Here is a 708709-nt window from a genome sequence, read left to right as displayed (position 1 = left end):
AGGGCAAGCACTCAGGAATGCAAGTGGTTATCCACAAATCAACCTACTCACCACTAGGAGCTAAAGGGGTAAAAAGAGGGTATTGGGACGGTTTGACCCACCTTCCGCCCAACCCTTACCCTTACCACCCATACCGCTGTGGCCCTTAAACGGGTGAATCAATAATTTTAGGAGAGATTTATGAAGCGCACCTTCCAGCCCAATGTTCGCAAACGGGCTAAAAAACATGGTTTCCGTGCCCGCATGGCCACTCGTGGCGGCAGAGCTGTTTTATCGGCTCGTCGCGCAAAAGGCCGCGCCAAAATCTCTGCCTAATTAAACACACCAAACGTGTTACCTAAAACTAACCGGCTGCGGGGTGGGGCGGATTTTAGCCGCATTACCAAAACTGGCATCAGAATCACAGGTGAAAATCTAGTCATCTACGCAGCCTTAGCTGGCGATGGTGATCCCCAAATTGGTTTTATAGTCAACAGATCAGTTGGCACATCAGTCACAAGGCATCTAGTGAGTAGAAAATTACGACACAACTTTGCAAACAAAATCCCTTCCCTACCAAAGAAAACAATGTTGGTGGTGCGGGTATTAAGAAAACAAAATGATTACACCAGTGAGGTGGATCAACTGGTAGAAAAAGTGATAACCAAATTAAGCAACCAAAACAACCAGGCACAAAAATGAAGCAATTATTTTTACTTCCTATTATTGGCTATCAAAAATTTATATCACCACTTTTCACACCACGCTGTAAGTACTACCCATCCTGCTCAAACTACGCCGAGTTAGCAATCTCTGAGTTTGGTATTAAAGGCTTCTTCATGGCGATCTGGCGACTGATTCGCTGCAATCCATTTTCGCACGGTGGAGTAGATTACCCATCAAAGGCTGCGGTGTTAAAAATTAAAGAAAGGCAGGATGCCTAATGGATATCATCCTAAACCCCTTATATAACGCTGTTTCTTGGGTGTTAGTCACCTTCCACGATCTCCTAAGTTTTACCAATAATGGCGATCTGCAATGGTCGGTGGGAATTATTGCGCTGGTAATTTTAATTCGAATTATTTTAATTCCGCTGTTTGTAAAACAGATTAAATCGCAACGGGCGTTGACCGCTCTATCACCACATATGAAGGCGATCCAAAAAAAGTATAAGGATGATCGACAAAAACAATCTGAAGAGTTGATGAAGCTTTATAAAGAGCACAAGACAAATCCACTCGCCTCCTGTTTTCCTATTTTGGCACAAGCCCCAATATTTTTCGCTCTCTTTTGGGTATTAAACAGCATCAGTCAAAATCAACCACGCGGTCTATTAAAGGGTGAGTATCTAGTATCAGCTAGAGAGGCGAGTTTTTTTGGCGCCCCACTCTCCTCTACATTTCTAGGATCAACCGACACCGCCACAAAAGCGATTGCAATCTTCTTAATTGTGTTTATGTCCGCCACCACCTTCACTACCCAACGACAGTTGATGGTGAAAGGAATGCCAAAGATGGACTCTTCAAACAATATGATGCTGCAACAGCAAAAAATTATGCTGTATTTATTTCCAATTATTTTTGCAGTAACCGGAGTTAACTTTCCAATTGGAGTTTTAATTTACTGGTCAACTACAAACCTGTGGACCTGGGGTCAGCAGTACTATGTAATTAAGCGAAACCCAACACCAGGCTCTCCTGCTTATGAGGAGTTGCAAAAGAAAAGGGCTGCCAAAGGATTACTTGATGAAAAAACTGAGGATCAAGGCGGAACCACCATTTTGGAAAATCCACCAGAGCAGGGTGGCCAAAGAAAGCAACCAAAACGAAAGAAAAGACGGCGTTAAAAAAAACAGTACAAATCATTACAAACAGGTAGAAAACCATCAAATAGTATAAATACCATCTTGGAGGAAAAATGAGTGAAGTAAAAACAGATGAGGTTGTAGAGAAAAAGAGCCTACTCGCCCAACTTGAAGAGGAGGGTGATGTTGCTGCTGATTACCTTGAAGGGCTGCTAGATATTGCAGATCTTGATGGGGATATTGATATTGATGTGGAAAATGACCGAGCATCCCTAGCGATAGCGGGCGGAAAACTTAGCCACCTAGTTGGTGAGCGAGGTGAGGTTCTAGATTCAATTCAAGAGCTAACCAGACTTGCAGTTCAAACCTCTTTGGGTGAACGAAGCAGATTGATGCTAGATATCGACAACTTTAGAGGGGATAAGAAAACTGAGTTGGCGCAGTTGGCGAAGGAGACTGCAGTGGAGGTCAAATCCTCGGGTGAGTCGATCAAACTGCGACCAATGAACGCCTTTGAACGAAAGGTTGTCCATGACACTATTCAGGAGTTGGGCCTAACAAGTGAATCTGAGGGTGAAGACCCAGATCGCTGTGTGGTAGTACTTCCCGCCTAAAGTTTCACGTGAAACCAAGCGCTGAGCTACTCGCCTACTTTAAAGGCGGGTCAGATCAGATCCAGGCCTACGCCCAGATCCTAAAAACCACTGGAATCGAGCGTGGCTTAATCGGCCCCAAAGAGGGGGATCGGATCTGGCAGCGCCATATCGCCAACTGCCTTCCTATTACCACCTTAATCCCACAAGGGGTGCGGGTGGCAGATATCGGTTCAGGAGCTGGCCTTCCTGGAATCGTGATCGCACTGGCTCGGCCAGATTTAAAGGTCACCTTAATTGAGCCGCTACAACGGCGGGTTGATTTCTTAAATGAGGTCATTTCAGAGCTTCACCTGCCGGTTGAGGTAATCAGGGGCAGGGCAGAGATAGTTAAAAAGCAGTTTGAGGTGGTCACCGCCAGGGCGGTCGCCCCATTAGAAAAATTGATGCAGATCTCTTGGCAGATGATTCCAAGAGGTGGCTGCCTGTTGGCGATCAAAGGGGAGCAGGCGGGGGTAGAGATGAGCTCCACTAAATTAAAAAAGGGTGCAACCGCCAAACTTCATCAGATATCACTACCTAATCTGCCTGTGGCAAGGGTGGTCTGCATAACCAAAGGTGCTTAACTTCCCCCCATGAGGGAAGATGATGTTTCATATGAAACAAATACCGCTGTGCCAGCTGCCCAAAACAGACCAGGAGCACCGGTTGGAGTCAGACGGCTTAAAGAGCCGATGGTCGCCCCATTAAAGACTCGAATCTTCACAGTTGCCAATCAAAAGGGCGGGGTTGGAAAAACCACAACCGCAGTAAATCTGGCAGCAGCCCTTTCTATGGGTGGGCTAAAGGTATTAGTAGTTGATTTAGATCCGCAAGGAAATGCCTCAACCGCATTTGGCTTGGACCGAGATAATTTGGCTGGAATTTATGATGTTTTAATTAATGATCTACCAATGAGTGAGTGCGTAGTAAAGGTTGCAAACTTCCCTCACCTAGAGGCAGTCGCTGCCAATTCAGATTTAGCCGGGGCTGAAATACAACTTGTGCCCGCTGTCGCTAGAGAGTTTAGATTACAAACTGCGCTACAAAGTTTTTTAGCAGCTAAACAAAATGCCGGCCAACGATTTGATTATGTCTTTATTGATTGTCCACCCAGTTTAGGTTTATTAACAATTAATGCACTCACCGCAGCTGATGAGGTGTTAGTGCCAATTCAATGCGAGTACTACTCACTTGAGGGTCTTTCATTACTGCTTGAAACATTAGGTGAAGTACAGAAACGATTAAATCAAAAGATCACCTTAACCACCATAGTCCTAACTATGTTTGATGGCAGAACCAGGCTTGCAAATGATGTGGCAGATAATGTTAAAAAACATTTTCCAGATGAATTGATTAATACCCCAATACCAAGAGCGGTGCGGATCTCAGAGGCACCATCTTTTGGTCAAACCGTAATGACATATGACGCAGCATCTCCTGGCGCCATTGCATATTTAGCGGTGGCACGAGAGATCTCAAATCGTGGTGGGGCACCAATTAATATTAAAAATGAGAGCGCATAATGAACGCGCGCAAAGGTGGTTTAGGCAGAGGATTAGATGCGTTAATTCCCGCTGCAGTAATGCCAACAGAGATCAAAACACCAACTGGTGTAATTACCGCCAATCGAGATGAGATTGATTTAAATAATATTAATGCGAACCCAAAACAACCTAGAACTGTATTTGATGAGGATCAATTAACAGAGCTTGCATTATCAATAAAAGAGGTTGGTTTATTACAACCACCAGTTGTTAGATCAGTTGGAAATGGTAAGTATCAATTAATTATGGGTGAGCGCAGATTTCGCGCCGCCAAACTTGCTGGCTTAAAAAGCATCCCAGTAATAATTAGACAAACCAGTGATGATCAATTACTACGTGAAGCGTTGGTAGAAAATATTCACCGCAGTCAACTTAATCCACTAGAAGAAGGGGCGGCGTATCAACAATTATTATCTGATTTTAATTACACCCATGATGAGTTGGCGGTGAAATTAAGCAAATCTCGCCCAGCCATTACCAACACTATGCGTTTACTTAATTTGCCACCCTCTGTGCAACGAAAGGTGGCGGCAGGTGTTATCTCAGCAGGTCATGCCAGGGCGCTCTTATCACTTACAGATGAAAAAGAGATTGAGAATTTAGCCAATCGAATTGTGGCAGAGGGATTAACAGTTAGAGCGGTGGAGGAGATTGTGGCAACAGGTGGGGCAAAGGTGAAGGGTGGATCACTTAGGGGCGGCAAATTACTCTCACCAAAATTAAAAGAGATTTCAGATCAACTATCTGATTACCTAGATACTAGGGTGCATGTTGAGCTGGGAAAGAAAAAAGGCAAGATTGTGATTGAGTTTGCAACGGTGGAGGATTTAGAGCGGATAAATAAGGTAATTAAAGATTAATTAATCTGGCGAGCTTGCATCTCAGTACTTATCACCCCAGCCAAGGATTTAATTCCTTCAGTAATTCTTTCAACCGTTGGGTAGCAGTAGGAGATACGAAGTGACCAGGAGCCAAAGCCATCTGCATAAAATGCGGTTCCAGGCACATACGCCACCTTGGCAGCGATTGCCTTTGGCATAAGCGCGTTGGTATCAATCTCAGGTGGCAGGGTAATCCAAATATAAAAACCACCAGCTGGTTTAGTCCAGGTAGCACTCTTAGGGAAGTACTTATCTAGCGCAGAAAGAGCGGCATCACGGCGTTCCTTATATAGTTTTGCAAAACTTGTGATCTGATCTCGCCAAGGTTGGTTTGCTAAGTAGCTAGAAATTACCAACTGGGTGAAGTTTGATGGGCAGAGAATTGATGATTCAGATGCAATTACCATCTTATCTTTCAAAGATTGAGGCACTAACGCCCAACCAACTCGCAGACCTGGCGCAATAGTTTTTGAAAAGGTTCCTAAGTAAATAACATTCTCTGAATCACTTGCCCGCATTGCATTTGGGGAGGGTTTGTCAAAACCTAACAAGCCATATGGATTATCTTCAACAATAAATATGCCCTCTTGTCGGCAGATATCTAATATCTCAGTACGTCTATCAGCTGGGAGCAGTACCCCAGCAGGGTTTTGGTAATTTGGAATTAGGTATAAAAACTTTATTTTTCGCCCTGCTGCTTTAGTAGTTTTGATTGCATCCCGTAATGCTTGCGGAATTAAACCATCTTGATCCATATTGATATGCACCACTGCGGCCTCATACTGTTTGAAGGTGCCAAGGGCGCCAACATAGGAGGGTGCTTCAACTAAAACCACATCACCTGGATCAATAAATATTCGAGAGATTAGATCAAGTGCTTGTTGGGAGCCGGTAGTAATAATTACATCATCAGGGTGGGCTTTAATTCCTTCAAGTGCCATCACATCACAGATCTGCTCGCGCAATCTGGGATGGCCTTGACCATTTCCATATTGCAACGCCTCGGCGCCATTTTCACTAATTAGTTTTTCAGTAACTGAGGCCATCATCTGCATCGGTAAGGCAGAGAGATTTGGCATACCACCTGCGAGGGAGACAATCTCTGGTCTACTCGCTACCGCAAATAGGGATCTAATCTCACTTGCCTGCATACCAAGTGCTCGATGGGCAAATCGTTCCGGCAAATTCTCCGGCTCACCAGTTCGCACTCGCTCCAGAGAGTCAGCTTTAACAACTTTAAATTTTCTGCCTGAATCCATTAACCAAGTTTGCCATAGGTGAGTGCTTTAATAAAACTAGTTTCGAAGTCCTGCTCTTCTTAGATCAGAGATTTTCAATGTTCCAGTCTTGGCATCATCCTCTTGTGAGAGATAAAGCCGCTGAATCGCCACAATCATCGCCTCCGCAAGTGTGTCTCGAAAGGTTGGGGTGGCTAACCGCTTGGCATCTTTTGGATTAGAAAGATATCCCAAATCTATTCTGACGGTTGGTGCTTGGGTTAAACGAAGTAAATCCCAGCTTTTTCCATGGGTACGACAATTTAATAAATCAGTCCGAGCGCATATCTCTCGTTGCAACAAGTTAGCAAATCTTTCACCAACTACAGATCTGACTCCTTGATCATCTCGGCCATAGTAATAAGTTGCTACCCCATTGGCATTTTCATTTTTATAAGTATCAACCTTTAATGCAATCACCAAATCTGCATTTACTGAGTTAGCAATTTGAATACGATCTTTTTCTAATGGTGAATTTTTAGCACTTCTAGTCAAAACTACATTAACCCCAAGTGCGATTAATCTTCCCTCTAATCTTTGCGCCAAATCAAAAACTACCTCTGCTTCAACTACACCATTTTGACTCTCACCAGTGAACTCACCACCCCAACTTGGATCTAACACAATCACCTTATTTGCTAATGCTGGTGAGCGAACTGCATGTTTAACACTCTCCCGTAACGCACTTGGCGCACCACCAGAGACAGTTTTCACCAAGCGCATTAATGCAATCAAAGTTACTGGCCCACATTTGCCATCGGCGAGGATTCCAACAGATTTTTGAAACTCTTTTACCGCCATTTCGGTATTCGCACCATAAATACCATCTACCTTGCCACAATTAAAACCCATTTGAATCAGGCGATCCTGCAAATTACTTACATCATCCCCACGCATTAAAGCCGCTAGATTAAATACCAAAACTCGATCACCAAGTTTAAATCTTGCCTCCTCCAATACTCTGGCGGTGATTTCATTTATAACTCCAGTTGCAGTCAACCCTCTAGCCTGTTGGAAAGCTTTAATGCCTTGAGTGAGTTTTTCATCAAAAATATCAGCGGGTGAGGAGAGAAAACCTAATCTAGTTAAGGTGTTGGCGATTAACCCAATCGCATTTGAGCGATCTCCTAACTTTGGTTGATCGCTCATAAGTTCTTAATTAATTTATTAAATATTACTTAATATAACTTTCAAGATCTTTAAGTAATGCTGGCTTTGGTTTAGCACCAACAATAGTTTTTACTACCTCACCATTCACAAATACATTCATGGTGGGGATGGATGAGATGCCGTATTTCATAGCAATAGCGCCCTCTTCATCGGTATTTAACTTAACAATCTTTAACTTAGCACCATACTCATTGGAGATCTCCTCCAAAATTGGGCCAACTGCCCGGCAGGGACCACACCACTCTGCCCAAAAATCTACCAATACTGGGGTTGTACTTTTTAAAACAACTGACTCAAAATCAGCTGTGGTTACCTTTGATGTTGCCATTTTTCTCACCATTTCTCATCTTGTTAGTTATCTGCTTATCCTACTTTTAAATCTTTAAAATTAATGCCCAGATAAAAATCGCTCGGCATCCAAGGCTGCCTGGCAGCCGGTGCCAGCAGCGGTAATCGCCTGGCGGTAGGTGAAGTCAACTAGATCGCCACAGGCAAAAACCCCAGGTATTTTAGTTTTAGTACTTCGCCCCTCCACCTGCACATACCCATCAGCATTTAACTCTACCTGGCCTACAAGCAGCTCACTTCTAGGCAGATGTCCAATTGCTACAAATAATCCAGTGAAATCCTTAATCTCTTCTTTGCCAGTTACGGTATTTTTTAATTTAAGGCCGGAGACTTTTTCCTCCCCTAAGACATCAATTACTTCATGGTTAAATAAAAACTCAATCTTTGGATTTTTCTCCGCCCGCTCAATCATTATTTTTGAGGCACGAAATTTATCCCGGCGGTGAATTAAAACTACCTTGCTAGCAAATTTAGTTAGGAAATTTGCCTCCTCCATTGCTGAGTCACCACCACCAACAACTGCAATTACCTGATCTCTAAAAAAGAAGCCATCACAGGTAGCACACCAGGAAACTCCCCGACCAGATAACCGTTTTTCATTTGGCAATCCAATTTCTTTATAAGCAGAGCCCATTGCCAAAATTACTGATTTGGCTTTTACGGTGTTTCCAGATCCATCTGTTAATTCTTTTATCTCACCATTTAATTTCATAGCGACAATATCATCGGTAATAATTTTGGCATCAAATCGCTCAACTTGTTTGCGCATCGATTCCATCAACTCAGGTCCCATAACACCAGTGGCAAAACCTGGAAAGTTTTCTACCTCAGTGGTGTTCATTAACGCACCACCTGCAGTAACAGAGCCTTCATAAATAATTGGTTTTAATTGTGCTCGGCCAGCATAAATTGCTGCGGTGTACCCAGCAGGACCAGAGCCGACAATTACTACCTGATTGATATCACTCACGGAGATCAGCCTATTCCTTTCTTGCCTTAATCATTTTCACCAAATATGTGACCTCGGGCATTTTGAGCAACCTTAAGATGAATAAATAGAAAGCAGCGGATACCAAAACAACAAGTAATAGGTAGATTAAATTCCCACCAGGTAATTGATACCTAAGCGCCCAAATCGGTGCTAAAGACAGCGAAAAGATTAAAAACAGCTTGAGGTAAAAAACGGCAATACTAAAAACTGGCAGATCAATGTTATGACGCTTTATTAGGTAAAAGGAGATAGCGGTGCCAATAAAGTAATGAACAGTGAAAATCGCGGCTAAGCCAACAGTTACCCATTTTGGCTCCAAATACACCGCAGCTGCCATTGATAGAACCACTGAAATAATATTCATAATCAAGTTACCAATAACCTGTGACCTTAAATTTTCAAAGGCATTTAAACCGCGGAGTAAAACTAGATTAATACTTACTGGGATCAAACCTAATGCAAAGGCGGATAAGGTCAGACCCAGGTAATTTGCATCATCGGTTGAGATACCAAAGTACAAAACCTTTGAAATAACCTCACCAAAAACCAAAAATAACAACGCCGCCGGTACGGTAAATATCCCAATTAATCGCATTGCCATATTCATCGCGGATGTAATCTCACCCTGTTTTTTATCAATCACTAAATTAGAAAGTCTTGGCAGTAGCGCAGTCACAATCGATAGTGTGATTATTGAGTGCGGCAGGATTAAAATCAAATAAGCATTGGCATAAGGGGTATAACCGACACCGGTAGCAACTCCACCGGCTGCTGATCTAACCGCAGCGGTGGTGGCAATATTTATCGTGACTAGGTAAGAAAGTTGAGATATCAGCGCGTAAAGAAAACTCCAACCAGCTAACTTAAATGATTTAATAATCTGGGTATTTCGCCAATTGAAATTAAGTGAAAGCTTGACACCACTTTTTATTATCACTGGAAAAAGAATTAGGGCTTGGGCTATATATCCAGCAGTTGTTCCTAGGCCGAGCCAGAGCAGATCGCTGGTGGTAATACTTTCCACCGCTAAATCTGGGTTATTTCTTAATAAAAATGTAAAAAGCGTGATTGCGATTAGGTTATTAATCACCGGCGCCCACATCATTGGGCCAAACTTGCCTTTGGCATTGGCAATCTGGCCAAGGAGTGCGAATAAACCAAGGAAAAATATCTGTGGCAGGCAGTACCTCATTAAGGTAACGGTGATATCAAACTCAGCTCTACCTGAGTACTCAGGTGCATAAATATTGACAATTTGTGGTGCGAGTAAGAGCCCAATAGTGGTTAACAAAAACAAAAAGGTGACGGTCACGGTGAATAACCGTGAGATAAATGCTGACCCACCATCAGAATCTCTAAGTGATCTAACAATCTGTGGCACAAACACTGCAGTTAACGCACCACCAACTAATAAGTTATACAAAATATTTGGCATGGTATTTGCCACGTTATAGGTGTCACCTAGTAGCGCAGTACCAAGTAAGGCAACTAAAAGTAAATTTCTTATTAAGCCAGTAACTCTAGAAAATATTGTGCCAGCCGCCATAACTGAGGAGGCGCGAAGCAGGGACTCATCCGACATTTATCTCCCCCGTCTGACTCTTCGAAGGCTTTGCACCAGCGCTGCGATAAACAAAAGTACCGCAGCACCAGAGGTTATCCAGGTGGCAACTGGGCTAATTACTGAAAGTTTTAAGTTTATATCTACCGGGTAACCAACAGGTTTATTATCCAAGTTAGTTAATTGGGCCAGTAGTGATGATTGACCGGTAGCCAATACTTCAACCGGCAGAAAAACCTGCTGTTTTGAATTTCCTGCAATTTTGATTTGCTCAACTGGGGTCACTATTACCTTACTATTTACTGCTCTAACACTTAGTTTCAAATTAATCGCAGACTCAAAATTATTTACCAATGTGATTGGCAGCTCCTCGTTTGAAGAGGTGATAGTAAATTTAGTTTTAGAGATTTTAAGTTTATTACGCAGTTGAATAATTGATTTATCTAAATCTTTAATCAGATCTTGTAATAGATCTTTTTCAATATTTGGATTTAACAGTTGGCTAATACGTAATTGGTAATTCAACAACTCTTTTTGGTCAACAAGGGTGCTAAATAATTCAATTTGGCGCTGGGCGTACTTTAGAAAGTTGATATTTTGTTTGCTTAAACCTTGTTTTTCACCATTTTGAAAAGCACTTTGGGTGGTGGCTTTGCCAAGCACACCCTCCAACGAGATCTTGCCACTGGCATTTATATATGTAATTTGGTTTTCAAGCAGCTGATCCACCCAATACCGAGATGGGTTGCCATAAGTTAGTACCGATATCTTTTCAGAGCGAGACACTTTTAAAAATTGCACCAGCCATGCCTTAGCAACATCCTGCCCATTGATTTGGGCGTCCTTGATTTCCCAACCATCTGAAATTACATAACCGTTACTCATTGCCACAATCTCCGAGATTGTGGCTGGATCAACCAACCAACTTCTTGCGCCTCTAATTGGTGCGTAAATAAGTAAACCTAACTCCCCGGTCGGAGCAAGTTTTGCAGCTAACTCATCATCAAAGAAGACACCATCAGCTAGGCGATGGGTTGGCTCGGTAATAACTATCTCTTGCACCGCTTGTGCTGGAGTAGTTAAGAAAGTATTTGAAAGAAATAAAACTAGAAGAAAAGTTAAAACTTTTCTCACGGTGTTAATTTCCCTGATTTTGCAATTAATTTGCGCTCATCGGGGTAGGCCAGTTTGCTGACAATTTCATCAATTGGAAACCAGGCAACATCATCCACCTCAGTTACCTGTGGTGCTAATTTTCCGCCAACTTCAGTAAATAAAAAATGGTGAACCGTTTTATGAATTCGTTTTCCACTTGCCATAAACCAAAAATCAATTACACCCAGCGATCTAGTGATCTCACTTTTAATTCCGGTTTCCTCTGCTACCTCACGTACTGCAGCTTCCTCAGGTGATTCACCACTTTCAATATGTCCTTTTGGAAGTGACCAAAGCAATCTTTCGTGGGAGGCATCCTTTGGATCTAATCTGCCAATCAGCAATCCTTTGGTGCCGGTTTTATCTACAACTAATCCACCAGCACTTACTTCATCAACTCGTTTGGCGTACTTGTTTTTGGCAGAATTTTTTCCACCCTGATTACCCTTGTAATTTTTGCCCTTACCTGAATTATGTTTTTTAGCGGGCTTACCAGAACCACTATTTTGAGCACCTTTGCGGGTACCACTTAAATCCTGATTGCCACCCGCATTATCTGCCGGGGTCATATAGCAAGGATACTGCCTACAAACCCCAGCCCACCCACCTATCTGCGCCTTCGCCTTAACCCGCTCTGCTCTAACCTAGTGCCATCGTGAAACCACCAATTACTGCTGCTGCCCAACTTGCGATCACAACACTTACTAAACAAGCACCAGCGGCAAAAGAGCTAGCGCAACTTTTTAAGCAAGCAGGGTTTCAATTAGCGTTGGTTGGTGGACCAGTAAGAGATGCCATATTAGGCAGACTTGGTAATGATTTAGATTTCACAACAGATGCGCATCCTAAAGAGTGTGAAAAGATTTTAAAGAAATGGGCAGACTCAGTTTGGGATATTGGCGCAGCCTTTGGCACAGTTGCTGGAAAAAAAGCGGAAATAACAGTTGAGATAACAACTTATCGCAGCGAAAGTTATAGCCCAGATTCTCGTAAACCAAATGTTGAGTTTGGTAAAACTATCGAAGGAGATTTAGCTAGGCGAGATTTTACAATTAACGCAATGGCACTTGAATTAACAACTACCGAACCATTATTTATTGATCCATACAACGGCGTGGGTGATCTACAAAATCAAATAATTAAGACGCCAGGTGAAGCCAAGGATTCATTTACCGATGATCCGTTGCGGATGATGCGGGCGGCAAGATTTATGAGTCAACTTAACTTCACGCCAGAGATCAGTTTGGTAGCTGCCATAAAAAGTATGGCTTCTCGGCTAGAGATTATCTCTGCAGAGCGGATCAGGGATGAGTTTATAAAATTAATTATGGGTGATAACCCAAGAGCGGGCTTATCCTTACTTGTCGAGAGTGGCTTGGCAGATTATTTTCTGCCAGAGCTGCCCAAGCTAAAACTTGAGATAGATGAGCACCATCACCATAAGGATGTTTACGAACACTCATTAACGGTTTTAGAGCAAGCAATAGCGCTAGAAGCTCGCCTAGGCGGTGCTAATTTAACCTTACGGCTTGCTGCGCTTTTGCATGATATTGGCAAGCCAAAAACAAAAGCATTGCTGCCAGATGGTGGAGTTTCATTTCACCACCATGAGGTGGTGGGCGCAAGAATGTGTAAAGAGCGCATGAAAAAACTGCGCTTTGATAATCACATTATTAATGATGTCTCTCAATTAGTTTCATTACACCTGCGCTTTCATGGATACGGCAATGGGGAGTGGACCGACTCTGCTGTTCGAAGATATGTCAGAGATGCTGGTGAATTACTTACCCACCTTCATTTATTAACCAGGGCTGATTGCACTACCCGTAATAAAAAGAAGGCAGAGGGGTTAGCTAAAACCTATGATCAATTAGAGGATCGGATAGCGCAATTAATGGAGCAGGAGGAGTTAGATAAAATCCGACCAGATTTATCAGGTGATGAAATAATGAAAATACTAGATATCAAGCCCTCACCCGCCGTTGGGAAAGCTTATGAGTTTTTGCTTGAACTTCGATTAGAGCACGGCCCACTAGGTCAGGAGCGAGCAAAGAAAGAGCTGGTTAATTGGTGGCAGAAGCAAAATTAGCTTTGCGCATTAATACGCTAGCTGCAAAGAGATAGAAGAGTGCCAGCGCAATTGGCAAAATCCAAGTGCGCCCTGAATCTGGCAATAAAAGTGCGGCGCCAATTGCGCCAGCAATAATCCCAGCATTTACGGCAACATCATAAAAAGCAAAAACTCTTCCCCGATACTCATCATTAATCTTTGATTGCACCAGCGCATCATTTGTTACTTTGATTCCTTGCCCACATAAGCCCACCAAAAACGCACTAGCAATCATTGAGAACTCATTTATATTTAATGCATACCCCAACAAAGGCGGAATGCATAAGTACATTAACAATCGCATCCACCTGTGCCTACCAAATTTTAAAACTCCATATGGTGAAATTACTGCGCCAAGTCCAATACCAACTCCGGCGATCGCAAGTGCCACACCAAAACCAGCAAGTCCAGCATCTGGATCAGTAGGATCATTAAATGAGTTGCGCTCAAGTAAGAGAGCCATCAAAGTTAATGCAGTAATTCCACCACGCTGAATACCAACGGATAAAATTCCCCGAAGTGCATCTGAGTGCGCTCTTAATATTTTAAAACCCTCAAATACCTCTTTATACCCTTTCACCTCAACTGGTGTTTCATGGGCGGTAGGTCCGATTTCAAATTTATTTAATCGATAACAACTTAGTGCTGCAATCAAAAAGCCAAGTGAGGCAACTAAAACTACAACTGCATCTGCATCATCTGCATTTATATTTTTACTAAGGAGATTTTTAACAGCAATTCCGATACCACCACCAATTACCACCCAGATAGTGCCACCAGTCACTGCCAGGGCGTTTGCAGCGATTAACTCCTCCCGCTTTACTAACAATGGCAATCCAGCAGATAATCCAGCTAGAATTAATCGGTTGACTCCAAAAGCAAATAACACAAATAAAGTTAAAACTACTCCAGTAGAGCTGTTGTTTATTAGATATGCCACCATTAAAAGGTTCACCGCTCTTAAGTAATTACAATTTCTAATGATTCGCTGCCTAGAAAAGCGGTCTAGGAAAGTCCCAACATATGGCCCAATTAATGAGTAGGGCAGTAAGACAACTGCAAAGGCTAGCGCCGCCGCCATTGCATTGGGTGCTCGTTCAGGTGAGAATAAAACAAAACTAGCTAGAGCTGATTGAAACAGCCCATCAGTTAACTGACCGCTCCAACGGATAGTAAGTATCCGATTTAATCTTGAGCCCTTTGCAACTGGCCAAATTCCCATAGGCACAAGCGTAGTAATTAAATTTAGATTAACCTTGGATCTTATGTTAGCCACGATGCGCGCAACCATTGATTACTCATTAAAGCGCCGCCGCACCTTAATCTCACTTTTTCAAGGGGCAGCAAGCGCTATGGACGCCTGCGATGCTGATCCTTACTTAAGGCGGGCGGCAAAACACCATGGTGAATTAACTAATCGCAGTTGCCCAGTTTGTAAGAAGCTAAAGATTGTCGAGCTTAAGTACGCCTTTGGTGATCAACTCGGTCAATACTCAGGTCGAATTAAGAATCAAGATGAATTAATGCAGATGCAAAGTGAGTATGGTGAGTTTCGCGTCTATGTTGTTGAGATTTGCACCAGTTGTCATTGGAATCACCTGGTGGAATCCTTTTTATTAGGTGATGGAAAGTATCGAAAGCCACCACGAAAGCAGCACACCTTATTAGATGATGATTAAGGGTAATCTTGGCGAGTGAGTAATTTTTTAAAAAAACTTCCCCGGCTTGGGGTATTAGCAGTCGGCTTCTCCTTTGTCGCTGGAGTTTTTTTATTTGGATTTGCCTATTTTACAGTTTCAATTCCAGATCCAAATGCCTATGTAAATAGCCAAGCAACCATTATTCAATATGCAGATGGCAGCGAGATTGGCCGGATCGGCTCTGAGAATAGAACTGTTGTCACCTTAGCTGAAATTCCAATACATGTAAGAAATGCGGTAATGGCGGCAGAGGATAGAAGTTTTTATTCAAACCGAGCAATTAGCCCGATTGCATTAGCAGCTGCGGTCTGGGATAACTTAATTACTTTAGGCAAGGGCCGCGGCGGTTCAACAATCACCCAGCAATATGCCAAGACTGCGTTCTTGACCCCCGAAAGATCCATTCAGCGAAAAGTAAAAGAGTTAGTAATCTCTATAAAACTTGAGAATCAGTTCACCAAAGATGAAATCTTTGAAAATTACTTAAATACTATTTACTTTGGCCGTGGTTCATATGGCGTGCAGACCGCATCCCAAGTTTATTTTGGTACTACGGTAGATAAATTAACAATTGCACAAGCTGCAGTCTTGGCCAGTATTTTGCGTAGTCCAGGACTTTATGACCCAGGGTTTAAGGAAGAGAATCTGCCACGGTTAGAAAATAGATTTAAATATGTAATTGATGGATTAGTTGATGAGGGATGGCTGAGTGAGGAAAAAGCTGCAAAGATTAAATTTCCAATAATTAATCCCAGAGTTACCTCTGGCGCACTGGCTGGACCAAAAGGCTATGTGATCTCTTGGGTGGAGCGAGAGTTGAATCAACTTGGCTTTACCGATGAACAGTTAATGATCGGTGGCTATATTATTAAAACCACATTGGTTAAGAATGCTCAAGAGGCAGCTGTTGCAGCAGTTAGTAAAGAGGCACCGAGTAAAGCGCCAGAGAATCTACATATTGGTTTGGTGGCAGTAAAGCCAGGCACTGGTGAGATTTTGGCGATGTATGGCGGGCAGGATTATTTAAAGTACCAATTCAACGCTGCTACCCAAGGAATTACTTCAGGTGGCTCATCATTTAAAGTTTTCACTTTAGTAGCAGCACTGGAAGAGGGAATTCCACTTTCATCTGTTTGGAATGGTGATACACCAAAGGTTTACGATGATGGAATTGGTAGAGCGTATGTAGTTAATAATTATGGTGAGCAAAGCATGGGTGATATGTCACTGCTCACCGCCATGGAAAAATCTGTCAATACAATCTTCGTGCCACTTGGCATGAAAGCAGGGCTTGAAAAAGTGGTAGATGTTGCACGCCGCGCCGGAGTTCCTGACTCAGTTGAGATGATTGCAGCTCCTTCAGTTTCACTTGGTGCTGCCAGCCCACATGTAATTGATTTAGCAAATGCCTACGCTACCTTTGCAGCGCAAGGTGTTTATGCCAAACCATTTATTATCAACGAAGTACAAGGACCAAATAAGGGCATCTTGTATCAGGGCAGAATTCAAGCCCAAGAGGTATTTAGAAAAGATGTCATGGCAGATCTAACCTACGCCCTAAGCCGAGTAACAACATCGGGAACAGCTGCTGTGGTTGGATCAAGAGTTGATAGACCAACTGCAGGCAAAACTGGAACATCAAATGACAACGCCTCTGCTTGGTTTAATGGTTACACACCAGAGGTAGCAGCATCGGTGGCCTTTTATCGAGATGATGCAACTCAATCTTTAAATGGTATTGGCGGATTAACCTCAGTAACTGGTGGCTCCTTCCCGGCGAGAATCTGGGCAGAGTTTGTAAAAGGTTATTTAAAAAATACGCCAGTGCAAGATTTTCCAGCACCAGCTTATATTGGTGGAACTGAGCCAATTAACCTTATTAATGCAATCCCACAGATGGATCCAGCATTAATTCCACCATCACCCTCACCAACACCTAAGAAAAAGAAGTAACTTTTGCTTACCAAATCGGTAAGTAGATCCTTTGCTGCGGTAGTACTGCTTTGTGCGTTAATTTCATTTTTTAAATTCAACCACTGCCGTAGTAATGATTTCGCCTCGCCAGATAATTATGTTCATGCCTGCTACACCGATATTCCTGCGCTATTTTCAGAGCGAGGCTTAAACACCAACACCTTCCCTTACGCATCGCAAACAAACTCAATTGAGTACCCACCTGTAATTGGTATTGGCAACTGGCTCATCTCATTTTTAATTCCCACCGATAATTCATACAAAACATTTTTTGATATCAATGCAGTAATTATTGTTTTACTCTTTTTGATCACTGCATTTGTAGTCAGAAAAGTAAAACCTGAGTATCCATACCTATTTCCAGCAACCCCTGCAGTCATTGCTAGCTTGTTTATTAACTGGGATATCTGGGCGGTTGTTACTGCCTTGCTGGCAATATATTACTTTGATCAGAAAAAATATGAACAAAGTGCCATCGCACTTGGGGTATCAATTGCTACAAAATTCTTCCCCGTGGTATTACTTCTACCAATTACAATAATTTTTTATCGAAGGCAGCAAATAAAACAATTGGCTAAATACCTTTTCACCTGCACACTTTTTTGGTCTGCCATAAATCTTCCCATTGCTCTTCTCTACTTTGATGGTTGGTGGCGATTTTTCAAATTAAATCTTGAACGAGGTGAGGATTTTGGCTCTATTTGGTACGCGCTCTCATTACTAGATATTTCAATACCAAAGGTAAATCTAATCTATATAATTATTTCAGTAACTCTATTTGCCTTATTTGCAAAGTACTTGTGGCAATTAAATCAAACGCCAACCCTGGCACAGGTGGCCTTGTTTGTAGTTGTAATCTTTACAACATTTAGCAAGGTTTACTCACCTCAATATATTTTGTGGTTAACACCACTTGCAGTTATCGCCCTACAAAACTCTAGGCAGCTGATTACATTTTGGTTTTGGCAAACAACTGAGATTATTTATCATCTTGCAATTTGGCAGTACTTAGCACTTTATGCAGGAGCTGAATTTGGATTGCCTGCAGGTGGCTACGCCCTTGCCACCTTACTGCGGGTGGCAGGGGTTGGCATTTTTACCCTGCAATTACTGCGGGATTTAGCGGTTAAATCCACAGTCAAATAAGTTTAATTTCACCAATATGCCCACTTTGACTACCATTTGCCCTAACACCTGCTGCGGAAATTCCGTAGCCGCTTTAGTCCAGAGGTGGTTTTAAAGATGCGTCGCTATGAACTCATGGTCATTTTAGATCCTGATTTAGAAGAGAAGACAGTTGCCCCAAGCCTTGAAACTTATCTAAAGATAATTAAAGAAGGTGGCGGCAAGGTCAATAAGTTAGATATCTGGGGTAAAAGACGGATGTCCTTTGAAATAAATAAAAAGGGCGAAGGAATTTACGCAGTTATCGATATGCAATCTGAGCCAGCACCAGTTAAAGAGTTGGATCGTCAGCTCAATTTAAATGAGTCAGTGCTCCGTACTAAAGTTGTTCGCCCAGAGTAATCCCCAACAAATAACCAACAAGCATCTAAAGTAGAAAAGGGAGAAAAGTAAATGGCAGCAGGAGATACCAATCTGACAATGATTGGAAATTTAGTTAGTGATCCAGAGCTTCGCTTCACACCAAGTGGCGCGGCGGTGGCAAAATTCACCGTAGCATCCACGCCTCGTTATTTAGATAAAACTACTAACGAGTGGAAAGATGGCGACAGTCTCTTTTTACAATGCCAAATTTGGCGCCAAGCTGCAGAAAATGTTGCCGAGTCCCTAACCAAGGGAATGCGAGTAATTGTCTCTGGCAGATTAAAGCAACGCTCTTATGAAACCAAAGAGGGTGAAAAGCGAACTGTCTTTGAAGTTGAGGTAGATGAGGTCGGACCTTCACTTCGCAATGCCACCGCTAAGGTAACTAAGGTTGCTAGACAAACTGGCGGCGGTTACACCGCGCCAGCAGCCGCAGCCCCAACATCATCAACTGATGATCCATGGTCAGCAGCCCCAGTCGGTGGCGGTTGGTCTACGACACCAAGTGATGACGCACCACCTTTTTAAATCCAAAACAAACCATTCCTGTTTTAAATAACAGGGCCCTAACCTAAGGAGCACCACAGTGGGAGCAAGAAGTAATAAAACGCTTAGAGAAAAAGCTAAGCAATCAAAATCTGCAGCAGCTGCTGCAGCGATGAAGAAATTCAAAAAGAAGCCATGCTCTTTTTGCCGCGACAAGGTGAGTTATATTGATTACAAAGATATCGCTACCCTTCGCAAATACATCACCGATCGAGGCAAGATTCGCTCTCGACGTATTACCGGTGCTTGTACCCAACACCAACGAGCAGTAGCTGCTGCGGTTAAAAATAGCCGTGAGATGGCGCTTCTGCCTTACACCTCAACTGCTAGATAGGGAGATAATTCAAAATGAAATTAATCCTTACCCGTGAGGTGCCAGGCCTAGGTGGTGCTGGTGATGTAGTAACTGTTAAAGATGGTTACGGTAGAAACTTTTTACTTGCCAGAGGCTCTGCAATTATGTGGACCAAAGGTGGTGAGGGTCAGATTGATGGAATTAAACGCGCTCGCACAGCTCGTGAAATCCGCGACCTTGATCATGCTAAAGAGATTAAAACCAAACTTGAGAAGGCAAACATAATTGTTAAGGTCAAGGTTGGTGCAACTGGTTCTATGTTTGGATCGGTAACAGATAAGGCGATTGTGGCTGCGATCAGAGCTGCTACAACTGAAACTGTTGATCGCCATAAAATCAAGATGGACAAACATATTAAAAAAGTGGGTAAGTACACCGTGAAGATTGCTCTTGAATCTCAAGTTGTTGCTAACGTGCCAATTAATGTGGTGGCAGATAAATAATTAAGCCAGAAGTAAAGCCCTCCACTTACCTGGAGGGCTTTTTCTTTCTCTGACCAAATAATGAGATTTAAGAATAAATCTTTCTCCACAGTGACAAATCAGTATTTGCGCTCATATATTGAAAAGCAAATTACTTATCCACTAATAACCGGTACTTACCCACAACCTCATCCACGCTTTTTATCAACCTCTGCACAGGTATGCGCACAGCTGTAAACCGATCTGTACCTGCGGGGTAGGTGAGGGATTATCTTTGCCTACTAGGCGTAAAACAATTGATTTTTAATACTTATTTTAGATTGTCAGCGGCAGATGGGAGGCTTTGAGTATGAGCATTGCAGAGTTTGCCAGCAGTTCAAACCGTGTTAAAAGTGGCGCGGCTGAGTTTGAGCGCACCCCACCACAAGATGTAATTGCCGAGCAATCTGTTTTAGGTGGCATGTTGTTGTCAAAGGATGCAATTGGATCTGTAGTTGAGGTTTTAAGAGAGCGAGATTTCTATCGACCAGCACATGAATTAATTTATGATGCGATTGTAGATTTATACGGTAGAGGTGAACCAGCTGATCCAGTAACAGTTGCTGCGGAATTAAGTAAACGGGGTGATTTAGTAAGAGCTGGTGGCGCGCCATACCTACACACACTGATCTCATCAGTTCCAACTGCAGCTAACGCTGGGTACTACGCAAAAATAATTCGTGAGCGTGCCATCATGCGAAGGTTGGTTGAAGCCGGCACCAAGATTGTGCAACTTGGTTACACCGATGAGGGTGAAGCAGATGATGCGGTTGATCAAGCCCAAGCTGAAGTTTTTGCAGTTACTGAAAGAAGAGCATCTGAAGATTATGTTCAATTATCACAACTTATGCCACAAGCTTATGATGAGATTGAAAAAATTGCAGCTGGTGTTATGGGACAAGGTATTAAATCTGGATTTAAAGATTTAGATGCACTTACAAATGGTTTCCATCCTGGAAACATGATTGTGTTGGCGGCGCGTCCTGCAGTTGGTAAATCAACCCTGGGATTAGATATTGCTCGACACGCTTCAATTCACAACCGTGAAACCTCAGTTATTTTCTCACTTGAAATGAGTCGATCTGAAATCACTATGAGAATGCTGGCAGCAGAGGCCAGAGTGCCACTTAACAACATTCGCTCTGGCAAGTTGGGTGAAGAGGAGTGGGCAAAGATGGCTCGGCGGATGGGTGAGATCTCAGATGCACCTATGTTTATTGATGATTCTGCCAACCTTTCATTGATGGAGATCCGGGCAAAATCACGCAGACTTAAACAACGACATAATTTGAAGTTAATTATTATCGATTATCTGCAGCTTATGACCAGCGGCAAGCGGGTTGAAAACCGTCAACAAGAGGTCTCTGAGTTCTCTCGCCAATTAAAATTGTTAGCGAAAGAGTTAAATGTGCCAGTAGTTGCTATCTCTCAATTAAACCGATCCCCCGAGCAGCGATCAGATAAGAAGCCGATGCTCTCTGATCTGCGTGAATCAGGTTCGATTGAGCAGGATGCAGATGTGGTGATTTTGCTGCACCGCGAGGATTTGTATGACTCACAAAACAGATCAGGTGAGGCTGATCTAATTGTGGCAAAGCATAGGAATGGACCAACTAGAACAATTATCGTCTCTGCTCAATTACACCTTGCAAGATTTACTGATATGGCTGCTAACTTTGCGCCTAGTGAGAAGTTTATTAAAGATAATTAAATCTTTTTAAGCTCTCCAGTTTTAACATCATAAATCCCACCAATGACTTGAACACCTTTTGGCAACATCGGAAATTGTTCGATTCTTACCAAATCAGATTTTAGTGCCGCTACCTGATCAGTCACAGTTCTTATCTCAACACTTCTGGTATCAATCCCACTTTTTTCAAAAATTGTTTTATGTATTTCATCCTCTGTCCCACTTGCCATTCGACAATCAGTATGTGGCATTACCAAGATGCGATCAACATTAAGTAAGGTGGTAGCCAAGATTAAAGTTCTGAGCACATCCTCAGTCACCCTAGCTCCGGCATTTCTTAAGATCTTGGCATCTCCAGCCCTCATGCCAACTATCCGAAGTGGGTCAATTCGTGAGTCCATACAGGTAATAATTGCTAAACCTTTTTTAGCCTCACCAGTTAACTCTTGGGATTTAAACCCGTTAATAAACTCAGCATTTGCGGCAAATATGTCATCAAATGAGCTCATTAATTCTTAACCTGTGACCTTGCCTTGTCAGCTAGATAAATGCCAATTAACACCACTGCGCAGCCAATTAGTTGAATAGTAGTAAATGCTTCATTAAGTAACCACCACGCGATTACACCAGCAAATATTGGCTCAATCATGCCAATAACACTACTTGTGCTAGCTGATAATTCTTTAATTCCAGTAACAGTAAGCAGATAAGGAATTACAGTTCCAATCACAACTATCCAAAGAACTAAGGCCCAACCAGGCGCGCTATAACCAGAGAGATTGCCCTCTAGGGAGTAGGTATTAGTTAGATACTCAAACGGGAAATTCCACCAAGGAAGTATTAATGCCCAGAAAATTGCTGCTACACCAATACCCCAAGTCATTAACGAAAGTGGGGTTCTAGTTTGAGTGAGCCGGTCGGCAGTTAGAAAGTAATAAGCCAGCGCAAAGGCGTCGGCAAAAGCGACAGCTACACCAATTGGGTGAAGAGAAGTTTCACTCCATATTTGTGAGACTAGTACTAATCCAAAAAAGGCGCAGGCGATTCCCACCCACATAATGGGGGAGATATGTTTCTTTTTCACAAACCTTAAATACAAAGCAATCCAAATTGCTGCCGTAAATTCAATAATTAAAGCCACTGAAACGTATAAGTATTTAATTGCAAAAAAGTAAAAAGAAGTGACAGCGGAGACACCGATAATTCCAAAGAGAATTAAATCTTTTATCTCATCTCGGCGTGCGTAGAGCTGACGTTTTCCATTAATGAGTGCAATCGTAAGAAGTATTACCGCAGCTGCAGTGGATCTTATCTGCGTTAATCTGAAGGCATCCATATCGGCTTCACGCAATATTTTTGCAGCAACCCCACCTAGGGCAAATCCCATAGCAGCTGTAATTAATAGGAATTCCCCACGATGTTTCACAGAAAGCACCCTACATTAAAGATATTGCTTTACTTAAATTTAAAAGGCTGCCTCAGCAATACTCATAATCTCACCATTTTCAGATTCAACTACCGCACGCTCAACAGATATATGAGGTAGTACGGATCTAACAAAAAACTTGGCAGAGGCAATTTTGCCATTATAAAACTCGGTATCACGTCCTGCATTTGCAAGTTTGCTTTGCGCGATATCTGCTTGACGAAGAAGTAGCCAAGCGATAATCAAATCACCAGTTGCCATCAATAATCTGGAGGTGTTAAGTCCAACTTTGTAAATTTCCGTTGGATTCTCTTGCGATTCCATTGCCACACCAACCATGTGGCCAATCATCGCTTGTACATCTTCTAACGCCTTAAGGAGACTTTTTTTCTCATCAGCTAATTTGCCGCCAGTAGAAGCAAACTTGGCAATCTCTTTACCAATAATTGTGATTGATCTGCCACGGTCTCTAACAATTTTACGAAAGAAGAAATCTAATCCTTGAATTGCGGTGGTGCCTTCATACAATGTATCGATTTTGGCATCACGTACATACTGCTCAAGAGGCCAATCAGTAGTAAAGCCGGAGCCGCCAAAGGTTTGTAATGATTCTGTGCCAAGTAAAGTCCATGATTTTTCACTTCCGTACCCTTTAACAATCGGTAGTAATAGGTCATTAACCAAGTGCAAATCCTCAAGTTTTTCCTTATCTCCACCCTCTGCTTCAGCCAGTGCGAATGCATCTTGGATTGATGCGGTATACAAAACCAACGCCCGCATTCCTTCTGAGTATGACTTTTGTACCATCAATGATCTGCGCACATCAGGGTGCTTAATAATTTCAACTCTAGGGCTTTTCTTGTCTTTAGCAACTGTTAAATCCGGACCCTGCACACGAGTCTTTGCATATGAGAGTGCTTGTTGGTAGCCAGCGCTTAGCGTTGCAATCGCTTTGGTTCCCACCATCATTCGCGCATACTCAATTACCTTAAACATCTGGGCAATACCTTCATGTACCTCACCAAGTAAATATCCAACCGCAGGCTCTTTTTCACCCAAATTCATTTCACAGGTAGTGGAGACATTCAATCCCATTTTATGTTCCAGCTTTGTCACATAAACACCATTACGTTTGCCAAGTTTACCGGTATCGAAATCAAACATAAATTTTGGAATCATGTAAAGATCAAGTCCTTTTGTGCCAGCAACACCACCCTCTGGCCGTGCCAAAACAAAGTGAACAATATTTTCAGTTAAATCAGAGTCCCCTGAGGTAATAAATCTTTTTGTACCAGTGATATGCCAGGTGCCATCTGGTTGTTTAACAGCTTTTGATCTACCAGCACCAACATCACTACCAGCATCTGGCTCAGTTAGCATCATGGTGGCGCCCCACTGTTTATCTACCATTAATTTTGCAATTTTCTTTTGTTCGGGTGTGCCAAAAACATAAGCCACATGTGCAAAGGCGGTACCAGATGCGTAAATATGAATTGCTGGATTTGATCCTAAAACCATCTCCGCAATTGCCCACCTAATTGATGGTGGAACTGATGTGCCACCTAACTCAACTGGTGCATCTATTCGCCACCATTCATTGTCCATAAAGGTTTTATAAGATTTCTTAAATGATTCAGGAAGTTTTGCATCTCCAGTTGCTGGATCAAATTTAACTTTTATTTGATCACCATCTACGAAGGATGCAGCTAAATCATTTTCTGCCATCCGCTTGACCTCTTCTAACATCCCCATTGCAGTTTCGCGGTCTAAGTCTTTGTAAATCGATTTACCCAAAATGGAGTCGCGCTCTAGTAAATCAAAAAGGCAAAACTCAATATCCCGCAGGTTGGCGATGTAATGTCCCATGGGATAAGCATCCTACTGGTCGGTAACTTAATCAATACCCACCAGTAGGTTTCCGCTGTTAATTTGATAACTTCAAGATAGGGTCAGCGATTGTGCTGCTCAGCGATAAAGACATCAAAGCCCAAATCACCCAAGGCCGGGTAAAGGTTGAACCCTTCACCGAGGCGATGGTGCAGCCATCAAGTGTGGATGTGCGGTTAGATCGTTTTTTTAGAGTTTTTGAAAATCATAAGTACTCGGTAATTGATCCATCAATTGAGCAACCAGATTTAACCCGCGAGGTAGCGGTAGCAACTGATGAGCATTTTATTTTGCATCCAGGTGAGTTTGTATTAGCTAGTACATATGAGGTGATCACTTTGCCAGATGACATCGCCGGGCGTTTAGAAGGAAAATCTTCCCTTGGACGACTAGGACTTCTTACCCACTCCACCGCTGGATTTATTGATCCAGGTTTTTCTGGCCACATCACTTTAGAACTCTCTAATGTTGCGAACTTGCCGGTGAAATTATTTCCCGGAATGAAAATCGGTCAGCTTTGTTTAATTAAATTATCATCCCCAGCTGAGCATCCATACGGCTCGGCAATTTATGGCTCAAGATATCAAGGCCAACGTGGTCCAACGCCATCAAAATCCTGGCTTAACTTTCACAAAAGTAAAATCGAATAACTACTCTTGATTTAAGAAGTGTAATGTGAAGGTGCAACCCTCACCAATCTTTGAATCAACTGATACATAGCCACCATGTGCCTTCATTACCGCATCAACAATTGATAAGCCAAGACCGCTTCCTTCGCCAGCATTTCTGACCCGCGATGGATCTGCTCGGTAGAAACGTTCGAAAATCCGTTTTTGATCAGCTAGAGATAAACCAGGGCCGTTATCAACCACCTTCACATTTGTCTCATTAATAAGTTGATTAACGGTGACAGTTATTTTTGTCCCCGCAGGCGTATGTGTTCTAGCATTTGCTAGTAAATTTAAAATAACTTGATAAATTCTTTGGGAATCTCCTAAAACAAAAGTTTCATCCGTTGCCAAATTAACCTCAATCATATGATCTGGCCCTGCTACTTTGGCACTAATTACCGCCTCATTTATTACTGTATTTAAATCTACTGGCTCCATCTCAAGCTGCCTTGATTGATCAAGCCGGGCAAGAAGTAATAAATCTTCAACTAATGTGCTCATTCTGATTGATTCTTTTTCTATTCTATTAATTAACTCATTTACTTTTTCTTCACCTACTACCGCACCTTGCCGGTGTAACTCAGCAAATCCTCTAATTGCCGTTAGTGGTGTGCGCAATTCATGTGAAGCATCTGCCACAAATCTTCTTAATTTATTTTCACTCTCCACTCGGACCGCAAATGACTCTTCAATTCGGGCAAGCATGGTGTTAAGTGAGGTAGTTAATCGGCCAACCTCAGTATCTGGTTTTGCCGCTGGTAGTCGAGCGGATAGATCACCCCCAGCAATTGCCTCCGCGGTATCCTCCACCGCTTCAAGTGGCCTAAGCCCAATTGCCACAATCCACCGTGATGCGATTGCAATTATTAATAATGCGAGCAAGCCCAGTATTAAAAATAGGAACCTTAATCGGTTAAGTGTCTGATCAACCTCGGCAAGTGAGTTAGCAACAATCACACTTCCTAATCCAGTTGGTAGCAGCTGCGCTAGCGCCCTTACATCTGGGTTATCGCCTTCACCATCAATAGTAAATGGCAGGTAATTATATTTTTCAACCTCAGCAAGCTTTAAACCAGTAATGGCAAAGTTTTCACCCGCTAACTCACCACCGATTCGGCCAATTAAATTGCCATCTCTATCTAATATGGTTACCGAAATAGAGGTTGGTACACCACTTAATGGCGGCAAGATTTTAAATGGTGAGTCCTCCGGGGCACTTTCTGGTGGGGTAATGCCACTTGATTTTAAACGGGTCAGTGAGGCGTTTGAAATATTAACCAATCCCTTATCAACTTGGGATATTAGGTAGGTACGAAGTGCAGCATTTGCTGCAAAATCTGAGGCGACAATTGCCAGGCTGGCCATTACAACTGAGGCCAAGATAAGTCGGTTACGCAGGCTCCAGAGTGAAAGTGGAGTGCGCACCCGACTTAGCGGTGAATTCATTCCCTAATTGTGATCAATTACTTACTAACTGGCAACCGCAGGCGATATCCAACTCCACGAACTGTGTGAATTAAGGCAGGCTCGTATATATCTATTTTTTTGCGCAGATAGGAAACATAAGTTTCCACAATCCCCATATCTCCTCTGAAGTCATACTGCCAAACATGATCTAATATCTGTGATTTGCTCACCACACGGTCGGCATTAATCATTAAGTAGCGAAGAAGTAAAAACTCAGTTGGCGAAAGATCAATTAAATTACCAGCTCGTCTGACTTCATGAGTTGCCTCATCTAATTCAAGATCTGCAAATCTAATTTTCTCTTCATCACTTTCAATCTCAGTAACACCAGTTCTGCGAAGCAGGGCACGAAGACGAGCCACTAACTCCTCAAGTGAGAATGGCTTAGTAACATAATCATCACCACCAATTGTTAGGCCAGCGATCTTGTCTTCAACTGAATCTTTGGCGGTTAAAAACAACACACCAACCTTTTGTCCCTCACTTCTAATCTGTCGGCATACTTCAAAACCATTTTGATCAGGCAGCATCACATCTAGAATTAACGCATGTGGCTTAAATTGTTGCGCAATTTGCAGAGCTTGCGATCCAGTGGCGGCGGTTCTCACATCAAAGCCAACAAACTTTAAGCTGGTGGCAATTAACTCACTAATGGAGCTCTCATCATCTACAACGAGAATTCGTTGCACACTCTGATTTACCTCTTGGCTATTACTTACTCGTTCTTTGACAGTTGTCATTTAGTACCACCTCGGTAGGGATAATTATCTATCAACCTGAGGATTTTCTGAGATTTACTTGTGCGTTATCCTGAACTTTTCACGGAGCGCAACATCACTTGGGCCACATCTAGCACCTCAACTGAGCTCGATTTTGCCACCATGCCATCTGAGACCATTACTCGGCAGAATGGACAGCCAACCGCCACCTCCTCAGCTCCCGTAGCAATTGCTTCATCAACTCGATTTAAGTTGATGCGCTCGCCAATTTTTTCCTCCATCCACATCCGCCCGCCTCCTGCGCCACAACAAAATGATCGCTCCTTATTTCTAGGCATCTCAGTAACTTCAACACCAGCTGATTCCAACAACTCCCGAGGTGGTTCATATATTTGGTTGTGCCGGCCAAGATAACAAGGATCATGATAGGTAATCTTCTTAGCATCCTCTTTTGCAGGTGCTATTGGTTTTAACCTTCCCTCTTTTACTAATTGATTTAGCAGCTGTGTGTGGTGCACCATCTGTAATTCAAAACCTTGCTGTTTGTAATCACGACCAATAGTTGTGAAGCAGTGCGGGCAGGTGACTACAACTTTTTTCACTCCCCGAGTACCAAATGCCTCTTGCAAGGTTTCAATATTTTCTCTAGATAAAATCTGATATAAAAACTCATTACCACTTCTTCTAGCTGGGTCCCCGGTGCAGGTCTCACGCTTTCCCAATACACCAAACGAAACTCCTGACATATACAAAAGTTCAGCAACTGCTTTTGTGGTTTTCTTTGCTCGCTCTTCATACGCACCAGCACAACCAACCCAAAATAAGTACTCAATATCTTCTGGTATTACTGAATCAATTACGGTAATTGGAAAATCAACCTCTTTAATCCAAGCATCTCGATCTGTTCTATTGGCACCCCAGGGGTTTCCTGCCTTTTCTAGATTTCTAAAGGTATTTCCCAGCTCAGTTGGAAACTCAGATTCAACTAAAACTTGAAACCTTCGCATATTAACGATGTGATCAACATGTTCAATATCAACTGGGCACTCCTCAACACAAGCACCGCAGGTTGTGCAGGACCACAAAACATCTAATGAGATTGCATTTTCATGAGCATTACCAACAATCTTGGTGGCAGATGCTGCTTCAGTACCCACTTTGGCTAATGCGTGATCTCGCATCGCCATGATTAAAAGCTTGGGAGATAGCGGTTTATCAGTGTGCCAGGCAGGGCATTGTGATTGGCATCTGCCGCACTCGGTGCAGGTAGACATATCAAGAAGGCCTTTCCAAGATATATCAGCGGCGCTTCCAATACCAAATACATCATCCTCTTTTGGATCCTCAAAATTAATCTCTTTCCCATGGGAGAGCATTACCGGCAGGGGCCCAAGTGCATTCACTTTGCCAGGTGTTCGCTTAAAGTAGATATTAAAGAAAGCTAAAAACCTATGCCAAGCAATACCCATGTTGAGATTTAAGCCGACCACAATGAACCAAGCCATCGAAACCACTATCTTGGTAAATGCAATTACTTGAATTAAGTTTTCAACTTGAGTAGCAGAGTACTTACTAAATAATAAAACGGCAGGATATGAGATTGCATAATGCCAACTCCAATCTGACTTATTTAGTAGCGCACCCTCTAAGCCACGTAGTGCGATTACACAAAAAACTATCGCCACAATTGTTGCCTCTACATAATAAGCTTTCCAACTGCCAGAACCGTAAAATCTTGATGATCTACCTGGTTTAACAACTCTAGTTACTTGTCGGATTCCAATTAAGGTTACAATTCCAATACCAGTTAAGGCAGCAATTAGTTCAGCAAAAAATTCATATCCCACAAAGTGGCCAATAATTGGCAAGCTCCAGCTGGGATTTAGTAATTGACCGTAGGCTGTGATTAATGTGCCAAGCAGTGCAAAAAATCCCACCATTACAAACCAGTGAGCAATCCCGGTGGCGGTGAAGTTAAGCATCTTGGTGTGGGATAAAACCTCAACAAGCATATTTTTTAATCGTTTACCTTTTTGATCAAAACGTGAGGGATCACTTTGACCAGCTGAGATCTTTTTAAATAATTTAAATCCTTGAAAGCTAAATATGCCAATAGCAATTAAGGTCAGTAGGTAGGCGATAAAGGCGAGCACGGCTTAAGGGTAGGCGAGTGACTCAGTCTTAAGGGTTAAAAGTTATCCACAACACTTATCCACCGTGTGGAGAATTACAGTGTTGTAATTAGTACCAGCGGGTGGCGAGTGAAAAGCCGATACCCACAAAGCCAAAACCAACCAACATATTCCAAGCTCCAATGCCTGGAATCGGGTAGTTAGTGCCAGAGATATAGAAAATTACGATCCAAATAAGTCCCAAGATGAAGTTGGCGACCATTACTGGGGCAAGCCAGCTTGGGCTCTCTAACTTCTCATCCTCAGCCGCAAACTGCTCAACGGCTGGGGCAACCTTCTTTTGCTTGCGGACCTTATCGCGCACTTTTGACTTCGGCATGGCAGCAGATTACTACACAATTAGCCTATGAGCACCACCTCTCGCAAAATCCTAGTTATTGATAACTACGACTCATTTGTTTTTAACCTAGTTCAGTATCTACAACAATTAGGAGCCCAATGCACTGTGGTGCGAAATGATGAGATCAAAGTGAGTGAGGCAGATAAATATGATGGGGTGTTAATCTCCCCCGGTCCTGGCACACCGCAAGGTGCTGGCATAAGTGTTGAACTTGTTAAGTACTGCGCCGAAAAAAAGATTCCACTGCTTGGTGTTTGTCTTGGCCATCAAGCAATAGGTGTTGCATATGGCGCAACTGTTTCCAGGGCGCCAGAGCTATTACATGGCAAAACTTCTGTTGTTACCCATAAAAATATATCAGTATTAGAAAATATTCCATCCCCATTTACCGCAACTCGCTACCACTCACTTGCGATTGAGAAAGACACCTTGCCTAGTGAGATTGAAATAACCGGTGCTACAGAGTCTGGCGTAGTAATGGCGCTGCAACATAAAACATTACCAATTTGTGGTGTGCAGTTTCATCCCGAATCAGTTTTAACTGAACATGGTTATCAAATGATTGGTAATTGGTTAGAAATCTGTGGCGATAAGGGCGCTCGCGCTAGATCTGAAGGATTATCTCCGGTAGTAATAAAAGCTTAATTTTTATTGATAGTAATTGTCACAATACTGCCAATTGTTTTTGTAGCACCACCCTCTGGTGCTTGAGCAAGAATTTCACCTATTGGCTTATTTGGGTCGTATGCAGAAATCTCCCTAATTAGAAACCCTGCCTGGGTTAATACAGTTTTAGCGCCAATCTCATTTAATCCAACTAAGGATGGTACCTGCACATTTCCACTTGCAATCTCTAGGGTCACACCACTTCCGGCTGTAATAGTGGTGCCGGGGGTTGGGTTAATACTGATTACAACTCCAGGTGCTTGATCTGAATCAACCGCAATAGTTTGGGCGATAAGCAAACCTGCTGAGGTTAATTTATATCTTGCCTCCTCCAGTGAAAGGCCAATTAATCCAACAGGAACAGTGGTATTTCCTGGTCCATCTGAAATAGTTAATGTGACACTACTGCCAGCAACCGCATCGGCGGTGGCAAGTGGTAGTTGAGATGCAACTCGATCAATTGGGATTTTTGCGTTAGGTGCTCGCTCAACATTGATATTAAAGTTTTTTAGTAAGGCTCTTGCCTCATCTTCAGTTAAGCCGACCACATTTGCAACCTTAACCGTCACACCATCTGGTGAAGTAGAAATATAGGTGAATGTAATTATGGCTAAAACTGAAAGCAGCAGAGCAGCTCTGGTAATTAATTTGCGACGAGGAAATATCTTTTTAATTTTGGTAGTAACTGGCTCACCTTTTATTACATGCTCTAAATCTGCCAACATTGCTTTTGCATCCTGGTATCTGTGAGTGGGATCTTTTGCCAATACAACCTCAAGCATCCGATCAATATTTGGGTCAATCCCTGGCTTAATTTGTGAGGCGGGGATAATTGGTGATGAAACATGTTGATAAGCAACTGAAACTGGAGTGTCACCAGTAAATGGTGGTGTGCCTGTTAGTAATTCATACATCACACAACCTAGTGAATAAAGATCACTCCTGCCATCAGCTACCTCACCCGTTGCCTGCTCGGGTGAGAGGTATTGCGCAGTACCAACCACATTCCAAGTACTTGTCATCGTCGCACCAATATCACCAGTTGCTCTTGCAATACCAAAATCCATTACCTTGATATCACCAGAGTCAGTAATCATAATATTTCCAGGCTTTACATCTCGGTGCACAATTGACTTACTATGTGAGTAATCAAGTGCTTGTAATATTCCTTTAATAATTTCTAGAGTGCGCTGTGGTGAAATTTGTTCATCTAAAATCATTTGTCTAAGGGTTACACCACTTACCAACTCCATCACAATGTAAGGAGAATTATTTTCTTCCCCAGAGTCATAAACCGCCACAATTCCAGGATGATTTAAACCTCCAGCAGCTAACGCCTCTTTTTTAAATCTAGCAACAAAGGCTGGATCCTTTGCTAAGTCACGGCGTAATACTTTTATTGCAACATCTCGATCTAATCTGGTGTCTTTGCCGAGATAAACATCGGCCATACCGCCGGTGCCGATCATTTCACCAACTGTGTATCTACCGTTGGATAATTTACTGATTCCACTATTCATTAGCCGCACCTAATTTTTTAATAAAATTATCTTGTTTACCCTCAACTATTTCACTCCAGATAATTGTGATGTTATCTGGTGCACCCTTTGATAAAACCTCAGCAATCAAAGCTGCAGCAACCTTGTTATCCTCATTTGCCTCAATGATCTTACTTATCTCATAATTTGATAACACATTTGTTAAGCCATCACTGCACAGCAGAAATTTATCTCCCTTTTTTATCTCATAACTTACTAATACAGGATCAAGACCTGAGTCCCCCATTAATGCTTGGGTGAGTAAGGAGCGTTGCGGATGATCAAATACCTCATCTGGTGTAAGCCTTCCCTGATCTAATAACTCTTGCATCACGGTGTGGTCATAACTTAATTGTTCAAGTTTTTTGTCTCGATAGCGATAACAACGTGAATCGCCAATATGGAGTAATTCAATGTTTTTATCCAAAATACTCAGCGCAGTTAAGGTGGTGCCCATGCCAGATAGATCTGGTTGCAACTTACTTTTTTCTAATATTTGTCGATCAATATCGTAGGTGATATTTAGAAATAAATCTTCACGGGAGAATATTTCAAGTTCTAGATCAGAGATAATTGGCAGTATTTGTTCTAAGGCATTTATCGCAATTGCAGATGCCACCTCACCACCGGCATGACCACCCATGCCATCTGCTACCGCAATTAAATTACTGCAAACAATGGCTGAATCTTCATTGCCGCCTCTAACTAAACCAAGATCTGTCTGTGCAAAGGAGTTAAACTGCCATTTCATAGAGCCAATCTCACCACAGATTTGATTTGATAATGAAAGGGCGCCCGACAAATGTTGATCTACGCCCACCGCGGTGCCAGCGGTGAATTTCCCGAAGGTACACAAGCTGCCTATTTAGCAGCTATTTCGCAAGGAACTGATGGTTTTGAATGTGATGTGCGGCTGACAAAAGATCATCAAATAATTTGTTATCACGATAGTAATACCAACAGGCTTTCGACTCACTCACTTGAAATTGCAAAAACCACCTATCAAGAGCTAAAGCTGGCTGTAAACCCATATCGGTTGGATCAATTATTAGATTTGGCCATAAGCAACAAAAAAGATCTAGTAATTGAATCAAAGCATCCAGTGCCAAGTGCAGGAGCAATTGAAAAACGAGTTCATAAGCTGTTGACGGAAAACGTTAAAAAAATACAGGAGAGCAAAATCAAGGTATTTCTAATCTCTTTTTCATACCTTGCTACCTTAAGAAATAAGCAGGGCGGCTTTAGTAGTGGATATTTGATTCAGCACAAAATTTTTTCACACTTAAATCCCACATCAATTATTGTGGTGAATATAAAAATTATCCGAAATGAGCCATCTTTTGTGGCGAATCAAATCAAGAAGGGTAAAAAGGTAATGGTTTTTACAGTGAATGAGCCAAATGATCTAAAACTTTGTCAACAACTTGGAGTTTATGCGGTGATGACGGATTACCCAGCACGAGCACGAGGATCACTCGGCTACTCTTAACCCATGTCAATTAAGTACGCCTATCTTGGCCCAGCTGCAACATTTACCGAGGCGGCGTTAATAAAGATTTCAGAAAAAAGTGATCAGTTAATTGCTTATGCAAATGTCACTGCAGCACTAAATTCAGTAAGAAATGGTGAGTGCCAAAAAGCTTTAGTGCCAATTGAAAACTCAGTTGAGGGTGTAGTAGCAAGGACCTTAGATGAGTTGGCAATTGGAGAGCCATTAGTAATAACAGCTGAGACAACATTGCCAGTTACCTTCTCACTGATGAGTCTTGATAAAACTAATCCAAATGAGATCAAATCTATTGCCACTCACCCACACGCTGAAGCACAATGCCGAAGCTATATTGCAAAAAACTTTCCATATGCTCAGTTGATTGAAACATCATCTACTGCAGCGGCAGCAAAGGGTTTAAGTAAAGGTGATTACGACGCCGCAATTGCCGCTCCTATTGCTGCAAAAAACTATGGATTAAAAGTTTTAGCCGAAAATATTGGCGATAACCAAGGTGCGGTAACAAGATTTGTCGTGGTGGAAAAACCAGGTCAAACACCAGCAGCAACAGGAAAGGATCGAACATCACTTGCTGTCTTTATTGATATTGATCATGCCGGAGCCTTGCTTGAGATATTAAATGAGTTTGCAAAACACCAAATCAATTTGACCTTTATCCAAAGCAGACCAACCGGTATTGAACTTGGTCACTACCACTTCATAATTGATGTCGAAGGCCATATTGATGAGTCCGGGGTATCTGCTGCCTTAGTCGGGCTTAAGCAAATTTGTGATGATATTCGTTTTCTAGGTTCCTATCCCCAAGCAAAGTAATCGGTAGGCTACTTTCATATGATCGATTTAAAAGCACTTCGGGAGAATCCAGAGGCATTTAAAGCCTCGCAAAAAGCGCGCGGTGAAGATGTTGGCATAGTTGATAAATTACTAAAAGCAGATGATGTGCGTCGGGAAGCAATTGCAGAGTTTGAAAAATTGCGAGCTGAACAAAACACATTATCTAAATCAGTGGGCGCAGCAAGTGGCGGTGAAAAGGAAAAGCTTTTAGAGATTGCTAAAAAGCTAGCGACATCGGTAAAGGCGGCGGATGCAAAGCGAGCGGATGCTGAAGTTGATGCAAATAAAGCCGGCCTGCTAATAGCAAATTTAATTGATCCAGCAGCGCCAATTGGCGGTGAGGCAGATTTTAAAGTTTTGGAAACTGTTGGAAAGCCTCGCGATTTCAAGGCGGAGGGGTTTGAGCCGAGGGATCATGTTGAGATCGGTAAAGTAATAAAAGCAATTGATATTGAACGTGGTGCAAAGGTTTCAGGTGCTCGCTCCTATTATTTAACTGGTCCAGGCGCCCTACTTGAGCTGGCGTTAGTAAATTATGCAATCTCATTAGCGGTTAAATCTGGCTTTACACCAATAATTCCACCAGTTCTAGTAAAACCTGAGGCAATGGAAGGAACTGGATTTTTAGGACAAGCCGCCGAAAATGTTTATCATTTAAAAGAGGATGAGTTATATCTTGTAGGCACATCTGAGGTGGCACTAGCAGCATTTCATATGGATGAGATTTTAGATCAACTACCGATTAGATACGCTGGCTACTCACCATGTTTTAGAAGAGAAGCGGGCAGTTATGGAAAAGATACTCGCGGCATTATTCGCGTTCACCAATTTGAGAAGGTTGAGATGTTCACATTTTGTAAACCAGAGGATGCACAAGATGAGCATAAGAAATTACTTGCCTGGGAGAAAGAGTTCTTTAATTCACTTGAAATCCCATATCGTGTCATTGATGTGGCAAGTGGTGATTTAGGAGCAAGTGCAGCACGCAAATTTGATATTGAGGCTTGGATTCCAACCCAAGGTGAGTATCGTGAAGTAACCAGCACCTCAAACTGCACCCAGTTTCAAGCCAGGCGATTAAACATTAGATATAAAGATGAAAAAGGAACCAAACCAGTAGCTACATTAAACGGCACATTGGTGGCAGTGCCTCGAACAATAGTGGCGATATTAGAGAACCATCAACAAAAAGACGGCTCCGTAAAGGTGCCAAAGGCATTGATTCCGTTTCTTGGAATGGATACTTTGGTTCCAGCGTGAGTGTTTTAAAAACTATTACCGGCAGGCGTCCTAAATTAATTGGCACAGATCTAGATGGCACAATTGTTGCTAATTATGGATTTATATCGGAGCGTACAAAAATAGCTTTTACGGCAGCAAATGCCGCTGGGATTCATATCTACTTTGTCACTGGGCGCCCAATTAGGTGGATGGCCGAGATTAAAGAGAACTTTAATTTTGGCCTTGGAATCTGTGGCAATGGCGCAATGCTTTATGATTTTTTAAATGAAAAGATTTTAGAGCAGTGGCTTTTTTCAGTTGAAGCACAACTTGAAACAGTTAAGCGATTACGTACAGTGATACCGCCAGTAACATTTGCGGTTGAGGTTAATCAACAGTTTCATCGTGAAAAGAAATATGTACCAAGGTGGGATATTGGCGCAGATAATGTTGGTGTAGACCAGATTGAAGAGGTGATTACCGCTCCTGCGTTAAAAATATTAGCAAGGTGTCAAAATAGTGAGTTCTCATCCGATGAGATGTTGGTATTAGCAAATAAAGAGTTAACTGGAATTGCAACGGTCACCCATTCAAACTCAACTGATTCATTACTTGAGATATCAGCAGATGGTGTTAGCAAAGGTGCAACGCTTGCCAAGGTTGCTTCCCGCCATGGTTTAACAGCTGATGATTGCGTGACATTTGGTGATAATCCAAATGATTTTTCCATGCTCACTTGGTCAAGTAGATCTTGGGCGATGGCTGATGGACATCCAGATTTAATGAAGTATGCGAAATTTCAAACTGATCCACATCAAGAAGATGGTGTGGCAAAAGTGGTTGAAAGGTTGCTAGAACTTCCCGAGTAACTTTCAATAAATATTGCTTAATTTTGGGTGCTATCACTATTGCAGGTAAGTTTGCCCATGGAGGGCTCGCATAGTGGCCGAGTGCACCGGTCTTGAAAACCGGCAAGGGAAACCTTCGTGGGTTCAAATCCCACGCCCTCCGCCAGAGTTGCTCTTTGTGTGTGATTTCATATTACTCATGCGCTCATTTAAGTGGCATAAGTGATTTTGTGAGAGCAGAATTAAGGCATGGCATTGCTAGATTCCAAAGTTCAAAAGACTGGCGTATTTTCCGCAGGTCGTGCCCTACTTACCGATAAAACTTTAAGAACAGATCGCTGGTGGCTACAGCCATTAATGACATTTTCAGTTTTAATTTTATTTGTTATTTATGCAACCTTTCGGGCATTTGAAAATAAAAATTACTTTGCTGAGCCCTTAATTTCACCTTTTTACTCACCATGCTTATCAACAGTTTGTGTTGAAGGGGCATCACACTTTGGAACCCCAATTGGCTCCATTACATTATTTGGTCTTTTAATCTCACCCTCATTATTCATTTTAATATTCCCACTTGGTTTTAGAATGACCTGTTACTACTATCGCAAGGCCTACTACCGATCTTTTTGGATGTCACCGCCAGCTTGCGCAGTAGCTGAGCCACATAAAAAATACACAGGTGAAACAAGAGCGCCGTTGATATTACAAAATGGCCATCGTTGGTTTTTCTACGCTGGATTAGTTCTAAATGTAATTTTGACCTATGACGCAGTAATTGCATTTAAAAATGAAGAAGGTCAATGGGGGCACATGAGTGTTGGCACATTAGTCCTACTTGCAAATGCCACCCTGCTTTGGCTTTACTCTGCTTCCTGTCACACCTGCCGGCACACATTAGGTGGCAGGCTGAAAAACTTTTCTAAACATCCGATTCGATATAAAGCGTGGACAACTGTTTCTAAGTTAAATCATTACCATCCTAATTTTGCTTGGGTATCACTATTTGGTGTTGCCTTAACCGATGTTTATGTCCGTCAGGTCGCAAGTGGGGCCATTACTAATTTCTACTTCTTCTAAGGGATGACAAATATGAGTGAGAAAATTCCAATGGAGCGTCACAATTATGATGTAGTAGTAATTGGCGCAGGAGGTGCAGGTCTTCGTGCTGCGGTTGAAGCACGCGAGGCTGGACTTCGAGTAGCAATCATCTGTAAATCTTTATTTGGCAAAGCCCACACTGTTATGGCAGAGGGTGGAATTGCTGCCTCAATGGGAAATGTGAATGATAAAGATGGTTGGCAGGTACATTTTAGAGACACCATGCGGGGTGGAAAGTTTTTAAACCATTATCGAATGGCAGAGCTACATGCAAAAGAAGCACCTGATCGGGTTTGGGAGCTAGAGCTTTGGGGTGCACTCTTTGATCGAACTGGTGAAGGAAAGATCTCACAACGTAACTTTGGTGGACATGAGTACCCACGTCTTGCTCACGTGGGTGATCGAACAGGTCTTGAATTAATTAGGACAATGCAACAAAAAATAGTCTCTATGCAACAACAGGACAAAAAAGATCATGGGGATGCTGAAAGTTATCTAAAGGTATTTGCTGAGGTCACAATTACTGAAGTATTAAAAGAGAATGGCAAGGTTTCTGGTGTTTATGGCTACAGACGAGAGAATGGCAATGAGCTGTTGTTTGAGTCCCCTGCAGTAATTCTTGCAACTGGTGGGGTTGGCAAAACATTTAAGATCACCTCAAACTCCTGGGAGGGCACAGGAGATGGTCACGCACTGGCATTAAAAGCTGGTGGAAATTTAGTTGATATGGAGTTTTTACAATTTCATCCAACTGGCATGGTTTGGCCACCATCAGTTCGTGGAATTTTGGTAACAGAATCTGTCCGTGGTGAGGGTGGTGTTTTAACCAACACAAAGGGTGAGCGATTTATGTTCAAATACATTCCAGAGGTATTTAAAGATAAGTACGCAGATAATGAGGCAGAGGCAGATCGTTGGTATTTAGATCAAGACAACAACCGCAGGCCACCTGAGTTATTACCACGTGATGAGGTTGCAAGAGCTATTAATACTGAGGTCAAATCAGGTCGTGGTTCACCACATGGTGGTGTCTTCTTAGATGTATCAAAGCGAATACCAGCTGATGTAATTAAAAAGCGATTGCCATCGATGTGGCATCAATTTTATGAATTAGCAGGGGTTGATATTACAAAGGAGCCAATGGAGGTTGGTCCTACTTGTCATTATGTAATGGGCGGAGTTGAGGTTGATCCTGATACAGCTGCTGCTGTTGGCGTGCCAGGACTTTATGCAGCAGGTGAGGTTGCAGGTGGGATGCATGGTTCAAATCGTTTGGGTGGTAATTCACTCTCTGATCTTTTAGTTTTTGGCAGGCGTGCTGGTGTTGGCGCTGCTGAGTATGTGAAGAGCGCTCAACCTGTGAAGGTAAGTGAAAAGAGTATTAAAGATGCAGCTGAAAAAATCGCTGCACCATTTAAACGAACAGGTGGTGAGAACCCATATACCCTTCACCAAGAGCTACAAGAGATCACCCATAACCTAGTTGGAATTATTAGAACAAGAAGTGAGTTACAGGACGCGATTGAAAAGATTGCAGCAATAAGAAAACGTATTGAAAACGTTGCAGTAAGTGGTGATCGTCTATTTAATCCAGGTTTTCACCTCTCCTTTGATCTCGACAACATGTTATTGGTGGCAGAAAGCACTGCAAAATCAGCAATTGTTAGGCAGGAATCTCGTGGTGGTCACACCAGAGACGACTTCCCAGTTATGGACCCAAATTGGAGATCACAAAATAATATTGCAGCCTTTAATGGCAAAGAGGTAGTTGTTAAACAACAAAAACTTCCCAAAATGCCAAATGAGTTATTTGATCTCTTTGATATCCATGAGTTAGAGAAGTATTTAAGCAAGGATGAACTACCTAATAACGCGGGGGTTAGATCATGAGTAAAAAAATAAAACTTAGAATCTGGCGCGGGGATGCAAAAGATGGTGCGTTAAAAGATGTTGAGGTTGAAGCAAATGAGGGTGAAGTAGTTCTGGATGTAATTCACCGGGTACAGGCAACCCAGATGGGCGACTTAGCGGTTCGTTGGAATTGCAAAGCTGGTAAGTGTGGTTCATGTTCTATGGAGATAAATGGCAAGCCACGTCTTGCCTGTATGAGCCAAGTATCAAGTTTTGCAGAGGGTGAAACCATCACTGTTACACCACTACGCGCATTTCCAGTAATTAAAGATTTAGTAACTGATGTTTCATTTAATTATAAGAAGGCGATGGAGGTTGAATCCTTCACTCCACCTGTTGGTTTAAAGGCAGGTGAGGTCCGAATGGCCCAAGTTGATGTTGAAAGGTCACAGGAGTTTAGAAAATGTATTGAGTGCTTCCTATGCCAAGACACCTGCCATGTAATAAGAGATCATGAAGAGAATAAGAAGTCATTTGCTGGCCCAAGATTTTTTATCAGGCTAGCTGAGCTTGATATGCACCCACTTGATATCTTGAAAAATCGTAAGCAAAAGGCGCAAGCAGAGCATGGTCTTGGGATGTGTAACATCACTAAATGTTGTACAGAGGTTTGCCCAGAGCATATAAAGATTACCGATAACGCAATTATCCCAATGAAGGAGCGGGTAGTTGATGTTAAGTATGACCCAGTTAGATGGCTTGGATCAAAAATTCGCAAACGTGAGGGTATTCTTTAGTACGTGAATTTAATTGTTCGCCTACTCTCTGGCGCACTCGCTTTTTGGGCAGCAACCTCCCTCCTTGATGGCATAAGCGTTAATGGTGGTGCCTGGAGCTATCTATGGGTAGCACTCTTGTTTGGTCTAATAAATGGAGTTATTGGCTCATTAGTTAAGTTGTTAACACTGCCCGCTATTTTGTTATCTTTAGGATTATTTGCTTTTGTAGTAAATGCAGCAATGTTGATGTTAACTGCCAGGTGGAGTGATCGATTAGATGTTGTGGATTTTAAATCAGCACTCTTTGCATCTTTGATAATCTCAATTGTTACCACCATTATTAATCGGGCATTTAAGAGCAAGAAGGCTTAATAACAAATGGGTGCTAATAATCAGATGGCCTGTGATTTTTGTAGTGTTCCTTACGATCCAGTTGCAACTAGATGGCTATGCCCAAATTGCCATATGAAGACCAACTGTTGTGACGGTGCGCCTTGTGAGATTGTGGAGGTTAAAACTACAACGAGTGAATTAAAGATTACTTAAGTATTTTTGCCATGTAAGCCTCAACCTCATCTGGGTGACGAGGGAGGGCGTTACTTAATATCTTGGCCCCTGATTCTGTAACTAAAATATCATCCTCAATCCGAACACCAATTCCTCGGTACTCCTCTGGAAATAAGGTGTCATCTGGTTGAATATAAAAACCAGGCTCAACAGTTAAAATCATGCCAGCTTCTAATACAGCTTCGGCGTACTGCTCTTTTCTAGCGTGTGCGCAATCATGCACATCAATACCTAAGTGATGGCCAGAGCCATGAAACTGCCATCTTCTGTGTAAGCCATTTTCTTCTTTTAAAGATTCCTCAGCACTCATTGGCAGCACACCAAGCTCCTCTGCTCCTTTTGCAATCTCAACCATGCAGGCGGCGTGAAAATCCTTAAACTTTGCCCCAGGCTTAACAGCTGCAATTCCTGCTTGTTGAGCCTTATAAACAATCATATAAATCTTACGTTGTGCTTCGGTGAACTTTCCATTTACCGGAAAGGTTCTAGTTATATCCGCGGTGTAATGAGATTCAACCTCAACGCCAGCATCAATTAAAATTAAGTCCCCCGGCAGTACATCACCATCATTTTTAATCCAATGTAATACACAAGCATGAGCGCCAGATGCGACAATGCTTGGGTAGCCATTGTCATTTCCTTCTAATCTTGCTCTGCCATAAAAGGCAGCCTCAATTACTCGCTCACCTCTTGGCACAGAAGTTGCTGCTGGAAAAACACGGACCATATCGGCAAAACCACGAACTGAAGCGTCAATTGCCTTTTGCATCTCATCAATCTCATACTTATCTTTAACAGCTCTCATCACTGAGATGTAGTTTAAGAACTCTTTTTCACTTTCTGTATTCTCTTCAACTAACTTATCAATTGCAGAATCTTCACCACGTACTACCAATGTTTCTTTTTTGTCCTTTAAAAACTCTTCAATTGACTCAATTTGTTTTACCTTAATTCCATATTTTGTTTCAGTCTCTTCCAATGTCATTCTTCTGCCAACCCAAAACTCACCAAATCTTGTGTCCTTATAAAATTCACTATCATTTCGAAGTGACCTTGGGTGAATAAATAACAATGCTTCATGGCCCGATGTAGTTGGTTCCATTACAAATAAGGAATCTGGAACACAATCTGATGCAATTACTCCAGTAAACCAACTAAAGGCTGAGTGAGCTCTGAATTGGTAATCAGAGTCATTACTTCTAACCTTTAATGAACCTGAAGGAAAAATTAATCTCTTGCCAACATATTGTTTAGACAATTTATCTCTGCGTAGTTTTGTGAAGGGAATTGATGGATGGGCTGTAATTCCAGTCAAAGGTGATGGCGCCCAGCCCTCTTTCATAAACTCCGTCATTGCATCAGCAATTGGAATATCGTGGGTTCTCACTTCAACACCCTTTTCATTATTGTTGGAATTACTACCTGAATTCATTTAATAAGTCTACCTAAGAGGTGATAATTGGCTAGAGGTGAGTAAACAGCGGTAATCTTGCACAGTTGGAGACGTCGCATAGCCCGGTCTAGTGCGCCTCACTGCTAATGAGGTTAACCCCTAAAGGGTTTCGGAGGTTCAAATCCTCTCGTCTCCGCCAGAATAAAAAGACGTAAATTTAAGAAGCTGGGGGAAAGTTGCCAACCTATAAAATCGCAATAGTTGGAGCAGGTCCTGCTGGCTACTTCACTGCGCAAGCATTTCAAAAAGCACAATCTGATGATCGCTCATTTGCAATTGACATGATTGAACGTTTGCCAACTCCTTGGGGTTTGGTTCGAAGTGGTGTTGCACCAGATCATCCAAAGATAAAAACAGTTTCTAAGGTATTTGAAAAGATTGCCAAGGAGCCAAACTTTAGATTATTTGCCAATGTAGAGTTGGGTAAAGATGTCTCGCTAAAGGACTTACGGGATCAATATGATGTTGTGGTTTTAGCAACGGGTGCGTCAAAGGGGCGAAAACTTGGGATTCCAGGTGAAGAGTTAAAAAACTCATTATCTGCTGCCGAGTTTGTTCCTTGGTATAACGCACACCCAGATTACGTTGATGTTGAGGTAGATCTATCCTCCGATACAGCAGTAGTAATTGGCGCTGGAAATGTGGCAATGGATGTGGCCCGAATACTTGCAATTGATCCAAGTGAACTTGATTCAACCGATGTGGCAGAACACGCACTTATAAAATTAAAGCAAAGCAATATCCGAACTGTGATTATCTGTGGCAGACGAGGTCCCGAGCACGCAGCCTTTACCGCCCCTGAGCTTCGAGATCTTCCAAAACTTGAAAACACTGATGTCTTTATTGACCCAAAGCAAATAACAGAGGCGATTAAACACATTGAAGAAATGGATGATGTTGAGAAAGATTTAAAAAACAATATCGAAGCAATGAAAACTATTGCAGAGCATGAGAAAAAAGGCGTACCGAGAAAGCTAGAAATAAAGTTTTTATCAACACCACTTGAAATTAAGGGTAGTGGCAAAGTTGAAGAGATTGTGTTTCAGAAAAATAAGGTTAAAAACGGTAAAGTGGTTGCAACTGGTGAGACATTTTCAGTCAAAACCGGATTGGTTATTACAGCCATCGGTTATAACTCAATTGAATATCCTGGCATAAGTATTGAAAATGGGCAGATTACAAATATTGCAGGACATGTGGAACACAATGTTTATGCAGTAGGTTGGGCAAAGCGCGGACCAACGGGAGTGATTGGCACAAATAAAAGTGATTCAAATGATGTAGTTGATTTAATCATTGAAAATCTTAAGGAGCCAAAGACAAGTGAAGGAATTACTGGGTTATTAAAATCAGGGCATGAGGTAATTGATCAAATTGCTTGGGAGAAAATAAATGCCTCAGAGGTCATTTCAGGTGAAATTGCTGGAAAACCACGAGTAAAAGAAGTGGATTGGAAGCAGTTAATAAGTTTGGGTAGGTCTTGATAAATCGCTAGACTTCCGATCGCTTAATACTTTGCGCCCGTAGCTCAACGGATAGAGCATCTGACTACGGATCAGAAGGTTCGGGGTTCGAATCCCTGCGGGCGCACTTTACGTTTCAGTATAAAACTACTGACTTTCTTATTCCTAATCAGAAGCAACTTACTGATCTAGTAATCAGTCCACTTTAGGAGATATTTCTAGCTGGGGTGTATTAACTAGGGGTTAAGAGAAATTGAACAAGGTGGGGTTGGTTAACTTTGCCTCACGCTCAGTTTGCAGAGCTTTCAATTAAATACAGTAATACTTACAAGTTTATATACCCATTTTGCACAACAAATGAGATAGTTGAGACTTAAGAATTCTTTAAATTACCTAAATCTTAGGAGGTCCTGCGATGATCAAGATTGTTAAGGTCATTTTGTTAACAATATCTTTTTCAATTGTTGTGCCTTTTGCAAGTGCAGATACTGATCCATTCCCGGGTGTGGCAAATGGTGCGGAAATTCCTGGAACTAGAGTTTCAGGTCAGCAAGCAATTAGTTGCCCAAGTGGATCAGGCAGTGGAATTGAAGTTAATGCAACGACAAAACAGACGTTTACTTACTGTGTTAAAACTTGGCGACCATCAGCAGCAATTGATGCGGAGGCAAAATATCGTGCTGATTTAGCAGCAGCTCAAGCAGCAGCACTTGCGCAATCACTAGCTTGGAACACAGCAAACCCTGGCCAGCAAAAATGTTTTCAATGGGGACCAATTACTAGTCCAAGTGGTGGAACATCCAGCGGTGGAGTTTGCGCAAACCCAGTTGGAACTGCGCCATCTTCCTCTGGAAGTACAGGTTCAACTCCTGCATCTGAAACTAGAACCGCTACCACGACTCCAACAACCTCAGGCGGAACAACAAGTTCCACATCTGATACTAAAACAGCCACCACGACACCAACGGCAACCGTTCCCGATCCATTGCCAAGTGTTACTAATGGTGCTGAAGTTCCTGGAACTAGAGTTTCAGGTGCACCTGGTCAATCTCAGGTAGATTTTGAGGCATCAAGTGCTTATCAATCTCATACTTGCCCAACTGGTTCTGGTAGAGGTATTGGTGTTGATTTAGCTTTTACTACTGATCGAAGCAAGCACGTGAGATATGTTTATTGTGTCAAAACCTTTAATCCATCAACAGTACAAGAAACTGTCCCTCAAAATAGTGATACTAAAACAGCCACCGTTAGCACCACAAATACCGACACAAAAACAGTTATAACTATTCAAACAGCAGACCCAATACCTGGAGCATCCAACGGGGCAGAATTGCCAGGATCAAGAATTACAAGCTCAGCGGGAATAACTCAAGCTCAATGGGAGGCAACTAATACCTATAAATCCTTTGTTTGCCCTACTGGCTCCGGAAAAGCTGTAGGTGTTGATATGAACTTCACAACTACACGAAGTGATGACAGATGGTTTGCTTACTGTGTAAAGACCTGGATTCAACCAGCAAACCAAAATCCAACTATTACTGACACCAAAACAGTATCGGCAACTACGCAAAGTCCAACAACTGACACTAGAACTGCAACCAGTGGAGCTGCAGGGGCAACTTCCACCACTCCTCAGCAATCAAATGGGGTATTACTGATTCCTATGTCTTCTACAGTTCTGCAAACGCAACAAATACTTACACCTGTCGAGAAAGAGAGTCAATTAGTCACAAACAAAACAAGTAAGAATCAATCATCAGTATCAGTTAATACTGAATTTGCTAACTCCCTACTTCAACTTACAGCTACTAAAAAAGGTGCTAAAACCATAACTCTACCTGTACAAACTAATAGCAAGGGTGATGCCAAACTAAATGTAAAAACAAATCTTTCTGGTTATACAGTTTCATTAAAGGCTGGAAGTGAAACATTAGATAGTGATAAGGTTAAGTAGAAGGACAACTGGATAGAGCATTTGACTTTCTGATTGGGCGTAAGCACAGTCGGAAAGATAGGCAAGTAAAGGTGAGTTTTAGGGAACTAAAAGCTCAGATTTACTGGCCAACTACGGATCAGAAGGTTCGGGGTTCGAATCCCTGCGGGCGCACTTATAACTTGATGTCCAAATCCAGAATTCAAAAAATTTGATTTATACAACCCTTTATCAGAGTACAATCCAAAGGTGTTTTTATATTTGAATAAATTGACAAATCATAACAAAGTGCATTTATTGCGCTATATGCAGTCGAAGTTAATGGGAAAAAATTATTGCAAGTTCATGAATTTATTTCTGAATAAAGAATTTAAGTATGAGTTTAAGGATCATCGATACTATATGGTAGTTAACAACAAAAAATTTTATTTTTTGCGGTCAAGAGTGGATTTATATCATCTTGGTTTTGATGCAAGGATTAAAGGATTAAGCAATTCATATAATTGTGATTTTGTAGAGCTATCTGAAGATGAACTTATAGTCGATGTAGGTGCTAATGCTGGTGAATTCCAATTTTGCTTTCCAAAAAATAATTATATTGGGTTTGAACCATCACCTCTAGATTATGAAATTTTAGAATTAAACAGATTGACTAGTTCTTCCATTTATAATACTTGCATTAGCGATTTTGACGGAGTGGTCAAATTTTATATTTCAACAGAGTCTTCAGATTCTTCAATTTATCAGCCATTAAAAGTAGAACAAGTAATAGATGTTCAGGTATCTAGAATTGACACTCTAGTTAAGCAAAAAATTGGGTTGATAAAAATTGACGCTGAGGGTGCAGAGTTTGAAGTTCTTAAGGGTTGTGATAAGTTGTTTGAAAAAATTCATTACATAACCGTGGACTTAGGTTTTGAAAAAGGAATCACTGAGGATTCGACTTTTCCAGAAGTATTAAACCTACTATACGGAGTAGGTTTCACTGTAATTAAGAATTCTCCTGGCAATCGCTTTTTATTTGTGAATAATAATTTTTGAAACTATTTTTAAAGAATTAAGTCATATGCCTTTTAAGGGCTTTGCAAATAAAGTCAAATGTCTAATAGTAGCTCTAATCAAGTTTGAGGGTGAGGCGGAATTTTAAAAGCTTTTATTGATTCGGCAGGAAAATATCTTGACAGATTAAGCGTGTCAATAGCTAAACTAAATCTAGAAACAGTATCTAAATTTTGAGTGAAATATGCAAGATAGCTCTCAAATTCTGGCTCTAAGTCACCTTTAATTGCCAAACCTAAACCTGAACTCGTTTTTGTAGCTAATTTAAAATCGAATGTATTATCTAAATCTCTCAATTGATTGAAAGATTTCATCAAATCTGTACTAATCACATCGTGAAATACAATAACAGACTTAGCTGACATGTAGCGTTGAAGAATTTTGAATTCAGCAGTTTGTACTTCATCTGTATGGACTGCATCAATTAGACAAAAATCAACGGCTCCTCCTAAATACCTATCAATAATTGCGATTAAATCTTCGGGAGTAGATCCTTCAATCACAGTTTTATGGTGCATGTCTTTTAGCAACTCCCGCGTTACAGCATTCCCATTAACACGAAATTTATCAAGCGCAACTAAATCTGATTCTAGATTTACTAATGATAAAAACAAGGTGCTCACGCCATACGAATTACCAATAACTAAGATTTTTTTTGGCTGTAAAAATCGGCAAATCCCATACAAAAAAGTTGCTTCATCATTAGCAATCCCACCACTTGTAGACTTTAGAAATGTATCATCAGCCACAAAATTAAACTGAGCTCCATTTGTTGGTTGCACAAGATAATTTGAGTACCCGCCCAAAATCTGCAAACCCAAATTTCTGTAGAGTGAATGCATTCTACTAAAAACGACCTCTATTGAAAGCATAAGCAAACCTTACATTGCTTCGATGATAATGTCATTTATTGTTTTTCAAACGATTGATTCAGATGAACAGACCTCAACCAAAAGGAAAGCATGAATAACCTCCATATGAATAAAACTCGGGAATTATCTCCAGCGAGAAATTGATCAAGAGTTTGAGCAATTATAACTTTGTTTAAATGAAAACATTCGATAAATTCTTCGTCTAGAATTTTACTTATCAATAGTTCTCTCAATTCTCCCCTAAACCAAATAGATAAAGGTAAGGAAAACCCTTTTTTAGGTGCTTGTTTTAGAAATGTGGGCAAAGAATCACCAAAAGCAGTTTTTAGTAGAAGTTTATAAGAGCCTTCAATGTTTTTAACTCTATTTGGTATTCTATGGATTTGTTCAAAGAAGATATGGTCTAGAAACGGAGTTCTAGCTTCTATAGAATTCATCATTGAAAGTTTATCTATCATTATGAGAAATTCATCAGTCAATTGTGTTTCCATGTCAAAAAGTGCACTTCTTTTCTCTATTTCTAAATCCTGGTATCTTTGAGCTTTATGAAACAATTTATCTATATACCGCTCACTAGTGTTATCCATAAGCAGATCATTAATCTCATAAGGGTAGATTTTATAGAATTTATTCAAATAATTTAGTTTGAAACTTTCTATATCGTCAAATACATTTGAAGGTAGGTCTGTAGCTCTGTTATAATTTCCAAATAGTTCATCCCCACCCGTACCATTTAAAGCTACTCTATAGCCAAATTTTTTCATTTCCAAAAAAATCTTCCATGAAGGAATACCTCCACCATATGGTTGTTCGAGGTGGCTTACGATATTATTTAGATTAAGAACTAAATCTTGAGGAGTCATTTCAATATTGTTGTAGTTAATTCCGAAAACCTCAGTGAAACCTTTAACTACACTACTTTCATCCCAGCGGGATAGAGAGAAGCCTTTAAACCCCATAAAAAAGGGATTGACCTCAATTTTAGCTTCGAGACACGCGATGAGTACTGATGATGAATCAACCCCTCCTGAAAGTGAAAGCGCAATTGGATAATCAGAAGTAGTCCACCTTGAAATAGCGCTTGTAAATTCTTTACGAACTAAATTAACGGATTCTTCGAAATTAATGTCCCCAAATTCATCGACCGGTGGGGTCCACCAATTATTGATGGTTGATTTCCCCGAAATCATGTCAATATCCATATAACAAGCTGCTTGAAGAGAAATAATGTTTTGATAAACTGTATTGGGACTAGTGATAAACCCTAGTCCCATGAACTCCGCTACAGAATCTTGGCATATCTCATTATTTTTTGATAAAATCTTAATTGCTCTTAGATCAGAAGCAAAAACATATCTACTGCCATTAATTTTAAAATATATTGGTTTCATTCCGAAGCGATCTCGAATAACAAAGGTATGCTGAGTCTTCAAATCTACAATTATTATCGCAAACATTCCATTTATTTGCTCTATAAACTTAATCCCAAATTTTAAGTACATTTGTAAAATCACTTCAGTATCTGAATGGCTAGAATTAAATTTCATTCCTGCTTTTTCCAAGCCATTTCTTAGGTCGCGGGAATTGAAAATTTCACCATTAAATGTGATAACCACCTGACCATCTGAGCTGGTAATTGGCTGGCTACCACCACTCTTATCTATTATTGCTAATCTATTGTTTCCAATTATCACCTTTCCTGATTGCAAAACCTTGTAATTCGAACCATCTGGACCCCTATGGTGCTGAGATTCAAGAGCGTATTTGAAATTCACTTCATCGCATATTTTGTTATCCATTTCAAAAATAATTCCACACATTATTCTTACCCCATACCGTTTAGAAATTTAATATGCCCTACCGGCTTTCCGCTTTTGAGAGCTTTATTCTGGTATTCAATTAAATTTGAGATGTTTCCCAAAGTTATATTCTCTTGAAATACTTTGGGATCTTTCCATTGCTGGCATTCACTCCAACCACCAGCAAAATGAAGAAAGTAATTGTTTATGAGTGCATTCTGAATTGATAAATAGGTGTGATCCGAGTAGCAATCAAAAAATACAGAAGGATAATAATTTGCCGCTTCGTAGCTCCAAATGGATTGAAATTTGTAAGATAGCCAGTTAATTAGAAAGCTATTTTGAGCGAGAAAATTGAAATGAGTTTGATCTCCTCCATTCGTAATTGTGTGAATACTACTATCAACGGTCAAAAAGAATTGATGCATAGTTTTAGAGTGAATTGAAGTATCCATAATAAACATACCTGCGCAGGCATAATCTTCTTGTGCTGCAAGTCCATGATAATTAAATAGGTCTGAGATCCCCATATAAATTGCAGAATCTAGTGGATAACGACCTTCACTACTTTGATTCCTGAACCACGTTAGTTTTTCTAGAGTGGTGGTCCGGCTATATGGCAATCGGTGGAATAGTGAGACAAGACTCATGCTTCCATCTTTGTGAAAATCAAATACGTTTGGCGCTAATGGGCTGATCAAAATATCTGTATCTAAATAACATACTCGTTCAACGTGCGGATAGAATTTTTTTGTATATTCTCCAATCAGAAATTTCTGCCAAGTTGCTTTCTTCCAAGTAACATCGCCCGGTTCAATTAAATCTTTGCAAATTACTATAAGTCCTAATCCATATTTTTTGCAATAACTTGTCCAAAAAGGTAATGCGAATTGTTCCCAATCAGTTAAGTACTTGTCACCTATTGCAATTGTGACTATGTAGTCTCTTTTACCCTTAATTAACTCTTCCGAACAACCTTTCTCCACGAATATAACCTCCTATTTAATATATTAAAGATAGATTAAAACCGACGTAGTTGTAATTCAGAAAGTTATGGGGTAGTCGATGGTTTACGTGTACTAGTTTGAAATTCCAGTGTTGCCACATATTATTCACAGGAGAATTGGACAAATATCCTCGATCAGCACCCGCAGTAATCATCAACTTAGTATAGATACATTTAACCAAAAGGCACTTACTAATTATGGTAATTTCTTTGAAAACAAATCACAAAGTTCGGTATAGAGGTTAGTTTGCCCACTAACAACATGAGTTCCTCGTGCACTTGGATCATTTCTTAAAACTTTACCAATTGGATCGTAAAATAGACTAGGAACTCCAAGTTCTGAAGCAATTATTGCCGTTGATGTAAAGGGAACAGATATAGTCACAAGAGAGTCCTGAATAATTCTATGAGGCGCGATATCTGCATCGACGTAGATGAAATTTTTATACTCCTTTCCTAAAAACTCAATTCCTTGGTAATACTCAGCATCAAAATATCTCGGACTATTTCTTTTCGACTTTAAAACACAAATCTTTCCCAACCTTGCCGAAACTTCTACAATGTCTGTAATAAATTTTAGGATAGAGGATGTATCAAAATACCCACAGTCATACAAGCTTGACCAACCTAAGAATTTTCGTGTTGGTTGAATATCAAAAATAGCTATGTAATTGCCTTTATCTTTCGAATCGATGAATGGTTCCAGCCTGTCGGTCCAAAAAGGGCACCCCACTGCAATTGCTTTGGAATCTGACTGTATGGAGCGCGTTGAAAACAAATACTTTTGGTGAGCATCTAGTGCCCAAACTTCATGCCACTGATTTAAACGATCCCAACCAAATAATTCAATTTCGTTAAGAATTGTTGGAGAAGATGAGGCGCTTAAATTAACATAAATAATTCTGGAGGAATCCAATTTCACTTGACTAAACCAAACGGGCTTTACCCAACTCTCAGATGCAAGAGTAATAAATATTTCTATGTTCTGAATATTTGCTTTATTCAGGAATCTAAATTTATACGCCTCTAGGAAATATCTAAATATAAGGATTAATTCACCCGCCGAAAATCTAAACTTAAATATGGCACTAAATGCAATCAATAAATTTCTAGGCCTGTAATCAAACAAGTTTGCATCTGGTATATTAGAAATTTTTGTTTTAAGAGAATCAATGTTATTGAGATTTAGACCATAGATATTCCCTGTAAAATTCAAGTTTCTCTGTAACCAAACTTCAAAACATTTTTCATCTTCTGAAGTTTTGGTCAAAACTTTTTCATTTAACCCAAATACGAGAATAGATCTTGGGGGAATATCTTGTCGCAAGTTCCACGTAAAACATTTTCTTATAGTGCTATAAATCTGTTTGAAAGAACTCAGAACTTCATAAACCGTCCATAAGAAAAAACTCATATATTTGTTGATTTTCACTCCATTGTTTTCAAAGAAATTCCAATAGTGAGGCGGAAGTGGATAACTTATACTTTTTTGATAAACGCTAGATAAAGTGTAATTTCTAACCAGATGCTCATTGAATATCAGAGTGCTTATTAAGTTACAAGATCTAAATATTTTCATTGATTGAATTAAACCTGAACCGTTACCTGTACTAGCAATTGTAGAGATTAAACTAGATTCATAAAAGATTATTTCATTCATGATTTTACGCAACCTTATTAATTCGCCTTGATTAACTATGAGTTGAAAATTCTGAAACATGGTAGTCTCAAAATATTTAATGTTACGACTTAAAAATACATGTAACCACTGTGGTAAAAACCTAAATTTCATGAAACGAAATTATCATACTTATTTCTTAAATTTCCTGATTAATGCCTGGTTTTCAAAGTTTTTGTTACATTTAACAAAGCTTAGGTGAACTTTAAATTATATAATTATGTTAAAGAAATATGCTTGGGTTGTTAGGAAAATATCTGTTTTGAAGGCATTAACTAAGTATAATAGAGATACATGATTCTTATACGAAAGATTTTGACTTTAACCGAGCAAAAACTGGCGCGTGATATATTTGATAAAACCTGGGCAGGGACTTCAGGTACTGAAATAACACCAAACTTGTTACAGGCAATGGTTAACAGTGGTTCTTACCTCTCTGGTGCATTTATTGATCACAAAATTGTTGGGGCAGCTTTTGCATTCCCTGCAACAAATGGTGGTTTGCATCTTCATTCACACATGACTGCAGTCTTGCCAGAGTTTCGAGACAAAGGTGTTGGTTACGCTTTAAAGATTGATCAATGGAACTGGGCAAAGAAAAAGAATTATTCTCATCTTTCCTGGACCTTTGACCCATTGGTAAGGAGAAATGCAAAATTAAATATTGCAAAGCTTGGGGTTGATATCTCAGGTTACTTTCCTAATTTTTATGGTGATATGCCTGATGCGCTAAATGCAGGGGATGAATCAGATCGTTTGATGGTTTCATGGCGCACAGATATAGATGCACCAAGGGCAAGAGAGTTAATTACAAACCCGGAGCTAGGTGATATTTTGATTGAAATTCCAGAAGATATAGTTGCGATTAGATCTAAGGATCAAAGTGAAAGTATGAAATGGCGCAGGCAGGTTCGGGAAAAATTCATGGCTGCTTTTGAGAAAAATGGCAAAGTTATTGGCTTTTCAGAAAATAATGAATATGTTGTGCGGATATGAGAATTAAAGATATTGAATTAAGAATTATTCAACTACCGCTAGTGCGGCCTTTTAGAACCTCATTTGGCACCCAAACTTCGCGTGAAGTTTTGATTGTGAAGGTAGTGAATGAGAATGGCACAACTGGATGGGCTGAGTGCGTGGCAATGTCTGAGCCTCTTTATTCACCCGAGTACACATTCGCTTGCATTGATCTAATTAAAAGATTCTTACTTCCAGCACTAAAAAAGGCTGGCGATTTTAAGGCCGAAGATGTGGCAACGATTTTAAAACCATTCTTGGGTGGTCAGATGGCAAAAGCTGCACTTGAAACAGCAATTTTAGATGCGCAACTAAGAGATGAGAAAAGATCACTTGCTGCATACCTTGGCGCTACAAAAAGTAAGGTGGAGTGCGGTGTATCGGTTGGGATTGCAAATAATTTAGATACTCTAGTTGAAGAGGTTAAGTCTTATGTTGACGCAGGGTATCGAAGAATTAAATTAAAGATTGAACCAAGTTGGGATATAGAAGCAGTCAAAACTATTCGAAAGATTTGGTCAGAAATTCCATTACAAGTTGATGCAAATCAGGCTTATTCAAGAGATGATGGCAAACATTTAGCAAAACTTGATGAGTTTAATTTATTACTAATTGAGCAACCATTGGATGAGCATGACATTTTGGGACACGCACTCCTTGCTAAAGAGGTTAAGACACCAATCTGCCTTGATGAATCAATAATCTCATTGCAATCTGCCCAAGATGCGTTAGCTCTTCAAGCTACAACTGTTATCAATATTAAACCGGGCAGGGTTGGTGGTTACTTAGAGTCGGTGAAGATTCATGATTTGTGTGTGAAAAGTAAGATTCCAGTTTGGTGTGGTGGAATGTTAGAGACAGGTATTGGTAGAGCTGCCAATTTAGCTCTTGCTGCTCTTCCTGGTTTTACATTACCAGGGGATACATCAGCCTCTGCTCGATACTTTAAACAAGATATAACAACACCATTTGTGATGGATGATGGTTATTTGACTGTGCCAACTGGGGATGGAATTGGTGTTACTCCTGATATGAACTTTTTAGATTTAATTACTATCTTCAAAGAGATAATTCTTTAAGTGAGTAATACAACGAACGATAAGTTACCTCAAAAAGCGCGGGTAATGTTGCTGGGCATAGCGTTATCAGCACTGGGTAATGGCTTAGTGCTTCCTTACACATTTATATATTTTCATAATATAAGAGGCTTTCCAATTGCTGTGGCTGGTTTCATCGCAAGTTATGGTGCACTCTCCGCCCTTGCTATCTCACCTTTGGTTGGTAATTTAATTGATAAATGGGGTCCAAAGCCGGTGCTAATAACCTCACTATTAGTGAGTTCAGTTGGTTACTGCTCGCTAAGTTTGGTGAAAACAATACCGCAGGCTTTTTTAGTCACAACAGTGTGTGCGATGGGCCAATCTGCAATGTGGCCATCGCAAAGTGCAATCTCAACTGAGTTAACACCAGAGCATTTAAGAGAGCGAATATACGGCGCCCAATTTGCCATGTTAAATCTAGGTATTGGAATCGGCGGCCTAGTGTCATCTTTGGTGGTCACACTAGATAATCCAAGGACCTTTGAATTACTTTTTATTGGAGATGGTATCTCCTACCTCATCTATTTAGCGGTGGTTTTAACCTTGAAGGATGTTGGTAGGCGAAGTGTTAGTGAGAGGATTGAACGGGCCAAGCTTGCTGGTGGCTGGGCTGATGTAATAGCTGATAAAACATTTGTAAAGTTTTGGTTTGTTGCAATGTTTGCTGTCTTATTTAGTTACAGCCAATTAGAGGTGGGCTTTACCGCTTTTTCAACATCGATTTCAGGGCTTGCGCCAAGAGATTTAGCTTGGGCATATGCGCTAAATACTTTTATAATTGCCGCTTTTCAACTTTGGGTAAATAAAAAATTACTGTTAGTAAAACGTAAGTCAGCGATCTCTGTTGCAGTTCTACTGTGGGCGCTAGCCTGGGTTGCCCTGGCTGCAAGTGGTGTATTTAAAGGTAATGCTTTATTTTTTGTGATTTTATGCCAATTCATCTTTGCCTTTGGTGAGATGATTTGGTCGCCAATTTTGCCATCAGTTGTTAATCAATTAGCACCTGATCATCTACGGGGGCGATATAACGCAGCTGGGACAAATGCCTGGCAGATCTCACTGATTGCCGGTCCATCTATTGCTGGCACCATGCTTGGCTTTGGTGCCCATTGGTATTGGCTTGGTGGCTTAATTACTGGTCTTATAGTCATAAGTGTTGCCGCTTCCCGTTTAAAACTACCTGATCGGCCAACCGCTGATATGCAAAGATAGATGGGTGTTAACCAAAGAGGTCTTAGCTCATAAGTATGTCAAAAGATTATTTCTTGCGCGCTTTATTTCTAACTTTGGTAATGGTATGGGTCCAATTGCTCTAGCTTTTGGAATATTAGCCCTACCAAATGGTTCTGCAAATATGTTGGGCTTGGTACTGGGTGTAACCACTGTTCTGTTTTTAATTATGCTGCCCTTTGGCGGAGTAATTGCAGATAAATATGGCAGAGCCAGAATGGTTGGCTTAACCGATATGGCAGCTGGTTTAGTTCTATTCATCCAAGTTTTTTACTTTGCTAATGGGAGTGTTCCAATTGCAGTACTGCTAATTACAAATGGTTTTTTTGGTTTGATGTGGGGAATTTTTTGGCCAGCATTCTCAGGTCTTATGCCAGCGGTATTACCAGAGGCTGGACTTCAAAAAGGAAATGCTTTGAATGCGTTTATGACTAATGGCGGGGTCATTTTGGGGGCTGCGGCTGCTGGACTATTGATTGAATTTTTTGGTGTGGCCTTCACCTTAGCAATTGATGCGGCAAGCTTTTTTATCTCAGGGGTAATGATTTTCACTTTTCGTCACTTAACGCCAAGGGCTGAACACACAGAAAATACAATGCTGGATGACCTACTTCATGGCTGGAGAGTATTTCTATCATTTCGCTGGATTGTTATTATTGTTGGCGCCTTCTCATTTATTGTAATGTGTTGGGCTGCTGCTGAAAATGTTTTAGGTCCACTAATTGCACTTGAACACTTCAATGGCCCAAAATCTTGGTCATTTGTAATAACTGCAGAATCCGCTGGATTAATTGTTGGATCCATCATTGCCATTAAAGTTAAGCCAAAGTATCCATTGCGCTTCTTAATGCTCTCATCTTTTACTATCACTTTCTATATTTGGTCACTTGCCAAACCTCAATCACTTTTGATGATTGCATTTGGTGCTTTTTTATTTGGGATCACCTTAGATCTTTGGGGAACACTTTGGAATACAGCTCTTCAACGAAAGGTGCCACGAGATTCCTTATCTAGAGTCTCATCCTTTGATGCGATGGGATCGATGATGTTTAGACCAATTGGGCTTGCAATTGCTGCGCCCTTTTCAACCCTGCTCGGGATTGAAAACTTTCTACAGATACTTGCAGCAATTACCGTGGTGGCAATTATTGTGCCATTGCTTGATCCGCAGGTTAGAAATATGGGTTATGACGATTTACCCAAAAAATTAGCTAGGTAATTTTCACTAGATAATTCATAGATTTGCTCTAAGCCATCTCTTTCATCCATCTGCTCTCCAACTAATTTGAATCCTAGATTTTTAATTATGTGTTGAGATACTAAATTATCTGGTGAAACGGTATAACGAAGTGTTTTAACTTGTGGGTCATTAACTATCCAACTCCACATCCCATGCAGAATCTCTTGGCCATACCCTAAGTTTTGATATGCCTTATCAACCCCAAAACCGATCTCAATCATGCCGGCTGAATCTGGTGCATTATGAAAGCCAGCAGAGGCAATAATTATTGAACTCTGCTTTAAGACAGCAACTCGAAGAAGATATTTTGCCCATTCGGGATTCATTGCAACTCTTGGAGTGCGATACTCAAGTGGATTTGGATTTGTAGCAAAATATTTAATCTGATCGGTGAAGCCACGTTTTAGCCATAAATCTGGGTGGGTGAGATCTTGTTGCAGCAGGAGGTACTCATCAGGCAGAACGGTATGAAGGTGAAGTCGCTTTGTGGTGATCATCATATTTTGGTCCATTACTCAACTTTACTGCAGGAGTTTCTCAGAAAAATCTCAAGTAAACTACCTACTCTTAGCAGGCTTATTAATCACAGATATCAAAGGATCAAATGAAGAGCACATCGTTTAAGTTATTAATTGGTTTTATTATTGGCGCAGTCACTGTGGGTGGATACGCCATTGCGATCCCAAATAATGTGCCGGTGGTCAAAGCGTGTATTGATAACAAAACTAAAGCTCTTTATGTCTCAAGTAATGGCAGCTGTCCAAAAGGACGCAGCGCAGTAGATATTGGCGCAACTGGGGCTAATGTAAAAAGTATTGCCCAGTCAGTATCTCCTTCAGTTGTTTCCATCAAGGTTACATCCACCCTTGGTAGTGGCTCTGGTTCTGGATCAATCTATAAATCCACCTCCTCCCTTTCCTACATCATCACCAACAACCATGTGATTGAAAGTGCTGCAACTACAGGCAAGATAGAAGTTGAGTTAAATAACGGTGATATTTATGTTGCAACAATTGTGGGTAGAAACTCAGAGTATGACTTAGCTGTTGTCTCAATCAATAAAAGTAATCTGCCTGAAATTCCAAAAGGAGATTCATCATCTCTAGCAATAGGGGATGTGGTAATTGCCTTTGGCTCACCCCTTGGTTTATCTGGCACAGTAACTAGTGGAATTGTTTCAGCGTTAAATCGTCCAGTGACTACTGGTTCAACCACAGCTGAGAGTTATATGGATGCTATTCAAACTGATGCGGCGATTAATCCAGGTAATTCTGGTGGGCCATTAGTTGATTCACAGGGCAGAGCAGTTGGTGTTAACTCAGCTATCGCAACCCTTGGTTCCTCCTTTGGTCCATCTGGAAATATCGGTTTAGGTTTTTCAATACCATTTAATCAAGCAGTGCGTATTGCAGATGAGTTAATTGCAACTGGAAAATCAACCAAACCATTTCTTGGTGTCTTATTTGATACTACCTATACCGGAGTTGGCGCTCGAATTGCAATGATCACACCAGGTCAAGCTGCAGATAAAGCAGGGCTTACCGTTGGAACAATTTTGAAAAGCATTGATGGTTTCAAGATAAATGATGCAGTCAGCGCAATTGTTCGAGTAAGAAGCCGTGTGCCAGGAGATCAAGTAGTTATGGTGATACAAACACCAGCTGGTGAATCTAAAACATTAAATATCACGCTAGGTTCTGCTCCCGCACTTCCATAAGTTCTATACTCCTTATATTAAGCAATTAAGGGAGAGTTGATATTAAAAGCAGTGAAAAGGTAGTGCGCCTTGAGCTGTTATCAGCACTTTCTGGGGTTTTAATTGCGGCGCAATCTCGAATAAACGGTGCGCTATCTGAGCAGATGGGTGACTCACTTGAGGCTGCGATTGTTTCATTCTCCTCCGGTTTACTTTTTGTCAGTTTAATTGCGCTATCTCGCAAGGATGTTAGAGATGGGTTTAAAGCAATTTTTATTGCAGTTAAGCAGGTAAAGCTGCCACCTTTGACTCTGGCAGCAGGTGTACTCGGCGCCTCCTTTGTGGCAATGCAAACCTATGTGGTGCCAATTGCTGGAGTGGCATTATTTACTGTTGCATCCCTTGCCGGACAAACTGGCATTTCCTTGTGGGTAGATAAATTAGGTTTAAGTGGCGGTGCTAAATCTTTAATTACAAAGCGCCGAGTAATTGCAGCGCTCATTACCGTAATTGCGGTGGTGGTCTCGGCCTGGGATAGATTTTCAATGAGTGATTTTTCAATTACTGCAATTGGCCTGGCATTATTTGCTGGCAGTTGGGTCGGTGTGCAGCGGGCACTAAATGGCAGGATTAACTCTTTTTCAAATAAAAGTTTTGCAACCTCACTTTTAAACTTTATAACTGGAACTAGCTTCCTACTCTTTCTGCTCTTACTAAGAAGTTTATTTACTGATCACTCAATTAATAACTTCACATCAGCTCCTTGGTGGATGTTTTTAGGTGGCACAGTCGGAGTAATTTATATCGCATTATCTGCCCATATTGTCCAACACCTTGGAGTACTTGAATTCACCTTGTTTAGTGTGGGTGGAATGCTAATAGGGTCATTACTAATTGATTTAGTTTTTCCAACCCCTGGAACTGTTGTCTCACCTTACCTAATTGTGGGTATTGCACTCACCTACTTAGGTGTTGTTGCAAATGGTCAATCTCGCCTATCCCGGCGGTAATTAATAAAAGCTGAAACCAAAGATGCAGTGATAAAAAATGCGGCGAGAGCGTATGAGATATCTTCCACCCAAGAGATTGAGCCAGAGTAAAAACCAGCTAAGGTAATTCCAACTCCCCATAAAAAAGCACCTAATGCATTTGCAGATAGGAATTTGTAGTAATTCATCTTTACAGTGCCTGCAATTGGTGGCACAAAGGTTCTAACCCAAGGGATGTATCTGGCAATTACTACCGACCACCAACCATATCGGGCGTAAAATTTTTCAGATCTAGCCAGCATTTTTTGCATCCGCTTTGATTTATGTTTTTCAAGATAGGGCCTACCTACCTTTCGCCCAATTACATACCCAACCTGATCACCTACAAAGGCTGCTAGAAATACTGCAAAGATCAAAAATACAATATTTATGTCATCTCTTGCTGCAGCAACTAGACCTGCACTAAATAGCAGAGAGTCACCTGGCAGAAAGAAACCTAAAAGTAATCCAGTTTCAACAAAGATAATCCCTGCAACTACTACATAAAATAAAAAGGGGGCAACTGGGGATAGTTGATCATTAAATGAGGCGGCAAAGCTGAGCATTAATTTAAACCGATTTCTTTACAGCTGCCGCTACCTTTTGTGAAACAGTTGGATCAAAAACACTGGGCACTATAAAATTGGCATTTAATTGTTCGCTACTCACACAAGATGCAATCGCTTCAGCTGCTAGTACCAACATATTGTCGGTAATCTTGGTGATGTGAGCATCAAGTAAGCCTCTAAATATGCCAGGAAAAGCCAAAACATTATTAATCTGATTGGGGTGATCACTTCTCCCTGTTGCCACAACTGCAGCGTGCTTTCTAGCCAGCGCAGGATCAATCTCTGGATCTGGGTTAGCTAAAGCAAATACGATCGCATCCTTTGCCATTGATTTAATATCAGCCTCAACCAAAACATTTGGCGCACTTAAACCTATAAAAACATCAGCACCTTTCATGGCAGCAGATAAATCTCCTCTAAAAGCACCAGGTGAGCAGTTTTCAACAAACCATTTGCGCATTGGATCAGATTCACCCTTATCTTCAAAGATAAGTCCATCTTTTCCAAAACCAATAATATTTTTAGCTCCATTTGCAATTAGTAACCTAGCAACCGCTGTTCCGGCAGCTCCAACACCACTTAATACAATCTTGGTTGATTTTAAATCTTTTTTCACAAGCTTTAACGCATTTGTTAGCGCTGCTAAGACGACAATTGCGGTGCCATGTTGATCATCATGGAAAACTGGAATATCAAGTAAGTCGCGAAGGCGGGCTTCAATTTCAAAACAACGAGGTGCTGAGATATCCTCAAGATTAATACCACCATAAACTGGTGCAATAATTTGTACCGTCCGAATTATCTCTTCAACATCTTGAGTATCAAGACAAACTGGCCAAGCATCAACATCGGCAAATCTCTTAAATAAGGCTGCCTTTCCCTCCATTACAGGAAGTGCAGCCCCTGGACCAATATTTCCAAGGCCAAGAACAGCTGATCCATCAGTTACAACTGCAACAGTATTTCGCTTAATTGTTAATCTTCTTAAGTCAGATGGATCCTTAGCAATTGCTTGGCAGATTCTGGCAACTCCTGGTGTGTAGGCGCGGGAGAGATCATCACGGGTTTTAAGTGGGACTTTGGAGGCAATCTCAATTTTTCCACCAAGGTGCAATAGAAATGTTCGGTCTGAGACCTTTCTGACATTCAAATTTTTATTTTCAGATAAGGCAGCGGTAATCGCCTCCGCATGTTCGGCATCAATAGCATCACATGTAACATCAATTACCACCCGATCTAATACTGATTCAACAACATCAAGGGCTGTAATGCTAGCCCCGGCTGCCAAGATCGCCTGTGTGATTTCAGAGACTGGTTGGGCAGAGGCAGGGGCATCAACACGGATTGTGATGCCATAACCTGGGGATGTACTTGCCATTTAAACCACACCATATAAACGATCACCAGCATCACCTAATCCTGGAACTATGTAGCCCTTTTCATTTAATCGCTCATCTAGCGCACCAGTTACAAGTTTTAATTGCAACTTACTTGATGCAAATGCTTTTTCTAATACCGCTACTCCTTCAGGAGCTGCCAAGATACAAATCGCAGTTATATCAGTTGCACCCTTTGCAGCTAAGAACTCAATGGCAGAAACCAATGTGCCACCAGTGGCAAGCATTGGATCTAGGATGTAACACTGGCGGCCAGTTAGATCTTCCGGCAATCTATTCGCATAAGTTGTTGCTTTTAAAGTTTTTTCATCCCTTACCATGCCAAGAAAGCCAATCTCAGCTGTTGGAATTAATCTAGACATTCCCTCTAACATGCCAAGTCCTGCTCTAAGTATTGGCACCACTACAGGTTTTGGTTTTGTCAGGTGAGCACCTTGCGCCATCGCAACTGGTGTCTTAACAGTTACCGTTTGAGTCTTCACCTCACGCATTGCCTCATAGGCAAGCAGAGTGACAATCTCCTCCGTTAGACGCCTGAAGGTTGGTGAATCTGTTTTTTCATCCCGCAGCACCGTTAACTTGTGTGTAATCAGTGGGTGGTCTGCGATATGGATTTTCACATAATCACTCTACAAGGAGTAAGCCCTACTACCAATTAGCACAGAATAAAGGGAGAATAAGAAGGGCAGATCTTGAGCATAAGGTTGGCGAAAGGGTGTGATCTAAATGTCAGTAGATTTTGGAATCATCGCCTGGCATGAAGATGGCAGGTGGGATGCCACCCAACTAGTTGCAACTAGAGATATTGGCGCAGTAATTGATTCACTAAAAGCGCAACAAACCAATGGCGGGGCAATTGCGTTAATTGCGATAGAGGATGAGTTTGTAATTATTGCCAGGGCATTAGGTGATCAAATGCAGATGATGATCTCAGATCTCACCTACGCATTAGATTATGAGGTCGCAGCAGAGCTAATTGAGGTATTAGATCTTGAGTTTCCAGAGGAGGATGATGAGGCCCAACCTGGTGGGGATCTAGATCTACTAAATGATTTAGGGGTAAGTCAGATGGAGCTGTTAACTATTCTAGATGACACAGAGTTATATCCTGATGAACAATTAGAAGCCATAGCCAGCAGATTAGGTTTTGGTGAACAATTCAATCAGGTAATAGAAAGTAATTAGTGGATTACAAATCTTTAATGCAGCAGGCAATTTCACTTGCTAAAGAGGCTGGGCTAAAAGGTGATGTGCCGGTTGGTGCCTTAGTTGTTGATGATACAGGCACCATAGTTGGAATGGGCGCAAACTTAAGAGAGCAAGATAATGATCCAACCGCTCATGCTGAGATTGTTGCCATTAGAGATGCTGCAAAGAAACAAGGCAATTACCGATTAGATGAGCTAACTATGGTAGTAACACTTGAGCCATGCGGGATGTGTGCTGGGGCGATCGCGCAAAGTCGGATTAAAAGATTAGTTTTTGGTTCATTTGATGAAAAATACGGCGCAGTTGGATCTGTATGGGATTTACTTCGGGATACCCGTGCTATCTATAAACCAGAGGTAATAAGTGGAGTGCTAGAAGATGAGTGTGGGCAGTTATTAGGTGAGTTCTTTACAACAAAGCGTTAAACAATAATTTCATATGATGGATTTAAAATAATCAGTTGACCATTATTCTCACCCACCATACCTTCTGCCTTTAACTGTGATCCAACCTCAAGACCCGTAATTTCACGTCTACCTAAAAATTGCAAAGTAACGCCGCCGCTTTCATCCCACATCTCAACCTCAACTAATGGGGAGGAACCAGAGGGGGCTGACTTTATTGAGTTAACTCTTCCTTGAACATGCGCTCGTTTTCGCCAAGTGATATTGCCAATCGGAATTATATTTTCAGCGTAATGGCTTATTGGTTCATTTGATTTAGTTGCAACAGATGCTTTAGTAAACGCACTCTGTGTTCTTACAGGCACTTCTTGTTTTGATTCACTTTTCTTATCTAATGGTGCTTTCCAGCTGCTTTGGCCAGAGATAATTTTTTCAACATCAAACGGAATGATGGTTGCAACAACTCTTTCTAGTTGAGAGATAGGACGAGCAATATCTTCAGCTGTTTGATCATGAAGCAGCCAGCCTAAAACCTTAGAATAAGAACGACGAGGTAGGAGAAGTGTTAACTCAACATCATTGCCGGCTGTTGCTCTAATTGCATAATCAACTGCAGCATTTGCAAGACGTCTATCAGGGCAATCAATTAATTCAAGTGGCACATCAGCACAAGCCTCATTTTTTGCCCACTCTTTGCTTAACATTTCTGCTCGTCTGTCATCAATTACAAAATGTACGGCCGAAAGATTTCTTGGATTTAAACTTCTGGCATATCGAATGGCGCCTATTGTGGCAAGATCAAAGCTATCAATTAGAACTGTCACATCATGTCTAGTCATTGAAGTGGCTCTTGAAGACTGAATGGTTATATTAAGTGCATCTTGTTCACTTGTGTACTGCTTGCGCAATCTTAAAAATGCCATCACTAAAAATGGCGTAACAACTACAACTACCCAAGCTCCTTGATTGAATTTAACTACCGCAAAGATTAAAACTACTAATAGTGAGATTGAGCCAGATAAACCATTTATTACATAATTAATCTTCCAAGCACCTTTCTTATGGGTTCTTGCATACTTAGCCATACCAAGACCTGAGAGTGTGAATGCGGTGAATACTCCCAGTGCGTAGTAAGCAACTAAATGCTCTACTGATGCTCTAGTTACTAATATCAAAATCATCGCAGCTGCAGTTAAAACTAAAATTCCATTTGAGAAGTTAAGCCTATGTCCTCGTTTGGTCAGCCAGTTAGGTAGGTATCCATCTTGGGCAACAAAGTTAACCACCATTGGAAACGCGCTATATGTTGTGTTAGCACCTGCAAATAAAATCAACATTGTTGCAGCCTGAACAATTATGAAAAATGCACTACCAAAGACGCCATCTCCTAATATTGTTTTTGCAATCTGAGAAATAACTGTTGGTGTTCCTGACTCATACGGCATGGCATAAATCTTGTGGGCAAAGTAGGAAACACCTAGAACTAAAGAACCAAGCAGCGTGCTCATGATTACAAGAGTTCTTCTGGCATTTATGTGCTCTGGTGATTTAAACAAAGAGACACCATCTGAGATTGCTTCAAGGCCGGTTAAAGATGATCCACCATTTGCGAATGCTCTAAGTAATATAAAGATTGCAGCAAAGGTTAGCAATCCTTGCTCCTGACCGATCTCAACTGCTCCTGGTTGGTTGATATCTAAGGTTGGCAGCGTTCCAGAAATTTCTCGGTAAACACCAATTGCAAAGACTGTGAACATTGAGCCAACGAAAAGATATGTAGGAAGAGCAAAAGCTTTGCCAGCCTCTTTTACTCCTCTTAAATTTCCGTAGGTAAGTAAAACAATGATTGCAAGAGTCATATGAATCTTCCAAGGAGAAAGCTCTGGGAAGGTTGAAATAATTGCTGCAACTCCTGCAGCTGATTGAATTGCCAGAGTCACTATGTAATCAAGCATTAGCGCAACTGCTGCAACCTGAGCAACTACTGGTCCAAAGTTATCGCGGGAGACTATGTATGCCCCACCAATTTTTGTGTAAACAGAAATTACATTTCGATATGACAAGGTAACAATTAAGAGAATTAGTAAAACAATCATGGTCATCGGCATCAACATTGCAAAGGCAGCAAGTCCAAAAGCTGGTACTAAGGCGAGCAAGATTTGTTCTGAGCCATAGGCAGAGCTTGAGATGCAATCAGAGGATAAAATTCCTAACGCATACTTCTTATCAAGACGTTGGTGGCTTAAGGTGTGGCGATTTAAAGGATTGCCTAAAAGGCGCCGCTTGATTTTGTAGGAGAATGGATCTTTTAGATGAGCATGCTCTTTGAGCACCTTTGGCGCTGGTGCGTTATCACTCCAAGAGTTAGGCAAAGTTGAAAACACGCTCCAAGTAGAAGTTGAGAGAAGTAAGTATACGCCTGTTTAAATCTTGATTTTTAAGCAGTAAAAACTGAGCGTATGCTTATCTTTATGCAACTTTCTACCCAGCTCTATATTGATGGCAAGTGGGTTAATGGCGTATCAACTATGCCAGTTACAAATCCAGCTGATGAATCAGTTATTGCTAATGTGCAGATTTCATCCGAAGAACAATGCATCCAGGCAGTGGATGCAGCCCACAGGGCATTTAAAAGTTGGGCAAAGACGGCGCCTCGTGTGCGTGGTGAAATTCTTCGCAAAGCATTTGAAATTATGGTTGCAGAATCTGATCGATTGGCTGAGATTATTTCAAGAGAAAATGGCAAAGTATTAAGTGATGCTAAGGGTGAGGTTTTGTACGCCGCAGAGTTTTTTAGATGGTTCTCAGAAGAGGCAGTGCGTATAAATGGTGAGTTTAGAACTTCGCCAAGTGGAGACAAAAGAATTATTGTTACAAAACAACCAATTGGGGTCTCTCTTTTAATTACACCTTGGAATTTTCCAGCTGCAATGGCGACTAGAAAGATTGGTCCGGCGCTCGCTGCAGGCTGCACAGTCATTCTTAAGCCAGCAGGTGAAACACCACTGACTGCTCTAGCAATAATTCAAATCTTAGAGCGTGCTGGAGTTCCAGCAGGTGTTGTTAATTTAATTTTACCTTCCCCAACTGGTCCAGCAATTGCAAAGATTTTAAAAGATCCAAGGGTTGTTAACTTATCTTTCACGGGATCAACTGAGGTTGGTCGAGTACTTCTTAAAGAGGCAGCTGATCGTGTTATTAGATGCTCAATGGAGTTGGGTGGAAATGCGCCATTCCTAGTTTTATCGGACGCTAATGTTGATGATGCGGTCGCTGGCGCACTTCTAGCAAAAATGCGTAACGGCGGTGCTGCTTGTACAGCTGCAAATAGATTTTATGTTGCTAAAGAGATTGCAAATGATTTCACTGAAAAACTCACTAAAGCAATGGGTGGTTTAAAGATGGCACCTGGTACATCAGCTGGCGCCCAACTAGGGGCAAGTGTTTCAGTTAAAGAGCGCAATAAAATTGCAGAGTTAGTTGAATCATCTGTTGCTGCAGGTGGTGATGTTAAAACTGGTGGAAAATCGCCAGCAGGTACCGGTGCTTTTTATCCTGCAACGGTTTTATCTGTCAAAAACAATAATCCAATATTGCAGCAGGAGATATTTGGGCCAGTAGCGCCAATTGTTATTACAAATTCAGATGAAGAAGCAATCGAACTTGCTAACGCAACAGAGTTTGGCTTAATTGCATATGTTTACTCTTCTAATCTAAAACGAGCCATAAGGGTGGCAGAATCTTTGGAGTCAGGCATGGTGGCAATTAATAAAGGTGTTATTTCAGATCCGGCCGCACCATTTGGAGGCTTCAAGCAATCAGGCCTAGGGCGTGAGGGTGGCTTTGCTGGAATTGAAGAGTTTTTAGAGACGAAGTACATCGGAGTAGAAATATAGTTTTATTTTTTCCAAAACATAAAGATGTCTTGTTCTATATTCCAAATCAGATTATTTCTTTTGCAAAAATCAATTAAGTAATATCTGCTCGGATATGCGGAATCATAATTTGCAAAAACTCGAAAGTCATCTATTGCTACAAAAAGCTTCTTAAACCTAGCAAGAGATTTTTCAATAGAATCCAACTCCTCTTTAACAGGGGTGATTTTATTCTCCCCAAATGTCCCATCACCCGAATAATGTCCATCCAGATATATATTCAATTCATCTTTTGAATTTCCCAAAAGCTCACTGAACGAATTTTCCGAGGTCGCATTAATCACCCTCACATTACTAATTTTCTTGAATCTCTTTGAAACATAGTTGAAATGAGGCCTACTCGGTTCGACAGTGATAACACTTGAATATTTCTTAGATAAGAATTTGGTAGTTTCACCTAGATAAGTTCCAGTTTCGATCCATCCAACATTCGGGAAAGCATTATTTTGAAGTATCTTTTTCTTGATGCTGTATGGACTTGGAGGTCTATAGTTATTAGATCTCCACTTTATGTGTCCAAGAAACATATGGGTTAAAACTCTTTTCAAACGCTTCAACCTAAGTTTTTGGGTATCTAATGAAAAGGACATTATGAAATCATATACATTATTTCTAAGCGTGCTTCAACTAAAAAGTGGGCATAAACCGCGGAGGATGAGGGATTTGAACCCTCGGTAGGTTGCCCTACACACGCTTTCCAAGCGTGCGCACTCGGCCGCTATGCGAATCCTCCATTATTACTTACAAGGCTTAAGGGTATCGGTGGTGATGACTAAGATTTACCGTTAGATCCCCCGTGCGGCATTAACGTGCCGAACTCCCCCAGGGCAGGAATGCAGCAAGGGTAGGTGCGCTCTAGTGGGTGTACGGGGGATCCTATTATTTGCAAGCGTTTTAAATTAAATAAGCAAAGGAGGCGATAAATGTCATTAGCTCTATACCGCAAGTATCGCCCATCAACTTTTGTAGATGTCATTGGTCAAGAGCATGTAACAACTCCATTAAGTAATGCTTTAATCTCAGGGCAAATCCATCACGCATATTTATTTAGCGGTCCAAGGGGATGTGGTAAAACATCAAGTGCCAGAATTATGGCTAGATCTTTAAATTGTGAAAAAGGCCCAACACCAAACCCATGTGGAACCTGTCAATCTTGTAAGGATTTAGTTGCTAATGGCCCAGGTTCACTTGATGTAATTGAGTTAGATGCTGCAACACATGGATTAGTAGATGATGCTAGAGATTTAAGAGATAAAGCTTTTTTTGCACCAGTTCAATCTCGCTACAAGATTTACATTATCGATGAGGCTCATCAACTAGGGCCAGGAGCAGCCAACGCCTTACTTAAAGTAGTTGAAGAGCCACCAGCACACGTTTTGTTTATCTTTGCCACAACTGAACCCGAAAAGTTAATTTCAACAATTAGATCAAGAACCCACCACTATCCATTTAGATTAGTTCCACCTGCAATTCTTTCTACACACCTAGAGAAAGTTTGTGAATCTGAAGGTATTAAGGTGGCAAAGGGTGTCATTCAACTAGTTGTTAGAGCGTCCGGTGGATCAGTTCGAGATGCGCAATCAATCCTCGGTCAATTACTAGCTGGTGCTGGTAGCGAAGGTGTTACATATGAGATTGCCGTGGCTCTCCTTGGTTACACCGACTCAGCCCTACTGGACGAAGCAATTGATTCACTGGCTGCATCAGACTCTGCCTCCCTGTTTAACACAGTAGACCGCGTAGTTGAATCAGGGCAAGATCCGAAAAGATTTGCGCAAGATCTACTTGAGCGCTTACGTGATTTGATAATTGTGGGCGCAGTTGATGAGAATAACTCCCAGGTACTCGTTCAAATTCCAATGGATCAATTAGATCGGATGCGAACACAGGCAAAGTTAATTGGCATTGCAAATCTAATTAGATCAGCTGATTTACTTGCCAATGGGTTGACTCAGATGCGCGGTGCAACACCGCCTAGATTGATTCTGGAGTTAGTTTGTGGACAGATGATGCTGCCGCAAGCAAATGATGCAGCTGTTTCTGCTCGACTTGAAAAACTAGAGCGCGGGGTAATTAGTGCTGCGCCAACTGTTGAAGTTAAAGCTGCAACGAGTGAGCCGGTTCAAAACATTTTAAGGGCCGAACCAAAGATTGAAGTAAAACCAGTAGTAGCAGTTAAAACTGAACCAGTTAAGGTAGAGAGCAAGCCAACTAACCACAAGCCAAGTGGTGTTGCAGACATTGCTACCCTGCGTAGATTGTGGCCGCAAGTAATTGAAAATGTTAAAGGCAAGCGCCGTCTAACGTGGTCATTACTTGCAACAAGTGCTCAAATACTCTCCGTAGATGATGAGAGCATAAGCATTGGAATTGTTAACGCAGGAGCACGTGATTCATTTGTTAGATCAGAGAGTGATGTGATTTTATCTGATGCCTTTGAAGAGGTTGCAGGGGTTAGAAGAAAAATAGTTGCAACAGTTGATACCTCAGTTGCTACCACTACTATGGCAAGAAGTGATGAAGATCCAAGCGATGCTAATATGCTGACCGGTGCTGATCTTTTAGCTAGTAAATTAGGCGCTAAAGTTATTAAGGAGTCAGACTAAGTTCTTTCTTAGTTGATGATTTATGTATGAAGGAATAATTCAAGACTTAATTGATGAGCTAGGACGTCTTCCTGGTGTTGGACCAAAGAGTGCTCAACGTATTGCCTTTCACATCATTCAATCAGATCGCGTTGACGTCACTCGCCTTGCTGAGGTTTTAAAGACAGTTAAGGAGCGAGTTAAGTTTTGCACAATTTGTGGAAATATCTCAGAGGAAGAGTTATGCAAGATATGCAGGGATCCAAGAAGAGATAAAACATCTATTTGTGTTGTTGAGGAAAGTAAAGATGTGTTAGCTATTGAAAAAACTAGAGAATTTAAAGGCACGTATCACGTGTTAGGTGGGGCGATCTCACCAATAGATGGAGTAGGACCAGAGAACTTAAGAATTAAAGAGTTAATGACTAGATTATCTGAAACAACAATTGGTGAAATAATTATTGCTACCGATCCAAACCTTGAAGGTGAAGCAACAGCCACTTATTTGACTAGGCTGATCAAACCTTTAGGGATCAAAGTCTCCCGTCTTGCCTCTGGCCTTCCAGTAGGTGGAGATCTGGAATATGCAGATGAAATTACCCTTGGCAGAGCTTTTGAGGGCCGCAGATCCTACGATAACTGATTAATCTCACTATTTAAGATGTTTAGCCGTCTTAATATTTGAGATAATTCCCAAATTCTTAAGCCCATCCTTCACACTTACACCATGGGTTTAATCGTGCAGAAGTTTGGCGGCTCATCGGTGGCCGATGCTGAGGGGCTAAAGCGGGTTGCAAGCCGCATCGTTGCCACCAAGAAATCAGGCCATCAAGTCGTAGTTGTGGTCTCTGCCATGGGAGATACCACCGATGAATTAATTGATTTAGCTAATCAAGTTTCCCCACTTCCAAATGGGCGTGAGCTAGATATGTTGTTAACAGCAGGTGAGCGAATCTCTATGGCACTGCTTGCAATGGCAATCTCAAATTTAGGTCATGAAGCAAGATCATTTACTGGTTCTCAAGCAGGAATTATTACAACATCAACTCATGGCAAGGCGCGAGTTATTGATGTGACACCAGGCAGGATTCAAGAAGCACTTAAAGAAGGTGCGATTGCAATTGTTGCAGGCTTTCAAGGAGTCTCACAGGATACAAATGACATCACTACTTTAGGTAGAGGTGGATCTGACACAACTGCAGTAGCGCTTGCTGCAGCACTTGAAGCAGATGTTTGTGAGATCTACACAGATGTTGATGGAATTTTCTCCGCTGATCCAAGAGTAGTTCCAGCAGCAAAGAAATTATCAACTGTTACATATGATGAAATGTTAGAGCTAGCAGCAAGTGGTGCCAAAGTGTTACACCTACGTTGCGTTGAGTACGCGCGGCGTTTTGATCTACCAATTCATGTTAGATCATCTTTTTCCAACAAGGAAGGAACCTGGGTGGTTAAGGATCATCCAGAAGGGGGCGAAATGGAAGCAGCAATAATCGCAGGAATAGCTCATGATAAAAGTGAGGCAAAGGTAACCATAGTTGGTGTGCCAGATAGGGCCGGTATGGCAGCTGCAATATTTCAAGCCATAGCCGACGCTGACATAAACATCGACATGATTGTGCAAAATGTTTCAGCGGCTGCAACTGGCTTAACAGATATCTCATTTACTTTACCAAAAACAGAAGGTGCTAATGCGACTGCTGTTTTAAAGCGTATTCAAGGTGAGATTGGTTTTGCCTCAATTCAATATGATGATCAGATAGGTAAATTGTCATTAATTGGCGCTGGTATGCGAAGTCATCCAGGGGTCACTGCCACCTTCTTTGCCTGTCTTTCAGAATCTGGCGTAAATATTGAAATGATCTCAACCTCAGAGATTCGAATCTCAATTGTTTGCAGAAGCTCTGATTTAGAAAAGGGTGTTAAAGCAGCACATACCGCTTTTGATTTAGATGCAGATCAAATTGAAGCAGTTGTTTATGGAGGAAGTGGTCGATGAGTAATAAACCATCCCTTGCTGTAGTTGGCGCCACTGGAGCTGTTGGCACAGTAATGCTTAATATTTTATCTAAGCGAGAAAATGTTTATGGTGAGATCAGATTAATTGCCTCTGCAAAAAGTGCTGGTAAAAAACTTACTTGTCGCGGTGAAGAGTTAACAGTTGTTGCTCTATCTCCTGAAGCATTTGAGGGAATTGATATTGCAATGTTTGATGTGCCGGACGAGGTTTCTAAAGAGTGGGCGCCAATTGCTGCAAGTAATGGAGCTGTAGTAGTTGATAACTCCGGCGCGTTTCGAATGGATAAAGATGTGCCATTGGTTGTGCCAGAAGTAAATCCACAAGAGATAAAGAATCGACCAAAAGGAATAATTTCTAATCCGAATTGCACCACCCTTTCCATGATCGTAGCTATGGGTGCTTTGCACAAAGAGTATGGATTAAAGGAATTAGTTGTTGCCTCCTACCAAGCCGCTTCCGGTGCTGGCCAAGGTGGCTTAGATATTTTGCGAGAGCAAATAAATTTAGTTGCAAATAAAAGTTTAGGTGATGAAGCAGGAGATATTAGAAAAGTTGTGAAAGACTTTGGCCCATTTTCAGATCCCCTTGCACTTAATGTAATTCCCTGGGCAGGCTCACTAAAGGAGGATGGTTACTCATCTGAAGAGTTAAAGGTTAGAAATGAATCCAGAAAAATACTAGGGCTAGCTGATTTAAAGGTTTCAGCCACATGTGTTCGAGTTCCAGTGCTAACAACTCATTCGCTAGCTGTTCATGCAATTTTTGATAAGGAAGTCTCACGCTCTGTAGCTCAAGAGGTATTAAGAAATGCAGCAGGAGTTGAATTAGTTGATGATCCAGAAAACTATAAGTTTCCAACGCCAGTAGATGTTGTGGGTACTGATCCCACTTGGGTTGGCCGGGTTAGAAGATCTCTAGATGATCCAAATGCAATAGACCTATTTGTTTGCGGCGATAACCTGCGAAAGGGGGCAGCGCTTAATACTGCTCAAATTGCAGAGTTGGTTGCGGCCGAGTTTTAAAAAACCTAACGCTAGGCTAAGTACATGACAATTTTGGTAGCTGGCGGCTCTGGTTTAGTTGGCTCAGCAATTGTCAGAGAGCTCAATCGATTAAATCAAGAAGTGATTGGTGTATCTAGTAAAGATGTTGACTTACTAGATCGAGATAAAACTTTTGAATTTATAAAGGATCTTAAGCCAACAGCCATTATTGATTCTGCGGCCAAAGTCGGTGGGATCGGTGGCAATAACTCCTATCCAGTTGAATTTCTATCCCAGAATTTACAAATTCAATCTAACCTTATGGACGCGGCTCATGCAGCTAAGGTTTCAAAATTCGTTTTCCTAGGTTCTAGTTGTATTTACCCAAGGGATTGTGCCCAGCCAATAAAAGAGGAGTATTTACTTACAGGCGAGCTTGAGCAGACAAACTCAGCTTACGCAGTGGCAAAAATTGCTGGTATTGAATTAGTCAAGTCTTATCGCAAAGAGTATGGATATAAATGGATTTCGGTAATGCCAACAAACATGTATGGGTCAAATGATAATTTTGATTTAGAAAATGGGCATGTGCTGCCGGTTCTTATTCGAAAGTTTATTGAGGCAAAGCGATCAGGTAATGGCCAGGTAATTTTATGGGGAAGTGGTGCACCGCTTCGTGAATTTATGCACGTAGATGACTTTGCTAAAGCGGTGGTGTTTTGTATGGATAAATACGATGATTCCAAGCAAATCAATGTTGGATCAGGCCAAGAGGTATCCATTAAGGATTTGGCAGGCAAGATTTCCAAAGCTGTTGGATTCAGTGGTGAAATTAGTTGGGATGCAAATAAACCCGATGGCACGATGAGAAAAGTTCTAGATTCATCAAAGATTGCTAATTTAGGCTGGAAACCATTAATTTCATTAGATCAAGGCATCGCATCCACTGTAGAGTGGTATCTACAAAATAAGTAAGGAGCCATTTTGTCTAAGAAGATTGCATTTATCACCGGTATCACCGGACAAGATGGTTCATACCTGACAGAGTTTCTCCTTGAAAAAGGATATGAAGTACACGGACTTATTCGCCGCTCTAGCTCATTTAATACCGCTCGTATAGATCACATCTACCAAGATCCTCACACTCCAAATCCAAAATTGATCCTGCATTATGGTGATTTAACTGATGGTGTAAATATGACTAATTTGATTCATCAGATTCAGCCAACTGAAGTTTATAACTTGGGCGCACAATCTCACGTTCAAGTTTCATTCACTATGCCTCAATACACAGCCCAAGTTGATGCGGTAGGTGCAGTTGCCCTCCTTGAATCAATTCGAGCATCAGGAATTATATGTCGTTATTACCAAGCAAGCACTAGTGAGCTTTATGGATCAACTCCACCACCACAAAATGAAGATTCAGTATTTAGGCCAAGAAGCCCTTATGCAGCAGCAAAGTTAATGGCTTACTGGTCAACAGTTAATTATCGTGAGGCATATGGAGTGCATGCCACAAATGGAATTTTGTTTAACCATGAATCACCTCGGCGAGGTGAAACATTTGTTACCAGAAAAATAACAAGAGCTGTTACCAAGATTGCAACCGGTGGCAAAGACAAGTTATATCTAGGTAATTTAGATGCTGTGCGTGACTGGGGATATGCAAAGGAGTACGTGGAGTCAATGTGGTTGATGCTTCAGCAAGATAAGCCCGGTGATTATGTAGTTGCTACCGGGGTTGGCGCCACTGTTAAAGATTTCGCTCAAGCAGCCTTTGAACATGTAGGACTTGATTACAAAGATCATGTTGAAGTAGATAAGCGTTATGAAAGACCAACTGAGGTTGACGCGTTAATCGGTGACCCATCAAAGGCTGAAAAAGTACTTGGCTGGAAGGCGAAAACACACTGGAATGAGTTAGCAAAGTTAATGGTGGATGCTGATTTAGAAAAGGCTAAATCAAAATCTAACTAATTTACTTTCTTAATCCACCTTTTGTATTTTCAGCAATATGAACCACTGCAACCGCTAACTCAAATACTAAGCGGATTGCAAGAATTACTAAGAAAGTAACAATTACTCCAGCTAATACCACCATTGGAAATGCTGCATAATCTTGATTTATGCCATATGTAGTTGAAGCATAAATTGGAATACCAACAGCGGCTAACCCAATGATAAATACAAAGTAGAAGGTGTATAGGTAGGAGGCAACTTTTCTAGTTAGATACTCAGATAATTTAAAATCTTTCATGTGTCCAAGAACAGTTTTAATATCTGCCTGCCAACTAATCCATGCCCAAAGTGAAGCAAGAAGTCCAAGTCCTAGAATTAGCAATTTCAAAGCAATTTGAATTACACCCAATACAACTAACCAAATTAAACTCTGAGTAACACCTGATGGCAGATCAGAGGCCGCCAGATCATAATTATCTAATAGTGATCTAACCATTCCAATTAGTGCTAACAGATAGATTGTTGCTGAAGCTGTGTAAAAGACAACTTGGTGAGTTTTATTCGATGGTGCCTTTAGGAAATTAACTAAACCAGTAAGAAGGTTTGCCACTTGAGTTTTTTGAACAATTAAAGATAAAACCATTGGAATCAGTGCAACTGTTGCAAAAGCTTCAACATATGGAGCCTCACCAGTTTTAACAAAAACATTTTTAATTACCTGGGTAAAGCCGACCTCATTAGAACGCCAGATATCAGTTAGCCAAACCAGGAAGAAAATACGGGTAACAAAAGCAGCAACTGTTAAAAAGGCTCGCATCTCAAGGTTTTGAGCAAAGATTGCAAAAAATACCGCTAAGTAGCTAACGATTAACCAGGTAAGTCCAGTTGAGCTAGTGATAGCAGTCAAGGCATCTTGGTAATTGGAGTAATCATTAAGTGTGTACCAATAGAAGGTATCTGGAATTACTAAAAGCAGAGTGATTACTAAATACAGGCGATGTAATTTATTTGAAATTAGATTCATTATTAAAGCCTACCTTAAGCAGTTAATGTGATTAGGGAGACTTCAGGCGGACATACAAATCTAATTGGCGCAAAAGGGCTCATGCCCATACCGGCTGAGACATTAAGCCAAGGTTCATCATTTACCTTAGTAACTCCGCGAGATCGCCAATTTTCTAAATCACAATTTGTAGTAAGTGATTTACTCCCCCCCGGCCAAGGCAATCTAATCTGACCACCATGAGTATGACCTGCAAATATTAAATCTAATTTATCCTGCGCCATCCCAGCGAGCACTCGTTCATATGGCGCGTGAGTTACACCAATTGCAATATCTGCAGTATTACTCACTCTTCCTTCAACCTTACGATAATCATCTAACTCTAAGTGAGCATCATCTGTACCACGTGCTTCAATTACTACTCCGTTTACCTTTAACTTAACTTTATTGTGATTTAAATCTTGCCAACCTCGCTTTGTTAACTGTTTTTGCAATCTCTGCCAAGGCAACTTCTCACCTAGCTTGCGCTCTCCATTATCTTTTCTTAAGTAAGAAAAGGGGTTTTTAAAACTAGGTGCGTAGTAATCATTAGAACCAAAGACAAATAAACCTGGCAGATCAAGAAGCTCACCTAGTGCGTTAAGTGCGATATCGACCCCATCTTTGTGGGCAAGAAAATCACCTGTGCTAATCACTAAATCAGGTTTTAAATCAATAAAGGTTTTGATATCTGCAATCTCACGCTTTTTTCTAGGGTGCAGATGAAGATCAGAAAAATGCAGGACTTTAATTGGTTTAGCACCCTTAGGGAGCAGGGGCAAGGTAGAGGTGCGCACTTTGTATGCCATAGGCATGAGAAGATACCGCTATGGGACTAAAAGAAAAACTACAGTCAGATTTAACCGATGCGATTCGCTCTCAAGATGCGGTCAAAAGCGGCACCATCAGAATGCTGCTTGCTGCTATTACCAATGAAGAGGTTGCGGGTAAGAGCGCAAAGGTATTGATTGACGCGGAAGTGATTACAGTTTTATCCAGGGAGGCTAAAAAGCGCCGTGAGGCTGTTGAGGCTTACACAAACGCGAAGCGTGATGATTTAGCCAACAAGGAAAAAGAAGAGGCAGCAGTTATTGCTCTCTACCTACCTGAGCAATTAAGTGAGGCGGATATCAAGAAATTAATAGCAGATGCAATTGCTGAAACAAATGCAGCAGGCCCTGCTGGCATGGGATTAGTAATGAAAGTTTTACAACCTAAGATTGCTGGCAAAGCTGATGGTGGAGTGGTTTCATCATTGGTTAAAGCAGCACTTTCTCAATAAAAAGTTAAGGATTACTAAATGAAATATGAATATGTGACTGTGCCATTACTAACTCATGCAACAAAGCAGATCCTAGATACCTGGGGCTCTGAAGGTTGGGATTTAGTGCAAGTTGTTCCTGCCCCTGGTGGTGGCGATCAATTAGTTGCATATATGAAGAGAGTGATTGCGTGAGTACTAAAGAAAAGCTTTCCGCACTTGGCCTAACACTTCCAACTGCTGCAGCTCCAGTTGCTGCATATGTGCCGGCAGTTAAAAGTGGCAATCTCATTTTCACGGCCGGACAGCTTCCAGTAATTGATGGCAAATTAGTTAAAGAGGGCAAGGTCGGCAGTGATGTCAGCGCAGAGGATGCGAAAGAGCTGGCCCAAATTTGTGCGCTAAACGCACTTGCAGCAATTTCATTAGTTACAGATCTTGATCAAGTTGAAAGAGTGGTCAGGATTGGCGGTTTTGTTAATTGCGCACCCGGCTTCATGGCAATACCAGGAGTAGTAAATGGTGCTAGTGAATTATTGATTAAGATTTTTGGAGATGTAAATGGCAAACACGCAAGAACTGCAGTTGGGGTTGCTGAATTGCCACTGAATGCACCAGTTGAAATTGAACTGATTGTGCAATTAAAGAATTAACGCCCGCGCTTAACTAATCTTTCATAATCTAAAATAATTACTGCGCGTGGTTCAAGTTTTACCCAACCACGGGATGCAAAATCAGCTAATGCTTTATTAACAGTTTCTCTTGATGCCCCAACTAATTGGGCTAGCTCCTCTTGGGTTAGCTCATGGTTAACATGCAGACCATCATCTTTTTTGGTTCCAAATCGCTCACCTAATTCAATAATTGCCTTAGCAACTCGGCCGGGTACATCAGCAAAGACTAAATCAGATAAAACATCATTGGCTCTTCTTAATCGTTGTGAGAGTCTTTTTAGTAGTTGAAGTGAAACATGTGGGTGGGCTGTTACCCAGCCAATAACCTGATCATTAGCAAGGGCTAGTAACTTAGAGTCAACTACTGCGGTTGCAGTTGCTGTTCTTGGTCCTGGATCAAAGAGTGATAACTCACCAAACATGTCACCAGGTCCTAAAATTGACAAAAGGTTTTCTCTGCCATCACCGGAGGATGTGCCAAGCTTTAACTTGCCCTCAACTACCACAAATAACTTATCTCCTGGGTCACCCTCTTTAAATAAAACCTGACCCTTTGAAATCTTTATACCATTCATGGATGCTCGCAAGCTGGCAGCGGAGGCATCATCTAAAGCACTAAAAAGCGGGGCTTTTCTAACAACCTCATCTTCATTTTTGGCGGGCATAGCCATAAGGATACTGCTGGGAGGTAGTACAACTCCAATCAGCGTAATCTTGGGCAAATGCGAGAGAGTTTGGCTCAAAAGAAAGTTCGAGCAAGGGCGATCTATCGAATTTTATGTAAAAGCTATCCAAATGTTAGGTGTGAATTAGATTATAAAACTCCTTTTCAATTACTAGTTGCAACTGTTTTATCGGCGCAATGCACCGATAAGCGAGTGAATCAAACAACGCCTGCCTTATTTAAGAAATATCCAAATCCGGCAAAGATGGCACAGGCTGATGTTAAAGATATTCAAAGATTGGTTAAATCAACTGGTTTTTACCGGGCAAAGGCTAAGAATATAAAGTCACTTAGTAGCAAGATAGTTACAGATTATGATGGCAAGGTACCAAGCAAATTAGAAAGTTTGATCACTTTTCCTGGAGTTGGCCGAAAGACAGCCAATGTTGTTTTGGGTCATGCATTTGGTATTCCAGGCTTAACTGTTGATACTCACTTTGGCAGATTAAGTAGAAGATTTAAGTGGAGTAAATCTATGGACCCGGTAAAGGTTGAGTTTGAGGTTGCTGATTTAATCACAAGAAAAGAATGGACCAATTTGTCGCAGCGCTTAATCTGGCATGGCAGAAGAGTGTGCCATTCAAGAAAGCCAGCATGTGGTGCTTGTCCAATCGCCAAGTACTGTCCATCATTTGGAATAGGTGAGATGGATCCAATAAAGGCAAAGCTAATGGTGAAAGTTGAGGCAGATTTCAAATGAAAAAACTTTTAAGTTTATTAATCACCACTTTGCTAATTTCTAGCTGCACATCACCAACCAAGGTAAGTGCACCGGGCATTGTTGCATCTTGTGATCAAATCAAATTACTAGAGAGCGTCGATAAATCCGTTTTGATGCCATGTTTAGATGGGTCGGCGGAAATAAATTTTCATCAATTACAAGGACCCTTGCTTATAAATGTATGGGGATCATGGTGTGAAGGATGTAAGCAGGAGATGCCTTATTTTGTTGAGCTGTATCAAAATCCACTATTTAAAAACGGGCAGATCCAGATGCTTGGCGTAAATGTCGAGGAAAAATCTAAAGAGGATGCTATTGATTACATTCAAAAAAGTGGGATGAGTTGGCCAAATCTTGAAGATGCAAGTGGAATTTCAAAATCTATATTTGGACCAGGAGTTCCGGTCACTTGGTTTATCGATGAAAATGGCAAAACTGTCGAAACTAAAATAGGAGCTTACACAAATAAAAAGCAATTATTTAATCAAGTTGAAAAAGCTTTTGGAGTTAAGTTATGAATTACTTTGATCTATTAATAGTTTTAGTTCTTCTGATCGCTTTTTATAGTGGATATAAAAATGGTTTGATCAAAACGATTTTTAGAACTGCTGGTTATATTGCAGGTGGTGTAGCGGGATTGGCCTTGGCTGTTAAATATCTTGCCACTTGGGATAGTCAGAGCCAGAAAGTTGTTTTGGCATTACTAGCAGTTTTTGTTGGAGCCTCTATAGGTGATTTTTTACTAGGCAAGATTGGCTCATTATTTCGCAAGATTCTTTTTGTACCGCCCTTTAAACTTATTGATTCACTGGTAGGGGCGGCCATTTCAACACTTCGCGCAGCCTTTATTTTGTATTTAGTTGCAACACTGTTGGTGTTTTCAACTTGGGGTATCGCAGATAAATACATAAAGCCTTCAGAACTTTATGATTATGTAGATTCTCATCTACCCTCAGTAATGAATGAGGTAAAGAGTGAGATTGTTAAGTTACTTGAGAAAGTGAACTAATCCTCACTCTTTCCAGTTTTTAAACCTTCAGAGATTAACTTCATTATATTTGGATCAGCAAGGGTTGTGGAATCTCCAACTGCTCTATTTTCTGCCACATCCCGTAATAGCCTGCGCATAATTTTGCCGCTTCTTGTCTTTGGTAATTCTGCAACAACCATAATCTGGCGAGGTTTTGCAATTGGGCCAATTTGTTTTGCCACATGATCACGTAGCTCTTTAACTAAAGCATCCCCTGTGGCTGATTCAATTCCGCCTCTTAGAATTACAAATGCAACAATGCCCTGCCCAGTCATTTCATCCTTTGCGCCAACTACTGCAGCCTCGGCAACCACATCATGAGAAACTAATGCCGATTCAACCTCTGTTGTTGAGATGCGATGCCCTGAAACATTCATAACATCATCAACTCGGCCAAGTAACCAGATCGCGCCATCCTTATCTAACTTCGCGCCATCTCCTGCAAAGTAAACTCCAGCAAAGCGTGACCAGTAAGTTTCTTTATAGCGAATGGGTTCATTCCAAACACCACGCATCATTGATGGCCAAGGCTTTGTTAAGACAAGATAACCACCTCTGCCATTGCCAACAGCTTTACCTTCATCATCAACAACCTCAGCAGAAATTCCAGGGAGGGCTTTCATGGCACTGCCTGGTTTTGTTGCAGTAACTCCAGGTAATGGCGAGATCATGATTGCGCCAGTCTCTGTCTGCCACCAAGTGTCAACAATTGGGCAGTTGTTTTTTCCAATCACCTCTCGATACCACATCCATGCTTCAGGATTAATTGGCTCACCAACTGAACCAAGCAAGCGAAGGGATGAAAGATTAGATTTGTTTGGAAACTCATCTCCCCATTTCATCCAGGTTCTTATCAAAGTAGGCGCGGTATATAAAATACTGACTTTGTATTTTTCAATTAATTCAAATAATCGTCCTTTACTTGGAGTGTCAGGTGTTCCTTCATACATAAGCTGAGTTGCACCATTAATCAGTGGGCCATAAACCACATATGAGTGGCCGGTAATCCAACCAATATCTGCGGTGCACCAGTAGATATCTTTCTCAGGTTTTAAATCAAATACTGCATGATGGGTGAAAGCTGCCTGAGTTAAATAACCACCTGTGGTGTGATAAATACCTTTTGGTTTTGCAGTAGTTCCTGAGGTGTAGAGAATAAATAAGCCATTTTCTGAATCAAAGAACTCACACTCATGCTTATCAGATTGCTTATCAACAAGCTCATGCCACCAAATATCTTTTGAAGCATCAAACTTAGTTTCTTGTCCAGTTCGTTTAACAACTAAAACATTTTTAACATTTGTTTCACCCTTAAGTGCCTCATCAACTGCATGCTTTAGTGCAAATGGCGCGCCTTTTCTAAAGCCACCGTCGGCGGTAATGACTAAAGAAGCATCAGCATCTTGAATTCGAGATAACAATGAGTCGGCTGAAAATCCACCAAAGACTACGGAGTGCATAGCGCCCAACCTTGCACATGCAAGCATTGCAATTGCTGCCTCTGGAATCATTGGCATATAGATCGCAACCCGATCTCCTTGTTTAATTCCGAGCTCTTTTAAAGCATTTGCAGCCTTGCAAACCTTTGATAAAAGATCGGCGTAGGTGATTGTTTGAGTATCTCCTGGTTCACCTTCGAAGTAGAAAGCAACTCTGTTGCCCCTGCCCTCAATTACATGTCGATCCAGGCAGTTATATGAGGCATTTAATTTCCCACCGATAAACCATTTAGCAAAAGGTAGTTGCCAATCAACAACCTGATTCCATTTTTGATTCCAATGCAATCTATTTGCTTGTTTTTCCCAAAAGGCTAAGCGATCTGTATCTGCCTCCTTATAAATATCACTTTTTGCATTTGCATTATCTATAAATGTTTGTGAAGGAAGAAAGGTGCGATCTTCATAAGATAGGTTTTCAAAAGATTCACTACTCATAGTAAGGCTGAGGTTATCAGCGATAAGTTTTCCCCACTAGAAGCAGATAAAAACATTTAGTGCCAGCCTTTAGATATGCTAGATGAATCTGATAAAGCCCATGCAATTAAAACAAAAAGAAATGGAGCTTTATGTTAACTGGCACTTTAATCACCTTAATTACCCTGCTGGAGCGGCTACTCGCCTCTGGCACATTAACCATGGCCCTATCGGCGTTGTTTAAAAAGGCGTTGCTTCTGCTTGGTGCCTACTAGAGCAGATTTAGCGCAGGCATTGGGGCGGTGATTTCTAAAACCGCCCTAAATGTGGTGGAATTGGTCGTAATCCCGTAAGGAAATTACCTGTTTAATCATTGATTTAACAGATGACCAAGGGAGAAACTTGATGAACTACTTGGCGAATTCTTCGAAATTTTTTTATGACAGATAATTTGAATTGTATGTTGTGTGGATCAATTTCTTTTCAGCGCAAAGGAAAAATTAGAACCAACAGAAAAATACTTGCTAATAAAGTTTTAGAGTGCTCGCACTGCGGTCTTGTCTTTCTTAACAATGATACTCATATTTCAGAACATCACTATGAACAATCGTTGATGCACGATACTGTTTTAGATCTTGCGGAGTCTAGACTTGAAACTAAAGTTGATGATTTGAGACGTTTAAGCATGTTGGAAAGTGAAATTAAAGACAAAAACTTGGTAGAGATAGGGAGTGGCAACGGTGGGTTCTTAACATTAGCAAAGCACTTAGTAAAATCGGCCGTAGGGGTTGAGCCAGAAAAAAAACATCATGATAATTTTAATTCGGAAAATCTCAAAGTTTATTCTAGTATTAATGAGTATGCTAATAGTATAAACAATAGTATTGAATATAGAGCTGACGTAGTTGCCTCATTTCATGTTATTGAACATGTCAAAAATCCTTTAGATTTTTTACTACAAATGCTTAGCCTTCTAAAGCCCAACGGCAAAGCTTTTGTAGAAACTCCCAATTCAAATGATGCGCTCATAAAACTATACGATTCATCTGCTTTTCAAGACTTTACCTACTGGGATAATCATCTGGTCTTATTTAACAAAGAATCTATTGAGCATATGGTAAAAAAGATAAGCGGAGTGACTTTCAGATCAATTCCAGTCCAAAGGTACGGAATCGCAAATCATTTGTATTGGTTAGCAAATGGAAAGCCAGGTGGGCATAAAAAATGGAATTTTCTTGATAACACCTCGATGAATAAGCAATATCAAGAATTGTTGGCTGATCAAAATATGAATGACACATTGTTTTACGAATTTACTAAAATAAGTTCAGAATGTAAGGTTGCTCAATAATGACTGCAATAGTTTTACTTGGTGCGCAGTGGGGCGATGAGGGCAAGGGAAAAGCAACCGATTTATTAGGTGATCGAGTTGATTATGTAGTCCGCTATCAAGGCGGCAATAACGCAGGACACACAGTTGTTATCGGTGATCAAAAATACGCACTCCACCTACTTCCTTCCGGAATTTTATCTTCAAATGTAGTTCCGGTAATTGGTAATGGTGTTGTAATTGATCCAGCCGTTCTACTAGAAGAAATCAAAGGGCTAAATGAGCGAGGTATTAATACCTCAAAACTTAAGATTTCAACTAACGCACATTTAATAACACCATACCATCGAACAATCGATAAGGTTTCAGAGCGATTTTTAGGAAAATCAAAGATTGGCACAACGGGGCGTGGAATTGGGCCAGCATATGCTGACAAGATAAATCGCATTGGAATTAGAGTTCAAGATCTATTTGATCAATCAATTTTAAAGCAAAAGATTGAAGCAGCACTCCATGATAAAAATCAGATTTTGGTAAAGGTCTTTAATCGCAAAGGAATTACAGTTGATGAAGTAATCAGTGAGTATTTGGGGTATGCCGAAATTTTAAAACCTTATGTAACAGATACTTCACTTCTTTTAGATCAAGCTTTGCAACAAGGCAAAGTTGTATTACTTGAAGGCTCTCAAGGAACTTTATTAGATGTTGATCATGGAACTTATCCTTTTGTTACATCCTCTAACCCAACTGCAGGGGGAGCATCTACTGGATCTGGAATTGGTCCGACAAAGATCACACGCGTAATTGGAATTCTTAAGGCATACACAACACGTGTTGGAAGTGGTCCATTTCCAACTGAGTTATTTGATGAAGATGGTGAGGCGCTTAGAAAAATTGGTGGCGAGGTTGGTGTTACAACAGGACGCAATAGACGCTGTGGTTGGTTTGACGCACCTATTGCCAGGTATGCAGTTCGCGTAAATGGCTTAACTGACTTTTTCCTAACAAAATTAGATGTCTTAACTGGCTGGGAGAAGATTCCAGTTTGTGTGGCTTATGAGATCGATGGCAAGCTGGTTGAAGAGCTACCTGCTTCACAATCTGATTTTCACCATGCCAAGCCAATATATGAGTACCTACCTGGCTGGAAAGAGAATATTTCAAAAGCGAGATCTGTTACAGATCTTCCAAAGAATGCTCAGGAGTATGTGAAATTCTTAGAGAAGATTTCAGGGGCTCCAATGAGCGCTATTGGCGTTGGCCCTGGCAGAGATGAAACAATCGTAGTTAGGGACTTAATCAAATGAGTATCACACCAAACGTATTAGCAACAAGATATGCCACTAAAGAGATGGTGGCTATCTTTGATCCAATCAATAAAATCATAAATGAACGTAAGTTTTGGATCACAATTCTAAAATTGCAGCAAAAAGCAGGGCTTCCAATTACAGATGGAGATATTAAGGCGTATGAGCAGGTAATTGAAAAAGTAGAGTTAGCTTCGATTGATAAGCGAGAGATAAAAACTCGCCATGATGTTAAGGCACGGATTGAGGAGTTTAACGCACTCTCTGGAGTTGAAAAGATTCATATTGGTCTTACAAGCAGGGATTTAACTGAAAACATTGAAGTGATTCAAATAAAAGCTGGTCTTGAATTAATTGAGTATCGAGTTCTGCAAACCCTATTTTTGCTGGGTGAGAAAATATCAAAGTATGAAAAAACCTATATGGTGGGTAGGTCACATAATGTTGCAGCTCAAGTAACTACTCTAGGTAAACGTTTTGCCTCATGTGCTGAGGAATTGTTGTTTGCCCATACCGCGCTTAAGGAATTAATAGTTCGACTGCCACTTCGTGGCATTAAAGGGCCGGTCGGTACATCTCAAGATGCATTAGATGCAATGGGTAAGGATTTTACGAATTTGGAAGAAAGTATTGCTGATGATTATGGATTTGAAAATACTTGGGCTTCTGTTGGGCAGATTTATCCAAGATCAGTTGATTTTGAGGTTGTATCTAAGTTGTTGCAGATTGCATCTGCTCCATCATCTATGGCAACCACAATTAGATTAATGGCAGGAAGCGGATTAGTAAGTGAAGGCTTTAAAGCAGGACAGGTTGGATCTTCTGCAATGCCTCACAAAAAGAACTCAAGATCATCTGAACGTATAAATGGCATGATGGTTTTACTTCGCGGCTATAACACCATGGCGTCAGATCTAGCTGGGGATCAATGGAATGAAGGAGATGTTTCATGTTCTGTAGTTCGAAGAGTTGTAATTCCTGACACTTTTTATGTTTTAGACGGCCTGCTTCATACCTTTATGACAATTTTGCAAGAGTTTGGAGTATTTGAGGAAAAAATAAAAGCCGAATTAGATGAACAACTTCCACTTCTCGCTACAACAAAGTTACTAATGGAGTGCGTTAAAGCCGGCATGGGCCGGGAGGTGGCTCATCAAATAATTAAAAAACACTCAACAACTACTGCTCCAAGTGAGTTGTTCGCCGCCATTGGGAGTGAAAAAGAGTTTCCGCTCTCATTGGAGCAGATGAATAGATTGATTCAAAACCCATCTGATTTTGCTGGCCTATCGGTTGAACAGGCAAATAAGGTAAAGGATATGATCAAATTGCAAATAAATGGAAAACTCTCAAAGGTTGAGTTAACCGATCTTCGATGATTCAAGATTCTGAAGCAAAAAGCCAAGTGAAAGAAATCCTTAGAATTATCAAACAAGTTGCCCCGGGTAAGTCGGTTGAACTTCGAATACCACCATATGCTGCAATTCAATGTGTGACGGGATTAGTTCATACACGAGGCACTCCACCAAATGTGGTGGAAATGGAAGGACAAGTTCTTATTGAGTTATTCCAGAACCCTGACCTCTGGGATAAGTTTTGCCTTAATGGTTTGATAAGCGCGTCTGGTACAAATGCTAACTTACATGCAGTTGTTGCCGAGGCAAGTAAACTAGATTTAGGCTTAAGATTAGGGAAGTGATGGCTAGCAAATCTAAACGTGCTCGAATGGCACCTGCTCATAATCAAGCTAAGAACTTTATGCATTGGGCTGCCGCAATTTTTGTCATCAAACTGTTAGTCATTTTTAATATACAGGCCGGCAATATAGAAATTTATGCGCAGCCATTTTTTCTTGACGGCATATGGTTAGGCGCTGACGGTGAAAACTATCTAAAAGGGTTTGAAGCATTAAGTAAGGAAGGAATCTTTGCAAAGGAGATTTTATTAAGTTATTGGCCCGCCGGATACCCACTAATAATTTATCTAATTTCCTTAATGGGTAAGGGATTCACATTAACCTTACTTTCAATATTGCAGTCAGCAATTTTTTCATGGGCGGTTTACTACTTTGCGTTACAACTATCACGAACTAGATTAAGAAAATTTGCCGGATTTGTATTTTTCCTAATTCTTCTTAATCCAACGCTTTCATTAAATTCTATAGCTGTTGGATATGAGAGTTTGACAGCATCAGGCTTTTTGATTGCAGTTGCGCTGATAATTAAGGATTTACTAGAAAGAAATGAACAAAGTTTCATTTGGTACTTATCCTTGAACTCGGTAATTTTCGGGCTACTTGTTTTTATGCAGCCTAGACTCATTATTGCTGGAATTTTAGTTAACTTGGTCTGGATCTTTTCGAGAAAGCGAATTCGGGTTAGTGCTTTATTAACGGTATTTAGCTTAATTATAATTCTGTTTTTCCCTGCTTCACTGATTTATCGAAATCATGTGTCAACTGGCACAAATTCTGTTTCTACAAATCTTGGGGCGACAATGAACATTGGCGCGGGTGACACTGCGTCAGGCGGGTATGCAAGCAAATGGGATGGCGTACCGTGCAATTTATCCGGAACTGAGGCACAACAAGATAATCAACGGATAAAATGTGTTCTTCAATGGTACGTAAGTAATCCAACCAAATCATTGAAGTTGTTTTACAACAAAACACAATATTTTTGGTCTCCTTGGTATGGGCCGTTAGCAAACGGAACTATGGCAAGAAATCCATGGTTAACGATTAATCCAGTAAAAAACATCACCTCAAATCAAGAAGGTTTAAATCTTGTTGTAGGTGGCTTTGGGCAACTGGTTTCATGGCTCTGGTTATTAGGAGGGTTATTTCTTCTAATTTATGGTTTTGCGATTCTATGGCGTCAAAAACATTTAGAGAGGGTTATTGCGGTGATCGCAATAATAATAATTAGTACCAATTGGTTGATTTCATTACTATCTATTGGAGACCATAGATTTAGGTTGCCCATTATGGGTATGAGCCTCTTCTTGCAGGCTGTGGGGCTTCGAACTTTATTCAGCGGTTTTAAACCTCCAATGGTTGAAGGCCCATCTTTACGATAATCTACCTCACCTGACAGCGCAGATATATTGAGGGAGGGCCGATAATGGGACGTGGCCGTTCAAAAGCAAAACAAACTAAAGTAGCAAGAGATCTTAAGTACTCAAATCAAGATATGGATCTAGAGCGCTTAGCAAAAGAATTGCATGGTGAGGTAAGTGAAGATAAGGATTTTAATGATGAATCCTCCAAAGATAATTACACACCTCGTAATTAATTAGTTACTAATGCGACCAACACCTTATGTTGCATCCCTTAGGGTTTATGAACCTTTAACAACTTTTGATAAAGAGAATCAAAATAGGTGGAGTCAAATTCCAGTTTCAACTCCAACAGGCAGAGATGAACAAAATAGAGCGCTGCGTCGCACAATCATTACAGAACCACCTGCGCTTAAATTAGATGGCGCACATTTTTTAGAAGTTGATAAAAAGAAATACATAGCTCCTTGGTCAACAGCAGCTAGGTGCTGGGCAGCATTGGATGATTTCAAATCTTCAATGCCATTTACAATAAGTAGTTTTTTTCTGCCTAAAGAAATTGAAAACGCACTTTCTCTAAACTCTGAAAGTATTGAAGATAAGGTCTCTCACATCATTACTGCAACCTGGAGTATTCCACCACGTTGGTTTGCACTCTTTGAGCCTTCCGATCGAATTAGTGGCACCAATGATGATGGTGCTTACACAATTCTTCGAACCTCAATATCAAATGCAAAGCAAAGATGTTTATTCGCCCATCAAGCAGTGGTAAATGCATTTGGTAATGGACCAATTGAGCAGGAGATTACAGATTTACTTGAATGGCTATCAATTTTTGATACTAACTCAATTGTGGAATGTGACTACGGAGGGTTAGCTATTTACTTAGAGAAATCTTTGATTGAAAATGGTCAACCTGGATTAAACGCCGATACTTCAATAGAGGATGTTGCTAGATCACTCGCCGGCTTAGCGGCGGGAGATGGCGCACTCGCAGGCCAGGGTTATGAGCGACTAGTTACTCGCTGGCGAAGGGTTGCTGCCTTTGAGCAAGCTATGTAATTTCAAATACTTGTCATTTACTCACCCAAACCACAATACTTGCCTCATAAGGTTTAAATCGGACATACTCACCAACTAACTCACAAGGAGCAATGTAAATGAACTCAGATCATGAGGTCTTATTGACTCCCTCTGAGGTTGCATCATTATTTAGAGTAGATCCAAAGACTGTTACCAGATGGGCAAAATCTGGCAAGTTAACCTCAATTAGAACATTGGGTGGACATCGAAGATATAAAGAGTCTGAGGTTAAAGCACTTCTCCTTAAAACAACTTGCAACAGTTAAAGAATGGATAGAGATTAACTATGAGTGAAGAAAAAAACACTGGTGAAGATGCAAAAGCTAAAATGCTGGCAGCTCTTGCAAAAAAGCAAAAAGGTAGTAACTCAGGCAAAAGCGCAGGGCCTACTTCAGGATCCAAGGTTGGCTCAGGGCAAACCGGTGGCTCTGCTCCAAAGATGCATAGACGCAAATCTGGTTCAGCTTAATTAACTTTATCTAGCCAAATGGGAATAACAAATACTGAGTACTTCTTACTGTTTGTAATTTCCTATTTATTTGTGGGAGTTCTGACACCGGTAATGCGAAAGATTGCCATTGCCACAGATGTGGTCGATCGACCTAACTCCTCCCATAAATCCCATAAAAAACCAGTCCCATATTTAGGCGGGGTAGCAATAATTATTGGGGTAATTACAGTTTCTTACTCCGCTTCCCTTTTCTCACAATTCACATCAAGTACTTTCTGGCTTGCTACATCATTACTTGGCCCTGCATTATTGCTAGGGCTTATTGGTTTATGGGATGACATAAAAAACTTACCTCCCCTACCAAGATTTATAGCCCAAACCTTTGCTGGTGTATTTACTGCAAGTATTTTGATCATTACAGACAGTATTGGAAATCCGACAGGATCTTCTATTTTTGATTCAATAATTACAGTTGTTTGGATTGTTGGAATTTGTAATTCAATAAATTTCTTTGACAATTTAGATGGTGGTGCTGCTGGAACTGTTGCAATTTCATCTATTGCACTCGCTTACTTAGCTCTTAACGGTAACCAGTATTTGATCGCAGCACTCTCCGTGGTTACAGCTGGTTCTACCTTAGGATTTTTAGTCTGGAATAAGAGTCCAGCTAAAATCTATATGGGTGATGCCGGAGCTTTATTTCTAGGGGTGCTGCTAGCAACATTAACTGTTCGATTTGAACCAACCGCCCAAACACAAATGGGCTCATTTTTGATTCCAGTATTCCTGCTTGCAATTCCAATACTTGATACAACTGTTGCAGTACTTTCTAGAATACGAAGACATCTTTCACCCTTTCAAGGTGGACAAGATCATCTATCTCATCGATTAATCAGATCAGGCCTTACCAGGAAGACATCTGCAATAATTTTGTGGAGCTTATCTGGGCTATTTGCCGGAGTTTCAGTTTTGCTACCAAATGCATCCCAAAGTTCTACAAATTACTTCTTAATTGGGGCAGGATTGACTTGGTTTAGTCTGTTTATTGTTTTTTTTAGAACTAAAGATAACTAAGATTTTTTCTTAAACACTAAGTGATTTAAAACAAAGTAATTGACGGGCACTATCAAAAGTAGCGGAACTAATTTAGCTACTTTTGGATCAAGCCCAGATACTAGGAGAATTTTGATTATTGAGGTTGAAACCAACCACCAAAACATAAGGTTTATTAGGTATCTAAAACCTGATCTTGAATGAGTTTGTTCACTTCTAAAAGTCCATCTATGGTGAGTTAAATAGTTAATACAAGTTGCAACCGATGCTGAAATTAGGTTGGCTAGGAATACGGAGCTAATAGGTCCATAAAGTGAAATAAATAGTAAGTAGTCAATTAATGTGGTGGTTATGCCGACCATTCCCCATCTAATCATTGAGTACTGAAAGTATTTAGCTTTAAGCACACTAACTTTTGAAGTCATTAATTCCTATCTTGAACTCCTTCTAATGGTGGCTGAGGCCGGGATCGAACCGGCGACCTAACGATTTTCAGTCGTTCGCTCATACCAACTGAGCTACTCAGCCAATCAAAGTGCAGTGAAGCACTTGCGACCCAGACGGGACTTGAACCCGCGACCTCCGCCGTGACAGGGCGGCGCGCTAACCAACTGCGCTACTGGGCCTTACCTTCAAAGTTGAGAATTTAACTCAACTTCGACGCGTCCCCAACGGGATTTGAACCCGTGTTAACGCCGTGAAAGGGCGACGTCCTAGGCCACTAGACGATGGGGACCTGAAGGAGAAGGGTATCGGTCAACCACATCATCTCAAAACTAAATAAATGGGATGATTTATGCATGGAAATTATCTCCAACTGCACGCAAGATGATATAAAAAAAGCGGCAAAGGCTTTGAAGGCTGGCCATCTTGTGGCATTTCCAACAGAGACTGTGTATGGATTAGGTGCTGATGCAACAAATGAGCGAGCAGTGGGCAGAATCTACAGCGTTAAAGGCAGGCCATCTGATCACCCACTGATCGTTCATGTTTCATCAATTCATCTAGTAGATAAATGGGCAGTCAACATTCCAGAATATGCAATGAAACTTGCAACCCAGTTTTGGCCAGGGCCGATGACTTTAGTGTTAAAGAGAAGTGAGTTAGCTAAAAATTTTATTACGGGTAATCAAGATTCAATTGGGGTTAGGGCACCTAATCACACCATAGCCTCCTCCCTATTGAAAGAGTTTGAATTGCTTGGAGGGTTTGGAGTTGTTGCACCAAGTGCAAATAGGTTTGGAGCTGTATCGCCAACTTCAGCGCCGGCAGTAAATCAAGAGTTAGGTGGCAAATTAATTAGAGGTGATTTGATCTTGGACGGCGGTCCATCTGCTGTTGGTGTGGAATCGACAATTTTAGATTGCACAAGTACGTTGCCAAGAATTTTACGTCCAGGAGTAATAACTAGATTAATGATTGAAGAGTGTTTAGGATTGCCTCTCTCAACTGTTCAAAATAAAATCTCACCTAAATTCTCCGGGTCACACAAATCTCACTATGCACCGAAAGCAAGAGTTTTACTAAATTCTCTCCCAAGCTTAGGGGATGGCTTAATTGCCCTTAGTGAAATTGAAACTCCGAAGGGTGTAATCAGATTAGCCTCTCCAAAGAATTCAATTGAGTATGCACAGTGCCTATACGAAGCACTAAGAGATGGAGATAATAAGAATTTATCTCGAATAATCGCTATATTGCCGGAAGGATATGGAATTGAAGTTGCCATAAAGGATAGGTTAATCAAAGCTTCTTCCAAAAGCGATTAAGCTTTTCCAATAATTAAGTAAGTTTCTTCTAATAAGCAAGTAAGATTCGCATATGAAAGTACTGGTGATCGGGTTAGGCGCTGTTGGTATAAGGCACCAAAAAATACTAAAAGATTTAGGCCATCAAGTATTTACGGTCTCCAGCCATACTCTTCAATCTGAGTTTAACTTTCATTCAATGGTCAAGGCTTTAAATGTGGTAGAACCAAACTATGTGATCATTTGCAATGAAACTTTTGAACACTTAGACACATTAAAAGAATTACAAAAACACAAATATTTAGGGACAGTGTTAATTGAAAAACCACTAGATTTTAATCATCAAAAAGATAATTTTGAATTTGAAAGAATTGGGGTGGGGTACAACCTAAGGTTTCTATCTTCAATTGTTAAGTTAAAAACAGTAATTGCCCAAGATAAATTCAAGATTTATTCAGCAGAAATTTACTATGGAAATTTATATTCAAATTGGAGAGATGACAAAAGAAACTTAACCCAGTATTCATCCTTAAAAAAGAAAGGCGGAGGAGTTCTACGTGACTTCTCGCACGAATTAGATTTGTTGATCTGGCTATTTGGGGAGCCAAAAGTTAGCTACGCCGTTGGAGGGAAAATTGGGGAGGTAACGATTGACTCTGACGACTGTTGGCATGTCTATATGAACACACCGCAAGTACCAATAATTAGTTTACAATTAAATAGTTTAGACACTATGCCTAAACGAGAAATTAGGATTCTCACATCCTCAGGTACAATTTGGGTAGATCTTCTAAAAAATAAGTTAATATCATTTGGTATTCAAGTTGAATGCGAAGGTAGCATTGACGATACGTATGGCTTAATGCATGCAGCTCTGATTAGTCGCCAAGGTGAATCAGTTGCTACAATTGAAGAAGCGCTGAAAGTAGATGAATTAATCTATAAAATAGAATCGATGAGTCATGGAGCATAAAAATTGAAACGATTGGCAACAATTTGCGCTCGTAAAAATTCAAAAGGTTTACCCGGGAAGAATAAATTATTGTTGAATGGTACCCCTTTATATGCTATTGCTATTTCGCAAGCTGTCAAAACTGAATATTTTACTTCGATCACTGTCTCAACCGATGACGAAGAAATATTAGAGAATTCGTTACTATATGGCGCAGACTTGACGGTTAATCGACCACCGATCTTAACCACTGATCAAGCAGGAAAACCAGAAACAATTTTACACGCATTGTTAGAAACTGAAAAAGAATTAGGTATTAGTTATGATGTCGTGGTAGATCTTGATGTGACATCGCCATTGCGAAAAGTCGAAGATATTAAAGGGGCAATCGACATGTTGGAGCTTAATAAAGTTTCATCAGTTGTTTCTGCATGCATATCGCATCGAAATCCCTATTTTAATATACTAGAGATAGATTCGAAGGGTAAAATCTCAGTTAGTAAAACTGTTAATCCACCTTATTTAAGTAGACAATTATCGCCTAAAAGTTTTGACATGAATGCTGCGGTTCATGTTTGGAATACCCAAGCGTTAAAAAGCAACCCAATTGTCATATTTAATGATTCGCTTATATATGAAATGCCGGAGAAAAGGTCTCGAGATATAGATACAGAACTAGACTTCGAAATTGTAAAATTCTTGAGTGAAAATAGTAATAAATGAATGATTTAAAGGACGCGTTAGATTTTAGCGATAAAGTCATAGTTGTTGCTGGAGGAAATGGCTTAATCGGAAGTGCAATTACTAAAGCTTTAAGCAAATTAAATGCTACTTCTATAGTTTTGGATCAAGGTAAAAACAATATAGTAGATATAAAAAACGTTCATTTCATTGAGATAAATCAAAGCTACTCACAAGATGGTGTTAAAAAAATTGTAGATTCAATTGAACTGAACTTTGGCCCTGTCTTTGGACTCATAAATTGTATGACCACGAAAGTAAAGGACGAGAATCTTTATTTCAGTGCTATTTCAGATTACACACTATCAACCTGGAAAGAGATTGTTGAAGGAAATTTGCATAACACGTTTTTATTGTGCAGGGAGATAGGTTTAAGAATGGTAAGCAGATCTACCGGGTCGATAGTAAATTTCTGCTCAATATATGGAGCAGAAATGGGTCCAGACTTAAGAATTTATGAGAAAACTTCAACGGAAAATAAATTAATGACAACTCCAGTGTCATACACTGTGTCCAAGGGTGGAATTCAAGCACTATCCAAGCACCTAGCAACTTCCTGGGCGCAAAATGGGGTTCGAGTTAATGCTATTAGCCCAGGTGGAGTTTTTAACAACCAAAGTAAAGAATTTGTGAGGGCATATAGTAATCGTGTTCCTTTTGGGCGAATGGCCAATGTAGAAGAAATAATTGGTTTACCAATTTTTCTACTAAGTGATTTGTCCTCCTATATCACTGGACAAAACTTATTTATTGATGGAGGTCTAAGTGCTTGGTAAATATGATTAATTCAGTCTTCTAGCAAAGATAAGATTTCTTTAAATACCAGTTAATCAGAAAACCATATAGTTGCATCAAAAATAGGCGAGAAGTGCGGATCTCAGGAAGTTACTGCCAGCTTTGACTATAGAATTTATCTAGCGAGAAAATATCTAAATATAAAATTTATAACAAAGAATCAAATGTTGAAGGTCAAGAATTATTCGACCATATAAGTATGGTACAAAACTTGGGGTGCAGGGAAATTCTCATTCAGTCTTTTGACAATGACGGTACAGGTAACGGTTTAGACTTGAAATTACTTGAGTTGATACCTGATGGATTATTGACAGTACCATTAATTTTTGCTGGTGGAATTGGCAAGAGTGAACACATGCTTACTGGTTTGTCGCACCCTAGAATTGATGCAGTCTGTACGGCTAATTTGCTAAATTTTATCAATCACGGACTTGTAAACGCTCGTAAGCGGCTTAAATTAAGCAATTTTTAATATCTAAGATTTCTCAGCAATAGACTCAAAAAAACTTGAGATCACAGATGTAATCTTGCGAATTTGTTCTAAACTTAATAGCGTGGATGATGGTAAACAGATACCATTTTCGTATGCTGCTATAGAGCCACTAAATATTTCATTTTTTGAACTGTATTTTTCAAAAGCTGGTTGAATATTGAGCGGATAAAAAATCCTTCTAGTTTCAATTTGATTTGAAACTAAGTGAGTTTCTAACTTTTGAATTAAGTTTTTATCTTTTAACTTAATCACAAAAAGCCAATGTGAATTCTCGCAATCAGTATGTTCCTTTACGTAAGTGATTTTTGCAGGATATAAACTTGACAAAAACTCTTTGTAAATTCCAGCATTTTTTTGCTTAATTTCTACTAATTCTGTCACTCTTTCCATCTGAGCACATCCTATTGCTGCTTGAAGATTGGTCATCCGCATATTTGTTCCCCAAGTTTCATGCCAATACCTATTATTGGGTGAAAAGCCATGACTACGCATCATTTTGCCTTTAGAATACAAATGCTCGTTATTTAATACGAGCATTCCACCTTCACCAGTGGTAATGGTTTTGTTAGCAAAAAAAGAAAATACACCAATATCTCCAAATGTTCCTACGTGTTTACCAGAAATACGTGTACCAACTGCCTCCGCGGCGTCTTCGATGACATAAAAATTAGAATTTTTTGCGATTTTATTTATCTCTACGACATCTGCTGCATTTCCATAAAGATGGACTGGAATCACCGCTCGAGTCTTATTGGTAATTTTTGATCGGAAAGATTCCAAATCCATGCACATCGTATCCTGATCAATATCTGCAAAAATTGGGATGGCCCCTACCTGACAGACTGCATTGGCTGTTGCACCAAAAGTTACATTTGGAACAATTACTTCATCGCCTACCCCAATTTCCAACATTTTTAATGCCAAAACCAATCCTAATGTGCCATTTGAAACTGTAATTGCATACTTTGAATCCACATAGTTAGCAAAAGATTTTTCGAACATTTCAACATAATTACCAGCAGAAGAAATCCAACCAGATTTCATGGCCTCATTTAAATATTCACTCTCTCTCAAACTTAAATTTGGTTCAGAAAGTGGTATGAAACTAGATTCCCCAATCCTTAGTACTTTTATAACTAATCCATCGATGTTAATGACAGGAACAAATTTAATTCCTGGTGAGAAAGCCTTATGAATTTCAATGGGTGAACTAAACTCAGTTAAAGAATGAACGCTCTTATTTATGAAATCTTCGACAGAGTCATTTAGTTCTGCCCCCTCTAGCAGAGCTCTACGAATATCCCCGTCACTAAGGGATCCCTGCAAAATGGAATCCCGCACGAGAAAAATTAAACCTTCACCATTAGACGAAATTTGTTCAAGACATTCCTTGATATTGGCAGGCAGCTCTTTTAACATTTTTTTCATGATCTAATCAAGCCTAGCATTCACTTTTCCGTTTACCATTTTCCAGGTTTCAAGAATTTCTTCGGGGCTTGAATTCTTGATTTCCAGAGTGGCGAAGTCAACCGTAGCGTCTAGGTGAGACAAAAACCAAGCGCTTGAATCAAAGTTTAGATGGTCATCAAGTTCGCCATGATTTTCACTCATGTGGTATCCACCCACCCATTTCTGTATATCTGAAACCGCCGAAGTTAAATCAAAATCTAAAGTATTTGCAGAGACTTTTAGATGACCAAAATCTAGTAATAATCTGACTCCTTTGCTAACAGATTGAAAAAATAGATTAATTTCCTCTGGAGAAGTTAGTAAAAGTGGGTTTGTTGTGTTGTTAATGAAGTTCTTTTTACTTAAGACATTATTCTCAACTAGAAGTACAACGCCGTGGTTTACAGCAAACTTATCCAAGATAGTTATGTTTGAGATGAATAATTCCATCCCTTCATCTCTTCCTAGTATAGATTTAGCGTTAATTGTCTTGCCAATTTCCGAAACCGAAATGTCTGTTAAAAATCCAGCGTGCACTCCATAGTATTTTGCACCAATTGACGCCGATAGCTGAATTGCGTTTTGAAAGAATTCCATTGTTCTTTCAGATATTTGAACATCCTTTGAAGCCAAATTTAAAACGAATGGATTTTTTGGAGGCGGGAAATAGTTATGCAGCATTAAATCAATCTCTCGACTTAAGCTAATGAGTTTCTCCGGTACTCCTGCGACCAATGAGCCGGAAGACAATTCAACCTGTTTGATCCCTAATTTTAAAAATGAATTTGCAACTTCATAAAATGGCTTATCTTCAAACCCGCCAGTTGAACAATAGATTTTCATTTATGAAATTTCGTAAAACTCTGCGTTATTCAAAATCTTGGATTCTTAGCATAGTACCTTGTGCAACCTTATGCTTAAGCGCTCTGTCCAAAAATTTTTCACATTCGCTCCACATAATTCCAGTACCTGGGCGAAGTAAGACTAAATCACTTATACCTAGAATATTACCAACCTCTAAGTCACGAGAATAATGCAAGCTTTTGCGAGATGTTTTCGCCATACTTTCTTCACCAGCAGTTCTAATAAATTCTGCAGAGCCTAATGCTTTGAAACCGGTTTCGATGTCTAAAACGTACTTTTTGAATTCCTCTGGTTCTAGCGATGCTGCATGATCTGGTCCAGAATCAGTTTTATTTAGCGTGAAGTGTTTTTCAAAATAAGTGGCCCCAATTGCTATTGCCATAATGGCACCTATTGAATCAGTTGTGTGGTCAGAAAACCCGATACCGCTAGAATTAAACTGAATTAAAGCCTTTAATCTAGATATATTTGTAAATTCTAATTTAGTTGGGTACTCGGAAGTTGTATGCATTAATATAAAATTAGAATTTGAAGAGTGAAAGAATTTAACAGCAGACTTTATTTCATCGATACTCGCCATACCTGTTGAGATCAATGTAAGTTTTTTGGTTTTACTGACGTACTCTAAAAGTGGCAAATCTACAATGTCTGCAGAAGCAATTTTAAAACAATTAACATTTATTGAATTCAAGAAGATGGCATCCTCAATTGCGTATGGAGTAGAGATAAACTCAATTCCAATGGAGTCGCAATACTTTTTGAGTTTAGTTTGATCTGAAAAACTCAATTCAAGTTGCTTCAACATCTCAAAATGAGTTCTTTGTCCATCCCTAATTTTTTGATACTCAACTTTTGGCGTTACTTCGGTCGCAAGTCTATTAGCGGAAAAGGATTGAAACTTAGCGGCACTTGCACCAGCACTTTTTGCGGCATCAACTAACTTAATTGCCTTTTCGACGGAACCGTCATGATTAACGCCAATTTCGGCAATTATGAATGGTTTCATGACTATCTCAATTTTGTGGGTGTGCCTGCAGCAAAGGAATTACTAGGAATATTTTCATTCACGAAACTATTTGCGGCAATGACTGAGTCACTTCCAATTGAAATACCATCTGAAATTAGCGAACCCATTCCAAGAAAACAATTATCTCCAATTATCACCCTGCCGGCAAGAATTGTGCCAGGTGCTAAAAAATTTTGATTCCCAATACTGCAGTCATGTTCGACGCTTGCTCCGGTATTAAGAATACAGAATTTTCCAATTCTAGAATTAGGTCCTACGTATGAATTTGCAAATACAACTGTTCCATTGGCTATAGTCGCCGACTTTGAAACGTAAGCAGTTGGATGAATCAGCGATGGAAACCTTAAAATCTGGTTAGATAAATTCATTTCCATTATCACCCTATTTCGAATTTTATAATCTCCAATCCCAAAAACGAATTTTAACTCGGATGAAAAGTTGTTAACCTCGGAGAAATCAACTGTGGGAATTCCCTTATACTGAACGCTTTCACTGTTTATAACCACAAAATACTCGACTGTATCTCCAGAACTTTGAATCAAATCCAAAATTGAATTTGCGTGACCACCAGTGCCTATCACTACATATTTTTGCACTTAAGCCCCTAGTCACATTTTGAAAATAAGTTTAACGCAAAAAAGGGTCAAATCAACTTTATGTGCAGAATCTGGCATCCTGAAAGTTCCTCTAGGCGTTACTTTGTAACTTTACTTAATGGTTTTAGTTTTGTAGTCATTGGAAGTAAACGACTATACTTGGTTGCATCGTAAGAAGTTTAATATGAGGGCCTTTAGCTCAGTCGGTAGAGCAACGGACTTTTAATCCGTGGGTCGTCGGTTCGATCCCGACAGGGCCCACAAAAATCTAATGAAGTGAGTTAAACCATCTAAATAGTTTTTAGATTGGTATATCGTGATAGTTTTTCTAATAGTTGAATTTCATCCCTATTCATAATTTGCTCAATTACCTTGGAATTTTCACTTAGCTCAAACTCTAGATTTGCACTTTGTATTCTAATCTCAGAAGTAGATTTAGCCTTCTCTTCTTTGCCGAATAAATCCTCGCTGAGCTTTTCGCCGTCCCGTAAACCCGTGATGATAATCGAGCTTCTTCGGCCAAGTGATTTTTGCAAATTTTCAATTATTGCATTCAATGCTACGGGCTGACCCATGTCAAAGATATGTACGTCACCTGAATTGATCAAGGCTGACTTAATTGTTAAATATGCAGCCTCTTCAACCGACATGAAATATCTCTCAATTTCTGGGTGAGTAAGTGTGATCGGCTTGTTGTTTGATATTTGATAAATAAATGTTTCAATCACTGAACCCCTGGAGTTGAAAACATTTCCAAAACGGCAGGATGTATAGTTCTTAAAGCCTTCTAAACGAGATTTTGCAACATAAAGTTCTGCAAGTTTCTTGGAGTAACCCAGCACATTTCTTGGTTCAGCGGCTTTATCGGTAGAGATATTCACGAATTTCTCTACTCCGTTTGTGCGAGATACATCAATCAGATTAGCTGTTCCAAACACATTAGTTAAGATCGCTTCACGTGGCTGTTTTTGAAGTGCATTCAAGTGCTTGAGTGCAGCTGCATGAATTACCATGGTTGGTTTAAAGGTGGCAATCATGTTCTTTACACCTTGAATATCTCTGATGTCCAAGAGTGAAATCTGTGGGGATTCAAATAAAGCTCTGGAATCTAAATCAAGTGAAAGTGAATGAAGTGAACCCTCATCACGATCTGTTGCAAGATAACTTATCCCTTCAAGCCCCGCAATTAGTTTTACTATCTGTGACCCAATACTTCCACCTGCACCGGTAACTAAGATTCGCTCGTTTTGAAGATTTGAAATTTCACTTGAGTCAAAGACCATTGGCTTTGGTTGCCGACCAATAATACTTTGAAAAGTTATATCATTAAATGACTGATTCATCTATGACCCTTCTCAATCCTTTAGCACGCATTGATCCATAAAACACATCTTACGATAATAAATTTTTGTAGGCTATTTTGTGGTTATTAACGAAAGTCTCAATTGTAAATTTTTCGAGCGTAGTTTCTCTGGCCATAAGACCAAGTTTAACTAATTGCTCACCACTCTTTGCTAATCCAAAAATAGTTCTTGCTATAACAGCGGCATCATTAGGTATGAGTATCCCATTACTTTGATCTTTGATAAATTCTCCAACACCACCAACATTTGTTGATACTGCAGGCACGTTTTGTAAGCCTGCCTCAGCAATAACCATACCAAATCCCTCATTCTTACTTGTGACAAGTAAAATATCTGCTGCTGCTAAGTACGAAGTAACATTTGATTGCCACCCAGGGAAAATTACTCCTAATTGATTCTTCTCGCTGAATTCTTCGCAAGTATCAAGCAATTCACCGTCGCCTATCATGATCATAGAAAATTTTGAATTATCTAATTTTTGTAACCGCTTAAATGCCTCTAAAGCTAAAAATGGATCCTTTATTTCAGTGAAACGACCTATCCAGGTAATCAAGAATAAGTTTTTTTCAGTACCAATTTTTAATCTAGCCATGTCCTTCGTAATACTTTCTGACTTTCGAATACCTGGCGGAATAACTTGCCATTTATCCTTTGAACCAATTTTTGCTTTTTGTAAATCAATCATTACCTGCTCAGAGTCTGCAATCAGAAGGTGAGTTAAAAACGCCAAGTATTTTTCAGTGAAAACAATGACCCTAACAATTGTTTTTGGGAAGTAACCATAAAGATGGTGACCATGATAGGAATGTACTATTTTTATTTTTCTCCTCAAAGAAATAGCCGCAAGCCTGCCTAAAACTCCAGCCTTTGAGGTGTGGGTATGAACAATTTGAGGGTCAAGATTTTTTAAAACCTTTCTTATTTTTAGAAAGGTCGAGAAATCAGCAAACAATGAAGGCTTTCGTCCCATACTCTTTATCTGAACGATATTTGGGTCTGAATACTTGCCAGCCAAGATATCGATCTCATTTTCGGCACATACACCAGTGACCAATGTATGGGTGAACTCAGATCCCGGCAGCATCTGGTGTAAATCCACCAGCAATACGGCTACTCCTCCTAGATTCATTCTGGACACAATTGATACAACTTTTATAAGCACCCACCCAGTTTAGGTCAGCGGGAAGCCTCTAAAATAGACTCCGATGCAGGACCCTTCAGGCCGGGTCCTAACCATAAAAACCTGGCTTTGAATATCTAGTTTATGGGGGCAACATTTAACCCCTTTTAGTGTCTTAGTAGGTAGAGGGGTCAAGACGTTGGCTCATCGAAAGCGGGAAATCAAAGTGTCACTTCGAAAGAAGGCTCAGGCCCCAGCGACTATTGCTGCGTGGTCTGTTTCTGATTTATCCGCCCTTTATACCCAAAATCGCTCATTACTTATCGCTCAAGCCCGCCGAATTCTTCGTAGCGATGCTGATGCAGCAGAGGTTGTTCAAGATGCTTTTCTTAAATTTATCTTGGCAGCTCCAGAACTAGATTCAGCAGACCGTGCCATGGCATATCTGCGCACAACAGTTAATAATCTGTGCTTGAACGCAATCCGCGCTACCGGATCTCGCCCAAACTTGGTTGCAATTGATTCAGATGCATCACAAGAGCGCCTTGCTGAGATCGCAGCAGAGAATCACATCCCAATGGATGCAACACTCGCCGCAGCAGAAGATGCTTCAGTAATCCGTGAAGCCCTATCTCGTTTATCTGAGACACAACGGACTGCACTTGTTATGTGGGAGGTTGAAGGCCGTACTACCAAAGAGATTGCTCAAGCAATTGGAACTTCTGAGAAAAATGTTCGCCATGTTGTACAACGTGCACGTGCTTCATTTATTCGTGTTCTTACCGAATGGGTAGTGGACGAGAAAACTGGTTCTACCGCACTTGATGCGCTTTCTGGATCATATAAAAAGGCAGCCGAGCTTGCACAGAAATCTTCAAAGGTAGCACTCTCATTACTTATTGTATTGGTTGCATTCCTTGGGTTTAATTCTGTGACAGGTTCAGAGTTCAATACACCAACTATTACTGCAACTGCTAAGCAAGAGTTGCCATCCACAGTTAACTCTGAGGTTGATAACAATTCATCACAATCTTCAGCAGAAGAAATTCTTTCTGCACAAAAGATAATTCAGGATAATTCAGCTATTAATTTCCGTACATCTAAATCTTTGTTTGCTGGCCTTTCAAAAGATGGCCTACCAACAGGATTTACTGTTTCAGATTCAGCAGGCGAAGTCGGCTCTGTTGGACTGTCTACTCAATCGATAATTATTAATCCAGATGGTTATGTTTTAGTTTCATACCTTCAGGCATACGGGGATACAGTTGTTAATTTGCTTATGTCACAATCAGTCACAGTTGATGGCTCTGGTACCTCATACTATGCAAGCCCATCAATTACAGTGGCTGGTTCATGGTTCCCATTGACTCAGACTGGATCTGCCTCAGCCATTACCCGTCTTTCCAACGGAAATTACCTCCTGACAGCCACCCTATATATAGATTCCACGATCGATTCACCCCTATTTGTGCCTGCTACTGCTGGGTTAGATGTCGATGCGATTCCAAATGAGATAACTACCCGTATAATTTTGAACTCTAGCAAGAGCTCAATTCTTGCTCAGGCGATCAATATCGGCGCCAAAGGGGTCAAATAAATGACACCTAACAAACAGGTTTCTCCTGTGATCCGGATATCACGGGGGGAAAGAGATGCGTCAGCACGTGCGACTCATCTCGAAGCCGCTACTAGGAAATTCCTGGTAACGACTAACGAAAGGAAACAAATGTCTACAACGACAAACTTCAAGCGCATTGCGCTTGTAGCTGTTGCCGCTTTAGGTCTAAGCATTGTTTCTGTAGTTCCTTCTAACGCAGCTGTAGTAGGCGCGGTAGCAGTAACGACAGTAAATGGTGCTATAGATGTTAACTCGGCAGGTTATGCACGGTCAGATTCAACTACCGCTGCGACTATCAATCTAAGTGCATTTACGAATGCAGGAACAATTGATACTATTTTGGTTAAATTCACTCCTGGTACATTCCCAACTGGTTCAGCAACATTTGATACAAGATCACTACGTATCGTGGCCCTGGATACAGCAAGTGCAACTGGTGTCGTAACCACACTTAAAGGTAATTCAGGTACTGGTCAAACAGTTGATGTTACTGGCACTTACACCCATGGTTCAGATTCAGCTTCAGTCGGAAATGGTGGAGTTGGTTTGTTAACTAACGCTGGCGTTGGAACTTTAGGTGGAAAGTTTGGAGTATTTCTAGACTCAGCCATGGTTAAAACTGCTGGTACTTACACAATTGATTACTCCATCCAGGTTTACGGAGTCGGCAATGGTGGATCAGCGGCTACAGGCGAACGACTAGATCTTGCTAAGTCAGGAACTATGTCAATTGTTGTAACTACTGCTGGAACTACAACAGGAACTGTAGTTGGAGCTGCTGCAACATCTTCTGCTGTAATGTATGGTGGAGCAACGTTCCCTACAGGCACTGTGATTGATTCAACTACTGTTACTGCGGTTAACACTCCATCGACTTCAACTGCCGCAGCTGTAATTAGGGTAACCCAGCTAACTGCTGCAGGACTTGTTGCTCGAGAGTCAATTACTGCAACCTCAACCATTGGAAACATTGGTCTATGTGGTGGCACAATTGGTAAGAGTGTTATTATTCAAGCAACTTCAGATGGTGTAGATGACGTTTGTATCTATCCAGATGGAACTGCTGGAGCATCAGCAGTCACATTAAAGACAGCAAGTGTTACGTTCGCAAATAGAACTGTAACCTTCTACGGAACTACAGCTGCAACAATTACTGCAACTGTTCTTGCAACCACAATTGGTTCAAGCTCAGTTAACGCAATTTTGGCAGTAGCGAAGGATAGTTTAGGCACAAATATTCGATCTGCCGATGCTGTTTATGCATACTCTGATGCTGTTACTATAATTAATACAGGTACAGCCCCAGCAGGTACAAGTTGCGGTTCATATAGCTCGACTTATGGTGGTTACTTGTGTCCATTAACAGGTTCAAATAATGGAACAGCAAATATCACAATCCGCAACGCATCAACTTCAACACTTGCAACAGTTTCTTCAACTGCAGTAGCAATTAAAGTTAATACTGCTGCTGTTGCCTCTGTGAAGTTAGAGTTTGATAAGGCTAGTTATGCTCCAGGTGAAGCTGCTTGGATCATCGTTCGCCCATTAGATGCAACCGGTGCTGCAGTTGGCGCAACAACTGTTACTAACGCTCTTACAACAGCTGGAATCACTTCAACCGTTGCATTTGGTAATGGTTCAACTGCTTCAGAAACTCTAGCTGCAGTTCTTTCACCTGCTGTTTCTAGCAAAGTTGCAGCAATTGATGGATATGCATCAGCTACTGCGATTGCTATCTACAGGGTGTACATGCCTGCTGCTGGTGGAACAGTCAAGATTGAAGCCACTGGTGGAACTGGATTACCTTCAGCCGGTCGTGTAGCACTTTCAGCTACAGCAACCGTAACTGATAATGGTGCAGCAGCTCTTGCAGCTGTTACTGCACTAGCAACTACAGTTGCATCTCTAAAGACCTTGATCACAACACTTACGAACTTGGTCCTAAAGATTCAGAAGAAGGTTAAGGCTTAAATAACCTTACCCATCTGAACAAATAATGACTTGGGCCCGTCTTCAACAGAAGACGGGCCCAAGTTATTTAGTTAGAATGACCTAATGCAGAAAAGTAATAAGCGGGCAAAGATAAATAACAGATCTAATCAAATATGGGTTTTGTTCAGCGGAGTGGTTTCCTCAACTTTTTATATTAGCACTACTTCAGAAGACCCATTCAACACCCCAAAGTTTATAATCTTAATGCTAACTGCTGGATGGTTGCTTGGGCACTTAATATATGAATATTACAGATCAGGCTTAAAGCGTAAGTCAGTTGATTTTAAATTTTTGTTAATTGTCATTTTTTTTCTACTGAGTCAGACTCTAGCTTTAGCTTTCACACATGTTAAATTCACAGGTTTATTTGGAGATACCCAGAGAAAAAATGGTTATTTAACTTACCTAAGCCTTTCAATAATAGTTTTGTATAGCGCTAAGTTCTTAAAGTACCTAGATGCCATTAAAGTAATACAAATAACTGTATTTTCGGGGTGTGCATTGGCAATTTATGGAACAATACAAACATTAGGTTATGATTTTTTTAAGTGGGAAAATCCTTACAATTCAATCATTGGAACTCTTGGAAACCCCAATTTCGCCTCAGCACTTCTCGCAATCTTTTCATCATTTGCTAGCCTAAGTTACTTCATAAAGAATTTGGGAGTAGCAGTTAGGATCTTGGCTTTACCAACGGTGGCACTATGTTTATTTGCAATTATTCGCTCTGAATCAAGACAAGGTTTAGTGACCTTCTTGTTTATTCATCTTTTCTTTGTGTCTACATTTTATTTGTATAAAAACCAAAAAATTGGTATTGCGCTCACCCTAGTTTCAGCCGGAACAGTTATTCTTTCAATCGCTGGAATGCTTCAACGAGGCCCACTTTCAGGAATTTTATACAAAGAATCGGTCAGTGTGCGTGGATTTTACTGGCGTGCAGCATACGAAATGTTTAGAGATAAACCTTTAACAGGGGTTGGCTTAGATAACTATGGAGGAGCTTTTAAAGCGTTCAGAGAATTAGATTATCCGCTTAGATATGGTTATACCTTAACAAGCTCTAGCGCTCATAACACTACATTGCAAATGTTTGCTACTGGGGGATTACTCTTAGGAGTAAGTTATTTGGCAATTTTATTCTTTATTTTCAAAAGTTCTATAAAATTGATAAAATCGATAGAGTCAGAAAAGAAAGTACTAGTAATTCTGTTTACCTCTGTATGGGTAGGGTTTCAGGCTCAATCCTTCATTTCCATTGACAATATTGGCCTAACTATTTGGGGTTGGCTAATTGGCGGAGTGTTAATTGCATTAGCCCGTGAAAATGTAGAAAATAGTCTCGCCAACAAATCTGACTCGCAGATACAATCTAAGTCTAATTCGATGAGTTTAGTGCGACCTGCACTTTCAATTATTTTTGTAATACCAATCTTGGTTGTCGCTGTATTTTTGAATAGAGCCGAGCGAGATACTTTCATTACACGGACAATAATTCCAAATGAGAGCAATAGTTTAATTGCTAAGAACTATGCTCAAAAAGTGATCGACAATCCTTTAGCAGAACCATTTTATAAATTCAAAGTTGGTCTCACTTTATTTGATTTTGGGTTTACAAAAGAATCTTTAACATTGTTAGACCAACTTCTTGAGCAAGACCCAACAAACTTAATATACTTGAATGCAAAAGCATATTACCAGGAAGGTTACAATGACATTCCTGGTTCAATTAAGACTAGGGAGATGATCGAGGATAACGATCCTTGGAATGCTGATAATTATTTTGTATTAGGACTGCTGCATGTTAAATCTGGTAACTCAGAGCGCGCTACTTATTACAAGTCAAAGGTATTAGCCATTGCAGACAATACTGAGATTGGTACCAGAGCGAAAAACGAATTACCATAATGAATAAATCTGTGGGAGTTATTGGGTTAGGTTATGTGGGCCTACCGTTGGCCATAGAAGTTGCCAAGAAGGGTATCTCAGTTATCGGGATTGATATTGACAAGTCAAAAATTGAAGCACTAAATTCCGGTAAGACGTCAATAGAAGACATAAATATTGGGGATTTAAAAACTCTAACTGAAAATGGACGCCTAGAAGTAACAAGTGATTATTCAAAAATTGTCCTATGTGACATTTTATTAGTCTGTGTTCCAACTCCACTTTCAAATGAGCGTGTACCAGATCTCAAACCTATGCTTGCGGCGATTAGATCTATCGCAGCATATTTAAAGCCTAAAACTCTAGTAATAATTGAATCTACGGTTGCAACCGGTACAACACGGAATACGGTGCTTCCTTTGCTTGAAGAATTAGTGAATTTTCCAGCTAATGAAATCGAAGTAGCTTACTCCCCCGAAAGAGTTGATCCAAGCAATAAAGTTTGGAGTTTACAAAACACTCCTAAGATCGTTTCAGGGATAACGCAGTCATCAAAATTGCGTGCAATTGAGTTCTATTCAAATTTTATAAGCGAAGTAATTGAATGCGAATCAGTTGAAATAGCAGAGACTGCAAAATTACTGGAAAATTCTTTTAGATTTATTAATATATCTTTTATAAATGAATTTGGGATATTCTGCAATGCTTTAGGAATTGATATAAACCAAGTAGTGAAAGCTGCGGGAACTAAGCCTTATGGCTTTATGGAATTTTACCCAAGCATTGGCGTTGGGGGCCACTGCATTCCTGTTGATCCCATATATCTTTCTGATAAGGCTAGGCAAGTTGGTTCTCCAATTAGGATGATCGAATTGGCCGATCAAATCAACAGGGATTTGCCTAGCTACTTTGTAAGCAGGGCCGAAAAAAAATTAAATGGTTTAGAGGGAAAGAAGATCTTAGTAGTAGGTGTTTCCTATAAACCAAATATTTCAGATGTTCGTGAAACGCCAGTTTTCAATTTGATTAGCGCCTTAAGAAATAAAGGTGCGCAAGTTTCCTGGCATGATGACTTGGTAAAGAAGTTCAATGGCGAAGAATCAACTCAACTTAGCAATAATTTTGATTTAGCAATTATTGCAACTGCGCATGATTATTTAGATTGGTCAAAAATTGGTAATTTACCGATAATAACGTCCAGGAGTTCATTGTAGTGAAATACTTAATTACTGGGGGTGCTGGATTTATTGGATCTCACCTTGCAGAAAGTTTGATAGCCAGAGGAAATCAAGTAATAATTTTAGATAATCTCTCGACTGGATCAGTTAAAAATCTTGAGAAGATCAAGGGTAAGATCGAATTAAACAACGGTGAAATTCTGGATCAAGATTTGGTTAGTAAGTTAGTGGCTGAAAGTGACTACGTAGTTCACTTAGCAGCAGCTCTTGGAGTATTTAACATTGTTAATAAGCCACTTGAAAGTCTTAAAACAAATCTTCAAGGTAGTGAGGTTGTGCTTGAGGCTTGTGATAAATATAGAAAACCAGTTTTAATTGCCTCAACTAGTGAGATTTATGGCAAAAATGACAAGGTGCCGTTAAATGAAGAGGATGATCGAATTATTGGTCACCCACTAAAGTCACGGTGGTCATATAGTGAAGCAAAAGCTGTGGATGAAAGCCTTGCATATTTTTATTACTTAGAGAATAAACTTCCAATTCGTATTGTTAGGTTCTTTAATACTGTAGGCCCACGTCAGGTTGGCCATTATGGAATGGTTGTTCCAAGATTTGTTGGTGCTGCTTTGAAGAATGAGCCACTCTCTGTCTATGGCAGTGGTAATCAAATTAGATGCTTTTGCCATATAGATGATGCTGTGAGAGCCCTACTTTTGGTGATGGATTCAGACAAAGCCATCGGTGAAGTTTTTAACGTTGGAAACAACCAGCAAATCTCAATTTTAGAGTTAGCAAAGAAAGTCATAGAAATTACTGGATCTACTTCTACTATTGAAAAGATTGCATATGAGAAGGCATACCCGGAAGGGTTTGAAGATATGCAAAGACGAGTGCCTGATATATCAAAGATTAACCAGGTTTTAGGCTGGTCACCTGAAATTAACCTTGATCAAATTATTAAAGATATCGCTGCCTTTAACTCCAAGTAATATCTCTAATAGGCTAACGGGTATGACAACTGGCGGTTTTAGCAGCAAGCAATTATTAGATGAAGAGCAAATTTTAAAGCTTCCCTCACTTACAAATTCAGACGCAGTTGAAATCGGTGAGATTGCAACTACTTTAGGTAATCAAAGAAAAGTTCCAATAGCGATCCAGGTTCGAATTGGTGATTGGATCGTCTTCCACGCCTCCCTACAAGGATCAAAACCTGAAAATGACTGGTGGATAAATCGTAAGGTTGCCGTAGTTAAGTTAAAGCAGCATTCAACAATGTATGAAAGAGTTTCTGCCGAAGAGCGTGGAGTTGATTGGCATAAAGAAAACAATTTACATGATGAAACACATGCTGTTCATGGTGGGGCGCTTCCCTTGATTATAGATGAAGGTTTTAGGGGAATTTTAATTATTAGCGGATTACCTCAAGTTGAAGACCACTTATTTGCAGTTGAAGTTTTAACTGAGTTTTTGGCGCGAAAAGGTGAAGAGCTTTAATGAGTCAAGTTTGGGTAGCAGGTGAAGTATTAATTGATTTAATTCCAGATGGTTCAGATCGAAAACCAATTGTCGGTGGTGGACCAGCCAATACAGCAAAAGCACTTGCAAAGATTGGAATTGATACACATTTTATTGATGGGATTTCATTTGATAAGTATGGTCAGATGGCAAAGAATGAATTGGTTAGCACAGGTGTAAAACTTGATTACGTAAAGTATTCAGATAAGCCAACATGTATAGCAATAGTTTCACTAAGTGATACAGGATCTGCCTCCTATGAGTTTGTAATTGAAAATACTGCCACCTTTGATTTCACTCTAGATTGGCTACCAAATCCTCAATCTGAACAGCCAGCACTTCTTCACATCGGAACCCTAGCCACAGTAATTGAACCAGGAGCCTCTGTGTTATTTGAATGGGCGCAACCTGTGTCAAAAGGTGTACCAATAGTTTTTGATCCAAACATTAGGCCAGCTGTTATGGATGACAGGAAGCAATATGTAAAGCAAGTTGAGCGATGGGTATCTATTTCATCAGCTGTAAAGGTAAGTGATGAAGATATAAGGTGGCTTTACCCATCTCTTGAAATTGAGCAGGTTGTTGATAATTGGCTTGCAAAGGGGCCATCACTGATTGTGGTTACATCTGGTGATAAAGGGTTAGTAGGTTATCGAGTAGGTGAAAAGGTAAGTGTTGATGCCATAAAGGTTGCAGTTGCTGACACAGTAGGGGCTGGTGACACAGTAGGTGCTATTTTAATTGAGGCAATTGTGAAAGATGGTCTGGATACTTTGAGTGGGGTGAGATTAGAAATGATGCTCAAACGGGCTGCAAAGGCTGCTGCTATAACTGTTTCTAGAAGTGGCGCTAATCCACCAACATTAAAGGAGATTGAGTAAGTGTTAAATATTGATGGAGATCAAATCTCAATAGCAATTGATTTAGATCAAGGAGCACGTCTTGCATCTGTGCAGTGGCGAGATATGCAGTTTACAGTTCCTTTTCGGGGACAGGATTTAACCTGGGGTTGGTTTTCAATGGCGCCCTTTGCCGGAAGAATTAAAGATGGAATCATTAAAGATTCAAAGGGAAATAAACATCAATTACCAAATAACTTTGATCCGCCACATGCATTAATTGGATACGGCGCTCAATCCTCTTGGGAGGATATTGGCGGTGGCCGGCAATTCTTAGAGCTGCCATCACCCTTTAATGGCGCAACTGTTACGCAAAGTTATGAGATCTTAGATAATGCAATTCGCTGGTCACTTGATTACGAAGCAAATGGTTGTGATCTGCCGGTAACACTAGGTTTTCATCCATGGTTTGCCCGTGAGATTGGTAAGGGAGATTCAGCCGAGCTTTTATTTGCAGCTAATAAGATGTTTAAAAGAGGTGATGATTACCTGCCAACTGGTGAAATCATCACGCCAACCCAACCACCATGGGATGACACATTTATAGAGATTAAAGGAGTTCCTGAGATTATTTGGCCGGGAGCTGCCAGATTAACAATGGAGTGCGATACGCCTTACTGGATGGTTTATAGCCAGGACGAAGATGGTATTTGCATTGAACCTGTGACAGCACCTCCTGATGCCCAAAACTTAGGAATCCAAGGCGATAGTTATATTGAGTGCCTAATTACCTTTACTGAAGATTTATAACTTAACTTTTAACCCTATACATAACATCACTGCCAAACTCATTAAAGCCAAGTGATTTATAAAGATTAAATGCAGGTTTATTTTCAACCCCAACATATAACATCACATTGTTTAGCCCTTGATACTTTAAGTAATTAAGTCCAGTAATTGTTAAATCCCGACCAATACCCTGCCCTTTGTAATCTGGGTTGACGGCTAAAACATAGATCTCACCGAGTGCGTCATGGCCATGATCTTCATCGCCACCACTGTGTGAATGGGTGTGAGCTCCATGTATTTTGGTCCAACAAAATCCAATTAATTCACCCTTAGCCTCTGCTACAAAAAATCCCTCTTTTTCAAACCAAGCCTCATTAAGCCTTACCTTTAAATCATCCCCACTCCACCCACCTTGATCAGGGTAATTAGAAAAGACTTTATTGTTTAGTGATAGAAATGCTTGATTATCAAGATCTGGAATGAATGTGCGGATGGGGTATTTGGAAGTTACTGGCTGTATTTCACCTAGTGATTTACTCATTAAAAGATTTGACCAAAGACGTTCAAGATTTAAAGATGTAGCAATCGCCTTTGCTGCGGGTAAGTCACCATGTGACCAGATTCGAGTTTTATCACCACATACTTTAATTGCCTCCTTTAATATCAAAGCTCCCAATCCTTTGCCTCTATGGTTTGGATGGACAACCGCTTCAACACTAGGACCTGCCACTAGATCAGTTGTATCAAGGTGGGCGTATGCGATTACTTGATTGCTACTTTCAAAAACTATGTGTGAATCTGATTTATCACCACCATGGCGAAGGTGAAGTAATACATGCTCTGCAATAGGAGGTGTTCCATCAAAATCATGAGCAGCTTTAATCAAAGCCAAAGCACTTTCCTGTTGTGATTTAGATAGGTGATTTAAGTGTTGCAAGGGGTATTAATTAATATCAGCTGTTGTTTGATTATTCTGTACTGAAAAGCGGTAGCCAACATTACGCACCGTGCCAATAATTGCCTCAAACTCTGGACCTAACTTTGAACGAAGACGTCTGATATGAACATCAACAGTTCTAGTTCCACCAAAATAGTCATATCCCCAGATCTCTTGCAGTAATTGAGATCTTGTGAATACTCTGCCTGGGTGTTGGGCTAAGTACTTAAGCAATTCAAACTCTTTAAAGGTCAGATCAAGTACACGTCCCTTTATCTTGGCGGTGTATGAGGACTCATCAATTATTACCTCACCACTTCGTATCTCACCAGAGGATGGATTACTGGCTAATTGCGCAATTGCAGATTGGCCAATCACAATCCGAATTCGTGCATCAACTTCGGCAGGACCTGCGGTATCAAGAATTACATCATCAATGCCCCAATCCGCGTTTATTGCAGATAGGCCGCCCTCCGTTGTAATAACCATGATTGGCACCTCAACTCCAGTTGAGGTAATTAACTTGGTAAATGATTTAGCTGCTGGCAGATCACGACGGGCATCAATTAGTAGGCAATCAACTACTGGAGGTTCAACTAATACTGAGGCCTCAATTGGCAAGATCTTCACATCATGCTGCAACAAGGCAAGTGCCGGCATCACATCAGCGCTAGCACCGCTTGAGTTTGTCAGAAGAAGTAGACGTGCCATAAGAGTGCAAGAATACCGCTATGGAAAGTTTGCTGCCACTACTTTTACTGATCTCCATAACTTCAGTAATTGGGCTAATTATGCGCGCAAAAAAGGGCGTTATTAAAAAAGGATCAAAGTTGAAAATTTCAGAGGGTGAGTTCGGTGGAATATATGGCAGCCGTCTTACCATTCTGCAATTTTCTACCACCTTCTGCTCTGAGTGCCGAACTGCAAAAGCAATTGTTAAAGATGTAGTTAAGGATTCTAAGGACATCACCTATGTTGAAGTTGATGCTGAATCCAATCTTGATTTGGTTAGAAGAGTTGATATTCGCTCTACTCCAACCACCCTATTTTTAGACAGCAAGGGGTTTGAGATTGCCAGGGCAAAGGGTGCGCCAAAACGTGATCAACTTATCAAGGCAATCAAAGCTATCTAAGGCTTTTGTGCAAATGCTTTGCAAGAAGTAATCTAGTAAATATCGTAAAATTCACATCATGTTCTACGTACAACCTGTTTACTTCACAAAGCGGCGCGTAATCGATTTTGCCCGCGCTAAAGGTTGCATGTGTTGGATAAATAGTTAATTTCTTAGCTTTACAAAATTAATTCTATTTATCTAACAAAGGAGAGAGAAAAGTGGCAAACACAACTCAAGTAAAGCCTGAACGATTAATCGATGCCAGAGGCCCAAGATATACCGCAGCAATCACAACTGTGGTTTTATCAGCAGCACTGGTGACAGAATCTAACTTAATTATTGGATTTCAATTTGCAGTCTTTTTATCAGCTGTCTTATTTGGACTTCGCAGATCCCTATATGGTTTTATCTATCGCAATTTAATTCAGCCACGGCTTTCAGGGCCAGTACCAAGTGAGAATGAGGCAGCCCCAAGATTTGCCCAATTAGTTGGCGCACTCTTTGCTGCAACCGCATTACTGGGAGGCTTAACTGGCAACACAACCCTCTTTCTAATTGCAACTAGCTTTGCGCTAGGCGCAGCCTTTTTAAATGCGGCCTTTGGTTTTTGCTTAGGTTGCCAGTTCTACTTAATCCTTTTGCGTGCTAAATCTCGCATAACTTCAAGAAATTAGGTAGTGCTAGAGAGCCAGTTAGACTTATCCCATGGCTAAACCAAATGAGCTGCGGGAAAAAGGGCTTCGCTTAACTCCACAACGTGAGTTAGTGCTGCAAGCAGTTAGACAGCTTGGCCATGCCACACCGGAGGAGGTAGCCGAAAAAGTTCGTGCAACCCATCCTGGGATTAATCTTTCAACTGTTTATCGAAACCTTGAAACATTAGAAAATGTTGGCTTAGTACTCCACACTCATTTAGGTCATGGTGGTGCGACCTATCATGCAGCGGAAGAGTTAACCCACCTGCATCTTGTGTGTTCAGAGTGTGAAGGGATTGGGGATGCCCCAATTGAAACTGCTGCAAATTTTGTTAACACCTTGGCGGATGATTATGGATTTAAGACAGATGTAACACACTTTGCTGTTTATGGATTATGTAGTAAATGCGCAAATAAATCAGGTAAGTAATGACAGCTGTATTAGTTGAGTCAGGTCCAGATAAAGGTGCTATTTGGCACTTTGGTGAGCCAAATCAGGAGCAAAAAGCATTAGAAGCAGGAAATGCTTGGGCAGATCTATCACACCGGGGAATAATTTCAATTTCAGGTAAGGATCGCCTTACCTGGCTACATTCATTAACTACTCAACACCTTGAAAAGTTAGAGGCTGGTAAGTGGGTTGAAGCTTTAATACTTGATGTGCAGGGGCATGTGATTGATCAATTGTTGCTAGTTGATGATGGCAATACCACCTGGTTACACACAGAAAAATCTCGAACAAATGAGATTTTAGATTATTTAAACAAGATGAAATTTATGTTAGAGGTTGATGTCAAAGATCAATCAAATGATTACGCAGTGTTACGAGCACCAGGTAAATCAGATTTACTAGGTGGCCCATACGCACTTGTTCCAAGGGTTGAGTTAAAGGAAACAACGGAAGCATTTAGTAAATCTCATACCCAAGTTGGAATGTGGGCGCTGGAGGCAGAGCGTGTATCGCAAGGTAGAGCTAGATTGTTATTTGAAACAGATCATAAATCAATTCCAAATGAGTTAGGTTTTATAAATAAGGCAGTACATATGAATAAAGGTTGCTATAGAGGCCAAGAAACTGTGGCAAAGGCATTTAACTTAGGACAGCCGCCAAGAAAGTTAGTAAGGCTTCACTTAGATGGCTCAATGGTTGCTATGCCAGAGAATGGCGCAAAGGTATTTTTAGAGGATAAAGAGGTGGGCTTTATAGCCACAGTTGCCCGCCACTATGAGTTAGGACCAATTGCACTAGCTGTTATTAAGCGGAACGTGCCAGTCGATGCCACCTTAATCTGTGAGGGAGTTAGCGCCTCACAAGAATTTATTGTTTTGAAGTAGTAATAATCTAATTTTCTGTACAAATTACCTTAGTAGATTTAAAACAAATTACAGATTGAATTCTTACAATTAATTCAGCCATAAAAACCTTTAAATATTTTTATCTTTTATTTTACTGAATTTACCCATTTATCTAAGTTTATAGAAATTTCACTCTGGGTGGCCCATTCAAATGTTTTCGCCAATCCCTCTTCAAGCTTAGTATTTGGCTTAGTACCACTTATTTTTTGTATATATGTTGAATCAGACATAGTTTTAACTGCATCACTTAAATTACCATCCACTCTCTTAAATGAAACCTTCTTGTTAGCTAGTGAGCTAACAGTTTCCATCAGGTAATTCATAGATAGTGGTCTTCCTCCTCCAACATTTACTAAATCAGAGTAACCAGGTTTTCTTGATTTTAATTCATCCGTTAGAGCAATAATTGAATCAACAGAATCTTGAATATAAGTAAAGTCGCGCTCTATAGATCCATCACCATAAAAACTAAACTCAGATTCTGAAACTACATTGGAGATCATTCGAAAGTAAGCCATATCTGGTCTACCCCAAGGACCGTATACGGTAAAAAATCTAAGTCCCCTCGCGGCCGTAGAACTGTTTCTAACCAATGTTGGCGTTAAGAGTTCATTAGCCAACTTGGTGGCACCATAAAAACTATTTGGATGTAAGTTTGTTTCAGACTCTTTATAAGGAATCGAAGCTTTATCACCATAAACACTTGATGAGGATGCATATAAAAAAAATGGTACCTTGTTCTCTATTGTTGCAATTAAGACATTGCTAAATCCAATTAAATTACTTTCAACATACTTATAGGTTTCACTCAGTCCTAATCTAACCCCAGCTTGAGCTGCCAGGTTTATTACTACATCGGGTTTTATTGAATCAATCAAAGTTGCGACTTCATTTGGCTTAGAAATATCTAAATTAGTAACCTGCAAACCAACCGGCTCAAGTAGAGATTTGATTCTTAATTTTTTTAAATTTACATCGTAGTAATCAGAGAAATTATCAATCGCAGTAACTTGATGGCCAGCGCCTACTAATCTTTGAGCTAACGCACTTCCAATAAATCCAGCTGCGCCAGTAACTAGGATTTTCATAGTAAGAATAGCCTACAGGATTTCGGTGGTACTAGAAGTATGCTAGCGAGGATTTATTCTCGTTCTTATGCACCTTGTGCTATTTGATAAATTGGGATTTATCAATGTGATTTTTCACAAATTTAATGGCAGTAAAATACTTATGTAAATGTGTAGTGAACTATGAACATTTGTTAATTTCCTTATTTATTGAATGTATACTGAGTCTATGGAAATTTTGACCACTATTTTGTTAATAGTTGCTTCGCTCACCTTTTCAATCTTTTTAATTTATAAGGGTGTAACTGGGCTTAAGAAAACATTAAAGGCAGATAAAAAATAATGGCATTTACTATCCCAGATAATCTGCATCCAGATTTAATGCCACTTGCCTGGTTAATTGGCACTTGGCGTGGAAAAGGACGTGGTGAGTATCCAAATGTGCCAGGTTTTCAATTTGCCCAAGAGGTTTCATTTAATCACGACGGTAGGGCTTTCCTAAATTACTTCTCCCGCTCTTGGATCATTGATGAAAATGATGAAATTATTAGACCGGCTGCCTCTGAAGTTGGTTTTTGGCGGGTTAAAGAAAACAATGTGCTTGAAGTTTTACTTGCACATAACACCGGCATTGCTGAAGGTTGGGTTGGAGTTGTTAAAGGCGCCAAGATTCAACTTGAGATGGATCAGGGTTACTCATCCCCATCTGCAAAAATAGTTACCGCTGGTTCTAGGTTATATGGATTAGTTGAAGGTGAGTTATTCACCTCCTATGACATGGCAGCACAAGGTCAAACATTGCAAGCACATCTTTGGTCCTCACTTGAAAGACAATCAGAAAATTAACGAGAAATTTGCTGGCGAGGTTTTAGCAAAAGTGTCACGTGGTGATTTAGTTGAGTCCCTCCACCTAGGCCACTTAATAGTTTTAAATGCAGATGGTTCAACCTATTTATCAAAAGGCTCACCTGATCTACCAATCTATCCACGCAGTGCCATCAAATCCTTACAAGCAGCTGCAATGCTTAAGGCTGGACTTAAAGTGGAAGAAAATGAGTTAGCAATCATTTGCGCCAGCCACTCTGGCTCCCAATCACATATTGATTTAGTAACCAAGATGCTCACATCCCGAGGACTTTCAACCTCACAACTTAAAAACGCTGTTGATAAGCCACTAGGTGAGAAAGAGAAAATCACTTGGGGTGATAAAGCGCCAAGCCAGTTAGCCCAAAACTGCAGTGGCAAACATGCTGGAATACTTATGACCTGTCAGCAAAATGGCTGGGATATGAAGACCTACCTAGATCTAGATCACCCATTGCAGGTTGCAATTAAAAATGAGATCGAAGAGCTATCTGGTGAAAAGGTGAGTGCAACAAGTGTTGATGGCTGCGGGGCGCCTTTATTTGCAATCTCATTAATCGGATTAGCAAAAGCTATTTCAAATTTAGTTAAATCCAAAGAAGATCCTTATCAGCAGATATTTTCAGTTTGCATGAAATACCCAGAGTTAGTTGCCGGAGATGGCCGATTAACAACTCGTATGATGCGAGCTGTACCTGGATTGTTTATGAAGGAGGGGGCAGAGGGTGTGCAGGTGTGTGCGTTAAGTGATGGGAGAGTGATTGCAATAAAGATAATTGATGGCTCTTGGCGACCAGTTGCGCCAATCATTATGGAAATCTTTAAGAGGTGGGGCGTTGCGATGCCGGATGAGAGTGTGAAGATTTATGGCGGAGAGCATGAAGTTGGACGTGTAGTTCCATCACTAGATTAATTGGATTGAAATCTTCCATACCTTCTAGCATCGTAAATCAAAGATGGCTTACTATGATCACCAAAGTACTTAACTACTTGACCAACGAAAATATTAGCTGCATGGTTATCATAAATCTTAAGAAGCTTACAATTCATAGTAATTCTAGAGTTTAATATTGCTGCAAAATTACCATCAACGATCCAATTGGAATCCAAAATATTATCAGGTAATCTCTCTGTACTATATTTATGTGCTACCCCATCCTGACCGACAGACAAAACGTTTATAGTAAAAAAATTATTCGCTCTGATTTTATCTCCCACAAGTGATTGCTTTTTGAGCACAAAAACAATTTCAGGACTTTCTTCTTGAACATTAACACTGACCAGCGAGGAGATAGTGCAACCATAAATCGAGCTTTCTTCGCGGCAAGAAATAACAGAAACACTAGTTGGGACGAGGCTCATAATGTCTCTAAGGTTCAATTCTCCTCGAATCTGTAGTTATTAAGGTGATTCTACTCTAGATGCTTGATAATGTAATATTAAAGAATGCAAATAAGTTCAGTCATGAAACATAAAGCATGAAAAGTAGGCTTTATGAAGTTTACAAAAATGTATTCGCTGAATTATTAGTGTTTACCAATTTTTTTATTACAAAGTTGCCAAGAGGAAGATTTGCCACTTCTTTAGGACTGCAAAAAATTTGGGATGTTACATATAAAAGTAAGATTAACAATAAGTATCTATATTTCCATATACCAAATTGGCTTGCTTTTTATAGGGCAAAAACTTTATTAACAAAAGAACCAGAGACAATAGCATGGCTGAACAAAATCAAAACTAAATCGGTAATTTACGACATTGGATCAAATGTTGGTATGTACTCAATTTATGCAGCAGCGGTAAGAGATTGCAAAGTAATGTCCTTTGAGCCCTCGTTTTTGAATTTAGAGCTATTGTTTCGAAACGTGCAAACAAACAATTTGCAGGACGAAATAACAATTGTCCCCTTGTCCTTATCGAATGAAAATCAAATTGAAAATTTCTACATGCAGGAGGGCGATAACATCTGGGGTGGTGCCCATAATTCCTCCGGAAGTAATAAATCGCAAGATGGCACTGAAATGCTTAACTTTAAAATTTCCTCGCAACTGGCACTGTCGCTAGACGCATTAGTTGAGATTTTTCACATACCAAATCCAGAACATATTAAAATTGATGTTGATGGTTTAGAAAGTAAAGTACTTCAAGGTGGCCTGAAAACTTTTGGTAATTCTAAATCTATCTTGATTGAAATCGATGAGAAAAATAAGGATCAAAATATTGAAGTTCAGGGGATGTTAACGAAACTTGGTTTCGTAAAATTGATTTCTATTGATAAAATTGAGCTCAGAGAAAATCAAATTTGGGTTAAGCCCGGATGGGACCAATAATGTTTTTTCCATTAATGAAAACACCAAACCTTGAGGGTTTTTGTGATTTAATTTATGAAGGCCCCAATAATTGGGAAAATCGAATTCATAAGCCTGTTCAAATCTATTTGCTCTGGAGCAATGGGAAAACTTGGAATTCTAAAAAACTGATGGAGATGCGAGTAGGCGACGAAGCTAGAATAACTACGGCAGATGTGGATAAGGAATGCTTAGCCACAGGACTAGCACTAATTTATCCTTCTTTGAAACCACTAGATTCTCAACTTAACTCGCTGCCATCAAAAAAAGTTTGGTATAGCGAGATTCCAGCCTGGCGAAATACAGCTGGTTTCTATAATCAATTTACTCAAGTAAGTTATCAGGCAGATATTGAACCACTACCACCAAAAGCTAGCCTTTTAACGTTTCACCCATTCATACAGTTTGGAGAGGTCATAAATAATCTACTTGTATTGAATGTAACCAGTGATGCAAAAATTGAATCTGGCAAAATATCTATGTTTAACAGTTATGACAAGAGTTTTATTGCAGACTCACTAATTAGTACCAATTCACTAACTACAATCCCTTTAGATGTTTATAGTTTTAAACCCACCGATTTGCCGATTTTTTATTCTTCGAACATTGCAGGAATCCCATTTGGGTTAGGAATAGCAAAATCTGGAAAAATGCTCAGTCTTGAACATACCCATCCGCCTGCCAGCCTGGTGCTACATGGCGACCGGAGAGGCATCCAAGGTAAAATAAAGACATCTTGGATTGAAAAATTGGTGAAAGCATGACAGATGTAATAATCAAAGCCACCAAGATCAAGCGACGAGCAAAATTATTTATGTTTATCAATAAGAATTTAACTAAAATACCCACCGAAAAGACTGCTGTAATAAGTGATTTATTTCCAATTAAAAAAGGTAACGATTGGCATACTGAGTTTGAGTTGCTAAATGTTTCAGGCTTAATTATGGGTGATAACAATGAATCTAAGCCTTATGTGGTCAACTTTTATTTCTTTAGCTCCACAGGAAATTTACTAGGAAGTAGAAGTGTTACAGTTGAAAACATTGGCCGTAAAACCATAAAGCTCAGTGAATTAATGACTGGTGAGATCAAAGAGGCTGCAACATTTTCAGTTTTTCATCCACCTATCTATGACAAAACAGATATGGCGGGAAGTTTCTTGGCCGAGCGGGGCTATTGCGGCTACGAGTACCAAAATCTAGGCGTCAAAGGTTATGTCCACGGAAATCTTGATGCAGTGGCATTAGTTAGAGGAGAAGTTCAACCATTGGGAAACAGTGGATTAATTCCAAGGTTTTATACAGTTCAACATTGCCTAAGAGGCCCTGCAAAATATGAATTTGTCTTCACAAATCCAACCTCGGGAAAAATGAAAATTACTCCGAACATTTCCTTAAATATGACAAATTGGTTAGCAAAGGAGTCTTTTATTATGAATTCATTGGGTTCTCATACCTTTACGGTCGATATAAAAGAGAATGAAAAGGCTTATGTCCGATTTAAGAGTAAGTTGTATTTAGGCAGGCCAGTTGTATTCAGAATTTCGAATGATTCCATGGATGTATTCCATGGGTAATTGGGTTTTTAATTGAGTTAGACTTAGTGGTATGAAATCCCCACGCACTTCAAAGATTGCTACCTTGATGGTTCACACCTCACCCCTTGATCAAGCGGGAACAGGGGACGCCGGTGGCATGAATGTTTATGTCGTGGAGACAGCCAAGAAGATGGCCCAAGCAGGAGTTAGCGTAGAGATTTTTACAAGAGCAAATAAACCAAATCTGCCGGAGAGTATTGAGATTGCAGATGGGGTCAATGTTAAGCATCTAGTTGCAGGACCTTTTGAAGGTTTATCTAAAGAGGCATTGCCCAGCCAATTAGGAGCGCTAACAAGTGCTTTTATGAATTACCAAAAACAATTACCTAAAGATTATTACTCACTTCTTCACTCTCATTACTGGATCTCAGGACAATTAGGTTGGGTAGTAAGTGAGGCAACCGGAACTCCATTAATTCACACTATGCATACAACTGCCAAGGTTAAGAATTTAAATTTAGCAGATGGTGAAAAACCAGAGCCTCAAATTAGAGCAATAGGTGAAGAGCAAGTAGTAAAGGCAGCAACTGGTCTAATTGCAAATACAGATGCTGAAGCTGCATCTTTAGTTTCACTCTATGATGCCTGCCCTGATCGAGTATTTGTTGTTGCCCCTGGTGTTGATCTGCAAAGTTTTTCACCAGCGGACGGCAAAGGGGCAGCACGTGAGCGATTAAATATTGCACCGGACGCCACCCTGCTTACATTTGTAGGTCGAATCCAACCTCATAAGGGTCCTGATGTATTGATAAAAGCTGCAGCTGAAATGGTTGCTCACTCACCATACCTACGAGCAAAGCTTGCAGTTGTAATTATGGGTGGGGCCTCTGGAAGCGGCGTTAATGAGTTAGAAAATCTTAAATCACTTGCAAAGTTTTTAAAGGTTGAAGATGTTACACATTTCATTGATCCAGTATCACGCACAGTTCTTCCTGATTGGTATCGCGCAAGTGATTTAGTTTGCGTGCCAAGTTACTCTGAATCATTTGGCTTAGTAGCACTTGAAGCACAAGCTTGTGGCACACCAGTTGTTGCAACTGCTATTGGTGGACTTCGAACAGCTGTCTCAGATGGAATCTCTGGCTCTTTAGTTGATGGACATGATCCAAAGGCTTGGTCTGCTGTTATCTCAAGATTAATCGCTGAACCACAACGAAGATTGCTCTTATCAATGGGCGCAGTAGGACATGCCAGCCACTTTGGTTGGGAGATGACTGCCAGAAAAACTCTAGATGTTTATGACTGGGCACTTGGTAAGGATATGAACCAAGAAAAGTTCAAAATACTTAGAAATCAGTAAGAGTTACATACCTTAATTCATAAGCAAAATATCGCTATGGTTTATTGGGTATAGTCCTCGTATGGTTTTCGTTAATCCTTCTCTATTTAAATTTACAGAGATTAAAAGAGTTTTACTACTCCTAGAAAAAAAAGATCGTTTTAAACTGGTCTTTGTATTAATAATTAATACTTTTCTGGCTTTTCTAGATTTATTTGGAGTCGCACTTATTGGCATAACCTCTGCGATTTTGATTCGTGGCTTACAAGGGTTAACAGCAGGTGATCAAGTCTCTAGATTCCTTGAGATAGTTAATCTAGATGGGTTACCACAGCGGAACTTAATGATCATACTTGGGGTTACCGCGATTTTTTTCTTCATCATAAAGACGATTCTCTCGGTGTATTTCTTAAGAAGAACTCTTAGATATATGAGTATTCGAAATGCTCAGATTTCTAGCTCCCTGGTATCAAAAATGCTAAATCGACATGTGGAAAAAATCTTTAGCAAATCTATTCAGCACCAAATTTACAACGTTACTAGTGGAGTAGAAAGATTAGTTGGCGGTGCAGTGACAAATTTGGTGGTTATAGCCTCAGACTTAGTGCTGCTTTTAGTGATTTTGATTGGTTTGATGCTTGTGGATCCAGTCACCTCAATTAGCACATTCATTGTTTTCACAGGAATTGGATTTTTATTGTATTTCTTACTTCATAAAAGGGTAGCGACATTAAATAGTAAATTCACCTATGAAAGCATTTACTTTAGTCAAAAAGTATCAGAAGGCATAAACTCCTTTAGAGATCTTTTCATTAAGGGTGGTAGAGAATTCTATGTAAATGAAATTCGCAAAACTAAGATGAAATTAGCTGGCTACGATGCTGAAATTAAGTTTCTACCCAATATTAGTAAATACACAATTGAGATTTCAGTCATCCTAGGAATTGCTGTAGTTGCAGGAATTCAATTTTATTTATTTGACTCAAACAGAGCTATTGCGGTTATATCAGTATTCCTAGCGGCAAGCACAAGAATTGCACCTGCAATAATTCGACTACAGCAAAATGTAATTACGGTGAAGGCAAGCTTGTCTGGAGCTAAGCCAACATTTGAGTTAATTGATGAGCTAAACGGTGTCAAAGAGTTAGAGAAAACTGAAACTTTAATCACGACAAACCATAAGGATTTCTCACCGAAATTGAATTTACAAAATCTTAAATTTACCTACACAGATGCCATTAATGCCACAATCCAGGATGTTTCACTAGAGATTAGCGAAGGTAAATTCATTGCCTTTGTTGGACCATCAGGTGGCGGCAAGAGCACCTTAGTGGACTTAATTTTAGGCTTATTGGCGCCTTCTTCTGGGTCAATATCAATCTCTGGTCTTGCACCCGTTGGTGCGATTAAAAAGTGGCCAGGTTCAATAGGTTACGTTCCGCAAGATGTATTTATTGAAAACTCAACAGTCAAAGAGAACATTTGCTTAGGGTTTAACCCAGACTCTGTGCCAGATGATCTAGTTTGGCAGGCGTTGGATTTGGCTGATCTATCTGAATTTGTTAAAGGTTTAGATGGGCAGCTTTCCTATCGAATTAGTGATGCAGGCAAGAACTTGAGTGGTGGCCAACGTCAAAGACTTGGTATTGCCAGAGCGCTATTAACAAAGCCGAAAATTGTTATTTTTGATGAAGCAACGAGCGCACTAGATGCTGAGACTGAAAATCGAGTTTCAGAATCTATTTTGAAATTAACTGGTGAATGCACAGTTATCTTTATTGCCCACCGCCTATCGGTGGTAAGGAGTGCAGACATGATTTATTACATTGATAAAGGCAAGATTATTAACCAGGGCACATTTGAAGAGCTGCGCTCAATAAACGCAGATTTTAATAATCAAGCCAACTTTATGGGTATCTAAGTACTTATCAGATGCTTGATCCAAATGCAGTAATCGATGATTTCTTATCATCACATGATTTAGATTATGAACAAAAGGATGAAAATACCTATTTAATTACCTTGCCAGGTGAGGCTAAGCAGCAAACCCATTGTGCTCTCATAATTGGTGATCACTCTTTGAGTATTAACGCGTTTGTTATTAGAAAGCCGGACGAGAATAAGGCAGCAGTCTTTGAGTATTTACTAAATAAAAATGCCTCAATGTATTCAATTGCATTTGCAGTAAATGAGTTAGGTGATATTTATCTGGTGGGCAGATTACCCCTTGATGCGGTTAATGAGCGAGAGATAGATCGAATACTGGGCGCGGTATTGCAGTATGCCGACTCATCCTTTAATCCATTACTTGAGTTGGGATTTTCCTCCGCCATCCGTCGTGAGTGGGCTTGGCGGGTATCTCGGGGTGAGTCCTTGGCTAATCTAAAAGCTTTTGAGCATTTTATTTAATCACTTGTGAAAGGATAATAACTATGAGTTATAAGTTAATTTTATTGCGTCACGGTGAGAGTGCCTGGAATGCTAAAAATCTCTTCACCGGCTGGGTTGATGTTGATCTATCTGAAAAGGGAAAGGTAGAGGCTGCTAGAGCTGGTCAATTACTAATGCAGGCAAATTTACTGCCTGATGTATTACACACCTCCCTCTTAAAGAGAGCGATAAATACTGCAGATATCACTTTAAGTAAGTGTGGTAAAACAGGAATACCAACACATAGATCCTGGCGATTCAATGAGCGACATTACGGCGCTCTGCAAGGAAAGGACAAGGCACAAACACTTGCTACCTACGGACAATCACAGTTTGATCTATGGAGACGATCCTTTGACACCCCTCCTCCTGCAATTGCAGATAATGATCAGTACTCACAAATAAATGATCCAAAGTATGCAGAGTTAGGTGAGCTGCTTCCCAAAACAGAGTGCTTAAAGGATGTGGTAGCACGTGCTATTCCATATCTAACTGGTGAGGTTAGTAAGGATATGTTGGCGGGTAAGACGGTCTTAATTACCGCTCACGGTAACTCACTGCGAGCAATCGTTAAACACATTGATTGTATTTCAGATGCTGATATTGCAAAGGTTAATATCCCAACTGGCATTCCGCTTTACTATGAGTTTGATAAAGAGTTTGAACCAATTACAAAGGGTGGTCGTTATTTAGACCCGCAGGCTGCTAAAGCTGCAATTGAAGCGGTTGCTAATCAGGGTAAGAGTTAAGCTCTCTCATTTGCATATTTACCAGTAACTAAGAAGTAAACTCTGCGGGCAATAGATACGGCGTGATCGGCACATCGCTCGTAATACCTACCTAGTAAGGTCATATCAATCGCAGTTTCAATACCATGTTGCCAATTTGGATCTAGCAGGGTGGTAATAATCTTTCGATGCAGCAAATCAATCTCATCATCATCTTTTTCAAGTTCAAGTGCCAGGTCAGTGTCTCGGTTTTTTAGAACCAGACTCATTTTGTCAATAATATTTCCGCAAACTCGGCCCATCTCCTCAATAGTTAATGACAACTCAGGTGGCACAGCGGTTGCGGGATAGCGCATCCGAGCAGATTTGGCGATGTGGTGGGCAAGATCTCCCATACGCTCTAGATCGGCGCTCATGCGAAGTGAGGTGACTAGAGTTCTTAGATCTGTCGCTACCGGGCTTTGTCTGGCAATTAAATTAATAGTTCTAGCATCCAACTCATGTTGGGTCTCATCTATAATTAGGTCATCCGCAATTACTTTTTCAGCCAAGCTCAAATCTGCGGTCAAAAGCGCTGTAGTGGCATTATTCATCGCCACCTTCACCAGCCCAGCCATCTCAACTAAGGTGGTGGTGACTGCAGCTAACTCTTCTTGAAATTGCTCACGCATTGGCTAAAGGTAATAGCAAATACCCACTTGTGCGGGGAGGTGGGTGAACAACTCTTTAATAAATGGTAAAAAAATGGATTTGATACCCATCTGACCAACATTTGGTTATCCAAACCACCCCCCTGCTCCTACCATTAGAGGGTGATCTGGGGATTTAAAAATAGGCAAGAGGTAGCAAACTCAAACACCAAACCCCAAAATGATCTATCCACTCAAAGTTTTGACTTACTACAAGCAATAGATGCTGAATCAATTGTGGTGACAGCAAGTGATCAGGTTATTTACTACTCAGAGAAGGTAAGTAATTTAAATTTAATAAAAGATGAAAGAATTCAAAATAAAGAGTTAAGTAATTTAGTCAGGGCGGTTCGCAGATCTGGCGCCCCACAAGATGCCACCATGACACTACCTAGAGGTCCAGTTGGTGCTGGCACCCATGATTTGTTGGTGCGGGTTTCAACTATTGGCGACGCTGGGTTAATCGCCATATTAATTTTTGATGATAGTGAGATGCGCCGGCTTGATTTTATTAGGCGAGATTTTGTTGCCAATATTTCACATGAACTTAAAACACCAATTGGTGCACTTTCGATATTAAGTGAGGCGGTATTAGAGGCTTCAAATGATCCAGAGGCGGTAGCAAGATTTGCCGGTCGAATGCAGGCGGAGGCGAAGCGATTATCTGATCTGGTGCAGGAAATCATAAACTTGTCTCGATTACAAGATGATGATCCATTGAAAAATGGTAAAGCTGTTGAGTTATCACAGGTCATTGGCGAAGCGGTTGAACAATCTAGATTAAATGCAGAAAAAAGAAAAATCACCTTACTTGCTGAGACAGGTGTGGATGCCAAGACTATTGGTGATCGTAATCAAATCACCATGGCAATTCATAATCTAATTGAAAATGCGATCAATTACAGCCCAGATAGCACCAGAGTTGCAATCACATTAAAGGTTTCAAATGGATTGGCTGAGGTGGCGGTTTCAGATCAAGGAATTGGTATTCCTGAAAAAGATTTAGAGCGAATCTTTGAACGTTTTTATCGAGTTGATCCAGCGCGTTCGCGCCTAACTGGTGGTACTGGATTGGGACTTTCAATTGTGAAACATATCGCCACAAATCATGGTGGTGATGTCTCACTTTGGTCTGTTGAGGGTGCAGGCAGCACCTTCACCCTACGTTTTCCCTTGATGAGTGAATCAGCATCAATGAATCAAACTCAGGTTGAGGGGAAATAAGTGACAAAAATTTTGGTTGTGGAAGATGAAGCGTCATTTTCTGACGCACTCTCATATGTTTTAGGTAAAGAGGGCTTTGATGTCACGGTGGCAGATACTGGGGATGGCGCAATTGCAGCCTTTGATAAGACCGGAGCTGATCTTGTGCTGCTTGATTTAATGCTTCCTGGACTTTCAGGAACTGAAGTTTGTAAACAACTTCGTAGTAGATCTGCGGTGCCCATAATTATGTTAACCGCCAAAGATACTGAGGTAGATAAGGTGGTCGGTCTTGAATTAGGTGCAGATGATTATGTCACTAAGCCTTATTCAAAGGCCGAGTTAGTGGCGCGGATAAGAGCGGTGCTGCGCAGACAAAGTGAACCAGAGGCAAGCCCCACTGCTGTAATTGGCGCAGGTCCAGTGAAAATTGATGTTGAGCGTCATCAAGTTTCTATTAATGATCAACTTGTCGCGCTGCCATTAAAAGAGTTTGAGTTGTTAGAGTTTTTGGTAAGAAATAGTGGCCGAGTGCTCACCCGCACGCAGTTAATTGACCGGGTATGGGGCTCAGATTACTTTGGTGATACTAAGACGCTAGATGTGCATGTAAAGCGGCTACGGGCAAAAATTGAATCAGATCCTGCCAACCCAGTTTATATTCAAACAATTCGAGGCTTAGGTTATAAGTTCGAAAACTAAGAGGTTGCAGTAGCGGGCTTATAACGAAGTAGATCTGAATAAATTCCATCATTTTGCACAATTAAAGCATTAAGTTTTACCGGTGAGGCCTTGGCAAAACTGAAGGTGATATCAACTCTTTCACCAATTGCATTAGTTATTTGTGGAATGAAAGCATCAGCATTTGCTGATGGACCTGCAAAGATAACTGGTTTATTTTTTGCCAAATTAAAGCTGCTTGCTGAAAGCGTCACCGCTTGATCATTGATTGTAATCCCAGTTAATACATCTGCCTCATCAGACCAATTGACTAAAGTGCCGATTAAAATGCCTTGTGCCATTTCATCTTTAACAATTAAAACATTACGCAATCTGACCTCATTACTTTGCCCTTCAACACCATCTGTAACCTGTTTAATCATTCGAGTTTCTGCAGTTCGTCCAGAACCACAGCCAGTCAATGAAGTTGTGATGAGAGCTAATACAAGTAATTTTCTTATTGAGATTGCCATGGCTACAGGTTATAGATATGGGTGAATATCCTCAAAAATAACCACTAATACATGGGGGTGAAATGGGTCGCAAAATGCTGGTATTATTGCTCCCTATCGAAAGGCCTTTTCCTCCCATGACATTTAAAGTTGGCGAAACAGTTGTCTATCCACATCACGGAGCAGCACAGATTCAAGCAATCGAAAAGCGCACAATCAAAGGTGAAGAGAAGATCTACCTGGTTTTAAAGGTAGCCCAAGGTGATTTAACAGTTCGGGTCCCAGCAGAGAATATTGATTTAGTTGGCGTCAGGGATGTTGTTGATAGCGCAGGATTAGATCGCGTATTTAATGTATTACGCCAGCCATATACCGAAGAGCCAACCAACTGGTCTCGCAGATATAAAGCAAATGTAGAAAAACTTGCCTCTGGTGATGTTATTAAGGTTGCCGAAGTAGTTCGCGACTTATATCGTCGTGATCTAGATCGTGGATTATCAGCTGGTGAAAAGCGGATGTTGGCAAAGGCAAAGCAAATTTTGGTTTCAGAGTTAGCTTTAGCTGAGCGAACAGATGAAGAAAAAGCAGCAACCTTGCTAGATGAGGTTCTCGCCTCTTAACTGGCAGTAATTTACTGTCATGATTAATAAAACTGCGGCAATAATTGCAGCAGCTGGTGCTGGAAACCGTCTAGGGGCGGAGTTGCCCAAAGCCCTAGTTAAATTAGTTGATAAAACTCTAGTCGAGCACGCTGTTACAAACTTAGCGCCCATTGCTCAATTAATTATTGTTACTGCACCTGCTGGTTTTGTTGAAGAGTACAAGAAATTACTTGGGGACGCAGTTGAGGTTATTGAGGGTGGCGTATTAAGAAGTGAGAGTATTCGAATCGCACTGTCTAAGATTCCAAATCAATATGAGTATGTACTGGTCCATGATGCAGCAAGGGCGCTTGCCTCAACTACCCTTGCTGCCACAGTAATTGCGCAATTAATCAATGGTGAACAAGCAGTAATTCCCGCACTTGATGTAATTGACACTATCAAAGAGGTAGATAGCAAAGGTTATGTTCGAAACACACCAGATAGATCAACACTTCGATCAGTTCAAACCCCGCAAGGATTTACTAGATCAGTTTTGGAAAGAGCTCACGCAGCCTCTAGCGATGCAACAGATGATGCTGCATTGGTTGAGGCAATTGGTGTTGCTGTAAAGGTAATTGCTGGAGAAGAGCGAGCACTTAAGATCACCACAAAATCAGATTTAGCAACTGCAACTCAAATACTTCTTCCGACCTCAACTAAGCAAATTAGGGTAGGAATTGGTATTGATGCTCATGCATTTGGAAGTGATAAATCTAAGAAGTTATTACTTGCTGGATTAATCTGGGATGAGGTAGCACTAGAAGGTCATTCAGATGGTGATGTGGCAGCTCATGCCATATGTGATGCACTCCTATCAGCTGCAAATCTTGGTGATTTGGGAGAAAATTTCGGTGTGGCAGATGAAAAGTATGCTGGAGCATCTGGCAGCAAATTATTGAGTGAAACTTTGACAAAGATCAAAGCTGCTGGCTTTGAGATTGAAAATGTTGCAGTTCAGATAGTTGGTAATAAGCCCAAGATCTCTGTCAGGCGGGCTGAAGCAATTGCTGCGCTTTCTAAAGCCTTAGCTGGCGCGCGGGTTTCAGTATCTGCCACCTCAACTGATGGACTTGGCTTTACCGGAGAAGGCAAAGGCTTATCTGCAATTGCAACTGCATTAATAGTTAGTGCATAAAGGTAAAATTCCTAAATGAGTTCATTAAGTCTTTATGACACCAAGAGCCGAAAACTTTCTGTATTTAAACCAATAAAAAAGGGTGAGGTTGGAATTTATCTGTGCGGCGCCACCGTGCAAGCACCTCCCCATGTTGGTCATATTAGAAGTGGCGTGAATTTTGATATTTTACGTCGCTGGTTAATCGCCTCTGGCTATAAGGTAACGTTTATTAGAAATGTGACAGATATCGATGACAAGATTATTCATAATGCTGGCCATGAAGAGATCACCTGGTGGCAGGTAGCAGCAAAATATGAAAGAGCTTTTACCGATGCTTACAACAATCTAAATGTTCTACCACCTACAGCTGAACCCAGAGCCACTGGGCATATCACCCAAATGATTGAGCTAATAAGTAAGTTAATTGACAACGGATCTGCTTACGCCCCAGGAAATGGTGATGTTTATCTTGAGGTGAGAAAGGTAAAAAACTATTTAGATCTGTCCAACCAAAAACTAGATGATCTATTGGTAGCAGATGATGCAGATCTTAAGTTTAAAAAAGATCCAAAAGATTTCGCACTCTGGAAAGCTGCTAAAAAAGGTGAACCATCATGGCCAACTCCATGGGGTGATGGCAGGCCTGGTTGGCATATTGAGTGCTCAGCGATGGCACATGCCTATCTTGGTGAATCATTTGATATTCATGGCGGCGGTCTTGATTTAATTTTTCCGCATCATGAAAATGAGATAGCCCAATCAAATGCTGCTGGCTTTAGTTTTGCAAACACTTGGATGCATAATGCTTGGGTTACAACTAGTGGTGAGAAGATGAGTAAATCACTTGGTAATTCACTTCAGGTTGCTGAGGTTGTAAAAAAAGTTCGGGGAATTGAACTGCGTTGGTATTTAGGAAGCGCCCATTACCGCAGCATGCTGGAGTTTTCATTTGAAGCACTAGCAGAGTCTGCGACTGCATTTAAGCGGATTGAGGCTTTTTTAAGTAGAGCAGAGAGTCTCTTAGGAAAAGAACCTGAAATATTAATTGCAGATGAGTTTGCTAGCGCAATGAATGATGATTTAGCGGTCCCACAGGCACTTGCGTTTATTGCTGAAAGTATGCGAATTGGAAATAGCGCAGCTGATGATAAGAAGGTAATTGCCAAAACAGCTAGTGAAATTCGAGGTGCTTTATCAATACTTGGTTGTGATCCAAAGGATGCTGCATTCAAATCTAATACTTCAAATAGTGCAGCAATTGATGGGCTTATCAAATTAGCACTCGAGCAACGAGAGGCTGCCAGATTGCGAAAAGATTTTGCCGCTGCAGATCAAATACGTGATCAGATCGCCTCACTTGGCATTACAGTAGAAGACACAGCCAATGGCCCAAGGTGGAGTTATTAATGAAACCAGGTAGATCACGTAAGGATCGACCAAAGGGTGCCAAATCTTTTGCCCGTGGAGGTAAGAGTGGCAGTAATAAAAGAGTTGAGCGAAGTGCGGTTGCACGTCCTGAAAAACGAGATAATCACCGAGATGAAAGGAGTGATGCTCGTAAAGGATTTCGCAAACCAGTAAAGGTGAATGATAGAGAGATAAAACGAGAGGATCGCAGAGGTGATCGTCCTGAAAAAAGATTTGATAGAAGGGGCTCTACCCAAGATGCGGTAGCTGGTAAGAACTCAGTTGTAGAGGCGCTACGAGCAAAGATTCCCGCCAAAGAGTTAGTGATTGCAATAAAAGTTGAGATGGATGAGAAAATTTCAGAAGCGATCAGATTAGCTAAAAATGCTGACCTGCCGATAAAAGAGATTCCCCGCCGAGCACTTGATGATTTAACTGGTTTTTCAAACCATCAAGGTATTGCCTTAGTAATTAAACCTTTCAACTACACAGAGTTTTCAAAGCTAATAGCAAGTGCTAAAAAACCAATGATGTTAATTGGACTCGATTCAATTACCGATCCTCACAATTTAGGCGCAGTAGTTAGATCTGCTGCAGCCTTTGGCGCAGATGGAGTAGTAATCCCAGAGCGGAGAAATGCTGCTATGACAGGTTCTGCTTGGAAGGCTTCAGCAGGAGCGGCAGCTCGAATGCCAATTAGTCAAGTAACCAACCTAGTTAGATCAATTGAAGATGCTAAAAAAGCTGGCTGTTTTGTAGTTGGCTTAGATGCGCAAGGTGATGTCGAATTAGCAAAAATGAATTTAGCTAGTGAATCTATTTATATTATTGTTGGCAGTGAGGGCAAGGGATTATCTAGATTAGTGAGAGAAAAGTGTGATCTTGTAGTTTCAATTCCCATGCAATCCTCAGTTGAATCTTTAAATGCCAGTGTGGCAACAGCAATAGTTATGTATCAGGTATCGGCAGAACGAGGTAAGTAAGTTGGTTTACACAAGATTTATAGCACTCGGTGATTCCATGACTGAAGGTATGAAGGATGAAGAAATTAAAGGTCAATACCGCGGTTGGGCAGATCGGGTGGCAGATGGGTTAGCAAAAGATAACCCAGAGTTCACCTATATGAATTTGGCAGTCAGAGGCAAATTACTCAAGCAGGTAGCAGAAGATCAAGTCCCTAGAGCGGTGGCATATATTGAAGGAAAACAAACATTGGTCTCATTTCATGCTGGTGCCAATGATGTGCTCCGCCCAAACTATAAGCCGGAAATTTCTTTGCCTGAATATGAAAAAGCAGTGAAGCAATTAACTGATGCTGGAGCTACGGTAATTATCTGGACAGTAATCGATAAGGTTGAAGGCAAAGGTAGAAGCGCCGCCCTATGGCATATGAGATTTAGTAATTTTAATGAAAATGTCAGAGCTGCTGCAGCTAAGTATCCAGTAATACTGTTTGAAGGAAGGCAGGCTGAGTTTTTAAATACCAGAAAATTCTTAGCATTTGATCGATTACATATGAACACCGAAGGGCACTATCGATTGGCAAATTTAGTACTAGAAAGATTAGGTTATGAGTTTGATTCAAATTGGAAAATTCCGCCGGTGCCAGACAAACCTAAAAATAGATTAGTAAGAGTTATTTCTAATATAAGCTGGATTTTAGTTTTTGTACTTCCTTGGATTTGGCGCAGAGTACGTGGTACATCCTCCGGAGATGGCAGAAGTGCCAAGCATCAAGTGCCAGTGAAATGGAATAAGCGCTGAGTTAGCCTACTGATTACCACTTGTTAACCTTTATCCAGCACAATATTCACATGAGTCAACATCTGATTTCAACTAATCCACGTCAGCGATTAATTGATAGAGAGTTAAGTTGGCTTGCTTTCAATGAGCGGGTTTTAGAGTTGGCTGAAGATAAAACTACTCCACTGCTCGAGCGGTGCCGTTTTCTTTCCATATTTTCCTCAAACCTCGATGATTTTTTTATGATCAGGGTCGCTACTTTGAAGAGGAAGCTAGAAAGTGGTGTAACAAAAGCAAACAGTGCAGGGTATTCCCCAATTGAGTTAATGAGTGAGATCTCTAAAAAAACTCAATCACTAATTCAACGACAATCGGAGTGTTTTCAAAATGATATACGTGTCAAATTGGCAGAGGCTGGGATAAGTTTTATTAAATGGAAAGAGCAAGATGATGAGGAAAAAAACTACATAAACAAAATCTTTACTGACCGGATCTTTCCAGTGCTAACGCCGTTAGCAGTAGATCCAGCTCATCCATTTCCCTATATTTCTGGGCTCTCATTAAATCTAGCGGTGTTGGTAAGAAAGCCAGATACTCATGAAGAGTTATTTGCTAGGGTCAAAGTTCCTTCATCACTTCCAAGATTTATTCAAACCAAAGAGTTTGCCAGCACCAGGTTTATTACAATCGAGCAGGTAATTATCGCCAATCTAGATAAATTATTTCCAGGGATGGAGATTGAGGATTACTACACCTTCCGGCTCACTCGAAATGCTGATCTGGAGCTGGAGGAGGAGGAGTCAGAAAATCTCCTGGTTTCAATGGAGGCGGAGTTGCTTCGTCGCAAATTTGGCCCGCCAGTAAGACTTGAAGTTCCAATTGATATTAAGCCAGGACTTTTAGAGCGATTGAAAGTTGAGTTATCAATTAGGGAGGAGGATATCTCTAGATATAAGGAGCCATTAGATCTAACCGGATTAAATATTATTGCTGATCTTGATCGTCCAGAATTGAAGTTTGCTCCTTTTAGAAACCAAATCACGAAAGAGTTTCGCGAAATTGATCAAGACTCCAATGAGGAGTTTTTTGCAGCTATTAGGCGGCATGAAATATTGCTGCATCATCCCTACGACTCTTTTAACTCCTCAGTTTTAAGGTTTTTAGAGGCAGCAGCAACTGATCCAGATGTGCTGGCTATAAAACAAACACTCTATAGAACCTCTGGTGATTCACCGATTGTTAATGCCTTAATTGAGGCGGCAGAGGCTGGTAAACAAGTTCTAGCGGTAATTGAAATTAGGGCAAGGTTTGATGAACAGGCAAATGTTAGATGGGCCAGGAAGCTAGAAGATGTGGGTGTCCATGTGGTTTATGGCTTAGTTGGGTTTAAGACTCATGCGAAATTATCATTGGTGGTGCGCCAAGAGGGCAGTGTTGTGCGCAGGTACTGCCATGTTGGCACTGGAAATTACCATCCTAAAACTGCTCGCATGTATGAAGATTTGGGAATATTAAGTGCTGAAGATCAATTAGGTGAAGATTTAAATATATTATTTAATCAACTCTCTGGCTTTGCCCCACAATCCACTTACAACCGCTTACTAGTTGCTCCTCGAACAATTCGCCCTGGGTTATTGGAAAAGATAAATCGCGAAATTGAAAACAAAAAAGCGGGCAAGCATGCTTTCATTAGGCTAAAACTAAATTCACTCCTAGATGAAGAGTTTGTTGAGGCGCTGTATTTGGCTTCAATGGCAGGAGTTGAGATAGATCTTGTGGTGCGAGGAATTTGTGCAATTTTGCCTGGAATTCCAGGTGTTTCAGAAAACATCAGGGTCAGATCTGTTCTGGGCCGATTCCTGGAGCACTCAAGAATCTTTCACTTTGCCAATGGTGGGGATGATGAAATCTATATCGGCAGCGCTGATCTAATGGATCGAAATCTAAACCGAAGGGTTGAATCTTTAGTGCGAGTGGCACGAGATGAGCACAAAAAGGAATTAATTAAAATTTTTGATCTTTATCTTTCATCAAATACTGCCGCCTGGCATCTGCTGCCAGATGGTAAATGGCTGCGAGTTAACCAAGATCCAACCGGAAGTCCACTAGCTGAGTTGCAGTCGGTAATGATTGATTCATACCGAGTTCATTCGTGAGCAAAATTATTTTGGCAGCTGGCGCGCTGGTTTGGCGTAAAAGCAAAGAGAAGAAAATTGAAATAGCAGTAATCCACCGACCAAAATATAATGACTGGACCATTCCTAAGGGAAAAGTAGAGCTCAGCGAGTCTTCAATAGCTTGTGCCTATCGTGAAGTGATAGAAGAGACAAGTATTGAAACTGAATTTGGTATGTATTTAGGTGAAGTCAAATATCAATCACTTGATGGCCCAAAGCAGGTTTCATTTTGGTCAGCGCAGGTAGTAAAAGAAAATACCTTTACTCCCAACTCAGAAGTTGATGCAATTAAATGGGTAGAGGCTGCAAAAGCTGCTAAATTTTTAAGCTTAGAATCTGATAAAGAAATACTAAGCAAATTTAATAAATTGAAATATGAAAGTAAGCCATTAGTACTTTTAAGACACGCAAAAGCGCTCAGCCGCGATGAGTGGCAGGGCGATGATGATGATCGACCACTTGATTCACTGGGCCAAATGCAGGCAAAAAGATTGTTGTCGATCTACCAAGCGTTTAATCTTGAGCAGATCCACACCTCAGATGCAATTCGTTGCTATGACACTGTCGAGCCAATGGCTAAAGCGTTGGGTTTAAGACTTGAGGTCAGCAATAATTTGAGTGAGAGCGCATTTAAAAAGGATAAGGAGGATGCCTTTGATTACGCCAGAGATTTAATTAAGAGTGACAAACGCGCACTGTTATGTAGCCATAACCCAATTCTGCCTAAGGTATTAAATAAATTAACTAAGAAATCTGATGTTGAATCAGATGAAGAAAAATTGTATCCAGCAGATGCCTGGGTCATTCACAGAATTGGTAAAGAGATAATTCAAATAGATCGAATTGATGCACCTACAACTTAAGCTTCCATCCAATCAAGCCATTTAAGGATCACTCCCTCACGAAGTGCCCACGGGCAAATCTCTAACTCCTTGATATCTAAATTTCGCATCACACTCTCGGCAACAAAGGCGCCGGCAACTATTTGAGATGCTCGGTTCTCAGAAACCCCAGGTAATTTAGCTCTAGAGCTCTCATCCATATCTGCCAATTTCGGTGAGATTTTTCTAATTGCCTCAACAGTTAAATTCTTCCCACCGCCATCAAACCAATCTCCTGCCAATCTAGCTAAAGTGCGTAAGGTTTTGCTAGTTGCAATTGCTCGGTCGCTCTCTTGGTGCTTGACTAATGATGGCAGGATTTGCTCAAGTTTATTTTCAATATGATCTCGAAGCGCCCTAATACTTTTATCAGTGTAAGGATCACCTTTTAAAAACTCCTTAGTTAACCTTGCTGCACCAAGTGGAAGTGAGATAGCAACCTCTGGAGATTCATCCACACCGACCGCCATTTCAAGTGAGCCACCGCCAATATCAATTACCAATAGCCGCCCACTGGACCAACCAAACCAACGTCTTGCAGCTAAAAATGTTAACTTCGCCTCCTCCTCGCCAGATAAAACCTGTAGATCAATATTAAAATCCTTATTTATTGATTTGATTATCTCATCACCATTTCTAGCCTCACGTAATGCTGAGGTTGCAAAAGGCAATAACTCTTGCGTCTGTACTGCAGAGGATTGTTCTATCGCTCGCTTGATACAACTTCGAAGTTTTTCTACCCCATCATCTGAAACAAGATTTTCAGTAGATATATATTGAGTTAGCCGAAGCTCCTCTTTGTAATTAAAAGTTGGATTTGGTCTAGCCCCAGGGGCGGTATCAACAATTTGCAAGTGCACAGTATTTGAGCCAACATCTAAGACGCCAAGACGCATACGGGCAACTTACTAGATTTTATTGCCTAAATCCGCAGCGGAGATTATGTTGATTTATTCATGGCATAATTACGCCCCTATAAACCCGCCTCTCTAGCTCAGTGGTAGAGCAGCCGCCTTGTAAGCGGCAGGTCGTCAGTTCAATCCTGACGGGGGGCTCCAGTTTTAACTACTTATTATTGCTAAGTAATCAAAGTAGAGTTTGATTATGAAATCAGCCGATTTTGATGTGGTGGTAATTGGCTCTGGCTTCGGCGGCTCTGTTGCCGCACTTCGCCTTACTGAAAAAGGCTATAGGGTCGCAGTGCTTGAGGCGGGCAGAAGATTTAACGATAAGGATTTTCCAAAAACCTCTTGGCGACTGAGCAGATTTTTATATCTGCCCCGTCTTGGACTTCGTGGGATTCAACGGATCCATGTGCTGCCAGATGTTTTAGTTTTAGCAGGAGCTGGTGTTGGTGGCGGCTCATTGGTATATGCAAACACTTTATATAAACCACCTGCCTCTTACTTTGAAGATAAACAATGGAAACACATCACTGATTGGCAGAGTGAGTTATCTCCCTGGTATGACCAAGCCTCTCGAATGTTAGGAGTCGCCCAAAACCCATATTTTTCTCCTTCAGATAAAGCGATGAAAGAGGTAGCGGATCAAATGGGAGTGGGTCACACATTTAAATTAGCGCCCCTTGGAGTTTATTTTGGTGATGGAGTTGGGATTAAATCTAAGGATCCATTTTTTGGCGGTGTAGGTCCAGATCGAGATGGGTGTTTGCAATGTGGCGGGTGTATGACCGGTTGCCGGCATAATGCTAAAAATACATTGCCTAAGAATTACTTGGGTTTGGCTGAAAAAGCGGGAGCAAAGGTATTTCCTGAGCACACTGTGATTAAAACTGAACAATTACTAGATGGCAGTTGGAAAGTTACTGCTCGCAAAAGCTCTGCCTGGTTTGGCGGCAAGCGAGTCTTTACTGCATCTCAAGTTGTAGTTGCAGCTGGTACATATAACACCCAAAAACTGCTACATAAGATGAAATCAGATTCTGTGCTACCTAATCTTTCAGAGCAGTTAGGCAAATTATCTAGAACTAATAGCGAGGCACTTACCGGCAGTATCATGCCAAAAGGCGGAACTGACTTCTCTGCTGGCTCTGCCATCACCTCATCATTTTTTCCAGATGATCACACCCATGTTGAGCCAGTTAGATATGGCAAGGGAAGTAATTTCATGGGCTTGCTTCAGACAGTAATGACAGATGGCACAAATATTAAAGATCGAAGAAGGCAGTGGTTGCGCCAAGTGATTACCAAGCCCTCCTTGGTTTTAAAGATATTAGATGTTAGGCAGTGGAGTCAGCGGACAGTGGTGGCGTTGATAATGCAAAACGTTGATTCAGCTATTAACGTAAAAGGAAAAAAAGGCTTATTTGGTTTTCGATTAACCTCTAAAAATGATTCACTCACCCCAAACGCAACCTACATACCAGCTGCCAATGAGGTGGCCAGAAGAATTGCGGAAAATAATGGCGGTATTGCAGGTGGCCATATTGGCGATCTAATTAACGCACCTTTCACCGCACACTTTGTTGGCGGGTGCGTTATTGGTGACTCGATTAAAACTGGAGTGATTGATCCCTACCATCGGGTTTATAACTATCCGACTCTGCATATTGTTGATGGTGCCTCAGTTACTGCAAATCTTGGTGTAAACCCATCACTGACAATTACTGCTCAAGCTGAGCGAGCTTTTTCCTTCTGGCCAAATAAAGGTGAGGCAGACACACGTCCTGCGCAAAACACCGCTTATCGCAAGATCTCCGCAGTACTACCTAATAAACCATTTGTACCAAAAGGAGCACCTGCAGAGTTAAGAGTTTCTTAAAATCTTCTCTTGTTGTTTAGCACGTCTATTAGGCATCTTGGTCATTGGAAAGCTGAGTGATTTATAAAAATCTTTAATTACTGCCTGCATTAACTTTGGTTTTTCACTTACTAAATTATGAGATGCACCTGGTATCACCGCAAGCCTGCCATTTGGAATCCCTTCATACATTTTAAATGTCATCTGGCTGGTAAATGGCTCATCATCTGCTGCCAATATTAATACTGGGCACTTAATCTTCTTAAGTTGCGATAGCCGTATCTTTGGTTCGGTTTGCCAAACTTTAAAAGCTTTTTTCTTAATCTCTAGCAGTAATTTTGGATCTTGTTTACTCATCCTGACAAAGTTTGCAGACTCTTCAGGTGATACCTCGACATTGTCTAAATCAAATGATAAGCCTGCGTCATAGGTGTAGTTTGCACCAATTGCCACTAAAGATTTTACTAATTTTGGATATTTAATCGCTGCCAGTAATCCAATATTGCCACCATCACTCCAGCCAATAATGTGAACTGGTTTTTTAATCACAGTTTTAATAAACGCAACCAGCTCTTTAACTTGAAAATCAAAGTGCATATACCCAGGCCTAACCTTGGTATAACCATGGGCGGTTCGATCATAAGCAAATGGTTCATGGGTGGCAGCAACTGCTGGCAGAATTTTCTTTTCCCATTTTGCAGTATGGCTAAGTCCGCCATGTAGCAACACCACCGGTTCGCCATTCTTCTGCCATTTAACCGACCAGATTTGGTGGCCATCAATTTTTATGTACTTTCGATAAACCGGTTTTGCCATAGTTTAAAACTTAATTTGAATCCATGATGTGGCGATTGCCGCGATCAAAGGTCAGGTAATTCCAAGTCCAATCAGCCATAGTGCCAATCTTATTTCGGCCGCCTAATAGGTAAAACAGGTGTAGCCATAACCAAGCAAGCCAGGCAATTGGCCCTGCAATTTTAATTCCTCGTACCTGCACTACCGCTTTATTTCTGCCAATTGTTGCCATAGATCCCTTATCAAGATATTTGAAATTAGTAAGGGGCTTATTCTCACTAACTCTGGCAATTTGTTTTGCTATGAATTTTCCCTGTTGAATTGCAACAGGTGCAACCATCGGTAAACCTTTGCCATCTGCACCGATAGCACCAGCGATATCACCTAATGCCCAAATATATGGGTAGTTTTTTACCTGCATAGTTGGCTCAACCGCAATTCGATTACCAGCAACTGGTAGCGCCAATTGCGACATCGCATCAGATCCTTTTACCCCAGCTGCCCAAATAGTTATCTCAGATTGCAGCACACTGCCATCTTTTAAAGTAATTTTTCGATGCTCAAGTTTTTCTACCGCAGCATTTACTAATACCTTTACGCCCAGTTTTTCTAAATCTTTCTTGGTTCGAGCAGATAGTGATGATGCAAATGATGGCAAGACTCTTGGGCCTGCTTCAATTAATGAAACCTGAATATTGCCCGCAACCTTTGGCATATCATGTTTTAGCGGCCCACGAATTAACTCTGCAATCGCCCCTGCCATCTCCACACCGGTTGGACCACCACCTACTACTGCAATTGAAAATTTTGTGTCATCTTCAAACCTGCAAAGATCTTCAAACCTTCGCATAATCTCAGCCCTGATAGTTAGTGCTTCATGGACAGTTTTCATTCCCAGTGCAAACTCACTTACTCCAGCAACACCAAAATCTGCAGTCACTGAACCTAAGGCAACAATTAAATGATCAAACTTTAAAACCTCACTGCTATCTAGTTTTACCTCTTTGTTTTTATGGTCAATTGCAATCGGTGAACCCATTCGAAATTTAACCTTTGTGCCACGAAGTGCTCCTCTTATGGGGTAAGCCACATGATCTGCGGCAAGTCCTGCAGTTGATACCTGATAAAGCAAAGGCAGGAAGGTTTGAAAGTTATGGCGATCAACAACTGTGACATCGGTCAATTTATGTAGCGCTCTAGCGGCAGCAAGCCCACCAAACCCGCCACCTAAAATAACTACCTTTGGTTTATTCACAGGTTAAGTCTACTGTTTTCACCATGACGGATGAGCGCAAAATCTTAGTTACCGGTGCCTCTGGATATGTTGGCGGCAGGTTAGTCACATCACTTCTTAATGATGAGATGAATGTTCGGGTTTTTGTCCGCGATATTAACAAAGCACAGAGCCATACCTGGGCTTCAGCAGTTGATATTGCAGTAGGAAACGCATCGGATTACCAATCTACTGTGAATGCATTAACTGGGATCCACACCGCTTTTTATCTTTTGCACTCTATTAACTTAGGTCCTAATTTTGATCAAATTGAATCTGAAATGGCGTTCAATTTCGCCAAGGCAGCTGAGAGTTGCGGTGTAAAACAAATTATTTATTTAGGCGGCATTAACAACGATGAAAAAACTAGTAAGCATCTGCAATCCAGAGCGAATACCGGTAAATCACTAGCCTCAACCACAGTTCCAGTGATGGAGATTAGAGCTGGAATAATTATTGGCTCTGGTTCTGCCTCCTTTGAGATGCTTCGACATTTGACTCACCGATTACCAATAATGACCACTCCTAAGTGGGTTATGAATAAAACTCATCCAATTGCGATTAGAGATGTACTTTGGTATTTAAAGCATGCCGCAGAATTAGCTAAACCAGTTTCGGGCGTATTTGATATTGGCGGGCCAGAGGTTTTGACTTATGCCGACATGATGCAAAAGTTTGCCAAATTATCTGGACTTCGAAAGCGAATCATTATCAGAGTGCCAGTCTTAACACCAAAGCTTTCAAGCCTTTGGATTGGCTTTGTGACTCCAGTACCAACTGGACTTGCGCGGCCATTAGTTGGCTCTTTAATTAGTGAGGTAGTCGCAGATCCAAAAAAATCACTGAACAACTTAATTCCACCGCCACCTGAAGGATTAACTGATGTAGAGCGAGCAATCTCCCTGGCATTAGATAAAGTATCAAGTAACACGGTAATAACTCGTTGGTCAGATGCCACCACTCCAACTGCGCCATGGCAAAAGGCACAGAGTGATCCAGATTGGGCGGGTGAGTCAATATCTAAAGATGTGCGGGTGCGAATCACTGATGCTTCTATGAAAAATTTATGGGTTGCAATTGAGGAGATCGGTGGTGACAACGGATATTACGGTGCTGATTTTCTTTGGTACTTAAGGGGTTTATTGGATCGGATGATTGGCGGAGTTGGCCTGCGAAGGGGAAGAAGAGATCCAGTTCATTTAAGAGTGGGAGAGTCATTAGATTTTTGGCGGGTTGAATCTATGGAGCCAGGAAAATCATTAAAGCTTTATGCTGAGATGATTTTGCCAGGCAAAGCTTGGTTGGAATTTAAAATCAAGCAACTACCTAATGGTAAAAGCCAGGTGACCCAAGAGGCCTCCTACGCCCCACTTGGCTTAATTGGCCGACTTTATTGGTGGGCAGTAGCACCATTTCACATCTTGGTTTTTCCAACCATGATTAGAAATTTAATTCGCAGCGCAAACCGAAAAGATTACGCGGAAGCAAATGCACCAGTTCACAGCTGAGGTTGAGGAGCTAGCCAAAGAGGTACTTGAGTACTCACTGATTCGCTTGCGCAAAGATCCACCTCTTGATGGCCCAAAAAGTGCGCAGGAGTTGTACGAATTAGCTGGAAATACCATCACCGAAAAGGGATTAGGTGGGCATGAAACTCTCAAATTATTTAAAGATGTATTAGCAACAGCCTGTATCTCAACTGATCATCCACGGTATCTAGCATTTATTCCATCTGCACCCAGTGAGTATGCAAACTTATTTGATTTAGTAGTTGGTGCCTCAGCACTCTACGGCGGCTCATGGCTTGAGGGAGCGGGAGCTGTCTTTGCCGAAAATCAAGCACTTAAGTGGATCTCAGATTTAGCTGGCATGCCAAGCACTTCAGGTGGGGTATTTGTGCAAGGTGGCACCATTGGAAATTTATCTGCCTTAGTAACCGCCAGAAACACCTTTAGAGGTAAACGAAAAGATGTCACTAGGTGGGTAATTGCTGCAAGTGCGGATTCGCATGCATCAATCAAATCCGCTGCCGAGGTTATGGATGTTGGTATTTTGTTAATTAAGCCAGATAAAGATGGCGCGCTGCAAGGTGAGACCTGCGCAACTGCGATTGATAAATACCATCAAGAAAATCCTGGCCATCAAATATTTGCAATTGTCGCAACCGCCGGTACAACAAATCTAGGAATAATTGATAACTTAAAAAGTATTTCAGCTTGCGCCAAAGAGCGCGGAATCTGGTTTCATGTTGATGGTGCATATGGCTTGGCCGCACTTTGTGCCCCATCGGTGCGTCCATTATTTGATGGTGTGGAGCTATCTGATTCATTAATTGTTGATCCACACAAATGGTTGTTCGCCCCTTTTGATGCTTGTGCCTTGATTTATAGAAATCCAAAGCTTGCAAAGAAAGCACATCTACAAAAAGCCGCTTATCTTGAAACTTTGGAAGAGGATGATGAGTGGAATCCATCTGATTATGCAATTCATTTAACTAGGCGAGCTCGAGGATTACCATTTTGGTTTTCACTCGCCGCCCACGGCACCGCTGAGTATGCAAAAGCAATGGAGCGAACTATGGAGGTTGCTAAAAATGCAGCGGAACAGGTACGCAATCATCCAAATCTAAAGTTATTAATGGAGCCGATTCTCTCTATCGTTGCCTTTGAACGGGTGGGATGGAGTAGTGATGATTATGAAAAATGGAGTGATAAATTGTTAGCAGACCAAATTGGCTTTGTCACCCCATCAGCACATAAGGGAAAACCAATCTTGCGATTTGCGATAGTTAATCCCTGGACTAATGAAGAGGATATTGCCGAGATTCTCGCCACGCTCTAACTTAAATCCACTCTTTGTCACACCTTTCTTTTAAGATAGGCCAATGGTTGAAAATCTCGCTCCGCTTAATGACCCAGCATCATCTGGGCTATCTGAGTTTGAGATAAAAATGTTGGATTTTGAACGCACCTGGTGGCGCCATGCAGGGGCGAAGGAAAGTTCAATTAAAGAGTTGTTTAACTTAACCCCACCTGCCTACTATCAATTATTAAATAACCTAATTGATAAGCCAGCTGCGGTAATGGCTGATCCAATATTGGTAAAGCGGCTTCTTAGGCTTCGAGATAGCCGTACCCAAGGTCGCAGCAGCAGCAAACTGGGCTTTAACCTTTAATCCGCCCTTATCCGCCCGCATCCGCCCTCACCTCATTTGGCGCATCTGGAATAAATCCTCTAGATTTGGCCTTAGCACTCAAAGGGTGTGAGTGATAAAAACACCTGGTAGTCCTTAAGAAACAAATAGAGGGAGAAAAACAATGGCAAAGATGATTGCCTTCAATGAAGAGGCTCGTCGCGGCTTAGAGCGCGGCATGAATGTATTAGCAGATGCGGTCAAGGTGACCCTTGGGCCCCGTGGTCGCAACGTTGTGCTGGAGAAAAAATGGGGAGCGCCAACTATTACCAATGATGGTGTCTCAATTGCCAAGGAGATTGAATTAGATGATCCATGGGAGAAGATTGGTGCAGATTTAGTTAAAGAGGTTGCAAAGAAGACTGATGATGTTGCCGGTGATGGCACCACAACTGCCACAGTTTTAGCACAAGCAATGGTGCGCGAGGGACTTCGAAATGTTGCAGCCGGATCAAATCCCATGTCATTAAAGCGTGGAATTGAAAAAGCGGTCGAGGCAATCTCAACAGAGTTATTAAAGATGGCAAAGCCAGTTGAAACTAAAGAGCAGATCTCAGCCACCGCTTCGATCTCAGCTGCTGACTCCACAATCGGTGAGATGATCGCAGAGGCGATGGATAAGGTTGGTAAAGAGGGTGTAATTACCGTTGAAGAGAGCAATACATTTGGTCTGGAGTTAGAGCTGACTGAGGGTATGCGATTTGATAAGGGTTATATCTCTGCTTACTTTGTCACTGACACCGAACGTATGGAAACAGTTATGGAAGATGCTTACATTCTAATTGCCAATGCCAAGATTACAAATATCAAGGATCTAGTACCAATCCTTGAGAAGGTAATGCAAACCGGCAAGCCACTGATGATTATTGCCGAAGATGTTGAAGGTGAAGCACTTTCAACCTTGGTAGTAAATAAGATTCGGGGCACATTTAAATCTGTTGCAGTTAAAGCCCCTGGTTTTGGTGACCGTCGCAAGGCAATGCTGCAAGATATTGCAATATTAACTGGCGCTACCGTAATCTCAGAGGAGGTCGGATTAAAGCTTGATCAAACCACCGTTGAATTACTTGGCACCGCCCGTAAGGTTGTTATTGCCAAAGAAGAGACAACAATTGTTGAAGGCGGCGGAGATGCAGATCAAATTAAGGGTCGGGTTAATCAGATCCGAAGTGAGATTGAAAAGAGTGACTCTGATTATGACCGCGAGAAATTACAGGAGCGGTTGGCAAAACTTGCTGGTGGTGTAGCGGTAATTAAGGCAGGGGCTGCTACTGAGGTTGAACTTAAAGAGCGCAAGCACCGAATTGAAGATGCAGTTCGCAACGCTAAGGCAGCGGTAGAAGAGGGAATTGTTGCTGGTGGTGGCGTGGCATTACTTCAGGCATCAAAGGTTGCCTTTGCAAAATTAAAGCTAAGTGGCGATGAAGCAACTGGTGGCAAAATTGTTGAGTACGCAGTTGAATCACCACTTAAGCAGATTGCAATTAATGCTGGCCTTGAGGGTGGCGTAGTTGTAGAAAAGGTTCGTGGCTTAGAGGCAGGGTTTGGTTTAGATGCTGCCACTGGTGAGTATGTTGACATGATCAAGAGTGGAATTATTGATCCAGCAAAAGTAACTAGATCAGCGCTACAAAATGCAGCATCTATTGCAGCTTTGTTCTTAACAACTGAGGCGGTAATTGCAGATAAACCAGAGCCAAAGCCAGCAGCACCAATGCCAGGTGGCGACGGCGGCGGAATGGATTTCTAAGAGATTAGAAAATATAGAAAAAGCCCCCGCTTAAAAGTGGGGGCTTTTTCATTTTAATCATTTACAGAATACAATTTAGAGATGGCAAAGAAAAAATCATTATTTAAGAAGCTGCGTAAAAGCGCGAGCTCATTGGTGGCAGAGCCAGAAGCACCAGTTGATGAGGCGATCTTAGAAGCAATTGCCAAACCTAAAATTGAAGCACCAGCTGCTCCTGCCATTGTAAGAAAACCTTACATTGCACCAAAAAAAACCTACCCAGCAAAAATTGAGGTTGAGGTAAACAAAACTGATCTTTTTGGAGTTTTATCACTTGCCAAACAAGCTGCGATTGAAGATTCTGGCAAGAGCGAGTATGTCGGTGAGTTGTATTCAATTGATTCTGATGAAGAAAGAGTTGCTACTTATTTGTTTCATGCAAAATTGCCAGGATACAACGGCTGGCTGTGGGCGGTCACCGCTGCAAAGGTTGACGAGGAGAGTGCTGCCACAATCTGTGATGTAGTTTTATTGCCAGGTACAAAAGCATTGTTAGCACCAGATTGGGTGCCATACTCACAAAGAATTCAGCCAGGTGATATTGGTGTTGGCGATATTGTGCCAACTGCTCCAGATGATGAGCGATTAACCCCAGCGTATGCAATGTTGCCAGAGGATGAAGAGCTAGAGGTTTCACAATTATTTGAGTTTGGTTTAGGTAGAGCGCGAGTGCTATCAGTAGTTGGCCGTGATGCTGCAAGTAAGCGATGGTATGAAGGTGATCGTGGACCACGCGCTGCAATTGCAAAAGCTGCGCCAAAACCATGCTCCTCTTGTGGATTTTTTATTCCAATTGCCGGCTCACTTCGCGGGGCGTTTGGTGTTTGTTCTAATGCCATTTCACCTGAGGATGCTCGGGTGGTGTCCTTTGATCATGGCTGTGGCGCACACTCAGAGGCGCTAATTAAGGCTGAATAACCACTAACGCCCACCTTCTTAAGTGGGTTAAACTAAGCATCTGTCCATGAGGTAGATGGCCTAAACGAACACTAAATTTTGAAGGGAGATACCAATGCCTAGCGGTCGTGTTAAATGGTTTAGTTTGGAAAAGGGTTTTGGTTTTATTTCCAATGATGAGGGTGAAGATGTTTATCTTGCAGCTGCAGCATTGCCTGAAGGAGTTGCAACGGTTAAACCTGGCACAAAGTTAGAGTTTTCTATTGCAGATGGCAGACGTGGACCACAAGCACTATCAGTTTCAATTGTTGAGGCGCCACCAACTATGTCAACCGGCTCACGCGGCAAAAATGATGATTTAGCAGCAATGATTGAGGATACGATTAAAATTTTAGATCGCTATAGCAACTCACTTCGTAGCGGGCGTGCAACCTCAGCAGATGCAGAGCGCTTAGCAAAGGTCTTACGAGGTATTGCCTCACAAGTAGATGGAAATTAAAGCGTGCCTTTTCGACCACGTCTGATTGTGTAGCGAAGTCCGACAACTCCTAGTAATGCCCCAATCAAACAGATCCACAAAACAGTGGAGCTGGCATTCATAACGATGGCAAACACAAGTGCGATTATCCAAAGCACGATGCCCATGGCAATTACAAATATCGCCTCTTTCATATCTTGATAATACCCCTACAGGCCGCTGATTAAAACCATAGTAACCATGCCAAACAAGATTGCAATAGTTACCGCTCTACGAAACTTTGCGCTCATCATTTGCTAATTGCCGCCACTACATAATCAATACATTTAGTAAGAGCGTCAATATCATCTGGTTCAACCGCTGGAAACATACCAATTCGCAGTTGATTCTTTCCAAGTTTTCGATAAGAGTCAGTATCTACAATGCCATTTGCACGCAATATTTTTGCCACTTCAAGTGCGTCAATTGAATCGATCAAATTGATTGTGCCAACTACCTTAGATCGCATTGCAGGATCGGTCACAAATGGTGTGGTGTAGCTGGTGGTTTCGGCCCACTTATAAAGCCTACTTGCTGAATCAGCACTTCGCCCGGCTGCAAACTTTAAGCCACCATTTTCATTCATCCACTTAATTTGTTCAGCTAATAAAATTAAGGTAGCAAGTGCGGGTGTGTTATAGGTTTGATCAAGCCGAGAATTTTCAATTGCAATTGAAAGATCAAAAAATGCTGGCACCCATCTGCCACTTGCTTTTATTTTTTCAACCCGCACAATTGCTGCCGGGCTCATGATTGCAATCCACAATCCGCCATCAGAGGCAAAAGATTTTTGCGGCGCAAAGTAGTAACAATCTGACTGGGTAATATCTAATGACAATCCACCCGCAGCGCTTGTAGCATCCACCAGAACTAGCGCATCATTAGCACCCTGTGGCCTAATGATTGGCATCATCACGCCAGTGCTAGTTTCATTATGCGTAAGTGCGTAGGCATCAATATCTGCCTCTATTTTTACAACTGGATGAGATCCTGGCTCAGCGTTAATTACAGTGGGATCTTCAATCATTGGCGCAGCTTTTGCGGCAGCAGCAAACTTAGATGAGAACTCACCAAATACTAAGTGTTGAGATTTCTTTTCAATCAAACCAAAGGTGGCAATATCCCAAAAGGCGGTTGAGCCACCATTTCCCAGTACTACTTCATAACCATCTGGCAATGAAAACAAAGATTTCAAACCACCTCGTACTGCGCCTACTACCTCTTTGACTGGTTTTTGGCGGTGGCTAGTTCCTAAAACTTTTCCATAATTAGTAGCTAAATTTGCAATTGAGTTAGGTAGGATTTTTGAAGGCCCACAACCAAATCTGCCATCTGTTGGTTTTAGATTTTCTGGGATCTTTAATTCACTCATTGGTAGATATTAGGGGTTGAGTCGTTTGATCTGCCAATTATTATCTTTCCCCCTGATATATCGAATTCGATCATGCAGCCTTGAGTACCGCCCCTGCCAGAATTCAATTGATATTGGATCCACCACATAGCCGCCCCAACCTTGCGGTGTCGGAATCTGCGAACCCTCTGGCCACTTACTCTCAAACTCCTTAAACTTTTTTTCTAACTCAGCTCTTGAACTTAACTCCATAGATTGTTCACTCGCCCACGCACCGATTTGAGAGCCACGTGGCCGGGAAGCAAAGTATTTTTCAGAGTCGCTGCGGCTTATTTTTTTGGCACTTCCTAAAACTATGACCTGCCGCTCCATTGGATACCATGGAAATAAGAGTGAGACATTTTTGTTCTCATCAATTTGCTTTGCCTTATTGGAGCCGTAATTAGAAAAGAATGTAAAGCCACTCTGAGTTAAATCTTTTAGTAGCACAGTTCTACTAGTTGGTGAATCATCTGCAATGGTTGATAAGACCATGGCGTTGGGCTCCACAATAATTTCGTTCTCAGCTGCCTGTTTTAGCCAGGTATCAAAGAGTGAGAAGGGGTTTGCTGGCATTTCACTCTCTATTAATCCGATCTCACCGTACTGCCTGCGCATTGCTGCGATATCTTCTCTGCTACTCATAGTTCTATCCAACCTCACTTTCGATCTGATTTGTAGCATTGCCGAGTAGGTAGCACAATATGATCCGTAGCACGCTAAGGGAGATTTTGTGGCAGATGATTTTAAGCCCGGCTTAGAGGGTGTAATTGCCTTTGAATCAAAGATTGCCGAACCTGACAAAGAGGGTAGCGCGCTTAGGTATCGTGGCGTTGATATTGAAGATTTAGTTGGCCGAGTCACCTTTGGAAATGTCTGGGGCTTATTAGTAGATGATGAGTTTAATCCAGGACTTCCTCCAGCTGAACCATTTTTAATTCCAGTACACACCGGTGATGTGCGAGTGGATGTGCAATCTGCAATTGCCATGCTTACACCTGCTTGGGGATTAAAACCGTTACTTGATATTTCAGATGAAGAGGCAAGAAGTAATCTGGCCAGAGTTTCAGTGATGGTCTTGTCTTATGTTGCCCAATCAGCCCGCGGCACAATTGCGCAAGCGATTCCACAATCAGAGATTGATAAAGCACACACGGTAGTTGAGCGGATGATGATCAGATGGCGTGGTGAGCCAGATCCTGTGCATGTGCGCGCAATAGATGCTTATTTTGTTTCAGCTGCTGAACATGGCATGAATGCATCAACTTTTACTGGCCGAGTAATTGCATCAACGGGTGCGGATGTTGCAGCTTCCATCTCAGGTGCAATTGGTGCGATGAGTGGACCATTACATGGTGGTGCTCCTGCTCGAGTTCTTAATATGATCGAGGCGGTAGAAAAAACTGGCGATGCTGAAAAATATGTTAAATCAATTTTAGATAAACATGAGCGGTTGATGGGATTTGGACATCGGGTATATCGCGCTGAGGATCCACGTGCTCGCACACTACGCCGCACCGCTAAAGAGTTGAACGCACCAAGATATGAAGTGGCATTGGCACTTGAGAAGGCTGCGCTAGCTGAATTAAAAGCACGCCAACCAGATCGAGTATTAGAAACTAATGTGGAGTTTTGGGCAGCCATAATTTTGGATTTCGCCAAAGTTCCCGCCAACTTGTTTACATCAATGTTTACTGCAGCTAGAACTGCTGGCTGGTCTGCGCATATTTTGGAACAAAAGAAAACTGGGCGAATTATTCGCCCCTCTGCTAGATATGTTGGTCCAGGGCCTAGAAAGCCAAAGGATGTTAAGGGCTGGGATGAGAGTGTGGAGTCACTTCACTCCTAGAATTACCCAATGGCTTTGCGATCAATTGTTTGGTTTCGGCGAGATTTAAGAATTAGCGACAACCCAGCTTTACTTGCTGCGCTTGCAGAAAGTGATGAGATAGTTCCGGTATTTATTTTGGATCCAACATTAATAAAAAGCGCTGGTAGTAAGCGGCTGGCATACCTTGCACAATCACTTCATCACCTAGATGATTCACTTGATAAGAAGTTAAATGTGATTGCTGGGGATCAACTAACTGTATTAAATGATTTAATAAAACGGTATAACGCAAGCTCAGTGCACATTGCAACAGAGTATGAACCATATGGAGCTAACCGAGACAATAAGATTGAAGCAGCAGGGATTAAATTAGTAAGAACGGGTTCACCTTACGCAGTTGCACCTGGTCGAGTACGAAAGCCAACTGATGCAACGCCCTACCGGGTTTACACACCGTTTTATAAGGCATGGTGTGCTCATGGTTGGCGTAAGCCAGCTGAAAAGCCAGAGATAATCAACGCCCTCAAGCCAGCAGCTGATGATCGCAACTTCCCAGATTGGAAATTGCCAGCGGGCACAAAAATAACGCCAGCTGGTGAGAGGGCAGCGATAGAAAGATTTAAGTACTTTCAAAAAAATGGTTTAAATGAGTATGACCAGGCAAGAAATATTGCGGGAATCGATGGCACTAGCAAAATGAGTGCCCATTTAAAGTGGGGAGAGATCCATCCCAGAACTTTGTTGGCGCCACTGGGTGAGAGCAAGGCACATGATGTTTTTCGAAAAGAGATTGCTTGGCGAGAGTTTTACGCTGATGTCTTATTTCACAACCAACATACCGAAACAGATTACTACGCACCTCAGTTTGCGAAGATGCGATATGACAAACCAGGTGATCAATTTAAAGCTTGGTGTGAGGGCAAAACTGGATATCCATTTGTTGATGCTGCAATGCGACAGATGTTGATTGAAGGGTGGATGCACAATCGAACACGTATGGTGGTGGCATCCTTTTTAGTTAAAGATTTACACCTTGAGTGGCAATTAGGTGAGAGGTTTTTCCGAGAGCACTTAATTGATTATGACGTAGCATCTAATGCTCATGGTTGGCAGTGGACCGCAGGTTGTGGCACCGATGCATCCCCCTACTATCGGATATTTAATCCAGTAGAGCAGGGAAAAAGGTTTGATGAAAAGGGAGATTATGTTCGAAAGTATGTGCCAGAGCTTGCTCATATAAAAGGTATTGAAATACATGAACCTTGGGAACATCCTGATGGATACAGCAAGGGGTATGTAAAACCAATTGTTGACCACAAGATTGAAAGAATTGAGTCACTCACCCGACTCGAGGAGATAAAAGTAAATAAGCCGGCATACCCAAAGGAATAAAATGAATAAATATGATGTGATAATTATTGGCGCTGGCCATAATGGGTTAGTTGCTGCATCATATTTAGCAAAAGCTGGTCAGAAAGTACTGATACTTGAAACAAATAATGAGGTTGGCGGCGCAACAACATCTGAACAAGTATTTGAAGGAGTAGATGCTCGGATTTCACGTTACTCATACTTAGTCTCACTGCTACCAGATCAAATCCTTTCAGATCTAGATTTAAAGTTTGAAACCATCTCCCGCAAAATATCTTCGTACACCCCTTATCTTAAAAACGGTAAGCAAGCAGGTCTACTGGTTAAAAGGGTCTGGGATCAATCAAATGTGGAATCATTTAAATCTCTAACTAATACAGAGGTTGAGAGTAAGGCTTGGTATGAGTTTTATGATCAGGTGAGTAAATTTGCAAAAGTAGTATCTCCCACCTTGCTTAAACCACTACCAACAAAGAGTGAAATAAAAAGTGCACTGGCAGATGATCAAATCTGGCGGATGCTAATTGAACAACCACTAGGTAAAGTACTTGACGAGCGGTTTGAAGATGATTTAGTAAAGGGAGTAATTCTCACCGATGGTTTGATTGGCACTTTCTCATCAGCTTATGAAATGCAAACAAACATATGTTTTCTCTATCATTTAATTGGTAATGGAAGTGGCGAATGGAAGGTGCCAAAAGGAGGCATGGGCGCACTTGTCTTAGAGTTAGATAAAAAAGCTAGATCACTCGGGGTTGAGATCAAAGTAAACTCAAAAGTTGTATCAGTCAGCGCTACCGACTCACAGGTTGAGGTTGAATTAGCAGAGGGTGAAAAAATTTCTGCTAACTACCTACTTTCAAATGCGGCGCCACAAGTATTGGCAAAACTAATGGGGCAGGTGCAACCTAAATCCTTAGAAGGCTCACAGATTAAAATCAATATGGTGCTGAAGAGCTTGCCTAAATTTAAATCTGGAATAGATGCCAGGGATGCTTTTGTAGGCACACTACATATAAATGAAAGTTTCAATCAATTAGAAAAGGCTTATCAACAGGCAAAATCTGGGGTCTTCCCAGATGAATTACCACTTGAAATGTATTGCCATACCTTGTCTGATCCTTCAATACTCTCCGATGAGTTAATCAGGCAGGGTTATCACACCTTAACTATCTTTGGAATTCACACCCCGGCAAAATTATTTGAAAAGCAGCCAAATGAGGTTAAAGAGATTGCAAAAGAGCGGGCATTAGCTGCCCTGAATCAATATCTAGAGGAGCCAATTCAAAATCACTTAGCTAAAGATTCAAATGGAGATTTATGTATTGAGATTAAATCTCCACTTGATTTGGAGCAAGAGATAGCGCTGCCACGGGGAAATATATTTCATAAGGATTTGTCTTTCCCATTTAAAGATGATGATTCAACAACAAAATGGGGAGTTGAGACAAATCATCCCAGGGTCTTTTTATGTGGAGCTGGCGCAATTCGTGGCGGGGGCGTTAGCGGCATTGCTGGGCACAATGCTGCGATGGCAGTTTTAGAATTAAACTAAAAAGTTAGAGAACTGCCAAGGATCACTCTCGTCATATTTGCGATTATTCCAACCTTTGAATAAATCATTGCGATGCATAAGCGGATCCCAATCTGCAGCTTCTGAGTGGTAGCCGCCCCAGTATTTTTCGGCGTATCCCAAAACCTCTTGCCATGGCAGATCATCTGGCACCTTGAATCCAGCATTTGGATTTTTCATCGCCCAAGCAACCGCTGCATAAACTGCGCTGGCCACCTGCACTGTGGTTGCGGATTGTTTTGGAATTAATTTTCTAGAGTCGTGGATATTAAGTAGGGAGCCAGTCCACCAAGATTTATATGCATGTCCCATCAGCAACACCCCAAGTCGATCATCACCATCAATAATCTCTTCATTCATAATTCGCTGATTTGGTGTTAACTCCCATTGGCGCATCTCAAGCTCATGCATAGATGCAACCGCTGCATCAGTGGGGCAGTAGGCGTAGTGAACAGTTGGGCGATAGATCGCCTTATTTGAATCCCAAACAGTTAGATGATCGCTGATGGTAAAAGCTTCACCATGTCGAATTACCATGCCAGTAGTCTCCATATTTGGCACCCATGATCTCACCCAAGTTTTAGCACCAGGTTGGGCGATACAAATTTGATTTTTTGGTCCATCAGAGTGCTGATAGGCATTTGCCGGCAAGCTTTTTTCATGTGTTCCCCAACCCATTTCAGCGGGTGCAATTCCCTCTTCATAAAAACCCTCAACCGACCAAGTATTAACAAACTCATTTACCATTTTTGGTTTGTTGGAAATCTGTGTATCTCGCTCTGAAATATGAATAACCTTGACACCTAATTTCTGTGCAAGCAGTGGGAAGTTTTCACTACTAACCGCCTGCTCAACTCCAGCAGCAGCCTTGCCATCTTTTAAGGACTTGCTTGCAATGTCAACTAACGCTTTTTTTGTAAGGTGTGAAACCAATCCAGGATTAGCGCCGTGCTCAACAATTGCGGTAGTACCTTTGCTACCCCATGTATCAGTTAATTTACGAAGTTTCATATGTCGCCAATAAAGTGTGCGCTCAGTTGGATTACGAGTTGCCCCTGCTGCGTATGGTTCCCATTCTTCAACTGAGGTATTTAGATAAATAACACCATGATCATGTGCCCAACCAATAATGGCATTGGCATCAATATTCCAAGCTAAATCTAAGAGAAAATCCCCAGCTGATAAGTATTTGGATAAAAATTGATCCATATTTTCGCGGGTAAGTTGATCCTGTATATAAACAGCGCCTTTACTAATTGCATCAGCCACTCGGCTGCGATTATCACGCATATCTGCAATTGTTATCTGTTTGGCATCTACTAAGTGTTCAATTAATAGCGGTAATACGCATTGTGATACTGAACCTGCACCTAGGACCAGAACTCGATTTGAAAAGCGTGCTGCCAATTAGGACCTCCACAGTTCTTGCTAAAGGATTTAGCGAGTGAACATTAACCTATTTTTTCAAATTTACCCTTTTCCCAAAGTACTGGCCCACCACCCTTTTCCTTCACCTGATACATCGCCAAATCTGCCCGCCGCAAGGCATCAATCACATCAACAGTTGGATCAATACTTGCGTAGCCAATACTGACATCAATGGCCACCTCCGATGTAGTAAGTGTGACCGGATAACTTAAGGTGGCCTTAATCGCTTGGGCCAGCTCGAACGCTTCAAGTTGGTCAACTTGGGCAATCACACCAAACTCATCACCGCCAAGTCGGGCGATTTGGGCACCAGTTGGAATGACTCGACTAAATCTATTTGCCACCTGCTTCAATAATTGATCACCAGCATCATGACCCAAACTGTCATTAATCCTTTTAAACCCATCTAGATCCAGCAGAAAGATGTAACCACCTTTTAATTGCGCCAGGTGAAACAAGAAATTGCGACGGTTGGAGAGCCCGGTTAATTCATCGGTTCGTGCTAAAACTCGCTCTGTGCCAGCTGAGTTGGCCTCACTTAATGCAAAACTCATTCTGATAAATGCCAGAGCAATTGTGATAAAGCCTGGAATTAAGATAAAGCTGGGGAAGTATCCTGGCTTTAAGGCTGCAACTCCAAGTAAACAACTGCTAGCAATTAACGCAATAGTTGCGCTGTATGAGGAGATTTTATCGGAAAACTTTGCCTCACTCGATGGAAAGCCAAGTGATAAAGAAAGAAGTAATAACCCAAGTATCCAACCATCATCCGTAATTGATCCAAAAGTATAAGTACCATTTAATGATGACCAAATAAAAAATAAATCTGACAAGGCAAATGATAAAAGTCCACTCGCTATCAAGATAGAGCGGATATTAATGGGAGTAAGCAGTAGGTAAATTAAGACCAGGGCAAGTAGGAGTAGATCACCAACCGGATAAAGGATTGAGGTAAAGACCTGCCATGAGCTTCCTTCAAAACTCAACATTGCAGGCTTAAGTAAAAAAGCGGTGAGAATACTAACCAAACCAACTGCAATAATTACAGTGTCTAATAACTCAAGTGCAGTGATAGATCGCCTGTAGGTAAAGCTACGAGTTACTCCCAAAAACACCAGTGGATAAAAAATTGAGTAGCATAAATCAGATATCCCATCTGGCACCTGTGCCTGGAAAAATGAGTTCCAGGTTGAAAAAAATGATCCTAAACTCCAAATTAATGCTGCTAACCCAAGTGCTACTGCAGAGATCCGGTCGGTGAGTAATGGTGCATTAAGGGCGACCCCAGCAGCGAGAATTCCCACTAAGTTAAATAAAAGTAGATCTACTACCACATTATTCTCAGGTGATATTAATCTAAATACCAGGTGAAGTAGGAGAGCTATTGATGTAATCCACTTTAACATCATATTTTTAGAGAAGGAGATCATAATGAAGAGTAAGATAAGGCTAGGTTTGAGGTAAGACGATAGGAGAAATTTAAGTGGTCGCACTCTCAAGACGTGGTTTTATTTGCGGTGGCGCAGCGGTGGCAGCTTTAGCAACAGTTCCAGCGGTGGCAGCAACTGGTATTAAGACCTTAGCCAACGGTAAAACAGAGGTGAATTTAGCTGCAAATAAATCATTAGCAAAGGTTGGCGGAGTTGTTCAATTATCAATTAAGAAATATGGAAAAGTAGCAGTGATTCGAACTTCTAAAACCGACAATGGTTTTGCAGTCATACGACTAGCTTGCCCACATGAGGGTGTAATAGTTAAACCGGATAGCCAAGGTGGATGGAATTGTCCACCACCGAGAGGACATGGATCTTCTTTTGCTTTGAATGGAACACTAATTGGTGGTGGTGAAGCTAATTCATCTTTAAAGCCAATCAAATTTACCGCAACAAGTAAGGCTGTAACAATCGCTTAAGCGATCATTACAGCCTTAGTTAATTACTTTTTAGTACTTAGGATTGCACTTATCTTTAATTGTTGATTTGATAAGAATCATTAGCGAGTAGGTATTTCTGAACTCATCTAAAGCTGGATCAAGTGAATCTACTACAGATTGAATCGCTGATTTATTTGATTCGAGGGTTGAGATTTTAGTTGCTAATGAACTTGATAATTCATTGTACTTAACCTTTGTAGCAGCATTAGTTGTCTTAACCGCAGCGGTAGTAAGTGCAGCAACCTGTGCGTTAGCAGTTGTTAAAACTGCAGCAGGTGCTGGCATCTGGCCAATTTTAGAACTGGCATTTGTCGGCAGATTTACTACCCAATACTTTGTCGCTCCTATATTTGCCGAGGTTGGAGCTTTATTGACGCCAGTTTTAGTAGCTTTGTAATAGGTATTGCCGTAGTAAACAACATCAGATTTCTTGTAAGTGATTAATGAATTCCAGGTAATTAGATCACGAAGTGAAGCACCGACGGGCTCAATCTGTATTGCTCGGTTTGACTCAGCTGCGCGGAGTGCATCCACTGCTTCTTTATTACCAACGGCATAATCGGTATTAAGTTCAATACAACCATCCCAAACCCAGGTTAATTTTGTGGTGCTAAAAAATGGATTCTTGGCGCAGACATAATCATTTTTACCAATTTTAGTTGTTGCACCTGCGGTTGTGCAGGATCCGCCAGAGGTGGCAGCTTGTACTGGAGTTGTCACTCCAAAAATTAGAAATCCGGTAAGTGCTACTGCTGAAATTTTCTTTATCACGAAATTTTCACTCCTTAATTGGGTATGGCAATGATTCTACTTCACTAAGTGGTGTTGCTTGCGTAAATACCCCGGACAATGCGGTGAATTTGGTGTGAAAAATCCTTTATTTCACCCGTTGTTTACGCCTTACATTAATCCCCGCCCGACGCACAATTGGCCGAGGAGCAATTCTGGCAATTGTGCTTAATAACATGTACTGCCAGCCAGGTATACAAATTACCTTCCCAGCCTTTGCATATCGCCATGACTTACTTACCACCTGATCTGTGGTGTTCCACATGTAATTGGGTAGGCCACTCATCTTCATTTTGCCCCGGGCGTGAAACTCAGTTCTAGTAAATCCCGGACAAAGTGCAGAAATTTTTATATTTGTGCCCTTTAGTTCAGTCTTTAAATACTCTGAAAAAACAGTTAAATAAGATTTCGCAGAACTATATGTCCCACCAGCAATAAAGCTTGCCACGCTGCTGACATTTACAACAATTCCTGAGTTTCGCTTAATCATCCCTGGCAGCACAGCGTGGGTTAGACGCATTGGCGCAGTCACTAAAACATCAAGTAACTCTTGTTCAGCTTTGATATTACTATCAATAAAACTTTCTTTGATCCCAAAGCCAGCATTATTGATTAATACCTGAACTGGTTTAGCGGTACTTGCTAACACCCGCTCCACCTTGAGCAACTGAGCAGATTTACTTAAATCAGCTTTTAAGCAGCTCGCCTTCACGCCATACTCTTTACTTAATCCTGCTGCTACCTTTTTTAATCTCGGTAGATTTCTAGCAACAAGAATTAAATCAAAACCCTCTTTTGCCAACAATTGTGCATAAGCATTGCCTATTCCGGCCGTAGCACCAGTTACTAGGGCGGTCGCCATTATTTAACTATGCCTACCGGATCTTCATCACGAATATGCCAAGAGGTGCCATACTCCTCAAGTAAATCCAAAAACGGTTTTGATTCAAACCACTCTGGTCCATTAACACCGCGTGGTTTCCAAATTCCTTTATGTACCAATTCCAGGGCAATTACTGGATTAATTGCAGTTTGCCAAACCACTGCTTGATCACCAAACTCCTTCATTGACCAGGCATTGTCAACAACGTTATAGATATAGCAAGCCTTTGGATTTCCATCCTTATCTAAACCTTTAATTAATGCACCAGCACAAGTTTTACCTCGCATACGTTCGCCTAAAGTTCCAGGATCTGGCAGTGATGCAGTGAGTAGGTCTCGTGGCGAAACGGAAACACCCTGTACCTCAACAGTTTCCTTGCGATCCATTCCCAACATATTGATCGTCTTCAAAATGGTAATGAACTCAGCACCTAGACCGTACTTAAAGTTAACTTTCTTGGCATCAATTTTTTGTGGAATAAGTACTACCTCTTCGTGCTCCACATTTACACACTCAACTGGACCAATGCCCTCTGGGAAATCAAAAATCTCCAGCTCTGAAAAGGGAGTGGTGGTGTACCAACCGCGGCCATCCTCCCAAACCAATGGCGGATTTAAACACTCTTCAATAGTGGTCCAGATTGAAAATGATGGTGCAAAATCAAATCCCTCTACTCTTAAGTTTGAACCATCCAAGATTGTGCAGGAGTCGATCCGACTAAATAGGTGCTCGGAGGCGTACTTTGCAAAAATATCGCTCATCCCAGGCTCTACACCCATACCAATTAACGCATAGATCTTTCGCTCATCCCAGTTGAAGTCACGAGCAAATTGCTCATCTCCTAATTTCACACCGGTTTCGGTGTATGGATAATGCGGATGCTTTCGAGATAAGGACATCGCCATATCTACATAATTGGTATTTTCAATCTCACAAGCCAAAAAGATAGGCATTACAAATCTAGGATCAACTGCGTTGATTACTACGTCCGGATCAGCTTTACGGATTAACTCCCGCACATCTTCTAGCTCAGCCGCATTCACCATGGCTGCTGAAAATCTAGGGTCTTTTACCCGTGCGACAGCCTCTTCTGCTCTAGCCAGTGTGCGATCGGCAATCACCATAGATTCAATAAATGTACGACGAGATGCGATATTAGCTATCGCTCGACCAACTCCACCGGCGCCTATTACGAGGGCCTTCATGATATACAACTCCAAACGAATTATTGTTAGTCTATCGCAGCGTTAATTTAAAGACAAATTACGCATGTTTATTGGAGAGATATCTATAATTAATAGATTAAATTACAATTAACATTAAAATTAATTTTAAGAAAATTAAATATTGTCCCCGTAGCTCAGTGGATAGAGCAACCGCCTCCTAAGCGGTAGGTCGCAGGTTCAACTCCCGCCGGGGACGCAATTAATTAATGATCTAAAGTAAAACGTTTCATTGCTTTTGGTGCCCACCAGTTACGTTCACCAAACAAGCGCATCAATGCCGGAACTAACAAAGCTCTTATCAAAGTAGCATCTAACAAAATTGCAAAAGCAATTCCAAAGCCCAGCATTTTTATTGAAGTAACACCACTTAGCATGAAGGAGGCGAAAACAATTGCTAATAAGCCAGCTGCTGCAGTAATGATTCGAGCCGATCGTTGTAAGCCAGTAGCTACCGATTCAATATTTGATCGACCAGCATCATGCTCCTCTTTGATTCGAGAGAGTAGGAATAGCTCATAATCCATCGACAACCCAAAGGCGACAACTGCCACCAAAATAATTGAGCCAGTATCTACTGCGCCAGTTACAGTGAAATCACCTACCAACCACTTCAAATGCCCTTCTACAAATATCCAAGTTATTAATCCCAGGGTTGCTCCCAGTGAGAGAATATTTAATATCACCGCTTTTATCGGCAAAATTATTGAGCCGGTGAAAACAAACAAAAGTATTAGTACCCCGATTGCAATCCAGGTCAGTGCCCACGGCATGGTTTTGGCAATCCCAATTTGGGTGTCAGCATAATCAGCCGCCACACCGCCAATTAATGTGCCAGCTGGCGCAGATATTTTTCGTAGCTCTTTTATTAAAAACTCAGCCTCAGGAGTTCTAGGCGCCATCGAATGAATCGCAGTAATTCGAAGATCATCGCCATAAACCTGTGTTTGTCCCACTCTTACTACACCTGGCACTTTAGCCACTGCAGATTTGTAATCTTCAATTTCATTGCCAAGTGCTGCACCCTTTGGAATTACAATTTCAATTGGATTTCCTTCTTGGCCGGGAAATCTTTCAGTAATTAATTGGGCTGCATACGCTGCCGGATTATCTGCCGGCAGCACTCTTGAATCCACCTGCGAAAAGACAATATCTTTTATTGGCGCTGCAAGTACGGTTAGAACTACTAAAGAGAGCACCACTACTGAAACAGGCTTTCGCATTACAAATCTAGCTGTTTGTGCCCACCTGCCATCCTCCTTGGGAGTGATTGCTCCTTTGCGAACAATAGCCTTATCAATTTTCTTTCCAAGTATTGCAAGCAGTGCTGGAAGTGCAATTAAGGCACCAGCAACTGCCATACTTACAACAGTCACACCGGCGTAACCAAAAGATTTCAAAAACATCAATGGAAATAACATCAAAGAGGCAAGAGTTATCACGATGGTAAGTCCAGAGTAGAAAACCGTCTTTCCAGCTGTACTTACTGTGCGTTTAATAGATTCATCAACGGATTTTCCTGCGTGTAACTCTTCGCGAAACCGATTAACAATTAGTAGTGCATAATCAATGCCAAGGCCCAGTCCTAGACCAGTAATTAGATTTAGGGCAAAGACACTAACACCGGTGAAAAGTGTTAACAAATAAACCACCAGCAAAGATCCCAAGATTGCCGATACGCCAACTAGTAATGGCATGGCGCTGGCAACTAACCCACCAAATACAAAGACAAGCAATATGAAGGTGAGGGGAATTGAGATTGCCTCAGAAATTTTCAGGTCGTCAGCAATCTTGGTATTAATCGAATGGGCAAATATGCCGGTGCCGCTGCCATAAACCGTAAGATTTTCAAATTTGCCGTCGTATTTACTCTGAATCAATTTACCTAAAGATTGAATATCATTCCATTCCACACTTGCGCTATAAATAAATAGGAATGCGGATTTACCATCAACACTTTTTAATGAAGGTGCCCCACCTGAACTCCAATAAGAGAGCGTGGAGTCAACTCCTACCTCACCCTTTATCTGCGCCTCAAGTTTAATTGCCGTGGCAACTACCTCTGGTGAAGTAATGGCTTCACTGGCTTCAACTACTAATACAACTGCAGGCTCCTTAACTTTAAATACATCAGTCACATATTCAAAGGCTTTAGCTGAATCACTGTTTAAATCGGAGTAGCCGCCGCTCTCTAATTTTCCAAAAGCAGATGAGCCAATTACTCCGGCAGAAAGAATTGAAACGATAAAGATTGAAAATATAAGTTTCTTACGATTTACGATTAGTGTGCCTAATTTTTCAAACATTTTCACCGATTCATTAAGTTTGGCGATAGACTTATATTCTAATGAATGAAGATAAAAAGATGAAAAAATCGGTATCGGTTAATCCTGGTGAGATTGATCACCCGTTACTTCAAAAAGTTTCAAATGATGAAATTGATCTAGAGACTGATTCACAACGAGATGATGAAATTGCTGGAGATAAACCCCCACACCACGGTTGAGAATTACTCCTTACTTTTAACTGCTGGTGAACTCTCAGTTTTTACTGCTGGTGAACTCTCAGTTTTTGGCGCAGCTGATTCACTTTTAGCCGGTGGTGTACTTCTTGAATCAGTTTTATAAAAGCCACTGCCCTTAAAGACCACTCCAACATTGTTGTAAACCTTTCGTACCTGACCATCACATTTAGGGCAAACCTGAATTGCTGGATCTGTGAAAGATTGCACAGCCTCAAAGGCGTGCTCACACTCACTACACAGGTACTCATAGGTTGGCATAGGAGATAATCTTAAGCAGGTGGGCAGATTAGGGCTAACTAGAATAGGAAAGGTGAGGAAATGAAGCGGCTAAGTGCAGTCTTTCTAGCACTCACCTGTTTATTGCTTACACCATTCACCGCTTATGCCACATCAATAGTTAGTACCTCTCCTACCGCTGGTTCAATTCTTAGCATTTCACCAACGGCTATCACAATCAAAGCTAATGCAGATTTATTAGATGGTGCTAATGAAATTACAGTTACCGATGCAAAAGGTGTTCGAGTAGATGATGGATCTATTCAAATCCAAGGCGCAGTTTTAATGGTTGGGGTTAAGCCACTAACTACCTCTGGTCTCTACACAGTTGCTTACACACTTATGGCAATTGATCAGCCACCAATCGTAGGTACATTTACATTTTTATATAACTCACCAGCAGAGATGGTATTACCAACTCCAACACCAACTGATACTCAGGTGGCCACTCCCACCGCCAACCGCAGCACAGATATTTTTGTAATTGGGTTGATGGTTTTTGCTTTTATTATGCTGATATTTTTATCTAGGTATGCCAAAAAAACCTTTAACTCCCCAAGCACTTCTGGCAGAAGAGTTAAAAAGGTGAGTACAAGTAAGAAATTTATTAAGTAAGTAGTGGAGTAAGAATTGATTGAAATACTCTCACCCCTATCAAAGGGGTTGATGCAACTTACTGGGGTACTTAGCATTGGATTTTTACTTACCCTAAGTTTTCTAGATCTAGATATAAAGGCAGCCATTACAAATAAGCCATTAGTGAAGAAAACCCGTTTGTTTCTTATGTCCTGGCTACTAAGCATTGCTATCTATATTTTGGTGCAGATCTCCTATCTGCTGGAGCAACCTTTATCAGCCTCCTTTGATTTAACAGTAATTCGCTCATATCTGACCCAAACCTCACTTGGTAAGAGCTACTTAATACAAATTGTTGCAGTACTTATAGTCTTAATTATTCCACTTAAGAAATTGTTGGGTTCATATCTATCTCTTTTGATCGCTCTGATTGCTATCACCTCACCTGTTTTCCAAAGCCATGGCAGCAGCTCTGGACGTCACGGACTTGCAATTGGCGCACTAGTAATCCATGTGATCGCATTAAGTTTTTGGGTAGGTGGATTATTTGGATTAACTCAGTTGAGTAAGCAGCAAAAACTTATTGCACTGCCTAGGTTTAGTGAGATTGCTCTGTGGAGTGCGATAACTGTGGCAATCTCGGGAGCAGCAACTGCTTGGACCAGATTAGATAGTCTGCAGGCTTGGCAAAGTAAATATGGCGTAATTACTCTGGTGAAAATTTCTTTAACATTTACATTAATTGGTTTTGGCGCACTTCACCGGCGATGGATAATAAAATCTGACTATCCTTCAGTTTTCAGATTAATCACCGCTGAAATTGGGATTATGTTTGCAACTGTTTTTGTCGGCAGCTGGTTGTCCACCGTAAATCCACCTGAACGAGATATTACCTCCACCCCTGCGCTATTAGTCACTGGAATTGAAATGCCCGCCCCGCCCACATTTTCTAGAGTATTACTTGGTTATGAGGCAGACGGTCTGATGTTGGGATTACTAATATTTTTAGTTGCGCTATATATAAAAGGTGTAATTATTCTTACCAAGCGTGGTGACAAGTGGCCAGTGGGTCGCACAATTGCATTTGCATTGGGAATTAGCGCAGTTGTTTTTGCCACTAGCGGCGGTCTTGGCCTTTACTCGCACTTTGCATTCTCTAACCACATGATGGCGCATATGGTGCTGGGCATGATCGCACCAATAGGAATTGTGCTTGGTGCGCCAATTACATTAGCGCTTCGAACATTGCCACTTGGGCGTAATCAACAAGAAAGTGGGATTCGAGGGGTATTTATTGAGCTACTCCACTCAAAGTTATCTAAGTTTTATACAAACCCAGTTGTCGCACTTGCAATCTTTGACGGCTCATTATTTGCCCTTTACTTCACCCCTTTATTTGGGAAATTAATGCAGGGCCATAGTGGACATTTCTTTATGTCACTTCATTTCTTACTAGCTGGCTTCCTATTTTTCCAAGTGTTAATTGGGATTGATCCATTGCCTCGAAAAGTGCCTCATATTGCCAAAATAGTTGTGATCTTTGCTGCCATGAGCATCCACGCATTTTTCTCAATCTCAGTGATGTCAGCAACAACATTATTAGATGGTGGTTACTTTGAATTACTACAGCGACCATGGGCAACTGATTTACTAGCTGACCAAAAACTAGGAGGTGCGATTGGTTGGGCAATGGGTGAGGTACCAATCTTGTTAGCCTTACTTGCAACATTTATGCAGTGGCTTAAATCTGATAAAAATGAGGCAGCGCGGATTGATCGAGCCGCCGACCGGGCTGCAGCCATGGGGGAAGATGATGATTTAGCCCGATACAACCGTTACTTAGCCCAGTTAAATAAACGAGATACTTCCGAATAGAATTAAGCCATGAGTACTAGTACCCAAATGCCAGCTTTGTTTGGCCAGGAGTATCAAGCGTTGCGTGAAAGCGTAAGTGAGTTAGCAATTAAAAAGATTGCACCATTTGCCCATGATGTTGATGAAAACTCCCGATACCCACAAGAGGCAGCAGATGCGCTGCAGGCAGCAGGGTTTGCAGCGGCACATGTGCCAGTTGAATTTGGTGGACAAGGAGCAGATGCACTCGCCGCAGTAATTATCATTGAAGAGGTGGCAAGGGTTTGTGGTGCTGCTTCCTTGATCCCTGCGGTCAACAAATTAGGTTCAGTGCCATTAATGATTGCTGGCAATGATGCTCAAAAACAAAAGTACTTAACACAACTTGCCGCTGGTAAAGGTTTTTCATACTGCTTATCTGAGTCCGAAGCCGGATCAGATGCGGCTGCAATGAAAACAAAAGCGGTAAAAGAGGGAGATAGTTGGGTATTAACTGGCAGTAAAAAATGGATTTCAAATGCTGGTGTTTCAGAGTTTTACACAGTTTTAGCTTCAACTGACCTAAGTAAAGGTGCCAAAGGAATCACCGCATTTATTGTAGAGAAATCAGATGCTGGTGTTTCATTTGGCGCGCATGAGAAAAAAATGGGCTTTCGTGGATCTCCAACTCGTGAGGTTTATCTTGATAAAGTAAAAATTAATGATGATCGAAGATTAGGTGAGGTTGGAACTGGATTTTCACTTGCCATGAAAACTTTGGATCACACCAGAATTACCATCGCTGCCCAAGCTCTGGGAATTGCCCAAGGTGCATTTGATGTTGCCAAGAGATACGCCCATGAACGTCAACAATTTGGAAAGCCAATTTTTGATTTTCAAGGAATCCAATTTATGTTGGCTGATATGGCAATGCAGATTGAGGCTGCTCGACAATTGACTTACGCCGCTGCAATTAAAAGTGAGCGGGGCGAGAGTGACCTGACATTCTTTTCAGCCGCAAGCAAATGCTTTGCAACCGATGTTGCGATGAAGGTAACTACCGATGCGGTTCAAATACTTGGTGGCTATGGGTATGTAAGTGATTACCCAGTTGAGCGGATGATGCGGGATGCTAAATTGACACAGATATATGAAGGCACAAATCAGATTCAACGGGTGGTAATGGCTCGAAATCTTGAAACTTTAACTAACTAAAATCTCACAATAATTTCTGGGGTAGCAGCTGCATTAACTTTTTGATCATGTGGCTCAACCGGCAGTTGCTGACTAGTTAACTCCCCGCGATGTAATAGGGCAATTTTCCAAGCGTTACTCCGCGAAAGTGCTCGATCATAGGAGCCACCACCTTGCCCCAAACGATTGCCTTGCCGGTCCACATGCAGGGCTGGCACAATTATTACTTCAAGATTGATATTAGCTTGCGCATTTCCAATTGGCTCGAACACTTTTCCAGATTTTTTTAGATTTTCCTGCCGACCATCCCAACTTACCCACTCCAAATCATTATTTTTAATCAACCGAGGTAAAAATATTCTTTTCCCACTGGCAATGAGTTGTTGATTTAAGTCAGAAGTATCTGGCTCAAACTCATATGAGATATATGTACCAACGTTTTTTACATCTTTTACTTCTTTGGCGGTGAGAATATGCAGCCAACTTTCCTTCATAAATCGATCTTGGCGTTCTTTTCGATACTGTTTGCGAAGTTGTGATTTATTCTCATTACCAGCCATGCACCTACCTTAATTTATGGCTTGGGCAAAGTAGGGTTTAGGTATGGATGATTTGATGCCGGTTGCTGCGCTGCAAGAGCGTTTGCTCGCGCTGAGTGAGCCATTAACACCATTGGATCTGCCGCTATTAGATGCCCACGGCGCCACCCTTGCTAGTGACTTACTGGTGGATGAAAAAGTTGTAATAAAAAATGGCCAACGAATTGGTTCTAATCAGATTGCCCTGGCCGCATTTCTCGGCCTGGACAGGTTGCCTTGTCGGCCCCATCCCCGGGTAGTAATAATTAGTGCTGGTTATGATCTAGTTGAACCAGGAAGCAAGTTAGCAACCCAAGATGATGAGTTTGAATCTAACTCCTGGTTTTTAACTACCTTTGTTAAAGAGGCTGGTGCTCACGCCTTTCGCGTCCATACTATTCCTGAAACCGAAGAAGAGTTAAAGCTAATCATTGAGGATCAATTAGTCAGGGCAGATTTAATTGTGATTAGCGGTGAATCACAGGATGAATCTTTTGACCTAATCACCTCAGTAATCTCTAAGTTAGGTGAAATTCAGATTGTTACCCCAAATCTTGCTGAAAGTGGAAAACATAGCTTTGGCTTAATTGGCCCTGATAAAACTCCAGTAATTTGTTTGCCCGGTGATCCAGTTGGAAATTATCTATCTGCTGAAATCTTCATTCGGCCACTTATTTTAAAAATGCTAGCTAGGGAAGTCACTCAACGACCAATTAAAAGAATTAAACTAAGTAAATCAATTAGTAGTCAATCTGGCAAACTGCAGTATGTAAGAGCTTGCATAAACTCTGATGGTCAAGTCTCCCCACTTTCTGATCAAGAATCAATCACCACCCTATCCTTCACCGATTGCCTAGTTTTAGTAAATGAAAAAGATGAAAAACTCAGCTCTGGAGATTTGGTAAATGTGATGATGATTAATCAGGAGTAATCTTGAAAAAATTAGTTGAGAATGAGTTAATTCTAAAACCGATTAGATTTAGAGATAAAGCTCAGTGGGATGCCGTTCGCTCAGTAAATCGAGATTGGTTATCACCTTGGGAGGCAACACGGCCAAACATAGATAGCAAGTCACCACTACCTTCTTATTACGGGATGGTGATGCAATTAAATCGAGAGATTAGAGCGGTGAGATCCATCGCCTTAGGTATATGGTTGAAAGAAAACCGAAATGAGATTTTGATAGGTCAAATTACCCTGGGCGGAATAATTTTTGGTGCAATGCGAGGAGCTCATATTGGTTATTGGATTGATCAGCGGTTTGCTAATCAAGGATATACAACTCGTTCAGTTAAGTTATTGACTAAATTTGGATTTGATTCTCTAAAACTTCATCGAATAGAAATTAATTTGCGACCAGAAAATGAGGCATCAAAGCAGGTTGCAATAAAAGCGGGGTATGAGCTCGAAGGTGCGCGGAAGAATTACCTACATATTGCAGGCGATTGGCGAAATCACATTACTTTTGTTAAAGAAAACCCAGCAGTAAAATAAAAAATAAATAGGACATACCCACCTAATTCCACCGAGAATTAACCTCCGACATTTATCGTTGTCCTTTATGGGTTCGGGGTTTATCTATTTAATCATCATTTGTATGTGGGCTGCCTATTTCCTGCCCCAGTGGTTGAGCAAACATGAGGACACCTCTGGCAAAGCAATCGAAAGATATAAAAATGCGATGCAGGTGGTGGGTGAAAATAATGGCAGTATAAAAACCGAAGAAAATATTGAAGATAATAGCAAGGTTTTTTTCAAGCGTAGAATGATATTTGGTTCAATAGTTTCATTATTAACTATTTCCCTAATTTATGCTGGCATTGGATTTTTGGATTGGACCACCACACTCGTGCCCGCAACTGCTTTACTTATTTATTTAGTCAATGTAAGAAAACAGGTAGTTGCATCACAACTTAAAGTAAGAAGATTAAGAGCATTAGAGAAAATTACAAATAGTAAAATTCCAACTACTGTCATTCCAGAGCCAGTGAAAGAAAAAAGTAGTAATGAGCATTGGGTGCCATTCTCAGAGCGAAGTGAAATTACTGGTGTAGTAGTTGTGCCAAAAGATCGTAAAGGCTGGCAGCCAACTCAATTACCAAAGCCGGTTTACACCAGCGCAGCAAAGGCAATTCCTAGTAAGCGAATTATTGATCTAACTACTACTGGGCAGTGGAGCGCTGAGCAGGAGCGGATAAAAGCATTATCTGGTCGAGATGATGACCTGTTTGACCAAGCAATTTTGACTGATACTGCTGAAGATGAGAGAGCTGTTAATCAGTAATTAAATCCAGCTTGGTAACCACATTCGATCTAACCAATCTGCATATGGGATTTGAATACCCAGAAATATTGGCAGAAAGTAAAAAAAGTTTATAGCGACTATTGTAAGAAAAACACCAATATACTTTCGATAATCCTTATATTTTAAAGCCCAATTAAAGGTATAAATCAACGCCAGTATCAAAAAAGGCAAAATACTGATCGCATAAAAGTAAAACATAGTTCTACTTTGTATGAAAAACCAAGGTAAATAAGTGCCAGCCACACCAGCCAAAATAAAGGCTGCAATGCGATCTCTACTAACAATAAATAATCCGAGGGTGACGGCAATCGCAAATACTCCTGCCCACCAAAGTGCGGGTGTACCAATTGCCAATATCTCCTGCGCGCAACTTGCTGCCCCGCAATCTTTTGGGCTTTCATAGTAAAAAGAGGTGGGTCTTCCTAGGATCAGCCAACTCCAAGGGTTTGCAGCGTAGGCGTGCTCCTCTGAAAGATCTCGATGGAAGTTGAGAATTTCAATGTGATACTTCCACAAAGATGTAAATAAGTTGCTACCTGATTGCCGACCCCAACCATTACTACTTAATATCCAACCACTCCAAGTGGTGAGGTAAACCCCAAGTGGCACCAATACAAATTGCCCAATCCGGCGCAGCAAGCTGTTTAATTGCAAGTTTTTCCAATTAATTGTGAGAGCAATTACAAGCGGAATTAAAAAGAAAGCACTCCATTTACTAGCACCTGCTAATCCAATCACAACTCCACTTAACCAAAGATTATTAGTTAAAATGAAATAAAAGCAGAGCAAAATGAAAAATACTAAGAAAATATCAAGCAGGGCTACCCGAGACATCACCAAGGCAAGACCATCTAAGGCCATTAAAAGTGCGGCGGTAGTACTTAAGAAAATTGAGTTGAATAATCTTTGTGCAATCAAATAAATAAGTATCACGCAAGCTGTACCGACTAAGGCTGGAATGATCCGCCAACCAAACTCATTATTTCCAAATATTCTTATGCCAATACCTATCAGCCATTTGCCAAATGGTGGATGGACTATAAAATCTGCTCCACCTTGCTCATTTAACTCAACTCCATGCTGAACTAGAGAGTTTGCATTTTTTGCATAGTAAACCTCATCAAAAATATATCCTTTCGGAGAATTTAAATGCCAAAGACGAATAATCAGTGAAAAAATAGTAATTATCGAGATGGGCAATATCTGCTTAAGGCGCGTTGTGCTCATGGGGCTCAGCCTAAGACCAGATGGAAAGCGAAAGGGAATATAACCTGAGAGAATTAGCAGATGTTAATTCTTGCCTGCCTGCCAATTGGTGATTGGCGTGATGCCTCGATAAACCTCACCGCCACAATTGAAACTGTGCCGTATGTGGCAGCAGAGGATTCTCGAAAGTTTGCCAGGTTGTGTAAAGATTTAAATATCAGCCACAAGGCAAAGGTCATTTCATTTTTTGAAGGAAATGAGAGTGAGCGAATTACTGAACTGAGTGCAATCTTAAAATCACAAAAAGACATTTTGTTACTTACCGATGCTGGCACGCCAGGTATTTCAGATCCTGGTTATCGACTAATTCAGGCAGCGTTGGTAGCCGGTGTACAGATAAAAGTATTACCAGGGCCAAGTGCGGTGACAACTGCGTTGTTGTTATCGGGATTACCGACTGATCGATTTTGTTTTGAAGGCTTTCCACCCCGTACAAAAGTTGCCAGAGATAAATGGTATGAATCTTTGGCTAAAGAGGAGCGGACAATTATTTTCTTTGAAGCACCTCATCGACTGAGTGAATCCTTAATCGATGCAGCCAAGGCATTTGGAAATGATCGAGCTGCGGTGATTTGTCGGGAGATGAGCAAGCAGTATGAAGAGGTAGTAAGGGGTAGTTTTTCTGAGTTAATCTCTTGGTCAGGATCTAAAGATATTTTAGGTGAGATAACAGTTGTGGTTTCAGGTTTTGATCCAGCCAGCAATCATGTGGCTGATAGTGATTTAGTGCAAATGGTATTAAAGCAAGAGGCAGCTGGTGAGAGTCGAAAAGAGGCAATCACGCAGGTTGCCAAACAATGTGGAGTTTCAAAGCGAGTTGTATTTGATGCCATGGTTACTTATAAGAGTGGCGATAAGATCTGATCATGGCCAAAAAATCTTTTTATTTAACTACGCCTATTTATTATGTCAATGATGCCCCTCATATTGGTCATGCCTACACAACTGTGGCAGGTGATGTATTAACTAGGTGGCATCGCCAACGTGGTGATCAGGTTTGGTACTTAACTGGCACAGATGAGCATGGTGAAAAGGTATTAAATACTTCTAAAGCAAATAACACCCCACCACAGGATTGGTGTGACAAGTTAGTTGAATCAGCCTGGAAGCCAGTTTGGAAAGATTTAAATATTGCAAATGATGATTTCATTAGAACGACTGAGGAGCGCCATACAGTTCGGGTGCAAAAATTTCTTCAAAAATTAAATGATGCTGGCTATATATACGCAGGTAAGTTTGAAGGGCCCTACTGCGTCGGCTGTGAAGAGTTCAAACTGCCGGGTGATTTAATTGAAGGCAAATGCAAAATTCACTCTAAGCCGGTAGCAATGCTTAGTGAAGATAATTGGTTTTTTAAACTCTCCCAATTCGCCCAACCATTATTAGATCACTACAAATCAAACCCATCAGCTTGTGAACCAGAATCTGCTCGCAACGAGGTAATCTCCTTTTTAGAGGGTGAGGTGCGAGATTTATCTATCTCCCGATCCACCTTTGATTGGGGAATCCCAGTGCCGTGGGATCCAAAGCAGGTTATATATGTTTGGTTTGATGCCCTACTTAATTACGCCACAGCGGTTGGTTTAGGAGATGATGAATCAACTGATGGGGGTAAGAAGTTTGTCACCACCTGGCCAGCAGATGTGCATTTAGTTGGTAAGGATATTTTAAGGTTTCACGCAATTATTTGGCCCGCGATGTTGATGGCAGCAGGAGTTGCTGTTCCCAAAAAAGTATTTGCCCATGGCTGGTTATTAGTTGGCGGTGAAAAGATGTCTAAGAGTAAATTAACTGGAATCGCACCTTCTGATATTACAAAGGATTTTGGGGTTGATGCTTTTCGTTACTACTTCCTAAAGGCAATTCCCTTTGGTAGTGATGGCTCCTTTTCTTGGGAAGATATGGCTGCCCGCTACACAAGTGAGTTGGCAAATGATTTTGGAAACCTTGCTTCAAGATTAATCGCCATGATTGAAAAGTACTGTGATGGCAAGATTCCAGCGGTGGCACAAAATGCTGAGTTATCAGCATTATTAAGGCAAACTGTTGAAACTGCAGACAGTGCAATCTGTGCCCTTGATTTTCAAGGTGGCATAAATGCGATTATGGATTTTTGTAAACGGGTTAATGGTTTTGTCACCGAAACCGCCCCATGGGTAGTTGCCAAGGATGCAGCTAAAAAGAGTGAGCTTGATCAGATTTTATATAACACCGCAGAGTCACTTCGTGCTCTTGCAGTATTACTTCACCCAGTGATGCCAGAGGTAACGGAAAAACTTTGGCAAAGTTTGGGAGCAAATGCGATTGGCAAAATTGGCGATCAGCAAATTAGTAATGTAGCAAAATGGGGCCAGCTGCCAGCAGGTGGTGCAGTAACAAAGACAGAGGTTTTATTTCCAAGGTTAGAAGAGGTTAAGTAAATTTATGGCAGATCGTCACAACCGTGATCTTGATCGAAAGCCAGCACCACTTCCAGATCCATTAAAAAGCAAAACTGTTGATTCACATGCCCACCTAGAGTTAATTCACAATAGTGAGGCTGATTCACCATTAATCAAGCAGGTGCTAGCCGATGCAGCCGCCGTTGGTATTGATCGAGTTGTGCAGGTTGGTTACTCCGCAGAGCAATCAATCTGGTCGGTGAAATGTGCTGAAAGCTTTGTTGGCCAAGTTTTAGCAGCGGTTGCACTGCACCCAAATGAGGCACCGGTAGTTGATGATTTACAGAAGGATCTGCAGGTAATTAGAGATTTAGCCTCCCATCCAAGAGTTAGGGCCATTGGCGAGAGTGGATTAGATTTCTTTCGAACCCCACCTGAATTAAGAGATAAACAAAAATACTCATTTAAAGAACATATAAAGATTGCTAAACAGCACAACAAAGCATTGGTAATTCATGATCGAGATTCCCACCGGGAGGTGTTAGACACCTTGCAGGAGGAGGGAGCACCTTTAAATAGCATCTTTCATTGTTACTCAGGGGATGTGGCGATGGCAAAGGAATGTATTGCAAATAATTACATTCTCTCCTTTGCTGGCACTGTGACATTTAAAAATGCCCAGCAATTACGAGATGCATTAGTACTAGTACCAATTGAACAATTACTAGTTGAAACCGACTCACCATTTTTAGCACCAATGCCAAACCGAGGCGCACTTAATACCCCAGCTCAGATTCCAAACACCTTGCGGGTAATGGCAGATCTGCGGGGAGTATCAGCTGATTACTTAGCTGGTGCAATATCGGAGAATGCCGAAAGGATTTTTGGTAAGTTTTAAATGTCTAATCTACTTGGCGCAACTGAAATCAGAGCTCTAGCTGATCAATTAAACATAAAGCCAAGTAAGAAACTAGGCCAAAATTTTGTAGTAGATGCCAACACCTGTCGCAAGATTGTGAAGGTAGCGGGGGTTACATCAGCAGATACTGTGCTTGAAATTGGTCCCGGACTTGGCTCTCTCACCTTGGCATTACTTGAAACAGCAAAATCGGTAATCGCAATTGAGATTGACAAGCGGATGGCAGATCAATTACCTATTACCGCAGGCAACCACAGCTTTGATACCAACAAACTTATTGTGATCAACCAAGATGCATTGAGTGTGAATAAACTGCCACTTGAGCCAACAGTTTTGGTGGCAAATCTGCCGTATAACCTGGCGGTGCCGATCTTATTAACAGTATTAGAGCGATTTCCTGCACTTTCAACTGGTGTAGTAATGGTGCAAAGTGAGGTGGCAGATAGATTAATTGCCACTCCAAATAACAAAAATTACGGTGCGCCAACTGTGAAAGCCAACTGGTTTAGTGATCTGAGCAATGCTGGCCAAATAAGTAGATCAGTGTTTTGGCCCATCCCCAATGTAGATTCATCATTAGTTAGATTTATTCGCCACAAACCATTAGGAGATGAAGGGCAGCGAGTGGCAACTTTTACTGTAGTCGAGCACGCCTTTGCCAAACGGCGAAAGATGCTACGGGCAGGATTAAATCAATTATTTGCTGGCAAAGCTGAAGAGAATTTAGTAAGTGCTGGAATTGATCCCACCATCCGTGGTGAGGATTTAGCAGTTGATGAGTTTCTGCAAATTGGTATGCAATTAACTAAGCACAATCTCACCCAACAGCTGAGATAGCCAATACGCTCTAGGGTATGAGATATAACGGAGTAGTTGCCAGAGTTCCAGGCAAGGTGAATCTGCAATTATCTGTTGGCCCACTTGGCGCAGATGGCTTCCATGAGGTCACTACCGTATTTCAAGCCATCTCACTCTTTGATGATGTCACCGTAGCAAGTAGTAAAGCAGGTGATGGTGTGAGCATCAATATTTTTGGCCAAACAGCAAGTGGTGTGCCAATTGATAATACAAATCTTGCAGTTAAAGCAGCGCAGCTGATGATTGAAAAATATGATTTGCCAAAAGATCTAGCAATTAAATTAAAAAAGGAGATTCCAGTTGCTGGTGGTATGGCCGGGGGAAGCGCTGATGCTGCTGGTGTAATTGTTGGTCTGGACTCACTTTATGAGTTAGGACTCTCTCGAGATGAGATGGAGTCGGTGGGGGCGACACTTGGCGCAGATGTGCCATTTTCTATTTGTGGTGGCGTGGCAATTGGTACTGGTAGAGGTGATCAAATAACACCAGCTCTAGCAAAGGGAAGTTACAACTGGGTATTGGCATTATCTGGTCAAGGATTAGCAACCCAATCTGTATATAAAGAGTGTGATCGACTGCGAGAAGGTTTATCAATCGCACTTCCTTCAGTCAGTGAACCATTAATGCAGGCGCTACGTGCAGGGGATGCAAAAGCATTGGGTAAATCTTTAATTAATGAGTTACAACCTGCTGCTTGTTCACTTCGTCCAGCACTTAGATTGGTTTTAGATGTTGGAAATGATTACGGCGCACTTGGTGGAGTTGTCTCTGGCTCTGGACCTACTGTTGCATTTTTAGTTTCAGATGATGAGCATGCAATGGATTTAACCGTTGCATTAAGTGGCAGCGGGGTAGTTTCATCGGTGGTAAGAGCAAGCGGAGCAGTTGCTGGGGCTCGAATTGTTGAAAGTTTTTGATTTACCCAGTTATAAGGGATAATTCAGGTTCCGCCATTGTGTAGTGGCTAGCACATGAGCCTTTGAAGCTCAGGGTCCAGGATCGATACCTGGTGGCGGAGCCACCAAGGAAAAGGGGGTAATGATGAGCAAGTTATCACTTGCCATTGTTCTTGCTGCGGGTGAGAGCAAGCGAATGAAATCAAAGACTCCTAAGGTGCTCCATAAGATCGCCGGACGCACCGTAATTGAAAACTTACTAGCTGCAGTACAGCCAATTGCACCAAAAAAATTAACGGTGGTTGTTGGCGCCCACAAAGATGCAGTTATTCAACATTTAGATGAGATCTATCCTGCTGCTACTACAGTTTTTCAGGAAAAAAGAAATGGCACCGGCGCAGCCGCCGCATTGGCATTAGCGCAGGCTAAAGGTGATGGCACAGTATTGATCTTGGCCGCCGACACCCCACTGCTTACCACCCAAACTTTGCAGGAGTTTTTAGCCGCCCATCAGAGTGAGAAAAACAGTGCATCGGTATTAACTGCGCTACTGCCAGATCCAACTGGATATGGGCGGATATTGCGAGGTAGTGATGGCAAAATATTAAAAATTGTGGAGGAAAAAGATGCTACCGACTCTGAGCGAGATAATGATGAGATCAATACCGGCGTCTATCTATTTGAATTGCCAGTAATCAAAAGCGTAATCAACCAACTGCAAAGTGATAACGCCCAACAAGAGCTCTATCTCACCGATGTGATTGAGCTGCTAAATAAATCAGGAGAAAGCAGCTACGCCATTCTCTCCAATGATTACACTGAAACTTTAGGAATTAATGATCGCAGCCAGTTGGCTGAGTGCGCAGCGATTATGCGAGATCGAATTAATTACCAACATATGCAAAATGGGGTAAGCATTATTGATCCCACTACTACTTGGATTGATGCTGAGGTTGAGATTGGTGAGGATGTAATTATTTATCCCGGCTCGGTAATAGAAGGAAAAAGCAAGATTAAATCACAGGCAGTAATTGGTCCACGTACCACCCTAGATAGCTGCGCAGTAGGAGAAGGGGCAAAGGTGATTGAATCACATTGCACCGATTCTAAGATTGGTGCTGGCGCCAAGGTTGGACCCTTTACCTATCTACGCAAGGGAAGTGTTTTAAAAGATGAGAGTAAAGCTGGCGCTTTTGTGGAGATTAAAAATTCAACAGTAGGCCAAGGCTCAAAGGTTGCCCATCTTTCATATGTGGGAGATGCGCAGATTGGCGATGAGAGCAATATTGGCGCAGCCACAATATTTGTTAATTATGATGGTGAGCAGAAGCATAAAACTAAGGTTGGCGATCATGTGCGCATTGGTAGTGACACCATGTTGGTAGCACCAGTAACAGTAGGTGATGGTGCCTATACCGCAGCCGGATCGGTGATAAATGAGGATGTGCCAGCGGGTGCGATCGGAATCGGCCGTACCAAGCAGGTCAATATCTTAGGTTGGGTATTACGCAAGCGAGGAAGTAGTAAATCAGCAGCGGCTGCAAAAAAAGCTGGTGCTAAAGAGTGATTAACCTCTAGTAGAGTTAAGCCAGATCCACCAGAGCGAGGGGGAAGCTAAACTGAATGAAATTCGCTTAACCTCCGAAAAATCCCTGCGTTTATTTACTGGTCGCGCCTATCCTGAGTTAGCCGATGCGGTCGCAGCAGAGCTTGGCATTCCAATCACGCCAACATCAGCTTATGACTTTGCCAATGGTGAGATCTTTATTAGATTTGAAGAGAGTGTGCGCGGCTCTGACGCATTTGTATTACAAAGCCATGCTGCCCCAATAAATAAACAGATCATGGAGCAGTTAATTATGGTCGATGCACTCAAACGTGCCTCGGCAAAACGAATTACCGTAGTACTTCCTTTTTATGGTTATGCCCGGCAAGATAAAAAACATCGAGGAAGAGAACCGATCTCAGCAAGATTAATGGCAGATTTATTTAAGACGGCAGGGGCAGATCGTTTAATGTGTGTAGATCTTCACACCTCACAGATTCAAGGCTTCTTTGATGGTCCAGTTGATCACCTCTTTGCACTGCCACTGTTGGCAAATTATGTTGGCAGCAAGGTTGATCGTAAAAACTTAGTTATTGTCTCACCAGACTCAGGTCGAGTAAGAGTGGCAGAGCGATGGAGTGAGCTACTTGGTGGCTGCAGTATCGCCTTTATTCATAAGACTCGTGATCCAAAGGTGCCAAATGAGGCCACAACCGGCAAAGTAGTTGGTGATGTGAAAGGAATGACCTGCGTAGTCATTGATGACATGATCGATACTGCTGGCACAGTTACTAAAGCAGTTGATGCGTTAATTGAAGATGGTGCAAAGGATGTAATCATTGCCGCCACCCACGCAGTTCTCTCCGGCCCTGCGATTGATAGATTAAAGAAATCAAGGGTCTCAGAGGTGGTAGTAACAAATACGCTGCCAATTGCGGAGGAGAATAGATTTGATAACCTAACGGTCCTATCTATCGCTCCACTGCTTGCCCGTGCCATCAAAGAGGTCTTTGAGGATGGTTCAGTAACAAGTCTTTTTGATGGGCATAGCTAAGAATAGATTTACCGACAATATAACTTGCGCCCGTAGCTCAACTGGATAGAGCATCTGACTTCGGATCAGAAGGTTCGGGGTTCGAATCCCTGCGGGCGCACCAGCAATGATTTCCAATTGCAGCATCAGTGGATTTCGCCGAGTAGACTTTGTATATGAAAGCAATAATTGTCATTTTGGCAATATTCATAATACTTGTGCTTGCCAAAAGCAGCTCAAGTAAGAGCAAGTAATTAGAATTTGCAAAAATTATTTGCTAAGCCTTTAGATCTAAAACTTGATTATTTGGCCAGCTGTTAATTGTTGATCGGGGACTCCTTTAAGGAAATGAACCTTGCCCTGCCCATAGGCCTGCCAGAAATCTTCACCACTTCTTTTAACCAAAGCAGTTAGCTCATCGATTCCAATTAGTATCCCCCCTTGTGGCACACTCATTACTAACTTGGCAGCACTTTCTGGAATCCATCTAAAAAACTTATCAAAGTGCGGAATTACCCTTATATTTGGAATCAGATTTAATCCCTCAGTAGCGCCCCCTTTACTGACTCTAAAATTTGGAACCTGTGAGGATAAGACCATGGCCCCTGCGCTGCACCCTGCCAAAGATGAACCAGTTTGCCAATTTTCTAATATTGCACTCCATACCTTGGTGTTAATTAAGATTTTTGCTAAATGATGTGGATCTCCACCAGATAAATAGATCAGTGCTGCTTGGTTGATTTGATCTACAAACTCTTGGTTATTGGCATCATCCCTGTTGAAGATTGGTAGGAATACTGGTGATGCCCCAATTGCCACTGCCGCTTTTTCACCCAACTGCTGCCAATAATTAATCCGAGATTGACTCTCTTGGCCAGCAGCGGTTGGGATCTGCAAATAAATTGGCTTCTTACCATTTTTAACACCATCATCAATTAATGATTTTTCAAACTCTGACATTGCTGGTAAATACTCACCAGAGCCAACTAAGGCGAGGGATCCGACCATGAGATGAATCTATCGATTAAATAAACTACTTACTAAATCTCTCAACTCTTTGGTCTCAACAAACGGACTAACCATTTAAGCCGTAGGGATCATCAGTATTCTTATTACGAGTTCGCAGGCGAAGTTTATGAATAGTGCTATCAGTTTCAGCGTCATATAACTCAATCCGTTTACCAAAGATCAAATTTGCTAGGAAATCAAGAAATTTCATCTACCAACCATACTCAACAAGCAAAGCTTTGCCCAGCAGGAGTTGGGCTACAAATTTAGCCTTGATTAGAGATAAATGACCAGCACTGCAAAATTAAAGGTGCTCATTGCCATATATAAAACTCCGACAATTTTTAGCTGATCTGCGGAGTTTTTAATCCCTTTACCTACTGGTGATAATGATTTTAGATCTTTGAGCGCATCAACAACTGCCAGACTGTCTCTGATGGCGGCGAGCATCGCAGTTACGGAGAAGACACCGCCGGAGGCAACTAAGCCGATTACAAACAACTTTAAACTCCAGTTGGTGTTTTGATTAAGATTTCCAGTTGCTGCTAAGGCTAAGACAGCAGAGAGTAATATCGTGGGAGCAAGTTGGGATTTCACCCGGATGCTTCGTTGTTGGTTGAAAATACTAATTAACTCTTTTTCATTCATACTTATAATCTACCATCAGCTAATTGCCTTAAATCGGTGGCCAAAGTGGCCAACCTTCGCCTTGATTTGTCCTTTCCCTGCCTATTCGCTAACCTCACCCCTTACACCGCGAGGGATTAAACCGTTATCGAGGGAGAAGTAAAGTGGCTGAGATTTCAATAAAGGGCGCACGCCGAACTGAGTTTGGCAAGGGTGCATCCCGTAGAGCACGCCGTGATGGATTTATACCGGCGGTAATTTATGGTCATGGTGAGAAGCCACAACATGTAGCTCTGCCTTCACGTGAGTTAGGTGTGGCATTAAAAACCTCAAACGTTTTGATTGATGTTGTCTTAGATGATCACACAGAGTTAACACTTCCTAAATCTGTTAGCCGTGATCCACTAACCGGTCTCCTTGAGCATATTGATTTAGTAATTGTCCGCCGTGGTGAGCGAGTTGTTGTCTCTGTTCCAGTACATACTGAAGGTAAGTATGACCAAGATGGAATTTTGGAGCATATTAATAACTCTATTGAGGTTGAGGTAGATGTAACTAACATTCCATCATTCTTAATGTTAAGCATGGAAGGCATGATGGCTGGAGATTCAAGATATGCATCCGATGTGGTAATTCCTGAGGGTGTTAAATTAATAAGTGATCCTAAGATGAGTGTGGTTCACCTTTCTGTTAAGGCTGCTGAGGAAGAGGTTGTGGTTGTTGCCCCTGTTGAGGGTGAAGCCGGTGCTGCTCCTGCTGCTGAAGGAGATGCTGCTGCAACAGCTGCTGCTCCTGCTGCTGCGGAGGCAGATAAGAAGGATGATAAGAAAGACAAGAAGAAGTAATTAAGGACTAGCCTTTACTTATGGCTGATCGCTGGTTGGTAATTGGCTTAGGAAATCCTGGCGCTGAGTATGAAAAGACTCGGCATAATATAGGTCAAATGGTTTTAGATCAGTTGGCAGAGAATCAAAAGTTTTCAACCCATAAATCTCGGATGCAGATCTGTGAGATTAAATCTGGTGATCAGCAATTGGTTTTAGCAAAATCTCGTGGCTATATGAATGAAACTGGCGGACCAGCAAAAGCCTTAGTAGATTTTTATAAAATTGATATTGAAAAGGTTATTGCGATCCATGATGAGCTTGATCTGCCCTTTAACGCACTTCGAATAAAACAAGGTGGTGGAGATAATGGCCATAACGGCCTTAAATCACTTACCGACTCTTTTTCAACCGCTGATTACTTTCGAATAAGAATGGGCATCGGCCGGCCAATTGGTGATCAAGATCCAGCAGATTTTGTATTAAAGCCCTTTAATAAAGAGGAGCGCAGCCAAATTGATCCATTCTGCCAAAGAGGAGCTGATGCGATTAAGAGTTTGGTATTAAATGGATTAGATAGGGCACAGACCGCTTTTAACTCTTAAGCAACCTTGCTCTGCCGGATTCAAGTCTTGCTACCGGCACCCTAAATGGGGAGCAGGAGACATAATCAAGATTTAGATTATGGAAGAAGTGAATACTTCTGGGATCTCCACCATGTTCACCACATACACCTAACTTAAAATCTGGGCGTACCTTTCTGGCCTGATCCCGTGCAATCTTCACCAACAACCCCACACCATCTTGATCCAGTGACTCAAATGGATTAAAGGGCAACAACTCAAGATCTAAATATCTTGGCAAAAATGTTGATTCCACATCATCTCTGCTAAATGCCCAGGTGAGTTGGGTGAGATCATTTGTGCCAAATGAGAAAAAGTCAGCGTAATCAGCAATTCTGGTGGCGGTAATTGCTGCCCTTGGAGTTTCAATCATGGTGCCAATTGGGATCTCAATATTATTTCCGGCTAAAGTTTTTTTAATCTCACTTTCTAATCCTTGTCTTAAATAAAGAAGTTCACGCTGACTTGCCACCAACGGAATCATGATTTCAGGTTGGGGATCAAAGCCTGCCTTTTTAACCTCAATACTTGCCAGCACCAACGCCTTTACCTGCATCTTAAATAACTCGGGAATTAATATTCCAAGTCGCACTCCTCTTAAACCCAACATGGGATTTGATTCATGCAATCTTTTCACCGCAGCAAAGATTGCTTTATCCCGTGGTGAGATACTGGTGTTAAGTGCTTCAGCTGTTGCCATCTCCGCACTTAAGGTGGCTAGATTTGGTAGGAACTCATGTAATGGTGGATCAAGTAATCTAATAGTTACTGGATGGCCTGACATTTCTTTTAAGATTCCCACAAAATCTGCCTGTTGTAATGGTTGCATCTCAGTGATTACTGCATTTTGTTCATCTTCATTATCAGCTAAGACCACTCGCTCTACATAGCTGCGTCGATCACCTAAAAACATATGCTCAGTGCGACATAAGCCAATTCCTTGGGCGCCAAGTGTTCTCGCCCGCTTGGCATCCTCTGGCGTATCAGCATTTGCCCGGACATATAATTTTCTAATCTCATCTGCATGTTGCAAGATGCGATCAACCGCTTTGACTACTGGGGTAGCATCATTTGAGGCAGCTTTAAGTGTGCCCTCAAGGTATGAGGTAACAGGTGATTGGGTAACAGGTAGCTCACCTAGATAAACACAACCAGTTGTACCATCAATTGAAACCACCTCGCCCTCGCGCACAATTAAATCACCAACACTAAATTGCAATTGTTTTTCATCAACGGTAATACTCTCAGTACCACAAACTGCCGTCTTACCCATTCCTCTTGCCACAACCGCTGCGTGAGAAGTTTTTCCACCACGGCTGGTCAATATTCCCTCCGCTGCCACCATGCCCACTAAATCATCTGGGCTGGTTTCTCTGCGAACTAAAATTACCTTTCTGCCAGTTTTTGCCAGATCAAATGCTCGTTTGGAGTTAAAGACAATCTCACCAACTGCAGCTCCTGGTGATGCTGGGATACCAGTTGCAATGAGATTACGTTTTGCTGATAAATCAAATTGTGGAAACATTAATTGGGCTAATTGATCACCACTTGTGCGCAGTAGCGCCTCATCCATTGATATCTTGCCCTCATCAACTAATTGGGTAGCGATGCGAAATGCTGCCTCAGCAGTTCTCTTTCCAACCCTTGTTTGCAGAATCCAAAGCTTTCCGCGTTCAACTGTGAACTCGATATCACAAAGATCTCGGTAGTGATTCTCCAGAGACTTCATTAATCTTTCCAACTCGGCATGGACAACTGGTTCTTTCTTTGCCATATCTGCCAGTGAGATTGTGTTTCTAATTCCAGCAACCACATCCTCACCCTGGGCGCGATCTAAGTAATCACCATAACTACCCTTTTCACCAGTGGCTGGATTGCGAGTGAAGGCAACACCAGTGCCAGAGTCATCACTTAAATTGCCAAATACCATGGATTGAATATTCACCGCAGTTCCTAGGTCAGATGGGATTCGCTCGCGCCTTCGATATAACTGCGCTCGCTCTGAGTTCCAAGATCTAAAGACCGCTGCCACCGATTGGGTTAGGTGATCAAAGGGAGTGGTGGGAAAGGGGTTAGTGGTGAAATCCTCAATCGCTTTGATTAAATCTTGCGCCAAATCTTTAAGTGATTGTGCTGACAACTCTGCCACTACATTAACATTTTCTTTTGTTAGATAAATGCTCTCTACTTTATGCACAATTTCATCAGGCAGGTCACAAACAATTCTGCCAAACATATCTATAAATCTGCGATAGGAATCCCAAGCAAATCTCTCATTGCCAGTTGATTTCGCCATTGCATCTGCCACCTCTGGGGTGATACCGACATTTAATACCGTCTCCATCATTCCTGGCATAGAGTGTTTAGCGCCAGATCTAACTGAAACTAAAAGTGGTGCGGTGGGATCACCAAATTTCTTTCCCACTACCTTTTCTAGATTTGCTAATGCAGTTTTGATCTCTGCATTTAAACCAGCTGGCACTACGCCGGTAGTGAGAAACTCGCGGCAGGCTTCGGTGGTGATAGTAAAACCGGGTGGGACTGGTAATCCCATCTGCACCATCTCTGCAATATTGGCGCCTTTGCCACCAAGCAAATCAGATTTACTTTTATCACCAAAGGTAAATGGGTAGATCAACTGCTTAGCCAAAATGACCCCTGTCCAAAACTTTGTAAATCCTACTCAGCCAGTATTGCGCAAACCTGCCGCAACACCATTTATGGTTAAAAGTAACGCTCGGGCTAGCAGCGGATCTACCTCTTTTTGAGAGCGCACCCGCTTGAGTAAGGATATTTGCAGTAATTGAATTGGCGCCAGATAGGTATCTCTTACCTGCAAGGTTCTTGCCAGAATTGGCTGATTACCCAAAATCTCACTCTTCTTACTTAATAATAAAATCTCACTAACAGTTAATTCAAACTCAGCTTTTATAAGATCAAATATTTTGTGCAGTGAAGGATCAACCAACGTTTGCACATACCGTTGGGCAATAAGTAAATCTGTCTTAGCAACTGTCATCTCTACATTACTGATAAATGTTCGAAAGAAGTGCCACTGGGTAAATAAGGTGTGAAGTAGATCTGATTTACCCGCCAATCTTGCAGCCTTAAGTCCTGATCCCACCCCATACCAACCCGGCACAATTTGTCTAGATTGTGTCCAGCCAAATACCCAAGGTATTGCTCTTAGTGATTCTAGATCAGCAGCTGAATCTGGTCTGCGTGATGGTCTAGATCCCAAATACATATTTCCTAATTGCTCAACCGGTGTTGAGGCGTAGAAGTAGGCAGGAAGATCTGGATCCTCCAGCAGATTTCGATAACACTTATAGGCGCTATCACTAATTAAATCCATGCACTCACTCCAGCTATTTAAATCACCGGAGGATTGTCTTGGTTTTCTATTTAATACTGTCGCCTCAAGAGCTGCGGCTAGAGTTAACTCAAGATTTTCTTTTGCCAAAGATGGCAAGCCAAATTTATCGGAGATAACCTCACCTTGTTCCGTCATTTTTATTTGGCCATCAATGGATCCCCAAGGCAAAGCAATAAGTGCGTCATATGTTGGCCCGCCGCCGCGACCAACTGATCCACCACGACCGTGAAATAATCGCAACTTAACTCCATGCTTTATCGCAACATCTCGTAATTTGCGCTGTGCCTTATGGATCTCCCATTGGCTAGTAGTTATGCCAGCATCTTTATTTGAATCTGAGTAACCAAGCATTACCTCCTGCACCTGACCGCGCATTGTGATAATCATGCGATAACTCTGATTACTTAGCAGCTCATCTAGTATCTTGTCCGCATTTCGCAGCTCAGTAACTGTTTCTAGCAGTGGCACAAAGCCAATTTTGGCAAATTTCTTATCCCCGGTAATTGAAATTAAGCCAGCTAATTTTGCAATCAACACTGCTGCCATTACATCATCTGCAGATTTGACCATGGAGATTATGTAGCTCTCAATTACCTCAGCTCCAAACTGCTCAATTAATTGATCAATTGCTAGAAAACTCTGCAAACACCTCTCACCTGCAGGGTCAAGCTGTTTTGTACCGGGATTTGCCGTATCAAGTAATCTCTCATTAATAGTTTTTGCATCATCACCACCAAATATCTGTTTTATTAATTGGCGGTGAACCCCAGAGTGCTCCCTGATATCCATTGTGGCGTGGGTTAATCCAAAGCCATTAATTGATCTGATAATCCGCTCAAGTAAGCCATTGCCAATTAATTCACCATTATTTGCTAGCAGTGAGTTTCGCATAATTTCAAAATCAGCGATTAGCTCTGCAGTATCTTTGTAATCTCTGCCTGGAAAATGTGGCAAGCCGGCTGCGTGCCGCACTCTAGTTAAAATTAATTTATGCCCAATCGCAGTTGCCTTTAATCGATAAGGCTCCTCCACATTGATACGCCGGTATCGATCCTCTATTTCTGGCAGATTTTTTAGATCCAGCGCAACTGAATCCGTAAGTTGAGGTGAGACACCAACTAATTTTGTCGAAATTGAAAGTGCTTGTCGTAACTCATCAAGGTGTAGGGATAAGCTTCTTGTAAAGTGCGCATTTTGTAGCAGCACCGTCTCCTTTGTTACCTCGGCTGTGATATTTGGATTACCATCTCGATCGCCACCAATCCAAGTGCCAAACCTTAATGGCCGGGCGGAGAGCGGCAGCTCTACACCTAATCTTTTAATTTCATTAACAAACTCCGCCAGCACCTCAGGAACAGTTTCGTGGAGGAGTTCATCTAGATAGTAGATTGAATTAACCGCTTCATCTAAAGGCTCTGGTCTACCTAACCGCAACTCATCGGTTTGCCACAACAAATCAATACTCTCTGCAAGTCTGTCATTTTTTATTTGACTCTCAGGTTGAGTCAGCAATTGCGCAATTGTGGTCATTTTGCTTAATACTGAACGTCTTGCCGCCTCAGTTGGATGTGCGGTGAAAACTGGTCTAACAGAGAAATTTTCTAGCCAACTTTGCAAATCCTTGGTTGTGAAATCCTTATTACTCTCCTGCGCCTTTAAAATATTACTAACCGCTCTGCCTAACCAACCCTCTGTCTTGGCGTGAGTACCGGCAATATCTTTCGCACGGTTAACCTGTTCGGCAACATTTGCTAGATTAAAAAAGGTACTAAACGCTCGCACCAAGGAGATTGTTTGCGAGTCGGTTAATTTACTTAATATTTCATCTTGCTGACCTTGGCGCACTGAAAGTCGAACAGATTCAACCAATGCCAAAAGATCATCACCCTCTTGCCTAGCTAAGGTTTGGCCTAATAGATCTGCCAATTTGCGAACATCATTACGCAAATCAGTGTTGTCGGCGGCAGCGGTCATGGCGTAATCATTACAGGTTTAAATATTTCTAGGCGCACCTTTATGGCAAATACCCCAGTGGTTGGGGTCGTAGAATTGGCCAGGTTGTTAACCCCCCTTCATTTATGAAGCGGGGGTAAACGGCGTTTGGCGTAGAAATCTAGCAAGGAAGGTGGTTATGAAAAATCTACTCTCGCACCTTTCTGTGCCAATTAAAAATTACTTCAATCAACCTGGTGATTTAGTAGCACCAGCTGCAGCGCACTCACTGATATTTACAAACTTAAAGCCGCCAGTTTTGTTGGTGACAAAATCAACTAGGGCGGCGCAAGAGTTAGCAAATGAAATTATTGCATTTGAAGGTGATCAATCTGTGGTTAATTTCCCAGCCTGGGAGACATTGCCGCACGAGCGGCTTAGTCCAAAAAGTGACACGGTAACAATGAGATTTAAAGCATTGAATAAAATGCGAAATCAAGAGTGCAAATTTATTGTTTGTTCAATTCGGGCATTACTACAGCCAATTATTGATAATGATCTAGCAACATCACAGATTAAAGTTTCTAAAGCTCTCACGATTGAGATGGCAGAGTTAATTGCCAAATTAAGCAAGCTTGGCTTTGTGCGCTCTGATCTCGTTGAGCGTCGTGGTGATTTTGCAGTCCGTGGCGGCATCCTAGATTTATTCCCAGCAGATCAAGAGCATCCAATTCGAATTGATTTTTTTGGTGATGAGATCGATGAGATCTCCTACTTTGCGGTGTCAGATCAAAGATCATTAGAAAAAGTATCCACTGAGATATTGATCTATCCCTGTCGGGAGTTGTTAATTGATGATGGGGTGAAGGACAAAGCAAAAAAGTTGGCTGAAAAATTTCCTCAAATAAACCAGTACACCGACAAGCTGATTGCCGGCATCACCTTTGAGGGGATGGAATCACTCGCCGCAGGTGTAGTCGATGATTTCAAATCCATTTTGGATTATCTGCCCAAAAATTGCCAAATAATTTTAATTGATGAGCCCAGAATCAAATCCCGGGCGAAGGATTTAATTAAAACCAATGCGGAGTTTTTATCTGCCGCTTGGAGCAACCTGGCTTGGTCGCAGGAGATAAAAGTTGAGACCCCGATTGATTTAAGTCAGGAGCTAGGCAGGGGTGGCTTTTATGAGTTGGATCAAATAAAAGATATAGCCAATAAACATAATTTCAACCTGCGAAAGCTAAATCTTTACTCCTCTACGCCAGAGGATATAAGCCTTGATTTTCTGACAGAAATTACTACCTATGGTAATAAGTATGAAGTAGCTATCGCTGATATCAAGCAATGGCATAGTGATAAGTACCAGGTCATTTTCACCTCATCAGCAAATGGCACCTTAAAAAGATTTGCAGAGTTGTTAAGTAGCGCCGATCTACCAAATCAGATAATTGCTAATGATCAGGTGGTAGAAAATACTCACTTAATAACCTTAATTAGATCTGATATCAAGCATGGATTTATTAGTGAAGAGTTTAAAACTGTGTTAATAACCGATAAGGATATTTCAGGTCAACGCTCTGCTGATAAGGATTTAGCCCGGATGCCCTCTCGACGCAAAAAAGCGATTGATCCATTAGAGCTTAAGGCGGGTGAGTATGTGGTGCATGAACAGCATGGGGTTGGTAAATACTTAGAGTTAATTACTAGATCAATTGGTGGAATCTCACGAGAGTACTTAGTTATTGAGTACGCTGCTTCAAAACGTGGTCAGCCTGCAGATAAGTTATTTGTCCCCACCGATATTTTAGAACAGGTAACAAAGTATGTTGGTGGTGAGGCACCCGCACTCCACCGAATTGGTGGTGCTGATTGGCAAAACAGTAAACGACGCGCGCGAAAGGCAATTAAACAAATAGCAGCGGAGTTAATCAGGCTTTACGCCGCCCGAATGAGCTCTCCTGGCTATGCATTCTCAGCTGATACCACTTGGCAAAAAGAGCTAGAGGATAACTTTGCATTTGTGGAGACAATTGATCAGCAAGCAACTATTGATGAAGTTAAGCGGGATATGGAAAAACCAAATCCAATGGATCGAATTGTTTGTGGTGATGTGGGCTATGGAAAAACTGAGATTGCGGTAAGGGCTGCATTCAAAGCGGTGCAAGATAGCAAGCAGGTGGCAATATTGGTACCAACTACTTTACTGGTGCAGCAACATATGAATACTTTTTCAGATCGCTACGCCGGCTTTCCAATAAAAATCGCTGCCCTTTCAAGATTTAATACGCCAGCAGAGAGTAAAAAAGTTATAGCAGAAATTAAAACTGGGGTGGTTGATGTAGTAATTGGCACCCATCGACTTTTATCTAAAGATGTTGAGTTTGCAAACTTAGGATTACTAGTTATTGATGAGGAGCAACGATTTGGGGTTGAACATAAAGAGGAGCTGAAAAAAGCTAGAACAAATGTGGATGTATTGGCAATGTCGGCAACACCAATTCCGAGAACTTTAGAGATGGCAATAACTGGGATAAGAGAGATGTCTAATATCACCACTCCACCGGAGGAGCGCCACCCAGTTTTAACTTACGTGGGTGCTTTTGATGAAAAGCAGGTGAGCGCTGCGATCAACCGTGAACTATTACGTGATGGACAAATATTTTATATTCACAATCGGGTGGAAAGTATTGAGGCGGTTGGCGAGAGGATCAAGAAATTAATTCCTGGCATAAAAATTGGTATCGCTCATGGTCAAATGAATGAGCGGGTGCTGGAGGAGGTAATTATTGCCTTTTGGACTCGGCAATTTGATTTGCTTCTTTGCACCACCATTATTGAAAGTGGTATTGATATTCCAAATGCCAACACCTTGATTGTGGATCGCTCTGATTTATTTGGCCTTTCACAATTGCATCAATTACGTGGCCGGGTGGGCCGAAGTAGTGAACGGGCTTACGCTTATTTTTTCTATCCAGCTGATAAACCAATTACGCAATTAGCTCATGACCGCTTGACCACAATTGCTACCAATACCGATCTTGGCGCAGGTATGGCGGTGGCATTGAAGGATTTAGAGATTAGGGGTGCTGGAAATTTATTAGGTGGTGAGCAATCAGGACATATTGCAGAGGTTGGCTTTGATTTATATATGCGGATGGTGGCAGATGCGGTTGATGAGTTTAAGAGTGATTACTTTGTACAGAAGCCAAAAAATATTGATTGCAAGGTGGAGTTACCAGTAAATGCACATCTACCAGTTGAGTACATCGAATCAGAGCGATTGCGGCTAGATCTTTATCGTCGAATTGCTGAAGCACAAAGTGATGAGGTGATTGCTGAGATCAGAGCCGAGATGTTAGATCGCTTTGGCGAGCTACCAGCAGCAGCGGCAGAGCTACTTAAAGTGGCAGCACTGAGATTATTTGCTAAATCTTTAGGAATAACGGATATTGCGATCGCTGGTAAACAGTTGCGGCTCACACCCATCACACTTGCTGAGTCAGCACAGATAAAACTCAGTAGGCTTTATCCCGGCTCAATTTATAAAATGAGCAGCTCCACCCTCTTAGTTGCAAGAGTCACTGCGCCTAATTGGATAGAAGGTGGTGAGGTAGGAGATACTTCAACCCTTGCGTGGGTCGATTCAGTTCTACGTAATTTTATTCAACCGATAGTAGAAAAATGAGGATGCAATTGCTTAAGCGGATAATCACACCAGTATTGGCAATACTTCTTCTTACTAGCTGCGCCAGCATGAGCTCTGGTGTAAGTGTCGGCGAAACTAATTACTCTGGCCAGCAGATTCAAAAAGTTGTTGATGAAATATTATCTGCCCGAAAAGATATTGACACCACTGCGATGCAATTAACTCAAGGCCCAGAACTCCTTCGGGATCAAGCCCAGTTCTTAATTGTCACAGCCTTATTAGATGAGATTGCAAAGGAAAAAAATATTGTTGTTACCAAGGCGGATGTAGCAGCTAGGCGAGCCGATATTGTAATTAATGTTGGTGGTGAGAGTGAGTTGCCAACCGCATTGGTAGGAGCAAATCTTGCAGCCTCAAATCTTGATGCCTACCTGAAGGTCTTGATCATTTCTGAGCGATTAGATGCATTTTTTATTAACTCTGGCACCCCAGAGGCAGAGGCACCAGCCTTAGTAGCAAAAGCGGTGACAGATATGGCAACCAAACTAGGTGTGGAAGTAAATCCCAAGTATGGCAAGTGGAATCCAACCAACGCCTCCATTGATGCTAGTGATGCAACTGATGGCGCAGTAACCCCACTTCCTTAAACAAATATGAGTTCTGAACTCATTCGACTGCGCGAAGTAATGGACAAACTTCGCTCACCTGGTGGCTGCCCATGGGATGCCGAGCAAGATCACACATCTCTTCTTAAATACTTATTAGAAGAGTCTTATGAATTTATTGAATCGGTTGAAAACAATGATCGAGCTGCAATGCAGGAGGAGTTAGGTGACTTGCTATTGCAAGTTTACTTCCACTCTCGGATGGCGGAGGAGGATGCCAAGCAGCCCTTTAACATTGAGGATGTAGCAAAATCGGTGGCAGATAAATTAATAAGAAGGCACCCACATGTATTTGCTGGCGAATCAGTTAGTGGTAGCGCCGAGGTATTGGAAAATTGGGAAAAGCAAAAAGCTGCTGAAAAGGGTCGAAGCTCAGCAATTGATGGAGTGCCACTTGCCCAACCTGCCTTGCCATTGGCAACTAAGGTAATTTACCGATTAAATAAATTAAATTATGAGTTACCGATTGCTGAGCCAATCAAACTTGAAGGTAATATTGATCAGGATCAATTTGGCCTGATTCTCCTTGGTTTAATCAGCCAAGCTGTTGATAAGGGCGTTGATCCTGAGGCTGCACTTCGCACCGCCACTAAAGGGTTAATTGCTCAGATTCAGCAGCATGAGAAGCGGTAGAATTACCGTCATTAAATCAAGTAACAAACAAATAGTTAGGGCAAATTAGTGTCGCTGATTAAATCAATTACCGCCAGAGAGATCTTAGATTCTCGCGGAAACCCAACTGTTGAGGTAGAGGTTAGATTAGATGATAAAAGTATGGCTCGCGCAGCGGTGCCAAGTGGTGCCTCCACCGGCGCCTTTGAAGCAGCGGAGCTGCGAGATGGTGGCAAGCGATATTTAGGCAAAGGTGTTGAGCACGCAGTTAAAAATATTGTTGAAAAGATTGCGCCAGTTGTAATCGGCTTAGATGCCCTAGATCAAAAAGTAATTGATGAGAAGATGATTAACTTAGATGGTAGTAAAAATAAATCTAATCTGGGCGCAAATGCAATCTTGGGAGTATCTCTGGCGGTTGCCAGAGCAGCTGCAATCAGCACGGGCCAATCATTATTTAAGTACATAGGCAAAGCAGAGGGTAAAACTTTACCAGTTCCAATGATGAATATATTAAATGGTGGCGCACACGCTGATACCAATGTAGATATTCAAGAGTTTATGGTGGCACCAATTGGTGCACCAACATTTAAAGAATCACTTCGCTGGGGTGCTGAGATTTATCATAGCTTAAAATCAGTGCTTAAAGGAAAAGGATTAGCGACAAGTATTGGTGATGAGGGTGGCTTTGCCCCAGATTTGGCAAGCAATCGCGCAGCACTTGATTTAATTTTGCAGGCGATTGAATCAGCTGGTTTTAAGGCAGGGGTAGATATTGGATTAGCAATGGATGTTGCTGCGACAGAGTTTTTTGAAAATGGTAAGTATAAATATGAAGGTAAAGAGTTAACCGCAGAACAGATGATTAATTACTACCGTGAGTTAGTCACCTCTTATCCACTACTCTCGATTGAGGACCCGTTGGATGAGGATGATTGGGATGGCTGGCGGAATTTAACTGCGCAGCTGGGGGAGAAAATCCAGATTGTCGGAGATGATCTATTTGTCACAAATCCAGAGCGATTACAGCGTGGAATTGAAAGTAAAAGCGCAAACGCGCTGCTGGTCAAAGTCAATCAGATTGGTACTTTAAGTGAAACCATTGCTGCTGTCACCTTGGCGCATAAGAATAATTTCAAATCTATGATGAGTCACCGCTCAGGCGAGACTGAAGATACAACTATTGCAGATTTGGCGGTTGCACTCAATTGTGGACAGATCAAAACTGGTGCACCAGCAAGAAGTGAGCGAGTGGCAAAGTACAACCAATTACTGCGAATCGAAGAGGAGTTGGCAGCTGCTGCAGTTTATGCTGGGCGCTCAGCCTTTCCTCGCTTTAAAAAATAGACTAGCAATATGGTTAAGCGAAGATTTTTTGCAGCGGGATTAATTGAATCCTCGCGCAAATCAATTCAATCTGGGCTTAAAAAACGGGGATTATCAAATCGAGCGTTAATTGTGGGAATAGTTTTGTTCGCACTTGCAGTCACACTTGCTCCGCCAATTCAACATTATTTTACCCAACGCGCTCAGATCAACTCTTTGAAAACCCAATTAGCAGATAACAAAGCAATGTTAGGAAAGGCAGCAAATGAGTTGGCCCTTTGGGATGATCCTGATTACGTTGCCAAACAAGCAAGAGTGAGATTACATTTTGTTTTCCCAGGTGAGCGAAGATATATCGTGGTGGGAGATGATGCAGTGGTAGAAAATGAGAGCACTAAAGTTTCGGAGCAACTACCAATCGGTATTCCTTGGTACTCCAGATTAATTTCATCAATCACCAGCACAAATGTAAATAAGTAAATGGTTAATCTAGAAAGTACCACTGAAAGTCAGCAGCCAACTGAAAAAGATTTAGAAACAATCGCTGCTCAATTGGGTAGAAATCCCAGAGATGTGGCTGCAGTTGCCCACCGTTGTCCCTGTGGACAAGCAGATGTGGTTTCTACACCACCTAGATTGGCAGATGGCACACCATTTCCTACCTTTTATTACGCAACCTGTCCCAGATTAACTGGCGCTATATCAACCTTAGAAAGTTCTGGCTTGATGAATGAGATGAGCCAGCGCTTGCAAAGTGATCCAAAATTAGCTGGTGAGTACGCAGCAGCTCATGTTGATTATGAGGCTGCCAGGAATGGCTTAGCTGCGGTACTTAACTTAGATGTACCAGAGATATCTGGAATTACTGCAGGCGGTATGCCCGATCGGGTCAAATGCCTGCACTCATTGGTTGCACACTCCTTAGCAGCTGGTACTGGTGTTAATCCATTAGGAGATGAAGCACTAAACGCACTTGATCCGTGGTGGTTAAGTAAGCCGTGTTCGGTGATCGAAAATTTAATTAACGAGGAGCGCTAAATGGCTCGGGTGGCAGCAATAGATTGCGGCACTAACTCAATTCGACTTTTAATCGCAGATATCACCGATGGAAATTTCAAAGAGGTGGTACGGGATATGCAGATTGTTAGGTTGGGGCAAGGAGTAGATCAAACTAAAAAGTTTCATCCAGATGCAATTGAAAGAACTCTTGCTGCAGTGGAACAATTTGCAAAACAAATTACCAGCAAGGGTGTTGAAAAAATAAGGTTTTGTGCCACAAGTGCTACTAGGGATGCCTCAAACAGAGCGTTATTTATCGATGGTGTGCGCAATATATTAGGAGTAGAGGTTGAGGTAATACCAGGAGAGGAGGAGGCAGAGCTTTCTTATATAGGTGCAACTAAAGAGTTGCAGCAAAGTGATGCACCATTTTTAGTTGTAGATATTGGTGGCGGTTCAACTGAATTCGTCTATGGTGATAAAAGTGTTATTGCCGCAAAAAGTGTCAACATCGGCTGCGTACGAATGAGTGAGCGACACTTGAATACTCAACCACCTTCCATGGCGCAGGTTGCGCAAGCAATTATTGATATTGATCTGGCAATAACTCAGGCTGCTGCGGTGGTGCCAATTACCCAAGCAAAAACTTTAGTTGCAGTTGCCGGCACAGCGACAACAGTTGCAGCAGCAGCTTTAGAATTAGATAAGTATGATCGGTATTTAATTCACCTATCTAGAGTTTCAGCACAATCAGTGCATAAGGTGGCAGGTTTATTTCAATCTTTAAGTAAGGAAGAGTTAGCATCCCTGGGATATATGCACCCCGGAAGAGTTGATGTAATCACCGCTGGAGCTTTAGTTTTATCACGGGTAATGGCAGCAACTGGGGTCAGTGAGTTTGTGGCATCAGAGTCAGATATTTTGGATGGAATCGCTTGGTCACTCACTAAGTAAGGTGAGATTTGGCTGGATTTACTAGCGACTAATAGCAGGTAGATTTACCCCCTGAAGATTCGCCCCTGTAGCCCAACGGCAGAGGCATGCGACTTAAAATCGCACAAGTGTGGGTTCGACCCCCACCGGGGGCACGCTCAATTTGGCGGGATCTTCAGCAAAGTTTAAGCCAGAGTTAGCCGTTGGCGTTGGCTTAGGGAATTGGTAGTGATTAATATTTGTTAACTACCTAAGGCGGTAACCACCAACTGGTGGCCACTTTCTATAGAAGGAGAAGAATGAAGAGTTCAAACCCTGTACTGGGCAAGGCATTTAATCAACCAGCAACTATGCAAGTTGATCAACTAGAGCAAACATATAGTGCTCCAGCAGCCTCATCACTACGAACAGGTCGCATGACACTTGAAGATGTCGTTGCGAAAACCGGATTTTTATTTGGAATTTTACTTGTAGTTGGCGCAGTGGCATGGCGTGCAAATCTTGGCATGGGCGCGGTAATGCTCGGCTTCCTTGGTGGATTTGTATTGGCAATGATTATTTCATTTAGCAAATCAATTAAGCCAGCTTTAGTTATCACCTACGCAGCACTTGAAGGTTTGGCACTAGGAACATTAAGCAGCTACTACGAAGCGTTTTACCCAGGAATTGTTAGCCAAGCTGTAATTGGTACCATCGCAGCATTTGCTGGCGTACTAGTGATGTATCGCAGTGGCAGATTACGTGCCACCCCACAATTTACCCGTGCGGTAATTGGTGCAGCGATTGGTTACTTTATTCTTGGTTTAGTTTCACTTGTTGCATCATTCTTTGGTGTAGGTCAAGGATATGGTTTCTATGGAGTATCTGGACTTGGATTACTTCTTGCAGTTGCAGGAGTAGGACTTGCCAGCCTTTTCCTAGTACTAGATTTTGATCAAATTGAAAAGGGCGTTAATGCCGGAGTTCCAGAGAATCAATCATGGCGAGCAGCCTTTGGTTTAATGGTTACTGTTGTTTGGCTATACCTTGAAGTTTTACGCTTGATTTCAATCTTGCGCGGAAACCGCTAAAAAAAGCATTACCTAACAGGGGCTGTGAAAGATCACAGCTCCTGTTTATTTTTATCAGGAATTAAATCATTTTCTAAGTGTGACAATCTAGTCTCTGGCAAAATCGCAGCAAGTAAAATTGCCAGAACCCAAATTCCAGCTGAGACCAAAAATGCTGTTTGATAGCTATAAAGGTCAGTAAGTAAGCCCACAATTACTGGCCCAAAGATCATCCCTGCATCTCCTGCCATTTGCCATGCTGCAATTACCTGTCCGCCTCGGCCACGAATAATGTCGCCAACCACGCTGCCCGGGGCGGTGCCAACGTAAGCGCCACCTAAGCCAAATAACGCCATTGAAATGAAATAGAGCGCTGTATTGGTGGTAATTGCCAGCATTAAAATTCCAAACAAAACAAATGCGCTACCAAATAATAACGCAGCTTTGCGTCCCTTTTTATCTGAGTACTTTCCAGCTTTTAACATAAATACTCCCTGCACCAGTGCGCCTACAGTTAAACCAAGCCCTGCAATCGCAGCGGTGGATTTTAATTCCTCAGTCACAAATAAGGGCAAGATAGATGACCTGAGGCCAAATAAAATCCAGTTATTTATAAAAGCAAGTGCCAGGGCAATTTGATATGGCTTTAAGCGCATTGCTTGACCCAGGGTGGTCTGTCCTAATTTGCTTGTCGGGGCATCTACTTTTTTACCTAATCTTTTTTCACTTAAGAAAAATAATGCAATTGCGCCAGCGATTGCCAAAGTCGTTGAGTAAACAAAAAATGGCGCCCGCAAAGAGATTGCTGAAAGAACTCCACCAAAGGCCGGGCCAGTTATGCCGCCTAGCAAGAACCCGCCGTTAAATAATGATTGGGCACGTCCTCTAAAATCATCACCAACTGAGCGCATCAGTAAAGATCCAGCTGAGACTGAAAACATTGAGGAACCAAGGCCGCCTAAGGATCTAAATATCAATAATTGTTCATAGTTTTGCGCCAAGGCGGTAAGCAAGGTGAAGAAGGAGACCATAAATAAGCCAAAGCCAAGTACAGATCTCTCACCAAACTTGTCTACAAATTTTCCAGCTACTAAACCAGAGGAAAAGCGCACAATCGCAAAGCTAGAAATAATTAGGCCAATTGCTGTTTTACTTACACCAAATGATGAGGCAAATATGGGCAGTGCAGGAATTATTAGGCCAAAGCCCACCGCTACAAAGAAAGAAATCGAAGACAATATCGCAATCTCAGATGGCAGTTCAGCAAAGGGGTTTTTAAGGAGCTTTTTAGGTTTTATTTTAACTGCCGCCTTTTTTAATAGTGAAACTACTCAAATGAATTACTTTGATTAGTATAAGTGTGTAGTTTACTGATTTTTCTTGTTAGTATCTACTTATGAAAGCAGTTATTGCGGAAAACTTAGTCAAAACTTATAACAAAGGCACAGTTAAAGCATTAGATGGTTTAAACCTAGATGTTGAAGAGGGCACAGTACTTGGCGTGCTAGGGCCAAATGGTGCTGGTAAAACTACAACTGTAAGAATATTAGCAACCCTGCTTTCACCAGATTCAGGTAGCGCTACCGTTGCTGGAATTGATGTGCTAAAACATCCAGATGAGGTTAGAAAATTAATTGGATTATCTGGTCAGTACGCAGCAGTTGATGAGACCTTAACTGGTTGGGATAACTTAATTATGTTTGGCCGGCTTTATCATCTATCTGCCAAGGAAACTAAACAACGTGCGATTGAATTACTTGAGCAGTTTGCATTATCAGATGCGGCCAAGCGGCCAATTAAAACCTATTCAGGTGGAATGCGTCGTAGATTAGATTTGGCAGCTTCATTGATTATTCGCCCAAAGGTTTTATTTCTGGATGAACCAACCACTGGCCTTGATCCAAGAGGACGGCAAGATATGTGGGGCGTAATTGATGATTTAGTAAAGGGTGGAGTGACATTGTTATTAACCACGCAATATCTGGAAGAGGCAGATCACCTAGCTGATGAGATTGCAGTAATTGACCATGGCAAAGTAATTGCTAGAGGAACCTCTGATTCATTAAAGAAGCAGGTGGGTGGTGAGCGGCTGGAAATTGTGGTTGAGAATGAGCATATGGATTCAGTAAAAGAGATTGTTGCCAGAGTTAGCGGCAGTGCCATAAATGTTGATGAGGGGCTTCGCCAAGTATCAGCCCCAGTTACTACCGGCAGCAAAGCATTGATTGAAGCAGCAAAGATGTTGGATGAAAAGGGCATACATCCCTTGGATATTGGGCTTAAGCGGCCATCATTAGATGATGTATTTCTCTCCTTAACCGGCCATGTTGCTGAGGAGAAAAAAGATGAGGAAGTATCAGTGAGTAAGGGCAGGAGACGGGGCAAATGATTAATTTCATCTCAGATGCAGCAATAATCACTAAACGCCAACTATTACAACTCTCTCGAGTACCAGAGTTACTTTTGTTCTCAACTATTCAGCCAATAATGTTTGTATTGTTATTTAGATATGTATTTGGTGGCTCAATTGATACTGGCCAGCCAGGTGGATATGTGCAATTACTTATGCCCGGCATATTTGTGCAAACAGTTGCCTTCACCTTGGCAGGAACGGCAGTAGGTTTAGCTGCAGATATGCAAAAAGGATTAATTGATCGGTTTAGATCACTACCAATCTCAAGATCTGCAGTGGTAATTGGTAGAACTCTGGGAGATGGTGCCTTAAATATCGTGGTCTTGACCGCAATGGGAGTTGCAGGTTTTGCGGTGGGATGGCGACCAACCTCATCTTTATTTGAGGTCTTCTTAGGTTTTGTTTTCCTATTAGTTTTTGGTTTTGCGATGTCTTGGATCGGAGTGCTAATTGGCTTGTCAGTAAGAGAGGAGCGGGTGGCAACTAATGCCACCTTCATCGTAGTTTTTCCACTTACATTTTTATCTAACGCTTTTGCCCCAACCACTGGCATGCCAAGACCGTTGCAGTATGTAGCGGAGTGGAATCCAGTCTCCACCATGGTGGCAGCTTGTCGGCAGTTATTTGGACTTGAAAATCAATTTGGCGCTACCGCTGGTTCATTTCCCAGTGAAAACCCATTACAAATGTCGGTAATTTATATGATTTTAATAATGGCTATTTTTATTCCATTAAGTATTCGCAAATACAACAACGCAGCTAAAAAGTAATTAAAAGAGCTTAGCCTCAAGAATTGCAACCTTTATCTGCTTGCCATTTGGCGCTGTGTAATTAACAGTTTGCCCCACCTTTGCCCCCAGAACTGCCGCCCCCAGAGGTGATTTTTCAGAGTAGACATCAACATCACTAGTGGAGATCTCTCTGGAGCCGAGGAGGAACTTAAGTTCATCACCTGCAATATCAACTGTTACCAACATACCTAGTCCCACCACTCCAGATTCACTTGCCGGTGGTGTGCCAATGTGGGCATGCTCCAACATATGTTTTAGCTGGCGAATTCGACCCTCGATTTTTCCTTGTTCCTCCCGGGCTGCGTGGTAGCCACCATTTTCTTTTAAATCACCCTCAGCTCTTGCAGTTTCAATCTTTTTAATTATTTCCGCACGAAGTGGACCCTCTAGCTCAGCAAGCTCTGCTGCTAGACGATCTGCTGCCTCTTGGGTCAGCCAGGTTTGAGTTGGTTGGTTCATAAGTGCGCAATATTACTGGCAACTAGAAATTCCCGCATTTACTGCAGGCAATCGGGTAGGGATGGCAACAGTACGAAGATTTGCCCCCACCATAAGTGAGTCAGCAGGCATTAGATCAGTAACCTCACCAACAACATTCTTATCAATATCCCTAGCAACAACTGCGCAGTTGTGATCAGCAGATAAATCTCTGACCGAAATTTTGTAGGTGATAGAAATACTTTGCTCATCAATAACTTCAAAGGAAACTAATTCAGATCTGACGGCAGGATTTGCTGCGTTATACCCGCTCCAGGCAAACCAGGTAGCAACAACTGCAATTAGCACCCCCAGCAGCCAGTTGCGATTTTTAGGAAGCTCTTTGATCCCATACCGCTGGCGCAGTGCAGGATTCGCTAATACTTTGGGGTGGATCACAGAGATAAGTGTAGAACTATTTCACCGCAGGTAAGTAGGCTTACCTAAGTAGCTTTATAAGGAGTAAAAATGGATGAGGGCGCAAGTTTTGATATGGGGGTTGCTGGCTCCTTGACTATGATTTTTTTAACCCTAGCAACGGTGGTTTTGCTTACCAGTTTTTATCGCAGATATAAGAGATTAGTTGACCGTAAAGATCAAGAGTAATTTTTTCCACTCAGCATGAAAATATTAAAAACCACTGGCCTGCTGATCACTTGGCTGCTTTTAATCTATGGCTGCTTCGAGTTGGGAATGTGGCAATTACATCGGGCGCAAGCTTTAAATCTATCAACCGCCCCCCAGCCAGATCAGCCAGTAATTCGACTAGATCAGGTCTCCTCCGCTGGCAAGAATATGCCGATAAAGGCGGTAAATAGAATTGTTTCAGCAGAGGGTAATTACGCAGCAATTTACATTGCTCGCGATCAAAAGATTGCAGATGAAAAGATTGCAGATCTGGATGTGAGATTATTAAAGTTAAGCTCAGGTCATGCGGTGTTAGTCGCCCGAGAAGTTTTAGATCAGCAGGGTAGCCAGGTAACAGGACCGGTGGCAATTACTGGCCGGCTCTATCCGCGACAAAATGTTGACCGAGCCTTTGCTAAGCCTGGTGAGCTACCCAGAATTGATCCAGCGCTGGTGGTAAGTAAGGCGAATCCATTTTTATATGATGGGTATATTATTTTGAAATCAGAGGAGATATCTGGGCAAAGCTCCACACTTTCATTGATCCCATCCGAACAAATCTCGCAAAAACTTCCTGGTTTTTACTGGCAACATATCTCTTATGTGGTGGTCTGGTGGTTTATGGGGCTGCTACTTTTAATCGCTCCAGCATTTCCACAATTTAGGGCAAGAGGAGATAGGGTGAATAATCAAATTACTGCAGGTTCAAAGAAAAAAGTGAAAGCGAGTGTGAAAAAGTGAGCAAGATAATTTACTTCTTCCGTTTCTGGGCGCTCTGGGCAGGGGTAATGTCCTTGCTGCTTTGGTTTTTATATATGCCAGCTAAGTACTTATTAAGTGATAAAAGTATTTATGAGCAATTTATTTGGATTCCAATTGTGCATGGCTTCACCTACCCGGTCTATCTACTTGCAGCTCTAATTCTTTGTATTGCAAAGCGAAAATCCCTGCTTTCAACTGGGCTATTTTTACTAGCTGGCACCTTGCCGGTGGCCTCAATCTGGATCGAACGGCGGGTTAAATCCGGCAGGTGGTAAGGGGGTTAATCTAAACTTCACCTTTAGCCCTAGCGTGTTGACCCTAGATTTTAGGCTTAATAATTTATCGTTTGTCTTATCTTCCAAAACCTTCAAACCCCAACTAAACAGAATGTGATGACAATAATTGGCTAGTGAATCTATTGTCTTAAAGTCGGTGGCAAGTAATCCACTACTCGCTCGAATCACCTACGTTTTAGATACCTCAGTACTGCTGGCCGACCCAATCGCACTCTCTAGATTTGCCGAGCATGAAGTAATCATTCCAATCACCGTTATTGGTGAGTTGGAGACCAAACGAGATCATCCAGATCTTGGCTACTTTGCCCGAGCTGCGCTGCGCGCCTTGGATGAGTTGCGGGTAAAAAGTGGCCGGTTAGATCAACCAATTGGCATTAATGATGAGGGTGGCACACTTTCAGTTGAATTAAACCACTCTGATGTTTCAAAGTTGCCATCTGGATTTCTAAGAGATGGCTCAAATGATTCTAGAATTTTAGCAATTGCAAAAAACCTGATGGCAGATGGCCGTAAGGTGGTCTTAGTTACCAAGGATCTACCGCTGCGGGTAAAGGCATCATCAGTTGGGGTGGAGGCGCAGGAGTATCGAGCTGAGTTAGCTAGCACCAGTGGCTGGACTGGTATGGTTGAAGAGAGTGTTGGCTCAACAATTATTGATTCACTTTATGAGAAAGATAAAATTCCACATGAGTTTGGAAAGACTCATCCATGTCACACTGGAATTGTGTTGCACTCTGAAAAAGGAAGTGCACTCGCTCGGGTTACACCAGACAAACAACTTAAATTAGTAAAAGGTGACCGAGCAGCATTTGGCCTACATGGTCGAAGTGCTGAGCAACGGGTAGCTTTAGATATTTTGTTGGATAATGAAATCGGAATCATCTCTTTAGGTGGCCGGGCGGGAACTGGTAAAAGTGCCTTGGCATTATCTGCCGGACTTGAGGCGGTGCTAGAAAAACGTTTACATAAAAAGGTAGTTATCTTCCGCCCGCTTTATGCAGTAGGTGGTCAAGAGCTTGGTTATCTGCCTGGAACTGAAAATGAAAAGATGTCACCTTGGGCGCAAGCAGTCTTTGATACCTTGGGGGCGTTAGTGAGCCAGCAGGTGATTGATGAGGTGGTAGAGCGAGGATTAATTGAGGTCCTGCCCCTGACCCATATTCGCGGACGTTCCTTGCATGACTCCTTTGTAATTGTTGATGAGGCCCAATCACTAGAGCGAGGGGTTTTGTTGACGGTGCTCTCTCGAATCGGCCAAGGCTCCAGAGTGGTTCTAACCCATGACATCGCCCAACGGGACAACCTGCGGGTGGGCCGTCATGATGGGGTGGTTGCGGTGATTGAGTCCCTTAAAGGACACCCGCTCTTCGCCCATATAACCCTGACTCGCAGTGAGAGATCCCAGATCGCCGCCCTGGTAACTGAGCTACTAGAGGAGCCAATTAGCTTTACCAGTTGATTTTTACCCCTCTTGCGACATATCGGATAAATCGGACTTCACCGTATCTGACCTGCGGTTTTCCTTCAGTCAATACCTGTGAATATAAACATAATCCCGCCACACGGCTATATAAAGTTGCCCCCCCACCCCCTGGCTGGCACTCTGAACCAGTTCTAGGAGCCCTATTTAGCAGTTAGGGCATGTGAAGGAAGGGTGATTATGAAGGTGAAAGGTATGCCTACGCCCGCACCAAGGGTGCGCCGGCTGTCGATAGCTGCTGCCTGCCTTGCCTTCTTCCTAACTATTTCAGAGCCGGCATATGCAACTAGCAATCTGCAGGTCTCAGTCACCATCCCAATGGTGGGAGCAAATCTAGAGGCGAGCGCCCCTGCCACCCCAGAGGAGGCGGCTGATCCCAACCCATCCCTACTTGAGCTAGATGCGGTGAAAACAGTGGATGCCTCATCGATGGCTTTGATCTCAGTGGCTGCCCGAAAGCTGGAGTTGGCTCGTCAACCAGATGGAGCTAGAGCGGTTGCCAAAGAGATAATTGCGGCGAAGTATCAATGGTCAGAGAAACAATTCACCTGCCTGGATCAATTATGGATTAAAGAGAGTCATTGGAATTACAAAGCTAGGAATAAAGTCACTGGCGCCCATGGGATCCCGCAAGCACTACCTGCTACCAAGATGGAGGTGGTTGCCACAGATTGGCGGACCAATCCAGTAACTCAAATTACTTGGGGACTTAAATATATTGAAGAGCGATATGAGACACCATGTAAGGCGTGGAGCAAGTTTAAGAGATCAAGATGGTATTAAAAGATTTTAACTAGTTAGGTTTTTTCCCAATACTTAATGGCTTTCTGGTTTGGGCGTAAAAATCATTTCCTTTATCATCAATAATTAGAAAAGCTGGAAAGTTTTCCACCTCAATTTTCCAAATTGCCTCCATACCCAACTCTTCGTAATCTAAAACCTCAACTTTTTTGATGCAATCCTGGGCAAGTCTGGCAGCAGGGCCACCAATAGATCCTAGGTAAAAGCCGCCATACTTTTTGCAAGCTGCTGAAACTATCTCGGAGCGATTTCCCTTTGCCAACATAATTAACGAACCACCTGCTGCTTGGAACTGCTCTACATAAGAGTCCATTCTTCCGGCAGTTGTGGGACCAAAGGAGCCAGAGGCAAATCCAGTTGGAGTTTTGGCAGGACCTGCGTAATAAACTGCATGCTTTTTAAAGTAATCTGGAAGTGGTTTTCCACTTTCTAGTAGCTCCTTTAATTTGGCATGGGCTAAATCCCTGGCAACTACTAATGTGCCAGATAAATTAACTCGAGTTTTAACGGGATACTTTGATAATTGAGCCAAAATATCAGCCATTGGCGCTGATAAATCAATATTTATCTCCGGGCCATCTAAATCTTCTTTGGTGGCAGCAGGTAAAAAGTGTGCTGGCTCAGTCTCAAGTTTTTCAATAAAGATGCCATCCTTGGTGATCTTCGCCTTCACCTGGCGATCTGCTGAACATGAAACAGCAATTGCAATTGGCAGGGATGCACCATGACGGGGCAACCTGACAACTCGCACATCATGGCAGAAGTACTTGCCACCAAATTGGGCGCCGATGCCAATGTTTTGCGTCAATTTTAATACTTCTTTTTCTAATTCTAGATCTCTAAAGCCATGGCCAGTTTTAGCATCACCTTTTGTGGGTAGAGAATCTAAATACTTAGTACTTGCCAGCTTCGCTGCCTTAACTGTGTACTCAGCGCTGGTGCCACCAATTACTACTACTAGGTGATAAGGCGGACAGGCGGAGGTGCCCAGGGAGCGAAGTTTTTCCTCCAGCCAACTCATAAATGTGGTGGGGTTTAAGACCGCTTTTGTTTCTTGATATAAAAATGATTTATTAGCACTGCCGCCACCTTTGGCAATAAATAAGAAGTTGTACTCGTCTGGATGATCAGTATCGGAGTAGATCTCGATTTGGGCCGGCAAATTATTGCCAGTGTTTTTCTCCTCCCAGGTAGTAACTGGTGCTAATTGGGAGTAGCGAAGATTTAATTTGGTGAAAGCCTCATAAACACCTCTGGAGATTGAGATCTCATCCTTCTCCTCCGTTAATACCTGCTGACCTTTTTTACCCATCACAATTGCAGTTCCGGTGTCCTGACACATCGGCAAGATGCCACCGGCTGAGATATTGGCATTTTTTAAAAGATCAGTTGCCACAAATCGATCATTAGCTGAGCTCTCTGGATCTTTTAAAATATTAGCCAATTGCGCAAGATGCTCACTGCGCAGATAATGTGAAATATCATGCATCGCAACCTGGGTTAATTCCGTTATTGCTTCCTTGGAAACCTTTAAAAATTGCCGGCCATCTGCGGTGAAGCCACTTACCCCTGTCTTGGAAATCAGCCGATACTCAGTTTTATCCTCACCAATTGGCAGTAGATCTTGGTAGGTAAACTCTGGTGGCATAGGGGTAAATCTACTCACTTTCTATCATCAATTAGGATAAGCCCATGAGCACAGCCAGTAAAAAGCAGGTACTACTTGCCGCCCCACGTGGCTACTGCGCAGGTGTTGATCGCGCTGTGGTCACCGTTGAAAAAGCTATAGATCTTTATGGAAAACCGGTTTACGTGCGAAAGCAAATTGTGCACAACAAATATGTAGTACAAAGCTTAGAGGAGCGGGGCGCAATATTTGTTGATGAAACTGATGAGGTGCCAGAGGGTGCGATAGTTGTTTTCTCCGCCCACGGCGTATCACCTGCGGTCCATCAAAGTGCGGCGGAGCGAAATTTAAAAACTATTGATGCCACCTGCCCACTGGTGACCAAGGTGCACAATGAAGCAAAAAGATTTGCCGCCGATGATTACGATATTTTATTAATTGGACACAAGGGCCATGAAGAGGTTGATGGCACCGCCGGTGAAGCACCCAAACATATTCAATTGGTAGATGGCATTGCGAGTATTAAAGATATTAAGGTGCGAGATGAGAATAAAGTGGCTTGGTTATCCCAAACAACCTTAAGTGTGGATGAAACTTTGGCTACGGTAGCAGAGCTGAGAAAACGTTTTCCAAATTTAATTGACCCACCGAGCGATGATATTTGTTACGCCACCCAAAACCGACAGGTAGCGATCAAAGAGATAGCACCAAAGGCGGATCTAGTTTTAATTGTTGGCTCTAAAAACTCATCTAATTCAGTCCGCTTAGTTGAGGTCTCACTTGAATATGGCGCAAAGGCTGCTTACTTAATTGATTTTGCTGCTGAGGCGAAAGATGAATGGTTAAGCGGTGTTACAACAGTTGGAGTTTCAAGTGGTGCATCAGTACCAGAGATCTTGGTGAAGGATCTACTTGAGTGGCTGGCAAAGCGTGGCTTTGGTGATGTGCAGGTAATTACTGCAACTGAGGAGCATCTACTTTTTTCACTACCGGTGGAGCTGCGAAAGGAATTAAAAGCTGCCGGAAAGTGATTGATTACCTTGGTTGCGTTCTTTTTTAAACCAAATGAACCAAGTAATTCCAGCACCTGAGAGTAAATAAAAAGATACTGCAGCTAGCGCAGTTACTAGATCAATCAGCAACTTTGTAGGCGCAAAGGATGAGCCGCCAATTGTTGGCAGCAGGATAAAGGAGCTCAGCAGCAGTGATACTGGTGGGGCAACCGCGGTTACATAAGCGGTGCCAGTACGACCTAAGTAAGTACCACCGAAGAATGCAATCCAGATTGCAAGGCAGGTGATAATTCCAAAGGAGGAGCGAAAGAGTAATTCAACCGCAGCAAATAAAAAGATCACTACAAACTGCAGAATTACCACCCCAGGTTTTGTTAAACCAGGACCTTTAATTGGTGAGTTAATTGGCAAACTACTCATCCTTGCCACCTTCGATCTCCTCTACCTCAATAAAGTCATCATCAGCAGAGATCGCCTTTAACTCCCTTACATCACCAGGTGAGTCTGGATACTCAATTGCTAATTTTTCTTTATCACCAGCAACTCCTAGATTATGAATACGTCTTGCTGGATTTAAGACAGTTTTTTCTGCGGTAGGAATTAAATCCTCATACGCCTTGGCAGTTGATGAGATCGCCTTACCCACCGCCACAATCTTGCCATGTAGCAAGGTAATATTTTTAAGGAAGGTGTTTGCCACCTTTTGAATCTCATCGGCATTATCCGCTAATTTATTTCTGGTAAAGATATAACCAATGGTGCGCAGCAAAGCCATCATTGAGGTTGGAGTAGCGATGGTGACATTTAATTTAAATGCTTTTTCTAAAAAGGCTGGATCAATCCGCAAAGCCTCTGCTAGTAAAGTCTCAAAGGGAACAAATAAAACTACAAAATCAGGGGAGCCAGCTGATTTGTGATAACCACGTTTAGCCAACGCCTCTACATGTTTAAGTAAATCTTTAGTATGTTGGGCTAAAAACTCATTGCGTTCACTCTCTATCTCTGTGCCAAATGCATCCAAGAAGCGATCAAATGGAAATTTAGAATCAATAAATATCGCGCTGCCACCTGGCATTTTTACGGTGATATCTGGAATACCTGCGGAATCAGCATCGGTGGTGGATTTTTGCCTGGCATACTCATGTCCTTCACGCAACCCTGCTGATTGCAAAAGTAGCTCTAATTGCGCCTCACCAAATTTACCTCGCGTTTGACTGCTAGATAATGCGCCAGCAATTTTTTTAGTCTCATCAAATATTGACTCACTCGCACGCCTCATCTCATTAATTGTGGTCTCAAGTTTTGCCTCAGCTTGGGTACGAATCCGATTAGCCTCAACTGATTGGTTGGATAGTTTTTCAACTGTTGTCTTCATCGCATTTAGCTCGGCAGTTAATTTGATTGAGTTCTCAGTTTTACTTCTCTCAGCCTCTAACTGCTTTTTATAATCATCTAACAGGGGTGAGTTATCTGCCCCAGCTTTGCTGCGCAATTTGGCCAGTAGATAGCCGATGGCAACTCCGCTAGCGAGGCCGATAATAAGTGAGATGATCGAGGCGGGCATGGGGTTATAGTGGCAGGAAGTACTGACAATCTTGCGTAGGCTTTACCCCTCGTGAGCCTTTCAATCGGAATAGTTGGTCTGCCAAATGTGGGTAAATCCACCCTGTTTAATGCGCTGACTAAAAATAATGTCCTAGCTGCCAACTACCCCTTTGCCACGATTGAACCCAATGTTGGTGTGGTGGGGGTGCCAGATCCAAGGCTGGCGGTGTTGGCCAAAATATTTACCTCTGAAAAAATTCTGCCAGCTGCTGTCTCCTTTGTTGATATTGCCGGAATTGTTAAGGGCGCATCGGAAGGGGCAGGACTTGGAAATAAGTTCTTAGCAAATATCAGAGAGTCAGATGCAATCTGCCAAGTAATTAGAGTTTTTAAAGATGGGGATGTAGTCCATGTTGATGGAAATGTTGATCCGAAAAAAGATATGGAAACTATTAATACCGAGCTTTGTTTAGCTGATCTGCAAACTTTAGAAAAGGCGATTCCACGCCTAGAAAAAGAGGTGCGGACAATAAAGGAGAAGGTGCCAGTTTTAGCGGCGGCAAAAGCTGCGGCGGAGGTTTTGAATCAAGGTGTGCTCTTGCGCGGCAGTAAGGTGGATATTGAGGCGATTAAAGAGTTACAACTTCTCACCGCCAAGCCATTTTTATATGTATTTAATGTTGATGCTGCCGAGTTGGGTGATAATCAATTACGTTCAGAGTTGGCAGCATTGGTAGCACCTGCGGAGGCGATATTTTTAGATGCAAAAACTGAGGCAGAATTAGCTGATTTAGATGAGGCAGATGCGCTGGAGTTACTTAAATCAATCGGATTAACTGAGCCCGGCCTTACTACATTAGCAAGAGTTGGATTTAATACATTAGGATTACAGACATATCTCACCGCAGGTCCAAAAGAGACCAGAGCGTGGACGATTCATATAGGTGATACCGCGCCAGTTGCAGCTGGTGTGATTCACACCGATTTTCAAAAAGGATTTATAAAGGCAGAGATCATCGCCTTTGATGAATTAGTTGCTGCTGGATCAATGGTGCAAGCCCGCGCCAATGGCAAGGTGCGCATGGAGGGTAAGGATTACGTGATGGCAGATGGCGATGTAGTGGAGTTTAGGTTTAATGTCTAAAAAACAAGCACACTTAAAAGATCTACCAGTTAAAAAACGGGAGAATCTTAGAAACGTAGCAATTATTGCCCACGTTGACCATGGCAAAACAACTTTGGTTGATGCCATGCTTTGGCAATCTGGTGCATTTGCCGCTCACAAAAAGCAGGATGAGGGCCAAGAGCGAATGATGGATTCCATGGATTTAGAGCGGGAAAAAGGAATTACCATTTTGGCAAAAAATACCGCGGTAAAACGTGGTGACACCATTGTAAATATCATCGACACCCCAGGGCACGCAGATTTTGGTGGCGAGGTGGAGCGCGGATTAGAGATGGTGGATGGTGTTATTTTATTAGTTGATGCCTCTGAAGGTCCCTTGCCACAAACTCGATTTGTTTTAAGAAAAGCCTTACAAAAAAATCTGCCAGTAATTTTGGTAATAAATAAAGTAGATCGCCCAGATGCAAGAATTGCAGCGGTGGTTGATGAGGCGTACGCATTATTTTTAGATTTAGATGCCAATGAAGAGCAAATTGAGTTTCCAATTGTTTACGCCTCAGCCAGAGCTGGCAGAGCCTCACTTGAGCGGTGCGCAGATGGTGGTATGCCGAAAGAGGAAAACTTAGATGTTTTATTTGAGACGATATTTTCTGCAATTCCAGCACCGCAGTACCATGAAGGTGCACCGCTGCAAGCACATGTAACCAACCTAGATTCATCTCCTTTCTTAGGCAGATTAGCGCTTTGTCGAGTTCGAGAAGGTGTGATTAAAAAAGGCCAATCAGTTACTTGGATTAAAACAGATGGTAGTACGCAACGGGTAAAAGTTTCTGAGTTATTAATGACTGAAGCACTTGAGCGAGTGCCAGCGGAGGAGGCTCACCCTGGAGACATTATTGCGGTGGCTGGAATTGAGTCAATTACTTTGGGTGAAACACTTGCTGATTTAGAAAACCCACATCCGTTGCCATTAATTATTGTGGATGAGCCAAGTATTTCGATGACTATTGGTATTAATACCTCACCTTTGGCTGGCAAGAGTGGAAATAAATTAACCGCCCGGCAGGTGAAAGGTCGATTAGATGCTGAGTTGGTAGGAAATGTTTCACTGCGGGTGTTAAATACCGAGCGTCCTGACACCTGGGAGGTGCAGGGACGAGGTGAGCTGCAGCTTGCAGTACTAGTTGAGATTATGAAGCGAGAAGGATTTGAGTTAACTGTTGGTAAGCCGCAGGTTGTTACCAAAATTATTGATGGCAAGGTGCATGAGCCAATGGAGCGATTATCAATTGACGCACCAGAGGAGTACTTAGGGGTAATTACCCAATTAATGGCGCTGCGCAAGGGTCGAATGGAGCAGATGGTTAACCATGGCACTAGTTGGATCCGTCTTGATTACCGAGTTCCATCCCGTGGCTTAATTGGTTTTAGAACTGAGTTTTTAACTGAGACCCGTGGAACTGGCTTACTTCACCATGTATTTGATGGTTATGAGGCGTGGCATGGTGAGCTGCGCACTCGCGCAACTGGTTCATTAGTTTCAGATCGAATGGGAGTAGTAACAAGTTACGCACTTTATGGCACCCAAGATCGGGGTGCGATATTTGTGGAGCCAGGGGACGAGGTTTATGAGGGCATGGTGATTGGTGAGAACTCACGTAATGAGGATTTAGATGTTAATTGTGTGCGGGAGAAGAAGTTAACAAATATGCGAGCATCTGGCACCGATGAAACTGAGCGATTAATTCCAGCCAAGAAATTAAATATGGAAGGGGCGTTGGAGTTTTGCCGAGAGGATGAGTGTGTTGAGGTAACACCTGCAGTAGTTCGAATTCGAAAGGTTATTTTAGATGGCTCTACCCGGGCAAGAAATACCTCTAAAGCAAAGCGAGCGAACGAGAACTCTTAAGCCCAAAGTGGTGAGGCTTTAGCCTGATTGTCGGTGTTGGCTAGTTAAATTAAGTACGTGGTGAACCCTAAAAATACCTCTGAGATAAAGCTGCTTCGCGCTGCCCATAAGAGTGATGCGATTGCAGTGGCTGAATTAAATCAGCAACAAAAGGCGGTGGTAAATCATCGCAGCTCAAAGTTATTGGTAATGGGTAGGGCAGGAAGTGGAAAAACCTCAACCTTAATTTCTGCGATCGCAAATCGAATTGCTAACGGGGATGATGCAAACTCTATTTTAGCTATTACCTATGGCAGAGCCAGCGCCAGTAAATTGCGAGATCAGATCGCAGCCGCAAATCCTAAAGCCCACACTGTAAATGAGCCGATTGCCAGAACATTTCACTCACTGGCATTTATGATTCTAAATGATCCAATTAATGCCAGTGCGGGTGAGAGTAAAAAGTATGTGCTGCTCTCAGGAGCTGAACAAGATGCTCAAATTAGAGGATTATTAGAACAGGATATAAAGGATTTAAGTGAAACATCTTGGCCCAAAGAGTTAATCCCAGCACTTAGCACTAGAGGCTTTGCTAAAGAGCTGCGGGAGTTTATAAACCGTGCAACTGAACGAGGCAGCTCACCCGATGAGCTATTGGCAGTTGGCAAAAAGTATCAACAAAAGTATTGGCCTGCGATTTGTGACTTCTGGCAAAGATATAAATCAGTTTCTGCGCTTAAAGATCTAACCCCAGCAAATTCAATAATCCGAATTGATCCCAGTGAGATAGTCATTGAAGCGGTTGAAAAACTGCAGGAGAATCAAAAATTACTTGAAAAGTATCGCAAATTATTTAAAGTGATCTATGTTGATGAGTTTCAAGAGTCTGATAAGGCTCAGCGCAAATTACTGCAGTTATTAAGTGGTGATGAATTAGTAATATTTGCAGATGTTGAATCTGCCGTTGGTAGATTTCGCGGCGCTGACCCAGAGAATTTAATGGCCGATCTTGAAGATGCGGGCATAAAAAATGTTATAACTCTGCCAACCATATATCGAAATATCAGTGAAAAAAATGTAGTAATGCTGGCCAGTGTAAGTGATGAGGCAAATTACATTGCCCATCAATTTAGAGCAGCTCATCTACGAGATGGTGTCAAATGGTCTGAGATGGCAGTAATTCTTAGATCACCTGGCGCACAAGTATCTGCCCTGCAGCGGGCATTTGCAGTTAATTCAATTCCAGTTGAGATTGATGCAGCAGCGCTATCACTTGCTGATAACCCAGCAATAAAGCCAATTATCACGATCGCAGAGATTGTCTTAGGTCAGCTCAAGTTGATACCAGCAAATTGGGATCAGATTGAAGAGTTATTAAAAGGTGAGTTTGCTGGAGCGGATGCAATCTCCTTGCGCGCAATGCGAATTGCGTTAACCAAGGAGCAAAAAGAGGGAGATCGTAAAAATTCAACGCAATTGATCTTAGATCACCTAACATCTGTAACCCCAGAGCTACCTTGGGAGCAATTAATCCCGCTTAAGCGGATAAATGATTTGATCCGGCAGGTTAAAAAAGATTATGCAAAATCAAAGGATATTTCAGATTTACTTTGGAGTATCTGGAGTAATGCAAAAAATTATGAAGGTGAGGCGATCTCAACTTATTGGCAGCAGCAAGCTATTAATGGCGGCAGAGCTGGCGCGGTGGCTGATCAAAACTTAGATGCAGTAATCACCTTATTTGAGGTGGCAAGAAGATTTAGCCAAAGATTACTTGGTGGTGGCGCTGCCTTATTTATTGACCAGTTGTTGGGTGAGAAAATATTGTCAGATAGCATCACCGCTACTGCGCAAAAAGGTGATGCGGTCTCAGTGATGACTGTCCACTCAGCTAAAGGTTTGCAGTGGCGATATGTAGCGATAGCTGGAGTGCAAGAAGGTAGCTGGCCCAACTTAAGACAGCGTGGTTCACTGCTTGGCAGTGAGCGATTAGTGGAGATATTTCGCCACGGTATTAGTAACCCCGCACAGTTAGATGCAATATCTGCTGCTGGATTAGTTGTTGATGAAGAGAGATTATTAAATGTTGCTTTATCACGCGCAAGTGAAAAATTATTTATTACCGCAGTCTCTCAAGAGGATAATCAACCATCCAGATACTTTGAAAAATTAGCACCAGATGAGATAAAGATTTCCAGTAGGCAGCGATCTATTACGCAACCAGCGCTGGTGGCAGAGCTGCGCCGAATGGCAAAGGATGCAACTGGTGGGCAGTTAGAGTTTGCAACGCGGGCGCTTAAAACCTTGGCAACAAATGGCGTGAAGGCAGCAGAACCAAGCAACTGGGTTGGGATTACTCCGCCCTCAACCACCTCACCGGTAATTACTGCTGAAGAGGTGCTTCGCATATCTCCTAGCTCACTTGAATCCTTCACTGAGTGCGGCCTTAAGTGGATGTTGGAGCAATCCGGCGGCAGGGATGCTGATTCAACTGCGCAGGTATTAGGCAGTGCAATCCATGTGATCGCGGCGCAATTAAAAGCTGATCCGCATCTCTCACTTGATCAACTTGAATCTAAATTAAAGGGCGCGTGGAGTTTAATTGATATGAATCAAGGTTGGATTAAAGATTATGAGTATCGTCGGGCATCTTTGATGCTAAAGAAGTTTTATGGCTGGAACCTAGAAAATAAAAACCAACTTGTAGCGGTGGAGGAAAAATTTGAGTTTAAATTAGGAAAAGCAATAGTTTCAGGTGCGATAGATCGCATTGAATTAACTGCAGATAATAAGTATTACATCTTAGATTTAAAGACAGGTGCAACTGCGATATCTAAAGCTGATGCACTTACCAACAAGCAATTGCAAAGTTATCAATTGGCGGTAGTAAATAACGGATTTGAAAATAAGTTAGCGCATCAAGAGGTGGCTGGTGCGCAATTAATCTACGTGGGAGATCACAAGGTTAAAAGTGTGCAGGAGCGAGTACAGGCGAAGGTTGATGCCAAAGCAGTCACTGATGAGATCTCACAGATTGCGCAAGACATGAGTAAGAGCTCCTTTGTTGCCACCATTAATGAGCGCTGTCGCAGTTGCGCAGTCAAATCCTCCTGTCCAATTCAACCTGCTGGCAGGTCGGTGATCGCGCCATGAGCATTAAATACTCAGCAATTGATATTGCCAAGAAAATCCAATCAGTTGATCCGCAATTTAAGATGCCAACCGATGAGCAGATACCAATAATTCAATCACCACTTGCCCCTGCAGTTGTAGTTGCGGGTGCTGGCTCTGGAAAAACTGAGACGATGAGCCAGCGTGTTTTATATCTTGTCGCAAACTCAATAATTACCCCAGATCAATTACTTGGCCTTACCTTTACCCGCAAAGCTGCCGGTGAGTTATCCAAACGAATCAAAACTCGCCTGCGCCAATTAAAAAGTGCAAAATTACTACCAGATCATCTAGATGAATCTGGCTTAACAGTTTCCACCTATCACTCCTATGCTGGTCGAGTATTAGCCGAGCACGCGATCCGAATTGGCATAGATGCTGATGTAGATCCAATTGGTGAGGCAGCTGCTTGGCAACTTGCATCACAAGAGGTAGCAAGATTTGTCGGAAGTGATCTGCCAATTAATGGCTCACCAAATTCAGTAATTAAAGAGGTGATGGATTTATCTACTCAGCTGGCAGAAAATGACAAAACCGCAGCAGAGATTACTGAATATACCGAAGGGCTACTGGCGGATATTTCACAATTTTCTGATAAACAAACTAATCCGATAATTGAGTTCAAAGAGGAGTTGATGCAACGGCTGGCAATTTTGCCAATTGTAGAAGCATTTGATCAACGTCGAAAAGAGCACGGTTTACTGACCTTTAATGATCACATGTCTATTGCGGCAAGGTTAGTAAAAGAAAGTAAATCTAATTATGGCGATGATATTGCCAGAATTGAACGAGAGAAATATAAAGTTGTCCTTCTTGATGAGTACCAAGATACTTCTTTTAATCAAATTCAATTTCTATCCAATTTATTTGGAGATAACCACCCAGTCACAGCAGTTGGGGATCCAAATCAGGCTATCTATGGTTGGCGCAGTGCCAGCTCTGAAACCTTAGATACTTTTTCACAATCATTCAACAGTAAAGCAACGAGATATGAGTTGCTTACTACTTGGCGAAATGACCACGCAATCTTGGATCTAGCAAATGTGGTAATTGATAAGATTTGCCTAACGAGTAAAATTGCAAAATTGAAAGCCCGACCAAATGCTCAAATCGGTGAGGTTATCTGCGCAGTATCTGAAACCCAGATTCAAGAGGGTGAAGCGATTGCTGCTTATTTTTCAAAGTACTGGTTTGATAAAAAACGTGAAGAGCTCACCGCTGATCAAAGATCAACCTTTGCAGTATTGGTCCGAAATCGATCCCAAATAGATGCGATCCAATCCGCTTTTCGAGAATTAAATATTCCCACAGATGTAGTCGGCGTCGGGGGTTTAATTCAAACTCCAGAGGTGGCTGACATTATTGCCTTACTCAAGACATTAACCATGCCAGATTCGGGCACCGCTTTAATGCGGTTATTAACTGGTCCCTATTTAAATTTAGGTGCCAGAGATTTAATGGCACTTGGTGGATTTACTAAATCATTTGCCCGGGCAAATGATTACTCTCGGGGTGAGCAATTAAAACAGGCGTTAGAGCAAAACAAGGAGGTGGCTGCTACAGCAGATGAGTTTGCAACTGGCTCAATTATTGAATCACTTGAGCAGTTGTTGATTTTGACTCCCGCAGAGCTAAAGAAATATCTTCGAACCCCAGAATTTACGCAAGAGGGTTTAGCAAGGCTTAGAAAATTTGCGCTCTCACTTCGTACCCTGCGCCGTAAATTGAATGGTTCAATTACCGAAGCTATTGTGGAGATAGAGCAGTTTTTATCCTTAGATACTGAAGTTTTGGTAAGAGATGGCTGGCAGCAAGGGCAAAAAAACATTGATCGCTTTCTTGATGAGGCTGCTAGATTTGAAAAAAATGGTGGCACCTTGTTGGGCTTTCTGCAATGGCTAAAAATTGCTGAAGAAGCAGAGGGTGGATTAAAGCCAGCTGAGGTTGATGTCAGAAGTGATGCGGTTCAGATATTGACTGTTCATGCGGCAAAGGGTGCAGAGTGGGATTATGTAGCGATCCCAGGTTTGGCTGAAAAAAGTTTCCCAAACTCTGGAAAAAAATCTGATAACTGGATAAGAAATGCTGGCAGCATCCCTGTCAGTATGCGTGGTGACAACCAGCAATTGCCCTCCATTAATTTTGCTAACTTTTCCACAAACAAAGAGTTAAAAACTGGCATCGAAATATTTGGTGATCGATGGAATGACCGCAAAAATATGGAGGAGATGCGCCTTGCCTATGTGGCAATTACTAGAGCAAAGCAAGGATTAATTCTCACCACCTCACACTTTAGAAGTGGCGCCAATATTGTTGCACCAAGTGAATTATTTACTCTATTTGCAGGTGCATTAACAACTATAAAAGGTGGAGTAGTTCTGGCTGATACCCCACCTGCAGAGGGAGGAAATCCAATCAAAGAAAATCCAACTACCGGAGTTTGGCCGGAGGAAAAAAGTGAGGTAATTAAGCTACGAAAAATTGCTGATTTAGTTGACCAAGCCAAACCCTTTACCAAAGATGAGATGGCGAAATTACTAGCAAAATCGCAAGATAATTTAGCAGCAGATCTAATTCAAGATATGCAAGGGATTATCACCGAGATTGCAAATAAAAGTGAACAACTGTCAGTAACTCTACCAAGCAGATTATCAGTCTCCACCTTGCTGTATTTAGCAAATGACCCACAATCACTTGCACTTCGTCTACGCCGGCCAATGCCAAATCACATAGATAAATATGCCAGGCGCGGAACTGATTTTCACCTTTGGCTTGAAAACTACTTCAAACACCCAGCTTTAATATCAATGGATGATTTATTTAATTCTGGTAGCGCAGAATCAGCAGCGCAGGATGAACCACTAGAGAAATTACAAACCGCATGGCTAGCAAGTGATTGGGCTAATCAAAGCCCAGTTGATGTGGAGGTTGGCTTTGAGACAATGATTGAAAGCACCCTCATCAGAGGAAGGATTGATGCGGTTTATCAGAAAAGCTCCAACCATTATGAGGTTGTAGATTGGAAGACTGGCAAGGTTAAATCAGGTGATGACTTGGCAAATGCAGCTATTCAGCTTGCTATGTATCGCCTGGCTTATGCCAAGCTAAAGAATATTCCTATCGAAAATGTCAGTGCAGCTTTTCATTATGTAGCAGATAATGAGACGGTTAGAGTGGCAGACATTTTGAATGAGAAAGAGCTAGTTGATTTAATTAGTCAAATCCCTATTGAAATTTAAGTTTTACCCCAATCGGAACATGATCTGAGATTGAAGTATTTAAGGTTGGTAGTACTTTCACCGTGACCTGCGCTGATTTGCGAGCCAAAATGTAATCAAACTGGATGGATGGCTTCCAACTTGGGTAGGTGGAGTGGCCAATTAACGATTTAAATCCACTCACCTTGGTAGGCAGATTACCTGGCAGATTTAAATCTCCAATTAATATTTGATCTCCAGGTAAGTGCTTCATTAAGGAGCTTAAGCGGTTTAGTTGAAAAATATTTACACCCGGCACAAATGAAAGATGCGTATTAGCAATAGTTACACCATTTTCAAGCTCGGCAATCAGCGCCATTCTTGGTTCATCCTTTACATAAATAAATTTCGCACCCCGCCCATCCTCTTTAGGGATCAACAGCGGCATTCCCACTAAAGATCGACCAAGATATTTCAGGTGCAGTTTTTTTATCGCTACGTTGGAGGCAATCCCAATTCCATAGCTCTTCTCTTTGCTTATTTGCTTGAATTTATTTGTGATTAGCGCCTTTTCAAAATCTTTAACCTTGTGCCATCGCTCACCAGGTGTGCCGATTAATGATGGTAGGTAGGCCCAGTATTTAAGCCCTAACTCCTCAGCAATAAGTTTTGTTTGATTAACTCCACCAGATCTTGGCTGCAGATAATCCACCTCTTGGATGCCAATAAAATCTGGATGATAATTTTTGGCCACCGCAGCAGCTGCACTCTCCAAACTTTTTTGCCACTCTTGATTTTTAATAGGTGGGATCTGCGCACCATGTAACAGGTTCCATGAGATCACTCTCATTTTTTGAGCGGGGGCGACAACCATGACGACAGGCTAGTAGGGTCGGGCGGTGATGGCACCGATTAAACCGCTAAAACTCCCGCTAGCAGCAGCTGAAGTTGATCGGGCTGCCCATTTGCGAAGTGATGAGAAATATCTCAGTAGCGCATTTTCCGATGGTCAAGTTTTGATATTTTTTGAGGAAAAATTTGCAGTGATAAATGATCAGGTACTTTTCCTAAAAGGCTCAACTTTGGGTGCCTATCAATCCCAAACCGATTACTTTTTAGGTACTAAAGATTCAACAGCATTTTTCATTCGCCACCTAGTTGCTGAAGTTGATAATCAGTTTGAGTATAAAACTTTGCGGCAGATTGGTGCTTTTTTATCTGCTCGAGATATTGGCCTTACGGTGCACGCCCAAGGGCTGGCTAATTGGCACCAGAAACATCCAAGATGTTCAATCTGTGGTGGGGCTACCAATGTGGTTTTGGGTGGTGCGGTAAGAAAGTGCGTTGATGATCAAAGTGAGCATTACCCTCGAACTGATAGCGCAATTATTGTCTTAGTAAAAGATATTCAAGATCGCATTTTGCTTGGCCGACAAAAGGTTTGGCCTAAGCACCGCTTTTCAACATTTGCTGGGTTTGTTGAACCTGGTGAATCATTTGAAAATTGTGTAGTTAGAGAGGTTGGTGAAGAGGCAGGAGTGCAGGTGAGTGAAATTAATTACTTAGGCTCACAACCATGGCCATTTCCGGCATCATTGATGATCGCCTTTGAAGCGATTACAAATACTCCGCAATTGGCCAGACCAGATGGGGATGAGATAGAGGAGATTCGCTGGTTTACCAGAGCTGATATGAAAGCTGCGATCGCTGATAAATCTTTAATCCTGCCACTTGAAATTAGTGTTGCACGGCAAATGATTAAGGCTTGGTATGGGACGGGTGCTGATATTGACTTGGTTGGCGAAGAGTCATGGCGGTAGATAATTCAGTAATCCTGGCTAATCTTGATCCCGAGCAATTAGCGGTAGTAACTGCAATTAATGGCCCTATTTGTGTAATTGCTGGAGCAGGCACGGGAAAAACTAGAGTTATCACCCACCGAATTGCATATGCAATTAACTCCGGTGTCACCGATCCCACCAAAGTTTTGGCACTTACCTTTACTGCCAAAGCTGCTGGTGAGATGCGTGCACGGCTGCGCGGATTAGGTATTGCAAATGCAACTGCTAGAACATTTCACTCGGCAGCACTTAAGCAACTTTTATATTTTTGGCCCTACGCCTTTGGCGGACAATTTCCGTCATTACTCACCTCAAAATCTGGCTTTATTAGCCAAGCAATCAGCAGAGCAGATGTGGCAATCCCGGCCTCTGCCAACGCACTTCGGGAGATATCAGGTGAGATTGAATGGGCAAAGGTGCTGGAGATTTCACCGCAGGATTATCACGAGCAGGCAGTTGCTAATGAGCGTTTAGTTAAATTGCCAAACAACAAAGGTGAAAATGAAAATTTAGCCATGGTTGCGCAGGTTTATGAAGCGTATGAATCATTAAAAAAGCAGGAGCGGGGATTAGATTTTGAAGATGTTCTACTCCTTTGTGTGGGCATGTTAGAGGAGGATCGTGGGGTAAGAGAGCGAGTGCGCGATCAGTATCGCTATTTCACCGTTGATGAGTACCAAGATGTTTCACCATTGCAACAAAGATTGCTCAATCTGTGGCTAGGGAATCGACAGGAGCTGTGCGTAGTGGGGGATGCAGCCCAGACTATTTACTCATTTGCAGGCGCCACTTCAAACTTCTTGCTGAACTTTAAAAACCGCTTTCCGAACGCCCAGGTTTTTAGATTATCGCGTGGCTATCGATCAACCCCAGAGATAATAAATACCGCAAATAAGATTTTACGACAAGGCAATTTAGTAAGTGATCATGGGGATGAGTTGCAATCTGCTAATGAACATGGTGAAAAGCCTGCAGTAAATGGCTTTAACTCCAGCGGAGATGAGATTGCATATGTGGTAGCTGAGGTGAAAAAAGTTATTGCAGCTGGAGCTGATTCATCTGAGATTGCGATACTGGCTAGAACTAACGCCCAACTTGATCAGGTTAAATCAGCACTGAATAATGCCCAGGTTTTGAGCCAGATCAGATCAGGTGAGCGATTTTTTGATCGGGTAGATGTTAGAGATGTGATGAGATTGATTAGGAGCGCTTCAGTACTTCCATCTGAGGATGGAGATTGGTACGCCGATCTAGTTGCTGTGCTTCGGCCATTTGGTGATGCGGATTATGTGACCGCTTTTTTGCGACTTGCTAAAAGTATTCAAGAAAATGGCGGTAGCAACATGCGCGCCTTCTTACGTGAGATTGAGGATCGGGCTGAACAAAATAATCCACCAACCCTGCCTGGGGTAACACTTGCCACTTTGCATGCAGCAAAAGGTTTGGAGTGGAATCAGCTATTTTTAATTGGGGTCTCAGATGGAGTGCTACCAATGGGTAATGATTTAAATGAGGAGCGCAGGCTATTTTATGTTGGGGTTACCCGGGCAAAGCAGCGGATTCAAATTACCTACGCTGGCAAACCCAGCGTATTTCTAGAGCAATTTAATTAAGTTGCACCTCATACCCCCAATGCTTTACTCTTCGGGAATGGCAAAAGTACTTATCTCTAAGGCAGCAGCTGCTATTTCAGCGGTTGCTGCTAATTGGTATGCCATTAATCCAGTAACGGCTGCCTCTTCATACCGTTCAAACTGGACAAATAAGCGCTCTAATAAGGGTTTTTATACCTTCACATTAGGTCGCACCCCTCGGAGCTATATCGGCTAAAGTCGAGATAGGAGCCAAGGGGCCCGCGAATCTAATGATTCGGGGGCCCTTTTTCTTTTCTCCAAATAAAAAATTGCCAAATGGCAAAGCAGTAAACCAACGCAATGCAACCGAAAGGAAAGGTGAGAACGATGACCGTTCTCTTCAGCGAACTACTTATCCCCGGTTGGGCACAAGGCCCGACCGCCAAAATTGGATTAGGTGATGTCACCTGGGCTTATGAGGATGTCCCAGTTATCTCCTATACCGATTACGCCACAAACTCTGCAACCAATTACAGTGCAGAGAAGAACAAGCCGGCGACAGGTGGATATAAGCGCGCTGATAATCCTTTTGCCCCAGAGATCAAGCAGCAAGTAGCGGTGATTACCCTTCCCTGCCACGGCGCTGATCCAGAGCTCTTTTTCAGCGATAGCGCGCCGGTAATCGCCCAAGCAAAGGTGTTGTGCGCAGGTTGCCCCGTTAAAGCTAAGTGCTTAGCTGGGGCGATCTCAAGAGCTGAGCCATGTGGCGTATGGGGAGGTGAGTTATTTGATGAAGGTCAGATAATTCAAAGCAAGCGAACACCAGGCAGACCAGCAAAGGTGGCGCAGGCAAGTTAAATTTTTTCAAATAACAACTGTTAACTAGAAAGGGTTAACATAAAAAAGCGGGGATGGTATCTAACCACCCCCGCTTTTACATTTGGTTACCTGCTTATTTATTAAGCCTTACCAAGAATACGATTTACCTTTGTGCCACAAACTGGGCAGATTCCCTGTGCCATACGGCGACCGGAATCAGAGACCTTTACATGTCCTTCAAAGGAGCGCTTCTCTTTGCACTTAACGCAGTAAGCCTCACCTTTATACTCTTCTGCCATTTTCTTCCTCCATCCGCCGCACTCTTGGGAGCATGTAGGTTAGTTCCTGCATGTGAGTACGAATGGCTTCACCATACCCCCCGCAACTGCTGCAACTGGGGTTTTCCACGCCTAAAATCTAAAATATTAAGTAATAACTGAGAAAAAAGGGGTAAAACTAGTTATTTGCCGCCGGCAGTAGCGCAGGAGCACCACTTTGGCAGCCAAGTTCAAACCCTTCCAAAAATGCCTCCGCTTTATCTTTATCGGTGAATCTACTTAAATAGTTGTTGAACTCCTGATCATGAGCGATGACCTTCAAATGAATTAGCTCATGGAAAATTATGTAATTTAAAACATAACTTGGTGCACCAATTAATCGATCAGAGATTCGAATTGTGCGATCTACTGTGGTGCAAGAGCCCCATCGTTCATTCATACTGCGCCAATTAATACTTGCTGGATAAATATCAAACTCCGGTAGGTAGGTGGCAAGTTGCTCCACTCCGATCTGCATCAGTTGTAGGTCGGTTTTGCGCTCGCGTGCCTCTCGCCTTAGTACCATGGCAATCATCTCTGGAATTATTTCGATCTCTTGCCGCCTGCTCATCCGTGCTGGGATGTGAATCTCAATCACTCCACCCTGACGAAAGGCGCTGATGCCGCGGCGCCTGCGCTCCTTTCGAATTACCCGATATGCGGGCAAATTCTGTGGCAATTTAGCATCATCACTTTTTCTACGCTTAGCGATTTGAGCAACCTGCGGAAAAATCTCCGAAAAGAGGATTTCTTGCTCAAAGTTATCCACCATTACCTCTTCTTATCCACCATAATTGTGCTTATCTCCACAGGTTAATCCACAGAGTGCGGTTAAATTTTACGCAACCTTGATACTTATTTGCCGTATGCCATGCTGAAGGGGATTAGATACTTTATTTTTTATCACAGGTGCACCGCGAGTGCTAAAAAAATATTTTAAAATAAGTTTTTAAAACACCCTTTTAAGTTGATTCCCAACTTTTATTCCCATATCTTTACGCTACGAAGTCCCCGGATAACCGTTTCATATCTGCAAGGGGAAGGCAGATAAGAAATTGTGCGCCCGGGGATTTCGCTTTTACTTTTGTGGATTTAGATCAAGCCAGATAGGTCATCTGGCACGGTGACACTATCCAAGAAGTTTTTTACATCAGATAGATCATTTGGCATAGGTAAAAATGCTGGATCCTCCCAGCACTTATCGCGACCATCTGCTCCCCGTAGCTTTTTAACCTCACTCCAGAAAGCAGATGCCTCACGCATTTTTCTTGGCGAGACCTCAACTCCCAACAGGTTTGCAAATATTTGTTGCATTGGTGAGTTTGTAGCTCGACGACGACGAGAGTTTTCAATCAAAGCGTTAAAGGCTGGAATTTTTTCACTAGCAACAGCGGATATAACATGATCAATCCAGCCTTCAATTAATGCAAGTGTCATTTCCAATCTAGTTAAGGCAAGCTCTTGCGCAGGTGTTTGTTGTGGTGTAAATAAACCGGCATTTAATGCGATGTTAATTGATTGGGGATTATTAATATCTATTTCACCGCCAGCCATCGCCTCCTCCGCTTGTCTGGTAATGGAGTCAACATCAATAGTGATTCCTTCACCGTAAGCAATGATTAAATCCTTAATATAGTTTTCAAGCCATGGGGTATTGGCAAACAACCTGGCCGCAGCAGCCTCGCGCAAGGATAAGTAAATTCGAATTTGCTCTAGATCTATTCCTAAACCATCTGCCCACTCAGTGATGTTTTGGGGAATCAAGTGGGATCCAGAGTCTGCTTTTAGCAGTGGAATCGCCACATCATTAGCACCAGTGATGGTGTTGGCAAGTGTGCCAATGCCTTGTCCAAGTTGAGTGGCAATTAAGGTGCCCATAAATCCTCGCAAAATTCGAGCCAGCATTAATTTCATAGCCTCCTGCTGCTGCGGGTTTTGCTCCCCTGATCCCATGAACTCAATCGGCAGTGTGTTGTTGGAGCTAGCAATCACATTTCCTAAGGCATCGGCCATGCCAACTGCTAGTGGCTCAAATAGCTGCTGCCAACCATTAACAGATTCATCTAACCAATCTCGCTTTGCCCATGCACTTTGATTGGAAACAGTCGCTGCTGGGAACAAGATTTCGGTATCCAGCCAAGTGTTGGCGATAGTTAAGGATTGGGAGAGTTGCTGCAGGTCAACACTGCCCACCGGAAGATCACCTTTAGCGGTAATAATTTTTCTAGATATCTCTCGCAGGTTAGCAACGGTTATTAAGTTTTGTTCACCAGATTTATTGCCACCCATGCCCTCGATAAAGGATTTCGCACCAGCTAATACACCAGAGTCGATTCCCATTTCTGAGAATTTTTTAAGCAGCGCGTCAAAATCAGGTTGCCCTTCATTTGGAAGAAAGCCAAAACTCATTTACAAACAACTCCCTCAATTCACTTGATAGAAAGACCAGCGATTCCTATAGAACAATAATGCCACCTTTTTTCTTCCCAGCTGATTACTATTACCTCATGAGTTCAACTTCAGCGGTGGCCCTGATCTGGTGGGTAATTCCGATCACAGCTGTTTTGGGTGCCACCATCTATGGGGTGTGGGTAACCAAATACAAATCTAAGTATGACAATCAGACTAATCGTTCGGTCAATAAGTTTAGTAAATTTCAAAATAGTTTTAGACATAAAAAATAAGCTTCGAGAAATTAATTAAAATGAGATCAATCATGCCTGTAAAAGGTCGCCTGCTTACACCAACCAAAGTATTGGTCACCCTGCTGATGCTGGCAGCATTTTTTTTACCTGCACCATTTGTAATTCTCTCACCGGGGGATCCACAAAATATTCTTGGTTCGGCGATAACCATTACTGGTACTAAGGTCTATCCCACCAGTGGAAAATTATCAGTCACATCAGTAATGGTCACCGATCCAGATTCCTATATAACTGGCTTTGATATTTTGTATGGCTGGGTAGATAAAGATCGCGCAGTCATTCCCCGTTCTGAAGTTTATCCCGAGGGAGAAACAGCAGAGCAGGCGGTAGAAGAGGGCGCAGCTGAAATGAGTGGCTCGCAAATAAATGCCACCGCTGCGGCTCTTTCTTATCTTGGGTATAAGAGTGCGTCAAAAATTGTTGTTCTCGACATAAATAAGAGTTCAAATGCATATAAAGCTATTGAAGTATCGGATCAGCTCCTGAGCATTGATGACCGGACAGTCAAAAGCTCTTCGGAATTAATTGCGTATCTAGGTGATAAAAAGCCAGGTGATTTGGTAACGATTAAAGTAATTAGGGCTGGATTAGGTGTGTTAACTAAGTCGATTAAATTATCAGCCCGAGAGGATAATTCAGCATTTATCGGGATAAATATTGAAGAGCAATTTGATTTTCCATTTGATGTCAAGATAAAACTTGAAGAAACTGGCGGGCCTAGCGGTGGATTAATTTTTGCACTTGGTGTGGTGGAAAAGTTAACTCCAGAAAATTTGGTTCGCTCCCGTAATATCGCTGGCACCGGCACAATTACTACAGATGGCAGAGTTGGACCGATTGGTGGGATTGCAGAGAAGATAATCGGTGCACAGGCAGATGGTGTAGAAATATTCCTGACCCCAACTGAAAATTGTATGGATATCAAAAATCTAAAAGCCTTAGCCAAGCAAAAATCAGGTAACTCAGGAAAGGTAATGAAGATTGTGCCGGTCGCCACACTCGCCGAGGCGATTTCACTCTTAGAACTGCCTGATAACGCCAAGTTTCCCAGTTGTCAGAGCTTTACCTAAGAGTAGATAAGATTTGCGCATGAGTAATTCGGGTTTTGGCGGCGGCGGATTTAACCGAAGCAATAATCCATTTGGTGGCAGCGGCTTTGGTGGCAACTTTCCAAATCCGTTTGCCAATCGAGGTGGTGGTCGCAGGCGAATCAGTCCGCTAACAATCACTGTAATCGTTTTATTTGTTCTTAGTACGGTTTTGATTTCCTCCAGTGGGTTTTATGCTGACTTTCTTTGGTATCGCTCAGTTGATTATGTAAATGTCTGGCAAACTACTCTATTTACTAAAATCTATTTGTTTTTAGCCTTTGGTTTAATTACAGCAGCAATTATCTCGACTAATATTTATTTTGCATTTCGCAGAAGACCAATTTATGTGCCGGTTTCAGTTGAGGCAGATAACTTAGAGAGATACCGGGCTCAACTTGAGCCAATTCGCCGCCTAGCTGGCATCGGAATATTTCTAGTAATTTTTTATTTCGCTGGCTCTTCGGGCTCTAGATTTTGGGAGCAATGGTTACTTTTTAGAAACTCAACTGAATTTGGAAAAGTAGATCCACAATTTGGTTTGGATATTTCATTTTTCGCCTTTAAATTGCCAATGTATCAAGGCCTGATTGGTTGGGCCATATCAACGATCGTGCTGGCGATTATTGCATCCGCTGCCGTGCATTACATCTACGGCGGAATTAGGCCACAAGTAAAGGAGGAGCGCACAACTGTTGCTGCCAGAGTTCAGCTTTCAATACTACTTGGCTTATTAGTTCTCCTTAAGGCGGTTGCCTATTACTTTGACCGATTTGCCTTAACGCTTAAAGAAGGAAGATTGATAACTGGTCTCACCTATTCAGATGTCAATGCGCTATTGCCGGCCAAATCAATTTTGTCGGCGATTGCGGTGATCTGTTCATTGTTATTTTTTGCAAACATTGTAAGAAGATCTTGGCTGTTACCAACTGCTGGAGTTGCTTTGATGGTAATTGCTTCAGTTTTAATTGCTGGAGTTTATCCAGCAGCAATTCAGCAATTTCAAGTCAAGCCATCAGAGTCAAGCAAGGAAGCACCTTTCATTCAACGCAATATTGAAGCCACCAGAGATGCTTTTGGCTTGACCAATGTGGAGGTTAACGATTATCAAGCAACTGTGACCACCTCAGCAGGCCAGCTGGCAAATGATGCGGCAACAATAGCCAATATAAGATTGATGGATCCAAATGTTCTTTCAGCAACATTTAGACAATTGCAACAAATTAAGCCTTACTACACATTTTCAGATTCACTTGATATTGATCGATATGTAATTGATGGTAAAGAGCGTGATGTTGTAGTTTCTATTCGAGAGCTAAATATTGCAGGAAATCCATCTCGAAATTGGATCAATGATCACTTGGTTTACACCCACGGGTTTGGAATGGTCGGTGCTTACGGAAACACTGTTGATGCAGATGGAAAACCATCATTTGTTATCGAGAATATTCCACCAACTAAAGGATTAGGTGAGTTCGAGCCTCGTGTTTACTTTGGTGAGAACGTTCCAAATTATTCCATTATTGGTGGGCCAGCTACCGATAATCCAGTTGAGCTTGATTATCCAGATGATAATTCGCCAAATGGGCAAAAGAATTACACCTACACCGGCAAAGGTGGAGTGCCGATGGGTTCATTATTCTCTCGGCTTTTGTTTGCAATTAATTACCAGGAACAAAGAATCCTGTTATCAAATTTAATTAATTCAGAGTCAAAGATACTTTTTAATAGAAATCCAAGGGAACGCGTTGCAAAAGTGGCACCTTGGCTGACTTTGGATGCAGATCCATACCCAGCGATTATCGATGGCAAGATTCTTTGGATAATTGATGGGTTTACTACTAGCGCTGGTTATCCAAACTCTCGAATTGTGAACTTGGCAAATACCGGTGATGCCCTGACCTCCACAAATAACGCATTTTCATTGAATAATCAAAACATTAATTACATTCGAAACTCAGTGAAAGCTACGGTGGATGCTTATGATGGAACGGTTTCACTATACAAATGGGATGAAAACGATCCAGTATTAGCGGCATGGAGCAAAGCTTTTCCAGGTACTTTAAAACCTAAGAGTGAGATATCAGCTGGTTTGCTCTCACATATTCGATATCCAGAGGACTTATTTAAGGTGCAGCGCGACATTCTGAGCGCTTATCACGTTAAGACCGCTGATGCATTTTATGGTGGACAGGACTTCTGGAGAGTTCCACTTGATCCATCAAGTTTTGGTGCTAACTCAGGAGTTCAACCACCTTACTACTTAACAATGCAAATTCCTGGTCAGAGTAAACCAACATTTTCTCTATACACTCCATTTGTTCCGCGGGGTGGACGTGAAAACTTAACTGCAGTTGCCGTTGTTAACTCAGATGCTGGTGATGATTACGGAAAAATTACTGTCTTACAACTACCAAGATCAACAAACGTTGCAGGCCCATCACAGGTAGCATCCAATTTTGAGGCCAAGCCAGAGGTTGCTACTTCTTTGTCACTTCTTCGCCAAGGTGGCGCTGATGTAGTGCTTGGAAACCTTTTAACACTTCCAGTTGGAAAAGGCTTGTTATATGTGCAACCGGTGTATGTAAGGGCGACTGGTAATACCGCCGCTTATCCATTGCTACAAAAAGTTTTAGTTTCATTTGGTGATCAAATTGGGTTTAGTGAGACCTTGCAAGGTGCTTTAGATCAAGTATTTGGTGGCGACTCTGGCACAACAGAATCGACCAATGATCAAAACGCACCGATAAACAGCGGGCCTGGCACAAGTCAGGCAATTAGATCAGCAATTGCATCATTGCAATCTGCTTATGCTGATCTTGAAGCAGCACAAAAACGATTAGATGGCGCAGCTGAAGACAAAGCAAGAGCACGTGTTAAAGCAGCAATTGCAGCATTAATTTCTGCACAAAATAGATAAAAATTTCATTTATTTGGGTTAATTCCTTACCTACTCTAGGATTTAACTACCGACGCGGGGTGGAGCAGCTCGGTAGCTCGCTGGGCTCATAACCCAGAGGTCGTAGGTTCAAATCCTGCCCCCGCTACCAATTTTATTTAATACGTAAACTATTTAAAACCACAAATAGTGAAGAACAAGACATCGCCGCCGCCGCATACATAGGTGACAAATTTCCACTCGCTGCAATTGGAATACCCACAACATTGTAGAAAAAGGCCCAACCAAGATTTGATTTAATAATTTTCACACTCTTTTTTGATATTGCAAGGCTATCAATCACCGCATTTAAGGATGACCTAATCAAAGTTATGTCAGCCACAGCTATTGCGGTATCTGTCCCAGAGCCCATAGCAATACTCAGATCTGCTTTTGCCAAAGCTGCTGCATCATTTATGCCATCACCAATCATTAGCACCTTGCCTTTGGCCTGTAGGTTTTCAACAAGTGCTAATTTGTCGGCTGGGGATGCGTTGGCAAAAATATGATCAGCAGGAACACCAACCTCTGTACCAATTGTAATGGCAGCCTCTTGATTGTCTCCAGTCGCTAACCAAGTATTTATTCCAAGCTTTTGTAAATGTAAAATTGCAGATTTACTCTCACTTTTTATTTCATCACCAACCTCAAATACACCGTAAGCCAAACCATCTACTGCAAGAACGGCAATTGAATTTGATCGAGCAACTCCTGAATCTATTGCTTTTTGAATTTCAGGCGAAAACGCAGTTGTGGCACGAGCAATTGAAATGGGCGTGCCAATTAAAACCGCCTTTGAGGTGGCCGAGATTGTTGACTGCACACGCCCGGCCACTCCACTACCAGGGGTATGTTCAAATTCAGATACTTTTAAAACTTTAATTCCTTGTTTTGAGAGTGCTTTTGAAATTGCTACCGCAACTGGATGAGAGTCCATGCTTTCAATACTTAACGCATAACTCATCAAATCTAATGTAGCAATTGCTGTATTTGCAGTTGTGAGTGGATTATTGATCAATGTCATTTGTTGCAAGAGCATTTGCCCAGAAGTAATTGTGCCAGTTTTATCAAAAACTGCATCTGTAATTCCGACTGACTTTTCAATTGATCTTGGTGATCTAATTACTACCCCAGAGCGAGCCGCCTTACCCCCTGCGACTAACAGCGCAATCGGAGTGGCAAGGCCAAGGGCGCATGGGCAAGCAATCACCAAGACAGCCACAGCGGTAGTGATTGATTTAGATAAATTCGCTTCATTTAAATACCACGCGAAGAAAGTTGCGATCGATAGCAAAAGAACAACTGGAACAAATACTTTACTAACCCGATCCGCTAATTGTTGGGCAGGTGCTTTTTCAGATTGAGCCGCAAGCACCATTCTTGTAATTCGCGCTAACTCTGTTTCAGATCCAACCCGAGTAGCTTTCACAATGATATTGCCATTGTTATTTATTGATCCAGCAAATACCAAACTTCCAATGGAAACCTCCATTGGTGTTACTTCACCGGTAAGAAAAGCATTATTAACCGTGGTAAATCCTGAGATTACTTGCCCATCAGTTGCAATGCGATCACCCGGCTTAACTACGAAAATATCACCTACTTGTAATTGATCGATCGGGATAATTCTGTTCTCGTTTTCAACTTTGATCTCTACTTCAGAAACTGAAAGTTTAAACAACTCCGCAAGTGATGAGCCAGCTTTATGTTTTGCTCTGTGTTCGAGGTATCGACCTAGCATTACAAAGAAAATAACGGCAGCGGAGACTTCAACATAAATATTTGGCATTTCTGAATTTGGCTGGTAATCAAAGGCAGAGTAAGCACTCCACGCAAATGAAATTAATGAACCTAACGAAACCAGAGTATCCATTGTTGGATTAAGTAGGTTCTTCATTGCGGCTCTGTGAATCGGCCAAGCAAAGATAAAAACTACCGGCAGTGAAAGTGCAATCAGTAGCCAGGTTGTTATTGGCGCCTGGGGGTAGGCAATTTCAAAAGTTGCTTTATTGCTCTGTAATAATGAATTAAAGCTATCAAGGTATTGCAGTAAGTTTTTATCAATCTGTGCGTGCCAATCATGGAACATCGAAATCAAAATCACTGGGGTGGTAAAAAGCAGTGTTAGTAAAACTCTTATTCCCAGACGATTAGATCTTTCAAAGGACTCTCGCTCACCCTTAAATGCCTTTGCGCTATAGCCAGCGGCGGTAACAGCTGAAATTAATTGTGCATCTGAAATATTGTTTGGGGCAATAATGTGGGCTGACTCCATGGCGAGATTTACAGCAGCTCTTACGCCAGGTAATTTATTAAGCGATCTCTCAATTGTGCTAACACATGAGGCGCAGGTCATTCCGGCCAAAGATAGGTCAACCTGCCTATTAGTTGCATTTTTAAGATCAACCTTCATAGCGTTCAGATTACACTTACTTTTCTTAACCGAGAGATAAAACTCTTCGCAGGCTTGCAAGCCTTGCTAGATTTTGATTGTTAAATCCAGGCCAGTGATTCAAAGCACAAGAGGATTCATTGTGCGAGCAATTCTTTTTGCAATTTGAAATTGCCTCGGTAAATTCAGGAAAGGCTGAGATAACTCTGGACGGCTTGATATGCGCAATACCAAAAGAGCGAACTCCTGGGGTGTCAATAATCCAACCGAACTCATCTGAATCAAAGGTCGAAGATAATGGCAAGGCAATAGCTCCTGAGGTGGTGTGACGACCCCTACCAGTGACCTCATTTACTGCGCCAGTCACCTGTTGTGTGGATTTAGTCTCGGACTTAATTGAATTCTTTTGTGGAGTAGATAATAAATTATTGACCAATGTGGATTTACCTACTCCAGAGTGACCTAATAGAACAGTTATCTTGCCAGCTAATTCTTTTTTGAGAGTTACAAGATTCGACGATTTATCAATCTTAAACACTGTTATTTCAAGATCTTGATAGATTTTTAGAAATTCATCTCCATCAGCTAAATCTTTTTTAGTCATAATAATTATTGGTTTTATTCCCTGATCGTATGCAACGGCTAGGGCACGGTCGACTAGACCTATTTTTGGATCAGGGTTTGCCGCTGAGATAACAATTGCCATCACATCAACATTTGAAACAATCACCCGCTCGTCATTCGCATGATCGTCAATAGTTCTAGTTAATGAGTTTTTTCTTGGTAGCACGCTAACCACTCGAGCCAAAGAGCCGTCAGAACCTGAAATGTCACCCACTACTGAGACTAGGTCTCCTACAACTACTGATTTCTTTCCCAACTCTCTTGCTTTCATTGCGGTAATTATTAATTTACCTGTCTTTGTTTGGATCAAACATTTCACTCGGCCTCGGTCAACCTCAATAATTGTTGCCGTATCGGCGTTGGCATAATCTGGTCGGTCCTTAGTTCGAGCTCTTGCCTTGTTACTTGAGCCAAATTGGCGTGACTTATTTATGCGAACATCATCTTCGTCCCAGTTACGCTTTGATCTGACCATTAAGCCCCTTTGAGCATCATCTGCCACATTCCTGGAAAATCTGGGAGGGTTTTTCTCGTGGTTTCAATATTTTCAACCGTAACTCCATCCACGGCTAAACCAATAATCGCCCCAGCAGTTGCCATTCGATGATCCTCATAGCTTTTAAAGATTTGGGAGGCAAGCATTTTTCTTGGATTAATTAATAATTCACCGGGGCCTTCAGTAACAGCTCCACCAAGATTATTTATTTCATTAGCTAACGCAGAGAGTCGATCAGTCTCATGTAAGCGTAGGTGTCCAATACCTCTTAAAGTTGAAGGCGACTTAGCTAAAGATGACAGGGCTGCAATTGCGGGTGTTAATTCACCAACATCATGTAAATCAATATCTATGCCATTAATTTCACCATTACCAGAAACCTTCAAACCACTTGATGTAAGTTCAATTCTCGCCCCCATTTTTGCAAAAATTTCACGTAACTGATCTCCAGGTTGGGTGGTTGATTTTGGCCAATCATTAATCAAAACGCTGCCACCGCAAATCATGGCGGCAGCCATGAATGGTGCGGCGTTAGATAGATCAGGTTCAATTGTTAAATCTTGACCTGAGAAGATAACTGGCTTTACTACCCACTGATTTTTGCTCAACTCTACCTGTGCACCAAACGCTTGAAGCATTTGAATTGTCATTTGAATGTGTGGCAGTGAGGGTAAATTGGGTCCGATATTTTTTATAGTAATGCCGATCTCAGTTGCTGGGGCAAGTAAAAGCAGTGCTGAAACAAACTGACTAGAAGCACTTGCATCTATCTTGACTTCACCACCTTTAACTTTCCCAGCGCCGTTGATAGTTATTGGTAATCGATATTTATTTCCGTGTTCTATGGAAACACCAAGCTGCTCCAAAGCATCTATAACTGGGGCAATTGGTCGCTCGTGTGATCGCTCGTCACCATCAAAATGAATTAATCCTGAAGCAAGGGATGCAAGCGGAGGCAAGAAGCGCATTACAGTTCCGGCATTACCAACTTCAATTTGAGCAGGTCCTACTAACTTTTGTGGTGTGATTTGATAATCAAATCCTCCATCTGTCTTAACTTCATCAATTTTGCAGCCTAAACTTCTTAATCCCTTCACCATTAAGTCGGTATCACGAGAGGAGAGAGGCTTTCTAATTCTTGATGGCGAATTAGCAAGCGCTGCTAAAATCAATGCACGGTTAGTTGCAGATTTTGAGCCAGGAATACTTAATCGAGCATCAATTGGCTTACTTGCAGGAGAGAGCCCATTTCGAAAAGGTGCGGGCCAATTTGTCATATCCACCAGTCTACCTTCCGTCTTCTGCGTAAGGTCGAGGTTTCCTGCTGCCCAGGGAGCACCTATGGGAATAAATCAACCTGAGTAGAGGTTTAATTTCTATGAACGCACTGCGTCAGCACGATGGTCGATTTAAAACTAATTTCAGTTTTTCTAAAACCCCATTCGAGGTAGCCTTAGCCCAAATGAGTAACGAAGATTTATTACCAGTTGTAGTTGACCGAAATAAAGAGAGTTTGGCGCAGCGTAAAGCTAGATTTGAAAAAGATGCTTTGGTTTTTACTTCACAGCTTTATGGTGCTGCATTGAGGTATACAAAAAATCCACACGACGCACAGGATTTAGTTCAAGATACTTACGCAAAAGCATTTACTAGTTTTCACCAATTTGAACCCGGAACTAATTTAAAAGCTTGGCTATACAGAATTCTTACCACCACGTTTATTAATAATTATCGAAAAGATCAACGCCGACCACAAATATCTGCAGGAGAGGTGGAAGATTGGCAAATTGCTGCCGCCTCCTCACACACAAGTGATCAGGGTAAATCGGCTGAGGAAGAAGTCTTAGAAAATATTGCGGACAAAGATATTAAAGATGCCCTGGCTGCTATGCCAGAGGAGTTTCGAATTGCAGTTTATCTCTCAGATGTTGAGGGGTTTTCATATAAAGAGATTGCAGAAATAACAGAGGTTCCAACTGGAACGGTGATGTCAAGGTTACATAGAGGCAGAAAATTACTGCGAACCTCTCTGGCTACATATGCCAAGGATCGCGGGTATGGAAAAGATAAAGCAGGTGATAAGAAATGAACCAGCAAAATAATTTTATCTCTTGTGATCAGGTGTTACCAAACATAGTGCTTTATATTGACCATGAGATTTTAGATAATCAGCAGTTGAATTTAGTTGAAATACATTTTGGAGAGTGTCAAGGATGTCGCAATCAAATGGAGCAAGAAAATGCAGCTATCACTTTAATGCGTAATCTTTTATGTAACGCTCTGAATGAAGAGGCACCACAAGAGCTAAACCATCGCATACATAAGCAGACTGAGGATCTCTACAATCAAATGATGCAAGCGACGGAAACTCAACCATTTACTGAAATTACCTATACCCAAACAACTTATACGGAGATTTCTGCTGATGGTGCGACACAAATAGAAATAACTAGCGAAATCCGCAGGGAGTTCCCGCAAGAGTAATTCAGTAATCACTAATCTTGTGATTATGAAGCCAGAACAAGTTATTGGTGTGATAGGTATGTCAGCCATGACTATTCGCCCTGGTGATACTTCAGTTGCACAAGGGGTTAACGATTTACCTGTTGTCGGTTCAAACCAAATACTTTCACTGATGGAGAGTGCCTGCAGCACTGCAATAATTGAATTTCTAGATTTTGGTGAAACAACGATAACTACCAATTTGGTGGTGGAAATCTTAGGTGCAGCTGGAATTGGTACAGAGATTCATGCAACCGCTAGATGCCTTGGGTTGGCTGAGAATGTTTTAAAATTCGAGGTTGAAGTTCACCAAAGTGCCAGGTTAATTGCATCAGCGTTGATAACGAGAAAGTTTGTAGAGCGTGTTTCATTCATGGCTAGAGTTGCAGCCGAAACGATGGTTGCAGAGAAGGAAAGTACTGTTAAGGACAAAAAAATCGCTAGTAGCTTAAAGTTCTAAGCCACTAGCGAAATCAGTAATTTATTTTTTAGTTGCCCAGAAAATTTCTGCTATTTCATCGATTTTACCGATTAATTTGCTGGCCACTGCCACATCATTTGTGCCTTTACTTCCACCTGCACCAGCAAGTTTTGTTGCCTCGTTAAATAGTGAGTGGAGTTGAGGATAGGTTTCAAAGTGATTTGCTTTGAAGTAGTCAGTCCACAATACCCATAAGTGATGCTTGACCAACTCTGAACGTTCTTCCTTGATTGCAACAGCGCGTGCTTTGAAATCAGGGTCACTGCTTGCGGCATATTTTTCCATACAAGCTTTTACTGATTGAGCCTCAATTTTTGCTTGTGCAGGATCATAAACACCACATGGTAGATCGCAATGTGCAAAAACTGTTTCTTTTGGTGCAATTGCTTTGATTAAAGAATTAAACATTTCTCTCCTTGGCTAATTTAAATCCAACCTGTAGTGGGAGAATACTCCCATGATTGGAATAAGTAGGGTAGTAGTTTCAGGAAACTCTATGTCACCTGCCTATAATGACGGGGATTGGTTAATTGTTCGCAAGCTAAGTGGTGTGAAACACAGATTGAGGATTGGTGGGATCTATTTACTCCAAGATCCTGCAAGGCCAGGGGTTAAGTTATTAAAGCGAGTTAAAGAAAGCAGAATGGAGCATAGTGTTATTAGGTACTGGGTTGAAGGCGATAACCCAAATAGTTCTGACTCCAGAGATTGGGGTTGGATTGATGGCGAACAATTCTTGGCAAAAGTTATTTTGCGATATAAAAAAGGGAATTAGCGGGTAAAAGCTTCAGTCATTAATGCTTTTTCTTCTTCTTCATGCAGGTGGTGATTACCAGTGGCTGGGCTGGCGGTTGCCCGACGAGACACTCGACGGAGATTTCTTCCGGAGAGCTCCTCATGAGCAATAAATGCCTCAGTTGTTGCCAGTGAAACAAATGGCCATGGCCCTTGGTTAGCCGGTTCATCTTGAACCCATAAAAGTGTTGCTTTTGGATGCTTCTTAGCCTCTGCAACAATTTCATCAATTGGAAGTGGATAAAGCTGTTCAATTCTTGCAATAGAAGTTGAAAACTCATTTAATTTTTCACGTTCAGCAAGCAAGTCGTAGTAAACCTTTCCTGATGTGAAAATTAACCTAGTTGCATTTGAAACTCTATCATCTGAAATAAATGGCTTAAATGTTCCTGTTGTGAAATCTTTTAATCCACTGGCCGCAGCTTTTAAGCGCAACATAGATTTTGGTTCAAATACTATCAACGGCCTTCTTGCAGGATTTTTCATATGCCAACGCAATAGATGGAAGTAAGAAGCAGGTGTAGAAGGTTGGGCAACAGTCATATTTTGCTCGGCGCACAAAGTTAAAAATCTTTCAATTCTTCCTGAGGAGTGGTCAGGTCCTTGACCCTCATATCCGTGTGGCAGGAGCAACACTATGGATGAACGCTCCCCCCACTTTTGCAGAGCAGATGAGATGAATTCATCGACAACTGTTTGAGCTCCATTAGCAAAATCACCAAATTGAGCCTCCCAAATTACCAATGCATCATCGCGCTCAACTGAGTAGCCATACTCAAATCCCATGACCGCATACTCTGAGAGCAGTGAGTCATAAATATGGAATTGATTTGGATCTTTTACTAGTGAGCGAAGTGGAAATAAATCTTTACCGTTCTCTTTATCAACCACAACCGCATGTCTATTACTAAATGTTCCACGTCTTACATCCTGTCCGCTCATTCTGATGGGATGTCCTTCAAGCAATAGCGAGCCAAAGGCAAGCATTTCACCCGCTGCCCAATCAACTGTTGATTCATCCAGCATTTGAGTTCGCTTGACTAACTGCGGTAGTAGTTTTGGATGGACAGTAAAGTGATCAGGAATTGCAGATTGTGTGGCAGCAATTTTCTTTAAGTCACTTTCATTAACTGCAGTAACAACGCTCTCAGGAGCTGCGACAACTGGGGCTTTCCAAGTTGGATCATTAACAGGTTCAGTATTATGGACTGCGGTAAATACACTTTCTAGTTGTTGTTGATAATCACGCAAGACCTCTTCCGCCTCTTCAACCGTGATATCGCCTCGACCAATCAACGATTCGGTATATAGCTTTCGCGTTGATCTTTTGGCATCAACTAATTTATACATCATTGGTTGGGTAAAACTTGGCTCATCACCTTCGTTATGGCCACGCCTTCTATAGCAGAGCATGTCGATCACTACATCTTTTTTAAATGCTTGGCGATACTCAAATGCCAGATGAGCCACTCGGGCACACGCCTCTGGGTCATCACCATTTACGTGAAATACCGGCGACTGGATCATTTTTGCAACATCGGTTGCATAAGTAGATGAGCGCGCTGCATGAGGTGAGGTAGTAAATCCAACTTGGTTATTTACAATGACATGAATAGTTCCGCCAGTGCGATACCCCTTTAGTAGAGATAGTGAAAGTGTTTCAGATACAACACCTTGGCCAGCAAATGCTGCATCACCATGAACTAATATTGGTAATACTGGGTATGCGCTCTGCGCATCGATAGATGTATCACCAGCTGCTGCTTTTAATTTATCTTGCTTTGCGCGAACAATTCCCTCAAGTACTGGGTTAACCGCTTCTAAATGAGATGGGTTTGCTGCCAAGTATATTTTAGTTGTTGCCCCAGATTGTGAGGTAAATAAACCCTTTGTTCCTAAATGATATTTCACATCGCCAGAGCCATGAACCTCATTATCGTGGTAATTTCCTTCAAACTCTTGAAATATTTGACCATAAGATTTTCCAGCGATATTGGCTAAAACATTAAGCCGACCTCGGTGTGGCATACCAATGCAAACCTCATCTAATTTACTCTCAGCCGCCGATGAAATAATTACATCCAGTAAAGGAATTACTGACTCTCCACCCTCTAGCGAAAATCTCTTTTGCCCAACAAATTTAGTTTGCAAGAATGACTCAAATGCCTCTGCGCTATTTAGTTTGCGCAAAATTCTAAGCTGCTCATCCCGAGGCGTTATTGGGGCTCCAACTTCGATCCGTTCTTGAATCCATTTTCGCTCCTCTGGGTTAGCGATATACATATACTCAGTGGCGATTGTTCGACAATAAGAGTCACGAAGAACGCCCAGAATCCGACGAAGCTTCATAAATGGCTTTCCACCAAATCCATCGGTGGCGAACTCGCGGTCTAAATCCCAAAGGGTTAAGCCATGATTAACAATATCTAGATCTGGATGAGATCTTTGTTTATAAACGAGGGGATCAATGTCAGCCATTAAATGACCGGTGGTGCGATAAGCATCAATCAGTTTTTGAACCCTTGCAGTTTTACTTACAGCATTATCTTTTCCAGATTGAATATCATTGACCCAACGAATTGGTACATAAGGGATTCGGAGAGCTTCAAAAATTTCATCATAGAAGTTTTCTTCACCCAATAAAATTTCATGAATTCTTCGCAGAAAATCTCCAGATTGAGCGCCTTGAATAATGCGGTGGTCATAGGTACTAGTCACAGTCACAACTTTGCTGATCCCTAAATCTGAGAGAGTCTGTTCATTTGCGCCATGAAATTCAGCTGGGTAATCAAGTGAGCCAACACCAAGAATCAAACCTTGGCCGGCGACTAAGCGTGGCACCGAGTGAACTGTGCCAATAGTTCCAGGGTTGGTTAAAGAGAGCGTTGTGCCCGCAAAATCTTCAACGGTTAATGCCCCAGCTCTGGCTTTATGGACCACCTCTTCATATGCAGACCAAAACTGCGCAAAATCTAACTTCTCACATCCTTTAATAGCTGGCACAAGTAATTGCCGTGAACCATCTGCTTTTGCAAGATCAATTGCAATTCCTAAATTAACATGTTCAGGATGCCCAATAGCTGGCTTGCCATCTAATTGGGTATAGAAGGAGTTCATCTCTGGCATTGCCCTGATCGCCTTGATCATTGCGTATCCGATTAAGTGAGTAAATGAAACTTTTCCACCACGTCCACGTTTTAAATGATTATTAATGACAGTTCGATTATCAATCAATAACTTAGCTGGCACAACGCGCACACTAGTTGCAGTAGGAACTGACAATGACCCTTCCATGGATTGAACAACTCTGGCAGCAACTCCGCGCAACGGCTCCACTCGTACACCTACTGGTGTTGTTGTGGTTGCAACGGGCTGAGTAATTGGATCAGCTGGTTTAAGAGCTGTGGTTGCCACTTTTTCTTCGACAATTTTTTCAATCACCACTGGTTTTGTAACTGGCTGCTCGACCGGTTTCATTAATTGTGATTTGGGAATTGGCGGAGAGCTAGTTTTAGTAGCACTGCTTTGAATGCCTGGTTTCCCATTTAATGTTGGTGCACCTTTAAAATCTGCGAAGAAATCCCACCAAGCTTTATCAACTGATGCTGGATCACTTTGGTAGCGCTCATACATTTCTTGGACAAGCCACTCATTAGGGCCAAAGGAGCCACCAAAGTGATTAGCGGGCGTATTCGCTCCAGCTTCGCTCACTTATTTACTCCCTATTTTGTCCAAATTAGGATTGTTGTAGCAGGTTAATCTTAACTCCCAACAGCGATCTACCAAACCTATCTAGGCATTATTGCCAAGTCAAAGTGGCCATCAGCACATAATTGAGGGTAGTAACTGGCCAAAATAAACGGCATGGTTATGCCCATGAGTGCAGAAAAAAAATGGGCGATAGTTACTGGTGGATCTAGGGGCTTGGGTTTTGAAACTGCAAAGGGATTAATTGCTGCTGGTATGCATGTTTACATAATTGGTCAAAATCCTGAGCGGGTAAAAGAAAGCGCCCAAACTTTAGGATGTGAGTATCGCAGCGTTGATGTTGCTGATAGTAAAAGGTTTCGTGAAGTACTAGCTGAGATCAATCAAGATGCAACAAACAAGGGTTTTGGTACTTTAGATATTTTAGTTTTAGCTCATGGTGTTATGAGTGAGAAGATGTCTAAGACCTTGCGAACAACTGATGAAGAGTGGCGCAGAGTGTTGGCAATTAACTTAGATGCGGTATTTACCGCAATCAATCATCTAGCACCTGCCATGACGGAGGCGCGAAAGGGGAGAGTAATTGTTTACTCTGCCTGCCTAGGAAGAATGTCAGGTCCTGGAACTCATGGTGGGCTTGCGCCGTATCGAATAAGTAAAGCTGGAGTTAATGCCTTGGTTAAGAATCTTTCTTATGAGACTGGATTAGGTGCTCGCGGATTCTTGGTTGATGCAATCTGTCCAAACCATTGTCGAACCGATATGGGAGGTCCTGACGCACCAAGGAGTGCGCAAGAGGGTGCTGAAACCGCAATTTGGCTAGCAACTAGATCCTTTGATGCTGCAGTTGATAAAACTGGTTTACTTTGGGAAGACCAACAAGTAGTTGATTGGTAATTATTCAGCGTAGCCGAGTGCGGCGGAGAACAAAGTAATTAGTGCAAGAATTGCAAGTGGAATACCAACAACAAGTAGGCTTCCAGAAATCATGTAGTAAGAAACCCCCAGTGCAATCAAATTTGCTAATACTGCAGGTGCTCTTCCAAATGAGCGCTTCTTGGCAAATCCCATTGCACTAAACCAGAGTCCTAAGCAGGCTAATAAGCCAAAAATAATTTCAGCTGATAGCGCTGCAGGCGCACTCACATCCAACACCAATGGAGCTGTCAGCAAATAGATCACCACCGCTAAAATTAATACAGCTTCAAACCTAAGCAAATATATCGCACGCTTACGGTTTGATTCGGTGGCTAGCACTCTTTTCATGATCACTGTTAAATACTACTCTGCCTAATTAGAATGGAAAAATTCCAGAAAGAAATTGATTTAGTTTTTTTCACTAATAATGGCGAAATCGACCAGTTGACCGGAGCAATGGCTCCTGAACGATTTGACCAAATCGTTAAACGAGACTTGGCAATTTCAGAGCGTAATCAATCCAACTTAAGCATGTTTTCAATTACCTTAGATCTCAAAAAATTCTTAACGCCAATGGCAGGTGCAGATTCTGCTTCAATTATCTCTGCAATAGAGGCTGAGTTGGTAAAAATTGCTTTTAGCCTGAAGGGTATATTTCGAGAATCTGATTGCATTTGTAGGGTTTCACAGTTTGGTTTTTGGATATTTGTTGTCAGCAAGAGCCAATCAGAAAGTACTCAAGCAATCGAGCGGGCAAGCAATCTTCTGCCTGAGTATTGCAATATTGCAATCTCACATCGAAGAATCGGTGAAAAACAATTAGCTTGGTATGCAAAAATAGATCTAATCCACTTTTAGGTCACTAAGAGGCTAGGAGATAAATCATTCTGTAATATTTAATGCACAGCCCTTTTTAATCACTATCCATTAATTAAATAATGGCACCATGGATAAGTTAAATAATCAACTAGACAGTTTTGGCCCATTAAAGAGTTTGATATTAGATGATGCAGTTGAAGAGATTTGGATTAATAATCCAAGCCGGATATTCATCGCAAGAGATGGTTGTAGTGAATTAACAAACCTGGTCTTAACTAAAGAAAATGTGCATGATCTAATTGAACGTCTACTTATCTGGGGAGGGCGCCGACTTGATGTAAGTAACCCATTTGTAGATGCTCGACTACCTGATGGCAGCAGATTGCATGTGGCAATACCTGAGGTGACCGCAAACCACTGGGCAGTAAATATCAGAAAGCACAATAACAAGGGCAACACTCTGGCTGATTTAGTAAAACTCAATTCGATTAATCAGGAGATATTTGATTTCCTCAATCAGTCAGTAGCAGCAGGATTAAATATATTGGTGAGCGGGGGAACTCAAACTGGAAAAACTACCTTTCTAAATGCTCTGATTACCTGTATTCCAGTTAGTGAACGAATAATCACAATTGAAGAGGTTTTTGAATTAAAACCCGAGCTACCTGATTGGATTGCGTTGCAAACTCGAACTGCAAATCTTGAGGGAGATGGCGAAATTTCATTGCGCAGATTAATAAAAGAATCTCTACGCATGCGACCCAGCAGAATTATTGTAGGTGAAGTTAGAGAGGCAGAAGCCCTAGACCTGTTAGTGGCTCTTAATTCTGGACTGCCAGGTATGGCCACACTTCACGCAAACTCTGCAAGGAGTGCTATAAGCAAATTGCAATTATTACCTCTACTTGCGGGGGAGAACATCTCGCAAAATTTTATAACCCCCACAATTGCAAACAGCATTGATTTAGTGATTCAGTGCTCACTTGATTCAGGCGGTAGGCGGCGAGTGGTTGAACTGGCAAGTGTTACTGGCCGTTCTGAAGGCGGCATTGTCGAAATGGAAACCTTGTTTAAGTGGAATAAGAGTAAATACGACAAGGGACTTGCCAATTTTCCAGCAATACTTACCAAGCGCAATAGCAGTAGCAATTGATGCAGAAATTAACAGTAATAGCACTCTTCATTTCAATATTCATTTCGATTTATTTAATTTATAGCGCTAATCAAAAGAAGAGAATTAACCTAAATAGAGCAAGTGCTTGGCCAGAGGTCCTTGATTTGATAATTGCCTCGCTACAATCAGGGGCATCAATCACTGAAAGTCTGGCTCAGTTAGGCAGAATTGGCCCAAATGTAATTCGCGCCGATTTTCAGAAATTTTCAGAAACTATCTCTATGGGTGATAATTTTGAATCAGCGCTGGGTAAGTTAAAAGAAACCTTTGCCGATCCGATATCAGATCAATTGTTTGAATCTTTATATTTCGCTGCCAAATTTGGTAGCAAAAATACCATCAAAATTCTGCGAGAATTATCTGAGTATGTATCTTCAGATTTAGCACTCCGGGCTGAGATTAATACCAGGTTTGGCTGGGTTAGGAACTCTGCGAACTTAGCTGCGTTTGCACCCTGGATCCTATTGTTAATTTTGCGAACTCAGGAAAATGCCAGAGTTGCTTACGAGCAATCTTTTGGACAAGTAATCATGATTGTTGGCGTAATCGCAACCTTACTTGCGTATTTATGGATGAATAAAATAGCAAGATTACCCAAGCCGAAGCGGTTGTTTACCCTTGCAATGGTTGATAAATGAGCAATACCAAAATATATATTTTATTACTGATTGCCCCTGCTGTCATATTTTCAATCAGAATTATTCTAATTGAAGTAGCTAATATTATTTCTGTTTCAAATTATGCATTCACCTTAAGTTGGCTTAAAAACCTAATTGGAACTCTCACTGGCAGCCAAGTAAAGCAAAATGAAATCAATGAGGAATTGGTAAATATCTTGCAAATGCTCTCCATTATGATTTCAGCTGGTGAAAGTCCAATGATGGCCATGCGGTATGTATCAAGGCGCGCAAAGGGTTATTTACCAGAGTTGATCAATTTAAGTTTTCAAAAATATGCAACTGGAAACAACCTTGCTCAAACCATGGAATTTATTGCTGCAGCAACCGGCTCGACTCAGGTACGGCGACTTACTAACTCTATTCAAATTGCAAGTGAGCGGGGTACTCCAATACTGGAGGTCCTCAATAATCAGGTGCAATCTCTGAATAAGCAGATAAATCTTTCGCTCTTAAAAAAATCTGGTAAGAGCGAAATAGCCTTATTGATCCCAGTGGTCTTTTTAATCCTGCCAATATCAATAAGTTTTGCTATTTGGCCCTCTATCTATGGCTTAAACCAAGCGGGGTTTTAACTCCAAAGGTTAGACTTACTGCCATGTCAAAAGTTCTTTCATCCCTACCAGTTGGTCAAAAAGTTGGTATTGCATTTAGTGGTGGATTAGACACCTCGGTAGCAGTTGCATGGATGAAAAGCAAAGGTGCAACTCCTTGCACCTACACCGCAGATCTTGGTCAGTACGATGAAAAAAACATTGAAACTGTGCCAAACCGTGCAAAAGAGTATGGCGCAGAGATCGCTCGCCTTGTTGATTGTAAGAGTGCGTTAGTTGAAGAAGGATTGGCAGCACTTGCCTGCGGTGCTTTTCATATAACAACCGCTGGCAGGGCTTATTTTAATACCACACCCCTTGGCAGAGCAGTTACTGGCACATTATTAGTACGAGCAATGCTTGCAGATAATGTTTTAATTTGGGGAGATGGTTCTACCTATAAAGGCAATGACATTGAACGTTTTTATCGTTACGGATTATTAGCTAATCCAAAACTTAAGATTTATAAGCCATGGCTTGATAAAGACTTTGTTGCCGAACTTGGTGGTCGCAAAGAGATGTCAAATTGGCTAGCAGATCACAAGCTGCCATATAAGGACGCCACAGAAAAGGCATACAGTACCGATGCAAATATTTTGGGTGCTACCCATGAAGCAAAATTACTTGAGAATCTAGATTCCAGTATTGAAATTGTTGAGCCGATTATGGGAGTTAAGTTTTGGGATCAAGGCGTGAAGATTGACAGCGAGGATGTGTCAGTTGAATTTGTTCAGGGCCGACCAGTTTCAATAAATAAAAAAATTATCAAAGATCCAGTTGCTTTGATCAAAGAAGTAAATGCAATCGGAGGCCGTCATGGTCTTGGTATGAGTGATCAAATTGAGAATCGAATTATTGAGGCAAAGAGCCGTGGTATTTATGAAGCACCAGGAATGGCGCTGTTATTTATTGCCTATGAGAGATTAGTTAGTGCCATTCATAACGAGGACACTATCGCCACCTACCATGAGCAGGGCCGCAAATTAGGAAGATTATTGTATGAGGGGCGTTGGTTTGATCCCCAAGCTCTAATGCTTCGTCAATCCTTAACTAGCTGGATAGCATCAACAATTACTGGTTCGGTCACAATTAGATTGCGTCGTGGGGATGATTACTCAATTATTAATACCAAGGGTGAAAACTTTTCATACTCACCTGAGAAGTTATCTATGGAGAAAACCCAGGACGCAGCTTTTGGGCCAGCCGATCGAATCGGACAATTGACCATGCGAAATCTTGATATTGAAGATACTAGAAGCAAATTAGAGTTGTATGCATCACAGGGACAACTTAGTAGCGCTGACTTTGATCTCATAAAAGAAATAGGCAACGATAACAAGTAGCCAGTTTGTAAAGTAGTATCAGCCTTGATGTTTCCGGGGGTCGGTGTAATTCCGAACCGGCGGTTAAAGTCCGCGACCCAAATGAAATTCATTTGGTTGACTTGGTGAAACTCCGAGACCGACAGTTAAAGTCTGGATAAAGGAACATCTAGGAGATAACGCATGTCCATTTTAGAATGGCTGTTTGAAGCACAAATCCAATTCGGAAGTAAATCAATTACCTACCGCGAAATAATTGGTGGGTTATTGGGTCTTTCAAGTGCAGTTCTAGGATTGAAACGAAAGGTACTTGCTTGGCCAGTTGGAATTACTGGGGATGCATTACTTTTTACCGTATTTCTTGGTGCGGTATTTTCATTTGGCGCCGATGGTGATGAAAAGACTTTTTATGGCCAAGCTGGCCGTAATCTGCTTTTAATCTTTGTCAGTATTTATGGTTGGGTTCGCTGGAATCAACATCGTAAATCTGGCGCGCCAGGCACACCACCCGTAATCCCGCGTTGGACGACCACCAAAGAAAAAATGGTGTTAGTGCCAGCGATCATTATCTTTTACACCCTGGCTTATCAATTGTTTAAGTCTTTGGGTCAAACCGGTACCTGGTTAGCAGTTGATACTTGGATCTTCACCGGAACCGCACTCGCTACCTTTGGTATGAGCCGTGGTTATGTTGAGTTTTGGCTAGTTTGGGTTGCAGTTGATTTAGTTGGCGTGCCATTTGCTTTCAGTAATGGTTACTACCCAACAGGAACCTTGTATGCAATTTACTTACCTTTTGTTATCTGGGGCTTTATTTCATGGCTTAAGATTTCAAAGCGCGAAAAGGTAAATTCTTAAAAAATTATTTAAAAAAGGGCTGAGATTATTTCTCCGCCCTTTTTTAAGTCTGTTGTAACTCCTCGGGAGTTCCGTGCACGCCCTTTAGATCTCCACTGAGTTTGTAGCCAATTCCATCGCGCTGTGCTGGCCTTTTTGCTTTGTTCCAGTCAGGGGGCACAACACCCAGAACACCCTTTTGAAAATCATCAAATGCTTTTAAAACTTCAGATTTGGTGTTCATAACAAATGGACCCATCCAAGCAACTGGCTCTCTGATTGGTAGTCCACCTAATATTAAAACATCCATAGTAGGTGCTCGAGATTCTTGATTTAAATCAGCAGTAATAACTATTTGATCACCATCTCGATAAGTAACAAGTTGACCAGTTTTAATCGCATGCTTTTCATCACCAACAGTTCCAAATCCATTCAATACATAAGCTAATGCATTGTAAGAAGGATTCCACGGGATTCTTAATTCAGCGCCTGGTTGCAAAGTTGCGTGCACTAAAGTGATGGGAGTTTGCGTTGCGCCAGGACCCTTATGCCCTGCAACTTCGCCAGCAATAACTCTAAGAAGTGCGCCACCATCACTTGAAGACAACAATGCAACATCAGATGCTCGTAAATCCTGATAAGCAGGAGGAGACCATTTTTTATCCGCCGGTAGGTTAACCCAAAGTTGAAAGCCATGAAATAAACCGCCACTAACAACTAAATGCTCTGGCGGAGTTTCAATATGTAAAATACCGGCCCCTGCAGTCATCCATTGAGTATCACCGTTAGAAATAGTTCCGCCCCCGCCATGATTATCGTAATGATCAAAGATGCCATCAATAATGTATGTGACAGTTTCAAACCCGCGATGTGGATGCCACGGTGTACCTTTTGGTTCACCGGGTGCGTACTCAACCTCGCCCATTTGATCTAAATGAATAAATGGATCTAAATCTGCTAAATCAACTCCTGCAAATGCGCGGCGAACTGGAAAGCCCTCACCCTCGTGGCCTTGTGGGGCGGTGGTAATACTTTTAACTCTTCTAGATGGAATCGATGCATCACCCGCAACCCTTGGTAGAACAGTTATATCTTTAACAGTTACTGCTGGCAACGTATCTCCAATGATTATTAGTGTTAGTAAATACTACAACTAATTGACTACTTAATATATTTCCTATAACGCCTTTAATGCACTAACTACCTTTGTTAGCGAATCCTTCGCGTCACCAAACAACAGTGTGGTCTTCGCCTCATAAAGCAGTTCATTTTCAATGCCAGCAAAGCCGGGCCGCATTGATCTTTTCAGAAATATCACATTGCCAGCTAACGCCACATCTAATATTGGCATGCCATAGATGGGACAACCTGGGGTGGTCTTTGCTGCTGGATTAACCACATCATTTGCACCAACTACTAAGACAACATCAGTTTGTGGGAAAGTTGGATTAATCTCCTCCATCTCAACTAATTGCTCATAAGGAACATTTGCTTCAGCTAGCAACACATTCATGTGTCCTGGCATACGACCTGCAACTGGGTGAATTCCATAAGCTACTTCAACACCTTTTGATGCTAATAGATCTGCCAACTCTCTAACTGTGTGCTGGGCTTGAGCGACCGCTAAACCAAAGCCGGGAACTATTACTACTCTTTGGGCGTAATTGAGAAGTATTGCAACATCATCGGCAGAACCTGATTTTACTGGGCGAGTATCTGATGTGCTCGATCCAATCTGCGCTTTGGCAGTAAAGGCACCGAACAAGGTGCCGAAGAGTGATCGCCCCATTGCTTGCGCCATTAACTTAGTCAATATAGTTCCAGAGGCGCCAACTAATGTTCCAGCAACTATTAACAAGGTTGTTTGCAGCACATAACCTGAGGCGGCAACAGTTAATCCAGTAAATGCATTAAGTAGTGAGATAACAATTGGAACATCTGCACCCCCGACTGGAAGCACAAATAGAACACCAAACAGCAATGATAAGAGCCCATTTACTAGAAGTGGGGTAGTCCCACCGGATGAGATAACCCAACCACCACTGACTAATACGCCAATCAATGTCAACGCAATTATTTGACGGCCAAATGGAAACACCACAGGTCTGGTAGTCATTAACTCTTGCAATTTAAGGAAGGTAATAATTGAGCCTGAAAATGAGACGCAACCAACAATCACTGTAAAGACGGTAGCAACTACCACCGCTACCGTTGCCTCATCCCCAAGCTTTAAATACTCAACAATTGCAACTAGCGCAGCAGCCCCACCACCAACACCATTAAATAGCGCTACTAGTTGTGGCATTTGGGTCATCTGCACCTTACGAGCAGCTGGTACACCCACTAAAGTTCCAAAGGCAATTGCTGCCAAAATTAAAGTTTGATTGTGTAGCGGTTTTCCGCCATTTGCATAAAAGAAAACTATTACCGTCGCCACAGTTGCACCAACTGCGCCGATCAAGTTGCCCCGACGTGCTGATTTTGGAGATGAAAGTCCTTTTAGCGCCAAAATAAAACAAATACCAGCAGCTAAGCCAATTAGATCATAGAGATCACGACTCATTTGTCATCTCCAGAATCTTTTTTAGATTTTGGCTTTCCCTTAAACATCTGCAACATTCGATCGGTAACTACAAAACCACCAACCATGTTTATAGTTGCAAGCACTACCGCAGCAAGTGCTAACCCAAGTTCGAGATTTGTTTTAGCATGATCTGCTACAACAATGGCGCCAACTAAAATAACACCATGAATAGCATTAGCACCACTCATCAATGGGGTATGTAGAGTTGTCGATACCTTTGAAACGACTTCAAACCCAACAAATATAGATAAAAGAAATATTGCAAGCAATGCAATCTCATTACTCATTAATTCAGTGACCATTACTTGCCCTTCTCTCGCTTGGCACCATTGTGAGTTAAGGTGGCTGAATCAATAATTTCATCTGAAAAATCTGGCTCAATCACACCATTTGGCTTGCCGTCAACAGTTTTGCTCATTAGCAAAAGTAGATTAACTACATTTCGTGAGAACAACATAGATGCATGAAATGGTAATTGACTTGGAACATCTTTTCCACCCCAGATTTTTACACCATTTGAGTTAGTAATTATTTCACCGGCAACTGATCCTTCAACATTTCCACCGCTTTCAGCTGCTAAATCAACTACAACTGATCCGGGGGCCATTTGTGAAACCATCTGGGCTGTCACCAATCTTGGCGCAGTGCGGCCAGGAACAGCAGCGGTAGTAATCAATACATCCGCAGCTGCAATGTAAGGAGTAAGCAAATCGCGCTGTTTATTTGCACGCTCCTCTGTCATCTCTCTGGCGTATCCACCCGCGCCCTCTAAAGCTTCAAGCTCTAGAGTTATAAATTTTGCACCCATTGATTTGACCTCATCAGCTGAAGCGGGTCTGACATCATATGCAGAGACAACCGCGCCTAATCGCTTTGCAGTTGCAATCGCTTGTAATCCGGCAACACCAGCACCCAACACAACTACTTTTGCTGGAGTGACGGTGCCTGCCGCTGTCATTAACAGTGGAAAAAATTTAGGAGATAACTCAGCAGCCACTAATGCGGCTTTATATCCAGCACATAATGCTTGTGATGTCAGAGCATCCATAGATTGTGCGCGAGAAATTCTGGGCACCATCTCAAGTGATATGGCAGTAACCCCAGCTAAAACTGCGGCCTCAATTGAGTCTGCAGCGGTGGTGGCGGCGAGAAATGAGATTGTAATACAACCCTTTTTCAAGGTTTTTATCTGAGCCGGTGTTAATGGTTGAACGGAGAGAACTACATCAGCATTTACTAGCACATCACCATTTTTTACCAGCGCCCCAGCATCAGTAAATTGTTTATCAGAGTACTCAGATGCCAAGCCAGCATTAGATTCAATAACGACCTCAAGGCCAGCTTTGGTTAATTTAGAAATAATATCTGGCACGAGTGCAACTCGTTTTTCACCAGCTTTGATCTCTTTGGCAACTGCTACACGCATTTTCTAACCCTACCCAGCCTTTCCTAGTTTTGTCGCTTAAATTTAAAATACTTCAGCCTGATGTGTTATTTATTACCTTTTAATTCACCTCGTGTTAAGTGATAAAGCAAAGACTGAATCGTTGTTCGCCTATGAAAAGCTTGGCGCCAAACAACTGACTGCTCACCATCGATAACATCAGCGGCAACCTCTTCGCCTCGATGTGCTGGCAGACAATGCATGAATATTGAATCTTTAGCAGTTAAATTCATTAACTCTCTGGTCACTGAAAAAGGTGTAAGTGCGCTAATTTTTTCATTTCTATCTGCCTCGGAATCTCCCATTGACATCCAAACATCAGTATAAATCGCACTGGCCCCTTTCGCGGCTGATTTTGGATCTGTAAGAATCTCAATTTTACCGCCAGATTTCTTAGCGATCTCATTAGCTTGATTTACTACAGCTGCTTTTGGTGCCCACTTACCTTGAGGTGTGGCAACAACTACATGTGCACCCATGGTGGCACCCATTATCAGCCAAGCGTTAGCAACATTATTTCCATCGCCAACATATACAAACTTACGATTTTTAAAACTTTTACCAAATCTTTCGGTAATAGTTAGCCAATCAGCAAGCAGTTGAGTTGGATGGTCGTCATCAGTTAATGCATTGATCACTGGAATACTGGCGTACTTTCCCAGCTCATCAACATCAGATTGAGCAAAGGTTCTAACAATTAGAGCGCTGCAAAAACCTGAAATTACTTTGGCAGTGTCAGCAATAGATTCACCCCGACCAATTTGCAAATCATCAGCACGCATAAATATAGGAGTGCCACCTAAGTGAGCCACTGCGCTCTCTGATGCCAGCCGAGTTCTAGTTGAAGATTTAGTCATATAAATTGCCACTGTTCGCTTGGCTAAGGTTTTTTTCGCTTGTAATGGTTTTTTAGCAAACTTTCCGGCGGTCTCCAGCAGCATTTGAATATCTGATTTGGACAGATCTGAGGTACGAAGTAGATCCTTTAAAGGTGTGCTCACTGGTAAATGGTAGGCGATAAAGTTGGATTAAGATTTGGCCATGGGATTTCTCGATGATTTAAGGGGTAAATCAGGTAAAACTGACCTGCTTGAAAAGGAAGATCTCGTGCCAACTGATGAGGGTGATCATGAGCGGTTTTCACATTACGTTGATAAGAACAAAATTACCGAGTCTGCAGTTACTGGAAAAGCTGTCCGTGCGTTGTGTGGAAAGAAGTGGATACCTAATCGTGACCCACAAAAATTTCCAATCTGTCCAACATGTAAAGAGATTCACGCCCGCTTAAAGTAAATTCTCAGTTAAAACCGATACTCTAAAATTCATGAGATCGCGTAAGTTGCTAATGATATTGAGCGCATTTACTTTTGTGGTCTCAACACTTACACCTGCTAATGCAAACAATCCGCCAAGAAGAATTCTCTCTGGTTGGCTTCCTGATTACAATCTAGCTCGCAATTTGCCAACTGTTGAAGGAAATTTAGATCTGATTCGAGATATTTCACCATTTTGGTATGGGCTAACTGGTGAAACAACAATAAAGGATAAGTACGCGCTGGGTAAGTACACAACATCAAAAGAACAAGTAATTGCAAGATTGCGAGCAAATGGCTTGTTATTGCTGCCAACTATTACCGATGACACAAAAAAACTTGTCTTGGCAAATCTTTTAGCTAATCCAACTTCAAGGACTAACATAGTTCAATCAATTAAGTCTTTGGTTTTAAAGTATAACTATGATGGCATTGATCTAGATTTTGAAGTTTTCTATACCCAAGATGGTAGATCTACCTGGCCAGCGTTAAAACCAAATTGGATTATTTTTATCAAAGAGCTCTCTGCTGCGTTGCATGAGCAAGGAAAACTTTTATCAGTGACTACGCCACCAGATTTTGCTCCCGAGACTAAACGAGCAGGTAATAATGTTTATTCTTGGGCTGAGATTGGACCACACATTGATCGGCTTAGAATTATGGCGTATGACTTTTCAACTGTAAATCCTGGCCCAATTGGTCCACTGCCATGGAGTGAGGATGCGGTTAAGTATGCGGTGACTCAGATGCCAGCTTCAAAAGTTTTTTTGGGAATACCTGGGTATGGTAGAGATTGGATTACCAAAGTTGAGGGCGTATGTCCCAAAGATTTTGCATCTTCAGTTGTAGTTGGCGCAAAGGCTGCAGTGGTAATGCGGGAGGCAGCAGCTCTTGCTGCAAGTAATAATGCAACCATTACTTACAACTCAACTCATGCAGAGTCCACATTTACTTATCGAAAAACTTATGTCGACCCCACAAATTCAGCGAGTTTTTGCACCGCCGCTAGAACTGTTTGGTTTCCAGATGAAAAAAGCTACGCTGCCAGAACTAACTTAGTTGGCAAGTATCGCTTAGGTGGTATTGCAGTCTGGACCTTTGGCATGGAAAATGCTGCAGCAATTACCGTGGTGCGAGATATCGCCAAATCAATTGCTCCAGATCAGGTATTAGGAGATATTGCTACTGATCTTGAGCAGATTGCATACGGGACAGCTTTTAATCTGACAGGCACCTTTAAACTTCCAGACAAAACCCCTATCGCATCCCTAAATGTCAGATTTGAAATCAAAAATAACACCGATAGCACTTGGCGCACCTTAGCGGCGGGAGTAACTGATGCTGCTGGGATCATTGCAATACCGGTATTGGTGGGGCAAAAAAGTGAGATCAGATTAGTTTCAGAAAGTAGTTGGGAACGTACTGAAGGTAAGACTGCTGCAAAAACAGTCTCGGTAATCCCAAAGCTTAGATTAGATCTGCCATCTTCAATTAAACTCAACACCACCTACGCAGTATCTGGTCAGATGTTGCCAAAACTTGCTGAGATTAAATTGTCAGTGAAGGAAAATGGCAAATCATTGGGTGATTTCACCACCGATGTTAATGGGGTGTTCACCTTTAATATCAAGCCAGCTGCAACAGGGGTACACACCTACCAAGTACTTATTGCTGAAAGCGGTAAAAATATCAGTGGTCTAAGTGATGAGATCTCTGTTTTAGTTAGATAATTCACCCATGAGTTCTCAGACCCAACTTGAGGAAACATTAGATCTTAGTAAGTTCTTTGACCACCTATGGGTAACAATTGTTTGGGATGATCCAGTTAATCTAATGAATTATGTAACCTATGTTTTTATCAAATTGTTTGGGTTTTCAAAAGAAAAAGCTAATAAATTAATGATGCAGGTTCACACAGAGGGCAAAGCGGTGGTTGCCTCTGGCAGCCGGGAGGAGATGGAGCGAGCAGTGCAGCAACTTCATGAACACGGCTTATGGGCAACGCTGCAAAGAGATGACCATGGCAGATCCTAAATCAAGTACTTTCACAATTACTTTGAGTAATGATGAGTTACATATTCTGATAAATCTAGTTGAGCAATTACTGGAATTACTTGGTGAGGCAAATTTTGTTCACCATTATCAATCTGATGACCCATTTGCACAGTTGATGTTTGCAGCAATGGGAAATATACAATCACCAGTTGAGCAACCGCAGGATTTGGTTTTACGCAGATTACTGCCAAACGCCTATGCGGATGCTGAGAGCTCTGCTGAGTTTCGCAAATACACTGAGATGTCTCTTCGGACTGCCAAGCAAAAATACCTGTTTTACCTACGTGAGCAACTATTGCCAGCTGTTGAAAAGGAGTTGGTGAAAGCTGATATTCAAGTTTCTGACCCATCCGCTTGGGCAATTGCTATTAATGATCTTCGACTTGCCTTGGCAGTTAGATTAGATATTGAGCAATCTTCATATGAAAAGTATGAGTTGATGAAGAACAGTGATCCGCAAAAACCTTTATATGCAGTCTACTTTTGGTTAGGTGGACTGCAGGAGCGGATGATTAGTAATTCATAAATAAAAAACGGGGCCAATTTCTTGGCCCCGTTAATTTACTTTAGAGATTTATGCATCCGCCTTCATGCCTTCAGCCTCTGACTTCATCCTTGCAATCTTAAGGATGGTTAGACCGAATACGCACTTCGCCAATACATCGGCAATTGTGTAACCGATCTGGCGATTAACAAATGCGCCAGGATCTGTTGCTGATTGACCAAGAATTGGTAATAGGTATGAAATTGGATAAACGCCCCAAGTAGCGATCAATAGCAAGCGCAAGCGACCGATGGTTGCTGCAACTCCTGCTGGTTGACGATCTAGGGACTTTGAAAGCTCTACGAACAATACATACAAGATGTATAGGAAAGGTATTGTTGAAAGAACACCCCAAAGAACTTTGGTGTTGTTCTCAGTTGCGATCTCACCTGGATATCCAAGTGCGATCATTGCAGCTGATGCTGGAACTAAGCGGTTAATCAATGAAGAAGCCGCCGCCTTAGCAAGAGCTAGAACTGCTACTACCTCAACTAGTAGTAGAGGAACGGTTAGGATCCAGTCAACATAACGATATCCCTCGTTAAAGTCTCCTGCTCCTGTTCCTACCTTGACTGCGCCATCAACAAATGAATCCTCAAATGAGTTGAAAATTCGCATGTAGTGGTATGCCGCAATGAATGTAACCATTGATGACATAACCAGAGCTGTGCGGTATTTAGGTAGTACACGTGATTGTGAAACTAATGTGTAGATAGTGCAGGCAAGCATTGATACAAGTCCAAATGAAAGGATGTTGTATACAATCCCGAACTGATCTGCAGATAGTGCGATTGAATTCATCTAAATAAGCCTCCGTAGGCATTTAGGTTGCTCATGACCTTTTGGCCACAAGCCAGCAGGCATTTGTAGCCTCATATGCAGGCGGCAACTGCTTGCTTGGGTATAAGGGTGGTGGTTACTGACCAGTGGAGCAAGTGATTTCACCCTGATTTCTCCTTAAATCTTAAGTATTTTTTATGCTAAATAGGTGTAAATCGGACATTTATTGCGGGTTTGACCAAGGCAACCCATAGCAAGATCTGCCATTTACACTTACCCAAATGGCTACCGCTAAGCAACCAAGCAAGAGAGAGCCGATTGGCATCTTTGATTCTGGGGTTGGTGGGCTGACGGTTGCCAGGGCGATTATTGATCAACTTCCCGGTGAATCAATTCTTTATCTGGGCGACACTGCCCGTGGTCCTTATGGCAGCCGATCATTAGCCGAGGTTCGAAGTTACGCACTGGAGATTATGGACCAATTAGTTGCCGCCGGGGTTAAGGCGATTGTGATTGCTTGCAACACTGCAAGTGCTGCGATGCTGCGAGATGCTAGAGAGCGTTATCAAATTCCAGTAATTGAGGTTATTCAACCGGCGGTAAGGCGGGCAGTGGCTGCCACCCGGAGTGGAAAAATCGGCGTGATTGGCACCAGTGCAACAATTGAATCCAAAGCTTATTTAGATGCCTTCGCCGCGGCACCTCAATTTTCAATTACCTCAAAGGCCTGCCCATTGTTTGTGGAGTATGTTGAATCTGGAAAAACCTCAGGGGATGAGATCACCAAAATTGCCCAAGATTATCTAGCTTCAATGAAACAGGCGCAGATCGATACCCTAGTTTTAGGTTGCACTCATTACCCACTGCTTACCGGCGTGATCTCTTATGTGATGGGAAATGATGTAACGCTAGTGTCTAGTGCGGAGGAGACTGCCAAAGATCTCTATCGCACCTTAGTCGAGGCGAATCTATTAAATGATCAGGTAGGAAAGGTGAGCCATAGATTTGTGGCAACTGCAGATCCCGATAAGTTTGCCACCTTGGCTAAAAGGTTTTTAGGTCCTGAGGTACTAACCGTCTCTAATCAGATCTAAATAATATGAAAATATCAAACAATGCAAGAGAGTAAAGGGAGATCTAAGTGAGTAGAGGCGATGGTAGAACCAATGATCAATTGCGCCCCATTAAATTCACTCGTAACTGGCTAAATAACGCCGAAGGATCGGTATTAGTTGAGTTTGGCAATACTCGTGTGCTTTGCGTTGCATCCTTTACACCTGGTGTGCCACGGTGGTTGGTAGGTAAGGGTGAGGGTTGGGTAACTAGTGAGTATGCAATGTTGCCTAGAGCAACCCACACCAGATCAGATCGGGAGAGTGTTAAGGGAAAATTAGGAGGCAGAACGCAGGAGATCTCTAGATTAGTTGGCAGATCACTGCGCGGAGTGGTTGATATGAAGGCTTTAGGCGAGAACACAATTGTGATTGATTGTGATGTGTTGCAGGCAGATGGTGGCACTCGCACCGCTGCAATAACTGGTGCTTATGTGGCGCTGGCAGATGCAATCAACTGGGCAAAGGCAAATAGCCATATTGGCAAAACGGTAAACCCAATCACCCAATCAGTAGCTGCCGTCTCCGTTGGCATTATCAACGGGCAGCCGCTCTTAGATCTTTGTTATGAAGAGGATGTGAGTGCACAGACTGATATGAATATTGTCTGCACCGGTGATGGTAATTTTATTGAGGTACAAGGCACCGCCGAGGCAAAGCCCTTTGATCGCGCCCTACTAGATCAATTATTAGATTTAGGCGTAAAAGGATGCGCCCAGCTGACAAAATTACAAGCAGAAGCTTTAAAGCAGTAACTTTTCTTACACCTGATGCGCAAACTGGTTTTGGCAACAAAAAATGCCGGCAAGATTGTTGAATTCAAGCGATTATTAGCTGAGCATGCTAAAGATATTATGGTTTTAGGCTTAAATGATTTTCCAGATATGCCAGATGTGGTGGAGAGTGGAAAAAGTTTAAGTGAGAATGCCAGATTAAAGGCGAAGGCAATCTCAGATTTCACCCAGCTGCCAGCCCTGGCTGATGACAGCGGATTATTTATTGATGCCCTCAACGGTGATCCAGGTATTTACTCAGCACGTTGGGGTGATTATCTGGGTGAAGATAGTAGCCAACGTGATTTGGTCAATATAAATAAAGTATTAGAGCAACTTAAATCAGTTGCCAAAGATAAGCGCGGTGCTCAGTTTAAAGCGGTGGTGGCTTTATATCAGCCAAATCCAACTGGGTCGGCTAACGAAAAAGAGGCGGAAGGGGTTTTGCCTGGCGAGATTGTTTTTCAACCAATAGGAAATGCTGGTTTTGGTTATGATCCAATTTTTATGCCTACCGGTTTTAATCAGAGCTTGGCACAACTTTCACCTAGGGTGAAGGATGAGATTAGTCATCGGGGCATTGCACTGCGCAGAATGATGCCTTTTTTGCAGACAAATCTCTAATGCCACTAGATATTCACTTAGGCGAAATAGGTTATTTACTGTTGTATCCTTATCTCATCCTCCCCTAAGGAAATCTCAACTATTCTTGTCCTGCTGGTAAATATTTTTACCAGTACTGATCAATAAGGAGTTTTAAGTGGCCGCAAAGAAAAAGGCAGCAAAGAAGTCTGCTGCAAAAAGAAGTTCAGCAAAACGCACTGTGAAAAAAAGTGCTAAACGTACGACCACAAAGCGTAAGGTAAAAAAGAGCGCTAAAAAATCTAGTAGATCAACGGTCCGTTATTCAATTCCATCAGTGCCGGTAAGTGGATCATCAAGATCATCTCTCTCATCGATCTCAACTACTCCAAAGCCTTCATCAGGAGTTTCCTACAAGCCTAAATCGACTTCAAGTGATTCTTCCTCATCTAAGGGAATTGTTATTGCTGTTGTAGTTGGCATTTTAATTTTGGCAGTTGCGGTGATTTCTAAAAATTCAAACTCTGATACTGCAACTGTTACCCCAACCCCAGCAGCATCAGAATCTGCTGAACCAACAACTGAGCCAAGTTCAGCACCAATTGGTGCCTACGAAGCACCAGTCGGAATCGTCTCTTTATACAATGATGGTGGTGCAACGGTAAATTGGAAGACTCCTGCAGCAGCTGAAGGAATCACTGGTTACAACGTTGAATTGCGTGCAAATGGTGTTGGTGAGTGGAAATTAGTTGCCACCGTTCCAGCAACACAACTAAAGCAACAAATTACCAAAAATGATGAAACTGGTTGGGTTCAGGTAAGAGTATCCACGGTTTATTCAGATGGTGAAGTAGTTGCCGGCAAAGTTCACGGATTGCCAGGCAGCTGGTCTTAATCTAAATATTAAAATGGCCCTTAAGAAAATTAAGGGCCATTTTTATTTTCTAAATCTTATGCAGGCGTTTTACTAAAAACACTCAAAACTAAATCGACATATACATCAGAGCCAGTCGGGCTCAAGTGAACACCGTCAGGAGCAAATAATTCTGGTCGACCTTTAGAGATTCGATCCCAATCCACTAATTTTACATTTGGATACCTTGCAGAAACTTTTGAAATTATTTCGTTGTTTGCATCTTTCCATGCCCTGGGAACCGCGGTGTTTACCACAATAATTTGTGGCTGATTTTTAACAGTTTCAAAAATATCTATTACGGTCTGCTCAGACAAAGCGTTGTTATTACCCAAATTAAATATAACAGGTGAGGAAGGAACCGAGGTTTGATCCACCCGCATAACTGCTAGTAACTCTGGTGCTTGCCTGCCAACCCTGGCATTAATTAGCGAGATGTGTTCTTTGCTCTCCAACTTACTTCTTATTCCCAAAATAACACTGTCACCAGTTACCCAAAGCCCAGTTGTACTGCCTAAATCTTGCTGATTTGGCTCGGAAGGGATTATCTCTTCCAGCACTTGGTTTGTAATTTGGTCAGCTTTATTTATTGCTTGTACTGAAATAATTGATGTTACGGCCAGTACTGCGATTACCGAGGTTAACAATGAAACCTGTTGGCGAAGCCTGATCTTGGTGGAGCGGTATTTCATTCCCCGAAACCAGTTTTGTACTGAACCTTGTCTAAATGGAATCTCAACCCAACGCAGTGAGATATCAGCAAGTGCAAGCACCAATAGAACTCGTGCCAGATAAAGTGCCCAGGTTTGTCCAGATAAATCTACAGAGGGTCTAGTCACTTGAAATATTACCCAGTGCCAAATATAGATTCCATAACTACGTTGACCGACCCAGCGAAACGGGGCGGTGCTGATTATCGGTGCAAATCTTGATGCGGGATGAACTAGCGAAATAATTACCAAACATCCAAATATGCCCGCTAGTGGAAATGCCAGTCGATAAAGATTTGCATTTGATTGATCTATAAATAAAAAGATTGAGATCAATCCCAATAAGCCAACAACTCCAATGCCATCAATAACATCTTGAGCCCGTTTTGTAATGGCACCACCAAGGTTTTGAGGGATCCACGAGACTGCCAGTGCTGAACCAAGAAATAATCCAAGTGAATGGGTGTCAGTACCAAAATAAATATGACTGATTTGTTTGGCGTTTGCTTGATCAAGACTGAGGGAAACAATAAATAAAGTCACACCAGAGATCATGGCAATACCCAATGCAATTCTTGCGATATTTTTCTTTCCAAAATACTTCAAAATTGTTAATAAAATAATAGGCCAGATCAAATAAAACTGTAATTCAACTGCTAAAGACCAAGTATGTTGCAGTAAGGGCGGGCGACCGATGGTTTCAAAATAATCTTGATTTTTTGCAACTAAATACCAATTTATGCTGCCACTAAGAGCGTATGGTAAATCGGTTAAGAAACGCTTAATTGCTTCTGGCGCCCAAACACCAATAAAGATAATCGTACAAATCACCATGAAAATAAAACCAGGGTAAATTCTTCGAAGCCTTGCAGCATAGAAGGCTCTTAGGTCTAGTGCACCTGATTGATTTATTGAATCAAGAATTAGCCGAGTAATGACATATCCTGAGATTACAAAAAATAAATCCACACCCAAAAAACCACCCGGGATCCAAGAGATTCCTAGGTGGTATAAAACTACGGCAGCAACTGCAATTGCGCGTAGGCCATCAATTGATGAGATATGGCGAACACCAACTTTGCCAGTCACATGCTTTGTGTTCACTCAGTAATCCAATGCTAAGAAGTTAAGCATGGCTAACTCCAACTTTAAGAGTTATTTCTTTTTCTTTTTACTAGCAGTATTTTTCTTATTTATTGCTTTTTGTTTTCTAGCAGCTGCCGCTGCGGCTTTCTTACCCGCCCCGGCCACAAAAGTTTTGTTAGTTGGCCTATTCTCAGAATCTAAATTTGCGTAGATATCATCTTGCAACTGTGACAGCCGATCGAAGGCGTGCTTCAACTTTTGTCTCGATTCCTGAATTGCGCTTTCAGCAGCATTTAAAGATGCATTCTGAGTTCGGTGGAGCCGTTCTGCCTCAGATATCGCCGATGATAACCAGGAGCGATAATCCACAATATTCTTACTAGCATCGTTGACCAGTTTTTGCGCATCGCGCTTTGCTGCTGCACTCAACGCACTTGCTTCCCGTGATGATTTATTGAGAATTTCATCGGCTTTGGCTTCAGCTGTTATTACTAGATCTGCAGCATCATCCTCAGCAGCAGAGATATATCTGCGTCCCGTAGATTCTGCTGATGAAAGAATACTTTTAGCTTTAGCTTCTGCGGCTTCTAGCTTTTCCTTTGTATTGCGACTTGTTTCATTAATTATTTTTTGTGCTGCCGCATTTGCCCTTGCTTCACGTTGTTGCGCAGACTTAATCATTGTCATGGCAGTTTCAGTTGCCAAAATTTCAAACTCTTCGCGGCTTAGGCCGGTAATGTCCCTACGTGAGCGCAGGTCATTCAATTGGTTTTCCAGCTCTCGAATTCTCTCTAACGCATTTTGGGCAGGCGCAGATTTGCCTTCTTCCTCGCCTTTAAATCCAACCCAACTTAGTAGTTTCTTTTCAGCCATGTCCTTAGCCTTCCCTACCAACAAATTATTTACAACTGGTGCGGGAGGTGGGACTTGAACCCACACGCCGAAGCACAGGTTCCTAAGACCTGCGTGTCTGCCATTTCACCACTCCCGCAATTATTTCTTGAGTGAGGGGGAAAGATTACGGTGTAAATGGCGGCATCACCAAAATCCATCGACCTTTAGCAAGCTTAAGCGGGTAGCCTTGCTCAAATGAGTGCAGATTCGGTGCAAAATAAGGTTGCGCAAGCAATCCTCAAAGCGCTGGCACTGGCCAAAAGTAGCGGTGAGTTAAATTGTGAATTGCCCCAGCGGCTAATCCTCGATCGACCAAAAAATCGTGAGCATGGTGATTATGCAACTTCAGTCGCCTTATCTCTGGCGAAGGTTGCCAATAACCAACCACGGGTGATCGCTGAGGTGATTGTCAAAACCCTTTCGGATAACAATCTATTAACCCCTAATGGAATTAGTAAAATTGAGATTGCCGGCCCAGGATTTATCAACATAACTTTAGAAAGTGCAAGTCAAGCAGGTGTAGTGAGTGAAATTCTTACCCTAGGTAAGAAATATGGGACTTCTAGCGCACTTGATGGAAAGCGAATTAATCTTGAATTTGTTAGTGCAAATCCCACCGGACCATTGCATTTAGGGCACACCAGGTGGGCGGCGGTGGGAGATTCCTTAGGTCGAGTATTAGCAGCTGCCGGGGCAGAGGTATCAAGAGAGTTTTATGTTAATGATCGCGGCAATCAGATGGATTTGTTTGGCCAATCACTACGTGCTGCGGCGCTTAAAATTGCTATCCCTGAAAATGGATATCACGGTGAGTACATAGTGGATTTAGCAAATGAGATTACTCAAGCCAATCCTAACTTTACCAAATTGGCAGAATCAGATTCAATTGCAGCATTTAGAGATACTGGGTATCAGCTGCAGTTAGCGCAGCAGCGTAAAGTTTTAGAGAATTTTGGCACCCATTTTGATACCTGGTTCTCTGAGCGAACACTCTACGAAAATAACTTCTTCGTTCACATTTTAGATAAATTGAAATCTTTAGGCCATGTATATGAAGCGGATGGTGCTACCTGGCTTCGCACAACTGATTTTGCCGATGATAAGGATCGAGTAATGATTAAGTCCGACGGATCCTTTGCTTATTTTGCATCTGACTCTGCTTATTACATTAGCAAGCGAGAGCGCGGATTTAATTTATGTATTTATATGCTTGGCGCAGACCATCATGGATATGTGGGCCGGATAAAAGCAATAGCAGCCTGCGCTGGCGATAATCCAGAGGATGATGTTGAAATATTAATTGGGCAAATGGTGAAAATTATTGAAGGCGGGCAAGAATTAAAACTTTCGAAACGAGCTGGAACTATTATTACCCTAGAAGAGTTAGTAGAAAAAGTTGGAAAAGATGCAGCCCGATACACATTAACAAGATATCCGACTGATACACCAATGGTTATGGATGTCGATCTGCTGAAGAAAAATACAAATGAAAATCCAGTTTATTACGTGCAGTATGCGCATGCTCGAATTTGCGCAGTACTTCGCAATGCCAAAGAGTTTAAAATTAAATTTGGTTTAAACTCATTTTCACCAGAGTTGCTGGTGCATGAAAGAGAGCGAGAATTAATTGGCTTAATCGCTCAGTACCCTAAAATTGTTGCAGCTGCTGCGCAAATGCGCCAACCTCACAGAGTCGCTAGATATATTGAAGAGGTCGCTGGCCAGTTTCATCGCTTTTATAATGATTGTCGAGTACTGCCACTAGGTGATGAAAAACCTGGGCCTTTAAACTCTGCTCGCGCCAGCCTTGCCATGGCAACTGCGCAGGTAATCAATAATGGTTTAGATTTACTAGGTGTTAGCGCTCCGGAGAAGATGTAATGGCAAATACTAATTATTCAACCTCATTATTCTCTACAAATCTAAAGTTTTCTGATGAAAATCAGTATGGCGCAGAGTTGTCGATAGCTGGCTGTTCAGCCGCTCAACTTGTGAAAGAGTTTGGTTCACCAATATTTGTCTTAGACCAAGATGATTTTTTTATGCGAACTAATGCTTGGCGCGCCGCGCTTAATACTTCATTTGGCTCAGGACAGCTTTACTACGCAGCAAAATCATTTATTTGTGTTGAGGTAGCAAGGTGGCTAAAGCAATTAAAAGTTGGATTAGATGTTTGTAGTGGCGGTGAATTAGCAGTTGCTCTGGCTGCAGAGTTTCCTGCAAGTGATATTGAATTTCATGGTAATAATAAATCAGTAGATGAGATAAGTACTGCAATTAAGTCGGCGGTAGGCACTATTGTGATTGATTCATTTGATGAAGTAGAGCGAGTGGCTGAGATCGCAAAAAGTCTAGGCAAGATTCAGAAAGTTTATTTGCGATTGACTCCGGGCATTGATGCTCATACACATGAATTCATTTCAACTGCTCATGAGGATGTAAAATTTGGTTTTTCAATTGCATCGGGGGCAGCGAGCGAGGCACTTGATAAATGCATGTCTTATCCATCATTAAATTTAGCAGGTGTGCATTGCCATATTGGTTCACAAATATTTGAGGTAAGTGGTTTTGAAGCAGCAGCAATGCGATTAATTGATGTACTAGCAAAATTTCGCGATCAGCATGCAAAGGAGCTGCCGGAGTTGAATATTGGCGGTGGCTATGGAATTGCTTACACAAAAGGTGAGCGAGCCATCGCACCAGATGAGGTAATTCCGGCAATTGCTAAAGTAATTAAAAGTGCTTGTGACAAACTTAAACTATCTATCCCTAAGATCTCAATCGAGCCAGGAAGAGCGATTGTTGGTCCCACCACCACCACTATTTACTTAGTAGGAACTACAAAATCAGTTACCTTGGAGGATGGCTCAATTCGTAAATATGTATCAGTTGATGGTGGAATGAGTGAGAATATTCGCCCTGCACTTTACGGTGCCACCTACTCAGCATTTTTAGCAAATCGCAGCTCTACTGCAAAAAGTATTTCTACCAGAGTTGTGGGTAAGCATTGTGAAAGTGGGGACATATTGATTTCAGATATCCAATTGCCAAGTGATATTAAAATTGGTGATTTGCTGGCGATTCCAGCCACTGGTGCGTATGGTCGTAGTATGGCTAGCAATTACAACCATATTCCAAGGCCTTCAGTTATTGCCGTTTTAAATGGCAGCGCTCGAGAGATTTTACGCCGAGAAACGCAGGCTGATCTACTCAATCTTGATGTAATTCAAGCGCCACGGCAACTGTCGTAAGTTTGAGATACTTCTCTAATGAAAACTCTTAAAGTAGGGATGCTCGGTGCTGGCACAGTCGGCTCACAAATCGCTCGTCTATTACTTGATAACAAAGCAGATTTAGCATCACGCGCTGGTGCAGAGTTGGAATTAGTTAAGGTGGCAGTTAAAAACATCAAAACTAAGCGCAACAGCATTGCAAGCACACTGTTAACTGATGATGCAACCTCTGTAGTTAATGATCCTGATATTGATTTAATTATTGAAGTTATGGGCGGAATCTCACCTGCTAAAGAGTTAATCCTTGCTGCATTAAAAAACGGAAAATCTGTTGTAACTGCAAACAAAGCACTACTAGCTAAAGATGGTGCAACCTTGTATGAGGCAGCAGCCAAAGCTAATGTTGATTTGTATTATGAAGCAGCAGTAGCTGGTGCGATTCCAATTTTGCGACCACTTCGTGAATCTTTAGTAGGTGATCATGTAATTCGAATTATGGGAATTGTTAACGGGACTACAAATTATATTTTAACCAAAATGGATGAAGAGGGAACTGCATTCAAGGATGCGTTAAAACAAGCACAAGATCTCGGATTTGCAGAGGCAGATCCCACTGCTGATGTTGAAGGAATTGATGCAGCTGATAAGGCTGCAATTTTAGCTGGGTTGGCATTTCACTCTAGGGTCACAGATAAAGATGTGTATCGAGAAGGTATAAGCAAAATTACTGCAGCGGATGTAAAAGTTGCCAAAGCGATGGAGATGGTAATTAAATTGTTGGCGATTACAGAATTAACCGATGCGGGTGAAATTTCAGTACGAGTGCATCCTGCTTTGATCTCACGAAATCATCCACTCGCCGCAGTTCGGGAATCCTTTAATGCGGTGTTTGTGGAGGCAAAATCTGCTGGGCAAATGATGTTTTATGGCAGAGGCGCCGGTGGTGAGCCGACTGCTAGTGCGGTTTTAGGAGATTTAGTTGCAGTTGCTCGTCATAGAGTTTCTGGTGGTGTTGGGCCAAAAGAGAGTGATTACGCTTCACTTAGTATTGCCGCAATTGGAGCGACAAAAACTAGGTATTTGATCAGACTCAATGTGGCAGATAAACCTGGAGTCTTAGAGTCTGTAGCACATGTCTTTGCTGCCCACAGTGTTTCGATTCAAACTGTGAGACAAAGCGGAGCAGGAGATAAGGCAGAGTTAATTGTTATGACCCATCACTCCTCTGAATCTGCGTTATCTGCCACAGTCAAAGATTTATCAAAGCTTTCAGCGGTAAGTGATGTAGCAAGTGTGTTACGAGTAGAAGGTGCGATTTAATGGCATTGTTTGGGAAGAAAGGTGCACATCAATGGCGTGGAGTAATTGATGAGTACCGAAAATGGCTACCGGTAACAGATCAAACTCCAGTAATTACTTTACGGGAGGGGGGCACACCACTGGTTTACGCGTGTGTCTTATCTGAAATGTTAGGAAATGAAATTTGGTTGAAGGTCGAAGGAAATAATCCAACTGGATCCTTTAAGGATCGTGGTATGACTATGGCAATTTCAAAGGCAGCTGAAGCGGGTGCTAAAGCAGTTATCTGCGCATCAACTGGTAATACCAGTGCTAGTGCTGCGGCTTATGCGAGTAAGGCCGGAATGAAACCAGTAGTTCTTGTACCAGCAGGAAAAATTGCGATGGGTAAATTAGCACAGGCAATCGCCCATGGCGCAGTGTTGGTGCAGGTAAAAGGTAATTTTGATAGTTGCTTAACCTTGGCAAGGCAATTGTCTGAAAATTATCCAGTTGCATTAGTAAATTCAGTAAACCCCTATCGAATTGAGGGACAAAAGACAGCAGCATTTGAAGTTGTAGATATGTTGGGATCACCACCAGATATTCACTGTTTACCAGTAGGAAATGCTGGAAATATCACTGCTTACTGGCAGGGATATCAAGAGTATAAAAGTATGGGAGCTTCCAGAGGTTTGCCGATGATGTGGGGATTTCAAGCAGCAGGTGCTGCGCCAATAGTGAAGAATAAAATCATAAAAAATCCTGAAACCATTGCAACTGCTATTCGAATTGGAAATCCAGCCTCCTGGGACCAAGCAGTTGCCGCCAAGGTCGGATCTAAAGGATTGATTGACTCAGTCACTGATAAAGAAATTTTGAGTGCTTATCGCTTACTTTCCGCAAAAGAAGGGGTGTTTGTTGAGCCATCTAGCGCAGCTGGTATTGCTGGCTTAATAAAGATGAAAGCTGCGAAAAAGCTTCCTAAAGGTAAAACCATTGTGGTCACTGTGACTGGAAATGGTTTAAAGGATGTGCAATGGGTGTTAAATTCATCAAGTAAACCAATCATTATTCCAGCAGATTTAAAGCGAGCAGCAAAGGCAATAGGTCTTAAGTAATGGCATCAAAGCGAAGTAATTCAGGCTTAACTTTTAAAGCCACCTTGGCGCAAATAAGTGTGCCGGCAAGTAGCGCCAATATTGGTCCCGGATTTGATTGTTTTGGAATTGCATTAGAGCTTCGCGATCGCTACGCAGCCCAAGTACTAGATGATGAAACCTTTGATGTTGATGTAACTGGTGAAGGTGCAGATGAAGTTAAAAAAGATGCAAAAAATTTAGTAATTAAATCAATGCTGCGAGGCTTTGAACATATGGGCGGTAAACCAAGAGGTATCGCCTTAAGAGCCTTAAATGTAATTCCACATGGCAGAGGGCTTGGTTCCTCCGCCAGTGCCATAGTAGGTGGGCTCACTCTCGCCCGATCCTTAGTTTTAACAGGTGAGCAATATATGAGTGATGAGGATTTAATTACTTTGGCTACTGAACTAGAAGGACATCCAGATAATGTGGCCGCAGCATTTTATGGCGGTGCCACTCTTGCATGGTCGGAAGCGAAAACTTCATCAACTGGAGAAATAAAAAGTATTGGCAGGGCAGTCAGTTTAAGAGTGGATGATCGAATCAAAGCTCTGCTCTTGGTCCCGAGTAATCAATTAGCAACGGCCAAGGCTCGAAAGTTGTTACCAGAAACCATTCCACACCAAGATGCTGTCTTAAATTCATCCCGCACTGCATTACTGGTTCACGCACTCGCTGAGCGGCCTGATTTATTATTTATTGCTACTGAAGATTTATTGCATCAAAAGTATCGTGCACAAGCGATGCCCAAGACGATTGCATTGGTAGAAAAGTTAAGGGGAGCTGGTTTGGCTGCAGTTGTCTCAGGTGCTGGTCCCGCCGTTATGGTGCTTTATTCAGGGGGCGAGGATGAGATTGATCAATTGGAATCAGTCGCCCCAGGATTCACCGCAATGAAGTTGGCTATTGCAAAAACTGGAGCGCAGTAGCTGGTTTTTCACATTGCCCGCTAGTGTGCTATCTTTATCCCTGTCGGAAAGTGCGGCAGATAAAGTGACCAAAAATCCCTAAAAATAAAAGTATTTTTTGTGGGATCACCCTTATACGGGTAATAAAAATAAAAGAAAGAATGGCAATAAATAGATGGTAGAAAAAAAATCAACCAATCGCACAGACGCGGTTGAGTTAGTGGATATGGCAGTAGCGGATCTTAAAAAAACCGCCGCCGCATTAGGTATTGAAAATGCCACCACGCTTAAAAAAGCAGAGTTAGTCCAATCTATTGGCGACCTGCAGGCCGCGAATCGCGAAGCCGCTAAAAATGAACGAGAGGCTCGTCGTATGGAACGACAGAACAATCGAAATAATCGCAATAATAATAATGACAGCGCAGAGAGTAATTCTGGCGCTGATAACACACCAAATAATTCAAGTGATAACCAATCAAGTGGATATAACAACTCAGATCGCGGTGATAACAATCGTCGTTTTGGAAACCGCGACAATAACCGAAGAGATCGTGGGCGGGATAGAAACCGAGATCGTAATCGTGACCGTGGTCAGCGTGAAGAGCGTGAGATTGTTATCGGCCCAGATGATGTATTGCTTCCAGTAGGAGGTTTACTAGATATTTTAGATAGCTTTGCATTTATTAGAACTGGCGGGTATCTGCCAACCCCAAATGATGTCTACGTTTCATTGCAACAGGTGAGAAAGTATGGCCTGCGCAAAGGTGATGTAATCACTGGTTCCGTTCGTGAACCTCGTGAGGGTGAACAGCGTGCAAAATTTAATGCTCTCGTTCGAGTTGAAACGATAAATGGCAACGAACCAGAAAATACTAAAGAGCGAGTTGAGTTCTCAAAATTAGTACCACTTTACCCACAAGAACGCTTGCGCCTTGAAACAGAGCCAAATGTTTTGACTACCAGAATTATTGATTTAATTTCACCAATTGGTAAAGGACAACGTGGTTTAATCGTTTCACCACCAAAAGCTGGTAAAACTATGGTGCTACAAGCAATTGCAAATGCAATCACTACCAATAATCCAGAGTGTCACTTAATGGTGGTCTTAGTTGATGAGCGCCCTGAAGAGGTTACCGATATGCAACGATCAGTCAAGGGTGAGGTAATTGCCTCTACCTTTGATCGACCAGCTGATGATCACACCACAGTTGCAGAGCTTGCAATTGAGCGCGCAAAAAGATTAGTTGAGTTAGGTCATGATGTAGTTGTCTTGCTTGATTCAATCACTCGTCTGGGTCGCGCTTATAACATTGCCGCCCCAGCCTCTGGTCGAATTCTCTCCGGTGGTGTTGATTCTGCAGCGCTTTATCCACCAAAGAAATTCTTTGGTGCTGCTCGAAATATCGAAAATGGTGGCTCACTAACTATTTTAGCCACCGCATTGATTGATACTGGATCAAAAATGGATGAGGTTATTTTCGAAGAGTTTAAAGGCACTGGAAATATGGAGCTCATCCTTAACCGTAAGTTTGCAGACAAGCGCATTTTCCCAGCGGTTGATGTGGTTGCATCTGGAACCCGTAAAGAAGAGATTCTGATGGGAACTGAGGAGTTAAGTATTGTTTGGCGACTGCGCAGAGTGCTGCACGCACTTGAGCCACAGCAAGCACTTGAATTGTTGTTGGAGAAGATGAAGGGAACTAAATCTAACGTTGAGTTCCTACTACAGATTCAAAAGACAACTACTGGTGGAGATATGCCAACTGGTAATGGCTCAGCCGCTCGCGAGAGTGCTGAGGCTTAATTAGCGCTTAAATTTTGACCCAGTCATATCAGCGGTTATTCTTATCCCCTCTAGTACTTCACTAGTCCTACTGGTTCACAGATTCACTCAATAGGGAGAATCTGATCCAGTAAAAATCAAGGAGAAACATGAAGAAAGAAATTCATCCAGAGTATGGTCCGGTTGCTTTTAGAGATTTCAGTACCGGCGATATATTTTTAACAAAATCGACTTTAGTTAGTAAGCCAGGTTTAAAAACTGTTGAAATTGAAGGACAGACCGTACCAGTCATTGAGGTTGAAGTAAGTAGCTACAGCCATCCTTTCTATACCGGCACGCAGAGAATTCTTGACACTGGTGGCCGAGTGGCTAAGTTCCAAGAGCGAGCAGCAAAGGCTACAAAGCGCAACCCTAAGTAGTTTTACTATCGAGAGTACATCCACATCGAAAGGTGTGATGTGCTCTCTTTTTTAATTAGAGCTGAGAAATTATTAATGAAAGGAGGATGTGATGGAACGGTTTGCAAAAGTTAATGAATTATTGGCTGAGTATGAATCTTTAGAGGCGCAAATGGCAGACCCTGCTATTCATGCTGACCAAAATAAAGCTAGATCTTTGGGTAAACGCTACGCCCAACTTGGTCCAGTAATTGCAGGTTATCGGGCATACAAATTAGCTGAAGATGATTTCAATGCTGGCAAAGAGCTAGCAGAGGTAGACCCTGCCTTTGCATCTGAACTCACTGGATTAGAAAGTACTAAAGATGCTGCCGCTGCAACATTAGAGGAGTTGCTACTTCCGCGAGATGCCAATGATGATCGCGATGTGATTATGGAGATTAAGGCTGGTGCTGGTGGGGATGAGTCTGCGATATTTGCTGGTGATCTATTTCGAATGTACTCACGGTTTGCTGAAAAGCAGGGCTGGAAGGTAGAGGTTATCGACGCTACATCCAGTGATATGGGTGGCTATAAAGATATGTCTATTGCGATTAAATCTAAAGGAGTTGCTAAACCTGGACAGACACCATATGCAAAACTCAAGTTTGAAGGTGGCGTACATCGAGTACAACGAGTGCCAGAGACAGAATCACAGGGGAGAATCCACACTTCAGCTGCAGGAGTTTTAATACTTCCAGAGGCTGAAGAGATTGATGTTGATATTAATATGAATGATTTGCGAATTGATGTTTATCGATCATCTGGTCCTGGAGGACAAAGCGTTAACACCACCGACTCTGCGGTCAGAATTACCCACATTCCCACTGGAATAGTGGTTTCCTGCCAAAATGAAAAAAGCCAATTACAAAATAAAGAGTCAGCCCTTCGGATATTAAGAGCGCGTATGTTGGCTGCGGCGCAGGAAGAGGCAGATCGAATCGCATCGGCAGAACGTAAAAATCAGGTTAGAACCGTTGACCGAAGCGAAAGAATAAGAACTTATAATTTCCCCGAAAACCGTTTGAGTGATCACAGAGTCAATTACAAAGCAAATAATCTAAACTCAGTTATGGACGGGGATTTAGAGGCAGTAATTCAATCATTGATTGAGGCCGATCGGACTGCAAAATTATCGGCAGGTAACTCTTGAAAGAGCTGCTCAGAGCAGCATTCTCGCAATTTGAAAAGAATCAAATTGCCCTAGTTGATGCTGAGTTACTGCTAGCTCACTTATTAGGAGTTTCTAGAAAACAAATTCATAGTCAATTAATAGAACTTCCGGATAATGAACGAGAAAAAATATCTGCCGAATACAATGATTTAATCCAGCAGCGCCTGTTAGGCAGGCCTGTTCAGTACATAACATCAAGCGCCCCATTCAGATACTTAGATTTAGCTGTTGGTGAAGGGGTGTTAATCCCCAGACCCGAAACCGAGCTGATAGTTGATCGGGTGATTGGTTTTCTAAACTCATCTGCGGATAGAGATTTACCCAAGAGTGTAATTGATTTAGGTGCTGGCAGTGGTGCGATAAGTATTGCTATTGCCTCTGAAGCCTTGTTAAAAGGATTAAAAGTTACCGTAGTGGCGGTAGAAAAATCAGCAGCTGCTGCAATTTGGTTAAACAAAAATATTGCAAAATACGATTTACCAATCAGGGTAGTAATTGACGATGTTGCTACTGCATTACCTGAGGTAAAAGCAGATTTAGTTGTTGCCAATCCCCCTTACATACCTAATGAAGAAAAGTTGCCGCTGGAGGTAGAGAAATATGAACCAGAGATTGCTTTGCGAGGTGGCCCAGCTGATGGAATGCAGATTCCACAGCAATTTATCCAAGCTGCAGAGCGATTGTTAAAGCCTGGTGGCTTTTTCATTACCGAGCATCATGAAAAGCAGGGTGAGCAAATTAGAAAAATGTTAGCCAAAGATTTCTTACCTGCTCAAACTCACGCTGACCTTACCGGTCGCGATAGATTCACCAGCGCAATCAGACGATAGGAAGTGTATGGCTGAGCGATTTGATTTAACCAATCAAAGTGGCGTGGAATTTAATAATGCTGTCGAGTCTGCACTTAGGTATATAAGAGCGGGTGAGGTAATAGTTGTAGCGGCTGAACATGGTTATGTATATCTTGCCAATGCTTTTGATAAAGAGGCAGTTAACGCAATTCAGATTTTGAGAGGTAATCCCAGTGGTGTGGCGCTGCAGGTTTTTATAGCAGATAGAAATGTTGCATTAGGAATCACCCCAACGATCACTATTCAACAACAGGCGGTGCTAGATAAATTCTGGCCAGGTTTGCTTTCAGTCACAGTTAAAGCACAACCGGGTCTAACCTGGAATCTAGGAGATGAAAGGCGCTTAGGAAAAGTAAATATCCGTGTGCCTAATAGAAAATTCATAAGTGCCATTTTGCGGCAATCTGGACCACTTGCCACCTCTTCGGCAGCACTAATTGGCTCTGAAACAATTTTAGATTTAGTTAATCTGCCAGTTTATGAAAGTGATATTGGCGCGGTATTTAATGAGGGAGTATTAAGCAAAGGCGCACTATCCACCTGGCTAGAGTTTTCTGAGAAAGAGATCACACTCCAGCGAATAGGTGCAATCAGCATTGAGCAATTACTACCACTGATTCCAACAATTTCTACCCCAAACCTTTAGGCTTAGCGTATGTCCCGCTTTGAAAAATACTACGGCCCAGATTTTAATTCACTAGAAAAACAAGATCCAGAGATAGCCGCTGTTGTAATTTCAGAGCTTGTGCGCCAACGCCAAGATGTGCAATTAATCGCAAGTGAAAATTTCACCTCATCAGCTGTCCTAGCTGCAATGGGCTCAACACTTTCAAATAAATATGCTGAAGGTTATCCAGGCAAGCGATACTACGGCGGCTGCGAAGAGGTGGATAAGGTTGAAATAATTGGTATTGATCGTGCTAAAAAACTATTTGGCGCAGAGCACGCAAATCTTCAACCACATTCTGGGGCAAGTGCAAACGTTGCTGTTTATCAGGCATTTACTAAGCCAGGTGACACAGTTCTGGCAATGTCGCTGCCACATGGCGGACATTTAACTCATGGTTCTAAAGTGAATTTTTCAGGTAAGTGGTTCAATGTTGTTTCCTACGGCGTTCGTCAAGATAATGAATTAATTGATTATGATCAATTGCGAGATCTTGCGATTGAGCACAAACCTAAGATGATTTGCTCAGGTGCTACTGCATATCCAAGTTTGATTGACTTCCAAAAAGTTCGTCAAATATGTGATGAGGTTGGCGCAATTATGTGGGTGGATGCAGCTCACTTTATTGGCTTAGTTGCTGGCAAGGCGATTCCATCTCCTGTGCCGTATGCGGATGTAGTTTCGTTTACAACTCACAAAGTGCTGCGCGGTCCAAGGGGTGGCATGATTTTGTCGAAAGAAAAGCATGCAGCTGCTATTGATAAAGCAATATTTCCAGGCATGCAAGGTGGGCCCATTATGAGTGCGGTTGCTGGCAAGGCAATCGTTTTAAAAGAGTGTGCAACTGCTGAGTATCAAAGTTATGCTAAAAAAGTTATTGAGAATTGCCAAGAGCTGGCTAAGAGTTTAGAGAACGAAGGAATGCGTGCAGTATCTGGTGGCACTCAAACTCACCTTGCCTTAATTGATATTCGCTCGACCGGTGTAACAGGCAAGGTTGCTGATGAAAGATGTGGGCTTTCTGGTATTACTCTCAATAAAAATGCCATTCCATATGATCCACAAACCCCAGCAGTTACCAGCGGCATAAGGGTTGGAACTGCGGCAACAACAACTCAGGGTATGGGTAAAAATGAGATGAAACAGATTGCATCATTTATTGCGCGGGCGATAAAAGATGGTGAAGATGCGGGTAAGGCTAAGGCAATTAGATCTGAGGTTCATCAATTAACTAATCAATTCCCGGTCTATCCTGAACCAAAGAATTAATCACCCAAAGCAATGCGTGAGTATTTAGTAACCATATTACTTGCAGCACTAATCACTTATTTAATTACTCCGATTGTAAGAGATCTTGCGGTTAAGGCCGGTGCAGTAACTGCCATACGTGCTCGAGATATACACCTTCAACCAACTCCGCGGTGGGGCGGATTGGCAATGTGGCTATCAATGGCGCTCACTTTGGTAATCGTTAATTACCTACCATTAATTCATAAGTCTTTTGGCAGCGATGCAACAGGTATTTTTTTAAGTGGCACTTTTATTTTACTTCTTGGCATGATTGATGATCGATTTGACCTAGATCCAATAACTAAATTTGCCGGTCAAGGGCTAGCTGCTGGAATTTTGTTGATATACGGAGTACAAATACTGTGGTTGCCAATAAATGGAATAACTACTTTGCCAACAAATATTGGTCAAGTGCTAACAGTTATATTTGTGATGGTAGTAATCAATGCGATTAACTTCGTCGACGGACTTGATGGATTAGCAACTGGAATTGTAATGATTTGTGCAGCCTCTTTCTTTGCCTTTTCCTACCTCCTTGCAGTTATTAACGGATTAAATCGTGCTGGTGCGCCATCACTTATTACTGCGGTGGTTATTGGATTATGTCTTGGCTTTTTACCGCATAATTTCCACCCAGCCCAAATATTTATGGGAGATTCCGGTGCGATGTTTTTAGGTTTACTAGTAAGTGCATCTGCAATAACTTTAACCGGCCAGGTTGATGCCTCGGCTATTACTGAAGGTAACAGCGGAACTGCGTTACTGCCGTTGATGTTACCTTTTACAATACTTGCGATCCCTCTGTTGGATTTTGCAATGGCAATAATTCGAAGAATAAAAGCTGGGCGTTCACCCTTTACAGCTGATCGAGAACACCTACATCATCGGATTATGCGCTTTGGATTAACTCAACAACGAGCCACAATTGTTTTGTATCTTTGGACAGGCATGTTTGCGCTTCCGACAGTTTTAGCAGCATTTATTCCACTTTGGATTTCGGTTTTATCAGGCGTAGGAATATTTCTATTATCAGTTTTAGTAATTAGCAAGTCTAGAGTTAGCGAAAAAATTTAATATGAGCGATACCAAACTTTGGAAAGGAGCAATCGTCCCAGCATCTATTACTGCAGTAATTTTAATAGTTGTCATGGCCTTAGCTCGTGGAGAATCTGGTTTAGTAGGAGCAGCACTTGCATCCTTTACTGTAATAATATTTTTTAGTATACATCTTTTAGTTGCGCGGATCTCTCGTGATTTAGATCCTATGATTACTATGGCACTTGCCATGTTCTCCTACTTTGCCAAAGTAATTTTGATGGGAGCTTTTTTGCTTTTAGTTACTAAATACACCGATCGAAGTACTGTTGATCGGGGCAGTTTTGCCATTTGCGCAATTTTGATTACCATGGCGTGGTTATTTGGTGAGATATCTAGTTTCATGAAGTTGAGATCTCAACTGCCGCTACCAAGTGGAATGGAGAAAAGTAATGAGTAGATCTAAATCCAACAACGATGACTTAAACAATTCCCAGAATGAGGAAAATGCGTTGTGGTCAATTGTGGGTTACTTACTATCTGGATTATTGATTTGGGGTGGGATTGGTTGGGGCTTGGATAGATGGCTCGGAACAACCTATTTGGTGTTGGTCGGGATGTTGCTAGGTGCTGGGGCATCCATATATTTAGTCTGGCTGCGCTTCGGGCGGGATTAAGATCACTAAAACCCCAAGGTTTGAGATGTTCACCTTGATAAATTTCACATTAATCTAACTTTCCTAATAGGGTTTCGCCCGTAGCCGCAATCCCCAGTTGGCTATAGCAGATTCTGAGTAACTTGAAGTATCCCAGCAGATTAAGTGATTAACGTTTTGGAGATTTACGTGGGCGTTCGGTTAGCAAGTGAGGATGGCTTCAAGCCACCTAGTACCGCCGACTTTGAATTGCCGCCAGTTTTTGGCGATAACCCGTTTACTACTAAACCAGTCTTTCTAGTTTTTTTCTCAGTAATTTTAATCTCAGTATTTTTCATTCTTGCTTCAAGAAAAGCCGCAATAGTTCCATCAAAACTGCAATTTGCTGGTGAATCAGTTTATGGTTTTGTTAGAAATGATCTAGCTCGAGATGTAATCGGTCATGAATTTATGCGATTTGTCCCTTACCTTTTTACACTTTTCACATTTATCTTGACCAACAATTTATTTGGAATTATTCCATTTCTGCAGTTTCCAACAATGTCTAGAGTGAGCTTTCCTTATGTATTAGCGATGTTTACATTTGTAATATTCCATTATGTAGCTATTAAACATAAAGGATTAATCGCTTATCTGAAAGAAATTATGTTTATGCCGGGAGTTCCAAAACCGGTTTATATTCTGCTCACCCCAATTGAGGTGGCCACCTATTTCCTAGTCCGGCCACTAACTCTTTCACTGCGGTTATTCGCAAATATGTTTGCCGGTCACCTTTTGCTCCTAGTTTTCATCCTAGGCGGCGAGCACCTATTGCAGGGGGTAATTGGTCTGAAGTTAGTATCACCATTCGCTTTTGCCTTTGGAATTGCGCTGACCTTTTTCGAATTTATGGTTCAGTGCCTGCAGGCATATATCTTTACCCTGTTGACCGCCCTCTATATTGCGGGTGCGTTAGCAGATGAGCACTAAACGGAAAAAATAAAAACCACCAACTAAGAAAGAAGGAAAAGAAAATGACAGGCACACTCAACCTGGTCGGTTATGGCCTATCTGCAATCGGACCTGCAATCGCAACTGGCATGATCTTCGCTGCTTACATCAGCGGTGTAGCACGCCAACCGGAAGCACGTTCAGTACTGCAGCCGATCGCATTTCTAGGCTTTGCACTAGCAGAAGCGCTAGCGCTTTTTGGTCTAGTACTAGCTTTCGTTCTCTAATAAAACTAAGGATAGGTAAGTAATGTCTTCAAAAAGTTTTAGCAACTGGGCAGCAGCCGAGGGTGCTAACCCATTAATTCCGCACACCGCAGAATTAATCGTTGGTTTTATTGCATTCTCCTTATTGTTCTTAGTTCTACGTTCCAAAGTGGTTCCGATGTTTGAAAAAGCATTCACCGCCCGCACTGAAGCAATTCAAGGTGGTATGGAAAAAGCAGAGCGTGCCCAAATAGAAGCAGAGCGCGCACTTGCGCAGTACACAAACCAATTAAATGAAGCTCGTGGTGAAGCACAAAAGATCCGTGAAGATGCCAGAGTGCAAGGTGCTGCCATCATTGAAGATTTGCGAAGTAAGGCAGCAGAGGAGGCGGCAAGAATTACTGCAGCTGCTACCGCTGCGATCGAAGCTGAGCGTCAGCAAGCAGTCACCTCACTTCGTAATGAGGTTGGTGCACTTGCAACTGAGTTGGCCGGAAAGATTGTCGGAGAAGCGCTAGATGACCAGGTCCGTCAATCTCGAATTGTTGATCGCTTTATTGCAGATTTGGAGAAGAGTAAGTAATCATGAAGGTATTAGGTGGTTCAAGCAGAGCATCGGTATTAACTCTGCGCAAAGCGTTGACTGATTTGGTGAATACCCAATCAGCAGCAGCTGCTGCCACCTTGGCCAATGATCTTTTTACTATTCTTTCATCCCTAACATCATCAATCGGACTTCGCAGAGCATTAACTGATAGCGCACGAGATTCAAGCGCTAAATCAGAGTTGATTTCAAATCTTTATGGTAAAAATATTTCTGCATCCGCTCAAACTTTGCTTGCCCAAGCTTCATCATTGCGCTGGTCTAACCCAGGTGAGATTGCAGATGCAGTTGAAAACTTAGCGGTAGAGGCAGCAACCGCAGCAGCTGAAAAAAACAGCGAGCTAGAAAATCTTGAAAATCAGCTATTTGATTTTGCGCGAGTATTAAAATCTAATCCAGAGTTGCGCCAGGTGCTTAATACCTCGGCAGATACCGATGCCAACAAGCTCTCGTTGTTAGATTCATTGGTTAAAGGTAAGTACGCTAACTCAACTGTTGAATTATTGCGTAAGGTCATCACATTACGTCGAGGACGAAGTATTGATGCCACTCTCACCGCTTACTCACATTATGTGGCAGCCCGTAAGGATCGATTAGTCGCGCATGTAAAAAGTGCGGTTGAATTAAGCGATGCGCAGTTAAATAAATTACTTTCTGCACTGTCCAAGCAAATGGGCAGAGATGTGCATATTAATGTAGAGATTGACCCAAAGGTTTTAGGCGGTATGTCAATTAGATATGCCGATGATGTAATAGATGGCACCATCGTTAATCGTTTAGCAGAAGCGGGCAGAGCGCTCGTAAGTTAGGTTTAACAGATGCGTTAAGCATCTGTTATTTGAAGAGAGAAGGAAGATCAAGATGGCCGAAGTTACTATCCGCCCCGAAGAGATTCGGGATGCACTGGCAAAACATGTCGCTGCATACAAACCAGGTGCCGCAGTAAAAGATGAAATTGGCGCCGTAACTGAAGCAGGTGATGGCATCGCTCGAGTTGAAGGTTTGCCATCTACCATGACAAATGAATTATTAAAGTTTGAAAATGGCACATTGGGACTAGCGTTGAACTTAGATGTTCGCGAAATCGGTGTTGTTATCTTGGGTGAGTTCACCGGCATTGAAGAGGGAACACCAGTTCGACGAACTGGGGAAATTCTCTCTGTTCCAGTTGGTGATGGCTTCTTAGGTCGAGTTGTTGATGCATTAGGCAGACCAATTGATGGTAAGGGTGAAATAAAAGCTGAAACCACTCGCGCCCTTGAAATTCAAGCACCATCTGTGGTGCAAAGACAACCGGTTAAAGAGCCAATGCAAACTGGTATTAAAGCAATTGACGCGATGACTGCGATCGGCCGTGGTCAGCGCCAATTAATTATTGGTGATCGCCAGACAGGTAAAACTGCTATTGCAGTTGACACAATTATTAATCAATTGGAGAACTGGAAGAGTGGGGATCCAAAGAAGCAGGTTAAATGTATTTATGTTGCGATTGGACAAAAGGGTTCAACAATCGCCTCTGTTAAAGGCTCACTTGAAGCAGCAGGTGCCATGGCTTACACAACAATTGTGGCAGCACCAGCCTCTGATCCAGCAGGATTTAAATACCTTGCTCCTTACACTGGTTCATCAATTGGTCAGCACTGGATGTATAAAGGACAACATGTATTAATTATTTTTGATGATCTTTCAAAACAAGCAGAGGCTTATCGTTCAGTATCGCTACTGCTAAGGCGCCCACCAGGTCGTGAGGCATATCCAGGAGATGTTTTCTATTTACACTCTCGTCTGCTGGAGCGATGCGCAAAGCTATCTGATGAATTAGGTGGCGGTTCTATGACCGGCTTGCCAATCATTGAAACTAAAGGAAATGACGTTTCGGCCTTTATTCCAACCAACGTTATCTCTATTACTGATGGTCAGTGTTTCTTAGAGACTGATTTGTTTAACGCAGGTGTTCGTCCAGCAATTAACGTTGGTATTTCAGTATCTCGCGTTGGTGGATCTGCGCAAACAAAGGCGATTAAAAAGATTGCCGGACGACTTCGGCTTGATCTTGCTCAGTACCGAGAGCTTGAAGCTTTCGCAGCTTTTGGTTCAGATCTAGATGCTGCCTCGAAAGCACAGCTTGAGCGCGGTGCGCGAATGGTTGAACTATTAAAGCAGGGTCAGTACTCACCATTTTCAGTAGAACGCCAAGTCGCATCTATCTGGGCTGGAACCACTGGAAAATTAGATTCAGTTCCAGTTGTTGATATTCGTCGTTTTGAAGCTGAGTTCTTAGATTTTATTGCCAGAGAGCGCAAGGCGATCTTTGAAGTAATATCAACCACCCGTGAGTTGACAGATGACACTGTTAAATCATTGGAAGAGGCGATTACGGTATTTAAGACTCAATTTAAATCATCGGTTGCACCAGCTGTAAATGAGAAAAAAGCTGATGCATTAACTGGTGAAGATAATGAGCAAATTACCCGCCAAGTTCCAGCGATAAAGCGATAAGAAAAGAGAGCTAAGAAAAATGGGTGCCCAACTTCGTATTTATCGCCGCCGTATGCGGTCGGTAAAGGCGACTAAGAAGATAACCAAGGCGATGGAGTTAATCTCTGCTTCTCGCATTGTGAAGGCGCAACAAAAAGTTGCCGCCTCATCTCCTTATGCCAACGAGTTAACTCGGGCTGTCTCAGCTGTTGCATCCTTATCAAGTACCAACCATCCATTAACAACTGCTTCGGCAAATCCAAAACGTGCTGCAGTGCTGATAATTACTGCAGATCGAGGTATGGCAGGTGCCTACTCAAATGCTGCAATTAAAGAGGGTGATCAATTGATCGCGCTCTTGCAATCTAGAGGCCTAGAGGTAAATCCATATTTGGTAGGACGAAAAGGAATTAACTTCTATAAGTTTAGAAATCGAAAGATTACTGCTTCTTGGAGTGGATTCTCCGATAACCCAACATATGCCAAAGCCAAAGAGGTATCAGATGCGTTAATCAGTGCATTTATTGCAGATGCACAAACTGATGCAAATGGCGTTGATGAATTACATATTATTTATACTGAGTTTAAATCAATGATTACCCAAACCCCAGATGCTAAGCGAATGCTGCCACTTGAGGTGGTTGAATCAACGGGGCCGGCAGTAATTTTGCCGATGTATGAATTCGAACCTAATGCTGGTGAGGTGCTTAATGCATTACTACCTCGCTATATTCAGGCTCGAGTATTTAACGCGATGCTTCAATCTGCAGCTAGTGAGCATGCAGCCAGGCGTCGTGCTATGAAATCAGCAACTGATAATGCTGATGAATTAATAAAGTCGTTAACTCGACTTGCAAATGCGGCTCGTCAGGCCGAAATTACCCAAGAGATCAGTGAAATCGTCGGCGGCGCAGATGCGCTCGCCTCAGCTAGCGCAGGGAGCGAATAATGTCAGTTAAAACAGCAACCGGAAGAGTTGCCCGAGTAATTGGACCGGTAGTGGATATTGAATTTCCCGCCGATGCAATGCCGGCCATATTTAACGCACTAAATATTGATGTCACCTTGGGGGGTGAGAGTAAGAAGTTAACACTCGAAGTCGCCCAACATATTGGCGACAACTTAGTCCGTGCGATCTCTATGCAACCAACTGACGGCATGGTTCGTGGTGCAACTGTTACCGACACTGGAAGTGCGATCTCAGTTCCAGTTGGAGATGTAACAAAAGGACATGTATTTAATACCTTGGGTGAATCTTTAGATGTGCCGACCTCTTCATTAGATATTAAAGAGCGCTGGCCAATCCACCGGACCGCTCCAGCATTTGATCAACTTGAATCAAAAACTGAGATGTTTGAAACCGGAATTAAAGTTATTGATCTACTTACTCCTTATGTAAAGGGCGGAAAGATTGGATTATTTGGTGGCGCTGGTGTTGGTAAGACTGTGCTTATTCAAGAGATGATTTATCGCGTAGCAGAAAACTTTGGTGGTGTTTCTGTGTTCGCAGGAGTTGGTGAGCGTACTCGTGAGGGTAATGACTTATTCCTAGAAATGACTGAAACTGGTGTTATTAATAAAACCGCCTTGGTCTTTGGGCAAATGGATGAGCCACCTGGCACCCGTCTTCGGGTTGCACTATCTGCTTTAACAATGGCTGAGTACTTCCGTGATGTGCAGAAGCAGGATGTGTTGTTGTTCATCGACAATATTTTCCGCTTTACTCAAGCAGGTTCTGAGGTATCAACTCTCCTTGGTCGTATGCCATCAGCAGTTGGTTACCAACCAACACTTGCTGATGAGATGGGTCAGTTGCAGGAGCGAATTACCTCTACTCGTGGTCACTCAATTACCTCGATGCAGGCGATTTATGTGCCAGCAGATGACATCACCGATCCAGCACCACACACAACCTTTGCTCACTTAGATGCAACCACAGTGTTGTCTCGTCCGATCTCTGAGCTTGGTATTTATCCTGCGGTAGATCCACTTGATTCAACCTCTCGTATTTTGGATCCTCGTTATATTGGTGAGCACCATTTCCGAGTTGCAAACCGAATTAAGCAAATTCTGCAACGCTACAAAGATTTGCAAGACATCATTGCAATCTTAGGTATTGATGAACTTTCTGAAGAGGATCGCATCCTGGTAGGAAGAGCTCGTCGTATTCAACGATTCTTGTCACAAAATACTTTCGTGGCAAAGGTCTTCACCGGTCTCGATGGTTCTTTTGTGCCGCTGACAGAAACAATCGCAGCGTTTGAAGCGCTCGCTGATGGTAAGTATGACCATGTACCTGAGCAGGCATTTTTCATGTGCGGAGGTCTTGATGATGTTGAACGCAAGGCAGCAGAGTTGGCTAAGTCCTAAATCATGTTAAAAGTTGAGGTAGTTACCCCAGAGAAGCGGGTGTGGAGCGGTGAAGCAACGATGGTTTCAGCCCGCACACTTGGAGGAGATCTTGGAATTCTCTCAGACCACGCACCACTTCTTGGGGTACTTGCCGATGGCACGGTTTCAATCAAAGCGGCTGATGGTTCGGTAAATGACTTTGTAATAAACGGCGGTTTTATTTCTGTTTCAAAAAATAGAGTTTCAATCTTAGGTGAAGCAGAAGCGGTTAAAAATTAGTTTAGCGGTGCTCAGTCTCAATAATTCTTACAGTTTTAGAACGACCTCTTACTACCAATGAATGGCTAATCGCACCAAATGCGGTGTGTCTGACCCCCCTGAGTAACTCACCATCTGTAATTCCAGTGGCGGAAAAGAAAACATCATCAGAGGCAACTAAATCATTAGTTGTATAAATCTTAGAAAGATCATGACCAGCAGCTTTTGCTGATGATTTTTCACTCTCACTTTGCGGTGCTAATTGACCTTGAATTACTCCGCCCAGTGCGCGCATTGCAGCAGCGGTTACTACTCCTTCAGGTGTGCCACCAATACCCATCAAAATATCAATTCCAGTACCGATTCGGGTGGTTTCTATTGCAGCTGCCACATCGCCATCTCTAATTAATCTAATACGTGCCCCTGCTTTACGTAACTCCTGCAAGAGATCAGCATGTCTTGGTCTATCCAAGACTATGACTGTTATGTCACTTACATCAACTCCCTTTGCTTTTGCAACCTTTCGGACATTTTCACCTGCTGGAGCAGTAATATCAATAACAGCTGCTGCTTCGGCCCCAGTAACAATTTTGTTCATATAAAAAGCACCCTTGGGATCAAACATAGTGCCGCGGGGAGCCAGTGCGATTACGCTAACTGCGCCATTTAAGCCATTTGAAGTTAATGTTGTGCCATCAATTGGATCAACTGCAACATCGCAATTTGGTCCACTACCATTTCCGACCTCTTCACCATTATGCAACATGGGTGCGTTATCTTTTTCACCCTCACCAATAACAATCACACCGTTCATATCAACGGTATTAATCATTTTACGCATTGCCGCAACTGCTGCACCATCAGCTGCATCTTTATCGCCTCGTCCAACCCAAGCAGAGGCAGCGACCGCTGCAGTTTCAGTAACTCGTACTAATTCAAGTGCTAAGTTGCGGTCTGGGAAATTAAACTCTGCTGACATCTGCACCTAACGATTGTAGTTGTGCTGGGAAATCTGGATATCCTCGATCAATATGGAATGCATCCTCAATAATAGTCACCCCATCACTCACAAGGGCAGCCAACACTAGGCCAGCACCTGCTCTGATGTCAGTGGCAGCAACGGGGGCTGCAGATAATTGATCAATTCCAGTTATTGCTGCGTGATGGCCATCAACTTGGATCTTAGCTCCCAGTCTAAGTAGTTCATTTACAAACATAAATCTACCTTCGAAGACATTTTCAGTGACTAACGATGTGCCATCAGCAATTGCATTTAAAGTGATAACCATTGGCTGAAGATCTGTCGGAAATCCAGGATAGGGAAGTGTTGCTACATCAACTGCTATCGGTCGCTTATCCATTTTTACTCTAAACCCATTTTTAGTGGTAGTAATTACTGCGCCAGCTTCAACTAATTTATCTAATGGCATTTCCAGGTGGTCTGGGCGGCCGTTTTCAATCGTGATATCACCTTGAGTCATTGCAGCTGCAAATGCCCAGGTCCCTGAGACGATGCGATCTGCCAAAGTTGCATGGGTAGCTGGGTTTAATTCTTTAACACCTACAATTTTAATAGTATGAGTTCCAAGCCCGGAAATTTTTGCGCCCATAGAGATTAAAAATTCACCCAGATCTACTACATCTGGTTCACGAGCAGCGTTTTCAATAGTGGTTGTTCCGCGAGCCAATGTGGCGGCAGTCATAATATTTTCAGTAGCGCCAACACTTGGAAACTCTAAAGTTATATTTGCACCCTTCAATCCATTTGGAGCTTTTGCAATAACAAATCCATGTTCAGAGTTAATATCTGCGCCCATATCTGTTAGGCCATTAATATGATAATCAAGTCCACGCGATCCAATTGCGTCGCCACCAGGTAGTGCCACTTCAGCAATTAACTCTCTAGCAATTAATGGACCCAAAACATTAATTGATGCTCGCATCTTTCTTACTAAATCATAATCAGCTCGATGACCCAATTTTTCTGGTACATCAATACTGACCTCATGGCGATGGTTATCTACCTCAACTTTGCAACCTAATCGAGTGAGTAACTCAGCCATGTAATCAACATCTGCGATCGCTGGCAGATTAGTGATTGTAGATTTTCCGGGGGCGAGTAGTGTGGCAGCCATTAATTTAAGTGCCGAGTTTTTTGCTCCAGAAACTCGAACTGTGCCAGATAATCTGGCACCTCCGACTACCCGCAACCGTTCCATAATTCCCCATTGTAATTGCTTAAGGTAGGGTGAGGTCATGGTGAACTTAACCCGGATCTATACAAAAACTGGCGATGATGGCACAACCTCACTTGGGGATATGAGTAGAACCTCAAAAAATGATCCACGCCTTGAGGCATATGCGACCGTAGATGAAGCAAACTCTTCAATAGGTGTCGTATTAGCCATGGGAAATCTAAAAGATGAAGAGATTAAAAAATTATTAATTCGAGTACAAAATGACCTATTTGATGTTGGCGGGGATCTATGTACACCAGTGGTCGATAAGCCCGAGCATGAGCCGCTTAGAGTTCTAGAGTCTCAGGTTGATTACCTTGAAAAACAAATTGATAAATTCAATGAAAATCTAACACCACTTAGATCATTTGTTTTGCCATCCGGAACTCCAGCTGCTGCCCTTATGCATGTGGCGCGAACAGTAACCCGACGAGCAGAACGCGCAACCTGGCATGCGATACATTCTTTTGGTAGCGGTGTTAATCCAGTAACTGCTAAATATTTAAATCGCTTATCAGATTTATTGTTTGTGTTGGCCCGCTATGTCAATAAAGAAATTGGTGATCAATTATGGGTCCCAGGAGCTAACCGCTAGCTATTTAAAGTCGCCTTTGCGATTTTAAGATCTTTTTCAAAGACAAGTAACTTCGGTCCTTCTACAGTTTGTGTCAAGGTCGCCTTGATTCCCACTTCAAGTAGTTTTTGCCTGAGCATTTCACCCTCAATATGATTTTTGGGCGAATGAGCAACCTTTAGTAATCCATATTGATCAGCTGTGCCTAATTTCTTATTTTTTTCGATAATCGATTTATTTCTTGAAAAAGCCCATTTCAGAATTACAATCATTACTGCAACAACAGCAAAGCCAGACAATGAGATTAGAAACAAGCTGTTATTGATGCCGCCTAACAATTTAGATTCCTATTTTTTACTTTACCGGGGTGTAGGTATTGGTGATCGTATTATCAACGGAACCAGTTTTGTGACAGATTGCAGAAATTCCACCAACAAATATGCCTGGACGTTGTGCACCAGGGATGCTCTCACCAGTGTTTGGATCAACTACTGCTGGGCTAAATATTGGCTCATCACTAACTAAAATAATATTTGCATAGGTTTTAGGCGCAAGCTCTTTAGATGTGGTTAGTAGTCTGCCAAGAACAATTTTTTTAGTTGAATCAGCGGGGTCATTTCCATACACAGTTGATTTAATCTCCCACCATTTGCAGGTGTAATCTGCGGCAACAATAACCGCACCACAAGCATTTGCCTCACATTTTTTCACTAACTCTGCCAAACCAGCTTTAGCTGAAATAAGCCCCAATAACTCTTTGCTACTTGGAATCTTTGCATATATCCCTTTATTAGCGGTGAAACCAACTGGTGGCCACTCTGGTAAAGGTGATGGAATTGGAGTTGCAGTTTTCTTCACCTTCTTTTTAGTAGGTTTTTTACTTGGCTTTTTTGAAGGAGTTGTTGTTTGGGAAGTATTTGGTGTTGCCGTTGCAGATTTTGTTGCTGCCGGTTTGGTAGTTGAGGTTGGCTTAGGGCTTACTTTTGGTGAAGGAGTTGCGCCATATGCAGATGTAATTGACACTGAAACAGAGATTAGTATGGCAATAATTAATTTTATGTTTACTCCCTACTCCATTTAAAAGTTTTTATGGCCAGTACTAATCCAACTAGTAACCAGATGAACAAAACTAGGGCAGTCCTACCAATCTCCCAGTTTCCTGCAACCTCTTGGGAGGCAAAATCATCTGGTAAAAACACTGATCGCATTCCTTGGGTAAGCCATTTCAGCGGGAATAGCGCAGCAAACTGTTGCATCCAAGTTGGTAGTGAGGTGAAAACAAAAAACACTCCACTAAAGAATTGCAAAATTATTACGATTGGTGAAACAACCGCTGATGCACCTCGGCCAGTTTTTGGCACAACTGAAAAGGCAATTCCCAAGACGGTAGAGCAGGCACTTCCCAGGATTATTAACCATGTAAAAGTCCACCATGAGTTCATATCTGTTGGCAGGTTTAAACCAAAAAGTACAGTTCCGAAAAACAATAGCAATACGGTTTGAATGATCATCAAAATGGTAACTAATAAAGCTTTACCAATAAAATATGATGTGACTGACATTGGCGTACCACGCAACCTTTTTAATGTGCCGTCATCTCTCTCCATGGGAATTGTGATCGCCAGTTGTTGAAATCCAGTATTTACCAAGCCAGATGCAACCATGCCAGCAACAAAATATTGGCTAAAGGTAACCCCTGGTGCAATAGTGTCTTGAAAGACTGAACCGAATATAAATAGCAGAATGACTGGAAAAAATAAAGTGAATACTACGGACTCACGTTGGCGCAGGAATTGCTTTAACTCTAATTTGCTGCGCAGTAACCCAATTCTTATGCTTTTATTAATCGTATTCATTTAAGCCCACCAATCATTTTTAAATAAATCTCCTCTAGATTGGGTCTTAAAACTTCTAGCTCGGGAATTTGGCCATTAAATCTCTGACTTAATTTGGCTACTTCTGCTGTTGGGTCCTTACTTAAAATCTCTTTGGATACACCATCTTCTAACCAACAAACTTTAGCTGGGGCATTATTGCGGCCCCCAAGGGTTTGTGGAGTTGCAATTTCAATAATTTTTCCATTGTTAATTACACCAACGCGATCAGCAAGTGCCTGAGCTTCATCCAAATAATGCGTCGTAAGCAAAATCGTACTGCCCTCAGATTTTAAAAGTTTAATTAACTCCCAAAATGATCTTCTCGCCTCAGGATCAAATCCAGTAGTTGGCTCATCTAAAAAGATTAATTCTGGAGAACCAATAATCCCCAGAGCAACATCTAGCCGTCGACGTTGCCCTCCAGACAGCTCACGCACTTTTGCATTAATTTTTTCTTCCAAGCCGACTTCACTAATTACTTGGTTAACATCACGAGGCTTTTCATAGTAATTTGCAAAGTGTGAGATCGTTTCTAAAACACTCAAATCTGCGGCATCACTTGTGGATTGCAAAACAATACCAATCCGATTTCGCCATCTTTGACCTGAATCACCCTTTGTCGCTGGATCGAATCCCAACACTCTTACTTCACCAGAAGTGGCATTTCGATAACCCTCAAGGATTTCAACGGTTGTTGTTTTACCAGCACCGTTTGGTCCTAGGAGTGCGAAGATCTCACCATTTTCAACTTGCAGGTCAATCCCTGCAACTGCAGCTTTGCTGCCGTAATTCTTTACTAGGCCACGTATCTCTATTGCTGGGGCATTACTCATAGCGACATCTTGCCTTAATTGGTAATAAAAACTCAATTTGTTCGGGAGAATAATCCTGTGAGTCCACGTAAAATGAAGCCGAAAAACAAGGTTAAAAGGGTCAACATCGCTGATGATGAGCGAGATATCACAACCTCAAATGAGTCAATTGAAGAGCATGATGACGGAATTTACGTAGTTAGAAAAATTAGTGGTTCAACCTCAAATAAACCATATCGTTGCCCAGGCTGTGATCAGATAATTCCCATGGCCACTCCGCACACAGTAGCTTGGTTGGAACATGATCAAAGCGGGAGGCGGCATTGGCATAACATCTGTTGGAGTAAGCGAAATCTGCGAAAACCAAAGGTTGAGCGCACACGTAATGCTCCTAGATACTGAGATGGCCGGGAGAGAAATATTTAATTTATAAGTTTCTAGTTATAGTTGGCAAATGAGCAAGACATTTACCGCAGTTAATCCAGCAACAGGCCAATCTGTTGGATCTGCGATCACGGAGTGGGATTTTGACCTAACCAGCGCCGCCATTAAATCTGCTGAAAAAGTTAAGTCAAAATTGGCTGGAACAAATCCAACCCAAAGAGCCGCCTTATTAAATGCGATCGCAAATGAAATTGAAGCGCAAAAAGAAAAACTAGCTGAAATATCACACTTGGAAACAGCGTTGCCAATGGCTCGAGTAAGCGGAGAGGTAATGCGCACAGTCATCCAGATACGCGCATTCGCAGAGCTGGTAAAAACTGGCGCACACCTATTGCCGATTATTGATTTGGCAGATCTAAATTATCTGCCAGTTGCAAGACCCGATCTACGCAAATCTCAACAACCACTCGGAGTTGTTGCGATTTTTGCAGCCTCTAATTTTCCACTTGCCTTCTCAGTTGCTGGCGGTGATACCGCATCCGCGTTGGCAGCTGGCTGCCCAGTTGTTGTAAAAGCACATCCATCACATCCAAATACCTGTCAAATGGTTTATGAAGCGGTCATTAAGGCGATTACTTCACAAGGATTACCTAAGGAGATATTTACTCTTGTGCAGGGAGTTAATCCTGAAATTACACATTGGTTGGCAAAAGCACCAGAAATCACTGCGGTTGGATTTACTGGATCTGGATTAGTTGGTAAATTATTAATTAAGTTGTCGCAAGAGCGAGAAGTCCCCATTCCTGTTTATGCCGAAATGGGATCATTAAATCCAGTATTTTTCACCCCCACATCTTTAGTTGAAAAGTCAGAGGAGTTGGCAAAGGCTGCAATGGATTCAGCCCTGCTTGCCTCTGGCCAGTTTTGCACTAAGCCTGGAATTATTGTGGTGCCAAATGACTCACTTGGCGATAAATTCATTGAACAAGTAGAAGCATATATCTCAGGACAAAAAGTTGGGCCATTATTAAATAAAGGTATTGCCAGCAGATTTATCGAAGCAATCAGTTCAATCAGCAAAGCTAAAGCAGTTCGGGTAATTACCGGAGTGAATAACCCTGAAGGATTTGGCGTGACTCCAAGTATTTTTGTAGTTGATTGGAAGGATGTTAATAACCATGATGATCTATTAGAGGAACATTTTGGGCCAACCTCAGTAATTATTCGAGCACCATTTGATCAATTCTTAACAGTTGCCAAGGCAATGAGTGGGCAATTAGCATCAGCTATTCATGCGGGCAGTAATGAAGATGTAACAGCCTTAGTGAATCAACTCTCTCAACTTGCCGGGCGCCTAATCTGGAATGGATTTCCTACCTCAGTCTCAGTCACAGCTGCCCAAAACCATGGTGGACAGTGGCCAGCTTCATCCAGTCATACCACCTCAGTTGGTTTAGATGCCTTATATCGTTTTGTTAGACCAGTGGTTTATCAAAATTTCCCAGATAAGCAATTACCTGCAGAGTTGCAAAATGGTAATCCATATGGAATTGAGCGAGTAATTAATGGAGAGCGAAGCAATAAAGTAATTAATTAATTACTTAAAATTTATAACCTTATTCTTAATAGTTCCGATTCCTTCAATAGTAGTGATGATATTTTCCCCACCTTTTAGGAATTTCTCAGGTTTAAATCCCATACCCACACCCTCCGGTGTTCCAGTGTTTATTACATCTCCTGCTTTTAACTCCATAAATTGTGAGATATACCAAACGCAATGATTAATACCGAAGATCAAATCATTTGTACTTGAATTTTGTCTTACCTCACCATCAACAGTGCATGAGAGGTTTAGGTTGTCTGCCGATAGATTATTTTTTGCAAGCTCATCTTGGGTTACAATCCACGGACCCATAGGATTAAATGTTGGAAAAGATTTACCCTTCACCCATTGGCCACTGCGTTCCACCTGCCAGTGACGCTCAGACACATCTTGTGAGATTGTGTATCCAAGAATGTACTCCGCTGCTTGTTCAGGAGAATTCAAGTAAAGCGCATTTTTTCCGATAACCACACACAACTCAACCTCATAATCAGTTTTAGTTGAATTAGGTGGCACTGCAACATCATCATTAGGGCCAATTACTGTGTCGGGTGCCTTCATGAAAATAACTGGCTCAGGCGGAGGAGTCATTCCAGATTCAATTGCATGTTTTGCGTAATTTAAGCCAACACAAATGACTTTGGTTGGGCGGGCAACAGGAGAGCCAATTCTATAATCTGCAATCTTTACCTTACTTCGCTTACTTAAATCTGCTTTTTCAAGCTTTGCGATTGCGCCATTCTCTAACTCAACTCGATTGAAATCTGCAACTAAGTCATCAACAAATACCACCTCAGTATCTGAGACAAGTACTGCTGGCTTTTCCTTACCAAACTGACCTAGGCGTGCGATTCTCATTTGTCCTTCACTTTCATTGAGATGAAGTTTTTCTGGTTATGAACTAGAATATGAAAACCTTAACATAGGAATTTTCTCAATATTTGAGAGTTGAAAGTGAGCCGGAAGGGTGAGCGTGAGCGAAGAGAAATTTGATCGCCGCAGCCAGTACTGGTTTGGATTAAAAGATAAGGGTGGTTACATCCACCGAGAGCGCCTTCGCAATCAAGGATATGCCCCTGATGTATTTGATGGCAGACCAGTAATTGGTATTGCCAATACCTGGTCGGAGTTAAATCCTTGTAATGGATCCTTAGATGATGTGGCAGAAGCAGTAAAGCGTGGAGTATGGGAGGCAGGTGGTTTTCCACTTGAATTTCCAGCGATGTCACTTAGTGAATCCTTACAGCGACCAACCACAATGTTATATCGCAATATGTTGGCGATGGAGGTTGAAGAGTTAATTAGATCCCATCCATTAGATGGTGTTGTATTACTTGGCAATTGCGACAAGACACCACCTGGATTATTAATGGGAGCAGCAAGTGTTGATCTACCAACACTGATGATCACTGGTGGACCGATGCTCAATGGTAGATATCAAGGTCAACCAGTTGGCTCAGGAACTTTAGTTTGGAAATATAGCGAGCAGGTCAGAAGCGGCAAGATCAGTTTTGAAGAGTTTATGGCGATGGAGTCTTGCTCTGCACGTAGCCAAGGTTCATGCATGACAATGGGAACTGCTTCAACTATGGCATGTGTTACTGAAGCACTTGGTGTGCAACTACCAGGAGCGGCTGCAATTCCAGCGGTTGATTCACGCAAATTTACCTTAGCAACCTTATCTGGTCGTCGAATTGTGAAGATGGTGGAAGAGGATTTGCGGCTTTCAAAAATATTAAATCGCAAAGCATTTGAAAATGCTATCAAGATATTAGCTGCTATCGGTGGCTCAACCAATGCAGTGGTTCACTTATTAGCAATTGCTGGTCGAGTGGGCGTGCCATTGAATCTAGATGATTTTGATAAATTGGGTAAAGATGTTCCCGTCATTGCAAATATGATGCCAAGTGGTAAATATCTGATGGAAGAGTTTTTCGATGCAGGTGGTGTGCCAACTGTCATGAAGGAGATCGCAAACTTAATTCACACCGACCACATCACCGTAACTGGTAACACTGTGAAGGAAAATATCGAAGGAGCTGAAAATTGGAATAAAGAGGTGATTACCCCAGTAAGTAAGCCATTTCAAGCAGCTGGTGGTGGAATCGTGGTGGTTAAAGGCTCACTCGCTCCAGATGGCGCGATTATTAAAGTATCAGCTGCGACACCAAAGTTATTAACACACAAAGGAAAAGCACTTGTATTTAATGAGATTGAGGAGTACTTAAAAGTTGCTGATGATCCAAATTTGCCAGTTACCGCCGATACTATTTTGGTTCTAAAAAACTCTGGCCCAAAGGGTTATCCCGGATTTCCAGAGGTCGGAAATCTACCGATGCCAAAGAAAATGTTAGATCAAGGTGTTACCGATATGGTGAGAATTTCAGATGCCAGAATGAGTGGAACCGCATATGGCACGGTGGTCTTGCATGTCTCGCCAGAGTCAACTGCTGGTGGACCACTTGCGTTTGTGCAAAATGGTGATGAGATTGAACTTGATGTGCCAAATCGTAAATTAAATTTACTTATTTCATCTGAGGAGTTAGCAAAACGTAAAGCAGCTTGGGTAGCACCAAAACCTAAAGCAGACCGTGGTTGGAGCAAGATGTATATCGAGCATGTGCAACAAGCACATCTTGGGGCTGATCTTGATTTCTTAGTTGGTGGCAGTGGCGATTACGTTCCGCGCCACTCACATTAATTAAAAGGATTTAAGAACCTACACTCCTCTGTTGCCTCAAGCTCAAGCAACCTATTCCACTTTGCATTCCTTTCAGAGCCATGAGTTGACCCCACCTTAATCTGACCAGCACTCCAGCCAACAGCTAAATCTGCTAGCCAAGAATCCTCATTTTCACCAGATCTAGCCGAAACGACAGTATTGAAATTGTTTGCTCGAGCCTGTTTTAACACATTAAGAGTTGAGGTGACTAAACCATTTTGATTTGCTTTAATCAATATTGCATTTGCACTCTTACTGGCAATTGCTTGATTTAAGCGATCTAGATTTGTTGTGAGTAAATCATCACCCATAACCTGCAGTTTCTTAGGAGCAATTTCAGAAAAATTCTGCCAACTTTGCCAATCATCCTCTGCAAATGGGTCTTCAATTGAAATAATTGGCTGGTTAGATGTTAGATCACCGATGTATTTAACAAACTCGGCAGATGTGTAACTCTTGTTAGTAGTTGCAAAATTGTATTTATTTCCATCAAAAAATTGTGTGGCAGCTACATCTAGCGCAAGTGCAACTTCAGTGCCCACCTTCAGTCCCACTTTTTCAATTGATTTTGTGACAAATTCACAAGCCTTTTCAACGGAATCAAATGCAATTGCTAGCCCGCCTTCATCTGCAATCAGATTTGTCACCGCTCCTGACTCTTTGCCCAACTTAGCTGCCATTTCACGGATGGCCACGATCCAAGAGAGAGCTTGAGTGAATGATTTGGCGCCCACTGGAATTATTAAAATATCTTGAATATCCATGGTGCGATTTGCATGTGCACCGCCAGATAAAATATTAACCATCGGCATTGGAATCAGTAGTTGTTTTTCGGCGGTGAAATATCGCGCCAGTGATTTGTTCTGCCCATGAGCATCAGCTAAAGCAGCAGCTAGAGAAACCGCTAGCGTGGCGTTGGCACCTAACTGAGCGTGATCAATACTTGGATCTAACTCGCTCAACTTGTTATCGACTGAACTTAAACTTATCTGATCTTCAATCAGTAGCGGCGCAATCTTCTCATTGATATTGGCGACGGCTAATTGGACAGATGCACCTGCAAAAAACTTTTCGGCATGCTTGCTGCCAGTATCACGCAACTCTTTAGCTTCATGAGAACCGGTTGAAGCACCTGAAGGAACCCTGGCGGTATGAGTTGAGCCATCAGTGAGTGATATCGATGCTGCAACTGTTGGCCTGCCTCTGGAATCTAAAACCTGATAACCAAATACCTTGGTAATTTTCACTTAGCGCTCATCTCAAATAGATTTGCAACAGGTAATTTAGCATTATCCGCTAAAACTGCTTTGGTAAAGCTTTGTATTTTCTTCTGTTGTACTTGGTTTAGGTAATTTACTGGTGATTTACCTTCAACTCTGGCAAGTGCAATTAGGGCGGCGTGCTTTGCCACCGTGGGTGAGATCGACCTTAGTTGGGCATACTCTGCGGTAAAGGTATTTGCAGTATTACTTAAAAGCTTAGCCTGCAGGCGATCTTCGGTTCGAAAGAATTTACAGAGCAAATGTGCGATTAAAAAAGCCAGGTCAAAGACCGGATTTCCGACGTGAGTGACTTCAAAATCTAAAATGTAAATCTGATCATCCATAGAAACCATAATGTTTTTCGGGGAGAAATCTCCGTGCACAATTGTGGTTTTATCACCCTCTAATTCATTAATAAGTTTTCTAATTGGAACCTCAATTTGTGGACTTTTGGCAGCTACAAAACGGTAGAAGGGATCAATGCGCAGTTGTTCAAACAGAGTATCTTCCATAAATTTAATCCTGGCTGAAGCGGTAACTTCGCCATAGTTATGCCATGTGGCAAGCGTCTTTCCTAAACCAGCACCCACATCTGGATTAATAATTCCAGCAAGTAAATCAGATTTCCAAACCGTACTACCTACTGGTACACGTTCTAGCACAAGAATAAAACGCTCTGGATCTAGGAATATCAACTTTGGCACTTGAGCTGGGCTTAATTGGTTAAACAATTTAATAGCATCTGCTTCCACAATTGCACGGCGTTGATCAGCTAGCCATTTTTCACTCACTGCAAGCTCGGCTAATGCCTGCTTTAAAACCAGTTTTTGATCTGCAGTTGTAATAGCCAGAACTACATTTGATACACCGCCAGTTAATACCTCAACCTCAGCCTTATCAGTGGCAGAGATAATATTTTTGTCAGTCAGATATTGAACAACAGTATCCTTATTAAGAAGTTCTACACTCACAAATAGCGCCTAAAGAACCCGGGCGATGGCAAAGCCGTAATCAACAAATAAAGATTGTCCAGAGATTGCAGTGTTGTCTTCACAGCCAAGCAGGTAAGCAGCATTTGCCACATCACTTGGTACCACCATTTTATGTCCGGGAGTTTGCCACTCAACATTTTCAATCTGTTCTGGCTTTAGTAATCCCCGTGCCATTGGTGAATCAACTACTCCAGGCAGCAATCCATTAACTAAAATTCCTTTGGCATTACCTAAATCAACCGCCATCGATCTAACCAAGCCACCAACTGCAGCCTTGGTGATTGTGTAGGACATCTTTTCTTGCCTCGTTACTTGCTCCCAAAAGGAGCTCAAGACCACCATTTTCCCTTTGCTCTTAATCAAGTTGCGAGAAATAAGCGCTTTAGTAGTTTCGGTAATAAAACTAACATTTGCTTCAAACAGTTTGTTTAGGTCATCTAAGGAATTATTAATCACTGAATCATTGATGTTGGCTCCCTGGGCAAAAATTACTGTGTCAAATAATTGACCTTTTAGTAGCTCTGGAAATGAAGAGTCAGCAATTGGCAGTTGGAACTGATCCTTAGGATTACTTATTTTTCGAACACCGTAGGTGACTTCATAATTATGAGATTTAAACTTTGTGGCAATCGCCTGACCCAATACTCCTGTGCCCCCAAAGATTAAAAGCTTAAGCGGCGCGGGATTAGTCATTTTATTTTTTAAAACCATACCTATCTAATATCGCCTTGCTAATTGCAGCACGGCGCACCCGCTCTTTCGCAGTTGACTCAACCAATCCTTGGATGTGGGCACCTGCGGGATATAAACCCGGTGAGTTTCTGAGTGTGAACTTTAAGTAAATCGGAGCAGCCACTCTTACCAAATCTGGTGTTTCATAATGTCTTACCGCACCACCAAAATCATCTGGCCCTTCAACATAAATATCAACTGGTAGATCAACCTGTGATCTTATGGCAGCAATTTGTTGCAAGGAGAGATCAGTGGCTAAATTTAAAGTAGAGGCACCAAGATCTTCTAGGAGTGCAGCGGTTGCTGGATTATTACAAACCAACGCCACTGAAGTTTTAAGAATTAACTCCTTAGGCAGATCACCCTTGCGCTTTGCATCTCCTAATACCTTTAATAATCCAAGATCTCCCACCAAAACACTTCGAAGCCCAAGATTTACGCCATTTATTACATCCTCTAATGCAAATCTAAGTTGATCACCACCGCGAAGAGTTGGCGATGCAATCACGCCAGCACTAGCACTTACCTGCTTTCCAATATCCCAGGAAGCCCTTGGCCCAACAAATAAGCAAACCTCAATCTTCTCCTTCTTACCCATCGCGACCATCTGCTTAATCTCATCATCAGTTTGCATCATGATGCCAGAGCCTTGGGAGATGCGATGTATTACTAGCTTATGTTTTTTTGCTTCGTCAATTACAGTTTTAAATGCAGCCGGACCTTCTACCGATGGAATCTCTATTTTGTAGCGGCTGCCGTCGGCAAATCTCTTGCCAGATTCGGGTAATCCATCTGCATCTTGTGATTGAATTTTTTGTTTGCTCAATATCCCAATGGAGCGCTTCATTGGGCCCTTGGGATCTCGCGTGCTTGGCCAAGATGCCATCATGCTCCATTTCAATTCACTTTTTAGATTAAAGGATTAGGCAAGTATAATCGGATAACAATGAGTAACAACAGCGCTTTCCAAGAGATCTCCTACGCAGGTCAGGTAGTAATTGTTACTGGCGCAGGTAGTGGAATTGGTAAATCTGCCGCCCAATTAATCGCATCCCGTGGGGCAAAGGTAATCTGTATTGATTTAAATCAGTCAGGTATTGATGAGTGTGTAGATCTGATTACAAAATCAGGCGGAGCTGCCGAAGCTGTGGTTTTAGATATATCCAATCAAAAAAACGTTATGGATTTAATTGCAACGCTAGGAAGTACACATAAAAGAATTGATGCATTAGTAAATTGCGCCGGCTACCCAGGACCTACGGGAAAATTTGTTGAGGAGATTACTTGGAGTGATTATCAAAAAGTAATCGAGGTTAATCTCTTTGGTGCTATCTGGTTAACTCAAGCAGTGTTGCCAATTATGAAAAAACAAAAGTATGGCCGGATTGTGCAGGTGGCATCAATTGCCGGTAAAGAGGGCAATCCCAAGATGGCCCCTTACAACACCGCTAAAGCTGGCTTAATTGGTTTTGTAAAAGGTGTTGCTAAAGAGGTTGCAGTTGATGGAATAACAATAAATGCACTTGCTCCAGCCGTAATTGCAACGCCAATTAATGTGAATACCGCCAAAGAAACTTTGGATTATATGATCTCAAAAATTCCAGCCGGCCGTCTTGGTGAGCCAAGTGAAGTTGCAGAGATAATTGCATTTATGGGATCAAAGGCTTGTTCATTTACAACTGGCTTTACTTTTGATATTTCAGGCGGGCGAGCAACCTACTAATTCTTTTAAAATAAGTGGCATACTTGCACTTATGGCCGATGTCGTCCGAGCGTTATCACTTGATCAATTACGTAAACGTAAAAGTGTTAAGTGGCGACAATTTCCAAATGATGTTCTGCCGCTACCTGTTGCTGAGATGGATTTTGAATCAGCCCCGGCAATAAAAGCTGCCTTATTAGATATGGTCGAGCGATCAGATACTGGATACCTCGGACCATTCCCAGAGTTATTTGATGCCTTTGCCAAATTCTCACTATCTCGTTGGGGTTGGCAGGTTGATACCAAACAAATGCGCATGGCAACTGATGTTGGCGTTGGCATTGTGGAGATCATGCGCACCCTAATTAAGCCAGGTGAGAAGGTAATGCTTAACTCACCAGTTTATGAAAATATCTGGCGATGGATTACTGAGGTTAATGCCACCACAGTTGATACCCCTCTTATTGAGGAGGATTTAAATTACAAATTAGATTTAGTAGCGATTGAAAAAGAGTACAAGGCTGGTGTTAAGGTCCATATTTTGTGCCATCCACATAATCCAGTTGGGGTTATTTTTGATAAGCAACAATTAAGTGCGTTAGCTGAGTTGGCAAAGCGTTATCAAGTGGTGATTTTAAGTGATGAGATCCATGCACCTCTTTCCTATGACGCAAAAACTTTTACACCCTTCTTAGCTGTAAGTGATGTTGCCAAAGAGGTTGGAATTATTATTACTAGCGCAAGTAAATCCTTTAACCTAGCTGGGCTTAAGTGTGCGTTTATCATTACTCAATCAAGTGCGCTGCAGGAGCGAATAAATAAAATGCCACTGGCGGTAACTTGGCGGGCATCTTTATTTGGCGCAGTAGCATCAACTGCTGCTTATGCAGACTCTGTTAATTGGTTAGATGGAGTGTTGATCACATTGGATGAGAATAGGAAATTACTTAGCAATTTACTGCAAAGCAAATTACCGCAAGTTAAGTATCGAATTCCAGATTTTGGCTATCTTGCTTGGCTTGATATGAGCGCCCTTGGTTTAGGGGATGATCCAGCAGCGAAGATTTTAGAAAAAGGAAAAGTGGCATTAAATGGTGGAGTTTTATATGGACCAAAACATAAGAGCTTTGTCCGACTTAACTTTGGAACCAGCCCGCAAGTAATCACTGAAGGTATTGATCGGATTGCAAAGAGTTTGTAGTACTACTTCTTTCTTCCATGCAAGCGCTTAATCAAGGTTGTTATGATTTTTTCTGAAACTTTTGTGCGCTTGAAGGTAGTAACTCTAAGTGGAATTCTAAATCTAGTTTTAACTACTGTGCGTGCGTAGGTGTACTCAAGTAAACCTTCAGCTCCATGAATGCGCCCATATCCAGAATCTTTAACTCCACCAAATGGCACAGATGCAACAGCTGCAAATAAAAAGACTGAATTTATGGAGACCATGCCACAGGCAAGCTTTGAGGCAATCTTTTCACCATCTCGCTTGGAGAAAACTGCTGCAGCAAGTCCATAGGAGCTGGCATTAGATAACTTAATTGCTTCTTCAGTATTAGATACCTTATTAATAGCAATAGTTGGCCCAAAGGTCTCCTGCGTCATCGCAGTTGAATCCTCTGGCACATCCAACATTATTACCGGTTCAACATAGGCGCCCTTTACCGAATCAGCGCCCCCAAGTAAGAATTTAGCCCCCTTTGCTTTGGCATCATCTAAATGGGATTGAATAACATTTAATTGTGATGGCATTGTGGCTGGGCCGTAATCTTTGCCAACCTCAATCTTTTTTGCCATCTTACTAATCTCTTCAATAAATTGATCAGCAACAGATTCGACCACATAAACTCTTTCTGCCCCAATACAAGATTGACCAGCATTAGCCATGGCAGACCAGAGTGTGTATTCGGCTGCAAGTTTTATATCAGCATCTGCTGCCACAATTACTGGATCCTTGCCACCACATTCGAGCACAACTGGAATCATTGATTGCGCGCAACTTTCTGCCACCTTTTTAGCAGTTTTAGTTGATCCGGTAAATGAGAGCTTATTAATCTTTGATTGAGTTAATGCTCTACCGGTATCAGGTAAGCCAGTTACCGTTGCAAAGATATTTTCAAATGGTGCAATGAGAGCAAATGAATCTGCCAGCCACTTTCCCACACCGGGTGTGAACTCAGATGGTTTAAAGACAACTGCATTTCCAGCAGCTAAGGCGTAAGCAATAGAGCCCATTGGAGTAAAGATTGGATAATTCCAAGGACCAATTACGCCAACCACACCAAGGGGTGATCTTTGAACCTGCGCCTTCATGTTAAACATCAATAAACCAGCTGGGCGATTTTGTTTTTGCATAATCTCTTCTGCATGCTTTGCTGCCCAAGCAAGATTGTCAATTGAAATAGAAACCTCTAAAGACGCATCACTTAATGGTTTGCCGCACTCAGTTGCAACTAAGGCAGCAATCTCACTTTGATTTTTAGTTATGTAAGAAGCCCATTTAAGCAAGGTGCGCTTTCGAGCGGTGAAGCCAAACTCTTGCCAGCGAATACTTGCAGTTTGGGCCAGATTTACTTGGGCAGATACCTCATCGAGTGAAAAGTTTTTATACTTTGCAATTACCTCACCAGTTTTAGGATCACATTTATCAAAGGTGGCCTCAAGGTTCATAAGGTAAGAGTAAACTCTTTTTGTGCCAGAGTTAATCCGCCCTTCAACGGTATTGCCCGCTAATCGCAGCGCAATAACCATAAAAACAAGCGATGGGCTTAATTTAGTTGGTGAGGTTTCTACCCCGCTGGGTGAAGTAAGTGGCTCACTTTTAATGCTTCATCCCAACCCATCAGGTGGGGGAATGATGGATTCTCATATATATAAAAAGGCAGCAAATCGATTACCTGCCATGGCTGGAATTCAAATAATTAGATTTAACACCAGAGGAACTGTTAGTGAAGCAGGAAAAAGTGATGGTGAGTATGACCATGGCAAAGGTGAAAAGTTAGATGTATTAGCAGCTCTTGATTACTGTTTTGAGCAATTAAAGACAAAAGTTTTATATGTAATCGGCTGGTCATTTGGTACTGAGCTGGCATTGCAATATGCAAGAGATAAAAGAATTAAAGAGTTAATACTGCTAAGCCCACCGATGTTATCTACCACGCAGGATGATCTAGATTTTTGGATTAAAGATGGCAGAGTGATTACTGCACTAATCCCTGAGTTAGATGATTACTTAAAGCCTGAAGCAGCAAAGCTGAAGTTTTCAAAGGTTAAAAACTTAAAGCAGATTGATGTGGCAGGTGCTAAGCACCTATGGGTAGGTGAGCCAATGGTTCATTTGGTGTTAAGTGAGATTGTTAAGGTTATTGCACCCAGCAGATTGCCACTTGCTATTGAAGTTTAGGATTGATCAGCTCTTGGGAAAACTACCTCATCTAAGATAAGAAGAATTGCAGCAGCAATTGGCACCGCTAATAAGCCACCAACCAAGCCCAGTAAAGATGAGCCAAGCAGGGCAGCGATAATTGTCACCAACCCAGGGATAGCCAGAGATTTTCGCATAATTCTTGGCGTGATTACATAATTTTCAATCTGCACATAAACAATATAAGCACCGAGTGCAATTGCAGCAGTGGTAAGTGAATCGGTAAGACTTACTAAAGTAACAATAGTCATTCCAATGAAGTGGCCAATGAGCGGAACAAAGCCACAGATTAACACCACCATCGCAAGTGGCCCTGGGTATGGCATGCCAATTGTTAAGCCCATAAGTAAGATAAATACTGCAGCCAGAGCAGCGATAATTGATTGGCCGCCAACAAATGAACCAACTCGGCTAATAATTGCATTAGTCAACTTAGATACCCGATCTCGCCTCGTTGCTGGCACAAAACGTAAACTGATATTAACTACCTGTGGCAGAGATGCCAAAAAATAAAGCGTCAAAATTAAGATGGTAAAGGCGGAGAACAAGCCACTAACCACAGCCTTTCCAACCCCAATTACGCCGCCAAAGGCGGTGATGGCAAATTGGCCATCCTTAATCACCGAATCAAGCCGGCTTTCCAGGGAATCAATAACTCCGTATCTAAGATTGAGATCATTAATAAAGGCGTTGTTATTTAAATCTTTAACTAATTGCGGGGCGTTATCCAGTAATTGATTGCCTTGATCAACTAAAGGCGGAGCTGCGATTGCAAAAAATAAACCAACAAAGGCTACGACGCAGGCCATTACTGCGCCAACCGCAGCGCCTCGCTTTAAGCCTCGGTTTTGGAAAAACATTACTGCCGGATTTAAACCAGCTGCTAAGAAAATTGCGATAATAATTAATATAAATACTGAACTTGCCGATGCCAGGGCCCTTAGTGTGGTCAGTGCGATAAGTGCGCCAACTGTGACCATAAAGCCAAAGTAAAAGGGGTGGGTGGTATCAACTGGTTTTCCAGCAATCCCAAAATCCTCTGGCAGGTTGCCTTTAACTTTACGGCGAAGTAGTGGTGTTAATTTCCTACCAACTTTTGGTTTACTAAATCTAGCCATTTAGTAATTTTAACCGCTTTTGCCATCAGTAAGCGGATTTGGTTAGTGAGTGCAGGTTAAATAAGAGAGAATAAGGGTATGAGCGGGCTACGAATCAAAGGATTGGGCGAGGAGATTGCAACCTTGGCAAATCTGCCTTGGGATCAACCGCTAGAAAATTGGCCCGAGGATGAGGTCCTCACCTCAATGCGTGGAATATCACGGCATGTGGTCAGATTAATCAGATCAGATCAAAAGCGAAGTAATAGTGAGATATTTGCAGTCAAGGAGACGGTTTCAGAGTTTGCCAACCGAGAGTACACATTACTGCGCGATTTAAACCAACGTACCGCCCCAGTTGTGGAGCCGGTTGCGGTAATTGAGGGCAGATTAGATAAGGATGGCAATGAGTTGCCATCCGCATTAGTTACTAAGTATCTGCCTTACTCACTTCCTTATCGAGTCATATTAAGTAGCGCAGTTACACCAACTGAGATTTTAAATATGGCTAACGCGCTCGCCTTACTTTTGGTGCGGATGCATCTGATTGGTTTTTGGTGGGGAGATTGTTCACTTTCTAATACTTTATTTAGAAGAGATGCCAATGATTTTGCCGCCTATCTAGTGGATGCAGAAACAGGTGAGTTTCATAAATCTTTAAGTGATGGCCAGCGCGAGCATGATCTAGAGCTAACTCACTTTAATGTAGCAGCAGAGTTAGAGGACTTGGCTATCGCCGGAGTTTTATCGCAAGAGATCGACCCAGTGCGAGCATCAGATGGTGTAATAAGAAGGTATCGACGATTGTGGAAGATGTTAAAGGAGCCACAGATATTAGATGCCTCCGATCGCCAGGCGGTGGAGCGGGCGATGCGAAGTTTGCAAGATCTTGGTTTTGCAGTGGAGGAGGTTGAGGTAACCACAGCGGGGGATAAGGGGTCAATTAGATTTCAACCAAAGTTGGTTGCAGCAAGGTATCACGCTAATCGTTTATATGAGTTAATGGGATTACAAACAGAGGAGCTGCAGGCAAAGCGATTACTTGCCTCCTATGATCGTTACAAAGCTAGAGAGTTTGCCCCAAACACCTCCAACTCTGTAGTAGTAAAGCAGTGGCTCTCTGATGTATTTAGACGGGTGGTAAATCAAGTTCCAGAAAACTTAAAGGGCAGAGTTGAGCCAGCACAGTTATTTCATGAGGTATTGGAGAACCGCTGGTACTTGGGTGAAAAACTAGGCCGAGATGTTGGGCTAGATTTTGCTACTGCAGATTACATTGAGAAGGTTTTGCCGTATCGAATGGATTCAGGGGTGGTAATTAATCGATGAGTACAAATAAACCCATCCCAGGCATGGCAGGTGCCAACTTCGCCAATGCCTTTGATCTATCCACCTTAAAAAAGCCAACAGGTGAAGCAGTTACTCCCACTCATGGCAAGCCGGTTACGCAAGAGAATCTAGTCGCTGACTTTGTTGCAAAATCCAAAGAGTGTGTGGTGATTTTGCTGGCTTGGTCTACCAGAAGTGCGCAGGCAAAGGAGATATTAGAAACTTTAGGAAAGCTTGAGATTGCTGATAAAAACACTTGGTTACTGGGCGTAGTAGATATTGATACCCAACCACAGGTGGCCCAAGCGCTACAAATAAAATCAGTGCCAGTTGCAATTGCAATTATTGGAGAGCAATTACTTCCCCTTTTTGAATCTGTTCCACCTGCTGATCAGGTGAGATTAGTAATTAATAAATTACTTGAGCTAGCCTCCCAAAAAGGAGTTGGTAGCGCACCTGAAGGTCCAGCTGAGATTCCAATGGAGGCTGAAGAAGAGGCTGCATATGCGGCAATGGAGAAGGGTGATTACAAAGCAGCAAAGCTTTCATATGAGGCATGGCTTAAGCGAAAACCAAATGAGCAGGTTGCAGTAGTTGGGTTAGCACAGGTTAATTTGATGCTCCGCATCGATGGCTTAGATCCAGTACTGAGTTTAAAAAATGCAAAAGATGATGATCTGACCAGCCAAATGATGTGTGCTGATATTGAGATAGCAACTGGAAATTATGAAGCCGCCTTTGATCGGCTGATAAAAGCGGTCAAATCCTTTTCCGGTGATGATCGAGATAAGGTGAAAGCACACCTGATCTCTCTATTTAATCTAGTTGATCCCACCGATCCCAGGTTGGTGAAGGCCAGAAGCCAATTGGCAAGTGCGCTGTTTTGAAAAACTTCAATAAATCTGAGTACACAAATCAAGAAAAGAATAACCTAAGTCTAATTTTCTTTTTATTTGGCATTTCTATTATGTCGCTTGCTCCCCGCACTCCAGATCTAAAAGCTAATTTAGATGTGAACAATGGAACATTTGGCACCTTACTTGGCACTGGTTCGATTGGTTCAATAATTATGTTATTAATTGGGGGACAAATTGTTCATACCATTGGTGCTAAGCGATCACTTCAAATTGGCGCGACTGCAATTGCCGTTTCTTATAGCCTATTAGTACACACCACCTCACCCTTGCTTTTTCTTATTCTTAATATTTCGGCAGGCGCGAGCGTCTCAATATTTCATATTGCATCAAGTGGCCATTCACTGCATCGACAAGATGAGATTGGCTCACCAATTGTTTCAAAGCTTCATGGTGCTTGGGCTGCAGGGGCGATGAGTACAGCGGCCATTGCATTTATAATTTCAAATCAGATATCAATAACTTGGCATATCACACTCTTAATGATTATTTTTTGGGTTGTTACCCAGATTAGTATTGCTAAGTTATCTAAAACCTTTCCAGAAAAACCTAGTGGCGAGGATGCTTATCAGGTGACCTCAATTAAGCAGTTCAAGTTCAAGGTTAATTGGTTTCTAAGTATTGGATTCTTCTGTGCCTCAATTATGGAGTTTACAATTGCAGATTGGGCAACTTTGTTTGGTAAAGAGGAGCTTGGCATGGGGGCATCAATTGCAACCTTAAATTATCTGCTCTATCTAATTGGCTTAATTATCGGTCGCTACTCAATTGGTTGGGCGCTTAAACATCAAAGTGAACAATTCTGGATTAAAACAGGTGGTTTAGTAGGTGGCTTGGGATTTAGCTTGATGATCATCACCTCAAAACTTGTGGAAGATAAAAGCAAAGGCTTAGCATTTGCGCTTGCGTTTTTCGGATTTCTATTAGCAGGTTTAGGCAGCTCTGCAATGTCGCCAATTTTCTTCTCCATCGCAGGACGGTTGTCTAACGGTCAAAACGCTATGGCGGTAGCACAACTTAGTTTTGTAAATGTCTTTATTATTTTTATTGCTAAAACTATTTTGGCTTGGATTGTGCAAGCAACTTCAATTACTGTGGCACTGCTCATCTGTGCAACAATCATGTTGGCCCTGGTTTACTTTGGCAGAATAGGATCAAGTACTCGCTAGTAATCGTGAGGTGGGTGGGTCACTCAACCTCCCCGAGTGCGTATAACAATTTTGTAATTTCACCAATTTGAGTAGTTTTTTCTTGAGTTTCTGCCTTATCAGGCGGTTCTAGGCTCACTCTCGGTTGGCGAAAAAATCCCCGAGCCTCTAACCTTTCCCCACACATAGTTGGCATCTGTTGGCTGTGTAAAACTAAGAAAGGTTTAACCCCTTGATGAAAAAGAACCGTTTAAAGGTTGCGGTTGTCGCTCTTGCTGCTTCAGTGAGCTTAGTGCTGACATCTTGCTCCTCATCTTCTTCTGATCTTTTCATTGCATCTGACCTACCACTACAGGGCGGATCTGCAGATCAGAGTAAATCAACAAACAACGCAATTAATTTATTGCTAAAGCAAGCTGGTAACAAAGCTGGCGAATTCACAATTGGTTTCCGCGAGTATGACAACTCAACTGCAGCAAAAGGTTCATGGGATGATGCGCAATGCGCAAAGAACGCCCAAGCACACGTTGCTGCTAAGGATGAAGTTGCTGTAATGGGAACTTACAACTCAGGTTGTGCAAAGATTATTGTTCCGGTATTAAATCAAGATCCAGATGGTCCAATGATCATGGTTTCTAACGCAAACACAAACCCAGGTCTTACAAAGGCATGGGATGCAGGCGAGCCAGAGAAATATTACCCAACAGGTGCACGTAACTACTTCCGAGTTGTAACAACTGATGATAACCAAGGAAATGCTGCAGCAGAGTTTGCTGCCAGCCTTGGCGTTAAGAGAGTTTATGTACTTAACGATCGTCAAACATACGGAATCGGTGTTGCACGTTCTTTCACTTCAGCTGCTAAAGCACTAGGTCTAACCTTGCTTGCAGATGGAGATGCTGGAACTGGTTGGGATGATAAAGCTCCTAACTACGAAGCATTGTTTACAAAGATCAAGGCAACAAAGCCAGATATGGTTTATGTTGGCGGAATCTTTGACCTTAACGGTGGACAGTTAGTAAAAGACAAGGTTAAGTACCTTGGCGATAACACCAAAGTTAAGTTCATGATGCCAGACGGCTTTACTGGATACCCAGACTTCTTGGCTCTGCCAGAAGCAGCCGGTGCATACCTTTCATTTACTGGTCTTTCAATTGACCAATTCCCAACAGGTGGCGCAGCAGAGAAGTTCCAAGCTGACTACCTAGCGGAGTACGGTGAGGCTCCAACTAGCTCATTCTCCGTTTATGGTGCAGCAGCAGCTCAAGTAATTCTTGCAGCAATTGCAGCATCTGACGGAACTCGTAAGGGTGTATTTGAGGCAATGAAAACTGTTGTAATCCCTGCTGAGGAATCAGTAGTGGGTACAGAACTTAAGTTCGATGCCAATGGCGATATCCTTTCAAAGGACATCACTATTCTCACAGTTAAAGACCAGAAAGAGACCTTCGTAAAGAAGATCACTATCAATTAATTCTGGTTTAAAAGCAGTAAAGGTTTGGGTGGCTCTGAAATGAGCCACCCAAATTTACTTATACAAGTTCTTTCTTTAAATTGCTCTTATCAAATCCCCATTACTGTTGTATCTTTTACCAAGGTTTTAAGGTTTACTACTGAGTTTTGAAGGTCTAGAGGGAGTGCAAGTGAATAAAGCGGTTGAGACAAAGAGTTTTAAAGGCACTCCTGGTCAAATTCGTCAGCAACGAATTGAGCGCACTGGCGCCATTGTCATCAGCTTGCTGGCAGCAATTTGGATGTTAGCAAATTTAATCAAAGCACCAGAGCAGTTTGTGCAGGTAGCGATCTCTGGACTTCGAAATGGCCTTATCTACGCGCTAATCGCCCTTGGCTACACACTTGTTTACGGAATTATTGAGTTGATCAACTTTGCTCACGGTGATCTATTTATGCTTAGCGCCGTTTTCTCCTCTTTCTTTATCACATATTGGCTTGGCGCTGATCAATCAAATGGTTATGGCTGGTTTGCCTTTGGATTATGTTTGATAGCGGTAATGATCTTTGGAGCGGTTATAAATGTTTTGATTGAGCGGCTTGCTTATCGGAGGCTGCGGCACGCACCCAGGCTTGCACCTTTAATTACCGCAGTCGGTATGTCGTTTTTACTGAACTTTATTGGTTTGAAATGGAATGGATCTACTCCACGGCAGTGGCCAACAGTGATTCCTAACAGTGACATTTATATTGGTGAGATTCGAATCAGCATGACCACAATTTGGTTGTTTTTAATTGGATTCCCGTTACTGGTTGGATTAAATTATTTGGTCACCAGCACCAAGCAGGGTAAAGCTATGCGGGCAACCTCACAAGATAGAGATGCTTCAACATTGATGGGCATCAATGTGAATAAGACAATCGCCTTCACATTTGCTTTGGGAGGTGCGATGGCGGGAGCCGCCGGACTTTTGTATCAGCAATCTATTGGTACCACTAACTACAACCTAGGATTCCAGCTGGGCTTGATTGCATTCACCTCCGCCGTACTAGGTGGAATTGGCAATCTATGGGGAGCGGTTATTGGTGGATTACTTATCGGCCTTATTCAGGGATTAAATGATGGCTTGCCAATTGCATTTGGCCAGCAATGGTCACAATCAGTTGTGTTCACCATCTTGATTATTATTTTGGTCTTTAAGCCTGCTGGTTTATTGGGCAAAGCAGTTACGGAAAAGGTGTAAAGACTATGGCCAAAACCTCAGTAGCAAATAATGTCACTAGATCAAATCGCAAGTGGATAATTGGTTACTCAATTGCTGGATTAATTCTCTTTATCACCTACCAATTTTTGCTACCTTGGGATGGCCTACCTTCTGGAATTTACAACGTTGTAAATCGTTGGATGCCACCTGCTGCGGTAAATGAATCTTTGGTTTATGTGATCATGGCGCTAGGCCTAAATATTGTGGTTGGTTACGCAGGCTTGCTAGATCTTGGATATGTTGCATTCTGGGCAATTGGTGGCTACTGCGCAGGTTGGTTTATGTCAGAGTTTTTCTACTTTTTAAATCTTCATTTCTTAGGATCAGTTCCAGCAGCAGCTCCAGGCATTCATATTAACTTCTGGATGGTCTTAGTTATTGGTGGCTTTGTCTGCGCCCTCTTTGGAATATTAATTGGTGCACCAACCCTGCGTTTAAAGAGTGATTACCTAGCGCTGGTAACACTTGGTTTTGGCGAGATTATTCCGCAGGTATTTTTCAATGGTGAAAACTTCTTTGGCTTTAATATCTCAAATGGCACCCGCGGAATTGTGCGGGTGGATCCGATTCCAGTTGGAGTGAAGGATCTTGGGCCATTTGATTTTGGGTGGAAATTACTAATCTTCTTGCTACTTACCGCAGTGATGGTGTTTATCTCACTACGGCTTCGTCGTGGCAGATTAGGAAGGGCATGGCTGGCAATCCGTGAGGATGAGCTTGCTGCCTCCATGATGGGTGTGCCGTTGATGCGCACAAAACTTGCAGCTTATGCAGTTGGTGCCTTTGCTGGCGGCCTTGGTGGTGTGGCATTTGCTACCCACGTGGATGGTGTTTACGCAGAACGTTTCAACTTCACTATCTCCATCTTCTTACTTGCGATGGTAGTACTTGGCGGAATGGGAAATGTTTGGGGAGTAATTCTCGGTGCATTTGTGCTCTCCTGGGTAAATGGCAATGGATTATCAGCCTTTGGTCGGGTCTACAACGACACCTTTGGCACCAAGATTGATTTTGCCTCCTTCACCTTCTTAATCTTTGGATTAGTACTAATTCTGATGATGTTATTTAGACGCGAGGGCTTGCTACCTGAATCTCGTTTGAAGTTGATGCTAAATGAAGATGAGTTGGATGAAGCAGATTCTGTTGGTAAAAAGAAAGTGGGTAAGTAACCCCATGAGTAATGTATTAGAGGCTAAAAATATCTCAGTGCAGTTTGGTGGTTTACTTGCAGTAAATAATGTGACCTTTAATATTCCAAATAAATCTATCGTCTCACTTATCGGCCCAAATGGTGCTGGCAAGACCACCTTCTTTAATGTTTTAACTGGGCTTTATAAACCATCTGCTGGAAATATTATTTACGGTGATCGAGATATTACTGATCTACCGCCACATAAAATCGCAGAGATTGGTATTGCTAGAACCTTCCAAAACATCCGCCTATTTGGACTTATGACAGCGCAAGAGAATCTACTTGTTGCTATGCACTCACACTTAAAAGCTGGCATTTCCGCCACAATCTTGCGTACCAAAAAGCAACGCAAAGAGGAGCGTGAGGCTGAGGATCGGGCACAGGAGATCCTTGATTTTTCTGGAGTGGGTAAATGGACTCATGAGTTTGCAAGAAATCTTTCTTACGGTGATCAACGCCGACTGGAGGTGGCAAGAGCCTTAGCACTGGAGCCAAAGGTGCTATTACTTGATGAGCCAACTGCTGGCATGAATGCTGCGGAGTCACAGGTATTTATTGATTTCATAAATAAATTAGTTGCAGAGCGTGATATCGCAGTGATGTTAATTGAACATGATATGAAGGTAGTTATGGCGCTCTCACAAAGAATTACCGTGCTAGATCAAGGTGAGAAGATCGCCGAAGGATCACCGGATGAGATTAAGAGTAATCCACGAGTGATCGAGGCGTACTTGGGTAAAGCTAAGGCGGCTAGAAAATGAGTGCAATGTTAGAGGTTAAGAATATTCAAGTTGCCTACGGCAAAATTGTTGCAGTCAAAGATGTATCAGTCACCGTTAATCAAGGTGAGATTGTCACCTTAATTGGTTCAAATGGTGCTGGTAAATCAACCACACTTCGCACCATCTCAGGATTAATTAAACCCAAATCTGGTGAGATTTTATTTAATGGCAAGCGAATTGATGGCGTACCAGGTCATGAGATTGTTGGGATGGGAATCTGCCACTCACCTGAGGGGCGAAGAATTTTCCCTCGAATGACGGTAAAGGAAAATCTTGAGTTGGGTGCATTTCTTAGAAATAACAAAGCAGAGGTAGCAGCTGATATGGCTAAGGTGCTTGATCTCTTTCCGCGATTAAAAGAGCGAATTGATCAACGAGCTGGCACTATGTCTGGTGGAGAACAGCAGATGCTCGCAGTGAGCCGGGCGTTAATGGGCGATCCTAAATTGTTATTGTTAGATGAGCCATCTATGGGATTGGCACCAGTATTAGTTGAGTTGATTTTTGACACTATTGTGAAGATTCGCCAACAAGGAGTAACAATCTTGTTAATTGAGCAGAATGCGATGGCAGCACTTGATGTTGCAGATCGTGCCTATGTCTTAGAGTCTGGCAAGGTAAAGATCAGTGGAAGTGCTAAAGAGCTACGAGCTGATGACAAGGTTACTAAGGCTTACCTAGGCCATTAGTACCGCTTTACTTGCTTAACCCATTACCGTTCCGCTAGTTAAGTTGCGCTCGCGCTTTCTAGAAAAAGTCCCTAAATTAATAGCGCTTTTACTTTTTGTGCATTGATAAACCACTGGCTCACTGTCATGATCAGCACCTTTTTCCACCTGGGTAATTAGGTGCGCCATAATCAAGCCAGCACCAGGGGCGTTTTTAAATTGATTTCCACTAGTTCCTATCGCCACATAAAACCCTGGCACATCAGTTTTGTCATAAATTGGCGTCCAATCAGATGAAACATCATAAACACCAACTACACCAACTGGAGTGGAGGGGATTTGAGCTGCTGGAAATCTTCTAGCAAATCGATATGTTTGAGATTCAAAAACTTCAACAGTTCTTGTCATATTTACCTCATCAACCTTGTCTGGCTCAACCCACTCCAACACATCACACTCTGGCTCGGTGCCACCAACTAAGGTAATTCCACCAGCACCTGATCTGACATAGGTGCCAAGATCTAAATCACCCATGATTGGACCTGGCAAAATATCTTTTGGAGTTGATATTTGGTGCACCTCAGCCCGAAGTGGCTTTAACTCCATCGTGAAATCACTACCAGCACCTGCCATTTGATTTATCAAAGTAGACCAAGGTCCTGCCACATTCACCACAACATCAGCGGTAATTACCTCAACCCCAGTATCCAAAGCCTTCTTACTTTGAGAATCAAAATCTTTAACCTTCACCCCACAAACTCTTCCATCCTGTTTTTCAATGCCAACAACTGCTTTTTTAAATCTAAAATTTACTCCCTCCCGCTTTGCTGCCATCGCAAAGTTTTGTGCAGCAAGTAAGGGATCTGAGACATAGCCACCATGCTTAGAAAATATGGCTCCTAACTCCTCACTTGACTCATCCCAAAACTCATCTGACTTAACTGGTTTGTTTGGCCAGTACCTACCAGCATCTATTCCTGGCATACCAATCTTTAATTGCTCTGAATCCCAGATTTCATAAGGAATACCAGCCCGATCAAAGAGCGCCATAGTTTTATCATTTGATAGAACTGGCACATCCAACATCACATAACCACGATCTTCGAGGTGGGCGTAATGCTCTTGCGAATTACTTAATGGATTCTTTGCATATCCATTTGCACCATCAATTAAATCTTTGAACTCTTTCCATAAAAAGTATGACTCCCAGGAGAGGGCAACTGCGTCAAAGGTTGAGTAATTAAATCTGACTACGGCGCTGGAGGCACTAGTGGAACCCATGCCAGCTGCTGAGTTTCGCTCCACCACTGTTACATCATGACCAAGACGTCTTAATTGCAATGCAATTGATGAACCAATCACACCTGCGCCAATTACCACTGCATGCATGATGTTAAGTTAGCGAAGATAGGGTAAATGTCAATTAAGTTGCTTAAAAAAGCAGTAAGCAGGGTAGAGGAGGTGTGAAATTACCTCAACTGGCTAAGGCAGCGAAGCTGCCGAGTTAGCAAATTGATACTTTAGTTAAAGGCTGATCAAAGTGTTCAATTGATGCCCGGCAGGCATAACCACACTCATCACACATAACCATTGGATTGTTATTTCCAGTCAGAAATATGCCAAGTTGATTTGAATGGCAATACAAGCAACATGGAAACTCAATGATTTGACCCATGATACCTCCCCACTCTTTAAAGTTTCTTGGTTAGGGAAGTGAGATAAAAGTACCAAAATGTAGGTGGGTAGCTGGCGGTAGAAGGTAAACGTCATATGAATAAACCCTGAAAGTAACCTTAAGTTAACTACTGCGCTGCGTTGGTTTTTTAATAGGCCAATATTTCTCAAAAGATCATATGTAGTTCAGATGGATTTCGCAGCTTGGCCTTATTTCCTAGTTACTTTGGCGTTACTGAAAATCATCTAATGATGGGAGTAAGACAATGACCAACAAATTTGCTACTTTTTGTCGATACTGTGGCAATGAATCATTTGATCACTACCATGATATCCAAGGTCATTTGGTAAATCACTGCGCTCATTCAGCAGGGTTTATCGCCTCAATTTTTCATAAAAAACGCAAGTATCACTCCGAATCTTTCTGGACAACATTTCTGGCACCGGTCGCCAACCACTTTCGATTTCACTAATGAATTTATCGTTTAACGAGAGCTTAAGGAGAGCAGGGCATGACATACCTAATCGGCACCTTTTGTAAGTTTTGTGGCGGTGAAAAAGTTGATCAGTACCGGGCACCAACTGGCGCAACCATTTATGAGTGTGATTTTTGTGGTGGCGTTTGGAAAAGTAAGTTTGAACCCTTAACCTTTGCTTAGTTAAGCAGTTTTTAAGAAATTTACTCTGCCACTCCAATTACCCAAACTCGGTTCTACTGGAGATTTTAATACTCCCTCAAGCAAAGAGGCGTAAACATCTCTGAAATCTGTGGTTACTGCCAGATCACCATTGATTAATGATTTTAGGGATGGTTGATCTCCGTAGAAACCACCCTTAACAGAGTTTCCAATAACAAACATTGGTCCGGAGGTGCCATGATCTGTTCCATCTGATCCATTTGCCGCTACCCGTCTTCCAAACTCACTGTAGATCAGAACAGTTACATCATTACTTCTAGTTGTTGATTTTAATTGACTCATAAATCTATAGATAGATGATGAGACCACACCAAGTAATGCAGCTTGGGCATTTGCCTCATTTGCATGGGTGTCAAAGCCACCAAGGGAGACTGACCAAACCTTTGTTGGTGAATCTGCAGCAATAAGTTTTGCCACTACATCTAATTGTTGCGCCAGGTTGTTATCACCCCCTGCATTGCCACCATTAATAGTTGGTAGATCAGGGGCAAGGGGTGCTGGTGCTTTTAATACTGGCTGTACATCAGTTGAAACCGAGAAGAGATTTCGCATTGATGTGGCACTTGCCGCCATTAACTTGGAATCTTTGGCTGAAGGGGTGGAGATTTTCTGAAGTTGAGCACCAGTTACTCCTTTAGGAATAACTAGGCCACCAATTGGCAGGGCGGAGCCAGATCTTTTTGCCCCAGCAAATAATGGTGGCAGCACAGAGCCCAGTGATATCGCCAGCATTGGATCCTCTTTCTGGGTATCAATCCATCGACCAATCCAGCCGGTGCTTAAGTTGTTATTTGGTGATCCAGTTTGCCACTTCGCCATGGATGAGAAGTGAGAGCGATCCGGATTTGGATAACCAACCCCGCGCACAATTGCCACCTTGTTTTGATCCCATAATGTTTTCATGCCGCTCATTGCTGGATTTAAGGCAAGCTCAGCATCTATTGGCAGCATCTGTGAGATTGGATATGTCATTCCTGGTCTGGCGCTAAAATAGGTTGAATCTGTAAATGGAATCACTGTATTCAATCCATCATTACCACCATACAAGGTAACGACTACCAAAATTGGGGTATTGGCCGCAAGTGGCCTGCTGATTGCCGCGTTGGCAATATCCTCAAATGAAATCAGCTGGGTAGCAAGACCAGTGGCTAAGCTGCCAGTGGTCAACTTAAGAAACTTACGACGGGTAACTATTAGCATCTACTTTTCCTATCTACTCACGATGTAATCAGGGCTGCAAAGTGCCATCAAGGTAAATTGCTCAGGGTCGGCAGAGTTTTCATCTAGTACCGCTTTAGTTCTAGCACTCCACTCTGGCACACCCAACCAATCTGCACTTTTTCTTGTGCGATCTGAGATTGAGGTCTCTCTAATCACACTTAATTGGCTTTGTGGCACTAACCAATTTGCAAATGCAACTCGATATAAAGCACTTGCTGAGGAGAGCCAACCTTCACCAGCTGGCCAACCACCAACATTAGGAGGTGAAAATGGCACCTGTCCCAATTTATCTAGATGGTTAATTAATTTATCACTCGTTTGTAGTTGGGATGGCACTACCTCCAGCGCCCGACAAGCAGCGACAAACCACTCCACCGGTGACTTCACCATCTCATACTTGGGATTTGCCATCACTGGTGAGTTAACTGTTGCAGATACTGCTTGGGAGATATCTCTGGACGAAAAGGCTTTAATCGCTGCAAAGTTTGCTGGCATTTTTTCACTACTTGAAATAAATCGATACCATATTCGTTCTGGAATAAATTGCTGACAATCTTTCCGCTTTACTAGCAGCTCTGTTAGTGACTCACTACTAAGCGTCATAGTTGAGCCAAAGATTGTTACCGGGTTTTTGTCTTGTCGACTTGGATTGATCTTTACCTGACCAGTTGTTCGCTCCACCTGATAGCCGGTCAACACCCGCGCCATCTCTTTGACATCCTGTTCGGTATAACGATTTACACCTAGGGTGAATAACTCCATTAACTCTCTAGCTAAATTTTCATTAGGCGCTTTAACAGTGCTGTCTTGACCGTCAAGCCAAACCTGCAGGGCGCCATCATTAATCATTGCTTTTGCCAGTTTGGTGAAGTCGGTTAAGCAATACTCACGTAGGGTTTTATTTTGTAGATACATCGGCAGTGCGTACTCAACCTTTTCAATTGAGGTTGCCCAGTGACCATGCCAAAACCAACTCATTTTTTCAACCAAACTGTTGGGGCTAAGTACCATCAGATCAAGCCACCACAACTGCATGTCTTGGATTTGTCTGCGCCTTGCCACTGCAAAATCGATTATCTGTGGTGAGTTTGCAGCCGGACGTTTTCCAAGATCGCTAATCTGCGGGTCACTTACAACTGATGAGTTTGGTGTTTGAGAGAGAGTTAATACTTTTTTTCTAGTTGCAGGAATGCCAGCTTTTAGTGCCGCAGCGTACTCACCAGGTTTTGGACCAAACCCAAAGCGGTGAAACAGGCGGGCGGTCTCAACGCGCTTGGCTTCCATCAGCAAAACCTAACCCAGCCACATTCAGATTTACCAAAGTTTGAATGAATACTGCCTGAAGGTTTGATGAGGTTTCACACTTAAATCCAAAGCGTAATTCTCAGTAAACTAAATCGAGAATCTTGCACACATAAAGTGGGTTGTAAGGGATTTGAACCCCTGACCCGGTGATTAAGAGTCACCTGCTCTACCAACTGAGCTAACAACCCGGATAGTTTTCTGCGGTGGTAACCCTATCAGCAGCAGGTTGGTGATTAACCCACTCAGATACTGGCTTAAAGCCAGCGTGATTTTTTGAATTTATAGAAAAGTATTGAACTTAAGAGAATAATTCCACCCAAAGTAATTCCATACCCATAACGCCATCCCAACTCTGGCATGTGTTCAAAATTCATTCCATAGATACCAGCGATCATGGTTGGGCCAGCAGCTAGTGCCACCCAGGCTGAGATTCGCCGGATATCCTCATTTTGTCTCACCTGCACATGCGCCAGATCTGCTTGCAGTACTGTGGTTAAAAGTGAGTCCATGCCAGATGCGTGCTCACATGCATGTTGCAGGTGATCAATGGTGTCTCTGAAAAATGGTCTTATTAACTCAGGTGCTTTATCAAAACCTTCACTAACAATTTTTTGTAATGGAGTCAGCAATGGTTCAATTGCATGGCGGTACTCAATCACCTCACGCTTTAGAAAATAGATTTTTTGGCTATAAGTTTTTCGCTGCCCACTAAATACTGCAGTTTCAATATCAATTATGTCGTTTTCTAACTCAGTGGCGATCTTGGTATAACCATCGATTACCCGATCAACTACTGTGTGTAGTACTGCAAAGGGACCCATCTTTAATTGCTCAGGATGATTTTCAATATCCTGTCGGACCGAGGTTAATGGTGAGCCCTCTCCGTGTCGAACAATCACAATAAAGTGTTTATCAACAAAGCAGATCAACTCTCCGGTGGTCACCTCAGATTTGGCCTCATCATAGAAAACTGTTTTGATTACAAAAAATGTCAGCCCAGCGTAATCCTCAATCTTTGGGCGCTGCTTGGCCAAGACCGCATCCTCAATTGCAAGTGGATGAAAATTCAACTCACCCACCACATGATCAAACTCAGCTGAGGTTGGCTCGGAGAGGCCTATCCAGACAAAGCCATTATTTTTTCTTGCAATCTCAACCTGATCTGATAAATCTGTAGGGGCATCACTACTTCGTCTACCCTCTAGGTAGAGGGCAATATCAACAATCACAGGGCCAGTATTCATTACCCTGGCAACTTCCAGTGGGAGTTAATCTAGAGTTTGGCGGGTATTTGCAGAATATTTAACAATTACTCTCAAATTAAACTAGATTGACCTCATGACAGAGAAGTCTGAGCACTCAGCTTTTGCTGAGGTCAATGAGCGAGTTGCTCAAGCTGGTGAGATTTTAAAGATCGACAAAGGTGTAATTAACGCAATCTCTGCTTGTGAGCGAGAGGTAGTTATATCAATACCACTACACCGAGACTCTGGAATAGATGTACTAACTGGTTACCGAGTGCAGCACTCAAGTGCTAGAGGACCTAGAAAAGGTGGCATTAGATTCCACCAAGATGTAAATCTTGATGAGGTGCGCGCACTTGCTTCCTTAATGACTTGGAAGACTGCATTAATTGATGTGCCATTTGGTGGTGGCAAAGGTGGCGTCACAGTTGATGCCAGCAAATTATCGCCAATTGAAAAGGAGGAGGTAATAAGAAGGTGGACTAGAACATTGATAAATGTCCTAGGTCCCAATCGAGATATTCCAGCTCCAGATATGGGAACTGATTCCCAAACAATGGCGTGGTTGATGGATGAGTTTCACCGTCTAGAAGGTTTCCAACCTGCTTGTGTTACTGGTAAACCAGTTGGCTTATTTGGCGCACCTGGTCGGGAGGAGGCAACAGGTCGTGGTGTTGCTCAGATTGCAGCAGCGACATTAACTGAGACAAATCGCAAAATAGCAGGTGCCAGAGTTGCCATTCAAGGCTTTGGAAATGTTGGGCGTTATGCAGCGCTGGTCTGCCAAGAGTTAGGAATGAAGGTTGTCGCAATCAGTGATGTTACTGGCGGTATTTATGAGAAAAATGGCATTGATGTTGCGGCTATTTTTGGGATGAAGGATTTGAGCCAGGTTAAATCAGATAATCGAATTAGCTCAACTGATGTATTAGAGATTGAGTGCGATATCTTGATTCCAGCAGCGTTGGGTGGAGTTATCAGCAGCAAAAATGCTGACAAGGTAGCGGCGCAGATTATTGTCGAAGGTGCTAATCAGCCGATTACAACCAGAGCTGATCTAATTTTAAAATCCAATAATATTTTGATTGTGCCAGATATCCTGGCCAATAGTGGTGGTGTGATGGGCTCCTACTTTGAGTGGACCCAAAATATTCAACAATTCTCCTGGCCAATTGAAAAGTTTCGCAAGGAGTTAGATGAGCGGATGGGTAAGGCCTTTATCAATGTTTATGCTATCTCTAAAAAATACAATGTTGATCTCAGAAGTGCCGCTTTTATTGTTTCAGTAGGCAGAGTGGCAGAGGCCTTTAGTGTTAGAGGCTCATTAGTTTAGGTATTTAGAGTTAACCAGTAGTAATTAATAATGTGGGGTGAGCGACGGGGCTCGAACCCGCGACATCCCGGACCACAACCGGGTGCTCTACCAGCTGAGCTACGCCCACCATGTTTATTGCTTGGCTAATGATACGGCAAAAAATACCTAAGGTATTTTCACCAAATCTACGGGTAATTAGGGAAGAAAGATTGCGCTGCGGTAGTAATCAAGCTCTGCGATTGAATCTCGGATATCACCTAAGGCCCGGTGGTTGCCATCTTTGGCAGGGGCTGCGAAGTAGGTTTTTGGATGCCACCTTCTTGCTAACTCTTTGATGGTTGAAACATCAATGGTTCGATAATGTAGGTATGCATTTAACTTTGGTAGATCTCTGGCAATAAAGGCGCGATCAACATAGACAGAGTTTCCAGCCAATGGGGATTTGCCCTCACTTGGTGCATACTTTTTTAAGTAGGTAATAATCGCATCATCCGCCGCTGCAAGTGTGGTGCCATTTGGTATCTCATTTATCAGCCCAGATTTACTATGCATATCTATTACTACCTGTTGCATAGAATCTAGCTTCACCTGATCACATTTGATTACTAGATCAACACCCGCGCCCAACACATTAAGTTGGGCATCAGTTACTAAAACAGCTATTTCAACCAAGGCATCTTTATTGATATCTAGCCCTGTCATCTCACAATCGACCCAGATTAGGTGTGGCAGATCTTGGCTCATATGGGGTAAGCCTATTGGATGCCACTCACGCTTGATTTCATCTCTCGTTCACCTTGTTTTAACCCACCTGCCTTACTAATAATGCGGCTTCAGGGCAGGATTCACACATGTCCTCAGCGGTAGTTGAACAAAAGCAAACCCCCGAACCAAGAGTTATTACCACTGAATTACGCTTCACCGACAAGGTTTTTCGTGGGGTTGTCACCGGTGGTGGATTAATCTCGCTAGCAATACTTGGTTTAATTGGTTTCTTTTTAATCTATAACGGCTTTGAAGCAATACGTAATGCCGGCTTAGCATTTTTGACTGGCTTTGATTGGGTTGATGCGGTGCCAGAGAATGAACAACTCGCATCCTATGGAATCGGTGCGATGCTTTACGGAACCATTGTTACTGGAATATTAGCGATGATCATGGGTGTGCCGATTGCAGTTGGCACAGCATTGTTTTTATCCTATTACGCACCAGAGTGGTTAAAAAAACCAATGGTGGTGGTAGTTGATGTAATGGCTGCGATTCCATCAATTGTTTATGGATTATGGGGCTTCTTTGTTTTAATGCCACATGCTGAGTACTGGGCGAAATTAATTCATAAGTACTTTGGCTTTATTCCTTTCTTTGATATGCCAGCACCGGTTTTCACCCGCTCACCATTTATTGCTGGGTTGGTGTTAGCAATTATGATCACACCGATTGTTACCGCAATTGCCCGTGAGGTTTTTGCGCAAACACCATTAGAACGTATTCAAGCTGCTTACGCCCTGGGTGCTACCAAATGGTCGATGATTAAAGCGGTAGTTTTTCCATATGGCCGAGGTGGTGTCGTAGGGGGCGCGATGCTAGGTCTTGGTCGAGCATTGGGTGAAACAGTTGCAGTTTATACCGTTTTAAATTTGGTATATGACATAAGAATTGAAGTTCTGCTCAGTGCTGGTGGAAATGTGGCCTCGATGATTGTTAATAAATTTGGTGAGGCAGATTTTGTTGAGTTACAAGCGTTAATGGCAGCTGGTTTTGTGTTATTCCTAGTTACCTTGATGGTTAATTTTTTAGCCAACTACATTATTAATAAGACTGCAAGGGAGTAAAAATGACTCAAACTCTTACAGCGGTCCAACCAGGTAGGCCATGGAAACTTACCCCAAAACAGATTTTGCCAGACTTGTTTGGAGCAATATTTACAGTTGCCGCTACCTTTGCAATAGTTGCAATCTCTCCCCTTAAAGGAAAATTAGGTTTCGCACTCACCTTAATCTTTATGGCGATTATTACCGCCACCACAATTAGTTGGATCCGCAGGGATCGTAAGGCTGCTATGAACTCCACAACAACTGTTTTGGTTTATATTGCCGCCGCTTTTGTAATTATTCCTCTCACCTCTGTGATTTATGAAATTGTAAAATTAGGCACTGTGGGATTTTCCTTTGGAATATTCACCGATGATATGGCGGAGAGTTCATCTGAGTCACCATTAACTGAAGGTGGTTTATTGCACGCAGTAATTGGAACCGCCTATATCGTAACCTTTGCAACATTTCTTGCTACACCAATTGGTATCTTAACTGCGCTCTATATTGTCGAGGTGAAGGGGAGATTTGCTGGCCTCGTTAGATTCTTTGTGCAGGCAATGAGTGGAGTGCCATCAATTGTTGCTGGACTATTTATTTTTGCCGTCTGGATGATTCAATTAGGTAATGCCTATAGTGGAATTGCTGGTGGCTTTGCACTTACTGTATTAATGATTCCAACAGTTGCCCGTACCTCTGAGGAGGTATTGAAATTAATTCCACAGGATCTACGGGAGGCAGGGCTGGCACTAGGTGCCACCCAGTGGCGAACAGTAGCTATGGTTATTGTGCCAGCGGCTCGCAGTGGATTGGTAACTGCAATCATTTTAGGAGTTGCACGAGTAGTTGGTGAGACTGCGCCATTACTTCTAACTATTGGTGGCGCTGATGCAATTAATCTAAATCCAGGTCAGGGCAATATGTCCGCTTTTCCATACTACGTTTGGAAGAACCTGCTGATTGGTAATGAAAACTCAATTAGCCGCGCCTGGTTAGGTGTCTTTGTATTAATGATTTTAGTTCTAATAATTTTTACCTTAGCCCGATACTTTAGTTCAGCTAGGGGCAACAAAAAATGAGTACAACTGATGGCGCAAATTCAAACAATGATCGAGAGGAAACAATGAGTCAGGTAACCGGCAAGCAAGGCAGTATCAGTCAAGATCGAAGCGCGGCAAAGCAATCAGTTGCCACCCATTCACTCTCCGATGTGGCATCAGCAAGACGAGCAAAGATTGGCCAACCTATCGCCGGCTCAACCGGTCTTGAGGCCAGGGGAGTGCACGCATGGTTTGGTAAGAAGCATGTGCTTGAAGATATTTCCATGGACTTCTTTTCTGGCACTGTAACGGCATTAATTGGTCCGTCAGGTTGCGGTAAATCAACATTCATCAGAATCTTAAATCGAATGCATGAGTTCATTCCAACAGCTGCCTTGGCTGGTCAGGTGTTATTGGATGGAAAAGATGTTTATGAGCCAGGAGTTGATGTCACAAAAATTAGATTACGAGTTGGTATGGTTTTTCAAAAGCCAAACCCATTCCCATCCATGACAATTAAAGAGAATGTTTTATCCGGCTTAAGACTTGCGCAAATAAAGATAGAAAATGCTGATGAGTTATTGGAGAGTTGTCTGAGAAGAGCAGGCTTATGGGATGAGGTTAAGGATCGATTAAATGAGTATGGTGGAGCACTCTCGGGTGGTCAGCAGCAACGCTTATGTATTGCTCGCTCCCTGGCAGTTAATCCACAGGTATTGCTGATGGATGAGCCATGTTCTGCACTAGATCCAGGCTCAACACTTCGTATTGAGGAGACTGTCAGAGAGCTATCAGCTTCGATGAGCATCGTAATTGTTACTCACAATATGCAACAGGCAGCTCGCGTCTCTGATTACACCGGATTCTTCCTTTCTGATGGCGGCCCAGGTCGCTTAATTGAAAGTGGCACCACTGAAGCGATCTTTACTAATCCAAAACAGAAGCGAACAGAGGATTATGTCTCTGGCAGATTTGGCTAATCAGTACACCAATTGTTAACTTAATTGCCATATAAAGTTTGCCAAAATCAGCCTCTGCGTTAGCCGGGCTTGGTTAATTTCAACCTACCCATCCATCTAAACAGGAGGCTTTATGAAGTTAGGCAAAAAAGTTGCGATTATTGCAATCGCTACTTCCTCATTAATTCTTTCATCTTCACCTGCATTTGCTGGCCAGATTAATGGCAGTGGTGCAACATTTGCTCAACCACTTATCGATGTATGTAAAGTGGAGTTCACAAAAGATACTGGCCACACTGTTAACTACACAGCAGGTGGATCTGGTAAAGGCCGTACCGATTTTGCTAGCAATCTAGTTGATTTTGCAGCCTCTGATTCTGTTTACACATCAGGATTCCCAGCTCATTTAGAGTATGCAGCTGTTTATGCAGCAGGAATTGCAATTGGTTACAACTTACCAACTGTAAAGACACCAATTTATCTCTCCCCAGCCGTTATCGCTCAAATCTTTTCAGGTGAAATTCAGAACTGGAATGATGTGCGAATTAGAACTGTAAATGACGGTGAAGTTAAGGTGCCAGTCTTTGCAACAAAGAAGGTCACAGTAAAAGTTGGTGGCAAGAACACCACTCAGACTGTGCCAGTTCTAGATAAAGCTGGAAAGCCAAAAATTCTTAAGTACAACACAGTAGAGGCAAACGCAAAACTGCCAAATCTACCAATAACTGTTTACTACCGCAGCGACTCCTCTGGAACATCAGAGCAGTTTGGTAAGTTCCTACAGGGTGCTAACGCTGGAGAGAATGCAGCACTATGGCCAAAGACAGCCTCTGGAACATTTGCAAATAGCACTCCAGTTTCTCTTTCAAACTTCTTTAACTTCCAAGGTGCAAACGGTTCAGCACTTGTGGGAGCTGGTGTTAAGAGCAAGATTGGCGCAATTGGATACGCTGAAAGTGCTTGGTTTACATCCAACAACTTAGGAACTGCCCTAGTGCAAAACTGGGCAAAAGAGTTTGTACCGCCAACGGCTGCTGCAACCTCAGCTTTCCTTGGTGGCGGAACTATTGAAGCCAATGGCAGCGTAACCACCCCTTACCAAAAGGCGATCCCAGGTGCATATCCAATTGGAACCGCATCATATGGATTGGTATACCCAGAGGCTGCAAAGAAAGATCCTGAAAAACAAAAGATCGTAGCTGAGTGGCACACATATTTGCTAGAGCAATGTCCTAAGAAGTTCCCAGAAAAAGGATACATCCAAATTACTGGTGCTTTATACGACAAAGCAAAAGCACAGATTGCCAAGATCAAGTAATTAACTAAGTAAAACAAACCCCCGCACACTCCTAGAGTGCGGGGGTTTTCTTATTGCGCAGTAGGGTAGTATTAGGTTTGTAGCTGTAACGAACCACAGATTGCTAGATAAAGATCTGCGTTATGGGTGTGGACTCCGGAGGACCCGGGCCACTTAATAATACGCAAAGGGGTGGAATCCGGTTTACACCGGAGTCAGCCCATGCCAGCGATTAATCCAATTGTTCTTAACTCATTAGCAGATCTTCAACCTGCTCAGTACTGGCTAGATGCTGATCCATTAGAGCCTGCCTCTCACTCTGCCTTAACAAGTGATATTCAAACTGATCTTTGCATTATTGGCGCCGGCTACACCGGCCTTTGGACAGCACTTCTTGCAAAGGAGCGTGATCCAAAACGTGAGGTAGTAATTATTGAGATGGGCGAGACTGGTAGTGGTGCCTCAGGTCGTAATGGTGGTTTTTGTAATGGTTCACTCACCCACGGTTTTGTTAATGGCTACAACCGCTTTGCTGATGAGATGGCAGTAATTGAAAGATTGGGCAGGCAAAATCTTGACGCAATCGAGGAAACGATTAAAAAATATGGGATTGATTGTGATTTTGAGCGAAATGGTGAGCTTCGCATGGCGGTCGCCCCTTGGCAGATGGTGGGATTAAAAGAGGAGGCGATCGCTAGAAATAAAACTGGTGATCATGTTGAGGTATTAGATAAAGAGCAGGTTAGAGCCTTGGTGAACTCACCGATTTATGAGGGCGCCCTCTTTGATCATGATGGCACAGCTTTAGTAGACCCTGCCAGATTGGTTTGGGGCTTAGAGAAAGCATGTCTGTCACTAGGCGTGAAAATATATGAGCACTCTAAAGTTGAAGAGTTAATAGATGATGGTGGTCATGTTGTGGTTAAGAGTGCTTATGGCTCCATTAGGGCAAATAAGGTAGCCCTAGCTACAAATATTTACACACCCCTGATAAAGAGTGTGAAAAAGTATGTAATTGCAGTTTATGACTTTCAATTAGTAACCCAACCATTAACAGCTGCGCAATTAGAAAGCATTGGCTGGAAAGGTCGGGAAGGACTATCCGATGCTGGGTATCAATTCCATTACTACAGGTTAACTAAAGAGAATGAGATTTTATGGGGTGGATATGACGCGGTTTATAACTACGCGGGCAAGGTGCGAGCAGAGTATGAAGCACGTCCTGAAACCTACGCCAAGCTTGCTGAGCATTTTTTCAAAACCTTTCCACAATTAGCTGGAATTAAATTTACCCATGGTTGGGGTGGGGCAATTGATACCTGCTCAAGATTTTCACCATTTTGGGGGCAAGCATTTGATAACAAAGTTGCCTACGTTCTTGGCTATACCGGCCTTGGGGTTGCCACCACAAGATTTGGCGCCTCTACCATGTTGGATTTATTAGATGGAATTGAAAGTGAAGCAACGCAATTATCGATGGTTAAACATAAGCCATTCCCATTTCCACCTGAACCCTTTAGATTCTTATTTATCAGATTAACTCAATGGTCAATTAATAAGGCGGATCAAAATGAAGGTCGGCGAAATCTTTGGTTGCGCTTATTAGACCGACTTGGCTTGGGCTTTGATTCTTAAGTAATGCGCGCCTGGCAGGAATCGAACCTGCGACCTAATGCTTAGAAGGCATTCGCTCTATCCGACTGAGCTACAGGCGCATTATTTGAATGGGATAAGTCTACCGATCACAACAGGTAAGGTTTGACACTATGGCTGAGTTTATTTACACGATGAAAAAGGCGCGCAAGGCGCATGGGGATAAAGTAATTCTTGATGATGTCACCTTGATGTTTTTACCCGGCGCCAAGATTGGTGTGCTTGGTCCAAATGGAGCTGGTAAATCAACGGTGCTACAGATCATGGCCGGGCTGCAACAACCATCAAATGGTGAGGCTTATTTATCACCCGGTTACACAGTAGGCATCTTGCTACAAGAGCCACCATTATCTGAGGATAAAAATGTTTTAGAGAATGTCCAAGAGGGTGTGGCCCAGACAATTGGATTATTAAATAGATTTAATGCAATCAGTGAAGAGATGGCAAATCCAGATGCTGATTATGACAAATTGCTTGCTGAGATGGGTACGCTGCAAGAAAAACTAGATCACTTAAATGCTTGGGATTTGGATTCACAACTTGAGCAAGCAATGGACGCACTTCGTTGTCCACCACCTGAAGCTGATGTGAAAGTCCTATCAGGAGGAGAGCGCAGGCGTGTTGCGCTATGTAAATTGCTATTACAAAAGCCAGATTTATTACTTCTTGATGAGCCAACTAATCATTTAGATGCAGAGTCTGTGCTTTGGCTTGAGCAACATTTAAGTAAGTACGAAGGAACTGTGGTGGCTATTACTCACGATAGATACTTCTTAGACAATGTGGCCCAATGGATCTTGGAGTTAGATCGAGGAAGGGCCTATCCATATGAAGGAAATTACACAACATATTTAGAAACCAAAGAAGCGCGTATGAAGGTTGAAGGACAAAAAGATGTTAAGCGGGCGAAGCGATTAAAAGAGGAGCTTGAGTGGGTCAGGATGAATGCAAAGGGACGACAGGTAAAGTCAAAGGCACGGCTTGCTCGTTATGAAGAGATGGCAGCTGAGGCGGATAAGACTCGTAAATTAGATTTTGAGGAGTTACAAATTCCACCAGGTCCAAGACTTGGCGATATTGTGGTGGAGAGTAAAAATCTAGTAAAAGGTTTTGATGATCGTATTTTAATTGATGATCTTTCATTCACACTGCCCCGCAATGGAATCGTGGGAATTATTGGACCCAACGGTGCTGGAAAAACTACATTATTTAAAACTATTTTAGGAATGGAAAAAGCAGACTCCGGTGTGGTCAAAGTTGGTGAGACGGTAAAGATTTCTTACGTTGATCAATCCCGCGGTGGCATTGACCCAAAGAAATCATTATGGGAGGTTGTCTCAGATGGACTTGATTTTATAAAAGTTGGAAATGTTGAGATGCCCTCTAGGGCTTATGTTTCAGCCTTTGGTTTTAAAGGACCTGATCAGCAAAAAGCTGCTGGAGTCTTATCAGGCGGAGAGCGAAATAGATTAAATCTAGCGCTGACTCTTAAGCAGGGTGGAAATTTATTACTTCTTGATGAGCCGACCAATGATTTAGATGTTGAAACCCTTACCTCACTTGAGAACGCACTCCTTGATTTTCCAGGGTGCGCTGTGGTGATCTCCCACGATCGTTGGTTTCTAGATCGAATTGCCACTCATATATTGGCTTATGAGGGTGATTCAAAATGGTTCTGGTTTGAAGGAAACTTTGAAAGTTATGAAGAGAATAAGATTGCTCGTTTGGGCATTGATGCTGCCCGTCCGCATCGTGCTACATACCGTAAGTTAACTAGGTAATAGAAAAAAGCAATTGGAGAGCAAATGAAATTTACCCATAAAGCATTTGTGCGCTGGGATGATCTAGATGCCTTTGGTCATGTGAATAACGCCAAGTATTTAACCTACGCTCAAGAGGCGCGATTTGACTGGGCTTGGTACTCACTTACTTCAAAAAATGAGAAGCCAATTTTAATTGAGATGGTAGTAGCACGTGGTGAGGTTGATTACTTAGCACCAATTACGCAGGGTGGTTGTTTTTATGATGTCATATTGTGGGTAGAGTCAATTGGCAACTCATCCTTTGTAAATGGGTATGAGGTATCTAAAGCTGGGGTTATTTATGCCAAGATGAAGACAGTTCAAGTGACGATTGATTTAGCTACCAGAAAATCACGGCCGATCAATACCGTAGAACGAGAGTTTTTAGATAAGTATTTGGAAAAATAAGGAGAAAATTTGAGCCAAACTTTCTATGAAAGAGCAGGGGGAGAAAAAACCTTTAATGATTTAGTCTCACACTTCTACGCCTTAGTTGCAGTTAATCCAATCTTGCGCCCGATGTATCCAGAAAATGATTTACATGGTGCAGGCCGAAGGTTACAAATGTTTTTAGAGCAGTACTGGGGTGGGCCAACAACTTATAGTGATGAGAGAGGCCATCCAAGATTGCGTAAGCGTCATGCACAATTTCATATCTCACAAAAGGAGCATGATGCTTGGTTGGTATGTATGAAGGATGCGGTAAATGGGCTTGAGATAGCAGATGATCTAAAAAGTGAGCTTTGGCAGTATCTAGAAGCAGCTGCTGCTGCGATGATTAACGCGGCTGAGTAAGTATTACCGCTTTGATTTAGGTTGAGATTTATTACCAACCTTTAATATCTCACCATTTCGCAGATACCAAATTGTGCCCTTGCCATCTCTTACAGTAGTAATGCGAAGTCCAACTGTTTCGACCACTCCTTGAATATCTAAAACATCGATTTTATCGCCAACACCATATTGATCTTCAACCAACATAAAGATGCCAGATAAAATATCGCGCACTAAAGTTTGCGCGCCAAGTCCTAAGGCCACACCAATCACACCAGCTGATGCAATCAGGGGGCCTAGATTTAAACCAAACTCAGCTAAGATCATAAAGATTGCAATCAACCAGATCACACCATTTAAGGTTGATTTTAAAACCGTACTGGTGGTTTTCACTCGCTCTTTTTGTCTAACCCCTGATCTCTTAGGTCCGGGAATTAAATCAGCGGAGGCGATGCGATTCATGAATCTAGTAATCCAGCGTTGACCAAGCCGTGAAATAGCAAGGGCTAAGCCAAGAACTACGGTGATGTTAAGTGGGGCACCGGTGAAGGCCTCAAGTAAATCTCTCAAATTTTGCGGTATTTTCATGGTGAGATTCAAACCTTAACCCAATTGTAAGCAAGATTATGCCTAGAAATGCGGTAATTTTTGCCAACCTAAGGCAAGATATCCCTATTCGGTGTGAGCCACACGCTGACCTTACGGAATAGGTTTTTTAAAGTGTCGCAGACTTTGGTACTGAACGCCACCTACGAGCCACTAGGTGTCGTGACAGAAAGACGAGCATTACTCCTCGTCTTAAATCAGCGTGCATCAAGTGTGGAAGATTCAGACCGCATCCTTACCTACGCCAGAGGGACCATCACATTACCGGCGGTAATTAGATTAAATAAGTTTGTGAAGATTCCATATCGTCACGCAGTGCCACTATCTCGTCGGGCAATTTTTGCACGGGATAACAATCGTTGTGTTTACTGTGGTGTAACTGCCACCTCAATTGATCATGTGATTCCAAGATCAAGGGGTGGTGGCCATGTTTGGGAGAATGTAGTTTCAGCTTGTCATAAATGTAATCACCTAAAAGCAGATAGAACTTTGAAGGATTTAGGATGGCGGCTTCGCTATAAGCCACGAGAGCCGGTCGGTGCTGCTTGGCGAATTTTAGGAACAGGTAAACCACAGCGGATTTGGATCCCATACCTGAAGCCATTTGGGGTGGAAGCAGTCGGAGCAGCTAGCGCATGATTGAAGATGGCACCTTTGCAGGTGAAGGGCTAACGGTTCTACAAACACTTACCTACTTTGTTGGCGCACCAACACTGTTGTTTGTGGTGATCTCATTTTTTGCTTACATCACCGCGAAAGAAACTAGAAGCAAGAAAAAAAGTAAGCCGGCATCCCTTACCTCAATTGAGTAGCTTACTTATCCTTAGCTTGAACTCTTAGCGCTCGCTCCAAAGCATCTCTACCTTCAGAAACTAATCTGCGAAGTCCATCCTGACCATCTTTACCAGTTGTATTTAGCCAAGTAGTTGTTTTATCTACCGTCTCTTTGGTAGTTATATAGGTTGGATACATTCCCATAACAAACTTACTTGCCACCTCATATGATTTTTTACCCCAAGTCTGCATAAGTAACTCAAAGTAAGGATCAACATATGCAGCAAGTAGTGGGCGGTGAAGTGCGCGCATAAAGCCAGCAATCTTCGCCTCCCGCTGAGAGGTAGACAGATCCTCTGTGGTAATGGATTTCCAAACCTCATCTTTGGCTTCTGCCGTAGGTAGTGATGCTAATGCAGTTGCATGGGAGAGTTGTCCAGTTAAGGTGTTGTCCTTAAGTAATTCAGCAGATAGTGCTGGTTTATCCATCAAGCCGCGCTCTGCTAGGGCAATTACAAATGTCCACCTCAAATCTGCATCAACTTTTAGCCCAGATAATTTTCCATCTAGCAACTCTTTGATTAAATCATTGTGCTCAGCACTTGATGCAAATGAGGTGAAGTTTCTAGCAAACTGTAGCTGGTGATCAGAGCCTGCCCTAGCCTGCCTTAACATCTGCTCATATGCATTTCCTACCTTAAGCCGGGCAGAGTCTCGCTTGCTTGGTGAGGAATACAACTCAATTGTGGAGAATAATTGATTTGCAATGATGGTGACAGTTGCAATGTCATCTTCACCCGGCAGACCAGCAAGTGCGATATCAATAAAATCAGTTGCGCTAATTTCAGCATCGCGCAACATATCCCAAGCTGCAGACCAGCACAGAGCGCGGGTTAGTGAATCATCAATCTTGCCTAGGTGTGCTTTTAGGGTAGTGATTGATCGATCATCAAATCGAACCTTTGCATAAGATAAATCGCGATCATTTATAAGTAATAGATCAGCCACCTTTTGCCCAGCTAACTCAGCAACCACGGTTTTAGCACCGGCTACATCTAACTCAACTGTTTTGCGAAGTGCGATCTTGCTACCAATTAGATCATATAAACCAACCGCCATTCGGTGGGGGCGAAGCTCTTTAGACCCAACTGGCATGGTTGGCACCTCTTGCACGACCGCCACAGATTTGTAAGTATCATTTTCAATCTCAAGTGCTGGACGTAAGGTGGTTACACCGGCAGTTTGCAGCCAGGTTGAAACCCATGGCTTTAAATCACGGCCACTTGTTTGGGTTAATTCATAAAGTAGGTCATCTAATGTGGTGTTTTTAAAGGCATGCTTAGTGAAGTATTTTTGTAATCCTAAGATGAAGTTATCTCGTCCAACGTGGGCAACTAATTGTTGAAGTACTGATGCGCCTTTGGCGTAGGAGATGCCATCAAAGTTTCCAGCAACGGTGTCAATATCTTTCATATCTGAAACTATTGGATGAGTTGAGACAAGTTGATCTTGGCGGTAGGCCCAATTCTTTCGCTCCTGATTAAAGCCGGTCCATGAGTTTTTAAATCTAGTTCCCTCAACCATTGCAAGGTATGAAGACCATTCGGCAAATGATTCATTAAGCCAAAGATCATCCCACCACTTCATGGTGACCATATTGCCAAACCACATATGGGCCATCTCATGCAAGATTGTGTTTGCCCGGGCGTTATACATACGCTCGGTAACCTTGGATCTAAATACTAAGAGCCGTTCTAAAAAGGTAACAGCGCCGGCATTTTCCATCGCGCCCCAGTTGAAATCAACAACTGCAATCTGGTCATACTTTTCAAATGGATACTCCAGACCAAAGACTTTTTCAAAGTAGGTGAAGCCTTGCTTGGTGATTAAGAAAATATCCTCTGGATCTAAAAACTCTGCCAGTGATTTACGGCAGTAAATTCCAAGTGGCACCTTCTTCTTACCAACATACTCATCCTGCACGCTGTAGTAAGGACCTGCGATCAGGGCGGTGATGTAGGTAGAAATTCTTGGTGTGGTAGTAAAACTCCACTTGGAATTTTTTTCATCAATCTTGATCTTTTCCTTGACTGGATTATTTGAAATTACCTGCCAATGAGTTGGCGCGGTGACATCTAAGGTAAAGGTCGCCTTTAAATCTGGTTGATCAAAGCAGGGATACATCTTTCTAATAAATGCAGTCTCACCTTGGGAGTAGAGATAAACCTCATTATCAACTGGATCAACTGATCGCTGCAATCCCTCGCCAGTTTTTGAGTACAACCCATTCATGTGAATTACCAACTCATTTTGGGAAGCTAAATTCTTAAGAAAAATACTCTCACCATCATATTTTGCGGTATCAACAACCTCACCGTTAAGGGTGGCTTTAATGACATTCTTGCCCACCGCATCAATAAATGTCTCATAACCAGCTTTATTGCAGGTGAATTTAACAATAGTTTTTGATTCAAATACTTCATCGCCTACGCTCAGATCAAGAGTGACCTGATAACTTTGAATCACCAGGTGGCTAGAGCGCTCAGCCGCCTCCGCTCGAGTTGAGTTTAAACCTGGCACGATTACTCCTTAAAGCAGTTATGGTATTAATACCAATATTATTATTTGCTATATCCAAGCAGAGATTGCAGGTTAAACCAAGTGCAGCGACCATCTAATCGCAGTTACTCACTTCGTGGTGATCGAATGACCCGTGCCCAAGCTTTGGCAATGGAGCAGTATTGGGGTAATTACTCAATTCAGGTGGAATCACCAATTGATTTTAATCAAATTTTGCCTGGCAAGGAAAAAGTAATTGTTGAAATTGGTTCTGGTATGGGGGAGGCAACTGCGCAAATTGCGCAGAGCACTGCCCAGGTTGGCTATCTTGCGGTTGAGATGCATAAGCCCGGCCTTGCTGCATTACTGCTTTTAATTATTGAAAAACAATTGAGCAATATTAAGTTGATTAGGGAGGATGCGATCTACTTATTTGAAAATTACATTTTAGATAACTCCTTAGATGGCATCCATTTATTATTTCCAGATCCCTGGCCAAAAAATCGTCAGCATAAGCGGCGGATTGTGCAAGGTGATTTTGTGGAGATGGTGGCAAAGAAATTAAAACCGGGTGGCTTTATCCACATTGCAACTGATTGGCAGCCATATGCAGGTTGGATTAATAATCACTTTGCCGCCAGCTCAGCTTTTTCAGGTGGTGTGGTGCCAAGGCCGGATTGGCGGGTGCTTTCAAAATTTGAAGGTCAAGGGTTAAAGAAGGGGCATGTAGTTACTGATTTTAGGTATGTGAAGCGTTAAATCTTTCCATCTTTTTCATACTTTGCTATTTGACCAATTCTTCTAAGATGCCGTTCATCATTGGTAAATGGCGTTGCCAAAAAGGTATCAACTAACTTTAGGCAAAACGCCTCATCATGCAGCCGCCCGCCGATTGAAATTACATTTGCATTGTTATGTTCACGGGCCAACTTTGCTGTTTCAATTGACCAAACCAAAGCAGCTCTAACACCAACCACCTTGTTAGCTGCCATCTGTTCACCATTTCCAGAGCCACCTAAGACAATTCCAAAAGAGGTGGGATCTGCAGCAGTAGCTTGGGCTGCTGGAATACAAAAAATTGGGTAATCATCTAATGCGTCATATTGATGGGGCCCATGATCTGTCACTTGATGACCTAGTTTTTCTAAGTGGCTAATGATTTTGGCTTTAAACTCCAACCCAGCGTGATCGCTGCCAATATGAATCTTCATATCGGTAGTTTGGCAGAAAACAAAAGAACCCGGCTTATTTGTTTAAGCCGGGTTTCTTGTGTCTTAAGGGAAGGAAGGTTTGAATCAGTTTTTAGGCGCGGTGTTTGCCCTTACCGCCCTTAAACTTAATTTGTTCAACCATCTTTGTCACCCGCTCAGTTGTCTTAGCCTTTTGAGCAGCTGCCTGTTCAGTGGTTAATTTCCCGGCGGTTACGGCGGCATCAATCTGTTTGTTGATCTCAGTAGATATTGCAGAAATTAATGCAGCCTTCTTATCACCTGCGATTGTGGCGAGTGATTCACCGGCCTGCAATCGGCTCTTTAGAGTATCTAGTGAAATTCCAAGTGTGGAGGTGACTACGCTGTCGATCGCAGCGCGATTTTTATCCATAACACCTTTGGCTGCAGCTCTAGCATCGGCTGCCGCTTTAATAATTGCATCTGCTTGGGATTGGGTAATTGTGCCCTTACTTACTAAGCCAGAGAGCAGGGATGAGATCCCATCTTTACCTCTACCATCATCTGCCGATGCCACCGCAGTTGTGGAAACAGTTAGTGCAATTGCAGTTGCTGCAATTGCTGCGACTAATTTCTTATTCATCTATCCTCTTTTCCTCAAGTACTTTTTTGCACCTGATGTGAGTAGATAACTCCATGTTCCTGTGGTGGTTATCTACGCCACCTGAGCGTCAGGTCAGAGTTTTACTCGATGGCCAAATATTAGAAGGTTTTACCAAAGTGCTACCACCTATTTTTCTGAGAGTTCAGTGTGAATTAGCACTACCTGAGGGCGGGCACTCTTCTAACTTTGCGTAATCAGGCTCACCCTTTGTTTAGAGCATCACCGCTCAGGTGATACCGATTAAGTATCAAGGAGTGATAATGAATAGAAAAGTTTCAAGGGTGGGCCAGGTATTGACTCTGGCATTACTAATAACACTCATTAATCCCGCCACTTCTAATGGCGCAGGCCGAGAGGTGGTAGCTGCTGCAAACACAATACGCAGTGGTGCTGGAGTGCCATCAACCAAAGTAGGGGTCAATGGTGATTTTTATATTGACTTAAACACCATGAACTTTTATGGCCCAAAGAAAAGTAATCGATGGCCACTTCCTACATCTTTAAGAGGCCCAGCAGGTGCTGTTGGTCCATCTGGTGTAGATGGAAAAAATGGCTCAACTGTAAATGCAACTGCTGGCACTGCAGGATCAAATGGTGCAGCAGGTCCTGCTGGTCCAAAAGGTGACACAGGTGCGACAGGTGCAACTGGAGCGACTGGTGCGACAGGTGCAACTGGCTCTAGCAGTGGAAGTGCGGGAGCAAAAGGTGATACTGGAGCAGCAGGAGCAACGGGTGCTACTGGAGCTACTGGTGCAAAGGGAGATACGGGGACTGCTGGTTCAGTAAGTGCTTATGTAGGTGTCGTTACATTCTCAAGTGTGTTGAGTGGAAACTCGGGATCTACGTCAGCGTCAACCGGTTTTGCCACACTACTCGCAGGAAAAAAATACATAGTCGATGTATTCATTTTTGCAACAAATAACGATATAGATACTTACCCATTGAAAATTGCTTTTGCTGCGAGTACCGGTAGCCCTACGATTACGACAAAATACATAGTTACACGTGGTCAGAGTTATCGCACTTCTAGTTCTAAGCTCGAATTCTCGATCTATTCAAAAGTAATTATTGATGCGTCATCAGTGGCTACGAATTTTTCTTTGATTGCAACTGTGACTTGTGGAATGTCTACAGGTAATGCAGATACAACTTTGACACTTGGAGGTGATTTTGTCGGGCAAGAAGTCGGTTCTATCAACTAAAGATTGGAGCGGGTGACGGTAATCGAAACCGCACAGCTAGCTTGGAAGGCTAGAACTCTACCATTGAGCTACACCCGCAAATTTGTTGCGTGATCTGCTACTGCAGTTGCCAAGTTTATCTTGGTTTGCCGTAGCAGTCATACCTTATTACTTCGGTTAGGAGAAGGGAAAATCACCCTCTAGACTTTCAGCCTTCGGGGCGTAGCGTAGTGGCTAGCGCGCCTGCTTTGGGAGCAGGAGACCGTGGGTTCGAATCCCTCCGCCCCGACCAAATAAAAAAGTATTTACTTAAATAATTAAGGAGAGTTACTTGAAGAGTGATGTTGAAAAACTCTCGCCAACTCGGGTGAAACTTTCTATTGATGTGCCATTTAATGAGCTTAAGCCACATATTGATGGGGCATATAAGAGCTTATCTGAAAAAATAAGTATCCCTGGCTTTCGCAAAGGAAAAGTGCCAGCTGCAATGATTGATCAGCGAGTTGGTCGAGGCGCGGTATTAGATGAAGCAATAAATGCAGCGCTGCCAACTTTTTACTCCCAGGCTGCTAAAGATAATGATGTATTGGTAATTGGTCGGCCAAATGTGGAGATTACTGAGTTAAAAGATAATGAGAAGCTCACCTTCACAGTCGAGGTGGATATCAGACCAGAGATTAAATTACCAAATTTTTCACAAATTAAAATTGAGGTTGATGATGTGCAGGTTAGCGATGCTGATATTGAAGAGCAGCTTCAAGATTTACGGACTCGCTTTGGCACCCTCACCACAGTTGAAAAAGTGGTAGCAAAGGGTGATTTTGTCAGCATTGATTTAGTAGCTACTAAGGATGGAAAAGATCTAGATGGTGGCACCGCCAATGATCTCTCATATGAGGTGGGATCTGCCTCCATGATCGATGGCTTAGATGAAGCATTAATTGGTTTATCAGTTGGCAATGAAAAAAGTTTTGACACTGCATTAGTTGGCATGCCAGCTGATGAGCTTGGCACGGTGAAGGTGAGTGTGAAGGCGGTGAAGCAGCGAGAGCTGCCAGCAGTTGATGATGCCTTTGCTAAGTTGGCTTCAGAGTTTGAAAACTTAGCAGAGCTAAAAGCAGACTTAGCCACCAGGTTGAGTAAATTAAAACAGATGCAACAAGGAGCTCAAGCCCGGGATTTGCTTATGGAAAAACTGCTTTCTTCAGTTGAAATTCCACTGCCAGATGAGATTATCAAAGATGAGGTTAATGATCATCTAGAAAAAGAGGGAAAACTAGATGATGATAAGCATCGCGCTGAGGTCAATGAAGAGGTGAAGAAGACCATCACCCGCGAATTCTTATTAGATTCAATTGTGAAGGCAGAATCAGTTGCAGTTAATGAGAGCGAATTAACTGAGTATTTAGTGCGCGCAGCAGCTCGATACGGAATGAGCCCTGATCAATTTATTAAAGAGGTATCACAGGCTGGCCAGGTCACCACCATGGTGGCCGAGGTTGCTAGGGCGAAGGCGTTGGCACAGGTATTAGCTCGAGTAGATGTTGTTGATAAATCTGGAAATAAGGTTGATCTAGAAGCACTTGCGCCAAAGAGTGAAGGAAGTCTCAAGGCAAATGAGAAATAATCGCTTTGGGCGAACAACGAGTGAGCGTAAATAGGGAAGCAATTTAAGGAAAAGATTGTTAAGGTCATGACAGTATTTTTTTAAATCAATCTAGCAGGGAGATATAAGTGGAGCTAAGTACTACCCCACGGGCAGCAAGTAATGGTGCTGGTGGCCTTGATGATCAGGTTTATCAGCGCTTACTAAAAGAGCGAATTATTTTTCTTGGTTCAGTTGTGGAAGATTCCATGGCAAATGCAATCTGTGCACAGATGTTGTTACTTGCCGCTGAGGATCCAGAGAAAGATATCTATCTTTATATCAACTCACCTGGTGGATCGATCTCAGCTGGAATGGCAATTTATGACACGATGCAATACATCAAAAATGATGTAGCAACAGTTGCGATGGGACTGGCAGCTTCAATGGGTCAATTCCTACTTTGCGCCGGGACTGCCGGGAAAAGATATGCACTGCCACACGCTCGCATCATGATGCACCAACCCTCTGGTGGTATTGGTGGCACAGCTTCAGATATCAAGATTCAAGCAGAGCAGATGAGTTTTACTAAAAAGAGCATGGCGGAGTTAATCTCATTTCATACCGGCCAAAAAGCAGAGACAATTACCGAGGATTCTGATCGAGATCGTTGGTTTACTGCAGCGGAGGCGAAAGAGTATGGATTTGTAGATCATGTTGTGAAATCAGCAGGTCAGGTCTCAGGTAGTGGAGGTACATCACGATGAAGCCAGATATCAATAAGGTAAATGAGATTACCTCTCGTTACATTTTGCCAACAATTGAAGAGCGCACAAGTTATGGATACAAGAGATTAGATCCGTATACCAAATTATTTGAAGAGCGAATTATTTTCTTAGGTCAAGCTATTGATGACACTGTTGCCAATGATGTGATGGCGCAATTACTGACACTTGAGTCAATGGACCCAGATCGAGATATCATGATTTATATCAACTCACCTGGTGGCTCATTTACTGCACTGACTGCAATCTATGACACTATGCAATTTGTTCGCCCTGATGTAATGACAATTTGTTTAGGCCAAGCAGCATCAGCTGCTGCCGTACTACTTGCTGGTGGAGCTCCTGGAAAGCGATATGCATTAGAGCATGCGCGGATTTTGATTCATCAGCCTTACTCTGAAGGCGGCGGGCAAGGATCTGATATTGAGATTCAAGCAAAAGAAATTTTGCGCATGCGCACCTTGCTGGAGGAGATGTTGGCACGTCACTCGAAGAAGAGCCAAGTGGATATTGCGAAAGATATTGAGCGAGATAAAATCTTAACCTCAGCGGAAGCGGTTGAGTATGGACTTATCGATCAGGTGCTTGCTACCCGTAAGGCTAAAGCGAAGTCATAAGTAATTTCGCCTATAAGCGAACACAATTGCGGGGAAATAAGTAGCGAGTAAATACCGTCTGCTTCTACGCTTAGCTTCTTCCCTAGTGAACTGGAGCAATCAAGCGTGAGCACAACAAGAATTGGTGAGAGCGGTGACTTACTTAAGTGCTCCTTTTGTGGCAAAACTCAAAAGCAGGTTAAGAAATTAATTGCCGGACCTGGCGTATATATCTGTGATGAGTGTATTGATCTTTGTAATGAAATCATCATTGATGAATTAAATGAGACCTCATCCCTTGGTTTAGCAGAGCTACCAAAGCCGCAGGAGATATTTGAATTCCTAGATCAGTATGTGATTGGGCAAGATCAAGCGAAGAAATCCCTTTCAGTTGCAGTTTATAACCATTACAAGCGGGTGCAATCTGGGGATACTAAACGAGAAGATGCCATTGAATTATCTAAAAGTAATATTTTAATTTTAGGACCAACTGGCTGTGGTAAAACTTTATTAGCACAAACTTTAGCCAGAATGCTAAATGTGCCATTTGCGATTGCAGATGCCACCGCCCTAACTGAGGCTGGTTATGTGGGTGAGGATGTTGAAAACATATTACTGAAGTTGATTCAAGCAGCTGATTTTGATGTGAAAAAAGCTGAGACTGGAATTATCTATATTGATGAGATTGATAAGGTGGCAAGGAAAGCTGAGAATCCATCGATTACTAGAGATGTCTCTGGTGAAGGAGTGCAGCAGGCGCTGCTCAAAATCCTAGAGGGAACCACTGCATCGGTGCCACCACAAGGTGGGCGCAAGCATCCGCATCAAGAGTTTCTACAAATTGATACTACAAATATTTTATTTATTGTAGGGGGTGCATTTGCTGGACTAGAGAAAATTATTGAAAGCCGCAAAGGAAAAGCTGGTGTTGGATTTAATGCCAAGCTTCAAACTATTGATGATGCCGTCAAGACTGATATTTTTGGAGATGTTATGCCGGAGGATCTACTTAAGTTTGGCATGATTCCCGAGTTTATTGGGCGACTTCCAATCATGACTAGCGTTGAGAGTTTGGATCAAAACGCCTTGATGCAGATCCTTACCGAGCCAAAAAATGCATTGGTGAAGCAGTACCAAAAATTATTTGATCTAGATGAGGTTGAGTTGGAGTTTAGTAATGAAGCACTACAGGTGGTCTCTGATTTAGCGATCAAGCGTGGTACTGGGGCAAGAGGTTTACGGGCAATAATGGAGGAAACCTTATTGTCGGTGATGTATGAGGTGCCAAGTCGAAAAGATGTTGGCAAGGTAATTATCACCCCAGCGGTTGTACGAAAAGAGGAAGCACCAACTTATGTACCGCGTCCTGCGGGTGGGCCAAAGCGGGCGGTTAAGGGTGAAAAGAGTGCTGAAGAAAAAAGCGCATAAGATCAACCCTTATGAGTGGTAAAAATAAGAAAGAGTTAGCTGCCACCTTCTCACCTGCAGAAATCGAAGCATCGCTCTATCAAAAGTGGCAGAAGCGTGGCTATTTTAAAGCGGATGCAAAATCTAAGAAGCAGCCATTTACCATTGTTATTCCACCACCAAATGTCACCGGCTCTTTACATATTGGTCACGCGCTAGATCACACAATTCAAGATTTACTCATTCGCATGAAGCGGATGAAGGGCTTTGAAGCACTTTGGCTGCCAGGCATGGACCATGCTGGAATCGCAACCCAAAATGTGGTGGAAAAACAGTTAGCTGAGGTGGGAAAAACTCGGCATGACTTAGGTCGAGATGCATTTATTGAAAAAATTTGGCAGTGGAAAAATGAATCAGGTGGGGCAATTTTAGATCAAATGAAACGCCTTGGTGATTCAGTTGATTGGGACCGCGAAGCCTTCACTATGGATGCAAATCTAAGTAAAGCGGTTTTGACTATATTCAAAAAGTTATATGACCAAGGTTTGATTTATCGGGCGGAGAGGATTATTAATTGGTGTCCAAGGTGTTTAACCGCTATCTCTGATATTGAGGTCGAACATAAAGATGATTCTGGAGAGTTTGTCTCTATCAAATATGGTGATGACAGTTTAAATATCACAGTTGCCACTACTCGGGCAGAGACCATGCTAGGAGATGGCGCGGTTGCGGTTAATCCAAATGATGAGCGTTATAAGCACTTAGTTGGCAAAAAAGTTTTGTTGCCACTAGTAGATCGAATGATTCCAATTATTGCCGATGAGTTAGTTGACCCAGATTTTGGAACTGGCGCAGTTAAGGTGACAGCAGCTCATGATCCAAATGATTTTGAGATGGGCATGCGCCATGGCGTTGAGTTGGTAATCATTATGAATGAGCATGGCGTTATGGCAGGAACCGGTACAAAATTTGATGGCATGGATAGATTTGTTGCCCGCAAAGCGGTGGTGGAGGAGTTGAGAAAACTTGGCCGAGTGGTGGCAGAAAAGAAGCCATACATTCATGCAGTTGGACATTGCCAACGCTGTGATACCACTATTGAACCAAGACTTTCGAAACAATGGTTTGTCAAAGTAGCACCGTTAGCAAAGGCAGCAGGAGATGCTGTTCGAGATGGCAGAGTTAAAATTGAACCAGAGCAGATGTCTGCCAGATATTTTGAGTGGGTAGATAACATGCACGATTGGTGTATCTCTCGCCAACTTTGGTGGGGACATAGAATCCCAGTTTTTTATGGACCAAATGATGAAGTAATAGTTTGTGGGCCAGATGAAAAACCACCTGCCGGATACACCCAAGATCCAGATGTTTTAGACACCTGGTTCTCATCTGCCTTATGGCCATTTTCAACCTTAGGTTGGCCAAATGAAACCGAAGATTTAAAAAAGTTTTATCCCACTTCAGTGCTGGTAACTGGGTATGACATCTTGTTTTTTTGGGTTGCCAGAATGATGATCATGGGATTGTTTGCAATGGATGGCAAGCAACCCTTTGATGTAATTGTTTTACACGGACTAGTGCGTGATCAATTTGGTAAAAAAATGAGCAAAAGCCGGGGAAATACCATCGATCCAATTGAATTTATGGATAAGTATGGATCTGATGCGCTGCGCTTTACCTTGGCACGAGGCGCTAATCCAGGAACTGATCAAGCCTTAGCTGAAGATTGGGTGGCTGGGTCAAGAAATTTTGCGACCAAATTATGGAACGCCACTCGATTTGCATTGCTAAATGGCGCCAGTGTTGCAGGTCCATTGCCAAAGGCTTCACAATTAAATGCGATTGATAATTGGATATTAACTAGGTTAGATCAGAGTATCGCTGAGGTTGATGAATTATTTGAAAAATTTGAGTTTGCAAAAGCCTGTGATCTTATTTATCACTTCACCTGGGATGATTTATGTGATTGGTATTTAGAGCTATCTAAATCCACCTTTATAACGGGTGGCGCTGAAGCCGAAAACAGCAAACGGGTATTAGGGGAGGTATTAGATCAATTACTTCGTTTAATGCACCCGGTGATGCCATTTATTACTGAGGAGCTTTGGTGTTCATTAACTGGGGCTGAGTCGTTAATGATTACTCAATGGCCAAAATCAAATTTAGCCGGCCAAGATCACGAAGCGGTGAAGATAGTTAACCTAATTCAAGAGATAGTTACTGAGATAAGAAAGTTTAGAAATGATCAGGGAATTAAAACTACTGCCAAGGTTGCAGCAAAGTTTTCGGGATTATCAAAGGTGGGATTAGCCCCCTACGAAGCTGCAATTAGAAGTGTGACTAAGTGTGAATCTGATCAAGGTACTTTTACCGCTAAAACTCAGGTAGCAGAGGTGGTAATTGAGTTTGATCTAACCGGTGCGATTGATTTAGTGGCAGAGCGTGCTCGGTTAAGTAAAGATTTACAAACGGCTAAAAAAGATCGTGATACCGCCAAGGTTAAGTTAGAGAATGAAGGGTTCATGGCAAAAGCTCCGATTGAGGTGGTTGGTGAGATCAGGGCTCGACTTGCCCAAACTAATGCAGATATCACTCGGCTTACGCAATTGCTGGAAAAACTCCCTAAGTAATGAAGGATAAAGAAAACCTAGTAAAACTAAATGAGATAGAGGCTGCGTTAAATACACGTTGGCCAGAAAATAAGATTGAGCCAACTTTGGATCGGATTTTGGCTTTGGTCGATGCTCTTGGATCACCTCACCTTACCTATCCCACAATTCATATCGCTGGTACTAATGGCAAAACCAGTACCGCCCGAATGGTTGATCAATTACTGGCAAATCTTGGTTACCGTGTTGGTCGCTATACCTCACCACATCTTGAATCCTTTACTGAACGAATAAGTATTAAGGGAGGATCAATTAGCGAGGTAGAAATGATAAAAACCTATGAAGATATTCATTTATATTTAGATTTGATTGACTCTCGCCAGCCTCATCCAATCTCTTACTTTGAAGCGCTAACTGCGATGGCGTTTGTCGCATTTGCCGAGCACCCAGTTGATATTTCAGTAATTGAGGCTGGCATGGGTGGGCAGTGGGATGCCACAAATGTGATCTCATCTGCGGTATCAGTTATGACACCGATTGGCTTTGACCATATGGAGTATTTAGGAAATACCTTAGAGGAGATTGCACAAACCAAAGCAGGCATTTTTAAACCAGAATCCAATGTTGTCCTTGCTGCACAAAGTGCTCAGGTGGCAAAGGTATTGCTGGCGCAGGTTGCGAAAGTATCTGCGCAACCCTTTAGGCAAGGTGTTGAGTTTGCCCTGAAAAATCGGGCATTAGCTGTCGGTGGACAATTAATCTCCATACAAGGAGTACAAGGTGATTATGATGAAATATTTCTGCCACTTTACGGTGATCACCAAGGAAATAATGCTGCAGTTGCACTTGCTGCAGTTGAGGTATTTGCAGGTGTAAAACTAGATACTGAGTTAGTCCAGGATGCATTTAGCAAGGTGTCATCTCCTGGTAGGTGTGAGATTGTTTATAAAGATCCCACTGTAATTATTGATGCCGCCCATAATCCCCATGGTGCTGGCGCTATTGCTACCACCATAAATACTGAGTTTGATTTTGAGCTAGTAGTTGGCGTGATTTCAGTACTAGCTGACAAAGATGTGGCTGGGATTCTAAAAAATCTCTCAGCCGTTTTGGATTACCTAGTTATTACTGAAAATGATTCATCAAGAGTGATGAAGCCAAACCTGCTGGCTAAGATGGCCAGTGAATTCTTCAAGGAGGAGCAGATTGAAATCATCGGTGATATGAATTCTGCGATAACTTATGCAATTGAAAAGGTGGCACTTTTTAATCAGGTTAATGAAGGGGTCGGGGCGGTGGTAATCACCGGTTCGGTGGCGACTGCGGGCATGGCAAGATCGATAGTAAAGGGATTGGCGAGGGTGAAATAAATGAGAGTAATGGCGGCTGCGGTACTGACTATGGAGTCATTGCTGATGGGATTTGCGCTTTTGATTGCAAAAGATTCCGCCAGTAATGCCCAGCTTTGGTCGGGAGCAGGTCTTGCGATCGCACTTTTGTTATCTGCAGGTCTGCTAAAGCGCAAAGGTGGGTATCTGCTGGGAAGTATTTTGCAGATTTTCATGATCAGTTATGGATTAGTCATTTGGCACATGTATTACATGGGTGGCTTATTCGCACTTTTATGGATCACAGCTATTGCACTTGGTCGCAGGGGTGAGGCAATAAAGGCGAGCCTTATCGAAAAACAGCAGGGGGATCCGCAGAAACGGCCATAATTTTCAGCCTCAGCCAAAGGTGCGTAGAATAAGTAAGTGAGTTCAGAGCAAACTTTAATTTTGGTTAAACCAGATGGCGTAAAGCGTGGTTTGGTTGGCGAAGTTATCGCTCGCATTGAAAACAAAGGTTATAAAGTTACCAACTTAAAAATGTTAACTGCAGACCGCACGCTTCTTGCCAAGCATTATGCCGAGCATGAAGGCAAAGCATTTTATGAGCCATTACTTGAGTTCATGACATCGGGTCCGATTGTGGCGATGGTGGCACAAGGGGAGCGAGTAATTGAAGGGTTTAGAAAGATGGCAGGGGCCACTGATCCAACTGTGGCTGAAGCAGGAACAATAAGAGGAGACTTAGCAAGAGATATGGGAACAAAGGTAGTGCAAAATATTGTGCACGGCTCAGACTCTGTAGAGTCGGCAGCTCGTGAGATAAAGATTTTTTTCGGTAATTAACTAATTTACTACCAGCAGATAACAGGAAGAGGCAGCGATGGCTAAGGGATCAAATCGGATGTCTTGGATTGGCCGTGATATGGCGGTTGATCTAGGAACAGCTAACACATTGGTGTATGTGCGCGGCCGTGGAATTGTGCTTAATGAACCATCTGTAGTGGCGGTCAATCAAGATACTGGTGCGATTTTGGCGGTTGGACTTGAAGCTAAGCGAATGATTGGCAGAACTCCTGGAAATATTGTGGCGATTAGACCTCTTAAAGATGGTGTGATTGCTGATTTTGATACTACTGAGCGAATGCTTAAGTACTTTATTCAAAAAGTTCACAAGCGTCGCTATCTTGCCAAACCAAGAATTGTGGTTTGTGTGCCATCAGGAATAACTGGCGTGGAACAACGTGCGGTAAAAGATGCCGGTTATGCCGCAGGTGCTCGCAAGGTTTACATTATTGAAGAGCCAATGGCAGCAGCGATTGGTGCAGATCTGCCGATTCATGAGCCAACTGGAAATATGGTGGTGGATATTGGCGGTGGAACTACAGAGGTTGCAGTTATTTCACTAGGTGGAATTGTTGCCGCATTATCAATTCGGGTTGGTGGCGATGAGTTGGATCAATCCATTATTAACTGGGTTAAACGCGAGTACTCATTATTGCTCGGAGAGCGCACAGCTGAAGAGATAAAGATGGCGATTGGCTCAGCATTTCCAATGCCTGGTGAGCCAGATGCTGAAATTCGAGGTCGAGATCTTGCAACTGGATTACCAAAAATTATTCTGGTCACCTCCGCCGATATTCGAAAGGCGATCGAGGAGCCAGTAGCAGCAATTGTTAATGCCATTAAAAATACGTTAGATAAGACCCCACCTGAGTTGGCCAGTGATCTTATGGATCGGGGCATAGTTTTAACTGGTGGCGGAGCATTACTACGCGGTCTTGATGAGAGATTGCGCCACGAAACTGGGATGCCAATTCATGTATCGGAACGGCCATTACAAGCTGTTGCGGAAGGATCTGGTAAATGTATTGAAGAGTTTGAAGCCTTGGAGAAGGTTTTGATCTCCGAACCACGACGATAATTAATTTGTAAGGGAGTTCATTTGTGGCTAGAGGCGGCGGTAATCGTTCGCGTCTGCTACTAGTCCTATTACTAGTCTCAGCGCTATTTCTAATCACGCTAGATCTGCGCGGAGTTAATTTGGCTACCAGTGTTCGGTCAGTTGTGGCTACCGCATTTTCACCGTTGGAAAGTTTAGCCGCAAGAATTTTTTCACCGATTGGTAATTTCACCTCAGATTTACGTAATTTCAATCAATCAAAAAAGAAGATAAATGATTTAACTAAAGAGGTTGATCTTTTAAAATCTAAAGAGGTATTGGATGAGGATTTAGTGGCGCAAGTTAGCCAATTGAAAAATCTTTTAGATTTAGCAGGCCGCGGTGGATATAAGGTTGTGGCAGCGAAGGTAGTAAATCGGGGTTCGGCAGCGACATTTAAGCAAACCATAACTATTGATGTTGGTAGTAGTGATGGAGTGGCAAAAAATATGACGGTAATTGCTGATGGTGGATTAGTTGGAGTTGTTAAATCAGTAACGAGCAACAATGCAATAGTTTTGTTGATGAGTGATCCGTCATTTAAAATTGGTGTCAGAATTGCTGGTACTCAAAGCATCGGGGTAATTTCTGGACAAGGTGGCGATACTTACTTGCTACAGCTACTAGATGCAACTGGTGAAATAAAAGTTGGTGATAATTTAGTTGCACGAGGCAGTGAGAACGGCCGGCCATATGTGCCTGGTGTACCAGTAGGGGAGGTAACTAAGGTGCAAAGTAATGCTTCGGCAATTACTCAAAATGCCGATGTGATTGGTTTTGTGAACAATGATCGAGTAAGTGTGGTGGCGGTGGTTGTAGCACCACCAAAGAGTGACCCCAGAGATGCTTTGATCCCAAAACCTTTGCCTACAGTGACAGTTCTGGTGACCCCAACACCTTCGCCAAGTAAGTAATTAGATATGAGTCGGTTAAGAGTTATTAATACCTCCTTATTTTTATTTGTGATTTTTATGATTCAGGAGTTAGCTATTGCTCGAATCAACTTTCCTATAAATGGCTTTTCACTATACCTAGCAGCTTTAATGGTGGTGCTGGCGTTAGAGGATAGGAGTGGATCTTTAGTTTTCGGCTTTATTGGCGGCGTGATTCTAGATTTTTCACCCTCTGCAGACTCTCCTTTGGGTCAGTGGGCATTAGTACTAACCATAATCGGCTACCTCTATTCAATTAACAGGGAGAGTATTGGCGATTTCCTTGATAGCCCATTTTTATTTCTACTTTTCGTAAGTTTTGCTACTGCGCTTTCACTTTCAATGTATTTGGTATTTGGTGTAATGCTCGGAGCCAATAATGGTGGCCTCTTGCATAATCTCTCGTTAATTTTTGCCAACTCTTTGTGGACCATATTAATTACACCACTATTTTTACCACTAATAATAAGAGTAAGAAAAATGTTAATGAGTAATCGAGAGCGGATATGAGCCTTCGCGCTAGGGTTAACCTGATTGTTTTTCAAACTTTAGTTTTTTCACTGCTATTTGCTTTATTTGGCCGATTGTTTTATTTGCAAGTTCTAGAGAGTGATAAGTATCAGGATGCAGCTATCAGCATTCAAAGTAGGGATGTAGTAACGCCAGCAATCAGAGGTGCGATTACTGATATTAATGGCACACCTATGGTGGTTGACCTGCCTGGTTTAGTTATATCAATAAATCGAATAGTTATTGATAAGCAAACGGACAAGGGGGTTTTGATACTGTCTAGGGTTGCAAATTTATTTAATTTACAGTACTCCGATGTTTATCAACGAACTAGATTATGCGGTGAATTACCAAAAAATAACCGTGCTGGTTGTTGGAATGGCACTAGATATCAGCCAATTCCACTAGTTGGTGGTGCCTCCCAAGATGATGCACTTGAGATCATGGAAAATTCAGACTTTTATCCAGGTGTTGAGGTCTCATCTGTACCAATCAGAAGTTATCCCTCACTCGTTGGTGAAAATGTGGCGCATGTGCTTGGTTATGTTGGGCAGGTGACAGATGAGGATTTAAAAAATCCAGAGGTTAATTACTACCGCAATGAGGTGGTGGGCAAGTCAGGGCTGGAGATTGAGTACAACCAATTCTTACGTGGTGTGCCAGGGGTTAGAACATTCTTAGTAAATCGTAAAGAGGTTGTGACAAAAGAAGATAAAAATATTCAAGCGGTTGCTGGGAATCATTTAATTACAAATATTGATGCAAAATTGCAGTCTGGGGTAGAGAAAGCTTTAGAGGCAGCTGTTAAGCGGGCAAGAGCTTCTGGCTATCGTGGAGATTCTGGCGCAGCAGTTGTCTTGGAGATAAAAACTGGCCGTGTACTGGCAATGGCCTCATATCCAACATATGACCCAAGTATTTGGCAAAAGGGATTAACTGTTAAACAAGCAGAGGATTTATTTAGTGAGGCTAAAGGCGTGCCGGCACTCTCGCGCCCGCTACAAGGATTATTTGCACCAGCTTCAACCTTTAAATCAGTTTCAGTAGTTGCTGCCGCTGCTGCTGGTTATCCACTAAATGCAAGTTATAACTGCCCAGCAACAGTTGAGATTGGCAATCGAACCTTTAAAAACTTTGACAGCATCGCCGCTGGTCGAATTCCACTGGACCTCGGGATCGCAATCTCCTGTGACTCACTTTGGTATCAGATTGCATATGATGAATGGGTAAGAGATGGCGGTCTGAAACCAAAACCAACTGCAAATGATCATTTCTTCAACGCCGCAAAAAGCTTTGGTGTTGGGCAATTAACTGGCATAGATCTACCCAGTGAATTAAAGGGCAGGTTGCCAAATCGGCAGTGGAAGCAGAATTGGTATGAACAAAATAAAGATTTTTACTGCAACTATAAGCAACGAGCCAAAAAGGCCGATCTAACTGCATATCTAATTGAGATTGCTCGAGAAAATTGTATAGATGGCAACAAGGTACGAGCTGGAGATGCAGTTAACTTCTCAATTGGTCAGGGCGATACTTTAGTAACCCCACTTCGCCTAGCGCAGATATATGCAGCTATTGCTAACAATGGCACTTATTACCAACCACAAGTTGCTAGGGCAATTGTTGATGTGGATGGCAAAGTTATTAAGGATTTTAAGCCAGTGGTTGCTGACAATATAAATATTGCCCAAAGTACTTGGGATTTCCTGCATAAAAGTTTACGGATGGTAGTAACCCGGGGAACAGCTGCTGGAGTTTTCTCTGGTTTTCCAGTTGCCGTAAGTGGTAAGACTGGAACTGCGCAGGTTTTTGGAAAAAATCCAAATGGTAGTGCCAAGGATGACACTTCATGGTTTGCATCTTATGGGCCAACAAATGATCCACAGTATGCGGTAGTGATGATGGTGAGCCAAGGCGGATTTGGTGCATCAACCTCTGGTATCGGCGTTAGAGATATTTATGCAACATTATTTGGCGTTAACGGAAATAAAATTGATTCAGAAAAAGTGATATTCCCAACTGGTGTGCCAAGTACCATTGCTAAGGTAGATCTCAAACAGGTAGCAAAAAAAGTAGATTTAACTGGGGTTAAAGTGGGCGGGGTGAAGTTAAAGTGAGTTCAAATCTAAAGTATCGCTCAGCGGCAAGAAGCTCACTTGGAAAATTTGATAAGTTATTGGTATTTGCAGTAACTGGTCTATTGGCTATCGGCACATTGTTGGTCTACGCCGGAACGAGAGAGTGGTTTAGGTCTGCTGGATTAGATCCTGAATACTACTTAAAGCGTCACATTATAAATATTGTAATCGGTGCACTTCTTGCCTATGGCACTACTTTGGTTGACTATCGTCTGCTTCGTGCTTATACGCCAGTAATTTGGGGAGCTGCAGTAATTGGTTTAATTCTTGTCTTAATTCCTGGAATTGGTTTAGAGGTCAATAACGCGCAAGCATGGATTGCATTGCCTGGTGGATTTCAATTACAACCAGCTGAGCTAGCAAAGATTGCAATAATTGTTGGCATATCGATGATTTTGGCCGATAGAGATCAAGTCGATAAAGATCCAACTACACCAGATGTCCTTAAGGCACTTCTAGTTGCAGCAATTCCTATTTTATTGATAGTTGCCCAGCCAGATCTTGGAACAGTTTTAATTATTAGCGCAGCGGTTGTTGCCATGATTGGCGCCTCTGGCGCGCAAGTGCGATGGATAGTGGGCTTACTTTTGCTAGGGGTGGTCGGTGTGGTAACTGCAATTCAAACAGGTGCGGTAAGTGAGTATCAAGTTGCTCGGTTGGAATCATTTGTTGATCCATCCTCTGATCCACAAGCAACTGGATATCAATTGCGCCAATCTAGAATTACAATTGGCTCAGGTGGCTTACTTGGAAAAGGCTTATTTAATGGGCCACAAACTAATGGGCGGTTTGTGCCTGAACAACAAACTGACTTTATTTTTACGGTAGCTGGAGAGGAGATTGGATTCCTTGGCTGCTCAATCATTTTACTCCTTTATTTACTGGTATTTATTAGGGCATTTTCAATTTGCCGCCGCAGCAGTGATCTGTTTGGTCGATTAGTTTGTATTGGGGTTATAGCTTGGTTTGCCTTTCAAACCTTTGAGAATATTGGTATGACTATGGGGCTAATGCCGATGACTGGTGTGCCACTACCCTTTTTGTCCTATGGGGGATCTTCGATGTTTGCCAATTTAATTGGTATTGGTCTGCTGCTAAATGTTCATGCCCGCAGCCGATAACACGCTTAAATTAGCCAAAGTTGGCTGATTGCTTGAGTATCTGCGATACTTATGACACGGAAATCAGCGCGAGGATAAATATCCAACGCCGCGATCACGTCGATATTTTTTAGTAAGTTAAGTTAGTTAAGTTAAATTAATTAACCAGGTGAATTAAAAAAGTATTGTAAGAGATACTGCAAAACTGCAGTAGTTATTTTTTGAAAAGGATTTGATTTATATGGCCGATGAGCCTAAAGCACCACGTAAACGCGCTGCCAAAAAAGAGGCAGAGGGTGAAAGTAAAAAGGTAAGTAAAAAATCTGCTGCTATTCCAGTTCCACTATTTCAGGCAGCCCCAGTAAGTAAGTCACCAAAGGCTGTAAAGCCAGTTAAAACTGAGCCAGCAGATGTTGAGCAACAAGCTAAAGGTGACGAGAGTGAAAAAGAGGAGTTTCGTCGCAGACGCCGTCGTGGCGGAAGAGGCAGACGTCGTAACGGCAAAGAGCTCACTGAAAGTGAGCAAGGTGATGAGGTTAATGAAGGGCAGAGCTCTGATGAAAATGAGGAGAGCTCAACAACTACACATAAGCGCCGCAGACGTCGCAGGGCACGTGGTGAAGGTGTAACACCTGGTGAAACTATTGAAGAGGATGGCGTACTTACTGTAGTTAAGGTGCGACCGGTTCGAGTTCGCGAACCAAGAAGTGAAGGTAGAGGTTTTAATCGCAAAGATCGTCCACGTTTTGAACGTGGAGATAGACCCGATCGCAGGGAGCGTGGATCATTTGCGCGAAAACGCGGAACGGTAATTACTGAATCTGAGTTCCTAGCACGTAGAGAAGCAGTTGATAGATCTATGTTGGTCAGGCAAATTGCAGATCGTACTCAGATTGCAATTATTGAAGATGAGGTAATGGTTGAACATTATGTAAACCGAAATAGCAATATCTCCTATGTCGGAAATATCTATTTGGGTAAGGTACAAAATGTTTTGCCATCTATGGAGGCAGCCTTCGTTGATATCGGCAAGGGCAGAAATGCAGTTTTATACGCCGGTGAAGTGAATTGGGATGCGCATGGCTTATCTGATACCGCACCACGCAAAATTGAACATGTGTTAAAGAGTGGTCAATCTGTATTGGTACAAGTAACTAAGGATCCAATCGGACAAAAAGGTGCTCGATTAACAAGTCAAATATCTCTTCCTGGTCGATACCTGGTTTATGTTCCTGGTGGTGGCATGAGTGGGATTTCTCGCAGATTGCCAGATAATGAACGCAATCGTTTGAAATCTATTTTAAAGAATCTAATCCCGGAGCAAGCTGGGGTAATTATTAGAACCGCTGCTGAAGGAGCAAGTGAAACTGAGTTAGAGGCGGATGTAAGCAGGCTAAAAGATCAGTGGCAGGAGATTGATAAGCAGGCAAAGAACTCTGCCACCACTGCACCATCACTTTTATATAGTGAGCCAGATCTAACTGTGCGAGTTATTCGCGATATCTTTAATGAAGATTTTAACAAAATGCTAGTTCAAGGTGATCAAGCTTGGGATGATATTCAAAATTATATTGGCCATATCGCACCTGAATTGGCAAGCAAGATTGAAAAGTGGCCAGGCCCAAGAGATCTATTTGCCGAAAATCGGGTGGAGGAGCAGTTAGCAAAAGCCTTTGATCGTAAGGTCTATCTGCCATCTGGTGGTTCGCTGGTAATTGATCGCACTGAAGCGATGATCGTAATTGATATCAACACCGGTAAATTCATTGGTAAGGGTGGAAACCTTGAAGAGACTGTTACGAAAAATAATTTAGAAGCAGCGGAGGAGATTGCCCGCCAACTACGACTGCGGGATATGGGCGGAATTATCGTAATTGACTTTATTGATATGACTTTGGAATCAAATCGAGAGTTAGTTCTCCGCAGATTAGTTGAGTGCTTAGGCAGAGATCGCACTAAGCATCAGGTGGCTGAAGTAACCTCACTTGGCTTGGTTCAAATGACTCGTAAGCGTGTTGGTCAAGGATTAATTGAAGCTTTCTCAACAACTTGTGAAAGTTGTGGCGGTAGAGGAATTCATATTCACAGTGAGCCAGTTAAAAAGGTTGCACTTGAAAAAGATATGGATCAACGATTTTCAAAGAGTAATAAAGCCTCACAAGATGATGATTCAGATGAGGAAACAGATTCAGCTGATGGCTCAACTGGTGATGATATAGATACCGATCAAAACTTAAATTCAAATCAAGTTGATGAACCAGTTGAACAACCACCAGCTACATCTGGCCGCCGTAAGGGGCGTAGAGCAGTCAGTACTGGGGTAATTTCAACCAACTAATCAAGTGAATTTGACCAAGGGTAGATCAATCTCTACCCTTATCTACCTAGCCAGATTTGAATTATTCAATCTTGGTTAATAACTAGAAGGAGTACAAGGTGTACGCGATTGTTAAAGCAGGCGGACGGCAAGAGAAGGTTTCAGTTGGTGAGACTCTTGTAGTTGATCGTCTTGATGCGGCAGTTGGATCAAAGGTAACTTTTCCAGCGGTCCTACTAGTTGATGGCGCAGATGTAACAGCTGACCCAAAGGTTCTTGCTGGCATTAAAGTAACGGGTGAGGTACTGGCAGAACAAAAAGGACCAAAGATTGCGATTTTACGATACAAGAGCAAAACTGGATATCGTCGCCGTCAGGGATTTCGTGCAAAATTAACGCGTGTAAAAATAACTGGAATTAACAAGTAACTACTACTTAAGGCGGGTGAAAGCAGATGGCAAGTAAAAAGGGTGTCTCCTCAACCAGAAATGGTCGCGACTCAAATGCGCAGTACCTTGGCATCAAGCGATTTGCTGGTCAGGTAGTTAAGGGCGGGGAGATCTTGGTTCGCCAACGCGGAACCTACTTCCACCCGGGAAAAAATGTTGGAATTGGAAAAGATGACACATTATTTGCACTAGAAGGTGGATCAGTTGAATTCGGTCGCGCTCGCGGTCGTCGTGTAGTAAACATCGTTCCGGTTTCTTAAACCCAGCGGATATTTAATTATGGGTCCGCTATCTGCGGGCCCATTTTTATTTGATCTAAATAGCTAGCAAGGGAGGAGTTAACATGGCAACTTTTGTTGACCGTGTTACTTTGCATGCTAGCGCTGGTAAAGGTGGAGATGGCTGTGTTTCAGTCCACCGTGAAAAATTTAAACCATTAGGTGGCCCAGATGGCGGCAATGGTGGACGCGGTGGCGACATAGTTTTAGTTGTTGATCCTGATGTGACTACATTATTGGATTTTCATCACTCACCACATCGTAAATCAACTGATGGTAAAAAGGGTGCTGGTGATTTTTGTAATGGCCCTGAAGGACAAGACTTAATTTTATCGGTTCCAAATGGCACAGTGGTTAAGGATGTAAATGGAAATACCATCGCAGATTTAGTTGGTTTTGGTACCAGATTCATGGCAGCACAAGGTGGCAAGGGTGGATTGGGAAATGCTGGTCTAGCTAACTCAAAACGCAGAGCGCCAGGTTTCGCACTCCTTGGTGAACCAGGTGAAGGTCGGACATTATTTTTAGAGTTAAAAAGCGTTGCTGATATTGGATTAGTTGGTTATCCAAGTGCAGGTAAATCCTCTTTAATTGCGGCAATCTCAGCTGCTAGGCCAAAAATTGCTGATTATCCATTTACTACCTTGGTGCCAAACCTTGGTGTTGTACAAGCTGGTGATACTAGGTTTACAGCGGCAGATGTACCCGGCTTAATTCCAGGTGCCAGCCAAGGCAAAGGTTTAGGACATGAGTTTTTGCGCCATGTCGAGCGATGTGCAGCTCTGGTTCATGTATTGGATTGTGCAACTCTTGAAACTGATCGAGATCCAGTAAAAGATTTTGATGTTATTGAAGAGGAATTAAAAGAGTACGGTGGCTTAGCAGATCGGCCAAGAATTATTGCGTTAAATAAAATAGATCTTCCAGATGGTAAAGCAATGGCAGATATGGTGCAAAAAACATTAGAGGATCGTGGTTTTCTAGTATTTCAAGTATCTGCTGCCTCCCGCGAAGGTGTCCAAGAATTAATTTATGCCATGGCACAGATAATTCAAAAAGTTCGCAAAGTGCAAAAAGAGGCTCAGGTTGCCAGAATTGTGCTCAGACCTATTGCAGTTGATGATGCTGGCTTTGAAGTTATTGCAAATAAGGATGGCACATTCAATATCACTGGTGATAAACCCGAGCGATGGGTTAAGCAAACAGAGTTTGCAAATGCTGAAGCGATTGGTTACTTAGCAGATCGACTTGCCTCCTACGGTATTGAGAAAGAGTTATTTAAGCAGGGTGCTAAATCAGGGGATGAAGTGAGGATTGGTTCAGGGGATGAAGCAGTTATTTTTGATTGGGAGCCAAGTATTGAAGCCGGTGCTGAATTACTAGCTGGTGGCCCAAGAGGAGAGGATCTTCGTCTTTCAACTCCGTGGCGGATGGATTTATTAGAGGATGATATTGATCAATTAAGTGATGATGAGATTGAAATGCAATGGGAGTACAACGTGGCAAATCCAAGAAACCCTCGGGTGGATGAAGATGTCCGTTGATTTAAGCAGTTGCAACCGAGTTGTAATAAAAGTTGGTTCATCAACTCTTACTGGCAACGCCGGTGCCAACCTAGATCCAAAAGCAATTGATAATTTAGTTGATGTAGTTGCAAAATTAAGAAAAGAAAATAAAGAAGTAATTGTGGTTTCATCCGGTGCTATTGCAGCAGGTTTATCTCCACTTGGTTTGTCCTCTCGCCCTTCAGATCTCATCACCCAACAAGCAGCTGCCTCAGTTGGTCAAGGGTTGCTGATGGCCAGATATACCGAGTCCTTTAATAGATTTAAAATAACTACCTCACAGGTTTTAATCACGATAGAGGATATAAAGCGTCAAGGACATGTTGAAAATATTAAGGGCGTGCTGAACTCCTTATTAAAACTAGGTGTTGTCCCTATTATTAATGAAAATGACACGGTTGGCACCGATGAGATTAGGTATGGCGATAATGATGGCCTAGCAGCGCTAGTAACAACATTGATCACAGCAGATTTACTTATTCTTATTACCGATATTGATGGTTTGTATGATGCTAATCCAAAAGATGCTAGTGCTAAACAAATTCACCGCGTATCTGATATTTCAAAGATTGATATCAAGACACTTGGTGGCGCTGGTGCTGCAGGAGTGGGTAGCGGCGGCATGATTACAAAAATTGAAGCAGCTAAGGTGGTAACTAAAGCCGGAATTGGTATGTTGCTTACTAGCTTATCTGATCTACCATCTGCTTTAGCTGGTGGTGAAGTTGGTACTTACTTTTACCCTAATTAGTTTTTTAGGTTAGATATTTTAAGAAGTATAGATACAGTATCTTCTTCGTGATTTGAATCAGTGGGGTTATCACTTAACTTTACAATTACAGTTCTGGTGGCCGGATTTACAAATATAAATTGACCGTGAAGTCCCTCTGCCATAATTGTATTTGGGTATGGGTGCCAAGTTTGCGCGCCGTATCCCCAGTTGTGATCTAGGGTTGTTACAGGAGTTGACATTCTATTTAGCCAGTTTTTATCAATTATTTTATTTGGACCAGCGTAACCACCATTTAAGAAGAGCATGCCAATTCGACCATAATCTATTGCGGAGGCATTAAAGCAACAAAAGGTTTTCTCTGTACCCCCCACCCGATCAACATTCCAAGTGGCGGGGTACTTAGCGCCTGCAACTTGCCAAACATTTTTACTAAAGTAATCAGCAACTCTTTTTCCAGTCACTTTTTTGATAATCATGCCAAGCATCTGTGTGTCTACACTTCGGTACTCAGCTTTACTGCCAGGTTCAAATGCCATTTTGCGATTGTTCTTTAAGAACCGATCTAAATCTGTTGTGGCATACATCTGCGCAATTGCAACTCCCCAGCCAGAAGGACCTGATGGGTAATTATCACTTACTCCCACACCAGCTTTCATATTAAGCAGATCCTTTATTGTTATTAAATCAAAGCTACTGCCGGCTTTTAAATCGGGAAAGAAATCAACAAATTTATCACTCTCTTTAATCTTGCCTTGATTAATTAGTTGGCCAATCATTATTGAGGTCATAGTTTTTGCTACCGAGTATGAAGGCAATTGACTACTTTGCGTTACACCATCTTTATACCACTCATATGTCATCACACCATTTCTGATCACCAGAAATGCATTTGTATCTGTTTTTTTGAGAAACTCATTGAAGGGTAGCGAGGTGCCCTGATACATAAGCTCTGCTGGCATTTTTTCGGAAGCCACCGGCAGTGTGATGGGATTTTTTGAAGGATCAATTACATGCCAAGGCATTAAAGTGGGAGTTTTTGATGCCGGCGCTAATCCTAATTTTATAGTCGCAATTGGCTCGGGGTAGTGGATTACTCGGGTAAAGATAAAAAGAGCCACGTATAAAATGGCGATTGAAACAACTGTGTTACGCAGGATCCGAAATAGCCGCATCATCTGCTTACTATATTTCACCGTAGGCTAAGGGTATGGATGCCACTACGGTAATTGCAGAAATTGCCAATAAAGCCAACTCTGCAGCGCGCACCCTAGCATCTTCATCTGCAAAAGAGCGCAATCAAGTTTTACTCAATATTGCTGATCAATTAGAAATAAACCTAGATTTAATTCTAAAGGCTAACCAAATAGATATGCAGGCAGCACAGAGTGCTGGCATTAATTCATCGCTACAAGATCGGCTATTGCTTACGCCGAATAGAGTAAAAGCGATGGCGCAAGCTGCGCGTGATATTTCAAAGTTACCTGATCCGCTAGGCAGGATTATTGTGGAACGCAATTTAGCTAATGGTTTAAATCTAAAACAGATCTCCGTGCCCTTTGGCGTTGTGGGTATGGTTTATGAAGCCCGCCCAAATGTCACAGTTGATGCAGCAGTAATCTTAATAAAGTCTGGCAATGCTGCACTCTTACGGGGCTCATCAACTGCAGTAAATAGCAATCAAGTTCTGATAGATGTTATGAAGAAATCATTTAATAGTACGCCGATATCAAGTGAGGTTCTTCAGCTTATTCCTGCAACAGATCGAAGCACAGTCACCGCATTGCTTACCGCCAGAGGAAAAATTGATTTGGTAATTCCCCGAGGAAGTTCTGAATTGATTCGCTCCGTGGTTGATGAAGCAACTGTGCCAACAATTGAGACTGGTGCTGGGGTTTGTCATGTGTATGTAGATAAATCTGCAGATTTTAAAAAAGCCATCGCAATCTTAATAAACTCCAAATGTGATCGGCCAAGTGTTTGTAATGCAGCTGAGACCTTACTTATTCATCAGGATATTGCTAATGAGTTCACACCAATCGTCTTCAAGGAGCTGAAAACGGCTGGTGTAATCATTAATACAGATGAACAAAGTAAGAAGATTGCCGATAAAACTGGAATAAAGGTAAATCTTGCAACCCAAGAATCATGGTCAACTGAGTATGGAACCTTAGAAATAAATGTAGCTCAGGTCAGTGATGTAATGGGAGCGATTGATCATATTGCTAGGTATGGCACAAAACATACTGAGGCAATTGTGGCTAGTGATCAAGATGCGATCTCTAAATTTACCTCTTTAAATGATTGCGCTGCGATCATGGTAAACGCCTCGACAAGATTTACCGATGGTGGACAGATGGGATTTGGTGCTGAAATCGGAATTTCAAATCAAAAAATGCATGCTCGAGGGCCGATGGGACTTGAGCAAATGACAACAACAACATGGATTGTTAGCGGTAGCGGGCAAATACGCGAGTGAATTAGCACCAGTTATACTCACCAATTATGGCTGCAATCTCCCGCGATGAAGTAGCAAACCTAGCCCGGCTAGCCCGAATCTCAATGTCGGATGAAGAGCTAGATCATTTAGCTGGTGAGATGGATGTAATTCTTGGTGCGGTAAAGCGAGTTCAAGAGGTGGCATCAGCAGATGTCAAACCAACATCGCATCCACTTGATGTCAATAATGTAACCCGTGAAGATGTAGTAACCCCAAGTCTGTCGCCAGAGCAATCTTTATCTGGTGCGCCAGCAACTGCTGAGCAAAGATTTAAAGTGCCACAAATTTTAGGTGAAGAGTAAATGAGCATTAGAGATAATGCCTCAGAAATGGCAGCTGCCCTTAATAAAAAAGAAGTTAGCGCAGTTGAGTTAGCAAATCAGCATTTTGATCAAATTAATGCAGTCGATAAAGATGTACATGCTTTTTTATATTTAGATAAAGAAGGTGCTTTAGCGCAAGCAGAGTTAGTAGATAAGAAGCGCCTTGCTGGTGAGAAATTATCACCTCTTGCAGGCGTGCCACTTGCTTTGAAAGATGTAATGGTGCAAAAAGATGTGCCGACAACTTGTGGCTCTAAAATTTTAGAGGGCTGGAAACCACCATATGACTCAACTGTGGTTAGTAAGTTAAAAGCTGCTGGGATTGTAATTTTAGGTAAAACAAATATGGATGAGTTTGCGATGGGATCATCAACTGAGAACTCAGCATTTGGTCCAACTCATAACCCTTGGGATTTATCTAGAATTCCTGGTGGTTCAGGCGGTGGATCATCAGCAGCACTTGCAGCATTTCAGGCACCACTTGCAATCGGTACTGATACTGGTGGATCAATTCGCCAACCTGCAGCTGTTACCGGAACTGTTGGCGTAAAGCCAACTTATGGCGCAGTTTCTAGATATGGATTAGTTGCATTCTCATCCTCACTTGATCAGGCAGGACCTTGTGCTCGAACAGTTTTAGATGCAGCACTTTTACACCAAGTTATTGCCGGCTTTGATCCAAAGGATTCAACTAGCATAAATCAGGTAACCCCAGATGTAGTTGCAGCTGCTAAGAAACTTGATGTAAAGGGAGTCAAGATTGGTGTAGTTAAACAATTAGCAGGAGATGGCTACCAAAAAGGTGTTGAAAACAAATTTAATGAAGCGATTGCTGAGTTAGTGAAATTAGGGGCTGAAATTGTTGAAGTATCTTGTCCAAATTTTGAGTACGCACTTGCTGCTTATTATTTAATCGCACCGAGTGAGTGCTCATCAAATCTAGCAAGATTTGACTCCATTCGATTTGGTTTAAGAGTGGGCGATGATGGGACAAGGGGCGCCGAGGAGGTAATGAATTTAACTAGACAATCTGGGTTTGGTCGTGAGGTGAAGCGGCGAATTATTCTTGGCACCTACGCTTTATCCTCTGGTTATTACGATGCTTATTATGGTTCAGCCCAAAAGGTGCGCACACTAATCAAGCAAGATTTTGATAAAGCATTTGCTAAATGTGATGTATTAGTCTCACCAACTACTCCGACTACGGCATTTAAAATTGGTGAAAAAAGTAATGATCCACTTGCGATGTATTTAAATGATATTGCAACAATTCCAGTAAATATGGCTGGTATTGGCGGCATGAGTCTGCCTTGTGGTTTAGCAGATGAGGATAATTTACCGGTTGGATTTCAAATCATGTCACCTGCAATGAAAGATGATCGAATGTATTTAGTTGGCGGAGCACTTGAGGCAGCACTGCTGGCTAAGTGGAAAAAACCTATTCTAGATTTCGCACCAAAGTTAGTGGGTTCAAAATGAGTTTAAATTATGATCAAGTATTAGAAAAATATGAGCCAACATTAGGACTTGAAGTACATGTTGAGTTGAATACCAAATCAAAGATGTTTTGTGGTTGTGCTACTGATTTTGGGGCGGCGCCAAATACCCAAACCTGTCCAGTCTGCTTGGGGTTACCAGGTGCGTTGCCAGTTGTTAATAAGCGGGCGATCGAAAGCACAATATTAATTGGCCTAGCTTTGAATTGCTCCATCGCACCCTTCTCAAGATTTGCTCGTAAAAATTACTTCTATCCAGATATGCCTAAGAATTTTCAAACCTCCCAGTATGACGAGCCAATCTGCACCAACGGGTATTTAGATGTTGAGGTTGAAACTGATGAGGGTAGTAAAACTTTTCGAGTGGAGATTGAAAGAGTGCATATGGAGGAGGACACTGGTAAATCACTTCATGTCGGTGGCTCAACTGGGCGAATCCATGGCGCTGATTACTCACTCCTTGATTACAACCGGGCAGGAATTCCGTTGGTAGAAATTGTTACCAAGATGGTGCCGAATACTGGCAAATACGCACCAGCTGTTGCCAAGGCTTATGTAGCCACTTTGCGGGATATTTTGAAAGCTTTAAAAGTCTCTGATGTAAAGATGGAGCAAGGTTCACTTAGATGTGATGTGAATCTGTCACTTTCTAAATCTGGCAGTGGAAAACTTGGTACTAGAAGTGAGACAAAAAATGTTAATTCACTGCGCTCAGTTGAAAGAGCGGTAAGTGGTGAGGCGGTGCGCCAGGGAAATAGATTAGAAAGTGGTGAAAAAATTGTGCAAGAGACTCGTCACTTCTTAGAGGAGAGTGGTCAAACTAGGCCAGGTAGATCTAAGGAGCAGGCGGAGGATTACCGATACTTTCCAGAGCCAGATTTAGTTCCAGTTGCACCAGATAGTAAATGGATTGAAGAGTTACGTAAATTGCTACCAGAAAAACCAGCTGAGCGTCGCAAACGATTACAAACTGCATGGGATGTGCCAGATAAAGAGATGGCAGCGATGGTTAATGCGCAGTTGCTAGATACTGTTGAGCAAACAGTTTTACTTGGCGCGGATCCAACAAAGGCTAGATCTTGGTGGTTAGGTGAGATCTCTCGAATTGCCAATGATCGCGCGGTGTTAGCAACTGAATTAATATCAGTGAAGGATGTTGCTCAAATAATTGAATTGATAAGTAAGGGTGAATTAACTGACAAATTAGCTCGGCAAGTTGTTGAGGGTGTAATTGCAGGTGAAGGATCACCTACTGAGGTAATTGCAAAACGTGGACTTAAGGTTGTCTCTGATGATTCCGCACTTATGAAGGCGATCGAAGCAGCAATCACTGCCGCTCCTGATACAGCTGAAAAGGTTCGCAGTGGCAATATCCCAGCAGCGGGTGCTTTGATTGGTGCGGTGATGAAATTAACAGGTGGCCAAGCAGATGCGGCTAAGGTGAGAGAACTATTACTAAAGCATTTAGGGCAATAAACTAATCTCATGAGCGAAAAAAATCTACCAAATAAAATGAAGCCACGATCTGGCTTAGTTACAGATGGTATGGAGCGAGCTCCGGCACGAGGAATGTTGCGTGCTGTTGGTATGAAGGATGAGGATTTTGCTAAGCCACAGATTGGTATTGCATCCTCTTGGAATGAAATTACACCCTGTAATTTATCCCTAGATAGATTAGCCAAAGCATCAAAGAAGGGCGTAATTGATGCTGGTGGATTTCCAATGCAATTTGGCACGATCTCAGTCTCTGATGGAATTTCTATGGGACATGAAGGAATGCATTTTTCTCTGGTATCAAGAGAGGTAATCGCTGATTCAGTTGAGACTGTGATGCAGGCAGAGCGATTCGATGGCATGGTCACCTTTGCTGGTTGTGATAAATCTTTGCCAGCGATGATGATGGCAGCAGCACGGATGGATGTGGCAAGTGTTTTTGTTTATGCAGGTTCCACCATGCCAGGAAAGATAGATGGCAGAGATGTCACAATCATTGATGCATTTGAGGCGGTTGGTGCTTGCGCTCGCGGATTAATCTCGCAGGAGGAGGTTGATAAAATTGAAAGGGCTATTTGCCCAGGTGAAGGTGCATGTGGTGGTATGTACACCGCTAACACGATGGCGGCAGTAGGTGAGGCAATTGGTTTATCACTGCCTGGTTCAGCATCCCCTCCCTCTATTGATCGCCGCCGTGATGATTACGCAGTTAAATCAGGAGCTGCGGTTGTGGAGTTAATTCGCAAGGGAATTACCACCAGGCAGATTCTTACCAAAAAAGCTTTTGAAAATGCAATCACAGTTGTTATGGCACTAGGTGGATCAACTAACGCCGTACTTCACTTGCTTGCAATTGCTCATGAAGCAGAGGTTGATTTAACACTTGAAGATTTTCACAGAGTTGGTTCTAAGGTGCCATTACTTGGTGACTTAAAACCATTTGGAAAGTATGTAATGACTGATTTCGATAAAGTTGGTGGAATTCCAGTGATTCTTCGGGCGCTGCTAGATGCAGGTCTACTACATGGAGATTGTTTGACTGTTACTGGACAAAGTATGGCGGAGAACTTAAAGAATATTAAACCACCTGATGCTGATGGTGAAATATTAAAAGCGGTGAAAAATCCACTTGCTTTGGGTGGTGGGATAACAATCCTTCATGGGTCGTTGGCGACAGAGGGTGCAGTTTGTAAAACAGCGGGAATAGATGTTGAATTTTTTGAGGGTCCAGCAAAGGTTTTCGAGCGTGAGCAATCTGCGATGGATGCATTAGAAAGTGGTGCGATTGTGGCAGGAGATGTTGTAGTAATTCGATACGAAGGACCAAAAGGTGGTCCTGGTATGCGAGAGATGTTGATGATTACTGGCGCCATTAAGGGGGCAGGTCTTGGTAAATCTGTCTTGCTATTAACAGATGGGCGGTTCTCAGGAGGATCTACTGGATTATGTGTTGGCCATGTTGCACCAGAGGCGGTTGATGCAGGACCAATAGCATTTATCAAAAATGGTGATCTGATCAGAGTTGACATTAAAAAACGTACTTTAGATTTAGTAGTTGATGAAAAAGAGATGAATGAGCGAAAGAAAAGCTTTAAGCCAATTCCACATAAGTACCGTCGTGGTGTATTAGCGAAATATTCAAAACTAGTGGGCAGTGCTTCAAAGGGTGCGGTCTGCGATTAATTGCACTTTTGTTATAAGCACGCTCAAATAATGAGATCACTATCTCAGGGTTTGACTACCTGATATCTGACCTGCGAAACTACGCCTATGAAGAAGACATCGCTAATCTCACAACTTTCGATCACATCAGTGGTCGTAGTGATTATCGAGCGTGCGCGCTAACAGCAATAGTTAGTTCGCACCCCTCAGATAAAACTGGGGGGTTTTGTATTACGGGAGCAATAAAGGAAGGAAATGATGGGCAAGATGAACGGTGCGCAAAGCTTAGTTAACGCACTTGAAGCCGCTGGTGTTGATGTCATGTTTGGCATCCCAGGGGGCGCAATTCTTCCTGCCTACGATCCAATTTTTGATTCTAAGATTCGACATATTTTAGTAAGGCATGAACAAGGCGCGGGACATGCAGCAACTGGTTATGCCCAAGCTACTGGGCGAGTTGGTGTTTGTATTGCAACCTCAGGTCCGGGCGCAACAAATTTAGTAACCCCACTTGCTGATGCCCAGATGGATTCAGTTCCAATGGTGGCAATTACTGGACAAGTACCTTCAGCAGCGATTGGTACCGATGCGTTTCAAGAGGCAGATATTCGTGGTGTAACCATGCCAATAACTAAGCACAATTATTTAATAACAAATCCGGATGATATTCCACAGGCGATTGCAGAAGCTTTTTATATTGCCAGCACCGGCAGACCTGGTCCGGTATTAGTTGATATTGCCAAGGATGCACTTCAAAAGGAGACGACTTTTAATTACCCAAAAACTGTTTCACTTGCAGGCTATAACCCAGTGTTGGAGCCAAAAAGTGAAGCGGTCAGAGATGCAGCTGCGCTGATTGCTCAATCCAAGAAACCTCTGCTTTATGTTGGTGGCGGTGTAATTAAGGCAAATGCCGCACGAGAGTTGATGCAGCTTGCTGAAATAACTGGCGCACCAGTAGTTACTACCTTGATGGCAAGAGGTGCTTTCCCAGACTCTCATAACCAACATCTTGGAATGCCTGGTATGCATGGCACAGTTGCTGCTGTAACTGCGCTACAAAAAGCAGACCTGCTAATAACTTTAGGCGCAAGATTTGATGATCGAGTTACTGGCAAGCTCTCAACCTTTGCACCAAATGCCAAGATAATTCATGCTGATATTGATCCAGCCGAGATTGGTAAAAATCGTCATGCTGATGTGGCATTGATTGGTGATTTGAAAAACATATTAAAGGTGCTAAACCCAGCAACCAAAGCAGCGCTAGCAAAATCTGCTCCCGATTTAACTCCATGGCTTAATGAGGTTTATGGGTGGCGCAAAAAATTTCCACTTGGCTATGACAAACCAGCAGATGGTTCTGTTTCACCGCAATATGTAATTGAAAGAATTGGCAAGATTTCAGGCCCTGACACAATCTTTGCAGCCGGTGTTGGTCAACATCAGATGTGGGCCTCACAATTTATTGGTTATGAGAAACCAAGAACCTGGCTTAACTCAGGTGGTCTTGGCACGATGGGGTACGCAGTTCCAGCGGCAATGGGTGCAAAGGTTGGCGCACCTGACACAACTGTGTGGGCAATAGATGGTGATGGCTGCTTCCAAATGACAAATCAAGAGTTAGTGACCTGCGCGTTAAATAATATTCCAATTAAGGTAGCGGTGATTAATAATGAATCATTAGGAATGGTTCGCCAGTGGCAAACACTGTTTTATAACGAGCGCTACTCAAATACTGATCTGCATTCAAAGCGAGTTCCTGATTTCAAATTGTTAGCAGAGGCGATGGGTTGTGTTGGAATGCGATGTGAGAAGCCAGAGGATGTTGATAAGACTATTGAGGCAGCTATGGCGATTAATGATCGCCCAGTAGTAGTTGATTTTAATGTCCATCGTGATGCGATGGTTTGGCCAATGGTGGCAGCTGGCACATCTAATGATGATATTACCGTTGCCAGATCAATGGCACCTGTCTGGGATTCACAGGAGTTGTAATGGCAATTCACACATTGGCTGTCTTGGTAGAAAACTCACCTGGTGTTCTAGCGCGAGTAGCATCTTTGTTCTCTCGTCGCGGCTACAACATTGATTCACTTGCAGTGGGTCCAACAGAAAACCCAACAGTTTCTAGAATGACTATTGTTTTAAACTTAGAAGGGCACGCTCTTGATCAAGTAAGTGCGCAATTATTTAAATTAGTAAATGTTATTGGCATCTCTGAAATGAAGGATTCTGACTCCCTAAAGCGCGAGATTTTATTAGTGAAGGTTGCCAACACCCCTGCCAATAAAGAAATTGCTAAGAAGCACCAAGCGGTAATTGCAGATGAATCTGCCACCACCGTTTCAATTGAAGCGGTCGGAAGCTCTGCTGCGATTGAAGCATTGTTAAATGATTTAAAACCAAGCGGAATTCGTGAGTTAGTTCAATCAGGCTTAGTGGCGCTAGAGCGGGGAGATCACACCCTGGCGGACCGTACGCTAAGCACTATGGGAACTGCTAACGAGTCAGATCCAAATAGCTCAACTGCTGATTACCAGAATTAAACCAACAACCTAAGGAGATATAAAGTGGCAACGATGTATCACGATGAAGATGCAGATCTAGCAATTATCCAATCTAAAAAAGTTGCGGTAATTGGCTACGGCTCACAAGGACATGCGCATGCACTATCACTTCGTGATAGCGGTGTTGATGTTGTAGTTGGTTTAGCGGAAGGGTCAAAATCAAGACCAAAAGCAGAGGCTGAAGGTCTGAAGGTGGCAACAGTTGCCGATGCAGTAAAAGGCGCAGATGTGGTGATGCTCTTAGCTCCTGATCATGTGCAACGCCATATTTATAATGATTCAATTGCGCCAAATATCAAAGATGGCGCAGCTTTATTTTTTGGTCATGGCTTTAATATTAGATTTGGTTACATCAAACCAACTAACAAGGTTGATGTTTGTATGGTTGCACCAAAAGGCCCTGGTCACTTAGTAAGGCGAGAATACTCAGCAGGTAGGGGAGTGCCAGTAATTGTGGCGGTAGAGCAAGATGCAACTGGAAATGCCTGGCCATTAACACTTTCTTATGCCAAAGCAATCGGCGGTCTGCGCGCTGGTGGAATCTTGACCACATTCACCGAAGAGTGTGAGACAGATTTATTTGGTGAGCAATCAGTACTTTGTGGTGGTGCATCCCAATTAGTTATGTATGGATTTGAAACCTTAATCGAGGCTGGTTATCAACCAGAGGTTGCCTATTTTGAGTGCTTACATGAATTAAAACTAATTGTTGATCTTATGTATGAAGGTGGCATCGCAAAACAGCGATGGTCGGTATCAGATACAGCCGAGTATGGTGATTACATCTCAGGTCCAAGAGTTATTGATCCAAGTGTTAAAGAGAATATGAAGGCGGTACTAGCTGATGTGCAATCAGGTGCATTTGCTAAGCGCTTTATTGATGATCAAGATGCTGGTGCTCCTGAGTTCAAGGCACTTCGCGCAAAAGGTGAGGTCCATCCAATTGAGCAGGTTGGTAGAGATCTTCGCAAAATGATGTCTTGGGTGAAATCCTCAAACAAAGATGATTACAAAGAGGGAACCGCAGCGCGTGGCTAAACCCGTTGTATTAATTGCTGAAGAGCTCAGTCCTGCCACATTAGCGGCGTTAGGACCTGAGTTTGAGGTGCGCAATTGCAACGGTGCAGATCGCAGTGAATTACTAGCAGCGCTTTCTAAGGGAGTTGATGCGGTTTTAATCCGTTCTGCTACCAAGATGGATGCGGAGGCAATTGCTGCAGCAAAAGGGTTAAAGGTAATCGCTAGAGCAGGTGTGGGTTTAGATAATGTTGAAATTCCTGCAGCTACTGCTGCAGGCGTTATGGTGGTTAACGCTCCTACCTCAAATATTGTCTCGGCCGCCGAATTAGCAATTGGATTGCTCCTTGCTACTGCAAGATTTATCTCACCTGCGCATGCCGCTTTGAGAAATGGTAAGTGGGCAAGATCTAAATACTCTGGTGCTGAGTTATTTGAGAAAACTTTAGGAGTTGTGGGTTTTGGAAAAATTGGCCAATTGGTTGCCCATCGGATGCAAGCATTTGGTATGAATGTGGTTGCTTATGATCCATATCTTCAGCCAGCAAGAGCTGCGCAATTAAATGTCAGATTAGTTGAACTTGATGAATTACTTAAAACAAGTGATTTCATCTCAATTCACCTACCAAAGACAAAAGAGACAGCAAATTTAATTGGCGCAGATGCACTCAAAAAAGTTAAACCAACGGTAAGAATCATTAATGCAGCCCGTGGTGGTGTATTAGATGAGACTGCTCTTTATGAAGCGTTGAAATCTGGAAGAGTTGCTGGCGCCGGGCTTGATGTTTTTGCCACTGAACCATGTACTGATTCACCTTTGTTTACATTAGATAATGTGGTTGCCACGCCGCACTTGGGAGCCTCAACCGATGAAGCACAGGAGCGAGCTGGAATTGCAGTAGCAACATCTGTCAGAAAAGCTTTATCTGGTGAATTAGTGCCAGATGCAGTAAATGTAAAAGGTGGCGCAATAGATGAAGCGGTCAGGCCAGCACTTCCACTTGTTGAAAAATTAGCACAGGTTGCTACCGCACTTGCAGAGGATGTTATATCTGCAATTGATGTTGAGGTTCGAGGCGAGATTTCAACTCTCGATGTTTCAGTGCTTGCAACTAGCGCACTAAAAGGGGCCTTGCTTGCTATGGGCACTGAAGATGTTACTTATGTCAATGCGCCAAATCTTGCTAATGAAAAAGATTTAACCTCGACGGTTTCAACTAATGCTGAAAGTCCAGATCACCGTAATTTGGTTTCTGTACGGGCAGCTTGTGCTGATGGCAGCCAAGTATTTGTCAGTGGCACCTTAATGGGAATTAGGCAAGTAGAAAAGATTGTTGGAATCGATCAATTAGATCTAGATTTAAAACCTTCAAGTAATTTACTGTTCCTAAGGTATGCCGACCGTCCTGGTGTGGTTGGTGTGGTTGGAAATGCACTGGGCAAATTGAAAATAAATATCGCTGATATGCAGGTGGGTCGTACCCAAGCAGGAGGCCAAGCCTTGATGGCACTAACTGTTGATTCGGTTATTCCTAAAGAGATCATTGATGTGATTGCAAAAGAGACTGGTGCTTCATTAGTCCGCTTTGTTAATTTGGTGAGTGAGTGAAAACCTACAACTTAGCAACAATTCCAGGAGATGGAATCGGACCTGAAGTCGTAACTCAAGGCTTGCGGGTTTTAGATACCGTTGCTAAAAAATATGATTTAGAGTTTAAAAAAACAAATTACGAACTGGGCGCAGCCTACTGGCATAAAACTAAGGAAACTTTGCCAGATTCGGTTATGGCAGAGTTAGCGAAAGCCGATGTGATTTTGTTAGGCGCAGTTGGCGATCCCACCGTACCAAGTGGAGTGTTGGAGCGAGGCTTATTACTAAAGCTGAGATTTGCATTTGAGCATTACATTAATTTAAGGCCGGCAAAATTATTCCCAGGAGTTACATCCCCAATTACAAACAACAAGGGAATTGATTTCATTGTAGTTAGAGAGGGGACCGAGGGGTTATATGTTGGTGCTGGCTCATTGAAAGATGAGGGAACAAATAAAGAGTTGGCAATTGAAGAATCAATAAATACCTATAAGGGTGTGGAGCGGGTGATTCGAGATGCTTTTAATCGAGCAATGAATCGTCCCCGCAAAAAACTTACTCTGGTTCATAAAAACAATGTATTGACTAGAGCGGGTGGACTTTGGACCCGAGTGTTTAATGAGGTGGCTAAGGATTTCCCACAAATTACAACTGATTACCTACATGTAGATGCAGCATCAATGTTCTTTGTTACCAACCCAGAGCGATTTGATGTAGTGGTAACTGATAATTTATTTGGCGATATTATTACTGATATTGCTGCAGCAATTTGTGGGGGAATTGGTTTAGCAGCAAGTGGAAATATCAATCCAACCGGACAGTTTCCCTCGATGTTTGAGCCTGTCCATGGTTCAGCACCAGATATTGCCGGCAAGAATTTAGCTGATCCAACTGCAACAGTTTTATCAATTGCTATGATGTTAAATCATCTTGGGCAAGCGAAAGCGGCAAGTGATGTGGAGGTTGCGGTGGCTAAGGACTTAGCTGCACGTGGTGAGAAGAAGCGATCAACCACCGAAATTGGCGACGCATTAGTGGCTGGAGTCCTATGAAGGTAATTAGTAATGCAAATTCAAATCCAGTTTCAGCCGTTGAACGAGACAAACGAGTAGCAGAGCCAGGTTTTGGTAAGTACTACACCGACAATATGGTGGTAGCTGAGTGGAGTGAGACAGCTGGTTGGGCTGATGCAAATTTGCAACCATATGGTCCAATTACATTAGATCCGGCGGCAATGGTTTTTCATTATGGTCAAGAAATATTTGAAGGAATGAAGGCTTACTCACAACCAGATGGTGGAGTTTCATTATTTAGGCCAGATGCAAACGCAAAACGGTTTGCAAAATCAGCTGCTCGTATTGCATTGCCTGAAATGCCAGTTGATTTTTTTGTAAAAACTGTTGAAGAGTTAGTAAAAGCAGATGCTGGTTGGGTACCAAAGAAGGTTGGTGAATCTCTATACCTTCGCCCATTTATGATCGCAACTGAGGTTGGTTTAGGAGTACGGCCTTCCAATCATGCGACCTATATTTTAATTGCCACTCCAGCGGCTGCTTACTTCAACGCTGCAAAAGCGGTAACAGTTTGGATCTCAACTGAGTATGTGAGAGCAGCATTAGGTGGTACCGGTGAGGCAAAGTGTGGCGGAAATTATGCAGCGTCTTTGCTCGCGCAAAAGCAAGCAGCTAAAGAGGGTTGTGATCAAGTTGCCTATATCGATGCAGTTGAACGAAAATGGGTAGAGGAGATGGGTGGCATGAATCTCTACTTTATTAAGGGAAGTGGAAAGAGCGCCAAAATCATCACACCAAAATTAACCGGCACATTACTTCCTGGCATCACTCGAGATTCAATATTAACTTTGGCAGCAGATCTTGGATACAAAACCGAAGAGGCGATGATCTCAATTGATGATTGGCGCGATGGCGTTAAATCAGGTGAGATCACAGAGATTTTTGCTTGCGGCACAGCAGCAGTTGTCTCGGCAGTAGGTGCTGCAAAAAGCATTCACGGCACTTGGCAAACTGGTAATGGTCAACCAGGTGTTATCACAAATGAGATACGCGCAGCATTGCTAGCGATTCAACATGGCACAGCAGCAGATAAGCATGGCTGGAATAAAAGAGTTATCTGATGCCAATTAATGATTCATTTCATATTTATGACACCACACTTCGTGACGGCGCCCAACAAGAGGGTTTAAATCTTTCAGTTCATGACAAATTAACTATTGCCAGACACTTAGATGACTTAGGTGTTGGTTTTATTGAAGGTGGCTGGCCAGGAGCGAATCCTAAAGACACTGAATTTTTTAAACTAGCGCAAACTGAGTTGAAACTGAAAAATGCCACCTTTGTTGCATTTGGTGCGACAAGGCGCCCTGGTGTTAAAGCTGCCGATGATCTACTGCTCAGAGCCTTGGTTGATTCAAAAGCAGCAGCTGTCACACTGGTGGCAAAAAGCCATGATCGCCATGTTGACCTGGCATTAAAGACTCAATTAGATGAAAACTTAGCAATGATCGCTGATTCAATTAAATTTTTAAAATCTGGTGGACAACGAGTTTTCTTAGATGCTGAGCACTTCTTTGATGGTTATATTTCAAATAAAGCTTACGCTCTTGAGGTGGTAAGAGTGGCGGCGGAGGCCGGTGCTGATGTAGTTGCGCTCTGTGACACAAATGGTGGCATGTTGCCAGATGAGTTATCAAATATTGTGCATGAAGTATTAACGATGTCGAAGGCACGGCTGGGAATTCATTGTCATAATGACACTGGCTGCGCAGTTGCAAATTCATTAGCGGCAATTTCTGCTGGCGTAACCCATGTGCAGGGAACATTGAATGGATATGGTGAGCGAACAGGTAACGCTGATTTGGTAAATATCATTGCAAATCTTGAGCTAAAAAAGAACAAAACTGTCTTACCTAATGGCAAATTGCAAGAGGCATTTCGTATTTCACATGCAGTCGCTGAGATTACAAATGTGGCGCCAAGTGCCCGTCAGCCATATGTTGGAACCTCAGCCTTTGCGCACAAAGCAGGATTACATGCCTCCGCAATAAAAGTTGATCCCATGATGTATCAACATGAAACACCAGAATCAGTAGGCAATGACATGCGAATGTTGGTTTCTGAGATGGCTGGTCGTGCTTCAATTGAATTGAAATCAGTAGAGCTTGGCATTGATTTGGGTGGGGATAAGAATTTAATTGCCAGAGTAGTTGAAAAGGTTAAAGAGCTTGAAGGAAAAGGCTTTACCTTTGAAGCAGCTGATGCCTCCTTTGAATTACTGCTTCGTACTGAGGTTTTGGGCAAGCGGCCAAGCTTTTTTACCATTGAAGATTGGCAAACCACGGTTCATCAGGATGAATCTGGAAAAGTAACAAGTAAGGCAACAGTTAAAATTAAAGCAAAGGGTGAAAGCATCTCTGCAAATGGTGTGGGAAATGGCCCAGTTAATGCTATCGATAACGCTTTAAGATCTGGATTAGAAAGTTTTTATCCAGAGTTATCAAAACTTGAGCTAACTGATTACAAGGTGCGTATTTTGGAAGGTCGTTTAGGAACTGGTGCGGTGACTAGAGTTTTAGTTGAGACCAGTGATGGCAATGGCGAGTGGAGCACAGTAGGCGTGCATGAAAATGTGATTGCAGCCTCAGCAATGGCATTAGATGACGCGGTTACCTATGGCTTACTAAGGCAGGGACGAAAACCCGAGTAATCTGCTGATCATGTCCGCTGCCCTAATCACCCAGTATGAGGAGCACCTGGCATTAGTCAGAAATTTATCTGACAACTCAATTAGGGGATATGTCACGGATTTAGAATCATTTTTAAGGCATATGGAAAAACTAGGAATAGTTGAGTTTAATCAATTAGAAATAGAACACATTAGATCTTGGCTAGCTAATCTACAAAGCACTGGAGTTGCCAGATCCACCTTAACTCGAAGAATTGTTTCCATTCGCGCCTTCACAAACTGGGCAGCAGCAAATGGTTGGCTCACCTCAGATTTAGGAGCAACTTTGGCTATTCCCAAGCCGCACAAGGTATTACCCGAAGTTTTAAATATTGAAGAGGCTGCAACTGTTATGAAAGCACTTGAACTCAAAGCTATTGAGGAGCCGACAGCAATTAATAGACGGGATTTGGCCATAGTTGAAGTTTTATATGGCTCTGGTATTCGAGTCTCTGAGCTTTGTGGCTTAAACCTTAGTGATGTAGATAGATCTAGGAATACCTTAAATGTTATTGGTAAGGGAAATAAGCAGCGGGTAGTGCCATTAGGTTTGCCTGCAATGCGAACAATTGAAAGCTATTTAAGCAACGCTAGAGGTGAGTTTGTTAATCAACAATCTGCTGAAGCTTTATTTCTTGGCTCTCGAGGGAAGCGAATTGATCAGCGCACAGTACGTGAGGTGGTTTATGAGGCGATGAAAGCAGTTGGTGCATCTATGGGGCCACACGGACTTCGTCATAGCGCTGCAACACATTTACTAGAAGGCGGTGCTGATTTGCGAACTGTGCAAGAGATTCTTGGGCACGCCTCTTTATCCACCACTCAGATCTACACCCATGTATCACCCGAGCGATTGCAATCAGCTTATAAACAAGCACACCCACGGGCATAGCTAATGAAAACTCAGTTGCCAGATGCAATTGCGCAATTAGTAGAAAAAATAAGATCACCACAATTTGTTAGAGCAGTTCTCTCTGGTCAACGCCGTAATCTGCAACCCAAGTATCTTAGGATTGATATCAAACCAGTAATGCTTAAAGATGGAGTCAAGCTTCAAATTATAAGTAGTGATGGCAAGAAAGATTTCACCAAAAATGTGGCAGCGGATTTTGATTTTGCGCAATTACTTAACTCTGGCTATGCCAACCTGCTAGTTGATACTGAAACTGAATCCTTTCAAGTAAAAGTATCTAAAAAAGATGAGGCACTTTTATCTGTCAGTAAGGTGAAGTTAAGTAGAGAGTTAGCTCATGACCGGCAAAAGCAGCGGATGCTGGCCGAAGGAAATCAGGTTTTCAAAGCACTTGATATGGCAGACATTTTGGGGCGAATTAAGCCCAGCAAAATGGATAAGTACAAACAAGTTGATGAGTTTTTACGGTTAATTGATCAAACTTTAAATACCCCTTTAATCTCCGGCGATGAGATAAAAGTTGTTGACCTAGGGTGTGGCCATGCATACCTTACTTTTGCATTACAGGAGTTCTTGAAGGATAAGTACAAAAAAGTATCAATTCTTGGGGTAGATGAGCGAGAGGATTCTAAGCAACATAATGAAAAGGTGGCAGCTAAGTTAAAAATTGAGGCCAAATTCCTAGCTGCCAAAATTGCTGATACACCAGATCAAAAAGTTGATATTGCGATAGCACTGCACGCATGTGACACCGCCACAGATGATGCAATTTATTGGGCGGTGAAAAATGATGCCAAGGTAATTATGGCTGCTCCTTGTTGTATGCATGAATTGCAAACTCAGATCAAAGAGTCACCTGAACCATGGGGATTATTAACAAAGTATGGACTTGTGAAAGAGCGGTTGGTTGATCTGATGACTGATTCACTGCGGGCGCAGATCTTAAAGTTACTTGGCTTTAGGGTTGATATTGTGGAGTTTATTGGCGGAGAACATACTGCACGTAACATTTTAATTAGAGCTGTGAAAACTGGCGCTGCGCCCTCTGATCTTGATAAACAAAGGTTTCACCAATTGATCAATGATTGGCAGATAAAACCATACCTTGCAAATTTGCTAGCAGATGAGTTAAAAGCTGCGACGCAGATCAGCCGGTCCTAGATTTTGGCAGTACCCACTTTCACTTACTACCTCACAATCAACTACCTGATAATTCCCAATTCCAACCCCAATTATTAGTCCAATCGCCAAAGTGGTAAGTGGGGTGGTGATTAGATAGGTCAGTTTCACCTGCCAATCTTGCAGCAACAGTAATTTCTGCGTGTAGGTGGGGGTTTGGGTGTGGAAAATTGGGCAGAAATATTCAGGTAGGATTCATCTCAGCACGGAATCAAAAGTTTCGTGACTTCACGTATCTTAAAGTGATTAATTAATTACTAATTAATAACTTATGGACCTGTTCGGTGTAGTTAGCAATAACTACTCGGTTCTAGATGCTAGGGATCTAGCAAATTGCTTGATCACAAACCGAGTGCTCTTTGTTACTAAATGTGTGAAAACACAGCGGTAAATAAAGGAGTGAAAAAGGAGTGTGCCGCCATGGCGGTTGTAACAATGCGAGAACTTCTCGACAGTGGTGTTCATTTTGGTCACCAGACTCGTCGATGGAATCCAAAGATGAAGCGCTTTATTTTTACTGAGCGCAACGGTATCTACATTATCGATATTCAACAATCATTAGCGCTAATTGATGCTGCTTATGAGTTTATTAAAGATGCAGTTGCTAAAGGTGGCCACATTCTTTTTGTTGGCACGAAGAAGCAAGCACATGAGCCAATCAAGCAGCAATCTGCTCGAGTCAACATGCCTTATGTAACGGAGCGATGGTTAGGTGGAATGCTTACCAACTTTCCAACTGTCTATAAGCGAGTACTTAGACTTAAAGAGTTAGAAGCGCTTGAAAACGCCAATGATCAATTATTAACTAAAAAAGAGTTGCTAGTACTTCGCCGTGAGCGCGAGAAGCTAAACAAAAACCTAGATGGAATCCGCAATATGACTAAGTTGCCGGCGGCAATTTGGGTTATTGATACTAAGAAGGAGCACATTGCAGTTGCTGAGGCGAAGAAACTTGGCATTCCAGTAATTGCCATTTTAGACACCAACTGTGATCCAGATGAGGTTGATTTTAAGATTCCTGGAAATGATGATGCTATTCGTTCCATCGCACTCCTTACCCGAGTAATGACAGATGCAATTGCAGCTGGATTACAAATTCGCTCAGCAAATGCGGCAAAGATTGCTGACAAGGCAGCGGCAGAGGCAGCAGCAGCTGCTGAAAAAACAGCAGAGCAACCACTTGCTGACTGGGAGAAAGATTTAATTAAAGAACCAACTGAAACAGCGGGTGCATAAGTTGGCTTATACGGCAGAGGATGTTAAGAAATTACGGGAGCAGACCGCTGCCGGAATGCTTGATTGCAAAAAAGCATTGGATGAAGCAGATGGTGATTACCAAAAAGCGGTAGAGATCATTCGCATCAAGGGTCAAAAAGGAGTCACCAAGCGCGAGGGACGCGCCACTTCAAATGGTTTAGTTGCTGGTAAAGCAGAGGGTGATCTTGGCGTACTGCTTGAACTAAATTGTGAAACTGATTTCGTGGCAAAAGGGGATAAGTTTCAAGCTCTTGCCGACCAACTACTGAATCATTTATCAACATCAAAGATTGCCGAGCTTGATAAGTTTTCATCATCAAAACTTTCATCAGGCCAAACTGTGCAAGAGGTAATTGATGAGGGCAATGCGATGTTGGGGGAGAAGATTGAGATCAAGCGAATTAGTGTTTTAACTGGTTCACCAGTCTCTTTATATCTACATAAGACATCCCCTGATCTACCACCACAGGTTGGTGTTTTGGTGCAATTAAAAAATGCAGCTGAAATTGTTGGAAAAGATATTGCCCAACATATTGCCGCCTTCGCACCTGTTTATGTCAGCCGGGATCAAGTGCCAGCTGATGAGATCGCAAAGGAGCGCAGGTTAGCGGAGGAGACAGCGCGTGGTGAAGGAAAACCAGAGGCCTCAATTGCCAAAATTGTTGAAGGTCGAGTTACTGGCTTTGTGAAAGAGGTTTCACTTCTAGAGCAAGCATTTGCCAAGGATGCCAAGAAAACCGTGCAGCAAATTTTAGATGAGGCGAAGACTGCCGTGTCCACCTTTAATAGATTCCGGGTAGGACAGTAAACTTTTCAACACCATAATTAGGGAAGGAGTGCTCATGTCACGCAAGGGATATAAACGAGTGCTTCTTAAATTATCTGGTGAAGTATTTGGTGGTGAAAAAGGCATCGGAGTAGATCCTGATGTAGTTCATGATGTAGCCAATCAAATCGCTGAGGTGGTGAGAGCTGGTACTCAGATTGCAGTAGTAGTTGGCGGTGGAAATTACTTTAGAGGCGCAGAGCTGCAACAACGGGGCATGGATCGCGCCAGGGCAGATTACATGGGAATGCTGGGCACAGTAATGAATTGTTTAGCGCTACAAGATTTCTTAGAAAAAGAGGGAATTGAAACCCGGGTTCAAACTGCAATCACAATGGGACAGGTGGCAGAGCCATATGTGCCACGTCGAGCAATCAGACATTTAGAAAAAGGAAGAGTTGTAATTTTTGGTGCCGGTGCTGGTATGCCATTTTTTACTACCGACACAGTTGCAGCTCAAAGAGCACTTGAGATTGGTGTGCAGGCGCTGCTGTTGGCAAAAAGTGGCGTGGATGGGGTTTACTCAGCTGATCCTCGCAAAGACAAATCTGCGAAAAAATATGATTCAATTTCCTTTGATGAAGTTTTAAGTAAATCACTAGCGGTGGCAGATGCCGCAGCATTTGCACTATGCCGTGAGAACAAACTGCCAATTGTGATCTTTGATCTTAAAAATAAGGGCAATATCAAGCGAGCGGTCTCTGGTGAGAGCATTGGAACTTTAGTTTCCTAAGCCTAATTTACCCACTCTGCTAGATTGCTAGTAGAGTGTGATTTAATAAAGGGAGTAAATAAAATGGCAGATTTAACTACCTCACTGGCAGAGTGCAACACTAAAATGAATAAAGCAATTGAGGTTGCTAAAGAGGATTTCGCCACGATCAGAACTGGCAGAGCGCACCCGGCAATGTTTGCTAAGTTAATGGTTGATTACTACGGAACTGGCACACCACTTTCACAACTTGCAACAGTTCAAGTTCCAGAGGCTCGTCTTGCCATGATTACTCCTTATGACAAGGGCGCCATGGCGGCGATTGAAAAAGCAATTAGAGATTCTGACTTAGGGGTAAATCCGGGCTCAGATGGCAATGTGATTAGAGTCAATTTCCCGCAATTAACTGAGGAGAGACGTAAAGAGTTTATTAAGGTGGCAAGGGGAAAAGCAGAGGATTCAAAGGTTGCCATTCGTGCTATCAGGCGGGCTGCGAAAGAGGCAATGGAAAAGTTTGAAAAAGATGGCAAGGTTGGTAAAGATGATTTGGCAAGAGCAGAAAAAGAGTTAGAAAAAACTACCAGTGATCATGTGGCCAAGATTGATGAGTTGTTAAAGCATAAAGAAGCTGAGTTGCTAGAGGTTTAATGATGGCGGATCTGCACGCTATAAATGATGCAATAAACAAACGCGCAGGTCGAAAACTACTACCATCCATTTTTGTTTCATTATTTCTGTTGGGCTTGATCTTCGGCTCAATAATCATTGAGCCATTGCTGTTTTTTCTATTAATTTGGGTGGTAATCATGCTGGGAGTCAGGGAGTTAGCCCACGCTTATCGCACTGGTGGAATTGAATTACCAGATTTAGCATTGATGAGCGCAGCATCCGTTTTACTGTTTGCTACCTGGTTTGGAAATACCCAAGGACTGGCGGTTTCAGCTGGACTTACCATACCGATTTTAATGTTTACCTTATTACTTATATCGCAGAGTGACTTTATTAAGCGCTCAACCTCAGCAGTATTTATCACCTTCTACTTAGCAGTTTTAGGTGGATTTATTCTTTTGCTTGCAAACCATGAAGATGGTCCTACTCGAATTTTTGCCCTGGTTGCTTTAATTGCCTGCAATGACACATTCGCCTACTTCACCGGTATTGCAATCGGAAAACATAAGTTGGCACCAAAAATAAGCCCTAAGAAAAGTTGGGAAGGATTAATTGGCGGCGCAGTGGCTGCAGTTGTTGGTGGGGCTGCAACCTTTCATTACTTTTTTGAAACTGCATGGTTTGTAGGAGCGGTGATTGGATTAATGTGTGTAGTAACTGCTACCTGTGGCGATCTAATTGAATCGGCAATTAAACGTGATCTAGCTATTAAAGATATGTCTAATTTACTTCCCGGCCATGGCGGCATAATGGATCGGCTAGATTCTGCTCTCTTTACCGCCCCAGCTGTTTGGTTTGCATTTGAGCTAATTAATCGGTACTTATAGTGGTTGATTTAGTATTTGATGCTCCTGCTGTTAAGAAGAAGAGTCCAGTACATCTAGCAGATTTAACTGTGGCAGAGCGAAAAGTCCGGGCTGAAGAGTTAGGTTTGCCAGCCTTTAGAGCAAATCAGTTAGCGGTGCATTTTTTTACCCATCACAATGATGATGTAGAAAGTTTTACCGATATTCCAAAAGAGCTACGCAAGTCACTGGCTGATGCTTTTTTACCAAAGTTATTAACGCTAGTTAAATCAGTTACCTGCGATGGTGGCAAAACTAGAAAAGATTTATGGCGTTTACATGATGGAGTCTTAGTTGAATCGGTCTTGATGCGCTATACCGACCGCACTACTGTTTGTATCTCATCTCAAGCTGGTTGCGGCATGGGCTGTCCATTTTGTGCCACCGGGCAGGCAGGGTTAACTAGAAATTTAACCGCTGGTGAGATAACCGCTCAGGTAGTGATGGCAGCTAAGGCATGTGATTTAGGTGAGTTACCAGGAGGTCCTACTCGATTATCAAATGTGGTCTTCATGGGAATGGGTGAGCCAATGGCAAATTACAAAGCGGTGATGCAGTCAATAAGGAATATTACAAATCCGCAACCTAATGGTTTGGGAATTGGCGCAAGATCTGTGACCCTTTCAACGGTTGGCTTAGTAACTGGAATCGAGAAGTTAATTGAAGAGGATCTACCAGTAACACTTGCCATCTCATTACACACCCCAGATGATGAACTCCGTGACACATTGGTGCCAGTTAACTCAAGATGGAAGGTAAAAGAGGTATTACAAGCTGCTGATAAGTATGAAGCAAAGACTGGTAGGAGATACTCAATTGAGTACGCATTAATTAGAGATATTAATGATCAAGTGTGGCGGGCAGATTTGTTGGGCAGATTGCTGAAAAATAAAAATGCTCATGTGAATTTAATTCCATTAAACCCAACGCCAGGATCAAAGTGGACCGCATCCCGGCATGAGGATGAGGCAGCTTTTGTTGAAACATTAGAAGGATATGGCGTGCCGGTAACGGTGCGAGATACCAGAGGACGTGAGATTGATGGTGCCTGTGGGCAACTTGCAGCATCACAGTTGAGTAACAACTCCAACGAGTAGAACAAACTCTTGATAAGGATTCCGGTAATTACTAGACTTTACTTAACTCAGCACCCAAGGAGATGTAATTGAAAACTTTGCAAAATTTTATAAATGGAAAAAAAGTAAGTGCTACCTCAGATAAGGTGCAGGATTTAATAAATCCATCAACTGGGGAGGTATTCGCTAAAGCGCCAGTATCAAATGCCGCCGATGTTGATAAGGCTATGAAATCTGCAGCAGGTGCCTTTGAGGTTTGGAAGGAGTCCACTCCAGGTGAGCGCCAGAAAGCGATAAATAAAATTGCGGATGCAATAGAGGCGCGAAGTGAAGAGCTCATTGGAATTGAATCTGAAAATACCGGTAAACCAATTGCGGTAACTCGGGCAGAGGAAATTGGTCCGATGCTTGATCAAATTAGATTTTTCGCAGGGGCTGCTAGAAATCTAGAGGGAAAATCTGCAGCTGAATACTTTAAAGGGCACACATCTTTTATACGACGAGAGCCAATTGGAGTTTGTGCGCAGGTAACACCATGGAATTATCCAATGATGATGGCGGTTTGGAAGTGGGCACCTGCTATTGCTGCAGGAAATACAGTGGTGTTAAAGCCAAGTGATACCACACCAGTTTCAACTCTTTGGATGGCAGAGTTGATGCAGGAGTTTTTACCAGAGGGTGTAATCAATGTAGTAATTGGTGATCGCGATACTGGTCGGGCATTAGTTGAACATGAGATTCCACAGATGGTCTCTATTACTGGTTCAGTGCGAGCTGGTATGGAGGTGGCAGGAAGTGCTGCTAAAGATTTAAAGAAGTTGCACCTTGAGTTAGGTGGCAAGGCACCGGTAGTGATCTTTGATGATGCTAATTTGCAGGCAGCGTGTGAGTGGATTGCAGTGGCTGGTTACTTTAACGCCGGTCAAGATTGCACCGCAGCAACTAGGGTAATAGTTGAGGCAAGTGCTTATGATGATGTGGTGGCCTTGCTTTCTGAGCAAGCAAAAAATGTTATTAAGGTTGGTATGCCACATGAAGATGTATTAGTTGGTCCAGTTAATAACGCAAATCAATTAGCAAGAGTGCAAGGATTCTTAGATCGGGTACCAACTCACGCCAGAGTTACTGCTGGTGGAAGTGCAATTAAAGGCCCTGGCTACTTCTGGAATCCAACTGTGGTGGCAGATCTAAAACAAGATGATGAGATGATTCAAAGTGAGATATTTGGGCCAGTTATTACTGTGCAAAAGTTCACCGATGAGGCCCAGGCTGTTCGTTACGCCAATGGAGTTAAGTATGGATTGGCCTCAAGTGTTTGGACTAAGGATCATGGCCGGGCAATGCGTATGGCCAAGGCCTTTGACTTTGGTTGCGTGTGGATCAACACCCATATTCCAATGGTGGCAGAGATGCCACACGGGGGATTTAAGCACTCAGGTACAGGCAAGGACCTTTCTGCTTATGGATTTGAGGAGTACACCCGAATCAAACATGTGATGACAAACCTCAACGCCTAATTAATAAAATTCTTAGCTAACCCTAACCACTACTCACTAGTGTTTTAATAGATTACATAAAAAATGAGGTGAGCCTTTTTTGGGCCCACCTCATTTTTTGCTTATTTAGTCTTACATACCAACTGGATCGCTCATCTGAGGAGGTTTCTGACGTAATCCCTTAGTAATTACTATCAGAAGTACGATTCCTATCCCTAGCCAAATTAACCCAAGTCGTTTTGCATTATCATCTAATTGCATAAGCAGATATGCATCAGCTGCTGCTCCGATAATAGGTATAAGTACCCATCCTAAGATGTTCTTATCTGAGCTTTTGTTCTTCAGGTAATAAGCTATGACTGAGATATTTACCAAGGTAAATGCGGTAAATGCACCAAAGCTAATAAATGAAGTTGAAGTTGCAATATCTAACCGGAGCGCCAGGAGGCCAACTACTCCTACGGCAATAATTGCAGGAACTGGCGTCTTATATGCATCGTTTAATTTCGCAAAAAGGCCCTTAGGAAGAACTCCATCGCGACCCATTGCAAAGATCAATCGACTGGCACTCGCTTGAGCTGCAAGCCCGCTAGCGAATTGGCCTACAACTAAACCAGCAACGAATACTGAGCTAAAGAAGGCACCGCCAATCATTTTTGCAATCTCAAATGCAGCAGAACCAACTTCTTCAAATTCATTTCCTGGTTTTGCCAAAGTAGTGAAGTAAGCAGTCACTATGAATATTGCACCGCCAATTAATGCAACCAGCATGATTGCTCTTGGAATAGTGTTCTTTGGATCCTTTGTCTCTTCGGTCAATGTAGTGACCGCATCAAATCCAAGGAATGAATAAGCAGAAACTGCAGCTCCTGCTGTTAGAGCGGTCCAGGTAGTTGTGTTGGCATAAAACGGCTCAACTGAGAATAAGGTTCCCGCACCATCACCACCAGCAACGTAAGCGATACAAAGTCCGATGAAAATAATCATCACCAAACTTTGGAAGGCCATCAGTGCAAAATTTGCTTTATCTGCGACTTTAAAACCAATAATATTTAGTGCGGTTGTAAGTGCAATAAATAGAAGAATCCAAATTGCAAATGGAATTGATGGGAATTGCGCTTGTAGATAAGCACCTCCAATTAGCCAAATAACCATCGGCAAGAATAGGTAGTCGAGCAAAATTGCCCAGCCAACCAAAAATCCAAGATGATCATTGATGGATTTACGAACGTAGGTATAAGCAGAGCCGGCAACAGGGAATACCCGAGCCAGCTGTCCGTATGAGTATGCAGTAAAGAGCATTGCAATCAAACCAAGCGCATATGCACCAGCGCTTGCTCCAAAGGTTAGATCGGCCGTGATACCAAATATTCCAAGAACAATAATTGGTGTCATATAAGCCAGGCCGAAAAGCACAACTGAGCGCAAGCCCAGCGTACGTTCCAGTGTTGTCATCTTATTTTCTCCTTTTTGCTATTTATTCATTCCCGGACGCCATGTCCGTGGATTTATTCGTCCGGTGTAAATGGGAAGATTTATCTCTGGATCATTCGGCAGAAATTGATCCCACATTCGATTAACTCCTGCCGTACCATCACGTCTAATCTGTGCAACACGATCAAAGTCAATGACGGTGTAAATAACTGAATTACTATCATCAAGTACTTGCTCAAGGACATCACCATCTGGATCTACAACTAAAGATCTACCCATTGCAATGGGAGCAGCTGCATTTACGCTTAAGATATAAACTTGATTTACAATTGAGTTGGCTTGAACTAAGACTAATTCTTGTTTTCGATCTGGAGTTGTTGTTCTAACAAGATTGACTATTAATTCCGCACCCATCCAAGTCAATTGTCGAGTTACCTCCGGAAACCAGATGTCGTAGCAAATATTTAAACCAACACGACCTAATCCCGGTAGTTCAAATACTGAAAATTCACTCCCCATGGTAAATGGCTCAGAAGGACGCCATGGAAAGATCTTCCTATAAAATGAAACCAATTCTCCAGCGGGATTAAACACCAGGGCGGTGTTGTAGACCCCAACATTGGGTGCAGGTTCTACGATACTTCCTGGAATTAACCAGATGCCAAAGCGCTTGGCTATTTCACCTAGTTCACTTACAAATTTGCTATCTAGTGACTGTGCGATTTCTTGCAACGCAGCTGCACTCATATCCGAGCCAAATAAATGAAGCTCTGGATGAACCACCATTTTGGTCCCAGGGGAGCGGCTAAGAATTTCCGCTATATCTTGGGCATAACTACTGAGCTCATATGTAAATTTGCGCTGTGTAACCTGCGCTGCCGCAACTGATATCTTCTTTGACATCCCCTGCTCTCTGACGCCTTAAAGGGTATCTCACCCTCTAATGCCGGGACCCACTTTGCTAGATGAACAATTCAAAATGTATAACAATTTTGCTTGTGAATTAGGCGGTGGGTTTGCAACCCACGATTGAGTCTGGCCAACTAGGGCCTTAGAGGCGCTGCCTAACGCTTAAAATCAATAGACCACTTCTAAACCAATTTCAAAAAATCTTAGGAATTTACTAGCAGATCAGGAAATTCATGCGTAGATTAAGCCTCTATGAAAGTGGCAAACCTATACGCCTGATAGATTTTCCCCAGATCCCTACCCAACTAACACAACCTCGAGATAAATAAGGAAGAGAAATAATGAAGAAAGACATCAACTCAATATCTCCTGAAGCTCGCGCGATTATCCGCGCTCAGGTTTCTCGCCGTTCAGTTCTTGCAGGAGTCGGAGCAGTATCCGCTGCTGGATTACTTGCTGCTTGTGGAACCGGTACTTCAACTACTGCTGAAGGAATTGTTGATGTGAGTGATACTGAAAAAATAGTTCGCTGGGCAAACTGGCCACTTTATTTAGATTTTAATGAGGATACAAAGGTTTATCCAACTCTTGCTGCCTTTGAAAAGCAGAGTGGTCTTAAAGCTACCTACACCGAAGATATTGATGACAACAATACTTTTTATGGAAAAGTACAAGGACAGCTTTCAATCGGTACCGATATTGGCTATGACATTGTTACACCAACTGATTGGATGGCAGCAAGATTTATCGAGCAGGGATATGCGCAAAAACTTGATGCTGCAAATATTCCAAACAAATCAAATATTCGCGCAGTTCTTGCTGATGTTGGTTATGACAAAGGTCGTCAGTACTCACTAACCTGGCAATCAGGTTTTGCTGGTTTTGGTTGGAACACGAAAAAACTTCCAAAGGGTGTTCGCACCATGGATCAATTATTTGCCCCAGCAAATAAAGGCAAGATTGTGGTGCTATCAGAGCTACGGGACACAATTGGTGTAATCATGCTTTATCAAGGCGTTGATCCATCCTCCAACTTCACTGAGGATCAATACATGAATGCGATTGATTTTCTAAAAGGAAAGATTAAAGATGGCTTTATTCGCCAAGTGAAAGGTAACTCCTACTCTGAGGATCTAAAACGTGGAGATGCTAACGCAGTAATTGGTTGGTCTGGTGACATATTTATTCTAAGAGCAGAAAGTGATGGCCAATTTGATTTTGCCATCCCAGAATCTGGTGGCACATTATGGAGCGATAATATGCTGATTCCATCAACTTCAACTCATAAGAAAAATGCGGAAAGCTTAATAAATTATTACTACGAGCCGGCAGTGGCCGCAGAGGTAGCTGCTTATGTAAATTACATCTGCCCAGTTGAAGCTGCGCAAGCTGAGATGGAAAAAATTGATCCTAAACTAGCTGCAAGTCCTTTCATATTCCCTGATGCGGCTACCTTGGCAAAGGTAAAGGTATTTAGATCACTCTCTGCTGATGAAGCAACCACATTCCAGACAGCTTTTGACGAAGCTATCGGTAATTAAGTACCAACTAGCTAAGGATCAGATAAGTATCCGGTAATGGCGAACAATAAAGTTTCGCAAGATACTGGTGATTTAAAGTTAGATCGCCTCTCAAAACATTACGGTGATTTTTGCGCTGTTGATGATTTATCTTTAGTAGTCCCCGATGGTTCATTTTTTGCTCTCCTTGGGCCATCAGGATGTGGCAAGACCACCACACTTCGTATGGTGGCAGGATTAGAGGAACCATCTGCAGGCACAATATCTATCGGTGATACTGATATTACTACCCAAAAATCATATCGACGAAATGTAAATACAGTATTTCAGAATTACGCACTTTTTCCACATCTTACAATCTTTGAAAATATTGCATTTGGGTTAAGGCGGCGTGGAATTAAAGATGTAAAAACTGAGGTAGAAAATGCCTTAAATCTTGTTGAGATGGGGCACTTAGCTGCACGTAAACCAAATCAATTATCTGGTGGTCAGCAACAAAGAATTGCAGTCGCCAGAGCAATTGTTAATCGCCCTGAGGTTTTACTGCTTGATGAGCCACTGGGAGCACTTGATCTAAAACTTCGCCGGCAGATGCAGATAGAGTTAAAGCGAATCCAAACTGAGGTCGGAATTACCTTTATTCATGTTACGCATGATCAAGAAGAGGCGATGACTATGGCTGACACTATTGCGGTGATGAATGAAGGAAAAATTGAGCAGATGGGATCTGCAACAGAGCTTTATGAAGCGCCAAAGACCGCCTTTGTGGCCAACTTTTTAGGTCAATGTAATTTAATTAAAGGAAAAGTTACTTCCAGAGGTAATGGCAAAGCGGTTATTTCAGCTAAGGGGCTCACCTTTGAAGTTCCGTTATCTAGAGTGGCAACCGATAATGAATCGGTTTTTGTTGGTGTGCGGCCGGAAAAGCTACGCCTTGATGATACTGGGGTTAACTCCATCAAAGATTGTGTAGTAATTGATCGTTCTTTTGTGGGCACTTCAACCCAATACTTAGTGAAATCGCCATGGGATTTAGATCTAGTTGTCTTTGAACAAAATGATGAGGGATTACATGATCTTAGGGTTGGCGATAAAGTCTCGCTTGAATGGGATCCGGAACATACTTTTGCATTAGATGGCGCTCAAGATATTAATGCTGGCGCTGATCTTGATGATGAAGAGTGAGTAAATGGCATTTCTGCATGGCTTAAGCACCTCACACGCTGGCGCAAAGAGCGGATTAAAAAGTAGGTCACTTACCCCTTACATACTTCTAGCACCTGGATTGATTTGGTTAGTTACCTTCTTTATTATTCCGATTTTTTCACTAGCCAGCACCTCAACTATGGTGCGGCCAGAGGGTGCTCAAATTGGTACATATGTACAAGAGCTGCGTTTTGCTAATTATGTGGATGCATTTCTAGCAAATAAAGAGCAGTACCTAAGATCATTTATTTACGCAGCCTTTGCTACGTTGTTGGCCTTAGCAATTGCCTATCCACTTGCCTACGCAATTGCCTTCAAATCTGGAAAGTATCGCAATATTTTGCTGGTGCTAGTTATTGCACCTTTCTTTACATCCTTCCTGCTTAGAACTATTGCTTGGACTCAGATTTTGGCTGACTCAGGACCTATTGTCTCTGCCATAAAAGTGTTGCCCTTTGTTGATGAAATGTTTCGAATTAATAACACCTCAACTGCGGTAGTAATTGGACTTGCTTATAACTTTCTACCCTTCATGACGCTACCACTTTACGCCTCACTTGAGCGGATTGATCCTAGAACTTTGGAAGCCTCAGGTGATCTTTATGCCAATGGATTTACTACCTTTAGAAAGGTGACATTGCCATTGTCAATGCCAGGAGTAGTTGCCGGCACCTTGCTTACCTTTATTCCAGCAGCTGGTGATTATGTAAACGCAGCGATTTTAGGAAATCCGGGCACAAAGATGATTGGAAATGTTATTGAATCAAGGTTTTTTGCAGTTGTAGATTACCCAACTGCTGCAGCTCTTTCCTTTACGTTGATGGCAACTATTCTAATTTTAGTAACGCTTTATATTAGAAAATCTGGAACGGATGAGCTGGTATGACCACCTTATCTGCGCCAATGCCATCACTTCGCCATCGCACATCTCGGTGGTTTGCTCGGAATCTAATCCGTATTTATGCAGGGCTGGCATTTATTTATCTATTCATTCCAGTTGCCTACACCTTTACTTTTTCATTTAATGATGCTGGCAAAAGTAATCTGGTCTGGCAGGGCTTTACCTTAGATAATTGGAAGAATCCATGTGGTGCGGCTCAAGTATGTGAATCAGTTGTTAACTCACTGCAGATTGGTGTTATCTCAACAGTATTAGCAACTATTTTAGGGACCATGATCGCCTTTGCATTGGGTCGTCATAAATTTAAGGGACGCAAAACCACAAACCTATTAATCTTTTTACCTATGGCAACGCCTGAGGTGGTCTTGGGAGCATCGCTACTGGCAATGTTTTTAAATCTGCGAATTAATCCAGGCTTTTGGACAATCATTATTTCCCATGTGATGTTTTGCATCTCATTTGTGGTGGTAACAGTAAAGGCAAGGATTGCATCCTTAGATCCACGGCTGGAGCAAGCCGCGATGGATCTTTATGCAAATGAACGAGAAACTTTTAGATATGTCACATTACCACTTGTGATGCCAGGTATTGCCGGCGCAGCATTGCTGGCATTTTCCTTATCATTTGATGATTTTATTATCACCAACTTTAACTCCGGAATAGTTTCAACATTTCCAAAATTTGTTTACGTCTCAGCCGCCAGAGGCATTCCTGCTCAAGCAAATGTGATTGGAAGTGCGATGTTCTTCATCGCTCTAATAATTGTTATAGTGGGGCAGGTAGTTTCCCGGCAACGAAAGAAGTCATGACAAATATTGGCAATATGTATGGCCCAGATTTCACCTTTCTTGGTATTCCAAGTTGTGATCTTGATAAGCCTGAGAGCTATAAAGGCGCTGATGTAATTATTGTTGGTGCACCTATTGATAGTGGAACATCTCATCGATCAGGGGCAAAAATGGGACCGCAAGCGATTCGCATGGGTGATTACCTTCCCCATGATGGCTCTAGGCCACATCTTGCAATGCGAATTGATCCGCTAAAAAAACTTAAGATTTTTGATGCAGGTGATTTATTAATGCCCGGTGGAGATTTAGTTAATTCACTTAAGGTTCTAGAGGTTGCCACTGAAAAAATTGCTAAAGCCGGGGCTATTGCAGTTGTATTGGGGGGAGATCACTCCATTGCTTCAGCTGATGTGGCGGGAATTGCAAATCATTTAGGCAAAGGCAAAGTTTCGATGATTCATTTTGATGCCCATGCTGATACTGGCGAAGATCAATTTGGCGCTCTTATTGGTCATGGCACACCAATGCGCAGATTAATTGAGTCAGGATCTGTTCGCGGGGATCGCTTTTTGCAATTAGGACTTCGTGGTTACTGGCCAGATGATGCCACCTTAAAGTGGATGGCAGGAAAAGGAATGAAATCCTATGAGATGACTGAGATTCATCACCGTGGAATGAAAGCTGTTCTTGATGAATCATTTGCGATTCTTACCGATGGTTGTGATGGTGTCTTTTTATCTGTTGATATTGATGTGGTAGATCCAGGTATGGCGCCCGGTACAGGCACACCAGAGCCAGGGGGAATGACAAGTAGAGAGTTACTTGAAGCAGTTAGAAGAATTTGTTTTGAATTACCAATTGTTGGTGTTGATGTAGTTGAAGTGGCACCTGCTTATGACAGCTCCGACATCACCGCAATCTTGGCTAATCGAGTGGTGCTTGAGGCACTTAGTGCGATTGCGCTTAAGAAATCAGGCGGTAAGTACTCTGCAACTAGAAACTTACTAGATCGTTAATTAAACAGCTTTACGGAAATATGTAGAGCTAGTCTGCTTTTCACCTGCTGGACATGTTTTACAAGCAGCCTCTGCCTTAACTAATCCAGCATATTCTGCAACCCTTTGTGAAGCGAAATTTAAATCTGAGATACAAGCTTGTAAAAATTTAATTTTTGAATCAGTTTTAGCATAATTTCCAACCAAAGATATTGCATCCTTTGTTGCTCCCTTTCCTCTTCCCCATGGTGCTATCCAGTAACCAATTTCAGCGTTTCCAGCTTCATCAACTGCGTGAATTGAGATTATGCCAACTGGCCTAACCTCTTTGTCTTCAATAACCCAAATTTTGTACTCTGGAAATTCACCTCTTATAAAGCCTTGCGCATGTTGCAATTTGTAAGGACGGGGGACTGTGGTCCAAAAGAGAATCTCTTTGTCTTGGCAAGCCTCAACTATCCAATTTGCATCAGTTTCTGCAATTTCTCGTATTGAATGAGAAATCATCACTTAATACTTGCTAGCGCCTCATCCAATACAGATAAGCCATCACGCAGTAAATCCTCTTCAATTACTAATGGTGGCAGCAATCTAATTACATTCCCATAGGTTCCAGCTGAAAGAATTAGCACACCCTTGCTAGTGCAGTACTTAAGAATTGCAGTTAATGCCTCAGGATTTGGATCCATAGTGCCAGGCTTAATTAATTCAATCGCCTGCATAGCACCTCGGCCACGTACCTCTCCAATTATTGAATACTTCTTTGCCATAGCATTTAAGGCATCAGTTAATATCTTGCCAATTTTATTTGCCCGCTCAGCTAGATTTTCTCGCTCAATAATCTCAATTGCACCTAAGGCTGCTGCACATGCAACTGGATTTCCACCATATGTGCCACCTAAGCCACTTAAGTGAATTGAATCCATAATCTCAGCTCGTCCGGTGACACCAGCAAGTGGCATACCAGCAGCAATTCCTTTGGCGGTGACAATTAAATCTGGCGTAATAGATTCATCCTCACAGGCAAACATATTTCCAGTTCGACCAAATCCAGTTTGAACCTCATCTGCAATAAAAACAATTCCGTTTTCTTTACAGAATTTCACAAGCCCAGGTAGGAAGCCCTTACAGGGAACTATGAATCCACCCTCACCAAGAATTGGTTCGATAACGATGCAAGCAACATTACTGGCGCCAATCTCTTTTTCAATTTTATGTAGCACCATGGATAAAACAGAGCTCTCACAAGGTTTAGTGCATGCATCACATCGATAGGCATATGCCAATGGCATGCGATAAACCTCTGGGGCAAAAGGTCCAAATCCATTTTTGTACGGCATGTTTTTTGCAGTCATTGCCATAGTCAGATTAGTTCTTCCATGGTATCCATGCTCAAAAACAACAACTGCAGATCGCTTAGTAAATTTACGAGCAATCTTTACCGCATTTTCAATTGCCTCAGCACCTGAGTTGAAGAGAGCAGATTTCTTTTTATGAGTACCTGGAGTTAAGCGATTTAATGCTTCGCAGACCTCAACATATCCGGTGTATGGAACAACCATAAAACAGGTATGAGTAAATGAATCAATTTGCTGCTTAACATTTTCTCTAACCTCTTTGGCAGAGTGGCCAACATTTAAAACTGCAATTCCGGCACCTAAATCCAAAATTGAGTTGCCATCAACATCAACAATAATTGCACCCTCTGAGTGATCAATAAAAACTGGAAAAGCTGTGCCGAGGGAGGCAGAGACCGCCTCGCCTCTGCGCTTTATTAGCTCCGCAGATTTTGGTCCAGGAATAGCAGTAATCAGGTTGCGCTTTTGTGTAACTGGTTTTCTAGCCTCTGAGTACATGCGTAAATACTATCTGAAGGGTGATTGTCATGGCGCAGTTAAGATAGGTGCATGCGAGATGTAGTGGTCTTGGGGTCAACTGGCTCTATCGGAGTGCAAGCGTTGGAGATTGTGGCGGCCAACCCAAACAAATTTCGCCTGGTTGGATTAAGTGCAGGGCGAAAAAACCCCGAGTTATTAATGCAGCAGGCAAAGAAATTTAATGTACCCATTGTTGGCACTATGGCCCCTGCCCCTAAAACCTCTGGCGTGCAGGTCATTGATGGACCAAACTCATCAGTTGAGATTGCCGCCCTACCTTGTGACATTGTTTTAAATGGCATCAGCGGATCTATTGGCTTAGGGCCAACCCTGTCAGCACTTGCAGTGGGCAACAAAGTAGCGCTGGCCAACAAAGAGTCATTGGTTGCAGGTGGTGATTTAGTTATGAAGTATGGCGCAGATAAATTAATTCCAGTTGACTCAGAGCACTCTGCAATATTTCAAGTGATGCAAGCTGGCAAATCAAGTGATATAAAAAAACTGATTTTAACTGCAAGTGGTGGACCATTTAGAGATGTAGATGATTTATCCCAAGTATCAGTTGCAGATGCGCTAAATCATCCAACCTGGTCAATGGGTGAGGTAGTAAGTATTAACTCAGCGACTTTATTAAATAAGGGACTAGAGATAATTGAGGCGCATTATCTCTTTGGAGTTGATTATGATGATATTGAAGCGGTGATCCATCCACAATCTGTAGTGCACTCATTAGTTGAGTTTTGCGATGGCTCGACTCTTGCCCAAGCTTCACCACCAAATATGAAGGGCCCTATTGCATATGCATTGGCATATCCAGAGCGAATTAATAAAGCTTGTGCGCCAATTGATTGGAGTAAGAATCATAATTGGCAGTTTCTGCCAATTGATCATGAAAAGTATCCTGCTATTGCATTAGCAAAATTATGTGGCAAATTAGGCGCAGGTTTGCCGGCAGTATTTAACGCAGCCAATGAGGTTGCAGTGGCAGCCTTTTTAGCAGGACAGATTAAATTCACAGCGATAATTGATATTGTGGAGCAGGTCGTCCAGGCATTTGGCAGTAATACTCCAACTACAATTAGAGATATCTCTGATGTCAGTGGGATAGAGCAAAGTGCGCGGATGAAGGCAAGTGAGATTATAAAGGAGCTAAATTAAATGGCGATCATTGGCGTTATTGCTTTTGTGGTTGCCCTGCTCTTATCGGTAATGATTCATGAAGCTGGACATTATTTAACTGCTAAAAGATTTGGCATGAAGGTGACTGAATTTTTTGTTGGCTTTGGTCAAAAAATCTGGTCAACTACCCGTGGTGAAACCGAGTTTGGGGTAAAAGCAATTCCTGCTGGTGGTTACTGCCGTATAGCTGGTATGACACCAAGGGAGCAATTAAGTGAAGCAGATGCCGATCGAGCATTTGTTAAAGCATCTGTTGGTCAGCGGCTAATTGTTTTAGGTGCTGGATCCTTTCTACATTTTGTAATTGGCTTTGTACTGCTCTTGACCTTATTTTCAGCAATTGGCATTACCTCACTGACTAATCAGGTTGAAAGAGTTAGTGATTGCATTCCGCAAACAGCCACCGAGCGCTGCTCAAGTAAATCCACGCCATCGCCTGCAAAAAATGCTGGCATATTAGCGGATGATGAGATTATAAGTATTAATGGCGTGCAGTACGCCGAGTGGGCTCAGGCGGTGCGAGTTATCAGAGCATCTGCTGGAAAGCAATTAGAAATAAATATAAATCGCAACGGCACTGTGCTTAATCTTTTAATTACCCCAGCATTTAGAGAAATCGATGGTGAAAAAATAGGTGTGTTAGGTGTGGTTAATAAGGTCGGCACTATTACCTATGGACCAATTACGGCGGTTAGTAAGGCCGGCTCATTTACTATTGAGATACTGCAAAATAGCTTAACTGCGCTGATTTCATTGCCAAGCAAAATTCCTAATTTAATTAATCAAACCTTTGGTAATGAAGAGCGAGATCCTGAGGGCCTAGTTGGCGTAGTTGGTGTGGCCAGAGTAAGTGGTGAGACAGCTGAAACAAAGGCGCTAACTACTAGAGAAAAAATAGCTACCTTCGTATTGATTATCTCCTCACTCAATTTATTTGTTGGCATGTTTAATCTATTGCCATTATTGCCATTAGATGGTGGTCATATGGCGGTTGCGATCGCTGATGGGGTAAGAAATACACGAGCAAGACGTAAAGGGTTGGCTAAGCCAGCACCCTTTGATGTCGAACGGCTCACTCCAATTACTATGGTGGTCTTTGTTTTGATGGCTTCTTTATCACTTCTGCTGCTTACCGCAGACATTCTCAACCCAGTTCGACTTAATTTCTAGATAAGATTTACTTATGGTTGATCTTGGAATTCCCGCAGCACCACCACCTACTTTGGCGCCACGGCGCAAAAGTCGGCAATTAAAAGTAGGTTCAGTTTTAGTTGGTGGGGATGCACCAGTTTCAGTGCAATCTATGTGCACGACATTAACTGCAGATGTTGACTCCACCTTGCAACAGATCGCAGAGTTAACCGCCTCTGGTTGTCAGATTGTTCGGGTGGCAGTTCCATCCCAGGATGATGCTGACGCACTTGCTGCAATTGCTAAAAAATCACAGATTCCGGTAATTGCCGATATTCATTTTCAACCAAAGTATATTTTTGCAGCAATTGATGCTGGATGCGCTGCAGTGCGGGTAAATCCTGGAAATATTAAGCAATTTGATGACAAGGTTAAAGAGGTAGCAAAAGCTGCAGGAGATGCCAGAATTCCAATTCGAATTGGTGTTAATGCAGGCTCCCTTGATCCAAGGTTGCTCGCAAAGTACGGCAAGGCAACACCTGAGGCGTTAGCAGAGTCCGCATTGTGGGAGGCATCATTATTTGAGGAGCATGGTTTTTCTGATATAAAGATTTCCGTAAAACATCATGATCCAGTAACAATGGTGAAGGCGTATCGGATATTGGCAGCAAAATGTGATTATCCATTACATCTTGGTGTTACTGAAGCTGGACCGCTATTTCAAGGCACAATCAAATCTGCAACTGCTTTTGGCATATTACTTGCTGAAGGAATTGGCGACACTATTCGTGTTTCACTCTCCGCCCCACCAGTTGAAGAGGTCAAGGTGGGAATTTCTATTTTAGAATCTTTAAATCTACGACAACGAAAGCTTGAGATTGTCTCTTGCCCATCATGTGGCAGAGCCCAAGTTGATGTCTATACCTTGGCAGAAAAAGTGCAGGCAGGATTACAAGGAATGACTGTGCCTCTTCGCGTTGCAGTTATGGGTTGTGTTGTTAATGGACCAGGTGAGGCAAGAGAAGCAGATCTTGGTGTGGCATCTGGAAATGGAAAGGGTCAGATATTTGTAAAGGGTGAGGTAATTAAAACTGTGCCAGAGGCACAGATTGTTGAGACGCTGATTGAAGAGGCGATGCGTCTTGCAGAAGAAATGGAGGCCGCTGGAGTGGCATCAGGTGAGCCAACTGTTGCAGTTCAATAGATAGGCTTTACCTATGTTAAGGATGTCCACCTTATTATTACGCACTTTGCGTGATGATCCAGCTGATGCTGAGGTTGCATCCCACCGATTGTTAGTTAGAGCAGGTTTTGTCAGAAGAGTTGCTGCCGGAATTTACTCTTGGTTGCCACTTGGATATCGCACCTATCGCAAGATTGAAAATGTTGTTCGCCAAGAGATGGATAAAGCAGGCTTTCAAGAGGTGCACTTTCCAGCATTACTGCCAAAAGAGCCTTATGAAGCAACAAATCGTTGGGCGGAGTACGGACCAGATTTGTTTAGATTACAAGATCGCAAAGGCAATGATTACTTGCTAGGGCCAACACATGAAGAGATGTTTACCTTAATGGTCAAAGGTGAGTTTTCTTCCTACAAAGATCTGCCCTTGTCTATTTATCAAATTCAAACTAAGTACCGAGATGAACCACGACCACGTTCTGGAATTATCAGAGGACGTGAGTTTGTAATGAAAGATTCATATAGCTTTGATGTTGATGATGCCGGACTTGAAATTTCCTACCAAAAACATCGCCAAGCTTATATAAATACTTTTGATCGCTTAGGACTTAAATACAACATTGTTTCAGCGATGAGCGGTGCGATGGGGGGATCAAAATCAGAGGAGTTTTTAGCACCTTGCCCAACTGGTGAAGATACTTATGTTTTGTGCAAGAAGTGTGGGTATGCCGCAAATGTGGAGGCGATGGTTACTAAGGTAGCGCCGTACAAAGGTGAAAAGGTTGGCGCAATTGAAGTTCTAGATACACCAAATACCCCAACCATTGATTCTTTGGTTGCAGTATTTAATAACAAATTTGGCGCAAAAATAACGGCAAGCGATACTTTGAAAAATGTTTTGTTGATGGCAGATGAAAAACCAATTGCAGTATTAGTTCCAGGAGATCGTGAGGTTGACCTAAAACGTCTGGCTGCAAATCTGGCTGGTGTGAAAGACCTACGGTTATTTGAAGATGCTGATTTTGCCAAGAATCCAAAGTTGGTTAAAGGTTATGTTGGTCCACAAGATGCAAAAGCATTGGGGTTAAGACTTTATGCAGATCCGAGAGTAAGTGAAGGATCGGTTTGGATTACCGGTGCGAATGCAAAGGACAAGCACGCTAAAAACGTGACTTGTGGCAGAGATTTTATAATTGATCAATATGTTGAGTCAGCTGAAGTTAGGGCTGGAGATAATTGTCCTAAATGTGAATCAGCAGTAATCATTGATCGAGCAATAGAGATCGGCCATATTTTTCAATTGGGAAGAAAGTATGCACAATCATTAGGGCTTACAGTTTTGGATAAAGAGGGAAAACCAGTGGTAGTAACTATGGGCTCTTATGGAATTGGTGTTTCCAGGGCGGTAGCTGCAATTGCTGAGCAAACGCATGATGAGATTGGATTGAATTGGCCAGCTGAGGTTGCACCAGCTGATGTTCATATTGTTGCAACTGGTAAAGAGGATCAACCATTTGATGTGGCTGAGCAAATTGCGAAAGATCTAGAGGCAAAAGGTCTTGAAGTATTACTGGATGATCGCCGGGAGGCATCTGCGGGGGTGAAGTTTAAAGATGCAGAATTAATTGGGATACAGAAGATAATTATTGTAGGTAAAGCATTGGCGGATGGCAAAGTTGAGATTAGAGATCGCAAATCTTCAGCTAAGCAAGAAGTAGCGGTTACTGATGTTGTCAAAACATTAGTGAAGTAAATATGAGTATTGAGATTGCTATTTTCTTAGCGATCGCATCAGGTTTTGCAGGTTTTGTAGATGCTATGGCAGGTGGTGGCGGATTAATTCAACTTCCAGCATTACTAGTTGGCTTGCCTAATAAAGATCTACCGTTAATTCTTGGAACCAATAAAGTTCCATCAATTTTCGGCACGGCAGCAGCTGCCAGAAACTACTTTAAAAATATTAAGCCAGATATTCCATTAACCCTGACCATGATGGTGCCAGCCTTTGCTGGTTCAATGGCAGGAGCAGGCCTTGCGGCAACTATTCCCAAAGAGTTTTTCAAGCCATTTATTGTTTTCTTGCTTGTAGGGGTGGCGATTTATACCTGGCGTAAACCTGATCTGGGTATGAATGAAAATCTGAAATATACAAATAGAAAAAGATTAGTAATTGTTGCTGTCATCGGTTTATTGATTGGATTTTATGATGGCATTTTTGGTCCAGGAACTGGCACATTTTTGGTATTTTTCCTAGTTTCAGCAATTGGGTTTGCTTTCTTAAAAGCATCTGCAACAGCTAAGTTAGTAAATATTGCAACCAATGCTGGGGCAATATTGAGTTTTCAATTAACTGGCCATATCTGGTGGCAATTGGGCTTGCTGCTTGCATTTGCAAATGTGACTGGTGCAATTATTGGCTCTCGGCTTGCAATTAAAGGTGGCTCACCTTTAGTACGAAAAGTCTTTCTTGCAGTCACATTTCTTTTAATCACTCGCGTTGCTTGGGATACCTTTATAAGTTAAACTTGCCCCTACAACTTAATATCGAAGAAGGAAAAAATGGGAAAGAAGGAAGAGATAGCTGCGGTGATTACTCCCGCACTAGAGGCTCTAGGTTTTTACCTAGAGGACATAAATATAACCAGCGCTGGAAAGCGCAGCATGCTTACAGTAATTGTTGATGGTGATGTTCATTTATCACTTGATCAGGTAACTGCGGCTACCAAAGCAATAAGTGAAATTGTTGAAAATATTCAAAGTTTAGGTCAAACACCCTTTACATTAGAGGTCACCTCACCTGGAATTGATCGCCCCTTAAGTAAACCAAGACATTGGCACAAAAACATTGATCGGTTAGTTAAGGTAGTTTTATTAGATGGAAATGTAATCTTGGGGAGAATTAAGAATTCCAGTCAAGAGAGTGCACAAGTTGATGAAGCAGTTGTTAACTTCTCACAAATAAAGCGAGCAACTCTAGAGGTTGAGTTTAAGCAGGTGAAAAAGTGAGTGTTGATGTTGAAGCGTTAAAGATTCTTGCCCAAGAAAAGAAGTTACCGTTAGAGCGACTAATTAATGCCATTGAAAATGAGGTGGCAAAGGCTTATGCCGAACTGCCAACTGCAAAGCCACATGGGCGAGCGGTTTTAAATCGACAAACTGGTGAGTTAGTAATTTATGTACCACTGCTTGGTCCAGATGGTGATCGCATCGATACAGTTACTGATAATCCAGATGGTTTTGTAAAGCTTGCCGATAAAACTGCACGCAAAGTAATTAAAGAGAAGATGCGAGAGGCGAAGGATCTTGAGGTAGTAACTGAGTTTTCAGGCAGCGTGGGTGATGTTATTGGTGGTGTTGTGCAGCAAGGACGTGAGGCAGAACTTATCTATGTAAATCTGGGAAGAGTTGAAGGAAAGGTGCCACCTGCTGAGCAGGTAAAAGGTGAAGTGTTTAAACATGGTGATCGAATTAAATGTTTTGTAGTTGATGTTAAGCAGGGTGAAAAGGGACCTGAGGTAACACTTTCTCGGTCACACCCAGCATTTGTGAAGATGCTGTTTGCACTAGAGGTTCCAGAGATTAAAGATCGAGTGGTAGATATTGTGGGCATAGCTCGCGAGGCGGGTGCTAGAACAAAGTTATCGGTTAGAACTCACCGTGCTGGCGTAAGTGCCAAAGGTGCACTGATTGGTCCGCAAGGAAGTAGAGCCCAAAATGTGATGAATGAATTAAATGGCGAGAAGATTGACATCATTGATTTCTCTGATGATCCTGCAACCTATGTGGCAAATGCGTTAGCACCAGCAAAGGTGACATCAGTTGAAATTGTTGATTTGGCTTCTAAATCAGCCAAGGTAATTGTGCCGGATTACCAATTATCACTTGCGATCGGCAAAGATGGTCAAAATGCCAGACTTGCTGCCCGGCTTACCCAGTGGCGAATTGATATCCATCCAGATAATCCAGTAACTCAGATTAAGGCGGAAAAGGTAGAGGAAGTGGCAACTATTTCACCCATCGAAGGGGCTTAGGGTAGAGTTTGCGATGTTCAGTAAAAAGCCGAGACAACGCAGTTGTATAGCCTGTCGAAAGCTAGATATTAGGACAGCTTTAATTCGCACAGTTTTAATCGGCAATCAGTTGAAGGTCGATTTAAACCACCGAATGGGTGGCAGGGGAGCATGGCTTCATGCAACTTGTTACCAAGTGGCAACTGAGCGAGGATCTTTTAATCACACCTTTAAGTTTGAAGGTGAGATTAAGTATCAAGATTTGGCAGATTACTTAAAGAATTTAAGTAATAAATAAAGTATGGAGCGAGCGAGAATGACACTCTAATGAGCACTTCAAGATTATGAGTAGGTCTATTTAGGCTCGCGCGTAAATAACGCGGGGCCAGAAGAAGGAGCAGTGTGGCCAAGGTCCGCGTTTATGAGTTAGCTAAAGAGTTAGGGCTTGAAAGTAAAGAGCTGCTAGCCAAGCTACAAGAGGTTGGCGAATTTGTTCGCTCAGCATCATCAACTGTTGAAGCACCTGTAGTGCGCAAGTTGATGGATAAGTTTCCAGATTTAGTGCCGGCTGAAACTGCGCCCAAAGCTAAGAAAGCACCAGCCAAAAAAGTTGCTGCCAAGAAAACTGTGAAGGTGGAAGATTTACCACCTGAGTTACAAAAAATGGTTGAGGATGCCACACCAGTTGCTCGTCCTGCCACGCCACCTGTTTCTCGTCCAACCAATAATCCATTTTCATCAACACCATCAACACCTACTGCTATGCCAAGACCGCCAAGAGCTGGAAATAATCCATTTAGTACTGGTGGCGCAGGGCCACGACCACCTGCCCGACCAATTCGTCCAGGAGAGGCTGGAAGAACTCCCGGAAAATTACAACCAGGACAACGGCCACCAATGTCAGGTGCTCGTCCAGGCTCAGTGCGTCCAGGATTTGCAGCACGTCCACCATCAAATAATCCAAGACCAAACTCTGGTGCACCATCATCTACTCGTCCTGGTTCATCATCATCGCCATATCGCACACCATCATCATCTCCATCTGGCGCACCATTTGGTGGCAAAGGTGGCGGCCGGCCACCACAAAGAGGTGGCGCAGCTGGTGCATTTGGTAAAGGTGGCAAGGGTAAAAATAAAAATCGTGGACAAAAGAGTAAAAAAGAAAGACGTGAAGATTTTGAAAATTTACCAGCACCGCAATTAGGTGGCGCGGTAGTTCCACGTGGTGACGGCAAGACGGTAGTGCGCATGCGCCGTGGCGCCACTTTGATGGATTTTGCCGAGAAGATTGCAGCAGATCCAGCAGCATTAGTATCAGCGCTATTTCATTTAGGTGAGATGGTAACTGCAACTCAATCAGTTGATGAAGATACCTTCACATTATTGGGCGCAGAGCTGGGATTTATTATTCAAATTGTCAGCCCAGAGGATGAGGATCGTGAGTTACTAGAGGAGTTTGATATCAATCTTGAGCAAGAGCTCTCTGAGATTGATCCTGAAGATTTAGTGGTGCGCTCGCCAATCGTTACCGTAATGGGACATGTTGATCATGGTAAGACTAGATTGCTTGATGCAATTCGCTCAACTGAGGTTGTTAAATCTGAGGCTGGTGGAATTACTCAACATATTGGCGCCTATCAGATTCACCATGATCACAACGGCGCAAATCGAGCCATTACCTTTATTGATACTCCAGGTCATGAGGCTTTCACCGCAATGAGAGCCCGTGGAGCGAAGGTGACTGATATTGCAGTTCTGGTGGTGGCAGCAGATGATGGCGTTATGCCACAAACAATTGAAGCGTTGAATCACGCTCAAGCTGCTGATGTACCAATTGTGGTGGCGGTAAATAAGATTGATAAAGAGGGTGCTAATCCAGACAAGATTCGTCAACAATTAACTGAGTACAACTTAATTGCTGAAGAGTATGGTGGCCAAACAATGTTTGTTAATGTCTCGGCTCTTTCGGGCAAGGGCATAGATGACTTAATTGATGCAATTTTATTAACTGCAGATGCGGTGATAGATCTACGGGCTGTTGCAGATGGAATTGCCCGAGGTGTAGCAATTGAAGCTAATTTAGATAAGGGAAGGGGCCCAGTTGCAACAGTTCTAGTGCAACGTGGCACCTTACGTGTGGGAGATGCAATTGTTGCTGGTGGTTCATACGGTCGTGTTCGTGCGATGCTTGATGAGCATGGTGAAACACTTGAGTTTGCTGGTCCTTCTCGGCCGGTACAGGTACTTGGCTTTACATCAGTACCAGGAGCGGGTGATTCATTTATTGTTGCTGAAGATGATCGCACCTCTCGCCAAATTGCTGAAAAGCGGCAACTGGCATCACGTAACGCATCCTTGGCGAAAGCACGTAAGAAGGTCTCACTTGAGGATTTCATGGAGCAGTCAAAGGTAACTACTTTGAATCTGATATTAAAAGGAGATGTCTCTGGTTCGGTGGAGGCGTTAGAGGATGCATTGGTGCAACTAGATGTTGGTACCGAGGTTGATTTAAGAGTTATTCACCGTGGTGTTGGTGCCATTACTAAGAATGATGTCACCTTGGCATCAGCTTCTACTGCGGTAATTATTGGATTTAACGTAAAGCCAGAGCCACAGACTGCAATCTTTGCTGAACATGAGGGTGTGGAGGTTAGGTTTTACACCGTTATTTACAAAGCGATTGAAGAGATTGAAGCCTCCCTTAAGGGTCTGCTCAAACCAGAGTTTGAAGAGGCGGTCCTTGGTAATGCTGAGGTTAGAGATATCTTTAAATCAAGCAAGTTTGGAAACATTGCAGGCTGTATGGTCTCTGATGGAAATATTCGACGAAATGCCAAGGTTCGAACGATGCGGGCTGGGGTGGTAATAGGTGAAAACTTAAGCATCGAATCACTTCGCAGATTTAAAGATGATGCCACTGAGGTTCGTGAAGGATTTGAATGTGGTATTGGACTTGGATCATTTAAGGATCTACAAGTTGGCGATGTAATTCAAGCCTATGAGATCCGTGAGAAAAAGCGGGCTTAATAATGCCAAGTAAGCGTCCATTACAGGTTGCAGATCGGATTAAAGAGATAATTGCTAACGCGCTGGAATCGAGAGTAAAAGATCCCAGGTTAGGTTTTGTCACTGTTACAGATGTCAGAGTTACAGGTGATCTACAACAAGCTTCAATTTTCTATACTGTATTAGGTGATACCGCTGCCCATGAAGCATCAGCTGCTGCCTTAAGTAGTGCAAAGGGAATGCTTAGATCAGAGGTTGGTAGATCTTTAGGTCTTCGAGTTACTCCATCTTTGGAGTTCTATTTAGATGGCATGGCTGATTCTGCCTCTGCAATGAATGATTTGATTGAACAGATGCATAAATCAGATGCAGAGCTTGAGAAATTAAGAGCAGGCTCTAAACCTGTTGCTGAAGATCCATATAAAAAACATAATTAAAAGGTGAATTAATGGATGGCTTTTTATTAATTGATAAAGCCGGTGGAGTAACCAGCCATGATGTGGTGGCGATGGCGAGAAAAAAGCTTGATACAAAAAAAGTAGGCCATGCTGGCACCTTAGATCCGATGGCCACTGGGGTCCTAGTTTTAGGTGTTGGGATCGCAACCCGATTACTTACCTACATCACTGATGGCAAAAAAGCTTATGAAGCAACAATATCTCTTGGTAAATCAACTCATACTGATGATAAAGATGGTGATCTGATAGCTACCGCTGAAGTTGAAGATTTATCAAAGATTAGTGAGGCGCAAATATATGCTCAGATCGCCAAATTCGTTGGTCAGATAAAGCAGCGGCCAAGTTCAGTTTCGGCAATAAAAATTGATGGCAAATCTGCGCACGCCAGAGTAAGAGCGGGTGAGAGTGTTGATATCCCTGCGCGGGATATAACAATTTATGAGATAAACTTAAGTGAAATTCGAAATCTTAAAACAGCAATTGAGATAGATATCGAAGTTATTTGCTCTGCTGGCACCTATATCCGTGCAATCGCTCGAGATTTAGGGGAGATACTAAAAGTTGGTGGACATTTAACCGCGCTTCGCCGCACATTAGTGGCACCATTTACTTTAGATCAATGTAGCGCAATCACAAAAGCAGAGTTAATTCCCATCTCTACACTGGTTGAGAAAATATTTCCGATCCGAAAAGTTGATCTGGCCCAAGCTCGTGAAATTTCATTTGGCAGGACAATCGAGCAAAACTCACAATCTGGACCAGTAGCAGCACTTGATAATCAAGATAATTTCATTGCATTGTTAGAAAATAAATTGCAGGGAGCACAGATGGTTGCAGCCCCGATTGTGGTCAAGGGAGCGGAACAATGATGATTTGTGAAATAATAAGCAAATGAAGAAAGTGGTTGCAATTGGCATATTTGATGGTGTGCATGCTGGGCATCAGCAAATAATCTCTACTGCAAAACATCAAGGTGAAGTAACTGTTATTACCTTTGATCCACATCCAACCTCAGTATTTGCACCAGAACGCACACCAACTCAACTATTACCACTTGCTGATCGAATTAAATTTTTAAAGCAGGCGGGGGCAAAAAATGTTGAGGTGATTAGTTTTACAAAGGAATTTTCGCAACTTACCCCCGATCAATTTATCGAAGATATCTTGGTGGGAAGATTTGCAGCCGAACATGTAGTAATTGGTGAAAATTTTAACTTTGGATACAAAGGGGAGGGAACTCCAAAATACTTGTCTGAGGTAGGCCCTAAGTATGGTTTTGGGGTATCGATTGTTAAATTACAGGAGGATCGGGGTTCTTCAATTTCATCCTCACGAATTAGAAATTTAGTTATCGATGGTGAGATTGAACGCGCAAATGAGTTATTGACTAGAAGCTTTTATTTGGTTGGGCCAGTTATTCATGGCGAAAAGCGTGGCAGAGAGATTGGTTATCCAACTGCAAATATTGGCTTGGCACCTCTTGCCACAATTCCAGCAGATGGTGTCTACGCTGGTTGGTTAAGTGTGGGAGATAGCAAATGGCCAGCAGCAATTTCAATTGGAACTAATCCAACATTTCCTGGTGTAAGAGGTCGGCAGGTTGAGGCGTATGCAATTGATCAAGTTGGATTGGAGTTATACGATCAAGTGGGGATGATCGAGTTTGGATATCGCCTGCGAGATACTTTAAAATTTGATGATCTAGCATCATTACTTGCACAAATGAAAAAAGATTGTGATCAAGCACGGGAATTAACCCGTAAATAACGCCTGTTTTTCACTCGATTTTAATTATCCACACCTGCGCTGGTAATCTTTACCCACTAAAGCGAGAAAGTGCGCCTTCGTGAATTACACCGAGGCCATCGTGACAGACAGAAGGAGTAATACAAATGGCATTAACGCCAGAGGTAACTAAGGAAATAGTAAAAAAGTATGGCTCATCTGATACTGACACAGGTAGCCCAGAGGCACAGGTAGCACTTTTATCAAAACGTATTGATGAGATAACTGAGCATTTGCAGACAAACAAAAATGATCATCACAACCGTAGAGGTTTGTTATTGATGGTTGGTAAGCGTCGTCGGATTTTGCAGTACCTCGCCAAGACAGATATTGAGCGCTATAGAGCGATTATCGAAAAGCTCGATCTTCGCCGTTAAATAACAATCAGCAAAAAACTTTATCACTAAGAGTTTTGGTCCTCGGTAGTGGTTGCCGAAAAATGATTTTCCGGCAACTTCGATCGAAGATCCATTCTCTAGATATAAAGTGTTGAGAAATGGAGATGACCCATGGAGGGTCAAGATGTGCAATCAGCCGTTGCCAAAATAGACAACGGTAAATTCGGAAAGCGGGAGATCCGCTTTGAAACTGGCCGATTAGCCAGACAAGCAGCGGGCACCGCCGTTGTTTACTTAGATGATGACAGCATGTTGCTATCTGCAACTACTGCATCAAAAAATCCGAAGGATCAATTTGATTTCTTCCCATTGACAGTAGATGTGGAAGAGCGAATGTATGCTGCTGGAAAAATTCCAGGATCATTTTTCCGCAGAGAGGGTCGTCCTTCCGAGGATGCAATCCTTACCTGCCGATTAATTGATCGCCCATTACGCCCATCCTTTGTTAAGGGATTGCGCAATGAGATTCAAATCGTAGTAACTGTTATGGCATTAAACCCAGATCATATGTATGACGTGATTGCAATTAACGCTGCATCAATGTCAACACAATTAGCTGGCTTGCCATTCTCAGGACCAATTGGTGGTGTGCGTGTTGCACTTATCGAAGGTCAATGGGTTGCATTCCCAAATCACTCTGATTTAGAAAAAGCAGTCTTTGACATGGTAGTTGCTGGCCGAATCTCTGATGGTGATGTCGCCATCATGATGGTTGAGGCTGAGGCAACATCTAAAACAATTGATCTAATCAAGGGTGGTGCAACTGTGCCAACTGAAGAGATTGTTGGTCAGGGACTTGAGGCAGCAAAGCCATTTATTCGCACGCTATGTGAGGCACAACTTGCATTGGCAAAATTAGCGGCAAAGCCAACTGGAGAGTTTCCAGTGTTTCTTGATTACCAAGAGGATATCTATGCAGTTGTTGAAAAAGCTGCCAAGGATGATCTCGCAAAAGCATTAACCATTGCAGGTAAGCAAGATCGTGAGACCAAGCTAGATGAGATCAATAAGAGTGTGGCCGAGAAAATTACCGCTGATTTTCCAGAGCGCACCAAGGAGATTTCAGCAGCACTTAGATCTGTTACTAAGAAATTAGTACGCCAGCGAGTGTTGCGGGACAAAATCCGTATTGATGGTCGGGGATTGCGTGATATCCGAGCATTAACTGCCGAGGTTGAGGTAATTCCTCGTGTCCACGGTTCAGCAATATTTGAAAGAGGTGAGACTCAGATTCTGGGTGTTACTACCTTGAATATGCTTAAGATGGAGCAGCAACTAGACACGCTCTCACCTGAAGATCACAAGCGTTATATGCACAATTACAACTTCCCACCATATTCTGTTGGTGAGACTGGCAGAGTTGGATCTCCTAAGCGACGAGAAATTGGGCATGGTGCACTCGCAGAGCGCGCTCTAGTTCCAGTTCTACCAACTCGCGAAGAGTTTCCATATGCGATTCGCCAAGTTTCAGAGGCCCTTGGATCAAATGGATCAACATCCATGGGATCAGTTTGTGCCTCCACCATGTCACTACTAAATGCAGGTGTGCCACTTAAGGCAGCTGTTGCTGGTATTGCTATGGGACTTATCTCAGATGATCTTGATGGAAAAACTGAGTATGTAGCATTGACCGATATTTTGGGCGCAGAGGATGCTTTTGGTGATATGGACTTTAAAGTTGCGGGCACAAAAGAGTTTGTTACCGCACTTCAATTAGACACCAAACTAGATGGAATTCCAGCTTCAGTACTTTCAGCAGCATTGCTGCAAGCAAAAGAAGCACGGCTTGCCATTCTTGATGTAATGAATCAAGCAATCTCCTCACCTGATGAAATGTCATTACTTGCACCACGAATTATTTCAATCAAGGTGCCGGTAGACATGATTGGCGCTGTTATCGGGCCTAAGGGCAAGATGATTAACCAAATTCAAGATGAGACTGGCGCAGATATAACCATTGAAGATGATGGAACTATCTATATCGGAGCAGTTGAAGGTTCAGCAGCAGAGGCTGCGAAAGCACAAATTAATGCGATTGCAAATCCAGTACAACTCTCCGTTGGCGACAAGTTCAATGGATCAGTTGTAAAGCTTGCAGCATTTGGTGCCTTCGTAAACCTTGCTCCTGGTAAAGATGGTTTGCTACACATCTCGCAAATTCGCAAGATGCATGGTGGCAAGCGCATTGAAAACCTTGAAGATGTTATGAAAGTGGGAGATAAGATAGAGGTAGTAATTAATGAGATTGACCCTAAGGGTAAGTACTCATTAGTTCCGGCAAATCTTCCAGATGAGGCAAAAGCCTAGATTTAATCAAAATCTAATCATTCCCGCGCTTAATACCCTTAAGCTGCGGGAGTTTTTTATCTTTGTGCTTTAGAAGATTGGTCAAACTACTTAAATTACCTGCCAAACGCACTCATTATCTCCTACCCTTACGGTAGTGAGATAATTACGGTCAATGAGAACTTTTGAAAGGCTTAGCTAATGAAAGTGGCAGTACTTGGTGCAAAGGGCAGAATGGGAATGGAATCTGTTGCTGCAATCAATTCTGCATCTGACTTAACACTTACTGCATCCCTTGATATAGGTGATCCTTTAGAGCAATTAACTAAATCTGGCACCGAGGTTATGGTTGATTTTACAACTCCAGATGCGGTGATGAAAAACCTAGAGTTTGCGATTAGTAATGGAATTCATGTAGTGGTTGGAACTACTGGATTTAATGATGCCAAGCTTTCTAATCTGAAAGATTTGTTAAGCAAGCATCCAAAGGTTGGGGCTTTAATTGCACCAAATTTTGGGTTGGGCGCAGTTTTGATGATGCAATTCTCACAGACCGCGGCAAAGTACTTTGAAAGCGCCGAAATAATTGAGTTACATCATGCAAATAAAGTGGACGCACCATCTGGCACTGCAATTAGAACAGCACAGATGATTACCGATGCCCGTAAGCAAAGCAAGAAGGGTGCGATGCCTGATGCTACGAAGAGTGAGTTATCGGGTGCCAGGGGAACAAAGGTTGGTGATGTTCCAGTTCACTCAGTCAGATCTCATGGTTATGTCGCTCACCAAGAGGTTATTTTTGGAGATGCCGGTGAGACGCTTACCATTAGGCACGATTCAATTAATCGCGCAGGATTTATGCCAGGAGTTTTAATTGGAATTAGGAATGTCGCAAAATATCCAGGACTAACAGTTGGTCTTGAGAATTACATGGAGGATATGAAATGAGTGAAATAACAATGTATGGCGCTGAATGGTGCGGAGATTGCCGAAGATCAAAGAGATTTTTAGATGCAAATAATGTCAAATATAACTATATTGATGTCGAAGCAGATGCATCTGCTTCAGATAAAGTTATTCAAATAAATGGCGGAATGCGTTCAATTCCAGTGATACTTTTTTCTGATGGCACACACCTTACTGAGCCATCTGATGCCGCTTTGAAAGACAAACTAGAGGCGCTAAAAGTTCTTTAAAACCAGTTATAAATTGCAGCAGAGGTTATTGCTGCAGATATCACCACAACTGGAAATGAAGCCTTAAACCTTAAAGCAATTAAAGCTACTGCCACACCCGCTGCCCGCTGATCAATAACAAGCTCTTTTTTAGTGGCGAATGTCTGCACTGCTACCAATGCGCTAAGTAAGACTATGGGAACTAAGGCATTAATTTTTATAATTCTTGGCTTATTTAACCACCGCTCTGGCACGCTGTGGCCAATATATTTATTTAAAAATGCAGTGATGCTTGCTCCAATTACTGCAATCCAAATGGCGCTCATCTTTTTAGCCCAAAAATTACCGCCAATATTACGGTGGTAATTATAGGTACACCTGCTGGTGAAATTGGCGTCAAGGCCAAAGCCCATGCAATCGCAGCAGCTGAAACAATAAAATGAGTTTTATTTTTAAGTCTTGGCCAAATCAATCCACAAAACGCAGCTGGAACTGCAGCATCTAATCCCCAAACAGCTGGGTCACCAATTGCGCTGGCTCCTAATGCACCAAGGAAGGTAAATAAATTCCAAAAAACATAAACTCCCACACCGGTGATGTAAAAACCTCGCCGTCGATCTGAGTCATTTTCTTGCAAAGTTGCCACTGCGGTTGACTCATCAATTGTGATTTGTGCCGCAAGAATTCTTTTGATGCCAGAAACTTTTAGGACTGGCGCCATTTGTAAACCATAAAGTGCGTTTCTAAATCCAAGCAAAGTTGCGGTAGCAATTGCGCTTATTGCTGCTCCACCTGCACCCATAATTCCCACCACGGCAAATTGCGATGCACCGGAGAAAAGCAGGATTGAAAGTAGACAGGTTTGCAGGATTGAAAAACCGGCGGTCACACCAGCAGCTCCGAAAGCGGCGCCGTAAAGACCTACGGTAAAAGCAACACTCAGGGCGGTTCGGTCTATAGGATTTGTCTTCGGATTAATTGACACGCCGACACTTTAATCCAGCCAATCACCAATTACCAAAGATAGGGTCGCAACCATGAGTGATGAGATCGTATTTAGAGAGGATATGTCGGTTGAGCTGGTTAAATCCAGTGCAAGTGATGCAGATGTAATTTGGGCAGCCAGAGTTTCAACTGCAGGTGATAAATCCTTAGAAGATGTTGGCGTTGATGCATCAAAATCTGAGGGACTTATAAATTATTTAGCTAGGGAACGACATGGTTCTCCATTTGAGCACACCTCAATGACATTTTTTATTTCTGCGCCAATCTTTGTATTTAGAGAGTTCATGCGCCATCGCATCGCTTCCTACAATGAAGAGAGTGGTCGCTATCGAGAGTTGAAGCCAGTTTTTTACATACCGAGTAAGGATCGTAAATTAGTGCAAATCGGAAAAGCTGGTTCATATACTTTTGTTGAAGGCACACCAGAGCAGTATGAGATTACTGTTGCTGCAATCAAAGAAACTTGCAAATTGGCTTATGCAAATTACCAAAAAATGCTGACCGCAGGAGTTGCTCGCGAGGTTGCCAGAGCAGTGCTACCCGTTACTTTGTACTCATCTATGTATGTAACTATGAATGCCAGAGCGCTGATGAATTTTCTTTCACTTAGGACAGCTAGAGAAGGTTCACATTTTCCTTCCTATCCACAACGAGAGATTGAGATGGTTGCAGAGAAAATGGAAGCACATTTTGCCAAATTAATGCCGATTACCTACGGAGCATTTGAAAAATCTGGCCGCATAGCCCCATAAATAAGCGGTAGCCTTACACCATGCAAATCAAACCACCATTTGGCAGGTTAATTACCGCTATGGTCACACCTTTTAATAAATCAGGTGAGATTGATTGGGCTGGGATAGAGAAAATTGCTTCACATTTAGTTGCAACAGGTCATGATGGGATTGCAGTAAATGGCACAACTGGTGAAGCACCAACTACATCAGATGATGAAAAAGACCAGATTATAAAGACGGTTAGAAAAGTAGTTGGCGATAAAATAAAAATTATTGCTGGCGCTGGGAACAATGAAACCTCACACTCTGTGGAGCAGGCAAAGCGGGCTGCAAAAGCTGGCGCCGATGGTTTATTAGTAGTGACTCCCTATTACAACAAACCACCACAGGCAGGTATTGAGGCACATTTTAGAGCGATGGCAGATGCAACAGATTTACCAGTGATGATCTATGACATTCCCGGTCGAACTGGAATAGAGATTGAATCAGATACGATCGTAAGACTGGCGGAGCACAAAAATATTGCAGCGTTAAAAGATGCCAAGGGCAACCCAGCAGCAACCTCTTGGGTTATCAAGAGATCTTCAATTCCGGTTTATTCAGGTGATGACATATTAAATCTGCCACTGCTATCTGTTGGCGCTGTTGGTTTTGTCTCAGTTTGCGGACATACTGTTGGAGCCCAACTGCGAGTTATGCTCGATGCTTGGTTCTCTGGTGATGCAAATAAAGCACTTGAGGTCCACCAACAATTGTTGCCGGTATTTACTGGAACATTTAGAACCCAAGGAGCAATTCTTACTAAAGCTGCATTAAATTTGATGGGTCTACCAGGAGGATTTACTAGATTGCCATTAGTTGATGCAACCGATGCCCAAATTTCCCAGCTAAAAATTGATCTACAAGCTGGCGGTGTTAAATTAAAGTAAATAGATGAACCATCCCCATCCTGGCCTGCCATACCCCGCAAAGTTAGCTAAAAAAACTCTTCGCATAGTTGCACTTGGCGGCTTGGGCGAAATTGGCCGCAATATGACCGTCTTTGAGTATGAAGGTCGCTTACTTATTGTTGATTGTGGTGTCCTCTTTCCCGGTGATGATCAGCCAGGTATTGATTTAATATTGCCAGATTTTTCCTATCTTACAGACCGCATGGATGATATCGAAGCAATCTTTTTAACCCATGGACATGAGGATCATATTGGCGCAGTACCTTATTTGCTCCGCGAGCGAAGTGATATTCGTATTATTGGATCACAACTTACCCTTGCATTTGTTGCGCCAAAACTAAAAGAGCGCAGAATGACCGCGCCAATGACACAGGTCAAAGCTGGGCAGATTGAAAAGGTTGGACCATTTACCCTTGAATTTGTAACAGTAAATCACTCAATACCAGATTCATTAGCGGTTGCAATTAAAACACCTGCTGGAGTTGTATTACATACTGGTGATTTCAAGATGGATAAGATGCCATTAGATGGCAAGGTCACTGATCTAGAGACATTTTCCAGATTAGGTAAAGAGGGTGTTGATTTATTTCTAGTTGATTCTACAAACGCTGATATTCCTGGACTTACTGTCGCAGAAAAGGATATTTATCCAGCACTTAAAGAGGCGATTGCAAAAACTCCTAGGCGGGTAGTGGTGACATCTTTTGCATCTCATGTACACCGAATTCAACAGGTCTTGACCGCTGCAAATGAGGCTAATCGCAAGGTGGCATATGTTGGCAGGTCAATGATTCGCAATATGAAGTTGGCGGAAGATCTTGGATATTTGAAGGTGCCAAATGGTTTGGTGGTTGACTACAAGGATATTGATACCTTTGGCGACAAGATTGTTTTAATCTGTACTGGCTCTCAAGGTGAGCCACTTGCTGCCTTATCTAGAATTGCAAATGGTGACCACGAAATACAAGTTGGTAAAGGTGACACAGTCGTACTGGCTTCATCACTAATTCCAGGCAATGAAAAATCTGTTTATCGAGTAATAAATGAGCTAACTAGATTTGGCGCCCATGTAGTACATAAAGGAAATGCCATGGTGCATGTTTCAGGACATGCCTCGGCTGGTGAGTTACTGCACTGCTATGAGATTGTTAAACCTAAGAACGTATTACCAGTTCATGGCGAGTGGCGTCATATGAGAGCAAATGCTGATCTGGCAATTAAGTCAGGAGTATCAGAGCACAATGTAGTAATTGCAGAAAATGGCATAACTATTGATGTCGCCAATGGGCATGCAGATATTTCTGGATCAATTCCTTGCGGATATGTGTATGTTGATGGTCAAAGTGTTGGTGAGATAACAGAAAGTTCATTAAAAGATAGAAGGATCCTAGGTGATGAAGGGTTTATCTCAGTTGTGGTAGTGATTGATTCCCAAAGTGGCAAGATAGTTGCAGGCCCTGATATTCACGCTAGAGGGTTTACCGAGGATCAAACATTATTTGATGATGTTAAAGGTGATATTGAAAAAGCATTAAGTAAGGCGGTTGCTGGCGGATTTAATGGCACCCATCAGCTTTCACAAGTTGTAAGACGCACCATTGGCAGTTGGGTAGGGGAAGAGCATCGACGAAAGCCGATGATTATTCCGTTGGTGATTGAGGTTTAGTAATCCCATTTTGATTAAGTTTTTTACTTAAAGTGCGTGCCGATTACCGCAAGGGGTAAAGTTGTTCTTTAGGCTTATCTTCTTATGGCAAAGAAAAAAACCACCGCAAAGAAATCAAATATTTTCGCGCCATTACTACGGGCAGTTGGTTGGCTTTGGCGGTTAATTGCAAAAGGATTAGGCAATTCAATCCGCTTTATTTTTAGATCCTCTCAGGAGTTAGATCCTGCGCATCAACGAGATGGTGTGGCGTTTTTTATCTTTATCTTGGCATTAATTTCAGCTGCTGGGGTTTGGTTTGATCTAAATAATCTCTTAGGAGGAGGGATATACGCATTTCTTTTTGGTGGGGTAGGGGTCTTGGCCAATGCGGTTCCAGTGCTGCTTATTTATTTTGCCTACCGATTGTTTAAATCAGCTGATGATTCTGGGGATATTGGTCGAATCAGCATCGGCGCATTATTGCTAATAATTAGCACCACCGCCCTTGCACATATTATTAATGGCTCAACAGGGACTGGTGCTACTGCAATGCGTGAAGGTGGTGGCTGGATTGGCTATGGCATCTCCACTGGCCTGGTTGCATTAGTAACCTCTGTGCTTGCTATTCCTATTTTGATAATTTTTTTGATCTTTGGCGTGCTGGTAATAACTAAAACACCAGTCTCTAAGGTTTTTACGCAGATTGGTAAGTTATTTACCTTAGGTAGATCTGGCATCAGCAGCGCACGGGCACGTCGAGCAGAGCGATTAGTTGCGCAAGATTTTGAAGTAAGTGAAACCCCGCCATTTGAATCACCACTGGTTAAGGATTTAGTGGAGGAGTTTGAACCTGCTCAATTAGATTATGAGGTTGAGTTAGGTGATTTTGATGAGATCACTCAGAAAATTCCCCGAATCAATAAGCCGGCAAAGAGCGAGAGTATTCGCCCCCAGCAATTGCTTTTGTCCTCAGATGTTAAGTATGAATTACCACCTGCAGATTTACTAAGAAGTGGACCAGCTGCAAAAGGCAAGTCAAAGGTAAATGAGACTGTAGTTACCGCCCTTAAACAAGTTTTTGAACAGTTTGAGGTTGATGCGCAAGTTACTGGATTTATGCGTGGACCAACGGTGACTAGGTATGAGGTGGAGTTGGGTAATGGCGTGAAGGTAGAGGCGATCTCAGCACTTTCAAAAAATATTGCTTATGCAGTAGCAAGTGGTGAGATAAGAATCCTCTCACCTATCCCCGGTAAATCTGCGGTTGGAATTGAGATACCAAACTCAGATCGAGAGATAGTGGCATTAGGTGATGTACTCAGATCACCAGTTTCAGGTAGTGATACCCACCCAATGTTGATTGCATTAGGTAAGGATGTTGAAGGGTTATTTCTTTGTGCAAACCTCGCAAAAATGCCGCACTTATTAGTGGCAGGTGCAACTGGTGCTGGTAAATCTTCCATGATTAATTCATTGGTAGTTTCAATATTAATGCGGGCTACTCCCGATGAGGTCCGGCTGGTATTAATTGATCCTAAACGGGTGGAGTTAACAAACTACGAAGGTGTGCCGCATTTAATCGCGCCAATTATTACCAACCCTAAGAAAGCAGCTGATGTATTGGCTTGGGTAGTACGCGAGATGGAGATGCGTTATGACGATCTGTCAGTATTTGGATTTAGACATATTGATGATTTTAATAAAGCGGTAAAAGCTGGCAAGGTCTCACCACCTGCTGGTACTGATCGCACCCTTGAGCCTTATCCATACCTTTTAGTGATAGTAGATGAGTTAGCTGATCTAATGATGATTGCAGCCCGAGAGGTTGAAGAATCAATTGTTCGAATTACCCAATTAGCTAGAGCTGCAGGTATTCATTTAGTGCTTGCGACTCAGCGGCCAAGTGTTGATATTGTCACTGGATTAATAAAGGCAAATGTGCCATCAAGGCTTTCATTTGCAACTAGTAGCTTGGCTGATTCCAGAGTTATTTTAGATACCCCAGGCGCTGAAAAACTTGTTGGTCAAGGAGATGGATTATTTCTACCAATGGGCGCAAGTAAACCGGTTCGAATTCAAGGAGCCTATGTTTCAGAAAGAGAGATTGAGGCGGTGGTCAATCATGTTAAATCTCAACTCCAACCTGTCTATCGAATTGATTTAAATGCCCCAGTTAAATCTAATCTGATTACTGATGATGTGGGCGATGATCTTGACCTGCTATTAGAAGCCATTCAATTAGTTGTTTCCACGCAATTTGGATCAACCTCTATGTTGCAGCGAAAGTTACGAGTTGGCTTTGCCAAAGCTGGGCGATTGATGGATTTAATGGAGAGTCGGGGGATTGTGGGTCCAAGTGAAGGGTCAAAAGCTAGAACGGTTTTGATTAACGCAGAGCAAATGCCAGATGTATTGGAGTCGATTAGAGGAAACTAGTCATTCACTTTTCTCTTTTTCGGAGGGGTGAGTTAGCGGGTGAAATATTAAATTTTCCCAATTGTTAGGGTGCTGACCCCCAAAAGTTGCCATAAAAATATTGCTAAAACCTCAGTTGAAGTCTTACCCTTATGCTCCCCAAAGTGAACGGTAATTCTTATGGCAGAGATTTCCTTATTGCAACAAGCTCGCGAGGCTGCTAATTTAACCGTTGAACAAATTGCAAATCAAACAAATATAAGAGCTGCAATCATTAGAGATTTAGAAAATAATTCTGTTGAGCAGTGCGGTGGTATTGCCTACGCTCGGGGACACCTAAGAGCTATTGTTAAGTTAATTAACCAAAAATCGGCGAAGAGTAAAAATGTAAATGCCGATGAGATCGTTGCCCAATTTGAAGCAGTGCAAGGATTAGACAGCAGAAGTATTATTGAAAAATTAGATGCTGAAAATGTTGCTGAAAAGCCAAAAGAGAAGAAGCGAATTAAGTTTGGCACCCTAGCCTCTATCTCCGCTGCAGTACTTAGTATTGGTTTTATTGCTCAGATTGCCATAAATAACGTATCTACAATCAATGAAAATTTAAGTTCAACTCTTACCTCATCAGCTAATGGACCAACTGTGGAAAAAAATGTGGCAGCCATCACTATGCCTGCTGGGGTAAATTTAGTAATCAGCGGTGTTGATGGCAAAAGTTGGATTGGTCTTACAAATGCCAATGGCGAATCAGTTTTTAACGGTCAAATCACTGCTGGAGAGTCAATGACCTTTACTGATCCACAAATGATAAAGGCGGTAATTGGAAATGCCGGCGCAGTTGCTTTAAAAGTAAATGGCTCTGATTTAGGAGTGGCTGGGGCTAATGGTGAGGTTGTTCGCTTAGATTTTGGTGCAAATCAGTCGCTGTAATTTTCTAGGTTAGAAGTTTCATCAACCCCTGCAGGGTATCCTTAGTACATAGTGAGTTCAAAAATAATCAATGAAAAAAAGTTGCGCACAGTTGCGTTGGTTACTTTGGGTTGCGCCCGTAATGAGACTGACTCTGAGGAGTTAGCTGGCAGGTTGGCTGCTGATGGCTGGCAATTGGTTTCAGATCCAGCAAAGGCTGAGATCGCCGTTATTAATACCTGTGGATTTATTGAAAATGCAAAGAAGGACTCAATTGATGCATTAATTCAAGCTTCATCTCTTAAGAGTAATGGGGTGACAAAGGCGGTGGTTGCAGTTGGTTGTATGGCTGATAGGTATGGTACTGAGTTGGCAAGTGAGATGTCTGAGGCCGATGCAATTCTTAGCTTTGATGATTACAAAGATATCTCTGCCAGATTACATACAATTATTGAGGGCGGTAAGGTAAAAACGCACACCCCCAGAGATCGCAGAGCTTTACTGCCAATAGCACCGATCGAACGTGCTAATACTCGAGAGCTATCAAATATAGATGTAAAACCTTTGGGCACAGTTCTGCGCAAGCGGCTAGATAATGCACCCATTGCGCCATTGAAGATCGCCAGTGGTTGTGATCGCAGATGCTCATTTTGTGCCATCCCTTACTTTCGTGGTTCATTTATTTCCCGCAAGCCAGATGAGATTATTGAAGAGGCCAAATGGTTGGCAGATAATGGCGTTTCAGAGTTATATCTAGTTAGTGAGAACACCACCTCCTACGGCAAGGATTTTGGTGATCTAAAGATGATGGAAAAGTTGCTGCCTGAGCTATCAAAAATATCGGCAATTAAGCGGATCCGCTTGTCTTATCTACAACCTGCAGAGGTTAGGCCATCATTACTGCAGGCAATGGTTTCAGTAGAAAAGGTAGTTCCTTACTTCGACCTATCCTTTCAACATGCAAATGCAGATTTGCTAAGAAGCATGCGCCGATTTGGTGATGGTGAGAAATTTCTGCAATTAATTTCACAAATTAGGGCGCTCAATCCGCAGGCTGGAATTAGATCTAATTTTATTGTGGGATTTCCGGGGGAGAGTGATCAGCAATTTATGGAGTTGGTGGAGTTTTTAGCCAACGCTCAATTAGATGCAATTGGTGTCTTTGGCTACTCCGATGAGGATAAGACAGAGGCAATGGAGTTGGGAAATAAGATAAGTGGTGAGGTAATTAAAGAACGGGTGAGTGAGTTATCAACCATAGTTGATGAGTTAATTACTGAACGCGCCCAGATGCGAATCGGTGAGAAGATTTCAGTTCTGATTGAGGATGAGGCGGAGCAGGAGGGTAGGGCTGAGCATCAAGGACCTGATGTAGATGGTTCAACTTTTATTAAATCCCGTAACAAGTTTCTAGTAGGTGAGTATGTTGATGCCATGGTTAGTGATGTGGCAGGGGTTGATCTGATAGCGCAGGTTTTATGATAAATCTTGCGCGGCCAAATCTGCCAAACACACTCACGATACTTCGCATACTTGCTCTGCCAATTTGTGCTTATGCGTTATTCAAAAGTGGTGGCGATGATGCTAATTGGCGAATTATCGCCTTTACTCTCTTTTTTGTTGTGGGATTAAGTGACGTATTAGATGGCAAAATTGCCAGGGATCGAAATCAAATTACTGAATTTGGTAAGTTGTTGGATCCAATTGCAGATAAAGCGATGCTAGCAACTGCAACCATAGGCGCATCGATGTTGGGTCTACTATCTTGGTGGGTCACTGGCATATTTTTAATCCGTGAGGTGGCGGTAACAGTTCTAAGATTTGCAGTAATCAAAGCTGGGGTTATCCCGGCAAGTCGTGGTGGAAAGCTAAAAACCTTCTTTCAAAACTTCGGGGTAGGCTTTTATATTTTGCCGTTGCCTGAGGGTTTATTTCTTCCCCGAGATATCTTCATGGGGGTTGCTATTTATCTAACAATTGCAACTGGGGTGGATTACTTTAGGCGAGTTCTTAAAAAATGAGTGAGCAATTATTGGCTAAAGCGGTCATTAAGTTATTGGCTAAAAGTAAAAGCACATTATCAGTTGCTGAATCAGTCACCGCAGGCGGATTGGCAAGCGCCTTAACTGAGGTAGCTGGTGCTTCCCAGGTATTTCTGGGCGGAGTTATTGTTTACTCCGATGAGTTAAAGGTTTCACAATTAGGAGTAAGTAAATCTGATTTAAAGAGATACACCGCAGTGTCAGAGGAGGTTGCGATTGCAATGGCGCAAGCAGCTTGTAAGAAATTCAAATCGGATTTTGCGATCTCAACTACTGGCGTAGCAGGACCAGGGGCAGCTTATGGACAAAAAGTGGGAACCGCCTGGGTGGGCCTTGCCAGCAAAAAAACCTCCTTTGCAGTGGCTTTATCCTTGGCTGGTGATCGCAATTCCATTCGCCACGCCATTATTAATAGCGCATTGGCAGCCCTAGAGCGTACTCTTAAGCCGTGATACTTCTTCGAACCCATATTGGTAGTGCACTTCGTGCTGCCCGAATTGAGCAAGATCGCACTTTGCGCGATGTTGCAAAGAGTGCTCGAGTCTCACTTGGTTATCTATCTGAGGTTGAGCGTGGTCACAAAGAGGCATCTAGTGAGTTATTAAATGCAATTTGTTCAGCCCTTGATCTATCACTTTCCACAATCTTGGTTGATGTTGCCACTGTGGTTAAAACCCACGAATCCCCAGTATTAACAATCTCGACTTTGCAAGTGGTAGAGACCGCAGCTTAAGTTGTCTGCCGAGCCGGCGCTTAATTACGCCCGCCAAATTGCAACAAGCAATAAATCTCGAGCCGCTATTTTTGCTGGCGCAAAATCAGTAATTGCTGAGGTCGGCAATTATCAATCAAATATTTCCGATATCGCACTTCGCTCGCAGGTATCAAAGGCAACTATTTATAATCAATTTGCTGATAAGGCAGAGATGGTGGAGTGTTTAGTTGAATCTGAGGTACTAAGGCTCACTGCAGCTGCGCTCGCAGCACCCTCTAGGCAGGCGGCGCTGGAGATACTTTCTATCTCAATTAGCCAAGATTTGGCCTTACGCAGATTAGTTGAAACAGATCCGACTGATGTTGCAAAATTAGTGAGCATTACCGATCATCCCACCTGGCTACTGGTCCATCAAAGTATTGCAAAGATATTTGGCGCAGACTCTGCTGCTTGTGGCCTGATATTAAGGTGGCTAATTGGTCAGATCGCTTCACCAATTACCCAAGAAGAGTCGTTAGCCCAATCAAAGCGATTGGCTACCTCACTTTTTAATTAAAAGATGAGAATTTCCGAGCTGCGCAATCGATTGGCGGCGTACCTGCCAGATCCAGATACCTACGCCAGGGATACCATCCACTCCGAGCTGGGCGGAATCAGTGTTAATGATGCAATTGCGATTGGTATGGAGCCAGATGAGATCTGGCGGGCGGTTATTCGCCATAACCCTTCGATGCCTGAGAAATACAAATAACGGCGTGTCCTAACCGAGTTTTATCCTTTCGAACAGTTGTTCGATACAATAAGCGTGCCCAACCAGAGCGGTTCCACAGTTCCGCTGGCACCTCGTGCCAGCCGTCAGTGAGCTTCCGTACCTTCTGGACCGAACAATATGACCTCGCCTTAGGAGTTGAAATCCCTAGAGCTGGTCAAGGAGATGAAAGGAAGTAAATCAACTATGGCCTCTGCAAATAGAGAACCACAAGATGATAAGAAAGAAGATAAACGATCTAGTGATCGTGCTAAATCCCTAGATACCGCCCTTGCCCAAATCGAGCGTCAGTTCGGTAAAGGATCGATAATGAAAATGGGAGATCGCAAAGCTGTTGCCATGGAGGTTATTCCAACTGGCTCAGTTGCATTAGATATCGCACTCGGCGTTGGTGGCTTACCACGAGGCCGTGTTGTTGAGATCTATGGCCCAGAATCATCAGGTAAAACCACAGTGGCTTTGCATGCAATTGCTAATGCCCAAAAAGCTGGTGGTATTGCAGCATTTATTGATGCTGAGCACGCCCTTGATCCAGAGTATGCAAAGAAACTTGGCGTTGATATTGATGCGCTGTTGGTTTCTCAGCCAGATACTGGTGAACAAGCACTTGAAATTATGGATATGTTGGTTAGATCAGGAGCAATTGATATTGTCGTAGTCGACTCAGTTGCTGCTTTAGTACCAAGAGCTGAAATTGAAGGCGAGATGGGTGACTCCCATATGGGCCTACAAGCTCGTCTGATGTCACAAGCACTTCGCAAAATGACTGGTGCACTTCACCAATCAAAGACCACCGCCATATTTATCAATCAGTTGCGCGATAAAATTGGTGTCTTCTTTGGTTCACCTGAAACTACAACTGGTGGAAAGGCACTTAAGTTCTACGCCTCAATTCGGATGGATGTTCGTCGAATTGAAACCTTAAAGGATGGCCAAGAGGCGGTTGGTAATAGAACTCGAGTCAAGATTGTTAAAAACAAGGTTGCCCCACCATTTAAGCAAGCAGAGTTTGACATCATTTATGGTGTTGGAATCAGCCGTGAGGGATCCTTAATTGATCTTGGTGTTGAAGCTGAGATTGTTAAGAAATCTGGTGCTTGGTTCACCTACGAGGGTGATCAACTAGGACAGGGCAAAGAAAATGCCCGGGCTTTCTTAATTGATAATCCAGATCTTGCTAATGAGATTGAAAAGAAGATCCGCGCATCATATGTGCCGGCCGAGGTTGATCCTGCACTAGTTGCAGCGGTTGATGAGGCAACAGCTGATGTTGAGTTCTAACCTTTAAAATCAATTAATACACCTTGAAAAAATCTCAAGAGGTAGTAGCTGATCCCTACTCCGAGGCGATGTCAATTGCGTTATACGCACTTGCCCCTCGCGCAAAGAGTAGGGATGAGTTATTTAAGCAATTATTAAAACGTGGGATTGACCGCGAGATTGCCAACTCAGTTTTAGATTCCCTGGAGTTGCAGGGTTTATTAAATGATCTTGAGTTTGCCAAATTATGGTCAGAGTCTCGCCAACGCAGTAAGAAGCTAAGTAAGCGGGTGATTGCTGGTGAGCTGCGTGGAAAAGGTGTATCACAGGATGTGATTAATGAGGTGATTGAAAGTATTGATGATGAAACTGAGTACCACCAAGCATTTTTGTTGGCGCAGCGAAAATACAACAGTATCCGCCATTTAGATCCAGAGGTGATCTATCGAAGGATCTCTGGGCTTTTGGCCCGTAAAGGATATGGCCATGGCATCTGCGCAAAAATTATGCGGGAGTTAACTGACGGTAATTAGCAAGTAGAATTAGGCGCATGCCTACATTTGTAGTTGAAACCTACGGTTGCCAGATGAATGTCCATGATTCGGAGAGAATTGCGGGTTTGCTACTAGATGCTGGCTACACCCAAGCGTTGGCTGATACCCAACCAGACTTAGTTGTTTTTAATACCTGCGCAGTTAGAGAGAATGCAGATAACAAACTTTACGGAAATCTCTCATTTTTAGCACCTCGTAAGAAAAGTGATCCCAACTTTCAAATTGCTGTGGGTGGTTGCATGGCGCAAAAGGATCAAGATGCAATCATTAAACGAGCCCCTTATGTAGATGTGGTTTTTGGAACTCACAACATAGGCTCTCTGCCAGTATTGCTAGAGCGGGCAAGAATTGAAGAGGCATCTCAAGTTGAGATCAAAGAGTCCCTAGAACATTTCCCATCCACACTGCCGGTAAAGCGTGATTCAGCTTTTTCGGCCTGGGTTTCAGTATCAGTTGGCTGCAATAACACCTGCACATTTTGTATCGTGCCACAGCTACGGGGAATTGAAAAAGATCGCCCAATGGCGCAGATTATGAAAGAGGTGCACTCCTTAGTTGATCAAGGAGTAATTGAGATTACCTTACTTGGTCAAAATGTTAATGCTTATGGAGTTGATTTTGGTGATCGATCAGCCTTTGCTAACTTACTTAAAGAGTGTGGAAAAGTTGATGGTTTAGAGCGAGTTAGATTCATGTCCCCTCATCCAAGAGATTTCACCGATGATGTAATTGAGGCAATGGCGCAGACAAAAAATGTTATGCCACATCTTCATATGCCGTTGCAATCAGGCAGTGACAAAGTCTTACAACTTATGCGCAGGTCTTATCGACGGGAGAGGTATTTCGGAATTATTGATCGGGTGAGAAAAGCAATGCCCGCTGCAGCTATCACCACCGACATAATTGTTGGATTTCCAGGAGAAAGTGATGAGGATTTTGCACAAACCATTGATTTGGTTAAGCAAGTCAGATTTTCTGCTGCCTACACTTTTCAGTATTCAAAGCGACCAGGAACTCCGGCGGCCACTATGCCTGATCAGATTCCAGATGAAGTAATGGCTGATCGATATAACCAGTTGCATAAGATTCAACAAGAAATTTCTAGGCAGGAGAATGAGCGGTTAATTGGCAAGCGGATTGAACTGCTTGTTTCCGGGCATGAGGGGCGACATGATCTTGACCAAAACCGTATGAACGGGCGCAGCGCAGATTTTAGATTGACGCATTTTGATAACTCAGCACAAACTGCCAGAGCAGGTGATTTGGTTGAAGTTGAGGTGGTGCAAGCTTTTGCAAATCACATTGTTGCAGGGGCGCCAATTAATGTGAAAAAAACTAAGGGTGGGGATGCACATGCCACTTGGATGGCTGAAAAAGGTGATAAAAAGATTTTATTGGGAATTCCAACCTTAGCTGCGCTGAAATCTTTATAGCTTGATGAGTTTAGTAATAATCTGCGGGGCAACTGCAACTGGAAAAAGTGATTTAGCAGTAGCAGTAGCTCAGCAACTAAATGCTGAGATTATCAACGCTGATTCGATGCAGGTATACAAAGGTATGGATATTGGAACTGCAAAGTTATCGATTGCAGAACGTTTAGGAGTTCCCCATCACCTAATTGATGTTTTGGATATCAAAGATGAGGCTAATGTTTCTTGGTATCAAAACTTAGCTAGAGAAAAAATCGATGATCTAGTGAGCTCAGGTAAAAATGTGGTGGTTGTTGGTGGTACTGGTTTGTATATAAAATCGATATTAGATGATTTGAATTTTCCAGATACTGACCCAATAATTCGTCAACAAATTACTGATGAAGCTGAAAAAGTTGGCAATGATGTGATGCATCAGAAATTATCAAAATTGGATCCAGCAGCAGCCCTTGCAATTCCAAAAGAGAATATTCGCCGGATTATCAGAGCACTTGAGGTGATTGAGTTAACTGGAAAACCATTTACCGCCAATCTGCCAAGGCAAGAAAGTAGTAAGTATCCAAATGCCAAGCAGTTTGGTCTAGTGCTTGATCGGGTGAATCTGGATGAAAAAATTGATATGCGGGTTGAGGCAATGTGGGCGAAGGGATTTGCCCGCGAGGTTTTACAATTGATGAATCAGGGTTTAGCCCAAGCAACCACCGCCAAAATGGCGCTTGGCTACAGCCAGATTATGAGTTTTTTAAATGGTGAGTGTGATGAAGATTTTGCAAAGACTGAAACAAAACGTGTTACTCGTGCTTATGCCAGAAGGCAGGAAACCTGGTTTTCTCGAGATCAGCGAATTAAGTGGTTAGCACCAGCAACCAAGCAAGTACAGCTAGAAAAAGTATTGGCTAGTATTAATTAATGATAAAAGCCACCTACGGTCATGGCACGCATAATGATTTTGTATTAGTTTTTGATGAAAATGATGAAATTATTTTTACGCCAGAGCAGATTAAACGTATTTGTGATCGTAAGAATGGTGTTGGTAGTGATGGCTTAATTAAGATAGTAAAAAAAGATGGTGCTTGGTTTATGGATTATGCCAACGCCGATGGTTCAGTGGCTGAGATGTGCGGCAATGGTATTCGGGTGATGGCTCGATATTTAACCGATCGCGGACACCAACCCAGTGGGATATATGCAATTAATACTCGCGACGGACGAAAGTTTTTGTCAGTGCCAGAGGCGGGTGATATTTCAGTAAATATGGGACAAGTTTCTCAGGTTTCAGGAGAGGTCTTTGTATCTGTTAATGGGAGTACTTTTACTGGATTAAATATAGATATGGGAAATCCGCATGCTGTGTTTTTTGTTGATGATTTAGCTTCAGTTGGAGATTTGAGGCAAGCACCAATCGTTACACCCGCTGACGAGTATCCCGAGGGTGTAAATATTGAGTTTGTTAAATTCCTAGAAGGTAACAAAATTCAAATGCGGGTGCATGAGCGCGGAGTGGGTGAGACGCAATCTTGTGGTACCGGAACTTGCGCAGTGGCACTTGCAGCTACTATCAAAAACGGAAAATCACTACCAATTAAGTGGGAGATTAACCCACCAGGTGGGCGCTTATTTGTTGAAATTGATGGTCATAGCAATGCAACTTTAACCGGCCCGGCGCAGTTGATTAAAGAGATTGAATTGGATAAGTATTTGTGAGTGATAAAGGAATTGGTAATGGTGATGGTTTAGAGATTGATATTGACACTTTAATTCGAGAAAACGCTCAAGCTGTTGCTGATTACGAGTTAGCAGATTCTCCACAAAGTAGTAATCAAGATTTACAGGATCGGCAAGCACTCCGGCGAGTCAGTGGATTGTCTACAGAATTACAGGATGTCTCGGATGCTGAGTACCGGCAATTACGCCTTGAAAAAGTTGTACTAGTTGGTGTCTGGACTGAGGGAACATCAAAAGATGCCGATAATTCAATTAAAGAGTTGGCTGCGTTGGCAGAGACTGCTGGCTCGCAGGTAATGGAGGCGCTAATTCAACGAAGAGATAAGCCTGATGCTGCCACCTTCATTGGATCTGGAAAAGTAGCAGAGGTTAGGCAAGCAGTTGTTGCGACTGGGGCAGATACAGTGGTTTGCGATGGGGAGTTATCACCGGCACAACTTAGAACTTTAGAACAAAAAGTAAAGGTCAAAGTTATTGATCGCACTGCGTTAATTTTGGATATTTTTGCGCAGCATGCAAAAAGCAGAGAAGGTAAAGCCCAAGTTGAGCTGGCACAGATGTCTTATATGTTGCCAAGACTTCGTGGTTGGGGTGAATCTTTGTCACGCCAAGCAGGAGGTATCGGTGGACGAGGCCCTGGTGAAACAAAGATTGAAACTGATCGTCGAAGAATTAATGACAAAATGGCGAAACTGCGGCGTGATATTAAGGATATGAAAACCTCGCGTGATACCAAGCGAAATGAGCGAAGAAGAAAAAATATCCCATCGGTGGCTATTGCTGGCTACACAAATGCTGGCAAATCCTCCTTATTAAATAGATTAACTGGTTCAGATGTACTTGTTGAAAATGCGCTATTTGCAACCTTAGATCCCACTGTCAGAAAGACACAAAGTGAAGATGGACGTATTTATACCTACACCGATACCGTTGGATTTGTTCGCCATCTGCCGCATCAGTTAGTAGAGGCATTTAAATCAACACTTGAAGAGGTCTCACAATCAGATTTAATCGTGCATGTGGTAGATGGTTCACACCCAGATCCATTTGAACAAATAAGAGCGGTGCGTGAAGTCATCAACGAGATTGGTGGCGGTGAAATTATGGAGATTATTGCTGTCAATAAAGCAGATATTGCAGCTCCTGAGGTGTTGATGGAGCTGTTGCGAAAAGAGAGTAATGCTTACGCGATTTCAGCTAGAACTGGCTATGGAGTTCCGGCTTTAACTAAAGCCATTGAATCTCACTTGCCTAAGCCAAAAGTTGAAATCAATGCAGTTATTCCATTTGATCGGGGAGATTTGGTGAGTTTAATTCATGAACAAGGTGAGATTATTTCCGAAGAGTATCTACCAGAAGGAACAAAAATACATGCAATGGTTGGGGGAGCATTAGCTAGAAAAATTGAGATGCTAGTGGTTAATTCTTAAACTATAAAACCATTTGGAAACGGATCTGTCGGATCTAGCATCCAAGTCGCTTCGCCCATTACCCAAGCCCTACCAGTTACGGTAGGAACAATTGCTGGTAGTCCACCAACAGTTGTATGTTCTTTAACTCTGCCTTCAAATTGTGAGCCAATCCAAGACTCATTAATTAGAACATCCGAATCTTTAAATTCATTTCGAGCAACCATTTGTGCCAGTCTGGCACTAGTTCCAGTTCCACATGGAGATCTATCAAACCAGCCAGGATGAATTGCCATGGCATTTTTCCAGTGCAGTGGATTTTTACCTGGTGAAATAAAATCAATATGGTGGCACACTGCAATATCGGCATTTTCAGGATGTACAGGCCTATTTTGCTGATTTATTGCATCACTTACCGCCAAGCCAGCGGCGAGAAACTTATCGCCATTTTCATGTTTAAATTCAATTCCAATTCGGTCGACCGGAATGATGGCATAAAAATTTCCACCGAAAGCCATATCGTATTTAATTTTTCCAAAACCAGGGACATCAACAATTTGGTCAATTTGATATGAAAACGAAGGCACATTGGTCAAAGTGACCTTTTCAGCTTTGCCATTTTTTACTTGCACATCAACAACTACTAAGCCAGCAGGGGTGTCTAGCCGAACAGTTGTAATTGGCTCATTTACCTGCACTAATCTCTTCTCAACTAAAACTGTGGCAACTCCAATAGTTCCATGCCCACACATTGGTAAACACCCTGACACCTCGATAAATACCACCCCCCAGTCAGCATCTGATCTAGTTGGTTTTTGCAGAATTGCACCGCTCATTGCCGGGTGACCCCTTGGTTCATACATTAACCACTGGCGCAGGTGATCCATATGCTGCATAAAATACAAACGTTTTTCAAACATTGTTTTTCCAGGAATTTCATCAATACCACTAGTTACTACCCTAGTTGGCATACCCTCAGTATGCGATTCAACCGTCGTAACGGTGCGCAAAGAATTTTTCAATGAATTACTTTCTATTTTTATAGAAATCTAATACTTGTTTTATGTCCTTGTTTAGTTGTGCTAAATCTGCTGCTGGCAATGGCAGACGAGGCAATCTGGTTGGTCCTCCATAGCGACCTACGGCATCCATGGCTACTTTGATTGCTACTATAAACTCTTTTCTACTATCCCAATGAAATAAATTATGCACTGCTGCATAAATTGGCTTTGCCTCAGCGTACTTTCCAGCTAAACAAAGATTATAAAGTTCAACTGACTCTTTTGGTAGTGCGTTGGGAAATCCAGCAATCCAACCAACTACACCACCAGTTGATAACTCAAGTAGAACATCATCAGCACCTACTAATACTTCAATTCGGGGAGCGTAGTGATGCAGTTGCCAAACTCTGCGCACATCTCCTGAAAACTCTTTAATTGCAACCACATTTTCAGCAGCTTCGGCGATTCTGCCAACTAGTTGTGGAGTTAAATCAACCTTGGTATCAAAAGGATTGTTATATGCAATTATTGGTAATCCAACCTTGCTCACCTCTTTGTAGTGAGCGATGATCTCTTCATCATTTGCTCGATAGGCGGTTGGCGGCAAGAGCATTACGCATTTTGCGCCCATTTGCGCTGCCTGCTCAGTCCATCTTCGCGATTCACTCGCTCCATAAGCGGCGACACCTGGAACAACATTGAAGCCAGCCGGCGCGGCATCAAGTGCGGTTTTTAATACTTTGGTTCGCTCCTCTGGCGTTAATACCTGGTACTCGCCAAGTGAGCCATTTGGAATCGCACCATGTACTCCGTTGGCCGCTTGCCATTTAATGTGCTCAGCATATTTATCGTAATCAATTGAAAGGTCAGCTTTGAAGGGGAGCGCTGTTGCGGTTAAAACTCCATGCCATGGCTTTGAAGTTGTCATAGATAAATCTTATTCACCCGCTGCTAATACGCCAAGTGGAATTGGAGAAATAATTGGCCTATTCACCGCAGATATTCTGTCGGTATCAGTAGGTGAGATTTTGATTTCATCAGCAACTAAATCAACAACTGATCTACCACATACTCTGCCCTGGCACAGTCCCATTCCGCATCTTGTTAGTAATTTTGCAGTTCGTGAATCAGTAGCCCCTAACTCTTTGATTGCATGTTTCAAATCCGATAAGTCAACCTCTTCGCATCGACATATGACTGTTTGATCATTAAGCCAAGATTTCCAGCCCGATTTGACTGGGTATGACTTGATCAATGCGTCGGCAAATCTTTGTTTCTTGGCTCGGCGTTTGCGGTGGGCTTTTAATATATTTACATTACAACCTACATACTTTGCCGCTGCCAGCCCAGCAATTACTCCCTCTGCCATCGAAAGTTCAGATCCGCCAATACCAGTTATTTCACCAGCAGCGAATACTCCTGTGATCGAAGTTTGCTGGTCATCATTTACTAAAACTACTACGCCATCATCTTTAGCAATTACCTGCTCACATCCGAGGGCGCCGGCAATTGATGTATCTGCGGTAAAGCCCCAGCCAATTGCAGCCACATCACATTTAACATTTCTAATCTTTTTTATTTTAAAATTCCGATTAATAACTGCAATATCAACTGAATTTAACTCACCATTATCTCCTCGGTGGGCTGCAACAACAGCTTGGCCAAATCTGGCTCGGAGCTTGCCTTCACTGATGATTTTTATATAGTAGAAAGCTTCTTTAATTTTTGAGATATTTTCAAGCAATGTTAACGGTGAAAGTAACCAACGACGGGATTTATTGGCTTCAAGTAATTCAAGAACTGTTCCACCAGATTTGATTACACCTGCTGCTACCGGCAATAAAAATGGGCCACTGCCCGCAACTACAACTTTTTTACCAGCAAGCACCCCATGCCCTTTTAAGAGTGACTGAACCCCACCAGGTGTCATAACTCCTGGAATATCCCACCCTGGAAATGGCAAGGTGCGATCATATGCACCGGTACAAATCACTAGATTCTTGGTATTAATAATCTTTTCAATACCTTGATAAATAACTCTTAAGGTATTTACACCCTGCTGATGAGAAGCACTCCAAATCTGTGCTCCCGACCAGACCTCTATATCTTTGCGAGCTTTAACAGCATTCATTAAAATTAATCCTGTATCTAAATCAAAGTGCTGAGATCGCTCACGATCAGTATCTTCAGTAAATGTCCGCCAGTACTGCCCACCTAATCTAGGATTATTGTCTAGCAATAAAACTGGCGCACCGGCTGCAGCTGCAGATAGTGCAGCACTTAAACCTGCAGGCCCGGCGCCAATAATTACGACATTATGCATTTGAGCCCACCTGCGTTTGAACTTTCATTCCTGGTTTTACCTCAACGATGCAAGCCCGCTGGTTTGTAATGCCATCGATTACGACCAAACAGTCAAAACAAACTCCGATACCGCAAAAAACTCCACGGGAATTTTGGTCAAATCTTGTGGTTCGAAGTTTACGCACATCTGCGGCAAGTAAGGCAGCGCCAACTGATTGACCACTTTTTGCAGAGATAATTTGGTCATCAAATGTAAACTGAAGATCAGATTGCGACATGAACACTTTCCTTAAACCGTTTAGGCGAAAATGGTGTGGGATCCATAAAGGTTTTATTACCAGTAATTTGGGCAGTAATTAACTCACCAGTTGCTGGTGCTAAACCAATTCCTGCTCCTTCATGACCTGCTGCATGCCACAACCCCGCCACATTTGCATCTTCGCCAATTACTGGCAGATGATCTGGTGCATAGGGTCTAAATCCCCGATAGGCACGTAGAAATAGCATGTTTGAAAGAATTGGAAAGAGAGATATCGCCTGTCTTGCTAATTGGCGCAGAACTGCAACATCAAGATCTGATTTGAAACCTACTCGCTCGCGAGAGGCACCAATCAAAATCGTTCCACTTTCAGTTCCTTCAACTACTGCCGAAGATTGCAGATCAGCATCACTGCTTGCAACATTTGCGACATAATCGGCGTCATAAACCTTATGGTGGACAATTTTTGGGACTGGAGAGGTCACCAGGATAAATCCTCGCCTAGGCATTATTGGCAGATAGGAACCGGCCATCGTTGCGATCTCACCAGCCCATGTTCCAGTCGCATTAATGATAATTGGGCAAGAGTAATTATTTTTGTCAGTTTTTAATCCAACCACTTTGCCTGATGAAATATTGATTGATTTAACATTTTCACCTTGGATAAACTGACCACCACGTTTTCTCACCGCACGCATAATTTGTGCAGCAGCCAGCATTGGTTGGCATTGAGCATCACCTGGATAGAGAACGGCATACTCAACTGATGATGAAATAAATGGCTCAATCTTTCTGACTTCAGCTGCATCTAATTCAACAACTTCAATTCCACTTGTTTTTTGTATCTGCGATAGTTTTTTTAGGCTTGCGATACCTTTTTCACTACGTGAAACCACCACTCCACCTTTTGGTTCAAGTTCAAACCCTCCACCAATATCTGTATTTAACTCAAACCAAGCGTCGCGAGATCGAACTGCCAAGGTTAATTCAGCGCTTGGTTCCTTATCTGAGACCAAGATATTTCCTTCACCAGCCCCGGTAGTACCACTGGCAACTGGACCACGATCAATGACTAGAACTCTGAGTCCGGCATTTGTAAGGGATAAAGCGGAGCAGGCGCCAACTACTCCGGCGCCAATCACGATGGCATCAGGGTTTTTCATGACACAAATCTACTGTCAGTACCCCGTGTTTAACTATTAGTAGTGGGTAACCTCACCAAAGAAAAGGAGCAGCGTGTACACAATAAACCTAATATCAATTCCAGTTGTCCTCTTTATTGCCTGGGCAAAAGGTAGGGGATTAATCCGTTGGGCCTTGATCGCCTACCTATTTGGATTTTGGTCATTAATCCTTTTGTTTTTAGTAAAAAATCGGCCAATTAAGCTTTATCAAACTCCTCAATTTTTGAAGGATGTAGTTACAGCCCGTGCTTTTGAAAAGAGATTAAAAAAGATTAAGTATCCACTTGATCTACAAAAAGAAATTTAGTTTTCCACAATTTTTGCAACTGTTAAATAAATCAACTCCTAATCAGGTTTGATTGGCTTATGTTTGATTTCAATATTAATACTGAACAAAAAAAAGGAGTATTAATTATCTTTGCACTTACAATTGGGCTCGCTGGTTTCTATTTCCTGAACTCTCGTCCGCAAGCAGAAAGTATTGCAATTCAAGAGGTAGTTCCCATGGTTGCACCAGTAGCGCCCGCTGATCTAATAATAAATGTTGCGGGCAAAGTGAGAAATCCAGGTGTCTATCAATTACCGCCAGGATCTAGGGTGATTGATGCGATCAAAGCAGCTGGTGATCAACTTAAAGGTGTTGATATCAGCGATATAAATCTAGCTAGAACCTTAGTTGATGGCGAGCAGATCTTAGTTGGTGGGGTGAAGTATTCATCAGGTAAGGCGGTGGTAAAAAAAATCTCACCTGATAATCCACTTGATATCAATCGAGCGACATTGGCTCAATTAGACACTTTACCCGGAATTGGACCAGTAACTGCTGGGCGAATTATTGATTATCGCAGCAAGGTCGGACGGATTAATGCCTTAGATGAGTTAAAGAAAATATCTGGATTAGGCGGTTCCAAATTCGAAGAGATCAAAATTTTGCTACGAGTTTCATAGATTATCGATTACTAGTAATCAGCTGCACACTTTGGTGCAGCGCCGCAGTGACTAACTTATTGCCAAATATTAAAGCAGTATCGCTAATTTTTTTGTTCGTGCTTCTGCTTATTTATCGAAGTAAATCAATCGCAATTCTCTTGGTTGCGGCAATTGTCGGTATTACTGTTGTTGGTTTTCGACAGGCAGCACTTAATAATCAACTAATTCAAAGCAAAATTGGCAGTTCGGTATCTGTTGAAGGTGTTATCCATAGTGATCCAGTTTTTAAATCAGGAAAGGTCAATGGCTCTTTTAGGTCTAATAGCCAATATAGCTGCTTATTCAAGGTGACCAGGATTGATGGCGCAGGGATAGATCTTCCTTTAAGACTCAAATTTGATACAAAAAATAAGCTGCAAATTGATCAAATGGTATCGATGAAAGTAAAGGTAGTGAAAACTAAGGAGCGAAAAGTGGCAGCTTTAGTAATTGCAAGCGGTGAGATTACAATCATTAAACAACCTAAGCGACTATTTCAGTTAACCTCAGAGATAAGAAAAGATTTTAGAAATCTAGCCCCAAAAACTTCAGTAGGTGCTTTGATCCCAGGATTAGTTATAGGTGACACATCCTTGCAAAGTGAGGTCTTTACTGAGCAGATGCGTCGAGTCGGGCTTTCTCATTTAACGGCAGTTAGCGGTGCTAACTTTGCACTTGTCGCCTCTTTTTTGTTCTGGCTGTTGCAATTTGTGGTTAGAAACTTGAAGCACCGACTGCAACTTGTATTCCTCATCCTTCTGCTCTTCATATTTCTAGTCAGGCCAACTCCATCGGTGTTGCGAGCAGCGGTAATGACGGCGGTGGTGCTGCTTGCTAAATTTTTTGGTAATAAATCATTAGGTATACCATCACTTGCAGCTGCGATAACTTTATTGATTTTGCTAGATCCATTGCAATCTATCGACCCTGGCTTTGTGCTGTCAGTTCTAGCTACTGCTGGGATCTTGTTACTTTCACCAGTAATTGAGCAGAAACTAGCTCGGTATGTAAGTACCGAATGGATTGCTCAAGGAATTTCTATTCCGGTAAGTGCAACAGTATTTTGTTTACCGATTATTGTGCTGCTATCTGGGCAGCTATCACTTGTGACAGTGCCTGCAAACATTTTAGTGGCACCGGTAATTGCACCCATCACTGTACTTGGCTTTATATCTGCGATGTTTTCGCCATTTTCAACGGCAGTAGCCCAACTCTTGTTTGCCATAGCTACACCTTTTGCTAGCTGGATTGTATTTGTTAGCAACCTAATGGCAGATGTACCGATTATTTCTTTTAATCAAAGTGGAGTATTTCTCTGCCTATTCTTATTAGCACTTATTGCAGTTATCAAAAGGCGGCCACAGATCACTGCACTAATTCTCATCATATTTATTGGTCAGGTTATTTTCTCAGCACAAATGTGGCCAGGAAAAGGTTGGCAGGTAGTAAATTGCGATGTCGGGCAAGGTGATGCTTTGGTAATAAACCTTGGCAGCGCGAATGCAATATTGGTAGATGTGGGTCCAGAGCCGATCAAAATTGATCGCTGCTTGCGAAGGTTAGGTATTAAATCCATTCCACTTTTAATTCTTACTCATTTTCATGCTGATCATGTCGGTGGAGTATCGGCGGTGTTGAAAAATAGAAAGGTGGGGCAGGTTTGGATTTCAAATCTTTCAGAGCCAGCCGGCTCATACAAATCTACGATGGCGCAATTGACTGGGTTAAATGTGAAGGTGGTAAACCAAGGAGAAGAGTATTTGCTCCCAGATTTTGGTGCTCAGATATTTGTTGTTTGGCCGGCATCAAGCCTGGATGCAATGCCGGTGCTACCAGGTGATGGCTCTGCTGCTAACAACTCCAGTGTTTCAGTAATAATTAAAACAAATAAGTTCTCACTCTTTGCTGGTGGAGACATTGAACCGGCAGCTCAAGAGGCGATTACTAACTCGGGTTATCTGAAAAAAGTTGATTACTTAAAAGTTTCGCATCATGGCTCTGCATACCAATATTTGCCCATGCTGGATCAACTGATGCCAAAGGTTGCGATTATCAGCGTTGGTATTAACAACTCTTATGGGCATCCATCTGGGCAATTCATTGATCAAATGCAGCGCAGGGGAATCCAAGTCTGGCGCACAGATCATTCTGGTGGGATTTCACTTGCCACACCTAATAAGATCAGGGTTACTGGAAAAGAATGGTGGCAAATTAGGTGGGGTTAGTTTTAATCCAAGGCGCAGAGGGTTTGCTCGCTGATCGGGCTGTGGCGGAAGTAATCGCTGAAAATTCAGCAGCACAAGTTACTAATATTTCAATTGAGGATATTGAAATTGGCTTCATTACCGATGCCTTAGCACCCTCACTTTTTGGAGACCAAAGAATTGTAGTAATCAAAGAGATTCAAGATTTAGACTCTGATTGTGGTGATGAAATAATCGATTATCTTGAAAATCAAGATGAGTCAGTAACTCTTGTCCTTTGGCACAAAGGTGGCGTCAAGGGCAAAGCCTTGGTTGATAAAATAAAAAAAGCTGGCGCTCAGATTGTTTCGGCTGAAGCGATAAAAAAAGAGAGTGAAAAATCAGAATTTGTTCGCTCAGAGTTTAAGCGATTAGGCAGGAAAATAACCCCAGCTGCAGTTCAGGCATTAATTGATTCACTCGGAAGTGATCTGCGCGAGCTAGGTGGAGCTTGTACGCAGTTGGCAAGTGATGTGGCGCTTCAGAAGATAATTGATGAAGATGATGTCACCGCCTATCAGCAAGGTCGGGTTGAAAGTACTGGTTTTGATGTTGCAGATGCAGCCCTTGACGGAAATACAGCTATCGCCATAATTAATTTAAGAAATGCCCTTGCTACTGGCACTGACCCAGTTTTGATTGTGAGCGCCTTAGCCGCTTCGTTTCGCACGCTTGCAAAAGTATCTGGTGAATCTCGCAGTGTTAAATCCTATGAGTTGGCGCAAACTTTGGCGTTGCCACCTTGGCAGATTGATAAAGCCCGTAGGCAATTAATTGGTTGGAGTGAGAATGCAATGGCAAGAGCGGTGATAGCAATTGCAGGTGCTGACGCTGATATTAAAGGTGCCGCGGCAGATCCAAAATACGCCCTTGAGAGGGCGATAATGACGGTTTGTGCTGCCAAAGGCAGTAAGTAATCAGGCTCAGTTTGAGCGTAATGGCCCTGCGCTGATACCCTTCCGTTCTTATTAAATGTGTATTTAATATAATTGACGAGAAAAGGTAATTAACAGTGGCAAACATCAAGTCTCAAATCAAACGTATTCGCACCAACAACAAGGCGCAGGATCGCAATAAGGCTTATCGATCAGCTTTGCGCACTGCAATACGTAGATTTCGCGATGCAGTTTCATCTGGTGATGCCGCAAAAATCAAAACTGAATTTAAAGATGCATCTCGTTCATTAGATATGGCTGTTTCAAAAGGTGTTATTCATGCCAATAATGCAGCTAATAAAAAGTCAGCTATGGCTAAATTAGCCAACAAAGCTGGCGTTCGTTAATTTTCTAGAAACTGCGAAGGCATAAATGCCTGCTATCTCGATTGCTAAGGCACCTCAACCTGCTGCTACAAATCCTGAACAAATAAGAAATTTCTGCATCATTGCTCATATTGATCATGGCAAATCAACTTTGGCTGATCGAATGCTGGGCATAACAGGTGTGGTTGAAGACCGCAATATGCGAGCACAATATTTGGATCGCATGGATATTGAGCGCGAGCGGGGCATCACTATAAAGAGCCAAGCGGTTAGATTGCCGTGGAGATCAGGCATTGATGGCAAAGATTACATATTAAATATGATTGATACTCCTGGCCATGTGGACTTCACTTACGAGGTATCTCGCTCACTGGCTGCATGTGAAGGTGCGATTTTATTAGTTGATTGCGCACAAGGAATCGAAGCCCAAACCTTAGCTAATCTTTATTTAGCGATGGAGAATAATCTAACGATTATCCCAGTATTAAATAAGATTGATTTACCAGCGGCCCGGCCAGAAAAGTTTGCAATAGAACTTGCAAATTTAATTGGTTGCAAGCCAGAGGATTGTTTACGCGTATCTGGTAAAACAGGCGAGGGTGTTGTTGAACTATTAGACCAGGTGGTTAAGCAATTGCCACCTCCCGTAGGAGATGCTAAAGCACCCACTAGAGCCTTAATATTTGATTCAGTTTATGACTCGTATCGTGGTGTTGTTACCTATGTAAGGGTGATGGATGGTCACCTTTCACCAAGGGATCAAATTCAAATGTATTCAACTGGTGTGCGCCATGAAATGTTAGAGGTGGGCGTTATATCACCCGAGCCGGTTGCCAGTAATGGCTTAGGTGTAGGAGAGGTAGGTTATTTAATAACTGGGGTTAAAGATGTTCGTCAATCAAGAGTTGGCGACACAGTTACTACTTACAACAATCCAGCAAAGGTTGCTTTAGCGGGGTATAAGGATCCAAAACCTATGGTTTTTTCAGGGCTATTTCCACTAGATGGTGCGGAATACCCAATGTTGCGAGAGGCGTTAGATAAATTACAACTTAATGATGCAGCACTTGTTTTCGAACCAGAATCTTCAGCTGCATTAGGTTTTGGGTTCAGGTGTGGTTTCCTTGGTCTTTTACATATGGAGATCGTGCGTGAAAGATTAGAGCGTGAGGCAGGCCTTACTTTAATTTCAACCGCCCCAAGTGTGGTTTATAACCTCACTCTAGAGGATGGAAAAAGATTAGTTGTTACTAATCCATCAGAGTATCCAGATGGAAAAATTGCTGAGGTGCAAGAGCCAATTGTTAAAGCAACAATCTTGGCACCCAGTGAGTTTATTGGCACGATCATGGAGCTTTGCCAACAGCGTAGAGGTATTCAAAAAGGAATGGATTACCTATCTGAGGATCGAATTGAAATTCGCTATACCCTGCCACTTGCAGAAATTGTCTTTGATTTTTTTGATCAACTAAAGTCTAGAACTAGGGGTTATGCCTCACTAGATTATGAACCAATTGGCGAAGAGCCTGGTGATTTAGTGAAGGTAGATATCCTGCTGCAAGGAGAAAAAGTGGATGCATTTTCTCAGATTGTGCATCGCGATAAAGCCTATTCATATGGTGTAAAAATGACTGAAAAATTAAAGGAATTAATACCACGTCAACAATTTGAGGTTCCTATTCAGGCGGCAATCGGTGCGAAAATCATTGCTCGTGAAAATATCAGAGCAATTCGTAAGGATGTATTGGCAAAGTGTTACGGCGGAGATATAACTAGAAAACGCAAGCTTCTCGAAAAGCAAAAAGAGGGTAAGAAGAGAATGAAAATGGTTGGGCGAGTGGAAGTACCGCAGGAGGCCTTCATCGCCGCTCTTACAACTGATTCAGATAAAGTGAGTGAGAAGAAGAAATAAGTGAATCTTGCCTTTTATATTCACATCCCATACTGCATTAAACGGTGTGGGTACTGCGACTTTAATACTTATACGCCAGGAGAATTACAAATATCTACTGGATTAGCTGAAGTTTCCAATTCCTATATTGATCTTTTAATAAAAGAAATCAGGCTAGCAAGAGCTCAAGTTGTTGAAAATACTGTTGTGCCTTCAATCTTTTTTGGTGGCGGAACTCCATCTCTTATGCAGGCAAGTGATATTGGCCGAGTGATTTCAGCAATTAAATCAGAGTTCAATTTATCATTAGATGCCGAAATTACTATGGAATGTAATCCAGATACTGTGAGTAAAGAATCCCTCGCTCAATTCAAAGAGGTAGGAGTAAATAGGGTTTCATTTGGTATGCAATCTGCAGTTAAACATGTGCTAGAAACCTTAGATAGAACTCATAATCCAGATAATTTGTTACAGGTAACAACTTGGGCACAGCAAATTGGCTTTAAGGAGATCTCAGTCGATTTAATTTACGGCACACCAGGGGAGAGCATCTGCGATTGGCAAACTTCAATTGATTCAGCACTCTCCCTACCAATTACCCATATATCTGCCTACGCTTTAATTATCGAAGAAGGTACTAAGTTGGCTGGGCAAATTAAGCGAGGACAGGTTCAACCAGTCGATGATGATTTAGCTGCTGAGAAATATCTAATTGCTGATCGCGCATTTACGGCTGCTGGTTTTAATTGGTATGAGTTGAGCAATTGGGCTAAACCGAATTCAGCAAGTAAACATAATTTAGCTTATTGGTCGGGTGATAACTGGTGGGGTGCAGGTCCTGGTGCGCATTCACATTTAAATGGCAAGAGATTTTGGAATGTAAAGCACCCGAATTTATACAGAGAGAAACTTCAATCAGATCAATCACCAATCGCTGGTTCAGAATTTTTAGCACAATCTCAGATCGAAAGTGAACGATTGATGCTTTCAATAAGACTGCCTACTGGTGTGGCTAAAAAAACTTTGAGTGAGCAACAGATTTTTGAATTATCAGAGTATGTAGGAAGTGGTCATTTGGATCAATCAAATTGGAATGATGGCCGAGCAACCCTGACCGTAGATGGCCGGCTAATCGCCGACCGAATTCTGCGTAAAATCCTGTTGTAGTAGCGTTGGCATATGAGCAAGACGATGCCTGGTCGGCAACTTGAGATCCTGAAAGCAATTGTTGATGAGTATGTGGCAACTGAAGAGCCGGTTGGCTCAAAAACTTTAGCCGCTCGCTCTGGCTTGGGAGTTTCGCCTGCAACAATACGAAACGAAATGGCAGTTTTGGAGGAATCTGGATTAATAACGCAACCACACACTAGTGCCGGTCGAATCCCAACAAATAAAGGGTATCGAGTATTTGTTGATCAACTTGCTGGAGTAAAACCATTATCGATCGCAGAACGTAAGGCAATCGAAAATTTCCTAGATGGCGCAACTGATTTAGATGATGTGATTTCCAGAACTGTTCGCTTGCTAGCGCAAGTGACTAAACAGGTTGCAGTAGTTCAGTACCCATCGTTGATCAAAGCAAATGTCCGCCATATCGAGTTAGTACTACTCAATTCCAATCGAGTAATGATCGTATTGATAACTGATACTGGGCGAGTAGAACAGAAAATGGTGGAATTAGTCTTTGAAATTACTGAAAATGGTCTTGCAGATCTTCATAAAAAAGTGAATTTATTGATTGCTAAACAATCGCTATCAAATGTTGCCAGCCGGCTGGAAAATTTTTCAGCAACTTACCGTGGAAATGATAAATCCAATGTAGTGATTATTATTGCAACGCTGATTGAAATGGCAATTGAACACCCAGAGGAGAGAGTAGTTCTTGCAGGAGCATCAAACTTGGCCAGATCTAATCAAGATTTATCAAATAGCATTCATCCAATCTTGGAGGCCTTAGAGGAGCAGGTCGTTTTGTTAAGACTGCTATCTGGTGCTGACTCATCAGTGAAAGTGCAGATAGGTGATGAACAAAGTGAAAAAAGTCTACGCAAAACCAGTCTGGTAAAGGTTGGTTACGCCGATATCGGGGCACTTGGAATTTTAGGACCAACTCGCATGGATTATGCCGCCTCAATCTCGGCGGTGAATGCTGTGGCTAATTATGTTGGCAGTTTCTTGACGGAGAATAAGTAGATAATGGCTGATCTTTACGAAACTCTTGGTGTAGATAGAGATGCCAGCTTTGATGAGATCAAAAAAGCTTATCGAAAATTAGCTCGCAATTATCATCCTGATGTTAATCCTGATCCAAAAATGGCGGATAAGTTCAAAGAGATAACTGCTGCCTATGAAGTGCTGAGCGATCCAGATAAACGGCAAAATTACGATATTGGCGGAAATGGATTTGGCGGTGGGTTTTCAAATGCTGGCTTCGGATTTGGTGACATTATGGATGCCTTTTTTGGTGGCGGTCAGCAACGTGGCCCTCGGCCAAGAACTCGACCAGGTCAAGATGCACTTCTAAGGGTTGAAGTTAATTTAAAAGAAGCAACATTTGGGTGCGACCGGGATTTAACTGTAGATACGGCAGCAATCTGCACAAAGTGTGGCGGAAGTGGTTGTGCTAACAATTCAAGGCCAAGGACATGTGATATTTGTAAGGGCAGAGGTGAGACACAACAAGTTGCTCGTTCTATTTTGGGGCAAGTAATGACAAGCAGAGCTTGTGCAAGTTGCCAAGGTTTTGGCTCGGTCATATCAGATCCATGTACAGAGTGTGCTGGTGATGGCAGAGTGAGATCTCGTAAAACTATCCCAGTCAAAATACCAGCCGGTGTTGAAACTGGAAATCGAATTCAATTAAGTGGTCAAGGTGAGGTTGGTCCCGGTGGTGGAACTCCAGGTGATTTATATATTGAAATAGTTGAACTACCGCATGAATTTCTAATCAGAGAAGATAGTAATTTACATATTTCAATAGCAGTACCGATGACATCTGCAGTACTGGGTAGTGAAGTTATAATTGAAACCTTTGACGGACCACAAAAAGTTGAAATTAAAGAGGGCACCCAAAGCGGCTCGGTGGTTGTATTAAAAGGTTTAGGTGTTACCAAATTACGAGGATCTGGACGTGGTGACCTACTAGTCCATATCGAAGTCAATATTCCAGGAAAAGTCAGTAAAGAGCAAAGTGAATTATTAAAGAAATTTGCACAGCTAAGGAATGAAGGTGCAGATAAAGTTCAAATACATACCAATAAAGATCAGGGATTTTTTAGTAAAGTTAGAAATGCTTTTCGCTAGTGTTGACTCTTTTCTTTGTTAACGAATTGAGCACAGCTGGTACCCAGGAAATTGATGAAGAGGATGCTCATCATGCGGTGAAGGTGCTTCGGCTAAATATTGGCGAAGAGATCAAAATTTCGGATGGGAAAGGCAACTGGGTTTCAGGGCCTATTGCCCAAATAAGTAAAAAAGCATTACAAATTTCAATTGCTGAGCGGGGTAAGGAATCCATCAATAAGCCAGAGTTGATCCTAGTTCAGGCGATTACTAAGTCAGATCGAAGTCGGGAGATGCTTGAATTGATCACAGCCGCTGGAGTTGACCAAGTAATTCCGTGGCAAGCAGAGCGATCAATTAGCAAGTGGCAAGATGATTCTGAGCGTAAGTGGCTTGCGACTATTAAAGAGAGTTGCAAGCAATCCAGAAGAGTGAGAGTGCCATCTCTTAGAAAAATTATGAACACCCCCAGCCTATCTAAGGAAATAAATTCTAAAAACCTTGGATTGGTTTTCCATGAGAGTAGCGAAATTAAATTTGCCGAGACTCAAATCAGTTCAAATCTTGATGCTATATATCTCATCATCGGCCCTGAAGGAGGAATCACAGATAATGAATTAGCAATATTTCAGAGCTCTGGCTCTATGATCGTCCGATTAGGCCCAACCGTACTCCGATCAGCACATGCTGGATTTGCAGCACTTTCAGCGGTGCAAACAAAATTAGGTAGGTGGTAGATATGGATTGTTTGTTTTGCAAAATAGTTGCTGGCGAGATTCCTGCAGCGATAGTCAAAAAAACCAAAACATTTACAGTATTTAATGATATTACACCTCAGGCACCAACTCATATTTTAATTATTCCAAATCAACATTTTGAAAATATGGCTGAGGTTGCCGATGCTGATCCTGCATTAGCTGGTGAGATTTTCAAAGCAGCTGGTGAGATTGCTGCAGAAATTGGATTGGATAGTTATCGTATGAATATAAACACAGGCGCAGGGGCAGGACAATCAGTTTTCCACGCTCATCTGCATCTGCTTGGCGGTAGGTCATTCGCTTGGCCGCCAGGTTAAATATAGAATTGGTGTAATGGATCCGATCGTAATAAAAGTACCGGCTGCATTTGCCATGGTCACACTTGTCGGGCCAGCCGATTCATATCTTAGAATTTTAGAGAATCATTTTCCGCAACTGGCAATTACTGTGCGGGGAAATGAAATTTATGTAAAGGGTGAAATTGAGCAATCAAAGCAACTGGTTGGATTAGTTGAGGAGTTAATTGCAATTCTAAGAAGTGGCCAGAATTTGAATGCAGATATGGTGCGCAGATCTATCGGGATGATTAAACAAAATCCAGCTGAGCATCCTGCTGAAGTGCTCTCACTAAATATTTTAAGCAATCGTGGTAAAACTATTCGCCCTAAGACAGCAAACCAAAAGAAGTATGTAGATGCGATTGATTCCAACACCATCACTTTTGGCATTGGCCCTGCTGGTTCAGGCAAGACTTATTTAGCGATGGCTAAAGCGATACAGTCATTACAGGCCAAGCAAGTAAATCGAATAATTCTGACTAGGCCAGCGGTTGAGGCGGGTGAGCGACTTGGATTCCTACCTGGAACTTTGCATGAAAAAATTGATCCATATCTTCGTCCATTATTTGATGCCCTACACGACATGATTGATCAAGACGCAATCCCACGACTGATGAGTACTGGAGTAATTGAAGTCGCACCGCTTGCTTATATGCGGGGAAGAACCTTGAATGATTCCTTCATTATCTTAGATGAAGCTCAAAATACAACTGCAGAGCAGATGAAAATGTTTTTAACTCGCTTGGGCTTCGGATCAAAAATGGTAGTTACAGGTGATATCACCCAGGTTGATCTACCCAACAATTCACAATCAGGGTTGAAAATTGTGCAAGATATTTTGAAGGATGTAGATGACATTTCATTTATGTATTTAACAGCTGAAGATGTTGTGAGAAATAGATTAGTAGGAGATATTGTTACAGCCTACGGTGAATGGGATGAGAATATTTCAAAATCAACATTTCCAATACGAAGCGGTAAGGGTGATCGTTAATTACTCAAGGATTACCTTGAATAAGCACCTATGAAAATTGAATTAGTCAATAACTCAACTAGTAATTGTAATGAAACTTCCATAACATCAGTTGCTCAATTTGCACTGATAGAAAGTGGAATTCACCCCGATTCAGAGTTGAGTATCCAGATAGTTACCGAAGAAATAATGTCTGAATTGCACATGAAGTGGATGAACTTGCCTGGACCAACAGATGTTCTCTCATTTCCAATGGATGAAATGAAACCTAATTCAGCAACAAGTGGTCCAGGAATTGTTGGTGATCTTGTTTTGTGTCCCAGCTATGCTGAAAAGAATGGTAAGCAAACATTGGAAAAGGAGTTAGAGTTATTAACAGTCCATGGGGTCCTGCATCTTCTCGGTTATGATCACGAGGAAGAAAATGAGGAAGTTGTAATGTTTGCATTGCAGGAAGAAATTCTCAAAAAATGGCGGCTATTACTTTGACGCTAACAACTTTACTGACAGTCACAATGCTTTTGTTGTTCGCAGGATTTCTAGCTGGCAGTGAATCTGCCTTGACTTCACTCTCTAGATTGCTGATCGAGCAACTAATTGAAAATAATTCAAAGTATAAAAAGCGCTTTGATAAGTTTGTTGAAAACCCTGCCAGGTACTTAAACGTCTTACTGCTTGTTCGAAAAAGTTGTGAGCTCACCGCAACCGCCTTAGTTGCAACAACATTTGTAGAAGATGCGTCAAATAAAGGATTGGCTTTGGCTCAATCAATTATGCTTATGGTTGCGATCTCCTACGTGATTGTTGGCGTAGGCCCTAGAACATTAGGAAAACAACATGCAGTTGCCTGGTCAAAACCGGCAATTGTGATTGCACACTTACTATCTAAAATTCTTGGACCTTTAACAAACCTTTTGATAAAGATTGGAAATGCAATTACGCCGGGTAAGGGATTTAAATCTGGACCTTTTACTACCGAAGCAGAGTTTCGAGATTTAGTCGATCAGGCTAGTGAAAGTGGATTTGTCGAAGATGCCGAGCGGGAGATGATCCACTCAGTCTTTGATCTGGGCGAGACTGTGGTCAGGGAACTCATGGTGCCAAGAACTGAAATTGTTTGGATTGAAGCTGAGAAAAATTTACGGCAAGCATTATCACTGGCTCTTAGATCTGGATTTACTCGCATACCTGTAATTTCTGATGGTATAGACAACGTAGTTGGTATCGCGTATGTAAAAGATTTGGCTAAACGAGTTCATGAAAATCGTGAGGCTGAGCAGAGTGAAAAAGTTGGAGATTTATTACGGAAAGCCACTTTTATACCCGAGACCAATACAGCTGCTGAGCTGCTCAAACAAATGCAAAGAGAACAAATACATATGGCAGTAGTTGTTGATGAGTACGGCGGTACCGCAGGATTAATAACTATTGAAGATATTTTAGAGGAAATAGTTGGTGAAATTGCCGATGAATATGATGATGATGAGAGTGAAGATATTGAATGGTTGACAGAGGGCAAAGCTCGGATTTCTGCGAGATTACACGTCGAAGATTTTGCGCAGAAATTAGATTTAGAACTTGATGACGAAGAGATTGAAGGTGTCGACTCAATTGGTGGTTTAATTGCAAAGCACTTAGGTCGAATTCCAATACCAGGAAGCACAATTACTGTGTCTGGATGGAAATTAACAGCAGAACGTCCTGCTGGCAGACGCCACCGAATTGCAACGGTCTTGGTTGAAAAACTTGCAGAATCGAGTGAGATTAAAGATCAGTTGTAAGATAATCTAATGCGAATCGTTAGATTTACCGCCCCAGTCGAAATTGGAGTTGGTAGTGATCCGCTATTTGGAGTTCTAAATGATAAGGATTCGATCTTGGTTTTGCGAGGGGATCCGATTTATTCAGGAATAATTCCGCAAGATAAAAGTTTAAAGTTAAGTGATGTTAAGTTGTTGGCCCCAGTATTACCGCGTAGCAAGGTGGTATGTATCGGCAAAAATTATGCTGACCATGCTGCTGAAATGGATTCAGTTGTACCCAGTGAGCCGATTATTTTTATCAAGCCTAATACTTCAGTAATTGGTCCCAATGAAGTAATCATTTGGCCAAAAATGAGTGAGCGAGTTGACCATGAAGCAGAGCTAGCGGTAGTAATTGGCAGGATTTGTAAGGAAGTCCCAGCTGCTAAATATAAAGATGTGATTTTTGGCTATACCTTGGCTAATGATGTAACCGCGCGTGATCTGCAGAAAAAAGATGGACAATGGAGTCGAGCAAAAGGTTTTGACACATTTTGCCCCCTTGGACCATGGATTGAAACTGAGTTTGAGCCAAAAGACCAAAAGATATCTGCCACACTAAATGGCCAGGTTAAACAATCAGCCATACTCTCGGCGATGATCTTTAAAATTCCACAAATTATTGAATTTGTAAGTAATGTGATGACTTTACTGCCGGGGGATGTAATTTTAACTGGCACTCCAGCAGGTATTGGCGCAATGCCCGCGGGTGCGACTATTTCTGTTGCAATTGATGGTTTAGGCACTTTAACTAATAAGGTTTCTGCTCGTGTCCAATAAATCACAGGTTAGAGTTCGGTTTGCACCCTCACCAACTGGTGATCTGCATGTTGGCAACATCCGTACCGCTTTATTTGATTGGGCTTATGCCCGGCATACTGGTGGCAAATTAATATTTCGAATTGAAGATACAGATAAAGAACGTGTCACTGATCAATATATTCAAGCGGCAATCGACACCTTGAAGTGGTTAGGTCTTAATTGGGATGAGGGTCCTGAGGTAGGCGGAGAGTATGGTCCGTACCTACAATCACAACGATTAGATATTTACAAAACTTGGACTGAAAAATTCTTAAATCAAGGTGATGCCTACCATTGTTATTGCAGCTCTGCAGAGTTAGAGGAGCGCAGGCAACATCAGATGAAGAATCATCAAGCACCAGGGTATGACGGAAAGTGTCGAGATTTAACTACGCAACAAGTTGCTGATTACAAATCCGCTGGACGCGAGCCAGTTGTACGAATGAGAATGCCAAAAGGTGAAACGGTATTTGTTGATGCTATACGCGGAGAGGTTAAATTTGAACATGAATATGTGCCAGATTTTGTTTTAGCGAGAGCTGATGGCTCACCACTTTATACACTTGCGGTAGCAGTGGATGATATTTTGATGAAAGTAACTCATGTACTACGGGGTGAGGATCTGCTCTCATCAACTCCAAGGCAAATTCGAGTTTATCAAGCGATGCAGGTAGCACCAGCTGATTATCCAATCTTTGCTCATCTGCCATTTGTGATGGGTCAAGATAACGCTAAATTATCAAAGCGAAACGGTGAGGTTTCTATTGCTTGGTATCGCGAACAAGGTTTTTTACCCGAGGCAATTTGTAATTATTTAGCACTACTTGGCTGGTCTCCAGGTGATGATAAGGAAAATATCACTATGGCTGAGCTAGTCGAGTTATTCACAGTTGAGCGGGTAAATAGCAGCCCAGCAAAGTTTGATATCAAAAAGCTAGAGGCAATCAATGGCGACAAAATAAGAGCACTAAAACTTGATGAATTTTTAGATCGATCATTGCCATTTTTACTTTCTGCCAAGATTATCTCGGGGTCAGCTGATGAGATCAAAGTACTTAAGTCTGCGCTACCAATAATTCAAGAACGGATTGTGAATCTGGCTGAGATACCACAAATGCTGAATTTCTTATTTGTAAAGGATTTCACAGTATCACCTGAAGAACTGCCTAAAATTCTTGACGATGCATCACAGCAGGTTTTAAAGGTAGCTTTAGCCAAGGTTGAATCACTTACAGATTGGGATCACCAAAGTATCGAAGCGGTATTACGAAAGGCACTTATCGATGAGCTAGGACTAAAGCCTAGAATTGCATTTAGTTCTCTTCGAATTGCGGTAACTGGTTCACACATCTCACCACCATTGTTTGAGTCGCTGGAATTGTTAGGTAAGGAGCGTTCAATCACTCGGATCAAGGCGGTGATTTCCAAATAAATTGCGTAGCAGGGTATTCTTATCTTGTTGCACAGTTAATATTGGGGTATGGGGTAATTGGTAGCCCAGCTGATTCTGGTTCAGCTTGTCTAGGTTCGAGTCCTGGTACCCCAGCGATTACTTTAGTTTTACTGCACGGCTCCGTCGTCTAGTGGCCTAGGACTCTGGCTTCTCAAGCCAGCTACGGGGGTTCGAATCCCCTCGGAGCTACTTTTATTGTTTAGTTACTTACTATTTTTTAGCAGGTGCTCAGTTAATCTTGCTGCAGTTGCAGCAACAGCTGCGGCATGAACTCTTCCTGGTTGTCTGCTTAATCGTTCGATAGGACCACTGATACTCACCGCTGCAATAACTTTATTATTGGGACCACGAACAGGCGCAGAGACTGAAGCAACTCCCGCCTCTCGTTCACCAACTGATTGCGCCCAACCTCTGCGCCTTACTGCAGATAAATTTGCTGCGGTAAATTTTGCATTGATCAAATTTCGGTGAAGTTTGTCAGGATCCTCCCAAGCCAACAAAATTTGTGCCGCAGAGCCTGCCTGCATAGTCAATGCGGTGCCAACTGGTACTGAATCGCGTAATCCGGTCAATCGTTCCGCGGTGGCGATACAGATTCGAAGATCACCCTGCCGGCGGTATAACTGGGCGCTTTCACTAGTTGCATCACGAAGGGCGGTGAGTGCTGGAAGTGCAATTGCTAATAATTTATCCTCACCAGCTGCTGCTGCCAACTCAGATGAGCGAGCACCCAATATAAATTTGCCAGAAAAGTCACGGCTCACCAATCGATGATGCTCAAGTGCTACCGCTAATCGGTGTGCGGTGGGTCTTGCTATTCCAGTTGCTTTAACAAGATCGCTAAGGGATTGTGCGCCGCCCTCTAAGGCGGCAAGAATCTTTACCGCTTTATCTAATACGCCAACTCCGCTATTCTTACCGTCCACACTCTGATAATGCCATCTCAGCAGGTGAGAAGCAAATTCAGGTGGTGCATTGATTAAATTTTGGAGGAGTAAGAATTACATGGGCAAGACATTAGCGGAGAAGATTTGGTCAGAGCATGTGGTTGCTGCTGCCGCTGGTGAACCAGATTTACTTTATATCGATTTGCATCTAATCCATGAGGTGACTAGTCCACAAGCATTTGATGGATTGCGCCTGGCAAATCGCAAAGTTCGTCGCCCAGATTTAACTATTGCTACTGAAGATCATAATGTGCCCACACTTAATATTGATAAACCGATTGCAGATCCAGTCTCGAAATTGCAGGTAGATACCTTGAGAAAAAACTGTGCCGAGTTTGGCGTCAGATTGCATTCACTTGGTGATGTTGAACAAGGAATTGTTCATGTGGTTGGACCACAACTGGGCATCACCCAGCCTGGTATGACAATTGTTTGCGGAGATTCCCACACCTCTACCCATGGAGCCTTTGGTGCGCTCGCCTTTGGCATTGGCACAAGTGAGGTAGAGCATGTATTGGCAACTCAAACTTTGCCATTACTACCACCTAAAACTATGGCAATAAATGTAGAGGGCACATTAAAAGCTGGCGTAACTAGCAAGGATATTATCTTGGCAGTAATTGCCAAGATTGGCACTGGTGGTGGGCAGGGATACATTCTTGAGTATCGGGGTAGTGCAATTAGGGCGTTATCCATGGAGGCTCGAATGACGATCTGCAATATGTCAATTGAAGCGGGTGCGCGGGCAGGATTAATAGCACCTGATCAAACTACTTTTGATTATGTAAAGGGCAAAGCCCATGCTCCAACTGATGCTGATTGGGATGCTGCCTTGGCTTATTGGAAAACTTTGACTACCGATACTGATGCAAAATTTGATAAAGAGGTAAATTTAAATGCAGATGAGTTAGCACCATTTGTTACCTGGGGAACAAACCCAGGCCAAGGTTTGCCGCTAAGCGCATCAGTTCCAAATCCAGATGATTACGCAAATGCTGAGGACCGAGGCGCAGCTAAACGTGCACTTGAGTACATGGATTTAAAGCCGGGAACACCGCTTAAATCAATCAAGGTGGACACGGTATTTTTAGGCTCCTGCACAAATGGACGGATTGAGGATTTAAGATCTGCCGCATCTGTCATCAAGGGCAAAAAGATTGCTGCTTCACTCAGGCTTTTGGTAGTGCCTGGTTCTGCCAGGGTTAGATTGCAAGCAGAGGCTGAGGGGCTAGACAAAGTATTTTTAGATGCAGGTGCTGAGTGGCGCAGTGCTGGCTGTTCGATGTGTTTGGGAATGAACCCAGATCAATTAAAACCAGGTGAGCGGGCTGCATCTACTAGCAATAGAAACTTTGAAGGCAGGCAAGGCAAGGGTGGTCGGACCCATTTGGTTAGCCCATTGGTAGCTGCTGCAACCGCGCTAAAAGGCACCTTAGCATCACCGGCGGATTTGTAAGATGGAAAAATTCATCACGCACACCGGTAGCGGAGTACCACTTCGTCGGAGCAATGTTGATACTGATCAAATCATTCCAGCTGTTTATCTCAAGCGCATCACCAAAAGTGGATTTGAGGATGGCTTATTTGCCGCTTGGCGCAATGACCCTGCCTTTGAATTAAACCAGCCGCAATACAAAGCTGCAACAGTTTTGGTTGCCGGCCCAGATTTTGGAACTGGCTCATCTAGAGAACACGCAGTTTGGGCTTTACAAAATTACGGCTTTAAAGTGATTTTATCTAGCAGGTTCGCTGATATTTTCCGTGGTAACTCACAAAAAATGGGGTTGTTAACAGTAATTTTGCCGCAGACAGAGATTGAAAAAATCTGGCAGCAAATAGAAGCCGATCCAAAAACCCAAATAACAGTTGATTTAGGCGCCAAGTCAGTGAAATACGCCAACACAACCCTCACCTTTGAAATCGATGATTACACCCGCTGGCGCCTGATGGAGGGGTTAGATGACATAGGTTTAACCTTTACCAAATTAGATCAGGTGAGAAATTTTGAAGAAAAAAGATTGAGTTTCAAGCCTAAAACACTGCCAATTCGATAATCTAAAACTCTAAATTATTACTTTAGGGTTTCGCATAATCCTGAAAAAACCTTGATTTTATTTAATTATTTGCTTCCGACACACCTGCTTCATTAATCAGATAAGTGCAAATCACCCCATAGATTAACCCTTAGTTAAGCAAATGCTTAATGTTTACACGTAAATAAGGGGTAAAAATGAACAAGGCCCAGTTCATCGCTTATCTAGCACCACAATTTGGTGATAGTAAGAAAGAAGCTGCTCGCGCTGTAGAGGTAGTTTTTGATGCGATTGTTCGCAACATCTCTAAGGGCGATGATGTAATGATTAATGATTTCGGTAAGTTTAAGAAAGTAGATCGTCCAGCACGTAAAGGACGTAATCCATTTACCGGAGAGTCAATCCAAATTAAAGCAAGCAAGAAAGTACGTTTCTTAGCTGCTAAAGGATTGAAAGAAGTAATCTCAGGAGCTCGTAAATTAGGTCCTGCGCCAACACCACCAGCAAAAGCAGCACCTGCTAAAGCTGCTGGAAAAGCTAAGAAAAGCGCACGTAAGCCTGCTAAGAAGGCAAAGAAATCTAAGCGTCGCTAATTTAATAAATAATTAAAAGCGGGATCCCATGCGTGGGGTCCCGTTTTTTACGCTCATTTATAGCGATTATCCTGATTGGTCGTAGAATTAACGAGTGTCTACTGAAATAGCGATTTCCTACGCACCCCCAGCTGGAAAACCATTAGGAGTGACTAGTTGGTTTAAGTTTGGCGCCACTTTGGTACGGCCAATATTAAATCTAATTGGTAAACGGGATTGGCAGGGGATGGAAAATATCCCTAAAAGTGGGGCTGCAATTGCAGTTTGTAATCACATCTCTTATGTTGACCCTTTAGTTTTCACCCACTTTCTTTATGACAATGGCAGGGCGCCGAGATATTTAGGTAAAGCCTCATTGTTTAAACTCCCAATAATTGGTCGGGTATTAAGTGGCGCGGGGCAAATACCAGTTGAACGTGAAACCACTGGCGCCTCTAATTCGCTGGTGCATGCAATTGCATTTTTAAAGTCAGGTCATCTACTTGGTGTTTATCCAGAGGGAACTCTGACTAGGGATGAAAATTATTGGCCTATGAAGGCGAAAACTGGGATTGCAAGGCTGGCGATCTTAACTCAGGCACCTGTGATTCCCTGCGCGCAATGGGGAGCACAAAAAGTGCTTCCGGCATACAGCAAAAAACTGAAATTATTTCCCAGAGCCAAGTTCCAGGTCATCGCTGGAGCGCCATTAGAGTTCTCAAAATGGCAAGGCAGAGCTGAAGATCCTGTTGCGTTAGAGGAGGCAACAGCTTATGTAATGAGTGCGGTTACCAAATTGTTGGAACAGTTGCGTAGTGAAAGTGCATCATCAGAAATTTTTGATCCTAAAAAATCAAACCTTCCTCGCATTGGAAATTTTAAAAAGGGAAATAAATGAAAAAGGTTGCAGTACTTGGATCGGGTGCGTGGGGCACAACATTAGGTCAGGTGATGGTTGACTCTGGACAACAGGTTTTAATCTGGGGGCGAAATAAAAAAGTAGTACGCGAAATTAATCGCCGCCATTCTAATCGCAGATTTTTAAAGGGAATTGACCTACCAAAAGAACTCAAAGCGACTACTGATATTAAAGCTGTGCTTGAGTTTGCAGATGTGATCTTGCTGGCAATTCCATCTCAAACTTTACGTGAAAACTTGGAAACATGGAAAGGTTTTTTTCCAAAAGATTTACCAATCATTAGCACTTTAAAAGGAATTGAGGTTGAAACTCAGTTACGAATGACTGAGGTCGCACAACAGGTATTAGAGATGGATAAATCAAAATTTGGCATCATTACTGGGCCAAATTTGGCGAGTGAGATCATTATGCGCCAGCCAGCTGGTGCGGTTGCTGCCTCTGAAAATCCTGCAAATATTGAAGTAATGTCAGAGCTTTTCTCCACCAATTACTTCCGAATTTATCCATCTTCAGATTTAGTTGGATGCGAGTTTGCAGGCGCTGCAAAAAGTGTTGTAGCACTTGCAGTTGGTATTGCAGTTGGTATGGGTTATGGCGAAAATACACAAGGCCTAATGATTACTCGTGGCTTATCTGAGGTTGCAAAACTCGGCCAGGCGTACGGAGCTAATCCACTGACATTTTTGGGGTTGGCAGGAATTGGTGACTTGGTAGCAAGTGCACAATCACCGCTGTCAAGAAATAGAAGTTTTGGTGAGGTGCTTGGTAAATCTGGCTCGATCGCAAAGGCTAGAGCGCAGGTAGTAAAAACAGTTGAAGGTGTTTACTCAGCAGGTGCAATTTTAGAGCTTGCGCACCGAGTTGGAGTTGAGGTTCCGATCATTGAAGCCGTCTCCGATGTTGTTGCTGGCACATTAAATCCAAAGGATGCAATGGCTCGACTAATGACCGTCAGTATTAAGGCTGAGATCTAATGAGCAAAGTTCGAGTAGCAATAATTTGTGGTGGCAAAAGTAGTGAGCATGAGATCTCATGTGTATCGGCAAATGGAGTTCTAGGTGCGATAGATCGCAGCTTATTTGATCCCGTTCTAATTGGTATAACTAAAAGTGGCAAGTGGTTATTGCTTGCCGAGGATACAAATTTTTCGATTATAAATGGCGCTCTACCCTCAGTACCCGAATCTGGAGTTGAGATCTCTCTGACCAGTAGCGGATTGTTCTCAGGTGGCAAGAATTTAGCAATTGATGTGGCATTTCCAATTTTGCATGGTCCATATGGCGAGGATGGCACTATTCAAGGATTATTTGAAATGATTGGTCTTCGTTATGTCGGCTCTGGTGTATTAGCAAGTGCAGTGAGTATGGATAAGTCTTATGCAAAACCAATTTTTGCTGCCCAAGGGCTGAAGGTAGCCGAAGGCGTAGTGGTATCCTCAAATAAATTTACTTTACCGAGCAATCTCTCATATCCACTCTTTGTGAAACCAGCAAGAAGTGGTTCGAGCAGAGGCACCAGTAAGGTCAAGCAAGCAAATGAATTATCTGCGGCGGTTGATTATGCGCTTACTTTTGATACTAAGGTAATTATTGAAAAAGCAGTAGTTGGTAAGGAGATTGAATGTGCGGTCTTACAAGCAGATGGTGAAATCAAAGTCTCTGCAGTGGGCCAAATTGTGATTGCTGAAAAGTATGAGTTTTATGATTTTCAAGCAAAGTATTTAGATAATACAATGCAACTACTTGTGCCAGCAGATCTACCAGCGGGGGTCGAGGCAAAAATTCAACAAGCAGCTTTAACAGCATTTAAGGCTGCTGGTTGTGAAGGATTAGCGAGAATTGATTTCTTCTACTCAAATGATAGCGAAATTATCATAAATGAAATTAATACCATGCCTGGATTTACTCCGACCTCGGTTTACCCAAAGTTGATTGAGCATAGTGGCATTAATTATCAGCAGCTAATTACTAAATTGATTTACACAGCGCAAAACCGGTCAGCCAGCATTACGCGCTAATAACCATGAATGGCATTTTGGAAAAATCAGCAGTAAAGCGGGTAGTAGCTGCCATGGAAACATTCTCAATTAAGGGTGAAATAAAGGTGTTAAGTGAAACAGCAAAGAGTGCCGCGGAGGCTGCAGCAGGCCTTGGAATCTTGGTGGGTCAAATTGCCTCCTCAATAATATTTAAGTTGCCTAATGAAACACCGTTGTTAGTTATCACCTCTGGCCGGCACCGTGTTGATACCGAGCTAGTTGCTAACAAATTAGGTATTGAAAAATTAGAGCGGGTTGACGCTGATTACGTTAAAGAAAAATCAGGGTTTTCAATTGGGGGAGTGGCGCCAATTGGATGGATTAAAACTCCGTCACTTACTTTAATCGACGAAGCATTAAATGATTACGAGGTTGTCTGGGCAGCAGCAGGGCACCCACATGCGGTCTTTCCAACAACTTTTGCAGAGTTATTATCTGCAGCGCAGGCAACACCGATGAAGGTTGGCAAGGAGAGTTTATGAAAATTCGATCCAATAAATCTCGTATTTTTGAGTGGTTAGGTGTACTGACTGCAATTTTTTATTCACTTCTAGTTGCAGCGAATATTGGCGCGGAGTTCATCGGGTTTACTTTATTACTTGTATCATCTGGATTAATCGGGATCTGGGCATTTCTCGGAAAACATAAAGGAATACTCTTCTTGCAATTTTTTTATGCAACGGCAGGAATCATTGGAATGATTCGTTGGTTCTAGTTATTAATACTGATCAATTCTTAGTGGCTCGTCACGGGGCAGGTCAAAGTTCTGGTGATTCCAGATACTGCTTGAACTTTAGCCAACACAGTTCGCCCAAAATCTTCCATACTAGGTGACTCTGCTCGCATAATCACATCATATGGACCGGTAACACCTTCGGCGATGGTCACACCTGCAATTGCAGAGACAGCCTTGGCAACACTGGAAGCTTTACCAACCTCAGTTTGAATAAGTATGTAAGCCTGAACTGACATCTCTTGCCTTTCAATCAAAGCTACATGTTCAACAATGAAATGTAGATATGTGAAAGAGTAGCCTATAGCGACTTAATTGGGGAGTGCCATTGATTGAATCTGAAGCAGGGCTGATCGCACAGTTGCGCGATCTTTTTCACACCTCCTTCCAAAGTGGCGTTGAAATAGGGATCGGCGATGATGCTGCCGTGGTTTTGGCCTCCAATAAAAAACTAGTGGCCACGGTGGATATGGCGGTTGAAGATATTCATTTCAAGCGGGAATGGTCTACTCCGTTTCAAATCGGTGCCAAATTAACGACATCAAATTTGGCAGACATATTTGCTATGGGTGCTACACCAAAATATCTATTGGTAGCAGCGGCTATCACTGAAGTTAATAATTCGCAGGTGGTTAGTGAGTTAGCAAAAGGAATCAGATCAGTTGCAGATAAATTTGAAGTTGTAGTTATTGGTGGAGATTTAAGTAGATCAGAAAAGTTGAGTTTGAGTATTACTGCACTTGGCGAGATTTCAGAACAACCAATTACTAGATCAGGTGCAAAAGTAGGTGATTTGGTCTACGTATCTTCCTTACCTGGGTTATCCGCCGCTGGACTTGCTATCTTAACTCGGGGATTAGATCGCCCTAGATATGTCGTTGATGCTCATTTGAATCCGAAGTTAAATGCACCGAAAAAACTAATTGCTGCAGCATCATCAATGTGTGATATCAGCGATGGATTAGTCACTGATGCCAGACATATTGCATCGGCATCTAATGTGAATATCAATTTATCTAAAGAGAGAATTTCAATGGGATCAGATTTCAAAGATTTAGCAGAGCTCGCAGTTGAGTTAGGCGAGCAGGTATTTGATTGGATTTTAACGGGGGGAGAGGATCACTTCTTCTTGGCCACCGTGGATCCTGAAAAAGCCGGTGATGAGATTGGTTTGCAGATTGGTGTCGTAAAGGCGGGTAGTGGTGAAGTTTTACTCGATGGTGAAAAAATCGAAAAGGCTGGATATCAGCACTTTTAATTAGCGAACTGCTTTACCTGCCTTAAGACATGATGCGCACACATTTTTACGCTTGGTTTGGCCATTAATAATTGTGCGGATTTTTTGAATGTTTGGATTCCAGCGGCGGCGGGTTGCACGCTTTGAGTGGGAGACATTGTTACCAAAGCTTGGAGCTTTGCCGCACAGATCGCATACTGAAGACACTTTCTTTGCTCCCTTGATTTTCCTTGGTTCACTTAATTAGAGGCGAAAGATTACCTTGTGAGGGTATTAATTGGCTAATCCGGTGGGTAGTTACGCACAGTTAGCCAGGTGGCGTTAGATACTTCCACTATGGCAATCCTTACCACCCGATTGAGTAATGTCTTGGGTGATCGGACCGCTGCGGTTTTGGAGAAATCCTTTGGGATTAGAGATGTCAATGAATTGCTACGACATTATCCGCGCAGGTATGTCGTCCGTGGTGAATTGACTGATATTTCAACTTTAATTGCTGATGATGAGGTAACAATTTTGGCTGAAATAGAGGCGGTTAAATTACGTCGAGCAAATGGAAAAAATATCTTAGAGGTAGTAGTCACTGATGGCAGCGCTAATTTATCCCTGACTTTTTTTAATCAAGCCTGGCGGGAGAAAGAGTTAAAAACTGGCCGGGTGGGGTTATTTGCGGGCAAAGTAGGTATCTTCAAAGGAAAACGTCAACTATCTCACCCTGATTACCAATTAATACCAGATGGTGAAGATGTCGATTCGGCAGTTGCTGAGTTTGCTGGCAAATTTTTGCCCGTATATCCAGCGACATCAAAGCTACCCTCCTGGAAGATCATGCAGTGTGTGAAATTAACTCTGGATTCCCTCGATGAAATGCCAGATTATTTGCCACCAGAGATTGCTACTGAGTTCGGATATCCAACTTTGAAAAAAGCATTTACTGATATTCATCAGCCGCCAGATCTTGAGTCGGCAGAAAATGCTAGAAAAAGATTAACTTTTGATGAAGCATTGCTTTTGCAGTTGTTGTTGGGTATGAGACGAAATGAAATAGCAAAATTGATTACAAAGTCACGAACTCCAAATACGCCAGTTTTAGTGGCAGCTTTTGAGGAAAAATTGCCATTCCAATACACCGCTGGACAAATTGAGATCAATAATCAAATCGAGAAGGATCTTTCAAATAATTATCCGATGCATCGATTATTACAAGGAGAGGTGGGCTCTGGAAAAACAGTTGTGGCATTAAGGGCGATGTTGTCGGTAGTTGATTCATCAGGCCAAGCAGCGCTGCTGGCGCCAACTGAGGTATTAGCTCAACAACATTATCGAACGATTACTAAATTATTGGGTGATTTAGCTCAGGCTGGAACATTGCAAGCTGGTGAAATTGGTACCCAGGTGGAGTTATTAACTGGCTCTCTGCCTCTTGCTCAGAAAAAAATGATTCACACAAAACTTGCCACTGGGCAAACTGGAATTGTAATTGGTACACATGCACTTATTTCAGATGGGGTTGAGTTTAAGGATTTAGGTTTAGTTGTAGTGGATGAGCAACATAGGTTTGGTGTAGAGCAACGAGATGCGCTAAGAATGAAAGCAAAGCAGCCACCACATCTTTTAGTAATGACGGCGACGCCAATACCTCGAACAGTCGCAATGACAGTTTTTGGTGATCTTGATATTTCAACTCTGCATGAGCTACCTGCTGGTCGAATTGCAATTACAACTCACTTAATTCCAGTGCTTGAAAAACCGCATTATTTGAACCGAGCTTGGGAGAGAGTTAAAGAGGAGGTAGCAAAAGGACATCAGGTTTATATAGTTGCACCAAGAATTGCCAATCCGAATAAGAAAATGACAGAGCGAGAAATCACCGCAGCTTCCTTGCTTGGTGAGGAGTACCTCGATAATGATGAAATGAGTGCGGTTGAAGAGTTAGCGCCAGAGCTAGCTACTGGCCCACTTAAAGGTTTAAAACTAGCAGTGCTACATGGCAAGTTATCTAGTGAGATAAAAGATGAAACTATGAGTGCATTTGCAAGAGGAGAGATTGAGGTTTTAATTGCAACTACTGTAATTGAGGTTGGTGTTGATGTTCCCAATGCATCAATGATGGTAATAATGGATGCAGATAGGTTTGGTGTTTCGCAGTTGCACCAATTGCGAGGGCGAGTTGGCAGGGGAGGCGTGCCTGGACTTTGTTTATTTGTAAGTAATGCTCAAGAGAATTCTCAAAGCATGCAACGGCTGGTGGCCGTCGCCGCAACACTTGATGGCTTTGAACTAGCTAGATTGGATCTTGAGCAGCGCAAAGAGGGTGATGTCCTTGGTCGCTCACAATCTGGCGGTAAATCACATTTGCGTCTTTTGCGAGTGTTACGTGATGAAAACTTAATTGATCAAGCCAGAAATGTTGCACTTAACATTTTGGTAAAGCAACCAGATTTGATTAATCTGCCACAATTAAAAAGTGAGGTTGAAAAGCTGAAAGTTGATGAGGCTACTGAATTTATGGATAAATCATGAGTATGCGAATAATTGCTGGAGTTGGAAAAGGACGCAAACTTCATTCACCCCCTTCAATTACCAGACCTACATCTGATCGTGCACGAGAAGGATTATTCTCATCTCTGATTTCAACCTTTAGTACTTTAGAAGGATTACATTTCCTAGATCTTTTTGCTGGCTCTGGTGCGGTAGGGGTGGAGGCTTTATCTCGAGGAGTGGCATTAGTTGAAGCGGTAGAAAATAATGTAGTCAGCTCGCAAGTATGTGAGAGTAATTTTGCATTAATTGCAAATCTTGATGGGGTTGGAAAATATAAAGTTCACACTACCAGCATATTTGAATTTCTAAACCATACTGCAAAAAATCCATATGAAATTATTTATATTGATCCACCATATGAGGTGGCTAATAGTGAGGTGGAGAAAATCTTAAAGAAAATACTTACCCTAAACTTATTAAGCAAATTTGGTGTGATTGCAATTGAGCGCGATGCCAAATCCAAAGAGTTCACTTGGCCAGATGGATTGGAGCAGTTAAAGCTGCGCTCATACGGCGCCGGTAGTATTCATTACGGAGTATTAACTGAGCGCAAGATTTGATGCAAAATGGCTAACTTAGCAATTAGTTGCTAGCGTTTTATCCATGAGGCGTGTGGTTTGTCCAGGATCTTTTGATCCAATCACCAATGGTCACCTAGATATTATTGCTAGGGCCTGTACATTATTTGATGAGGTAGTTATCGCAGTCTTGGTTAATCAAACTAAGAGTTCATTATTTACAGTCGATGAGAGAATTAAGATGATCCAAGAGGTCACTAGCCGTTATTCAAATGTAAAAGTTGACTCGTGGAGTGGCTTATTAGTGGATTATTGTCGGGCAAATAAGATTCCCACCATTGTTAAGGGCTTAAGAGCGGTGAGTGATTTTGACTATGAATTACAGATGAGCCAGGTGAATTTACAATTACAAGGGGTTGAAACCTTGTTCATGTCCACAGCGCCTTCGCATTCTTTTCTATCATCTTCTTTAGTCAAGGAGATCGCAAGCTATGGCGGTGATGTATCAGCTTATATTCCTGCTGCTATCGTGGATAGGTTAAAATCGAGAGTTAAGCGGAAGGAATAAAAATGGATGTAGTTGAAAGCCTCGAAGCGGCTATTGCAGCGGTTGAAGAGGCTCGTTCAGTTCCACTTTCTGCATCTTGTGTTTTAAATCGTGGTGAAATGTTGCAAATTCTCGACAAAGTAAAGGTTTCATTTCCTGCAGATCTTTCAAAAGCAATCGCCGTTTTGCGACAAAAAGATAAGATTTTAGAGGATGCTCATGAGCAGGCGGATGCCATTATTGCCCAAGCTAGGGATGAGGTAGCACGCCTAGTCGAGCAAACCAGTATCGTTGCAAATGCCCGCAAGGAAGCGCAAAAAATTATGGCTGAGGTAAATGCTGAGAGTAAGGCAAGTCGAGATGAGATCGATGAGTATATCGATACTAGATTGGCAACTTTGGAAGTAGTTTTGAATAAGACACTGGATGTAATTAGTAAGGGCCGGGATCAATTAGGTGGATTTGAAACCAAACACGCGCTCTCTGACTTAAAGAAGTAGTTTCAGATGGCTCGTTCAGTATTTATCTTCAATACTCATGATTTGCCACACCGAGCAGGTGAGATGCGAGAGTATGAGCTGGATCTTAAAATAACTGAACCAGTTGGTGTTGATTTGCTAGCTGTAAAGCCTGGTGAGCTTATTGAATTAGATCTACGAATTCAATCGGTAGATGAGGGTGTATTAGCAATGGGCCGGGTTATGGCACAGGCAACTGGTGAATGCACAAGATGTCTTGATGGCATTACCTGGCCAATTGATGAGAGTTTTACCGAACTTTTCTATTATGAAAGCGCTGCTAACAAAAGTGCAGGTAAGAAGCGGGGCAAGGAGCGCTCAGCCAAAGATAGTGAGGTTGATTTAGAAGAGGATGATTTGTACTTCATGGATGGGGATGAGATAGATCTAGAGTTACCGATCAGGGATGCAGTAATTTTAAATTTAGCCGTAAATCCATTGTGTTCTGAGGATTGCCCTGGGTTGTGCCAAATTTGCGGTGAAAAATGGCGCACCTTACCAAAGGATCACAGCCACACCGAGGCAGACCCTCGCTGGGCAGCTTTGAAGGATTTTGACGCTTAATTGTTAAGCCGTTTTTACAAGATTAGATTTTTCGTAGATAATTCTCACCTTGCACTAGTGCATAAATCTAAGGAGTAAAAATCATGCCAGTTCCAAAGCGGAAAATGTCGCGAGCACGCACTCGCTCTCGTCGCAGCATGTGGAAGACAACTCCTGCAAATCTTGCAACTTGTGAACAATGCCAACAACCAAAGTTGCAGCACACTGCTTGCCCAACCTGTGGTACTTATAATCGTCGTCAGGTTTTAGAGGTCTGATCTGTACTCAGGCCTAACCGAGCGACTCGGAATCTTGGTTAAGGATGAGTTGCTGGAACTTGCATTAACCCACCGTTCTTTTTCTTACGAAGCCGGCGGTATTCCGACAAATGAACGATTAGAATTTTTAGGTGACTCAGTATTAGGACTAGTTGTCACCGATGAGCTTTATAAACAATTTCCCAATTTAGATGAGAGCAGATTAAGTCCACTTAGATCTGGTGTAGTAAACATGAGGGCACTAGCTCAAATAGCACGCGACCTAAAATTAGGTGAGCATCTTCGCATAGGGAAAGGTGAAGAGGCTACGAATGGACGGGATAAGAATTCAATTCTGGCTGATTCGCTAGAGGCGTTAGTTGGTGCAATTTATATTCAGCACGGCTATGCAAATACTGCACAGATAGTTTTAGAATGGATAAAACCAGCACTTACTTTGGCATCTGGCATGGGTGCCAGCCTTGATAGTAAAACTGCTCTTCAGGAGTTGACCTCAGATTTAAATTTATCAACACCTGAGTATGAAATTACTGAATCAGGACCAGATCACGATAAGAGTTTTATCGCCACCGTAAATATCGGTAGTGAAAAGTTTCCTAGTGGTGACGGGAAAAGTAAGCGTGAAGCCGAGCAGGCGGCAGCAAAGCTTGCATATGATCTTTTAAGCAGTAGAAGTAAAAAGAAATAGTAGTTTTACTCTGCAATGCCAGAACTACCTGAGGTCGAAACAGTTCGAAGAGGGCTTGAGAAATATGTTCTTGGAAAAATCATTTGTGATGCGGAAACCTTCCACCCTAGGGCAATAAAACCTAGTTCTATCGCCGGGTTATCTGCGGTTAATGGTGCAAAAATCCTTGCCGTGCACCGCAGGGGTAAGTTTCTTTGGTTTGAATTGAATCGAGAAATAACATTAGTGGCGCATCTCGGGATGAGTGGTCAATTACTAGTGCAGCCATCTCTTGCTACCAAACAACCACACCTACGAGCGAAGTTAGGATTAGGCAAAGGTATACGGCCAAAAAAAATTAGAGATGAGATTAGATTTATTGACCAGCGTACCTTTGGCTGGTTATCAGTTGAGCAGTTAACCAATGGTATTCCGACCTGCGTTGAACATATTGCATTTGATCCATTTGCAAAAGAGTTTAATATTAAACAAGTAGTATCAAATATTAAGCGAAAGAAAACAGCTATTAAACCAGCCCTACTAAGTCAAGGGGTTGTCAGTGGCATTGGAAATATCTATGCTGATGAAGGCTTATGGCGGGCGAGGATTCATCCAGAGATTATCTGTGAAGATTTATCCGAATCTGAAATTAAAAAGGTTATTACAAGTACGGTATCGGTCATGAAAGGTGCAATTAAAGCTGGCGGAACCTCCTTTGATGAGCAATATAAAAATGTAAATGGTGAGAGTGGTTACTTTTCCCGCTCTTTGAGCGTTTATGGTCGTGAAGGGCAACCATGTTCGAGATGTTCTACTGCCATCCGCAGAATCGCCTTTGCAAATCGATCCTCTCATTTTTGTCCGCGTTGCCAACGGTAGGTAAAGCCAAATCTGAGTGATTTTTAGATAGGTTTGCGCCTATGAGGGGTGAACTATGTATCTAAAGAGTATGAACCTGAAAGGGTTCAAATCCTTTGCCTCCTCCACTACTTTAAATTTTGAGCAGGGCATTACCTGTGTTGTTGGCCCAAATGGTTCTGGCAAGTCAAATGTTGTTGATGCACTTTCTTGGGTATTAGGAGAGCAAGGCGCAAAATCATTGCGCGGTGGCAAAATGGAAGATGTAATTTTTGCCGGCACATCAGGTAGGGCGCCACTTGGTCGCTCTGAAGTTTCAGTAACTATCGATAATACTGATGGGGCTCTGCCAATTGATTTTTCTGAAGTTACCATCACCCGCGTTTTATTTAGGAATGGGGCTTCTGAGTATTTATTAAATGGTGAAACAACCAGGCTGCTAGATATTCAAGAGTTGCTAAGTGATAGTGGTATTGGTCGTGAAATGCATGTAATTGTTGGACAAGGACAATTAGATGCAATCTTGCTGGCAAATCCGGAGGAGCGCAGATCCTTTATTGAGGAGGCAGCTGGTGTTTTAAAACATCGCAAGCGTAAAGAAAAAGCGCTGCGTAAATTAGATTCTATGCAAACAAATCTTGCACGAATTCAAGATTTAACTGTTGAGCTTCGTCGGCAACTGCGACCGTTGGGCAAACAAGCTGAGGTTGCTCGTAAGGCATCAGTAATTCAGTCTGATGTCAGGGATTCCAAACTTAGATTGCTGGCTGATGATCTAACTCGAATGCGATCTGAGATGGAGGTTGAAGTTGCAGACGAAAATGTGCTGCGTGAGCGAAAAGAGCAGGTAGAACGAGAATTAAATACGGCAAGAAACCGAGAGATTGAATTAGATGCGATTGCCGCAAGTGAGAATCCACAATTAATCGCTGCGCAGGAGAATTTCTATCGCTTAACGGCGCAGCGAGAACAAATTCGAGGCGTGCAGAATCTAGCCTCTGAACGGGCAAGATTTTTAACGGAGGAGGCGGAAGAGGCAAAAGCTACTGGTAGAGATCCAAAAGCATTAGAAGAAGAAGCAGAATCACTAAGACAAGAAGAGTCAGCACTTTTTGCGCAGGTAAAGATTTCTCAAGAACAGTTATATCTTGATTCAAACTCTTTGAAAGCTATTGAAGATCAACTTGCTTTGGAAGAAAATCGAGTTTCGGCTTCTCTGCGTGCAATTGCAGATCAGCGAGAGGGTACTGCCAGGCAAGAAGGTCACATCAATGGACTTCGTTCCAGAATTGATGCAACCAATGGTGAGATAAGTCGGTTGACTACTGCTAAAAATTCTGCTGAAGATAGATTAAAAAGTTATCGTGAAGGTTTTGCAGTAATTGAAACTCAAATATCTTCACTCACTGCTTCAGAGCCAGGTCTTGATGGGATATTTAACAAATTAAAAATTGAATTAAAGGCAGCCGAAGGTGAGTTGAAAGTTTTAGCCGAAAAACTCCAATCAACTGAAAAACTACGAGCTGGATCTCTTGGTAGGTTAACAGCCTTTAAAGAGATTACAGATTTAGTGGCAGCCTCAGGAAGTTCAAATCTAATTGAAAAGATCTCAATTCTTACCTCAAATTGTGAGGCTGAAGTCGCAAAAGTATCTGCGGATTGTGATCGCATTAAATTTGAGCTAAATACCGCACAAGATCGCTTCGGCGCTGTGAATAAAGATTATGAGTTGGCGCTATCAAAGCTAAATGATTCAGATGCAGCCATGACCGGATTAGCAGAGCAATTAGCAATTGCTGGTCAAAATGTTAAAAACACTAGTGAAGAGGTTGATCGCCTAATCTCTACTTTGGACGCAGCAAATGAGCAACGTACATTTGATGAAAGAGATTTAGCTGCAGCGATCGCGCAATTTGAATCACACCAAACTCCTATTGAGCCAGATTTAACCCACTTGGAAGATTTACGATCACAAGTTTCAGGTGCGCGATCCAAAGAGGTTGAGGCACGACTTAATTTGCGCACTATTGAAGAGCGTAAAGATGCAATCGCACAACGAGCTTTAGCATTGGAGAATCAGGCGAAGACGGAGAGAGATGCTGCTTCTAAATCAATTTCACGGCGAGAAAATCGTGCTCAGGCAGCGATAACTGCGCAGCAGATTGCCGACACTGCCTATGAGGCATTGATTCAAATTGAATCATCAATTTCTCGCGCTGGATCTGAACGGGCCAGATTAGAAACTTCACGATCAGAGCGAGAGGGTGAAATTCTAAGTTTGCGCACGATCAGTAGAGAGTTAGCAATTGAATTAGAAAAACTCACCTCAAGTGTGCACAAAGATGAGATTACACGTGCCGAACAGCGGCTAAGGATTGAGCAAATGGAGAATAAGGCGGTGGAGGAGCTTGGAATTGATGTGACCACCCTGCTAAACGAATATGGTCCAAGCAATGATGTACCAACATTTTATGAAAACGAGCAAGGTGAGTTTGTACCCGGTGATCTGATCCCATACCGAAGAGACCAACAAGAGAAGCGGTTATCGCAAGCAGAACGATCATTAACTCTGCTGGGTAAAATTAATCCATTAGCTCTAGAAGAGTACTCATCACTGGAAGAGCGACTGCGCTATCTTGCGGAGCAGTTAGAAGACCTCAAGAAGACAAAGAAGGACTTATTAGAGATTATTAAAGAGGTTGATGACCGAGTCCAGCAGATATTTACTCAAGCTTATGAAGATACCGCTCGAGAATTTGAATTAGTTTTTGCAAGATTATTCCCTGGTGGCGATGGAAAATTAATTCTTACAAATCCGTCAGATATGTTAACAACTGGAATTGATGTTGAGGCCAGGCCTCCTGGCAAGCGAGTTAAGCGTCTGTCGCTGCTTTCTGGAGGTGAACGTTCCTTAGTTGCAGTTGCCCTATTAATTGCCATCTTTAAAGCGCGACCTTCGCCATTTTATGTAATGGATGAGGTTGAGGCGGCATTAGATGACACAAATTTAGGAAGGCTGCTTGGAGTTTTTGAAGAGCTTCGTGAGAAATCTCAATTAATTATCATTACCCACCAAAAGCGAACCATGGAGATTGCTGATGCATTATATGGAGTGACTATGCGTGGTGATGGGGTCAGTGAAGTTATCTCTCAGCGCATACGTGAAGTTGACGCAGTTTCCTAAAAAGTAAATGAGTTTATTTCAACGCTTATTCACTGCCTTACGTTCTGGTGCAATAAGTGAACAAGAATGGGATGAAATAAGAGTCAATTTAATTACTGCAGATCTAGGCGTAGATTTAATAGATCAAGTCATCACTACCGCTAAGTCGGTAAAGCCAGAGGATGCAAAAACTGCGATATCCCAGGTGATCTCTAACTGGCTAAGTAAAAAAGATCGCACTTTAATATCAGGAGATACCTCCCTAAAAACCATTCTGATAGTTGGTGTTAATGGAACTGGGAAAACTACCTCTGTAGCGAAAATCGCTAGTATGCTTAAAAATAGCGGTAATAAAGTTTTGTTAGCCGCTGCAGATACTTTTCGCGCCGCCGCTACGGATCAGTTGCACACTTGGGCTGAACGAATTAAAACTGAAATAGTTATTGGGCAAGTCAACAGTGATCCCGCCTCGGTTGCATATTCTGCAGTTGAAAAAGCTAAAGCAGAAAGTTATGATTATTTAATTGTTGACACCGCTGGCCGATTGCACACTAAGCAAAATTTGATGGCAGAGTTGGGTAAGGTAATAAAAGTAATCGAGAAGCAATCTTCAGTAGATGAGATTTTGTTAGTAATTGATGCCACCACTGGGCAAAATGGAATGAATCAGGCGAAGGTGTTTATTGAGGCAGTGGGGGTCACCGGATTTATTATTACCAAACTAGATGGTTCAGCTAAGGGCGGAGTAGCGCTGGCGGTCGAAAAGGAGAGCGGAGTGCCGATCAAGTTTGTCGCGACAGGTGAGCAGATAAAAGACTTTGCCCCCTTTGACCCGGATCGGTATATCCAAGCTTTATTTGGCTAAGTAACATACTTTTAACATAAGAGGTAAAACTGTCACGAGGTTGAAACCTTAAAGAGCGCCTGTTTTAACCCGCCCTATGCATAGTTATGCCATCTCAACGACGAGGTTTCCCATATTTATCCAAAACTGATTGAAAAATGGAGATTAAATGGCTGAGGTAATTTTAAATTCTGGTGATACCGCATGGGTGTTAGCCAGTACTGCATTGGTGCTTTTGATGACACCGGGCCTAGCACTTTTTTATGGTGGAATGGTCAGAGCAAAGAGTGTATTAAATATGATGTTGATGTCTATGGTAACAATTGGCATCGTTAGTGTGCTTTGGGTTATTTATGGCTTCAAGCTAGCTTTTGGTTATAAAGCTAATTCACAATGGTATGGCGAGATCTCATTATCAGGTTTGGGGAGTGCGGTAAATGAGTTAACCAACAATGGCGGTGTATATCCAATTCCATTATTAGCATTTGCAGCGTTTCAATTGATGTTTGCAATAATTACACCAGCACTTATATCTGGTGCAATTGCAGATCGAACGAAATTTACTGCTTGGGCAGTTTTCGTTGCAATTTGGGTAACTTTGGTTTATTTCCCAGTTGCACATTGGGTATTTGCATTTGGCAATAAAGTTGGCGACACCGTTACTGGTGCTGGATTCCTAGCAGCTCGTGGTGTTGAAGATTTTGCTGGTGGTACAGCGGTTCATATCAACGCTGGTGCGGCCGGATTAGCCATGGCGATTATTTTGGGTAGACGAGTCGGTTGGCGCCGTGAATCGATGCGACCTCACTCTCTGCCGTTGGTTTTAATCGGGGCTGGTCTTTTGTGGTTCGGTTGGTTTGGCTTCAATGCTGGCTCAGCATTAGGCGCAAATGGTGTTGCAGCACTTGCATTGCTGAATACACAAGTAGCAACTGCAGCAGCAGCACTTGGCTGGTTATTGGTTGAAAAAATCAGAGATGGCCATCCGACTTCCTTAGGCGTGGCATCTGGCGCGATAGCTGGTTTAGTTGCTATTACACCTGCATGTGCATTTGTTGCACCATGGGCTGCTGTCGTAATTGGCTTACTGGCCGGAGTATTTTGTGCCTTAGCAGTTGGCCTTAAATATATCTTTAACTTTGATGACTCACTAGATGTAGTCGGTGTGCACTTAGTTGGTGGACTATGGGGCTGTTTATCAATCGGATTTTTTGGCAGCAGCGCGATAAATAGCCTGGGCTTAGATGGAATCTTCTATGGTGGCGGAACTGTATTACTGGGCAAGCAAGCTTTTGGTGCTTTCTTTGTACTTGCCTATTCATTTATCGCAACACTGATTATCGGCTTTGCTATCGATAAAACTATCGGTTTGCGAGTAAAAGAGGAGGCTGAGGTGTCAGGAATTGATTACGATCAACATGCTGAAACCGGATATGAATTAACAACTAGTTCAAGTGGAGGTTTTAGATCATGAAGTTAATAACTGCAATCATTAAGCCACAAAAACTTGATGCCATCAAAGAAGCTTTAGTTGGTGCTGGGATCACTGGCATGACTGTTTCAGAGGCAAAAGGGTTTGGTCGCCAACTTGGGTTAACTGAGGTTTATCGGGGTGCTCAATACAAAGTTGATCTAATACCAAAGCTTAGGTTGGAAGTATTAGTTAGCAGTGGGGAAGTAGATAAAGCAATCAAGGTGATTGTAGATGCTGCTCGAACCGGGAATATTGGTGATGGAAAAGTTTGGGCAACATCAGTTGAGTCAGTCACTCGAGTGAGAACTGGTGAGAGTGGTGAAAGCGCTATCTAAATAATATGTAAGATGCCTCCATGTTCGAAGCGTTAGGCCAGAGATTTTCTACAGTATTTTCTGGCCTACGTGGCAAAGTCACACAACCACAATTAGTTGAATTCGCCCAGGATATAAAATTAGCTCTATTAGACTCTGATGTTGCTCTTGCGGTGGCTGATAATTTCTCTGCCAAAATCCTAGAGAAATTTCAAGAGAAAAGCGATGAAATAAATAGAAGCACAAATCCATCGCAGAAAATATTTGAAATCGTCAACAATCAATTAACCCTGACCTTAGGCGGAAATACTCGCAGAGTTAGGTACGCCAAAACTGCACCAACGGTAATTTTATTAACTGGCTTGCAAGGTGCCGGAAAAACATCATTGGCGGGAAAATTGGCAAACTACTTCAAGAGTGAAGGAAATACACCACTACTTGTGGCAGCTGACCTGCAGCGGCCAAACGCGGTAACTCAACTTCAAGTTGTTGGTCAATCAATCAAAATTCCTGTTTTTGCTCCAGAGCCTGGAAATGGAGTGGGTGATCCAGTTGAGGTGGCTCGGGCAGGTCTGAGATTCGCTACCGAAAAGCTGCACAACTTCGTGATTATTGATACTGCAGGTCGCACCGGAATCGATGAAGAGATGATGCAACAAGTAACAAATGTGCGAAATGCAGTAAATCCAGATGAGGTGTTTTTTGTTGTTGACGCAATGATCGGTCAGGATGCCGCCTTTACTGCAAAAGCATTTGCCCAAGGGGTCGGTTTCGATGCCATAGTGCTAACCAAGCTTGATGGTGATGCCAGGGGCGGCGCTGCACTTTCAGTAGTTGAATTAACAGGTAAGCCAATAATTTTTACCTCAACCGGTGAAAAAATAAATGATTTTGAGCCTTTTTATCCAGAACGAATGTCATCTCGGATTCTGGGGCTAGGAGATGTGGCATCCCTAGCAGAGCAGGCAAAGCGAGCCATGCCAGAGGATTCTTCAAAGAAATTAGAAGAGAAGTTTGTTAAGGGTGAAGATTTCACCTTCGAAGATTTTCTCTCTCAACTTGAGGCAATGAAAAATATGGGCAGCATAAGCAAATTGATGAGTTTACTACCCGGTGCTACTGGAATGAAAAAGCAAATAGAAAATTTTGATGAATCAGAATTAGTTAGGAGTAGGGCAATCATTGAATCTATGACGCCGCTTGAACGCCGAAATCCTAAAATTCTAAATGGTTCTAGGCGAGCCCGTATAGCGCAAGGCAGCGGTCGCGCAATCTCAGAAATCAACTCTTTGGTTGAGCGGTTTAGCCAAGCACAAAAAATGATGAAACAAATGAGAGGTAAAAATCCTGCTGCAGGATTGCCAAGTTTTGCCGGTATAGGTGGTGGGCAAGTGCCACAAAATAAGATTGAAATTCCAAAGAAAAAGTCCCGCTCAGGTAACCCTGCTAAACGGGCGTTGGAAGAGGGAAAGTAAGCCAATTTGGGTTTAGCCCCATCTGCTGGCAAGATTAGCCATCTGCTAATGGGACCCTCTAACCCACAGCAATTTTTGTCCGCAAGGTTATCTCTGGAAGTAAACGCCCCCGCTGTTTACGAAAGAAATGCCGTCTAATTTTCTATAGGGAGTTTTGTGTCAGTAAAGATTAAATTAATGCGTCTTGGAAAGATTCGCACGCCTCATTTTCGTATTGTGATTGCAGATTCTCGTTCGGCAAGAAACTCAAAAGCCATTGAAGAAATTGGTCGTTACTCACCAGCATCTGAACCATCTCTAATTGAAGTTAACTCAGAGCGCGTGCAATATTGGCTGGGCGTTGGTGCACAACCAACTGAGGCGGTTACTGCATTATTGAAGTTGACAGGTGATTATCAAAAAGCAAACGGCTTGCCAGGGACCGAAGGATCGGTTAAACCACAGCCAGCACGGATTGATAAGCGAGTGGCGTATGAGGCTGCCGTTAAAGAAGCTATGAATGAGCCAGCAGATGGTGCAACAACTTTAAAGAAAAAAGCTGCAGAGCGTTTAGCCGCAAAAGCTGCACCTGTTGTTGAAGCAGCACCAGTTACAGAGGCTGCGCCAGTTGTTGAAGCAGCACCTGTTGCAGAGGCTGCGCCAGTTGTCGAAGAAGCACCAGTTGCAGAGGCTGTTGCTGAAGCTGTTGCGGATGAAACTCCACAAGCTTAAGTAACTTCAAACATATGCCAAAGAAGGGCTCCTTCCTTCGCGAACTACCAATTATTGTAGTTTCGGCATTAGTAGTTTCAATCGTAATTAAAACCTTTTTTCTGCATTTTTTCTATATTCCTTCAGGCTCGATGGAAAATACTTTACAAATTGGTGACCGAATTGCGGTCAATAAATTTGGCGCGCTGTTCAGCGATATCAAGCGAGGAGAGGTAGTAGTTTTTGGCGATCCAGATAATTGGCTTGGTTCAGTATCAGAGTCAAATGATTCAGCTTTAATCGGAAAGCTAAAATCTGGTCTAATAATGGTTGGAGTTATTCCAGATCCAGCCAAGCAGTATTTGATTAAACGCGTAATTGGCGTGGGTGGAGATAATGTCACCTGTTGTGATCCAAGTGGAAAGTTGCAGGTAAACGGCGTCGCAATAAATGAGCCATATATATTTGATGGCGATAAACCAAGTGATACTAAGTTTAATATAGATGTCCCAGCCGGATTTATTTGGGTGATGGGTGATCATCGAGCGGCCAGTGCTGATTCCAGATATCAGCCAGATTCTGCAAATAATGGCTTAGTTCCGTTAAGTAAAGTTGTTGGCAGGGCCAGCTTTATAGTTTGGCCAATCGGTAATGTCTCAATAATTGAAAAAGGCGAGGACTTAAAAAAGATACCTGTCAAAGACAAACCTTAAGTTTTATGATCGAGCAAAATCTGCTTAAGGTGGGTATTAAAAATATTGCCGGAGTGGATGAAGCAGGTCGCGGACCATGTGCTGGTCCACTAGTTATTGCCGCTGCAATTCTAAAGGACCCACTCTCCAATCTTCTGGCAGATGTCAGAGACTCAAAAGAGCTAAGTGAATCTAAGCGAGAAGCACTTTTTGATGTTGTAATCAGTAATTGTCTTACTTATGCCATAATTGAAATTGCACCTGCAGAAATTGATTCACTTGGCTTGCATAAATGCAACATCGAAGGAATGCGAAGAGCGGTAAATACATTGGAGATTACACCTGAATACATTCTCACCGATGGCTATCCCATACCAGGATTAACCACTCCCAATCTCTCTGTTTGGAAGGGGGATCAGGTGGCAATTTCAATTAGTGCTGCATCTATTTTGGCGAAGGTCTATCGAGATCGAATAATGATTTCATTTGATAAGCAATATCCCCAGTATGGCTTTGCCAGTCACAAAGGGTATATAACAGAATCACATACTGAAGCGATTAAAAAACACGGTGTGCTACCAATTCACCGAAAATCATTCTCAAATATTGCAGCACTGCTCAAGTAATACACAGGGATTGCAATTGCAGTCAATCCTTGCAAAAAACTAGTTAAGTTTATTTAGTGATAGATGAGATTTCCGCAAGATTAATACTTTTCTCAGTTATCGAGGTTGGGAATACTTTTTGGATTAATGAAGTCAATACTCATAGCGCTACTGCTGTTTACTGCAAAATTATTGAGGGTAGGAAATACCTAAGCCAGCCAAATATTTCTAAATTAAGATATCAGATTCAAAGTCGAGATTTAGCGGAGTTAAAAGTTGAGATCAAACAAGCCAACGCATTCTTTATCACTAATGAAAGCATAGATTGGCCTAATCCATTAAATGATTTGTCCGTCCCGCCAATTGGCTTAGTTTGCTCGGGCAATCGAGAAGCACTAGGAACGCTTGAGCAATCCATCTCGATTGTCGGAAGTAGGAGGCCCACCAATTACGGAGTCACTGTGGCAAAAAAACTAGCTTACGAGGCAGCAATATTTAGAGTTTGTGTGGTTAGTGGAGGTGCTTATGGAATTGATACAGCAGCGCACATGGGTGCACTTGCTGCCGGTGGAATTACTATCTCTGTATTGGCAGCGGGAGTGAATAATCTATATCCACCTGAGAATCAAGGATTATTCAAACAAATATCTGATTCAGGACTTTTGTTATCTGAATCGATGCCCTCGGAGAGGTCGGCTCCGTATAAATTTTTGGTTCGAAATAGATTAATTGCTGCCCTGACAAAAGCAACAGTGGTAGTTGAGGCAGAGTTTGTTAGTGGCTCAATTCGAACCGCCCGAGATGCCGCCGAGATCTTCAGGCCAGTTTTTGCGATTCCAGGTGAAGTCACATCACCATTAAGTGAAGGATGTCATCGGCTCATCTCTGAACGAGTTGCAGATATCGCAACAAGCTTGGATGAAATTCTTGAGGTAATAACGCCATTGCAATTGAGATAAATAAAAGGTGAGAGAATGTAGCCAATGGAAAATTTTAAAGCAGGATTTGTTGCTGTAGTTGGTCGTCCAAACACTGGCAAGTCAACACTTGTAAATGCCCTAGTCGGTAGCAAAATCGTAATCACTTCACACCATCCAAATACCACAAGAAATCCAATTCGTGGAATTGTTAATCGACAGGATTTTCAAATGATTTTGGTTGATACTCCAGGAATGCATAAACCTAAAACCGCTCTTGGGACAAGACTCAATTCGATGGTTACTGAAAATATAAGTTCAACTGATTCAGTTTTATTGTGTCTACCAGCGAATGAGGAGATCGGCGCAGGAGATGAATACATTGCAAAACAAATTAAAAATGGGCAACCGCTCTTTCTAGTCGTAACAAAAGTAGATGCTGTTTCAAAATCAGATTTAGCGGTCAAACTTACGCAGGTATCTGCTTTCGTAGATAAATTAGGTTTGAGTCGAGCAGAAATTGTGCCAGTTTCAGCAAAAAATCTGGAGCAAACAGAGTTGCTTTTAGAGCTACTTGCAAAAAATCTACCTAAATCACCAGCACTCTATCCAACAGATATAAATACTGATCAAGCCGAGGAATTAATGTATGCCGATTTGATTAGGGAAGCTGCAATCGAAGAGTTGTATGAGGAGCTGCCACACTCGGTTATGGTCACTATTGAGGAGATGGGGGAGCGAGAAGGGGGAAAGATTTTTGATATTAGTGCAACATTGCATGTGGAACGTGATAGTCAAAAGGGAATTATTATTGGTCCACAAGGCAGTAAGTTGAAATCTATCGGCACAATTGCCCGAAAATCAATTGAAAATTTAGTTGATATGCAAGTCTTTCTACAAATTCATGTCAAGGTATCTAAAGAGTGGCAAAAAGATCCTAAACTTTTAGCAAAGCTTGGGTTTACAGACGCACTTTCCGACTAGCAAAATAAGATCCAATTAGCACCAGCGGTAATCCCAGCATTATTCCTAAGGTGAGTGGCTCTCCCAATAAAATTACTCCTAGCAGCACTGCAACTGCTGTATTCAAATAGGTTATCAGTGAAGCACGAGGTGGCCCAACCTCTGCAAGTAATTTGAAAAATAGAATAAAAGCAATTGCTGTGCAAAAAATGCCAAGTGCCGCTACTGATGCAATCGCTTCGGTAGAGGGAGTTTTAGTTGGCCAATTAGCAACCGCAAATGGAAAATAGAAAATGGTGGTAATGATCATCGCCCAGGCATTTAATCCAATCCCAGGAACAGTCGGAATTTTGCGATTAATCATATTCACCGCATAGGCATACCCAATTGCAGCCAGAATTACCATACCGATTGATTTGATGTCTTGCCGACCACTTATCGACTCGATGCCCACAACCGCTACAACTCCTATAAATCCTATTCCCAAGCCAAATAGTCGAGATTTATGCCAAACAGTGTGATCACCATTTAGCGAGGCAAAAATAGCTGCCCAAATTGGCACAGTGGCCACCAACAAACCTGCAAGTCCTGATGATATTTTTTGCTCAGCATTAGTAATGAGATACCACGGACCGATTAACTCGGCAACGGTATAGATCAGAACGATATGCCAGTATCTTCGTGGAATTAGTATTTTTTTCTGAGATAAGGCAAGTGGAAGTAATACCAGTGCGCCGATTAGCACCCGAAAGAAAATTATTGTTGAGGGTGGAATCTCTTCAACTGCAACCTTTATAAAAAGGTATGGAGTACCCCATAAGAAGCCCACTAGGGCAAATCTGCCCCAACCCACCCTAGTCAATTATTTATACCTTCCTAAAATTGCATTTACTTCATTAGCAACATCTAAGTATAGTGAATCTGCATCAGGAGTTACGCCACTTAAATTAAAGAAGCCATGAATTTGGCCTGCATACTCTTTATAGATTGCAGGAACTGAATCTTTAATCAATTTTTGATAGTAATTTTTAACTCCATCGGTTAGTGGATCAAACTCTGCTGCAATCAAAATAGCAGGTGCAACTCCTCTCAAAGTTGGGGCTTTTATTGGTACCGCGTATGGATCCTGCCTATCCTTTGCTGTAGAAAGGTATTGATCCCAAAACCATTTCATTGCCTGGGTAGTAAGCCCATATCCTTGTGTGAAATTTGTTGCTGAAGGATAGGCCATATCTAGATCATTACATGGGTAAATCAGCAGTTGAAAAGCAAGTGAAATTAACCTTTTCTCTAATGCTTTAATTGCAACAGCAGAGGCCAAGTTTCCACCTGCGCTATCGCCACCCACACCAATTGCTGATTGATCTATTGATAGATCAGCTGCGTTGTCAATTACCCATTGAAGGGTGGCGTAGCAATCATTAAGTGCACTCGGGTATGGATGTTCTGGTGCCTTTTGGTACTCAACTGCAACAATTACAAAATTACCAAGCTTAGCGATTGTTCGAAGAGCTGGTTCATAAATATCTAAGAAGTTTAAAACCCAGCCACCGCCATGAAAAAATACCAACGCCGGTAAATTTGATTCATTAGTGGGCCGATAAATTCGAATTGGAAGGGATGAAGTTGGCCCCAAAATCATGTGCTGTTCTACAGATTGGATCTGAATTAATGGCTGCTGCAGAGCGGGATGAAGTTTTGTGTTTGCTCGAATCTCATCTAAAGGTGCTTGCCAAACCGGTGGCAAATCAAGGGATGCTCGCTCTGCGAGGTACGCCTTTATCTCGGGTTTTAATCCCATTGCGGCAGAGTAGACTTAGCCAGCAATATAGACCAACTTTTATAACCATTTAAGGTATGGAGTTTTTAAATGCGAATTGGTGTTTTAACTGGCGGCGGAGACTGTCCAGGTTTGAATGCAGTTATTCGCGCCGCAGTACGTAAAGGTGTTAAAGAGTATGGCTATGAATTCCTAGGCTTCCGCGATGGCTGGCGTGGTCCGCTTGAAGGTTTGACAATGAAATTAGATGTTCCAGCGACTAGGGGAATCTTGCCTAAGGGTGGAACTATTTTAGGTTCATCACGAACAAATCCATTTAAAATCGATAATGGTGTGGAGAAAATTAAGGAAAATTTAGCAAAGATGAAGGTGGACGCATTAATAGCAATTGGTGGTGAAGATACGCTTGGTGTTGCTACCAAATTAGATTCACTAGGTGTTAAAGTTGTTGGCGTTCCAAAGACAATCGATAATGATTTGAATAATACCGATTACACATTTGGATTTGATACCGCAGTGAATATTGCAGTCGAGGCAATTGATCGATTACACACCACCGCAGAATCACACCACCGAGCCCTAATAGTTGAGGTTATGGGCAGGCATGCAGGTTGGATAGCCTTGCATTCAGGATTAGCTGGTGGGGCATCCTGCATATTAATTCCTGAAGTGAAATTTTCCTTGGATCAGGTTTGTAAGTGGGTTGAATCTAGATTTGAACAGAGTTATTCACCGATTATTGTGATTGCAGAGGGTGCGATTCCGCAAGATGGGGATTTAGTCACGAAAGATAAAACACTTGATTCATTTGGACATGTGAAATTATCTGGAATCGGTGAGTGGCTAGCAAAACAGATAGAAGAAAAAACAGGTAATGAGGCTCGCACCTCAGTCCTAGGTCATATTCAACGTGGTGGTACGCCAACAGCTTTTGATCGAGTGCTGGCAACAAGGTTTGGTTTACACGCTATCACTGCGGTGCATGATGGGGATTGGGGCAAGATGGTTGCGCTACATGGCACCAAGATAGCGCGGGTACCTTTAGCCTCTGCGACGACAAAATTGAAGACGGTAGACCCTGAACTATATAAAGAGGCGGAGATCTTCTTTGGGTAGTTGATGGGGGCTTAATTAGCCACATCAACATCTAATGATTGCTTACCATTATCTTATGAATGCCAACTCGATATTTAAATCTGGATTAGTTGCAGCTCAACAACCTACCTGGCCTGATCCAGAAGCGGTTAAGTCAGCGGTGGCTGAACTAGAAAGCTTTCCACCATTGGTCTTTGCCGGTGAGTGCGACAATCTTAAGAAGCGAATCGGCGAAGCTGCTTTGGGTAGAGCATTTTGGCTACAAGGCGGTGATTGTGCTGAAACGTTTGCAGCAGCAACTGCAGATTCAATTCGTAATCGAATCAAAACAATCTTACAAATGGCTGCAGTTCTGCAGTACTTCTCATCCCTGCCGGTAATAAAGGTTGGCCGGATGGCTGGACAATTTGCAAAGCCTCGCAGTAATGATATGGAAACTCGAGATGGAGTAACTCTGCCTGCTTATCGGGGAGATGCGGTTAATGATCTGGAATTTACCAAAGATGCGCGCACACCTGACCCAAAGCGATTAGTCAGGGTTTATAACACCTCCGCTGCAACATTGAATCTAGTTCGCGCCTTTACCCAAGGTGGATTTGCAGATCTTCGCCAAGTTCACAGTTGGAATAAAGGTTTCGCTGCAGATGCCAGGTTCAGCGCTCGTTATGAAGAAATGGCGAAGGAAATTGGCCGGGCGATTCAATTTATGCAATCGGCAGGTGTTGATCCGGAATCATTCAAATCTGTTGATTTTTACTCTAGTCACGAAGCACTGATTTTAGAATATGAAAAAGCACTAACTAGAATCGATTCGCGCACCAACAATCCTTATGATGTTTCGGCACATTTTGTTTGGGTTGGCGAGAGAACCCGCCAATTAGATGGCGCGCACATCGATTTTGCAGAAAAAATCCATAATCCAATTGGTGTGAAACTTGGACCAAAAACTACAACCGATGAAGTACTTGCAATCATAAATAAGTTAAATTCAAGTAATGAACCAGGACGGCTGACTTTTATCACCAGAATGGGAGCGGGATTAATTCGCGAAAAACTTCCACCATTAGTAGAGGCGGTTAGAAAATCAGGTGCGATAGTTTTATGGGTCTGTGATCCGATGCATGGAAATACCTATGAAGCACCAAGTGGGTATAAAACTAGAAAATTTGATGATGTACTAGATGAGGTGAGGGGATTTTTTGAGGTCCATAAAAAGTTGGGGACTCACCCAGGTGGTATTCATATAGAGCTTACGGGTGATGACGTCACTGAGTGCGTTGGTGGGGGAGAAGCAATAAGTCATGAAGATCTTTCCTCAAGATATGAAAGCGCGTGCGATCCAAGACTGAACCACACCCAATCACTTGAGCTCGCCTTTCTAGTAGCAGAGATGCTCCGAGATCGCTAAAAATAAATATTGATATTTGCATCAAAAAGGATAAAGTCAGCAGGTGCTACTAGCTTCAACCATTAAGACCCCAGTTGGCGTTTTAGATTTCATCGTCGATGAGAATGTATTACTAGCTGCAGGATTTAAAGGTCTAAATAATCTAATCTCAAGACTTTCTGAAGAAGATTTCTCAAAAGGTATCAAAGAAGCCAAGCAGATTCCAGTAATTTCTGTGCTTATTGACGATTACTTCAATGGCGACCTAGGTGCCATTAACAGTATTAAAGTTCGTCAGATAGGTGCAAAGTTTTCGCAGGATGTATGGAAGGTAATGCGTAAAATTCCTGCCGGCAAAACACTATCTTATGCAGAGTTAGCTAAACGAGCAGGATCAGCAGCTGCAATCAGGGCTGCAGGAACTGCTTGTGGTAACAATTTGATTGCGCCAGTGGTTCCTTGTCACCGGATAGTAAAAAGTGGTGGCGCGCTAGGAAATTATGGTTATGGTGTAAAAATTAAAGAATGGTTGTTAAGACACGAGGGCGCGCTGTAATAATTTGGGTAGCACTTGACTTACATACTCAATATCATCATCAGTTAGGTCAAGATGAGTAACTAATCTCAGATATTTTGGTCCAAGCGCTCCTGTCAAAATACCCTTCTCTTGTAACCAGGATGAGAGCTCAGCAGCAGTAATTTTTAAACCAGTTAAATCTAATCCGACGATATTGGTGTCAACATGTTCAGGATTGATCAAATTCGGAGCAATGGAAGCAATTGCCTTTGCAATTAACTTTGCCCGCTGATGATCTATTTTCAACAATTTAATATTGTGATCCAACGCGTAATGACATGCAGATGCAAGCACACCAACTTGCCTCATGCCGCCACCGTACCTTTTTCGCCACTGCCGAGCTTTTCCAATTCGCTCTTTATCTGAAATCATTATCGAACCAACTGGTGCTCCCAAACCCTTCGAAAAACAGACACTAATCGTGTCAAAGTAATTTCCATACTCAACAAGCTCTACACCGGAGGAAACATGAGCATTCCAAATACGTGCCCCATCTAGATGGAGCGAGATGCCTAGTTTTTGACTCTCTTGTCGCAATTTTTTTATCTCAGAAATTGGTTGAACAGTTCCCCCACCAAAGTTGTGAGTATTTTCAACTGCGATTGCGGTTGTCGAAACTAGATAAGGTCCTGAGTCCGGCTTCGCAATATTGAGTGGTTCATCAGCATTTAATAATCCTCTATCGGCCAACCAAGTTCGAGTAGTAATTCCACTAAATACGGCACCTGCTCCTAGTTCTGCCCTAACAATATGTGAGTTTGTTTCAGTGATTAATTCTTCCCCAGGTGCTACTAGTATCCGAATTGATAATTGGTTAGCCATAGAACCAGTTGGACAAAATAAAGCTGCCTCTTTGCCAAAGAGTTTGGCGACACGATTTTCCAAAGAATTTACTGTTGGGTCCTCACCATAAACATCATCACCAACCTCGGCTGCTGACATAATTTCTCTCATACCCGCTGATGGCTTTGTGACAGTATCTGACCTCAGATCGACTTTTCTAGAACTGGTCATTTTGATTCTCCAAGATTTATCTTTCTAGTATCCGACCAAATTACCATTGCCATGGCAGCCATTACTAGAGTTCCACCAGAGATAATTCTTAATGTTAGTGGGTCATTGTCAAAGTAAAGACCAAAAACTAAAGCAAATGGCACCTCCATGGCGAGAAGTACGCCAGCAGCTGTCGCGCTCATCATCGATTGCGCTTTTACTTGTATCAAAAATCCTAGGAAGGTTGCAAAAAAAGCTGTGAAAAATACAGCTGACCAGACTGACCCATCTGGTGGAAGTTGGTAGCCATCCTTAATTGTTAAGAGCAAGAAAATAACGGACGAGACAAGTATTTGAATTAAAGTGAGTGCGTAAGCATTTTTTCCATCACTCCATTCGCTTAGAGCCACGATTTGAGCTGCAAAGAGTATTGCTGAAATTAGAACTAAAATTTCGCCGAGTCCAATTGATATTCCGTTATATGCAATTAGATACAGTCCAATAGTGGCTACAGCGACAGCAAGCCATTGGATTTTTACCACATGTTTTTTAAGTATGATCCATGCAATCAAAGGCGTGAACACAAGGTACAAACCCGTAATGAAGCCGGTGTTTGAAACAGTTGCTTTAGTTAGACCAAAAGTCTGAAATATAAACCCGCTTCCCAGAAGCAATCCAGCTACAGAAGCCCGCAATATGAATTTACGGTCTAATCCTCTTAAAGAATTTGGGCGATAAAGGAACATGAAGAGGGCGGCTAAGATAAATCTAGATGCTAAAAATGAGTAGACATCTTGGCGTTCAAGGGAATCTTTCATTACCACAAAAGATCCACCCCAAACAGCAGTTGTTGCCAGTAAGCCGGCGTATAGAAATGCTTTAGTTTTCAATTACTTATTCCGCATCTTTTTTAGTAATGCAACTTCACTTCCGTGTTCTGGCTCGGCTCCAGGAGTTTCAAGAATCAATGGCGCATTAGCCACCGCTGGGTGAGCTAATAGCTCTATGAATGGCTTGCTACCAATTTCACCTTTACCAATATTCTGGTGGCGGTCTTTGAGGTTTCCGCAGATATCCATCGAGTCATTGGCGTGGATTAATTGAATTCGTTCTAATCCAGCAATCTCAACCAATAAATCCATGGTCTCCTTCATTCCACCAGGCTTCTTTATGTCATGGCCGGCAGCAAATACATGGCAGGTGTCTAAGCACACGCCAACCTTGGGATGCCATTCAAGTGCCTCAAAATATTTAGTTAAGTCATCAAGTTTTTTCACAAGTGATTTTCCTTGGCCTGCTGTTGGTTCCAAAAGCAACCATGGATCATCCGCTTTTAGGTTATTAAGGATTGGCATAACACCTTCATGAATTTGCTTCCAAGCCTTTTCAACATGTGACTCATCAACTGCAGATCCAGTATGAATTACTACGCCCTTTGCACCGATCTCTCGTCCTCGCTTCAAAGAGTATGCAGTAGCTGACAAGGAATTTTCATATGTTGAGAGCGTAGGGGAGCCTAAATTAATTAAAAATGATGCATGAACATAACTTTCAATATCGTGTTCATTTGTTTTGGCTTTAAATGCTTCATCCATTGCAGGGTTTGGTGTTGAGGTTGCCCAGGTGCGTGGACTAGATGCAAATACCTGAATTACTTCGGCTTTTATGGTTAGCGCATATTCGATTGAACGTGTAGCCATACCGCCAGAGGTTGGAACATGTGCCCCAATTCTTGGATAAGTTTTTGCAATTGCCATTTGGCGAGCCTACCTGAGAATTGGTGAGAAACTTCTATCGCAAAGTGAGGGTGATTGTGGTGCCTTGTTTCACTTTTGTGCCAATAGCAGGTGAGATATTATTTACCTTACCGCTACCTTTTATACTTACTTTTAATCCCAGATTCTCTAAATCAACCGACGCATCATTTTTGCTCTTCCCCAAAACATTAGGCACAAATACAAACTCCGGCCCCTTTGAGATAATTAGCTCGATCTTACTTCCCATACTAATCGATTCAGATTTATCGGGTGTTTGCGAAATCACCAGCCCTTTGAAAACATTATCGCTGAACTTATAAGTAGCATCCACATCAAATCCTTTATTTGTGAGTTCTGAAAGTGCCTCATCACTGCCCTTGCCCACAAATGAAACTAGTGATATTTGCTCAATTCCTTTGCTGACTATCAAATTTACAATTGAACTGCGCTTAACTTCAGCGCCACTCTTAGGATCACTCAATATCACAAAGCCAGATGCAACTTTCATGTCAAAGCTTTCATTTATGTCGCCGACTGTTAAGCCCAGTGCTGCTAGTTGTTGGGAAGCGACGTCAGGGGTTGCCCCTTTAAGATCTGGAATTTGTATTCGCTCTTGACCTTTAGAAATCACAAGTCCAACAACACCATCGGGTGAAACCTTGCCACCCCCAGCTGGTTTGGAAGATATTACTTTGCCCTTAGGTATGTCTTCATCAAAGACTTCTTCTGTAATTTCGGATGCAAGACCAATCTCAGCCAGGGTTGATTTGGCCTCAGATTGTGTCAATCCGGCAAGTGAAGGAACTGAAATTTTTCCCACTCCAATTAATTGATAGCCACCAAAAATCAAACTAGCTAGCAACAGCAAAGCAATAATTCGATTGCGTTTGACTCTTCTTGATACTTTTCGCCTTTTAGTGCCCACTGAATCCTCAGCTTTGCTTACATTGATTGGTTTAGATGAGATTAATTGAGATGTCTTTTCCTTAAAGCCACCAAAAGCTGAGGCTACTGACACTTTTCCTCGCTTACCACTTTTTGTAACCACAGGAGGCAGGTCAAGCTCTAAACTCATTTGTCTACGCTTTGGATCAATTTGTATCTGAATTTCACGAATCTTATTGTGTAAATCTTCAGCATCTTTTGGCCGATGGTCCGGGTTTGGCGCAGTGGCTGCAAAGACCAGTTCAGCTATTGCTGCGGGAGTACTTGGCTTAATACTTTGAATATTGGGAATACGATCATTCACATGTCGGTAGGCAATTTGTATTGGGGTTTCACCCTCATATGGCTTTGATCCAGTGAGCATTTCAAATAAAACAATACCGATTGCATAAACATCACTTCTAGCATCTGCGACTCCGCGCTGAACCTGTTCGGGTGAAAGATAGGAGACACTGCCTAGAACTACACTCGACTCAGCAGTCATGGTTTGATTGACCGCTGTATTTCTTGCTAATCCAAAATCTGCCACCTTGATTCGCCCATCCTTTGATATCAAGATATTTTCTGGCTTTATATCCCGATGAATTATGCCGATTCTGTGGGCGGCAGATAAGGCGGATAGCACTGGAATTATTATTTGTAATGTCTGATCAATTGAAAGCCCAGAATTTTCATTTAAATAGTCACGAAGTGTTGTGCCTTCTACTAACTCCATTACTAGAAATACTGCAGGTGGGCCGCCTTGATTCCATCCCTGATCTTGAATTGAAACTATATTGGGATGAGACAAGGCTGCAGTAGCCTTTGCTTCTTTAATAAATCTTGATACAAAGGCTTCATCATTCGCTAGATGAGGGTGCATGATTTTTACCGCTACTGGACGATCTAAACGGGTATCAATGCCAGCATAAATTGTTGCCATACCACCGGAGGCTAATTTTCGCTGAAGGAGGTAGCGATTATCTATCAGCTCACCCGTTAAATCAGACACAGTTAAAGTTTAAGGGAAGGGTCCTCAAATTAGAGTTTAGGGCGCACCAGAAATGATGTAATCCGCAGCATTCCTGGTTAATTCAGCATTAAAATGTTTATTCTGGTCTATTAAGAAATTTTTCATTTCTTCTTTTATGCCTTCACCATCTCGCGCAATCACACGATCAAAACCTTGCTGAGGGTCATATTCAACCCATATAATTTTAGAAAAATACTTTCGAAACTCCCTTTGGCCAGCTCCTACTCCTTCAAGTATCAATCTATTTGGAACTCCTAGATTAATGAATTTTTCAAATTTATTTAATGCCCAATTAAATTTTTGATATCTCACCGATATTTGCTCAGAGAATGGCGCTAGTAACTCTCTGATAACTCTGGTGGTGAGTCTTTGCGATATAGGGTCATTCCAACCCTCATATAGATCATCCATATGCACAACCTGACAATTTTTGAGATCATCACATAATTTTGATGCAAGAGTTGTCTTACCTGAACCTGCAACTCCGTCAATTGCCAAGCAAATAGGTTGGGTTGGATCAATCTTGTTAATTTCCTCCAACAAGTCAGGATATTCAATCATTAATTGTTTTTTCTGCTTCCCTGCGCCAACGAACCCATCCCCACACAGCAATTCCCGTGAAAATTAAATATAAAAATGCGGTTAAATAAAGTCCGCCTGAAAAGTATTGGTAGGTATATGCAAGATCTACTATGAACCAAATCGGCCATGCTTCAAAGCGCTGCCAAACCATTAACAATTGGGCAATAACGCTACCAACAAAACCAAAAGACTCGATAGCCGATGAGGTTGCACCGATATATAACAGAAAAGGCCACAAAGTGATTGAAAATACGATCAGACTTGTAACCAGAAAAATCCTTTCCCGATCTGTAGATTTTCTAGGTTTTGCACCCTTAGGCCCCCAACCAAACCATCCCCAAACTCCACCAGCAATAAATAAGAATTGAAGGGCAGCACTTGCATAGTATGAGGATTGAAAAAATAAAGCCGCATAAAGCAAACTTCCAAGATTCCAAAAAATCCAGGTGATTCGAGGTCCTAGTACGCCCAGGCTTACACCAGCAAGTGAGGTTAGGAAAGCAAATATTTCTAAAAGCGACATGTGAGTATCCTTTCCAATTCGCATTACCGAACTGGTCTACCGGTCGGCCTGAGTGTCAGACCCTCTCAGCTAAATTTCTTAGCTCCCGTGTTTAATATCTTAGCGCACTAAAAAATTGTCTATAGTTGCCACGTGATGAAGTTTGGCTATTTGGCGATGATCTTGTTCACGGTATTCGGATCCTTTTGGTTGGAGCTGTATTTAAAAACTGGTGTTTTGCGTCGCATCCAGCGGACCTTCCTAAGTATTTTTCCAGTAGCAATACTTTTTTTAGCATGGGATGCCTATGCAATCTCTCAAGGCCATTGGTATTTTGATAAATCACAGATACTTGGAATTATTGGTCCATTTGAGATCCCATTTGAAGAGTTCCTTTTTTTCATTGTGGTACCGCTCGCAGCTTTGATGACAATTCAAGCAGTGCGAACTGTGAAAAAGCACTGGACAGTTGGTGATGAATAGTGGTTTATACCGATATTGCAGTAGTTGCATTCTTATTCGCAATTATTTTTGATCACTTTATGATTAAAAGCAGATTGACAACAAAAAAAGTATTTTGGACCAGCTATTCAATTATTTTGCCATTTCAACTTTTGACTAATTGGTGGCTTACCTCAAGAAATATTGTTATGTACAGCCCAGATGCAATATTGGGTATTCGAATAGCCTCAGCACCTGCTGAGGATCTTTTGTTTGGATTTGCATTAGTACTAAGCGTGATGAGTTTATGGGTTTATTGGGGCAGGGCAGGTGTGCAAAAAAATTAGTTACCGAGCAACCGTTGCCCGCAGATAAGCCGGTAAAGCAACCCTAAATCTTCGCCATGTTGAGGTCTTGGCGCGTTTAGTAAATATTTGATAATCAATTTTTTCAACCTCATCAACAATTCCACAGTAGAGCTCGCTAGCAGCTTGGATACACTCTCGAGCGCCAGGAGTTAGTAGTTCTATTCCAGGCACGGATTCTTTTTGCAATCTTTTTACTCTTTGAATCTGCTCTTTAAGGGCATTTTTTATCTCAAGTGTTAGGACTCTTGCTTCTAACATTTGGCGGCTAACACCATGGGCTTCAAGTTCATTCATAGGCAGATACACCCGTCCACGATCCAAATCTTCACCCACATCTCGAATAAAGTTAGCCAATTGAAAGGCAATTCCTAATTTTTCTGCTGCCTCGTTTGCCAAAGCTACTGCTTCAGAGGATGTTGTACCCAGCACTGCCACCATCTGTAGACCAATTACTGCCGCTGAACCGTAGACATATTCATGAAGATCCTCATAACTTTGATATTGCGTCACTGTTAAATCCATACGCATTGAATGCAAGAATGATTCAAAATAGGCAATGGGTATTTTGAACTTAATTGCAGTGTCAACAACAGCTGCCGCAATTGGATCATTACTTCTACCAGATTTCATATCTAATAGCACTTGATCACTCCATTTTTTTAGGGCTACTGCTTTTTCATCCACAGTTAGATTTGATGCCAAATCATCTACGATTTCATCTGCGTAGCGGGCAAAGCCATATAAAGCGTGTACATGTGGTCGCTTGGCTGGTGGTAATAGGAGTGTGGCCAGATAATAAGTCTTGCCATGTTTTGAGTTAAGTTTTTTACATGCTTGATATGAAGCGCGCAATTTTGGATCAACTATCCCAGCTGCGGTTAGTTCATTCATTTCTATTTTACTGGTCCAACAATTCTTTCTGCGGCCAATCTGCCAGAGATTAATACCATTGGTACACCTACTCCAGGTTGAGTGCCAGAGCCAGCAAAAACTATGTTCTCATAACCCTTGGCAAGATTTTTTGGCCTAAACGGCCCAGTTTGAAAAAAGGTGTGTGCACTTGCAAAAGGAGCGCCTGCCTCCATTCCTTGTTTTTGCCAATCTAATGGCGTGGTTAGGTGCTCAACTTCGATTCCACTTGCAAATCCGGTGTAACCGCGATCCTCTAAAGCTTTAATCATTTCATCCCGATACCTAGGACCTATTTTGTTCCAATCTATATCGGCAGTTAGGTTCGGGGTTGGAAACAAAACGTAGTATGAGGATTTGCCGGCAGGTGCAAGCGTTGGGTCATCTTTGGAAGGTAGCGTCACTAAAATACTCGGGTCACTCATTAAAGTTTTTTTGTTGATCAATTCATCAAATACACCTGCCCAAGATTTACCAAAATGAATATTGTGATGGGCAAGATGGTCATATTTCTTATTTGATCCAATCAGCAATGTGGCGCAAGAGGGTGAATATTTAAGTCGTCTTACGGATCTTGGTTGACCACCTAATAAATCGCGCCAAGCAACTGGCAAATCTGGGTTTAAAACAACCACGTCGCAAGTTATTCGCTCACCTGATTCAGTAATGACTGCGGTTGCTCTGCCATTACTTTTTTCAATTTTGGTAACTGTAGAGTTATATTTAAAGGTCACTCCATGTTTTTCTGCTGCTGCAGCCATAGCTCTAGGAACAGCATGCATTCCACCCTTAGGAAAGAAAACGCCATTTACTGAATCCATATATGCAATTACGGCATAAATCGCTAATGCTTGTTGGGGGCTGACACCCGCGTACATAGCCTGAAATGAGTAAACCTTTTGCGTTCTAGGATCCTTTAGAAATTGATTTACCTTGGGGGATAGCTTACGAAAGCCTCCTAAAGCAACCAGTCTGGCTAGATTTGGTGTCAATAAATTTAAGGGTGAATCAATATTTCTATCAATAAAATCATTCATTTCATATTTATATAACTTAGTAACAAAATCTACATACTTACCGTAGCCAATCGCCTCGGCTGGACTAATTGTTTTGGCAATCTCTGCCTGCATCTGATTTGTGTCAGAATGAACATCAAGTTGAGATCCATCGTCATAAAATGCACGATAGAGCGGCTTAAGTGGGATTAAATCCAACCAATCTTTTATATCCTCACCAACACAGGCAAGCGCATCAGCAATTAAATCTGGCATGGTCAACACAGATGGGCCAGTATCAAATGAGTACCCGGCTTTACTCAGTAAACCGTTTCTGCCACCTGGGACAGACTCGCGTTCAACAACAGTTACTTTTCGACCAGCACCAGCCAACCTCAGCGCAGCACTGAGCCCAGCAAGTCCTGCACCGACAATTACGACATTATCGGTTGGTCCTTTTACCTTTGCTGGCACAATTAAATCTTTCTACTCGTAGCAAGTATTGCTAACTCGGCTAATAGTTGCTTACCAATTGGGGTAATTCCATCATGATTTAAGGCTGAGAGTGAAGTAGATGTGAACTCTTCAATCATAGATTCGATGTGAGAAACAGCACCTGTCTCAATAATTACTTCCTGCAGCATCTGAACTTGCGCAGAGGTGAGATTTGCGTCTCCAAACAATTTTTTAATCTCATCTAATTGCGTTTTAGTGGATTTATCCATGGCAACCGCCATCAATACGGTGCGCTTTCCTTCGCGCAGGTCATCACCGCTAGGTTTACCAGTTTCGGATGAGTCACCAAAAACGCCGAGCAAATCATCGCGCAACTGAAAAGCTTCACCAAGCGGAATTCCAAAATTTGTGTAAGCGGAAATTATCTCTTCATCAGCCTTTCCTAAAGCTGCCCCAAAGTGCAATGGTCGTTGGATTGTGTACTTTCCTGATTTGAACCTAGCAACCTTTAGAGATCTCTCAATACTTTGAGTTCCAAGTGACTGTTCGTAAACATCTAGATACTGACCAGCCATAAGTTCGACTCGCATTTCATCATAAACGGGCAGTACCGAGATTAATTCTTCGGTCATTAGGCCCGAGGTGTGAAGCATTTGCGCAGACCAAATCAGTGCTAGATCGCCAATTAAAATTGCAGATGCCACCCCAAATTTTTCTGGTGATCCTTCAAGTTTATTCTTTTCATGCATGCTCTGAAATGCCTTGTGAATACTTGGTGCACCTCTTCTAGTATCAGAGCCATCCATTACATCATCATGAATAAGTGCACAAACATGAACTAACTCAAGACTTGCTATCGCTCTTAACATAGATTTATTTGGTTGGATGCCCGCTCCTAAGAGTCCAACGTAGGCAAAAAGTGGGCGTAATCTTTTGCCGCTATCTAACAAAAATTTTTCCACAGCCTCTGCGATTGGATTGAGCTCTGGACCAATTCCTGCCAGGTATTTATTCTCTTGTTGGATGAACTCATTTAACGCTTGATTTATGGCAGAGCGCATCGATTTAATATCGTTGGTCACAGCAAAACTCACGGTGCAACGGTACCCTGCCTGCTGTGAGCAATGATCAGAGCGCCCCCACTTTGTCGGTTGAGTTTTTCCCTCCCAAAGATATAAGTGGCGAGGAGCGACTCTGGCAGGTTTTGGCACAACTTGCGCCTTTGAAGCCAGATTTTGTTTCGGTGACCTATGGCGCTGGCGGATCTACCAGGGATCGAACTATTCGAGTTACAACTGAAATCACCGCAAGAACTTCAATTCCAACAGTTGCGCATCTAACATGTGTTGGTTCAACTAAAAGCGAATTGAGTAATGTTTTAGACCAGTATAAAAAAGCTGGAATAGAAAGTATCTTAGCTTTGCGCGGAGACCCGCCAGGTGGACCGAGATCTAATTGGCAATCTATACCAGGAGGGTTTGATCACGCAGATCAGTTGGTTGAATTAGCAATTGAATCGAAAGACTTAAAGGTGGGCGTTGCAGCATTTCCTGATGGACACCCTTCCTCAAATTTTGATCTGGATAAAGATATTGAAGTTCTGCTGCGCAAGGAGGAGTTGGGAGCTTCTTTTGCCACAACTCAGTTCTTCTTTGATGTTAACAAATGGCAGCAACTAGTCGAAAGACTTCGTAAACGAGGTTCTAAATTACCAATTATCGCTGGAATACTTCCCATTACAAATCTCAAGCAGCTGAATCGGATGGTCGAGCTCAGTGGAATGCAGATACCGGAACAGATTCTAACGAGATTTAAAGATCACTCTGAGGATGTAAACGTAGTGAGAGAGATTGGCATAGATATTGCTACCGAGATGGGTAGTAAGTTACTTGAAATGAATGTGCCAGGTATCCATTTTTATACTATGAATTCTGCAGATTCAACAATCAAAATTGCAAGAAATTTGGGCCTGGTGAAGAGATGAATAAATCAGAATTCCTAACAGCATGGAGCAAATTGCATGGTGATGCTCAGGTGAGTGGAGTTGTGAAGGCTTGGTTAAACATATCTTATTTAATCTCAAAACCGCTCTCTAGAATTGGTGTCACTCCAAATGCTTTAACAATTTCGGGACTTTTTTTTGGAATCATTCTTTATCTATACGCGCAAACTATTTGGGCACCTATACTTTTAGTCATATCACTTATATGTGATGGAATTGATGGCAGCCTGGCGATCCTTACCGGCAAGAATTCTAAATGGGGAGCATTACTAGATTCCCTGGCAGACCGAATTACCGAGCTCTTTTGGGTTCTGGCGTTATACAAAATTGGTGTGGGTATGAATTTGCTGATTGCAGTACTTCTTATCGCCTCGGTTCAGGAGTATTTGCGAGCCCGTGCTGGTGGACTAGGAGTTAATGAAGTGGGAGTTGTTACCCCTGCTGAGCGTCCAGTACGAGCCTCATTCATTTTCGTATTATTGATTGCATTTCAATTTGGTATCGAGATGCTTAATGAAATAACTTTCATTTGGTTAATTCTGCAGTGTATTAGCCTTTTCATGGTTAGCAGGTTTGCGTATAGGAAATTGAGTTAAGCTTTTCCAATAGCGTTAGAAACTATTTCTGCACTAATTCCCACCAACGGTAGCCCACCCCCAGGATGCGTAGAGCCCCCAACACAAAATAGCCCTTTAACTTTTGATCGATTTTTACTACGTAGAAATGCAGAAACTGCATTATTACTTGAGGTTCCATATATCGAACCACCTGGCGCCATTGCATAATTCTCTAAATCGGCAGGAGTTCGGTACTTCATAAGCTCTAGGCGATTTGAAACATTTAGTCCCAACTTATCAAGCTTATTGATAATTGATTGGGCGTAAGCAGCTGCTCCGTTCTCCCAATTCCATCCGTTTTCCAGGTCATGGCGAGGTGCGTTAACTAGCACAAACCAAGATTCTTTATTTGGTGCTGAGACCATAGAGCCATCTTTTGGTGCACAAATGTAGATAGTCGGGTCTGTTACGGGAACCTTTTTGTTGAATATCTCATCAAACTCTGCATCGTAATCTTTGGGAAAGTAAACATTGTGGTGATTGACATTCACTGGGCTGCCCTTTGAATTGTCTAATCCTAAAAGTAGGGAAAATCCAGCCAGAGACTTAGTCGCCACTCTTAGTTTGCGTCGCTCACTGCGCGCAGCCGATACAGACTTGTCTAACAATTTGTTATAAACGTACTCAGTATCGGCATTTGCAACCACTAAATCTGAGTTAACAGTTTTTCCAGTGGAGGTTCTAATCCCAGTGACCTTGTTGCTTGCCGTCATAATTTTTTCAACTTGAGTGTTAAATTCAAATTTCACACCTAGGTCTCTACATCGTTGTTCAAGTGCAACGGAGAGTTGGCCAATTCCACCTTTAATATGCCAGGCCCCAAATGTGCTTTCTACAAATGCAATTGTAAGCAGCACGGCAGGAGCCGTTCTTGGATCACTACCGGTGTAGGTGGCATATCTATCAATAATCATTTGTAGATGTGGATCTAAATGAAATTTACTTCCAAGTTTTCGCAATGAGGTAAATGGGGCAATCTCTGAAATTTGTTTGATCAAATTTTTGTTTTTCAGCAATGGCCAGATCGAGGTTAACTCTGATTCAACAAATGGTTCTCTAGAAACTTCCCACATTCGCTCTGCACGGTTAATAATTTTTTCCCAGCCGATACTTGCCTCTTTTCCAAAGGAATTTTCAATCACCTCGTATGTCTTGGGATTGGATAAGTTGGGAAAGAGCACAGATTTACCATCAGCAAAGTGATAATTAAAGGCTGGATCCACCGGGGTCAACTCCAGTATGTGTTCTAATCGCTTTCCAGTTTTCAAGAAAAGATCTCGGTAAACAGCTGGCAGCGTTAAGAGTGAAGGTCCGGTATCAAATGCATAATCACCAAACCACTCTGTCCTGCACTTACCACCGGAGCGATCACTATTTTCAAATATTGTTATATCGTGCCCATTTTTAGCAAGACGAGCGGCAGCGCTCATGCCACCTATCCCGGCGCCAATTATTGAAATCTTTGCCATTTAAGCAACCAGTCTCTGCCGCCAAGTTAATGTCTTGGTCACTTTCCCAAACCAAGAGTAAATAATTAAGCCAATTAGAAAGGTAATAGCAACTGGGTGAAGGAGTGCGGTATTTGGTAATCCACCTGTGCGAAGGGCAGCAATTATCCTGCTAAGCACTATTAATCCAAAGGCGATTAATCCAAAAGGTGAGCCAGTCACAGCAGCTAAAAACGGCAGCACGCCGGTGACAAATAGCAAGAAGATTGCAATTAAAGTTCCAGGAATAGAGCCAAAAGCCTTCCACAAAGATTTTTGATATCCCTTAATTAATTCCTTACCGGTGCTGTACATATGACAACTTGCAATAGCACTTGCTTCAGTTACTCCACCCTTAAATCCTGCTCCCAATAGCCTTTTGGCCAACATCAAATCATCTAAAACTTCTGATTTCACCGATGCATGACCACCAGATCTTAAATATGCATCTCGTTTTATTATTAAAAATTGTCCATTGGCAATAGCCATAGATTTAATTGAAAACTTTTGACTTATAAGTAACGGCACCGATACTAGCCATGACCATTGCAGTAATGGTTGAAAGATCCTTTGAATGAAGCCGTTCACTATCTGCCGAGGATAGGGCGAGCAGAAATCCCAATCACCCATTTGTGCAATCGCGCTTGCAACTGCATTTTCACTCAGCCGAACATCAGCATCTAGAAAAACCAAATACTCCCCAGTGCTCGCCTCTGCTAGCTGCTGGCAAGCCCACAACTTTCCCAGCCATTTATCTGGTGGGTTACTGCCCGCAATGGTCTTTACAGAGGCAAAAGCTGTTATCAAAGATTTTGTAGCATCTTCAGAGTTGTCATCTAATGCAATCACCTCAAAATTTGCTAAACCTTTTTGCTCAATAACTGATGACAAGCAACCTTGAACATTTGTCTGCTCATTTCGCATTGGAATTAAAATTGAAACAGAGTGATTAATTGTATTTTTCTGATTTTTTATGACCCGGATTGTAAAGCTATTGATGATTACTAAAGCCAGTGCCAAGCCATTTAGTAGGAGTAAAATCTCCATTAAATATTTGTTGGCGGACCAAATCGCCTAGAAAATAAGTAAGGAATCATAACTAACCCAAATACTATGCCGCCAGAGAGTGCAACACCACTTCTATCAAAGAAAAATAGATTTCCAACTATGCCAGAAAACCAGGTCCAAATTAAAAAGAAATCAGGAACAGCAGATGATGTTGTTACTTTTCGTCGATCTATTCTAAGTACGGCATTTAATATTGCCATCAGTCCCATTCCAGTCAACAGCCACCCAAAAGCATTTGATAATGGAATTTCAGGCTGAAGCGGAACATGTGAGCCAGAAAATTCCCAAGTCCATCTCTCTTCGGCAACCATTTGAGGATCTAAAAACAAATCCCAGGCCATCATCCCAACTCCACCATATAAAAAAACCCAATTTTTTGTTACTTTTCTCGCCGCAATAAGTAGTGGGTGCGCCAACATTACCCAAGCAAATGGCACAACCAACGGGACGCCATAAATTTGATAACCCAATGTTCCTGAGTACTCATAACTTCCAAAGGGCCAGCCAGTTCTGCTACCTACTTGTTCAACTCCAAGAGCGTATATAAAAGTAATCGAAATAAACTGCAATGCGTAAACCATTCCATAGGTGATAATTGCATGCAAAAACATTGCGGCAGCAGCCCAATAAACTGTTGCAATTGTTACAACTCGAAGTGCTTCACCTTCAATTAGTGGGTATGAAATTTGTAATCCAATTGCCACCACCAAGGTTGTATACAAGACAATCAATTTCCAACTAGATACTTGGCGGCGAGAGTTTTTCCTTGGATAAAATTGGCGCAGCGACATAGGGGTAATTGTGCCGTACTAAAGCAGTACGCCCTGCTCCGCAATTACGGCAAACCTTGCAAATAGCTCTTCGGAGTACCACTTGTTGCTCTCCGTCGCCTTGATTGCCTGGACATGGGCATTTCCTTTGTAGGCAAACTCCCGCAACGCAGCTCCACTTTCCCAGATTGAAAAAGTTCCCTGCAGACCGATCGGTGCCTCTCCAATTCCGATTGCAGCTAATAGTCCTTGGGATTGGTGCAAACTTAAAGTGACTGGCGGAACAGCACGCCAAAATTGAAAATTCTTTCGCCAAACAATTCGAGCCCTAGTAATTGCAACAATTTTTCCGCTCCATTCAAATTTTTCTACCTCAAAAGGTTGCTTGCCAGACCAATATCCATGAGAGGAAATTGGTTTTAATATAGCGCGATACTCATTTGAGGAGATTTTTCGCCATAACTTTAACACCAATGATTTCTCTAATTGATCAAGTTTATCTTCATTAATAGTAGCTAGGATTCCCCAACGAAACTGATCAGCATCTTTTGGTGTGAAAGTTTCACCTTTACCAGTACCTAGCAATTTGATAAATGAGATACCTGGAATTTTTTTTAACAGTAATTTATTACTTGCCATATTTAGAATAGCTATGGGGAGAGCTACTTTACTAATCCGCCAAAAGTAAACAACTGTTATCACTTATTACCACCTGTCATGGCTGGTGTCACTGCATAAAACCTATTTAGAGCTCCCCATCTTGGAAAGGGGTGGTGCTCATGGCTTTCAACTAATGCTTTCATGTAGATAAGATTACCTTCTGATGATAAACCTAGATGCAACTTCATTCGATTCAAAGATTGCGGAGAAAACGGTAGTTGTGCTTGATGTGCGCACCCCAGCTGAATATGCCGAGAGTCATATTGCGAATTCCATAAATATTGATGTTTTATCGGAGCACTTCGCCACTGGCATATCCACTCTTGATAAAGAGCAAACCTACGCAATTTATTGCCGCTCGGGAAAACGTTCGGCTGATGCGGCTAGCAAGATGGAGGAAATAGGTTTTACTTCAACATTTAATCTAACTGGCGGAATAATCGCCTGGGTTGAAAATGGTAAGCCAGTAGTTATTTAAACAAGGTTGGAATTAATTCCTCAACCAACTTGCGAATCTCATCTCGAATGGGTCTGACATCGGCGACACCTTGGCCCGCCGGATCTTGCAATACCCAATCCAAGTAGCGCTTGCCTGGAAAAAAGGGACAAGCATCACCACACCCCATGGTGATAACAACATCAGATTGTTCAACCGCCGATGTTGTTAAAACTTTTGGCTGTTCATGTGAAATATCAATTCCGATTTCCTGCAGCGCTGCAACTACCGCAGGATTGATACTGTCTGCGGGAGCGGAGCCTGCAGATCTCACCTCAACACGGTCCCCGGCTAAATGAGTTAAGAAGGCGGCAGCCATTTGTGAACGACCTGCGTTATGTACACAAACAAATAAGACTGAAGGTTTACTCATTGCCTTCCTTATTTGTATTTGTAATATTTTTAGCGGCCAATAAACCCAAACTTGCACCAATTAATTGTGCGGCAATAAATGCAATTACTGATTCAGGTGAAATTCCGACCACCGAGCTAGTAAAAATACGACCAATGGTGATTGCTGGATTGGCAAATGAGGTGCTTGAGGTGAACAATATTGCTCCAAAAATCCAAAGTGGAACATATATTGCAATTAAGTCATCTCGCTTTGGAAAACGTAAAATAATCCAAAGTAAAATTGCTGTTGCAAAAATCTCCGAAAAGAAAAGATTTGAACCTGTGCGCTCAATTGATGATTGATCCAGTGCTTTTTGATCAAAAAGCAGATTTGCAAACCCCACACCTGCGATTGCACCAATTATCTGTGCAGAGATATAAAAAAATGCAAGCTGTGGAGTTATTTTCTTTAGCAGCAACATAACCAAGGTAACCGCGGGGTTGAAATGAGATCCACTAACCTTCATACCGATTTTGATGACTAGGGCTAGACCGATTGCGGTAGCTAATGCATTTATGAATAAAACCATCCCTGAATCTGCTTGCAGGTCGATTGCCATATGTCCTGAACCCACGATTGCTACTGCCAAAATTCCTGTTCCCAAGAACTCCATCGAGATCATTCTTTGATTTTTCAACTTGCACTCCTTTTAAATGACTGATTTAAGTCTGAGTTAATATAGTAAAGCAGGCAATGCAAAGTAGTAGCAGGGCGAATCCTCGTTTTAGGTGAACAGTCGGTGTTTGTGCTGCAAGTTTTGAAGCAACTCGAGCAACCACAATCGCTGCCAGGGCGATAATTAAAGGGTAGCGCCAATTGATTTGATCCCAAATGGCGAACTTCGCAATAAAGGCGGTGAGGCAATTGAGGGCGATAATTAGTAGCGAGGTTCCCGCTGCCTTATTTTGGGGAGTGTGAAAAAACAACACCAAGATCGGAATTGCTAAAAAGCCACCACCAATGCCAAAGAGGCCAGTTAATGCACCAATTAACAACGAGAGCAAAAGTAGTGCCCAGACCGGCATCTTCTTCTCTGGTTGAGCTTTAACTGGTGATTTAATCATTGAATACGCTGCGCCAAGAAGGACTAAGGAAAATCCAATTAAGATAACTCTGTCAGGTATTTTGGTAACGATTAAACCTAAACCGATGTTTGTTAACAATCCCAGCGCCCAAATTGTTAAAGCCTCTTTGACTAACACATCGCCACTTTTAAATTTTGGCGCCAAGCCAGATATTGCTGCTAAGAAAACTACCGCTAAGGCTGCGGTTGTGGCGTTAATTGGTGTGAAATCAAATAGGTATAACAAAATTGGGACTGAAACCATTGCGCCACCTGCACCGATAAAGCCAAGGACTGCGCCAATAAAGCCGCCACTGATCAATGCGGTCAGAATTAGCGATATCTCCATGAGGCGATGCTTTCATACAAATGTGGTTAATCATGAGAAAACCGCCCCAAAGTATAAAAAAGTAGGGGCGGTTTGTTTAAATATTAGCCAAAGAAAAGCAGAGTTCCTACCGTGTTTCCAAAATCTGCGCCACCGCGAAGTAGTGCGAAAATAATCATTGCCGCACCAGCTAATGCAAGATCTTTGAAAAAAGAGATGCTCTCGTTTTGCTTAGCAGTCGCATCACTCTCTTTCCAGAATGGGTGCATTAAGAAGGCGGTGGGAAGTAAGAATGCAGCAAGTAATAGTGCGCCTAGGTCAGCATAGAAACCAAGTGCAATATAAAGCCCACCTAGCACGAGCATTACTCCGGTTATGTAAACGGCAAACTTTGCCATTGGTATCTTCTTATATTGAGCGTAGCTTGTCATCGCAGCATTTTTGGTTATATGCGAAATTCCAGAGCTAATAAACAAGAGCGCAAAAAGCACCCGTCCAACAACTAGTAAAAGTTCAGTAATTGACATGTATTCCCTTATTTACCTTTCAGAGATTCTCACCAATTTGGCTTGATCTATTCGTTTAATTATCAGCCTAGTCATTACTCTCAGGTATATAACCTAAACTTAAGGTATGTCTAACGATTTTTTTGTGGAAAATTTATGAGTTTTAGCGAGGGATTTGCAACCATTTTGCATGTAGATATGGATGCTTTCTACGCATCGGTTGCAGAAAAAGATAATCCAAAATTAAAAGGCAAAGCTGTAGTTGTTGGCGCAGGCAGACGTGGTGTGGTCTCAGCCGCAAATTATGAAGCAAGAAAATTTGGTATCAAAGCTGCGATGCCAATTTATAAGGCAAAGGCTTTAGCACCGCACGCGGTTTTTATTGCCCCTGATATGGCTAGATACGCAGAGGTCTCAGAGAGTGTGATGAAAATTTTTGAAGATGTTACGCCCTTAGTCGAACCGATCTCTCTGGATGAAGCGTTCTTAGATGTGACAGGGGCAAGAAAACTTCTTGGCACCGGCAGACAAATTGCCGATTCAATTAGAAAAGAGGTTGAAGCACGTGAAGGAATCACATGTTCTGTTGGAATTGCCCATAACAAATTTATCGCAAAAATCGCTTCAAATCACTGTAAACCAAATGGGGTGCTGGAGATAGATCCAGGAAAAGTTTTGGAGTTTCTTCACCCACTGCCAGCTAAGGAAATATGGGGAGTTGGACCAAAAACTAATGAGCAATTAGCAAAGATTGGCTTAATGACAGTTGGCGATATTGCCAATACGCCGCGTAGTACATTAATTAGGGTTTTAGGCCAAGCAAGTGGTGCTTCACTTTATGAGTTGGCTTGGGGTAGGGATTATCGAGATGTTGAAAGTGTGCATATTGAAAAAAGCATCAGCGCCTCTGAAACATTTGATACCGATCTAGATCAATCGGAGGAGATCTTAAAGGAGTTCTTAAGATTGACTGAGAAAAGTGTAGAACGAATGCGAGAGAAAAACTTTGCCACCAACACAGTTTCAATTAAAGTCAGATTTGCAGATTTTAAAACAATAACTAGATCAAAGAGTTTGGATCTGCCAGTTTCTGGAACCCAAGAGATATTTGAGGTGGTGAAAAAGCTATATCTAAACCTGCATCTTGATCGAGCGCTAATTAGATTAGTTGGGGTCTCATTAGATTCCTTGGTGGTCAATGAGGAGCTGCACCAGATGGTTTTGGGCGAACGTGCCAGCAGTTGGCGTCAAGCCGATTCTGCGATTGACCGGATTAAAGCCAAATTTGGCAGAGGCAGTCTGCGCCCAGCCAGGTTGGTTGAAGATCACGAAGAAGAGTGAGCCTTTAGGTTTAAAAATATCGTCAAGTGCTCTATATTTCGAATATGGCACTTTCTGACCACGAAAAAAAACTTCTTGCTGAGATGGAGGCTGCATTGGAGCAAGAGGATCCACGGCTGCTATCTACCTTGACCGGTAAGGCTCGCACCCGCCAGGGCTCTCGGGCGCTCTTGGGCTTAAGCATTGTGGTAGTTGGTTTGCTGGTTTTGATCAGCGGTCTGATCGCTCAGGTCACCGCAGTGGGAGTGATTGCATTTCTAATCTGTCTAGCTGGATTGTTGCTCTTCATCACCAACCTCACGGTGAAAACTGGCTTTAAAGGGGTAAAAAAGCCGGGGTGGGGGCAAGGGCTCGAGGAGAGATGGGATCGGCGTAACAACCAGAATTAAGCTGCATTAAGAGTCGCCTACCGCCTATCTGGGCGGTTTTTTTATGCCCATTTTCGGCTGGGAGGGTAGTGGAGTGATAGTGGGTGAGGGGGGTTGAAAGTGGGGAAAAAGGGAGTAAAGTGGTGGCCTAAGCCGTAATCTGAGCGTGGGGAGGCCAGTTGATGTTTCTTGGCACCCATGAGCCCAAACTTGATGAAAAGGGCAGATTAATTTTGCCAGCTCGATTTAGAGATGAATTAGCAGATGGTTTAGTAATAACAAAGGGTCAGGAGAACTGCCTTTATGTTTTTCCAGCAGCTGAGTTTGCATTAATTACTGAAAGATTACGTCAAGCACCAGTCACTCAGAAAAATTCTCGTGATTATTTAAGAGTGATGTTTGCCGGTGCTCATGATGAGGTGCCAGATAACCAAGGTCGAATCAATATTCCATCTGGACTTAGAACTTACGCCAGCTTAGAAAAAAATTGCGTAGTAATTGGTGCTAATACCCGACTTGAAATTTGGGATCAAACTGCTTGGGGTAAGTATTTAGCAGATCGTGAAAAAACCTTTGCTGATGTATCAGAGGAGGTACTACCTGGATTGTTCTAAATCCAAACAAATATCTATTTAGGCCACCGCCACTTATAAAAATTCGCGGCGCCACTTCCCCGGTGCCGCGCATTATTGAAAAAAGTTCCGTCAAGTGGCGGTGACCTAAGTAGATATCTGGGTAGATGAAAGTAATAAAAGTTCTAAGAAAAAGAAGAAGAAAAAAAGGGGGAGAGGCAAATGAGTGCAAAGGTTTCGCACACACCAGTGGCAGTTGAGCGCTGTGTAGATTTGCTATCTCCAGCACTTGAAAATAAATCTAAACCTTACTTAATTGACGCCACACTAGGTCTAGGTGGCCATGCCAAGGTATTTCTAGAGCGATTTCCCAACTTACAGTTAATTGGTTTAGACCGAGATGCATCGGCGATTAGCATCGCTAAATCTAATTTAGCTAAGTATGAAAAGCGCACCACATTTATTAACACCACATTTGATCAGATTCAACCGTCACTTCTTACCGCTGGATTAGAAAGCGCTGATGCAATTTTGTTTGATTTAGGTGTCTCCTCAATGCAACTAGACCAGGCAGAGCGGGGCTTCTCCTACGCCTATGAAGCACCCCTTGATATGCGGATGGATCAGCGTGCTGCCATAACCGCAGCCCAGGTACTCAGTAGCTACTCTCACGGACAGTTGGCAAAAATTCTACAAAATTATGGCGAAGAAAAATTTGCTAGCAAGATCGCAGAAAACATTATCAAGGCGCGAACAGCCGGTGAGTTAAATACCACTAAGGATCTAGCGCAGATAGTTAAAGACTCAATTCCAGCAGCAGCTCGGCGCACTGGTGGTAATCCGGCTAAGCGCACCTTTCAAGCAATTCGGATAGAGGTTAATCAAGAGCTCACCATTTTAGAGCGAGCAATTCCAGCTGCCTTATCAGCCTTAAGTATTGGTGGGCGCTTGGTAGTGATGTCTTATCAATCCCTGGAGGATCGAATTGTTAAAGGGTGTTTTGCAAATGTTACAAAATCATCCACCCCACGGGGGCTACCTGTTGAGCTTCCTAACTCAGCAGCAAGCTACAAATTATTACTCAGCAGCAGCCAGGGTGCTGATGAAAATGAGCAGATAAGTAATCCACGTTCCCAATCGATGCGACTTCGAGCGATTGAACGGGTGGCTGCCTAATGGCGATATTTGAGTTAGCACCGGCGATAGAAATATCTCGCAAGATTGTCCGCGAAAAAACTAACAAAGCTGTTTTACGACTTGTTCCAGAGATTAAGTCTGGTGAGGTTGCAGCCCAGCGCACCTTTGTAATTTTCATTGCAACTATTTTTACCGCAGGGCTGCTATCACTTTTGGTGATTAATACTGCGCTCGCAAGGGATGCATTCTTGCTAAAGCAACTCAAACAAGAGGCGCAGCTATTAACTGATCAGCGAGAGGCAATTTTGCGCCAAGTGGCACAAAAATCCTCACCTGAAAAATTAGCTGAGCAAGCAAGCAAATTAGGCATGGTCCCTAGTAGTAACCCAAGGTTTCTAGATATCTCGGTAGGTGGCTAATGAATCAATCTCGACTGGTGCAGGATCGAATTCGCAAAATTGTGGCAATTGCAATTGTCATTTTTTTACTTTTCGGATTGCGCTTAATTGAAATTCAGGCAATCAGAGCAAATGGCTATGTCGAAAAGGCGAATGTTGAGTTGGGTAAAACGGCAACACTTTTGGCACCGCGAGGGACAATCTACGATATCAATGGGGTTGAATTAGCAAGAAGTATCACAGCAATAAATATTGCCGTTGATCAAACAGTGGTTAATGACCCAGTAACTGCCGCAAATATAGTGGCACCAATTCTAGGAATGACTCCCAGCCAACTTCTACCTGACCTTACCGGAGAACGACGATATGTATTGATCGCCAAAGATATCACCCCAGCTAAGTGGAGTGAAGTTTATGAAGCAATTGAAAAATACAATTCAATTCTCTTAAAAAGTAAAGCAGGAATTAGTAAGCGAATAGCTGGCTTTGTGCCAGAGCGCAGCTATATTCGTGATTACCCAAGCGGATTATTGACTGCATCTTTGGTGGGAATTATCAACGATCAAGGAGCAGGTGCTTCTGGAATTGAAAGTAGTCTAAATAATTTACTTGCTGGCACAAATGGTAAATACGCCTACGCAAATGGTCGCGGAAAAATAATCCCCGGTTCTGAACGAGTTAGTGTGGAGGCAAAAGCTGGAACTAGTATTCGATTAACTATTGATCGAGACATTCAATGGGTTGCGCAAAACGCCATTAATCAGGCGGTTTCCTCGGCTAGGGCACAATCAGGCACGGTAATAGTTATGGATCCAAAAACTGGTGCCATTTTGGCGCAAGCAAGTGCGCCAACATTTGATCCCAACAATTCAAACTCAATTACTTTGGGCAAACTGCGCAACCCAGCGGTGCAAGATGTATACGAACCAGGTTCAACTGGAAAAGTAATTACTGTGGCAGCTGCGATGGAAGAGGGTCTGATTACCCCGGAGTCGGTATTTACTATTCCTTACAAAATGAAGGTTGCAGATGAGTACTTCCATGACCATGAAAAGCATCCAACGCAGCGATTAACTACTACTGGATTGCTTGCGGTTTCAAGTAATACCGGATCAATACAAATTGGCCAAAAGTTGGGTAAAGATCGATTGTATGAGTACCTACGTAAATTTGGTATGGGACAAAGTACTAATTCAAAACTTCCTGGTGAATCCGCTGGCTCACTACTACAAGTGAAAGATTGGTCTGGCACCTCTTTGCCAACATTTGCTTTTGGTCAGGGTTATTCATTAACTGCTATGCAAACCACCTCAGTCTTTGCCACAATTGCAAACAATGGCGTACGAGTTTCACCTTCAATATTGGCTGGTGTGGTTGATGAGAGCGGGAAGTACACCCAGGCAAAGGAAAATGCATCGGTAAGAGTTTTAAGTGAGCAAACCTCGCAAAATATGAGAGCCATGATGGAAAGTGTTGTTTCCAAAAACGGAACTGCGCCTTCAGCGGCAATTCCTGGCTACCGAATTGCAGGAAAAACTGGAACTGCAAATCGCTATAACACAGCGTGCGGTTGCTATAGCGGCTACACCGCATCATTTGTGGGTTTTGCACCAGCTGATGCACCTGAGTTTGTAGTTAGTGTGACCATTCAAGACCCACAAGGAATGCATTGGGGTGGAGTATTGGCTGGACCAGTATTTAAAAAGGTAATGAGTTTTGTGTTGCAAAGTAAGCGGGTGCAGCCCACAAAAACCGATAAAACTATTTTTAGCCTAACTGAAGCTGCTTTAAAATCTGCAGTGAGTACAAAAGCAAAGAGCGGGGCTTAATAATGAGTATTAGGCCAAAGATTTCCATCAGTAAATCACTTGCAGATTTTGATGCAAAAATCTTTGACCGAAACTGCATGATTTCTGGGGTTTGCATAAATGCACAGCAGGTGAAAAAGGGTGATCTATTTATCGCATTTGCTGGGAGTAAGACACACGGGGCAAAATTTATTGAGCAGGCAGTAAGCAATGGCGCTGCTGCGGTATTAAGTGATAAAAAATTGGATGCAGGAATTCCAAGTTTTATAACTCCTGAGCCTAGAAAGTTTATCGGTCCAATTACTGCGTGGTTGTTTAACCATCCATTTGAGCAATTAATTGCAGCAGGTGTGACTGGCACTAATGGAAAAACCACCACCGCTAATTTGGTTAAACAAATTTGGCAGCTATGTGGCCAGGAATCTGCGCTAATTGGAACTTTGGGAGTTCAAGTTGGTGGTCAAGATTTACAAACCGCAAGAACCACGCCAGAGGCAGATGAATTACAAGCTCTGGCAGCAACAGCTCTAGAAAAAGGATGTACTAATCTCATTATGGAGGTCAGTAGCCATGCGATTGATCAATCTCGCATCAAGGGATGCAAATATAAAGTTGTAGCGTTTTCAAATCTCACCCAAGATCACCTGGATTATCACAAGACAATGGACTCCTACTTCGCTGCCAAAGCTGCCTTGTTTACCGCAGAGTATGCCAGCGTTGCGGTAATTAACATTGATGATGCCTATGGCGCCAAATTAGCAAGTGAATCTGCTATTGCAGTAACCACAGTCTCTAAAAAAGCCAGCAGCGCGGATTATTACTTAAAAAGTTCAAAACCAACTAAAAACGGATTTTTTGTAGAAATTGCCACTAAAACAGGTGAGGTAATCGCTGGTGATTTTGGGCTACTAGGAGATTTTAATTTAGAGAATTTATTACTAGCGGTTGCAATAACTAATTTAACGGGTGTTGCCACCTCCCAAATCACATCTGTCCTACCTAAACTCAACTCTGTTCCAGGAAGGCTAGAAAAAATAGATGCCGGGCAATCATTTACCGCGTTAGTTGATTACGCCCATTCACCAGATGCTGTGGAGCGAGTGTTAAAAACTGCCAGATCCTTTACTTCAGGTCGTGTTATTGGTGTATTAGGTTGTGGTGGCGATAGAGACAGCAGCAAGCGATCTTTAATGGGTAAAGCGCTATTTGATGGTTGTGATCAAGCGATTTTTACCAGCGATAACCCACGCTCTGAATCAGCTGATGAGATTTTGATGCAGATGACTGATGGGCTTGTGATGGGTAGTAAAGGATTTGTATTGGCCGATCGTAAGCAGGCAATTGATCAGGCAGTGAAACTAGCAAAGGATGGCGATACGGTTTTGGTATTAGGAAAAGGACATGAAAGTGGACAGGATTTTAAAGGCGTTATCACCCCATTTGATGATCGAATCGAGCTATCTGAATCTATTAAGCAGGGCAAGAAATCATGATTAAAATTTCAGCAGCGAAATTTGCCCAGGTAGTTTCGGGGAAATTACACAATATTCCAGAGGAGATGATGATTGATCAAAATCCGGTGATCAATTCGAAAAATGCTACAGATGGCACTTTTTTTGTAGCCTTCAAAGGGTTAAATGTGGATGGTCATGATTTCGTCAACGAAGCTGTGTCTTCCGGGGCAAAATTTGCATTAGTTTCTAAACCAGTTGAGGTTTCATCAATTGTGGTGGCAGATGTTGGTCGAGCACTTTTGGATCTAGCAAAATATGTTAGAGAAAACATTAAAGATCTTAAGGTAATAGGAATTACAGGTTCACAAGGAAAAACCACTACTAAAGAGCTCTTAGACTCTATTTTAAAAAATATTGGCCCAACTATTTCGACCATTGATAATCTAAACACCGAAATCGGATTGCCATTAACTTTACTTAGGTGCACAGAAGATACAAAATATTGTATTTTAGAGATGGGAGCCAGACATGTTGGTGATATTGCAAAGCTGACCCAGATCTCATCACCAGATGTTGGCGTGGTCTTAGTTGTAGGTCAGGCACATTTAGGTGAGTTTGGTTCTGTTGAGAGATTAGCAAAAACCAAGGCAGAGTTGGTAGAAAACCTCGGTGAGGGAAAAGTTGCAGTTTTAGGTTGTTATGACTCTTTCACACCAAAAATGGCTGAAAATTCAAAGGTTAAGAAAATACTTTTTGGCGAGGGGCAGGAGATAAGAGCGGCTGATATTGAGATCCACGGCGGATATGCAAATTTTGATCTAGTCACACCAAAGGATCGAAGCCGAGTATCACTGCATGTTCTAGGTGAGCATCAAATTGCAAACGCATTGGGTGCTGCTGGCGCAGCATATGCACTTGGTATAGGTGGTGAGAAAATATCTCTTGGTCTTACTACCGCTGCTTTGAGCAGTAAGTGGCGCATGCAAATTGAGGATTTCTCCGAAATTAAAATAATTCACGATTATTACAACGCTAATCCAGAAAGTATGAAGGCAGCGGTGAAGTCACTTGCTTTCTTAAGCCAAGAAGGTGGCGGACAATCTTGGGCGATTTTAGGCAAAATGCATGAGTTAGGTGGATCTGAGAAATCGGGCCATGAGGATGTTGCGCAGTACTGTGTTGAGATTGGGATAGATCATCTAGTCAGTGTGGGCACCGAGCTCTACACACTGCCTGCAAAAAAGGATTTTGAGGGGAATTTGCTCCTACATAAGTGCTCAAACCCGCAGGCTGTTTTAGAGTTAGTCAAGAATTTTTCGGCTGGCGATGTGGTGTTGCTCAAGGCATCAAGGTCTGAGAAGTTTGAAGAGCTAGCTAGCATTATTAAAGATGCCTGGAATGGGAGAGAGAAATGAAAGGTATTTTGCTCTCTGGTGCTATCGCTGCAATTTTTGCCTTCTTTGCTACTCCTGCTTTAATAAAAATCTTAACAAGGAAGGGTTACGGCCAAATAATTCGTGAAGATGGGCCAACTACACATCATATAAAGCATGGAACACCAACTATGGGGGGTCTTGCTTTAATAGCTGCGGTAATTGTGGGTTATTTCGCAAGCCACTTAATAACCGGTGTTGCCCCAACTACATCAGCATTATTGGTAATTGGACTAATTCTGGGACTGGGATTTGTTGGATTATTGGATGATTGGCTAAAAATCGTAAAACAAAGATCGTTAGGATTAAAAGCTAAGCAAAAATTATTTGGTCAAGCTTTAGTTGCTGGATTATTTGCTTATGCTGGATTGCAGTTTCCAGACCAAGATGGTTTATCTCCAATTTCAGCAAACCTATCCACGGTAAGAGATACCGCGATAAAAATGTCAGTTGCGCTTGTAATTATTTGGGTAATTTTGATGGTGCTAGCAACTAGTAATGGTGTGAATTTGACTGATGGATTAGACGGCTTGGCCACTGGCGCCGCAGTTATGGTTTTTACCGCCTTCATTTTAATTGGGGTTTGGGAGTTTGGCCAAAGTTGCGCGGTATCACCTGGGCTTAAATGTTATGAGGTTAGAGATCCGCTTGATCTTGCTGTATTAGCGGCTGCATTAGCGGGTGCATGTGGCGGATTTTTATGGTGGAATGCTTCACCCGCCAAAATATTTATGGGTGATGTTGGCTCCCTTGCGTTGGGCGGAGCATTAGCTGGAATGGCAATAACATTAAGAACTCAACTGTTGCTAGTTGTGCTTGGATTTATATTTGTTCTGATTACTGCGTCGGTAATAATTCAAGTGGTTTATTTTAAAATTTCAGGTGGCAAGCGTGTTTTCAAGATGGCCCCATTGCAGCATCACTTTGAATTAATGGGTTGGGGCGAGGTAACCATTGTCATCAGATTCTGGATCATTGCCAGTCTTGGTGTTGCCGCAGGCTTGGGATTGTTTTATGCCCAATGGGTCGTTTCCTAGCATGAACTTTGTCGCAGAATTGGCAGCCAAAAAATGTTTAGTGATTGGGGCAGGTGTTACTGGTCGATCTGTTGAGAAGGCGTTAAAAAAGTTCGGTGCAACTACTGTCTTGTTTGATGAGAAATTATCTAATACTTCAGATGTAACAAATCAAATACCGGATGGAATTCAACTGGCGGTAGTTTCACCCGGATGGCGTCTAGACCATCCAGTAATTTCAAAACTTAAATGCAGTGGTATTGAGGTAATAAGTGAGGTTGATTTGGCCTGGAAAATAAAGCAAGTATTAGCCCCTGATCAACGATGGATTGCTTTAACCGGCACAAATGGCAAAACCACAACTATCAAGATGGTTGAATCCATTTTCAAGGCAGCAAAAATAAATGGCGCAGCTTGCGGAAATGTTGGTGAAACAGTCATTGATGCCGTAATTGCAGATAAACCTTATGAGTACTTGGCAATCGAGCTTTCATCATTTCAAATAGAGTGGAGTAATTTAGCGAAGTATGAGGCGGTGGCAGTTCTTAATATCGCTCAAGATCACATCGATTGGCATGGAAGTTTTGAAGCTTACGCTTTGGCAAAGCTTAAATTGCTTAAGCAGAGTTCAAAAGTTATATTAAACAAGTCCGATCCTGAGTTATCACGTCGAGTAATGGCAGATTCAGTAATTTGGTTCTCACTTGATACCCCAAATGCAGGTGAGTTGGGCGTAGTGGAGAATTTATTAGTAGATCGTGCTTTTTCACTTTCACCAGCACAAGCTAATGAGATATCGGAGTTGGTTGATATAACACCAACTGTTCCACATAACATACTTAACGCACTTGCAGCGGCAGCATTGGCATTGGCAATAGGCGTAAATTATGAATTGATTAAATCTGGTCTTAAGAATTTTTTGCCGGATCATCATCGTATGGAATTAGTCATAAACAAAAATGAAATTAACTGGATCGATGATTCAAAAGCAACTAATCCTCACGCTGCCATCGCTTCATTGCTGGCAAACTTTAATGTGGTATGGATTGCAGGTGGCCTTGCAAAAGGGGCAAGCATGAATGAATTGGCACAAAGATGTTCTAGCAGAATTAAATCTGTAATTTTAATTGGGGCAGATCGCGAGCTAATAGCAGAGGCGTTCAAGGAAAAATCACCTGCCATTGAGATTTATAGAGTTGATCAAATTAGTGATGCAAAGAAATTGATGGAAGATGTTGTTTTCCAAGCAATTAATATTGCTAAGCCGGGGGATACTGTATTGCTAGCACCAGCCTGTGCTTCCATGGATCAATTCAATTCATATGCAGAGCGTGGGCAGCTATTTGCACAAGCAGTTAAGGCCTTGGTCTGATATGAGTGGCAATTTAACAATGCACAAGTACTCTAGATTTTTTGCCAGACCAGAGCTTCCATACTACTTAATAATCTGGAGCACGCTTTTCTTATGTGCACTTGGCTTAACCATGGTTTTATCTGCATCAACCGTTACTTCTCTGAGTGAGAGTGGTAACACCTACTCAATCTTTATAAAGCAATTCTTCTTTTTAATCATTGGTGGCTTTGGATTTTATTGGTCCCATCGAGTTCGCGGTTTGATTTGGCCCAAAATCGCTCGCTACTCGCTAAGTATTTCAATCATTATTTTGCTATTGCCATTTATACCAAATTTAGGAAAAAACATTAATGGAAATAGAAACTGGATCGAGATTGCTGGCTTCACGTTACAGCCGTCAGAGTTTGCAAAATTTGGTTTAATACTCTGGTGTGCTCTACAACTTCGAAAAATAGGCGACGCACCTTCTAAGTTGAAAAATTTTTTGAGGCTTTTACCTGGTTTATTTGTAATAGAGATATTGATTTTATTTGGAAATGATCTTGGCACTGCGCTTTTGGTTTTAATCATATTTGTCGGAGTGTTATTTATTTCTGGGGCGCCAATGAAACTTTTTGCTGCCATTGGAGTTTTTGGGGTAGTAATCGGAAGTGCTTTTGTTTTAAGTAGTAATTATCGAATGGGTAGATTTGCAGCCCTGTTTGATCCATTTGATGAGCGATACTACAAATTCGCAGGGTGGCAGCCGGCGCACAGCATTATGGGACTTGCAAGTGGTGGTTTATGGGGAAGTGGATTGGGCGCAAGTAAACAAAAGTGGGCCAATCTGGCTGAGGCACATACTGATTTTATTTTCTCAGTAATTGGCGAAGAGCTTGGTTTGTTGGGCACATTACTGGTGTTGGCGCTTTATGCAGCGTTAATTTATTCGATTCTGCGTGTGGCACTGAAAACTAAGGATGATTTTTCTAGATATGTGACGGCGGGTGTTGCATGTTGGTTGATAGCTCAAATTACGATAAATGTTGGTTCCGCTACCTCACTTGTTCCAGTGATTGGCGTAACGCTGCCATTAATCTCCTACGGCGGCTCATCTTTGTTAGCAAATCTAATTGCGATTGGTTATGTATTGGGTGTAGCCAGACGCACACCTGAGATTGCAGATGGTATTAAGGCAAGTAGATTGCGAAAAATTAATCAATGAGCGCCAAAATCCTATTTGCCGGTGGCGGCACAGCAGGCCATGTTGAACCAGCATTAGCTGTAGCCAACTGGCTGCATACCAATAAGCCAGATTGGGAAATAACATTTGTAGGAACTAAATCAGGCCTGGAAAATCAATTAGTTCCGAATGCAGGTTTTCAATTGCTTCATATTCCTAAGGTATTGATGCCAAGGCAGATCACGCCCGCTACATTTATCTGGCCAATAAAAATCGTTTATGCCACGGTAAAAGCTCTTAAAATTTGTCGTCAATCAGATTTAGTAATTGGATTTGGTGGTTACGCCTGTCCACCAATTTATTTAGCTGCGGCAATTTTACGCAAGCCAATCTTTATTCATGAGGCAAATGCAATTCCAGGTTGGGCGAACAGACTGGGTGTGCCCTTTGCTGATCAAATTTTTATTGCCTTTTCTCGTGCTGGACAAAAGATTGGTAGGTGGCGTAAGGCGCAATTAAGTGGCATGCCGATTAGGGCTGAAATCATTGCTGCAGTGCATCTTTCACCTGATGAGGCAACAAAGATTAGGCAGGCGCAGTTAGATAAATGGAAGCTCTCTGCAAACAAGCCAACAATTTTGGTCTTTGGTGGCTCTCAAGGTTCTAGGCACATAAATGAAGCAATTTTGCAATCACTTTCAATATTTACTGAAAAGGGTGTTCAAGTTGTCCACTCAGTTGGTCGCAACAACCCGCTACCTCCCTCAACTGAAAATTACCTACCGGTTTCCTATATCGATGACATGTCTGCTGCCTATCACGCAGCTGATCTGGTGATTGCACGAAGCGGTGCCCTAACCTGCGCAGAGTTGGCTGCTGTAGGTAAGTTTGCAATTTTAATTCCACTACCAATTGGAAATGGTGAGCAGGCAGCCAATGCTGCTGATTTGCAAATTGCTGGCGCCGCTGAAGTGGTAGATGATAATAAATTTAACGCTGACTGGTTAATTAGTAATTGGGATCAAATCTGGCATAAGGCAAGCAATTACCAGCCAAGTGTGCGTGGAGAATTTTCTGCTAGCCAGATAATTGGTCAGGCAATAATTACCAGAGTTGGCAGTGGTAAATGAGCACTAATCAAAGGTTTACTTTAAGTGAGTTAGCAAAGTTAAAGATTCATTTTATCGGCATCGGTGGCGCTGGGATGAGCGGAATTGCGCGAATCATGTTGGCAAAAGGTTTCAACATTTCAGGCTCAGATAAAAATGATTCTTCACTCCTCACCTCACTTAAGGCATTAGGAGCGGAAATATTTATTGGACATGATGCTCAAAATCTAGGAGGAGCTGAGTTAGTGATTATTTCTTCGGCAATTGCGGAGACCAACCCGGAGTTACTTGCAGCAAAAGCAAGAAGTATTCAGGTGGTGCAACGGGCTAATGCGTTAGCTTGGTTAATGTCTGAGTCCACCTCAATTGCTGTCGCTGGAACTCACGGAAAAACTACAACCACCGCCATGCTAACTGTCGCTTTGCAATCAGCTGGGCTTGATCCATCCTTTGCAATCGGCGGAACAATTAACACCGCAGGCACCAATGCCCATAGTGGTAGTGGTTCAATATTTATAGCCGAGGCCGATGAATCAGATGGATCATTTCTGGCGTATCAACCAACTGGCGCCATTATTACCAATATTGAATTGGATCATGTGGATCACTTTGCAGATGAAGCAGCGGTATTCGAGGTTTTTGAGCATTTTGTTTCCTCGATTAAAAAGAATGGTTTTTTGGTCGCCTGTGGCGATGACCCTGGCGTAAAAACCTTATTAAAGCGAATCAACAGGCCTGATTTAAAAATCCTGCTATATGGCAAAGATGAAAGCAATGATTTTAGAATGAGCAAAATTGCATTGGCGCCAACTACCTCGATCGCTTCAATCTCAAGCACTGGTAAAAAACTTGGCGAGCTCCAACTTTCACTTCCTGGGGAGCATAATTTGCTCAATTCATTAGCAGCTTTTGCAGCAGCCACTGAGGTGGGTGCGGCTGAGGATAAATTGATATTAGGTCTCAAAAGCTTTACTGGAACTAGGCGTCGGTTTGAATTAAAAGGCGAGGTTGCTGGCGTTAAGGTAATTGATGATTACGGTCATCATCCAACTGAGTTGACTGTTACATTGATTGCGGCAAAAAATTTAGCGCAAAGCGGGAGGGTCATAGTCGTTTTTCAACCCCATCGCTACTCCAGAACTGCTGCTTTTGCCCCCGCCTTTGCTACCGCTCTAAAAATAGCTGACTTTACTTTTTTGCTCGAAGTTTATGCAGCAAGTGAGAAACCCATATCGGGAGTCTCATCACTTTTAATTGCTAAAAACATGTCAGCTACTGAAGTGAAATTTGAGCCATCCATGCTGGCGGTGGTTAATGAGGTGGCAGCAATGGCAAAAAGTGGTGATGTGATAATTACCCTTGGGGCAGGAGATGTTAGCTCCCTTGGCGAACCGATTCTGCAAGCACTTTCTAACCGCTAAATCAATACATGGCTGATAAAGTTAAAAAGCGAATAAAACGACTGGCAATAACCACAACCACGATTGCGGCTTTTGCAGCGATGGCCTATCTACTTGGCTGGTCCTCGGTATTAACAGTGAAGAGTGTTGAAATAATTGGTACCACTGCGCAACCAGCAATTCTTGCTCAATTTGAAAATGACGAAGTATTGCCACAGGTAGGGCAAAAGTTAGCAAGAGTAGATCCAAGAGCAATTGAAAGGTCATTGAGTAAGTTAGATTGGTTGTCAACAGCTGAAGTTTCAAGAAATTGGATCAGCAAACAAATCTCCATCGCAGTAACGGAAAGAGTTGCCGTTGCTAAAGCTTTAACTCCAGAAAACAGTATGGTCAATTTTGATATTAGTGGAGTCATTTTCAAACCAACTTCAAGTAGACAGCTCCAGGGTCAAGATATGCTGCCAATAGTTTCCACCGCTGGCGATAGTAAGGCTGATCTTTCTGGGGTAGTAAAACTACTTCAGCAATTACCGGAAGATCTGCAGTATTTAATCCAAGATCTGAGGCAAATCTCGGTCACAAAAAGCGGTGATATTTTGATGCAAACCCGGATAAATCAGCTCCCAGTTGAGATCAATTGGGGAGGTGTGCAACAGTTAGAACAAAAGTCCTCAATTCTGATTGCACTGCTGAAGTTGCCGGAAAATAATGAGGTTAGACAGGTTGATCTATCTCAACCCTCTGCACCAGTGGTCAAATAACCCCGCATTTTTCACCTAGTTTTATGGCAAATAATCTGATCTGAAATCTTTAAATTTTTTGAAAATTAACTAAATTATTTAAAGCCCAATACTTCGTGTCGGTTGTTGATTGAACGCGCAGTAGTGCCTACTTTTACTCAATCGGATAGGGATAACCTTAACTCTCGACTTGAGATTTAGGGCTAGGGATGGGGCGCAAAGTGGCAACACCGCAAAATTATTTAGCTGTAATTAAAGTTGTTGGTATTGGCGGTGGCGGAGTTAATGCTGTTAACAGAATGATTGATGTCGGATTAAAAGGCGTTGAGTTCATTGCGATTAATACAGATGCGCAGGCATTGTTAATGTCTGATGCTGATGTGAAATTAGATATTGGTAGAAAATTAACTAGAGGATTGGGTGCAGGGGCTGCGCCAGAGATTGGTCGACAGGCAGCACTTGATCACATTGATGAAATCGAAGAGGTACTTCGCGGCGCAGACATGGTGTTCATTACTGCCGGTGAAGGTGGCGGAACTGGTACCGGTGGTGCACCGATAGTTGCCAAAGTTGCTAAAGATCTTGGTGCACTTACAGTTGGCGTAGTTACCAAGCCATTTACATTTGAAGGAAAGCGTAGAACTGCGCAAGCGGATGAAGGTATTGAAAATTTAAGAACAGAGGTTGATACATTAATTGTGATTCCTAATGATCGACTACTTGCAATATCTGATCGTTCAATTAGTGCACTTGAGGCATTTAGAACTGCTGATCAAGTTTTACTATCTGGTGTTCAAGGAATTACAGATTTAATTACTACTCCAGGCTTAATCAATTTAGATTTTGCCGATGTCAAAAGCGTAATGGCTGGAGCAGGTTCTGCTTTGATGGGAATTGGATCAGCTCGAGGTGAAGCACGATCAATACGTGCAGCTGAGCTTGCAATCTCAAGTCCACTGCTTGAAGCATCAATCGATGGCGCGCATGGCGTTTTGCTATCCATCGCTGGTGGCTCTGATCTTGGTTTGTTTGAGATCTCTGAAGCTGCAGAGTTGGTTGCAAAATCTGCTCACCCAGATGCAAACATTATTTATGGAACAGTTATTGATGATGCGTTGGGTGATGAGGTCAGAGTCACCGTAATAGCTGCAGGTTTTGATGGCGGTCAACCAAAACGTGTTCTGATGCCGGTGATCAACGCCGCCACAATCGGTGGTGAGGCAGATCCAATCGCTGCCAATGATCCGTTGGCTGTTGCCCTTGATCTAAATGTTGGTGCTGCAGATCGGCCACGTAAGCGGATTACCTTTGAAGAGTTAGTCGCAGAAGATGAGATCGATATCCCTGATTTCATGCGGTAGTAGCCGAAATGGCTCGGCTGCTTTTTACATCTAGAAATTTTGGCTCACTTGCAGATCCAGTTAATCAAAGCGAAAAAGATAAGTTGGAAGAGTTATTAAATAAACAAGTTCAATTTATGTCGCAAACTCATAGTAACGAGATTGCGGTGGTTGATCAGATAGGAACCACACCTGGCGCAGATGGTTTAGTGTGCACAAATAAAGATATTGCCCTGGCGGTTAGAGTTGCAGATTGCATCCCTCTACTTCTAATTTCAAGCCAGGCGGTGGCGGCGGTTCATGTTGGCAGAAAAGGATTACTCAATGAGGTTGCGGTCAATGCAGTGAAAAAAATGCGGGAGTTGGGTTCTAACAATATAACTGGAGTAGTGGGACCACACATCTGTGGGAATTGCTATGAGGTTGATGCCCAGATGTATGCAGATATAACCAAACTCCACCCAGCAACCGGTGGAAAGCAAAATTATTTAAATCTATACGCCGGATTGGCGCAGCAGTTATCTGACCTACCTCTTTCAAATCTTGGAATTTGTACTAAAGAAAACTCTGACTACTTCTCATACCGAGCACATGGTGAAGCAGGCAGGCAAGTTGGAGTGATCAGCTTATGAATCGAGTCGATGAGATTTCAAGAAATCTTGAGCAGGTCAAAGAGCGCATTGCCAGCGCTGCCAAGAGATGGAATCGAAGTATCGATGAAATTACCTTAATAGTTGTCACAAAAACCTTTCCACTATCTGATTTAGAGATTTTGTATTCACTTGGGGTGAGAGAGTTTGGTGAAAATCGCGACCAAGAGGCCGCAGTAAAGGTTGGCCAATTGCCAGCAGATATCAACTGGCATTTTCAAGGGGGGATTCAGAGCAACAAATTGAAATCAATTACCAATTGGGCGAGTTATATTCACTCAGTTGATCAATTCAAGTACGCCAAAATTATTTCAGAAAATTCAGCTGGTAAATTTAAATCAATTTTCATCCAAGTATCTCTTGATCATCCGCCAGAATCTCGTGGGGGAGTAGATCCCCAAAAATTAATCACTCTGGCTACAGAGATTGGTCAGTTGCCGAACATTTCAATCAAGGGCTTGATGGCTGTGGCACCAGTTTCTGGAGATCTGCCGAGGGCTTTTGGCAGATTACAGGGCATTCACAATGATTTTAAGGCAACCTTTAACGCAGCCAAATCGCTATCGGCAGGGATGAGTGGCGATTATGAAATGGCTCTTGAATATGGTGCGACACATCTGCGAATTGGCAGTTCAATCCTCGGTAATCGAGCGTAGATCACATAGATTTAAGCCATGGCTAATGCATTTAAGAAAGTCGCTGGATACCTCGGATTGATGGATGAGGAAGAGTTGGATCACGGAACAGACCAACTTACGCAACGTGCACCAAGGTTAGTTCGCGCCAATAGCAAGCCAGCTGCTAAATCTAATGTTGAGTTACTACCACATGTAGATGCAAACAAAGTTGTGGACCATATCATTTCGCTAACACCACGCACCTATAGCGAGGTTCGATTAATTGGTGAGCATTATCGTGAAGGCAAGCCAGTAATTATGAATTTAAGTGAAGCCGAAGATACAGAGCGCAAACGCTTAATTGATTTTGCCTCGGGTTTAGTATTTGGTCACAACGGAAAAATTGAGAAAGTTACCCCTAAGGTATTTTTGTTAACACCACCAAATGTTTCTGTAAGTGTTGAAGATAGAAATTCCGCGGCGCAAGCAAGTTTCTTTAATCAAAGCTGATCCAACTTAAAGGTAATGGGCGCAGTAGTAGGTCTAATTTATTGGGCGCTGAATCTTTTTTTAATAGCTTTAATCGCACGTTTAATTCTGGATTACATTCGGATATTCTCACCTAATTTTAGACCGCGGGGTGTATTTCTTGCATTAGCTGAGTTGGTTTATACCATCACGGATAAGCCGCTCAATTTTGTCAGGCAATTCGTTCCACCACTTAGATTAGGTGGAATCTCACTTGATCTATCTTTTATCGTGGTCTTTTTTGTGGTTCAACTGCTTATGCGATTGGTGATAATTCTTTAATTCTTAACCAGATTTAGCCACAAACCTAATTCATTACTCTTGTTGCTTTCAGATTTAACTTGAACCATAGTGGTGGCAAGCACCTCAGCACTAATTTCTTCTATCGCTGCTGAAATAGCATCGGATGTGGATTCTGGGGCATTCCATTTAACAGTAATTCGATCACTAATATCTAATCCAATATTCTTTCGCTCCTCTTGAATCGCTCGTATGACCTCACGGACTAATCCAGCATTTATTAACTCAGGTGTCAGAGTGAGGTCAAGCGCCAAATTCTCACCCGCGTGTGATGCAACTGACCAGCCACTTCGTGGAGTTTCAGTAATAATTAAATCATCCAATGTGATCTGGGCTGATTTTTCACCTGAGGATAATTTGACCGTAAGAGTGTGAGCGGTGTTTTTACGTAAATCCTTCACTAAGGCGCCATGGTCAGTGGCAGCGATGGTTTTAGCAATTGTCTGAACATCGGCACCAAACTTTTCACCAAGGGTTCGAAAATTAGCTTTCACCGATATATCAACCAAATCAGTGCCTGCTACATGGATGTCATCAAGCTTTAAAATATTTAATTCTTCGGCGATATGAGATTTGATTTCAACTGAGAGTTTTTCCCAGCCAGGGGCCGAGACCAGCGCCCTGGATAATGGCTGGCGGATCTTTACACCAGATTCAGCCCGTGCCGAGCGCCCAAGCTCAACTAAGCGGCGAGAGAGCGCAACCGCGGCAGAAAGATTTTCATCAATCATTGATTTATTAGCAGTTGGAAAGTTGGCTAAGTGAATAGAATCGACTTGATCTGATTGTGCAACCTTAATCAAATTTTGCCAAACATGTTCTGAAATGAATGGCACCATTGGTGCCAGCAACAAGGTGAGGTTTTTCAAGCAGTAGTAGAGAGTATTAAGCGCAACCTCATCACCATCCCAAAATCGCCGCCGAGAACGCCTTACATACCAGTTTGATAAATCATCGATGAAATTTGCAATCACTGAGCCTGCAGTTTGTGAATCAAAATTCTCCAGGGAAAGGTCAACGGCGACAACTAATTTATTTACCTCTGAAATTATCCACTTATCCATCAGAGTTAAATCCTCGGAGAGAGCCGTTACTTTGAAGTTTGCAGCTTTGGCATAAAGGGTGAAGAAAGAGATGGTGTTCCAGTAGGTTAGAAGAGTCTTCCTAACAACATCAGTGATTGCATCATGGCCAACTCGCCTGGCACTCCACGGTGAGCCAGCAGCCAACATATACCAGCGCACTGCGTCCGCACCGTGTTGATTTAGTAGTGGCATTGGTTCAAGCACATTTCCTAAGTGCTTACTCATCTTTCTGCCATCTTTATCTAATATGTGGCCAAGGCATAAAACTGTTTTATAAGAGGATTTATCAAAAACCAATGTGCCGATGGTCATTAGTGTGTAAAACCACCCACGGGTTTGATCAATTGCCTCGCAAATAAAATCGGCTGGATAAGCAGATTCAAACTGCTGGGTAGATCCCGCTTTGTGTGGATACCCCCACTGGGCAAAAGGCATAGCACCTGAGTCATACCAGCAATCAATCACCTCTGCTACCCGCTGCATAGTTGCGGAGCATTGATTACATTTGAATTTAATATCATCGACAAATGGTCGATGCGGATCGAGTGTGCTGAGCTCTTTGCCTGCTAACTTACTCAATTCCGCAAGTGAACCCACGCAAATATCATGTTTATTTTCGCATCGCCAAATTGGCAGCGGAGTTCCCCAATAACGGTTGCGAGAAACTGCCCAATCGATGTTGTTGTTTAACCAGTCGCCAAATCTGCCATTTTTAATAGTTTCTGGATGCCAATCCGTTTTTGCATTCTCTCGTAGAAGTTCGCTTTTAACCGCAGTTGTTTTCACATACCAAGATGGTTGGGCGTAATACATTAACGCGGTATGGCAGCGCCAACAGTGTGGGTAGGAGTGCTCAAACTGGGTACTTTTAAAGAGTAATCCTCGACTTTTTAGATCTTTGATTAATGCTTTATCTGAATCTTTAAAAAACACACCACCAATTAATGGCACATCTTGGTGGAAATGCCCATCAGGGTTTACTGGATTTACTACCGGTAAGTTGTATTTACGACAAACCTCTAAATCATCAGCGCCAAATGCTGGTGACTGATGAACTAAACCTGTGCCATCTTCCACAGTCACATAATCCGCCAAAACTACAAAGTGTGAATCCTTGATTTCGACAAAATCAAAGGGCCTGGCATATTTAGTGTGTTCTAGATCTTTACCCATAAAAGTGGCAACAACTTTTCTGTCTTCACCTAATATGGCAGATAAATCGCTAGCTACCACCAATCGTTCACTTTTTTCATCGATTTTTACTTCAACAACTTGGTACTCGACCTTTGGATTTACTGCAACTGCAGTATTTGAAACTAGTGTCCAAGGTGTGGTTGTCCAAATTAACAAACTCGCTTTTAATTCGGCTAACTTGCCAGAGGTTGCTGGCATGCGGACATAAACTGAAGGGTCTTTAATAGTTTCATAGCCTTGGGCTAATTCATGATCTGAAAGTCCTGTTCCACACCTTGGGCAGTAAGGTGCTACGCGATGATCTTGTACCAACAATCCTTTATTCCAGATCTGCTGCAAAGACCACCAAACGCTTTCGATATATTCCGGCGACATAGTCCAGTAAGCATCATCAAAATCAACCCAGAAGCCCATGCGCTTTGTCATATCCGTAAACTCATTTACGTGGCGTTGCACTGATTCTCTACATTTTTCATTAAATGCTGCAACACCAAACTTTTCAATATCTGCCTTGCCGGTGAATCCCAACTCTTTTTCTACCGCAATTTCAACTGGCAAACCATGGCAGTCCCAACCAGCTTTGCGAATTACCTGTTTGCCCTTCATGGTTTGAAATCGTGGAAAGAGATCTTTAAAGACACGTGCTTCTATGTGATGAGTTCCAGGCATGCCGTTTGCAGTTGGGGGGCCTTCATAGAAACTCCAACGAGGTGAACCATCTCGATTGGTTACAGATTTCTCGAAAATTTGATTCTGTGCCCAAAAATCTAAGATCTCTGCTTCCATGGCAGGAAGATCGATTTGCGCAGATAAAGTATTGATTTCGCGCTGCTTATTCATATCCACCCTACATTCTAACGCGGGGGCTAACCTTTTATTGGTCTCTAATATTTTCACACGGGGGTGGCGGTTGGTAATTACTTCGGCCAAGCCATAACCTTTGCCCCTCCAGGGGGTATTGTGGCTATCAGGAAGTTATTTAAGAAATCTGCAAAAAAAAGTTCGAAATCATCGGTGAAAAAACCGGCTAAGTCAACTGCCAAAAAGGGCAATCCAAAGAGTTCTGTAAAGAAACCTACTGCTAAAAAAAGCGTAAAGAAGATTGCCAAACGATCACCTAACATTGTAAAACCATCACTGTCGAAAAAATCGAATTTTAAAAAGGGACCTGGTAAGCCGTTTCCAGCAAAGTTGCAAACTTCAACCTCTGGATCTTCTACAACAATTTCCGTTACTTCAACAATGCCAAATGCTAATGCGCAGGCGGTGGTTGTAGAAAAACGATTGATGATGCCACCACCACCAAGGCCGGTATTGAAATCGAAGAAGGCAGCAGCATTAAAACCAATAAAAGGGGCCCCAGCACCGTTAGTGGCAGCTGCTACCGAAAATGCCTGGAATGCCACTGAGCTTCGAAGTATTAAATCTGAACTTGCCAAAGATTTAATTAGATTACAAAAAGAATTGGAGATCGCCGAGGCAGAGATGGAAGACTTGGTTGAAGCAGCTGGTGTTGGCGCTGGTGATGACCAGGCCGATGCCGGAGCAAAAACTTTTGAACGCGAACATGAAATGTCTTTGGTATACAACGCAAGAGATATGGTGCAGCAGACTGAACGAGCACTAGACCGGATTGAAAACAAGACATATGGGAAATGTGAAGAGTGCGGAAACTTTATTGGCAAAGCGAGATTACAGGTTTTCCCACGCGCAACACTTTGCATGGTTTGTAAGCAAAAGGAGGAACGACGCTGAACATAATTCAGCGAAAATGGTTAGCAGCAATTGCTTTGATGGTTTTTGCTTCAGACTATTTAACCAAAACCCTTGCCATTGAGTACTTATCCGATGAACCAAGGAAAGTAATTGGTTCACTTCTACAATTTAAACTCACTTTTAATTCAGGTGCTGCCTTTAGCCTTGCCACTAGTGGAACAATCTTTTTATCAACTTTTTCGATAATAGTTGCAGCGGCTATTTTTTATTATGGCCGTAAAGTAACCTCAACCGGGTGGGCAATTGCGCTGGGCCTTGCCCTCGGTGGCATATTTGGCAATCTGAGTGATCGCATTTTTCGACCACCAGGTGGATTACAAGGTGAGGTAGTAGATTGGATACAGATTCCAAATTGGCCGATCTTTAATATTGCTGATATGTCAGTGGTTTCTGCTGCAATTCTCATTATATGGCTGAGCTGGAAAAACATCAAATTTAGTAATAAGGGAGATGATCGGTGAGCGAGCGCGAGGTGAAAAATCTTTCTATCCCCGAGGGCCTAAATCAAGAACGAGTTGATGCAGCACTTTCAAGATTATTGGGCCTTTCACGTAATGTAATCGTCGGACTGATTGATGCTGGCGAGGTATCAAAAAGTGGCAAAGTAGTTGGTAAATCAGACCGGGTGATAGCTGGCGACCAATTAGAAATTCTGCTACCAGCGGTCAAAGGTGAGGCAAAATTAACTGCCACACCAATAGATGGCTTAAAGGTAGTTTTTGATGATGAGTATTTAATTGTAATTAATAAACCAGTTGGTATCGCCGCTCACCCAAGCCCTGGCTGGAAAGGTGCAACAGTGGTTGGCGCAATATTTGCAGCTGGATATCAACTTGCAACCTCCGGTGCCGCGGAAAGGCAAGGGGTAGTTCATCGATTAGATGTGGGTACATCGGGTTTGATGGTAGTTGCAAAAAACGAAATTGCTTATGCACATCTGAAAGATCAATTTAGGCAAAGAACTGTCTCCAAGGTTTATCACGCCTTAGTGCAAGGACATATGGATCCAACAGTTGGCACAATAGATGCACCAATTGATCGTCATCCAAGAGAGGATTATCGGTTTGCTGTCGTTGCTAATGGCAAACCAAGCATCACCCATTACAAAACTTTAGAGGTCTTTCCAGCAGTAACCTCACTTGAGATTGAACTTGAGACTGGGCGGACTCATCAGATTCGAGTGCATTTTTCTGCATTGCATCACCCATTAGTTGGGGATCTGACCTACGGCGCAGATCCGGCGCTGGCAACAAGGCTGGGAATTAGCAGGCCTTGGCTACATGCCAAGGAATTGGGTTTTACCCATCCGGCGAGCGGTGAGCGACTCTCATTTACCGCCGACTACCCCGAGGATCTGACACGCTCATTACAGATACTTTCTGATATTTCCCGCTAGAAATAATTTGCAGTAGTAATCTCACCACCCATGTCTAATTCACCGGAAAACTTGAAAGACTCGGAAAATTTTGTGCATCTTCATGTGCACACCGAGTATTCGATGTTAGATGGCGCTGCAAAAATTTCAGAGTTAGTTACCGAGGTCGCTCGCCAAAAGATGCCGGCGATTGCAATGACAGATCATGGAAATGTATTTGGTGCCTTTGAGTTTCATAAAACAGCAAAAGCGGCGGGTGTAAAGCCAATAATTGGAATTGAAGCTTATGTCGCCCCCGAATCTCGATTTGATAAACGGCGCGTCAAATGGGCTGAAGGGGGAGAGGATGATGTCTCCGCAGGTGGTGCTTACACGCACATGACATTGCTTGCTGAAAATAATCAGGGGCTCTCTAATCTGTTTAAACTTTCATCTCTGGCATCGCTGGAGGGGTTTTATTACAAGCCCCGAGTTGATAAAGAGTTATTGGCAAAATATTCAAACGGAATTATTGCAACTACCGGATGTCCTGGTGGTGAGATTCAGACCAGATTAAGAATGGGTGCATATCAGGAAGCGGTGAATGCTGCGGCTGGAATGCGGGAGATTTTTGGGGCAAACAACTTTTATCTTGAGTTAATGGATCATGGAATTGATATCGAAAAGCGAGTATTCGCAGATTTAATAAAATTAGGCAAAGAATTAAATTTACCTTTACTTGCAACCAATGATCTTCACTATACCCACCACAAGGACGCAGCAGCACATGAGGTGCTGCTATGTATTCAATCTGGCGCAACTATTGCCGACCCCAAGCGATTTAAATTTGAAAACTCGGAGTTTTATCTAAAGAGTGCGGCACAGATGCGCCAGTTATTCAAGGATTACCCACAGGCGTGTGACAACACTCTGCTTATCGCTGAGCGTTGCGAAACTACAATGCGGGAAGGTGAAAATTTATTACCTAGGTTTTCGGTCCCAGCAGGAGAAAGTGAAGATAGCTGGCTGCGAAAACTGGCTAATCAAGGATTATCAGATCGAATGAATGGGCAGATACCAGATGAGTATTTGCAGCGACTCAATTTTGAATTAGATGTCATGATAAAAATGGGTTTTCCTGGCTATTTCCTAGTGGTAGCAGATCTTTGTAAACATGCCAGAGAGGTTGGAATCAGAGTTGGCCCTGGTCGCGGCTCTGCGGCAGGATCATTAGTTTCTTACTCACTAGGCGTCACTGGGCTTGATCCGATTAAATTTGGATTGCTGTTTGAGCGATTCTTAAATCCAGAGCGTATCTCTATGCCAGATATCGATCTTGACTTTGATGAGCGTCGAAGATCAGAGATGATTCAATACGCCACGACAAAATATGGGGATGATCGGGTTGCCCAAATCATTACCTACGGCACTATAAAATCTAAACAGGCAATCAAAGATTCCACGCGAGTTCTTGGATATCCATATGCGTTAGGCGAGAAGTTAACCAAGACTTTGCCACCTTCAATAATGGGTAAGGACATTTCATTAACTGGCATATTTAATATGGATAATGATCGGTATGGCGAGGCTAGTGAATTTAGAAACCTCTATGAGTCTGATCTTGATTCCAAGAAAATAGTTGACACTGCCTTAGGAATTGAAGGCTTGAAGCGCCAGTGGGGTGTGCATGCAGCTGGTGTAATTTTAAGTAAAGAGCCACTGCTTGATGTAATTCCAATTCATAGGCGTGAGGCTGACGGGGCGATTATCACCCAGTTTGATATGGGTGCCTGCGAAGCCACCGGTTTGTTAAAAATGGACTTTTTGGGTTTAAGGAACCTATCTGTATTAGATGACTGCTTAATAAATATTGAAAAGAATCTAGGCAAGAAGGTTGTGCTCGAGGAGTTGGAACTTAAGGACAAGAAAACTTTTGAATTACTATCAAGAGGTGACACCCTAGGGGTATTCCAATTGGATAGCGCCCCGATTAGATCATTACTTAGATCAATGGCACCTGATAGTTTTGAAGATATTGCTGCGGTGATTGCGCTTTATCGCCCAGGTCCCATGGGTGAGGATTCACATAACAAATACGCAGATTACAAGAATGGGCGTAAAACCCCTGCCGGTATCCATGCAGAGCTAGATAAACCATTAAATGAAATATTGAAGGATACCTATGGGCTGATTGTTTACCAGGAGCAAGTATTAGCTATTGCTCAAAAAGTTGCTGGTTTTACTTTAGGGCGAGCAGATCTGCTTCGAAAAGCGATGGGTAAAAAAGACAAAAAGATACTTGATAAAGAAAAAGTTCACTTTGAAGCAGGCATGAAGAGTAATAAATTTTCAGATGATGCAATCGAAAAACTCTGGCAAACACTGATTCCATTCTCTGATTACGCCTTTAATAGAGCACACAGTGCTGGATATGGCCTACTTTCCTTTTGGACCGCATATTTAAAGGCCAATTACCCAGCCGAATATATGGCAGCACTGCTCACAAGCGTGCGGGATGATAAGGACAAAAGCGCTTTGTATTTAAATGAGTGTCGGCGCATGGGCATCAAGGTTTTGCCACCTGATGTCAATGAATCAGATTCAGAGTACACACCTAGAGGAGTTGATATTCGTTTTGGTTTAACCGCAATAAGAAATGTGGGGGAAAATGTGGTTGCATCAATCATTGCTAATCGAAATCAAAAAGGTAGATATCAAAGTTTTGGAGATTTTTTAGCAAAAGTGGATTCACATGTGTGTAACAAGAAAACTATTGAGTCATTAATCAAAGCTGGCGCATTCGATACCTTAGGCCATACCCGCAGAGGTCTGATGATGGTCTTTCTTGAAGCGTTAGATGCGGTATCTGAGGCAAAGCGAGCAGAATCTATTGGTCAATTTGATTTGTTTGGTTCAACAAATGCCACATCTACCGTAAGTGGAGTAGCACTTGATATTCCAGATAGCGAATGGGAAAAAATGATGTTGCTGGGATATGAGCGAGAAATGTTGGGGCTTTATGTCTCCGATCATCCACTCTTAGGAGTTGAACATGTACTGCGTTCGGTGTCAGATTTTTCAATTAGCCAAATCTCTGAAGTGGGGCATGATCAAATCATCACGATCAGCGGTTTAATTTCTCAGATTCAACGCAAAGTTTCAAAACAAGGCAATCCTTGGGCAATTGTGACGGTGGAGGATTTAGATGGCGCAATAGATGTTTTGTTTTTCTCAAATGCTTATTCAACTCACGGAGTCAATTTAGTTGAGGATCGGATAGTAGCTATTCGTGGTCGAGTTGATAAGCGGGAGGAGCAGCCAAGAATTTCAGCACTAGATTTATCTTTACCTGATTTAAAGCTGATACCGACTGGTCCGTTAGTAATTTCAATGGAGGTGTCTCGGTGCACACCACCGGTGATAGAGCGAATGAATGAAATCTTGAAATCACACCCAGGAGCTCGAGAGGTACATTTAAGATTGATAGATGGTGAGAAAAAAACTGTTATGAAATTAGATGAGAATTTAAAGGTTACCGCTTCACCCAGCCTGAGTGCGGATCTTAAAACTGTGCTCGGTCCAGATTGCTTACTGGTTTAGGGTTTAATGAAACCACTTGAGCTACTTCCGGCAATTGATATAAAACATGGGAAGGTAGTTCAAATCAGCTCGGCGGCATCTGCTGCAAATTCGGCATCGGTAGAGCCTCTTGAGGTTTTGCAAAGATTTGTTGCAGCTGGTAGCAAGTGGATTCATTTAGTTGATTTAGATGCGGCCTATGGCACTGGAAATAATTCTCTCTTGATTCAGCAGTTATCAGCAATGAGTCAAGTAAACACTCAATTATCTGGTGGGATAGAGAATCAGAAAAGTTTAGATCTGGCTTTAGCTACATCTGCTAAGCGGATTAATATCTCTACCGCTGCGCTCGAAGATTTTGACTGGGTTAAGGATGTACTAAAGAAATATCCCGAAAGAGTTTGTATTGGTTTGGATGTAAGTCAGAGTTCACTTGTTGCCAGGGGGAGCGGCAAGGTAATTGGAGATCTTAATTATTTTATTTCAATTCTAAATGAGGCTAGTTGTGCTCGAATAATTGTTACTGACAATTCAACTGATGGAGCATTAGGTGGGCCCAATTTTAAATTACTGGAGGATGTCATGCGCCAAACATCAGCTGAAGTTATTGCAAGCGGTGGAGTTACTACTTTGCTTGACTTACAGCAACTGCGCAAAATGGGTTTATCCGCTGTGATAGTTGGTAAAGCTCTGTATGTGGGCTCATTCAGCATCGAAGAGGCACTAGATACCTGCTATAAATAAACGGTGCGCCTGACTCTTAGATTACGGCAGAATAGGTGAGTGGATAAGGCGCTTATAAATTTAGAGAAATTTAGACAGTATGCTCGTGATTTTAATGTCATTCCAGTCGCTCGTAAATTATCTGGTAAGGACCAAACTCCCTTATCTTTATATAGCAAATTAACTAATCATCGCAGTGGCACATTTCTGCTTGAATCGGCAGAGTCAGGAATTTGGGCACGCTATTCCTTTATCGGAGTTAATAGCCAAGCAACCTTGACGGAGGAAAATGGCCTAGCAATTTGGAGTGGTGTTATGCCAGCAGGTGCTCCATTCGGCATCGATCCACTTGATGCGCTGCGAATTGCAACCGCTCATCTTCGATCTCCCAAGATTGCAGGGCTGCCACCTCTGACCGGTGGATTGGTTGGTTACTTGGGATATGAGATTGTTAGGCGGCTTGAAAAATTAAGTACTCAGGCAAGGAGTGATCTTAAGATTCCAGAAATTGCGATGATGCTTACATCAGATCTAGCTGTCTTTGATCATCAAGAAAATGAAATTACATTAATTGCAAACGCCATCAATTGGGATGGAAGTTCTGAGCGGGTTGATCTGGCGTATGAGACTGCGATTACTCGATTAGATAAAATGGAGGCTGACCTTAATCTTCCAGGTGTGAAAGATTTTGCACAGGTAAAATACCGAGTCACACCTGATTATGAAAGAAACACTACTGACCAGATTTATATTGAAAAAGTAGAATTAATAAAGGAGCAAATTCGCTCAGGGGAGGCTTTCCAAGTAGTTCTTTCGCAAAGATTTACCATGCCGGCTTTGTCGCAACCATTTGATCTATATCGAGTACTTAGGGAGCAAAACCCAAGCCCTTATATGTATTTGTTTAGATTTGTTGACGGCTTATCAGTTGTTGGCTCCAGCCCTGAGGCACTAGTCAAAGTAACTGGAGAGCAAGTGATTATTCATCCAATTGCTGGAACTAGGGCACGAAACAATGATCCAAAAATTGATGAGCAAATAGCAAATGAACTCTTACAGGATCCAAAGGAGCGGGCAGAGCACCTAATGCTTGTAGATTTGGGCAGAAATGATTTAGGTCGAGTTTGTCAGCCTGGATCGGTTGAAGTCTCCCAATTTATGCAAATTGAAAAGTATTCACATGTGATGCACATAGTTTCTACTGTAGTGGGAAGACTTTTGCCAGAGGTAGCACCAATCGAAGCATTATTCTCAGTATTTCCAGCGGGGACATTATCGGGTGCTCCAAAACCAAGAGCGATGCAAATTATTGAAGAAAATGAACCAACTAGAAGAGAAATTTATGGCGGCACAATTGGCTACCTGGACTTCACTGGAAATATTGATACATGTATTGCAATTAGGACCGCTGTTATTAAGGATGGAACAGCTTATGTACAAGCAGGTGCTGGAATTGTTGCAGATTCAGATCCTGTTTCTGAAAATCAAGAATGTATAAACAAAGCTGCTGCGGTTCTAGGCGCCATAGCGACTGCTAATGCAATGGTGGTTGCGCAATGAAGGGCTCAATTTTTACCAGCTTCCTAGTCATAGCAATATCCGCCTTTTTAATAATTAGACTCAGCAAAAAAAGTAGTTCTAATAGGTATGAAAAGAAATCGAAAAATCAGTGGAATTCATTATCAGAAGGGGTAGACCCAACTGATGAGTGAGACAAATGTTTTAACATCGATAATTGATGGTGTGTTGGAGGATGTTAATCGTCGAATAATTCCAATTTCCCAACTTCAGGAGCAGCTTCAGGGCGCACCAAAATTACGAGGTGCTTATCAATCTCTAAGTAAAGATGGAATGCGATTAATTGCGGAAGTTAAACGATCCTCACCAAGCAAAGGTGATTTAGCGGCAATTTCAGATCCAGTAGAACTAGCCAGCAAATATCAGGAAGGTGGGGCGGATGTAATTAGCGTACTAACTGAGGGGCGCAGATTTAAAGGGAGTATTGCTGATCTGCTTGCGGTTCGTTCAGCGGTTGATCTACCAGTCTTACGCAAAGATTTTATAGTGACAGAGTTCCAAGTTTATGAATCAAGGATATTAGGCGCCGATTTATTGTTACTAATTGTGGCTGGCCTTTCAAAATCGCAGTTGGTTGATTTTTCTCAATTAGCCCAGGGATTAGGCATGGATGTTTTAGTTGAGATCCATGACCTAGCTGAAGCTGAGGCTGCATTAGATATTGGCGCAAAAATTATTGGTGTTAATTCGCGAAATTTGAAAACACTAGAGGTTGATCATGAGAATTTTCAGCGGATTCTGCCGCAACTACCAGCAACGGTTATCAAGGTGGCTGAATCTGGAATCAGCTCCCCAGCACAAGTTGAAACAGTTGCAAATTTAGGCGCAAATGCGGTGTTGATCGGGGAGAGTTTAGTTAAAGCAGGTAATCCAGTTCATACTATTAAACAACTCCTCAATCGATAAAGATCTAATAAACTAATGACCATGGCACAGGATAAGAGCACACAAAGTATTGATTCTTCGGTGCTGGGACATTTTGGGCCATATGGCGGAAGATTTGTACCGGAGGCATTGATTGCTGCGCTTGATGAATTATCTGCGGCTCATATTTCCGCACAGGCGGATCCGGTTTTTCAAAATGAGTTAATGGAATTACATAAAACCTACTCTGGCAGACCAAGCATTTTGACTGACGCAAAGAGATTTTCTGAACACGCAGGTGGGGCAAGGATTTTATTAAAACGAGAAGATTTAAATCATACCGGTAGTCACAAAATCAATAATGTTATGGGACAGGCTCTACTGACAAAGCGGATGGGCAAGAAACGAATAATTGCTGAGACTGGTGCAGGCCAACATGGAGTTGCATCGGCAACAGCTGCAGCATTATTTGGCTTGGAGTGCGTTGTCTATATGGGTGAAGCGGATACTAAACGACAAGCATTAAATGTAGCGAGAATGAAATTGCTGGGTGCCACAGTTGTACCAGTAACGCAAGGTTCGAAAACTTTAAAAGATGCTATTAATGAAGCAATGCGTGATTGGGTCACAAATGTCGCAACAACTCATTATCTATTAGGTACAGTCGCTGGTCCGCATCCCTTTCCCACAATTGTTCGGGATTTTCAACGAATTATTGGAGTTGAAGCACGGGAGCAGGTGCTAAAACTAACAGGCAAGCTGCCTGATGCAGTGCTGGCATGTGTTGGTGGTGGATCAAATGCAATAGGAATTTTTCATCCATTTATTGATGATACTTCAGTACGTCTTATTGGATTAGAGGCGGGTGGAAAAGGGATTGAAACTGGTTTACATGCAGCTACGATTTCAGGTGGCAAACCTGGGGTATTACATGGAACTCGTTCATATGTCTTGCAAGATTCTGATGGTCAAACTATTGAGTCACATTCGATCTCAGCTGGTTTAGATTATCCAGGAGTTGGCCCGGAGCATGCTTATTTGAATGATATTGGTCGTGCTGAATATCGCCCAATCACTGATGACCAGGCGATGTATGCCTTTTCACTACTTTGTAAATCTGAGGGAATTATTCCAGCTATTGAAACTGCTCATGCGTTGGCAGGTGCTCTAGAGATTGGCAATGAGTTAGGTGAGAAATCAACCTTGCTAATCAACTTATCTGGACGCGGTGATAAGGATGTGCAGACGGCGGCAGAGTATTTTGGATTACCGCTTTAATGCGCACTGCCCTTGATCAACTTTTTGAGACATCAAGGAGTGCAAATAAAGCTGTATTAATTGGATATCTTCCGGCTGGCTTTCCAACCCAAAAAGCATCAAAGAAAATAATAAAAGCCATGATTGATGGTGGAGTCGATGCAATCGAAATTGGTTTTCCTTACTCCGACCCGGTGATGGATGGGCCAGTAATTCAAGCAGCATCGGAGGAGGCAATTAAAAATGGAGTGGGTGTTGATCAGGTATTTGAGCTAATGAAATCAAGTGTTGATTACGGAGTTCCATCAGTAATAATGAGTTACTGGAGTCCTATTGAAAAATATGGTGTCGCTGAGTTTGCCAGCAAAATTTCTAATCTTGGTGGCTCAGGTGTGATTACTCCAGATCTAACAATTGAGGAATCTCAAAGTTGGAAGGAGGAAACCAGCCGAAGTGCAATAAACCAAATCTATGTGGTAGCTCCGAGCACTACAGATGAACGGTTGGCAAAGGTTACAAAAGAGTGCTCCGGATTTGTCTACGCAGCAAGTCTTATGGGAGTTACGGGCACTCGAGATGTTGTCTCAACAAATGCAAAATCATTGGTTGATCGTATTCGTCAGGTTTGTAATCTTCCGGTTGCTGTGGGGCTTGGGGTCTCAACCAAAGAACAAGCCCGAGAGGTTGCCACATATGCTGATGGCGTAATTGTTGGATCGGCGTTCATTAAGATTATCCAAGAGAATGGGTCAGGCAGGTTAGGACTTAAAAAAGTCAAGCAACTAGCAGTCTCGTTATCAGAAGGGGTGAATAGTGCGCGCTAAGTTTGGTCTATATCAACCATGGATAACTTTATTAGCACGCTTAGTTTTAGGTGGGGTGTTGATCGCAGCTGGTGCTTTGAAAGTGGGTAACTTACAAAAATCTGCAATGGCAGTTAGGGCTTACGAATTATTACCAACAGCAATTGCAAACTTTCTTGGATATGTGCTGCCTTGGGTAGAAATAGGTCTTGGTTTACTGCTTATTTTTGGAGTAGCAGTATCTATTTCCGGCTTGTTTGGCGCCATAATTATGTTGGCTTTTATTATCGCGATTGCTCAAGCTTGGGCTCGCGGATTGAGTATTGACTGTGGTTGTTTTGGCGGCGGGGGTCCTATTGACCCTGAGGACACAAAGTATTTATCAGAGATTATACGAGACATAGGCTTATTTGCTTTGGGAATTTTCCTGTATTACTTCCCAAAGGGTAGATTTGCACTAGATAAACAATAAGGGGAGCGGAATAAATGGCTACAAGCGGTGGTGACAAGGGAACTAGAAATTTAGTAATTGCAATGGTGGTATTTATCGTTGCAGTTGGTGTGGTTTTTTCACTTATCAGTAGTCGCTCCGACTCTACCGCAGCAATTCCAGCCGCAGTCTCAGAGTCTGATGGATATGGGATAGTTCTGAATGCAACAAGCACACCCACGATTGATGTCTATATTGATTACCAGTGCCCAGCTTGTCGAGTATTTGAAATTATTAATGGCGGATATTTAAATGAAGTCATTGCTCAAAAGAAAGCAAAAGTTGTTTTCCATCCAATGACTTTTATCGGTCCAGAATCAATTTTGGCTGCAAATGCAGCTGCCTGCGCAGCAGATGAGGGTGAGTTTGTGGATATGAATCTAGCCTTATTCCAAAACCAACCTCAGAGTGAGAATTCAGGAAAATGGCAGAGTGAATATCTAGTCGCTCTTGGAAAATCAATTGGAATTGAATCAGAGAGTTTCAAACAATGTGTGAATGATGGCAAGTATGTTAAATGGACAAGTAATGTTGCTGCTGCATCTGCAAAGGCAGATGTAAACGGAACCCCAACTATTAAAGTTAATGGTAAGGCTCTAGATAGAAATACCGAGTATGGCGATCTCGGAAAATTTAGAGCAGCACTTGCTGCTGGTGGCGTTAAGTAATAAATCTAGATAATGGTTGAATTAATCCCTAGTCCAACCACATCTACGCTTTCAATTGGTCCACTAACCATTCATTTTTATGCCCTGTGCATTATTACTGGAATCGCAGTTGCAATTTGGCTTGGCAGATGGCGATATGCAAACTTAGGTGGTAATCCAGATGAAGTTTCTGAGGTTGCAATTTGGGCGGTGCCCTTTGGAATCATAGGTGGACGGATTTACCATGTAATTTCATCTCCACAACAGTATTTCGGGGAGAATGGCAATCCAGTTGATGCCTTGCGGATTTGGCAGGGTGGCTTAGGAATTTGGGGAGCCATTTCTCTTGGCGCAATTGGTGCGTATGTATATTTCAAAACTCATACAACTACGTTGAGTTTTGCAAAACTACTTGATTCCTTAGCTCCTGGTGTAATAATTGCCCAAGCAATTGGCAGGATTGGTAATTATTTTAATCAAGAGGTATTTGGTAAACCAACAACGCTTCCCTGGGCGCTTGAAATCGAAGCTAAAAATCGACCAGTTGGATATGAAGAATTTGCAACTTTCCATCCAACATTTCTCTATGAATTACTGTGGTGTCTACTAATAGCGTTCTTATTGATAAAGCTACCGGGGTTTTTAAACTCAATATCTCGTAATCCTGGAGATATATTCGCACTCTACATTGCTGGCTACACCGCAGGCAGATTCTGGATTGAGGCGTTAAGGATTGATGAGGCCAATTACATTTTGGGACTACGCTTAAATATTTGGGTATCTATTATTGTTTTTGCCTCTGCCGTTATATATCTATATCGCAGCAAAAGAGGTGTCAACAGGGTTGATTCTCCAGAGGCAAGTTAGTATTTCGTCGTGGGATTAGAAGAGGTTCAGATTCGCAATTTAGAGCATCGCGCAAATAGAGCGGGGTGGCTGCGTGCTGCAGTTTTAGGATCCAATGACGGTTTGGTTTCTACCGCAAGTTTAATGATTGCGATTGCCGCAGCAAATAAGAGTGATTTTATTATTACAGCCGGATTGGCAGGAATTGCGGCTGGTGCAATGTCGATGGCGGTTGGTGAGTATGTATCAGTCAAATCGCAACTAGATGTTGAAAATGCAGATCGAGAAATAGAGACTAGACAATTAGCAGAGGATCCAGAGAGTGAATTTGCCGAACTAGTTGATATTTACGTTAAGCGAGGTTTAACCGAAAATCTTGCAAAACAGGTTGTAACCGCCATGCATGCTAAAAATGCATTGGATGCTCATTTACGAGATGAACTTGGTCATTACGATCACACAAGGGCGCGGCCGGTACAGGCAGCTGCTGCTTCCGCTATATCTTTTACAGCAGGTGGAGTAGTTCCTTTAATTGGTGCGTTAATTGCGACTGCAAATCAAGTTCCCTTAATCCTTACTTTCACTGCGGCTGGTTTAATTGCAGCTGGTTATATCAGTGCAAAGATTGCTGGCTCGGCTTTACCTTCCACAATTTTTAGAGTGTTTTCTGGTGGGGTGATTGGAGTAACAATTACTGCTGGAATTGGCTGGTTGGTTGGACTTACTGGGGTTTAACTACCCTGCTACTATTAGTCTCTTAAACAAGTAAAATTTAAGTTGGGCCATTGTCGTCCCGACTCTCTAGTGGGAGCGGCCTAAAACTTGGAAACAATTAATAGTTTTTCCAGTACCCCAAAAGCTATTGGGCTTTATGACCCTGCCTATGAACATGACGCATGTGGCGTGGCAATGGTCGCTACTTTAAAGAAATTACCTAATCATGAGATTGTTAGCAAAGCCTTAACTGCTCTACGGAATTTAGAGCATCGCGGAGCATCTGGTGCAGAGCCAGATAGCGGCGATGGCGCTGGAATTCTAATTCAAGTTCCAGACAAATTTTATCGCTCAGTTGTTGATTTCAAGCTTCCAGACTTTGGTTCATATGCGACTGGAATTTTCTTTGTGCAACCAAATACGCTTGATTATCAAGCCAAGATTTCAAAAATTGCAAGTGAAGAGGGTATAAAAATTCTTGGTTGGCGAGATTTACCGATTGACTCTAAATCTATTGGAAAAACGGCGCTATCTGTGATGCCTGAATTCAAACAATTATTTATTGCAGGCGCTAAGGGAGAAAAGGATTTATCCCTTGAGAGATTAGCCTTCTGTCTACGCAAGCGAGTAGAACATTCACTACCAATCTACATCTCATCACTTTCTAGTCGGACAATTGTTTATAAGGGAATGTTGACGACCGGTCAATTAGAAGAGTTTTTTCCAGACCTGTCCAATCCAATCGTGGAATCACCATTTGCATTAGTGCACTCAAGATTTTCTACCAATACCTTTCCGTCTTGGCCCCTTGCACATCCATATCGATATATTGCCCACAATGGTGAGATTAATACCGTAAAAGGAAATCGAAATTGGATGCGTGCTCGAGAAACCTTATTAGAGAGTGATTTAATACCTGGCGATCTGAAGCGACTTTTTCCAATCGTTAATGATTCTGGAAGTGACTCTGCATCTTTTGATGAAGTGCTAGAGCTTTTGTATTTAGGTGGCAGATCACTGCCGCATTCAGTATTGATGATGATTCCGGAGGCTTGGGAAAATCATGCAACCATGCCGCAAATTCGAAAGGATTTTTACGCATTTCATTCAGCATTAATGGAACCTTGGGATGGACCAGCGTGCGTGACCTTTACAGATGGCCATCAAATTGGTGCTGTATTAGATAGAAATGGATTGCGGCCATCAAGATTTTGGGTGACTGATGATGGATTAGTTGTTCTTGCCAGCGAGGTTGGTGTTTTAGATTTCAAGCCTGAGTCAGTAGTCAGAAAAGGCAGATTACAACCAGGAAAAATGTTTTTAGTTGATATTGATCAGGGACGAATAATTGAAGATGATGAAATCAAGCAAACCTTAGCTTCGGCGCAGCCATATGGTGAGTGGTTAAGTTCTGGTTTAGTCAGATTAAGTGATCTACCAGCGCGAGAGCATATTGTGTATCCGCACTCATCTGTAGTCAGAAGGCAAAGAGCTTTTGGCTATACCGAAGAGGAGATCCGGTTAATCATTACGCCAATGGCACGCAATGGCGCTGAGCCATTGGGCTCTATGGGGACCGATACACCTATTGCAGCACTATCTGAAAAACCAAGACTGTTATTTGATTATTTTGCTCAGCTATTTGCACAGGTAACTAATCCGCCATTAGATGCAATTCGAGAAGAGCTGGTTACATCCCTGGGTGGATCAATTGGTCCAGAACATAACCTGCTGGATCCAGGAGCTAATTCATGCAGACAGATATCACTGCAATTTCCAGTAATTGATAATGATGAACTTGCAAAAATTATTAATGTGAATGCTGACGGTGATCAACCTGGATTTGTTTGCCATGTAGTCAAAGGTCTATTTCCTATTGCAGGCGGTGGGCAAGGGTTAGCAGCAAGAATTAAAGAGATCAGAACCGAAGTATCGAAAGCAATTGAAGAAGGCGCAAGAATTATAGTTTTATCTGATCGAGATGGCGATGCTGAAAATGCTCCAATTCCTTCCTTGCTTTTAACCTCAGCGGTTCACCATCATTTGATTCGAGAAAAAACTCGTACAAAAGTTGGTTTAGTAGTTGAAAGTGGCGAGGTTCGAGAGGTACATCATGTTGCCCTATTGATTGGGTTTGGTACTGCTGCAGTAAACCCATATCTTGCGATGGAAACTGCTGAGGATTTAGTAAGACAGGGAGTGATCACTGGTTTAACTCCAGAAAAGGCAGTACGAAATTTAATAAAATCTTTAGGTAAAGGCGTGTTGAAGGTGATGTCCAAGATGGGTGTTTCCACTATTGCCTCTTATACAGGTGCGCAAATATTTGAAGCCATCGGGCTATCAAAAGAAGTTGTCGATGAGTATTTTGTGGGTCTTACATCCAGATTAGGTGGAGTTGGCATTGAAATACTAGCTAGCGAAACTATTAAAAGACATCACATTGCTTATCCGCCCGGTGGTGAGATTCCTGGTTCGAAGAAGTTACAGATTGGTGGTGAGTATCAATGGCGTCGGGAGGGTGAACCACATTTATTTGATCCAGAAACTGTTTTTACTCTGCAGCACGCTACTCGGACAAAAAGATTTGATGTTTTCAAACGATATACAGCAAGGGTAGATGATCAATCTCGCAGGCTAATGACCTTGAGGGGATTGTTTAGTTTTAAGACTGAGATGCGAAAGCCCATACCGATTGAAGAGGTTGAGCAGGCATCAGAGATTTTAAAGCGGTTTGCTACTGGTGCGATGTCCTACGGATCAATTTCACAAGAAGCTCATGAAACTTTGGCAATTGCTATGAATCGAATAGGTGGAAAATCCAATACCGGTGAAGGTGGTGAAGATCCAGCTAGAAATATCGCTGACAACAATGGTGATTTAAGGCGTTCGGCAATTAAGCAAGTTGCCAGTGGCAGATTTGGTGTAACCAGTGAATATTTAGTTAATGCTGATGACATCCAAATAAAGATGGCACAGGGTGCAAAACCAGGTGAAGGAGGTCAACTTCCTGGAAATAAGGTTTATCCCTGGATAGCAAAGGTTAGATACTCAACGCCAGGTGTCGGTTTAATTTCACCCCCACCTCATCATGATATTTATTCAATTGAAGATCTTGCTCAACTTATCCACGACTTAAAAAATGCAAACAATCAAGCGAGAATTCATGTGAAGCTAGTAGCGGAGGTCGGTGTTGGCACTGTAGCGGCTGGTGTAAGTAAGGCACATGCAGATGTAGTTTTAATATCTGGTCATGATGGTGGCACAGGTGCTTCACCCCTGACATCACTAAAACATGCTGGAGCGCCGTGGGAGTTAGGTTTGGCAGAGACGCAACAAACTTTAATGTTAAATGGGTTGCGCGATCGAATTGTCGTGCAAGTAGATGGTCAAATGAAGACTGGACGAGATGTAGTAATTGCGGCGCTATTGGGGGCAGAAGAGTTTGGATTTGCTACTGCACCACTGGTTGTTTCAGGCTGTGTAATGATGAGGGTTTGTCACTTGGATACCTGTCCAGTCGGAGTGGCCACTCAAAATCCAGAGTTGCGAAAGAAATTTACCGGTAAGCCTGAATTTGTAGAAACCTTTTTTGAGTACATAGCGGAAGAGGTGCGACAATTATTAGCTGATCTTGGATTTAAAAAACTAGAGGAAGCTATTGGCCAGGTTGAATTACTGGATACTCGAGAGGCATTTGAGCATTGGAAGGCAAAAGGCCTGGATCTTTCACCGATACTGGTTGCACCCTCACATAATTCACCAAGAAAGAATGTGATTAAGCAAGATCATGGATTAGCAACAGCACTGGATAACGAATTAATAAGACTTTCTAAAGACGCTTTGGTAGAGGGCAAATCTGTAATGTTGCAAATGCCAGTTAGAAATGTGAATCGAACTGTGGGTACGATGCTTGGAAGTGAGATTACCCGTAAATACGGCGGCCAAGGTCTGCCAACAGACACAATAGACATTACTTTTCATGGTTCAGCCGGTCAATCATTTGGTGCTTTCATCCCATCCGGGTTAACCCTAAGACTCTACGGTGACAGCAATGATTATGTGGCGAAGGGTTTATCTGGGGGGCGAGTGATTATCCGCCCCGATGAAAAAGCTAAGTTCAACTCTAATAACAATGTAATTGCTGGCAATGTTATTGGTTATGGTGCAACATCAGGTGAAATTATGATTTCGGGCGTTGTCGGAGAGAGATTCTGTGTGCGCAACTCTGGAGCGACTGCCGTTGTCGAGGGGGTTGGTGATCACGGCTGCGAATATATGACGGGCGGTGTTGTCATAGTTCTAGGAAGTACTGGTAGAAATTTTGCAGCGGGAATGTCGGGAGGTATGGCTTTTATCCTAGATATTGATCCTGCCTTAGTTAATACTGAGATGGTCGATTTGCTTGCGCTGCCAATTAATCAAGAACAATTTGTAAAAAGTGAAGTCTCAAAGTTTTTTACCGAGACAGGCTCTAAGGTTGCCGGTGAATTATTAAATGACTGGGATAAAAGCAAGAATCGAATAACCCAGGTAATGCCAAGGGATTACGCAAGAGTTTTGGATTTGATGGCTAAGGCTCAACGTGAAGGTTTGCCAGAAGAAGATGCAGTAATGGCGGTGATAAATGGCTGATCCAAAAGGTTTTATAAACACACCACGTGAACTTCCAAAGCGTAGACCAGTTGATGTTCGAATTAAGGATTGGAAAGAGGTTTATCAGGAGCAGGATTTTTCAGCGCTGCAAAAACAAGCTGGCCGATGTATGGATTGTGGAATTCCATTCTGTCATCAAGGTTGCCCACTAGGTAATTTAATTCCAGAGTGGAATGACTTAATTTGGCGTGGTGAAAAAGTTGAGGCAATAGAGAGGTTGCATGCAACTAATAATTTTCCCGAATTCACTGGCAGGTTGTGCCCCGCACCTTGCGAAACTGCTTGCGTGGTTGCGATTAATGCCGAAGCGGTAACGATAAAGCAGGTAGAGCTACGTACTATCGAAGAGGCATTCTTAGAAAAACGCGTTGTGCCATTAATTCCAGACAGGTTATCTGGCCGAACAGTTGCTGTTGTTGGATCTGGACCAGCTGGACTCGCTGCGGCGCAACAGCTGACTCGTGCTGGACATACAGTTGTTGTATACGAGCGAGCAGATAAAATTGGTGGATTACTTCGTTATGGAATTCCTGAATTTAAAATGGAAAAATCAATCATTGATCGCAGGCTTTACCAAATGCAGCAAGAGGGTACAAGATTTAGAACTGGTATAAATGTTGGCAAAGAAATCACTGGCTCAGCTTTGCGCAGCAAATACGATGCAGTTGTGGTTGCAATTGGTGCCACAAATTGGCGGGACTTACCGATATCTGGCCGTGATGCTAAAGGGGTGTATCAAGCCATGGAGTATTTACCATGGGGCAATAAACAAGCGTTGAATGAACTGGAGTCAGATCCTGTAATTAATGCAGCTGGTAAAGATGTAGTTATCCTTGGTGGCGGAGATACGGGTGCTGATTGTTTGGGCACTGCCATTAGACAAGGTGCGAAATCGGTGACGCAACTTGAAATTATGCCAAGGCCTGAAAATGAACGGCCAAGTAGTCAGCCTTGGCCAACATATCCAATGGTTTATCGAGTCAGTAGTGCTCATGAAGAGGCTGGTGATCGTATGTATGCAGTTTCAACTCAGGAATTCCTTAAAGATAAGGATGGCAATTTGCGAGCCTTGAAACTTATTGAAACTAGATTTTTAAATGGCAAATTTGAACCAATACCAGCAAGTGAAAAAGAAATTCCAGCACAACTTGCACTCTTGGCATTGGGATTTACTGGGCCAGAAAAAAGTGAATTACTCAGTCAATTAGAGGTAGAAATTGACGATCGAGGAAATATTAAACGTGATGATGATTATGCAACCTCCTCCGAAGGTGTTTATGTTTGTGGAGATGCTGGCAGAGGGCAGTCATTAATTGTTTGGGCAATTGCTGAGGGTAGAAGCGCTGCTGCAGCGGTTGATCGATATTTAACTGGACACACGCAACTGCCATTTCCGCTGGAGCCAACCGCACGTCCATTGATGGTTTAAAGTCATATCTATGCGTCGAGCCAAAATAGTTTGCACTTTAGGGCCGGCTGTTGAGTCTGTTGTCAAAATAACGGAATTGGTTGAAGCCGGCATGAACATGGCAAGATTAAATCTCTCTCATGGAGAGCAAAGTGAACATCAGTCGAGATTAAACACCGTTCGAGAAGTGGCAAAGAAGACCAACAAAGCAGTTGCAGTTATAGCAGATTTGCAGGGCCCAAAAGTTCGCCTAGGTAAATTCTCAAATGGTCCCTATGAAATTGGCAAAGGTGAGATATTTACAATTACAACACAAGATGTTGACGGGTCAAAAGAGCGGGCGAGTACAACTTACAAAGGTTTACCCGGTGATTGCCGAGTAGGTGATTTAATTCTGATCGATGATGGAAAAGTTACAGTAGAGGTCGTTGAGGTGTCTGGAACTGAGGTTATAACTAAAGTCATTCATGCAGGATTAGTGAGCAGTAATAAAGGATTAAATCTTCCTGGGGTAGCGGTCTCAGTGCCAGCTCTTTCAGAAAAAGACATTACAGATTTGAAGTGGGCAATTAAGGCCGGAGTTGATTTCATAGCACTTTCATTTGTGAGAAGTGCGGCAGATTTGAAAGATGTTCATAAAGTTATGGATGAATTCGGCGCACGTATTCCGGTTATTGCAAAGATAGAAAAGCCACAGGCAGTTGCTAACCTACAAGAAATTGTAGATGCATTTGACGGGATTATGGTTGCAAGAGGTGATCTTGGAGTTGAATTGCCAATTGAAGATGTTCCTATGGTTCAAAAGCGTTGTATTACATTGGCTCGAGAATCTGCCAAACCAGTAATTGTTGCAACTCAAATGCTTGACTCGATGATTATTAATTCTCAGCCAACTCGCGCGGAAGCAACAGATTGTGCAAATGCTGTACTAGACGGTGCTGATGCTTTGATGCTCTCAGGTGAAACAAGTGTTGGAAGTTTTCCAATTGAAGCGGTAAAAATAATGGCCAGAATTATCGAACGCACCGAAGAGGTTGCACTTGATCAAATCCCGCCTTTGAAACATTCACCTGCAACTAAAGGTGGTGCAATTACAAAAGCTGCAACTGAGGTCGGGGCAACTGTTGGCGCAAAATTTTTAGTTGCATTTACTCAAAGTGGAGACTCAGCAAGACGTATGTCTCGGCTTCGTTCGCCAATTCCTATGCTGGCATTAACTCCAGAGGTCGGAACCTACAATCGATTGGCTCTCTCCTGGGGTATTGAATCCATGCTAACCAAAGTAGTAAATCACACCGATGAAATGGTTATGCAGGTGGATAGTATTTTAATTGAATCTAAGAGAGTAAGTATTGGAGATCTAGTTCTGATTGTTGCTGGTTCACCACCAGGAATTCCTGGATCTATAAATGCTATGAGAGTTCATAAAATTGGTGATGCAGTAGGTGGCGTTGCCGCTGCTTATCGCAAGTAATTTAGTATAAAAAGATATCGGATATAAACTACATCTCTCTTTCAGCCTCGGTACTCCAACGGTAGAGAGGACGGTCTCAAAAACCGTATAGTGTCGGTTCGAATCCGACTCGAGGCACATGAGTACAAACAGCCAGAAAATTAGAATATTGGTAGCCGAAGATGAAACCATTATTCGGTTAGATTTAGTTGAGATGCTATCTGATGCTGGGTATGAAGTGGTTGCTCAAGCCGAAAACGGTGCTGTTGCAATTGAGATGGCAAAAAAATATAAACCTGACTTATCAATTTTGGATGTAAAAATGCCAGAGGTTGACGGCATTACAGCTGCTGAGCAGATTATTTCTATTTCACCTGTTTTAATGTTGACAGCGTTTAGTCAGCGAGAGTTGGTAGAGCGTGCACGTGATGCTGGCGTAATGGCATATGTTGTTAAGCCATTTTCAATTGGTGATTTAGTGCCTGCAATCGAGATTGCGATTAGTCGCCATCGGCAAATGAAAACCTTAGAGGCAGAAGTGGCAGATCTATACGAGCGGTTAGAGACTAGGAAAATTATTGATCGTGCAAAGGGAATTTTAATGCAGGCAATGAATCTTTCTGAGCCGGAGAGCTTTAGTTGGATTCAAAAAACTGCGATGGATCGAAGGATCTCTATGAAGCAAGTTGCGCAGGCGATAATTTCACCCGAATCAGTTCCAGATCAGTAGATCAGCGTTCAGCTAATATCAAACAAGTGATACGCGCACTACAAGTTCTTTCACCCTTGTCGTTGGTGATTTCAACCTCATAACAACAAAGAGTTTTTCCTAAAGTAACCGCAGTAGCAACCGCAGTTACAAAGCCACTTGTGGCAGATTTGTGGTGGGTTGCGTTCACATCAATTCCAACAACTCTGCGATTTGGACCGGCATGCAAATGAGTACCAACTGACCCTAAGGTTTCGGCCAGCACTACATTTGCACCGCCATGCAACAATCCACTTGGCTGAGTATTTCCTTCCACTGGCATAGTTCCAACCATCCGTTGTGGGGATGCTTCGATAATTTCAATGCCCATTTTCTTATCTAGTGCGCTAAGGGGACGCTTACGAATCTCTTCTAAATAATCGGTCATGATCGTAAGTTTAACCTGTAATGCCAATTAGAATCACATTATGAGCAACATCAAGAAGCGTTTACTGCTGATAGATGGGCATTCCATGGCATATCGTGCTTTTTATGCCTTGCCAGTAGAAAATTTCAAAACCTCAAGCGGTCAGCCAACTAATGCAATTTATGGTTTTGCTTCAATGATGATAAATCTGATCAAGGAAGAAAAGCCCACACATATTGCTGTGGCTTTTGATGTTTCCAGGAAAACGTTTCGCAGTGAGAAATTTCCTGAGTACAAAGCGAACAGAGCGAGTACCCCCGATGAGTTTCGATCCCAAATTTCTCATATTAACGAGATGGTCAATTGCTTTGGCATAAAACAGTATGAACTTGAAGGATATGAGGCTGATGACATAATTGCCACCTTTGCAAAAACTGCAGAAAAATCGAACTATGAAGTGTTAATTTGTACTGGAGATCGTGACTCCTTTCAATTAGTTAATGAAAAAACTACCGTTTTATATCCTAAAAAGGGTGTTACTGAAATGGCACGGATGACTCCGGAGGCAGTTAAAGAAAAATATGGTTTAACTCCACAGCAATATCCAGATTTCGCAGCGTTGCGGGGGGACCCCAGCGATAATTTGCCATCTGTTCCCGGTGTCGGCGAGAAAACTGCAACTAAATGGATCAGTGACTACGGCTCGCTTGAAAAGCTTATTGAAAATGCTGCCAAAATTTCGGGCAAGGTTGGCCAATCACTAAGAGAAAATATTGAAGTAGTAAAGCTCAATCGGGAACTCACTCACCTATTAAATGACTTGCAGATTGTTGATTCCATAGATGAGCTCGATTGGCAGGGCTTTGATGTGAATTTAATGAGTGAATTCTTCGAAAAATTGGAAATTCGTGCATTAAAAGAACGGATTAAATCATTACCACAAGTAGGTCAGGCCGAAATCCCGGATATCAAGATCACTGTGAAAGAGATTGATCATGAACAACTTAGCAAGCAATTAAGCAAACACACTGAACCGATTGCCATCTCATTTGATCTAATTGAAGGCAAATTACAAGGTTATGCCGTTGCGCTAAATGCCACTGAAGTGCTCTATGTTTCTAATAGTAGATTGGGCGATTGGATAAGTGATGTAAATCTTCCAAAAATCTTGCATGCTGGTAAATCTGCGATCAAAAATCTTAATCTAAAGGGATTATGTTCTGATATTGAGCTGATTGCATATCTAGTAAACCCAGGTAGTAGAAATTTGGATTTGGATAGTTTATCCGAGCGCATTTTAGGCATCTCTCCAAGCGGAGAGAGTTTATTTTCAGCTTTTGATCCAAGAAGTGCTGCTTGGATATTTTCATTGCAAAAAGAGCTGGGAAATGAACTCAATTCAAAGGCGATGACTGGGTTGTATCAGGATATAGAGCAGCCGACTTTAATTTTGCTCTCACAAATGGAGGTTAACGGGATAGCGGTTGACACAAAGAAACTAAAATCCTTATCAGATTATTTTGCAAAAATCGTACTCGATGAAACTCAAATGGCTTATAAGCAAGCGGGGCATGAATTTAATGTGGGATCGCCAAAGCAATTACAGGTAGTTCTATTTGATGAACTAAAACTCCCTAAGACTAAGAAGATTAAGACCGGTTTTACTACAGATGCTGAAAGCCTTGAATGGCTTGCTTCAAAAACTAAGCACCCACTTTTAAAACATTTACTACGAATACGCGAAACAAGTAAATTACTGACGACTATTGATGGCTTAATTACTGCGACTAAAAATGATGGTCGCATACACACTAATTTTCAGCAAACTGTGGCAGCAACCGGAAGGCTTTCGTCAACAGATCCAAACCTACAAAACATTCCAATTAGAACCGATGAAGGTAGACAGATAAGGGAGTGCTTTATTGCTCAATCTCCATTCACCGACCTGCTTACTGCAGATTACAGCCAGATTGAAATGCGAATCATGGCTCATTTCTCAGATGACAAAGGATTAATTGCCGCATTTGAATCTGGAGAGGATCTGCATTCAACAGTTGCATCACAGGTCTTTGGCGTTACGCATTCACAAGTTGATGCCGAGATGCGCAGAACCATTAAAGCAATGTCATATGGACTGGCTTATGGTTTATCCTCATTTGGTTTAGCCCAACAACTGGATATAGACCCTGTTTCGGCTAGTGAGTTAATGAGTAAATATTTCGAACGCTTCGGCGGAATCAGAGATTATTTAAAAACTGTAGTGAGTACTGCGAGGCAGAAGGGGTATACCGAAACTATTCTCGGCCGGAGAAGATATCTACCTGATTTAAATCATGAGAATCGACAACGTCGAGAGATAGCAGAACGTGCTGCACTAAATGCCCCGATTCAAGGCTCCGCTGCTGACATAATTAAAATTGCCATGATTAATGTAGATCATGAGATAAATCTTCAAAATCTCAAGTCTAGATTGTTGCTGCAGGTACATGATGAGTTAATCCTTGAAGTATCACCTGGAGAGAAGGAGGTACTAGAAAGAATCGTAAAAGATAAAATGAGTAACGCCTATAAACTCAACGTGCCTCTTGACGTAAACATTGGTTTCGGCAAAAGCTGGGACTTAGCGGCGCATTAATTACTTATTGGTATTTAGGTTTGCTCCCAATGCATCAATATCTTCATCCTCAGATGGAATTCGATCGGCAGCTTTTAACAATCCAGATCCGCCACGCATAATTAAGTAACCAATACCAACACAAACGGTAGTCAGGGCTAAGCAATATCTCGGTGAGTAATGTTCAGAGACAAATCCACCTAGTGCCGCTCCCAGCGAAGCAAAGGTTCCTTCAACGGTCCACAACCAGCCCAGTGCAGCAACAGCTGTTCCTTTGGGTCTAACAGCCTCACTTATTTCTAAGTAAAAAACTTGTAAACCGCCAGCCATCAAGCTCATCGCGGCGGTGACGATCATCATTGACCAATCTGGGTATGTAAAGGCAAGTGGCAGTGAGAAAATAAACCAGAACAAGTAGATCCGCTTAAATGCAGTAAAAGATGATGTCTTTTTTGAAACCATGCCTGCAACCAGTCCGCCAATCACATTCCCAGCCGCCATCACCGCAAAAATTATCCCAGTCCTCTGTGGAATATTTTCAAGAGTGGTAAAGGCAGGAATTGCTATATCAAATGCTCCCCAACCCAGACCGATAAAGACACCTTCAAGCATCAACAATTGCATAGCAGGAGTGCGCCAAACAGCTAGATCATTAGCAGTCTTCTTTTCGGGTTGCCAGTTCCTAAGTTGTGGCGATAACGAAAGTGCTGCTCCGCCAATAAAGATTAATGCCGAACACATTTGTAAAGCTTTAACTGGACCATAAGTTAAAGAAATTGATGTTGCAGCAAGAGGGCCGAATACTCCTACAGAGTTCATAACTGCGGTATCAATTGCGTAGGCAGTTCTAATTTGATCCTTAGGTACAGTTACCTTCCATAATGGCCGAACTGACAAATTTATAGGGGGCGCAGAAAATCCTAAAATGGCCGCAAACACCACTAACTCACTTTTGGACGTTCCTGTGGAGAAAAGCAATATCAGTAAGGCATAGCTTGGAGCAAAAAGGCGTAAGGGAATTTTCATACCAAATTTGTCGATTAGTGAACCACGGAGACCAGCTGTGGTTGCGCCAGTAATTCCATTAACTCCAGTGGCCAGACCAGCAATTGCAATTGATCCGGTTTCTTGCTGAACTTTGAAGAAAATACTAAGAGAGATCATTCCGTAGGCTAAGCGGGCTGGAAATGAGCTGATTAACAGATATTGCCCTGATTTATTACTTAGAACCTGCGAATATCTGCTCATTACCTGATTGTAGACCTCTTCAGTTTGACCCTAACGAGTGATTGAAAGTAACCTTGCCCGTCCCTGTCCCTACTAGTTGTTTTACCCCTCGGAGTACACCTATCTAATGACCCCCTCTCAAATCGCCGTAAATGACGTTGGAACTGCTGAAGATTTTTTAGCCGCAATTGAAGGAACAATCAAAAATTTTAATGACGGAGATTTAGTCACCGGAACTGTTGTTCAGATAGACCGAGAAGAAGTTTTATTAGACATCGGATATAAAACCGAAGGAGTTATCCCTTCCAGAGAACTTTCTATTCGCCATGATGTAGATCCAAGTGAATTGGTAAAAGTAGGCGATCGTATTGAAGCTTTAGTATTACAAAAAGAGGATAAAGAAGGACGCTTAATACTTTCTAAGAAGCGCGCCCAATACGAACAAGCATGGGGCGATGTTGAGGGCAAAAAAGAGCGAGATGAAGTAGTTACTGGAACTGTAATCGAAGTTGTCAAAGGCGGCTTGATTGTTGATATCGGCTTGAGAGGATTCCTGCCAGCTTCCTTAGTTGAGATGCGTCGTGTTCGTGACCTAACTCCTTATTTAGGCCAACAGGTTGAATGTCGGATCATTGAGTTGGATAAGAATCGAAACAATGTTGTCTTATCCCGCCGAGCATTTCTTGAGCAATCCCAATCTGCATCCCGAACCACATTTTTAAATCAATTACAAAAGGGTCAGGTAAGGACTGGCGTTATTTCTTCTATCGTTAACTTTGGCGCATTTGTTGACCTTGGTGGAGTTGATGGCTTAGTCCATGTTTCAGAGCTTTCTTGGAAACATATTGATCATCCATCTGAGGTAGTTGAGGTTGGCAATGAAGTAACCGTTGAAGTTATGGAGATTGATTTTGAGCGAGAGCGTGTGTCACTATCTCTTAAAGCAACCCAAGAGGATCCTTGGCAGGCTTTTGCTCGAACTCACACAATTAATCAAGTAGTTCCAGGTGAGGTAACTAAGTTAGTTCCGTTTGGTGCTTTCATCAAAGTGTTTGAGGGGATTGAAGGATTGGTACACATTTCAGAGCTTGCCGGACGTCATGTGGAAATCCCAGAACAGGTTGTACAAGTTGGCGACAAGTTGTTTGTGAAAATTATAGATATTGATTTGGAGCGACGTCGTATTTCACTTTCCTTGAAACAAGCCAATGAAGGTCAAGAGGTTGAAATAGAGGCTTTTGATCCAGCGCAGTATGGAATGCCAGCGCGTTATGACGCCGCTGGTAATTTTATTTATCCAGAGGGATTTGACCCTCAAACTCAGGAATGGAAGCCAGGATTTGAAAGCCAGCGTGAAGAGTGGGATCGTCAATATGCTGAGGCGCAATCACGATTCATGGCACATAAGAAACAAAAAGCAGAGGCAAAAGCGGCTGATGCTGCGGCCCCTGCAGCAGAGTAGTAATTAACCTAACAGCGGCCCCTGGAAACTGGGGCCGTTTTTTTATTGGGTAAGGTTTAACTCATGTTAATCGTTGCACTCACTGGCGGAATCGGATCTGGCAAAAGCATGGTTGGGCAAATGTTTGCAGATCTTGGTGCTGTAGTAATTGATTCCGATCAACTGGCGCGAGAAGTTGTCGAACGTGGCAGTAATGGTTTTGATCAGGTTGTAGCAGCCTTTGGTGACGGTGTACTCAAAAATGGTGATCTCGATCGTACATCCTTAGCTGCACTGGTTTTTAAGGATGCTGAAAAACGAGCTTTACTTGAGCAAATAACACATCCGTTGATAAGAAAAGCATTTACGGAAGCAGTAGAAGCTGCAGATGAAAATAGCATCGTTATAAATCAAATACCCTTACTGATTGAATCAAAAAACAATTATAAATTTGACCACATAATAACTGTGTCAGCAGATGAAGCGATTAGATCTCAAAGGTTGACAAAGAAGGGTCTTACTCTCCATCAGATCCAACAAAGAATGCTGGCGCAGGCCACTGATTATGAGCGGGAATCTATCGCTGACAACGTAATAGTGAATGAAAAAAGTGAATCAGAGTTGCGTGATCAGGTTGAGAAAATTTGGGAGATTTTGAAGAGCAAAAACAAGGGCCATTGATGAGACCAGTATCTGATTTAACTCGAAGGGTGGAGCCCTTCAAAGTAATAAGTGATTACATACCTTCAGGAGACCAACCCTCTGCGATTGCAAATCTGGTCGATAGGCTCGCAAAAGGTGAGCAAGATGTCGTGCTTTTAGGGGCGACCGGTACTGGAAAATCTGCAACGACTGCATGGTTAATTGAGCAGGTACAAAGGCCAACGCTTGTAATCGCGCCAAATAAAACGCTGGCTGCTCAATTGGCAAACGAATTTAAAGAGCTACTACCAAAAAATGCAGTTGAGTATTTTGTATCCTATTACGACTACTACCAGCCAGAAGCATATGTGCCCCAAACCGATACATTTATCGAAAAAGATTCATCGGTTAATGATGAGGTCGAGCGTTTAAGGCACTCAGCCACAAATTCATTGCTTACCAGAAGAGATGTAATTGTTGTCGCAACCGTTTCTTGTATATATGGGTTAGGCACACCACAAGAGTATGTAGATCGTATGGTCCGATTAAAAGTTGGCGATTCGATAGATCGCAATCAACTTTTACGAAAGTTTGTTGATATTCAATACAAACGAAATGACATGGCATTTGAGCGAGGCACTTTTAGGGTTAGAGGTGACACTATCGAGATTATTCCAATGTATGAGGAGCTGGCGCTGCGTATTGAAATGTTTGGAGATGAGATTGAAAAAATAATGACCCTACATCCGCTAACTGGCGAAATAGTTCGTGATGAAAGTGAGATGTATGTATTTCCTGCTACACACTATGCAGCAGGACCTGAAACCATGGAGCGGGCAATTAATGAAATTGAAGTTGATCTTGAGAAACGAATTGATGAATTTGAGCGTGCTGGTAAATTGCTTGAGGCTCAGAGGATAAGAATGCGTACAACCTTTGATATTGAGATGATGAAACAACTAGGTTTTTGTTCAGGTATTGAGAATTATTCTAGACACCTAGATGGCAGAGCAGCTGGTTCGGCTCCGAACTGTTTGCTTGATTATTTTCCAGAAGATTTTCTCGTAGTAATTGATGAATCTCATGTGACCGTGCCCCAGATTGGCGCAATGCACGAAGGTGATGCCGCGCGTAAACGAACATTGGTAGAACACGGGTTTCGCTTGCCAAGTGCCATGGATAATCGTCCGCTCAAGTTCACCGAATTCCTGGAAAGATGCGGTCAGAAGGTTTATCTCTCTGCTACGCCAGGCAAGTATGAATTGGAAAAAACAAATAATGATGTAGTTGAACAGGTTATACGCCCTACTGGATTGGTAGATCCAAAGATCGTCGTTAAACCGATTAAGGGTCAGATTGATGATCTAGTTAATGAGATCCGAATTCGAGCAGAGAAGAACGAACGAGTTTTAGTAACAACACTCACTAAAAAAATGTCAGAGGATTTAACTGATTATATGTTGGGGCTAGGCGTGCGGGTTAGGTACCTGCATTCAGAGGTAGATACTTTAAGGCGAGTTGAGTTATTAAGAGAGCTTCGAAGTGGTGAATATGATGTATTGATAGGGATTAATCTTTTGCGTGAAGGATTAGATTTACCCGAAGTTTCCTTGGTTGCAATTTTAGATGCCGACAAAGAGGGATTCTTAAGGTCAACCACCTCATTAATTCAAACAATTGGTAGAGCGGCACGAAATGTTTCCGGAGAAGTTCATATGTATGCAGCCAATATGACCAAGTCAATGACAAATGCGATAGATGAGACCAATCGCAGGCGCGCAAAACAAGTGGCCTACAACACCGAACATGGAATCGACCCTACGCCGCTACGAAAAAAGATTGCGGACATTACGGATCTCATTACAAAAGAGGTGGATGACACAGAGGATTTAGCAGCGAAAAGTAAGAAAATCGGATTTACTAGTGGTGTATATAGTAAAAACGCTCACTCCCTACCTCGTCAAGAACTAATGGCTTTAATCGAGTCACTAACGGAACAAATGAAGCTAGCAGCATCAGAATTAAGTTTTGAACTCGCCGCAAGACTTCGAGATGAGATTCGAGAGCTGAAGCGGGAATTAAAAGGAATGCAGGAGGCAGGCAACTAGTGAATGATCGCTTAATAGTGCGTGGTGCGAGAGAGCACAACTTAAAAAATGTTTCTTTGGATATGCCAAGAAACGCTCTAATTGTCTTTACTGGATTATCTGGCTCTGGTAAATCTTCCTTGGCGTTTGACACAATTTTCGCCGAAGGGCAGCGACGATATGTTGAATCCTTATCTGCTTATGCTCGGCAATTTTTGGGTCAGATGGATAAACCAGATGTAGATTTCATTGAAGGGCTCTCGCCAGCCGTATCTATCGACCAAAAATCGACCAATCGAAATCCACGATCAACTGTGGGCACAATTACTGAGGTCTATGACTACTTAAGATTACTTTTTGCTAGAGCGGGAAAGCCCCACTGTCCTAAGTGCGGTAAAGAAATAGCAAAGCAGACCCCCCAAAATATTGTGGATCAAATCTTGCAAATGCAGGAGGGTAGTAAATTTCAGGTTTTGGCCCCAGTTATCAGGGCAAGAAAAGGTGAGTTTGCCGACCTTTTCAAAGATTACACAACGCAGGGTTATTCAAGAGTGCGAGTTGATGGCACCGTTTATCAAATATCTGAAGTCCCAAAACTTAAGAAACAGGAAAAACACACGGTAGAGGTAGTTATTGATCGCCTTAGCGTTAAGCCTGAGAGTAAATCTAGAATTACCGACTCCATTGAAACGGCTCTGAGGCTAGCAAACGGTTTAGTGATTCTTGATTTTGTGGATACCAAAGTTGGCACACCCGACAAAGAAAAAACCTTCAGTGAACACATGGCCTGTCATGATTGTGAATTGTCATTTGAGGAGCTTGAGCCTCGTTCCTTTTCATTTAACTCGCCTTTTGGAGCATGCCCAGAATGCACGGGAATTGGGACCAAGCTGGAGGTTGATCAAGAGTTAGTAATTCCCGATGACTCTATTTCGATTAATGAAGGTGCGATTGCGCCATGGGGTTCTCGGCAATCTTCCGAGTACTTTTTGCGACTTGTTGAAGCCCTTGCCACCGATGTGAAATTTTCCTTGGACACCCCGTGGAAGAAATTGTCTGAAAAGGCGAAGAGTGCCCTCTTATATGGCTACGAATACGAGGTTCATGTTAAATATAAGAATCGATATGGCAGAGTTCGCAATTACTCAACTGGATTTGAAGGTGTGGTTTCATTTATCCAACGCAAGCACAGTGAAACTGATAGTGATTATAGCCGTGAGAAATATGAGTCATATATGCGGCAGACCCCTTGCCCGGTTTGTAGTGGAAGTAGATTAAAACCTGAAGTTTTGGCAGTGACCTTAGGTGGTAAAAACATTGCTCAAATTTGTGAGTTTTCAATATCAGAATGTGCAAAGTTCTTAAAGGAAATTTCACTTTCGGCACGTCAAAAGAAAATTGCCGAACGAGTACTGAAGGAGGTGCACGCAAGACTTGGATTCCTATTAGATGTGGGATTGGATTACTTATCTCTTTCAAGGCCAGCCGCAACATTATCTGGTGGCGAAGCACAGCGAATTAGGCTGGCAACACAAATCGGGTCTGGACTGACTGGTGTTTTATATGTTTTGGATGAACCGAGTATTGGCTTGCATCAACGAGATAATCGGAAGTTAATTGAAACATTAACTAAGTTAAGAGACTTAGGAAATACATTAATTGTTGTTGAGCATGACGAGGAGACAATCAGAACTGCGGATTGGATCGTAGATATCGGTCCAGGCGCGGGTGAGCATGGTGGGAAAGTAGTTTCATCTGGAAGCTATGAAGAATTGATTGCAAATAAAGAATCAATAACTGGTGCATATCTGTCGGGCAAATCCGTAATTGCGGTTCCTAAAAAACGACGACCAATAGATGTAAAAAAATCGGTAACAGTTAAATCCGCTAAGGAAAATAATTTACAAGATATTGATGTTACTTTTCCATTATCAGTCTTTGTCGCTGTTACTGGTGTCAGCGGATCTGGAAAATCTACACTCGTGAATGACATATTATATTCAGTTCTAGCAAATAAACTGAATGGAGCAAGAATTGTTCCAGGTAGACATCGTACAATTACTGGTTTAGACCAGTTAGATAAAGTTGTCCATGTTGATCAATCACCAATTGGCAGAACTCCACGGTCAAACCCAGCCACCTATACCGGAGTATTTGACAAAGTAAGAGCATTATTCGCCGAAACTAGTGAAGCAAAGGTTCGCGGATATCAACAAGGGCGATTCTCGTTCAATGTGAAAGGCGGCCGGTGTGAAAACTGTGCTGGTGATGGAACTATCACCATTGAAATGAATTTCTTGCCTGATGTTTACGTACCTTGTGAAGTTTGCCATGGTGCTAGGTACAATCGGGAAACTTTAGAAGTGCATTACAAGAGTAAAACAATTGCCCAAGTATTAGATATGTCGATTGAAGAGGCTAATAGTTTCTTTGAATCTGTTCCAGCAATTGCCAGATTTCTAAAAACCCTTTGTGATGTGGGGCTCGGGTATGTGAGGCTTGGTCAATCAGCTCCCACACTTTCTGGCGGTGAGGCACAGCGGGTGAAACTCGCAACTGAACTTCAGCGCAGATCAACTGGACGAACCATTTATGTGCTTGATGAACCTACAACTGGTTTGCACTTTGAAGATGTGAGAAAATTGCTTCTAGTTCTTAATAGATTAGTTGATACCGGCAACACAGTCGTAGTAATTGAGCACAATTTGGATGTAATTAAGTGTGCTGATTGGGTGATTGATCTTGGTCCAGAGGGTGGTTCTGGTGGTGGGTTAGTTGTTGCCGAAGGTAGACCAGAAGAGATTGTAAAGAATACCAAAAGCTATACCGGAAAATTTCTAGCAGGCAGTTTGAAAAAGTAATGGCAGATCCAAAGAGTTATCGCCCTAGCAATTTACCAACTGAACCTGGGGTCTATCGCTTCTTTGATAAAGATGACAAAGTAATTTATGTAGGCAAGGCCAAGAATATTAAAAACCGACTTAATTCTTATTTTGGTAGTAATTTACAAATCAAAACCAGACGAATGGTCAACACTGCTAATCGGGTTGATTGGGTTGTGGTTAATACTGAAGTCGAGGCACTGCAACTTGAATTTACTTGGATTAAGCAATACAGCCCAGATTTCAATGTGCAGTTTAAAGATGACAAATCGTATCCATATCTAGCGATTGACCTATCAGCAGATTACCCGAGATTATTCATATCTCGATCCAAAAAAATGCCCGGTGTTAAATATTTTGGTCCTTATTCGCATGCCTGGGCGTTACGTAGCACTTTTGAAACTTTAATTAAAATATATCCAGTAAGAACTTGTAGTGAATCTAATTTTCAAACGGCAAAACGAAACAAACGCCAATGCCTTTTGGGTGATATTGGAAAGTGCGCAGCACCATGTGTTGACTGGGTTAATATTGAAGAGCACAAAAAATTGGTAAAAGATATGGTGCAATTCTTGGAAAAATCGCCAGAGGAGATTTCGATAAGAATTGAAAAAGAGATGCAAGCGGCAGCAAATGACGAAGAGTATGAAAAGGCGGCGAAATTAAGAGACCAGCTGGAAGCAATAAACAAGGCTTTTGAATCCACAGATCGATTTTTAAATGAGAACATCGATGCGGATGTTTTATCTATTCATGAAGATATAACACATGCTGCTCTATCTCAATTTATGGTTACAGCTGGCAGAATTACAGGCTCCAGATCTTGGATTATCGATAGAGCCAATTTATTAGAGGAAGAGTCAATAATCTCCGCTTTAGTGACAAAGATATATGAAGAAGCTATCCCGCCGGCTGAAATTCTAGTAGACAAATTGCCTACTGATGTTTCAGTTCTGGAACAGTGGCTAAGTGAAAAACGCGGCAAAAACGTTAGTGTCATTCAACCTGCTAGAGGTGAAAAACTAGAGCTAGTGCAAATGGTTAAACGAAACGCTAATCAGGCACTAATTCAATACTTAAGTAAACGAGCTAATGATGCTGCAGTTAGTGGAGGAGCTCTAGCAGATATTGCTGAGCAATTAGAGCTTGTTGAATTACCACTTCGAATCGAATGCTTTGATATTTCAAATATTCAGGGAACAAGCATGGTGGCTTCCATGGTGGTTTTTGAAGATGGGCAACCAAAGAAAAGTGATTATCGTAGGTTTTCTATTGCCGATGAGTCTGAGTTTGATGACACTAAAGCAATGCATCATGTTATTAGTAGGAGATTTAAGCGTTACTTAGATGAGAAAAATATTGATATATCTGAGACCACTGCTCAAGGCGGTGGTCGTCCTAAATTTGCTTACCCACCACAATTAGTTGTAGTCGATGGTGGTAAAGGACAAGTCAATGCAGCCGCCAATGCGCTCAGGGAACTTGGCATAAATGATGTTGCCCTTTGTGGTTTATCAAAGCGGCTAGAAGAGGTTTGGCTTCCCAACAACAGTGAACCAATCATTTTTCCACGTCATAGCGAGGCGCTTTACCTTTTACAGAAAATTAGAGATGAGGCACATAGATTTGCCATTAATTTTCATAGAAGTAAGAGATCCAAAGTAATGCTTGAATCTCTGCTTGATGAGGTACATGGCCTTGGTGAGGTGCGACGAAAAGCTTTGTTAACGCATTTCGGATCCGTCAGCGCATTAAGGGCAGCAACTATTGAAGAAATCGCAGTTGTGCCCGGGATCGGTGAAAAGATGGCTAAATCAATTGTAGATCAGATCAAACTTGGTTCAGCAGAAACCAAGGTAGATATGCAAACGGGTGAAATTTTAGATGCTTGACATGCAGGGCAGGATAAAGGCATGAAAAGTGACACCGAGATATTGGTAATCAGCGGGATGAGTGGCGCGGGTAAATCCACGATTGCTCATACCTTGGAAGATCTAGGTTGGTATGTTGTAGATAACTTGCCACCAGCCCTACTTGAAAATTTGATTGATCTAGTAAATGTCTCGATGAAAAGAATAGCGATAGTCATAGATGTAAGGGGGAGAGCATTTTTTAATGATCTAACTAAATCATTGGCCCTACTGGCGGATCAAGGTGTTTCAAGAAAGATACTATTTGTAGACGCGGCAGATGAGGTGCTAGTTCGCCGATTTGAATCAACTAGGCGGCCACACCCATTACAAGGATCAGATCGAGTTCTTGATGGGATAGCCAAAGAACGAGAGCGACTGCGTGAAGTTAAGGATAGTGCTGATCTAGTGATTGATTCCACCTCACTTAATATCCATCAACTTGAAAAAAAGATTAATGAGTATTTTACTGAAGATTCAAATGCAGATTTAAGGGTCAATATCCTCTCCTTTGGCTATAAGTATGGAATCCCTATTGATGCAGATTTGGTTGTTGATTGTCGCTTCATTGCAAATCCACATTGGAATCCTCAGCTGCGCCCACTCACCGGACTCGATAAGGCGGTAAGTAGTGAGATTTTAAAGAGTGAGAATGTGCAGGATTTTTTAAGCAAGTATCAAGCGTTGTTTGAAACTATGGCTATTGGATTTATAGGAGAAGGTAGACGGTATTTAACTTTGGCCATTGGTTGCACTGGTGGGAAACATCGCTCCGTCGCAATCACCGAGGAGTTGGTAGCGAAATTAACGGCAGGTTCTAAACTTTCTAATTACAAAATAGAAACTAAAGGGTTACATCGAGATTTAGGCAGAGAGATATAAATGGCCGCAAAGCCAAAGGTAGTTTGTTTAGGCGGTGGCCATGGACTTGCAGCCACACTGGCAGCGATGCGGACCCTGACAAATAATGTTACCGCTGTAGTAACGGTGGCAGATAATGGCGGGTCCTCGGGTCGCCTAAGAGCTGAATTTAATTCACTTCCGCCAGGTGATCTGCGAATGGCTTTGGCGGCTCTATGTGCAGATGATGAGTGGGGTAAGAGTTGGGCTGAAATTATGCAATATCGATTTACTAGTAATGGCCAAATGGATAATCACGCAATTGGAAACTTGCTGCTTACTGCCCTTTGGGATCGTGATCAAGATCCAGTTCAAGGATTAGATCGGGTTGGACAATTACTTAAGGTGGTGGGAAGAGTCCTGCCAATGGCACTTGAGCCTCTAGATATAGAAGCTAAGTTCACTAATTCATCTGGCACATCAGTAGTCCGAGGGCAAGTAGAGGTAGCAGCCGCAACTGGCAAAGTTAGCGACCTGCGTTTAATTCCAGAGCGACCAAAACCAACTCCTGAGGTAAGTAAAGCGTTGCAAGAAGCAGATTGGATTACCATCGGACCTGGCTCCTGGCTTTCTAGCGTTATGCCTCATTTTCTGTTCACCGAACAGGCAGATCAAATTCGCGCCAGTAAAGGACGAAAAATAATGATATTCAATCTGCCGGATAAGAATATTTCGGATGAATTTGCTGGTTTTTCATTTGAGGCTCACTTGCAGTTGGTTTTAGATCATATACCTGATCTGAAAATTGATATTGCTTTAATTGATAATTCACTAGATAACAAAGAAACAGGGTTTAATGACCTAGTTGCTAAGTGTGGTGGAAAAGTGTTGGCGTTTGACCTAGCAGATAAAGTGCAAACTTTCCACCATGATCGCGATAAATTAATTTCTGCTTTCAGCCACATTTTTGGTTAAGACCTGCTTAGATAATCCCATCAATTACGGAGGAAATTAAATGGCAATGACCGAAGCAGTTAAAGATGAGTTAAGTAGACTCTCTATAACTAAGCCTTGCTGCCGTAAAGCTGAGGTATCTGCATTGCTTAGATTTGCAGGGGGATTGCATGTAGCTGCTGGAAAAATAATTATTGAGGTGGAGTTAGATACCGCACAAAGTGCGCGGCGCCTACGAAAAGACATATCAGAGGTATTTGGCCATGAAAGCGAGCTATCGGTAGTTTCATCAAGTGGAATTCGTAAAGGCAGCCGATATATTGTTCGAGTTTTAGTTGATGGCGATGCATTAGCTCGACAAACTGGATTGGTAGATGCCAACAACAGACCAATTAGAGGATTACCACCTCAGGTGGTCTCTGCTGCTATTTGTGATTCTGAAGCGGCATGGCGCGGTGCGTTTCTCGCTCATGGTTCGTTAACTGAACCAGGCAGATCATCAGCCTTAGAAATAACTTGCCCTGGACCAGAGGCGGCGTTAGCGCTAGTAGGAGCAGCCCGCAGATTGGGAATTGTTGCAAAGGCGCGAGAGGTTCGAAGTGTCGATCGAGTTGTAATCAGAGATGGGGATGCGATTGGTGCATTACTGACCCGACTTGGAGCACATGAAACAGTATTAGCTTGGGAAGAGCGAAGGATGCGTCGCGAAGTTAGAGCTACTGCAAATCGTTTAGCAAATTTTGATGATGCAAACCTACGTCGTTCTGCCAGAGCAGCAGTCGCCGCTTCAGCAAGAGTTCAGCGGGCAATGGAAATACTTGGCCCACAAATTCCAGATCATCTAAAAGAAGCAGGTGAACTCAGGGTTAATCATGGGCAAGCAAGTTTGGAAGAGTTGGGTTCACTTGCATCACCTCCAATGACGAAAGATGCAATTGCGGGAAGAATTCGGCGGTTACTAGCAATGGCTGATAAGCGAGCACGCGAACTAGGAGTACCAGATACTGAGGCAAGCATCAGTCCTGATTTATTGAACTAGCTATAACGCATGACTGCTAGGATTAGTTCCCACATAGTTGTGACAATTTAAATATATTACTGATATTGAGCGAGGATTAGATGATAAAGGTTGGCGTAAATGGTTTTGGAAGAATCGGTAGAAATTTTCTTCGGGCGGCAATTGAATCTGGTGCAAATTTTGAAATAGTTGGTGTAAATGACCTGACCGACAATGCGACCCTTGCTCATTTATTGAAGTATGACTCGATATTAGGACGTTTAAAACAGCCAGTGACATTTACTGACTCCACAATCACCGTGGGCGGCAAAACTATTTCAGTCAGCGCTGAACGTGATCCTGCCAACATCCCGTGGGGAAAGTTGGGCGTGGATGTAGTGGTGGAATCAACAGGAATATTTACCAAAGCGGCAGATGCCAGAAAACATATTGCAGCTGGCGCTAAAAAAGTTATTATTTCTGCTCCAGCAACTGATGAAGATATAACAATCGTTATGGGTGTGAATCATGAAAAATATGATTCAAGCAAACACAATATAATTTCAAACGCCTCCTGCACAACAAATTGTCTGGCGCCAATGGCGAAGGTGCTAAATGATGAATTTGGAATTGTTCGTGGATTAATGACCACAATTCATGCTTATACAAATGATCAAGTCATCCTGGACTTTCCGCATAAAGATCTTAGACGCTCACGAGCTGCGGCACTTTCAATAATTCCAACCTCTACCGGAGCTGCAAAAGCAATCTCATTGGTATTGCCCGAATTAAAGGGGAAACTTGATGGTTATGCCTTAAGAGTTCCTGTACCAACTGGTTCTGCCACTGATCTGACAGTGGAGTTATCCAAAGAAGTCACTGTGGCCGATATTAACTCGGCCCTTAAGAAAGCAAGTGATGGGTCATTAAAAGGTTTTATGACCTACACCGAGGATCCAATAGTTTCTGCCGACATTGTTACTGATCCAAGTTCATGCATAGTCGATGCAGGTTTAACTAAGGTAATTGGTAGTACCGCAAAAGTCGTTGGTTGGTATGACAATGAATGGGGATACTCGAATAGATTGGTCGACCTGATTCAATTTATTGGTAAATCTATATAATATAAATGGGGATCAAAACACTTTCGCAATTAGATCTACAGAATAAAAGAGTTGTATTGCGGTGTGACTTGAATGTACCAATTAAAGATGGTGTTATAACAGATGATGGTCGAATCCGTGCCTCTTTAAGTACCATAAAAAAACTGTTAGCGAATAACTGCTCAATTGTAATCGTTGCCCATCTTGGTCGACCAAAAGCAGATCAAAAGAGCAATTTCTCACTTGCTCCAGTTGCAAAACGACTTGGTGAGTTACTAAAAAGAGATGTAGCTTTTTCACCAGAAATCACCGGGATTAAACAAAAAACTGATTCATTGCAATCTGGTCAGATATTGCTAATAGAAAATATCAGATTCCTGGCTGCGGAAACCAGTAAAGATGAGTCTGAACGAAATGCTTTGGCCGCTGAGCTAGCTACCTATGGACATCTCTATGTCGCAGATGGCTTTGGAGCGGTGCATCGTAAGCATGCATCTGTTTTTGAGTTGGCGAAATTAATGCCTCATGCGGCTGGAGATTTAATCAGCGCTGAGGTGCAGGTACTTGAAAGTCTTAGTACTAATCCGAAACGTCCCTATGGAGTAGTTCTGGGCGGAGCAAAGGTTTCGGACAAAATAGGGGTAATTTCAAATTTGCTTGATAAAGTGGATTTAATTGCAATTGGAGGTGGAATGGTATTTACTTTTTTGGCAGCTCAAGGCAAGGAAATAGGCAAGTCATTAGTCGAAAAGGATTTGATCCCGATTGTGCAAGATTTATTGAAACGTGCAGCTGCGCTTGGAGTAAAACTAATTTTACCCACAGATATTGTTGTTGCCAAGGAGTTTGATGCCGAATCTAATCCGATGACAGTTTCATCTGATGAAATACCAAGGGATCAAATGGGATTAGATATTGGCCCCAATAGTGCGCGTTATTTTGCCGAGGAATTAGGCAAGTGTAAAACAGTTTTTTGGAATGGTCCTATGGGAGTGTTTGAGTTTGAGAATTTTTCAAATGGAACAAGAGTGGTGGCAAAAGCCCTTAGCAAAATTGATGGAATCAGTGTGGTCGGCGGGGGAGATTCAGCTGCTGCTGTACGTAAACTAGGATTTAAAGATCAGGATTTTGGCTATATTTCAACAGGTGGTGGCGCATCTCTGGAGTATCTTGAGGGAAAAGAACTACCTGGCCTAATGGCGATAAGTTAGGGAAAGAAGAGCATGCGCAAACCTTTGATTGCTGGTAATTGGAAGATGAACCTGAATCATCTAGAGGCGATTGCAGTTACCCAAAAATTAGCTTACTCACTTGAGGATCGAGATTACGATGCGGTTGAAATCGTAATAATTCCACCATTTACCGATCTTAGATCAGTTCAAACATTAATTGATGGTGATCGCCTACGTTTATTATACGGAGCGCAAGATGTGTCTGCATCTGCATCAGGTGCTCATACTGGTGATATATCTGGATCGATGCTTGCTAAATTAGGTTGCACCTACGTTTTGGTAGGTCATAGTGAGCGCCGTGCCAATCATAAAGAGAGTGATGAGCTTGTTAATAAAAAAATTAAAGCACTTCTAGCTAATGAATTAAAACCGATCCTTTGTGTCGGTGAGGAGCTTGAGATTCGTGATGCAGGAAATCATATTGGGCATGTATTGGAACAATTGAGAAATTGTCTTAAAGGTTTTCATAAACCAGATTTGAAAAAGATTGTAATTGCCTATGAACCTGTTTGGGCGATTGGAACAGGCAAGACCGCAACTCCTGAGGATGCTCAAGAGGTGTGTGCTGCAATTCGAAAGGAGTTGAGGAAAATCGGTAGTGATGAGATAGCTGAAAACTGCAGAATTCTTTATGGCGGGTCAGTGAAATCGATTAATACTCTGGATATTATGAAAGAGGAAGATGTGGACGGCGCATTAGTAGGAGGTGCCTCGTTAGATCCAGAGGAGTTTGCAAGAATTTCTAAATTCCATCGGGTTTTAAACAAGGCATAGTGTGGGTAAATTAGAGAATATGTGTCAAAAGATAGTATCCTTGGGCAATATCAGTGACCTTAGGGTGAAGGCGAGTAAATGACTTTAGCGTTAACAATTATTCTTATTTTGACCAGCATTTTGATGATTGTGTTAGTACTTTTGCACAAAGGAAAAGGTTCTGGATTATCGGATCTATTTGGCGGCGGGATTTCGTCTACTTATGGCGGATCCTCAGTGGTAGAAAAGAATTTAGATCGAATAACAATTGTTGTTGGCGGTATTTGGTTTGCATCAGTGATAGCACTTAGCTTGTTATTGAAATAAATTTAGAGACTAAGGAGTAAAAATGGCCGGTGGTAGTGCAATTCGTGGAAGTCGTGTCGGTGCTGGACCGATGGGTGAGGCTGAGCGTGGTGAATCAATTGCTCGCTTTCGAGTTTCATACTGGTGTGCAAATGGGCATGAAACCAAACCATCATTTGCAGAGGACGGAACAGTTGAAGTTCCAGTTGAATGGGATTGTCCTAGATGTGGGTTTCCGGCAGGTCAGGATAAAAATAAACCACCAATGCCTATGAAGAATGAGCCTTACAAGACACATTTGGCTTACGTTAAAGAGCGTAGAACTGAAGCTGAAGCAAACAAGATTTTAGAAATTGCCCTAAAAAAACATCGTGGTGAAGACTAAAAACTCTTTAAATCTTTGACAAATCTTTCAATTGCTTTTTTGCTATCTTTCAAATGAATTCTTATTAATGGTAATTTTCGCTGCTTAAGCGCCAGGCCATCGCCTAAGGCTTGAGCCATAATTAGATCCCCAAAATCAAAAGTGTGTCCAGGTATCGCCAAAGTTTGCTGCGGTGTTGAGGTGATTTGAATGAAACTTCCATTCAATTGTCCGCCTTTGTGAATTTGCCCAGTTGAGTGGAGAAATCTAGGACCCCAGCCAAAAGTCACTGGTTTCTTAATTTTGCTTGCAATCAATCCCCTAAGGCTACGAATTTGATCCTCAGTATCCTTGTTTAAATAAGCCATAATTGCCACATACTGGCAATCTCGATTGAGAAATTCAGTTAGATTGTTGAAAGATTCATCTGAGTAGATCGCAATCTCATCATCCTCATATGATGGCGTTGGCTTCACAAAAGTTTTATCACGGATCGACGATAAAATTGATTCAGTTCTTTCCTTAGCTTCACTAACATTAGGCTGATTAAAAGGGTCAACTTTAATCAGGTAACAAAGCAGTGCGGTAATCCACTCCCACAAGATGAACTGTTCGCCAAGTGTGCCCTCTACTACTAAATCGAAATCTCCTTTAGCAAAACCAATTGATAAGCCAGCGATTGCATCCTCTGGATGATCTATTACCACTGGCAGGCGACCTTGTTGATTTTTGCCAGTCGACTCGGCAATCAATTGTTCAATCCAATCAGAAAGCCCTGGAAGCGTTGATTGGTAGTCAGAGAGATTTATGACCTGATCAGTGCTGGTATATAACATGGCTGCAATTGCTATCGCAGGTGAATCCTCTGCAGTTAGCCTTCTTGATAATGACTCTGCGTCATCTAACATGATCGATATATCAACACCAGCGAGTGCAGCTGGCACTAATCCAAAGGCTGATAAGGCACTAAATCGCCCACCAACATTTTCATCCGCATTTATAACTCTATATCCCTTTTCCCGCGATGATTGATCCAGCGATGTTCCAGAGTCGGTGACAATAACGATGTGCTCACTCGGATCTAACCCATTTCTCTTTAAAAGGTCTTCAAAGAAATTAAGATGAGAGTTTGTTTCTATAGTTGCACCAGATTTAGATCCAATCACAATTACTGCCTTAGATATATTTTTTGGTATTGAAGCAATAATCTGATCAGGATTTGTCGTATCAATGATGGTTAACTGTTTGTTGTAGGTAGATGTAATAACCCCAGGAGCAAGGGATGAGCCACCCATGCCACATAAAACAACCTGATCTAATTTTTTGCTTCGACTCCATGCAGATAGGGCATCTAGTTGGGGGAGTAATTCTCTTGAGCTCTTTGGTAGGTCGATCCAGTTGAGTCGGAAAGCGGCATCAGTATTTGCTCCCCAAATTGTTGCATCCTTGATCGCCAGACGTTTTGCGATTGGTCTTAACTCCTCAAGAATACTCAACCTATTTTTATCCAAAGCTGGCCCATAAATTTTCATGCGTTACCTAAAACAATCCTATGAACTGACTTCATGAGTTCTAACCAGGAGGATTCGAATTTAGCAACACCATCTAATTCAAGGTCATAAGTGATCTTATTAATATCTATTCCAGATAGTGCTAGTTTTGCTATTTTTGATTTAGACATAGAGAAGTTCGGAGTAATTGTGTCACCGTTAAAAACCCCAGATTTCTTGACCACATTCAAGGTGGATTCTGGCATTGTGTTCACCGTATGTTTTGCAACTAGTTGCATTACATAACGTGTTGAATCATAAGTGGGATCTTTGACTCCGGTGGAAGCCCAAAGTGGTCGCTGAATATTGGCACCAACATTTGCCATTGCCTGCCACTCATTGCTGTTTTGAAAGGACAAAAAAGCCTGGTACGCCATGACTGCATTGGCGATAGCAGCGCAACCTCGAAGTTCTGATTCTGCCGGAAGTTTTGCATCGATTGCAGTATCGATCCTGCTAATAAAAAATGAAGCTACTGAATGAATATCACTAACAGATTTATTTGAGTTAATCCGTCTGGATATACCTTCAGCATACGCGGCTAACACTTGTTTATAGCGCGCAACAGAAAAAATCAATGTGACATTTACGCTGATACCTTGTGCAATCAACTCTGAGATAGCGGGTAAGCCTTCAACGGTTGCAGGAACTTTTATTAATAAGTTAGGCCTATCAATTATCTGCCACAGTTGTTTGCCTTGTGAGATAGTTTTATCGGTATCTCTTGCAAATCTAGGATCTACCTCAATCGAAACCCTGCCATCTGATTTGCCAGTTGCAAGATAGGTTTTTTCAAAAAGGTCGCAAGCGTTTCGGACATCATCAGTAGTCAACTTAGTAATAATATCCTCAACAGATAGATTTTGATTATTCAATATATCTTCGTGATAAAGCTCTGAGTTACCTATCGCAGCGGCAAAGATGCTTGGATTAGTGGTGACTCCCACAACATAATCTTGTGAGATGAGTTTTTCTAATGATTTTTCTTTCAATCTTTGTCGAGATAGATCATCCAGCCATACAGCCACACCAGCCCGAGAGATTAGTTCTAGTGCATTAGCCATTTGCTTTACGAAGACTTTCCTTTGCTGCCTTAACTATATTTTCTACAGTGAAACCAAACTCCTTGAATAAAACAGAGGCACTTGCAGAGGCTCCAAAGTGTTCAAGAGAGACTGCAACACCAGCATCACCAATAAATTGATACCAAGGCTGAGCGACCCCGGCTTCTATGCTGACTCGAGCCCTTAAATTTTTAGGGAGCACATCATTTCGATAACTTTCTGGTTGATTCATAAACCATTCGATAGAGGGTGCACTCACAACCCTAGCTTTAATACCTTCGGTTGCTAGCTGCTCTCGTGCCGCGATTGCAAGTGATACTTCAGAACCGGTTGCAATCAAAATCAGGTCGCATTTATCTTTTGCTGAATCAGATCCATAAGCTAAAACATATGCACCCTTGTTTGCACCAATCGCTGGCGAATATTTTGTTCGATCAATTACTGAAAGATTCTGTCGAGATAATGCCAAACCCACTGGTTTAGCATCATTAATAATCCGCTGCCAGCAGACACTCACCTCATTTGCATCAGCTGGTCTAACTACAGCTAAGCCAGGGATAGCTCTTAATGCTGCTAAATGTTCAACTGGTTGATGGGTTGGCCCATCCTCGCCCAAACCGATGGAGTCATGTGTCCACACATATGTCACTGGTAGCTGCATCAATGCAGAGAGACGAACCGCACCTCTCATGTAATCACTAAAAACTAAAAAAGTGCCAGCAAATGGTTTGATTAATCCGTGCAATGCCGCACCATTTAATACTGCACCCATGGCATGTTCTCGTATTCCAAAATGTACTACTCGCCCATAGGGATTAGCGCTACTCATTTTGCTGGAAGTGGGGAGAAAAGATCCACCATCTTCAATAGTTGTGTTGTTACTTTCAGCAAGATCGGCTGAGCCACCCCAAAATTCTGGCAAACTTTTTGCGATGGCGGCAATTACTTTTCCTGAGGCTGCTCTAGTTGCCACCTCCTTTTCACTTGAGAAGATTGGTAAATCTTTATCCCAGCCTTGAGGCAATTTCTTAGAAATTAATCTATTTAGTAATTCACTCTGTATTGGATTAGATTTTTGCCAAGTTGTAAATTTGGAGAACCATTGGCGATGCAGATCTGCGCCACGGTCTCTAACCTTTCGTACATGATCAATTACTTGAGTTGGTGCAATAAATGTTTGGTTTGGGTCTAGCCCTAGTTTTAGTTTTGTTGCCGCAACCTCTTCAGCACCTAAAGCAGAACCATGTGATTTTGCAGTGCCACTTGCATTTGGTGCTGGCCAGGCGATAACCGTGTGCAATCTGATCAAAACTGGTTTTGTACTTTCCTTTACCGCTGCCAGCATGGCTGCTTCCAATTTATCTCGATCTACATCACCATCGCTTTTCGCAGCAACTTCAATCACATCCCATCCATAAGCACGGTATCGGGCTGAAACATCTTCAGTAAAAGCGAGTTGGGTGTCACCCTCAATTGAAATTCGATTGTCATCATAAATAACTTTTAGATTGCCTAACTGTTGTGTGCCAGCAAGTGAAGATGCTTCAGCACTTACACCCTCCTGTAAATCTCCATCCGAACATAGAACCCAGATATTGTGATCAAAAATATCGGTGGTATTTTGCGGATCTAGCATGCCTTTTTCATACCTTGCCGCCATTGCCATGCCAACACCATTTGCTACCCCTTGACCTAGTGGGCCAGTTGTAGTTTCAACACCAATTGTGTGGCCATACTCTGGATGGCCGGGCGTTAATGAATCAAATGTTCTGAAATTTTGTAAATCTTCTAGAGTTATTCCATAACCAGAAAAATACAGTTGTATATAAAGGGTGAGGGAGGAGTGGCCACAGGAGAGAATAAATCTATCTCGCGCAATCCAATTGGGATTAGCCGGATCATGCTTGAGAATTCGCTGGAATAATGTGTAGGCAACTGGTGCGAGTGACATTGCGGTCCCAGGGTGGCCATTACCTACTTTTTGAACCGAGTCCATTGCCAAAGCACGAGCAATTGCTACCGCTTGGTCATCAAGCTCCTGCCACTGATCTATTTTCATGAAGTTAATCTCTGCAATCTATACCCAGAATTTGCCATCTTGATCAAGGACCATGCGCTACCCCACACTAAAGTAGCACCTAATAAATGAGCCGCCACTAAAACCTCTGGCAAGCCAGTGAAGTATTGGATATACCCAATAGAGCCTTGGCCTGTCGCAATCAGTAGGAAAAATCCTATCCGCCTACTTAAGAGTTTTAGCCCGTTTTGTGTGGCGATCAAGTACATCAAGGCGGATAGAATTAGTAGCGCAATAACAAAATCCGCGTGCAACCAAGAGATGACTCTGGCATCTATGCCAAATCGCTGTGCTTGTTCATCGCCAGCATGCGGACCGCTGCCAGTGACAATTGTGCCAATTATTATTACCGCCAAAGTTAACCAAATATAAATTGGTAGCAGGAATTTGATGAGGCCAGATGGAATTTCCTTCTCAATCCCAATCACCTCATTTCTCAGTGAGATCGCACCACTTACCAAAAAGATCGACAGAATTAAATGTCCGGCAACAGGCAGTGGATGCAGATCAGTCAAAACAGTAATCCCGCCTAATACTCCTTGGCCCAAAATTCCAAGTATTTGTAGCAAGGCAAGAAATCTGGTCCTATTTTTAGCTGGCGCCAATTTAGTGGCGCGCACTGAAATGATAAAAACTGCCAGCGCCGTGACGAGCAGAACAAAGGTTAATAACCTGTTGCCAAATTCAATCCAGGCATGTAACTGTCCTTCAGCTTGATTTGGTACTGGGGTGTAGGAACCAGGGGTGCACTCTGGCCAGGTGGGGCATCCCAACCCGGAGCCGGTCACCCTCACCGCACCGCCGGTCACGATTAACGCCCCTTGTAGGAAAACCAACAGGGTATAAATCCGAGCAGTGATTGATCCTTTTACCGCCAACATGATTTAAGCCTATTGGTTCACCACTTATCCGGGCTTGATTGATTGCTAGGTAGGGCGCATTTCACAGGGGCCGGAGCAGGGCTGGGTTGGCATTTGCTCTGGAATTACGCAACAATTATGTTGTGAAAAAGAACGAGCCAGATAAAACCCGGGATCAAGTAGCCCGCGTGATTCTTGAGGGTGGTCCAATGACCGCTGCTGATTTGTCAGATAAATTATCGATCACACCAGCTGGAGTTAGGCGTCATTTAGATTCGCTGATTGCCGAAGGGGTATTAGCCCCAAAAGATCCCTACCAAGTTAACTCTCGTGGACGAGGCCGTCCTTCAAAAGTTTTTGTAATGACTGATAATGGTCGAGAAAAATTTGAGCACTCCTATGATGACTTAGCAGTAGCTGCGTTGAAATTTATGGCAAGTAAGAATGGATCGCATCTGGTAGATGAGTTTGCCCAATCTAGAGCAGATGATTTTGAACGTAAAGGTGAGCAGATAAAGAAGTCCGGCAAATCAATCGCCGAAAAAACTAAGGCGCTATCAAAACTTTTGAGCAAAGAGGGATATGCCTCTACCACCGACAAAATGGGGAACGGTGAAGAGATATGTCAGCACCATTGTCCGATTGCTCATGTGGCAGCTGAATATCCGCAGCTTTGCGAAGCAGAAACCGCGGCGTTCTCAGCAATACTCGGAACACATGTGCAACGCCTTGCAACAATCGCACATGGTGATGGAGTTTGCACCACATTTGTACCAGCAAATATTTCCCCACAAGTTAAATCCAAAATCAAAGAAGGAGTCCGCTAATGACCCAGATTGCCCACCCAGAGTTAGATGGTATTGGGAAGTATGAGTACGGTTGGGCGGATAAGACTGACGCGGGTTCAAATAGTAGACGAGGCTTAAACGAGGATGTTGTAAGAGATATTTCCGCTAAAAAAAGTGAGCCAAAATGGATGTTGGATCTTCGGCTAAAAGGTTTAAATCTCTTTGATAAAAAGCCAATGCCAAGTTGGGGATCAGACTTAAGTGGAATTTTCTTTGACACGATTAAGTACTTTGTTCGCTCTACCGAAAAACAAGCAACCTCTTGGGAAGACCTGCCAGATGATATTAAAAACACCTATGATCGACTGGGAATTCCAGAAGCTGAGAAAAAGCGATTGGTTGCAGGAGTAGCTGCCCAGTATGAGTCAGAGGTGGTTTACCACTCTATTCGGGAAGATCTTGAGAAGCAGGGTGTGCTTTTCTTAGATACCGATACTGCACTGCGAACACATGAGGATATGTTCAAAGAGTACTTCGGCACTGTTATCCCAGTTGGTGATAACAAGTTTGCCGCCTTAAATACCGCTGTTTGGTCAGGTGGCTCTTTTATCTATGTGCCAAAAGGCGTAAAGGTTGATATTCCTTTGCAAGCTTATTTCCGAATTAATACTGAGAATATGGGGCAGTTTGAGCGGACCTTGATTATTGCTGATGAAGGTTCTTACGTCCATTATGTTGAGGGCTGTACAGCGCCAATCTACTCATCTGATTCTTTGCACTCTGCTGTTGTTGAAATTATTGTGAAAAAGAATGCTCGAGTTCGTTACACAACAATTCAAAACTGGTCAAACAACGTTTATAACTTAGTGACCAAGCGGGCAACCTGTGCTGAGGGTGCAACCATGGAGTGGATTGATGGCAACATTGGTTCAAAGGTAACCATGAAGTATCCAGCGGTATTTTTAATGGGTCCCCATTCAAAGGGTGAGACATTATCGATTGCATTTGCTGGTGAAGGCCAACACCAAGATGCTGGCGCCAAAATGGTGCATGCGGCTCCATACACATCATCAACAATTATTTCTAAATCAGTTGCCCGTGGTGGTGGACGAACCTCATATCGTGGCTTGGTAAAGGTTGAAGAGGGAGCGCATCATTCAAAGAGCACAGTTAAATGTGATGCTTTGTTGGTCGACACAATTTCTCGTTCGGATACATATCCATATGTGGATGTGAGAGAAGATGATGTTTCTATGGGTCATGAAGCGACAGTCTCTAAAGTTAGCGATGATCAACTCTTCTATCTGATGTCTCGCGGACTGGGTGAGGATGAGGCAATGGCAATGATAGTGCGAGGATTTATCGAACCAATTGCTAAAGAATTGCCAATGGAGTATGCACTTGAATTAAACCGGTTAATTGAGCTGCAAATGGAAGGTGCTGTTGGTTAGTGAGTTTATTAACTACTAATTACCTAACTCCAACTGGTCGCGAGGAAGCTTGGCGGTTTACACCGCTAAAACGGCTAGTTGGATTACATGATCTAACAACTCAGGTTGCTGATCGAATTTCATTGAGTGGTATGAATTCACTTCCGACTGGCGTCACATTGGTGACTGCAAATGCTGTAGATCATCCACCAGCCTATGCATCCAATGATCTGATAACTAATCGGATACGTGAGAAAATCGAAAAAGTATTGGTGCTTTCAATTGCTAAGGATTTAGAGCTAACTGAACCGATTATATTGAATCGTGGCTGCAAAGATTCTCCAGAACTTAGCCGAGTGGTTATTCGCGCAGGAGTTAATAGCAAATCAACCGTAATTATTGAGAATGTTGGGGGCGGGGTTGTTGGCGAGGAGATTGAAATATCACTTGCATCTGGCGCCTCTCTAAACTTTGTATCTCTTCAGGAATGGGATCGCACTGCAGTGCATTTAGCTCAGCACCATGCAGTGTTGGGTAAGGATGCGCACTTCACTTCATATGTCGTTTCTGTGGGCGGATCAGTGGTTCGAATAAATCCTACGGTTGAGTTCACTGGTGCAGGTGCGTTTGCTGATTTATACGGAATTTATTTCGCTACTGACGGTCAACATCTTGAGCATCGAATTCACATCAATCATGGTGTGGCGAACGCAAAATCTAGAGTTAATTACAAAGGAGCACTTGCTGGCGATGCCGCACGCACTGTATGGATTGGTGATGTATACATCCATAAAGTAGCTGAGGGAACTGATACCTATGAATTAAATCGCAACTTGTTATTGACCGATGGAGCTAGAGCGGATTCTGTTCCAAATCTTGAAATTGAGACTGGAGAGATAGTAGGCGCCGGGCACGCAAGTACCACCGGTCGCTTTGATGATGAGCAGCTTTTCTACTTACAGTCGCGCGGAATTCCGGCAGATATTGCTCGAAGATTAGTAATCCGTGGATTCTTTGCTGAAATTATCAGCAAATTGAAGAATGAAAGTTTAGAGGAACGGTTAATGTCACGGATTGATGATGAGTTAGCAAAGGTGGGGCAGTAATTATGGAGTTGGAGTTTTCGGTTTTAGTAGAGGGTAAACCGATTGCAATTGATGTAGATGGAGTGGCGGTATGCGTTGCAAAGGTTGGCGATGAAGTATTTGCTGTTGCCGATACCTGCACCCATTCCGAAGCCTCATTATCTGAGGGTGAAATTACTGGTACAAAAATAGAGTGCTGGCTTCATGGCGCGGAGTTTGATCTGCGAACTGGAGAGGCGTTAACTCCACCGGCTACTGAAAGTTTGAAAAGTTTCAAAGTAAAACGTAACGGCAATCAATTAACGATAACTAACTAAGAGGAGAATGTAATGAGCGTATTAGAGATTAAAAATCTGGAGGTTAGCGTTGTGATTGAGTCTGGCAATAAGGAAATATTGCGCGGAGTTGACCTAACTATTAAGTCAGGTGAAACCCACGCCATCATGGGGCCAAATGGATCTGGTAAGTCAACTTTGGCATATTCCATAGCTGGTCATCCCAAGTACCTAATTACCGGTGGATCAGTAACTTTAGATGGTGTTGATGTATTAGAGATGAGTGTGGATGAGCGGGCAAAAGCTGGATTGTTTTTAGCAATGCAATATCCGGTAGAGATTCCTGGTGTATCGGTATCAAATTTTCTACGCACTGCTGTGACAGCAATCCGAGGTGAAGCCCCAAAGGTTCGCACTTGGGTTGGAGAGGTGAAGGCAGCGATGTCTTCGTTGGAGATTGATACCGCTTTCTCAGAGAGAAATGTGAACGAAGGCTTTTCTGGTGGCGAGAAGAAGCGTCATGAAATATTACAAATGGAATTATTGAGGCCCAAAATTGCAATTCTTGATGAGACAGACTCTGGTTTAGATATTGATGCACTTCGTGTTGTTTCAGAGGGTGTAAATAGAATTAAGGAAAGTTCTGATTTAGGAGTAATGCTAATTACTCACTACACACGGATCCTTAAATATATTAAGCCTGATTTTGTCCATGTTTTCGCTAACGGAAAAATTGTTGAAGAGGGCGGATCAGAGCTTGCCGACAAGCTTGAGGAGAAAGGTTACGCAGAGTACATAACTGCGTAAATAATGAGTCTTGATTTCTCCAGGCATAAGAATGATTTTCCTATCCTCAAGCGCAAGGTGCGAGGTGGAAACACATTAATATATTTGGATAGCGGTGCAACCTCTCAAAAGCCAGAGATAGTTATAGAGGCAGAGGCCAACTTCTATCGCACCAAGAATGCTGCGGTGCATAGGGGTGCTCATTTAGTGGCTGAAGAGGCCTCTGAGGTGTATGAGGGCGCAAGAGAGAATATTGCTAGATTCATTGGTGCAAAAAGTGATGAAGTAATTTTCACCAAAAGTGCGACGGAATCCTTAAATTTAATCGCTTACTCTTTAGGCAATCCAGAATCAAAGTTTCATCTCAAGTCTGGGGATGAAATTGTGGTTTCTGAGATGGAGCATCATGCAAATTTGATCCCTTGGCAGCAATTGGCAAAAAGGGTGGGCGCTAAATTAACCTGGTTTAAAATAACCGATGAGGGTAGATTAGATTTATCTGATATCGACAAATTAATTAATAAGAAAACCAAAATTGTTGCAATAACTCACCAATCAAATGTCCTAGGAACTATTGTGCCACTGGCACTAATAACTAAAGCTGCCCATGCCGTTGGAGCAGTGGTTGTTCTAGATGCCTGTCAATCCGCCCCACATTTTGCGGTTGATGTGCAGAAATTAGAGGTAGATTTCCTAGCTTTCTCTGGTCATAAGGTTTTGGGTCCAACTGGTATTGGAGTTTTATGGGGCAAAGTTGAATTATTAGATCAATTAGAGCCTTCATTATTTGGTGGCTCGATGGTTGATTCAGTAACTATGCAGGGTGCGACCTGGGCGAAGGCGCCACGCAAATTTGAAGCAGGAGTGCCAAATATGGCTCAGGCAGTTGGTTTATCAGCAGCCATTGATTACATAAGTGAAATTGGGATGGATAAGGTTGCTCAGCATGAGCAAGATTTAACAAAACAATTAATATCAGGTTTGCAAAATATTTCAGGTGTTCAGGTAGTAGGCCCAGTAGATATGAAAGATCGTGGGGGAGTTGTCTCTTTTACTGTTGATGGTGTCCACCCCCATGATGTGGGTCAATATTTGGATCAGTTTGGAATTGCAGTTCGTACCGGACATCACTGTGCCTGGCCCTTGATGCGCAGGTTAAATTTGGTTGGTACTACCAGAGCCTCATTCCATTTATACAATGATGAAAATGAGGTGAAGGTCTTACTTGATACAGTTTCTAAAATTAAGGATTATTTTAAGGTGAGTAAGTAATGGAGCTAGATTCTCTATACCAAGAGGTAATCCTTGATCATTATCGATCACCGCACCACAAGGGTTTATCTGCGCAGAAAGATATTCAAGTCCACCATAACAACCCTAGTTGTGGGGATGAAATCACATTGAATCTGATTATGGATGGGAGGATTGTGAAAGATATATCTTGGGATGGTGTTGGGTGTTCGATCTCTATGGCAAGTGCCTCAGTTATGAGCGATCTTCTAATTGGTAAAAGGTATGAAGAGGCAACAAAGATTCTTGGAGCATTTGTCGAATTGATGCAAAGTAAAGGTCAGTCACAAGGTGATGAAGTAATACTGGAAGATGGTGTGGCTTTTGCAGGGGTATCTAAATTTCCGGCGCGGATTAAATGTGCCTTGCTGGGCTGGATGGCATTTAAAGATGCGACTACTCAATTGATCAAGTAGAATTTAACCATGGCTACTAGCGTTGATGATCTTACGGAGGCAATGAAGGATGTTATTGACCCTGAGTTAGGCATTAATGTGATTGATCTTGGTTTGGTTTATGACATGCGCCTTGATGAAAACAATATTGCAACCTTAGATATGACCTTAACTTCAGCTGCATGCCCATTACAAGATGTTATTGAGGATCAAACTAGACAAGTACTGGCAGATATAACTAGTGATGTAAAAATCAATTGGGTGTGGCTACCACCCTGGGGACCAAACAAGATCTCCGACGATGGTAGGGAGCAACTACGCTCCATCGGCTTCACCGTTTAATAAATCCACAATAAATCGCTAGGGTCACCTTATGTCGATGCATTCAACTTGGATGTCATTTAGGTCCTTAACCCAGGACCAGTCAGTAAAGAATCAAAAATTAAAGCCCGGAACTCTTAAACGCATAGCAGCTTTTGCTTTGCCGTATAAGTTATCACTATCACTATTTTTAATAACTGTTGTTGTTGATGCTTTTTTAATCGTTGCAACACCCCTGTTATTGCGCAAACTAATTGATGATGGAGTAATACCTAAAAACTCTGAGATTGTCACAGAGTTAGCGATTGCAGTAGGAGTTATTGCACTTCTAGATGCGTTGTTTAGCATGATAGGTCGTTGGTTTTCAGCCCGTATAGGCGAGAGCTTGATCTATGACCTTCGGCGATTAAGTTTTGAGCATGTTCAGAAGCAATCCATTGCTTTTTTTACTAGAACTCAAACTGGAGCTCTTATATCAAGATTAAACTCAGATGTAATTGGCGCACAGCAAGCCTTTACCTCCACACTTTCAGGTGTAATTAGCAATCTTCTCAGTTTAATTCTAGTTGCAGCAGCGATGCTGACTCTTTCGTGGCAGATCACTTTGGTGTCATTAACTCTCTTGCCAGTTTTCTTGTTGCCAACAAAATGGGTTGGCCGCAAATTACAGGCATACACCAGAGAGTCATTTGATATAAATGCATCAATGTCATCTACTATGTCAGAAAGATTCAATGTTTCAGGCGCGTTGTTGGTATCACTTTATGGAGATGCGAAAAAAGAGAAGATACAGTTTTCAGCAAAGGCAAAAAAAGTCGCTGATATCGGTGTATCAATCGCATTACTTAATAGAATTTTTTTTATATCACTCACATCAATCGCCGCCGTGGCAACAGCGATTGCATATGGAATTGGTGGCCAATTAGCAATAAGTGATCAATTAACTGTTGGCACACTTTTAGCTTTAACTGCGCTGCTCGCTCGGCTATACGGACCACTCACCGCTTTATCAAATGTAAGAGTTGATGTTATGACAGCACTGGTCTCATTTGAAAGAGTTTTTGAGGTTTTAGATCTGAAGCCCATGGTTGTAGATTCACCAAATGCCAAGGATCTAATCACTGATAAACCAGAGATCATATTTTCAGATGTGTCTTTTTCTTATCCTAAGGCGGAGGATATTTCACTGGCTTCATTGGAAATGATTGCTAAGCCTGAATTGATTGCAAGTGGTGAAGTTCTGAAATCAATTAGTTTTAAAGTTCCCCCAGGCACCCTCACTGGAATAGTTGGCCCATCTGGTGCTGGAAAAAGCACGATCAGTAGTTTAATTGCCAGACTTTATGATGTTACTGCAGGTGGGATTTCTATAAATAACCTAGATATTCGAAATTACACTATTAAGTCCTTGAGGACAGCTATTGGTGTAGTCACTCAAGATTCTCATATGTTCCATGATTCAATCAAGGTAAATCTGCTTTATGCCAAGCCCAATGCTTCTTTGCGCGAAATTGAGTCAGCTTGTATCTCTGCACGAATTTGGGATTTTATTCAATCACTACCCAATGGGTTGGAAACAGTGGTTGGGGAGCGAGGCCATCGATTATCTGGTGGTGAGAAACAAAGATTGGCAATTGCAAGATTACTTTTGAAGCAACCTAGCTTGGTAATACTTGATGAAGCAACTGCTCATTTAGATTCTGAAAATGAGGCGCTAGTACAGTCTGCTTTGAAAGAGGCGTTGGTTGGTCGTACCAGCATTGTGATTGCCCATCGACTATCAACTATTTTGCATGCAGATCAAATAATCGTGGTTGATCAGGGTCGCATCGTGGAGAGAGGTACTCACCAAGAATTAGTAGCTGCTAGAGGTCTATATTTTGATTTATATGAAAAGCAGAACCTTGAGGCAGATCTAATTTAAGCCTTTACGTTTAGGTGAGAAGATTGCATCTTTCTTAATAGTCTCTCGTCCCGCATTGGCAGCAATAACTGCAATATAAGGCAGCGTGAGTGCTCCAGCTAAGGCAATCCAACGGTATGGACTTGGCAGTAAAACTGTAAGAATAAAACACACTGTTCTAATCATCATCGAAATGAAATACCTGCGCTGCCTGGCAGCTTGATCCAGCGAAAGCCCAGATTGCGCGGTGGTAATCGATTGCGTTGCTTCTTGTTTTTTTCTCACGCAATAAGCCTATGTTTAATCTTGTAATTTAGCGAGTAAACACAATGAGGTGGTCCACCTTTTGTGAGCCACCTCATTGAAAAGTACTTTTCTAGTTGCCAGTACCTCTTGCTTTGGCGATCCGGTTAAGGATCTGATATCCAAATACCGCAAGTACAGTTGCATTGATGATCCCACTAAATGTGTAATCACCCCGAGTCCAGGACATATCGGAGATACCGATGATTAAACAAGATGCCGCAATGTATAGATTTATTGGATTGGCAAAATTGACTCTGCCATCTATCCAAATTCTTGCACCCAATACACCGATCATCCCAAACAAGGCAACAGTCACTCCACCCTTAACCCCTGCAGGAGTTGCAGATAGAACTGCTCCGAATTTTGGAGATAGCGCCAAAAGAATTGCACCAACACCAGCAAAGATGTAAGCAAGTGTGGAGTACACCCGACTTGCCGCCATGACGCCAATGTTTTCAGCGTATGTAGTTGTTCCGGAACCGCCACCTAGACCAGCCAGGGTTGTGGCTGCTCCATCTGCAATTAATGCGTTGCCAATCTGGTCATCAAGATTCTTCCCTGTCATTGCGGCAACCGCTTTAACGTGCCCAACATTTTCGGCAATTAGAACTAGTACAACTGGCAAGAAAAGTAACATTGCGCTGCTATCAAAGGTTGGAGATGTAAATGAAGGCATGGCAACCCAACTTGCAGCTTCCACACCGGTGAAATCCACATCACCCATCAATGCAGCGACTGCATATCCAATTACTAAACCTGCAAAGATGCTAATTCGACCGAGAAATCCTCGGAAGAAAGCGGAAATTAATCCGATTGCTAGGAGCGTGATCAAACCAACTCTTTGCCCTTGCATAAAGTCATTCTTTGCTGCACCAGCTAAGTTCAACCCAATCACCATAACAATCGTTCCGGTAACCACTGGTGGAAGTAGTGAATCTATCCAGGCAGTTCCTGCCGCTTTGGCAATAAAACCAACGACTGCTAGCAAAACGCCTGCAGCAACAATTCCGCCTAATGCGGCAGGTATTCCACCCGAGGTTTTTGCTGCGGCAACTGGTGCTAAGAAGGCGAATGAGGAACCCAAATAACTCGGAAGTTTATTTTGCGTAATTATTATGAAAAGAATTGTTCCGATACCTGAGAAAAAGAGAGTTGTGGTCGGTGAAAACCCAGTAATGATTGGCACTAAAAATGTGGCACCAAACATTGCAACAATGTGTTGAAGGCCCATGCCCAAGGTACGTGGCCAAGATAGGCGTTCATCAATCGATACAACCTCTCCAGGTTGTATCTGTTTTCCATCTCCATGCAGTTTCCAACTAAGCATTATTTCTCCTTGATAGTTGAACCTGACTCATTTTGAGGCAGGTCTCTTTGCTGCCCAAAGGGGGTGGGTGTTAACCAAAAAGAATAGAACTACAAGGAAAAATTACCCGTAGGTATGGATAGATTTCTGCCATTTTTTACATTTTGTTTGATTCACCACGCTCAATTTCCGCCATTGATTCTCTTTATGTATGATTTGCCCATCAAGTGGATGCATACGCTCCCACCTACTTCGCTTCGGCGAACTGGTTGCTTCGTTAAGAAGTGCGGCTGTTTTCGCTTGTGTAGTCAATTATCAATCTAGCGAAGCAGCAAGGAGAACTTATCAGCACAGAACCACGTATCAATGATCGAATTCGCGTTCCTGAAGTTCGGTTGATTGGCTATGACGGTGAACAGTTGGGCGTAACTGCAATAGATAAAGCGCTTAAACTCTCAGAAGAGATCGGTTTAGATCTAGTTGAGATTTCACCAGATGCAAATCCTCCGGTCTGCAAAATTATGGATTTTGGTAAATACAAATACGAAATTGCGCAGAAGGCTCGGGAAGCTAGGCAGAATCAGACACATATTGTTGTGAAAGAGATGCGACTTCGACCAAGTATCGAACCACATGATTACGAAACAAAACGTAACCATATAGAGCGATTTTTGGCAGGTGGGGATAAAGTGAAGGTAACAATTCAGTTTCGTGGTCGGGAGCAATCCAGACCAGAGATGGGATATCGATTACTACAAAAGATCGCTGAGGAGCTTTCTGAAGTATCGATTGTGGAGTTTGCGGCAAAACAAGAAGGCCGCAATATGACAATGGTACTAGGGCCAGCTAAGAAATCAGGTGCTACTAAAAAGGCAGCACCAAAAGCACCAGTGAAAGAAAAAATGGATTTAGCAGCAAAATCAACAGGAGGTAAGTAAATGCCAAAGATGAAGACACATAGTGGAGCGAAGAAGCGCTTTCGCGTTACTGGATCAGGAAAGATCATGCACGAGCGTGCTGGCAAACGCCACCTGCTTGAACGAAAATCTTCAAGATTAACCCGTCGCCTAACTGGTGATGTGGCAGCTAAAGCGCCAAATGCATTTGCCGCAAAGCGCATGCTCGGTTTGAAGTAAAGGAGAAGATAATGGCAAGAGTAAAACGTGGTGTACATGCGGCGAAGAAGCGCCGTACAACTCTAGAACGAGCTGCAGGTTATCGCGGTCAACGTTCACGTCTATTTTCAAAGGCAAAAGAACAGGTTACTCACTCACTTGTTTATGCGTTCAACGATCGTAAAGATAAAAAAGGTGACTTCCGTCGACTTTGGATTCAACGAATCAATGCAGCTGCCCGGGCAAACGGCATGACTTACAACCGTTTAATTCAAGGTTTAAAGATTGCTGGCATTGAAGTGGATCGCAGAGTGCTATCTGAATTGGCAACAAATGACCCGGTAGCATTCTCAAAATTAGTTGAGATTGCCCGCAAAAATGTTGTAACAGCTTAAAACATCTTTAACCGAGTAGTTATCGATGGAAAACATTACGAGCCTTAATTCGCCTCACATTGAGCGAGTTAAGGCTCTTACTGGTCCCAGGGGCAAAAAAAATCGTGAAACAGAAAGCGCGTTCATTGCCGAAGGAATACAAACAGTTCGAGAAGCACTAACCTCTAAATTAATTGCCGGACTTGCAGTGAAGCATGTTTATGTTACTGAGTCTGGATTATTAAAATTGCAACAAGAAATATCATCTGCGAACTTAGAGAAATATGAACTGATAATGGTTTCAGATCAGGTAATGACTGCAATGGCAGATTCAGAATCTCCACAGGGAATAATTGCACTGTGTTCCTCAAAATCTATGAAGTTATCGGATTTATGGGCGAGTAAGCCCAATAAGATTGCTTACTTTTGGCAAATTCAAGATCCAGGTAATGCCGGGACAGTTATTAGAACCGCTGATGCTTGTGGTTTTGATGCAGTTGTCTTCTCATCTGACAGTGTCGACATTTTTAACCCAAAAACTGTACGGTCAACAGTAGGTTCGTTGTGGCACATACCGGCAGTAACAGATGTCAATATTGATGAGTTCATTAACCAAGCAGGGGTGAATAACCTGCCACTTTATGCGTTAACTGGTGAAGGAGAAGAAAGTTTCAACAGCTCATTTGTTAGTAGGGTTTCAAAACAACCATCGGGTTGGCTTTTCGGAAATGAAGCTAGAGGTTTACCCACCCTGCCATCTGAACTAGTTAAGGTTGCTATCCCGATGAAAGGCTTTGCAGAATCATTAAATGTGGCAAGTGCTGCGGCAATTGTCCTACATTCCGTGGGGCTCTACTAATAGACTTAGCGCATTATGTCTTTAGATCAAGCCCAAATAAATCGTGATTTAGCTTCTGCGCTTAGTGCAATTGCTTCAGCGGTCAATTTAGATGCGATGAAGCAAATAAAGATAGATTTTGTTGGAGATAAATCACCACTTGCGAAGGCAAATCAACTATTGGCGTCAATTGATCAATCCCAGCGAGCAGAGTTTGGAAAATTGATCGGATCGGCTCGAGCCCAAATCAATCAAGCCTTTGAAAAGAAAAGTGTTGAATTGTCTGAAGTTCGTGATACAGAAGTCTTATTAACCGAGAGAGTAGATGTAACTCTACCTGGCCGCAGAACATTAAAAGGTGGACTTCATCCTTTAACAATTTTGACCAATGAAATAAATGATTTGTTCATCGGCCTTGGATACAAGGTGGCTGAAGGACCCGAGCTGGAGTCTGCATGGCTTAATTTTGACGCTCTAAATATTCCAGCCGACCATCCAGCTCGAACAATGCAGGATACTTTTTTCGTTGAGCCGTTAGATGCAAATCTGGTTTTACGCACCCACACATCTCCGGTGCAAATTAGAACTATGCTTGATGAAAAACCCCCCATATATGTAATTTGTCCAGGGAAGACGTACCGCTCGGATGAGTTAGATGCTACCCACACGCCAGTTTTTCACCAGGTGGAGGGTTTAGTTGTTGATGAAAATATAACCATGGCAGATTTAAAGGGCACCTTGGACTTTTTTGCTAAATCTATTTTTGGTGAGAATGTTAAAACAAGATTACGCCCATCTTTTTTTCCGTTCACTGAGCCATCCGCTGAGGTAGATGTGTTTTTCAACGGCCGTTGGATTGAATGGGGCGGATGCGGAATGGTGAATGAGAAGGTTCTAATAGGTTGTGGAATTGATACTAAAAAATTCTCGGGTTTTGCATTTGGAATGGGATTAGAAAGAACCCTTATGGTCAAACATGGCATCAATGATATGCATGACATCGTTGAGGGTGATGTTCGATTCACACAAAGTTTCGGAGTTGGTAATAAATGAAAGTCCCATTAAGTTGGTTGAGCGAATATGTGAAATTACCGCCAAAAATTACTACCGATCAAATTGCCCAGGCCTTTGTCAATGTTGGATTTGAAGTTGAGGCTATCGATCGGCAAGGTCAAAATTTGAAGGGGCCGATTTTAGTTGGCAAGGTAAAATCAATTGAGGAGCTTCCAGAAAATAGGAAACCTATTCGTTATGTGGGCCTTGATCTTGGCGATAAACAAATCAGGTATGTCATTTGCGGAGCAAGAAACTTCAAAGTAAATGATCTAGTTGTGGTGGCACTTCCCGGCGCTGTATTACCTGGAAATTTTGCGATTTCTGCTCGACAAACCTATGGCAGATTAAGTGATGGCATGATTTGTTCTGCCAAAGAATTGGGTATCAGCGATGAACATGCTGGCATTATTGTGTTGCCTCAAGGAGAAATCGGAAATGATGCGATCAAGCTACTTGATATATCAGATGTTGTTTTTGATATCGCAATCAATCCAGATCGAGGATATGCAATGTCGGTACGAGGTCTGGCCAGAGAATTGGCCGGTTCCTTAAAGTGTAAGTTCGTGGATCCAGCCGACCTCAAAATTTCCAAGCAATTCAAACCGGTTAAAACCAGCAAAGCGGTCTCGGTAAAGATTGAAGATAAAACTGGTGCGGATCAAATATACATTCGAACCATTGAAAATGTAAATATGAAAAAACCAACACCGATATGGATGCAACGACGGATAGAAAAATGCGGTATGCGGTCAATTTCATTGGCTGTTGATATAACTAATTATGTAATGTTGGAGTTAGGCCAACCACTGCATGCCTTTGATGCAGACATGGTGGTTGGTGGTTTACGTGTTGTGCGGGCAGGTAAATTCAAAAGATTGACCACATTAGACAAAGTAGATCGTGATTTAGATTCAGATAATTTATTGATATGTGATAGCAAAGCACCACTCGCATTGGCGGGCACTATGGGAGGCCTAGCTTCAGAGGTGTCATCTACAACAAATAGAATTGCACTTGAAGCAGCCCATTTTGATCCGATTAGCGTTGCGAGAAACTCTCGCTCACACAAACTTTCTAGTGAGGCATCACGCAGAATCGAACGAAACACTGATCCAATGATGGCTGAAATCGCTTCAGCTAGAGCGGTCAATTTGCTAGTCGATCTTGCAGAGGCAAAGTATGTGGGCAGCTCAATCGGTGGTGCGCCGATCAAGAAACGTAAATTAAAAGTTAGCATTGCAAAAGTATCTAAATTCATTGGTTACTCATACTCGATAAAGCAAGTTAAAGATTCTCTGACATCGATTGGTTGCAAGGTAAGTGGCAGCGGTGACTTGATTGCAATTGAAATCCCAACTTGGCGTCCAGATTTAAATAGCATGGCAGATTTTGCGGAAGAGATTGCTAGATTAAATGGTTATCAACTTATTGCATCTAGATTGCCAATAGGCAAAACTGGTGGCGCTCTGAATAAAATGCAACAACGTAAGCGCCAAGTTGCACAAATGTTGGCCAATCAAGGTTTTTCAGAGGTTATTAACTATCCATTTGTATCTCAGGAGTTGGTTGATTTACTGGGCTTCACAGGAGATCGAGCAAAGTCATTCAAGATTGCAAACCCTATCTCTGCCGAGACACCATTGCTGCGTACTCATTTACTACCCGGGTTACTCACTACCTTGGAGCGAAATGTGAGTAGAGGTGTGAAAGATCTTGCAATCTTTGAAATTGGATCTGTCTTTAGAAATACCTCCACATTAAATAGAGCAGTAATGCCAGAAACAAGTAGAAGGCCTTCTGCCAAGAGTATTGACGCTATTTATTCAGGGGTCCCAAAGCAGATGCTCTTTATCGGCGCAGTAGTTGCGGGTGAGGCACTCCTATCTAATTGGCAGGGCAAAGGAGTTAAATTCTTTTGGAGCGATGCGATCGCGAAAGCAATCGAAATTGTTGAATCTACCGGTAATGATTTTGAAGTTGTCAGTAGTTCGCTAGCACCTTGGCATCCAGGTAGGTGTGCAGAGATAAGAGTTGGCGGAAAGCCAATTGCGCATGCGGGTGAATTGCATCCGAGGGTGATCTCATCACTTGATCTTCCGGAGCGCACCTGTGCTTTTGCAGTGATCTTAAGTGAACTTCCAAGTGCTCAAACCACAAAAGCACCATCAATTTGGAACCAACCCGCAACTGTGCAAGATATTGCGTTAATAGTGAATAAGGATGTTGCAGCGGCTGAAGTTGAAAAAGCATTGCGTTCCGGTGCGGGCAACCTACTGGAGTCAATTTTATTGTTTGATAGATACGATCAAATTGGTGAGGGTAAAGTTTCATTAGCTTTCACGCTTTCCTTTCGGGCATCAGATCGCACCCTCACAGCTGATGAAGTAGCTGGCTATCGGGATGCTGCAGTAGCTGCGGCAGCTAGGTCCTGTGGGGTGGTATTGCGTTCTTAATGTATAATTATGCAAACATTTGCATAAATATACTGTTATGCGTTATGATCGTTCCATGAAAGTGGGAGTAATTGGCGCCAGTGGCTACACCGGTGGTGAGCTTTTAAGATTGCTCTCTGGACATCCAAAATTCAATCTTAACTACATAGCAGCAGGTAATAATGCAGGTGAATTAATTACGTTGCTTCATCCACAACTTACCGCTTTTTCTGGCCAGAAATTCTCACAAACTAATACAACTGAAATAAATTCTTGTGATCTAGTTTTTATAGCACTTCCGCATGGAGAATCTGCAAAATTAATCTCGCAAATAGATGCGCGGGTAAAGATTGTTGACTTGGGCGCAGATTTTAGACTTTCAAATGTGAAAGATTGGGAGAAATATTATGGGGGAGTTCATGCTGGAAGTTGGCTCTATGGTTTACCAGAACTGGTTAATCACAAAGAAATTGCCATTGCAACCAAGGTAGCAAACCCGGGTTGTTATGCAACCGCTATTGCACTTTCTATTGCTCCAGTATTAGCTGATATAGATACCTCCGACATTGTGGTGGTAGCTGCTTCAGGCACGACCGGCGCAGGACGCAGTGCAAAGGTAAACCTGTTAGGTAGTGAAGTTATGAATAATCTCACCTCCTATAAGTTTGGTGGAGTGCACCAACACACACCTGAGATCGAACAGATTCTCAGTGAGTTCGCAAAGTCAGCGGTAAAAATCTCATTTACACCGATTCTTGCGCCTATGCCAAGAGGCATACTGGCAACAGTTACCGCAAAGATAACAACCGAGAGCAATCTGGATAGTTTACGTAGTAAATACTCTCATTTTTATTTGAAGAGTAAATTCGTTTCACTATTGCCAGCGAATCAGATGCCAATGACTAGTGCAGTCTTAGGCAGTAATAACGTGCAAATACAAATTGCTGTTGATACCCATGTTAATCGAATAGTGATTTCAACCGCCATTGATAATCTTGGTAAAGGTGCTGCTGGTCAAGCAATTCAAAACGCGAATTTGATGTGTGATTTCCCAGAGGATCTAGGACTACACGCAGTAGGTGTTAGATGATCGTAATCAAATATGGTGGGAATGCGTTGCCAAATGTGGATTCCAACGATCCTGTTTTAGAAGCAATTGCTGATGCCTTTCTAGATGGTGAACAAATCGTTTTAGTTCACGGTGGCGGACCACAGATAGATAAAGCGCTTGAAGAAAAAAATCTGGTTAGTGAAAAAATTGCTGGTTATCGTGTTACAGATTCACAGGTTTTTGAGGTAGTTCAGTCAGTATTAAGCGGCACTGTATTACGATCAATAGTTAATTACTTGATTGGTAGTGAGGTTAATGCAGTGGGTTTATCAGCCGCCGATGGCGGGCTAATTAGAGCGGAAAAATTCAAGCCAGTTGTTGATGGTAAGCAGGTTGATATTGGTTTTGTTGGGCAGGTAGCTGAGGTTAATCCAATGATCTTAGAGAGTTTGATCACTGAGGGGTACTTGCCGGTGATTTCTCCAGTGGCAACTGATGCTGATGGCGTGGGATTCAACATTAACGCAGATTTAGTTGCCGGCGCTATTGGTGGTGCTTTAAGAGCTGACTGCGTAATTTTTCTAACTGATGTTGATGGTATTTATCGTAACTGGCCAGATGAAACCTCACATATTGATGAGATAACTATTGATGAATTAAAACAAATAGCGCCATCTTTTTCCGAAGGAATGATTCCAAAGGTTGCAGCGGCAATTAATGCAATTGATTCGGGAGCTTTTGCGGTCAGGATAACGAATGGTACTGATCTTGCTGCAGTGTTGGATGCTTTGGATGATCAGGGCGGAACCTTGGTGAGTGCGTAATGGCAAAAGTAAATATGCAATCTGCTACAGCTCGAAGAGCGTTAATCATCAAACTAGTTGATGATGAGTTGATACATTCACAAAGTGATCTAGTAAGAGAGATTTCTAAGCATGGTTATACGATGACACAAGCAACTGCTAGTCGTGATTTAGAAGAGTTGGGCGCAGTACGTGGTAAAGACAACAACGGCATTTTTCGATATCAATTTGTATCATCCCCGCAAAGTGTCAAAAGTAAGGGGATGTCGGAGTTAATTTCATCATTGGATTCAAGTGGCAATCTTGCAGTAGTAAAAACTCCACCAGGTGCTGCCCAGCTTATTGCTGGCAATCTTGATCGCGCCATGAAATCTGGAAAACTGCATTCAGCCATTGGGACGATTGCAGGTGATGACACGGTTTTAGTGGTTGCTAAATCAGCAACAGGGGGAGCATCCCTGGTCCGTGAAATCAACAAGTTATTAGGAGCAAATAAATGACACTTTGGGGTGGAAGATTTAGTAGCGGACCAGCAGAATCAGTGGCAGCTTTGTCCAGAAGTGTCCATTTTGACTGGCGTCTTGCGCCATATGAGATTGAGGTGAATCTAGTTCATCTAAAAAGTTTGGTTGCCCAATCGGTAGTGAGTAAAGAGGAGGGTGGAAAGATTGAAAAGGCCCTGCTCCAATTGGCAACTGAGATAGGTTCTGGCAAGTTCACCTATACCAAAGCCGATGAGGATGTGCACAGCGCAATTGAACGGGGCTTAATTGAAAAATGCGGCCCAGTTGGAGGCGCAATTAGGGCTGGCCGATCTAGAAACGATTTGGTAATAACTGATTTCAAACTCTATTTAGTTGATCACCTACTTGAGATTGCAGCGCAGATTACTTCGCTGGTTCAAGCCTTTAACGCTCAAGCAGAAAGGCATTTGGATTTGATCGCTTCTGGTTTCACTCATACCCAACATGCCCAGCCAATAACCTTCGCACAAGAGTTGAGCAAGCACTCTCATGGCCTGTTGCGAGATGTGGATCGAATATTTGATTGGTTGGATAGAAATAATTTCTCACCTTTTGGCGCAGGAGCACTTGCTGGTTCCTCATTGGTACCAAAACCAGAGAAGATTGCAAGTGAGTTAGGTTTTGCAGGAGTTATGCCGAACAGTATTGATGCCGTCAGTGATCGTGATTTTGCAGCAGAGGCGTTATTTATAATGGCGATGATCGGTGTTCATCTTTCTAAAGTTGGCGAGGAGTTCATTCTATGGAGCTCTACTGAGTTTGGTTGGCTGGAAATTGATGATGCATATACAACTGGCTCTTCGATAATGCCGCAAAAGAAAAATGCGGATGTAGCAGAGTTAGCTAGAGGTAAATCTGGCAGATTCATTGGAAACCTCACTAGCCTACTTGTGGTTTTGAAAGCCATGCCCTTCGCTTACAACCGAGATCTGCAAGAGGACAAGGAGCCAGTATTTGATTCAGTGGATCAATTGTTACTTCTTTTACCTGCGGTATCTGGCATGGTCGCAACTGCGAATTTTTTGCCAGCGAAAATATCTAAAACTGCTGCTGATGGTTTTTCATTAGCTACTGAGATTGCAGACTTTTTGGCGAAAAAGCAGATCCCATTTGCCACTGCCCATGAGATTGCGGGAGAGTGTGTAAAATTCTGTGAGAAAAATGGCATCACCTTGCAGCAGTTAACAACAGTGCAATTACTTACAATTCATCCATCCCTCACCGATGAGGTGAAAGAGCTCTTAGATGTGAAAGGTGCAGTAGATAGCCGAAGGTCATCGATGGCCACCTCGAAAAACTCAGTAAGCACAGCACTTATTCAGTTAAAATCTGAGATCACCCGAATCGAAAGTGAAATTTCAAGGCGTCGCAAGCCTTTATCGGGCATGATCTGACCATGGAGAACTCGCTTTTAGCAGACCTTGAATGGCGCGGGTTAATTGCGCAATCAACTGATCGCAAGGAGCTTGATCAGCTGTTGAGTAAACCAACCACCCTTTATCTTGGGATTGATCCCACGGCGCCTAGTATGCATCTTGGAAATTTGGTAGTTTTTTTGGTTTTGCGAAGATTTCAATTAGCGGGCCATAATCCAATTGCCTTGGTAGGCGGTGCCACTGGATTGGTAGGCGACCCTAGTGGTAAAAATGATGAGCGAATATTGAATGAAGAAAAAACTGTTTCTGAGTGGGTCGCTAAGATCAAAAAACAGGTGGAAAAAGTTTTAGATTTCAAGGACAAGAAGGCGGCTGCCAAACTAGTCAATAACCTTGATTGGACTAAGCCAGTTTCGGCATTGGAGTTTTTACGTGATATCGGGAAACATTTTTCAGTAAATCAAATGTTGGCCAAGGATTCAGTCGCAAATCGCCTAGCCTCAGTTGGTATCTCTTACACCGAGTTCTCCTACCAAGTTTTGCAATCCTTTGATTATTTGGAACTTTATCGCCGGCATAATTGCAAACTGCAAATTGGTGGCTCTGATCAATGGGGAAATATCGTGGCCGGCCTGGATCTGATCCGAAAGGTTGAAGGCGGCGCAGCCCATGCTTTAACTGTGCCGTTACTAACAAAATCTGATGGATCAAAATTTGGTAAAACTGCATCTGGTGCAATTTGGCTTGATGATCAGATGACCTCCGCCTATGAGTTCTTCCAATTCTGGCTCAACAGCGAGGATGCTGATTTGCCAAAGCTACTTAAGGTATTTTCCATGAAGAGCAGAGTTGAAATTGAGCAGTTAATTGAGAGTGTCAAAATCGATCCAGGGGCCAGACAAGCCCACCGAGAGTTAGCCAGGGAGATGACCAGTTTGATACATGGCGCTGGGATGACTCAAAAAGTTGAGGAGGCTGCCAAAGCTTTGTTTGGACAGGGTGAGATCTCAGAATTGGATCTGCCTACCTTGGATGCAGCCTTAGGGCAGTTGCCAAGAACCACGGTAAAGAAGGGGGACCCTTTTCCCTCATGGATTGAATTGCTGGTAGCCACGGGGGTGGTGGATTCCAAGTCTGCTGCTAGGCGGATTTTGAAGGAGGGTGGGGCGTATTTGAACAATAAACGGGTGGAAAGTGAGGATTTCACCCCCACAAAATCAGACCTTTTGCAGGGCAAGTACCTGCTCCTGCGTAAGGGCAAACGGGATCTAGCAGCGGTTGAAATAGTAGGCTAAAAACGCTCATTTTTGGGCATTTCGTGATTTGACCCCCTCATCTGGCTGAGGCTATATTTCTCCTCCCCATACGAGACGGACTCTTATCAAAAGGCCGTGTATGGAAAACCCCGATTTTGAAGGTTTGTAGGCATGCCTGCAGGCTAAAAAAATGGGTTGCCCTGCGAAGTGAAAGAAATTTCACCACCAGTGAGCAGTCGTACCTTGAGAACTCAACAACGTGCAAGAAAGTCAATGCCAAAGATTTCAATTAGAAATCGAAGGCATTAATTGACGTTGTTAATTTTAATTTATTAATTTTAATAGCATCAGTTTTGTTTTATAAATACCTTTGAAACTTAATTAACTAGTTTATTTATTTTAATTAATAAATAAATTTGCTTTAAGTACAAAACAAAAAACAATTGATAAAGACTATAAACATAAGCGAACTCTGATTAATATATTTATTAATTAGATAGTCATGTTTGTCTTTTTGTCAGATCAAATTTTCTATGGAGAGTTTGATCCTGGCTCAGGACGAACGCTGGCGGCGTGCTTAACACATGCAAGTCGAGCGATGAAGTTTCTTCGGAAATGGATTAGCGGCGAACGGGTGAGGAACACGTGAAGAATCTGCCCTCCACTTTGGAATAACACCGGGAAACCGGTGCTAATACCGAATATTGAAACATAAGTGGCATCACTGAGTTTTTAAAGAATTTCGGTGGAGGATGACTTCGCGGCCTATCAGCTAGTTGGTGAGGTAATGGCTCACCAAGGCAACGACGGGTAGCCGGCCTGAGAGGGCGACCGGCCACACTGGGACTGAGACACGGCCCAGACTCCTACGGGAGGCAGCAGTGGGGAATATTGGGCAATGGAGGAAACTCTGACCCAGCGACGCCGCGTGCGGGATGAAGGCCTTCGGGTTGTAAACCGCTTTCAGTAGGGAAGAAGCGAAAGTGACGGTACCTACAAAAGAAGCACCGGCTAACTATGTGCCAGCAGCCGCGGTAATACATAGGGTGCAAGCGTTGTCCGGAATTATTGGGCGTAAAGAGCTCGTAGGTCGTTTGCCACGTCGGATGTGAAAACCTGAGGCTCAACCTCAGGCCTGCATTCGATACGAGCAAACTAGAGTTTGGTAGGGGAGACTGGAATTCCTGGTGTAGCGGTGGAATGCGCAGATATCAGGAGGAACACCAACGGCGAAGGCAGGTCTCTGGGCCAATACTGACACTGAGGAGCGAAAGTCTGGGGAGCGAACAGGATTAGATACCCTGGTAGTCCAGACCGTAAACGGTGGGCACTAGTTGTGGGAACCTTCCACGGTTTCTGCGACGCAGCTAACGCATTAAGTGCCCCGCCTGGGGAGTACGATCGCAAGATTAAAACTCAAAGGAATTGACGGGGCCCCGCACAAGCAGCGGAGCATGCGGCTCAATTCGACGCAACGCGAAGAACCTTACCAAGGCTTGACATATAGGGAAAAGTGGCAGAGATGCCATGTCCGCAAGGGCTCTATACAGGTGGTGCATGGTTGTCGTCAGCTCGTGTCGTGAGATGTTGGGTTAAGTCCCGCAACGAGCGCAACCCTCGTTCTGTGTTGCCAGCATTTAGTTGGGGACTCACAGGAGACTGCCGGGGTTAACTCGGAGGAAGGTGAGGATGACGTCAAATCATCATGCCCCTTATGTCTTGGGCTGCACGCATGCTACAATGGCCGGTACAGAGGGCTGCAATACCGTAAGGTGGAGCGAATCCCAAAAAGCCGGTCTCAGTTCGGATTGAGGTCTGCAACTCGACCTCATGAAGTTGGAGTTGCTAGTAATCGTAGATCAGCAACGCTACGGTGAATACGTTCCCGGGGCTTGTACACACCGCCCGTCACGTCACGAAAGTCGGTAACACCCAAAGTCAGTGGCCCAACCGCAAGGGGGGAGCTGCCTAAGGTGGGATCGGTGATTGGGACGAAGTCGTAACAAGGTAGGCGTACCGGAAGGTGCGGCTGGATCACCTCCTTTCTAAGGAGCTTTCTTTAGATAAGTGGAGCATTGACTTTAATTTCCCCACAAATAATCATTTAAAATTTATTTTAAATTTAAGTTTGTTGAAAATCTTGCACGTTGTTGGGCTCTGAGGGTATGAACCCTCTGAGTTAGTTAATAGATGAAAATGTTTTTATTACTTTAAGAAATTAAATATAAAAATAACTCATCAATGTTAATTAACTTCGCCCGTACCTTGAGAACTACACAGTGAACGCGAGCATCTTTGTAATAAATGTAGAAACAAATTAATAAGTGCAAATGGCGGATGCCTAGGCACCAGAAGCCGATGAAGGTCGTAGGAGGCTGCGAAAAGCCTCGGGGAGCCGCCAACCAGGCTTCGATCCGAGGATTACCGAATGGGGAAACCTAGCTGGAGTAATGTCCAGTTATCTCTGTCTGAATAAATAGGACAGAAGATGGTAACGAGGGGAAGTGAAACATCTCAGTACCCTCAGGAAGAGAAAACAACCGTGATTCCGTTAGTAGTGGCGAGCGAAAGCGGGGCAGGCTAAACCAATCATGTGCCAAGCCGGCAGGCGTTGCATGATCGGTGTCGTGGGACTAAATGGAGTTAACTGCCGTTAATTCAACAAGTCAGAAAATAATGAAGTAGATGAAGGGCGTGGGAAAGCCCGGCACAGAAGGTGAGACCCCTGTAGTCGAAATTTCATTATCTTGTTTTTAGTATCCCAAGTAATACCGGACTCGTGTAATCCGGTATGAATCTGGCGGGACCACCCGCTAAGCCTAAATACTCTCTGGTGACCGATAGTGAACAAGTACCGTGAGGGAAAGGTGAAAAGAACCCCGCAAGGGGAGTGAAATAGAATCTGAAACCGTTTGCATACAAACCGTTGGAGCTGCCTTGTGCAGTGACAGCGTGCCTTTTGAAGAATGAGTCTACGAGTTAGTGTGATGTAGCAAGGTTAACCCGTCGAGGGGAAGCCGTAGCGAAAGCGAGTCTGAATAGGGCGAATAAGTTGCATCATCTAAACCCGAAGCGAGGTGATCTCGCCATGACCAGGTTGAAGCGCGGGTAAGACCGCGTGGAGGACCGAACCCACTAAAGTTGAAAATTTAGGGGATGAGTTGTGGCTAGGGGTGAAAGACCAATCAAACTTCGTGATAGCTGGTTCTCTCCGAAATGCATTTAGGTGCAGCGTCACGTGTTTCTTACTGGAGGTAGAGCACTGGATGGCCGAGGGGTCCTACAAGATTACCAACGTCAGCCAAACTCCGAATGCCAGTAAGTGAGAACGTGGCAGTGAGACAGTGGGGGATAAGCTTCATTGTCGAGAGGGAAACAACCCAGAACAGCAACTAAGGTCCCAAAGCCTGTGCTAAGTGGAAAAGGATGTGAAGTCGCATAGACAACCAGGAGGTTGGCTTAGAAGCAGCCACCCTTAAAAGAGTGCGTAATAGCTCACTGGTCAAGTGATTTCGCGCCGACAATGTAACGGGGCTCAAGCACAGCACCGAAGTTCTGTCATTCACACACTATCCCGGTCTTATGGTTCGCCAGAAAGATCCAGGAGTGTGGATGGGTAGGAGAGCGTTGTGTAACTAGTGAAGCGGCGGAGGAATCCAGCCGTGGAAGTTACACAAGTGAGAATGTAGACATGAGTAGCGAAAGACGGGTGAGAAACCCGTCCACCGAATGACCAAGGGTTCCTGAGCCAGGCTAATCCGCTCAGGGTAAGTCGGGTCCTAAGGCGAGGCCGACAGGCGTAGTCGATGGACAACTGGTTGATATTCCAGTACCCGCAATAAACCGTCCATGACGAATCAATAATGCTAAGTGTTTGAAGTTGGCTAGCAATAGCTGATGGAGCGCACGACCCAAGTTGTTAGTAGTCAAGCAATGGAGAGACGCAGGAAGGTAATCCAACCCAGGCGATGGTTGACCTGGGGTAAGAGTGTAGGAGGTTCTGTAGGAAAATCCGCAGAACAATCTCTGAGACTTAATGCCGAGCCGTAAGGCGAAGTGGATGATCCTATGCTGCCAAGAAAATCTTCTAGCGAGGTTTATCGTGGCCCGTACCCGAAACCGACTCAGGTGGTCAGGTAGAGAATACCAAGGTGATCGAGAGAATCGTGGTGAAGGAACTCGGCAAAATACCCCCGTAACTTCGGGAGAAGGGGGGCTAATTTTTGTGTAGAGGTTTACCTTCGAAGCATAAGTTAGACGCAGAGAATAGGCTCAAGCGACTGTTTACCAAAAACACAGGTCCGTGCGAAGTTGCAAAACGATGTATACGGACTGACGCCTGCCCGGTGCTGGAAGGTCAAGGGGACTGGTTAGCTCTTCGGAGCGAAGCCGAGAACTTAAGCCCCAGTAAACGGCGGTGGTAACTATAACCATCCTAAGGTAGCGAAATTCCTTGTCGGGTAAGTTCCGACCTGCACGAATGGCGTAACGACTTGAGCGCTGTCTCCACCATGAACTCGGCGAAATTGCATTACGAGTAAAGATGCTCGTTACGCGCGGAAAGACGGAAAGACCCCGGGACCTTTACTATATCTTGATATTGGTACTCGGAACGTTCTGTGTAGCATAGGTGGGAGACTTTGAAGCGGCACGCCAGTGTCGTGGAGTCAACAAATGAAATACCACTCTGAATGTTTTGAGTTTCTAACCTCGGCCCATTATCTGGGTCAGGGACAGTGTCTGGTGGGTAGTTTAACTGGGGCGGTTGCCTCCCAAAAAGTAACGGAGGCGCTCAAAGGTTCCCTCAACCTGGTTGGTAATCAGGTGTCGAGTGTAAGTGCACAAGGGAGCTTAACTGTGAGACAGACATGTCAAGCAGGTGCGAAAGCAGGAACTAGTGATCCGGCGGTGGCTTGTGGAAGCGCCGTCGCTCAACGGATAAAAGGTACCCCGGGGATAACAGGCTGATCTTGCCCAAGAGTCCATATCGACGGCAAGGTTTGGCACCTCGATGTCGGCTCGTCTCATCCTGGGGCTGGAGTAGGTCCCAAGGGTTGGGCTGTTCGCCCATTAAAGAGGCACGCGAGCTGGGTTCAGAACGTCGTGAGACAGTTCGGTCCCTATCTTCCGTGCGCGAAGGAAACTTGAGAAGGGCTGTCCCTAGTACGAGAGGACCGGGACGGACGAACCTCTTGTGTGTCGGTTGTTTCGCCAGAAGCACGGCCGATTAGCAACGTTCGGAAGGGATAACCGCTGAAAGCATCTAAGCGGGAAGCTCGCTTCAAGATTAGGTTTCCCACTGGTTTACCAGGTAAGACCCCCAAGAGACTATTGGGTTGATAGGCCGGAAGTGGAAGAGGCGCAAGCCTTGTAGCTGACCGGTACTAATAGGTCGAGGATTTAACTACAACAATAAAAATAAATTTGAATCGCGTTCACTGTGTGGTTCCCGAGCTACGGTCGGGGATAAAAATAATTTAGATTAATTTCTAAATAGATTTTTATCTTGACTTGATAACTCAATAATGTTTCGGCGGCCTTAGCATAGGTGAAACACCCGGTCCCATTTCGAACCCGGAAGTTAAGCCCTATAGCGTCGATGGTACTGCAAGGGGGACCTTGTGGGAGAGTAGATCGCCGCCGGACTCAATTTAATAATGAGCCTTAGCTGTTAATTCAGTTAGGGCTCATTTTTTTACAGTTTAGATGCATATGATCAGCGAAATCAAATGATTTTTCGCTACCTTATAGCCATGGACAATGGCGTAGATCTTGAACAATTGCGGGAGAAGATAGGAAAGTTGAATCAGTTAGATCTCTCCTTGCACAGCGCTGAGTTTGAGTTGCTTCATAAACAGTTGCAGCAGGCGCTAACAAATCTTGATGGTGTATAGCTGATGAAAACTCGCTTAGATGCTGAGTTGGTAAGACGTGGGTTGGCGAGATCCCGGGAAAATGCGACTGAATTAATTGAATCTGGAAATGTTTTAGTATCTGGCTTGCCGGCCAGCAAAGCTGCCACTCAAGTAGATTCGCAAATCTCTATCACCTTAAAAGGTGAAGCGGATGAGTTTGTCTCTCGCGGCGGACATAAGTTATCTGGTGCGTTGAATGCTTTTTCTAAGATAGACCTAACTGGGAAAACTGCGTTAGATGCTGGTGCATCTACTGGTGGCTTTACTGATGTTTTGTTAAAACGTGGTGTGAAAAAAGTGGTGGCGGCAGATGTTGGCTACGGCCAACTTGCTTGGCAGTTGCAGAAAGACCCTAGAGTAAAAATTTTGGATCGGGTGAATGTGAGAACTTTAACTGCCGCCCAGGTAGGAGAAGAAATTGATTTAGTGGTGGCAGATCTCTCTTTTATCTCTTTGAAATTGGTATTACCAGCACTGATTGCTGTTTCTAAGCCAGAGGCGGATTTCTTAGTAATGGTCAAACCACAATTTGAGGTGGGAAAAGAAAAATTAGGGGCAGGCGGAGTGGTCAGAGATGCACAGCTGCGCAAAGAGGCGGTGGCAGCAGTTGCCGATACTGCCTACTCTTTAGGGCTGGGCACATTGGGTGTGGTGGCAAGTCCACTACCTGGACCATCAGGAAATGTGGAGTACTTCTTGTGGTTGCATAAAGGTGCGCCATCCTTATTGGAAGTAGATTTAGTTCTGGCAATTGAAAGGGGTCCGGCATGAGCAACACAATCAGTTCGGTTTTACTGGTCACCCACCCCACCCGCAGTGAAGCGCTCTCCACCGCAGTTGAGTTAACCAAGTTGCTAAGTGAAAAAAAGATTGCTGTTTATACAACTATTAAAAGTGCCGGCGCAGTGGAGTTTAAAACCGACACCAAGATTGATCTGGCTGTAGTTCTAGGTGGTGATGGAACTATGTTGCGGGCAGCGGAAATATTCCGTGGAAAAAATGTGCCCATTCTGGGAATCAATCTTGGTCATGTGGGCTTTTTAGCGGAGATTGAACGACCTTCATTAACAGATATCGCTGCCACTATTGCCAGCGGCTCCTTTTCGATTGAAGAGCGGATGAGTCTTAGCTATCAATTACACCGCGGTGGCAAGATGATCGCTTCTGGTTGGGCGCTAAATGAGGTTTTGGTAGAGCGTAATGATCACCAAATGATTGATCTATTTGTGCAGATTGATCACCGACCATTATCTAGATGGTGGTGTGATTCAGTTATCTGTGCAACCCCTACCGGATCAACTGCGTACGCCTACTCTGCAGGGGGTCCGGTGGTTTGGCCCGAAGTAGATGCATTGGTACTGCTACCACTTGCAGCTCATGCGCTATTTTCTAGGCCGATGGTGGTTTCCCCAAATTCTGAGATTGCAATGGACTTGGAGAGTGATTCAGCTGATTTAAATGCTGATGGAATTCGGCGAATGAAATTGGAAAAAAATGATCGAATAATTCTTACCAGCGATAAGGAAGATGTTCTGCTAGCGCATATTAAATCAGCCACCTTTACAGATCGTTTAGTTGCCAAATTTAAATTGCCAGTCGAGGGTTGGCGTGGGTAATAAGCAAAAGCAAAAAAGTGCATTAGAAGAGATTTCAATTCGTGGACTTGGTGTCATCGAAAGTTCAAATATCGAGTTCAAATCGGGTCTAACCGTATTGACTGGTGAAACTGGTGCGGGCAAGACGATGGTTTTAACCGCACTAAGCTTGGTTTTAGGAAGCAAAAGTGACTCTGATTTAGTAAGACAAGGCGCAGAGCGTGCAAGTGTCACCGGAAAATTTGCAGTACCAAGATCACTTGCAGCGCAGATCGTGGAATCTGGTGGTGAAATTGATGATGAGAGTGTCATCATTACCCGCACCTTAAGTGCGCAAGGTAAATCTAGAGTGTTAGTAGGTGGAGCGGTTTCATCGGCGGCATCAGTATCCGCCTTTGCATCATCCTTAGTTGAAATCCATGCTCAATCCTCCTCATCAAAATTAACTAAACCAGCGGTCGCAAGAGAGTTATTGGATAGGTATGCAGCAGCAGATTTGATCGCATATCAAAGCGTGTTTCATCAATACCACGAGCTGATTAATCGCATCAAAGAGTTAGAGCAGCAATTGAAGGAGCGGGATTCACAACTGGCGCAGTTAACTGAATTTGCTGCGGAGTTCTCAAAAGTCGCGCCAAAAAGTGGTGAGTTGTCGGTGATAGATAATGAGATCGCAAGGCTTGGATCAGTGGAGCAGTTAAACCAAGCGGTGACAACTTCGCTAAATTTACTTGAAAATGAGGAGTTATCAGCATTTAATCTGCTGCAACAGGTGCGAAAAGGTTTAGATCAGGTGCGAGGAAAAGATAACTCACTTGATCAAATTGGTGAGCGGTTTAGTGAGAATCTACTTAATCTACAAGATATTAGCTCCGATCTAAATTCATACCTTTCAAATCTTGCCGCTGATCCTAATCGGTTCGAAAAACTACAGGACCGTAAAGCCTCTCTTAACTCACTGCTTAAGAAACACGGGAAGGGTAGTGATCGTCTGGTTGCTTTTGAACAATTGATTATTGATGGCCAATTGGTGAAGGAAAAGATTGCGGATCTATCAGGTGGCAGTGATCGGGTGATAGTGTTGCAAAAAGAGGCGCAAGAGTTGTTTACAAAACTTGCTGATGCTGGTTTTACACTTAGTAAGCAGCGAAAGGCATCAGCTGAGAAACTAGCCAGTGCAGTGACAACCGAGATAAAGGCATTGTCCATGCCTAATGCAAAATTTTTAATCCAGGTGAGCACCGCAGATGGTAGTAATCCGAGCAACTACTCCGCATTTGGTTTGGATGAAATCAGTATTTTATTTGCCGCCCATACTGGTGCTGCCGCTCTGCCTCTAAACAAAGTGGCAAGTGGCGGGGAATTATCTAGAGTAATGCTCGCTTTGGAGGTAGTTATTGCCGAGGCAGAGCCAATTGGAACATATATTTTTGATGAAGTAGATGCTGGGGTTGGTGGCAAAGCTGCAGTTGAGGTGGGCCGACGATTAGCAAAACTGGCTAAAAATGCGCAGGTAATTGTGATAACTCATTTACCACAAGTGGCAGTTTGGGCAGATAATCATTTAGTTGTAAAGAAGAGTGAAAATGGTTTAGTGACACAAAGTGATGTGATTGAAATAGATGAGAATCAAAGAAAAGTTGAGATTGCCAGAATGCTCAGCGGTCAGGAGGATTCTAAAACTGCGCAGACCCATGCAACTGAGTTATTAGCGATAGTTCGAAATTCATGATAATCTAGACCTCCATGACCGCCCCTCATGTGAGTAAACATATTTTTGTTACCGGTGGCGTCGCCTCAAGTTTAGGCAAAGGATTAACTGCATCCAGTTTGGGTAGATTACTGCGTGCTCGTGGACTTAGAGTGACGATGCAAAAGCTGGATCCTTACCTTAATGTCGATCCTGGCACCATGAATCCCTTCCAACATGGTGAGGTATTTGTTACCGATGATGGGGCAGAGACTGATTTAGATATTGGCCATTATGAACGATTTTTAGATACTAATCTGCATGGCTCTGCCAACATCACAACTGGTCAGATTTACTCCCAAGTAATTGCCAAGGAGCGCCGTGGTGAGTATTTAGGTGAAACGGTGCAGGTGATCCCGCATGTAACCAATCAGATCAAAGATGCGATGAAGGCGATGGCAGGTCCCCAGGTTGATGTTGTGATCACTGAGATTGGTGGAACTGTAGGAGATATTGAATCCCTGCCATTTCTAGAAGCTGCCAGACAAATTCGTCAAGATGTGGGCCGAGATAATGTTTTTTATCTGCATGTTTCACTGGTGCCATATATGGGTCCAGCAGGTGAGCTAAAGACAAAACCAACCCAGCACTCAGTTTCAGCACTTCGTTCAATTGGTATTACCCCAGATGCGATTGTTTTACGAAGTGATCGACAAATTCCAGATGCGGTAAAGAAGAAGATCTCACTTATGTGCGACGTGGAGATCGAAGGAGTTGTGGCGGCGGTTGATGCGCCATCTATTTATGACATCCCAAAGGTGCTTTACTCAGAGGGATTAGATGCTTATGTTGTAAAACGGTTAGGTGTTAAATGCTCTGATGTGGTTTGGGGTGAATGGGAGGAACTATTAGATAAGGTTCATAATCCAAAGCATCAAGTGACTGTAGCTTTGGTGGGAAAATATATTGATCTACCAGATGCCTATCTATCAGTAACTGAAGCACTTCGTGCTGGTGGCTTCGCTAATTATGCCAAGGTAAATATCAAGTGGGTAGCAAGTGATAGTTGTGCTAGTGATACAGAAGCGGCTAAGAATTTATCAGATGTAGATGCAATCTGCGTTCCTGGTGGCTTTGGAGTAAGAGGAATTGAAGGAAAACTTGGCGCACTTAAATATGCAAGAGAGAAAAAGATTCCTGCTCTTGGTTTGTGTTTAGGTTTACAATGTATGGTAATAGAAGTTGCTCGTAATTTGATGGGTCTTAAGGATGCCAATTCAGCTGAGTTTGATCCAAAAACAACTAACCCGGTGATATCTACCATGAGTGATCAAGTTGATATTGTGGCTGGAAATGGTCAAATGGGTGGCAGTATGCGACTGGGTTTGTACAAAGCTGATTTGTTAAAAGGTTCGGTAGTTGCCGGAGTTTATGGAAAATCTGAGATTGGTGAGCGCCATAGACATCGTTATGAAGTAAATAATAAGTACCGAGAACAATTAACAGCTGCTGGAATGGTTTTTTCAGGGCTATCACCCGATCAACATTTAGTTGAATTTATTGAGTTGGCGAAGGGTACGCACCCATATTATGTTGGTACTCAAGCGCATCCAGAGTTTCTCTCTAGACCAACTCGTCCACACCCATTATTTGCTGGTTTAATTGCTGCAGCGATCGTAAAGCATGGCAAGTGATCATTTAGTAGATTTTTTCAATTATCTATCGGTTGAAAAAGGTTTGGCCAAAAACACCATTTCAGCCTATCGGGCGGATTTAGAGCGTTTTTTTCACTATTTATCGATAAATAAACTCTCATTTGATCAAATCAGTTCCGAGCAGTTAACTGGGTACTTAGCTTGGCTACGGGGTATGCACAACACCGAGTTTGAAATTGGCGAATCATCAATAGCCCGAAATGTGATTAGTATCCGCGGGTATTACACCTACCTTGCGAGTGAACACAAAATTCCAAACCCAGCGGCAAATTTGAAACCGCCAAAAATTCCGAAACGATTGCCAAAGGCTTTAACCATCGATCAAGTTATGGCAATTTTGAATATTGCAGGTGATGATTTAATTTCAGTCAGAGATAAGGCATTAATCGAACTTTTATACTCTACTGGGGCGCGGGTTAGTGAAGTAATTAATCTAAATGCTGCTGACATTTCCAAAGTGGATACCCAGGAAGGTGAGATCACAACTGTGAAATTGAAGGGAAAAGGTGGTAAGGAACGGGTAGTGCCAATTGGATCTTATGGAGTCAGCGCAATTAATGATTACCTAAGTAGATCTCGTCCGGTGTTGTCAAAAATTTCCACCCAAAAAGCTTTATTTCTCAACCAACGTGGTGGCAGATTGAGTAGACAAACTGCCTGGAATATTGTTGCAAAGAGTGCTGCTAGAGCTGGGGTAGCAGATCTAGTAACACCACACTCTATGCGTCACTCATTTGCTACACATCTATTAGATGGTGGCGCCGATATCAGGGTTGTGCAGGAGTTACTTGGACATGCATCGGTGACTACAACTCAAATTTACACATTAATAACAATTGATAGATTGCGTCAGAGCTATGCCAGCGCACATCCAAGAAGCAAGTAGCGGTTATCTGCCGCGCAATCTTCTGGCAATTATGCTTTGATCACCCTTAGCTTCAAGATCTGCAATAATAATCGAAAGAGATTCCCTAACAATTCTGCCTCGATCAACCGCTAATCCAAGATCACCTCTTAGTGCCAGCCGAGCTTGATCTAAATCATAAAGTTCATCAGGGGAGAGATAGACAGTTATTTTTTCATCATGTTTTTCTCGGCCACTGGGTGCGCGATCAAATGCATTTGTACGCCGACGGGGAGTTTGACGGACTGTGTTTTTTCCCTTGCCAACTGGAGCTGGCGCCTGTGCTATCTCTTCACTGTTCTCACGTTGAGATGGCACCGCACTTAATGTTGCAGTATTTCGGAACAATTCATCTGCTCCTGGCAAACTCACTCGGCGACTCATTTAGCTCCTCCTCTTGCGATTAACTCTCTGGCTAGACGACGATAAGAGTTAGAACCAGAAGAGCTGCTGGCATATGCCGTCACCGGTACGCCAGCGACAGTCGATTCTGAAAATCGCACGGTGCGAGAAATGATGGTGTCAAAGACTTCATCTGGAAACTCTTTATCAATTAATTCCAATACCTCACGAGAGTGGCTAGTTTTACGCTCAAACATGGTGGCTAAGATGCCCAGAATCTCTAATTCGGGATTGGTATTTTCTTTAATTTTTTGAATGGTTTTCTTAACCAAGGACAAACCAAGGACCGCAAAGTACTCACACTCCATTGGAATTATCACACCATTTGAGGCGGTAAGAGCGTTCACCGTTAATGTGCCAAGTGATGGGGAGCAATCAATAAGCACCACATCATATTTATCTAAAACTGGTGCAAGCAATTTACGCAACTTATGCTCTTTTGCAATCTCAGAGACAAAGGCTGCTTCAGCTGCTGCCAGATCCTCATGCCCGCGAATGAAATCAAGACCTGGAACTGAGGATTTAAGAATGAAATCTTCCAACTTCGCTTCAGAATCATTTAGCAAGTACCAAATAGATCCATACTGCTCACGCAGTGCAGCACCTTTAATACCCAGTCCTGTTGTCATAGAAGCTTGAGAATCAAAATCGATCAGTAGAACTCGGCGACCAACTTCAGCCAGCGCAGCTCCTAAGTTTATAGCAGTAGTCGTTTTACCAACTCCGCCTTTTTGATTTACAACTGAAATAACTCTGGCATTTCCGGCCTCTGGAGTTTTGCTGGGTTCTGCAAAATTCATTAATTTCTTGCCCAACACATCAGCGGTTGTTGCCAGGCTCTCCTCTTTTGGAGTTGCCACTTTGTAAGTCGACTTAGCGTTTAACCGAGAAGTCTTTCTAGCGTTTTTTCCCATGCCGCCAACCTACGGTGGGGCATTAGCAAAGGCAAGGATGTGTGAAGTATCTTGTGCGCATGTCGCAGGAAAATTTAGGCACCGCCCAAACCACCCCCGCCTCGATAACTGATGGCCGGGTTGCGGGCTTCTCACTGCATTTGACCAATTTTGATGGTCCCTTTGACCTTTTGCTGCAGCTTATTTCTAAACACAAAATGGATATTACTGAGGTGGCGTTGGGGGCGGTTACCGATGAATTTATTGCTTATATAAAACAGCTAGAAAACGCTGAATTAGGCTGGGATTTAGATAAAACCACTGAGTTTTTAGTTGTGGCCGCAACCTTGTTGGATTTGAAAGCGGCCAAATTGCTGCCTTCAGGCCAAGTTGATGATGAAGCGGATCTAGCGTTACTTGAGGCGAGGGATCTGCTCTTTGCTAGATTGTTGCAGTATCGCGCCTTCAAAGAGATCGCCGCAATTTTCACCGATCGGATTGACCGGGAGGAGAAATCCTTCGCCAGGTTGGTAGCGCTAGAGCCTCACCTGGCTCAGCTTTTGCCTGAGGTATTAATTGGGGTAGGTGCTCAACGTTTTGCAGCGATTGCTAACCGAGTTCTCACCCCTAAAAACTCGCCAATTTTTAGCATAGATCATCTTCATCAGCCTACGGTCAGCGTCGCCGAGCAAGCTACGAAGATGGTTGAGCAGTTGCGTAGATCTGGTCGGATGACCTTTCGTGGTTTAACCGCAGATGCTGAGAACACATTGGTGGTTATTGCGAGGTTTTTAGCCCTGTTGGAGCTTTATAAGGAAGGGGTAATCAGGTTTGAGCAGATGGTTTCCCTCGGTGAATTGCAGATAACCTGGGTTGGAACCGCTCATGGTGAGGTTAGAGTCAGTGATGAGTTTGATTTAACCGTACAAAACATTGATGAGGCCGATAATGTCTGAAGTTGAACTTCATCGTTGCTTAGAAGCGATTTTAATGGTGGTCGATGAGCCAGTTTCTGAGGTGGTGTTGGCCCAAATCATTGAAGCGCCAACTGAGGAGATCACAACAGCCCTGTTATCTCTTTCAGCCAAGTACGTCACTGAGCAACGAGGCTTTGAACTGCGCCAAGTATCTGGCGGCTGGCGGTATTACAGCCATCCTGAGATGGCGCCTCTAGTTGAAAAGTTTGTTTTAGATGGTCAGCAGGCGAAATTGACCCAAGCTGCACTTGAAACCTTAGCTGTTATCGCGTATCGCCAACCAGTTTCAAGAGCTCGGGTATCGGCAATCCGCGGAGTAAATGTGGAGGCGGTTATGAAGACCTTAGTTAACCGCGGTTTGGTGGAGGAAGCGGGGGTTGAGGGTGAATCTGGAGCGATTTTGTATAAAACAACCTCTTTTTTCCTAGAGAAATTAGGATTGAATTCAATTGCAGATCTACCGGCTCTCGCTCCATTTCTGCCTGATATAGACGGTCTAGATGATCTACTTTCAACCTTAACTGATTAAATTTTGGTGTCATAAACCAACATTTGCGCGGTAAACTAACGCGTGGGATTGATCCGCTTAAACAAAATTATTGCCGATGCTGGCATTGCCAGTCGTAGAGCTGCAGACCAATTGATACTAGATGGCCGGGTAAGTGTGGACGGCAATGTCGTGATTGAGCTTGGTGGAAAGTATGATCCGGAAATTAGTAACATTAAAGTTGATGGTGAAAGTTTAAGAGTTAATAAGTCTAAAACTTATCTTGCGTTTCATAAACCAGTGGGCGTAATTTCAACCATGTCAGATCCAGAAGGTCGCAGCAATCTAGGGGATTACTTCACTGACCGTAAAGATCGTTTATTCCATGTTGGCCGTCTTGACAAGGATTCTGAAGGATTAATACTGCTTACCAATGATGGCGAGCTAGCCCACCGAGCTACCCATCCCTCATATGGGATCGAGAAGAAGTACCTGGTTGAAATCGAAGGGGAGTTTGGCAAGGCGATCGCAGATCAAATGTTGCAGGGGGTCAAACTTGAGGATGGTTTGGCCAGGGCTTTGAAAGTTATCTTGGTTAGATCGGTGAGCAAGAACCACCATTGGATTGAGATAATCATCCATGAAGGCCGATATCACATCATCAGACGACTTATTGAAAGCCTGGGGCTTAAAGTACTAAGGTTGATCCGAATCGATTTTGGCCCAATCACTTTAGGAGATATGAAGGCCGGACGCCATCGAGTATTAAACTCTCAAGAATTAATAAATTTACAAAACCTTTTAAAGTTAAATAATTAAAACGATATTAATGAAAAGGTTTAATCTATATACCGATAATCAGGGATGGGCTCTATTGCGGTTTTATCGACAAAATTACGCTAATATTACTATCTATATATCGATAAATCTGCTTTAAGGTAATGAACAAAATGCCGTTTTCTCGACAAAAGGTTAATTGAGATATTAATTTCTTAATTTAACGATATCTTTATAAATTGATTAAACCTTAATCATGGTGAGCAATCCACTCGCTACTATTGCTAGATGCGCATGCGAGGAATTAGGGGAGCGGTCCAGCTCGAGCAGGACTCAGCTGAAGTTATGGTCCAAGCGGTCAGTGACCTATTGGCTCAGATGCTCACAGCCAATGGGATTCAAACTGAAGATCTGGTCTCTATTATTTTAACCAGCACGCCAGATCTCACTTCTGAGTTCCCAGCTGTAGCAGCTCGAAAAATTGGCCTAGGTAGTGTGCCGCTTCTTTGTTCAGTTGAAATAAATGTTTCTGGAGCGCTACCTCGGGTAGTACGGGTGCTTATTCACGCCCACATGGAAAAGGAATTAGCCGATATAAAGCATATATATCTTGGTGGCGCAGCAGTACTGCGCAAAGACCTAGCCCAGTAAATTGCATGATTAGCTCAGTACGCATAGTTGGCTCCGGTCTCATCGGAACCTCAATTGGTCTATGTCTGAAATCTGCCGGCGTAGCAGTGGAAATGGTTGATACAAATGCCGACAACGCCAATTTGGCCCAAGATCTAGTCAAAAGCACACAGGTGACACAGCCAGATTTAATAATTGTTGCGGTGCCAATTAGTGCAAATCAAGATACGGTGATTAAACAATTAAATGCCAATCCAAACTCTATTGTGTGTGATTTAGCTAGCGTAAAGTCTGATCTTCTACTTAAGGTTAAAGAATTATCAGATAACCCTGCTAATTTCATTTCAATGCATCCTATGTCAGGTCGCGAAATAGGTGGAGCGGAGAATGCCCGAGCAGATTTATTTGATGGCAGAGCCTGGATTGCTGTCGCTGATGATCTTAGTAGCGATTTGGCAAAGGATAGAGGTGCTGAGTTAGTTCATATATGTGGATCAACTATTTATTGGATGTCAGCAATTGAACACGATCAAATAGTCGCCAAAATATCCCATCTGCCACAAATCTTAAGTACTTTACTAGCAGGCCAAATGGTGGATACTGCCAGTGAATCCCTTAATTTGTCTGGTCAAGGATTGCGGGATTTAACTCGGCTAGCAAGTAGTGATCCAAAATTATGGAGTCAAATTTTATACTCCAATAAAAAAGTAGTTTCACCACTACTTGAACAATTAATTGGTGAGCTGCAAAACTTAAAAACCGCCCTAGCAAAGGGTGAGAGCGCAATCTTTGAGATTATGGAAAAGGGTGTGCGAGGAAAGGCGAGAATTCCAGGTAAACATGGCGCAAAAGAGCGAGATTATTCCTATCTGCCAATCGTAATTGATGATCGCCCAGGTGAATTGGCAAAAATATTTAATGAATGTAGCAAGATTTCGGTCAATATTGAGGATCTAAGTATTGAGCACTCTCCGGGTCAACAGACCGGATTAATTACATTAGCCCTTTCAGATAGTGATTGTTTAAAGCTTTCAGAGCACCTGGAAAAAGTTGGTTTTAAGGTACATCCGATGAAAAATCGATAAAGATCTATAAGTACTAAAGATAGACTTGCCGGTATGTCTGCGCTGGTACTGGCAATTGATGGCCCAAGTGGTTCCGGAAAATCTTCGACCGCTAAAGCAATAGCACTTCGGGCAAATTGGAGTTATTTAGATACAGGCGCGCTTTACCGAGCTGTTACTTATCTGGCATTAAAAAATAAGGTTGATGACGAGGAATCAGTAATTGAATTTCTAAAAAATTCGCTAATTACATTTGATACAGATCCGGCTGATCCAAAAGTTTATCTTGACGGAGTTGATATTTCATCCGAAATTCGGCTACAGCGAATTAATGATCAGGTAAGTGCAATAAGCGCTATGGCATCAGTTCGAAATATTTTGCTTGATCTACAGCGCCAGTACATATCTGATGCACCCATCGGAATCGTGGTTGAAGGTCGCGATATCGGTACGGTGGTCGCACCTGCTGCTCAACTGAAAATATATTTGCATGCAGATATCACCGAACGAACTAAGCGACGAGAGGGTGAATCAAACGAAAGTATAGGAGCGCAAAAAATAGGAGAATCTCTGGCAAATCGAGATCAAATTGATTCATCAAGAGCTATTTCACCACTCACGCAAGCTGCCGATGCTGCGGTGATCGACTCCACCCGACTGACACTGCAGGAGGTTACAGATCAGATTTGGAAATGGTTGAAGCAGCGAAATTTACTGGGCTTGCCAACCGTTGCAGTAATTGGTCGTCCCAATGTAGGCAAATCCACCCTGGTAAATCGAATGATTGGCAGGCGAGAGGCAATAGTTGAAGATACTCCTGGCGTTACCAGGGATCGCGTGAAGTATGAAGCAGAGTGGAATGGCCGAAGATTTTTTCTAATTGACACTGGTGGCTGGGAGGTAAAACCAACTGGAATCTCTGAAAAAATAACTGCAGGTGCTGAAGCTGCGATTGCTGAGGCGGATTTAATTATGTTTGTAGTTGATGCCCAGGTGGGTGCATTAGATGAGGATGCATCACTTGTTGACTTGCTAAGGAAAAGTGGCAAAAAAGTCATTTTAGTTGCCAACAAAATCGACAACGCTGAGGACGAAGCTGAAGGTTATGAGTTATGGAACTTGGGACTAGGTGAGCCTAGATTTGTATCAGCACTGCATGGCCGCGGAAGTGGAGATCTATTAGATCTTTTGACTGGTGCGTTGCCGGAGGTTGGCACATCTCAAGTTGATGACGGTTATCGAAGAGTTGCATTAGTTGGCCGTCCAAATGTTGGAAAATCTAGTTTGTTAAATGCACTAGCAGGTTCACCAAGAGTTTTGGTAGATGATGTCGAAGGAACTACTAGGGACGCCGTTGATGAGTTGATTGATTTCGGCGGATCAACTTGGCGGTTTATCGACACTGCTGGAATCAGAAGGCGTGCACATCAAGCAAGTGGAACTGATTATTATGCTTCACTTCGTACTGCAATAGCACTTGATAGAGCTGAAGTTGCCTTGGTAATTTTTGATGCATCCCAAATACTTACCGAACAAGATATTCGAATCGTCAGCATGGCAGATGAAGCGGGTAAGGCCTTAGTTATAGTGATGAATAAATGGGATCTAGTTGACGAGGAGCGACAACTGGTGCTTGATCGGGAGATTGACCGGCAGCTGGAGCGATACCCGTGGGCGCAACGGGTGAATCTTTCGGCCAAAACTGGTTGGCATCGAGATCGGCTAGCACCAGCACTTCGAACAGCGTTAACTAATTGGGAGAAAAGAATTCCAACCGCAAAATTAAATGCATTTTTGGGGGAGTTGGTTGCCGCAAATCCACCTCCAGTTAGATCTGGTAAGCAGCCTAAGATTAAGTTTGCTACCCAGGCTGGAACCTGTCCGCCTAAATTTGTGGTCTTTGCCACCGGTTTCTTAGAAACCGCATATCGCAGATTTATTGAACGCCGGTTGCGAGAGGATTTTGGCTTTGAAGGCACACCAATTGAGGTGGCGGTAAAATTGAAGGAACGTGATGATGCTTAACATTCCAAATGCCCTCACCTTGATCCGGGCGCTAGGGGTACCGCTATTTCTTTATCTTTTCCTGATTGCAGATCAGCCGGTAGCAAGCTTTGTGGTACTTGCATTAGGCGGAATTACAGATTATTTGGATGGAAAAATTGCCAGAGCGCTGAATCAAACCTCAGATTTTGGAGCCAAGTTTGATCCAACTGTGGATCGATTATATATAGCTGCGGTAATAATCGCCTTTGCAACCAAGGAACTTCTGCCCTGGCCATTGGTAGCAGCGATTATCGCCCGTGATCTAATTCTCTTCCTAGAAATTATTTATCAAAAGTTTCGAGGGATCCCCTTTCTTGAAGTTAGTTTTTTGGGCAAAGCTGCCACTTTCAACCTGCTCTATGCCTTCCCATTCCTATTATTGGAGGAGGTGGCGGTGATTGGGGTTTGGTGTTTTGCTGCTGGCTGGTCCTTTGCTATCTGGGGGATCACCCTGTACTTTTACACAGGTATTCAATACCTAGCAAAGGGTTTACGGAAACCAAAGATTTTATGAGAAGCATTCAAGTTAGATATGAGGGGTAATGTCACAGGTTCCAGAGAATCTTAGATATACAAAAGAGCATGAGTGGATATCAGAACTTTCACCAACTAGATTTAGAATTGGTATCACTGACTACGCTCAATCAGCTTTAGGAGATATTGTTTATATTCAGTTGCCTAAACAGGGAGCTGATATAAAAGCTAATTCTGTTTGTGGAGAGGTGGAGTCCACTAAATCGGTTTCGGAGATTTACGCACCGATATCAGGCAAAGTAGTACTTATTAATAGTGACTTGGATTCAAAGCCAGAGATGATCAATTCAGATCCCTATGGTCAGGGTTGGATAGCAGAGATTGAAATTTCAACCTCGAAATTAGAAGAATCGCTACTTTCAGCGCAGGAGTATCAACAACTTACCGCTTGACCGCTACTTGGCTAGGCAATACTGTGAGCCTCTAGTTGATAGTGAAGAGGGGGAATCTATGGCTGATAAGGCAACACCGCCAAATGATTTGACCTCCACCTTAAATCTTCGTCAATTACGCTCCATTCCGCAAGCAGCTGGATCTGATGAAATCTATAAATCTCTGAGCGTTGAGCAACAAAATGTGGTTAATAACCTGCCAAAAGGTCAAGGAATTTTGTTGATTCTCAAAGGTGCTGGAATAGGTGGCAGATACCTATTAGATACAGCGCAAACCAAAGTTGGCCGAGATATGAGTAATCAAATTGTTTTAGATGACATCACCGTATCTAGATCCCACGCATTGATAACAAAGGATGAGGGATATCGTCTTAAAGATTTGGGTAGTTTAAATGGCAGCTATATAAATGCGGTGGCGGTTAAAGAGAGTGCAATAAAAGCAGGAGATGAAGTGCAAATTGGTAAATACCATCTAACTCTATTTATAGGGGATAAGTAATGAATGTTCCAGCAAGAGCGTATTTGAGTATAGGCGAGGTACTCTCCAGGCTTCGCACCGAGTTTTCAGATATCACAATATCTAAAATAAGGTTTTTAGAGTCTGAAGGATTAATTGAGCCACAACGAACACCAAGTGGATATCGAAAATTCACCACATCTGATTTAGACCGCTTGCGTTTTGTCCTTCTATCACAGCGAGATCAATACCTGCCTTTAAAAGTGATTAAGGAAAATTTGGATGCAATGGACCGCGGATTAGCACCAGCAAAAGTTGTAGGTGGAGTAGCTTCACCACGACTTGCCAGCAAGGATGGCGCTCTGACTGCTGATCAATTTGGCGGTGATAATGATTTAAGGTTGACTAGAAACGAGTTGCTATCTGCAGCTAATTTAAGTGATGATCAATTGACTGAGATTGAATCTTATGGATTGGTAGCGATCAGGGGCAGGCATTACGACTCCGATGCTTTGGCAGTTGCCAAAGCGGTGGCTGAGATATCAGCTTTTGGAATCGGCGCCAGACATCTTCGAGCTTTTAAAACTGCTGCAGATCGAGAGATTGGTTTAGTGGAACAAGTAACAACTCCACTGTTGCGCCAAAAGGGAGCGGATGCAAAAGCAAGAGCTGAAGAGGTTGAGCGAGAGTTAGCATCACTTTCTATTCGCCTACACGCATCCTTAGTCCGCGCCGGTTTGCATCGCGCAAAATAATATTTTAAATGAGCGATTACCATCCAGTTGAGGTAATGGGAGTAAGGGTAGAGATGCCCTCAAACCAACCTATAGTTTTATTGAAAGAGTTAGATGGTCTTCGCTATCTTCCAATTTGGCTTGGCGCAGTTGAAGCTACCGCCATTGCCTTCGCCCAGCAAGAGGTTAAACCGCCAAGGCCTTTAACTCATGATCTTTTTAAGGATGTGTTGTCTGAATTAGGGGCCAAACTCAATACCGTCTATTTGACTGAACTTAAAGATGGAATTTTCTATGCCCAACTCAATTTTGAAGATGGTCCAACCATCTCTGCCAGACCTAGTGATGCCATCGCTTTAGCACTCCGTACTGGATCTCCCATCCTCGCCAGTGAGCAACTGCTATCTGAGGCTGGTATTGAGATTCCAGACCAAGCCGAAGATGAGGTTGAGCGGTTCAAAGAGTTCTTAGATCAGATAAAACCAGAAGATTTTCTAGGTTAAGTCCAACCCTAAACCTTGGGTTGATAAATCCGTGTCGTTGAGGGGCTAGGCAGGCAGCCTCTTCTACAATTAGCACTTCCCCATAGAATTGAGCACTTATGAACACCTCAGCAGAGATTGGCTATCGCGGTGCAACCGCCTGTGTGGCGGCAGGAATTTCATATCGCCAACTTGATTATTGGGCTCGTACTGAATTGGTAGTTCCAGGTGTTCGAGGAGCAGCTGGCTCTGGATCCCAACGACTTTATAGTTTTCGAGATATTTTGGTATTAAAAATCGTCAAGCGGTTACTTGATACTGGAGTATCCCTACAAAATATTAGAAGTGCGGTGGAGCACCTGCGTGCCCGCGGGGTGGAAGATCTGGAATCGATCACTTTGATGAGTGATGGTGCCTCAATTTATGAGTGCACAAGTCCAGATGAGATTGTTGACCTTTTACAAGGTGGTCAGGGTGTTTTTGGTATTGCAATCGGAAAAGTTTGGAGTGAGGTCGAAGGATCCCTATCCACGCTACAGGGTGAGAGCCTAAGTGATGGTTCCCTCGTAGTAAGTGGTCAATCTAACGATGAGTTAGCCCAACGTAGAAAGCTTAAGGGCGCTTAAACCTACTAAAATCTCACACCACTAATGGATTGCATGGGGGAGTGATGAGTCACCGATCTGATTTTACCGATCGACATATTGGTCCAAACCAATATCAGATTCAAACCATGCTGCTTGAATTAGGATTCAAAGATTTAGATTCCTTTATTAAGTCAGTTGTTCCCAACAATATTCATATTAAAGGTGAGATCGAAAAAGCTATTCCTAGCGCGATCTCAGAAACCGCTGCCCTGGCAGAAATATCTGAGATAGCCAAAAAGAATTCCATCAAGAAAAACTTCATTGGCAGCGGTTACTATGGAACTATCACCCCAGCAGTAATTTTAAGAAATGTCTTGGAAAATCCCGGCTGGTACACCGCTTACACACCATATCAACCAGAGATAGCTCAAGGTCGGTTGGAGGCGATATTTGCATTTCAAACAGCGGTCACAGATTTAACTGGATTAGATATCGCTAACGCATCCATGTTGGATGAAGCAACTGCAACCGCTGAAGCGATGACATTAGCAAGACGTGTTTGGCAAGGCTCTGATGAAGCTGCTTTTGTGATTGATACCAATCTTCATCCGCATGTAAAAGCGGTGGTTCATACTCGAGCCAAACCATTGAAAATCAAGGTGATAGAAATTGATTTCAGCAGTACTGATTTTGCAGGTGATATTTTTGCAGCGGTGATTGCCTATCCCAACTCCACTGGTGAAGTTAAAGATATAAGCAAAATTATCGCCAGCGTTCAATCCAAATCAGCGCTGGTGATTGTTAATTGCGATTTATTAGCACTGACTTTATTTAAAACTCCTGGTGAATATGGCGCAGATATTGCAGTTGGCTCCGCACAAAGATTTGGTGTTCCAGTTGGATATGGTGGACCACATGCTGGATTTCTAGCTGTGCGCACTGGATTAGAGAGATCACTACCAGGGAGACTGGTGGGCCAATCAGTTGATACCCACGGGAATCTTGCGTTTAGATTAGCGTTACAAACTCGTGAACAACATATAAGACGAGATAAAGCCACATCAAATATCTGTACCGCACAAGTTTTGTTGGCGGTGATTGCAGCGTTTTACACCATGTGGCACGGGCCGCAAGGATTGAAAGCGATAGCAAGTAGGGTTCAAGGCTTTGCCTACAATTTCAGGGGAGCACTTAGATCAAGCGGATTTGATGTAGCTAATTATGAAATATTTGATACAGTGCTAATTAACACCGAAAAAGCGAGACAAATTTTTGATAAGGCTGCTCAATCTGGTTTTAATATCAGACTAGTTTCCAACAACTCGCTATCTGTTAGTTTTGATGAACAAAGTACTGAAAATGATTTATCCCAGCTTTTGACAATATTTGGCTCGAAACTGGATTCAAGCGAGATACCGGCATCTAATCTTGCTCGGAAAACAGATTTCTTATCCCATCCAATCTTTAATACATATCACTCTGAAACTGCGATGCTGAGGCACATTAGAACACTTTCAGACCGTGATTTAGCGTTAGATCGAACGATGATTCCACTTGGCTCCTGCACCATGAAATTAAATGCCACTTCAGAGATGATTCCGATAACTTGGCCAGAGTTTAATTCAATTCATCCTTTTGGACCGGCGGATCAAGCAGCTGGATACACGCAACTAATCAAGTTACTCAGTGATTGGTTGATATCGATAACTGGATATGACGCAGTTTCGCTGCAACCTAATGCTGGATCTCAAGGTGAGTTTGCTGGTTTGTTAGCAATTCGAAACTATCTTGATAGCAAGGGGGAGAGTGCACGAGATATCTGCTTAATCCCATCTAGTGCTCATGGAACAAATGCGGCAAGTGCGGTTATGGCAGGAATGAAAGTCATTGTTATCGCCTGCGATGAAAACGGGAATGTAAGTTTAGAAGATTTAAAATTAAAGATTACGCAGTACCGATCCACCTTGGCAGCTTTGATGGTCACCTATCCATCCACTCATGGCGTATTTGAATCAGCAATTTCCCAGATATGCGAGATGATCCACGAGGCAGGTGGTCAGGTTTATGTCGATGGCGCCAATCTAAATGCTTTAGTGGGCGTGGCCAAACCTGGAAAATTTGGCGCAGATGTCTCACACTTAAATTTGCATAAAACATTTTGTATTCCTCATGGTGGCGGGGGACCAGGTGTTGGACCGGTTATTGCTCGGAAACACTTAGCGCCCTTTTTACCAAATCATCCAGCAAACTCATCGGCTGGTCCTACAACTGGGCCTGGGCCAGTATCTGGAGCGCCCTTTGGTTCAGCTTCGATTCTGCCAATATCCTGGATGTATATCCGGATGATGGGTGGTGCTGGGTTAACCAAGGCAACTGAGGTAGCGATTTTGTCGGCAAATTACATCGCTAAGAAGATTGAGAGATTATTTCCAGTTTTATACAAAGGACAAAATGGCTTTATCGCCCATGAATGTATTATCGATATTCGAGAATTAACTAAAAATACTGGTGTAACGGTAGATGATATTGCGAAGAGATTAATGGATCATGGTTTTCATTCACCAACTGTTAGTTTCCCAGTTGCTGGCACAATGATGATTGAACCAACTGAATCAGAGGATGTAAGGGAGTTAGATAGATTTTTATCCGCAATGGAGAGCATTAGAGCTGAAATTGCTGAGGTTGAGGCAAAACAGGTCAGTATTGAAGATTCACCGCTGCGCCATGCACCTCACACAATTGGTGATTTGGTTCGAAATGATTGGGATCGTAAGTACTCAAGACTAATTGGTGCCTTTCCAAATGGTGAAAGTTTTGGCATGGGAAGGGGTGGTAAATACTTGCCTACTGTAGGAAGAATCGATGGAGTATATGGTGATCGTAATTTGGTGTGCAGCTGTCTACCGATCGAGGAGTTGGCTTCTAACTAGATCTTCTTTACTTTACATAATGTAGATTATCGGCGTTTAATCAACCTACGCAAGCCCCAGATTGTCACCATAAACCACGCCTCCCAAACAATCGCCATACTCATCTTCGAGTATCCATTCTCTCGTTCAACAAAGGTGATTGGCACCTGCTTGATCTGAAATCCATTACTAATAGCTTTTAATGCCATCTCAATTTGAAATCCATAGCCGCGAGTTTCAATCGAGGTGAAATCAATCTTCTCTAACAATTGCCTTGGCAGTACTCGAAACCCTGAGGTTAAATCTTTATATGGCAGGTTGAGTGCAAATGATGCGTACCTAGTGCCTAACTTTGATATCCAACGTCGTTTTTTTGGCCAATTAACGACAGATCCGCCAGGCATCCACCTGGTGCCAATCACCAAACTGTTAGCCGTGGCAGCCTTTAGTAGATCCACTAACTGCTCTGGTTGGTGACTTAAATCCGCGTCCATCTCCACAAAGTATTGATAATCTAAGTTTAAACCCTGCTTAAATCCGGCTAAGTAGGCAGGACCCAAACCAGATTTATCAGAACGATTTAATACTGAAAAATTAGATAGGTTCATTGAAGTAGCTATCTGGGCAGTTTTATCCGGTGAGCTGTCATCAACTAGCAAAATATCAATCGAGAACATTTCTGATACCACTTTGCGGGCGGCATCAAGCCTAGATAAAAGGGATTGAATACTCTCAGATTCGTTGTAGGTTGGTATAACTACCAAAACTGAAATCAACTTCTCCCCCTTCTACGCATTAATAGCAGAGTTAAGAGCCAAATAATAGCAATCATTTCAATATACATTCCGTACTTTTGGGCATAAGTTAAGCCTTTAGCTTTTTCAATCTGGCCAAATAGTGTTGCAGGTTCAAATTTTTCAACTTGGGATATGAACTCGCCTTTAGGGCCAATAAAGCTAGTTACACCTGTTGTCGATACATATGGAATATACCGGGAGGTTTCTGCCGCTCGAACACGTGCAATGTTTACTTGCTGATCTAATTGCGGTGTATCTCCAAAGGTTGCATTATTAGTTTGAATGACAAGAAAATCATGTTCTACCTTACGTATTAAAGAGTCATCAATTAACTCGTAGCAAATTAAGGTTTGAAATTTACTACTTTGAATATTGAGGATTGTATCGGAGGTACCTGCAGAAATGTCACTAACCTGCGAAGTATACTTTGAAACCTTCTCCGCAATTGATCTTAGAGGGATGTACTCACCAAAAGGAGTTAAATAACGTTTAGTGTAAATCTGCTTTAATTGTGGGTCGAACAAAAAAGCCTGATTTAGCTTTCCTTCATTATTTTTTTGAACACCAGATATCAACAGTGGCGTGTTAGTTTGACGCGAAAAATCAATTACCTTTTTCAGCACATCAGAATTTCTACCGATATCCACATCCACTGAGTTCTCCGGCCAGATAATCAAATCCACGCTATTTAGCTCAATACTATTTATTGATTGATCAAGATGCCTGTTAAATAACTCTTTTGCTATTGCGTTGAAATCAAGCCCTAGATTAACCACTCCCCCTTGCACAAGAGCAATCTTCACTGGTTGATTAAAAGAAACTGTGGGGGGGATTATTAGAGATACGGGTAGCACGAGTATCAAGAGAAGGAAGGAAATGAGAGATCGAGACGCGCTAATTAGACCAATATAAAAGGTCACCAACACCGCTCCACCCAAGGGGTATAAAACTGCAATTGGGGAATCCACCTGAGTGAATCCCACCCTGCTCCAACCAAAACCTGTGAAAGGAATTGTTCGTAAAGCCAGCTCTACTAATACAACTGATAAAGCAAAAACTATTTGGTTATACCGATGATTACGTTTAAAAAATAATGCTGGCAGAATAAAAAAAGTTGCTTGCATGAATCCTAAAATTAACCAAGGAATACTTCCTACGTAAGTACTGGTCCAATGCTGCACTGTTAGCAAAAATGTTAGGCCAAAAAGATAAGCGCTTAACAATCTTTGAGTCAGGTAATTTTTGTTCAGTAACCAAAACAGTCCAGAGAATCCAATTAAGGCAAAAGGCCAAAGTGCTACTGGCTCAAAAGCAAAAGATGTTAATAATCCAAATAGGATCGCAAGTAAGTTGGTCATATCAATTCCAACCCAACGCACTTACTATTCGATCAATACTTGTTCCTAAACCGTGCTCCTCTTTTAGTGCCGATATCTTCTCCATTGATTTAGGTTTACCTGGGAGATCTATGCTCATTTGGGGCAGAGCAATATCGGTGGCGCAACTTACTAATTTGTACGCTATTGCAGCATAATCTTTGCTCGCAAGAAGTTTTTTACACAAATTTGGAGTTAAACGCTCATCTCCAGCTGCTGCAGCTTTCATTACCTCACTTAGGGTGGAAAATTGATTAGCAATATTGGCAGCCCCTTTTTCACCAATTCCCCTGATACCTGGTAGTCCATCAGATGAGTCCCCGCGAATCATGGCAAATAATCCGTATCGCTCCCCCGGTATCTCATACTTCTTACTAATCCATTGCAGATCAACCAAATCGTGATTAGAAATACCTTTTGCCAGATAAATCACTTTTACATCTTTTTGATCATCAACTAATTGAAATAGATCTCGGTCTCCAGTAACAATACGAATAGGGCCTTTTTGTTTAGTACTAAAAGTTGCTATTAAATCATCAGCTTCATAATCATCAACTCCTAGAACCGCAATCCCTAGTGCATCTAACACCTCTAGCAAAATGGGAATTTGAGGCCCAAGTGTGTCTGGCTCCTCCTCTTCACCCTCCTCATCTAATCGATTTAGTTTGTAATCAGGAAACAGCTCGACCCTCCATGATGGGCGCCAATCACCCTCCAAACAAGCAACCAATCTTTTTGGCTGATACTTAACCAACAATCGAGATGTCATATCGAGGTAGCCGCGAATCGCATTGACTGGCTCACCTTTTGGCGAAAGTAATGTGTCTGGCATACCAAAATATGCCCGATACCAAAGCGATGCACTATCCAAAAGCATTAATGTCATACAGCCGCTCCGGCGTAGGTAATAACCCCACGATCAATCTTTGTCAGCGATTGATCGATAATGGGTTGTAATTGCGGCGCTGCAGCTCTTAACTGGCGCAGCAAATCAATTATTTGCTTCATTGACCTAACGAAATCGCCCACAGTCAAATCACTTCCTTTCAAAATGGAGGTGAGTGATTGACCAGCCGCCCATTTTTGTGAAGCCCAACAGAAACCGAAATCGGGTGCTCGCATCGGCTCTAAATTTAATTCACTCTCCGCCTCATGTATTTTTGCATAAATTTTGGAAATCGATGCTAATGCAACTGCAACCTCTCCACGGGGAACTTTAGCCGCTTCTTCATTTCTTGACTCATAAACATAGGTAGAAACAACCGCGACAAGGTCAGCAGGTGTGAGAGTATTTAAAATGCCAGCTTGTACAGTCTCAGCAACAAGCAAATCAGTTTCACCATATATCTTTGCCAACATTTTTCCTGATTTAGCAATTTCATCAGCTTTTATATATCCAAACTTGTCAAGAATAACCTTAATCAAATCAAATCTCTTCGCGATAACATTTGTGCGAGAGTTAATGCGCTCGGTCAGTCCATCAATTTCTCGCTGTAGCCTCTGAGCTCGTTCTGCAAATCTGGAGTGATTCTCTCGATCTGGACAACTGTGACAAGCATGATTCTTTAGAAGTTTGCGAATGTTTCCAATCTCTTCCTCGATTTCATGCCGCTTACGTTTGCTTCGCTTGTTATCACTCTCCAACTTCTTAATTTGAGATCGCATCTCTGAGTACTGCATAAAATCTCCAAGATGGCATTTTGCCTGCTGATATAACTCATCCCGCAATTTTTCATTCTTGCGTATTTGCTTCGCAAGACCTACTACCGCTTTGTCGGCTTGAAACTGGGCTAGTGAGGATTCCAAGGAGGTTCTAGCTCTTTCGGATCCAAATTGTGAGATTAGATTAATACTCATATTGTATGTTGGCTTGAAAGAACTCTTCAGTGGATAAGTTCTAGTTGAGGCTAAACCACCAACAGAGGTAGAGTCCAAATCGTTATTCCAAAGAATTACCGCATTGCCCTCAATATCAATGCCTCGGCGACCGGCTCTTCCAGTCAATTGTGTGTACTCACCTGGTGAGATTGCCACATGAGCCTCACCGTTCCATTTGCTCAATTTCTCTAGAACTACTGTTCGCGCTGGCATATTAATTCCGAGTGCCAAGGTTTCTGTCGCAAACACAGCCTTTACATATCCTTTTTGAAATAACTCCTCAACAGTCACTTTAAAAGCTGGTAGTAATCCAGCGTGATGGGCAGCAATCCCACGTTCTAACGCATCAGCCCATTCATAATATCCAAGAACTACTAAATCCTCCTCCGCTAAATTCTTGATATTTCTAGCTATCACTGATCGGATTTCAGATCTCTCTTCAGTGTTGGTTAATTTAATTCCAGCGGCAAGACACTGCCTAACAGCTGCATCGCAATTGTTTCTAGAAAAAATGAAAGTAATTGCCGGCAGCAGATTTTCACGATCAAGTTTTTCAATAATCTCAGATCTAGATAGGGGTTTTGGACCTTTCGGCCGATCGCGCCAATTTCCACGAACTTGACGATAAGTATCGCGTTCTAACCGGGTTAACTCAGGATTGAGTTTTTGATTTTCTCCAAATAGATCCAATAAGCGATTACCAAAAAGTACATGCTGATAAAGTGGAACTGGCCTTATTTCACTTACAATAACCTCGGTCTCTCCTCTAACTGTCTGCAACCATTCACCAAACTCTTCAGCATTTGATACAGTCGCTGAAAGTGAAATGATCTGTACTGCATCTGAGAGGTGAATCAATATCTCCTCCCAAACGGCGCCACGAAACTTATCGGCAAGGTAATGCACCTCATCCATAACCACATACTTGAGATCATTAATTGTTTGTGAATTGGAATAAATCATATTTCTCAATATTTCCGTAGTCATAACTACTATTTGCGCTTCAGAATTTACTGAAGTGTCACCAGTAAGCAGGCCTATTCGATCCTCACCGTATTTAGCAACAAGTTCGGTGTATTTTTGATTACTAAGGGCTTTAATCGGTGTCGTATAAAAGCATTTGCCACCTGAATTTATGACTAAATCAACAGCAAATTCACCAACAATTGTTTTACCTGCACCGGTTGGTGCAGCAACTAATACCCCTTTACCACTTTCTAATGCATGACAGGCATCAATCTGAAACTGGTCTAGTTCAAAAGGAAAACCTTCCGAGAATTTGCGGGTTTTAGGAAACTTCCCCGCCTGCTTACTCTTTGCGTAGCTTTCTGAAGGTGAAAGCGTCACAATGAGTGCCAAGTACTTAATGCACCTTTAACATTACTGATTTCGATCGGTAGCTCTGCGATATATTCACCATCTGCATAGGCACTTCCGGGTGCAGAAATTTTTACATTACTGCCTCGAAGGACATCTACCTTTGGATGAAAAATATGTTTACCAGTGAACACCTTTGGAAATATAGTAAGCAAAACTATTTTGGAAACGGGACTCACAACTAAGATATCAAAGACGCCATCGGTATTTGATGCTCCAGGGCATATGCGCATTCCCCCACCATATGTTGGACCATTTGCAACTGATACAAGCATTGCTTTCCGCGAGACCACCTCACCATCAATCTCAACCTTATAAGGAAGCGCCTTAAACTTGGAAAGAATAAGCAGCATGGCAATTGTGTATTTTGATTTACCTCGAAGCCAGGTGATTCGATTCGCTAATGAATTTACTTTGGCGTCAAAACCGGTGCTTAGTACTTGCACATACCATTTTGTTCCGTGATTAGTTTTAATACTGCCAAGGTCGATCCTGCTTGGCATCTGTTGTGTGAGTATTTGAAATATCTGCTTGACTGTTTTCCCATGAAATCCAATTGATCTTGCAAAATCATTACCGGTTCCGGCTGGAATGACGGCTAGAGAAATGCTTGAATCAGCGACTTGCTGTAAACAAAGATTTACTAAACCATCACCTCCTACCGCAACCACTGTGCCAAATTCTCTACTTGATATCGCCATTTCTAACGATTTTTTTGTTTGTAGTAGATCAGGAAAATCAATTAATTGGAAACCAATATTGTTCAACTTGAGCAGAAAACTTAACTCTTGCGCAAGCTCTGATCCTTTATGTTTACCACTTGTTGGATTTACAACTAAGAGCCACATTACAAAGCTTCAGGTTTTTCAATATCAGTGGATTGAATCTGATCATCGGAATTTCTCTTTCGACGTTTATCAATTAGCAAGGCGAAGATTCCGCTTCCAAAATAAAGAATACATAAGGGTATTGCCAGCACTATCATCGTTACCGGATCAGGCGTAGGGGTGAAAATGGCAGTAAATAAGAAGCAGATAAAAACAGCAACTCGCCACGGCCTCAAAATAGCGGCGCCTGACAAAACTCCCAAGAGATTTAATGCCACCAAAAATAATGGCAAAACGAATGCAATGCCGAATATGAGAATTAAACGTAGAACGAAATCCAGGTATTCATCAAACCTCACCAAATTACCAAGATTATTTGGTGTGAACCCAAGCAGTACATCAACCGCGTGCGGCAAAATAAGGTAAGCAAGATAAGAGCCGGAAGCAAACAAAGGAGATGCTATCGCTGCAAATATAATTGCAACTCGACGTTCCCGCTTGTGCAGTGCCGGTGTGATGAATGCCCAAAGCTGGTAGATCCATACCGGAGCAGAAAAAATCACTCCCGAGAGCAAAGCGATTTTGACTTGCAAATTAAATGGACCCAAAATCCCATTTACATACAAATCTCCGCATTGCTCATTACTGGGCAAACTAGACTTTTCTAAATCACAAAATGGCAACGTGAGTATTCTGATTATGGGCTGATACAAAATCCAACCAACGATCGCACCCAATCCAATTGCCAACACTGACTTGAGCATTCGATCTCGAAACTCACGAACATGTTCTAGCAGTGGCATCTTGTCGCCACGGCGTTTACTCATATGAGCTATTTTTCAGAACTTGAGTCTGGTTTTTTATCCCGCTTATTATCGTCTTCATTCATTTCATGAACCTCGCTTTTAAAAATACGGAGCGATCTACCAAGTGCTCGAGCAGAATCCGGCAATCTTTTCGCCCCAAAAAGAACTAAAAAAACCACCGCTAAAACAAGAATGTGCCAAGGTTTAAATGCGTTCATACCCAAATACTACACTAAGCCAATTTAGCCCTAGTACAAGGCGAGTAAATCTCCTGCTGTTTCTTTAATCTCAATGACAAGGGATTCTGGCGAAATAACCGTAATACCAGGTGCATTACTTAAAACTGCTCGCATAATCCATTCAAGATTGCTCACCTGCAAATGTACCCTGGTTGATTTCCCCCGCTCCTCCATCGCGGTGATTATCGAAGAATTTCGTTCAATAAAACTTTGGTTTTCCCGTTGGATATCTAAGATCACAGTTGTTTCAACCGGTGCTGCAACAGACTTTTTCACATTAGCTGGGGCGCCGATTTCACACTCCTTAATCAGCTCAACCTTGAATACTCGATCAGAATCAATGTTAATATCCATTGCTAACAAATATAGGCTTCCATTTAGAAAATATAATTTCTCCGGCAAAACTAGACGATTAGTAACTTGATCCTTAATTAATGAGTGGTACTGCAGATTTAATACACGTTGTTGGGAAATAGCCTTCGATATGATCTCAAAAAAAGGGACCTGACTTACATCTCCAGCCATTAAAATTGAATTACTACCACCCAATTTTGCAACCTTTTCCGATAGTTTCTTTAATTTAGAAGTAGCAGTCGGGTTCATTTGATTTATGTCTATCAACATCTTCAACCCCAGCGCTATTACGACAATCTCATTACTCGAAAAATTCCGTGGTCTATTTAAAACCTGTGGATCGATTACCGAAACAATCCCATCTTCAAATGCAACATCAATCAAGTCGTAAGGTGTGTAACCCGGAAGGCCACACATGAAAACAAGTTGAAGATCGCTCTTAATTTGCTCCTGTGTGACTGAAAATTTTTCAGCTAATTCCGCGATTGATACCCCTGGATTTTCTAAAACGAATGGGATTAAGTCCATACTGCGAAGTGCTCTTATAGCTGCAGTTTCAACCATTTGCCAACACCTGTAATCGAGATTTAATCTCTAATCGTAATTTTTCTGGCTTTTCAACCAACACATTTGGGCCATACCAGAGAATTGTTTGAATGATCTCTTGATCAAATCCATATTCAATATCCATCTGATCCCATTCATCGTCAATTTCTATTACCGAATACTTACTCCTAAGTGCATGTCCCTGATTTTTGCGCACGCGTAAAACTGCGACTTCTTTTTTTTCTAATCGTGATTTCGCAAGAAAAATTGCTAGATCAAATTCTGCGGGCTTTATAAAGGCAAATTCCTTGCCAATTTTGCTTAACTTTCCTTCAATCCGCTGCATCTTAAAAGACTTAATGTCCTCCTTTTCCTTGGCAACTAGGTACCAAAAGCCATCTTGGAGATAAAGCCCATAGGGTTGAACATTTCGTTCACTGCCTTTGTATTGGAAGTTAAGGCCGTATCGCTTTTCCACAGAATCAAAAGCGGTGGATAAGGTTTTAGAGTTCTCGGTATCACTAATGACAGGCAGATTTACTGCATCCGATTCAATTGGGCCACTTAATGATTGGATTTTCAGTAAGGCAGCCTTGGAGTTGGCCTGTAATGCAGAGTTATGCCAAAGATTTACAGACATAGTTAGATACAGCAACTCTTCATTTTCGAACTGGTTGACATCTAGTTGAAAAGTTTCACTTCTAATTAAATAACCTAGGTCATCTTCAAATAACGGATCAAGCCCACCCACCTCAATCTCGATGCCCAATTCGCGCAACTCATCTTTGTCTCTTTCAAACATTCGTTCCATGGTTTCAGGAGTGCCGGTATAACCAGCTACAGTGGTAAAAATCTCAGCTTTTGTTAAATATTTTTTCGTCGCAAGCAAGGCGAGGGTCAAGTTAATCAGCCGCTCAGTTTTCTGCGCACTCATAGGCATAGGCTAGCGATTACGAAAATCTTTGCTACGATTAGATGTGCGAAAATCTTCCAAATTTGCCTTGTTGGTTGCGCCAATACTGCTGTTAACAGCCTGTACAACTGACGGAGGGGTAGAGCCAATGATAAATGAGGGTCAAAATTCATCTTCTGCACTTCCACAAGTCACTGGAGATAAGGGCAAAAAACCAACTATTGGAACACCATCTGGTACTCCCCCAACCACGTTGCAGAAGCAAGATATTTATCTTGGCACCGGTAAAGAAGCGTTAGCAAACTCCACCCTTGAGGTTCATTACACATTAGTAACTTGGAGTGCTGGACAGATTGCTGACTCCTCATGGGAGCGCGGTCAGAGTGCAACATTTCCTTTAAGTGGTGTTATAGCTGGTTGGCAAGAGGGAATTCCTGGAATGAAAGAGGGCGGACGAAGGTTGTTAGTCATTCCCCCGGATTTAGGTTACGGCGCTCAAGGAGCTGGTGGTGCTATAGGCCCAAATGAAACTTTGGTTTTTGTTGTAGATCTAATTGCTGTCTCTTAATTACTCAATAACTCCGTAAGAACCCTTTGATGGCCGGCGACGGCGTTGCAGGACCGGAACACCAGATGCCACTCGTCTCGTAAAAATCAAAAATCCTGTGTGACCAATAATTCGATGCTGCGGCCTGACCGCTAAACCCTCATGATGCCAACCACGAACAATCGTTTCACTGGACTCTGGTTCAGTGAAATTTCCGTTCTCTTTTATCGCTTCAGCTATTTTTGACAATTGAGTTGTAGTAGCAACATAAGAAATCAATACTCCTCCGGGAACCAAGGCCTGCGCCGCTGTTTCCACGCACTCCCAGGGTGAGAGCATGTCTAGCACCACTCGATCATAATCATTGTCTAGCTTTTGCTCCTGCAATGCTCCAACTGTTAACACCCAGTTCTTAGGCAAGTTGCCAAAGTAATTCTGCACATTTTCCTGAGAGATTTTGGCGAAATCTTCTCTAATTTCAACAGAATGTAAATGACCACTTTCACCAACAGCACGTAAGATTGAAATACTTAAGGCACCTGAACCTACACCGGCCTCTAAAACCCGAATTCCAGGTTTAATATCTGCGATCCCAATTATCATCGCGGCATCTTTGGGATAAACGATAGTTGCACCTCTGGGCATTGAAAGCACATAATCTGCAAGGAGTGGTCTAAAAGCTTGGAATTTCAATTCACCACTTGTTGCAACGATTGATCCCTCAGGTAAACCAATCAGATCATCATGTTTCAATACACCCTTATGTGTGTGCCACTCCGAACCTGGATTCAAAGTTAACGAATAAAGCTTTCCTTTTGAATCTGTTAACTGAACTCGATCTCCATTTTTAAAACTACGGTCCATCATTTGGATACGACTTTACTGTTTAAGTTGGGGTACCAAGAAATTATCTGTTGGATGTCAATCTGAGCAAGTGAATCAATGACTCTTAGCTTTGGGTCAGATGGCATTGTGACCAGATGTGGAATCCCCACCACCTGTGCCCCAGATCGCAATGCAGATTCAACGCCAGTTAATGAATCTTCAAATACCACGCATTGAGTAATATCAACTGCTAATCTCTCTGCGGCAAATAAATATGGCGCAGGATCAGGTTTAGTTTTAACCACATCATCGCATGAGATGGTTGCGCCGAAAATATCTTTAGGAAATCTAGTTAGCACTGATCTCATTAACCTGCCGGTACTAGCAGTTACCAGCGCTGTCGGAATCGAAAGATTTTGACACTGAATTAGTAGATTTAAGGCATTGGGCAATAATTCCAATTTTTCAGCAAGTTTAATCTCCATTACCTCTTCAAGCCTTGTTCCAAAATATCCATATGGTTTCACATTTTTACTTCGTTCCTGCATGTATTTTTCAGTTCGGTCCATCGGGCCGCCTAAACAATTGATTTGATCATCTTGGTCCCATTTACAACCAACCTCAGCCATAACCTCAATTTCAGCCTCTAACCAAATGGGTTCAGAATCAATAAGTGTGCCATCCATATCAAAAAGAATTGCACTCATGAGGCGTTGAAGTACTTAGCTTCTGGGTGGTGTAAGACGATGGAGGAGGTTGATTGCTCTGGATGTAGTTGGAACTCTTCAGAGAGAGAAACACCAATTCTTGCCGGTTCCAATAAGTCACATAGTTGAACCTGTTGCTCAAGATCTGGACAAGCTGGGTAGCCAAAAGAGTACCTAGAACCTTGATAACCTTGATCGAAAATCTCTTTCAAATCTTTCGAATCGGCTTGATTTATTGCAAGCTCTTCTCGAGTTCTAGCATGCCAATGTTCGGTTAACGACTCGGTTAATTGAACAGAAAGACCGTGTAACTCTAGATACTCTCGATAGAGATTCTCTTTAAACAACTTATTTATCGCTTCACTAATTGACTGGCCCATTGTGATTATTTGAAAACTCACAACATCAACTTCTCCCGAATCCTTATTACGAAAGAAATCCGCTAAACACAACCTGCGATCTCGACTTTGTCGAGGAAAAGTGAACCTTACCCGCTCCTTACCTTTCAATTCGCCCTCATGATGCAAAATTACTAAATCATTATTTTCGCTGTAACAAGGGTAATATCCGTATACAACCGCAGCATTAAGCCATCCTTTTGACTGAACATCATTGATTAGGGATCTAAGCTGAGGGCGGCCTTTATCATTTGCCATAGTTTCAAAATCTTCGCCCTTCAAACCCCATTGGCCAAGAAAAAGTGCTCGCTCATCTAACATGCCAACATAATCAGCAAGTGCAATGCCCTTTACAACTCTAGAACCCAAAAATGGTGCAGCAGGAATCGGATTACTCGCTGAGACATCACTGCGCTTAATATCTATAGAATCTGATTGATCACGATTAGTTTTGGCGGTTCTTCTTGGTTTTAATGGTGGCAAGGTAGCGCCAGGTACCCCCCGCTTAATTCCCATTAATGTTTCCATTAACTTCAATCCTTCAAAAGCATCTTTGGCGTATCGAACAGTGCCACTAAATTGTTCACTTAAATCCTGCTCAACAAAGGAGCGGGTGAGTGCCGCTCCACCTAAAACCACTGGCCACTTACTACCTAGTCCTCTGGAATCCAATTCCTGAAGATTTTCCTTCATGATAACCGTTGATTTAACCAAAAGACCAGACATACCAATTACATCAACGCTATTTTCATTAGCTGCATCAATGATCTGATTTACTGTCTGCTTAATACCGATATTAACAGTTTCATATCCATTATTGGACAAAATAATATCTACTAGATTCTTTCCAATATCATGAACATCTCCTTTGACTGTAGCAAGCAATATTTTGCCTCTACCCTGATCATCTGTTTTCTCAATGAAAGGTTCTAGAAAAGCTACTGCGGATTTCATTACCTCAGCTGACTGCAAAACAAAGGGCAGTTGCATCTCACCTTTCCCGAATAACTCACCGACCGTCTTCATGCCTGCGAGCAAATAATCATTAATAATTACCAGCGCAGTCAAACCTGATTCCATGGCAGTTTTTAAATCTTCATCTAGGCCCACTTTTTCACCATCTATGATTCTGCGTTGCAATCTCTCCTGCATCGGCAGGGCCGCCAATTCAGCAGCTCGGCTTTCTTTAGTAGTCGTTACTTGCACATTTGCAAATAAATCCAAAAACTTCGTTAGCGGATCATAGGTAGTGTTACCAGACTCATCTGTTTTTCGGCGGTCATAAATGAGATCAAGTGCAACTTCAAGTTGTTCTTGGGGAATTCTGTTTATTGGAGTTATTTTGGAGGGGTGAACTATTGCAGAGTCCAAACCATTTTTTACCGCTTCAGCCAAAAATACTGAGTTAAGCACAGTTCTTGCGGCAGGATTTAAACCGAAGGAAACATTGCTCACTCCTAAGGTTGTTTGAACCGCTGGGAACTCCGCCTTCAATCTCTTTATTGCCTCGATAGTTTGTAGGCCATCACGCCTAGTTTCTTCCTGGCCGGTTGCGATCGGGAAAGTGAGGCAATCAATCAAAATATCTTCAACTCGCATCCCCCATTTTTTTGTAAGATCATTAATCAAACGACGTGCTACTTTCAGTTTCCACTCTGCATCTCGTGCCTGTCCTTCTTCGTCAATTGTTAACGCAATTACCGCGGCACCATGTTCAACAACCAAGGGCATAATTCGTGCAAATCTTGATGTAGGGCCATCACCATCCTCATAATTTACAGAGTTAATCACTGAACGCCCACCAAGCTGTTTTAGTCCCGCCTCCAATACTGCTGGCTCGGTTGAATCCAAAACAATTGGTAGCGTCGAAGTAGTAGCAAAACGGAATGCCAGTTCCTTCATATCTGCCACGCCGTCTCGACCAACGTAATCAACTGACAGATCGAGCATATGCGCTCCATCTCTAATCTGATCTCTAGCTATTTCAACACAACTTTGCCAATCTTCGGCGAGCAATGCATCTTTGAATGCGCGAGATCCATTGGCATTTGTTCGTTCTCCAATAGAAAGATAGGTATTTTGTTGTCGAAATGGCGCAAACTGATACAAAGATGATGCACCAAATTCTTGATTGATCTCACGCTCTATCAACGCCAATCCATTTACCGCCTCTACTACTGCTTTCATATGCTCTGGAGTTGTCCCACAACAGCCACCAATTAAATTTACTTTATAATCAGTAACAAATTGCTTCAGCGATTTAGCTAATTCAGACGGGGTCAACGGATAGTGAGCACCACCATCGCCGAGAATTGGCAAGCCGGCATTAGGCATTACGGACAAACCAATCGAAGCACCTTTACTTAAAACTCGAAGATGTTCACTCATCTCTGCTGGACCAGTGGCGCAATTTAATCCAATTAGATCAATGCCAATTGGTTCTAGTGCATTTAACGCGGCTCCAATTTCAGAGCCCATCAACATCGTGCCATTGGTTTCAATTGTCACCTGCGCAATAAGCACAATATCCTTTTTAGATTCTGCTATGGCGGTTCGCGCACCATTTGTAGCAGCTTTAGCTTGCAGTAAGTCTTGAGTAGTTTCGATTAAAAGTGCATCGCAACCACCTTTTATCAAACCATCTGAGGCAGTCTTATAAGCATCCTTTAATAAGTCATAAGTTGTATGTCCCAATGTTGGCAGTTTTGTCCCGGGACCAAGGGAACCTAGTACCCACCTTGGTTTATCCTTTGTAGAAAATTGGTCCGCAACCTCTCTGGCTATCTTTGCCCCAGCCAATGCCAATTCGTATATCCGATCTTCAATTCCATACTCAGCTAGATTGGCAAAATTTGCGCCAAATGTATTGGTTTCAATCGCATCAACACCAACCTCCAGATATTTGCTGTGAACCAATTTCACGATATCAGGCCTTGTGACATTGAGAATCTCATTGCATCCTTCATGATTTTGAAAATCCGCCAAGCTGGGATTTTGGGCTTGCAACATTGTTCCCATAGCGCCATCTGCTATTACTACACGCTTAGATAGTGCATTTCGCAGAGAATTCATTTGGCTTAGTTTACTGCAATTAATCAGGCTAAATCATTGATTTATAGTGCTAAACCTAACAATGAATCGATGCCACGAGATACTAAGCCACTTTGATTAACTGAACCAGAATTTATGGATTGCTCAGACCAAGATATCAATCGCTTTAAGGCAGATGGGGTATCGAGGTTATTTGCGAGGTCATTGATGATCCCATTAATCAAATTCTCTGCGTCACAAACCTCACTGCGTGCAAGGGATTTTCGAACAGTTTCAATTTGCATTTTGGACTCTTGCAGCAAATCTTCATTCCATTCGCGATCCTGTTGATAATGACCTTGCAGCAGGGCCCACCGAATCAACATTGGATCTGTGCCAGCGCTGAGCAATTTCGAAACAAAAACCAAGTTTCCCTTGGATTTACTCATTTTTTCACCATCAAAACCAATCATGGCTGCGTGAATGAAATACTTCGCAAACTCTCTTCCGTAAGCAGCTTTTACGATTTGGGCACTCATGAAATGATGTGGAAATATCAAATCAGATCCACCACCTTGCAGGTGCAATATTGGATCATTTGAATCCTTATCTAAATAGTGACAAGCAATTGCTGTGCATTCAACATGCCAACCTGGTCGACCATAGCCAAAACTGCTTTCCCAACCTGGTTCACCAGCGGTATTAGCACTCCACACCAATGGGTCCAATGGATGCCTTTTTTCTTTACGATTTGGATCACCACCACGTTCAGCGAATATTCTTATGGCGTCGTCGGCTGGAATTGGTAAACCAGATAGAAATTTCTCGACCGAAAAGTAGTGATCACCGGATATTTGATACAAATATCCATTCTTATCCAATCTCTTGATAAACCCCTCGATGACAGGAATTGATTCAGTAACCTTCACCAAATTTGTTGGTGGAAGTATTCGTAAAGCTGACATGTCTGATTTAAATAATTCGGTTTGAGTATCAGCCAGGTTGCGCCAGCTTGAATTATCTCGCCTTGCTCGTTCCAGCAATGGATCATCAATATCGGTAACATTTTCAATAAAATTGACCTTAGCTCCAGCAAAAATTTGATACCGATTTATCAAATCAAATGCAAGATAGGTTGCAGCGTGACCTAGATGAGTTGCATCGTATGGTGTTATCCCACATACATACATTCGAAATTCACTGGGGGCAGATATGGTGACTAAGCCTTTATTTGAATCAAAGAGGTTTAAGGCTGGGAATTTGAAACCAGTAAAAATTGGCAGGGAGTTACGAGGCCAACTATTCATATCTAATTATCTCGCATTAGACCGGAGGCCAAGGCACTGCAGGCCACTCTGCACTAGGTAATGGAAACTTCCCCAAAGCCTTCAATCCATCGATGCGAGATTTTAGTGCCGAAATCTCCTGGCCAGTGAGATATGGCGCAAAATGTGAATCTAGATCCAGCAGAGCTAGTGCATTTAATAATTCAAATTCATCCTCTGTAAAGGGCTGCTCTGCAAATTGCCAGATCACTGTGCGCAATTTGTCTTCGCTATGGAAGCAAACACCATGGTCACAGCCTTTAAGGGAGCCTTCATTATTAATCAATAAATGACCAAATTTTCGATCGGTATTATTTATGATTGCATCAAATAATGCCATTCTACGAAGTTGACTATCTGTACCCTGCCCGTAATCAACCACATCAATATTTTCGTCTACCTCTACCCACTCCTGCACCATTCCGAAACCAAATGGACCATTTCGTAACACAGTAAAAGGCACCAAGTTAAAATTACCAAGATCGCTTAATAAAAAAGCTGCATACTCCCGATGAGCTAAACTGCCATCTGGAAAATCCCACAATGGACGCTCACCCGCTACTGGTTTATATATCACTTGAATTTTCGGATCAGAATCTTTGATCTGGGCTAATAATGTGGCATTTGATGCATCAACTAATCGGCCAACCACAACCATCTCGCCATTTGTTATCAAATCCAAAGTTGCTCTCATCTGCGATATCCATTTGCCCTAGGACAAAGGTGACCAAGTGGATCTACTGGTAGTGCGCAAAATGGGCAAGCAGCTCTGCCAGCATTTACTATTCGTTTGGCTCTTTCACAAAAACCCCTGATCTGATTAATTCTGAGCGTGGCAATTATCAAGTCTGGACCAAAATCAACATCATCTAAAATTAGTTCATCATCCTCGGTGGCTGCCTGAATATTTACCACGACTAAATTCTCTTCCCAGCTAATACTGATTACACCAACCCTAAAATCCTCTTCAATGGGTAGCTCCATAGGATCGTTATCCTCAGTTGGCGTCAGATTAATTTCATCTAACGAGGCCATTTTTCCACGACGAAGTTCTCTTATCAGCTCTTCAAATCTTTCAGTTAGTGCCATAACCTGAGTTTTCTCAAGAGTTACAGCATTGATTCCAACTTCTGACTTAATTTGTAGGAAAAATTGGCGCTGACCCGGTTCGCCTATTGCGCTGACAATAAATCGTGTGGCCGGCTGGTGGCGATAGACAATCCTTGGCACTACTTCTGCCACCATTTTTTAAGATTCTTAAGAGAATTGCCACCACCAAGGTGATTTGCTTTGAACCCAGTCAGATCAGTTGGAGTTAATTTATAATTCATTTGCAAAATCGTATTACGTTTATTTCCAAGGCTAATAGTGGTGATTGAGGCTGGTTCGGCTATAAAACTTTGAAATCTATCGATAGGTAAGTCAAGGCAGGTGGCAATAAACATCTTAATAATGTCGCCATGAGTTACTAGTAAAAATGGACCTTTTTGAGTTGATAAGTCATCTAATACCGATTGAACGCGCTTTCGCATTCCCTTGAAGCTCTCCCCTTGCGGAAAGGTGAATGCAGAAGGCTTTGTTTGAACAGTTTTCCAGCGACGATCTCGAGCCAGAGTGGCCAATTTTCGACCAGACCAAAGGCCATAATCCATTTCAATAATCCGCGGTTCAAATTCAAACTTCATTTTTGGATTGCTGATCATGAAGGGGTCAATAGTTTGAAGACAGCGTTTGAGTGGGCTACAGAAAACTTTTTCGAACTTAATGCTTCCCAGGTAGGAAGTCAGCGAGTTTGCTTGTTTTTGGCCAACTTTTGATAATGCCACCGTATCGTCTTGGCCTGCCAATATCCCTTTCAAGTTGGCCACGGATTGGCCATGACGCAGAAGATAGAGGATCGGCATTTGGCAAGGTTACCGATCTTTTCTACCTCTTGTTGCTAACCTGCCAGCCATGGAACGCCGCAAATTAGGTGGAGTATCAATCTCCCGTCTTGGTCTTGGCACAATGACATGGGGCAGAGACACCGATGAGAATGAGGCTGCGCAGCAGTTACAGGAGTTTGTTGAAGCTGGCGGAAATCTAATTGATACTGCGGCAGTTTATGGCGATGGCGATGCCGAACGTGTTTTAGGTGGTTTCATTGGCGCATTGGTTAAACGAGACCAGTTGTTTATTGCCACTAAAGCCGGTGTTTCATTTAAAGATGGCAACAGGCAGGTAAACAACTCTCGCAATGAATTAATCTCAGATCTTGATAAATCATTATCCCGATTAAACATCGATTATATTGACCTTTGGCAGATACATCACTGGGATGCAACTACCCCACTGGAGGAAACACTATCCGCTTTAGATTATGCAACTAGTTCTGGGAAAGTACGTTATGTAAGTGTGTGTAACTTTAATGGATGGCAATTAGCACGTGCTACTACATTACAGAATCCGATATTTGGTAAAGCAGCTATTACATCTGCACAAAATGAATACTCCTTATTAAATCGCAAAGCTGAAGATGAGGTAATTCCAGCAACTGGTGCACTAAATCTTGGATTTCTTGCTTGGTCACCACTTGGGCGTGGAGTCCTAACTGGCAAATATCGTGGCGGTGTGCCCTCCGACTCCAGAGGTGCCTCTCCGCACTTTGCAAATTTTGTGGATCCATATTTATCGGAGCGAGCAAAAAAGATCGTTGAATGCGTATGTGTTGTAGCCGAGGGACTAGGTTATTCACCTCTTGAGGTTGCACTTGCATGGGTGAGAGATGCACCCGGCGTTACTAGTGCTTTAATCGGCGCCAGAACTGGCGCTCAATTGCGAGGGATTTTAACTGTCGAACAAATCAGCTTGCCAGAGACGATGCGACAAGTGCTAAATGAAGTTTCAATTAACTAAATTATTAAACGTTATCCAGAAAGTCATAGAGAACTCGAACGCCAAACTTTAATCCATCGATGGGTACCCGCTCATCGACTCCGTGAAAAAGAGCAAAAAAATCAAGATCTGCCGGCAATCGCAATGGTGAAAATCCATACCCGATGATCCCGACATCATTTAAAGCCTTATTGTCGGTGCCACCGCTCATAAGATAAGGAACAGGTATGCCACTTGGATCTTCGACATTAATTGCCTTACACATTGCTTCAACTAGCGGTCCCGCAAAATCTACCTCTAATGCGATATCCCGCACCAATACCTCTACTTCAATCTCATCTCCCGCCAATTTCTTTAGCGTTTCTTGAAGTTGATTTTCATGACCAGGTAAAAATCTGCCGTCAATAACTGCACTAGCACTTTGTGGGATGACGTTCGCCTTATACCCAGCTTCAAGCATTGTCGGGTTAGCCGTATTGGTAATAGTTGCACCAATCATTCTTGCTGCTGCCCCAAGGTGATGCAGTAATGGTTTAACATTTTTTGAATCATACTTATCTCCGGTCAACTCTGCTATTTTGCGGAAAAACTTATTATTGGTTTTAGTCTCTAACTCAGGCCATTCATGATTACCAATTCGCGCGACTGCATTTGATAATTTTGTCACTGCATTATCCCTATTTACAAAAGATCCATGACCAGCGGTGCCTTTAGCGGTTAGCTTTAACCATTGAATTCCTTTTTGAGCAGCTTCGATCAAATAGAGTCGATTATCACCCGTGATTGTGACGGAAAATCCACCAACTTCAGAAATCGCTTCGCTGTATCCTTTAAATAATTCTGGTCGATTTTTCACCATCCAACGAGATCCAAAATTTGATCCTGCCTCTTCATCCGCAAAAAAGATGAGTAAAATATTGCGTGGAGGCTTGTAGCCGATTCGCTGCCACATTCTTACAGTAGCTAGCATCATCGCGTCCATATCCTTCATGTCAACCGCTCCGCGACCCCAAATAAAACCATCCTTAATAATTCCGCCAAAGGGATCAACCGACCAATCTTCAGCTTTAGCTGGAACAACATCGATATGTCCGTGTAAAACTAAACCTGGCCTGGACTGATCTGCCCCGGCAATCTTTGCAACCACGTTCACACGGTTCGGAGCACTAACTATTGATTCAGTTTCTATCCCTAATTCGGATAATCGTTTAACCACATATTCGGCCATCGCTTTTTCATCACCACGACCTTCGCCATGATTCACACTTGGTATCCTGATCATTTCCTGGCAGAAAAGGATGGTTTCATCCTCAAGTTCACTGATCTGCTGAGGAGTTAGCTTCATGGATGTATTCTCCTACATAAGTTGAATTTCCATCGAATTCAGATAGAAGTTAAAATACTGATTAGGTCCGGGTGGCGGAATTGGCAGACGCGCTAGCTTGAGGTGTTAGTGCCCGTAAGGGCTTAGGGGTTCAACTCCCCTCCTGGACACCATCAGATTATCAACAAAACAATAGGATTCGCAGATGGTGGTCACAACGCAAGGGTTAATTCGAATCATCCCAGATTTTCCATCCCCAGGAATAATTTTTAAGGATATAACACCGCTACTTGCAGATAAAGAAGTTTTTGCGCAGTGTTGCAAAGAAATTGCGTCGCTGGCACAAGAGTGTGACTATATTGCCGGAATAGAAGCACGGGGTTTCATATTTGCGGCGGCAGCAGCTGTTATGGGCAATAAAGGATTTATACCAATTCGTAAATTAGGAAAATTGCCAGGTGAAACTATTTCGAAAAGCTATGAACTCGAATACGCAACAGCCACTCTTGAAATCCATGCAAATTTAATTCCGCAAGGCAAAAGGGTATTGGTGGTCGATGACGTTCTAGCAACCGGTGGAACCGCTCTTGCGGCTGTTGAATTAATCATCGCCGCAAATTTGACGCCTACGGGGGTTGTTTGCCTCTTAGATATTCCTGCGTTAGGTGGCAAATCACGAATTAATGAAGCCCATCCTGATCTACAAATCCAAACATTATTGGCAGAATGAGCACATGGCTGAGCTAATTTATTATTGCGGAACAATGGATAGCGGTAAGTCAACGCTTGCGCTGCAAACTGCACACAATCATCGCTCACGTGGACGTGAAGGAGTCATCTTCACCAGCAAGGATCGTGCCGGTAAAGGTTTAATTTCATCCAGACTAGGTTTACAAATCGAGGCATTAGAGGTTGATGCTGATTTGAATATACACAAATTAATTGTGGAGCGATTATCAATTGGCGGTCGGATAACTTTTATAATCTGCGATGAAGCCCAGTTTTATACTCCCGAGCAGATTGAACAGTTGGCGAAGATAGTTGATGGCCTCGGAATAGATGTTTACGCCTTCGGAATTCTCTCTGATTTTAGGACAAAACTGTTCCCTGGAAGCGCTCGGTTGGTTGAATTAGCTGATCGCGTACAAAATTTACAAGTAGAGGCACTTTGTTGGTGCGGTGAAAGAGCAACTCATAACGCTCGTATTATTGATGGCAAAATGGTGACTGAAGGCGAGCAGGTAGTTGTTGGTGATGTGAGTACCGCATCGACAGTTGCATATGAGGTTTTGTGCCGTCGCCATCACATGCGCAATGTGACCTCAAGAGTTTCAAATCCAGCAACAGACCAATCCTTACCATTTAATGGATCGGAACGATGAAGGCCCAGGGCTATGTGGTTCACTCAGCTGGTGCACTGTTAGAACCTTTTGAGTTTGATCGACGCGAATTAAGACCACGAGATGTTGGGTTAGAGATTTTATACTCCGGTATTTGCCACTCCGACATACACCAAGCTCGAGAAGAGTGGGATCCAGCAATTTTTCCAATGGTGCCTGGCCATGAAATTGTAGGCAAAGTAACTGAGATTGGATCGCAAGTAAGTAAGTTCAAGGTTGGCGAATTAATTGGCGTTGGGGTATTCATCGACTCCTGTCGCAACTGCTCAAGTTGTCTATCCGGCCTTGAGCAATATTGCTTGGAGGAGATGACTGGCACCTACAATGCAAAGGAGCGAGATGGCAAAACAATCGCTTTTGGTGGCTACTCAAATAGATTTGTAATCGATGAAGATTACGCAGTCCATGTACCGACAAACCTAGAACTCTCTGGCGTCGCACCACTTATGTGTGCTGGAATAACGCTTTACTCACCACTTAAGCATTGGCAAGCTGGCCCTGGCAAGAAAGTAGCCATTATGGGACTTGGTGGATTAGGACATATGGGAGTTAAGTTTGCTCATGCGCTAGGAGCTGAAACAACTGTATTCTCTCACTCCGCTGAGAAAGAGCAAGACGCCAAAGCAATGGGCGCGGATCATTTTGTGATCACAAGTGACGTTGATGTCCTTAAGAAATATCAAAGAAATTTTGATCTAATTTTAAATACTGTATCCGCACAGATTGATTTAGAGCCTTATTTGCAATCCCTGAAATTGGATGGCACTTTGGTAGTAATTGGTTTGCCAGGTAAACCCTACGCAGTCAAAGCCGGAACATTGCTCGGACAACGCAGATCTTTGGCTGGATCGATGATTGGTGGGATAAGAGAGCTACAAGAAATGTTGTATTTCTGTGGTGAACACAATATTTTATGTGATGTTGAGGTTATTGCCGCAGATTACATCAACCAAGCCTACGATCGAACAGTTGCTAGCGATGTTAAATACCGGTTTGTGATTGACGCGAAAACCTTTTAAATAAATTGCTTAGCGAGTAATGCCAACAATGGAGCTATTGCCAAAGCTGGTAGAAGATTTGCAACTGCAATCTCCCGAATTCTAAGTAAACGAAGTGATATACCGATTAGCAACACTCCTCCCACAGTTGTCATAGCTGCTATTTGATATGGCGCCAAGATGGCGCCAAGGAATAAACCAATCGCTGTCCAAAAAAATTGATAAATACCAACTGGCAAGCAAGAAAGTGCTACTCCCCAACCTAGTGAGGCCGCAAAAGCAATCGAGGTAAATCCGTCCAATGTGCTCTTAAGCACCAACTGATCGATACCAGTTCCCATCCCATCGGAGATACTTCCTAAGATTGCCAGAGGACCGATCGCAAATATCAATGAAGCAGAAACAAACCCCTCAACAAAATTTGAACCGCCTTGTGGGCTGAATCTTGTCTTTAATTTTTTACCCAAATTTTCCAAGGCATCTTCTATCTTGAGCCACGAACCAATTAAAGCTCCTGCAAGTAAAGAAAAAATCACAACCAATATCGCACCGCCATTTGGCAGAGATTTCGTCAGAGAGGGGTCCCAATATGCGGTGAGGGCATCAGCTGCAGAGATCACAGTTATACAGCCCAACACATCAGTGATGAGATTCCTTAATTTCTCATTTAATTTTTTTCCAACCAATATTCCTATAAGTGAACCTATTATTATGGTTGAGATGTTTAAAGCTGTTCCAATTCCAGGAAACATTTAGGTAAACCTTAAAAAAGATAATACGCCAAATACCAAACAATATACCGCGAACGGATATAGGGTTTTAGTTTTAAACCAGCGAACTAAAAAAGTTACGCTGATATAGGTAGCAATAAAAGATATTATTGATCCAACGAAAATTTGCCCAAGTAATTCATTAGCTTTTGTCGTGAAAAGTTCAGGCAATTTCACTATTGAAGCCCCAACTATTACTGGGAGTGAAAGTAAAAATGCAAAATCCGATGCTACGGAATGATTTAGCTTGCGCAGCAAGCCAGCACTCATAGTTACGCCAAATCTGCTGATACCAGCAAATAGTGCCAAGCTTTGACCAAAACCGATCGCTACCGCAGTTTTCACACTTACTCGCCTATCTATCTCTGAATCTGAGTCTTGTAACTCCTGGGCAACATCACGCCGAGATAACCGTTCTGCAGTTATCAGTAGAAGACCATTCAACACCAGGAATAGCGCCGAATATTGTGGTTTGCCAAAAATACTCTGGAAGTAATCCCCAAATGCTAAACCCAAAAATCCAACTGGTATCGTGGCAATAACTATGTAACCCAGTACCCGAAATGGAGTCGATTGATAATTTCTACTTGTGATTGCACGATAACTACCTGAGATTAATCTGACCCATCTTTTACGAAACACCAAAAACAAAGCCACAGAACTTGCTAAATGCATAGCAATTGTAATCAATAAATAGGCTTCGTTTTCATCACTTATAAAATCACGGAATGAGCCACCGATCCAAGCCGGAATGAGAATTGCATGACCAAGACTCGAAATTGGAAAAAGCTCTGTAATTCCTTGGATAAAACCAATTATGATCGCTTGACTGTAAGTAAAATCCAAAATGTACCCGTCTTGACTCTTTGTTTTGGTAGAGTTTATCAGTGAATAAGGCTTCAGATAGCGAAAATCCATTAAATAAGCTGTTACAGATGCTTCGTCCTTCGCGCACCATTCCAAATACTCCCTGGCGCGCTGATTCAACTTGGTCAATCGGTGCTGGCAGACACCATTTAGAAAGAATTTTTATTCTGATTTTTGGTTTGTCTATATTTGGTCTTGGAGATTCACTACTAATAATCACTGGAATCGGTAATGCACCTTGGTCAGTATTAGCTCAAGGAATATCACTGAATACACCGCTTAGTATCGGTGCAGCAACTTTTTTTATTTCTTTGACTGTATTAGCTCTTTGGATTCCACTTAAACAACGGCCAGGGCTCGGCACGGTAGCAAATATAATTGTTATTTCAGTTGCGATTGAAATCGGTCTCGCTTTTATACCAGAGGTTAATGACTTATATTTAAAATTCTTATATATATTTTTTGGAATCGCACTAGTTGGTGTTGGTTCTGCTTTGTACATTACTTGTGGATTAGGAACTGGTCCAAGAGATGGATTAATGACCGGACTACACTATAAAACTGGGGTACGAGTTGGCAGGGTGAGGCTTGGAATTGAGCTAATTGCTCTGAGTATTGGCGCCCTCCTCGGGGGCACCGTAGGCATTGGGACCGCCTTATTTGCACTCCTGATCGGGCAATCGGTAGCCATTTCTCTAGGTGTCGTTGAGCGTCTTACCACCAGGTAGCCAATAGGTTTCTCCTATCCCCCTCGGCTTGTCAGACCGCATCTGACAACATGTCGAAAACACCATGTTAAAAAAACAGAAGGGTCTATTCCATGCTTGATAGCTTCTTTAAAATCAGTCAGCGTGGCTCAACCGTAGCTCAAGAAGTTCGTGGCGGAGTCGTCACATTCTTCACAATGGCCTACATCGTTGCGCTCAATCCACTCATCATCGGTCTTGCTAAAGATGCTGATGGAAAATATATTGGCGGAGGCGATGCTCCTAATCTTGCATTAGTTGCTGCTGCTACCGCACTCATTGCCGGCGTTATGACCATTTTGATGGGCGTAGTCGCTAACTTTCCATTAGCCATAGCAACCGGATTAGGTTTAAACACCTTTGTTGCTGTTGGTATCGCCTCAAAAATGACCTGGGCAGATGCCATGGGACTTGTTGTCCTAGAAGGCTTAATCATTCTAATTTTGGTACTAACTGGATTCCGTACTGCGGTATTCAAGGCTGTGCCAACCCAATTGAAGATCGCAATCTCAGTAGGCATCGGTCTTTTCATTGCACTTATCGGTTTAGTTGATGCAGGATTCGTTCGCCGTACTGGCTCCGGACCTGTTCCGGTAACTCTTGGCGATAATGGAAACCTTGTTGGTTGGCCAATTATCGTTTTTGCGTTCGGTCTCTTCCTAACCATTGCATTACAAGTAAAGAAGGTTAAAGCAGCAATTCTGATTGGAATTGTGACTTCAACCGCCCTTGCTGTTGCTATTGAATCTGCATTCAAAATTGGTCCATTATTTAATGGCGCAACTGGAGCAGTAAATCCAAAAGGTTGGAATCTAAATGTTCCAGCTATGCCAGAGGCAATTGCTGCAACACCTAAATTTGATATCCTTGGTGATTTCAACTTGCTAGGTGGATTTGATCGCATCTCATTAGTCGCAGCCGTTCTGCTTGTTTTCACGCTTTTACTAGCAGATTTCTTTGACACCATGGGAACGATGACCGCAATTGGTAAGCAGGCTGGCTTAGTTGATAGAGATGGCAACGTTGAAGGTGCTAATCGTATTCTTCTCGTTGACTCTATTGCTGCAGCAGCAGGTGGTGCTGGTTCCGTCTCATCAAATACTTCATACATCGAATCAGCTGGTGGCGTAGGCGAGGGTGCCAGAACAGGACTTGCTTCAGTAGTAACTGGAGTTCTGTTCCTGCTAACTACATTCCTAGCTCCACTTGTAGCAATCATTCCTTACGAAGCAGCAACTCCTGCTTTGATAATTGTTGGTTTCTTAATGATGACCCAAATAAAGGGCATCGATTGGGACGACCTAGGAATAGCAATCCCCGCTTTCCTAACAATTATCCTAATGCCATTCACCTACAACATCTCCGTAGGTATTGGAGCTGGATTTGTATCCTATGTTGTAATTCGAGTTCTGCAAGGTCGTACCAAAGAAATTAGTCCATTGATGTATCTGGTCTCTGGATTATTCATGGTTTACTTCTTGCAATCTCCAATAAATATCTGGACTGCTTAAAGTTAAATCGAATAAAGGGGTGGGCCGTTTGGTCCACCCCTTTACCATTTTATCGGTGTTAAGCCTTTTTCAATTAGTCGGTTGTTAATTTTGCTAAACGGTTTCGATCCGAAAAATCCTCGATAAGCAGATAACGGACTTGGGTGAGGTGCGGTAAAGAGATCACCTTGCTTGAAATATTTGCTCATCTCTTGCGCTGTATTCCCCCACAAAAGGCCAACAACTCCCCTACTGGCCAAATACTCAACTACAGGTTGGGTAAATTTCTGCCAGCCAATTTTTGAGTGTGCTCCAGGATCACCAGGCACCACTGATAGAGACATATTTAGCAACATTACGCCTTGATTAGACCAATCAGACAAGTCACCGGTGCTTCGCTTGATACTTAAATCATTCTCCAATTCCTTAAAAATATTTTTAAGGGATGCTGGTAGTAGGCGGACATCACCGGTGGAAAAAGCCAATCCAACTGCATGTTTAGCATTCGGGTATGGATCTTGTCCCAGTATCAACACTTTTACTTGCTCTGGTGCCAACTCAAAAGCTTTAAAAATTAGCTCCTTCCTTGGCAAATAATCCTCAGTGAGTTTTTCTGAGATTTCAACCAGACTAGAGATCTCGGCAAGTATCTGCCAAGAAGGTGGAATTAATGAATAAAGGTCAACGGGCACGAGCGAAGAACCGACCACCTTCTACTGAGACAGAAATTGATATTCCATAGGCAGCGGATAAGTTGGCATTAGTAATCACTTGCTCAACCTCCCCTTGCGAAACACATAAGCCATCTTTGAGTAAAAGTGCATGGGTAGTCCCAGCTGGAATCTCCTCAATATGATGGGTAACAATTACTGTGGCCGGGGCTAATGGGTCTTTAGCAAAAACTTCAATTCGTTTTAACAAATCCTCCCGGCCACCTAGATCAAGCGATGAGGCTGGTTCATCTAGCAGCAATAATTCGGGATCCGCCATTAATGCCCGGGCTATTTGTACCCGCTTTTTTTCGCCATCACTTAGTGAGCCAAAGGTTCGAGTACCCAATTCGCGTACTCCTAGTGCAGTTAGCAACGCCATTGCCCTTGATTCATCCCATAAATCATATTTTTCCTGCCATCTACCCAACATTGCGTAGGCTGCGGTAAGGACTACATCCATAACAAGCTCATCTGCAGGTAGCTGCTCCACAAGTGCGGATGAGGTTAAACCAATTCGCGTGCGCAATTCAAAAACATCGACTCTGCCGAGAGTGGTGCCAAGTATTTTAATTTCACCGGTTGTTGGATGTATCAAAGAGGAACATATCTGCAGCAATGTGGTCTTACCAGCACCATTTGGACCAAGTACTACCCAGCGTTGACCATCTAATACTTGCCAATCAAGGGGACCAAGTATTACTCGATCTCCCCTGCGAACGCTGATATTCGATAACTCCAATATTGCGCTCATAGGAGTGAAAGATACCGCCCCTTGCGCCTACTTATGGTTAATCTGAGCCAATGCCGAATAAAAATGTCCCCAAGTTCTCTGGCTTGATTCTGGTTTCAGGTCAAGATCGTCCTGGAATAACTCAGAGGTTGATGCAGACTCTCTCTCAATTCACGATAAAGATTATCGATATTGAGCAATTAGTTATTAGAGATCGTTTGCTTTTGACCGTGCTTATTTCACTTGATCCTGATCATGCGCAGGCAATCTCCGATGATTTAGCTTTGCTCCAAGATGAGATCGGCCTAGATATCGCTGTTGATTTTGTGCAACATGATGATGCAAAAACAGGCGCTGAAACTCTTCGTGTGGTTATGGTTGGAGACGGAATAAAACCAACAGGTTTAGCATCAGTGGCTTCAGAGATTGCATCATTGGGTGGAAATATTACGGCGATAAAGCGGACGGCAACACTACCAAATATTGCTATAGAACTAGATCTAACTATTCCAAATGAATCTATTAAAAGTGTTCAAAGGGCGTTAGCAACTGTTGCTGTAAAGCATCGAATTGATTTGGCAGTTGAGCCTGGAGGATTGTCGCGTGCCGCAAAACGAATAATTCTGCTGGATATGGATTCCACATTGATTCAGCAAGAGGTGATTGATCTTTTGGCACAACATGCTGGAAAAGCAGAAGTTGTCTCACAGATAACTACTAAAGCGATGACTGGTGAATTGGATTTCACTCAAGCTCTGGTGCAGCGAGTCCAATTACTAGCAGGGCTTGATTCAACGGTACTTGAAAAGGTTCGCCAAGAAATCACTCTTACTCCTGGAGCAGAACGATTAATCGAGAGACTACATGAGCAAGGACATAAAGTTGGCGTGGTTTCAGGTGGATTTATAAATGTCATTGAACCATTGCTAAAGTCTTTGAAGCTAGATTTTTATCGAGCAAATATCCTTGAAATCAAAGGTGGCAAACTTACTGGAGCAGTAATTGGTCAGGTTGTCGATCGTAAAGCCAAAGCGGACGCACTTTCTGAGTTTGCTAAATCAGAAAATGTCTCAATGAATCAAACCGTTGCTGTAGGCGATGGAGCGAATGATCTGGATATGATCGAGTCTGCTGGACTAGGGGTAGCATTTAATGCCAAACCGAAGGTAGCAGCCGCAGCTGCGACAACAATAAGCAATAATGATCTTTCTACGCTCTTGCTGCTGATGGGGATAAGTAGTTAGCCAGAGAAGTTAGTTTGAGCTTTTTCACGTAGTTGCTCAACCATACCCGCAGGATCCGAAGATTTGTAAACAGCGCTGCCGGCAACAAAACAGTTTGCACCGGCCGAAGCTGCTTCTGCAATAGTCTCCAGAGAAACCCCACCATCAATCTGCAATAACGGTTTTGAATCCAGCATTTGTTCAATACGTTTACGAGCCATAGCCACTTTAGGTATCTGATCATGCATGAATGATTGACCACCAAAACCAGGTTCCACAGTCATTATCAACAACATATCAATCATTTCAATGAATGGTTCGACCTCTGAAAATTTGGTCGCGGGCTTGATTGCAATACCTACCTTTACGCCATTGGACTTGATATCTTCAATAGTACGCAAGACATTTTGAGCTGCTTCCAAATGAAAGGTGACAGAACTACAACCATTTTGAGCATATTTAGGCGCAATAGAATCTGGGTCCTCAATCATCAAATGCGCATCAACTGGCAACTTTGAAAATCCAATAATTTCAAACGCACGCTTTATGTCAAAGGTGAAGTTCGGGACAAACTTGTTATCCATAATATCTAGGTGAAGCAAGTCAGCAACAGCTGATATCTTTCCAATTTCTTTTTCCAAATCATCAAAATTGGCGTTCAAAATACTTGGTGCGATAAAAACTTTGTTAGCCATATTGGTCCTTATCCGACTTTTTCAAACATTGCCATGAACATAGCATCGCTCTGATTATGGTGGGTCCAAAGCTGGACGGTGCCATCAGATAAAACTCCTTCTTTATGTGCTAATTCCAGCTTGCCCATAGGCAACATCTTCATATCAGAATGAGCTGATAGGAAATCGATCACTTGCCCTTTAGTTTCAGCTAAATGTGGTGAGCATGTTACATAGGCGATAACGCCATTGGGTGACAACAGTTGATAAGCGCTGGCCAGTAATTGTTTTTGTAGTAGCACCAGCTCCTTTAGATCTTGCAACGATTTGCGCCACCGAGCCTCTGGTCGCCTGCGAAGCGCACCTAATCCGGTGCAGGGAGCATCTATTAAAATTCGATCAAATTTTTGATTAAAATTATTGGCTACGGTGGCATCAAATGAGACAACCTGCTGATTATTGACCACCCGTTTTACCAGTTCGGCGCGGTGAGAGGTGGGCTCGTTAGCTAAAAAGGTTGCAGATTTATCCATGCTTAAAAGAGAATTAAAAAGATAAGCAGCTTTTCCTCCTGGCCCAGCGCACATATCAAGCCATGATAAACCGGGCTTAAAGGATGCTAAGAAATTCTCTACAACCAGTTGAGAGCCACGATCTTGCACTCCAGCTCGACGTTCAACAATTGGCGAAAAATCCATTGGAATCCCTGGAAGATTCACTCCATTAACAAATCCAGGTATTGGAGTTGCACCGAGAGTGAGAAGTTCATCTGTACTCGATTTTCCCGGCCAGGCTACAACATCGGGAGTTGCCGGATTGTTGTTTGCTGCAAGAAAAAGTTCTACCTCTGCCCAATCCTTCATCTGATCAAAAAAAGAGGAAATTATCCATTCAGGGTGACTATATTGAATTGACAATCTGCGCAAAGTTGTAAAATCTTTAATTTCTAAAAGATCATTTGAGTTTGCAGATACCTTACGCAGGATAGCATTTACATAGGAAGCTTTTGATTCACCTGCTACTAATTTAGCTACTTCAACGGTTTCTGAAACTGCAGCGTGATCTGCAACCCGCATCTGGGTTATTTGGTGTATACCCATTCGCAAAAGATCAACAATTTTTTCATCTAACTCGGCAAAAGTTCTATCTATGAATTTTGACGCAATGTAATCATGCCGTGCTTGCATCCGTAAGGTGCCATATGCCAATTCTGTCGTGAAGGCTCTATCGGCTAGATTCATTTTCGTCTTAAGCAACAATTCAGGAAGCCTTAAATTTGCATAGGCACCTTGGCGATTTACCTGGGTAATTAGCTCATATGCAACCAGCCTCGAGGGAGCTGGATTAGGCTTAGCCAAGAGTTAATCCACTCTTCTGTGGTAATCCACGCACAAACTCGGCAGCACTCATCTGATTTCGACCTGCTGGAGTTAAACGTTCAATTTCAATAACACCATTCTTAGCCCCAACAAGCATCTTCTCTTGATGAATTAGTAGTTCACCAGGCTTGATTACATGCGAGGTGTATGAGATTCGCATTGCATCTATCTTAATCCGCGTCTGCCCTAGGTTGCTCCATACTCCAGGATTTTGTGACAATGCTCGATAGCGATTAAAAAGAGTGCCTACCTCGAGATTCCAATTCAACTTTCCATCCTCTTTACTAAATTTAGGCGCGAAAGTCACGCCAACTAGTTCTTGAGGAGTAGGAACCACTCCCTGCTCGACAAGTTTGATCGCATCAAAAGCAAGCTTTGCACCAATAACACTCATAAGCTCCAGCAAACTATCCGTAGAGTCCGAATCAGAGATATTCACCGATTCTTTTAAATAGATTGGACCAGAATCCATACCTCTGTCTAATTTAAAAATAGTAATACCGGTCAATTTCTCGCCATGAAGAATTGAATGTTGCACTGGCGCAGCGCCACGCCATTTGGGCAATAGCGAAAAATGAACATTTAACCAGCCATATTTTGTCACCTGTAACAACTCCTCAGGAATTAAGTGGCCATAAGCGATGGTGATTGCCAGATCTGCTCCCCCATCAGAAACCATCTGCGATAACTCTTTTGTATTTTCTGGTTTAAATACCTTCAACTTTTTTTCTTGACACCAGGCGGCCAACTCATTTGGCTCAAGTAATTGGCCTCGGCCAGTTGCTTTATCAGGGTTGGTTATTACTGCAGACAACTGGTGTTTTGTAGAGCCCTCTAACTCTAAAATAATTGGAATTGCAACCCGAGAAGATGACGCAATGATTATCTTCAACTCTTACAAACCCAGTCCAAAAGTGGAATGAGGTGAAATTTTAATATTCGGTAGTTGTCCATTTGCCGACGCAAGTCCAAACCATTCCGATTCTCGAATTTCCTTCATAGCAATTTTACGCTGTTGCGATGTCATTCGATCAATAAATAGGACACCATCAAGATGATCCGTCTCATGTTGCAAGCATCTGGCGAGCAACTCGGTTCCTTCGATAATCACTGGTTCACCATGCATATTAAACCCTTTTGCAACAACCTTGAATGCGCGAGGAGTTTCATAAACAAGATTTGGAAATGAAAGACACCCCTCTTCTCCTTCTTGCATCTCACTACCTAGATCCAGTGATGGATTAATCAGATGACCTAGCTCGTCATTAATATCCCAAACAAACACCCTTAAAGGCACGCCAATTTGTGGAGCTGCTAAACCGGCACCAGGGGCTGCTTGCATAGTTTCGGTCAGATCGGCAACCAACTGACGAAGTTCTTTGTCAAAATCGATAACGACAGATGCTGGTGTGACCAAAACTGGGTCTCCAAATAATCTAATTGGTTGTATAGCCATAAGGCAATGATACTTTAAGTACTAAAGGTTATAGATCAAATGGATCGAACCTAATATTGAAGATTTTTCTCCCCTTAACTCCCTGGATCTTCGTAATGTCATCTAATAGGTCCACCAACATCGATCCCTGTTGCAAAGTAGCACGTATCAGAAGTTTGCTCTGCATCCCATTAATAGATGTAGGTCCGGTAACTTCAAAACTATAACTATTTTTCAAGTTTTCAGAAAACTTCGAAATTTCCAATTTTTCTCCGATCACTACCGCGATTCTGTAGAAAGGAGGCAACTTGGCTTTCTCTCTATTGATTAAATCTTCTGATACGCCATGCCTTGATTGACCCCGCAATATTGCCTGAACTGCTGGATGATGGTTTGGTAACGAAAGAAAAACCTCGGAGCTTGGTTTTGCTTTGCTTAATAAATTAAACCAAGAGAATTTTGCCATCTCCTCAGCCCTAAGGGAAGGACGATTGAATATCTTTTCACCATCTAACATCACAACTGCTGCAAATGTTTCATTTGGTTCAGACCCAGCAGTAGCAATTACTACATGGTTGCCCTTAGGCAAATTTCTTAATTGTTTGTTACCTGAAGATACCAGAATGGATTTCTTGGGTAAGGCTCTACCAATCTCCTCTGCAGTTCTGTCGATGCCTCTGGCAATTACAAACGGCCTAGAGTCCCCACAATAAATACATTGCCAATTCTTGTAAATTTTTTGACAAAGATAGCAGCTAGGAATCCTAGGTTGAGCAGCGATTTGCAATTTACCTCCACATTCACAATTCGCGGTATTACGACATTTGGTACATAGAAAAAGATTTGCATAGCCTTTCTCAGATACAGATACCAGCACATTGCCCTGATCTAAACCCTTCTTAATTGTGAGAATGGAAGAATGGTTATCATTGGCACTTACAATCTTGATAGCGGATTTATTCTCGTATATTTTGCTTTCCAGCCAACCAATCTCAACTAATCTAGCTATCTCCAAAGAATGCGAGACCGAGGCGAAAACTATAGAGGTGCTACTGTCTCGGAGTAGGCAAACATCCCTGGTATTCCATCCGGGTGCGTGCTGTTCATAGTGTGATTCATCCAAATCTGACAAAACTATTACAGTTGAGTTTGATTCCAATTCGGTAAAAGCGCCACTTCTTGAAGCAATTATCACTCTCTTGGATTGAAAAGCAGCTTTCAGATAATTTCGATATCGGAGATTTTTACTTAAATGCGATCCAAGTTCAATCACCTCATCTCCAAAATACTTGGATAACTGCGCTAAATAATTGGTCAAATCTTTTTCATCTGGAACGATCAATAGCACTTGATTGATTTGAGCTCGAACCTTAATAAATTCAGTTAGGAACAGTTCAGGCTTGATGCCGATTGGAAAACTTAGCGCCCATTTGATTTTTTTGGAATTTCGTATTTGATCGTAATCTGCGCGACCAACTAACTCCCTCAGTCTTGGTGAATCGTATTCGGGGAAATTAATGGAAGATGCTGAACTCCGTTGAAAACTCTCTTCTTTAATAACTCTTGCCGGGATAGCTGACTTAATGATATTCCAAATGCCACCTCCAAATCGATCTCTCACCGCTTCAATATGTTTGATTACACTCAGGCTCACTAAACCACTCGGTGAATTCAATCTTGTAATAGTTTTCATGTTTTTCTGCTTATCACTACTCTTTTTTCGCGCGACAATCAATCCCTCAGTGGTGGTGTTGCCAAATTCAACTATTGCCTTTGTCCCAATAGTTGCAGAGGCGTGAAGTGATTCTGGTACAAGATAATCGTAAACACCTTCTAAGTGCGAAACTGGAGTATCTACTAGGACTGCAGCAATCGGCAATTCTTGTGCGACTGAAAGATCTTGCCTAACTACTTTTGGAGAGCTTTGTCGCTTTAGTTTAAGTGGAGCGGCCACTGATTACTTAACTAACGCCTTAAGTGCGGCAGCACGATCAGTTTTTTCCCAAGTGAAATCCGGTAATTCACGACCAAAATGACCATAAGCAGCAGTTTTACCGTAAATGGGGCGCAGTAAATTTAAATCACGAATTATCGCTGCCGGACGCAAATCAAATACCTCTTTCACCGCATTTGCGATTTTTGCTAAATCAAATTTTTCAGTACCAAAGGTTTCTACAAATAATCCCACCGGTTGCGCCTTACCTATGGCATATGCAACCTGTACTTCACATCTATCTGCAAGACCAGCAGCAACTACATTTTTTGCCACCCAACGCATTGCATAAGCAGCTGAACGATCCACTTTTGAGGGATCTTTACCAGAAAAAGCGCCACCGCCGTGCCTGGCCATTCCCCCATATGTATCCACAATTATCTTTCGGCCTGTTAAACCAGCATCTCCCATTGGTCCACCAATTACAAATCGCCCAGTTGGATTAATCAGTAATTTCACCGATGAAATATCTATTGATAAATCTTTAATAATTGGATCAATCACAAACTTTTTAATTTCGGGAGCTAACTTCTTTTCTAAATCAATTTCAGGAGCGTGTTGGGATGAAATAACTACCGTGTTTAACCCCACCGCCTTATCCCCCTGATATTCGATAGTCACCTGTGTTTTTCCATCTGGGCGAAGATATGGCAATGTGCCGTCTTTTCTAACTTTTGTAAGTTGTTGAGCTAATTTATGAGCTAAGGAAATTGGTAATGGCATTAGTTCCGGAGTCTCGTTAGATGCATAGCCGAACATCAATCCTTGATCACCGGCTCCTTGTAGATCTAAAGGATCGGCTGAGGCTGAAACCCGACTTTCAAACGCATCATCAACACCTTGAGCTATATCCTGAGATTGCTGACCAATCGATATAGATACGCCACAACTATTCCCGTCGAAACCTTTATCTGATGAGTCATATCCAATTTCTAAAACCGTATCTCGAACGATACTCATGACATCTGCGTAACCATTGGTTGTAACCTCCCCAGCAACATGTACCTGTCCAGTGGTTATTAAAGTCTCAACAGCAACACGACTTTTCGCATCTTGCGATAAAAGGGAATCCAAAATTGCGTCTGAAATTTGATCTGCAATCTTGTCTGGATGTCCTTCAGTGACTGATTCGGAGGTAAATAATCTATTCTTCATTGGATTAACCTAACTTATGTACTAATTGGTCAAGCAATATATCAGCGAGCGTGTCCTTACTTATTTCTGGAACTTTAATCACGTTGCTGAACTTGTCAATGATAATTCCTTTTGTCTTTTCCTGCCCAAAAATGGCCCCATCCGAGACATCATTTACATATATCAAATCCAAATTCTTACTGCTTAATTTTTCATGACCACTTTTTTGCAGTGCATCCAAGCTGGTGAACGTCTCAGCAGCGAATCCCACTACAACCTGTCCTGAGCGTTTGATTTGAGCGAGTGATTTCAAGATATCAGGGTTCTTTGCCAACTCAACTTTGTCCAGTGCTTCTTTCCTGATTTTGCCTTCTGAATAATTTAATACTTTGGCATCGGCAACCGCTGCGCTCATTATCAATGCATCACAATGTGGAAATTCCAGATTTAAAATTGCTGCCATTTCTTCAGCGGTTTCACATACTGTGGTAGTGATTCCATCAATATTTGGTAGATCTGAGTTAGCGATAACCAAATGCACCTGCGCACCCCTACTAGCCGCTGCCATGGCCAGTGCAAAGCCCTGTTTGCCAGATGATCGATTACCAATAAATCGAATCGGATCAATTGGTTCTCGAGTGCCGCCTGCGGTAATTAATATCTTTTTTCCAATAAGATCAGCAGTTTGGACACTAACCTTGTCTATCTCAGTAATTATTCTTCCAGTCTCTGGGTAACGACCTACTCCAACATCAGATCCAGTCATACGTCCTTCATCAGGATCTATTACAACAAATCCCCGTTTTCGCAAGATTTCAACATTCTCTACCGTTGCCGAATTTAGCCACATCTCAGTGTGCATCGCTGGTACTAAAATCTTTGGCGCTGTTGATGCCAACACAATATTTGTCAGTAAATCATCAGCTCTACCAGATGCCAGTTTGGCAATAAGGTCTGCAGTTGCTGGGGCTATAATAATAAGATCATTGGCTTTTGCCATTGAAATATGTGGTACAGATTCGACTTCACTCCATAAATCTGTAAGAACTTTGCGGCCAGAGAGTGCCTCCCAGGTGGCTTTACCAACAAAATTTAAACTAGCACTAGTTGGCACTACATCGACTACGAACCCTTGTTCTTGCAAGCGGCGTAATAAGTCACAGGATTTATAAGCAGAAATTCCACCAGCTACACCTAGTAGAAGTTTTCGACCACGGGGAAACATGGTAATTAATTAGCCAGCTGTAGGAGTTTGCTTTGGTTCTAAATTCTCAATAGTAAGCAAGCCATCGTTGATTTCTCTTAACGCAATAGATAATGGTTTTTCATGCACATAAGTTTCGACCAGTGGCCCCACATATTCCAATAATCCCTCACCAAGTTGTGAATAGTATGCATTAATTTGGCGGGCTCGCTTAGCTGCATAAAGTACCAAGCTATATTTCGATCCAGCTTTATCTAATAACGCGTCGATTGGTGGATTAGTAATTCCATCTAGTGCTTGATTGCTCATGCGGTAATGCCCCTTTTTTCAAGAATTATTGCCTAGCGAAGGGCTAAAGATACCAGTTCCGACACAGATTGATCTACTTGGTGGTTTATTACTACATGATCAAACTCAGAGGCGGCTAATAACTCCTCTTTAGCCCGATCTAACCGAGCTTGCGTTGATTGTTCGGACTCTGTCCCTCTTTTGATTAATCTAGCCGTTAACTCCTCCCATGAGGGAGGTTTGATAAAAACCAATATCGCGTTCTTTGAATTTTTTCGCACTTGACGTGCCCCATTTAGCTCAATTTCCAAAACCACATTTTTGCCATCCATTAAAGCATCATTAACAGCTTTCTTAGGAGTTCCATATTTAGCACCAGCAAAACTAGCCCATTCTAAAAACTCATTCTTAGTAATCATCCGGTCAAAATGCTCATTGCTGACAAAATGGTAATCCACGCCATTTTGCTCACCAGATCTAATTTCTCTTGTCGTTGCTGAAACCGATATCCAAAATCGATCATCATTGCGTAATTTATTGGTGATGGTGCTTTTACCAACACCACTTGGCCCAGAGACAACCAATAGACGCCCACTTTTAGGAGAGTTCTTGATCAATAAAAACTCCTGACGTAGTAGTTCAAGTTGTCTATGCCCAACACCGCCAATTCTACGTGAATGTGAGATTCCAGTTCTATCTAAAATTACCTCCGCTCTACTCTTGCCGATGCCTGGAACCGATTGCAGTAGATCAATAAGTTTCATCCGTAAAATTGATTTGCGCTCATCTTTGAATAGATCAAAGAAGTAAATCTCACCTTTTGTAATCAATTCCTTTACTCTGGCACGCTCCTGTCGTGCTGATACTGCAGCTTCACCCGCTTTGCGTCTGGATCTGCGGCTTAGTCTTGGCGGTAACATGGTCATTCCAAAGATTTTGCTATGAGTTCAATTTTCTTCCGCATTTTTTTGTCCGTGCCATCCCATTCACCAGTAATTGAACGACCTATCACAACAAAATTTGCCCCGGCAGCAAGTGCGCTCTTTGGCGACATCACTCGGGCTTGGTCCCCCACATCATCGCCCTCAACTCGTACACCAGGAGTTATTAAAATGGCAGAACCAGCAATTGACCGCAATTGTGAAACCTCAAAAGGTGAGCAAACTAATGAAGTTGCCCCCGCTGCAAGACTAATGCTCCCCCAATTTTTTGCTGTTTCAGAAATACTCCCAGCCATTCCTAATCTAGAGAAATCCTCTTCTGAAAACGAGGTTAGAACTGTGATTGCAGTTATTGAACCATTAGGCAGAGCCGCTTTAGCAGCGGAAATCATTTTACTGCCGCCGGAGGCATGAACTGATAAGAATTTTGGAGATAAAGAGGAAACTGCTTCAACCGCACCTTTTACTGTGTTGGGGATATCATGCAACTTTAAATCAAGAAAAAGATTAAAATCATTCTTTTGCCTTAATTGTTCAATTCCGACTCTTCCATGTTTCAAATAGAACTCTAGTCCAATCTTAAAATGATCAATTGAATCAATGCTGGCTTCAATCCACTCTGAAGCTTGAGTTAGATCCTTGGTGTCAAGTGCGAGAATTACTGGCAGTTTCATTAAATTCCTCGATGGGCAAAACCAATAGCATCACGAAAATCATTAAATCCTCGTTCCGTCAGTAATGCAGATAATTCATTTTTAATGTTTATTGCGGCTGAAGGATTGGAAAAATTAGCTGTTCCAATAGAAATTGCGCTTGCGCCAGCCAATACCAATTCGAATGCATCACGGCCACTAGAAACACCACCCATGCCAACAATTGGAATGTTGGGAAAGGCTTGGTGGACTTGATAAATCGCACGCACTGCAATTGGCCTGATTGCGGGTCCAGATAATCCACCAGTCTTTCCCGTAAGCTTTGGTTTCATAGTATTTGTGTCAATCACCATGCCAAGTAAGGTATTTATTAGCGCTAAACCATCTACACCCACATTGATTACTGAAGCCGCGATTGCAACGATGTCTGTGACATCTGGCGATAATTTCGCGACAATTGGTAGCTCACCCCCAATATTTCTTCTAACCGCTTCTATCACCGCTACAGCACTTTCTGGGTGGCAAGCGAAAACCTGACCTCTGTTTTCAACATTTGGGCAGGAAATATTGACTTCGACAGCACTAATACCTGCCACCGCTCGTAACCTTCGTGCCAGAACTCCATACTCATCAACAGTTTCACCTGCGATTGAAACTATTACTTTTACTTTATTCTCAACTAACCAAGGAATATCCCTCTCAAGAAAAGTATGGATACCAGGCCCTTGTAATCCAATTGAATTAAGCATGCCGCTGGGGGTTTCAGCCATTCGAGGAGTTGCTCTACCGGTGCGTGGTTTAGTCATAATAGATTTTGTAACAATCGCACCAAGTTCGGTTAATGGAAAGAATTGAGCCAACTCTTGGCCTGAACTCGCACATCCACTGGCGGTAAAGATTGGATTAGAAAATCTCTTGCTACCGATCTTAGTTGAAAAATCCAAAACGCTCATTTTATAACGCATCCAATACATCTTTTTTATCCCAAATGATCTGTGACCCATCCATTACAGGCCCATCGATACAAGACCTAACCATCTTGATGCCACTTGGATCTTTCACAGGCACGACGCATGTCATGCAAACACCAATTCCACAAGCCATGGCCTCTTCTACAGCGCACTGGTGTGCAATATCAAACTCATCTGCAATTTTGGCAATCGCTGAAAGCATTCCCATTGGACCACATGAATAGATCACCTCTGTTCCAAACTCTCTTAAAAGTCTGGGAATCGCCTCACTTATTTGACCATGTATACCTGCACTACCATCATCAGTAGTCAGCGTTAGTGAGGAGACGCTACGTTTTCCTTCAAGCGGTGCGTAGATTTTATTTGCAGTACTCGCGCCCAAAACCATATCAACTCGGCACCCGCGATTTTTTAACACCTCTGCCAGTGCAAAAAGTGGGGCTGAACCATATCCACCACCAATCAACATGGTGTTTGCATTAGTTGTTGGTAATCCAAAGGATGTTCCAAGCGGACCAACTAGATCAACAAAATCTCCCACATTTCTCGAACACAACCATTTGCTACCTTGCCCGTATGGAGCAATTACTAATTCAATGCTGCCTCCCATTACACCTTTATCGATAGCTCGATAGATTGCAAACGCTCTACGCAAAATTAATGAAGTTGCTTCCCCTCCAATAGAGATAGCAACAAAATTACCGGGTCTAGAGTTTGAAGCCATTTCGCCAACTGCAAAAACAATATGGTGATAAGGTCCGACTTTTTTGTTACCTATAACTTCAGCCTGCATTTGTACTGCACTTTTGTTAATTTTCTGCATACTCATCAACTCATCCACTCTTGCAGTGATTTGATGGAAAAATCAGCATCTTGTAATGCGGTGATGCCTGCAACCGCTGCTTTAAATCCAGGGATGGTGGTAATGCAGGGCACCGATCTAGATACTGCTGCTGTTCTAATCAAAAAACCATCCTGCCGAGAACCACGTCCAAGCGGAGTGTTGATAACCAGCTGCACCATTCCATTAGTGATTATTTCACTCGATGAAAGTTTATCTGATGCTGGATCCGAATTCTTTCTAACTTTTTCAGAGGGAATACCTTTTTCTTGTAAAAAATCATGGGTGCCTGCCGTGGTGTAAAGCTTGAAACCAATTTGGTGCAAATCCCGAGCAGCTCTCCAACCTTCCTCTTTGTCATTTTGCGATAGTGAGATGAAGACTGAACCAGATTTTGGAAGCGGGCCAAATGCTGCTGTCTGACTTTTAGCAAATGCTAAGCCGAAATTGTTAGCTATTCCCATTACTTCTCCAGTTGATTTCATCTCCGGGCCTAGGACTGTATCCACCCCCGTACCATCTACTCTTCTAAATCTATTGAATGGCAACACCGCTTCTTTTACTGATACTCCATTTGGCTTACCATCACCGGAAGCAGGTAAAACTTTTTCTTTACGTAGATCTACTATCTTTTTTCCAGTTGCTATTAATGCTGCTGCTTTTGCAAGTCCAACTCCAGTTGCCTTGGCAACAAAAGGCACCGTGCGGGATGCTCTTGGATTCGCCTCTAAAACATAGAGTTTCCTCGAAGCTCGTGTTACCGCAAATTGAATGTTAATCAATCCTTTAACTCCGACATCCTTCGCAATCTTCTCCGTTGCTTGTCTAATTTCAGATAGAACATCATTATCTAAAGATGTACTTGGCAGTACGCAAGCAGAGTCCCCCGAGTGCACTCCAGCCTCTTCAATATGCTCCATGACACCTGCTAGGTAGAGTTCATCGCCATCATATAAAGCATCAACATCTATCTCAATTGCATCATCAAGGAATTTATCAATTAGAACTGGATGATTTGGTGTAATCGCAGTCGCCTTTTCAATGAAACCCCGCAAGGATTCCTCGTCATAAACAATCTCCATACCCCGGCCACCTAAAACGTATGAAGGTCTAACCAAAACTGGATATCCAATCTTGGCCGCAATCTGTACTGATTCATTATATGAATTAGCCATTCCAAATTCTGGTGCTGATAAATTATTTTCGTTCAGCAATTTTCCAAATGCTCCACGCTCTTCAGCCATGTCGATAGCATCTGGTGAAGTTCCCAAGATTTTTACGCCAGCATCTAATAACCCGCGGGCTAGTCCTAAAGGAGTTTGCCCCCCAAGTTGTGCGATAACACCTAATACAGGACCAACTGCTGATTCAGCTGCAATAACCTCTAAAACATCTTCTAAAGTCAAAGGTTCAAAATACAATCTATCGGAGGTGTCGTAATCGGTTGAAACTGTTTCAGGATTGCAATTAATCATGATCGTTTCATACCCCGCCTCACGTAATGCAAATGAGGCATGCACACAAGAGTAGTCAAACTCAATACCCTGGCCGATTCGGTTAGGACCACTTCCTAGAATGATGACAGCAGTTTTACTCCTTGGAAGCACCTCACTTTCATCATCGTAAGCTGAGTAATAATATGGAGTCAACGCCGCAAACTCACCAGCGCAAGTGTCAACCGTTTTATAAACTGGATGCAATTTAAAATTATCTCTAGCATTTTTTATTTGGCCTTCTTCTGTATTCCGCAACGCTGCAATCTGCGAATCTGAAAACCCCATCATTTTTGAGGCTCTAAGCAAATCTTTCGTTAATTCAGCTGATTTTGATATTAGATCAGCTTGCAGGTTAATTAGATTGATTTGCTCCAAAAACCAAGGATCTATTTTGGTAGCTTGGTGAACCTCCTGCAATGTTGCGCCATTTGCCATCGCCATTTGAACTTGTTGCATCCTAAACTCAGTTGGGACCCTAATTTTGGTCAATAAGTCTTCCTTATTCATCTGCTGCCACGTAAAAACTGCACCAAATTTTTCTAATGATCTCATTGCCTTTTGTAGCGCCTCTGGAAAACTTCTTCCAATCGCCATTACTTCGCCGACACTTTTCATGGTGGTCGTTAAGCGGATGTCGGCTTCGGGAAATTTTTCAAAGGCAAATCTCGGCACTTTAACCACAACATAATCCAGTGCCGGCTCAAATGATGCCGGAGTTGACTTGGTAATATCGTTGTCAATTTCATCTAATGAGTAACCAATCGCCAATTTAGTAGCGATTTTTGCGATTGGAAATCCAGTTGCTTTAGAGGCAAGTGCAGATGAGCGTGAAACTCGGGGGTTCATTTCGATAACAATAATTCGACCATCCTGTGGATTAACTGCAAATTGAATATTACAGCCACCAGTTGCAACGCCCACTTCGCGAATAATTGCAATAGAAAGATCTCGTAACTGTTGATACTCAACATCGGTTAAAGTCATTGCTGGCGCCACCGTAATTGAATCTCCTGTGTGAACACCCATCGGCTCAACATTTTCAATACTGCAAACAATCACTACGTTGTCATTATGATCACGCATTACCTCAAGCTCATACTCTTTCCAACCGATTATTGACTCTTCAAGCAACACCTCAGTTGTAGGACTATGACGTAATCCAGCTCCTGCAATCTGTTGTAGATCAGACTCGTTGTAAGCAATACCAGAACCCAGACCACCCATAGTGAAAGATGGTCGCACTACCACCGGATATTTTAAATCAGTAGCGGCTTCCAGACATTCCGGCATCGAATGACATATTTTAGATCTAGCTGATTTGCCACCAATTGTCTCAACAATTTTTTTGAAGACCTCACGATCCTCCCCACGTTTAATTGCATCAACATCCGCTCCAATTAGACGAGTGCCATATTTTTCAAATGCGCCACGCTCATGTAAGGCCATTGCCGCATTTAGCGCGGTCTGGCCACCTAATGTCGCTAATACAGCACTAGGTCGTTCTTTTTCTAAAATTTTCTCAATTACTTCAGGTGTAATTGGTTCTATATAAGTAGCATCAGCAAATTCTGGATCGGTCATGATTGTTGCTGGGTTCGAGTTAATCAAAATAACTCTAATTCCTTCCGCCCGCAGAACCCGGCAAGCTTGCGTTCCAGAATAATCAAACTCGCATGCTTGACCAATGACAATCGGCCCACTGCCTATTACCAAAACACTTTCAATAGATTTATCTCTAGGCATTTATGTCCTTTAAGCCTAGTTTGGGAGCTTGCATTAAATCTGCAAATCTTTGAAATAAATATGATGCATCGTGTGGGCCGGCACATGATTCTGGATGATATTGAACGGAAAAAGCCGGTATTGAAATTAATTCAAGACCTTCTACTACTGAATCATTTAATGAAATATGAGTAACCCGCCCATTTCCATATACGGTGTTGAAATCGTGATCCTTAGGCGCGGCCACTGCGAAACCATGATTCTGAGCAGTAATCTCAACTTTGCCAGTTGTTAAATCGATTACTGGCTGATTAATACCTCTGTGTCCAAAAGGTAATTTATAAGTTTCAAAGCCTAAAGCTCGTCCTAAAATTTGATGGCCAAAACAAATTCCAAAAAATGGAATCTCATGCTGTAACACCTGTCGCACAAGTTCAACCACCGATGTCATAGTCGATGGATCACCAGGGCCATTTGAAAGAAACACTCCATCTGGTGATAAGGATTTAATTTGTTCAAATGTTGTATCAATTGGCAAGACATGAACCTGCATGCCTATTTTAGACATCGCGCGTGGAGTTGCCGACTTTATCCCAAGATCAATCGCTGCAATTTTAAAACGAGTAGCTACACCCCTTGGTGGATTTACTATATAAGGTTTCTTCGTTGAAACATCTGCTGCAAGAAAAGCGCCACTCATTGTCGGTGCTTGTCTTACTTTAATCACCATCTCCTCTCTTGATAGGGAAGTTTCACTAAAAATTCCCACACGCATGGCGCCACGATCTCTAAGATGTCGAGTAATTGCCCGAGTATCTACGCCTTGAATTCCAACAACTTCGGCATCAATTAATTCTTGCTCTAAAGTTTTCTCACTCCGCCAATTGCTTGCAACTGGCGATGGATTTCTAACCACAAAACCTGAAACCCAAATTTTCTCTGATTCCTTATCGCTCTTGTTGACGCCAGTATTACCAACATGGGGAGCGGTCATGATCACTACCTGCTTGTGATATGAAGGATCAGTTAAAGTTTCTTGATATCCAGTCATCCCAGTTGAAAAGACTGCCTCACCAAAAGTTTCACCACCTTTTGCCCAAGATAACCCTTCAAAAATTCGGCCATCATCTAAAACCAAATAAGCAGGAGTTCTTTTACTCATCAATTTTCATTCTTGGTTTACCAATTGTCGATTTACTACTACCTGTTTTCCACCATAAAAAACATCAGTGACAGTTGCAGGTAACTGCATCCCACCAAAAGGAGTGTTTTTACTTTTCGAATGCAATTTCTTCGCATTGACCTGCCAAGTGGCGGTTGGATCTATCAATATTAAGTTTGCTGGTTTATTTACTGCAATCTCTTGGCCCTGTTGTTGATAGCCGGCAATTTTTGCTGGTTTGATCGACATTCGATTTACCAGATCAGACCAGCTCATTAAATTACTTTGAATCATGGTTTTAACCACTACCGACAATGCAGTTTCAAGACCAACCATTCCGAAGGCTGCTGAGTGCCATTCACAATCCTTATCCTCTGTTGGGTGTGGTGCATGATCTGTTGCCACAATATCGATGATTCCTTCAGCTAGTCCCTCACGCAATGCCATTACATCCTTTTGAGTTCTAAGTGGTGGGTTAACCTTATAAATTGGATCATAATTCTCAACTAATTCATCGGTAAGTAACAGGTGATGTGGCGTAACTTCAGCTGTGACTTGTATCCCACGTGCTTTAGCCCACCTAATTAGATCAACTCCCCCAGCGGTTGTCACATGACAAATGTGCAATCTTGATTGCACATGTTCGGCCAGCAAAATATCTCTAGCGATAATTGCTTCCTCGGCAATCGCTGGCCAGCCTTTTAAGCCAATCCGAGCCGAAACGCTTCCTTCGTTCATCTGTGCATTAACTGTAAGACGTGGCTCCTGCGCATGTTGAGCAATAATTCCATTAAAAGTTTTAACATATTCAAGTGCTCGGCGCATAATTAACGGATCTGATACACACTTACCGTCATCACTAAAAATCCTTACATTTGCGATCGAATCAGCCATGGCACCAATTTCAGATAATTTCTCACCATCCAACCCCTTGGTTACTGCGCCAATTGGATTCACATCACACAACCCTGCCGCTTTCCCTAATCTATAAATCTGTTCTACAACTCCCGCTGTGTCCGCCACAGGATTGGTATTTGCCATGGAAGAAATAGCGGTGAACCCACCAGCTGCTGCTGATTTTGATCCTGTTAGGACCGTCTCAGCATCTTCTTGTCCTGGCTCACGCAAGTGTGTATGTAAATCCACTAAACCAGGTAGAAGCATCTTGCCGGTGGCATCTATGCCCTCTTTTGTTTTGCCTGCAGATGCTGCAGTAACTTTGCTGATCAAACCATCAGTAATCTGCACATCAACCAAATCACCACTTGCGAGCTGTGCGTTATTGATATTAATCATTTGCTATCTCCTAGCGGTGCGCCGCCAAGTAATTCATAAAGAACCGCCATTCTTATAGCTACGCCATTTTTAACTTGATCAATAATCACCGATTTGAGATCGTCCGCACTTTCAGCTGATATTTCCAAACCACGATTCATCGGGCCTGGATGCATAACAATTGCATCTTTGCCTAACTTTGACAGTCGAGCTGAATTTAATCCGTATCTACGGGAGTACTCCTGTGCGGATGGAAAGAAAGAGTCAGCCATCCGCTCTAACTGGATACGAAGCATCATCACTACATCACATTTGGAGATCTCATCATCGAAATCGTAGGAAACTTTGACTGGCCAATCTGAAACTCCAACTGGTAATAATGTTGGCGGAGCCACCAATGTTATCTCTGCGCCAAGCTTGGTAAGCAGCAAAATATTACTTCTCGCCACTCTTGAGTGAAGGATATCTCCCACAATCAATACTTTGATCCCAGATAAATCTTTTGAATCCTGCCTTAGATGCTGCTTGATAGTGAAGGCATCTAGCAAAGCTTGCGTTGGATGTTCATGCGTTCCATCACCAGCATTTATTACAGCTGCTTGTATCCACTGCGTATCAGCTAATCTCTTAGCTGCGCCAGAGCTGCCATGCCTGATCACAACCGCATCGGCCCCCATTGCTTGCAAGGTTTGAGCAGTATCCTTCAAACTTTCTCCCTTACTGACCGAAGATCCTTTCGCCGAAAAGTTAATCACATCTGCAGATAATCGCTTTGCTGCTGTTTCAAAACTTATTCGAGTTCTGGTTGAATCTTCGAAAAAAAGATTTACTATTGTTTTGCCACGTAAGGTTGGTAGTTTCTTATTGGGACCATCAGTGATTTGCGCCAACTCTTTTGCAGTGGCTAACAAATTTAACGCTTCATCCTTTGATAAATCTGCTGTGGAAAGTAGGTGCCCGGAGATCATTTGATTAACTCCACAAGATCCTCTTCGTCATACTCTGAAAGGTGCACCTTCACACTCTCAGTTATAGAGGTTGGAATATTTTTACCAACATAATCTGCCCGAATCGGTAGCTGCCTGTGTCCACGGTCCACTAACACCGCGAGTTGGACACTCTTTGGCCTACCCAGTTCACCGATCGCATCTAATGCTGCGCGGATTGTTCTACCAGAGAATAAAACATCGTCGACTAAAACTAGATCTTTACCCTCAATCCCTCCGGGTGGGAGTTTTGTGGGAAGTAGGGGCTTAGGAGGTCTAAGTCGAAGATCATCCCGATGGAGAGTGATATCAAGAACACCCACTGCCACTGAACCTTCAATCTCGCCGATAAAAGTAGCAATGCGATCAGCGAGGTAAGCCCCCCGAGTGGGAATGCCCATTAAAACTAAATTATTTATCCCCTGATTGTGTTCAAGAATTTCATGTGAAATGCGTTTGATTGCGCGATCGATATCTGCGCCAGATAGCAATATACCCATTTACTTCTCCTTCGCCGCCTCTCTGGACGGATCGTTAAAGGAATCGCCGTATATTAGCAGAAACTCTGTGGATAATAAAAATCACCGAAATCCTGGTGTGGCTACCCTGAGCAGATGAATAAAAATAACCCCGCAGATCGATTAAGAATAATCAGAAAATCAAAAGGGTGGAGCTTGCAAGATGTCGAGCTTCACTCAAATGGAAAATGGAAAGCGGTTGTGATCGGTTCATATGAAAGAGCTGATCGAGCAATCTCTCTAAAAAAAGCGGTATCACTGATGGAGTTCTATCAAGTGCCTATCACCGAACTATTCCCAGAGGCTTCGCCCCAGGTGGCTGACAGAAGTTTGAGTCTAAATTTGCATAAATTGAGTAAAATTGAGAACTCAACTGCCCAAAGCCTTCGCAAATTTACTAAATCCATCGGTGATCGCCGAAAAGATTGGAATGGTCAACTCCTGACCATTAGGGCAAATGATTTGCAGTTTCTGGCTTTATTACTCGGCATAGATGAATCTGGCACACTTGATTACTTAGCAGAGGCGGAGTTACTCAACGCCTAAATAGCGATCGAATCCTTAAGCTTAATAATCCTTCCTAGGACACCATTGATATAGCTTGAGGATTCATCGGTAGATAGCGATTTAGCCAATTCCACCGCCTCATCACATGCAACCTGTAAATCAACACCAGTCTCCCAAAGAATTTCATAGATAGCGATTCGAAGAATATTGCGATCAATCGGTGGCATTCGATCCATATCCCAACCTTGGGCATAGGTAATGATCAACTCATCTATTTTATTTATATGTTCAGCTACACCATTTAGTAAAACCAGAACATACGGCTCCTGGGAGAGGCCAGCTGCCCCTCTTACTCTGAAAAGTTCTGACGCTGCGGTACTTTTGATATCACCTTCATAGAGAAAATCTAAAGCCCTCTTTCGAGCCTTACTTCGGGCAGACATTATTAGTTGGCGCGTCCTAGATAGGCGCCAGTTCGAGTGTCTACTAAAACTTTTTCATCCTGCTTGATAAATAATGGGACTTGAATGGTTATTCCGGTCTCAACCGTTGCTGGTTTAGTACCCCCTGATGAGCGATCACCCTGCAACCCTGGTTCGGTATAGGTAATTGTTAACTCCACCGAGGCTGGCAGTTCAATGAACAATGGATTTCCTTCATGCATTGCCACAATTGCATCCGCATTTTCCAAAAGGTAATCAACTGCATCACCTACCGTTTGTTTACTGATTCTAATTTGGTCATAATTTGTTGAATCCATAAACATAAAATCTTCACCGTCACGATATAAATACTGCATATCGCGTTTTTCAACTGAAGCCACTTCAACTTTAACGCCAGCATTAAAAGTTTTTTCAACAACTTTTCCAGACATGACAGATCTCATCTTGGTGCGAACAAAAGCACCACCTTTACCCGGTTTTACATGTTGGAATTCAATAACATTCCAAAGCTGCCCATCCAGGTTTAAGGTCATGCCATTTTTTAAATCATTTGTTGTTGCCATTTTTTCCTATTCGCTAAACCAAATTGAACTGCAAAATTACTAATCAATCCTACCTTGTTAGTTAACCAAACTTTGCATTGCAATCAGCGCAAGGTGATAGCTTTCTACCCCAAAACCTGCAATAGATCCTTTTACTACCCCACTGATTACTGAGGTATGGCGGAACTCTTCCCTAGATAACGGGTTTGAAAGATGAACCTCAATGACTGGTGCAGAAAGCATGGTTACTGCATCTCTTATCGCATATGAATAATGGGTAAAGGCCGCAGGATTAATTATTAATGGTTGTTTTTTATCAGCAGCCTCGTGAATCCAAGATATCAACTCACTCTCACTATCACTTTGCTTGATTTCTACATCCAATCCCAGTGATTTTGCCTTTTCTTCAATAGCCTTTTTAAGTTGCGGATAATCCAAATCGCCATAATGTTTTTGCTCTCGCAAATCCAACCTTGAAAGATTTGGGCCATTTAAAATGAGAATTTTCATGAGTTAATTCTCTCATATACCTTCGCTAGATGTGTTGGTGAAACATCTTCAAACCAGACTGGTTTACCAATCTTACTAATGCCAATAAATCGTAATTTGCTCTGCTTAACTTTCTTATCCGTTGAGAGCATTTGAAGCAGTCGACTCCATCTATTTTTAGGATATGTGATCGGCAAGTTGAAATTTTTCAATATTTCTCGATGCAGTAACACCGCATCATCAGAAAGTTTTGCCAAATCTCGGCTTAATTCAGCTGCGAAAACCATTCCAATACTTACCGCTTCACCATGGCGCAATTTATAGGAACTATCCTTTTCAATCGCGTGCCCTAAGGTATGGCCATAATTCAGAATTTCTCGCAGTTTGCTCTCTTTAAAATCTTTTGAGACTACATATGCTTTCACCCGTATTGATCTGTAAATAAGCTCCTCATAATCGAGAAACTCATCCTGGACTAAATTTAGAATCTTGTAGTCTGAAATGAACCCACATTTGATTATTTCGGCCATACCGGCGGATAAATCTCTGCTTGACAATTTCCTCAAAAATTTTGGATCTATAAGCACCTCGGTTGGCGAATAAAATGATCCAATCAAATTCTTTCCTGACTTGGCATTAATTCCAGTCTTGCCACCAACCGCAGCATCGACCATTCCGGCGAGTGATGTAGGAATGGCGTACCAAGTTATGCCACGCAGCCATGTTGCGGCAGCAAAGCCAGCGAGGTCAGTTGTCGCCCCTCCTCCTAATCCAATAATCGCATCACCTCGTTTGATTCCTAGCGCAGCACATTTTGTCCACACTCGATCTAAAGTACTGAGAGTTTTTTGATTTTCACCCTCAGGTGTGGCGAAAATGCTGAGATTTCTGCCTTCCTTAACTTTAAAGTTTTTTAATATCGAGGCGGGTGCAATAAGTAATACCTTGTTGTGATTCTTGATGATTTCTGCGATTTCTAGGTTGAACTCAATTCCTACCTTCACTTGATAATTTTGCTCAGCCTTAACAATTATGTTCCTCACAATTTTGCCTTCAATTTCTCAGATATGGTTTTAGCGACCTCCGCTGGCTTTTGGCTATCTGATGAAACCGTTTGAGTTGCTAACCTCTCATAGATTGGTCTGCGTTCACTCATTAAACTCATCCATTGTTGTCGAGGATTTATCAACAATAACGGACGGTCTTTGTTAAAGCCGATTCGGTTGGCAGCTTGGGATATCGATACATCAATAAATACAATTGGAAAATCCGCCCCATGCAATTGATCTTGAATCTCCAGATTAATGGGTGCCCCTCCTCCAAGTGCAATTACGCCAGAAAAATCAACCAGCAATTTGCTCACCACCTCAATTTCCATCTTGCGAAATGCTGGTTCACCATCGTCCACAAAAATCTCTGCTATTTTTTTATTTGCTAATTTCTCGATCTCATTATCGCTATCTATAAAACCTATCCCCAGCTCTTTTGCTAATGCTTTGCCGATACTTGATTTTCCAGCCCCAGGGGGACCTATCAGGACAACTTTATTTAGCATTACTTTATTTCAAGAGTATCTATGTAATTTTCGAAGTTACGTTTAGTTTCTTGAACACTGTCGCCACCAAACTTCTCCAACACAGCATCAGCAAGTACCAACGCGGTCATGGCTTCGGCAACAATTCCTGAAGCTGGTACGGCGCATACATCTGATCTTTGATTTATTGCCTTTGCCGCTTCACCAGTTGCCACATCGATGGTGTCCAATGCTTTTGGAACTGTAGAGATTGGTTTCATTGCAACTTTAACTCGTAATACTTGCCCGGTACTTATGCCACCCTCAGTACCGCCTGCGCGATCAGTGCGACGAGTGATCTCACCTCTTGAATTCTTTTCAATTTCATCATGTGCCACAGAACCTCTTCGTTTTGCAGTTTGGAAACCATCACCTAGCTCTACACCTTTTATCGCCTGAATTCCCATCAGAGCACCAGCCAACCGTGCATCTAATCTTTTATCCCATTGGGTATAAGAACCAAGTCCCGGTGGCAAGTTGTAAGCCAATACCTCTACAACGCCACCCAAGGTATCGCCATCTTTATGTGCTGCTTCAATAATTTTCACAATATCTGCACTCGTTTTAGCATCAGCACAACGCACTGGATCTTCATCAATTCTCACCCTGTCACTCATGGTTGGTAGTTTGTAACCATCAGGAACTGAAATCTCTCCGATTGAAACTACATGGCTTAATATCTCAATACCCACGCTTTGCTTAAGGAAAGCTCTTGCAACAGCGCCCAAAGCAACCCTGGCTGCGGTTTCTCGCGCACTTGCTCTTTCGAAAATAGGCCGTGCATCTGAAAAATTAAATTTTTGCATCCCAACTAAATCAGCATGACCTGGCCTTGGCCTTGTTAGTGGCGCATTTCTAGCTAAATCCTTTATGTCAGCTTCAGGAATTGGATCAGCACTCATAATCTTTTCCCATTTTGGCCACTCTGAATTTGCTATTTGTATGGCAATCGGGCCACCTTGGGTGATTCCATGGCGAATACCACCGGTAATTGAAATTTTGTCAGCTTCAAAATTTTGACGCGCTCCTCGACCAAAACCTAATCGCCGCCTAGAAAGATCTGCATCAATCTCTTTGCTTGATACCAAGACATGAGCTGGGATGCCTTCAATGATTGCAGAGAGGGCAGGTCCGTGTGATTCACCTGCGGTTAACCAACGAAGCACTTTCATCTCCAGTCATACTCTGCAAATCGATATTTACGGGTCAATTCTCTCAGATCAGCGACTTATCTCGTTGCTATTTTGTGCCTAAGCTCAAAGAATCTTGGAAATATATGTTCCGATTATCATAAAAGGGGCGAAGGCAACAGATTTAGATCTGCGTGAAAGTGCGTATATCCCACCGAAAATCCAGGTAATAGAGAGCGCATTCAACAAATCCAAATACGATCCCAAAGGCATCGCACAAATGAAGGAAAACTTAACATCGCCCGCTCCTATCTTTCCGCCACTTATTGCATTCAAAATCAAATAGATCCCGAGGCAAAGCAAACTCAAGCGCCAATTTAATCGATAATTTGGTAATAGAAGTAGTAAAAGAAAGAATAGATCAATATTTTTGATTAGGTGATACTTGATGTCGTATAAAGCGATCTTGAGAAAGAGCAAGAATGCTAACAATTCAAAGATCACATCCAAAGAGTAGATGGGATCAATGAACTATTTTTCGGGCTGTGGATTATCCCTTTACTGCAGTATGGGCAACCTTTAGAAGCTCCTTGCGCATCTCATCAAAATCAAATTGTTTCTGCGAAAAATAGTGAATTTGAAATAATGCTTGCTCGACTAATAGTGACAACCCGCCAATTACATGCTTACCCAAGTTTTGATACCGCTTTGCCAATTCTGTGGGCCATGGGTGATAAATCACCTCAAAAAAATCAGCCTTTGAAGTAATCGTTGAAAGCCCATCAGTTGCACCAGCTGGTGTCGTTGAGATAATTAAATCTCTGTCTTGAATCTCTTCAAACCGATGCCAATCCAAGAAGTCCAGTTCAAGATCGACCGCCGCTGCATGTAACTGCACGTGATGATTTGCCGAACGGGTGAGAGCTGTGACTGAGGTGCCAGTACCTTTAAGTGAACCGATGGCTGCTCGGGCTGTTCCTCCCGCGCCAAGTATCGCAATCTTCTTCCCATAGTATGGCTTAAGTAAATTCTTAAACGCTAACAAATCAGTTGAGAGCCCAATGCTTCCAGTTGATTCAAAAATAACTGTATTCACTGATGAAATTTGCTTAGCAACCGGATCAACCCGATCGACGAAACCGATTGAGATCTCTTTTAAGGGCATCGTAAGCGCTAAGCCACGATATCCCGAATTTTTGCAATCAAAATAGAAATCACCAAATTTTTCCTCCTTAATCTCTTGTGCAGAAAAAACCGCTTCAACTCCTAGTAATTTATACGCTGTGGTGTGAAGTAGCGGTGAAAGTGAATGTCCAATTGGAGCACCAGCAACAGCTAACTTAATCATCCGAATAAGCCCGCATCCTCATTTGCGCGAAACTCATTTGCCCATTTGTTGAACTCATTAAAATCCTTTGTAAATCTAGTGTCATTTGGCTTCACAGTGACGTAATACAACCAATCACCTTTTTCTGGATTAACTGTAGCAATCATTGCGTCTTCACCGGGATTACCTATAGGTGTTGGCGGTAAACCTCGATATTTGTAGGTGTTGTATTTTGAGCCAATCTCCAACCGCTTATAAGGCAGTCGAATCTTGCCTCGAGTGTTGGTTGCATAATCAATCGTGGCATTGATTTGCAACGGCATCCCGATTTTCATGCGGTTATAAATAACCCTAGATATCTTTGCGAAATCTTGCACATCACCTTCTGCCTGGACCATAGATGCAATTATCAGCAGTTGATAAGGCGAATAATTCAAATATCCTTCCTCAATCTTGGATGATTTGGCTGCTAAATAAAATCTATCAATCATCTGTGTAATCGCTTCATCAAACGTCGTTCCTGGCGCAAATGAATACTGTGCTGGAAAAAGGAATCCCTCCAAATTATTTGTACCGTAAAGATCATTTGGTTTAGGCAACTTCGACACTTTGCCACTCACTAATTTGGATTTTTCCAATAAAGCCAGAATCTCAGATTTTCTCAGACCCTCACCAAACCCAAAGACCCCACGCTTTCGTGCCGGATCCAGAAGTTGTTCTAAAGCTGCCTGTGCTGAAATTTTCAAATCTATCTCATGTAAACCAGGTGAGATCGCATTAGATTTCTTTTGATTAATTGCAATTTTGACAAATATTTTAGTTTGTTTTATTACTCCAGAATTGAACAGTTTTTGAGCAATTTCAGTACCCGTATCACCAGATTCTATTAGGATCTCTGTTTTTAACTTAGAGGTTGCTGCAAGGTAATCATTGAGTAAAAATGCATTATGCAATAAAACTGCAGAGCTTGTTAGAATTGAACAGATTAGTAGTAGGGCTAAAACGCGTTTTAAAATAATCTGCCCACCCCTGTGCCTGATTTTTCATTTAATAATGCACTCTCCAAAATACTTACCGCTGCTATCTGATCAATCATTGCCTTACTCTGCTTTTCATTCTTCCCCATCTCACGCATTTTTGAATTCGCATTCTGGGTGGTCAATCTCTCATCTACAAAATAAATTGGCCCAGTAAATATTTGCCTGATCTGCTTGGCAAATTCCAGGGCAGCTATCGATTTAGCGCTTTCATTTCCTGACAGATGCTTTGGGTCACCTACGACCACATAAACAGGGTTAACCTCATTTAATAGATTAGTCAAATTCAAAAGCAGTTCACCATCATTAATAATTGTTTTATAGGGTGCCACCAATATTGATTCAGAATCCGATGTGGCGACACCAATCCGCTTCTCTCCAAAATCAAAGCCGATCCTGCGACCAATTTCAATTGGTTTATTCATCAGAAATCCAACTTTAATTTAGCTTTCCCTGAATATGTTTAGCAATCTCAGCAAATGCTTTTGTGATTGCATCTGCGTTACTGCCTCCTCCTTGCGCAAAATCATCTTTCCCACCACCGCCACCGCCAAGAATGGTTGAACCTAGTTTTATCAATTCGCCAGCCTTTACTCCTAATTTGATAGCCTCTGCTGAAACCACTGCAACTAGCAAAGGTTTCGCATCATTTATAGTGGCAAGTACAACAATTCCAGTTTTTAACTTCCCCTTGAGATCTAATGCAATAGTTCGCATATCTTCGCCAGAAATACCATTACCAAGTTGCTCGATTATCACGCTGGCATTTCCCGTTGATTTACTCTTTTTGAGTAAATCACCAGCCGCTGTTACCGCTTTGGCGGTATTTATCGCTGATATTTCCTTCTCCATCGATCTCATTTTTTCAATCAAATCAGAAATACGTTGAGGTAATTCTTCAACTCTCACGCCTTTGATTATTTCGGTAAGAGAATTCAGTAAAACATGTTCACGGGCTAAGAATTTATAGGCATCATGGCCAACTAAAGCTTCAACTCTTCTTACTCCGGCACCGATAGAAGATTCAGATAAAAGCTTAATTAAGCCCAATTCACCAGATCTAGACACATGTGTGCCACCACATAATTCTTTTGCCCAATCACCGACACTAACAACTCTGACTTGGTCGCCATATTTCTCACCAAACAATGCAGTAGCACCCAATGCCTTAGCTGCATCTTGAGACATAACTTGTGCATCGACTTGCAAATCTGCAATCAATAGTTCATTCACTCGACTTTCAACATCATTTAACACAGATGTTGGTACCGCGCTGGTTGAAGGGAAATCAAATCTAAATCGGCCGGGTGCATTCTCTGAACCAGCCTGAGTAGCAGTTTCACCTAATGCTTCTCTAAATGCTTTATGCACCATATGGGTTGCCGTGTGAGCTCTTGAAATGGCTAATCTTCTTTGTAAATCAATTTCAGCAGAAGCCGATTCACCATTCTTTACGACCCCACTTACGACGGAGCCCCTATGAACAAACAATCCTGGTACTGGGGTTTGAACATCTTCTACTTTCACAACTGCTCCATTTGCCAATTTAATTACACCGTTATCAGCTAACTGCCCGCCGCCTTCAGCATAAAATGGAGTCCGATCCAACATCACTTCTATTTCAGAACCTGCGCTAACTTCGGCAGCAGCTTTTCCATCAACCAACACTCCAGTTATCTTCGATTCTGCCTTAATGTTTTCATAACCTAAAAACTTAGTACTACCAAATTTATCGACGATTGCCCGGTATTGAGTTAAGTCTGTATGGCCACTCTTTTTCGCTTTTGCATCCGCCTTCGCGCGATCTCTTTGCTCATTCATTAATTTCTTGAAGCCACTCTCATCAACTTCCAGTCCCTGTTCTCTGGCCATTTCAAGAGTTAAATCAAATGGAAAACCGTAAGTATCATGGAGCTTGAACGCAGTATCGGCTGACAGCGATTTACTCTTCGTACTCTTTGATTGATCTGCGGCGATATCAAAAATACTTGTCCCACTCTTTAAGGTTTGATTAAAACTATCCTCTTCAGATTGAGCTACTGACAATATTCGCTCGCCACCTGTAACCAATTCGGGGTACTGCGGTCCCATCGCCTTGATAGAACTTTTAATCAATTCGGCAATGACCAAATCCTGTGAACCAAGTAAGCGCATATTTCGAATTGTTCGACGCATCATTCGTCTTAAAACATAGCCACGCCCTTCATTACCGGGCGTAACTCCATCACCAATCAACATCATTGCGGTGCGTGTGTGATCAGCAATCACTCGCAAGGAGACATCTGTTTTTTCATCTTTCCCATATTTTGTTTTGGTCAATTCAGATGCCTTATCCAAAATCATCTTGGTGGTATCAATTTCATAGATATTTTCAACACCTTGCAGTAACGCAGCAGTTCTTTCCAAACCCAGTCCAGTATCAATATTCTTCGCAGGTAACTCACCAATAATTGGGAAGGAGTTCTTGTCCCCACCCTCACCGCGAATATTTTGCATGAACACAAGATTCCAGATTTCTAAATAACGGTCTTCATCGACGATTGGCCCACCCTCTTTACCGTAATCACTTCCTCGATCGAAATAAATCTCCGAACATGGACCGCATGGTCCTGGGACTCCCATAGACCAGAAATTATCCGCCATTCCCCTGCGTTGAATTCGGTTTTTAGGGACACCAATCTGCTTCTCCCAAATATTTGCAGCCTCATCATCATCTTGATAAACAGTGACCCAAAGTTTGTCTTCACTAAATCCATAACCACCAGAGCTAACAGACTTAGTTAATAACTCCCATGCAAGTGCGATCGCGCCTTCTTTGAAATAATCTCCAAACGAGAAGTTTCCACACATTTGAAAAAACGATGCATGTCTAGTCGTTTTACCAACCTCATCAATATCTAAGGTTCTCACGCATTTTTGAACCGAGGTTGCCCGTTTGTAGGGTGGTTTTGCTTCGCCCAAAAAATAAGGTTTAAAAGGAACCATACCGGCATTTACTAACAAAAGATTTGGATCATCCGCAATCAATGAGGCTGAGGGCACAACCGTATGAGGTAATTTTAATGAATTATTTGTTTCAAAAAATTTCAGCCATCTTGCACGAATATCTGCGGAGTCCACCTCTACTCCTTCGCTTTGCTTTTTTTCTTACCCTTTTTCTTTAGCTTGGCAGCAGTGAATAATGCGCCAGCTGCTTTCATGGCCATTGGGTTTTCATCTAAGAAGGATTCTCCGGCTTTGCTAATCTTCTTAACCATTTCTTCAAGTGACTTACCGGCATTGCTGATACTTCTAATCGGGCTATTAATCATGGCTACTGTTTTAGTAATCTCATCAATTAACCGAGACGCCCTCACCACGGTATAGGCGACGGCAACGGCAATGACCGCAAGGGAGGATGCTGCGATTATCGTTGCAATTCCACCCGGACCCATGCTGGGAAGAATACCTGAAAAGCGGGTATCTACTTGGTAACGGCTGGAGTATCGACCCCAGTCTCTTTGCGTTGTGCAGCAGTTATTGGTGTTGGTGCTCCAGTTAATGGATCACCACCACTGGCGGTTTTCGGAAATGCAATAACTTCACGAATAGATTGAGCACCTGCAAGCAATGCACATAATCGATCCAAACCCAGGGCGATTCCCCCATGCGGTGGCGGGCCATAATTGAACGCCTCCAAAAGAAATCCGAATTTACTTTCTGCTTCAGATTTTGATAATCCAATTGTCTTGAACACCCTTTGTTGAATTTCACTTTGATGGATACGAATTGATCCACCACCAATTTCATTTCCATTCAAAACAATGTCATAGGCATAAGCAAGCGCTTGCGCTGGCTCCTTATCAAAGGTACCAACAAATTCAGGCTTCGGACTGGTAAATGGATGATGCACTGCGGTCCATCCGGCAGTTGGATTTTCAGCATCAACTTGTTCAAACATCGGGGCATCAACGATCCAAACAAAATTCCACAAATTTTCATCGATCAACTTACATCGTGTGCCAATCTCTACTCGAACTGCGCCAAGCAAATTTTGGGAGGCAGATGCTGTTCCCGCTGCAAAGAAGATTGCATCACCATTTTTTGCACCAACCTTTGCAGCAATTCCTGCACTCTCAGTTTCGGAGAGGTTCTTAGCAACTGGGCCAGATAATGTGCCATCAGTGCCAACTAAAATATATGCCAAACCTTTAGCTCCTCGGGCTTTAGCCCAATCCTGCCAAGCGTCTAAATCCCGACGCGGTGAATCGGCGCCACCTGGCATCACCACCGCTCCGACATACTCGGCTTGGAAAACTCGAAAGGAGGTGGATTTAAAATATTGGGTTACATCAGTTATCTTGTTTGCAAACCTTAAATCTGGCTTATCCGAACCATAATCTGCCATTGCATCTTTGTAGGTCATGTGTGGAATTGGCAATGGAATTTTGTAGTTTATAACACTTTGAAACACAGTAGCTAAAACTTTCTCAGCAATTGCAATAACATCTGATTGATCGACAAATGACATTTCAATATCCAGTTGGGTGAACTCTGGTTGACGATCAGCTCTGAAATCTTCATCTCTAAAACACCTAGCAATTTGGTAATACCTTTCCATACCTGCCACCATGAGTAATTGCTTAAATAATTGTGGAGATTGCGGCAACGCATACCAAGAGCCGGGCTGAAGTCTCACCGGAACAAGAAAATCTCTCGCTCCCTCGGGAGTTGAACGGGTTAAATATGGTGTCTCAATCTCTAGAAAGTTACTTTCAGATAAAACTTGGCGTATTGCGGTTGAAACCTTTGAGCGCAATCTCAAATTTTTTGCTGGTCCCTCTCTACGTAAATCTAAATACCGATACTTAAGTCGAACCTCTTCAGAGATATTTCCAATATCACCGCTATCAACTGGAAATGGCAATGCTGCAGCCTCACTCAATACTTGCAGGACCTCGCAAACAACCTCTATTTCACCAGTTGGTATTTCTTTATTTTCATTACCCGCAGGGCGCAATTTCACAACACCAGTAATTAACACACACCATTCGGCGCGAAGCTCACCAGCAATCTTTTCATCGTTAATTACAACCTGTACTGCACCCGTAGAATCACGTAGATCAATAAATGCCACTCCGCCATGATCACGTCTACGGGCCACCCAACCAGCGAGCACTACCTTGTTGCCAACAGATTTGGCAGTTAAGGAACCTGCATCGTGCGTGCGTAGCATGCTATTTATTTCCAATTCGTTTAATTAAATCTGAAAGCTCAAGGCTACTAGAAATTACCTCGCCGCTGCTCATTAATTTTAATTCACACCTGCCAGATGAAATTTCATCATCTCCAATTACTAATCCATATTTAGCACCGCTCTTATCTGCAGCTTTCATTGCTCCTTTTAACGCACGATCTCCGTAAGCCATGTCGCAAGTAATACCAGATGATCGAAGCTCTGCCAGCAGTTTGAAGGCATGAGATTTACCAGTTTCAGTAATTGGTGCGATAAATAATTGAATTTGATTTATGACGCTGGGCAGGGAGTTCTCTGCTTGGCAAGCCATCAGAATGCGATCTACTCCTAAACCAAATCCAATTCCACTGACATCTGCACCCCCTAGAGAGCTCATTAGCCCGTCATATCGACCACCACCACCAATACCGGATTGCGCACCCAACATCTCATGATCAAATTCAAAGGTTGTGCCGGTGTAGTAATCCAATCCCCTAACCATTGTTGGTTTGATCTCGTATGCAATCCCAATATCTGTAAGGAGGACCTTTACTTTTTCAAAATGTTGTTTGCTTTGCGCACTTAGGTAATCCAGCAAAAGCGGTGCCTTAGCCATAGCCGCCTTTACTTCATCCCGCTTATCATCAAATAATCTAAGTGGATTTAACTGTGCACGAGACACCGTTGCTTCATCCAGCTTTAAGGTAGAAATGTATTTAACTAAATCTTTTCGGTGCGCATCTCGACTCTGTGCATCACCTAGTGAAGTAATATTCAATCTATATTTCTTAAGACCTAGCGCCTTAAAAGCAGAATCTGCGACCGCAATCACCTCAACATCAATCTCAGGGTCGTTGTAGCCAATTGCCTCAATTCCAACTTGATAAAACTGACGGTAGCGACCCGCTTGTGGTCGTTCAGCTCTAAAGAATGGTCCGGTATAAAACAACTTAACCGGTAGTTGTCCTCGATCTAGATTATGTTCAATTACTGCACGCATCACACCAGCGGTACCTTCTGGTCTTAAGGTTATTGAGCGCCCACCGCGATCTTCAAAGGTATACATCTCTTTGCTTACTACATCGGTTGATTCACCAACTCCTCGAGTGAAAACTTCAGTATCTTCAAAGACTGGCAATTCGATTAGCGAGTAACCAGCCAAACGTGCAGTTCGAAGTAATTGGTCGCGCACATACTCAAACTGTTCAGAAATGGGTGGGAAATATTCACTCACTCCCTTGGGGGCTTGGAAACTACTCATTCCCTCACCGCCCCTTCTGATCTAGGAAATCATCTTGCAGGTATGGATTTCGCATTCGTTCTATGGCGATTGTAGTTTGCCCACCATGTCCAGGCAGGACATTTAGACCATCAGGTAGTGTCAAAACTCGCTCACGTAAGGTTTTTCGCATATCAGCAGCGGAGCCGGTAGGTAAATCGGTTCTACCTATGCCGCCAGCAAAGAGCACATCACCAGAAATCAATTGCTGATTATCAATCGTGAAAATGACAGATCCTTTGGTGTGGCCAGGAGCAAAAATCGAGGTAATAGAAAGTCCTGCAATTTGGAAAGTGGAGAAATCATCTAACTCAATAACATCAGATGGTTCCTTGAAATTCTTGCTGCCAAAAGCTGATAAAAACTGTTCACTCACGCCACCGCTATCTAACGCTCCCATTGGATTGGAAAGCAAGAAACGGTCTGCACCAGTGATATAGGTTCGCATTGGAATCTCAATAGTTAGCGGCAACACTGAAAAGAAATGATCTAAGTGTCCATGCGTGATAAGAACAGCAACCGGCTTTAATTTATGCTCATTGACCATGTCAACAATTGTTCTTACTAAATTAGGCCGAGCCATGCCTGGGTCAACAATTATGCATTCAGATGCGGGTTGGGTTGCTAATACCCAGCAATTTGTTTCGAAGTAAGGCGCCACTACCCTGTCTACAAGCATTTATCACCCCCTAAAATCACCAAATATCCCCGCTTAATTTTCCTAAACCAAGGTTCTTAGGCTATCTTTTAGCCCGATCCAAACTCGGTAATTACAGGTGCGAAAGCAATAATAATTACCACGCCCCCCAACATAACGAGATCTGTTCATCAGAAATCGTGCAACGAAAGGTATTCACATGGAAAACTCAACCACTTTCAACCTTTCAACTCCTGGGGCAGCGTCAGTATTAATTGGTGATCCAACAAAATTTGGCCGAGTAGGCGAAGATGGCACAGTCTATGTAATTACCCCGACTGGTGACCGCGCCGTTGGTTCGTATCCTGGCAAGAGTGCGGAAGAAGCACTTGCATACTTTGTAAAAAAATTTGAAATGGCTGCTTCCGAAGTTGCCCTGCTTGCCGCACGAGTTCGCTCAGGTGCTATGGTCCCCAGCGATGCTCATGAAGCGGTTAATAAGTTACGAAGCCAAATATCTGAATTAAATGGCGTTGGCGATCTTGAGAAACTTGCGCAATCACTTGAAAAGATTCCATCGTTAATCATCGAGCATGAAGGCGCATATCAAGTGCGCAAGGAAGCTAAAAATGCTGAACGCGAGGCACGCAAGTCTGAAGCTGCTGCGATTAAAGAAAAGATTGTAACCGAAGCGGAAAGTTTAGTTGACTCAGTAGCATGGAAAGTAACCACAGCAAGATTAAAAGTTTTGCTAGACGAGTGGAAAAAAGCACCTCGTTTGGATAAAAAAATTGACACAGATCTCTGGAAAAGATTCTCATCCTCTCGTAACAAGTTTGATAAACGCCGTCGCACTCACTTCTCAAAATTAGATGGTGAGCAAAAGAAAGTTGCTGCGACAAAAGAGGCGATTGTGAAGGCGGCAGAGGATCTAGCAAAATCCAGAGATTGGCTTGAAACAGCAAAGAAATACAAGTCATTGATGGATCAGTGGAAAGCAGCAGGCAGGGGAAAGAAATCTACCGATGACGTTTTGTGGAATCGGTTTAAAGCTGCTCAAGAACTTTTCTTTACTGCTAAAAATGAAGATATGAAAAAGCGCAAAGGTTCAATGATTGAAAATCTAGCTAAGCGAGAAGCGATGATTGTTGAATTTGAAGCATTGCTACCCCTGTCAGATTTCAAGTCAGCCAAAAAGAAGTTTTATGATTTGATGGGGAAATGGCAAAAGATTGGCATGACTGATCGCAAAAAACGGGCCGCTTTTGATACTCGAATAAAAAAGATCGAGGATGAAATCATGGAAGCTGAGCGCAACTTCCAACGCAAGAGTGATCCAAGTGCGAAAGCGCAGGCCAATAAGGTTGTTGAGAGTTTGGCGCAAGCCGTTGAAAATTATGAAAAGCAGGCGGCAAAAGCCGAAGCAGCTGGCCAAACTGCAAAGGCAATGATTGCTCGGGAGGCTGCAGCCGCCAGACGTGATTGGCTAGAGCAGGCGCAAAAAGGTTTAACTGAATTTGTCAATTAATTATTAAAAATCCGATTAACATCATATACGCCCTCTATAGCTCGTACCGAGGTTAGAACAGCATCTAAATGAGATGCGTCAGCCATTTCAAATGAGAATTTACAAATTGCTGTTTGATCTTTATGGGTAACCACAGAGGCGCTTAAAATGTTTACATGTTGATCCGAAAGCGCTTTCGTTACATCAGATAACAATCGAGCACGATCTAGGGCTTCAACTGCAATATTCACCAAGAAACTGCTTGCTGCTGCAAGGTTCCATTTTACTTTCACAATTCGGTCGCCTTGATGGAGCTTAAGATCGGTGATGTTTACGCAATCCATTCGATGCACTGACACACCATTTCCCCTGGTAATAAAACCGGTGATTTCATCACCTGGAACTGGAGCACAACACCTTGCAAGCTTCACCAACACATCTGCAGCACCCTCAACTTCAATCCCGGTAACACTTTTGCGTCTACGCTTAATTGGCGCAATAAGTGGCGTTAAATCATTTTCTGGGTGAGCATCTGTGGTACCAATTAAGACCATCAATTTTTCAATTACCGAGTGAGCAGAGGTGTGGCCATTTCCTACTGCTTCGTACAAACTTTCAATATCCTCAAATCGAAGGTTGTGTGCTAACTCAAGTAATGCATGGCCACCCAAAATCTTTTGTATTGGTAAGCCCGCCTTACGCATTTGTCTTGCGATCGACTCTTGACCAGCTTCAATTGCCTCCTCTTTGCGCTCCTTTGAAAACCAAGATTTAATCTTGGCTCTAGCCCGAGATGATGTAACAAAATTCAACCAATCATGACTTGGCGCTGCATTTACAGATTTATTAGTAACAATATCCACTACATCCCCATTGGAGAGGTGTGACTCAAGCGGTACAAGTTTTCCATTTACCTTTGCTCCGACACATTTGTTACCAACCTCAGTGTGGACTGCATAAGCAAAATCAACTGGTGTAGAGCCAGATGGTAATGCGATAACACTTCCTTTCGGAGTAAAGACAAATACCTCAGGTGTGCGCAGGTCATACCGCAAAGTTTCTAGGAAATCGCTTACATCCTCACTCTCTTGTTGCCACTCATGTAGCTGCCTGAGCCAAATCGCTTCCGGAGTTTTACCACCAACTAAATTCTTAGTTTTATACTTCCAATGAGCAGCAATTCCATATTCTGCCCGAGAGTGCATATCAAAGGTTCTGAGTTGAATTTCAACTGCTTTTCCATTTGGACCAATTACTGTGGTGTGCAGTGATTGATAAAGATTAAATTTTGGCATTGCAATGTAATCTTTAAATCGACCAGGAACTGGACTCCACCTTGCGTGAATCGCACCAAGTGCGGCATAACAATCTCTGACAGACTCAACCAAGATTCGAATGCCCACCAGATCATAAATATCATTGAATTCTCGTCCACGTACAACCATTTTTTGATAGACACTGTAGAAATGTTTTTGCCGCCCACTCACCTCGGCTGTGATTGCTTCTAATTTCAAATCAGCACTGATTGATGAAACCACCTCGTTGGTGAGAATATCCCGCGCTGGAGTTCGCTCACCTACTAGTCTTTCTATTTCTTCATATTTTTTAGGTTCAAGTGTTTTAAAAGATAGATCTTCCAACTCCCACTTAATCGCATTCATTCCCAGTCTGTGAGCAAGAGGTGCATAGATATCCAAAGTTTCTCTTGCTTTTCGTTGTGATATTGCGGAATCAATAAACTCCCAAGTTCTAGCATTATGCAATCTATCTGCTAATTTAATTACTAAGACTCGAATATCTCTGGACATAGCAACAACCATTTTGCGCAAAGTTTCTGCCTCGGCAGTAGGTCCATAAGTTAACTTATCAAGCTTTGTTACGCCATCAACTAAAGATGTGACCTCATCGCCAAACTCTTTTTTTATCTCATCAATTGAGTATGAGGTATCCTCGACAGTATCGTGCAAAAGTGCTGCCATAATTGTTGGTAGATCCATACCAAGTTCTGTCAGTATCTGCGCAACCGCTACCGGGTGGGTTATATATGGTTCACCAGATTTTCTTAATTGCCCGGTATGAGCTTTATCAGCTGCAGTAAATGCCCGCTCTAAATCCTTATTTGAAAATCCTGGATGTGACTGTGCTAGGCCATCCGCCAAGGGTTTTAATAATTGGCTAGGAGTCATAGCGCGGTGGCTGGCTTATTTAGATCAGAGTATTAGCGACGGCGATATCGTTTAGGTTGATTGCGAGGTCCGCGATCACTGGATTGAACTGAAGAGGTTGGCGCAACTGATTTATCGCCACGACTTCCAACTCGTTTTGCAAGTGCCTGCATTGCTGGTTCACGCTCACGCAAAACCGCTAAAATAGGTGTCGCGATAAAGATAGAGGAGTAGGTTCCAGTGGCAAGTCCAATGAAGAGTGCTAGAGATAAATCTTTCAGAGTTCCAGCGCCAAGTAATCCAGCACCAACAAATAAAATAGAGCCAACCGGCAATAATGCAATTAATGAGGTATTGAAGGAACGAACTAAGGTTTGATTGACCGCTAGATTAGCAGCTTGTGAATAAGTGCTCTTGCCGCTTGCTGCAATACCCTTAGTATTCTCTCGCACCTTATCAAAAACAACCACTGTGTCATAGAGTGAGTAACCCAAAATTGTTAAGAATCCTATTACCGTAGCCGGTGTTACCTCGAAACCAACCAAAGCGTAAATTCCCACGGTGATGAACACATCATGCACCACAGAAATAATTGCAGCTAGCGCCATCTTTGATTCAAAAGCCATTGCTAAATAGAGCATTACTACCAATAGGAATCCAATTAATCCGTATATTGCCTTACGTGTGATCTCCTCACCCCAAGAAGGACCAATAATTTGAGAATCAATTGAGTCCACGGTGACATTAAATTTTGAAGCAAGGTTTGCTTCAACTGCATTTTGCTCTACTGCGGTCAAAGCATCTGTTTGAATCCGAACCTTGTCATTTCCAACTTTTTGAATAATAGTTTGGGATTTAATTCCTGCCTCAGTCAGTGCACTTTCGGCAGTTTGAACTGAAGCATTATTGGATGTGACGGTGAAGGATGACCCACCCTTAAACTCAATTCCAAGGTGCAAACCTTGAGTGAATAAAGTTGCAGCTGAAGCAAGTATTAATAAGCCTGAGATTGCGTACCAAATCTTACGTTTGCCAATAAAATCAATAGAGGTTTCACCCCTATATAGCCGGCCGCCTAATCCTGAGAACTTAGCCATTGTTTGACCCCCCTGATTGCATAACAGTTTTATCAATCACACCTAAAGATTTGGCAGAAAATCCAGATAGTTTGTGACCCTGGCTATAAAACGGGAAACGTGCCAGCACTGTTACTAAAGGTTTTGTGAAGAAGAAAACAACAATTAAGTCGATAACGGTAGTGAGTCCAAGAGTAAATGCGAAGCCTCGAACACCACCGACTGCAAAGAAGTAGAGCATTAAAGCAGCAATCATCGAAACAGCATCTGCCACAATAACGGTGCGTCGAGCTCGAACCCAACCAGTTTCAACCGCTGATTTGAGAGATTTTCCTTCTCGCACTTCATCTCTAATGCGTTCGAAGTAAACAATAAAGGAATCTGCAGTAATACCAATCGCCACAATAACTCCAGCAATACCAGCTAATGTGAGTGTAAATCCAATGGTTTCTCCAAGTAACAAAATCGATAAAAATGCCATGACCGATGCCACCAACAATGAACCCACCGATACAAGGCCAAGTCCTCGGTAATAGAGCATTGAATAAATTATTACAAGTAATAATCCAAGAACTCCGGCTATCAAGCCACCTCGCAACTGGTCAGCACCTAAAGAAGGAGAGACCTGTTGGACCTCACCGCGATCAAAAGCCAGTGGTAGGGCGCCATATTTAAGTACATTAGAAAGATCTTGTGCCTCTGGCTGGGTAAAATTTCCAGTTATTTGCGCAGTACCAGTATTAATTGGTTCATTAATTCTTGGAGCAGAGTAAACCAAGCCATCTAAAACTATTGCTGCCTGATTTTGTGGTTGTGGCAGCGAGGTCAATCTGGTTGTCATTGCACCAAATTTGGTTGTGCCTTCTCCGTCAAAATCTAGCGTCACATACCAACCAGATGCTCCTTGTGGATCAAGTAATGCACTTGCCTTTGTGACTTGTCGACCTAAAACTTCAGCAGGTGCCAAGATATATTTAGCAATACCGTCTCGGTCACAACTTACTACTGCTACCGCTTCGTTGCTACTAGAGCCACCTTGTCTGTTTTGTGGCAGAGTGCAATCTAGTGCTGCATATTGCGTATTTAATTCTGGAGTTACCCCTGGTGGTAATGTTGCAGTTGCAGTGTCGTTTGAAAGTGTTGTGGAATTTGCTGCACCCTCTGCTAAAACCGGGCGAAATCTTAACTCTGCTGTTTGTCCCACTAAATCGACAATTCGGCGACCAGTCTCACCTGGAACTGAGATTACGATCTGACGATTAACACCTGTTCCTTGGGCTGAAACTTCAGATTCAGCAACTCCAAGTGAGTTAACACGTTGGCGAATAATTTCAACCGCTTGATCAATTGCCTCTGCTGTAACTTTTCCACTTTCACCCTGTTCAATTCTTGGCTGCAAAGTTACGCTTGTTCCACCTTGTAGGTCTAAGCCCAACTTAAAAGTGGTGGCGCCTAGTACAAATGCAACTCCAGTAAATCCGAGAATTGTCAGCAACAGAATTGCGATTGTTCGAACAGCTCTGGATTGAGTATTTGCAATTTTATTAGCAGACATGAGGGGTAATTCTAGGCTGAGGGGAGATTATTGAGAAATCCACGCCAATGAGGATGGAATTAATCAAGTATTTATTGGTTTATTGCGCAATATCTGGGTCTTGATCAAACAAAGTTGCATCAGTTCCAATTTGAACTGAGAGTGGTGGTTTCATACCAAGGTGCATCCACCCCGCTGCAGTCGCTACTCGACCACGCGGAGTTCTAGCTAAAAAACCAAGGCGAACTAAAAATGGTTCTGCTAAGGATTCGATAGTTTCAATCTCCTCCCCTACCGCCATAGCAAGAGTGGATACGCCAACTGGGCCGCCATTAAAATTTTTAATTAATGCCGTAAGCACAGATTTGTCTAATCTATCAAGACCAATCTCATCAACCTCATAAATCTTCAATGCAGCTTGGGCATGACTTAATTGAACTATCTTCTCTTTATTCACTTGAGCGTAATCTCGCACTCTGCGTAGAAGTCGATTTGCTACCCGTGGTGTGCCACGCGATCTAGATGCAATCTCTGAAACTGCCAAATCATCTATCTCAATATCTAACAATTGACCGCTGCGTTTGATTATTTGAAACAACTCCTCTGATTCATAAAAATCCAATTGAGCGGTGAAGCCAAATCGATCACGAAGTGGGCTTGGTAGTAAACCTGCCCGGGTTGTGGCTCCGACTAAAGTGAAATGTGGTAGCTCCAGTGGAATTGAGGTTGCACCCGCACCTTTACCGACAATTACATCAACTCGAAAATCCTCCATGGCCAAATAGAGCATCTCCTCCGCTGGTCTAGACATCCGATGGATCTCATCCATGAAAAGAATTTCACCCTCCACCAAAGAAGAAAGTATTGATGCTAAATCTCCAGCGTGCTGAATTGCAGGACCAGAGGTAATTCTGATTGGAGTATCCATTTCAGATGCCACAATCATTGCAAGTGTGGTCTTACCTAATCCGGGTGGACCAGAAAATAGAATGTGATCTGCTGGTGATTTACGCTCTTTAGCAGCGGAGAGTAAAAGATCTAATTGATCTCGCACACGATATTGACCAACAAACTCTTTAAGGCTCTTAGGTCGTAGCGCAAGCTCTGCTACCCGCTCTGCCTCATCAGCATTTTGATTGCTTATCTCACCACTCATTTAATTTTTACCCCCAATTTTCAGGGCCAATTTCAATACCTGCGCGGCGGATAAGCCATCTATCTTTTCACTACTCATAACCGCCTTAAGCATGGAGTTTGATTCCTTAACGGAATAACCCAATCCTTGCAGAGCATTTTCAACCTGATTAGATAATGCAAGATTTGCATTTACCTTTCCACCTGCAAATGCCAACGCCTTATCTCTTAATTCCAGTACTAATCGCTGTGCTCCCTTTTTACCCAAACCTGGAACTGCTTCTAAAGATTTTAAATCAGATGATGCAATTGCAGATGCAATACCTGCTGCACCAGAGTTCGCCAAAATAGATTGGGCAACTTTAGGTCCAATTCCAGTTACCGAAAGCAAAAGTTCAAAGAATTCACGATCAACGAGATCACTAAAACCAAAGAGAATTAAGGCATCCTCTCGAACAATCAAATAAGTATGAAAACTAACCTGTTCTCCCACTTGCAAAGTCGATGCCACGCGCGCTGGTACCTGTAGGAGCACCCCAACACCTCCCACCTCAACAACTACGCAGTTAACTGCTGTTGATTTTACTTTGCCAGTTATTGAGCTAATCATTTTTTCTTACTCGCCTTTTTCTTCGCTTTAGCTAATCTTGCATTGCCCACTCCACGCCAATGATGGCAGATCGCAAGGGCTAGAGCATCGGTGGCATCTACTGGTTTCGGGATTTCCTTCAGTTTTAACAGACGTTTTACCATTTGTGCCACCTGTTTCTTATCAGCCCGACCAGAACCGGTTACCGCTGCTTTAACCTCGCTGGGGGTGTGCATGACTACAGGAATACCAACTTTTGCAGCTAAAAGTAAGGCAACTCCTGCAGCCTGCCCGGTTGCCATCGCTGTTTTAACATTTAGTTTTGAAAATACCCGCTCTACTGCAACCACATCTGGCTGATACTTATTAATCCAGATTGAGATTTCTTTTTCCAACTGCAGCAATCTTTGATCAAGGGATACATCAATATCTGTTTTTATTACTCCAACTGCGATCAACGCAAGTTTTTGGGGACCAGTTGAATCAACTACACCAACACCACACCTGGTCAATCCAGGATCTATCCCCAAAACGCGCATAGTGCAAGCCTAATCAGCGCGAAATACTTATGAACTAAGGCTCGCCATTACCTCATCTGAAACATCAAAGTTTCCATAAACATTTTGAACATCATCTAAATCCTCTATAGCTTCAATCAACTCAAACACCTTTTTTGCAGTATCGGTATCAATTGGTATTGACATTGTTGGCAGGAATGAAGAGTCTGCAGATTCATAATCAATACTGGCTGTTTGCAAGGATTTACGAACTGCAACTAAATCTGCTGGCTGGCAAACTATCTCAAAAGCTTCAGATAATTCATTTACCTCTTGCGCCCCCGCATCCAATACCACCTCCAGTAATGCCTCTTCACTAACCTTTGCGCCTTGCTTTGAAACAATTACCACACCTTTGCGATTAAATAGATATGAAACCGAACCAGGATCTGCCATTGTGCCGCCATTTCTAGTCACTGCAACCCGTACTTCAGAGGCAGCGCGATTGCGATTATCAGATAAACACTCAATCAGCAGCGCAACCCCTCCTGCTGCATACCCCTCATACATAATTGTTTCCCAAACTTTTCCACCAGTCTCAAGACCAGCGCCACGTTTAATCGCTCGATCAATGTTATCGGCCGGTACTGAATTCTTTTTTGCCTTTGTAACAGCGTCAAATAATGTTGGATTACCACTCATATCAGCGCCACCAACCCGAGATGAAACTTCAATAGCCTTTATTAATTTAGCAAAATTTTTAGAGCGCCTTGAATCTAAAATTGCCTTTTTGTGTTTGATGGTTGCCCATTTGGAATGACCGCTCATATTTGCTCTCTAACTAATTATTTGAAGCTTGCTAACTCGCGGCAGATAACTTCAACGAAGTACTTGTGAACCCGATTATCACCAGTTAACTCGGGATGAAATGAGGTTGCCAATAAATGCCCTGATCTAACCGCCACTGGGTGTTTTACTCCACTCGCATCAGAAATTTCAGATAAAACTTCAACATTTGCACCAACTGACTCCACCCAAGGGGCACGTATGAAGACTGCACGTATCGCTGGTTCGGTAATACCTTTAAATTTAATATCGGTTTCAAAAGAATCTACTTGGCGACCAAAAGCATTTCTCCGAACCACCATATCAATTCCACCAAATGTCTCTTGGCCTTCAATTGCATCATTGACTACATCAGATAGCAAGATCATTCCAGCGCATGAACCATAGGTAGGCATGCCTGATTTAATTCGATCAGAGATCAAAGCGAATAAATCAAAGGATCTAGCCAGCTTTGCAATCGTGGTTGATTCACCACCAGGAATTACTAACGCAGATATGGCGTCAATCTGCTTTTTGGTATTTACCGCCTGTGCATCTACGCCACAATCGCTGAGCGATTTAATATGTTCGCGCACATCACCTTGGAGTGAAAGTACTCCAATTTTCACAGCTACCAGCCCCGCTCCGCAAGACGGTGGGGCACTGGGATATCAGCAACATTAATTCCAACCATTGCCTCCCCTAAACCACGAGAAACTTCGGCGATAACTTTTGCGTCGGTGTAATAAGTAACTGCTCTAACACAAGCGGCAGCACGCTTTGCTGGATCGCCTGATTTGAAAATTCCAGAGCCAACAAATACTCCATCTGCACCCAGTTGCATCATCATCGCTGCATCTGCTGGTGTTGCAATGCCACCTGCAGTAAATAGCACAACCGGTAGTTTTCCAGTACTTGCAACTTCCTTTACCAAATCATAAGGAGCTTGCATCTCTTTTGCTGCAACATATAACTCATCTTCGCGCATTGCAGATAGCCGACGCATCTCAGCTGAAATGGTACGCATGTGTGTTGTGGCGTTTGAAACATCACCAGTTCCTGCTTCGCCCTTAGAGCGGATCATCGCTGCACCCTCATTAATTCGACGAAGTGCCTCACCTAGATTTGTAGCACCACATACAAACGGAATAGTAAAATTCCACTTATCGATGTGGTTTGCGTAATCTGCTGGGGTTAAAACCTCTGACTCATCGATGTAGTCAACTCCGAGAGTTTGTAAGACTTGTGCTTCTACAAAATGACCAATTCTTGCTTTTGCCATTACAGGGATTGAAACAGCTGCTTGAATAGCGGTGATCATGTCTGGATCAGACATACGAGCAACTCCACCTTGGGCACGAATATCTGCTGGCACACGCTCTAACGCCATTACCGCAACAGCGCCCGCATCTTCCGCAATTTTCGCTTGCTCAACATTTACAACATCCATAATTACGCCGCCTTTAAGCATCTCTGCCATGCCGCGCTTTACTCGTGCTGTGCCTGTCTCTTTAGACATTTTTACTCCCCGTTAACTTGCTAGCCCCCTATTGTACTAATTACTTTCAGGAGGCAAGGACTATTAAATGAAGCCTTGATCACACAGGAAAGGGCAGATTAAGGGGTTAAAACCGGTGGGGTGTCTGTGAGAAATATCCAGGTACGCCCAGGTTTGAAGTTTGCGATCTCACCATCTGCAGTTCGCCAGGTTGTTAACTCCGTCTCTAGATCACGCTGCCACTTAAGTTGATAACTAAAACCATCCCTAAGCATCACAGCTTTGCCCATTCCGGTGGTCTTACTAAACGGCGTAATTTCACCAAACTTATCACCGTAAATAGATGGCGTGATTGAAACAATCTGAATGATTGCATTATCAGCAAATAAATGTTCACCAGAGGCTGCGATATTGGGTTGATCATTAAAGTAAATAAGCCACTTGCTATTTACCACATCCCAACGCAATTCATATTTAGCATTTGGCCACTTAACCTTTGCCGATACTGTGAGAGTTTCACCTTTATTTGGATTTCCAAAAATAAAAGGGGCAACAGTTGCAGAATCAATCTTTATTTTTGGATTTGATTTGGCTCGCTGCAGCAGTAAATCTGGCTTTAAGATCATATTAAATGGTCCCGGCCTAGTTTTATCTGTGATGTAAATCGTTGGCGGATTGCGTTCTGCTGAAATATTCTCCAAGTTTGCCGCTGCGATTACTGGTCGCATTTTGGATTGGGCGCCACTATATGCAAAGCCGACGCGACCGAACTGTGCCAACAACTCAATATCAGATATTCGAGCTGATCGAACTGGACCAATTAGGGGTGGTAACTTTGAGGTGTACACAGCAGCCAATCTTGTTAAGCCACCCTCAACCTGTTCCACATAAACGATGTCAGCATCTTCAATACCAATTTGTGGGTGGGCATACTTTGTATCATCTACTTTCACCACCAAGATTTGATTGTTGGTGCCTGGCAAACCATTGAAAAGATTTTTTGCAATCTCAGGTTCGGATTGAAAAATGCCGGTTTTAGGAATACCAGTTATCGAGATTACAAGTACCGATACCGAAAGTATTAAAAGTGAGCGTCTTACTAGCCTCACAAAATATCATCCTCAAACTCATATCGAATCGGCAGTGGTGCCTTACCAGCTAATCTAAATATGCGAATTAACGGTTTTGATCTGACATTTCTCGTGGCATTAACCGCCTCTAAATGAATGTTGATCGCTAATTTAATTTTTGCAGTTAAATCCGCAAGTTCAACTAACAATTCTGAGGGTAGGGCCAGTGAATTATCAACGACTGAACCCTGAACTAATTTTAAAGATTCTGATAACACACTCTCCACCGCAGAACGCTCCTTGAGTTGGGCGCTTCTAGCATTGACGGCTGAACTAGAGATTAAATAGGCAGTCGCTGGATCCAGGTTTGATTCAGAAACAATCTCATGGGCAAGTGCTGCTCGTTTTTGCAAAAGTGAATCCAAGGTTGCCCAAGAAGTTTCAACCCTATGGTGTAATCGATCCAACCTTGAGGCTAAAAAGGAGAGGTACCACCCCAGTAAAACTACGACAAGAATTGCAAACAAGGTTTCTAAACTCAACGTCTGCTCCAAAATCTGTTTTCAGAAGATAACCGGACCTTATCGCCACTTGCTATTGCCATCTCGTAAACATGTTCAATCTGCTCAGCAACTACCTGCCAATCATACTTTTGTGCGCTTAGTTTTCCATTCTCCGCTAGTTTTTTTCGCCTTTCATCATCCCTTAGAAGAGCGACTAAAACTTTTGCCAAATCAGCACTGTCACCATTTTTAAATAGGTCACCTGCAGCACCATTTTCAAGCACAGCTTTAAAGGCAGGAATATCACTTGCCACCACTGCAGTTCCAGATGAAAGTGCTTCAGTTAAAATTATACCGAAAGACTCACTTCCGGTGTTTGGTGCTACATAAATCTGAACTGTTTTTAAAAAACTCATTTTTTCATCATCTGTTAACAATCCTAAAAACTTAACTCTGCTTTGCAATTGTGGATTCAAATCCTTTAGGTAGGATTCGCTATCCCCTGGACCTGCGATCAGATACACGACATCTGGGATGAACCGTGAAACTATTGCTAGAGAATCAAGTAATACTTGTAAACCCTTACGAGATTCCTCAAATCGACCTATAAATCCAACTGTATGACCACCAGAATAATCAGTTGAAATTTTCGCATTGGCATAACGCTGGCCATCAATACCATTCGGAATAACTACTGCGTCAGTATCGAAATGATCCTTCAAGGTTGATCTTGCTAACTCACTAACAGCAATCCTGGCAGTTAACTTCTCAACAATAGGTTCTAATATTGGCCCAATCGCATAGATTGCTTTTTTCTTTTGAGTTGATACATGAAATGTGCCGACCAAGGGCCCCTCGGCCGCAGAGCAGGCAAGCAGTGACAAGGATGGGATGGCTGGTTCATGAAGATGCAGCAGATCAAAATCCTCTGAGGCGATCCACTGTTTAGCTCTAGAGCTTGCCACTGGTCCAAAAAGAATTTTTGCTACCGAACCATTAACTGGAATTGAAATCGGTTTGCCAGCATTCACCACATAATCTGCAATCTTTGCGGAGTCATCACTAACTGGTGTCAGCACTGAAACGTAATGGCCCTCTTCAATTAAATGATCAGCCAGATCTTTGATGTGTGTTTGCACGCCCCCTGGAGTATCCCAACCATAAGGACAAACCATGCCAATTCTAATTTTCTTCATCTAGCCAGATCCTTTGCAACATGTGCCAATCTACTGGTGAAGCTTTAATGCGCTTTGCAAAATTATCTGCCATTGATTGCGTAATGCTCTTTATTGAATCCGCTTCACTACCACCAATTGGAGGCTTAATTGTTTCATCAAAAGTGATTTCAATTCCAGTATCTAGATAACGAATATATGCAGTGATCAATGGTGAGCCAGTCTTTAGAGCTAATATCGCAGGACCTGCCGGCATTTTTGCAGTATGGCCAAAGAAGTTCACCTCGATACCATTTCTAGACATATCGCGATCTGCAACAAGGGCAACTAGTTTTCCAGCTTTTAATCTATCAACTAAAATTGGAATGGTCTTTTCCTTATGGCTTATTGCCTCAATTCCAATGCTTTGGCGATATGCAAGAAATTTGTTAAAAATTGCCTCTGGCTTTAATTTTTCCACCACAGCTGTGACCGGAATACCAGTCGAACAAAAATAAGCAGCAGCATGATCCCAATTACCAGAGTGTGGCAATGCGATTATGCATCCTCGTTTGCTTTCAATCGGATCCCGAAGCAAGTTTTCGCGCACCACAAAAGTGGTTTCGATAACCCTTGCTTTACTCCATTTGTTAAGTCGAAAAGTATCAAACCAGTACCGTAGATAAGATCTCATCCCAGCTTTTGTTAGTTTTTTTAATTCAACTGCAGATAACTCTGGCATCACCTTTTGGTAGTTGCTACGCAGACGCTTTACACCTCTGCCTTGACGTCGATAGATTTGATCGGAGATTAAATTTGCCAATTTATACGCCATTCTCTCTGGCAGTACTCCGATCAATCGCCAGGCAAATAGATAAAGCAAATGCATTTATTTCACCGCTTTATAAACAATCATCATTCGCTGTACCATGGTAAAAATTGAAATCAAAGCAATGATCCACACTCCTACCGCCATTGCATAATCAACTCCAAGCCCATGTAGACCATAAGCGGTAAGAATTATGACAACTCGCTCACCTCTTTCGGCTAAGCCACCATCACATTTAATCAATAATGATTCAGCTCGAGCTTTTATGTAAGAGACCATAAAGGAGGCGAAAGTTGCAGCTAGTAAAACCGGCACCAATCGGTCCTGTTGATCAATAAGATAAATAAGTGCGCCAATAAATATCGCCCCATCACTTACTCGATCTAATGTGGAATCAAGAAGTGCTCCCCATTTGCTTATTCCTTTGTTGGAGGCCCTAGCAACCGCTCCATCAAACAAATCAAATGCCACGAAGAGACTGACCCAGATGACTCCCACAAAAAATCTGCCATCAGCGAAAAAATATAGTGCGCTCACCACGCTACCTAGGCCGCCGATAGTGGAGAGTAAATTGGCACTCACCCTCATTTTGATCAAAGTTTTGACCAATGGCGCAATAATTTTGGCGACAGGATCACGCAATGAACGCTGCAACATAATTACCATCGTAGGCTTATAGATCATGGCCGACCTAATTAACGCACGGTTTATCTTGGGAATATCTCCTGGGAATGAGGAAATTAGCACCGCACTTGGGCTGCCAGTTGCCAAGATTGATGACCCATCCTTAATTACCGCAGATGTAGTTGTGGTGGTCGCTAGTGCAAAAACTGGAATTGATCCAAATCTAGTCGCACAATGGAATACTTTTCGCGAATTGTATGTGCCAACTATTGTTGCAATTGTTGATTTTGAAGATGGTGATGTTGATTTTGAAGATATGAGCGCCATAGTTGGCAAAATGCTGGAGCCAGTTTTGACGCCATACCTAGTCTTACATGCTGATGACGGTGAGCCAACTGCGCTCATAAATCTTGAAGATCAAATGATTACAGATTACTCATCAAAATCTTCTGCCAAAATTCCCAGCGATTTAGAGCATCGAGAATTAATTTTGGAGTTTAAAGAGGAGCTTCATAATGCACTTATCGAGGGTGGCTGGGATCAATTCTCCGCAGGTTTAATCATTCCCGCGATTCCATTAATTCTTAAAAACAAATTAGGTGTGGCAGAGATAAAACACTTCCTAAATTTGATTCCAACCCGCAGCTAATTGTTCTCTGCTTTCTTGTAGTAACTTTGGTATTACCTTGGTTTTGCCAATGATCGGCATAAAGTTTGCATCTCCACCCCATCGCGGAACTATGTGTTGATGAAAGTGGCCGGCAATTCCCGCCCCCGAGACGCTGCCCTGATTGATACCAATATTAAATCCCACCGCCCTGCCGACCTTTCGCAAAACTTTCATTGCATGCGAGGTGAGCTCTGAAACTTCGTTCCGCTCTGATGATGTTAACTCTGGTAATTCTGCAACATGCCGATTAGTACAAACTAGCAAGTGACCTGCGTTGTATGGATAAAGATTCATTACTACATACACCTCTTTACCCCTGGCAACTATTAATGCCTCTGGATCTGCCAAATTTGTAATTTTGCAGAAAGGACAAACAACTTCATTATCAGGAAGTGGCCGATTCTCCCCTTCCAAATATGACATTCGATGTGGTGCCCACAACCTCTGCCAACTATCTGGCATACCGGCTCCACCCGTAATGGATTGATCACTCATCAAATTTGTTTGCGATCTTTTATGGCAGCTAACACTTCATCAATTGCTGACTTGATTGGTATTTGATTTTTCTGTTCGCCATTTCGATACCTAAATGAGACTGCATTTAAAGCCATATCCTCATCGCCAGCAATCATCATAAATGGAATCTTTTCAAGTTGAGCATTTCGAACCTTTTTCTGCATCCGATCATCTGAAGTATCAATATCAATTCGAATACCAGCCTTTTTAAATTGGGTAAGCACATCACTTAGATAAGGAATTATTGAATCTGCCACTGGTATTGCACGCACCTGCACTGGTGCCAACCACGGCGGAAAAGCACCTGCATAATGTTCAGTTAACACACCAAAGAATCTTTCAATCGAACCAAATAATGCTCGGTGAATCATCACCGGCTGCTTTCTGCTGCCATCAGAGGCTGCATAACCCAAATCAAATCTTTGCGGAAGTTGGAAATCAACTTGAATTGTGGACATCTGCCAGGTGCGTCCAATCGCATCCTTGACCTGAACAGAGATTTTTGGCCCATAAAAAGCTGCCCCGCCTGGATCCATTACAAACTCGAGTTTTTGTTTCTCCGCAGCTTTCCTTAACGCTTCAGTGGCGCTCTCCCAATCTCGCTCATCTCCTACTGATTTCTCTGGGTTTCTAGTTGAAAGTTCAAGATAAAAATCAGATAGGCCATAATCACGAAGCAAATTTAAAACAAATGTCAGCAATGAATCCAATTCATCAGCCATCTGTTCTTTAGTGCAATAAATATGTGCGTCATCTTGGGTAAAACCTCTGGCTCGAGTTATGCCGTGAACCACCCCTGATTTTTCATATCGGTAGACGGTGCCAAACTCAAATAATCTAAGCGGAAGATCTCGATAAGATTTTGGGGTTGACTGGTAAATGAGATTATGAAACGGACAGTTCATCGGCTTCATGTAATACTTTTGGCCCGCTCTTTTAATTGTGCCATCTGCGTGTAACTCTTCATCCATCACCATCGGTGGATACATACCATCTGCATACCACTGTAAATGTCCGCTGGTTTCAAAGAGTGCTGCTTTAGTTAGGTGAGGTGAGTAAACAAATTGATAATCCTCCTCCTCATGCCGCTTTCTTGAATAATCCTCCATAGTTTTTCTGACAATTCCACCCTTTGGGTGAAAAACTGCCAACCCGGAACCGATCTCCTCTGGAAATGAAAACAAATCTAACTCCGCACCCAGCTTTCGATGATCTCGCTTTTCCGCCTCCGCCAGTAGATGTAAATATTGATCGAGCCCCTCTTGTGTTGGCCAAGCGGTGCCGTAAATTCTTTGCAACATTGGATTTTTTTCGGATCCCCGCCAGTAAGCCCCTGCTGCCCGCATTAACTTAAAAGCTGGAATATGTTTTGTTGATGGTAAATGTGGACCTCGACATAAATCTCGCCAAACCGGATTTCCATCCCTGCCTAAATTGTCATAAATAGTTAATACCGATCCACCCACCTCAACACTTGATTCATCACCGGCATCAGTAGATTTCAATCCAATTAATTCACATTTATACGGTTCACCCTTTAATTCTGCTAGCCCTTCTTTTTCACTAACCACCCGCCGCCGAAATCTTTGACCGGCTTTGATAATTTTGCGCATTGCACTCTCTAGTTTTTCTAGATCATCTGGTGTAAATGGATTTTTTGGGTCGAAGTCATAATAAAAACCATCAATTATTGGTGGACCAATTCCAAGTTTTGTCTGCGGAAATACCTCTTGCACCGCTTGGGCCAAAACATGCGCAGTGGAGTGTCGCAGCACATTAAGTCCATCAGGAGATGAGATCAAAACTGAGTCAACAACATCACCATCTGCTAAATCACTCCAAAGATCCTTCAGTTCACCATTTATGCGACAAACAACTACATCTTTTTGATCTTCATATAAGTGAGTCGGCTTTTGATCAGCGGTGATTGTTTGAGATTTGCCATCAACGGTGATCTTTATTTGGCCGGACATACCGCTAGGTTAGCAAAGCGAGCGATAAAGAAGCGTGATTATCGAGTAGATGCGTACCAGAAAACCATTAAAACTAGCGAAGCAAATGTAAGGGCAGCGACAATCATCAATCGATGCCGTTTTTTAATCTTCACCGCATCAGCCGCCTGATTAGCTACATTTTTTGCTTGTCTTAGCAGGCGGGCAGCCCATGCAAATTCAGAGGCCAAAATTCCAAGTCCAGTAAATATGATCAGCCAACCTGGGCCTGGTGCCACCAATGCAACAACGCCAACAAGTGTAATTAGACCACCTAACACCCCAACTAATACTCGTTTGGCAATTGAATTCATGGAGTTATCTTACTCTGCAAAAAATCAGCAAAATCACCAATTAATTTTCTTCCATTTGCACTTTCACTAAATAGTGTGTCATCAACCTTGCTCACATGCTGAATAAGCCTGATAGATGAGCAGGTATAAATCCCTTGCGCATGAAGCAACTGCTCATAAGTAAAAAGTGATTGGTTCACACCAAATGAGCTAAGCAGTATCTCTCGCATTACTCCGGGTAGACAGCCTGATTCATCTGCTGGAGTTACAAATCCGTTTTCGGTGAGAATTATTAGATTTGAAAATCCACTCTCAACTACATGATCATTCTCATTAACAAATATCGCATCTGTATACCCGGCTGCCTGTGCACGCCTGACTGCCGACATAGATTGCCCGTAGGAGATTGATTTAATTCCGGCAAGCACCGCTTTAGAACTTACCCTCTCCTTCATCCTCATTAAGGTAACGGGCTTATTGCTCTCTTCAACTGCTTCCAGTGAAATCATCCAATTACCATCTGCTAAAACTGTTAGTCGAATCTTTGATTTGCCTACAACTCCTGCCAGTAACTTTGTTAGAGCCAGATCTAAATCAATTCGAGCGGGTATAGAGATGGATATCTGTTCTGCTGCTTTTGCTAGACGTGCATAATGCCTCGGCCAGGCTATTGGAGATTCACCGATGCCAAGTATGGTTTCAAATAAACCATCACCTCTTAATAAGGAATCTGAAAAAGGCAGCTTTGATGGATCACCAGCAATTTCACCATTTACTAATAGCTTCACAACACTGCACCTGAAGCAATTGAGATTAATCTCTTTGCTTTCAACTCGGTCTCTTCCCACTCAGCTGCTGGCTCACTTTGCCAGGTTATGCCAGCACCGGTTCCAAAATGAATCTTGCCAACTTTTTCCGACCAAAAAATCCTAATTCCAACCGATAAAACTGCCTTACCGCCCTCTACAAATCCAATCACACCACAGTATGGACCACGCTTCACCTTTTCGATCTCCGCAATTGCTTTGAGTGCAGAGGATTTAGGAGCGCCACTTATTGAACCTGCTGGCAGGAGATATTTTGCAATATCTACCCAAGTGATCTCAGATCGCAACCTGCCAACTACATCTGAGACCAAATGAAAGAGCCCTGGATGTGCCTCAGTTGCAAGCAACCTGGGAACATCCACACTGCCACTCGCACAGATGCTGCCAAAATCATTTCGCATTAAATCAACAATCATTACATTTTCAGCTCTATCTTTTTCACCAAAATAATCACTTTTTGATGTTCCCTTAATTGGCGTGCATTTGATGTTTGCACCATCTTTTTCTAAAAATAACTCAGGTGAGGCTGAGGCAATCTCTAAATTTGGTAGGTTCAAATAGCATGAGTAAGGAGCGGGATTATCACTTTGTAATCTATTACTTAATCCTTGCAAGGATTGATCAGAATCAGCTGTGAGCACTCGGCAAAGATTCACCTGATAAATATCACCTGCTGCAATTTTCTCTTTAATCTTAATTACATTTTCCTGGTAGATATCTCTGCTCTGTGATGAATGCCAAGTAGTTGAGATACTTCCCCAAGAACTCTTTGTCAGCGGTGCAGCCACAACTGTTGCAAATCGTGCGCATATCCATTCACCTTCAAATGTGCAGACCACCGCCCAAAAACCTGGTTTATCCAAACTGGCAGGATCATTTGAGATCTCAACACAATCAGTAGCAAGCCGTCCGGCCATCCAAAAGCTTGCATCGCTTAACTTCATGTTTGAACGCTACCTCTCACGATCGGCTTGATGTAAGTAGATGAAGTGTGTGTAAAATTGCAATTGTGCCAAGGCTGGCATAATGCGATAGATTTCACCCGCATTACGCGGACGTAGCGCAGTTGGTAGCGCGGAACCTTGCCAAGGTTCAGGTCGCGGGTTCGACCCCCGTCGTCCGCTCTGAAAAAAGTGCATAAATTTTCTCCTGAATAAATGCTAGGTCGGATGGCCGAGAGGCGAGGCTCGGGACTGCAAATCCCGCTACACGGGTTCAAATCCCGTTCCGACCTCCAACAGTTAAGCTTTAGGTGGGCGAGAAAATATTCCTGCACAATTTTCTATACTCAACTCACCAGCTGAGTGAGGAACAACAATCGCATCGCCAATATTTACCCTTATTGCACTTGCGTTACTAAATTTCATTAGGCCGTTGCCAGCCAAGGCTAGAAATACGCCAAAACCTGGTTCTACTCTGCGACTATCACCAGTTAAATAATCTGCTCGAAAGAAATCATCCGCAATTGATTTAAATATTGCATGGGAGATGCTTTGAGTAGATTCAAACCTGCTTATTATTTGCCCCTGCTGCTTATCAGTGAGCGGCTCCAGCTGTAGTGCATCAAGTGCGGTGTCAAAGCCAAGATTAAGGTGTCCATCCTTATCACCATCAACTGCAAAACCATCCCACTCCAGCAATATTGATAGATCAGTTGGCTCCTGCAGCTCTAGAACAAATATCCCCGACTCAATTGCATGTGGCACACCCGCTGGAACAAAAACAGCATCTCCTGCCTGCACCTGTTTAAACTCAAGTGAGTTAAGCAAGCCAGTTGAATCATGGTTACTAACTAGCGCCGCCACCTCATTTTTTGCCATCTGATTTTTAAATCCGATACCAACTTTTGCACCAACTGGCGCCTCTAAAATAATCCATGCCTCAGTCTTGCCATGATTTAACTGCAATTTTTCCTTAGCAAACCTCTGATCGGGATGGTAATGAACCGGCAATCTCTGATCTGGATCTAAAAGTTTTACTAAAATCTCAGTTGAAATACCAAATCTTTGGATGTGTTTCTCACCTAACCAAGATTTTGGATCAGCAGCAACCGCATCTTTTAGCAGTTGCCCATTGGGTAACTTGGAAAGACCATTTTCTTGCTGGCCAAACCGTGTGGTGGTTGATGCAATCCACTCCTCTGGCCGCATTGGACCACCTGGTCCATTGCGCAATTTGCCGATGCGATAACCACCCTTGTAAAAATGGTCAAACTGATTTGAGGGCAATTTCGCAGGTTGGGGTACAAAACTACTCATCTTGCTAGTTTAAGGGTTAAAGTATTTCCATGCTAGAAAAATCAGAGCGCCCGTGGGGTCGATATGAGGTGCTGCAAGAAGGTGCTACCTATAAGGTTAAATCAATTCATGTTTCACCTGGCAAGCGTCTTTCTTATCAACGCCATCAAAAACGCAGTGAGCATTGGTATATAACTGATGGAAGTGGTGAGGTCACATTAAATGGCGAAGTTCAAAAGGTCGCTCGGGGTTCCATAGTCGAAATCCCGCAAGGAATGCTGCATCGAATAAGCAATACTGGCAATGCTGAATTAATCTTTATTGAGGTTCAAACCGGTAGCTACTTTGGTGAGGATGATATTGAACGTGTTGAGGATGATTTCGGTCGCTAGTACACTTTAAATTACGGACGATTAGCGCAGCGGTAGCGTACTTCCTTGACATGGAAGGGGTCACTGGTTCGATCCCAGTATCGTCCACACAGATTCGAAGATATCAAATAAGAATGTTAATTACTCCAGCAACGATTAATAGCACCAGTGCTACCCAATCAACCTTTGCAACCCTGCTAATTTCGGAATTAAGCCCTTCGATTGACCAAGTTAACAATAAGAATGAAGCGACACTAATTAATCCAATACAAATTGCTATTGGTTGGTACTCACTTTTAAAGACTGACAGCAATAAAAAAAGACCAATAATTGCAAATAGGACAGCGCGGTGACGTAACAGGATCTCAGTATTTGAGTCCGAGAGAGAGATTCCATAAAGCTTTGTTAGTGAATCTGAACCTAAAACTCCCACAACAGGCAGGAGGTGTATAACAGCAAGGATAAATAGTATTGATGAAACTATAATTTTCATTTGAGCTCCAGTTACCCCTCCAACACAACTATAGGAGAAATGTTAAGATTCCAAGATCCAAATCTACTATTTGTCTACCCCATCGTGTAATATCTGAACCAAGTAGGAATTTCATCTATAGGGATATACCAATCGAACATATCCACGAGTCGATCCCAGTATCGTCCACTTAATAGAATCTAGATCAGTTAGACTTACGCAATTAACTTTGCTAAAGCCGCATCGTGAAACTGAGAATTAATCTGAAAGGTATTTATGAATCAACAGATGTTTGATCAAGTAAAAGCCGGTAAAGGTTTCATCGCCGCATTAGATCAAAGCGGTGGCAGCACCCCAAAGGCATTAAAGCTTTACGGTGTGGATGAGTCTGAGTACTCAGGAGATGAAGCAATGTTTGATCTTATTCATAAAATGCGCTCTAGATTAATCAAATCTAGGGTTTTCACTGGTGATCGTATTGTTGGCGCAATTTTGTTTGAGATGACAATGCAGCGCCAGATTGATGGCATGGGCAGCGCTGAGTTTTTGTGGAACAAGAAAAAGATTGTGCCCTTTCTAAAGGTTGATAACGGCTTAGCTGCTGAAAGCAATGATGTGCAATTAATGAAGTCAATTCCTGAGTTATCTGCCCGAATTGCAGCGGCAAATAAACATGGCGTATTTGGGACAAAGATGAGATCTGTAATAAACCTTGCTAACGCTGCTGGTATTGAAGCAGTGGTCGCTCAACAATTTGAGATTGGTAAAGAGATTATTGCTGGTGGGCTAATTCCAATTATTGAGCCGGAGGTTAATATCAAGAGTGCTCAAAAAGAGCAGGCGGAGGAGATTTTGAAAACCTCTCTCTTAAATCACTTAAACAAGTTAAGTGATTCACAAACTGTGATGTTGAAGCTCTCACTTCCAACAAAGCCAAATCTTTATCAAGAGTTAGTAGCCCACCCACGAGTACTAAAGGTTGTTGCACTCTCTGGTGGATATAGCCGAGATGAGGCAAATAAGATGCTGGCCCAAAACAATGGTGTTATCGCCTCATTTTCCAGAGCCCTCACCGAAGGATTATCTGCAAAGCAAAGTGATGATCAATTTGATGCGATGTTGGATTCAACAATTCAATCTATCTATGACGCATCTGTTAATAAAAAATAGGGCGTAAATGAAGCGTTACTCTGCGCAAGAAGATGGCGCTTGGGTCTCTGAGTTCATCTCATCTCGTAGAACTACTAGAGATTTTCAACCCACACCCGTACCGCCTGAGTTAATTGATCAGATATTAAAGGATTCTTTAACTGCGCCAAGTTGGTCAAACACCAGACCTTTTAAGGTGGCGGTAGCAACTGGTGAGGTGAGAGATCGAATTAGCAATGAGTTTTTATCTCGCTGGCAGGCACTTTCTGCTGCAATGCGCGGTGGCATCTGGAGCAAAATAAAATTGTTTATTAAGCGCCATGGTCTGCCAACTAGTAATCGCATCATTCTTAAACCTTATGTAGCTGAGTTAAAACCAAGAGCGCAAAGAGTTGGTAAGGAGCTTTATGGCTCATTAGGAGTGCAACGCGGTGATAAGGCTGAACGAGATAAGCAATGGGGAAGAAATTATGAATTCTTTGGTGCTCCAGTTGCGATGTTTGTCTATATCCATAAGAGCTTACATATTTACGCAGCAGCTGATGCTGGCCTAATGATGGAAAATTTGATGTTATCTGCTCATGCCCACGGTCTTGGCACCTGCGCCCAAGGCGCGGTTGCCTTTTGGGATGATGCGATTAGGGAAGAGTTTGAGGTTTCAAAGGATTACCGATTGCTATGTGGCATCGCAGTTGGTTACCCATCAGATGCACCAGTTAACTCATTTCAAGCCCATCGAATTGGGTTAGATGAGTTATTACTCAAACCTAAACTGTTAGGCAGTTAAGTAACCCTAATAGCGCCTGCACAAGAATTTAACAACTATTTTTTAGAAATTGAGAGTAAATCTAGTATCAAAATGGAGCCAAGAATTACCAGTGCTGCCCCAAATAGCTGAATTACAGTAATCGCTTCATTTAGATAGAAGGCCCCGATTAACACAGCCACAACCGTTACCAAAAACTCAACTGAGATAGATCTAGTTGCACCAATCTTTGAAACCAACGAGAAGTAGATTACATAGCAAAATGCGCTACAAAAAACTGCCAGGCTTACCATATACAACCAATCCATTGGCACTAGCCCTGCCTTTATTGGCACAAACAGCAAAATCGGTGAGGTAAAGAGCCCACCAAAGAAGAAGGCGCCAATTACCTGCTCCCAATTACCAACTGATGACATTTTCAACTTTGAGTAATTACTACCAAAGGCTGCGCTCATACAACCAAATAAGCATACAAAAAAGCCCAAGAAGAATTGATCACCAAACTCACCGCTTGGAAAACCCACCAGAAAAATGATTCCAACAAAGCCCAGCAATAAACCTATAAAGCCTGATCGATCAATGTTTTCAATCTTCATTAATCGACCAATAACTGAGGAAAATAATGGAATTGCGCCAACTAGGATCGCAGTTAATGCCGTTCCAATTCTTGGTACAGCCAGAGATAAACCAATTAATTGAAATGTCACAGAGGTTAACCCAAGGATTGCGAAATGTTTCACCCCAATTGAAAAATCTAATTTCTTTCTAATTATTGCCGCCAGTAGCAAAACACTGCCACTGGCAATAAAGGCTCGGACTGAGATTGCAGCTGCCCAATCAAAGGCTTCCACCACTCTAAGTAGTAATAGAAATGAGACTCCCCAAAGCAGGGCGAGGATTGTAAATTTAGTTGAGATCTCAGCCTTCATTTAGGTAAGGCTAGCCTATTTATTTCCTTATATTTGGTGGCGCAGAACGATACTCAACTGGTGTTTTACTAAATGTAATTGGATTTGCTACAGATTTAACACCATCAACATCAACTATTGGTGAAAGGCCAAGGGATGCGGCAAGATCAAAAGCCTCTTTAACATCATTTATTTCACCAGTTGGAATCTTTACAGCGGATAAAGAGGCAATCCATTGATGAGCATTTTTCTGGGAAAAGACCGCAGATAACTTCTCATTTAATGCCAACAAGTTTTCAACCCGTAATTGATTGGTAGTAAATCTGCCATCACTTAAAAGCTCTGGTGCAACCACCCCAGCAAATTTAACAAATTGCTGATCATTACCAACTGCCACAATAAACTTCTTATCCTTCGCGTCATATGATTGGTATGGCGCGATTGATGGATGCGCATTCCCCAAAGCTTTTGGTATTACTCCCCCTGAAATATAGGCGGATGCTTGGTTTACTAAGGCTGATAATGTGGAGGAGAGCAGATTTAACTCAACCTTTTGACCAACACCTTGTTCATCTCTTGCCCGAAGGGCAGCCAAGATCCCAACCACTGCATGTAATCCTGTAATAACATCAACTAGGGCAACACCAACCTTTGTTGGATTTTTTTCATCGTTACCAGTAATACTCATCAAACCACTCATCCCCTGCAATAAAAGGTCATAGCCAGGAAGAGTGGCAGCTTTATCTGATGTGCCAAAACCTGAGATTGAGCAGTAAATTAACTTTGGGTTGTTACTTATTAGTTTGCTGTAACCAAGGTTGTATCTTTCCATTCCACCTGGTCCAAAGTTTTCCACCACAACATCAGCGCTTGCAATTAACTCCAACGCTGCCTGTTGATCAGTTGCCTTAGATAGGTCCAGCTCCAAACCCTCTTTGTTGCGATTTACCGATAGAAAATAGGTTGCATTACCTGCCGCATCAAAGGGTGGTCCCCAATTTCGGGTGTCATCTCCTACACCTGGACGCTCCACTTTAATAACCTGTGCGCCTAAATCTGCCAACAACATAGTTGCATATGGACCTGCTAAAACTCTAGAAAAATCTGCGATCTTAATCCCAGCTAATGGTGGCTTCACCTGCTGCCCAACCAATCACTAAACACATTTAACAGTAGATCTACATCACTATTGGTAATGATTAATGGTGGCTTTATCTTTAGCACATTATTGTCTGGACCATCACAGGAGAGTAAAACTCCTTTGGAGAGTGCGTACTCCATCAGCTCTGCCACCTCTTTAGTTGCTGGAGTTTTCTCATCAACCATCATCTCCACACCGATAAATAAGCCACTGCCCCGCACATCAGCAATTATTGGGTGATCTTTAGCCAGAGATTTAACTCCTTCAGTTAAATACTTACCGATGTTTTTTGCATTTAATTGCAACTTTTGATCATAGACAACCTCAAGCACCGCCTGTCCAATTACCGCACTCACGGGATTACCACCAAAGGTGTTGAAGTACTCCATTCCGTTGTTAAATGCATTAGCAATCTGTGGAGTGGTGACGACAGCTGCCAATGGATGGCCATTTCCAAGTGGTTTACCCATAGTGACAATATCTGGCACTACATTATGCAATTCAAAGCCCCAGAACTTATCGCCGACTCTGCCTAAACCAATCTGCACCTCATCACTCACACAGACTCCACCATTTGCTCTAACTATTTCAAATGCTTTGGCTAAATAACCTGGAGGTAAAACCACTTGACCTGCAGTACTGACAATCGCTTCAGAAAAAAATGCTGACAACGGCTGTTTAAGAGATTTAATACTTTGTTTGAGATCATTTAAGTACTTTTCAGTGGCATTCTTGCCAGTAAATTCACCTCGAAATAAATCAGGTAGCTCCGCCACCGCCACATGTGATGGCGCTCCCGCCCCACCTTTTCCTAGAAACTTATATGGTGAAATCTCCACAACCGCCTGGGTATGTCCGTGATAACCATCTTTAAGTGCGACAACTCCCTTTGATTTTGTGGCAGCCCTAGCCAATCTGATTGCTAGATCATTTGCCTCACTACCACTATTTACAAAGAAAACTACAGAAAGTGGATCTGGCAGGCTGCTGGTTAGCGCCTTTCCATACTCGATAATGGATTGGTGTAGATATCTGGTATTTGTATTTAGGGTCGCCATTTGTGTGGCGGCCGCATCTACAACTCTAGGATTTCCATGACCTACATGGGCAACATTGTTCACCAGATCTAAATAGCCTTTTCCCTGCTCATCAAATAGATAAGCACCAGAGCCACTAATAATATTTATTGGTTTTTTAAAGTTAAGTGAAAGATTTTGTGAAACCACCACTCTGCGCTCACTTCTAATACTTGCAGGAGAGATCCGGGCATGTGCGTCGGTGCCAGATTGGATTCCCAGAATTAGATTTGGATTTAATGAGATTCCGCGCCATAAAGGAATCTCATCTTTAGGTGCTACCCCATGAATATCAATACCCATCCCGCACAGATCTGTGAGCAACTGAAAGTGAGTATGAGGTGGCCAACCCACATTCTCCTCCTCCGTACCCATGCGACCAATCAATTGACCAGCTTTAATCTCTTTACCAATCTGCCAACTAGGCATGGAATCAATTGAAAGGTGGCCATAAAGAGTCCAAAACGGAACTCCACTGCCAGTTTTATGTCGCAAAATAACAACTGGACCATAATCCAAATTGGTTGAGTTGTTATTAAATAATTCAATTACACCATCTAAGGGCGCAAACACCTCGGTTCCTGCTGGCATGCCAATATCAACACCTAGGTGAAAAGTTCTGGCATTGGTAGCTGCCGGATTAAATGCCTCACCTTGATAAACATTGCGATTTTCACAGTAATAACCAATAACCACATCTGCGCCTGATTTAGATTTCAACTCCTCCAAAGCCTGGGTAGAGCGAGGTATATCCTTGTTATCAAATGACCAATTCATATAAACAATCTTTAATTGGTCAAACGGCTTGCTCAATATATTTGTAGCAGTTTTTGTTAATAAATAATCACGAACTGCTTTCGCATTAGGATTTGCTTCAAGCCCGATCGCATTTCTTAGTCTGTACAATAGAAAATTACTGTCGGATTTATCCAACGCTATCAGGGTTCTTGGAGCATCACTTTGGCTAATGGACAGGTATTCATTATCAGGGTTATCACCTCGCTGCAGTGCTGCATTTGCCACACTGGCAGCCAGCCGGACCTTTACCAATTCAATGAATAGTAAAAGCTCATCATTAGATAAAGGATTTACGCTGTGATAACCGCGAACAAATTGCGCGATCTGCTTGCCTGGATCATCAGATTTCAACCCTACATAAGCGGCAGCGACCGCAGCGCCGACAACCTTTGGGGCATAAATCATGTCGCCAAAATCAATTAATGAGAGATTTTCACCATCTTCAATAATGTTGTAATCGTTACCATCATTATGAATTACCTGCATGGGTAATTTCTTCAGCTTGGGGAGCACTTTTTTCGCAAAGTTATTTAAAGTTTTCTCGACAACAACCCGACTTTGATTATCGGTGATTTTAGAACTCCAGGTGAGGAGCTTTTCTGCCTGCAACATATTCCAAATAAAATTAGCATTCAGTGATTTCCGCTCCGCTTTGGTTATGCTAATTTTTGATAAGTTTTTATCTACTGTGGCAATCAGCCGGCCAAGTTCTTCAATCTGTTCACCACTATGTTCAGAACTACTCCCCCAGGTTTTGCCTTGGTGGTAGGTAAGCAGCCGCGCGGCAGTATTTTTACTCGGGGTGACCAGTAATTTCTTCTTTTTAGTTGGAATTACTGCTGGCGACACTTTGATGGAGCTATCCTGTAAAAAGATAAGTACTTTGTTTTGCAGATTTAATCTAATCTTTAAGTCTGCATCAACCTTAGGATAAATCTTTAAAACATACGCTTTTTTACCACCAATCTTAAAATTTATATCTCGCTCACTTGGAAGTGGTGATAATTCACCCTTAACTCCCCAATTCTTGGCTAATAGAGAACTGGCATCTTTTATATCCACTTAATTCCCTATTTTCATTTTAGAATTTCCCAGTCGCAAGGATAAAATCAGCAAGTGCTGCATCTTGAACTCCCAAACCAACTGAGAAGTAGTAGATAACTTCCTTTTCATTTTCCCTACCTTTAATTTTTCCGGCATAAACTCCACCAATAGATTGGGCTTGTTTCCAGTTTCGATCAGATTTAGCAAGTGTACTAACCACTGAACCAGATTGTTCAGAAATTGTCTTAGCATCATCACCAAAAACCTTATCAGCCTTGGAAAGTGCTTCTACTGAGACCTCTGATCGCATTGGCGAAAATGAACCGATGGAAATACAGGTGGAACCCGGATTTAACAAAGATTTAATCACTGGCTCTGAAGCATTGGTGCAAACAAAAATCAAATCACATTCACTTACTCTATTTAGATCATTACTGATTTCAACATCAGATCCAAAGTTCGCTGGCTTTGTACTTTTTGAAATACCAATGATTTTTTCAGGGTTGAAAATACTTTTTGCTGCCTCAATATGTGCTTTCCCCTGATGACCCACTCCGATTACAGCAATCTTTTTAATTGGATTCGACAATGCGATAGCCGCAGCCATACTTGCGCAGACTGTCCGCCATTTTGTCACTGCCTCACCATCTAGAAATAACTTAAGCGAGCCCGAAGTTGCATCAAGTATTGCAACCGTAGTTTGAACTACTGGAATATCTCGAGCAGAGTTACCTGGTACTACAGTTCCAAATTTAACAATGGTAGGTCCATTCTCTGAAGCTCGAGCAATGTAGGAAAATTGCGCATTATCATTTTGAGACAAGATAGCTCTAGGCCCCATCATTGCTTTGTTTGAATATAAGTTTACGAATACTTGGCGTTGATTATCTATAATTTTTTCATAGCTGCACAAAGCATTGATCTCTTCGGCAGTAACAAAAGGGGTTTGTAGATGTGCCATGACCCTTAGTGTAGATAGGAATTGACTTAATCACGAGATGCAAATGGTCACACTTACAAACCTGGGTTAAACTGATGATATGAGATCCGGCTTTATGTTCTTTTGGGGAATTCTAGTTTCCGCCTACATGATCATTTCTTATCGCAACAAAGTACGTGCGGATAAGAACCTTGCAAAAGTAAATTGGGATACTTATAAGTTGAAACTAAGCATGAGCTGGTGGACAGGATTTCTTTGGGCTTCAGTAATTTTTACTATCTATTACCTAATAATTTCTGCAGGACTTACCGACTAATTAATTCTCGTTCCATCTTGGACTACTGCTTTTTGGTGGGTAAATTTCATCTTTAATTAAAACTATTCCTGGAGTCTTACTTGTGGATCGTTTACGTAAAGCATCAGCAAGGGTTTTTAGATTACTTTCAATAAACTCAATTCCAAATGATTGGGCGAGTATTTGCCAATTAGGATTAAACAAATTTACGCCTCTTTCTGGATGATTCATTACTTTTTGATCAAATCGAAGCATCCCATATCCACCATCATCATGTAGCAGAATTGTTAATGGCAATTTTTCCTGTGACACTGTTGCTAGTTCACCTAATGCAAATGCAATTCCACCATCTCCGCATACAACTAATGTTGAGATTCCTGCCGCAGCCGGTCCTAAACTTGCAGGGAGTGCAAAACCTAAAGTTCCCCAACCAACTGGGTATGCAATTTGCCGTACTCTTTTACTTTGAAGATAAACACCAGTCCAATAACCAGAAATTGCCATATCACATACGATGTAATTTTCACTTGGCCAACTTTTCTCAATCGCAGTTACCAAGGCCATTCCTGCTCGACCTTTTTCACTTTGAGCAATTCGTTGCCTGCCTTCGGCAGTGATATTTGAAACATCAATCCACTGATCTCGAGCGGGCAACGATGTTAAAGCTTCACAAGCCTTTGCTAAATTTGCAGTTCGTACTACTAAATCAGCTTTTATGTTTCGGAGCGCAACATCTGGATATGCATCAAAAATTATAATCTTTTTTGGAAAATTTATACTCCAATTTTTAGTATTCATTCCATCAAGTTGGGATCCAAAAACTAGTAAGGCTTCACATTCGGTCAAAACTACTTCCGCCTCCTTTTCGTGAATCGGTAAGGTGAAGTAGTTTTTGCTTGAGCCTCCCACTCCTCTTCCTGCAAAGGAGGTAAAAATTGGTGCATTTAGGTGATCGGATAATTTTGTAATTTCATTACTTACACCTTGTGCCCCACCACCTGCCCATATTCCAATTTTGCTAACACCCTCCAACATTTTCTTTATCAATTCTTGATTTATTGCAAGATTTTTTTCTTGATTGATAAAATCTAAACAACTCTTACTTGGTGTCGGAATTTGCCCAGTAAATTCCTGATTCAAAATATCTGATGGAATGCCGATATACCCTGCACCGGTTGGTGCTTGCGCTAGGAATTCCATAAAATCCACGACTGTTGAGATTGCTTCAATTGCTGTAGTTGCATTTTTCGCCAACACTAATTCTTTGCCACTGATGGACACTCGTTTAGCAAGTGGTGCAAAGATTGCACTTTGATCCCGCATCTCATGCAAAATTCCCCTTGTGCCCTCTTTTGATCGAATTTTTATTGGAGCCTCAGATGAAATCAACAACAATTGTGATCCAGAGGTTGCTGCTTCACCAAATGCACCTAATGTATTTGCCGCACCAGGTCCGGTAGTAGTTATTGCAACAGATAACGTTCCAGTAGCTCTTGCTAGACCATCGGCTGCATAGACGCAGCTCTGTTCATGCCTGACACTTATGATCTCTGGTCTGTCCTTGGATAATGCGTTCCAAAAACCTAGATTATGAACTCCAGGAATTCCAAATGCCTTAGTGACGCCCTTTCTAGCAAGTAAATCTAAAATGACCGCTGCTACGGTGCGCACAGAGCCTTCCATGTTCAAACAATATCGGCATTTTCCAATTTTGCTTATCTGGTAGAGAATACACTCATGTTTGAATCAACCAATCCCACAAATTCATCTGAAGTGATTGCAACTGTTCCTGAAGCAACAGCTGCTGAAATCTTGACAGTTTTGCGTAAGGCAAAATTAGCGCAAAAGGGTTGGGCGAAACTGCCAGCACCAACTCGTGGTCGAATCATTGCAAATGTTGGAAGGTTAGTTGAAAAAAATAAAGAGGAACTGGCCAAATTAATCACCAAAGAAATGGGCAAGGTTTACACCGAAGCATTAGGTGAGGTGCAGGAGGTTGTTGATACCTGCGACTTCTTTTTAGGTGAAGGTCGGCGCCTCTATGGCCAGACTGTGCCAAGTGAAATGCAAAATAAGAACCTTTTCACTTTCAGAATGCCAGTTGGAAATGTTTTTGTTATAACCGCTGGAAATTTTCCAACCGCTGTTCCTTCTTGGTATATCGTGCCGGCGCTTTTGGCCGGTAATACCGTGGTGTGGAAACCATCAGAGTTCACACCAGCTGTGGCAAATGCCTTAACATCAATCTTTCATGCTGGTGGAGTTCCGCAAGATGTTTTAATCACTGTGGTGGCAGATGGCACTCAAACATTTGCGGCTTTGGATTCTGGATTGAAAGAAGGAGTAATCAATAAGGTTGGCTTTACTGGATCAACGGCAGTTGGTAGAAAAATTGGTGCTAAAGCTGGCGAGTACATTCAAAGTGCATGTCTTGAGCTTGGTGGAAAAAATCCGATGGTTGTAATGCCAGATGCAAATATTGATCTTGCGTTAGATGGTGCATTATTTGCTGGCTTTGGTACTGCCGGTCAGCGCTGTACTTCACTGGGCACACTTTGGATTCATGAATCGATTTACGACAATGTGCTCTCAAAATTTGCTTCATTAGTGGAAAACGCAGCAGTTGGTGATCCATTTAAGGATGTTTTGTTTGGTCCAATGATTAGCCAAAAATATCTAGATAACCACTTAGCTCACTTGAAGATGATTCAAAGCCATCACAAAGTATTGGGATCCACCTCAACTGGTCGTATTACCGCAAGCAATCCTCGAAAAGGTTTTGTTGGCGATCCAGATAAAGGTGTGTTTGCCCATCCAGTTATTGTTGCTGGAATAACAAAAAACGATGAGCTTTATGCAACTGAAACTTTTGGTCCGCTAGTTACTGTTGGAAAATTCTCAACATTGGATGAAGCGATAGATCTTGCAAATGGCCACGGATATGGACTTTCCTCAGCTATCTATACCAATGATCCTCAAAATGTTTGGCGCTTTAGAGAAGGTATTTCCGCCGGTATGGTCTCGATCAATAACTCAACCTCTGGGGCAGAGGCACACCTTCCATTTGGTGGTAATGGTTTGAGCGGTAATGGCTCACGACAAAGCGGAATTTGGGTCTTAGATCAATTCACAAGATGGCAATCAATGAACTGGGACTGGTCAAACAAATTACAGAAAGCACAGATGGATCTGATTGAGATCAAGCATGACCCAGATTTTGTTCTTAAAATTTAAAAATGTCCTTACCTGCCCAAGTTGATGTAGTCATTATTGGTGGCGGCGTGATGGGCACATCGGCCGCATTTCATTTAGCCGAAGCTGGCGTTCGAGTAGCTCTTTGTGAAAAAAATGATTTAGCAAGTGGCTCTACCTCCAAAGCAGCAGGTGGCGTGAGGGCAAATTTCTCAGATGAGTTTAATGTCGCTTTAGGAGCAAGATCTTTAGAGCTGTTTGCAGATTTTAAAAATAGACCAGGGTATGAAATCGATCTACATCGACCGGGATATTTGTTTGCACTTACAACTCAAAAAGATGTTGATCTTTTTGAAAAATCTACCAAGATTCATAAACAATTTAATGTTGCATCAAGGATGCTTACACCGAATGAAGCAGGCAAACTTTCTCCGCTACTAAGTACCTCTGACCTTCTAGCTGCGTCATTCACGCCAAATGATGGTCACTGCACACCCGAATCCGTAGTACTTGGCTACGCAAGCGGAGCAAGAAAGTTGGGGGCAGATGTGATTACAAATGTTGAAGTAACTGGAATCCATACCCACGGAGGTGAGATAACTTCAGTGAGTACATCCCTGGGCGAAATTAAAACAAGTGCAGTAATAAATTGTGCTGGTGTCTGGTCCCCAAAACTTGCATCGATGGTGGGCTTAGATCTGCCAGTAACACCTTACAAACGTGAATTAGTAATTACAGAGCCTTTAGATGATTCTTTCTCGGATTTACCAAAGGAGATGCCAATGACAATTGACTACTCCTCTTCACTGTATTGGCACCGCGAGGGTAAAGGCTTACTGATGGGATTCTCTGACAAAACAACCCAGCCAAGCTTTGATCTAAAGAAGGATCCACAATTTTTAGAAAAACTTGGCGCGATTGCTAGTACGAGGGCGCCAAGACTTATGAATGTCGGAATTGGTAAAGGTTGGGCCGGACTTTATGAGGTAACACCAGATCACAATGCGATACTAGGTGAGTATAAAAAAGTTTCTAGATTTTTCTATGCCACAGGTTTTAGCGGTCATGGCTTCTTGCAAGGACCTGCGATAGGTGAGATTCTGCGAGATCTTTATCTAGGCAAGCAACCGTTTGTTAAAATAGATCAACTTAGTGCAGATCGATTCCTCACCTCCGGTCAATTGAGGCCCGAGTACAACATTGTTTAAATGACATTTATCACCAAAAAGATAGTTATTACGGTAAAAAGTTTCAACTTGAGAAATGCGCTCGGTAGACTTTGAACATGAGCAAACCAGCCGCTTCTCCAATTCATCCACTCGTATTAATGCAGGTTGAATCGCGACTAACTGAGGAACAAAAAGCGATTCAAACAGTTGTGAGAGATTTTGCCGCGAAAGAGTTAAAACCAAATATCGCAGCCTGGTATGAAGAGGGACAACTTCCTGCCCGTGACTTAGCTAAAGCACTAGGCGGTATTGGAGTTCTTGGTATGCACCTTAAAAATTATGGCTGCGCAGGTACAGATGCGATGTCCTATGGACTCGCTTGCCTGGAATTGGAAGCGGTTGATTCTGGACTTAGATCTTTAGTTTCTGTACAAGGTTCACTTGCAATGTTTGCGATTTATAAATTTGGAAGTGAATCCCAAAAGCAAGAGTGGCTACCAAAAATGGCAAAAGGTGAGGCGGTTGGATGCTTTGGCTTAACAGAGGCAGATCACGGTTCAAATCCTTCAGGAATGACAACCTTTGCAAAGAAGGATGGCTCTGACTGGATAATTAATGGTTCAAAAATGTGGATTACTAATGGCAGCGTTGCAGATGTAGCCATTATTTGGGCACAAACTGATGAAGGTATTCGCGGCTTCTGTGTTCCAACTAAAACAGCAGGAATAGTTATAAATCCAATTAAACATAAGCTCTCACTTAGAGCCTCAGTAACATCAGAACTGGTATTCAACGATATGCGCGTTCCGGATTCTTATCGTTTGCCAGAGGCAACTAGTTTAAGAGCGCCACTTTTATGTTTGGCCGAGGCGAGATATGGAATTATTTTTGGCACAGTTGGTGCGGCTCGTGATTGTTTTGAGGTTTCTCTCGCCTATGCCACTACCCGCGAGCAATTTGATGGTCCGATTTCAAAGCATCAACTAACTCAAGCAAAATTTGCAGATATGGCGACAAAAATCACCACCTCTATGCTTCTTGCCTATCACCTGGCAGATTTAAAGGATTCAGACAAAATACAACCTGAACAAATCAGCATGGGTAAGTTTCATAATGTTAACGCTGCACTAGAAATTGCAAGAAGTGCTCGATCAATTCTTGGCGGTGCAGGAATCACCTCTGAATACTCAGTGTTTAGACACATGAGTAACCTTGAAACAGTGCTTACCTATGAAGGAACTCATGAGATTCATATGCTGGTATTAGGGCAAGCATTAACCGGTATTGCAGCTTTTAGATAAGTAGTTTTCCTAAATCTTTTTGCATCAAATCTATGACTCTGCCCGGTTTATGAAGCTGATCAATTAACAGGTACCCGCGTTTTCCATAAAAATTCTTCTCGCCTTCAGTCCACAGGTAAATGTGTTTAACTCCGTAAGCAAGAATTCTTTTCTCCATTAATTCTAAGACCGTGCTACCGACACCCGTGCCTCTTAAATCTTCACGAACAATAAAAGCTGCAATCCAAGGTTTAAACTGTCGATACTCCTCAATATCATCAAAATCGCATATTGCTATTGATGCCACTACCTCTTCGATTCCATCATTGGTGCGAATTGCCATAAACAACAACTCTTGATCAGAGCCATCGGGATTGAATTTACTATAATCAGAATTCATGGCGTTTTTGTAGAAATTTCGCCAATCGTCAGCGGAGAACTCTGATTTACCCTCTCCCCATAATTTTAGACTCCAGTCCAAAGGCTGGTCGGCATACTCTTTTGCGAGCGATACTGGAATGAGTTTTATTTGGTGTTGCATTAAGAATTGAGCAAGTTCAATGCTTGCTTGATAATTTCAGGTCGATAATTTTGAACAAGTGAAATGTGCCCATGGCCAGGTACAAAATTAAGCTTAGCGCCAGGTATATGTTTTGCTAGCCAATTGCTATGTTCTCTTGGCACCATAAAATCATCATCACCCTGCCAAATCAAAGTTGGTTTGTTAATTTCGCTTAATTTAAATCCAAATGATTGAACAAAGGCTAAATCATCATCTGACCAACCGTAATAACTTACCGATAAGGCTCTTCTAAACACAGCCGCCTCTTCATCAGCTACCTCATGTGTTAAGGCTTTTTTATCAGCCTCTCCAATTAATCCGCCCAATGCACTTATTAATGCTGCACCGGTAACAGTTTTTAAATCATGTGCATTTTCAATCATCCACTCTTCAATACTTTTCTCACCAGCTAAAGCGGCGCCAAACTCGTCGTGATTTTCCGGTCCCATGCCATTGAGAAAATCTAAATCTTCATTTCCCCACTCACCTACACCTGCAAGAGTTATCGCACCCATATTTCTAGATTCCCGTGTCATGTTTAGAGCATGCGGTCCGCCACCTGACCACCCAATTGAGACAAATTTCTTAATTCCTAAATGATCTAGTAATTCAGATTGATCATCGATATCTGCTGCCACATTTCGCCCGCGCCTTCTATCACTATGGCCATAGCCTGGACGACTAGCCGCTATTGCTTTGACTTCATTTATCCCTTCAACCCAAGAACTCCATGCAGTGCAATCTCCAGGTGTCCCGTGATGAAACAGAATTGCTTTATCGCTTTTAACAGTATTGCTTATGTAATCAAGGGCTCTGCCATCCTTGAGTTTCAAGGTTGTGTTAGCCAACTAAATCACCACACATTTTTTCAAACGCATTTGTATGCGAATCGACATCTGCGATTGTGGTGTCCGGTGAAATTAACGCCATATTGTGAAATGGTGTGATTAGAAAACCATCATTAAGCATTCTTAAGTGAATAAATTGCTCCAATTCAAAATCTCCGCTGTCAGCTGCCTGCCTGCCAGTTATTGGCGCGGAGGCGGCAAACATGTATTCAGCCCTTGCACCAAGGCGATTAACGGTCCACCCAAGTTGATATTTATTAATTGTTTTTTCAACACCATCTGCCCATCGGTTTCCAAGTTTGATCATCCTTTCAAAATTTTCTTTAGTTAAAACTTTACTTAACGTTGCCTTCATGGCAGCTAGGGATAGCGCGTTGGCGGCCAAAGTTCCACCAATTCCACCAGTATCAATCACCTCGAGTTCAACTAGTTTGCTTATTGCGGTAGCAATACTCGCCTTCATGCCAAAGGCACCAGTTGGAAATCCGCCTCCAATCGCTTTACCAATTGTCAAAAAATCTGGTTCAAGGCCAAGTTCAGCGGTCATTCCTCC

The 708709-nt window shown here is 42.4% G+C and carries 698 protein-coding genes, 27 tRNA genes, 3 rRNA genes, 1 other RNA gene and 1 riboswitch (1 of these 730 running past the window's edge); of the genes, 481 read left to right on the top strand and 248 right to left on the bottom strand.

Translation table 11 applies throughout. The features are described 5' to 3' along the window. The first annotated feature begins 180 nt into the window (after window positions 1-180). The 8 genes from rpmH (at window position 181) to B1s21160_RS06275 (ending at window position 4822) form a co-directional block, all read left to right on the top strand. Window positions 181-315: a 50S ribosomal protein L34 gene (gene rpmH / locus B1s21160_RS06310; protein WP_095672866.1), complete on the top strand. Its 135-nt coding sequence runs from the start codon at window positions 181-183 to the stop codon at window positions 313-315. 15 nt (window positions 316-330) lie between these two features. Beyond that, window positions 331-681 carry a ribonuclease P protein component gene (gene rnpA, locus B1s21160_RS06305; RefSeq protein WP_095672865.1) on the top strand — a complete coding sequence of 117 codons (351 nt, stop codon included), beginning with the start codon at window positions 331-333 and terminating at the stop codon, window positions 679-681. Beyond that, the gene (gene yidD, locus B1s21160_RS06300; RefSeq protein WP_095672864.1) at window positions 678-923 is read left to right on the top strand and encodes a membrane protein insertion efficiency factor YidD; all 246 of its coding nucleotides are present in this window, start codon (window positions 678-680) and stop codon (window positions 921-923) included. Before rnpA ends, yidD begins: the two co-directional genes overlap by 4 nt. Continuing rightward, entirely contained in the window at window positions 923-1825 is a 903-nt protein-coding gene (gene yidC / locus B1s21160_RS06295; protein WP_095672863.1) for a membrane protein insertase YidC, read from the top strand. Before yidD ends, yidC begins: the two co-directional genes overlap by 1 nt. A 71-nt stretch (window positions 1826-1896) precedes the next feature. Beyond that, a complete protein-coding gene (locus B1s21160_RS06290; RefSeq protein WP_095672862.1) occupies window positions 1897-2397 on the top strand; it encodes a Jag family protein in 501 nt (166 codons plus the stop codon). Between the two features lie 8 nt (window positions 2398-2405). Next, a complete protein-coding gene (gene rsmG, locus B1s21160_RS06285; RefSeq protein ID WP_095672861.1) occupies window positions 2406-3002 on the top strand; it encodes a 16S rRNA (guanine(527)-N(7))-methyltransferase RsmG in 597 nt (198 codons plus the stop codon). A 9-nt stretch (window positions 3003-3011) separates the two neighbouring features. Next, entirely contained in the window at window positions 3012-3941 is a 930-nt protein-coding gene (locus B1s21160_RS06280; protein WP_095672860.1) for a ParA family protein, read from the top strand. After that, the gene (locus B1s21160_RS06275; RefSeq protein WP_095672859.1) at window positions 3941-4822 is read left to right on the top strand and encodes a ParB/RepB/Spo0J family partition protein; all 882 of its coding nucleotides are present in this window, start codon (window positions 3941-3943) and stop codon (window positions 4820-4822) included. The genes B1s21160_RS06280 and B1s21160_RS06275 overlap by 1 nt, the downstream gene beginning before the upstream one ends. On the opposite strand, the gene B1s21160_RS06270 is transcribed toward B1s21160_RS06275, so the two are convergent. The 7 genes from B1s21160_RS06270 to B1s21160_RS06240 are packed head-to-tail and all read right to left on the bottom strand — an operon-like array spanning window position 4819 to window position 11914. After that, window positions 4819-6102: an aminotransferase-like domain-containing protein gene (locus B1s21160_RS06270; RefSeq protein ID WP_095672858.1), complete on the bottom strand. Its 1284-nt coding sequence runs from the start codon at window positions 6100-6102 to the stop codon at window positions 4819-4821. The two genes, B1s21160_RS06275 and B1s21160_RS06270, sit on opposite strands and share 4 nt — an antisense overlap. A gap of 36 nt (window positions 6103-6138) precedes the next feature. Further along, complete coding sequence (locus B1s21160_RS06265) at window positions 6139-7269, bottom strand: N-acetylmuramoyl-L-alanine amidase (RefSeq protein ID WP_095672857.1); 1131 nt, start codon at window positions 7267-7269, stop codon at window positions 6139-6141. Between the two features lie 25 nt (window positions 7270-7294). Then, window positions 7295-7618: a thioredoxin gene (gene trxA, locus B1s21160_RS06260; RefSeq protein WP_095672856.1), complete on the bottom strand. Its 324-nt coding sequence runs from the start codon at window positions 7616-7618 to the stop codon at window positions 7295-7297. Window positions 7619-7678: 60 nt separating this feature from the next. Then, entirely contained in the window at window positions 7679-8608 is a 930-nt protein-coding gene (trxB, locus tag B1s21160_RS06255; protein WP_095672855.1) for a thioredoxin-disulfide reductase, read from the bottom strand. A 10-nt stretch (window positions 8609-8618) separates the two neighbouring features. Next, window positions 8619-10211, bottom strand: coding sequence for a murein biosynthesis integral membrane protein MurJ (murJ, locus tag B1s21160_RS06250; protein ID WP_095672854.1), 1593 nt, complete (start codon window positions 10209-10211; stop codon window positions 8619-8621). Beyond that, window positions 10212-11324, bottom strand: a complete 1113-nt coding sequence (locus B1s21160_RS06245) for a DUF6049 family protein (protein WP_095672853.1) — start codon at window positions 11322-11324, stop codon at window positions 10212-10214. Next, window positions 11321-11914, bottom strand: a complete 594-nt coding sequence (locus B1s21160_RS06240) for an NUDIX hydrolase (protein ID WP_095672852.1) — start codon at window positions 11912-11914, stop codon at window positions 11321-11323. Before B1s21160_RS06240 ends, B1s21160_RS06245 begins: the two co-directional genes overlap by 4 nt. 86 nt (window positions 11915-12000) lie before the next feature. Here B1s21160_RS06240 and B1s21160_RS06235 point away from each other — a divergent pair, with 86 nt between their 5' ends. Then, a complete protein-coding gene (locus B1s21160_RS06235) occupies window positions 12001-13434 on the top strand; it encodes a CCA tRNA nucleotidyltransferase (protein WP_095672851.1) in 1434 nt (477 codons plus the stop codon). Here B1s21160_RS06235 and B1s21160_RS06230 read toward each other — a convergent pair. Continuing rightward, window positions 13409-14677: an MFS transporter gene (locus B1s21160_RS06230; protein ID WP_095672850.1), complete on the bottom strand. Its 1269-nt coding sequence runs from the start codon at window positions 14675-14677 to the stop codon at window positions 13409-13411. The genes B1s21160_RS06235 and B1s21160_RS06230 overlap by 26 nt on opposite strands. 43 nt (window positions 14678-14720) lie before the next feature. Between B1s21160_RS06230 and B1s21160_RS06225 the strand changes: the two genes are divergently transcribed. From B1s21160_RS06225 to dnaB, 8 genes are all read left to right on the top strand, one after another. Further along, window positions 14721-15134, top strand: coding sequence for a DUF5318 family protein (locus tag B1s21160_RS06225; RefSeq protein ID WP_095672849.1), 414 nt, complete (start codon window positions 14721-14723; stop codon window positions 15132-15134). 15 nt (window positions 15135-15149) lie between these two features. Continuing rightward, complete coding sequence (locus B1s21160_RS06220) at window positions 15150-17108, top strand: transglycosylase domain-containing protein (RefSeq protein WP_095672848.1); 1959 nt, start codon at window positions 15150-15152, stop codon at window positions 17106-17108. 3 nt (window positions 17109-17111) lie between these two features. Continuing rightward, entirely contained in the window at window positions 17112-18275 is a 1164-nt protein-coding gene (locus tag B1s21160_RS06215; protein ID WP_095672847.1) for a glycosyltransferase family 87 protein, read from the top strand. Between the two features lie 96 nt (window positions 18276-18371). Continuing rightward, window positions 18372-18656 carry a 30S ribosomal protein S6 gene (gene rpsF, locus B1s21160_RS06210; RefSeq protein ID WP_029016793.1) on the top strand — a complete coding sequence of 95 codons (285 nt, stop codon included), beginning with the start codon at window positions 18372-18374 and terminating at the stop codon, window positions 18654-18656. Window positions 18657-18707: 51 nt separating this feature from the next. Continuing rightward, on the top strand, window positions 18708-19205 hold the full coding sequence (locus B1s21160_RS06205; RefSeq protein WP_095672846.1) for a single-stranded DNA-binding protein: 498 nt from the start codon (window positions 18708-18710) through the stop codon (window positions 19203-19205). Between the two features lie 130 nt (window positions 19206-19335). Next, window positions 19336-19557, top strand: coding sequence for a 30S ribosomal protein S18 (gene rpsR, locus B1s21160_RS06200; RefSeq protein WP_223297994.1), 222 nt, complete (start codon window positions 19336-19338; stop codon window positions 19555-19557). A 14-nt stretch (window positions 19558-19571) separates the two neighbouring features. Then, window positions 19572-20021, top strand: a complete 450-nt coding sequence (gene rplI / locus B1s21160_RS06195; RefSeq protein ID WP_095672844.1) for a 50S ribosomal protein L9 — start codon at window positions 19572-19574, stop codon at window positions 20019-20021. Between the two features lie 328 nt (window positions 20022-20349). Then, the gene (dnaB, locus tag B1s21160_RS06190) at window positions 20350-21750 is read left to right on the top strand and encodes a replicative DNA helicase (RefSeq protein ID WP_095672843.1); all 1401 of its coding nucleotides are present in this window, start codon (window positions 20350-20352) and stop codon (window positions 21748-21750) included. On the opposite strand, the gene B1s21160_RS06185 is transcribed toward dnaB, so the two are convergent. From B1s21160_RS06185 to B1s21160_RS06175, 3 genes are read right to left on the bottom strand one after another with little or no spacing between them, the layout of a single operon-like run. Beyond that, complete coding sequence (locus B1s21160_RS06185) at window positions 21747-22238, bottom strand: beta-class carbonic anhydrase (RefSeq protein ID WP_095672842.1); 492 nt, start codon at window positions 22236-22238, stop codon at window positions 21747-21749. The two genes, dnaB and B1s21160_RS06185, sit on opposite strands and share 4 nt — an antisense overlap. Continuing rightward, window positions 22238-23155 carry a DMT family transporter gene (locus tag B1s21160_RS06180; RefSeq protein ID WP_095672841.1) on the bottom strand — a complete coding sequence of 306 codons (918 nt, stop codon included), beginning with the start codon at window positions 23153-23155 and terminating at the stop codon, window positions 22238-22240. The genes B1s21160_RS06185 and B1s21160_RS06180 overlap by 1 nt, the downstream gene beginning before the upstream one ends. A 39-nt stretch (window positions 23156-23194) precedes the next feature. Then, entirely contained in the window at window positions 23195-25021 is a 1827-nt protein-coding gene (locus B1s21160_RS06175; RefSeq protein WP_095672840.1) for an acyl-CoA dehydrogenase, read from the bottom strand. Window positions 25022-25113: 92 nt separating this feature from the next. On the opposite strand from B1s21160_RS06175, the gene dcd reads away from it, so the two are divergent. Continuing rightward, entirely contained in the window at window positions 25114-25692 is a 579-nt protein-coding gene (gene dcd / locus B1s21160_RS06170; protein WP_095672839.1) for a dCTP deaminase, read from the top strand. On the opposite strand, the gene B1s21160_RS06165 is transcribed toward dcd, so the two are convergent. The 4 genes from B1s21160_RS06165 to B1s21160_RS06150 all read right to left on the bottom strand — a co-directional run bounded on the left by B1s21160_RS06165 (window position 25693) and on the right by B1s21160_RS06150 (window position 30410). Next, window positions 25693-27159: a sensor histidine kinase gene (locus B1s21160_RS06165; protein ID WP_095672838.1), complete on the bottom strand. Its 1467-nt coding sequence runs from the start codon at window positions 27157-27159 to the stop codon at window positions 25693-25695. A 17-nt stretch (window positions 27160-27176) separates the two neighbouring features. Beyond that, window positions 27177-27920, bottom strand: a complete 744-nt coding sequence (locus tag B1s21160_RS06160; protein ID WP_095672837.1) for a response regulator transcription factor — start codon at window positions 27918-27920, stop codon at window positions 27177-27179. 65 nt (window positions 27921-27985) lie between these two features. Beyond that, window positions 27986-30052, bottom strand: a complete 2067-nt coding sequence (locus tag B1s21160_RS06155; RefSeq protein ID WP_095672836.1) for a (Fe-S)-binding protein — start codon at window positions 30050-30052, stop codon at window positions 27986-27988. An 88-nt stretch (window positions 30053-30140) separates the two neighbouring features. Continuing rightward, window positions 30141-30410 (bottom strand): cell division protein CrgA, encoded by a 270-nt coding sequence (locus B1s21160_RS06150; RefSeq protein ID WP_095672835.1) that lies wholly within the window; start codon window positions 30408-30410, stop codon window positions 30141-30143. A 27-nt stretch (window positions 30411-30437) separates the two neighbouring features. Between B1s21160_RS06150 and B1s21160_RS06145 the strand changes: the two genes are divergently transcribed. After that, complete coding sequence (locus tag B1s21160_RS06145; RefSeq protein ID WP_095672834.1) at window positions 30438-31076, top strand: aminodeoxychorismate/anthranilate synthase component II; 639 nt, start codon at window positions 30438-30440, stop codon at window positions 31074-31076. Here B1s21160_RS06145 and B1s21160_RS06140 read toward each other — a convergent pair. Both B1s21160_RS06140 and B1s21160_RS06135 read right to left on the bottom strand, forming a co-directional pair. Next, window positions 31073-32617, bottom strand: coding sequence for a protein kinase domain-containing protein (locus B1s21160_RS06140; protein WP_095672833.1), 1545 nt, complete (start codon window positions 32615-32617; stop codon window positions 31073-31075). The two genes, B1s21160_RS06145 and B1s21160_RS06140, sit on opposite strands and share 4 nt — an antisense overlap. Next, window positions 32610-33386, bottom strand: coding sequence for a PP2C family protein-serine/threonine phosphatase (locus B1s21160_RS06135; RefSeq protein WP_095672924.1), 777 nt, complete (start codon window positions 33384-33386; stop codon window positions 32610-32612). The genes B1s21160_RS06140 and B1s21160_RS06135 overlap by 8 nt, the downstream gene beginning before the upstream one ends. A 51-nt stretch (window positions 33387-33437) precedes the next feature. Between B1s21160_RS06135 and B1s21160_RS06130 the strand changes: the two genes are divergently transcribed. The 10 genes from B1s21160_RS06130 (at window position 33438) to B1s21160_RS06405 (ending at window position 41322) form a co-directional block, all read left to right on the top strand. Further along, window positions 33438-34124, top strand: a complete 687-nt coding sequence (locus B1s21160_RS06130; protein ID WP_095672832.1) for a glycerophosphodiester phosphodiesterase — start codon at window positions 33438-33440, stop codon at window positions 34122-34124. Window positions 34125-34127: 3 nt separating this feature from the next. After that, window positions 34128-34958: a prephenate dehydratase gene (pheA, locus tag B1s21160_RS06125; protein WP_095672831.1), complete on the top strand. Its 831-nt coding sequence runs from the start codon at window positions 34128-34130 to the stop codon at window positions 34956-34958. Between the two features lie 18 nt (window positions 34959-34976). Further along, the gene (gene serS, locus B1s21160_RS06120; RefSeq protein ID WP_095672830.1) at window positions 34977-36239 is read left to right on the top strand and encodes a serine--tRNA ligase; all 1263 of its coding nucleotides are present in this window, start codon (window positions 34977-34979) and stop codon (window positions 36237-36239) included. Then, on the top strand, window positions 36236-37069 hold the full coding sequence (locus tag B1s21160_RS06115) for an HAD family hydrolase (protein WP_095672829.1): 834 nt from the start codon (window positions 36236-36238) through the stop codon (window positions 37067-37069). The genes serS and B1s21160_RS06115 overlap by 4 nt, the downstream gene beginning before the upstream one ends. A gap of 59 nt (window positions 37070-37128) precedes the next feature. After that, window positions 37129-37214, top strand: a tRNA-Ser gene (locus B1s21160_RS06110). A gap of 83 nt (window positions 37215-37297) precedes the next feature. Continuing rightward, window positions 37298-38125, top strand: a complete 828-nt coding sequence (locus B1s21160_RS06105) for a succinate dehydrogenase subunit SdhC (RefSeq protein ID WP_095672828.1) — start codon at window positions 37298-37300, stop codon at window positions 38123-38125. Window positions 38126-38137: 12 nt separating this feature from the next. Next, window positions 38138-40036 carry a fumarate reductase/succinate dehydrogenase flavoprotein subunit gene (locus B1s21160_RS06100; RefSeq protein WP_095672827.1) on the top strand — a complete coding sequence of 633 codons (1899 nt, stop codon included), beginning with the start codon at window positions 38138-38140 and terminating at the stop codon, window positions 40034-40036. Further along, window positions 40033-40794, top strand: coding sequence for a succinate dehydrogenase/fumarate reductase iron-sulfur subunit (locus B1s21160_RS06095; RefSeq protein ID WP_095672826.1), 762 nt, complete (start codon window positions 40033-40035; stop codon window positions 40792-40794). Before B1s21160_RS06100 ends, B1s21160_RS06095 begins: the two co-directional genes overlap by 4 nt. Before the next feature lie 3 nt (window positions 40795-40797). Next, window positions 40798-41148, top strand: a complete 351-nt coding sequence (locus tag B1s21160_RS06090; RefSeq protein ID WP_095672825.1) for a phage holin family protein — start codon at window positions 40798-40800, stop codon at window positions 41146-41148. A gap of 6 nt (window positions 41149-41154) precedes the next feature. Then, window positions 41155-41322 (top strand): hypothetical protein, encoded by a 168-nt coding sequence (locus tag B1s21160_RS06405; RefSeq protein ID WP_190276945.1) that lies wholly within the window; start codon window positions 41155-41157, stop codon window positions 41320-41322. Here the strand turns inward: B1s21160_RS06405 and B1s21160_RS06085 are convergent. Next, window positions 41315-42775: an aminopeptidase P family protein gene (locus tag B1s21160_RS06085; protein WP_095672824.1), complete on the bottom strand. Its 1461-nt coding sequence runs from the start codon at window positions 42773-42775 to the stop codon at window positions 41315-41317. The two genes, B1s21160_RS06405 and B1s21160_RS06085, sit on opposite strands and share 8 nt — an antisense overlap. A gap of 67 nt (window positions 42776-42842) precedes the next feature. On the opposite strand from B1s21160_RS06085, the gene B1s21160_RS06080 reads away from it, so the two are divergent. The 5 genes from B1s21160_RS06080 to B1s21160_RS06060 all read left to right on the top strand — a co-directional run bounded on the left by B1s21160_RS06080 (window position 42843) and on the right by B1s21160_RS06060 (window position 47233). Then, window positions 42843-42935: transfer RNA gene (locus B1s21160_RS06080), tRNA-Ser, on the top strand. Between the two features lie 37 nt (window positions 42936-42972). Beyond that, window positions 42973-44280: an FAD-dependent oxidoreductase gene (locus tag B1s21160_RS06075; protein ID WP_095672823.1), complete on the top strand. Its 1308-nt coding sequence runs from the start codon at window positions 42973-42975 to the stop codon at window positions 44278-44280. 33 nt (window positions 44281-44313) lie between these two features. After that, window positions 44314-44386, top strand: a tRNA-Arg gene (locus B1s21160_RS06070). A 288-nt stretch (window positions 44387-44674) separates the two neighbouring features. Beyond that, window positions 44675-46213, top strand: coding sequence for a hypothetical protein (locus B1s21160_RS06065; RefSeq protein WP_095672822.1), 1539 nt, complete (start codon window positions 44675-44677; stop codon window positions 46211-46213). A 300-nt stretch (window positions 46214-46513) separates the two neighbouring features. Further along, the gene (locus tag B1s21160_RS06060; protein ID WP_223297953.1) at window positions 46514-47233 is read left to right on the top strand and encodes an FkbM family methyltransferase; all 720 of its coding nucleotides are present in this window, start codon (window positions 46514-46516) and stop codon (window positions 47231-47233) included. Window positions 47234-47310: 77 nt separating this feature from the next. On the opposite strand, the gene B1s21160_RS06055 is transcribed toward B1s21160_RS06060, so the two are convergent. The 4 genes from B1s21160_RS06055 to B1s21160_RS06040 form a co-directional block, all read right to left on the bottom strand. After that, a complete protein-coding gene (locus tag B1s21160_RS06055; protein ID WP_190276944.1) occupies window positions 47311-48000 on the bottom strand; it encodes a class I SAM-dependent methyltransferase in 690 nt (229 codons plus the stop codon). A gap of 158 nt (window positions 48001-48158) precedes the next feature. Further along, window positions 48159-49943 (bottom strand): asparagine synthase (glutamine-hydrolyzing), encoded by a 1785-nt coding sequence (asnB, locus tag B1s21160_RS06050; RefSeq protein WP_095672819.1) that lies wholly within the window; start codon window positions 49941-49943, stop codon window positions 48159-48161. 5 nt (window positions 49944-49948) lie between these two features. Continuing rightward, window positions 49949-50908 (bottom strand): hypothetical protein, encoded by a 960-nt coding sequence (locus B1s21160_RS06045; protein ID WP_095672818.1) that lies wholly within the window; start codon window positions 50906-50908, stop codon window positions 49949-49951. 216 nt (window positions 50909-51124) lie between these two features. After that, window positions 51125-52588, bottom strand: a complete 1464-nt coding sequence (locus tag B1s21160_RS06040) for a hypothetical protein (RefSeq protein ID WP_150120968.1) — start codon at window positions 52586-52588, stop codon at window positions 51125-51127. A 312-nt stretch (window positions 52589-52900) separates the two neighbouring features. On the opposite strand from B1s21160_RS06040, the gene B1s21160_RS06035 reads away from it, so the two are divergent. Genes B1s21160_RS06035 through B1s21160_RS06020 form a run of 4 tightly spaced genes read left to right on the top strand, consistent with a single transcriptional unit; the run spans window position 52901 to window position 57172 of the window. Next, window positions 52901-53602: a GNAT family N-acetyltransferase gene (locus B1s21160_RS06035; RefSeq protein WP_095672816.1), complete on the top strand. Its 702-nt coding sequence runs from the start codon at window positions 52901-52903 to the stop codon at window positions 53600-53602. Next, a complete protein-coding gene (gene menC, locus B1s21160_RS06030; protein WP_095672815.1) occupies window positions 53599-54702 on the top strand; it encodes an o-succinylbenzoate synthase in 1104 nt (367 codons plus the stop codon). Before B1s21160_RS06035 ends, menC begins: the two co-directional genes overlap by 4 nt. After that, on the top strand, window positions 54703-55935 hold the full coding sequence (locus B1s21160_RS06025; RefSeq protein WP_150120967.1) for an MFS transporter: 1233 nt from the start codon (window positions 54703-54705) through the stop codon (window positions 55933-55935). Between the two features lie 4 nt (window positions 55936-55939). Continuing rightward, a complete protein-coding gene (locus tag B1s21160_RS06020) occupies window positions 55940-57172 on the top strand; it encodes an MFS transporter (RefSeq protein ID WP_095672813.1) in 1233 nt (410 codons plus the stop codon). Here the strand turns inward: B1s21160_RS06020 and B1s21160_RS06015 are convergent. Continuing rightward, window positions 57139-57705: a GNAT family N-acetyltransferase gene (locus tag B1s21160_RS06015; protein WP_095672812.1), complete on the bottom strand. Its 567-nt coding sequence runs from the start codon at window positions 57703-57705 to the stop codon at window positions 57139-57141. The two genes, B1s21160_RS06020 and B1s21160_RS06015, sit on opposite strands and share 34 nt — an antisense overlap. A gap of 92 nt (window positions 57706-57797) precedes the next feature. Here B1s21160_RS06015 and B1s21160_RS06010 point away from each other — a divergent pair, with 92 nt between their 5' ends. Together B1s21160_RS06010 and B1s21160_RS06005 are read left to right on the top strand one after the other, a co-directional pair. Further along, complete coding sequence (locus tag B1s21160_RS06010; RefSeq protein ID WP_095672811.1) at window positions 57798-58910, top strand: S1C family serine protease; 1113 nt, start codon at window positions 57798-57800, stop codon at window positions 58908-58910. 62 nt (window positions 58911-58972) lie between these two features. Continuing rightward, on the top strand, window positions 58973-59899 hold the full coding sequence (locus tag B1s21160_RS06005) for a DMT family transporter (protein ID WP_095672810.1): 927 nt from the start codon (window positions 58973-58975) through the stop codon (window positions 59897-59899). On the opposite strand, the gene B1s21160_RS06000 is transcribed toward B1s21160_RS06005, so the two are convergent. The 3 genes from B1s21160_RS06000 to upp are packed head-to-tail and all read right to left on the bottom strand — an operon-like array spanning window position 59875 to window position 62503. Further along, entirely contained in the window at window positions 59875-60483 is a 609-nt protein-coding gene (locus B1s21160_RS06000; RefSeq protein ID WP_095672809.1) for a DedA family protein, read from the bottom strand. The two genes, B1s21160_RS06005 and B1s21160_RS06000, sit on opposite strands and share 25 nt — an antisense overlap. Window positions 60484-60487: 4 nt before the next feature. Next, on the bottom strand, window positions 60488-61864 hold the full coding sequence (locus B1s21160_RS05995) for an NAD-dependent malic enzyme (protein ID WP_095672808.1): 1377 nt from the start codon (window positions 61862-61864) through the stop codon (window positions 60488-60490). Then, complete coding sequence (gene upp / locus B1s21160_RS05990; RefSeq protein ID WP_095672807.1) at window positions 61865-62503, bottom strand: uracil phosphoribosyltransferase; 639 nt, start codon at window positions 62501-62503, stop codon at window positions 61865-61867. A 106-nt stretch (window positions 62504-62609) separates the two neighbouring features. Here upp and B1s21160_RS05985 point away from each other — a divergent pair, with 106 nt between their 5' ends. Continuing rightward, the gene (locus B1s21160_RS05985; protein WP_095672806.1) at window positions 62610-63068 is read left to right on the top strand and encodes a tRNA adenosine deaminase-associated protein; all 459 of its coding nucleotides are present in this window, start codon (window positions 62610-62612) and stop codon (window positions 63066-63068) included. Beyond that, a complete protein-coding gene (locus B1s21160_RS05980) occupies window positions 63068-63517 on the top strand; it encodes a nucleoside deaminase (RefSeq protein ID WP_095672805.1) in 450 nt (149 codons plus the stop codon). The genes B1s21160_RS05985 and B1s21160_RS05980 overlap by 1 nt, the downstream gene beginning before the upstream one ends. On the opposite strand, the gene B1s21160_RS05975 is transcribed toward B1s21160_RS05980, so the two are convergent. After that, a complete protein-coding gene (locus tag B1s21160_RS05975) occupies window positions 63514-65880 on the bottom strand; it encodes an amino acid permease (RefSeq protein ID WP_223297952.1) in 2367 nt (788 codons plus the stop codon). The genes B1s21160_RS05980 and B1s21160_RS05975 overlap by 4 nt on opposite strands. Window positions 65881-65955: 75 nt before the next feature. Between B1s21160_RS05975 and B1s21160_RS05970 the strand changes: the two genes are divergently transcribed. After that, a complete protein-coding gene (locus tag B1s21160_RS05970) occupies window positions 65956-67392 on the top strand; it encodes an NAD-dependent succinate-semialdehyde dehydrogenase (protein ID WP_095672804.1) in 1437 nt (478 codons plus the stop codon). A gap of 2 nt (window positions 67393-67394) precedes the next feature. Here B1s21160_RS05970 and B1s21160_RS05965 read toward each other — a convergent pair whose 3' ends face one another. Together B1s21160_RS05965 and B1s21160_RS05960 are read right to left on the bottom strand one after the other, a co-directional pair. Then, complete coding sequence (locus B1s21160_RS05965) at window positions 67395-68021, bottom strand: class I SAM-dependent methyltransferase (RefSeq protein ID WP_150120966.1); 627 nt, start codon at window positions 68019-68021, stop codon at window positions 67395-67397. Between the two features lie 58 nt (window positions 68022-68079). Next, window positions 68080-68164, bottom strand: a tRNA-Ser gene (locus B1s21160_RS05960). 52 nt (window positions 68165-68216) lie between these two features. Between B1s21160_RS05960 and ffs the strand changes: the two genes are divergently transcribed. The 7 genes from ffs to gmd all read left to right on the top strand — a co-directional run bounded on the left by ffs (window position 68217) and on the right by gmd (window position 74996). Beyond that, window positions 68217-68313, top strand: an RNA gene (gene ffs, locus B1s21160_RS05955) — signal recognition particle sRNA small type. A gap of 41 nt (window positions 68314-68354) precedes the next feature. After that, entirely contained in the window at window positions 68355-70037 is a 1683-nt protein-coding gene (locus B1s21160_RS05950) for a DNA polymerase III subunit gamma and tau (RefSeq protein WP_095672802.1), read from the top strand. A gap of 22 nt (window positions 70038-70059) precedes the next feature. Further along, window positions 70060-70659 carry a recombination mediator RecR gene (gene recR, locus B1s21160_RS05945; protein ID WP_095672801.1) on the top strand — a complete coding sequence of 200 codons (600 nt, stop codon included), beginning with the start codon at window positions 70060-70062 and terminating at the stop codon, window positions 70657-70659. An 84-nt stretch (window positions 70660-70743) separates the two neighbouring features. After that, window positions 70744-72015: an aspartate kinase gene (locus tag B1s21160_RS05940; RefSeq protein WP_095672800.1), complete on the top strand. Its 1272-nt coding sequence runs from the start codon at window positions 70744-70746 to the stop codon at window positions 72013-72015. Further along, window positions 72012-73058 carry an aspartate-semialdehyde dehydrogenase gene (locus tag B1s21160_RS05935; RefSeq protein WP_095672799.1) on the top strand — a complete coding sequence of 349 codons (1047 nt, stop codon included), beginning with the start codon at window positions 72012-72014 and terminating at the stop codon, window positions 73056-73058. The genes B1s21160_RS05940 and B1s21160_RS05935 overlap by 4 nt, the downstream gene beginning before the upstream one ends. Before the next feature lie 24 nt (window positions 73059-73082). After that, the gene (locus B1s21160_RS05930) at window positions 73083-73994 is read left to right on the top strand and encodes a GDP-L-fucose synthase family protein (protein WP_095672798.1); all 912 of its coding nucleotides are present in this window, start codon (window positions 73083-73085) and stop codon (window positions 73992-73994) included. A 9-nt stretch (window positions 73995-74003) separates the two neighbouring features. After that, on the top strand, window positions 74004-74996 hold the full coding sequence (gene gmd, locus B1s21160_RS05925; protein ID WP_095672797.1) for a GDP-mannose 4,6-dehydratase: 993 nt from the start codon (window positions 74004-74006) through the stop codon (window positions 74994-74996). A 1-nt stretch (window position 74997) separates the two neighbouring features. Here gmd and B1s21160_RS05920 read toward each other — a convergent pair whose 3' ends face one another. Both B1s21160_RS05920 and B1s21160_RS05915 read right to left on the bottom strand, forming a co-directional pair. Then, entirely contained in the window at window positions 74998-76002 is a 1005-nt protein-coding gene (locus tag B1s21160_RS05920) for a DUF4282 domain-containing protein (protein ID WP_095672796.1), read from the bottom strand. A 14-nt stretch (window positions 76003-76016) separates the two neighbouring features. Next, on the bottom strand, window positions 76017-76835 hold the full coding sequence (locus B1s21160_RS05915) for a metallophosphoesterase (protein ID WP_095672795.1): 819 nt from the start codon (window positions 76833-76835) through the stop codon (window positions 76017-76019). 14 nt (window positions 76836-76849) lie between these two features. Between B1s21160_RS05915 and B1s21160_RS05910 the strand changes: the two genes are divergently transcribed. From B1s21160_RS05910 to B1s21160_RS05905, 3 genes are read left to right on the top strand one after another with little or no spacing between them, the layout of a single operon-like run. Further along, the gene (locus B1s21160_RS05910; protein ID WP_095672794.1) at window positions 76850-77302 is read left to right on the top strand and encodes a GatB/YqeY domain-containing protein; all 453 of its coding nucleotides are present in this window, start codon (window positions 76850-76852) and stop codon (window positions 77300-77302) included. A gap of 18 nt (window positions 77303-77320) precedes the next feature. After that, a complete protein-coding gene (locus B1s21160_RS06400) occupies window positions 77321-77476 on the top strand; it encodes a DUF4177 domain-containing protein (RefSeq protein WP_190276942.1) in 156 nt (51 codons plus the stop codon). Further along, window positions 77473-77934 (top strand): RidA family protein, encoded by a 462-nt coding sequence (locus B1s21160_RS05905; protein ID WP_095672793.1) that lies wholly within the window; start codon window positions 77473-77475, stop codon window positions 77932-77934. Before B1s21160_RS06400 ends, B1s21160_RS05905 begins: the two co-directional genes overlap by 4 nt. Here B1s21160_RS05905 and B1s21160_RS05900 read toward each other — a convergent pair. Next, the gene (locus B1s21160_RS05900; protein WP_095672922.1) at window positions 77931-78620 is read right to left on the bottom strand and encodes a Crp/Fnr family transcriptional regulator; all 690 of its coding nucleotides are present in this window, start codon (window positions 78618-78620) and stop codon (window positions 77931-77933) included. The genes B1s21160_RS05905 and B1s21160_RS05900 overlap by 4 nt on opposite strands. 57 nt (window positions 78621-78677) lie before the next feature. Here B1s21160_RS05900 and nth point away from each other — a divergent pair, with 57 nt between their 5' ends. From nth to B1s21160_RS05885, 3 genes are read left to right on the top strand one after another with little or no spacing between them, the layout of a single operon-like run. Next, window positions 78678-79379: an endonuclease III gene (nth, locus tag B1s21160_RS05895; RefSeq protein WP_095672792.1), complete on the top strand. Its 702-nt coding sequence runs from the start codon at window positions 78678-78680 to the stop codon at window positions 79377-79379. Then, window positions 79376-79918, top strand: coding sequence for a TlpA disulfide reductase family protein (locus B1s21160_RS05890; RefSeq protein ID WP_095672791.1), 543 nt, complete (start codon window positions 79376-79378; stop codon window positions 79916-79918). Before nth ends, B1s21160_RS05890 begins: the two co-directional genes overlap by 4 nt. After that, window positions 79915-80409 carry a CvpA family protein gene (locus B1s21160_RS05885; RefSeq protein WP_095672790.1) on the top strand — a complete coding sequence of 165 codons (495 nt, stop codon included), beginning with the start codon at window positions 79915-79917 and terminating at the stop codon, window positions 80407-80409. Before B1s21160_RS05890 ends, B1s21160_RS05885 begins: the two co-directional genes overlap by 4 nt. Here B1s21160_RS05885 and acs read toward each other — a convergent pair. Then, window positions 80406-82364, bottom strand: a complete 1959-nt coding sequence (gene acs / locus B1s21160_RS05880) for an acetate--CoA ligase (RefSeq protein WP_095672789.1) — start codon at window positions 82362-82364, stop codon at window positions 80406-80408. The two genes, B1s21160_RS05885 and acs, sit on opposite strands and share 4 nt — an antisense overlap. A gap of 131 nt (window positions 82365-82495) precedes the next feature. Here acs and B1s21160_RS06480 point away from each other — a divergent pair, with 131 nt between their 5' ends. The 11 genes from B1s21160_RS06480 to B1s21160_RS05830 all read left to right on the top strand — a co-directional run bounded on the left by B1s21160_RS06480 (window position 82496) and on the right by B1s21160_RS05830 (window position 90645). Then, entirely contained in the window at window positions 82496-82618 is a 123-nt protein-coding gene (locus tag B1s21160_RS06480; protein WP_257789493.1) for a hypothetical protein, read from the top strand. 164 nt (window positions 82619-82782) lie between these two features. Next, complete coding sequence (locus B1s21160_RS05875; RefSeq protein ID WP_095672788.1) at window positions 82783-83694, top strand: class I SAM-dependent methyltransferase; 912 nt, start codon at window positions 82783-82785, stop codon at window positions 83692-83694. Beyond that, the gene (locus tag B1s21160_RS05870) at window positions 83694-84980 is read left to right on the top strand and encodes an adenylosuccinate synthase (protein ID WP_095672787.1); all 1287 of its coding nucleotides are present in this window, start codon (window positions 83694-83696) and stop codon (window positions 84978-84980) included. The genes B1s21160_RS05875 and B1s21160_RS05870 overlap by 1 nt, the downstream gene beginning before the upstream one ends. Continuing rightward, complete coding sequence (gene purB, locus B1s21160_RS05865) at window positions 84977-86359, top strand: adenylosuccinate lyase (RefSeq protein WP_095672786.1); 1383 nt, start codon at window positions 84977-84979, stop codon at window positions 86357-86359. Before B1s21160_RS05870 ends, purB begins: the two co-directional genes overlap by 4 nt. Beyond that, a complete protein-coding gene (locus tag B1s21160_RS05860) occupies window positions 86356-86679 on the top strand; it encodes a sterol carrier family protein (protein WP_095672785.1) in 324 nt (107 codons plus the stop codon). The genes purB and B1s21160_RS05860 overlap by 4 nt, the downstream gene beginning before the upstream one ends. Beyond that, entirely contained in the window at window positions 86679-88058 is a 1380-nt protein-coding gene (locus B1s21160_RS05855) for a hypothetical protein (RefSeq protein WP_095672784.1), read from the top strand. Before B1s21160_RS05860 ends, B1s21160_RS05855 begins: the two co-directional genes overlap by 1 nt. A 44-nt stretch (window positions 88059-88102) precedes the next feature. Beyond that, window positions 88103-88273: a DUF3073 domain-containing protein gene (locus tag B1s21160_RS05850; protein WP_095672783.1), complete on the top strand. Its 171-nt coding sequence runs from the start codon at window positions 88103-88105 to the stop codon at window positions 88271-88273. 10 nt (window positions 88274-88283) lie between these two features. Then, window positions 88284-89099 (top strand): DUF8083 family protein, encoded by an 816-nt coding sequence (locus tag B1s21160_RS05845; RefSeq protein WP_095672782.1) that lies wholly within the window; start codon window positions 88284-88286, stop codon window positions 89097-89099. A gap of 98 nt (window positions 89100-89197) precedes the next feature. Continuing rightward, the gene (locus B1s21160_RS05840) at window positions 89198-89386 is read left to right on the top strand and encodes a BldC family transcriptional regulator (protein WP_095672781.1); all 189 of its coding nucleotides are present in this window, start codon (window positions 89198-89200) and stop codon (window positions 89384-89386) included. 20 nt (window positions 89387-89406) lie between these two features. Further along, the gene (locus tag B1s21160_RS05835) at window positions 89407-89589 is read left to right on the top strand and encodes a DUF5302 family protein (protein ID WP_095672780.1); all 183 of its coding nucleotides are present in this window, start codon (window positions 89407-89409) and stop codon (window positions 89587-89589) included. A gap of 18 nt (window positions 89590-89607) precedes the next feature. Continuing rightward, window positions 89608-90645 (top strand): glycosyltransferase family 4 protein, encoded by a 1038-nt coding sequence (locus tag B1s21160_RS05830; protein WP_095672779.1) that lies wholly within the window; start codon window positions 89608-89610, stop codon window positions 90643-90645. On the opposite strand, the gene B1s21160_RS05825 is transcribed toward B1s21160_RS05830, so the two are convergent. The 4 genes from B1s21160_RS05825 to B1s21160_RS05810 form a co-directional block, all read right to left on the bottom strand. Continuing rightward, window positions 90642-91049: a GtrA family protein gene (locus B1s21160_RS05825; RefSeq protein ID WP_095672778.1), complete on the bottom strand. Its 408-nt coding sequence runs from the start codon at window positions 91047-91049 to the stop codon at window positions 90642-90644. The genes B1s21160_RS05830 and B1s21160_RS05825 overlap by 4 nt on opposite strands. A gap of 26 nt (window positions 91050-91075) precedes the next feature. Next, window positions 91076-91152 (bottom strand) — tRNA-Phe (locus tag B1s21160_RS05820). A 24-nt stretch (window positions 91153-91176) separates the two neighbouring features. Further along, window positions 91177-91250: transfer RNA gene (locus tag B1s21160_RS05815), tRNA-Asp, on the bottom strand. Window positions 91251-91287: 37 nt separating this feature from the next. Beyond that, window positions 91288-91360 (bottom strand) — tRNA-Glu (locus tag B1s21160_RS05810). A gap of 64 nt (window positions 91361-91424) precedes the next feature. On the opposite strand from B1s21160_RS05810, the gene B1s21160_RS05805 reads away from it, so the two are divergent. The 5 genes from B1s21160_RS05805 (at window position 91425) to B1s21160_RS05785 (ending at window position 95329) form a co-directional block, all read left to right on the top strand. Continuing rightward, on the top strand, window positions 91425-92390 hold the full coding sequence (locus B1s21160_RS05805; protein ID WP_095672777.1) for an L-threonylcarbamoyladenylate synthase: 966 nt from the start codon (window positions 91425-91427) through the stop codon (window positions 92388-92390). A gap of 52 nt (window positions 92391-92442) precedes the next feature. Continuing rightward, a complete protein-coding gene (locus B1s21160_RS05800) occupies window positions 92443-93342 on the top strand; it encodes a Gfo/Idh/MocA family protein (protein ID WP_095672776.1) in 900 nt (299 codons plus the stop codon). Between the two features lie 3 nt (window positions 93343-93345). Further along, on the top strand, window positions 93346-94044 hold the full coding sequence (locus tag B1s21160_RS05795; protein WP_095672775.1) for an acylneuraminate cytidylyltransferase family protein: 699 nt from the start codon (window positions 93346-93348) through the stop codon (window positions 94042-94044). After that, window positions 94041-94838 (top strand): SDR family oxidoreductase, encoded by a 798-nt coding sequence (locus tag B1s21160_RS05790; RefSeq protein WP_095672774.1) that lies wholly within the window; start codon window positions 94041-94043, stop codon window positions 94836-94838. Before B1s21160_RS05795 ends, B1s21160_RS05790 begins: the two co-directional genes overlap by 4 nt. A gap of 149 nt (window positions 94839-94987) precedes the next feature. Further along, window positions 94988-95329: a HisA/HisF-related TIM barrel protein gene (locus B1s21160_RS05785; protein ID WP_095672773.1), complete on the top strand. Its 342-nt coding sequence runs from the start codon at window positions 94988-94990 to the stop codon at window positions 95327-95329. Between the two features lie 3 nt (window positions 95330-95332). On the opposite strand, the gene B1s21160_RS05780 is transcribed toward B1s21160_RS05785, so the two are convergent. The 4 genes from B1s21160_RS05780 to B1s21160_RS05765 are packed head-to-tail and all read right to left on the bottom strand — an operon-like array spanning window position 95333 to window position 99286. Then, window positions 95333-96778: a DegT/DnrJ/EryC1/StrS family aminotransferase gene (locus tag B1s21160_RS05780; protein WP_095672772.1), complete on the bottom strand. Its 1446-nt coding sequence runs from the start codon at window positions 96776-96778 to the stop codon at window positions 95333-95335. A gap of 3 nt (window positions 96779-96781) precedes the next feature. Then, a complete protein-coding gene (locus tag B1s21160_RS05775) occupies window positions 96782-97642 on the bottom strand; it encodes a sugar phosphate isomerase/epimerase family protein (protein ID WP_095672771.1) in 861 nt (286 codons plus the stop codon). Between the two features lie 25 nt (window positions 97643-97667). Continuing rightward, entirely contained in the window at window positions 97668-98669 is a 1002-nt protein-coding gene (locus B1s21160_RS05770; protein ID WP_095672770.1) for an N-acetylneuraminate synthase family protein, read from the bottom strand. Window positions 98670-98671: 2 nt separating this feature from the next. After that, window positions 98672-99286: an acetyltransferase gene (locus tag B1s21160_RS05765; RefSeq protein ID WP_095672769.1), complete on the bottom strand. Its 615-nt coding sequence runs from the start codon at window positions 99284-99286 to the stop codon at window positions 98672-98674. Between the two features lie 188 nt (window positions 99287-99474). On the opposite strand from B1s21160_RS05765, the gene B1s21160_RS05760 reads away from it, so the two are divergent. Then, window positions 99475-99547 (top strand) — tRNA-Lys (locus B1s21160_RS05760). A 29-nt stretch (window positions 99548-99576) separates the two neighbouring features. On the opposite strand, the gene B1s21160_RS05755 is transcribed toward B1s21160_RS05760, so the two are convergent. Together B1s21160_RS05755 and B1s21160_RS05750 are read right to left on the bottom strand one after the other, a co-directional pair. Then, complete coding sequence (locus tag B1s21160_RS05755; RefSeq protein WP_095672768.1) at window positions 99577-100629, bottom strand: polysaccharide biosynthesis protein; 1053 nt, start codon at window positions 100627-100629, stop codon at window positions 99577-99579. Between the two features lie 49 nt (window positions 100630-100678). Further along, complete coding sequence (locus tag B1s21160_RS05750; RefSeq protein WP_150120965.1) at window positions 100679-101812, bottom strand: glycosyltransferase; 1134 nt, start codon at window positions 101810-101812, stop codon at window positions 100679-100681. Window positions 101813-101969: 157 nt separating this feature from the next. On the opposite strand from B1s21160_RS05750, the gene B1s21160_RS05745 reads away from it, so the two are divergent. The 8 genes from B1s21160_RS05745 (at window position 101970) to B1s21160_RS05710 (ending at window position 111609) form a co-directional block, all read left to right on the top strand. Further along, window positions 101970-103367 (top strand): RNA polymerase sigma factor, encoded by a 1398-nt coding sequence (locus B1s21160_RS05745; protein ID WP_190276941.1) that lies wholly within the window; start codon window positions 101970-101972, stop codon window positions 103365-103367. 129 nt (window positions 103368-103496) lie between these two features. Beyond that, the gene (locus B1s21160_RS05740) at window positions 103497-105359 is read left to right on the top strand and encodes a hypothetical protein (RefSeq protein WP_095672765.1); all 1863 of its coding nucleotides are present in this window, start codon (window positions 103497-103499) and stop codon (window positions 105357-105359) included. Window positions 105360-105443: 84 nt separating this feature from the next. After that, window positions 105444-107288 carry an O-antigen ligase family protein gene (locus tag B1s21160_RS05735; RefSeq protein ID WP_095672764.1) on the top strand — a complete coding sequence of 615 codons (1845 nt, stop codon included), beginning with the start codon at window positions 105444-105446 and terminating at the stop codon, window positions 107286-107288. After that, on the top strand, window positions 107288-108481 hold the full coding sequence (locus B1s21160_RS05730; RefSeq protein WP_095672763.1) for a nucleotide sugar dehydrogenase: 1194 nt from the start codon (window positions 107288-107290) through the stop codon (window positions 108479-108481). The genes B1s21160_RS05735 and B1s21160_RS05730 overlap by 1 nt, the downstream gene beginning before the upstream one ends. Continuing rightward, on the top strand, window positions 108481-109434 hold the full coding sequence (locus B1s21160_RS05725; RefSeq protein ID WP_095672762.1) for a GDP-mannose 4,6-dehydratase: 954 nt from the start codon (window positions 108481-108483) through the stop codon (window positions 109432-109434). The genes B1s21160_RS05730 and B1s21160_RS05725 overlap by 1 nt, the downstream gene beginning before the upstream one ends. 22 nt (window positions 109435-109456) lie before the next feature. Beyond that, window positions 109457-109939 carry a heme-degrading domain-containing protein gene (locus B1s21160_RS05720; protein WP_095672761.1) on the top strand — a complete coding sequence of 161 codons (483 nt, stop codon included), beginning with the start codon at window positions 109457-109459 and terminating at the stop codon, window positions 109937-109939. After that, on the top strand, window positions 109939-110841 hold the full coding sequence (locus B1s21160_RS05715; RefSeq protein WP_095672760.1) for a carbohydrate kinase family protein: 903 nt from the start codon (window positions 109939-109941) through the stop codon (window positions 110839-110841). Before B1s21160_RS05720 ends, B1s21160_RS05715 begins: the two co-directional genes overlap by 1 nt. Then, a complete protein-coding gene (locus B1s21160_RS05710; RefSeq protein WP_095672759.1) occupies window positions 110842-111609 on the top strand; it encodes an aldose epimerase family protein in 768 nt (255 codons plus the stop codon). Window position 111610: 1 nt separating this feature from the next. Here the strand turns inward: B1s21160_RS05710 and mshD are convergent, their stop codons facing one another. Together mshD and B1s21160_RS05700 are read right to left on the bottom strand one after the other, a co-directional pair. Then, a complete protein-coding gene (gene mshD / locus B1s21160_RS05705) occupies window positions 111611-112525 on the bottom strand; it encodes a mycothiol synthase (RefSeq protein ID WP_095672758.1) in 915 nt (304 codons plus the stop codon). Window positions 112526-112531: 6 nt separating this feature from the next. Further along, a complete protein-coding gene (locus B1s21160_RS05700) occupies window positions 112532-113236 on the bottom strand; it encodes a winged helix-turn-helix transcriptional regulator (RefSeq protein WP_095672757.1) in 705 nt (234 codons plus the stop codon). Between the two features lie 20 nt (window positions 113237-113256). Between B1s21160_RS05700 and B1s21160_RS05695 the strand changes: the two genes are divergently transcribed. The 4 genes from B1s21160_RS05695 (at window position 113257) to ygfZ (ending at window position 115670) form a co-directional block, all read left to right on the top strand. Continuing rightward, window positions 113257-113658, top strand: coding sequence for a thioredoxin family protein (locus B1s21160_RS05695; RefSeq protein WP_095672756.1), 402 nt, complete (start codon window positions 113257-113259; stop codon window positions 113656-113658). A 200-nt stretch (window positions 113659-113858) separates the two neighbouring features. Further along, a complete protein-coding gene (locus B1s21160_RS05690; RefSeq protein ID WP_095672755.1) occupies window positions 113859-114314 on the top strand; it encodes a DUF4395 domain-containing protein in 456 nt (151 codons plus the stop codon). Between the two features lie 31 nt (window positions 114315-114345). Then, window positions 114346-114765, top strand: coding sequence for a Fur family transcriptional regulator (locus B1s21160_RS05685; RefSeq protein WP_041868678.1), 420 nt, complete (start codon window positions 114346-114348; stop codon window positions 114763-114765). Beyond that, on the top strand, window positions 114765-115670 hold the full coding sequence (ygfZ, locus tag B1s21160_RS05680; protein ID WP_095672754.1) for a CAF17-like 4Fe-4S cluster assembly/insertion protein YgfZ: 906 nt from the start codon (window positions 114765-114767) through the stop codon (window positions 115668-115670). Before B1s21160_RS05685 ends, ygfZ begins: the two co-directional genes overlap by 1 nt. Before the next feature lie 107 nt (window positions 115671-115777). On the opposite strand, the gene B1s21160_RS05675 is transcribed toward ygfZ, so the two are convergent. Then, window positions 115778-116779 (bottom strand): NAD-dependent epimerase/dehydratase family protein, encoded by a 1002-nt coding sequence (locus tag B1s21160_RS05675; RefSeq protein ID WP_095672753.1) that lies wholly within the window; start codon window positions 116777-116779, stop codon window positions 115778-115780. Window positions 116780-117100: 321 nt separating this feature from the next. Here B1s21160_RS05675 and B1s21160_RS05670 point away from each other — a divergent pair, with 321 nt between their 5' ends. Then, the gene (locus B1s21160_RS05670; protein WP_095672752.1) at window positions 117101-117604 is read left to right on the top strand and encodes a heme-binding beta-barrel domain-containing protein; all 504 of its coding nucleotides are present in this window, start codon (window positions 117101-117103) and stop codon (window positions 117602-117604) included. Beyond that, a complete protein-coding gene (locus B1s21160_RS05665) occupies window positions 117582-118535 on the top strand; it encodes an asparaginase (protein WP_095672751.1) in 954 nt (317 codons plus the stop codon). The genes B1s21160_RS05670 and B1s21160_RS05665 overlap by 23 nt, the downstream gene beginning before the upstream one ends. Here B1s21160_RS05665 and B1s21160_RS05660 read toward each other — a convergent pair. Next, window positions 118532-118984: a flavin reductase family protein gene (locus B1s21160_RS05660; protein ID WP_095672750.1), complete on the bottom strand. Its 453-nt coding sequence runs from the start codon at window positions 118982-118984 to the stop codon at window positions 118532-118534. The two genes, B1s21160_RS05665 and B1s21160_RS05660, sit on opposite strands and share 4 nt — an antisense overlap. A 116-nt stretch (window positions 118985-119100) precedes the next feature. On the opposite strand from B1s21160_RS05660, the gene B1s21160_RS05655 reads away from it, so the two are divergent. The 7 genes from B1s21160_RS05655 to B1s21160_RS05625 all read left to right on the top strand — a co-directional run bounded on the left by B1s21160_RS05655 (window position 119101) and on the right by B1s21160_RS05625 (window position 126025). Next, complete coding sequence (locus B1s21160_RS05655) at window positions 119101-119952, top strand: FkbM family methyltransferase (RefSeq protein WP_095672749.1); 852 nt, start codon at window positions 119101-119103, stop codon at window positions 119950-119952. After that, a complete protein-coding gene (locus tag B1s21160_RS05650) occupies window positions 119940-120734 on the top strand; it encodes a hypothetical protein (RefSeq protein WP_095672748.1) in 795 nt (264 codons plus the stop codon). The genes B1s21160_RS05655 and B1s21160_RS05650 overlap by 13 nt, the downstream gene beginning before the upstream one ends. Then, window positions 120731-121546 (top strand): hypothetical protein, encoded by an 816-nt coding sequence (locus tag B1s21160_RS05645; protein WP_095672747.1) that lies wholly within the window; start codon window positions 120731-120733, stop codon window positions 121544-121546. The genes B1s21160_RS05650 and B1s21160_RS05645 overlap by 4 nt, the downstream gene beginning before the upstream one ends. A 31-nt stretch (window positions 121547-121577) precedes the next feature. Further along, window positions 121578-122867, top strand: a complete 1290-nt coding sequence (gene mshA / locus B1s21160_RS05640) for a D-inositol-3-phosphate glycosyltransferase (RefSeq protein ID WP_095672746.1) — start codon at window positions 121578-121580, stop codon at window positions 122865-122867. Window positions 122868-122928: 61 nt separating this feature from the next. Continuing rightward, window positions 122929-124767, top strand: a complete 1839-nt coding sequence (locus tag B1s21160_RS05635; RefSeq protein ID WP_095672745.1) for an ABC transporter ATP-binding protein — start codon at window positions 122929-122931, stop codon at window positions 124765-124767. Window positions 124768-124778: 11 nt separating this feature from the next. Next, entirely contained in the window at window positions 124779-125255 is a 477-nt protein-coding gene (locus tag B1s21160_RS05630; RefSeq protein ID WP_095672744.1) for a type III secretion system chaperone family protein, read from the top strand. A 23-nt stretch (window positions 125256-125278) separates the two neighbouring features. Continuing rightward, complete coding sequence (locus B1s21160_RS05625) at window positions 125279-126025, top strand: phosphoglyceromutase (RefSeq protein WP_095672743.1); 747 nt, start codon at window positions 125279-125281, stop codon at window positions 126023-126025. On the opposite strand, the gene phoU is transcribed toward B1s21160_RS05625, so the two are convergent. Next, complete coding sequence (gene phoU / locus B1s21160_RS05620) at window positions 126022-126675, bottom strand: phosphate signaling complex protein PhoU (RefSeq protein WP_095672742.1); 654 nt, start codon at window positions 126673-126675, stop codon at window positions 126022-126024. The genes B1s21160_RS05625 and phoU overlap by 4 nt on opposite strands. 141 nt (window positions 126676-126816) lie before the next feature. On the opposite strand from phoU, the gene B1s21160_RS05615 reads away from it, so the two are divergent. Together B1s21160_RS05615 and B1s21160_RS05610 are read left to right on the top strand one after the other, a co-directional pair. After that, window positions 126817-127917, top strand: a complete 1101-nt coding sequence (locus B1s21160_RS05615) for a sensor histidine kinase (RefSeq protein WP_190276939.1) — start codon at window positions 126817-126819, stop codon at window positions 127915-127917. Further along, a complete protein-coding gene (locus B1s21160_RS05610) occupies window positions 127918-128598 on the top strand; it encodes a winged helix-turn-helix domain-containing protein (RefSeq protein WP_095672741.1) in 681 nt (226 codons plus the stop codon). It begins immediately after the preceding gene. Here the strand turns inward: B1s21160_RS05610 and B1s21160_RS05605 are convergent. After that, window positions 128595-129089 carry a hypothetical protein gene (locus tag B1s21160_RS05605; RefSeq protein ID WP_095672740.1) on the bottom strand — a complete coding sequence of 165 codons (495 nt, stop codon included), beginning with the start codon at window positions 129087-129089 and terminating at the stop codon, window positions 128595-128597. The genes B1s21160_RS05610 and B1s21160_RS05605 overlap by 4 nt on opposite strands. Before the next feature lie 116 nt (window positions 129090-129205). Between B1s21160_RS05605 and B1s21160_RS05600 the strand changes: the two genes are divergently transcribed. The 7 genes from B1s21160_RS05600 to B1s21160_RS05570 are packed head-to-tail and all read left to right on the top strand — an operon-like array spanning window position 129206 to window position 137019. Continuing rightward, window positions 129206-129688, top strand: coding sequence for a CarD family transcriptional regulator (locus tag B1s21160_RS05600; RefSeq protein WP_095672739.1), 483 nt, complete (start codon window positions 129206-129208; stop codon window positions 129686-129688). A gap of 19 nt (window positions 129689-129707) precedes the next feature. Continuing rightward, entirely contained in the window at window positions 129708-130847 is a 1140-nt protein-coding gene (gene ispD, locus B1s21160_RS05595) for a 2-C-methyl-D-erythritol 4-phosphate cytidylyltransferase (RefSeq protein ID WP_095672738.1), read from the top strand. Between the two features lie 15 nt (window positions 130848-130862). Continuing rightward, a complete protein-coding gene (cysS, locus tag B1s21160_RS05590) occupies window positions 130863-132236 on the top strand; it encodes a cysteine--tRNA ligase (protein ID WP_095672737.1) in 1374 nt (457 codons plus the stop codon). Further along, window positions 132236-133219, top strand: coding sequence for a 23S rRNA (guanosine(2251)-2'-O)-methyltransferase RlmB (gene rlmB, locus B1s21160_RS05585; protein ID WP_095672736.1), 984 nt, complete (start codon window positions 132236-132238; stop codon window positions 133217-133219). Before cysS ends, rlmB begins: the two co-directional genes overlap by 1 nt. Before the next feature lies 1 nt (window position 133220). Beyond that, window positions 133221-134000 carry an SGNH/GDSL hydrolase family protein gene (locus B1s21160_RS05580; RefSeq protein ID WP_223297950.1) on the top strand — a complete coding sequence of 260 codons (780 nt, stop codon included), beginning with the start codon at window positions 133221-133223 and terminating at the stop codon, window positions 133998-134000. Window positions 134001-134050: 50 nt separating this feature from the next. Then, the gene (locus B1s21160_RS05575; RefSeq protein ID WP_095672734.1) at window positions 134051-136135 is read left to right on the top strand and encodes an RNA degradosome polyphosphate kinase; all 2085 of its coding nucleotides are present in this window, start codon (window positions 134051-134053) and stop codon (window positions 136133-136135) included. Beyond that, window positions 136132-137019, top strand: coding sequence for an NUDIX hydrolase (locus tag B1s21160_RS05570; RefSeq protein WP_095672733.1), 888 nt, complete (start codon window positions 136132-136134; stop codon window positions 137017-137019). Before B1s21160_RS05575 ends, B1s21160_RS05570 begins: the two co-directional genes overlap by 4 nt. On the opposite strand, the gene B1s21160_RS05565 is transcribed toward B1s21160_RS05570, so the two are convergent. Continuing rightward, window positions 137016-137933 carry a Ppx/GppA family phosphatase gene (locus B1s21160_RS05565; protein ID WP_095672732.1) on the bottom strand — a complete coding sequence of 306 codons (918 nt, stop codon included), beginning with the start codon at window positions 137931-137933 and terminating at the stop codon, window positions 137016-137018. The two genes, B1s21160_RS05570 and B1s21160_RS05565, sit on opposite strands and share 4 nt — an antisense overlap. 87 nt (window positions 137934-138020) lie before the next feature. On the opposite strand from B1s21160_RS05565, the gene B1s21160_RS05560 reads away from it, so the two are divergent. After that, window positions 138021-138095 (top strand) — tRNA-Thr (locus B1s21160_RS05560). A gap of 46 nt (window positions 138096-138141) precedes the next feature. After that, the gene (locus B1s21160_RS05555) at window positions 138142-139818 is read left to right on the top strand and encodes a GMC family oxidoreductase N-terminal domain-containing protein (RefSeq protein WP_095672731.1); all 1677 of its coding nucleotides are present in this window, start codon (window positions 138142-138144) and stop codon (window positions 139816-139818) included. On the opposite strand, the gene B1s21160_RS05550 is transcribed toward B1s21160_RS05555, so the two are convergent. Beyond that, window positions 139804-140613, bottom strand: coding sequence for an alpha/beta fold hydrolase (locus B1s21160_RS05550; RefSeq protein WP_095672730.1), 810 nt, complete (start codon window positions 140611-140613; stop codon window positions 139804-139806). The two genes, B1s21160_RS05555 and B1s21160_RS05550, sit on opposite strands and share 15 nt — an antisense overlap. A 10-nt stretch (window positions 140614-140623) precedes the next feature. Then, a complete protein-coding gene (locus tag B1s21160_RS05545; RefSeq protein ID WP_095672729.1) occupies window positions 140624-141847 on the bottom strand; it encodes an NAD(P)/FAD-dependent oxidoreductase in 1224 nt (407 codons plus the stop codon). Window positions 141848-141870: 23 nt separating this feature from the next. Here B1s21160_RS05545 and B1s21160_RS05540 point away from each other — a divergent pair, with 23 nt between their 5' ends. From B1s21160_RS05540 to B1s21160_RS05515, 6 genes are all read left to right on the top strand, one after another. Beyond that, complete coding sequence (locus B1s21160_RS05540) at window positions 141871-143373, top strand: SDR family oxidoreductase (RefSeq protein ID WP_095672728.1); 1503 nt, start codon at window positions 141871-141873, stop codon at window positions 143371-143373. After that, window positions 143354-144706 carry a pyridoxal phosphate-dependent decarboxylase family protein gene (locus B1s21160_RS05535; protein WP_095672727.1) on the top strand — a complete coding sequence of 451 codons (1353 nt, stop codon included), beginning with the start codon at window positions 143354-143356 and terminating at the stop codon, window positions 144704-144706. Before B1s21160_RS05540 ends, B1s21160_RS05535 begins: the two co-directional genes overlap by 20 nt. A 43-nt stretch (window positions 144707-144749) precedes the next feature. Continuing rightward, window positions 144750-145040, top strand: a complete 291-nt coding sequence (locus B1s21160_RS05530; protein WP_041887839.1) for a DUF3263 domain-containing protein — start codon at window positions 144750-144752, stop codon at window positions 145038-145040. 142 nt (window positions 145041-145182) lie between these two features. Further along, window positions 145183-146808 carry a chaperonin GroEL gene (gene groL / locus B1s21160_RS05525; protein ID WP_095672726.1) on the top strand — a complete coding sequence of 542 codons (1626 nt, stop codon included), beginning with the start codon at window positions 145183-145185 and terminating at the stop codon, window positions 146806-146808. 81 nt (window positions 146809-146889) lie between these two features. Continuing rightward, complete coding sequence (locus B1s21160_RS05520; protein ID WP_095672725.1) at window positions 146890-147765, top strand: DUF3027 domain-containing protein; 876 nt, start codon at window positions 146890-146892, stop codon at window positions 147763-147765. A 94-nt stretch (window positions 147766-147859) separates the two neighbouring features. Next, complete coding sequence (locus B1s21160_RS05515; protein ID WP_041887843.1) at window positions 147860-148243, top strand: cold-shock protein; 384 nt, start codon at window positions 147860-147862, stop codon at window positions 148241-148243. Here B1s21160_RS05515 and B1s21160_RS05510 read toward each other — a convergent pair. The 3 genes from B1s21160_RS05510 to pdxH form a co-directional block, all read right to left on the bottom strand. Continuing rightward, window positions 148240-148416, bottom strand: coding sequence for a DUF2530 domain-containing protein (locus tag B1s21160_RS05510; RefSeq protein ID WP_095672724.1), 177 nt, complete (start codon window positions 148414-148416; stop codon window positions 148240-148242). The genes B1s21160_RS05515 and B1s21160_RS05510 overlap by 4 nt on opposite strands. Before the next feature lie 95 nt (window positions 148417-148511). Then, window positions 148512-149633, bottom strand: coding sequence for a phosphoserine transaminase (serC, locus tag B1s21160_RS05505; protein WP_095672723.1), 1122 nt, complete (start codon window positions 149631-149633; stop codon window positions 148512-148514). Window positions 149634-149642: 9 nt separating this feature from the next. Further along, window positions 149643-150296 carry a pyridoxamine 5'-phosphate oxidase gene (gene pdxH / locus B1s21160_RS05500; RefSeq protein ID WP_041887847.1) on the bottom strand — a complete coding sequence of 218 codons (654 nt, stop codon included), beginning with the start codon at window positions 150294-150296 and terminating at the stop codon, window positions 149643-149645. A gap of 88 nt (window positions 150297-150384) precedes the next feature. On the opposite strand from pdxH, the gene B1s21160_RS05495 reads away from it, so the two are divergent. Genes B1s21160_RS05495 through B1s21160_RS05485 form a run of 3 tightly spaced genes read left to right on the top strand, consistent with a single transcriptional unit; the run spans window position 150385 to window position 154408 of the window. After that, a complete protein-coding gene (locus B1s21160_RS05495; protein WP_095672722.1) occupies window positions 150385-151500 on the top strand; it encodes a citrate synthase 2 in 1116 nt (371 codons plus the stop codon). Between the two features lie 9 nt (window positions 151501-151509). Further along, entirely contained in the window at window positions 151510-152874 is a 1365-nt protein-coding gene (locus tag B1s21160_RS05490; protein WP_095672721.1) for a cryptochrome/photolyase family protein, read from the top strand. A gap of 1 nt (window position 152875) precedes the next feature. Then, window positions 152876-154408 carry a phytoene desaturase family protein gene (locus B1s21160_RS05485; protein WP_095672720.1) on the top strand — a complete coding sequence of 511 codons (1533 nt, stop codon included), beginning with the start codon at window positions 152876-152878 and terminating at the stop codon, window positions 154406-154408. Here B1s21160_RS05485 and B1s21160_RS05480 read toward each other — a convergent pair. Beyond that, the gene (locus tag B1s21160_RS05480; protein WP_095672719.1) at window positions 154400-155833 is read right to left on the bottom strand and encodes a saccharopine dehydrogenase NADP-binding domain-containing protein; all 1434 of its coding nucleotides are present in this window, start codon (window positions 155831-155833) and stop codon (window positions 154400-154402) included. The two genes, B1s21160_RS05485 and B1s21160_RS05480, sit on opposite strands and share 9 nt — an antisense overlap. 44 nt (window positions 155834-155877) lie before the next feature. Beyond that, complete coding sequence (locus tag B1s21160_RS05475; RefSeq protein WP_223297949.1) at window positions 155878-157284, bottom strand: GGDEF domain-containing protein; 1407 nt, start codon at window positions 157282-157284, stop codon at window positions 155878-155880. A gap of 53 nt (window positions 157285-157337) precedes the next feature. On the opposite strand from B1s21160_RS05475, the gene B1s21160_RS05470 reads away from it, so the two are divergent. Next, window positions 157338-157766, top strand: a complete 429-nt coding sequence (locus B1s21160_RS05470; RefSeq protein WP_095672717.1) for a Rieske (2Fe-2S) protein — start codon at window positions 157338-157340, stop codon at window positions 157764-157766. Between the two features lie 30 nt (window positions 157767-157796). Here the strand turns inward: B1s21160_RS05470 and B1s21160_RS05465 are convergent, their stop codons facing one another. From B1s21160_RS05465 to B1s21160_RS05455, 3 genes are all read right to left on the bottom strand, one after another. Beyond that, window positions 157797-158558 carry a hypothetical protein gene (locus tag B1s21160_RS05465; protein ID WP_095672716.1) on the bottom strand — a complete coding sequence of 254 codons (762 nt, stop codon included), beginning with the start codon at window positions 158556-158558 and terminating at the stop codon, window positions 157797-157799. A gap of 106 nt (window positions 158559-158664) precedes the next feature. Beyond that, window positions 158665-159438, bottom strand: a complete 774-nt coding sequence (locus tag B1s21160_RS05460) for an SDR family NAD(P)-dependent oxidoreductase (protein WP_095672715.1) — start codon at window positions 159436-159438, stop codon at window positions 158665-158667. Then, the gene (locus B1s21160_RS05455) at window positions 159438-160664 is read right to left on the bottom strand and encodes a saccharopine dehydrogenase family protein (RefSeq protein WP_095672714.1); all 1227 of its coding nucleotides are present in this window, start codon (window positions 160662-160664) and stop codon (window positions 159438-159440) included. The genes B1s21160_RS05460 and B1s21160_RS05455 overlap by 1 nt, the downstream gene beginning before the upstream one ends. Before the next feature lie 144 nt (window positions 160665-160808). Here B1s21160_RS05455 and B1s21160_RS05450 point away from each other — a divergent pair. Continuing rightward, window positions 160809-160881: transfer RNA gene (locus B1s21160_RS05450), tRNA-Arg, on the top strand. A gap of 7 nt (window positions 160882-160888) precedes the next feature. On the opposite strand, the gene B1s21160_RS05445 is transcribed toward B1s21160_RS05450, so the two are convergent. Continuing rightward, a complete protein-coding gene (locus B1s21160_RS05445) occupies window positions 160889-162988 on the bottom strand; it encodes an MMPL family transporter (protein WP_095672713.1) in 2100 nt (699 codons plus the stop codon). A gap of 41 nt (window positions 162989-163029) precedes the next feature. On the opposite strand from B1s21160_RS05445, the gene B1s21160_RS06395 reads away from it, so the two are divergent. Further along, on the top strand, window positions 163030-163188 hold the full coding sequence (locus B1s21160_RS06395; RefSeq protein WP_190276938.1) for a hypothetical protein: 159 nt from the start codon (window positions 163030-163032) through the stop codon (window positions 163186-163188). A 3-nt stretch (window positions 163189-163191) separates the two neighbouring features. Here the strand turns inward: B1s21160_RS06395 and B1s21160_RS05440 are convergent, their stop codons facing one another. Continuing rightward, entirely contained in the window at window positions 163192-163464 is a 273-nt protein-coding gene (locus B1s21160_RS05440) for an FmdB family zinc ribbon protein (RefSeq protein ID WP_095672712.1), read from the bottom strand. A 60-nt stretch (window positions 163465-163524) separates the two neighbouring features. Here B1s21160_RS05440 and B1s21160_RS05435 point away from each other — a divergent pair, with 60 nt between their 5' ends. Genes B1s21160_RS05435 through B1s21160_RS05425 form a run of 3 tightly spaced genes read left to right on the top strand, consistent with a single transcriptional unit; the run spans window position 163525 to window position 167106 of the window. Beyond that, on the top strand, window positions 163525-164097 hold the full coding sequence (locus B1s21160_RS05435) for a copper resistance CopC family protein (RefSeq protein WP_095672711.1): 573 nt from the start codon (window positions 163525-163527) through the stop codon (window positions 164095-164097). Window positions 164098-164112: 15 nt separating this feature from the next. Further along, on the top strand, window positions 164113-165933 hold the full coding sequence (locus B1s21160_RS05430; protein ID WP_223297948.1) for a bifunctional copper resistance protein CopD/cytochrome c oxidase assembly protein: 1821 nt from the start codon (window positions 164113-164115) through the stop codon (window positions 165931-165933). A 9-nt stretch (window positions 165934-165942) separates the two neighbouring features. Further along, window positions 165943-167106, top strand: a complete 1164-nt coding sequence (locus B1s21160_RS05425) for an acyl-CoA dehydrogenase family protein (RefSeq protein ID WP_223297947.1) — start codon at window positions 165943-165945, stop codon at window positions 167104-167106. Here B1s21160_RS05425 and B1s21160_RS05420 read toward each other — a convergent pair. Next, window positions 167103-167645: a 5-formyltetrahydrofolate cyclo-ligase gene (locus tag B1s21160_RS05420; RefSeq protein ID WP_095672709.1), complete on the bottom strand. Its 543-nt coding sequence runs from the start codon at window positions 167643-167645 to the stop codon at window positions 167103-167105. The two genes, B1s21160_RS05425 and B1s21160_RS05420, sit on opposite strands and share 4 nt — an antisense overlap. A gap of 43 nt (window positions 167646-167688) precedes the next feature. Here B1s21160_RS05420 and B1s21160_RS05415 point away from each other — a divergent pair, with 43 nt between their 5' ends. The 3 genes from B1s21160_RS05415 to B1s21160_RS05405 all read left to right on the top strand — a co-directional run bounded on the left by B1s21160_RS05415 (window position 167689) and on the right by B1s21160_RS05405 (window position 169947). Continuing rightward, window positions 167689-168594 carry a molybdopterin-binding protein gene (locus B1s21160_RS05415; protein WP_095672708.1) on the top strand — a complete coding sequence of 302 codons (906 nt, stop codon included), beginning with the start codon at window positions 167689-167691 and terminating at the stop codon, window positions 168592-168594. Window positions 168595-168596: 2 nt separating this feature from the next. Then, a complete protein-coding gene (locus B1s21160_RS05410) occupies window positions 168597-169157 on the top strand; it encodes a GNAT family N-acetyltransferase (protein ID WP_095672707.1) in 561 nt (186 codons plus the stop codon). Between the two features lie 133 nt (window positions 169158-169290). Next, window positions 169291-169947, top strand: coding sequence for a hypothetical protein (locus tag B1s21160_RS05405; protein WP_223297946.1), 657 nt, complete (start codon window positions 169291-169293; stop codon window positions 169945-169947). Here the strand turns inward: B1s21160_RS05405 and B1s21160_RS05400 are convergent, their stop codons facing one another. Further along, on the bottom strand, window positions 169948-171195 hold the full coding sequence (locus tag B1s21160_RS05400) for a dolichyl-phosphate-mannose--protein mannosyltransferase (RefSeq protein ID WP_095672705.1): 1248 nt from the start codon (window positions 171193-171195) through the stop codon (window positions 169948-169950). Between the two features lie 60 nt (window positions 171196-171255). Between B1s21160_RS05400 and rsmI the strand changes: the two genes are divergently transcribed. From rsmI to B1s21160_RS05355, 9 genes are all read left to right on the top strand, one after another. Beyond that, window positions 171256-172098: a 16S rRNA (cytidine(1402)-2'-O)-methyltransferase gene (gene rsmI / locus B1s21160_RS05395; protein ID WP_095672704.1), complete on the top strand. Its 843-nt coding sequence runs from the start codon at window positions 171256-171258 to the stop codon at window positions 172096-172098. 2 nt (window positions 172099-172100) lie between these two features. Beyond that, a complete protein-coding gene (gene metG, locus B1s21160_RS05390; protein ID WP_095672703.1) occupies window positions 172101-173654 on the top strand; it encodes a methionine--tRNA ligase in 1554 nt (517 codons plus the stop codon). 4 nt (window positions 173655-173658) lie between these two features. Then, complete coding sequence (locus tag B1s21160_RS05385; protein WP_095672702.1) at window positions 173659-174513, top strand: TatD family hydrolase; 855 nt, start codon at window positions 173659-173661, stop codon at window positions 174511-174513. Continuing rightward, the gene (gene rsmA, locus B1s21160_RS05380; protein ID WP_095672701.1) at window positions 174514-175371 is read left to right on the top strand and encodes a 16S rRNA (adenine(1518)-N(6)/adenine(1519)-N(6))-dimethyltransferase RsmA; all 858 of its coding nucleotides are present in this window, start codon (window positions 174514-174516) and stop codon (window positions 175369-175371) included. It begins immediately after the preceding gene. A 17-nt stretch (window positions 175372-175388) separates the two neighbouring features. Next, complete coding sequence (locus B1s21160_RS05375) at window positions 175389-176309, top strand: 4-(cytidine 5'-diphospho)-2-C-methyl-D-erythritol kinase (protein WP_095672700.1); 921 nt, start codon at window positions 175389-175391, stop codon at window positions 176307-176309. Between the two features lie 29 nt (window positions 176310-176338). Continuing rightward, window positions 176339-176413 (top strand) — tRNA-Gln (locus tag B1s21160_RS05370). Between the two features lie 20 nt (window positions 176414-176433). Next, window positions 176434-177855, top strand: a complete 1422-nt coding sequence (gene glmU, locus B1s21160_RS05365; protein ID WP_095672699.1) for a bifunctional UDP-N-acetylglucosamine diphosphorylase/glucosamine-1-phosphate N-acetyltransferase GlmU — start codon at window positions 176434-176436, stop codon at window positions 177853-177855. A 52-nt stretch (window positions 177856-177907) separates the two neighbouring features. Beyond that, window positions 177908-178888, top strand: coding sequence for a ribose-phosphate diphosphokinase (locus tag B1s21160_RS05360; protein WP_095672698.1), 981 nt, complete (start codon window positions 177908-177910; stop codon window positions 178886-178888). Window positions 178889-178914: 26 nt separating this feature from the next. Beyond that, window positions 178915-178991 (top strand) — tRNA-Arg (locus B1s21160_RS05355). Between the two features lie 167 nt (window positions 178992-179158). Here the strand turns inward: B1s21160_RS05355 and B1s21160_RS05350 are convergent. The 3 genes from B1s21160_RS05350 to B1s21160_RS05345 all read right to left on the bottom strand — a co-directional run bounded on the left by B1s21160_RS05350 (window position 179159) and on the right by B1s21160_RS05345 (window position 180523). After that, window positions 179159-179875, bottom strand: coding sequence for a Type 1 glutamine amidotransferase-like domain-containing protein (locus B1s21160_RS05350; RefSeq protein WP_095672697.1), 717 nt, complete (start codon window positions 179873-179875; stop codon window positions 179159-179161). A gap of 67 nt (window positions 179876-179942) precedes the next feature. Then, complete coding sequence (locus tag B1s21160_RS06390; RefSeq protein ID WP_190276936.1) at window positions 179943-180086, bottom strand: hypothetical protein; 144 nt, start codon at window positions 180084-180086, stop codon at window positions 179943-179945. A 65-nt stretch (window positions 180087-180151) separates the two neighbouring features. Further along, window positions 180152-180523 (bottom strand): hypothetical protein, encoded by a 372-nt coding sequence (locus B1s21160_RS05345; protein WP_095672696.1) that lies wholly within the window; start codon window positions 180521-180523, stop codon window positions 180152-180154. A gap of 143 nt (window positions 180524-180666) precedes the next feature. Here B1s21160_RS05345 and B1s21160_RS05340 point away from each other — a divergent pair, with 143 nt between their 5' ends. Both B1s21160_RS05340 and pth read left to right on the top strand, forming a co-directional pair. After that, complete coding sequence (locus tag B1s21160_RS05340) at window positions 180667-181347, top strand: 50S ribosomal protein L25/general stress protein Ctc (protein WP_095672695.1); 681 nt, start codon at window positions 180667-180669, stop codon at window positions 181345-181347. A gap of 20 nt (window positions 181348-181367) precedes the next feature. Beyond that, window positions 181368-181931 (top strand): aminoacyl-tRNA hydrolase, encoded by a 564-nt coding sequence (gene pth / locus B1s21160_RS05335; protein ID WP_095672694.1) that lies wholly within the window; start codon window positions 181368-181370, stop codon window positions 181929-181931. Here pth and ppdK read toward each other — a convergent pair. Continuing rightward, window positions 181921-184599 (bottom strand): pyruvate, phosphate dikinase, encoded by a 2679-nt coding sequence (gene ppdK, locus B1s21160_RS05330; protein ID WP_095672693.1) that lies wholly within the window; start codon window positions 184597-184599, stop codon window positions 181921-181923. The genes pth and ppdK overlap by 11 nt on opposite strands. Before the next feature lie 33 nt (window positions 184600-184632). After that, entirely contained in the window at window positions 184633-187299 is a 2667-nt protein-coding gene (gene ppc / locus B1s21160_RS05325) for a phosphoenolpyruvate carboxylase (protein WP_095672692.1), read from the bottom strand. Between the two features lie 157 nt (window positions 187300-187456). On the opposite strand from ppc, the gene mfd reads away from it, so the two are divergent. The 9 genes from mfd (at window position 187457) to B1s21160_RS05280 (ending at window position 196511) form a co-directional block, all read left to right on the top strand. Then, window positions 187457-190945: a transcription-repair coupling factor gene (gene mfd / locus B1s21160_RS05320; protein WP_095672691.1), complete on the top strand. Its 3489-nt coding sequence runs from the start codon at window positions 187457-187459 to the stop codon at window positions 190943-190945. Further along, window positions 190942-191553, top strand: coding sequence for a hypothetical protein (locus tag B1s21160_RS05315; protein ID WP_223297945.1), 612 nt, complete (start codon window positions 190942-190944; stop codon window positions 191551-191553). The genes mfd and B1s21160_RS05315 overlap by 4 nt, the downstream gene beginning before the upstream one ends. Window positions 191554-191559: 6 nt before the next feature. After that, window positions 191560-192204 (top strand): nucleoside triphosphate pyrophosphohydrolase, encoded by a 645-nt coding sequence (locus tag B1s21160_RS05310; RefSeq protein WP_095672690.1) that lies wholly within the window; start codon window positions 191560-191562, stop codon window positions 192202-192204. A 48-nt stretch (window positions 192205-192252) separates the two neighbouring features. Continuing rightward, window positions 192253-193530, top strand: coding sequence for a phosphopyruvate hydratase (gene eno, locus B1s21160_RS05305; protein ID WP_095672689.1), 1278 nt, complete (start codon window positions 192253-192255; stop codon window positions 193528-193530). Window positions 193531-193539: 9 nt separating this feature from the next. Next, window positions 193540-193989, top strand: coding sequence for an FtsB family cell division protein (locus B1s21160_RS05300; protein WP_095672688.1), 450 nt, complete (start codon window positions 193540-193542; stop codon window positions 193987-193989). After that, window positions 193990-194547, top strand: a complete 558-nt coding sequence (locus B1s21160_RS05295) for a DUF501 domain-containing protein (RefSeq protein WP_095672687.1) — start codon at window positions 193990-193992, stop codon at window positions 194545-194547. Beyond that, window positions 194548-195462, top strand: a complete 915-nt coding sequence (locus B1s21160_RS05290; protein ID WP_095672686.1) for a Ppx/GppA phosphatase family protein — start codon at window positions 194548-194550, stop codon at window positions 195460-195462. Between the two features lie 61 nt (window positions 195463-195523). Next, window positions 195524-195596 (top strand) — tRNA-Leu (locus B1s21160_RS05285). 144 nt (window positions 195597-195740) lie between these two features. Continuing rightward, entirely contained in the window at window positions 195741-196511 is a 771-nt protein-coding gene (locus B1s21160_RS05280) for a Bax inhibitor-1/YccA family protein (protein WP_095672685.1), read from the top strand. 32 nt (window positions 196512-196543) lie between these two features. On the opposite strand, the gene B1s21160_RS05275 is transcribed toward B1s21160_RS05280, so the two are convergent. Continuing rightward, on the bottom strand, window positions 196544-197728 hold the full coding sequence (locus B1s21160_RS05275; protein WP_223297944.1) for an MFS transporter: 1185 nt from the start codon (window positions 197726-197728) through the stop codon (window positions 196544-196546). 158 nt (window positions 197729-197886) lie between these two features. On the opposite strand from B1s21160_RS05275, the gene B1s21160_RS05270 reads away from it, so the two are divergent. Both B1s21160_RS05270 and B1s21160_RS05265 read left to right on the top strand, forming a co-directional pair. Beyond that, window positions 197887-198879 (top strand): efflux ABC transporter ATPase subunit, DrrA-related, encoded by a 993-nt coding sequence (locus B1s21160_RS05270; RefSeq protein WP_095672684.1) that lies wholly within the window; start codon window positions 197887-197889, stop codon window positions 198877-198879. After that, on the top strand, window positions 198876-199673 hold the full coding sequence (locus tag B1s21160_RS05265) for an ABC transporter permease (protein WP_095672683.1): 798 nt from the start codon (window positions 198876-198878) through the stop codon (window positions 199671-199673). The genes B1s21160_RS05270 and B1s21160_RS05265 overlap by 4 nt, the downstream gene beginning before the upstream one ends. Here B1s21160_RS05265 and greA read toward each other — a convergent pair whose 3' ends face one another. Together greA and B1s21160_RS05255 are read right to left on the bottom strand one after the other, a co-directional pair. Continuing rightward, window positions 199674-200153 carry a transcription elongation factor GreA gene (gene greA, locus B1s21160_RS05260; protein WP_041888151.1) on the bottom strand — a complete coding sequence of 160 codons (480 nt, stop codon included), beginning with the start codon at window positions 200151-200153 and terminating at the stop codon, window positions 199674-199676. 12 nt (window positions 200154-200165) lie between these two features. Further along, window positions 200166-200570 carry a DUF4307 domain-containing protein gene (locus B1s21160_RS05255; protein ID WP_223297943.1) on the bottom strand — a complete coding sequence of 135 codons (405 nt, stop codon included), beginning with the start codon at window positions 200568-200570 and terminating at the stop codon, window positions 200166-200168. 69 nt (window positions 200571-200639) lie between these two features. Here B1s21160_RS05255 and B1s21160_RS06385 point away from each other — a divergent pair, with 69 nt between their 5' ends. From B1s21160_RS06385 to B1s21160_RS05235, 5 genes are all read left to right on the top strand, one after another. Further along, a complete protein-coding gene (locus B1s21160_RS06385; RefSeq protein ID WP_190276935.1) occupies window positions 200640-200777 on the top strand; it encodes a hypothetical protein in 138 nt (45 codons plus the stop codon). 15 nt (window positions 200778-200792) lie between these two features. Next, entirely contained in the window at window positions 200793-201539 is a 747-nt protein-coding gene (locus B1s21160_RS05250) for an SURF1 family cytochrome oxidase biogenesis protein (protein ID WP_095672682.1), read from the top strand. Next, the gene (locus B1s21160_RS05245) at window positions 201536-201835 is read left to right on the top strand and encodes a DUF3817 domain-containing protein (RefSeq protein WP_095672681.1); all 300 of its coding nucleotides are present in this window, start codon (window positions 201536-201538) and stop codon (window positions 201833-201835) included. Before B1s21160_RS05250 ends, B1s21160_RS05245 begins: the two co-directional genes overlap by 4 nt. Before the next feature lie 127 nt (window positions 201836-201962). Then, complete coding sequence (locus tag B1s21160_RS05240) at window positions 201963-203315, top strand: RNA 5'-3' helicase PhoH2 (RefSeq protein ID WP_095672680.1); 1353 nt, start codon at window positions 201963-201965, stop codon at window positions 203313-203315. A gap of 201 nt (window positions 203316-203516) precedes the next feature. After that, window positions 203517-204119, top strand: a complete 603-nt coding sequence (locus B1s21160_RS05235) for an aggregation-promoting factor C-terminal-like domain-containing protein (RefSeq protein ID WP_095672917.1) — start codon at window positions 203517-203519, stop codon at window positions 204117-204119. 10 nt (window positions 204120-204129) lie between these two features. On the opposite strand, the gene B1s21160_RS05230 is transcribed toward B1s21160_RS05235, so the two are convergent. Next, window positions 204130-205785: a fumarate hydratase gene (locus B1s21160_RS05230; RefSeq protein WP_041888143.1), complete on the bottom strand. Its 1656-nt coding sequence runs from the start codon at window positions 205783-205785 to the stop codon at window positions 204130-204132. A 44-nt stretch (window positions 205786-205829) separates the two neighbouring features. Here B1s21160_RS05230 and B1s21160_RS05225 point away from each other — a divergent pair, with 44 nt between their 5' ends. Beyond that, window positions 205830-206795 (top strand): 4-hydroxy-3-methylbut-2-enyl diphosphate reductase, encoded by a 966-nt coding sequence (locus B1s21160_RS05225; protein WP_095672679.1) that lies wholly within the window; start codon window positions 205830-205832, stop codon window positions 206793-206795. Here the strand turns inward: B1s21160_RS05225 and B1s21160_RS05220 are convergent. Both B1s21160_RS05220 and B1s21160_RS05215 read right to left on the bottom strand, forming a co-directional pair. Next, window positions 206775-207197 (bottom strand): hypothetical protein, encoded by a 423-nt coding sequence (locus B1s21160_RS05220; RefSeq protein ID WP_095672678.1) that lies wholly within the window; start codon window positions 207195-207197, stop codon window positions 206775-206777. The two genes, B1s21160_RS05225 and B1s21160_RS05220, sit on opposite strands and share 21 nt — an antisense overlap. After that, complete coding sequence (locus B1s21160_RS05215; RefSeq protein ID WP_095672677.1) at window positions 207190-208341, bottom strand: DNA recombination protein RmuC; 1152 nt, start codon at window positions 208339-208341, stop codon at window positions 207190-207192. Before B1s21160_RS05215 ends, B1s21160_RS05220 begins: the two co-directional genes overlap by 8 nt. A 51-nt stretch (window positions 208342-208392) precedes the next feature. Between B1s21160_RS05215 and ychF the strand changes: the two genes are divergently transcribed. From ychF to B1s21160_RS05195, 4 genes are read left to right on the top strand one after another with little or no spacing between them, the layout of a single operon-like run. Beyond that, on the top strand, window positions 208393-209466 hold the full coding sequence (ychF, locus tag B1s21160_RS05210) for a redox-regulated ATPase YchF (protein WP_095672676.1): 1074 nt from the start codon (window positions 208393-208395) through the stop codon (window positions 209464-209466). Further along, window positions 209459-211357, top strand: a complete 1899-nt coding sequence (typA, locus tag B1s21160_RS05205; protein WP_095672675.1) for a translational GTPase TypA — start codon at window positions 209459-209461, stop codon at window positions 211355-211357. Before ychF ends, typA begins: the two co-directional genes overlap by 8 nt. Window positions 211358-211414: 57 nt before the next feature. Then, window positions 211415-214489 carry an ATP-dependent helicase gene (locus B1s21160_RS05200; protein ID WP_095672674.1) on the top strand — a complete coding sequence of 1025 codons (3075 nt, stop codon included), beginning with the start codon at window positions 211415-211417 and terminating at the stop codon, window positions 214487-214489. After that, window positions 214486-217746 (top strand): ATP-dependent helicase, encoded by a 3261-nt coding sequence (locus B1s21160_RS05195; RefSeq protein WP_095672673.1) that lies wholly within the window; start codon window positions 214486-214488, stop codon window positions 217744-217746. The genes B1s21160_RS05200 and B1s21160_RS05195 overlap by 4 nt, the downstream gene beginning before the upstream one ends. Here B1s21160_RS05195 and B1s21160_RS05190 read toward each other — a convergent pair. Further along, on the bottom strand, window positions 217733-218578 hold the full coding sequence (locus B1s21160_RS05190) for an endonuclease/exonuclease/phosphatase family protein (protein WP_095672672.1): 846 nt from the start codon (window positions 218576-218578) through the stop codon (window positions 217733-217735). The two genes, B1s21160_RS05195 and B1s21160_RS05190, sit on opposite strands and share 14 nt — an antisense overlap. 28 nt (window positions 218579-218606) lie before the next feature. On the opposite strand from B1s21160_RS05190, the gene nudC reads away from it, so the two are divergent. The 4 genes from nudC (at window position 218607) to B1s21160_RS05170 (ending at window position 221977) form a co-directional block, all read left to right on the top strand. Further along, the gene (gene nudC / locus B1s21160_RS05185) at window positions 218607-219524 is read left to right on the top strand and encodes an NAD(+) diphosphatase (protein WP_095672671.1); all 918 of its coding nucleotides are present in this window, start codon (window positions 218607-218609) and stop codon (window positions 219522-219524) included. Continuing rightward, window positions 219515-221158 carry an ATP-dependent helicase gene (locus B1s21160_RS05180; protein WP_095672670.1) on the top strand — a complete coding sequence of 548 codons (1644 nt, stop codon included), beginning with the start codon at window positions 219515-219517 and terminating at the stop codon, window positions 221156-221158. The genes nudC and B1s21160_RS05180 overlap by 10 nt, the downstream gene beginning before the upstream one ends. A gap of 37 nt (window positions 221159-221195) precedes the next feature. Continuing rightward, on the top strand, window positions 221196-221375 hold the full coding sequence (locus tag B1s21160_RS05175) for a hypothetical protein (RefSeq protein ID WP_223297942.1): 180 nt from the start codon (window positions 221196-221198) through the stop codon (window positions 221373-221375). Window positions 221376-221506: 131 nt separating this feature from the next. Next, window positions 221507-221977: a WhiB family transcriptional regulator gene (locus tag B1s21160_RS05170; RefSeq protein WP_095672668.1), complete on the top strand. Its 471-nt coding sequence runs from the start codon at window positions 221507-221509 to the stop codon at window positions 221975-221977. Window positions 221978-222078: 101 nt separating this feature from the next. Here B1s21160_RS05170 and B1s21160_RS06380 read toward each other — a convergent pair whose 3' ends face one another. From B1s21160_RS06380 to B1s21160_RS05155, 3 genes are all read right to left on the bottom strand, one after another. Further along, complete coding sequence (locus B1s21160_RS06380) at window positions 222079-222237, bottom strand: DUF5679 domain-containing protein (RefSeq protein WP_009611507.1); 159 nt, start codon at window positions 222235-222237, stop codon at window positions 222079-222081. Between the two features lie 157 nt (window positions 222238-222394). Continuing rightward, on the bottom strand, window positions 222395-223027 hold the full coding sequence (locus B1s21160_RS05160) for a M48 metallopeptidase family protein (RefSeq protein ID WP_223297941.1): 633 nt from the start codon (window positions 223025-223027) through the stop codon (window positions 222395-222397). Between the two features lie 320 nt (window positions 223028-223347). Further along, window positions 223348-224664 carry a zinc-dependent metalloprotease gene (locus B1s21160_RS05155; RefSeq protein WP_095672667.1) on the bottom strand — a complete coding sequence of 439 codons (1317 nt, stop codon included), beginning with the start codon at window positions 224662-224664 and terminating at the stop codon, window positions 223348-223350. A 98-nt stretch (window positions 224665-224762) separates the two neighbouring features. Between B1s21160_RS05155 and B1s21160_RS06375 the strand changes: the two genes are divergently transcribed. The 4 genes from B1s21160_RS06375 to B1s21160_RS05140 all read left to right on the top strand — a co-directional run bounded on the left by B1s21160_RS06375 (window position 224763) and on the right by B1s21160_RS05140 (window position 229098). Next, window positions 224763-224939 carry a hypothetical protein gene (locus B1s21160_RS06375; RefSeq protein ID WP_190276934.1) on the top strand — a complete coding sequence of 59 codons (177 nt, stop codon included), beginning with the start codon at window positions 224763-224765 and terminating at the stop codon, window positions 224937-224939. 20 nt (window positions 224940-224959) lie between these two features. Continuing rightward, complete coding sequence (locus tag B1s21160_RS05150) at window positions 224960-226030, top strand: YlbL family protein (RefSeq protein WP_041887728.1); 1071 nt, start codon at window positions 224960-224962, stop codon at window positions 226028-226030. A 19-nt stretch (window positions 226031-226049) separates the two neighbouring features. Then, on the top strand, window positions 226050-228968 hold the full coding sequence (locus B1s21160_RS05145; protein ID WP_041887730.1) for a UPF0182 family membrane protein: 2919 nt from the start codon (window positions 226050-226052) through the stop codon (window positions 228966-228968). Window positions 228969-229021: 53 nt separating this feature from the next. After that, window positions 229022-229098 (top strand) — tRNA-Met (locus B1s21160_RS05140). A 3-nt stretch (window positions 229099-229101) separates the two neighbouring features. Here the strand turns inward: B1s21160_RS05140 and B1s21160_RS05135 are convergent. Genes B1s21160_RS05135 through aroA form a run of 3 tightly spaced genes read right to left on the bottom strand, consistent with a single transcriptional unit; the run spans window position 229102 to window position 233775 of the window. Further along, window positions 229102-231399, bottom strand: coding sequence for a heavy metal translocating P-type ATPase (locus B1s21160_RS05135; RefSeq protein ID WP_095672666.1), 2298 nt, complete (start codon window positions 231397-231399; stop codon window positions 229102-229104). 25 nt (window positions 231400-231424) lie between these two features. Beyond that, a complete protein-coding gene (gene rsgA, locus B1s21160_RS05130; RefSeq protein ID WP_095672665.1) occupies window positions 231425-232477 on the bottom strand; it encodes a ribosome small subunit-dependent GTPase A in 1053 nt (350 codons plus the stop codon). Further along, on the bottom strand, window positions 232477-233775 hold the full coding sequence (gene aroA / locus B1s21160_RS05125) for a 3-phosphoshikimate 1-carboxyvinyltransferase (protein WP_095672664.1): 1299 nt from the start codon (window positions 233773-233775) through the stop codon (window positions 232477-232479). Before aroA ends, rsgA begins: the two co-directional genes overlap by 1 nt. Before the next feature lie 185 nt (window positions 233776-233960). On the opposite strand from aroA, the gene B1s21160_RS05120 reads away from it, so the two are divergent. The 3 genes from B1s21160_RS05120 to B1s21160_RS05110 are packed head-to-tail and all read left to right on the top strand — an operon-like array spanning window position 233961 to window position 235460. After that, window positions 233961-234587, top strand: a complete 627-nt coding sequence (locus B1s21160_RS05120) for a sigma-70 family RNA polymerase sigma factor (RefSeq protein ID WP_095672916.1) — start codon at window positions 233961-233963, stop codon at window positions 234585-234587. Then, window positions 234584-234982, top strand: coding sequence for a zf-HC2 domain-containing protein (locus tag B1s21160_RS05115; RefSeq protein ID WP_095672663.1), 399 nt, complete (start codon window positions 234584-234586; stop codon window positions 234980-234982). The genes B1s21160_RS05120 and B1s21160_RS05115 overlap by 4 nt, the downstream gene beginning before the upstream one ends. Before the next feature lie 25 nt (window positions 234983-235007). Then, window positions 235008-235460 (top strand): thioesterase family protein, encoded by a 453-nt coding sequence (locus tag B1s21160_RS05110; protein ID WP_095672662.1) that lies wholly within the window; start codon window positions 235008-235010, stop codon window positions 235458-235460. A gap of 21 nt (window positions 235461-235481) precedes the next feature. On the opposite strand, the gene sodN is transcribed toward B1s21160_RS05110, so the two are convergent. After that, complete coding sequence (sodN, locus tag B1s21160_RS05105) at window positions 235482-235889, bottom strand: superoxide dismutase, Ni (protein ID WP_095672661.1); 408 nt, start codon at window positions 235887-235889, stop codon at window positions 235482-235484. 49 nt (window positions 235890-235938) lie between these two features. Between sodN and B1s21160_RS05100 the strand changes: the two genes are divergently transcribed. Continuing rightward, complete coding sequence (locus B1s21160_RS05100) at window positions 235939-236256, top strand: S26 family signal peptidase (protein WP_095672660.1); 318 nt, start codon at window positions 235939-235941, stop codon at window positions 236254-236256. Here B1s21160_RS05100 and B1s21160_RS05095 read toward each other — a convergent pair. After that, complete coding sequence (locus tag B1s21160_RS05095; protein ID WP_095672659.1) at window positions 236253-239987, bottom strand: multifunctional oxoglutarate decarboxylase/oxoglutarate dehydrogenase thiamine pyrophosphate-binding subunit/dihydrolipoyllysine-residue succinyltransferase subunit; 3735 nt, start codon at window positions 239985-239987, stop codon at window positions 236253-236255. The two genes, B1s21160_RS05100 and B1s21160_RS05095, sit on opposite strands and share 4 nt — an antisense overlap. A gap of 165 nt (window positions 239988-240152) precedes the next feature. Between B1s21160_RS05095 and B1s21160_RS05090 the strand changes: the two genes are divergently transcribed. Next, window positions 240153-240881, top strand: coding sequence for an SDR family NAD(P)-dependent oxidoreductase (locus B1s21160_RS05090; protein ID WP_095672658.1), 729 nt, complete (start codon window positions 240153-240155; stop codon window positions 240879-240881). On the opposite strand, the gene B1s21160_RS05085 is transcribed toward B1s21160_RS05090, so the two are convergent. Beyond that, a complete protein-coding gene (locus B1s21160_RS05085; protein WP_223297940.1) occupies window positions 240882-241250 on the bottom strand; it encodes a hypothetical protein in 369 nt (122 codons plus the stop codon). Window positions 241251-241283: 33 nt separating this feature from the next. Here B1s21160_RS05085 and B1s21160_RS05080 point away from each other — a divergent pair, with 33 nt between their 5' ends. The 6 genes from B1s21160_RS05080 to pnuC (B1s21160_RS05055) all read left to right on the top strand — a co-directional run bounded on the left by B1s21160_RS05080 (window position 241284) and on the right by pnuC (B1s21160_RS05055) (window position 246345). Beyond that, complete coding sequence (locus B1s21160_RS05080) at window positions 241284-241760, top strand: hypothetical protein (protein ID WP_041888018.1); 477 nt, start codon at window positions 241284-241286, stop codon at window positions 241758-241760. Between the two features lie 88 nt (window positions 241761-241848). Continuing rightward, window positions 241849-242874, top strand: coding sequence for a TadA family conjugal transfer-associated ATPase (locus tag B1s21160_RS05075; RefSeq protein WP_041888019.1), 1026 nt, complete (start codon window positions 241849-241851; stop codon window positions 242872-242874). After that, a complete protein-coding gene (locus B1s21160_RS05070; protein ID WP_095672656.1) occupies window positions 242874-243533 on the top strand; it encodes a type II secretion system F family protein in 660 nt (219 codons plus the stop codon). Before B1s21160_RS05075 ends, B1s21160_RS05070 begins: the two co-directional genes overlap by 1 nt. After that, complete coding sequence (locus B1s21160_RS05065) at window positions 243530-244147, top strand: type II secretion system F family protein (protein ID WP_041888022.1); 618 nt, start codon at window positions 243530-243532, stop codon at window positions 244145-244147. Before B1s21160_RS05070 ends, B1s21160_RS05065 begins: the two co-directional genes overlap by 4 nt. A 23-nt stretch (window positions 244148-244170) precedes the next feature. After that, window positions 244171-245508 carry an argininosuccinate synthase gene (gene argG / locus B1s21160_RS05060; RefSeq protein WP_095672655.1) on the top strand — a complete coding sequence of 446 codons (1338 nt, stop codon included), beginning with the start codon at window positions 244171-244173 and terminating at the stop codon, window positions 245506-245508. Window positions 245509-245532: 24 nt separating this feature from the next. Then, window positions 245533-245659, top strand: a riboswitch (FMN riboswitch). An 11-nt stretch (window positions 245660-245670) separates the two neighbouring features. After that, window positions 245671-246345 (top strand): nicotinamide riboside transporter PnuC, encoded by a 675-nt coding sequence (gene pnuC / locus B1s21160_RS05055; RefSeq protein ID WP_095672654.1) that lies wholly within the window; start codon window positions 245671-245673, stop codon window positions 246343-246345. A gap of 43 nt (window positions 246346-246388) precedes the next feature. Here the strand turns inward: pnuC (B1s21160_RS05055) and B1s21160_RS05050 are convergent, their stop codons facing one another. From B1s21160_RS05050 to argF, 5 genes are all read right to left on the bottom strand, one after another. Beyond that, window positions 246389-247438 carry a pirin family protein gene (locus tag B1s21160_RS05050; RefSeq protein WP_041888026.1) on the bottom strand — a complete coding sequence of 350 codons (1050 nt, stop codon included), beginning with the start codon at window positions 247436-247438 and terminating at the stop codon, window positions 246389-246391. A 63-nt stretch (window positions 247439-247501) separates the two neighbouring features. Beyond that, entirely contained in the window at window positions 247502-248887 is a 1386-nt protein-coding gene (locus B1s21160_RS05045) for an NAD(P)(+) transhydrogenase (Re/Si-specific) subunit beta (protein ID WP_041888028.1), read from the bottom strand. Further along, on the bottom strand, window positions 248884-249210 hold the full coding sequence (locus B1s21160_RS05040) for an NAD(P) transhydrogenase subunit alpha part 2 (RefSeq protein ID WP_041888030.1): 327 nt from the start codon (window positions 249208-249210) through the stop codon (window positions 248884-248886). The genes B1s21160_RS05045 and B1s21160_RS05040 overlap by 4 nt, the downstream gene beginning before the upstream one ends. Further along, entirely contained in the window at window positions 249210-250334 is a 1125-nt protein-coding gene (locus B1s21160_RS05035) for an NAD(P) transhydrogenase subunit alpha (RefSeq protein ID WP_095672653.1), read from the bottom strand. The genes B1s21160_RS05040 and B1s21160_RS05035 overlap by 1 nt, the downstream gene beginning before the upstream one ends. A gap of 65 nt (window positions 250335-250399) precedes the next feature. After that, window positions 250400-251353, bottom strand: a complete 954-nt coding sequence (gene argF / locus B1s21160_RS05030) for an ornithine carbamoyltransferase (protein WP_095672652.1) — start codon at window positions 251351-251353, stop codon at window positions 250400-250402. 40 nt (window positions 251354-251393) lie between these two features. On the opposite strand from argF, the gene B1s21160_RS05025 reads away from it, so the two are divergent. Genes B1s21160_RS05025 through B1s21160_RS05010 form a run of 4 tightly spaced genes read left to right on the top strand, consistent with a single transcriptional unit; the run spans window position 251394 to window position 254246 of the window. Next, entirely contained in the window at window positions 251394-251645 is a 252-nt protein-coding gene (locus B1s21160_RS05025) for a DUF3039 domain-containing protein (protein ID WP_095672651.1), read from the top strand. Between the two features lie 31 nt (window positions 251646-251676). Beyond that, window positions 251677-253395: a glycosyl hydrolase family 18 protein gene (locus B1s21160_RS05020; RefSeq protein WP_095672650.1), complete on the top strand. Its 1719-nt coding sequence runs from the start codon at window positions 251677-251679 to the stop codon at window positions 253393-253395. 7 nt (window positions 253396-253402) lie between these two features. After that, window positions 253403-253699, top strand: a complete 297-nt coding sequence (clpS, locus tag B1s21160_RS05015) for an ATP-dependent Clp protease adapter ClpS (RefSeq protein WP_095672649.1) — start codon at window positions 253403-253405, stop codon at window positions 253697-253699. After that, window positions 253686-254246 (top strand): DUF2017 family protein, encoded by a 561-nt coding sequence (locus B1s21160_RS05010; RefSeq protein ID WP_223297939.1) that lies wholly within the window; start codon window positions 253686-253688, stop codon window positions 254244-254246. Before clpS ends, B1s21160_RS05010 begins: the two co-directional genes overlap by 14 nt. Window positions 254247-254294: 48 nt before the next feature. Here the strand turns inward: B1s21160_RS05010 and B1s21160_RS05005 are convergent, their stop codons facing one another. Continuing rightward, complete coding sequence (locus B1s21160_RS05005; RefSeq protein WP_095672647.1) at window positions 254295-255065, bottom strand: bacteriorhodopsin-like; 771 nt, start codon at window positions 255063-255065, stop codon at window positions 254295-254297. 260 nt (window positions 255066-255325) lie between these two features. On the opposite strand from B1s21160_RS05005, the gene murI reads away from it, so the two are divergent. The 4 genes from murI (at window position 255326) to B1s21160_RS04985 (ending at window position 258406) form a co-directional block, all read left to right on the top strand. After that, window positions 255326-256138 carry a glutamate racemase gene (gene murI, locus B1s21160_RS05000; protein WP_095672646.1) on the top strand — a complete coding sequence of 271 codons (813 nt, stop codon included), beginning with the start codon at window positions 255326-255328 and terminating at the stop codon, window positions 256136-256138. Window positions 256139-256185: 47 nt separating this feature from the next. Beyond that, the gene (gene rph, locus B1s21160_RS04995) at window positions 256186-256911 is read left to right on the top strand and encodes a ribonuclease PH (protein ID WP_095672645.1); all 726 of its coding nucleotides are present in this window, start codon (window positions 256186-256188) and stop codon (window positions 256909-256911) included. Window positions 256912-256926: 15 nt separating this feature from the next. Next, window positions 256927-257553: an RdgB/HAM1 family non-canonical purine NTP pyrophosphatase gene (rdgB, locus tag B1s21160_RS04990; protein ID WP_190276933.1), complete on the top strand. Its 627-nt coding sequence runs from the start codon at window positions 256927-256929 to the stop codon at window positions 257551-257553. 136 nt (window positions 257554-257689) lie between these two features. Continuing rightward, window positions 257690-258406, top strand: a complete 717-nt coding sequence (locus tag B1s21160_RS04985; RefSeq protein WP_095672643.1) for a hypothetical protein — start codon at window positions 257690-257692, stop codon at window positions 258404-258406. Between the two features lie 56 nt (window positions 258407-258462). Here B1s21160_RS04985 and B1s21160_RS04980 read toward each other — a convergent pair whose 3' ends face one another. The 3 genes from B1s21160_RS04980 to B1s21160_RS04970 all read right to left on the bottom strand — a co-directional run bounded on the left by B1s21160_RS04980 (window position 258463) and on the right by B1s21160_RS04970 (window position 261211). Continuing rightward, window positions 258463-260238, bottom strand: coding sequence for an acyltransferase family protein (locus B1s21160_RS04980; RefSeq protein WP_095672642.1), 1776 nt, complete (start codon window positions 260236-260238; stop codon window positions 258463-258465). Between the two features lie 51 nt (window positions 260239-260289). After that, window positions 260290-261093, bottom strand: coding sequence for a coiled-coil domain-containing protein (locus B1s21160_RS04975; protein WP_095672641.1), 804 nt, complete (start codon window positions 261091-261093; stop codon window positions 260290-260292). A 36-nt stretch (window positions 261094-261129) separates the two neighbouring features. Then, window positions 261130-261211, bottom strand: a tRNA-Leu gene (locus tag B1s21160_RS04970). Between the two features lie 98 nt (window positions 261212-261309). Here B1s21160_RS04970 and argS point away from each other — a divergent pair. From argS to B1s21160_RS04860, 22 genes are all read left to right on the top strand, one after another. Then, window positions 261310-262995: an arginine--tRNA ligase gene (gene argS, locus B1s21160_RS04965; RefSeq protein WP_095672640.1), complete on the top strand. Its 1686-nt coding sequence runs from the start codon at window positions 261310-261312 to the stop codon at window positions 262993-262995. Beyond that, window positions 262995-264365, top strand: a complete 1371-nt coding sequence (gene lysA, locus B1s21160_RS04960) for a diaminopimelate decarboxylase (RefSeq protein ID WP_095672639.1) — start codon at window positions 262995-262997, stop codon at window positions 264363-264365. Before argS ends, lysA begins: the two co-directional genes overlap by 1 nt. 18 nt (window positions 264366-264383) lie before the next feature. Continuing rightward, window positions 264384-265667, top strand: coding sequence for a homoserine dehydrogenase (locus B1s21160_RS04955; protein ID WP_041887623.1), 1284 nt, complete (start codon window positions 264384-264386; stop codon window positions 265665-265667). Beyond that, window positions 265667-266746 carry a threonine synthase gene (gene thrC / locus B1s21160_RS04950; protein ID WP_041887621.1) on the top strand — a complete coding sequence of 360 codons (1080 nt, stop codon included), beginning with the start codon at window positions 265667-265669 and terminating at the stop codon, window positions 266744-266746. The genes B1s21160_RS04955 and thrC overlap by 1 nt, the downstream gene beginning before the upstream one ends. Further along, window positions 266746-267696 carry a homoserine kinase gene (gene thrB, locus B1s21160_RS04945; protein ID WP_095672638.1) on the top strand — a complete coding sequence of 317 codons (951 nt, stop codon included), beginning with the start codon at window positions 266746-266748 and terminating at the stop codon, window positions 267694-267696. Before thrC ends, thrB begins: the two co-directional genes overlap by 1 nt. A 154-nt stretch (window positions 267697-267850) precedes the next feature. Continuing rightward, window positions 267851-269479, top strand: a complete 1629-nt coding sequence (rho, locus tag B1s21160_RS04940; protein WP_041887618.1) for a transcription termination factor Rho — start codon at window positions 267851-267853, stop codon at window positions 269477-269479. 128 nt (window positions 269480-269607) lie between these two features. After that, window positions 269608-269877, top strand: coding sequence for a type B 50S ribosomal protein L31 (locus tag B1s21160_RS04935; RefSeq protein ID WP_041887616.1), 270 nt, complete (start codon window positions 269608-269610; stop codon window positions 269875-269877). A gap of 91 nt (window positions 269878-269968) precedes the next feature. Then, window positions 269969-271048, top strand: coding sequence for a peptide chain release factor 1 (prfA, locus tag B1s21160_RS04930; RefSeq protein WP_095672637.1), 1080 nt, complete (start codon window positions 269969-269971; stop codon window positions 271046-271048). Next, entirely contained in the window at window positions 271045-271899 is an 855-nt protein-coding gene (prmC, locus tag B1s21160_RS04925; protein ID WP_041887613.1) for a peptide chain release factor N(5)-glutamine methyltransferase, read from the top strand. Before prfA ends, prmC begins: the two co-directional genes overlap by 4 nt. Before the next feature lie 7 nt (window positions 271900-271906). Next, window positions 271907-272566 (top strand): L-threonylcarbamoyladenylate synthase, encoded by a 660-nt coding sequence (locus B1s21160_RS04920; RefSeq protein ID WP_041887611.1) that lies wholly within the window; start codon window positions 271907-271909, stop codon window positions 272564-272566. A 9-nt stretch (window positions 272567-272575) separates the two neighbouring features. After that, complete coding sequence (locus B1s21160_RS04915) at window positions 272576-273856, top strand: serine hydroxymethyltransferase (RefSeq protein ID WP_041887609.1); 1281 nt, start codon at window positions 272576-272578, stop codon at window positions 273854-273856. A 12-nt stretch (window positions 273857-273868) separates the two neighbouring features. Further along, entirely contained in the window at window positions 273869-274951 is a 1083-nt protein-coding gene (locus tag B1s21160_RS04910) for an MraY family glycosyltransferase (protein ID WP_095672636.1), read from the top strand. A 1-nt stretch (window position 274952) separates the two neighbouring features. After that, window positions 274953-275372 carry a Cg1360 family ATP-synthase-associated protein gene (locus B1s21160_RS04905; RefSeq protein ID WP_095672635.1) on the top strand — a complete coding sequence of 140 codons (420 nt, stop codon included), beginning with the start codon at window positions 274953-274955 and terminating at the stop codon, window positions 275370-275372. Next, window positions 275365-275589: an AtpZ/AtpI family protein gene (locus B1s21160_RS04900; RefSeq protein WP_041887605.1), complete on the top strand. Its 225-nt coding sequence runs from the start codon at window positions 275365-275367 to the stop codon at window positions 275587-275589. Before B1s21160_RS04905 ends, B1s21160_RS04900 begins: the two co-directional genes overlap by 8 nt. Window positions 275590-275757: 168 nt before the next feature. After that, window positions 275758-276537, top strand: coding sequence for a F0F1 ATP synthase subunit A (atpB, locus tag B1s21160_RS04895; protein ID WP_041887603.1), 780 nt, complete (start codon window positions 275758-275760; stop codon window positions 276535-276537). A gap of 44 nt (window positions 276538-276581) precedes the next feature. Further along, window positions 276582-276785, top strand: coding sequence for an ATP synthase F0 subunit c (locus B1s21160_RS04890; RefSeq protein ID WP_041887600.1), 204 nt, complete (start codon window positions 276582-276584; stop codon window positions 276783-276785). 22 nt (window positions 276786-276807) lie between these two features. Next, window positions 276808-277347 carry a F0F1 ATP synthase subunit B gene (locus B1s21160_RS04885; protein WP_041887596.1) on the top strand — a complete coding sequence of 180 codons (540 nt, stop codon included), beginning with the start codon at window positions 276808-276810 and terminating at the stop codon, window positions 277345-277347. A 2-nt stretch (window positions 277348-277349) separates the two neighbouring features. Then, on the top strand, window positions 277350-278177 hold the full coding sequence (locus B1s21160_RS04880; RefSeq protein WP_095672634.1) for a F0F1 ATP synthase subunit delta: 828 nt from the start codon (window positions 277350-277352) through the stop codon (window positions 278175-278177). 52 nt (window positions 278178-278229) lie between these two features. Next, on the top strand, window positions 278230-279867 hold the full coding sequence (gene atpA, locus B1s21160_RS04875; RefSeq protein WP_041887594.1) for a F0F1 ATP synthase subunit alpha: 1638 nt from the start codon (window positions 278230-278232) through the stop codon (window positions 279865-279867). Window positions 279868-279886: 19 nt separating this feature from the next. After that, the gene (locus tag B1s21160_RS04870) at window positions 279887-280795 is read left to right on the top strand and encodes a F0F1 ATP synthase subunit gamma (protein ID WP_095672633.1); all 909 of its coding nucleotides are present in this window, start codon (window positions 279887-279889) and stop codon (window positions 280793-280795) included. Continuing rightward, window positions 280795-282216: a F0F1 ATP synthase subunit beta gene (gene atpD / locus B1s21160_RS04865; RefSeq protein ID WP_095672632.1), complete on the top strand. Its 1422-nt coding sequence runs from the start codon at window positions 280795-280797 to the stop codon at window positions 282214-282216. The genes B1s21160_RS04870 and atpD overlap by 1 nt, the downstream gene beginning before the upstream one ends. 3 nt (window positions 282217-282219) lie before the next feature. Then, entirely contained in the window at window positions 282220-282477 is a 258-nt protein-coding gene (locus B1s21160_RS04860; RefSeq protein ID WP_041887882.1) for a F0F1 ATP synthase subunit epsilon, read from the top strand. A gap of 1 nt (window position 282478) precedes the next feature. Here the strand turns inward: B1s21160_RS04860 and glpX are convergent, their stop codons facing one another. After that, complete coding sequence (glpX, locus tag B1s21160_RS04855) at window positions 282479-283435, bottom strand: class II fructose-bisphosphatase (RefSeq protein WP_095672631.1); 957 nt, start codon at window positions 283433-283435, stop codon at window positions 282479-282481. Further along, window positions 283419-284675, bottom strand: coding sequence for a UDP-N-acetylglucosamine 1-carboxyvinyltransferase (murA, locus tag B1s21160_RS04850; protein ID WP_041887899.1), 1257 nt, complete (start codon window positions 284673-284675; stop codon window positions 283419-283421). Before murA ends, glpX begins: the two co-directional genes overlap by 17 nt. A gap of 37 nt (window positions 284676-284712) precedes the next feature. On the opposite strand from murA, the gene B1s21160_RS04845 reads away from it, so the two are divergent. Then, window positions 284713-285288: a cob(I)yrinic acid a,c-diamide adenosyltransferase gene (locus B1s21160_RS04845; RefSeq protein ID WP_041887886.1), complete on the top strand. Its 576-nt coding sequence runs from the start codon at window positions 284713-284715 to the stop codon at window positions 285286-285288. Here the strand turns inward: B1s21160_RS04845 and B1s21160_RS04840 are convergent. Together B1s21160_RS04840 and B1s21160_RS06465 are read right to left on the bottom strand one after the other, a co-directional pair. Continuing rightward, a complete protein-coding gene (locus B1s21160_RS04840; RefSeq protein WP_095672630.1) occupies window positions 285285-285605 on the bottom strand; it encodes a hypothetical protein in 321 nt (106 codons plus the stop codon). The genes B1s21160_RS04845 and B1s21160_RS04840 overlap by 4 nt on opposite strands. A gap of 16 nt (window positions 285606-285621) precedes the next feature. Beyond that, window positions 285622-286017 (bottom strand): hypothetical protein, encoded by a 396-nt coding sequence (locus tag B1s21160_RS06465; RefSeq protein WP_223297937.1) that lies wholly within the window; start codon window positions 286015-286017, stop codon window positions 285622-285624. A gap of 7 nt (window positions 286018-286024) precedes the next feature. Here B1s21160_RS06465 and B1s21160_RS06460 point away from each other — a divergent pair, with 7 nt between their 5' ends. Next, window positions 286025-286348: a hypothetical protein gene (locus tag B1s21160_RS06460; RefSeq protein ID WP_223297936.1), complete on the top strand. Its 324-nt coding sequence runs from the start codon at window positions 286025-286027 to the stop codon at window positions 286346-286348. On the opposite strand, the gene B1s21160_RS04830 is transcribed toward B1s21160_RS06460, so the two are convergent. Beyond that, window positions 286329-287123 (bottom strand): ABC transporter permease, encoded by a 795-nt coding sequence (locus B1s21160_RS04830; protein ID WP_095672628.1) that lies wholly within the window; start codon window positions 287121-287123, stop codon window positions 286329-286331. The genes B1s21160_RS06460 and B1s21160_RS04830 overlap by 20 nt on opposite strands. Beyond that, window positions 287120-287977, bottom strand: coding sequence for an ABC transporter ATP-binding protein (locus tag B1s21160_RS04825; RefSeq protein WP_095672627.1), 858 nt, complete (start codon window positions 287975-287977; stop codon window positions 287120-287122). Before B1s21160_RS04825 ends, B1s21160_RS04830 begins: the two co-directional genes overlap by 4 nt. A gap of 57 nt (window positions 287978-288034) precedes the next feature. Between B1s21160_RS04825 and B1s21160_RS04820 the strand changes: the two genes are divergently transcribed. Next, window positions 288035-288358 (top strand): Rv1322 family protein, encoded by a 324-nt coding sequence (locus B1s21160_RS04820; RefSeq protein ID WP_041887893.1) that lies wholly within the window; start codon window positions 288035-288037, stop codon window positions 288356-288358. Between the two features lie 52 nt (window positions 288359-288410). After that, window positions 288411-289937 (top strand): aldehyde dehydrogenase (NADP(+)), encoded by a 1527-nt coding sequence (locus B1s21160_RS04815; RefSeq protein WP_095672626.1) that lies wholly within the window; start codon window positions 288411-288413, stop codon window positions 289935-289937. Here the strand turns inward: B1s21160_RS04815 and B1s21160_RS04810 are convergent, their stop codons facing one another. Beyond that, a complete protein-coding gene (locus B1s21160_RS04810) occupies window positions 289938-290801 on the bottom strand; it encodes a fumarylacetoacetate hydrolase family protein (RefSeq protein WP_095672625.1) in 864 nt (287 codons plus the stop codon). It abuts the gene before it with no gap. A gap of 115 nt (window positions 290802-290916) precedes the next feature. Between B1s21160_RS04810 and B1s21160_RS04805 the strand changes: the two genes are divergently transcribed. Then, on the top strand, window positions 290917-292644 hold the full coding sequence (locus B1s21160_RS04805; RefSeq protein WP_095672624.1) for an IlvD/Edd family dehydratase: 1728 nt from the start codon (window positions 290917-290919) through the stop codon (window positions 292642-292644). Here the strand turns inward: B1s21160_RS04805 and eno (B1s21160_RS04800) are convergent. The 4 genes from eno (B1s21160_RS04800) to B1s21160_RS04785 are packed head-to-tail and all read right to left on the bottom strand — an operon-like array spanning window position 292641 to window position 296537. Next, the gene (eno, locus tag B1s21160_RS04800; RefSeq protein WP_095672623.1) at window positions 292641-293912 is read right to left on the bottom strand and encodes a phosphopyruvate hydratase; all 1272 of its coding nucleotides are present in this window, start codon (window positions 293910-293912) and stop codon (window positions 292641-292643) included. The genes B1s21160_RS04805 and eno (B1s21160_RS04800) overlap by 4 nt on opposite strands. Next, entirely contained in the window at window positions 293909-294898 is a 990-nt protein-coding gene (locus B1s21160_RS04795) for a phosphotransferase family protein (protein WP_095672622.1), read from the bottom strand. The genes eno (B1s21160_RS04800) and B1s21160_RS04795 overlap by 4 nt, the downstream gene beginning before the upstream one ends. Before the next feature lie 9 nt (window positions 294899-294907). After that, window positions 294908-295612, bottom strand: coding sequence for an SDR family NAD(P)-dependent oxidoreductase (locus B1s21160_RS04790; RefSeq protein WP_223297935.1), 705 nt, complete (start codon window positions 295610-295612; stop codon window positions 294908-294910). 1 nt (window position 295613) lies between these two features. Then, window positions 295614-296537, bottom strand: coding sequence for a U32 family peptidase (locus B1s21160_RS04785; RefSeq protein WP_095672620.1), 924 nt, complete (start codon window positions 296535-296537; stop codon window positions 295614-295616). 60 nt (window positions 296538-296597) lie between these two features. On the opposite strand from B1s21160_RS04785, the gene B1s21160_RS04780 reads away from it, so the two are divergent. Both B1s21160_RS04780 and B1s21160_RS04775 read left to right on the top strand, forming a co-directional pair. Beyond that, the gene (locus tag B1s21160_RS04780; protein WP_095672619.1) at window positions 296598-297374 is read left to right on the top strand and encodes an SDR family NAD(P)-dependent oxidoreductase; all 777 of its coding nucleotides are present in this window, start codon (window positions 296598-296600) and stop codon (window positions 297372-297374) included. A 31-nt stretch (window positions 297375-297405) separates the two neighbouring features. Continuing rightward, window positions 297406-298554 (top strand): MalY/PatB family protein, encoded by a 1149-nt coding sequence (locus B1s21160_RS04775; RefSeq protein WP_095672618.1) that lies wholly within the window; start codon window positions 297406-297408, stop codon window positions 298552-298554. Window positions 298555-298556: 2 nt separating this feature from the next. Here B1s21160_RS04775 and B1s21160_RS04770 read toward each other — a convergent pair whose 3' ends face one another. Next, window positions 298557-300020: an aldehyde dehydrogenase family protein gene (locus tag B1s21160_RS04770; protein ID WP_095672617.1), complete on the bottom strand. Its 1464-nt coding sequence runs from the start codon at window positions 300018-300020 to the stop codon at window positions 298557-298559. Between the two features lie 22 nt (window positions 300021-300042). On the opposite strand from B1s21160_RS04770, the gene B1s21160_RS04765 reads away from it, so the two are divergent. Further along, window positions 300043-300753, top strand: coding sequence for an alpha/beta hydrolase (locus tag B1s21160_RS04765; protein ID WP_095672616.1), 711 nt, complete (start codon window positions 300043-300045; stop codon window positions 300751-300753). On the opposite strand, the gene B1s21160_RS04760 is transcribed toward B1s21160_RS04765, so the two are convergent. Next, the gene (locus B1s21160_RS04760) at window positions 300750-301892 is read right to left on the bottom strand and encodes an AI-2E family transporter (RefSeq protein ID WP_095672615.1); all 1143 of its coding nucleotides are present in this window, start codon (window positions 301890-301892) and stop codon (window positions 300750-300752) included. The genes B1s21160_RS04765 and B1s21160_RS04760 overlap by 4 nt on opposite strands. Window positions 301893-301970: 78 nt before the next feature. On the opposite strand from B1s21160_RS04760, the gene B1s21160_RS04755 reads away from it, so the two are divergent. The 8 genes from B1s21160_RS04755 to B1s21160_RS04720 all read left to right on the top strand — a co-directional run bounded on the left by B1s21160_RS04755 (window position 301971) and on the right by B1s21160_RS04720 (window position 310642). Continuing rightward, the gene (locus B1s21160_RS04755; protein WP_095672614.1) at window positions 301971-303200 is read left to right on the top strand and encodes a DUF4032 domain-containing protein; all 1230 of its coding nucleotides are present in this window, start codon (window positions 301971-301973) and stop codon (window positions 303198-303200) included. Beyond that, window positions 303197-304087, top strand: a complete 891-nt coding sequence (locus B1s21160_RS04750; RefSeq protein ID WP_095672613.1) for a co-chaperone YbbN — start codon at window positions 303197-303199, stop codon at window positions 304085-304087. The genes B1s21160_RS04755 and B1s21160_RS04750 overlap by 4 nt, the downstream gene beginning before the upstream one ends. After that, window positions 304084-305283, top strand: a complete 1200-nt coding sequence (locus B1s21160_RS04745; RefSeq protein ID WP_095672612.1) for an MFS transporter — start codon at window positions 304084-304086, stop codon at window positions 305281-305283. Before B1s21160_RS04750 ends, B1s21160_RS04745 begins: the two co-directional genes overlap by 4 nt. A 214-nt stretch (window positions 305284-305497) precedes the next feature. Next, the gene (locus B1s21160_RS04740; protein WP_095672611.1) at window positions 305498-306736 is read left to right on the top strand and encodes a branched-chain amino acid ABC transporter substrate-binding protein; all 1239 of its coding nucleotides are present in this window, start codon (window positions 305498-305500) and stop codon (window positions 306734-306736) included. Between the two features lie 169 nt (window positions 306737-306905). Then, window positions 306906-307958, top strand: a complete 1053-nt coding sequence (locus B1s21160_RS04735; protein ID WP_095672610.1) for a branched-chain amino acid ABC transporter permease — start codon at window positions 306906-306908, stop codon at window positions 307956-307958. A gap of 5 nt (window positions 307959-307963) precedes the next feature. Then, entirely contained in the window at window positions 307964-309148 is a 1185-nt protein-coding gene (locus B1s21160_RS04730; protein ID WP_095672609.1) for a branched-chain amino acid ABC transporter permease, read from the top strand. A 4-nt stretch (window positions 309149-309152) separates the two neighbouring features. Continuing rightward, entirely contained in the window at window positions 309153-309932 is a 780-nt protein-coding gene (locus B1s21160_RS04725) for an ABC transporter ATP-binding protein (RefSeq protein WP_095672608.1), read from the top strand. Then, window positions 309929-310642, top strand: a complete 714-nt coding sequence (locus B1s21160_RS04720; protein WP_095672607.1) for an ABC transporter ATP-binding protein — start codon at window positions 309929-309931, stop codon at window positions 310640-310642. The genes B1s21160_RS04725 and B1s21160_RS04720 overlap by 4 nt, the downstream gene beginning before the upstream one ends. Before the next feature lie 15 nt (window positions 310643-310657). Here B1s21160_RS04720 and B1s21160_RS04715 read toward each other — a convergent pair whose 3' ends face one another. Together B1s21160_RS04715 and B1s21160_RS06370 are read right to left on the bottom strand one after the other, a co-directional pair. Then, window positions 310658-312010: an NAD(P)/FAD-dependent oxidoreductase gene (locus B1s21160_RS04715; RefSeq protein ID WP_095672606.1), complete on the bottom strand. Its 1353-nt coding sequence runs from the start codon at window positions 312008-312010 to the stop codon at window positions 310658-310660. A gap of 115 nt (window positions 312011-312125) precedes the next feature. Further along, window positions 312126-312296 (bottom strand): hypothetical protein, encoded by a 171-nt coding sequence (locus B1s21160_RS06370; protein WP_190276932.1) that lies wholly within the window; start codon window positions 312294-312296, stop codon window positions 312126-312128. A 511-nt stretch (window positions 312297-312807) separates the two neighbouring features. On the opposite strand from B1s21160_RS06370, the gene B1s21160_RS06365 reads away from it, so the two are divergent. Further along, the gene (locus B1s21160_RS06365; RefSeq protein ID WP_190276931.1) at window positions 312808-312954 is read left to right on the top strand and encodes a hypothetical protein; all 147 of its coding nucleotides are present in this window, start codon (window positions 312808-312810) and stop codon (window positions 312952-312954) included. Here the strand turns inward: B1s21160_RS06365 and B1s21160_RS04710 are convergent, their stop codons facing one another. The 4 genes from B1s21160_RS04710 to B1s21160_RS04695 form a co-directional block, all read right to left on the bottom strand. Beyond that, the gene (locus tag B1s21160_RS04710) at window positions 312955-314193 is read right to left on the bottom strand and encodes a DUF1501 domain-containing protein (protein ID WP_095672605.1); all 1239 of its coding nucleotides are present in this window, start codon (window positions 314191-314193) and stop codon (window positions 312955-312957) included. Window positions 314194-314202: 9 nt separating this feature from the next. Beyond that, on the bottom strand, window positions 314203-315498 hold the full coding sequence (locus B1s21160_RS04705; protein ID WP_095672604.1) for a DUF1800 domain-containing protein: 1296 nt from the start codon (window positions 315496-315498) through the stop codon (window positions 314203-314205). 136 nt (window positions 315499-315634) lie between these two features. Next, window positions 315635-315707, bottom strand: a tRNA-Lys gene (locus B1s21160_RS04700). A gap of 66 nt (window positions 315708-315773) precedes the next feature. After that, window positions 315774-316763, bottom strand: coding sequence for a magnesium and cobalt transport protein CorA (locus tag B1s21160_RS04695; RefSeq protein ID WP_223297933.1), 990 nt, complete (start codon window positions 316761-316763; stop codon window positions 315774-315776). Between the two features lie 94 nt (window positions 316764-316857). On the opposite strand from B1s21160_RS04695, the gene B1s21160_RS04690 reads away from it, so the two are divergent. Beyond that, the gene (locus B1s21160_RS04690; protein WP_095672603.1) at window positions 316858-318096 is read left to right on the top strand and encodes a Glu/Leu/Phe/Val family dehydrogenase; all 1239 of its coding nucleotides are present in this window, start codon (window positions 316858-316860) and stop codon (window positions 318094-318096) included. 33 nt (window positions 318097-318129) lie between these two features. Here the strand turns inward: B1s21160_RS04690 and B1s21160_RS04685 are convergent. Together B1s21160_RS04685 and orn are read right to left on the bottom strand one after the other, a co-directional pair. Beyond that, window positions 318130-318205 (bottom strand) — tRNA-His (locus B1s21160_RS04685). 68 nt (window positions 318206-318273) lie between these two features. Beyond that, complete coding sequence (gene orn, locus B1s21160_RS04680; protein WP_095672602.1) at window positions 318274-318822, bottom strand: oligoribonuclease; 549 nt, start codon at window positions 318820-318822, stop codon at window positions 318274-318276. Between the two features lie 107 nt (window positions 318823-318929). Here orn and pstC point away from each other — a divergent pair, with 107 nt between their 5' ends. The 5 genes from pstC to B1s21160_RS04655 all read left to right on the top strand — a co-directional run bounded on the left by pstC (window position 318930) and on the right by B1s21160_RS04655 (window position 324820). Beyond that, entirely contained in the window at window positions 318930-319910 is a 981-nt protein-coding gene (pstC, locus tag B1s21160_RS04675) for a phosphate ABC transporter permease subunit PstC (protein WP_095672601.1), read from the top strand. A 2-nt stretch (window positions 319911-319912) separates the two neighbouring features. After that, window positions 319913-320968, top strand: coding sequence for a phosphate ABC transporter permease PstA (pstA, locus tag B1s21160_RS04670; protein ID WP_095672600.1), 1056 nt, complete (start codon window positions 319913-319915; stop codon window positions 320966-320968). Further along, window positions 320965-321909: a phosphate ABC transporter ATP-binding protein PstB gene (gene pstB, locus B1s21160_RS04665; protein ID WP_190276930.1), complete on the top strand. Its 945-nt coding sequence runs from the start codon at window positions 320965-320967 to the stop codon at window positions 321907-321909. The genes pstA and pstB overlap by 4 nt, the downstream gene beginning before the upstream one ends. A 112-nt stretch (window positions 321910-322021) precedes the next feature. Beyond that, on the top strand, window positions 322022-323206 hold the full coding sequence (locus B1s21160_RS04660; protein WP_095672599.1) for a substrate-binding domain-containing protein: 1185 nt from the start codon (window positions 322022-322024) through the stop codon (window positions 323204-323206). Window positions 323207-323407: 201 nt separating this feature from the next. Beyond that, complete coding sequence (locus B1s21160_RS04655; RefSeq protein ID WP_095672598.1) at window positions 323408-324820, top strand: NAD(P)/FAD-dependent oxidoreductase; 1413 nt, start codon at window positions 323408-323410, stop codon at window positions 324818-324820. Between the two features lie 6 nt (window positions 324821-324826). Here the strand turns inward: B1s21160_RS04655 and B1s21160_RS04650 are convergent. Then, a tRNA-Arg gene (locus tag B1s21160_RS04650) sits at window positions 324827-324900 on the bottom strand. Window positions 324901-324951: 51 nt separating this feature from the next. On the opposite strand from B1s21160_RS04650, the gene ettA reads away from it, so the two are divergent. The 3 genes from ettA to B1s21160_RS04635 are packed head-to-tail and all read left to right on the top strand — an operon-like array spanning window position 324952 to window position 327435. Then, complete coding sequence (gene ettA / locus B1s21160_RS04645) at window positions 324952-326619, top strand: energy-dependent translational throttle protein EttA (protein ID WP_095672597.1); 1668 nt, start codon at window positions 324952-324954, stop codon at window positions 326617-326619. Between the two features lie 24 nt (window positions 326620-326643). Beyond that, window positions 326644-327048, top strand: a complete 405-nt coding sequence (locus B1s21160_RS04640) for an acyl-CoA thioesterase (protein ID WP_095672596.1) — start codon at window positions 326644-326646, stop codon at window positions 327046-327048. Window positions 327049-327057: 9 nt separating this feature from the next. Further along, window positions 327058-327435, top strand: coding sequence for a globin (locus B1s21160_RS04635; RefSeq protein ID WP_095672595.1), 378 nt, complete (start codon window positions 327058-327060; stop codon window positions 327433-327435). 3 nt (window positions 327436-327438) lie between these two features. Here B1s21160_RS04635 and B1s21160_RS04630 read toward each other — a convergent pair whose 3' ends face one another. Then, entirely contained in the window at window positions 327439-328002 is a 564-nt protein-coding gene (locus B1s21160_RS04630) for a mechanosensitive ion channel family protein (protein ID WP_095672594.1), read from the bottom strand. A gap of 132 nt (window positions 328003-328134) precedes the next feature. On the opposite strand from B1s21160_RS04630, the gene B1s21160_RS04625 reads away from it, so the two are divergent. Together B1s21160_RS04625 and B1s21160_RS06360 are read left to right on the top strand one after the other, a co-directional pair. After that, window positions 328135-328659 carry an HNH endonuclease gene (locus B1s21160_RS04625; protein ID WP_095672593.1) on the top strand — a complete coding sequence of 175 codons (525 nt, stop codon included), beginning with the start codon at window positions 328135-328137 and terminating at the stop codon, window positions 328657-328659. After that, window positions 328656-328832, top strand: coding sequence for a hypothetical protein (locus B1s21160_RS06360; RefSeq protein ID WP_190276929.1), 177 nt, complete (start codon window positions 328656-328658; stop codon window positions 328830-328832). The genes B1s21160_RS04625 and B1s21160_RS06360 overlap by 4 nt, the downstream gene beginning before the upstream one ends. A gap of 1 nt (window position 328833) precedes the next feature. Here the strand turns inward: B1s21160_RS06360 and pepN are convergent, their stop codons facing one another. After that, window positions 328834-331374, bottom strand: a complete 2541-nt coding sequence (gene pepN / locus B1s21160_RS04620) for an aminopeptidase N (RefSeq protein ID WP_095672592.1) — start codon at window positions 331372-331374, stop codon at window positions 328834-328836. An 81-nt stretch (window positions 331375-331455) separates the two neighbouring features. On the opposite strand from pepN, the gene trmB reads away from it, so the two are divergent. Next, complete coding sequence (gene trmB, locus B1s21160_RS04615; RefSeq protein ID WP_095672591.1) at window positions 331456-332112, top strand: tRNA (guanosine(46)-N7)-methyltransferase TrmB; 657 nt, start codon at window positions 331456-331458, stop codon at window positions 332110-332112. Here the strand turns inward: trmB and B1s21160_RS04610 are convergent. Continuing rightward, window positions 332109-332564 carry a ribose-5-phosphate isomerase gene (locus tag B1s21160_RS04610; protein ID WP_095672590.1) on the bottom strand — a complete coding sequence of 152 codons (456 nt, stop codon included), beginning with the start codon at window positions 332562-332564 and terminating at the stop codon, window positions 332109-332111. The two genes, trmB and B1s21160_RS04610, sit on opposite strands and share 4 nt — an antisense overlap. Before the next feature lie 91 nt (window positions 332565-332655). Beyond that, a complete protein-coding gene (locus tag B1s21160_RS04605) occupies window positions 332656-333165 on the bottom strand; it encodes a hypothetical protein (RefSeq protein ID WP_095672589.1) in 510 nt (169 codons plus the stop codon). A 281-nt stretch (window positions 333166-333446) separates the two neighbouring features. Between B1s21160_RS04605 and B1s21160_RS06495 the strand changes: the two genes are divergently transcribed. Further along, a complete protein-coding gene (locus B1s21160_RS06495; RefSeq protein WP_150120963.1) occupies window positions 333447-334388 on the top strand; it encodes a collagen-like protein in 942 nt (313 codons plus the stop codon). Window positions 334389-334392: 4 nt separating this feature from the next. Here B1s21160_RS06495 and B1s21160_RS04595 read toward each other — a convergent pair. After that, window positions 334393-334466: transfer RNA gene (locus tag B1s21160_RS04595), tRNA-Gly, on the bottom strand. A gap of 117 nt (window positions 334467-334583) precedes the next feature. On the opposite strand from B1s21160_RS04595, the gene B1s21160_RS04590 reads away from it, so the two are divergent. From B1s21160_RS04590 to proB, 19 genes are all read left to right on the top strand, one after another. Continuing rightward, window positions 334584-334659 (top strand) — tRNA-Pro (locus tag B1s21160_RS04590). A gap of 39 nt (window positions 334660-334698) precedes the next feature. After that, complete coding sequence (gene tig / locus B1s21160_RS04585) at window positions 334699-335994, top strand: trigger factor (protein WP_095672587.1); 1296 nt, start codon at window positions 334699-334701, stop codon at window positions 335992-335994. Between the two features lie 107 nt (window positions 335995-336101). Then, entirely contained in the window at window positions 336102-336719 is a 618-nt protein-coding gene (locus tag B1s21160_RS04580; protein WP_095672586.1) for an ATP-dependent Clp protease proteolytic subunit, read from the top strand. After that, the gene (locus B1s21160_RS04575) at window positions 336716-337354 is read left to right on the top strand and encodes an ATP-dependent Clp protease proteolytic subunit (protein WP_095672585.1); all 639 of its coding nucleotides are present in this window, start codon (window positions 336716-336718) and stop codon (window positions 337352-337354) included. The genes B1s21160_RS04580 and B1s21160_RS04575 overlap by 4 nt, the downstream gene beginning before the upstream one ends. A gap of 105 nt (window positions 337355-337459) precedes the next feature. Further along, a complete protein-coding gene (clpX, locus tag B1s21160_RS04570; protein ID WP_095672584.1) occupies window positions 337460-338761 on the top strand; it encodes an ATP-dependent Clp protease ATP-binding subunit ClpX in 1302 nt (433 codons plus the stop codon). Window positions 338762-338772: 11 nt separating this feature from the next. Next, window positions 338773-341370, top strand: a complete 2598-nt coding sequence (locus tag B1s21160_RS04565) for a valine--tRNA ligase (RefSeq protein ID WP_095672583.1) — start codon at window positions 338773-338775, stop codon at window positions 341368-341370. Beyond that, complete coding sequence (locus B1s21160_RS04560) at window positions 341370-342719, top strand: bifunctional folylpolyglutamate synthase/dihydrofolate synthase (RefSeq protein WP_095672582.1); 1350 nt, start codon at window positions 341370-341372, stop codon at window positions 342717-342719. The genes B1s21160_RS04565 and B1s21160_RS04560 overlap by 1 nt, the downstream gene beginning before the upstream one ends. After that, a complete protein-coding gene (locus tag B1s21160_RS04555; RefSeq protein WP_095672581.1) occupies window positions 342720-343067 on the top strand; it encodes a DUF4233 domain-containing protein in 348 nt (115 codons plus the stop codon). Window positions 343068-343103: 36 nt separating this feature from the next. Then, on the top strand, window positions 343104-343523 hold the full coding sequence (gene ndk / locus B1s21160_RS04550; RefSeq protein WP_041888131.1) for a nucleoside-diphosphate kinase: 420 nt from the start codon (window positions 343104-343106) through the stop codon (window positions 343521-343523). Window positions 343524-343560: 37 nt separating this feature from the next. Continuing rightward, window positions 343561-344601, top strand: coding sequence for a rod shape-determining protein (locus tag B1s21160_RS04545; RefSeq protein WP_041888129.1), 1041 nt, complete (start codon window positions 343561-343563; stop codon window positions 344599-344601). 23 nt (window positions 344602-344624) lie between these two features. After that, window positions 344625-345533, top strand: coding sequence for a rod shape-determining protein MreC (mreC, locus tag B1s21160_RS04540; protein ID WP_095672580.1), 909 nt, complete (start codon window positions 344625-344627; stop codon window positions 345531-345533). 6 nt (window positions 345534-345539) lie between these two features. Beyond that, a complete protein-coding gene (locus tag B1s21160_RS04535; RefSeq protein WP_095672579.1) occupies window positions 345540-346061 on the top strand; it encodes a rod shape-determining protein MreD in 522 nt (173 codons plus the stop codon). Continuing rightward, entirely contained in the window at window positions 346058-348178 is a 2121-nt protein-coding gene (gene mrdA / locus B1s21160_RS04530) for a penicillin-binding protein 2 (RefSeq protein WP_095672578.1), read from the top strand. Before B1s21160_RS04535 ends, mrdA begins: the two co-directional genes overlap by 4 nt. Then, window positions 348175-349320 carry a rod shape-determining protein RodA gene (gene rodA, locus B1s21160_RS04525; protein ID WP_041888121.1) on the top strand — a complete coding sequence of 382 codons (1146 nt, stop codon included), beginning with the start codon at window positions 348175-348177 and terminating at the stop codon, window positions 349318-349320. The genes mrdA and rodA overlap by 4 nt, the downstream gene beginning before the upstream one ends. A 220-nt stretch (window positions 349321-349540) precedes the next feature. After that, complete coding sequence (locus tag B1s21160_RS04520; RefSeq protein WP_095672577.1) at window positions 349541-351637, top strand: Rne/Rng family ribonuclease; 2097 nt, start codon at window positions 349541-349543, stop codon at window positions 351635-351637. Window positions 351638-351735: 98 nt separating this feature from the next. Further along, the gene (rplU, locus tag B1s21160_RS04515) at window positions 351736-352044 is read left to right on the top strand and encodes a 50S ribosomal protein L21 (protein ID WP_095672576.1); all 309 of its coding nucleotides are present in this window, start codon (window positions 351736-351738) and stop codon (window positions 352042-352044) included. Window positions 352045-352070: 26 nt separating this feature from the next. After that, entirely contained in the window at window positions 352071-352325 is a 255-nt protein-coding gene (gene rpmA, locus B1s21160_RS04510) for a 50S ribosomal protein L27 (protein ID WP_095672575.1), read from the top strand. Between the two features lie 83 nt (window positions 352326-352408). Next, entirely contained in the window at window positions 352409-353887 is a 1479-nt protein-coding gene (gene obgE / locus B1s21160_RS04505) for a GTPase ObgE (protein WP_095672574.1), read from the top strand. Further along, window positions 353877-354659: a glutamate 5-kinase gene (gene proB / locus B1s21160_RS04500; protein ID WP_095672573.1), complete on the top strand. Its 783-nt coding sequence runs from the start codon at window positions 353877-353879 to the stop codon at window positions 354657-354659. The genes obgE and proB overlap by 11 nt, the downstream gene beginning before the upstream one ends. On the opposite strand, the gene B1s21160_RS04495 is transcribed toward proB, so the two are convergent. After that, the gene (locus B1s21160_RS04495; protein WP_095672572.1) at window positions 354656-355816 is read right to left on the bottom strand and encodes a serine hydrolase domain-containing protein; all 1161 of its coding nucleotides are present in this window, start codon (window positions 355814-355816) and stop codon (window positions 354656-354658) included. The two genes, proB and B1s21160_RS04495, sit on opposite strands and share 4 nt — an antisense overlap. A 32-nt stretch (window positions 355817-355848) precedes the next feature. Here B1s21160_RS04495 and B1s21160_RS04490 point away from each other — a divergent pair, with 32 nt between their 5' ends. The 21 genes from B1s21160_RS04490 (at window position 355849) to B1s21160_RS04390 (ending at window position 380023) form a co-directional block, all read left to right on the top strand. Then, a complete protein-coding gene (locus tag B1s21160_RS04490) occupies window positions 355849-357117 on the top strand; it encodes a glutamate-5-semialdehyde dehydrogenase (RefSeq protein WP_095672571.1) in 1269 nt (422 codons plus the stop codon). Between the two features lie 26 nt (window positions 357118-357143). Next, window positions 357144-357440, top strand: a complete 297-nt coding sequence (gene gatC, locus B1s21160_RS04485) for an Asp-tRNA(Asn)/Glu-tRNA(Gln) amidotransferase subunit GatC (RefSeq protein ID WP_095672570.1) — start codon at window positions 357144-357146, stop codon at window positions 357438-357440. Next, window positions 357441-358940: an Asp-tRNA(Asn)/Glu-tRNA(Gln) amidotransferase subunit GatA gene (gatA, locus tag B1s21160_RS04480; RefSeq protein ID WP_095672569.1), complete on the top strand. Its 1500-nt coding sequence runs from the start codon at window positions 357441-357443 to the stop codon at window positions 358938-358940. It abuts the gene before it with no gap. Further along, entirely contained in the window at window positions 358937-360433 is a 1497-nt protein-coding gene (gatB, locus tag B1s21160_RS04475; RefSeq protein ID WP_095672568.1) for an Asp-tRNA(Asn)/Glu-tRNA(Gln) amidotransferase subunit GatB, read from the top strand. Before gatA ends, gatB begins: the two co-directional genes overlap by 4 nt. A 9-nt stretch (window positions 360434-360442) precedes the next feature. Then, window positions 360443-362134 (top strand): dihydroxy-acid dehydratase, encoded by a 1692-nt coding sequence (ilvD, locus tag B1s21160_RS04470; protein ID WP_095672567.1) that lies wholly within the window; start codon window positions 360443-360445, stop codon window positions 362132-362134. 237 nt (window positions 362135-362371) lie between these two features. After that, entirely contained in the window at window positions 362372-364108 is a 1737-nt protein-coding gene (locus tag B1s21160_RS04465) for an acetolactate synthase large subunit (RefSeq protein WP_095672913.1), read from the top strand. Further along, complete coding sequence (gene ilvN / locus B1s21160_RS04460) at window positions 364108-364659, top strand: acetolactate synthase small subunit (RefSeq protein WP_095672566.1); 552 nt, start codon at window positions 364108-364110, stop codon at window positions 364657-364659. The genes B1s21160_RS04465 and ilvN overlap by 1 nt, the downstream gene beginning before the upstream one ends. Window positions 364660-364692: 33 nt before the next feature. Beyond that, window positions 364693-365718, top strand: a complete 1026-nt coding sequence (gene ilvC / locus B1s21160_RS04455) for a ketol-acid reductoisomerase (RefSeq protein ID WP_190276977.1) — start codon at window positions 364693-364695, stop codon at window positions 365716-365718. Further along, the gene (serA, locus tag B1s21160_RS04450; protein WP_041888069.1) at window positions 365711-367306 is read left to right on the top strand and encodes a phosphoglycerate dehydrogenase; all 1596 of its coding nucleotides are present in this window, start codon (window positions 365711-365713) and stop codon (window positions 367304-367306) included. The genes ilvC and serA overlap by 8 nt, the downstream gene beginning before the upstream one ends. Next, entirely contained in the window at window positions 367303-368340 is a 1038-nt protein-coding gene (locus B1s21160_RS04445; RefSeq protein ID WP_041888071.1) for a 3-isopropylmalate dehydrogenase, read from the top strand. The genes serA and B1s21160_RS04445 overlap by 4 nt, the downstream gene beginning before the upstream one ends. Then, entirely contained in the window at window positions 368337-369422 is a 1086-nt protein-coding gene (locus tag B1s21160_RS04440) for a branched-chain amino acid aminotransferase (protein WP_095672565.1), read from the top strand. Before B1s21160_RS04445 ends, B1s21160_RS04440 begins: the two co-directional genes overlap by 4 nt. Beyond that, entirely contained in the window at window positions 369422-371011 is a 1590-nt protein-coding gene (gene cimA / locus B1s21160_RS04435; RefSeq protein WP_095672564.1) for a citramalate synthase, read from the top strand. Before B1s21160_RS04440 ends, cimA begins: the two co-directional genes overlap by 1 nt. 10 nt (window positions 371012-371021) lie before the next feature. Next, window positions 371022-371921 carry a tyrosine recombinase XerC gene (locus B1s21160_RS04430; protein ID WP_095672563.1) on the top strand — a complete coding sequence of 300 codons (900 nt, stop codon included), beginning with the start codon at window positions 371022-371024 and terminating at the stop codon, window positions 371919-371921. A 3-nt stretch (window positions 371922-371924) separates the two neighbouring features. After that, window positions 371925-373103: a class I SAM-dependent methyltransferase gene (locus B1s21160_RS04425; protein WP_095672562.1), complete on the top strand. Its 1179-nt coding sequence runs from the start codon at window positions 371925-371927 to the stop codon at window positions 373101-373103. Window positions 373104-373541: 438 nt separating this feature from the next. Continuing rightward, window positions 373542-374357, top strand: coding sequence for a 30S ribosomal protein S2 (rpsB, locus tag B1s21160_RS04420; protein WP_095672561.1), 816 nt, complete (start codon window positions 373542-373544; stop codon window positions 374355-374357). Window position 374358: 1 nt separating this feature from the next. Then, window positions 374359-375186: a translation elongation factor Ts gene (gene tsf / locus B1s21160_RS04415; RefSeq protein ID WP_095672912.1), complete on the top strand. Its 828-nt coding sequence runs from the start codon at window positions 374359-374361 to the stop codon at window positions 375184-375186. Window positions 375187-375220: 34 nt separating this feature from the next. Continuing rightward, window positions 375221-375937, top strand: a complete 717-nt coding sequence (gene pyrH, locus B1s21160_RS04410; RefSeq protein ID WP_095672560.1) for a UMP kinase — start codon at window positions 375221-375223, stop codon at window positions 375935-375937. Between the two features lie 63 nt (window positions 375938-376000). Next, complete coding sequence (gene frr / locus B1s21160_RS04405) at window positions 376001-376564, top strand: ribosome recycling factor (RefSeq protein WP_095672559.1); 564 nt, start codon at window positions 376001-376003, stop codon at window positions 376562-376564. Window positions 376565-376566: 2 nt separating this feature from the next. Beyond that, window positions 376567-377412 (top strand): phosphatidate cytidylyltransferase, encoded by an 846-nt coding sequence (locus tag B1s21160_RS04400; protein ID WP_223297931.1) that lies wholly within the window; start codon window positions 376567-376569, stop codon window positions 377410-377412. Further along, a complete protein-coding gene (gene rlmN / locus B1s21160_RS04395) occupies window positions 377412-378527 on the top strand; it encodes a dual-specificity RNA methyltransferase RlmN (RefSeq protein ID WP_095672557.1) in 1116 nt (371 codons plus the stop codon). Before B1s21160_RS04400 ends, rlmN begins: the two co-directional genes overlap by 1 nt. Before the next feature lie 68 nt (window positions 378528-378595). Continuing rightward, window positions 378596-380023, top strand: coding sequence for a gamma-aminobutyraldehyde dehydrogenase (locus B1s21160_RS04390; protein WP_095672556.1), 1428 nt, complete (start codon window positions 378596-378598; stop codon window positions 380021-380023). A 111-nt stretch (window positions 380024-380134) separates the two neighbouring features. Here B1s21160_RS04390 and B1s21160_RS04385 read toward each other — a convergent pair whose 3' ends face one another. Together B1s21160_RS04385 and B1s21160_RS04380 are read right to left on the bottom strand one after the other, a co-directional pair. Then, on the bottom strand, window positions 380135-381457 hold the full coding sequence (locus tag B1s21160_RS04385) for an APC family permease (protein WP_095672555.1): 1323 nt from the start codon (window positions 381455-381457) through the stop codon (window positions 380135-380137). Between the two features lie 18 nt (window positions 381458-381475). Next, on the bottom strand, window positions 381476-382339 hold the full coding sequence (locus B1s21160_RS04380) for a carbon-nitrogen hydrolase family protein (RefSeq protein WP_095672554.1): 864 nt from the start codon (window positions 382337-382339) through the stop codon (window positions 381476-381478). Between the two features lie 347 nt (window positions 382340-382686). Here B1s21160_RS04380 and B1s21160_RS04375 point away from each other — a divergent pair, with 347 nt between their 5' ends. From B1s21160_RS04375 to speB, 5 genes are read left to right on the top strand one after another with little or no spacing between them, the layout of a single operon-like run. Beyond that, window positions 382687-383886 carry an ABC transporter substrate-binding protein gene (locus B1s21160_RS04375; protein ID WP_095672553.1) on the top strand — a complete coding sequence of 400 codons (1200 nt, stop codon included), beginning with the start codon at window positions 382687-382689 and terminating at the stop codon, window positions 383884-383886. 36 nt (window positions 383887-383922) lie between these two features. After that, on the top strand, window positions 383923-385050 hold the full coding sequence (locus tag B1s21160_RS04370; protein WP_095672552.1) for an ABC transporter ATP-binding protein: 1128 nt from the start codon (window positions 383923-383925) through the stop codon (window positions 385048-385050). A 4-nt stretch (window positions 385051-385054) separates the two neighbouring features. Continuing rightward, complete coding sequence (locus B1s21160_RS04365) at window positions 385055-385957, top strand: ABC transporter permease (protein WP_095672551.1); 903 nt, start codon at window positions 385055-385057, stop codon at window positions 385955-385957. Further along, window positions 385954-386781 (top strand): ABC transporter permease, encoded by an 828-nt coding sequence (locus B1s21160_RS04360; protein ID WP_095672550.1) that lies wholly within the window; start codon window positions 385954-385956, stop codon window positions 386779-386781. The genes B1s21160_RS04365 and B1s21160_RS04360 overlap by 4 nt, the downstream gene beginning before the upstream one ends. Then, a complete protein-coding gene (gene speB, locus B1s21160_RS04355) occupies window positions 386778-387776 on the top strand; it encodes an agmatinase (protein WP_095672549.1) in 999 nt (332 codons plus the stop codon). The genes B1s21160_RS04360 and speB overlap by 4 nt, the downstream gene beginning before the upstream one ends. Here speB and B1s21160_RS04350 read toward each other — a convergent pair whose 3' ends face one another. Together B1s21160_RS04350 and gabT are read right to left on the bottom strand one after the other, a co-directional pair. Then, entirely contained in the window at window positions 387777-388262 is a 486-nt protein-coding gene (locus B1s21160_RS04350) for a GNAT family N-acetyltransferase (RefSeq protein ID WP_095672548.1), read from the bottom strand. After that, window positions 388262-389611 (bottom strand): 4-aminobutyrate--2-oxoglutarate transaminase, encoded by a 1350-nt coding sequence (gene gabT, locus B1s21160_RS04345; protein ID WP_095672547.1) that lies wholly within the window; start codon window positions 389609-389611, stop codon window positions 388262-388264. Before gabT ends, B1s21160_RS04350 begins: the two co-directional genes overlap by 1 nt. Before the next feature lie 51 nt (window positions 389612-389662). Between gabT and dxr the strand changes: the two genes are divergently transcribed. The 16 genes from dxr (at window position 389663) to B1s21160_RS04265 (ending at window position 406261) form a co-directional block, all read left to right on the top strand. Beyond that, complete coding sequence (dxr, locus tag B1s21160_RS04340) at window positions 389663-390790, top strand: 1-deoxy-D-xylulose-5-phosphate reductoisomerase (protein ID WP_095672546.1); 1128 nt, start codon at window positions 389663-389665, stop codon at window positions 390788-390790. Next, window positions 390791-391981, top strand: a complete 1191-nt coding sequence (locus tag B1s21160_RS04335) for a M50 family metallopeptidase (RefSeq protein WP_095672545.1) — start codon at window positions 390791-390793, stop codon at window positions 391979-391981. It abuts the gene before it with no gap. 13 nt (window positions 391982-391994) lie between these two features. After that, the gene (gene ispG, locus B1s21160_RS04330; RefSeq protein ID WP_095672544.1) at window positions 391995-393146 is read left to right on the top strand and encodes a flavodoxin-dependent (E)-4-hydroxy-3-methylbut-2-enyl-diphosphate synthase; all 1152 of its coding nucleotides are present in this window, start codon (window positions 391995-391997) and stop codon (window positions 393144-393146) included. A 13-nt stretch (window positions 393147-393159) separates the two neighbouring features. After that, the gene (locus B1s21160_RS04325; RefSeq protein ID WP_095672543.1) at window positions 393160-394875 is read left to right on the top strand and encodes a proline--tRNA ligase; all 1716 of its coding nucleotides are present in this window, start codon (window positions 393160-393162) and stop codon (window positions 394873-394875) included. Window positions 394876-394877: 2 nt separating this feature from the next. Beyond that, window positions 394878-395645 (top strand): sulfite exporter TauE/SafE family protein, encoded by a 768-nt coding sequence (locus tag B1s21160_RS04320; protein ID WP_095672542.1) that lies wholly within the window; start codon window positions 394878-394880, stop codon window positions 395643-395645. 36 nt (window positions 395646-395681) lie between these two features. Continuing rightward, complete coding sequence (locus B1s21160_RS04315) at window positions 395682-396128, top strand: ribosome maturation factor RimP (protein ID WP_095672541.1); 447 nt, start codon at window positions 395682-395684, stop codon at window positions 396126-396128. Beyond that, window positions 396125-397153, top strand: a complete 1029-nt coding sequence (gene nusA / locus B1s21160_RS04310) for a transcription termination factor NusA (protein ID WP_095672540.1) — start codon at window positions 396125-396127, stop codon at window positions 397151-397153. The genes B1s21160_RS04315 and nusA overlap by 4 nt, the downstream gene beginning before the upstream one ends. A gap of 13 nt (window positions 397154-397166) precedes the next feature. Continuing rightward, entirely contained in the window at window positions 397167-397430 is a 264-nt protein-coding gene (locus tag B1s21160_RS04305; RefSeq protein ID WP_095672539.1) for a YlxR family protein, read from the top strand. A 104-nt stretch (window positions 397431-397534) separates the two neighbouring features. Further along, a complete protein-coding gene (gene infB / locus B1s21160_RS04300) occupies window positions 397535-400159 on the top strand; it encodes a translation initiation factor IF-2 (protein WP_095672538.1) in 2625 nt (874 codons plus the stop codon). Window positions 400160-400161: 2 nt separating this feature from the next. Then, complete coding sequence (rbfA, locus tag B1s21160_RS04295; RefSeq protein ID WP_095672537.1) at window positions 400162-400575, top strand: 30S ribosome-binding factor RbfA; 414 nt, start codon at window positions 400162-400164, stop codon at window positions 400573-400575. 11 nt (window positions 400576-400586) lie between these two features. Beyond that, window positions 400587-401465: a tRNA pseudouridine(55) synthase TruB gene (gene truB, locus B1s21160_RS04290; protein ID WP_095672536.1), complete on the top strand. Its 879-nt coding sequence runs from the start codon at window positions 400587-400589 to the stop codon at window positions 401463-401465. A 22-nt stretch (window positions 401466-401487) separates the two neighbouring features. After that, window positions 401488-402363: a bifunctional riboflavin kinase/FAD synthetase gene (locus B1s21160_RS04285; protein ID WP_095672535.1), complete on the top strand. Its 876-nt coding sequence runs from the start codon at window positions 401488-401490 to the stop codon at window positions 402361-402363. A gap of 125 nt (window positions 402364-402488) precedes the next feature. After that, a complete protein-coding gene (rpsO, locus tag B1s21160_RS04280; protein WP_095672534.1) occupies window positions 402489-402758 on the top strand; it encodes a 30S ribosomal protein S15 in 270 nt (89 codons plus the stop codon). A 132-nt stretch (window positions 402759-402890) separates the two neighbouring features. Further along, window positions 402891-405086 (top strand): polyribonucleotide nucleotidyltransferase, encoded by a 2196-nt coding sequence (locus tag B1s21160_RS04275; RefSeq protein WP_095672533.1) that lies wholly within the window; start codon window positions 402891-402893, stop codon window positions 405084-405086. 180 nt (window positions 405087-405266) lie between these two features. Then, the gene (gene dapB, locus B1s21160_RS04270; RefSeq protein WP_095672532.1) at window positions 405267-406013 is read left to right on the top strand and encodes a 4-hydroxy-tetrahydrodipicolinate reductase; all 747 of its coding nucleotides are present in this window, start codon (window positions 405267-405269) and stop codon (window positions 406011-406013) included. Further along, window positions 406010-406261 carry a glutaredoxin domain-containing protein gene (locus B1s21160_RS04265; protein ID WP_041887948.1) on the top strand — a complete coding sequence of 84 codons (252 nt, stop codon included), beginning with the start codon at window positions 406010-406012 and terminating at the stop codon, window positions 406259-406261. The genes dapB and B1s21160_RS04265 overlap by 4 nt, the downstream gene beginning before the upstream one ends. Here the strand turns inward: B1s21160_RS04265 and B1s21160_RS04260 are convergent. Continuing rightward, window positions 406258-406566: an AzlD domain-containing protein gene (locus tag B1s21160_RS04260; RefSeq protein ID WP_095672531.1), complete on the bottom strand. Its 309-nt coding sequence runs from the start codon at window positions 406564-406566 to the stop codon at window positions 406258-406260. The genes B1s21160_RS04265 and B1s21160_RS04260 overlap by 4 nt on opposite strands. Next, a complete protein-coding gene (locus tag B1s21160_RS04255; protein ID WP_095672530.1) occupies window positions 406563-407225 on the bottom strand; it encodes an AzlC family ABC transporter permease in 663 nt (220 codons plus the stop codon). The genes B1s21160_RS04260 and B1s21160_RS04255 overlap by 4 nt, the downstream gene beginning before the upstream one ends. 52 nt (window positions 407226-407277) lie before the next feature. Between B1s21160_RS04255 and thyX the strand changes: the two genes are divergently transcribed. The 17 genes from thyX (at window position 407278) to hflX (ending at window position 423826) form a co-directional block, all read left to right on the top strand. Next, window positions 407278-407997, top strand: a complete 720-nt coding sequence (thyX, locus tag B1s21160_RS04250) for an FAD-dependent thymidylate synthase (RefSeq protein WP_041887954.1) — start codon at window positions 407278-407280, stop codon at window positions 407995-407997. Between the two features lie 20 nt (window positions 407998-408017). Next, window positions 408018-408908 carry a 4-hydroxy-tetrahydrodipicolinate synthase gene (gene dapA, locus B1s21160_RS04245; protein ID WP_095672529.1) on the top strand — a complete coding sequence of 297 codons (891 nt, stop codon included), beginning with the start codon at window positions 408018-408020 and terminating at the stop codon, window positions 408906-408908. Between the two features lie 4 nt (window positions 408909-408912). Further along, window positions 408913-410595 (top strand): ribonuclease J, encoded by a 1683-nt coding sequence (locus B1s21160_RS04240; protein ID WP_041887957.1) that lies wholly within the window; start codon window positions 408913-408915, stop codon window positions 410593-410595. Between the two features lie 84 nt (window positions 410596-410679). Further along, window positions 410680-413013, top strand: coding sequence for an FtsK/SpoIIIE family DNA translocase (locus B1s21160_RS04235; RefSeq protein ID WP_041887959.1), 2334 nt, complete (start codon window positions 410680-410682; stop codon window positions 413011-413013). A 159-nt stretch (window positions 413014-413172) separates the two neighbouring features. Next, window positions 413173-413922, top strand: a complete 750-nt coding sequence (locus B1s21160_RS04230; protein WP_095672528.1) for a helix-turn-helix domain-containing protein — start codon at window positions 413173-413175, stop codon at window positions 413920-413922. 51 nt (window positions 413923-413973) lie between these two features. Continuing rightward, entirely contained in the window at window positions 413974-415383 is a 1410-nt protein-coding gene (rimO, locus tag B1s21160_RS04225) for a 30S ribosomal protein S12 methylthiotransferase RimO (RefSeq protein WP_095672527.1), read from the top strand. Further along, the gene (gene pgsA, locus B1s21160_RS04220) at window positions 415380-415922 is read left to right on the top strand and encodes a CDP-diacylglycerol--glycerol-3-phosphate 3-phosphatidyltransferase (protein ID WP_095672526.1); all 543 of its coding nucleotides are present in this window, start codon (window positions 415380-415382) and stop codon (window positions 415920-415922) included. The genes rimO and pgsA (B1s21160_RS04220) overlap by 4 nt, the downstream gene beginning before the upstream one ends. Further along, window positions 415919-416395: a CinA family protein gene (locus B1s21160_RS04215; RefSeq protein WP_095672525.1), complete on the top strand. Its 477-nt coding sequence runs from the start codon at window positions 415919-415921 to the stop codon at window positions 416393-416395. The genes pgsA (B1s21160_RS04220) and B1s21160_RS04215 overlap by 4 nt, the downstream gene beginning before the upstream one ends. Further along, window positions 416392-416676 carry a helix-turn-helix domain-containing protein gene (locus B1s21160_RS04210; RefSeq protein WP_041887767.1) on the top strand — a complete coding sequence of 95 codons (285 nt, stop codon included), beginning with the start codon at window positions 416392-416394 and terminating at the stop codon, window positions 416674-416676. Before B1s21160_RS04215 ends, B1s21160_RS04210 begins: the two co-directional genes overlap by 4 nt. A 1-nt stretch (window position 416677) precedes the next feature. Continuing rightward, window positions 416678-417214, top strand: a complete 537-nt coding sequence (locus tag B1s21160_RS04205; RefSeq protein ID WP_095672524.1) for a TetR/AcrR family transcriptional regulator — start codon at window positions 416678-416680, stop codon at window positions 417212-417214. A 3-nt stretch (window positions 417215-417217) separates the two neighbouring features. Then, window positions 417218-417409, top strand: a complete 192-nt coding sequence (locus B1s21160_RS04200; protein ID WP_095672523.1) for a DUF3046 domain-containing protein — start codon at window positions 417218-417220, stop codon at window positions 417407-417409. Between the two features lie 204 nt (window positions 417410-417613). Next, on the top strand, window positions 417614-418708 hold the full coding sequence (recA, locus tag B1s21160_RS04195; protein WP_095672911.1) for a recombinase RecA: 1095 nt from the start codon (window positions 417614-417616) through the stop codon (window positions 418706-418708). Between the two features lie 23 nt (window positions 418709-418731). Continuing rightward, window positions 418732-419220 (top strand): regulatory protein RecX, encoded by a 489-nt coding sequence (locus tag B1s21160_RS04190; RefSeq protein WP_223297930.1) that lies wholly within the window; start codon window positions 418732-418734, stop codon window positions 419218-419220. Window positions 419221-419237: 17 nt separating this feature from the next. Further along, window positions 419238-420674, top strand: coding sequence for a tRNA (N6-isopentenyl adenosine(37)-C2)-methylthiotransferase MiaB (miaB, locus tag B1s21160_RS04185; protein WP_095672522.1), 1437 nt, complete (start codon window positions 419238-419240; stop codon window positions 420672-420674). Window positions 420675-420678: 4 nt separating this feature from the next. After that, complete coding sequence (gene miaA / locus B1s21160_RS04180) at window positions 420679-421581, top strand: tRNA (adenosine(37)-N6)-dimethylallyltransferase MiaA (protein ID WP_095672521.1); 903 nt, start codon at window positions 420679-420681, stop codon at window positions 421579-421581. Further along, window positions 421581-422375, top strand: a complete 795-nt coding sequence (dapF, locus tag B1s21160_RS04175) for a diaminopimelate epimerase (protein ID WP_041887772.1) — start codon at window positions 421581-421583, stop codon at window positions 422373-422375. The genes miaA and dapF overlap by 1 nt, the downstream gene beginning before the upstream one ends. Continuing rightward, a complete protein-coding gene (gene hflX / locus B1s21160_RS04170) occupies window positions 422372-423826 on the top strand; it encodes a GTPase HflX (RefSeq protein ID WP_095672520.1) in 1455 nt (484 codons plus the stop codon). The genes dapF and hflX overlap by 4 nt, the downstream gene beginning before the upstream one ends. Here hflX and B1s21160_RS04165 read toward each other — a convergent pair. The 5 genes from B1s21160_RS04165 to B1s21160_RS04145 are packed head-to-tail and all read right to left on the bottom strand — an operon-like array spanning window position 423823 to window position 428532. Next, window positions 423823-424827 carry a proline racemase family protein gene (locus B1s21160_RS04165; RefSeq protein ID WP_095672519.1) on the bottom strand — a complete coding sequence of 335 codons (1005 nt, stop codon included), beginning with the start codon at window positions 424825-424827 and terminating at the stop codon, window positions 423823-423825. The two genes, hflX and B1s21160_RS04165, sit on opposite strands and share 4 nt — an antisense overlap. Window positions 424828-424831: 4 nt before the next feature. Next, the gene (locus B1s21160_RS04160) at window positions 424832-425734 is read right to left on the bottom strand and encodes a dihydrodipicolinate synthase family protein (protein ID WP_041887778.1); all 903 of its coding nucleotides are present in this window, start codon (window positions 425732-425734) and stop codon (window positions 424832-424834) included. A 9-nt stretch (window positions 425735-425743) separates the two neighbouring features. Then, complete coding sequence (locus tag B1s21160_RS04155) at window positions 425744-427129, bottom strand: FAD/NAD(P)-dependent oxidoreductase (protein ID WP_095672518.1); 1386 nt, start codon at window positions 427127-427129, stop codon at window positions 425744-425746. Then, window positions 427122-427388 (bottom strand): (2Fe-2S)-binding protein, encoded by a 267-nt coding sequence (locus B1s21160_RS04150; RefSeq protein ID WP_095672517.1) that lies wholly within the window; start codon window positions 427386-427388, stop codon window positions 427122-427124. Before B1s21160_RS04150 ends, B1s21160_RS04155 begins: the two co-directional genes overlap by 8 nt. Beyond that, entirely contained in the window at window positions 427375-428532 is a 1158-nt protein-coding gene (locus tag B1s21160_RS04145; RefSeq protein ID WP_095672516.1) for an NAD(P)/FAD-dependent oxidoreductase, read from the bottom strand. The genes B1s21160_RS04150 and B1s21160_RS04145 overlap by 14 nt, the downstream gene beginning before the upstream one ends. A 73-nt stretch (window positions 428533-428605) precedes the next feature. Here B1s21160_RS04145 and B1s21160_RS04140 point away from each other — a divergent pair, with 73 nt between their 5' ends. The 18 genes from B1s21160_RS04140 to B1s21160_RS04055 all read left to right on the top strand — a co-directional run bounded on the left by B1s21160_RS04140 (window position 428606) and on the right by B1s21160_RS04055 (window position 444513). After that, window positions 428606-428860, top strand: coding sequence for a hypothetical protein (locus tag B1s21160_RS04140; RefSeq protein ID WP_041887783.1), 255 nt, complete (start codon window positions 428606-428608; stop codon window positions 428858-428860). 59 nt (window positions 428861-428919) lie between these two features. After that, window positions 428920-429501, top strand: coding sequence for a ComEA family DNA-binding protein (locus B1s21160_RS04135; protein WP_095672515.1), 582 nt, complete (start codon window positions 428920-428922; stop codon window positions 429499-429501). A 59-nt stretch (window positions 429502-429560) separates the two neighbouring features. Then, on the top strand, window positions 429561-431747 hold the full coding sequence (locus B1s21160_RS04130; protein ID WP_223297929.1) for a DNA internalization-related competence protein ComEC/Rec2: 2187 nt from the start codon (window positions 429561-429563) through the stop codon (window positions 431745-431747). Next, the gene (gene holA / locus B1s21160_RS04125; RefSeq protein WP_095672513.1) at window positions 431738-432682 is read left to right on the top strand and encodes a DNA polymerase III subunit delta; all 945 of its coding nucleotides are present in this window, start codon (window positions 431738-431740) and stop codon (window positions 432680-432682) included. Before B1s21160_RS04130 ends, holA begins: the two co-directional genes overlap by 10 nt. 95 nt (window positions 432683-432777) lie before the next feature. After that, window positions 432778-433047 (top strand): 30S ribosomal protein S20, encoded by a 270-nt coding sequence (gene rpsT, locus B1s21160_RS04120; RefSeq protein WP_041887546.1) that lies wholly within the window; start codon window positions 432778-432780, stop codon window positions 433045-433047. 25 nt (window positions 433048-433072) lie between these two features. Next, the gene (gene lepA / locus B1s21160_RS04115; RefSeq protein ID WP_095672512.1) at window positions 433073-434938 is read left to right on the top strand and encodes a translation elongation factor 4; all 1866 of its coding nucleotides are present in this window, start codon (window positions 433073-433075) and stop codon (window positions 434936-434938) included. Then, complete coding sequence (gene hemW, locus B1s21160_RS04110) at window positions 434939-436084, top strand: radical SAM family heme chaperone HemW (protein ID WP_095672511.1); 1146 nt, start codon at window positions 434939-434941, stop codon at window positions 436082-436084. 12 nt (window positions 436085-436096) lie between these two features. Next, window positions 436097-437110, top strand: a complete 1014-nt coding sequence (gene hrcA / locus B1s21160_RS04105; protein WP_095672510.1) for a heat-inducible transcriptional repressor HrcA — start codon at window positions 436097-436099, stop codon at window positions 437108-437110. 3 nt (window positions 437111-437113) lie between these two features. Next, a complete protein-coding gene (gene dnaJ / locus B1s21160_RS04100; protein ID WP_095672509.1) occupies window positions 437114-438220 on the top strand; it encodes a molecular chaperone DnaJ in 1107 nt (368 codons plus the stop codon). Between the two features lie 26 nt (window positions 438221-438246). Further along, window positions 438247-438936 carry a 16S rRNA (uracil(1498)-N(3))-methyltransferase gene (locus B1s21160_RS04095; RefSeq protein WP_236860946.1) on the top strand — a complete coding sequence of 230 codons (690 nt, stop codon included), beginning with the start codon at window positions 438247-438249 and terminating at the stop codon, window positions 438934-438936. Window positions 438937-438938: 2 nt separating this feature from the next. Then, window positions 438939-439274: a histidine triad nucleotide-binding protein gene (locus tag B1s21160_RS04090; RefSeq protein ID WP_095672507.1), complete on the top strand. Its 336-nt coding sequence runs from the start codon at window positions 438939-438941 to the stop codon at window positions 439272-439274. 16 nt (window positions 439275-439290) lie between these two features. Continuing rightward, the gene (locus B1s21160_RS04085; RefSeq protein WP_041887550.1) at window positions 439291-440289 is read left to right on the top strand and encodes a PhoH family protein; all 999 of its coding nucleotides are present in this window, start codon (window positions 439291-439293) and stop codon (window positions 440287-440289) included. Window positions 440290-440319: 30 nt separating this feature from the next. Then, window positions 440320-440757 (top strand): rRNA maturation RNase YbeY, encoded by a 438-nt coding sequence (gene ybeY, locus B1s21160_RS04080; RefSeq protein WP_041887536.1) that lies wholly within the window; start codon window positions 440320-440322, stop codon window positions 440755-440757. Beyond that, window positions 440739-442049: a hemolysin family protein gene (locus B1s21160_RS04075; protein WP_223297928.1), complete on the top strand. Its 1311-nt coding sequence runs from the start codon at window positions 440739-440741 to the stop codon at window positions 442047-442049. Before ybeY ends, B1s21160_RS04075 begins: the two co-directional genes overlap by 19 nt. Before the next feature lie 9 nt (window positions 442050-442058). Next, on the top strand, window positions 442059-442850 hold the full coding sequence (locus tag B1s21160_RS04070; protein WP_041887534.1) for a fumarylacetoacetate hydrolase family protein: 792 nt from the start codon (window positions 442059-442061) through the stop codon (window positions 442848-442850). Continuing rightward, window positions 442840-444303, top strand: coding sequence for a glutamate--tRNA ligase (gene gltX / locus B1s21160_RS04065; RefSeq protein ID WP_041887533.1), 1464 nt, complete (start codon window positions 442840-442842; stop codon window positions 444301-444303). The genes B1s21160_RS04070 and gltX overlap by 11 nt, the downstream gene beginning before the upstream one ends. A gap of 42 nt (window positions 444304-444345) precedes the next feature. Beyond that, window positions 444346-444417 (top strand) — tRNA-Gln (locus B1s21160_RS04060). 23 nt (window positions 444418-444440) lie between these two features. Further along, a tRNA-Glu gene (locus B1s21160_RS04055) sits at window positions 444441-444513 on the top strand. Window positions 444514-444527: 14 nt separating this feature from the next. On the opposite strand, the gene B1s21160_RS04050 is transcribed toward B1s21160_RS04055, so the two are convergent. Continuing rightward, the gene (locus B1s21160_RS04050; protein WP_041887532.1) at window positions 444528-445250 is read right to left on the bottom strand and encodes an IclR family transcriptional regulator; all 723 of its coding nucleotides are present in this window, start codon (window positions 445248-445250) and stop codon (window positions 444528-444530) included. A 79-nt stretch (window positions 445251-445329) separates the two neighbouring features. Between B1s21160_RS04050 and leuC the strand changes: the two genes are divergently transcribed. The 8 genes from leuC (at window position 445330) to B1s21160_RS04010 (ending at window position 451548) form a co-directional block, all read left to right on the top strand. Further along, window positions 445330-446727 carry a 3-isopropylmalate dehydratase large subunit gene (gene leuC / locus B1s21160_RS04045; protein ID WP_041887531.1) on the top strand — a complete coding sequence of 466 codons (1398 nt, stop codon included), beginning with the start codon at window positions 445330-445332 and terminating at the stop codon, window positions 446725-446727. Between the two features lies 1 nt (window position 446728). Then, entirely contained in the window at window positions 446729-447325 is a 597-nt protein-coding gene (leuD, locus tag B1s21160_RS04040) for a 3-isopropylmalate dehydratase small subunit (RefSeq protein WP_041887530.1), read from the top strand. A gap of 176 nt (window positions 447326-447501) precedes the next feature. Continuing rightward, the gene (locus B1s21160_RS04035; RefSeq protein ID WP_041887529.1) at window positions 447502-447897 is read left to right on the top strand and encodes an HU family DNA-binding protein; all 396 of its coding nucleotides are present in this window, start codon (window positions 447502-447504) and stop codon (window positions 447895-447897) included. A 94-nt stretch (window positions 447898-447991) separates the two neighbouring features. After that, window positions 447992-448774 carry a lysophospholipid acyltransferase family protein gene (locus B1s21160_RS04030; RefSeq protein WP_095672506.1) on the top strand — a complete coding sequence of 261 codons (783 nt, stop codon included), beginning with the start codon at window positions 447992-447994 and terminating at the stop codon, window positions 448772-448774. Next, window positions 448771-449769: an NAD(P)H-dependent glycerol-3-phosphate dehydrogenase gene (locus B1s21160_RS04025; RefSeq protein ID WP_041887527.1), complete on the top strand. Its 999-nt coding sequence runs from the start codon at window positions 448771-448773 to the stop codon at window positions 449767-449769. The genes B1s21160_RS04030 and B1s21160_RS04025 overlap by 4 nt, the downstream gene beginning before the upstream one ends. Then, window positions 449769-450812 carry a D-alanine--D-alanine ligase family protein gene (locus tag B1s21160_RS04020; protein ID WP_095672505.1) on the top strand — a complete coding sequence of 348 codons (1044 nt, stop codon included), beginning with the start codon at window positions 449769-449771 and terminating at the stop codon, window positions 450810-450812. The genes B1s21160_RS04025 and B1s21160_RS04020 overlap by 1 nt, the downstream gene beginning before the upstream one ends. 5 nt (window positions 450813-450817) lie before the next feature. Beyond that, the gene (locus B1s21160_RS04015; RefSeq protein WP_095672504.1) at window positions 450818-451315 is read left to right on the top strand and encodes a YbaK/EbsC family protein; all 498 of its coding nucleotides are present in this window, start codon (window positions 450818-450820) and stop codon (window positions 451313-451315) included. Then, on the top strand, window positions 451312-451548 hold the full coding sequence (locus B1s21160_RS04010; RefSeq protein ID WP_041887472.1) for a hypothetical protein: 237 nt from the start codon (window positions 451312-451314) through the stop codon (window positions 451546-451548). Before B1s21160_RS04015 ends, B1s21160_RS04010 begins: the two co-directional genes overlap by 4 nt. A gap of 20 nt (window positions 451549-451568) precedes the next feature. On the opposite strand, the gene B1s21160_RS04005 is transcribed toward B1s21160_RS04010, so the two are convergent. Further along, window positions 451569-451805 carry an Lrp/AsnC family transcriptional regulator gene (locus B1s21160_RS04005; protein ID WP_041887467.1) on the bottom strand — a complete coding sequence of 79 codons (237 nt, stop codon included), beginning with the start codon at window positions 451803-451805 and terminating at the stop codon, window positions 451569-451571. Window positions 451806-451888: 83 nt separating this feature from the next. Between B1s21160_RS04005 and thiL the strand changes: the two genes are divergently transcribed. Continuing rightward, window positions 451889-452824, top strand: coding sequence for a thiamine-phosphate kinase (thiL, locus tag B1s21160_RS04000; protein WP_095672503.1), 936 nt, complete (start codon window positions 451889-451891; stop codon window positions 452822-452824). Here the strand turns inward: thiL and rpmB are convergent, their stop codons facing one another. Beyond that, window positions 452825-453010, bottom strand: a complete 186-nt coding sequence (gene rpmB, locus B1s21160_RS03995; RefSeq protein WP_095672502.1) for a 50S ribosomal protein L28 — start codon at window positions 453008-453010, stop codon at window positions 452825-452827. 129 nt (window positions 453011-453139) lie between these two features. Between rpmB and recG the strand changes: the two genes are divergently transcribed. The 18 genes from recG to era all read left to right on the top strand — a co-directional run bounded on the left by recG (window position 453140) and on the right by era (window position 470434). Next, the gene (recG, locus tag B1s21160_RS03990) at window positions 453140-455326 is read left to right on the top strand and encodes an ATP-dependent DNA helicase RecG (RefSeq protein ID WP_095672501.1); all 2187 of its coding nucleotides are present in this window, start codon (window positions 453140-453142) and stop codon (window positions 455324-455326) included. Further along, the gene (gene rsmD / locus B1s21160_RS03985) at window positions 455323-455907 is read left to right on the top strand and encodes a 16S rRNA (guanine(966)-N(2))-methyltransferase RsmD (protein ID WP_095672500.1); all 585 of its coding nucleotides are present in this window, start codon (window positions 455323-455325) and stop codon (window positions 455905-455907) included. Before recG ends, rsmD begins: the two co-directional genes overlap by 4 nt. Window positions 455908-455950: 43 nt before the next feature. After that, window positions 455951-456433, top strand: coding sequence for a pantetheine-phosphate adenylyltransferase (gene coaD / locus B1s21160_RS03980; protein WP_041887463.1), 483 nt, complete (start codon window positions 455951-455953; stop codon window positions 456431-456433). Between the two features lie 2 nt (window positions 456434-456435). Further along, entirely contained in the window at window positions 456436-456912 is a 477-nt protein-coding gene (locus B1s21160_RS03975; RefSeq protein ID WP_041887462.1) for an ATP synthase subunit B family protein, read from the top strand. 6 nt (window positions 456913-456918) lie between these two features. Next, window positions 456919-457494, top strand: a complete 576-nt coding sequence (locus B1s21160_RS03970) for a YceD family protein (protein ID WP_041887461.1) — start codon at window positions 456919-456921, stop codon at window positions 457492-457494. An 83-nt stretch (window positions 457495-457577) separates the two neighbouring features. Further along, window positions 457578-457751, top strand: a complete 174-nt coding sequence (gene rpmF / locus B1s21160_RS03965; protein ID WP_095672499.1) for a 50S ribosomal protein L32 — start codon at window positions 457578-457580, stop codon at window positions 457749-457751. A gap of 1 nt (window position 457752) precedes the next feature. Then, window positions 457753-458439 carry a ribonuclease III gene (gene rnc, locus B1s21160_RS03960; RefSeq protein ID WP_041887460.1) on the top strand — a complete coding sequence of 229 codons (687 nt, stop codon included), beginning with the start codon at window positions 457753-457755 and terminating at the stop codon, window positions 458437-458439. Window positions 458440-458454: 15 nt separating this feature from the next. Continuing rightward, entirely contained in the window at window positions 458455-459297 is an 843-nt protein-coding gene (mutM, locus tag B1s21160_RS03955) for a bifunctional DNA-formamidopyrimidine glycosylase/DNA-(apurinic or apyrimidinic site) lyase (protein WP_095672498.1), read from the top strand. Between the two features lie 55 nt (window positions 459298-459352). Then, on the top strand, window positions 459353-462460 hold the full coding sequence (locus tag B1s21160_RS03950; protein ID WP_095672497.1) for a chromosome segregation SMC family protein: 3108 nt from the start codon (window positions 459353-459355) through the stop codon (window positions 462458-462460). Between the two features lie 7 nt (window positions 462461-462467). Continuing rightward, entirely contained in the window at window positions 462468-463304 is an 837-nt protein-coding gene (ftsY, locus tag B1s21160_RS03945; RefSeq protein WP_095672496.1) for a signal recognition particle-docking protein FtsY, read from the top strand. Between the two features lie 148 nt (window positions 463305-463452). After that, the gene (locus B1s21160_RS03940) at window positions 463453-464757 is read left to right on the top strand and encodes an ammonium transporter (RefSeq protein ID WP_041887456.1); all 1305 of its coding nucleotides are present in this window, start codon (window positions 463453-463455) and stop codon (window positions 464755-464757) included. Continuing rightward, window positions 464754-465092 carry a P-II family nitrogen regulator gene (locus tag B1s21160_RS03935; protein ID WP_041887455.1) on the top strand — a complete coding sequence of 113 codons (339 nt, stop codon included), beginning with the start codon at window positions 464754-464756 and terminating at the stop codon, window positions 465090-465092. Before B1s21160_RS03940 ends, B1s21160_RS03935 begins: the two co-directional genes overlap by 4 nt. 20 nt (window positions 465093-465112) lie before the next feature. Beyond that, window positions 465113-466546, top strand: a complete 1434-nt coding sequence (ffh, locus tag B1s21160_RS03930) for a signal recognition particle protein (RefSeq protein ID WP_095672495.1) — start codon at window positions 465113-465115, stop codon at window positions 466544-466546. Between the two features lie 156 nt (window positions 466547-466702). After that, a complete protein-coding gene (gene rpsP, locus B1s21160_RS03925; protein ID WP_095672494.1) occupies window positions 466703-467257 on the top strand; it encodes a 30S ribosomal protein S16 in 555 nt (184 codons plus the stop codon). Between the two features lie 14 nt (window positions 467258-467271). Further along, a complete protein-coding gene (gene lepB, locus B1s21160_RS03920; protein ID WP_095672493.1) occupies window positions 467272-467949 on the top strand; it encodes a signal peptidase I in 678 nt (225 codons plus the stop codon). Between the two features lie 5 nt (window positions 467950-467954). Then, a complete protein-coding gene (locus B1s21160_RS03915) occupies window positions 467955-468554 on the top strand; it encodes a ribonuclease HII (protein ID WP_095672492.1) in 600 nt (199 codons plus the stop codon). Between the two features lie 56 nt (window positions 468555-468610). Beyond that, window positions 468611-469492 carry a DNA-processing protein DprA gene (gene dprA, locus B1s21160_RS03910; RefSeq protein ID WP_095672491.1) on the top strand — a complete coding sequence of 294 codons (882 nt, stop codon included), beginning with the start codon at window positions 468611-468613 and terminating at the stop codon, window positions 469490-469492. Between the two features lie 24 nt (window positions 469493-469516). Next, window positions 469517-470434: a GTPase Era gene (era, locus tag B1s21160_RS03905; protein WP_041887450.1), complete on the top strand. Its 918-nt coding sequence runs from the start codon at window positions 469517-469519 to the stop codon at window positions 470432-470434. Here era and B1s21160_RS03900 read toward each other — a convergent pair. Together B1s21160_RS03900 and B1s21160_RS03895 are read right to left on the bottom strand one after the other, a co-directional pair. Next, window positions 470412-471275: a DMT family transporter gene (locus tag B1s21160_RS03900; protein ID WP_095672490.1), complete on the bottom strand. Its 864-nt coding sequence runs from the start codon at window positions 471273-471275 to the stop codon at window positions 470412-470414. The genes era and B1s21160_RS03900 overlap by 23 nt on opposite strands. Continuing rightward, on the bottom strand, window positions 471276-472214 hold the full coding sequence (locus B1s21160_RS03895; RefSeq protein ID WP_095672489.1) for an alpha/beta hydrolase: 939 nt from the start codon (window positions 472212-472214) through the stop codon (window positions 471276-471278). It abuts the gene before it with no gap. Window positions 472215-472283: 69 nt separating this feature from the next. Here B1s21160_RS03895 and B1s21160_RS03890 point away from each other — a divergent pair, with 69 nt between their 5' ends. From B1s21160_RS03890 to B1s21160_RS03880, 3 genes are read left to right on the top strand one after another with little or no spacing between them, the layout of a single operon-like run. Further along, complete coding sequence (locus B1s21160_RS03890; RefSeq protein ID WP_041887447.1) at window positions 472284-473309, top strand: 6-phosphofructokinase; 1026 nt, start codon at window positions 472284-472286, stop codon at window positions 473307-473309. 55 nt (window positions 473310-473364) lie between these two features. Continuing rightward, entirely contained in the window at window positions 473365-474696 is a 1332-nt protein-coding gene (locus tag B1s21160_RS03885) for a class II 3-deoxy-7-phosphoheptulonate synthase (RefSeq protein ID WP_041887469.1), read from the top strand. A gap of 43 nt (window positions 474697-474739) precedes the next feature. Then, window positions 474740-475231 (top strand): methylated-DNA--[protein]-cysteine S-methyltransferase, encoded by a 492-nt coding sequence (locus tag B1s21160_RS03880; RefSeq protein WP_041887446.1) that lies wholly within the window; start codon window positions 474740-474742, stop codon window positions 475229-475231. On the opposite strand, the gene B1s21160_RS03875 is transcribed toward B1s21160_RS03880, so the two are convergent. The 6 genes from B1s21160_RS03875 to pnuC (B1s21160_RS03850) are packed head-to-tail and all read right to left on the bottom strand — an operon-like array spanning window position 475208 to window position 481064. Beyond that, the gene (locus B1s21160_RS03875; RefSeq protein WP_095672488.1) at window positions 475208-476266 is read right to left on the bottom strand and encodes a threonine aldolase family protein; all 1059 of its coding nucleotides are present in this window, start codon (window positions 476264-476266) and stop codon (window positions 475208-475210) included. The two genes, B1s21160_RS03880 and B1s21160_RS03875, sit on opposite strands and share 24 nt — an antisense overlap. Beyond that, the gene (locus tag B1s21160_RS03870) at window positions 476263-477135 is read right to left on the bottom strand and encodes a DMT family transporter (RefSeq protein ID WP_095672487.1); all 873 of its coding nucleotides are present in this window, start codon (window positions 477133-477135) and stop codon (window positions 476263-476265) included. The genes B1s21160_RS03875 and B1s21160_RS03870 overlap by 4 nt, the downstream gene beginning before the upstream one ends. Continuing rightward, entirely contained in the window at window positions 477136-478002 is an 867-nt protein-coding gene (locus B1s21160_RS03865) for a deoxyribonuclease IV (RefSeq protein WP_095672486.1), read from the bottom strand. 34 nt (window positions 478003-478036) lie between these two features. Beyond that, window positions 478037-479938, bottom strand: a complete 1902-nt coding sequence (gene pknB, locus B1s21160_RS03860; RefSeq protein WP_095672485.1) for a Stk1 family PASTA domain-containing Ser/Thr kinase — start codon at window positions 479936-479938, stop codon at window positions 478037-478039. Window positions 479939-479974: 36 nt separating this feature from the next. Then, a complete protein-coding gene (locus B1s21160_RS03855; RefSeq protein WP_223297925.1) occupies window positions 479975-480499 on the bottom strand; it encodes a uridine kinase family protein in 525 nt (174 codons plus the stop codon). 13 nt (window positions 480500-480512) lie between these two features. Then, window positions 480513-481064, bottom strand: a complete 552-nt coding sequence (pnuC, locus tag B1s21160_RS03850; RefSeq protein WP_095672483.1) for a nicotinamide riboside transporter PnuC — start codon at window positions 481062-481064, stop codon at window positions 480513-480515. A 135-nt stretch (window positions 481065-481199) separates the two neighbouring features. Here pnuC (B1s21160_RS03850) and B1s21160_RS03845 point away from each other — a divergent pair, with 135 nt between their 5' ends. Next, window positions 481200-481526, top strand: coding sequence for a lycopene cyclase domain-containing protein (locus B1s21160_RS03845; protein WP_223297924.1), 327 nt, complete (start codon window positions 481200-481202; stop codon window positions 481524-481526). Continuing rightward, window positions 481526-481831, top strand: coding sequence for a lycopene cyclase domain-containing protein (locus B1s21160_RS03840; protein WP_041887439.1), 306 nt, complete (start codon window positions 481526-481528; stop codon window positions 481829-481831). The genes B1s21160_RS03845 and B1s21160_RS03840 overlap by 1 nt, the downstream gene beginning before the upstream one ends. Here B1s21160_RS03840 and B1s21160_RS03835 read toward each other — a convergent pair whose 3' ends face one another. From B1s21160_RS03835 to B1s21160_RS03825, 3 genes are read right to left on the bottom strand one after another with little or no spacing between them, the layout of a single operon-like run. Beyond that, the gene (locus B1s21160_RS03835) at window positions 481832-482743 is read right to left on the bottom strand and encodes a phytoene/squalene synthase family protein (protein ID WP_095672482.1); all 912 of its coding nucleotides are present in this window, start codon (window positions 482741-482743) and stop codon (window positions 481832-481834) included. A 2-nt stretch (window positions 482744-482745) separates the two neighbouring features. Next, complete coding sequence (crtI, locus tag B1s21160_RS03830; protein WP_041887437.1) at window positions 482746-484230, bottom strand: phytoene desaturase family protein; 1485 nt, start codon at window positions 484228-484230, stop codon at window positions 482746-482748. A 2-nt stretch (window positions 484231-484232) separates the two neighbouring features. Beyond that, entirely contained in the window at window positions 484233-485306 is a 1074-nt protein-coding gene (locus B1s21160_RS03825) for a polyprenyl synthetase family protein (RefSeq protein ID WP_095672481.1), read from the bottom strand. Between the two features lie 23 nt (window positions 485307-485329). On the opposite strand from B1s21160_RS03825, the gene metF reads away from it, so the two are divergent. Together metF and B1s21160_RS03815 are read left to right on the top strand one after the other, a co-directional pair. After that, window positions 485330-486196, top strand: a complete 867-nt coding sequence (metF, locus tag B1s21160_RS03820) for a methylenetetrahydrofolate reductase [NAD(P)H] (protein ID WP_095672480.1) — start codon at window positions 485330-485332, stop codon at window positions 486194-486196. Then, complete coding sequence (locus tag B1s21160_RS03815) at window positions 486193-486810, top strand: CDP-alcohol phosphatidyltransferase family protein (protein ID WP_095672479.1); 618 nt, start codon at window positions 486193-486195, stop codon at window positions 486808-486810. The genes metF and B1s21160_RS03815 overlap by 4 nt, the downstream gene beginning before the upstream one ends. On the opposite strand, the gene B1s21160_RS03810 is transcribed toward B1s21160_RS03815, so the two are convergent. The 4 genes from B1s21160_RS03810 to B1s21160_RS03795 are packed head-to-tail and all read right to left on the bottom strand — an operon-like array spanning window position 486807 to window position 490858. Continuing rightward, complete coding sequence (locus tag B1s21160_RS03810) at window positions 486807-488300, bottom strand: phytoene desaturase family protein (RefSeq protein WP_095672478.1); 1494 nt, start codon at window positions 488298-488300, stop codon at window positions 486807-486809. The two genes, B1s21160_RS03815 and B1s21160_RS03810, sit on opposite strands and share 4 nt — an antisense overlap. Continuing rightward, a complete protein-coding gene (locus B1s21160_RS03805) occupies window positions 488301-489365 on the bottom strand; it encodes a glycosyltransferase family 2 protein (protein WP_095672477.1) in 1065 nt (354 codons plus the stop codon). It abuts the gene before it with no gap. Further along, entirely contained in the window at window positions 489365-490177 is an 813-nt protein-coding gene (locus tag B1s21160_RS03800) for a carotenoid biosynthesis protein (protein WP_095672476.1), read from the bottom strand. Before B1s21160_RS03800 ends, B1s21160_RS03805 begins: the two co-directional genes overlap by 1 nt. Before the next feature lie 18 nt (window positions 490178-490195). After that, entirely contained in the window at window positions 490196-490858 is a 663-nt protein-coding gene (locus tag B1s21160_RS03795; protein WP_095672475.1) for a spheroidene monooxygenase, read from the bottom strand. A 121-nt stretch (window positions 490859-490979) separates the two neighbouring features. On the opposite strand from B1s21160_RS03795, the gene B1s21160_RS03790 reads away from it, so the two are divergent. Then, on the top strand, window positions 490980-491294 hold the full coding sequence (locus tag B1s21160_RS03790) for a rhodanese-like domain-containing protein (RefSeq protein ID WP_095672474.1): 315 nt from the start codon (window positions 490980-490982) through the stop codon (window positions 491292-491294). Here the strand turns inward: B1s21160_RS03790 and B1s21160_RS03785 are convergent. The 4 genes from B1s21160_RS03785 to B1s21160_RS03770 form a co-directional block, all read right to left on the bottom strand. Continuing rightward, a complete protein-coding gene (locus tag B1s21160_RS03785) occupies window positions 491287-491685 on the bottom strand; it encodes an arsenate reductase ArsC (RefSeq protein WP_095672473.1) in 399 nt (132 codons plus the stop codon). The two genes, B1s21160_RS03790 and B1s21160_RS03785, sit on opposite strands and share 8 nt — an antisense overlap. Further along, window positions 491678-492343 (bottom strand): aquaporin, encoded by a 666-nt coding sequence (locus B1s21160_RS03780; protein ID WP_095672472.1) that lies wholly within the window; start codon window positions 492341-492343, stop codon window positions 491678-491680. Before B1s21160_RS03780 ends, B1s21160_RS03785 begins: the two co-directional genes overlap by 8 nt. A 25-nt stretch (window positions 492344-492368) precedes the next feature. Continuing rightward, on the bottom strand, window positions 492369-493118 hold the full coding sequence (locus B1s21160_RS03775) for a sulfite exporter TauE/SafE family protein (RefSeq protein ID WP_041887476.1): 750 nt from the start codon (window positions 493116-493118) through the stop codon (window positions 492369-492371). Window positions 493119-493201: 83 nt separating this feature from the next. Then, window positions 493202-493624, bottom strand: coding sequence for a DoxX family protein (locus B1s21160_RS03770; RefSeq protein ID WP_223297923.1), 423 nt, complete (start codon window positions 493622-493624; stop codon window positions 493202-493204). 135 nt (window positions 493625-493759) lie between these two features. Between B1s21160_RS03770 and dinB the strand changes: the two genes are divergently transcribed. The 19 genes from dinB (at window position 493760) to B1s21160_RS03675 (ending at window position 512312) form a co-directional block, all read left to right on the top strand. Next, complete coding sequence (gene dinB, locus B1s21160_RS03765; RefSeq protein ID WP_041887477.1) at window positions 493760-494944, top strand: DNA polymerase IV; 1185 nt, start codon at window positions 493760-493762, stop codon at window positions 494942-494944. A 44-nt stretch (window positions 494945-494988) separates the two neighbouring features. Then, the gene (locus B1s21160_RS03760; RefSeq protein ID WP_041887478.1) at window positions 494989-495333 is read left to right on the top strand and encodes a DUF3040 domain-containing protein; all 345 of its coding nucleotides are present in this window, start codon (window positions 494989-494991) and stop codon (window positions 495331-495333) included. A gap of 161 nt (window positions 495334-495494) precedes the next feature. After that, entirely contained in the window at window positions 495495-495926 is a 432-nt protein-coding gene (gene mraZ, locus B1s21160_RS03755; protein WP_041887479.1) for a division/cell wall cluster transcriptional repressor MraZ, read from the top strand. Between the two features lie 180 nt (window positions 495927-496106). Continuing rightward, a complete protein-coding gene (gene rsmH / locus B1s21160_RS03750) occupies window positions 496107-497060 on the top strand; it encodes a 16S rRNA (cytosine(1402)-N(4))-methyltransferase RsmH (RefSeq protein ID WP_095672471.1) in 954 nt (317 codons plus the stop codon). Then, window positions 497060-497440 (top strand): cell division protein FtsL, encoded by a 381-nt coding sequence (ftsL, locus tag B1s21160_RS03745; RefSeq protein ID WP_041887480.1) that lies wholly within the window; start codon window positions 497060-497062, stop codon window positions 497438-497440. Before rsmH ends, ftsL begins: the two co-directional genes overlap by 1 nt. Beyond that, window positions 497440-499248 (top strand): peptidoglycan D,D-transpeptidase FtsI family protein, encoded by a 1809-nt coding sequence (locus B1s21160_RS03740; RefSeq protein WP_095672470.1) that lies wholly within the window; start codon window positions 497440-497442, stop codon window positions 499246-499248. The genes ftsL and B1s21160_RS03740 overlap by 1 nt, the downstream gene beginning before the upstream one ends. 2 nt (window positions 499249-499250) lie before the next feature. After that, window positions 499251-500720 carry a UDP-N-acetylmuramoyl-L-alanyl-D-glutamate--2,6-diaminopimelate ligase gene (locus B1s21160_RS03735; protein ID WP_095672469.1) on the top strand — a complete coding sequence of 490 codons (1470 nt, stop codon included), beginning with the start codon at window positions 499251-499253 and terminating at the stop codon, window positions 500718-500720. Further along, entirely contained in the window at window positions 500717-502096 is a 1380-nt protein-coding gene (locus B1s21160_RS03730) for a UDP-N-acetylmuramoyl-tripeptide--D-alanyl-D-alanine ligase (RefSeq protein WP_095672468.1), read from the top strand. The genes B1s21160_RS03735 and B1s21160_RS03730 overlap by 4 nt, the downstream gene beginning before the upstream one ends. After that, entirely contained in the window at window positions 502093-503151 is a 1059-nt protein-coding gene (gene mraY / locus B1s21160_RS03725) for a phospho-N-acetylmuramoyl-pentapeptide-transferase (protein WP_041887484.1), read from the top strand. Before B1s21160_RS03730 ends, mraY begins: the two co-directional genes overlap by 4 nt. Window position 503152: 1 nt before the next feature. Then, window positions 503153-504502, top strand: a complete 1350-nt coding sequence (gene murD / locus B1s21160_RS03720) for a UDP-N-acetylmuramoyl-L-alanine--D-glutamate ligase (RefSeq protein WP_095672467.1) — start codon at window positions 503153-503155, stop codon at window positions 504500-504502. Between the two features lies 1 nt (window position 504503). Further along, window positions 504504-505688, top strand: coding sequence for a putative lipid II flippase FtsW (gene ftsW, locus B1s21160_RS03715; RefSeq protein ID WP_095672466.1), 1185 nt, complete (start codon window positions 504504-504506; stop codon window positions 505686-505688). Then, on the top strand, window positions 505685-506776 hold the full coding sequence (locus B1s21160_RS03710) for a UDP-N-acetylglucosamine--N-acetylmuramyl-(pentapeptide) pyrophosphoryl-undecaprenol N-acetylglucosamine transferase (RefSeq protein ID WP_095672465.1): 1092 nt from the start codon (window positions 505685-505687) through the stop codon (window positions 506774-506776). The genes ftsW and B1s21160_RS03710 overlap by 4 nt, the downstream gene beginning before the upstream one ends. Continuing rightward, complete coding sequence (gene murC / locus B1s21160_RS03705; RefSeq protein ID WP_095672464.1) at window positions 506773-508176, top strand: UDP-N-acetylmuramate--L-alanine ligase; 1404 nt, start codon at window positions 506773-506775, stop codon at window positions 508174-508176. The genes B1s21160_RS03710 and murC overlap by 4 nt, the downstream gene beginning before the upstream one ends. 8 nt (window positions 508177-508184) lie before the next feature. Then, complete coding sequence (locus tag B1s21160_RS03700; RefSeq protein ID WP_095672463.1) at window positions 508185-508916, top strand: cell division protein FtsQ/DivIB; 732 nt, start codon at window positions 508185-508187, stop codon at window positions 508914-508916. 200 nt (window positions 508917-509116) lie between these two features. Further along, entirely contained in the window at window positions 509117-510256 is a 1140-nt protein-coding gene (ftsZ, locus tag B1s21160_RS03695; RefSeq protein WP_041887500.1) for a cell division protein FtsZ, read from the top strand. Between the two features lie 8 nt (window positions 510257-510264). Continuing rightward, complete coding sequence (locus B1s21160_RS03690) at window positions 510265-510867, top strand: purine nucleoside phosphorylase YfiH/LACC1 family protein (protein ID WP_095672462.1); 603 nt, start codon at window positions 510265-510267, stop codon at window positions 510865-510867. Further along, window positions 510864-511541, top strand: a complete 678-nt coding sequence (locus B1s21160_RS03685; RefSeq protein ID WP_095672461.1) for a YggS family pyridoxal phosphate-dependent enzyme — start codon at window positions 510864-510866, stop codon at window positions 511539-511541. The genes B1s21160_RS03690 and B1s21160_RS03685 overlap by 4 nt, the downstream gene beginning before the upstream one ends. Before the next feature lie 18 nt (window positions 511542-511559). Continuing rightward, window positions 511560-512012: a cell division protein SepF gene (locus B1s21160_RS03680; RefSeq protein WP_041887490.1), complete on the top strand. Its 453-nt coding sequence runs from the start codon at window positions 511560-511562 to the stop codon at window positions 512010-512012. 15 nt (window positions 512013-512027) lie between these two features. Next, a complete protein-coding gene (locus B1s21160_RS03675; protein WP_041887491.1) occupies window positions 512028-512312 on the top strand; it encodes a YggT family protein in 285 nt (94 codons plus the stop codon). Here B1s21160_RS03675 and ileS read toward each other — a convergent pair. Continuing rightward, the gene (gene ileS / locus B1s21160_RS03670) at window positions 512309-515449 is read right to left on the bottom strand and encodes an isoleucine--tRNA ligase (RefSeq protein ID WP_095672460.1); all 3141 of its coding nucleotides are present in this window, start codon (window positions 515447-515449) and stop codon (window positions 512309-512311) included. The genes B1s21160_RS03675 and ileS overlap by 4 nt on opposite strands. Window positions 515450-515526: 77 nt before the next feature. Beyond that, a complete protein-coding gene (locus B1s21160_RS06450; RefSeq protein WP_223297921.1) occupies window positions 515527-516015 on the bottom strand; it encodes a hypothetical protein in 489 nt (162 codons plus the stop codon). On the opposite strand from B1s21160_RS06450, the gene B1s21160_RS06445 reads away from it, so the two are divergent. From B1s21160_RS06445 to B1s21160_RS03580, 18 genes are all read left to right on the top strand, one after another. Continuing rightward, window positions 515981-516364 (top strand): TraR/DksA family transcriptional regulator, encoded by a 384-nt coding sequence (locus tag B1s21160_RS06445; RefSeq protein ID WP_223297920.1) that lies wholly within the window; start codon window positions 515981-515983, stop codon window positions 516362-516364. The two genes, B1s21160_RS06450 and B1s21160_RS06445, sit on opposite strands and share 35 nt — an antisense overlap. A gap of 38 nt (window positions 516365-516402) precedes the next feature. Further along, on the top strand, window positions 516403-516846 hold the full coding sequence (locus B1s21160_RS03660; RefSeq protein ID WP_095672459.1) for a signal peptidase II: 444 nt from the start codon (window positions 516403-516405) through the stop codon (window positions 516844-516846). After that, entirely contained in the window at window positions 516843-517781 is a 939-nt protein-coding gene (locus B1s21160_RS03655) for an RluA family pseudouridine synthase (RefSeq protein WP_095672458.1), read from the top strand. Before B1s21160_RS03660 ends, B1s21160_RS03655 begins: the two co-directional genes overlap by 4 nt. A 30-nt stretch (window positions 517782-517811) precedes the next feature. Continuing rightward, window positions 517812-521339, top strand: coding sequence for a DNA polymerase III subunit alpha (dnaE, locus tag B1s21160_RS03650; RefSeq protein ID WP_095672457.1), 3528 nt, complete (start codon window positions 517812-517814; stop codon window positions 521337-521339). A 6-nt stretch (window positions 521340-521345) separates the two neighbouring features. After that, window positions 521346-522062, top strand: coding sequence for a HisA/HisF-related TIM barrel protein (locus B1s21160_RS03645; protein WP_095672456.1), 717 nt, complete (start codon window positions 521346-521348; stop codon window positions 522060-522062). Between the two features lie 39 nt (window positions 522063-522101). After that, a complete protein-coding gene (locus tag B1s21160_RS03640) occupies window positions 522102-523601 on the top strand; it encodes an anthranilate synthase component I (protein WP_190276928.1) in 1500 nt (499 codons plus the stop codon). A 144-nt stretch (window positions 523602-523745) separates the two neighbouring features. Continuing rightward, window positions 523746-524525, top strand: coding sequence for an indole-3-glycerol phosphate synthase TrpC (gene trpC / locus B1s21160_RS03635; RefSeq protein WP_095672455.1), 780 nt, complete (start codon window positions 523746-523748; stop codon window positions 524523-524525). A 21-nt stretch (window positions 524526-524546) separates the two neighbouring features. Then, a complete protein-coding gene (gene trpB, locus B1s21160_RS03630) occupies window positions 524547-525761 on the top strand; it encodes a tryptophan synthase subunit beta (RefSeq protein WP_095672906.1) in 1215 nt (404 codons plus the stop codon). Continuing rightward, the gene (gene trpA, locus B1s21160_RS03625) at window positions 525761-526564 is read left to right on the top strand and encodes a tryptophan synthase subunit alpha (protein WP_095672454.1); all 804 of its coding nucleotides are present in this window, start codon (window positions 525761-525763) and stop codon (window positions 526562-526564) included. The genes trpB and trpA overlap by 1 nt, the downstream gene beginning before the upstream one ends. Further along, complete coding sequence (locus tag B1s21160_RS03620; protein ID WP_095672453.1) at window positions 526554-527015, top strand: MauE/DoxX family redox-associated membrane protein; 462 nt, start codon at window positions 526554-526556, stop codon at window positions 527013-527015. The genes trpA and B1s21160_RS03620 overlap by 11 nt, the downstream gene beginning before the upstream one ends. A gap of 14 nt (window positions 527016-527029) precedes the next feature. Further along, window positions 527030-527701: a DsbA family protein gene (locus B1s21160_RS03615; RefSeq protein WP_095672452.1), complete on the top strand. Its 672-nt coding sequence runs from the start codon at window positions 527030-527032 to the stop codon at window positions 527699-527701. A 12-nt stretch (window positions 527702-527713) separates the two neighbouring features. Further along, window positions 527714-528547: a prolipoprotein diacylglyceryl transferase gene (gene lgt / locus B1s21160_RS03610; RefSeq protein ID WP_095672451.1), complete on the top strand. Its 834-nt coding sequence runs from the start codon at window positions 527714-527716 to the stop codon at window positions 528545-528547. 9 nt (window positions 528548-528556) lie between these two features. Then, the gene (locus B1s21160_RS03605; RefSeq protein WP_041887576.1) at window positions 528557-529261 is read left to right on the top strand and encodes a VIT1/CCC1 transporter family protein; all 705 of its coding nucleotides are present in this window, start codon (window positions 528557-528559) and stop codon (window positions 529259-529261) included. Between the two features lie 87 nt (window positions 529262-529348). Continuing rightward, window positions 529349-533875, top strand: coding sequence for a glutamate synthase large subunit (gltB, locus tag B1s21160_RS03600; RefSeq protein ID WP_095672450.1), 4527 nt, complete (start codon window positions 529349-529351; stop codon window positions 533873-533875). Further along, a complete protein-coding gene (locus B1s21160_RS03595) occupies window positions 533868-535325 on the top strand; it encodes a glutamate synthase subunit beta (RefSeq protein WP_095672449.1) in 1458 nt (485 codons plus the stop codon). The genes gltB and B1s21160_RS03595 overlap by 8 nt, the downstream gene beginning before the upstream one ends. A gap of 10 nt (window positions 535326-535335) precedes the next feature. Next, on the top strand, window positions 535336-536778 hold the full coding sequence (pyk, locus tag B1s21160_RS03590) for a pyruvate kinase (protein WP_095672448.1): 1443 nt from the start codon (window positions 535336-535338) through the stop codon (window positions 536776-536778). A 44-nt stretch (window positions 536779-536822) separates the two neighbouring features. Continuing rightward, window positions 536823-536895 (top strand) — tRNA-Leu (locus tag B1s21160_RS03585). A gap of 1 nt (window position 536896) precedes the next feature. Continuing rightward, window positions 536897-537487, top strand: a complete 591-nt coding sequence (locus tag B1s21160_RS03580; protein WP_095672447.1) for an ANTAR domain-containing response regulator — start codon at window positions 536897-536899, stop codon at window positions 537485-537487. Window position 537488: 1 nt separating this feature from the next. On the opposite strand, the gene B1s21160_RS03575 is transcribed toward B1s21160_RS03580, so the two are convergent. Beyond that, entirely contained in the window at window positions 537489-537893 is a 405-nt protein-coding gene (locus B1s21160_RS03575; protein ID WP_041887568.1) for a PaaI family thioesterase, read from the bottom strand. 40 nt (window positions 537894-537933) lie between these two features. Here B1s21160_RS03575 and polA point away from each other — a divergent pair, with 40 nt between their 5' ends. Further along, complete coding sequence (polA, locus tag B1s21160_RS03570) at window positions 537934-540507, top strand: DNA polymerase I (RefSeq protein WP_095672446.1); 2574 nt, start codon at window positions 537934-537936, stop codon at window positions 540505-540507. Here the strand turns inward: polA and B1s21160_RS03565 are convergent, their stop codons facing one another. Beyond that, complete coding sequence (locus B1s21160_RS03565) at window positions 540508-541734, bottom strand: MFS transporter (protein WP_041887561.1); 1227 nt, start codon at window positions 541732-541734, stop codon at window positions 540508-540510. Window positions 541735-541840: 106 nt separating this feature from the next. Between B1s21160_RS03565 and rpsA the strand changes: the two genes are divergently transcribed. From rpsA to B1s21160_RS03500, 13 genes are all read left to right on the top strand, one after another. Continuing rightward, on the top strand, window positions 541841-543175 hold the full coding sequence (gene rpsA, locus B1s21160_RS03560; RefSeq protein WP_041887558.1) for a 30S ribosomal protein S1: 1335 nt from the start codon (window positions 541841-541843) through the stop codon (window positions 543173-543175). 63 nt (window positions 543176-543238) lie between these two features. Further along, window positions 543239-543835, top strand: coding sequence for a dephospho-CoA kinase (gene coaE, locus B1s21160_RS03555; protein WP_041887556.1), 597 nt, complete (start codon window positions 543239-543241; stop codon window positions 543833-543835). After that, complete coding sequence (gene uvrB / locus B1s21160_RS03550; RefSeq protein ID WP_095672445.1) at window positions 543835-545904, top strand: excinuclease ABC subunit UvrB; 2070 nt, start codon at window positions 543835-543837, stop codon at window positions 545902-545904. The genes coaE and uvrB overlap by 1 nt, the downstream gene beginning before the upstream one ends. Beyond that, entirely contained in the window at window positions 545904-548744 is a 2841-nt protein-coding gene (uvrA, locus tag B1s21160_RS03545) for an excinuclease ABC subunit UvrA (RefSeq protein WP_041887429.1), read from the top strand. Before uvrB ends, uvrA begins: the two co-directional genes overlap by 1 nt. After that, window positions 548744-550657, top strand: a complete 1914-nt coding sequence (uvrC, locus tag B1s21160_RS03540) for an excinuclease ABC subunit UvrC (RefSeq protein WP_095672444.1) — start codon at window positions 548744-548746, stop codon at window positions 550655-550657. Before uvrA ends, uvrC begins: the two co-directional genes overlap by 1 nt. 21 nt (window positions 550658-550678) lie before the next feature. Then, window positions 550679-551557 carry an RNase adapter RapZ gene (gene rapZ / locus B1s21160_RS03535; protein ID WP_041887427.1) on the top strand — a complete coding sequence of 293 codons (879 nt, stop codon included), beginning with the start codon at window positions 550679-550681 and terminating at the stop codon, window positions 551555-551557. After that, the gene (locus B1s21160_RS03530) at window positions 551558-552490 is read left to right on the top strand and encodes a gluconeogenesis factor YvcK family protein (RefSeq protein WP_095672443.1); all 933 of its coding nucleotides are present in this window, start codon (window positions 551558-551560) and stop codon (window positions 552488-552490) included. Between the two features lie 40 nt (window positions 552491-552530). Next, window positions 552531-553508, top strand: a complete 978-nt coding sequence (gene whiA, locus B1s21160_RS03525; protein ID WP_041887425.1) for a DNA-binding protein WhiA — start codon at window positions 552531-552533, stop codon at window positions 553506-553508. An 80-nt stretch (window positions 553509-553588) separates the two neighbouring features. Next, window positions 553589-554590, top strand: a complete 1002-nt coding sequence (gap, locus tag B1s21160_RS03520) for a type I glyceraldehyde-3-phosphate dehydrogenase (protein ID WP_041887424.1) — start codon at window positions 553589-553591, stop codon at window positions 554588-554590. A 5-nt stretch (window positions 554591-554595) separates the two neighbouring features. After that, on the top strand, window positions 554596-555780 hold the full coding sequence (locus B1s21160_RS03515; RefSeq protein WP_041887423.1) for a phosphoglycerate kinase: 1185 nt from the start codon (window positions 554596-554598) through the stop codon (window positions 555778-555780). Between the two features lie 12 nt (window positions 555781-555792). Then, window positions 555793-556575: a triose-phosphate isomerase gene (gene tpiA, locus B1s21160_RS03510; RefSeq protein WP_041887422.1), complete on the top strand. Its 783-nt coding sequence runs from the start codon at window positions 555793-555795 to the stop codon at window positions 556573-556575. Window positions 556576-556653: 78 nt separating this feature from the next. Then, complete coding sequence (gene secG, locus B1s21160_RS03505; RefSeq protein WP_041887421.1) at window positions 556654-556881, top strand: preprotein translocase subunit SecG; 228 nt, start codon at window positions 556654-556656, stop codon at window positions 556879-556881. 22 nt (window positions 556882-556903) lie between these two features. Further along, complete coding sequence (locus tag B1s21160_RS03500) at window positions 556904-557245, top strand: RNA polymerase-binding protein RbpA (protein ID WP_041887420.1); 342 nt, start codon at window positions 556904-556906, stop codon at window positions 557243-557245. Here the strand turns inward: B1s21160_RS03500 and B1s21160_RS03495 are convergent. From B1s21160_RS03495 to B1s21160_RS03480, 4 genes are read right to left on the bottom strand one after another with little or no spacing between them, the layout of a single operon-like run. After that, window positions 557242-558756 carry a phosphoglucose isomerase-related protein gene (locus B1s21160_RS03495; RefSeq protein ID WP_041887419.1) on the bottom strand — a complete coding sequence of 505 codons (1515 nt, stop codon included), beginning with the start codon at window positions 558754-558756 and terminating at the stop codon, window positions 557242-557244. The genes B1s21160_RS03500 and B1s21160_RS03495 overlap by 4 nt on opposite strands. Then, on the bottom strand, window positions 558753-559838 hold the full coding sequence (gene tal, locus B1s21160_RS03490) for a transaldolase (RefSeq protein ID WP_041887418.1): 1086 nt from the start codon (window positions 559836-559838) through the stop codon (window positions 558753-558755). The genes B1s21160_RS03495 and tal overlap by 4 nt, the downstream gene beginning before the upstream one ends. Next, a complete protein-coding gene (gene tkt / locus B1s21160_RS03485; protein ID WP_041887416.1) occupies window positions 559831-561897 on the bottom strand; it encodes a transketolase in 2067 nt (688 codons plus the stop codon). The genes tal and tkt overlap by 8 nt, the downstream gene beginning before the upstream one ends. Continuing rightward, a complete protein-coding gene (locus B1s21160_RS03480) occupies window positions 561894-562796 on the bottom strand; it encodes a COX15/CtaA family protein (RefSeq protein ID WP_095672442.1) in 903 nt (300 codons plus the stop codon). The genes tkt and B1s21160_RS03480 overlap by 4 nt, the downstream gene beginning before the upstream one ends. A gap of 122 nt (window positions 562797-562918) precedes the next feature. On the opposite strand from B1s21160_RS03480, the gene B1s21160_RS03475 reads away from it, so the two are divergent. From B1s21160_RS03475 to B1s21160_RS03435, 9 genes are read left to right on the top strand one after another with little or no spacing between them, the layout of a single operon-like run. Then, window positions 562919-563602 (top strand): helix-turn-helix transcriptional regulator, encoded by a 684-nt coding sequence (locus tag B1s21160_RS03475; RefSeq protein ID WP_223297919.1) that lies wholly within the window; start codon window positions 562919-562921, stop codon window positions 563600-563602. Further along, window positions 563602-565014, top strand: coding sequence for a Fe-S cluster assembly protein SufB (gene sufB, locus B1s21160_RS03470; protein ID WP_041887411.1), 1413 nt, complete (start codon window positions 563602-563604; stop codon window positions 565012-565014). Before B1s21160_RS03475 ends, sufB begins: the two co-directional genes overlap by 1 nt. Then, window positions 565014-566099: a Fe-S cluster assembly protein SufD gene (gene sufD / locus B1s21160_RS03465; protein ID WP_041887409.1), complete on the top strand. Its 1086-nt coding sequence runs from the start codon at window positions 565014-565016 to the stop codon at window positions 566097-566099. Before sufB ends, sufD begins: the two co-directional genes overlap by 1 nt. Before the next feature lie 2 nt (window positions 566100-566101). After that, window positions 566102-566395 carry a non-heme iron oxygenase ferredoxin subunit gene (locus B1s21160_RS03460; protein ID WP_223297918.1) on the top strand — a complete coding sequence of 98 codons (294 nt, stop codon included), beginning with the start codon at window positions 566102-566104 and terminating at the stop codon, window positions 566393-566395. A gap of 12 nt (window positions 566396-566407) precedes the next feature. Continuing rightward, window positions 566408-567160: a Fe-S cluster assembly ATPase SufC gene (gene sufC / locus B1s21160_RS03455; RefSeq protein WP_095672440.1), complete on the top strand. Its 753-nt coding sequence runs from the start codon at window positions 566408-566410 to the stop codon at window positions 567158-567160. Between the two features lie 3 nt (window positions 567161-567163). Continuing rightward, the gene (locus B1s21160_RS03450) at window positions 567164-568411 is read left to right on the top strand and encodes an aminotransferase class V-fold PLP-dependent enzyme (protein WP_095672439.1); all 1248 of its coding nucleotides are present in this window, start codon (window positions 567164-567166) and stop codon (window positions 568409-568411) included. Then, on the top strand, window positions 568411-568845 hold the full coding sequence (sufU, locus tag B1s21160_RS03445) for a Fe-S cluster assembly sulfur transfer protein SufU (RefSeq protein WP_041887405.1): 435 nt from the start codon (window positions 568411-568413) through the stop codon (window positions 568843-568845). The genes B1s21160_RS03450 and sufU overlap by 1 nt, the downstream gene beginning before the upstream one ends. 9 nt (window positions 568846-568854) lie before the next feature. Continuing rightward, a complete protein-coding gene (locus B1s21160_RS03440; RefSeq protein ID WP_041887404.1) occupies window positions 568855-569166 on the top strand; it encodes a metal-sulfur cluster assembly factor in 312 nt (103 codons plus the stop codon). Between the two features lie 31 nt (window positions 569167-569197). Beyond that, the gene (locus B1s21160_RS03435; protein ID WP_190276927.1) at window positions 569198-571069 is read left to right on the top strand and encodes an ABC transporter ATP-binding protein; all 1872 of its coding nucleotides are present in this window, start codon (window positions 569198-569200) and stop codon (window positions 571067-571069) included. Here the strand turns inward: B1s21160_RS03435 and B1s21160_RS03430 are convergent. Both B1s21160_RS03430 and B1s21160_RS03425 read right to left on the bottom strand, forming a co-directional pair. Further along, window positions 571061-571333, bottom strand: coding sequence for a DUF3099 domain-containing protein (locus B1s21160_RS03430; protein WP_041887401.1), 273 nt, complete (start codon window positions 571331-571333; stop codon window positions 571061-571063). The genes B1s21160_RS03435 and B1s21160_RS03430 overlap by 9 nt on opposite strands. Window positions 571334-571424: 91 nt before the next feature. Continuing rightward, window positions 571425-572681 (bottom strand): uracil-xanthine permease family protein, encoded by a 1257-nt coding sequence (locus B1s21160_RS03425; protein WP_041887400.1) that lies wholly within the window; start codon window positions 572679-572681, stop codon window positions 571425-571427. A 290-nt stretch (window positions 572682-572971) separates the two neighbouring features. On the opposite strand from B1s21160_RS03425, the gene infC reads away from it, so the two are divergent. From infC to B1s21160_RS03330, 20 genes are all read left to right on the top strand, one after another. Continuing rightward, a complete protein-coding gene (gene infC / locus B1s21160_RS03420; protein WP_320410432.1) occupies window positions 572972-573598 on the top strand; it encodes a translation initiation factor IF-3 in 627 nt (208 codons plus the stop codon). Further along, entirely contained in the window at window positions 573599-573796 is a 198-nt protein-coding gene (gene rpmI / locus B1s21160_RS03415; protein WP_041887397.1) for a 50S ribosomal protein L35, read from the top strand. An 11-nt stretch (window positions 573797-573807) separates the two neighbouring features. Further along, entirely contained in the window at window positions 573808-574170 is a 363-nt protein-coding gene (gene rplT / locus B1s21160_RS03410; RefSeq protein WP_041887395.1) for a 50S ribosomal protein L20, read from the top strand. A gap of 25 nt (window positions 574171-574195) precedes the next feature. Next, window positions 574196-575008 (top strand): TrmH family RNA methyltransferase, encoded by an 813-nt coding sequence (locus B1s21160_RS03405; protein WP_095672437.1) that lies wholly within the window; start codon window positions 574196-574198, stop codon window positions 575006-575008. A gap of 15 nt (window positions 575009-575023) precedes the next feature. Beyond that, window positions 575024-576040: a phenylalanine--tRNA ligase subunit alpha gene (pheS, locus tag B1s21160_RS03400; protein WP_041887392.1), complete on the top strand. Its 1017-nt coding sequence runs from the start codon at window positions 575024-575026 to the stop codon at window positions 576038-576040. Then, a complete protein-coding gene (gene pheT, locus B1s21160_RS03395; protein ID WP_095672436.1) occupies window positions 576037-578496 on the top strand; it encodes a phenylalanine--tRNA ligase subunit beta in 2460 nt (819 codons plus the stop codon). Before pheS ends, pheT begins: the two co-directional genes overlap by 4 nt. 37 nt (window positions 578497-578533) lie before the next feature. After that, complete coding sequence (gene argC, locus B1s21160_RS03390; RefSeq protein WP_223297917.1) at window positions 578534-579565, top strand: N-acetyl-gamma-glutamyl-phosphate reductase; 1032 nt, start codon at window positions 578534-578536, stop codon at window positions 579563-579565. Beyond that, window positions 579562-580350 (top strand): acetylglutamate kinase, encoded by a 789-nt coding sequence (gene argB, locus B1s21160_RS03385; protein ID WP_095672434.1) that lies wholly within the window; start codon window positions 579562-579564, stop codon window positions 580348-580350. Before argC ends, argB begins: the two co-directional genes overlap by 4 nt. After that, on the top strand, window positions 580350-580829 hold the full coding sequence (locus B1s21160_RS03380; RefSeq protein ID WP_095672433.1) for an arginine repressor: 480 nt from the start codon (window positions 580350-580352) through the stop codon (window positions 580827-580829). Before argB ends, B1s21160_RS03380 begins: the two co-directional genes overlap by 1 nt. Then, entirely contained in the window at window positions 580826-582247 is a 1422-nt protein-coding gene (argH, locus tag B1s21160_RS03375) for an argininosuccinate lyase (protein ID WP_095672432.1), read from the top strand. The genes B1s21160_RS03380 and argH overlap by 4 nt, the downstream gene beginning before the upstream one ends. Before the next feature lie 2 nt (window positions 582248-582249). Beyond that, complete coding sequence (tyrS, locus tag B1s21160_RS03370) at window positions 582250-583524, top strand: tyrosine--tRNA ligase (RefSeq protein ID WP_095672431.1); 1275 nt, start codon at window positions 582250-582252, stop codon at window positions 583522-583524. 491 nt (window positions 583525-584015) lie between these two features. Beyond that, window positions 584016-585530: ribosomal RNA gene (locus tag B1s21160_RS03365) — 16S ribosomal RNA — on the top strand. A gap of 265 nt (window positions 585531-585795) precedes the next feature. After that, a 23S ribosomal RNA gene (locus tag B1s21160_RS03360) occupies window positions 585796-588893 on the top strand. 121 nt (window positions 588894-589014) lie between these two features. After that, window positions 589015-589131 (top strand): 5S ribosomal RNA (gene rrf / locus B1s21160_RS03355). The 16S, 23S and 5S rRNA genes sit together here, the layout of an rRNA operon. 107 nt (window positions 589132-589238) lie before the next feature. Then, window positions 589239-589379, top strand: coding sequence for a hypothetical protein (locus tag B1s21160_RS06355; RefSeq protein ID WP_190276980.1), 141 nt, complete (start codon window positions 589239-589241; stop codon window positions 589377-589379). A 3-nt stretch (window positions 589380-589382) separates the two neighbouring features. Beyond that, on the top strand, window positions 589383-590171 hold the full coding sequence (locus tag B1s21160_RS03350) for a TlyA family RNA methyltransferase (protein ID WP_095672430.1): 789 nt from the start codon (window positions 589383-589385) through the stop codon (window positions 590169-590171). Further along, window positions 590168-591016 (top strand): NAD kinase, encoded by an 849-nt coding sequence (locus tag B1s21160_RS03345; protein WP_095672429.1) that lies wholly within the window; start codon window positions 590168-590170, stop codon window positions 591014-591016. The genes B1s21160_RS03350 and B1s21160_RS03345 overlap by 4 nt, the downstream gene beginning before the upstream one ends. After that, a complete protein-coding gene (recN, locus tag B1s21160_RS03340) occupies window positions 591009-592727 on the top strand; it encodes a DNA repair protein RecN (protein ID WP_190276926.1) in 1719 nt (572 codons plus the stop codon). Before B1s21160_RS03345 ends, recN begins: the two co-directional genes overlap by 8 nt. A gap of 14 nt (window positions 592728-592741) precedes the next feature. Then, window positions 592742-594379, top strand: coding sequence for a CTP synthase (locus B1s21160_RS03335; protein ID WP_095672427.1), 1638 nt, complete (start codon window positions 592742-592744; stop codon window positions 594377-594379). Beyond that, window positions 594369-595286 (top strand): site-specific tyrosine recombinase XerD, encoded by a 918-nt coding sequence (locus B1s21160_RS03330; protein WP_095672426.1) that lies wholly within the window; start codon window positions 594369-594371, stop codon window positions 595284-595286. Before B1s21160_RS03335 ends, B1s21160_RS03330 begins: the two co-directional genes overlap by 11 nt. Window positions 595287-595289: 3 nt before the next feature. Here B1s21160_RS03330 and B1s21160_RS03325 read toward each other — a convergent pair whose 3' ends face one another. Together B1s21160_RS03325 and B1s21160_RS03320 are read right to left on the bottom strand one after the other, a co-directional pair. Further along, window positions 595290-595688: a hypothetical protein gene (locus B1s21160_RS03325; protein ID WP_095672425.1), complete on the bottom strand. Its 399-nt coding sequence runs from the start codon at window positions 595686-595688 to the stop codon at window positions 595290-595292. Further along, window positions 595685-596566 (bottom strand): ParA family protein, encoded by an 882-nt coding sequence (locus B1s21160_RS03320; protein ID WP_223297916.1) that lies wholly within the window; start codon window positions 596564-596566, stop codon window positions 595685-595687. Before B1s21160_RS03320 ends, B1s21160_RS03325 begins: the two co-directional genes overlap by 4 nt. A 113-nt stretch (window positions 596567-596679) precedes the next feature. On the opposite strand from B1s21160_RS03320, the gene B1s21160_RS03315 reads away from it, so the two are divergent. From B1s21160_RS03315 to gcvP, 13 genes are all read left to right on the top strand, one after another. After that, the gene (locus B1s21160_RS03315) at window positions 596680-597555 is read left to right on the top strand and encodes a segregation and condensation protein A (protein WP_095672423.1); all 876 of its coding nucleotides are present in this window, start codon (window positions 596680-596682) and stop codon (window positions 597553-597555) included. Continuing rightward, a complete protein-coding gene (scpB, locus tag B1s21160_RS03310) occupies window positions 597548-598105 on the top strand; it encodes an SMC-Scp complex subunit ScpB (RefSeq protein WP_095672422.1) in 558 nt (185 codons plus the stop codon). The genes B1s21160_RS03315 and scpB overlap by 8 nt, the downstream gene beginning before the upstream one ends. Before the next feature lie 42 nt (window positions 598106-598147). Further along, entirely contained in the window at window positions 598148-598882 is a 735-nt protein-coding gene (locus B1s21160_RS03305) for a pseudouridine synthase (RefSeq protein ID WP_095672421.1), read from the top strand. Window positions 598883-599128: 246 nt separating this feature from the next. After that, window positions 599129-599491, top strand: a complete 363-nt coding sequence (aroH, locus tag B1s21160_RS03300) for a chorismate mutase (protein ID WP_095672420.1) — start codon at window positions 599129-599131, stop codon at window positions 599489-599491. 5 nt (window positions 599492-599496) lie between these two features. Continuing rightward, window positions 599497-600555 (top strand): prephenate dehydrogenase, encoded by a 1059-nt coding sequence (locus B1s21160_RS03295; RefSeq protein WP_095672419.1) that lies wholly within the window; start codon window positions 599497-599499, stop codon window positions 600553-600555. A gap of 33 nt (window positions 600556-600588) precedes the next feature. Next, window positions 600589-602559, top strand: coding sequence for a ribosome biogenesis GTPase Der (gene der, locus B1s21160_RS03290; RefSeq protein WP_095672418.1), 1971 nt, complete (start codon window positions 600589-600591; stop codon window positions 602557-602559). Continuing rightward, window positions 602549-603094 (top strand): CDP-alcohol phosphatidyltransferase family protein, encoded by a 546-nt coding sequence (locus B1s21160_RS03285; RefSeq protein WP_223297915.1) that lies wholly within the window; start codon window positions 602549-602551, stop codon window positions 603092-603094. The genes der and B1s21160_RS03285 overlap by 11 nt, the downstream gene beginning before the upstream one ends. Before the next feature lie 28 nt (window positions 603095-603122). After that, window positions 603123-603506 (top strand): glycine cleavage system protein GcvH, encoded by a 384-nt coding sequence (gene gcvH, locus B1s21160_RS03280; protein ID WP_095672416.1) that lies wholly within the window; start codon window positions 603123-603125, stop codon window positions 603504-603506. Window positions 603507-603564: 58 nt separating this feature from the next. Beyond that, complete coding sequence (locus B1s21160_RS03275) at window positions 603565-604005, top strand: FHA domain-containing protein (protein WP_095672415.1); 441 nt, start codon at window positions 603565-603567, stop codon at window positions 604003-604005. Next, on the top strand, window positions 604005-604718 hold the full coding sequence (gene ftsR, locus B1s21160_RS03270; RefSeq protein ID WP_095672414.1) for a transcriptional regulator FtsR: 714 nt from the start codon (window positions 604005-604007) through the stop codon (window positions 604716-604718). Before B1s21160_RS03275 ends, ftsR begins: the two co-directional genes overlap by 1 nt. Before the next feature lie 8 nt (window positions 604719-604726). Beyond that, window positions 604727-605200 carry a bifunctional nuclease family protein gene (locus tag B1s21160_RS03265; protein ID WP_095672413.1) on the top strand — a complete coding sequence of 158 codons (474 nt, stop codon included), beginning with the start codon at window positions 604727-604729 and terminating at the stop codon, window positions 605198-605200. 98 nt (window positions 605201-605298) lie between these two features. Beyond that, on the top strand, window positions 605299-605805 hold the full coding sequence (locus B1s21160_RS03260) for a MerR family transcriptional regulator (protein WP_095672412.1): 507 nt from the start codon (window positions 605299-605301) through the stop codon (window positions 605803-605805). 44 nt (window positions 605806-605849) lie between these two features. Then, window positions 605850-608696, top strand: coding sequence for an aminomethyl-transferring glycine dehydrogenase (gcvP, locus tag B1s21160_RS03255; protein WP_095672411.1), 2847 nt, complete (start codon window positions 605850-605852; stop codon window positions 608694-608696). Window positions 608697-608722: 26 nt separating this feature from the next. On the opposite strand, the gene B1s21160_RS03250 is transcribed toward gcvP, so the two are convergent. The 9 genes from B1s21160_RS03250 to B1s21160_RS03210 are packed head-to-tail and all read right to left on the bottom strand — an operon-like array spanning window position 608723 to window position 617809. After that, window positions 608723-609451 carry a polyprenol monophosphomannose synthase gene (locus tag B1s21160_RS03250; protein WP_095672410.1) on the bottom strand — a complete coding sequence of 243 codons (729 nt, stop codon included), beginning with the start codon at window positions 609449-609451 and terminating at the stop codon, window positions 608723-608725. Continuing rightward, window positions 609448-610830: an apolipoprotein N-acyltransferase gene (lnt, locus tag B1s21160_RS03245; RefSeq protein ID WP_095672409.1), complete on the bottom strand. Its 1383-nt coding sequence runs from the start codon at window positions 610828-610830 to the stop codon at window positions 609448-609450. Before lnt ends, B1s21160_RS03250 begins: the two co-directional genes overlap by 4 nt. Before the next feature lies 1 nt (window position 610831). Continuing rightward, entirely contained in the window at window positions 610832-611734 is a 903-nt protein-coding gene (locus B1s21160_RS03240) for a 5'-3' exonuclease (RefSeq protein ID WP_095672408.1), read from the bottom strand. Continuing rightward, window positions 611731-614073 carry a DEAD/DEAH box helicase gene (locus tag B1s21160_RS03235; protein WP_095672407.1) on the bottom strand — a complete coding sequence of 781 codons (2343 nt, stop codon included), beginning with the start codon at window positions 614071-614073 and terminating at the stop codon, window positions 611731-611733. The genes B1s21160_RS03240 and B1s21160_RS03235 overlap by 4 nt, the downstream gene beginning before the upstream one ends. Continuing rightward, window positions 614070-614951, bottom strand: coding sequence for a diacylglycerol/lipid kinase family protein (locus B1s21160_RS03230; RefSeq protein ID WP_095672406.1), 882 nt, complete (start codon window positions 614949-614951; stop codon window positions 614070-614072). Before B1s21160_RS03230 ends, B1s21160_RS03235 begins: the two co-directional genes overlap by 4 nt. Next, window positions 614951-615757 carry a twin-arginine translocase subunit TatC gene (gene tatC / locus B1s21160_RS03225; RefSeq protein WP_095672405.1) on the bottom strand — a complete coding sequence of 269 codons (807 nt, stop codon included), beginning with the start codon at window positions 615755-615757 and terminating at the stop codon, window positions 614951-614953. Before tatC ends, B1s21160_RS03230 begins: the two co-directional genes overlap by 1 nt. Window positions 615758-615762: 5 nt before the next feature. Further along, window positions 615763-615954 carry a Sec-independent protein translocase subunit TatA gene (gene tatA / locus B1s21160_RS03220; protein ID WP_095672404.1) on the bottom strand — a complete coding sequence of 64 codons (192 nt, stop codon included), beginning with the start codon at window positions 615952-615954 and terminating at the stop codon, window positions 615763-615765. A gap of 30 nt (window positions 615955-615984) precedes the next feature. Continuing rightward, entirely contained in the window at window positions 615985-616893 is a 909-nt protein-coding gene (locus B1s21160_RS03215) for a helix-turn-helix transcriptional regulator (protein WP_095672403.1), read from the bottom strand. Next, the gene (locus tag B1s21160_RS03210) at window positions 616886-617809 is read right to left on the bottom strand and encodes a helix-turn-helix transcriptional regulator (RefSeq protein ID WP_095672402.1); all 924 of its coding nucleotides are present in this window, start codon (window positions 617807-617809) and stop codon (window positions 616886-616888) included. Before B1s21160_RS03210 ends, B1s21160_RS03215 begins: the two co-directional genes overlap by 8 nt. Window positions 617810-617936: 127 nt before the next feature. Here B1s21160_RS03210 and B1s21160_RS03205 point away from each other — a divergent pair, with 127 nt between their 5' ends. Further along, entirely contained in the window at window positions 617937-618356 is a 420-nt protein-coding gene (locus B1s21160_RS03205) for an FKBP-type peptidyl-prolyl cis-trans isomerase (RefSeq protein ID WP_095672904.1), read from the top strand. On the opposite strand, the gene B1s21160_RS03200 is transcribed toward B1s21160_RS03205, so the two are convergent. From B1s21160_RS03200 to B1s21160_RS03170, 7 genes are read right to left on the bottom strand one after another with little or no spacing between them, the layout of a single operon-like run. After that, entirely contained in the window at window positions 618357-619202 is an 846-nt protein-coding gene (locus B1s21160_RS03200; RefSeq protein WP_095672401.1) for a tRNA (adenine-N1)-methyltransferase, read from the bottom strand. Further along, complete coding sequence (locus B1s21160_RS03195; RefSeq protein WP_095672400.1) at window positions 619199-619867, bottom strand: HAD family hydrolase; 669 nt, start codon at window positions 619865-619867, stop codon at window positions 619199-619201. Before B1s21160_RS03195 ends, B1s21160_RS03200 begins: the two co-directional genes overlap by 4 nt. Beyond that, the gene (gene metH, locus B1s21160_RS03190; protein ID WP_095672399.1) at window positions 619864-623337 is read right to left on the bottom strand and encodes a methionine synthase; all 3474 of its coding nucleotides are present in this window, start codon (window positions 623335-623337) and stop codon (window positions 619864-619866) included. The genes B1s21160_RS03195 and metH overlap by 4 nt, the downstream gene beginning before the upstream one ends. 41 nt (window positions 623338-623378) lie before the next feature. Beyond that, a complete protein-coding gene (locus B1s21160_RS03185) occupies window positions 623379-624602 on the bottom strand; it encodes a class I tRNA ligase family protein (protein WP_095672398.1) in 1224 nt (407 codons plus the stop codon). Between the two features lie 16 nt (window positions 624603-624618). Continuing rightward, complete coding sequence (locus B1s21160_RS03180; RefSeq protein WP_041888008.1) at window positions 624619-625314, bottom strand: Rv2133c family protein; 696 nt, start codon at window positions 625312-625314, stop codon at window positions 624619-624621. Further along, window positions 625311-625865: an Rv2134c family protein gene (locus B1s21160_RS03175; RefSeq protein ID WP_223297987.1), complete on the bottom strand. Its 555-nt coding sequence runs from the start codon at window positions 625863-625865 to the stop codon at window positions 625311-625313. The genes B1s21160_RS03180 and B1s21160_RS03175 overlap by 4 nt, the downstream gene beginning before the upstream one ends. Beyond that, window positions 625850-626488 carry a histidine phosphatase family protein gene (locus B1s21160_RS03170; protein ID WP_236860959.1) on the bottom strand — a complete coding sequence of 213 codons (639 nt, stop codon included), beginning with the start codon at window positions 626486-626488 and terminating at the stop codon, window positions 625850-625852. Before B1s21160_RS03170 ends, B1s21160_RS03175 begins: the two co-directional genes overlap by 16 nt. On the opposite strand from B1s21160_RS03170, the gene B1s21160_RS06440 reads away from it, so the two are divergent. Continuing rightward, window positions 626440-626592 (top strand): hypothetical protein, encoded by a 153-nt coding sequence (locus B1s21160_RS06440; RefSeq protein WP_223297997.1) that lies wholly within the window; start codon window positions 626440-626442, stop codon window positions 626590-626592. The genes B1s21160_RS03170 and B1s21160_RS06440 overlap by 49 nt on opposite strands. Then, window positions 626574-627515, top strand: coding sequence for an aldo/keto reductase (locus B1s21160_RS03165; RefSeq protein WP_041888005.1), 942 nt, complete (start codon window positions 626574-626576; stop codon window positions 627513-627515). The genes B1s21160_RS06440 and B1s21160_RS03165 overlap by 19 nt, the downstream gene beginning before the upstream one ends. A 4-nt stretch (window positions 627516-627519) precedes the next feature. Here B1s21160_RS03165 and B1s21160_RS03160 read toward each other — a convergent pair whose 3' ends face one another. Next, the gene (locus tag B1s21160_RS03160; protein ID WP_095672397.1) at window positions 627520-628839 is read right to left on the bottom strand and encodes a M20/M25/M40 family metallo-hydrolase; all 1320 of its coding nucleotides are present in this window, start codon (window positions 628837-628839) and stop codon (window positions 627520-627522) included. A gap of 65 nt (window positions 628840-628904) precedes the next feature. Between B1s21160_RS03160 and B1s21160_RS03155 the strand changes: the two genes are divergently transcribed. The 4 genes from B1s21160_RS03155 (at window position 628905) to B1s21160_RS03140 (ending at window position 631237) form a co-directional block, all read left to right on the top strand. Next, window positions 628905-628991 (top strand) — tRNA-Leu (locus tag B1s21160_RS03155). Between the two features lie 32 nt (window positions 628992-629023). Beyond that, a complete protein-coding gene (locus tag B1s21160_RS03150; RefSeq protein ID WP_041888001.1) occupies window positions 629024-629548 on the top strand; it encodes an adenine phosphoribosyltransferase in 525 nt (174 codons plus the stop codon). Window positions 629549-629552: 4 nt separating this feature from the next. Continuing rightward, on the top strand, window positions 629553-630200 hold the full coding sequence (locus B1s21160_RS03145; RefSeq protein WP_041887999.1) for a thymidine kinase: 648 nt from the start codon (window positions 629553-629555) through the stop codon (window positions 630198-630200). Next, window positions 630197-631237 (top strand): NAD(P)-dependent alcohol dehydrogenase, encoded by a 1041-nt coding sequence (locus tag B1s21160_RS03140; protein ID WP_095672396.1) that lies wholly within the window; start codon window positions 630197-630199, stop codon window positions 631235-631237. The genes B1s21160_RS03145 and B1s21160_RS03140 overlap by 4 nt, the downstream gene beginning before the upstream one ends. On the opposite strand, the gene B1s21160_RS03135 is transcribed toward B1s21160_RS03140, so the two are convergent. Continuing rightward, complete coding sequence (locus B1s21160_RS03135; RefSeq protein WP_041887995.1) at window positions 631234-631968, bottom strand: DUF554 domain-containing protein; 735 nt, start codon at window positions 631966-631968, stop codon at window positions 631234-631236. The genes B1s21160_RS03140 and B1s21160_RS03135 overlap by 4 nt on opposite strands. Continuing rightward, window positions 631969-632832 (bottom strand): undecaprenyl-diphosphate phosphatase, encoded by an 864-nt coding sequence (locus B1s21160_RS03130; protein ID WP_095672395.1) that lies wholly within the window; start codon window positions 632830-632832, stop codon window positions 631969-631971. Between the two features lie 41 nt (window positions 632833-632873). Between B1s21160_RS03130 and yczE the strand changes: the two genes are divergently transcribed. Continuing rightward, window positions 632874-633581 carry a membrane protein YczE gene (yczE, locus tag B1s21160_RS03125; protein ID WP_223297986.1) on the top strand — a complete coding sequence of 236 codons (708 nt, stop codon included), beginning with the start codon at window positions 632874-632876 and terminating at the stop codon, window positions 633579-633581. A 92-nt stretch (window positions 633582-633673) separates the two neighbouring features. Continuing rightward, window positions 633674-635110: an NCS2 family permease gene (locus B1s21160_RS03120; protein ID WP_041887989.1), complete on the top strand. Its 1437-nt coding sequence runs from the start codon at window positions 633674-633676 to the stop codon at window positions 635108-635110. A gap of 41 nt (window positions 635111-635151) precedes the next feature. Here the strand turns inward: B1s21160_RS03120 and B1s21160_RS03115 are convergent, their stop codons facing one another. Together B1s21160_RS03115 and B1s21160_RS03110 are read right to left on the bottom strand one after the other, a co-directional pair. Then, window positions 635152-635781 carry a uracil-DNA glycosylase gene (locus tag B1s21160_RS03115; protein ID WP_095672394.1) on the bottom strand — a complete coding sequence of 210 codons (630 nt, stop codon included), beginning with the start codon at window positions 635779-635781 and terminating at the stop codon, window positions 635152-635154. Continuing rightward, window positions 635771-636553: an ABC transporter ATP-binding protein gene (locus B1s21160_RS03110; protein ID WP_095672393.1), complete on the bottom strand. Its 783-nt coding sequence runs from the start codon at window positions 636551-636553 to the stop codon at window positions 635771-635773. Before B1s21160_RS03110 ends, B1s21160_RS03115 begins: the two co-directional genes overlap by 11 nt. A 50-nt stretch (window positions 636554-636603) precedes the next feature. Here B1s21160_RS03110 and serB point away from each other — a divergent pair, with 50 nt between their 5' ends. Further along, window positions 636604-637776 (top strand): phosphoserine phosphatase SerB, encoded by a 1173-nt coding sequence (gene serB / locus B1s21160_RS03105; protein ID WP_095672392.1) that lies wholly within the window; start codon window positions 636604-636606, stop codon window positions 637774-637776. Here serB and rpe read toward each other — a convergent pair. From rpe to pyrR, 17 genes are read right to left on the bottom strand one after another with little or no spacing between them, the layout of a single operon-like run. Then, complete coding sequence (gene rpe / locus B1s21160_RS03100) at window positions 637773-638450, bottom strand: ribulose-phosphate 3-epimerase (protein WP_095672391.1); 678 nt, start codon at window positions 638448-638450, stop codon at window positions 637773-637775. The two genes, serB and rpe, sit on opposite strands and share 4 nt — an antisense overlap. Window positions 638451-638458: 8 nt before the next feature. After that, entirely contained in the window at window positions 638459-639787 is a 1329-nt protein-coding gene (locus tag B1s21160_RS03095; RefSeq protein WP_095672390.1) for an RsmB/NOP family class I SAM-dependent RNA methyltransferase, read from the bottom strand. Beyond that, window positions 639780-640700 carry a methionyl-tRNA formyltransferase gene (gene fmt, locus B1s21160_RS03090; RefSeq protein ID WP_095672389.1) on the bottom strand — a complete coding sequence of 307 codons (921 nt, stop codon included), beginning with the start codon at window positions 640698-640700 and terminating at the stop codon, window positions 639780-639782. The genes B1s21160_RS03095 and fmt overlap by 8 nt, the downstream gene beginning before the upstream one ends. Window positions 640701-640703: 3 nt before the next feature. Beyond that, on the bottom strand, window positions 640704-641264 hold the full coding sequence (gene def / locus B1s21160_RS03085) for a peptide deformylase (RefSeq protein ID WP_095672388.1): 561 nt from the start codon (window positions 641262-641264) through the stop codon (window positions 640704-640706). 28 nt (window positions 641265-641292) lie between these two features. Beyond that, complete coding sequence (locus B1s21160_RS03080) at window positions 641293-643197, bottom strand: primosomal protein N' family DNA-binding protein (RefSeq protein WP_095672387.1); 1905 nt, start codon at window positions 643195-643197, stop codon at window positions 641293-641295. Window positions 643198-643200: 3 nt separating this feature from the next. Beyond that, window positions 643201-644391, bottom strand: a complete 1191-nt coding sequence (metK, locus tag B1s21160_RS03075; protein WP_095672386.1) for a methionine adenosyltransferase — start codon at window positions 644389-644391, stop codon at window positions 643201-643203. A 4-nt stretch (window positions 644392-644395) separates the two neighbouring features. Further along, window positions 644396-645595, bottom strand: a complete 1200-nt coding sequence (coaBC, locus tag B1s21160_RS03070) for a bifunctional phosphopantothenoylcysteine decarboxylase/phosphopantothenate--cysteine ligase CoaBC (protein ID WP_095672385.1) — start codon at window positions 645593-645595, stop codon at window positions 644396-644398. 9 nt (window positions 645596-645604) lie between these two features. Further along, window positions 645605-645883, bottom strand: coding sequence for a DNA-directed RNA polymerase subunit omega (rpoZ, locus tag B1s21160_RS03065; protein ID WP_095672384.1), 279 nt, complete (start codon window positions 645881-645883; stop codon window positions 645605-645607). A gap of 32 nt (window positions 645884-645915) precedes the next feature. Continuing rightward, complete coding sequence (gmk, locus tag B1s21160_RS03060) at window positions 645916-646782, bottom strand: guanylate kinase (protein ID WP_095672383.1); 867 nt, start codon at window positions 646780-646782, stop codon at window positions 645916-645918. 2 nt (window positions 646783-646784) lie between these two features. Next, a complete protein-coding gene (gene pyrF, locus B1s21160_RS03055) occupies window positions 646785-647477 on the bottom strand; it encodes an orotidine-5'-phosphate decarboxylase (RefSeq protein ID WP_095672382.1) in 693 nt (230 codons plus the stop codon). Next, window positions 647477-648409, bottom strand: coding sequence for a dihydroorotate dehydrogenase (locus tag B1s21160_RS03050; protein WP_095672902.1), 933 nt, complete (start codon window positions 648407-648409; stop codon window positions 647477-647479). Before B1s21160_RS03050 ends, pyrF begins: the two co-directional genes overlap by 1 nt. 1 nt (window position 648410) lies before the next feature. Next, window positions 648411-649256, bottom strand: coding sequence for a dihydroorotate dehydrogenase electron transfer subunit (locus B1s21160_RS03045; protein ID WP_223297985.1), 846 nt, complete (start codon window positions 649254-649256; stop codon window positions 648411-648413). After that, window positions 649256-652507: a carbamoyl-phosphate synthase large subunit gene (carB, locus tag B1s21160_RS03040; protein ID WP_095672381.1), complete on the bottom strand. Its 3252-nt coding sequence runs from the start codon at window positions 652505-652507 to the stop codon at window positions 649256-649258. The genes B1s21160_RS03045 and carB overlap by 1 nt, the downstream gene beginning before the upstream one ends. Further along, a complete protein-coding gene (gene carA, locus B1s21160_RS03035; protein ID WP_095672900.1) occupies window positions 652500-653648 on the bottom strand; it encodes a glutamine-hydrolyzing carbamoyl-phosphate synthase small subunit in 1149 nt (382 codons plus the stop codon). Before carA ends, carB begins: the two co-directional genes overlap by 8 nt. Window positions 653649-653654: 6 nt before the next feature. Beyond that, window positions 653655-654944 (bottom strand): dihydroorotase, encoded by a 1290-nt coding sequence (locus B1s21160_RS03030; protein ID WP_041888100.1) that lies wholly within the window; start codon window positions 654942-654944, stop codon window positions 653655-653657. Further along, complete coding sequence (locus tag B1s21160_RS03025; RefSeq protein ID WP_041888102.1) at window positions 654941-655891, bottom strand: aspartate carbamoyltransferase catalytic subunit; 951 nt, start codon at window positions 655889-655891, stop codon at window positions 654941-654943. Before B1s21160_RS03025 ends, B1s21160_RS03030 begins: the two co-directional genes overlap by 4 nt. Beyond that, complete coding sequence (gene pyrR / locus B1s21160_RS03020; protein ID WP_041888104.1) at window positions 655888-656409, bottom strand: bifunctional pyr operon transcriptional regulator/uracil phosphoribosyltransferase PyrR; 522 nt, start codon at window positions 656407-656409, stop codon at window positions 655888-655890. Before pyrR ends, B1s21160_RS03025 begins: the two co-directional genes overlap by 4 nt. A 114-nt stretch (window positions 656410-656523) precedes the next feature. Between pyrR and B1s21160_RS03015 the strand changes: the two genes are divergently transcribed. Next, on the top strand, window positions 656524-656973 hold the full coding sequence (locus B1s21160_RS03015; RefSeq protein WP_095672380.1) for a transcriptional regulator: 450 nt from the start codon (window positions 656524-656526) through the stop codon (window positions 656971-656973). Here the strand turns inward: B1s21160_RS03015 and nusB are convergent. From nusB to B1s21160_RS02940, 14 genes are all read right to left on the bottom strand, one after another. Beyond that, entirely contained in the window at window positions 656970-657377 is a 408-nt protein-coding gene (gene nusB / locus B1s21160_RS03010; RefSeq protein ID WP_041888109.1) for a transcription antitermination factor NusB, read from the bottom strand. The genes B1s21160_RS03015 and nusB overlap by 4 nt on opposite strands. Window positions 657378-657379: 2 nt before the next feature. Continuing rightward, a complete protein-coding gene (efp, locus tag B1s21160_RS03005; protein ID WP_041888110.1) occupies window positions 657380-657940 on the bottom strand; it encodes an elongation factor P in 561 nt (186 codons plus the stop codon). A gap of 57 nt (window positions 657941-657997) precedes the next feature. Continuing rightward, a complete protein-coding gene (gene aroQ / locus B1s21160_RS03000) occupies window positions 657998-658429 on the bottom strand; it encodes a type II 3-dehydroquinate dehydratase (RefSeq protein WP_041888111.1) in 432 nt (143 codons plus the stop codon). Then, a complete protein-coding gene (gene aroB, locus B1s21160_RS02995) occupies window positions 658426-659451 on the bottom strand; it encodes a 3-dehydroquinate synthase (protein WP_095672379.1) in 1026 nt (341 codons plus the stop codon). Before aroB ends, aroQ begins: the two co-directional genes overlap by 4 nt. Next, window positions 659448-659963 (bottom strand): shikimate kinase, encoded by a 516-nt coding sequence (locus B1s21160_RS02990; RefSeq protein ID WP_095672378.1) that lies wholly within the window; start codon window positions 659961-659963, stop codon window positions 659448-659450. Before B1s21160_RS02990 ends, aroB begins: the two co-directional genes overlap by 4 nt. Continuing rightward, window positions 659963-661147 (bottom strand): chorismate synthase, encoded by a 1185-nt coding sequence (gene aroC, locus B1s21160_RS02985; protein WP_095672898.1) that lies wholly within the window; start codon window positions 661145-661147, stop codon window positions 659963-659965. The genes B1s21160_RS02990 and aroC overlap by 1 nt, the downstream gene beginning before the upstream one ends. A gap of 514 nt (window positions 661148-661661) precedes the next feature. Further along, complete coding sequence (locus B1s21160_RS02975; RefSeq protein ID WP_095672376.1) at window positions 661662-662459, bottom strand: shikimate dehydrogenase family protein; 798 nt, start codon at window positions 662457-662459, stop codon at window positions 661662-661664. Next, the gene (gene mltG, locus B1s21160_RS02970; protein WP_095672375.1) at window positions 662456-663454 is read right to left on the bottom strand and encodes an endolytic transglycosylase MltG; all 999 of its coding nucleotides are present in this window, start codon (window positions 663452-663454) and stop codon (window positions 662456-662458) included. The genes B1s21160_RS02975 and mltG overlap by 4 nt, the downstream gene beginning before the upstream one ends. Further along, the gene (gene ruvX, locus B1s21160_RS02965) at window positions 663448-663900 is read right to left on the bottom strand and encodes a Holliday junction resolvase RuvX (RefSeq protein ID WP_095672374.1); all 453 of its coding nucleotides are present in this window, start codon (window positions 663898-663900) and stop codon (window positions 663448-663450) included. Before ruvX ends, mltG begins: the two co-directional genes overlap by 7 nt. Before the next feature lie 13 nt (window positions 663901-663913). Then, window positions 663914-666595, bottom strand: a complete 2682-nt coding sequence (gene alaS, locus B1s21160_RS02960; protein ID WP_095672373.1) for an alanine--tRNA ligase — start codon at window positions 666593-666595, stop codon at window positions 663914-663916. A 2-nt stretch (window positions 666596-666597) separates the two neighbouring features. Further along, a complete protein-coding gene (locus B1s21160_RS02955; protein ID WP_095672372.1) occupies window positions 666598-666909 on the bottom strand; it encodes a DUF948 domain-containing protein in 312 nt (103 codons plus the stop codon). Between the two features lie 29 nt (window positions 666910-666938). Continuing rightward, window positions 666939-668690: an aspartate--tRNA ligase gene (gene aspS, locus B1s21160_RS02950; RefSeq protein ID WP_095672371.1), complete on the bottom strand. Its 1752-nt coding sequence runs from the start codon at window positions 668688-668690 to the stop codon at window positions 666939-666941. Window position 668691: 1 nt separating this feature from the next. After that, window positions 668692-669951, bottom strand: coding sequence for a histidine--tRNA ligase (gene hisS / locus B1s21160_RS02945; RefSeq protein WP_095672370.1), 1260 nt, complete (start codon window positions 669949-669951; stop codon window positions 668692-668694). 4 nt (window positions 669952-669955) lie between these two features. Beyond that, window positions 669956-670648, bottom strand: coding sequence for an MBL fold metallo-hydrolase (locus B1s21160_RS02940; RefSeq protein ID WP_095672369.1), 693 nt, complete (start codon window positions 670646-670648; stop codon window positions 669956-669958). A 178-nt stretch (window positions 670649-670826) separates the two neighbouring features. Here B1s21160_RS02940 and B1s21160_RS02935 point away from each other — a divergent pair, with 178 nt between their 5' ends. Continuing rightward, window positions 670827-672134, top strand: coding sequence for a DUF349 domain-containing protein (locus tag B1s21160_RS02935; RefSeq protein WP_095672368.1), 1308 nt, complete (start codon window positions 670827-670829; stop codon window positions 672132-672134). Here the strand turns inward: B1s21160_RS02935 and B1s21160_RS02930 are convergent. From B1s21160_RS02930 to pgsA (B1s21160_RS02865), 14 genes are all read right to left on the bottom strand, one after another. After that, entirely contained in the window at window positions 672131-674299 is a 2169-nt protein-coding gene (locus B1s21160_RS02930; RefSeq protein WP_095672367.1) for a RelA/SpoT family protein, read from the bottom strand. The two genes, B1s21160_RS02935 and B1s21160_RS02930, sit on opposite strands and share 4 nt — an antisense overlap. 32 nt (window positions 674300-674331) lie before the next feature. Next, window positions 674332-675375: a protein translocase subunit SecF gene (gene secF / locus B1s21160_RS02925; protein WP_095672366.1), complete on the bottom strand. Its 1044-nt coding sequence runs from the start codon at window positions 675373-675375 to the stop codon at window positions 674332-674334. Beyond that, window positions 675368-676909, bottom strand: a complete 1542-nt coding sequence (secD, locus tag B1s21160_RS02920; protein WP_095672365.1) for a protein translocase subunit SecD — start codon at window positions 676907-676909, stop codon at window positions 675368-675370. The genes secF and secD overlap by 8 nt, the downstream gene beginning before the upstream one ends. Window positions 676910-676988: 79 nt before the next feature. Beyond that, on the bottom strand, window positions 676989-678044 hold the full coding sequence (ruvB, locus tag B1s21160_RS02915; RefSeq protein WP_095672364.1) for a Holliday junction branch migration DNA helicase RuvB: 1056 nt from the start codon (window positions 678042-678044) through the stop codon (window positions 676989-676991). Continuing rightward, window positions 678045-678632, bottom strand: a complete 588-nt coding sequence (ruvA, locus tag B1s21160_RS02910) for a Holliday junction branch migration protein RuvA (RefSeq protein ID WP_095672363.1) — start codon at window positions 678630-678632, stop codon at window positions 678045-678047. Further along, window positions 678629-679150: a crossover junction endodeoxyribonuclease RuvC gene (gene ruvC, locus B1s21160_RS02905; protein ID WP_095672362.1), complete on the bottom strand. Its 522-nt coding sequence runs from the start codon at window positions 679148-679150 to the stop codon at window positions 678629-678631. The genes ruvA and ruvC overlap by 4 nt, the downstream gene beginning before the upstream one ends. A gap of 27 nt (window positions 679151-679177) precedes the next feature. Further along, complete coding sequence (locus B1s21160_RS02900; protein WP_095672361.1) at window positions 679178-679936, bottom strand: YebC/PmpR family DNA-binding transcriptional regulator; 759 nt, start codon at window positions 679934-679936, stop codon at window positions 679178-679180. 17 nt (window positions 679937-679953) lie between these two features. Continuing rightward, window positions 679954-680562, bottom strand: a complete 609-nt coding sequence (gene pdxT / locus B1s21160_RS02895) for a pyridoxal 5'-phosphate synthase glutaminase subunit PdxT (protein WP_095672360.1) — start codon at window positions 680560-680562, stop codon at window positions 679954-679956. A gap of 2 nt (window positions 680563-680564) precedes the next feature. Next, window positions 680565-681452 (bottom strand): pyridoxal 5'-phosphate synthase lyase subunit PdxS, encoded by an 888-nt coding sequence (gene pdxS, locus B1s21160_RS02890; RefSeq protein WP_095672359.1) that lies wholly within the window; start codon window positions 681450-681452, stop codon window positions 680565-680567. A gap of 98 nt (window positions 681453-681550) precedes the next feature. Beyond that, window positions 681551-682540: a DUF3048 domain-containing protein gene (locus B1s21160_RS02885; protein ID WP_095672358.1), complete on the bottom strand. Its 990-nt coding sequence runs from the start codon at window positions 682538-682540 to the stop codon at window positions 681551-681553. Continuing rightward, complete coding sequence (locus B1s21160_RS02880) at window positions 682537-683043, bottom strand: LemA family protein (RefSeq protein ID WP_095672357.1); 507 nt, start codon at window positions 683041-683043, stop codon at window positions 682537-682539. The genes B1s21160_RS02885 and B1s21160_RS02880 overlap by 4 nt, the downstream gene beginning before the upstream one ends. Then, complete coding sequence (locus tag B1s21160_RS02875; protein ID WP_095672356.1) at window positions 683040-684200, bottom strand: glycosyltransferase family 4 protein; 1161 nt, start codon at window positions 684198-684200, stop codon at window positions 683040-683042. The genes B1s21160_RS02880 and B1s21160_RS02875 overlap by 4 nt, the downstream gene beginning before the upstream one ends. Continuing rightward, window positions 684187-685047: a phosphatidylinositol mannoside acyltransferase gene (locus B1s21160_RS02870; RefSeq protein WP_095672355.1), complete on the bottom strand. Its 861-nt coding sequence runs from the start codon at window positions 685045-685047 to the stop codon at window positions 684187-684189. The genes B1s21160_RS02875 and B1s21160_RS02870 overlap by 14 nt, the downstream gene beginning before the upstream one ends. Then, window positions 685048-685644, bottom strand: coding sequence for a phosphatidylinositol phosphate synthase (gene pgsA, locus B1s21160_RS02865; protein WP_223297984.1), 597 nt, complete (start codon window positions 685642-685644; stop codon window positions 685048-685050). It abuts the gene before it with no gap. Between the two features lie 25 nt (window positions 685645-685669). Here pgsA (B1s21160_RS02865) and B1s21160_RS02860 point away from each other — a divergent pair, with 25 nt between their 5' ends. Then, window positions 685670-686260 carry a hypothetical protein gene (locus tag B1s21160_RS02860; RefSeq protein WP_095672354.1) on the top strand — a complete coding sequence of 197 codons (591 nt, stop codon included), beginning with the start codon at window positions 685670-685672 and terminating at the stop codon, window positions 686258-686260. Here the strand turns inward: B1s21160_RS02860 and B1s21160_RS02855 are convergent. The 5 genes from B1s21160_RS02855 to B1s21160_RS02835 are packed head-to-tail and all read right to left on the bottom strand — an operon-like array spanning window position 686234 to window position 690852. Beyond that, a complete protein-coding gene (locus B1s21160_RS02855; protein ID WP_095672353.1) occupies window positions 686234-686776 on the bottom strand; it encodes an HIT family protein in 543 nt (180 codons plus the stop codon). The genes B1s21160_RS02860 and B1s21160_RS02855 overlap by 27 nt on opposite strands. Next, complete coding sequence (gene thrS / locus B1s21160_RS02850) at window positions 686776-688770, bottom strand: threonine--tRNA ligase (protein ID WP_095672352.1); 1995 nt, start codon at window positions 688768-688770, stop codon at window positions 686776-686778. The genes B1s21160_RS02855 and thrS overlap by 1 nt, the downstream gene beginning before the upstream one ends. A 38-nt stretch (window positions 688771-688808) precedes the next feature. After that, entirely contained in the window at window positions 688809-689102 is a 294-nt protein-coding gene (locus tag B1s21160_RS02845; RefSeq protein ID WP_095672351.1) for a PGPGW domain-containing protein, read from the bottom strand. After that, complete coding sequence (locus B1s21160_RS02840; protein WP_095672350.1) at window positions 689099-689869, bottom strand: aminotransferase class IV; 771 nt, start codon at window positions 689867-689869, stop codon at window positions 689099-689101. The genes B1s21160_RS02845 and B1s21160_RS02840 overlap by 4 nt, the downstream gene beginning before the upstream one ends. Further along, window positions 689866-690852 carry a chorismate-binding protein gene (locus B1s21160_RS02835; protein WP_095672349.1) on the bottom strand — a complete coding sequence of 329 codons (987 nt, stop codon included), beginning with the start codon at window positions 690850-690852 and terminating at the stop codon, window positions 689866-689868. The genes B1s21160_RS02840 and B1s21160_RS02835 overlap by 4 nt, the downstream gene beginning before the upstream one ends. A gap of 107 nt (window positions 690853-690959) precedes the next feature. On the opposite strand from B1s21160_RS02835, the gene B1s21160_RS02830 reads away from it, so the two are divergent. Further along, window positions 690960-691032: transfer RNA gene (locus tag B1s21160_RS02830), tRNA-Gly, on the top strand. A gap of 39 nt (window positions 691033-691071) precedes the next feature. Then, a tRNA-Cys gene (locus B1s21160_RS02825) sits at window positions 691072-691145 on the top strand. A gap of 4 nt (window positions 691146-691149) precedes the next feature. On the opposite strand, the gene B1s21160_RS02820 is transcribed toward B1s21160_RS02825, so the two are convergent. Beyond that, on the bottom strand, window positions 691150-692166 hold the full coding sequence (locus B1s21160_RS02820) for a class I mannose-6-phosphate isomerase (RefSeq protein ID WP_095672348.1): 1017 nt from the start codon (window positions 692164-692166) through the stop codon (window positions 691150-691152). A gap of 29 nt (window positions 692167-692195) precedes the next feature. Between B1s21160_RS02820 and B1s21160_RS02815 the strand changes: the two genes are divergently transcribed. Together B1s21160_RS02815 and B1s21160_RS02810 are read left to right on the top strand one after the other, a co-directional pair. Then, entirely contained in the window at window positions 692196-692537 is a 342-nt protein-coding gene (locus B1s21160_RS02815) for a phosphomannose isomerase type II C-terminal cupin domain (RefSeq protein WP_095672347.1), read from the top strand. Window positions 692538-692552: 15 nt separating this feature from the next. Then, a tRNA-Val gene (locus tag B1s21160_RS02810) sits at window positions 692553-692624 on the top strand. Window positions 692625-692640: 16 nt separating this feature from the next. On the opposite strand, the gene B1s21160_RS02805 is transcribed toward B1s21160_RS02810, so the two are convergent. Continuing rightward, window positions 692641-693009 (bottom strand): phosphopantetheine adenylyltransferase, encoded by a 369-nt coding sequence (locus tag B1s21160_RS02805; protein WP_095672346.1) that lies wholly within the window; start codon window positions 693007-693009, stop codon window positions 692641-692643. 255 nt (window positions 693010-693264) lie between these two features. Here B1s21160_RS02805 and B1s21160_RS02800 point away from each other — a divergent pair, with 255 nt between their 5' ends. Both B1s21160_RS02800 and B1s21160_RS02795 read left to right on the top strand, forming a co-directional pair. Beyond that, complete coding sequence (locus B1s21160_RS02800; RefSeq protein ID WP_095672345.1) at window positions 693265-694158, top strand: fructose bisphosphate aldolase; 894 nt, start codon at window positions 693265-693267, stop codon at window positions 694156-694158. 7 nt (window positions 694159-694165) lie between these two features. Next, window positions 694166-694924 (top strand): nitroreductase, encoded by a 759-nt coding sequence (locus B1s21160_RS02795; RefSeq protein ID WP_095672344.1) that lies wholly within the window; start codon window positions 694166-694168, stop codon window positions 694922-694924. Window positions 694925-694959: 35 nt separating this feature from the next. Here B1s21160_RS02795 and B1s21160_RS02790 read toward each other — a convergent pair whose 3' ends face one another. The 4 genes from B1s21160_RS02790 to B1s21160_RS02775 are packed head-to-tail and all read right to left on the bottom strand — an operon-like array spanning window position 694960 to window position 700831. Then, a complete protein-coding gene (locus B1s21160_RS02790) occupies window positions 694960-695832 on the bottom strand; it encodes a DMT family transporter (RefSeq protein ID WP_095672343.1) in 873 nt (290 codons plus the stop codon). A 19-nt stretch (window positions 695833-695851) separates the two neighbouring features. Next, entirely contained in the window at window positions 695852-696949 is a 1098-nt protein-coding gene (locus tag B1s21160_RS02785) for a CaiB/BaiF CoA transferase family protein (protein WP_095672342.1), read from the bottom strand. Next, entirely contained in the window at window positions 696946-699888 is a 2943-nt protein-coding gene (locus tag B1s21160_RS02780; protein WP_095672341.1) for an aminotransferase class III-fold pyridoxal phosphate-dependent enzyme, read from the bottom strand. The genes B1s21160_RS02785 and B1s21160_RS02780 overlap by 4 nt, the downstream gene beginning before the upstream one ends. Before the next feature lie 19 nt (window positions 699889-699907). Continuing rightward, window positions 699908-700831 carry an ornithine cyclodeaminase family protein gene (locus B1s21160_RS02775; RefSeq protein WP_095672340.1) on the bottom strand — a complete coding sequence of 308 codons (924 nt, stop codon included), beginning with the start codon at window positions 700829-700831 and terminating at the stop codon, window positions 699908-699910. A 79-nt stretch (window positions 700832-700910) separates the two neighbouring features. Here B1s21160_RS02775 and B1s21160_RS02770 point away from each other — a divergent pair, with 79 nt between their 5' ends. Continuing rightward, entirely contained in the window at window positions 700911-701126 is a 216-nt protein-coding gene (locus tag B1s21160_RS02770) for a hypothetical protein (RefSeq protein ID WP_095672339.1), read from the top strand. On the opposite strand, the gene B1s21160_RS02765 is transcribed toward B1s21160_RS02770, so the two are convergent. Next, the gene (locus B1s21160_RS02765) at window positions 701127-702788 is read right to left on the bottom strand and encodes a thiamine pyrophosphate-binding protein (RefSeq protein ID WP_095672338.1); all 1662 of its coding nucleotides are present in this window, start codon (window positions 702786-702788) and stop codon (window positions 701127-701129) included. It lies immediately after the preceding gene. 54 nt (window positions 702789-702842) lie between these two features. Between B1s21160_RS02765 and B1s21160_RS02760 the strand changes: the two genes are divergently transcribed. From B1s21160_RS02760 to B1s21160_RS02750, 3 genes are all read left to right on the top strand, one after another. Continuing rightward, complete coding sequence (locus B1s21160_RS02760; RefSeq protein WP_095672337.1) at window positions 702843-704339, top strand: aldehyde dehydrogenase family protein; 1497 nt, start codon at window positions 702843-702845, stop codon at window positions 704337-704339. Between the two features lie 2 nt (window positions 704340-704341). Then, window positions 704342-705505 carry an NAD(P)/FAD-dependent oxidoreductase gene (locus B1s21160_RS02755; RefSeq protein WP_095672336.1) on the top strand — a complete coding sequence of 388 codons (1164 nt, stop codon included), beginning with the start codon at window positions 704342-704344 and terminating at the stop codon, window positions 705503-705505. 77 nt (window positions 705506-705582) lie between these two features. Continuing rightward, complete coding sequence (locus tag B1s21160_RS02750; protein WP_095672335.1) at window positions 705583-706767, top strand: acyl-CoA dehydrogenase family protein; 1185 nt, start codon at window positions 705583-705585, stop codon at window positions 706765-706767. Here the strand turns inward: B1s21160_RS02750 and B1s21160_RS02745 are convergent. The 3 genes in view from B1s21160_RS02745 to B1s21160_RS02735 are tightly spaced (each overlapping or abutting the next) and all read right to left on the bottom strand, a layout consistent with a single transcriptional unit that may run on beyond the window. Continuing rightward, the gene (locus tag B1s21160_RS02745; RefSeq protein WP_095672334.1) at window positions 706760-707287 is read right to left on the bottom strand and encodes a GNAT family N-acetyltransferase; all 528 of its coding nucleotides are present in this window, start codon (window positions 707285-707287) and stop codon (window positions 706760-706762) included. The genes B1s21160_RS02750 and B1s21160_RS02745 overlap by 8 nt on opposite strands. Beyond that, on the bottom strand, window positions 707287-708156 hold the full coding sequence (locus tag B1s21160_RS02740) for an alpha/beta fold hydrolase (protein ID WP_095672333.1): 870 nt from the start codon (window positions 708154-708156) through the stop codon (window positions 707287-707289). Before B1s21160_RS02740 ends, B1s21160_RS02745 begins: the two co-directional genes overlap by 1 nt. Further along, a protein-coding gene (locus B1s21160_RS02735; RefSeq protein ID WP_095672332.1) for a transaminase crosses the window boundary here: on the bottom strand, window positions 708149-708709 show its end. 789 nt of this gene lie beyond the right edge of the window; the window shows 561 of its 1350 coding nt (coding positions 790-1350); the start codon falls outside the window, past its right edge; it ends in the stop codon at window positions 708149-708151. The genes B1s21160_RS02740 and B1s21160_RS02735 overlap by 8 nt, the downstream gene beginning before the upstream one ends.

The organism is Candidatus Nanopelagicus hibericus, from assembly GCF_002288005.1.
GTDB lineage: Bacteria > Actinomycetota > Actinomycetes > Nanopelagicales > Nanopelagicaceae > Nanopelagicus > Nanopelagicus hibericus.
This window is presented reverse-complemented; position numbering and strand designations above follow the sequence as displayed.

Excerpts from the sequence above, each read along its gene's own strand:
- rpmH (WP_095672866.1), top strand. The coding sequence starts at position 181 with ATGAAGCGCACCTTCCAGCCCAATGTTCGCAAACGGGCTAAAAAACAT.
- yidD (WP_095672864.1), top strand. The coding sequence starts at position 678 with ATGAAGCAATTATTTTTACTTCCTATTATTGGCTATCAAAAATTTATA.
- yidC (WP_095672863.1), top strand. The coding sequence starts at position 923 with ATGGATATCATCCTAAACCCCTTATATAACGCTGTTTCTTGGGTGTTA.
- B1s21160_RS06290 (WP_095672862.1), top strand. The coding sequence starts at position 1,897 with ATGAGTGAAGTAAAAACAGATGAGGTTGTAGAGAAAAAGAGCCTACTC.
- B1s21160_RS06280 (WP_095672860.1), top strand. The coding sequence starts at position 3,012 with ATGAGGGAAGATGATGTTTCATATGAAACAAATACCGCTGTGCCAGCT.
- B1s21160_RS06275 (WP_095672859.1), top strand. The coding sequence starts at position 3,941 with ATGAACGCGCGCAAAGGTGGTTTAGGCAGAGGATTAGATGCGTTAATT.
- B1s21160_RS06270 (WP_095672858.1), bottom strand. The coding sequence starts at position 6,102 with ATGGATTCAGGCAGAAAATTTAAAGTTGTTAAAGCTGACTCTCTGGAG.
- B1s21160_RS06265 (WP_095672857.1), bottom strand. The coding sequence starts at position 7,269 with ATGAGCGATCAACCAAAGTTAGGAGATCGCTCAAATGCGATTGGGTTA.
- trxA (WP_095672856.1), bottom strand. The coding sequence starts at position 7,618 with ATGGCAACATCAAAGGTAACCACAGCTGATTTTGAGTCAGTTGTTTTA.
- murJ (WP_095672854.1), bottom strand. The coding sequence starts at position 10,211 with ATGTCGGATGAGTCCCTGCTTCGCGCCTCCTCAGTTATGGCGGCTGGC.
- B1s21160_RS06240 (WP_095672852.1), bottom strand. The coding sequence starts at position 11,914 with ATGACCCCGGCAGATAATGCGGGTGGCAATCAGGATTTAAGTGGTACC.
- B1s21160_RS06230 (WP_095672850.1), bottom strand. The coding sequence starts at position 14,677 with ATGGGAATTTGGCCAGTTGCAAAGGGCTCAAGATTAAATCGGATACTT.
- B1s21160_RS06225 (WP_095672849.1), top strand. The coding sequence starts at position 14,721 with ATGTTAGCCACGATGCGCGCAACCATTGATTACTCATTAAAGCGCCGC.
- rpsF (WP_029016793.1), top strand. The coding sequence starts at position 18,372 with ATGCGTCGCTATGAACTCATGGTCATTTTAGATCCTGATTTAGAAGAG.
- B1s21160_RS06205 (WP_095672846.1), top strand. The coding sequence starts at position 18,708 with ATGGCAGCAGGAGATACCAATCTGACAATGATTGGAAATTTAGTTAGT.
- rpsR (WP_223297994.1), top strand. The coding sequence starts at position 19,336 with ATGAAGAAATTCAAAAAGAAGCCATGCTCTTTTTGCCGCGACAAGGTG.
- rplI (WP_095672844.1), top strand. The coding sequence starts at position 19,572 with ATGAAATTAATCCTTACCCGTGAGGTGCCAGGCCTAGGTGGTGCTGGT.
- dnaB (WP_095672843.1), top strand. The coding sequence starts at position 20,350 with ATGAGCATTGCAGAGTTTGCCAGCAGTTCAAACCGTGTTAAAAGTGGC.
- B1s21160_RS06185 (WP_095672842.1), bottom strand. The coding sequence starts at position 22,238 with ATGAGCTCATTTGATGACATATTTGCCGCAAATGCTGAGTTTATTAAC.
- B1s21160_RS06175 (WP_095672840.1), bottom strand. The coding sequence starts at position 25,021 with ATGGGACATTACATCGCCAACCTGCGGGATATTGAGTTTTGCCTTTTT.
- B1s21160_RS06165 (WP_095672838.1), bottom strand. The coding sequence starts at position 27,159 with ATGAATTCACCGCTAAGTCGGGTGCGCACTCCACTTTCACTCTGGAGC.
- B1s21160_RS06160 (WP_095672837.1), bottom strand. The coding sequence starts at position 27,920 with ATGACAACTGTCAAAGAACGAGTAAGTAATAGCCAAGAGGTAAATCAG.
- B1s21160_RS06150 (WP_095672835.1), bottom strand. The coding sequence starts at position 30,410 with ATGCCGAAGTCAAAAGTGCGCGATAAGGTCCGCAAGCAAAAGAAGGTT.
- B1s21160_RS06145 (WP_095672834.1), top strand. The coding sequence starts at position 30,438 with ATGAGCACCACCTCTCGCAAAATCCTAGTTATTGATAACTACGACTCA.
- B1s21160_RS06140 (WP_095672833.1), bottom strand. The coding sequence starts at position 32,617 with ATGAATAGTGGAATCAGTAAATTATCCAACGGTAGATACACAGTTGGT.
- B1s21160_RS06135 (WP_095672924.1), bottom strand. The coding sequence starts at position 33,386 with ATGAAATGGCAGTTTAACTCCTTTGCACAGACAGATCTTGGTTTAGTT.
- B1s21160_RS06130 (WP_095672832.1), top strand. The coding sequence starts at position 33,438 with ATGTTGATCTACGCCCACCGCGGTGCCAGCGGTGAATTTCCCGAAGGT.
- pheA (WP_095672831.1), top strand. The coding sequence starts at position 34,128 with ATGTCAATTAAGTACGCCTATCTTGGCCCAGCTGCAACATTTACCGAG.
- serS (WP_095672830.1), top strand. The coding sequence starts at position 34,977 with ATGATCGATTTAAAAGCACTTCGGGAGAATCCAGAGGCATTTAAAGCC.
- B1s21160_RS06105 (WP_095672828.1), top strand. The coding sequence starts at position 37,298 with ATGGCATTGCTAGATTCCAAAGTTCAAAAGACTGGCGTATTTTCCGCA.
- B1s21160_RS06100 (WP_095672827.1), top strand. The coding sequence starts at position 38,138 with ATGAGTGAGAAAATTCCAATGGAGCGTCACAATTATGATGTAGTAGTA.
- B1s21160_RS06095 (WP_095672826.1), top strand. The coding sequence starts at position 40,033 with ATGAGTAAAAAAATAAAACTTAGAATCTGGCGCGGGGATGCAAAAGAT.
- B1s21160_RS06405 (WP_190276945.1), top strand. The coding sequence starts at position 41,155 with ATGGGTGCTAATAATCAGATGGCCTGTGATTTTTGTAGTGTTCCTTAC.
- B1s21160_RS06085 (WP_095672824.1), bottom strand. The coding sequence starts at position 42,775 with ATGAATTCAGGTAGTAATTCCAACAATAATGAAAAGGGTGTTGAAGTG.
- B1s21160_RS06065 (WP_095672822.1), top strand. The coding sequence starts at position 44,675 with ATGATCAAGATTGTTAAGGTCATTTTGTTAACAATATCTTTTTCAATT.
- B1s21160_RS06060 (WP_223297953.1), top strand. The coding sequence starts at position 46,514 with ATGGGAAAAAATTATTGCAAGTTCATGAATTTATTTCTGAATAAAGAA.
- asnB (WP_095672819.1), bottom strand. The coding sequence starts at position 49,943 with ATGTGTGGAATTATTTTTGAAATGGATAACAAAATATGCGATGAAGTG.
- B1s21160_RS06040 (WP_150120968.1), bottom strand. The coding sequence starts at position 52,588 with ATGAATGAAATAATCTTTTATGAATCTAGTTTAATCTCTACAATTGCT.
- B1s21160_RS06035 (WP_095672816.1), top strand. The coding sequence starts at position 52,901 with ATGATTCTTATACGAAAGATTTTGACTTTAACCGAGCAAAAACTGGCG.
- menC (WP_095672815.1), top strand. The coding sequence starts at position 53,599 with ATGAGAATTAAAGATATTGAATTAAGAATTATTCAACTACCGCTAGTG.
- B1s21160_RS06015 (WP_095672812.1), bottom strand. The coding sequence starts at position 57,705 with ATGGACCAAAATATGATGATCACCACAAAGCGACTTCACCTTCATACC.
- B1s21160_RS06010 (WP_095672811.1), top strand. The coding sequence starts at position 57,798 with ATGAAGAGCACATCGTTTAAGTTATTAATTGGTTTTATTATTGGCGCA.
- B1s21160_RS06000 (WP_095672809.1), bottom strand. The coding sequence starts at position 60,483 with ATGCTCAGCTTTGCCGCCTCATTTAATGATCAACTATCCCCAGTTGCC.
- B1s21160_RS05995 (WP_095672808.1), bottom strand. The coding sequence starts at position 61,864 with ATGGCAAGTACATCCCCAGGTTATGGCATCACAATCCGTGTTGATGCC.
- B1s21160_RS05985 (WP_095672806.1), top strand. The coding sequence starts at position 62,610 with ATGTCAGTAGATTTTGGAATCATCGCCTGGCATGAAGATGGCAGGTGG.
- B1s21160_RS05970 (WP_095672804.1), top strand. The coding sequence starts at position 65,956 with ATGCTTATCTTTATGCAACTTTCTACCCAGCTCTATATTGATGGCAAG.
- B1s21160_RS05965 (WP_150120966.1), bottom strand. The coding sequence starts at position 68,021 with ATGTCCTTTTCATTAGATACCCAAAAACTTAGGTTGAAGCGTTTGAAA.
- B1s21160_RS05950 (WP_095672802.1), top strand. The coding sequence starts at position 68,355 with ATGTCATTAGCTCTATACCGCAAGTATCGCCCATCAACTTTTGTAGAT.
- recR (WP_095672801.1), top strand. The coding sequence starts at position 70,060 with ATGTATGAAGGAATAATTCAAGACTTAATTGATGAGCTAGGACGTCTT.
- B1s21160_RS05940 (WP_095672800.1), top strand. The coding sequence starts at position 70,744 with ATGGGTTTAATCGTGCAGAAGTTTGGCGGCTCATCGGTGGCCGATGCT.
- B1s21160_RS05935 (WP_095672799.1), top strand. The coding sequence starts at position 72,012 with ATGAGTAATAAACCATCCCTTGCTGTAGTTGGCGCCACTGGAGCTGTT.
- B1s21160_RS05930 (WP_095672798.1), top strand. The coding sequence starts at position 73,083 with ATGACAATTTTGGTAGCTGGCGGCTCTGGTTTAGTTGGCTCAGCAATT.
- B1s21160_RS05920 (WP_095672796.1), bottom strand. The coding sequence starts at position 76,002 with ATGAATCTAATTTCAAATAAATTACATCGCCTGTATTTAGTAATCACT.
- B1s21160_RS05915 (WP_095672795.1), bottom strand. The coding sequence starts at position 76,835 with ATGCCTATGGCATACAAAGTGCGCACCTCTACCTTGCCCCTGCTCCCT.
- B1s21160_RS05910 (WP_095672794.1), top strand. The coding sequence starts at position 76,850 with ATGGGACTAAAAGAAAAACTACAGTCAGATTTAACCGATGCGATTCGC.
- B1s21160_RS06400 (WP_190276942.1), top strand. The coding sequence starts at position 77,321 with ATGAAATATGAATATGTGACTGTGCCATTACTAACTCATGCAACAAAG.
- B1s21160_RS05900 (WP_095672922.1), bottom strand. The coding sequence starts at position 78,620 with ATGCCCGCCAAAAATGAAGATGAGGTTGTTAGAAAAGCCCCGCTTTTT.
- nth (WP_095672792.1), top strand. The coding sequence starts at position 78,678 with ATGCGAGAGAGTTTGGCTCAAAAGAAAGTTCGAGCAAGGGCGATCTAT.
- B1s21160_RS05890 (WP_095672791.1), top strand. The coding sequence starts at position 79,376 with ATGAAAAAACTTTTAAGTTTATTAATCACCACTTTGCTAATTTCTAGC.
- B1s21160_RS05885 (WP_095672790.1), top strand. The coding sequence starts at position 79,915 with ATGAATTACTTTGATCTATTAATAGTTTTAGTTCTTCTGATCGCTTTT.
- acs (WP_095672789.1), bottom strand. The coding sequence starts at position 82,364 with ATGAGTAGTGAATCTTTTGAAAACCTATCTTATGAAGATCGCACCTTT.
- B1s21160_RS06480 (WP_257789493.1), top strand. The coding sequence starts at position 82,496 with ATGTTAACTGGCACTTTAATCACCTTAATTACCCTGCTGGAGCGGCTA.
- B1s21160_RS05875 (WP_095672788.1), top strand. The coding sequence starts at position 82,783 with ATGACAGATAATTTGAATTGTATGTTGTGTGGATCAATTTCTTTTCAG.
- B1s21160_RS05870 (WP_095672787.1), top strand. The coding sequence starts at position 83,694 with ATGACTGCAATAGTTTTACTTGGTGCGCAGTGGGGCGATGAGGGCAAG.
- purB (WP_095672786.1), top strand. The coding sequence starts at position 84,977 with ATGAGTATCACACCAAACGTATTAGCAACAAGATATGCCACTAAAGAG.
- B1s21160_RS05860 (WP_095672785.1), top strand. The coding sequence starts at position 86,356 with ATGATTCAAGATTCTGAAGCAAAAAGCCAAGTGAAAGAAATCCTTAGA.
- B1s21160_RS05855 (WP_095672784.1), top strand. The coding sequence starts at position 86,679 with ATGGCTAGCAAATCTAAACGTGCTCGAATGGCACCTGCTCATAATCAA.
- B1s21160_RS05850 (WP_095672783.1), top strand. The coding sequence starts at position 88,103 with ATGGGACGTGGCCGTTCAAAAGCAAAACAAACTAAAGTAGCAAGAGAT.
- B1s21160_RS05845 (WP_095672782.1), top strand. The coding sequence starts at position 88,284 with ATGCGACCAACACCTTATGTTGCATCCCTTAGGGTTTATGAACCTTTA.
- B1s21160_RS05840 (WP_095672781.1), top strand. The coding sequence starts at position 89,198 with ATGAACTCAGATCATGAGGTCTTATTGACTCCCTCTGAGGTTGCATCA.
- B1s21160_RS05835 (WP_095672780.1), top strand. The coding sequence starts at position 89,407 with ATGAGTGAAGAAAAAAACACTGGTGAAGATGCAAAAGCTAAAATGCTG.
- B1s21160_RS05830 (WP_095672779.1), top strand. The coding sequence starts at position 89,608 with ATGGGAATAACAAATACTGAGTACTTCTTACTGTTTGTAATTTCCTAT.
- B1s21160_RS05825 (WP_095672778.1), bottom strand. The coding sequence starts at position 91,049 with ATGACTTCAAAAGTTAGTGTGCTTAAAGCTAAATACTTTCAGTACTCA.
- B1s21160_RS05805 (WP_095672777.1), top strand. The coding sequence starts at position 91,425 with ATGGAAATTATCTCCAACTGCACGCAAGATGATATAAAAAAAGCGGCA.
- B1s21160_RS05800 (WP_095672776.1), top strand. The coding sequence starts at position 92,443 with ATGAAAGTACTGGTGATCGGGTTAGGCGCTGTTGGTATAAGGCACCAA.
- B1s21160_RS05790 (WP_095672774.1), top strand. The coding sequence starts at position 94,041 with ATGAATGATTTAAAGGACGCGTTAGATTTTAGCGATAAAGTCATAGTT.
- B1s21160_RS05780 (WP_095672772.1), bottom strand. The coding sequence starts at position 96,778 with ATGAAAAAAATGTTAAAAGAGCTGCCTGCCAATATCAAGGAATGTCTT.
- B1s21160_RS05775 (WP_095672771.1), bottom strand. The coding sequence starts at position 97,642 with ATGAAAATCTATTGTTCAACTGGCGGGTTTGAAGATAAGCCATTTTAT.
- B1s21160_RS05770 (WP_095672770.1), bottom strand. The coding sequence starts at position 98,669 with ATGAAACCATTCATAATTGCCGAAATTGGCGTTAATCATGACGGTTCC.
- B1s21160_RS05755 (WP_095672768.1), bottom strand. The coding sequence starts at position 100,629 with ATGAATCAGTCATTTAATGATATAACTTTTCAAAGTATTATTGGTCGG.
- B1s21160_RS05740 (WP_095672765.1), top strand. The coding sequence starts at position 103,497 with ATGTCTACAACGACAAACTTCAAGCGCATTGCGCTTGTAGCTGTTGCC.
- B1s21160_RS05735 (WP_095672764.1), top strand. The coding sequence starts at position 105,444 with ATGCAGAAAAGTAATAAGCGGGCAAAGATAAATAACAGATCTAATCAA.
- B1s21160_RS05730 (WP_095672763.1), top strand. The coding sequence starts at position 107,288 with ATGAATAAATCTGTGGGAGTTATTGGGTTAGGTTATGTGGGCCTACCG.
- B1s21160_RS05720 (WP_095672761.1), top strand. The coding sequence starts at position 109,457 with ATGACAACTGGCGGTTTTAGCAGCAAGCAATTATTAGATGAAGAGCAA.
- B1s21160_RS05715 (WP_095672760.1), top strand. The coding sequence starts at position 109,939 with ATGAGTCAAGTTTGGGTAGCAGGTGAAGTATTAATTGATTTAATTCCA.
- B1s21160_RS05700 (WP_095672757.1), bottom strand. The coding sequence starts at position 113,236 with ATGGCACGTCTACTTCTTCTGACAAACTCAAGCGGTGCTAGCGCTGAT.
- B1s21160_RS05695 (WP_095672756.1), top strand. The coding sequence starts at position 113,257 with ATGGAAAGTTTGCTGCCACTACTTTTACTGATCTCCATAACTTCAGTA.
- B1s21160_RS05685 (WP_041868678.1), top strand. The coding sequence starts at position 114,346 with ATGGCTAAACCAAATGAGCTGCGGGAAAAAGGGCTTCGCTTAACTCCA.
- ygfZ (WP_095672754.1), top strand. The coding sequence starts at position 114,765 with ATGACAGCTGTATTAGTTGAGTCAGGTCCAGATAAAGGTGCTATTTGG.
- B1s21160_RS05675 (WP_095672753.1), bottom strand. The coding sequence starts at position 116,779 with ATGAAAATCCTAGTTACTGGCGCAGCTGGATTTATTGGAAGTGCGTTA.
- B1s21160_RS05670 (WP_095672752.1), top strand. The coding sequence starts at position 117,101 with ATGGCATTTACTATCCCAGATAATCTGCATCCAGATTTAATGCCACTT.
- B1s21160_RS05660 (WP_095672750.1), bottom strand. The coding sequence starts at position 118,984 with ATGAGCCTCGTCCCAACTAGTGTTTCTGTTATTTCTTGCCGCGAAGAA.
- B1s21160_RS05655 (WP_095672749.1), top strand. The coding sequence starts at position 119,101 with ATGAAAAGTAGGCTTTATGAAGTTTACAAAAATGTATTCGCTGAATTA.
- B1s21160_RS05650 (WP_095672748.1), top strand. The coding sequence starts at position 119,940 with ATGGGACCAATAATGTTTTTTCCATTAATGAAAACACCAAACCTTGAG.
- B1s21160_RS05645 (WP_095672747.1), top strand. The coding sequence starts at position 120,731 with ATGACAGATGTAATAATCAAAGCCACCAAGATCAAGCGACGAGCAAAA.
- mshA (WP_095672746.1), top strand. The coding sequence starts at position 121,578 with ATGAAATCCCCACGCACTTCAAAGATTGCTACCTTGATGGTTCACACC.
- B1s21160_RS05635 (WP_095672745.1), top strand. The coding sequence starts at position 122,929 with ATGGTTTTCGTTAATCCTTCTCTATTTAAATTTACAGAGATTAAAAGA.
- B1s21160_RS05630 (WP_095672744.1), top strand. The coding sequence starts at position 124,779 with ATGCTTGATCCAAATGCAGTAATCGATGATTTCTTATCATCACATGAT.
- B1s21160_RS05625 (WP_095672743.1), top strand. The coding sequence starts at position 125,279 with ATGAGTTATAAGTTAATTTTATTGCGTCACGGTGAGAGTGCCTGGAAT.
- phoU (WP_095672742.1), bottom strand. The coding sequence starts at position 126,675 with ATGCGTGAGCAATTTCAAGAAGAGTTAGCTGCAGTCACCACCACCTTA.
- B1s21160_RS05605 (WP_095672740.1), bottom strand. The coding sequence starts at position 129,089 with ATGGCAATCTCAATAAGAAAATTACTTGTATTAGCTCTCATCACAACT.
- B1s21160_RS05600 (WP_095672739.1), top strand. The coding sequence starts at position 129,206 with ATGACATTTAAAGTTGGCGAAACAGTTGTCTATCCACATCACGGAGCA.
- ispD (WP_095672738.1), top strand. The coding sequence starts at position 129,708 with ATGATTAATAAAACTGCGGCAATAATTGCAGCAGCTGGTGCTGGAAAC.
- cysS (WP_095672737.1), top strand. The coding sequence starts at position 130,863 with ATGAGTTCATTAAGTCTTTATGACACCAAGAGCCGAAAACTTTCTGTA.
- rlmB (WP_095672736.1), top strand. The coding sequence starts at position 132,236 with ATGAAACCAGGTAGATCACGTAAGGATCGACCAAAGGGTGCCAAATCT.
- B1s21160_RS05575 (WP_095672734.1), top strand. The coding sequence starts at position 134,051 with ATGAGTCAACATCTGATTTCAACTAATCCACGTCAGCGATTAATTGAT.
- B1s21160_RS05565 (WP_095672732.1), bottom strand. The coding sequence starts at position 137,933 with ATGCGTCTTGGCGTCTTAGATGTTGGCTCAAATACTGTGCACTTGCAA.
- B1s21160_RS05555 (WP_095672731.1), top strand. The coding sequence starts at position 138,142 with ATGAAATCAGCCGATTTTGATGTGGTGGTAATTGGCTCTGGCTTCGGC.
- B1s21160_RS05550 (WP_095672730.1), bottom strand. The coding sequence starts at position 140,613 with ATGGCAAAACCGGTTTATCGAAAGTACATAAAAATTGATGGCCACCAA.
- B1s21160_RS05540 (WP_095672728.1), top strand. The coding sequence starts at position 141,871 with ATGACGGATGAGCGCAAAATCTTAGTTACCGGTGCCTCTGGATATGTT.
- B1s21160_RS05535 (WP_095672727.1), top strand. The coding sequence starts at position 143,354 with ATGCACCAGTTCACAGCTGAGGTTGAGGAGCTAGCCAAAGAGGTACTT.
- B1s21160_RS05530 (WP_041887839.1), top strand. The coding sequence starts at position 144,750 with ATGGTTGAAAATCTCGCTCCGCTTAATGACCCAGCATCATCTGGGCTA.
- groL (WP_095672726.1), top strand. The coding sequence starts at position 145,183 with ATGGCAAAGATGATTGCCTTCAATGAAGAGGCTCGTCGCGGCTTAGAG.
- B1s21160_RS05520 (WP_095672725.1), top strand. The coding sequence starts at position 146,890 with ATGGCAAAGAAAAAATCATTATTTAAGAAGCTGCGTAAAAGCGCGAGC.
- B1s21160_RS05515 (WP_041887843.1), top strand. The coding sequence starts at position 147,860 with ATGCCTAGCGGTCGTGTTAAATGGTTTAGTTTGGAAAAGGGTTTTGGT.
- B1s21160_RS05510 (WP_095672724.1), bottom strand. The coding sequence starts at position 148,416 with ATGAAAGAGGCGATATTTGTAATTGCCATGGGCATCGTGCTTTGGATA.
- serC (WP_095672723.1), bottom strand. The coding sequence starts at position 149,633 with ATGAGTGAATTAAAGATCCCAGAAAATCTAAAACCAACAGATGGCAGA.
- pdxH (WP_041887847.1), bottom strand. The coding sequence starts at position 150,296 with ATGAGTAGCAGAGAAGATATCGCAGCAATGCGCAGGCAGTACGGTGAG.
- B1s21160_RS05490 (WP_095672721.1), top strand. The coding sequence starts at position 151,510 with ATGGCTTTGCGATCAATTGTTTGGTTTCGGCGAGATTTAAGAATTAGC.
- B1s21160_RS05485 (WP_095672720.1), top strand. The coding sequence starts at position 152,876 with ATGAATAAATATGATGTGATAATTATTGGCGCTGGCCATAATGGGTTA.
- B1s21160_RS05475 (WP_223297949.1), bottom strand. The coding sequence starts at position 157,284 with ATGATCTCCTTCTCTAAAAATATGATGTTAAAGTGGATTACATCAATA.
- B1s21160_RS05460 (WP_095672715.1), bottom strand. The coding sequence starts at position 159,438 with ATGGCGACCGCCCTAGTAACTGGTGCTACGGCCGGAATAGGCAATGCT.
- B1s21160_RS05455 (WP_095672714.1), bottom strand. The coding sequence starts at position 160,664 with ATGAAGGCCCTCGTAATAGGCGCCGGTGGAGTTGGTCGAGCGATAGCT.
- B1s21160_RS05445 (WP_095672713.1), bottom strand. The coding sequence starts at position 162,988 with ATGTTTGAAAAATTAGGCACACTAATCGTAAATCGTAAGAAACTTATA.
- B1s21160_RS06395 (WP_190276938.1), top strand. The coding sequence starts at position 163,030 with ATGAATGAAGATAAAAAGATGAAAAAATCGGTATCGGTTAATCCTGGT.
- B1s21160_RS05440 (WP_095672712.1), bottom strand. The coding sequence starts at position 163,464 with ATGCCAACCTATGAGTACCTGTGTAGTGAGTGTGAGCACGCCTTTGAG.
- B1s21160_RS05435 (WP_095672711.1), top strand. The coding sequence starts at position 163,525 with ATGAAGCGGCTAAGTGCAGTCTTTCTAGCACTCACCTGTTTATTGCTT.
- B1s21160_RS05425 (WP_223297947.1), top strand. The coding sequence starts at position 165,943 with ATGAGTACTAGTACCCAAATGCCAGCTTTGTTTGGCCAGGAGTATCAA.
- B1s21160_RS05420 (WP_095672709.1), bottom strand. The coding sequence starts at position 167,645 with ATGGCTGGTAATGAGAATAAATCACAACTTCGCAAACAGTATCGAAAA.
- B1s21160_RS05415 (WP_095672708.1), top strand. The coding sequence starts at position 167,689 with ATGGATGATTTGATGCCGGTTGCTGCGCTGCAAGAGCGTTTGCTCGCG.
- B1s21160_RS05400 (WP_095672705.1), bottom strand. The coding sequence starts at position 171,195 with ATGAGCACAACGCGCCTTAAGCAGATATTGCCCATCTCGATAATTACT.
- rsmI (WP_095672704.1), top strand. The coding sequence starts at position 171,256 with ATGTTAATTCTTGCCTGCCTGCCAATTGGTGATTGGCGTGATGCCTCG.
- metG (WP_095672703.1), top strand. The coding sequence starts at position 172,101 with ATGGCCAAAAAATCTTTTTATTTAACTACGCCTATTTATTATGTCAAT.
- B1s21160_RS05385 (WP_095672702.1), top strand. The coding sequence starts at position 173,659 with ATGGCAGATCGTCACAACCGTGATCTTGATCGAAAGCCAGCACCACTT.
- rsmA (WP_095672701.1), top strand. The coding sequence starts at position 174,514 with ATGTCTAATCTACTTGGCGCAACTGAAATCAGAGCTCTAGCTGATCAA.
- B1s21160_RS05375 (WP_095672700.1), top strand. The coding sequence starts at position 175,389 with ATGAGATATAACGGAGTAGTTGCCAGAGTTCCAGGCAAGGTGAATCTG.
- glmU (WP_095672699.1), top strand. The coding sequence starts at position 176,434 with ATGAGCAAGTTATCACTTGCCATTGTTCTTGCTGCGGGTGAGAGCAAG.
- B1s21160_RS05350 (WP_095672697.1), bottom strand. The coding sequence starts at position 179,875 with ATGGTCGGATCCCTCGCCTTAGTTGGCTCTGGTGAGTATTTACCAGCA.
- B1s21160_RS06390 (WP_190276936.1), bottom strand. The coding sequence starts at position 180,086 with ATGAAATTTCTTGATTTCCTAGCAAATTTGATCTTTGGTAAACGGATT.
- B1s21160_RS05345 (WP_095672696.1), bottom strand. The coding sequence starts at position 180,523 with ATGAATGAAAAAGAGTTAATTAGTATTTTCAACCAACAACGAAGCATC.
- pth (WP_095672694.1), top strand. The coding sequence starts at position 181,368 with ATGGCTGATCGCTGGTTGGTAATTGGCTTAGGAAATCCTGGCGCTGAG.
- ppc (WP_095672692.1), bottom strand. The coding sequence starts at position 187,299 with ATGACCGCTGCCGCCGACAACACTGATTTGCGTAATGATGTTCGCAAA.
- mfd (WP_095672691.1), top strand. The coding sequence starts at position 187,457 with ATGAAAAATCTACTCTCGCACCTTTCTGTGCCAATTAAAAATTACTTC.
- B1s21160_RS05315 (WP_223297945.1), top strand. The coding sequence starts at position 190,942 with ATGAGGATGCAATTGCTTAAGCGGATAATCACACCAGTATTGGCAATA.
- B1s21160_RS05310 (WP_095672690.1), top strand. The coding sequence starts at position 191,560 with ATGAGTTCTGAACTCATTCGACTGCGCGAAGTAATGGACAAACTTCGC.
- B1s21160_RS05300 (WP_095672688.1), top strand. The coding sequence starts at position 193,540 with ATGGTTAAGCGAAGATTTTTTGCAGCGGGATTAATTGAATCCTCGCGC.
- B1s21160_RS05295 (WP_095672687.1), top strand. The coding sequence starts at position 193,990 with ATGGTTAATCTAGAAAGTACCACTGAAAGTCAGCAGCCAACTGAAAAA.
- B1s21160_RS05290 (WP_095672686.1), top strand. The coding sequence starts at position 194,548 with ATGGCTCGGGTGGCAGCAATAGATTGCGGCACTAACTCAATTCGACTT.
- B1s21160_RS05280 (WP_095672685.1), top strand. The coding sequence starts at position 195,741 with ATGAAGAGTTCAAACCCTGTACTGGGCAAGGCATTTAATCAACCAGCA.
- B1s21160_RS05270 (WP_095672684.1), top strand. The coding sequence starts at position 197,887 with ATGAAAGCAGTTATTGCGGAAAACTTAGTCAAAACTTATAACAAAGGC.
- B1s21160_RS05265 (WP_095672683.1), top strand. The coding sequence starts at position 198,876 with ATGATTAATTTCATCTCAGATGCAGCAATAATCACTAAACGCCAACTA.
- greA (WP_041888151.1), bottom strand. The coding sequence starts at position 200,153 with ATGAACCAACCAACTCAAACCTGGCTGACCCAAGAGGCAGCAGATCGT.
- B1s21160_RS06385 (WP_190276935.1), top strand. The coding sequence starts at position 200,640 with ATGGATGAGGGCGCAAGTTTTGATATGGGGGTTGCTGGCTCCTTGACT.
- B1s21160_RS05250 (WP_095672682.1), top strand. The coding sequence starts at position 200,793 with ATGAAAATATTAAAAACCACTGGCCTGCTGATCACTTGGCTGCTTTTA.
- B1s21160_RS05235 (WP_095672917.1), top strand. The coding sequence starts at position 203,517 with ATGAAGGTGAAAGGTATGCCTACGCCCGCACCAAGGGTGCGCCGGCTG.
- B1s21160_RS05230 (WP_041888143.1), bottom strand. The coding sequence starts at position 205,785 with ATGCCACCAGAGTTTACCTACCAAGATCTACTGCCAATTGGTGAGGAT.
- B1s21160_RS05225 (WP_095672679.1), top strand. The coding sequence starts at position 205,830 with ATGAGCACAGCCAGTAAAAAGCAGGTACTACTTGCCGCCCCACGTGGC.
- B1s21160_RS05220 (WP_095672678.1), bottom strand. The coding sequence starts at position 207,197 with ATGAGTAGTTTGCCAATTAACTCACCAATTAAAGGTCCTGGTTTAACA.
- B1s21160_RS05215 (WP_095672677.1), bottom strand. The coding sequence starts at position 208,341 with ATGCCCGCCTCGATCATCTCACTTATTATCGGCCTCGCTAGCGGAGTT.
- typA (WP_095672675.1), top strand. The coding sequence starts at position 209,459 with ATGTCTAAAAAACAAGCACACTTAAAAGATCTACCAGTTAAAAAACGG.
- B1s21160_RS05195 (WP_095672673.1), top strand. The coding sequence starts at position 214,486 with ATGAGCATTAAATACTCAGCAATTGATATTGCCAAGAAAATCCAATCA.
- B1s21160_RS05190 (WP_095672672.1), bottom strand. The coding sequence starts at position 218,578 with ATGGTTGTCGCCCCCGCTCAAAAAATGAGAGTGATCTCATGGAACCTG.
- nudC (WP_095672671.1), top strand. The coding sequence starts at position 218,607 with ATGGCACCGATTAAACCGCTAAAACTCCCGCTAGCAGCAGCTGAAGTT.
- B1s21160_RS05180 (WP_095672670.1), top strand. The coding sequence starts at position 219,515 with ATGGCGGTAGATAATTCAGTAATCCTGGCTAATCTTGATCCCGAGCAA.
- B1s21160_RS05175 (WP_223297942.1), top strand. The coding sequence starts at position 221,196 with ATGGCAAAAGTACTTATCTCTAAGGCAGCAGCTGCTATTTCAGCGGTT.
- B1s21160_RS05170 (WP_095672668.1), top strand. The coding sequence starts at position 221,507 with ATGACCGTTCTCTTCAGCGAACTACTTATCCCCGGTTGGGCACAAGGC.
- B1s21160_RS06380 (WP_009611507.1), bottom strand. The coding sequence starts at position 222,237 with ATGGCAGAAGAGTATAAAGGTGAGGCTTACTGCGTTAAGTGCAAAGAG.
- B1s21160_RS05160 (WP_223297941.1), bottom strand. The coding sequence starts at position 223,027 with ATGGTGGATAACTTTGAGCAAGAAATCCTCTTTTCGGAGATTTTTCCG.
- B1s21160_RS05155 (WP_095672667.1), bottom strand. The coding sequence starts at position 224,664 with ATGAGTTTTGGCTTTCTTCCAAATGAAGGGCAACCTGATTTTGACGCG.
- B1s21160_RS06375 (WP_190276934.1), top strand. The coding sequence starts at position 224,763 with ATGAGTTCAACTTCAGCGGTGGCCCTGATCTGGTGGGTAATTCCGATC.
- B1s21160_RS05150 (WP_041887728.1), top strand. The coding sequence starts at position 224,960 with ATGAGATCAATCATGCCTGTAAAAGGTCGCCTGCTTACACCAACCAAA.
- B1s21160_RS05145 (WP_041887730.1), top strand. The coding sequence starts at position 226,050 with ATGAGTAATTCGGGTTTTGGCGGCGGCGGATTTAACCGAAGCAATAAT.
- B1s21160_RS05135 (WP_095672666.1), bottom strand. The coding sequence starts at position 231,399 with ATGAAGGTTGATCTTAAAAATGCAACTAATAGGCAGGTTGACCTATCT.
- rsgA (WP_095672665.1), bottom strand. The coding sequence starts at position 232,477 with ATGGTCAGATCAAAGCGTAACTGGGACGAAGATGATGTTCGCATAAAT.
- aroA (WP_095672664.1), bottom strand. The coding sequence starts at position 233,775 with ATGACAAATTGGCCCGCACCTTTTCGAAATGGGCTCTCTCCTGCAAGT.
- B1s21160_RS05120 (WP_095672916.1), top strand. The coding sequence starts at position 233,961 with ATGAGTAACGAAGATTTATTACCAGTTGTAGTTGACCGAAATAAAGAG.
- B1s21160_RS05115 (WP_095672663.1), top strand. The coding sequence starts at position 234,584 with ATGAACCAGCAAAATAATTTTATCTCTTGTGATCAGGTGTTACCAAAC.
- B1s21160_RS05110 (WP_095672662.1), top strand. The coding sequence starts at position 235,008 with ATGAAGCCAGAACAAGTTATTGGTGTGATAGGTATGTCAGCCATGACT.
- sodN (WP_095672661.1), bottom strand. The coding sequence starts at position 235,889 with ATGTTTAATTCTTTAATCAAAGCAATTGCACCAAAAGAAACAGTTTTT.
- B1s21160_RS05100 (WP_095672660.1), top strand. The coding sequence starts at position 235,939 with ATGATTGGAATAAGTAGGGTAGTAGTTTCAGGAAACTCTATGTCACCT.
- B1s21160_RS05090 (WP_095672658.1), top strand. The coding sequence starts at position 240,153 with ATGAGTGCAGAAAAAAAATGGGCGATAGTTACTGGTGGATCTAGGGGC.
- B1s21160_RS05085 (WP_223297940.1), bottom strand. The coding sequence starts at position 241,250 with ATGAAAAGAGTGCTAGCCACCGAATCAAACCGTAAGCGTGCGATATAT.
- B1s21160_RS05080 (WP_041888018.1), top strand. The coding sequence starts at position 241,284 with ATGGAAAAATTCCAGAAAGAAATTGATTTAGTTTTTTTCACTAATAAT.
- B1s21160_RS05075 (WP_041888019.1), top strand. The coding sequence starts at position 241,849 with ATGGATAAGTTAAATAATCAACTAGACAGTTTTGGCCCATTAAAGAGT.
- B1s21160_RS05070 (WP_095672656.1), top strand. The coding sequence starts at position 242,874 with ATGCAGAAATTAACAGTAATAGCACTCTTCATTTCAATATTCATTTCG.
- B1s21160_RS05065 (WP_041888022.1), top strand. The coding sequence starts at position 243,530 with ATGAGCAATACCAAAATATATATTTTATTACTGATTGCCCCTGCTGTC.
- argG (WP_095672655.1), top strand. The coding sequence starts at position 244,171 with ATGTCAAAAGTTCTTTCATCCCTACCAGTTGGTCAAAAAGTTGGTATT.
- pnuC (WP_095672654.1), top strand. The coding sequence starts at position 245,671 with ATGTCCATTTTAGAATGGCTGTTTGAAGCACAAATCCAATTCGGAAGT.
- B1s21160_RS05045 (WP_041888028.1), bottom strand. The coding sequence starts at position 248,887 with ATGAGTCGTGATCTCTATGATCTAATTGGCTTAGCTGCTGGTATTTGT.
- B1s21160_RS05040 (WP_041888030.1), bottom strand. The coding sequence starts at position 249,210 with ATGGTCACTGAATTAATGAGTAATGAGATTGCATTGCTTGCAATATTT.
- B1s21160_RS05035 (WP_095672653.1), bottom strand. The coding sequence starts at position 250,334 with ATGCGTGTAGCAGTTGCCAAAGAGATCAAAGCTGGTGAAAAACGAGTT.
- B1s21160_RS05025 (WP_095672651.1), top strand. The coding sequence starts at position 251,394 with ATGGGATTTCTCGATGATTTAAGGGGTAAATCAGGTAAAACTGACCTG.
- B1s21160_RS05020 (WP_095672650.1), top strand. The coding sequence starts at position 251,677 with ATGAGATCGCGTAAGTTGCTAATGATATTGAGCGCATTTACTTTTGTG.
- clpS (WP_095672649.1), top strand. The coding sequence starts at position 253,403 with ATGAGTTCTCAGACCCAACTTGAGGAAACATTAGATCTTAGTAAGTTC.
- B1s21160_RS05010 (WP_223297939.1), top strand. The coding sequence starts at position 253,686 with ATGGCAGATCCTAAATCAAGTACTTTCACAATTACTTTGAGTAATGAT.
- B1s21160_RS05005 (WP_095672647.1), bottom strand. The coding sequence starts at position 255,065 with ATGAATTCAATCGCACTATCTGCAGATCAGTTCGGGATTGTATACAAC.
- murI (WP_095672646.1), top strand. The coding sequence starts at position 255,326 with ATGGCTACCGCTAAGCAACCAAGCAAGAGAGAGCCGATTGGCATCTTT.
- rdgB (WP_190276933.1), top strand. The coding sequence starts at position 256,927 with ATGCGCAAACTGGTTTTGGCAACAAAAAATGCCGGCAAGATTGTTGAA.
- B1s21160_RS04975 (WP_095672641.1), bottom strand. The coding sequence starts at position 261,093 with ATGGCTGAAAAGAAACTACTAAGTTGGGTTGGATTTAAAGGCGAGGAA.
- argS (WP_095672640.1), top strand. The coding sequence starts at position 261,310 with ATGAGTGCAGATTCGGTGCAAAATAAGGTTGCGCAAGCAATCCTCAAA.
- lysA (WP_095672639.1), top strand. The coding sequence starts at position 262,995 with ATGGCAAATACTAATTATTCAACCTCATTATTCTCTACAAATCTAAAG.
- B1s21160_RS04955 (WP_041887623.1), top strand. The coding sequence starts at position 264,384 with ATGAAAACTCTTAAAGTAGGGATGCTCGGTGCTGGCACAGTCGGCTCA.
- thrC (WP_041887621.1), top strand. The coding sequence starts at position 265,667 with ATGGCATTGTTTGGGAAGAAAGGTGCACATCAATGGCGTGGAGTAATT.
- thrB (WP_095672638.1), top strand. The coding sequence starts at position 266,746 with ATGGCATCAAAGCGAAGTAATTCAGGCTTAACTTTTAAAGCCACCTTG.
- rho (WP_041887618.1), top strand. The coding sequence starts at position 267,851 with ATGGTAGAAAAAAAATCAACCAATCGCACAGACGCGGTTGAGTTAGTG.
- B1s21160_RS04935 (WP_041887616.1), top strand. The coding sequence starts at position 269,608 with ATGAAGAAAGAAATTCATCCAGAGTATGGTCCGGTTGCTTTTAGAGAT.
- prfA (WP_095672637.1), top strand. The coding sequence starts at position 269,969 with ATGGAACGGTTTGCAAAAGTTAATGAATTATTGGCTGAGTATGAATCT.
- B1s21160_RS04920 (WP_041887611.1), top strand. The coding sequence starts at position 271,907 with ATGGCTGAGCGATTTGATTTAACCAATCAAAGTGGCGTGGAATTTAAT.
- B1s21160_RS04915 (WP_041887609.1), top strand. The coding sequence starts at position 272,576 with ATGTCCCGCTTTGAAAAATACTACGGCCCAGATTTTAATTCACTAGAA.
- B1s21160_RS04910 (WP_095672636.1), top strand. The coding sequence starts at position 273,869 with ATGCGTGAGTATTTAGTAACCATATTACTTGCAGCACTAATCACTTAT.
- B1s21160_RS04905 (WP_095672635.1), top strand. The coding sequence starts at position 274,953 with ATGAGCGATACCAAACTTTGGAAAGGAGCAATCGTCCCAGCATCTATT.
- B1s21160_RS04900 (WP_041887605.1), top strand. The coding sequence starts at position 275,365 with ATGAGTAGATCTAAATCCAACAACGATGACTTAAACAATTCCCAGAAT.
- B1s21160_RS04890 (WP_041887600.1), top strand. The coding sequence starts at position 276,582 with ATGACAGGCACACTCAACCTGGTCGGTTATGGCCTATCTGCAATCGGA.
- B1s21160_RS04885 (WP_041887596.1), top strand. The coding sequence starts at position 276,808 with ATGTCTTCAAAAAGTTTTAGCAACTGGGCAGCAGCCGAGGGTGCTAAC.
- B1s21160_RS04880 (WP_095672634.1), top strand. The coding sequence starts at position 277,350 with ATGAAGGTATTAGGTGGTTCAAGCAGAGCATCGGTATTAACTCTGCGC.
- atpA (WP_041887594.1), top strand. The coding sequence starts at position 278,230 with ATGGCCGAAGTTACTATCCGCCCCGAAGAGATTCGGGATGCACTGGCA.
- B1s21160_RS04870 (WP_095672633.1), top strand. The coding sequence starts at position 279,887 with ATGGGTGCCCAACTTCGTATTTATCGCCGCCGTATGCGGTCGGTAAAG.
- atpD (WP_095672632.1), top strand. The coding sequence starts at position 280,795 with ATGTCAGTTAAAACAGCAACCGGAAGAGTTGCCCGAGTAATTGGACCG.
- B1s21160_RS04860 (WP_041887882.1), top strand. The coding sequence starts at position 282,220 with ATGTTAAAAGTTGAGGTAGTTACCCCAGAGAAGCGGGTGTGGAGCGGT.
- glpX (WP_095672631.1), bottom strand. The coding sequence starts at position 283,435 with ATGTCAGCAGAGTTTAATTTCCCAGACCGCAACTTAGCACTTGAATTA.
- murA (WP_041887899.1), bottom strand. The coding sequence starts at position 284,675 with ATGGAACGGTTGCGGGTAGTCGGAGGTGCCAGATTATCTGGCACAGTT.
- B1s21160_RS04845 (WP_041887886.1), top strand. The coding sequence starts at position 284,713 with ATGGTGAACTTAACCCGGATCTATACAAAAACTGGCGATGATGGCACA.
- B1s21160_RS04830 (WP_095672628.1), bottom strand. The coding sequence starts at position 287,123 with ATGAATACGATTAATAAAAGCATAAGAATTGGGTTACTGCGCAGCAAA.
- B1s21160_RS04825 (WP_095672627.1), bottom strand. The coding sequence starts at position 287,977 with ATGAGTAATGCCCCAGCAATAGAGATACGTGGCCTAGTAAAGAATTAC.
- B1s21160_RS04815 (WP_095672626.1), top strand. The coding sequence starts at position 288,411 with ATGAGCAAGACATTTACCGCAGTTAATCCAGCAACAGGCCAATCTGTT.
- B1s21160_RS04810 (WP_095672625.1), bottom strand. The coding sequence starts at position 290,801 with ATGAGAATCGCACGCCTAGGTCAGTTTGGTAAGGAAAAGCCAGCAGTA.
- B1s21160_RS04790 (WP_223297935.1), bottom strand. The coding sequence starts at position 295,612 with ATGACTAATCCCGCGCCGCTTAAGCTTTTAATCTTTGGGGGCACAGGA.
- B1s21160_RS04785 (WP_095672620.1), bottom strand. The coding sequence starts at position 296,537 with ATGGCATCTTGGCCAAGCACGCGAGATCCCAAGGGCCCAATGAAGCGC.
- B1s21160_RS04780 (WP_095672619.1), top strand. The coding sequence starts at position 296,598 with ATGAGTAACAACAGCGCTTTCCAAGAGATCTCCTACGCAGGTCAGGTA.
- B1s21160_RS04775 (WP_095672618.1), top strand. The coding sequence starts at position 297,406 with ATGGCCGATGTCGTCCGAGCGTTATCACTTGATCAATTACGTAAACGT.
- B1s21160_RS04770 (WP_095672617.1), bottom strand. The coding sequence starts at position 300,020 with ATGAACCTTGAGGCCACCTTTGATAAATGTGATCCTAAAACTGGTGAG.
- B1s21160_RS04760 (WP_095672615.1), bottom strand. The coding sequence starts at position 301,892 with ATGGCTAGATTTAGTAAACCAAAAGTTGGTAGGAAATTAACACCACTA.
- B1s21160_RS04755 (WP_095672614.1), top strand. The coding sequence starts at position 301,971 with ATGAGCGGGCTACGAATCAAAGGATTGGGCGAGGAGATTGCAACCTTG.
- B1s21160_RS04750 (WP_095672613.1), top strand. The coding sequence starts at position 303,197 with ATGAGTACAAATAAACCCATCCCAGGCATGGCAGGTGCCAACTTCGCC.
- B1s21160_RS04740 (WP_095672611.1), top strand. The coding sequence starts at position 305,498 with ATGAAAAAGAACCGTTTAAAGGTTGCGGTTGTCGCTCTTGCTGCTTCA.
- B1s21160_RS04730 (WP_095672609.1), top strand. The coding sequence starts at position 307,964 with ATGGCCAAAACCTCAGTAGCAAATAATGTCACTAGATCAAATCGCAAG.
- B1s21160_RS04725 (WP_095672608.1), top strand. The coding sequence starts at position 309,153 with ATGAGTAATGTATTAGAGGCTAAAAATATCTCAGTGCAGTTTGGTGGT.
- B1s21160_RS04720 (WP_095672607.1), top strand. The coding sequence starts at position 309,929 with ATGAGTGCAATGTTAGAGGTTAAGAATATTCAAGTTGCCTACGGCAAA.
- B1s21160_RS04715 (WP_095672606.1), bottom strand. The coding sequence starts at position 312,010 with ATGCATGCAGTGGTAATTGGCGCAGGTGTGATTGGTTCATCAATTGCA.
- B1s21160_RS06370 (WP_190276932.1), bottom strand. The coding sequence starts at position 312,296 with ATGGGTCAAATCATTGAGTTTCCATGTTGCTTGTATTGCCATTCAAAT.
- B1s21160_RS06365 (WP_190276931.1), top strand. The coding sequence starts at position 312,808 with ATGACATACCTAATCGGCACCTTTTGTAAGTTTTGTGGCGGTGAAAAA.
- B1s21160_RS04710 (WP_095672605.1), bottom strand. The coding sequence starts at position 314,193 with ATGCTAATAGTTACCCGTCGTAAGTTTCTTAAGTTGACCACTGGCAGC.
- B1s21160_RS04705 (WP_095672604.1), bottom strand. The coding sequence starts at position 315,498 with ATGGAAGCCAAGCGCGTTGAGACCGCCCGCCTGTTTCACCGCTTTGGG.
- B1s21160_RS04695 (WP_223297933.1), bottom strand. The coding sequence starts at position 316,763 with ATGAATACTGGCCCTGTGATTGTTGATATTGCCCTCTACCTAGAGGGT.
- B1s21160_RS04690 (WP_095672603.1), top strand. The coding sequence starts at position 316,858 with ATGACAGAGAAGTCTGAGCACTCAGCTTTTGCTGAGGTCAATGAGCGA.
- orn (WP_095672602.1), bottom strand. The coding sequence starts at position 318,822 with ATGAGCCAAGATCTGCCACACCTAATCTGGGTCGATTGTGAGATGACA.
- pstC (WP_095672601.1), top strand. The coding sequence starts at position 318,930 with ATGTCCTCAGCGGTAGTTGAACAAAAGCAAACCCCCGAACCAAGAGTT.
- pstA (WP_095672600.1), top strand. The coding sequence starts at position 319,913 with ATGACTCAAACTCTTACAGCGGTCCAACCAGGTAGGCCATGGAAACTT.
- pstB (WP_190276930.1), top strand. The coding sequence starts at position 320,965 with ATGAGTACAACTGATGGCGCAAATTCAAACAATGATCGAGAGGAAACA.
- B1s21160_RS04660 (WP_095672599.1), top strand. The coding sequence starts at position 322,022 with ATGAAGTTAGGCAAAAAAGTTGCGATTATTGCAATCGCTACTTCCTCA.
- B1s21160_RS04655 (WP_095672598.1), top strand. The coding sequence starts at position 323,408 with ATGCCAGCGATTAATCCAATTGTTCTTAACTCATTAGCAGATCTTCAA.
- ettA (WP_095672597.1), top strand. The coding sequence starts at position 324,952 with ATGGCTGAGTTTATTTACACGATGAAAAAGGCGCGCAAGGCGCATGGG.
- B1s21160_RS04640 (WP_095672596.1), top strand. The coding sequence starts at position 326,644 with ATGAAATTTACCCATAAAGCATTTGTGCGCTGGGATGATCTAGATGCC.
- B1s21160_RS04630 (WP_095672594.1), bottom strand. The coding sequence starts at position 328,002 with ATGAAAATACCGCAAAATTTGAGAGATTTACTTGAGGCCTTCACCGGT.
- B1s21160_RS06360 (WP_190276929.1), top strand. The coding sequence starts at position 328,656 with ATGATTGAAGATGGCACCTTTGCAGGTGAAGGGCTAACGGTTCTACAA.
- B1s21160_RS04610 (WP_095672590.1), bottom strand. The coding sequence starts at position 332,564 with ATGAAGATTCATATTGGCAGCGATCACGCTGGGTTGGAGTTTAAAGCC.
- B1s21160_RS04605 (WP_095672589.1), bottom strand. The coding sequence starts at position 333,165 with ATGAATAAGAAATTAGTCGCAGCAATTGCAGCAACTGCAATTGCACTA.
- B1s21160_RS06495 (WP_150120963.1), top strand. The coding sequence starts at position 333,447 with ATGAATAGAAAAGTTTCAAGGGTGGGCCAGGTATTGACTCTGGCATTA.
- B1s21160_RS04575 (WP_095672585.1), top strand. The coding sequence starts at position 336,716 with ATGAAGCCAGATATCAATAAGGTAAATGAGATTACCTCTCGTTACATT.
- B1s21160_RS04565 (WP_095672583.1), top strand. The coding sequence starts at position 338,773 with ATGAGTGGTAAAAATAAGAAAGAGTTAGCTGCCACCTTCTCACCTGCA.
- B1s21160_RS04560 (WP_095672582.1), top strand. The coding sequence starts at position 341,370 with ATGAAGGATAAAGAAAACCTAGTAAAACTAAATGAGATAGAGGCTGCG.
- B1s21160_RS04555 (WP_095672581.1), top strand. The coding sequence starts at position 342,720 with ATGAGAGTAATGGCGGCTGCGGTACTGACTATGGAGTCATTGCTGATG.
- B1s21160_RS04545 (WP_041888129.1), top strand. The coding sequence starts at position 343,561 with ATGGCTAAGGGATCAAATCGGATGTCTTGGATTGGCCGTGATATGGCG.
- B1s21160_RS04535 (WP_095672579.1), top strand. The coding sequence starts at position 345,540 with ATGAGTCGGTTAAGAGTTATTAATACCTCCTTATTTTTATTTGTGATT.
- mrdA (WP_095672578.1), top strand. The coding sequence starts at position 346,058 with ATGAGCCTTCGCGCTAGGGTTAACCTGATTGTTTTTCAAACTTTAGTT.
- B1s21160_RS04520 (WP_095672577.1), top strand. The coding sequence starts at position 349,541 with ATGGCCGATGAGCCTAAAGCACCACGTAAACGCGCTGCCAAAAAAGAG.
- rpmA (WP_095672575.1), top strand. The coding sequence starts at position 352,071 with ATGGCAAGTAAAAAGGGTGTCTCCTCAACCAGAAATGGTCGCGACTCA.
- obgE (WP_095672574.1), top strand. The coding sequence starts at position 352,409 with ATGGCAACTTTTGTTGACCGTGTTACTTTGCATGCTAGCGCTGGTAAA.
- proB (WP_095672573.1), top strand. The coding sequence starts at position 353,877 with ATGTCCGTTGATTTAAGCAGTTGCAACCGAGTTGTAATAAAAGTTGGT.
- B1s21160_RS04495 (WP_095672572.1), bottom strand. The coding sequence starts at position 355,816 with ATGATGCGGCTATTTCGGATCCTGCGTAACACAGTTGTTTCAATCGCC.
- B1s21160_RS04490 (WP_095672571.1), top strand. The coding sequence starts at position 355,849 with ATGGATGCCACTACGGTAATTGCAGAAATTGCCAATAAAGCCAACTCT.
- gatC (WP_095672570.1), top strand. The coding sequence starts at position 357,144 with ATGGCTGCAATCTCCCGCGATGAAGTAGCAAACCTAGCCCGGCTAGCC.
- gatA (WP_095672569.1), top strand. The coding sequence starts at position 357,441 with ATGAGCATTAGAGATAATGCCTCAGAAATGGCAGCTGCCCTTAATAAA.
- gatB (WP_095672568.1), top strand. The coding sequence starts at position 358,937 with ATGAGTTTAAATTATGATCAAGTATTAGAAAAATATGAGCCAACATTA.
- ilvD (WP_095672567.1), top strand. The coding sequence starts at position 360,443 with ATGAGCGAAAAAAATCTACCAAATAAAATGAAGCCACGATCTGGCTTA.
- B1s21160_RS04465 (WP_095672913.1), top strand. The coding sequence starts at position 362,372 with ATGGGCAAGATGAACGGTGCGCAAAGCTTAGTTAACGCACTTGAAGCC.
- ilvN (WP_095672566.1), top strand. The coding sequence starts at position 364,108 with ATGGCAATTCACACATTGGCTGTCTTGGTAGAAAACTCACCTGGTGTT.
- ilvC (WP_190276977.1), top strand. The coding sequence starts at position 364,693 with ATGTATCACGATGAAGATGCAGATCTAGCAATTATCCAATCTAAAAAA.
- B1s21160_RS04440 (WP_095672565.1), top strand. The coding sequence starts at position 368,337 with ATGAAGGTAATTAGTAATGCAAATTCAAATCCAGTTTCAGCCGTTGAA.
- cimA (WP_095672564.1), top strand. The coding sequence starts at position 369,422 with ATGCCAATTAATGATTCATTTCATATTTATGACACCACACTTCGTGAC.
- B1s21160_RS04430 (WP_095672563.1), top strand. The coding sequence starts at position 371,022 with ATGTCCGCTGCCCTAATCACCCAGTATGAGGAGCACCTGGCATTAGTC.
- B1s21160_RS04425 (WP_095672562.1), top strand. The coding sequence starts at position 371,925 with ATGAAAACTCAGTTGCCAGATGCAATTGCGCAATTAGTAGAAAAAATA.
- rpsB (WP_095672561.1), top strand. The coding sequence starts at position 373,542 with ATGGCGGTTGTAACAATGCGAGAACTTCTCGACAGTGGTGTTCATTTT.
- pyrH (WP_095672560.1), top strand. The coding sequence starts at position 375,221 with ATGTCACGCAAGGGATATAAACGAGTGCTTCTTAAATTATCTGGTGAA.
- frr (WP_095672559.1), top strand. The coding sequence starts at position 376,001 with ATGGCAGATTTAACTACCTCACTGGCAGAGTGCAACACTAAAATGAAT.
- B1s21160_RS04400 (WP_223297931.1), top strand. The coding sequence starts at position 376,567 with ATGGCGGATCTGCACGCTATAAATGATGCAATAAACAAACGCGCAGGT.
- B1s21160_RS04385 (WP_095672555.1), bottom strand. The coding sequence starts at position 381,457 with ATGACAACACTGGAACGTACGCTGGGCTTGCGCTCAGTTGTGCTTTTC.
- B1s21160_RS04380 (WP_095672554.1), bottom strand. The coding sequence starts at position 382,339 with ATGTCAAAGAAGATATCAGTTGCGGCAGCGCAGGTTACACAGCGCAAA.
- B1s21160_RS04375 (WP_095672553.1), top strand. The coding sequence starts at position 382,687 with ATGAAGAAAGACATCAACTCAATATCTCCTGAAGCTCGCGCGATTATC.
- B1s21160_RS04370 (WP_095672552.1), top strand. The coding sequence starts at position 383,923 with ATGGCGAACAATAAAGTTTCGCAAGATACTGGTGATTTAAAGTTAGAT.
- B1s21160_RS04365 (WP_095672551.1), top strand. The coding sequence starts at position 385,055 with ATGGCATTTCTGCATGGCTTAAGCACCTCACACGCTGGCGCAAAGAGC.
- B1s21160_RS04360 (WP_095672550.1), top strand. The coding sequence starts at position 385,954 with ATGACCACCTTATCTGCGCCAATGCCATCACTTCGCCATCGCACATCT.
- speB (WP_095672549.1), top strand. The coding sequence starts at position 386,778 with ATGACAAATATTGGCAATATGTATGGCCCAGATTTCACCTTTCTTGGT.
- B1s21160_RS04350 (WP_095672548.1), bottom strand. The coding sequence starts at position 388,262 with ATGATTTCTCATTCAATACGAGAAATTGCAGAAACTGATGCAAATTGG.
- gabT (WP_095672547.1), bottom strand. The coding sequence starts at position 389,611 with ATGTACTCAGAGGCTAGAAAACCAGTTACACAAAAGCGCAACCTGATT.
- dxr (WP_095672546.1), top strand. The coding sequence starts at position 389,663 with ATGCGAGATGTAGTGGTCTTGGGGTCAACTGGCTCTATCGGAGTGCAA.
- B1s21160_RS04335 (WP_095672545.1), top strand. The coding sequence starts at position 390,791 with ATGGCGATCATTGGCGTTATTGCTTTTGTGGTTGCCCTGCTCTTATCG.
- ispG (WP_095672544.1), top strand. The coding sequence starts at position 391,995 with ATGGTTGATCTTGGAATTCCCGCAGCACCACCACCTACTTTGGCGCCA.
- B1s21160_RS04325 (WP_095672543.1), top strand. The coding sequence starts at position 393,160 with ATGTTAAGGATGTCCACCTTATTATTACGCACTTTGCGTGATGATCCA.
- B1s21160_RS04320 (WP_095672542.1), top strand. The coding sequence starts at position 394,878 with ATGAGTATTGAGATTGCTATTTTCTTAGCGATCGCATCAGGTTTTGCA.
- B1s21160_RS04315 (WP_095672541.1), top strand. The coding sequence starts at position 395,682 with ATGGGAAAGAAGGAAGAGATAGCTGCGGTGATTACTCCCGCACTAGAG.
- B1s21160_RS04305 (WP_095672539.1), top strand. The coding sequence starts at position 397,167 with ATGTTCAGTAAAAAGCCGAGACAACGCAGTTGTATAGCCTGTCGAAAG.
- rbfA (WP_095672537.1), top strand. The coding sequence starts at position 400,162 with ATGCCAAGTAAGCGTCCATTACAGGTTGCAGATCGGATTAAAGAGATA.
- truB (WP_095672536.1), top strand. The coding sequence starts at position 400,587 with ATGGATGGCTTTTTATTAATTGATAAAGCCGGTGGAGTAACCAGCCAT.
- B1s21160_RS04285 (WP_095672535.1), top strand. The coding sequence starts at position 401,488 with ATGAAGAAAGTGGTTGCAATTGGCATATTTGATGGTGTGCATGCTGGG.
- rpsO (WP_095672534.1), top strand. The coding sequence starts at position 402,489 with ATGGCATTAACGCCAGAGGTAACTAAGGAAATAGTAAAAAAGTATGGC.
- B1s21160_RS04275 (WP_095672533.1), top strand. The coding sequence starts at position 402,891 with ATGGAGGGTCAAGATGTGCAATCAGCCGTTGCCAAAATAGACAACGGT.
- dapB (WP_095672532.1), top strand. The coding sequence starts at position 405,267 with ATGAAAGTGGCAGTACTTGGTGCAAAGGGCAGAATGGGAATGGAATCT.
- B1s21160_RS04265 (WP_041887948.1), top strand. The coding sequence starts at position 406,010 with ATGAGTGAAATAACAATGTATGGCGCTGAATGGTGCGGAGATTGCCGA.
- B1s21160_RS04260 (WP_095672531.1), bottom strand. The coding sequence starts at position 406,566 with ATGAGCGCCATTTGGATTGCAGTAATTGGAGCAAGCATCACTGCATTT.
- thyX (WP_041887954.1), top strand. The coding sequence starts at position 407,278 with ATGAGTGATGAGATCGTATTTAGAGAGGATATGTCGGTTGAGCTGGTT.
- dapA (WP_095672529.1), top strand. The coding sequence starts at position 408,018 with ATGCAAATCAAACCACCATTTGGCAGGTTAATTACCGCTATGGTCACA.
- B1s21160_RS04240 (WP_041887957.1), top strand. The coding sequence starts at position 408,913 with ATGAACCATCCCCATCCTGGCCTGCCATACCCCGCAAAGTTAGCTAAA.
- B1s21160_RS04235 (WP_041887959.1), top strand. The coding sequence starts at position 410,680 with ATGGCAAAGAAAAAAACCACCGCAAAGAAATCAAATATTTTCGCGCCA.
- B1s21160_RS04230 (WP_095672528.1), top strand. The coding sequence starts at position 413,173 with ATGGCAGAGATTTCCTTATTGCAACAAGCTCGCGAGGCTGCTAATTTA.
- pgsA (WP_095672526.1), top strand. The coding sequence starts at position 415,380 with ATGATAAATCTTGCGCGGCCAAATCTGCCAAACACACTCACGATACTT.
- B1s21160_RS04215 (WP_095672525.1), top strand. The coding sequence starts at position 415,919 with ATGAGTGAGCAATTATTGGCTAAAGCGGTCATTAAGTTATTGGCTAAA.
- B1s21160_RS04200 (WP_095672523.1), top strand. The coding sequence starts at position 417,218 with ATGAGAATTTCCGAGCTGCGCAATCGATTGGCGGCGTACCTGCCAGAT.
- recA (WP_095672911.1), top strand. The coding sequence starts at position 417,614 with ATGGCCTCTGCAAATAGAGAACCACAAGATGATAAGAAAGAAGATAAA.
- miaB (WP_095672522.1), top strand. The coding sequence starts at position 419,238 with ATGCCTACATTTGTAGTTGAAACCTACGGTTGCCAGATGAATGTCCAT.
- miaA (WP_095672521.1), top strand. The coding sequence starts at position 420,679 with ATGAGTTTAGTAATAATCTGCGGGGCAACTGCAACTGGAAAAAGTGAT.
- dapF (WP_041887772.1), top strand. The coding sequence starts at position 421,581 with ATGATAAAAGCCACCTACGGTCATGGCACGCATAATGATTTTGTATTA.
- B1s21160_RS04160 (WP_041887778.1), bottom strand. The coding sequence starts at position 425,734 with ATGACAACTTCAAAGCCATGGCATGGAGTTTTAACCGCAACAGCGCTC.
- B1s21160_RS04155 (WP_095672518.1), bottom strand. The coding sequence starts at position 427,129 with ATGCATAATGTCGTAATTATTGGCGCCGGGCCTGCAGGTTTAAGTGCT.
- B1s21160_RS04150 (WP_095672517.1), bottom strand. The coding sequence starts at position 427,388 with ATGTCGCAATCTGATCTTCAGTTTACATTTGATGACCAAATTATCTCT.
- B1s21160_RS04145 (WP_095672516.1), bottom strand. The coding sequence starts at position 428,532 with ATGAAAAACCCTGATGCCATCGTGATTGGCGCCGGAGTAGTTGGCGCC.
- B1s21160_RS04135 (WP_095672515.1), top strand. The coding sequence starts at position 428,920 with ATGTTTGATTTCAATATTAATACTGAACAAAAAAAAGGAGTATTAATT.
- lepA (WP_095672512.1), top strand. The coding sequence starts at position 433,073 with ATGCCTGCTATCTCGATTGCTAAGGCACCTCAACCTGCTGCTACAAAT.
- hrcA (WP_095672510.1), top strand. The coding sequence starts at position 436,097 with ATGAGCAAGACGATGCCTGGTCGGCAACTTGAGATCCTGAAAGCAATT.
- dnaJ (WP_095672509.1), top strand. The coding sequence starts at position 437,114 with ATGGCTGATCTTTACGAAACTCTTGGTGTAGATAGAGATGCCAGCTTT.
- B1s21160_RS04090 (WP_095672507.1), top strand. The coding sequence starts at position 438,939 with ATGGATTGTTTGTTTTGCAAAATAGTTGCTGGCGAGATTCCTGCAGCG.
- B1s21160_RS04085 (WP_041887550.1), top strand. The coding sequence starts at position 439,291 with ATGGATCCGATCGTAATAAAAGTACCGGCTGCATTTGCCATGGTCACA.
- ybeY (WP_041887536.1), top strand. The coding sequence starts at position 440,320 with ATGAAAATTGAATTAGTCAATAACTCAACTAGTAATTGTAATGAAACT.
- B1s21160_RS04075 (WP_223297928.1), top strand. The coding sequence starts at position 440,739 with ATGGCGGCTATTACTTTGACGCTAACAACTTTACTGACAGTCACAATG.
- B1s21160_RS04070 (WP_041887534.1), top strand. The coding sequence starts at position 442,059 with ATGCGAATCGTTAGATTTACCGCCCCAGTCGAAATTGGAGTTGGTAGT.
- leuC (WP_041887531.1), top strand. The coding sequence starts at position 445,330 with ATGGGCAAGACATTAGCGGAGAAGATTTGGTCAGAGCATGTGGTTGCT.
- leuD (WP_041887530.1), top strand. The coding sequence starts at position 446,729 with ATGGAAAAATTCATCACGCACACCGGTAGCGGAGTACCACTTCGTCGG.
- B1s21160_RS04035 (WP_041887529.1), top strand. The coding sequence starts at position 447,502 with ATGAACAAGGCCCAGTTCATCGCTTATCTAGCACCACAATTTGGTGAT.
- B1s21160_RS04025 (WP_041887527.1), top strand. The coding sequence starts at position 448,771 with ATGAAAAAGGTTGCAGTACTTGGATCGGGTGCGTGGGGCACAACATTA.
- B1s21160_RS04020 (WP_095672505.1), top strand. The coding sequence starts at position 449,769 with ATGAGCAAAGTTCGAGTAGCAATAATTTGTGGTGGCAAAAGTAGTGAG.
- B1s21160_RS04015 (WP_095672504.1), top strand. The coding sequence starts at position 450,818 with ATGAATGGCATTTTGGAAAAATCAGCAGTAAAGCGGGTAGTAGCTGCC.
- B1s21160_RS04010 (WP_041887472.1), top strand. The coding sequence starts at position 451,312 with ATGAAAATTCGATCCAATAAATCTCGTATTTTTGAGTGGTTAGGTGTA.
- B1s21160_RS04005 (WP_041887467.1), bottom strand. The coding sequence starts at position 451,805 with ATGTCAGTTCAGGCTTACATACTTATTCAAACTGAGGTTGGTAAAGCT.
- recG (WP_095672501.1), top strand. The coding sequence starts at position 453,140 with ATGGCAATCCTTACCACCCGATTGAGTAATGTCTTGGGTGATCGGACC.
- rsmD (WP_095672500.1), top strand. The coding sequence starts at position 455,323 with ATGAGTATGCGAATAATTGCTGGAGTTGGAAAAGGACGCAAACTTCAT.
- coaD (WP_041887463.1), top strand. The coding sequence starts at position 455,951 with ATGAGGCGTGTGGTTTGTCCAGGATCTTTTGATCCAATCACCAATGGT.
- B1s21160_RS03975 (WP_041887462.1), top strand. The coding sequence starts at position 456,436 with ATGGATGTAGTTGAAAGCCTCGAAGCGGCTATTGCAGCGGTTGAAGAG.
- B1s21160_RS03970 (WP_041887461.1), top strand. The coding sequence starts at position 456,919 with ATGGCTCGTTCAGTATTTATCTTCAATACTCATGATTTGCCACACCGA.
- rpmF (WP_095672499.1), top strand. The coding sequence starts at position 457,578 with ATGCCAGTTCCAAAGCGGAAAATGTCGCGAGCACGCACTCGCTCTCGT.
- mutM (WP_095672498.1), top strand. The coding sequence starts at position 458,455 with ATGCCAGAACTACCTGAGGTCGAAACAGTTCGAAGAGGGCTTGAGAAA.
- B1s21160_RS03950 (WP_095672497.1), top strand. The coding sequence starts at position 459,353 with ATGTATCTAAAGAGTATGAACCTGAAAGGGTTCAAATCCTTTGCCTCC.
- ftsY (WP_095672496.1), top strand. The coding sequence starts at position 462,468 with ATGAGTTTATTTCAACGCTTATTCACTGCCTTACGTTCTGGTGCAATA.
- B1s21160_RS03940 (WP_041887456.1), top strand. The coding sequence starts at position 463,453 with ATGGCTGAGGTAATTTTAAATTCTGGTGATACCGCATGGGTGTTAGCC.
- B1s21160_RS03935 (WP_041887455.1), top strand. The coding sequence starts at position 464,754 with ATGAAGTTAATAACTGCAATCATTAAGCCACAAAAACTTGATGCCATC.
- ffh (WP_095672495.1), top strand. The coding sequence starts at position 465,113 with ATGTTCGAAGCGTTAGGCCAGAGATTTTCTACAGTATTTTCTGGCCTA.
- lepB (WP_095672493.1), top strand. The coding sequence starts at position 467,272 with ATGCCAAAGAAGGGCTCCTTCCTTCGCGAACTACCAATTATTGTAGTT.
- B1s21160_RS03915 (WP_095672492.1), top strand. The coding sequence starts at position 467,955 with ATGATCGAGCAAAATCTGCTTAAGGTGGGTATTAAAAATATTGCCGGA.
- era (WP_041887450.1), top strand. The coding sequence starts at position 469,517 with ATGGAAAATTTTAAAGCAGGATTTGTTGCTGTAGTTGGTCGTCCAAAC.
- B1s21160_RS03895 (WP_095672489.1), bottom strand. The coding sequence starts at position 472,214 with ATGGGATTAAAACCCGAGATAAAGGCGTACCTCGCAGAGCGAGCATCC.
- B1s21160_RS03890 (WP_041887447.1), top strand. The coding sequence starts at position 472,284 with ATGCGAATTGGTGTTTTAACTGGCGGCGGAGACTGTCCAGGTTTGAAT.
- B1s21160_RS03885 (WP_041887469.1), top strand. The coding sequence starts at position 473,365 with ATGAATGCCAACTCGATATTTAAATCTGGATTAGTTGCAGCTCAACAA.
- B1s21160_RS03875 (WP_095672488.1), bottom strand. The coding sequence starts at position 476,266 with ATGACCAGTTCTAGAAAAGTCGATCTGAGGTCAGATACTGTCACAAAG.
- B1s21160_RS03865 (WP_095672486.1), bottom strand. The coding sequence starts at position 478,002 with ATGGCAATTGCAAAAACTTATCCAAGAATTGGGGCACATGTTCCAACC.
- pnuC (WP_095672483.1), bottom strand. The coding sequence starts at position 481,064 with ATGTCGCTTTTAGAAATATTTGCTTTCCTAACCTCACTTGCTGGTGTA.
- B1s21160_RS03845 (WP_223297924.1), top strand. The coding sequence starts at position 481,200 with ATGAAGTTTGGCTATTTGGCGATGATCTTGTTCACGGTATTCGGATCC.
- B1s21160_RS03835 (WP_095672482.1), bottom strand. The coding sequence starts at position 482,743 with ATGAATGAACTAACCGCAGCTGGGATAGTTGATCCAAAATTGCGCGCT.
- B1s21160_RS03815 (WP_095672479.1), top strand. The coding sequence starts at position 486,193 with ATGAATAAATCAGAATTCCTAACAGCATGGAGCAAATTGCATGGTGAT.
- B1s21160_RS03810 (WP_095672478.1), bottom strand. The coding sequence starts at position 488,300 with ATGGCAAAGATTTCAATAATTGGCGCCGGGATAGGTGGCATGAGCGCT.
- B1s21160_RS03805 (WP_095672477.1), bottom strand. The coding sequence starts at position 489,365 with ATGGAGATTTTACTCCTACTAAATGGCTTGGCACTGGCTTTAGTAATC.
- B1s21160_RS03800 (WP_095672476.1), bottom strand. The coding sequence starts at position 490,177 with ATGTCGCTGCGCCAATTTTATCCAAGGAAAAACTCTCGCCGCCAAGTA.
- B1s21160_RS03790 (WP_095672474.1), top strand. The coding sequence starts at position 490,980 with ATGATAAACCTAGATGCAACTTCATTCGATTCAAAGATTGCGGAGAAA.
- B1s21160_RS03785 (WP_095672473.1), bottom strand. The coding sequence starts at position 491,685 with ATGAGTAAACCTTCAGTCTTATTTGTTTGTGTACATAACGCAGGTCGT.
- B1s21160_RS03775 (WP_041887476.1), bottom strand. The coding sequence starts at position 493,118 with ATGGAGATATCGCTAATTCTGACCGCATTGATCAGTGGCGGCTTTATT.
- B1s21160_RS03770 (WP_223297923.1), bottom strand. The coding sequence starts at position 493,624 with ATGTCAATTACTGAACTTTTACTAGTTGTTGGACGGGTGCTTTTTGCG.
- dinB (WP_041887477.1), top strand. The coding sequence starts at position 493,760 with ATGAGTTTTAGCGAGGGATTTGCAACCATTTTGCATGTAGATATGGAT.
- B1s21160_RS03760 (WP_041887478.1), top strand. The coding sequence starts at position 494,989 with ATGGCACTTTCTGACCACGAAAAAAAACTTCTTGCTGAGATGGAGGCT.
- mraZ (WP_041887479.1), top strand. The coding sequence starts at position 495,495 with ATGTTTCTTGGCACCCATGAGCCCAAACTTGATGAAAAGGGCAGATTA.
- rsmH (WP_095672471.1), top strand. The coding sequence starts at position 496,107 with ATGAGTGCAAAGGTTTCGCACACACCAGTGGCAGTTGAGCGCTGTGTA.
- ftsL (WP_041887480.1), top strand. The coding sequence starts at position 497,060 with ATGGCGATATTTGAGTTAGCACCGGCGATAGAAATATCTCGCAAGATT.
- B1s21160_RS03740 (WP_095672470.1), top strand. The coding sequence starts at position 497,440 with ATGAATCAATCTCGACTGGTGCAGGATCGAATTCGCAAAATTGTGGCA.
- B1s21160_RS03735 (WP_095672469.1), top strand. The coding sequence starts at position 499,251 with ATGAGTATTAGGCCAAAGATTTCCATCAGTAAATCACTTGCAGATTTT.
- B1s21160_RS03730 (WP_095672468.1), top strand. The coding sequence starts at position 500,717 with ATGATTAAAATTTCAGCAGCGAAATTTGCCCAGGTAGTTTCGGGGAAA.
- mraY (WP_041887484.1), top strand. The coding sequence starts at position 502,093 with ATGAAAGGTATTTTGCTCTCTGGTGCTATCGCTGCAATTTTTGCCTTC.
- murD (WP_095672467.1), top strand. The coding sequence starts at position 503,153 with ATGAACTTTGTCGCAGAATTGGCAGCCAAAAAATGTTTAGTGATTGGG.
- ftsW (WP_095672466.1), top strand. The coding sequence starts at position 504,504 with ATGAGTGGCAATTTAACAATGCACAAGTACTCTAGATTTTTTGCCAGA.
- B1s21160_RS03710 (WP_095672465.1), top strand. The coding sequence starts at position 505,685 with ATGAGCGCCAAAATCCTATTTGCCGGTGGCGGCACAGCAGGCCATGTT.
- murC (WP_095672464.1), top strand. The coding sequence starts at position 506,773 with ATGAGCACTAATCAAAGGTTTACTTTAAGTGAGTTAGCAAAGTTAAAG.
- B1s21160_RS03700 (WP_095672463.1), top strand. The coding sequence starts at position 508,185 with ATGGCTGATAAAGTTAAAAAGCGAATAAAACGACTGGCAATAACCACA.
- B1s21160_RS03690 (WP_095672462.1), top strand. The coding sequence starts at position 510,265 with ATGGCTCGGCTGCTTTTTACATCTAGAAATTTTGGCTCACTTGCAGAT.
- B1s21160_RS03685 (WP_095672461.1), top strand. The coding sequence starts at position 510,864 with ATGAATCGAGTCGATGAGATTTCAAGAAATCTTGAGCAGGTCAAAGAG.
- B1s21160_RS03680 (WP_041887490.1), top strand. The coding sequence starts at position 511,560 with ATGGCTAATGCATTTAAGAAAGTCGCTGGATACCTCGGATTGATGGAT.
- B1s21160_RS03675 (WP_041887491.1), top strand. The coding sequence starts at position 512,028 with ATGGGCGCAGTAGTAGGTCTAATTTATTGGGCGCTGAATCTTTTTTTA.
- ileS (WP_095672460.1), bottom strand. The coding sequence starts at position 515,449 with ATGAATAAGCAGCGCGAAATCAATACTTTATCTGCGCAAATCGATCTT.
- B1s21160_RS03660 (WP_095672459.1), top strand. The coding sequence starts at position 516,403 with ATGGTTTTTGCTTCAGACTATTTAACCAAAACCCTTGCCATTGAGTAC.
- dnaE (WP_095672457.1), top strand. The coding sequence starts at position 517,812 with ATGTCTAATTCACCGGAAAACTTGAAAGACTCGGAAAATTTTGTGCAT.
- B1s21160_RS03645 (WP_095672456.1), top strand. The coding sequence starts at position 521,346 with ATGAAACCACTTGAGCTACTTCCGGCAATTGATATAAAACATGGGAAG.
- trpC (WP_095672455.1), top strand. The coding sequence starts at position 523,746 with ATGAGTGAGACAAATGTTTTAACATCGATAATTGATGGTGTGTTGGAG.
- trpB (WP_095672906.1), top strand. The coding sequence starts at position 524,547 with ATGGCACAGGATAAGAGCACACAAAGTATTGATTCTTCGGTGCTGGGA.
- trpA (WP_095672454.1), top strand. The coding sequence starts at position 525,761 with ATGCGCACTGCCCTTGATCAACTTTTTGAGACATCAAGGAGTGCAAAT.
- B1s21160_RS03615 (WP_095672452.1), top strand. The coding sequence starts at position 527,030 with ATGGCTACAAGCGGTGGTGACAAGGGAACTAGAAATTTAGTAATTGCA.
- lgt (WP_095672451.1), top strand. The coding sequence starts at position 527,714 with ATGGTTGAATTAATCCCTAGTCCAACCACATCTACGCTTTCAATTGGT.
- B1s21160_RS03595 (WP_095672449.1), top strand. The coding sequence starts at position 533,868 with ATGGCTGATCCAAAAGGTTTTATAAACACACCACGTGAACTTCCAAAG.
- pyk (WP_095672448.1), top strand. The coding sequence starts at position 535,336 with ATGCGTCGAGCCAAAATAGTTTGCACTTTAGGGCCGGCTGTTGAGTCT.
- B1s21160_RS03580 (WP_095672447.1), top strand. The coding sequence starts at position 536,897 with ATGAGTACAAACAGCCAGAAAATTAGAATATTGGTAGCCGAAGATGAA.
- B1s21160_RS03575 (WP_041887568.1), bottom strand. The coding sequence starts at position 537,893 with ATGACCGATTATTTAGAAGAGATTCGTAAGCGTCCCCTTAGCGCACTA.
- polA (WP_095672446.1), top strand. The coding sequence starts at position 537,934 with ATGAGCAACATCAAGAAGCGTTTACTGCTGATAGATGGGCATTCCATG.
- B1s21160_RS03565 (WP_041887561.1), bottom strand. The coding sequence starts at position 541,734 with ATGAGCAGATATTCGCAGGTTCTAAGTAATAAATCAGGGCAATATCTG.
- rpsA (WP_041887558.1), top strand. The coding sequence starts at position 541,841 with ATGACCCCCTCTCAAATCGCCGTAAATGACGTTGGAACTGCTGAAGAT.
- coaE (WP_041887556.1), top strand. The coding sequence starts at position 543,239 with ATGTTAATCGTTGCACTCACTGGCGGAATCGGATCTGGCAAAAGCATG.
- uvrB (WP_095672445.1), top strand. The coding sequence starts at position 543,835 with ATGAGACCAGTATCTGATTTAACTCGAAGGGTGGAGCCCTTCAAAGTA.
- uvrC (WP_095672444.1), top strand. The coding sequence starts at position 548,744 with ATGGCAGATCCAAAGAGTTATCGCCCTAGCAATTTACCAACTGAACCT.
- rapZ (WP_041887427.1), top strand. The coding sequence starts at position 550,679 with ATGAAAAGTGACACCGAGATATTGGTAATCAGCGGGATGAGTGGCGCG.
- B1s21160_RS03530 (WP_095672443.1), top strand. The coding sequence starts at position 551,558 with ATGGCCGCAAAGCCAAAGGTAGTTTGTTTAGGCGGTGGCCATGGACTT.
- whiA (WP_041887425.1), top strand. The coding sequence starts at position 552,531 with ATGGCAATGACCGAAGCAGTTAAAGATGAGTTAAGTAGACTCTCTATA.
- gap (WP_041887424.1), top strand. The coding sequence starts at position 553,589 with ATGATAAAGGTTGGCGTAAATGGTTTTGGAAGAATCGGTAGAAATTTT.
- B1s21160_RS03515 (WP_041887423.1), top strand. The coding sequence starts at position 554,596 with ATGGGGATCAAAACACTTTCGCAATTAGATCTACAGAATAAAAGAGTT.
- tpiA (WP_041887422.1), top strand. The coding sequence starts at position 555,793 with ATGCGCAAACCTTTGATTGCTGGTAATTGGAAGATGAACCTGAATCAT.
- secG (WP_041887421.1), top strand. The coding sequence starts at position 556,654 with ATGACTTTAGCGTTAACAATTATTCTTATTTTGACCAGCATTTTGATG.
- B1s21160_RS03500 (WP_041887420.1), top strand. The coding sequence starts at position 556,904 with ATGGCCGGTGGTAGTGCAATTCGTGGAAGTCGTGTCGGTGCTGGACCG.
- B1s21160_RS03495 (WP_041887419.1), bottom strand. The coding sequence starts at position 558,756 with ATGAAAATTTATGGGCCAGCTTTGGATAAAAATAGGTTGAGTATTCTT.
- tal (WP_041887418.1), bottom strand. The coding sequence starts at position 559,838 with ATGGCTAATGCACTAGAACTAATCTCTCGGGCTGGTGTGGCTGTATGG.
- tkt (WP_041887416.1), bottom strand. The coding sequence starts at position 561,897 with ATGAAAATAGATCAGTGGCAGGAGCTTGATGACCAAGCGGTAGCAATT.
- B1s21160_RS03480 (WP_095672442.1), bottom strand. The coding sequence starts at position 562,796 with ATGTTGGCGGTAAAAGGATCAATCACTGCTCGGATTTATACCCTGTTG.
- sufB (WP_041887411.1), top strand. The coding sequence starts at position 563,602 with ATGACCCAGATTGCCCACCCAGAGTTAGATGGTATTGGGAAGTATGAG.
- B1s21160_RS03460 (WP_223297918.1), top strand. The coding sequence starts at position 566,102 with ATGGAGTTGGAGTTTTCGGTTTTAGTAGAGGGTAAACCGATTGCAATT.
- sufC (WP_095672440.1), top strand. The coding sequence starts at position 566,408 with ATGAGCGTATTAGAGATTAAAAATCTGGAGGTTAGCGTTGTGATTGAG.
- B1s21160_RS03450 (WP_095672439.1), top strand. The coding sequence starts at position 567,164 with ATGAGTCTTGATTTCTCCAGGCATAAGAATGATTTTCCTATCCTCAAG.
- sufU (WP_041887405.1), top strand. The coding sequence starts at position 568,411 with ATGGAGCTAGATTCTCTATACCAAGAGGTAATCCTTGATCATTATCGA.
- B1s21160_RS03440 (WP_041887404.1), top strand. The coding sequence starts at position 568,855 with ATGGCTACTAGCGTTGATGATCTTACGGAGGCAATGAAGGATGTTATT.
- B1s21160_RS03435 (WP_190276927.1), top strand. The coding sequence starts at position 569,198 with ATGTCGATGCATTCAACTTGGATGTCATTTAGGTCCTTAACCCAGGAC.
- B1s21160_RS03425 (WP_041887400.1), bottom strand. The coding sequence starts at position 572,681 with ATGCTTAGTTGGAAACTGCATGGAGATGGAAAACAGATACAACCTGGA.
- rpmI (WP_041887397.1), top strand. The coding sequence starts at position 573,599 with ATGCCAAAGATGAAGACACATAGTGGAGCGAAGAAGCGCTTTCGCGTT.
- rplT (WP_041887395.1), top strand. The coding sequence starts at position 573,808 with ATGGCAAGAGTAAAACGTGGTGTACATGCGGCGAAGAAGCGCCGTACA.
- B1s21160_RS03405 (WP_095672437.1), top strand. The coding sequence starts at position 574,196 with ATGGAAAACATTACGAGCCTTAATTCGCCTCACATTGAGCGAGTTAAG.
- pheS (WP_041887392.1), top strand. The coding sequence starts at position 575,024 with ATGTCTTTAGATCAAGCCCAAATAAATCGTGATTTAGCTTCTGCGCTT.
- pheT (WP_095672436.1), top strand. The coding sequence starts at position 576,037 with ATGAAAGTCCCATTAAGTTGGTTGAGCGAATATGTGAAATTACCGCCA.
- argC (WP_223297917.1), top strand. The coding sequence starts at position 578,534 with ATGCGTTATGATCGTTCCATGAAAGTGGGAGTAATTGGCGCCAGTGGC.
- argB (WP_095672434.1), top strand. The coding sequence starts at position 579,562 with ATGATCGTAATCAAATATGGTGGGAATGCGTTGCCAAATGTGGATTCC.
- B1s21160_RS03380 (WP_095672433.1), top strand. The coding sequence starts at position 580,350 with ATGGCAAAAGTAAATATGCAATCTGCTACAGCTCGAAGAGCGTTAATC.
- argH (WP_095672432.1), top strand. The coding sequence starts at position 580,826 with ATGACACTTTGGGGTGGAAGATTTAGTAGCGGACCAGCAGAATCAGTG.
- tyrS (WP_095672431.1), top strand. The coding sequence starts at position 582,250 with ATGGAGAACTCGCTTTTAGCAGACCTTGAATGGCGCGGGTTAATTGCG.
- B1s21160_RS06355 (WP_190276980.1), top strand. The coding sequence starts at position 589,239 with ATGGACAATGGCGTAGATCTTGAACAATTGCGGGAGAAGATAGGAAAG.
- B1s21160_RS03350 (WP_095672430.1), top strand. The coding sequence starts at position 589,383 with ATGAAAACTCGCTTAGATGCTGAGTTGGTAAGACGTGGGTTGGCGAGA.
- B1s21160_RS03345 (WP_095672429.1), top strand. The coding sequence starts at position 590,168 with ATGAGCAACACAATCAGTTCGGTTTTACTGGTCACCCACCCCACCCGC.
- B1s21160_RS03335 (WP_095672427.1), top strand. The coding sequence starts at position 592,742 with ATGACCGCCCCTCATGTGAGTAAACATATTTTTGTTACCGGTGGCGTC.
- B1s21160_RS03330 (WP_095672426.1), top strand. The coding sequence starts at position 594,369 with ATGGCAAGTGATCATTTAGTAGATTTTTTCAATTATCTATCGGTTGAA.
- B1s21160_RS03325 (WP_095672425.1), bottom strand. The coding sequence starts at position 595,688 with ATGAGTCGCCGAGTGAGTTTGCCAGGAGCAGATGAATTGTTCCGAAAT.
- B1s21160_RS03315 (WP_095672423.1), top strand. The coding sequence starts at position 596,680 with ATGTCGCAGGAAAATTTAGGCACCGCCCAAACCACCCCCGCCTCGATA.
- scpB (WP_095672422.1), top strand. The coding sequence starts at position 597,548 with ATGTCTGAAGTTGAACTTCATCGTTGCTTAGAAGCGATTTTAATGGTG.
- aroH (WP_095672420.1), top strand. The coding sequence starts at position 599,129 with ATGCGCATGCGAGGAATTAGGGGAGCGGTCCAGCTCGAGCAGGACTCA.
- B1s21160_RS03295 (WP_095672419.1), top strand. The coding sequence starts at position 599,497 with ATGATTAGCTCAGTACGCATAGTTGGCTCCGGTCTCATCGGAACCTCA.
- der (WP_095672418.1), top strand. The coding sequence starts at position 600,589 with ATGTCTGCGCTGGTACTGGCAATTGATGGCCCAAGTGGTTCCGGAAAA.
- B1s21160_RS03285 (WP_223297915.1), top strand. The coding sequence starts at position 602,549 with ATGATGCTTAACATTCCAAATGCCCTCACCTTGATCCGGGCGCTAGGG.
- gcvH (WP_095672416.1), top strand. The coding sequence starts at position 603,123 with ATGTCACAGGTTCCAGAGAATCTTAGATATACAAAAGAGCATGAGTGG.
- B1s21160_RS03275 (WP_095672415.1), top strand. The coding sequence starts at position 603,565 with ATGGCTGATAAGGCAACACCGCCAAATGATTTGACCTCCACCTTAAAT.
- ftsR (WP_095672414.1), top strand. The coding sequence starts at position 604,005 with ATGAATGTTCCAGCAAGAGCGTATTTGAGTATAGGCGAGGTACTCTCC.
- B1s21160_RS03265 (WP_095672413.1), top strand. The coding sequence starts at position 604,727 with ATGAGCGATTACCATCCAGTTGAGGTAATGGGAGTAAGGGTAGAGATG.
- B1s21160_RS03260 (WP_095672412.1), top strand. The coding sequence starts at position 605,299 with ATGAACACCTCAGCAGAGATTGGCTATCGCGGTGCAACCGCCTGTGTG.
- gcvP (WP_095672411.1), top strand. The coding sequence starts at position 605,850 with ATGAGTCACCGATCTGATTTTACCGATCGACATATTGGTCCAAACCAA.
- lnt (WP_095672409.1), bottom strand. The coding sequence starts at position 610,830 with ATGACCAACTTACTTGCGATCCTATTTGGATTATTAACATCTTTTGCT.
- B1s21160_RS03240 (WP_095672408.1), bottom strand. The coding sequence starts at position 611,734 with ATGACATTAATGCTTTTGGATAGTGCATCGCTTTGGTATCGGGCATAT.
- B1s21160_RS03230 (WP_095672406.1), bottom strand. The coding sequence starts at position 614,951 with ATGTGGCTCTTAGTTGTAAATCCAACAAGTGGTAAACATAAAGGATCA.
- tatC (WP_095672405.1), bottom strand. The coding sequence starts at position 615,757 with ATGAGTAAACGCCGTGGCGACAAGATGCCACTGCTAGAACATGTTCGT.
- tatA (WP_095672404.1), bottom strand. The coding sequence starts at position 615,954 with ATGAACGCATTTAAACCTTGGCACATTCTTGTTTTAGCGGTGGTTTTT.
- B1s21160_RS03215 (WP_095672403.1), bottom strand. The coding sequence starts at position 616,893 with ATGGTTGAAACTGCAGCTATAAGAGCACTTCGCAGTATGGACTTAATC.
- B1s21160_RS03210 (WP_095672402.1), bottom strand. The coding sequence starts at position 617,809 with ATGAGTGCGCAGAAAACTGAGCGGCTGATTAACTTGACCCTCGCCTTG.
- B1s21160_RS03205 (WP_095672904.1), top strand. The coding sequence starts at position 617,937 with ATGATAAATGAGGGTCAAAATTCATCTTCTGCACTTCCACAAGTCACT.
- B1s21160_RS03200 (WP_095672401.1), bottom strand. The coding sequence starts at position 619,202 with ATGATGGACCGTAGTTTTAAAAATGGAGATCGAGTTCAGTTAACAGAT.
- B1s21160_RS03195 (WP_095672400.1), bottom strand. The coding sequence starts at position 619,867 with ATGAGTGCAATTCTTTTTGATATGGATGGCACACTTATTGATTCTGAA.
- metH (WP_095672399.1), bottom strand. The coding sequence starts at position 623,337 with ATGAATTCTCTGCGAAATGCACTATCTAAGCGTGTAGTAATAGCAGAT.
- B1s21160_RS03185 (WP_095672398.1), bottom strand. The coding sequence starts at position 624,602 with ATGAATAGTTGGCCTCGTAACTCCCTGCCAATTTTTACTGGTTTCAAA.
- B1s21160_RS03180 (WP_041888008.1), bottom strand. The coding sequence starts at position 625,314 with ATGAGAGCAACTTTGGATTTGATAACAAATGGCGAGATGGTTGTGGTT.
- B1s21160_RS03175 (WP_223297987.1), bottom strand. The coding sequence starts at position 625,865 with ATGGTGGCAGAAGTAGTGCCAAGGATTGTCTATCGCCACCAGCCGGCC.
- B1s21160_RS06440 (WP_223297997.1), top strand. The coding sequence starts at position 626,440 with ATGCCACCGTATCGTCTTGGCCTGCCAATATCCCTTTCAAGTTGGCCA.
- B1s21160_RS03165 (WP_041888005.1), top strand. The coding sequence starts at position 626,574 with ATGGAACGCCGCAAATTAGGTGGAGTATCAATCTCCCGTCTTGGTCTT.
- B1s21160_RS03160 (WP_095672397.1), bottom strand. The coding sequence starts at position 628,839 with ATGAAGCTAACTCCTCAGCAGATCAGTGAACTTGAGGATGAAACCATC.
- B1s21160_RS03150 (WP_041888001.1), top strand. The coding sequence starts at position 629,024 with ATGGTGGTCACAACGCAAGGGTTAATTCGAATCATCCCAGATTTTCCA.
- B1s21160_RS03145 (WP_041887999.1), top strand. The coding sequence starts at position 629,553 with ATGGCTGAGCTAATTTATTATTGCGGAACAATGGATAGCGGTAAGTCA.
- B1s21160_RS03140 (WP_095672396.1), top strand. The coding sequence starts at position 630,197 with ATGAAGGCCCAGGGCTATGTGGTTCACTCAGCTGGTGCACTGTTAGAA.
- B1s21160_RS03135 (WP_041887995.1), bottom strand. The coding sequence starts at position 631,968 with ATGTTTCCTGGAATTGGAACAGCTTTAAACATCTCAACCATAATAATA.
- B1s21160_RS03120 (WP_041887989.1), top strand. The coding sequence starts at position 633,674 with ATGCTTGATAGCTTCTTTAAAATCAGTCAGCGTGGCTCAACCGTAGCT.
- B1s21160_RS03110 (WP_095672393.1), bottom strand. The coding sequence starts at position 636,553 with ATGAGCGCAATATTGGAGTTATCGAATATCAGCGTTCGCAGGGGAGAT.
- serB (WP_095672392.1), top strand. The coding sequence starts at position 636,604 with ATGCCGAATAAAAATGTCCCCAAGTTCTCTGGCTTGATTCTGGTTTCA.
- rpe (WP_095672391.1), bottom strand. The coding sequence starts at position 638,450 with ATGGCTAACAAAGTTTTTATCGCACCAAGTATTTTGAACGCCAATTTT.
- def (WP_095672388.1), bottom strand. The coding sequence starts at position 641,264 with ATGGCTATACAACCAATTAGATTATTTGGAGACCCAGTTTTGGTCACA.
- metK (WP_095672386.1), bottom strand. The coding sequence starts at position 644,391 with ATGAAGAATAGATTATTTACCTCCGAATCAGTCACTGAAGGACATCCA.
- coaBC (WP_095672385.1), bottom strand. The coding sequence starts at position 645,595 with ATGTTTCCCCGTGGTCGAAAACTTCTACTAGGTGTAGCTGGTGGAATT.
- rpoZ (WP_095672384.1), bottom strand. The coding sequence starts at position 645,883 with ATGAGCAATCAAGCACTAGATGGAATTACTAATCCACCAATCGACGCG.
- gmk (WP_095672383.1), bottom strand. The coding sequence starts at position 646,782 with ATGTTACCGCCAAGACTAAGCCGCAGATCCAGACGCAAAGCGGGTGAA.
- pyrF (WP_095672382.1), bottom strand. The coding sequence starts at position 647,477 with ATGAAACTGCCAGTAATTCTCGCACTTGACACCAAGGATCTAACTCAA.
- B1s21160_RS03050 (WP_095672902.1), bottom strand. The coding sequence starts at position 648,409 with ATGAGCGTTTTGGATTTTTCAACTAAGATCGGTAGCAAGAGATTTTCT.
- B1s21160_RS03045 (WP_223297985.1), bottom strand. The coding sequence starts at position 649,256 with ATGAGTATGCAGAAAATTAACAAAAGTGCAGTACAAATGCAGGCTGAA.
- carB (WP_095672381.1), bottom strand. The coding sequence starts at position 652,507 with ATGCCTAGAGATAAATCTATTGAAAGTGTTTTGGTAATAGGCAGTGGG.
- carA (WP_095672900.1), bottom strand. The coding sequence starts at position 653,648 with ATGAGTAAAAGAACTCCTGCTTATTTGGTTTTAGATGATGGCCGAATT.
- B1s21160_RS03030 (WP_041888100.1), bottom strand. The coding sequence starts at position 654,944 with ATGATTAATATCAATAACGCACAGCTCGCAAGTGGTGATTTGGTTGAT.
- B1s21160_RS03025 (WP_041888102.1), bottom strand. The coding sequence starts at position 655,891 with ATGATCTCCGGGCACCTACTTTCCACAGCAGATTTATCAAAGGATGAA.
- pyrR (WP_041888104.1), bottom strand. The coding sequence starts at position 656,409 with ATGGGTATATTGCTATCTGGCGCAGATATCGATCGCGCAATCAAACGC.
- B1s21160_RS03015 (WP_095672380.1), top strand. The coding sequence starts at position 656,524 with ATGAATAAAAATAACCCCGCAGATCGATTAAGAATAATCAGAAAATCA.
- nusB (WP_041888109.1), bottom strand. The coding sequence starts at position 657,377 with ATGTCTGCCCGAAGTAAGGCTCGAAAGAGGGCTTTAGATTTTCTCTAT.
- efp (WP_041888110.1), bottom strand. The coding sequence starts at position 657,940 with ATGGCAACAACAAATGATTTAAAAAATGGCATGACCTTAAACCTGGAT.
- aroQ (WP_041888111.1), bottom strand. The coding sequence starts at position 658,429 with ATGAAAATTCTCATTTTAAATGGCCCAAATCTTTCAAGGTTGGATTTG.
- B1s21160_RS02990 (WP_095672378.1), bottom strand. The coding sequence starts at position 659,963 with ATGCTAAATAAAGTTGTCCTGATAGGTCCCCCTGGGGCTGGAAAATCA.
- B1s21160_RS02975 (WP_095672376.1), bottom strand. The coding sequence starts at position 662,459 with ATGATTAAGTTAGCTGTTGCTGGTGCTCCAATTGGACATTCACTTTCA.
- ruvX (WP_095672374.1), bottom strand. The coding sequence starts at position 663,900 with ATGAATAAACCAATTGAAATTGGTCGCAGGATCGGCTTTGATTTTGGA.
- B1s21160_RS02955 (WP_095672372.1), bottom strand. The coding sequence starts at position 666,909 with ATGGGTCCGGGTGGAATTGCAACGATAATCGCAGCATCCTCCCTTGCG.
- aspS (WP_095672371.1), bottom strand. The coding sequence starts at position 668,690 with ATGCTACGCACGCACGATGCAGGTTCCTTAACTGCCAAATCTGTTGGC.
- hisS (WP_095672370.1), bottom strand. The coding sequence starts at position 669,951 with ATGAGTAGTTTCCAAGCCCCCAAGGGAGTGAGTGAATATTTCCCACCC.
- B1s21160_RS02940 (WP_095672369.1), bottom strand. The coding sequence starts at position 670,648 with ATGCTTGTAGACAGGGTAGTGGCGCCTTACTTCGAAACAAATTGCTGG.
- B1s21160_RS02935 (WP_095672368.1), top strand. The coding sequence starts at position 670,827 with ATGGAAAACTCAACCACTTTCAACCTTTCAACTCCTGGGGCAGCGTCA.
- B1s21160_RS02930 (WP_095672367.1), bottom strand. The coding sequence starts at position 674,299 with ATGACTCCTAGCCAATTATTAAAACCCTTGGCGGATGGCCTAGCACAG.
- secF (WP_095672366.1), bottom strand. The coding sequence starts at position 675,375 with ATGGCTAAGTTCTCAGGATTAGGCGGCCGGCTATATAGGGGTGAAACC.
- secD (WP_095672365.1), bottom strand. The coding sequence starts at position 676,909 with ATGTCTGCTAATAAAATTGCAAATACTCAATCCAGAGCTGTTCGAACA.
- ruvB (WP_095672364.1), bottom strand. The coding sequence starts at position 678,044 with ATGAGTGGTGAGATAAGCAATCAAAATGCTGATGAGGCAGAGCGGGTA.
- ruvA (WP_095672363.1), bottom strand. The coding sequence starts at position 678,632 with ATGATTAGCTCAATAACTGGCAAAGTAAAATCAACAGCAGTTAACTGC.
- ruvC (WP_095672362.1), bottom strand. The coding sequence starts at position 679,150 with ATGCGCGTTTTGGGGATAGATCCTGGATTGACCAGGTGTGGTGTTGGT.
- B1s21160_RS02900 (WP_095672361.1), bottom strand. The coding sequence starts at position 679,936 with ATGAGCGGTCATTCCAAATGGGCAACCATCAAACACAAAAAGGCAATT.
- pdxS (WP_095672359.1), bottom strand. The coding sequence starts at position 681,452 with ATGTCTAAAGAGACAGGCACAGCACGAGTAAAGCGCGGCATGGCAGAG.
- B1s21160_RS02875 (WP_095672356.1), bottom strand. The coding sequence starts at position 684,200 with ATGAAGAAAATTAGAATTGGCATGGTTTGTCCTTATGGTTGGGATACT.
- B1s21160_RS02870 (WP_095672355.1), bottom strand. The coding sequence starts at position 685,047 with ATGCATTTGCTTTATCTATTTGCCTGGCGATTGATCGGAGTACTGCCA.
- pgsA (WP_223297984.1), bottom strand. The coding sequence starts at position 685,644 with ATGTTGCAGCGTTCATTGCGTGATCCTGTCGCCAAAATTATTGCGCCA.
- B1s21160_RS02860 (WP_095672354.1), top strand. The coding sequence starts at position 685,670 with ATGGCCGACCTAATTAACGCACGGTTTATCTTGGGAATATCTCCTGGG.
- B1s21160_RS02855 (WP_095672353.1), bottom strand. The coding sequence starts at position 686,776 with ATGAGTGATCAATCCATTACGGGTGGAGCCGGTATGCCAGATAGTTGG.
- thrS (WP_095672352.1), bottom strand. The coding sequence starts at position 688,770 with ATGTCCGGCCAAATAAAGATCACCGTTGATGGCAAATCTCAAACAATC.
- B1s21160_RS02845 (WP_095672351.1), bottom strand. The coding sequence starts at position 689,102 with ATGAATTCAATTGCCAAACGAGTATTAGTTGGGGTGTTAGGTGGTCTA.
- B1s21160_RS02835 (WP_095672349.1), bottom strand. The coding sequence starts at position 690,852 with ATGAAGTTAAGCGATGCAAGCTTTTGGATGGCCGGACGGCTTGCTACT.
- B1s21160_RS02820 (WP_095672348.1), bottom strand. The coding sequence starts at position 692,166 with ATGAGTAGTTTTGTACCCCAACCTGCGAAATTGCCCTCAAATCAGTTT.
- B1s21160_RS02815 (WP_095672347.1), top strand. The coding sequence starts at position 692,196 with ATGCTAGAAAAATCAGAGCGCCCGTGGGGTCGATATGAGGTGCTGCAA.
- B1s21160_RS02805 (WP_095672346.1), bottom strand. The coding sequence starts at position 693,009 with ATGAAAATTATAGTTTCATCAATACTATTTATCCTTGCTGTTATACAC.
- B1s21160_RS02800 (WP_095672345.1), top strand. The coding sequence starts at position 693,265 with ATGAATCAACAGATGTTTGATCAAGTAAAAGCCGGTAAAGGTTTCATC.
- B1s21160_RS02795 (WP_095672344.1), top strand. The coding sequence starts at position 694,166 with ATGAAGCGTTACTCTGCGCAAGAAGATGGCGCTTGGGTCTCTGAGTTC.
- B1s21160_RS02790 (WP_095672343.1), bottom strand. The coding sequence starts at position 695,832 with ATGAAGGCTGAGATCTCAACTAAATTTACAATCCTCGCCCTGCTTTGG.
- B1s21160_RS02775 (WP_095672340.1), bottom strand. The coding sequence starts at position 700,831 with ATGGCACATCTACAAACCCCTTTTGTTACTGCCGAAGAGATCAATGCT.
- B1s21160_RS02770 (WP_095672339.1), top strand. The coding sequence starts at position 700,911 with ATGAGATCCGGCTTTATGTTCTTTTGGGGAATTCTAGTTTCCGCCTAC.
- B1s21160_RS02765 (WP_095672338.1), bottom strand. The coding sequence starts at position 702,788 with ATGGAAGGCTCTGTGCGCACCGTAGCAGCGGTCATTTTAGATTTACTT.
- B1s21160_RS02760 (WP_095672337.1), top strand. The coding sequence starts at position 702,843 with ATGTTTGAATCAACCAATCCCACAAATTCATCTGAAGTGATTGCAACT.
- B1s21160_RS02755 (WP_095672336.1), top strand. The coding sequence starts at position 704,342 with ATGTCCTTACCTGCCCAAGTTGATGTAGTCATTATTGGTGGCGGCGTG.
- B1s21160_RS02750 (WP_095672335.1), top strand. The coding sequence starts at position 705,583 with ATGAGCAAACCAGCCGCTTCTCCAATTCATCCACTCGTATTAATGCAG.
- B1s21160_RS02745 (WP_095672334.1), bottom strand. The coding sequence starts at position 707,287 with ATGCAACACCAAATAAAACTCATTCCAGTATCGCTCGCAAAAGAGTAT.